Source organism: Acinetobacter sp. GW821-FHT01E09, from assembly GCF_059422385.1.
Window position 1 is genome coordinate 3,228,852 of record NZ_JBWKWU010000001.1, and the last position, 922,746, is coordinate 4,151,597.

General features: G+C 39.0%; 811 protein-coding genes, 22 tRNA genes, 6 rRNA genes, 1 other RNA gene, 7 pseudogenes and 1 riboswitch (2 of these 848 running past the window's edge). Of the genes and pseudogenes, 299 read left to right on the top strand and 548 right to left on the bottom strand.

From position 1 onward, the window contains the following. On the top strand, positions 1-489 hold the 3' portion of the coding sequence (gene lipA / locus AC07U8_RS14795) for a lipoyl synthase (protein WP_494738195.1). The gene continues 525 nt to the left of window position 1, outside the view; the window shows 489 of its 1,014 coding nt (coding positions 526-1,014); its start codon lies beyond the left edge, outside the window; the stop codon is at positions 487-489. 73 nt (positions 490-562) lie between these two features. On the opposite strand, the gene AC07U8_RS14800 is transcribed toward lipA (AC07U8_RS14795), so the two are convergent. Then, entirely contained in the window at positions 563-982 is a 420-nt protein-coding gene (locus tag AC07U8_RS14800) for a hypothetical protein (protein ID WP_314337468.1), read from the bottom strand. Between the two features lie 263 nt (positions 983-1,245). Then, positions 1,246-1,728, bottom strand: coding sequence for a hypothetical protein (locus AC07U8_RS14805; protein WP_056513558.1), 483 nt, complete (start codon positions 1,726-1,728; stop codon positions 1,246-1,248). A 554-nt stretch (positions 1,729-2,282) separates the two neighbouring features. On the opposite strand from AC07U8_RS14805, the gene uraH reads away from it, so the two are divergent. Beyond that, entirely contained in the window at positions 2,283-2,684 is a 402-nt protein-coding gene (gene uraH, locus AC07U8_RS14810; RefSeq protein ID WP_004717057.1) for a hydroxyisourate hydrolase, read from the top strand. Positions 2,685-2,759: 75 nt separating this feature from the next. Here the strand turns inward: uraH and AC07U8_RS14815 are convergent, their stop codons facing one another. Next, positions 2,760-4,463 (bottom strand): M61 family metallopeptidase, encoded by a 1,704-nt coding sequence (locus AC07U8_RS14815; RefSeq protein ID WP_494738196.1) that lies wholly within the window; start codon positions 4,461-4,463, stop codon positions 2,760-2,762. 178 nt (positions 4,464-4,641) lie between these two features. Between AC07U8_RS14815 and AC07U8_RS14820 the strand changes: the two genes are divergently transcribed. From AC07U8_RS14820 to AC07U8_RS14835, 4 genes are all read left to right on the top strand, one after another. Further along, positions 4,642-5,910, top strand: a complete 1,269-nt coding sequence (locus AC07U8_RS14820) for a D-alanyl-D-alanine carboxypeptidase PBP6B (protein ID WP_051671108.1) — start codon at positions 4,642-4,644, stop codon at positions 5,908-5,910. Positions 5,911-6,037: 127 nt separating this feature from the next. Next, on the top strand, positions 6,038-7,324 hold the full coding sequence (locus AC07U8_RS14825; RefSeq protein ID WP_004717064.1) for an NAD(P)/FAD-dependent oxidoreductase: 1,287 nt from the start codon (positions 6,038-6,040) through the stop codon (positions 7,322-7,324). Between the two features lie 143 nt (positions 7,325-7,467). After that, positions 7,468-7,950 carry an FKBP-type peptidyl-prolyl cis-trans isomerase gene (locus AC07U8_RS14830; RefSeq protein WP_004717066.1) on the top strand — a complete coding sequence of 161 codons (483 nt, stop codon included), beginning with the start codon at positions 7,468-7,470 and terminating at the stop codon, positions 7,948-7,950. A gap of 109 nt (positions 7,951-8,059) precedes the next feature. After that, positions 8,060-9,496 (top strand): cryptochrome/photolyase family protein, encoded by a 1,437-nt coding sequence (locus AC07U8_RS14835; RefSeq protein WP_494738608.1) that lies wholly within the window; start codon positions 8,060-8,062, stop codon positions 9,494-9,496. A gap of 32 nt (positions 9,497-9,528) precedes the next feature. Here the strand turns inward: AC07U8_RS14835 and AC07U8_RS14840 are convergent, their stop codons facing one another. After that, positions 9,529-10,008 carry a hypothetical protein gene (locus tag AC07U8_RS14840; protein WP_494738197.1) on the bottom strand — a complete coding sequence of 160 codons (480 nt, stop codon included), beginning with the start codon at positions 10,006-10,008 and terminating at the stop codon, positions 9,529-9,531. 246 nt (positions 10,009-10,254) lie between these two features. Between AC07U8_RS14840 and AC07U8_RS14845 the strand changes: the two genes are divergently transcribed. Next, positions 10,255-10,330, top strand: a tRNA-Asn gene (locus AC07U8_RS14845). A gap of 90 nt (positions 10,331-10,420) precedes the next feature. On the opposite strand, the gene AC07U8_RS14850 is transcribed toward AC07U8_RS14845, so the two are convergent. Then, positions 10,421-11,338 (bottom strand): LysR family transcriptional regulator, encoded by a 918-nt coding sequence (locus tag AC07U8_RS14850; RefSeq protein ID WP_494738198.1) that lies wholly within the window; start codon positions 11,336-11,338, stop codon positions 10,421-10,423. Between the two features lie 167 nt (positions 11,339-11,505). Here AC07U8_RS14850 and AC07U8_RS14855 point away from each other — a divergent pair, with 167 nt between their 5' ends. From AC07U8_RS14855 to AC07U8_RS14865, 3 genes are read left to right on the top strand one after another with little or no spacing between them, the layout of a single operon-like run. Then, entirely contained in the window at positions 11,506-11,949 is a 444-nt protein-coding gene (locus AC07U8_RS14855; protein ID WP_096735547.1) for a RidA family protein, read from the top strand. A gap of 12 nt (positions 11,950-11,961) precedes the next feature. After that, positions 11,962-12,603 carry a hypothetical protein gene (locus tag AC07U8_RS14860; RefSeq protein WP_494738199.1) on the top strand — a complete coding sequence of 214 codons (642 nt, stop codon included), beginning with the start codon at positions 11,962-11,964 and terminating at the stop codon, positions 12,601-12,603. After that, a complete protein-coding gene (locus tag AC07U8_RS14865; RefSeq protein WP_494738200.1) occupies positions 12,600-13,589 on the top strand; it encodes an aldo/keto reductase in 990 nt (329 codons plus the stop codon). The genes AC07U8_RS14860 and AC07U8_RS14865 overlap by 4 nt, the downstream gene beginning before the upstream one ends. A 100-nt stretch (positions 13,590-13,689) precedes the next feature. Here the strand turns inward: AC07U8_RS14865 and AC07U8_RS14870 are convergent, their stop codons facing one another. The 14 genes from AC07U8_RS14870 to benA form a co-directional block, all read right to left on the bottom strand. Continuing rightward, the gene (locus AC07U8_RS14870) at positions 13,690-14,334 is read right to left on the bottom strand and encodes a MiaE family protein (protein WP_494738201.1); all 645 of its coding nucleotides are present in this window, start codon (positions 14,332-14,334) and stop codon (positions 13,690-13,692) included. Positions 14,335-14,368: 34 nt separating this feature from the next. Next, a complete protein-coding gene (gene pdxJ / locus AC07U8_RS14875) occupies positions 14,369-15,094 on the bottom strand; it encodes a pyridoxine 5'-phosphate synthase (RefSeq protein WP_004717080.1) in 726 nt (241 codons plus the stop codon). Positions 15,095-15,125: 31 nt separating this feature from the next. Then, positions 15,126-15,845: a DNA repair protein RecO gene (gene recO / locus AC07U8_RS14880; protein WP_004717082.1), complete on the bottom strand. Its 720-nt coding sequence runs from the start codon at positions 15,843-15,845 to the stop codon at positions 15,126-15,128. 11 nt (positions 15,846-15,856) lie between these two features. Next, entirely contained in the window at positions 15,857-16,048 is a 192-nt protein-coding gene (locus AC07U8_RS14885; RefSeq protein WP_004717085.1) for an NF038104 family lipoprotein, read from the bottom strand. Between the two features lie 20 nt (positions 16,049-16,068). Continuing rightward, a complete protein-coding gene (gene era / locus AC07U8_RS14890) occupies positions 16,069-17,097 on the bottom strand; it encodes a GTPase Era (protein ID WP_004823128.1) in 1,029 nt (342 codons plus the stop codon). Positions 17,098-17,102: 5 nt separating this feature from the next. Next, the gene (gene rnc / locus AC07U8_RS14895; RefSeq protein ID WP_004717088.1) at positions 17,103-17,795 is read right to left on the bottom strand and encodes a ribonuclease III; all 693 of its coding nucleotides are present in this window, start codon (positions 17,793-17,795) and stop codon (positions 17,103-17,105) included. After that, positions 17,767-18,141 (bottom strand): DUF4845 domain-containing protein, encoded by a 375-nt coding sequence (locus AC07U8_RS14900; RefSeq protein ID WP_239045231.1) that lies wholly within the window; start codon positions 18,139-18,141, stop codon positions 17,767-17,769. The genes rnc and AC07U8_RS14900 overlap by 29 nt, the downstream gene beginning before the upstream one ends. Positions 18,142-18,450: 309 nt before the next feature. Further along, positions 18,451-19,305 (bottom strand): signal peptidase I, encoded by an 855-nt coding sequence (gene lepB, locus AC07U8_RS14905; RefSeq protein WP_004823131.1) that lies wholly within the window; start codon positions 19,303-19,305, stop codon positions 18,451-18,453. Positions 19,306-19,326: 21 nt separating this feature from the next. Beyond that, a complete protein-coding gene (lepA, locus tag AC07U8_RS14910; RefSeq protein WP_004717093.1) occupies positions 19,327-21,144 on the bottom strand; it encodes a translation elongation factor 4 in 1,818 nt (605 codons plus the stop codon). 427 nt (positions 21,145-21,571) lie between these two features. Then, positions 21,572-22,024, bottom strand: a complete 453-nt coding sequence (locus tag AC07U8_RS14915; RefSeq protein WP_004823132.1) for an acyl-CoA thioesterase — start codon at positions 22,022-22,024, stop codon at positions 21,572-21,574. A gap of 90 nt (positions 22,025-22,114) precedes the next feature. Further along, positions 22,115-22,339: a PDZ domain-containing protein gene (locus AC07U8_RS14920; RefSeq protein ID WP_494738609.1), complete on the bottom strand. Its 225-nt coding sequence runs from the start codon at positions 22,337-22,339 to the stop codon at positions 22,115-22,117. Between the two features lie 235 nt (positions 22,340-22,574). Further along, on the bottom strand, positions 22,575-23,831 hold the full coding sequence (locus AC07U8_RS14925; RefSeq protein ID WP_494738202.1) for a DcaP family trimeric outer membrane transporter: 1,257 nt from the start codon (positions 23,829-23,831) through the stop codon (positions 22,575-22,577). A gap of 96 nt (positions 23,832-23,927) precedes the next feature. Next, positions 23,928-24,437 carry a benzoate 1,2-dioxygenase small subunit gene (benB, locus tag AC07U8_RS14930; RefSeq protein WP_494738203.1) on the bottom strand — a complete coding sequence of 170 codons (510 nt, stop codon included), beginning with the start codon at positions 24,435-24,437 and terminating at the stop codon, positions 23,928-23,930. Then, on the bottom strand, positions 24,434-25,825 hold the full coding sequence (gene benA, locus AC07U8_RS14935; RefSeq protein ID WP_494738204.1) for a benzoate 1,2-dioxygenase large subunit: 1,392 nt from the start codon (positions 25,823-25,825) through the stop codon (positions 24,434-24,436). Before benA ends, benB begins: the two co-directional genes overlap by 4 nt. Positions 25,826-26,220: 395 nt before the next feature. Between benA and AC07U8_RS14940 the strand changes: the two genes are divergently transcribed. From AC07U8_RS14940 to AC07U8_RS14950, 3 genes are all read left to right on the top strand, one after another. After that, positions 26,221-27,123 (top strand): LysR family transcriptional regulator, encoded by a 903-nt coding sequence (locus AC07U8_RS14940; protein WP_270384806.1) that lies wholly within the window; start codon positions 26,221-26,223, stop codon positions 27,121-27,123. A 371-nt stretch (positions 27,124-27,494) separates the two neighbouring features. Beyond that, a complete protein-coding gene (locus tag AC07U8_RS14945; protein ID WP_315074108.1) occupies positions 27,495-28,823 on the top strand; it encodes an MFS transporter in 1,329 nt (442 codons plus the stop codon). Positions 28,824-28,827: 4 nt separating this feature from the next. Further along, positions 28,828-30,297, top strand: coding sequence for an aldehyde dehydrogenase family protein (locus AC07U8_RS14950; protein WP_494738205.1), 1,470 nt, complete (start codon positions 28,828-28,830; stop codon positions 30,295-30,297). 437 nt (positions 30,298-30,734) lie between these two features. Here the strand turns inward: AC07U8_RS14950 and AC07U8_RS14955 are convergent, their stop codons facing one another. From AC07U8_RS14955 to AC07U8_RS14970, 4 genes are all read right to left on the bottom strand, one after another. After that, a complete protein-coding gene (locus AC07U8_RS14955; RefSeq protein WP_494738206.1) occupies positions 30,735-31,877 on the bottom strand; it encodes an alpha-hydroxy-acid oxidizing protein in 1,143 nt (380 codons plus the stop codon). Between the two features lie 54 nt (positions 31,878-31,931). After that, complete coding sequence (gene dld / locus AC07U8_RS14960; RefSeq protein ID WP_494738207.1) at positions 31,932-33,623, bottom strand: D-lactate dehydrogenase; 1,692 nt, start codon at positions 33,621-33,623, stop codon at positions 31,932-31,934. Between the two features lie 33 nt (positions 33,624-33,656). After that, on the bottom strand, positions 33,657-35,243 hold the full coding sequence (gene mdlC / locus AC07U8_RS14965) for a benzoylformate decarboxylase (protein ID WP_494738208.1): 1,587 nt from the start codon (positions 35,241-35,243) through the stop codon (positions 33,657-33,659). 367 nt (positions 35,244-35,610) lie between these two features. Beyond that, entirely contained in the window at positions 35,611-37,011 is a 1,401-nt protein-coding gene (locus AC07U8_RS14970) for a Do family serine endopeptidase (RefSeq protein ID WP_004823133.1), read from the bottom strand. 226 nt (positions 37,012-37,237) lie between these two features. Here AC07U8_RS14970 and nadB point away from each other — a divergent pair, with 226 nt between their 5' ends. Beyond that, positions 37,238-38,881, top strand: a complete 1,644-nt coding sequence (nadB, locus tag AC07U8_RS14975) for an L-aspartate oxidase (RefSeq protein ID WP_096734773.1) — start codon at positions 37,238-37,240, stop codon at positions 38,879-38,881. 318 nt (positions 38,882-39,199) lie between these two features. On the opposite strand, the gene AC07U8_RS14980 is transcribed toward nadB, so the two are convergent. From AC07U8_RS14980 to pabC, 8 genes are all read right to left on the bottom strand, one after another. Continuing rightward, on the bottom strand, positions 39,200-39,973 hold the full coding sequence (locus AC07U8_RS14980; RefSeq protein ID WP_494738209.1) for an AraC family transcriptional regulator: 774 nt from the start codon (positions 39,971-39,973) through the stop codon (positions 39,200-39,202). A gap of 18 nt (positions 39,974-39,991) precedes the next feature. Then, positions 39,992-40,372 (bottom strand): hypothetical protein, encoded by a 381-nt coding sequence (locus AC07U8_RS14985; protein ID WP_004717160.1) that lies wholly within the window; start codon positions 40,370-40,372, stop codon positions 39,992-39,994. A 108-nt stretch (positions 40,373-40,480) separates the two neighbouring features. Continuing rightward, positions 40,481-41,362, bottom strand: coding sequence for an arginase family protein (locus AC07U8_RS14990; RefSeq protein WP_004717161.1), 882 nt, complete (start codon positions 41,360-41,362; stop codon positions 40,481-40,483). A gap of 4 nt (positions 41,363-41,366) precedes the next feature. Then, on the bottom strand, positions 41,367-42,347 hold the full coding sequence (locus AC07U8_RS14995) for a hypothetical protein (RefSeq protein ID WP_004717163.1): 981 nt from the start codon (positions 42,345-42,347) through the stop codon (positions 41,367-41,369). A 488-nt stretch (positions 42,348-42,835) separates the two neighbouring features. Beyond that, complete coding sequence (locus AC07U8_RS15000; RefSeq protein WP_151803289.1) at positions 42,836-43,252, bottom strand: PaaI family thioesterase; 417 nt, start codon at positions 43,250-43,252, stop codon at positions 42,836-42,838. 127 nt (positions 43,253-43,379) lie between these two features. Then, a complete protein-coding gene (tmk, locus tag AC07U8_RS15005) occupies positions 43,380-43,979 on the bottom strand; it encodes a dTMP kinase (RefSeq protein ID WP_004823143.1) in 600 nt (199 codons plus the stop codon). Positions 43,980-43,988: 9 nt separating this feature from the next. Further along, complete coding sequence (gene mltG, locus AC07U8_RS15010; protein ID WP_096734778.1) at positions 43,989-45,050, bottom strand: endolytic transglycosylase MltG; 1,062 nt, start codon at positions 45,048-45,050, stop codon at positions 43,989-43,991. Further along, positions 45,043-45,864, bottom strand: coding sequence for an aminodeoxychorismate lyase (gene pabC, locus AC07U8_RS15015; protein ID WP_314336075.1), 822 nt, complete (start codon positions 45,862-45,864; stop codon positions 45,043-45,045). Before pabC ends, mltG begins: the two co-directional genes overlap by 8 nt. A 163-nt stretch (positions 45,865-46,027) precedes the next feature. On the opposite strand from pabC, the gene AC07U8_RS15020 reads away from it, so the two are divergent. From AC07U8_RS15020 to AC07U8_RS15050, 7 genes are all read left to right on the top strand, one after another. Then, the gene (locus AC07U8_RS15020) at positions 46,028-47,038 is read left to right on the top strand and encodes a sulfate ABC transporter substrate-binding protein (protein WP_004717173.1); all 1,011 of its coding nucleotides are present in this window, start codon (positions 46,028-46,030) and stop codon (positions 47,036-47,038) included. Between the two features lie 43 nt (positions 47,039-47,081). Beyond that, on the top strand, positions 47,082-47,687 hold the full coding sequence (locus tag AC07U8_RS15025) for an RBBP9/YdeN family alpha/beta hydrolase (protein WP_105713612.1): 606 nt from the start codon (positions 47,082-47,084) through the stop codon (positions 47,685-47,687). An 80-nt stretch (positions 47,688-47,767) separates the two neighbouring features. Beyond that, the gene (gene cysT, locus AC07U8_RS15030; RefSeq protein ID WP_004717179.1) at positions 47,768-48,601 is read left to right on the top strand and encodes a sulfate ABC transporter permease subunit CysT; all 834 of its coding nucleotides are present in this window, start codon (positions 47,768-47,770) and stop codon (positions 48,599-48,601) included. After that, positions 48,598-49,494, top strand: a complete 897-nt coding sequence (cysW, locus tag AC07U8_RS15035) for a sulfate ABC transporter permease subunit CysW (RefSeq protein WP_004717181.1) — start codon at positions 48,598-48,600, stop codon at positions 49,492-49,494. The genes cysT and cysW overlap by 4 nt, the downstream gene beginning before the upstream one ends. A gap of 10 nt (positions 49,495-49,504) precedes the next feature. Continuing rightward, the gene (locus AC07U8_RS15040; protein WP_004717183.1) at positions 49,505-50,566 is read left to right on the top strand and encodes a sulfate/molybdate ABC transporter ATP-binding protein; all 1,062 of its coding nucleotides are present in this window, start codon (positions 49,505-49,507) and stop codon (positions 50,564-50,566) included. A gap of 55 nt (positions 50,567-50,621) precedes the next feature. Continuing rightward, on the top strand, positions 50,622-51,551 hold the full coding sequence (locus AC07U8_RS15045; RefSeq protein ID WP_004717184.1) for a CysB family HTH-type transcriptional regulator: 930 nt from the start codon (positions 50,622-50,624) through the stop codon (positions 51,549-51,551). Between the two features lie 233 nt (positions 51,552-51,784). Beyond that, positions 51,785-53,002 (top strand): OmpP1/FadL family transporter, encoded by a 1,218-nt coding sequence (locus AC07U8_RS15050; RefSeq protein WP_494738210.1) that lies wholly within the window; start codon positions 51,785-51,787, stop codon positions 53,000-53,002. A gap of 88 nt (positions 53,003-53,090) precedes the next feature. Here the strand turns inward: AC07U8_RS15050 and carO are convergent, their stop codons facing one another. After that, positions 53,091-53,840, bottom strand: a complete 750-nt coding sequence (gene carO / locus AC07U8_RS15055) for an ornithine uptake porin CarO (protein WP_105713610.1) — start codon at positions 53,838-53,840, stop codon at positions 53,091-53,093. Between the two features lie 304 nt (positions 53,841-54,144). Between carO and dapD the strand changes: the two genes are divergently transcribed. The 6 genes from dapD (at position 54,145) to AC07U8_RS15085 (ending at position 58,147) form a co-directional block, all read left to right on the top strand. Further along, positions 54,145-54,966: a 2,3,4,5-tetrahydropyridine-2,6-dicarboxylate N-succinyltransferase gene (gene dapD, locus AC07U8_RS15060; protein ID WP_004717190.1), complete on the top strand. Its 822-nt coding sequence runs from the start codon at positions 54,145-54,147 to the stop codon at positions 54,964-54,966. Between the two features lie 109 nt (positions 54,967-55,075). Further along, positions 55,076-55,786, top strand: coding sequence for a 7-carboxy-7-deazaguanine synthase QueE (queE, locus tag AC07U8_RS15065; RefSeq protein WP_004717192.1), 711 nt, complete (start codon positions 55,076-55,078; stop codon positions 55,784-55,786). Between the two features lie 36 nt (positions 55,787-55,822). Next, positions 55,823-56,494, top strand: coding sequence for a 7-cyano-7-deazaguanine synthase QueC (gene queC, locus AC07U8_RS15070; RefSeq protein ID WP_004717194.1), 672 nt, complete (start codon positions 55,823-55,825; stop codon positions 56,492-56,494). Between the two features lie 13 nt (positions 56,495-56,507). Beyond that, complete coding sequence (locus AC07U8_RS15075; RefSeq protein ID WP_004717195.1) at positions 56,508-56,918, top strand: hypothetical protein; 411 nt, start codon at positions 56,508-56,510, stop codon at positions 56,916-56,918. 65 nt (positions 56,919-56,983) lie between these two features. Continuing rightward, a complete protein-coding gene (locus AC07U8_RS15080; protein ID WP_419313924.1) occupies positions 56,984-57,676 on the top strand; it encodes a Dph6-related ATP pyrophosphatase in 693 nt (230 codons plus the stop codon). Positions 57,677-57,685: 9 nt separating this feature from the next. Then, positions 57,686-58,147, top strand: a complete 462-nt coding sequence (locus AC07U8_RS15085; RefSeq protein WP_004823156.1) for a peroxiredoxin — start codon at positions 57,686-57,688, stop codon at positions 58,145-58,147. Between the two features lie 156 nt (positions 58,148-58,303). On the opposite strand, the gene AC07U8_RS15090 is transcribed toward AC07U8_RS15085, so the two are convergent. Continuing rightward, complete coding sequence (locus tag AC07U8_RS15090; RefSeq protein WP_494738211.1) at positions 58,304-58,903, bottom strand: LysE/ArgO family amino acid transporter; 600 nt, start codon at positions 58,901-58,903, stop codon at positions 58,304-58,306. A 180-nt stretch (positions 58,904-59,083) separates the two neighbouring features. Between AC07U8_RS15090 and AC07U8_RS15095 the strand changes: the two genes are divergently transcribed. Further along, on the top strand, positions 59,084-59,974 hold the full coding sequence (locus tag AC07U8_RS15095; protein ID WP_314336097.1) for a LysR family transcriptional regulator ArgP: 891 nt from the start codon (positions 59,084-59,086) through the stop codon (positions 59,972-59,974). A gap of 206 nt (positions 59,975-60,180) precedes the next feature. Here AC07U8_RS15095 and gstA read toward each other — a convergent pair whose 3' ends face one another. Beyond that, positions 60,181-60,786: a glutathione transferase GstA gene (gene gstA, locus AC07U8_RS15100; RefSeq protein WP_303576277.1), complete on the bottom strand. Its 606-nt coding sequence runs from the start codon at positions 60,784-60,786 to the stop codon at positions 60,181-60,183. 97 nt (positions 60,787-60,883) lie between these two features. Between gstA and AC07U8_RS15105 the strand changes: the two genes are divergently transcribed. After that, positions 60,884-61,795, top strand: coding sequence for a LysR family transcriptional regulator (locus tag AC07U8_RS15105; RefSeq protein ID WP_303576278.1), 912 nt, complete (start codon positions 60,884-60,886; stop codon positions 61,793-61,795). Between the two features lie 76 nt (positions 61,796-61,871). Here the strand turns inward: AC07U8_RS15105 and AC07U8_RS15110 are convergent, their stop codons facing one another. Beyond that, a complete protein-coding gene (locus tag AC07U8_RS15110) occupies positions 61,872-62,435 on the bottom strand; it encodes a YceI family protein (RefSeq protein ID WP_270384856.1) in 564 nt (187 codons plus the stop codon). Between the two features lie 62 nt (positions 62,436-62,497). Further along, on the bottom strand, positions 62,498-63,064 hold the full coding sequence (locus tag AC07U8_RS15115; protein ID WP_034612542.1) for a nicotinate-nicotinamide nucleotide adenylyltransferase: 567 nt from the start codon (positions 63,062-63,064) through the stop codon (positions 62,498-62,500). 101 nt (positions 63,065-63,165) lie between these two features. Between AC07U8_RS15115 and AC07U8_RS15120 the strand changes: the two genes are divergently transcribed. Further along, positions 63,166-63,966 carry an enoyl-CoA hydratase gene (locus AC07U8_RS15120; RefSeq protein WP_004717217.1) on the top strand — a complete coding sequence of 267 codons (801 nt, stop codon included), beginning with the start codon at positions 63,166-63,168 and terminating at the stop codon, positions 63,964-63,966. Positions 63,967-64,064: 98 nt separating this feature from the next. Continuing rightward, a complete protein-coding gene (locus AC07U8_RS15125; RefSeq protein ID WP_270384859.1) occupies positions 64,065-64,823 on the top strand; it encodes a nitroreductase family protein in 759 nt (252 codons plus the stop codon). Between the two features lie 57 nt (positions 64,824-64,880). Here the strand turns inward: AC07U8_RS15125 and AC07U8_RS15130 are convergent, their stop codons facing one another. The 6 genes from AC07U8_RS15130 to AC07U8_RS15155 all read right to left on the bottom strand — a co-directional run bounded on the left by AC07U8_RS15130 (position 64,881) and on the right by AC07U8_RS15155 (position 73,281). Then, entirely contained in the window at positions 64,881-65,195 is a 315-nt protein-coding gene (locus AC07U8_RS15130) for a YqfO family protein (protein ID WP_004823167.1), read from the bottom strand. Between the two features lie 193 nt (positions 65,196-65,388). Continuing rightward, entirely contained in the window at positions 65,389-68,412 is a 3,024-nt protein-coding gene (gene gyrA, locus AC07U8_RS15135) for a DNA gyrase subunit A (protein WP_270384862.1), read from the bottom strand. Positions 68,413-68,935: 523 nt separating this feature from the next. Continuing rightward, positions 68,936-69,754, bottom strand: coding sequence for a zinc ribbon domain-containing protein (locus AC07U8_RS15140; protein WP_270384864.1), 819 nt, complete (start codon positions 69,752-69,754; stop codon positions 68,936-68,938). 735 nt (positions 69,755-70,489) lie between these two features. After that, positions 70,490-71,422, bottom strand: a complete 933-nt coding sequence (locus tag AC07U8_RS15145) for an FAD-binding protein (protein ID WP_004717227.1) — start codon at positions 71,420-71,422, stop codon at positions 70,490-70,492. Positions 71,423-71,439: 17 nt separating this feature from the next. Beyond that, positions 71,440-72,192, bottom strand: coding sequence for an electron transfer flavoprotein subunit beta/FixA family protein (locus AC07U8_RS15150; protein ID WP_004823176.1), 753 nt, complete (start codon positions 72,190-72,192; stop codon positions 71,440-71,442). Positions 72,193-72,675: 483 nt separating this feature from the next. After that, positions 72,676-73,281 carry a LysE family translocator gene (locus AC07U8_RS15155; protein ID WP_056518144.1) on the bottom strand — a complete coding sequence of 202 codons (606 nt, stop codon included), beginning with the start codon at positions 73,279-73,281 and terminating at the stop codon, positions 72,676-72,678. A gap of 116 nt (positions 73,282-73,397) precedes the next feature. Here AC07U8_RS15155 and AC07U8_RS15160 point away from each other — a divergent pair, with 116 nt between their 5' ends. The 3 genes from AC07U8_RS15160 (at position 73,398) to AC07U8_RS15170 (ending at position 75,176) form a co-directional block, all read left to right on the top strand. Next, positions 73,398-73,892: an Lrp/AsnC family transcriptional regulator gene (locus AC07U8_RS15160; RefSeq protein ID WP_004717233.1), complete on the top strand. Its 495-nt coding sequence runs from the start codon at positions 73,398-73,400 to the stop codon at positions 73,890-73,892. Between the two features lie 24 nt (positions 73,893-73,916). Next, positions 73,917-74,471 carry a GNAT family N-acetyltransferase gene (locus AC07U8_RS15165; RefSeq protein ID WP_494738212.1) on the top strand — a complete coding sequence of 185 codons (555 nt, stop codon included), beginning with the start codon at positions 73,917-73,919 and terminating at the stop codon, positions 74,469-74,471. A 153-nt stretch (positions 74,472-74,624) separates the two neighbouring features. Further along, positions 74,625-75,176 (top strand): GNAT family N-acetyltransferase, encoded by a 552-nt coding sequence (locus tag AC07U8_RS15170; protein ID WP_096734789.1) that lies wholly within the window; start codon positions 74,625-74,627, stop codon positions 75,174-75,176. A gap of 1 nt (position 75,177) precedes the next feature. Here AC07U8_RS15170 and AC07U8_RS15175 read toward each other — a convergent pair whose 3' ends face one another. The 3 genes from AC07U8_RS15175 to AC07U8_RS15185 form a co-directional block, all read right to left on the bottom strand. Then, entirely contained in the window at positions 75,178-75,549 is a 372-nt protein-coding gene (locus AC07U8_RS15175; RefSeq protein ID WP_004717237.1) for a hypothetical protein, read from the bottom strand. A gap of 229 nt (positions 75,550-75,778) precedes the next feature. Then, positions 75,779-76,678 (bottom strand): tyrosine recombinase XerC, encoded by a 900-nt coding sequence (locus AC07U8_RS15180; RefSeq protein ID WP_314336273.1) that lies wholly within the window; start codon positions 76,676-76,678, stop codon positions 75,779-75,781. A gap of 80 nt (positions 76,679-76,758) precedes the next feature. After that, a complete protein-coding gene (locus AC07U8_RS15185) occupies positions 76,759-77,718 on the bottom strand; it encodes a M28 family peptidase (RefSeq protein WP_494738213.1) in 960 nt (319 codons plus the stop codon). 139 nt (positions 77,719-77,857) lie between these two features. Here AC07U8_RS15185 and rlmH point away from each other — a divergent pair, with 139 nt between their 5' ends. From rlmH to AC07U8_RS15205, 4 genes are all read left to right on the top strand, one after another. Further along, a complete protein-coding gene (rlmH, locus tag AC07U8_RS15190; RefSeq protein ID WP_004717243.1) occupies positions 77,858-78,340 on the top strand; it encodes a 23S rRNA (pseudouridine(1915)-N(3))-methyltransferase RlmH in 483 nt (160 codons plus the stop codon). A gap of 126 nt (positions 78,341-78,466) precedes the next feature. Then, positions 78,467-79,243 (top strand): dioxygenase family protein, encoded by a 777-nt coding sequence (locus AC07U8_RS15195; protein WP_494738214.1) that lies wholly within the window; start codon positions 78,467-78,469, stop codon positions 79,241-79,243. A 166-nt stretch (positions 79,244-79,409) separates the two neighbouring features. After that, on the top strand, positions 79,410-80,180 hold the full coding sequence (locus AC07U8_RS15200) for a DUF4377 domain-containing protein (protein ID WP_494738215.1): 771 nt from the start codon (positions 79,410-79,412) through the stop codon (positions 80,178-80,180). Positions 80,181-80,456: 276 nt separating this feature from the next. After that, positions 80,457-80,873, top strand: a complete 417-nt coding sequence (locus tag AC07U8_RS15205; RefSeq protein ID WP_004823181.1) for a DUF4377 domain-containing protein — start codon at positions 80,457-80,459, stop codon at positions 80,871-80,873. Positions 80,874-80,952: 79 nt separating this feature from the next. Here the strand turns inward: AC07U8_RS15205 and gdhA are convergent, their stop codons facing one another. After that, positions 80,953-82,296: an NADP-specific glutamate dehydrogenase gene (gene gdhA, locus AC07U8_RS15210; protein WP_004823182.1), complete on the bottom strand. Its 1,344-nt coding sequence runs from the start codon at positions 82,294-82,296 to the stop codon at positions 80,953-80,955. A gap of 345 nt (positions 82,297-82,641) precedes the next feature. On the opposite strand from gdhA, the gene AC07U8_RS15215 reads away from it, so the two are divergent. Both AC07U8_RS15215 and nth read left to right on the top strand, forming a co-directional pair. Continuing rightward, positions 82,642-83,445, top strand: a complete 804-nt coding sequence (locus AC07U8_RS15215; RefSeq protein WP_004823183.1) for an RnfABCDGE type electron transport complex subunit B — start codon at positions 82,642-82,644, stop codon at positions 83,443-83,445. Next, positions 83,442-84,119 carry an endonuclease III gene (nth, locus tag AC07U8_RS15220; protein WP_034612511.1) on the top strand — a complete coding sequence of 226 codons (678 nt, stop codon included), beginning with the start codon at positions 83,442-83,444 and terminating at the stop codon, positions 84,117-84,119. The genes AC07U8_RS15215 and nth overlap by 4 nt, the downstream gene beginning before the upstream one ends. A gap of 118 nt (positions 84,120-84,237) precedes the next feature. On the opposite strand, the gene AC07U8_RS15225 is transcribed toward nth, so the two are convergent. The 5 genes from AC07U8_RS15225 to AC07U8_RS15245 form a co-directional block, all read right to left on the bottom strand. Continuing rightward, positions 84,238-84,588, bottom strand: a complete 351-nt coding sequence (locus tag AC07U8_RS15225; protein ID WP_494738216.1) for an SH3 domain-containing protein — start codon at positions 84,586-84,588, stop codon at positions 84,238-84,240. Between the two features lie 188 nt (positions 84,589-84,776). After that, complete coding sequence (locus AC07U8_RS15230; protein WP_494738217.1) at positions 84,777-84,992, bottom strand: hypothetical protein; 216 nt, start codon at positions 84,990-84,992, stop codon at positions 84,777-84,779. Positions 84,993-85,083: 91 nt separating this feature from the next. Then, positions 85,084-85,737 (bottom strand): adenylate kinase, encoded by a 654-nt coding sequence (adk, locus tag AC07U8_RS15235; protein WP_004717260.1) that lies wholly within the window; start codon positions 85,735-85,737, stop codon positions 85,084-85,086. A gap of 83 nt (positions 85,738-85,820) precedes the next feature. Beyond that, positions 85,821-87,137: a DUF445 domain-containing protein gene (locus tag AC07U8_RS15240; protein WP_004717262.1), complete on the bottom strand. Its 1,317-nt coding sequence runs from the start codon at positions 87,135-87,137 to the stop codon at positions 85,821-85,823. A 61-nt stretch (positions 87,138-87,198) separates the two neighbouring features. Then, positions 87,199-87,738, bottom strand: coding sequence for a hypothetical protein (locus AC07U8_RS15245; RefSeq protein WP_004823189.1), 540 nt, complete (start codon positions 87,736-87,738; stop codon positions 87,199-87,201). 347 nt (positions 87,739-88,085) lie between these two features. Here AC07U8_RS15245 and mrdA point away from each other — a divergent pair, with 347 nt between their 5' ends. Together mrdA and rsmD are read left to right on the top strand one after the other, a co-directional pair. Beyond that, on the top strand, positions 88,086-90,155 hold the full coding sequence (mrdA, locus tag AC07U8_RS15250; protein ID WP_494738218.1) for a penicillin-binding protein 2: 2,070 nt from the start codon (positions 88,086-88,088) through the stop codon (positions 90,153-90,155). A 4-nt stretch (positions 90,156-90,159) separates the two neighbouring features. Beyond that, positions 90,160-90,708 (top strand): 16S rRNA (guanine(966)-N(2))-methyltransferase RsmD, encoded by a 549-nt coding sequence (gene rsmD, locus AC07U8_RS15255; protein WP_035371214.1) that lies wholly within the window; start codon positions 90,160-90,162, stop codon positions 90,706-90,708. Between the two features lie 162 nt (positions 90,709-90,870). Here the strand turns inward: rsmD and AC07U8_RS15260 are convergent, their stop codons facing one another. Both AC07U8_RS15260 and AC07U8_RS15265 read right to left on the bottom strand, forming a co-directional pair. Beyond that, positions 90,871-91,071: a hypothetical protein gene (locus AC07U8_RS15260; RefSeq protein ID WP_494738219.1), complete on the bottom strand. Its 201-nt coding sequence runs from the start codon at positions 91,069-91,071 to the stop codon at positions 90,871-90,873. Between the two features lie 137 nt (positions 91,072-91,208). Continuing rightward, positions 91,209-91,829, bottom strand: coding sequence for a hypothetical protein (locus AC07U8_RS15265; protein ID WP_494738220.1), 621 nt, complete (start codon positions 91,827-91,829; stop codon positions 91,209-91,211). 375 nt (positions 91,830-92,204) lie between these two features. Between AC07U8_RS15265 and AC07U8_RS15270 the strand changes: the two genes are divergently transcribed. After that, on the top strand, positions 92,205-92,966 hold the full coding sequence (locus AC07U8_RS15270; protein WP_494738221.1) for a 3-oxoacyl-ACP reductase: 762 nt from the start codon (positions 92,205-92,207) through the stop codon (positions 92,964-92,966). Positions 92,967-93,115: 149 nt separating this feature from the next. Here the strand turns inward: AC07U8_RS15270 and sucD are convergent, their stop codons facing one another. The 9 genes from sucD to sdhC all read right to left on the bottom strand — a co-directional run bounded on the left by sucD (position 93,116) and on the right by sdhC (position 104,911). Further along, positions 93,116-94,006, bottom strand: coding sequence for a succinate--CoA ligase subunit alpha (gene sucD / locus AC07U8_RS15275; protein WP_494738222.1), 891 nt, complete (start codon positions 94,004-94,006; stop codon positions 93,116-93,118). A gap of 12 nt (positions 94,007-94,018) precedes the next feature. Next, positions 94,019-95,185 carry an ADP-forming succinate--CoA ligase subunit beta gene (sucC, locus tag AC07U8_RS15280; protein WP_004717276.1) on the bottom strand — a complete coding sequence of 389 codons (1,167 nt, stop codon included), beginning with the start codon at positions 95,183-95,185 and terminating at the stop codon, positions 94,019-94,021. 168 nt (positions 95,186-95,353) lie between these two features. Beyond that, on the bottom strand, positions 95,354-96,787 hold the full coding sequence (gene lpdA / locus AC07U8_RS15285) for a dihydrolipoyl dehydrogenase (protein WP_004717278.1): 1,434 nt from the start codon (positions 96,785-96,787) through the stop codon (positions 95,354-95,356). A gap of 60 nt (positions 96,788-96,847) precedes the next feature. Beyond that, positions 96,848-98,062 carry a 2-oxoglutarate dehydrogenase complex dihydrolipoyllysine-residue succinyltransferase gene (gene odhB / locus AC07U8_RS15290; RefSeq protein ID WP_004717280.1) on the bottom strand — a complete coding sequence of 405 codons (1,215 nt, stop codon included), beginning with the start codon at positions 98,060-98,062 and terminating at the stop codon, positions 96,848-96,850. Further along, positions 98,062-100,899, bottom strand: a complete 2,838-nt coding sequence (locus AC07U8_RS15295; RefSeq protein WP_004717282.1) for a 2-oxoglutarate dehydrogenase E1 component — start codon at positions 100,897-100,899, stop codon at positions 98,062-98,064. The genes odhB and AC07U8_RS15295 overlap by 1 nt, the downstream gene beginning before the upstream one ends. A 612-nt stretch (positions 100,900-101,511) precedes the next feature. Then, on the bottom strand, positions 101,512-102,222 hold the full coding sequence (locus AC07U8_RS15300) for a succinate dehydrogenase iron-sulfur subunit (protein WP_004717284.1): 711 nt from the start codon (positions 102,220-102,222) through the stop codon (positions 101,512-101,514). 14 nt (positions 102,223-102,236) lie between these two features. Continuing rightward, a complete protein-coding gene (locus AC07U8_RS15305; RefSeq protein WP_004717286.1) occupies positions 102,237-104,135 on the bottom strand; it encodes an FAD-binding protein in 1,899 nt (632 codons plus the stop codon). A gap of 12 nt (positions 104,136-104,147) precedes the next feature. Continuing rightward, positions 104,148-104,513, bottom strand: coding sequence for a succinate dehydrogenase, hydrophobic membrane anchor protein (gene sdhD / locus AC07U8_RS15310; protein ID WP_004717289.1), 366 nt, complete (start codon positions 104,511-104,513; stop codon positions 104,148-104,150). After that, positions 104,513-104,911, bottom strand: coding sequence for a succinate dehydrogenase, cytochrome b556 subunit (sdhC, locus tag AC07U8_RS15315; RefSeq protein WP_126606943.1), 399 nt, complete (start codon positions 104,909-104,911; stop codon positions 104,513-104,515). Before sdhC ends, sdhD begins: the two co-directional genes overlap by 1 nt. A 1,070-nt stretch (positions 104,912-105,981) precedes the next feature. On the opposite strand from sdhC, the gene gltA reads away from it, so the two are divergent. From gltA to AC07U8_RS15330, 3 genes are all read left to right on the top strand, one after another. Further along, positions 105,982-107,256, top strand: coding sequence for a citrate synthase (gene gltA / locus AC07U8_RS15320; protein ID WP_004717293.1), 1,275 nt, complete (start codon positions 105,982-105,984; stop codon positions 107,254-107,256). Positions 107,257-107,529: 273 nt separating this feature from the next. Continuing rightward, positions 107,530-109,098, top strand: a complete 1,569-nt coding sequence (locus AC07U8_RS15325) for a peptide MFS transporter (protein ID WP_494738223.1) — start codon at positions 107,530-107,532, stop codon at positions 109,096-109,098. Continuing rightward, the gene (locus AC07U8_RS15330; RefSeq protein ID WP_494738224.1) at positions 109,095-110,897 is read left to right on the top strand and encodes an aminopeptidase P family protein; all 1,803 of its coding nucleotides are present in this window, start codon (positions 109,095-109,097) and stop codon (positions 110,895-110,897) included. Before AC07U8_RS15325 ends, AC07U8_RS15330 begins: the two co-directional genes overlap by 4 nt. Positions 110,898-111,221: 324 nt before the next feature. Here the strand turns inward: AC07U8_RS15330 and AC07U8_RS15335 are convergent, their stop codons facing one another. Together AC07U8_RS15335 and AC07U8_RS15340 are read right to left on the bottom strand one after the other, a co-directional pair. Then, positions 111,222-111,872, bottom strand: a complete 651-nt coding sequence (locus AC07U8_RS15335) for a hypothetical protein (RefSeq protein ID WP_336951795.1) — start codon at positions 111,870-111,872, stop codon at positions 111,222-111,224. A 36-nt stretch (positions 111,873-111,908) separates the two neighbouring features. Beyond that, positions 111,909-112,577 (bottom strand): YARHG domain-containing protein, encoded by a 669-nt coding sequence (locus tag AC07U8_RS15340; RefSeq protein WP_034612492.1) that lies wholly within the window; start codon positions 112,575-112,577, stop codon positions 111,909-111,911. A 206-nt stretch (positions 112,578-112,783) separates the two neighbouring features. Between AC07U8_RS15340 and AC07U8_RS15345 the strand changes: the two genes are divergently transcribed. Continuing rightward, a complete protein-coding gene (locus AC07U8_RS15345) occupies positions 112,784-113,473 on the top strand; it encodes a DUF2306 domain-containing protein (RefSeq protein WP_494738225.1) in 690 nt (229 codons plus the stop codon). Between the two features lie 38 nt (positions 113,474-113,511). On the opposite strand, the gene AC07U8_RS15350 is transcribed toward AC07U8_RS15345, so the two are convergent. The 4 genes from AC07U8_RS15350 to AC07U8_RS15365 all read right to left on the bottom strand — a co-directional run bounded on the left by AC07U8_RS15350 (position 113,512) and on the right by AC07U8_RS15365 (position 118,494). Continuing rightward, a complete protein-coding gene (locus tag AC07U8_RS15350) occupies positions 113,512-115,038 on the bottom strand; it encodes a flavin-containing monooxygenase (protein ID WP_494738610.1) in 1,527 nt (508 codons plus the stop codon). Between the two features lie 293 nt (positions 115,039-115,331). Next, a complete protein-coding gene (locus AC07U8_RS15355) occupies positions 115,332-116,177 on the bottom strand; it encodes an SDR family NAD(P)-dependent oxidoreductase (RefSeq protein ID WP_494738226.1) in 846 nt (281 codons plus the stop codon). A 29-nt stretch (positions 116,178-116,206) separates the two neighbouring features. Then, positions 116,207-117,160, bottom strand: coding sequence for a metal-dependent hydrolase (locus tag AC07U8_RS15360; RefSeq protein ID WP_494738227.1), 954 nt, complete (start codon positions 117,158-117,160; stop codon positions 116,207-116,209). Positions 117,161-117,537: 377 nt separating this feature from the next. After that, complete coding sequence (locus AC07U8_RS15365) at positions 117,538-118,494, bottom strand: metal-dependent hydrolase (RefSeq protein ID WP_494738228.1); 957 nt, start codon at positions 118,492-118,494, stop codon at positions 117,538-117,540. 454 nt (positions 118,495-118,948) lie between these two features. Here AC07U8_RS15365 and AC07U8_RS15370 point away from each other — a divergent pair, with 454 nt between their 5' ends. The 3 genes from AC07U8_RS15370 (at position 118,949) to AC07U8_RS15380 (ending at position 122,519) form a co-directional block, all read left to right on the top strand. Further along, positions 118,949-119,458 (top strand): hypothetical protein, encoded by a 510-nt coding sequence (locus AC07U8_RS15370; RefSeq protein ID WP_270384918.1) that lies wholly within the window; start codon positions 118,949-118,951, stop codon positions 119,456-119,458. Positions 119,459-119,844: 386 nt separating this feature from the next. Beyond that, positions 119,845-121,470, top strand: coding sequence for an NAD+ synthase (locus tag AC07U8_RS15375; protein WP_034612475.1), 1,626 nt, complete (start codon positions 119,845-119,847; stop codon positions 121,468-121,470). A 5-nt stretch (positions 121,471-121,475) separates the two neighbouring features. Beyond that, entirely contained in the window at positions 121,476-122,519 is a 1,044-nt protein-coding gene (locus AC07U8_RS15380; protein WP_004823222.1) for a hypothetical protein, read from the top strand. A 128-nt stretch (positions 122,520-122,647) separates the two neighbouring features. Here AC07U8_RS15380 and AC07U8_RS15385 read toward each other — a convergent pair. The 5 genes from AC07U8_RS15385 to rlmE all read right to left on the bottom strand — a co-directional run bounded on the left by AC07U8_RS15385 (position 122,648) and on the right by rlmE (position 127,122). Then, positions 122,648-122,724 (bottom strand) — tRNA-Met (locus AC07U8_RS15385). Between the two features lie 219 nt (positions 122,725-122,943). Then, positions 122,944-123,258, bottom strand: a complete 315-nt coding sequence (locus tag AC07U8_RS15390; RefSeq protein WP_004717317.1) for a DUF5713 family protein — start codon at positions 123,256-123,258, stop codon at positions 122,944-122,946. Between the two features lie 158 nt (positions 123,259-123,416). Next, the gene (gene folP, locus AC07U8_RS15395) at positions 123,417-124,271 is read right to left on the bottom strand and encodes a dihydropteroate synthase (RefSeq protein ID WP_494738229.1); all 855 of its coding nucleotides are present in this window, start codon (positions 124,269-124,271) and stop codon (positions 123,417-123,419) included. A gap of 131 nt (positions 124,272-124,402) precedes the next feature. Then, positions 124,403-126,292 carry an ATP-dependent zinc metalloprotease FtsH gene (ftsH, locus tag AC07U8_RS15400; RefSeq protein ID WP_004823226.1) on the bottom strand — a complete coding sequence of 630 codons (1,890 nt, stop codon included), beginning with the start codon at positions 126,290-126,292 and terminating at the stop codon, positions 124,403-124,405. A 179-nt stretch (positions 126,293-126,471) separates the two neighbouring features. Next, complete coding sequence (gene rlmE / locus AC07U8_RS15405) at positions 126,472-127,122, bottom strand: 23S rRNA (uridine(2552)-2'-O)-methyltransferase RlmE (RefSeq protein WP_004717323.1); 651 nt, start codon at positions 127,120-127,122, stop codon at positions 126,472-126,474. Positions 127,123-127,320: 198 nt separating this feature from the next. Between rlmE and yhbY the strand changes: the two genes are divergently transcribed. After that, on the top strand, positions 127,321-127,644 hold the full coding sequence (yhbY, locus tag AC07U8_RS15410; RefSeq protein WP_004717326.1) for a ribosome assembly RNA-binding protein YhbY: 324 nt from the start codon (positions 127,321-127,323) through the stop codon (positions 127,642-127,644). Between the two features lie 11 nt (positions 127,645-127,655). After that, positions 127,656-128,195 (top strand): DOMON-like domain-containing protein, encoded by a 540-nt coding sequence (locus AC07U8_RS15415; protein WP_494738230.1) that lies wholly within the window; start codon positions 127,656-127,658, stop codon positions 128,193-128,195. A 113-nt stretch (positions 128,196-128,308) separates the two neighbouring features. Here the strand turns inward: AC07U8_RS15415 and AC07U8_RS15420 are convergent, their stop codons facing one another. Then, entirely contained in the window at positions 128,309-128,773 is a 465-nt protein-coding gene (locus tag AC07U8_RS15420; protein WP_154129213.1) for a hypothetical protein, read from the bottom strand. A gap of 319 nt (positions 128,774-129,092) precedes the next feature. On the opposite strand from AC07U8_RS15420, the gene carA reads away from it, so the two are divergent. The 5 genes from carA (at position 129,093) to AC07U8_RS15445 (ending at position 136,155) form a co-directional block, all read left to right on the top strand. After that, complete coding sequence (gene carA, locus AC07U8_RS15425) at positions 129,093-130,232, top strand: glutamine-hydrolyzing carbamoyl-phosphate synthase small subunit (protein WP_004823230.1); 1,140 nt, start codon at positions 129,093-129,095, stop codon at positions 130,230-130,232. Between the two features lie 14 nt (positions 130,233-130,246). Continuing rightward, the gene (gene carB, locus AC07U8_RS15430) at positions 130,247-133,480 is read left to right on the top strand and encodes a carbamoyl-phosphate synthase large subunit (RefSeq protein WP_004823231.1); all 3,234 of its coding nucleotides are present in this window, start codon (positions 130,247-130,249) and stop codon (positions 133,478-133,480) included. Positions 133,481-133,573: 93 nt separating this feature from the next. Then, the gene (gene greA, locus AC07U8_RS15435) at positions 133,574-134,050 is read left to right on the top strand and encodes a transcription elongation factor GreA (RefSeq protein WP_004717337.1); all 477 of its coding nucleotides are present in this window, start codon (positions 133,574-133,576) and stop codon (positions 134,048-134,050) included. A gap of 451 nt (positions 134,051-134,501) precedes the next feature. Further along, a complete protein-coding gene (locus tag AC07U8_RS15440) occupies positions 134,502-135,386 on the top strand; it encodes a class I SAM-dependent methyltransferase (protein WP_494738231.1) in 885 nt (294 codons plus the stop codon). 145 nt (positions 135,387-135,531) lie between these two features. Further along, positions 135,532-136,155, top strand: a complete 624-nt coding sequence (locus tag AC07U8_RS15445; RefSeq protein ID WP_494738232.1) for a CatB-related O-acetyltransferase — start codon at positions 135,532-135,534, stop codon at positions 136,153-136,155. An 86-nt stretch (positions 136,156-136,241) separates the two neighbouring features. On the opposite strand, the gene AC07U8_RS15450 is transcribed toward AC07U8_RS15445, so the two are convergent. Next, positions 136,242-137,630: an amino acid permease gene (locus AC07U8_RS15450; protein ID WP_004823234.1), complete on the bottom strand. Its 1,389-nt coding sequence runs from the start codon at positions 137,628-137,630 to the stop codon at positions 136,242-136,244. A gap of 353 nt (positions 137,631-137,983) precedes the next feature. Here AC07U8_RS15450 and fahA point away from each other — a divergent pair, with 353 nt between their 5' ends. The 4 genes from fahA (at position 137,984) to AC07U8_RS15470 (ending at position 141,749) form a co-directional block, all read left to right on the top strand. Next, entirely contained in the window at positions 137,984-139,291 is a 1,308-nt protein-coding gene (gene fahA, locus AC07U8_RS15455; protein ID WP_494738233.1) for a fumarylacetoacetase, read from the top strand. After that, positions 139,278-139,910: a maleylacetoacetate isomerase gene (gene maiA / locus AC07U8_RS15460; RefSeq protein ID WP_034610836.1), complete on the top strand. Its 633-nt coding sequence runs from the start codon at positions 139,278-139,280 to the stop codon at positions 139,908-139,910. Before fahA ends, maiA begins: the two co-directional genes overlap by 14 nt. An 18-nt stretch (positions 139,911-139,928) precedes the next feature. After that, complete coding sequence (locus AC07U8_RS15465; protein WP_004823238.1) at positions 139,929-140,477, top strand: VOC family protein; 549 nt, start codon at positions 139,929-139,931, stop codon at positions 140,475-140,477. Between the two features lie 492 nt (positions 140,478-140,969). Further along, complete coding sequence (locus tag AC07U8_RS15470) at positions 140,970-141,749, top strand: IclR family transcriptional regulator (protein ID WP_034610833.1); 780 nt, start codon at positions 140,970-140,972, stop codon at positions 141,747-141,749. Between the two features lie 69 nt (positions 141,750-141,818). On the opposite strand, the gene hppD is transcribed toward AC07U8_RS15470, so the two are convergent. From hppD to AC07U8_RS15485, 3 genes are all read right to left on the bottom strand, one after another. Then, positions 141,819-142,874, bottom strand: a complete 1,056-nt coding sequence (hppD, locus tag AC07U8_RS15475) for a 4-hydroxyphenylpyruvate dioxygenase (RefSeq protein WP_034610828.1) — start codon at positions 142,872-142,874, stop codon at positions 141,819-141,821. 323 nt (positions 142,875-143,197) lie between these two features. After that, the gene (locus tag AC07U8_RS15480; protein ID WP_004823240.1) at positions 143,198-143,899 is read right to left on the bottom strand and encodes a hypothetical protein; all 702 of its coding nucleotides are present in this window, start codon (positions 143,897-143,899) and stop codon (positions 143,198-143,200) included. Between the two features lie 6 nt (positions 143,900-143,905). Continuing rightward, entirely contained in the window at positions 143,906-144,691 is a 786-nt protein-coding gene (locus AC07U8_RS15485; RefSeq protein WP_034610826.1) for an enoyl-CoA hydratase-related protein, read from the bottom strand. 424 nt (positions 144,692-145,115) lie between these two features. Here AC07U8_RS15485 and AC07U8_RS15490 point away from each other — a divergent pair, with 424 nt between their 5' ends. Further along, positions 145,116-145,553: a universal stress protein gene (locus tag AC07U8_RS15490; protein ID WP_004717364.1), complete on the top strand. Its 438-nt coding sequence runs from the start codon at positions 145,116-145,118 to the stop codon at positions 145,551-145,553. A 48-nt stretch (positions 145,554-145,601) separates the two neighbouring features. On the opposite strand, the gene AC07U8_RS15495 is transcribed toward AC07U8_RS15490, so the two are convergent. After that, positions 145,602-145,916 (bottom strand): MGMT family protein, encoded by a 315-nt coding sequence (locus AC07U8_RS15495; protein ID WP_262086626.1) that lies wholly within the window; start codon positions 145,914-145,916, stop codon positions 145,602-145,604. Positions 145,917-146,082: 166 nt separating this feature from the next. Between AC07U8_RS15495 and AC07U8_RS15500 the strand changes: the two genes are divergently transcribed. Further along, entirely contained in the window at positions 146,083-147,057 is a 975-nt protein-coding gene (locus AC07U8_RS15500; RefSeq protein ID WP_270383798.1) for an alpha/beta fold hydrolase, read from the top strand. A 123-nt stretch (positions 147,058-147,180) separates the two neighbouring features. Here the strand turns inward: AC07U8_RS15500 and AC07U8_RS15505 are convergent, their stop codons facing one another. From AC07U8_RS15505 to AC07U8_RS15515, 3 genes are all read right to left on the bottom strand, one after another. Continuing rightward, entirely contained in the window at positions 147,181-148,680 is a 1,500-nt protein-coding gene (locus AC07U8_RS15505) for a cation:proton antiporter (RefSeq protein WP_004717371.1), read from the bottom strand. A gap of 229 nt (positions 148,681-148,909) precedes the next feature. Next, positions 148,910-149,800, bottom strand: a complete 891-nt coding sequence (gene ypfJ / locus AC07U8_RS15510; protein WP_004823246.1) for a KPN_02809 family neutral zinc metallopeptidase — start codon at positions 149,798-149,800, stop codon at positions 148,910-148,912. A gap of 52 nt (positions 149,801-149,852) precedes the next feature. Then, positions 149,853-150,779: a DUF808 domain-containing protein gene (locus AC07U8_RS15515; protein ID WP_034610816.1), complete on the bottom strand. Its 927-nt coding sequence runs from the start codon at positions 150,777-150,779 to the stop codon at positions 149,853-149,855. 196 nt (positions 150,780-150,975) lie between these two features. On the opposite strand from AC07U8_RS15515, the gene trpS reads away from it, so the two are divergent. Next, positions 150,976-151,989 carry a tryptophan--tRNA ligase gene (trpS, locus tag AC07U8_RS15520; RefSeq protein ID WP_004717376.1) on the top strand — a complete coding sequence of 338 codons (1,014 nt, stop codon included), beginning with the start codon at positions 150,976-150,978 and terminating at the stop codon, positions 151,987-151,989. 77 nt (positions 151,990-152,066) lie between these two features. Here trpS and lysS read toward each other — a convergent pair whose 3' ends face one another. Continuing rightward, the gene (gene lysS, locus AC07U8_RS15525) at positions 152,067-153,593 is read right to left on the bottom strand and encodes a lysine--tRNA ligase (RefSeq protein WP_004717379.1); all 1,527 of its coding nucleotides are present in this window, start codon (positions 153,591-153,593) and stop codon (positions 152,067-152,069) included. A 103-nt stretch (positions 153,594-153,696) separates the two neighbouring features. On the opposite strand from lysS, the gene AC07U8_RS15530 reads away from it, so the two are divergent. Then, entirely contained in the window at positions 153,697-154,413 is a 717-nt protein-coding gene (locus tag AC07U8_RS15530; protein WP_494738234.1) for a hypothetical protein, read from the top strand. 24 nt (positions 154,414-154,437) lie between these two features. Here AC07U8_RS15530 and AC07U8_RS15535 read toward each other — a convergent pair whose 3' ends face one another. Next, a complete protein-coding gene (locus tag AC07U8_RS15535) occupies positions 154,438-154,881 on the bottom strand; it encodes an SRPBCC family protein (RefSeq protein WP_151802007.1) in 444 nt (147 codons plus the stop codon). A 321-nt stretch (positions 154,882-155,202) separates the two neighbouring features. Between AC07U8_RS15535 and AC07U8_RS15540 the strand changes: the two genes are divergently transcribed. Continuing rightward, positions 155,203-155,706 (top strand): YqiA/YcfP family alpha/beta fold hydrolase, encoded by a 504-nt coding sequence (locus AC07U8_RS15540; RefSeq protein ID WP_004717385.1) that lies wholly within the window; start codon positions 155,203-155,205, stop codon positions 155,704-155,706. Positions 155,707-155,852: 146 nt separating this feature from the next. On the opposite strand, the gene AC07U8_RS15545 is transcribed toward AC07U8_RS15540, so the two are convergent. Continuing rightward, a complete protein-coding gene (locus tag AC07U8_RS15545; protein ID WP_004823251.1) occupies positions 155,853-156,398 on the bottom strand; it encodes an adenine phosphoribosyltransferase in 546 nt (181 codons plus the stop codon). 497 nt (positions 156,399-156,895) lie between these two features. Here AC07U8_RS15545 and rubA point away from each other — a divergent pair, with 497 nt between their 5' ends. The 5 genes from rubA to AC07U8_RS15570 all read left to right on the top strand — a co-directional run bounded on the left by rubA (position 156,896) and on the right by AC07U8_RS15570 (position 161,836). Beyond that, positions 156,896-157,060, top strand: coding sequence for a rubredoxin RubA (gene rubA, locus AC07U8_RS15550; protein ID WP_004678010.1), 165 nt, complete (start codon positions 156,896-156,898; stop codon positions 157,058-157,060). A gap of 105 nt (positions 157,061-157,165) precedes the next feature. Continuing rightward, complete coding sequence (locus tag AC07U8_RS15555; RefSeq protein ID WP_494738235.1) at positions 157,166-158,356, top strand: NAD(P)/FAD-dependent oxidoreductase; 1,191 nt, start codon at positions 157,166-157,168, stop codon at positions 158,354-158,356. A 58-nt stretch (positions 158,357-158,414) separates the two neighbouring features. Then, positions 158,415-159,353, top strand: coding sequence for an esterase EstB (estB, locus tag AC07U8_RS15560; protein ID WP_004823254.1), 939 nt, complete (start codon positions 158,415-158,417; stop codon positions 159,351-159,353). Between the two features lie 13 nt (positions 159,354-159,366). Next, positions 159,367-160,272, top strand: coding sequence for a LysR family transcriptional regulator OxyR (gene oxyR / locus AC07U8_RS15565; RefSeq protein WP_004717396.1), 906 nt, complete (start codon positions 159,367-159,369; stop codon positions 160,270-160,272). Between the two features lie 349 nt (positions 160,273-160,621). Continuing rightward, complete coding sequence (locus tag AC07U8_RS15570) at positions 160,622-161,836, top strand: TCR/Tet family MFS transporter (RefSeq protein ID WP_494738236.1); 1,215 nt, start codon at positions 160,622-160,624, stop codon at positions 161,834-161,836. Positions 161,837-161,996: 160 nt separating this feature from the next. Here the strand turns inward: AC07U8_RS15570 and ppk1 are convergent, their stop codons facing one another. Then, positions 161,997-164,081 (bottom strand): polyphosphate kinase 1, encoded by a 2,085-nt coding sequence (ppk1, locus tag AC07U8_RS15575; protein ID WP_004823258.1) that lies wholly within the window; start codon positions 164,079-164,081, stop codon positions 161,997-161,999. Positions 164,082-164,212: 131 nt separating this feature from the next. After that, complete coding sequence (gene mtgA, locus AC07U8_RS15580) at positions 164,213-164,887, bottom strand: monofunctional biosynthetic peptidoglycan transglycosylase (protein ID WP_004823260.1); 675 nt, start codon at positions 164,885-164,887, stop codon at positions 164,213-164,215. Positions 164,888-164,960: 73 nt separating this feature from the next. Here mtgA and AC07U8_RS15585 point away from each other — a divergent pair, with 73 nt between their 5' ends. Next, positions 164,961-165,770, top strand: coding sequence for a rhomboid family intramembrane serine protease (locus AC07U8_RS15585; RefSeq protein WP_314336256.1), 810 nt, complete (start codon positions 164,961-164,963; stop codon positions 165,768-165,770). 177 nt (positions 165,771-165,947) lie between these two features. On the opposite strand, the gene AC07U8_RS15590 is transcribed toward AC07U8_RS15585, so the two are convergent. Both AC07U8_RS15590 and AC07U8_RS15595 read right to left on the bottom strand, forming a co-directional pair. Then, entirely contained in the window at positions 165,948-168,557 is a 2,610-nt protein-coding gene (locus tag AC07U8_RS15590) for an ABC transporter permease (RefSeq protein ID WP_494738237.1), read from the bottom strand. Further along, positions 168,557-169,306: an ABC transporter ATP-binding protein gene (locus tag AC07U8_RS15595; protein WP_494738238.1), complete on the bottom strand. Its 750-nt coding sequence runs from the start codon at positions 169,304-169,306 to the stop codon at positions 168,557-168,559. Before AC07U8_RS15595 ends, AC07U8_RS15590 begins: the two co-directional genes overlap by 1 nt. Before the next feature lie 45 nt (positions 169,307-169,351). Between AC07U8_RS15595 and AC07U8_RS15600 the strand changes: the two genes are divergently transcribed. Then, positions 169,352-169,966, top strand: a complete 615-nt coding sequence (locus AC07U8_RS15600) for an arylesterase (RefSeq protein ID WP_004823264.1) — start codon at positions 169,352-169,354, stop codon at positions 169,964-169,966. 32 nt (positions 169,967-169,998) lie between these two features. Here AC07U8_RS15600 and AC07U8_RS15605 read toward each other — a convergent pair whose 3' ends face one another. Beyond that, complete coding sequence (locus AC07U8_RS15605; protein ID WP_275059715.1) at positions 169,999-170,595, bottom strand: TetR/AcrR family transcriptional regulator; 597 nt, start codon at positions 170,593-170,595, stop codon at positions 169,999-170,001. A 152-nt stretch (positions 170,596-170,747) separates the two neighbouring features. Here AC07U8_RS15605 and AC07U8_RS15610 point away from each other — a divergent pair, with 152 nt between their 5' ends. Next, positions 170,748-171,953: an MFS transporter gene (locus AC07U8_RS15610; RefSeq protein ID WP_034610881.1), complete on the top strand. Its 1,206-nt coding sequence runs from the start codon at positions 170,748-170,750 to the stop codon at positions 171,951-171,953. 63 nt (positions 171,954-172,016) lie between these two features. Here the strand turns inward: AC07U8_RS15610 and thrH are convergent, their stop codons facing one another. Next, positions 172,017-172,634, bottom strand: a complete 618-nt coding sequence (gene thrH / locus AC07U8_RS15615; protein ID WP_004717409.1) for a bifunctional phosphoserine phosphatase/homoserine phosphotransferase ThrH — start codon at positions 172,632-172,634, stop codon at positions 172,017-172,019. A gap of 321 nt (positions 172,635-172,955) precedes the next feature. On the opposite strand from thrH, the gene AC07U8_RS15620 reads away from it, so the two are divergent. Both AC07U8_RS15620 and AC07U8_RS15625 read left to right on the top strand, forming a co-directional pair. Further along, positions 172,956-173,690, top strand: coding sequence for a phosphoadenylyl-sulfate reductase (locus AC07U8_RS15620; protein ID WP_494738239.1), 735 nt, complete (start codon positions 172,956-172,958; stop codon positions 173,688-173,690). A gap of 405 nt (positions 173,691-174,095) precedes the next feature. Next, on the top strand, positions 174,096-175,553 hold the full coding sequence (locus tag AC07U8_RS15625; protein WP_105713563.1) for a WS/DGAT/MGAT family O-acyltransferase: 1,458 nt from the start codon (positions 174,096-174,098) through the stop codon (positions 175,551-175,553). 85 nt (positions 175,554-175,638) lie between these two features. Here the strand turns inward: AC07U8_RS15625 and AC07U8_RS15630 are convergent, their stop codons facing one another. The 6 genes from AC07U8_RS15630 to AC07U8_RS15655 all read right to left on the bottom strand — a co-directional run bounded on the left by AC07U8_RS15630 (position 175,639) and on the right by AC07U8_RS15655 (position 180,418). Next, complete coding sequence (locus AC07U8_RS15630; protein WP_004717412.1) at positions 175,639-175,812, bottom strand: PA1571 family protein; 174 nt, start codon at positions 175,810-175,812, stop codon at positions 175,639-175,641. Positions 175,813-175,944: 132 nt separating this feature from the next. After that, on the bottom strand, positions 175,945-177,399 hold the full coding sequence (gene rng, locus AC07U8_RS15635; RefSeq protein ID WP_004717413.1) for a ribonuclease G: 1,455 nt from the start codon (positions 177,397-177,399) through the stop codon (positions 175,945-175,947). Positions 177,400-177,450: 51 nt separating this feature from the next. Then, entirely contained in the window at positions 177,451-178,017 is a 567-nt protein-coding gene (locus AC07U8_RS15640) for a Maf family nucleotide pyrophosphatase (protein ID WP_239045167.1), read from the bottom strand. Further along, positions 178,005-178,502, bottom strand: a complete 498-nt coding sequence (gene mreD / locus AC07U8_RS15645; protein ID WP_004717415.1) for a rod shape-determining protein MreD — start codon at positions 178,500-178,502, stop codon at positions 178,005-178,007. The genes AC07U8_RS15640 and mreD overlap by 13 nt, the downstream gene beginning before the upstream one ends. Next, the gene (gene mreC, locus AC07U8_RS15650; RefSeq protein WP_004717416.1) at positions 178,489-179,346 is read right to left on the bottom strand and encodes a rod shape-determining protein MreC; all 858 of its coding nucleotides are present in this window, start codon (positions 179,344-179,346) and stop codon (positions 178,489-178,491) included. The genes mreD and mreC overlap by 14 nt, the downstream gene beginning before the upstream one ends. A 31-nt stretch (positions 179,347-179,377) precedes the next feature. After that, positions 179,378-180,418, bottom strand: coding sequence for a rod shape-determining protein (locus tag AC07U8_RS15655; protein WP_004717418.1), 1,041 nt, complete (start codon positions 180,416-180,418; stop codon positions 179,378-179,380). A 134-nt stretch (positions 180,419-180,552) separates the two neighbouring features. Here AC07U8_RS15655 and gatC point away from each other — a divergent pair, with 134 nt between their 5' ends. The 4 genes from gatC to AC07U8_RS15675 all read left to right on the top strand — a co-directional run bounded on the left by gatC (position 180,553) and on the right by AC07U8_RS15675 (position 184,709). After that, entirely contained in the window at positions 180,553-180,867 is a 315-nt protein-coding gene (gene gatC, locus AC07U8_RS15660) for an Asp-tRNA(Asn)/Glu-tRNA(Gln) amidotransferase subunit GatC (protein WP_004717422.1), read from the top strand. A gap of 52 nt (positions 180,868-180,919) precedes the next feature. Further along, complete coding sequence (gatA, locus tag AC07U8_RS15665) at positions 180,920-182,398, top strand: Asp-tRNA(Asn)/Glu-tRNA(Gln) amidotransferase subunit GatA (protein ID WP_004717425.1); 1,479 nt, start codon at positions 180,920-180,922, stop codon at positions 182,396-182,398. Continuing rightward, complete coding sequence (gene gatB, locus AC07U8_RS15670; RefSeq protein WP_494738240.1) at positions 182,398-183,879, top strand: Asp-tRNA(Asn)/Glu-tRNA(Gln) amidotransferase subunit GatB; 1,482 nt, start codon at positions 182,398-182,400, stop codon at positions 183,877-183,879. Before gatA ends, gatB begins: the two co-directional genes overlap by 1 nt. 359 nt (positions 183,880-184,238) lie before the next feature. Next, the gene (locus AC07U8_RS15675; protein ID WP_494738611.1) at positions 184,239-184,709 is read left to right on the top strand and encodes a hypothetical protein; all 471 of its coding nucleotides are present in this window, start codon (positions 184,239-184,241) and stop codon (positions 184,707-184,709) included. A 182-nt stretch (positions 184,710-184,891) separates the two neighbouring features. Here AC07U8_RS15675 and AC07U8_RS15680 read toward each other — a convergent pair whose 3' ends face one another. The 5 genes from AC07U8_RS15680 to AC07U8_RS15700 form a co-directional block, all read right to left on the bottom strand. Beyond that, complete coding sequence (locus AC07U8_RS15680; protein WP_494738241.1) at positions 184,892-185,299, bottom strand: PIN domain-containing protein; 408 nt, start codon at positions 185,297-185,299, stop codon at positions 184,892-184,894. Then, complete coding sequence (locus AC07U8_RS15685) at positions 185,296-185,547, bottom strand: DUF6364 family protein (protein WP_494738242.1); 252 nt, start codon at positions 185,545-185,547, stop codon at positions 185,296-185,298. Before AC07U8_RS15685 ends, AC07U8_RS15680 begins: the two co-directional genes overlap by 4 nt. A gap of 496 nt (positions 185,548-186,043) precedes the next feature. Further along, entirely contained in the window at positions 186,044-186,880 is an 837-nt protein-coding gene (locus AC07U8_RS15690; RefSeq protein ID WP_419315265.1) for a hypothetical protein, read from the bottom strand. A 62-nt stretch (positions 186,881-186,942) separates the two neighbouring features. After that, the gene (locus tag AC07U8_RS15695; protein ID WP_419315262.1) at positions 186,943-187,437 is read right to left on the bottom strand and encodes a DinB family protein; all 495 of its coding nucleotides are present in this window, start codon (positions 187,435-187,437) and stop codon (positions 186,943-186,945) included. Between the two features lie 291 nt (positions 187,438-187,728). Then, the gene (locus AC07U8_RS15700) at positions 187,729-188,250 is read right to left on the bottom strand and encodes a hypothetical protein (RefSeq protein ID WP_494738243.1); all 522 of its coding nucleotides are present in this window, start codon (positions 188,248-188,250) and stop codon (positions 187,729-187,731) included. Positions 188,251-188,622: 372 nt separating this feature from the next. Between AC07U8_RS15700 and AC07U8_RS15705 the strand changes: the two genes are divergently transcribed. Next, positions 188,623-189,615 (top strand): putative solute-binding protein, encoded by a 993-nt coding sequence (locus AC07U8_RS15705; RefSeq protein ID WP_154129234.1) that lies wholly within the window; start codon positions 188,623-188,625, stop codon positions 189,613-189,615. Between the two features lie 54 nt (positions 189,616-189,669). Here the strand turns inward: AC07U8_RS15705 and AC07U8_RS15710 are convergent, their stop codons facing one another. From AC07U8_RS15710 to AC07U8_RS15720, 3 genes are all read right to left on the bottom strand, one after another. Next, the gene (locus AC07U8_RS15710) at positions 189,670-190,701 is read right to left on the bottom strand and encodes a hypothetical protein (RefSeq protein WP_419262067.1); all 1,032 of its coding nucleotides are present in this window, start codon (positions 190,699-190,701) and stop codon (positions 189,670-189,672) included. A 267-nt stretch (positions 190,702-190,968) separates the two neighbouring features. Continuing rightward, a complete protein-coding gene (locus AC07U8_RS15715) occupies positions 190,969-193,041 on the bottom strand; it encodes a M13 family metallopeptidase (RefSeq protein ID WP_494738244.1) in 2,073 nt (690 codons plus the stop codon). A gap of 242 nt (positions 193,042-193,283) precedes the next feature. Continuing rightward, a complete protein-coding gene (locus AC07U8_RS15720) occupies positions 193,284-194,168 on the bottom strand; it encodes a LysR family transcriptional regulator (RefSeq protein ID WP_151802028.1) in 885 nt (294 codons plus the stop codon). A gap of 164 nt (positions 194,169-194,332) precedes the next feature. Between AC07U8_RS15720 and AC07U8_RS15725 the strand changes: the two genes are divergently transcribed. Further along, positions 194,333-194,914 carry a chromate transporter gene (locus AC07U8_RS15725; protein WP_494738245.1) on the top strand — a complete coding sequence of 194 codons (582 nt, stop codon included), beginning with the start codon at positions 194,333-194,335 and terminating at the stop codon, positions 194,912-194,914. Between the two features lie 6 nt (positions 194,915-194,920). Further along, positions 194,921-195,439: a chromate transporter gene (locus tag AC07U8_RS15730; RefSeq protein WP_004823357.1), complete on the top strand. Its 519-nt coding sequence runs from the start codon at positions 194,921-194,923 to the stop codon at positions 195,437-195,439. Between the two features lie 159 nt (positions 195,440-195,598). Here AC07U8_RS15730 and AC07U8_RS15735 read toward each other — a convergent pair whose 3' ends face one another. Next, a complete protein-coding gene (locus tag AC07U8_RS15735; RefSeq protein WP_151802029.1) occupies positions 195,599-196,072 on the bottom strand; it encodes a hypothetical protein in 474 nt (157 codons plus the stop codon). Between the two features lie 149 nt (positions 196,073-196,221). Here AC07U8_RS15735 and AC07U8_RS15740 point away from each other — a divergent pair, with 149 nt between their 5' ends. The 3 genes from AC07U8_RS15740 to AC07U8_RS15750 all read left to right on the top strand — a co-directional run bounded on the left by AC07U8_RS15740 (position 196,222) and on the right by AC07U8_RS15750 (position 199,707). Then, the gene (locus tag AC07U8_RS15740; protein WP_151802030.1) at positions 196,222-196,800 is read left to right on the top strand and encodes a DJ-1/PfpI family protein; all 579 of its coding nucleotides are present in this window, start codon (positions 196,222-196,224) and stop codon (positions 196,798-196,800) included. Between the two features lie 196 nt (positions 196,801-196,996). Beyond that, complete coding sequence (locus AC07U8_RS15745; RefSeq protein WP_004823360.1) at positions 196,997-197,185, top strand: hypothetical protein; 189 nt, start codon at positions 196,997-196,999, stop codon at positions 197,183-197,185. A gap of 281 nt (positions 197,186-197,466) precedes the next feature. Continuing rightward, positions 197,467-199,707 (top strand): TonB-dependent siderophore receptor, encoded by a 2,241-nt coding sequence (locus AC07U8_RS15750; protein WP_151802310.1) that lies wholly within the window; start codon positions 197,467-197,469, stop codon positions 199,705-199,707. 97 nt (positions 199,708-199,804) lie between these two features. Here the strand turns inward: AC07U8_RS15750 and zigA are convergent, their stop codons facing one another. Continuing rightward, positions 199,805-201,031, bottom strand: a complete 1,227-nt coding sequence (gene zigA / locus AC07U8_RS15755; protein ID WP_494738246.1) for a zinc metallochaperone GTPase ZigA — start codon at positions 201,029-201,031, stop codon at positions 199,805-199,807. A 305-nt stretch (positions 201,032-201,336) separates the two neighbouring features. Next, positions 201,337-202,095: a D-Ala-D-Ala carboxypeptidase family metallohydrolase gene (locus AC07U8_RS15760; RefSeq protein WP_494738247.1), complete on the bottom strand. Its 759-nt coding sequence runs from the start codon at positions 202,093-202,095 to the stop codon at positions 201,337-201,339. 110 nt (positions 202,096-202,205) lie between these two features. Between AC07U8_RS15760 and folE2 the strand changes: the two genes are divergently transcribed. From folE2 to AC07U8_RS15780, 4 genes are all read left to right on the top strand, one after another. Continuing rightward, the gene (gene folE2 / locus AC07U8_RS15765; RefSeq protein ID WP_314340742.1) at positions 202,206-203,108 is read left to right on the top strand and encodes a GTP cyclohydrolase FolE2; all 903 of its coding nucleotides are present in this window, start codon (positions 202,206-202,208) and stop codon (positions 203,106-203,108) included. Positions 203,109-203,159: 51 nt separating this feature from the next. Continuing rightward, on the top strand, positions 203,160-203,720 hold the full coding sequence (locus AC07U8_RS15770) for a gamma carbonic anhydrase family protein (RefSeq protein WP_096734853.1): 561 nt from the start codon (positions 203,160-203,162) through the stop codon (positions 203,718-203,720). After that, positions 203,710-205,065, top strand: coding sequence for a dihydroorotase (locus AC07U8_RS15775; protein ID WP_494738248.1), 1,356 nt, complete (start codon positions 203,710-203,712; stop codon positions 205,063-205,065). The genes AC07U8_RS15770 and AC07U8_RS15775 overlap by 11 nt, the downstream gene beginning before the upstream one ends. Before the next feature lie 252 nt (positions 205,066-205,317). Then, complete coding sequence (locus AC07U8_RS15780; protein ID WP_004717464.1) at positions 205,318-205,731, top strand: MerR family transcriptional regulator; 414 nt, start codon at positions 205,318-205,320, stop codon at positions 205,729-205,731. Positions 205,732-205,981: 250 nt separating this feature from the next. Here the strand turns inward: AC07U8_RS15780 and AC07U8_RS15785 are convergent, their stop codons facing one another. From AC07U8_RS15785 to AC07U8_RS15800, 4 genes are all read right to left on the bottom strand, one after another. Then, a complete protein-coding gene (locus tag AC07U8_RS15785; RefSeq protein ID WP_209827349.1) occupies positions 205,982-207,220 on the bottom strand; it encodes an NADH:flavin oxidoreductase/NADH oxidase family protein in 1,239 nt (412 codons plus the stop codon). 303 nt (positions 207,221-207,523) lie between these two features. After that, the gene (locus tag AC07U8_RS15790) at positions 207,524-208,717 is read right to left on the bottom strand and encodes an LLM class flavin-dependent oxidoreductase (RefSeq protein WP_494738249.1); all 1,194 of its coding nucleotides are present in this window, start codon (positions 208,715-208,717) and stop codon (positions 207,524-207,526) included. Positions 208,718-208,734: 17 nt separating this feature from the next. Next, positions 208,735-211,062, bottom strand: a complete 2,328-nt coding sequence (locus tag AC07U8_RS15795; protein ID WP_494738250.1) for a TonB-dependent receptor — start codon at positions 211,060-211,062, stop codon at positions 208,735-208,737. 263 nt (positions 211,063-211,325) lie between these two features. After that, entirely contained in the window at positions 211,326-213,938 is a 2,613-nt protein-coding gene (locus AC07U8_RS15800) for a TonB-dependent receptor (RefSeq protein ID WP_494738251.1), read from the bottom strand. Between the two features lie 284 nt (positions 213,939-214,222). Between AC07U8_RS15800 and AC07U8_RS15805 the strand changes: the two genes are divergently transcribed. Beyond that, complete coding sequence (locus AC07U8_RS15805) at positions 214,223-215,812, top strand: ABC transporter substrate-binding protein (RefSeq protein ID WP_494738252.1); 1,590 nt, start codon at positions 214,223-214,225, stop codon at positions 215,810-215,812. A gap of 324 nt (positions 215,813-216,136) precedes the next feature. Here the strand turns inward: AC07U8_RS15805 and AC07U8_RS15810 are convergent, their stop codons facing one another. The 4 genes from AC07U8_RS15810 to AC07U8_RS15825 all read right to left on the bottom strand — a co-directional run bounded on the left by AC07U8_RS15810 (position 216,137) and on the right by AC07U8_RS15825 (position 219,461). Next, positions 216,137-216,541, bottom strand: coding sequence for an ExbD/TolR family protein (locus tag AC07U8_RS15810; RefSeq protein WP_494738253.1), 405 nt, complete (start codon positions 216,539-216,541; stop codon positions 216,137-216,139). Then, positions 216,541-217,281 (bottom strand): MotA/TolQ/ExbB proton channel family protein, encoded by a 741-nt coding sequence (locus AC07U8_RS15815; protein ID WP_096734860.1) that lies wholly within the window; start codon positions 217,279-217,281, stop codon positions 216,541-216,543. Before AC07U8_RS15815 ends, AC07U8_RS15810 begins: the two co-directional genes overlap by 1 nt. Before the next feature lie 27 nt (positions 217,282-217,308). Beyond that, complete coding sequence (locus tag AC07U8_RS15820) at positions 217,309-218,136, bottom strand: energy transducer TonB (RefSeq protein WP_494738254.1); 828 nt, start codon at positions 218,134-218,136, stop codon at positions 217,309-217,311. A gap of 191 nt (positions 218,137-218,327) precedes the next feature. Next, the gene (locus AC07U8_RS15825; protein WP_239045144.1) at positions 218,328-219,461 is read right to left on the bottom strand and encodes an LLM class flavin-dependent oxidoreductase; all 1,134 of its coding nucleotides are present in this window, start codon (positions 219,459-219,461) and stop codon (positions 218,328-218,330) included. A gap of 315 nt (positions 219,462-219,776) precedes the next feature. Between AC07U8_RS15825 and AC07U8_RS15830 the strand changes: the two genes are divergently transcribed. The 7 genes from AC07U8_RS15830 (at position 219,777) to tatC (ending at position 224,743) form a co-directional block, all read left to right on the top strand. Further along, complete coding sequence (locus AC07U8_RS15830) at positions 219,777-220,841, top strand: ABC transporter substrate-binding protein (protein WP_239045143.1); 1,065 nt, start codon at positions 219,777-219,779, stop codon at positions 220,839-220,841. 12 nt (positions 220,842-220,853) lie between these two features. Next, positions 220,854-221,693, top strand: coding sequence for an ABC transporter permease (locus AC07U8_RS15835; protein WP_004717490.1), 840 nt, complete (start codon positions 220,854-220,856; stop codon positions 221,691-221,693). Further along, positions 221,693-222,481 (top strand): ABC transporter permease, encoded by a 789-nt coding sequence (locus AC07U8_RS15840; protein WP_494738255.1) that lies wholly within the window; start codon positions 221,693-221,695, stop codon positions 222,479-222,481. The genes AC07U8_RS15835 and AC07U8_RS15840 overlap by 1 nt, the downstream gene beginning before the upstream one ends. Before the next feature lie 30 nt (positions 222,482-222,511). Continuing rightward, positions 222,512-223,267, top strand: a complete 756-nt coding sequence (locus AC07U8_RS15845) for an ABC transporter ATP-binding protein (protein ID WP_419309487.1) — start codon at positions 222,512-222,514, stop codon at positions 223,265-223,267. Positions 223,268-223,363: 96 nt separating this feature from the next. Further along, positions 223,364-223,579, top strand: a complete 216-nt coding sequence (locus AC07U8_RS15850; RefSeq protein ID WP_494738256.1) for a Sec-independent protein translocase subunit TatA — start codon at positions 223,364-223,366, stop codon at positions 223,577-223,579. Between the two features lie 13 nt (positions 223,580-223,592). After that, entirely contained in the window at positions 223,593-224,009 is a 417-nt protein-coding gene (tatB, locus tag AC07U8_RS15855) for a Sec-independent protein translocase protein TatB (RefSeq protein WP_004823389.1), read from the top strand. Then, positions 224,006-224,743, top strand: a complete 738-nt coding sequence (gene tatC / locus AC07U8_RS15860; protein ID WP_446083002.1) for a twin-arginine translocase subunit TatC — start codon at positions 224,006-224,008, stop codon at positions 224,741-224,743. Before tatB ends, tatC begins: the two co-directional genes overlap by 4 nt. Before the next feature lie 42 nt (positions 224,744-224,785). Here tatC and AC07U8_RS15865 read toward each other — a convergent pair whose 3' ends face one another. Beyond that, complete coding sequence (locus AC07U8_RS15865; RefSeq protein ID WP_494738257.1) at positions 224,786-225,856, bottom strand: sigma-54 interaction domain-containing protein; 1,071 nt, start codon at positions 225,854-225,856, stop codon at positions 224,786-224,788. A 317-nt stretch (positions 225,857-226,173) separates the two neighbouring features. Here AC07U8_RS15865 and AC07U8_RS15870 point away from each other — a divergent pair, with 317 nt between their 5' ends. Further along, entirely contained in the window at positions 226,174-227,265 is a 1,092-nt protein-coding gene (locus tag AC07U8_RS15870) for an LLM class flavin-dependent oxidoreductase (RefSeq protein WP_434279103.1), read from the top strand. A gap of 127 nt (positions 227,266-227,392) precedes the next feature. Here AC07U8_RS15870 and AC07U8_RS15875 read toward each other — a convergent pair whose 3' ends face one another. From AC07U8_RS15875 to AC07U8_RS15890, 4 genes are all read right to left on the bottom strand, one after another. Further along, on the bottom strand, positions 227,393-228,655 hold the full coding sequence (locus tag AC07U8_RS15875; RefSeq protein WP_494738258.1) for a lipase family protein: 1,263 nt from the start codon (positions 228,653-228,655) through the stop codon (positions 227,393-227,395). Positions 228,656-228,708: 53 nt separating this feature from the next. Further along, positions 228,709-231,201, bottom strand: coding sequence for a TonB-dependent receptor plug domain-containing protein (locus AC07U8_RS15880; RefSeq protein WP_494738259.1), 2,493 nt, complete (start codon positions 231,199-231,201; stop codon positions 228,709-228,711). Positions 231,202-231,366: 165 nt separating this feature from the next. Then, positions 231,367-233,199: an ABC transporter ATP-binding protein gene (locus AC07U8_RS15885; protein WP_494738260.1), complete on the bottom strand. Its 1,833-nt coding sequence runs from the start codon at positions 233,197-233,199 to the stop codon at positions 231,367-231,369. A 2-nt stretch (positions 233,200-233,201) separates the two neighbouring features. Next, positions 233,202-235,019 (bottom strand): ABC transporter ATP-binding protein, encoded by a 1,818-nt coding sequence (locus tag AC07U8_RS15890; RefSeq protein ID WP_494738261.1) that lies wholly within the window; start codon positions 235,017-235,019, stop codon positions 233,202-233,204. Between the two features lie 286 nt (positions 235,020-235,305). Here AC07U8_RS15890 and AC07U8_RS15895 point away from each other — a divergent pair, with 286 nt between their 5' ends. Beyond that, positions 235,306-236,361, top strand: coding sequence for an ABC transporter substrate-binding protein (locus AC07U8_RS15895; RefSeq protein WP_494738262.1), 1,056 nt, complete (start codon positions 235,306-235,308; stop codon positions 236,359-236,361). 201 nt (positions 236,362-236,562) lie between these two features. Here AC07U8_RS15895 and AC07U8_RS15900 read toward each other — a convergent pair whose 3' ends face one another. The 15 genes from AC07U8_RS15900 to AC07U8_RS15970 form a co-directional block, all read right to left on the bottom strand. After that, positions 236,563-237,831 (bottom strand): acyl-CoA dehydrogenase family protein, encoded by a 1,269-nt coding sequence (locus AC07U8_RS15900; RefSeq protein WP_494738263.1) that lies wholly within the window; start codon positions 237,829-237,831, stop codon positions 236,563-236,565. Positions 237,832-237,857: 26 nt separating this feature from the next. Further along, positions 237,858-239,675, bottom strand: a complete 1,818-nt coding sequence (locus AC07U8_RS15905) for a dipeptide ABC transporter ATP-binding protein (RefSeq protein WP_494738264.1) — start codon at positions 239,673-239,675, stop codon at positions 237,858-237,860. A 2-nt stretch (positions 239,676-239,677) separates the two neighbouring features. Then, the gene (locus AC07U8_RS15910; protein WP_419285477.1) at positions 239,678-240,526 is read right to left on the bottom strand and encodes an ABC transporter permease; all 849 of its coding nucleotides are present in this window, start codon (positions 240,524-240,526) and stop codon (positions 239,678-239,680) included. Further along, the gene (locus AC07U8_RS15915) at positions 240,523-241,674 is read right to left on the bottom strand and encodes an ABC transporter permease (protein ID WP_154130560.1); all 1,152 of its coding nucleotides are present in this window, start codon (positions 241,672-241,674) and stop codon (positions 240,523-240,525) included. The genes AC07U8_RS15910 and AC07U8_RS15915 overlap by 4 nt, the downstream gene beginning before the upstream one ends. Before the next feature lie 2 nt (positions 241,675-241,676). Then, positions 241,677-243,254, bottom strand: a complete 1,578-nt coding sequence (locus AC07U8_RS15920) for an ABC transporter substrate-binding protein (protein ID WP_494738265.1) — start codon at positions 243,252-243,254, stop codon at positions 241,677-241,679. Between the two features lie 12 nt (positions 243,255-243,266). Then, positions 243,267-244,460, bottom strand: a complete 1,194-nt coding sequence (locus AC07U8_RS15925) for an LLM class flavin-dependent oxidoreductase (protein ID WP_034610645.1) — start codon at positions 244,458-244,460, stop codon at positions 243,267-243,269. Positions 244,461-244,492: 32 nt separating this feature from the next. Further along, entirely contained in the window at positions 244,493-245,203 is a 711-nt protein-coding gene (locus AC07U8_RS15930) for a class II aldolase/adducin family protein (protein WP_004823402.1), read from the bottom strand. A gap of 15 nt (positions 245,204-245,218) precedes the next feature. Then, positions 245,219-246,277, bottom strand: a complete 1,059-nt coding sequence (locus AC07U8_RS15935; RefSeq protein WP_004823403.1) for an ABC transporter substrate-binding protein — start codon at positions 246,275-246,277, stop codon at positions 245,219-245,221. Between the two features lie 289 nt (positions 246,278-246,566). Beyond that, positions 246,567-248,795, bottom strand: a complete 2,229-nt coding sequence (locus AC07U8_RS15940) for a TonB-dependent receptor (RefSeq protein ID WP_494738266.1) — start codon at positions 248,793-248,795, stop codon at positions 246,567-246,569. Positions 248,796-248,938: 143 nt separating this feature from the next. Beyond that, positions 248,939-249,913, bottom strand: coding sequence for a siderophore ABC transporter substrate-binding protein (locus AC07U8_RS15945; RefSeq protein WP_494738267.1), 975 nt, complete (start codon positions 249,911-249,913; stop codon positions 248,939-248,941). Positions 249,914-249,919: 6 nt separating this feature from the next. Then, positions 249,920-250,690, bottom strand: a complete 771-nt coding sequence (locus tag AC07U8_RS15950; RefSeq protein WP_056513049.1) for an iron ABC transporter ATP-binding protein — start codon at positions 250,688-250,690, stop codon at positions 249,920-249,922. After that, positions 250,687-251,634 (bottom strand): iron chelate uptake ABC transporter family permease subunit, encoded by a 948-nt coding sequence (locus AC07U8_RS15955; protein WP_270383582.1) that lies wholly within the window; start codon positions 251,632-251,634, stop codon positions 250,687-250,689. The genes AC07U8_RS15950 and AC07U8_RS15955 overlap by 4 nt, the downstream gene beginning before the upstream one ends. Continuing rightward, a complete protein-coding gene (locus AC07U8_RS15960) occupies positions 251,631-252,575 on the bottom strand; it encodes an ABC transporter permease (RefSeq protein ID WP_239045127.1) in 945 nt (314 codons plus the stop codon). The genes AC07U8_RS15955 and AC07U8_RS15960 overlap by 4 nt, the downstream gene beginning before the upstream one ends. Then, complete coding sequence (locus tag AC07U8_RS15965; protein ID WP_239045126.1) at positions 252,575-254,344, bottom strand: ABC transporter ATP-binding protein; 1,770 nt, start codon at positions 254,342-254,344, stop codon at positions 252,575-252,577. The genes AC07U8_RS15960 and AC07U8_RS15965 overlap by 1 nt, the downstream gene beginning before the upstream one ends. Next, a complete protein-coding gene (locus AC07U8_RS15970; RefSeq protein ID WP_270383579.1) occupies positions 254,338-256,143 on the bottom strand; it encodes an ABC transporter ATP-binding protein in 1,806 nt (601 codons plus the stop codon). The genes AC07U8_RS15965 and AC07U8_RS15970 overlap by 7 nt, the downstream gene beginning before the upstream one ends. Before the next feature lie 213 nt (positions 256,144-256,356). On the opposite strand from AC07U8_RS15970, the gene AC07U8_RS15975 reads away from it, so the two are divergent. After that, complete coding sequence (locus tag AC07U8_RS15975; RefSeq protein ID WP_004823413.1) at positions 256,357-256,977, top strand: TetR/AcrR family transcriptional regulator; 621 nt, start codon at positions 256,357-256,359, stop codon at positions 256,975-256,977. A gap of 159 nt (positions 256,978-257,136) precedes the next feature. On the opposite strand, the gene AC07U8_RS15980 is transcribed toward AC07U8_RS15975, so the two are convergent. The 3 genes from AC07U8_RS15980 to AC07U8_RS15990 form a co-directional block, all read right to left on the bottom strand. Then, positions 257,137-258,585 (bottom strand): NAD-dependent succinate-semialdehyde dehydrogenase, encoded by a 1,449-nt coding sequence (locus tag AC07U8_RS15980; protein WP_270383576.1) that lies wholly within the window; start codon positions 258,583-258,585, stop codon positions 257,137-257,139. Positions 258,586-258,616: 31 nt separating this feature from the next. Continuing rightward, the gene (gene gabT, locus AC07U8_RS15985) at positions 258,617-259,879 is read right to left on the bottom strand and encodes a 4-aminobutyrate--2-oxoglutarate transaminase (RefSeq protein WP_239045123.1); all 1,263 of its coding nucleotides are present in this window, start codon (positions 259,877-259,879) and stop codon (positions 258,617-258,619) included. Between the two features lie 278 nt (positions 259,880-260,157). Further along, a complete protein-coding gene (locus AC07U8_RS15990; RefSeq protein WP_239045122.1) occupies positions 260,158-261,483 on the bottom strand; it encodes a hypothetical protein in 1,326 nt (441 codons plus the stop codon). Between the two features lie 306 nt (positions 261,484-261,789). On the opposite strand from AC07U8_RS15990, the gene pdxR (AC07U8_RS15995) reads away from it, so the two are divergent. Both pdxR (AC07U8_RS15995) and AC07U8_RS16000 read left to right on the top strand, forming a co-directional pair. Further along, positions 261,790-263,295 (top strand): MocR-like pyridoxine biosynthesis transcription factor PdxR, encoded by a 1,506-nt coding sequence (gene pdxR, locus AC07U8_RS15995; protein ID WP_004823419.1) that lies wholly within the window; start codon positions 261,790-261,792, stop codon positions 263,293-263,295. Between the two features lie 414 nt (positions 263,296-263,709). After that, positions 263,710-265,167 (top strand): amino acid permease, encoded by a 1,458-nt coding sequence (locus AC07U8_RS16000; RefSeq protein ID WP_244013705.1) that lies wholly within the window; start codon positions 263,710-263,712, stop codon positions 265,165-265,167. 120 nt (positions 265,168-265,287) lie between these two features. On the opposite strand, the gene AC07U8_RS16005 is transcribed toward AC07U8_RS16000, so the two are convergent. From AC07U8_RS16005 to AC07U8_RS16030, 6 genes are read right to left on the bottom strand one after another with little or no spacing between them, the layout of a single operon-like run. Further along, complete coding sequence (locus tag AC07U8_RS16005; protein WP_056513081.1) at positions 265,288-266,346, bottom strand: 2,3-butanediol dehydrogenase; 1,059 nt, start codon at positions 266,344-266,346, stop codon at positions 265,288-265,290. A gap of 22 nt (positions 266,347-266,368) precedes the next feature. Next, the gene (locus AC07U8_RS16010; RefSeq protein WP_096734883.1) at positions 266,369-267,154 is read right to left on the bottom strand and encodes an acetoin reductase; all 786 of its coding nucleotides are present in this window, start codon (positions 267,152-267,154) and stop codon (positions 266,369-266,371) included. An 11-nt stretch (positions 267,155-267,165) separates the two neighbouring features. After that, positions 267,166-268,566 carry a dihydrolipoyl dehydrogenase gene (gene lpdA / locus AC07U8_RS16015; RefSeq protein ID WP_270383565.1) on the bottom strand — a complete coding sequence of 467 codons (1,401 nt, stop codon included), beginning with the start codon at positions 268,564-268,566 and terminating at the stop codon, positions 267,166-267,168. A gap of 10 nt (positions 268,567-268,576) precedes the next feature. Next, complete coding sequence (locus AC07U8_RS16020) at positions 268,577-270,112, bottom strand: dihydrolipoamide acetyltransferase family protein (protein ID WP_270383562.1); 1,536 nt, start codon at positions 270,110-270,112, stop codon at positions 268,577-268,579. Position 270,113: 1 nt separating this feature from the next. After that, the gene (locus AC07U8_RS16025) at positions 270,114-271,133 is read right to left on the bottom strand and encodes an alpha-ketoacid dehydrogenase subunit beta (protein WP_004717558.1); all 1,020 of its coding nucleotides are present in this window, start codon (positions 271,131-271,133) and stop codon (positions 270,114-270,116) included. A gap of 15 nt (positions 271,134-271,148) precedes the next feature. Continuing rightward, a complete protein-coding gene (locus AC07U8_RS16030; RefSeq protein WP_004823426.1) occupies positions 271,149-272,111 on the bottom strand; it encodes a thiamine pyrophosphate-dependent dehydrogenase E1 component subunit alpha in 963 nt (320 codons plus the stop codon). A 362-nt stretch (positions 272,112-272,473) separates the two neighbouring features. Here AC07U8_RS16030 and lipA (AC07U8_RS16035) point away from each other — a divergent pair, with 362 nt between their 5' ends. The 3 genes from lipA (AC07U8_RS16035) (at position 272,474) to AC07U8_RS16045 (ending at position 276,570) form a co-directional block, all read left to right on the top strand. Then, positions 272,474-273,466: a lipoyl synthase gene (lipA, locus tag AC07U8_RS16035; RefSeq protein WP_151802840.1), complete on the top strand. Its 993-nt coding sequence runs from the start codon at positions 272,474-272,476 to the stop codon at positions 273,464-273,466. Positions 273,467-273,681: 215 nt separating this feature from the next. Next, positions 273,682-274,779, top strand: coding sequence for a helix-turn-helix domain-containing protein (locus AC07U8_RS16040; RefSeq protein WP_004823428.1), 1,098 nt, complete (start codon positions 273,682-273,684; stop codon positions 274,777-274,779). A 909-nt stretch (positions 274,780-275,688) separates the two neighbouring features. After that, a complete protein-coding gene (locus AC07U8_RS16045; protein ID WP_270383553.1) occupies positions 275,689-276,570 on the top strand; it encodes a siderophore-interacting protein in 882 nt (293 codons plus the stop codon). A 242-nt stretch (positions 276,571-276,812) separates the two neighbouring features. Here the strand turns inward: AC07U8_RS16045 and AC07U8_RS16050 are convergent, their stop codons facing one another. Further along, on the bottom strand, positions 276,813-278,405 hold the full coding sequence (locus AC07U8_RS16050; protein WP_004823430.1) for a BCCT family transporter: 1,593 nt from the start codon (positions 278,403-278,405) through the stop codon (positions 276,813-276,815). A 263-nt stretch (positions 278,406-278,668) separates the two neighbouring features. Between AC07U8_RS16050 and betI the strand changes: the two genes are divergently transcribed. From betI to AC07U8_RS16085, 7 genes are all read left to right on the top strand, one after another. Continuing rightward, positions 278,669-279,292 (top strand): transcriptional regulator BetI, encoded by a 624-nt coding sequence (gene betI / locus AC07U8_RS16055; RefSeq protein WP_004717575.1) that lies wholly within the window; start codon positions 278,669-278,671, stop codon positions 279,290-279,292. Further along, entirely contained in the window at positions 279,285-280,757 is a 1,473-nt protein-coding gene (gene betB, locus AC07U8_RS16060) for a betaine-aldehyde dehydrogenase (protein ID WP_004823433.1), read from the top strand. Before betI ends, betB begins: the two co-directional genes overlap by 8 nt. A 90-nt stretch (positions 280,758-280,847) precedes the next feature. Further along, positions 280,848-282,542, top strand: coding sequence for a choline dehydrogenase (betA, locus tag AC07U8_RS16065; protein WP_004717579.1), 1,695 nt, complete (start codon positions 280,848-280,850; stop codon positions 282,540-282,542). Positions 282,543-282,609: 67 nt separating this feature from the next. Further along, on the top strand, positions 282,610-283,404 hold the full coding sequence (locus AC07U8_RS16070) for a TorF family putative porin (RefSeq protein WP_270383539.1): 795 nt from the start codon (positions 282,610-282,612) through the stop codon (positions 283,402-283,404). Positions 283,405-284,004: 600 nt separating this feature from the next. Beyond that, positions 284,005-284,592 (top strand): TetR/AcrR family transcriptional regulator, encoded by a 588-nt coding sequence (locus AC07U8_RS16075; RefSeq protein WP_004823436.1) that lies wholly within the window; start codon positions 284,005-284,007, stop codon positions 284,590-284,592. Positions 284,593-284,785: 193 nt separating this feature from the next. After that, the gene (locus AC07U8_RS16080) at positions 284,786-285,994 is read left to right on the top strand and encodes an MFS transporter (protein WP_270383534.1); all 1,209 of its coding nucleotides are present in this window, start codon (positions 284,786-284,788) and stop codon (positions 285,992-285,994) included. Positions 285,995-286,362: 368 nt separating this feature from the next. Continuing rightward, on the top strand, positions 286,363-286,737 hold the full coding sequence (locus AC07U8_RS16085) for a hypothetical protein (protein ID WP_167321156.1): 375 nt from the start codon (positions 286,363-286,365) through the stop codon (positions 286,735-286,737). Between the two features lie 212 nt (positions 286,738-286,949). Here AC07U8_RS16085 and AC07U8_RS16090 read toward each other — a convergent pair whose 3' ends face one another. Beyond that, positions 286,950-289,277 (bottom strand): TonB-dependent receptor, encoded by a 2,328-nt coding sequence (locus tag AC07U8_RS16090; protein ID WP_270383529.1) that lies wholly within the window; start codon positions 289,275-289,277, stop codon positions 286,950-286,952. Positions 289,278-289,423: 146 nt separating this feature from the next. After that, on the bottom strand, positions 289,424-290,902 hold the full coding sequence (gene pdxR / locus AC07U8_RS16095; RefSeq protein WP_270383526.1) for a MocR-like pyridoxine biosynthesis transcription factor PdxR: 1,479 nt from the start codon (positions 290,900-290,902) through the stop codon (positions 289,424-289,426). Between the two features lie 108 nt (positions 290,903-291,010). Here pdxR (AC07U8_RS16095) and AC07U8_RS16100 point away from each other — a divergent pair, with 108 nt between their 5' ends. Next, positions 291,011-291,466, top strand: coding sequence for a GNAT family N-acetyltransferase (locus AC07U8_RS16100; RefSeq protein WP_262086692.1), 456 nt, complete (start codon positions 291,011-291,013; stop codon positions 291,464-291,466). Positions 291,467-291,567: 101 nt separating this feature from the next. Here AC07U8_RS16100 and pdxR (AC07U8_RS16105) read toward each other — a convergent pair whose 3' ends face one another. Then, the gene (gene pdxR, locus AC07U8_RS16105) at positions 291,568-292,998 is read right to left on the bottom strand and encodes a MocR-like pyridoxine biosynthesis transcription factor PdxR (protein ID WP_270383523.1); all 1,431 of its coding nucleotides are present in this window, start codon (positions 292,996-292,998) and stop codon (positions 291,568-291,570) included. Between the two features lie 109 nt (positions 292,999-293,107). Between pdxR (AC07U8_RS16105) and AC07U8_RS16110 the strand changes: the two genes are divergently transcribed. Both AC07U8_RS16110 and AC07U8_RS16115 read left to right on the top strand, forming a co-directional pair. Further along, entirely contained in the window at positions 293,108-293,890 is a 783-nt protein-coding gene (locus AC07U8_RS16110) for an aldolase (RefSeq protein WP_004717605.1), read from the top strand. A 5-nt stretch (positions 293,891-293,895) separates the two neighbouring features. Further along, the gene (locus AC07U8_RS16115; RefSeq protein WP_270383519.1) at positions 293,896-294,780 is read left to right on the top strand and encodes a dihydrodipicolinate synthase family protein; all 885 of its coding nucleotides are present in this window, start codon (positions 293,896-293,898) and stop codon (positions 294,778-294,780) included. A gap of 201 nt (positions 294,781-294,981) precedes the next feature. Here the strand turns inward: AC07U8_RS16115 and AC07U8_RS16120 are convergent, their stop codons facing one another. The 14 genes from AC07U8_RS16120 to AC07U8_RS16185 form a co-directional block, all read right to left on the bottom strand. Then, positions 294,982-296,175, bottom strand: coding sequence for a hypothetical protein (locus AC07U8_RS16120; RefSeq protein ID WP_270383516.1), 1,194 nt, complete (start codon positions 296,173-296,175; stop codon positions 294,982-294,984). 144 nt (positions 296,176-296,319) lie between these two features. Next, complete coding sequence (locus AC07U8_RS16125; RefSeq protein WP_270383513.1) at positions 296,320-297,960, bottom strand: thiamine pyrophosphate-binding protein; 1,641 nt, start codon at positions 297,958-297,960, stop codon at positions 296,320-296,322. 38 nt (positions 297,961-297,998) lie between these two features. Further along, entirely contained in the window at positions 297,999-299,465 is a 1,467-nt protein-coding gene (locus AC07U8_RS16130) for an aldehyde dehydrogenase (protein ID WP_270383510.1), read from the bottom strand. Between the two features lie 12 nt (positions 299,466-299,477). Then, positions 299,478-300,269, bottom strand: coding sequence for an aspartate dehydrogenase (locus tag AC07U8_RS16135; RefSeq protein WP_004717614.1), 792 nt, complete (start codon positions 300,267-300,269; stop codon positions 299,478-299,480). A 9-nt stretch (positions 300,270-300,278) separates the two neighbouring features. Next, positions 300,279-301,073: an SDR family oxidoreductase gene (locus tag AC07U8_RS16140; RefSeq protein WP_270383507.1), complete on the bottom strand. Its 795-nt coding sequence runs from the start codon at positions 301,071-301,073 to the stop codon at positions 300,279-300,281. Positions 301,074-301,093: 20 nt separating this feature from the next. Then, positions 301,094-301,906: an alpha/beta fold hydrolase gene (locus tag AC07U8_RS16145; RefSeq protein WP_270383505.1), complete on the bottom strand. Its 813-nt coding sequence runs from the start codon at positions 301,904-301,906 to the stop codon at positions 301,094-301,096. 42 nt (positions 301,907-301,948) lie between these two features. Next, positions 301,949-302,470 (bottom strand): cupin domain-containing protein, encoded by a 522-nt coding sequence (locus AC07U8_RS16150; protein WP_004717620.1) that lies wholly within the window; start codon positions 302,468-302,470, stop codon positions 301,949-301,951. A 24-nt stretch (positions 302,471-302,494) separates the two neighbouring features. Beyond that, positions 302,495-303,718, bottom strand: coding sequence for an MFS transporter (locus tag AC07U8_RS16155; RefSeq protein ID WP_004823455.1), 1,224 nt, complete (start codon positions 303,716-303,718; stop codon positions 302,495-302,497). Positions 303,719-303,758: 40 nt separating this feature from the next. Then, entirely contained in the window at positions 303,759-304,970 is a 1,212-nt protein-coding gene (locus tag AC07U8_RS16160; protein WP_270383498.1) for an NAD(P)/FAD-dependent oxidoreductase, read from the bottom strand. 25 nt (positions 304,971-304,995) lie between these two features. Beyond that, the gene (locus AC07U8_RS16165; protein WP_004717628.1) at positions 304,996-305,928 is read right to left on the bottom strand and encodes a VOC family protein; all 933 of its coding nucleotides are present in this window, start codon (positions 305,926-305,928) and stop codon (positions 304,996-304,998) included. A gap of 11 nt (positions 305,929-305,939) precedes the next feature. Continuing rightward, entirely contained in the window at positions 305,940-306,704 is a 765-nt protein-coding gene (locus AC07U8_RS16170) for an SDR family oxidoreductase (RefSeq protein ID WP_105713500.1), read from the bottom strand. After that, positions 306,697-307,764, bottom strand: coding sequence for a Rieske 2Fe-2S domain-containing protein (locus AC07U8_RS16175; RefSeq protein ID WP_239045100.1), 1,068 nt, complete (start codon positions 307,762-307,764; stop codon positions 306,697-306,699). The genes AC07U8_RS16170 and AC07U8_RS16175 overlap by 8 nt, the downstream gene beginning before the upstream one ends. A gap of 17 nt (positions 307,765-307,781) precedes the next feature. After that, positions 307,782-308,081 carry a recombinase-like helix-turn-helix domain-containing protein gene (locus tag AC07U8_RS16180; protein ID WP_004823462.1) on the bottom strand — a complete coding sequence of 100 codons (300 nt, stop codon included), beginning with the start codon at positions 308,079-308,081 and terminating at the stop codon, positions 307,782-307,784. 25 nt (positions 308,082-308,106) lie between these two features. Beyond that, positions 308,107-308,412: a non-heme iron oxygenase ferredoxin subunit gene (locus AC07U8_RS16185; protein WP_034615827.1), complete on the bottom strand. Its 306-nt coding sequence runs from the start codon at positions 308,410-308,412 to the stop codon at positions 308,107-308,109. Between the two features lie 258 nt (positions 308,413-308,670). Between AC07U8_RS16185 and AC07U8_RS16190 the strand changes: the two genes are divergently transcribed. Further along, a complete protein-coding gene (locus tag AC07U8_RS16190; RefSeq protein WP_105713499.1) occupies positions 308,671-309,486 on the top strand; it encodes an IclR family transcriptional regulator in 816 nt (271 codons plus the stop codon). Positions 309,487-309,725: 239 nt separating this feature from the next. On the opposite strand, the gene AC07U8_RS16195 is transcribed toward AC07U8_RS16190, so the two are convergent. From AC07U8_RS16195 to AC07U8_RS16210, 4 genes are all read right to left on the bottom strand, one after another. After that, on the bottom strand, positions 309,726-310,463 hold the full coding sequence (locus tag AC07U8_RS16195; protein WP_105713498.1) for a PA1136 family autoinducer-binding transcriptional regulator: 738 nt from the start codon (positions 310,461-310,463) through the stop codon (positions 309,726-309,728). 128 nt (positions 310,464-310,591) lie between these two features. Next, complete coding sequence (gene hchA / locus AC07U8_RS16200; RefSeq protein WP_270383479.1) at positions 310,592-311,461, bottom strand: glyoxalase III HchA; 870 nt, start codon at positions 311,459-311,461, stop codon at positions 310,592-310,594. 464 nt (positions 311,462-311,925) lie between these two features. After that, a complete protein-coding gene (locus tag AC07U8_RS16205; RefSeq protein ID WP_270383476.1) occupies positions 311,926-312,786 on the bottom strand; it encodes a Vmh family MBL fold metallo-hydrolase in 861 nt (286 codons plus the stop codon). 25 nt (positions 312,787-312,811) lie between these two features. Continuing rightward, complete coding sequence (locus tag AC07U8_RS16210) at positions 312,812-313,468, bottom strand: DsbA family protein (RefSeq protein WP_270383473.1); 657 nt, start codon at positions 313,466-313,468, stop codon at positions 312,812-312,814. Between the two features lie 142 nt (positions 313,469-313,610). Between AC07U8_RS16210 and AC07U8_RS16215 the strand changes: the two genes are divergently transcribed. Further along, positions 313,611-313,952 carry a winged helix-turn-helix transcriptional regulator gene (locus tag AC07U8_RS16215; RefSeq protein WP_004717650.1) on the top strand — a complete coding sequence of 114 codons (342 nt, stop codon included), beginning with the start codon at positions 313,611-313,613 and terminating at the stop codon, positions 313,950-313,952. A 176-nt stretch (positions 313,953-314,128) separates the two neighbouring features. On the opposite strand, the gene AC07U8_RS16220 is transcribed toward AC07U8_RS16215, so the two are convergent. From AC07U8_RS16220 to soxR, 4 genes are all read right to left on the bottom strand, one after another. Next, positions 314,129-314,668 carry an SUKH-3 domain-containing protein gene (locus AC07U8_RS16220; protein ID WP_151802862.1) on the bottom strand — a complete coding sequence of 180 codons (540 nt, stop codon included), beginning with the start codon at positions 314,666-314,668 and terminating at the stop codon, positions 314,129-314,131. Beyond that, positions 314,669-319,555, bottom strand: coding sequence for an RHS repeat-associated core domain-containing protein (locus AC07U8_RS16225; RefSeq protein ID WP_494738268.1), 4,887 nt, complete (start codon positions 319,553-319,555; stop codon positions 314,669-314,671). Between the two features lie 10 nt (positions 319,556-319,565). Further along, the gene (locus AC07U8_RS16230; protein ID WP_494738269.1) at positions 319,566-322,499 is read right to left on the bottom strand and encodes a type VI secretion system Vgr family protein; all 2,934 of its coding nucleotides are present in this window, start codon (positions 322,497-322,499) and stop codon (positions 319,566-319,568) included. A gap of 272 nt (positions 322,500-322,771) precedes the next feature. Beyond that, positions 322,772-323,233, bottom strand: coding sequence for a redox-sensitive transcriptional activator SoxR (gene soxR, locus AC07U8_RS16235; RefSeq protein ID WP_004823478.1), 462 nt, complete (start codon positions 323,231-323,233; stop codon positions 322,772-322,774). A gap of 290 nt (positions 323,234-323,523) precedes the next feature. On the opposite strand from soxR, the gene AC07U8_RS16240 reads away from it, so the two are divergent. Genes AC07U8_RS16240 through AC07U8_RS16250 form a run of 3 tightly spaced genes read left to right on the top strand, consistent with a single transcriptional unit; the run spans position 323,524 to position 328,154 of the window. Beyond that, entirely contained in the window at positions 323,524-323,952 is a 429-nt protein-coding gene (locus tag AC07U8_RS16240) for a DoxX family protein (RefSeq protein ID WP_270384933.1), read from the top strand. After that, positions 323,949-325,052 carry an efflux RND transporter periplasmic adaptor subunit gene (locus AC07U8_RS16245; RefSeq protein WP_494738270.1) on the top strand — a complete coding sequence of 368 codons (1,104 nt, stop codon included), beginning with the start codon at positions 323,949-323,951 and terminating at the stop codon, positions 325,050-325,052. Before AC07U8_RS16240 ends, AC07U8_RS16245 begins: the two co-directional genes overlap by 4 nt. Before the next feature lie 12 nt (positions 325,053-325,064). Continuing rightward, the gene (locus AC07U8_RS16250) at positions 325,065-328,154 is read left to right on the top strand and encodes a MexW/MexI family multidrug efflux RND transporter permease subunit (RefSeq protein ID WP_494738271.1); all 3,090 of its coding nucleotides are present in this window, start codon (positions 325,065-325,067) and stop codon (positions 328,152-328,154) included. Positions 328,155-328,388: 234 nt separating this feature from the next. On the opposite strand, the gene AC07U8_RS16255 is transcribed toward AC07U8_RS16250, so the two are convergent. The 8 genes from AC07U8_RS16255 to dsdC (AC07U8_RS16290) all read right to left on the bottom strand — a co-directional run bounded on the left by AC07U8_RS16255 (position 328,389) and on the right by dsdC (AC07U8_RS16290) (position 338,729). Beyond that, on the bottom strand, positions 328,389-331,097 hold the full coding sequence (locus AC07U8_RS16255) for a TonB-dependent receptor (RefSeq protein ID WP_494738272.1): 2,709 nt from the start codon (positions 331,095-331,097) through the stop codon (positions 328,389-328,391). Between the two features lie 78 nt (positions 331,098-331,175). Beyond that, positions 331,176-331,640 carry a YbaN family protein gene (locus AC07U8_RS16260; RefSeq protein WP_494738273.1) on the bottom strand — a complete coding sequence of 155 codons (465 nt, stop codon included), beginning with the start codon at positions 331,638-331,640 and terminating at the stop codon, positions 331,176-331,178. Beyond that, a complete protein-coding gene (locus AC07U8_RS16265) occupies positions 331,637-332,221 on the bottom strand; it encodes a biliverdin-producing heme oxygenase (RefSeq protein WP_494738274.1) in 585 nt (194 codons plus the stop codon). Before AC07U8_RS16265 ends, AC07U8_RS16260 begins: the two co-directional genes overlap by 4 nt. Positions 332,222-332,288: 67 nt before the next feature. Then, positions 332,289-333,269: a FecR domain-containing protein gene (locus tag AC07U8_RS16270; RefSeq protein WP_494738275.1), complete on the bottom strand. Its 981-nt coding sequence runs from the start codon at positions 333,267-333,269 to the stop codon at positions 332,289-332,291. Between the two features lie 7 nt (positions 333,270-333,276). Then, complete coding sequence (locus AC07U8_RS16275; protein ID WP_004717675.1) at positions 333,277-333,762, bottom strand: sigma-70 family RNA polymerase sigma factor; 486 nt, start codon at positions 333,760-333,762, stop codon at positions 333,277-333,279. A gap of 269 nt (positions 333,763-334,031) precedes the next feature. Continuing rightward, positions 334,032-334,838 carry a hypothetical protein gene (locus tag AC07U8_RS16280; protein WP_004823491.1) on the bottom strand — a complete coding sequence of 269 codons (807 nt, stop codon included), beginning with the start codon at positions 334,836-334,838 and terminating at the stop codon, positions 334,032-334,034. 66 nt (positions 334,839-334,904) lie between these two features. Next, positions 334,905-337,175: a TonB-dependent receptor domain-containing protein gene (locus AC07U8_RS16285; RefSeq protein WP_494738276.1), complete on the bottom strand. Its 2,271-nt coding sequence runs from the start codon at positions 337,173-337,175 to the stop codon at positions 334,905-334,907. 621 nt (positions 337,176-337,796) lie between these two features. Then, on the bottom strand, positions 337,797-338,729 hold the full coding sequence (gene dsdC / locus AC07U8_RS16290) for a DNA-binding transcriptional regulator DsdC (protein WP_494738277.1): 933 nt from the start codon (positions 338,727-338,729) through the stop codon (positions 337,797-337,799). 220 nt (positions 338,730-338,949) lie between these two features. Here dsdC (AC07U8_RS16290) and dsdX point away from each other — a divergent pair, with 220 nt between their 5' ends. Next, positions 338,950-340,287: a D-serine transporter DsdX gene (dsdX, locus tag AC07U8_RS16295; protein ID WP_151802885.1), complete on the top strand. Its 1,338-nt coding sequence runs from the start codon at positions 338,950-338,952 to the stop codon at positions 340,285-340,287. A 17-nt stretch (positions 340,288-340,304) separates the two neighbouring features. After that, positions 340,305-341,645: a D-serine ammonia-lyase gene (gene dsdA, locus AC07U8_RS16300; protein ID WP_494738278.1), complete on the top strand. Its 1,341-nt coding sequence runs from the start codon at positions 340,305-340,307 to the stop codon at positions 341,643-341,645. Positions 341,646-341,770: 125 nt separating this feature from the next. Here dsdA and AC07U8_RS16305 read toward each other — a convergent pair whose 3' ends face one another. Next, positions 341,771-342,523: an SDR family oxidoreductase gene (locus AC07U8_RS16305; protein WP_096734926.1), complete on the bottom strand. Its 753-nt coding sequence runs from the start codon at positions 342,521-342,523 to the stop codon at positions 341,771-341,773. Between the two features lie 123 nt (positions 342,524-342,646). Here AC07U8_RS16305 and AC07U8_RS16310 point away from each other — a divergent pair, with 123 nt between their 5' ends. Then, the gene (locus tag AC07U8_RS16310) at positions 342,647-343,543 is read left to right on the top strand and encodes a LysR family transcriptional regulator (protein ID WP_494738279.1); all 897 of its coding nucleotides are present in this window, start codon (positions 342,647-342,649) and stop codon (positions 343,541-343,543) included. A gap of 66 nt (positions 343,544-343,609) precedes the next feature. Here AC07U8_RS16310 and AC07U8_RS16315 read toward each other — a convergent pair whose 3' ends face one another. From AC07U8_RS16315 to AC07U8_RS16335, 5 genes are all read right to left on the bottom strand, one after another. Next, complete coding sequence (locus tag AC07U8_RS16315) at positions 343,610-344,299, bottom strand: Rossmann-fold NAD(P)-binding domain-containing protein (protein ID WP_494738280.1); 690 nt, start codon at positions 344,297-344,299, stop codon at positions 343,610-343,612. A gap of 1 nt (position 344,300) precedes the next feature. Further along, positions 344,301-345,074, bottom strand: a complete 774-nt coding sequence (locus AC07U8_RS16320) for an SDR family NAD(P)-dependent oxidoreductase (protein ID WP_494738281.1) — start codon at positions 345,072-345,074, stop codon at positions 344,301-344,303. After that, complete coding sequence (locus AC07U8_RS16325; protein WP_239045083.1) at positions 345,071-345,751, bottom strand: glutathione S-transferase family protein; 681 nt, start codon at positions 345,749-345,751, stop codon at positions 345,071-345,073. Before AC07U8_RS16325 ends, AC07U8_RS16320 begins: the two co-directional genes overlap by 4 nt. 171 nt (positions 345,752-345,922) lie before the next feature. Next, complete coding sequence (locus AC07U8_RS16330; protein ID WP_004717695.1) at positions 345,923-346,360, bottom strand: PaaI family thioesterase; 438 nt, start codon at positions 346,358-346,360, stop codon at positions 345,923-345,925. Between the two features lie 30 nt (positions 346,361-346,390). Beyond that, positions 346,391-347,257: a metal-dependent hydrolase gene (locus AC07U8_RS16335; protein ID WP_494738282.1), complete on the bottom strand. Its 867-nt coding sequence runs from the start codon at positions 347,255-347,257 to the stop codon at positions 346,391-346,393. A gap of 371 nt (positions 347,258-347,628) precedes the next feature. On the opposite strand from AC07U8_RS16335, the gene AC07U8_RS16340 reads away from it, so the two are divergent. Genes AC07U8_RS16340 through AC07U8_RS16350 form a run of 3 tightly spaced genes read left to right on the top strand, consistent with a single transcriptional unit; the run spans position 347,629 to position 351,076 of the window. Next, positions 347,629-348,495 carry a DUF4344 domain-containing metallopeptidase gene (locus AC07U8_RS16340; RefSeq protein WP_494738283.1) on the top strand — a complete coding sequence of 289 codons (867 nt, stop codon included), beginning with the start codon at positions 347,629-347,631 and terminating at the stop codon, positions 348,493-348,495. Positions 348,496-348,509: 14 nt separating this feature from the next. Next, positions 348,510-348,815 carry a hypothetical protein gene (locus AC07U8_RS16345; protein WP_315078487.1) on the top strand — a complete coding sequence of 102 codons (306 nt, stop codon included), beginning with the start codon at positions 348,510-348,512 and terminating at the stop codon, positions 348,813-348,815. 26 nt (positions 348,816-348,841) lie between these two features. Continuing rightward, positions 348,842-351,076 (top strand): phosphocholine-specific phospholipase C, encoded by a 2,235-nt coding sequence (locus tag AC07U8_RS16350; RefSeq protein ID WP_494738284.1) that lies wholly within the window; start codon positions 348,842-348,844, stop codon positions 351,074-351,076. A gap of 115 nt (positions 351,077-351,191) precedes the next feature. On the opposite strand, the gene AC07U8_RS16355 is transcribed toward AC07U8_RS16350, so the two are convergent. From AC07U8_RS16355 to AC07U8_RS16380, 6 genes are all read right to left on the bottom strand, one after another. Next, entirely contained in the window at positions 351,192-353,393 is a 2,202-nt protein-coding gene (locus tag AC07U8_RS16355; RefSeq protein ID WP_494738285.1) for a TonB-dependent siderophore receptor, read from the bottom strand. A 321-nt stretch (positions 353,394-353,714) separates the two neighbouring features. Beyond that, the gene (locus AC07U8_RS16360; protein WP_494738286.1) at positions 353,715-354,458 is read right to left on the bottom strand and encodes a PqiC family protein; all 744 of its coding nucleotides are present in this window, start codon (positions 354,456-354,458) and stop codon (positions 353,715-353,717) included. Continuing rightward, positions 354,448-356,115 carry a PqiB family protein gene (locus tag AC07U8_RS16365; protein WP_167468956.1) on the bottom strand — a complete coding sequence of 556 codons (1,668 nt, stop codon included), beginning with the start codon at positions 356,113-356,115 and terminating at the stop codon, positions 354,448-354,450. The genes AC07U8_RS16360 and AC07U8_RS16365 overlap by 11 nt, the downstream gene beginning before the upstream one ends. Before the next feature lie 11 nt (positions 356,116-356,126). After that, positions 356,127-356,933: a paraquat-inducible protein A gene (locus AC07U8_RS16370; RefSeq protein WP_494738287.1), complete on the bottom strand. Its 807-nt coding sequence runs from the start codon at positions 356,931-356,933 to the stop codon at positions 356,127-356,129. Continuing rightward, positions 356,930-357,610: a paraquat-inducible protein A gene (locus tag AC07U8_RS16375; protein WP_081409333.1), complete on the bottom strand. Its 681-nt coding sequence runs from the start codon at positions 357,608-357,610 to the stop codon at positions 356,930-356,932. The genes AC07U8_RS16370 and AC07U8_RS16375 overlap by 4 nt, the downstream gene beginning before the upstream one ends. Before the next feature lie 202 nt (positions 357,611-357,812). Beyond that, the gene (locus tag AC07U8_RS16380; RefSeq protein WP_494738288.1) at positions 357,813-358,706 is read right to left on the bottom strand and encodes a LysR family transcriptional regulator; all 894 of its coding nucleotides are present in this window, start codon (positions 358,704-358,706) and stop codon (positions 357,813-357,815) included. Between the two features lie 100 nt (positions 358,707-358,806). Here AC07U8_RS16380 and AC07U8_RS16385 point away from each other — a divergent pair, with 100 nt between their 5' ends. Beyond that, complete coding sequence (locus tag AC07U8_RS16385) at positions 358,807-360,147, top strand: MFS transporter (RefSeq protein WP_494738289.1); 1,341 nt, start codon at positions 358,807-358,809, stop codon at positions 360,145-360,147. Beyond that, positions 360,140-360,547, top strand: coding sequence for a hypothetical protein (locus tag AC07U8_RS16390; RefSeq protein ID WP_419300951.1), 408 nt, complete (start codon positions 360,140-360,142; stop codon positions 360,545-360,547). Before AC07U8_RS16385 ends, AC07U8_RS16390 begins: the two co-directional genes overlap by 8 nt. A 163-nt stretch (positions 360,548-360,710) precedes the next feature. Here the strand turns inward: AC07U8_RS16390 and AC07U8_RS16395 are convergent, their stop codons facing one another. The 23 genes and pseudogenes from AC07U8_RS16395 to AC07U8_RS16505 form a co-directional block, all read right to left on the bottom strand. After that, on the bottom strand, positions 360,711-361,109 hold the full coding sequence (locus tag AC07U8_RS16395) for a hypothetical protein (protein ID WP_494738290.1): 399 nt from the start codon (positions 361,107-361,109) through the stop codon (positions 360,711-360,713). Positions 361,110-361,210: 101 nt separating this feature from the next. Then, entirely contained in the window at positions 361,211-361,834 is a 624-nt protein-coding gene (locus tag AC07U8_RS16400; RefSeq protein WP_494738291.1) for a hypothetical protein, read from the bottom strand. 231 nt (positions 361,835-362,065) lie between these two features. Then, positions 362,066-362,521, bottom strand: a complete 456-nt coding sequence (locus tag AC07U8_RS16405; protein ID WP_494738292.1) for a hypothetical protein — start codon at positions 362,519-362,521, stop codon at positions 362,066-362,068. Positions 362,522-362,658: 137 nt separating this feature from the next. Continuing rightward, positions 362,659-363,228 (bottom strand): thioesterase, encoded by a 570-nt coding sequence (locus AC07U8_RS16410; RefSeq protein ID WP_494738293.1) that lies wholly within the window; start codon positions 363,226-363,228, stop codon positions 362,659-362,661. 177 nt (positions 363,229-363,405) lie between these two features. Then, positions 363,406-364,056, bottom strand: a complete 651-nt coding sequence (locus AC07U8_RS16415; protein ID WP_494738294.1) for a hypothetical protein — start codon at positions 364,054-364,056, stop codon at positions 363,406-363,408. Positions 364,057-364,267: 211 nt separating this feature from the next. Further along, a complete protein-coding gene (locus tag AC07U8_RS16420) occupies positions 364,268-364,501 on the bottom strand; it encodes a hypothetical protein (protein WP_494738295.1) in 234 nt (77 codons plus the stop codon). Positions 364,502-364,624: 123 nt separating this feature from the next. Then, positions 364,625-365,089 (bottom strand): SMI1/KNR4 family protein, encoded by a 465-nt coding sequence (locus tag AC07U8_RS16425; protein WP_494738296.1) that lies wholly within the window; start codon positions 365,087-365,089, stop codon positions 364,625-364,627. A gap of 116 nt (positions 365,090-365,205) precedes the next feature. Next, a pseudogene (locus tag AC07U8_RS16430) lies at positions 365,206-365,433 on the bottom strand (hypothetical protein); the annotation flags it as partial. Between the two features lie 348 nt (positions 365,434-365,781). After that, positions 365,782-366,153: a UCP019853 family protein gene (locus tag AC07U8_RS16435; RefSeq protein ID WP_494738297.1), complete on the bottom strand. Its 372-nt coding sequence runs from the start codon at positions 366,151-366,153 to the stop codon at positions 365,782-365,784. After that, complete coding sequence (locus tag AC07U8_RS16440; protein ID WP_494738298.1) at positions 366,150-366,737, bottom strand: hypothetical protein; 588 nt, start codon at positions 366,735-366,737, stop codon at positions 366,150-366,152. The genes AC07U8_RS16435 and AC07U8_RS16440 overlap by 4 nt, the downstream gene beginning before the upstream one ends. A 132-nt stretch (positions 366,738-366,869) precedes the next feature. After that, complete coding sequence (locus AC07U8_RS16445; protein WP_419280295.1) at positions 366,870-367,295, bottom strand: hypothetical protein; 426 nt, start codon at positions 367,293-367,295, stop codon at positions 366,870-366,872. 1,525 nt (positions 367,296-368,820) lie between these two features. Further along, a pseudogene (locus tag AC07U8_RS16450) lies at positions 368,821-368,982 on the bottom strand (phosphoglycerate kinase); the annotation flags it as partial. A gap of 88 nt (positions 368,983-369,070) precedes the next feature. Further along, entirely contained in the window at positions 369,071-369,577 is a 507-nt protein-coding gene (locus AC07U8_RS16455) for a hypothetical protein (RefSeq protein ID WP_315078455.1), read from the bottom strand. 5 nt (positions 369,578-369,582) lie between these two features. Beyond that, positions 369,583-369,945 (bottom strand): annotated as a pseudogene (locus AC07U8_RS16460) (hypothetical protein); the annotation flags it as partial. 767 nt (positions 369,946-370,712) lie between these two features. Next, positions 370,713-371,129 carry a hypothetical protein gene (locus tag AC07U8_RS16465; protein ID WP_151803440.1) on the bottom strand — a complete coding sequence of 139 codons (417 nt, stop codon included), beginning with the start codon at positions 371,127-371,129 and terminating at the stop codon, positions 370,713-370,715. A 124-nt stretch (positions 371,130-371,253) separates the two neighbouring features. Then, positions 371,254-371,694 carry a hypothetical protein gene (locus tag AC07U8_RS16470; RefSeq protein ID WP_151803441.1) on the bottom strand — a complete coding sequence of 147 codons (441 nt, stop codon included), beginning with the start codon at positions 371,692-371,694 and terminating at the stop codon, positions 371,254-371,256. Between the two features lie 2 nt (positions 371,695-371,696). Continuing rightward, entirely contained in the window at positions 371,697-390,749 is a 19,053-nt protein-coding gene (locus AC07U8_RS16475; RefSeq protein ID WP_494738299.1) for an ESPR-type extended signal peptide-containing protein, read from the bottom strand. Positions 390,750-390,819: 70 nt separating this feature from the next. Beyond that, entirely contained in the window at positions 390,820-392,565 is a 1,746-nt protein-coding gene (locus AC07U8_RS16480) for a ShlB/FhaC/HecB family hemolysin secretion/activation protein (protein WP_494738300.1), read from the bottom strand. 222 nt (positions 392,566-392,787) lie between these two features. Beyond that, positions 392,788-394,020, bottom strand: a complete 1,233-nt coding sequence (locus AC07U8_RS16485; protein ID WP_494738301.1) for a beta-barrel domain-containing protein — start codon at positions 394,018-394,020, stop codon at positions 392,788-392,790. A 79-nt stretch (positions 394,021-394,099) separates the two neighbouring features. Then, a complete protein-coding gene (locus tag AC07U8_RS16490) occupies positions 394,100-396,283 on the bottom strand; it encodes a type I secretion system permease/ATPase (RefSeq protein ID WP_494738302.1) in 2,184 nt (727 codons plus the stop codon). A gap of 46 nt (positions 396,284-396,329) precedes the next feature. Further along, entirely contained in the window at positions 396,330-397,538 is a 1,209-nt protein-coding gene (locus tag AC07U8_RS16495) for a TolC family protein (protein WP_419262153.1), read from the bottom strand. A 268-nt stretch (positions 397,539-397,806) separates the two neighbouring features. Further along, positions 397,807-403,248 carry a cadherin-like domain-containing protein gene (locus tag AC07U8_RS16500; protein WP_494738303.1) on the bottom strand — a complete coding sequence of 1,814 codons (5,442 nt, stop codon included), beginning with the start codon at positions 403,246-403,248 and terminating at the stop codon, positions 397,807-397,809. Between the two features lie 74 nt (positions 403,249-403,322). Further along, the gene (locus AC07U8_RS16505; RefSeq protein ID WP_419262155.1) at positions 403,323-404,252 is read right to left on the bottom strand and encodes an OmpA family protein; all 930 of its coding nucleotides are present in this window, start codon (positions 404,250-404,252) and stop codon (positions 403,323-403,325) included. 352 nt (positions 404,253-404,604) lie between these two features. Here AC07U8_RS16505 and dsdC (AC07U8_RS16510) point away from each other — a divergent pair, with 352 nt between their 5' ends. Continuing rightward, on the top strand, positions 404,605-405,546 hold the full coding sequence (dsdC, locus tag AC07U8_RS16510) for a DNA-binding transcriptional regulator DsdC (RefSeq protein WP_494738304.1): 942 nt from the start codon (positions 404,605-404,607) through the stop codon (positions 405,544-405,546). Between the two features lie 198 nt (positions 405,547-405,744). Here the strand turns inward: dsdC (AC07U8_RS16510) and AC07U8_RS16515 are convergent, their stop codons facing one another. From AC07U8_RS16515 to AC07U8_RS16555, 9 genes are all read right to left on the bottom strand, one after another. Continuing rightward, positions 405,745-406,134, bottom strand: coding sequence for a carboxymuconolactone decarboxylase family protein (locus AC07U8_RS16515; protein WP_209827541.1), 390 nt, complete (start codon positions 406,132-406,134; stop codon positions 405,745-405,747). Then, positions 406,131-407,588: an NAD-dependent succinate-semialdehyde dehydrogenase gene (locus AC07U8_RS16520; RefSeq protein WP_494738305.1), complete on the bottom strand. Its 1,458-nt coding sequence runs from the start codon at positions 407,586-407,588 to the stop codon at positions 406,131-406,133. The genes AC07U8_RS16515 and AC07U8_RS16520 overlap by 4 nt, the downstream gene beginning before the upstream one ends. A 146-nt stretch (positions 407,589-407,734) precedes the next feature. After that, positions 407,735-408,907, bottom strand: coding sequence for a hypothetical protein (locus tag AC07U8_RS16525; protein ID WP_494738306.1), 1,173 nt, complete (start codon positions 408,905-408,907; stop codon positions 407,735-407,737). Continuing rightward, entirely contained in the window at positions 408,894-410,294 is a 1,401-nt protein-coding gene (locus tag AC07U8_RS16530) for a purine-cytosine permease family protein (RefSeq protein ID WP_419285306.1), read from the bottom strand. The genes AC07U8_RS16525 and AC07U8_RS16530 overlap by 14 nt, the downstream gene beginning before the upstream one ends. A gap of 307 nt (positions 410,295-410,601) precedes the next feature. Further along, on the bottom strand, positions 410,602-412,071 hold the full coding sequence (gene tgnC / locus AC07U8_RS16535) for a (Z)-2-((N-methylformamido)methylene)-5-hydroxybutyrolactone dehydrogenase (RefSeq protein ID WP_494738307.1): 1,470 nt from the start codon (positions 412,069-412,071) through the stop codon (positions 410,602-410,604). Positions 412,072-412,082: 11 nt separating this feature from the next. Continuing rightward, positions 412,083-413,120, bottom strand: a complete 1,038-nt coding sequence (gene tgnB, locus AC07U8_RS16540; protein WP_209827552.1) for a flavin-dependent trigonelline monooxygenase oxygenase component — start codon at positions 413,118-413,120, stop codon at positions 412,083-412,085. 2 nt (positions 413,121-413,122) lie between these two features. Further along, positions 413,123-414,055, bottom strand: coding sequence for a flavin-dependent trigonelline monooxygenase reductase component (gene tgnA, locus AC07U8_RS16545; RefSeq protein WP_494738308.1), 933 nt, complete (start codon positions 414,053-414,055; stop codon positions 413,123-413,125). A gap of 24 nt (positions 414,056-414,079) precedes the next feature. Further along, a complete protein-coding gene (locus AC07U8_RS16550) occupies positions 414,080-414,871 on the bottom strand; it encodes an alpha/beta fold hydrolase (RefSeq protein ID WP_419262160.1) in 792 nt (263 codons plus the stop codon). Continuing rightward, positions 414,840-415,442, bottom strand: coding sequence for an amino acid synthesis family protein (locus AC07U8_RS16555; RefSeq protein ID WP_096734954.1), 603 nt, complete (start codon positions 415,440-415,442; stop codon positions 414,840-414,842). The genes AC07U8_RS16550 and AC07U8_RS16555 overlap by 32 nt, the downstream gene beginning before the upstream one ends. Positions 415,443-415,595: 153 nt before the next feature. Here AC07U8_RS16555 and AC07U8_RS16560 point away from each other — a divergent pair, with 153 nt between their 5' ends. Both AC07U8_RS16560 and AC07U8_RS16565 read left to right on the top strand, forming a co-directional pair. Beyond that, positions 415,596-416,258 (top strand): GntR family transcriptional regulator, encoded by a 663-nt coding sequence (locus tag AC07U8_RS16560; protein ID WP_209827559.1) that lies wholly within the window; start codon positions 415,596-415,598, stop codon positions 416,256-416,258. A 28-nt stretch (positions 416,259-416,286) separates the two neighbouring features. Continuing rightward, complete coding sequence (locus AC07U8_RS16565) at positions 416,287-416,586, top strand: DUF1330 domain-containing protein (protein WP_209827560.1); 300 nt, start codon at positions 416,287-416,289, stop codon at positions 416,584-416,586. A 134-nt stretch (positions 416,587-416,720) separates the two neighbouring features. On the opposite strand, the gene AC07U8_RS16570 is transcribed toward AC07U8_RS16565, so the two are convergent. Further along, positions 416,721-418,004, bottom strand: coding sequence for an OprD family outer membrane porin (locus AC07U8_RS16570; protein WP_494738309.1), 1,284 nt, complete (start codon positions 418,002-418,004; stop codon positions 416,721-416,723). Between the two features lie 31 nt (positions 418,005-418,035). Beyond that, entirely contained in the window at positions 418,036-419,382 is a 1,347-nt protein-coding gene (locus tag AC07U8_RS16575) for an MFS transporter (protein ID WP_315076882.1), read from the bottom strand. Positions 419,383-420,028: 646 nt separating this feature from the next. Here AC07U8_RS16575 and AC07U8_RS16580 point away from each other — a divergent pair. Next, positions 420,029-421,105, top strand: a complete 1,077-nt coding sequence (locus AC07U8_RS16580; protein ID WP_494738310.1) for an aromatic ring-hydroxylating dioxygenase subunit alpha — start codon at positions 420,029-420,031, stop codon at positions 421,103-421,105. A 12-nt stretch (positions 421,106-421,117) separates the two neighbouring features. Beyond that, positions 421,118-422,062: a PDR/VanB family oxidoreductase gene (locus AC07U8_RS16585; protein WP_494738311.1), complete on the top strand. Its 945-nt coding sequence runs from the start codon at positions 421,118-421,120 to the stop codon at positions 422,060-422,062. Between the two features lie 65 nt (positions 422,063-422,127). Here the strand turns inward: AC07U8_RS16585 and AC07U8_RS16590 are convergent, their stop codons facing one another. Both AC07U8_RS16590 and pobA read right to left on the bottom strand, forming a co-directional pair. Further along, positions 422,128-422,808: a GntR family transcriptional regulator gene (locus tag AC07U8_RS16590; protein ID WP_004717728.1), complete on the bottom strand. Its 681-nt coding sequence runs from the start codon at positions 422,806-422,808 to the stop codon at positions 422,128-422,130. 207 nt (positions 422,809-423,015) lie between these two features. Further along, positions 423,016-424,248, bottom strand: a complete 1,233-nt coding sequence (gene pobA / locus AC07U8_RS16595; RefSeq protein WP_494738312.1) for a 4-hydroxybenzoate 3-monooxygenase — start codon at positions 424,246-424,248, stop codon at positions 423,016-423,018. A gap of 137 nt (positions 424,249-424,385) precedes the next feature. Between pobA and AC07U8_RS16600 the strand changes: the two genes are divergently transcribed. Together AC07U8_RS16600 and AC07U8_RS16605 are read left to right on the top strand one after the other, a co-directional pair. Further along, positions 424,386-425,195, top strand: coding sequence for an IclR family transcriptional regulator domain-containing protein (locus AC07U8_RS16600; RefSeq protein WP_056513343.1), 810 nt, complete (start codon positions 424,386-424,388; stop codon positions 425,193-425,195). Between the two features lie 438 nt (positions 425,196-425,633). Beyond that, the gene (locus tag AC07U8_RS16605) at positions 425,634-426,695 is read left to right on the top strand and encodes an alpha/beta hydrolase (protein WP_494738313.1); all 1,062 of its coding nucleotides are present in this window, start codon (positions 425,634-425,636) and stop codon (positions 426,693-426,695) included. A 174-nt stretch (positions 426,696-426,869) separates the two neighbouring features. On the opposite strand, the gene AC07U8_RS16610 is transcribed toward AC07U8_RS16605, so the two are convergent. Both AC07U8_RS16610 and AC07U8_RS16615 read right to left on the bottom strand, forming a co-directional pair. Then, a complete protein-coding gene (locus AC07U8_RS16610; RefSeq protein ID WP_494738314.1) occupies positions 426,870-427,286 on the bottom strand; it encodes an outer membrane protein assembly factor BamE in 417 nt (138 codons plus the stop codon). A 100-nt stretch (positions 427,287-427,386) separates the two neighbouring features. Beyond that, the gene (locus AC07U8_RS16615) at positions 427,387-435,165 is read right to left on the bottom strand and encodes a YadA-like family protein (RefSeq protein WP_494738315.1); all 7,779 of its coding nucleotides are present in this window, start codon (positions 435,163-435,165) and stop codon (positions 427,387-427,389) included. 536 nt (positions 435,166-435,701) lie between these two features. Between AC07U8_RS16615 and aspT the strand changes: the two genes are divergently transcribed. Both aspT and AC07U8_RS16625 read left to right on the top strand, forming a co-directional pair. After that, positions 435,702-437,387, top strand: coding sequence for an aspartate-alanine antiporter (gene aspT, locus AC07U8_RS16620; protein WP_209827570.1), 1,686 nt, complete (start codon positions 435,702-435,704; stop codon positions 437,385-437,387). 54 nt (positions 437,388-437,441) lie between these two features. Next, positions 437,442-439,043, top strand: coding sequence for a bifunctional aspartate transaminase/aspartate 4-decarboxylase (locus tag AC07U8_RS16625; RefSeq protein ID WP_315076903.1), 1,602 nt, complete (start codon positions 437,442-437,444; stop codon positions 439,041-439,043). A 134-nt stretch (positions 439,044-439,177) separates the two neighbouring features. On the opposite strand, the gene AC07U8_RS16630 is transcribed toward AC07U8_RS16625, so the two are convergent. From AC07U8_RS16630 to paaA, 13 genes are all read right to left on the bottom strand, one after another. Continuing rightward, positions 439,178-439,636 (bottom strand): hypothetical protein, encoded by a 459-nt coding sequence (locus AC07U8_RS16630; protein ID WP_494738316.1) that lies wholly within the window; start codon positions 439,634-439,636, stop codon positions 439,178-439,180. Positions 439,637-440,031: 395 nt separating this feature from the next. Continuing rightward, positions 440,032-440,619, bottom strand: a complete 588-nt coding sequence (locus AC07U8_RS16635) for a gamma carbonic anhydrase family protein (protein ID WP_494738317.1) — start codon at positions 440,617-440,619, stop codon at positions 440,032-440,034. A gap of 60 nt (positions 440,620-440,679) precedes the next feature. After that, entirely contained in the window at positions 440,680-441,621 is a 942-nt protein-coding gene (locus AC07U8_RS16640) for a PaaX family transcriptional regulator (protein WP_105713457.1), read from the bottom strand. A 49-nt stretch (positions 441,622-441,670) separates the two neighbouring features. Further along, positions 441,671-442,999, bottom strand: coding sequence for a phenylacetate--CoA ligase PaaK (gene paaK, locus AC07U8_RS16645; protein ID WP_494738318.1), 1,329 nt, complete (start codon positions 442,997-442,999; stop codon positions 441,671-441,673). Positions 443,000-443,068: 69 nt separating this feature from the next. Further along, complete coding sequence (gene pcaF, locus AC07U8_RS16650) at positions 443,069-444,283, bottom strand: 3-oxoadipyl-CoA thiolase (protein WP_494738319.1); 1,215 nt, start codon at positions 444,281-444,283, stop codon at positions 443,069-443,071. 10 nt (positions 444,284-444,293) lie between these two features. Next, complete coding sequence (locus tag AC07U8_RS16655) at positions 444,294-445,847, bottom strand: 3-hydroxyacyl-CoA dehydrogenase (protein ID WP_494738320.1); 1,554 nt, start codon at positions 445,845-445,847, stop codon at positions 444,294-444,296. A gap of 2 nt (positions 445,848-445,849) precedes the next feature. Next, entirely contained in the window at positions 445,850-446,641 is a 792-nt protein-coding gene (paaG, locus tag AC07U8_RS16660; RefSeq protein ID WP_096734972.1) for a 2-(1,2-epoxy-1,2-dihydrophenyl)acetyl-CoA isomerase PaaG, read from the bottom strand. Continuing rightward, positions 446,641-447,411, bottom strand: coding sequence for an enoyl-CoA hydratase-related protein (locus AC07U8_RS16665; RefSeq protein ID WP_494738321.1), 771 nt, complete (start codon positions 447,409-447,411; stop codon positions 446,641-446,643). The genes paaG and AC07U8_RS16665 overlap by 1 nt, the downstream gene beginning before the upstream one ends. Before the next feature lie 25 nt (positions 447,412-447,436). Continuing rightward, on the bottom strand, positions 447,437-448,495 hold the full coding sequence (locus tag AC07U8_RS16670) for a 2Fe-2S iron-sulfur cluster-binding protein (protein ID WP_096734974.1): 1,059 nt from the start codon (positions 448,493-448,495) through the stop codon (positions 447,437-447,439). Between the two features lie 52 nt (positions 448,496-448,547). Next, positions 448,548-449,048, bottom strand: a complete 501-nt coding sequence (paaD, locus tag AC07U8_RS16675) for a 1,2-phenylacetyl-CoA epoxidase subunit PaaD (protein WP_096734975.1) — start codon at positions 449,046-449,048, stop codon at positions 448,548-448,550. A 28-nt stretch (positions 449,049-449,076) separates the two neighbouring features. Continuing rightward, positions 449,077-449,832: a 1,2-phenylacetyl-CoA epoxidase subunit PaaC gene (gene paaC, locus AC07U8_RS16680; protein ID WP_096734976.1), complete on the bottom strand. Its 756-nt coding sequence runs from the start codon at positions 449,830-449,832 to the stop codon at positions 449,077-449,079. 11 nt (positions 449,833-449,843) lie between these two features. Further along, positions 449,844-450,134, bottom strand: coding sequence for a 1,2-phenylacetyl-CoA epoxidase subunit PaaB (gene paaB, locus AC07U8_RS16685; RefSeq protein ID WP_004717766.1), 291 nt, complete (start codon positions 450,132-450,134; stop codon positions 449,844-449,846). A gap of 36 nt (positions 450,135-450,170) precedes the next feature. Then, the gene (gene paaA / locus AC07U8_RS16690) at positions 450,171-451,112 is read right to left on the bottom strand and encodes a 1,2-phenylacetyl-CoA epoxidase subunit PaaA (RefSeq protein ID WP_315076933.1); all 942 of its coding nucleotides are present in this window, start codon (positions 451,110-451,112) and stop codon (positions 450,171-450,173) included. 304 nt (positions 451,113-451,416) lie between these two features. On the opposite strand from paaA, the gene paaZ reads away from it, so the two are divergent. The 3 genes from paaZ to AC07U8_RS16705 all read left to right on the top strand — a co-directional run bounded on the left by paaZ (position 451,417) and on the right by AC07U8_RS16705 (position 456,907). Further along, positions 451,417-453,486, top strand: coding sequence for a phenylacetic acid degradation bifunctional protein PaaZ (paaZ, locus tag AC07U8_RS16695; protein WP_494738612.1), 2,070 nt, complete (start codon positions 451,417-451,419; stop codon positions 453,484-453,486). Positions 453,487-454,268: 782 nt separating this feature from the next. Continuing rightward, the gene (locus AC07U8_RS16700) at positions 454,269-455,645 is read left to right on the top strand and encodes an MFS transporter (RefSeq protein WP_096734980.1); all 1,377 of its coding nucleotides are present in this window, start codon (positions 454,269-454,271) and stop codon (positions 455,643-455,645) included. A 20-nt stretch (positions 455,646-455,665) separates the two neighbouring features. Then, complete coding sequence (locus AC07U8_RS16705) at positions 455,666-456,907, top strand: OprD family outer membrane porin (protein ID WP_494738322.1); 1,242 nt, start codon at positions 455,666-455,668, stop codon at positions 456,905-456,907. Between the two features lie 194 nt (positions 456,908-457,101). Here the strand turns inward: AC07U8_RS16705 and AC07U8_RS16710 are convergent, their stop codons facing one another. Next, positions 457,102-457,863: a DUF4882 family protein gene (locus AC07U8_RS16710; RefSeq protein WP_419300972.1), complete on the bottom strand. Its 762-nt coding sequence runs from the start codon at positions 457,861-457,863 to the stop codon at positions 457,102-457,104. 187 nt (positions 457,864-458,050) lie between these two features. Between AC07U8_RS16710 and AC07U8_RS16715 the strand changes: the two genes are divergently transcribed. Next, positions 458,051-458,389 (top strand): hypothetical protein, encoded by a 339-nt coding sequence (locus tag AC07U8_RS16715; RefSeq protein WP_419300974.1) that lies wholly within the window; start codon positions 458,051-458,053, stop codon positions 458,387-458,389. A gap of 121 nt (positions 458,390-458,510) precedes the next feature. On the opposite strand, the gene AC07U8_RS16720 is transcribed toward AC07U8_RS16715, so the two are convergent. The 3 genes from AC07U8_RS16720 to AC07U8_RS16730 all read right to left on the bottom strand — a co-directional run bounded on the left by AC07U8_RS16720 (position 458,511) and on the right by AC07U8_RS16730 (position 460,115). Continuing rightward, positions 458,511-458,951 (bottom strand): hypothetical protein, encoded by a 441-nt coding sequence (locus tag AC07U8_RS16720; RefSeq protein ID WP_494738323.1) that lies wholly within the window; start codon positions 458,949-458,951, stop codon positions 458,511-458,513. A gap of 11 nt (positions 458,952-458,962) precedes the next feature. After that, the gene (locus tag AC07U8_RS16725; protein WP_419300978.1) at positions 458,963-459,271 is read right to left on the bottom strand and encodes a hypothetical protein; all 309 of its coding nucleotides are present in this window, start codon (positions 459,269-459,271) and stop codon (positions 458,963-458,965) included. A 262-nt stretch (positions 459,272-459,533) separates the two neighbouring features. Next, on the bottom strand, positions 459,534-460,115 hold the full coding sequence (locus AC07U8_RS16730) for a DUF4189 domain-containing protein (RefSeq protein WP_303577542.1): 582 nt from the start codon (positions 460,113-460,115) through the stop codon (positions 459,534-459,536). 446 nt (positions 460,116-460,561) lie between these two features. On the opposite strand from AC07U8_RS16730, the gene AC07U8_RS16735 reads away from it, so the two are divergent. After that, on the top strand, positions 460,562-461,032 hold the full coding sequence (locus AC07U8_RS16735; protein ID WP_494738324.1) for a hypothetical protein: 471 nt from the start codon (positions 460,562-460,564) through the stop codon (positions 461,030-461,032). 658 nt (positions 461,033-461,690) lie between these two features. Here AC07U8_RS16735 and AC07U8_RS16740 read toward each other — a convergent pair. Next, positions 461,691-462,260: a hypothetical protein gene (locus AC07U8_RS16740; protein WP_105713441.1), complete on the bottom strand. Its 570-nt coding sequence runs from the start codon at positions 462,258-462,260 to the stop codon at positions 461,691-461,693. 238 nt (positions 462,261-462,498) lie between these two features. Continuing rightward, complete coding sequence (locus AC07U8_RS16745) at positions 462,499-462,960, bottom strand: hypothetical protein (protein ID WP_494738325.1); 462 nt, start codon at positions 462,958-462,960, stop codon at positions 462,499-462,501. A gap of 706 nt (positions 462,961-463,666) precedes the next feature. On the opposite strand from AC07U8_RS16745, the gene AC07U8_RS16750 reads away from it, so the two are divergent. After that, positions 463,667-464,554 carry a LysR family transcriptional regulator gene (locus tag AC07U8_RS16750; protein WP_494738326.1) on the top strand — a complete coding sequence of 296 codons (888 nt, stop codon included), beginning with the start codon at positions 463,667-463,669 and terminating at the stop codon, positions 464,552-464,554. 56 nt (positions 464,555-464,610) lie between these two features. On the opposite strand, the gene AC07U8_RS16755 is transcribed toward AC07U8_RS16750, so the two are convergent. From AC07U8_RS16755 to ssrA, 4 genes and pseudogenes are all read right to left on the bottom strand, one after another. Next, positions 464,611-465,873, bottom strand: coding sequence for an OprD family outer membrane porin (locus AC07U8_RS16755; protein WP_494738327.1), 1,263 nt, complete (start codon positions 465,871-465,873; stop codon positions 464,611-464,613). A gap of 88 nt (positions 465,874-465,961) precedes the next feature. Next, positions 465,962-467,307 (bottom strand): annotated as a pseudogene (locus tag AC07U8_RS16760) (MFS transporter). Between the two features lie 63 nt (positions 467,308-467,370). After that, positions 467,371-468,354, bottom strand: a complete 984-nt coding sequence (locus tag AC07U8_RS16765; RefSeq protein ID WP_494738328.1) for an amidohydrolase family protein — start codon at positions 468,352-468,354, stop codon at positions 467,371-467,373. 307 nt (positions 468,355-468,661) lie between these two features. After that, positions 468,662-469,020: a transfer-messenger RNA gene (gene ssrA, locus AC07U8_RS16770) on the bottom strand. Between the two features lie 130 nt (positions 469,021-469,150). On the opposite strand from ssrA, the gene glpK reads away from it, so the two are divergent. After that, on the top strand, positions 469,151-470,632 hold the full coding sequence (gene glpK, locus AC07U8_RS16775) for a glycerol kinase GlpK (protein WP_004723625.1): 1,482 nt from the start codon (positions 469,151-469,153) through the stop codon (positions 470,630-470,632). Between the two features lie 76 nt (positions 470,633-470,708). Here glpK and def read toward each other — a convergent pair whose 3' ends face one another. After that, on the bottom strand, positions 470,709-471,188 hold the full coding sequence (def, locus tag AC07U8_RS16780) for a peptide deformylase (RefSeq protein WP_004723626.1): 480 nt from the start codon (positions 471,186-471,188) through the stop codon (positions 470,709-470,711). Positions 471,189-471,392: 204 nt separating this feature from the next. Between def and AC07U8_RS16785 the strand changes: the two genes are divergently transcribed. Both AC07U8_RS16785 and AC07U8_RS16790 read left to right on the top strand, forming a co-directional pair. Then, positions 471,393-471,596 (top strand): amino acid transport protein, encoded by a 204-nt coding sequence (locus AC07U8_RS16785; RefSeq protein ID WP_239045024.1) that lies wholly within the window; start codon positions 471,393-471,395, stop codon positions 471,594-471,596. Positions 471,597-471,790: 194 nt separating this feature from the next. After that, positions 471,791-473,065: an MFS transporter gene (locus tag AC07U8_RS16790; protein ID WP_239045023.1), complete on the top strand. Its 1,275-nt coding sequence runs from the start codon at positions 471,791-471,793 to the stop codon at positions 473,063-473,065. Here the strand turns inward: AC07U8_RS16790 and AC07U8_RS16795 are convergent. The 3 genes from AC07U8_RS16795 to pnuC form a co-directional block, all read right to left on the bottom strand. Continuing rightward, positions 473,062-474,222, bottom strand: coding sequence for a GGDEF domain-containing protein (locus AC07U8_RS16795; RefSeq protein WP_315079864.1), 1,161 nt, complete (start codon positions 474,220-474,222; stop codon positions 473,062-473,064). The two genes, AC07U8_RS16790 and AC07U8_RS16795, sit on opposite strands and share 4 nt — an antisense overlap. A gap of 704 nt (positions 474,223-474,926) precedes the next feature. Continuing rightward, on the bottom strand, positions 474,927-475,250 hold the full coding sequence (locus AC07U8_RS16800; RefSeq protein ID WP_494738329.1) for a hypothetical protein: 324 nt from the start codon (positions 475,248-475,250) through the stop codon (positions 474,927-474,929). Between the two features lie 22 nt (positions 475,251-475,272). Then, positions 475,273-475,857, bottom strand: coding sequence for a nicotinamide riboside transporter PnuC (gene pnuC / locus AC07U8_RS16805; protein ID WP_034614071.1), 585 nt, complete (start codon positions 475,855-475,857; stop codon positions 475,273-475,275). Positions 475,858-476,822: 965 nt separating this feature from the next. Between pnuC and AC07U8_RS16810 the strand changes: the two genes are divergently transcribed. The 4 genes from AC07U8_RS16810 (at position 476,823) to AC07U8_RS16825 (ending at position 480,667) form a co-directional block, all read left to right on the top strand. Next, on the top strand, positions 476,823-477,467 hold the full coding sequence (locus tag AC07U8_RS16810) for a YqiJ family protein (RefSeq protein ID WP_004817527.1): 645 nt from the start codon (positions 476,823-476,825) through the stop codon (positions 477,465-477,467). Positions 477,468-477,497: 30 nt separating this feature from the next. Then, a complete protein-coding gene (locus AC07U8_RS16815; RefSeq protein ID WP_494738330.1) occupies positions 477,498-479,204 on the top strand; it encodes a flotillin family protein in 1,707 nt (568 codons plus the stop codon). Positions 479,205-479,450: 246 nt separating this feature from the next. After that, a complete protein-coding gene (locus tag AC07U8_RS16820) occupies positions 479,451-480,182 on the top strand; it encodes a sulfite exporter TauE/SafE family protein (protein ID WP_494738331.1) in 732 nt (243 codons plus the stop codon). 143 nt (positions 480,183-480,325) lie between these two features. Next, a complete protein-coding gene (locus AC07U8_RS16825) occupies positions 480,326-480,667 on the top strand; it encodes a hypothetical protein (protein WP_004723637.1) in 342 nt (113 codons plus the stop codon). Between the two features lie 304 nt (positions 480,668-480,971). Here the strand turns inward: AC07U8_RS16825 and AC07U8_RS16830 are convergent, their stop codons facing one another. The 5 genes from AC07U8_RS16830 to AC07U8_RS16850 form a co-directional block, all read right to left on the bottom strand. After that, the gene (locus AC07U8_RS16830; RefSeq protein WP_494738332.1) at positions 480,972-482,363 is read right to left on the bottom strand and encodes a purine-cytosine permease family protein; all 1,392 of its coding nucleotides are present in this window, start codon (positions 482,361-482,363) and stop codon (positions 480,972-480,974) included. A 128-nt stretch (positions 482,364-482,491) separates the two neighbouring features. After that, positions 482,492-483,499, bottom strand: coding sequence for a CobW family GTP-binding protein (locus tag AC07U8_RS16835; RefSeq protein ID WP_494738333.1), 1,008 nt, complete (start codon positions 483,497-483,499; stop codon positions 482,492-482,494). 49 nt (positions 483,500-483,548) lie between these two features. After that, entirely contained in the window at positions 483,549-485,120 is a 1,572-nt protein-coding gene (locus tag AC07U8_RS16840) for an amidohydrolase (protein WP_494738334.1), read from the bottom strand. 355 nt (positions 485,121-485,475) lie between these two features. Next, positions 485,476-486,069 (bottom strand): 1-acyl-sn-glycerol-3-phosphate acyltransferase, encoded by a 594-nt coding sequence (locus AC07U8_RS16845; RefSeq protein ID WP_004817539.1) that lies wholly within the window; start codon positions 486,067-486,069, stop codon positions 485,476-485,478. Positions 486,070-486,245: 176 nt separating this feature from the next. Next, entirely contained in the window at positions 486,246-486,614 is a 369-nt protein-coding gene (locus tag AC07U8_RS16850; RefSeq protein ID WP_494738335.1) for a hypothetical protein, read from the bottom strand. 175 nt (positions 486,615-486,789) lie between these two features. Here AC07U8_RS16850 and AC07U8_RS16855 point away from each other — a divergent pair, with 175 nt between their 5' ends. Next, positions 486,790-487,281 carry a copper resistance protein NlpE gene (locus tag AC07U8_RS16855; RefSeq protein WP_004817543.1) on the top strand — a complete coding sequence of 164 codons (492 nt, stop codon included), beginning with the start codon at positions 486,790-486,792 and terminating at the stop codon, positions 487,279-487,281. 72 nt (positions 487,282-487,353) lie between these two features. Here AC07U8_RS16855 and rhtC read toward each other — a convergent pair whose 3' ends face one another. Continuing rightward, positions 487,354-487,974 carry a threonine export protein RhtC gene (gene rhtC, locus AC07U8_RS16860; protein ID WP_004817545.1) on the bottom strand — a complete coding sequence of 207 codons (621 nt, stop codon included), beginning with the start codon at positions 487,972-487,974 and terminating at the stop codon, positions 487,354-487,356. A 217-nt stretch (positions 487,975-488,191) separates the two neighbouring features. Here rhtC and AC07U8_RS16865 point away from each other — a divergent pair. After that, positions 488,192-488,733: pseudogene (locus AC07U8_RS16865) on the top strand (hypothetical protein). 36 nt (positions 488,734-488,769) lie between these two features. Here the strand turns inward: AC07U8_RS16865 and AC07U8_RS16870 are convergent. Continuing rightward, positions 488,770-491,892 carry a DNA translocase FtsK gene (locus tag AC07U8_RS16870; RefSeq protein ID WP_494738336.1) on the bottom strand — a complete coding sequence of 1,041 codons (3,123 nt, stop codon included), beginning with the start codon at positions 491,890-491,892 and terminating at the stop codon, positions 488,770-488,772. A 312-nt stretch (positions 491,893-492,204) separates the two neighbouring features. On the opposite strand from AC07U8_RS16870, the gene trxB reads away from it, so the two are divergent. From trxB to AC07U8_RS16890, 4 genes are all read left to right on the top strand, one after another. After that, positions 492,205-493,158 (top strand): thioredoxin-disulfide reductase, encoded by a 954-nt coding sequence (gene trxB, locus AC07U8_RS16875; RefSeq protein ID WP_004723647.1) that lies wholly within the window; start codon positions 492,205-492,207, stop codon positions 493,156-493,158. A 110-nt stretch (positions 493,159-493,268) separates the two neighbouring features. Then, entirely contained in the window at positions 493,269-494,819 is a 1,551-nt protein-coding gene (locus AC07U8_RS16880; protein WP_494738337.1) for a methyltransferase regulatory domain-containing protein, read from the top strand. Between the two features lie 68 nt (positions 494,820-494,887). Continuing rightward, positions 494,888-495,619, top strand: a complete 732-nt coding sequence (gene aat, locus AC07U8_RS16885) for a leucyl/phenylalanyl-tRNA--protein transferase (RefSeq protein ID WP_353164214.1) — start codon at positions 494,888-494,890, stop codon at positions 495,617-495,619. 23 nt (positions 495,620-495,642) lie between these two features. Further along, positions 495,643-496,458 (top strand): arginyltransferase, encoded by an 816-nt coding sequence (locus AC07U8_RS16890; protein WP_151803211.1) that lies wholly within the window; start codon positions 495,643-495,645, stop codon positions 496,456-496,458. A gap of 38 nt (positions 496,459-496,496) precedes the next feature. Here the strand turns inward: AC07U8_RS16890 and rimI are convergent, their stop codons facing one another. From rimI to AC07U8_RS16925, 7 genes are all read right to left on the bottom strand, one after another. Next, positions 496,497-496,955, bottom strand: a complete 459-nt coding sequence (gene rimI, locus AC07U8_RS16895; protein ID WP_004723651.1) for a ribosomal protein S18-alanine N-acetyltransferase — start codon at positions 496,953-496,955, stop codon at positions 496,497-496,499. A 110-nt stretch (positions 496,956-497,065) separates the two neighbouring features. Continuing rightward, the gene (locus AC07U8_RS16900; protein ID WP_494738338.1) at positions 497,066-497,947 is read right to left on the bottom strand and encodes a metal-dependent hydrolase; all 882 of its coding nucleotides are present in this window, start codon (positions 497,945-497,947) and stop codon (positions 497,066-497,068) included. Between the two features lie 220 nt (positions 497,948-498,167). Next, the gene (tuf, locus tag AC07U8_RS16905; RefSeq protein ID WP_004723653.1) at positions 498,168-499,358 is read right to left on the bottom strand and encodes an elongation factor Tu; all 1,191 of its coding nucleotides are present in this window, start codon (positions 499,356-499,358) and stop codon (positions 498,168-498,170) included. A 93-nt stretch (positions 499,359-499,451) separates the two neighbouring features. Continuing rightward, positions 499,452-501,590 (bottom strand): elongation factor G, encoded by a 2,139-nt coding sequence (gene fusA / locus AC07U8_RS16910; protein ID WP_004723654.1) that lies wholly within the window; start codon positions 501,588-501,590, stop codon positions 499,452-499,454. A 187-nt stretch (positions 501,591-501,777) separates the two neighbouring features. Then, positions 501,778-502,248 (bottom strand): 30S ribosomal protein S7, encoded by a 471-nt coding sequence (gene rpsG / locus AC07U8_RS16915; protein ID WP_004655203.1) that lies wholly within the window; start codon positions 502,246-502,248, stop codon positions 501,778-501,780. A gap of 179 nt (positions 502,249-502,427) precedes the next feature. Continuing rightward, positions 502,428-502,802, bottom strand: coding sequence for a 30S ribosomal protein S12 (gene rpsL / locus AC07U8_RS16920; RefSeq protein ID WP_004648013.1), 375 nt, complete (start codon positions 502,800-502,802; stop codon positions 502,428-502,430). Between the two features lie 147 nt (positions 502,803-502,949). Then, positions 502,950-504,431 carry an EcsC family protein gene (locus AC07U8_RS16925; RefSeq protein ID WP_151801579.1) on the bottom strand — a complete coding sequence of 494 codons (1,482 nt, stop codon included), beginning with the start codon at positions 504,429-504,431 and terminating at the stop codon, positions 502,950-502,952. A gap of 313 nt (positions 504,432-504,744) precedes the next feature. Here AC07U8_RS16925 and AC07U8_RS16930 point away from each other — a divergent pair, with 313 nt between their 5' ends. The 7 genes from AC07U8_RS16930 (at position 504,745) to hemJ (ending at position 517,984) form a co-directional block, all read left to right on the top strand. Next, positions 504,745-505,836 carry an ATP-binding protein gene (locus tag AC07U8_RS16930; RefSeq protein WP_096735012.1) on the top strand — a complete coding sequence of 364 codons (1,092 nt, stop codon included), beginning with the start codon at positions 504,745-504,747 and terminating at the stop codon, positions 505,834-505,836. A 2-nt stretch (positions 505,837-505,838) separates the two neighbouring features. Next, complete coding sequence (locus AC07U8_RS16935) at positions 505,839-508,466, top strand: DUF5682 family protein (protein ID WP_494738339.1); 2,628 nt, start codon at positions 505,839-505,841, stop codon at positions 508,464-508,466. Then, positions 508,463-509,647, top strand: coding sequence for a VWA domain-containing protein (locus AC07U8_RS16940; protein ID WP_209828697.1), 1,185 nt, complete (start codon positions 508,463-508,465; stop codon positions 509,645-509,647). The genes AC07U8_RS16935 and AC07U8_RS16940 overlap by 4 nt, the downstream gene beginning before the upstream one ends. After that, positions 509,644-511,797, top strand: a complete 2,154-nt coding sequence (locus AC07U8_RS16945) for a hypothetical protein (protein WP_315078027.1) — start codon at positions 509,644-509,646, stop codon at positions 511,795-511,797. The genes AC07U8_RS16940 and AC07U8_RS16945 overlap by 4 nt, the downstream gene beginning before the upstream one ends. Before the next feature lie 129 nt (positions 511,798-511,926). Continuing rightward, on the top strand, positions 511,927-515,769 hold the full coding sequence (locus tag AC07U8_RS16950; RefSeq protein ID WP_494738340.1) for a DUF4132 domain-containing protein: 3,843 nt from the start codon (positions 511,927-511,929) through the stop codon (positions 515,767-515,769). 448 nt (positions 515,770-516,217) lie between these two features. Next, positions 516,218-517,450, top strand: coding sequence for a beta-ketoacyl synthase N-terminal-like domain-containing protein (locus tag AC07U8_RS16955; protein WP_004723663.1), 1,233 nt, complete (start codon positions 516,218-516,220; stop codon positions 517,448-517,450). A gap of 81 nt (positions 517,451-517,531) precedes the next feature. Then, positions 517,532-517,984, top strand: a complete 453-nt coding sequence (gene hemJ / locus AC07U8_RS16960; protein ID WP_004723664.1) for a protoporphyrinogen oxidase HemJ — start codon at positions 517,532-517,534, stop codon at positions 517,982-517,984. A gap of 281 nt (positions 517,985-518,265) precedes the next feature. Here the strand turns inward: hemJ and AC07U8_RS16965 are convergent, their stop codons facing one another. The 5 genes from AC07U8_RS16965 to AC07U8_RS16985 form a co-directional block, all read right to left on the bottom strand. Then, positions 518,266-519,375, bottom strand: a complete 1,110-nt coding sequence (locus AC07U8_RS16965) for an acyltransferase family protein (protein WP_494738341.1) — start codon at positions 519,373-519,375, stop codon at positions 518,266-518,268. Positions 519,376-519,627: 252 nt separating this feature from the next. Continuing rightward, the gene (locus AC07U8_RS16970) at positions 519,628-521,058 is read right to left on the bottom strand and encodes an amino acid permease (protein WP_004723666.1); all 1,431 of its coding nucleotides are present in this window, start codon (positions 521,056-521,058) and stop codon (positions 519,628-519,630) included. A 185-nt stretch (positions 521,059-521,243) separates the two neighbouring features. Then, a complete protein-coding gene (locus tag AC07U8_RS16975) occupies positions 521,244-521,615 on the bottom strand; it encodes a RidA family protein (protein WP_004723667.1) in 372 nt (123 codons plus the stop codon). Between the two features lie 10 nt (positions 521,616-521,625). Continuing rightward, the gene (alr, locus tag AC07U8_RS16980) at positions 521,626-522,750 is read right to left on the bottom strand and encodes an alanine racemase (RefSeq protein ID WP_151956467.1); all 1,125 of its coding nucleotides are present in this window, start codon (positions 522,748-522,750) and stop codon (positions 521,626-521,628) included. 84 nt (positions 522,751-522,834) lie between these two features. Further along, positions 522,835-524,094 (bottom strand): D-amino acid dehydrogenase, encoded by a 1,260-nt coding sequence (locus AC07U8_RS16985; RefSeq protein WP_004723669.1) that lies wholly within the window; start codon positions 524,092-524,094, stop codon positions 522,835-522,837. A gap of 139 nt (positions 524,095-524,233) precedes the next feature. On the opposite strand from AC07U8_RS16985, the gene AC07U8_RS16990 reads away from it, so the two are divergent. Beyond that, positions 524,234-524,698, top strand: a complete 465-nt coding sequence (locus tag AC07U8_RS16990; RefSeq protein WP_004723670.1) for an Lrp/AsnC ligand binding domain-containing protein — start codon at positions 524,234-524,236, stop codon at positions 524,696-524,698. Between the two features lie 353 nt (positions 524,699-525,051). Here AC07U8_RS16990 and AC07U8_RS16995 read toward each other — a convergent pair whose 3' ends face one another. Beyond that, positions 525,052-525,699, bottom strand: a complete 648-nt coding sequence (locus tag AC07U8_RS16995) for an HAD-IA family hydrolase (protein ID WP_272547543.1) — start codon at positions 525,697-525,699, stop codon at positions 525,052-525,054. Between the two features lie 102 nt (positions 525,700-525,801). On the opposite strand from AC07U8_RS16995, the gene AC07U8_RS17000 reads away from it, so the two are divergent. Next, positions 525,802-526,569, top strand: a complete 768-nt coding sequence (locus tag AC07U8_RS17000; RefSeq protein WP_004723672.1) for a hydroxymethylpyrimidine/phosphomethylpyrimidine kinase — start codon at positions 525,802-525,804, stop codon at positions 526,567-526,569. Between the two features lie 104 nt (positions 526,570-526,673). After that, positions 526,674-527,219 carry an XAC2610-related protein gene (locus AC07U8_RS17005; protein WP_004817584.1) on the top strand — a complete coding sequence of 182 codons (546 nt, stop codon included), beginning with the start codon at positions 526,674-526,676 and terminating at the stop codon, positions 527,217-527,219. A gap of 106 nt (positions 527,220-527,325) precedes the next feature. Here the strand turns inward: AC07U8_RS17005 and AC07U8_RS17010 are convergent, their stop codons facing one another. From AC07U8_RS17010 to AC07U8_RS17025, 4 genes are all read right to left on the bottom strand, one after another. Next, a complete protein-coding gene (locus tag AC07U8_RS17010) occupies positions 527,326-527,982 on the bottom strand; it encodes a nuclease-related domain-containing protein (protein ID WP_270385855.1) in 657 nt (218 codons plus the stop codon). A gap of 35 nt (positions 527,983-528,017) precedes the next feature. Beyond that, positions 528,018-528,500 carry a methylated-DNA--[protein]-cysteine S-methyltransferase gene (locus tag AC07U8_RS17015; RefSeq protein WP_004723675.1) on the bottom strand — a complete coding sequence of 161 codons (483 nt, stop codon included), beginning with the start codon at positions 528,498-528,500 and terminating at the stop codon, positions 528,018-528,020. A 36-nt stretch (positions 528,501-528,536) separates the two neighbouring features. Next, positions 528,537-528,854 carry a DMT family transporter gene (locus tag AC07U8_RS17020; RefSeq protein WP_034617609.1) on the bottom strand — a complete coding sequence of 106 codons (318 nt, stop codon included), beginning with the start codon at positions 528,852-528,854 and terminating at the stop codon, positions 528,537-528,539. Between the two features lie 109 nt (positions 528,855-528,963). Further along, positions 528,964-529,281, bottom strand: a complete 318-nt coding sequence (locus tag AC07U8_RS17025; RefSeq protein ID WP_004723678.1) for a DMT family transporter — start codon at positions 529,279-529,281, stop codon at positions 528,964-528,966. A gap of 218 nt (positions 529,282-529,499) precedes the next feature. Here AC07U8_RS17025 and AC07U8_RS17030 point away from each other — a divergent pair, with 218 nt between their 5' ends. After that, complete coding sequence (locus AC07U8_RS17030; RefSeq protein ID WP_034617607.1) at positions 529,500-529,991, top strand: DUF6985 domain-containing protein; 492 nt, start codon at positions 529,500-529,502, stop codon at positions 529,989-529,991. A gap of 50 nt (positions 529,992-530,041) precedes the next feature. On the opposite strand, the gene AC07U8_RS17035 is transcribed toward AC07U8_RS17030, so the two are convergent. The 13 genes from AC07U8_RS17035 to AC07U8_RS17095 form a co-directional block, all read right to left on the bottom strand. Continuing rightward, positions 530,042-530,968: a copper resistance protein B gene (locus tag AC07U8_RS17035; RefSeq protein WP_494738342.1), complete on the bottom strand. Its 927-nt coding sequence runs from the start codon at positions 530,966-530,968 to the stop codon at positions 530,042-530,044. Beyond that, entirely contained in the window at positions 530,955-532,934 is a 1,980-nt protein-coding gene (locus AC07U8_RS17040) for a multicopper oxidase domain-containing protein (RefSeq protein WP_494738343.1), read from the bottom strand. The genes AC07U8_RS17035 and AC07U8_RS17040 overlap by 14 nt, the downstream gene beginning before the upstream one ends. A 55-nt stretch (positions 532,935-532,989) precedes the next feature. Then, the gene (locus AC07U8_RS17045; protein ID WP_239044997.1) at positions 532,990-533,400 is read right to left on the bottom strand and encodes a hypothetical protein; all 411 of its coding nucleotides are present in this window, start codon (positions 533,398-533,400) and stop codon (positions 532,990-532,992) included. Between the two features lie 409 nt (positions 533,401-533,809). After that, on the bottom strand, positions 533,810-534,496 hold the full coding sequence (gene rpe, locus AC07U8_RS17050) for a ribulose-phosphate 3-epimerase (protein ID WP_034613857.1): 687 nt from the start codon (positions 534,494-534,496) through the stop codon (positions 533,810-533,812). A gap of 275 nt (positions 534,497-534,771) precedes the next feature. Next, positions 534,772-535,896: a M48 family metallopeptidase gene (locus AC07U8_RS17055; RefSeq protein WP_270385864.1), complete on the bottom strand. Its 1,125-nt coding sequence runs from the start codon at positions 535,894-535,896 to the stop codon at positions 534,772-534,774. A 20-nt stretch (positions 535,897-535,916) separates the two neighbouring features. After that, positions 535,917-537,023 (bottom strand): YjgN family protein, encoded by a 1,107-nt coding sequence (locus tag AC07U8_RS17060; protein WP_004723692.1) that lies wholly within the window; start codon positions 537,021-537,023, stop codon positions 535,917-535,919. Positions 537,024-537,182: 159 nt separating this feature from the next. Beyond that, a complete protein-coding gene (gene fghA / locus AC07U8_RS17065; RefSeq protein WP_004817613.1) occupies positions 537,183-538,019 on the bottom strand; it encodes an S-formylglutathione hydrolase in 837 nt (278 codons plus the stop codon). 122 nt (positions 538,020-538,141) lie between these two features. After that, positions 538,142-539,560 carry a C13 family peptidase gene (locus AC07U8_RS17070; RefSeq protein ID WP_270385868.1) on the bottom strand — a complete coding sequence of 473 codons (1,419 nt, stop codon included), beginning with the start codon at positions 539,558-539,560 and terminating at the stop codon, positions 538,142-538,144. Positions 539,561-539,681: 121 nt separating this feature from the next. Further along, the gene (locus AC07U8_RS17075; RefSeq protein ID WP_004817617.1) at positions 539,682-540,500 is read right to left on the bottom strand and encodes a class I SAM-dependent methyltransferase; all 819 of its coding nucleotides are present in this window, start codon (positions 540,498-540,500) and stop codon (positions 539,682-539,684) included. After that, entirely contained in the window at positions 540,494-541,318 is an 825-nt protein-coding gene (locus AC07U8_RS17080) for an undecaprenyl-diphosphate phosphatase (RefSeq protein ID WP_004817618.1), read from the bottom strand. Before AC07U8_RS17080 ends, AC07U8_RS17075 begins: the two co-directional genes overlap by 7 nt. 32 nt (positions 541,319-541,350) lie before the next feature. Then, a complete protein-coding gene (gene tsaB, locus AC07U8_RS17085; protein WP_004817620.1) occupies positions 541,351-542,016 on the bottom strand; it encodes a tRNA (adenosine(37)-N6)-threonylcarbamoyltransferase complex dimerization subunit type 1 TsaB in 666 nt (221 codons plus the stop codon). Between the two features lie 168 nt (positions 542,017-542,184). Next, the gene (locus AC07U8_RS17090; RefSeq protein WP_270385872.1) at positions 542,185-542,718 is read right to left on the bottom strand and encodes a gamma carbonic anhydrase family protein; all 534 of its coding nucleotides are present in this window, start codon (positions 542,716-542,718) and stop codon (positions 542,185-542,187) included. Positions 542,719-542,777: 59 nt separating this feature from the next. Continuing rightward, the gene (locus AC07U8_RS17095) at positions 542,778-543,392 is read right to left on the bottom strand and encodes a CoA pyrophosphatase (protein ID WP_004817626.1); all 615 of its coding nucleotides are present in this window, start codon (positions 543,390-543,392) and stop codon (positions 542,778-542,780) included. 125 nt (positions 543,393-543,517) lie between these two features. Here AC07U8_RS17095 and AC07U8_RS17100 point away from each other — a divergent pair, with 125 nt between their 5' ends. Further along, on the top strand, positions 543,518-544,066 hold the full coding sequence (locus AC07U8_RS17100) for an NUDIX hydrolase (protein ID WP_034613876.1): 549 nt from the start codon (positions 543,518-543,520) through the stop codon (positions 544,064-544,066). A gap of 106 nt (positions 544,067-544,172) precedes the next feature. Here the strand turns inward: AC07U8_RS17100 and filF are convergent, their stop codons facing one another. The 6 genes from filF to filA form a co-directional block, all read right to left on the bottom strand. Beyond that, entirely contained in the window at positions 544,173-546,119 is a 1,947-nt protein-coding gene (gene filF / locus AC07U8_RS17105) for a putative pilus system protein FilF (RefSeq protein ID WP_270385875.1), read from the bottom strand. Positions 546,120-546,129: 10 nt separating this feature from the next. Continuing rightward, on the bottom strand, positions 546,130-547,419 hold the full coding sequence (gene filE / locus AC07U8_RS17110; protein ID WP_494738344.1) for a putative pilus assembly protein FilE: 1,290 nt from the start codon (positions 547,417-547,419) through the stop codon (positions 546,130-546,132). Next, on the bottom strand, positions 547,419-549,083 hold the full coding sequence (gene filD / locus AC07U8_RS17115) for a putative pilus system OmpP1/FadL family transporter FilD (RefSeq protein WP_004817633.1): 1,665 nt from the start codon (positions 549,081-549,083) through the stop codon (positions 547,419-547,421). The genes filE and filD overlap by 1 nt, the downstream gene beginning before the upstream one ends. A gap of 13 nt (positions 549,084-549,096) precedes the next feature. After that, entirely contained in the window at positions 549,097-550,323 is a 1,227-nt protein-coding gene (gene filC, locus AC07U8_RS17120; protein ID WP_004723711.1) for a putative pilus system protein FilC, read from the bottom strand. 54 nt (positions 550,324-550,377) lie between these two features. Continuing rightward, complete coding sequence (filB, locus tag AC07U8_RS17125) at positions 550,378-551,211, bottom strand: putative pilus system C39 family peptidase FilB (protein ID WP_034613839.1); 834 nt, start codon at positions 551,209-551,211, stop codon at positions 550,378-550,380. A gap of 209 nt (positions 551,212-551,420) precedes the next feature. Next, positions 551,421-552,347 carry a putative pilus system protein FilA gene (filA, locus tag AC07U8_RS17130; protein ID WP_270385881.1) on the bottom strand — a complete coding sequence of 309 codons (927 nt, stop codon included), beginning with the start codon at positions 552,345-552,347 and terminating at the stop codon, positions 551,421-551,423. A gap of 264 nt (positions 552,348-552,611) precedes the next feature. Here filA and AC07U8_RS17135 point away from each other — a divergent pair, with 264 nt between their 5' ends. Continuing rightward, complete coding sequence (locus AC07U8_RS17135; RefSeq protein WP_270385883.1) at positions 552,612-553,955, top strand: anthranilate synthase component I family protein; 1,344 nt, start codon at positions 552,612-552,614, stop codon at positions 553,953-553,955. Here the strand turns inward: AC07U8_RS17135 and hisC are convergent. From hisC to AC07U8_RS17175, 8 genes are all read right to left on the bottom strand, one after another. Next, positions 553,952-555,049: a histidinol-phosphate transaminase gene (hisC, locus tag AC07U8_RS17140; RefSeq protein WP_494738345.1), complete on the bottom strand. Its 1,098-nt coding sequence runs from the start codon at positions 555,047-555,049 to the stop codon at positions 553,952-553,954. The genes AC07U8_RS17135 and hisC overlap by 4 nt on opposite strands. Positions 555,050-555,223: 174 nt before the next feature. After that, positions 555,224-556,525, bottom strand: a complete 1,302-nt coding sequence (gene hisD / locus AC07U8_RS17145; protein ID WP_171077765.1) for a histidinol dehydrogenase — start codon at positions 556,523-556,525, stop codon at positions 555,224-555,226. A gap of 128 nt (positions 556,526-556,653) precedes the next feature. Then, the gene (locus AC07U8_RS17150; protein ID WP_004817644.1) at positions 556,654-557,316 is read right to left on the bottom strand and encodes a DUF4272 domain-containing protein; all 663 of its coding nucleotides are present in this window, start codon (positions 557,314-557,316) and stop codon (positions 556,654-556,656) included. Positions 557,317-557,418: 102 nt separating this feature from the next. Then, positions 557,419-558,114 carry an ATP phosphoribosyltransferase gene (gene hisG, locus AC07U8_RS17155; RefSeq protein ID WP_004723724.1) on the bottom strand — a complete coding sequence of 232 codons (696 nt, stop codon included), beginning with the start codon at positions 558,112-558,114 and terminating at the stop codon, positions 557,419-557,421. Positions 558,115-558,118: 4 nt separating this feature from the next. Continuing rightward, positions 558,119-559,378, bottom strand: a complete 1,260-nt coding sequence (gene murA, locus AC07U8_RS17160) for a UDP-N-acetylglucosamine 1-carboxyvinyltransferase (RefSeq protein ID WP_004817645.1) — start codon at positions 559,376-559,378, stop codon at positions 558,119-558,121. Positions 559,379-559,384: 6 nt separating this feature from the next. Further along, entirely contained in the window at positions 559,385-559,636 is a 252-nt protein-coding gene (ibaG, locus tag AC07U8_RS17165; protein ID WP_004723729.1) for a BolA family iron metabolism protein IbaG, read from the bottom strand. Positions 559,637-559,775: 139 nt separating this feature from the next. Next, the gene (hpf, locus tag AC07U8_RS17170; RefSeq protein WP_034613825.1) at positions 559,776-560,117 is read right to left on the bottom strand and encodes a ribosome hibernation-promoting factor, HPF/YfiA family; all 342 of its coding nucleotides are present in this window, start codon (positions 560,115-560,117) and stop codon (positions 559,776-559,778) included. Between the two features lie 179 nt (positions 560,118-560,296). Beyond that, positions 560,297-561,745, bottom strand: a complete 1,449-nt coding sequence (locus AC07U8_RS17175; protein ID WP_034613871.1) for an RNA polymerase factor sigma-54 — start codon at positions 561,743-561,745, stop codon at positions 560,297-560,299. 523 nt (positions 561,746-562,268) lie between these two features. On the opposite strand from AC07U8_RS17175, the gene AC07U8_RS17180 reads away from it, so the two are divergent. The 4 genes from AC07U8_RS17180 (at position 562,269) to AC07U8_RS17195 (ending at position 565,551) form a co-directional block, all read left to right on the top strand. Further along, a complete protein-coding gene (locus AC07U8_RS17180) occupies positions 562,269-563,180 on the top strand; it encodes an amino acid ABC transporter substrate-binding protein (protein WP_239044990.1) in 912 nt (303 codons plus the stop codon). Between the two features lie 91 nt (positions 563,181-563,271). Beyond that, positions 563,272-564,114 carry an amino acid ABC transporter permease gene (locus AC07U8_RS17185; RefSeq protein ID WP_004817649.1) on the top strand — a complete coding sequence of 281 codons (843 nt, stop codon included), beginning with the start codon at positions 563,272-563,274 and terminating at the stop codon, positions 564,112-564,114. A gap of 2 nt (positions 564,115-564,116) precedes the next feature. Next, a complete protein-coding gene (locus tag AC07U8_RS17190) occupies positions 564,117-564,794 on the top strand; it encodes an amino acid ABC transporter permease (RefSeq protein ID WP_004723739.1) in 678 nt (225 codons plus the stop codon). A gap of 13 nt (positions 564,795-564,807) precedes the next feature. Further along, on the top strand, positions 564,808-565,551 hold the full coding sequence (locus AC07U8_RS17195) for an amino acid ABC transporter ATP-binding protein (protein ID WP_004723740.1): 744 nt from the start codon (positions 564,808-564,810) through the stop codon (positions 565,549-565,551). An 81-nt stretch (positions 565,552-565,632) separates the two neighbouring features. Here the strand turns inward: AC07U8_RS17195 and AC07U8_RS17200 are convergent, their stop codons facing one another. From AC07U8_RS17200 to AC07U8_RS17215, 4 genes are all read right to left on the bottom strand, one after another. Continuing rightward, on the bottom strand, positions 565,633-566,307 hold the full coding sequence (locus AC07U8_RS17200) for a DUF799 domain-containing protein (protein WP_270385898.1): 675 nt from the start codon (positions 566,305-566,307) through the stop codon (positions 565,633-565,635). After that, positions 566,304-566,681, bottom strand: coding sequence for a DUF4810 domain-containing protein (locus AC07U8_RS17205; RefSeq protein WP_034613811.1), 378 nt, complete (start codon positions 566,679-566,681; stop codon positions 566,304-566,306). Before AC07U8_RS17205 ends, AC07U8_RS17200 begins: the two co-directional genes overlap by 4 nt. A 10-nt stretch (positions 566,682-566,691) precedes the next feature. Then, positions 566,692-567,363: a CsgG/HfaB family protein gene (locus AC07U8_RS17210; RefSeq protein WP_004817654.1), complete on the bottom strand. Its 672-nt coding sequence runs from the start codon at positions 567,361-567,363 to the stop codon at positions 566,692-566,694. A gap of 134 nt (positions 567,364-567,497) precedes the next feature. Beyond that, on the bottom strand, positions 567,498-568,121 hold the full coding sequence (locus tag AC07U8_RS17215) for a LysE family translocator (RefSeq protein WP_034613803.1): 624 nt from the start codon (positions 568,119-568,121) through the stop codon (positions 567,498-567,500). 399 nt (positions 568,122-568,520) lie between these two features. Between AC07U8_RS17215 and AC07U8_RS17220 the strand changes: the two genes are divergently transcribed. Beyond that, positions 568,521-570,140 (top strand): oleate hydratase, encoded by a 1,620-nt coding sequence (locus AC07U8_RS17220; RefSeq protein ID WP_287838926.1) that lies wholly within the window; start codon positions 568,521-568,523, stop codon positions 570,138-570,140. Positions 570,141-570,229: 89 nt separating this feature from the next. Here AC07U8_RS17220 and AC07U8_RS17225 read toward each other — a convergent pair whose 3' ends face one another. The 5 genes from AC07U8_RS17225 to AC07U8_RS17245 form a co-directional block, all read right to left on the bottom strand. Further along, positions 570,230-570,403 carry an NF038215 family lipoprotein gene (locus AC07U8_RS17225; RefSeq protein WP_171497835.1) on the bottom strand — a complete coding sequence of 58 codons (174 nt, stop codon included), beginning with the start codon at positions 570,401-570,403 and terminating at the stop codon, positions 570,230-570,232. Positions 570,404-570,507: 104 nt separating this feature from the next. Continuing rightward, complete coding sequence (locus tag AC07U8_RS17230; RefSeq protein WP_416241982.1) at positions 570,508-571,068, bottom strand: hypothetical protein; 561 nt, start codon at positions 571,066-571,068, stop codon at positions 570,508-570,510. A gap of 60 nt (positions 571,069-571,128) precedes the next feature. Then, positions 571,129-571,890, bottom strand: coding sequence for a class I SAM-dependent methyltransferase (locus AC07U8_RS17235; RefSeq protein ID WP_270385910.1), 762 nt, complete (start codon positions 571,888-571,890; stop codon positions 571,129-571,131). A 99-nt stretch (positions 571,891-571,989) separates the two neighbouring features. Then, positions 571,990-572,634 (bottom strand): hypothetical protein, encoded by a 645-nt coding sequence (locus tag AC07U8_RS17240; RefSeq protein ID WP_270385912.1) that lies wholly within the window; start codon positions 572,632-572,634, stop codon positions 571,990-571,992. 70 nt (positions 572,635-572,704) lie between these two features. After that, positions 572,705-573,376 carry a D-Ala-D-Ala carboxypeptidase family metallohydrolase gene (locus AC07U8_RS17245; protein WP_270385915.1) on the bottom strand — a complete coding sequence of 224 codons (672 nt, stop codon included), beginning with the start codon at positions 573,374-573,376 and terminating at the stop codon, positions 572,705-572,707. 209 nt (positions 573,377-573,585) lie between these two features. On the opposite strand from AC07U8_RS17245, the gene AC07U8_RS17250 reads away from it, so the two are divergent. The 5 genes from AC07U8_RS17250 (at position 573,586) to AC07U8_RS17270 (ending at position 579,306) form a co-directional block, all read left to right on the top strand. After that, positions 573,586-574,134: a TetR/AcrR family transcriptional regulator gene (locus AC07U8_RS17250; protein WP_034613789.1), complete on the top strand. Its 549-nt coding sequence runs from the start codon at positions 573,586-573,588 to the stop codon at positions 574,132-574,134. An 11-nt stretch (positions 574,135-574,145) separates the two neighbouring features. After that, entirely contained in the window at positions 574,146-575,798 is a 1,653-nt protein-coding gene (locus AC07U8_RS17255) for an MFS transporter (protein WP_494738346.1), read from the top strand. A 75-nt stretch (positions 575,799-575,873) separates the two neighbouring features. Continuing rightward, complete coding sequence (locus AC07U8_RS17260) at positions 575,874-577,001, top strand: HlyD family secretion protein (protein ID WP_239044983.1); 1,128 nt, start codon at positions 575,874-575,876, stop codon at positions 576,999-577,001. 161 nt (positions 577,002-577,162) lie between these two features. Beyond that, a complete protein-coding gene (locus AC07U8_RS17265; protein WP_270385925.1) occupies positions 577,163-578,026 on the top strand; it encodes a 1-aminocyclopropane-1-carboxylate deaminase/D-cysteine desulfhydrase in 864 nt (287 codons plus the stop codon). Positions 578,027-578,106: 80 nt separating this feature from the next. Then, the gene (locus tag AC07U8_RS17270; RefSeq protein ID WP_004817673.1) at positions 578,107-579,306 is read left to right on the top strand and encodes a BaiN/RdsA family NAD(P)/FAD-dependent oxidoreductase; all 1,200 of its coding nucleotides are present in this window, start codon (positions 578,107-578,109) and stop codon (positions 579,304-579,306) included. A gap of 26 nt (positions 579,307-579,332) precedes the next feature. Here AC07U8_RS17270 and AC07U8_RS17275 read toward each other — a convergent pair whose 3' ends face one another. The 3 genes from AC07U8_RS17275 to AC07U8_RS17285 all read right to left on the bottom strand — a co-directional run bounded on the left by AC07U8_RS17275 (position 579,333) and on the right by AC07U8_RS17285 (position 581,501). Continuing rightward, positions 579,333-579,485, bottom strand: coding sequence for a hypothetical protein (locus tag AC07U8_RS17275; RefSeq protein WP_004723764.1), 153 nt, complete (start codon positions 579,483-579,485; stop codon positions 579,333-579,335). A gap of 145 nt (positions 579,486-579,630) precedes the next feature. Next, positions 579,631-579,795 carry a hypothetical protein gene (locus tag AC07U8_RS17280; protein WP_004817677.1) on the bottom strand — a complete coding sequence of 55 codons (165 nt, stop codon included), beginning with the start codon at positions 579,793-579,795 and terminating at the stop codon, positions 579,631-579,633. A gap of 83 nt (positions 579,796-579,878) precedes the next feature. Next, on the bottom strand, positions 579,879-581,501 hold the full coding sequence (locus AC07U8_RS17285) for a mechanosensitive ion channel (RefSeq protein ID WP_004817679.1): 1,623 nt from the start codon (positions 581,499-581,501) through the stop codon (positions 579,879-579,881). Positions 581,502-582,035: 534 nt separating this feature from the next. Here AC07U8_RS17285 and AC07U8_RS17290 point away from each other — a divergent pair. Next, on the top strand, positions 582,036-582,458 hold the full coding sequence (locus AC07U8_RS17290; protein WP_004817681.1) for a hypothetical protein: 423 nt from the start codon (positions 582,036-582,038) through the stop codon (positions 582,456-582,458). A 108-nt stretch (positions 582,459-582,566) separates the two neighbouring features. Here the strand turns inward: AC07U8_RS17290 and AC07U8_RS17295 are convergent, their stop codons facing one another. Together AC07U8_RS17295 and AC07U8_RS17300 are read right to left on the bottom strand one after the other, a co-directional pair. Next, positions 582,567-583,016, bottom strand: a complete 450-nt coding sequence (locus AC07U8_RS17295; RefSeq protein ID WP_034613776.1) for an ABZJ_00895 family protein — start codon at positions 583,014-583,016, stop codon at positions 582,567-582,569. A gap of 478 nt (positions 583,017-583,494) precedes the next feature. After that, positions 583,495-584,706 (bottom strand): multidrug effflux MFS transporter, encoded by a 1,212-nt coding sequence (locus AC07U8_RS17300; RefSeq protein WP_004817686.1) that lies wholly within the window; start codon positions 584,704-584,706, stop codon positions 583,495-583,497. A gap of 146 nt (positions 584,707-584,852) precedes the next feature. Here AC07U8_RS17300 and yccS point away from each other — a divergent pair, with 146 nt between their 5' ends. The 4 genes from yccS to AC07U8_RS17320 all read left to right on the top strand — a co-directional run bounded on the left by yccS (position 584,853) and on the right by AC07U8_RS17320 (position 591,405). After that, a complete protein-coding gene (gene yccS / locus AC07U8_RS17305; protein ID WP_270385937.1) occupies positions 584,853-587,027 on the top strand; it encodes a YccS family putative transporter in 2,175 nt (724 codons plus the stop codon). Positions 587,028-587,126: 99 nt separating this feature from the next. Next, entirely contained in the window at positions 587,127-587,687 is a 561-nt protein-coding gene (locus AC07U8_RS17310) for an SdpI family protein (protein WP_004817689.1), read from the top strand. Between the two features lie 159 nt (positions 587,688-587,846). Further along, positions 587,847-590,495: a PepSY domain-containing protein gene (locus AC07U8_RS17315; protein WP_270385941.1), complete on the top strand. Its 2,649-nt coding sequence runs from the start codon at positions 587,847-587,849 to the stop codon at positions 590,493-590,495. Positions 590,496-590,619: 124 nt separating this feature from the next. Next, positions 590,620-591,405 (top strand): YdcF family protein, encoded by a 786-nt coding sequence (locus tag AC07U8_RS17320; protein WP_004817691.1) that lies wholly within the window; start codon positions 590,620-590,622, stop codon positions 591,403-591,405. A gap of 33 nt (positions 591,406-591,438) precedes the next feature. Here the strand turns inward: AC07U8_RS17320 and AC07U8_RS17325 are convergent, their stop codons facing one another. The 10 genes from AC07U8_RS17325 to AC07U8_RS17370 form a co-directional block, all read right to left on the bottom strand. Beyond that, complete coding sequence (locus tag AC07U8_RS17325; protein ID WP_004817692.1) at positions 591,439-591,906, bottom strand: DUF2750 domain-containing protein; 468 nt, start codon at positions 591,904-591,906, stop codon at positions 591,439-591,441. A 75-nt stretch (positions 591,907-591,981) separates the two neighbouring features. Continuing rightward, positions 591,982-592,057: transfer RNA gene (locus AC07U8_RS17330), tRNA-Val, on the bottom strand. Between the two features lie 186 nt (positions 592,058-592,243). Continuing rightward, positions 592,244-592,320, bottom strand: a tRNA-Asp gene (locus AC07U8_RS17335). An 8-nt stretch (positions 592,321-592,328) separates the two neighbouring features. Next, a tRNA-Val gene (locus tag AC07U8_RS17340) sits at positions 592,329-592,404 on the bottom strand. A 107-nt stretch (positions 592,405-592,511) separates the two neighbouring features. Next, positions 592,512-592,588 (bottom strand) — tRNA-Asp (locus tag AC07U8_RS17345). Between the two features lie 8 nt (positions 592,589-592,596). Next, positions 592,597-592,672: transfer RNA gene (locus AC07U8_RS17350), tRNA-Val, on the bottom strand. Between the two features lie 72 nt (positions 592,673-592,744). Continuing rightward, a tRNA-Asp gene (locus AC07U8_RS17355) sits at positions 592,745-592,821 on the bottom strand. Positions 592,822-592,865: 44 nt separating this feature from the next. Continuing rightward, positions 592,866-592,942, bottom strand: a tRNA-Asp gene (locus AC07U8_RS17360). A 23-nt stretch (positions 592,943-592,965) separates the two neighbouring features. Beyond that, positions 592,966-593,041, bottom strand: a tRNA-Val gene (locus AC07U8_RS17365). Positions 593,042-593,591: 550 nt separating this feature from the next. After that, positions 593,592-593,990, bottom strand: coding sequence for a YbaN family protein (locus AC07U8_RS17370; protein WP_004723787.1), 399 nt, complete (start codon positions 593,988-593,990; stop codon positions 593,592-593,594). Positions 593,991-594,216: 226 nt separating this feature from the next. Here AC07U8_RS17370 and AC07U8_RS17375 point away from each other — a divergent pair, with 226 nt between their 5' ends. The 3 genes from AC07U8_RS17375 (at position 594,217) to dapE (ending at position 596,608) form a co-directional block, all read left to right on the top strand. Next, positions 594,217-595,062: a DUF1853 family protein gene (locus AC07U8_RS17375; RefSeq protein WP_270386775.1), complete on the top strand. Its 846-nt coding sequence runs from the start codon at positions 594,217-594,219 to the stop codon at positions 595,060-595,062. Positions 595,063-595,177: 115 nt separating this feature from the next. Then, entirely contained in the window at positions 595,178-595,318 is a 141-nt protein-coding gene (locus AC07U8_RS17380) for an entericidin A/B family lipoprotein (protein ID WP_004723791.1), read from the top strand. A gap of 156 nt (positions 595,319-595,474) precedes the next feature. Next, on the top strand, positions 595,475-596,608 hold the full coding sequence (gene dapE, locus AC07U8_RS17385; protein ID WP_004723792.1) for a succinyl-diaminopimelate desuccinylase: 1,134 nt from the start codon (positions 595,475-595,477) through the stop codon (positions 596,606-596,608). 84 nt (positions 596,609-596,692) lie between these two features. Here the strand turns inward: dapE and AC07U8_RS17390 are convergent, their stop codons facing one another. The 6 genes from AC07U8_RS17390 to pilG all read right to left on the bottom strand — a co-directional run bounded on the left by AC07U8_RS17390 (position 596,693) and on the right by pilG (position 605,267). Then, the gene (locus AC07U8_RS17390) at positions 596,693-597,157 is read right to left on the bottom strand and encodes a hypothetical protein (RefSeq protein ID WP_004723795.1); all 465 of its coding nucleotides are present in this window, start codon (positions 597,155-597,157) and stop codon (positions 596,693-596,695) included. 8 nt (positions 597,158-597,165) lie between these two features. Beyond that, on the bottom strand, positions 597,166-601,692 hold the full coding sequence (locus tag AC07U8_RS17395; RefSeq protein ID WP_004817694.1) for a hybrid sensor histidine kinase/response regulator: 4,527 nt from the start codon (positions 601,690-601,692) through the stop codon (positions 597,166-597,168). A 145-nt stretch (positions 601,693-601,837) separates the two neighbouring features. After that, on the bottom strand, positions 601,838-603,907 hold the full coding sequence (locus tag AC07U8_RS17400; protein ID WP_004817697.1) for a methyl-accepting chemotaxis protein: 2,070 nt from the start codon (positions 603,905-603,907) through the stop codon (positions 601,838-601,840). Between the two features lie 42 nt (positions 603,908-603,949). After that, positions 603,950-604,486 carry a chemotaxis protein CheW gene (locus AC07U8_RS17405; protein WP_004723799.1) on the bottom strand — a complete coding sequence of 179 codons (537 nt, stop codon included), beginning with the start codon at positions 604,484-604,486 and terminating at the stop codon, positions 603,950-603,952. A gap of 3 nt (positions 604,487-604,489) precedes the next feature. Next, the gene (locus AC07U8_RS17410; protein WP_004723801.1) at positions 604,490-604,858 is read right to left on the bottom strand and encodes a response regulator; all 369 of its coding nucleotides are present in this window, start codon (positions 604,856-604,858) and stop codon (positions 604,490-604,492) included. A gap of 25 nt (positions 604,859-604,883) precedes the next feature. Next, positions 604,884-605,267 (bottom strand): twitching motility response regulator PilG, encoded by a 384-nt coding sequence (pilG, locus tag AC07U8_RS17415; RefSeq protein WP_004723803.1) that lies wholly within the window; start codon positions 605,265-605,267, stop codon positions 604,884-604,886. Positions 605,268-605,551: 284 nt separating this feature from the next. On the opposite strand from pilG, the gene AC07U8_RS17420 reads away from it, so the two are divergent. Together AC07U8_RS17420 and AC07U8_RS17425 are read left to right on the top strand one after the other, a co-directional pair. Further along, positions 605,552-606,193 carry a hypothetical protein gene (locus AC07U8_RS17420; RefSeq protein WP_004723804.1) on the top strand — a complete coding sequence of 214 codons (642 nt, stop codon included), beginning with the start codon at positions 605,552-605,554 and terminating at the stop codon, positions 606,191-606,193. 249 nt (positions 606,194-606,442) lie between these two features. Further along, positions 606,443-608,158 carry a proline--tRNA ligase gene (locus AC07U8_RS17425; protein ID WP_004817703.1) on the top strand — a complete coding sequence of 572 codons (1,716 nt, stop codon included), beginning with the start codon at positions 606,443-606,445 and terminating at the stop codon, positions 608,156-608,158. Between the two features lie 97 nt (positions 608,159-608,255). Here the strand turns inward: AC07U8_RS17425 and AC07U8_RS17430 are convergent, their stop codons facing one another. The 5 genes from AC07U8_RS17430 to AC07U8_RS17450 form a co-directional block, all read right to left on the bottom strand. Beyond that, positions 608,256-609,215, bottom strand: a complete 960-nt coding sequence (locus AC07U8_RS17430; protein ID WP_004723806.1) for a DUF6160 family protein — start codon at positions 609,213-609,215, stop codon at positions 608,256-608,258. 95 nt (positions 609,216-609,310) lie between these two features. Next, positions 609,311-611,800: a DUF6160 family protein gene (locus AC07U8_RS17435; RefSeq protein ID WP_239044971.1), complete on the bottom strand. Its 2,490-nt coding sequence runs from the start codon at positions 611,798-611,800 to the stop codon at positions 609,311-609,313. A gap of 21 nt (positions 611,801-611,821) precedes the next feature. Beyond that, entirely contained in the window at positions 611,822-612,574 is a 753-nt protein-coding gene (locus AC07U8_RS17440; protein WP_004817710.1) for a DUF6160 family protein, read from the bottom strand. Positions 612,575-612,590: 16 nt separating this feature from the next. After that, positions 612,591-614,147: a hypothetical protein gene (locus AC07U8_RS17445; protein WP_096735066.1), complete on the bottom strand. Its 1,557-nt coding sequence runs from the start codon at positions 614,145-614,147 to the stop codon at positions 612,591-612,593. 261 nt (positions 614,148-614,408) lie between these two features. Continuing rightward, positions 614,409-615,800, bottom strand: a complete 1,392-nt coding sequence (locus AC07U8_RS17450; RefSeq protein WP_239044970.1) for a hypothetical protein — start codon at positions 615,798-615,800, stop codon at positions 614,409-614,411. A 458-nt stretch (positions 615,801-616,258) separates the two neighbouring features. Between AC07U8_RS17450 and AC07U8_RS17455 the strand changes: the two genes are divergently transcribed. Continuing rightward, positions 616,259-617,068: a DUF4882 family protein gene (locus AC07U8_RS17455; protein WP_239044969.1), complete on the top strand. Its 810-nt coding sequence runs from the start codon at positions 616,259-616,261 to the stop codon at positions 617,066-617,068. A 105-nt stretch (positions 617,069-617,173) separates the two neighbouring features. Here AC07U8_RS17455 and AC07U8_RS17460 read toward each other — a convergent pair whose 3' ends face one another. The 3 genes from AC07U8_RS17460 to AC07U8_RS17470 form a co-directional block, all read right to left on the bottom strand. After that, the gene (locus AC07U8_RS17460) at positions 617,174-618,553 is read right to left on the bottom strand and encodes a hypothetical protein (protein ID WP_239044968.1); all 1,380 of its coding nucleotides are present in this window, start codon (positions 618,551-618,553) and stop codon (positions 617,174-617,176) included. Between the two features lie 344 nt (positions 618,554-618,897). Continuing rightward, complete coding sequence (gene dcd / locus AC07U8_RS17465) at positions 618,898-619,467, bottom strand: dCTP deaminase (RefSeq protein ID WP_004723815.1); 570 nt, start codon at positions 619,465-619,467, stop codon at positions 618,898-618,900. 139 nt (positions 619,468-619,606) lie between these two features. Further along, positions 619,607-620,200 carry a LysE family translocator gene (locus tag AC07U8_RS17470; RefSeq protein ID WP_004723817.1) on the bottom strand — a complete coding sequence of 198 codons (594 nt, stop codon included), beginning with the start codon at positions 620,198-620,200 and terminating at the stop codon, positions 619,607-619,609. Between the two features lie 456 nt (positions 620,201-620,656). Between AC07U8_RS17470 and AC07U8_RS17475 the strand changes: the two genes are divergently transcribed. Further along, complete coding sequence (locus AC07U8_RS17475) at positions 620,657-621,208, top strand: DUF2062 domain-containing protein (protein WP_239044967.1); 552 nt, start codon at positions 620,657-620,659, stop codon at positions 621,206-621,208. 28 nt (positions 621,209-621,236) lie between these two features. Here the strand turns inward: AC07U8_RS17475 and AC07U8_RS17480 are convergent, their stop codons facing one another. Both AC07U8_RS17480 and apbC read right to left on the bottom strand, forming a co-directional pair. Then, a complete protein-coding gene (locus AC07U8_RS17480; RefSeq protein ID WP_239044966.1) occupies positions 621,237-622,115 on the bottom strand; it encodes a 5'-methylthioadenosine/S-adenosylhomocysteine nucleosidase in 879 nt (292 codons plus the stop codon). A gap of 345 nt (positions 622,116-622,460) precedes the next feature. Next, the gene (gene apbC / locus AC07U8_RS17485) at positions 622,461-623,711 is read right to left on the bottom strand and encodes an iron-sulfur cluster carrier protein ApbC (RefSeq protein WP_004723826.1); all 1,251 of its coding nucleotides are present in this window, start codon (positions 623,709-623,711) and stop codon (positions 622,461-622,463) included. Between the two features lie 589 nt (positions 623,712-624,300). Here apbC and AC07U8_RS17490 point away from each other — a divergent pair. After that, positions 624,301-624,600 carry a hypothetical protein gene (locus AC07U8_RS17490; protein WP_239044965.1) on the top strand — a complete coding sequence of 100 codons (300 nt, stop codon included), beginning with the start codon at positions 624,301-624,303 and terminating at the stop codon, positions 624,598-624,600. Between the two features lie 48 nt (positions 624,601-624,648). Here AC07U8_RS17490 and AC07U8_RS17495 read toward each other — a convergent pair whose 3' ends face one another. Continuing rightward, entirely contained in the window at positions 624,649-624,837 is a 189-nt protein-coding gene (locus AC07U8_RS17495; RefSeq protein ID WP_004723829.1) for a hypothetical protein, read from the bottom strand. 193 nt (positions 624,838-625,030) lie between these two features. On the opposite strand from AC07U8_RS17495, the gene AC07U8_RS17500 reads away from it, so the two are divergent. Next, a complete protein-coding gene (locus AC07U8_RS17500) occupies positions 625,031-625,249 on the top strand; it encodes a DUF6500 family protein (protein ID WP_004723831.1) in 219 nt (72 codons plus the stop codon). A gap of 4 nt (positions 625,250-625,253) precedes the next feature. Here the strand turns inward: AC07U8_RS17500 and AC07U8_RS17505 are convergent, their stop codons facing one another. The 3 genes from AC07U8_RS17505 to AC07U8_RS17515 all read right to left on the bottom strand — a co-directional run bounded on the left by AC07U8_RS17505 (position 625,254) and on the right by AC07U8_RS17515 (position 627,004). Further along, complete coding sequence (locus tag AC07U8_RS17505; RefSeq protein ID WP_056515254.1) at positions 625,254-625,556, bottom strand: putative quinol monooxygenase; 303 nt, start codon at positions 625,554-625,556, stop codon at positions 625,254-625,256. 50 nt (positions 625,557-625,606) lie between these two features. After that, positions 625,607-626,101 carry a hypothetical protein gene (locus tag AC07U8_RS17510; RefSeq protein ID WP_239044962.1) on the bottom strand — a complete coding sequence of 165 codons (495 nt, stop codon included), beginning with the start codon at positions 626,099-626,101 and terminating at the stop codon, positions 625,607-625,609. Positions 626,102-626,203: 102 nt separating this feature from the next. After that, the gene (locus AC07U8_RS17515) at positions 626,204-627,004 is read right to left on the bottom strand and encodes a hypothetical protein (protein WP_270386742.1); all 801 of its coding nucleotides are present in this window, start codon (positions 627,002-627,004) and stop codon (positions 626,204-626,206) included. Between the two features lie 180 nt (positions 627,005-627,184). On the opposite strand from AC07U8_RS17515, the gene metG reads away from it, so the two are divergent. From metG to AC07U8_RS17530, 3 genes are all read left to right on the top strand, one after another. After that, positions 627,185-629,239, top strand: coding sequence for a methionine--tRNA ligase (gene metG / locus AC07U8_RS17520; protein ID WP_270386739.1), 2,055 nt, complete (start codon positions 627,185-627,187; stop codon positions 629,237-629,239). A gap of 122 nt (positions 629,240-629,361) precedes the next feature. After that, positions 629,362-629,835, top strand: a complete 474-nt coding sequence (locus AC07U8_RS17525; RefSeq protein ID WP_270386738.1) for a hypothetical protein — start codon at positions 629,362-629,364, stop codon at positions 629,833-629,835. 142 nt (positions 629,836-629,977) lie between these two features. Further along, the gene (locus AC07U8_RS17530) at positions 629,978-630,955 is read left to right on the top strand and encodes an MBL fold metallo-hydrolase (protein ID WP_270386736.1); all 978 of its coding nucleotides are present in this window, start codon (positions 629,978-629,980) and stop codon (positions 630,953-630,955) included. 161 nt (positions 630,956-631,116) lie between these two features. Here the strand turns inward: AC07U8_RS17530 and rrf (AC07U8_RS17535) are convergent. The 5 genes from rrf (AC07U8_RS17535) to AC07U8_RS17555 form a co-directional block, all read right to left on the bottom strand. Further along, positions 631,117-631,231, bottom strand: a 5S ribosomal RNA gene (gene rrf / locus AC07U8_RS17535). A gap of 169 nt (positions 631,232-631,400) precedes the next feature. Continuing rightward, a 23S ribosomal RNA gene (locus AC07U8_RS17540) occupies positions 631,401-634,291 on the bottom strand. Between the two features lie 337 nt (positions 634,292-634,628). Continuing rightward, positions 634,629-634,704 (bottom strand) — tRNA-Ala (locus AC07U8_RS17545). A gap of 44 nt (positions 634,705-634,748) precedes the next feature. Continuing rightward, positions 634,749-634,825 (bottom strand) — tRNA-Ile (locus AC07U8_RS17550). Positions 634,826-634,884: 59 nt separating this feature from the next. Then, positions 634,885-636,423: ribosomal RNA gene (locus AC07U8_RS17555) — 16S ribosomal RNA — on the bottom strand. The 16S, 23S and 5S rRNA genes sit together here with 2 tRNA genes alongside, the layout of an rRNA operon. A gap of 594 nt (positions 636,424-637,017) precedes the next feature. Between AC07U8_RS17555 and yfiR the strand changes: the two genes are divergently transcribed. Genes yfiR through yfiB form a run of 3 tightly spaced genes read left to right on the top strand, consistent with a single transcriptional unit; the run spans position 637,018 to position 639,238 of the window. Further along, positions 637,018-637,521 carry a regulatory sequestration protein YfiR gene (gene yfiR, locus AC07U8_RS17560; RefSeq protein WP_004817733.1) on the top strand — a complete coding sequence of 168 codons (504 nt, stop codon included), beginning with the start codon at positions 637,018-637,020 and terminating at the stop codon, positions 637,519-637,521. Positions 637,522-637,525: 4 nt separating this feature from the next. Beyond that, positions 637,526-638,743 carry a diguanylate cyclase DgcN/YfiN gene (gene dgcN, locus AC07U8_RS17565; RefSeq protein ID WP_004723846.1) on the top strand — a complete coding sequence of 406 codons (1,218 nt, stop codon included), beginning with the start codon at positions 637,526-637,528 and terminating at the stop codon, positions 638,741-638,743. Positions 638,744-638,758: 15 nt separating this feature from the next. Then, positions 638,759-639,238, top strand: a complete 480-nt coding sequence (gene yfiB / locus AC07U8_RS17570) for an outer membrane lipoprotein YfiB (protein WP_004723848.1) — start codon at positions 638,759-638,761, stop codon at positions 639,236-639,238. 142 nt (positions 639,239-639,380) lie between these two features. On the opposite strand, the gene AC07U8_RS17575 is transcribed toward yfiB, so the two are convergent. From AC07U8_RS17575 to secA, 8 genes are all read right to left on the bottom strand, one after another. Continuing rightward, positions 639,381-639,457 (bottom strand) — tRNA-Pro (locus AC07U8_RS17575). Positions 639,458-639,480: 23 nt separating this feature from the next. Continuing rightward, a tRNA-His gene (locus AC07U8_RS17580) sits at positions 639,481-639,556 on the bottom strand. A 41-nt stretch (positions 639,557-639,597) separates the two neighbouring features. Next, positions 639,598-639,674 (bottom strand) — tRNA-Arg (locus tag AC07U8_RS17585). 45 nt (positions 639,675-639,719) lie between these two features. Beyond that, positions 639,720-639,796, bottom strand: a tRNA-Pro gene (locus tag AC07U8_RS17590). A gap of 152 nt (positions 639,797-639,948) precedes the next feature. After that, positions 639,949-641,016 carry a quinolinate synthase NadA gene (nadA, locus tag AC07U8_RS17595; protein WP_004817734.1) on the bottom strand — a complete coding sequence of 356 codons (1,068 nt, stop codon included), beginning with the start codon at positions 641,014-641,016 and terminating at the stop codon, positions 639,949-639,951. 149 nt (positions 641,017-641,165) lie between these two features. Next, positions 641,166-642,386 (bottom strand): bifunctional glutamate N-acetyltransferase/amino-acid acetyltransferase ArgJ, encoded by a 1,221-nt coding sequence (gene argJ, locus AC07U8_RS17600; RefSeq protein ID WP_270386027.1) that lies wholly within the window; start codon positions 642,384-642,386, stop codon positions 641,166-641,168. 169 nt (positions 642,387-642,555) lie between these two features. Then, positions 642,556-642,918 (bottom strand): hypothetical protein, encoded by a 363-nt coding sequence (locus AC07U8_RS17605; RefSeq protein ID WP_494738347.1) that lies wholly within the window; start codon positions 642,916-642,918, stop codon positions 642,556-642,558. Positions 642,919-643,068: 150 nt separating this feature from the next. After that, positions 643,069-645,786 carry a preprotein translocase subunit SecA gene (gene secA / locus AC07U8_RS17610; protein ID WP_004817738.1) on the bottom strand — a complete coding sequence of 906 codons (2,718 nt, stop codon included), beginning with the start codon at positions 645,784-645,786 and terminating at the stop codon, positions 643,069-643,071. Positions 645,787-646,121: 335 nt separating this feature from the next. Between secA and AC07U8_RS17615 the strand changes: the two genes are divergently transcribed. Continuing rightward, a complete protein-coding gene (locus AC07U8_RS17615; protein WP_096735080.1) occupies positions 646,122-646,760 on the top strand; it encodes a peroxiredoxin in 639 nt (212 codons plus the stop codon). A gap of 215 nt (positions 646,761-646,975) precedes the next feature. Here the strand turns inward: AC07U8_RS17615 and lysM are convergent, their stop codons facing one another. The 6 genes from lysM to AC07U8_RS17645 all read right to left on the bottom strand — a co-directional run bounded on the left by lysM (position 646,976) and on the right by AC07U8_RS17645 (position 650,780). Further along, entirely contained in the window at positions 646,976-647,449 is a 474-nt protein-coding gene (gene lysM / locus AC07U8_RS17620; protein ID WP_004817740.1) for a peptidoglycan-binding protein LysM, read from the bottom strand. A 300-nt stretch (positions 647,450-647,749) separates the two neighbouring features. After that, positions 647,750-647,986: an acyl carrier protein gene (gene acpP / locus AC07U8_RS17625; protein ID WP_004723957.1), complete on the bottom strand. Its 237-nt coding sequence runs from the start codon at positions 647,984-647,986 to the stop codon at positions 647,750-647,752. An 86-nt stretch (positions 647,987-648,072) separates the two neighbouring features. After that, entirely contained in the window at positions 648,073-648,807 is a 735-nt protein-coding gene (gene fabG, locus AC07U8_RS17630) for a 3-oxoacyl-ACP reductase FabG (protein WP_004723960.1), read from the bottom strand. Continuing rightward, positions 648,804-649,790 carry an ACP S-malonyltransferase gene (fabD, locus tag AC07U8_RS17635; protein ID WP_004723962.1) on the bottom strand — a complete coding sequence of 329 codons (987 nt, stop codon included), beginning with the start codon at positions 649,788-649,790 and terminating at the stop codon, positions 648,804-648,806. Before fabD ends, fabG begins: the two co-directional genes overlap by 4 nt. A gap of 166 nt (positions 649,791-649,956) precedes the next feature. Continuing rightward, entirely contained in the window at positions 649,957-650,142 is a 186-nt protein-coding gene (gene rpmF, locus AC07U8_RS17640; RefSeq protein ID WP_004723964.1) for a 50S ribosomal protein L32, read from the bottom strand. A gap of 74 nt (positions 650,143-650,216) precedes the next feature. After that, positions 650,217-650,780: a YceD family protein gene (locus tag AC07U8_RS17645; RefSeq protein ID WP_004723966.1), complete on the bottom strand. Its 564-nt coding sequence runs from the start codon at positions 650,778-650,780 to the stop codon at positions 650,217-650,219. Between the two features lie 97 nt (positions 650,781-650,877). Between AC07U8_RS17645 and AC07U8_RS17650 the strand changes: the two genes are divergently transcribed. The 6 genes from AC07U8_RS17650 to AC07U8_RS17675 all read left to right on the top strand — a co-directional run bounded on the left by AC07U8_RS17650 (position 650,878) and on the right by AC07U8_RS17675 (position 654,578). Then, on the top strand, positions 650,878-651,540 hold the full coding sequence (locus tag AC07U8_RS17650; RefSeq protein WP_244014012.1) for an elongation factor P hydroxylase: 663 nt from the start codon (positions 650,878-650,880) through the stop codon (positions 651,538-651,540). A gap of 84 nt (positions 651,541-651,624) precedes the next feature. Further along, entirely contained in the window at positions 651,625-652,242 is a 618-nt protein-coding gene (locus AC07U8_RS17655; protein ID WP_004817743.1) for an L-threonylcarbamoyladenylate synthase, read from the top strand. 66 nt (positions 652,243-652,308) lie between these two features. Further along, positions 652,309-652,566, top strand: coding sequence for a hypothetical protein (locus AC07U8_RS17660; RefSeq protein ID WP_494738348.1), 258 nt, complete (start codon positions 652,309-652,311; stop codon positions 652,564-652,566). A gap of 32 nt (positions 652,567-652,598) precedes the next feature. Then, a complete protein-coding gene (locus AC07U8_RS17665; RefSeq protein WP_270386011.1) occupies positions 652,599-653,054 on the top strand; it encodes a hypothetical protein in 456 nt (151 codons plus the stop codon). 107 nt (positions 653,055-653,161) lie between these two features. Next, positions 653,162-653,980, top strand: a complete 819-nt coding sequence (locus AC07U8_RS17670) for an MBL fold metallo-hydrolase (protein WP_035370685.1) — start codon at positions 653,162-653,164, stop codon at positions 653,978-653,980. Then, positions 653,973-654,578, top strand: coding sequence for a dual specificity protein phosphatase family protein (locus AC07U8_RS17675; RefSeq protein WP_270386008.1), 606 nt, complete (start codon positions 653,973-653,975; stop codon positions 654,576-654,578). The genes AC07U8_RS17670 and AC07U8_RS17675 overlap by 8 nt, the downstream gene beginning before the upstream one ends. A 10-nt stretch (positions 654,579-654,588) precedes the next feature. Here the strand turns inward: AC07U8_RS17675 and AC07U8_RS17680 are convergent, their stop codons facing one another. From AC07U8_RS17680 to trpA, 4 genes are read right to left on the bottom strand one after another with little or no spacing between them, the layout of a single operon-like run. Next, on the bottom strand, positions 654,589-655,599 hold the full coding sequence (locus AC07U8_RS17680; RefSeq protein ID WP_034614613.1) for an SPOR domain-containing protein: 1,011 nt from the start codon (positions 655,597-655,599) through the stop codon (positions 654,589-654,591). Next, positions 655,590-656,879, bottom strand: coding sequence for a bifunctional tetrahydrofolate synthase/dihydrofolate synthase (folC, locus tag AC07U8_RS17685; protein ID WP_270386005.1), 1,290 nt, complete (start codon positions 656,877-656,879; stop codon positions 655,590-655,592). The genes AC07U8_RS17680 and folC overlap by 10 nt, the downstream gene beginning before the upstream one ends. Then, positions 656,876-657,772: an acetyl-CoA carboxylase, carboxyltransferase subunit beta gene (gene accD, locus AC07U8_RS17690; protein ID WP_004723984.1), complete on the bottom strand. Its 897-nt coding sequence runs from the start codon at positions 657,770-657,772 to the stop codon at positions 656,876-656,878. The genes folC and accD overlap by 4 nt, the downstream gene beginning before the upstream one ends. Continuing rightward, positions 657,769-658,572, bottom strand: coding sequence for a tryptophan synthase subunit alpha (gene trpA, locus AC07U8_RS17695; protein WP_004723986.1), 804 nt, complete (start codon positions 658,570-658,572; stop codon positions 657,769-657,771). Before trpA ends, accD begins: the two co-directional genes overlap by 4 nt. A gap of 421 nt (positions 658,573-658,993) precedes the next feature. Here trpA and AC07U8_RS17700 point away from each other — a divergent pair, with 421 nt between their 5' ends. Further along, a complete protein-coding gene (locus tag AC07U8_RS17700; RefSeq protein ID WP_239044911.1) occupies positions 658,994-660,325 on the top strand; it encodes a Na+/H+ antiporter NhaC family protein in 1,332 nt (443 codons plus the stop codon). Positions 660,326-660,483: 158 nt separating this feature from the next. On the opposite strand, the gene AC07U8_RS17705 is transcribed toward AC07U8_RS17700, so the two are convergent. Next, complete coding sequence (locus AC07U8_RS17705) at positions 660,484-661,518, bottom strand: AraC family transcriptional regulator (protein ID WP_034614608.1); 1,035 nt, start codon at positions 661,516-661,518, stop codon at positions 660,484-660,486. Positions 661,519-661,672: 154 nt separating this feature from the next. Here AC07U8_RS17705 and AC07U8_RS17710 point away from each other — a divergent pair, with 154 nt between their 5' ends. Both AC07U8_RS17710 and AC07U8_RS17715 read left to right on the top strand, forming a co-directional pair. Continuing rightward, positions 661,673-662,548, top strand: a complete 876-nt coding sequence (locus AC07U8_RS17710) for a metal-dependent hydrolase (protein ID WP_004723993.1) — start codon at positions 661,673-661,675, stop codon at positions 662,546-662,548. 71 nt (positions 662,549-662,619) lie between these two features. Then, the gene (locus tag AC07U8_RS17715) at positions 662,620-663,495 is read left to right on the top strand and encodes a metal-dependent hydrolase (RefSeq protein WP_270385997.1); all 876 of its coding nucleotides are present in this window, start codon (positions 662,620-662,622) and stop codon (positions 663,493-663,495) included. Positions 663,496-663,524: 29 nt separating this feature from the next. Here the strand turns inward: AC07U8_RS17715 and AC07U8_RS17720 are convergent, their stop codons facing one another. The 6 genes from AC07U8_RS17720 to AC07U8_RS17745 form a co-directional block, all read right to left on the bottom strand. After that, positions 663,525-664,520 carry a DUF2804 domain-containing protein gene (locus AC07U8_RS17720; RefSeq protein ID WP_244014029.1) on the bottom strand — a complete coding sequence of 332 codons (996 nt, stop codon included), beginning with the start codon at positions 664,518-664,520 and terminating at the stop codon, positions 663,525-663,527. Positions 664,521-664,733: 213 nt separating this feature from the next. Further along, complete coding sequence (locus tag AC07U8_RS17725; protein ID WP_004817765.1) at positions 664,734-665,111, bottom strand: DUF805 domain-containing protein; 378 nt, start codon at positions 665,109-665,111, stop codon at positions 664,734-664,736. 219 nt (positions 665,112-665,330) lie between these two features. After that, positions 665,331-667,463 carry a 3-hydroxyacyl-CoA dehydrogenase NAD-binding domain-containing protein gene (locus AC07U8_RS17730; RefSeq protein ID WP_270385991.1) on the bottom strand — a complete coding sequence of 711 codons (2,133 nt, stop codon included), beginning with the start codon at positions 667,461-667,463 and terminating at the stop codon, positions 665,331-665,333. 11 nt (positions 667,464-667,474) lie between these two features. After that, entirely contained in the window at positions 667,475-668,680 is a 1,206-nt protein-coding gene (locus AC07U8_RS17735; RefSeq protein WP_004817769.1) for an acetyl-CoA C-acetyltransferase, read from the bottom strand. 153 nt (positions 668,681-668,833) lie between these two features. Next, complete coding sequence (locus AC07U8_RS17740) at positions 668,834-669,352, bottom strand: GNAT family N-acetyltransferase (RefSeq protein ID WP_270385988.1); 519 nt, start codon at positions 669,350-669,352, stop codon at positions 668,834-668,836. 229 nt (positions 669,353-669,581) lie between these two features. Further along, entirely contained in the window at positions 669,582-670,592 is a 1,011-nt protein-coding gene (locus tag AC07U8_RS17745) for an AraC family transcriptional regulator (RefSeq protein ID WP_004724010.1), read from the bottom strand. A gap of 211 nt (positions 670,593-670,803) precedes the next feature. Here AC07U8_RS17745 and AC07U8_RS17750 point away from each other — a divergent pair, with 211 nt between their 5' ends. The 3 genes from AC07U8_RS17750 (at position 670,804) to AC07U8_RS17760 (ending at position 676,095) form a co-directional block, all read left to right on the top strand. Next, a complete protein-coding gene (locus AC07U8_RS17750; protein WP_034614632.1) occupies positions 670,804-671,922 on the top strand; it encodes a CaiB/BaiF CoA transferase family protein in 1,119 nt (372 codons plus the stop codon). A gap of 378 nt (positions 671,923-672,300) precedes the next feature. Then, complete coding sequence (locus AC07U8_RS17755) at positions 672,301-673,554, top strand: carbohydrate porin (RefSeq protein WP_239044905.1); 1,254 nt, start codon at positions 672,301-672,303, stop codon at positions 673,552-673,554. 153 nt (positions 673,555-673,707) lie between these two features. Beyond that, complete coding sequence (locus AC07U8_RS17760; protein ID WP_004817779.1) at positions 673,708-676,095, top strand: glucose/quinate/shikimate family membrane-bound PQQ-dependent dehydrogenase; 2,388 nt, start codon at positions 673,708-673,710, stop codon at positions 676,093-676,095. Positions 676,096-676,257: 162 nt separating this feature from the next. On the opposite strand, the gene AC07U8_RS17765 is transcribed toward AC07U8_RS17760, so the two are convergent. The 11 genes from AC07U8_RS17765 to AC07U8_RS17815 all read right to left on the bottom strand — a co-directional run bounded on the left by AC07U8_RS17765 (position 676,258) and on the right by AC07U8_RS17815 (position 685,542). Further along, on the bottom strand, positions 676,258-676,662 hold the full coding sequence (locus AC07U8_RS17765) for an NUDIX hydrolase (RefSeq protein WP_004817781.1): 405 nt from the start codon (positions 676,660-676,662) through the stop codon (positions 676,258-676,260). Positions 676,663-676,684: 22 nt separating this feature from the next. Next, positions 676,685-677,854, bottom strand: coding sequence for a low temperature requirement protein A (locus tag AC07U8_RS17770; protein WP_004817783.1), 1,170 nt, complete (start codon positions 677,852-677,854; stop codon positions 676,685-676,687). A gap of 177 nt (positions 677,855-678,031) precedes the next feature. Beyond that, positions 678,032-678,496: a YybH family protein gene (locus tag AC07U8_RS17775; RefSeq protein WP_004724016.1), complete on the bottom strand. Its 465-nt coding sequence runs from the start codon at positions 678,494-678,496 to the stop codon at positions 678,032-678,034. 723 nt (positions 678,497-679,219) lie between these two features. Then, entirely contained in the window at positions 679,220-679,561 is a 342-nt protein-coding gene (locus AC07U8_RS17780; RefSeq protein ID WP_004817785.1) for a YegP family protein, read from the bottom strand. Between the two features lie 254 nt (positions 679,562-679,815). After that, positions 679,816-680,274 carry a hypothetical protein gene (locus AC07U8_RS17785; protein ID WP_004817787.1) on the bottom strand — a complete coding sequence of 153 codons (459 nt, stop codon included), beginning with the start codon at positions 680,272-680,274 and terminating at the stop codon, positions 679,816-679,818. A gap of 121 nt (positions 680,275-680,395) precedes the next feature. Further along, positions 680,396-681,040: a dethiobiotin synthase gene (gene bioD / locus AC07U8_RS17790; RefSeq protein WP_244014038.1), complete on the bottom strand. Its 645-nt coding sequence runs from the start codon at positions 681,038-681,040 to the stop codon at positions 680,396-680,398. Further along, a complete protein-coding gene (bioC, locus tag AC07U8_RS17795; protein ID WP_004817790.1) occupies positions 681,037-681,813 on the bottom strand; it encodes a malonyl-ACP O-methyltransferase BioC in 777 nt (258 codons plus the stop codon). Before bioC ends, bioD begins: the two co-directional genes overlap by 4 nt. 7 nt (positions 681,814-681,820) lie before the next feature. After that, positions 681,821-682,990: an 8-amino-7-oxononanoate synthase gene (locus tag AC07U8_RS17800; RefSeq protein WP_244014040.1), complete on the bottom strand. Its 1,170-nt coding sequence runs from the start codon at positions 682,988-682,990 to the stop codon at positions 681,821-681,823. Further along, positions 682,987-684,321, bottom strand: coding sequence for an adenosylmethionine--8-amino-7-oxononanoate transaminase (gene bioA / locus AC07U8_RS17805; protein WP_244014042.1), 1,335 nt, complete (start codon positions 684,319-684,321; stop codon positions 682,987-682,989). The genes AC07U8_RS17800 and bioA overlap by 4 nt, the downstream gene beginning before the upstream one ends. 104 nt (positions 684,322-684,425) lie before the next feature. Next, positions 684,426-685,145, bottom strand: coding sequence for a YqiA/YcfP family alpha/beta fold hydrolase (locus AC07U8_RS17810; protein WP_270385975.1), 720 nt, complete (start codon positions 685,143-685,145; stop codon positions 684,426-684,428). A 73-nt stretch (positions 685,146-685,218) separates the two neighbouring features. Continuing rightward, on the bottom strand, positions 685,219-685,542 hold the full coding sequence (locus AC07U8_RS17815; protein ID WP_034614586.1) for a DUF6176 family protein: 324 nt from the start codon (positions 685,540-685,542) through the stop codon (positions 685,219-685,221). Between the two features lie 134 nt (positions 685,543-685,676). Between AC07U8_RS17815 and AC07U8_RS17820 the strand changes: the two genes are divergently transcribed. After that, the gene (locus AC07U8_RS17820) at positions 685,677-686,249 is read left to right on the top strand and encodes a peroxiredoxin (RefSeq protein WP_096735106.1); all 573 of its coding nucleotides are present in this window, start codon (positions 685,677-685,679) and stop codon (positions 686,247-686,249) included. A 90-nt stretch (positions 686,250-686,339) separates the two neighbouring features. Here AC07U8_RS17820 and ftn read toward each other — a convergent pair whose 3' ends face one another. After that, entirely contained in the window at positions 686,340-686,804 is a 465-nt protein-coding gene (ftn, locus tag AC07U8_RS17825; RefSeq protein ID WP_004724037.1) for a heteropolymeric bacterioferritin subunit Ftn, read from the bottom strand. Positions 686,805-687,191: 387 nt separating this feature from the next. On the opposite strand from ftn, the gene AC07U8_RS17830 reads away from it, so the two are divergent. Next, positions 687,192-688,256, top strand: a complete 1,065-nt coding sequence (locus AC07U8_RS17830; RefSeq protein ID WP_151802922.1) for an SDR family oxidoreductase — start codon at positions 687,192-687,194, stop codon at positions 688,254-688,256. 89 nt (positions 688,257-688,345) lie between these two features. On the opposite strand, the gene AC07U8_RS17835 is transcribed toward AC07U8_RS17830, so the two are convergent. The 6 genes from AC07U8_RS17835 to AC07U8_RS17860 form a co-directional block, all read right to left on the bottom strand. After that, entirely contained in the window at positions 688,346-690,493 is a 2,148-nt protein-coding gene (locus AC07U8_RS17835; protein ID WP_494738349.1) for a TonB-dependent receptor, read from the bottom strand. Between the two features lie 322 nt (positions 690,494-690,815). Further along, positions 690,816-692,846, bottom strand: coding sequence for an NAD-dependent DNA ligase LigA (ligA, locus tag AC07U8_RS17840; protein ID WP_035370689.1), 2,031 nt, complete (start codon positions 692,844-692,846; stop codon positions 690,816-690,818). Positions 692,847-692,924: 78 nt separating this feature from the next. Beyond that, positions 692,925-693,941: a cell division protein ZipA C-terminal FtsZ-binding domain-containing protein gene (locus tag AC07U8_RS17845; protein WP_494738350.1), complete on the bottom strand. Its 1,017-nt coding sequence runs from the start codon at positions 693,939-693,941 to the stop codon at positions 692,925-692,927. 1 nt (position 693,942) lies between these two features. Then, the gene (gene smc / locus AC07U8_RS17850) at positions 693,943-697,395 is read right to left on the bottom strand and encodes a chromosome segregation protein SMC (protein ID WP_270385966.1); all 3,453 of its coding nucleotides are present in this window, start codon (positions 697,393-697,395) and stop codon (positions 693,943-693,945) included. Between the two features lie 13 nt (positions 697,396-697,408). After that, on the bottom strand, positions 697,409-698,104 hold the full coding sequence (locus tag AC07U8_RS17855; RefSeq protein WP_004724049.1) for a GntR family transcriptional regulator: 696 nt from the start codon (positions 698,102-698,104) through the stop codon (positions 697,409-697,411). A gap of 160 nt (positions 698,105-698,264) precedes the next feature. Beyond that, on the bottom strand, positions 698,265-699,068 hold the full coding sequence (locus AC07U8_RS17860; protein WP_004724050.1) for a sulfite exporter TauE/SafE family protein: 804 nt from the start codon (positions 699,066-699,068) through the stop codon (positions 698,265-698,267). Positions 699,069-699,098: 30 nt separating this feature from the next. Here AC07U8_RS17860 and AC07U8_RS17865 point away from each other — a divergent pair, with 30 nt between their 5' ends. The 3 genes from AC07U8_RS17865 (at position 699,099) to AC07U8_RS17875 (ending at position 701,646) form a co-directional block, all read left to right on the top strand. Further along, complete coding sequence (locus AC07U8_RS17865) at positions 699,099-699,854, top strand: biotin--[acetyl-CoA-carboxylase] ligase (RefSeq protein ID WP_004817811.1); 756 nt, start codon at positions 699,099-699,101, stop codon at positions 699,852-699,854. 302 nt (positions 699,855-700,156) lie between these two features. After that, positions 700,157-700,888, top strand: coding sequence for a type III pantothenate kinase (locus tag AC07U8_RS17870; RefSeq protein WP_004724053.1), 732 nt, complete (start codon positions 700,157-700,159; stop codon positions 700,886-700,888). An 86-nt stretch (positions 700,889-700,974) separates the two neighbouring features. After that, positions 700,975-701,646: a toxin-antitoxin system YwqK family antitoxin gene (locus AC07U8_RS17875; RefSeq protein ID WP_034615729.1), complete on the top strand. Its 672-nt coding sequence runs from the start codon at positions 700,975-700,977 to the stop codon at positions 701,644-701,646. Between the two features lie 7 nt (positions 701,647-701,653). On the opposite strand, the gene AC07U8_RS17880 is transcribed toward AC07U8_RS17875, so the two are convergent. Then, entirely contained in the window at positions 701,654-702,259 is a 606-nt protein-coding gene (locus AC07U8_RS17880) for an RBBP9/YdeN family alpha/beta hydrolase (protein WP_270385958.1), read from the bottom strand. A gap of 136 nt (positions 702,260-702,395) precedes the next feature. After that, entirely contained in the window at positions 702,396-703,802 is a 1,407-nt protein-coding gene (gene ffh / locus AC07U8_RS17885; protein ID WP_004817818.1) for a signal recognition particle protein, read from the bottom strand. Between the two features lie 144 nt (positions 703,803-703,946). Here ffh and AC07U8_RS17890 point away from each other — a divergent pair, with 144 nt between their 5' ends. From AC07U8_RS17890 to AC07U8_RS17900, 3 genes are all read left to right on the top strand, one after another. Next, complete coding sequence (locus AC07U8_RS17890; protein WP_004724062.1) at positions 703,947-704,756, top strand: cytochrome C assembly family protein; 810 nt, start codon at positions 703,947-703,949, stop codon at positions 704,754-704,756. Between the two features lie 52 nt (positions 704,757-704,808). Continuing rightward, complete coding sequence (locus tag AC07U8_RS17895) at positions 704,809-705,243, top strand: DUF6334 family protein (RefSeq protein WP_004817820.1); 435 nt, start codon at positions 704,809-704,811, stop codon at positions 705,241-705,243. A gap of 86 nt (positions 705,244-705,329) precedes the next feature. Further along, a complete protein-coding gene (locus tag AC07U8_RS17900; RefSeq protein ID WP_205622318.1) occupies positions 705,330-706,265 on the top strand; it encodes a tRNA dihydrouridine synthase in 936 nt (311 codons plus the stop codon). Here the strand turns inward: AC07U8_RS17900 and AC07U8_RS17905 are convergent. The 8 genes from AC07U8_RS17905 to AC07U8_RS17940 all read right to left on the bottom strand — a co-directional run bounded on the left by AC07U8_RS17905 (position 706,262) and on the right by AC07U8_RS17940 (position 714,297). Then, complete coding sequence (locus AC07U8_RS17905) at positions 706,262-706,621, bottom strand: SseB family protein (RefSeq protein ID WP_239044897.1); 360 nt, start codon at positions 706,619-706,621, stop codon at positions 706,262-706,264. The two genes, AC07U8_RS17900 and AC07U8_RS17905, sit on opposite strands and share 4 nt — an antisense overlap. A 284-nt stretch (positions 706,622-706,905) precedes the next feature. Then, positions 706,906-707,613 (bottom strand): hypothetical protein, encoded by a 708-nt coding sequence (locus AC07U8_RS17910; RefSeq protein ID WP_270385953.1) that lies wholly within the window; start codon positions 707,611-707,613, stop codon positions 706,906-706,908. Next, positions 707,591-708,298, bottom strand: coding sequence for a hypothetical protein (locus tag AC07U8_RS17915; RefSeq protein WP_270385951.1), 708 nt, complete (start codon positions 708,296-708,298; stop codon positions 707,591-707,593). The genes AC07U8_RS17910 and AC07U8_RS17915 overlap by 23 nt, the downstream gene beginning before the upstream one ends. A 66-nt stretch (positions 708,299-708,364) precedes the next feature. Next, positions 708,365-709,048 carry a hypothetical protein gene (locus AC07U8_RS17920; protein WP_004817833.1) on the bottom strand — a complete coding sequence of 228 codons (684 nt, stop codon included), beginning with the start codon at positions 709,046-709,048 and terminating at the stop codon, positions 708,365-708,367. Between the two features lie 7 nt (positions 709,049-709,055). Beyond that, positions 709,056-710,498: a zinc metalloprotease gene (locus tag AC07U8_RS17925; RefSeq protein WP_004817835.1), complete on the bottom strand. Its 1,443-nt coding sequence runs from the start codon at positions 710,496-710,498 to the stop codon at positions 709,056-709,058. 1 nt (position 710,499) lies between these two features. Beyond that, the gene (locus AC07U8_RS17930) at positions 710,500-711,105 is read right to left on the bottom strand and encodes a hypothetical protein (protein ID WP_004817837.1); all 606 of its coding nucleotides are present in this window, start codon (positions 711,103-711,105) and stop codon (positions 710,500-710,502) included. Beyond that, a complete protein-coding gene (locus AC07U8_RS17935; protein WP_270385947.1) occupies positions 711,105-711,653 on the bottom strand; it encodes a DUF4123 domain-containing protein in 549 nt (182 codons plus the stop codon). The genes AC07U8_RS17930 and AC07U8_RS17935 overlap by 1 nt, the downstream gene beginning before the upstream one ends. Position 711,654: 1 nt before the next feature. Further along, positions 711,655-714,297, bottom strand: a complete 2,643-nt coding sequence (locus tag AC07U8_RS17940; protein WP_494738351.1) for a type VI secretion system Vgr family protein — start codon at positions 714,295-714,297, stop codon at positions 711,655-711,657. 425 nt (positions 714,298-714,722) lie between these two features. Here AC07U8_RS17940 and AC07U8_RS17945 point away from each other — a divergent pair, with 425 nt between their 5' ends. Together AC07U8_RS17945 and AC07U8_RS17950 are read left to right on the top strand one after the other, a co-directional pair. Beyond that, entirely contained in the window at positions 714,723-714,989 is a 267-nt protein-coding gene (locus tag AC07U8_RS17945) for a hypothetical protein (protein ID WP_004724087.1), read from the top strand. A gap of 7 nt (positions 714,990-714,996) precedes the next feature. Continuing rightward, on the top strand, positions 714,997-715,860 hold the full coding sequence (locus AC07U8_RS17950) for a patatin-like phospholipase family protein (RefSeq protein WP_270387074.1): 864 nt from the start codon (positions 714,997-714,999) through the stop codon (positions 715,858-715,860). Positions 715,861-715,879: 19 nt separating this feature from the next. Here the strand turns inward: AC07U8_RS17950 and AC07U8_RS17955 are convergent, their stop codons facing one another. The 5 genes from AC07U8_RS17955 to AC07U8_RS17975 all read right to left on the bottom strand — a co-directional run bounded on the left by AC07U8_RS17955 (position 715,880) and on the right by AC07U8_RS17975 (position 719,093). Next, positions 715,880-716,257 (bottom strand): hypothetical protein, encoded by a 378-nt coding sequence (locus AC07U8_RS17955; RefSeq protein WP_270387072.1) that lies wholly within the window; start codon positions 716,255-716,257, stop codon positions 715,880-715,882. Beyond that, a complete protein-coding gene (locus AC07U8_RS17960; RefSeq protein ID WP_034617082.1) occupies positions 716,258-716,941 on the bottom strand; it encodes a hypothetical protein in 684 nt (227 codons plus the stop codon). It abuts the gene before it with no gap. Continuing rightward, on the bottom strand, positions 716,938-717,597 hold the full coding sequence (locus tag AC07U8_RS17965; protein ID WP_270387069.1) for an HAD family hydrolase: 660 nt from the start codon (positions 717,595-717,597) through the stop codon (positions 716,938-716,940). The genes AC07U8_RS17960 and AC07U8_RS17965 overlap by 4 nt, the downstream gene beginning before the upstream one ends. A 76-nt stretch (positions 717,598-717,673) precedes the next feature. Beyond that, entirely contained in the window at positions 717,674-718,582 is a 909-nt protein-coding gene (locus tag AC07U8_RS17970) for a pyridoxal-phosphate dependent enzyme (RefSeq protein WP_270387067.1), read from the bottom strand. A 79-nt stretch (positions 718,583-718,661) separates the two neighbouring features. Further along, positions 718,662-719,093 carry a GNAT family N-acetyltransferase gene (locus AC07U8_RS17975; protein ID WP_270387064.1) on the bottom strand — a complete coding sequence of 144 codons (432 nt, stop codon included), beginning with the start codon at positions 719,091-719,093 and terminating at the stop codon, positions 718,662-718,664. 114 nt (positions 719,094-719,207) lie between these two features. On the opposite strand from AC07U8_RS17975, the gene AC07U8_RS17980 reads away from it, so the two are divergent. Beyond that, on the top strand, positions 719,208-719,894 hold the full coding sequence (locus tag AC07U8_RS17980; protein WP_004817859.1) for a hypothetical protein: 687 nt from the start codon (positions 719,208-719,210) through the stop codon (positions 719,892-719,894). A gap of 65 nt (positions 719,895-719,959) precedes the next feature. Here the strand turns inward: AC07U8_RS17980 and AC07U8_RS17985 are convergent, their stop codons facing one another. Continuing rightward, on the bottom strand, positions 719,960-721,210 hold the full coding sequence (locus AC07U8_RS17985; protein ID WP_270387062.1) for a class I SAM-dependent methyltransferase: 1,251 nt from the start codon (positions 721,208-721,210) through the stop codon (positions 719,960-719,962). Between the two features lie 101 nt (positions 721,211-721,311). Here AC07U8_RS17985 and trhA point away from each other — a divergent pair, with 101 nt between their 5' ends. From trhA to AC07U8_RS18000, 3 genes are all read left to right on the top strand, one after another. Continuing rightward, entirely contained in the window at positions 721,312-721,956 is a 645-nt protein-coding gene (trhA, locus tag AC07U8_RS17990) for a PAQR family membrane homeostasis protein TrhA (RefSeq protein ID WP_004817865.1), read from the top strand. Positions 721,957-722,093: 137 nt separating this feature from the next. Beyond that, positions 722,094-723,404: an MFS transporter gene (locus tag AC07U8_RS17995; protein ID WP_004817867.1), complete on the top strand. Its 1,311-nt coding sequence runs from the start codon at positions 722,094-722,096 to the stop codon at positions 723,402-723,404. Positions 723,405-723,542: 138 nt separating this feature from the next. Further along, entirely contained in the window at positions 723,543-723,992 is a 450-nt protein-coding gene (locus AC07U8_RS18000) for a hypothetical protein (RefSeq protein ID WP_494738352.1), read from the top strand. Positions 723,993-724,002: 10 nt separating this feature from the next. Here the strand turns inward: AC07U8_RS18000 and AC07U8_RS18005 are convergent, their stop codons facing one another. From AC07U8_RS18005 to AC07U8_RS18035, 7 genes are all read right to left on the bottom strand, one after another. Continuing rightward, complete coding sequence (locus AC07U8_RS18005) at positions 724,003-724,668, bottom strand: RluA family pseudouridine synthase (RefSeq protein ID WP_004724105.1); 666 nt, start codon at positions 724,666-724,668, stop codon at positions 724,003-724,005. A 157-nt stretch (positions 724,669-724,825) separates the two neighbouring features. Next, positions 724,826-726,766 carry an acetyl/propionyl/methylcrotonyl-CoA carboxylase subunit alpha gene (locus AC07U8_RS18010; RefSeq protein WP_494738353.1) on the bottom strand — a complete coding sequence of 647 codons (1,941 nt, stop codon included), beginning with the start codon at positions 726,764-726,766 and terminating at the stop codon, positions 724,826-724,828. A 94-nt stretch (positions 726,767-726,860) separates the two neighbouring features. Next, positions 726,861-727,694 (bottom strand): enoyl-CoA hydratase/isomerase family protein, encoded by an 834-nt coding sequence (locus tag AC07U8_RS18015; RefSeq protein WP_494738354.1) that lies wholly within the window; start codon positions 727,692-727,694, stop codon positions 726,861-726,863. Positions 727,695-727,708: 14 nt separating this feature from the next. Next, complete coding sequence (locus AC07U8_RS18020) at positions 727,709-728,866, bottom strand: acyl-CoA dehydrogenase family protein (protein ID WP_004817872.1); 1,158 nt, start codon at positions 728,864-728,866, stop codon at positions 727,709-727,711. Positions 728,867-728,971: 105 nt separating this feature from the next. Then, on the bottom strand, positions 728,972-730,585 hold the full coding sequence (locus tag AC07U8_RS18025) for an acyl-CoA carboxylase subunit beta (RefSeq protein ID WP_004724110.1): 1,614 nt from the start codon (positions 730,583-730,585) through the stop codon (positions 728,972-728,974). Next, positions 730,582-731,493, bottom strand: a complete 912-nt coding sequence (locus AC07U8_RS18030; protein ID WP_004817877.1) for an SDR family oxidoreductase — start codon at positions 731,491-731,493, stop codon at positions 730,582-730,584. The genes AC07U8_RS18025 and AC07U8_RS18030 overlap by 4 nt, the downstream gene beginning before the upstream one ends. A 97-nt stretch (positions 731,494-731,590) precedes the next feature. Continuing rightward, positions 731,591-733,381 (bottom strand): acyclic terpene utilization AtuA family protein, encoded by a 1,791-nt coding sequence (locus tag AC07U8_RS18035; protein ID WP_494738355.1) that lies wholly within the window; start codon positions 733,379-733,381, stop codon positions 731,591-731,593. 166 nt (positions 733,382-733,547) lie between these two features. On the opposite strand from AC07U8_RS18035, the gene AC07U8_RS18040 reads away from it, so the two are divergent. Further along, a complete protein-coding gene (locus AC07U8_RS18040) occupies positions 733,548-734,147 on the top strand; it encodes a TetR/AcrR family transcriptional regulator (protein ID WP_034617060.1) in 600 nt (199 codons plus the stop codon). Between the two features lie 137 nt (positions 734,148-734,284). Here the strand turns inward: AC07U8_RS18040 and AC07U8_RS18045 are convergent, their stop codons facing one another. Both AC07U8_RS18045 and AC07U8_RS18050 read right to left on the bottom strand, forming a co-directional pair. Next, complete coding sequence (locus AC07U8_RS18045; RefSeq protein WP_004817883.1) at positions 734,285-735,454, bottom strand: acyl-CoA dehydrogenase family protein; 1,170 nt, start codon at positions 735,452-735,454, stop codon at positions 734,285-734,287. 72 nt (positions 735,455-735,526) lie between these two features. Then, positions 735,527-736,690 carry an acyl-CoA dehydrogenase family protein gene (locus AC07U8_RS18050; RefSeq protein ID WP_494738356.1) on the bottom strand — a complete coding sequence of 388 codons (1,164 nt, stop codon included), beginning with the start codon at positions 736,688-736,690 and terminating at the stop codon, positions 735,527-735,529. Between the two features lie 194 nt (positions 736,691-736,884). Between AC07U8_RS18050 and AC07U8_RS18055 the strand changes: the two genes are divergently transcribed. After that, a complete protein-coding gene (locus tag AC07U8_RS18055; protein WP_494738357.1) occupies positions 736,885-740,241 on the top strand; it encodes a DEAD/DEAH box helicase in 3,357 nt (1,118 codons plus the stop codon). 154 nt (positions 740,242-740,395) lie between these two features. Here AC07U8_RS18055 and AC07U8_RS18060 read toward each other — a convergent pair whose 3' ends face one another. The 6 genes from AC07U8_RS18060 to AC07U8_RS18085 form a co-directional block, all read right to left on the bottom strand. Next, positions 740,396-740,893, bottom strand: coding sequence for a DUF2004 domain-containing protein (locus AC07U8_RS18060; protein WP_494738358.1), 498 nt, complete (start codon positions 740,891-740,893; stop codon positions 740,396-740,398). A 168-nt stretch (positions 740,894-741,061) separates the two neighbouring features. Further along, positions 741,062-741,176: ribosomal RNA gene (gene rrf / locus AC07U8_RS18065) — 5S ribosomal RNA — on the bottom strand. A gap of 169 nt (positions 741,177-741,345) precedes the next feature. After that, positions 741,346-744,236: ribosomal RNA gene (locus tag AC07U8_RS18070) — 23S ribosomal RNA — on the bottom strand. 337 nt (positions 744,237-744,573) lie between these two features. Beyond that, positions 744,574-744,649: transfer RNA gene (locus tag AC07U8_RS18075), tRNA-Ala, on the bottom strand. Between the two features lie 44 nt (positions 744,650-744,693). After that, a tRNA-Ile gene (locus AC07U8_RS18080) sits at positions 744,694-744,770 on the bottom strand. A gap of 59 nt (positions 744,771-744,829) precedes the next feature. After that, positions 744,830-746,368: ribosomal RNA gene (locus AC07U8_RS18085) — 16S ribosomal RNA — on the bottom strand. Positions 746,369-746,944: 576 nt separating this feature from the next. On the opposite strand from AC07U8_RS18085, the gene AC07U8_RS18090 reads away from it, so the two are divergent. The 6 genes from AC07U8_RS18090 (at position 746,945) to AC07U8_RS18115 (ending at position 751,525) form a co-directional block, all read left to right on the top strand. Continuing rightward, positions 746,945-747,898, top strand: a complete 954-nt coding sequence (locus tag AC07U8_RS18090) for an MlaA family lipoprotein (RefSeq protein ID WP_004817058.1) — start codon at positions 746,945-746,947, stop codon at positions 747,896-747,898. A gap of 123 nt (positions 747,899-748,021) precedes the next feature. Beyond that, entirely contained in the window at positions 748,022-748,990 is a 969-nt protein-coding gene (gigA, locus tag AC07U8_RS18095) for an RsbU family protein phosphatase GigA (RefSeq protein WP_004725998.1), read from the top strand. 113 nt (positions 748,991-749,103) lie between these two features. After that, a complete protein-coding gene (gene gigB, locus AC07U8_RS18100) occupies positions 749,104-749,628 on the top strand; it encodes an anti-anti-sigma factor GigB (protein ID WP_016539397.1) in 525 nt (174 codons plus the stop codon). Positions 749,629-749,660: 32 nt separating this feature from the next. Next, on the top strand, positions 749,661-750,485 hold the full coding sequence (locus AC07U8_RS18105; protein WP_494738359.1) for a carbon-nitrogen hydrolase family protein: 825 nt from the start codon (positions 749,661-749,663) through the stop codon (positions 750,483-750,485). An 87-nt stretch (positions 750,486-750,572) separates the two neighbouring features. Beyond that, positions 750,573-751,010, top strand: coding sequence for a MarR family winged helix-turn-helix transcriptional regulator (locus AC07U8_RS18110; RefSeq protein WP_004817054.1), 438 nt, complete (start codon positions 750,573-750,575; stop codon positions 751,008-751,010). An 89-nt stretch (positions 751,011-751,099) separates the two neighbouring features. Further along, a complete protein-coding gene (locus AC07U8_RS18115; RefSeq protein WP_004817050.1) occupies positions 751,100-751,525 on the top strand; it encodes an organic hydroperoxide resistance protein in 426 nt (141 codons plus the stop codon). Between the two features lie 599 nt (positions 751,526-752,124). Here AC07U8_RS18115 and gspE read toward each other — a convergent pair. Then, on the bottom strand, positions 752,125-753,612 hold the full coding sequence (gene gspE / locus AC07U8_RS18120; protein WP_004725986.1) for a type II secretion system ATPase GspE: 1,488 nt from the start codon (positions 753,610-753,612) through the stop codon (positions 752,125-752,127). Between the two features lie 111 nt (positions 753,613-753,723). Between gspE and AC07U8_RS18125 the strand changes: the two genes are divergently transcribed. The 5 genes from AC07U8_RS18125 to AC07U8_RS18145 all read left to right on the top strand — a co-directional run bounded on the left by AC07U8_RS18125 (position 753,724) and on the right by AC07U8_RS18145 (position 757,263). Next, on the top strand, positions 753,724-754,545 hold the full coding sequence (locus AC07U8_RS18125) for a DUF432 domain-containing protein (protein WP_004725984.1): 822 nt from the start codon (positions 753,724-753,726) through the stop codon (positions 754,543-754,545). A 14-nt stretch (positions 754,546-754,559) separates the two neighbouring features. Continuing rightward, positions 754,560-755,495, top strand: coding sequence for a mechanosensitive ion channel family protein (locus AC07U8_RS18130; RefSeq protein WP_004725982.1), 936 nt, complete (start codon positions 754,560-754,562; stop codon positions 755,493-755,495). 143 nt (positions 755,496-755,638) lie between these two features. Beyond that, on the top strand, positions 755,639-756,079 hold the full coding sequence (locus AC07U8_RS18135; protein ID WP_494738360.1) for a VOC family protein: 441 nt from the start codon (positions 755,639-755,641) through the stop codon (positions 756,077-756,079). 83 nt (positions 756,080-756,162) lie between these two features. Next, on the top strand, positions 756,163-756,783 hold the full coding sequence (locus AC07U8_RS18140) for a rhomboid family intramembrane serine protease (RefSeq protein WP_151802157.1): 621 nt from the start codon (positions 756,163-756,165) through the stop codon (positions 756,781-756,783). A gap of 159 nt (positions 756,784-756,942) precedes the next feature. Further along, positions 756,943-757,263: a hypothetical protein gene (locus AC07U8_RS18145; protein WP_494738361.1), complete on the top strand. Its 321-nt coding sequence runs from the start codon at positions 756,943-756,945 to the stop codon at positions 757,261-757,263. A 284-nt stretch (positions 757,264-757,547) separates the two neighbouring features. On the opposite strand, the gene ygiD is transcribed toward AC07U8_RS18145, so the two are convergent. The 8 genes from ygiD to AC07U8_RS18185 all read right to left on the bottom strand — a co-directional run bounded on the left by ygiD (position 757,548) and on the right by AC07U8_RS18185 (position 765,433). Next, the gene (gene ygiD, locus AC07U8_RS18150; protein ID WP_494738362.1) at positions 757,548-758,414 is read right to left on the bottom strand and encodes a 4,5-DOPA-extradiol-dioxygenase; all 867 of its coding nucleotides are present in this window, start codon (positions 758,412-758,414) and stop codon (positions 757,548-757,550) included. 874 nt (positions 758,415-759,288) lie between these two features. Then, positions 759,289-759,774, bottom strand: coding sequence for a DUF934 domain-containing protein (locus AC07U8_RS18155; RefSeq protein WP_056512359.1), 486 nt, complete (start codon positions 759,772-759,774; stop codon positions 759,289-759,291). Next, positions 759,767-761,410 (bottom strand): nitrite/sulfite reductase, encoded by a 1,644-nt coding sequence (locus AC07U8_RS18160; RefSeq protein WP_004725972.1) that lies wholly within the window; start codon positions 761,408-761,410, stop codon positions 759,767-759,769. The genes AC07U8_RS18155 and AC07U8_RS18160 overlap by 8 nt, the downstream gene beginning before the upstream one ends. 342 nt (positions 761,411-761,752) lie before the next feature. Further along, complete coding sequence (locus AC07U8_RS18165; protein ID WP_494738363.1) at positions 761,753-761,941, bottom strand: hypothetical protein; 189 nt, start codon at positions 761,939-761,941, stop codon at positions 761,753-761,755. Positions 761,942-762,141: 200 nt separating this feature from the next. Further along, positions 762,142-762,675, bottom strand: coding sequence for a DUF1543 domain-containing protein (locus AC07U8_RS18170; protein WP_494738364.1), 534 nt, complete (start codon positions 762,673-762,675; stop codon positions 762,142-762,144). Between the two features lie 9 nt (positions 762,676-762,684). Beyond that, on the bottom strand, positions 762,685-763,404 hold the full coding sequence (locus AC07U8_RS18175; RefSeq protein WP_494738365.1) for a CPBP family intramembrane glutamic endopeptidase: 720 nt from the start codon (positions 763,402-763,404) through the stop codon (positions 762,685-762,687). Between the two features lie 153 nt (positions 763,405-763,557). After that, entirely contained in the window at positions 763,558-764,799 is a 1,242-nt protein-coding gene (gene trpB / locus AC07U8_RS18180) for a tryptophan synthase subunit beta (protein ID WP_004725964.1), read from the bottom strand. Continuing rightward, on the bottom strand, positions 764,783-765,433 hold the full coding sequence (locus AC07U8_RS18185) for a phosphoribosylanthranilate isomerase (protein ID WP_494738366.1): 651 nt from the start codon (positions 765,431-765,433) through the stop codon (positions 764,783-764,785). Before AC07U8_RS18185 ends, trpB begins: the two co-directional genes overlap by 17 nt. A gap of 142 nt (positions 765,434-765,575) precedes the next feature. Continuing rightward, positions 765,576-765,783: riboswitch (cobalamin riboswitch) on the top strand. 36 nt (positions 765,784-765,819) lie between these two features. Here AC07U8_RS18185 and AC07U8_RS18190 point away from each other — a divergent pair. The 8 genes from AC07U8_RS18190 (at position 765,820) to AC07U8_RS18225 (ending at position 773,870) form a co-directional block, all read left to right on the top strand. Continuing rightward, entirely contained in the window at positions 765,820-767,679 is a 1,860-nt protein-coding gene (locus tag AC07U8_RS18190; protein WP_494738367.1) for a TonB-dependent receptor plug domain-containing protein, read from the top strand. Positions 767,680-767,787: 108 nt separating this feature from the next. Beyond that, positions 767,788-768,366: a cob(I)yrinic acid a,c-diamide adenosyltransferase gene (locus AC07U8_RS18195; protein ID WP_151802150.1), complete on the top strand. Its 579-nt coding sequence runs from the start codon at positions 767,788-767,790 to the stop codon at positions 768,364-768,366. A gap of 113 nt (positions 768,367-768,479) precedes the next feature. Beyond that, positions 768,480-769,202: a glycerophosphodiester phosphodiesterase gene (locus AC07U8_RS18200; protein WP_034612399.1), complete on the top strand. Its 723-nt coding sequence runs from the start codon at positions 768,480-768,482 to the stop codon at positions 769,200-769,202. A gap of 359 nt (positions 769,203-769,561) precedes the next feature. Next, the gene (locus AC07U8_RS18205) at positions 769,562-770,725 is read left to right on the top strand and encodes an acyl-CoA desaturase (RefSeq protein ID WP_270385760.1); all 1,164 of its coding nucleotides are present in this window, start codon (positions 769,562-769,564) and stop codon (positions 770,723-770,725) included. Between the two features lie 96 nt (positions 770,726-770,821). Beyond that, positions 770,822-771,151, top strand: coding sequence for a DHCW motif cupin fold protein (locus AC07U8_RS18210; RefSeq protein ID WP_004725953.1), 330 nt, complete (start codon positions 770,822-770,824; stop codon positions 771,149-771,151). Between the two features lie 77 nt (positions 771,152-771,228). Further along, complete coding sequence (locus tag AC07U8_RS18215; RefSeq protein ID WP_494738368.1) at positions 771,229-772,686, top strand: protein adenylyltransferase SelO; 1,458 nt, start codon at positions 771,229-771,231, stop codon at positions 772,684-772,686. 179 nt (positions 772,687-772,865) lie between these two features. Continuing rightward, complete coding sequence (locus AC07U8_RS18220; RefSeq protein WP_270385765.1) at positions 772,866-773,465, top strand: L,D-transpeptidase family protein; 600 nt, start codon at positions 772,866-772,868, stop codon at positions 773,463-773,465. A gap of 24 nt (positions 773,466-773,489) precedes the next feature. Further along, a complete protein-coding gene (locus AC07U8_RS18225) occupies positions 773,490-773,870 on the top strand; it encodes an MmcQ/YjbR family DNA-binding protein (RefSeq protein WP_270385767.1) in 381 nt (126 codons plus the stop codon). 203 nt (positions 773,871-774,073) lie between these two features. Here AC07U8_RS18225 and AC07U8_RS18230 read toward each other — a convergent pair whose 3' ends face one another. After that, a complete protein-coding gene (locus AC07U8_RS18230) occupies positions 774,074-774,760 on the bottom strand; it encodes a response regulator (RefSeq protein ID WP_004725942.1) in 687 nt (228 codons plus the stop codon). Positions 774,761-774,775: 15 nt separating this feature from the next. After that, positions 774,776-776,518: a sensor histidine kinase efflux regulator BaeS gene (gene baeS / locus AC07U8_RS18235; RefSeq protein WP_270385770.1), complete on the bottom strand. Its 1,743-nt coding sequence runs from the start codon at positions 776,516-776,518 to the stop codon at positions 774,776-774,778. Between the two features lie 138 nt (positions 776,519-776,656). Here baeS and AC07U8_RS18240 point away from each other — a divergent pair, with 138 nt between their 5' ends. Then, a complete protein-coding gene (locus AC07U8_RS18240; RefSeq protein WP_270385772.1) occupies positions 776,657-777,277 on the top strand; it encodes a hypothetical protein in 621 nt (206 codons plus the stop codon). A gap of 73 nt (positions 777,278-777,350) precedes the next feature. Here the strand turns inward: AC07U8_RS18240 and yjgA are convergent, their stop codons facing one another. The 9 genes from yjgA to mazG form a co-directional block, all read right to left on the bottom strand. Beyond that, positions 777,351-777,890 carry a ribosome biogenesis factor YjgA gene (gene yjgA, locus AC07U8_RS18245; RefSeq protein WP_004725935.1) on the bottom strand — a complete coding sequence of 180 codons (540 nt, stop codon included), beginning with the start codon at positions 777,888-777,890 and terminating at the stop codon, positions 777,351-777,353. Positions 777,891-777,892: 2 nt separating this feature from the next. Beyond that, positions 777,893-778,162, bottom strand: a complete 270-nt coding sequence (locus tag AC07U8_RS18250; RefSeq protein WP_004725933.1) for an HPr family phosphocarrier protein — start codon at positions 778,160-778,162, stop codon at positions 777,893-777,895. Further along, positions 778,159-779,010, bottom strand: a complete 852-nt coding sequence (gene rapZ, locus AC07U8_RS18255) for an RNase adapter RapZ (RefSeq protein WP_004725931.1) — start codon at positions 779,008-779,010, stop codon at positions 778,159-778,161. The genes AC07U8_RS18250 and rapZ overlap by 4 nt, the downstream gene beginning before the upstream one ends. 25 nt (positions 779,011-779,035) lie before the next feature. Continuing rightward, a complete protein-coding gene (gene panC / locus AC07U8_RS18260) occupies positions 779,036-779,881 on the bottom strand; it encodes a pantoate--beta-alanine ligase (RefSeq protein WP_270385776.1) in 846 nt (281 codons plus the stop codon). 2 nt (positions 779,882-779,883) lie between these two features. Then, the gene (gene panB, locus AC07U8_RS18265; protein ID WP_270385778.1) at positions 779,884-780,693 is read right to left on the bottom strand and encodes a 3-methyl-2-oxobutanoate hydroxymethyltransferase; all 810 of its coding nucleotides are present in this window, start codon (positions 780,691-780,693) and stop codon (positions 779,884-779,886) included. Between the two features lie 46 nt (positions 780,694-780,739). Further along, positions 780,740-781,225 carry a 2-amino-4-hydroxy-6-hydroxymethyldihydropteridine diphosphokinase gene (gene folK / locus AC07U8_RS18270; protein ID WP_096735161.1) on the bottom strand — a complete coding sequence of 162 codons (486 nt, stop codon included), beginning with the start codon at positions 781,223-781,225 and terminating at the stop codon, positions 780,740-780,742. Continuing rightward, a complete protein-coding gene (pcnB, locus tag AC07U8_RS18275) occupies positions 781,219-782,700 on the bottom strand; it encodes a polynucleotide adenylyltransferase PcnB (RefSeq protein WP_034612381.1) in 1,482 nt (493 codons plus the stop codon). The genes folK and pcnB overlap by 7 nt, the downstream gene beginning before the upstream one ends. A gap of 147 nt (positions 782,701-782,847) precedes the next feature. Then, positions 782,848-783,309 carry a ComEA family DNA-binding protein gene (locus AC07U8_RS18280; protein WP_270385781.1) on the bottom strand — a complete coding sequence of 154 codons (462 nt, stop codon included), beginning with the start codon at positions 783,307-783,309 and terminating at the stop codon, positions 782,848-782,850. Continuing rightward, complete coding sequence (gene mazG / locus AC07U8_RS18285) at positions 783,302-784,081, bottom strand: nucleoside triphosphate pyrophosphohydrolase (protein ID WP_270385783.1); 780 nt, start codon at positions 784,079-784,081, stop codon at positions 783,302-783,304. The genes AC07U8_RS18280 and mazG overlap by 8 nt, the downstream gene beginning before the upstream one ends. A 105-nt stretch (positions 784,082-784,186) precedes the next feature. On the opposite strand from mazG, the gene AC07U8_RS18290 reads away from it, so the two are divergent. Beyond that, the gene (locus AC07U8_RS18290) at positions 784,187-784,960 is read left to right on the top strand and encodes an SDR family oxidoreductase (protein ID WP_004817012.1); all 774 of its coding nucleotides are present in this window, start codon (positions 784,187-784,189) and stop codon (positions 784,958-784,960) included. A gap of 195 nt (positions 784,961-785,155) precedes the next feature. Then, a complete protein-coding gene (locus AC07U8_RS18295; RefSeq protein ID WP_004817008.1) occupies positions 785,156-785,530 on the top strand; it encodes a hypothetical protein in 375 nt (124 codons plus the stop codon). Positions 785,531-785,608: 78 nt separating this feature from the next. Here AC07U8_RS18295 and AC07U8_RS18300 read toward each other — a convergent pair whose 3' ends face one another. Genes AC07U8_RS18300 through cysM form a run of 4 tightly spaced genes read right to left on the bottom strand, consistent with a single transcriptional unit; the run spans position 785,609 to position 791,147 of the window. After that, a complete protein-coding gene (locus AC07U8_RS18300; RefSeq protein WP_004725915.1) occupies positions 785,609-787,915 on the bottom strand; it encodes a RelA/SpoT family protein in 2,307 nt (768 codons plus the stop codon). 27 nt (positions 787,916-787,942) lie between these two features. After that, the gene (rlmD, locus tag AC07U8_RS18305) at positions 787,943-789,337 is read right to left on the bottom strand and encodes a 23S rRNA (uracil(1939)-C(5))-methyltransferase RlmD (protein WP_494738369.1); all 1,395 of its coding nucleotides are present in this window, start codon (positions 789,335-789,337) and stop codon (positions 787,943-787,945) included. 8 nt (positions 789,338-789,345) lie between these two features. Continuing rightward, entirely contained in the window at positions 789,346-790,167 is an 822-nt protein-coding gene (locus AC07U8_RS18310; RefSeq protein WP_494738370.1) for a 3'-5' exonuclease, read from the bottom strand. A gap of 59 nt (positions 790,168-790,226) precedes the next feature. Next, on the bottom strand, positions 790,227-791,147 hold the full coding sequence (gene cysM, locus AC07U8_RS18315; protein ID WP_004725909.1) for a cysteine synthase CysM: 921 nt from the start codon (positions 791,145-791,147) through the stop codon (positions 790,227-790,229). Between the two features lie 314 nt (positions 791,148-791,461). Here cysM and AC07U8_RS18320 point away from each other — a divergent pair, with 314 nt between their 5' ends. The 5 genes from AC07U8_RS18320 (at position 791,462) to rsfS (ending at position 797,870) form a co-directional block, all read left to right on the top strand. Beyond that, a complete protein-coding gene (locus AC07U8_RS18320) occupies positions 791,462-794,269 on the top strand; it encodes a GacS-like sensor histidine kinase (protein ID WP_096735170.1) in 2,808 nt (935 codons plus the stop codon). Between the two features lie 330 nt (positions 794,270-794,599). Continuing rightward, a complete protein-coding gene (locus tag AC07U8_RS18325; protein WP_494738371.1) occupies positions 794,600-795,388 on the top strand; it encodes a crotonase/enoyl-CoA hydratase family protein in 789 nt (262 codons plus the stop codon). A gap of 216 nt (positions 795,389-795,604) precedes the next feature. Then, positions 795,605-796,480, top strand: a complete 876-nt coding sequence (locus AC07U8_RS18330) for an NAD(P)-dependent oxidoreductase (protein ID WP_494738372.1) — start codon at positions 795,605-795,607, stop codon at positions 796,478-796,480. Positions 796,481-796,571: 91 nt separating this feature from the next. Further along, complete coding sequence (locus tag AC07U8_RS18335) at positions 796,572-797,366, top strand: hydroxypyruvate isomerase family protein (RefSeq protein ID WP_151802135.1); 795 nt, start codon at positions 796,572-796,574, stop codon at positions 797,364-797,366. 102 nt (positions 797,367-797,468) lie between these two features. Beyond that, positions 797,469-797,870 (top strand): ribosome silencing factor, encoded by a 402-nt coding sequence (gene rsfS, locus AC07U8_RS18340; protein ID WP_016539395.1) that lies wholly within the window; start codon positions 797,469-797,471, stop codon positions 797,868-797,870. An 84-nt stretch (positions 797,871-797,954) separates the two neighbouring features. Here the strand turns inward: rsfS and AC07U8_RS18345 are convergent, their stop codons facing one another. From AC07U8_RS18345 to AC07U8_RS18435, 19 genes are all read right to left on the bottom strand, one after another. Next, positions 797,955-799,187, bottom strand: a complete 1,233-nt coding sequence (locus tag AC07U8_RS18345; protein ID WP_494738373.1) for an ammonium transporter — start codon at positions 799,185-799,187, stop codon at positions 797,955-797,957. Positions 799,188-799,568: 381 nt separating this feature from the next. Then, positions 799,569-800,240 (bottom strand): 4'-phosphopantetheinyl transferase family protein, encoded by a 672-nt coding sequence (locus tag AC07U8_RS18350; RefSeq protein WP_096735173.1) that lies wholly within the window; start codon positions 800,238-800,240, stop codon positions 799,569-799,571. Positions 800,241-800,299: 59 nt separating this feature from the next. After that, the gene (gene der / locus AC07U8_RS18355) at positions 800,300-801,709 is read right to left on the bottom strand and encodes a ribosome biogenesis GTPase Der (protein WP_004725892.1); all 1,410 of its coding nucleotides are present in this window, start codon (positions 801,707-801,709) and stop codon (positions 800,300-800,302) included. A gap of 200 nt (positions 801,710-801,909) precedes the next feature. Further along, positions 801,910-803,058, bottom strand: coding sequence for an outer membrane protein assembly factor BamB (bamB, locus tag AC07U8_RS18360; RefSeq protein ID WP_004725891.1), 1,149 nt, complete (start codon positions 803,056-803,058; stop codon positions 801,910-801,912). Then, positions 803,058-803,759, bottom strand: coding sequence for a YfgM family protein (locus tag AC07U8_RS18365; RefSeq protein WP_004816992.1), 702 nt, complete (start codon positions 803,757-803,759; stop codon positions 803,058-803,060). Before AC07U8_RS18365 ends, bamB begins: the two co-directional genes overlap by 1 nt. Before the next feature lie 30 nt (positions 803,760-803,789). Next, a complete protein-coding gene (hisS, locus tag AC07U8_RS18370) occupies positions 803,790-805,085 on the bottom strand; it encodes a histidine--tRNA ligase (RefSeq protein ID WP_034612341.1) in 1,296 nt (431 codons plus the stop codon). After that, positions 805,082-806,197 carry a flavodoxin-dependent (E)-4-hydroxy-3-methylbut-2-enyl-diphosphate synthase gene (gene ispG / locus AC07U8_RS18375; protein WP_004725885.1) on the bottom strand — a complete coding sequence of 372 codons (1,116 nt, stop codon included), beginning with the start codon at positions 806,195-806,197 and terminating at the stop codon, positions 805,082-805,084. Before ispG ends, hisS begins: the two co-directional genes overlap by 4 nt. Before the next feature lie 21 nt (positions 806,198-806,218). Then, entirely contained in the window at positions 806,219-807,007 is a 789-nt protein-coding gene (locus tag AC07U8_RS18380) for a helix-turn-helix domain-containing protein (RefSeq protein WP_494738374.1), read from the bottom strand. Further along, entirely contained in the window at positions 806,998-807,801 is an 804-nt protein-coding gene (pilW, locus tag AC07U8_RS18385; protein WP_004725881.1) for a type IV pilus biogenesis/stability protein PilW, read from the bottom strand. The genes AC07U8_RS18380 and pilW overlap by 10 nt, the downstream gene beginning before the upstream one ends. Positions 807,802-807,866: 65 nt before the next feature. Next, positions 807,867-809,111, bottom strand: coding sequence for a dual-specificity RNA methyltransferase RlmN (gene rlmN, locus AC07U8_RS18390; RefSeq protein ID WP_004725880.1), 1,245 nt, complete (start codon positions 809,109-809,111; stop codon positions 807,867-807,869). Between the two features lie 178 nt (positions 809,112-809,289). Beyond that, positions 809,290-809,721 carry a nucleoside-diphosphate kinase gene (gene ndk / locus AC07U8_RS18395; protein WP_494738375.1) on the bottom strand — a complete coding sequence of 144 codons (432 nt, stop codon included), beginning with the start codon at positions 809,719-809,721 and terminating at the stop codon, positions 809,290-809,292. A gap of 143 nt (positions 809,722-809,864) precedes the next feature. Continuing rightward, on the bottom strand, positions 809,865-810,065 hold the full coding sequence (gene iscX, locus AC07U8_RS18400; protein ID WP_004725877.1) for a Fe-S cluster assembly protein IscX: 201 nt from the start codon (positions 810,063-810,065) through the stop codon (positions 809,865-809,867). A gap of 218 nt (positions 810,066-810,283) precedes the next feature. After that, positions 810,284-810,835, bottom strand: a complete 552-nt coding sequence (locus AC07U8_RS18405; protein ID WP_096735175.1) for a phosphatase PAP2 family protein — start codon at positions 810,833-810,835, stop codon at positions 810,284-810,286. Positions 810,836-810,866: 31 nt separating this feature from the next. Then, positions 810,867-812,153, bottom strand: coding sequence for a glycosyltransferase family 4 protein (locus tag AC07U8_RS18410; protein WP_494738376.1), 1,287 nt, complete (start codon positions 812,151-812,153; stop codon positions 810,867-810,869). Positions 812,154-812,240: 87 nt separating this feature from the next. Then, on the bottom strand, positions 812,241-813,071 hold the full coding sequence (locus tag AC07U8_RS18415; RefSeq protein ID WP_494738377.1) for an XAC2610-related protein: 831 nt from the start codon (positions 813,069-813,071) through the stop codon (positions 812,241-812,243). Between the two features lie 105 nt (positions 813,072-813,176). Continuing rightward, the gene (locus tag AC07U8_RS18420; RefSeq protein WP_494738378.1) at positions 813,177-813,971 is read right to left on the bottom strand and encodes a tetratricopeptide repeat protein; all 795 of its coding nucleotides are present in this window, start codon (positions 813,969-813,971) and stop codon (positions 813,177-813,179) included. 87 nt (positions 813,972-814,058) lie between these two features. Continuing rightward, a complete protein-coding gene (gene ilvC / locus AC07U8_RS18425) occupies positions 814,059-815,075 on the bottom strand; it encodes a ketol-acid reductoisomerase (protein WP_151802126.1) in 1,017 nt (338 codons plus the stop codon). A gap of 149 nt (positions 815,076-815,224) precedes the next feature. Further along, positions 815,225-815,716 (bottom strand): acetolactate synthase small subunit, encoded by a 492-nt coding sequence (gene ilvN, locus AC07U8_RS18430; protein WP_004725868.1) that lies wholly within the window; start codon positions 815,714-815,716, stop codon positions 815,225-815,227. Further along, positions 815,713-817,440, bottom strand: a complete 1,728-nt coding sequence (locus AC07U8_RS18435; protein WP_016539389.1) for an acetolactate synthase 3 large subunit — start codon at positions 817,438-817,440, stop codon at positions 815,713-815,715. The genes ilvN and AC07U8_RS18435 overlap by 4 nt, the downstream gene beginning before the upstream one ends. A gap of 575 nt (positions 817,441-818,015) precedes the next feature. On the opposite strand from AC07U8_RS18435, the gene AC07U8_RS18440 reads away from it, so the two are divergent. From AC07U8_RS18440 to AC07U8_RS18470, 7 genes are all read left to right on the top strand, one after another. Then, on the top strand, positions 818,016-818,411 hold the full coding sequence (locus AC07U8_RS18440; RefSeq protein ID WP_494738379.1) for a DUF4124 domain-containing protein: 396 nt from the start codon (positions 818,016-818,018) through the stop codon (positions 818,409-818,411). 115 nt (positions 818,412-818,526) lie between these two features. Next, positions 818,527-821,163, top strand: coding sequence for a leucine--tRNA ligase (gene leuS / locus AC07U8_RS18445; RefSeq protein WP_239044847.1), 2,637 nt, complete (start codon positions 818,527-818,529; stop codon positions 821,161-821,163). A 212-nt stretch (positions 821,164-821,375) separates the two neighbouring features. After that, positions 821,376-821,909, top strand: coding sequence for an LPS-assembly lipoprotein LptE (locus AC07U8_RS18450; protein WP_004725857.1), 534 nt, complete (start codon positions 821,376-821,378; stop codon positions 821,907-821,909). Between the two features lie 4 nt (positions 821,910-821,913). After that, positions 821,914-822,906: a DNA polymerase III subunit delta gene (holA, locus tag AC07U8_RS18455; protein ID WP_494738380.1), complete on the top strand. Its 993-nt coding sequence runs from the start codon at positions 821,914-821,916 to the stop codon at positions 822,904-822,906. Positions 822,907-823,017: 111 nt separating this feature from the next. After that, a complete protein-coding gene (locus AC07U8_RS18460; protein WP_494738381.1) occupies positions 823,018-824,382 on the top strand; it encodes a MacA family efflux pump subunit in 1,365 nt (454 codons plus the stop codon). 2 nt (positions 824,383-824,384) lie between these two features. Beyond that, positions 824,385-826,376 (top strand): MacB family efflux pump subunit, encoded by a 1,992-nt coding sequence (locus AC07U8_RS18465; protein ID WP_004725851.1) that lies wholly within the window; start codon positions 824,385-824,387, stop codon positions 826,374-826,376. Between the two features lie 22 nt (positions 826,377-826,398). Further along, on the top strand, positions 826,399-827,802 hold the full coding sequence (locus AC07U8_RS18470) for an efflux transporter outer membrane subunit (protein ID WP_494738382.1): 1,404 nt from the start codon (positions 826,399-826,401) through the stop codon (positions 827,800-827,802). Positions 827,803-827,962: 160 nt separating this feature from the next. Here AC07U8_RS18470 and AC07U8_RS18475 read toward each other — a convergent pair whose 3' ends face one another. The 10 genes from AC07U8_RS18475 to orn all read right to left on the bottom strand — a co-directional run bounded on the left by AC07U8_RS18475 (position 827,963) and on the right by orn (position 841,244). After that, on the bottom strand, positions 827,963-828,937 hold the full coding sequence (locus AC07U8_RS18475) for a hypothetical protein (protein ID WP_494738383.1): 975 nt from the start codon (positions 828,935-828,937) through the stop codon (positions 827,963-827,965). Beyond that, positions 828,934-829,929 (bottom strand): DUF6708 domain-containing protein, encoded by a 996-nt coding sequence (locus AC07U8_RS18480; protein WP_494738384.1) that lies wholly within the window; start codon positions 829,927-829,929, stop codon positions 828,934-828,936. The genes AC07U8_RS18475 and AC07U8_RS18480 overlap by 4 nt, the downstream gene beginning before the upstream one ends. Before the next feature lie 95 nt (positions 829,930-830,024). Beyond that, positions 830,025-831,017, bottom strand: coding sequence for a DUF6708 domain-containing protein (locus AC07U8_RS18485; protein ID WP_494738385.1), 993 nt, complete (start codon positions 831,015-831,017; stop codon positions 830,025-830,027). Positions 831,018-831,113: 96 nt separating this feature from the next. Next, positions 831,114-832,112, bottom strand: a complete 999-nt coding sequence (locus tag AC07U8_RS18490; protein WP_494738386.1) for a DUF6708 domain-containing protein — start codon at positions 832,110-832,112, stop codon at positions 831,114-831,116. A gap of 17 nt (positions 832,113-832,129) precedes the next feature. Next, the gene (locus tag AC07U8_RS18495) at positions 832,130-835,129 is read right to left on the bottom strand and encodes a T6SS effector BTH_I2691 family protein (protein WP_494738387.1); all 3,000 of its coding nucleotides are present in this window, start codon (positions 835,127-835,129) and stop codon (positions 832,130-832,132) included. Further along, a complete protein-coding gene (locus tag AC07U8_RS18500; RefSeq protein ID WP_494738388.1) occupies positions 835,119-835,976 on the bottom strand; it encodes a hypothetical protein in 858 nt (285 codons plus the stop codon). The genes AC07U8_RS18495 and AC07U8_RS18500 overlap by 11 nt, the downstream gene beginning before the upstream one ends. Then, positions 835,976-838,603 carry a type VI secretion system Vgr family protein gene (locus tag AC07U8_RS18505; protein WP_494738389.1) on the bottom strand — a complete coding sequence of 876 codons (2,628 nt, stop codon included), beginning with the start codon at positions 838,601-838,603 and terminating at the stop codon, positions 835,976-835,978. The genes AC07U8_RS18500 and AC07U8_RS18505 overlap by 1 nt, the downstream gene beginning before the upstream one ends. Before the next feature lie 173 nt (positions 838,604-838,776). Beyond that, positions 838,777-839,580, bottom strand: a complete 804-nt coding sequence (locus AC07U8_RS18510) for an enoyl-ACP reductase FabI (protein ID WP_004725837.1) — start codon at positions 839,578-839,580, stop codon at positions 838,777-838,779. Between the two features lie 160 nt (positions 839,581-839,740). Then, complete coding sequence (locus tag AC07U8_RS18515) at positions 839,741-840,475, bottom strand: Bax inhibitor-1/YccA family protein (RefSeq protein WP_004816949.1); 735 nt, start codon at positions 840,473-840,475, stop codon at positions 839,741-839,743. A 211-nt stretch (positions 840,476-840,686) separates the two neighbouring features. Beyond that, positions 840,687-841,244: an oligoribonuclease gene (orn, locus tag AC07U8_RS18520; RefSeq protein ID WP_004725833.1), complete on the bottom strand. Its 558-nt coding sequence runs from the start codon at positions 841,242-841,244 to the stop codon at positions 840,687-840,689. Positions 841,245-841,366: 122 nt separating this feature from the next. Here orn and rsgA point away from each other — a divergent pair, with 122 nt between their 5' ends. The 5 genes from rsgA (at position 841,367) to AC07U8_RS18545 (ending at position 844,327) form a co-directional block, all read left to right on the top strand. Next, complete coding sequence (gene rsgA, locus AC07U8_RS18525) at positions 841,367-842,425, top strand: small ribosomal subunit biogenesis GTPase RsgA (RefSeq protein WP_315080378.1); 1,059 nt, start codon at positions 841,367-841,369, stop codon at positions 842,423-842,425. Between the two features lie 91 nt (positions 842,426-842,516). Beyond that, complete coding sequence (locus AC07U8_RS18530; protein WP_004725828.1) at positions 842,517-842,927, top strand: rhodanese-like domain-containing protein; 411 nt, start codon at positions 842,517-842,519, stop codon at positions 842,925-842,927. A gap of 16 nt (positions 842,928-842,943) precedes the next feature. Further along, a complete protein-coding gene (gene grxC, locus AC07U8_RS18535; protein WP_004725827.1) occupies positions 842,944-843,201 on the top strand; it encodes a glutaredoxin 3 in 258 nt (85 codons plus the stop codon). A gap of 48 nt (positions 843,202-843,249) precedes the next feature. After that, positions 843,250-843,708: a protein-export chaperone SecB gene (secB, locus tag AC07U8_RS18540; protein WP_004725824.1), complete on the top strand. Its 459-nt coding sequence runs from the start codon at positions 843,250-843,252 to the stop codon at positions 843,706-843,708. A gap of 139 nt (positions 843,709-843,847) precedes the next feature. Further along, positions 843,848-844,327, top strand: a complete 480-nt coding sequence (locus tag AC07U8_RS18545; protein ID WP_494738390.1) for a hydrolase — start codon at positions 843,848-843,850, stop codon at positions 844,325-844,327. Here the strand turns inward: AC07U8_RS18545 and AC07U8_RS18550 are convergent. The 6 genes from AC07U8_RS18550 to coaBC all read right to left on the bottom strand — a co-directional run bounded on the left by AC07U8_RS18550 (position 844,322) and on the right by coaBC (position 849,046). Next, on the bottom strand, positions 844,322-844,933 hold the full coding sequence (locus AC07U8_RS18550) for an alpha-ketoglutarate-dependent dioxygenase AlkB family protein (protein WP_154129660.1): 612 nt from the start codon (positions 844,931-844,933) through the stop codon (positions 844,322-844,324). The two genes, AC07U8_RS18545 and AC07U8_RS18550, sit on opposite strands and share 6 nt — an antisense overlap. Then, complete coding sequence (locus tag AC07U8_RS18555; RefSeq protein WP_056512381.1) at positions 844,920-845,165, bottom strand: Ada metal-binding domain-containing protein; 246 nt, start codon at positions 845,163-845,165, stop codon at positions 844,920-844,922. Before AC07U8_RS18555 ends, AC07U8_RS18550 begins: the two co-directional genes overlap by 14 nt. Before the next feature lie 3 nt (positions 845,166-845,168). Then, the gene (locus AC07U8_RS18560) at positions 845,169-845,906 is read right to left on the bottom strand and encodes a 2OG-Fe(II) oxygenase (protein WP_494738391.1); all 738 of its coding nucleotides are present in this window, start codon (positions 845,904-845,906) and stop codon (positions 845,169-845,171) included. Beyond that, positions 845,893-846,732, bottom strand: a complete 840-nt coding sequence (locus AC07U8_RS18565) for a bifunctional transcriptional activator/DNA repair enzyme AdaA (RefSeq protein WP_494738392.1) — start codon at positions 846,730-846,732, stop codon at positions 845,893-845,895. The genes AC07U8_RS18560 and AC07U8_RS18565 overlap by 14 nt, the downstream gene beginning before the upstream one ends. A gap of 511 nt (positions 846,733-847,243) precedes the next feature. Beyond that, a complete protein-coding gene (locus tag AC07U8_RS18570; protein ID WP_494738393.1) occupies positions 847,244-847,618 on the bottom strand; it encodes a cytochrome b562 in 375 nt (124 codons plus the stop codon). Between the two features lie 162 nt (positions 847,619-847,780). Beyond that, positions 847,781-849,046, bottom strand: coding sequence for a bifunctional phosphopantothenoylcysteine decarboxylase/phosphopantothenate--cysteine ligase CoaBC (gene coaBC / locus AC07U8_RS18575; protein WP_494738394.1), 1,266 nt, complete (start codon positions 849,044-849,046; stop codon positions 847,781-847,783). Positions 849,047-849,160: 114 nt separating this feature from the next. On the opposite strand from coaBC, the gene radC reads away from it, so the two are divergent. The 4 genes and pseudogenes from radC to AC07U8_RS18595 all read left to right on the top strand — a co-directional run bounded on the left by radC (position 849,161) and on the right by AC07U8_RS18595 (position 851,881). After that, positions 849,161-849,883 (top strand): RadC family protein, encoded by a 723-nt coding sequence (gene radC / locus AC07U8_RS18580; RefSeq protein ID WP_004725808.1) that lies wholly within the window; start codon positions 849,161-849,163, stop codon positions 849,881-849,883. Between the two features lie 37 nt (positions 849,884-849,920). Further along, positions 849,921-850,832, top strand: coding sequence for a bestrophin family protein (locus tag AC07U8_RS18585; protein ID WP_004725806.1), 912 nt, complete (start codon positions 849,921-849,923; stop codon positions 850,830-850,832). 65 nt (positions 850,833-850,897) lie between these two features. Next, a pseudogene (locus AC07U8_RS18590) lies at positions 850,898-851,169 on the top strand (antibiotic biosynthesis monooxygenase family protein). Positions 851,170-851,482: 313 nt separating this feature from the next. After that, the gene (locus AC07U8_RS18595; protein ID WP_494738395.1) at positions 851,483-851,881 is read left to right on the top strand and encodes a hypothetical protein; all 399 of its coding nucleotides are present in this window, start codon (positions 851,483-851,485) and stop codon (positions 851,879-851,881) included. Positions 851,882-851,895: 14 nt separating this feature from the next. Here AC07U8_RS18595 and AC07U8_RS18600 read toward each other — a convergent pair whose 3' ends face one another. Next, a complete protein-coding gene (locus tag AC07U8_RS18600) occupies positions 851,896-852,777 on the bottom strand; it encodes an energy transducer TonB (RefSeq protein WP_004725801.1) in 882 nt (293 codons plus the stop codon). Between the two features lie 232 nt (positions 852,778-853,009). Between AC07U8_RS18600 and AC07U8_RS18605 the strand changes: the two genes are divergently transcribed. The 5 genes from AC07U8_RS18605 (at position 853,010) to AC07U8_RS18625 (ending at position 856,825) form a co-directional block, all read left to right on the top strand. After that, a complete protein-coding gene (locus tag AC07U8_RS18605) occupies positions 853,010-853,690 on the top strand; it encodes a hypothetical protein (RefSeq protein ID WP_004816933.1) in 681 nt (226 codons plus the stop codon). Between the two features lie 153 nt (positions 853,691-853,843). Next, entirely contained in the window at positions 853,844-854,548 is a 705-nt protein-coding gene (locus tag AC07U8_RS18610; RefSeq protein ID WP_209827967.1) for a DUF3108 domain-containing protein, read from the top strand. 103 nt (positions 854,549-854,651) lie between these two features. Continuing rightward, entirely contained in the window at positions 854,652-855,227 is a 576-nt protein-coding gene (locus AC07U8_RS18615; protein ID WP_004725796.1) for a xanthine phosphoribosyltransferase, read from the top strand. A gap of 152 nt (positions 855,228-855,379) precedes the next feature. After that, positions 855,380-856,240 carry an acyl-CoA thioesterase gene (locus AC07U8_RS18620; RefSeq protein ID WP_034617683.1) on the top strand — a complete coding sequence of 287 codons (861 nt, stop codon included), beginning with the start codon at positions 855,380-855,382 and terminating at the stop codon, positions 856,238-856,240. A gap of 222 nt (positions 856,241-856,462) precedes the next feature. After that, on the top strand, positions 856,463-856,825 hold the full coding sequence (locus AC07U8_RS18625) for an FmdB family zinc ribbon protein (RefSeq protein ID WP_004725792.1): 363 nt from the start codon (positions 856,463-856,465) through the stop codon (positions 856,823-856,825). Positions 856,826-856,934: 109 nt separating this feature from the next. On the opposite strand, the gene wrbA is transcribed toward AC07U8_RS18625, so the two are convergent. Beyond that, positions 856,935-857,528 carry an NAD(P)H:quinone oxidoreductase gene (gene wrbA, locus AC07U8_RS18630; protein ID WP_494738396.1) on the bottom strand — a complete coding sequence of 198 codons (594 nt, stop codon included), beginning with the start codon at positions 857,526-857,528 and terminating at the stop codon, positions 856,935-856,937. A 120-nt stretch (positions 857,529-857,648) separates the two neighbouring features. On the opposite strand from wrbA, the gene AC07U8_RS18635 reads away from it, so the two are divergent. Together AC07U8_RS18635 and AC07U8_RS18640 are read left to right on the top strand one after the other, a co-directional pair. Beyond that, a complete protein-coding gene (locus tag AC07U8_RS18635) occupies positions 857,649-858,893 on the top strand; it encodes a YihY family inner membrane protein (protein ID WP_244014156.1) in 1,245 nt (414 codons plus the stop codon). A gap of 213 nt (positions 858,894-859,106) precedes the next feature. Next, on the top strand, positions 859,107-859,907 hold the full coding sequence (locus AC07U8_RS18640) for an AraC family transcriptional regulator (RefSeq protein ID WP_494738397.1): 801 nt from the start codon (positions 859,107-859,109) through the stop codon (positions 859,905-859,907). Between the two features lie 371 nt (positions 859,908-860,278). Here AC07U8_RS18640 and AC07U8_RS18645 read toward each other — a convergent pair whose 3' ends face one another. Both AC07U8_RS18645 and AC07U8_RS18650 read right to left on the bottom strand, forming a co-directional pair. Then, positions 860,279-860,917, bottom strand: coding sequence for a fumarylacetoacetate hydrolase family protein (locus tag AC07U8_RS18645; protein WP_004725784.1), 639 nt, complete (start codon positions 860,915-860,917; stop codon positions 860,279-860,281). Between the two features lie 47 nt (positions 860,918-860,964). Next, positions 860,965-861,465 (bottom strand): YcxB family protein, encoded by a 501-nt coding sequence (locus AC07U8_RS18650; RefSeq protein ID WP_004816919.1) that lies wholly within the window; start codon positions 861,463-861,465, stop codon positions 860,965-860,967. Positions 861,466-861,654: 189 nt separating this feature from the next. On the opposite strand from AC07U8_RS18650, the gene AC07U8_RS18655 reads away from it, so the two are divergent. Next, positions 861,655-862,944, top strand: coding sequence for an SRPBCC family protein (locus AC07U8_RS18655; protein ID WP_494738398.1), 1,290 nt, complete (start codon positions 861,655-861,657; stop codon positions 862,942-862,944). A gap of 25 nt (positions 862,945-862,969) precedes the next feature. Here AC07U8_RS18655 and AC07U8_RS18660 read toward each other — a convergent pair whose 3' ends face one another. From AC07U8_RS18660 to AC07U8_RS18670, 3 genes are all read right to left on the bottom strand, one after another. Continuing rightward, a complete protein-coding gene (locus AC07U8_RS18660; protein ID WP_494738399.1) occupies positions 862,970-863,755 on the bottom strand; it encodes a YidX family protein in 786 nt (261 codons plus the stop codon). A gap of 97 nt (positions 863,756-863,852) precedes the next feature. Then, positions 863,853-863,929, bottom strand: a tRNA-Arg gene (locus AC07U8_RS18665). Positions 863,930-864,059: 130 nt separating this feature from the next. Next, the gene (locus AC07U8_RS18670; protein WP_494738400.1) at positions 864,060-865,319 is read right to left on the bottom strand and encodes an MFS transporter; all 1,260 of its coding nucleotides are present in this window, start codon (positions 865,317-865,319) and stop codon (positions 864,060-864,062) included. A gap of 105 nt (positions 865,320-865,424) precedes the next feature. Between AC07U8_RS18670 and AC07U8_RS18675 the strand changes: the two genes are divergently transcribed. Beyond that, positions 865,425-865,862 carry a winged helix-turn-helix transcriptional regulator gene (locus AC07U8_RS18675; RefSeq protein ID WP_004725772.1) on the top strand — a complete coding sequence of 146 codons (438 nt, stop codon included), beginning with the start codon at positions 865,425-865,427 and terminating at the stop codon, positions 865,860-865,862. A 69-nt stretch (positions 865,863-865,931) separates the two neighbouring features. On the opposite strand, the gene AC07U8_RS18680 is transcribed toward AC07U8_RS18675, so the two are convergent. The 6 genes from AC07U8_RS18680 to AC07U8_RS18705 form a co-directional block, all read right to left on the bottom strand. Continuing rightward, positions 865,932-866,795 (bottom strand): cysteine ABC transporter substrate-binding protein, encoded by an 864-nt coding sequence (locus AC07U8_RS18680; protein ID WP_234624070.1) that lies wholly within the window; start codon positions 866,793-866,795, stop codon positions 865,932-865,934. Between the two features lie 73 nt (positions 866,796-866,868). After that, a complete protein-coding gene (locus AC07U8_RS18685; protein ID WP_406565202.1) occupies positions 866,869-867,690 on the bottom strand; it encodes a transporter substrate-binding domain-containing protein in 822 nt (273 codons plus the stop codon). A gap of 146 nt (positions 867,691-867,836) precedes the next feature. Continuing rightward, positions 867,837-868,568, bottom strand: a complete 732-nt coding sequence (locus tag AC07U8_RS18690) for an amino acid ABC transporter ATP-binding protein (protein WP_004725765.1) — start codon at positions 868,566-868,568, stop codon at positions 867,837-867,839. A gap of 2 nt (positions 868,569-868,570) precedes the next feature. Beyond that, positions 868,571-869,236, bottom strand: a complete 666-nt coding sequence (locus AC07U8_RS18695) for an amino acid ABC transporter permease (RefSeq protein ID WP_209827948.1) — start codon at positions 869,234-869,236, stop codon at positions 868,571-868,573. Further along, on the bottom strand, positions 869,226-869,885 hold the full coding sequence (locus AC07U8_RS18700; protein WP_209827946.1) for an amino acid ABC transporter permease: 660 nt from the start codon (positions 869,883-869,885) through the stop codon (positions 869,226-869,228). Before AC07U8_RS18700 ends, AC07U8_RS18695 begins: the two co-directional genes overlap by 11 nt. Positions 869,886-870,086: 201 nt before the next feature. Continuing rightward, a complete protein-coding gene (locus AC07U8_RS18705; RefSeq protein WP_004816901.1) occupies positions 870,087-870,284 on the bottom strand; it encodes a hypothetical protein in 198 nt (65 codons plus the stop codon). A gap of 198 nt (positions 870,285-870,482) precedes the next feature. Here AC07U8_RS18705 and AC07U8_RS18710 point away from each other — a divergent pair, with 198 nt between their 5' ends. Further along, positions 870,483-871,433 (top strand): hypothetical protein, encoded by a 951-nt coding sequence (locus tag AC07U8_RS18710; protein ID WP_494738401.1) that lies wholly within the window; start codon positions 870,483-870,485, stop codon positions 871,431-871,433. 61 nt (positions 871,434-871,494) lie between these two features. Here AC07U8_RS18710 and AC07U8_RS18715 read toward each other — a convergent pair. From AC07U8_RS18715 to AC07U8_RS18725, 3 genes are all read right to left on the bottom strand, one after another. Continuing rightward, positions 871,495-871,571 (bottom strand) — tRNA-Arg (locus AC07U8_RS18715). Between the two features lie 47 nt (positions 871,572-871,618). Beyond that, positions 871,619-871,695 (bottom strand) — tRNA-Arg (locus AC07U8_RS18720). A 15-nt stretch (positions 871,696-871,710) separates the two neighbouring features. Further along, positions 871,711-871,800, bottom strand: a tRNA-Ser gene (locus AC07U8_RS18725). Positions 871,801-872,064: 264 nt separating this feature from the next. Between AC07U8_RS18725 and rnr the strand changes: the two genes are divergently transcribed. From rnr to AC07U8_RS18750, 5 genes are all read left to right on the top strand, one after another. Continuing rightward, positions 872,065-874,515, top strand: coding sequence for a ribonuclease R (rnr, locus tag AC07U8_RS18730; protein WP_494738613.1), 2,451 nt, complete (start codon positions 872,065-872,067; stop codon positions 874,513-874,515). A 157-nt stretch (positions 874,516-874,672) separates the two neighbouring features. Then, positions 874,673-875,308: a hypothetical protein gene (locus tag AC07U8_RS18735; protein WP_494738402.1), complete on the top strand. Its 636-nt coding sequence runs from the start codon at positions 874,673-874,675 to the stop codon at positions 875,306-875,308. A 92-nt stretch (positions 875,309-875,400) separates the two neighbouring features. Continuing rightward, positions 875,401-877,428, top strand: a complete 2,028-nt coding sequence (locus AC07U8_RS18740; RefSeq protein ID WP_494738403.1) for a M3 family metallopeptidase — start codon at positions 875,401-875,403, stop codon at positions 877,426-877,428. A 54-nt stretch (positions 877,429-877,482) separates the two neighbouring features. Beyond that, positions 877,483-877,692 (top strand): YheV family putative zinc ribbon protein, encoded by a 210-nt coding sequence (locus AC07U8_RS18745; RefSeq protein ID WP_171066870.1) that lies wholly within the window; start codon positions 877,483-877,485, stop codon positions 877,690-877,692. 15 nt (positions 877,693-877,707) lie between these two features. After that, positions 877,708-878,151 carry a hypothetical protein gene (locus tag AC07U8_RS18750; protein ID WP_004725747.1) on the top strand — a complete coding sequence of 148 codons (444 nt, stop codon included), beginning with the start codon at positions 877,708-877,710 and terminating at the stop codon, positions 878,149-878,151. 100 nt (positions 878,152-878,251) lie between these two features. Here the strand turns inward: AC07U8_RS18750 and AC07U8_RS18755 are convergent, their stop codons facing one another. Continuing rightward, positions 878,252-879,172 (bottom strand): DMT family transporter, encoded by a 921-nt coding sequence (locus AC07U8_RS18755; RefSeq protein ID WP_494738404.1) that lies wholly within the window; start codon positions 879,170-879,172, stop codon positions 878,252-878,254. 163 nt (positions 879,173-879,335) lie between these two features. Between AC07U8_RS18755 and AC07U8_RS18760 the strand changes: the two genes are divergently transcribed. Then, on the top strand, positions 879,336-880,115 hold the full coding sequence (locus AC07U8_RS18760) for an AraC family transcriptional regulator (RefSeq protein ID WP_494738405.1): 780 nt from the start codon (positions 879,336-879,338) through the stop codon (positions 880,113-880,115). 59 nt (positions 880,116-880,174) lie between these two features. Here AC07U8_RS18760 and AC07U8_RS18765 read toward each other — a convergent pair whose 3' ends face one another. The 6 genes from AC07U8_RS18765 to AC07U8_RS18790 form a co-directional block, all read right to left on the bottom strand. Continuing rightward, the gene (locus tag AC07U8_RS18765; RefSeq protein WP_151802595.1) at positions 880,175-882,373 is read right to left on the bottom strand and encodes a TRAP transporter large permease subunit; all 2,199 of its coding nucleotides are present in this window, start codon (positions 882,371-882,373) and stop codon (positions 880,175-880,177) included. A 402-nt stretch (positions 882,374-882,775) separates the two neighbouring features. Beyond that, positions 882,776-883,348, bottom strand: coding sequence for a rhombosortase (gene rrtA, locus AC07U8_RS18770; RefSeq protein WP_419314317.1), 573 nt, complete (start codon positions 883,346-883,348; stop codon positions 882,776-882,778). Positions 883,349-883,414: 66 nt separating this feature from the next. Continuing rightward, complete coding sequence (locus AC07U8_RS18775; protein ID WP_004816880.1) at positions 883,415-884,503, bottom strand: hypothetical protein; 1,089 nt, start codon at positions 884,501-884,503, stop codon at positions 883,415-883,417. Between the two features lie 220 nt (positions 884,504-884,723). Beyond that, entirely contained in the window at positions 884,724-884,885 is a 162-nt protein-coding gene (locus tag AC07U8_RS18780) for a hypothetical protein (RefSeq protein WP_004725737.1), read from the bottom strand. A 202-nt stretch (positions 884,886-885,087) separates the two neighbouring features. Then, positions 885,088-885,315, bottom strand: coding sequence for a hypothetical protein (locus AC07U8_RS18785; RefSeq protein ID WP_004725735.1), 228 nt, complete (start codon positions 885,313-885,315; stop codon positions 885,088-885,090). Positions 885,316-885,478: 163 nt separating this feature from the next. Beyond that, on the bottom strand, positions 885,479-885,736 hold the full coding sequence (locus AC07U8_RS18790) for an FAD assembly factor SdhE (protein WP_004816878.1): 258 nt from the start codon (positions 885,734-885,736) through the stop codon (positions 885,479-885,481). 180 nt (positions 885,737-885,916) lie between these two features. Between AC07U8_RS18790 and AC07U8_RS18795 the strand changes: the two genes are divergently transcribed. Further along, positions 885,917-887,089, top strand: coding sequence for an acyl-CoA dehydrogenase family protein (locus tag AC07U8_RS18795; RefSeq protein ID WP_004725731.1), 1,173 nt, complete (start codon positions 885,917-885,919; stop codon positions 887,087-887,089). 162 nt (positions 887,090-887,251) lie between these two features. Here the strand turns inward: AC07U8_RS18795 and AC07U8_RS18800 are convergent, their stop codons facing one another. From AC07U8_RS18800 to AC07U8_RS18945, 30 genes and pseudogenes are all read right to left on the bottom strand, one after another. Continuing rightward, a complete protein-coding gene (locus AC07U8_RS18800) occupies positions 887,252-888,742 on the bottom strand; it encodes a flavin-containing monooxygenase (protein WP_004725729.1) in 1,491 nt (496 codons plus the stop codon). Positions 888,743-888,941: 199 nt separating this feature from the next. After that, positions 888,942-889,307 (bottom strand): 50S ribosomal protein L17, encoded by a 366-nt coding sequence (gene rplQ, locus AC07U8_RS18805; RefSeq protein WP_004281488.1) that lies wholly within the window; start codon positions 889,305-889,307, stop codon positions 888,942-888,944. Between the two features lie 18 nt (positions 889,308-889,325). Beyond that, positions 889,326-890,333 carry a DNA-directed RNA polymerase subunit alpha gene (locus AC07U8_RS18810; RefSeq protein WP_004816876.1) on the bottom strand — a complete coding sequence of 336 codons (1,008 nt, stop codon included), beginning with the start codon at positions 890,331-890,333 and terminating at the stop codon, positions 889,326-889,328. Between the two features lie 17 nt (positions 890,334-890,350). After that, complete coding sequence (gene rpsD, locus AC07U8_RS18815; protein WP_004725725.1) at positions 890,351-890,974, bottom strand: 30S ribosomal protein S4; 624 nt, start codon at positions 890,972-890,974, stop codon at positions 890,351-890,353. Positions 890,975-890,986: 12 nt separating this feature from the next. Continuing rightward, a complete protein-coding gene (rpsK, locus tag AC07U8_RS18820) occupies positions 890,987-891,373 on the bottom strand; it encodes a 30S ribosomal protein S11 (RefSeq protein WP_001040166.1) in 387 nt (128 codons plus the stop codon). Positions 891,374-891,392: 19 nt separating this feature from the next. Further along, positions 891,393-891,749 carry a 30S ribosomal protein S13 gene (gene rpsM, locus AC07U8_RS18825; protein ID WP_004725722.1) on the bottom strand — a complete coding sequence of 119 codons (357 nt, stop codon included), beginning with the start codon at positions 891,747-891,749 and terminating at the stop codon, positions 891,393-891,395. Between the two features lie 107 nt (positions 891,750-891,856). Next, the gene (gene rpmJ / locus AC07U8_RS18830) at positions 891,857-891,973 is read right to left on the bottom strand and encodes a 50S ribosomal protein L36 (RefSeq protein ID WP_000867907.1); all 117 of its coding nucleotides are present in this window, start codon (positions 891,971-891,973) and stop codon (positions 891,857-891,859) included. A gap of 21 nt (positions 891,974-891,994) precedes the next feature. Further along, the gene (gene secY / locus AC07U8_RS18835; RefSeq protein ID WP_171066869.1) at positions 891,995-893,314 is read right to left on the bottom strand and encodes a preprotein translocase subunit SecY; all 1,320 of its coding nucleotides are present in this window, start codon (positions 893,312-893,314) and stop codon (positions 891,995-891,997) included. Positions 893,315-893,359: 45 nt separating this feature from the next. Next, the gene (gene rplO, locus AC07U8_RS18840; RefSeq protein ID WP_004725719.1) at positions 893,360-893,800 is read right to left on the bottom strand and encodes a 50S ribosomal protein L15; all 441 of its coding nucleotides are present in this window, start codon (positions 893,798-893,800) and stop codon (positions 893,360-893,362) included. A 3-nt stretch (positions 893,801-893,803) separates the two neighbouring features. Continuing rightward, complete coding sequence (gene rpmD / locus AC07U8_RS18845; RefSeq protein ID WP_004725717.1) at positions 893,804-893,980, bottom strand: 50S ribosomal protein L30; 177 nt, start codon at positions 893,978-893,980, stop codon at positions 893,804-893,806. A 6-nt stretch (positions 893,981-893,986) separates the two neighbouring features. Continuing rightward, positions 893,987-894,484 (bottom strand): 30S ribosomal protein S5, encoded by a 498-nt coding sequence (gene rpsE, locus AC07U8_RS18850; protein ID WP_004725715.1) that lies wholly within the window; start codon positions 894,482-894,484, stop codon positions 893,987-893,989. 2 nt (positions 894,485-894,486) lie between these two features. Then, positions 894,487-894,837 (bottom strand): 50S ribosomal protein L18, encoded by a 351-nt coding sequence (gene rplR / locus AC07U8_RS18855; protein WP_004725713.1) that lies wholly within the window; start codon positions 894,835-894,837, stop codon positions 894,487-894,489. 14 nt (positions 894,838-894,851) lie between these two features. Further along, positions 894,852-895,385: a 50S ribosomal protein L6 gene (gene rplF, locus AC07U8_RS18860; RefSeq protein WP_004725711.1), complete on the bottom strand. Its 534-nt coding sequence runs from the start codon at positions 895,383-895,385 to the stop codon at positions 894,852-894,854. 13 nt (positions 895,386-895,398) lie between these two features. Continuing rightward, complete coding sequence (gene rpsH / locus AC07U8_RS18865) at positions 895,399-895,794, bottom strand: 30S ribosomal protein S8 (RefSeq protein WP_004725709.1); 396 nt, start codon at positions 895,792-895,794, stop codon at positions 895,399-895,401. A 13-nt stretch (positions 895,795-895,807) separates the two neighbouring features. Continuing rightward, the gene (rpsN, locus tag AC07U8_RS18870) at positions 895,808-896,113 is read right to left on the bottom strand and encodes a 30S ribosomal protein S14 (protein WP_004725707.1); all 306 of its coding nucleotides are present in this window, start codon (positions 896,111-896,113) and stop codon (positions 895,808-895,810) included. Between the two features lie 9 nt (positions 896,114-896,122). Then, positions 896,123-896,659: a 50S ribosomal protein L5 gene (gene rplE / locus AC07U8_RS18875; RefSeq protein ID WP_004725705.1), complete on the bottom strand. Its 537-nt coding sequence runs from the start codon at positions 896,657-896,659 to the stop codon at positions 896,123-896,125. A gap of 16 nt (positions 896,660-896,675) precedes the next feature. Then, a complete protein-coding gene (gene rplX, locus AC07U8_RS18880) occupies positions 896,676-896,993 on the bottom strand; it encodes a 50S ribosomal protein L24 (protein WP_004725703.1) in 318 nt (105 codons plus the stop codon). Between the two features lie 11 nt (positions 896,994-897,004). Beyond that, entirely contained in the window at positions 897,005-897,373 is a 369-nt protein-coding gene (gene rplN / locus AC07U8_RS18885) for a 50S ribosomal protein L14 (RefSeq protein ID WP_004725701.1), read from the bottom strand. A gap of 92 nt (positions 897,374-897,465) precedes the next feature. Then, positions 897,466-897,723, bottom strand: coding sequence for a 30S ribosomal protein S17 (rpsQ, locus tag AC07U8_RS18890; RefSeq protein ID WP_004725698.1), 258 nt, complete (start codon positions 897,721-897,723; stop codon positions 897,466-897,468). Then, positions 897,720-897,917: a 50S ribosomal protein L29 gene (gene rpmC, locus AC07U8_RS18895; protein ID WP_004725696.1), complete on the bottom strand. Its 198-nt coding sequence runs from the start codon at positions 897,915-897,917 to the stop codon at positions 897,720-897,722. Before rpmC ends, rpsQ begins: the two co-directional genes overlap by 4 nt. Continuing rightward, positions 897,917-898,330 (bottom strand): 50S ribosomal protein L16, encoded by a 414-nt coding sequence (gene rplP / locus AC07U8_RS18900; RefSeq protein WP_004725694.1) that lies wholly within the window; start codon positions 898,328-898,330, stop codon positions 897,917-897,919. Before rplP ends, rpmC begins: the two co-directional genes overlap by 1 nt. Continuing rightward, positions 898,270-899,086, bottom strand: a pseudogene (gene rpsC, locus AC07U8_RS18905) (30S ribosomal protein S3). Before rpsC ends, rplP begins: the two are co-directional and overlap by 61 nt. A 1-nt stretch (position 899,087) precedes the next feature. Beyond that, positions 899,088-899,417 (bottom strand): 50S ribosomal protein L22, encoded by a 330-nt coding sequence (gene rplV, locus AC07U8_RS18910; protein WP_004816873.1) that lies wholly within the window; start codon positions 899,415-899,417, stop codon positions 899,088-899,090. Positions 899,418-899,426: 9 nt separating this feature from the next. Continuing rightward, entirely contained in the window at positions 899,427-899,702 is a 276-nt protein-coding gene (gene rpsS, locus AC07U8_RS18915; RefSeq protein WP_004281508.1) for a 30S ribosomal protein S19, read from the bottom strand. 19 nt (positions 899,703-899,721) lie between these two features. Then, positions 899,722-900,546, bottom strand: a complete 825-nt coding sequence (rplB, locus tag AC07U8_RS18920; protein ID WP_004725686.1) for a 50S ribosomal protein L2 — start codon at positions 900,544-900,546, stop codon at positions 899,722-899,724. An 11-nt stretch (positions 900,547-900,557) separates the two neighbouring features. Next, positions 900,558-900,878, bottom strand: a complete 321-nt coding sequence (gene rplW, locus AC07U8_RS18925; protein ID WP_004725684.1) for a 50S ribosomal protein L23 — start codon at positions 900,876-900,878, stop codon at positions 900,558-900,560. Then, positions 900,875-901,477 (bottom strand): 50S ribosomal protein L4, encoded by a 603-nt coding sequence (gene rplD, locus AC07U8_RS18930; protein ID WP_004816870.1) that lies wholly within the window; start codon positions 901,475-901,477, stop codon positions 900,875-900,877. Before rplD ends, rplW begins: the two co-directional genes overlap by 4 nt. Positions 901,478-901,488: 11 nt before the next feature. Further along, positions 901,489-902,127 (bottom strand): 50S ribosomal protein L3, encoded by a 639-nt coding sequence (gene rplC, locus AC07U8_RS18935; RefSeq protein WP_004816868.1) that lies wholly within the window; start codon positions 902,125-902,127, stop codon positions 901,489-901,491. Between the two features lie 61 nt (positions 902,128-902,188). Beyond that, a complete protein-coding gene (gene rpsJ, locus AC07U8_RS18940; RefSeq protein ID WP_004725677.1) occupies positions 902,189-902,500 on the bottom strand; it encodes a 30S ribosomal protein S10 in 312 nt (103 codons plus the stop codon). A gap of 274 nt (positions 902,501-902,774) precedes the next feature. Beyond that, positions 902,775-903,500, bottom strand: coding sequence for a type 1 glutamine amidotransferase (locus tag AC07U8_RS18945; protein ID WP_004725673.1), 726 nt, complete (start codon positions 903,498-903,500; stop codon positions 902,775-902,777). A 180-nt stretch (positions 903,501-903,680) separates the two neighbouring features. On the opposite strand from AC07U8_RS18945, the gene AC07U8_RS18950 reads away from it, so the two are divergent. The 6 genes from AC07U8_RS18950 (at position 903,681) to AC07U8_RS18975 (ending at position 910,870) form a co-directional block, all read left to right on the top strand. After that, positions 903,681-904,871 carry a PLP-dependent transferase gene (locus tag AC07U8_RS18950; RefSeq protein ID WP_494738406.1) on the top strand — a complete coding sequence of 397 codons (1,191 nt, stop codon included), beginning with the start codon at positions 903,681-903,683 and terminating at the stop codon, positions 904,869-904,871. A 302-nt stretch (positions 904,872-905,173) separates the two neighbouring features. Then, positions 905,174-906,733: a helicase HerA-like domain-containing protein gene (locus AC07U8_RS18955; RefSeq protein ID WP_034614375.1), complete on the top strand. Its 1,560-nt coding sequence runs from the start codon at positions 905,174-905,176 to the stop codon at positions 906,731-906,733. A gap of 318 nt (positions 906,734-907,051) precedes the next feature. Further along, complete coding sequence (gene hmpA / locus AC07U8_RS18960; protein ID WP_494738407.1) at positions 907,052-908,260, top strand: NO-inducible flavohemoprotein; 1,209 nt, start codon at positions 907,052-907,054, stop codon at positions 908,258-908,260. A gap of 94 nt (positions 908,261-908,354) precedes the next feature. Beyond that, a complete protein-coding gene (locus AC07U8_RS18965; RefSeq protein ID WP_494738408.1) occupies positions 908,355-908,798 on the top strand; it encodes an RrF2 family transcriptional regulator in 444 nt (147 codons plus the stop codon). Between the two features lie 130 nt (positions 908,799-908,928). Next, a complete protein-coding gene (yihA, locus tag AC07U8_RS18970) occupies positions 908,929-909,786 on the top strand; it encodes a ribosome biogenesis GTP-binding protein YihA/YsxC (protein ID WP_004816856.1) in 858 nt (285 codons plus the stop codon). Positions 909,787-909,922: 136 nt separating this feature from the next. Continuing rightward, the gene (locus AC07U8_RS18975) at positions 909,923-910,870 is read left to right on the top strand and encodes a metal-dependent hydrolase (RefSeq protein ID WP_494738409.1); all 948 of its coding nucleotides are present in this window, start codon (positions 909,923-909,925) and stop codon (positions 910,868-910,870) included. A 102-nt stretch (positions 910,871-910,972) separates the two neighbouring features. Here the strand turns inward: AC07U8_RS18975 and AC07U8_RS18980 are convergent, their stop codons facing one another. Further along, positions 910,973-912,211, bottom strand: coding sequence for a dicarboxylate/amino acid:cation symporter (locus AC07U8_RS18980; RefSeq protein WP_034614383.1), 1,239 nt, complete (start codon positions 912,209-912,211; stop codon positions 910,973-910,975). A gap of 151 nt (positions 912,212-912,362) precedes the next feature. Further along, positions 912,363-913,238 carry an acyl-CoA thioesterase gene (locus AC07U8_RS18985; protein ID WP_315079000.1) on the bottom strand — a complete coding sequence of 292 codons (876 nt, stop codon included), beginning with the start codon at positions 913,236-913,238 and terminating at the stop codon, positions 912,363-912,365. Positions 913,239-913,526: 288 nt separating this feature from the next. On the opposite strand from AC07U8_RS18985, the gene plsB reads away from it, so the two are divergent. Next, positions 913,527-916,112: a glycerol-3-phosphate 1-O-acyltransferase PlsB gene (plsB, locus tag AC07U8_RS18990; protein ID WP_494738410.1), complete on the top strand. Its 2,586-nt coding sequence runs from the start codon at positions 913,527-913,529 to the stop codon at positions 916,110-916,112. 268 nt (positions 916,113-916,380) lie between these two features. Here the strand turns inward: plsB and AC07U8_RS18995 are convergent, their stop codons facing one another. Together AC07U8_RS18995 and AC07U8_RS19000 are read right to left on the bottom strand one after the other, a co-directional pair. Then, positions 916,381-917,316 carry an SEL1-like repeat protein gene (locus tag AC07U8_RS18995; RefSeq protein ID WP_494738411.1) on the bottom strand — a complete coding sequence of 312 codons (936 nt, stop codon included), beginning with the start codon at positions 917,314-917,316 and terminating at the stop codon, positions 916,381-916,383. A gap of 57 nt (positions 917,317-917,373) precedes the next feature. Then, a complete protein-coding gene (locus AC07U8_RS19000) occupies positions 917,374-918,150 on the bottom strand; it encodes an NAD-dependent epimerase/dehydratase family protein (protein WP_494738412.1) in 777 nt (258 codons plus the stop codon). Positions 918,151-918,209: 59 nt separating this feature from the next. Here AC07U8_RS19000 and recG point away from each other — a divergent pair, with 59 nt between their 5' ends. Together recG and AC07U8_RS19010 are read left to right on the top strand one after the other, a co-directional pair. Then, positions 918,210-920,255, top strand: a complete 2,046-nt coding sequence (recG, locus tag AC07U8_RS19005; protein ID WP_494738413.1) for an ATP-dependent DNA helicase RecG — start codon at positions 918,210-918,212, stop codon at positions 920,253-920,255. 220 nt (positions 920,256-920,475) lie between these two features. Then, a complete protein-coding gene (locus AC07U8_RS19010) occupies positions 920,476-921,105 on the top strand; it encodes a ComF family protein (protein WP_303576655.1) in 630 nt (209 codons plus the stop codon). A 52-nt stretch (positions 921,106-921,157) separates the two neighbouring features. Here AC07U8_RS19010 and AC07U8_RS19015 read toward each other — a convergent pair whose 3' ends face one another. Together AC07U8_RS19015 and AC07U8_RS19020 are read right to left on the bottom strand one after the other, a co-directional pair. Next, the gene (locus AC07U8_RS19015; protein WP_303576654.1) at positions 921,158-921,556 is read right to left on the bottom strand and encodes an NUDIX hydrolase; all 399 of its coding nucleotides are present in this window, start codon (positions 921,554-921,556) and stop codon (positions 921,158-921,160) included. Between the two features lie 76 nt (positions 921,557-921,632). After that, positions 921,633-922,250, bottom strand: a complete 618-nt coding sequence (locus AC07U8_RS19020) for an LOG family protein (protein ID WP_004816846.1) — start codon at positions 922,248-922,250, stop codon at positions 921,633-921,635. Positions 922,251-922,408: 158 nt separating this feature from the next. Between AC07U8_RS19020 and AC07U8_RS19025 the strand changes: the two genes are divergently transcribed. Then, positions 922,409-922,746, top strand: partial view of a magnesium and cobalt transport protein CorA gene (locus AC07U8_RS19025; protein ID WP_004816845.1) — the 5' end (the start) only. Its footprint extends 676 nt past the window's final position; 338 of the gene's 1,014 nt are visible here — the first part of the coding sequence; the start codon lies at positions 922,409-922,411; its stop codon lies off the right edge, out of view.

Below are 922,746 nucleotides of genomic sequence, written 5' to 3' on the forward strand. Positions count from 1 at the left end.
GCACTGCGGATCATGACTGAATGTCCACCAGATGTATTTAACCATAACATCGAAACAGTACCTCGCCTCTATAAAGCGATGCGTCCGGGTTCAGACTATCAACATTCTTTAAACTTGTTAAAAATGTTTAAAGAATACTGCCCTGAGGTGCCAACAAAATGTGGTTTGATGGTGGGTATTGGTGAAACCGAAGAAGAAGTGATTGCCCTATTAGATGATCTACATGCACACGGTGTTGATTATGTGACAATTGGTCAATATCTACAGCCTTCTAAAGAACATGCACCAATTGACCGCTTTGTTACACCAGAAGAATTTGAGCGTTATACTGCACACGGTCACAAGCTTGGTTTCAGAAATATCTGGGCTGCTCCAATGGTTCGTTCAAGCTATTTTGCAGATCGTCAATATTATGGTGAACCTGTTCCAGTGGTACGCCGTAAAGTTGATCCTGCGAAAAAGATTGCGGTACAAGCCATCGAAGCTTAAGTCATTGTTCAAAAAATTTAAGCGTCAAAAAAGCACTCAATATTGAGTGCTTTTTTACAGATATTTTTGATCTTTAACGACACTTCCCAATAGTTTTACCTTCAACACTACTCATACTGCTTTGTAGTTTCGTCAGTGTGGAACATTGTAAGTTTCCTGAAATCATGGATTTATTTAAACTCAATGTTGACGATACCTGACCTGCAAGCACATCCCCCTCAACAGAAGAATTGACCAATTTCAATACTTTGGCTGTATTGGCTTGCACATTTCCACTCACTGAAGAATTATTTAAAATCAAACTCCCACCATTGAGTACATTCACATTTCCATCAACAGATGTACTATTTAACGTACATGTTGCACCTGCTGGTACAGTTAAGTTTGCCACAGCATTATTGCTGATTGTACTTGAACAATTTGCAGCAAATCCAAGTGGAGCTACGCCTAAACCACATGCAATTGTGATGAGCTTTAAGAAACGCTTTTTCATTGACATTACCCTTTTGTATTATGAATTTAGAATAAATTTATTGTTGGATGATTTTAAAATATACAGTTAGAAAGTTTAATGACAAATATGTTGATTTCTTTTAACTGGGAATCATGAATATAAAATGGATGACGCTTTAGCTTATTTACCTCGTTTTACTGTTGTTGCAGATTTCGGTTGAAATAAATCATTGCTGATTTATCGACTTAGCGGCTTTGACTGATTTCAAAATCAGAAAGTCGCTTAAATTAAAATAAATGTCTTTATTTTACTTTCTGCTTCAGTTCCTCAACGTAGTCTGCGTAATTCAACATTAAGCCCTTTCCAGTTAGATCCTCAGGGAGTAATTTAGTACAAAACCAATTGTCGGTCCACGTATGATTTTGTGGGAAATATAAGCTTACTAGTTCACCTTTAACTTCTTTTTTGATCTCAGCAATAACCTTCTTTGTTTTTGCTGTCCCCATTTGTTTACTAAGATATTTGAATATCAGTTGTTGCAATTCCTTCTGGTAACGTCCGTGCTGTTGATACCACTGATCATACAAGCGTTGTAGTTCTGGCTCTGTCGATGCATCAAATTTCTTACATGAAGCAAGTGTTTTTGGAAACAAGGCTGGTACATCCAAATAAGCCGTATATAGAAACTGTAGTTTGCCTGTACCGTCTGCACGTGCAACAGATGTCGCCAAGAGCAAAACGCAACACAAAACTATCCGTGGAATGTTGAAAAGAGATTTTTTCATATTATATTTTCCTTCTCACTGTCGAATGTATGATTCGCACATCGTGTTAGACCACGACCAAGCACATGCTGGACTAGATTTAAGCACCAACTATAAATAGTTGATTAATATTTTATTTATTAAAACTTAACAATAATCTTTGACTATACCATTTAAAAAACCTCACGGCTAAGGTTTGCTGCAGTTTTTTGACTGTCTCGAATCACATTATAAATAGTCGTATAAATCTCCAAGAACAGTAGCTAAGTTTAAATCTGTCAAAATTTTTATAGGGTATTTATCCAGTCAAATCGATTTCTAATTTATGTAAGCATTTAAATAAAATACGCATCATTTTTTAGACAGACTCGTTTGCAAGCCTAAGCATTTCATTTAGAAATCTCTTAACGATACTGTTTTATCTATTATTTTAATTATCTATCTTATTGTTAAATAGATATTATTTTATTTTTCATACATCGTTAAATTTTAACAATTAATATAATTTTACATTTTTTTAACGGCAACACTTCAACTTGACCTTAACATAGTGATTTTAGTCTTAGTAAAAATTGATGATGAAAAAATTAACTTTAGCTATTTCAGCAACCCTCTTTTCTGGGCTTTGTTTTGCCCAAAACCCATTAAGCGTACATGTATTAAATCTTGAAAATGGCTTACCTTCAAGCAATGTTAAAGTCATTCTTGAAGCGCAACAAAAAGATAAATGGGTAAAAATTAATGAAGGAAGCACAGACAGTAATGGGCGAATTTCATCCTTATACCCTGAAAACAAAGTATTAGATAAAGGTGTCTATAAGGTTACTTTTCAAACAGGTGAATGGTTTAAACAAAATAACCAACGTGCTTTTTTCCCAGAAGTTCCTGTGGTTTTTGTGATTGATGGAAGTCTTGAACATTATCATATTCCACTGTTGATTAGCCCTTATGGATATTCAACATATCGTGGTAATTGATTGATCATAGCATATTAAATTTTAGGCAAAAAACCGATGTGTTTTAACATCGGTTTTTTTGGGTACACAACTTAATTAAGCCTTTAACCATTTCTCAGCTTTGGTTTGATCTAATACAGTTAATTCAACCGTAGTCAACGCAACTTCGCCGCCTTGCAACTCAAATTGTAAAAACTCATCACGACGGAATGCATAAACCGTAAATTGACCTTGCTGTTTTGCATATTGGTTTAAAAGTTTTTCAGACGCTTTTAAACCATCAATCGCAATGATCACATCATTGGCAGACAGCCCCGCTTTAGCACCAACACCATCACGACGCGCTTGCTGAATAATGACACCCTCAGCTTTTTCAGCAACTTTTAAACCAAATGGAAGTGCTTTTTCATTTTGCAAGCTATAGCTCAAACCAAATTCAGGGAACAATTGATCCAGTGGTAATTCATCTGTGGTATTAATCAAATGATTAATCTGTTCGATCCAATTATCGCCAGTCAGTTCATTACACAGTTCGACAATGGTACGCTCATTGACTTGTATGCCCTTTTGGGTATTTTCATACAAACGGCGCATTAAGGCATCCAAACTAGAACCACGTAAACGTAGACCTAAATCTAAACTGAGTGCAACCAAACAGCCTTTATTGTAATAACTGGTTCCAGCATTATTTGAGTTTTCATCCTGACGATAAAATTTAATCCAAGCATCAAAACTAGACTCTGAAACAGATTGAATAAAACGTCCCGGATTCTGTAGATAACGATCAATTTGCCCTTTTAGCAACTTTAAATAAGATGCTTGAGAAATCACACCACTGCGATACAGAATCAAATCATCATAATAAGAGGTGAAACCTTCAAAAATCCATAACAGTGAGGTGTAGCCTTCCTGATCCAAATCATAATTTGCAAAATTTTCGGGGCGGATAAATTTAACCAACCACGAATGAAAATATTCATGACTACACAACCCAAGGAAGCGTTGATAATCCGCAGAAGGCTCTACAGGTTCATTTGCTTTAGGAAAATCATCACGTGGCGAAATCAGGCTAGTACTATTCGGATGCTCTAAACCACCATAACTATTGCCAGTTGCCATAGTCATAAAAGTATAGTTTTCAAAAGGTGCTGAACCAAACATTGAAATTTCTGTACTACAGATTTTTTCAAGGTCTTGCTTCATACGCGCTGCATTCATTGTATGCTGACCAGAAACCACAAATTCATGTGGAATCCCATTCGCTTCAAAACTAAAACGGGTTTGATCCGCCAATTCAAATGGTGCATCAATCAATTGTGCATAATTGTTGGCTTTTAAGGTATAGCGCCCTTTCACCAAGCTTCTTGACTCTAAACCTGTGGCAATTTGAAAATGCTTTAATTCTTCAGGTAAAAATACTTCAACTTCGATTGCTGATTCTTCTTGGTCTTGCAACCCTAGGCAAATACAAGCAGGATTGACATATAAACGGGTTTGATCGACATATGCACCACGTACCGAAAGGTCATAGGCGTAAACATCATATTCAACAGTAATCAGTTCATGGTCGGTGTTATATAAACGCCATTTATTTTTTTCAAACTTATTAATTTGCAGTTGACGACCCGCTTCATCATAGGCTTTCACAGATTCGATATGTTTAGAAAACTCACGGATCAAATAGCTACCAGGAATCCATGTAGGAAGTGACAAAACTTGAGTAGGGTTCGCCAAAAAGCGCAATGTGACATGAATGAGGTGCTGACGGTAATCGTCAAATTCAATCTGATAATGCAACATAAATATATATTCGAAAATAGACAGTGAGAAATTACCAATTAGATTAGCATTTTTTTACAAAGTCAGGCGATTTTAGTCGCAATTGTCTACGATTCTGACTAGCGAAGAGTGCAAAAAAGGCATAGCATTCGCAAAGTTTATGCACTCTTGCCATAGGATTGGCTTAAAGGTAAATCTGTTGAAAATTCTTGCTTCTTTTATCGCGATAACTGGCTTGGTTTGCTCCACGTTTGTTAACGCCGCTTTACTTAATATTAATCCGCAATCTGTTGAAGCTGAAGCTTGGACAATATTAGATACACAATCGGGTCAAACCATTGCTGAATATAATAGTCATGTACAGCGTGCGCCAGCATCCATGACCAAAATGATGGTCGCCTATATTGCGTTGAAAGAACTCAAAGCAGGTCATATCAAAAAAGAAGAGATTATTACTGCAACCCCTGTAGTTCAGATCGTGCAATGGGATGAATCTCAAATGTACCTGAAGCAAGGTGAGCAAATCTCAATTGACCAACTTCTTGCTGGATTGATTGTGATGTCTGCCAATGATGCAGCAGTAACGCTGGCAGAACGTATCTCAGGTAGCGTACCTGCATTTGTTGCTCGTATGAACCAAGAAGCACAAGCCTTGGGAATGAAGGATACTCATTTTGCCAACCCTCCAGGTATTACCATGCCTGATCATTTTTCGTCAGCTCATGATATGGCGATCTTAGGTCAAGCAGTAACATCACAAACCCCTGAATATATGCATTATTCAGTGATGCCAAGTTTTAGTTATAACCAACATTTTCATCATGCCACCAACCTTGTTTTAAAGTCTGATCCAAGTGTAGATGGTTTAAAAACAGGTTTTACCAAAGCGGCCGGCTATAACTTAGCACTGACAGCGCATCGTCCTTCTGCCATTACAGAGTCTCCTGATCGTCGTTTAATTGTGGTGGTGATGGGTGCAAAAAGTGCAGTTAAACGCGCGGAAATTGCACATAAATTGTTAAACTTGGGCTATGCCTACACCCGTGATGAAGTCGCAATTAAAGACAAACAATTGATTGCTGAGCTTCCTGTAGTTAAATCCACCTTAAAAATGTTTAAGGTTGAAGCAAAAAAACCTCAACTCATTACCACATCTTTATATAACGATGCGACACCAATTGATTTAGCGACTTTTGATGTTGTAAATAGCCGTATCATGAAAACTGAGGCAAATGGTCTCTTGGCAGCAGTTGAACCGCTTACAACAACTCAAACCCATTTGAATGTTGAACTGAATGAGACATCACTTACCGCACCTTTAGAAAAGATCATGCATTTGGCAAAAGTGAATGTTTACCAAAACAATCAACTGATTCAAAGTTTTGATATTGAAGATGAAGTGCATATCGAACAAGCCTCTTGGTTTGAACGTTTAATCGAATGGATCAAGTCAATTTTTGGGATTTAATTAAAACCAACCAATTTAGTTAGATTTATTATAATTATGTAACCTGTAATACAAAAAAAACCTAAACAATTAAATAGAATGGCATATTTATGCCATTCTATTTTCATAACAACAATTTAGGTTTTCTATGTCAAATCTACATCATATCGTGATTGTTGGTGGTGGTGCTGGTGGTTTAGAACTGGTGACACAACTCGGTGATACGCTTGGAAAGAGTAAAAAAGCCAAAATCACCCTTGTTGACCAAAAACTCACCCATATCTGGAAACCATTGCTGCATGAAATTGCAGCTGGCACCATGAACCCAAGTGATGAAGAAACCAATTATTATGCACATGCAGCCAAGCATCACTATGAATTTGTCTTGGGTCGTTTTGAACATTTAGATCGTGATAACAAAACCATCGAGCTTAGCAAAACCCAAACCAGTAAATATGAATCCAATCAAGAGCAAATCACCCTGCATTATGACACCTTAATTCTAGCTGTCGGCTCAGTCTCCAATGACTTTAATACGCCTGGGGTTAAAGAGTTTTGTCATTATCTCGACAGTCGCCAACAAGCAGAAGTCTTCCAACAGGACTTACTGCACTTGTATTTAGATGCTCAAAATAAAAATATTGATCGTGAATTACACATTGCCGTGATTGGTGCAGGCGCAACAGGTGTTGAACTTTCAGCTGAGTTGGTTCAAGCCAAACAGAACTTTTATAAATATGGTTTAAATAAAATTAACCCAAACAATGTCAAAATTACTTTGGTTGAAGGCGCTGATCGTATCTTACCTGCACTTTCTGAAAAAATGGCTGAGCATGCCACACAGCAATTACAACGAATGAAAATAGATGTATTAACGGGCAAACGTGTTGAAAAAGTAGATGCTGAAAAAGTCTATTTTAGTGATGGCACATCCGTAGAAGCACAATTAAAAGTTTGGGCAGCAGGGATAAAAACCCCTAAAGTAATTGCCAATTTAGCAGGCTTTGAAAAAGATCGCATGGGCCGTTTAAACGTATACGCAACCTTACAGACTCAGGCTGATCCAAACATTTTTGCCTTTGGTGATTGCGCCCACTGTATCTTAGATGCAAGAGAAGCACCACTTGGTCCACGTGCACAAGTCGCAAGTCAACAAGCTTCGTTTCTAGTAGATGCAATGAATGCACGCATCAAAGGACGACCACAGCCAATGTTCCAGTTCGCAGACAAAGGTTCACTGGTATCACTCAGTGAAAATAAAGCGGTCGGTGAGCTACTTGGTCAGGTCAATGTTCAAGGCTTCGTGGCAAAATCGATGTATGTGTCTTTATATCGTATTCATCAAGCGACGATATATGGCTATGCTCATGCAGGCTTGTTAACGGCTAAAGATTTTGTTACACGAAAAATCGCGCCAAAAATAAAATTGCATTGAAATTTAAATTTTTGCCCATATTTATGAAAAAATGGTCAAAATACAGATGAAAATGCAATTTTTTAGTAATTTTAGTCTACAAAAATTGCTTTTCACTTTATGATGTAGCCTTAAAATTATCGATTACCGAATGGATCAATAACATGACTGCTATTGCAAATAACAACGTGGTTTCTTTCCACTATACGCTGACTAACGCTGAGGGTGAAACTCTCGATAAATCACAAGGTGAACCACTTGCATATTTACATGGCGCAGGTAACATCATTCCTGGTTTAGAAAAAGCTTTAGAAGGTAAAACTGTAGGTGACAAATTTACAGTCACTATCCCAGCTGCTGAAGGTTATGGCGAATACAACCCTGACCTCGTTCAAGAAGTTCCTGCTCAAATGTTCCAAGGTGTTGAGAACATTGAAGCTGGTATGCAGTTCCAAGCTCAAACTGATGATGGTGTTCAAATCGTTACTGTTAAAGCAATCGAAGGCGACAACATCATCGTTGATGCTAACTTCCCATTAGCTGGCCAAGATCTTACTTTTGAAGTTGAAATCGCAGAAGTTCGTGATGCTTCTCCAGAAGAATTAGAGCACGGTCATGTACACGGTGCAGGTGGTCATCACCACTAAGATCTGATTGATCTGATCGAAAAGGCAAAGTTTTTACTTTGCCTTTTTTATGCGTATTGGTTTAAATTGATGAAAACCTAGTGTGAATGAATCCATTCCTATCAATCCTATGCAAAAACAACTCCTTTGGTTTCGTCAAGACTTACGTATTCAAGACCATACTGCCCTATGGCATGCAGCGCAAAGCGGTCCTGTAATTGCACTGGTGATTCTTTCACCTGAACAATGGCGGATGCATGACGATGCACCGATTAAGCTTGATTTCTATTTACGTCAAATTCAAGCCATTCAACAAGAACTTGCTTCTATTCAAATTCCGCTGATTATCCGCAGCATCCCCTTATGGGAAAACATTGCAGCAGAGATCGATCAACTCTGTCAAAAACTGGACATTGAAAATGTACACGCCAATATTGAGTGCGGTGTCAATGAATTAAATCGAGATTTCCAAGTTCAAACACAACTGAATCAGAGTAACCGTGATTTGGTTTTATATCATGATCGCACTCTGTTCCCTGTCGGTTCAATTCGCAATAAATCCAATCAACCCTATCAAGTCTTCGGTGCATTTAAAAAATACTGCTATGAACAACTGAGCATTTCGATCCCGCAATGCTTCCCTATTCCAGAGACTCAAGCCTTAAATGATGCAATAGATGTGGGCGAGTTGAATAATAATAGCCTGCCGACTTTGGCCGAGCTTGGTTTTACATTCGATCCGAATCGGATCAACAAGCAGTGGAAAATTGGCGAACAATATGCCTTGAATGTCTTGGATGAATTTATTGAAAACAAAGTCCGTCATTATCAACTCGAACGTGATTTCCCCCAAATTGAAGCCACCAGCCAGCTTTCAGCCTATTTAAATATAGGCATCCTTTCAATTCGACAGTGTTTCAATGCCCTATTTCGAGCACAATTTGGACATTTTTCTATTGATCATATTGGACAACAAACATGGCTCGATGAGCTACTTTGGCGTGAGTTCTATCAGCATATCCTGTTTGATTTCCCGCGTGTGTCAAAGCACTTGCCCTTTAAAATGCCAGCACAGCAGCTACAATGGCGTGATGCTGCAGATGATTTAAGCGCGTGGCAAACAGGTCAGACAGGGATTCCGATCGTCGATGCAGGTATGCGCCAGTTACTTCACACAGGTTGGATGCATAATCGGATCCGTATGGTTGTCGCCATGTTTCTCACCAAGAACCTATTGATTGATTGGCGTTTAGGTGAGCAATGGTTTATGCAACATCTTATTGATGGAGATTTGGCTGCCAATAACGGCGGATGGCAATGGTGTGCTTCTACAGGAACTGATTCCGTACCTTATTTCCGTATTTTTAACCCTATCAGCCAATCGCAGAAATTCGATGCACAAGGTGATTACATTCGACAATGGGTTCCAGAACTTGCACATTTAGAAGCAAAAACCATTCATGAACCTTATGCAAAAAATCCCAATATAGAGCTCAACTATCCAAAGCCAATTGTGGATTTAAAGCAAAGTCGTATTCGAGCAATTGAAGCTTTTAAGCAGATTTAAAGTCACACTTAAAAGCGTTCTCAATGGTTTGATTAAATCGCGTGTTGAAACAATTTAAGTGGGTTTTGAGGATGGTTTTTTGGGCGTTCAATCGATTCAAAATAGCAGTAATATTTAAAGATGCGATCCAAAGAAACATAAAGCACTTTTTGTTCTGAAACTGACCAGATTTGCGCATGGTTAGAACCTGATAAGGTACTTCCACTCAATTGGAACAGATAAAAATCTTGTGTCCGTTGAACTGGTTTTTGAGTAGCTTGCGTGTCTGAACTTGATGAAACCTGACTGGATGAATTTAATAATCGACACGGTGTATTAATGAGCCATTTTTCACTAAACCAAAGCTGCAACAGATCGCCCAAATACAGTTTTTTTTCAGTAAATGGCCAAACATCTAAATAGGCTTGTTCAACTTGGATAAAATATTGTTCAGGATCTTGCAGGATTGAAAGGTAATTTTCTTGGTAGACTGAGAAATTTTCAAAAATTTGAGAAATAGTAAGCGTATTCATTCGCTGTCTCCTATTTAGCCATTTAGTGCTGGCAAGTTGGTTTTAAATCCACACTGTTTAAGTCAAACTTAAACACTCTTTATGGTTTTAATCTAACAAGACCGTTTCACTATTGCAACTGTCAGAATCAATTTTTTTAAATTATCTATAGATTGCTCAAATAAAAAGCATACAGTGTACAAATGAAGAAAAGATGACAGGAAAGGCTTGACCCATAAAGATATATCCTTATAATCGCATTCAGATTCTCCAATAGCTCAGTCGGTAGAGCGACGGACTGTTAATCCGCAGGTCCCTGGTTCGAGCCCAGGTTGGAGAGCCAAATTCTAAAAGCCCACTTATCAAAGTGGGCTTTTTTTATTTCAAGACTAGACACTGGGTATGACAAATAGACAAGAATACCCATTCACTTTTATAAGTTAGTATCATTCCATGTTTGTTGCTGGAAAAATTCAGCTAACTCTTCAATAAAAACACGTACACGAGCAGGCATGACTTTTTGCGCCTGCCATACAGCATAAACGTCTCTAATCGGTAATTGCCAATCAGGAAGCACCCGTTTTAATCTGCCTGAATTCAAAGCATCTTCACATTGAGTCAGTGGAACATAACTTAATCCTAGTCCCTGCTCTGTTAGATTTACACATAAACTGATTTCATTCACTTTCAAACGATAGGACTGAATTTTAAAGGTATAACTGTGTTGATGTTGCCTAAGTTCAAGTTGCTCTAAGGGAGATGCCAATAGCCAATCTTGTTGATCTAAGTCTCGCGGTGACTGAATGAGATGCTGATCTAAATAATCTGGCGATGCAACAATACAGGTTTGAATGCTCCCCAAGCGTTTTTGAATATAGGCACTATTGGCCATTTTACCTACACGTAAGGCGAGATCGGCACCTCGCACCATTAAATCATCTAAAGCATTGTCCAGTTGTAATTCGAGTTCAATTTCTGGATATCTTTGTAGAAAAGTATTCCAAAACTGTTTTAACGGAAATACGGCTAGATTCATTGGTGCTAGAATTTTGATTTGACCTTTAACCTGTGTAGTTTCTTCTTTTATTTCATGGGTATTTTGCAGTAGCGCCCGAACTAAGGGCTGACAGCGATCGTAGTAACGCTGGCCTTCCTGAGTCAATTTCAAACCTCGGCTGTTTCTGTGTAATAGCTTACACCCCAAACTCTCTTCTAATTTTTGCAAGCGACGTGTCAGTGTAGCAGCAGGTACATTCTGTTGTTGCGCAGCCCGATTAAAACTTCCCGCCCCAACAATTGCGATAAATAAACTCAGATCATCCAACATTTCATTTTTGGAATTTAAAACCATCAATAATGACTATTCTATAAAAAATGAAATTTAAGCACAATCTCTCAAGTGTTTTTTCATAGGCTCAAAATATGTCATCTCAATTTTACATATTCGCTATTTTATTGGGTCTGTTCTTTAACAGTCCTCTCACACATGCACAAAATAAAAATTCATCTGAGGTCACCATGCAGCAGCAGCACGCATCAGCACCAAATACCTTATTACGCCCTATCAACCCAACATACGCCACAATTCCCAATGTTTCACAAGCAATCGTTGTAGAACAGGGGCAACCGATGTACTTATCTGGGCATGTCCCTATCACAGAAAATGGCGATATCTTACAAGCCGGTCTTGAACAACAACTGTTCTTGGTTTTTCAAAATATTGAAAAAACATTACATCAAGCGAATGTGAGTACTCAACAACTGGTCAAACTAACCATTTATGTCCGTAATTTACAACCTGATCAGCTTACAATAATTCGTAAAGTTCGCGATCAATTTATTCATTCTGAATTACCACCAGCAAGTAGCCTGATTGGTGTTGCACAATTATTTCATCCAGATGTTTTGGTTGAAGTCGAAGCTATTGCCGTGATCCCCTCAAATAAAAATTCAACTTTTTAGGGCGTCAATCATATGAAATATGCATTCATTCTCAGTAGTACACTACTGATCACATCATGTTCTGCAAATGATCCAGCAGCAATAATCACAACAACGCAGGTGAATAATATGACTCAATTTTTGTCTGAATTTTTACCTTCGCATTATCAAAAAGTGTATCAACAAGATGTGCTGAGCGACCAACAGCATGTGCAATTGGTCCGCTATCAGAAATTACCATTACTCAAACTGAATGGCGAAAATTTCAGTTATTTATCGGATCAAACAGGCGCTTTAAAAGGATTTTCATATTTAGATGAAAGCCTTCTCAACGGTCATTTACCCACAAAAGCGCAAGCGCAAAAAATCAGTGATGACTTTTTACAGCACTATGCACCAGACTTACTGCAACATCGAGAGATTCATTGGATCGATCAGCATGATGAAAACGTGCACATCAATGGAAAAACACAAAAGATTGCGGGCATAAAAGTCAAAATGCGCAACTTAAATGATGGTCGCTGGTTTTGGGTCATTATTGGTAAAAATCAACGGCCCATTATTTTTGAAAGAGATATTGTCTGGGTCAGTTTTCCTGGCCATCGCAAAACTGAAAAATGGTTACATGATTCATGGGCTAAAGATCACCTCATCATTAAAGGTCAATCAAAATGAAAAAATTAAGTCAAACACATCTTAAAATTTCACCAATGGGTTTAGGTTGTATGGGAATGAGTGAGTTTTATGGTCAAACTAATGATCAGGACTCATTACAGATTTTGGAACAAGCATTTCACGCAGGTATTAATTTTTTTGATACTGCGGATACTTATGGTCATGGACACAATGAACAGTTATTGGGGCAATTTATTGCACACTATCGAACTGAACGAGAGGCAATGGTAATCGCGACTAAATTTGGTATTGTCCGTGCTGAAAATCACTATAAACGTCGTATTGATAATACGCCAGATTATATCCGTAGCGCCTGTGAGGCTTCTTTAAAGCGCTTAGGTATTGAACAAATTGATTTATATTATTGTCATCGGAGACAACCTGAAATCCCAATTGAAGATGTTACAGCTACGCTTGCAGATTTGGTTCAAGAAGGCAAAATTAAAAGTTTTGGCTTTTCTGAAATCTCAGCACAATCCTTAGAAAAAGCCTGTGCTATTGCGCCTGTTACAGCAGTCCAAAGTGAATATTCCCTCTGGTCACGTGAACCTGAACAAAGCTTATTAAATACTTGTCAGCAACTGAATGTTGAATTTGTTGCTTATAGTCCATTAGGACGTGCATTTCTCACAGCAGATTTAAATCCAGAAACTATGCCTGAGAATGATTTCAGAAAAAACTTACCCAGATTACAGGGTGAAGCCTTTCAGTCAAACCAGCTATTACTGACAAAATTTAGTGATTTATGCCAGTCATGGCAACACAGCAATGCACAAATTGCCTTAGCTTGGTTACTGTGCAAACATGCTCATGTCACGCCAATTTTTGGAACACGACATTCAAAATATTTACAGGATAACCTTAAAGCCAATCAGGTTAACCTCACGACTGAACAAATTCTGCAACTTGATCAACTTTTTGCAGCTGATCAGATACAAGGTGAACGTTATCCAGATGCAGGCTGGACAGGTATCGAAACTGCTTAAAGCAACAGTTCCATCTGGTTTTTATTAAACAGCACAACGAAATAGACCAAAGCAATGCTTTGGTCTATTTTTTAAATTCAGTTTTTAATCAGACAAGCAGTTAAACCGGCACACCGCTATGGAAACGGAAAGTCTTATCAGGCGTTAAAATCAAATCCTTCTCTACTTCACGGATCAATTCGATGCGTTGCTGAATATCTTCTTCTGGATCTTTTAATTTAGCAGTTTTAGCAACATCTAAAGCCAAAGTTAAATAGTCCTCATAGTGGCGAGATTCAGATTTCAACAAGTAACGGTAATAACGTCCCAGCTCATCATCTACTAAAGGTGCTAAAGCATAAAATCGCTCACAAGAACGTGCTTCAACAAACGCACCAATCACCAAAACATCAATCAAAGCTTCTGGTTCATAAGTACGAATTTCCTTACGTAAACCACCTGCGTAACGACCTGCACTCAGACCTTTCCATTCTTGACCACGTTTGCTCATAAACTCTAACACTTGTTCATAATGCAACATTTCTTCACGCACAAGTTGCGCTAATTTGATCTGCAAATCGGTAAAAAAACTGTAGCGAAACATCAAGTTCATTGCTGTTCCAGCCGCTTTCTTTTCACAATTCGCATGATCCTGCATGAGCAATGGGAGATTGTTCAATGCCTCATCCAACCATGCCTTTGGCGTTTCACAGCCTAAAAAAGCAATCACAGGTTGCATAAGCTCATCATAATTCATATTCGACATGATCAATATTCAACAACGTAAATCAAAAATTAAATTAACCAGCTGCATGAAGTGCGGCCTTCATGTCCTTTACTGCTTGCTCCAAACCGACAAAAACACTTTCGGCAATAATCGAATGTCCAATATTGAGTTCATGAATCTGAGGAATTGCAGCAATTGCAGCCACATTGTCCAAATTCAAACCATGACCAGCATTGACGACCAAACCTTTAGATGCTGCGTACTCAGTACCTTTAATAATTCTTTCGAGTTCAATCTGTTGAGCTTCAGCAGTTTTAGCGTCTGCATAAGCACCCGTATGTAATTCAATAGTGGGTGCACCACAAGCAATTGCAGCATCAATTTGCGCAAAATCAGCATCAATAAACAAAGATACATCACAACCAATTGCAGTTAATGCCTGAGTCGCAGCTTTAACATCTTCAAAATGCCCAAGCACGTCTAAACCACCTTCTGTGGTGATTTCTTGACGTTTCTCTGGCACAAAACACACATGATGCGGTTGAATCTCTTTTGCAAATGCAACCATTTCATCAGTTACAGCGATTTCCAAGTTCATTCTTGTCGTCAATACAGGTCGCATACGGCGCACATCATCATCTTGAATATGACGACGATCTTCACGTAAGTGTAAAGTGATGCCTTCCGCCCCTGCTTGTTCGCAAATTAATGCAGCTTTCACAGGATCAGGATAAGTCGTTCCACGTGCTTGTCTGAGGGTTGCAACATGGTCAATGTTTACACCTAGCAATGCAGCCATAACATTCTCCTAATTAACCAATAAATTAAAATTAACGGCTCAACGTTTTAGATTGAGCATTTTGAACCCAAAGCTGACGACTTTTTAATGGTCGATCACCTAAAAGTGAAGTAATCATTTGTCGATAGAGTTTAGCCAATAATTGTAACTGCTCTGGGCTAAAATCCCTACCCTTTTCATAATTTGCCATGCTTAGAATTTGTTGGCCCAGCAACGTCCCAGACGAGGTATATGACACTGGTGTAAAGCCTTCGGCCAATTGAAATTGATAACGTTGGGTCAGCATAATCTCTTGTTGATTTGAATCATGCCCATAATCCAGCGGATAACCCAGCTCTTCTAACAGTGCGTGTTCAAACTGGCGTAAAATTTGTCGAAGAAATAAATCAGCTTGTGGATGTTCAGCCAATTTTTGTAAATGTTGTAAAGTTAAATGGTATTGCTGAAATGTTTCAGACATCATTTCTTCAAGCGGACATAAACGAAGCAGCAGTTCATTTAAATAAAAGCCTGAAAAGAAAGCATCCCCATAAAAGAAAATCGGTTGATTAAGTATTTCGAGTTTTGAAAAGTTTTTAAGCTCGGATTTTCCCGACGCTTGTAAAGTAATCGGTTGATATTGTGGTGGTGGGGTTTGTCTAAGAATACCGTCGACACGACCATGCTCTTGTGTAAATAAGTGCACAATATGACTACGTTCTCTGTATTTTCGATGATGGATTAAATAACCATGCAAGATTTCATTACGCATCTAGCTTGAACTTAATCATCCTTTTGTTTTTTCTTATCATCGTCATCATCCCCATCAGGAATAACAGCGCCTACAACCGCAGCAGTGCCTTTAACCACGCCTTTTGTGGTTTTATAAGCAACTTTGACGGGAACTGTCACAATTTTAGTGATACAGCCTTGTAACATGATTATGCAAGCAAGAATTGCTATAACTCGAATCATTTCAGTTCCCAAAAAGTCAATTAAATATCGCTGTAGCCTAAACTTTTTAAAGCACGTTCGTCATCAGACCAACCACCTTTAACTTTCACCCAAAGTGTTAGCATGATTTTTTGCTCAAACATTTTTTCCATGTCGACACGAGCATCCATACCAATTTTCTTCAGCTTAGCACCTTTTTCACCGATCACGATGGCTTTTTGCCCAGGGCGATCAACAAAAATTGTGGCATCAATATAAGTACATGCAGCTTTAGGACGACCAGTTTTTTCATTCACTGTCGCTTCTTCTGTTTTAAATGATTCAATTTGAACCGTTAAATCATAAGGCAGCTCTTCGCCTAACTGACGCATAATTTTCTCACGAATGATTTCACTGGCAAGAAAACGTTCTGAACGGTCAGTTAACTGTTCTAAAGAATATAATGGTGGCTGGAATGGCAGATACTTTTCAATCGCTTCACGCAAATGATCCAAGTTTGCACCACGTAATGCTGAAACAGGAACAATTTCAGCAAAATTCATCAACTTCGCACGTTCTTGGATCAACGGCAAAATCATACGCTTATTTTCTAAGGTATCGATTTTATTGATAATCAAAACGACTGGCATTTCTGCATTTTGCAGTTTTTCTAAAACCAAGTCATCATTTGGTGTCCATTTCTGGGCATCTAAAACAAATAGAACCAAATTGACATCACGTAAGGCAGAATGTGCAGCTTTGTTCATCATTTTATTGATCGCACGCACTTCTTTCTTGTGCATCCCCGGTGTATCAACAAATACAGCCTGAGACTTTTCACGACTATCAATACCAATGATTTTATGGCGCGTCGTTTGTGGCTTACGTGAAGTAATTGACAATTTTTGACCCAATAAATGGTTCATCAATGTCGATTTACCCACGTTTGGACGTCCTACAATTGCAACAAATCCACTTCGGTAATCCGAAGGGATTTCTGTACCTTGCGAGCTAAAAAATTGATTAATTAACTCATTACCGTTTTCAGACGGCTCGTGATCAGCATCATTGTGATCGGAATGTGTACTCATGCAGTTTACTGCTCCAATATCTTTAAAAAATCCGCCGCGACTGCTTGTTCTGCAAAACGGCGACTTGATCCCTCACCCATCATTTTAGGCAAGCCATCTACTGTACATTCTACTTTAAAATGCTGGTTAGGTGCATCACCCTGAATATCTACGACCTCATAAACTGGGAGATGCTTTTTACGAGCTTGTAGATATTCTTGTAAACGTGATTTCGGGTCTTTGAGTTGATCTGTCGGTTCGATATGATCTAAATACGGTTCATACCATTTTAAAACAATCGATTCCAACAAAGGCAAATCTCGCGTTTCGGTATAAATCGCGCCAATAATTGCTTCAACTGTATCTGCTAATATTGACTCACGATGATGACCGCCTGATTTCAATTCACCTGTACTTAAAATTAAACTTTGACTTAACTTTAAATCATTGGCAATTTTACCCAATGCTTCTTGGCGTACCAAAGTTGCGCGCATACGCGTCAAACGACCTTCATTTTCATGAGGATACGCATGATATAAGTAGTTTGCGATGATCATACCCAACAATGCATCACCTAAAAACTCTAGGCGCTCATAGTTGTATTTGTGACTCACCGAGCGATGAGTCAGCGCGAGTTGTAATAACTCGTATTGTTTAAACTGGTAACCGATTCTACTCTGTAAGCGAGGATCACTTACTTTCAACTGACCTTTGATCAAAACTCTTCTCGAAAGTGAGGACTAAATCTATATTCAGCATGAAATTTTTTCGTACTTCATATTTTTTAGTCACTTGTAAACCATCTTTAGTTGATACAGTCGCAATATCCTCAAATTTAGTATCTCGGATATTGTTCATTTCTAACCGTTTATCAACTTCTGTTGCAAATTTCATTGGTGTGATTTCAGCAGAGCTATTCTTTATCTGCTCTACAATTTGATTATTAATCACACGATCATCCCAGTATAAAGGCCATACAGCAACTATGATTTTCAACATAAAAGCTAAAGCAATTATCCCCAGTAAAATTCCAATATATGAAGCGCCTTGTTGATTTTTACGCATTTTTTTATCCAACAGCTCAGAATGAATAATCTTTAATCGCAATTGAAAATAATCATATAATTGAGTCAAATACACTGCTGCAGACCCACTGATCATTTTCAATTGTTATAAATTTTTTATCCACTGCAAACCCTGGTGTGATAAAAAACTTTACCGCGCTATTATCCTTGAAACTGCATCAAGTTGCTAGTTTAAATCATTTGTTCTATTTCATTTTTCTTATAAATCAAGACAACTTTATAGCTTTAACAGATAAAAATAAAGGTCAATAAAAATTGACCTTTATTTGATTTTCTAAACTGTAGCCGATTAGTTAATTGCACCATTGCGACTAAATGAAGGCATTTTTAAACCAGGTTCCTTATGCATCCACACATAGATTGCATGACCAGTTAAGTTCTCTTCAGGTACAAAGCCCCAAAAACGACTGTCTGCACTTTGGTCACGGTTATCACCCATGGCAAAATAATGGCCTTTTGGAACAGTCACTTCCCAACTTTGACCATTTGATTTTACAAAGCGGTCATTTGCAGTTGCTACATAAGGTAGGTCTTGTTTTTTCTGTGCATAATTAAATGCTGAAACCAAAGTATTTTGACCTTCCAGTAAACGAACTAAATGCTTATGTGTACCCATCGTTTCATAATAGTAGATTGACTTAGGTGTATCTAAAATATCTTTTTCACGACTAAACTCAGTAGGTACTTGCTCAACATTTTTACCATTGATTGTAAGTTGACCATTATTGAATTCAAGATGGTCACCCGGTAAACCAATAATACGTTTGATATAACTAATTTTTGGATTTTCTGGATAACGGAAAACAGCAACATCACCACGTTGTGGCTCACCAATATCAATTATCTTGGTATTGGTGATTGGTAAACGCACACCGTACTGGAACTTATTCACCAAAATATAATCACCTGTTTCTAAAGTCGGTACCATAGAATCAGAAGGAATATTAAACGGTTCAAATAAGAATGAACGCAACACCAAAACCACTGCTAGAACAGGCCAGAAATCATATGCCCATGAAATGATGACATTTTCATTCCCCTTACCTTTTGTTGCACGTTGTTTCAGTACAAACTTATCCAGTAACCATAGCCCAAAAAATATAAGCGTTGCAGGAACGAGAATTAAATTAAAATCAAAATCCATGAGCAATAAGACCTCTAGTTTTTATCTTTCTACTTTTAACACAGCAAGGAACGCTTCTTGTGGGATTTCAACACTACCCACTTGCTTCATGCGTTTCTTACCTTCTTTTTGTTTCGATAACAGTTTCTTCTTACGAGAAACGTCACCACCATAACATTTAGCCAATACGTTTTTACGCATCGCTTTAACTGTTGAACGTGCAATGATTTGTGCACCAATTGCAGCTTGAATCGCCACATCAAACATTTGACGCGGAATCAAGTCTTTCATTTTTTCAACTAAAGCAATACCACGGTGACGCGCATCATTACGATGACAAATCATTGCCAAGGCATCAACCTTATCACCATTAATTAACACATCGACCTTAACTAGAGATGAACTCTCAAAACGCACGAAATTGTAATCCAACGAAGCAAATCCACGTGAGCAAGATTTCAATTTATCAAAGAAATCCATAACCACTTCTGCCATTGGAATTTCAAAGGTAATCGATACTTGATTACCCAAGAATTTCATATCTTTTTGCACACCACGGCGCTCGATACACAGGGTCATGACATTACCCAAGTATTCTTGAGGCACTAAAATATGACATTCAGCAATCGGCTCGCGTAAATCTTCAACCGTTGAACCATCAGGCATTTTAGATGGGCTATCGATATAAATCGTTTCGCCATTTTTCATCAATGCTTCATAGATTACGGTTGGTGCAGAGCTAATTAAGTCTAAATCATACTCACGCTCTAGACGTTCTTGTACAATTTCCATGTGTAGCATTCCCAAGAAGCCACAACGGAAACCAAAACCTAAAGCATCTGAGCTTTCAGGTTCAAAGAACAACGCAGAATCGTTAATTTGTAACTTATGTAGCGCTTCACGGAATGGTTCAAAATCACTGGCATCAATTGGGAATAAACCCGCATAAACCTGTGGTTTTACCTTTTTAAAACCCGGTAAAGTTGCAACATCAGGTGTGGTTGCCAAGGTGATCGTATCACCAACTGGCGCACCAAAAATGTCTTTGATCCCTGCAATGATAAAGCCAACTTCACCCGCTTCTAAAATACCTGTATCGGTATGTTTTGGATTAAAAATACCAACAGAAGTGATGATGTGCGATTGACCTGTTGATTTCATCAACATTTTATCGCCTTTACGCACACGACCTTGTTTGATACGAACAAGTGATACCACACCTAAATAGTTATCAAACCAAGAGTCAATAATTAAAGCTTGTAAAGGTGCGTCACGGTCACCTTGCGGTGCTGGAATAATGTCAACCAATGTCTCTAAAACAGACTCTACACCTAGACCTGTTTTTGCCGAACATGTTGGTGCATGTGTTGCTTCAATACCGATAATTTCTTCGATTTCATGAATAACACGTTCAGGTTCTGCTTGTGGCAAATCGATTTTATTCAGGACAGGTAGTACTTCTAAACCCTGCTCAATTGCGGTATAGCAGTTTGCAACAGATTGCGCCTCAACCCCTTGTGCAGCATCGACAACCAACAATGCACCTTCACAGGCAGCAAGAGAACGCGATACTTCATAAGAGAAATCCACGTGCCCCGGTGTATCAATAAAGTTTAATTGATACTCTTGCCCATTTGGATGGGTATAGTACAAGGTTACAGAAGCCGCTTTAATGGTAATCCCACGTTCACGCTCAAGCTCCATAGAGTCTAGGACTTGAGCCTGCATTTCACGGTCTTGCAATCCACCACACATTTGAATGAAACGGTCTGCAAGTGTCGACTTGCCATGGTCGATATGAGCGATAATCGAAAAATTACGTATATTGTTGATATTAACGGATTTCTTAGCTACTGCCATACACTACTCTAAAAATATGTACACAATCATGTACTCAATATCAAAAGTACTTATGACGTGCAAAAAATGAAATATCTTAATTGCTGCACAGTATAAGCAGAACAGGGTCAAAAATATAGTGAGGCTTTAATAAAAACCGACCTTAGCCATCCAACTTCTGTATAGCATTTATTAAAGTTAATTTACTTTGGCTAAATTTCATCTCTTTTTTGCAATAAACATTCGTCATTACAAAAAATATCTGTTCTTGTTCTAACACTAGGGTTTATCACGTAGTGAAAACATTATTAGGTTTTCTATTATCATATCTAGTGCTGAAATTGATTAACACTTATCGTTATATAGCCCTCGTTTTCAAGGGCTGTTCCGAATTACTCGTTTTAGGCAACTACTCCGATATTTAATAACAGCGAACGCTCTATAGATGTTAAATCTCTTTGATTAAGCTTAAATCAAAAGGATCTATTTCAGGATCAATGGGTTGATAGGCTTGGATAAAAGTTGGTGACATCCGTTTCGGACGCCCTGAAGCAATTTCTATACATGCCCATTTGGTATTGCCCGTAAAGAGTAAGCTGTTATCTTTAGCATTAAAAAAAGCATACTGACGGAAAGAATAAAGTGCGTTGATCTCGTATAACCAAGTTCTCAAAATAACATCATCATCTAACATTGCGGCTTTGCGATACTGAACATGATGTTCTACAGCAACCATTGCATGTTTCATTTCTAAATACTGATCGAGTCCAACACCCAATGTTTCGATATGTGCAGATGCAACATCCTGCATCCATTGTACATAGACCACATTATTTACATGACCTAAGACATCTATATGCTCTGGTTTTACTTTGATTTTTAAATCAAATACTGAACTCATATCTTCTTTCCTTTTCCACTTTTTCAACCATCCGTATAAGTTTGACATAAAAAAGCCACTCTTAGAGTGGCTGATTCTGATCAGTTGTATTTATTGAATACGTAATCCAATCATAGCATGTTGCCCTTCACGAACAATCGCTACACGTGCTACCGTATTTTTCTGTAGCTCAGAAATAGCATTAACAAAATCAGTCGGTGTATTTACTTTCTTGTTATTTACTTGGGTGATCACATCACTAGGTAAAATCCGTGACTGTGCAGCCAAGCTATCTCTGGTCACATCATGAATAAATACATAAAGAGCATAACCTATAGAAGTTTATAATACTCATAGAGCATATATGTTCTGAAATATAAAACGCCTGATGACATTCATCAGGCGTTGATGCGAAATAAATTTCAAACTATTTCATGACTACACCGCTTGAGCATAAGTTAAATTGGCAGACTTTCCAACCACAGATCATTAACACTTTAGCTAAGAAGCTAAAATTGGATGATTAATGTAGACATATACCAAGCATCAAATTATTATAAAAATATAGTGATCAAAAATCATAGCTAATCATCATATTAAAGCGATTATCTACACCTGTTAAATCATTGAAAGTTTCTCGCTGTCCATAAACATATTCTAATCCAAAATCTATCGACTTAAATGGGCTATAAATCGCATTTGCCCAGCCCTGCCAAAGTTGCTTATTTTGTGTATTATCATCATATTTTAAATTTGCAAACGTGCTACTATCATTGGCTTTCATATAGCCATAACCAATCGTAGAACGTAATTTAGGATTAAACTTATGTGTTATTCCTAACGAGATTGTATCAAACTCATTTTCATGCATCTGATTATTTATATCCAAAGCATAGCCACTATTACTCCAAGCTAAAAACCGCCCATCTCCTTTTACATGATAATAATCAGCCTTCAATATTGTATGAGGAGAGATTAGATATTTCCCTCCCAAACCGATTCCCCAAGCTAACTTTTCATCATTTGCTGTTTTCTTTTCTGCAAGGAAACTACGACCTGAAATTAATGAGCCATTATCAAAATTATGGTTAATACGCCCAACGAACGCAGGTAATCTCATTTCATTGTCAGGATCAGTGGCAGCTGTATATTTAGGATCTTCGATACTAATAACAAAACTTGTTTGATCCGTAATCTTATCTGTATACCTAAGCACAGGTACTCGCAATAAGGATCCTCCAACATATGAAGCAGGCTCAATAGTTTCAGGTAAATATTCAGGTGCAATAAAATTTGACCATGTCTGACCGACTAACCATTTATCAAATGTCAAATAAGCATGCCGTATACGAAATTGATCTCTTGTTGCACCACCAAAAAAATCTGTTTCAACCTTGCCTTTTATTTCCCCTACTGGTGTTTCAGTCCTGAAGTTCGCTCCGATACGCGTAGCAGCAGCAGTCGCACGGAATCGATCACGTTGCTTATATTCCTCATGGGTGTTTTTTAATGGTACAGCATTGATATTATTATACATTGTCGATGCACCTGTAGTTTGATAGGTTGCATCAGCGCGTATAAACCCATAAATATTGACCTCTGTAGATCTCTTTTTTTCTATCATGGACATCGACGGTGCAGAGTGTAACTGCAGACTATTCTCATTTTTTAAGTTTTGAACCTCTTTCTGAAGTGCCATAAGTTCTTTTCTGAGTTCGTTATGTTCATTCTGACTGATATTGGCAAAACTGCTGTTACTCGTTACACCAGCAACGATCGCCATAAGTACCATTTTAAATATATTAGTCCCTTGATTTAACCTATCCATCTTTAACATTTCCTTTTGATTATTTAAATTATTGATTCCAAAAAGTCTAAAAAGTGCTAAAACTGAGCCAACATTCCATTTGGCTGAGCAATGTGTTTACAGGTGATAAATATCAATCACTTGGTTGATATAATCGTTTTTAAGCACAACATACTTACTTAAGATTCTGGGTTGTTCAGTTGAAAAGTCGATCACATAACATGACATGCCGAAATAGCTGTAGTTGGTTTTATAGCGGAAACTCAAAGTGTTCCAATTAAAACGTACAGTGACTTTGTCACCATCACGTTCCACAATCTCAATATTGGAAATATTATGGCTGGTACGGGTATCAGGAATGGTCGCAGATGAACGTTCTGTTTTTATCCGAAATACACGATCTTCTAAACCTTGGCGATTCGGATAGTAAATCAACGAAATTTCTGATCGTGGGTCTTCTGTCAGTTGATCATCATCGTCCCATGCAGGCATCCAGAAAGAAGCCTCAGGCGCATAGCACTGTAACCATTCATCCCACTGTTCCTCATCTAAATAGCGTGCCTCACGATATAAAAACTGGGTCACTTGCTCGAGACTAATACTGTCTAAATTGATTGGGGTATTCATACGGTTTCTCCCAAATCTTGTTGCCCTGTAAGTTCTTTTTCTCTGGCAATTGCTCGTTTTATTGAGCTCAACCAATATTGATGTTGTGCAAGGTATAAGCCTTCATCTTCAGTTTTGATGCCACTTAATATAGGTTTTAAACCAATTTCCTGGGCTGCATCATCTGGACCATAGATCCAGTGCTTAGAGCCACGACACATATCATTCCATTCCAGTTCAATACCTGCATAACCAGCTTGGCACGCACGGAATTCTTCTAAGTCATCAGGTGTTGCCATACCTGATGCATTAAAGAAATCTTCATACTGGCGAATACGGCGGGTACGTGCATCACGTGCTTCACCTTTTGGTGCAATGCAGTAAATCGTCACTTCAGTTTTATTCACACTTAACGGACGCAATACACGAATCTGTGAACCAAACTGATCCATTAAGTAAACATTTGGATAGAGGCAGAGGTTACGTGAACGCTCAACAATCCATTTAGCCATTGCTCCACCAAACTTGTCGATATACTCCTCATAACGTGCATAGTTCGGGCGATCTTCTGGATTGGCCCATTGTGTCCACAACAACATATGCCCATGTTCAAAGCCGTAGCAGCCACCGCCCTGCTTACCCCAACCACCGGCACTCATGGCGCGAATATTATCCTGTGCCTGCTTTTCCTTTCGCTGTTGTGTGGTTGCAGCATAATTCCAGTGAACGGCGGAAACATGATAACCATCGGCACCATTTTCAGCAGTCAGCTTCCAGTTACCTTCATAAGTATAGGTAGATGCGCCACGTAAGATTTCTAGACCATCTTCGGACTGATCCACAATCATATCGATGATTTTCGTTGCTTCACCTAAGAACTCTTTAAGTGTAGGAACATCAGGATTCAAACTACCAAACAAAAAACCTTTGTAATTTTCAAAACGCGCAACTTTTTTTAGGTCATGTGAACCGTCTTTGTTAAAGCCATCTGAGTAACCTGCATCAGAAGGATCTTTAACTTTCAACAATTTTCCTGAATTATTAAATGTCCAACCGTGGAAAGGACAAGTATAGGTGGCCTTATTGCCACGTTTATAACGACAAAGCTGTGCACCACGGTGCGAGCAGGCATTGATCATGGCATTGAGTTCACCAGCACGGTTACGTGCAATGATGATCGGTTGACGACCCATATAAGTGGTGTAGTAGTCGTTGTTATTCGGGATCTGGTTTTCATGTGCCAAAAACACCCAGTTATCTTCGAAAATGTATTTCATTTCAAGTTCAAACAACGCTTGATCAGTAAAAACTGAACGATGAAGTTTAAATTCACCCGTATCGACATTGTCTATAAACAACTCATCGATACGATCTAAATGGCTGGTATTTATTATAGGAATACGTGGCATGTCCTTTCTCCAACTTTCCAAATGAGGGAAGCCACCAAGCTGAAATAATGATGTAAATCATGTAGAGCAAATATCTCGGTTCCTATCGATATTGAGTGCCTACATGATGGTGATCAACTTAAGTTGAGAAGACAAAGTTGACTGTTTTTATCATTTCAACATTGAGTGCAATATAATCAGTGAATAAAATAAGAAGTGACTCAAAGAAATTAAAAAACTAGATGTATGACATTGATAAAATTGCTATTTCCATCATCAAAGCATTGCTTACTTTAAATTCCCTATTGTTAATTTCTCTTAACAAGTCAATTCCATGACTGATTTGCTAAATTTATTTTTTTATGTATTATTAGTCAAATTGTTATTTTTTCCAATAAATATTAGTGGTATCTATTATGGTGGATTTAAATTTAATTCGAGCTTTTGTCACAATCTACAATACACGTAGTGTGAGTACAGCTGCTGTACATTTAAATATTACTCAACCATCAGTAAGTCACAATTTATCTAGATTAAGATATTTGTTTAAAGATCAGCTATTTATCAGAACAAAAGAAGGTATGATTCCAACAACTTATGCAACGCAGTTGTATGAAGCATTGAATCATCATCTTGTTGAAATCGAAGGTGTTGTCAGTGAAGTAAAAAACTTTGATGCCAAGACGAGTGAACGGTGCTTTAGAATTGCTTTAACAGACATCGGTGGCTTATATTTCCTCCCTATCATTTTGTCACATCTAGAGATCCATGCACCCCACATAACATTGGAAATAACGACTGTCGATATGAATAAATTATCGGATTGGTTAATCACAGGTAAGGTTGATGCGGCAATATGCAATAAAAATTTAGAAGACAAAAGTTTAAATACTTTAACGTTATTTGAAGAAAAATATACTTGTTTAGTCAGTCGAGGGATCGTTCTAGAAGGCAATAATTTTACTTTAGATAATTTCTTAAAAGGCAATCATGCTGTTGTACCTGCATCAACAGGCCATAACCTAGTAGAAAATTATTTAAGTAAACAAGGATTAAGACGAAAAATTAAACTACAAGTTCCTCAGTTCAGTATTTTAGGGGAGCTCATTGCCAAACATAATTTAATTGTCACTGTACCTTCTCGAATAGGTGAATATTTTAAACACAATTCTGATATTCAAATTTTTGATGTGCCTTTTGAATTGCCTTGTTTCGATGTAACTCTACATTGGTATAAAAAGTCAGCAGATACCTCTGCACAAAAATGGTTTATAAATTTTTTAAAAGAGATTTTAACCGATCACAATGAAATGAACTAAAAATAATGACTTGGACATTGACCGCTTGCTTGTATGTTGGTGCGTTGCAATGCCAAATATAACCGCCACTGTTTTAGCAATTCTCTGCTTTTTTTAATAATTATTTATTCTTATATTTCAATTCATTAAAAATTTAATATTTCAGTATAGAAAATAAATATAGATAAAACATATATTGCATAATATGTTTTATTAATTTGATCTATAAAAATAATAAACTATATGATTTATAAAGATCATGAGAAATGATTGATTATAAAATCTTTTCAGGTAGTGGATGCCTGGAGAAAAAGCTATTGAGTTAAAAGGGATTGAAATTCACCACGTTGAATTATTGATAACTTTTGATTCTATCCAAAGGATAGGAAGCGATGCAAAATATTAATGCTGTAGACCTTATTGATAAGGTTCCTCTCAATAAACACCATAAAATTTTAGTCTTTTGGTGTGCTGTTATTATGTTATTTGATGGATATGACCTTGTAATTTATGGCTCTGTTCTCCCTCACTTAATGGTTGAATGGCAACTTTCGCCCCAAACAGCAGGACTTCTCGGTGCGGCATCTTTAATGGGGATGATGCTTGGTGCTGTTACTCTCGGTATGGCGGCTGATAAATTCGGTCGAAAAAATATCATTATTGCTTGTACGATTTTATCGAGTCTCGCCGTCACGATGAATGGCTTTGCACATGATACAACAACATTCTTTATTTGCAGATTACTCACGGGTGTCGGACTAGGTGGTGCAGTCCCCAATTTGGTGACAATTATTAAAGAGATGGCGCCTGGTTCACATCGTAATCGTTTGATTAACTTAGTACTCGCCTTTTATGGTGTTGGCGCCATACTTTCCGGCTTAGCAGGCTTGTTTTTGATTCCAGCTTTTGGATGGCAAGCAACTTTTTGGATTGCTGGCACATGTATTTTCTTGATTCCATTAATGTATAAGACTTTTCCAGAATCCATTAGCTATCTCATTCATAAAAACCGTCAAATAGATGTGATTAGCACACTGAAAAAATTAAATCCTAACCATAAGCATGAAAACAATATGCACTATGTCGTAGACATGACAGCAAATACGCAAAAAATACCTGTTCTTGGTCTATTTACAGAAGGTAAAACTGTCAGAACTCTGCTGATTTGGTCAGGATTTGCCATGGTTATGCTTATGGTATTTGGTCTAAATACTTGGCTACCTAAACTGATGAATGTTGGTGGATATTCTCTCGGTTCTAGTATCACATTTTTAGTCACACTCAACATTGGAGCGATTCTAGGCACTTTAATTTTTGGAATCCTCGCTGATAAATGGGGATCAAAACCCACATTAATTTTTGGTTATTTACTTGCATCAGCTTCGATCAGTTGCCTAGGATTTCACCCTCCTGCATTTGTCCTGAGCATATTGTTAGTGATCGCAGGTGGCGCAACAGTTGGTTCCATGTCTGTTATTCATACTTTAGCTGCAGACTTCTATCCTGCGAATATTCGTTCAACAGGTGTCAGTTTTGCCGCAGCAATGGGACGATTTGGTGCAATTTCTGGCCCATTATTCGGCGGATTTTTACTCGCAATGAATTTGCCATTTGAGCAAAACTTCATGGTATTTGCGCTGCCCGGAATTATAGGCGCAATTGTTATTGCTTTATTTACACATCAGAAAGTGTCTCAAGTTCAACTCGCGACGAAAGGATAAAATCATGAATGTACAAACAAAAATCATAGAACAAATTTGGAAAGAACATATTTTTCAAGGAACTTGGGTTAAAACCAATAACACTTCACGTGAAATTATAAATCCAGCAACTGGGGAGCTTATTTCATCTGTACAACTTTCTTCTGTAGATAATGTCAATACTTCAGTTCAAATAGCGACGCAAGCCCAACACATATGGAAAAATACAACATTTGAAACACGTGCCAAGGTCCTGAGAAAGGCCGCACAAATTTTTGAGCAAAATATTCAAACTTTTATTGATTGGAACATTCAAGAGTGTGGGTCAACAGCGCTTAAAGCTGGCTGGGAAGCCAATGCCTGTATCGAACAATTATACATGGCTTCTTCTATGCCAATGTCTGCATCAGGTGAGGTTTTTCCATCCGCTATCCCCAATAAAACCAATGTATGGTTACGGGTTCCTATCGGTATTGTCGGTGTAATCTCCCCTTGGAATTTTCCTTTATTATTATCTATCCGCTCTATAGCACCAGCTTTAGCAATGGGTAATAGTGTGATATTAAAGCCTTCAGAATTTAGTAATGTTACGGGAGGTTCTCTTTTAGCCTGGCTATTTGAAATGGCAGGTTTGCAATCAGGTGTTTTTCAGGTATTGAGTGGCGAAAGTGAAATTGGTGAGACGATAGTGAATCACCCTCAAGTCAATATGATCTCTTTCACAGGCTCAACTGTTGTCGGTAAAAAAATTGCCGTGGATTGTGCTAAACAATTAAAAAAATGTGCGCTTGAACTGGGCGGCAATAATGCGATGATTATTTGTGAAGATGCAGATTTAGAGATCGCTGTAAATAATGCTGTCTGGGGAACTTTTCTACATCAGGGGCAGATTTGTATGCAGACTGGACGTCATTTAGTGCATCGTAGCATTGCAGGTGTCTATATTAAAAAACTGAAAGAAAAAGCATTATCACTAAAAGTTGGCAACCCCTCCTCGCCTGATACACAATTAGGTCCGCTTATTAATCAGGCTCAGCATGTAAAAGTGAGCCGTATGGTTGAGGATGCGGTAAGTCAAGGTGCTATATTGGAATGTGGTGGTAAAGGTGAACAACTGTTTTTCCATCCGACTATTTTAACGAACATCGATAAAAATGATCTGATTTTTATCGATGAGATATTTGGTCCAGTAGCGCCGATCATTATTTTTGATGACATCAAAGAAGCGGTTGATATTGTCAATTCATCGAAATATGGTCTTGCTGTCGCAATTCATAGTAAACACACTGCTTGGGCCTATGAGTTAGCCAAAGAAATTAAAAGTGGCATGATTCATATCAATGATCAGACAGTAAATAATGAATATCACGTACCTTTTGGTGGAATGGGTGAGTCAGGTTATGGTGGCCGCTTTGGTGGTCCTGCTAACTTTGATGAGTTTAGTCAACGTCAATGGATCAGTATTTTAGACAAAGGGATTCAATATCCGCTTTAAATGATGAGTGATCTGATGGGCTCAGGTTGAAAGTAAAATATTTTTACTTTCAACCTTTTGCATAAAGGTTTCATCTTAATTAAAGAACCCAATCATTCTGAGTTTTACGTATAATCTTGATAATATTAAAATTCGTTTTTTTATACTTTGATAGCATATCAAAGGCGCTGGCACTGTAGAACTGTTTGCCATATCAAATAGATCATTTTAAACTATTTCTTTATCTGCTTATTACACTATATCCATCGCTTGTTATTGTAATAAAAGCAAAAACTTAATCATTTTGGTCCAATTTTTCAATTTGCTGTATTAAACTCAAACTGGCCTCAACTAAAGAAATCCTTCATTGATGGGTTTTGCAATATTGAACAGGTGTATCTATTTTTTTTGTTCCGTGACCTGCTCTTTTTATCTTATGAGTATTTTATATAAATAGACTAACTCAAAATATCAGAGCTGTATTGAAGATAGCTCATGCCCAACCGCTTTACAGATGGGCAACCTATTTGTGCTAATGTGCGGTCAACATCTTGCTTCATCAGTTGGATTACTTCATCAACACCAACTTCACCTTTAGATGCTAAACCATAGAGTGTTGGGCGACCTAAACACACCATATCAGCGCCTAAACACAACGCTTTGACAATATCTGAACCCCGCCTAAAACCACTATCAATTAAGATCGGTTGTTGAATACATCTAGAAACGTCTTGCAAGGTTTCCATAGGAGAGACACTACAATCAAGTTGACGTCCACCATGATTAGATAAAATCACCCCATCAGCTCCACACTGAATAGCAATTTGAGCATCTTCAGCGCTAACTATACCTTTTACCAATAATTGATGAGGCCAAATCTCACGAATACGTTTTAAGCTTTCTTGATTGAAACTGGCATCCATTTGACGCTTCATAATTGCGACTTGAATGTCTAGACTATCTGTCTTAGCGCTTACAAAATTTGCTAACTGTGGCTTGCTATTGGCTAAAAAACGTAACGACCATGCAGGATGTAACATACCATCGAGCACTAAGCTTGCAGAAAATTTTAATGGTAATCCAAACTGATTACGCAAGTCACGTTCTCTATAACCGTTTACACCAACATCCAAGGTCACAATCAAAGTTGTATAACCCGAGTCTAAAGCACGTTGCACCATTTGCTTGGCTAGTTCTTGATGTACAACATAAAGCTGAAACCATTTTTCACCATCACTAGATCTGGCGACTTCCTCGATCGACATATTGGAAGCTGTCGATAACATAAATGGTATATCGGCTTTAGCAGCACTTTTTGCAAGTAAAGCATCCCCTTTAGGCCAAAATGAACCATTTAATCCGGTAGGTGCTATCGCAAAGGGCGCACTCCAAAGACGATTGAACAACTGACAGGAAATGTCTCGTTCACTAATATCGACCAAACGCTGCGGCTTAAAGCGCCATTGATCAAATACCTGTCGATTGTGTTGTAAGCCTTTTTCATCATCTGCCCCACCTTCCAGATAATCATAAATCACTTTGGGTAAAGTCGATTTTGCAAGTTCTTGATAGTCTTCCACATTGATCATTTTATGAGGCATAAGAGCATTCCTGTTCAGCCTATTACAATTAAAAATTTCAAATTTTGGCTTAGTTTAATGCCAATATTTATATTTGCTTGTCTTGCCAATACCAGGATTAAAACTATTGGTTGGATCTAATTCTTTAAGATGAATCTGATAATCGAGAGAAGCTTTATACAAATGACCGACATTATGCTCAGCTGGGTATTTGGCTCCACGCTGTTCTAAGTATGCAAGTACGTCATGCTTAAATTGGATCGCATCAACATTTTCCTTAAGTAAGTAATCCTGATGCGAAACAAAACAGAAAAAATGACCACAACAGCTCTCCATTATGACTTGTTGTTTTAAATAGTCTGGTAAATCTATTGACCAACGGTCATCATTCCGTCGAAAAGCAACATCAAAAGAAACTAAGCGTTGATTTGGATCAATTCCCGTACTTTCGCAGTAATAAACCACACAACCACCTACAGCAAAACGGACAAGAAAAGCATTTTTTTCTTCAGCTTTGGTACATTGGAAAAATTGATCTTTAAAGCCATTAAAAAAATGATTCAATAGCTCTCGTAATTCATCACTTTGCTGTTGATCAACCTTAATCATTAAATGATGTTCATACTGTTGATTGTATGCTTGCAACCGCGGTTCAATCCATGAAGGAGTTATACGATTAAAAAGTTGAATCAAACGATCTGCAAAATTATTGGGGAAAAGAGGGAGTTTTCTAAAAAATTGATCTATGTTCGCTTTAAATTTAAATAAGGCTGGAATCTTTTCAGCGCCCCAAATATCAATCGCCTTATACATATGTTTTGCATAACGTTGTGTTAAATCAAATGCATGCCGATGGATATACTCAGCCTGACTCGGTAAAGTCGTCATTTCTGTTAATAGATACCGTCTTAAATCTATTAATTCGGTCTCATTATTACTACTAATAAAGTATGTGGTTGCCTCTTCTGCTGCTTCAAAAGTTGGAAGCCTGACTGCAAAAACGACTAGTTTCCCTGAACAGCCCGAGCTTTCATGTAAATACTCAGGATTTCCATTGTAGCGAGTCGCTGTTGGGGAAGTTATATCTCGTAGTGTCTTGGCATAATTTTCAGCCCAAATTTTTCCATGCGCTAAGTTAACTTTTTGTAGATCATAGTTTTTTTGTTCTAGATTTCTTAGAATTTCTTCAGGATCTTCCCCCAAATAAATGCCCAGATGGTTAATGAGTTTTAACTTTCCACTCTCATCAACCTGAGCAAATAAAGATTTTTCAGTATACGCTGGACCTCGACGAATTAAAGAACCTCCTGAATTATTACAAATTCCACCAATTACAGACGCTCCGATACAAGATGAACCAATGACTGAATGGGGCTCGCGCTGATGAGGTTTCAGCGCATGTTCCAATTCTGTAAGTGTTGTCCCTGGAAACGCAATAACTTGTTTGGCATCATCCAATAACTGCATACCTTTGAGTTTCATTGTACTTACAACAATAACTTCTCGGTCATAATCATTAGAATATGGTGTAGAACCACCAGTTACACCTGTATTAGATGCTTGCAAAATTATGATTAAATTATGTTTGACTCCAAATTCAATAACTTGCCATAGCTGTAATAAACTATAAGGAATCACCACAGCAAGTGCATCACCCTTGCCAACACGAAAACCTTTTAAATAAAAGCTTTTATCAACATCTTTAATAAGTATCTGCTGTGGATTCAATAATTGATGCAATTCTTTAATAATAAAATTAGTCTGCATAAAAGTTTTTCCGTGCTTAAGTATTGATAATGATTAATTGCTTAACTCAGCTGTCACAACTTCAATCAAAGTCGGTTGCTCTGAATCGACTGCTTTGTTAAAAGCGGAAATAAAATCACTGTCATTCGTTACACTACACGCATCTACACCATAGCCTTTGGCAATCTGTGTAAAATCAATATCTGGGACATCCATACCAGGAACATGTTCAGCATTTAAAACCCCTGCGAACCACCGCAGTGCACCATACGTTCCATTTTTTAAGATAATAAAGATCACTGGAATTTTATACTGAGCAGCAGTCCATAACGCTGTAATACTATAATTTGCTGAACCATCTCCAATCAGTGCTACTACTCTACGAGTTTTATGTGCCAACTGAACTCCGACCGCAGCAGGCATTGCAAAACCAAGGCCACCCGCAGCTGCGAAATAATAGCTTCCTTGTTCAGTAAGGCTTAAACGATCCCATAATGCGTTGGTTGTTGAAGTAGATTCATTTGTATAAATCGTGCCGTCTGGCGCGAGAATATTAAGCATATCAAACAGCCTTTCTGGCTTTATATAGCCATTTTCACTTGGCTGAGACAGTTCTATTGTTTGACGGTGAACTACCGTGTCAGTTTTTGCATGAACTTTCTGACTTAATCGTGTCAGGCTATCGCCTAAATCACTCACATAGCATAATCCCATTGCTGCGCGAGCTGCTTCTTGAATATCACAAGTAAATGCAATGAGTTCTGTATGTTCAGATAGATATTGACCAGGTTCATACTGGTGATAACGAAATACAGGTGCACCAAATACTAAAACCAAATCATATTCTTTAAATATTTGGGAAATACCCGCAATACTTGCAGGTAGAATCCCCTGAAAATAGGCATGCGTTGTTGGAAATGGGCATCTTGGTGAAGATGGCGCAACCCAAACAGGAACGTTTAATGCTTCTGCGAAACGGATTGCACAAAGATTGGCAAATTGTCGATCTACATCCGTACCTAGGACTAAAGCGACTTTTTGAGCTGAATTTATTTTATGACTTATAAATAATAAATCTTGCTCTGATAAACACTGTGAGCTGGTGACGTTCTTTTTAAGCAAATGTTCATTTTCTCCATCTACTTCAATATCCCAATCATTATAAGGTATGGAAACATATACTGGCCCGGCAGCCTCTGCACCAGCAATATGTATTGCTCGACTAATCGCGTGTGGTACTTCATTTGCAATTGCTGGTTCATGACTCCATTTAACTAAGGGTTTTGGTAATTGAGCAGCTTCAATATTTGTTAATAGCGCTTCAACACCCATCATCGTTCGCGTTTGTTGGCCCGCTGTAATTACTAAAGGTGTATGAGAATTCCATGCATTACTCAACGCCCCCATCGCATTTCCTGTACCTGCAGCAGAATGCAAATTAACAAACGCCGTTTGTCCCGTTGCTTGGGCATACCCATCGGCAATTCCAACGACCGCACCTTCATGTAAACCCAGAATATATTGAAAGTCAGCAGGAAAGTTTTTTAGAAAAGGCAGTTCATTCGAACCAGGATTACCAAAAATCATTTTAATATTATTTTTTCTCAATATTTCATAGGTATATTCATGAACAGTTTTCACGTATGCCCTTCCTTAACATTCAATTAATTTTTCTAATGATAATACGCAACAAAATATAGATAAAATAAATAATAAATATTATTGATTATAGATATAAACTATATAAAATTTTAAATAATTGATTTAAAATAATTTTTTGTATTTAAAATTGAATCAAAGCATATCTATACCATCAAATCTTAAGTTAAAACTATAGGCGAGGAATACAACTTATGCTTAAGATTTATTGAATACTGAAAAATGGAATATTTTGACTTTGACGCTTTTATATCGGATTGATTCAAAAGCTATTCTTAAAATATTTGCAAAATAAACTTGATCATATAAAAAAGCCACTCTTAGAGTGGCTGATTCTGATTAGTTGTATTTATTGAATACGTAATCCAATCATAGCATGTTGTCCTTCACGAACAATCGCTACACGTGCTACCGTATTTTTCTGTAGCTCAGAAATAGCATCAACAAAATCATTCGGTGTATTTACTTTCTTGTTATTTACTTGGGTGATCACATCACCAGGTAAAATCCGTGACTGTGCAGCTAAGCCGCCTCTGGTCACATCTTGAATAAACACACCACCTTTAACATTTAAACGATTCTTTTCTTGTTCAGTTAAAGCACGAATCGCAACACCAATGATAGGCCCTTTATTTGGCTTAGCCGAAGTGTTGGTATTGTCAACTTTTGCAGGGGTATCATCTGGTGCAACAGTTAAAGTTGCTGTAATTACTTTTGGTTTATCATCACGTAAAACTTCGAGCTTAACAGATTGATTAGGTTGAGTGCGATTCAAATAATTCAATAATTCAGAGGTGCGTGATATTGGCGAACCATTATATTTTAAGATTACATCGCCTGATCTAAAGCCCGCTTTTTCTGCAGGTGAATTCGGCGCAACTTGGGTAATCAACGAACCTTCTGGTTTATCTAATTTATATGCTTCTGCTAAGTTTCGATCGATATCTTGCAGCATTACACCAAGATAAGAACGGGTTACTTTACCATTCTTTTTCAACTGATCAGCAACATCCATTGCTACATCAATTGGAATAGAGAATGACAAGCCCATATAACCCCCCGTACCACTAAAGATACGAGAGTTTACGCCAACAACTTGACCTTGTTGGTTAAATAGCGGACCACCTGAGTTGCCCGGATTTAATGCCACATCGGTTTGGATAAATGGAACAGAGGTTTCACCCATCATATTACGTGACTTGGCACTGACAATCCCTGCTGATGCAGAATAATCAAAACCAAATGGCGAACCGATTGCTAGAACAGGCTGCCCGACTTTAAGTTGATCTACATTACCCACAGATAATGATGGGAAATTATTCCCCTCAACTTTTAGTAAAGCTACATCTGTACGTTCATCACTGCCCACCACTTTTGCATCAATTTCACGGCGATCATTCAACATAATCGTCACTTTAGATGCATCTTCAACCACATGGTGATTTGTCAGTAAATAACCATCTTTACTAATAAAGAATGCACTACCATACGCAGTCTTTTCTTGTGGCGCGCGTTGTTGTGGAATAATGATTTGATTACCAAAGAAACGCTTTAGAATTTCAGGTACTTGTTGCTGTAACAACTCTTCCTGAGATAACTTTTTAACAACATTAACACTCACAACAGCTGGACTAACTTGTTCAACCAAGTTAGAAAAATCCACAGGAGTTGAAGCTTGAACTTGTGATGTTGCCGCAGCGACAGTAAATACTGCTGCATACATTCCTTTTTGTATTAGACCATTACTCATTTCTCACGAACCTGCATCTGATGATTATTTGCTTAAAAATGTTTGTAACATATTATTTAATATCGTTACGTAAAAATATGTTTACATTTTTTTATAAAACAAGACTTTACTTAATTTTATATTAAAAGCCTTGGAATATCTTATTTATACTAAAATCTGACACATGTGACTATTGTAATTTGTTAAAAAAAAGAGTGTTATTAGCAAACATTTTTCAAATTAGCTGATGGACATGTCTAATTTAAGTACAACTCATCAATTTGACGTGGTTATTGTGGGGAGTGGCGGTGCAGGCTTAAGTTTAGCCTTATCTTTGCCTGAACATTTTAATATTGCTGTTTTAGCGAAATCAACCTTAACCGATGCAAGCACATATTTTGCACAAGGTGGTGTTGCTGCCGTACTTGACGAAACAGATTCTATTCAACAGCATATTGATGACACTATGATTGCAGGCGCACAGTTATGTGAGATTGATGCAGTCAAACATACCGTTGAAGGTGGTCGACCTTCTGTCGATTTCTTACTCAACCATGGTGTGCAGTTTACATTAGATGAAGATGAACAATTACATCTCACTCGTGAAGGTGGACATTCACAACGTCGCATTATTCATTCAGCCGATGCCACAGGTAAAGCCATTTCGACCACACTGGTTCAACGCGCTCAAGAAAAGAAAAATATTCATATTTTTGAAAATTACATTGCGATTGATTTAATCACCACACATAAATTAGGACATAAACAACAGTCCAATCGTGCGGTTGGTCTTTACGCACTTGATGAAAGCAATGAAAAAGTTCATACATTTTTAGCCCCATTCACTGCCCTTGCTTGTGGTGGTGCAATGAAAGCTTATTTATATACATCAAATCCTGATATTGCCACAGGCGATGGTATTGCCATGGCATATCGTGCAGGCTGTCGTGTCGCAAATATGGAATTTAATCAATTCCATCCAACCTGTTTATATCATCCTCAAGCACGCTCATTTCTGATTACGGAAGCAATGCGTGGTGAAGGTGCGTATTTACGTTTACCTGATGGTGAACGCTTTATGCTGCGCTTTGATGAACGTGCCGAACTTGCACCACGAGATATTGTTGCACGCGCTATTGATTATGAAATCAAACGCTTAGGCATCCGCCATGTCTGGTTAGACATCAGTCATAAACCAGCTGAATTTGTTAAAGAACATTTCCCAACCTTATACGCGCGCTTATTGGAACTTGGTATTGATATCACCAAGGATATGATCCCTGTTGTTCCAGCAGCACACTATACTTGCGGTGGCGTGGTGGTCGATGAACATAGCCAAACTGATTTAGCTGGTTTATATGCAATTGGTGAAACGTCGTATACAGGGTTACATGGGGCTAACCGTATGGCCAGCAATTCACTACTTGAATGCTTTGTATATGGTATGAGTGCTGCCAAGGACATAGAGGCAAAGTTTAATCATCACTTTGATATACCGACCGTGCCTGAATGGGATGCTTCACAATCGACCAATCCTGATGAAGATGTTGTGATCCTGCAGAATTGGGATGAACTCCGCCAAACCATGTGGAACTATGTCGGGATTGTAAGAACCACAAAACGTTTACAACGTGCATTGCATCGTATTGAAATGTTGAAGAAAGAAATTACTGAATATTATCAGGATTATCATGTCAGTAAGAACTTGATTGAACTACGTAATTTGGTCATGGTTTCAGAGATGATTGTTCGTTGTGCCATGCAACGTAAAGAATCACGTGGTCTACACTACACGCTTGATTATCCAGAGCTTTCACCTGAATTAAGAAAAACGGTATTAACGCCACCAAACTTTACAGTCGAAACACCATTGGTAAATGAAGCAGTTTAAACCCCTTAAAATCACAAAAAATAGTCAGATCATTCTGGCTATTTTTATATAATGGCGCTTAATGAGCAAAAACAAAGCACTTGAGCAAGAACAAAGCACTGCTTTGTTTGTAGCGCAAGAATGTGATAACACAAGGAGAGGCACCGCTACAGATATAGTAGCGCAAGGATGTGGTAGCACAAGGTGAGGTATCGTCTACGCAAATCAATTTAAATTTTTCAAGCTAAAATGCGGCAGTGCAAATCTTTTTAATAATTCATAATGTTATAAATTCATTTTGATTAAATGCTAAAACTAGTTCTATTTGAAAATAAAACCTTATGTTTGCTGCATATAATTTCGAGGAGAAAGCTGCATTATTTTCTTAAACATTACAATAAATGAGCTATCACTGTCATAGCCTAATTTCATCGCAACCTGATGTACTGAATCTCCTTCTGTTAACCATTGTAATGCCAATACAACATGTAACTTTCTTCGCCATTGATTAATACTCATCCCCGTCGTTTGATGAAAAGTTCGTGTAAGGCTTCGTTCACTCATACAACATAATTTTGCCCATTCAGCCAAACTTTGATTCTGCTCAGGATGCTTTAATAAATGGCGGGTCAATTTAACTAAACGAAGATCTTGTGGAATGGGTAAATAAAATGTTGGCTTTACAACTGATTGAATTTCATCTAACAAGCATTGCTGCAAACGGAAGTCTTTTTCTGAAAGTACCTTATCAGACAAGGTTTCAACTCTTTCCAATAAGGCATTCAGTAAATTTGTCACTTGCAACATGGTGCAATTCGGTTCTAAAAGATGATCAAGTTGGGGGGCAATAAATGCAACATAGCCAGAAGAGACACCATAACTACTGACTTTATGTGGCACATTTGACGGAATCCATAAAGCCTGTTGTGCTGGAACAACCCAAATACCAGACGGTGTTTCCACAGTAATTAAGCCATTAACCGTCATCATCAATTGGCTTTTTACATGCTGATGTGACGCAAGCTCCCAATCAGGAACTTGCTGTTGTATTTTTAATACAATAATTGCTTGGTCTATTTGATCTACAAAAAAAGGATCCACATTATCAAGCATGGTTTGCCTATATATTTATCACTTTAAAACAGCGTCGATGACTTTCTGCGCTTGTTGTTGATTGTCTACAATAAACATCGGGTAGCCTGTAAACTTAATAAAGTTATTGGCAAATTTTTGCGTTTCAAGTCGAATATTTTCATCAGGTTCAATATGAATCAATGCTTTCACATATTGGCTTAAAATTTCACGTTTTGCTTTAACCCATGCTGCAACTTGCTTGCGTTCTTCATGATCATTTTTTTGTTCAGGAAAGGCCCCTTCACTGATAAAAACAAAAGTTTCTTTGCGACTCAATAATGATTCATAAATTGCAATTGTTTCATCAACTGAAACTGCATCTTCAGCTTGATAACTAATACGAACGATTGGAAAGTTTTCTAAATTTTGAATAAACATGATAACCACCATAAATGAGAATAATTATCATTGTATTGATTTATACAGATCGTACATTACTAAATTCAGCCAATAAATACGGTATTCCAGCCAAATTTAACAGCGAGTTTAGTCTTTATTTTTTCCATAATAAGTACGATGCGCTATATGAAAAGTTTCAGCATGTAATTTTGCTAAATCATCTAAGTTCTGATAGCCCCCTGCAAGTACAAACATGATCGGAATATTGTCACGTTTGGCAAGGTTAAACACTATTTCCTCTCTTTTTTGAATCAACTCTGTCGTAAACCATGCCGAACCATAAGGATCTGCTTGATGGCAATCCATCCCCGCTTGATAAATAATAATATCGGCTTTCCACTCATTCGCTCGCTGAAAAGCTTCATGCAATGCCATAGTATATTGAGCAAAACTTCCATGCTTGGTATGAATGTGGCGGCTTTCCGCACGTTCATACGTGGGGTAGCCAAAAGCCAAACCGTAAATACTAAAATTATATAAATTATCTAATCTGCGGGTAAAATCAGCTGTCCCATCACCACCATGCTGATCGCAATCCAAAATAAAGATACGTTTATTTGCATAATGTTGTGCAATTAATGCCAAGCCATTAAAAGTGCAATAAGAGCCACCATATTCATAATTGGCGTGGTGAAACCCTTGCGCAATATTGGCGGCAATCCCATGTTGGAATGCCAGTTCAGTTGCCAACAATTGCCCAGCATTGATGGAGAGTACTGCATCTCTTAATTGTTCATTCCAAGGCTTAAAACCAGCAAAAGTTGCCAGTTTTGCTGGTTGTCCTGTTAAAAAAGCCTCGACATATTTAGGTGAATGTAAGGCTTTTAAAATTTCTGGATCAATTTGTTGTGGTTCATGAAATTTATAATCATTAAATTGCTGTAGTTGCTCTGCGACTGCAACAAGTTTTTCCATGCTATTTGTATGTGTTTGAGCAAAATAGCGTGGAGAAAAACAAACATTTAACATAAAGCTATCCGAGACTGAGTGCTCTCAATTGTGATTTTGCAACATCATTGAGTTGTTTTATAAGTGTTGTGTCAGGACTAAAAAGTCCATTATTCACTTGTTGTTCAAAATGTGTCGTAAATGCCCTTTGTCGATTCTCAGGTGAAATGGCTAAAGTGGTTAATCGCAAAAACCAAAAACCTTGAATCTCTTTATAAGGAATAATATAGCCTTTAAACTCTTGATTGGGGACTTTGTTGGCAATTTGTTCAATATCATAATCGACAGAAAATAAAGAACCAATCGGAATACGAATTCCATTCATCAATAAAGGTTGTAAATTTATACAGGAATGATTATCCCCCATGTTCATTTTTTCGATCAACAGCGGACGATTTTGATCATCTACAAAAATGTTGATTGAGCCTTGTCTTAACATGGAACGATGGGCAATCTTTAAGAAAAATGCTTCTGCCATTGGACATGAGCCCACTTTAGGCTTGCCGTCAAGCGTCGCAATTTCAACATAACCAGTTTCATCTGCTGTTTTGGGTAAAATCACATCTTCCAACATAGCGCAAATCACATGGCTTTCTTCTAATTGTGCTTGTTGCGATAAGCGTCTTAAGTTTGCTTGGATTGCAACTTCTTGTTCAACTAAGGCTTTAAACTCATCATCTTTGGCTTGAATAAGAAAATTTTGAATCGATTTATTTTGATCTAAGTTATGCCAATCATCGATATCTAATCCATAAGCATTTTTTTGCTCAAGGATCTTTTTTAATTTCTTAAAATCATAATCTTTAAATATTTTTAAATCAGTTGCTTCAACTTGATCACGCGGAAAATTAATGTACTCAGCCAATACGCGTGTAGCCTGCGTATAACCGCAACCACGGCGTTCAGTTTGATGTGAATAGTGTTCATTCAACATCTCCGTCAATTTATCTGATAAAGGAAAAACCTGTTCCTTAAACAAATCTACGACTTCATGACCTGATGACATATTCTTTATTCCATTTAATCTATATTAATTTTCAAAATAAACTATTTATTATGAATAAATTAGCATTATCCCTTGCAGAACTCAATATATCACTCAAGTTGTAATTGCATCTATATCAATCAATACAATTGATTGTTTATTATTCTTTTTGATATTCATGCTCACATACCCATACATGATTTAAGTATCCATTAAAGATCTTTCATAAATCAAAAAATGACCATGTTGAGTGAATCAGATTGGTATTGAAAGTCCCTTCTACCTTTGGGAGAAGGCTAGGATGAGGGGAATTTTATGATGATCTATGGCTTTAAAAAGAACTAACGTAAGAAGTCTATTGTTAATGACGCTATAACCAAAAATATAGATTGATGATCAAAACAATTTAACCATCACTAAAAATAGTGAGCATTAACACACCATCAGAAAACCCAGTAAGGACTATAAAAAATTTCGTCCAATACGCATTTTTAAAATCCCTGAATGATTTATTTTTGTGGTGGAACAGAATACGTTCCTGTCACATGTGCAACAGGATCATCCGAACCTAAAGAATAAATCCAGACCTCACCGACAATTAAAGCTTTACCCACTTTCATCAATTTACACACGCCACGAATATCAACACCACCCGTTGGCTTGCGTAAAAAATTAATATTCATATTGGTCGTAACTGTCAAACCGACTAAACCAATTTCACCCATAATCGCAACATAAAGTGCAAAATCTGCTAGGGCCATCATGGTTGGACCTGAAACAGTTCCACCTGGTCGTATATCTTGATCACTGACGTGCCAAACCAAAGAAGCCCCTTTTTCAGTTACTTCTTCAATTTCGCAACGTTGTAAACTAGGTGAAAAAAATTGCTGTAAGAATTGTACGATTTCAGCTTTCGAGCTTTTCATAATTAAAGTCTTTATATCCCTGACCTAAAACAATATAAAGACTTTTTCGGTTCAAAACACTAACGCTATCGTTCAAATCAATAGAATAAATTGCTCAATTTCACTTATTTAGAGGATTGATTGGCGCTTATTTTAAATAGCTTAACGCCTCAGCAAATACTTGCTCTGGTGCTTGAGTCGCATCTAAACGTTTCATCCGTTGAGAATCACGCAAATGAATTTCAGAAAACCCACTGCGTACCGATTCAAAAAACACCACTTTTTCTTGTTCAAAGCGGTCTAATGCACCGCGTGCACGGGCACGGTTCATTCCCAATTCAATTGGCGCATCCAACCAAAAAGTAATATCTGGCATTTTAGAAACAAAATTTTCATTGAGCAGTTGTAACTTATCTCGACTTAACCCGCGACCTGCACATTGATAAGCAAAACTTGAATCGACAAAACGGTCACACAGTACAATCTTGCCCTCAGCCAAGGCAGGTAAAATCACAGCTTCCAAATGTTGTGCTCGTGCTGCATACATCAGCAATAACTCCGTGTCATTACTCATCTGTTCTTCATGATTGACCGACAGCAATAATGAACGGATTTGTTCAGCTAAAGGCGTACCACCAGGCTCACGTGTTAAAACAACCTGTTGACCTTGTTGTTGAAAGTAATCAAATAACTTTTGAATGAGCGTGGTTTTTCCTACACCTTCAGTACCTTCAAAACTTATAAACATGCTCATTCCTTAATTCTTAGACCGCATAACTTGAATATATTCTTGCACTGCACGATTATGATCATTCAGATTGGCTGTAAATTTGTGCCCACCATTACCTGTGGCAACAAAGTAAATGTTTTCAGAGTTATCTGGATGCATCGTCGCTTCAATGGCTTTTTTGCTTGGTAAAGCAATCGGTGTTGGCGGTAAACCATTGATCGTATATGTATTATAAGCACTCGGAGTACGTAAATCCTGCTTTGAAATCTTACCCGTATATTTATCACCCATCCCATAAATCACGGTAGGATCGGTTTGTAAACGCATGCCCAGTTTTAAACGACGATAGAATACACCTGAAACCTGACGTAACTCGCTGTCTACACTGGTTTCTTTTTCAATAATCGAGGCCATGATTAAGGCTTCATATTTATTTTTATAAGGTAAGTCTGGCGCGCGTTTTTCCCAAGCTTCATCTAAAATTTTCATTTGACGTTGGTACAGGTCAGTCAAGATTTGCTTATCCGTTGCACCTTTATCAAAGAAATAAGTATCAGGCGCAAATAAACCTTCTGGGTGATCATAAGGAATATTTAAGGCTTTCAGCATTTCACCACTCGGAAGCTGAATCACCGATTTTTCAACCAATGGATCTTTTTTCAATGACTGAATTAATTGCTTCGCTGTCGTCCCTTCTATCACCAAAAGTCGACTCATCTGGGCATTTTCAATATTAGAAACCATTTCTAATACTTGGCGTACATTCATACCTTTAGTCACTTCATACACACCAGCTTTCATGGTGTCATGAATGAAAATTTTCCGATAAAGCTTAAGAATGATTGGAAAACTAACCTTATCGTCCTTGGCCAATTGATCAATAAAACCAGTATAGGTTTCACCATTTGAAATAGACAGCTTTTGTTTTTGACCCGTCACTGGATACGCTTTAAAAATACTCATTTTTAAAATGATTGCAGTCATGATCAAAAAAACAACCAGAACGATCGCAATGCCTTTATAGATGTTATTGCTCACTTGAGCTTGAGTTTTCTTTTTAGATTTTGGCTTAGGTTTGGTTTTAGGCATGAGAATTAAACTGACTTAAATTTAAAATATTAAATAACTCAACACAGGATTGAGTGTCTAGATGTTGATGATTCAACGTTTCGACCACTTTCATTGGACTGAGAGCATTGCAAAAGAACAGGCTTTGAAAATGTCGAATTTCATCCATATCGATAAAACGCTGTTCACAGGTGACACCATAATGTTGCATCCGAGACAAAATCTCGGCACGCATCACACCATGTACGCCATTATAACGAAGTTCAGGCGTAATCCATCTATTGTTTATCCGAATAAAACAATTACTGCTCACACCTTCAACAACTGAACCTTGTACATCTGTGACTAATGCTTCTAACCAGCCTTTTGCCTGAGCTTCTTTTTTTAGTAACACTTGTTCTAAACGGTTTAAGGTTTTTAAACCCACCAAATTCGGCATCAATAAGCCAATTGCTTGGTCCAATACACCACTGTGAATTAATTCAGGCTGGAAGCAGGCGGTTGTTTTTGGATAATAAACCACATAAAGATCGGCCTCATGTTCAGGCATTGCATAGCCACGATCACCATCACCCCGACTAATAATGACCTTCAATGTACCGTTTAATATTCCATTTTGTTGTCTTAAACATTGCAGGGTCTGATCCAACAACTCAAAATTCACATCTAAAAATAAACGTTCAGCCGCCAACTTCAATCGAGCACGATGTAAAAGCTCCAACTCCATAACATCTTGATGTAATCGAACTGTACTAAAACAACCATCTCCATAATGAAATGCTCGATCTAAAAGTGAAATAGAATCAACAAATTGAGCATTTTTAAAACAGATCATTAAGCAATTTCCTATGGCTTTGCACCAATACTATAAGCAATATAAGCATTTTCTTTTTCTCTTTTATTCATATAAAATTCGTTTTTTATTATTTTTTATGGATAAAGACTAGCGTTATCCTCACTCCATCTTACCGAACTTCAGAATTAAATGGGGCAAAAAAATGCAGTTCTCTAAACTTAAATTTGCTGTGGCAGCAGTACTGATCTCAACCACATCTTTCAGCGTTGCTGCAAAAGATTTTTTAAATGTATCTTATGATCCAACACGAGAATTGTACGATAATTTTAACAAACAATTTGCAACGTTTTGGAAATCTAAAACTGGTCAAGACATCCAGTTTAAACAATCACATGGTGGCTCTGGTAAACAAGCGCGTGCGGTTATTGATGGTTTGCAAGCAGATGTTGTGACTTTAGCATTGGCCGCAGATATCGATGCGATTGCACAAAATACAAATTTATTGCCAAAAGACTGGCAGAAGAAATTCCCACAAAACTCTACACCGTACACATCAACAATCGTTTTCCTCGTCCGTAAAGGTAACCCGAAAGGCATCAAAGACTGGGGCGATTTGGTAAAACCAGGTGTAGAAATTGTAACACCAAACCCTAAAACTTCAGGTGGAGCACGCTGGAACTATTTAGCAGCATGGGCTTGGGCAAAACATAAATATGGTTCAGACGCAAAAGCACAAGAGTTTGTACGTCAAATTTATAAACAAACTAAAGTACTTGATTCTGGTGCACGTGGTTCGACGACGACATTTGCAGAACGCGGTATTGGTGATGTGTTATTGGCTTGGGAAAATGAAGCGTATTTATCTACACGTGAACAACCAGGTAAATTTGAAATCATTACCCCATCACTGTCGATCTTGGCAGAACCACCTGTCGCAATTGTTGAAAAGAATGCTGAAAAAGACGGTAACTTAAACTTAGCAAAAGCATATTTAAACTATCTGTATTCACCTGCTGGTCAAGACATTGCAGCGAAAAACTTCTACCGTCCGCGTAATGCAGCAATCTTGCAAAAGTATTCGACAACATTCAAACCGTTAAAATTGGTCACAATTGATAAAGAGTTTGGCGGTTGGACTAAAGTTCAAAAGCAACATTTTGAAAATAATGGTGTTTTTGATCAAATCGTAAAAGCCAATGCAAGCAGCAAATAACTGTTTAAAATAAACTTAAGCGAAAGGAAACAGGAGCATAGACATGATTCATACAATTATTGTTCCAGGCGTTGGTGGTAGTGATTACGATCACTGGCAATCTAAATTACAACGTGAACTCATGTCTTGCTCGCGCGTACAACAACAGGATTGGAACTTACCTATTCTTAAAGACTGGATTGCCCAATTTGTTGCGACTGTCGTCAATGCTACGCAACCTGTTCAAATTGTTGCACATAGTTTCGGATGTTTAACCACGGTTGCTGCTTTGGCTCAGCATCCTGAAATTGTAGCTAAAGTAAGAAAAATTATTTTAGTTGCACCAGCTAATCCAGCACGTTTTGGTGAGGCTGGTTTTGCTCGAAACAGTATCGGTGACTATGAAGCTTATTTTCATGAGTTGAAAATTACGGTCCCTGCTGAAATGATTATTTCTGAAAATGATCCTTGGTTAAATTTTGAAGATGCACAGAAGCTTGCGAAAGCGTGGAAAATTAGGCCTCGAAATTTAGGTCAGGTTGGGCATATCAATGTTGCATCAGGCTTTGGACACTTTCCTGAAATTTATGATCATTTAATTTTTGATAAGCAAAACTTCTTTATCAGTAATACTGATGACAACAAGTTGTTATTTAAATTTGCAATTTAATCATTGCCTTTTAAGCTTGCAAAATCGTTTTAAATTTGCTTATTGATTTCAATAAGCTTTCTCTCTTTTGAGGAGTCATCATGTCGCAGCGATCCCGAGTGCTGCCAGGTTTTGGTCTTTCACTAGGCTTCACCCTAGCGTATCTATCATTAATCGTACTGATACCACTGTCTGCCGTATTCATAAAATCATTAGGCGTAGGTTGGGATGGTTTATGGGAAATCTTGAGCTCTGAACGTATTTTAAAATCATTACAGCTCAGTTTTACCACCGCCCTGATTGCAGCCTTGATCAATGTCATTTTCGGCTTTTTATTGGCTTGGTGCTTAGTCCGTTATTCATTTCCTGGTAAACGTATAGTAGATGCATTGGTGGACTTACCCTTTGCATTACCTACAGCGGTCGCAGGTATTGCGTTAACCTCTTTATATGCATCAACAGGTTGGATTGGTCACTTGCTCGAGCCTTTAGGGATTAAAATTGCCTATACCTCACTAGGTATTACGCTTGCTTTAATTTTTATTGGTATTCCTTTTGTGGTTCGTACAGTACAGCCAGTTTTAAGTGATCTTGAAACTGAGCTAGAAGAAGCCGCTTCTGCATTGGGTGCAAATCGTTTTCAGATCGTGACAAGAATCATTTTACCGATTTTGTTTCCGGCCTTACTGACTGGCTTTGCATTGGCATTTGCTCGCGGTGTGGGTGAATATGGTTCGGTCATCTTTATTGCAGGCAATATTCCTTACGAAACTGAAATTGCTCCGTTAATGATCATTACCCGTCTTGAAGAATATGATTATGCAGGTGCAACGACAATTGCAGTGGTGATGCTGGTGATTTCTTTCTTTATCTTGTTCCTGATTAACTTGGTACAAGCTTGGGCAAGTCGCCGTACTGGGAGAACCGCACGATGAGCTTAAATACCAACAGCAATGCTTTGGCTGAAAAACTGCAATCTCGTGATGCGACACGTGAACCTGCCTGGGTACGTAATACCCTACTAATTATTGGTCTGATTTTCTTTTTAGGCTGCTTAATTCTACCGTTGGTGCTTATTTTTGTTGAAGCATTTAAACAAGGGATTCAAGTCTACTTTGCTTCACTGGTTGATCCTTATACCCTATCTGCGGTCAAACTCACATTATTGACTGCAGCCATTGCAGTACCTTTGAATGTGATTTTTGGTGTTACAGCAGCATGGTGTGTTGCCAAGTTTAATTTCCGTGGAAAATCATTCTTAACCACCATTATTGATACACCATTTTCAGTCTCACCCGTCATTGCTGGTTTAATGCTGGTTTTGATCTTTGGCTCACAAGGTTGGATTGGATCATGGTTAATTGAACATGATATTAAAATCCTCTATGCGACACCGGCCATTATCCTCGCAACTGTATTTATTACTGTTCCTTTTGTTGCACGTGAATTAATTCCATTGATGGAAGCACAAGGAACAGAAGAAGAAGAAGCTGCAATTGTGCTCGGTGCTTCGGGTTGGCAAACCTTTTGGAAAATTACCATTCCAAATATTAAATGGGGTCTCATTTATGGCGTGATTTTGTGTAATGCACGTGCCATGGGTGAATTCGGTGCAGTATCTGTGGTTTCAGGCCATATTCGTGGTGAAACCAATACCTTGCCGTTGCATATTGAAATTTTATATAACGAACCAAATTCGATTAGTGCTGCTTTTGCCGTCTCAACATTGTTAGCATTTTTGGCCATCATTACCTTGATTTTAAAAACATGGGTTGAATATCGCCAAGAAAAACAAGATCGCGAAAGTAAAGAATCAACTGTTTCTTAAGGAATTGCACATGAGTATTCAAGTTAAAAATATTGAAAAAAACTTCGGTGCATTCCATGCACTTAAAAACATATCGCTAGATTTTCCAGAAGGTCAACTGGTTGCCCTGCTTGGTCCTTCTGGCTGTGGTAAAACCACATTACTGCGTATTATTGCTGGTTTGGAATCAACGGATAGAGGACAAGTTATCCTTGAAGGTACAGATGCAACCAATATTCATGTACGTGAACGTCAAGTTGGTTTTGTATTTCAGCATTACGCACTGTTCCGTCATATGACTGTTTATGACAATGTTGCATTTGGTTTACGTGTTCGTCCAAAGGCGACTCGACCAAATGAAACTGAAATCAAAAAACGTGTTACCCGTTTATTGGATTTGGTACAACTTGGTTTCTTAGCAGATCGTTATCCAGCGCAATTGTCTGGTGGTCAACGTCAACGTATTGCATTGGCACGTGCCTTGGCTGTTGAACCACGTGTATTGCTCTTAGATGAACCTTTTGGTGCATTGGATGCCAAAGTACGTAAAGAATTACGCCGTTGGTTACGGACTTTACATGATGAATTACATATCACGTCAATCTTTGTAACCCATGACCAAGAAGAAGCCTTAGAAGTTGCTGATCAAATCGTGGTGATGAACAAAGGTGATATTGAACAAATTGGTTCACCGCGTGAAGTTTATGAAAAACCAGCAACTCCGTTTGTATTTGACTTTTTAGGTCAAGCAAACCGTTTTGAAGGTGAAAACCATCAAGGCATCATTCAAATTGGTGAAGATCGCATCCAACTGCCTTCGGCTACACAAACTGCCAATGGTAAAGTGATTGCCTTTGCCCGCCCAAATGAATTGAAAATTCACACGCAACCGACTGAAAATACAATTCAAGCAACCTTCTTACGTGAGTTGTGGATTGCGGGTAAAGTCATGGCAGAGTTACAAGATCGTCAAGGACAACTGATTGAAATTGCTTTAAATCCTGATGAAGCAAAATTACATCAATATCGACCAAATCAAACAGTTTGGGTAAGTGCATCTACACTTCACCTATTTGAAAATCAAGTCGCGTAATCGACGACAGGATGAATATTACCCCTATTCATCCACATTTGAGGTATCGAACATCATGAACTTTCAACAATTACGAATTATCCGAGAAACAGTTCGTCAAAATTACAACTTAACCGAAGCCTCTGCTGCACTTTATACTTCACAATCTGGTGTCAGTAAGCATATTAAAGATTTAGAAGATGAATTGGGTGTACAGCTGTTTGTTCGTAAAGGCAAACGGTTATTAGGTTTGACAGAACCTGGTCAAGCATTGTTGAGTATTGTTGAACGCATGCTTATTGATGCTGACAATATTAAACGTCTTGCTGATGATTTTAATAAAGTTGATGAAGGTACGCTTACAATCGCAACAACACATACACAAGCACGTTATGTGTTACCACCGATTGTCAATTTATTTAAAAAAGCATTTCCCAAAGTTCATTTGATTTTGCAACAAGCCAGTCCTGTTGAAATCTCTGAAATGTTATTGCTTGGTTTGGCTGATATCGGTATTGCAACTGAATCACTAACCACTGAAGATAATTTGGGCAGTGTATCTTTCTATAACTGGAAACACAGTATTATCACGCCACAAGATCACCCACTGACTAAGCTTAATCCTAAAGAGATTACCTTAGAAAAATTGGCTGAATTTCCAATTATCACCTACCACGGTGGTTTTACAGGACGTTCTAAAATTGATAAAGCATTTGAAGATGCCAATTTAGATGTAGATATCGTCATGTCAGCACTAGATGCCGATGTGATCAAAACTTATGTTGAACTGGGAATGGGTGTCGGTATTGTCAATGATGTGGCTTATGACACAGAACGCGATAAACGTCTAAAACAAATCGATACTGATATTTTTGGTTTAAATACAACTTGGATTGCGGTTCGTAAAGGCCATTTACTTCGTGGCTATGGCTATGAGTTTATTTCACTCTGCTCACCAGAGGCTGATATCAAAGCATTGAAAAAAATCGCCTATCCTGATGATTAAGAAAGAAATGAAGTCATCAAGGAATAAATCGTCAATAAATAAACCATCAAATAGTCATGATGATCAAAGATAGAGAGCTACGGCTCTCTTTTTTATCATTTAAAAATTAAACACAAACTCTTAAGAATAATTAATCTATTTGATTTTATTTAATATTTTATTATAAGCATGGCTTTTTAGTATAAAATTTAGTCTTACCTTTATCACTGATCAATTTATTTCGGGGGGAATGAATGAATTCTATTGCTTGGGGCTTAACCCTTGGAAGTTTTGTTCCTCTTTTTAGCCATGCCGCAGGTATGGAGAAATCTGACCAGTCTATCCTTGCTTTTTTAGAACCGAATCATTATGTAGAATTGTCTTATGCAGAGCTCTATGCAGATGTTTCAGGGCAACTCCCTCAACATGAGCAATTCAAACAACTCGGCGTTGAAGATTTTTCAACAGGCAACCTTGTCAACAATTACCACTTTGTCAATGCTACTGCAAAACTGCAAATGGCCCCACAACTTTCATTTGGACTGATTTATGATCAGCCTTATGGTGTTGATCTTAGTTATGAATATCGCCCACAGAGCTTTGCTGGAAAGCAACTTTTAGAGTCGGGGCAATTTAATTTTAAAAGTCAAAATCTTTCGATGCTCTTGGGTTATCAACCTAGTGCGAATTGGAATATATATGCTGGTGGCATTTATCAACAGTTCGAGGGTGAACTCAAAGTCTTTGGAGCAAACTATTCAGCGATGAGTAGCTATCATGCACAGCTAAAACAAAGTTCAGGTCATGGTTGGCTCGCAGGTTTAAGCTATCAAATTCCAGAGTATGCAGTAAAAACTGCGATTACCTATCGTTCCAAGATCAATCATCAATCTGCAATCACTGAGGATGTTTCAGCGCAAGCTTTAAGTATTATTCCTTTTGCTAAAACACAAATCACCACGCCTCAATCCGTCAATCTGGATCTACAGACAGGTTTAACGCCATCGAATATTCTTTATGGCAATTTGAGGTGGGTCAATTGGAAAGATTTTGAAATTCAACCTAGACAATTTGGTGCAGTGGTTAAGATTGCTGCAGAACAATACCCTGAACTCATCAAACCTTTTAATCTGATTGATTATAACAAGGATCAATGGTCTGCAAAGCTTGGGCTTGCACATGTATTTTCACAACAATGGGTTGCCACTACAGATATTTCATGGGACTCAGGCAATGCTAATCCCGCTGGAACACTGAATCCTTCAGATGGTTTTTATGCTTTAGGCTTGGGTGCTTTATATAACATCAATCCTCAGAGCTTTATTTCTTATGGTGTTAAATATTTTAAATTCAATAAAGCAAAAGTTAGCAACTTAGATGCCAATACTTCAATTGTCCAAAACTCAAGTTTATCTGAAGTGGGCCATAATGATGCTTTTGCACATGGAATTCGAGTTGGCTATCGCTTTTAATTCATCTAAAAATTCAGCTATCAAAAATACCAAGTTCAAAATAAAAAACGAGCCGAAGCTCGTTTTTTATTACATGATAATCAATAAATTACCAGTGGTAGCTTACACCCACTTTACCAACTGGTAACCATTGATATTTGTCATCGTTACGAATTTTATTTTCTAAACGATCGGCTGCATCAGCACCCGAAGTTGGGTCAATGCTACCTACTTCTTGTAAACCAACAGCTTTTAAGTTCGCTGTAGGATTACCAGTGTAATAAGCACCTACTTCACCAAATACACCAATATTTTTAGTGATTTTTGGAGCCCAACCAAAACCTACATATGGAGCAATTTGGTTATCGTAATCTACTTTACCATTGATGCTACCATTGCCATTTGGTGCATAGTAATTTTTACCATCAATTTTCAGAGTGTCATTTGAGTTATGTAAAGATTTCTTTAAATCATATTTACTGTCAACATAACCAACACCTGCTGCAACATAAAGACCTTGGGCTAAAGCATTTTCACTTGCACCCCATGGGCGAATTTCAGCATTTAAATAAGTCAAATTATTGTCTAAATCCATGTCATATTTAGTGCCATCAATAGACAAATCATCTGACCAAGAAATATCACCACCGTTATAACCCAATGCTAAACCAACATAAGGGTTTGCAGTCCAAAGTAAAGCACCACCGTAACCAGTTGTACCTACTTCAAGACGAGCGCCAGTAGGGATTAATTTATTTGCTTCAAATGCATAACCTTGGTCAACAACAGACCCATCAGCCATTGCTAAACCAGAAGCAGATAATGCAGCTGTAACAGCCAATAATTTTAACACTTTCATTTATGTCTCCTCAAAAAATAGAGTTTGTTCTTTAATCATTAATGTGTTGGACTCGAAACGATCATATGTGATTCTCTCCGCACAATTAATAGAGAAATTGATTACTTTTTGTTATTTTTTGATACAATTGGATATTAATTGTTGTTTTTAAACGAAATAAATTAAATAAAAACTTAACAATTCATTTATTTGGTTGTTTTATTTTAAATTATAAGATTAGTTTTTTCGATTGAAACTAGATTTTATATCTAATCTGAGTCCAATTTGGTGTAGAATCTTTTAAAATTTTTTGGGAAGGAAGATCATGTCTCAGCTTTCAACGATCATTGAACAAGCGTTTGAAAACCGTGCCAACTTTACAGCAGTAGATTGTCCTGCTGACGTACGTCAAGCTGTTGAAGAAGCCATTGCTGGCTTAGATAACGGCACACTTCGTGTAGCTGAAAAAATTGACGGTGAATGGATTGTTCACCAATGGTTGAAAAAAGCTGTTTTATTGTCTTTTAAATTAAACGATAACAAGCCAATTGAATCATGTGATCTTCGTTTCTATGACAAAGTAGAGACTAAATTTACTGGTTGGACTGAAGAACAATTTAAAGCTGCTGGTGTACGTGTTGTACCACCTGCTGTTGCGCGTAAAGGTTCTTTCCAAGCGAAAAATGTCGTATTGATGCCTTCTTATGTAAACATTGGTGCTTATGTAGATGAAGGCACAATGGTTGATACATGGGCGACTGTAGGTTCATGCGCTCAAATCGGTAAAAATGTTCACCTTTCAGGTGGTGTAGGTATTGGTGGTGTTCTTGAACCACTTCAAGCAAACCCAACAATCATTGAAGATAACTGCTTTATTGGTGCACGTTCTGAAATCGTTGAAGGCGTGATTGTTGAAGAAGGCTCAGTTATTTCAATGGGCGTATTCATTGGTCAATCGACTAAGATTTTTGACCGTGAGACAGGTGAAATCCATTATGGTCGTGTACCAGCTGGATCTGTCGTTGTTTCAGGCAGCCTACCGTCTAAATGTGGTACATATAGTTTATATGCTGCAATTATTGTCAAGAAAGTTGATGCTAAAACGCGTGCTAAAACAAGCTTGAACGAATTGCTTCGCGAAGACTAATTTATTTTCCCTCGTGGAATTTTAGTTATCTAGCGTAGCAATCGCTTCTCATCTCTACGGTCAATCGTGATCGTAGAGATTTTTCATTATGTAATCTGTGGTAAATTTCATGAATTCTCTTCGTTCTTCGACTATTCCTGTTTCTGATCCGTCTGCGGGGCTGCGTATCACGGAGATTTTTTATTCATTGCAAGGTGAAGCCAACACTGCGGGTTTACCGACTGTTTTTATTCGTTTAACAGGTTGCCCATTACGCTGTACCTATTGCGATACCACCTATTCTTTTGAAGGTGGCGAACGCCAATCGCTTGACCAAATAATTCAAACAACATTAGATTATAAAACGCCTTATATCTGTGTCACCGGTGGCGAACCGCTTGCTCAGCCCAATGCCTTACCCTTAATGCAACGTTTGGCAGATTTAGGTTGTGAAGTTTCTTTAGAAACCAGCGGCGCTTTAGATGTCTCTAAAGTCGACCCACGTGTTTCAAAAGTTTTAGATTTAAAAACTCCAACTTCGGGTGAGGTTGCACGAAATTTACTCAGCAACCTCGATCATTTAACTCAACATGATCAAATCAAATTTGTGATTTGTAATCGTGAAGACTATGAGTGGTCTAAACAGCAAGTTGAACAATACGCTTTAGCGCAAAAAGTTAGCACAGTATGGTTTTCTCCTGCTTTTGCAGTGGAAAAAGGTGCGGCACGTTTGCCTCAGCTTGCACGCGATTTAGCACAATGGATTTTAGAAGACCATCTCCCTGTTCGCTTCCAGTTGCAATTACATAAATTGCTTTGGAACGATGAAACTGGTCGTTAAATTTATCGTCAATTATTAATATTTGGAGAGTTGGATATGCGCCCTCGTGCCGTAGTCTTATTATCTGGTGGCTTAGACTCAACGACGTGTTTGGCTTGGGCTCAAGCAAACTATGACTGTATTGCCCTAAGTTTTATGTATGGTCAACGCTCTACCACTGAACTCGATGCAGCCCGCGCTTTAACGCAACGCGCAGGTGTAGAACATCGTGTGATTAATATCGATTTAGGTAATTTAGGTGGTTCAGCGCTTACAGACCTTAACATTGATGTTCCTGATCATGAAACAGATGGTATTCCTGTAACTTATGTTCCAGCACGTAACACCATTTTCTTGTCTTATGCACTTGCAGCCGCAGAAGTTTTTGATGCTCAAGCGATCGTGATTGGTATCAATGCTGTTGATTATTCAGGATATCCTGACTGCCGCCCAGAGTTTATCGAGGCCTTTGCCAACATGGCTCGTCTTGCAACGAAAGTCGGTGTAGAAGGAAAACCTCTTAAATTTGAAACACCTCTGTTACATTTATCCAAAGCGAATATAATACGCTTAGGCATCGAACATGGCGTAGACTATAGTCAAACGGTTTCATGCTATCAAGCAGATGACCAAGGACGTGCTTGTGGCAAATGTGATAGCTGTCGACTTCGTAAAGAAGGTTTTAAGGATGCAGGTATTGCAGACCCAACACGTTATATACCGCAATAACAAGGTACTGTTTATGAAAAATTTAAAATCAAGTCTTATTCTTTCTGCTTTATTTTCAGCTTCGGCTTTAATGGGATCTACGGCTTTTGCTGCTGAATCAAATGCAGTTCAACAAGCCTATAAGAGTGCAAATGTTAAATCTGCACTTATTGGCGTGTGTAAAACGGAAACAGCTAAAGGTGGTAAATTAACTTCTGCTGAAGTAAGTAAATACTGTAGCTGTGCTGTTGAATCTGATGGTAAGTTAACCAACGATCAAAAATGGCAAATTCAAAGTGCCATTAACCAAAAGAAAAGCCCAGCAACACTTGCTTTCGTTCAAAAAAATAACCAAGACCTTCAAACATGTTTTGGTCCTCAGTTAACAGGTAAATTAAAAACCTTAACTGAAGAAGCAATGAAAGCAGCACAAGCGAAGAAATAATTTCTTCTTGTTGCAAAGAGCCTGCCCATGCAGGCTCTTTTTACAATTGGATGATACAAAACGATATGCAGGACCAATGGAATACTGTGATACAGCAACAAAAATTTGTTGCTTCGTATAGTGGCGGGAAAGATAGTAGCCTAGCTTTATATCACGCTTTGCAAAGTGGGCAAGCTGTAGCTCTCATTGTCATGCTAGAAGAACATGGACAAAGATCTCGTTCTCATGCCATGCCGCTTGATATCATTGATGCCCAAGCAGAGCTGATTGGTTTACCTATACTTAAAGCATCAGCCACGTGGAATGACTATGAACATCAATTTGTAAATCTCCTCAATCAAACCAAACAACTGGGTGCAGAAGCCCTTGTTACTGGTGATATTGATCTGATTGGACATGCGCAATGGAACCAATCTGTCTGTGAACAAAGCCAATTGCAGTTATGTATGCCATTATGGCAAAAACCACGGCTCGACATTGTGGGTGAATTTATTCAACTGGGTTTTGTCAGCATCATTGTGACGATTAACCTAAATCTCGGTATGCGGGTTGAAGATTTGGGTAGAGTTTTAACAACAGATTTTGTGGATGAATTAATCGAACGTGGGATTGATCCATGTGGTGAAGCGGGTGAATTTCATACCACGCTGATCGATGGTCCAATTTTTAAAAAGCCGCTTTTACTGAATAAAGGTGATATTCTCTATCATGAAAATTATGCCTTTTTAGCACTTGAACTTAAACACAACAGCATTTAAGGACAAACAATGACTGAACAAATACAACTTCCAAATCAGAAATTCCCAACGACGACGGGTGAAATCAACCTCACTGAGCTCTCTACAGATTGGTTAGTTTTATATTTTTATCCAAAAGATTCTACACCTGGCTGTACCACTCAAGCGGTTGGTTTCTCTTGTATAAAAGACCAATTTGACGCTTTAAATACCACCATCATTGGTGTATCTCGTGACTCTGTAAAAGCACATCAAAACTTTACAGAGAAGCAAGCATTGACCATTAATCTGATCAGTGACAAAGAAGAAGTATTATGTAAACACTTTGATGTGATTAAAGAAAAAAATATGTATGGTAAACAAGTGATGGGGATTGAGCGCTCAACATTTATTTATCATCAAGGCAAACTGGTTAAAGAGTATCGTAAAGTTAAAGCTGCTGGACATGCTGAACAAGTTTTAGAAGACTTAAAAGCACTACAAAAAGCTTAACTGCAAAAGTCCCTACTCGCTTTAAAGTTAACATGACTTAAAACGTGCCAGGGACTTTAAATCTTCTTATTGAGAACATACTCCAACCCGATATAGATTGTTCCCTTTTTTCACATTGAAAAAGATCATTACGCTGACTTGATCCAACAATACCAATCAAAGCAGTAAAGAGATTGCAATTCCCCACATAACCAATGCAATAATAAAATCTAATATTTGCCATGAACGTTGATTTTGAAAAACCGGGAGTAAAAAGCGTGCACCAAAACCTAAGCTAAAGAAGAATAACCACGATGCTGTTACTGCACCAATCGCAAAATAAAGCGCGGTAGATTCAAACTTTGTCGATATAGAACCAATTAAAACCACTGTATCCAAATAAACATGTGGATTAAGCCAAGTTAAAGCTAAACAAATCAGAAGCATTTTCATCAGCTTGGATTCATTTTTTTCACTCGGTTTTAAACCTGTCGATGTTCTAAAAGCTTGTAGAAAATGTTGCGCCCCATAGATCAATAAAAACGTTGCTCCAAAATATTTTGCCCAATCGACAAACTCTGGATGCGTTTGAATGACTTTAGAAAATCCCAGTACACCCAATAAAATTAAAATCGAGTCAGATGCGGCACAGACCACGCAAACCCAAAATACATGTTGCTTTTTTAAACCTTGTTTGAGTACAAAAGCATTTTGAGCGCCAATTGCAATAATCAAGCTAAACCCAACAGCCAACCCCTGCATATAACTTTGCAACATTTTAAAACTACACTTTTAAAGTTTTGAATGGACTGTGCTATTATCCAAACTTATCTCTTTAAATGAGTATTTCTAAATAAATATCATCTTAGCTAAGTTTTTCTTAGTTATTCTTGATGTGGTTTTTTTTAAATAACTTATATCTTTATATAAAAAACGCCCAATTTTTTGAGGATCAGCATGTTACAAAGTAAGCATAGTGAAGCATTTCTAGCAGTTGCCGAAACAGGTAGCTTTGAACAAGCTGCGATTCGTTTGAATATCACAGCATCAGCGGTAACGCTACGTTTACAAACTTTGGAAAAACAACTAGGGCAAGTGCTGATCATTCGAGAAAGACCATGTAAAGTTACTCAAGCAGGTCAGGAAGTGTTACTTTTCCTGCAACATCATCGCTTGATGGAACAAAATTTAATTCAGAATCTTCAAGGACAAAGTTCACAATCACAATTTTTTAAATTAAATATCGCCACTAATGCCGATTCATTAGTGACGTGGCTATTACCCACAATTCAACACACCTTACTCACAGAAAAAATTGTTATAGACTTAAAAATTGATGATCAAACCCAAACCCACCACCTTCTTGAAGCGGGATTGGTCAATGCCTGTATCTCGACCGAATCAAAACCTATGAAAGGCTGTGAGGCGATTCATTTAGGTACAATGAGCTATAGGATGGTTGCTACACCGAATTTTATTCACACTTACTTTCAGCATGGTATTCAACGTGAAACGTTACGGCATATCCCAGCTGTTATTTTTAATGATAAAGACCATGTACATGCCGAAGTTTTACAACACGTTTTTGGTTTGATGCCAAGCAGCTATCCATGCCACTTTATTCCTTCTGCAATATCTTTTGTAGATGCGATTTTGCTCGATTTGGGTTATGGCATGGTACCTAAAATGCAAATTCAAAAAGAATTAGCAACAGGACAATTGCTTGAAATCATGCCCAAAGCAAGAACCGATTTACATCTATATTGGCATCATTGGAAACAACAATCTAAGCAACTGGAAAAACTCACATTGGATTTAATTAGTAATACTCAATCTATTCTGGATTAAGCTTTATAGAGCTACGACCATCCTAAATTAAAGTATCTTATCTTAATACGTATAGCGAAAAACTTTTAGAATAACCCAGCCACGATTTTCGCTATAAAGTAGTGTTAAAACATCATGGAAATACTTTGCTTCAATCACATACTTCAAACTTAGAGCTGCCGTAGTTTTACTCAGTATTTATAAAACATACGGCATTGGATTTTTTCCTAGAGAAGACCTTCAGCTTGCATGGCTTTTTGTACAGATGGATGTTGTTGCATTTGCGCCATAAAAGCCTGTAAAGATTTCAAATGACTTAAGTCTAAATTGATCAATGTTGCCCAACGAGTCACAACAAATAAGTAAATCTCTGCAATGGTAAATCCTTGCCCCAACAGATTTTCTGAATCATGAATTTGCTCGTCGACCCATGTATATTGTTTTAATAATTTCTCTTTAAAAATATTTTTACTCGTATCATCAAACCCTTTTTGAAAAAATGGTGCATACGATTTATGTAATTCCGAACTAATGTAGTTCATCCACTCCAATACTTTATAGCGCTTTAAATCACCAAATGTAGGTAATAAATCACTACGTTTAGCAACCTCAGCCAAATACTGGCTAATGATCGCACCCTCACTCAAATGCAAGCCATCATCACTGATTAAAAATGGCACTTGACCTTTCGGGTTAATTTTCAAAAAATCCTGACCTTGTTCTGTCTGATGATTTTTAAAAGAAACTTTCACTAAATTAAAATCTTGGTTAATTTCTTGTAATACGATATGAGGCGCAAGTGAACATGCACCCGCTGTGTAAAAAAGTTGCATCTGCTTATTCCTTAAGTTGCTTTAACTTCATGCTATTCTTAACATCATGAACAATAAATACTCATAATATCAATTCAGTTATTACATGGTGTATATAATGAACACAACATTCAAACGAACAATGTTGAGTAGTGTTGAAATATTTTGTCTCGTTGCAGAACAACGAAGTTTTTCCAAGGCTGCCTATCAAGCTGGTTTAACACCCGCAGCGGTAAGCCGATCCATTGCTCGTTTAGAAGGTCGCTTAGGGATTCAACTGTTTAATCGAACAACACGCAATGTTCGTTTAACCCAAGCGGGTGAGGAATATTTTTTAGAGTGTCAGCAGGCCCTCAAACAAATTGCTGAAGTCGAATTAAGATTAAAAAATAAATCAGCTCAACCTTCTGGAATAATCAGGATGAGTTTACCAACACCTTTCGGTCACTTTAGAGTTCTACCTCTGTTACCTAAATTCCAGCAGCTTTACCCTGAAATTAACTTGGATATACAGCTCACCAATAAAAATGTAGATTTCATTACCGAAGGTTTTGATCTTGCTATTCGGGGGCGTAATGTGCCTGAATCCAATTTAATTGCTCGTTGTTTAGAAAAAGCCGACTTACTGATTGTCGCCTCTCCTGAATACTTAAAGAAACATGGCACACCTACTGAGATTGCCGATTTACAACATCATCAATGTATTCAATTTATCTTACCCAGCACAGGAAAAGAAGTGCCTTGGTCTATGCTCATTGAAAATGAAGTTATAGAGATTCAAACGCAAGGACACTTGAATTGCAGTGAAGATATTTTAGCCACCATTACCTTAGCTCAACATGGTGGTGGTCTATTGCAAACCTGCCGTTTTATTATTGAAAATGATTTAAAACAAGGAAAGCTGGTCGAAGTCCTACAACAATATTCAGGTACTCAACGGCAATTTTCCCTGCTTTATCCTAAGAATAAATATGAACAACGACACATCCGCTTATTCATTGATTTTTTAATTGAACATCTAAAATATTAGACTCAAAAAACAGGCTCGAAATAACGATGAGATTAAAAAAATAACGCACCCTGCCCCTTTCTATCTCGGCTGTTTTTTATTGTGCTTTCCACTGCCCAGACACTTGGATATTCACTTTTTCTCCAACGCCACCCACAGCTTTTTTCATTCCGAAATCACTACGCTTTATGACTGTAGTAGAGCTAAAATCCAGCAATTTTGGATTATTTAGATTGGGTTTAATTGTCGCATTAAAAGTTACAGGCTTAGTCACATTCCGCAAGGTTAAATTACCTGAAATTAGATACTTATTATTAGCAAGCGGTTTAAATGCCGTACTTTTAAAAGAAGCGGAAGGATATTTAGCAGCATAGAATAAGTCTTCACCCATAATCATATTTTTCAAGGAAGATTTATTAATACTTAGGCTATTTACATCCATCACAAATTCAGTAGATGCATTTTGCGGAGCGCTCGTATCAAAATTAAGGGCAGAATTAACGCGCTTAAATTGCCCTTTGACGATGTTCATACCCAATGAGTCGATATGAAATCCAACATCACTATTGGGTGTCAATGTCCAAGACGCGGCATAACTTGAAATCGAAATAACAAAGCTACCCAATAACGCCCCATTTATAATGACTGATTTAAACTGCATGCAATACTCCATTCATATTCTATATATTTCTATTCAGTGTATTGCAATGCACACAAAAAACATTAAAGATTTGATTTGTCTTGCGTTTGGTATTTGTACTTTAATTGTTGGTAAATTTCCGTTTTTTGAAATTTCTCTAAAAACTCCGCTGTGCCCAAAGGAAATTCGACCTGATAAATTTCACCACGATAATACGCTTCACGTAACGGGGTCGCAGAAATAGAGCCGACTAAACTATCCAGTTCAACCATTTGCCATTCTGGAAATAGTTTTAAGTAATAAGATGAATCATCTTTAAAATGACCAATTAAGCCAATCTTATCGGTCTCTAGAACAGTAGCATTAACCAAGGACTTAACCAGTTCCACCCATTTAGTATCATTATAAACATCAATAACATGTACAAATTTGATTCGTTTTTGATCCGCTTCAGAAAAATTAGACAAAATCATTTGTTCCCGTTCTGATGCCAGAAAAGGATTTTTAGTATTCCGTTCATTTTGCGCAGAACCCAAGGCCAAAATTACATATTGGCTTTGTTGTAATGCAATTTTAATGGTTTGCATATGCGCGAGATGAAAGGGCTGAAAACGTCCAATATAAACAAGATAATCAAATTTATAAGTCATAAAAGTAATTTTTTATGAACTCATCAGTTGCAACAGAATTTCAAATATGCGACATAATGAGGGCATAAAATCCAATTAAATTTTAAAGCAAGGATAGTACGATGACACTTAGTTGTATTCAACAGCCACATCAACATTTAAACGCAAATTTAGAGAATGGTGTACTGACTTTAGCAATTAATCGACCAGAAGCAAAAAATGCACTGTATGGTGAATTGTATCTATGGATTGCAAAAGCCTTAGATGAAGCTGATCAAGATCGTGATGTTCGTGTGGTGATCTTACGTGGTGCAGATGCTGACTTTAGTGCGGGTAATGATATGAAAGACTTTATGGCTTTCATTCAACAACCACTTGAAGGTAAAGAAGGTGATGGCCCTCCATTTGTATTATTAAAATCTGCTGCACGTTTATCTAAACCATTGATCTGTGCAGTCCGCGGTGTAGCGATTGGGATCGGAGTAACAGTACTTTTACATGCTGACCTCGTTTATGCAGACAATACAGCCCTGTTCCAAATTCCATTTGTCAGCTTAGGACTTTCTCCAGAGGGTGCTTCAAGCAAACTGTTGATTCAACAAGCGGGATATCATAAAGCGGCTGAATTGCTGTTAACTGCGCAAAAATTTAACAGTGAAAAAGCACTCAATGCTGGCTTAATCAATAGTATTGAAGATGATGTATATGGTCACGCTTTACATCAAGCACAAACCCTTGCAGCACTTCCATTGGCTTCAATCAAGCAAACCAAAGCGTTAATGAAACATAATCTTGAAGAGATTATTCAATGCGTGGATGATGAAGCTGTGATCTTTATGCAACGCGTTAAATCACCTGAAATGGCTGAAGCCGTTGCTGCATTTATGCAAAAGCGTAAGCCAAATTTCTCGCAATTTAATTAATTGAGTGAATCTGAGCAAAGCCACTGCATGAGTATTATTCAGTGGCTTTGGTCATTTTGAATCCAATAAAACAGTTCATTTAATTATGGGTAAAGATCATGTCACAAGATACAACGACCAAGAAGCGCTATTATGAACCCGCTCCACAAGATATCGATATTGAAAATTTCCGTAAAGTCATAGAAAGTCGTCGCTCGGTACGTAAATACACTGAAAAGCAAATTCCTGCCGATGTTTTAGATGCTTGTTTAGATTTGGCTTTATTGGCACCAAACTCATCAAATCTACAGCCTTGGACGTTCTATGTGGTTCAGTCTCAAGCGAAAAAGAAAAAATTAGTCAAAGCTTGTTTAAGCCAATTATCAGCAAAAACAGCAGCAGAACTGATTGTATGTGTGGCACGTATTGACCGTATTGATGAAATGGCAAAAAACAATTTAACCCATTTCCCCATGCCTGAAGCGCCAAGAGCAGTAAAACAATATTATAAATTTATCGCATATAACTATAAAACAGGTTATCTGAATGCTTTAGGTAACTTTAAAAAAGTGGCTTTTAAAGTTGCACGCACTTTAGATAAACAACTCCCTGTGACTGCGTTTAACCCAGCTGATGCAAAGCTTTGGGCCAGTAAAACGACAGCCTTGGCTTGTGAAAACTTGGTATTGGCTTTACGTGCTTATGGTTTTGACAGTTGCATGATGGAAGGTTTTGATGAACCTTTGGTTCGCAAGATCCTCAATCTAGGAGATAAAGAGTTTCCAGTCATGGTGATTAGTGCCGGTGAACGTGCTGAAGATGGCGTATTCTTCCCACAATACCGTTTTGATCGTGATTTGTTTATTCAAAAAGTTTAATTTTAGCTAATCAATACCCCCCTCTTTGTTCAGAAGAGGGTTGAGATTTTTAAACTATTATTCAATATCAATCATTTGAATAAACTCAAAAGCAGGTTCTTCATAAGGATGACTTGCTTTTAAAGCGATTGCCACTTGTTTGGCCTTGTGTTCAGGAACGATGGTTTCCACTCGCCATTCAGGCAATTGCTCTAAATGATCTAACTCACCAATAAAAGGCTTTGCACCGCTTAACGGTTTAAATTGCCCTGTTCCTAACACTTGCCAAGCGCAATGTTCATAATCACCAATACCACCCGCTCCTGCTTGAAAAATTGCAAGTTTGGTAGCTTCAAGGTGTGATTCTGGAACATAGTAGATCAATTTAAGCATATTATTTTATATTCAAAACCTCAATTATAGCTTTGTTCATATTTACTTTTACTTATTTTTTATTTGGTTTCGTTAGAAAAAAGCTATGTATCGTTAGCTCAATTGATAAGATTTAATCAGAACTGTAGATTTTATAAGCTTGATCAGAATACAAAAAAAGAGCGCCTAAGCGCTCTTCTTATTTCTCTAAAAATTACTCGTCAGATTCAGTATTATCAGATTCAGTTTCACCTTCATCCATAACAGTTTCATCATCAACTAATTTTTCAGAATCAATTAAATTCTCTGAATCTAAAGCAGTCTCGCCTTCGATCGCGTCTAACTGATCGATAATCTCATCATCAGCTTCGACAGCTTCAACTGCAACCACACCGACCAAGACTTCTTCATTACCTAAGCGGATCAAACGGACACCTTGGGCATTACGACCTGTTCTCGCTACTTCAGAAGCACGGGTACGAACCAGTGTTCCACCATCAGAAATCAACATCAATTCTTTAGATTCATCGATGGCAACAGCGCCCACTAACTCACCATTACGTTCAGATGTTTTAATGGCAATAACACCTTTACCACCACGTTTTTTAGTTGGGAAGTCATCTACTGGTGTACGTTTACCATAACCATTTGCAGAAGCACATAACACTTCGCCAGTTTCTGGTACAACAACTAACGAAACGATTCGACTCACCACATTGGTATTTGAATCTGCAGTATCTTCATCATCTGAATCTACATCAACTTCAACATCTTCTTCTGTTTGTGCCGCAGCCAATGCCACACGCATACCACGAACACCTTTCGCAGTACGACCCATCACACGAGCATCAGTTTCAGAGAAACGAATTGCTTTACCTTCATTTGAGAACAACATGATTTGCTGTTCACCATCAGTAATTGCAACACCGATTAAAGTATCTTCTTCTTTCAACTCAATCGCACGTAAACCATTTGAACGAACATTACCAAACTGCTCTAATTCAACACGTTTTACTGTACCTGATGCTGTTGCCATAAATACATAGAAGTTTTTACGTACACTTTCTACACGTTCAGCAAATTCAGCAATTAATTCATTATCAAGATCAGAAGCAGAAAGCTCAATACCAATTTCTTTGAGTTGCTTACGTAAAGCATCTGATAAGTCATCTGGATTTTCACCAAGCTCTGCAAACGCAGCTTTTAGTGCTTCATAATGTGAGTCGATAATTGTGTTTTCACGCAGTTGAGCAACGTTGGCACGGACAAAAGTTCTAAACTCAGTTAAACGCTCAGTAAATTTCTTCGGAGCATCGATTACAGGAAGAATCGCTGTAATGGTCTCTTCTGCATCCAGTGGTAATAAGTTCACCATTGGGCGGCCTTTTGCACCACGTGACGCTTGAGGTACTTCAAATACTCTTAAGCGATAAACTTTACCTACATTGGTAAAGCACAGAACAGTTGCATGGTTCGATGTCACGATTAAATGTTGAATATAATCATCTTCTTTCATCGAAGTTGCAGATTTACCACGTCCACCACGGCGCTGTGCAGCATAATCAGACAATGGTTGAGTTTTTGCATAACCTGTTTTTGAAACAGTTAAAACAACTTGCTCTTCTGGAATCAAATCTTCACGAGAGAAATCAATACGTGATTCAACAATGTCCGTTTTACGTGCATCGCCATATTGTTGAAGAACCAATGCAAGTTCTTCACGAATCACATTCATCAAAAGATTGAAATCATTTAAAATTGCTGTAAGTTCAGCAATTTGAGCTAAAATTTCAGAATATTCAGCTTGTAACTTATCTTGTTCAAGACCGGTTAAACGATGTAAACGTAATTCTAAAATTGCACCAACCTGAGCTGGAGATAAACGATAAAGCTGACCATCTAAACCAAATGGACGACTTGGATCTTCACCTTCAATCTCATCCGGGCGAACTGAAATTGCACCCGCTTTTTCTAGCAATGCAACAACATTTCCACCCGCCCATTCGCCAGCAAGTAAACGCTCACGTGCTTCAGCTGGATTCGCAGAAGTCTTAATGGTTTCGATGATTTCATCAATATTGGCTAAAGCAACAGTCAAACCTTCTAAGATATGACCACGCTCACGCGCTTTACGTAATTCAAACATGGTACGGCGTGTCACCACTTCTTGACGGTGACGAATAAATGCCGCAATGATGTCTTTTAAATTCATCAGCTTAGGTTGGCCATTGTCTAGGCAAACCATGTTGATACTGAATGAGTTTTCAAGTTGAGTATTTAAAAATAAGTTATTGACAATAACTTCAGCGTTTTCGCCACGCTTTAAGTCAATTGCAATACGCATCCCATCTTTATCAGATTCGTCTCGAAGTTCTGAAATACCTTCAAGTTTTTTCTCTTTGACCAATTCAGCAATACGTTCAATGGTTCTTGCTTTATTGACCTGATAAGGAATTTCAGTGAAAACAATCGTCGTACGACCAGTTTTTTGGTCTTCTTCAAAATGGTATTTACCACGAATATGCAAACGACCTTTACCTGTACGGTAAGCATCTACAATTCCTGATTTACCATAGATAATGCCGCCTGTAGGGAAATCTGGACCAGAAATATATTCCATCAATCCTTCAATTGAGATGTTCGGATTATTTGCATAAGCCAAACATGCATTAACTACTTCTGTCATGTTGTGTGGCGCCATGTTGGTCGCCATACCGACAGCAATACCTGTCACACCATTGATCAATAAGTTAGGAATACGTGTTGGCATAACCTGAGGAATACGCTCAGAGCCATCGTAGTTATCTTCCCACTCGACTGTATCTTTTTCTAAGTCAGCCAACATTTCATGGGTGAGCTTACGCATACGGACTTCGGTATAACGCATTGCTGCTGCGCTGTCACCATCGACAGAACCAAAGTTACCCTGACCATCAACCAATTGATAACGTAGACTAAAATCTTGAGCCATACGAACAATTGTTTCATAAACAGCTGAATCACCATGTGGGTGATATTTACCGATTACGTCACCAACAACACGTGCAGATTTTTTATAGGCTTTGTTATAGTCGTTGCCTAACTCGTGCATAGCGAACAGCACACGACGATGAACAGGTTTTAAACCATCTCTCACGTCTGGTAATGCACGAGATACAATAACACTCATGGCATAATCGAGATATGAGCTTTTTAGTTCATCCTCAATGGCAATCGGTCTAATTTCCGATACGCTCATGCATACTCCTTATTACAAACAGTGCAAGCAGCAACTGCTCATTTATATAATCTAGCTAGTCAAAATTTAGCTCAAAAAGCGTTGAGCCAAAATCTAAAATTCAGTCGCACACTATAGCATAAAACCAAGCGATTTTGTGCCTATCCGACCACACTATAATCATGATTTTTTGTAGTATTTTTAAACAATTTTAACGATTTATTGACAATAAAAAATCGCCTGATTGGGCGCTCAATTAAGCATCGCTAAATTTATAAATGATTGGGTATTTTTATCTCAAAACCTGACCTATTTTTATCTATCCAATCATACTCAATGGTGTGCTTCATTCACTATTTTTGCGATGTTTATCAGTAAAAATAAATCACATCAAACAGGTTTGTATCGGATCGATTAAAACAACTCAAACATGAAAATTGCCATATAAAATCCGATATGGCAAAAAATATGAGAAAGTGATACTAAGTCCACCCCACTGGTCAAAAAAATCTAAACACTTCCAAATATAGAGTGTTGTAAATTTCTATAATTTATATGGATCTGACTGAAGCAATTCACAGTGTTGCAGCAAATCATCACTGATTGCTACGCGATAACACTGCCAATCACGAATTTGATTATTTTCCAGCTGTGGAACCATATATATTCGACTTGCAGGCGCATCAGTGAATTTACCCACTAAAATCCCTTGTTGTGTGATTTCAATTTGATCAAAAATAAAATCACTAAACTGGGTCTGTTCAAACTTTTCAATATCTTTTAGGCTCGTCGCAAAACGATGCTTGACATCATAATACTGTGCCAAACGCGCTTGATAAGCTTGCATATCAAAATAACGTGCTTGGTATTCGTTAGACACCACCTCTTCGCTTGCGGGTAATGCTACATCTGTGGTTGCAGCCTCATCTTGATTAGATGACCCAATAACAGACATAACGATAGGAATAACCACACTTGAAATAACGCCAAGCACTGCGGGACCAAACATAAATACAGCTAAAAGTATCCAGACAATTTTAAAATTTTTCTTTTTAGGCTGATTTTGCGACTCTCTTTGTGTATTTGCGACTCTCTGCTGCCATGATTCAAGTAACGCACTCGCCTTATCACCTACAGATGTATGCTGATTGCTTTCTGTTTCATTATTCGGCGGAGTCTGACGAGGTTTTATATTATGTGTGGGATTTGACTGCTCTTGCTTATTTTCACGGCGTACAGAAAATTCAACATTGCTATTGCCTGTTAAATTGTTGGTCTGTTTAACATGTTTTAAACGAGTACCACAAATACCACATTTCATGGCTTCATTGATATTCTCAGCGTAACATTTAGGACACTTCATATTTATAGCTATTCTAGGTGAGATGATAAGGAATTGAGCAATAATGGAAAAGCGCAAGGATTTAAAACGACAGAATCAGCCAGTCTAACGCGCCAACAAGTATAGAATTAAAAGAATGGTCAAGAGACACTACAGGATTAAATACAATGTTATGCCTGTAACAGCTGATTTACACTGGAATTTTCTGTATGTCGCCAGTATACGATGGAAAATTTAATTGTGTTTATGCTTTGATCTTATCGGGTTTAAAATTGGACTTCAAGGTATTTATCCACTGATTCTCTCTTGTTCTTTTCGCCAAAGCATTGATCTCCCTACATCAACTACTTATTGATAAAATAATCACGCGAGATACAGCATCTTAAACATAAAAATTAAGATCAGAAAAAATGAAAATAGCATTTTGATCACTGTTTTTATTTTATGACAGCTTATATTTAAAACCACTTTTATAAATCAAAAAAAGATCGTGTAGCGCGAATCATATGAGTTTTGCAAGGTTTTTTATCCCTATGAGAAAAAATGACAATAAAGGAGCTATTAAATTGATTTAGACTATAAAAAGGACTGCTGAGAGAAGCTACTCAGAGTTTCTTTATTCGAATAGAGAATAACCCACCATCACGACTTTATTTATCCGTGCACACCATCCATCTACGCATTCAATAAATTTCTAAAATAAAAAAACGCACTTAGGAAACCCTAAGTGCGTTTTTTTGAAACTTAATTCGAGAATTAAAGTTTAGAAACTAATTCTGGAACAACAGTATTCAAATCACCAACTAACCAATAGTCAGCTACAGCATTGATTGGTGCTTCTTCATCTTTGTTGATTGCAACAATCACTTTAGAATCTTTCATACCTGCCAAATGCTGGATCGCACCAGAAATACCTACAGCGATGTAGAGATCAGGCGCAACGATTTTACCAGTTTGACCAACTTGCATATCGTTAGGAACGAAGCCAGCATCAACCGCAGCACGTGAAGCACCTTGAGCAGCACTAAGCTTGTCAGCAAGAGGATCAAGTACTTTATGATAGTTCTCACCAGAACCAACACCACGACCACCCGATACAACGATACGCGCAGCAGTTAATTCAGGACGTTCTGATTTCACAATTTCTTCAGAAATGAACTTAGAAATACCTGCATCACCTGTAGAAGCCGCTGATTCAACTGCAGCAGAACCGCCTTCAGCAGCAACAGGATCAAAAGCTGTACCACGTACAGTTGCAAGAACAATTGCTTCGTCAGATTGAACTGTAGCAATGGCATTACCTGCATAAATTGGACGTTTGAAAGTTTTAGGACCTTCAACAGCAATGATGTCAGTAATCATGCTTGAGTCTAAAAGTGCAGCAGCGCGTGGCAAGATGTTCTTACCTGTTGTTGTTGAAGCAGCAAGGATATGTGAATAACCTTTACCTAATTCAGCAACAAGTTTCGCTACATTTTCAGCCAATTGGTTTGCATAAGCTGCATCATCAGCAAGCAAAACTTTGCTTACACCAGCAACTTTCGCAGCAGCATCTGCAACTGCTTGAGCACCAGAACCTGCAACCAATACAGTGATATCACCACCGATTTTTTGAGCCGCAGCAACAACGTTTAAAGTTGCACCGTTAAGTGTCTTATTGTCGTGCTCAGCGATAACTAAAATACTCATGATTTTATCCTTCTGTATTAGATCACTTTCGCTTCATTTTTAAGTTTTTCAACAAGCTCGTCTACAGACTTCACTTGTACACCAGCTTTACGCTCTGCAGGCGGTTCAACTTTAACTGTTTTAAGTTTAGAAGTTGCTGTAACACCGAAATCTGCAGGAGTTTTCGTATCAAGTGGCTTTTTACGTGCTTTCATAATGTTTGGAAGCGCAGCATAACGTGGCTCATTCAAACGTAAGTCAGTAGTGATGATCGCTGGAGTATTTAACTCAACAGTTTGTAAACCACCATCAACTTCACGAGTTACTTGAACTTTATCGCCATTTACTGTTACTACAGAAGCAAATGTACCTTGACCAGCGCCAAGTAAAGCACCCAACATCTGACCAACTTGGTTAGAGTCGTCATCAATTGCTTGCTTACCTAAAAGCACAAGTTGTGGTTGTTCTTGTTCAACAACAGCTTTTAGGATTTTAGCAACTTCTAAAGCGCCAAGTTGACTGTCATCAGCCTCAACTAAAATACCGCGGTCTGCACCAAGCGCCATAGCAGAACGAATTTGTTCTTGCGCTTCTTTTGGTCCAATAGAAACAACAACGATTTCTGAAACTGTTCCTTTTTCTTTTAAGCGAACCGCTTCTTCAACTGCGATTTCATCGAATGGGTTAATTGACATTTTAACGTTAGTAAGGTCTACCCCACTATTGTCCGGTTTAACGCGAACTTTAACGTTGGCATCAACCACACGTTTTACAGCAACAAGAGCCTTCATGTAATCCTCGGCTGTTTTAGCAAAAGTAAATGTTAAGAAGAGTTATAATAACGCTTCATTTAAAATTATTTAGGTGTCCTATCTTGCAATGTGATTGGCATTTCGGTCAAGTCACAATTCGCAAAACTACTGTAAAAAGTCATAAAAAAGCTTGAACGTACAGTTCACATTTTTTCTAAATAATTTAACTTAGACACGTAAGGCTACTATTTCGACAATATTTATATATTGATAAATAACATTATTTGTATTGATTCTGTATAAATAATCAAAAGAATTAAGATAAATTATCAATCAATCAAAGGGATGACACTAGCCTTTCATCGATACTGCTACGCTCTGTCATTTTAGACAGATTCAGCAATTTTTCTAAGTATGTTTATTGATTAAATTTGTGAACTTTTTGGCATTAAACTTGTAACAAAATACTAAATATGCAAAAACGGGCTTCTTTTCAGAATCACCCGTTTGTTTCTGCTTGGATTAATTTGCCAATAACCATGCAGCTGCAATGGTCAACAAAGTCCCTGAACCACCATCAATCCATTTTTGCTTACGTTCATTGATGTGCTGCTCTTTGGTCAATTGAGCAATCAAAAGGCTCAAACCACAATACACCAAGAATATCAAAGCAATAAAAATTGCTGACAAGGCTAAGCCTTGAAACACGGTGTTACCTGATTTATCGATGAATTGTGGCAAAATCGCAAAATAGATCAACATGCCTTTTGGATTCAACAATGCCGTAACAAAGCCTTTGCGAATAGGATTTGAAACCGCTTTCTGCTCAATACGTAATGTCTTTTGGCTAAATACTGATTTAATCAAATGAAATGCTAAATACAATAAATAGGCGATCCCCAAATATCGAATCGTCTCAAACAATACTGGGAATGAAACAATAATTGCGGCAATGCCAAGCGCAACCAAAATCGAATGAACCAGATAGCCAGAACAAATACCGATTGTCGCCATCATGCCTGCTTTCGCATCTTTACCTATCACTTGTGACAGGATAAATAACATATCTGGTCCTGGTGTGAAAATTAACGGAAGTACCGTTAAGGCAAAAAGTACAAATACAGACATCTCTTTTCCCTTTCTGAAGTTTGACTACGAGAAGAAAACAGTATCTTTTAAAATGCTTAAAATAGGATTTCAAATATTCTATAATGATGATTATTTTTCAAATTAAATTCTAATTTATGAAAATTTCATCTAAGACTATTCTAATCAAGCTAGACCGTATTGATAAAAATATCATTCGTGCTTTACAAGCCAATGGTCGAATCCAAAATAATGATCTGGCTCGTGAGATTGGGCTCTCTCCTTCATCATGCCTAAGACGAGTTCGACTCTTAGAAGAAGCCAAAGTTATCCAAAACTATACAACAGTGGTGGATCCACAAAAAATTGGCTTTCAATTGATGCTATTCTCAAGAATCTGGTTGTTAGGGCAAGATGCTGAAACCATTGATACCTTTATTGAAGCAATGAAAGAACTGCCTCAGGTCATGGAGTGTTATATTATTCTGGGTGAATGTGATGCGATGTTAAAAGTGGTGGTCCCTGATTTAGAAAGCTATCGTAAATTTCAGTCGACACATTTGACCAAAAAGAATGGTATTACCAGTGTAAAAACGGATGTCCCAAGTCAAATTATTAAACAAAGCTTTCAGCTACCCCTTGAAGATCTGTAATTCAAAAATACGTATTTGGTGAATATGAAAACATTTAATCCCCCCGTTCAATTAGAAACGCCTAGACTTATTCTTAGACAATGGCAAGCTCCTGATTTTGAAGCTTTTGCAGATTTAAATGCTGATCCAGACGTTATGCGGTATTTTCCAACGACCTTGTCAAAAAACGAAAGTGACCTTTTGGCACATCGATTTCAAGACTCAATTACCAAATATGGTTGGGGATTTTGGGCGGTTGAGTTAAAAGAAAATCAGCAATTTATCGGTATTGTGGGTCTAGCCAATCAAGCGGAAAGATATGCTTTCTCTCCTTGTGTTGAAATTGGTTGGCGATTTGCACAACAATATTGGCATCAGGGCTATGCAACGGAAGCCGCTCAGCAATGTTTGGCATTTGCATTTGAAAAATTAGCTTTAGAACAGGTTGTTTCTTTCACATCAGTACTGAATCAAGCTTCGGAAAAAGTGATGCAACGACTTGGTATGGATTATGTTGAAAACTTTATGCATCCTGCTTTAGACAAAAACCATGCTTTGGCTGAACATGTACTTTACCGTATACAAAATCCAAAGCTGTAACGCTGGTCAATATGCGGGTTATCTTGGGCGATGCAAAATTTTATATCGTAAAACAAAGATCTACATATCGAGCCAAATATGACTGAGGCAATGCGTTAACAATTATCGCCCTTTTCTATCTAAGCAGTGCTTTGATCAGGATGTTTAATAAAAATGATTTATGAATTATGTACAGATCGTCTTTTACTTCGACAATGGCAAGCTTCTGATTACGATGCATTTGCAAAAATCACAGCAAACCCTGAAGTGATGCAATTTTTCCCCAAAATTTTAAATCGTGAGCAAAGTGACGAACTGGCAAATCAGATTAAATATTTAATCGAAATCAAAGGCTGGGGACTTTGGGCCGTTGAATTGATTGAAACTCAAGAGTTTATTGGGTGTGTGGGACTACATCAACAACCCTCAAAATTTGAATTTTCACCATGTATAGAAATTGGCTGGCGACTTGATCCAAAATTTTGGAATAAAGGCTATGCAACTGAGGCAGCTCAAGCATGTCTAAGATTTGCATTTGAAGAACTGAATTTTCAAGAGATTGTTGCATTTACAGCTAAACATAATCTTGCTTCGCAAAATGTCATGAAAAAAATTGGAATGAGCTTTTCTCATGACTTTCTACATCCTGATTTTGATGAGCACCATCCACTACATGAAGAGAAGCTCTATCGAATTCAAAAACAAGATTTTCAATTTGAGTATTGAACTATTTCGCCATGCTTGCTAAAAAATCGCGATGAATATGGCTTAAATCAATCAAATCTTGATTTTTGAGCTCCAGCACTTGCCAAATCTCAATAAAGTCTTCTTTTAAGTCAATATGATTAGACACTGTTTGAGCCGCTTGCCATTGTTGGTCTGATATCCATAAATAGGTCTGATTGGTTGCGGTATTTACAGCTTGAACTTTACCCTCAGCATTGATACCCAATACTTTTCCTTCTTGCGGTAAAGTTGCCTCAATTTTGGGGAGGCTGAATTCTACAAAATGTTTAATTTGACGTAAGCCATAGCCCTTAAAAATTTCTTTTTGAGCGTCAGTCAGTTGCTTATATTTTTGTTCAAGTTCAGGGATCATTGAAAGACCTAATTTTTTTGCAAAATTGAATCAATAGAAATGTATTGAATAAATACCAAACCTAGATATACATGAGAGCATTTTTAAAAACAATTATCTATTCGACTTTTTTCTGTGCTAAATGTGTTTAAGCACTGTGCATTTTATCAAAAAACCAACAGTGCTTCTCAACAGGTCTATTCGCTACAAAATACAAAGATCAACGCTTAATAAAGCCTTATATTCAAGGTCAATTTTTTATTTTCGATGCAGCAGCTCTCGGATGCGCTTGATCATAGACTTGTGCCAGATGATCAAAATCGATGTGGGTATAAATCTGTGTAGTGGTTAAATTGCTATGTCCTAGCATTTCTTGCACTGCACGCAGATCTCCACTATTGGATAACATATGACTGGCAAAGCAGTGACGTAATAAATGTGGGTGTAAATCAACATTTACCCCTGCACGTAGTGCTTGGTATTTGACTCGATTTTCAATCTGACGTGGGCTAATACTTGTGCCGCGTTGAGTAATAAATACCAAAGATTCAGGGCTAAATTCCCCCTGCCAGATTCGATAGATTTTTAACCATTCAATCAGACTGTCTCTCGCTTTAGAGCCGAAAGGTACGATTCGAGTTTTATTCCCCTTACCCGTAATACGCAATAAATGACGGGTAAAATCAATATCTCGTATGGTTAAACTTTGCACTTCTGCCAAGCGCAAGCCACTGGAATAGAGCAATTCCAGAATAGCCTTATCTCGTAACCACAACTGCTTCTCGATTGGCTTTTCAGGTTCGGGCTGATCCATGATTTGATTAACCGTTTCAATATCGATCATCCCTGGTAATGGTCGAGCTTGCCGCTTTATCTGAAAATCATCCGCGGCATTGATTTCTAAATAACCACCTTGTTTGGCCCACTTCATAAACTGACGAATTGAAGTTAAATGTCGTTGTAAACTACTGGTCGAAAGCTGATCTTTTTCAACCCGATAAGCTACATACTCTCTTAAATCTGCAGCTTCGACTTGTTTTAACTCAATCTGCTTGTCATAACAAAAATCAATAAAGTTGGATACATCTCGAAAATAAGCATCTAAGGTATGTACCGATTGATTCTGTATTTTCCGATCCTTAATCCACATCGAGAGCAATTGCATTGCACCGTATTGCATAAGCTCTCCTTTGATCAAAATAGCAAATGATATAACCAGATTGAAAAATATCAGTCTTGTAAAACTGTATACACCACACCATTGATGACTTCCGCCATCTTATTTAAATTGAGTTTTTCAACAGTATCCTCTTGGGTATGATAATGCTTATTTCTAAAAAAAGCCGTATCTGTGATCATAATAGCAGGGATATCGAAGCGCCAATAATTCAAATGATCTGAGAAATCCACGCCTTGTACAAATGATGGCGCTATCAATCTTTGACAATCAAGGCGTTTTAACGCTTTCATGGCATCACAATATTTTTCGCCCAAACCACGTGAAGTGAAATTACTCACTGCGCCAATAAAATTTCCATGTTTGGGATAAAACAAAGCTAATCCCGATGGATAATCCTGAACATTTTTATGGTCAAAATATCCAATCATTTCCAAAATATACACCGCTTGAATTTGATCTTTTTGTTTTAAAATGGATTGTGCATGAATATAACTCCCCATATGTTCAGTACGGAAATACGGAGGTTCTTCCAATGTATAAAAGACAAAATCAACATTCTGTTTAAGACTGGCCTTATTGGCTGCTAAAATTCGCGCAATCTCTATTAGCCCCACCACACCAGAAGCATTATCATCAGCACCTTTGAAATTCCCATAAACATCATAATGTGCACCAACAATCACTTTTTTGGCATGACCCATTTGTAAGTGACAGATTACATTTCGATAGGTTTTGCCTTTGACTTGATAAGGCTGGTATTCACAAGGAATCGCAAACTGTTCAAGTTGTTGTTTAATGAATGCCGCAACTCGATCGAGCTCTTGAATATTTTGATAATTTCGAAACGCTTGGGGGTGAATCATTTGTTGTAAATAACTGTTTAAACGATCAGGTTCAGCTTGCTGATCATAGCGTTGTTCTGCTGCGACACTCCCTGTTGAAAGCCCACAGCTGAGCAATATAATAAAAAGATAGTTTAAATTTAAAAAATTTGGATAAGCTATTTGCATGTATAAATCCAATTAAAAAGCGTGTTGGTATAGCTATAATTTAAAAAAACAGCAATTAGACATTCAGTTCTTGTTGTACGCCTGAGAATAACCAATATCGCGCTATAATGATGCAATTACCACGTTAGAAATTGTTAATATGAAAATCCGTATTCTGACCATTGGTCAAAAAATGCCTGCTTGGGTATTAACTGGTTTTGAGGATTACTTCAAAAGAATCCAACCTTTTGTACAGACGCAAATTATTGAACTCCCGATGGCAAAGCGTGGCAAAAATGATTCCGAAGCAGATATTTTAAAATATCGCCAAATTGAGGGCGATAGTATTCTCAGCCAACTGAAACACAATGAAGTATTGATTGCACTTGAAGTAGGCGGACGTGAATTTAGTACTGAAAAGCTGGCTGAAACCATGAAAGGTTGGATGCTTGAAGGTTATGATGTTGCACTGGCCATTGGCGGACCAGATGGGCATTCTGAAGCGGTGCGAAAAGCTGCTGCTTGGCACTGGTCACTGTCAAAACTGACTCTACCCCATCCATTGGTTCGGGTTATGCTGATTGAACAACTTTATCGTGCGATGAGTATTAACCATAATCATCCGTATCATCGTGCTGGCTAGTCATATAATTGGGCAAAAGTTGCATTGTTGAAACAGTCTGTTGAAATAAAAGGCTTATTGAGAGCATACATTTTAGCTAGAATGGGCAATTCACGCTGTATTTAATGATCATTTAGGCACAAAGATATGAACTTACAAACACTCCCAGGTTTATTCATTTCACATGGCTCTCCCATGCTTGCGCTAGATCCTGAACAAGTCGGTCCTGCACTACATCGTCTTGGTCTAAATTTGCCAAAACCACAAGCCATCGTGGTGATGTCTGCCCACTGGGAAAGTGAGGCTTTAGAAGTCAATACAGGTGTACGCCCTGAAACATGGCATGACTTTCGTGGTTTTCCTCAAGCGCTGTATGAGATTCGCTATCCCGCACCAGGAAATCCTGAATTGGCGGAAGAAATTCTACATCTCTTGGCTGAAGCTCACCTCCCTGCACATGCAAATAGTACTCGACCTCGTGATCATGGTGTATGGATGCCTTTATTACATATGTATCCTGAGGCAGATATTCCAGTCATTGAAATTTCTTTACCGATGAATATGCATGCTGATCAAATCTACCAAATTGGTCAAGCACTTGCCCTACTCCGTGAAAAACAAATTTTATTGATTGGTTCAGGCAGTATCACTCACAATTTAAGAGAATTGTCATGGAACGGCAAAGATGAGAATGTGCCTGAATGGGCATCTACATTTAGAAATTATGTGGTGAGCAAACTCAACCATAGTAATTATGATGCGGTATTGGAATGGGATAGCATTCCTTATCTACAGAAAAATCACCCAACACTTGAGCACTTTGCGCCTCTTTTTTTCGCCATGGGTACAGGCCATCGCTTTAGTATTGTGCACAGTAGTTTTTCAATGGGTGCGCTAGGTATGGATATTTATCGTTTTGACTAAAGAACCTGATTGATCAAAATTCAGCAGAAATGATAACAATTTGTTAATTATTGTTTAACTTTTAGTTATATGGATACATATTGAAACCGAATTAATAAATTGTATCCATATCTTTTAGTGTTTCATGGTTTATCCTATGCATAGTTTTTTAAAACGTGAATAGAATATGAAATTCAAATATTTAGCATTAGCTGTACTTCCTTTAGCCCTAGCGGCTTGCCAATCTGGCGATATTCAAAAATTGGGTGATACCGCTGTGAAAGTATTACAACAACAAGGTAATGCAGAGCAAACATTAAATGCTTATCAATGGTCTTATCAACCAGCAGATACCAAACAACCTATCGTACTTAATTTTGCAGACCAACGTCTAAGTGTTGCGACTGGCTGTAACCGACTAATGACCAGTGCAAAAGTTGAAAACGGTTTATTAGTTACAGGCAATATTGCATCAACCAATATGATGTGTTCTCCTGAATTAATGAAACAAGAAAGTTTTGCTGCTGCATTGTTCCAATCAAATAAAACAGCATTTGTACTCGATACAGCAAACACTGAAAGCCCAACGCTTACTTTGGTAAACGCGACAGGTGGTAAAGTTGTATTTACAGGTAAAATGACACCTGAAACTAAATACCAAAGCCAAGGTGAAACAATTTTCTTAGAAATCGGCCCAGAAACTAAAGAATGTTCTGCTGGTGTAAGAAAAATGCAGTGCTTACAAGTACGCGAAATCAAATATGCTGACAATGGTGTAAAAACCCAAGTAGATAAAGATTGGACATATTTCTATGACCAAATCGAAGGCTTTACTCATAGCCCTGCTGAGCGCCAAGTGGTTCGTGTAAAACGTTATGAGATTAAAAACCCTGCTGCTGATCAGTCTAAATACGCTTATGTACAAGACATGATTATCGAACGTGAAACTGTAAAATAATTGTATAGAAAAGCTGAAGTTGAACTTCAGCTTTTCTTTGTTTAACTATTTATAAACACCTAGATTTAAATCAGTTTTATGCTTTTTCAATCAGACTATCAAAACATTTCTATCTTAAACTTTGCATCTTTATTTTAATCGATGCAGAACATCTAATATTGAACAATAATTAAAAAAAGCAGTGAATATATACACTCAATAATAGAAACTTAACAATCCATAGTGATTGCAGCAAAGCTCATTTTTTAATACAGCAAGATCGATAAAGGTAAAATCATGAATCACAAATTAAGCATTGCACTACTCTTACCGTTGCTCGTCATGGCATGTAGCCAAGAATCCACAACTCAAAAAGTTCCAACGCCTGCATCTATAGAGACCCAAGTTTCAAATACAGCAACTCAACCACAAATTATTTTTTTAGAGGTCAGTCCTGAAACTCGACCTTGTACTGGTGTTGCACCACAAACCTGTCTTTTAGTCCGTGAATTAACATTGAGCGAAACTGGTCAAAAGAATTATACTGAGAAAGAAGCGAGTTATTTTTATGACTCTATTGACGGCTTTACCCATAATTCAAAGTCTACTCAAATTATTAAGGTCAAACGCACAGAAATTGCCAATCCTGCAGCTGATCAGTCTCAATACCAATATGAACTCGACTCAATTGTTGAAACCATTCCGAGCAAATAAGCTTGTCGCTGTTTTTTAAATCGCTCAAATAAAAAACCGATGCAAAAGCATCGGTTTTAAGTTCAAAATCAAACTGAGATTAGAACACGCCTTGCGCTAACATTGCATCGGCAACTTTAACAAAACCAGCAATATTTGCACCATTTACATAGTTCACTGTGCCATCAGCTTGAGTACCGTATTTCACACAGTTACGATGAATTTCTTTCATAATTGCATGTAAGCGCTCATCCACTTCTTCAAATGTCCACCCCAAACGAATCGAGTTTTGTGACATTTCAAGACCAGAAGTGGCAACACCACCTGCATTAGATGCTTTACCAGGTGCATAAAGAATTTTTGCTTCTACAAATTTTTCTACAGCTTCTAGTGTTGAAGGCATATTGGCACCTTCAGCAACACAGATTACACCATTGGCAAGCAGTACATCTGCATCTTCTTCATTTAATTCATTTTGCGTTGCGCATGGCAATGCAATATCACACTGAATTGACCAAGGGCGTTGACCTTCTAAATATTCAAACCCGTGTTTTGAAGCAAACTCAGAAATACGTCCACGTTTTACGTTTTTAAGTTCCATCACTTCAGCAAGAAGCTCATTAGTAAAGCCATTTTTTACATGTACTGTACCGTTTGAGTCAGATAATGAAACCACTTTCGCACCTAAGTACATGGCTTTTTCTGCAGCAAACTGCGCAACATTGCCCGAACCTGAAATCACCACAATTTTATCTTTAAAGCTTTCACCACGAGTTTTTAGCATTTCTTCAGCAAAATAAACTGTACCAAAACCTGTTGCTTCTGGGCGAGCCAAAGAACCACCGAATGATGAACCTTTACCCGTAAATACACATGAAGTGTCATTACTGAGCTTTTTCATCATGCCCGCCATGTAACCTACTTCACGACCACCCACACCAATATCCCCTGCTGGAATATCAGTATTAGAACCAAGGTGACGGTAAAGTTCGATGATTAATGCTTGGCAAAAACGCATGATCTCGCCGTCTGATTTGCCTTTCGGATCGAAATCAGAACCACCTTTACCACCGCCCATAGGCAGTGTGGTCAAGGCATTTTTAAACGTCTGCTCAAAACCTAAAAATTTTAAAATAGAGAGATTTACAGATGGGTGAAACCGCATGCCGCCTTTAAATGGACCAATAGCAGAATTATATTGAACACGAAAAGCACGGTTAACTTGAGTTTGACCCTTGTCATCTACCCATGAAACACGGAATTGAATCGCTCGTTCTGGCTCAACAAGACGTTCAAGCAAACCGTGCTCAGCATACTCTGGGTTTTTCTCAATAAATGGCCACAAACTGGTCATAACTTCTTCCACAGCTTGTAAAAACTCTGGTTGATTTGGATCACGTGCTTTAACGTAATTTAAAAAGTCATTCAGGCTATTATATTTCAACGCTCATTCCTCAGCAGAAAATGATACAAAAAAGGTCAACCCTTTTAATAAAATGATAAATTTTGGCGCAAAGTATTTAATCCCTTTTGTATATAATCCACAACCTTTTTTCAAATGTTTTTTCAAATAATATTTAAATTCAATATGATAATTTCTAATCACCCCCAAATAAAATGTCAATTTGTTGGCGTTTTTAACCAAAAAATATTCGATATTTTGATCTAAATTAGCGCATTTTTAGCTCCAAATTAGAGCAAAGATTTTCACTACAAAACATGCTAAAATTGCAAAATATTCTTCGCTTTTACCAAGTATTTGTTCATTTTTCTTTAAAGTTTTATTCACATGAATTCATCGCTTTCCTTCATTCAGCAAATAGATGCCATTTTGCCACAAACACAATGTGGACTCTGTGGTCACCGTGATGGGTGTCTACCTTATGCAAAATCTATTGTAGAAAAAGGCGAAGAAGCCAATAAATGTGTGCCAGGTGGGCAACCTGTTGCAGATGCGCTTGCGGATATACTCAATCGTAATAAACTCATTGCTGAACCAAGTGTCTGGCCAATTCAAAGCGATGGCCGTCCACAACGCATGAAAGCCATTATTCGTGAAGATGAATGTATTGGTTGTACCAAATGCATCAGTGCTTGCCCTGTAGATGCCATTATTGGTTCTGGAAAACTGATGCATACTGTACTTACAGATCTATGCACTGGCTGTGAACTATGCATTGCTCCCTGTCCAGTAGATTGCATTGATTTAGTTGAAGACATTCAGCCTATTCCAAATGACGAACAACGTCTCTTAGAACAAAATGACTTACGTGGTCGTTACTATGCACATATTCAACGTGAAGAAAAGCAACGCATCCATCGTAAAGGCCCTGTGGTTCGTGCAGAAATCGACACTGAACTCTTTGCACAAATAACACAGCAAAGTCAGGCTTTACCTACCATTGAAATCAACCAACCCACAATAAAAAATCCAATTGTTACAGATGCGAAAACCACCATTGAATTGGCTAAGCTGCGGACTCAAATTAAAAAACTAGAAAAACAATTAAGTGTTCGAGCAGATGAAAATAAGCAACATCAATTAAATGAATTGATTCAACAGTTATCTGTTTTGCAAGAGGATGCATCATGACTGTAAAGAATATGACCAAAAAGCAGATTCAGATTTTCTTTGAACGATTACGTGAGCAACGCCCAAATCCTAAAACAGAACTCAATTACTCAAACCCATTTGAGTTGCTTGTCGCCGTTACCTTATCGGCTCAAGCCACAGATGTAAGTGTCAACAAAGCCACTGATAAGTTATTCCCTGTCGCCAATACTCCTGAACAGATTTATGCATTGGGTGTAGACGGTTTAAAGCAATATATTAAAACCATTGGTTTATATAATGCCAAAGCTGAAAATGTGATTAAAGCTTGTAAGATTCTCATTGAGAAGCACAATAGCCAAGTTCCAGACAATCGTGCTGATTTAGAAGCTTTACCTGGCGTAGGTCGTAAAACTGCCAATGTTGTACTAAATACCGCCTTTGGTCAGCCTACAATGGCTGTAGATACGCATATCTTCCGTCTTGGCAATCGCACTGGACTGGCAGTAGGTAAAAACGTGCTTGAGGTCGAACATCGTTTAATTAAAGTGATTCCAAAAGAATTTATTATAGACTCGCATCATTGGTTAATTTTACATGGCCGCTACTGCTGTATTGCACGTAAACCCAAATGCAATGAATGTATTGTGTCAGATGTTTGTAATTGGCCTGATAAATATGAGTTTGGCGCTGCACGCGAAGTCAAAACAAAGTAGCGAATAAACAAGAGATTTTAGCAAAGCATAATCATCGTTTAATTAAGATCATGCTTTGTCATTTTTCTAAGGAAGTTATTTTCTGAAGAAGCAGCTAGCATCTTAAAATAGTTCTCAATCAAATCTGACTTAATACCTCTAAGGGCACCCAACCAGACTGATCATCAGATAATCTGCTACACCAAATCCAGCCATTTAGTTGTTCTTGTCCAAGCAATAGATCGCCATGATCAACATTGAGTTCTTTCGCTGTGTAATCTGCGATTGCATAGCCTTGATGCTTATTGATCCATTCAATGATTTGAGTAGGAACCCACCCCTCTAATCCATTGTCGACTGTGCAGAAATACCAATTGTCCCAATTCTCCGAGCCTTGATACTTTTCGCCTATGTTTAGCAAAGTCCCCTCTGAAAAATGAATAGGCTCTAAATATTCGCTACGATGTGCTGCTATGGCAATCAATTTCATTTGGACAGTCTTCTTATAATATGAATGCTGTGAATTTAGCATGTAGACGGATAATCAAAACACTTAGAATTAATTGTTTACACATCTCAATTATACAAATTCATCAGTTAAATTCATCAATTTGGAAGAATGAAGCGCGATGATAGATAAGGATTAATTTATCCTCTGCATGAATCTCCCTGTTTATTTTACTTTTTATTTTCCAAATCTTTCTTTAAGTTTTCAAGCCGTTTCCACTCTTCAGCTACCTGTGGATGCACTTGGTAATTGCCTGATTTTCTCATTTCACGGCGTTGCTGAAGCTCTTCTTTTTGTGCTTTGCGTAGCAATTTAAAGCTCATATACAATAAGTCCAAAAGAAGCAATATACTCAAAATGACCAAGGCAATTAATACAAACTTCACTCTCTACGCCACTCTTGCAAAAAAAAAGAGACCTAATATGAATCAGGTCTCTGTTATTGTCAAAGCTTAAAAAAATGCTTTGAATGCGGTCTTATTTATCTAAAATCGCAAATAAATCTTTTTGGACATCTTCTATTGGACGTAAACCGTTCAATTTATTATAAGTCGGTGCATTTTCCCCAGAAGCTGCACGTCCTTGATAGAAACCAACAAGCTGTTCAGTTTCATTATGATAAGAGCCTAAACGCTTACGAATCGTTGCTTCTTCGTCATCTGGACGTTGCACAAGATCTTCGCCAGTTTCATCATCTTTACCTTCCACTTTCGGTGGGTTATAAATCGTGTGATAAACACGACCAGATGCTGGATGCTGACGACGACCAGAAAGGCGTTTTACGATTTCTTCGTCTGGTACTTCAATTTCGATCACATGGTCAATGCTAATCCCTTCGTTCTCTAAAGCCTCAGCTTGAGGAATCGTACGTGGGAAACCATCGAAAATACAACCATTTACACAATCAGGTTGTGCAATACGTTCTTTCACTAAACCGATAATAAGCTCATCAGATACTAAACCACCTGATTCCATTACACTTTTAGCTTTAAGACCTAATTCAGTACCTTCACGAATTGCAGCACGGAGCATATCACCGGTTGAAATTTGTGGGACATTGTAGCGCTTACAGATCAACTGAGCTTGTGTACCTTTACCTGCTCCAGGTGGTCCGAGTAATATAATGCGCATAAAAAAACATCCTCATTTAAAACAATATGTATGATACCGTTTGCCATGACAAATTAAAACTTATCATCGTAATGGCATCAAATTTATAAGAAAGCCACAAATAAATGTATTAGACCAGCAAAAAATCCAGTCACACCACCGAGTACAATCAAAATCCATTCGTCTTCCTGAAATGCAGGACGTAACAGGTTTTGAAACTCTTTTGGGGTTAACTCTCTAATCCGCTCTTTAAACATCTGAAAAATTTTCTGTGCACGGCTCGCATTAAACGCAGGGTCGCAAACAGGCACCATCGTAATTTCAATTGACCGATCAATCAAGTCTGTCTTGAGTTTTGCATACTCTTTTAGTCCTAAAGACAATTGTAAAGAGGTCCGAACCAATGGAGTTTCCATAATTTCGTTAATATGACGCTTTACAATACGACGGGTTTTTTCTTTCTTAGGACCATACATCATTTCAGTCATGATTGATTTTAACGTAATCAAATCTTCAGTCACGACACTTGCAAAAACATCTGACACTTCTTCTTGGCGTTTCATAAACGCACCCTGAACATTATAAGTGCCAATTCTTGGAATAACAGGTTTAATCCATGGAAATTTTCGATCTTTTGTCCGTTCAAAAAATTGGGGATAGCGTACGTAATGTGGCTCTACTGGGTTGAAAACCATCCAGATTGCAATCCAGTTGGTTAAAAAGCCCCAAACGGCTGCAAAGAAAGGTACCGTCCAATGTTGTGGTACAAAGACATACACAAACATTTGGAAAATACCAAAGAAACTCCCGATTACAGCACTAATATGCCAAATAAAGTTAATTTCTTTTTGCCCAACTTTTAAAAACATACGGACCATCAAACGGCGATCGCCTTCCATTTGAGTCACGACCATATCCCGCATATTGACCAGTGACTCGACGTTCATGGTCAGTTCGGTCACGAGTTCTCTTAAGACACCCGGCAATTGTTTATGCGCTTGACCATAAATTCGACGTTTAATCGAATAAGGTAAATTTTCCCACAAAACAGCATTACGATCTAACATCACCTCATCAATCAAATGCTCAAGCTCAAAACCAACTTGTTCACCGATAATCCGAGCCATATCTTCAGGGTCCATTGCATCTAAAAATTCACGCAAAGAACCCAGTTTGGATAATGTATTGTCTGTGATGATGCCTGAAATTCGCCCAGCTTTGCGTGGCACAATCCCTTGCCAACCCACGGGTAAGGGACCAATATGAAACCCCCAAAACGTGATTGGATAAAATACCATTTTCAGTGCCATCCAAACGTGTGCCCACGTTACAAAGGCTGTCACTGGGATGATACTTAAAATGGCAAGATGATCAGGTCGAGCTGTAAAAGCGTGCCACAAACCATTAACGTATTCCAACATGCATGACTCTCGTATTTATTTCTATTTGCGGTCGAAGGATATGGATAAAATCATAAAAACTTTAGAACCCGACACTTAAGGTATAAGCAAATTGTATTTGTGGACGAGTTTCCAGGACCATATCTCCATTTTTATTATGAAGTTCACTACCTGCACCCATCCCCACACTAAATGTACTTATACGCTCTTTATTCAATAAAACATAAGATAAATCGGCACCACCACCATATTGGACTTCATCACTTCCGTCCACTTTTTTACTTTTAAGTGTTCCGCCATAGACCCCAAGATAGAATCCATTTTTATCTTTACCATTTAATACTACAGGAATTCTATAGCCGACTTGACCAGCAAACTCATGGTCGCCATTATAAAAAACACCTAATTTAGTATACGCAATTCCATAAGGATTTACCCATTCACCATTCGCATGGACCATCTGTTGCGTTACACCCGCACCGATATTCCATTTAGAAGCATCTTCAGGCTTAAACTTTGCCTCTGGTAAAATTCCCTTCATATCTGGCAAATAATCTTTAACATCAGCATGCGCGAAATTTCCGACAGCTACTAACATTAATAAGGGAAAGATTTTTTTCATTATTTTCTCCATTATCCCTAATCTTAACTTAGGTCGAATCTATTTATCCTTAAGGCTCGACTTTAACAGAATTATTTTGGCACTCATATACAAAACGCTATAAATTTAATGTCGCTAAGGTCAAATCCATATAGGCTCTGTTGACAATTCCTCTATGTTTACAACGATGCGTATTTTTCAGGTGAAATGTCAACGGACCTTTATAAGGCATAACAAATTTGTTGCAGAGACTGAGTTAAAATATATTTTGATGAGTTATTTGTGTTTTTTAATTTTTAAGACTCAATCTGGGGTAAAATGTTTGACCCCTAAATTCACCCATCTTTAAGTACTAAAGCCGACGACGTATGAAGCAGCAGTTTCCTCTAAAAAATGTCCAACAAGAAAAACGCATCTTTCGTAGTCGTGTCTTTTTTGCGATTGGTATTGTTTCATTTTTTATGTGCCTTCTGGTTGCACGTTATGCTTATCTGCAAATTTTCCATCACCAAGAATTTAGTGAAGCATCAGATAAAAACCGTATTCGACTCCAGCCTATCGCACCAGCACGTGGCTATATTTATGATCGTAATGGGATTTTACTGGCAGATAACTACCCTGTTTTTACTGCAACCCTCAGCAAAGCCGATGTCGAAGATATAGATGATACGGTTAAGCGTTTAATTCCAATTTTAAATCTGAATCAAGAAGATATTGACCGTTTTAACAGTCGGATTAAAGCCTCTAAAAAAACAGAACGAGTCACCTTAAAGCTAAACCTAACAGAACAAGATATTGCGCGCTTTAGTGAAGTCAAGTTTCAATTTCCGGGTGTTGATATCGAAACACAAATGACCCGCTATTATCCACATGGTGAGCTATTTGCCCATGTTATTGGCTATGTGGGTCGTATTAACGATAAAGAACTCAAAGCAATTGATAAAGATAGTTATGCTGGAACCAACCTGATCGGGAAAATTGGTGTAGAAAAATCCTATGAAGATTTACTGCATGGTGTTCCTGGTTATGAATCGATTGAAGCCGATGCACATGGTAATGTCTTACGTCATTTAGGCCGTAAAGAGTCAACTCGAGGCAATGATTTATATCTTTCACTCGATTATGGTCTGCAAACCATTGCAGCAGAACAGCTTAAAGATCGTCGTGGTGCAATCGTCGCAATTGACCCACGTACTGGTGAAATATTAGCACTGGTGTCAAGCCCAAGTTTTAACCCAAACTTATTTGTAACAGGTATTGGACATGCAGACTATACAGCCTTGCGTGACAACCTAGATCAACCGCTCTATAACCGTGCAGTCCAAGGAACCTATCCTCCTGGTTCTACGATTAAGCCGATGGAAGGCTTAGGCGGTATTCACTTTAAGACGGTGGATTGGGGAACTGCAATTTCCGATCCTGGCTATTTCCATTTACCCGGTGATTCACATAAATTCCGTGACTGGAAAAAGACTGGACATGGCTCAGTCAACTTACATAAATCCATTGTGGTTTCTTGTGATACTTACTTCTATATCTTGTCTTACCAGATGGGTATAGATCGCATGAATGAATGGATGCGCCAATTTGGTTTCGGTGAAAAAACCGGAGTAGATTTACCAAGCGAAAGTACAGGTCTATATCCAAGTCCTGAATGGAAAATGCGTACCCGAAAAAGCAAATGGCTTAAAGGTGAAACCATTTCTGTCAGTATTGGTCAAGGTGCGTTTACCGCGACTCCATTACAACTTGCGATGGCAACAGCAATTACCGCCAACCATGGTGCACATGTCACACCGCATGTATTACGTGAATCCAAAGGGGCAAAAAAGCATGAAGTACTCAATGCCCCGACAGGAAAAATCAACTTCAGTGGTACTGATGAAGACTGGATTAAAATGCGTGATGCAATGGTTGATGTTATTCAAACAGGTACAGGTCGTGGTATTCGTACACCAATGTACCAAATCGCAGGTAAAACAGGTACAGCACAGGTCAAGAGTATTGCCCAAGGCAAACGCTATAATGAAGCTGCACTTTCAGCACGCCAGTTAGACCACGGTTTATTTGTTGGCTTTGCGCCTGCTGAAAACCCTGAAATTGCCATTGCTGTGATTTGGGAAAATGGTAAGCATGGTGGTTCTGCCGCCAAGATTGCTCGTCCTGTGTTTGATTACTGGTTACTGACTCGCAAAAAGAATCCAATTGTACCGCTTAACCATCAAGTCAGTGGTGGCTTAATGACAGCAGGCATCAAACCGGGTGAACTGCCAAGTGGTGATGTTTCACTTGCAGCCGATCCAAATGCCTTACCTAAACCGAAGCCAAATACACAGACCAATACGGCTAGCCAAAACCGTATACCAGCTCAAGGTCATAATACGACCACAGCTCAAACCACTCCTCCACCTGTACCTGAGGCTGATATCAGTGAATAATAAAGTGAAAAACCAATTACGTATTATTGGTGGAGAATGGAAACGTCGAGTTCTTCCTTTTGCTGATATCGATGGTTTACGTCCTACCCCTGATCGAGTGCGTGAAACATTGTTTAACTGGCTGATGTGGGATATTCAAAATGCCAAAGTCTTAGATCTTTGTGCTGGTTCTGGTGCTTTAGGATTTGAGGCACTTTCACGTGGTGCACGTCATGTCATCATGATTGAACCCAATGCCACGCAAGCTAAATTTTTAAAAGACAATATTCAGTTGCTTAAAGCTGAAAACTGTCAGCTGAAAATTCAAACAGCACAACAAGCCTTATCTAATTTAAATGAACAGTTTGATTTAATGTTTTTAGATCCACCCTATAGTTTAAATTTATGGGATGAATTGGCTCAAAAAGCGGATCAATACTTATCTGATCAAGCATTGATTTATGTAGAAGCAGATCGTGGCTTAAATCAACTGAATTTACCCTCAACATGGCAATTACAGAAACAAACCAAAGCTGGTGTAGTACAAGCAGGTTTATTTAAAAAAATAATCTAGGGTATTGCTTTCGTGTGGCATCCCCTACAAAAAAGGATAGTATTGCCTACACAAATATATTTAAACTTTCAATGTAAAGTGCAACAGTGCCACCCTACAAAAATAAAAATTAATTAAAAAAAATGGGCATACATTGCCCATTTTTATATTGAAGATAAAGAATTAACGCTCTTTCCAATTCCAGTCACGATCATTGCGATCTCGGTCATAACGACCATCACGACGCTGATCCCAGCGATGATCCGAATCATGTCGCTGATCATAACGACCATGACCACCGCGATGACCATCATCAAATGGTGCAACAATACAGCCAGTTAATGAAATAGCAACTACACCCAACACAATAATTTTGTTTAACATGATGACTCACCTCTTCATCTCATTTTGTTTAAGTTAGTCTTTTAATGTGTAGTGCTAAACAAGCTTATGTTTCAAGTTGTAGTATTTCCACCATGATTTCTTCATGGTAATAAAAATGATCGATAAGATATTTATGATTAATAGGTCAGCGTTCTAATCCAAAACAGACGCAATAATTGACCACGATCATAAGGAAAACTAGAGATGTATTCATAACCCACTTTGTTTAAAGCATTGATCTTAAATTCAATACCATAACCAAAAGAAAGATAAAGCTCACTTGACGCAGGATTATCATTTGAAGGATTGAGCAATGATGTCTTTAATTGTTGTACATTATAAGCAGTATAATTAAACACCCGAATACGCTCATTTTCATAAAATTTATTGGTTAAAATTGAATAATCTGCCAATTCATGCTCATGCTGTACTGCTAGCTTTTTTTGCAATTGATCTTGTTCAAAAAAAATATCATTTCGCTCAGTGATCATTTCAGTATCACTTAGGCTATTTTCTTGATTTTCAATTTTAAATAATTGCTCATCTTGCAATTGATCTGGTTGTCCTAATAATTCATCTTGATATTCCACAACTTGATTTTGTGCCTCTCCTGGCATAGGTGCCAGATCATCATAAGCATAAACATTTGAATTTATAAAAAATATATACATGACCATTAAATTGAGCAGGTAAATAGGTCGCATGTTCGGTCTAATCAGTTCATCATTTTTAGCGGAGTTATACCAATCATAAAACAAGATGGTTGTCTCCTCTATTTGTTTATAAGTCACTTAAATGTTCAGCCTAATTGTAGCCTACATATAGATCAGAATGGCTGAAGCACATCCAATATAAAATGCGTATCATTTTAATTATAGATAATATGATCAATATGTTAAACCAATCCACTATCATTCTGAGCCATCATTTCATCGATAGGATTTAAAAAGTTTAATTATTTGAATATTCATATGTAATTCATGCACTAAGATGCTTAAATTCCTCTAGATATTTTTTATATTTTCCATCTTGAGTCGGTGCAATTGATAAACTTTGTAACTCATCTCTCAATCGAAGAGTCTGATCGATAAAAGTGCTAAAATTAAATTGATATCAAATGAGTTGATTTGAACATGGAAATACGAGATCAAATTATTCTAGTGACTGGTGGCGCACGTGGTTTAGGACTTGCAATTACCCATGCTTTGATTCGTGAAGGCGCAAGAGTTGTAGTGAATTATTTCAATAGTGAAGAATCCGCACAACAACTTGCTAGGGAACATGCCGAACAGGTTTTTATTTACAAAGCAGATGTAACTGATGCAGATCAAGTCAACACGATGTTTAAAAAGGCAAAACTGCATTATGGACATGCAATCACCTCAGTAATTAATAATGCGCTATTGGCATTTAAATTTGATGGTGATCTACGTCCAAAAGTTGAAACGTTGAGCTGGCACAGTATGCAACAGCAATTGGACAGTGCAGTAAAAGCCGCTTTAAACACCACCCAAGCTGCACTAGAAGATATGAAAAAAGATCATTTTGGTCGAATCATCAATATTGGAACCAATCTTGTGCAGAATCCTGTGGTTCCCTATCATGATTATACTGCGGCTAAAGCAGCACTTTTGGCCTTTACCCGCACCACTTCACACGATTTAGGTCAATATGGCATTAATGTAAATATGCTTTCAGGTGGTCTATTACGTAAGACTGATGCCAGCAGTGCAACACCTGATCAAGTGTTTGATTTGATCGCTGCCTCTACGCCCTTACAAGAAGTCACCACACCTGAGCAGTTTGCAGATGCCGTGCTGATGTTTTTATCACCGTGGTCACGCGCTGTAACAGGACAAAATTTGATTGTGGATGGTGGTTTAGTCAAAGGCTAATCACAGATCACCCATCTTATATAAATTTCCTTTATCTTGATCACAAGATTAAACGCTAACCATCAAGAAGCGACAACCAATACTCTACAACCAATAAAAATGGGAGCCGATTGGCTCCCATTTTTTAGCTTAAAAATTTAAACTTTAAATTAAACTAAGCCTTTATTTTTTAAGACATCAAACATAGTTGAACCAAGTTCAGCTGGGCTACGCGTATATGCCATACCCGCTTTTTCAAATGCAGCAAACTTCTCTTCAGCAGTACCTTTACCGCCAGAGATAATCGCTCCTGCGTGACCCATACGCTTACCTTTAGGCGCTGTTACACCCGCAATATAACCAACAACAGGTTTAGTCACATTAGATTGAATATACTCAGCAGCTTCTTCTTCCGCACTACCACCAATTTCACCAATCATGATGATTGCTTCTGTTTGTGGATCTTCTTGGAAAAGTTTTAAGCAGTCAATTTGGTTCATACCTGGAATCGGATCACCACCGATACCAATACACGTAGACTGACCTAAACCAAGCTTAGTCGTTTGAGCAACTGCTTCATAAGTCAATGTACCAGAACGAGAAATGATCCCGATTTTACCTGGTTGATGAATATGCCCTGGCATAATCCCAATTTTACATTCGCCTGGTGTGATAATACCTGGACAGTTTGGACCGATTAAACGTGCATTATTACCATAAGTTTCAAGGTAACGTTTCGCTTTTAACATGTCTAAGGTTGGAACACCTTCGGTGATCACCACGATTAACTCAATACCAGAATCGACTGCTTCAACAATTGAATCCAGTACAAATGGTGCAGGTACATAAATTGATGTTGCATTTGCACCCGTTTCTTTTACTGCTTCACGCATTGTATTGAAAACAGGTAGACCAATATGAGTTTGACCACCTTTACCCGGTGTTACGCCACCAACTACTTTTGTACCGTATGCAATTGATTGCTCAGAATGGAATGTACCATTCTTACCTGTAAAGCCTTGTACCAATACTTTTGTGTCTTTATTAACTAATACGCTCATGATTGATACTCCTTACGCTTTCACAGCAGCAACAACTTTTTCTGCGGCATCAGCTAAGCCATTCGCAGAAATTAATTTTAGACCTGATTCATCAAGTAATTTAGCACCTAATTCTGCATTGTTCCCTTCTAAACGAACAACCACAGGTACGGTTACATTTACTTCTTGAACCGCTGCAATAATCGCTTCAGCAATCATGTCACAACGTACGATACCACCAAAAATATTGATCAATACACCTTGTACAGATGAATCTGAAAGAATAATTTTAAATGCTTCAATGACGCGATCTTTAGTCGCACCGCCACCAACATCAAGGAAGTTTGCTGGCTGACCACCATACAGTTTGATGATGTCCATTGTTGCCATCGCAAGACCAGCACCATTCACCATACAACCGATATTGCCTTCTAAAGCAACATAGTTAAGGTCAAATTCAGATGCTTTTAACTCACGCTCATTTTCTTGAGATTTATCACGCATCGCAGCAATTTCAGGCAAACGATAAAGTGCATTTGAGTCGATACCGACTTTGGCGTCTACACATAAGATTTCGCCATTTTCACGAACTGAAAGTGGGTTAATTTCAAATAGTGCAAAATCATTTTCAACAAATGCTTTGTATGCACCTGTCATGATGGTTACAAATTGGCTGATTTGCTTATCTTTTAAACCCAATTGGAAACCAACATCACGCGCTTGGAATGGCAATAAACCAACCAGTGGATCTACTTCGACTTTAATAATTTTTTCAGGTGTTTCTTCAGCAACTTTTTCAATTTCTACGCCACCCTCTGTAGACGCCATGAATGTCACACGACGACTAGAACGGTCAACCACTGCACCTAAATACAATTCACGTTCTACAGGATAAACATCTTCACAAACAAGGATACTATTTACCGGCTGACCATTGGCATCCGTCTGATACGTGACTAAACGAGTACCTAACAGGCTTTTTGCATATTCAGCTGCTTCTTCTTTTGACTTAACAACTTTTACGCCACCCGCTTTACCACGACCACCTGCATGGACTTGGGCCTTCATCACAGCGAATTTGCCACTAATTTGCTCAAAGGCAGCAGATGCTTCTTCGGGCGTAGTGATTAAAATGCCTTCTTGAACTGGCATACCATATTTTTTTAACAGCGTTTTCGCTTGATACTCATGTAGATTCATGTTTTACCTTTTACTACTTTTCACATTGTTATGACACACCAATAATTAGACTTCCATCGCAATAACTATCGGCATTTATTAAAGTTTGTTCTTTTATTTTTAGATGATTATTCAATTAAAAACAACCATCAAAAGTAAAAAGAGCGGTCGAAACCGCTCTTTTTTGTGTTATTTACGTTTACGCTGAATCGCGTGAATCGCACGCCCATCGACAGCAAGCGCTGCTTCATGAACGACTTCAGAATAAGTTGGGTGACCGAAGGTCATCAATTGTAAATCTTCAACTGAAGATACAAATTCAAGTGCAATCATACCTTGGTGAACAATATCAGAAGCACCTGGACCAATGATATGCATACCCAATAAACGATCAGTTTTTGCATCTGCAACAAACTTCACAAATCCAGCAGATTCATTGGCAGCTAAAGCACGACCATTTACCGCAAATGGGAATTGACCGGTTTTAACGTCGTGACCTTTCTCTTTAGCTTGCTCTTCAGTCAAACCTACCCACGCAGCTTCAGGGTGTGTATAAATCACTGAAATAATAGTGTCATAATTCACTTGAGCAGCATGACCATGCATACGCTCAACTGCCATTACACCTTCTTCCATTGCTTTATGCGCAAGCATTGGACCACGTACCAAGTCACCAATTGCATATACACCGTCAACAGACGTTGCACACCAATCGTTCACTTCAACCAAACCACGTTCAGTTAATTTAATGCCTGAATCTTCAGCCAATAAACCTTCTGCATAGGCTTTACGGCCAACACAAACGATTAATTTATCAAAAGTTTGAGTTTTATCTTCGCCTGCTTGGTTATATTGAACAGTCACTTCACGACCATTCACTTCAGTACCTGAAACTTTAGCGCCAATACGAATATCTAAACCTTGTTTTGTTAAAAGTTTTTGATAATCTTTTGCCAACGCTTTATCCGCCATTGGTAAGAATGCATCTAATGCTTCAAACACAACAACTTCAGAGCCAAGACGACGCCATACTGAACCAAGTTCTAGTCCAATTACGCCTGCACCAATTACACCTAAACGTTTAGGCACTTCTTGGAATTCTAACGCACCTGTTGAATCAACGATAAGGTCTTCATCAACTTTTGCTACAGGAATATTTACAGGTACAGAACCTGTTGCAAGAATTACGAATTTAGGTTCTAAAACTTGAACATCACCACCTTCTAATGGTGTGAATTCAACTTTTTTACCAGCAAGTAATTTACCCGTACCTTGTAACCACTCGATACCATTGCCTTTCAGCAATTGAGCAACACCGCCAGTTAAGTTATCTACAACTTTGTCTTTACGAGCAAGAAGCTTTTGAAGATCAAGTTGGACATTTTCAACTGTAATACCGTGAACATCTAAGCCATGAAGAGTGTCTTCATAGTGATGTGAAGAATCTAAAAGTGCTTTAGAAGGAATACAACCTACGTTTAAGCAAGTACCACCTAAAGATGGCTTACCTTTGTGTACACGTTTTTCGATACACGCAACTTTGAAACCAAGTTGAGCAGCACGAATTGCCGCTTCATAACCACCTGGCCCACCGCCGATTACCACTAAATCAAACTGAGACATGCTTATCTCCAAAAACGAGTTTAAAGGATCACTCTAAACTCGTGTTGTTATTCTAAAGAATTAAAGGTCAAGGATTAGTTTAGCTGGCTCTTCAAGTAACTCTTTAACAGTTACCAAGAAACCTACTGCTTCTTTACCATCAATCATACGATGGTCATAAGAAAGCGCTAAGTACATCATTGGAAGAATTTCAACTTGACCATTTACAGCCATAGGACGCTCTTGGATTTTATGCATACCTAAAATAGCAGTTTGTGGTTGGTTCAAAATAGGTGTTGAAAGTAATGAACCGAAAGTACCACCGTTGGTAATTGTGAAAGTACCACCAGTCATATCTTCAATTGCTAATTTACCTTCACGTGCTTTTGCAGCATATGCACCAATACCTGATTCAACTTCAGCATAGTTCATACGGTCAGTATTACGTAATACTGGAACCACTAAACCACGATCAGAAGAAACCGCAACACCGATATCATAGTAACCATGATAAACAATATCATCACCGTCGATTGAAGCATTTACCGCAGGATAGCGTTTAAGTGCTTCAGTTACAGCTTTAACGAAGAATGACATAAAGCCTAAACGTGCACCATGACGTTTTTCGAAAGCATCTTTATATTGCTTACGCATTTCCATCACAGGTTTCATGTTGACTTCGTTAAACGTAGTCAACATTGCAGTTTGCTGTGTAGCAGCAAGAAGACGTTCAGCAACACGCTTACGTAAACGTGTCATTGGAACACGTTTCTCGATACGCTCACCAACAGCAACGCTTAATGGTGTTACAGCTGCAGCAGCTGGTTTAGTTTGATGATTTGCAACATCTTCTTTGGTGATACGACCACCACGACCAGTACCATCTACATCCGCAGCAGCAATACCTGTTTCAGTTAAAGCTTTACGCACTGCAGGTGCTTGATCTTGTACTTGAGCACGTTCAACAACAGGTGCATTACCCGCTTGAGTTTGTGCCGCAGCTTGTTCTACTTTCTCTTCAGATTGAACTGCTTGAGTTTGAGTAGCGCCAGAAACAGCACCTTCTTCAAATGTTGCAATAACTTCAGAAGAAAGAACTGTGTCACCTTCATTTTTGATGATTGCAGAGATAGTACCATCAGCAGGAGCAACAACTTCTAAAACAACTTTATCCGTTTCAATATCACAGATGACTTCATCACGTGATACCGCTTCACCTGGTTGTTTGTGCCAAGTTGCAATTGTTCCGTCAGCAACTGACTCTGGGAACACCGGTGCTTTAATTTCGGTTGCCATTATTTAGATTCTCCTGATTGTTCAGCTACGATCGCAAGTGCGTCATTCACGAGCTGAGCTTGTTGTTTTGCATGCAAATATGGTGAGCCACATGCAGGTGCAGCTGAAGCTTCACGTCCTGCATAGCTAATTTGAACTTGTAGAGCAGACTTCATTACACCTTCGTATAAACGAGGAGCAATGAATAACCATGCGCCTTGGTTCTTCGGTTCTTCTTGACACCAAACAAGTTCTTTTATGTTTGGATATGTCGCAAGCACTTCAGCAAGACGTTTTTCTGGGTATGGGTACAATTGTTCAACACGTACCACCGCAATGTTCAAGTTTTCTTCACGACGTTTTTCAAGTAAGTCGTAATAAACTTTACCACCACAAAGTACAACACGTGTTACATCTTGTTTGTTGATTTGATCCACTTCATCAATCACAGTCTGGAATGTACCAGTTGCAAGCTCTTCCAAAGTTGAAGTTGCAAGTTTATGACGAAGCAATGACTTCGGTGAAGTCACGATCATTGGCTTACGAATTGGGCGAATTGCCTGACGACGCATTGCATGGAAAATCTGTGCAGGTGTCGTTGGTGTAATCACTTGCATGTTTTCTTCAGCACATAACTGTAAGAAACGCTCAAGACGTGCAGATGAATGCTCAGGACCTTGACCTTCATAACCATGTGGAAGAAGCAATGTTAAACCACACACACGTTCCCATTTGGTTTCACCAGATGAGATGAATTGATCAATAACCACTTGCGCACAGTTTGCAAAGTCACCGAACTGAGCTTCCCAGATTACCAAGCTTTTTGGCAATGTTGTTGCATAACCATATTCAAATGCAAGCACAGCCATTTCTGACAATAATGAGTCATAAATTGCAGTACGTGGCTGGTTTTCTTTGATATGACACAGTGGAATATAAACCGAACCATCAACTTGGTTATGTAGCTTGGCATGACGGTGTGAGAATGTACCACGACCAACATCTTCACCAGTCAAACGCACCAAGAAACCATCATCAAGGATAGAAGCATAAGCTAAAGTTTCTGCTGCACCCCAGTTTAATGGCATTTCACCAGTTTGCATTTTCAAACGTTCATCGATCACTTTAGACACTTGGCGCTGCATCACGAAACCTTCTGGTAATTCGCGCATTTTTGTACCAATTTCTTTTAAGCGTTCGATTGGGAAAGTCGTATCCCAAACATCTGTATATTCATGGCCTAGATACGGTTTCCAGTCCACAAACATTTTATCATTTGGTTCAAGCACTAAAGCATTGGCAACATGATTACCTGCTTCAAGATCTTCACGATATTTTTCAACTAAAGCATCTGCATCAGAACGATCTAATACTTTTTCTTGTACCAATTGATCCGCATAAAGCGTACGTGTAGTCGCTTTTTTATTGATCACTTGATACATCATTGGTTGTGTTGCTGCTGGCTCATCTGCTTCGTTATGACCACGACGACGATAACAGAACATGTCAATCACAACATCTTTACGGAATGTATGACGGAAATCATGTGCCAATTGCGCAACAAACAATACAGATTCTGGGTCATCACCATTTACATGGAAAATTGGCGCCTGAATCATTTTTGCAATGTCAGTACAGTATTCGGTAGAACGTGCATCACGTGGATCAGATGTAGTAAAACCAACTTGGTTGTTGACTACGATATGAACCGTACCACCTACGGTATAACCACGCGTTTGTGACATTTGGAAGGTTTCTTGGTTGACACCTTGACCAGCAAATGCAGCATCACCATGTACGATTACAGGCAATACGTCATCACCACCAATGTCTTTACGACGTACTTGGCGTGCACGAACTGAACCTTCAACCACAGGACCAACAATTTCTAAATGCGATGGGTTAAATGCCAAAGCCAAGTGAACTTCACCACCAGGTGTCATCACATTTGATGAGAAACCTTGGTGATATTTAACGTCACCTGAACCTTTTTTAGCTAAAGTTTTACCTTCAAACTCACCAAACAAATCAGCTGGGTTTTTACCCATGATGTTTACAAGTAAGTTTAAACGACCACGGTGTGGCATCCCAATTACGACTTCTTTACAACCTACAGAACCTGCACGTTGAATAAGTTCGTTTACCATTGGAATGAAAGATTCACCACCCTCTACACCAAAACGCTTCGCACCAACATACTTATTACCGAGGAATTTTTCTAAGCCTTCAGCAGCAGTTAAACGTTCAAGTACGTGTTTCTTTTGATCTGCCGAGAAACCGAACTGACCGCGTGCACCTTCAAGACGTTGTTGAATCCAGCGTTTTTCTTTGGTGTCAACAATGTGCATATATTCAGCACCAATAGAAGCACAGTATGTTGCCTCCATTGCACTAACCATCTCACCTAAAGTTGCTTCAGTTTTACCAATCGCCAAATTTCCAGCATTGAAAACTGTATCTAGGTCAGACTTGGTTAAACCATGTGCAGCAAGATCTAAATCTGGCACATCTTCACGCTTAGCCAAACCCAGTGGATCAAGCTTCGCTTTTTGATGACCACGGTTACGGTATGCTGCAATCAGTTGCAAAACACCGATTTGACGACGTTCATGCTCAGTACTTACTTCACTTTGCACAACAGGCTGAACACGACTTGAATTACGACCTAATAATAAGAATTGCTCACGAATGTTTCCGTGTGGTTGGTCACCTTTAGGGAATTTATCGAAATATTGACGCCAATCCTCACCTACTGAGGTTGGAGAAGAAAGGTACTGTTCGTAAAGCTCTTCAATATACGCTGCACTATCAGCGGAAAGTTCAGTATCAAGACGCAATGCGTCAGCAACTTCTTGCATTTGTGGACCCATTTCCTATTGCAAAAACATTAGAGGGTGCTTTTTAAGCACTCCCATGATTGATAATGCCAAATCGGTAAATTGACATTCACCCATCAGATACTCATGACCAAGGGGCGTTATAAACATTAGCTTTTACTAATGCATACAATGAATCATAACGCCCTCAATGGCATCATCACTCACTTATATACTCAACCGAAGCTGAGCAATTTTTTGCAAATCGACTTAGAAAAAACAAAGGCTTTTTTGCTTTTTCTAAAGCGGTTCTAATCTTTGCTTATAAAATTATTTATAAACTGATCTGGATCACACTTATGTAGAAAAAATGTACCAAAAACATGGTGTGTTTTTCACATATAGTGGTTTGTTAAATCGTAACATGATCTGTCACTTCAATTGATTTTTTTGACACATACCACCTATAAATTAGCGAAATACATACAAGAAATAATCTATTATTATCCATCCATTTATATCGGGTCTGTTGATACTTTTTCAATGCTTAAAGCTTAGATCCCATTCACTCGAACAAAAAAACAACCATCTCATTAAAAATCCAATAAAAAAAGAGCGTACATCCCAAGATGTACGCCCTTTTTTCACATCGTATTAACCCGCTTGATCGAGCAACATGCTACGGATATGACCGATCGCTTTTGTTGGATTCAAGCCTTTCGGACATACAGACACACAGTTCATAATCCCTTTACAACGGAATAATGAGAATGGGTCATCAAGACGTGATAAACGATCTTGTGTCGCAGTATCACGAGAATCAATAATGAAACGGTATGCATTCAACAATGCTGAAGGACCCAAGAATTTATCCGGGTTCCACCAGAATGATGGGCATGATGTTGAACAACATGCACAAAGAATACATTCATACAAACCATTTAAGTGCTCACGCTCTTCTGGAGATTGTAAACGCTCTTTTGGTGGTGCAGGTTGATTATTGATTAAGAATGGATGAATTTTGTCATACTGATCGTAGAACTGATTCATATCCACAACTAAATCTTTCACTACAGGCAGACCAGGTAATGGACGAATGACGATTTTTTCAGGCAAATCGTTCAAGTTCCACAAACACGCAAGACCATTTTTACCATTGATATTCACACCATCTGAACCGCAAATACCTTCACGGCAAGAACGACGGAATGTTAATGATTCGTCTTGAACTTTTAATGCTAAAAGCGCGTCAAGCAACATACGATGCTTATCCGTCAACTCTAGTTTAAAAGTCTGCATATACGGTGCTTTATCCTTATCAGGATCATAGCGGTAGATTTCGAATGTACGTGTACCTCTACTCATCTTATTTCTCCCGATTAGAATGTACGTGGTTTAGGTTCAATTGGGTCTACAGACAATGGGCTGTAACGTACTGGCTTGTATTCAAGATGGTTATCAGCTGAATACCATAAAGTATGTTTCATCCACTCATCATCACGACGACCATATGAATAGTGCTCATCATCAGCAGGCAATTCATAATCTACAACAGTATGTGCACCACGACATTCTTTACGTGCAGCAGCAGAAATCAATGTTGCTTTCGCTACTTCGTATAAGTTTTCAACTTCCAAAGCTTCAATACGTGCAGTATTAAATACTTTAGATTTGTCTTTTAAATGAATGTTACGTACACGTGGTTCAATCGCAAGAATCTGCTTAACACCCTCATCAAGCAAGGCTTGAGTACGGAATACACCCGCGTGGTCTTGAACGATATCACGAATCGCATCCGCAACTTCTTGTGCATTTTCACCAGAAGTAGAATCATCTAAATGATTGATACGTTTCAACGTGTTCACAAGTACATCATTTGGAAGTGGTTGGTATTCATCACCGTGATGTTTAGTCACGTAATCGATGATGTGTTCACCAGCAGCTTTACCAAATACAACCAAGTCAAGTAATGAGTTTGTACCTAAACGGTTTGCACCATGTACAGACACGCAAGAACACTCACCAATTGCATAGAACCCTTTTACAGGCACTGTGTAATTCATTGTACCGTTGGTTGTGTATTCGTTTGCAGCTTTATCAAAACCTGCATAGAAATCTGCTGCATTTTTCGCTGTTTCAGGAATAACCACTTGACCATGAATATTGGTCGGAATACCACCCATTTGATAATGGATTGTTGGTACAACTGGAATTGGTTCTTTGGTGATATCCACGTTTGCGAATTTCTTACCAATCTCAAATACAGATGGTAAACGCTTCATGATGGTATCTGCACCCAAGTGAGTCATATCTAGTAGGATATAATCACCTTTAGGACCACAACCACGACCTTCTTTGATCTCTTGGTCCATAGAACGTGATACGAAGTCACGTGGAGCCAAATCTTTCAAAGTTGGAGCATAACGTTCCATGAACGGTTCGCCATCTTTGTTACGAAGGATTGCACCTTCACCACGACAACCTTCCGTTAACAATACGCCTGCGCCAGCAACACCCGTTGGGTGGAATTGCCAGAATTCCATATCTTGTAATGGAATACCCGCACGAGCAGCCATACCAAGACCATCACCAGTATTGATATAAGCATTGGTAGATGCACGGTAAACACGACCAGCACCACCTGTAGCAAACAATGTTGCTTTAGCTTGGAATACAGCAATCTTGCCTGTTTCTTGGTCAATTGCTGTTACACCGAGTACATCACCTGCTTCGTTACGGATTAAGTCTAATGCAATCCATTCAACGAAGAATTGAGTACCCATTTTCACGTTACTTTGATAAAGCGTATGAAGAAGTGCGTGACCTGTACGGTCGGCAGCAGCACAAGCACGTGGAACTGGTTTTTCACCATAGTTCGCAGAGTGACCACCAAATGGACGTTGGTAAATTGTACCGTCAGCATTACGGTCAAATGGCATACCTAAGTGTTCAAGCTCATAAACAACTTTAGGCGCCTCACGACACATAAATTCGATTGCATCTTGGTCACCTAACCAATCAGAACCTTTTACCGTGTCATAGAAATGATAGTGCCAGTTATCGTCTTGCATGTTACCAAGCGATGCACCAATACCACCTTGAGCCGCAACAGTGTGAGAACGTGTTGGGAATACTTTAGTTAGCACTGCAACTTTCAAACCTGCTTGAGCAAGTTGATATGAAGCACGCATACCTGAACCACCACCACCAACGATGACTGCATCGAAGAACTGGCTTGGAATATTTGAATAATCTTCTTTAGGGGTTAAAGCGCCCATGACATTTTCCTATCAATTCGCCCAAAAAATCTGGATTGCCCAGATCGCATATGCAATAACAGCAATAATCACTGCTGAAGTTAACACGATGCGTAAACCTGAAGCTGAAGGACCCATCTGACGAGTAGTCACATAGTCAGTGAATACTTGCCACATACCAATCCAAGCATGCGCAACAAGAGATAAGACTGCCAATAAAGATAAAATCTTCATCGGAAGTGTCATCATAAAGCCAAACCATTGCTCATAGTTAAATCCGCCATTGCACAGAATCCAACCTAATACCACAACAGTATAAACAGCTAGAACTACAGCACTTACGCGTTGGATATACCAATCACGAGAACCTGAACCCGTTAAACCTGTAGCACTTTTCATTAGAGAACGATCCATACAAATGAAGCGATAACTGATATCGCAGCCAAGATTAATGCAATAGTTGCTGCTACGCGACCGCTTTGCAACTCTTCAGCAAAGCCTAGGTCAGCAAGTAAGTGCTTAATACCCATAATGAAATGGAATAATAAACCAGCGACAAATACCCATACGATAAAACGTACAATGAAGCCACCAAAGATTGCTTGAACTTGAGCAAAGCCTTCAGGCGAAGACAAAGACTTGTCTAAAAGCCACAAAAGTACCGGTACGAGTAAAAATACGATGACACCTGATAGACGGTGTAGAATTGATGCAATAGCCACAGGGGATTTTAAGTTTACATCTAAAACTTGACCCATGGACAAATTGACAGGTCTGTTGCTTTTCACAGCGGGCATCCTGTAAGTAAAAACTCCATCCGGAGTTTGTTGGAATTAATTCGAAGGAAAGCTAGCATTGTCAGACAAATTTAATTGCCTGAACTTTAAACGACACTGAATTATAAAACGTGCACTGTCAAAATACAAACCATCGAAATTGGCTTTTTCTTTAAAAATCACTCAAATAAGAATCATTTACACCCATTTGAAAAATAAAGCAGATCCCCCACCTCTGTTTTTCAAGGCTATCTCGTTATTTTTTATGACATTTAAACATATTACTTTTACACATAATTACGACTTATATTATTTTTATAAATTTAGACTAAAGCACAACATTACGGACAAAATCGTCCTGTGGTTGATTTCTCCCTGCTGTTTTATTTTTCATCAGCTGGTTAAGCTTTAGTAGATACCCAACATGTTATTTTTAAATAGTCCTTTATTCCTATTTTAAATGGGTGCCACTTAATTCAGTGATTTGACTGAAAGCTTTATAATAAGAAATAAAGACTTAGTTTGTGAATAATTCATAATTTAGCTGCAAGGTTTTGTCGTATTTGATTATTCCTAAGGCAACTAAATGCCTATTTTTATACTGATTCGATTATTTTTTATCCTTTAAAAGCTTCAATAAAAACTATTTTTTAATCAATTAAGCATTAAAATGAAAATAAATATTTCATCAACTCATTTGGGTGTTTTTTACACAAAAATAATGGCAAAAGCTATGTAAGTCGTGAAATTCAGATGGTTTTAAAACAGCAACAATGCATTTCGCAACTTACAAAAGCCACAAAATATTGGTCAAAAATGCCATTTCCTGTCTAGCAATCACAATTATTTTTCTGCACCTTCTTTAGAATTTACCTTATTATACTGACCGACTCTGAAATTTAATGATCAATCTTACTGGTTAAAGTTAGACTAACTACTGATGAAAACATTGTTTTTTCATCCATAAGTATAATTGACAAAATTTCAGTACTCACTAAGCTAAATAGCAATTTTTGATCCGTCTGACTTGTACATTACAAGATGACTCAGCAAGTTAGATAAAATATCCACCAGGACAGGAGATCTATTGAATGTCTGCAGCAACTGGCAAGAAAGCCGTTCTAGAGCTTGATGGCAAAAAAATTGAATTACCAATTTACAGCGGCACATTGGGCCCAGATGTAATCGACGTTAAGGATGTGTTGGCTTCAGGTCACTTTACTTTTGATCCTGGTTTTATGGCGACAGCTTCTTGCGAGTCTAAAATCACTTTCATTGATGGTGATAAAGGCGTTCTTTTACACCGTGGTTATCCGATTGCTCAACTTGCAACTCAAGCTTCTTACTTAGAAACTTGCTATTTATTGTTAAGCGGTGAGCTTCCAACTGCTGAACAAAAAACAGACTTCGAAAACAAAGTCCGCAACCACACAATGGTTCACGATCAAGTTAGCCGTTTCTTCAATGGTTTCCGTCGTGATGCTCATCCTATGGCGGTTATGTGTGGTGTAGTGGGTGCGTTATCTGCGTTCTATCACAACGGTTTTGACGTTGAAAACGTAGACCACCGTGAAATCACTGCAGTTCGTTTAGTTGCTAAAATTCCTACTCTAGCTGCTTGGACTTACAAATATACAATCGGCCAACCGTTCGTATATCCACGTAACGATTTAAGCTATGCTGAAAACTTCTTGTACATGATGTTTGCTACTCCAGCAGATCGTGATTACAAAGTTAACCCTATTCTTGCTAAAGCAATGGATCGTATCTTTACGCTTCATGCTGACCATGAACAAAATGCATCAACGTCTACAGTACGTTTAGCTGGTTCTACAGGCGCTAACCCTTATGCATGTATTGCTGCGGGTATTGCTGCACTTTGGGGACCTGCGCATGGTGGTGCAAACGAAGCTGTTCTTAAGATGCTCGATGAAATCGGCTCTGTAGAAAATGTTGCACCGTTCATGGAAAAAGTAAAAACGAAAGAAGTTAAACTTATGGGCTTCGGTCACCGAGTTTATAAAAACTTCGATCCACGTGCAAAAGTAATGAAAGAGACTTGTGACGAAGTGTTAAGTGCACTTGGTATCAATGATCCACAACTTGCGCTTGCAATGGAACTTGAACGTATTGCATTAAGCGATCCGTACTTCATCGAACGTAAACTTTACCCGAACGTAGATTTCTATTCAGGTATCATCCTTAAAGCGATTGGTATCCCAACAGAAATGTTTACGGTAATCTTTGCGCTTGCACGTACAGTTGGTTGGATCAGCCACTGGTTAGAAATGCACAGCGGCCCGTACAAAATCGGTCGTCCTCGTCAGCTTTATACTGGCGAAACTCAACGCGATATCAAACGTTAATTCGTTACGCGTTCAGATCGAACAAGAGACCACCCTTTGGGGTGGTTTTTTATTACATATTCATACCAATTTTCATACCAATTGGTATAATCTATTTATTTTAAAATTCATTTAAAATCAAAACATAACAACACCAATATAAGCATAGAAAACTGAAATTTATATTTTTACTATAAAACTTACAAATCACTACTTTAAAAAACACCCAACAAATAACTTTATTTTATATATTGTTTAAAAATTTTTAATCATACATTTTCAAAGGACTTGAAGATGCCTCAACATTTATCCAAACAAGTACACGACCCAGATCAAGCTTTTTTTGGTCACCCCCAACCATTAAAAGGCTTATTTTTTACCGAGCTTTGGGAACGTTTTTCCTATTATGGTATTCGCCCTTTATTAATCCTCTATATGGCGGCTTTAGTTGCTGATGGCGGTCTCGGTTTAGATCGCCCAACAGCATCAGCAATTGTCGGCTTATTTGCAGGCAGTATGTATTTAATGACCGTATTGGGTGGATGGGTTGCTGACAATTATCTCGGTCAGGAGCGCGCTGTGTGGTACGGTTCACTGATCATCGCACTCGGACATTTATCAATTGCATTGGCAGCTTTATTTGGACATTTCTTTTTTTATTTTGGTTTAGTTTTGATTGTGATCGGTTCTGGTTTATTTAAAACCTGTATTTCCGTCATTGTTGGCACTTTATATCAGGCTCAAGATTCACGGCGTGATGCAGGATTTTCCATTTTTTATATGGGAATTAATCTAGGCTCGTTGATTGCCCCACTATTGACTGGTTTATTGGTTAAAGAACATGGTTGGCACTGGGGATTCGGAATCGGTGGCGTTGGAATGTTAATCGCCTTACTGATTTTTAAGTTAATAACTGTGCCTCAATTAAATCAATTTAATCATGTGCAAGGCAATGAAAATAACTGGGCTCGTCCTGTACATTACAATCCTAAAGCACCTCAAATGATCATAGGTTTTATTGCCGTTGTGGGCTTGATTATCGGTCTAGTTTCTCTTGGGATAGTTAACATCAATCCAATTCAGATCGCCACATATTTCACGATCACAATCTGTATTTGTATTGCCTTATATTTCAGCTATCTATTGCTCTTTGCTGGTTTGAATAATACTGAGAAAAAACAAATCATTATCTGTTTTATTTTACTCATCACCGCTGCACTTTTTTGGTCAGCATTTGAACAAAAACCAACATCATTCAATCTTTTCGCCCAAGACTTTACAGATCGCCAATTCTTTGGCTTTGAAATACCCGCAGTTTGGTTTCAATCGATTAACCCACTTTTCATTATTATTTTCGCACCGATCATCGCATGGCTTTGGGTTAAATTAGGCAAACAAAATCGTGACCCTAGCTATATCACCAAATTCATTATTGCTTTACTTCTCGCTGCGGGTGGTTTTCTCGTGATGAGCATTGCCAGTTACTTGATCACCCAAAATGGTGGAACTGTTTCTGCATTGTGGATCGCATCAAGCCTCCTACTTTTAACACTAGGTGAATTATGCTTAAGCCCTGTTGGTCTTTCAACGATGACTAAACTTGCTCCAACCATCATTCGTGGACAAGTGATGGGGCTTTGGTTTACAGCATCTGCTTTAGGAAACTTAATGGCAGGTTTAATCGGTGGTCATGTTTCTATCCATGAAGTTGACCAATTACCCTTGCTATTTGTGCGATGTGTCATCGCTTTACTTCTTGGCGCACTCGTTCTATGGTTAATGAGAAAACCGATTCGTAAATTACTCAATCAAACATCGACCCCCTCTCAAAAATCTATTGATATGCAATTGGAAAAAGTATGAACAGTTTGTCACCTGCCAACAAATTAGAAAACCTTCGTACAATTATGAAGAAATATCAGCAGGATGCTTTTATCGCCATGAGTGCAGATCCACATATGTCAGAATATCTACCTGAATATTGGAAAATACGTCAATGGCTAACAGGCTTTACAGGTTCAGTCGGCACAATTGTAGTTACTCAAGACTTCGCAGCTTTATGGGTAGATGGTCGATATTGGGTACAAGCTGAACAGCAACTGGAAAATACAGGTTACGTTTTACAAAAGCAGACACCTGATGAATCATCAACACATTTGGCTTGGCTTTCACAACATCTACCCAAAAACACAAAAATTTCAGTCAATGGACACACCATTTCCGCCTTACAGTTTGATGCGTTAAGTCAAGTTGCTCAATCCCAGCAATTTGAAATCCAAACAGACTTAGATTTAATTGATGAAATTTGGACTGAACGCCCAGCACTGCCCCTACAACCCATTTGGCAAATGGCAGATGATTTAAATGCGCAAACACGCTTAGAAAAAATAACTGCGATCCGTCACAAACTTATTCAGAAAAAAGCAACGGGGCATTTTATTTCTGCACTCGATGATATTGCTTGGATTTTGAATTGTAGGGGGCGTGATGTTGAATATAATCCCGTGTTCTTAGCACACTTATATATTGACCATTCTCGAACTGTGCTTTTTATTGATGATGCAAAGCTCTCAACTGAAATGCAGCAAAGATTTGCTTTGGATAACATTGAAATCTTAGCTTATAACGCAAGCATCGAGTTTTTGCTCGAACTTAAACAACAAAATATTTTAATTGATCCTGCTAAAGTCTCAATTTCATATGCACAGGCCATTGAGCAGCAAAGTCATTTAGTCCAAGACATTAATCCAAGCAGTTTATTTAAATCACGTAAACATCCTTCAGAAATTGCACATGTGCGCAGTGCGATGACCAAAGATGGTGTTGCCCTATGTCATTTCTTTCATTGGCTAGATAACGCATTGGCTGATAAAGAATCGATCAATGAACTCACCATCGACGAAAAAATTTCAGGCTTTCGCGCACAACAAGCAGGTTTTATTGGATTAAGCTTCTCGACAATTGCAGGCTTTAATGCCAACGGTGCATTACCCCACTATCGCGCTACAGAAGAAAGCTTTAGCGAGATTAGTGGTGATGGTTTGCTGCTGATTGATTCAGGCGCACAATATGATGAAGGAACCACAGATATTACTCGTGTTGTTCCCGTAGGCACAGCAAGCGCGGAACAAAAACGTGATTACACCTTAGTGTTAAAAAGCCATATTGCACTTGCACAAAGCGTTTTCCCTGAAGGCATTGCATCACCTCTTTTAGATTCGATCACACGTCAAACCCTGTGGAAATATGGTTTGGATTATCGTCATGGTACAGGTCACGGTGTCGGCTATGCATTGAATGTTCATGAAGGCCCACAAGTGATTTCATATTATGCCCCAGTCACACCCTCCACCAAGATGCGTGAAGGGATGATTACCTCTAATGAACCAGGCTTATACCATCAAGGCAAGTACGGCATTCGAATTGAGAATCTTGTCGTCAACAAAATTAAGCATTTTGAAGATACGACCTATGGTCAATTTTTAGAATTCGAAACACTAACACTGTGCCCGATTAACCTGACGTGTATCGTTTTAGACCTACTCAGTCATGATGAAAAAGCATGGTTGAATCAGTACCATCAAACAGTCAGAGAGCGATTAGCACCTCACTTAGAAGGTGATATTTTAAACTGGCTAAATGAAAACACCCAAGCTATTTAACTCTTCATATCAATCAAAAAAGCGCAGAGCCTTTTGACTGTGCGCTTTTTTGAAAATCTATATACCATTGATGCATATAATAAAGATAAAATTCTGCACTTTTTAGCATAGTGAGTTTATGGAAAACACATACAACAAAATATCGTTTATCTTCAATAATAAAATTAACCGTCGAATATATCGGACGGTGATATGAATGCTGTGACTACCCTGCCTTACATTTTAAGTTTAATTACTTTGCACAGATGATGCTTCATTTTTCAGAGATGGAAAAAGTGAATCCCATCTGATCGAATCACCGAGCACTGCAATCAACACGGGTACTTATAGTACGATTTTAATTTTTTCCGTTTTGGTTGTAACTTTTGCATTTTTACACGCATTGGATGATTGAATAGTTTTAATCACTTCATTGCTGGCGGATAAAATCTTTAAACTTGAAACAATTTCCCCACCCGTTTTACAATCTTCCTCACCCAACTTCTCACTAAAACGCCCCGGATCACTCGAAGATTCAGCAGTTACAATAATTTTAGCTTTCCATCCATCAAAATAGACTAAATCAGTTGTCTGGGAAACTTGCCCCTGACCCGAGCCTGCAGATTCTATTTCAATCAAATCGATTGGTTTTGCTCGATATTGCACCGTATGTACTGTGAAATCATTGGCTTGACCACCGAACTCAAGTATTCGAGATTGTTTTAGTTTTGGGCGCGTCAATATATAGCCTCCCCAAAAATTTCGTCCTGCATTTTCAAATGTTACACCAGAGAGATAAGCCAGCTCTCCTGACAACAAACGAACCTCTTTCATATAATCAATCATTATCGCTTTGGCGGGTGTAGCTTGAGAAGCGTTTAGGTTCGTTATACTGTTGATCACTGCTTGATCTGTAGGTGTTGCTGCAAAACTTAGGGCAGATGAACTTAAAACAAAAACCATAATACTCAATCGAACTGAAGGATAGTGAAGCATAAGATAAACTCTCAGATTTTGTGATTGATTGTGTGCTTAACGACCCCATTCCATTTTCGCCATATACGGGCGAATTTTTTTAATACGTTGGATATTGGTCTTTTCAATCTGAGTTAATTGATTTTCAACATTGGTACTGCATGGCATATACCAATTATCGTTAGCAAATTGAGAGGCAATCTCTTTATTGGCAAATGAATAACCATGACGCGCATAAATTTCATTACGCATCCAGTCCAGCTCTTCAGGAGGAATTTGTAGATCCTCATCTTTTAATAAACGTTGTGATGCAACTGGATAATCACCGACATCTTTTTGATAGCGACACTGTTGCGGCTTTAAATCAAAATATTTTGGTTTAACCTTAGCCGTTGTAGATTCCCAACTAGACTCCAACACATTCGGCTGATTCTGTTTTACAGTAAACGTAAACACACCACTACTTGCTTTAGCGCCACTTTCTGTTGCGGTAATTTTATAGCCTTGTGAAGTTGTCTGTACTTTTCCTGAGAAATTTTGTTTATTTTTACCAAGAACACTATAGCCTTTGACCTGATTACGATCGATAGATTGGATGAAAACAGCAATTTTCTGCTCATCATATTTTCCAGACCAAGATTTTTGCAACTGTTGAATATCCAGTGCATAGCTATTCTGGAAACCAATCATTCCTAATCCGACGAGTGCGATTAAACTTTTATTCATTGTTATACCTATTTGTTATGAAGATATTGAATGCATTTTCACATTGATTTTAGATTAAATTGTTTGCTTTGTGATCTACTTTAAGATAAATAAATCAGGATTCTCTGTGGTTTATTTTAAAATCTATGCCATACCCAAACATAAATATGCTGTTTCAACTTATCTTCCATTATAATTTCTCAATCACCATTCCATTATAAGCAGTGATGAACAAAACAAAAACCGCCTTGGCATATTCAAGTTTGAGTCTAATTTCACTCGTGATCTATGCTTATTTATGCTATCTCATGGTCGCAATATGTTTGCAATATTTCCCATGGCAAACTGATCAGCATTTCCTCTTGTTAAAGCAAGATGTAGTCAATACTCAACCTTGGCAGGCGGCTTTTAAAATCCATGTGATCAGCAGTAGTTTTGTATTCATCGCTGGATTTACACAGTTTTTCCGTGTCTTTCGCACGCATTATCCCCGAATTCATCGCTGGAGTGGTTGGCTGTATCTGATCACCATTTTGGGGCTGTCTTTACCCAGTGGCTTAATTTTAGCTTTTTCAGCGGCTGGAGGGTTATCTACTCAAATCAGCTTTGTCTTATTAAGTTCACTCTGGGCGATCACCACCCTATCCGCTTTGTACTTTTTATTGAAAAAGCGCTGGATTTTACATCGTGACTGGATGATCCGTAGTTTTGTACTGAGCCTTTCAGCGCTGAGCTTAAGGACATGGAAAATCGTGCTTTATCAGTTACAACCATATTTTGATTGGTTAACCCCAATTCACATCTATCAGCTAGAATCTTGGTTAGGTTGGGTGGTCAATTTAATCCTAGCTGAAATCATTATTTTTGGATTACATCGTCGCACAAGACAAAAAAATAAAAGCCCTAAATCAATTTAGGGCTCTCATAAAAAGTGTTCAGCAATTGAATACTAAGCTTATTTTTTACTCACACTATAATGGTTTAAATCTAGTTGTTTTAATTGATTACGTAATTGTTGCAATGACCATGGCCATGCTGCAAAGTTACGACCATTTTCATCCAGATAATAAGACTTACACCCACCCGCATTAAATACAGTGGTTTTTAAATGTTTTTGCAGACGTTTGTTATGCTGGGCAAGCACATCCGCTTTGATTTCAAAGCGAGTGAATTTTTGCTCACGCATTTTTAACAAGCCATCAACAATATAGCCGACTTGTGCTTCCGCGATACCAATAAATGAATCATATACCAGAATGTTTGGACCGAGGACCAAGAACGCATTCGGTACATATTCAATACTGGCGCCCAAATATGCTTCAGGTGAACTATTTTTCCAACGCTCAGCAAGTACCTGACCATTGCTATCATAAACCCGTTTACCAATCGGAGGATGTGAAACTTCAAAGCCTGTTCCCCAAATAATCACATCCACTTCATGACGTTCACCATTTGCTGCAACCACTGTATTTCCATCAATTTCAACCAAACCATGTGCAATCAGATTCACATTATCTTGTTGTAGTGCTGGATAATAATTGTTTGCAAACAATAAGCGCTTACATCCAATAGTAAAGTTCGGTGTCACTGCTTTACGCAAGGTTTCATCTTTAATTTGCAGTTTGAGTAATTGCTTACTTAGGAAATTCACAGGTTCCAATACTTTAGGATTACGCAATCCAAAGTTAATCCCATTTAAAATCTGTGCAATGCTATTACGCCAAGTTTGTTGAATGATTGGGAAACGAGAAATGATCCCCTTAGCCGTTTCGCTTAACTCCATATCCGCCTTAGGTAGTACCCATGGCGCTGTACGCTGAAATACGATTAACTGTTTCGCTAAAGGTTGTACTTGCGGGATAAACTGAATTGCAGAAGCCCCTGTACCAATCACTGCAACACGCTTACCCGTTAAATCATAATCATGATTCCAACGTGCTGAATGGAACATTTCACCTTTAAAACTTTCAATTCCCTTTAATTTCGGCAAAGCAGGTTCAGTAATCGGTCCTGTCGTAAAGATCACTGTCTTGGCTTGATATTGACCTTTTGATGTTTCTAAGTGCCAAATATGTTGTGCTTCATCCCATTTGGCACTGATCAACTCATTATTAAATTCAATTTTCTCACCAAGGTCATATTTTTCCACCACTTCTTCTAAATAGCTTAGAATTTCTGGCTGCTTGGCAAATAAATGACTCCACTTATGGCTTGGTGAGAAAGAAAATGAATAAAGTGCTGAGGGTACATCACAACCGCAGCCCGGATAATTATTGTCGCGCCATGTCCCCCCCACACGACTGGCTTTTTCAAGGACCACATAATCGTTATAGCCTGCTTGATTCATTTTATAGGCAGCAGCAATCCCTGAAATACCCGCACCAACCACAATGGTGTCATAGATATGCACAGCTTCTTTGTGCTGAGTCTTTGGCGCTTTTTCTTCAACCGATTGTTCAAGCTTTTTAGATTGAGCGCTTATTTGTGTTTCAACTTTTACCTCAGCCTTATTTTTAGCTTTAGCTGGAGTTTGGACTTCAGCTTTAGGGTGTTTTGCTTTCGCTGGCTTTGTAACAGTCTTTGCCTCAACTTGCTTCTCTACAGGCACTTTTTCTTTAAGCTGTTTTGCTTCAAGCGATTTGTCTTGTGCAGTATTCGATTGAGTCACCTGTTTAATGTCTTCGACTGTAGTTTGGGTTGAGTTTTGCTCTAGGCTTTTCTCTTTAGGCGGCGTAGCTAAAGTTGTTTCTGTTGTCATCTTGATTTACTCACAGCTTATTTGATGTATTTATTAAATAATGGATATCCGATACCCAGCGCTTTGGCATATAAGGTGGGTGATGCACGTTTTAATATCCAAAACAGTTTTGCATCTGGCTGAGGAATGGTGTACAGCTTGCCTGCATCCAAATTATTTAAGGTTTTAATCACCACCTGTTCACTGGTGGTAAATGCATGATTCATCAGTAAATCATCTGCTAAACCCGCATAATGACCAGGCAAACGACCATTTTTCATAATATTTGTAGGCACTAATGTTGGGCACAGCACATTCACTCGAATGTTGTCACCGCGAAGCTCTGCTGAAAGGGTTTCTGACAATGCCAGCACACTAGATTTGGTCACGTTATAAGCGGTCATTTCGGGAGCTGCTGTATAGCCCGCAGCTGAAGCAACATTGATAATTGCCCCATAACCTTGTTGCTTAAACTGAGGAACAAAATAATGACAACCATGAATAACCCCCCAGAGGTTGACATGCATACACCATTGCCAATCGTCCAGTGACACTTCATCAAACTTACCACCCAGTCCCACACCCGCATTATTAATGATCAGGCTTACAGGATGATTCATTAATTTTTCGGCTTGTTCTGAAAGTGCTTTTACTTGCTCTTTCACCCCCACATCACATTGCACAGCAAATGCTTTAGCTGAAGTTTGTGATTCAATCAAACTGACTGTTTCTTTGGCTGCATCCAGATTTATGTCAGCACAAACAATTGTTCCTCCGCGTTTTGCAAGTTCCATTGCAAAACTACGTCCAATGCCACTGCCTGCGCCAGTCACGACCGCATAAGCATTTTGGCTCGGCTTAACTTTTTTAGAAAAAATACCCATAAACTTTAAATCCATCTCTTTTTAGGTTTTTATGAACGCAATGCAGGATAAAATTCTTTCGTCAAATATGGCGTAAGAAGACCTGTCTTTGGATTCAGCAGTTTCTCTTTGTAATAGTCCAAAAATTCAGATGTATCATGATCATTTGGATGAAAATCGGGACGAAGATAATCAAAAATATGTTTAAAGCTGCTGCCGTAAACACCATCTTTTAAGCCAAAGATCAGGCGAAAATTATATGGAATCTCCTTCCAATAACGTAAGCTAATCAGGTTCTTAGGATTTCGATAGAAAGGCACTAAAAATGATGCAGCTGAAATCAGCACCAAAATCGTGATCAATGCGGGAAAGAATCCAGCAATACGTAATAAATAGTTATTGGATAATTCTTGAAACACATCGAAAGCAATATCCTTATGCTCCGATTCTTCAAGCATATGCCACATCCAGATTGCCCGTTGTTTTTCATCTTGCGAACAGAAGAACACTTCTTCATGATTCATCATGTATTCTGCAAGTACCGCAGTAAAATGTTCGATACCAGCCATCAACGACAATTTCATCGGTTGTGGAAGACGCTCAAACCCATATTCAAATGCCCAGCCAGCCCAAGTACGAAACAGCTTTACTGGCAAATCACGGATTAAATAAGCGTCGTTTAACTCTTCATGCATTTTTGAATGAATCGCCTCTTGACCAATCAATGAGGTGACACGTTGCTTTAATAATGGATCAGTAATGAAATCACGATGATAACGAGCAGTATCAATCACAAGATCTTCACCACGAGTTAAGAAAATCGACAATGACGCAAAATATGCACTTGCCAATTCTGCATCCATATAAAATCGGTGATCTACTTGCTCTGGATCAAAATCAAACTTCATATGACGAATTGGAATAATCGGCGTTTGATTTTCCAGACTGAATGGTGCCGCAGCAAAAACTTTAGCAACGGCTTTCTTAATTGGCTTAGCGAACATAGCTGGTACTCTTTATTCATTTAATATGGCAATCCATTTCATCGTGTTAACGCTGATGAGCTACAGATCGCCTTTTGAGTAAAAACTCTACTTTGATGGCTAAAAATTACGACATGCCTTGTCAATTACCATTGGCACATGCATTCATTCGGTTTGCAAATTATGACAACCTTATATAATTGTCAGACAATCACTTTAAGGAGTTGCCTCCACTGATAAAGAATGTCCCTTAAAAACAATTTTTATGAAGTGCTTGGTTAAAATCATAGCTTTTAAAAAAGCTTTTCCTTCAACAAAATTGACGGAAAAGCTCAGTATTGATCTACAACATTATTTTCATATTGAATAGAAAATTTGAACGCTAAGATTGAATAAAATTACATCCGTAAAGCAGGGGTAAACTGTTTAACAAAATAAGGGGTGAGTGTGCCTGTTTCAGGATCAAGTAATTCTTTTTTGAAATAGTCTAAAAGCTCAGTTGTATCATGATCATTAGGATGAAAGTCTGGGCGCAAATAATCAAAAATATGGCCTAAACTGCTACCAAAAACACCATTGTCTCGACTAAATAATAAATCCCAACTGCCCTTTGCCTCTTTCCAAAAACTTAGACTAAAGCTATTCATTGGACGTCGTAAAAATGGCAACATCAATGCGCCAGCACCTACGCCTAGACCCAAAGTAATCAACGCAATAAAGAATCCTGAAATTCGTAATGGATAATTTGCAGAAAGCACTTGATAAGTATCATAAGCAATATCTTTATGCTCAGACTCTTCCAGCATATGCCATAACCATAAAGCACGTGTTTTTTCATCAAGAGAATGATTAAAGATGTCTTGATGAGTCATGGCATATTGAGCAAAGACAGCGGTGAAATGCTCAATCCCAGCCATCATTGAAAGCTTTAAAGGTTGTGGGAATTTTAAAAAAGTATGATTAAAAACCTGTTCTGCTAAAAACCGATATAACTGCACAGGCAAATTATTTGGAATCATGGTTTCATTGTATTCTTCATGGACTTTTGAGTGAATTGCTTCTTGCCCAATCAAACTGGTTAGACGCTGTTTTAAAACAAGGTCTTGTATTTGATCACGATGATGTCGTGCAGTTTCGATCACCAACTCTTCACCATAGGTCAAAAAAATTGACAGTGCAGCAAAATAAGCAGTCGCCCACTCTTTTTGCATAAAAAATTTAACATCCAACTCATCTGGGCTAAATTTAAAATTGAAGTGACGAATCGGGATATTCGCAATCTGATCTTTTAAATTAGGCAATCGACTTGGAAAAGCTTTTGCAAACACTTTTTTGACAGGCTTAGCAAGTAACATATGAAGCACCTATTGTTTATTTAGGGATCAAGGATTTGACTGAAAACCAGTTCAAATTCACATTTCAAGTAAAAAATCCTATTTATGTTGGAAAAGTAAGTCATCTGGATTCAAATACCACTGACATTTCAGGTCAATCCATTGGCAATTTATGACTATTCAATAAAGTGTCTGACAAATAAGGGCTGAGCTTGCCTCTACTGATAAATAATGACCTTTGCGGATAAGTCATCAGCTTTGGCTTAAATCATGATTTAAATCTTGGGTATGCTAAACTCGAATGAGATATGCGCCACATAACTGAAATTAGGTAACAAGAAAAGGTTCATGTCAGCACATATAACAATAGACAGCTTTTTTATCGTGGTGTATCTGGGCCACAGTTAATCTTTGGGTCACACTGAATCAGTGCTAAACTTATGGATGTACTTTTTACACAGCACAAAATAAAACAATGTTCAATTTCATTTGGCGCTTTGTACAACTTCTTCAATTGGATCAATTCAAATATCGTAAATTGACAGATGGCGAAATTCGTATTAGCCAAAGTGTATTTGGAGATTTAATTGACTACAGCCAAGTCAAGGTGATGAATCATCCTTATTTACCATGGCAGCCTGTTGGAATTTTGATGGCGCCCAATGGTTATATTCACTTAAAAGATGCAGACTATTGTGAAGACTTTTCCTGTATGAGCTTGGGTTATCAAGCTGTTTTTATTCATGAAATGGCCCATGTTTATCAATATCAGCGTCATGAGAATGTATTACTTAAGGGGGCGATTTTACAGTCCGCACTTTACCTGAGTTTTGGTAAATATAACCCTTATCGCTACACCCTCATTCAAGGAAAAGCTTATTTCGATTACAATATTGAGCAACAAGGTGATATCGCCAAAGATATTTATTTAAATCGAATTGAAAATATTATTCTGGATAAAAATTCAGTCAATCCTTCAATTTAAGCGCTTTATTTTGATGCTAATTTATACAAATTAAGTGATACATTTCACAAAAAATATTTAAAGCTGATTTTTTCCAATATAAAATCCAAAAAATAATGAAAAATCACTAGTTTCTATAAAAAAAATACACTAAATTCATGAGGTCATTGATGGTGTACTGAATAAACTTAATGAATCACTAGCTTCTGACGTTTTTTTAGTTAAAATACTCAATGTCTGAAATTTTTGCCTTGCAAGAAAATAAAGATTTTTGATGATTTTTAATGATTTTATAGTTTCGCCCTTTGGCAATTTCTGTGATATCTATATACATATGTTGAATAACTACATTTTAAAAATCAACAATTTGTATATAAATTACCCTATTGGAATAGGATTTGGTTTAAATGAAAAGTTTTAAAATTGCTCTCGCGCAATTCTCTCCATTCATTGGTGATATTGAGTCGAACGTTCAAAAAATGATTGAACAAGCCAATGATGCAAAAAAACAGAATGCTGAAATTGTTGTTTTCCCTGAACTTTCTATAATCGGTTACCCTGCCGAAGATTTGCTTTTACGCCCAAGCCTAGCAAAGCGTACTGCACAAGCTTTCGAGAAACTGTCTACTGTTAAAGACATCGTGATGGTATTTGGTTTTGCCAATCTTACTGACGATGGTCAACGCTACAATGCTGCCGCAGTGATGAAAGATGGACAAGTTTTAGGGGTTTACAACAAACAAAATCTTCCTAATTACAGCGTTTTTGATGAAAAGCGTTATTTTAATGAAGGACATCAACATCTTGTATTTGAGTACTTAGGTCATAAGTTCGGGGTACTGATTTGCGAAGATGTATGGTCTTTAAATACAGTTCAACAGCTTGCTCAACTCAATGTGGAAAGTGTTTTGGTCTTGAATGCTTCACCTTATGAAGTCGGCAAACCGCAACATCGTATTGAAACATTAAAAGAGTTAGCAAAACAGCTCCACCTCAATGTGGTTTATATCAACCAAGTGGGCGGTCAAGATGATCTCATTTTTGATGGGACCAGTTTTGTCATTAACCATTCAGGTGAAGTTGCATTACAAGCACCAAGCTTTAAAGAAGATCTCTACTTTGCTAACTACCAAATAGAAAACAAAGCCTATCAAGTGGTTGAAGCTGCACCAGCATTAAACACTATGGCTGAGATCTATCAAGCGTTGGTTTTAGCAACACGCGACTATGTACAACGCTCTGGTTTCCCAGGTGTGATTTTAGGCCTATCAGGCGGTATCGACTCAGCTTTAACCTTGGCAATTGCAGTTGATGCGATTGGCGCAGATAAAGTTCAAGCCGTGATGATGCCTTATACCTACACATCACAAATTAGTGTGGAAGATGCCACTGAACAAGCAAAACGTATGGGTGTTACTTTTGGTATTGCCGAAATTCATCCTATCGTAAATAGCTTTATGCAGACCTTGTTCCCATTCTTTGGTAACTCACCTGCGGATACAACTGAAGAAAACCTTCAAGCGCGTGCACGTGGTACATTGCTTATGGGCTTATCCAACAAGTTTGGTAACCTTGTGCTTGCAACAGGCAATAAGTCTGAGCTTTCTGTCGGTTACTGCACACTGTATGGCGATATGGTAGGTGGTTTTGCTGTACTCAAAGATGTTTATAAAACCATTGTTTTTGAATTGGCTAAGTACCGTAACAGTATTTCTGAAACGCCGGTGATTCCTGAACGGGTTATTTCTCGTCCACCATCAGCAGAACTTCGTCCTGATCAAAAAGACCAAGACTCTTTACCTGCTTATGATGTACTTGATGCCATTCTATATGCATATATTGAGGAAGAACAAAGCCAAGAAGACATCATTGCCAAAGGTTTTGAACGTGCAATCGTGGAAAAAGTCATTCAGCTTGTCGACCGCAACGAATACAAACGTCGTCAAGGTTCAATTGGACCACGTATCAGCTCACGCGCATTTAGCCGTGAACGCCGTTATCCGATTGTAAATGGCTGGAAAGCAGGTGTATAAGCCTCGTGAATGTGAATAATTCACCTCCACCTTCGAGCTTTGCTCAGGAACTTGCTCAAGCACTCTTGCTTGAGCAAGTTCGCTTTATTAAAAAACAACTCTTAGATCAAAAAAATCCGCAATTTATTCAAAATTTTATTTCCCAAACCTATCAAAATGCAGACAAAATCCTTTTAAAAAATGTGATTCAACTTGAGCAACTGCAGTCTGTGGTGCAAAAATATGCTTTTGAATTGAATTTAGGCGCAGATATTCTTGAATTTATCGGTGTCGTCGCTCAAAAAATTCATCAATATGCCATTCATAGTCAAACCATTTTCAATGATCTACTCTCAGATGAGTCTTTTGAACTGTGGATGTTTAAAATCTTAGAATTAGAACAATTAAGAGACTATATTCAAGAAAACTTACAGCACAACCCGCAGATTCAACAGGTTAGCCTACAGCTTGCCAACCAGATTTTAGAAAGCAACACGCCTTGGCTCAACCAGCTGCGTCAATACACCGTTAAACACAACCGTATTGGCGCGAAAGTCATTAGCTTTATTCAAGATCAGCAACATAATATTGAGCTTAAATTAGAACAGCAACTCGCAACTGCTATCCGTAGCCAACTCAGCAATATCATTCTACTGCCTAATGAAGACCTAGCAGATATCGCTACACATGTTTGGAATGAAGTTAAGCAACGCTCATTAAAAGAGGCTTTCTCTCAAGTTCAATCGATTGATTTTGAGGAATTCTTTATTCTTGTTTATGAAACTTGGAAAGAATTACGTCAAACAGAATATATGCAACAGGTCATTTTAAATGTTGTTGAAGCATTTTATGAATACTTTGGCGAATATAGCTTACAAGAATTACTACACTCTGTTGGCTTAGATCAAAACGATTTATTTATCGAAGCAGATCGCTTTATTCCACATACACTAGGTGCTTTGGATCAACATGGCTTATTGGATGAGATCATTCAATCCTTGATTGCGCCATTCTACCTTGACACGCAAACACAAAGATTTATAGAAAATTATTTAGCAGAAAAAGCTTAATCAAACATTCAACTGGATTTTTTCAGTATTCTAAATATTCATACGTGATGATAATTTTTATCTGTATCTAGTGATCTTTTGATGATGCACAAAAAAAGAGACCATGCAGTGAGCATGGTCTATAAAAATGGTGGCTATGACGGGACTTGAACCTGTGACCCCCGCATTATGAGTGCGGTGCTCTAACCAACTGAGCTACATAGCCATAAACTGTGTGCGCATTATCTAAAGTTATCTACCCTACGTCAAGCATTGAAACACACCAATGCTCATACTTTAAACAATTGATATTTAAATGTTTAAATTTAATACATATTTATGTTTTTATCGAAAAAATCAGCTTAATAAGCAGCATAAATAAGTAAGGAGTTAAGCTCTCTCCCCTATTTATCTCTAAAAATCGATAGCAAAAAAAGAGAGTGGCTTACCACTCTCTATTTGCAACAAGCTCTTCCATTTCAATATCGAGATACCCTTGGTCTTGTACCACCATCATCATTGCTTCAGCAATATAATCAGCTGCAGTACCATCCAAAGAAGAATCAAGATCCTCAAACTGTGGCTTCATTTCATTAATTTCAGTCACAGTCAGTTTTGCCATAGAATAAATTTCTGCATCACTAAAGCTGGTTTTTGCCACTTTTTTAGCAAAATTTTCAATAAGTTGCTTAACCTCAGCAACTAGAATATCTGGATAATATTCATCATCGAACATTGGGAGAAGTAGATCGTTAAACATTGCAACCTAAAATAAAACAGCAATTCACGCGCTTATATAACACAAACCATACAATTCACCAAATTGATCGGGCAATTTAACTGATTAATTTTTCAGATGTAGATGATCAAAATTTTAAAAAAGATCAAACAATATCAGGGACTATTGATCATTCATCATTAAATTGCAGAGCGCATGGCTTGCCATACTTTAATTGCATCCGACATTGCTTTTACATCATGTGCACGCACCATACACGCGCCTTGTTGAATACTGAGCAAGTGTGCAGCAACACTACCTACAGCACGATGATTGGCATCTGCACCATCTAAAGCTTCACCAATGAAGCGCTTACGAGATAAGGCTGATAAAATTGGATAACCCATGTTGTTCAGTTGATAAAACTCATTGAGAAGCTTTAAATTTTGTTGCGCATTTTTAGCAAAACCAAAACCAGGATCTATCATAATATTTTTAGGCTGAATTCCTGCCTGTAGTGCATCATCTACGCGTTGCTGTAATTCAGCAATTACCTCTTGAGTAACATCTTCATACTGGTCAAGATGATTCATTGTGGTTGGCTCGCCTCGCATATGCATAATAATCACAGGGATATTAAGCTCTGCAGCAGTCTCTAAGGCATATGGACGAGTTAAGGCACGGACATCATTCCAAATATGTGCACCAGCTTTAACCGCCTCACGAATGACTTCAGGCTGTGAGGTATCTATTGAAATAATGACATCCAATTTGGCTAATTCAGCAACCACAGGAACAACACGACGTATTTCTTCGGCAATCTCGACTACAGATGCACCCGGACGTGTAGATTCACCGCCAACATCAATCACTGTCGCACCATCAGCCATCATTTGCTTGGCATAAGCAACAGCTTGATCTTTTTGATCATGCTTCCCACCATCGCTAAATGAATCTGGAGTGACATTCAAGATACCCATGACATGTGCTTGCGATAAATCCAGACTCAAACGCCCACATTGCAAAATTTGCTTGGGTAGTGGCATCAGTTGCATGTCAATTCTCCTTATTCAATTCAGGCTAGTTTAACAATTCAAATCAGTAGCACAGTGATTTTTTTTCATCTGTGAATTTTTTCGTATAAAAAAAGAGCCTCAATTGAGGCTCTTGTTTATTCACTGACTGATCAGGTCGCTGGTAATGGTGGTGGTGTTGATGGACCATCTGTAGGTGTTACATCAAGCACTGGATTTTCAGCCACATAAACCTTAGGTGGCTGAGGATCACGACCTTCCATGATGTCACGGATTTGATCACGATCAATCGTTTCCCACTCCATCAAGGCTTTTACCATTGCATGCGCAATATCTTTATTATTTTCAAGGATATCACGCGCAACACGATACTGTTCATCTAGGATACGACGTACTTCTTGATCAACTTGTTGCTGTGTTGCTTCAGAAATCGTACGGCTACCGACATTTCCGAAGAAACCATTTTGGTTTTCATCTTCATAGACCATCACGCCCATTTTGTCTGACATACCGTACTTGGTCACCATTGCGCGTGCCATTTTGGTTGCACGTTCAAAGTCGTTAGACGCACCCGTTGACATTTGATCAATGAAAACTTCTTCTGCAATACGACCACCGAATAAGATTGAAAGTTCATTCAACATCTTAGACTTGTAATGGCTGGTTTGATCATGTTCTGGCAACTGCCAAGTTACACCCAAAGCCCAACCACGTGGCATAATTGTTACTTTATGCACAGGGTCAGTCCCTGGAAGAATTTCTGCAACAATGGCATGACCTGCTTCATGATAAGCAGTCGCGCGACGTTCTTCTTCACGGATCACCATCGACTTACGCTCAGGGCCCATGTAGATCTTATCTTTTGCATCTTCAAAGTCATGCATATCGACGGTGTTCTTGTTACGACGAGCAGCAAACAATGCAGCTTCATTGACAAGATTCGCCAATTGCGCACCAGAGAAACCAGGTGTACCACGTGCCAATACTTTAAGATCAACACCTGTTACCGAAGGAAGTTTCTTCAAATGCACTGCCAAGATCTGTTCACGACCTTTAATATCTGGCAGACCCACCATCACTTGACGGTCGAAACGCCCCGGACGAAGTAATGCTTTATCTAGTACATCCGCACGGTTTGTTGCAGCAATGACGATAATCCCTTCATTCCCTTCGAAACCATCCATTTCAACAAGCATTTGGTTGAGTGTTTGTTCACGTTCATCATGACCACCACCTGTACCTGAACCACGATGACGACCAACTGCATCAATCTCATCAATAAAGATGATACATGGTGCATGGCGTTTCGCCTGTTCGAACATGTCACGCACACGAGATGCACCCACACCAACGAACATTTCAACGAAGTCAGAACCTGAAATACTAAAGAATGGAACTTTGGCTTCACCAGCAATCGCTTTCGCAAGTAAAGTTTTACCTGTACCTGGAGGACCAACCATCAATACGCCTTTAGGAATTGTTGCACCTAAGCGTTTGAATTTTGCAGGGTCTTTCAAGAAATCAACGATTTCCACAACTTCTTGTTTTGCTTCATCACAACCAGCAACATCGGTAAAGGTCACTTTGATTTGGTCTTCTGAAAGCATTTTTGCTTTAGATTTACCAAAACTCATTGGACCATTTTTACCGCCTGCACCACCACCCATGTTACGCATAAAGAACATGAACAATAAAATAATTAAAAGCACAGGAAAGCTTGCGATGAGAAGTTGCATCAATAAACCTTGACGTTGAGGTGCAGTACCTTCAACTACAACGTTATTTTTGATGAGTGTAGGCATCAATTCAGGATCTTGAACTGCTGGGCGAATACTTTCAAAGTTCGAACCGTTCTTTTTTTCGCCGCTTATTCTTTCACCATCAATTGTGACTTTACTAATTTGACCAGCATTCACCGCTGTGACGAATTCTGAATAATTCATCGCAGAAGGCTTACTGCGGTCACTGAGATTGCTGAAGATTAAGATCAGCACACCCAGTATGACCAGCCACAATACGGCATTTTTGAAGTAATCGCTCAAAGCTTTATTCCCATATATAACTATTTTGATCAGGCTCAATCTTGCTTGATCGTAACAAAAAGCGAGTAATGAATTTCGCAATAAAGGTTAAAAAGGTACAAAATGCACAATTTTTAACAACTTGGCAAGCATTTGTTGGCAATTCATTACGAAGAATGAACATACCTCAAAAACACCAGCTATTGCGAAACTTTTTTACGGCCCTGTCCAATTAAAAAAACTTCTTTTGAACGTGCACGTGAAGCAGCTGGTTTTGCTGTTTTTAACACATCAAAACTATCCACGACTTGCTTTCGGAACTCATCAAAACCAGTTCCTTGGAAAACTTTAACTAAAAACTGCCCTTTTGGTCCAAGAACCTTGTTGGCAAAATCTAATGCAAGTTCACACAAGTAAATCTGGCGAGGTTGATCTACAGCCCTATTACCTGATGTATTGGGGGCCATATCTGAAATTACAACGTCTACAGTGCGTCCATTTAAAATATTTAACAATTTTTCGAAAACTTCTTCTTCTCTAAAGTCACCTTGTAAGAAGGTAACATCAGGTAAAGCATCCATTTCTAAAATATCTGAAGCAATCACTAAACCTTTATCACCGACCAGTTTACCTGCGATTTGCGACCAACTTCCTGGTGCAGCACCCAAGTCCACCACGGTCATCCCTGGTTTAATCATTTTGTGTTTTTCTTGAATTTCAAGAAGTTTATATGCAGCACGAGCGCGGTAACCTTCTTTTTGTGCTTTTTTCACAAAAGGGTCATCTAAATGCTCTCTCATCCACGCACGACTACTTTTGGATAACTTCTGGTTGGTAATGCGTGTAGCCATAACTCTCTTGATCTAAACCGATAACTAACTTCTGATTGTACGTGAAAAAAATTCTCATTGCAGTATTCATATTGATTTAAATCGACAGATATTGATATGTTTTTTTGAATAAGCTTCATCGATTATTTCTACAGAATTTACAGCGTAGTGATATGGCTTTTGTTATACTAAGTCGTTTCTAAAATTAGGTTATCTTTTATGGCGGCTCTATCTATCCAAGAACGTAAACGTTTACGTCAAATCGGACATGCGTTAAACCCTGTTGTAATGCTTGGCGATAAAGGCTTGACTGAAAGTGTCGTTGAAGAATTAAACCGTGCTTTAAATGATCACGAGTTAATTAAAGTCAAGGTTACAGGTGAAGACCGCGAAGCACGTGCTGCAACGATTACTGAAATTGCCAATGTCACTGGTGCGGAAGTTGTTCAAACAATTGGTAAAATTGCATTGCTTTATAAAAAAGCTGCGAAACAAAATCCAAAATTGTCTAATTTAGTTCGCCACGCTCATCTTTCAAATTAAGATTTATTTTCATGGCAAGTTTCGAACTGAATGCATTTGATCGTCGTTTTCAAAGTATCTCCCTAGTTGGTGCGATTGAACAAATTAGCCCATATACACTCAATGTCGGTTATTGGTTAAGAGATCCCAATCAATTCATAATTTATCCTGAACTGGTTACAGCAAATCCACGTCAGGATTTCCTTTGGGAAAATACCTGTTTTGAGATTTTTATTGGTGTGCAAGGTGAAGATTATTATCGTGAAATTAATCTATCCCCTTCTCAAGCTTGGCAAGCTTACCAATTTGAAGAATATCGTTATCCTGAAAATATGCCACCAGTCGTTGCTTATGACATTGAATTAAATCAGTTAAAGCGCACGCATTATGGATTAAATGTCAGCATAGATCTTAGCGAGTTCATGCTTGCCAATAAATTAAAATGGTCAGACTTATTTTTGGGTTTAAGCGCTGTTTTAAATACCACGCAAGGTCAACATTTCTTTGCCATGCAACACAGTGGCCAACAAGCCGACTTTCACAATAAACGTGATTGGTTACATACATTTTAAAATACGCTTATGTAAACTGTGCTTGAAAATAAAAAAGTGAGGCAACTAGCCTCACTTTTTTATTGCCATTTTTCTTAGAAATGGCTTTCCTCAAAACATAAGCTTTACATATCTTATTGTTTTGTTGTTACTTTATTCCAAACTTCTAAAGTATGGTCTTTTGAACGCTTTAAAGTTTCAGTTAACTGTACTTTATGTTTGCTCGAAATTTGTGAAACATCTTCACGAATTTCTTTACCAACTTCAGTTAACTCTTTCACTAAAATGCTTAATTCAGATTTTAAGAAATCAGCCAATTCAACCAAATCTTTTTGTGAAGTTGAAAATTGTGATTTGATCACATCAAGACGTTGCACCAAATCTTGTTTAAAGTTTTGTACTTGATCTTGAACTTGCTCAGTTAATTGCTCTGATTCTGCTTCAAGTTTAGTTTTAGTTTCGGTAACCGCTTCAGCAACTTTCTGCTGCGCTTCTTTACCTAACTTCTCTAAATTTTCAGTAGTTTCAGTCACAACTTCTTTCAAAGCTGCAGTCTCTTTTGTTACTTTATTTGTAACAGTTTCTTTAGATATAGTCATATTGATTCCCCCTGGAATGTGAGTCAATAAGATACATTGAAAGGATAAATTTTAGATTTTGATTTGTCTGACAATATTTAAATACTTACAATTTCAAACAATTCACTTTAAAAGCAGAATTAATGCTAAATAGCAAGGTATTTATCTTAGATTATCCCTCGAAATAAAATAGACTTTCGAGAGGCTCATGCGTATAATGCGCTGTTAAGTTACAAGCGAGCAGACAAGAGGAGGGTAGGATTTAGTAAGCCTTCCTTTTTTTTCGTCTACTCGCTTTTTTACAGCCCTATTTTTGTGGTTTTAGTTCAGGAGCTATGGTTTGAGCACCCCCGCCATTTTAGCCCTTGCTGACGGTACTGTTTTTAAAGGTACATCGATCGGCGCTACGGGAAGTACGACTGGTGAAGTCGTTTTTAACACTGCCATGACTGGTTATCAAGAAATTTTGACCGACCCTAGTTATGCACAGCAACTTGTAACTTTAACTTATCCTCATATCGGTAATACTGGTTGTAATGAAGAAGACGCTGAATCAGGTCGAATTCATAAAGTTTGGGCGAATGGTTTAATCATTCGTGACCTACCGTTATTACACAGCAATTTCCGAGCTACTCAGTCTCTTGGCGAATATTTACAACAACATAATGTCGTTGCCATTGCAGATATCGATACTCGTAAATTGACACGTATTTTACGTGACAAAGGCGCACAAAACGGATGCATTCTTGCCGGCGATAATATTACTGAAGAAGAAGCTATTGCAAAAGCACGTGCCTTTGGTGGTCTAGATGGTTTAGACCTTGCGAAAGAATGTTGTGACCCAGAAGGTTTTGAATGGACCGAAGGCTCATGGACATTGGGCCAAGGCTTTTCTCAACCAGAAGCAAAATTTCATGTTGTTGCATACGATTATGGTGTCAAAACCAACATCTTACGTATGCTTGCTGACCGCGGATGTAAATTAACTGTTGTTCCTGCACAAACACCTGCTGAAAAAGTATTGGCGTTAAATCCAGATGGCGTATTTTTGTCAAATGGACCCGGCGATCCAGCAGCATGTGATTATGCAATTGCAGCAGTAAAAACCATTGTTGAAACTACAAACCTACCTGTTTTCGGTATTTGTTTGGGTCATCAAATTCTAGCTTTAGCTTCTGGCGCTAGAACTGTGAAAATGCCACATGGCCACCACGGTGCAAACCATCCTGTACAGAATCTTGAAAATGGTACAGTGATGATTACTTCTCAAAACCATGGCTTCGCAGTAGATGCAGAAACTTTACCTGCAAACCTTAAAGCTACGCATAAATCTTTGTTCGATCAAACCTTACAAGGTATTCATCGTACAGATAAACCTGCGTTTAGCTTCCAAGGTCACCCTGAAGCAAGCCCTGGTCCACATGACTGTGCCCCATTGTTCGATCATTTCATCGAACTTATTGAAGCATCTAAGAAGTAATTAAGGAAGCGATCATGGCTAAACGTACAGACATTAAAAGCATCTTAATTATTGGTGCGGGTCCGATTGTCATCGGGCAAGCATGTGAGTTCGATTACTCAGGTGCGCAAGCATGTAAAGCCCTTCGTGAAGAAGGCTACCGTGTTATTTTGGTGAACTCTAACCCAGCCACCATTATGACTGACCCGACTATGGCAGATGCAACGTATATCGAACCGATTACGTGGCAAACTGTTGCACAAATCATTGAGAAAGAACGCCCAGATGCGGTTCTTCCAACAATGGGTGGTCAAACGGCATTAAACTGTGCATTGGCACTTGATGCCAACGGTATTTTAGAAAAATACAATGTTGAATTGATTGGTGCGACCAAAGAAGCCATCGAAAAAGCGGAAGATCGCAAACTTTTCGATATCGCAATGCGCAAAATTGGTTTGGAATGCCCACGTGCTGATGTTGCAGAAAGCATGGAACATGCGCTTGAAATTCAAGCCCGTTTCGGCTTCCCTGTGATTATCCGCCCATCATTTACGATGGGTGGTTCAGGTGGTGGTATCGCCTATAACAAAGAAGAATTCATTGAAATCTGTGAACGCGGTTTTGATCTTTCTCCAACCAAACAATTATTGATTGATGAATCATTAATTGGCTGGAAAGAATATGAAATGGAAGTTGTTCGTGATAAAAACGACAACTGTATCATTGTATGTACCATTGAAAACTTCGATCCAATGGGTGTGCATACAGGTGACTCCATTACTGTTGCACCTGCGCAGACACTAACAGATAAAGAGTTCCAATTACTGCGTAATGCTTCTTTAGCAGTGCTACGTGAAATTGGTGTAGAGACAGGCGGATCAAACGTTCAGTTCGGTATCAACCCGAAAGATGGCCGTATGGTTGTGATCGAGATGAACCCTCGTGTATCTCGTTCTTCTGCGCTTGCGTCTAAAGCAACAGGTTTCCCTATTGCCAAAATTGCAGCAAAACTTGCAGTGGGTTATACCCTTGATGAATTGAAAAATGACATCACTGGCGGTACAACGCCTGCGTCATTTGAACCTGCAATCGACTATGTTGTAACCAAGATTCCTCGCTTTAACTTCGAGAAATTCCCACAAGCTGATGCAACACTCACAACACAGATGAAATCTGTGGGTGAAGTCATGGCAATTGGTCGTAACTTCCAAGAATCAGTACAAAAGGCACTTCGTGGTCTTGAAGTCGGTGCTTGTGGTTTCGATGAGAAAATTGCGGTGGGTACTGAAGGCGCGAAAGATAAAATCTTGGTAGAGCTTAAAGTGCCAGGTCCTGAGCGTATTTGGTATGTTGCTGATGCATTCCGTCATGGCTTCACATTAGATGAAGTATTTGCTGCAACCAATATCGATCGTTGGTTCTTGATTCAAATCCAAGACATCATTCAGTCTGAAGAGCAAATCAAAACTTTAGGTTTTGGTGATTTGAATGCTGACAATATCCGTGCATTTAAACGTAAAGGTTTATCTGATTTACGTATCGCAGACTTGATGGGTATTTCGCAAAAGCAATTCCGTAAGCACCGTTGGAACTTGGGTGTATACCCTGTTTACAAACGTGTAGATACCTGTGCAGCTGAGTTCGAGTCAGATACTGCTTACATGTACTCAACTTATGATGACGAATGTGAAGCGAATCCATCTAACCGTGACAAGATCATGGTGATCGGTGGTGGTCCTAACCGTATTGGTCAAGGGATCGAGTTCGATTATTGCTGTGTTCACGCTGCCCTTGCAATGCGTGAAGATGGTTATGAAACCATTATGGTTAACTGTAACCCTGAAACGGTTTCAACTGACTATGACACATCTGATCGTTTGTACTTTGAACCGATCACTTTAGAAGACGTTTTAGAAATCGTACGTACAGAAAAACCAAAAGGTATTATCGTACAGTACGGCGGTCAAACACCTTTGAAATTGGCTCGTGCTTTAGAAGAAGCAGGCGCACCAATTATCGGTACATCTCCAGATGCAATTGACCGTGCAGAAGATCGTGAACGTTTCCAACAGATGATTCAACGTTTGAATCTTCGTCAACCAAGCAACAGCATTGTTAAATCTGCTGAAGAAGGTATGGCTGAAGCATCTAAAGTGGGTTATCCGTTGGTTGTACGTCCATCTTATGTTCTTGGTGGTCGTGCGATGGAAATCGTATACAACGACGACGAACTTAAACGTTACTTGCGTGATGCTGTACAAGCGTCTAACGAAGCACCTGTACTGCTTGACCATTTCCTTGATGATGCAACAGAAGTCGATGTTGACTGTGTATCTGACGGCAAAGATGTGGTGATCGGCGGTATTATGCAGCATATCGAACAAGCGGGTATTCACTCTGGTGACTCAGCATGTTCAATTCCGCCTTACTCTCTTTCTACAGAGATTCAGGATGAAATGCGTCGTCAAACCGTTGCTATGGCGAAAGAGCTTGGTGTGATTGGCTTGATGAACGTACAGTTTGCTGTTAAAGGCAATGACGTTTATATTCTTGAAGTGAACCCACGTGCGTCTCGTACAGTACCGTTCGTTTCTAAATGTATCGGCGAATCATTAGCAAAAGTTGCAGCACGTTGTATGGCGGGTCAATCTTTAGAATCTCAAGGATTCACAAAAGAAATTATCCCAACGCATTTTGCTGTGAAAGAAGCAGTATTCCCGTTCAACAAATTCCCAGGTGTAGACCCGATCCTTGGACCAGAAATGAAATCTACTGGTGAAGTGATGGGTGTTGGTACAACTTTTGGTGAAGCTTTCTATAAAGCTGTGTTAGGCTCTAATGATCGCTTACCGGGTAAACCAACTGAAGGTGAAGTGAAGCACGTATTTATTTCAGTACGTCATTCAGATAAACCTCGTGCCGCGGGTATTGCGAAACAATTGGTGGATTTAGGCTTCAAAATTATCGCAACTGGCGGTACTTATGATGTCATTAAAGACGCTGGTATTGAATGTGAACGTGTGAATAAAGTAACAGAAGGTCGTCCAAATATTGTCGACCGCTTGAAAAATGGCGAGATTCACCTCATTATCAATACTACAGAAGGTAAACAAGCTCAGCAGGATTCATTCTCAATCCGTCGCTCTGCGCTTCAAGGTAAAGTGTATTACACAACAACCTTGAATGGTGCTGATGCTGTATGCCAAGCTTTAGCAATTAAATTGCCAATGGATGTATATCGCTTGCAAGATTTGCAAACACTAGGTTAATTCGTTTCCGATAAGTCCCGCCATCTTATCGGTGGCGGGCTTTTTTCATTTTATAAACCTGTATTTTTTAAAATACTGAACTGAGGGACAACAATGCAACGTTATCCTATGACTCCTGAAGGCAAGGTCGCCTTAGAGAAAGAATTGCAACAGCTAAAATCTGTTGATCGTCCACGTATTATTGCTGCAATTGCAGAAGCACGTGAACATGGGGATTTAAAAGAAAACGCAGAATACCATGCAGCGCGCGAGCAACAAGGTTTTTGTGAAGGTCGTATTCAAGACATCGAAGGTAAACTTGGTGCTTGCCAAGTCATTGATGTTAAAGGACTTGAACAAACTGGTCGTGTAGTTTTTGGTGTGACAGTAACCATTGAGAATTTGGATACTGAAGAAAAGAAAACCTATAAAATTGTAGGTGATGATGAAGCTGACTTTAAGATCAATAAGATCTCAGTGAACTCACCTATTGCGCGTGGTCTTCTTGGTAAGAATGAAGGCGACGAAGCCAAAATCACCACACCACAGGGTGAAGTGGAATATGAAGTGGTAAGTGTTGAATATATTTAACACATACTAGGGCTGATGATTCAGCCCTTTTTATTAGGCTAAAAATATAATATCAATAACAAAAAACGAATCACTTTTATATTCAGTCATCAATCATTGACTAAGACAAACAGACTCAAATATTTTTTGTCAAAAACTCAAGATATATAGTCAAACCACCTCATTATTCATACAAGTGAAGGGTGCCTATAGATAAAAAAATTTAAAAAACAGTCAGATCAGAATAATCCTACATTCACCCAGAAAATAACACTGCTCGCCTATCCATTGAATAAATATCAAACATCATCTATACATCGCTCAGATCTTGCGCCAAGCTAAATAAAATGCCTCGGCCATATAGATACCAAGAAAACTAGCAATTTTCACCAACTGCTCAAAGTAAATTGCCATTGTTAAATATTCTCTATGCATTACATTGAGGAAAAATTAAAATTCATTGAGGATGAGGATGAAAGCAGGACGAGCAAGTAAAACTTCTGAAGCGGCAGCAGCAATTAGGGCCAATCACCATTTAAATGCCAACGATCCCGTATTCTCTGATCCTTATGCATTTGAAATGACCAATTCACAATGGCGCTTACTTTTAAATAACGCCCTTCTACGTAAAGCGTTAAATTCCAATTTGATGAATCAAACTTTTGGTAAATTGACTGGACAAGTGGTTGGACGTTCTCGCTATACAGAAGATCTTTTAAAGCAAGCGATTGAACATGATCATATTCAACAGTATGTATTGGTTGGCGCTGGTCTAGACTCTTTTGTATTACGCTTGGCCCAGCAATACCCTCAACTCAAAATATTTGAAATTGATCATCCTGATACACAAAGAACCAAATTAGAAAAATTAAAAAAGCTCAGTAATACAGCTGAGCTCCCAAGCAATGTAGAATTTGTAGGGATTGATTTTGAAAAAGAAAAACTGTCTGATGCTTTGGCGCGTAGTGGATTTCAAAATACCCAAGCTGCATTTTTTTCATGGCTGGGCACAACCCATTATTTAACCCCACAAGCAACCCTAGCAACCTTACACAACATTGCAGCCTTTACTGGCAAAAATAGCCAAGTCGTGATGGATTATTCGATTGATTATAGAGCCTTACAAGGTATTGAGCGTTTGGGTAGCTTCGCAGTGTCACAGTTTACCCGTTTCTTAAAAGAGCCTTTAATTGGTGCGTTTTCTTCGCAAGCATTGCATCATGCAGTTGCAATGATGGGTTATCAGGTGGTTGAAGATTTATCAGGTAAAGACATTACCCATCGTTACTTTAACCATCGTGCTGATCATATTCGTCATACGCATGCCACGCATTTGATCCATTTAAAAATAGGTTAATACTTGAATACCAGCCAAGGCATCGCTGAAGAATTGATGTTTAAACCCAATGCACTGAATATTTTTTAATTGCTGATCAAGATCTAAGTTCAATCTAAGGTTACAATGCGCGCTCTAGCCTTTGCACTTAAGCTTTTGTACTCCCATGACTGACGCTATTCACTCCCCCGTAAAACATTGGTGCGAATTTGAGTTTATTTCTAAGACTGTGAAAAATCCCAATATTCATATTAAAGGAAATTATTCGTATTATTCGGCATATTGGGATCAGGGATTTGAACGTTGCGTGGTGCGTTATTTGCATGATAAGCCGTCAACTGTAGAGAAACCAATTGACCAATTATATATTGGTAACTTTGTTTGTTTTGGGGCGGAATGTGTGGTCATGATGGGTGGCAATCAATTACATCGCCCTGACTGGATCTCTACATTTCCTTTTGATACCCGTAGCTTTTTACCCGCTGGGGATACGGTGATTGGCGATGGCTGTTGGATTGGCAGTCGTGCCATGATTATGCAAGGGGTAACGCTAGGTGAAGGTGCCATCGTTGCTACAGGTGCAGTCGTCACTCAAGACGTGCCAGCGTATGCAATTGTCGGTGGTGTACCGGCAAAAATCATTAAATATCGGTTTTCTCAAGATCAGATTGAAAAATTACAGTCAGTTAAATTGTATGATTTAGATGAAAAGCAGATTTTAAAAATTCGTGAACAATTACAAGGCGATGATATCAATCAATTGATTGAGTTTTTAAAAGCAGCAGAATAATTTCCTCGGTATAGGTTAATAATTACACAGAAAGCAAAAAGGGCTAAATATCAATTTAGCCCTTTTGCAAAGATTAAAATCTTTTGCTACACATCAGAATTTAACACAACATTTTGCTGTGCATTTTTTAACTTTCGTTGTTTCAGATAATAAGCAAGCATCAAACAAAGAATCCATGCTGGAATCATCATTACCGCAATACGCATATTCTCGGTGAATGACATTACCACCAGAATACCCAACATAAAGATAATACAAAGATAATTACTGAATGGATAAGCAATACTTGGAAACTTGGTGGTTTGCCCTTGTGTTTGCATGGCTTTACGGAACTTTAAATGCGTCCATGAAATAACCACCCAGTTAATCACAATTGCAGCAACCACCAGCATCATCAATAAACCAAATGCTTTTTCTGGAAATGCATAATTGAGTAGTACACATAAAACTGTGACAAAAGCTGAAACATAAACCGCATTGGTTGGAATACCGCGCTTATTAATATGCTTAAGGAACTTCGGTGCATTACCCTGTTGTGCTAAACCAAGTAACATTCGACTACTACAATAACTGGTCCCGTTATACACCGAAACAGCTGCGGTAAGAATGACAAAATTCAGTAAGGTTGCAACACCATGACTATCCAGTGAAGCAAATACCATTACAAATGGGCTACCGCCTTCTGCCATTTGGTTCCATGGAAAAAGTGCAAATAAGATAAACAGTGTTGCAATATAGAAAATCAAAATACGATAAATAATTTGATTGACTGCTTTAGGCAGAGTTTTATCAGGATCACGCGCTTCTGCTGCAGTAATACCAAATAGCTCAATCCCACCAAAGGCAAAAATAATCACAGCCATTGCCATGACTAAACCTTCCACACCAAATGGGAAAAACCCGCCCAATGCCCAAAGGTTACTAATGCTTGCCTGTGGCCCTGCTGTACCTGTTGCAAGTAGATAGGAACCAAAGCCGATCATGGCTAGGATTGCCAAAATTTTGACGATAGAGAACCAAAACTCCATTTCACCAAAAAATTTTACATGCAATAAGTTGATACCGTTGATTAAAACAAAAAACACCAATGCTGAAATCCAAGTTGGGATTTCAGGCCACCAATATTGAATATAAAGACCAATTGCGCTCAGCTCTGCCATACATACCAAAACATTGAGTACCCAATAATTCCAGCCAGACATAAAACCTGCAAATGAGCCCCAGTATTTGTAGGCAAAGTGACTAAATGAACCACTGACCGGTTCTTGAACCACCATTTCACCTAACTGTCGCATCATTAAAAACGCAATAAATCCAGCAATCGCATAACCGAGTATGACTGAAGGACCTGCAAGCTTAATCGATTGCGAAATACCCAGAAACAATCCTGTACCAATAGCACCACCTAGCGCGATAAGCTGGATGTGCCGATTGCTTAAACCATGTTTCAGGTTTCCTTGCTCATGTTTTGACATATGATTATTCTCATCCTTGTCTCGTAATTTTTGTATTCAAAATTACGTATATCATAAGTTAATCAAAAATGCCTATATCTAATCGAAAAATAATTGATTTACTTTTCTCATAACCGCGCATATAAGCAGAAAATTCAACAAATAACAATTATTATGAATTATGTAATTAAATTATGTATTGCGTAATCAAATATTTTCAGTATGATAGAAATCATAAGACACTGACAACTTGCTTGAGTCATTTGAACAAGGTATCTAAATAACTTTATATTTATTTGTTTTTCAAATGCTTAAGAAAAAATATCAAAGATTTTGATCACCCCTAACAAAATTAAAGACAAGGAAAGCAAATCATGAGCTCACATTTAACTTGTTTTCTTGAAATTGACTCACAATCAGATTTCACAATACATAATTTGCCCTACGGTATTTTTAGTGAAACACCCCAAGGCACAAAACGAGTGGGTGTTGCAATTGGAGATTGGGTCATAGACCTTGCCCACTTAGAGGCACATGGACTATTAGCGATCAATGGACATCAAGATTGTTTTAATCAAGCGACACTGAATAAATTTATAGAAACGGGTAAACACAACTGGCAAAAGGTTCGTACGACATTACAAAGTCTACTCTCTGCAGAAAATCCAACACTTCGTGATGATGTGGTTTTACGCCAAAACGCATTGTTTAAGCAAAATACAGTCACTTTGCACTTACCTATTCAAGTCTCTGGCTATACAGATTTCTACTCGTCCAAAGAACATGCCACCAATGTCGGAACCATGTTTAGAGATCCTAAGAATGCATTGCTTCCAAACTGGAGCGAACTGCCTGTGGGATATAATGGTCGTGCCAGCTCTGTGATTGTCAGTGGCAAAGATATTGTTCGCCCTTCTGGCCAAATCAAATTACCAGATCAAGAACGCCCTGTTTTCTCTGCAACACGTAAACTCGATTTTGAATTAGAAACTGCCTTTATCGTTGGTAAAGCGACTGAATTGGGTGAGCCTATCGCGATTGCAGATGCTTGGGAGCATATTTTTGGTATGGTTTTGCTCAATGACTGGTCGGCACGTGATATTCAACAATGGGAATACGTACCATTAGGCCCGTTTAACGCCAAGACTTTTGCAAGTGCAATTTCACCTTGGGTAGTGACCATGCAAGCACTGGAACCGTTTAAAGTCAAAGGTCCAGAACAACAGCCTAAACCACTTTGCTATTTAGAGGAAAATATTGCCAACAGCTATGATATTCACCTCAGTATTGAAGTTCAAAGCCCTCAATCAGCACACGCTGATGTAATTTGCCAAACCAACTTTAAATATATGTATTGGTCAATGGCACAGCAACTCACCCACCACACGATTGCAGGTTGCAATGTCCAAGTCGGTGACTTGATGGGTTCAGGCACAATTTCAGGTCCTACAGAAGATACTTATGGTAGTTTGCTTGAACTGACATGGAATACCACCAAACCGCTAACCCTCTCGAATGGCGAAAAACGTGGTTTCTTACAAGATGGTGACCGTGTTGTGATGAAAGGCTACTGTGAAAAAGCAGGGATCAGAGTGGGCTTTGGTGAGGTTGCCAATAGCATTTTACCAGCACGCCAGTTTAGCTTTCATCAAACAGAAGACTTGAGCTATGAAACTGTATAGTTATTTTCGTAGCTCTGCAGCTTATCGGGTTCGGATTGCACTGAACCTCAAACAACTGAGTTATGAAATACAGCCCGTGCATTTGGTCAAGAATGAGCAACTGCTAGAGTGTTACCAAACCGTTAATCCAAGCCAATGTGTTCCAACTTTAGTGGATGAGGATCAAAGCTTTTTACAGTCACTCAGTATTTTGGAATATCTGGAAGAACGTTATCCAGCAATTTCATTATTGCCTGACAATATCGTCACGCGCAGTAAAGTACGTGCTTTTGCACAAGCGATCGCCTGCGATATTCATCCGTTAAATAATTTAAGAGTCTTAAAGTATTTACAACATGATCTCAGTCTCAGTGACGAGCAAAAAAAACACTGGTACCAACACTGGATCATAGCGGGCTTTAATAGCTTAGAAGCCCAACTACAAGATTCAAATGGGCAATTCTGTTTTGGTACACAACCAACATTTGCAGACTGTTGTTTGATTCCTCAAGTCTATAACGCCAAACGCTTTAAAATTGATTTAAGCGCTTTTGCAAAGATTGAGTCGATTAGTCAACACTGTTTAACCCTTCCTGCCTTCTTCAATGCAGCCCCAGAACAACAACCAGATTGGGAATAGAGATAAAGGAGTTTTATCATGAGCTTTGCGATTAAAAAAATTCACCATGTTGCTTATCGTTGTAAAGATGCCAAAGAAACCGTGGAATGGTATAAAAAAATGCTCAATATGGATTTTATTTTGGCCTTTGCTGAAGACCATGTGCCTTCTACTAAAGCCTTTGATCCGTATATGCATTTATTCTTAGATGCTGGACAAGGCAATGTATTGGCATTTTTTGAACTGCCCACTCAACCCGATATGGGGCGTGACGAAAATACCCCTCAATGGGTTCAACATATCGCATTTGAAGTTGAAGACCTCGATACGTTATTGATTGCAAAAGAACATCTTGAAACACAGGGTGTTAAAGTTCTTGGTGTCACCAACCATGGCATTTTCCACTCGATTTATTTCTTTGACCCCAATGGTCATCGTTTAGAACTGACCTATAACGATGTGCATGCAGATGCAAAAATTGCACGAATTACCGAAGAAATGAAATTAGAAATGCTGGAAGAGTGGAGCCGTACCAAACGTGCGCCTCAGCATACTCATTTTTTGCATGAAGACGAGTTGGGCGCATAATCATGCTCAGTTGAGTATGTCGGGGGGCCAAAGCCAACTGAGTACTTACTAAGTTTATTAATCGAATGATTCGTGATTTGGCATCCTAGATCTAGTTGAACACGATATTAAGCAGCTTTAATGGCACACAATGCTCGTTTTGCTGGAACTTATGTAACCTTCAACTAACAACAGCAATCAGTATTTAAAATATTGCTGTGGGACAATGCTAGAACTCATCGGTATTGAAGCGTTGTGACTCCAATACCGATTTTTATCGGCTCAACTTTAATGGTCTAGACCTTTTGATGATGTACTGTTGTTTAATAAATCATATGCAGCACTACAAAAACAATTGTATGCTGATAACATTCACTGAGGCTCTGTTGAGATTTCATTTAAAAAGATAAGTTCTATTTTGTACAATGCTCAGGCACTATGTGTTAAATATGTAAATCAAATATCGACAGCACATCAACACTGCTAGATCGTATGCAGATTAAGGGTTATTCAATGATTGAAGAAAAGTTGTCTGGTGGGGTTCAATCACTTGAGGTGGGCTTAGCCGTTCTCAATGCCCTTTTGGAACATAATAAGCCGATTATTTTAAAAGAGCTGTCGAGTAAACTTGATATGCATCCAGCCAAGGTACACCGTTATCTTGTCAGTCTAATTCGGATGAATTATGCAAAACAACTTGAAGATGGTCAGTATGCGCTTGGTGATCAAGCTTGGCGTTTAGGTTTAAACTGTATCCAACACACCGATGTTTTACAGCTTGTTCAGCATCTTATTTATGAACTACAAAGTAAAATTGGTTGCGGGATTCAAATCAGCAAATGGTCACCTAAAGGCCCATTAGTTGTACAGTCGATTGAATCAAATCATCCGATTTCAATTGTGACCAAAGTCGGTTCGATCATGCCTTTAGTCAATTCAGCTGCTGGGCGGGTTTTTGCCTCCTATTTACCCGAAGCACTAACCAAACCATTGATGCACGCCGAATGGGAAAAAGCAACACTGAACCATAGTCAGGTCAAACCCACCAACTGGGACGAATTTCTTGTTTTAAAAGAAAATACTTTACAGCAAGGTATGGCAATTGCCCAAGGTGACTTACTTGTTGGTATTAATGCTGTAGGTTTACCTATTTTCAATGCGCATCTTGCAATGGAATTTTGTATTGTTGCATTAGACAGTGAAATGTTTTTACCAGTCAACGCGGGTAGTGAAAAACTTGAACTATTTAAACGTGAAGTTGCTGCGATGAATCAATACATACAAACACGTTAATTTTTTAGTGAAAGATCGTAAAAAGCCAAGAATTTAATTCTTGGCTTTTTTCTATTGAGTACGATTTTGTTATTTGGCTTCTAATACACCACGGCGGATTTGGTCACGTTCAATTGATTCAAACAATGCCTTAAAGTTGCCCTCACCAAAACCATCGTCGTCTTTACGTTGGATAAATTCAAAGAATACAGGTCCAAGCATATTTTCAGAGAAAATCTGTAATAACAGTTTTTTCTGACCGTCTTTGGTATTGCCATCTAACAGAATACCGCGCTTTTGCAGCTCTTCTGTCGGTTCACCATGATCAGGTAAACGATCTTTTAACATTTCATAATAAGTTTCAGGAGGTGCCGTCATAAATTTCAGCCCTAAACCTTTTAACTTATCCCATGTTGAAATTAAGTCATCGGTAATAAAAGCAATATGTTGAATGCCTTCACCATTAAAGTCAGTCAAAAACTCGGCGATTTGCCCATTGCCTTTGTCTGAGTCTTCATTCAAAGGAATACGAATCATCCCATCAGGTGCAGTCAGCGCCTTAGAAGTTAAACCCGTATATTCACCTTTGATATCGAAATAGCGAATTTCTTGGAAGTTAAAGATTTTTTCATAGAAATTAGCCCAATAATCCATGCGCCCTTTATAGACATTATGGGTTAAATGATCAATTTCATTTAAACCAGCACCACGTGGATTTCGATTTTCGTCATCAAAGAATACAAAATCATTTTCATAAATATCACGATCGACCAAGAAAATTGGCATACCGCCTATCCCTTTAATCGCTGGGATATTTAATTCCATTGGTCCTGCTTGCGAATACATTGGCTCTGCGCCAAGTTCAATTGCATTTTTAAAAGCTTTGGCTGCATCACGTGTTCTAAACCCCATTGCACATGCTGATGGGCCATGTTCTTTAAAAAAGAATGATGCATAAGATTCAGGTTGATAATTCAAGATAATATTGATATTACCCTGACGCCATAAATAAACTTTTTTTGATTTATGCTTTGCGACTTTAGCAAAACCAATTGCTTCAAAGATTTGATCTAATCCATTTTCCGTCGAAACAAACTCAATAAATGCAAAGCCACATAGTTCTAATGGGTTATCTAAAATATCCATCTAGTTTCCCTTATTTGAATAAATTCATCCGTTTTTTAATGCCGAGAAAAGATCACAGGTATTTAGGTCAATCAACAAAATATCCTGATTTGAACTCTTCCTTTCCATAATTTAGTCCATGTAAAGCGCTAACCTTAAGCTGCATTTACACTGACGCTTAACTCTAAATTTATCCTACAAGAAAGCTTAAATTTATGCAATACATAATCAAATTATGTTATGTGTAATTTTTATTTCTTATTCTAATAACCTCGAGCATACTATTCTCGCGCAAATAGCATTACATTATTATGAGACTTTTCTACTAGCTTTGATGTTTCAGGTTAAAACGCTTCCCAACTTAAATCGTTATAATTCAATATCCATTGATAATACGTTTTCCCAATGTTCTTAAACTCAATAGATAAATTTGAACTACTTTCATCATGGCAATCTGTTGAGTTTTCATATTCCTCTTGAGAAAAACACGCTCGAATCCGCTCATAAGAATGAAAAGGTGTATCAGCCAGAGCCAGTTTATATACACCATTCGGCTCTAACATGACAAAGTCTGCAATCTCTTCCAATCGCCCACCGCCTGAATAACTCACGCTCCAGCGCTTTACCACAGCAATGGCGAACTTTTGACGATTTAAAGGATAAAATGCTGGATAAATACGAATACCATCACTACTTAACACTTCATCCATAGGACTTTTACTATGGTGTTGATAATGCTTGAAATTCCAAGAATTCAGCATGACATACTGATTATTTTCTTTTACGAATTCAATTAATTGAGGTGTTTTGTCTATTAAATATAAGTGATTATCTTTAATGGTTTTCTTTTTCCAGACTTCTGCATTGTTAGTACAGCTTATTTTTAATGCTTGGCAAATGTGCGTGACTTGAGCTGTTTCAGTATTCATTTTAACCCATGGAATTGCTTTGATTTGATCCGCAATTGCCTGCTGTGAGAAAAACAAGAGTCCAGCGTACATCATCCATTTTAATGTCTTGATCGATTGCATCTTATGGATAAACATCGTTATTTATCGTCCTTTAAAATTTGGCTTATCTTTCATTAAAAAAGCGCGAACACCTTCTAAAAAATCTGCTGACTGCCCTGCCTGTCTTTGCAAATCCTGCTCAACTTTAACTTGGCTGGTAAAATCATTTTGCATGCTGACCCGCATCGCTTGTTTAATCAAGGCAAAACTCAGACTGGCTTGGCTTGCCAAATGCTCAGCTAAGCGAACAACCTCAATCTGTAACTGATCATCTTCTACCACTTTATAAATCATTCCCAATCGTTCAGCTTCATCTGCACTGATTTTTTCGGCAGTCAGCATCAATGCTTTGGCCTTGGCAAAGCCGATCATACGCGGCAATAACCAAGTTGCACCACAGTCTGGAATTAAGCCAATTTTACTAAAGATTTGTGAAAAGCTTGCAGACCTTGCTGCAATCACGATATCACATAACAATACTAAGCTCGCTCCCGCACCAGCTGCAACGCCATTTACAGCACAGATGATCACTTTTGGTAGTGTATTGATGAGCGCTAATAAGGGATTAAAGTTTTTTTCCAAGACCAAACCCAAGTCTATAGCACCGCCATCAAATAAATCTGGGTTTATCGCCTGACCTGCGCAAAATGCTTTTCCAATCGCAGCAATCACAATAATGCGGATTTCGGTATCATCTTTCCATTGTGTTAAGACCTCTACAATTTCAAGGCACATTTGCGGTGTAAAGCTATTGAATTGTTCAGGCCGATTTAAGCTCAAATATCCAACTGCATTTTTTTCTTCGACTATAATTGTTTGATATTCCATTGTCTTTTCCTTTTAATCCATGGTTTAAATTGTAATGTCCTATTATTTTCAGTATGTATATTTAAAACATTTTAAAGGAAGAACTGGATTTACAATTTGCCAATTGTTTCATTCAGCCTCTTTATTTTCTCAATTGTGTATGGCTTTTGTTTAAACAATTTAAAGCTTTATTTTGATCATGCTTGATTGCATCTCGATCTTTATTTTATTGATTGATTTATCTTTTTATTCAGCTGCATTTGCAAGCAAAAAAACGATGTAACTTGATGCCAATGCTTTTAATTAAATTTATGATATTTATATGAATTATCCCTACACATTTACTCGGTTTTATTCATCTCATATTCACGTTATGATGACTTTATAGACTTAGAATTGTAATAAATATTCAACTCAGCTTTTCGGTAAAATAAGGAAAATAGACATGGCTTATCAAAATATCCTCGTTCCTGTTGATGGTTCAGAAACTTCATTATCTGTTGTGAAACATGCGGTTGAATTTGCCAAAGCATTTAACAGTAAAATCACGGTTGTACAGGTGATGACTTTAGACCCTTATATTGCATCAGAATATTTGGCGCATGGTCAAAGCAATATGCTGATTGAGCGTGCTCGTGAATTTATTCAATCCAATATCAATGTGGCAAAAGATCAATTTGCCGCAGAAGGTGTGCAAGTTGAAACACGTTTACTCGAAGGTGAAAATATTGCACATACCTTAAATCAAGCTGTGCAGGATTTAAAAATTGATTTGGTCATCCTCAGTTCACATGGTCGTACCGGACTGAAAAAAATTATTATGGGTAGCGTAGCGCAAAGCTTATTAACTGAATTACAAATCCCTGTTTTAGTAATTAAATAATTTTCACCGTTTGTTTTAAACATTCCTCACTATCTTTATAGTGAGGAACTAAGGTGACCATTGATATTTTTTTAGATTTATTTTGCCATCAATAACCACAACATCCTCAGCCAATAACTTTGCAGTCTGAATACACATTCCCTTTTCATCCAGCTTTTTTAAGCTGATTCGCCCTTGTGAATTAACCACGCGATACCAAGGGATATCATGATCTTCAGGTAACTGTCCTAATACACGCCCAACCAACCGTGCATGTTTGGGTAAGCCTGCATATTTGGCAACTTGACCATAACTGGCAACTTTACCTTGGGGAATTTGTATGATGACATTTAAAATCATCTGAGCGAGTTCATGATTTGACATTTTTTAGATCAATCAAGTAATAAAAAATAATATTCATAATCATCTTGGCAAACAGCGTTAAATTGACTTTGAAAATAGGCTTTAAACATTTTAGGCAAATGTAATTTGACTGTACATAATCTAATCTTAAATCGTACCTCAAATACAACAACAAGAGTATTCAAAGATGAAAGGAATCTTCAACAAACTGATTTTATCGACGGCATTGGCAATGGGTTCTGTGGTAACAATAGGCTTATCGACCACAAGCTCTGCTGCTCCAGCGATTGACATTCAAAGTGTGCTTCAACAAGAACGTGCATGGGCGGGCATGGAAACCAAACGTGTAAAAGTCGGTGATATTGATTGGGCTTATAGTGAAGGCGGACCAGCTGGCAAACCTACCATTATGCTCGTTCATGGCCTAGCTGGAAGTCGTGACAACTGGAATCGTGTGGCACGTTACTTAACGCCTTATTACCATGTGATTATTCCTGATCTTCCTGGTCAAGGTGACAGTAAAGTCCCTAACGATTTTGATTATTCATTGCCCAATCTCACTGAAAAGTTACGCCGTTTTGCTGAAGCCATTAAAGTAGACAATGGCTTAAATGTCGCTGGTCACTCGATGGGTGGCTCGATTTCCTTACTTTACGCAGCACAATACCCTGTTGATACCAAATCTTTATTTTTAATTGATAGTGCAGGTGTATTTAAATCTGCCAATACTCCTTATTTAAAAGATCCGACAACTTTACGTAATATGATTGTCAGCAAACCTGGTGATTTTGATCGTTTAATGAAAATTGCAACCAGTCTACCGCCTTTCATTCCTAAAGAATTAAAAGATGCTCAAGAGAAATTGATGATCAGCCAATCGGCAAACACCACCAAATTGGTTGAGCAACTGATTGTGATGTCTAAATTATTTACCCCAGATTCTTTTGCCATTGCAGCACGTTCGATTGACCAGCCGGTATTGATTGCATGGGGAGATAAAGACCAAATTATCAATGTTGAAGCTGCGGCTGAACTCAAAGGCTTATTGAAAAATGCACAAGAGCCAATCATTCTAAAGGGAGTCGGGCATTTACCGATTTTAGAACAAGAGCAACTTTTGGTGAAACCTTACCTCGATTTCTTAGGCAAAAACGCAAAATAACAGCTCCAATAAAAAAGCCAGTATTGTTACTGGCTTTTTTATTGCGACAAACGTTTAAGAATATTGAAGTTTTAGCTTCTTAATTTTATACCTTAACTATTCATTTGACTGAATGCACTGCATTTAGAAGTTACCAGGATTTTCCAATCGCTTCATTTCCTGCGCTTTTTCAGGATGATGTACAGAGGCCACACCATCTGCTGCTTTCTTGTCAACCAACGCTTCTGGGTTATAAATGGTGATGGTTTCATGCCCTTCGTTATCTTCACCCACAATATATTTGATGCCTTTACGGTTCATCTTATTGCACATGCGCTGATACCAACCTTTGAAACCTTGGGTTTCTTCATTTGGATTGTAATAAAAGGCATTCATGACTGCAGGTAAACCCAAACCACAGACGACCCCTGAAAGTAATACGCTGATAAAGGTATAACCAATTAGAATACTACTGTAGTCACGTAACTCAGGGACGTTTGCCACAGCAAGAATCAATGCAAGTGAAATCCCTCCACGAACCCCTCCCCAAGAAAGAATAGCCAGACTACCGTTATAGCTTTTTTTGCGAAACGATGGGAAAAATGCAAAAGCTAAATAATTTGCGGCAAAACGAGAGAGATGCAAGGCAAAGAAAGCAAAAATACCACCAAGAATCAGACTTGTGCTTAAATCTAAAATAAAGATTTCTAGACCAATCAAGGTAAAGAGAAAAGAGTTAATAATCCCTTCTACTGTATGCCAAAAATGATTGACCTCACGAATTTCACGATCCTGTAAAATTTCTTTCCATTTATTACCGACAATTAAACCACCGATCACACAGGCAATCGGAGCGGATGCATGGGCAAATAATGCAACCAGATAAGAACCACATGCCAATAATGCAGTGGTAAGAATCAAAGACTCCATCTCATGTTTACCACGTAATAAACGCAAGATTCCCAGACCAAAAGCCCAACCAATAATCACCGCAACCACAATTTCATATAAGAAAGTTTGTAGTGTTGCAGCTAAACTAAAATGCTCTCCTTCAAGGACATTTAATAAAGTCATGAAAACTGCGATACACATTGCGTCATTAAATAAGGACTCACCTTCCAACTTAACAATCAGATGATGCGGCGCACGTACTGAACTAAGCACACCTTTGATCCCAATCGGGTCTGTCGCACCTAAGGCAGAACCCAGTAACAACAAAACTAAAATTGGAACGGGATTGCCAATCAAGAATTGGAAACCAAACACCAATCCTGCAAAAAATACAGCACAGAGCAGTAAGGCAATTGTTGCCAAGATACTGATCGGCTTCCAATAAACTTTTAAATCTGAAACCTTAAATTTAAGTGCTGAAGAAGTCAAAATGAAGCAAATGACACCATTGACTAAAAAATCATAAAAATCGACATGCCGTACAGCTTCTTCAATATTATGAATATTAATCGAGATAAATTGATTGCCATTGAGTAAGCTGGCACCCCATTGCAAAATAAAGACAAAAATTGCTGAAACGATGGGAACACCAATGGCTTGAGGGAAACCTAATATTCGCTTATTAAAAATTGTAGTCGCGATAGAAAGCGCAAAAATGACTGTAAAGACCTGAAGAAAGAAATAGTTACCCATCCGAAACCTGTTTTAGATTTTTAATTTAAATGCACATCAAACACTCAATCATTTTTTTATAAAATATAAAATAAGAGACCATTTAACAATCTAGATAATTGTACAAAAAAAACTGAAATATGATGATTACTGGTTATATTTTTTAACATAAAAAGCGCTTAAAAAAAAATTGATTGAGAAAAAAAGAGAACATGATGTTCTCTTCTTTAACCCAACAATCCCTAGCTATCTATTTAAAGGTATCACACGCATTGATATCACCAGAGTTCATACCGATGTTAAACCATTGCATACGTTGCTGACTGGTGCCATGCGTAAAGCTGTCTGGTACCGCATAACCACGTGCTTTTTTCTGCAAGTAGTCATCACCAATTTTTTCAGCAGCATCCATCGCCTCTTCAATATCACCCTGTTCTAAGAACTGCGTGCGTTGTTGTGTACGATTGGCCCAAACCCCAGCCAAACAATCCGCTTGTAATTCTAAACGTACTGAAAGTTGATTGCCCTGAGTTTCACTGGCACGCTGTCGTGCTTGTTGAACCTGAGACGATATTCCCAATAAGTTTTGGACATGGTGCCCAACTTCATGCGCAATTACATAGGCTTGTGCAAAATCACCCGCTTCATCTTTAGCTGAAAGCTCGGATTGATTTTTTTCCCCTGAGATGCCCATCTGTTGGCGCATATCTTTAAAGAACTGGGTATCGATATACACTTTTTGATCTGCTGGGCAATAAAATGGCCCCATCGCAGATTGAGCCGTACCACAGCCTGATTGTATCGCACCACTAAACATTACCAGTTTAGGTGAAACGTACTGTACACCTTGTTGTTGGAAAATCGGTTTCCAAGTATCTTCGGTATCTGCCAAAACAGTTTTAACAAAAGATGCCGTTTCCTGCTGTTCAGGGGTTAAATTGGTGGGTGCAGAATTTTGACTTGCTCCAGCCGAAGTTACCTGTTTGGTCGCTTGATAGGCTTGCTGTGGGTCAACACCAAAGAATTTCCATGCAACAAAAGCGACGATTAAGCCCAGGATACTAATCCCACCTGCTTTTACGCCCCCACCGCCACGGCGATCTTCGACATTATCACTTTCTCTACGTCCTTTCCAACGCATAGATCGGTCCTTTTTATTTTAAATTGGCTATCGTTTAGGATGTGCTTTGCATTTAGGCTGTTGTGGATTGACCACGAACTTTTTGAATAAGTCCAACAACCAATACCACGGCTAAACCTGCAACGATACCAATCAGTAAATTGATTAACGTTGGTGTTAATGCACCAATAACACTACCAACAGTTGGAATATGTTGAATATGATCAACGGCTTCTTCTGACCAATGATGCAAAGTTGATACAGCATGGGTGATGATCCCCCCACCAACAAGGAACATTGCGATGGTTCCGACAATCGTTAAGGTTTTCATTAACTTTGGTGCAAATACCAGTAAACCACGGCCAATGCTTTGTTTAACATTTGATGCTTGTTGAGTTAAGTACAAACCTAAATCATCAATCTTTACAATCATAGCGACAAAGCCATAAACACCGACCGTCATTAAAATTGCGATGACAGATAGCACCATCACTTTGGTACCAAATGCTGCCGTCGCAACAGTGCCTAAAGAAATCACCACAATTTCAGCAGAAAGAATAAAGTCTGTGCGTATCGCACCTTTAATTTTATCTTTTTCAAATGTGGCTAAATCAGTTTCGATTTGTTGTAATTCTTCTTGTGCAGCCTCACCTGTTTTGGCTTTTTTATGCTGCAAACTATGTAGAACTTTTTCAACGCCTTCATAGCAAAGAAACAAACCACCAATCATTAACAATGGATTAATCAACCACGGTGCAACCACACTGATCAGCAAAGCCAAAGGCACTAAAATTAATTTATTGATAAAGGAGCCTTTCGCGACACCCCATACCACAGGAAGCTCACGCTCTGCTCTTACACCACTCACTTGTTGTGCGTTCAGTGCTAAATCATCACCTAAAACACCCGCAGTTTTTTTAGCCGCCATTTTACTCATGACTGCAACATCATCGAGCACCGCTGCGATATCATCTAATAATATTAATAGACTACTTGCCATTTTTTATCCAAAATTTTAGTTATCCTGTCATTTTAAAGTGAAAATTCATTTTTCTATATAAAATTTTGTAGATTTTCACATTTATTGATAAAAATTGGTTCTACACCATTTTTCGCTGACATTAAAATAAATTATCTCGTACAATAGTGCCCATTCATAAAACACGACTGTCTATACAAAGACTTTGGAAGCGATAATGACGAATCAAGATAATCGTCCTGTGATTTTGACAGGCGACCGTCCTACTGGACAACTACATTTGGGACATTTTGTAGGTTCTTTGCGCTCACGAGTAGGCTTACAAGATTCTCATCATCAACACCTCCTTCTCGCAGATGCTCAAGCTTTAACAGATAATGCGGATAACTTTGAAAAAGTTCGTCGTAATATTCTTGAAGTAGCAACAGACTATTTAGCAGTCGGCATTGACCCAACAAAAACCACAATCTGTGTTCAATCTTGCTTACCCGCGTTGAATGAACTCACCATGTTGTATTTAAACTTTGTGACGGTTTCACGTTTAGAACGTAACCCAACCATCAAAGCTGAAATTCAATTACGGGGTTTTGAGCGTGATATTCCAGCAGGTTTTCTTTGCTACCCTGTTGCACAAGCTGCCGATATTACTGCATTTAAAGCCACTGTCGTGCCAGTTGGTGAAGACCAAATTCCAATGATCGAACAGACCAATGAAATTGTTCGTCGTTTAAACCGTCAAATTGGACAAGAGGTTTTACCTGAGTGTAAAGCGCTTTTATCCAATATGAGCCGTTTACCTGGCTTTGATGGTAAAGCCAAAATGTCGAAATCATTGGGCAATACCATCGTGTTAGATGCAACAGATAAAGACATCAAAAAAGCAGTCAATGCAATGTATACCGATCCAAACCATCTGCGTATTGAAGATCCAGGTCAGGTTGAAGGAAATATTGTCTTTACTTATTTAGATGCTTTTGATCCAAATAAAGAAGAAGTTGAAGAACTTAAAGCACATTATCGTCGTGGTGGTTTAGGCGATGGTACTGTGAAAAAACGTCTTGAAGGTGTGTTAAAAGAGTTGATTACACCAATCCGTGAACGTCGTATGGAACTTGCCAAAGATCCAGATTACATCATGGATATCTTAAAAACTGGTACGGAAAAATGCCGTATCATCACTCAAGATACTTTAGATGAAATCAAAAATGGTTTAGGCGTATTTCATTTCTAAAATGTGCTGATTGTCTAAGCAAAAAAAGCCACTGAATTCAGTGGCTTTTTTTACAACATCTTTTATAACATCATAAATTAATTTTTATGACGCATATGTGGGAATAAGATCACATCACGGATACTTGCTGCATTGGCAAATAACATCACCAAACGATCGATACCAATACCTTCACCTGCTGTAGGAGGTAAACCGTATTCCAATGCTTCAATAAAGTCAGCATCGAAATGCATTGCTTCATCATCGCCCGCATCTTTTTCAGCAACTTGCGCTTGGAAGCGTTCAGCTTGGTCAATTGGATCATTTAATTCCGAGAAACCATTTGCCAACTCACGACCACCGATAAAGAATTCGAAACGGTCAGTGATATGTGGATTATCATCATTTCGGCGTGCTAACGGCGAAGTTTCCGCAGGATATTCAGTAATGAATGTCGGCTGACGTAATTGAGTTTCAACAGTTTCTTCAAATACGATGGTTTGTAGTCGACCTAAACCAAAACCTGGTTTAACTTGCTCTTTTAACTCTTCACGAATAAATGTTGCCAAGAATTCACGATCCGAAACATTTTCAGCAGTGAAATTTGGGTTATGCTCAAGAATCGCATCAAACATCGAGATTTTCTTAAATGGACCTTTGAAGCTATACACTTCTTCACCATAAGGAACATCTGTTGAACCCAAGATGTCGATTGCTAATTTTTCAAGCATACCCTCTGTCAAAGCCATGAGATCTTTGTAATCAGCATAAGCTTGATAGAATTCAATCATGGTGAATTCTGGGTTATGACGCGTTGAAACACCTTCGTTACGGAAGTTACGGTTAATTTCAAATACACGCTCAAAACCACCAACAACCAAACGTTTTAAGTAAAGCTCAGGTGCAATACGCAAGAATAATGGCATATCTAATGCATTATGGTGTGTTTCAAATGGACGCGCTGACGCACCACCTGGAATCACATGCATCATCGGAGTTTCAACTTCCATAAAACGTTCATTGATGAGATAGTTGCGAATACCTGACACAACTTTTGCACGAATTTCAAAAGTTTTACGTGTTTCTTCATTCACAATTAAGTCTAAATAACGTTTACGGTATTTTACTTCTGTGTCATTCAAACCATGGAACTTGTCTGGAAGTGGACGAAGCGATTTCGTCAATAATTCAAAATGTTCAATATGAACATATAAATCACCTTTGCCAGAACGACCGATATAACCTTGAACAGCAATAATATCGCCAAGATCTAGACTTTTCACCGTTTCTAGAACTTCAGGTGCAAGCTCTTTACGTGGCACATACAATTGAATACGGCCGGTCATGTCTTGAATCACGATGAATGAACCACGGTTCAACATCACACGACCCGCTACAGATACGTGAACTTGCTCGCCTGCTTCAATTTGTTCTTTAGATTGATCTGCAAATTGTTCTTGTAGATCTTGCGCATAATGCTCACGCTTAAATGTGTTTGGCCATGGGCTAACACCGGTTTCCTTGGCGTGATCTTGAATTTGCTTTAACTTGGCATGACGCTGTGCAATTAAATCGTTTTCGGAAATGTGTTGTTCAGAAGTCGATTGAGCGTTATGTTGCGTCATCTCTGCCTCGATTATATTAAAAAACGGAAGTTGCATAGCATAGCAGATTTACAACATAATGCGTATGAATATAACTCTACCAACCATGTAAAAATTAAAAATCATGAATAAATACTGGCAAGGATTCGCCCAAAGTATCATTCTTTTCAATGTTTTGTGGTTTTCAACTGTGGTTGATGCCGAGCAAATCGTTGTTATGAGCAATACTCAAAAAGATCTTCCTATAAAAATTGAAAGCACCAATCTCAATAATCAAGATTATATTTGGCAATTAGAAATCGTTCCAAATCGAATCAGTCTACAAAGCCAAGTCAAATTAATGAATCCACACCCCACTCAAAAAGCACTCAATTTAAGGGCTTTAGAACTGGCAAAAAAACTTACTCTGGATCAATTACCACAAGTCAGTAATGATTTTAAAAATAAAACCCTCAATGTTGATGAACAAAACATCGCAAAAATAAAATATTATTATGGGAAATACATTCTGTTTATTAAATTTCCAGCCCGCATCCAATACGCCATAAAACCCAACTTTTCACAAGTACAAAGTGCTTTAGAACCCTTTTGTGATCAAAGTAAGACACCATCTCAGAATAAAATTAAATTTGATCAACAAGGTAATATCTCGCTCTCAGCAAAATTTTTGGTAGATGCACAAGGGCAAATCCTAAATATCCGTTACAGCCCTTTAATTCACGAACAAATGAAGTCGATACTGCAACCTTTACTAGAAAAAATTCGCTTCCAACCACGTAATGAAAATGGTGTGGCAAAATCATTTTCTATTGAACAACCCCTGATTATTCAATGCCATTAAACAATAATGAAAGTGCTAAGTTTCTTAATGGTTTTGTTCAGCCAATGATTTGACTATGGCAAACCCTTGCTGGAAAGCACGATCCATCATGTCCTTATATTCCTCAGAGGTTTCTATTTCAGCAGATAATGTGGTTGTTGCACCCTGTTCATTTAAGAAATATTTTTCTAAAGAGCCACTCCAACTTTGAACATCTTCACTTGTTGAATCTAAAACACCATTTTTCAAAACACCCAAATGTTTAAATACCACTTTTTTAAACTGCTCCAACTCTACAATGGTGGCGACCATACCATTACCACTGGCATCCTGAAATAAAGTTTCTCCGCCAATTTTCCAGTCAGACTGCATTCGCGAAGTTTCCGAAAACGGTTGGGTCCATTTGGAATAAGTATGGGTATCCCACAGGATATTCCATACTGTTTGTGCATTCGCTTGAATGACAATGTCATAGCTTAAAGTCATCATTTCTTTCTCTTATTTTATTGATCCAATCTATAGCTTAGTACAATAAAAACCCAGAATGATTAATTTTTGTTAATAAAAATCCATCACCCTAAAAATTTAAACCTAAACATTCAATATGTTAAACAATAAATAACAAGCATATTGATCTGTTACACAACACTCTTAGACCAAAATCTAAGTTTTTAAAAAAGTGCAGCTAAGTAGAATATTTGAATATAAAAATAGTTAAATGGAAAATTTTAAATCCATTGATAACTTTTTCTAGCTTTGTTCAATTTCTACCTTTGCTCAATAAAGAAAGACCATATGAAAACGATAACAATGAAGAGTATTCATTCTAAAATCTTATTTTTACATGGACTAGATTCATCTAAAGAATCGACAAAATTCCATGCCATAAATGCTGAAAAAAAATATTGTATTAACGTGGATTATCGTAACCTTAACTACAAAACGGTTGAGTGTTTTTATCACGATATTATCGAAAAGATTAAACCCGATTTACTGGTAGGTCATAGTTTAGGTGGGTATTGGGCATTAAAAATGTCACAGCAACATCGAATTCCTGCAATCCTTGCCAATCCAAGCTTAAATCCAGATTTCCGTGAAGACTATGCAGCGATTGATGAACATGATTTAGACCATGACATTCCACAAATTGCTTATCTGGAACTGGGTGATGAGGTTTTAGATATGTATAAAGTGCTTGAGCAATTAGAGTCATATATGCAGATTGAAGCTGTTGAAGGTGGACACCATCGTTTAGTCCAACCTGAAAACCTAAATCATTTAATTGAATATATGGAACAAACCTTTATTGCTTGAAATAAAATCTTCAAAGTACAGTTCGCTGCTCTCTAACTAAAAAAGCCTTGTATTTACAAGGCTTTTTTCACGACAAGACAGACAAACAAATGATTTAAGTATTTAATCACAAGCAGGTAGCCCGAAAACTTAACCTGTTATTGCCTTTAAGCAACCGCTTTTTCAACTGGCTTGGAATGCTCATCGAGCACTGACCAAATCTTTAAACCAAGATCTTGATGTAAATCAGGCAGATCAAGAAAAATACTTGCACCCAATACCGTATGTTGGCATTTATGCATCAATTGATTGACAGCTTTTAAAGTACCACCTGTAGCCAATACATCATCTACAATAATCACTTTTTGTGCTGCGATATCCGCTGACATTTCCAAGCGATCTAAACCATATTCTAAGCTATAGCCCACACCAACCACTGGAGGTGGCAACTTACCTGCTTTACGAACCAACAATAAGCCTTTGCCCGTACGTTGTGCCAATAAGCTGGCTAAAACGAAACCTCGTGCTTCAACTGCAACAAAACTATCCACGGCATCCAATTGCTCTACAGGAATACTTGCAATCAAGGCATCGGTTAACGCCACAAGATTGTTCATAAACAATGGGGTTAAATCATAAAAACAAATACCTGGTTTTGGGAAGTTTTGGACAGTACGAATACTTGACCACAAAGCAGTAGACATGTTCATCATGGGAGGGAGATTTAAAAAAGATAAATAATACGTGAATTTTAACGTTTATTAGCCAAAATTGACAGCAGCCCGCTACCTATTCAACATTAAAGTCACGCTAAGTTGTTGAATTTATTAAGTCCATTTTCACACAAAATAATGGCTATAGAACAAGCTAATTCTAGCTTAATATTTTTGGCTAAAATATTCATCTAGACCTTTGTCTAAATTCAAATATTTTTAAACTTTTATATCAGTGCTCATCCCTTGTGATGACAGTGTTGTAATTAAAATTGTCTGACAAAGTTGGCATAATAAACATCGCTTTTGTCCTGAGCTGCCATTCAGCTTTAAGATTAGTTAGATAAACTCCGATATTTACTTTACTTTAGATACAGAACTGCGTAAGAATTTAGAGGAATATGTACACATTTTATTTGCATATTATTTGAGTCAAGCAGCAGAAGGAATTTTACTGACAGAAAAAACAATGCATCTGTCAGATATCGGAGAATCAGATGAAGAAATATCAATGCATCGTTTGTGGTTGGATTTATGACGAAGCAGAAGGTTGGCCACAAGATGGCATCGCAGCAGGTACCAAGTGGGAAGACATTCCTGATGACTGGACATGCCCAGACTGCGGTGTTTCTAAAGCAGACTTTGAAATGGTAGAAATCTAAGATATTGCGTAAAGACCATGTTTACATGGTCTTTTTTACATTTATTTTCAACAATACAAAATTATTCAATTCACCTCTAAATTTGAAACAGGTATGGAGAAAGATATGCAACCGATCATCATCATAGGTTCTGGCATGGCGGGTTATACCCTTGCAAGAGAATTTCGTAAGTTAAACACCGAACAGGAATTGGTGATGATTTGCGCAGATGATGCGGTGAATTATGCAAAACCTACCCTATCTAATGCATTGGTTGGGAAAAAAGCACCTGAACAAATTGGTTTAGGCGATGCTGAAAAGATGAGTACCCAACTGAACATGCGGATTGAAAAAGAGACATGGGTTAAAAGTATTGATGCAGAGAAACATGAATTAACCCTTGAAAAAGATGGACAATCTTCAACTCAAGGCTACTCAAAACTTATTCTTGCCGTGGGCGCAAATCCGATTCGATTAGCGATTGCTGGGGATGGGAGTGATGATATTCATGTGGTTAACTCACTAATTGACTATCGTACATTCCGTGAAACTTTAGACAATTGCAGCACGGGTGAATGTGGTAACAAGCGTGTGGTGATTTTAGGTGCAGGCTTAATTGGTTGTGAATTTGCCAATGACTTACAAAATACTGGGCATCAGGTTACGGTGATCGACTTAGCACCACAGCCGTTAGGGCGTTTACTGCCTAATCATGTTGCACAAGCGTTTAAAGACAATCTTGAACAATCAGGAATCAAATTTGCCTTGGGCACCACTGTAGAAAAAGTTTCTAAATCTGAGCGTGGTTATATCGTTTCATTGGCCAGTGGTCAGTCCTTGCTCGCGGATGTTGTGCTTTCTGCGATTGGCTTACAACCTAATATTGCCTTGGCTAAAGCTACAGAAATCAACACCAGTCGTGGTGTGATTACCAATACCTTGCTCGAAACCAGTCAAGCAGATATTTTTGCCATCGGTGACTGTGCCGAAGTGAATGGTACACTCTTGCCATTTGTCATGCCAATCATGCAACAAGCGCGTGCATTGGCCAAAACCTTGAGTGGACAAACCACCACTGTACACTACCCTGCAATGCCAGTCGCGGTGAAAACCCCAGCTGCACCTTTGACTGTACTTCCTGCTCCAATTGATGTAGATGTTACATGGGAGAATGAAGAGTTTGAAGATGGGATGTTATCTAAAGCAACAGATGCTGAAGGTATCTTACGTGGTTTTGTATTGTTAGGTGCAACTGCTGGAAAACAGCGTTTAACATTAACAAAACTGGTTCCAGACTTGATTCCTGCATCGGTTTAAGGTTTTAATAGCAAGGATATTTTTTAATCAAAGAATATCCTTGCTTAGGAAAATAACAATGAATAGCGCACTTCAATTTCAAGTTTCACCTTATGCCTCGTTCATGAATGAAACCAAAGTCGATTTAGGTAATGGTATTCAACTTCATGTTGAAACTGGAGGGAATCCACAACACCCGACCATTCTGTTGATTATGGGTTTGGGTGCGCAAATGTTATTTTGGCCTGATTTTTTTTGTAAATCACTGATTGATCAAGGCTTTCATGTGATTCGCTTTGATAATCGTGATATTGGCTTATCTTCAAAAATTCGCCACCAAGGTCCACGTTTAAACTCTTATAAGCTGATGGGTCGCTTTGCTTTGGGCTTACCAAATGACGGCGCGCCTTATAACTTATTTGATATGGCGGATGATGTTGCATTATTGATTGATCGTTTAGGCATTGAAAAACCACATATTTTGGGTGCTTCAATGGGTGGTATGATTTCTCAAATTTTAGCAGCAAAATATCCTGAGAAAATTGATAAAGTCGGTTTACTCTTTACCAGTAATAATCAACCTTTGCTACCACCACCATTTCCAAAACAACTCTTTAGTCTTATTGGTAAACCTGAATCGCGTGATGAAGAAGGAATTGTGAATCATTCCTTAAAGGTTTTTCATATGATTGGTTCACCTGGTTATATCAACCAAGTTGAAGCAATTCAAACTGCACGTAAATTATATCGTCGTAGTTATCATCCAGCGGGTGTACTTCAACAGTTTTTAGCAATATTATGTACAGGTTCCTTACTTAAATTGGATAAGCAGATCAAAAAGCCAACTTTAGTGTTACATGGCTCTAAAGATCGGTTACTACCTCCAAGTCATGGTAAGGCTGTTGCTAAAGCAATTTCAGGCGCTAAATTTGAATTAATTGAGGGAATGGGGCATGATATCCCACCGCATTTTGTTCCTCAACTTAGCGGGTTATTTGCACATCATTTTAAATCATAAGCATTAGGACACTATGGCTGCATTACCATCCCTAAGACAGTTGTCATATTTAGTGACATTGTCTGAGACGCTGCACTTCACTGAAGCAGCGCGCCGTTCGTTTGTAACTCAATCTACTTTATCTGGTGGAATCATGGAGTTAGAACGTTTATTGGGTGGCGTACTCGTAGAACGTGATCGCCAAAACGTACGTTTAACTCCTCTAGGTGAGCAAGTTGTTGCCCGAGCCCGTGTTCTACTCGCCGATGCTCAGGACTTGATGCGGTTAAGTCGAGAAATGAGTGAACCGTTAACTGGTGATTTGCATTTAGGGATTATTCCAACCATCGCCCCTTTCATTTTGTCGCAGCTTTTGGAAGAAGTGCATAAACAACTTCCAAAAATTCAGTTGCATCTGCATGAAGCACAAAGTGAAAAAATTGTTGAAAAACTTGAGCATGGCAATCTAGATGTGATCATGCTGGCTTTACCATTCGACACACGTGGTTTGAAAGTTGCTGAAATTGCGAAAGAAGATTTATTCTTAGTCTGCAATAAAGCAGATCAAAATGCGATGAATGCAAGAAGCTTAGATGATTTAGATCTTTCTCATCTTATGCTCCTTGAAGAAGGTCATTGCCTACGTGATCATACCTTAAGTGTTTGCCCAATCGGTGAGCGTAAAAATGATCACCGTTTAAAAGCAAGCTCATTGCCAACTTTAGTGGAAATGGTCAGTTCAAACTTAGGCTATACACTGCTTCCTGAGATTGCAATTCATGCACATATGCTGAAAAACAATGATCAGATTGTGGTTAAACCTATTGAGAATGCACCATCACGCACTTTGGCTTTAGTTACACGTAAAAGTACACCACTACAAAGTGAATTTGATGTGTTGGTACAAATTCTTCAAAAAATCACGCCAAATTTACGTTAATTTTCCAATACTAAAAAGGAGTCATGATTGACTCCTTTTTTATTGAATATCTAAAAAGCTTATAGATCACATCAGCATAAGCAAAATTAAAACGATCTTGTTTTTACTGGATCAAGCATGATAATATTTGACCAGTGCAAAAATAATCGCTTATTTTTGTATGTATTGTTACGATAAAAATCGCGAAAAATCGACCTATCCTCAGCTTGTTTTTTTAAAAGCATGCATCCATCTCGTCGACACATATCCAATTCTTCGCATTGGTCAGCGTTCCATAGGGCTTGAATCTTCCAAGCATCGTTAACAGGTTTCCACAGTTTTCTGTGCCTGAATTTTCGATAGGACGCGTATGAACCGACCTTTATATATTATTTTTTCAACGATTGTCTTAGATGCAATTGGCATTGGCATCGTATTCCCCCTGCTTCCCTCCCTACTGAAAGACCTGGGCCATCAGCATAACGTTGCCATGTTAATGGGGGTTTTCCTAAGCCTATATGCGCTTATGCAATTTATTTTCTCCCCGATCTTAGGTGCTTTGAGTGACCGTATCGGTCGAAGACCTGTTCTGCTGATTTCACTTGCCGGTTCTGCAATCAACTATTTGTTTCTTGCTTGCTCACCCTCTCTTATCTTGCTTTTCATTGGACGGATCATTGCTGGAATAAGTAGTGCCAATATGCCTGTTGCTTCAGCCTATATCGTTGATACCACGTCAGAAGAAAATCGAGCAAAATATTTTGGTTTAATGAGCGCCATGTTTGGTATTGGATTTATTCTCGGTCCTGTACTCGGTGGATTATTGGGCGGATATTGGTTACGACTGCCTTTTTTTGTTGCGGCAATTTTAACAAGCGTTAACTTGCTTATCGCATTCTGGCTACTCCCTGAATCCCGAAGTAACAATCCACTCCCAGTTCCCCTTCAAGTTTCAATTTCGCAAAGTTCGAGTTTAAAAATAAATCCCTTGAAAAGTTTTGGTTTTATCCTTGCTCAAAAAGGTATATTGCCGATTTTGCTGATATTTTTTCTGTTTAGCGCCTGCGGTGAAGCTTATGGTGTCTGCTGGGCACTTTGGGGACACGATACCTTTAAATGGAATACATTTTGGGTTGGTCTTTCTTTAGGCACTTTTGGTTTATGCCAAGTACTGGTTCAGTCATTTATACCGCAACATGCCGTCCGATATTTTGGTGAAAGAAATACCGTGCTGATCGGTCTGGCATGTATATGTATGGCATTAATCATCATGGCTTTTACCCAACACGCTTGGATCATTTTTGCAATCATGCCAATCTTAGCCTTAGGAAGTATCGGCACTCCTGCACTACAAGCTGTTGTTTCACAAAAAATCCCAGCTGCACAGCAAGGACAGTTTCAAGGTGTTATCGCCTCAACCATTAGTATGGCCTCGATTATTGCCCCATTGTTATTCTCTACACTTTACTTTCATTTCCAAACACAATGGACTGGCGCTATATGGTTGGTTGTCGCGATGATTTATTTAATTGCATTACCTGCAATTTTATCGAGTTTAAAACCACAACAGCTTAAATCATCCTAGTATTTAAGAACTTCAATGCTTTATTAGAAGCGTTGATTGCTGATTTAAAAAACTTAAATCTATAGCAACCAAGTCATTCAATTTCATTAAAATCCGATTGATTGATACAAAAAAGCCCGATTAATTTTAATCGGGCTTAAGACAATCAAATTATCTTGGCTTAACCATTTACAAAGTGCTCAAGCAAAGTTTGTTGTGCATTGTAAATTGCCTCGCCTTCTTTAGGTTGCACACGAGTCCAAGTACCATCGCCTTGCAACAGCCAAGCACGGATATTATCTTTTAAGTAGTTGACTAAACCTTGCTGGTAAATACGTTTTTTTAATGCTGGATCTTCAATCGGGAAGCACACTTCTACGCGATTAAATAAATTACGATCCATCCAGTCTGCACTTGAACAGTAAATACGTGGATTGCCATTATTTCCGAAATAATAAACACGGGTATGTTCTAAGAAACGCCCGACAATTGAACGTACTCGAATATTTTCAGACAGGTTTGGCAACCCAGGACGTAAACAGCAAATTGAACGAATAATCAGATCAATTTGCACGCCTGCTTGCGAAGCTTCATATAATTTATTGATCAATTGAACTTCAGTTAACGCGTTAACCTTAACAATAATTTGCGCAGGTTTACCCGCTTTGGCATTGGCAATTTCATCATCAATAAAAGCAATTAACTGAGCATGTAGCGTAAACGGCGCATGTAACAGTTTTTTCAACTTCGCCATTTTGCCCATACCGGTCAATTCTTGGAAAATACGATGTACATCTTCGCAAAGCTCTTTATCTGTAGTGAGCAGTCCATAATCGGTATAGATACGTGCATTCGTTGCATGGTAGTTACCCGTACCCAAATGCACATAGCGTACTAACTTATTATTCTCACGGCGTACCACCAAGATCATTTTGGCATGGGTTTTATAGCCCACGATGCCATAAACCACAACAGCGCCTGCTTCTTGTAATACATTGGCAACAGCGATATTCGATTCTTCATCAAAACGCGCACGCAACTCAATCACAGCGGTGACTTCTTTACCATTACGTGCCGCTTCTGCAAGTACCTGAACAATTTCAGAGTCAGCACCACTACGATATAAGGTTTGTTTGATGGCTAACACTTGGGGATCACGTGCAGCTTCACGCAACAAGTTAATAACTGGTGCAAATGATTCAAATGGATGATGTAAAAGAATGTCTTGTTTTTGCATTGCTGAAAAAATATTTTCAGACTTTTTCAATACTTTTGGAATCGCGGGTACATGCGAGTCATAGCGCATATGTGGACGTTTAAAATTTGACACAAGACGTGCCAGATTTACCGGCCCATCCACTTTATAAAGTTGTTCTTGTTCTAGATCAAATTCTTCAAGCAAATATTCATAAATATGTTTTGGACAGTTTTCTGTCACTTCTAAACGTACTGCTCGACCAAAACGACGTGAACTCAACTCACCTTTCAATGCTTTGGCTAAGTCTTCTACATCTTCATTCAACGCCAAATCTGCATTACGTGTAACACGGAACTGATAACAACCTGTAGCTGTCATCCCTGGGAACAAATCCGATACATGCTCATGAATAATCGCAGACAACATCACAAAATGTTCTTTGCCGCCTGTAAGCTCATCAGGTAAACGCACTACACGCGGAAGCGAACGTGGCGCTGGTACAACAGCTAAATCAATTTGTCGACCAAATGCGTCTTTCCCTTCTAGAGTCACAATAAAGTTTAAGCTTTTATTGACCAATCGTGGGAATGGATGTGCCGGATCAAGGCTAATGGGAGTAAGCACTGGTGCAACTTGTTCTTGGAAATATTTTTTAATCCACACAGATTGTGCAGGCGTTAACTCGCCACGACGTAAAAAGCAAATGTCTTCTTCACGTAACTTAGGAAAAATTTCCTCATTGAGGATACGGTACTGACGCTCAATCGCTTCATGTGCAGTTTTAGAGATTTGGTCTAAAACTTGTTTTGGCGTCAAGCCATCTGGTGAACGACTTTCATTCCCTAAAGTTAATTGCTCCATCATTCCTGCAACACGGATTTCAAAAAATTCATCCATATTACGAGAAAAGATCAATAAGAAATTCATACGTTCAAGCAAGGGATGTAAAGGATCAACGGCTTGCTCTAAAACACGTAAATGGAAATCTAAAATTGAAAGCTCACGATTTATATATCGTTCATTATAAGAATATTCTGTAGGCGTTGTTGTCGTCACTGCGGTATTCATGCAATAAACCTGCATCAAAAAAAATGTCTTAATTCTAGTATGCTTCAAATTTGTGACAATTTCATAAAAAAAGCATCGCTTCATAAAAAAAGCACATCAATTTGTGCTTTTTTAAATTCATTTATTTAGCGTCAATCTGGAATACGGGTATAACGCATATACTTCAAAACCAAACGCTTACGGTATTGAAGCTTAGAATCATCACGATTTTTTTGATAATACTTCGGATTAGTTAAAATCACTGCTAAAAATGCGGCCTGCTCACGACTTAAACTTGACGCGCTCTTAGAAAAGTAATGTTGTGATGCAGCTTCAACACCATAGATATGATCTCCAAATTCAACAGAGTTCATATAGACTTCTAAAATGCGCTGTTTCGTCCACATCCGCTCCATCATGGTGGTGGCAATCGCTTCCTGACCTTTGCGGATAAATGAGCGACGATTATAGAAGAATAAATTTTTAGCCAATTGTTGAGAGATTGTTGAACCACCGGCGACTACTTTGTCTTTTTTAAGATTACGTTGTAGTGCATTTTCAATACCATCCCAGTCAAAACCATGATGATCGAGAAATTTGGCATCTTCGGCCGCGACAATTGCATGTTTAAAGTTATCACTGATCTTGTCATAGTCGCGCCATTGATGTTGAATCGGCTCAAAATCAGACAAATATGTCCAACGCATAAACATGGTGGTTTCTACATCATGAGTACGCCAATAAATTAAACTTGAGAAAATCCATAGCTGAATCATGATCAAAATACTGACCACAATTAACAAAGCACGAACAATAAAAGCTTTCATGTCAGCCGCTTACTCCGAAAATTCTGACGTTTCATGTTAAGCTGAATCTATCTATAAAAAGCTAAGCAATAGCATGTCTAAATATCAAGATCTTTCAACTTATAGCCAACCCAATTCTATTGGTAAAATAACCTTATTGCTGATTGTCATCAATGTCGGTTTATTTGCCATCCAAGTCTTATCAGGTGTCAATATTACTGACCCGACGACGTTGGACGCGTTGCGTTGGGGTGCTGATTATGCACCTTTAACCTTCTTAGAGGAACCATATCGCTTATTCAGCAGTATGTTTTTTCACTTCGGTATCCTGCATCTAATGATGAACATGTGGGCACTGTATATTTTTGGTGATGTTGCTGAAAAAACTTTAGGAAAGTTTTATTTCCTTGGACTTTATATCCTTGCTGGACTCATGGGAAGTTTATTAAGTGGTTATTTGGATATTCGAAATAGCTACGAAATGCTGCAAAATTTTGATCAAAAACTCTTTCCGCATGTATCTGCAGGTGCATCGGGTGCTGTGATGGGACTTGGTGGTGCACTGACACTCCTGTCGCTGTTTCCACCTACTCCGAATCAAAGATTCATTTTAGATAAAAGATCACTTTTAACGGTACTTGCGATCAACTTAGCTTTTGGCTTTTTAGCTTCTGGAATTAACAATGCTGCCCATATCGGTGGAATGTTAATGGGTGCAGTCATGGCTTTGGCTTGGTATGCAACACAACGTGCCAAAATGGGTAAAGCTGCCAATATTATCATTGTGATTTTAGGGATTGCAGCAACCTATGCGGTTTATCTCTATTGCCAGCATCTCGTTGGACCACTTAGCCCACTTTGGCAACAAGCCATTGTACAAATGCGTGAGCAATTAAACTTTTAATCCCTAGAATAGCTTGTCCATGTCGAAATAATACATTGCAAAGTACAACCAATTCAAAAAGCATAAAAAACGGCGACCTATAGGTCGCCATTTTTTAATTTACTGTCTTCACTGGGCAGTCTTTTAAAGACTCAACTGAAATTAAACAGCCAGATAAAACCACTTAAACAAAGCGGTTTAATTCAACTCTCGTAGACTTTGCAATGGTGGAATTTCAGATAAATAGCTCAATCGGTAACGCCCAATCAATGCACACAACACTGCCATCGAAATTGGTAAAATCAACCAAATTTCCCAATGTAATTGCATCACCATTTCCATACGATAACTGGCAACGGCACTAATCACTTCTGCAAAGAAACAGGAAACGATTCCCGCCAATAATCCAATAAAACCGATTTCAAAACTCATCATATTTTTTAACTGACGCTTTGAACTACCAAAAGAACGTAACAATGCCACTTCTTTTTTACGTTCATCCATCAGCAAATTGATACAGGCAATCAGTACCAAAAAGCCAGATAAACTCACCAATACTGCCAAAACCGTAATGATTTTAACCAACACAGAAACCAAGTTTTTAATTTCATCAAAAATTAAAGAGACATCAATAAAGACCGTATTGGAAAATTGCTGAATCAGATTAACCATCTTAATTTTTTCACTCGGCGGCACATAAAAGCTCCCTAAATAGCTGCCTGCATTTTCATCCAACGTCTTTGGAGTAAAAATAAAGAAGAAGTTTGGACTAAAGCTTTGCCATTCCACTGTACGCAAATTCACAACTTGCGCATCCAAATTTCCCTCAGGCAAACTAAAGGTTAAACGATCACCAATTTTAATACCCAATTCTTCAGCCAGTTTGGCCTCTACAGACACCTGCCCAATTTGCGTCAATTGAGCCTCTCCAGCAACAATGATATTGTCTTGTGGATAATGATCTGCTTGAGTGAGATTTAACTCACGACGTAAAGAATTATTGGTTTTCACCAATTGGGCAGGAAAGGCTTGACCATTTTTTGCCAATAAGCGCCCTTTTACATTGGGATATAACGGTGTGCTTTTCCAGTGTTGCTGTGCCAATTGTTGTTTAAAAGCCTCCAGTTCAAATGGTGGTAGACCATAAATAAACTGGTTAGGCGTCCCCTCAGGCAATTGTTGCTGCCAACGCTCTAATAAATCAGTTCTCAATACAGCAAGTACTGTGATCAGACTTAAACCCAATGCCAAAGCGGTAATTTGCAATGCGGTTTGCGAAGGGGTTCGGATATAGGCTGAGAGCCTATTTTTCATTGATTTTAAAGTCTTTAAAATCATCCAAACCACTGCATATAACAAACCTGTTAACACAATGACTACACCCATTACCAACGCAGTAAGTATCAGATTTTCGGTCAAGACCAAACTAAAAATAATCAGGCTGACTAAACCTGTAGCCATCATCCACAACATTGAACGTGCCGACTTTTCTTGTTGGCGTATCACCCGAATAGGCGGTGTATTTAACAGTTGCCACAAGCTCGGTAAAATAAATCCAATCAATACAATTGCACTGGTAAAGATTGCTATAGGTAAAGGACCAACCAACATCTGCAACATTGAAAATTGCAACTCTAGGTTAGGAATCATCTGCAACATCAATTGCAATAATGAATAACCTAAAATCAGTCCTAAAATACTGCCAATGACAATGGCGATTAAAATAACAACGCTCAATAACCCGAGATAGGTTTGAAAAATCTGCCGTTTCGTTGCACCCATGCAACGCATCAGCGCAATATGATCTTGGTTCTGCTGTACATAACGCTGACTGGTTAAAGCGATGGCTAAACCACATAAAAGAATCGTCAGAATATTGGCCAATTGTAAGAAAGTATCGAGGTTTTCAATTGGTTTAAGTAAGCGTGAATTGCCCTCATCTGCATTACGTAGTCTTAAATTACTTTGTGCATCTAATTCATTATCCGCATTTTGTTGATCTTGTATGGATTGATCTGTTTGTGAGTGTGTTGTTGGCTGATTTTCAGTCAATGTGTTTTCAGTCAATGCATTGGCACTTGATGCACTTAAAGCTGAATCTGCATCCGAATTTTGTGCAATCTTTGGATTCACATTCTGCTTTTCTTGCGCTTTAAATGTCTTAAAAAATTGCTGATATGTTGCAATAGACTCCGCATCCCCTGCCATCAACAAACGATATTCAATTCGACTTCCAACTTGAATTGCACCCGTTTTTGCAACATCTGCTTGAGAGATAATCACGGTTGGCGAAAAGGCAGAAAAGCCTAATTCTTGATTTGAATCATGTTCAATGATACCAGTAACTTTAAACTGACCATTGGCAATTTGAACGCTATCGCCTAGGTTTAATTTTAATAATTCTTGTGCGCGTTTGCTTAGCCAAACCCCGCCACTTTGTAAGGCTTGTTTTGGCGCAATCCTTAATTCACCACGTAAGGGAAATGCTGTGTCAATGGCTTTCACATTGACCATAACAAACTGATCCTGTGTAGAGGCCATTGAACCAAAAATAGTGACATGGGACTGTTTTAATTTTAAATCATCAGCCTGTTTGATCCATGGTTGGTCAATTGGATCTGTATCACTAAGTTGTAAATCTGCAGCTTGCATTTTGGCAGCTTGTAAGGTCACTGCTTGTTTGACTTGATCATTGCTAAACTTTAATGCGGTGGTCGCACTAATGGCTAAACTCAATGCAATAATCAGTAGATATATACCTGAGCTGGCAAAACTTTGCCTAAATAAGGGTTTAAACAAGGTCAACATTACACCACCTCATTCGATTGAGGAGTTTGCACATGTTCAATCAATTGACCATCTTTTAATTCATAATGACGTTGGCACTGTGCGGCCAATTGCGAATCGTGAGTGACAAGCACTAAAGTTGTACCAAGTTCTTTATTTAAATCAAACAAGAGTTGTTCAATTTCAAATGCAGTATGTTCATCTAAATTGCCTGTAGGTTCGTCAGCAAAAATAATTTTGGGGTCAGAAATTAAAGCTCGTGCAATGGCAACCCGTTGTTGCTCACCACCAGACAATACTTTCGGGGTTTGCTGGCTTTGTCGTTCTAAACCGACTTTGGCCAATAAGCTTAAGGATTTTTGTTCTGCGTGTGCATAATTAAAATTCTTCTGTAAGCGTAATGGTAACATCACATTTTCTAAGGCAGAAAGATGTGGCAGTAACTGGAAAGATTGAAATACAAAACCAATATATTGAAGTCGAATCAACGCACGTTGTTCTTCGTTTAAATGCTCAATCGCTTCACCACAAACACTGAGTTGACCTGCACTGGCTTGATCGAGAGTAGCAAGGATGCCCAATAAAGTTGATTTTCCGGAACCAGAACGTCCAGTAATCGCGACCTGTTCACTTGTATAAATATTAAGATTTAGATTTTCAAAAATTGTAAGCGTTTGATGAGGTAATTCTATCTTTTGTGTAAGTTGCTGTGCAGAAATTATCACTTGTGGCATGATGGGAGAAGTTGAATCATCCTGAACCTTAGACATCATAAAGTACCTTATATGCAAATCAAAAAATTGTTAAATTTGAAAATGATGAAAAATCTAATTCATTGTTTATTTTTTAGCATAATCTGTCTGTTGCCCGTTAGTAGTTTTGCAAAAACGATCATGATTTTAGGTGATAGCTTAAGTGCGGGTTATGGTATTAGCCCTCAACAAGGCTGGGTTTTCTTGCTACAGCAACGTTTAAACCAACAATTTCCCAAACAACATAATGTGGTCAATGCCAGTGTAAGTGGTGAAACCACCAGTGGTGCCTTGGCGCGTTTTCCAAAACTATTACAAAGCCATAAACCTGATATTGTGGTGATTGAGTTGGGTGGCAATGATGGTCTACGCGGTCAACCGCCACAAATGATTCAAAAAAATCTTGCGCAATTAATTCAACAAAGCCAAAAAAGCCAAGCCACGGTCATTTTATTGGGAATGAAAATTCCACCAAATTATGGTGCAGCTTATAGCCAAGCTTTTGAGAAAAATTACCAAACCCTAAGCCAACAATACAAAGTAAAAATGCATCCGTTTTTTATGAATGGAATTGCAGGCAATAAAAGTTTGATGCAAAAAGACTTGATCCATCCCAATGCAACTGCACAGAAAATTCTACTCGATAATGTCTATCCGTTGATTCGAGGCGCGCTTTAAGTTTTTCTCAAAGCCGAAATGATTGCACCTGTTTACGACTCAAAATCGGATGTCGTGTTTTTTAAGACATCCGCAAAATTAAACAAACGCGCTAATAAGTGGTGAATATAGTCCAAACTCGATTCTTGTTCGGTAAATAGAATCCGATGCAACATGGGTGCAATCACAATTTCAATAATCAGTTGATTGTCGATGCTTGTTTCATTTCTTTGCTGGGCACGTTGCTGAATAATGTCTAACTGTTGAATCAAAAAGTCATAACACTTACCAGAGGTCGGCGAATCATTTTCCGCCACAATATCGCTTAAGATTGTACGCCCAACGGGTGAGGCATATTCCTCAAAATATTGCTCCATCCATGCATATAAGTCTTGTTTAAAACTCCCAAGATCCGCAGGCACATTGTCTGGATGTAAAATATTAAAGGCAACATCCGCAAGCAGTTGAGATAAATCTCCCCAACGTCGATAGATCGTAGAGGGGGTGACTCCTGCATATTCAGCAATCATCGGAATCGTCAAATCTGCCACAGCAACATTGTGCTGTAATGTTTGCACAGCATTATGAACTGCAGCTTGTATTCGTGCACTGCGCCCACCGGGACGCAAACCTGTAATCACTTTCGTCATCAGTAAATCACTACAAATCTATAAATGAAAATCTATCAATGGGTTAATGCTTGAAGAACAGCTTTAATCAAAAATCATCTTAGCTAAACCTTTGTGTTTAATCCAAAATACGGTATAAAAGCTAATTAATAGCTTTTATGTACATGTTGATTATGCGCAACCCTAATTTTAATCGTCAAGTGACTTCCTATAAATTAAGCCATAATGCTGCACTGTACACACATACTTTTACCCTAATGGCCTTTTTGGCAGCCTCAAGCGCACCAACACCGTTATATCGCTTGTATCAACAACACTTCCATTTTTCTCCTGTTTTATTAACGCTTATTTTTGCCACCTATGCATTTGCATTGCTATTAACCTTATTGGTGGCAGGATCATTGTCTGATTATATTGGACGTAAGCCGGTTATTTTTGTGGCTTTGATTTTAGAAATTCTGTCCATGGGCTTTTTCTTGTTTGCATCCAATATCGAAATGCTGTTTATCGCACGAGGTTTGCAAGGTATTGCCACGGCTTTAGCCGCATCTACGTTTGGAGCAGCTTTGCTTGATCTGAGTAAAACACAGGGTTCTTTAATTAATAGTATTTCTCCAATGCTTGGTATGGCTGCGGGTATGCTGATGACCTGTATTGTTTTAGAGTTTTCGACTGTTCCATTGACACTTATTTTTGAAATACTCATCTTTCTTTTTGTATCTACCACATTTATCGCCATTTTTAGCCCTGAAACCGCAACTAAACGTGTGGGTGCTTTGGCATCATTAAAACCGCAACTGACTGTTCCAGTACAAACCCGAAAAGCACTCTTAATTGTAAGTCCAATTAATATCTCGTTATGGATGGTTAGTGGGTTCTTCCTCTCGTTAATGCCTTCATTGCTGGCTCAAGCTTTCCATGTGCAATCGGCATGGCTGAATGGCATGATGTTTATTACTCTATCAGTTTCAGGGGCTGTTGGGATTTTAACTTTGCGCAATGCACACACATTTAAAATTTTAATCACTGCTGCGATTACAATTGTCTCGGGCTCAAGTGTTATTTTGCTTGGCATTCATCTGGTGCAACCAATCTTATTGTTTATTGGTGCTGTAGTAACAGGGGTTGGCTTTGGTACAGGTTTTATGGGTGCAATTCGTGCTGTTATGCCCTTAGCTTTACCTGAACAACGTGCAGGTTTAATGGCCGCATTTTTTGTTGAAAGCTATTTGGCCTTTAGTATACCTGCGATTATTGCTGGATACTTTGTCAATAAAGTAGGTTTAATTTTTACTGCAGATGTCTATATTTGTATGATTATCTTATTAGCCAGCTTGGCGTTTGTTTTTGCGTTTAAAAATAAACAGAACATTCATTAAAGCGTGTTAAAAATCAAAGCAAAACAAAAGGCGCATTGAGCGCCTTTGGGTTTAAATCTTAGATTAAGCTGGAATATCACGAATAGATGCTTTACGAATTGCTTCTTTCAGTGCGTCATAACCATGAATTGGCGGGAACTGTGGAAATTCACGAATCACATTTTCAGGCGCGTCAAATAAGAAACCATGATCAGCTTCACCCAACATGGTTGTATCGTTATACGAATCGCCTGCTGCGATTACACGGTAATTTAGACCATGTAAGGCTTTTACAGCTTCACGTTTTTGATCAGGTTGGCGCAATTTATACGCAGTGATCATACCATTTTCATCAGTTTCTAATTTATGACAGAAAATTGTTGGCCAACCTAACTGTTGCATCAACGGATGTGCAAACTCATAAAATGTATCTGAAAGAATAATCAACTGAAAATGGGTACGTAACCATTCTACAAACTCTTTTGCACCCGGAAATGGCCCCATGTCTGCAATCACAGCTTGAATGTCATTTAAGCCTAAACCATGCTGTTTAAGAATATTTAAGCGTTGAGTCATCAACACATCGTAGTCAGGAATATCACGAGTTGTTGCTTCTAATTCTTTGATTCCTGTTTTTTTAGCAAAATTGATCCAGATTTCTGGTACCAATACACCCTCAAGATCAAGACATACGATTTCCATGGGTTCTCCCAAATGTCAGTTAAAAATTTTGGGCTTATCATAGCACTAAAGTTTAAAAAGAATGCTGAAAGTTTTTACAGCAAACCCATTTCATTTGGTTATGCATAAGACTTGTCAATATTTACAAATCTGTTTTATTCATAAGCATTTTAATTAATCTGCTAAGTAGCATATTTCATTTACTTTAAAATATCTGGATCGTCAAAAGCAGCAATTCACATAAGTTGAATTGACCTAATTTTTGCCAAAATGCTTAAATTCAAATATCTTTTGAACATGTTTACGAAAATTGTAGCTTCAAGCTAACTGCCAGGAGCAGATATGACCGCCATTCCAACCATAGATCTTGTGGACGCACTTGCGACTGAGTATGCCGACAAATCACCTTCTGAAATTTTAGAACTTGCGCTTTCTCAGCAAGGTGAAATTGCAATTTCATTTTCTGGCGCAGAAGATGTTGTTCTTATCGATATGGCACACAATTTAGGTAAACCATTTCGTGTTTTTAGTTTAGATACAGGTCGTTTACACCCTGAAACCTACCAATTTCTTGAAACCGTACGCAAGCACTATGGGATTAAAATTGAGATTTGCTTTCCAGAAGCCGATGCCGTTCAACAGTTGGTCAATGAAAAAGGTTTATTTAGCTTCTATCAAGATGACCATAAAGAATGCTGTGGTATCCGAAAAGTTCAGCCACTACGTAAAAAATTAGCCACTTTAGATGGTTGGATTACTGGGCAACGCAAAGATCAAAGTCCAGGTACACGTACGGAAATTCCAGTCATTCAAGCGGATAGCGGTTTTTATGGTGAAGGCAAACAACTGATTAAATACAACCCATTGGCCAATTGGTCAAGTGCGGATGTATGGAACTATATTCGTATGATGGAGATTCCTTATAATCCATTACATGAAAAAGGCTTTATCTCAATTGGCTGCGAACCATGTACCCGTCCAGTATTGCCAAATCAACATGAACGCGAAGGTCGTTGGTGGTGGGAAGAAGCAACACATAAAGAATGTGGTCTACACGCAGGCAATTTAAAAAAGTAATATCAGGAAAACTCATTAAAACTCATGAATTTTTATTAACTTAACGTTCATCGAAATGCTTGGATTTTACGCTTAGAAAAGTTTTATACTAAGGTTTGTTGATATTTCATCTATAGCTTGTGTTATAGGCTAAAGTTGAGTAGGCAAAGGCATGAAAAAATAGTGAGACTATTTTCAGGTTTCATCACTCAAACTGAGAAATTTTAGCTATACGCTGAGTGCCAACAAAGCGCTGCATTGTTGGCAACACAAAATGTAACGATGTACCTGATGTTTTCCAACATCACATCGTTGTAAACATGGACGAATGATCAACAGACCCAAGTTACACGGTTCTATAATTCTAACAATTCACCAGCTCATAAAAGAGTTGTTGTAGAAATTGCAGTGAGGCAATCCAAGACTATGCGCCCATTACACCCTATTGATTTTATTTTTTTAAATTTAGAAAAACGTCAACAACCCATGCATGTTGGTGGGTTATTCTTATTTGAAATACCAGAACATGCGCCTTCTACCTTCATTCAAGATCTTGTTGCAGATATTCGTAATTCAAAATCTATTCCTGTTCCACCCTTTAACAACCGCTTAAGCGGCATGTTTTGGGATGAAGACGAAGAGTTTGATATCGACCATCATTTCCGTCATATCGCATTACCTCATCCGGGACGTATCCGTGAATTATTGGTTTATATTTCACAGGAACACAGTTCGTTGATTGACCGAGCAAAGCCACTTTGGACCTGTCATATTATTGAAGGGATTGAAGGCAATCGCTTTGCCATGTATTTTAAAATCCATCATGCCATGATTGATGGGGTGGCAGGTATGCGTCTGGTAGAAAAATCATTTTCAAAAGATGCTGACTCCAAAACTATTATTCCGCCTTGGTGTGTCGAAGGTAAACGGGCAAAACGTTTAAAAGAAACTAAACTGGATAAAGCTAAAAAAATATTCTCTGCTTTAAAAGGACAAGTTGAAGCAGCACCTAAGGTCACTCAAGAGCTGTTCCAAACAGTATTTAAAGAAATGGGGAAAAACCCCGATTATGTTTCAAGCTTTCAAGCACCGAGTAGTTTATTTAACCAACGGGTAAGCTCATCACGTCGTTTCGCTGCTCAGTCTTTTGAACTTGATCGTTTTAGAGATATTTCCAAAGCCCTTGGTGTTACGATTAATGATGTGGTACTTGCGGTGTGTGCAGGTGCATTACGTGATTATTTAATCACACAAGAAGCTTTACCGAAAAAACCGCTGATTGCGATGGTTCCTGCCTCATTACGTGATGATGACTCAGATATGAGTAATCGTATCACCATGATTTTGGCAAATTTAGGTACACATAAAGAAAGTCCATTAGAGCGTTTAGACATTATTAAGCGTAGTGTACAAAATGCAAAAAATCGTTTTAAACGTATGAGTTCTGATCAAATCTTAAATTATAGTGCTTTCGTTTTTGGTGCAGCAGGTGTCAACATTGCATCAGGACTTATGCCAAAACGTCAGGCGTTTAACGTAATCATTTCCAATGTACCTGGACCACGTGAACCTTTGTATTGGAATGGCGCTAAATTAGATGCTCTCTACCCTGTTTCTATTGTTTTGGATGGTCAGGCACTAAATATCACCATGACCAGTTATTTAGATAAATTAGAAGTCGGTTTAACGGGTTGCCGTAAATCTCTACCTAAATTGCAGAATCTTCTCACGCATTTGGAAAATGAAATCCAAAAGTTTGAGCAAATTATTGCAGAGAAAAATGCAGTAGAACTCGCCGATAAAAAGCCAAACGCTCAAGCCAAGGCAAAAACGGATACTCAAGATGTAGCGAAGGAATCTGTTGCAGCACGAAAGTTAGTATAAGATTTTATAATTGATTTGATTATAGTGTTGATCGAGAGATAAAAACATAAATTGATTCAAAAATTAAGGGGCTAATATATGCCCCTTAATCTTTAACATTACGACACTTGTTTAACAGTTGATGACAGACATTAACCACCATGTCTTTGGTGATTTTCACTTCTTGACCATTGTCATCTAACATAACACATGTGTTTTTAGGTTGGCTTTCCAACACATGCTTAATACTACGACTGATTAATTGTTCACTTACACTCATTTTATGACCTCACTTGCTAAGACTGTGAAAGGGAGAAAGTCTTTGGCTACCTTTGTAATCTAGTATTGTGAAATCAGTTGAAAAAGTAAAATTTCAGATGTAACAACTGTTTAACGACATCCTGTTACAATTTCAACTCAAAATGATATCGTATTGCTCTTGCGTGTATAAATTTTCGACTTGGAATTTAATCACGCGATTAATAAAATGCTCTAAATCCGCGACAGCTGGGGCTTCCGCAGTTAATAGGCGATCAATCACCGATGGATGACCGATAACAGTAAAGCCACTCTTAGACTCATAAGCACGGGTATATCTTAAGATTTCTCGAAAAATTTCGTAACATACTGTCTCTGCTGTTTTCACAAATCCGCGCCCTTGACAGGTCGGACATGATTCACACAACAAATGCTCTAATGATTCACGCGTACGTTTACGTGTCATTTCAACTAAGCCAAGTTCAGAGACTTGGGTAATCTTGGTTTTTGCATGGTCACGTTCCAGCATTTTATCAAACTGGTTCATGACCTCTTCACGATGTACAGCTTCCTGCATATCAATGAAGTCAATAATGATAATGCCACCCAAATTACGTAAGCGTAATTGGCGCGCAATCACCTGTGTCGCTTCCATATTGGTTTTAAACACAGTGTCTTCTAGCGTACGGCCACCGACATACGAACCTGTATTGACATCAATTGTGGTCATCGCTTCAGTCTGGTCGATCATCAGATAACCACCTGACTTCAAAGCTACACGGGTTTGTAATGCTTTTTGGATATCTTCTTCGACATTGTACAAATCAAAAAGTGGACGCTCACCAGGATAATGCTGCAAGCGGCTTTCCATACTCGGTACAAATTCACAAACGAACTCTTGCAACTTGGCATGTATTTCTCGTGAATCGACATAAATCGTTGCCGTATCATCATTGGCTAAATCACGAATAACACGTTGTGGTAAAGGAAGCTCTTCAAAAATCAACGAAGGAACTGCAATAATTTTTTGTTTTTTCTGAATAAATTCCCAAAGCTTGGCTAAATATGCCATATCTTGAGCAATTGAAGCCTCTTCAATTCCTTCAGCGGCTGTACGTACAATCACTGAACCCGGCAACTTATGCTCGCTTTGAATTCTTTCAATCATCGAGCGTAAACGGTCACGTTCTTCTTCAGACTCAATCCGTTGCGATACACCAATATGACTGCCATATGGCATCAAGACAAGATAACGAGATGGGATAGAAAGATCGGTACTGAGTCGCGCACCTTTGGTGCCCAACATGTCTTTCATCACTTGAACCGTCAGAATTTGACCAGGTTGTAATAACTCAAAGACATTTGGCGTAGGTTGATTACGCGGCCAAATCATATCATTGATGTGTAAGAATGCAGTACGAGATAACCCGATATCGACAAAGGCTGCTTGCATCCCTGGAAGTACACGGACAACTTTTCCTTTATAAATATTCCCGACTAACCCGCGTTTAACAGTTCGTTCAACAAACAGTTCGTTGACCGTACCATTTTGAATTAGCGCCACACGACATTCCATAGGTGTGACGTTAATCAATAACTCGTCAGACATAACTAAACTCAAAACATTATAAAAATTCTTTTCAGCAGTTAATTTAGTGCCTCAACTGCGCTGATCTATACGATCAAGTAACTGTATGGTTTCATGCAACGGTAGCCCAACCACATTGCTATAACTACCCTTTATACCTGTCACATACTTTGCCGCAATGCCTTGAATTGCATATGCGCCAGCTTTCCCCAAAGGTTCACCTGTAGCCCAATATTCTTCCATATCATTCAGACTGAATTGTTGGAACTCAACTTCCGTGCGAACCACGACACTCAATAATTGATGTGCATTTGCAACACAAACACCTGTCAACACTTCATGTTTTTGACCTGACAATAATGTCCATATTTCAAAAGCATGCTGCTTAGATGTTGGCTTCCCAATAATTTGATTGGCAAAAACCAAACTAGTATCTGCTGCAATGACAGTGCTTTGCGGGTGCAATTTCAATACCACTTTGGCTTTGCTTTCAGCCAAACGTTGTACATACTGCTCAATCTGTTCATGTTCCAAGACAGATTCATCAATATCTGGGCTGTGGATGCTAAAATCCAAGCCCACTTGTAAAAGCAGCTCTTTACGCCTTGGCGAGCCTGAGGCCAGAATTAAATGCGCCATCTTCTTAATAAATAATAAAGAACTGGCCAGCAAAAAATACTCGAAACCAATGTTTGCCAATGACGGGTAATCGAAAAATGCGTACCTGCCATCACTTGTGCCATAAAGGTAAATACCAAATGCGCGAGGATTGCAAACATACTAATAATCCAAAGATTACTAAATGTCAGTACACGTCTTTCTCGAATAAAATAGCGAGTTAAAAATGCAATCAGCACATAGCTCAATGCATTCATCCCCAAAGGTGCATCTAACAACAAGTCAGTAAATAGCCCCATGGTAAATGCAAACCAAATTCCACACCATGTAGGCTGACACAGCACCCAAAACAGCATGATTAAAAACATATACAGTGGCCGCCATCCTGCTAATGCATAGGACATTGGATAAACCACTAGAATTGAACCAATAATAATTGAGACAACAATGATCCATAATGGATCTTTACGTTGCTTTTCAGAAGGTAATTTCTTAGCGATCAACATTTGGCTGCTCCATCGCTAAAGAATCAGAGAAAAGTACCACAACATGATGACCACCTGCTAATTGTGCAGCGGGAACCACATCAATTTGCGCAAACTCACCCGTGTTATGACGCATGACTTTAGATACAGAACCGACCAAATAGCCTGCTGGAAAATGTTGCCCCAAACCTGAACTATAAACTTTATCACCCACTTTGATATTGGCACTTGTTGGAACATATTCCATTTTCAAATGTCCTAAATCACCAGTACCCGTCACGATGGCACGCATACCTGAGCTTTCTAAACGTACAGATAAAGAATGCTCTTTATCGGAAAGCAACATAACACGGCTACTATGTGGATAGACGTTGATGATTTGCCCCATGATACCTTTATCATCTAAAACGGTTTGCCCGACTTTTAAATGATTGGCTTCACCACGGTTAATGATAATGATATGGCGCAATGGGTCAGCATCGGTTCCAATCACTTCTGCAATTTCCATACGCCCATCGATAATCAATGGCGTATCGAGTAAACCACGTAGACGGGTATTTTCAGCAGAAAGTTCAGAAAGTTTTTGCAGACGTACTTGAGCCTGAAGCAATTCAGCTTGCATCGCGGTATTTTCACGACGTAACTGAGCCTCAGATTTAGTTTGTTGATTTAGCCATTCTTTCGACAATACAGGATAGCTTGCTAAGGCATAAATTGGATTATATGCCGCATACAAGACATCTCTTGCAGGTTGAATCACTTGTGGCATGCGCCAGTTAAAAAACAGCACTACCAAACAAGTGATGACCGCAATGATGAACGAGCGAAAAGATGGCGGTTGTCTTGAAAAGAGATTCGGTTGCACCGCCTCATCCTTAAACTTAATCGAGTATAGTTTAGCCTACAAAAAGCATATCATGGTTTGGATTGTCAAAGAATTCTAAGACTTTACCGCCACCACGCGTTACACAAGTTAAAGGATCTTCTGCTACAACAACAGGTAAACCTGTTTCTTGGGCAAGCAACTTATCTAGGTTACGCAGTAATGCACCACCACCTGTCAACACAATACCACGCTCTGCGATATCAGAAGATAACTCAGGTGGAGTTTGCTCAAGTGCTGATTTCACAGCAGAAACAATACTTTGTAATGGATCAGAAATCGCTTGGGTAATTTCATCTGAAGTTACCGTAATAGCACGCGGTACACCTTCAGCAAGGTTACGACCACGAACTTCAATTTCTAAAGTTGTGCCGTCAGCAACAGCCATACCCACTTCTTTTTTGATAGTTTCAGCTGTTGTTTCACCAATTACACAACCATGTGCTTTACGTACATAGTTAATAATTTGTTCATCAAAAACATCACCGCCAATACGTAAAGAATCTGCGTACACACAACCTTGTAAGGAAATGATGGCAATTTCAGTTGTACCACCACCCACATCTACGACCATAGAACCACACGCTTGCTCAACAGGCATACCCGCCCCAATCGCAGCAGCCATAGGCTCTTCAATCAAACGTACATCACGTGCACCTGCGTTAAACACAGCTTCACGAATCGCACGGCGTTCTACCAATGTTGATTTACATGGTACGCATACCACTACACGAGGTGCAGGTGGAAATAAACGTTTTTCATGCACTTTACCAATAAATTGATTTAACATGGTTTCAGTAACTTCGAAATCTGCAATAACACCATCTTTCATCGGACGGATTGCAGAAATATTGGCTGGGGTACGACCAAGCATTTGCTTAGCATCTAAACCCACAGCTGCAACAATTTTCTGCGAACCACTGTGACGAATCGCCACAACTGTCGGTTCGTTTAATATAATGCCCCTTCCTGGTGCATAAATAAGTGTATTTGCAGTACCTAAATCAATGGCGAGATCTGGCGAAAACAAGCCAATTAGTCGTTTTAGAATCACGGGTCGTTCTCAGTTTAAACTTTATATGGACGCAAGATGGCAACTTTAACTAAATGTGATGATTTGAACAAGTCAATCGCTTATTATAACGCACGATATTTTGAATTTTTTTAAAACTGATTAGGTGAGACATCATGTCAAGTTCAGATGTTCAGCATTCTGCAGAATTAAATGCACAAACTGTATCGCAAATCGCCAATCTTGCTCGATTGTCGCTGAATGATACGCAATCTGCTGAATATGCTCAAAGTTTAAATAAAATCTTAGGGATGATGGAGACCTTAAAAGCGATCAATACCGATGGTGTTGAGCCACTTAAGAGCCCATTTGATAATCCGCAACCACTTCGTCCAGATGTCGTGACTGAAGCGAACCATCGTGAAGAATATCAAGCCATTGCTCCTGCAACTCAGGATGGTTTGTACCTCGTTCCGAGAGTGATTGAATAATATTTGATCAAATGAACTTATTTTAAAAAATTAATCGTAAAGAATTGTACTCATGACTGATTTACACCGTTTATCGATTCGTGAAATGACAGAAGGCTTAAAATCTGCCCAATTTTCATCTCGTGAATTGACTCAGCATTATTTGGACCGTATTGCGAAAATTGATGATCGTGTCAAATCGTATGTAACGGTCACTCCCGAACAAGCATTGGCTCAAGCTGATGCTGCTGACAACTTACTAAAATCTGGAACTGCTGGCGTATTGACTGGTGTTCCACTGGCGCATAAAGATATTTTCTGTACCCAAGGGATTAAAACCACTGCGGGTTCAAAAATGCTAGACAATTTCATTTCACCTTATGATGCAACTGTGGTGGCGAAAGCCAAAGCAGCTGGCCTAGTGACTTTAGGTAAAGTGAACATGGATGAATTCGCAATGGGTTCAACCTCTGAGAGCTCATTCTACGGCGCGACTAAAAACCCATGGAACTTAGAACATGTTCCTGGTGGCTCTTCTGGTGGTTCTGCGGCTGTTGTTGCAGCTGATCTTGCCCCGCTTGCAACAGGTACCGACACAGGTGGTTCAATTCGCCAGCCTGCTTCTTTCTGTGGCTTAACCGGTCTTAAACCGACCTATGGGCGTGTCTCTCGTTTCGGGATGATTGCGTTTGCATCATCACTGGATCAAGGTGGACCAATGGCACGTTCTGCTGAAGACTGTGCTTTTTTGATGAACACCATTGCTGGACATGATCTCAAAGATTCAACCTCAATCAACAAAGAAGTAGATGACTATGTTGCAAACTTAAATGCAACAGCAGTGAAAGGTTTACGTATTGGTATCCCAAAACAATACTTCAATGTTCAAGGTCTCGATGCAGAAGTTAAGGCACGTGTTGAAGAATCTTTGAAAAAATTGCAAGACATGGGCGCGACATTGGTTGAGATTGACCTCAACATGACTGAAGCCTATGTACCAACTTATTATTTGATCGCGCCTGCGGAAGCGTCTTCTAACTTGTCACGTTATGACGGTGTTCGCTATGGCTACCGTTGTGAAAACCCAACGGATATTTTAGATCTCTATAAACGCTCTCGTTCAGAAGCGTTTGGTGCAGAAGTACAACGTCGTATCTTGATTGGTACTTATGCGCTTTCTGCTGGTTATTACGATGCTTACTACGTGAAAGCACAAAAAGTTCGTCGTTTAATCCAACAGGATTTCTTAAAAGCTTTTGAAAATGTCGATGTGATTGCAGCACCATCTGCACCAACAACAGCATACAAAATCGGTGCGAACTTGAGTCCAACCGAAATGTATTTAGGTGATATCTATACACTTGCGGTGAACTTGGCCGGCTTACCAGCTATTAACGCACCTGTTGGTTTTGATACGAATAATCTCCCAGTAGGTTTACAGTTAATTGGTAACTATTGGTCAGAATCACAATTACTTTCAATTGTGCATCAATATCAACAAAATACAGATTGGCATACTAAACGTGCGGCTATTGCTGAGGAGAATGCATAATGACTGAAGCTCAAAAGTTAGCACCATCCGTGTCAAAGCTGATTGACGGTTGGGAAGTCGTTATTGGTATTGAGATTCACACACAACTTGCAACTCAGTCTAAAATCTTTTCAGGTTCATCAACTGAATTTGGTCAAGATCCGAATACTCAAGCCAGCCTTGTTGACTTGGCAATGCCGGGTGTACTTCCTGTGTTAAACCAAGAAGTGGTTGATCTTGCAATTCGTTTTGGTTTGGGAATTGATGCCTATATCGACCAAGCCTCTGTATTTGCGCGTAAGAACTACTTTTACCCAGACTCGCCAAAAGGCTACCAGATCAGCCAGATGGACAATCCTATCGTTGGGCTAGGTCATATCGATATCCAGCTTGAAGATGGCACAGTGAAGCGTATAGGCGTGACTCGTGCACATTTGGAAGAAGATGCAGGTAAATCGATTCACGATCAATTCGAAGGCATGTCTGGCATCGACTTAAACCGTGCTGGCACCCCTTTACTTGAAATCGTGTCTGAACCTGATATGCGTTCAGTTGAAGAAGCTGTTGCTTATATCAAATCGATTCACACTTTGGTGCGTTGGTTAGGGATTTCTGACGGCAACATGGCAGAAGGTTCATTCCGTGCTGACTGTAACGTATCGTTACGTCGTCCGGGGCAACCATTTGGTACCCGTTGTGAGTTAAAAAACCTCAACTCATTCCGTTTTATCGAACAAGCCATCAATGTTGAAATTCAACGTCAAATGGACATCTTGGAAGATGGCGGTCGTATTGATCAAGAAACCCGTTTGTTCGATCCGAACAAAATGGAAACACGTTCAATGCGTTCTAAGGAAGAAGCCAACGATTACCGTTACTTCCCTGACCCTGACTTGCTTCCAGTGATCATTGCAAATGAGCAAATTGAAGCTGCACGTGCTGCACTTCCAGAGTTACCTAAAGCACGTCGTGCGCGTTTTATCGCTGACTTTGCTGTGACTGAATATGATGCACATGTACTGACTCTGTCTCGTGAATTGGCTGACTTCTATGAAGCAGTTGTTACTGCTTCTGGCGGCGCGGCTCAAGGTAAAGTTGCTGCAAACTGGGTGATGGGTGAGTTCTCAGGTGCTTTAAATAAAGCTGGCTTAGAGTTGGCTGACTCTCCTGTTTCTGCTGAACAATTAGGCGGTATGATTGCACGTATTGTTGACAATACCATTAGCGGTAAGATTGCTAAGCAAGTGTTTGGCTTTATGTGGGAAGAAGGCAAAACTGCAGATGACATCATTGCTGAAAAAGGCTTGAAACAGGAAACTGATACAGGTGCCATTGAAGCCATTATCAAAGAAGTGCTTGCTGCCAATGAGAAGATGGTTGAAGAGTATAAATCTGGTAAAGAGAAAGCATTCAATGGTCTTGTTGGCCAAGTGATGAAAGCCTCTCGTGGTAAAGCCAACCCAGCTCAAGTCAATGAATTGATGAAGAAATTGATTGGTTAAGCTGATTTAATTTTAAAAGAAAACCCGCTTTAGAGCGGGTTTTCTTTGTTTAAAGCATTGGTATGTTTAGCTTTTTAAAAATTTGGTTATATTCAAATCTATTATTTTCTTTCAAAATTTTTTATCTGGGAAAGCTCCCTCACCCCAGCCCTCTCCCAGAGGGAGAGGGAGTGTCATCTGATTTTAATCATGTTATTAATCTCATACTTTTTTACGAGTTAATAAGCATAACGAGGCAAAGAGTCATTTTATCTTCACTATTACTTTTTTATTTTCCAGAAACAGTTACACTTTCAAAAGAAATCTTTGCTGTTATTACTTTAAAAACATTAATCTACTGCTCAAAACTCAAGGTCAAAATGAAAATATCTATCCTAACTCTCTCAACACTTGCCCTTTTCACAACTACAACTTTTGCAGAAACGAAAGTTAATGTTCCTTCAAAAGAAGCCAACTTGATTTTTAAAGCAGCAGGTTTTGCAAAAACAAAGCATGGTTGGGAAGGAAAATGCGAAACGGGTGAAATTACTGTATATCGAGATTTAAATAACGATGGGCTAAATGATGCTGTTATTTCAGACTACAGCAGTATGTGTTATGGCAATACAGGCGTGGGATACCACCTTATTGCACAACAGCAAAATGGGAAATGGAAAACTATTTTTGAAAACGCGGGTATACCGACTTTTCTAAAAAGCACAGGCAAAGATGGTTGGCCTGATATTGAAAATGGAGGTCCAGGTTTATGTTTTGCGGTATATCGTTGGGATGGTAAAAGTTATGAGGTAAATCGCTATGAGTATCAGGGTAAAGCCTGCTCATTAAACTAAACCAACCTTGCTTTAAGCCAAAGCATTAAAAATATTGATTGATCAAGCTGATTGAGTTTAAAAAGGAAAATTCGTTTTAGAGCGGATTTTCTTTGTTTAAAGGATTTATATGTTGAGTTTTTAAAATTTGGCATACATTTAAATCTATTATTTTTCTCATTTTTTCATCTGGCAAAATACCCTCAGCCGATAAAAGCACTCGGTAAAACAACACTTATTTCAGCAAATTTATAATCCTGAATATTTCTCGTCACGATTTTGCTACAACCAAAACTCAACGCAGAAAAATATTGAATTGCATCTTCAAAATCAGAAAACTTAGACACCAGCGCTTGAGAAATCCCAACATGATCAACAGGGATAACCACCAAGAATTTTAAAAGTTGTTGAATGAAAAGACGCGCTTTCTCATCACCGCCCAACTTACGCAAAATATAATAAATATTGGCAACACTGTTCGAAGAAATGCACCCTGTAAAATGCCCTTTCTCACACAACGCTACAACAGTTTGACTTGCCTCAACAAAAGGCTGACGCGCTAAAGCCACATCCAAAATTACATCAGAATCAATAAATATCCGCTCGCTCATTTATGTTTTTCCATACGAGCCTCAGAAAGCAATGCCTTATAATCTTGCCCTTGATCTTGAACGGCAAACATCCCAGTCAAACGTCCAGTAATAGGCGCTTGAACATCACTCGAAATTTCAGTGTATGCTGAAATACGATCTAAATAAGCTTCAACCAAACTCGAAACACTCTGCTCATGTTCCTGAGCATAAAGTTTCGCCCGTTCAATCACTTTTTTATCTATAGATAAAGTCAATTTCGCTTGCATAAGATTTCACCTCATACGTATCATTTAATTAATTATACGTATCATTTAATTAATTATACGTATCATTTAATTAATTATACGTATTGGTTAATTTTTAACAATTAAATTTTAAACAAATCAGACAAGGATTGATTTCACAATACCTAACTTATTTCTAATATCAGAAAACAAAAATCATCTGCTATTTAAAAATTATCAAATTATAAACTATCAAAGCGCTCTACGCTCAGGTTCATACGGATGAATAAAGACCGTATATGTATCGGCAAGATGATACTATTCAAGAGCAATCTTATAGTTCATAAAATATATACCCTGAGTTTTTAAAATCTCTCCCAGATATCCAAATATATTATTTCTTTTCAATGTCATTTTTTTGCGAGAAGTTTCCCTCACCCCAACCCTCTCCCGGAGGGAGCTTCATATGATCTTAATCATGCTATTCATCCAATAATGGATGTTCTCCCTCCGTTTATGAGATGAGGAGCGCTGCCGATTATTTATTATTAAACCAATAATCCCATTTCTCACCATCAACGCCAAACTGTCCTTGCCACCATCGTGTTGGATAGTTCACATCATCATTTCTAATCGGTCGGTGCTCTCTTTCTGGATATGTCACATATTTTTCAGCATAGCCAAAATGCTTGTCATCATGCAAAATACCAATCACTCCAAAAATCTCTAAAAGCCCCAAACGCTCATCGTCATTGGACTTGAGTGCTTTAGAAATACTCTTTTTAAGTTGAGCTATTCTGTCATTGGGTTGAGCTGTCTCTATTATCGTTTTGAGTTCATTGAGAATGTTGTAATCTTCATCGCTTGGTTCAACGACAGGAAATTTAAGAAATTGTTCCAAATCAAATAAAACAGAAATCAAATTATCGGTACAGCTTCCATGTTTATATTTAAAGAAATTGAGTGTATTAAACTCAATGAGTCTTTCAAACTCATACGTATATAGCCCACAAACTGCACATATATTTGAGTTTGGTTCTGGACTGGAAACAAAGTCATGTTCAATCAAACTTTTACCAATACAGTAACTTGATAAAAAAGATCGATACTCCAATCGTCTTGTACTTAGACTGTAAATAAATGCATCCACCACAGATTGCTTTTCAATTTGATTAACTGCTGTTTTTATTCTGCGACAGATTTCATTGTGACTTATTTTTTCTTGTTCAAACATAACGGAATGGCTTTTTGCATATTCAAACTCATCTTCAGTAATGAATTGCATGTATGTATCCCAATAAAACCAGCGCTCTAAATTTTGATCCTGCGAGCTTTTAATGGTTTTAAGTAAAATTGTGACTGCTTTCTTGTCCATGTTTATTTATCTATTCACTTAAAGTTTTTAATTCAAAATCTTACATATATCATAATAACGATTTATCCCACTCTACGTTCAGATTCATACTGATGAATAAAGACCGTATATGTATCGGCAGGATGAACCACCTGAGCATGATGTAAAGCATGCGCAATATTGCCTCTGTGGTATGTTCCATGATTGATGATATGAAAGAGGATCTCTTCTATTGATAGGCTACCCATTTTTTTATCTATAAATTGAAAATGAATAATTTCTGCAAGTTGCTCCGATTGAATATTTTGTACAAATTCAATAAACCATAAATGTGATTCAGCAATTCGATGTTTAAGTTCATCTAAGGCGGGTAAAAATTCTGTATTGGTTTGGCTGTGCACCGTTTTTTTGTTTTCTAGCCGAGATCTAAATAACTCTTCGACAATGATCATATGATTGAATTGTTGCTTGGCAAAATTATAATCTTCTAAATATTGCACTTGATCAATTTGATCTATGGCTTTAAATAAACGCTGATCTGACCATTGTTTATATAAAAAGAGTTTTTCAAAATTCATTAAATTGACCTAAAGCTTTCTTTGAATCAAATCATCAAGATAGCATGCAATCACTGAAAAAACTCAATCTTTTAAATACCCTCAATCATCAATTTTTTACAGACCAAAACTCAATCTAATTTTAACAATGTCACTTTAAACAAGCTTTCTTGATGCATTCATTCCACTCCCCAAACCCTTTCAATAGTAAGAGGAGCTTCTTTGAGATTTCTATAATGATTTCAATTGCATCATGAATATTTCGTCTCCTTTAAACAGATAAGAAGTCTTGCTCCGTAAAGGTAAGGTAATTTATGGGCGGATCACACCCAACTTATTCCAAATATCAGGGGTTAAAAAAGTCATCACCAATTTATTTAAGTCGATATATCGCAATACACCCTGTAACTGTTTTTTCACTTCTGGGTTTTTAATAATATCTTCGCCTGTCGTACGACCTAACTCTTGGAAACTGTCACCTACTGCTTGCACACCTTCAGCTGCAATCACTGCTTTGGTCTGTGCGGCACACTGTTCTACAATCACCCGTTGCAAAACCTGAGCAAACTTTTGATCGAGTTGTGTTCTTTGTGCATCACTAACATTACTCAATGCTTTTAGATCAGGGTGTGTAGATAGTGCAGCAAAGGTCCACTGCAATACTGTAGTTTTATCTGTTGCTGTAGTTGCTTTTACCAAACAATCGCTAAGTTGATCAACGGTTGGCCCTGCGACAGCAAATTGTGCTGTTCCCATTAATGCCGTCGCCATAAATACAGAACGACCCATATGGGAAAATTTAGAATGCATTGAGGAGAAAATTTGGCGTGACATAAACAAAGTCCAATTCGAAATTAAATCCTTTGTATCACAAGCGCTACCTGTTCGCCTATTATGACTCTGTAAACAACCTATACTGAAAATAATCTTATTTGCTGAGCTAAACTGGATTCAATATTTAGGTGGTATTTAAAAATAGAAAGCATCTCAAATTTCAAAAATAAAATACTTTCTTAATCCATCATCTAGCTCAAACTGATTAAATATCTAAAAGACCAATATCTCAGATCTCAATCGATAATTTATATTCAAAAACCTACATTTGTTGGATTTTCTGACATAAAAAACAATCCTGTTGGTCATTAGTTCATCAATAGCACATACGTTTTAATAAGATATTCCATAACTGTTTATAGGGAAATATATATGAAAATGGTCCAAACTCTCACAATAACTACTTTATTCGCACTTTCAATGCCTGCTTTTGCAAAGCAAGTTGTATGTGTTTTTGATCCGGTTGGTAAAGCAGGTGATGCATATGCCCTAGCTAAAGATTATGCACTTGAAGCAAAAAATTGGGGCGCTGATATAGATTTAAGAGCCGTTACTGACGAAAGGCTCGCTGCAGAAGACTTAAAAGTGGGTAAATGTGATGGTGCCATTATCAGTGGTTTACGTGGTCGCCAATTTAATAAATATATTGGCTCCTTAGATGCGATCGGTGCATTAACGGATATGAAAACAGCCATTTCAGCCTATAAATTATTGTCTTTACCCCGAGCAGCGGAAAAGATGATCAATGGCCCTTATGAAATTGCAGGATTGGGTACAATTGGCCCTGCATATCTATTTGTAAATGACAAAAATATCAACACATTAGCCAAAGCTGCTGGTAAAAAAATTGGGGTGTTCCGTTATGACGAAGCACAACCAAAATTGGTTCAACAAGTGGGCGCACAAGCTGTTTCTGTTGATGTCACCAGTGCAGGCGCTAAATTTAACAATCATGAAATTGATATCCTTCCTGCACCTGTTGTTGCATTTAAACCCTTTGAGCTCTATAAGGGCTTAGGAGAAAAAGGCGGCATCGTAAAATTCCCACTAACTCAAATTTCGGCCAATTTTATTATTCGCAAAGACAAATTCCCTCAAGGCTTTGGACAAAAATCTCGAACTTGGGTCGCAAGCCAATTAGGTAGAACATTTAACATCGTAGCCAAATATGAAAAAGAAATTCCTGCAAAATATTGGATGAATATCCCTGCCAATGAACAACTGAACTATATCAAAATGATGCGTGAATCTCGTATTGCACTGACTAAATCAGGTATTTATGATCCGCAAATGATGAATTTCCTCAAAAAAGTTCGCTGTAAAGAGAATCCGAGTAGTTTTGAGTGTTCATTGAATGATGAATAACGCTTTTCATTTATTCGGGTGTTTCACTTTGTTGAGGTGAAACACCTTATTCCATTACTTAATCTGCTTTAGCATATGTTTGGCAACTGCATGATTTTGATTACCCGCCAAATTCTGCAAAATTCGTTTGGCTCGATCTTGCGGATTAGAAAAGCGCTGACTATAACTTGGCACATTGGTTAAACATCTTGCTACCAATACACCTGACTCAGCATAGACATTAATTCCACTTGTTCCATGCAAACGCCCATAATTATAAGCACGTTCAGCATTGTTACAGGCATTGATCTGATTTTGCCCACGCCCTAACTCTTTACGTGCAGAAATATATAATTGCATCTGTTGTGACTGCGGTGTCGTTATTGTTTTTTCAGGCTGAGGCTTTTCTTTTACTTCTTCTGTAACTGCGGCGACTGGCTTTTTTTCTTCCATGACTTTAACAGGGGTATTTTTTGCTACATTGTTGATAGCAGCATTTTTTAAATTATTCATTTTTATATCAGTGCTTTTTGCATCACTGCTTTTTGAATGACTATTTTTAGATTTCTTTTCTTGGGCAACTGCCGCCATATTGCTTTTGTTGTTATAGAATTTATTAAGCTCATCCAAAGATAAAACTTTGGTTTGCAAATTTACAACCCGAGTTCCAGTTTGGTCGAGTTTACGTTCAGATAAAGGTTCGATGGATACATACCATTGCTGACCAGTACTTTCAGTACATTGGTATGCACCGATCCCCTGTTTTACACTGTTATAAGTATTTAATAATTTTTTTGCCCAAATATCCTTAACCAAACTCATTGAGCTTTTTTGCACTTGAGAAAAATGACCACCCTTGGCACTACAGTAACGACTTAAGTAGCTTTTCGGTGTTAAAGACTGCACCTGTTGATCGCTTTGTTTTGATCCCCAATCATAAACATACTCTTTAGATGCACTATTGTTTTCATTAATATTGTGCTTATCAATGAGTTCTTGAGCAGAAGCATATTGTTTAAAAGTGTCTGATGTTGATGTATTCATGGTTGTACAACCCTGCAATACAAAAGCGACCCCACCCAACAATAAGAATGTTTTTAAATTCACCGGACATTTCTCAATTATATTTATGCATAAAAATATCTTAAAACGCCCAAAACAACAAACTTATTACATTGAATTTATTGACTATTTATCGAAATAAAGTGATAAGAGAATCACATAAAAAATGATTAGAGATAATCAATTAAGTTAAAACTTAAAAAGCTCTATCTAGACATCTATTCCACTGCCATTTTTTATACGACATGTGAAAAAAATATAAAAAAGCCTGCCAAGTCTTGATACAGCTTGGCAGGCTTTTAGGTCAGATTATTACCAAATGGTCACGCGTTTATTGGCTGGTAAATACATTTTATCGCCCTGCTGAATGTGAAAAGCATTATAAAATGGTGCTTGATTTAGCAAGGTGGCATTGCCACGAACTTTATCAGGTGAATGCGGATCTCTTTTTAAGAATTCAACTTGCATTGCATCAGTAATTTTAGAACGCCATGCTTGTGCCCAACCAATATAAAAGCGTTGTTCACCTGTTAAATTATCCAATACTGGCGCAGCCTTGCCATTTAAAGACAGTTGATAAGCTTTATAAGCAATTGCCAATCCAGAGTTATCAGCAATATTTTCACCTAAGGTTAACTCACCATTGACATGATAACCTTTGATTGGCTCATAAGCGTTGTATTGAGCAACCAATGTATTGGTTTTTTCTTTAAATTTTCGATGGTCTTCTGCCGTCCACCAGTTTTTCATATTGCCCAATTCATCGAACTGACTGCCTTGGTCATCAAAGCCATGACTGATCTCATGTCCGATAATTGCACCAATCGCACCATAGTTCACCGCATCATCGGCATCCATATCAAAGAATGGAGGTTGTAAAATTGCTGCTGGAAAGACAATTTCATTTAATGAAGCATTGTAATAAGCATTGATGGTTTGCGGTGTCATGCCCCATTCATCACGATCAACAGGCTTGCCCAATTTATTCAAGGCATATTGATGTTCAAATTCACGTGAACGGATCACATTACCAATCAAGTCATTATTTTTGATTTCTAAAGCTGAATAATCACGCCATTTGTTTGGATAGCCAATTTTCACCGCAAAACTTGCTAACTTTTTCTGCGCCTGAACTTTCGTGGTTGGGCTCATCCAATCCAGTTTGTCTATGCTTTGAGAATAAGCTTTCATTAAGTTTTGCACCAAGACTTCCATGCGTTGTTTTTTCTCAGCAGAAAAATACTTTTTCACATAAATCTGGCCCAAACTTTCACCTAAAGTTCCCTCAACCAATTGCACACCACGCTTCCAACGTGGTTTCTGCTCCTTAATTTCTCTGAGCTGTTTGCTATAAAAATCAAAGCTATTGTCTACGAAAGCTTGACTAAGCAATGATGAAAAATCACTAACTAAATGAAATTTAAAATAAGCTTTCCAAACCTCTAGTGAGGTATTGTCAACAATTGGGCTTAACCCTTTGAAGTAACTTGGTTGAATGACTTGTATGGTTTTAATCTTATCGGACAACTCTTGTTTTTCTAGATAAATTTGCCAATCAATTTTTGGACTAAGTTTAGCTAAGTCTTGCGTTTTATAAATATTATAGAGTTTTGTTACATCACGGTTTTGAACATTACTCCATTGTATCTTGGCGATTTGCGTTTCTAATTTTAAAATCCCTTGCGCATGCTGTGCTGCTTGCTTGTCTCCAGCTAGGCTTAAAGTTTTTTCAATATACTTTAGATATTGCGAACGGATTTTCTTAAATTTGGCATCATTTTTTAAATAATAATCACGATCAGGTAACCCTAAACCACTTTGCCCAAGCATTGCCACCATTTCAGTTGAGTTTTTCATGTCTTGGTCAATACCCACATCAAAAGGGCTGGTTACACCAATACGTGAAAAATGTGCGGCCAATTGCGCAATATCTTTTTTACTTTTCAATGCATCAACATTGGTAATTTCCGCTTGAATCGGCTGAATACCCAATGCTTCAATACTTTTTTCATCCATAAAATTGGCATATAGACTTGCCACTTTTTGCTCAGAACTTCCTTCCACCAATTGCTGTTTTGAAAGCTCATCGACAATATCATGCAATTGTTTTAATGATTCTTCATGCAAAATATCAAAAGTTCCCCAACGTGATTTATCTGCAGGAATTTCGGTATTTTTCAACCATCCTCCATTTACATGTTGATAAAAATCATCATTTCCTTTTACATTTTGATCAAAATATTGATGATCAATCCCCGATTTTTTTTGATCTTTCACAATAGCTGAAGTGGTTTGAGTGATTTGCCCTGTTGTTTCAGCCCATAGTGGTGCAGATGACAACATGATTGCAGATGCTAAAACACTTTTTACAAATCCAAGTTTCAAAGCGATATCCTCAATTCTATTTCTAAGGTTTGAATTTAAAACAATAATAGTAATCTTGAGCTCAGACTTTATGTGTAGCAAAAATGCAATGATTCACTGATTTTGTTTTTAAGATAGAATTTCAAAGCATAAATTATTCCAAAACAGCTCAATCTAGATCTTTAATCACAGTGAACAGCTCAAATATTCAAAATATATAAATCCACTAATTTAGCTTAAGCTTTAGCAAGTCAACCTATAAATTAAGCGAGCAAATTTAAAATATGTTTTAAACGGATATTTTCAGCATCCTGCTTATAGACTGCATAAATTGGTGCAATACACGGCGTATCCGCTTTAAGCGCTTTGTAAATAATTTGCTTGTTCCAAAAATCTCGAATGGCCTCTGGAACAATCGACAAACCAATCCCTGCTGCAATCAAATTTAAACTCGACGTTAAACGTGGAGCTTCTTGAACGATCTTTGGACTAAACCCAGCCTGATAACAGCTGGCCAAAATATTATCAAACAAGTCTTGTCCTGCTAAACGGCGATACAGTACAAAATCATAAGGCTCTAAATCAAGTAATTGGATGGCATCAGGATGTTCGGTTAAGGGATGGTTATTGGGCAATGCCACAATTAAAGGCTCATCAAGTACGTGCAAACTGGTGAGTCCCAAACCAATCGGCGCAGGCTTACGCAAAAAAACGATGTCATTCTTTTCATTGATAATCGAATCAATCAATGAGCTACTGCCATCTTCTTCCAAATGAATAGATACCGCTGAAAATACTTCACGAAAATTACGCAGTAAAGTAGGCAAAAAGGAATGTAAACCGACTGAGTTGGTAAAACCAATATTGATTTGCCCTTCCAAACCTTTAGAAATATTTTGCACGCGTTTGGGAATAGCCTGTGCATGCGCAAGTATGGTAAGTGCCTCTTGGTATAAGGCCTTACCCGCTTCAGTTGCTTCTACGCCACGCGGTAAACGCTTCAATAAATCTGTGTCTAATTCATCTTCTAAGTTTTTGATAATACGTGTTAAAGGCGGTTGCTGCATATTCAAACGTACCGCTGCCCGAGAAATATTACTTTCCTCAACCACAGCGACAAACGCATTAAGCTTATGAATATCAATCATCTTTTTGCCTCAATATCGATCTTTTCATTTTCATCGTGCTAATTCACGTTTAAAGCATACTTTTTAGGTATGAATAACAGCAAAAATAGCATTTTTCTTTATGACTCAACAAGCAGATAATCACATTCAAGCCAAGTACATCACAGCAAATTGAAGAGGTCTAAATGAATACTGAAGCAATCCCAATGGAACAATCCATGACCACACCCAATTGCAAAGCATTATTTTTAGGCTTTATGAAACTTGGCCTCATGGGATTTGGTGGGGTACTCCCTCTCGCACATCGTTTAATTGTAGAGGATCAGAAATGGTTAACATCTGAAAAATTTACCGACTTATTGGGTGTCTGCCAAATCTTACCCGGTGGGAATATTGTAAATATGGCAGTGGCGATTGGTTATGACTTTGCTGGAGTAAAAGGTGCGATTAGTGCGGTATTTGGTCTTATGCTGGCCCCGACCATTGTTGTTATCTCGTTGTACCAGTTATATAGCAGTTTTCAAGATATCCCAATGGTGCAACACATGATTCAAGGTTTAGCTGCCGCTGCTGCGGGTCTACTGTTTGCTACAGGTTTTAAGATGTTAAAACCAATCATGAAAAGTAAGCTGACCTATTTCACCATTATCTTGACCATTATTTTTATGCTGTTGATTAAATTGCCCTTGGCACTGACACTGTTGATTTTAGTCACCGTGAATATGGCAGTTTTAGCATTTAATCAAACTAAAGTGACTCAGGAGTAAAATAAGATGTATGTTCTCATTGCACTGACTTTAGTGTTTACTCAATTGTCTTTATTGGCCTTTGGTGGCGGGAATGCGATCTTACCTGAAATGCAACATCAGGTGGTTGTGATTCACCAATGGATGACTGCTGAGCAATTCAGTTCTATGTTTGCAATGGCACAAGCTGCACCAGGTCCAAACATGATGATTGTTCCCTTGGTGGGATGGCATGTCGCAGGGCCTATGGGATTGATCGTGACGTCTTTTGCAAAGTTTGGTCCGTCTTCAATCATCACCATTTACGCACTTAAATTTTGGAATAATTTTAAAAGTCATCCACTTCGAGCGAAATTTGAAAAGGCGTTAAAACCTATTACAGTCGGTTTGGTTTTAGTCAGTGCTTGGATTATTGCCCAAGCCTCTGCTCAAAATATTTTACTGATTGCAATCGTCGCTATCACCATTTGTCTAAGTCTGTTTAAGAATGTTCACCCAGTTTGGTTAATGGTGATTGGTGCTGGTACAGGTGCTTTAATTCTGTAGATATTGATCAAGACCGCCTACACAGGTTCATTCATAAAGAGTCTGTCAAGACATCTTCCTCCCTCTAAGCCATGTATCACACAAAGCAAAGAGGGAGAAAATTTATAATGCATAAGAGATTTAAATCGCGATTGTTCTATATAGCTTAATTTAGCTATTTTACTGCTGGTTTTCTAAATCACGTTCACGGCAAGAAAGCTCATAATATTCTGCAGTTGGTAATGCTTTCAGTTTAAAACCATAATAGTTACTGGCATCTGATTCTACTTTGCTTAATGAACACTGGTTGGTTTTGGCAAATTGAGTCAAAAGTTTCATATCACTCTTTTTAGCTAAAACCGCTCCCCAACCCTCGCTGACACAACATCCAGCATACTGAGTCATATATTCGTCTGATAGCAGTGCAACCGTTTGCCCCATAAATTGAAGCGGTTTTTTTAATTTATATACATCATTATAGTCATTTCTTGAAATATCCGGTTTTTTATTGATTAGCCCCTGCTTTTGCATCTTTTTAAAGCTTGGAAACTGTGCAGATGCCTCACCCATTCCTCTATACACTGTTTCTTCTACTGCAGCATGGTTGCTCATAGCAGCCGCCGCAATCACTAAACCCAATAGATACTTTTTCATATTTTTCTCATTCATCACTGAATACAATTTTTATTACAGTTAAGTCTGTTAAATTAAGACTAAAGCCGTATAAATTCAACTTAAAACTGCAACTAGAGCATGCTATTTTACATGAAATAAATCATAAAATTTGAACAAAAGGTGTAAAAATGTCTAAACAAATTCTAATGTTAGTGGGTGATTATGTAGAAGATTATGAAACCATGGTTCCTTTTCAGTTCCTTACTGGATTGGGCTATAGTGTTCATGCCGTCTGCCCTGATAAAAAAGCTGGCGATACAATTGCAACGGCGATTCATGATTTTGAAGGTGAGCAAACCTATAGCGAAAAACGTGGTCACAACTTTGCAATTAACTATGACTTTAACCAAGTCAACAGCGACAACTACGTTGGATTAGTAATTCCGGGTGGCCGTGCACCTGAATATTTACGTATGAATGATCGAGTAATCGAAATTGTTCGCGAGTTTGATGCGATTAAAAAACCAATTGCCGCTGTTTGCCATGGCGCACAACTGCTTGCCGCAGCCGATGTATTAAAAGGACGCTTATGTTCCGCTTATCCTGCATGTGCCGCAGAAGTTAAACTTGCAGGCGGGCAATATGCAGATATTGCAGTCACTGAAGCAGTCACAGATGGACACCTAGTAACAGCGCCAGCATGGCCAGCACATCCTGCTTGGTTAGCCCAATTTGTTAAAGTACTTGGTGCAACGATTACTTTATAAAATTTAAAACTGTCTAAGCTAAGTTTTCCGCTGAGAGAAAACTTAGCCTTATACAACAGTGAAACTTTAAAAATGTTTAGGCTACATAAAGACCCACCAATGTTGCGTTTTTTAACGCTGTATCTCAGCAAAGCGCTTTGCACTGTGCAATAATTATTTATAGAATTTTATGTTCAAACAATAGGTTAGTATAAAAGTGGAAATCATTGAATTACTCCAACCCGTTACCTTAAATAAAGATAATTTAGAACCAATTACCATTGAAACAGGGACTTTATTAAAGGTACTGATGGTGAATCCATCCTCATATCTTGTTGGTGATGAATCAGGTATTTCTTTTCTGGTTAATTTTTCAGAAGAAAACCGACAATGGAAAAAGATATAAGCTTTCAATTCGAGATCAGAATAAGGTTCAGTCAATAGTTAATCACAATGATAAATAAAATATAAACTTCTTGTTTTACAATTTATTAGTGTAAATTTAAACTTAAACACAACACCACCATTTCACAGATTATAATTAAAAATCATATATTTAAATTAAAAAATTCAACTATATCTTGTATTTATATCACCAATAAAAAGTTTAAAAATTATGTTCTATTTGTATCTTTTTGTATTCTTATTGATAATAATAACGATTCTTATTTACTAATTTCTATTCTTATGGACAATCTACGTAAACAAACGGCATTAAACATTGCAATAAAATCAATTCTTATTTGCAGTGCTATTTCCCATAGTGCTTTTGCGCAAGAGCAAAAAAGTAATGAAGCGAATACTTCGGTACTCCCCACCATTACAGTTAAAGCAGATGCTCAGGATGAAAAAACTGAGGGAAGCGGAAGTTTTAAAGCAAAATCCTCAAGAAGCTCATCAAAATTAAAATTATCTTTAAAAGAAACACCACAATCTGTAAGCGTCGTCACCCGTGAACAAATTGAACAACGCGGGCTGACCATTCTGGATGATGTTCTTACCGCAACACCAGGCGTTACCGCGACTAAAAATGACAGTGAACGTTCTAACTACTATTCCCGTGGTTTTCAAATTACCAATAGGCAAATTGATGGTATGCCTGTAGGAGACAATGCTCCCCGCTTTGATAGTTTTTTCTTTGACCGAGTTGAAGTGATCAAAGGTGCTTCTGGCTTAACTGGTTCTACAGGCAGCCCTTCTGCAACCATCAATATGGTACGTAAGCGTCCTGAAAAAGAGTTTAAGGGCAATGTCAGCTCAACTTATGGCTCATGGGACAATACCCGTGTAGAAGCCGATGTATCCATTCCACTGACTCAAGATGGCAGTGTTCGAAGTCGATTCATGGCAGCGTATACCGATAAAGAGTCCTATATGGATCGTTATAAGCTCAAGTCCACAGCCGCAATGGGGATTATCAGTGCAGATTTAACCCCAACAACAACAGCCTCAGTCGGGTTTCAATATCAAGACAATGATCCTAAAGGCTCAACGTGGGGTACAGTGCCTTATTTTAATGCTGATGGAAGCAAAGCAAATTTTCCGCGAAACTTTAGTTTATCTGCGGACTGGAGTTCAATTGCCAATACTGATAAAACCGTTTTTGCTGATATTGAACATACTTTTGCCAATGACTGGCTGGTTAAAGCAGCGATTGCCCACAGCACCTCGGATAATAGTTGGATGGTGGCTTATGGTGGTAGTGGCTTTCCAGACCCAAGCACAGGAAAAGGGCTGAGTCTATGGACCAGTGTTAGCCCTTATGCTGAAAGTAAAAAACTCAATATTGATTTGTATGCCACAGGACCATTTCAGTTGTTAAATCGCCAACATGATTTAATCATTGGTTATAGTGGTTTTAAAAGTGAAAATACCTCATTGAGTGTAAAAAGCAATCTCGAGTATCCAGCAGCTATACCTGATTATCGTAATTGGACAGGTAATATTCCAAAACCAACCTATGAGAAAACTGGAGCTGGAAATACCAATACCACAGAGCTTTACGGGGTATATTCAACTTTACGTTTAAATTTAGCTGACCCGCTTAAGTTAATTTTGGGCGCACGTTATAGCTCGTATGACTATAAAGTTGACAAGTGGGATCCTAATGCCCCGGTTTCTCCTACAAAGCCACGTAACTTTGATCAATTGGTGCCTTATGCGGGGATTTTGTACGATATTAATGATACTTATACAGCCTACACCAGTTATACCAATGTATTTAATCCGTCCACTAGACGAGATCGTTTCGGCGATTATCTAGATCCTGAAATGGGAAGCACCACTGAGCTAGGGATTAAAGCGGATCTATTGGATGGTAAGTTATTGACCAGTGCTGCTCTATTTTGGTCAAGTGTCAAAGACCTTGCGGTAGAAGATGTTGAATATCGTGATGGTGTAAAAAATGGCACTATTCCAAAAGTAGATGAGATGGATACTGCATATATGTCATCGGGCAAAGGACTTAAAGTCAATGGTATTGAGTTAGAAGCCATTGGAAAGTTACAGGAAAATTGGAATCTTAGCTTCGGCTATACCTATGTAAATAGCGTAAGTTCTGCAAACGCCAATGCTTTAAGCAATATTCCTCAAAACCAAGTAAAGTTATTTAGTAGTATTACTCTTCCAGAAAATCTTTGGACAGGTTCAGAAAAGCTAACATTAGGTGGTGGATTGAATTGGCAAAGTGAAATTTCACAAAAATGGGGGGGAGCTCCTGCAAATGCCTATAACGGTGGTGTAGTCACACAAAAGGCCTATGTATTGGCCAATGCTTTTGCCAGTTATAAGTTAAGTGATGAGCTGACTGCAAGTGTGAATATCAATAACTTATTTGATGAAAAATACTATTTAAATGTAGGTTTCTATAATGGTGTTTATTGGGGAGAACCACGTAATGTAACTTTCACCTTAAGAGCTAAATTTTAATAAAATATAAAGCCAAGCATGAGCGTATAATTAAAAGCGCTCATGCTTGCAAGTATTCTCAGCAATGCTTTGGCTGAATTGAATGGATCATAATGAATTAATGGCTAATGATAGAATCAGTCCACCCACTAAAAGGATTTTCAAACTCTTGCCATTTTTCTGCGCCTAACGCCATTTCATCATCGTTTAATAAACAAGCATCAAATTGACGAATAAGTTCAGATTGATCCATCTGCATCCCAATCAACACGATTTCTTGTCGTGCATCACCAGTTTGAGCATCCCAGCTTTGTTGAATTGCGTCTCGACTTTGTTGATCTGTAGGCCAATGTTCATCTGGCACTGCTGCCCACCAATATCCAGCAACGCCATGGCGTGCCATCGCCCCTGCTTGTGACCAAGATCCAGCAAACTCGGGATTTGAGGCTAACCAAAAAAAGCCTTTGGAACGAATCACGCCTTTCCATTCGGAGTTGATAAAATCAAAAAACCGTTTGGGGTGAAATGGTCTGCGCGCTCGATAAACAAAATTATTGATTCCATATTGCTCTGTTTCAGACGTATGCTCACCTCTTAATTCCTTTAACCAACCTGGAGCTTGTGCCGCTTCGTTAAAATCAAACAGCTGGGTATTTAACACTCGATCAAGATTCACCTTGCCAAACGCAGAAACTTCAATTTTTGCTCTTGGGTTTAAAGACTGCAAAATGCCAAATAATTTTTCCAGCTCGTCTTGATCAATCAAATCTGTTTTATTCAATACAATCACGTCACAAAACTCAATTTGATCAATCAGTAGATCAACAACATTTCGCTCATCTTGTTCACCTAATGATTCACCGCGCGCTTGTAAGCTATCCAGCGAACTATAATCTTTTAAAAAGTTATAAGCATCGACCACAGTCACCATTGTATCTAAGCGGGCAAACTCATTGAGAGAATTCCCATTTTCATCTTCAAAAGTAAACGTTTCTGCAACAGGGAGTGGTTCAGAGATCCCTGTAGATTCAATCACCAATTGATCAAAACGCTGATCCTGTGCTAAACGACGCACTTCAACCAGTAAGTCTTCTCTTAAGGTACAGCAGATACAACCATTACTCATTTCAACTAACTTTTCATCCGTTCTTGAAAGCTCAGCACCGCCCTCTCGAACTAAAGCGGCATCAATATTGACCTCCGACATATCATTCACAATCACTGCAATTTTTCGGCCTTCACGATTGTTTAAGATATGATTGAGTAAGGTGGTCTTTCCAGCCCCTAAGAATCCAGAAAGCACGGTGACGGGAAGTTTTTGCGGAGTGGCTAAAAGAGTATTCATTGGCATTCTCACTTTATATTTTTGTGTTTTCATATCGAGATCAACATGAAAATACTGACTGAATAACTCCAAACAGATCACTTTAGAGTTAAATTTTAGCTGTGCTTGCACATACATTTTCAATGCTGCAATTTGATGATTCGGTTTTAATCATTCGGTGATGATTACAGCGTTTATTAAATTGCTATAAATCTAAGCTGAGGATTGAAAAACATCAGGATTTAGATTGTTTAATGGTGGATAAACATGTATCGCTTGAATTTCTCGTATTAAAAGTTGTCTGATGTCACGGATGAAATTTGACTTCATGGCGATTCACTCACTTTTTTATTGTTGCCAATTAAAGCGTTATTGATACATGGTGATGAGCTATAGCGATGGTCTGCCCCCCAAGTACGAAAACCTGCACTATCAATATGAATCTGTCCTGATGCGTAGACGCCTAAGCCCATTTGAAGTTCCTCACCAGAATCCAGCCAAAATTGGCATAATTTTGCTTTGCGCTCTTGAATCATCAGCTGTTGGTTTAAGTCCGGATTTTCATCACCAATACGAAAATCTAATGCGGCATTAAAAATATGTTTGGAGGAAGGAGCGCCTTTTGCACACTGATTAAGCTTGAAATTTCGATAGACAGAAGTCACGCTAAACTGGGTTAAAATTTTTTCATCCACAAGACGATTTAAAATTTTTAATGTTGGCACAATATTGCCCCACAGCTCTTGTGGCGGAACTTCAAATTCAGATGCATCACATTGTTGCCAATCTCTGGCTGTTTGTAAAAATTCAAAAGTAGGAATATAAGCAGAAATACCTTGTTGCTTTAAAAAGCGCTGATAGGCCTGAACGCTTTCAGCATTTTTCGGTTCACTAAGCCATTTTAAATAAGCAGGCGGCAGATTTTTTTCTTGTTTTAAAATACCTTGCTGCTGAGGAAAGTCTGCTTTTAATGGCACTTGTGGTGACGTTTTCTGAACTGTACGCATAGCATGAATTGTATTTGAGTTGTTTTGACTACATGCAGAAAGGCAGAGTATGAATCCGATCAAATATTTTTTGTTCATCTCAATTTGCAATGATCTCATAGCGTAAATTTAACTCAGATGAGTAGTGTTGATTAATATTGTTATGTTATAACATAACAATATGTATTTCAACTTAAGCTATTCCCCCTATGAATCTTGTTCTTCCAGATGTTTCGGCTGAATCCTCACTCACAAGAAACTATTACTACCCACTCGATTGGGTCGGTATGGAAAAAATCGCGCTTCCGCTTTATCTCGAAAATAGTCTTTGCCAAAGCCAAGTGAATGCTTATGTCAGTTTGGATGATGTGTTTGCCAAAGGTATTCATATGTCTCGCTTGTATACCCGACTTTTGAAATTGAGCACGATCAAAAATTTAGCGCTACTTGATATTAAAGACGCTTTATTGGATTTCTTAGCCAGCCATAAAGATTTATCAGCACATGCCAAAATCGAAATTCATAGTGAGCTTTATATCGAGCGCCCTGCCTTAGTCAGCCAATTGTCAGGCTGGAAAAGCTATCCTTTTGTGTTGTCCTGTCAGCTTTTAAAAGATGATTTTTATGCTGAATTAAAAATCGAAATTCCCTATTCATCTACTTGTCCTTGTTCCGCAGCACTAGCCAGAAACATCATTCAACAAAGATTTGCATCCGCATTGGAAAATCATGAGATTCAGTTAGACCCACAAGAAATCCTCAGTTGGCTAAATAGCACAGATGCAATTGCAGCAACGCCTCACAGCCAAAGAAGTTTTGCTCAGTTAAATTTCAAATTAGATCAAAACATTCAGTATATCCCACTGATTTTATTTATTAATCAGGCTGAGCAAGCCTTGATGACACCCGTACAAACGGCGGTAAAACGTATCGACGAACAAGCGTTTGCTGTTGCGAATGGTCAAAACCTGATGTTTTGTGAAGATGCATTAAGACGCTTGTATGCCACATTTATCCATCATCCCAGCATTCTAGGCTTTAACTTTAAAGTGATTCATGCGGAAAGTTTACATGCTCATGACGCAGTTGCTCAGGGCGCTTGGCAATGGTAATGCCTTATCTTAACCCCCCTCATTGTTTAACTTATTTAAAATGGTCTAGTCATGCTTAGAAAAAACCCATCTGGTGATCTCCCGGTTATCGATCAATCAGCCTATGTTGACCAAACAGCGATTATTTGCGGAAAAGTCATTGTCCATGCCAATGTATTTATTGGGCCTTATGCAGTGATCAGAGCAGATGAAACCAATGACGCGGGTGATATGGAGCCCATCATTATTGGTGCAAATTCCAATATTCAAGATGGAGTGGTGATTCATTCCAAAGCTGGGGCAGCAGTGATCATTGGTGAAAATTCTTCAATCGCACATCGCTCTATTATTCATGGTCCCTGTGAAATTGGACATCATGTTTTTGTTGGCTTTAACAGTGTGTTATTTAACTGCAAAGTGGGTCATCACAGCGCGATTCGTCACAATGCAGTGGTTGATGGTCGTGATTTACCCGATCATTTTTATGTGCCTGCAATGAGTTATATCAACCCCAAAACTGATTTAAAGCAATTTCCACCCATTGATATTTCAATCAGTGAGTTTTCTGAAAGCGTTGTCAGTACCAATATCAAATTGGTTCAAGGGTATAAGGCATTGCACAATGAGTTTTAAAAATTCGCCCAATCTTATTATTCGTAATGCCAATATTGTCAATGAAGGCAAGCAGTATTATTCCGATGTACTGATTCGACATGGTCGGATTGAAAAGATTCATCCCAATATTACAGGGGCTTATCATGCGAAAAATATAGATGCTGAAGGTTCGTGGTTAATTCCTGGCATGATTGATGACCAAGTTCATTTTAGAGATCCCGGCGCAGCACATAAAGGCAATATTGCTTCGGAATCAATGGCTGCAACAATTGGTGGAATCACCAGCTATATGGATATGCCAAACACCAATCCAGCCACCTTAACTCTAGACGCTTTGACCCAGAAAAAGCAGATTGCAAAACGACATAGTCGGGCCAATTATGCTTTCCATTTTGGAGTTAGTGCGCATAATTTAAATATTATTGAACAGCTTGATCCTAAATCAATCAGTGGTGTTAAAGTTTTTATGGGCGCTTCTACGGGTAATATGCTCGTCGATGATCCTAAAGTTTTGGAACGCTTATTTGCAAATGTTCCAACGGTTTTATTGACTCATTGCGAGTTTACCCCTGCCATTAAAGCCGAAGAAAATTTCTATTTTCAAAAATATGGGGAAAATATTCCAGCAGAAATTCATGCGCAGATTAGAAATAAACATGTCTGCTTTGAAAGCTCAAAATTGGCTGTATCTTTGGCCGAGAAATATGCCACACAGTTGCATGTTTTACATATCACCACCGCGAAAGAACTGTGTTTGTTTAAAAACCTGCCTTTAAATCGAAAACATATCACAGCAGAAGTGTGTACCCATCATCTCAGTTTTGATGATGCTGATTATGCTACTTTGGGCCACTTAATTAAATGTAATCCCGCGATTAAAACCCAGCAAGATAAAGATGCTTTGATTAATGCCCTTGCGAATAGCAATCGCTTGGATATTATTGGTACTGACCACGCCCCACATACTTGGGATGAAAAACACCAGTCATATTTTTATGCCCCTTCTGGCCTGCCTTTAGTACAACATGCGTTACCTGCACTGATGGAGCTGGTTGCAGCAGGTAAACTAAGTATTGAAACACTGGTTCAAAAAACTGCACATCAAGTGGCAGACTTATTTAGGATCAAAGACCGTGGTTATATTCGAGAAGGTTACTGGGCTGATTTAGTGATCCTTCGAGAAAATCAACAGCACATTGCAGTGAAAGATCAAAAAAACTATATGAAATGCAATTGGACACCATTTATGCATAAAACATTTGCTTATGAGGTCAGCACCACAATTGTTTCGGGGCAACTTGCTTGGCATCAACAACAGCTGTTTTTGAATTGTCAGGGACAACAACTTGAAATTAATCGTTAAAATTGCACGTAACAAATAAATGGTATGAATTTATTGCAAACTATTGATATTTAAATGGATCATTATTTAATTTCAATATAGCTCATCACAACAAATGTTTAATGATTTTGATTCAATGGGAGAATTTCCACCGAAAGGACTCACAATATTCGTTTAAACCTGATTGACCTCAGCTTTAACGTTATTTTTCATCTTGCTTTTACCCGACCATAAGTCTAAAGTTAACTTTAATGTAAAGTGGAAGTCAGTAAAATGAACATTAGCGAGTTATCCAAACAAAGTGGTTTGAGTACCCCAACGATTCGTTATTATGAACAAATTAAACTACTTCCCAAGGCAAAACGTAAATCTAATGGTTATCGTGAATATAGCGACAATGACCTCAAACAATTATTTTTAATTCAGCAAGCGCAACAAGTTGGATTTTCATTGGCTGAAATCAAAGCCTTTCTACCGTCAAATGTAGGCAAGTGGGATCATGATATTCTGATTGGACTACTCGAAAGTAAAATCAAAGACATTGAAGATCTAGAACAAAAGTTGTTGATCAGTAAGCAAAACCTACGCAGCATGATCACTGCAATCAATAGTAAGCCTGACGAAATCACCTGTGAAGAAAACGCCAACCGTTTACTGAATCTTTATTATGCCAATGATAAATGTTAAAAATTCCCATGTTATCGGAAAATCATAAAAGCGATTGAGCTTAAATCTCACTTTAAGCTCAGAATTGTGCATAAATCATTGATAAATTATCTATGATGCTCAAACATTGAAGTCGTCAAAACTGCTTGATCAGTATTCTCATCATTACTTTAATCGGTGATCATCCCTAAGCATCAGGGAAATCCTCTTTGAGCCACAGCCGCAGTACAGTCTGTCAGATCTAATCCAACATCTGAACAAAGCACTGTACTTAAGCTGAATGTGAATACTCACGCATACGTTTTTTATACTGACGTGTGCGGCATGTCGTTTCTGTCTGTTGTAATATCAAGGCCCATAAAGGTGAAACCTTAGGATTCGATTTTTTCCCATGACTGAGTTTCTGTAACTGGAATTTGACTGTTGCCATATTGGCAAGTGAAGCTAAGGTTTTATTTTCCCAGTGAATCGGTTTCAATTCAGGTGCGATATTCTGACCTTGTTTCCATTCGTTGGGTAAGTTAGGGTCGATTGCTAAGGCGGTTGCAATCCCCACCATATCGATCCCACTGTCAATGACTTGTTCTGCAACAGGTTTACGGCGAATACCACCAGTCACCATAATCGGCATATGGGCAACCTTGCCAATCTCTTGAGCAAACTCTAAGAAATAAGCTTCACGCGCCAAAGTCCGACCATCTCTAGCTTGGCCTTGCATAGCTGGTGCCTCATAACTCCCCCCTGACAATTCAACCAAATCAACCGACAAATCATTTAACATTTTAACCACTTGCTGCGCATCCTCAGCACTAAAACCACCACGTTGGAAATCGGCCGAATTCAGTTTAACAGCAACTGTAAATGTTGATGACACCACTGCACGTACTGCTTTGACAATCTCAATCAAAATACGTGCACGATTTTCCAATGAACCGCCCCATTGATCTTGACGTTGATTGCTTAAAGGCGAAAGGAACTGACTGAGTAGATAGCCATGAGCTGCATGAATTTCTACACCAGTAAATCCCGCCTTTTCACCTAAACGTGCGGTATTGGCAAAACGTTGAATCACTTCGTCAATCATGGCTTGAGTCATTTCAATTGGAGTATTAAAACGATCTGACATTTTACCTAAATCTAAAGCCACAGCAGAAGGTGCCCACGTTGGCTGACCTAAATTTGACTGCATTTGGCGACCTGGATGGTTGATCTGCAACCATGCTTGCGCGCCTTGAGAACGTGCGATTTTCGCCCAACGCTTGAAATGCGCTAAATGCTGTTCATCTTCCAAGACCACCCCACCCGGTCCTGTCATCGCACGACGATCCACCATCACATTACCTGTAATGATTAAACCAACACCACCATCTGCCCATGCCTGATACAAACGCATGAGCTCTTCTGATGGTGCATGATTGAGATCTGCCATATTCTCTTCCATCGCAGCTTTTGCAATACGATTTGGAATCTGAGTACCATTGGGTAAAACTAATTTTTCAAAGACGTTCATTTTTATAGCCTCATAGCGTATGGAGTTACTTTAAGATTAAAGCTCACTTCAATGTCAATCCTTTTTTCGCATTTAATTTTTATTATTTTAAGAACTAATTTTATTCAAAGACTTACATCAGAAAAAAATGATATTTGATCACCTTTCGGCCCCCCAATAACTTCTTTACATGATTTAAACCATTACAGGTTTTCTGTTCAAAGCTTCAACGACAACCCAAACTATTTTTTTATTAAGATAAAAATGAATATAAAAAGCCAAGACTGGTTTAAAGATCTTGGCTTTAAAATGTTGCAATGGGAGTTAGGCGATACGATATTTTGCCTCTTCAGGAATACGCTGTAATGCCTGACGCTGTTTTTTGAAATAAGGTAAAACATGTTCGCCAAGGCGATAGGCTTCTTCTAAATGTGGATAGCCCGCCAAGAAAAACAGATCAATCCCAATACTGTTATATTCTTGAATCCGCTCGATAATCTGCGAATAGCTTCCCACTAAAGCAACACCTGGTGGAATACCAATATAGCCAAAGCCTGACCAAACATTGGGATGAATAAAGAAATCATCGACGTTTTTACTGCCTGCTTTTTCACTATATTCTTTTTCAAAACTCAATACGCGTGCCGATCTCAAACCTGCATGTGCAGCAGACGCATGTAAGCGTTGTTTTTCAGCAGCTTCATCCAAATAACGTTGTGCCTCTGCCAACGCTTCTTGTTCACTACGGCGTGCAATCGTATCAATGGATAAGCCGAATTTAATATTATCCCGCCCATATCTCGCAGCACGTTTGTGCACATCTGCAATCAATTCAGCAATTTCACTGGGTTTTTCAGCACGCATTAAATAATAATCAGCATGCTTCGCACCAAACTCACGGGCAGCTTCAGACGATCCTGCAGTACAAATGATCGGTAGTTCAGCTTTATTCAGAGGGTATTTTAAACCACCGCCTTCAGCAGAATAATATTTACCCTGGTAATGGAATGATTCATTATACCAATAGCCTTTCACCACATCTAAAAATTCAGTCGCACGGATATAACGGTCATCGTGCGGAGTAGCATCCCCAACTTGGCGCTGAATAACTTCAGAGCCACCGTTGATAATATTCCAAACCAACCGATTCCCTGTGGCACGCTGATACGTTGCTGCACTTTGTACTGCATTATAAGGACTAAAATGATAAGGCTGGAATGCAGTCACAAAGTTTAACCGCTTGGTTTCTCTTGCCAATAAGGAACACACTGTCCATGGTTCTTCACCTGTAGGTGCATTCACCATCAGTGCGCCTGCAAAACCATTGATTTCAGCCGCACGAGCCACTTGGCTAAGATAGTCGATATAGCTAAAGTCATCACCAACTTGGTAATTTGATGTCGCACCAGTATTGTCTACACCCGCGACACGTGACCAATCACCACGATTGCGTGGATCGCCTGCTAAGTACTCTGCTTCACCATGCAGTGGTAGACGGGTAAAAAATTCAATTCCCATGATGTTCTCCTTATAACTTAGAATTTAGCAGTCAGAGAAACACCAACTTGACGTGGGTTTCCATAAGTTAAAACATATTGTCCGGCGGGCCCATTTGGACGGCCATGTACTTGATATTCTTCATTCAATAGGTTTTTAACGTAAGCATTGACTTGGTATTTGTTATTTGCGCTATGGTAGCCAACATTGGCATTCCATAAGGTATATGCTTTTTGGCTTAAGATTGGATCTACCGAATAGTCTTGACGGTTTACGAGGAAAAATTCACGGTCACGATAGCTGGCATCTGTACCTACAACAACACGAGCACCATCATTGAGATTAAAGGTATATTCTCCACCCAGACCGACAGTGTATTTTGGCGAACGGACTAAACTGTTGCCTGTATTATCTGCATTAACCACATTGGTTACTGGGTTTTTATCGACGAAATCGGTATATTCGCTGTCAAGATAAGCACCAGCAAAACGTAAACGTAGATTTTCAGTCACTGAATAATCTAATTCTAATTCAGCGCCTTTAACTTCAGCTTTTGGTCCATTGGCGAGAACCGAGGTCACCCCTCCACCTTGTCCCTCTGTTGCAACCAGTAAATTGGTTTGAATATCTTTATAGTCATAATAAAAAATATTGGCATTTGCGATTAAATCTCCGTCCAATAACGTAGACTTTAAACCAAGTTCATAACTATTTAAGTATTCAGGATTCACGTCGGCAAGTTGGGTTAAGCTGCTGGATAAACCTGTGTTAAATCCACCTGAACGGAAACCGCGTGCGAATCTAAAATAAGTATTTAAATTAGGGTTAATTTCATATTCTGGCGTGATGTCATAGGTCAACTCATTCCAAGTTTTATTGCGACTTGTTGACCCATTTGCATTTGGGGTTGGGTTATAAACAGCATTGCTATAGCCATCTTTTTTCCACCAACTGCCTTTTGTATAGTCTCCCGTTGTGATCTGAGTCAGATTGAGATCAATATCTTTTTCTTCACTGGTCCAACGTAAACCACCTGTCACTTTAAATTTATCTGTAAATTTATAGGTACTGTTACCAAAAAGTGCAAAGCTTTGAGTGGCTTGATTATAGGTTATATCTCTAAATGCTGGCGTAGACGCAGTTTGAGAAGCAGCGCCATTTGGCAATGTTTTATTGACACGTGCACTGACTCCAGTGGAATCTAAATCCTCATTGAAATAATGAAATCCTGCAATCCAGCTTAAGCGTTTTTCAGCATCAGAAGTGATGCGAAACTCTTGGCTATATTGACGCCATTCATTATCACTATAGCTTCGTGCGACATCATAAGGGGTGTAATCACCATCTGAAATCGACTTTTGTGTGGTCTTATCAAAGGCAGTAATCGAAGTAAAGCTATATCCGCCCCCCAAATCTCCAGTTAAGGTTAATGATGCGCCATCATGCTGAATCTTATTGTTTTCATCTAGATCTAAATTGGTGTCTCGTCCTTTAGGTCTTTCATAAATACCCCAGTATTTACCCACGCTTAAGGAACCATTACTGCCTAAGCCATTATAAGTTTGGCTGTGTAGATTGACCAAGGCATCCCATTCATCATTGATTTTGCCTAGCACTTGGAAGCGAAAAGATTTTTTATCCACATTGCCATAATCTTCACCATTGGCAATATTCTTTGCATATCCGTCACGGTCTTCAGAGTAAAAAGCCCCGCGCACCGCAACATTTTCCGAAATTTTGCCGTTTGCAGCACCTTCAAATGTTCGTAGGTTATGATCCCCTAAACCAATAGTTGCATATCCATTGGGTTTATCTGAAAAAGTAGGCTTTTTAGAAATATAATTGACTGCACCCGCAGTGGTGTTTTTCCCATAGAGCGTACCTTGTGGACCACGTAAAACTTCTATACGCTCTAAATCAAACAAGTCACCTGCACCTGCAACTGGCGCATTTAAATAAACCCCATCTGCATACACGCCAACAGGAAATACTGTCGATGCAGCTACATCTCCCGTACCTAGACCACGAATATACCAACGTGGACGACTATCCCCATCTGGGTTTTCAGCTGCAGCATTTGGTGTATAGGTTAAAACATCCCCAATAAAAGTAGAACCTTTCGCAGCCAAGTCCTTACCCGAAACAGCAGTAATTGCAGTTGGAACTTTTTGAATATTTTGCGCCCGATATTGTGCAGTGACGATCACATCACTTAATTTTTTGACATCTTTGGCTTTTTCAACCTGTGCTTGTTGTGCTGGTGTAGTCTCGATCTCATCATTTGCAATAGCCAGTGTTGAAACACTCGCCGTTACGCCCCACATAGCAGTTAAAATACTCTGCCTAATTTTTGTAACCTTAAACATGCTGACTCCATTTAAATAAATCTATTCTTGTTATTGGCAACTTTTGTGCCATTCTATTTATTTAAATATTTTCAAAGTGTTATATAAAAAAACCATAAAAAACTTAGCTATTTTTGCTGATAGATAGACATTTTTAATTGTCGTATTGTTGTTATTTCAACATTTTGCTGTTTTTAATTATATCTACTAAAAATCAATTTATAAAAAGCCATACAAAAGTATGGCTATTGGTTAAATCAAAAGAAAATAAAAATCTGTTTAATTTAGAATTTATAGCTAAATTGTCCTTGTACCGTCAATGGGCGCATTGGCTGTAAAAACTCGCTATTTGCACCAGCTAAACCATTTACGAAATTACGCTCATTGGTCAAATTAAGAATATTTAAGCCCACTGTCCACTGCGGTTGACGATAATAAAGTCCCAAATCTAAATTATAATTATTGGGTACCTTTACGGTCTGACTTAGATTGGTATACCAGTTACTTGTCCACCAGCCCGATAAGTTTAGTCCAAAACCTGACTGGTGCTGATAGTCCACATAAGCACTTGCAGAATATTTAGGAATGCCTGCTGCATCATAACGTCCTGCTTTGCGTTGGTTTAAAGCATTGCTATCGCCCCATACCGTCGCATTGTCTGCATGGAAACCAAAAGGTGAAAAACCAGCCGGAATAATGGAAGAATATTCAGCATTGAGATAGGTTAAGTTTGCCCCGATCGCGATATTTTTTTGTAGCTGCCAACGTAATGATGATTCAAGGCCTTTGATTTCAAAACGCGCCATATTGCCATTGGTATCAGGTGATAAATCGCGCTTCTGTTCAAAACCACTGAGCGTTAACAGAAGTTGATCAGTGATCGGCTCGTATTTCACTCCCACTTCTTTTAATTCACTTTGGCTGTCAAAAGCCAAAGGATTTAGCTGATTTCCAGCGCCCCAAATTAAAAATGGACCAAATACACCCGTATTCAAAGCTGTACTTTTATCATAAGTAAAATATAGGGTACTTTTTTCAGTAGGTTTAATAAAGGTACTGGCTTGATAGCTAAGCAAACTATATGTATTGGAATCTGAGCGGACATCTGTAGGGACTAAAACCAGTGGATTCTCTAATTTTGCTTTTATAGAACTGTGGTTAATTCCCAGATTAATCCCAAAAACATCATTAAAAGTAAAATTTTGCTGTGTAAATACGCTGTAAGTATCCCAAAAGCCTGTTCCTGTATAAACTGCACCACCTCCATTGGGAGGAAAACCGCCTTTTTCAGCATATAAGCCATGACCCACAGGGTACATTCGAGGCAAATTTAAATAGCCGAAATACTGCGAATACTGTGGAACACCAGCCTGCCCAATCCAACTTCCAGTCGAACCGCCATGATTGACCAATCCCAATAAATCTCCAGGGTTTTTCTGTGATGGATCATTGGTTAAATCATAAGGATTGATATTAAAACTATTGTTTGCTGCGAGAGAGGTAAATTTCTCATGCCGATAAGCGCCACCTGTACTGCTTTTATTGTTGATTTTGACACCCAATAGCTCAAAGTCATGATCGCCTAAAAACTCTAAGCGGTTGTCCAATAATTCATGGTCCAAATCGGTAAAGAAACTCCCAACGGAGTCACCCAAATCACGACTCTTTTGATATAGCGTACTATTGGCCACAGACCAATTTTCATTGATATCTTTGACCAGTTTAAATTGTGTACTAAAACGCTTTGCACTATTTTTATCTTCGCTCCGACCAGAAACATCATCATCTAATTTGACTAAGCCATTGCCTGCGATTGATGGATCATAGACCCAACCTCGAATTGTACCCGCTTGATCAGCAGTGGAACTTGGCAAAGGAGAAGTCTGTACTGGACCTACAGCAATATATTGATTTTTGTCATTCTTCTGCCGAGTTTGCCAACCAATCACTTTAGAGTGAGCTGCACCAGACTCAAAGACTGGAGACCAAAAGTTTGAACCGTTTTGAATAATCGGGGTCGCTCTGCCTTTATAGTAAAGCCCTTGATCAACGGATTGTTGTGTCGCTCTGTTCCAACCATGCGTCACATTAAAATCTGAATAATCGTCATAACTGATATTCCAGTCAACCCGTAGACTGTCATCTGGACGCCAAGCCAAAGCACCATAAAATGCATTAAAATTATTTTTTACATTGTCATAATAGTCATCTGTTCGTTGTGCTGTTGCACTGACTCGAAATGCCAATTCTTTAGAAATAGGTGCGGAATGATCAATACTGACTGAGAAATTAGGCTCAGCACCTTGCCCTGCATAAACTGAACCCACTGATCCCGAAATCGTGGTTTCTGCTTTATTAAAATTCGGTTTTTTGGTGAGATAATTAATATATCCCCCTGAACCTGAGGTCGGTGCAAAAATTACCCCCGTTGGTCCTGCAACAATATCAGCAGCTTCATACGCATTTAAATTAGTCGGATGTCGGGTACTGTATATTCGTTGGCTATCTTGAAAAACTTCGGAATTTTGCCCACGTATCTGTGGCGCGAAATTGGCATTTTGCCCACCTCCTCTGGTGATACTTGGAGCATACTTAACCAAATCATCTGCACTACGAATAACATCTTCACGAAACTGTTGTTCTGATACTTGTGAAACGACACGAGGGGTATCTAATACAGAACTATCCGTCCCATAAATCGTAGTAACTTTACGCTTGGGGAGAATGGTGGTTTTTTTATTTGCTCCTGTCACCACAACATCAGCTAAGGTAATTACATCACCATCAGAATCCTTGGCTTGCTCTGAGGTTTCTTCAGCAAAAATAGCACATGGAAAAATTGCCCCAAATAGCCCTAGCGCAATCACCAGTGGCTTTAATTGAAAGTTCTGTTTCATATCACACTCAGTAAAATACATTTACACTGCGTTACGCAAAGCCTATGCCAATCTTTAAATAGGCAAAACTCAAATATAAAACATTGATTTTTATTACTTTTAAATAACCTTCATTGATATACAACTTTTATTCATGTTTATTTTTTCAACAGAAATGCTGAAAAAGCAACAGTGACAAAAAACACAACGGCTATAATTAATTGATAAATATCAGAAAAATATAAAAAAAGAATTGGCATTCATTGTGCAATCTCCTCTGAATACGTTCTAACTGAGTATTTTTAATGACACATGAAACCTTGTTACTCTCACGTCGAAAATTTTTAACCCAAAGTCTTACTGCACTAGGTGGCGTTTCTTTAATCAGTGGTTTATCTGCTTGTGGACAATCTCCACAACCTAGCGCTGAATTCCAAAGTTCACTTTCCAGTACCCCTAAGCATGGTGGAACAATTCGATTAGGGCTGATTGGTGGACAACAATCAGGTAGCCTTGACCCTCACCTTTCAGCATCAGGAAGTGGGATTACCCGTGGATTTGCGATTTATAATAAGCTCTGGGAATGGGACGAAAACATGCTTCCTCGTCTTGCTTTGGCTGAATTTGCAGAACCTAATCATAATGCCAGCGAATGGACCATACGACTGCGTAAAGGTTTAGAGTTTCATCATGGTAAAACCGTCAGCGCAGATGATGTCATTTTTTCATTGCAACGCTTAACAGATCCAAAGCTTGCCTCACCTTTTCGGAATCTTGTGCAATGGATTGATCGTGATCGTATCCAAAAATTAGATCAATATACAGTACGCATTCCTTTTATTAGTTCAATTGCTGGCTTTGTGGCGCTGCCTGAAACTTGGGTCAATTTTGGCGGTATTGTCCCCACTGATTTTGATCCCATTCATAACCCTGTGGGCGCAGGTCCTTATAAAGTCAAAGAATTTATCCCCGGTCAACGTTCTGTCTTTACTCGGTTTGAAAACTATTTTAAAGCAGATCGGCCTTATGCAGATCGTTTTGAAGTCATTGACTTTAAAGATCAAGTTTCTCGACTAAATGCATTATTGGCAGGACAAATTGATCTTGCAAATGCGATTTCACCTGAATACATTAAAATTTTAGAGCAAGCAAAACATATTCAAACGGTTCGTTCTCAAACCAATACCCACAATAGTTTTGACTTTAATACTCAACAGGCACCATTTAATGATCCCAAAGTCCGCCAAGCATTTCGTTTAATCGCCGATCGTCAAGAGCTGATACAACGGGGTTTAAACGGTCAGGGACGCATCGCCAATGATTTATATTCGCCACAGGATCCAGCATTTCTAAATTTGCCACAACGTCAACAAGACATTACAGAAGCCAAGAACTTATTGGCTCAAGCGGGCTTTAAAGATGGCTTAAGCGTTGAACTGATTACCCCCGTTGGCAACGCCCAACCTGCCCTGATATTTGCAGAACAAGCAAAGAAAGCCAATGTCAGTATTCGGGTCAAACAAGTTGATTTAGCCACATTTAATGGACCTGATCGAAGTAAATGGCAATTCTCCAGTAATGCAACCAACGTGGGTACACCGTATTTATCCACTGCTGTAGTGAATGATGCGCCAATTTCAACAACCAATCGTGTCAACTTTAAAGACCCAGAATATAGTGAGCTGTTTTATAAAGCACTGGCTGAACCCGATTTAGCCAAGCGTAAAGTGTATTTGGCTCAGGCACAAAAAATTCAACATGAACGCGGTGGAATGCTGATTTGGGGTTTTAGCCATAGCATAGATGCTGCATCGAAACAGATTGGAGGATTAGCGGCAGAACACACTATTTTCCCAACGTGGCGTTTTGAGAAATTATGGAACAATCAAGCCTAAAATAAAATTTACAGAGCCTTAACACCATCAAGCGGCTACTGTAGTCAGCGATCTTCTGACTTTTCAAGGACGAAAAGTCAATCCAGTATGGGGCTCTGATGATGCATCCCAACTATTACTGCCCAACACAACGACCTTTATGTTGCTGATCAAAATCGTAATTAACACATTCATTTTAGACACATTCAGTGTATATAAATCATGCTTATATAAATCATGTTTATACAAAGTAATAAAATTTGAACGCTGTTTTAATTTTAACTACTCATATTTTTAGACACTAAAAAAGCTGCCGCAGCAGCTATTTCATTCAGCATCCAAAGACTACTTGGGTACGGTAATCACAGATAATTTTTCTACCCCTACTCGCTCAATACTGGCAAGTAATTTTGCAACTGTTCCATAAGGAATGGTCTCATCGGCATTTAAATTCAAAGCCAATTTAGGGTTGCTGTTTTTACGTGACTGAATCTCTTTTTCAAAACTTGCCAAAGTTACTTTTTCCTTGTCAAGGAAGATTTCTCCTTGCGGATTAACACTAATGACAACCGCTTTATTCTGATCCGTTGACTGCGTCGGTGCAGCCTTGGGTAAATTTACTTTCACGGTATTGGTTAACAGGGGCGCTGTAACGATAAACACGATGAGTAAAACCAGCATCACATCAACCAATGGCGTAATGTTAATTTCACTCACCACATCATCTTCTTGGGAGGTTGAAACGGCCATTATGCAAACACTCCTTTTTCTTTGACTTCTTTACTAGATGCATCATGATTGACTACAGTATTTCCAGTGGTATTTTTTGGCTTAGCGACAGGTAACTGAAAGCCCGCTTTTTGATTTAAACTGACAAAATCAGTGGCAAAATCATCGAGGTCTGCACCGATGGTTTTAACTTTACGTATGAAATAGTTATAAGCCAACACAGCGGGTACCGCCACAGCAATACCAATACCTGTAGCAATCAAGGCCTCACCAATTGGCCCTGCAACCACATCCATACTTGCATTACCTGAATGTGCAATGGCCTGTAAAGCATGAATAATCCCAAACACTGTTCCAAATAGTCCAATGAACGGTGCGTTATTGCCAATCGAAGCCAATAATGCAGAACCTTTTTCCAATTGACGACGTTCAGTTAAAATTTGCTTGCGTAAATGACGCTCTAATAAATCCTGACGACTCCAACTGTTTTGCAAATCTTGATGAGTCTTTTCATCTGCCTCAATCAAGGTTTGAAAACCGGCATTTGCAACACGGGCTGTAGGGCCTTCACCTTGTTGTGATTGAGTCACTGCCTCAGGCAAATTTTTGGCTTTCCAAAAGGCTTCGACAAAGACCTTACTTTGCTTGCTGGCTTTCTGTGTCTGTACCACTTTAACCACGATCAACACCCATGTGACGATGGAGAAAGCAACCAATAACCAGATTGTGCCGTCATGGATCAATGAATTTATGTCTGTCATGTAGATATCCTCTTAATTTAAAATAGTTTATTTCGGTAATTGATAATGAATTGGAACATCAACCCAACCTTCGACAGGTGTTTTACCTTCTAAGGCCGGTGAAAATTTCCATTGCTTTACTGTTCTTACAGCCGCACTGTCTAAAAGTTTTTTGCCGCTACTTTGTTTGACTGTTACGCTATCTGGGCTACCATTTGGCAATACTTTGACCCTTAAAATCACCGAGCCTTCCCAACCACGTTCTAAGGCCTGTTCTGGGTACTCTGCTGCGGGGTTGCTTAGATAACCTGCATAACCCTTGGCTTCTGTCACAGGTAAATTGTCATCAGTAGGCTTCACTGGTTCTGCTGTTTTTGGAGCAGGTTCAGCGCTCAGTTTTTTGCTTACAACAGGTTCCTCAGTTTTTTGAACTGTGTCTTGCGCAATGGGTTTTACAATCGGTTTGGCTTGCTCCACAGTTTTTTGAACAGGTTTCGGCTGTTCGATAGGTTTCGCAATCGGTTTTGGTTTTTCGACCACAGGCGGAATTTTGGGTTTTTGCGTCACTGGTGGAATTTTAGGTTCAATGACTTTAGGTGGTTCCACTGGTTTGACAATTTCAATCACCACGGGTTCTGGCTTTGCAATGTCCAAAGCTGGTGTCGGTAATTGTTTTGCGATATACCAAATACCTAAATGTGCTGCAGCAACCGCAATGATCGCGATCCACAATTTATTCAATTTTGCTGGAGGTGATTGACTCACATCCAAATGATGTCGTGTAAATGGGTCTGATATGCCAGTTGCAGTTGAAGCAGATGCATATTGCCCAAATAGCAACGCCCGCTGATGGGGATTAAATATTCGTTCACTCATGGCAATTTAAACTAAAAAATAAAATACTGTATTGAAAATTGCACAAGTCATGCCAACAATATAAGTCACTAATTTTTATAAATTTAATTAAAAACATTCTTCGATTTGTCAGCAAAGCTGTTGGTTTTAAGACAGTTCTATGCTGTTGAAACAACAAGATCCCTCTGATATCTCAAAGGGATCTAAACTTATTATTTTAATTTATATCCAACCAAGGGTAAGACTTCTTCAGCAACCCGATATGCTTCTTCCAAATGTGGGTTACTGGCGAGAATAAAATGCCCAACACCAATGTCGATATATTCTTGTAAGCGCTGTGCCACTTGTTCATAGCTCCCCACTAAAATACAGTTTGGACCACCCCTTACATTTGACATACCAGCCCAAACATTTGGACTGACAAATAAGTCTTCAAAACGATTGCCTTGTGCTAAGGCCTGCTGACGTTTTGCACCAACCGACTCAGTATCTTTACGTTCAAATGCATTGCCATCAACAGCGATGGTTTCATACATCTGTTTAAGTTCTTGAAACGCTTGTTCCTGTGTGGGGCGTGCCAAAATATCAATACGCATACCAAACTTTAGCTTATGGTCTGGGGTATTTTGTGCAAGGAAGGAGCGCGCCTGTTCAATCACTTTTTTCTGCTGTTCAACAGGTTCCCCCCAGGTTAAGTGGATATCGGCATGCCGACCTGCAACTTGCAGTGCCGCTGGACTAGCTCCCGCTAACCACAAACGAGGAACGTCATATTGATTCATTGGGTATTTCAAACCACCTTGTTCAACGTGGAAAAACTTTCCATCATAGTCAAAAGGTGCCTGATGCGAATACCCTTTTACAAACTCTAAAAATTCATTGGTTCGCGCATAGCGCTGATCATGTTCAATAAAATCACCATAGGCACGTTGCTGTGCCCCACCGCCACCTGAAATCACGTTCCATTCAACCCGTCCCTGACTGAGACGCTGCAAACTTGCTGCCATTTGGCTTGCGTATGCAGGATGGATAAACCAAGGTTGAATCGCAATCAATAATCGGAGTCTTTTGGTTTCTCTTGCCAATGCCGATGCCAGCACCCACGGTTCTTCAGTATGTGGAAAAGCAGGAATCAATGCGCCGTGAAAACCCACGATATCTGCGGCTTTTGCTACCTGTTGTACATAATCATAGTAGGCAAACAATTCATCTTGATGTTGAGGTGCCACACGTTGAGGGGATTGTACTGCTGGGCTCAGCTGGTTCCATTCACCTCGTGTATGTAACTGATGTGCTCGACGACCATCCCCATGCACAGGGATTCTCCACAAAAATTCAACAGACATAATACTTCTCAATAATTTAAAGGTTTTACACGCTATCGTGAGTGATACAACTTATGAGCAGAAACCATGCCGTTTTTTATTCAATAATGAATTCATCTATATTGTTGTTTTATCTAAATATTATAAAAACCCAGCTAAACATGGTGTTGAAATTTCAACACTTATCCATCCAATACTGTCGGTTTCACAACATAACCTGTTTAATCCATTCAAATAACACCAATCATAAAAACATAACAAACTGATTTATATAAAATAATTATTTTGGCTTGGTTCTTGCTCTATCCCCTTATATTTCTAGATTTTTATGATGATATGCGTATTTTTTCTGGTCTTTTTTTAAGTTTTAGTCTTTTAGGATTGGTTGCTTGTGGCGTACACAAAACCGAAGATCCAAACCAAAGTAAAACCGGTCAACAACAGCTTCGTATTGCGGTTGTGGCCAATGGAACTTCTGGCGGTCTGGACTTTATTGGTGTACCACAACTTATTGCACAGGACCCCATTTTTCTAAAAGCATTAAAGCAGAAAAATATTGAATTAAAGTGGGAACCTGTAACCACTGCGGCTGTGGCCACCTTAGTCAATGAAAGCTTTATCAACAATAAAATTGATTTTGCTTTTTATGGCAATCTTCCTGCGGTAGTACTCAATGCCACTGGTGTTAGAACACAAATTGTCGTCCCTGGCGGAGTCGGTAATAATGTTTATTTGGTGGTTCCAGCGGATTCACCCATCAAAACCATTGAGGACCTCAAAGGTAAAAAGATTGCCTTACATCGTGGTCGTCCTTGGGAAATTAACTTTGCTCAATTGATACAGAGTAAAGGTTTAAAGCTTAAAGATTTTCAAATCATCAATCTCAATCCACAGGCGGGAGCTGCTGCTTTATCCGCTAAAAGCGTCGATGCATTTTTTACCTTAAGTGATGCGCTCACTTTACAAGATCGCCATCTTGGCAAAATTATTTGGTCATCGCAAAGTCTACCCGCTGACTGGAAAATGCGTGCTGAACTATGGGGACGCAAGACTTATCTGGATCAACATCCAGACACAACCCAACTACTTGCTGATGCGACAGTACGGGCAATGCAGTGGATTTCACAGCATCAAGATGAATTCCAACAAAGCCAAACCAAATTTGGTCAGCCTCTAAGTGTGATTCAACGCGAAAGTCAAAATACCAGCAGTAACTGGCAACAAGATTGGTCACCTGAGTACCAAGTGGATTTTCTTAAACAGCATTATGCAAAAGTCATCGACCATGCTGTAAAAAACCAATTGATTCAAACGCCAATCAAAGCTGAAGAGTTGCTCAATGCTCAGTTTACCAGTCAAGCCATTCAAAATTTACAACCACTTGATATTCAACATAAGTAAGGAAACTAGGTCATGAAAATCCTCGTAAATCCGCTTATCGAAAAAAAAATTGTGGCGATCAAAGCACCATTATGGAGGCGATTGTCTTCTGAGCAGGTCTATCGCTTGCTCTCATTCCTTTCACCCATCTTGGCGTTACTGGTTTGGCAATTGATTAGCTATTTACAGATTTTTCCAACCCAAATTTTAGTACCACCTATAACGGTATGGCAGACATTTCTTGCCTTGTTGCAAAGTGGTGAACTACAACTGCATTTAAAAGATAGCCTTTCTCGACTGCTGATGGGTTTTTCAATTGCGGCCACCTGTGCGATTTTGTTTGGCATTGCCTATGCATCTCTCACCTCTTTCCGAAATTACACTTATATTTTGTTCAATATCCTTTATCAAATTCCAATCTTTGTGCTTATTCCTATTTTTATTTTGGTTTTTGGCATTGGTGAACTATTTAAAATTTTACTGATTATTAAAGCCTGTTTTTTTCCAATCGCACTCACAACAGCGGATGCTGTTAGAAATATTCCTAAAAAATATATTGAATTGGGCCAGATCTACAAACTAAAAACTCCAGCATGGTTGAGATACATCATCATCCCTTGCATCCTCCCACCATTAATCGGTGGACTGCGGATTGCTCTAGGTCGTGCTTGGTTGATTTTGGTGGCCGTTGAATTACTTGCTGCAGGCACTGGCATTGGTCAAATGATGGAGCTCGGACGACAAATGTTACGTTTAGACGTTGTCATGGTCGGAGTTTTTATTACAGGAATCATTGGTTTTGCTTTAGATAAAACTTTACGTCAGCTCGAACAATATCTTGTATCACCTGCATTGAGTTCAAGGGGGAAATAATGTCACAGCATCCACTGAACTTAAAAAGTGCTTTTGCGCAACCACTGATCTTGATCAAAGGTCTGCTGCTCCCGCTCCTTTTACTGGCTTTATGGCAATACAATTCAAGTTTAGGCGCCAGTCATGCCTATGCATTTGTGCCTTTACAGAAGGTGTATTTTGCTTTTATTCAGCTGCTTGAAACAGGTGAATTATGGTTAAACACATGGGGAAGTCTTAAAAAAGCTGGACTGGGATTTTTACTTGGCTCGACAACAGGGCTACTACTCGGTGCCTTACTTGCCTATTCAAAAATTTTAAATGCCTTGGTTTCACCATTATTTAATAGCATTCGCCAAGTACCCTTACTTGGTTTAACCCCATTGATTGCACTGTGGTTTGGCAATGGTGAGCAGGCAAAAATCTTTATTATTGCGCTTGCTTCTTTTTTCCCGATGGTGATTAACAGCTTTCAAGGGCTAAGTCATTATGACCAGAAATACAGTGAAGTCGCTCGTATTTACAAATTATCTTTTTGGCAGGAATTTAAAAAAATCCGTTTCCCTCAAGCTCTCCCATATATTTTAACGGGGTTGAATTTAGCGGTGCCTTTTACATGGATTACCACAACTGCCAGTGAGCTGTCATTCAATGCTGGTGCAGGCTTAGGCAATTTAATGATGAAAGCTGAAATCAATGCCGAAATGGATATTTTGTTGGTGTGTGCAATCACGGTCACCCTCAGCGGTATTGGCATGACGCTTTGCATTCACTTGATTTCTAAACGACTACTGCAATGGCGTGTTTAACTGAATCACCCATCTCATCAGGATATTGATATGAGCTTTTCCTTACTCTCGATTAAAAAACTCAATAAATCATTTTATCGAGATCAACAAACTTTCACCGTATTAGATGGTATTCATCTCGATATTCAACAAGGAGAATTTATTTCTATTGTCGGAAGCAGTGGCTGTGGTAAATCGACCTTGTTGCGCTTAATTGCAGGATTAGATAAAGACTATCAAGGTGAGATTTTACTGAATCAAACACCAATACAAGGGACAGATTTAAAACGAGGTTTAATTTTTCAGGAGCACCGTCTATTGCCTTGGCTCAGTGTTTCCGAAAATATTCATTTAGCACTCGAAGAAACCGAGTTAAGCCGTGCCGAAAAAAATGCCCGTGTGGCAGAACATCTTACAATGGTGGGTTTAAAAGGTTTTGAAAATGCTTATCCACATGAGCTATCGGGTGGTATGGCGCAGCGGGTAGCGATTGCACGAGGCTTGGTTAATCAGCCTGATATTTTACTTTTAGATGAACCCTTTGGTGCTTTAGATGCAATTACACGTAGCCATCTGCAAACTGAATTACAACGTATTTGGCAAGATCAAAAGATCACCATGATTCTAGTTACACATGATATAGAAGAAGCGGTTTATCTGGGTGATCGCGTGATCGTAATGTCTGCTCGACCAGGAAAAATTAAACAAATCATTCAAGTTCCTTTGACCCATCCAAGACATAAAGACAGCGAATTATTATTTAACTATCGTAATCAAGCACTCAATATGCTGGACCATAGCGCATAATGAAATCGAATATTCATCGATATAAATATTATTTAGAAAATATATTCAAGCATGATATTTATATCAACAAGTTTTAAATTATTAAGGAAATATGAAATGGGTTTATCAATTTGGCATATATTATTATTTGCCGTGATCGTTATTTTATTATTTGGTACATCAAAACTTAAAAACTTAGGTAAGGATTTAGGTGGTGCAATTAAAGATTTTAAAGACTCGGTTCATTCTGATGATCAAAAACTTTCTGAAACAAATCAGGCTAAAGAAATTCATCATCTCGATTTAAATAAAGAAAAAAACACTAACCGGTGAGTACTAAATCATTATGTTCAATATCAGTTTTGGTGAACTCTTGGCTTTTGCTGTTATTGCACTGATTATATTGGGACCTGAAAAGCTCCCTCAAACATTAAGGGTGGGATTACTTAAATACAGAGCCCTTAAAAATAACCTTAACAAAATCCAGCTAGAGTTAGAAAATGAACTGGAATTGCTTGAACTAAAAAGGATCATGCAAGAAGAGCTGCTCAAAATAAAACAAAACGAAGAGCTGCTCAAACAGCAGCTTGCACAAATGCAACACGAAATCCAAAGTGTACATAGCGCTGTTGCTATAGCACATCAAGCGCCCCCTTATCCCACACATGATTATGTTTATCAAATCTCTGCGCGTGAATTAAAAGTACCCTTTTTAATTTACACAACATCATCCAATATCTTGCGTGAGGATCAAGCTGCATGACCGAACAAATACTCAGTGAAACACTCACTGAAATGAAATATAGCGAACATTTAAAAGAGCTTAGAAAGCGTTTGATCTATAGCATTGCTACAGTCTTAACTATTTTTTTACTCTTATTGCCCCTTGCACAACACAATTATCATTTTTTGGCTCAACCCTTAATATCCCGATTGCCTAAAAATTCAACCATGATAGCTACAGATGTGATGAGTACATTTTTAGCGCCCTTTAAACTCAATATTTATTTTGCAATTTTATTGGCGATTCCCTTTATTCTTTATCAATTCTGGCGCTTTATTGCACCTGCTCTATATCAAAGTGAAAGAAAATTTGGCGTGGCGCTTGTGCTCTCCAGCATCGGTTTATTTTATCTTGGCATCTTATTTGCCTATTATTTGATTCTGCCTTTGGCGTTAAACTTCTTTGTCTTAGCTTCACCAGATAATGTTTTACCGATGACTGATATCAATAGTTATCTTGATTTCTGTCTCAAGCTTTTTCTGGCTTTTGGTATCGCCTTTCAAATCCCTGTACTCACCTACATTCTTATTTTTATTGGTATTCTTTCTATTCAACAATTGGAACATTACCGTAAACACATCATTGTTTTGTTTTTCTTTATCGCAATGTTTATTACACCCCCTGATATTTTTAGCATGCTTGCACTGGCAGTACCAATGTGGCTTTTGTTTGAACTTGGTTTATGGATCACAAAAATGACCAGCCCAAAATAAAACATCCATGGGTAAAATGGATGTTTCTATTGCACAGCCCAATTAAACAATTTCATTTTTATTTGGTAATAAATTATATCTTGATAACAAATTACGTAAAACATTGCGCGACAGTCCTAACATTTTTGCAGTCTTAACCTGATTATTCCAGCAACTTGAAAAAGCAGTATTGACGATTTTATCTTCAATGATGTGCCATGCTTCACCATCATATTCTTGAAATAAACGCTTGAGTACATCCTCAAACTCTTGAATCAAATCATTATCTGGTAAAACGCTTGAGCCACCCTCCTCTGAAAACCTTAAATGTTCAATATCAACGGTTTTGCCACCACTGATGAGCAGTGCATAATGGATATTATTTTCAAGCTCACGGATATTTCCCGGCCAACTATAGTTGAGTAGTGCATTTCTGGCGCGATCACTGATGCTGGGTTTCGGCGTAATCATCTTTTGCGAATAGGAGTTTAAGAAAAAATCCACCAAAGGCAAAATGTCACCCTTACGCTCTCGCAATGGTAAAATATTTAGCACAACCACATTTAGGCGATAGTATAAATCTAAACGGAATTTATTTTCCGCGACAGCTTTACGCAAATCAACATGTGTACCAGACAAGATGCGTACATTAATCGGGATCGGTTTACGTCCACCGACCCGAACAACTTCCTTTTCTTGCAATACACGTAACAGTTTTACTTGCAAAGACAACGGCAACTCACCCACTTCATCCAAAAACAAAGTTCCGCCGTCGGCTGTTTCAAAAATACCAGGGCGTGTCTTATGCGCACCCGTAAATGCGCCTGCTTCATAACCAAACAATTCAGATTCTGCAAGTGTTTCAACTAAAGCACCACAATTGACAGCAAGAAACGGCTTATTTTGGCGATCACTTTTCAAATGAATTTCACGTGCGATTAATTCTTTACCTGTACCTGATTCACCTTGGATGATCACACTGGCAGAACTTGGTGCAATGGTTTCAACTTGGCTTAATAGCTTACGAGAGTTTTGATCAGAAAATATAATCGCTTTTGCTCTTATTGGCTTAATTGGCACACCATTATCAGGCAAGGTAATTACTCTATAATCATTATCCAAATAGGATTTCATAATTAACCCTTTAAATAGCTGAGGAGGATATTAAAATAGAATAGTACAATTCTATTACAAAGCTGATAAATAATAATTACAGATATTTAATCCTAAATTTATATATTGAATGATTTAATAGGCGTTTTTGCTTATGCATTTATAATCAATGTATTTCTATTTTTATGCAATGTTGCTTTTTAAACAATATGTCTGTCAATTGATCATATATAAACAGCTTACAATAATATTTTTGAAAAAATTATATATTTTATCTCCCCTCACTATTTGGCATCTATTTTGCTCTTTTATTTAAAATTTACAGCATAGGTTAAGTGATGAGCATAGAGTTTGTGGGTATGGTTTTTCCAAATCAATGGTCTGAAACCAAAGGAACCCGAATTGGTCATAAAATTGATCTCGAATATTTACGTTATCATGCTCGTGCACATGAATATGCAGGCTTTGATAAAGTTTTAATCGCCAATGGACCAAGTAGCCCTGATAGTACCCAAATCGCAGCTTATCTGGCACAACAGACTGAACGACTTGGATTTATGATTGCACATCGCCCTGCGCTGATGACGCCTAATCTGGCTGCACGTTCCTTTGCCACACTAGACCATACCACTGGCGGAGGACGCATTCGTTTACATGCCATTACGGGGATTACCGCCGAACCTCAAGAAGGTGATGATATTGTTGATAAAATTCAACGTTATGAACGCACGGGTGAATATCTAGATATCATCCAAAAGCTTTGGAAAAGTGAGCAACCGATTCACTATGAAGGCAAATACTTTAAACTGGAAAATGCTTTCTGCCCTTTAAAACCGGTCAATGGAACTTCTATTCCGATTTCATTCGGTGGTTCTTCGGATATTGCCTACGATATCGCTGTGCGTCATGCAGATCTTTATTCGCTTTGGGGTGAGCCTTTAGCGGGCGTGAAAGAACAGATAAATAAACTTAAAAAGGCAGCAGAAGCAGCCAATAAACCACAGCCGCAGGTCAGTTTATCAGTACGTCTTATTATTGGGCCAACAGAACAACTCGCATGGCAACGTGCACAACAAATTTTAGCTGATATTCAGCAAAATCCAACGTTCCAAAATAATGGCTCACTTTCGGGACATAAAATTAAAGGCGTAGGTTCACAACGGTTACTGGCAGCAGCACAACAAGGTGATCGCCATGACCGAGCCTTATGGATGCCAACTGCAAGCGCAGTTGGGGCCTATGGTGATACCACCGCCCTTGTCGGAACGCCTGATACGATTATTTCCGCATTACTTGATTATGTAGATCTGGGCGTCACCACCTTTTTAAATCGTGGTTATGATCCAATTTACGATACTGTGGACTATGGTCGTTATATTATTCCTGCGGTACGAGCTGAGGCGGCCAAGCGAAACAAACAGATTGCCTAAGTCCTCAAGCTAAATAAAAACCGCTCATTTAATCGGATTGAATGAGCGGTTTTTATTGCTTGCTAATTTAAGGTCTTGTCATAACCATGAGCATCATTATGAGGGATGGTTATTTTCTTCTGATTTTCTATTGTAAATCTGGTTTGCAAATGGACTGAATCTTCTCCCCTGCAATCACCTTTTTGGCAAATGGAACAGAATCTTGTAGGGAAGCATTCACTGTCTCACTATGTCCCAATCCATGATACAAATGCCCTTCAACGACTGTACCTGCCTTACATGCATCCGCCACCAACTTCATTTGATTACGTGCATCTGGTGTACGATCATTTGCCCCAGTGCCAATAAATAATGGATGATTGATTTTTAAGGTCGGGTAATAACCATAATCATTGGATTGTTTTTCCAGTAATTTTTTATAGATCGATGGTGGATTCGCCTTATAGGCTTGCGCAGGTGAAAGTCCTGCTGTTTGAATATCTCCCATAAAACTGGTCAAACAGGCATTTCTTGCTTGTTCCACCAAAGGCACTGCTTCAGCGGTAAAAATATCTTCAGTTTTGATTTCAGGAAATAAGCTTTGCGTCACTAAAAAACTATAAATACCATATGCTAAGGATGGACTGACTTCATAAGGATTTAACTTTAACTGATTCTTTTCAGCTGTTGCCTCTGGGTCCTGATAAATCACCCCTGTGCCAATAGATCCTTTAATATTTAACTCTGGTGCATAGGTTGCTGAATAAGCTGAAGCTGAAACAGCCCCCGCCCCACCTTGAGATTGCCCCACAATAACAAAACGATTTGCTAGAGGTAATTTCGTTTTAAGCGCAGCTCGACCGCTGTCTAAAATACTATAAGCAAGCATTGGATTATTGATCAGCAAGTGCGGGCCAGCCACACCAAGTCCTTCATAGTCAGTTGCTACTACAGCGAATCCTTCTTTTAACCATCGGTTTAAATATTGTACATCTCGATAAGATCGTCCATTCCAAGAAGGTGCGCAGGCATCTGCTAGACCAACCGTACCATGTGCCCATAACACAACAGGCCAACCTTCTTTCGGTGGCGTACCTTTAGGAAGATGTACTGTCCCAGAAACCACAATGGGAGTCTTACTATCCCGTCCACTTGTTGAACTATATAAAATACGAATGGCCGTACTATCATTGTCCAAACGGATATAAGGGTTGCTGATGTCCTCTGTCTTTAAGAGTTTTCCAGCTTGTTCTGGAATCGCAGCTTTCCATGTATAAAATGCTGAAACACGTCCATCCCCATAACGATCTTCAGGCTGAGGGGCTTGCTGGGCATTTGCCATTCCAGCAGACGTTAGTATGCTTGCGACAAAAACGGATTTAACCACATTAGATATAAAAGTATTTTGCATTTTCATGACCTTGAAACCTATTTAAAAACTGTTTTAAAAATTTATTTTTTAATTTAAAAGTCGTAACTTACACGGCCATATAAATACGTTCCAAAGGCACCTTCTGGCGCATTAAAACTGTATTTGACGATGTTCCCTACAGATGAGTCTTTGGCTTTGTCTGGGTAACTGTTAAATAAATTGTTTGCGCCCAGATTGAATTTCAGCCCTTTTACCCATGCATCTGCTTTGTAGCCAAAGTCCAAATCAACAATCCATTGCGGATCAAAGGTCTGATCCAATGAAGTATTGGTATTATTTAAAGTGGTCCATTTATCATAACGACGGACTGCGGCATTGATACTCCACGCTTGATTTGACCAAAGTGCCCCCAATGCTAATTTGGTTTTTGGCGCTGTAGATTCAATTAGGCTTTGGGTATTTCGACCAGCAATACTAGAGACTGGAATTCGCTCACCTTTTGCAGTGATTGAGTCTCGGCTGTCAGTGATTTTATTTTTATGATAAGCCAAGCCTAAATTCAGCTTTAACTTGCCATATTGTTCAAGATCAAGATCATGTTTTAACGCGAACTCCAAACCACGCGTTTGCGTATCTAATAAATTATTAAAAAACGCCACATTGGCAATATTTGCATACGGCGTATTTGCAAAAGCATTATTGATCACGCTGCCAGTAATATTGTCAGAAAGTAAAATACGATTTCGAATATCGATTTGATAAAGATCTAAAGTTGCAGAGGTATTGATAAATGGTTTGAGTACCAAACCTAAAGAATAATTGGTCGATTTCTCAGGCTTAAGTGAAGTTCCACCAATCAGTAAAGCCGCTTCACTTCCCGCAACTAAAGTCCTTTGCTGTACATCTTGCCAACCTGTCGGAGTTTGCACCGTTTGTACACTATAAGCGGAGTATCCTTGCTGGGCTAATGACGGTGCGCGATAACCTGTATTGACAGATCCACGAAGGGTCAACTGCGGAGAAATATCATATTTGGCAAAGAGTTTGCCGTTGGTTGTCGAACCAAAGTCTGAATATTTTTCTGTTCGAATAGCAGCACCAACATTTAAATCTTTTACAATATCGGCTTCGAGATCCAAATAAATGCCGTACACATCTCGACTAATTTTGCGTTGGTCTTGATCTGTAATACCCGCGTATATACCTGGGATACCCGTACCTAAAGCCGTACTTGGATTAAAATAGGGTCCACGGGTATAGGCAATGGGGTCGCCTGCATTTTGTTTATATTGTTCCCAACGGTATAGCGCTCCCGTCGAAACAGTCAATGGACTGGCTAAACCATCAATTGCAAAATCACGACTATAGTCCAGTCCTGTATTGAGTTGGGCAAAAATGTTTTCCCCTAAATCATAATGAGAGGGTGAATCTGCACCATAACTTGGGTTAATACCATTGCCTTGTTCAGTACTGACTTTGTTTTGTCCATAAGTGGCATACAGGTCATATTTTCCTGAAGTCTGGTTGCCTTGTTTAACCCCAAACGTGGTCGCAAAATCATCCACACTGACTAAACTCAAAGGTGAGCGTCCATCAGGATAACGTTGCTTAAAATAAATGGATTGATTCAGTACTGTTTTGGTGGTTGGAGGTTCATAAAAATTTTCCCCGATGGTCTTACGATGCCCATAACTACTAAAACCATACAAGGCAATTTCATCAGTTAAAGGTAAATCTAAATTCGCAGTGATATTGATTTGGTCTTTTTGTTCAGGAGAACCAAATTTCCAAGTTCTAAATGGTGTGTTCTGCTCGGTATATTGGGCTGGGGTTGAACCATCATAAAATGTTCGCGTATCTGGTGCAGTATTACTTGCAGCTTCACGCTTTCCTAAATCTACGGCAACAGTTAAAGCACCATCATTGGGTAATTCAAAGCCTTTCCAAAGATTGATTTTATGCTGTTCACCATCCCCTTGTGTATAGCCTCCAGTTTGATAACTCACGCCACCACCATGATCACGTGATTTCAATATAATGTTAACCACGCCCGCGATCGCGTCAGAACCATATTGAGCTGCGGCACCATCTCGTAAAATCTCTATACGTTCAATGGCACTAATCGGGATTAGGCTTAAATCTGTTACCGCAGCACCTCTCCCCCCAGCATACGCTTGTCGAGTGAAGTAAGCCGCTGTATGGCGACGTTTACCATTGATCAAAATTAAGGTTTGATCTGCAGATAAACCTCGCAATGCAATACTCGGCGGCACCGATGCACCGAAACCACCCGCAGGTGATGTTGGTAAACTCACTGACGGCGATAAGCGTGTTAATGCAGCTGCAAGATCACCTGCCCCTGTTTCTTGTAGTTCTTTGGCTGTCACAATGTCTACTGGAGCAGGAGCCTCTAAAGCACTATTGATAGCTCGCCGAGAACCCGTTACAACAACTGATTGCAATGTCACGACATCCTCTTTTTCTGATACAGGCCTTTGTTCATTTGCCAAAGTGATTGAGGCGGTAAGTGTACTGAACGCAAAAACAGAAGAATGAAGAATGAATTGAGAAAAATATGTACGCATATAAGCTTCCTTAACGATCTGCACCGATATAGCAAAGCCAATGCCAAAATTTTTATTATTGAATATCAAAAACTTGTCATTAAAAATAAAAAATCATTGTTTATATTTAAACAATGATTCGAAAAAATGTTTATAAAACCACAGATTTGCTAGTGGCGCATAAGCTTATACAAGTTGATTGTGTAAATAAGATTGATACAACTGATAGTAAGATTGTTGCTGTTGAATCATTTGTTCATGAGAACCTTGTTCCACTACAGCCCCATTCTCAATCACCACAATTTTGTCGGCTTCTTGAATGGTACTTAAGCGATGTGCGATCACAATACAGGTTCTATTTTTACATAAGCGTCGAAGGGCATATTGGATTTTCTGTTCCGTATAAATATCAATCGCAGAGGTCGCTTCATCTAAAATTAAAATTTTAGGATCAGCCAAATATGCACGTGCGAGACAAACAAGTTGGCGTTGCCCATGACTTAAATTTTTTCCGAGTGTTCCAACTTCAGTAAAATAACCATGAGGAAGCTGTCCTAGAATATCATCTGCACCAAGTTCTTCAATCGCCTGAATCAGTTGTTGATCTGTAGCTTCGGGTTGAATTAAACGTAAATTGTCTAAAATTGTGCCGCTAAACAAGACATTGTCCTGTAAAACAATACTGACATTTTGTCTTAAACTGTCCAGATGGATATCCTGTATCGGATAACGGTCTAAGAAAATCCCCCCCTGCTGAGGCTCATAAAACCGTGTCAGTAACTGAACGATCGTGCTTTTACCATGACCTGTCGGCCCCACGATCGCAACCACCGTTCCAGCTTCGATCTCTAAATCAAAATTTTGTAAAACAGCTTTGGTGGTATAAGCAAAATCTACAGACTGAAAACGAATATGCCCGTTAAGTTGCCCTAATTTCAACGCATGTGGTGCATCTTGAATGCTAGATTGGGTATCTAAAAGTAGAAATATCCGTTGTGCACACGCTGCACCATTGGCATAACGCTCAAATAAATCGGTCAATTCCTGTAAAGGTGCCAAGAATAAAAACACATAAAAAATACTTTCGGCAAACTGTCCAATACTGATGACACCTTCACTATAAGCATAACTTCCAATCACAATAAAAACTGCGGTTGCCACTGTCGAAAGCAATCCAGTAAATGGGGCAAACCAGCTGGTCCGCTTACTTCCATAAATAATAGAATCATTAAAATCTTTTAAGAGCTGCTGATAGCGCTGTTGATTGGTTTCACTATAATTCAATTGCTGAATAATTTTGGCGCCATTTACCGTTTCAACCAAATGTGCAGTAAATCGACTGCGTTCTTCGGCAACCCGTCCCCAATGCCGTTGTGATGACTTTTTAAATATTGCAGTCATTGTCAATAAAATCGGCAAAGTTGCAAATAAACACCAGAAAAATGGGGGATAGATATGCCACAAAAGCACAGATGCTAATCCACAACGTAAAATCGCAGAAAGTAGTTCAGGTGGTCCTTGTATCAATACTGGTTCTAAAGTATCCACATCACGATCCGCTCGTGAAATAATTCGGCCGGCTTTAGTTCGATCAAAATAACCAATATTTAAAGCTTGAATATGTTGAAATAATGAACGTCTTAGATCATTAATGACACTTAAAGCCGCTTTTCCAGACAAGTATTTTGATACACCTGCTAATCCAAAACGACACACCCAGCTGAATGCCAGAATAGCAATTGCTATAAAAAGTACTGGCTGATACAACACCAGTTTACCAGCCACTTGCTGAAATCCAGAATCTAAAATGTACTTGACTGCCCATGGACGTACAAAGATGCTCAGCACTTGTAAGATTTCTACTGAGATCATGGCCAGAATTAAATAACGAATCGGATAAAGCAAAGGAATGAGTTTTTTTAACATTCCGCGATGTAGTGCGGTTTTTGCTAAGTTTTCTTCGATCTGCAGATCAGAGATTTTCGCCAGCGGACGGAAATTTTTAACCGTGGTATTCATGCTTAAATCTCCTGTTGCGCTTTTTGAAAGCCCATCAACTCCCGATAAAATACGCAATGCTGGAGCAATTCTGTGTGGCTCCCTTGAGCAAGAATTTGTCCCTGATCTAATACGATAATGCGATCTGATAAAGAAATCGTGGTCTGTTTATTTGAATTGATCAGAATGGTTCTTTTGAGCTGATTTTTATTGTCAGCCAAGCCTGATAAACGCTGTAATACTTGTTTTTCTGTAGTGGAATCTAAAGCACTGGTTGAATCATCAAGCGCCAAGATTGGCGAGTTTTTTAAAATTGACCGTGCCAGTGCAATCCGTTGTTTTTGCCCTCCAGATAAGGTGACTCCCTTGTCCCCTATTCGTGTCTCCAGACCAGCATCGAGTCGCTGTAACAGTTCAGATGCTGAAGCCAAATGCAACGCGTCTCGCATCTCCTGTTCAGTCGCATCCTGTTTGGCTATTTTTAAGTTATCCGCCAAGGTTCCTGAGAAAAAGAAATTATCTTGCGGAATAATCTGAACCATATGACGTAAGTTAACCAAACTAAGATCTTTAAGATTGAGCCAACCGCGTTGATCTGAACCAATCCAGACCTGCCCTGCGGTTGGATCGATAAAACGATTGAGCAAGTTCATCAGTGTGGTTTTACCCGCTCCAGTTTTCCCCACAATGGTGACGATTTCACCTGCTCGGAATTCAACATTACACTGTTTTAAAATATACTTTTCTGTGCTTCGATCCTGAAAACTGACATTTTCCAATCGAATATTTAAACCTTCATCCCCATCAGCATCCCCTTGTAGTGGCAAAGCATGTGCAGCATCTACAATTGCCGATTTCTCATCTAGCATTTGCCATATTCGAGTTGCCGATGAACGTGCATCTGCAAAAATATGTAAGACCTGTCCAATACTTTCAATACGAAACACCAATAAATTTGCCATAAGTACAGCAGCCACAAATTGCCCAATCTGTAATTGATTTTGTCCAATTAAGTAACCACCAAACCCAATCACCCATAAGTAAGAACAGGCAATAATCATTTGAGGAATCGGTAAGCGTTGTGCACTGGTGCGAATGGTTTGAATAGAATGACGAATAAAGCTATCAACTGCAGCATCAAAACGTTGTAAGAGCTTTTCCTCAAGTTGAAAGGCTTTGACCACTCGAATGCCATTGACGCTTTCAGCCAAAGTATCACTGACTTTTTCATAGGCATAGGCAACTTGATGATCCAGCACCACCAACTGATTGGTCAGTTTAAACAGCACTGCTAGGCCTAGAAAAATAAAAATAAGCGGGACGATCCCCAACCAAGGATGATACCAACACAACAATCCGACTGTTGCGGCGACCACTAGACTGGATTCAAACACTTGTCGCCAAAAATTAATTAAAGCTTCTTTTAATTTATCTGAATCTCGGGTGGTTCTTGATAAAACTTCACCTAATCCGTGTTTCCAGTGCCATGAAACATCTAAATGCTGGACCTGACTAAAGATTCTTTCTCTTAAAATACTTAACAATTGCTGCCCGATCGTCAAGGCACTTAAACCCGCTAAATATTGAATAATGGCACGAAGTAAAGCGATACCTGTCAGTAGAATAAACCAAAACCACGGATTTAACGGATCTGTAAAAGCATGTTGAAATAAACTTTCAGGTTGGCTGTGTTTTAGCGTATCAATCGCATGTCCGATTGAATATTGCTGTAGTGCTAAACCAAAATTGGCAAGGACAAATAATGTTGCCGTCAATACAAAGCGAAATGGCATAAAACGATATAAGGCCAAACTTCGCAGCAGTGGATAATTTTTAAACATAAAAATAAAACAACAACTAAAGATCTATAGCTCACTGCGAGATCTATGCCAAATTTTTCAAAGGCATAAATATTTTAATCCACTGTTTTATATTGTTTTTTTAAAAAACATGTTTGATGAGATGTTTGATTTAAAACATCCGCACTTATTCTCTGTTGTTATTGCAACAATATTTGATATATCAACATCATAAAAATAGATATTAAAAATATATTTTAAATATTAACAAGTTAAACAATGGCATCAATATTGCTTTAAAGCATTCAAATCACAACAGGATGTCACAATGACAACACTTCAAACGCAACCATTGAATACACTTTGGTATACACGCTGTCCAGTTCCTACAGGGCTCGGAATCTCAATTCAAAAAGGCTGGCTAAAAGAAAAATTTATTGAGCAACAAATTGAAATTAAATCAATTCGTGAATCGAACTCAAAAGAGGTTCGTAACTCACATTTTAACCATACCCTTGCCAATTCAGTTCGGCATGGTGGCAGTATTCCTGCAATTTGGGCATATGCTTCTGGACAAAAAACCAAAGTCATCGGTTTATCTTGGGCAGATGAAGTCCAATTACTGCTGACTCGATATGATTCCCAAATTAAGACGGTTGAGGATCTAAAAGGTAAACGCTTTGGGCTCCCACTGAATCAAGATGCCATCATCGATTTCTCTCGTGCTCAAGCCATTCGCGGTTTAGAAAATGCATTAAAAACAGTAAATCTTAAGGTCAGTGATCTGGAACTGGTGGATTGTCTGCGTGCTGATATATTAGTGGCGCAACAGCAAAATCATACCGAAGAAAATGATGCGAGTTTCTTTAGCAATGGTAATAAACTGAGCGCAAGTGCAGAGATTGTGGCTTTAATCAAAGGGGATGTCGATGCCATCTTTTTAAAAGGCGCACATGCAGCACAAATTGCCCATGATTTTGCCCTGCATACCATTATTGATATTGGTTCACATCCCGACCCTATCCTACGTTCAAATAATGGTACCCCTCGAACACTAACTGTGGATGAAGATTTTCTATCGCAATATCCACAACAAGCTCAATCCATCGTCGATGCGGTTTTACAAGCTGAACAATGGGCGCATGTGCATGCAGATGAAACTCACCGCTATCTGGCTAAAGAATGTAATAGCAGTGAACAATGGGTCCATGCAGCTTATGGCGCAGATGCACATCTCAAGCTGAATACCAATTTTGATGAAACATCGATTATTGCCTTACAAGACCTTAGTGACTTTCTCTATCGCTGGAAGTTTATTCCAGCTCAAATCAATGTTCGTGAATGGCTAGCACAAGACATTGCTATTCATGCACAAGTGGCTTAACAATACGAAAAAATAAAAGGTTGTCGTGATGACAACCTTTTATTTTTCAGCTTCCAAATTTAAGGCATCGCCTATACAAAAGCTTCTGACTATTCTCAACGCACAAAACGCTGCTTCTCACCGAAAAAAATATGCGATTAAGTACTGCCTCAAACAGTTGTGGATGAGGTTTCCGAATAGCATATTTTTGTCGAACTCAAATTATGACTTAAATTTGGTCACATTTTCAGCCTGTTTCTTTAAAAGCACAGAGTTATATTCACCAGGTGGAATATTATTTAAATAATAATTTCCAACATGATATAAACGCCAACGAATCGGATCATGTGTGGTATGTGTACGAGCATTACGCCAGAAACGATCTAAATTCCATTTTGACAAAGTAGAGCTTGCTCCAAGTAAGCCAAAAATTTCACTGGAAATTTTCAAAGATGCATGGTCTGACTGACTCCGTGTGGTAGCCACGGATAAAATCAATTCAGTTTGTAAGGCTTCATCTTCCAGATTGGTTAAATGTTGCTCAAAAATCGCTGCTGAGCGATCTAAAAGTGCTTCTGCTGAACGGACCAAAACTGCAAACTCGCCAATTTGCTTAATGATATGCGGTTCCTGTGTCGGGGAGTCGACACCACTTTCCACCCAAGGACGAGCATTCTGTTGCAAATAATCAATCCCCCCTTCAAGTGCACCTTTAGCAATACCTGTATCCATAGCTGCATGCAAAATCTGAGGCCAAGTTAAACCTGTGCGTAGCACTGTCCCTAAACCACCAGTATTGCGCTTTGCAACATAACGTTCATCGACAACAACATCTTTAAAATTGACTGTGCCACTGACACTATTGTTTTGCCCCATTGCATCCCAATCATCGAGCAGTTCTACCCCATGCGTATCACGATGAATCAAGATCGAAACAGGTCCATCATCACTGCCTGCAAATAAAGAGATCCACTCGGCCAATAAAGAGCCTGTGGAATAAAATTTACTGCCATTTAAGATTAACTGCCCTTGTGAATTTCTTTCTACACGGGTCTTATGCTGAAATTTATCTTTTCCGCCCACTTCTGCGAGTGCATTGCCTAAACGTTTACCACTCAATACATCACGCAATAATTGATCGCGAATATCATCCTCATAACCCGTTAAAATTCCTCGAAACATGGTGAAATGGATTTGTAGAAGTTGCCCCACACCACCATCTGCAGATGAAATGATCTTTACCACATTAACCAAAGTAGTAATACTTGCGCCTAAACCACCAAATTGTTGAGGAACAATAATCGCTGTCAGACCTGCTTCTGAAATTAAGCGGGCCTGTTCATAAGGAACACTTTTGTTATATTGAGGATCTTGAGCAAATTCAGTCAGTTGTTTTGCTACTGCCTTGGCAATATCCAATGCTTCTTGTTCACTTTGAATATGTCTTATACTGCCCAATTCTAAAAAATTGTGTTGCTGAATATCGTTCATTTTAACTCCGGAAAATCTCTTGTTTTTTATGCACAGATACGCTGTGCTGTAGTCTTAAATAAGCTTGGTGCATGTGTGAGCAAAGTTTTGGTATACCCATGTTGCGGATGACTCAGTACTTGATCGGTTTCACCGTATTCCACCAGATGGCCATTTTTTAAAACGGCAACTCGATCAGCAATTGCTCGAACTACCCCAAGGTTATGGGTCACAAAAAGTAAAGTTACGCCTTGCTTTTGCAGTTGTTGCAACAGTTTTAAAATAGATGCTTGTACTGACACATCTAAAGCAGAAGTAATTTCGTCGCAAATCAAAACATCAGGCTGACATAACAGCGCTCGTGCAATCGCTACACGTTGCCGTTCTCCGCCAGATAAATCTCTTGGGTAGAGCTCTTGAACCTGTGGAGGAAGCGATACTTGTTGAAGTACCTGAACGACCTTTTGTTGAGTTTCTTGCTGAGATGTAGCAAAAAAGTGCTGAACCACTTTAGTGAGTGTCTGTCCTATGGTATGTGCTGGATTCAAGGCTTTATATGGATTTTGAAAGATATACTGCAGTTTATGTCGTTGTGTTAACTGACGTTTTTGTCCCTGCAAGGACAATACTTCATCTGCTAAAATCACCTGACCTTCTGCATTTTCATTCAGTCCTGCAATCACTCTAGACAGTGTGGTTTTACCTGAACCAGACTCCCCGACTAAGGCCAAACATTCTCCACGCTGTATTTGAAAAGAAACATCGAAAAGTGCTTGTTGCTGGCCATACCAAGCATTGATATGTTCTACTTTAAGCAGTGCCTGTTGATCTGTTTTTAATTCAATCAGATGCGGATCAAGCTCTTGAAAATTGATCACACCCATTTCATCCCAATGATGACAAGCAACAAAATGTGGATCAACTCCTTGAGATAACAGGGTTAATTTCGGTTGCTGTTGATGACATAATTCGCTAGCGAAAGTACATCTTGCGGCAAAGGCACATCCTGTTGGACGGTCATTCGGTGAGGGTGCATGTCCTTCGATGGGGGATAAATATTTACGAATCGACACATCGGGGATGGCATTGAGTAAACCTTGAGTATAAGGATGTTTTGGCGTTTCAAATAACTGACTTAATGCGGCATCTTCTGCAATCTGGCCTGAATACAGGACGATTACGCGATCTGCAATATCTTTCACCACAGTCAAATCATGTGATACATAAATTGCTGCAACATTATATTCGCGACATAATTTACGAATAATATTTAGCACTAAAGTTTGGGTTGTAACATCCAATGCTGTTGTCGGTTCATCCAAGACAATTAAGCGAGGCTGTAACAAAAATGCCAATGCTAATAAAATCCGTTGTTGTTGCCCGCCGGAAAGCTGATGAGGGTAGCGTTTTAAAAACACATCATCCTGAGGCAATCCCACTTCATCTAAAATTTTAGCAACTTTATGATTTCTTTCACGACTGGATAAGCGTGATTGATGGACTTCTAATAACTCAAGTAGATGCTGTCCAATTGTTAATGCGGGATTTAGTGCCGTTCCCGGATCTTGGGCAACATGACTGATTTTATAACCTCGAATTTGACGCAAGGCGTGATCGTCAAGACTGAGGATATCTTGTCCATCCAGCGCAATTGTGCCTTGAATAATTTTGGCACCATGTCGTGCATAGCCCAATAACGCACTCGACAATGTGGTTTTACCTGAACCACTTTCTCCCACCAACCCAAGGACTTCGCCCTCGTTTAAATGAAAAGAAATATTCGAAACCACATGATTGCCTGTGTTGACCAACGCCACCGTTAAGTCTTTTACCTGTAGTACCGTATTCTTTAAAATCTCTGTCATGGTTACTTTTCCTCTATCCGCGCTGCGGCACGCCCTACACCTTCAGCCAACACATTGGTTCCCAGCGCAAACAAAGCAATTAAAATCACCGGTGCAAATACTGCCCACGGTTGAACCAATAACCCAGCACGATTTTCATTAATCATCAGGCCCCAATCGGCTGCAGGAGGTGCGATACCATAACCAAGAAAAGCCAGACCAGATAACATGCCAACAGCCCACGTCAACATCACCCCAAGATGAATTAATAAGGGTGTCAGCATATTAGGTAGGATTTCACGGAATAAAATATAGCTTTTCGAATAACCTAAAATTTTTGCGGCCTCTACATACTCTTGCTCAACCAAATTTAGCGCAACACTTCGTGCAAGACGTACTACCCCAGGAATAAAAGCAATCGAAACTGTGAGCACAATCAGCCATGGCTCACGCCCTAGCATCGAAACGATTAATAGCACTAAAATCAGATCAGGAAATGCCATAAAAACATCGGTAAGCCAAGTCACAAACTGGTCAACTTTATCTCGTGCAAAAGCAGCCAATATGCCTAAGCTGGAACCAATAATTAAAGCCACCAGACTGGCAGCGAGGGTCATCCAAATAATTGAAGCACCGCCCGCTAATACACGAGACCAAACATCATGCCCAATATAGTCATAGCCAAGAAAAGCCTGTGCTTCAGGCGCACCATAGGTTATGCCCACTAATGCAGTTGGTTCAAAAGGAACCAGCACTGGGCCAATAAGCGCAAATATCAAAACTAAGCTTGTCACCACAAAACCAAAACGGACTTGTCGCTCAGAAATCAAGGCTTTGAAAAACTTACGTTGATACCAATGAAGTGTACTCATTTCCCCTCTCCTGAATTGATATTCTTCAAGGCATTACGGCGATCGACAGGCTTTACCGTAATCGGTCGGCCAGATTTCCATAAACGTAATGCCTGACGTAAACCAGGTGAGCGGGCTTTATGTTTTTTTGCAGTGCGTATTTTCGGTGTGAGTAAAGTGGTCATTAAGTCTGCAATTAAATTGACCACCACCACACAGATGGTCAGCAATAACACAATCGCTTGAATGGTAGGAATATCCCGCATTTCAATTGCTGCATTCAATGCATTGCCAATTCCGGGATAACTAAATACAACCTCGATAATTAAAGCCCCACTGAGTAAAACCCGTATAGTCAATGCCGTGCCTTGTACCACAGGCACTAAAGCATTAGGTAAAACATGCTTCCAGATAATGCGATGCTCTGGAATACCGCGTAATCGTGCTGAAGTGACATAATCAGACTCTAAGGCATCGATCATTGAGCCTCGCACAAGACGCATGAGATAAGGAATAAGCGATAAAGCTAAAGTTAAAATGGGTAAAATTAAAAACTCTAACTGGCTAAACGGAGACTGCCCAGGAATCAGCAATGATGCAGCGGGTAATACATGCAAGATCGAAGTTGAAAATAACATCATCAGCCAAATGGCAATGACAAATCCGGGCACTGCTTTAAAAATAATCGAGCTAGATACAATGATTCGGTCTAGTTTGCTATCACGACGTAGCGATAACCAAACCCCAAGTAAAACTGAAATCGGTACAGTGATTGCCACCACCAAGCTACTCAAAGCAAGCGTATTACCAAAATAGTTTTGAATAATCTGTAACACAGGTACATTAGAATCAATTGAGCGTCCAAAATTACCTTGTAATAATTGAGTCAGCCAATTCCAGTATTGCACCAATATCGGTTGAGTCAGCCCCAATTGTTCACGCAGTATTTGAACCGTAGCTTCTGGTGCTTCTGGTCCTAAAATGACCCGTGCAGGGTCAGATGGAAGCGCTTGAGTCGCGATAAATACAATTAAACTAATCACAAAAATTACTAAAATTCCTGACACGATACGGGTCAAAAACCAAGGTAACCATGCAGGAAATTCAAACGACTTGGCGATAGCTGGATGTTGAATCGAGCTTTCAATTTTGCTGGCTTGAGTCGTCATCATCACTCCCCTTTACGCCAAAACTCATCAGTTCGCCATGCTGCAAAACCGGTTCGATCAGGTGTTACACCACCAATCTGATGAGAATGTGCATCTAAAACATTGTTAAAACCCCAAATCAGTAAGCCACCTTGTTCATGCTGAATTTGCTGTGCCTCATGCACCAGAACTTTGCGTTTTTCCAGATCAGGCTGTTGCAATGCGTGATGCACCAGCTCCGTAAAACGGGCTTGATTAAAACGGGTTTTGTTATTGGCTGCACCGGGTCCATCAATCTGCAATACCGTCAATAAAAATGGACGAGAAACATTTGAACCTGTACTCAATGCCCAATCTTGTTTGACTGCATCTGCAAATGTTGCAGCTTCAACTTGTTTAACGTTTACAATCACGCCAGCTTGCGCTGCATGTTGCGCAAACACCAAGGCGGCATTGCTATCTGGTCCTGTATATAAATCAACTTTTAAGTTTTGATCAAAACCAGCGGCTTTTAATAGTGTTTTAGCTTTGGCTAAATCTTGCTTACGCTGTGGAATTTCATGGTTATAAACAGGATCACTAAATGAATACAGATCGTTGGCAATTCGCCCTTGTCCCGCCAATGCCCGTTTCACTAAATCATCCCGATTGGCAATCAAACGAAATGCTTGTCTGACACGAGGATCATTAAACGGTGCTTTAGTGGTATTCATGTCAAAGGATTGCCAAGCATCTGTTTCAGATGAAACAACACTCAGTCGTTTATTGGCTTGAATCAAAGATAAATGCTCGGCACTAATACCCGATGCAATATCAATTTGCCCTGATTGCAAAGCAGCAAGACGCCCGGTTTGGTCTTTAAAATCTATAATTTCAATGGCATCTGCATAAGGCTGATTCTCTTTCCAATAATTTTCAAAACGTACGAAACGGGAACGTTGACCTGGGGTAAAACTTTCCAGTTTAAACGGGCCTGCTCCGACGACATTCTTGATTGGATCATAATCTGTTGGAACAATACCGCCCCAACTCATCCATGCTTCAGGTAAGGCTACTAAGCCTTTGTCTTGAGCAAATGGAATTTCAACGGTGTAATCATCACGCTTTTTAATTGCATCGCGCTGTAGTGAATACAGATAAGTCGCAAAGGGAGACGCCAGTTTAGGATCTGTCAAACGACGTAAAGAGAAAATGACATCATCGGCTGTAATGGTTTTACCATGATGAAACTCAAGCCCTTTCTTTAACCGAATCGTCCATTTAGTCCCATCCTCATTGGGTTCTGCAAATTCAGCAAGCGCCAATTTAGGTTGAATATCTCGCCCCCACTCCCATAATTTGGCATATAACGGCCAACCTCTAAAGGCACTCGACATTCCAATCGGCTTATGGGCATCTAAATTTCCAGCTTGATTACCATTAATCACCCCAATTTTGATCACTCCACCTTTTTGCGGTGTGGCATGCTGGCTTGTATGTGCAGCAGCTTCATTTGCTGCTGAGGAATCGGAACGAGAACACCCGATCAGGCTTGCTGCTGCAATCGTACCTAGACCTAAACCAGTATTTTTAATTAATGCTCTACGCGTAATTTTACTCATAGGATTCTCCTTTTAAACCACAGTTTCTTGATTCAACAGAGAATCTACAGAGGAGCGTTTTTTTAACTTCGGTAACTCAAAACCATGATCGAGCTCAAGTAGAGGAAACAACAAGTCTGCAACACGGTAAACTTCAGTAATTAAAGGAAAACCCGACAAAATAAATGCAGATGTACCGTAGCTTTCATATTCTTTAATACGTTGAGCAATATTTTCAGCGCTCCCGACCAATGCGGTCCCCGCAGCGGGATTTAAGATATCAAAACCAAACAGTGATGGCCCTGTCCAAATATTTGGATAAATTTCAAAATCTTTAGCTTGAGGTAATATCCCCTGACGTAAGCGTTCTAAATTTTTTTGAACAATCGGGTTATTACTTTGATAGCTTTCAAAAGTTTCATTGGGTGGAAGCTGACGTTTTACTGCTTCAATCGCATAATTCACATCAATTTTATCGAGTAGAGACTGCGCGTATTGCCACGCTTCTTCTTCGGTTTCACGAACAATAATTTGTAAGCGAGTTCCATACTGCAAAGTTCGCCCAACTTTAGCGGCTTCTTTTGCAACCTTACTGAATTTTTCTCCCAGCAGCGGCGGTGTGTTGGCAAAGCTTAAATACACATCCAGCAATTCCACTGAATGTTGTACCCCTTTCGCTGATGTGCCAGCGCCCCACAGCGGTACGCCTTGTTTTTGGGTTGCCCCATGCCATTTTGACATCGGTGAAGCACCCTCTTGACGTGGAGCCACTTGAATAAACTCACCTTGAAAACCAGATTTATCACCTAAATAATTCTGTTGAAATGTGCTCCAGTATTCTTTACTAAAGTCATAGCGTTCATCATGTGAATAATGAATACCCAAAGCGGCAAGTCCCTGATCATTGCCATTGACCACATTAAACAACAAACGTCCCTGAGAGAATGCATCAAAAGTTTGTGCATATTTGGCTAAAACTGCGGGTTGAACTTCACCTGGATGCTGTGCAACCAAAAACTTCAGGCGTTCAGTAAAAGGAATTAAACTCGCAGCAACCGCCAGTGTTTCATACTCACTTGTACCCATGAGCGAACCGTAAAACCCCAGACGATCTGCGGTAATTGCAATTTGTTGCAAATGTTCATAATCGGTATCCCAGCGTCCCGACTCCAACCAAGGATAGGGACCATCAGGAGAGGTGAGATACCATAAAAGTTTTACAGCCATAATATTCTCTATATTTGTTTTAAATCATGTTTCTAATGGAGTGGAAGTAATCCCAGTGATTTTGCTTTTTCAGTCAATCCGCTCATTTTCCACTGTTGCTGTAACACCCCTTGCCCATATTCACGACTTCCTCCAACCAGTTCTGCTAACAGTTGAATTTGAGCACCTTCTTCAAGCAATAAAATAAATTCAGCAGTTTCCTGTAGACCTTGACGCCCCCAAACTGTGGCACCGCCATTGGCTTCCAAAATAGCCCGATGCTCAATATCAATCTTGAGTTGATCTAAAATGAAATCGACTTCTGCCTGACGGCGATCGATATAAATCGGTAATTCATTAAATAAATGAAAACGCTGAACAGGCACATATCGAATCGGTAGGGTTCGGTGTGTTTGAGCCCAAGCACCTAAATTCGGTGCATGTACATGAGAGATTGTGGTGACATCTGCATGTTCACGAAACAGTTTGTTATAACGGCCACCAGCACCTTTTCGTCCCAATAAAACTTCACCATCAAGTTTTTCTACCAGTACTTTGCTTTTTTTATCTCGTGACCAAGGACCTGCATAGTTAAAGGTCACCAAGGTATTCTCAGGGGCGCGTTCAACAAAATTGACCGTGCCATTGGCAGTGATTGTGCCCGTCTCACGGAACACCTCAAATGCAAATTCAGCTTTTTCACGGTTGCATTCAATAAAATCATTGAGTTCAGGGGAAAGTGGCGATTGAATCAGTGTAGTCATGATAAATATCCTGTTTTAACGTTGTTTATTTTGGCGACGCTTTAAAACTTCGAGTAATGGGCGATGATCGACCCATGTATCAAGATCTACGTCTTTTTCAAGGAAGCCATGTAACCAAAGAAAATCTTTTTGTTGTTTTAAAAGCTCAAGGCGTTCTTCACTTAATGAAGGGTGTAAAGATTTATGGAAATTATTACGATACGCTGTAGCCACACTTTCAGCACCCGCAATGGTTTCATCTTGTAGAATAACCAGCACTTCATCTAAATGATCTTCTGCCCAGTCTGCGGTATCAAAAAGCTCTTCCAGAAAATCCACGACGACATCAAAGTGATGTTCCAATAAATCTTCATGTACCGTGATAGGACGAGGTGTCCCGTTGTTCACACGTGAAGTCACATCTGCAAATTGATCTAAATCGATACCGACTTTTAAACCACGTTTGGTGGCTGCCTCAACAGCCGATGCCCCTTTGACATATACGGCATCGACCTCACCTGTAATCAAGGCATCAAGGCCTGACCAATAGGCACTGGCGTCACGATCTTGTTTCGATTCAGCTCGCTCAGGAACTTCAATAAAATCAACATCACGAAAACTTAAATTTGCAAGTTGTAAAGCCCCTCGAATACCTTGCAATGACATGGCTCTAAAAATACTACCTGCACGTTTATCGGCATATTCAGGTAAAGCCACTTTGGCATTTTTTAAGTCTTCAGGTTGACGAATTGCTGAATCAGGTCGAACAATAATCACTTGCCATTCATCAATCCAAGTTAATCCAATCAGACGACTTGGGGCACCTTCTGAACGTGCAGCCAAAGCAGGTACATTGCCACCCTCACGGAATAAAGCCGGAAGCTGATGATCAAAATGATGCACAGACAAGCCTTTACGCGCATCTTGCAATACCGCAACATCAATACCATGTCGCTCAAATTTTTCGACTAAGGTGCCGCGCTTTAATGAGATTCCTGTTGCAGTGGGTACTGGACATCGTGTGACCCAAATTTCAGATAAAGTACTTTTTACAAATTCTTTAGAATTTTCTTTTTTATCGACGACAAGTGACATAGGTATTCCTTAAGATACTTCCAATTTCATATCACTTGTATTGAGCAGCTTTTATGCCAATATTTATTTTTATAATTTTCAATGTCTTATGCAAAATATAATTTTAATAAATGTTTAGATTTCATCACTTGTTTTAGATTTAGTGTTGTTTTATCAACAGCGCTTTAAGCAAGCCTGCCTTGAGCCCCCCATCCGCTTTATTTTTGATTGAACAGATTTATATGATTTAAAGTGCCTCATTGAATCAACATACAGCACCATATAAAAATATAGTGCTGTATCGCTTAAATTAAAAATCGATAGAAGCCGACAGCATATAAGTTCGAGGCGCACCTAAGGCTAAACTGGACAATTGTGGCATGCCCCAATACGCCTTATTGGTCACGTTATTGATACTCGCAGCTAAGCTCAGTGGAAAACTTGAAACATTGGTCTTATATCTCGCCCCAACATCAAACAGTGTTCGTCCAGAAGCATGTAGTGTATTTTCCTGATTGATATATTGCTTTGAAACTGCTGTGGCATTTCCAGTCAAGGTTAAACCCTGCAACATCGAAATATCCCACTCCATGCCTAATTTCGCCTGTTGCTTGGCAACCCCAGTCGCAGTATTGCCTTGATTTTTACCACCTGCAGTTTTGGTTAATTCAGGATCAATATAGGCAACACCACCGATTACACGAAGATTCGCAATAGGTGCTCCAAAGAAGCTCCATTCAATTCCTCTATTGCGCTGCTCGCCATCAGCAGTAAAAATATTGCTGACGGGATCGGTATAGCTACTTGGTTTTTCAATTTCAAACAGACTCAAAGTATTTGAGAATTTCCCTAAATCCATTTTAATCCCAAGCTCTTTTTGCTTTGTTTTAAAAGGCGCAAAAACTTCACCCGCATTTGCCGCAGTATACGGTGCGGTTGAGCCTTGGCTTAAGCCTTCTATATAGTTTGCATATAAGGAAATATGCGCTGTGGCTTTAAACAATATCGCAGCCCCAGGTGTGGTGGCACTTTCATCATAACGTGATGTCCGACTGCCTGTAACAATATTAAAAGCTTCACTCAGCACATTCTGTTGTCGTACACCCAAGGTCAATTGGACTTGATCTTGAGCAAAAGATAAGGTGTCCGCAATCCCATAACTGTTTAAACGAGATGCTGTTTTAGAAATATGTGGCGCATTAAAGCGAACTGGATTTCCCCAAACTGGATGATAAAGATTGGTGATCCATTCAGCCCCAGCCACATTTCTTACCCCATAGTCATTTTGATCATGTTGGTAATACGTTGCATTGACAACCCATTGGTGACCAATAGATCCTGTATCAAATTTTCCTTTTATGCCCAGATCAGCTGATTTCTTTTCAAGGTCAAAAGCCAACTGACCAATCTTGGTTTCAAGCCTGCCTTGACTGTCGAGCACGGTCGCTGACATGGCACCATTATATTTATAATCAGTTTTACTTTGTCCATAAGTGGCATATGCCATAACTCGATCACTCAAGTCATATTCGCCACGAAGCATAGCGCCCTTATCTTTGGTTTCAACAAAAGACCATTCTGGATTTAATAGTGTGTCTGGTTTTGGTGGTTTAGGAATCGCAACCCCTGAGAGTAAATTAATCCCACGGTTGACACCATCTACTCGATCCTCAGCTGTATAGAGATCTGCTGAAATACGTGCACGTTCGCCACGCCAATCCACACCTAAAGAAACTAAGGCTGTTTTTTTATCTTGGTCTTTAATTGCCCCTGTTCCATCACGATATACTGTATTTAAACGTACACCAAAATCTTTATTTTGACCGAAACATCTGCCAATATCGAGATGACCACCGAACTGTGAATCAGACATATAGGTCGCGGTAAAACGTTGCAATGGATCATCGCCTGCACGCTTGCTGACTAAATTGACCATGCCCCCCACCGATCCCGCTGGCGGCATACCATTGAGTAATGCTGTAGGTCCTTTGAGGACCTCGATTCGTTCAAACATTTCGGGAGAGGTTCGATAAAAAGGTGTGATGCCAAACATGCCGTTCATTGACATATCACTTGTACTCGAAGCAAAGCCACGAATATAGTAGTTTTCACTCCAGCCGCCACTGGCACCATTGGTAAATACTGATGGGTCGGTTTTAGCAATGACATCGGTAATATCTTTTGCCTGTTGATTTTCAATATATTGGTCTGTATAGCCAATGTTATTAAATGGCGTTTCTAAGAAGCCTTTCTCACCTAAAAAACCCAACTTATTCTGCGAAGAAATCTGCCCCGCTAAAACACTGTTTTTTTCATTCACAGCTTGTACATGGATGGTGGGTAAATTTTGCAATGCCTCTTGATCTGATGATGGCAGATCAGGTGTTTGCGCATGAATTGTTGAGATCGGAATCACCAAAGTTAGTCCGAAACCCAACAACATTTGAGCAGAAATCAAGTTTTTCAGTTTAAATTGCGGGCTTAAATCTCGGCGCTGTGGTTTCAAAGCGTGTTGAAAAAGTCGACGACCATATTTCATATACAAATTTCCTTTCATTTTTTAAGCACAAGTTTCCCTATCACACTTTTTTTATTGAAAAGTATGCTGTAGTCACTTGTTCACGGTATGGGTGTTTTGGCTAGAGCTTATCTGGCTATAAATTTATCGTGTAAAGACCTAACTCATAGCTGATACCCCTTGATGACATCATCAATTAAAATATGCATGGAGGTTGGGCTTGCCGCAGTGATGTACCAAGCATCTGCATCAACAAAAACCACTTTGCCATTTTTCCATGCTTTGGTTTGGCGTAATAAAGGATTACTCATCCGCTCAGCATCAATCGTCGGACGATGTTCCATGACAGCTGTACGATCGACGATATACAAAATATCGGGATCAGCCTGTTTGATAAATTCACTAGAAATCGGTTGACCATGCAAACTTGTATCTACCACTGTACTGGCTGGTTTTACCCCGAATGCATTAAATACAAAGCCATAACGTGACTGAACCCCAAAGTTGCTAAAGGCACCATTGTTATGTAAGACCACCAAAGCTTTTTCAGGACGATTTGCAGTTATTTTTCGTACTTCTGCTAATTTGGCATCCAATGCATCTACTTTTTGCGTCGCCAATTGCTGTTGATTAAAGATCTGGCCTAAAGTGATCAAATGCGCTTTAATCGCCTCAATGTGATGCTGCTGACTGTTATTGAAATTGATGTCATAGTGCACAGTTGGAGCAATTTTACTCAACGCTTGATACTGATTTGCTTGCAGTGGCGTCATTAAGATGATGTCTGGTTTGAGTGTGTAAATCCGTTCCATATTGGGTTGAACAATCGCACCTAGATCTTGAACCTTTTGATCATCTTTATACTTTTGCAAAAAATGCGGTACATAATCTTTGGGCATACCCGCAATAGGAATACTCAGTTGATCAAGAAAATCAGCTTCATTCATATCCAATACCGCAGCACGTTGAGGATGATAGGCAATGCTGGTGGTTCCTAGTTCATGTTTAACCATGATCGGGGTTGCTAATTTTTGAGCGCCTTGGTTCGCATCAGCAGCAGGTTTTTTGTCACATCCCGATAAGCTGATTGCGGCTATCATGCTCAGTGCCAGAGTCCAGCCGTTATTTTTCCATTTCATGTGTATTCAAGCTCCTGTTGAGTTGAAGTAGTTGCACATACAGCCTTGTTCACTGTAGGTAATTTCAAAATCAAGTTCATATAAATCATCTAATTGTTGCGCAGTAATCACCTGTTTGACTGGACCACTAAAACGCAGTTTGCCATTCTTCAATGCAACAATATGGTCAGAATAATTCGCTGCAAAATTGATGTCATGAATCACCAGAATCACGGTACGCCCCTGTTCATCACATAAACGACGTAATGCATGCATGATCTGAACAGCATGTTTCATATCAAGGTTATTTAAAGGCTCGTCCAATAAAAGCACCTCAGTCTGCTGAGCAATGGTCATCGCCAGAAAAGCCATCTGCCGTTGGCCTCCACTCAATTCATCGATATAGGCTTTACGTAATGCTTCTAAATTTAGAAATTGAATTGCCTCATCAATCACCTGATGATCGTTTGCGGTCAAAGCACCACCGCTATAAGGGAACCGCCCAAATGACACCAGTTCTTCTACGCTCATGCGTAAGTTAAAGCTTGGAGACTGTCGTAAGGTTGCAACATATTTGGCATATTCAGCCGTTCGGATCTGGGTAATATCTTTCTGCTGAAATAAAATTTGACCTTGATCAGGGCTCGATAAATTCGCCAGCATCATCAATAATGTTGATTTACCCGCCCCATTTGGACCAATGAGTGAAGTCACCTGCTTTTCAGGAAATTCAATATTGACATCCGAAAGCACACTTTTTCCCCCATAGGATTTATGGATATTACGCACCCTAATCATGAAACACCTCTGGCACGAACTGTCAGTACAAGAAAGTACACACCACATACCAAATTGACTAAAATACTGACTGTCGTTTTATAATTAAAAACATACTCAACTAAAATCTGAGCGAGAATAAATATAGCAATCGCTACAACACAGCCGATAGCTAAGGTAAATTTATGTTGATGTGTTCCTGCGAGTGCATAAGCAATATTGGCAATAAACACCCCCATAAATGCGGTAGGGCCAATCAAGCTGGTTGAAATTGCAACCAAGATCGCAATCAAGGCAAGATAAAATTTGACGTATTGATGATGATCAATCCCCAATGAAATTGCCTGTTCACGACCGAGCACCATCACATCCAAAACAGCATATTTTTTTCTGAGTAACCCAAGAACCATAACAACCGTCACCACTGTATAAATTAATGTTTCAGGTTGAGAACGATTAAATGAGGCATAGCTGAGTCCTTGAAATACTGAAAACTCACCGGGGCTTATTTTGAGCTGGATAAACTGAGTGACGGTACTAATCACCATGGTGAGTACTAAGCCAAATAACAGCAGTTGAAAGACATCATTGCGCACTCGGGTCAACAACCAGCGGTGCATTGCCCACGAATAAAACAGCATCAGCAAGATTGAAACAAAGAAATTTCCATTTAAACCCAGCCATGACAATCCAGAAGTGCCAAGAAAAAACAGCAACATGACCTGCCATAACAAATAGACGGTTTCATAGCCCATGATGGATGGGGTTAAAATACGATTGCCGACGATGGTCTGAAAGATAATCGAAGAAAATGCAACACATATTCCGCCAAGCACGATGGTGGCGAGCCGAACCAGCCGTTGCGGAATGACATAAGCAAAATCTAATCCTGCATTTAGAAAGACAAACAATACCGCCAGCACCAGTACGCCGAATACCAGCAGCGATAGCTTCAACTTTGTCACGATCGAAGCCCCCTCAGAATCAATATCAGGAATAAAACCCCACCAACACCACCAGCAGTTAAACCGATAGGCACTTCAAAGGGATAAAGTACAGAGCGTCCGATAAGGTCACAGACCAGCAGTAAAGAAGCACCTGCCAAAGCCACAATGGGTAAGGTTTTTGCCAAGTTTTCGCCATACATCAAGGCAACCAGATTGGGAACCACCAATCCGACAAAAGGAATAGCGCCAACGGTAATCACCGTTGCTGCAGAAGTGATTGCAACCAGCAACAAACCAATTGCAGCCATCCTTGCATAGCCTAGCCCCAGACTTGAGGCCATCTCCTCGCCCATCCCCAGTACCGTAAAGCGATGAGCAAAAACATAGCTCAGTACCACGATGGGCAAGATGATATAAATCATTTCATAGTGGCCTTGAATGACTCTTGAAAAGTCCCCCATCAGCCAGCCTTGCATGCTCTGCAAAATATTATTGCGATAAGCATAGAACTCTGCCAATGCACTCAATATGCCGCCATACATCAAACCAATCACGGGCACTAAAACGGTATTCCTAAATTGGATACGGCGAATGATGGCGATATAAATCAGACTGGCAAGAAAACAAAAAAGCATCGCAAACAGCATTTTACTGAGCACACTTGCGGCTGGAATAAGCGTTAATGACACTAAAATTCCAAGCTTGGCTGCATCCAAACTCCCAGTTGTACCCGGTTCAACAAAACGATTTCGGACAATATGCTGTAAGATCACACCACACACTGACAAGCCCACACCCGTTAATACAATCGTGATCAAACGTGGAATCCGACTTGCACTAAGGGTGAGCCATGCATCACTGGATGCAGAAAATAAATCTGACCATGCGATTTGCTGAGCACCCAGCAGTAAGGATGCGATGCACAACATACCAAACAGCAACAATAAAACGACAGGCATTAGGCATGCTCTCCGACCTGTACATTTTTGCCTAGTCGCCATCCTTTAACCGCCTGCCCCTGCGCTAAATAACGGGCATAATGTCCATGCAACAAGCGTAATTGTGCGGGTGTTCCCTGCTCAATCACTCGGCCTTTTTCCAATACCGCGATGTGATCTGCAGCAGCAATTGTCGAGAGTTGATGTGCGATCACCAATATTGTTTTTTGACCCCGTAAGCGATTCAGCAATTCACAAATAATCGCCTGATTTTCTGCATCTAAAGCAGCAGTTGCTTCATCCACCAAAAGAATAGGTGCGTCTTTAATCAATGCGCGTGCAATGGTAATCCGTTGTCGTTCACCGCCTGATAGTCGTACACCACCCTCTCCCACCATGCTTTCAAGACCATCAGGAAGGCGCGCCAGCATTTCTGTGATGCCCGCTTGCTGGACTGCCTGCATCACCTGTTCATCGGTTGCATTGGCTTTACCCATACGAATATTCTGAGCAATCGAGCCCGAAAACAAATAGTTGTCTTGGAAGATTTGACTGATCTGTGTAGTCAGTTGTTCATAACGTAATTGCTTGACATCCACCCCACCTAACAGCACTTGCCCTTGATTGACATCAAAAAAACGAGCAACGAGCTTGGCTAAAGTGGTTTTTCCAGAACCAGAAGCACCTATCAGCGCCATCATACTGCCTGAAGGGATATATAAATCCACACCCTTTAAGACATCAGGCTCATCCTCTGCATAACGGAATTGAACATTTTTAAATTCAATCGATGCATCATTGGGGCTTTTAGAAATCTCAACTTGTGCTAATGCTTTGGCGTTAAAAATCTGTTGTATGGCTTCAAGTTGACTGCCTGCACTACGCAATACTTCGCTATAGCTTGCAACCTCAAGCAAGGTGTCAATAAATCGACAAACGAGGAGCAGTGAAACGGTAATGTTAACAATGTCTGCCAATAAGAGCTGATTTGCGCTGTGGATGTTTAGCCAAAACACCGTAACAATCAAAAATAGCGCAAACACAATTTGAATGGCCCAGCTATTCAATACCGCAGATAAGGACGACATTAAAATAAGCTTTAAACCGAAATGTCGTTGCTGGTCTACAGCTTGATGAATAAATCGGGTGCTACGACCTTCACCATTAAAAGCACGTAAAACGGATTGAGCTTGCGCGAACTCCACCATACGTTGGCTTGTTTCAGCAAAACTCTGTTGGTATCGCTCATCTGTAAAACGAGCAATTTTGCTGGTCAATCTAAAGACCAGCACAATCAACGGAAGCGCAACCAATGCAATTAAGCCGAACACACCATGTATACATAACAATGCGATGACAATGACCAAAGGCGTGATCACACTGCTAATCACAGGGGTAAAAACGTGTGCTGGTAATTGTGCAACCGACATCATGCCTTGAGTGACAAGATGATTGAATTGAGTGGTATTTTGTTGGGTAAACCAACCGACTGGTAGACTTGCGGCATGATGCCCCAAACGCAGACGGGCATTTTCTAAAACAGCAATACCAACCGCAATTCCCATTTGCTCCACTACGCGGCGAAGACACCAACACAGGATGATTGCAAAAAATAATAAGATCAGCCAAAGCGCCATTTGATCAAGATTAGCAAGCATCAATTGAGACAAAATCAACGCCAACATGATCAAGCTCAGGCCACAAAACACAGCATATACAACTGCCATCGCCAGATAACGGTGAAGAATAGTGACATCATCACCCAGCAATTGAGAAAAGGTTTTTAGCATGATGCTTCTCCCATTTGCGTGTGAACATGCTTTTCGGTATAGGACCATAATTGGTGATATAAACCTTGCTGAGCGAACAACGCTTCATGGGTCCCCTGTTCAACAATTTGTCCTTGATCAAGGACAAGAATTTGGTCAGCATTCATAATGGTATCTAAACGATGTGCAATAACTAAAAGGGTTCGACCTTGAGCAAATTTTGAAAGTGCATCCTGAATTGCAATTTCATTTTCAATATCAGCGGCAGCTGTGGCCTCGTCCAGCACCAATATCGGGGGGTCCAGTAAAATTGCTCTGGCAATACTGATCCTTTGTCGTTCCCCTCCTGACAACTGGGCATCTTTCCCCACAATAGATTGATAGCCCTGCGGCAACGCCATAATTCGATCATGAATATTTGCCGCCTTTGCTGCGTGTTCTATTTCTTGTTGGCTAGCATTTAGACGTCCGAGTGCAATATTGTCACGTACACTGGCATGAATGAGACGGGTATCCTGCAAAACAAATCCGATCTGTTGATAAAGTGTGGTGGTTTGAATATCGCGTAGATCTACGCCACCAAGCATGATCTTTCCTGCAACAGGATCAAAAAAGCGAAGCAACAGCTGAGCAATGGTTGACTTCCCTGCACCCGATGGACCGACAATTGCAGTGATGGTTCCAGACTTAAGTGAAAAATTCAGATCCGATAGCACTTGATGCTGCGCTGTATAGCCATAGCTGACTTGATGAAAATCAATACTGCTGTCTTTAATCTGTAATTTTGGATTTCCTATAGCCATTGGCAATACTGGTGTATCCAATAATGCCAAAATTCGCTGCGCGGCAGCCTGACTGGCCTGTAGATCATGTAATAAGGTATGCAACAATAAAACAGGGGCACAGATGGTTGGTGTAATCAACATAAAAGGCAGTAAATTTATGGGTTTAAGCCAACCCAAAGAAATCAATAGTGTTCCACTCAGCAGTACAACACCTAAGATGGTGATCGGTGAAATCATCGCATGGGCATGCGCCATAGATTTGACTAAGGGACGAGTAAATATTCGAAAAGCATCTGCAAAGGAATGAACGGCCTGCTGATAGCCCTGTGAAGCCTGACCAGTTTTGCCAAAGGTTTTGACGACGGGTATCGCATGGATAAATTCAACAGTGGCACTATTGATCTGACCCAGCTGAGTGGCAAATTGCTGAATATTATTTCCACTGGCACGCATGGCCTTACGTAAAAATATGACAAAGCCTAAAAATGGCAACAATGCTAAAATTGCCATACGCCAATCCATCATCAATAGAAAAATTACAGCAACACTAATTGTGCCGAATGCACGTCCAACAGCGGGATAAAAATGTGCAGTTAAACTATGCAGTAGACCAATGTCATCCTGCATGATTTGTTTAACTTCTCCCGAACTTCTGCCTGTAAACCAGCCCAAAGGAACTTGGGTCAGATGCTGGGTTATATTGCTTTGCAATTGCCCAGTAATTTCATGATCAGCCAAATGCGCGATTAACTCACTGACAGTCAACAAAAGCATGCCGAGCAACAAACACCCGATACTGAGTAACATCATCCATAGGATTTTATCGTCACCCTGTTGTGCTCCACCAAGTGTGGTTACTTCGGTAAATATAGTACTGATCACCCATGTAATCGCGATCAAAGGCACCAAGGTGAGCATTGAACCAACCGCTGCTGTGACCGAAGCCAAAATTAACTTGAGCCGAATTGGATGCAATATAAAATTCAATGGATTTGAATACTGAGCCTGAACTTCTTTTACATGACTTGCACACATAACAGTAAAAATCCTGTGTCTGATCGTTCATATCCATTCGCTTTTGGTCAGTTGATTCTGCCTAAAACTTCGCTAGATATGCCATCAAACAATAATGAGAATTAATATCAATAGATTTAGTTGCATTGTAGTAAACTAATTAAGCAAAGTAAACGATTTGACCCTCATCCATTCACATGGCAACATTAAAAAATTAATTTTTACGGAATAAATATGTCTTCTCTGAGCAAACCGTCTTCTCGCGGTCGCCCACGTACCATCACCCATGAACGCATCATGAATGCTGGGATTGAGATCGGTTTATTGAACCTTACATTTGTTGGCGTTGCAGCTGCACTTGGGGTCAGTCATATGGCGTTATACAAACATATTGCCAGTTTAGAAGACCTCAAATATTTGATTGCAGAAGAAATTTTTATTCGTTGGGAAATACCGCAGCCTTTAGAAAAAAATCCGATTCCATTAAAACAATATCTGTTTGAATTTATGCATTCAATTCGGGAACTGGTGAAGTCCAACCCTGGTTTTACCCCCTATTTAATTCGTCGCATGGCATCTACACCTTCGATGATTGCCAAAATTGAAAAACATCATCATCAAGTTGCGGCGGCTTATTCTCTTTCTGAAAAGCAGGCAGGCTGGTTAAATGCAACCATTGCATTTCACTGTATCGCGGTTGCAGATACGATTTATTCTGTGGCGGGTAAAGAACCGATTAAAGACACACAACGTGCCGCTGAAGAAGCAGAAATGGAGGCGGAATTTATCCAGAGTATGGAAGCATTAATCATTGGGGCACTAACCATGATCAATCAAAGAGATGATTTAAAATAACCAGATATAAGACTTTATAGATTCAGGCTGTCTTGAACAGCTGATTCGCTAAGCTCATTGTGCAATGGCGAAGCTACAAATTAAATTTTCCCTAAATTAAAAAAATCAGTCTTGAATGGACAAGACTGATTTTTAAAAAGCATGATGAAAAGAACGTATTTATGCAGATAAATCCACACATAGATATTTCATTTCGAGATATTCATCAATACCAAATTTAGAACCTTCACGTCCCAGACCTGATTGTTTAATTCCACCAAATGGCGCAACTTCATTTGAAATAGCACCAGTATTAATACCAACCATGCCATATTCCAATGCTTCACCTACACGCCATTGACGTGCTGAACTCTGTGTAAACACATAAGTCGCCAGTCCAAACTCCGTATCATTTGCCATTGCCACAACTTGTTCTTCATTGCTGAAACGGAATAATGCAGCCAAAGGACCAAAGGTTTCTTGTTTTGCAACGTGCATGTCTTGAGTCACCTCAGTTAACACCGTCGGCTCAAAGAAAGTTCCGCCTAAACTTGAACGTTTTCCGCCAATTTTAATCTGTGCCCCTTTGCTGATTGCATCTGCAATATGTGATTGCACTTTAGCAACAGCATCTTCATCAATTAAAGGGCCTTGAGTTGAGCCTTCTTGACGACCATCGCCAACTTGTAAGTTCGCCACAGCAGCCGTCAATTTTTCAGCCAATGCATCGTAAATACCATCTTGTACATAGATACGATTCGCGCAAACACAGGTCTGACCACTATTGCGGAATTTACTCAGCATAATGCCTTGTACGGCTTGTTCCAGATTGGCATCATCAAAAACCAGTACTGGTGCGTTGCCACCAAGCTCCAGTGATAATTTTTTGATTGTTGGCGCACACTGTTGCATTAAAATACGGCCCACTTGAGTTGAACCCGTAAAACTCAACTTTTTAACAGTATCACTTTCACACAGTGTTTTACCAACTTCAATTGCATCACCACTGATATGAAGCAATACATCTTGTGGCAAACCCGCTTGCACTGCCAAGACTTCTAAAGCATACGCAGTTAATGGCGTTTGCTCCGCAGGCTTAACCAGCATCGAACAACCCGCAGCAATGGCAGGCGCAGCTTTACGGGTAATCATCGCCGCAGGGAAATTCCATGGCGTAATCGCAGCTGTTACCCCAATCGCTTGCTTAATAACCAGCAAACGCTGATTTGGCTGTGTTGGGGTCAGTACCTCACCATCAATACGACGCGCCTGTTCGGCAAACCAGCGAATAAATGATGCCGCATAAGTAATTTCACCACGTGCTTCCAACAAAGGCTTACCTTGCTCTGCGGTCAAAATTTGTGCGAGTTGCTCCTGATTTTGCAAAATCAAGTTGTACCATGCCCACAACACATCCGCACGCTGCAAGGCTGTTTTTGCTTTCCACATTCTTTGTGCAGCTTGTGAACGGATAATTGCTTGTTCGACCGCCTGACGATCATATGCTTTCACCCATGCTAATGGCACATGAGTTGCAGCATCACTCACTTCGATGTAACCACCATTTAACGGTTGTTCAAAGTGAATATCTGCATGCTGTAATAAATATTTCAAATGATCTTGAAGCATTTCAATCTCCCATTTCTTATGATGCAACCAGTTATGCTGCAACCAGCGTTGCAAACCCTTGTTTTAAAATAGCGAGACCATCTTTGAATTGCGCTGTTGGAATTGTTAATGGGTATAAGAAACGAATGACATTACCATTGCGGCCACAAGTTAAAATCAGTAAGCCATTTTCCATTGCATGCGTCTGTATAGCTTTTGCTTGTTCAGCTGTTTCTAGTTCAATTGCAACCATTGAACCCAAAGCGCGAATATCGGTAACAATGCTGGTGGTGGCCTTAATTGTATTTAATACTGAAACCAACTCAGCACCCAATACATTGGCGCGATCACATAGATTTTCACTTTCAATAACATCAATAACTGCATGTGCTGCAGCAACCGCAATTGGACTGCCCGCATAAGTACCGCCTAACCCGCCAGGATTCGGTGCATCCATCACATCAGCACGACCAACTACACCTGAGATAGGGAAACCACCACCTAAGCTTTTTGCCATAGTGATGAGGTCAGCTTTAGTTTCATAGTAATTCATAGCAAATAATTTGCCTGTGCGTGCAAAACCAGACTGAACCTCATCTGCGATCAGCAAAATACCATGCAAGTCACATAGTGCACGTAAACGCGTTAAGAATTCCGCTGGGGCCACATTGAAGCCACCTTCCCCTTGCACAGGTTCAAGTACAATTGCAGCCACATCATGTGCAGCAATATCTTCAGCAAAAATATCTTCAATGCTTTGAATTGCGTCATCAATCGTAATGCCTTTCGACGCCACTGGATAACGCGCATGGAAAACGCCTCCAGGCATCACACCGAAATCACGTTTATAAGGTGCTGTTTTACCTGTCATTGCCATGGTCATAAATGAGCGACCATGGAATCCATTTCCAAAAGTTACAATACCGTGGCGACGTGTATATGAACGGGCAATTTTTACTGCATTTTCTACAGCTTCTGCGCCCGTAGAAAAGAATGAAGTTTTTGCAGGACCATCTATCGGGGCGCGTTGATTAATACGCTCGGCAAGAGATACATAACTTTCATAAGGTACAACTTGATATGCTGTATGGGTAAATTTTGTTAATTGTTCAGTAACAGCAGCAATAATTTTAGGATGACGATGACCTGTGTTTAGTACCGCAATTCCACCAGCAAAATCGATAAATTGATTGCCTTCAAGATCCCAAATTGTCGCATTTTCTGCTTTCTCCGCATACCATTGACACATGACACCAACTCCTCGAGGTGTTGCCTGCTGTTTACGCGTATTCAAAGCAGAGTGTTTACTGTCCATTTTATATCCTCAATCTTGATTCATACATGATAAAATTTCAGCATCCATATCACCCAATTGATGATATGCAAATGACATGTTGATTTGTCTTATTGTGCGCTTTTATGGGTATGAAACGAGAGCCACTTTAATTAAGTGCGAGAGAGCCAATGTATACACTTGCTCTATTTTTTAAAAAATTAAAATTCAATAAATACGGATAAATCTTAGCTTTAAAATTAGCTGATAAAAAAATGGCACCTTTTAAAAGGTGCCATTGTTTAAGTTATGCGAAAAAACTAAAAACTATAAATAAACAGTAAATTAAGGAGTTTACTCTGCCCCGATGCATCGCCCTTTGCTAGAGAATTGGCATCACCACCAATAAATACATCATTTTTCCCCACGATATATTCTGCTGCTAACGAAAATTGCTTTATGTCCATATGTGCACCGAGGATTTGCCGGGTTGATGTGGCAAAATCTGACTTATTTTTATCAAACACGGTATAGCTATAATAAGGGGTAATATCATAATCTCTATAAAAATCATTGATATGATAATCAATATTCGCTACATAGTAGTTGCTTTTGTTGGCAACAAAATATTTAGATTCAAATGAACCAACCGTTGTATAATCTGTAGCGTTTAATGACTTGGTATCACTACGATTCTGCCCAGCGGTCAAGGTTAAATTCGCCTTTTGGTAATTTAAGCGACCAAAAACATTCCATGCATGACGATGACCCGTTTGCCCATTACTATTATTTTCCAAATCCGAATACCAATACGATCCCCCTACATTGAATTGAACAGGATAATCATCGAACTGAATTTTCTGATTAATCCGTGCAACCCACATATTTTTTTCTTCGATATTCTCTGTCGTTGTATTTTCAGGCTCAACATAATTGGCTGCATAACGCGCTGAATCTCCACCACCTCCTGCAAAACTTCCACCATCACGAGCAAAATAAGCCAAGTCCAAAACAGTATTGGTGCTGAGTTGCTGCTGCCAATTGATTCCTAAATTATGCACATCTTCTAAACCGGCATTGTCCAATAAACTCCCGTACCAACTACTGGTCCAGAAACGACCTATACCAAAAGGCATATCCTGTAGTCCAAGCCTAATCCTGCTCGTATCACTTAACTTATAACCAAGATTGGCATTGACCAAAGTTGAAAAATCACACAAGGTATCATTTTGATAGCAGCGATATTCCACGCCACCAAACAAGGTCTTGGCATCATATTTTAAATCGAGTTTCGCAGCGTTAAACTTTAATTTATGGTCACTGTCCGAATAATCTTTATCTTGGTAATTCGCACGTACCCACCCTGACACCGTCAGTTTCCCCAATGCCGTATCAGCATTTCCCCAAGAAAGATCCTCAGCATAAATAGCCGTAGATACCGTCATTACGCTGAGCAGCGTAACCAACAAAATCAATTTTACTGGAATATCAGGCCTTAGACTCCACTTCTGGCAGTTCAGCATACCTCTCTTTTTGCTAAATTGATCTTCGCTAAGTGCATCAAAATATGCAGATGGCTGAAGATCATTATTCCAAGTAATTGCCCCTTGTTGCTTATGTGTAAAATCGCTCACTATCTTGTTCATTATATGATCCTATTTTTGTATGTAGACGCATTTCCTCGCGACTGCAAAAAACTAAAAATGATGTAGCCTTGTTGATATTTACGATTCCCTAAGTTTTAGCAGCACAATCTGAGCTAAAAAATAAGCTTGATTTTTTTGCTTGGGCTTTTAGTCAGATCTGTGTATATTTTTTTCTGCCATTTACGGGTTGCTATTTTTCAGCCAGAGATGAAGCAATTTTTTAACAATCATGGTCTGACTAGATCATTTTGCACGTGTTGACAGTGTGCCCACGAGAGCCATTTTCAATTTGTAGGAGAGAGCCAATTGCGTAGCTTGCTTGGAGATTATTTACTACAACGATTGCAGCAAGATATCGATGGAACCTTGCAGTTACGGCTATTTCGCTGCTTACGCAATGCCATAATTGATGGTGTATTGGCACCTAAAACCCGTTTACCTGCATCGCGTGACTTGGCAAAAGAAATTAAAGTTTCTCGCAATACCGTGTTAAGCGCGTATGAACAATTACAAGCACAAGGTTATGTAAATGCCCGTACTGGACAAGGGACTTGGGTCGCAGACGAATTACCTGAATCTTTTTTAGTTAAAGCAGAAAATCCCCATCAGCCCATTCAAGAAAAAAAATCTCAGCAAAGTTACAGCTTATCTCAACGTGGTTCTTACTTAATCGGCTATTCCGCTGCATCACCCTATCAATGGGGGGCATTTGTACCAGGCGAACCTGATGTAACTGAATTTCCGCATCATATTTTTAGCCGAATTCAGACCCGTTTAAGCCGTGAACCAGAAATTAATCAATTAATTTATAGCAATGCTGGTGGCAGTTTGGAGCTACGTCAGGAACTCGCGGAATACCTCAAAATTGCGCGTTCAGTTCAATGTGATGCAGACCAAATCATCATTACCGAAGGTACCCACCAAGCTATTGATTTAGTTTCGCGGACCTTGACTGATATCGGTGATGAAGTTTGGATCGAAGACCCGGCTTATTGGGGAGCCCGCAATATTCTACGCATTAATGGGGTTAATTTACGTTCACTGCCAGTTGACCAAGATGGGATTATTCCAGACCTTCATCCTCAATGCCCGCCTAAGCTGATCTTCGTTACGCCATCTCACCAGTATCCATTGGGTTCACATCTAAGTCTTGAACGCAGAAAACAGCTGATCGCGTTTGCACGTCAACATCAATGCTGGATTGTTGAAGATGATTATGACAGTGAGTTCAGATTTTCAGGACAACCCTATCCCTCTTTACAAGGCTTAGAACCAGATTCACCCGTCATTTACATGGGAACATTCAGTAAAACCATTTATCCAGCGCTACGTATTGGTTATTTGGTCGTGCCCAAAAAACTGTTTTCACCATTACGCATCGTCTCAGCAGAGCTCTATCGAGGTGGACATCTAATCGATCAAAAAGTATTGGCTGAGTTTATTCGTGAGGGGCATTATGGCGCACATATTCGACGTATGCGTTTACTTTATAGCAAACGCCATGCATTTTTAATTGATTTAATTTACCGTCATTTAGGTCAAGATTTCCTACATGAATACAATACAGCAGCAGGTTTACACCTTATTTTAAAATTACCAAGTCACAGTGATGATGTCTTGATTGCATCGAACGCGCTTGATCAAGGGGTAAAAGTCAGAGCACTGTCACAATACTATACAAAACAATACTCTACTCAACAGAAAGGTCTATTGCTCGGTTTCGCCTGTGTTAATGAACAAGCCATTTTTGTCGCTTTCGGTATTTTACTGAAATGCTTACGTGATGTTGGTATTCCGACGCTCAATCATTAAAAAATCAGAGATCCATTAAAATTTCATTTTAAAGTTTAACTTCATTTTTACCCGCTTTAAAACCTCAACACAACCATAGAATATTGTTCATTTTATTGAGCAACTTGATTTTTCTGTACATTTTTTTCCTCGCCCTTTTCACATTTTTAAAATAATTGGCTCCTTTGAATAGATAAAAAGTGGCTCTCGTCACCTGATAACAAAAAAGCCAAATTAATCGAATACATAAAAAGTATGTAAACAGTTTAGTCGCCAAAGGGTAATCCTTCCCCTGTTTACAAAATATGCGATTGAGCAAAGTTAACCTCATCTTCATTCAGTGCTTAATCATTTAGCTGCATTTCAAAGGATAGATCATTAAAAAATAGCATAGCGCTCAACTGCAATTATATGCTTGATATTAAGGGAAATAATATGACTGGAAATCAATCTGCTTCCAAGCTAGATTCGCCACAAGGCTTAAAAAATGGACTTAAATCCCGCCACCTCACTATGATTTCGATTGCCGGTGTTATTGGCGGTGCATTATTTGTTGGCTCTGGAAATGTGATCTACGATGCAGGACCAGCTGCAATCCTTGCCTACACTTTCGGCGGATTATTGGTTCTACTGATCATGCGTATGCTGGGTGAAATGGCAGTACTGAATCCTGACAGTGGCTCATTTTCAACTTACGCAGACCGTGCCATTGGTCGTTGGGCTGGATTTTCGATTGGCTGGCTGTATTGGTCCTTTTGGACTTTACTGATGGGATGGGAAGCCTTTGTTGCAGGCAAAATTCTCAATAACTGGTTTCCATTTATTCCCATTTGGGGCTATATGCTCCTTGTTATTGTAAGTTTAGTTTGGATTAATTTACGCGATGTTAAAAACTATGGCGAATTTGAGTTTTGGTTTGCCTTAATCAAAGTCATTGCCATTATTCTATTCTTGGTGATCGGAAGTTTAGCCATCTTGCATATATGGCCTTGGGGCGATGCCGCAATGGTCGGTGGTGTTACGTATTTAACAGCTGAAGGGTTTATGCCAAATGGCTTTTCTTCAGTCATTACTGCCTTGCTCGGTGTAATGTTTGCCTATATGGGCGCAGAAATTGTGACTGTTGCAGCCGCTGAAACCAAAAATCCAGCCAAAGAAATCCGTAAAGCATCCAACTCAATCGTATGGCGGATCATTTTATTTTATGTCGGCTCAATGTTGATTACTGTTTGCTTAATTCCACATAACAACCCTTTATTAAAAGATCCAACTTGGGGGACATACAGTGTAACCCTAACAGCACTGGGTATTCCTGAAGCACGTCATATTGTCAATTTTGTGGTCTTGACCTCAGTATGTAGTTGCTTTAACTCGGCGCTTTACACCTGTTCTCGCATGGTATATTCGCTTTCTAAACGAGGAGATGCACCGAAGAGCTTTGCATTGACCAATCGTAATAACAGCCCATGGATTGGCGTCATTTTTTCGAGTCTGTTTTCATTCGTTGCCGTTTATTTTACCGCGACTGAAAGTATGAATATTTATGATGTACTCATGCTGACAACAGGTACAGTATCCCTCTATGTATATCTCGCAATTGCTTTTTCACAATTAAAGTTACGTAAAAAACTCGAAGCCGAAGGTGAACATATTCCATTTAAAATGTGGTTATTTCCTTGGCTGACCTATCTGGTGATTGTCTTTATTATTGGTGCATTAATTACAATGGTTATTGAAGGAACTTATTTTAAAGAAGTTGCATATACCAGTGTACTGGCCTTACTTATCGTAGGTCTTGGGATTTGTGCACAAAAGTTTAATTGGGGCGCTCATCAAGCATCAGAGAATAAGGCTTCACAAAGCAACGTTAAGCTCAGTGATAATAACTCTTAATACAACAGCAGAAATCAGCTTAAACCGATCTGTGAACAACATTCATATTTGTTCACAGATCATTTTCATTATTTGCTTGCTGACTCAATATTGGCATTCAATAAAGACACACTCAATTTACTAGGGATGCACAATAATTTTAACCGCAGATTCGTTGTTATGAATCAAGGTTTCAAAGCCTTGCGAAACCAAATCATCTAAAGCAATTCTTTGGGTAATAAAAGGTTCTAAATTAATTTTACCTTGCTCAACCAAGCGAATGGTTTCTTGATGATCATTGACATAGGCAATCGTGCCGCGAATATCCAGCTCTTTCATCACCACACTATGCACATTAATCGTTGCAGGATGACTCCAGATTGAGACTATCACCACCACACCGGTCGGTTTCATGGCTGCCACCAGTGTATCCATGACCTTATTGACACTACTGCATTCAAAAGCCACATCCACTCCACGGTCTTGGGTAATTTTCATTACTTCAGCCACAACATCCACTTGAGACGGATCTAGCACATAGTCGGCAACACCTGCTTCTAAGGCTTTTTCTTTACGTTTTGCACTGAGCTCGGTAATGATGACTGTTAAGCCTTTGGCCTTTAAAATTGCAGACAATAACAATCCAATCGGGCCCGCTCCACCAACCAAGGCAATATCACCTGACTGTGCTCCACTTCTTACAAAAGCATGATGTCCGACAGATAAAGGTTCAATCAATGCGGCTTGATCCAAGGGAATTTGGTCAGAAATGGGATGTACCCAACGGCGTTGTACCGCAATTTTTTCAGATAGCCCACCACCGCGACCACCTAGACCAATAAAATTCATATTTTTTGACAAGTGATAATTGTCATGTGGTCCAGTCGGAACATCATCAGCAATGATATAAGGCTCAACCACAACATGTTGCCCCACCTGAATATCATCCACGCCATCCCCTACAGCGTACACCACACCTGAAAACTCATGCCCCATGGTCACGGGTGCAGCTTCACCCGAAATCGGGTGCGGATGACCACACGGAGGAATAAAAATTGGACCATCGATAAATTCATGTAAATCTGTGCCACAAATACCACACCATGCGACTTGGATTCCAACAGTTCCTGGTTGTACCTGTGGTTCTGGAATATCCTCAATACGGATATCCCCTTTATCATAAAAACGAGCTGCTTTCATTGATGCATTCCTCATTCCAGTATTAACGATAAACCATTCCGCCATCGGTCAAAATTGACTGTCCAGTAATATAATCAGCATCCTCACTGGCTAGAAAAGCAACCAATGCGGCAACATCATTTGGGGTTTCGGCACGTCCTAAAGCAATTCCATCCACATATTTCTGATAAGTTTCACCAACGGGTGTACCAGTGATATCAGCAAAACGTTGATCTATCTCCACCCACATATCTGTACCGACTACACCGGGACAGTAACTATTTACCGTGATACCAGCACTGGCATATTCTTTTGCTGCAGTTTGAGTTAAGGCACGAACGGCAAATTTAGTGGCTGAATAGACACCAAGCAAGGCAAAACCTTCATGCCCAGCAATCGAACATGCATTGATGATTTTGCCAGAATGTTGGCGCTGTTTAAATTTATCAGCAGCGGCCTGAATCCCCCACAGCACACCACCTACATTGATATTCATAATCCGATTAAATTCATCTGGACTCACCTCCGCCAAGGCTTGGACTTGGGCAATCCCTGCATTATTAATAATGATATCAAAGCCATTTAATGTCGATTCTGCATGATCAATCGCACTGCTGATTTGTACAGGATCAGCAACATCTGCAATAAATGTGGTGGCTTTTACCCCAAATGCTTGAATCTCTTGCTGAACAGCAGTTAACTTTTCTTGGTGAAGATCAACCAAGGCAATATGTACGCCCTCTTGTGCCAAGCGTAAAGCAATACCGCGTCCTATGCCCTGTGCGGCACCTGTAATTAATGCGACTTTATTGTTTAGACCTCTAGGCATGTTGCGACTCCTTAAATATGGATTGCACGTTGCATTGCCGATAAAACCGACTCATGCATCGCCTCAGATAACGTAGGATGTGGGAAAATCACCTGTGCTAGGCTTTCATCAGTGGCTTCTAAATATTTAGCGATGGCAAAGCCCTGAATATGTTCAGTGACCTCATGACCCACCATGTGTGCCCCCAACAATTCCCCTGTTTCTTGATTAAAAATAGTTTTTACAAATCCTGTGGTCTCGCCTAAAGCCAAAGCTTTACCATTAGCTTGTAAAGGGAATTTACCTACATTGATTGTAAAACCTGCTGCTTTGGCTTTTTGCTCGCTTAGCCCAATACTTGCCACCTGCGGATGGGTAAAAATACACCCTGGAATTTGGCTACGATCTAAAGCATGTACATGCGTCAGCCCAGCAATTTTCTCCACACATAAAATTGCTTCATGACTGGCTTTATGTGCCAAGCATGGCGCACCTGCGACATCACCAATGGCATACACTCCAACCACATTGGTCTTACACCACGGATCAACTTTGATAAAACCATGCTCAAACTCAATACCCAATCTTTCTAAACCCAGATTTTGAGTGTTGGGTTGCACACCGATTGCAGAAAGGACCTTTTCAACAGTGATGGTTTGTAGACCGGTTGCAGTTTCAACATGACAATGCACTTGGTCTTTGTCGATTTCGATGTTTTGTACAGCCGCTTCAGTCAAAACCGTCATGCCATGCTGTTCAAATTGCTTTTGCACATATTTGGCAACTTCAAGGTCTTCACTGGGTAGGATCTGTTTGGCAATATCAACCAAGGTGACTTGGCAACCTAAGTCCTGATATAAACTGGCAAACTCGCTGCCAATGGCCCCTGAACCAATCACCAGAAGTGATTTCGGCAATTGTTCTGGGATTAAGGCCTCTTTATAACTCCATACATGCTGTCCATCGACAGGAACATGCGCTAAATTGGCGGCTCTAGCACCCGTTGCCACAATAATATGCGGTGCAGAAATCTGTTGTTTTTGACCCTTTGTATCAGTCAATTCTAAGCGTTCTTTCGCGATAAATTGAGCGCTTGCATTAAAAACAGTAACTTGATTCTTTTTCAGTAATTGGCCAATCCCTTGTACCAACTGTTCAGACACCTGACGGCTATGACGTACCAGTTGTTGGATATCAAAATCAATCGCGCCCAAAGAAAAACCAAACTGTTGTGAATGTTTAAATTGCTGTGCAAGTGCCGCGCCACTCAATAAAGCTTTGGTTGGAATACAGCCCCAATTCAGGCAAATGCCACCCAAATGCTGTTTTTCAACAATGGCGGTTTTTAAGCCCAGTTGGGCTGCACGAATCGCAGCCACATAGCCTCCTGGACCAGCGCCTATCACAATAAGATCAAATTGTGTGTCTGACATGCTCATGCTCCTACACCAAAATCAATGCAGGATTTTCAACAAACTGCTTAAATGCTGCCAAGAACTGTGCGCCTAACGCACCATCAATCACCCGATGATCACAGGACAAGGTCGCGGTCACCATCTGTCGAATCACGATGCTCTCATTTTCAACTATTGCCCGTTTTTCTGCTGCACCTAAAGCTAAAATCGCACCTTGGGGAGGGTTAATAATCGCGTCAAACTGTTGAACGCCGAGCATACCTAAATTCGAAATACTGAAACTACCGCCCTGAAATTCATCAGGCGCCAATTTGCCAGTTTTGGCACGTGTTGCAAGATCACGCATATCATTGGAAATTTGTGCCAAAGACTTGGTATTGGCAGCTTTAATGATTGGAGTGATAAGGCCATTTTCAATCGCTACGGCAACAGAGATATCCGCCTGATCGAACTGCAAAATCTGCTGATTCTCTTCATCAAACTGAACATTGACCTGTGGCACTTTGATCAATGCAGCTGCTGCCGCTTTAATCAGCATGTCATTGATTGACAATTTCACTTGCGGCACAGTGGCATTAATCTGCTGACGTAATCCCTGAATGGCATCTACATTTAAATTTACGGTTAAACGGAAGTGTGGTGCATTACGTTTTGCTGCCTGTAAGCGTGAAGCAATGGCTTTACGCATACCATTCATCGCAATGGTGGTTACCTTGGCAGTTTCTGTCAGTGTTACATCAGCGCTGTTTTGGGCAGGTGCAGGGTTTTCACGCTGATAAACTGCTTCAACATCTTCCTTACAAATACGCCCTCTGGAGCCTGAGGCTCGGCAGTCATGTAAATTAATGCCCCATTGTTTGGCTAAACGACGTGCAACTGGTGTTGCCAACACTTGGCTATCATCTGCTTTAGATTTCGCCACTTTACCACTCGGTTGCTGTCGAATATCGGGCCATGATCCACCCGCAGCTTGAACTACGGTTTGAATGTCTTGCACACTGATACGACCTTCACGCCCTGAGCCTGAAACCAGCGCCAAATTCACTTGATGCTTTTCAGCCAATTTCAAGGCATGCGGTGTTGCAAAAACATCCTCAACATGTTGGTAACCTTGTAATGCAGCAGGAATTACATAGCCATTTTGGGCAACAGCTTTTGATACCTGCTCAGTACGATTCTGTTTAGGCACAGCTTGTGTCTTGGTTTCAGGCTGAGTTGCCGTCTGCTTTTCAGTAACCACTTCAACAGTTTTGCTTTCATTGACAATAGGTGCACCAGCCAAAGATTGAGCAAAGGCATCAATTTCAGCATCAGAAACTTGCGCATCTGCACAAATTGCAATGATCCCGCCGACCACTAAAGTATCGCCATTATTGGCAATGATTTTACGTAAGGTACTATCAAACGGTGCTTCAAGGACATTGACAATTTTTGTGGTTTCAATTTCACAAATTTCTTGCCCTTTACTAAACTGCTCGCCTGCTTGAATCAACCATTGGGCAATGGTGCCCTCTTCCATCGACAAACCCCATTTTGGGATTTCTAAAGTTTTAATTTCGCTCATCCTAAGCCTCCAACGTTTTACGTACAGCCTGTTCGATACGTTCTACACTTGGTAGCCATTGTTTTTCTAATACTGGTGAAAATGGCACAGGTGAATGCGGTGGTGTCACCAGTTCAATGGGTGCTTTGAGATAATGAAAGCCTTTTTGTGCAATCAATGCAGCTACATCATGCCCAAAACCACAACGGGCAGCAGACTCATCAACAATCACCACACGCCCTGTTGATGCGACAGATTCTAAAATGCCTTCTTCATCCAATGGAGAAATGGTGCGTGGATCGACAACTTCGACAGAAATCCCTTCCTTGGCAAGCTTATCCGCGACTTCATTGGCACGATGCACCATTAAACTTAGTGCAATAATCGTGACATCGGTTCCTTCACGGGTGTAATTTGCTACACCAAAAGGGATGGTATATGGTTCATCTGGAACTTCACCTTTGATGTCATAAAGCAATTTATGTTCACAAAAAACTACGGGATCATCATCACGGATGGCTTGGATCAATAAGCCTTTTACATCATACGCACTAGATGGCACCACGACTTTTAAACCGGGTACAGCAGCAAACACGTTATACGGGGATTGTGAATGTTGTGCGGCAGCAGAAAAACCTGCGCCGATCATGCCTCGAACCACCAAAGGCGCTTTGGCTTTTCCACCAAACATATAACGAAATTTGGCCGCTTGGTTATACAACATGTCATGACATACGCCATAGAAGTCCATAAACATCAGGTCAGCCACAGGTCGTAAACCTGTTGCAGCAGCCCCTGCCGCCATTCCAATAATTGCAGATTCAGTAATCGGGGTATCGATCACACGCTCAGAGCCAAACTCTGTCCATAGCCCTTTGGTGACACCAAGTACGCCGCCAAAGCCTTCGAGTTTATTGTCATCCGTATTTTTACCGCCATGCCCGCCACGGACATCTTCACCGACAACAATCACGCTTGGGTCACGGCGCATTTCTGATTCAATCGCTTCTTTAATCGCGTTTCGATAACTTTTATTTGGCATTGCTTTACTATTCCTTTAGTAAGAGACATAAACGTCGGTAAGAAGTTGAGAAAGTTCTGGATAATTGGCAGCACGTGCTTTTGCGACAGCAGCATCGACATTGGCTTTTGATTCAACATCAATTGCATCCAGCGTGGTTTCAGCAATCTTGCCTTTGACTTTTTCACGGAAAATTTTCAACGGATCTTTATGCTCTTTGACATAATCGAGCTCTTCTTTTGAACGAATCAGTCCTGGGTCACCTTCAAAGTGTCCATAAAAACGATTGGTAATGGTTTCAATCACACTTGGGCCTTCACCACGACGTGCACGTTCAATAGCTTTTTGGGCGACCTCATACACAGCAAAGAAATCTGTCCCATCTACTTTTTCAGCAGGCATACCAAAAGCCGCAGCACGACCTGCAATGTCTTTGCTTCCGACTGCATAATCATGCGCAGTACCTTCACCAAAACCATTATTTTCAAAAACAAAAATCACTGGGAGTTTTAAAACCACAGCCATATTCATCGCTTCAAAGGTCAAACCTTGGTTAGAACCACCATCCCCAGTAAATGACAGACCAATTCCACCCGTCTTTAAGGTTTTTGCGGTTAACGCAGCACCAATTGCCAAAGGCGGCCCACCACCAACAATACCGTTGGCTCCCAACATACCTTTGTCTAAATCAGCAATATGCATTGAACCGCCTTTGCCGCGGCACAAACCATCGTCTTTACCAAAAATTTCCAACATCATGCCGTGAATATCACATCCTTTGGCAATGCAGTGACCGTGACCACGATGGGTTGAGGTAATAAAATCCTTGTCGGTCAAATTTTCACAAATCCCAACGGCTACCGCTTCTTCACCACTGTAAAGATGGATAAATCCGGGAATATCACCTGTATTATTTTCATCGTGAAGTCGATCCTCAAACTCACGAATATCTCGCATCCGTCTGTATGCTGCTAGCAATTGCTCTTCCGTTAATTGCATATACTTATTCCTTCATGTTCACAGTTAAAAGTAAAAACCATATATTTAAAAACAAACACTGGTGTTTAAAATTCGTATATTTATATAAAATTATTTCATTCAAAATTAATATTAGACTAAAAAAATATTTCTTTATAAAACACAATAAAAATATTAAAAACAGTACCTTATAAAGCAAAAAATATTTGTAAATTTTTATAATTTTCAAAAACTTAAAAAATCAAACCTTTAACCAACCTTTATTTTATAATATTAATATTTTGCACTCTTTTATTATATTGATAAATATTTTAAATATATTTGACATCATAGATAAAAATGTCATTTTATATTTAATTATTTTATTTAATGGACTATTTAAAATGGATTTAAAAGTTTCAGTTACCACGGGACAAAAACTACGTGGTGCAGATAAATTGGCACGTATTCCAGTAAAAATTATCAGTACTGAACAAATCCCACAAAAGCCTGAATGGATTCGCGCCAAGATCAGCCAGCCTGAAGAGGTGCAACGTATTAAAAATTTATTACGTCAACAAAAACTACATACCGTATGTGAAGAAGCCGCGTGCCCCAATTTGCCACAATGCTTTGGTGGTGGAACAGCGACCTTTATGATTATGGGAGATATTTGTACCCGTCGATGCCCATTTTGTGATGTGGCCCATGGACGCCCCAATATTTTAGATGCTGATGAACCGAAACATTTAGCAGAAACCGTTAAAAATCTAAATTTAAACTATGTGGTGATTACCTCAGTAGACCGTGATGATCTTCTTGACGGTGGAGCTCAGCACTTTGCTGCATGTATTCGAGAAATCCGTAAAAGTAGCCCAGATACGCTGATTGAGATTTTAGTTCCTGATTTTCGAGGCAGATTAGAAGTTGCCCTCAACATTCTGAGCGAAACCCCGCCAGATGTTTTTAATCATAATATTGAAACAGTCCCTCGTTTGTACCGTGCAATGCGTCCGGGTTCAGATTATCAACATTCACTGGAACTGTTAAAACGGTTTAAGCATTTACGCCCAGACATCGCAACGAAATGTGGCTTGATGGTGGGATTGGGTGAAGTCGAAGCAGAAGTTATTGTGTTGCTGAATGACCTCAGTGACTATCAGGTGGACTATGTCACCATTGGTCAATACTTACAGCCATCTAAATCTCATGCCCCAATACATCGTTTTGTTTCATTGAAAGAGTTTGAACATTATCAAGCACATGGTGAGTTATTAGGGTTTAAAAATATATGGAGTGCGCCAATGGTTCGTTCCAGCTATTTTGCTGATCGTCAATACAAGGGCGAACCTGTACCCAAGCCGTTTACACGTGAAAACATTGCCACAGAAATTTAGGATGATTCAGTGTTAAAGTGAATATGGATGCCTAAACATTAAACAATGAGTACTAAAAAGAATACGCTGTCTTTTTATTGGTAACTTTATTTAACATTTGTGAGCAGAAAACTCATTTCAAAGTGAAACATTAGCTTCTAAAGTGAGACAAATGAATTAATAAAAAAGAATACAAGGTATTAATGGCATAACCATTCATCATAAAGGAATATGATATGAAGCTATTGAATCAATTACAGCCACAAGCGCTTCGTTTACAGACCACACATTTTGTCAATATCGAATCCGTCACTGCTGCGCCACTTCTCGCTTTACCTCCCGAACCAGAACCATCACTGTTTCGTCGTTCTCTTCAACATAATTATGCGGATTTACTAAAAATTGCAGATGATTCTGAAATGGCAATTGGAATCACAGATCATCATGGCACATTACTTTGGACATGGAGCAGCCGTGCTATGCTCTCCTCGGCGGAACAAGTGCATTTTGTCGAAGGTGGACATTGGTCAACACAGGCTGTCGGTACAAATGCGATTGGTTTGGCCTTAAATAATCATCTCTCTAGCTGTGTTTATTCACATGAAAATCAGATGAATAGTGTACAGGATTGGGTTTGTTATGCCGCGCCGATTGTTGACCCTGTATCTGGACAATTTCATGGTGTGATTAATTTATCGACCAAGTACAAGAAGCATACTTCACTGGGTGTATTGGCTGTAGAGCGCTGCGCAGAGTTGGTTCAACGTGCGATTCAATTTGAACAAAAAAACATGCTTTACCTCAAAGTTTTTGGTACACCCAAAGTTCAATTTAACCAACAGCTTTTAACTTTGACCCATCGACAAATTGAAATTCTATGCATTCTTGTGTTACACCCAGAGGGTATTAACCTAGATGAACTGCACTATGCCTTATACGGTGATCGGGACATTAGTGAAAAAACCTTAAAAGCAGAAATGTCACAATTACGCACCTTGCTCCCTAACTGTATTTTATCGCGCCCTTATAAGTTAGTTTGTGAGATTCAAACCGACTTTACCAGAGCTGAACAATCCCTCAATGCAGGTTTTCTCGCCAGTACATTTTCACTCTACAAAGGAAGTTTTTTGGCCAAATCAGAAAGCCCTTTCTTGACCACATGGCGTGATTGTTTCGATGCGCGTTTAAGTCATCTGATTTATCAAATTCAGGATATTGACCCACTTTTAAAAATTATTAGTCGTCTTCCTGAACGTAATGATGCAATACAACGGGTACTGGAGTTATTGCCTGAACAAAGTCAGCATCGCGCGTATTTTTTAAAATTACTTTAGGCTCAATGAACTTAGATATTTTATTGCACAACTTGTAGTACAGTGCCGTTTTGCTCCGATGTTTAAGGCTATAAAGTTGAGTAAAATAGAATACATCTCCTCAAGCGAGCTATGTTTTTGCTTAAAGTCGTTTTGCTTGAAGTTGTTTTTCTTGAAGTTGCTTTGTATAAAAAATGATAAATGCCTCGATCTAAGATTAATTTTTAAGGCCAATGACAGAAAATGCACGGCAAATATAGTCAACCTGTCAAAAAAAATCAGACACAATAATATAATTTCTCTTAATTAATATTTTTAATTAAATCAAACATATGATGAAATAATATTGTTTAATTATATAAAAGCTTACACTGCCACATCTTAAATTCAAAGTTTAAATCCCTTTGCGTAGGCGATGCCTCACTTTTCAGAGATGAAAAGTGACAAAAATCTTCTATTGGGCGAAGGGTACGTCCTGTACCCCCGCCCAACGGCGACATCCATGTCGCCTCACGGTAGGATCACCAGCTATGATTCAAAAGTATAAAAATGAATTGATAACCAACAATTTTTAAAAGTTAATACAAAAACATAAGCTTCATTTATGCTCAATGACTTGATGCAAATCACTTGTATGAAATAATTAGGTGATTTGACTATATAGAAAATTATAAGATTAAAATTAATATATTTTTCACGTAATTAAAATAAACTATGAGCCTGCTCAATACTACAACGCCTCACAATCGTACCTCTCTCCGCAAAAAATCAATTGCTAAAATTAAAATACAAGTAATTTAAACATAAACGCCCTTTAAATGATAATGATTATATTTTACATTTAACACCATGCTGATCTTCTCGATCCGCTCAGCACTGAAAGAAAGGCAATTGTGGTTTATTGCTTAATAAATATAGGTAGACTTAATAATGAATAGCCAACAACAAACGACATCAGATCAAAAAATAGTACCAGACCCAAAAGCGATACTGAAACAAGATGATCATATGCGGAATCTGGAAGTCATTGAGATGACGATAACGGCGATTTCTCATCCTTTTCCGTCAATTGTACGTATTCGGGGGGAAATTAATACAACACAGCCAGACTTATGGACAACACCTAACCTTGCCATTCGTTTAGAAGTGCATCAACAAGCAGACAGCTTACCTATATCACGTGTATATACCGTGCGTTGCTTTGATCCAAGTACCCGTCAAATTGAAATTGACTTTGTTCTACATGCTGACCCAAGTCCAGCAATGCTTTGGCTAGATTCAGCAAAAATTGGCACTAAAATTCAACTTACGGGTCCAAGACCGCACTTTCTCCCCAACTTTACCCCAGCCAAACGCATGGTGATGTTTGCTGACGAAACCGCCATTCCTGCCGTCTATTCAATTTTACAGCATTGGCAACTGGGGATTCAGGGAGAGATTTATATTGAAAGTTGTGAAGCCAATATTATTGATGATTTGCCAAAACATCATGGAGTAAATATGCATTTACTCCATCGGGAAAAACCACAGCAAGCGGGTAAATTGGGCATGCTACTTAAAGTTGCCGCGCAGTTTAAAGATCGTGAAGATATAAGCGTTTGGGCAGCCTGTGAACGTAATGAAGCAAGAGCGATACGTAAGCTGTTTACCCAACACAGTCATTTGAGTAAAGATGATATTCGTGTAGCGGGCTATTGGAATGTCGGCATGTCCAGCTCAACATTAGATCTGAGCCGAGTCGCATATTATCAAAAACATCTAGAACAAGGTAAAACACTAGAAACATTTGATGATCTAGATATGCCTGTTTAACTGAAACCATAGCCCGATTTAAATCACCCCATCTCACTTTTCTTAAGACGGTTATTTCGGGGGAGTATTTGAGATGGAAATCAATTCTTGAGGGTGATGCTCTGGCTTTATTATGGCCTAACTCAATGATGATTGAACACAATTGACAGCAACCGACTCGGATCTCGCGATCCGAGTCTTTTTTTATTATTCATTGCTCAGCTTGTGTAGACGAATTGTCAACAGACCTTAATTTCTGACTTTTATTTGACGGGTTCAGAAGAATCAGTCGTTTTATTGACAGCTTGTGGCGGTTGCGGGCTGGCTAAGTCCTGATTAATTGCTTTGGTTAAACCAAACATATACAGCAAAATAATCACCGAGAATGGTAAACCACATAGCACCACGGCACTTTGCATCGAATGGAAACTACCTGCTAACAGTAAACCAATACTGACAATGGTAATCACTACAGACCAGAAAATTCGTAACCAAATCGGTGAATCACTTTCATTGCTTCCGCCTTTTGTAGATAGATTTGCAATCATCAGCGTACCCGAACCCACTGGGGTCAAGAACAGTACAAAACAAATCACCACAACAATCCCAGCCACATAAGGATTAAAAGGTAAATATTCGAGCAATTTAAACAAAGACAAAGCTGGATCGGTAAGAACCATATCGCCCAAAACTTTTTGTTTTTGATTCAAAATTAAATCAATTGCAGTATTTCCGAAAATGGAAATCCAAGCCAAAGTAAAGCCTAAAGGGATCAGACACACACCCAAGACCACTTCACGAATGGTACGCCCTTTTGAAATACGCGCAATAAACATCCCAACGAAAGGTGCCCAAGCAATCCACCAAGCCCAATAAAACACCGTCCAAGAACCGAGCCAGCCTTTCGCTTGTGGATTGTATAAATACACATCAAAACTTTTCGCAACAAAATGGTTGAGATAGTCACCCACGTTCTGTACCAAACCATTGAGTAAATGATTGGTGGGTCCTGTTAAGAACACAAATAACAATAACGCATAGAGTAAACGTAAGTTAATCCGTGAAAGCCAAGCCAGTCCTTTTTCAATCCCCACCACTGTGGTGATGGTCGCAACAGACATCATCACCAATACCACTGCAATCAGGGTAACATTGTTGTCTGGAATGGCTGGGACTAAATAGCTGATGCCCGAAACCAACACCAGTGCACCAATACCTAGGTTGGTGACCAAAGAAATCACCGTGGCTAAAATACCAAAACCATCCACAAAGTCTCCGATCAAACCATAGATCCGATCGCCAAAAATTGGATAAAGCGCAGAACGTAAAGCCAGAGGTAAATCTAAGCGAAAGGCAAAATAGCCCAAGGTGACACCCAATAAGGCATAGAGAACCCAACCATGTATACCCCAATGTAAAAAGCTATACATCATGGCATCTCTGGCAGCTTGGATTGTGCCGCCCTCGCCTTCAGGTGGTCTTAAGAAATGATCGACAGGTTCAGCAACACCATAATACAGTAAGGCAATACCGATACCTGCTGAAAACAGCATAGACACCCAAGCCAAGTAACCAAACTCAGGTTTATCGCCATCTTTTCCAAGTGGAAGTTGTCCAGCACGTGAAAAAGCCAGCCATCCGACAAAACCCAGACATGCCACAATCACCAGCATGTAATACCAACCAAAGAGTTGATTGGCCTGCTCTTGCACATAGGTCAGCCAAAACTGACTTCTTTCTGGAAATAAAACAAACAATAGGCCAAAAATACCGATACTGATTGCAGAACTTCCAAACACAAATAAATTTAATCGAATCCGTTCGGATGAATATCCTTTATGGCTATTTGACACCATGCTATTGCTCCTTGCAATCGGTGTATTTTCTTAAAAAATAATAGGATATGTACTATTTTTACTGAACATCCTGATGGATCAGAATGTTGATGTATACACTTACACTTCTTATTACTCATCAAAAAATTATTGATTTTTGTAGATTATACTTTTTATTGATTGAACGTTCAATCAATAAAAAGTATTATAAAAAAATGCTAAGATGTTCTACATTGAGTAATGTTAAATAAAAAGTGCCTTTTCAGCACTTTAAGTGGATATACATGACAAAACGTAGAGTCAAACCAGAGCATGTGCGACGTGAAGAAATTATTAACGCCGCATTTGATGTGATTTATGAAGTGGGCTTATCCAATATGACCATTGCACAAATCGCAAAGAAAGCCGAGCTATCCACAGGTATTGTGAGTCACTATTTTGGTGATAAACAGGGATTAATAAATACCTGCATGCAAGAAATGCTGAATGTTTTACGTCGTAAAACCGACCAAAATAAAACTGAAGCAGACGAGCATCCAGAAAGCCAACTTAAAGCAATTATTGATTCTAACTTTGATATTAGTCAGGTCAATAAACAAGCCATGCGCATCTGGTTAGACTTTTGGTCTGCAAGCATGCACCTACCCGAACTTGGGCGCTTGCAACAAATTAATGATCAACGCCTGTATTCAAACTTGAAGTTTCACTTTCTCAAGTTATTGGACAAAGAACAGGCAAGCATTGCCGCTCGTGGTTTAGCGGCATTGATTGACGGATTATGGTTACGTGGCAGTTTAAGCAGTCATGATGAATTTGACAGCCAGCTGGCGCGTTCCATTGCTTACGATTATGTAAAAACGCAATTGCAATTTGCGAAAAAACCTTTGCAGGAGAGACAGAATGAGTGATTCACAAGTTCATCAATTGTACATCCATGGTCGCTATGTAGCAGCGACCAGTGGTAAGACCTTTACCAGTATTAACCCTGCCAACGGTGAAGTGATCGCAACCCTTCAACAAGCATCACAACAAGACATAGAAGCGGCTGTTCAAAGCGCACAACAAGGTCAAAAAATTTGGGCCGCAATGACAGCGATGGAGCGTTCTCGTATTTTACGTCGCGCTGTCGACATTTTACGTGAGCGTAATGATGAACTCGCTCGCTTAGAAACCCTCGATACAGGTAAAGCCTATAGCGAAACATCGACCGTTGATATTGTCACAGGTGCCGATGTACTCGAATATTACGCAGGTCTCGCGACTGCAATTCAGGGAGAGCAAGTTCCGCTTCGTGAATCAAGCTTTTTCTATACCCGTCGTGAACCACTTGGTGTTGTCGCGGGAATCGGTGCTTGGAACTATCCAATTCAAATCGCATTATGGAAATCTGCCCCTGCCCTAGCTGCTGGGAATGCCATGATCTTTAAACCAAGTGAAACCACACCACTAAGCGTATTTAAACTTGCTGAAATCTATACTGAAGCTGGACTACCAGATGGCGTATTTAACGTAGTACAAGGTGCAGGCCGTGAGATTGGACAATGGTTAACTGAACATCCAGTCATTGAAAAAATTTCTTTCACTGGTGGTGTTGAAACAGGCAAGAAAGTTATGGCAAGTGCCGCAGGTTCTACACTCAAAGAAGTGACCATGGAACTCGGCGGTAAATCCCCTTTAATTATTTGTGATGATGCTGACCTCAATCGTGCAGCAGACATTGCGGTGATGGCAAACTTCTTTAGTTCAGGTCAAGTCTGTACCAATGGTACACGTGTCTTTGTTCCAAAAGCCCTGTTGGCAGATTTTGAAGCCGCTATTGTAGAACGGGTAAAACGAATCCGTATCGGCGATCCAATGGCGGAGCAAACCAACTTTGGTCCACTCACCAGCTTCCCCCATATGGAAAAAGTCCTGTCGTTCATTGAGTCAGGCAAACAACAAGGTGCCAAACTGCTGATTGGCGGTGGCCGTGCGACAGAAGCTGAATTGGCGCAAGGTGCTTATGTGTTACCGACAGTTTTCAGTGACTGCCAAGATGATATGCGCATTGTTGAAGAAGAAATCTTTGGCCCTGTCATGAGCATTCTCAGTTATGAAACTGAAGAAGAAGTCATTCGTCGTGCCAATGACACCACTTTTGGTTTAGCAGCAGGTGTTGTGACTCAAGACATCACCAAAGCACATCGCATTATTCATCAAATCGAAGCAGGTATTTGCTGGATCAACACATGGGGCGAATCCCCTGCTGAAATGCCAGTGGGTGGCTATAAGCAATCAGGTGTCGGCCGTGAAAATGGTTTAACCACACTTGGGCATTACACCCGTATCAAATCAGTTCAAGTTGAGTTAGGTGAGTATCAAAGCATTTTTTAATGCACTCACACTTTCTCCGTATATCAATCCTATGTGCCATGTCATCACCTGATTGCATTGGCACTTTTAAAAAATACAAAAAGGATAATTATGACTACTCAAGCATATGACTACATTATCATCGGCGCAGGATCTGCCGGAAATGTGCTCGCAACACGTTTAACTGAAGATAAAGACGTTACTGTTTTACTCTTGGAAGCAGGTGGCCCAGACTACCGTTTAGATTTCCGTACTCAAATGCCAGCAGCATTGGCTTACCCACTACAAGGGCGCCGTTACAACTGGGCATATCTCACAGACCCTGAACCACATATGAATAATCGCCGTATGGAATGCGGCCGCGGTAAAGGTTTAGGTGGTTCATCATTGATTAACGGGATGTGTTATATCCGTGGTAATGCAATGGACTTAGATAACTGGTCGACGCTCAAAGGGCTAGAAGACTGGAGCTATGCAGACTGCTTACCATATTATAAAAAAGCTGAAACCCGTGATATTGGTGGCAATGACTACCACGGCGCCAATGGCCCTGTATCTGTGGCAACCCCTAAAAATGGCAACAATGTCTTGTTCCATGCCATGGTTGAAGCAGGTGTACAAGCAGGCTATCCACGCACAGATGACTTAAATGGTTATCAACAAGAAGGTTTCGGTCCAATGGATCGTACCGTGACACCAAAAGGCCGTCGCTCTAGTACTGCGCGTGGTTATTTAGACATGGCAAAAGGTCGTCCTAATTTAACAATCGTGACCCATGCCACCACCAATAAAATTTTATTTAATCAAAAACAAGCGATTGGTGTGGAATATATCATCGGTGCGGATAAAACCAATCTCACCCAAGCACGTGCAAACCGTGAGGTCTTGCTTTGTGCGGGTGCTATCGCATCACCACAAATTTTACAACGTTCTGGTGTTGGTGAAAGTAGCTTCCTTAAATCAATGGACATCGATGTTGTACATGATTTACCGGGTGTCGGTGAAAACTTACAAGACCATTTGGAAATGTACTTACAATACAAATGTAAGCAACCTGTTTCACTCTACCCCGCTTTAAAATGGTTTAACCAGCCTGCAATTGGTGCTGAATGGTTATTTAATGGGACTGGTATTGGCGCAAGCAACCAGTTTGAAGCAGGTGGTTTTATCCGCAGCTCAGATGAATTTGACTGGCCGAATATTCAATATCACTTCTTACCCGTTGCGATTAACTATAACGGCAGTAATGCAGTGAAAGAACACGGCTTCCAAGCGCATGTTGGTTCTATGCGCTCACCAGCACGTGGTCGAATTAAGCTGAAATCTAAAGATCCATTTGAACATCCAAGTATTCTGTTCAACTATATGTCGACTGAGCAAGACTGGCGTGAATTCCGTGATGCCATTCGTATCACCCGTGAAATCATGCAACAGCCTGCATTAGATGCATATCGTGGCGATGAAATCAGTCCTGGAAAACAGGTGCAAACTGATGCTGAACTGGATGATTTCGTGCGCAACCATGCTGAAACTGCTTACCATCCTTCATGTAGTTGCAAGATGGGTGAAGACGAAATGGCAGTGGTTGACGGTCAAGGTCGTGTACACGGTCTACAAGGCTTGCGCGTTGTTGATGCTTCGATTATGCCGCTGATCATTACTGGAAATTTAAATGCCACAACGATTATGATCGCTGAAAAAATCGCAGATCAAATTCGTGGCAAAAAATTGCCACGTTCTGAAGCGGGTTATTACAAAGCTGGCACAGCACCTGTGCGCAAAGCGCCTTTACGTCCGATCGTGTAAAAGTATTCATATTTTAGCGACACCTCAGTTTTGACTGAGTGTGTCGCATCTTTCAAGGACGAATAACATGAGAAAAAAATTATTATTGACCATCCCTTTGAGTTTATTTTTTCAAACTATACATGCCAATGAGTCTGGTGTAGAAACGCCGTCTCCATATAGCGCAAATTTGACACTAGCCAGCCAATATATCTCACGTGGTTTTCAACAGACCTGGGGTAACCCTGCTGTACAAGGTGGATTTGATTATGCTCATCCCAATGGTTTATATGCCGGAACTTGGGCTTCTACTGTGAGTGATGACTTCATCCGTGATGCCAATGTTGAATGGGATGTCTATACTGGTTATAGCCGTAGTTTCGGTCAGTTAAATCTGGGGACTAAAGTCGCTTATTACTACTATCCTGGGGCAAAAACCACTGCTGAAACAGGTCATACCCGTTTTGATTATGGTGAAATTATTCCAGAAATCAGCTATGGTCCGCTGAGTGTTAAATATGCAATTACCTATACTCAAGATTATTTTGGCAATAATTCTGATACTTTAGCAATTGGTTCCAATAAGCACTCTCGTGGTTCAGGCTATTTAGATGTAAATTGGCTACAACCCATCGTCCAAGGCTGGTCGCTGAATATGCATTATGGCAATCAACGTATAAAAAACTTTTCTACCGCAAGCTTTCAAGATGCCAGTGTTGCCATTAACAAAGCGCTGCCTTATGGCTTATCTTCTAGTTTAAGTTATAGCAAAGCATGGGACAAAGACGGATATTATCAAAAATACAGCAATGGCAATCCCAATGCCAAAGTTTCAAATCCAATTGATTCCACCCTCACTTTTTCACTCACTAAAAAGTTTTAAACTAAAGTTTAGATATTCAGTAACCTGTTATAGATCAACCAAAAACCATGCCCTCCATGAGCGTGGTTTTTTAATGTCTATAGTCACCCCCCTAATTATTCATACAAGTGATTTCTATCAAGTCATTGATCAGAAATGAACTTATGTTTTTGTATGTGCTTTTAGAAACTGTTGGTTATCAATTCATTTTTTTTACTTTTGAATTATAGATGGTGATTCTACCGTGAGGCGACATGGATGTCGCCGTTGGGCGGGGGTACAGGACGTACCCCTCGCCCAATAGAAGATTTTTGTCACTTTTCATCTCTGAAAAGTGAGGCATCGCCTACACAAAGCTATTTAAACTTTGAATGTAAGGTGTGGCATTGCAAGCTTTTTATAATTAAATAATTTATTTTCTCATGCAATTGATTTAATTAAAAATATTCATTAAAAGAAATTATATTCTTGTGTCTGAGCTTTTTTGACAGGTTGACTTATATCTTGGCTTATTTCAATAAAGCAAACTCAAATCTCCCCATACTGTTGAATTATCATTAGACAGCCATTGATTGTTTGTATAAAGTATTAGGAACGATTGTTCCAGTATAAATTAATATTATGCGTACGAAAGAGTTTGATCCTGAAGAAGTTGAAAATGCGGTTATGCAAGTTTTCTGGCGTAAAGGATTTGCAGCGACATCAATTCAAGATTTGGTTGAGGAAACTGGACTCTCACGCAGCAGTTTATATAGTTCCTTTAAAAATAAAGAGCAACTCTACCAACAGGCCTTATCTCGCTATCAACGCCTGATCAGTAAATCAAATATTGATTTATTATCCAGTGATGGATCAGTCAAAAGTATCATCCAACAATTACTATCTCGTATCATTGAAGATGAATTAAATGATCCGCAACATCGCGGTTGCCTAATGGCCAATGCCTGTTTGGAGTTAGCAGGACACGATCAAAAGACTGCAGAATCTGTCACGTACAACTTTGAACGATTACAGCTCGCACTGGAACAGCTCATGATCAGAGGAAAGCAATCTGGTGAAATCACCCTACACAGTTCTCCACAAGCCTTAGCACTTTTTTTCGTGAATACCATTCAAGGCATTCGCGTTTTGAGCAAAGGCTGTAGCGCAGAAAATCGTCAGCAATATCTAGAGAATGTTGCTGAAGTCGCACTAAATACCTTGTATTAATTTTTAGTTTCACCCCCTTAGCCGACTGGGTAGTTTGCAATGCTGAGGGTTTTATTTACCTTAAAATGGAACGATCATTCCAATATAAATACAACATGGAGTAAACAATGAATATTAATCTTGAAAATTTTGGGATGCCTATATTCCTTAAACGAGATGACCTTTCTGTCAATCATACACAGAGGTTTAGCGCATGAATCAGTTCAACAACAGATCAGAGCAGAACCGATCTACACTCAGCTTACCAATTTGGAAATTATTGGCATTTACGGTTGCAGGTTTTATTACCATTATGACGGAAATCATACCAGCGGGCTTATTGGCATTGATCAGTCATGACTTAGAGGTGTCTGAAGCTTTAGCAGGACAAATGATTTCAGTTTATGCCCTAGGATCGGTCATTGCAGCGATCCCTGTGGTTGCTGCAACACGGAGTTGGTCAAGAAAACCTTTATTGTTATTGGCAATCACAGGCTTGTTTGTCTTCAATAGTCTAACAGCGCTATCTTCCAGCTATATCATCATCCTGATTTCACGATTTATTGCAGGAATGTCTGCTGGAATTATCTGGGGTATCTTGGCAGGTTATGCTCGAAGTCTGGTTCCTGCCCATCTACAAGGCAGAGCGATGGCAATCGTTGGAGTGGGTCAACCCATCGCATTATGTCTGGGTGTGCCTTTAGCTATTGGGTTGGGCAATCTGTTTGGCTGGCGTGGGGTTTTCTGGATGATTTCAGGACTTGCTTTAATCCTGATCATCTGGATAAAAATAAGCCTTCCTCATTTGGCAGGACAACCAGCAAGCAAACAACAATCTATTCTCAACGTCTTGGTACACCCCGGTATAGGCGCAATTTTAGCGGTTATTTTTGTTTGGATTTTGGCACACAACATACTTTATACCTTTATTTCGCCTTATTTGGCTGCTGTACAGCTGAGTGAGCATATTGATCTTATTCTTCTTATTTTTGGCCTTTCTTCAATATTCGGCATTTGGATTACAGGTATTTGGATCGATAGATCATTACGCAAATTAACCCTGATCAGTTTAACAGGCTTTGCCATCGCTGCCCTTTTCATGGGCTTGAGTAGTCATCACATCTGGCTTGTGATGCTAGGTATCGTACTTTGGGGAATGACTTTTGGTGGTGCACCAACCCTACTACAAACTGCGTTGGCAGATGTCGCAGGTGAAAATGTAGATATTGCCCAATCCATGCTGGTGACGGTGTTTAATCTTGCGGTTGCAGGGGGCGGTATTTTAGGCGGCATCCTGCTACAAAATGTAGGCATAGACTCATTTTTTGTTTGTATCATCGCTTTATCATTATTGGGTTTATCTATTGTATTTTTAGCGCATGAAAATGGTTTTAAAGCAGGACATCGTTTGGGCAGCAAATAAATTTAAAGCTGTCATTTAACACCATGCTTCGATGACAACAGCTATTGGATCAAACAGCGCTATCATCGTTGACTGGGCTGTTTGATCCGTCTCTTAAACGATAGCTGAAGCGTGCTCATAATGAACGCAATCAACCACAATGTAGACACTGAAGACACCAAAATAACCTCCATGATTTTTTCCAAACAAGGCAAATACGCGCAAATATAAAACCTTTAAAATATAGAAGCGAACAATATACAAAACATCAATTTGTACCGTTATTTCACAGCAACACTTAAAAAATTTACCGATTATCACATAGACTTTTTGCAAAATTTAATTGATAATGATTATCAATTTCATTATCTGAAAAATTGGTGAACACTTTGGAACAGCCTACTCTAGCGACTGAAGCGATTCGAGCATTTTTTACCTTACAATGCTGCTGGTTAAACAGTGAAGAAATTTATCTTGAACAAGGTTGTTTGCATTGTGGTTCGGCAGCAACTTATTTAATTTATTTTACCCATGCGCCTATTCAAAAATTAATGCTTGATTTTATTCAAAAATATAACTGCCATAACAGCAAAAAATCAGACTTACTCGACTTATTAGACTTTGAACAGAATTATAATGATTTTTTACAAGTGCTTGAAAGTGCAGTAAACAGTTATGCTCGACAATATCAAAACCAAGCTTGTCATTTGGCATTTGAAAGTGTTGAATCTATTTTTGAACGTGAAGCAGCCATCGCATGTTAAGGAATTGGTGCAGCAATAAATCAAGCTGTAATGATTGAATCGAATAGACTATTTTTTAATTTAATGACATCAATTTGTTACTCTCAATCTATCAAAATAAAGGGGCCAATAAGTTGCTTGAAGTCTTCTCGACAACAGCAACTTATTGACCCCGATAATAAATCTTAAGTTAAGATCCAGCATATAAGACTTAGTCAACAAAAGTTAAGCGATTAAATTTTCATACTTATACCCAGCTGTACCCCACGCCCAGGAAGTGGTGCAATGTATTTTAATGGCGAGTTCTGTGGTCGTGCATCTTCATTTAACAAATTAGACCCATTGAGAAAAACATCAAAATTGGCATTTTGTAATTTGAAGTGTTTCTGAATTTGTAGATCCAACAAGTTATAAGACGGCAATGGAATTTCTTTAGACACATTTTTGCCTAAATACTGAGCTTGATCATAGTAAATATTGGATAAGCGTGCTGACCAATCATTCTTATTCCATTCAAGATTTAGCCCATAACGGTTCGTTGGCATATTGGGTAAGTAATTTCCATCATTTGCCAAACTGGTTTTGTTTGGATTGAGGTTTTTATTTTTCACCAAGTCAGCAAAAGCAGAGATCAAAAGATTGCCATACTGATTGAGTTCAAACTTTTGTTTTAAATCAATTTCAAATCCAGTGATTTCAGCATCTGTCTGGGTCCAATATTTAAGCGGCAAGCGATTACGCATTTGTGCCCCTGAATGGGTCAAATACAAATACTTGTCATATTTCATCTTATATACAGTCGCTTCAAAATTAAAATTTTTATAATTGAACAGGCCTGTTAACTCAAGATTTTTGGACCTTTCTTCTTTGAGTTTTTGATTGCCTTCTTCTTGTAACATAATTGAATAATGTGGATTGCTGGCATAAAGTTCATTAATTTCAGGCGCTCTATCTGACACTGAATAACGCAACTTTAAACCCAATAGATCATTATATTTTAGGTATGAACCGAAACTGTAGCTTTCAAGATTAAATTTTGTATCGGTGAGTTTTGTATTCGGTGAATTTCTGGATGGTACAAAATCACTTTTTTGAATTTTATGTTCAACCTTTTCGTTACGATAACCAGCATCGAGTTCTAGCCAATCAAAGTCTAATTTTTCCTTGATAAACACGGCTTGTGTTTGCGTATTGATATTCGGTAAATAACGTAAATTTCCATGTCCTACCACTTTACGATCAATCTGATTAAAGCCAATAAAACCATTCCAAAATTCAACAGGTCTATGCTTCAGTAATAATTCAGCCTGTTGGGTATCAAATTTATAGTTATTGGCCATTTTTGATCCTAAATATTCCCCTGATGTATTGACACTCTTACTCACATCAAATTGTATTTGTTTCAATAACAACGGGCTAAAATTAAACTCGCTGTCTAAGGCATATCTTCGCTGATCTGTTTTCACCCCGACTGGTATGCTGTCACTGGTAGATTGAAAAGATTTATTTTCAAGAGAAAATCCAGGTACCCCATATTCACTTTTTTTTGAATCAGCACTGAGCCCAATACGTCCATTGTTGAGAAAATAAGTACTTCCAATCGCAAAGTGCTGATTGTCTAAATAGCTATTGCCCAGCTTGTTTTTATAGTTGGGTGTGACATCTTTATTAATTTTATTTTCAGTATATTGCTGGGTATTGGGCACATATTTAGGGTTTATCGGATTGGTATAGGTTTTTCCACTCCAAACTGAGGTAGGTTTATCTGTATAGAAGGAAAATGAACCATCTGCCCAATCAGGATTTTCCGTCATAAATTGGTCAATATAAGGCTGTGATGCAGTATTATAATTTTTTTGAATGCGTGCTTCTTTTTGGCAAGCATCTGCCAATGCTGTATTTACCCCACCCGTCGCTGGAAATACACCAGTATTACATATGCTCGCTTTACCCTCTCCCGGAATTTTATAAGCTGACATATCTTGGCTAGAAAACAATACATTGGTAGAAAAATTACTTTGGTTATTGAGATTGAGTTTAAAGCCTTTGGCATCAAAATCATTCCAGCCCTTTTTCGCTACAAGCTCTAATTGAGAACTTTTATTCGGCATCGCTGTATCGATTAGACCAGAATCAATATTCACACTTCCGCCAATGGCATTACCACCATAACGTACACTGTCTGAAGATTTATTGACGGTAACAGATTGAGTGAATAAAGGATCAAAAGGGATATTAATATTGCCACTGATACTATTCATCCCATAAATAGACTGACCATTTTCCAAAATCTGCACCCGGTTTCCACTCAAACTGCGAATCACAGGCGCACCTGAATTGGGACCAAAAGCGCTACTTTGTACTCCTGAAAGATGCTTTAAAGCATCACCTAAAGTTTTATTGTCTGCATTTCTATTTTCTACAACGATACTTTGATTGATAAATGGATCATTTTCAGCATTGACTCGAATCACTGGAAGTACAGTCAGTTGTTTATTTTCAATCGCATATGCAGGAAAGACCGGTAAAGAAATAGCGATTGCTAAAGTATGGTGACGCATCATGGATTCCGGATTGTAATTTATTGTTATGTTATAACATTACATAAACAGATGTACAACAATTATCATCAATGCTTATACAGCTAGACCAGCTAGTGATTTATATCGGAAATAAAGAAATATAGAAGATGAAAAAGGAAGCCGTATTAGGTGTGCTTGATCTGTTGCGCCAGCTTCTGAATATTCATGCTAATCTCATCTGGAGTATGCGCTGCATAGCCAAACAATACTGCTGCTTTTTCATAAGGCTGTTGACAGTAGCGAGATAAAGGCTGAACAGCCAGATTAATAGCAAGACACTGATCAATAAAGCTTTGCTCAGTCCATGGGGCTTTTAGCCAACAAATCACATGAATCCCTGAGTCGGTTGGCTGAACAGTCAATACATCTGCAAGAAACTGTTGAATCGCAGCAATTAATGCCTGTTGACGTTCTTGGCAAGCTTTACGCACTTTACGGACATGGCGTGCATAATGCCCCTCTTTGATAAACAAAGCCAAAGCCGCTTGTTCTAAATAAGCACTCCGCGTATCGGTATAATATTTTGCCAGACTCAATGTTTCTATCAGCGATTCTGGAACCACCATAAATCCAAGTCGAAACTCAGGAAACATCATTTTAGAAAAAGTACCTGAATAGATTACTCTTTGCTGTTGGTCTAAGCCCTGTAAGGCTTGAATTGGATGCGTTCCATATCTAAACTCACTATTATAATCATCTTCAAAAATCCATTTTTGCTGACTTGCGGCCCATTCCAATAGGGCCAATCGTCGACTTAAACTGAGTGTTCCACCTAAAGGGAACTGATGAGAGGGTGCGGTATAGATGAATTTACTTTCGGAATAATGCTGAATAATCTCAGCAATTTTCATCCCTTCGTGATCACTTGATACAGGATGAACTTGAATGCCAAAACTCCGAAAAATATTTAAAGCGGCATCATAGCCGGGCTCATCTAAACAGATCTGATCCAAAGGTTGTAATAATGCATAAGCTACAAGATGAATCGCTTGTTGGGTACCATTTACAATCAAAATTTGTTGTACATCGCATTTTAGCCCCCGCGTAGAACGAACATAATCACAAATAGCCTGACGTAAAGGCAAATAGCCACGACAATCATGAAACTGACCCAATTGCTGATGAGACTGCCGCCAAGCACGTCCCAATAATTTCCCCCAAAGTGAATGGGGAAATAAATCGGTACAGCCAACGCCGACATGAAATATTTTTTCACCCTGCCCAGATACATTTTGTTTCTGCCAAGCAGGTAATAAATTTGCGATATGCGGATTAATATTTAGCTTGTGACAGATGTCAGATGCAGATTTTGTCGCTATCTCTGGTATAGAAATTAATTGGTCAGGAATCAGCTCAGCGACATATGTACCAGAGCTTGGCTTGGTCACAACATAGCCTTCATCCAGTAAACGATCCATTGCAGCCAAGACTGAATTTCTAGAAATCGACATCATTTCCGCCAAGACACGACTAGAAGGCAGTTTGGTTCCAGAAGCCAGACGACCATCCAAAATTGCATCACGTAAAACGCTATATAAACCCTCTTTAATCACCCCTTTAGGCAAGATCAAATGGGGGAAATAAGCCGATGCTGCTGTCGCCATAAGTAAAACTGGTACTGTTAAAAATACTCAAAGTGTATCTTATTTGAATACCACAATCACACTTAAACTCATTTCTCCTCTTTCTTTCCCGACGACTGGAGAATACCTGTGGAAAATTTAGTGGTTCAAATTGTGCCTGTTGCACAACAAGACTATAAACAATGGGTGGAGTATTGGCTGGCTTATCAAGACTTTTACCAAGTGGCTTTATCCAATACAGTTACGCAAACCACTTGGCAACGTTTTTTTGATGATCAAGAACCGATATATTGTGCTGTTGCTAAACAAGCTGAGCATGTTCTCGGCTTTGTACATTATGTGATCCATCGCTCGACATGGGCCGAGACCAACTTTTGCTATCTTGAAGACTTATATGTTTCTCCACAGGCAAGAGGTCAACATGTAGGCAAGCGCCTGATTGAATATGTACAACAGCAAGCGATTGTTCAACCCTGTGCGCGCTTGTATTGGCACACGCAACAAAGCAATCAAACTGCACAAAAACTCTATGACTGGATTGCTGAAAAACCAGGGGTCATTGAATATCGTATGGCTTTAAATTAATTCATAAAAAACCAGAAACACAATGCTTCTGGTTTTTGCTTAAACCGTTCTAAAATCAGTGCAGCAAGACTCAAGGTAATTTCTAAGTCTCTTAAGCATCATCAGCTCACAAAAACCTGGTATAACTTTTCAACAGTTTGACGGATTTCCAATTCGGTCAGGGCTGCAAAACCAAAACGAATATAGAAACTGTGATCAGAATGATGCCATTCCGAACCAAAATCATATTCAGAATCAATATGTAATTGTTTTAAAACCGTTAAAAACTGCTGTTGAAAAGGCAATTTAAACTTTACCCACAACGCCATGCCGCCTGCAGGTGGGGCTATTTCAACCCAGTTCTCAAAAGTTTGCTGAAAAGCCCTCACAGCAAAATCTCTACGTTGCTGATAAATCTTACGCATTTTACGGATATGCCGCTTAATTTCCCCCTGCTGCATCAGCTCAGCCATTGCCAATTCAGTAATCGCATTGCCCTGTTTATCGATCAGCAAAATGTCTTGTTTCATCGCCTGAATAATCTGTACATTGGTCACCACATAACCAATTCTTAAACTGGGCGCAAACACTTTAGACAAAGAGCCGATATGAATTACTTTGTCTGCTGCTGGTAAGCTGATTAACGGTGGAATGGGGCGACTGTCATAATGGAATTCATGGTCATAATCATCTTCAATAATATAAAAATCAAAGGCTTTAGACAGCTCTAACAGCTTTAATCTTCGATCCATAGACATCGTCACTGTCGTTGGATATTGATGATGAGGTGTGGTGTAAACCGCAGCAACAGCATGGCTGGACAAAATTTCAGTTAAATGATTGGTATCTAGACCATGCTTATCCAAACGCACGCGAATAATTTGATAATGATTAGACAGAAATGTTTCCACTGCAGGTGGGTAAGCCCATTGCTCTACCACAATAATATGACGCTGAGACTGATGTTGAGCCAGAACCCGCGCAGCTAGAAAAATCCCCATTTGACTGCCTCGAACCACACAAATGTTTTCCATAGAGGTCTGTATAAAACGCTCCATAGACAACATCTTTAATAAGGCTTGACGAAGTTCTAAACTGCCCTGCGGATCTCCATATCCCATGGTTTGATGGCGTGTTACTTGAATCAATGCATGCCGATAAGCCCGTGAAAACAATTCATACGGGATCAGCCGATTATCTGGCACACCATCATTTTTGATCAGGACCTGAGTTGGTAAAACGGGTGTGGAATTAGGTTGATCAAGTGTAGGCGATGACTGCGCTTTTAAATCCGGTAAATTCTCAGAGACAAAGGTGCCTTGCCTAGCTTTTGAAACCAGCCAACCCTGTGCCTCCAAATCTTCATATACCGATTGTACAGTTTTTCGGTTAATCCCGAGTTCATCCGCCAGTGTACGTGAACCTGGCAAGCGTGTTGCCTGAGTAATTCTGCCAGATAAAATCTCTTGAATAATCTGATTTGCCAACTTTAAAAAAAGGGTCTTTTCTTCACGATCTTCTAAATGTAACCGAATTTTCCAAGGCTGACGCATAACTCTCTGGCCCATATAAGTTTTAGAAACTGGATATTTTAATCCATCCACAGAATTTTTATTCTGTACTTAGGCGATGTGAAAATCAACTCAGCGAGAGGTTTTATTTATGCAAACGGCACAACTCGATAAACAGCAATTGATGCAAAATGCGCAGCAAAATATGCAGCAATTTATTCAAGATTCAAACTACACAGATCGACAAAAGTTGGCATTAACCTGCCGTATTTTATTTGACCACGGCCATGATGCTGGCTTAGCGGGACAAATCACTTGTCGTACCACGCAAGGCAATAGCTTTATCACCCAGCGTTTTGGTCTCGGCTTTGATGAAATTACCGCGCAAAACTTATTGGAAGTTGATGAAGATCTAAAGCCACTTGATCAACAAGGCATGGCAAATCCTGCAAATCGCTTTCATACATGGATTTATAAACAACATCCTGAAGTGAATTGCATTATCCATACCCATCCAACACATATTGCAGCATTGTCGATGCTCCGTGTGCCCTTAGCGATCGCACAAATGGATACCTGCGCTTTATATGAAGACTGTTCTTTTGTGGAAGAGTGGCCAGGAGTCCCAGTCGGCAATGAAGAAGGTATTTTTATTTCAGAAGCCTTAGGTAAAAACCGCGCAGTACTGCTGTCACATCATGGTCAGCTGGTGGCAGGTAAAACCATTGAAGAGGCTTGCAACTTAGCCATTTTAATTGAACGCGCTGCCCGACTTCAGCTTTTGGCAATGGCTGCTGGACAAATTCAACCTATCCCACATGAACTGGCAAAAGAAGCTCATGACTGGGTCTCTACCAACAAGCGTAATAATGTCAATTTTGCCTACTATGCGCGTAAAGCTTTAAAAAATCATGCGGACTGTATCGAGGAGTAATGAAAATGAAATTAGAAGGCATTATTGCATACCCAATCACACCTTTTCACCCAGACACACAAGCTGTCGATGTTGATGCGCTGACCATCACATTAAATGCTCTGCTAGAACAACAATGTAATGCGATTGTGCCATTGGGCAGTGCTGGTGAAAGTGCTTATTTATCTTGGCAAGAATGGCAACAAGTCGCACAAAAAAGTATCGAAGTCGTTAATCAACGTGTCCCGGTCATGTTGGGAATTTCTGAACTCACAACGGCGATGGCAATTCAAAAAGCCCAAAAAGCCGAGGAGCTTGGCGCTGATCTAATTATGGTGATCCCAGTGTCTTACTGGAAACTCAATGATCAAGAAATTTATGATTATTATCAGCAAATTGCTACATCGACCAAACTGCCGATCATGGTCTATAACAACCCTGCAACCAGCGGTGTAGATATGTCACCAGAATTGATCGTGAAAATGTTTCAAGAAATTGAGAATATTTGCATGGTTAAAGACAGTACGGGTGATATTCAGCGCATGCATAAATTTCATGAATTATCTCAAGGACAGTTGCCCTTTTATAATGGCTGTAATCCTTTGGCGCTTGAAGCATTTTGTGCAGGGGCAAGTGGTTGGTGTACTGTGGCGCCAAATCTACTCGGTGAGCTACCAAGTCAGTTATATCAGGCAGTCAAAGATGGTGATTTAAACCACGCCAAAGCCTTGTTTTATCGTCAATTGCCTTTGCTGCGCTTTATTGTACAAGGTGGCTTACCGAAAACAGTCAAAGCAGGTTTAAATGAATTAGGTTTTTCTGTAGGTGAACCAAGAAAACCGTTACAACATGCTACCCCACTGGAAGTTCAGCAATTAAAGTCGTTAATGGCCTTAGCAAAACAAGCGTAAACCATCGTCGTATGCGCTTGTGAAGTTATAAAATTGATCCGATAAACATGCTTTGTTGCATACACCGCCATCCGCTGCTTTGACAGATACTCAAATGATAAGTAAATATCATCCAGCGGTGTTTAAATCTAAGTGCAACAAAGCAGTTATTGCCATAGCAAATATCGGCATAACAAACAAATCAATTTCCAAATCAGCTTTCTAAAAACTAAATCCAAGGTTTAAATTGATCCGATACAACCATTGGTCACTATAGGGTGAAACGGTCGAGCTAAAACCGGTTGAATTCATTGCACCACCAATAATATTGGCATTTTTCCCCCAAGTATAATCTGCCCACACCATAAAGGGTGACGCAATAAACATCATCCCAGTGGTATTCATTTGAGAATCCGACCAATCATCACGTTTCTTATCCATATAACTATAATCATTGTAGAAACGGATCGCTTTGAGTTTGCCCATATTTTGCATAGGTAAGGTATAGGCAAGATTTAAACTGGCAACTGTCGCTTCAGAGGCAATAAAATAAGCAGGGGTAAATCCATTATTCCCCATTAAAGTCATATCATTATTGACCCCGTCAGGGTTCTTTGCATCATATTGATAATGAATCACAGAGCTTTGTAAATTAAAGCGTTTGTAATTGTTATCGCTATGCACCCCTACTGCATAATACTGGCCATTTTTATCGGTGGTTTTATTATGCAATTGCGCAATTGCCCCCGATACCCCGACTTCCTGCTTACCTACCTTGGTGTCTAACTTGCGCACAATCCGCGTATTGAATTGATGGCGCTTTTCATTTTGATAGGCTTTTTGACTTGGAAATGCATTGTCGGCTAGGTCATCATAAGTGGCACTTTCCGGCGAATAGCGCAGATTGGTTGCCAGCATTTCAGGGTAATAGCCCAGTTTTACATCCCAGTCCTGATTATGAAAATTCCAGTTCAAACCTGGCGCAATGTTATTGCCATAGCCCAAAAAGAATGGGATATGGTAAGTCCAACCATTTTGCGGATAAGGATAAATCGCAAAAGGTTTATATACAAAGCCGGCTTCTAGACTATTCTGTTGATCTAAATTGTAGCCCACGTAGGCTTTTTCGATCGAGCGTTTCTCTTGGTCTTGAAACAAGTAGCTTGCATTAAAATAGGCATCGTCAAATTTACCTTTGACATCGACTCTAAAAATATCAAAATAGAGTTTGCCAAAGCCATCATTAGGTCCTTCCCAATTTTCATAGCGTTGGTTTAATCGCACCACACCACCCAATTTTATAGAGTCCGTCTCATCTTCACTTTTCCATTCTAATGCTGAGCTTTGCGCCAAAACATTGGATGTGGTACCCAAATACATTGCTGCAAGTAGCATCGCGATAGCTGTCTTTTTCATAATTGCGTCCTTCCCTTGTGTTCCAACGATCCTGTTGGACTTTTGTTTTACCTATAAAACATAGTTTTTATTGTATTTTGAGCAAAAAAATTTGCTGGTGAATTTACTGAACATCCGATGCCAACATCGAATGTTCAACTGGATTTAATAGAGTTTTTTCTGCGGCGGTCCTGCAAAGTTCAGTGGTCCAATCGAATTCATATCCAATTCGATCACACTTGGCCCTTGAAAATCGACTGCTTGTTGAATCACGCTTTTAAACTCATCTGCACTGCCCACTTTCCAGCTTTTCACTCCCATTGCTTCCCCTAAGACTTTATAATCTGGGGTATGCAATTCGTTGAAATATTGACGCCCACCAAAGTAATTCTTTTGAATACCACGCATTACGCCATAACCGCCATCGTTCATGATCATCAGCACCATGTTGGTATTTTCTTGTGCCATGGTGGCAATCTCACCGATACCGAGCATCAAACCACCATCGCCCACGAGACCAATCACTTTTTTATCTGGATTGGCAATAGAAGCGCCAATTGCCGTGGCTAAACCAAGACCAATTGCCCCTGCAAGTGAGTGAATATTTTGATTCGGTGCTTGTACTGGAAATAGTCGGCTGCCCCAAGTACTGCCTGACATGGTAATGTCACGTACAAAGATACCGTCTTGTGGCAGTGCCGCACGTAAGTGATCACAGATCAGTGCATATTGATCCAGCTGAGTACGCAGTGCCTCAATAGCGGACTGTTTTGCTGCAACAACCGATGCATCATAATCTGCATCAACTTTTGAGATACCGCTTAGCCCTGTGAGCACACGTTGTAATACATCTTTGGCATCAGCACAAATGAAGTTACGAACTTTATAATTACGTTGCTGCGCCACTGGATTGGCATCAATCTGAATCAGATTATCAGAGAACTGCACAGAATAGGTTTTGGTTTCATTGCTGCGTAAACGCGAGCCCACTACCACCAATAAGTCAGCCTGTTTTAACAGTTGCTCAACCCCTGCTGAGTTATGGAATGCACCTAAACTGCGTGGATGCTCATCCGCTAACACACCACGGGCATGGGTCGAAGAAACCACAGGAATCCCAAGATCTGCAATAGCTTTCACTTCATCAACACTATTTAACGTGCCACCACCAATCCAGAAGATGGGGCGTTTGGCTTTTTTAACTTCTTCAACAATTAAATCAATTTCAACTTGCTCAGCCTGCGGTAATTCAAGCGCTTTGACAGGACCTAAATTCAATGGCAAGTCAATTTCTGCAGCTTGCACATCAATCGGGAGCTCAACGCTTACAGGCCCCATCGGTACTGTGGTTGCAACACGAATTGCTTCACGAATTACACCCACTGCATTGTCTGGACTGGTAATACGAAATGCAGCTTTGCTTGACGCACGTAAGAAGGTCAGTTGATCTTTGGTTTCATGGATAAAGCTGGCATCACGATCAAGATATTCACGTTCAACTTGCCCAGTTAAATGCAACACAGGACTCCCAGCATTCATCGCTTCAATCAATGAACCTACTGCATTGCCTGCACCTGCACCGGTACTGGTCAAAGCAACCCCTAAACCTTTAAAGCGTGAGTGACCATCTGCCATGGTGACTGCACCTGCTTCGCCACGCGCTGCCACAAAACGAATTTTTTCACGACGCCCTACGGCATCTGCAATTGGTAGGTTATGAATTGAAATCACCCCATAGATACTTTCCACTTGGTGTGCTTCTAAAACACGCGCGATTGCTTCGCCTACATTTACACGTTCTGTCATTGTTTATTCCTCAAAAACTTTTTCATTCCATGAATTTATTATTCACACCAAGGATTTGGCTGTTCGCTTAATCCGATATAAATACTTTTTTGCTGCATATAAGACAAAATACCTAAACGCCCTTTTTCACGCCCGATACCACTTTCTTTAAAGCCACCAAACGGTGCCGAAATAGAGAATTTTTTATAGGTATTAATCCAGACTGTACCGACTTCCAAAGCACGCGCAATTTGCCAAGCTTTACGGTAATTTTCAGTCCAGATTCCTGCTGCAAGCCCAAAACAACTGTCGTTGGCTTGGGTGATTAAATCGGCTTCATCGTGATACTTCATCACCACCAAGACTGGACCAAAAATCTCTTCCTGACAGGTTTGTGCAGTATTATTTAAGCCCGTGATGATGGTCGGTAAGTAATAACTTCCTTTCGCCAAATCACCATCCGTCAGCGCTTGCCCCCCCACTACAACTTGACCACCTTCTTGCTTGGCCAATTGCACATATGCATCGACAGAAGCCAAATGCTTTGGATTAATTAAAGAGCCCAAATGTACACCCGCTGTTTCTGGATGTCCCACTCGTAAAGCTTTGGTAATTTCAACCAAACGCTTAAGGAACTGATCGTAAATACTGTGATGCACGAAGAGTCGTGAACCTGCAATACAGGCTTGTCCTGCGGAACTAAAGATCCCATAAGCCACACCTTTAGCAGCCAATTCAATATCTGCATCAGGCATAACAATCGTAGGGGATTTTCCACCAAGCTCTAATGAGGTGGTAATCAATTTATCTGCGGCAAGATGAGCCAAATGACGCCCTGTAGTGGTTCCGCCTGTAAATGAAATTTTGCGGACCAAAGGATGCTTTACGATGGCATCACCAATTACAGAACCACGCCCCACTAAAACACTGAGTAAGCCTTTTGGCAGTCCTGCTTGTTCAAAGATTTTGGCGAGTTCCAAGGCAATTAAAGACGTTGCCTCTGCCGGTTTAAGGATCACCGCATTTCCAGCAGCAATCGCAGGGGCAAGTTTTTGAACTTCACTGGCAATCGGTGAATTCCACGGTGTAATCGCGGCCACCACACCGACAGGTTCATGCACACTCATGGTCATAAAGTCAGCCGCACGTTGTGTGGTGAGTTCATCATTCAGCGTTTCACATGCTGCGGCAACATAGCGTGCTGTCGCGGCTGCACTCATCACTAAACCACGTGTTTCAGTCAGTGGCTTACCATTATCACGGGTTTGTAATTTTGCAAGCTCATCTACACGCGCTTCAATAATCTCTGCCACTTTATACAAAATACGCGCTCGTTCATGTGGCATGCTATTGCGCCAGCCTGCTTGTCGCCATGCCAAATCTGCTTTTTCAATTGCTTCATTGACATCATCTAAACTCGCTGTAGAAATTTCAGCATTTACAGATTGATCTGCTGGAAACAGACTTTGAATCGTATTGCCTTTACCTAATCGCCATTCACCTGCGATATAAATTTCCTTTACCATGATCAAATCCTTTTAAATCTGAATTGCTTCAACGCTATTGCGACATGCACGAATCACGCTAAGCGCAGCCAAAGTTGAGGTTTTGGGATTGCTTGCCAAAGGCACACCCACCAATTCAATGGTCATTTCACCAAACACGCCTTCTGCCACAATGGTGTGCTTGTTTTTATTGGTTTTTGGATCAACCGTAAGCTCAACCATGGTTTCATCCATGCCTAAACCTGCGAGTGCTATGGTCGCTGCAACATTGGCATTGGCTGGAAACTTCAGTGCTGCTTCTCTGGCTGTACCACGAAAAAAAACCATAGCCTCACTGACCTGATCGAGATCAACCAATTGTTCAGCATAACTGCCACGCCAACTCTTCGGACTTTTACAGCCTTTATAGGTGACCTTTTCCAAACCACCTTCTTTTGCCGCAGAAATACCATCGATCCCCGCAATTGCACCCGCTAAAAGATGTAGATGGGCATCGTGTTGTTCCGCAGTCTGTTTCAGTTGAGAGAAAAATTCGCTATCGGCTAAGGTTCCCACTGAAATCAGACCAATGGTCCATCCTTTCTCTAACACCTTTTGGGCATGTTCTTTTACCGCCGCTTGGCCTGCCACTTCGATCACATAATCAGGCGTGCCAAGGCATTGATCAATCGAACTAATTACCTGTACCTGAGCGGATACTTGTGCTTGTACTTTTTCAACACTGCGTGCAGGCACCACAATCCATTTAAGCTGTAAATCTTGTGGCATATGTGCATACACTTCTGCTGCCATTGCACCGAAACCAATCATCATCAACTGTTTCATGGGCACACCTTATAAATGTTTGTTAAATCCACCAGAGACATCCAAGGCTGCACCCGTGGTATAGGATGCCAATGGCGATGCCAAGAATACCAAAGCGTGTGCAGGTTCCTCAGGTTTACCTAGACGTTGCATTGGAATACCGCGGTTTTTTGCAATATTGCCTGTCCACTGTTCCCATGACGCTTGGCTATCTGAACGTGTTTCAAATCGGCGTTTCCACTGTGCCGACTCCACCATGCCCAATAAAATTGAATTCACCCGAATCCCATATTGGCTAAATTCATGTGCTAAGGAATGGGTTAAATTCAGCAAAGCGGCGCGTGCCGATGACGTCGCGATCATGTGTGGTTCAGGTTGCAAGGCCAGTAGAGAATTAACATTGGTGATTGATCCACATGCCGACTGTTTTAAATCATCTAAAAATGCACGAACAGGATGTAAGACACTGAAATACTTCAATTCAATTTCTTTCATCCAATCTTCATCTTGGGTGTCTTCAAAATTGGATACACGTCCTTGACCTGCGTTATTGATCAACATGTCAACATTGCCTAAATTTTGATTGACCTGTTGTGCAAAACGTTTTACATCTTGTTTGTCTAAAACATTGCAGGCTTGAGTAAAAATATGGGCTTGAGGATACTTTTCCAAAATATAATTTTTTGATTCTGCAAGACGCTGTTCATCCCGACCACACCATGCCACTTTGGCACCTTCTGCAACTAAAATTTCGACAGCAGCCAAACCAATGCCTGACGAGCCACCTGTTACTACTGCTACTTTTCCTTCAACTTGGAAGCTCATATTTTTCTCTCGTTTGATTCTTAACGTGCCGATAAAATAATGTCGTTAAACTGTTGTGGTTGATCGACATAACTCAGATGACCTGCATCTGTAATCAGATGACATCGGCTCAATTGCATTTCTGCGGCAAGATCTTGGATACCTTGTGCAGGTGTAATTTGGTCCTGATCGCCTGCAATCACGACGCAAGGAACACGAATATCTGTTAAATAATTTCTAATTTCGTCATAGGCCAACAAATACGATGCATGGGTAAAACCGTCTAGGGTCAAATCCTGCATCACCGCTGTGACCAAAGCCAAAGCTTGAGCATCTTGTTTGTAAATTAAATGCGGTCCACGACTTGCCGCCATGCCTGCATGACCTAAGCTTTTCAACAGCATTGGTCGTTTTTGATAAACCTGTGTTTTGCTTTCCTCATCTGAACGTTGATAACCTTGTGCCACATTGGCAATCAGCAAAGTCTGTACACGTTCAGGATAAAGATGAGCAAAAGCACTGGCCTGTAAAGCCCCAAGGGAATGACCAACCAGAATGGCTTGCGGAATTGCCAAAGCATCGATTAAACCCAACAAACGTTGTGCATAATCTTCTGCATTTGGTTGCGCTGTATTTAAACCTTCCGATAAGCCATAACCCGGTGCATCCCAAGCAATCACACGAAAAGACTGACTCAGTACATCGAGCTGATTGATCCATGAAGCAGAACCCGAACTAATCCCATGTAGCAAAATCAACGGCTGGCCTTGACCCGCCTCACGATAGGCGTGTACTTGACCATCCACTACAATGGTTTTGACTGGATATTTGGCTAATCGATCAAGCAATGTCATGGCTGGATTCCTTTGCTGTAAAGCTGGGCTTTGTCGATTCAATCAACGTTTGATTTGCGACAATGGATGTTCTGGTGGATAGTTCGGAATAGTCGGTTTACCCGCACCTAACATCACACACATCAAGGCATCTTCCTGACCCGGATTAAACAAGCCACGGTAAATTCCAGGTGGAATTGAAATCAGGTCTCGCTCTTTAAGTTTGGTTTGAAATTTCTCACCGTTATGTTCGATAAACAGGTCAATCTCACCACGCAACATAAAAAACACTTCCTCAACATCATGATGAATATGCAAAGGCCCTTCGCACTGCGGAGGTAAAACCATGGTTGAAAAAGTGAAGTTTTCTGCTGGAACGGTGTTGCCATCATTGACTACACCTGTTGCACCCGTGCCCATATAACGCATTTGGGCACGGCGATATTTGGGGTCATAGTCCGCTTGGAACTTCAAGGCATCAAAATCATATTTACGTGTTTCAAAACGTGCGATACGGGTATTTAACCAATCTTGTAAGCTTGTACCTTCAGGCTGTGACCATGATTCGAATTGTTGAGTAGTCATGTTTTAACTCCTAGATATCTTGAATTAATAACGTTTTAGTAAAGGAACCAAGAAGAACGATCCAATCACAGCAACTGCTGCTAAGAAGGTAATTCCTAAATTAAAACTGTGGGTTTGCATCACGATGTAACCGATCAGAACGGGTGCAATTGCACTGGCAAAATTACCCAGTCCATTAAAAATCCCACCCGCAGTCGCGCCCACATCAGCGGTGGTCACACGAGCAAGTAGTGCAAATATTGCTGCGACACCAAAGCCCCAAGCCATTGCGCTGAGAGACATTGCAACAATCACTAAAATTGGATCTGTCATAATGACCATGACATACATAAAGATGCCGGCCACCAGTAAGCCACTGAATACCTGAATGGCACGACGACCTAACTTGTCAGAAAGAAATGCACCAATCACTTCACCAATCAACATGGCGATAAATGGGAAGCTTGAATAAATACCAAACTCTTTAAGGTTAAAGCCCTTGTCTTGGATCAAATAAGATGGAACCCAACTGTTTAATCCCCACAGATAAGTCATCAGTGCAATATTGAAAATACACACCAACCAAAATGAACCGTTCTGTAATAGCACTTTGGTGTTATGAATATGCCCTTTAAAATTGACACGTTTACTGGTCGATTCCAGCTCAATGGTTTTCTTGAGTTGTAAATTACGTAAGCCAAACACAATCGCAATCAGTGCAATTACAGTTAAACCAGCCATCACAAAGAAGGTGGTATGCCAATCATGCTTTGCGAGAACAGCCGCGGTAATTGGAAAACCCAAGAAGGCACCGATCGGTGTACCCAACAAAAACATGGTGGAAGCACGTGCTTGCTGACGATCTGTATAGGTTTGTTTCACGATGGTATAAGCCAAGGCAAATAATGGGCCTTCAGCTAATCCAAGCAGAACGCGGAGAATCAACATCCCTGTATAGTTGGTAGTAAAACCCATACAGAACATGAGTATTCCCCACGATAAGACGCTCCAAAACAGCATTTTTTTAGGACTAAAAATATCGCCTAAGAAGCTTAAAAACACAGAGGAAAAACCATAAGCCAATAAAAAGCTGGTCATTAACCATCCAAGCTTTGCTTTGTCTTGGGCAATCCCCATCGCGCCCTGAAAGTGCGGGTCCGCAAATAAGACTGCGATACTAATTTTGTCGAAAAATGCCAGAACGACACAGATCATCAGGACAAAAGCAGGAACCCAATGCTTCAATCCACTTTTTTCTTCATTACTCATATTTCATTCCTTCGATTGAGTCATGAACCGTATTTAATGTTTATGGTTTTAATTTCATGACATTAAATTCAGGGTCTGCTAATAATTGGGGGTCTAACACGGTATTGGATTGCATCCAGCGCTTTGCCAGTTTGACCAGTTTTGAGTCATTGATCGCAATCATATTGATCAAACAGTTTTGTTCATCCAGATAAAGATAACTGCACTGATCAGCTGCATTTTGACGTAGCACAATCTGCTTGGTTTTTTCAGGTTGGTAAGTCCCTAAAATCTGAATATTGTAGTGATACTGGTCTGACCATAACCAAGGAATATCCAGATATTCCGTATCCATACCTAACATTGACTTTGCCGTGGCAATGGCTTGATTTTGCGCATTGGCCCAAGACTGAATGCAATAGCCCAAACTTGGATGTATCGCCACATCACCTGCGGCATAAATGTCTTGGTCTGAAGTTTGTCCAAAACCATTGACGACAATGCCATCTTTAACGTCTAAACCCGCACTCACACCTAGCTCTTTGGCAATATCTGCACCCGCACCCACTACTACACAATCAAATAGTTCACTGGCATTTGGATAATTCACCACTTCAACTTGCTGTTGACCGGCTTCAATCAAATGCACATTTTTACTATTTAAATGGATCTGAGTACCTTGTTGTTGATGCATATTTTGCAAAAATTCAGACACATCAGGGCTAACGCTACGTGCACAAAGTCGATCACCGTATTCAAAAACATGCACTTGTTTGCCTTGTTTCCGTGCCGTTGCTGCAATTTCCAAGCCGATCCAACCACCACCAATTACTGCTAACTTTTGCGTATGTTGTAAGATTTCGGCTAAACGTTCACAGTCTTGTACATTCCGTAAAGTCACCACATTGGGAATAAACTGCCATGTATTGACTGGCACACGTGCTCGGCTTCCAGTCGCAATCAATAATTTGTCATAAGGCAAAACTTGACCGCTTTCTAAAACCACATGTTTTTGTTGGCGATCCACTTGAGTTGCCACAGCGGGTTTGTGCCACTCAATGTTAAAATCTTGCATCTGTTCAGCAGAGAACAGATGCAAACTGTCATAACTGGCTTCTTTGGAGAGGACTTGTTTTGACAGGGGTGGGCGTTCGTAAAATACCCGTTCCTCATTGGATACCACATGAATTTCACCTAGAAATCCATGTTGACGGAGTGTGCTTACTGCCCAACCCGCAGCTTGTCCTGCGCCAACGATGACTATTCTTTGCATAGCTTAATCTCCCTGTTCCAACTGCTTATACAGGTTTGACTTGGCGACGAGTATGGTCATCTAAACCACCTTCAACCGCCCACTCAGTAAAGAGTTCTAAACAATGTTCTTCAACACGTGGTTGCCATTCTTCCGTCAAATAATCATCATTGGTGTAGTATTCAAATGCACCACCCAAAGGTGAGTTGACATACCAGAAGTAAGCCGAAGAAATTGGATGACGACCTGGACCAATAAAAGTAGACCATTCAGAACGGTTCATGTTTAAGCCACCGCCAATCACTTCATGAATATCACGCACCACAAAGGCCACATGATTGAGTCCAGCAGGTTTATTGGGTACCGAAAGCAAAAACAAATCATGGTGATAGCCTTTGCCACGACAACGTAAAAAAGCACCACGATTACGATAAGCATCCGATAAGAAGAAACCGAGCTTTTCGATATAGAAAGATTCTGTTTTTTCTAAATCTGGAGTAAAGAACACCACATGTCCAATCGCAACAGGTTGCCCTTTTTCATACACTGGACTGGCTGCATTGACACGAGTGATACTGCCGTATTGGTTAATCCCTTCAGTTTTTAACGCAGGTAGCTCTTGGGTAAAGCTGGCTTGAAAGCGAATGGTCATCCCATTTGGGTCTAGGCATTGCAGCATGTCAGCCGTGGCTTGATAACCATCTACATCTTTCAGGCGAGTCGCTAAATCAGCCAAATCCTGTGCTGCATCATCCAAGCCCCAAGTCACTTCACGTAATGTTGAACCTGACTCGATGGCCTGTGGTAGACGCGGATCATCACAATCAAATAAATAAATTTTACTGCCGTTCTGGGTTTGATAAAGATCCGTACCCTCAATATCTGATTGGCTTGGCTTTAAACCAAAATCTGCCAAAAATTTATTTGAAGCAGCCCGATCCTCAACGCCAAACTTTAAAATCTCAATCCCTGTAATCATGAAACAATTCCTTAATTAAAGACAAAACCACCATTTACGGGAATATTCTGTCCAGTCACAAATGAGGACAAATCCGAAAGTAAATAAAGTGCTGTTCCGTTCAGATCCTGTGGTAACTGCTGACGTTGAATCGCACGACCATTTACATATAAATCATGACGATCTTGCGGTACATATTCTGTTGCTTCAACCAGCGTCAATCCTGGAGAAAGCGTATTGATACAAATATTAAATGGCCCTAACTCTCTTGCCATCGAACGGGTCATTGCCAGCAAAGCACCTTTACTTGCAACATAAGCCATCAAGTTAGGTGCGCCCCATAAAGCCGTATCCGATGCCACATTAATCACCTTGCCTGCATCGGACTGCTTGAGATATGGCACACATGCTTTGGTGACCAACCACGTCCCTTTGACATTGATGTTCATGACCCGGTCCCATAGATCGGCGTCATAATCCATCAAGCTTTTACCACCCACATTGGTCGCAAGTGCAGCGCAATTCACCAAACCATCTATTCCAGCTAAATGTTCAGCTGCTTGCTGAACAGCCTGTTGAATCGAATCAGCATTGGCCAAGTCAATCGTGACCGCAGTCACCTGTAGACCCTGTGCCTGCAATACTGCTGCTTCTTGTTGCACAAGATCTGTCAAGATATCCGCCATGACCACTTGAGCACCTGCTTCGGCAATGGCCTGTGCAAAGTCTCGTCCCAAGCCTCTTGCTGCGCCTGTAACAAAGACTTTCTTGCCCTGCAACAATGCGACATTAACCATGAACTTGTTCCTGCATTTCAATACGGTTTGAGCTATTCAAGCTCGCAATTTTCTTTAACTGCTTTTCCGCTTCTTTTTTCATTAAACGGCGTAAGCGCGATAAACCGACATCATGTTGATAGAGGAATTCATGTTGACGTGCGTTTGGCGCAAGATTTTCTAAAATAATTCGATCTTGTTCCAAGACATCCCAATGCAACTTTTCTAAATGATTGCGGTAAAGAAAACGCCAAACATTACGCTGCCAACCACTAACTTTACGACAACGCCAGAAGAAAACACGGGTATTTTGAGCATCAATCGGTGTGGCATAACCCACAATCCAAAACTCACCGCCTGGACCAAAATCTTTACGATAAGGAATCGAAAGACGCAACCAACTTGCACCAGTATTGGCATATTCAACCCAGTCAAAATTGACCCCTGTTTGCCCTTCTTTTTCAAAGACAAAACCATTTTCAGTTGAGCGGTGTTTCATTTCTGCAGTACGCTCACCGTCCGCCATTGAGTGCGAGGTACAATGCAAATAGGTGCCATGCATTGGATCCATTACATTATCAATCGCATATTGATGATTGACCTTCCAATCCGCTTGGCATAGGAATGAACTCCATTCCTCACTCGCCAATTGTTCAGGAAAATCAAGTGGTTTAGCGACTTCATTTGGATCAATGCCAAACCACAGGAAAATTGCACCATGTTGCTCAATCACTGGGTAGCTTTTCACACAGGTTGTGCCTTTCATTGGGCATTCATGTACTGCGGGTACATCTTCAACCTTGCCATCATGGCGAACTTCAACGCCGTGATACCAACATGCCACGCGATTACCTAAGTTCCAACCTAAAGAAAGACGCGCACCACGGTGCGGACAACGATCTTCTAAAGCATGCACCTGACCTTGGTCATCACGCCAAACCACGATATTTTCACCTAAACGGGTAATACCCACAGGATTGGCTGCGACTTCCCAACTTGCCAGTACAGGATGCCATTGATCACGTAAACCTAAATCTAAATACTCCTCAACACTCGGAGTCACTGTTACTGCTGCATTCATCACTGTTCTTCCTTGAATCAATAACCTAAACGTTGCATTTCTTCAGAAAATGTTTCAGAAGTCCAAAGTTCACCAGACTCGCAACGAAAACCTTGTTGATTTAAAGATTGAACTAAATCAGTAAGTTCTGTTACGCCTGAAGAAAAGGCTTGAATTAAATGTTGAACAAAATCCTGCTCATAGACTGTTGGCACTTTATAGCGTGTTTGCCAAACCAGAAGTTCTGGCTGTCCCGGTATTTGAATATTGTTGATCCCTGCTTCGGTCGCTGGCGTGGCATGAATCCAGTTCGCTAGCTTCTCATTAAATGTTTTCATGAGATTCCATCCTTATAAATAAGACTTATAGTTGAATTTGAACGTCCTGCCCTTCAACACGTACGGGATAAGTACACAAATCACGACATCCCGGTCCACTCTTTAGCTCACCTGTTTGAATATCAAAAATTGCCTCATGTAATGGGCATTCCACGGTTTGATCTTCAATAAAACCTTCTGTTAGCAACGCAAAGGCATGTGGGCAAACATTCTCGATCGCAAAATAATTGTCATCGATAAAAAAAACACCAATTTTCTTACCCTCGACTTCTATGGCTTTCGGCTCGTCTTCGGTAATGTCATCTTGCTGACAAACTGAGATCCAACTCATTTTTGCATCCTTATTTGTTTTATATATAAAACTTAATTTAGCATTTAAAACATAATGAATAGCATAAGCTTTGATCATTTTGCTTGTCAAATACTATATTTTTATGTTTTTCAATGAATTAATAAAAAGTTATAATTTTAGATGTTTCTTAATCAAAAAAATGTTTTATATATAAACATTGAGATTAGAAAAATTGATGATTACTATAGTGGTATTCCATGTGCAGGAATTCCAAAATAAACATAGGGCAACTTGGCAATGAACTTAATAAATGATGCTCTCTTGGAGCAAAATGCTGAACCCAATAATGATGAACGTTATTTAGTACCGGGTTTGGTGCGTGGCTTAGCCATTTTAAAATTATTTGATCAACAGCATCAGGAAATGACCATTTCTGAAATCGCAGAAAAATTAGATGTAAACCGTTCGAGTGCTTTTCGTTTAATCCACACTTTAGAGTTTTGTGGTTATTTAAGAAAAATGTCGCAAAAGACTTATGCGCTGAACAGCAACGTGATGGAACTTGGTTTTAACAGCTTATCCAAATCATCGCTGACTGATCTGGCTAGCCCCATCATGCGTGAATTACGCGATAAAATTAAAATTGCTGTGCATCTTTCGATTTTAGAAGACACCGATATTGTCTTTATCAGCAATGCCCAATCTATTGGTTCATTTACCAGTAATGTGCATATTGGTACACGTTGGCATGCCCATGCCACCGTAATTGGACAATTAATTTTATCTCGCCTTTCCGAGGCTGAAGTGGTTAAGCGTTATGAACATTTTACCGATTGGAAAGTCTATTCTGATCGTACACCACGTGATTTGGCGAGTTTATTAGAACGTTTAAACTATGTCCGCAGTCAGGATTTTATGATCAGTTGGGGGCACTTTAATACCGATATGGCTGCCAGTGCTGCACCGATTTATAGTCAGGCAACTCAAGAAATCGCTGCCGTATTATCTGTAAGCTGCCCATTGAGCACCTATACAGAAGATTTATTTAGAGGTGAAATTTCTCAAAATGTAGTTGAGTATGCTGATAAAATTTCAAAATTTATTTATTTTTAAGCATTGATAAATCTAATTACTTCAATTTGGGCATAGTGAAGACTAACCAAATTTTCTACACATACACGCCAAATAAAGAATCCTTCTGGTTTTTATTTGGCGATGATTATTATTTTATTTCTTTTCTTCTTTTTTTTGAGGGGGGCTTAAAATCTCAATGCTCACGCTATGCTTCTTAAAAGAATCGCTGCGCTTTTGGCTAAACCTGAATGTTTAAAAGTCGCAAACATTGGGCTGCTTTATAATTCAATTTCTCTACTGATGATGGCAGAAGCAATTGCTTGAGCAGTAGATTTTACTCCTAAGCGCTTTCTTATACTGCGTAAATGATTTTCAACAGTTCTCTCTGAAATTTTTAAAATGTCGGCAATCTCAAAATGCTTTTGACCCACTGCTGCCCATTTTAAAACTTCTTTTTCACGTTTGGTCAGTATTTTTTTATGCGCAATTCTATGCTTTTGTTTATGTAAAATTTCACCAAAGGCAATATTACAAACCATCTGTACTGTGAGTTTAAAATCAGCACCCATATCCGAAATTTCACCCGCAAATGAAATTGCACCCTCTAAACCTGTTCGACCAAATACGGGCACTTGTATTCCATTGACCTCACCAAGATGCAGAGGGCTTTTGATAATCCGATAGGTTTCTTTTGCAGTTTTTTTATGCAAGCTCTTTGCCCAAAAAAAGGCTTCATCGTATTCAAAAATATGCTTGGTGATTGGGCAGCGGCGTAAATAAACTTCACGCTCTTCGATATTGCTGCGATCAACCCAGTTACCATGCACAAAGAAAACTTCATCAATCCATTCATGTTGGTTTTGAGGTGAAACACTACATACAATAATCCGATCAAAATTTAGCTGAGCAGCAAATCCCACCAGAATTTTAAATAGACTTTCGAGGTCACGTGCTTGTCTCAATTGGTGAACAGTCTGAAACAATAAATCGGCCAGTTGATTGCTTGCAAGTCTCATAAAGCCGTCTTCTCACTAAACTGAACGCTTAAAACTAAAATATTGGAGATCAGTAGCAAATCGCCTCTAGATCTCCAATATTGAGATAAAAAATTGCGTCTAAATAGAAACAACGTCTTGATTGATGCTTATACCAATTCAGGATCAGCCAATAATGTTTCAGCGGCTAACTTACCTAAATTATGCGATGCCAAAGGACTGTCTCCAGTCAGAAGTTTTCGGTCTTTATGGACCTGCCCTGTAATACCTTTATTTAGGATTTTAACGCCTAATTTATCGAGATTTTCACCCACCAACCATTGTAATGGTCCCGGCATATAACCAATTTCAATATTTGCGCCTTTATCTAAAAAGTCAGGAAATACACAAATTTCATAATCTTTAAATATATAGTTTTCTGGTTTTTCATCGACGGCTGCGGCAAGTAAAGCTGCGGGTCCATGACACAGTGTAATCACATATTTATCGTTGTTTATCGCCCATTCTAAAACTTTTTTTACACTTTTACTTTCAGGAATTTTCGCGAGTACACCATGACCACCGGGAATGAAAACCCCTACATATGGCGAGTTTCCAGCAATGATCTCGTCCAAAATATCATCAAGCTTTAACGGGTTTTTAAGTTTTTCAGCATACTTTGCATAAGTATCTAAAACCACTTGATCTTCATTCGGCATCGCCCACATTTCCAACTTGGCAGGATTGCCTGAGAGCGTTGCAATATCAAACTCAAAGCCTGCATTGTCTAAATGAAATACCGGAAGTAACATTTCAACTGGATGATTTCCTGTAGAAAAGAATTTACCGTTTTGCATCAGGATATAGCGCTCATCCGTTGCAATCATCAGAATTTTTTTGTCGCCACGATATGGATTGGGATAAGTCGTACCGTCATAATCTGTTTTCGATGCGGTGTACTGGCTTAAAGAATAAGGGGATGGAAAAAATGCATTATCTTCAGCAGTATCTGGTGTAGGTATTTTACTTAGTTCAGTCATTTTTTACTCCAAGCGTTCTTATAGAGGATATATTCAACATGCACAGTATATTCTGCCCTAAAAAGATTTTTGAATGAGGGAAAACCCCTATTCCTACATTTTTAAAACATATGCTGAATTCAATTTTAATCACGCTATCGCTGCCAATAAACCCTGCCTTATTAACATTAAGCATATGATTTTTATTTAATTAGATTTTAAGAAAGTTTTATATTTTCTACGATCCATACTCACGCTCGATACAGAAATACAACGTAGAAATGAAATACTGTGAGAGATTTTTTAAATGTTGATTGTGTATTAGACTTTGAAACTCAAAATTCCGCTTAGAAAAAATCAATGGCTTCAATGATGAAACTTAACCGTGATCTTAGATTAAGTTTCACCTGATTAGATTAACCGATTATCCTCGTTCACAAACAATGACAAAGTTCATGAATTTAAAATAATAGGTCATCGTTAAATTATTTCCATTCCATCTCACCCGTCAACACTTTAGAGCTTAACTCCAAAGAACTTTCTTCAGCCAAGTTCGGGTATTTTTCTTTTAAAGCAGTAATCACTGATGCTGAATCTTTATGATCTTTTAAAACTTGATCAACATCCACAAGGTATTGATAAGTAAAGTCGATTGCTTGAGTTCCTGTTGGAATATCACCAATATAATGTCCAGGAATCACTGCACGTGGATTTAAACGATTCATTTGTTTTAGCGTTTTTCGCCACTCGTTACGTTCTTTTTCAGTTTGTGCATCTGCTGTCCACAGATGGATCCCTGAAGATAGCCCTACACCACCTAGAATTGTACGATTGCTTGGAACCCAAAGATAAGATGCGTATTTACCCGGTGATTTGATCTCAATTTTTTCACCTTCTAGCACAATGGTTTTATCTTCACTGGCACTCGGTACAATCACTTGAGATGGCGCACCATTTTTTAAGATAGGCCCCCAATAAGCAAACTTACCTTCTTTGGTTGCTTCAATATGTTTAACAACTTCTGGGGTTGCAATCACTTTTGCATCTGGAAACGCTTGTACCAGTGGCTCTAAACCAAAATAAAAATCTGGATCACCCGCTGTAATCACAATATATTTAAGGTTTTTACCGCTGTCTTGAATGATTTTAACCAAGTTCTTTGCATCGTTAACACTAAATTGCGCATCGACCAGCACTGCATCTTTTTCACCCGAAATAAGTGTAGATGTAACTGGAAAAATGCCTTGTGATTGTGGGTTATAAACTTTATAGCTTAACTCTGCTGCAAATGCAGAAGCACTCAACATCACTGAACTTGCAAGAAGTGTTTTTAAGAATAATTTCATATTGTTGGCTCTCTTTAGAATTAAATTAAGATTTAAGTAGTTGTTGATCTAGAAAACGTACAAAATCCTCTGATTTATTATAAAAACCATGAAGTGGTATTTTGCCCATTTCACCATGTTGATTTTCATACACCAATGTTGGAAAACCTTGTCCTCGAACATGGGATAATAATTGGCGTGCATACTGAACATATTCATCTTGTTGATCTTGATCGATCGCATCTAAATATTTTGACCATTGGTCATCATTCAGTCCTAACTCGACAGCAAGTTGAGCCAGTACACTATATTGTGTGACATTTAGACCTTTTTGATAGTAGCCCTGTTGTATTAAATTTAATAACGATATCATCGCGCTATGCCCTAACCCCTGCTGAATACTCAGTAAAGCATGAGTTGCAGGGATAGAATTCATAATCAGTGTGCTGTCTTTAAGCAAACCATTTTTATATTCATCACCAAAATCAACACCTGTGAGTTGATGAATTTGTTCATCATAGTGAATGATCTGTGTTCGCATTGCTGCTGTCATTTGTGGTTGATGATCTTCACTATAAAGTCCACCAAAATGTAGACGTTGTAGATTTGGAAATTTTTCTTCGACTGCATTAATTAAAGGCAATGCACCATAACTCCAGCCGCAGATCGGGTCGATAATCCAGTGTAGAATTGGAGAAGCCATAAATTAACTCTCATCTATAAATATATGATTCAAAATATGTGAAAAGCCACACAGTTTTGCTGATATTTGTTATAGTAAATAATAAACTTACTTTTTGTAAGTACTTACTAAAAAGTAAGTGTTTTTTAGTCGTGGAAAGTTTATGAATACTGATGAATCTTGTTTAGCCGCAAATGTGTTGTCAAAGAATTGCCCCTCTCGGGTTAAGCTTATGCATTTAACCAATCGTTGGGGCGTTTTGGTCATGTTCTGTTTAAGACGAGGAACACATCGTTTTAGTGAGTTAAGACGTAGAATTGATGGCATCAGTGAAAAAATGTTGACTCAAACTTTACGTGATTTGGAAAATGATGGTTTTGTGATTCGTAAAGAATATCCAATTATTCCGCCACATGTAGAATATTCTTTATCTGAAAATAAAGGGGTTGAAGTCGCTGAAAAAATTTATGATTTGGTTCAATGGATTGAACAGAATGAAAATTAACTTAGAATTGTTATAAGTTGTGCCTTTAAGGTTCTTTATTTTTGGGGAAAGGCTTATTCATTTATAAATAATATTACTGAATAAGCCTTTAATGATAGCTTTTATGCAACAAAGCCATTCAGTTAGTATTTTTAAAACAGACAAAAATATATTTTTAGGTCTATTTTCAAAAACAATTAAATATCATTAATATGATATTTTTCTTGTGTTTTTTCATTAAGGAAAATACCATTTCCTAATGCTATATAACTTACCCCTTGATTATATATGAGATTATAAAGCCCTTCATAAAAACTTCCACCTAAATAATAAAGATCTCCAGAATCAGGTACTTCATAGATTCGTCCATCTATATCAATTAAAACATCACGCCCAGCTTTCGTACAAAAACATACTAATTTTTTATTACCACCTAATAACTCTATATATTCACCATTAAACTCATCACTGCAATCATAATTAGCTAGTTTTGTACTTATTTCACCAAATATATAATACGTATTTTGTAAGTCTATATCATCTAATGGCTTATTAAAATAGAACTTTTTCTTTACAAAAGTAATATACCATAGCGACCTTAAAAATAATTCAACATTAGGCTCAAATTCTTTCAAGTCAAATGGTAAGCTATCTAATAATATATCTCTTTCTGGATACCACCCTGCAAAATATAATAACTCATAAAATTCAGAACTAATTTGATGTGGAAACTTCATTTAAAACCTCAATCTACCATTTGATTTCACAGCATCTAGAACTTCAAAACTTGTTAACGCTCCAGAACATGACCCACAGGCAGGAATATACTGACCATTATCAACACGCATCGCTACTGAGACTGCCTGTTTCAGTCTTTTTTTGGAATTTACCCCTTGCCCTAGAGAACAGACTTCAGCACAATTCCCATGCCCTTTTCCTCTGTCCCCTAACTCAACATCATCATAAGCTTTTTTAACAGAATTTGGAGCTTTATCTAATAAAGTATACCCTGTTACATTCGTTCTATTATTGATACCTGTTAAAACATTACCATCTTCAGTTACGATTGCATTTACTACTCGTGCTCGTTGTGAAGCTGGTTTAGCTAATTCCTGAGCTCTAAGCCTATTAGCTGCTAATACTGCTCTGTCCTGCTGTTGACTTAATGTTAATTTTTTATTTAAACCTAAACTATCTATCCATGCTACAGGGTTAGGTGCATACGCATAAGAATTATTCCCCCCTAACAATCCAATCGGATCTTTACTTACAAACCGCCCCACATAAGGCGAGTAATAACGATAACGGTTATAGTGAAGTCCCGTTTCTTCATCAAAATACTGCCCTTGAAAACGAATATTATTTGAAATAATTTCTGAGTTTCCGAAGAAGTCAGATTTCACTTTTTCAGCTTTACATTCACCCCAAGCTTTATACTGCGCTTTCCAAATGATCGCACCAGAGTGGTCTGTCATTTCCTGTGGCGTACCTAAGTGGTCACAATGATAGAACCATACATCATCAAAGCCTTTACTTTTTTTGATGGTTTTCCATATAGGATCACGATAAATACTATAAGGTTTATCTGTCCAATCAAGTGTTTGGTGTAGTTCTATTGAGCTTTGATAAACCGCTTGAACTAAAGGAATAAAACTGCCTTTTTCATAAATATAATGTTTGGTGAAACCTTCTGTGGATTCAAAAGCGACTGTGTCACCATCCCATCCATAAAACACATTCTGTTCAGCACCTGTATGATGATGTTTACTACGTTTTTGAATACGTCTACCTAATGCATCGTAACGATACTCTGCTGTGTATTCAGTATTTCGACTTTTGATTAATCGACCAAATACATCCCATTCAAGATTTAAATCACCTTGGCTCGTTTTTTGTCGAAGTAGTTGACCATAGGCATCATATTGGTATTGTTGGTCTAGGTATTCTTTAACTACATTGTTTACTAAACGATTATAGCCATAATCCTTTTCTTCTATATTTTGCTTGGTTTGTTTATCAGAAGTTGTGTTGTAAGGATCAAGAATATTGTTGGCAGGGTCAAAAGAAAATGTTTCCTTGCCAAGTTTACTTTTTGCATCTAGTAATCGTCCTAAAGGATCATATTTGTAAACGATATTTCCTCGTCTTGTATCGTGAATATCTGTCAATTGCCCTGTTTTATCATATTTGTATAAACGCTGAATCAGTTGCTGGGTTTCATTGATTGCATTATTTTGCTGTTGGGTAGGAGATTGATAACCAAATTCATGACCATTGACAATTCTTTGCTGTGTTAAGCGTCCAATATCATCATATTTCTGTTCTTGGCTAATTCCATTGGCATAGTGCCGTGCGGTTTCTCTGTGTAAATCATCACGCTCAAAGCTAACAACATCTTCACCATTCAAGATCAGGCTTTGAACATGACCACTGCCATAAGTGAGCCAGTCGATATTTTGCCCATCAGGTCGAATCGTCTGAATCCGCACATTCAGCTCATCGTAAGTATGTTTCCACACGGCTGTTTTATTGGTTTTTAAATCCTGATGATGTTCACGGATTTGATTACCAACCGCATCATAGAACCAGTGTGCAGCACTGTCTGCATTTCTTGCTAAGACAAGTTGCCCATTGCTGTCATAGGCAAACTCTTCTATTTGTTGCTGTTCAACTTCATGAGAGTCGTAGCCATAACCTGCAGTACGCTGTTCAAGTCGTCCCATGCTGTCAAATACAAATTGCTGTATCCTGTCTTTCTGTGCAACACGGTCTTTTAAATCCTGACCATAAGCAGATGCAACTTCGATACTGGTTGTCAGTTGTTTAGTTCTGTCATCGTATTTATAGACTGTTTCTTTTCCATCGAAATCAATTTCTTTCAGCAAACGCCCCATGACGTCATAGAAGAACTGGTAACTTGCACCATTTTCATTAATTAACCTCTGCAGGCGACCAAGCTGATCCCATTTGTATTTAAGCTTATGACCTAATGCATCTGTTCGCACAGTGATTAGACCCGACTCATCATACTCGTATCGGGTTTGTTGTTGATTTGGATCAAGGTGCGCAAGTAACCGCCCTTCGGCATCATGTACAAAATGTTCTTCAGTGCCATCAGCATGTTTGATTTTTTCAAGTTGCCCTAAAGCATTTAATGGAACACCTTTAATAATGGCCGTTCTTTGTTCAAGGCCTGATCCAGAATAAAAGTATTCAACTTTTTGTTTTAATACATTCTCGGCAAACTTAACCCGACCACGCTCATCATATCCCCATTTGATTTCTTTGCCTGAACAATCCTGATAACTGAGTAAATTACCCTGTGCATCATATTTAAATGATTTCGAGCCACCTTTGGCATCAATAATACTGGTCGGTAATCCTTGAGCACTATAACTGTATGAAGTTTCACGCTGTAATGGATCTATTTCTTTGATCAGCTGATCTTTATTATCATATTCATTTTTCCAGATAGCTCCTTCAGCATTTTTAATTTCTACTGGATTACCATTTTCATATTTATATTCGACTGAACTGCCATCGGGATTGATAGATTCTAATAAATCACCCTGATCGTTATACCGATAAATATAGACTTCGCCAGTCGTTGTAAAGTGCTGAGTGATTTTTGAATTACTATCACGGATAAACCATTCTTCTAGTTCATCAGGGTAAACAATACGATAATTATAACCATCAATATCATAATGATACTGAGTTACATTACCCTCGCCATCAATTACTAAGGTACAACGCTTATCATCTAGCCATGCTAAAGATAATTCTTGGCTACCGTCATCTGCCCATTCATGAAATGCTCTGGCTTCATATGTTTCACCATCCCATTCTAGATTTATTGCTCGATTGGTTAAGTCTGTATAACGGGTAAGTAAATGTTTATGATAAGAATAGTGATAATTCGCATGATCTCGAGTGGTTGCCTGTATTAAATCACCTTGCTGATCATAAGAATAACTTGCTATATCCGAGCGCTTACCATCTTTGTTGAGAATCAGCTTTTCAATTTTTTGATTTGAATTTTTTATGCATTCAATATAACAGTCCAGTTTTTTATCATTAAAAAACTCGATCTTATTTAATATACCTTCTTCATGCCCAATAAGTATGGTGCTTTGATCAGGTTTTACAATTGCTTTCAGAATGTATTGATCTTTATATTTTTCAAATAAATATTGTTCCTTATTTTTATACTCAATGACCAAACTATTACCAAGATTGGTAATATACAAATTTTCAGCAACAGATAAATAAGTTGTATTTTCAGCGAGTTTAGGAAGATGAATAATTCGCCCTGTCTCATCGACAAATAAAAATTTGTCATCTTCAACAAAAATTTTCAGTGTCCAAGGTGTAAGCCATCTTGCACCAAACTCACTCTTATCATAGCCTTCCAAATTAGAAGCGTAGCTTCGAGTTTGGAAAATTCCTCTTGTTGAAAATATGTCAGCATCAAGATGAGTGAGAGATTCAACACCAGTTATAAAACTAATACTTTTTTTACTTGCGACAGCCCCACCACAATTACATGGATTTGGATCTTTTTTAGGTTTTGTAACTTTTGATTTACTTTCCAAAGGCGCCGCGGGTGTAACGCTTTTAACTTGTGTTGTTGTGTTTGGTTTTACAGCACCACCTTTTGGTCTTCTTTTTAATACTGATTTTAATATTTCAATAAATTTTAATAGATACGTCTTTGCTTTTGCCTTAATTGCTTGAGCAGCTTTTGCACCAAATGTTTTTATTTTAGTTGCAACTGCTAAAAGTGCCGCTTTCCCAGCTGCCCCCAATCTTGCCAAGATTTTTTGTAAAACTTGATTTGCAACTTGTCCCACTTGCGCTGAGGCAGATAAGGTGAGTGCTTTAAACAAGTTATCAAAGGTATTTTTAGGATCTCGGATTAAACTACCTGTAGTCACCTTGCTAAAACTTTTCTGTGCATCTTTTTGAGCATTTGCAATCGCTATAGGGTTAACAGCCTGACCATTTGCAATATTGATTAAGCCCGATGAAAAATCATTAGATATTTTCATCGCATAATCCGAACAGCCATTGATTAAAGTATCAATTTGCCCTGTCGCTTTATCTACGAAAGGTTGTATTTGACCCGCAAGAGCATCATTTAAACTAGCTTGTATTGCACTTTCCACAGCCAAAGCTAAAGTTGTTTTACCTGTAGATACTGCATTTCTTGCCGCCATGACCATCGGCCTTAGGGTCATACGAGCTGTATTCATTCCTGGAGGGACTGGAATAACACCAATCAAATTAATACAAAGATCTACCCAATCTAATATGGCTGGATTTGGATTGTTAACCAAATTGATAATACCTTCGACCACATCAACAAGAGCAATAATATTACCGACTACAGGGATAACGCCTGCAACTTGAGCAAGAGTATTTAAATCAAAATCAGGACTAATATTTTGTTTTAGCCAATCATTGATGCTATTTCGACTTGATACAATATCTTGAGGTGCAATACTTTGAAGTGGGGCAACCACTACTTGTGTTTTTAAACTATTTGCTAATGTTACTATTGCTTGTTTTTGTTCTGGAGTTTGGTTTCCTGGCTTTGAAGGAACCATGCCTAATAGACCCATGTTTTATTCCTTATTTTTTTAATTTATGAAGATTAGCTACCAAACTTGAAGCATTACTAAATGCCTTAGACACATCTGATCTTGTATTTTTCATTTTTGAAATTGAATTAAATATCATATCTGGATTAAAACCTTCTAATTGTTGTGCTGTTGGCCATTCAGCTTGTCTTTTTAAATCGCTAGTTTCAGCCCAAGGGTCTCTTTGATCCCCCTCAAAAAATACTTTAACTGAGCCAGGAACAATACCTGTAACACGTGCAAAACCTTTATCATCAAGCACGCCTTGATACTCTTTACCCTTAACATCAACTACTTTAAATTTCCCTTGTTTTATCGCCTCACCATGAATATAGCTATTGAAAAGCTCCAACACACCTTTGGCATTATTTGACTTCAATGATTGCTGTGAAGTATTGATATGCGCTCCAGGTTTAAACACATGCTGCCCAGCATTCACCTCAAACTTTCCACCTGTTTTTGGGAAAATTCCTGAATTATTCAGCGCAATTTGCGATGAACCACCTGTAATCACAACCTCTTTAGGACTACTAATCACAACTTTGTCATCAGTAGATGAAATGTTAATTCCCAGTTTGGCAAATACATCTAAAGCATCTGACTGTGCTTGAATTTCAACTTTACTTTGCGCTGCAATGGCTTTAATGCCACCTTGAGCAGCAAATAAACTGAGTTTGTTTTGCGCGTGTGCAATCAAATTCTTTTGCGTACTCAAGTTGATGCTATCGCCTGCAATCTGATTGATCTGCGAATCTGCGGAGATATGAATATCTTCAGGGGTACTTAAGGCAATCCCATCTTGTGAGCTTAATAAAAGCAAGGCTTTATTAAATTTAGCAATTTTTTGCTCGAGCTGTTCTGTAAATTCTTTCAGTTGCTCAATTGATTCAATTTCATCCGTCTTTTGGTTCTTGGCAATATCGCTTAAGGCTTTACTGTTGGTCTGACTACCTTCAAGTTGCTTTTTGGCAAACTCTGAATCAAGGTGATCACCTTTGGCTTGGTCTTGTTTATAGGTTGAAAGCAGTAAACCTTGCCCTGCACGTACTGCTCCCCATTGGTCTGTACGAAGTTCAAAGCCTTCACCACGATCTTCACTTTCTGCTTTGTCTTTTGGGTGACTCAGTTTGCCCAAGTTAAGTTGGCTGGCGGCATGACTACTCTGTAACTGGCTACTGATTTGGCCAGTAGTATCGTCAAACCTCAGTTGATTGTAGCCACTGCCTTGATACTCTCGACTTTTTATTCCTGCCAGTTTCTTGGTGTCAGGCAGTTTGCCTTTGTCATCAAACTTGCTTGGATGACGTTGCGCTTCATGGATGCGCCCAACCACAAATGGACGGTCAATGTTGCCATCAAAGAAATCAATAACAACGATCTCACCTATTCTCGGTAAGAACCGCGCACCATAGCCTTCACCTGCCCACGGGGTCAGGACATCGACCCAAGCTGAATCTGTATCGTTATCATTAGAACCCGCACCGCCATCATGGGTATTGTCTTCATTACGGCTAAACAGGAAGCGAACTTTAATACGCCCCCATTCATCAACATGGATTTCTTCTCCGCTTGGCCCCACCACTTTGGCCCGTTGCGGTGATGCAAGCGGTCGGTGTTGTAATGGGTTATAGGCTGGAACCGTGCTGATATTACGACGTTGAATGGTTAAATTACTGGCTTGACGTTCATCACTCGTGTTGCTGGTGATTTGACTTGTTTGCCAATTGCTTTGTTGAACTAAAGCGGTGACTTGATCAGTGAGATCTTTGGGTAAATTATTTTGGTTATAAAAGCTTTTAGCCGTGATTAAAAACTCTTTGTCTGCACCTGAGTGTTGATCTATCTCAGGGTGTTCATTCAGTTCAAACCAATAACCAACATGTGCATCGCGCACAGTTGACGTTGCTGTAAATTGTTTGGCTTGTGAATCGTAGTAGTTACTGAGGTTTTGGTTAAACTTTTCAATCTGACTGTTGCCCGATGGCGTTGCACCATCTTCGCCATTAAGGTCTTGTATCCATGCAGGGCTAAAGTGCCATGCTTGTTCTAAAGCTAAACTGGCATTGTCATAATTTTCACTATGGCTGTGTTTACTTTGGACACTGCCAGCGCCTTCATCAATATCCAATACATCAGCTTGCCAACGTTGGATATACACTGAAGTCGGTTGAATGGAACGCTGACCAATAAAATTGGTAATTGAATCAGTTTTTTCTACGGCGCTGCTTCTATGGAAGCGAATATTGCGGCGTTCTAAGGCACTAAATTGCGAATTATCATCAATTAAACGAAGCTTTTGTGTTTGGATTTGTTCTGTTGAACTCGACACTTTAAGTTGTGCTTCATCGATCAGCCAGTTAATCCCTTCACTTCTCATCAAACGGGTCAGGAAGTCAAAGTCGCTTTCAGATGCCTGCATAATGAATGGGCGTACATCATAGTCTTTGCTTAAACCACTCTTGTCCAATGTCAGACTTGAAGCAAACAGTAGACTGCGTTGTGCCCATTCTTGGAATACGGTCTGGATCACATCCACAACCGACTTATTCATAAATACTCGAGAGTTTCTACGGTGTTTCCAAAGTGCTGTTGGGTCTTCTACAGTCAAACGATAGATGGTAAGAGAACCATCAGATGCGCCAATATCGGCTTGGGTCACAATTCCTGAAATACGGGTTAACTCGGATTTATCTGTGACGATATCAATCGCAGCTTGAGTTCCAATAAAGCTTTTTAAAGGAATACTTGCTGACGTTGCAAGACAGATGAGTTGGAGCCGAACACCCTCATTGATTTGATGTGTTCCATCGATACGTTGTAGGAATACTTGCTGGCTCAACGCCGAATTAGAAAATTGTACGTGAATCGCACGTTTTTGTGCTGATAAGCCAAGCTGCTCCAAAGCAGCGTAAATATTGTTAGACATGCATTATTATTTAATTTTAAATTGTGATGTATTCTACTAAAAAGTTAGGCGGACTGTCTATACAGACCTGTCTATTTATTACTGGTTATTTACACAACACTGACTAGGTTTTGAATATGCCCTTTTTAGCTCAATATCATTATTGATAATGGTCATTTGCACTGATTAAAAACTTGAAAGTGCACTTACAGTTTTTTCACCAAACATAAGTGATCAACAGCCCAAGATAAAAAGCTAAAATATCAAACGTATCCAATATTAATATTGGGTTCTTATTCACGCTCTAAAATACGGGGGCCAGATCCTTCATGTCTCAATACATCTTCTGGATTACGTAAAGGACATTGTTTTAGAGATAAACAACCACAACCGATACACCAATCCATTTCATCTCTTAAACGTGTTAGTTTTTGAATACGCTCATCTAAATCCTTACGCCAATGCGATGATAAAACTGACCATTGTTCTGCGGTTAATTTGCTTCCCATAGGATAAACACTTAATGCATTTTTAATTTCCTCCAGAGAAATTCCGACTTTTTGTGCAACCTTAATAATTCCAATATAACGTAAGACAATTGATGGAAAACGACGCTGATTTCCATTTGTTCTGATACTTTTAATTAGTCCTTTCGACTCATAAAAATGCAAGGTTGAAACGGCTACACCACTCCGTTTAGCCACCTCTCCTACTGTCATCATTCGATTAAAATCAATTTTTTCTTCTGCCTGCATTTTGATATTTCTCAACATTACTTGAGGTTTTATAATTCAGCAAAGTACATTTGTCAATTGATCTTAGCTGCCATGGCTTTTCATCATTACAACTCAAAATACAAAAAACGTTATCACCAATTTAATCCATTGTAAAAATCTTATCCCTCTACAAATTTTCTGATCAAAGCCCATTGACCTAAATATAACTTGAGGTTTTAGACTGCTTGCCACAGCTGTTACGAATAACAGCAAGCTATTCATTTTAAAGGTTTTAATCATCCAGTCTTATTTCTTCAGGAAATATTCTCATGCCATATTTCATTAAATTAAGTTTAGAAAGCCAATGGCTGTGGGCCATCAGCAGATGTTGTCTTGCGCTTCTATTTCTAAGTTCAGGACTTAGTAAAATTCTTGCTGTAGAAACAGGATTTTTGGAAATGCGGGCGGCTGGTCTAGAGCCTGCATGGTTATTTAATTATGCTTCTGCGTTGATTCTGCTTGTGGGCGCCTATTGTATTTTATTTGAGCGGAATATGTGGTTTGGCACACTGATTCTTTCAGTATTTTTAGCACTGACAATTGTGATTGTGCATCACTTTTGGAACATGACTGGTATTCAAGCCAATATCGCCTTTTACTTTGCACTTGAACATATTTCAGTGATTGGCGGACTTTTAGCGCTGACCATTGCCAGTCATTTTCGACAACAACTCCGCAACCTTGGAGTTGTCGCATGAAAAACAACAAATGGCTTTTTCTAATCGCGATCACTTTAATTCTCGTGGGTGTCGCAATCTATTTTTATTTAAATTCTCGTTCAAGTGAAACGCATCAATCTGGCGCTTATCCTCCAGTCAAAGTGGCCTTGAGTACAGTAGTCGAACAAAATATTCCACAAGTGCTTTCCAGTATTGGTGAGTTGGAAGCAATCCGACAAGTCAAAGTGTCAACAGAAACAACAGGTATGATCAAACAGATTTATTTCCAATCTGGACAAGCTGTTCAACAAGGTCAAATACTGATTCAACTCAATACCGATGTTGAACAAGCTCAATTAGGTCGCTTGCAAGCCAAATTGAAACAAGCCGAAATGGCCTATCACCGCACCAAACTTCTGATTGATAGTCATGCAATTTCACGGGCAGAAATGGATACCGCATTGGCTGATCGAGATATGACGCGTGCAGAAATCCAACAGCTACAAGCCAGCATAAAACAGAAAGCGATTCGCGCACCCTTTTCTGGTGTCATGGGAATACGCCAAGTACATCAAGGACAATATTTAGAGGCAGGCACTGGTATTGCTAATCTGGTCGACTTTCGACAAATTCTTGCCAATTTCACATTGGATGAACAATTGGCATCAAGGTTAAAAATCGGACAATCTGTACAACTCAAAATTGATGCATTTCCTGCAAAGTCCTTTACAGCTGTGGTAAGTGCAATCGAACCGCTGATCACAACATCGCGAACTGTGCAGGGGCAAGCAATTTTAAATAACCATGATCAACAGTTAAAACCGGGCATGTATGCCAAATTAGACATCCAAGAATCTGAACTTCCAAGCTTGGTCGTTCCTGAAACTGCAATTACCTATACAGCTTATGGCAATACTGTCTTCCTTGCAAAACAAGACCAGAACAAGCTTATTGTGCAACGTGTGGCTGTAGTGCTCGGTGAGCGCCATCAAGCCAAAGTTGTAGTCAAATCTGGGCTCAAAGCAGGTGATCAAGTTGTTGTATCAGGGCAACTTAAATTAAGTGAGGGTATGCAAGTTGAGCCGACCGTAAATACACTTGAGCATCCCCAATCTTCCTCGATCAAGCCCAAAGTCTAGGGAGATAAGCGAATGAAATTTACTGACCTTTTTGTAAAACGCCCAGTATTGGCCTTGGTCGTCAGCACCTTGATCTTGCTGGCGGGCTTGTTTTCCCTGAATAAACTGCCTATCCGACAGTACCCTTTACTTGAAACTTCAACGATAAGTATCAATACAGAATATCCCGGTGCATCTGCTGAGCTTATGCAAGGTTTTGTCACCCAACCCATTGCTCAAGCAGTGTCTTCGGTGGAAGGCATCGACTATCTCAGTTCTTCTACTGTACAGGGTCGCAGTGCTGTAACGTTACGCATGCAATTAAATCGAGACTCAACCCAAGCCTTAACAGAGGTGATGGCAAAGGTTAATCAAGTCCGTTACAAACTACCAGAACAGGCATTTGATCCAGTCATTGAACGTTCTTCAGGTGAATCTACCGATGTTGCCTATATCGGATTTTCTAGCGAACAACTGTCCTTGGCTGAATTAACAGATTATTTGTCTAGAGTGGTAGAACCCATGCTGTCTACAATTGATGGCGTTGCTAAGGTACAGACCTATGGCAGTCAGCGTTTGGCTATGCGGATTTGGTTGGATGCCGATCGTTTGGCCAGTCGTGGTGTAACTGCCGCCGATGTCGCCAATGCGATCCGTCAAAATAACTATCAAGCCGCACCGGGGCAGGTCAAAGGCGAATTAGTGGTTTCAAATGTCAATGTTTCTACAGATCTCACCAGTATTCAGGACTTTAAAAATCTGGTGATACGCAATGATGCTCAAAATCTAATTCGTCTACAAGATGTGGCAACAGTTGAACTTGGCGCTGCTTCGACAGAAACAAGTGCCACTATGGATGGTAAGCCTGCAATTTTTGTCGGTCTACAAGCGACGCCTACAGGTAACCCGTTAGTGATCGTACAGGGAATTAAAGATAAATTACCTGAGATCAAAAAGACTTTACCACCGGGGGTTACAGTCAATCTTGCCTATGAAACAGCCCGTTTTATTGATGCCTCTATTGATGAAGTTTTACATACTTTTATCGAAGCGCTGATTATTGTTATTGCTGTGATCTATCTGTGTTTAGGTTCTTTACGTAGTGTCTTGATTCCTGTAGTGACAATTCCATTGTCAATGTTAGGTGCCTTGGGTTTAATGCTGTTATGTGGCTTTAGTATCAATTTACTCACACTTTTAGCCATGGTACTCGCCATAGGCTTGGTTGTAGATGATGCAATCGTGGTGGTTGAAAATGTCCATCGGCATATTGAAGAAGGTGCATCCCCTGTTGCAGCAGCTTTGATCGGGGCACGAGAAGTCGCAGGCCCAGTAATTGCAATGACCATTACACTGGCCGCAGTGTATGCTCCGATTGGTTTAATGGGTGGATTGACTGGCTCATTATTCAAAGAGTTTGCCTTTACTTTAGCGGGCGCAGTTTTAGTTTCAGGGATTATTGCCTTAACCCTGTCTCCTGTTATGAGTTCATTTCTGCTTCAATCCAAACAGCAGGAAGGTAAAATGGCAAAAGCAGCCGAATGGTTCTTTGAACATTTGACCCAGCTTTACAGTAAATTGCTCAATTTTTCCTTACATCATCGTTGGATCACAGTGGTTTTTGCGATCGCTATTTTTATTAGCCTTCCATTGCTTTACCAACTTCCTCAAAAAGAATTGGCGCCCAATGAAGATCAAGCCAGTGTATTGGCAGCCATCAAAGCACCACAACATGCCAATCTCAATTATGCTGAACACTTTAATCAAAAACTTGACGAAATCTTCTGGACTTTCCCCGAAACCAGCACTACGTGGATTATTAATGGTACAGATGGGCCTGCATCAAGTTTTGGTGGGACAACCCTTTCAACATGGTCTGAGCGAATGCATTCTGCGGATGAAATTCAACAGCAACTTCAAGCCAAAGTCGGTGATGTAGAAGGCAGCAGTATTTTTGTATTCCAAAATCCTGCGCTTCCCGGTTCAACAGGTGGATTACCCGTACAAATGGTGTTGCGTAGTGCACAAGACTATTCAACTATTTATCAAGCGATGCAGAGCATCAAGCAAAAAGCCCGTGAAAGTGGCCTTTTTGTGGTGGTCGACAGTGATCTCGACTTTAATAACCCCGTGATTCGAATCGAGGTTGATCGGGCCAAAGCCAATAGTCTGGGTATTCGTATGCAAGATATCGGTGAAGCCTTGGCGACATTGGTTGGTGAGAATTATATCAATCGTTTCAGTATGCAAGGTCGTGCCTATGATGTGATTCCGCAAAGCATCAATACACAACGTTTGACAGCTCAAGCACTGACACGACAGTTTATTCGTACCGACCAAGGCACACTGATTCCCTTATCGACTGTGGTGAGTCTAAGTGAACAGGTAGAACCCAATAAACTCACTCAATTTAATCAACAAAACGCTGCAACTTTTCAGGCAATCCCCGCCGCTGGGGTTTCCTTAGGTCAAGCTTTAAGTTTTCTGGAACAGGCTGCATCTGAGTTACCGACTGGATTTAGTTATGACTGGCAAGCCGATGCACGTCAGTATGTACAGGAAGGTAACGCTTTGATGTTTGCATTTTTAGCCGCGCTGATTGTGATTTATCTGGTTTTAGCCGCTCAATATGAAAGCCTAATGGATCCATTTATTATTTTAATTACGGTTCCGCTGTCGATCTGTGGCGCATTAATCCCCTTGGCTTTTGGACTTGCCACAGTCAATATCTACACTCAGATTGGTTTAGTCACACTGATTGGACTAATTAGTAAGCATGGTATTTTAATGGTTGAGTTTGCCAATGAATTGCAAGTTCATGAAGGTTTAGATCGGCGAGCGGCCATTTTAAAAGCTGCTCAAATTCGTTTACGTCCAATTCTGATGACCACGGCGGCAATGGTGTTTGGGTTGATTCCTCTCCTTTTTGCCACAGGCGCTGGCGCACATAGTCGCTTTGGTCTAGGGCTTGTAATTGTCTGTGGTATGTTGATCGGGACCTTCTTTACGCTTTTTGTCTTACCCACCATTTATAGTCTGTTGGCTCGTCAACACAATCAAGACATTCACTCTAGCCGTTTACAAGAGCTACAACAGAATGACCAACAGGCGCAAAAATCATGACATTGAGTGGGCTGAACGGCCAGCATGCTGCTGTCTAAGCTTCTGTGTATGATCAGATCGCTTGAATATAATTTTTTGATGATAAAGTTCTATAGCTATAGAACTTTATCAACTTTTTAGTGCGTGATTCTAACCACTGATTTAGAGCTACTGATTTAGAGCGACTGATTTTTCACTACTTTGTTCACTCATATTTTTACAGTTGGGTTTTGCCGATTTGATTGTTTTATGCTTTTAGAATCTCATTTCGAACCCTGCTTTGATGGTACGGCCGGGAATCGGCATACCGATCACTGTACCAGGGTCAAAGTTATAACGATTGGTTAAGTTATCAACATTAAACGAGAGATTTAGATTTGGATTCAGTTTATAACTCGCAAAAATATCAACTAAGGTTTCCGAAGAAATTTCGGTCACCGCACGACCACTCACACCAGTACCCTGTAACCAACCTTTAGGATTTTTCTTTTCAGAATGATATCTGGCACGTACCCCCACATTGAGTTTATTTTCAAACAAACTCTTGCCTAAGCTAATATTAAAAAGTTTACGTGGTGGCAAGCGTGTTGAAATCAGACTCCAAGAATCTCCGACCTCATTACAATCATCTTTCGTCGCTGGGCATACTTTCGGTGCTTGATATAAAGTTCCGTTCATGTTCACAAAGAAACTCGGATGCTGATAAGCAAGATTAAACTCTAAACCTTTCAATACAACTTGCTCATAATTTAGGAAAGTATATGAGGTGGTATAAGGCAAAATAAAATCAGGCGTAATCTCATTAACAATATCTTTACGTTGGACCCCTTGGGTAAGGAAATTTTGAGTTTGATTACGGAAATAATTGATATTGAATTTTAACTGATCTGCTTCAGTGAATACGTTATCGTTGTGCCCAATAAAACCAAACTCAACAAGACGAGAATTCTCTGATTTAATCGGCAAATCTGGATCATAACTAAAGGTTTGTTTGGAAACTGTCGATTCAAACAAACTTGGACTGCGGTACATATTGGAGAGTTTTGCATAGACATCAATACCATTCAGCAACTGATAATTCAGCTGCGCCATCCAGTCGATCTTTCCGTCATAATCTCGAAGCGCATAGCCTTTGTCATTTAAATCTGAATTGGCGACCGGTCTCATTGCGACATACTGGTCTCCATAATCCTTAACTTTTGCCTTATGCCATTTACTGCCTAAACTCAGGGTAAAATCTTTAAAGATATAATCGCCATTGAGAAATAAAGAGGATTCTTGACGTAATCCATCACGTGCGATTTCAGTATCAATAAGATTTTGTGGCTTCATCCGTTGCTCGTCATATGTCAGACCATAATTCAAGGTTAAAGCATCAATTTTACTGGTGTTTTCTAAATTAATCCCACTACGATAGTCCTGAAAACTTCCCCAGTATTGGTCGCCATAATGTGAATTGGCTACGCCAAGCATGCCATTGTGTTGGCGATATTTGGCATTGGTATGCCAAACCCCTAACTCCAAATCAAACCACTGATTATTCTTAGGCTTATAGGTGTAGTTGGCACTGAATGCATTAATCGCTGCGGTTCCAAGGGACCATTGTGGCATGGTATATGCGCCCTCTATATATTTGGGTAGAACATAATCACCATCGATGTATCCCCAAGGTGGAGAGTTGGGATCAATCACTTGCGATCTATTCCAATAAAAAGCCATGACCTCACCCGCTTTTTGCATATGGCGGCGCATGTTCACTTCAACACGATGTTCATCTGTGATATTCATGCCTGCTTTGATAATGCCTGAATCACTTTTATAACTGGTGTTTACCACCTCTTGACCAGGCCCAACATCAACAATATCTCGTGCTTCATAATAATCAATGCCATGTCTTCCAGCATAGTAATTACCGACTTCCCGTTTACTATAAGCAGCGACCAGATCGAATACATCATTTCGATAAGCGGCAGCGATCGTGCCAGCGCCATTTTGGAAATTATGGGATGACAGTTTATTACGAAGCAGATAAGACATCTGTTCACGCTCATTATCTGAGATCTGTGGTGTTTTGTTATTGTTATAGAAGCTGCCTTTTAGCATGACACCCGATTGACGATTAGGCAGCAAAATATCATTTGCACTGAGTGTACGCATTTTCACGATTCCGCCAATACCGCCCACACTAAATTTCGCTCGCGATGCGCCTTTTTCGACTTCAATCTGACTAATCAAATCCATATCGATATAAGTTCGGTCACTCTCTCCTTGATAGCCTCGAAAGGTATGACTGGATTGTAGGCTACCATCAATAATTACTGGGACACGCCCCTCACCTTGCACCCCACGAATACCAATATCAATTGCACCTGCTTCGTTACGTAGGCTATTGACTTGTACGCCAGCGATATCAGAAAACACATCGCCATTCCCCGTGCCTCTAAATCGGCTAATGTGTTCACGATTCAGCTGTGTTGTATTGACCTTTTGTTTTTGTTGTACAGCATTGACTTTAATCTGAGGAAGCGTGACAACATCACTGTCTGTCTTATTGAAAAGCGAAGTGTTATTTAACAGAGTGCTTGTATTTGCAATCGCAGTGTTTTTCTCTATATTCGGTTTAGCTGAGCCAGATTTAGCGATTAAGACATATGTCGAGCCTTGCTGCTCTACCCGATAAGGATGATCTGCAAGCAAGTAATCGAAGCCTTGTTTTACACTATAACGCCCAGTAATTCCTTTGCTTTTTAGCCCTTTTAAAATATTTGCATCATAACTTAAGGCAATACCTGACTGTGCTGCAAAACTTGATAACACATAGCCCAACTGATTCTCTGAAATTTGATAATATTTTTCTGGCGCTTTTTTCGCTGCCATTGAAACATTGGGATTAATTTGTGCATAAACACCACTGATGCAAAAGCACTGTATTAACATGGCCAGAGTTTGTTTTTTAAACTTCATAGGAACGCCCACACTTGTGAATGATTTTCATTTTCAATAATCATTACCCAGTGAATTGTTAAAACATGACATGAAAATTTATATTTTTTCTGGTCTGGTCCAAATCCAGATCAACCCAATCAGCAAAATGACCAACAGGCTAAGTTTTAAGTGCAGATGCAGTGAAGACACGATTAACATTGTCGTACCGAATAAAATACTCAATGTCATCATCCATTTACGTGAACGCGAAATCTGTTTAAAACCGCCACTATACTGTGCGAGCAACATTGCCATATAACGATTTTGATGTAACCAACGATGCAAGCGTGCTGAACCTTTTGAGGCAAAAATCGTTGCCAAAAAGAGAAAATCAAAAGTTGGGATCCCCGGCAATACAATGCCCACCACAGCGAGAATAAGACATAAAATTGCCAAGATGACACAGATCACACGCAGCACTGAGGATGAATGTAAATTTGCGGATGGCGTTACCGGCAAAGACGCTAACAGCGTTAAGTCTTTGCCTTGTGTGTGATTGCTGACAGAAGACACTTTCTTCATGTTGAATGAATGTCTTTTAATAATGCGCCAAAATAATCAAAGGCTTGTTGAGCAGCGTAAATGACGCGATCTTGCTCATCTTGAGTAAAGTCAGCCTGATCAAGTTCCTCAATAAAGTGTTTCCAGACTTTGGCCCGCCCTTCTGGATAAGCAGCTAAATTTCTCGCAGCAAAATCTGCGGAAAACCCCAAACTTTGTTGGGCTTGTTTAAATAAGAATGCTGCACCTAGCGTCGAACCTTCCGATACATAGATCCAACCCAGCGCTTCAGGAAAGCCGATCGTTTCAGTAACCAAGGCCAACGACTCTGGTTCGATCTGAAGATCTTGTAGATCTAAGCAAGCCGCTTGTGAACGCCCACGAATATCCAAATCTGAAATCAAGGCTGCAACCTTGGGATGTTGAAATAAATATTCGACATTTTTTTGAAAATAATACTGTGACAAAGTAAATTTTGCATAATGCGCTGCGTCTTTAAATACTTGGGCTTTTTCCATTAATTGGTGCATATATTCATGTTGACTGGCTGTCTCTGCTTTTAAACGAGATGCAAGGCGGTTGAGTGTGAATGAAGTGTTCATCAATTTTCTCCAGTTTGTTTGGTTTAACTGTATTACCCGCCTAGTCTTTAAAAACTGACATCATTTCTTAATTATTTTTACTTTTCCGATTTTCAGCTTTAGGTTGAATGCTCAACACACGATCCCCAAAATAACGTTCTACTTTGATTGGATAGCTGAATTGCAATGCTGTTTGTAAGGTGTCAAAGTCATTGACTGGATATGAACCTGAAACTTTTAACGACTTCAATTGAGGGTCAATGTCGATATATTGGTGTTGATAGCGCCCAATCTCTTGAAGCAATTTTTCCAACGGCATTTCAAAAGCCATGACCATGTGGTTTTTCCATGCCAATATATTCGGATCTAAACTTTGTAATGCTTTAAAATTGCGATCATCAAAGCAGAGCTGCTCACCGGCATGGACAATTTTTGTGTGTTTGGACTGATTCAGACTGACTTTCACTGCGCTTTCTATGACGCCTAGACAGGTTTGCTTTTCACTGTTGTTGAAATACTGAACATTAAATACAGTGCCAAGCGCTTGCAGATTTGCCGATTCAGTTTCGACTAAGAATGGGCGATAAGCATGATTTTTTTCTTTGGCCGTACGTATTTGTATTTCGCCATAATGTAATTTTACAATACGTTGTTGCGCTGTATAACGCACGTCCAAAGCCGTATGGGTATTTAATTGAAGTTGTGTCCCATCTTCCAGCTCAAGCTGTTTTTGCTGACCCACCGCAGTACGATAATCCGATAACCATATATAGCGATAATCCGAGTTCCATAGCATGACACTGCCAAAACACAGTAAACAGGCAAGCACCAGTTGTTTGTTTAAATTAAATTGGGCATTTTTTTTGCCTTGCTGAATCAGTTGCTGCCCATCTTCGGGAAATTCCTCAAGGCTATACAATAAGCGCTCGGCTTTAGACCATGCAGCTTGATGGTGAGAACTTTGCTGTTTCCATTGTTCAAATTCAAACTGTTCAGTTTCATTTAGTGGTGCCTGTTGGATTTTAATGATCCATTGCGCTGTTTCTCGATAAATTTGATCATGCAACATGCAGGCATTAATCCATAACAGCTAAACATTGGCTCAGTACTGAGACCAGATCACGCATCACGGTGCGGGTAGAAATATTTAAGCGTGTTGCAATTTCCTGTTGAGTTAACCCTTCTAATTGTGACCAAATAAAGACCTGTTGCTGGCGCTCAGGCAATTGATTGAGTAATTGATTAATCAAACATAAAGATTCAATTGCAGATATTTTTTGCTCAGGTGTAATTTCATCATATTCAGGTCTACTTGAAAGTGCCTCTAAATAGGCTTTTTCAATCGATTTGCGTTGATACCAATTAATCAAGATTCCCTTGGCAACTGTGGTTAAAATTGCACGCGGCTGATCAAAATACAATTCATCTTTACGCTTTAAGATACGCAGAAAAGTATCATGGGCTAAATCAGCAGCATCCTCACTATGGTTGAGGCGACGTTTTAACCATTGATATAACCAAGAATGGTGATGACGGTATAGTGTGCTAATAGGATCAGACATGTTTAAAGAGAATGAGAATTATTAGCAATATCTTAGCAAAAAAATAAACAAAATGAGAGCTCAGTTTGCCCTTTTAATTGAATTTTTTAATTAATCAAACTAATCTATATGACTGCGCAACATACTCGAATGGGATATATTGTAATTCTAAAAGAACATTTAATTTTAGATTATTATAATTCTATCAAAAGCTTATCGCTTTTAAATAAAAAATTTCTCGATCATCCTCAAGATGACCGAGAAACTGTTTATCACTTATTGACTATAATTTATTGACTGATGGCTTGATCCATATTTTTAGCAAATTGTTGAATATCACTGGCTTGAATTGTTGTTTTACCCTTGCCAATCACTTGAAATTGTTGCGCTGCAGTTTCCTGCATTTTGACCTTACCTGTTGCGATATTAGCATCAAAACGTTGCATAAACTCATCCACATATTCCTTCTCAGTGACAATATGATCACCATTCGCATCGGTTGCAAAATATTGCTTGTCACGCGCTGTTAGATAATCTCCAAGCGTTACATAGTTTTTCCCTTGACCATATTGGCTAATGAATTCGTTGATGTTGCTTGGCATCGGCATTGAAATTGGTAGTTTCACACGGAATCCATCATGCGTTGCATTACTATTGCCTGCTAATTTGGCATCTTCTGCATTTACTAAACCATCCAAGTTTTTATCAAACTCATTAAATGTTTTTAAACCCGTCTCCTGAAACTCTTTTAAGGTCAGTTTCTGGTCTTTATTATTATCGAGAATGCCATAACGTACATGCGCCTGTTTTTCTGACATTTCACGGCGCTGTTTAAGTAATGGCTCTAAACGGGCTTGCTCATATTGAACAAACTGCACTTGATTGACTTTTTTATTCGCCTTAAACAATTCGGCATAGTCCTGAGTATATTGCTTAATTAAAGTGCTACTGTTCTGCTCTTTATTATTAGGATGATAAAGCACATATAATGCATATGCCTGTTGATAAGCATTGGATTGATCGACTGTAGCAGCAACCGCTGATCCAGCAGTTGCCATTGCAGTTAAACTGGTCATCCATAGCGCCAATTTTTTCATGTTCGTTTCCTTGGAGGTGAATATTTGTTGAATTAAAAAATTCTTTCCATTTTGCTATTTAAAAAATCAATATTTAAATTCGATACTTGCCACAACATTACGTCCTGGTTCAGCAGCACGATCGATTACACTAGCCTGATTCGCCCCTGTAATTGTTCCCACAGCAGCATAATCCCAATAGGTCTTATCAAAGATGTTATTCAATGCCACGTTCAGCTTGGCAAACTTGGTCACATTCCAATATGCGGATAAGTCAAATACGGTATAACCTGCCACATTCTGATATTTGATATCATCCTGATAAGAACTGACATCTCGCGTTGCCATCCTTCCACCAACAGCAGTTGCGGTCATACCTAAGCCAAAGACTTTATTTGGATCATCATAAGCAAAGGTAAAGCTGCCTTTTTCTGGCTGAACAGAATTTACACCACTTTTTCCGCCATTTTTATTTTTTGCCGAGCCTTTGGTTTTGCCTGCAACAAGTGCAAGACTATAGCCATCTGAGTTTGGAATAAACTGACCTAAGTCAATTCGTGTTGAAAGCTCTCCACCCCAGATCTGTGCATTAGCTAAGTTTTCTGCGCGATAGTAGCCAAAAGGATATTGAGGCGTATTGCCATAGTTAAAGTAGTCGATAAAATCTTTATATTTGCTGTAGAAACCTGTCAAATCAAATTTAATCCCTTCAATTGAGGTGTTTCTTAAACCCACTTCGAAAGCATCACTGGTTTCTTTTTTTAAGTTCGAATTACCAACCACAATATAAGCAGGATTAGCTAACATTGTTTGATAAATCCCGCCAATTTCAGTTGGCGATGGAATACGATTGCCTCTTGAATATTTTAAATAGCTATAATTATCTGGGGTAAACTGATAACTTGCAGAAAAACTTGGCGAAACATAATTATAGTCTTTGGCCTGTATATCACGATAAGAGGTAATTTCAGGTCTAAACTCTTGACGCTCAAAACGAACCGCTGGAGTTAGAGTTAAATCTCGTCCCAATACATCCAATCGGATATCATCAGCAACATAAACAGAGTAACGCTTTAATTCAGAATTTAATAAATAACTACCTTGATATATGCTTGTAATTGGAACGCCATTACGAAGATCTAATTTAGTACTTGCGTAATCTTTCTTGTCTGCTGTGATGCCATATTTAAGCTTTTGGTTTGTAAGTTCTTTGCTTGCTTCAATTTTTATCCCAGTATTTTTCTCTTTATAAGTGGTTGAAAAATCACGCGTAACCGTCGCACTATTCATAAATGAAGTATCAGTATCATTGTTCGATTCCTGATACCATATTTTACTGTTTAATTTATCAAAGAGCACAAAGTCATTTGGTCGATAAATATGATCAATACTCAATTGTGTTCGATCTATATCTTGGTGTTGTTTTGCATCACTTTTAAAATTAGAGAATAAATCGGCTGCAATATTATCTGTATCAGACTTTTTCTTATAATAATCCGCAGTAAAATTTAGTTGGTGTTGGTCAGATACATTCCACAATAAACGGGTAAGCACTGCATCCGAGGTCCAATCTGTTGGAAAAGCTGCCGTTTTTGAGTTTGGTTTAGTTTCACTCCCTTCACGATGCGCATAAGCCACAAGTGCTTTGAGATCATCATTGCCAACAGCACCTGTCACAGAACTTAACCATGCACTGTCCGCAGAGCTATAACCTGCTTTTAATGTTCCAGCGACTGTTTTGCCATCTACTAAATAATCTTCTGGTGATTTGTTTTTAAAAGAAACTCGACCGCCTATACCATCTGTCGACACATCGGTAGTTCCTGAAACAATATCGACACTGGTAAACATCTCTGGTTCGATATAATCCCGACCAGCACCGCGCTTGCTCATGCTTTTAGGTGGTACATATGTACTTACTGTTGCCTCGGCTAAATCTACCCCATCTACATCTAAACCAATTCGATTTGCATCTATACCACGGATGTTATAGCTACTGGTGCCAGTACCATCAAAAAATGTTCCACTTCCTCCAACGGAGAATGGTGCATTGACCAAAGGCAAATATTTCACAATACCTGCCATATCGGTTACACCCGTCTTATCCATGTTTTCTCGATTGATTGAAGTTCGAGAAACAGGTGCATCATTTTTATATTCGGCATAGACCGTAATCGTCGTCAAAGCATTCTCGTTCTTTTCCGATTTACGCTTTTCGGAATTATTCTCTTCTGCATAGCCTACCGAAGTGATGCTTGCTGTCATTAACGCAAGCAAACATAATGACAAATAACGTGGTTTTAAAACCGCAGTATCGGGCTTGGCTATATTATATAGCGCAGTAGGGTTTAAATTCATGAGGGAGAAACCTTATTAAATGATATTAATCATCATTAAATGTGTATATTTCAGCTCATCCAGTATCTTCAAATCGGGAGTGAAAACATGGATTACAAATATACACATACAACCAAACAAATGAGAATAATAATCAATAACAATATCATTTACAATAACAATGTTGCTAGATGTAGTTTTAAGCATCAACAAAACCAATCAAGATATTGAAAAATAATAAATATTTATAATTACACTTCACTTTCTTATAAAAGTTTGAATATGATTTTGTGGGGATGATATGTATTCTGGATGATCTTATTGCCTTAAACTTCGTATATTTTGTTGTTTTTGTCTTTTACAACATCACTTTCAGTTTAGCTTTTCTCACCCCAATTCCCCTATTTTTTAATATAAAAACTTATTATATATTTCCTTTTTATTTCTCGTTATATTTAGGTTCTTTTAATTGTTTATTCTGATTGGCGTTATTAAAATATAAACACTTAAATATTAACCATAATAATCAAGTTTTATAAAAGTTCTAACATAGATAAATATTAATTTTTACGTTTTAGCATAAAATTGATTTGGTTAAATTTATTCAAGGCTTACGAAGCTTTTTCTAGGGTTTAGGCATTTTCATTGATGCCCTATTTCTGATTTTACTCGTGATTTTAGCCAGTCACTAAATGCTTTAACTTTAGGTAATTCATTATTTTTCAATGACGTAATATAGTAATGCTGATCGCATTTTAAATACATATTTTTAAATGGCATTACCAGCTCACCACTTTCTAAGTCTTTTTCTACTAATTTTTTACGTCCCATGGTTATACCCAAGTGATTTTTAGCAGCAATCAAAGCCAGATCAGACCGGTCAAAACTCATCTCTGAAGAATGCTCCATATTTACATTAAAATATTGCGTCCAACTGTTCCATTCATCTGCGCCTGTGCCGTTACTCCATGCTTGGCAGTCATGCAGCAATGTACAATTTTTTAAGTTGTCTAGATGATCGTAGAGGTTAAATTTTTCAGCATACGCAGGACTACATACGGGAATAATATATTCGTCCATTAAATGCTGATAATTCAACTGAAAAGACGGTTGATTGTCAAAATAAAGCGCAATATCAATTCCGCTACGTTGAAAATTTACATCCTCATTACCGGTTAAAACTGAAAGTTGGATCAATGGATAGCGTCGGATGAAATCAGGCAATTGGGGCACTAACCAACACTGAGCAATCGATGGTCTTGCATAAATCGTGAGCGAGCCAACAAGTTGCTGATTTTGTAATGCCTTAATTTCAACATTTAACGAGTCTAATGAAAATTGTAAAGCAGCTAAAATGCGCGTTCCTTCTGTGGTTAACTTTACTTTACGATGCAAACGTAAAAACAATTTGATATTAAGTTCTTTTTCTAACAAATTAATTTGGTGACTTACCGCACTTGGGGTTAAAGACAATTCTTCAGCAGCAAGTGCAAAAGACTCATGTCTAGCCGCAACTTCAAATGTATACAGTTTTGAGAGTTGAAAACCGGTTAGATTTTTGTGTGCGTTGGTCATGCGTTTTTCCTTTTTGCTGAAACAAAATGATTGATCACATGCTTCTTGCTGTCCTATGCCCATATAAATAACGTATAAATCATTTAAAAATCAAAATTTATTTAGGATTTATTTTTCAAGTGAATTATTTTAACCCGTAGATCAAATATGATCGTTTGACGGATTTCTCTGGTTTAACTTCAATAGACAAAGAACAACTTTTGTCACAGAGATATATGGTATGGAAACCAATTTCGTGGATGTCGGTATATTATTAACCAGTATCGGGTTAATAATTTTCACTATTTTAAAATTTAAACTGCATCCCTTTTTAGCTTTGCTTCTGGCAAGCTTCTTTGTCGGTGTAGCAATGAAGATGCCATTACTGGATATGGTCAATGCAATTGAAAATGGGATTGGAAGCACCTTGGGTTTCCTTGCCACAGTCATTGCACTGGGTACCATTCTCGGCAAAATGATGGAAATCTCTGGCGCTGCTGAACGTATCGCCCTGTCTTTGCAACGGTGTCACTGGATATCCAGTGATGTGGTCATGGTGCTGATTGGGCTATTTTGTGGCATCACTTTATTTGTAGAAGTTGGTGTGGTGTTATTAATTCCCTTGGCTTTTTCTATAGCGCAGCATACCAAAACCTCTTTGTTTAAATTGGCGATTCCATTATGCACAGCATTAATGGCTGTACATTGTGTGGTACCGCCACACCCTGCCGCACTTTATGTCACCAATAAACTAGGGGCTGATGTCGGTACCGTGATTATTTTTGGCTTAATGGTGGGTTTAGCAGCCGCACTGGTTGGTGGCCCACTGTTTTTAAAATTAGTTGGTCAACGTTTACCGTTTAAAGCAGTACCTGTCGAGTTTTCAAAGCTTACCTTAAAAGAAGAACATAGCTTACCCTCTTTAAAAATCACCTTATTTACGGTATTTCTTCCAATCGGATTAATGTTAATCAAAACTGTGGCTGAATTAAATAGTCATACATCCACTCAGCTTTCACACATTTTAGGCTTTATCGGCAATCCGATCACCGCCATGTTTATTGCGGTATTTGTTGCCTACTACACCCTTGGTCTACGCCGTAATATGCAGATGGGAAGCTTATTAAAAGCCACAGAAGACTCATTTTCTTCAATTGCCAACATCTTATTTATCATTGGGGCTGGTGGTGCATTTAACAGTATTTTAAAAGCCAGTGGTTTAGCTGACTCAATGGCTGTCACGCTTTCCCACTTGCATATGCATCCAATTTTACTCGCTTGGTTGGTTGCGCTGATTTTACATGCAGCTGTAGGCTCTGCCACTGTTGCAATGATGGGTGCAACTGCAATCGTAGCGCCAATGTTACCGCTCTATCCGGATATTAGTCCTGAAATCATGGCGATTGCGATTGGTTCAGGTGCCATCGGTTTTACCATTGTGACCGACTCTCTATTTTGGTTAGTCAAACAATACTGTGGTGCTACATTAAACGAAACCTTTAAATACTATACCTCTGCAACTTTCCTTGCCTCGCTCACCGCATTGGGCTGCACCTTCCTGCTTTCTCATTTTATTTAAGCCTTTAGGAGTATTTTATGAACGCTCAACAGATTAATCAGCTGATTGCCCAATATCCGATTGTTAAAGACCTTATCGCACTCAAAGAAGTGGCGTGGTTTAATCCCAATTTTACCTCACTGGTAGAAGGGCTGCCCTATGTCGGGTTGGACCAAAAAGATATTGATGATGCCAGTGCACGTTTGACACGCTTTGCACCCTATTTGATGAAAGCCTTTCCAGAAACAGCAGCATCCCAAGGTATTATAGAGTCCGAACTGACAGCGATTCCTCAAATGCAGCAACAGTTGGAACAGTATTTTGGACAATCGATCCATGGTCAGTTATGGCTTAAAAAAGACAGTCATCTTCCTATATCGGGTTCAATTAAAGCCCGTGGTGGCATCTATGAAGTACTTTGTCATGCTGAAAAGCTTGCGATTCAAGCACAACGTTTAAACCTTGAAGATGATTATGCAAAACTGGATAGTCCAGAGTTTAAACAGTTTTTTAGTCAATACAGTATTGCGGTCGGTTCTACCGGAAATTTAGGCCTTTCTATTGGTATCATGAGTGCAAAATTAGGCTTTGATGTGACTGTGCATATGTCAGCAGATGCACGTCAATGGAAGAAAGATAAGTTGCGTGCGCACAATGTCACAGTAGTTGAATATGCTGAAGATTATGGTGTTGCCGTAGAACAAGGCAGAAAGGCAGCATTAGAAAATCCAAACTGCTTTTTTATCGATGATGAAAACTCACAAACCTTATTCTTAGGTTATGCAGTTGCTGGGCAACGTTTAAAACAGCAATTAGAACAAAAAAATATTTTGGTTGATCAACAACATCCTTTATTTGTTTATTTACCTTGTGGTGTTGGCGGAGGCCCCGGTGGCGTTGCATTTGGCTTAAAAATGGCCTTTGGTGATCATGTACATTGTATTTTTGCTGAGCCAACCCATTCACCTTGTATGTTACTCGGTGTTGCAACAGGTTTACATGATGAAATTTCAGTTCAAGATCTGGGTATAGACAATATCACCGCTGCTGATGGCCTCGCTGTTGGGCGAGCATCTGGCTTTGTGGGTCGAGCCATGCAAAGATTATTAGACGGTTTTTATACATTAACGGATGAAACCATGTATGTACTCTTGGGCATGCTCAATGATACAGAACAGCTTAAATTAGAACCTTCTGCGCTGGCGGGTATGCTTGGGCCAATTTTGACCAATCAACATCAAGACTATGCTGCACTACATCACTTTAGCCAACAGCAATTGGAAAATGCCAATCACATTGTCTGGGGGACTGGAGGAGGAATGGTTCCAGATGAAGAAATGGAAAAATACTTAACCCAAGCGAAAGCCTATAAAAAATAATCTGTATAGACTTGATTCGCACAGGTCTTGATCTCATCAGAATTTGGGGTGATAGCAGATAAATAAAGTGATTATCCTCTATCGCCCCCCAATTAAATCCTTGAGTCTGGATTTACCCTATGGAATTAAACGATCCCACCATTGACCCGAAGGACTTGGGCATTGACCCAATTACTCGCTTCATTTACGGCGAAATCCAACACTGCGGCAATATCTTCTACAGTGCCTAAACGCTCTAAAGGTGCAGCTTTGCTCAACTGAGCAATCAATTCATCACTTTTGCCTTCAAGAAAAAGCTCTGTTGCCGTAGGCCCAGGTGCAATTGCATTTACCGTAATATTTTTTCCTCTTAACTCTTTGGCTAAAATAGCTGTTAAGGATTCAATAGCAGCTTTTGATGCAGTATAAACACCATAGGTTTCGAGCTTCATCCCCACCACACTGCTGGATAAATTAATAATTTTACCGCCCTTTTGCAGTCGCTTAGCAGCTTCACGCATGGTATATAAAGGGCCTTTAATATTAATTGCTAAAACTTGATCAATACTTTCATCGTCTAATTGTTCAATCTTACTTAATTTCAAAATCCCTGCATTGTTGATCAGCACATCCAATCGACCATAGGTTTGAATTGCATAATCAAATAATGCAGTCACTTCATTAGAATGGCTGATGTTGGCTTTAAATAGACTCGCTGTTCCGCCTAACGCTTGAATACTGCTCAAGACATGCTCCGCCTCTTTATCGTTACTGGCATAATTGATAATGATTTTATGGCCTTGTTGTGCCAATAAGCTGGCAGTAAATGCACCAATCCCGCGAGAAGCGCCTGTAATTAAAATCACTTTTTCTTGCTGTGTATGATCTGTTGTATGCATCGTGATGACCTCATGGAATAAAATATACCTCTAATCGCTTCTATGATACTGTTCAGATAAAACCAGATAATCTCGTTAAATCTGACATCTTTATCCGAATAAATCGAACAATTGGAATGGCGTATGGATAAACTCAATGCAATGTCTGCTTTCGTCAATGTGGTTGAACAACAAAGTTTTACCAAAGCTGCGCAGATCTTAAATCTGCCACGCTCAACCCTGAGCGACGCAATTAAACAATTAGAATTCCAACTCAATACGCGCTTATTGTTGCGTACCACTCGTCAGGTAAAAGCAACCGATGAAGGCCATATTTATTATGAGCGCTGCAAATATATCTTGGCTTATATCAATGAGTCTGATCATGATTTTCTTGATGCAAAACCTCAAGGGCCTTTAAAAATCGCAGTTCATGGTATTTTTGCTGCGCATTTTATTCTGCCAAAATTAGATGATTTTTTAACTGAGTTTCTACAGATACAGTTGCAACTCACCGAAAGCGACCGTTATGTAGATCTGATAAAAGAAGGCATTGATTGTGTGATTCGTATAGGTCAGCTCAATAATAGTGAGTTAATTGTCAGGCATCTGGGCGATATTCAACAAGTGACATTAGCCAGTCCCAAATACTTAGAAAAATATGGCACACCACAACGCTTAGACGATCTGCAATCACATTTTATGGTCGGATTTTATTCTTCTGCTCGACAAAAGCCACTGCCGCTTGAGTTTGTGACAGGCAAGAAAACACAGTTTTTTGAATTGCCGTTAAAGATTCAAGTCAATGGTGCAAATACTTATGCAGCAGCAGCCAAACAGCATTTTGGCATCATCCAAGCACCGCGTTATGGTTATTTATCTGAGCTAGAGCAAGGCACACTTTGTCAAATTTTAACTGTCTATCCTGTTCCATCCCTGCCTATTTCTTTACTTTATCCATCAAAAACACTGGTTTCACCACGACAAAAAGTTTTTATCGAATGGATTGTACGATTGTTTCAGGATAATCCATTGCTTTGAAGTTTGAATCACGCTGCTTGATGGATATGATTAACTAGCGCTCTCTCGCATTGATCCCCATAGTATTTATACGCCAACACTCAATTCCTGACTCCAAGTTGAATCAGGTTGTTGATAAAGATGCCAACACATATTTTTAACCGAATCCATCAAGACAACATTCTGACTATGCCAACTTTCCAACATACAATAAGTGATATGGATACCTTTAGGATGAAACTCTCTTGCCAAAGATTGTGCCAATGCCCGAATACTGGCAAACATACTCTGAGTTAAGCCATTATTTTCAGCGATCAAGTTGGGCTGTGTTCCTAGAAAGATCAAAGTTCCTTGTGACTTTATCAACATCTGTCGAATAATCGCTTGGGCAATATTTACCGCAGCCAAACCAGTATTTTGCCAAAGCTGTTCGACCTGTTGGGCTGAAGCATCGGAATTCGACAATGATTTTGAAAAATCAGCTTGGAAAATACACAGTTCAATTGAATGCCCTGTTCGTTGAATATAGCCAACTAAATTTTTTAAAGCAGTCGGATTGATCAGATTCAAACGAACCCGCTTTAATCCTGAATCTTGTTGCTCAATCTTTAGATTGGTTTGCATAGGATCATGCTGAACTTGATATACAGGCATTGTACTATTGTGTGCTTGATCCACAAAAAGCTGGCTGAGCGAGTGGGTTTCGTTGCCAATAACAACAATACAGCCCTGTAGTTTGGATTTTTTTCTCAGCAATGGAGGAATTAAATTGTACATATTAGAATTTCTCCTGATAAGGACGTAAATCCAGCTCATGGGTCCATAAATCACGCTTTTGTTGATAAAGCATCCAATAATTCTCAGCAATCGCTTCGATATTTAATCCACCTGTGCCTCGTGTAAGTCTCAGTAAGCGCCCTAAACCAAATACCGCCTTATTGACACGATCACCATCGACCATGCCATCAACAATAATATGTGCAACATGGATATTTTGAGGCTTATACATCTGGGCGAGATGCAATGCGTAATTACGTAATGCAGATTTGCCCATGGTAAATGCCGCAAAAAAAGGTTTACCACGAAGAGATGCACTTGCCCCGGTAAAAATCAGTGTGCCATATTGCTGTTGTTCAAAGATTTTTAAGGCTTGTTGTGACACTAAAAAAGCCGATAAAAAAGTAGAACGCCACATTTGAGTAAAAAACTGAAGAGAGGTCTTTAAAAAAATTGAGGGAATATTGCCCCCCACATTATGAATAACAGCGACGAGATGCTCCTTTTGCGCATTCCTCTCCGCAAAAAAAGTCTGCACTTGTTGTTCATTTTCAGCATCCAAAGCATGTGCTACGGCGTGTCCACCTTGCGCATTGATTGAATCAGCCACGGCTTGCACTTTCGCTAAAGTACGCCCCACAACATGTACTTTTAATTTTTCTTGAGCAAAACGACGACAAACTGCTGCTCCAATTCCTTGTTCAGCACCTACGCCCATAACAACCACACATGGAAATGTTGCTATATTTTGAGATGTTGCATTCTGCGTATTCATAGCAAGTCTATCCATTGAGCAATAGAAGGATAAGCTTTAATTTTAGTGCCCCAAATTTTACTGGTGCGGACAATCTCTAAAAGCTGCGAACCAACCGCAATATCAGCCAGTGTTTTACCCTCGCCAACCAACCACCCTGTTTGCGCCAACACCAATTCGATACGCTCTAAATGACGAATAAATTCCGCCTCAATATCCTGCGTGGCCATGCGACCTGTCCCCTGCATTTTAAGTTGCAGGTTTAATGTTGCTTTGAGCAAGGGTTTTAACAGATATATTTCATGTTTGGGGCGACCTTTTGCACTCATTTCAACCGCATGATCTAAGGCATCAGCATCACTGACACGAAAGTGCACCTCATAGAAATATAACAACTCGTCTGACCAATCTTCCCAAAGCTCAACATAGGCCTTTTGCAAAGGATCAGCAGGATATAAACGTGGTAAGTCTGGGTAAGCATCATCAAGATAACGTGCAATACGGGTACTGTCCTGAATACGTTGACCATCAATATCTAGAACAGGAACCTTGCCTGCTTTACTGAGCATTGGCACTTTTGCGCCCAGTACACCGTTATAATCCACAGTCTGATAAGCAATCCCTTTAAATTGCAACATCCTGGCAACTTTTTGGCAAAAAGGTGAGATTTCCCATTGATGTAATACAACTGAATTCATTTTATATTCTCAGCTTAACGTTGGGTCGATTGATATTCGATAAACTACATCACAGGATCAGCACTTAATACATCAACGGCCTGATTCAAAGGCGATAAATCAAAAAATCTGAATTAAAAGCCATGATCCAAAAAATTCTGGTTCAAAACCATGATGCATAAATAGAATCTTTCAACGACGGATGATCATATTGGTTGCTGTTGCATGTGCATACAATTTTCCTTCTTCATCTCGAAGATAGCCTTCTGAAATGACTAAGTTTTTCCCTACGTTGATGACTTTACCTTCAGCAATTAACTTTTTATTAAACGGCATTGGACGACACATTTTTATCGCAAGATCAGTGGTTCCATAGCCCTCACCCGCAGCCAAGACGGTATGTGTGGCACACCCTGTCACTGAATCCAATATCGTTGCGGCAAAACCACCATGTACTCCACCCAATGGATTGCTATGACGTTCATCCGCAATGGCCATAAATACAATGCGACCATATTCAACGTCACCTACTTCCTCCATTCCCATGGTTTTTGCAATACCAGGCGCTGGCACCAGTCCTTTTTGGAATGCTTGCATAATTTCCAGACCAGTCATATTGAGTGGGTTCATCACTATTTCCTATTTTGATAAATAAAATACTTATTGGAGAAGGGTTGATTGTTCAGGGGATAAGCCAATTTTTACTTTAGTTTGTGCGACAATTTCGGATTCATCGGTATCATTCGGATGAAAATCAAACTGATAATAAGAGAAAAATTGCGGTACCAGCTTACGATAGGCTTGCACTGTAAACCCAGCAAACTTAGTCCAAGACTTAAGATTTAATATTTGTTTATCTCTCGACATTAACACCACTTGATATACATTAGAAAATAGTGTGATCAGCACAAGACTAAATGTAAAAATCGCCACGCGAGGAATGTAGGCATCTAAGCCCTTACCATATAAGTATTCATACATGTCATAAGCCACAGCCTTATGTTCGGTTTCTTCAACACTGTGCCATAACCATAAATTGCGAATAGTGGTATCGGTCATTAACTCATTGACATTTTTCATCATCTCCACCACCAACACTGCGGTGTAATGCTCCAGACCCACTGTGACCAAGAGATTCCATTTTTTAGGAAAGGCACGTTCTACCGCTTTTAATATGATCCCCGTGGCTTTTTCTAAGGATTCAGGATCTAAACCATATTGCTGTGCACTGACATGAAAAGCATGGTGTTCTTTAGAGTGCATGGCTTCTTGCCCAATAAAGGCACCAATATCACGATCTAATTGTGGGTTGTTTTTAATTTTTCCACGTAAAGCGCGTACTGAACGGACAAAGTACGATTCACCTTCAGGAAAAAGTGTCGATAGACCTGTGAAGTAATGAGTAAAGGTTGGTTCATCATTACACCAATACTTGGGCATATCCTGAAATTCATAATCCATACGACGTACTGGAAATGATGCAGGTGTTTTTTGCTTTGATTTTTCTTTCACCGCTGATATAGACATGGTTCACCTCAAGAATTTATCTTAAAATAACAAGTTCTAAAAAAGAACTTGTTGAGTTAAAATAATGATCCATGCTGATCTTGTCAATGATGTGAATACGCTAAAGCTTCAGGTTGTCCTTAAATGACAGACCTGTTCCTATAAAGACAATTGATCGCAGCCAAACTGTAAAAATAACATGATGATGAAATGATAAAGAAATGAGATACAGGCTGAACACATTGAAATGAATGATTTAATTACATGAATTTCACCTATTTCAGGCTACCTTAGAACTTTACTGATGATCCAAAATGTATGTAGACAATCAGCATTTTCAACACATGCATTCGCACATAAAAACACTTCATACTTTTGTTTTGAGAAGACATATGAACAAAAAGATCTACCTTACGTTAAAAAGTTGTTTGATCAGTTTAGTACTTATTAGCATGGTCGGTTGTGGGACTAGCGCTGATTCAGCAAATAATCAATCTGAAATCAATCAACAGAAACAGACTCCCTCATCATCAAATCAGCATAAAAAGCATGCGGCTAAAGATCAAACTGGGAAATTTATTGCAATTTACCAACCCGCTAAACATGCCCAAACCAAGATCGAAGAAAAATTTTGGCGCTCAAATTATTTATTAGAAGACTTTGCGGAATATATGAACGGCTATATCAATATACCGCAGGATATCAAAGTGATTGCCAAAGAATGTGGTGAAGTCAACGCATTCTATGATGCTGATACTTCCACAATAGAGATGTGTTATGAATTAGGCGAAGAACAAAGAGAGCTATTTTCTCAAGCAGGTGCTAAAGGCACCGAACTTGAAGATGAGCTGTTTCAAAGCGCACTTGGTACTTTGTATCATGAGGCAGGCCATGCCTTGATAGATACACTTGGATTGGATATCCCCTATAAATTCGAAGAAGATTATGCTGATCAAGTCGCTGCTTATATCCTAACAACTTATGATGAAGATAAAGATTATTTAATTTCTATTTCAGACTCTTATGGGCTAGAGCAACAAGGGCCAGCCGTTTCAAGAAAACTTACACCTGAAGGACACTCACCTGAATGGGTAAGAGCAGAAAATTTCTTATGTTATGTTTATGGATCTGACTCACAAAAATATGCGTATCTGGTCAAAGAAAAATACTTACCCAAAAGCAGAGCACTTGGCTGTAAAACTGAATATTCAGCATTGGTTCAAAGATGGGATGCTTTGCTTAAAAAACATTTAAAATAAAAGGCCGTCAATAAATGCAGGAACCATTCATTCCTGCAATATCCTACATGCTCAGCCATAAACTTAAATACTGGTCTGACGCTATTGTCATGTCAACGATTTGTCATAAAGGTGACACCTTGCTGTCACAAGCGCTGTCTAATGTGTGGGCATCTTTATTATGGACGAAGCACATGTTAAAAAAACCGAAACGATGGTTATCGTACATTTATATTTTCCCCATTTTACTGGCACTCACCGCTTGTAATGATTCAAATGATGATCAGGCCACTACCCAGCCTGATGGATCTAAAAAACCATTAATGCGTTGTGCACCATAAACATAAAAATACCAAAGGGAAATATTGTGATTAATCGTCGTCAATTTTTAGCAAATACACTTAAAACAAGTTTTGGTGCTGCTGCCTTATCTACATTTCCAGCCAGCATTCAAAAGGCATTGGCTATTCCTGCAAATAATAAAACAGGAACCATTCAGGATGTCGAACATGTGGTTATCCTGATGCAGGAAAACCGTTCATTTGACCATTATTTTGGTACATTAAAAGGCGTTCGCGGTTTTGCCGACCGCTTAACCATTCCTTTGCAAAATGATCGTACTGTATGGCAACAACAACGAAGTAACGGTGCCTTATTAACCCCTTTTCATTTAGATGGATCCAGTAATAATGCACAACGTACACCCGGTACAAATCATACTTGGGTAGATAGCCAAAAAGCTTGGGACAACGGCCGTATGTCAAATTGGCCTACCCATAAAACTGATTATGCAATGGGTTATTTTAAAGAGCAGGAAATCCCTTATCAGTTTGCTTTAGCCAATGCTTTTACCATTTGCGATGCATATCACTGTTCAATGCACACGGGTACAGATGCCAACCGTTCATTTCATTTAACTGGCACCAATGGCGCAGTACCGACCAGTACTGCGTTTGTGAATAATGAATGGGACTGGATTGATGGCGATCCCCAAAACGTAGATATCGGCTACACATGGAAAACCTATGCTGAACGTTTAGAAGAGGCAGGTGTTAACTGGATTTGCTATCAAAATATGCCAGACGAATGGGGCGATAACATGCTCGGTGCATTCCGTACCTTTAAAAAAGCCAATATTGCTTCAGGTTACCCAGTTTCAAGTGGTGGTGCGCCAAATAGTCCATACAATAAAGCAGCGCAACCGTTACCTTATAAAGCTTATGATACCACAACTGATAATGCTAAAAATCCACTGTATAAAGGTATCGCAAACACCCTGCCCGGCAATAAACCCGAAGAATTTTTAGATGCTTTTAAAAATGATATCAAAACAGGCAAACTTCCCCAAGTGTCTTGGATCAATGCACCTTCTATCTATTGTGAACATCCAGGTCCATCAAGCCCAGTACAAGGTTCTTGGTTTATTCAAGAAATCTTAGATGCTTTAACAGCAGTGCCAGAGGTTTGGAGTAAAACCGTTTTCTTGATCAATTTTGATGAAAATGATGGTTATTTTGACCATGTTCCTTCTCCATCAGCACCGACCTTACAAGCAGACAATACTTATGCAGGTAAATCTACACTTAGCCAAGCTGATATGCAGTATGAATATTATGTGCATGACGCGCCTTTGGGTAGTGCCAGCAGCAGCCAGCCTAAAAAAGACAATGGTGTTTATGGACCGGGCCCACGGGTACCACTCTTTGTAATTTCACCATGGAGTCGTGGTGGTGTGGTTAACTCTCAAGTGTTTGATCATACGTCTGTATTAATGTTTCTAGAACAACGCTTTGGGGTAAAAGAAACGAATATCAGCCCTTATCGTCGTGCGATTTGTGGTGATTTAACCTCAGCATTTAATTTTAAAACCCCAAATGAAGATGTACTGCCAGAATTAAATGGTAAACAAACCCGTGAGCAAGCAGATCAACTTCGTTCAGCTCAGCAAAAGTTGCCCAATGTTCCGATTCCAACCAATTTACAACTTCCAATTCAAGCCAGTGGTATACGCCCGTCTAAAGCATTGCCTTATGAATTACATACCAGTGCACGTTGTCAAAATGATGGAACAGTCAAACTCTTGTTCTCGAATACAGGGACTCAAGGTGCAGTTTTTCATGTCTATGACAAGTTAAATCTCAGCCGTGTCCCACGTCGTTACATTGTAGAAGCGGGTAAAACGCTGGATGATGTTTGGAATGTGAAAAAGGATAATCAAGGTTTGTATGATCTTTGGGTGATGGGACCAAATGGTTTTCATCGCCATTTCAAAGGTGATTTAAATCGTAATCAAACCCTGCAAATCAATCCTGAAATTCGAGTGTGTTATGATATTGCCAATGGTAATGTTTATTTAGACCTGACCAATACGGGCACGAAAGATGTTGAATTGGTCATTAGCCCAGTCGTGTATCGCAGTGATGCAGCGTTAAAAATCACTGTAAAAGCAGGTCAAACATCAACACGACATTGGGAACTGAAAGATACATGGCAATGGTATGATTTTGCCGTAACTTGTACTCAGGACACTAAGTTTTATCGACGCTTTGCAGGACGCGTTGAAACAGGAGCAGATTCTGTCAGTGATCCAGCGATGGTTTAATATTTAAAGAATTTTGAATATTCAGTTTTTTAGATTGTTAACACTGAATCAAATTTAACTGCACCCCAGATTTATTTAAAACTGGGGTGCTGTTATCTATCAACAATAAAATCTATTAAAATTTATAATTTAAGGAAACAACTGCTGATCTGCCATCCCCCATATAACCTGTCTTATAACTGGCAATAATACGTGTATAATATTGCTCATCAAATAGATTGTTGATATTCAATGAAATATTAGTTTTCTTATTAATATCATAAGCACCATATAAGCTGGTCACAACATAATTTTTTTGTTCAGCTTTAATTAAATGAGGCGTAGTCCGTGTTCCCATATTAATGTAGTCGTAACTTGAACCATACCAATTTAGACTGCCTCCGACCCTTAATCCCACTAAATCACCTTTAAATTGGTAGCTTGTATTTAGCTTTGCAGTTTGTTTAGGATTTGCTGTATTTACTTTATTCCCTGCTGCATCTTCAGTCTCGTTATAAGCATAACCAAAAGAAAGTGTCCACGCGTCATTTAGCTGCCCCAATGCTTCTATTTCAAACCCTTTTGTTTCCGCCCCTTTTACTGCTCTATAACGTGCGTCAATGCCATTCACACCAGTCCCTGCAATTTGTTCAGCAACATTGTCTTTTTTTGCATAATAAATCGCCGCATTCAGATCTAACCGATCATTGAACAAGCTATTTTTTAAACCTAATTCAGTATTACTGCCCGTTACAGGGTCTAAAAAATTACCATTAATATCAAGATTGGACTGAGGTTTAAAAATTTCTGTATAGCTTGCATACACTGTTGAATTTGAAAAAATATCATATGTGGCAGCAATATAAGGAATAAGGATACTTGATTGTTGTTGTTTTGAAGTAATATTAGTCAATTGACCATTTTTGTAATTCTTCGTTTGAGTATCCCAATCGGATAAACGTACCCCTGTAAACAGTTTCAAAGGATCTGTCAGATTCCATCGCGCATTGACAAAACTACCTAACATTTTCGTTTCAGTACTTTTATCGATACCTGTTCTTTGAGGTTTAAAATCTGGAGAAGTATTTCCATAGAAACTTGCCAAATCATTAATTGTATTTGTTGCAGAATAAGCTGGATAACTCAAACCATATTCATTTGCCTCTCGATCCCAACCATTCAAACCAAAAACAATCTGATGCTCGCGGTTAAATAAGTTAAACAAACCATTGACAGTGATGTCATAAGTATTTTGATTTAGATCACCTTCTGATGCCCAATGAGAATAACTTAAACCTGTACCATTTGGGTTTAAGTTTCCATTATAGGCATATGATGTTTTGGCAAATGCATCTAAATCTTGTCGACTAAAAGATACTCTAGTTTTCCAGTGGTCATTAAAACTATGATCTAAATAAATATAACTATTTTGCAATTTCCGTTGCCATCTTACCCAATCCATAGAACCAAAGTTATCTTCTGATGAAAATTTTGTTTTAGTTCCATCACTATAGAAAATTGGCACACCACCACCTAAACCTTTAGGATCATCATCTTGATAATCGATCCCTAATGTTAAGTGCGTTTGCTCAGTAATTTTTGATGTTAATGACCCTGAAATCGTTTTTGTATCTTTATCATAATTATTTTTACCTGTGCCTCCTTGTGAGTTTGTGACAATCAAGCGAGCATTCAATTTATCATCTGCCAAAATGCCTCCGGTGATATCTCCTGTAAATCTACGACCATCAAAGCTATCATAACTTGCCCCTACTTGCGCTTTAAATGCCTGCTCTGGTCTTTTATGCACCATATTAATTGATGCAGAAGGTTCTCCCAATCCGGTATTTAGACCATTTACACCTTTTAATACTTCAATATGATCATAAACAGCTGTGTCAAAAACAGGCATCGCAATAACAGAGCCACTAACGCCTGAGTAGGAAGATGCAATTCCGTCAATTTGAATATTGTCTACTGCAAATCCTCGAACATTATAATTGGGCCGTTCACTATCGTTATACCCGATACTTACCCCAGATACTTGTTGCATAACTTCTGCAATGGTGTTTAGTCCCTGATCTCGCATTCTTTGTTGAGTCACGACAGTCACGGTTTGAGGGGTTTCTTTTAGCGCTAAATTCATTTTAGTTGCTTGTGATGATTTATCTTTTTTATATTTTTTAGAATGTTCTGTTATATCGTCATTCATCTCTGCTTGAACAATAATTGGTGCTAATGCTGCTGTTGGCTCATCTACAGCAGCATAGATATGAGTGCTCAATAATGGTGTTGATATAATAACTTGCCATACTTTATTTGGAGGGAAACACTTCATGATAATCAATAACATTTGCAAATGATAATTATTATATATTAGTTTAATTTCAATTACATTGATTCTCCTGATGTTTTTTTAATCCATCCTCTAACTGAGCACAAATGTATAAACAAAAACCTAGAGAATCACATAATACAAGTAGCATTGATAATCGAACAAAACCCTGTGACTAAAATGAAAGCTTTGCATAACTACTTGCATTATTTCGCGACCAGACAAACGACTCTTTCAATATCTTAAAAATTGAAGAATTTTAAATAACGATGAAACTTAAGTTTTCTATATTTAGTTTTACAGTTGACGGACTCTCACATCAACCTAAGCACAGGTCACTCCTTCCATCACTACAGCTTTATTGGCTTCAGTCGCAACAACAGAAGCAGCAATTGCTTCAACCACCTTACTCAATGACTGCCGTGAAACACTGACAATATCGACAATTTTATTGCCATCTGCACCAACTGCATCGGTAAATGCCATTCGACAACTGAGTTGTCGGTTAGGCAAAACTGCATTTTGTACACCTGTTGGCTGATTTAAGGGTCTGGCTGGATCATCACGTTTAATAATCCAAGCAACTGCCACCTCAATATCCCGATTCATCGCACCCATTAACGAACGTGTGTCGGAGTGTTCAATAATATCAAACCGAGAAAAGTCGGTTGCAATACGGTAAGAGACTTTACCACCCGTCATACCACTGCTGTAACGATCGACAGCACCTAATTTCTGTTGCAAACCCGCAGACAAACCATCACGTAACTCTGCCCCCAACGTGGACGTCCAGCGTTCGTTATCCAATACATTAGATTTACCACTGCTGTCCTGTAAGACTAAGGGGGCCCTGTTTAAACGATCTGGTAATCCCACTGGTAGTACTTCAATCACCCGTACATTTGAACTCACCAACGGTTTAACCGTTGGCGTCAAACTATAGTAGTTTGGTGTAGGCGAACTGGAACAGCCCGTTAAACCCACAATGGCCAGTAACAGACCACAACCTGCTCGACTAGACTGCGGCAAATAGGACAGAAAATGTGAGCTATTTTTTTTATTTAGCATTCTTAACCTCAGGCGTTTTCCCACGAATGAGTGATTCAGGGTGTTGTTCAATATAGTCAGCCATTAACTGTAAAGATGCGGCAGCACGTGTCATTTGCTGTAAAGCACGGCGGACATCCTGTTGCATTGGCGCATCACTGGATAGAATGGTTTCAGTAGAGCGCATGGTTTTACGTACATCATCCAAAGTCGCCTGTAGTCCTGGCGCGACTTTCCCATCCAACTGTTTCACCAATTTATCTGTAGAGCTAATCGCTGAATTCATATTATTGAGGGTTTTACGTACATCCTGTCCAATTTCCACCAATGGGAATTTATTCAGTTTATCCGCAATTTGCGATACTTGTGCTTGTAATCCCTTCAACTCGGTTGGTGTGGTTGGAACCTCAATCACACCATTTGATCTGATGATTAAGTTTGCTGGTTTTGCTTTAGGGAATAGATCAAAAGCGATATAGTTCTGCCCTGTCAGTAGATTTCCGGTACGCATCTGAGCACGCCAGCCTCTTTCGATAAAGCGTTTAAAAATCACACCATCAGGATCAAGTTCTTTGCCATTGGCTAAACGAGATGGATAAATCACCCCCTCAGCCCGCATCCGAATCTGAGTATAATTTGCATCAAACTCCGCATTAATCGACTGAATATTACCAATTTCAATCCCCATAAAGTCTATCGGTGCACCTGCCGACAAGCCACGTAAAGACTGATCAAAATACATAATGATACGGTGTGGATTGCCATCTGGCTCTTTCAATGCTTCAGTACGAGAATCCCATAAATTAAAACGACTTTGATCCGAAGCAACAGCAGCATGTGAATTTTCAGGATAACCGAAAGCAATCCCGCCAGCGATAATACTCACCAGAGACTGGGTATCTAGCTTAAATCCTGATGCACTTAAGCTGACATCGACACCACTGGCCTGCCAGAAACGCGCATCTGTGGTCACGAACTTATCATAAGGTGCTTGAATAAAGGTCTGTAACTCAACACTCTTACCATCTTTGGCCAATTGATAAGCCGTGATTTGCCCCACATTGATCTGACGATAATAAATAGGAGAACCAATATCCAGTGAACCTAAGTTATTGGCTTTGAGGAAAAAGATTTTACCCGGTACATCTGATGAGATGACTGGAGGAACTTCTAAGCCAGTGAACTCATCCTGTTTTTGTTCTGCCTTACCGCCATCAACTTCAATATAAGCACCCGACAATAAGGTATCAATTCCAGAGACACCACTGGCACCAATGCGTGGGCGAACCACCCAGAAGCGTGAGTCTTTTGCAGCAAAATTACTGGCATCCTTACGCAGTTCAATTTTGGCAATGACATGTGAATGATCATCGGCAAGATCAATTTGGCGAACAAGACCGATATCCACTTGTTTAAAACGAACAGTCGTCTTACCTGCAACCAGTCCTTCAGCCGTTCTAAAAGCAACATTAATGGTCGGACCAGTATCTAATACCGCTTTGACTGCCAACGACAGACCTATCAACAAGGCAATAAACGGAATCAGCCAGATCAACGATGGTCGCCAGCGTCCTTTATTTTTCTCAGGTTCAGGCAAAATCTGCTGCGTTTCATCTACAGCATGAGGATCCTGATGATCTGAGCTTTCGTTATTGGTTTTATTTTCAGACATACACACCCATCATTGTTTTATTGACTGGAATTGGATAAATCATGATTCAAGGGAGGATGATCCACGTGAATCACATCTGAGCCTTGCAGGGAAAGCCCGTTCTTGTTGCGCGTATTCTGGGCAGCAGAATAATTATCCCAAATAATACGCGGGTCAAAACTCAGTGAAGCAAACATGGTTAAAACCACGACTGCACCAAAAGCAACCGCGCCCGGCCCAGCGAGAATAGTTGCCAGTGATTGAATCTGAATCAGGGCGGTCAATAAAGCCACCACAAAAACATCAATCATCGACCATCGACCGATAAACTCGACAATCCGATAAAGCATTGAGCAATGCTCAGGTGAAAAATGCAAACGTTTAGAAGACTGCATTTTTACTGCAATCAACAGAAAACACAGAATTAAAAGTTTTAACATGGGAATAAAGATACTGGCCATAAAAATAACAGCAGAAACCAAATAATCCCCATTCTGCCAAAAATAGATCACACCACTCATGATCGTGTCTTGCTGACTGCCTAACAAAGAATCTGTGACGGTCATCGGAAGTACATTGGCTGGAATATATAAAATACTCGCCGCAATCACCAAAGCAAGGGTTCTGTCCAAGCTCTTTGGTTTACGTTGATGCAGCACGCTATGACATTTCAGGCAATGTGAAGCCTGTTTTGCTTCAGCGTCTGGAACCTGTTTATTGAGCGTTCCACAGCAATGACAAAGCACCAAAGACAAATCTTTGGCTCTTGGATATTGCAGCGAATTTTTACTGTCGATATTCGCTGAGTATTTTGAAAAATTAGCCTGAGACTGTTCAGTTTTCATGAGAGTCTCCTGTCGATCTCATCCCAAAGATCTTTGACTTTTACTGAGGCAATATAAACCAGCAACACACTCAGTATGGAGAATCCCCATAATGCAACACCCGGAATCACCACAACCATCCCGACCAGTTTAACCAGGGTGACCAATACCCCGATCAAAAATACTTCAACCATTCCCCATGTTCTAAATAAAAACAGGGTACGAAATGCTGCAACTAAATAACGAGGCCGAACTTTAAAAAAATGAACTGATGAAAGTACATAGAACAGCAGCAATAAATCCAATAGAGGCACCACGAAAGTCGTGATAAGAATCAGCACACCTACGGGCCCTTGCCCTGCATGAAACATTGCCCATGCAGCACCCAGTAATGTCGTCTGGGAATCATTCCCCTGCAATTCCACCTTAACAATCGGAAAACTATTGGCAATCACAAATACGATCAGCGCTGTTGTTACCATTGCCAGTAAAACACTAAATGGTTTGCTTTGCCGATAAAGCTCAGCACCACAACAGAGACAATAAGCACGCTCACCTTGGGTCAGCTGAATTCGATGATAGAGCGTGTCACATTCCTCACAGGCAACCAGTGTTTGCGGTGCAATATCACCATTTTGAATCAATGCTTGCTGATTCAAGGGCACAGAAACTGGCGGAAAGGAGGACGGCTCACGCATAGAACATCAACACCATTTTATAAATTCTTTTTAGACCGAAGCTCATCTTGCTATATTTTACTGAGATGTATACAGATGAGTTGTGATATTTTTTGATGATATCCTGTTGGTTTTATATAAACAATTGATCTGGCGAAATCTAGTCTAACAATTGACCATGCATTTTATCTATACGCAATAGCAAGCGCCTATTTTGACATGATTAAAGACACAGTCGTTGCACCAAAAAATCGATAAAGACACGAGTTTTTGCAGGTAATGTTCCCGTATTCGGATAGAGCAATTGAACATTTTGCACAGGTAAATCAAAATCAGCTAACACCCGAGTTAAACGATTTTGCTGAATATCTTCATCGACCAACCAAGCTGGCGATATCGCAACGCCCAATGAAGCAAGTGTCATCTGATGTATCACTTCTGCCGAATTAGATTCATACTGACTTCTAACAAAAGGCAATGTATGTTTTTCACCTTGATCATTTTGTAAAACATATTGCGCATCCTGCCAATTCAATAAGCGATGACCAATCCAAGGAACATGTGCTAAATCAGCAATGCTATTGATTGGATAACGTTTTAAAAATTCAGGGCTGGCAACCAAATAAATCGGATATTCAGCAATTTTTCGTGTCCGCATCGATGAGTCTTTTAAGTTTCCCAACCGAATGACCAAATCTAATTTTTCAGTGACTAAATCATCTAAAGAAGAATTAAATGAATATTGTAGTTGTAATTGAGGATATTGGCGGCAAAACTCACCCAGCAAAGGTAAAATGAATTTCCGTCCAAATTCATTGGTCGATGAAAAACGTAATATCCCTGTGATACTTGTGGCTAAATTTTGACTGCGCTCAAAAGCTTCTTCGATTTGCAATTGAATGTGTTTGAAATCCTCATAAAAGCTTTTGCCTATTTCAGTCAGTGCGATATTGCGCGTATTACGTATCAGCAAACTCACATTTAAATGCTGTTCTAAATGCTTAATATCAATACTCACCATCGATCGGCTTAACCCCAAAATCTCCGCAGCCTTGGTAAATGATCCTGAATCAACCACTTGCAGAAAACTTATAATCTGTTTTAGGTTTTTTTGCATAATCACACTGATTGTTTGAAATTATTAAACAATGATTTTACTTCGCATGCATCGACAATAAAAGGCCTGAATCGTACCCTCCTGCATCTTGGAGGTCGCTATGTCATATCGCTATAAAATAGCAGCAGTGTTTTTACTTGGGTTCTTTATTGATTGCATCAATATTTTCATGTCAGCAATTGCCTTACCCGATATAGCAACAGCTTTCTCAGTCAGCCCATCGATGGTTGCATGGGTAAGCAATGCTTATATTTTAGGTTTGGTTTTAATCATGCCCATGAGCTTATGGTTAGCAAGCGTATTGGGTGATCGGAAATTGCTGTGTTATTCAATGCTGCTTTTTTCTGTCAGTGTTTGGTTGATTGGCATGAGTGAATCAATCCATAGTTTAATTTTTTGGAGATTTGTTCAGGGTGTGGCTGGCGGATTATTAATCCCTGTCGGTCAAGCATTGGTATTTGCACTGTTTCCAAATCATGAACGGCAACATATCTCCACAATGATCATGGCAATCGCATTAATTGCACCAGCCTTCTCACCAACAATTGGCGGCATAATTATTGATGCTTTATCTTGGCGTTGGGTGTTTTTTGCCAATATCCCCTTTACCATGATCACTGCTTTTTTAGCGTGGCGATGGATCAAAGAAACTCAAGCTAAAACGTCTGGGAAACCTGACTTTTTAGGACTATTAATGGTCAATGTCAGCCTATTGTGTTTGTTACTCTCTTTCTCATTATTTAATGATTACCATAGTGTAGTACTCGCGATCAGTAGCTTTCTGCTTTCCGTCACAATGCTTCTGATTTATCTCAAATACGCGAAAGGATCTGCTCATCCGATTCTTAATTTGCAATTGTTAAAAAATTATAATTTACGCAATGCATTTATCGTTTATTACGCAGTACCTGGTATTTTTACTGGTGTGAATTTACTGAATATCTTTAATTTACAACGTAACCTTGGGTTTAATGCAAAACAGACTGGCTTATTTATGCTGCTCTATGCAGTAGGTGCATTGGTATCGATGACCAGTGGTGGACTTCTCTATCGCCATCTCGGTAAAAAGCAGCTTTTTATAATCGGTATTGCGCTACATAGCTTAGGAATTTCACTGTTGTTCTGGGTCTCAAATGCCAATGATTTAAGCATCTTGATTGTTGCTTATCTACTGATGGGAATGGGGGGTGGTCTAAGTGCCAATACTGCCCAAATCAGTGCCCTCATCGATTTTAACGGCCAAGACTTATTACAAGGCAGTGTGCTGTGGAACATTAATCGACAAGTCGCTTTTAGTTTAGGTACAGTTGCCCTTATTTCAATCTTTAGTCTGTTGCCTGCTGCAAATGACTTAATACGTTATCAGCATACTTTTTTGATTGCAGCTTTGCTCTGCCTCTTATCATTAATTTCCATTTTTAAGGAGAAAACCCATGTCTAATCCTATGGACAATGCATTACAACATGTCATCGATTTACATATTTTGATTGAAAACGTATTTACAGGTCAAAATGCAAAAGAAAGCTTGAATCAACTCTTAGCCAGTTTTGACCCAAATTTTAAAATGATTACGACGCAAGGCAATGTCATTGGTTTACCCGAAATAAATGCCTTGTTTAGTCAAAATGTAGGTAATAAACCTGCGTTAAAAATTAAAATCTTGAATACGCGTGCTTTATTTGAAGCAGACAACCACTGCTGGATTCAATATCAAGAACTTCAACAAAGCCATGAACCTGATACATTACGCATATCGACGGCTTGTATCAAAGTTGAATCAGGTCAATGTTATTGGGTTTATCTACATGAAACATTGGTCAATTTGGCCTCATCGAGTTAAATTGTGTGAAGAGTTTATTTATACAAAAGTCTAAATTGCTATTCATTGTTCTTGCAATTAATAGCAATAGAATCAAAATTAGCTTTATCTTTGTAATTATGATTATGAATTAACTTTAAAAAATAAAAGTCATTTCTTTTTAAAAGCATGGATAGGCTACTAATTAAATACCATAAACTCGTTTTAGGCGTGGTATAAGATCAATAATCTGTCCATTATCATCTGGATTATATTCAGCATATGCTAATGCTATTAATTCCAAAACCGAGGCAAAAACTTCAAATGGCACTTTACCATCAAGTTCATCATAAAAATAAAATTCTGCTGAATCAACCACATGCCCTTCATCCACAACACTATTCATGAGTAAATAAGTTGATGTCTCTTGGAGGCTATAACCTTCACTTCGAATAGCATTTTTAAGGATATCAATAAAAGTATACCCTCCAGTACATGTAACAAAATAGTCCATAAAGAAAGACAATTCAGGGTCTGCTTCTGGATATTTTTGTAAGATATCATTTCGATTGTTTCTTAACCACTCAATCATATACTGCATCATAAAATCTCTGATATGAGTTCTGTTTTAATGATATCCATAGCTTATGGTGTGTCAGGGATAACAGAAAATACACCTGTTATCTTCCCTTTGTTACCATTACTTTATTTTTTGATCAAAGAATCTAAAATACCACCTCTACTTAATGTAGCAATACCACCAATACAATCTAACTCAACAATCATATTACCATTTAAATAATATTTATAATGCGATCTATCCAAGCCTTGAAGATAATATTGCTCATTTTCTAAAAAAAATTTCTCGACATCTTCAATTTTAATATTTTGATGAACTTCTTCAAATTTTTTCCTTGCCCATAATGCATTTAAGAAACAATAAAATAAAAAAGCATTTATACTTTCATATTCCAACAAGTCCTTTTCCATATCATTATAAATAAAAATACTACCTGTTAAACTTTCTATACATAATGTTTCACTAGACCAATCAGCTCCAAAATAAACTGTCCCATCAGGTAAATCACCTGCTAAAGCTTCATTAAAACGGCTATATACATTTTCAAATTTAGCGTAAGTACAATTTAGAAAATACCCTAAGAGTAATTCATCACTATTGCCATACTCAAGAATAAATTCATGATGATCAGGCCGTAAGGCTAAACGATGCTGATGTAAAAAATCATTCAACACCTTTTCGTTTACACCTAAAATAATTTCTGTACAGCTTAATTTTAAAAAATCAAAAAGGTGCTTACTATTTTGCATTCGGATGAATCCCAATAACTTTATTTGGTTTATGGCTAGCTTGATTATATATGTTTTGATTACTTGGTAAATTACAAGTTGGACAAGGACTCTTTTAGTTTCAAAACTTGCCAGTTTTCACCTTTAGTCGCATTTCCATAAATCTGATGAATAAATTAAATCTGTGTTTAAAAAATTCAATAAATCATCCAATATTTTGATAATCCGATCTCAAAACATTAAAAGATAACTCTAATAAATCACAAAGTCATCTGGATGTGTATCTAAATCAAGTAATCGATTTGATTCTCTTAAATATATATTTAATATTTCTTTTGAAACAAAAATCCTTAATTTTGAATCATAATCATGATTTAATATATTAGCTAAAATACCATGCAGGAATACATAAATTTCATTTTCTGAAATTTCATTACCTTTATCTATTATTTCAATACGTAATAAATTTATATTTTGATCCAAAAATTCAGTTAAACAATCCAAAAAACCATCAGGACTTGCACCAAAAAATAATTTATTCTCAGGAAGTATTGAGTTTATATACTTATATTTATCATATATATTAATTGAACAATACGAATAAACTTCATAAATTGTTTTAAGATTATTATCAATCCTTAAAATTAGCTCTTCATTTTTTTTACATTCTTCAGCACAAAAAAAGGCATATAATTTTGGACTACTCATTTTCAATTTCCTCCACGTAATTCCGTATGATTTATTAGTTTATGATATTGGTCTGCTCATATCTGGTCTAATATCATCATAATGATTCAGTGAGTACCACACACTCAATTAAAAAATTATATTGATTAAATAAAAATCTAAGACCTTCTCATTTTCAACATTTTCTCCCAAGCCACACCGCACCAAATATCTGGTTTAATTTTAATATAATTTCCACCATAATATTCATATAAGCGTTCTAAGTCACTTAGTGTTAAAAAATCGACTATTGATTCTAAAAAGAACAATGGATTTTGATTTTTTTTCGACCTCATATAGCTCAAAATTATTCTAAATGCTTTATCAACACACCAATTAATATCATGAATATAAAACTGACGTTTATAAAAATTTTCTTCTACACTTTTAATTAACTTAACAAAATTTTTATCAGCATCCATATAAAAATCACTATCAACACTTAGATTAGTAAAAAAAATTTCCAAAGTTTCAACACTTTCTTCACCATTTTCATCAATATATGTTTCACCATGTATATATATGTCAATTTCACTCTGAATATTTACAATCTCAGCATTAGAAATAAAATCTGCTAAATCTAATACCATACCATTCTCAGTAACAATTTTATTAAGATTTAAAATCTCTAAATAAAAATCATATTGATTATTTTTTTGTTCTTCAACAATCCAAGCAGAATGTCCCATATTATTTACCTTTCAGTATATACTCAATTCAATATCCAAGATTTCCAAATCTCATCATAAATTTTCAATATTCAGGTCCTATTTTTAAGTTATTTTTACTTAAGAATAACTAAATTCCATCTTGATCCCCCCTGTATTATCAAGGCATTTCATAATAAATTCATTACCTCATATTTATTAACCATTCCCAAATACAACATCAGTCAAACAATTTAATATTCCACCCTTATATAAATTATAACTTCCTGTTTCTGCATTAAATTCAATTAATACACCACAATAGTAGTAATAATTAACACCCTTACATTTAATTTTTTTTATTTTAAAAGCTTCATTATCTAATTTAAATTGTTCAATATTTTCAACAACAATATCTTTTTTAACAATTTCAAAAAAGTGATCCTTATCATTAAGCCAAAAAAAACAATAAATTAGAAAACTATCAATATTCTCATAATATGCTGGTGCTTCTTTTTCTTGGAAGCCATAAACATAAATTTCTCCTGTATTATTTTCAATACATAAAAATTCATCATTAAAATCATGGCCAAAATAAATTGTTCCAGACGGAACCTTTTCTTCATCATGAATTTCTTCAAATGGAGGTTGAGCTAAATAATATTGTTCAAATCTATCAAACGTACAATCAGCAAACATACTAGTTATTAATGAAGTAGTATTACCATATAAAACAAAAAAGCTTCTATGCTCTGACCTTAATTGAATGTTATTTTCTTTAATTAAGTGATCCACTCTCTCACTACATACCCCAACAACTTCTGGATAATTATTCATTAATACTTCAACAAGTTTTTCTTTACTAATCAATTTATTTCCTCAAGAAAACTATTTATTAAATTAAGTAAATCCGAACTTTGGCATTTAGAAAAAACCAACTTATTTTCAATATTATCTTTATATTCAAAAAAATGATCTTCATATAAAAACCATGTGAAATAAATTGTATCATTATTCCTTGCAGCCCTCTTACAAAAATCATCAAATGTTTCTTCTAGTACAATCCTGTAATAATCAGAAATTACCCCTTCAGAGTAAAAAAACATTTATAGTTTTCATCATTAATAAACTCACTGTAATAATAACTATCCGTCAATAATTTTCTCAAAGAATTAATAAAACTAGTAACATAAGTTGGTGAATCTAAAGTACCCAAGTATTCTCCACCAACACATAATCTCAATGGTATTAATTTCGATTTTTTAAACTCTTCATCAAATTCTAAAAAAATTTGATTGTTTCCAATTTTTTTCATTTCCAACCAGCTATCTCGATAAGTAAAATAACACTCCAAAATTAAAATTATTTTTATTTCCATATTAAGTTAAATAAAAAATCTGTTACATGAATAACAGCTCTTTTATTTAATAAATACCCACTAATCATGCAGTAGTTTTAAAAACTCATCAAAAGTATCTGCCACCTTGACAACTCTCATTTTAGATCTAAAATTTTCTTCTATAAAATCATCATGATACATAATTACCACTAGTGGATCATCAGTCGTAGGGTTTTGGCGATAATCAAAGGCTATATAATCACCTCGCCCATTAACACCAAATACAATTACTTTATCATACCCTAAACCATCATTATCTTGAAATTTATAAATATTATCAGCACCAATTTCATTTCCATATGCACAAAAACCTATACTGGACTCACCAATATCTCCATTGGAATCTATATAATCAAAACAATTCTCTACGAACTGGACGCCATTATGTTTTTGAATTAATTCTATATATTTTTTAGGTAAAGTTAATCCATAGTTTTTCATAAAATCTAAAAGAAGACATTCACTAACAGTTCCAAAATCATACATTACAGTTAAATTTTTCATTTATTTTCCGCCACTCAAACTTGCTTCACCAATATGTCTAACTGCATCATGTATCTCTCTTGGTAACAATTGAAAGTTATTTGGTTTTGACTGAGCATTATGATGTTATTTTTGTATACAGTCACTGAACCATTCAATAAACCTGTCACTTGGTCTCGGGTGATTTCTTGAGTATTATTGATATCACGGTTACTGGTCGTTGTCGTGTTGGTTACACTACCTTGACCCATCGTCGCTTTAGCTAACTGCTCTTTTTCATTACCTGTACTTTGTAAGCCAACCGTTGTACTACCACTTGGATGGAATGAACTCTCCTTACTCTCTCCTTTGATAGATTTACCCACACTGGTTGATACATTGAAACCACGGTTATTTTCTGAGCTATGGTCTTGAATATCTTTAAGCTCAATTGCTCCTGTATAATTCAGTTTGCCATGATCTGTTAAAGTTCCATCAGAAAAGTGTTTAGCGGAGCGGAGACTGCTCCGCCACTTCGCAAGACGGAGCTTTAGCGACGTAACTTGGATTGGTAATCACAACATCAATATTAGCAACTCCAAAAATTCATATAAAAGAATTTTCAGAGTTACTTTAACACCGTTTTACCCTCTAATTTAATTTGCTTTTATATATTAAAAACAATTCATCTCCGCAATAATGTTTTTTCCAAAATTCGAGAATAAAAATTCATTTCATTCAAAATCAATATCTATTCTATCAACCACCCACTTCACTTTTCTATTATCTAAATACCCATAATCACTTAGTAAAATTTCATCAAATATTAATAAATCATCAACATGTATAACCCCATTAATTAATACTCCTACAATGTTATAACCCAAAGTATTTCCAATTTTTTTAAATCCAACTTCCTCATTGGTTTCAATAACTTGATAATCATCAAATACTTTAGGTTCTAAATCAACCATATAATGATGTGTTTTATCTAAAGGAAATGGCAAATTCAGTGTTAATACTTCGAGTACCACTCCACTCAAATTTATTTTCAAAACATTTTCAACAAATTCATCTACACTTAATATTTCTATCTGATATTTCATTTTACGACCTTTATGCTTTTATCTTGAGCATTACCATTAATTGTTTTCCAAAAATCCTTACCACTTTGAGTATGAAGAGTTGTTATCTGCCCTTGAGCATTTGTACCAACCAAAGCAAATTTTGCTTTACCTTTTGAATCATTACCAATATAAGCTACATATCCTGTGCTAATTTGACCATTATAATTGTACTCAACTTTTTCACCATTTTTGATAATTTCTCTACTTAAGTTTAAATACTCTTGTTCATTCGTAACTCCTAGCTTTTTGAACTCTCCTCCATGTTTTTTAAAATGTTCTGTTAATTTTTGAGAATTAGCAAAATTACTAGGTTGTAATTGGTTTGTATTTGAATAATTTTTTACCGAATTTTTTGGGCCATTTGCGTTTTCAGTAACAGACATTCCCCAATGCGGTGAAATAGTAATATCACTTTTCCCTAAAGGCGTATCATTAAATCCACCTGTTTTTATTGCTACACCTGAACCAACAACTGTACCAATCAAAGCTCCACCTATTGCCAAGTTATCTGCTGTCTTATCGTCCACTCCCAATAGACGAGTCAATGAACCTAAAGCACTCAATGGACTGATTGCAGAACCAATAAATTAAAGTTTCTGCTTTAAATAGCAGAAACTTTAATTGCTTGATTCATTTCATAATAATGAGAAAACTTATAAAAATTTAACTTATATAATCTACTATGGTTAAAATATTTATTTATATTCATAACATGAAATACTTTCTATAACTACACCATGCAAATTAAATGCACAAACAATCTTTTTTAAATACCAATCAAAATCGGTTACAGTTGATTCACTTATTAACCTATTATTTGATATATTAAAAATTAATGAATTATTTTTTTCAAATATTAACTCACCTCCTCTACTAGAATCAGACCATGTCATACCAATTCCAATAACTTCACTTAACTCTTGTTTATTTTTTAAAATTGCCAATAAATCTTCATTGTTTAAATTATCCCAAACCCAATCCCATTCATCATTATCACCAATTGGGAGATAAGTTTGATGCCCATTATCATTGAATGTCCATCCTGCATTTAATAATAGAATTACTATATCTATCGGCTTTTTATCTAAAAACTGTATTTCAATGCTTGCACTAACAGACATTTTCTACTCCAAAATTATTGATGTTCATAAAAAGGGATTCCTTTTTCTGTTAACCATTGTTTAACATTCTGAGGAATCGGTGTATTTGAATGAAGCTCATATGTTGCCCCATTACTTTCTGCAATTTTTTCCTTGCCCCCATATCAGATTTAAACTTACTCAATTTTGAAGGTGTTTACGTTTGATCTTTCCAATAATTTCCAGATTTGGCTTCATACCATCTATTAGTATTACCAATACTTCCATCAAATTCCCGACCACCTTTACTAAAGCTTACAGAGCCTCCGTATTGGCTTTTCAACCATTTTTCAAAATCTGTACCAACTAGTCCTGAAGCTATCTCTCTCTTTCCACTAGGTTTATTACTCAATAACTCATCATCTCGATGAAAATTATTTTCAATTTTTGCAGCAGCCTTTTCTGCTTTCTCAGCAGTTTTAGCACTAATTTTCTCAGCAATTTCGGCTCCTACTTTCGCACCTGTTTTAACAGCTCCTACTCCTCCAAGCATAAAGCTGCCCATTTCTACTTTTAATTCTAATTCTGCTTTACCAGCAGCTTCAAATTCAGCAGGTGTTTTAGCATTATATTTCGCCGCTAGTACTTTTTTTACTTTATCCTGATATTCCGCTGGCATGTCTTTCAGTGCTTGAAGCATCGCTGCTCCAAATGCTTTTGGATCATCTTTTATCAAAATCAGTGCTTCACGTACATTTTTTGGTAAATTTTTAGCATCTGCTATCATTTGATCTACTGCTTTATCATAACCTCGCTGATAAGCTAAACTTTGAATTCCATCTAATGTTTTATAGTCTGTATATTTTGAACTTGCACAATCTAATGAGAAGTTCTTAGCACATCCAGCTAAAGCAATAATTAAATCTTTATCTTGATTAAGGGTTGTTTTTTCATCGATTACATCTGAATGATCAGCAATACTATCAATAACTTTATGATTGTCATTTGTTAAAATTTCATTATTTTTTAATTGAGTAGATGCATCTTTGCCATCACCCAGTTGGCCTTTAAATTGATCAATCGTGTCTTGATTATTCTTAACACCTGAATTGAATGCCCAATCTACCGATTTTCCAACCAAATCTGCTGAAGTCTCATTTTTAATCCCTTGACCATGCGCTATTTCATGTCCAGTTGTATTTAAGATTGATGATCTATTTTCATTATTAACATCTAAAACAACTGTATCTGTTTGATGATCATAAGCACCTTTGATATTTAAGAATGAGGTAATTGAAGTTGTGAGAACATTCACATCTTGACCTAAAGCTTGTGCCAATAGCTGGATACTTCCTTTTGTTGCTAATAGCCCATCATAATCACCGTTTTTAAACTGCTCTAAAACAGTTGCTGCCTCTGGATGCTTTTGTACGAAATCAAAAGTTCTCGCTGGATTCATCACGGTATCATAAGCTTGTTTGAGATTTTGATCCCCACTTGCTAAAGAAGCCGTCGCAACACCTAAGCTTGTGACACCTGCTGCAGTCATTTTTCCTATGATTTCAGCATTCTGTGGTAAATCTTTCTGCTGTTGAATAATCTGAGCACGTCCACTCTCTGTTAGTAAACGATTGTCTACAGTAACCGAACCATTCAATAAACCTGTAACTTGGTCTCGGGTGATTTCTTGAGTATTGTTGATATCACGGTTACTGGTCGTTGTCGTGTTGATACCTTCATCAAGCACTTTTGATATTTGCTATTGTACTATGTACTTACTCCTCTACCAGAGGATATATTATTTATTAAGTATATCCTTAAATATAATTAACTCTTTTTAAATCTATAGTTTTAGCTGGAACAACATTTTTAACAGGTTTACCATCCAATGTTCCCATAAAACCACACTGCCTACATTCAAAAACTATTTGATCATCATCAATTTTTTTCCAAGCTAGTAAACCAAAATTACTACAATTAGGGCATTCTTCATCCATTTCAAAGAAATATAATTTATCTAATATTTCACTCAAAATACGGGCAATACTTTCTGTATCTTGAAAACCATATCGATTTAAAACTTTTTTAATATGAATAAATTCTTCATCGTGTAATGCAGAATACTCAACAGGATAATCTTCCTCACTCAATTGGATTTTCTTTATTAAATGATAATCACTAAAGGGTGGATAATTAAAAACTTCATGATATTTACTTATCCATGATTTAAAAACTTTTAAAATTTTTTGTGAATCAGTATTTAGTGGTAATAAATCCAACTCTATAAGTAACTCATTAAATATTCTTTGTGTAAATTTCAACATAACCTTTAATTTCCTTTAACAGGGTAAGTAGTGATCAAATTACCCTTTGAATCTGTAAAAACCTTTATAAATGTTGTTGGTTGTCCACCTTCTTTGAGACTTGTAGTACCAATAATTTTACCAGTATCAACAGTTCTGGTATATTGACCACCAGGAATTTCTACGACTGGGGATGATACAACTTTCTTATCTTGTAACAAGACCTTCAATTCATCTGGTTTGATCGAAAAAACAGATCTGTTTTTTGCAATTGGTACATCAAAATGACCATCTATAACATGATTAAATCCAGCCGAAACAGGTTCCCCAGTCGACCTTAATGGAGTAGAAGCAGTTCTTCCATTTGCTACATTAATTCTAGAAGCCACAGATCCTGCAATACCAGTTTCAACAGCAGTTACAGTTTTCTCTGTAGCTAATGTTTTTGATACACCCAAACCAACTCCTGTAGCTTGCAATACAGCACCCGCACCTAATAATACCCTCTCAGTATTAGTTGGTGTTTCACCTGTTATTGGATATGGTTTACCAGCTGCATGATAAATTTGACATACAAATGAACTAACTCCAACTGAACTACAACCTGCCATATAAGCTTCTTGACCTAAAGCTTTTAATTTCTCTACATTCATTTCTTCATTTTTATTATATGATTCAACTTGCTGTTTGTTCGCTGGTTGCAATATGTACTCACCATTACTTGCGATTTTATTAGTTACAACACAAACTGATGAGCTAGATACAACACAATGTACTAAATCATTAGGTTTATAACTAGTAACAATTTTTTTACCTCCACCAAATGCGGCATCTTCTGAAAAATAATCAGTTTCAGATTTTGCAATCGTTCTACCTTTTTCAACTAGTTTTACTATTTGTTTTGCTAAATTGGTACAATCTATTGATTGCTTATTAGCACATTGATTCTCATATTTTCCTTTTAATATTGCATAATTAGTTTTCTCACTTAAGGACAAATGATTTTCAAATTGATCACCACCTGTAATCTGTTCTAAGTGTTTCTGTTCATTGGCTTTTAATAAATCCAGTTGTGCCTGAGCATCATTAACACCCGCAACTTCAACTTTTGGAATATTCTGAATCTGGGTTTTAGCAATATCAATATTTGATGAGTTTACCCAACTATTGACATTAATGCGGCTTCTCCCATCCAACCTAAAGCATTCGCTGACTTTTCACCGAAACCTGCCTGATGTGCATCTTCATGTGTCACCAGATTTACACTATTTTTCTGAGCGTCCTTATCAAGATAAATATCTGTTTTATTGGTGATATTCGTCGTTGCATCCGCTTTTAAATAATTTTCATTGAATAAACCTTCTACCAAACTAACATCTGTATTTTTTATAGATGTTCCTTTGGTCAACTGATCATTATATTCATTGATCAGTTTTTGATTATCCACAATATTATTGGATATTCCATCTTGAATGAGCTGTAAGTTAGCAGCCATTTCAGCATCATACGCAACATTTGCATTATTTTTAGTTAATGTTGTTGCATCTTGTACTGAACCTTTTTCATCCAACAACCCAACAATACCAGAGCCTAAAATTAATCCGCCTGTTGCAGTCGAACCGGCAATAATTTTACTGTTCTGCGGTAAATCCTTCTGCTCTTGAATAATCTGAGCACAGATCTAATATAGTAAAATATTAAATTTCAGGCCAATCAATTGGATATATAACATTTTTAGGTTCTAAAACTATCGAAGAATCCAAATTCATAATCTCATTTCCAATTTCATTTATTCCATTAAAATATTTTTCCTTATTAAAAATAAATCTATAATTAATACTTCCAACCTCTAAATCCCAGATAATATCATTCGTTAGATGTTTTACTTCTACACCATCCCAGCACCCTTCATCAGCATATCCATTTAAAGCAGTAAAAATTAAAAATCTTCCATCTTTCTTTGTACTTTCAAATAACTCTTTATAAACAATTAATGCATCGTCAAAACCCTTATACTTAAATATATTTTCATAATCAATCTCAATATTCACTATTGCTGAATTTGAAAAAAACAAACCATTCCTTTGATAAACATTATCATCAATATATTGCTCTAGTTTACATTCAAAATCATTCATAATTACTTGCTCTCATGTCTAGGGGCTAGAGGAAATTGTGTGGATTTTTCTGCATCAGGATTAATCATGACTACATTAGTATTCGACTTTTGTGAAGTTGGGGATGTTTTTGAATCATTAATATTAGTGCTTATTGAAAAATCATACTCTTTTTTATAGATTGTAGCACCACTTCTCAAATCACTATAAGATATATCTGGATTTGATAAAGTATCTTCTCTTAATTTTTTTACATCTAAATCCTTATCAAATCTTGTCCTATTTTGACTAGCGTCAGAATTAGATGTTTCTGTATATGAATGTCGATTATAACTATGGTCATTTATGTAAGCACTCCTATCAGAACCTGAATTTTCTTTATAAAAGCCTTGTGAAGTCAACTCCTCTTTTCTTAATTGTTGATTTAAAGATTGAGATTGTATAGGACTTTCTGCTGAATCAACTGTTTTCGAAACAGTAATCTCAGAATCTTTCCCTTTCACAATACCTTTTCCAACACCTGCCCCAATAATTCCAGCAGCAGTTTGGATTAAATATTCAGCTCCTTGTTTATTCAAACGAACTTCATTTGCAAATTTAATACTATGTTCTTTGTCAATAATATTTGAATTTTTTAGCTCCTCTGGTTTATTAGGATTTGACCAATCACTAATTGTAGAGGTTTTAGTATCATGTGCTGCGGCTGTTAAAGCATTAGCAACCATATCAAAACCTTTACCTATATACTCACCCACACCAGTACTTTCTATAGCTGTTGATTTACCATATTCAACAGCTAAACGGACTGGTCCTGCCAACATCACTCCAATGGCTAACTGAACTTTTTCAATATCAATCCCTGTCGACTTACTAATTTCTGCGAGATCATTTCCGACTTGAGCTGTTTTTTCTAAAATTATCATTCCTAAAGTAGTTTGAGGTTTGACTGTAATTTCTGATTTTGTACCTTCAGCAAGCACATTTGATTCTACTTCAACAGTCACTGGTGTTTTAAAAATTTGCTCTAAGCTCACTCCTTGAGCTTCTAAAGATTCTAATTGTTTATTAATTTTATTCAATTCAGTTGCACTTTCCCAAAAACTATATTCTTCAAATAAATTTTCTACATCAAATGGTGTAACTCCTTGCTTAATTAATTCACTCGCAACATTATTTCCTATGACCCCAACATCACCCTGTAATTCTTCAGGAAGACTATAAAGCTTTGCTTCAATATTATTTAAACTTTTTAAAACCTTATTCTTATATTCTCCCTCTGGAAGTTGTTGAACAATATTCTCTGCACTTTGACGGAAATTTTCTGGCAAATCTTTTTGTTGCTTAACAATTTCAGTACGACCATTCTCTGTTAGTAAACGATTGTCTAAAGTCACTGAACCATTTAATAAACCTGTCACTTGGTCTCGGGTGATTTCTTGAGTATTGTTGATATCACGGTTACTGGTCGCTGTAGTGTTAGTTACACTGCCTTGACCCATCGTCGCTTTAGTTAACTGCTCTTTTTCATTCCCTGTACTTTGTAAACCAACCGTTGTACTACCACTTGGATGAAGAGAACTCTCCTTACTCTCTCCTTTGATAGATTTACCCACACTGGTCGATACATTGAAGCCTCGATTACTTTCAGAACTGTGATCTTGTAAATCTTTAAGCTCAAGTGCCCCTGTATAATTCAGTTTGCCATGATCTGTTAAAGTTCCATCAGCATTCTTATTTGCATTGGCAATCACACCACCAATATTAGTAAGCTTTTGCACACCCATTGCATCGAGGTCTGCATCATTTTGAGCATTGCCGATAAGCAATTTGCTGGTTTCATTCACCCAAGCTTTATCGTTTTGACCTTTGGCTTGATTATAACTTGCCGTGACATTACCACCACCTGAACCAATGCCTACGCCAACTGAACCACCTTTACTGCTACTGTTGCCTGATGCTGTATCTTGTAAACTTTCAACATGGATTTGATTGACTTTTATATCGCCACGATCAGCAATACTGACCACACCGCCTTGGATATTTAACTTATTTAAAGATCCAGATACTGTGTTGAGATCAACCGTACTGTTTACATTTGTTAAACTTTCATTATGTGATTTCGATGTTTGTTTACCTACTGAGGCACTTCCACCACCACCATAGGTATAGCTCACACTTTGGTTGTTGGTTTTACTGCTGGTATCTTGTTGACTCTGTTCTTTCCCAGCACTTACATTTAAGTCTTTGGTACCATCAAATGTGGTTAAACCTGTTGCTGTGAGACGGCTACCTTGAACATTCACATCTTGATTTTCAGACTTAAGCGTGAGGTTATTTAACTCTAACTGACTGCCTTGCCATTTACCTTGGGTGGTGTTTGTGGTGGTGGTGTTTTCAATACGTTCACCATTTGCACCAATGGTAAAACCATAAGTTGCTGAACTTGCTGCTGCGGTTGCTGCTGCCGAACCTACAGCAATCTGTGCATTGGCAAGATTTGCTGTCGCCATTGCGACATTGGCTTTGGTATCGTCCAGCGCTTCTTTAGTGATTTTTCCTGATGCATAGTCACGCTGTGCCTGACTATATTGATCTTTGGCTTGTTTAACTGCCTCGGCTGCATCTTTGACCGCACCTAGAGCAAGTGCCGCATCCAAATAGGCATTTCGTACCCCGACTTCAGTACTGATCGTTTCTTTATGTGTCTTATCTTCAACAGTGGTTTTATTTTCATAACCACCGATATTTAAATCACCTCGACCATGATCAATAACAGTATCACCTGTCGCTTTGATATTTTGACCGAGTATGTCCACCCCTTCAGTACCTTGTATTTTAAGGTTTTCAGTCTGGATTGAACCTGCTTTATGGGTTGTTTCTGTAGTTTTGGTACTTTGCGTGGTATCTTCTGACACAAAACCGCCTAAACGCACGCTATCTTTGTTGAGCTTAACGCCTAAGCCTTCAATTGTTTCCTTACTGTGTGAAGTGACTGAAATGTTTTGCTCTTCGGCAGCATTCAATGTCACCTTTTGACCTGAAAGTATCGTACTCTTTGCAGTAATATCTGCACTGGTCAGTGTGGTTTGACCTGATGATCCAACATAAACATTGTTCGCTGTTAAATTTGTACCCGTTTGCTTGATTTGCTCTTCACGTTTGCTGTTGGACTCCCCAACTGTAAGTTTGGTATCCACTTTAACGCCAGGGAATAAAGATTGAACGCCAGCCAGACCGACTTCGGTGACTTTCATTAACTCTTTAACAACGCCACGATAACCTTTCTGTTGTTCATCCCACTGCTGATCTTGTGTTTCCAGCGTAGTCAGTTTTACATTTTCAGGCATCAATGAACCGTCAGCAGATTTCAATGTCCCATCGACTTGACGTTGCATCAAAGTATTGCCTACAAAGATACTTTGCCCAGCCGTGATATCGTTGGCTTGTAGCTCAATATTTTTAGCTGCATTGATATCAATATTTTTTCCGGCAACCAACTGGGTTTGGGCAACTTCTTGATCAATATAACCCTTTTGACGATTGTTATAGGTCGCAAAGTTAGATTTTGAAGATGTTTCGCTTACGCTCTTTTCATTGATTGTGGAGAGTAGGTTGACATTACCTTGTAAAGCCTGAATCTGGATACTATCACCAGCGCCTGCTTGTAAATGTGTCGCAGTGATATTGCCTTGTTGGCTATTTAAAATAATATTTTTCCCAGCATTTAGCTGATTGGCGATTGAAGTGGTTATATTCTCATCATAAGTTGATGATTTCTTACTACCAAATGAACCTTTTGAATGAAATTGGCTAGACATAGAACTCAGGTCTAACCCATTCTCAAGTAAAATATTGTTTTGGGCAGAAAGCTGAATACTGCCTTGTTTGCTGTTCAGATCAACCGCTTTACCACTAATATTCTGGGCATTTATCAGCAACGAACCTTCACTATTGATTTGACTGCCTATGTCCTGTTGCTTGTTATATTGGTAACCATTTTTTGAATCAATTTTCAATTGCTCAGTCTGACTTGTAGTTACTGTTCCAATATCAAGATTGCCCAATGTATTGAAGATGGTCGTGCCATTACTATTATTGATTTGAGCAGCTTTTAAGTTGGTATTCCCCGCGACATCTATAAGCAAAGTAGTTTGGCTTGGATCAAGCTTTTTCTGACTGCCTGAACCAACATAAATTCCTGCCACGCGATCAATATTGGTTTGTGATGAACTAAAACCACCAATTTTCGATTCGGTTGAAAGCGTTGTTGATTCAATATTCAAATTCCCACCAACTTTCAGTGCCATAGATTCTTTGGCACTAATTTGACCACCGATGTTGTTCAAATCTTTTTTGGTTTCTATAGCAACTTGATTACCATGAATCCGTCCATTTAAATTTTGGACATTATCAGCAGTAATTTGCACTGCTTGGCGACCCGCAATCGTAGCGCCATTGATCAAATCACCATCTAACTTAAACTGAATCGCATCACCAGAAAGTAAAGTACCATCTCCTTTTAAGTCACCGACTTGTGCTTTAACATATACTTGTGGAACAAGGGCTTGAGTCTTTGTGCCATTTGGTAAGATCACAGTTTGTTCAACGAGCCAAACAATATCACTGGTCAACTGTGCTGTTTGAGCAGCAGTTAATGCTATTCCAGGACGAAGACCATACAACTTGGCGAAACTTACCCCATTATTCATGAGTGCTTTATATTGCTCATCATCATTGGCATAACCTTCTAGGAAGCGATAACCAGTTAGGTTCGCAATCTGATCTTGCACCAAACGTTGTTCATAAAGACCATCGGCTAGACGCTTTTGTTGCAAAGCAGGATCCAGCCCAAGTGCATCCAACATATAGTCAGAAGATAACCAAGTTTTATAATTGGTAAAGCTCGGATCTGTTTCAACTAAATATCCAGCTTTACTATTTGCATTGACACGATATAGCGCACTATTTGGAACTTTTAGTTCACTTGAATTAAGCGTTCGTATTTCATATTGTGTTGATTCATCGGTTTCACTAGGTGCATTGGCCTGTTGAGTAAAATTATTGGCTTGTGCTTGACCAGCAGTATCACCTTGTTTTTGCGATGTTTGCCCTACAGAAATATTTAAATCTTTAGACTGTAATGAAGATGAATTCTGCTGTAAGCCATTCACTTGACTACTATTATCGACTTGCTTTGTATCAGTAAGCGGTTGGTTTTGGTCATTCACTTGTCCTGCTTTTGATAAACTTACATTTTCATAAAGCAGATTTGCATTTAAATCTTTTGATTGTTGTGATGGCTGATTGAGTTGACCTGTTTGTGTCTGGGTTGTATTTGATAAATCAGCAGCATGACCCGTTGTTAGATTTTTGCCATTGGCCTGTTCTGCTTGCGATACATTGATATTTGCCCCTGAAGCGCTTACATCCAAATCTTTTGATTGTAATGAAGCTTGAGCCCCTTGACCCTTCTGAGTCTGGATGCTATTGGTGATATCAGATGCCTGACCAGTAATCAAATCTTGCGCATTGGCATGTTCAACCTTTGATACCGTGACTTGTGACCCTGAAACATTGGCATCTAAATCTTTTGATTGTAGTGATGGCTGGTTCTTCTGTCCTGTTTGAGATTGTATGCTGTTCAATACATTCCCAGCTTGTTTTACAGTTAAATTCTCGCCTTGAGAGTTTTGAGCTTGCTCAACCTGTGTCGAATTATTGGTATCTTTTAATCCATTTAGATTGGTTTGCTGAGTTTGACCTGATTGAGTTTTATCTCCACTTTGATTGTTAGACACCAAAGTTGTCACAATTTTATTTTGGTTAAACTTCTGATTACCCAAAGCTTGACTGACCGCTAAATCAAATGTTTCTGTTTGGGTATTGGTAAAAGATTTATTTTTGGTTTTACGCTTCTTCTTCCCCCAACTGTTGTATACAATTTCAGATAAACGCTGTGTCCCAGTTGCCACAACCTTTCTAATACCTTTTGTATCCTCAAGATCACCAGATGTGATACTCCCGCCTAAATTAGAAAGCACGCCACCTGCCAAGATTTGGCTTTTATCATTGAGGACTTGAGCACCATCAAGATTTAAAGCACCACCCGCTTTAATTTGACCAGGCGCGGATTCCATGACTCGCGTCTCAGAAGTCACTTGGCTATAAGTATATTTGGCCCAATCTTCCTTTTTATCTTTTCTTGCAATAAGTACCCCATCAAATGTTTTCCAATCACCCTGATAAAATTTTTCAAGATTATCCTTGCGCTCAATTTCAACCAGTTGGGTCTTAAAGTTTTTATTAATATTGTTGATTTGCTTCGCTGACAAACGCATATTGCCTAATGATTCAATCGTCGCACTTTCATTATTGATCACTAAGGCTTGCCCGACAGTCTTGTCATTGGCATCTAATCCACCACCGAGATATAAGTTACCAGCACTAAAAATCAGTGATTGGCTTGCATAGTCAGCTACGTTTGCCAAGTTATTCAAAACCTGAACACCCAAATACATATCACCACGTGAAGCAATCACTGGAGCAACACCAGCAATATTAGGTTGATTATTTAAAGTATTTGCATTGATCGCAAGCGTTGTTCCATAAATACGTCCCGTACCTTGATTGTTGAGTGTATTTGCTTGTAGGCGAGTATAATCACCATTGATCAATCCGGTATTATTCAACTCATTTTGTGCAGTCAAGCGGGTTTCATGGCTTTCAATTTTAGCATCAACCATATTGCCAATATTGACGGCATTTATATCCAGTCGATTACCTGAATTGATCGTTCCATAGTTAATGATATTGCCTTGAGTAATCAGGCTTAAGTTTTGATTGGCCTGTAATTGAGCACCTACACCATGAGTATAGCTCTCTTTTAAGTTCACTTGAGCATCACCCAAACTTAAAACTTTGCCATTCCCTGAAAGGGATTTCGCTGTCAAATTCAGTCCAGTGCCTGATAAAATTTGCCCTTTTAAGTTATTAATTTCTAGTTGATCGCCCACAATGATCAGTTGTTTTTCACTGCTGATTTGACCTGATTGATTATTCAATATTTGACGAATATTCAAATTTTGGTTACCACTACTGCGGATAGCACCTGTTTGGTTATTTAAAATATTGGTCGTGATATTTAAATTATTTGCATCAATCCCCTGAATTGACGTGTCAGTTGGACTGGTTGTCAGTGTATTTTGATTATCCAATTGTTGTGTAGTGATATTTAAGTCACCTACTGCCATGATATGACTATCAGCATCACTCGGCTTTAACTTACCATTGTTATTAATTCGATCAATATTGAGTGTCATTCCCCCCATAGACAACAATTGTCCAGACTGATTATCCAGTAGTTGGTTTTGTCCTGTTCCCCAAATATTTAATTGTTTCCCTGCGAGTATTGTGCCTTGTTGATTCAATACTTGATTGACTTGGATACCTATCTCTTTAGCACTTGCAAGATATCCCTGTGAATTATTCAACGTTTTAACATTACTTAGCTGTATATCACCTTGACTCAGTATGCCTCCTTGTTGACCACTATTGGTGTTTACAAGATCCTGATTGTGAGTATCAATCTGGATGGTATCCTGAGCCTGAATCAACCCTTGATTATTGTTTAATCGTCCAGAGTCAATTTTAATACTTTCAGAACTTAACGTTCCCTGACTGTTATCCAGTAGCTGCCCTTGGCTATTGAGTTGTAGTAAATTTTTACTATTGATTTGCCCCTGAGCGTTATTCACACCATTCGCGACAATATTGATCCCTTGACCAGCTTGGATTAGCCCTTGTTGATTTTCAAGACGGAATCGTCCTGCATCCAGTTGAATCTGTCCTTGAACACTGCCGATTTGTCCTGCATTGTTATTCAACCCTTGACTCTTTAAGCTCAGTTGTTGGTTTGAAGCAATTACACCACTTTGGTTATTGATCTCTTTTACCGTGCTGATTGCTAAATCTGCTTGGCTGTTGATCTGTCCTTTGTTGCTGTTATCGACTTGGCCTGCATTGAGCTTTAACGCTTTGCCTGACAACACCACGCCTGCCTGATTGCTCAATAAGCCATTGCCTGCATTCAGATCAACATCACCCTGTGCACTTCCGATCTGACCTCGGTTGTTATTTAAACCTTGGCTGTTGAGTTTTAACCCCAAATCCGCTGCAATTAAGCCTTCTAGGTTATTGATCGCCTGTTGGCTAGTCAGTTGCAGTTGGCCCTGACTGTTCATTTGACCAGACTGGTTATCTACACTTTGTGCTGTAACACTCAAGTCTTTCTTCGCTTGGATCGTCCCCGACTGGTTGGTCAAGGCACCTTGTCCAGCTTGTACAATCACCTGATCTTGTAAGCTGCCGATCTGTCCTTGAGTATTGTTGAGCCCTTCGCCTTTAACCTGTAATAATCCATTGGCGATCAGTTTACCTGTCTGGTTATTAATCTCAGCTTGGCTCTGAATGTTAAGCTGTCCCTGTGTGGTAATTTGACCCTGTGCACTGTTATCAACACTTTGGGCTGTGATCTGCTGGTCTGCACCACTGTGGATTTGACCTGTCTGGTTGCTTAATGCGCCACCCAACTTGAGATTTAGATTCGACTTTTCTCCTGTCTGGATCAATCCTGACTGATTACTTAAGTCATTTGCTGTAATCTCTAACTGACCATTTGAAGCAATTTGACCGCCATCATTATGAATATCACCCTGACTATCAATATTGAGTGTATTTAATGCACTAATTACACCACTGTTTGTTAGACCACTACTGCTGACATTAAGTGTCTTAGCTGACTGAATTTGTCCTGTAAGGTTGTCTAGGCCTTTCTGACCAGTCTGAATCTTCAAATCTCCCTGTTCAGTACCAATCTGACCTTTATTATTGTTTAAACCTTGACTACTTAAATTTATATTTTGTTTAGCAACCATGATGCCTGCTGCATTGTTTATGTCTTGCACACTGGTAATACGAAGATCACCCTGAGTACTGATTAAACCCTGCTGGCTATTCTCTAATTGCTGTGCATCAATCTGCGTATCACCGCCACTAATCAGTTGTCCTGATTGGCTATTGTCTAGTTTGCCAATCAGTTTAAAACTTAAGTCTCGACCGCTTTGCAGTAATCCACCCTGATTATTTAAATCTTGGCCTGTTAAATTCAGGCTTTCACCTGAGATCACTTGCCCTTTATTATTTTTTAACCAGTGTTGTTGTAATTCAAGATGGCCTTGGGTCGCGATTAAACCTGACTGGTTATCAATCCCTTGTGCATTCAAACTCAAATCTTGTTTAGACTGCAGTTTACCTTGTTGGTTGCTGATTATACCTTGACCAGCATCTACCTTCAGCGTGCTTTCAACACTACCGATTTGACCAGCATTATTGTTTAAGCCCTGACTGTTGAGCTGCACCGATTGATTTGCAATGATCTGTCCTGCATTGTTATCAATCTCTTGTTGAATCTGTGCTTGTATCGATCCTTGCGCATTGATTAAACCTGACTGGCTATGTAAGCGCTCTGCTTTGATCTCGATGTCTTTCGCTGATTGCAGTGATCCTGATTGGTTACTCAGTAATCCTGTGCCGGCATTAATACTTAATTGCGCTTTGATACTGGCAATTTGCCCCTGATCATTGTTCAGTCCCTGACTTTGAATAGCAATCGCATCGTTGGCAACGATCTGACCCGCATTGTTATCTATAGCTTGATCTATATTCAGTTCAATGGCTTTTTCTGAACTGATCTTACCTAAATGGCTATTGAGTTGTTGAGCCTTAAGCTGGATATCATTCTGTGCCTGTATCACACCAGAATTATTATCAACAACTCCTGAACCACTATCGACTACAACACCTGCATGAATACTGCCGATCTGTCCTGCATTGTTATTTAGTCCCTGACTCTTTAAGCTCAGTTGTTGGTTTGAAGCAATTACACCACTTTGGTTATTGATCTCTTTTACCGTGCTGATCGCTAAATCTGCTTGGCTGTTGATCTGTCCCTTGTTGCTGTTATCGACTTGGCCTGCATTGAGCGTTAACGCTTTGCCTGACAACACCACGCCTGCCTGATTGCTCAATAAGCCATTGCCTGCATTCAGATCAACATCACCCTGTGCACTTCCGATCTGACCTCGGTTGTTATTTAAACCTTGGCTGTTGAGTTTTAACCCCAAATCCGCTGCAATTAAACCTTCTAGGTTGTTGATCGCCTGTTGGCTAGTCAGTTGTAAGTGTCCCTGACTGTTCATTTGACCAGACTGGTTATCTATACTTTGTGCTGTAACACTCAAGTCTTTCTTCGCTTGGATTGTACCCGACTGGTTGGTCAATGCGCCTTGCCCAGCTTGAACAATCACCTGATCTTGTAAGCTGCCGATCTGTCCTTGAGTATTGTTGAGCCCTTCGCCTTTAACCTGTAATAATCCATTGGCAATCAGTTTACCTGTCTGGTTATTAATCTCAGCTTGGCTCTGAATATTAAGCTGTCCCTGTGCAGTCATTTGACCTTGTGCACTGTTATCAACACTTTGCGCTGTGATCTGCTGGTCTGCTCCACTGTGGATTTGACCTGTCTGGTTGCTTAATGCGCCACCCAACTTGAGATTTAGATTCGACTTTTCTCCTGTCTGGATCAATCCTGACTGGTTACTTAAGTCATTTGCTGTAATCTCTAACTGACCATTTGAAGCAATTTGACCACCATCATTACTGAGATCACCATCACTGACTAAGTCGACTTTGCCTAAACTATTCAGTGTACCTTTATTGTTGTTCAGCCCCGTACTCTGTACGTTTAAATCACCTGTCGACTGTAGCGTACCAGATTGATTAAGCAGTGCGCCCTTGCCTGTGTTGATCGTCACCTGTTCTTTGACACTGCCAAGTTGGCCTTGGCTATTGTCTAGTCCTTGGCTCTGAATTTCGACAAACTTGTTGGCGGCAATGATACCTGCATTGTTATTGACGTCTTGCTGAGTCCTAATGCTCAAGCTGCCTTGTGCATTGATTAAACCCTGCTGGCTATTCTCTAATTGCTGTGCATCAATCTGCGTATGACCGCCACTAATCAGTTGCCCTGATTGGCTATTGTCCAATTTGCCAATCAGTTTAAAACTTAAGTCTCGACCACTTTGCAGTAATCCACCCTGATTATTTAAATCTTGACCTGTTAAATTCAGGCTTTCACCTGAGATCACTTGCCCTTTATTATTTTTTAACCAGTGTTGTTGTAATTCAAGATGGCCTTGGGTCGCGATTAAACCTGACTGGTTATCAATCCCTTGTGCATTCAAACTCAGGTCTTGTTTAGACTGCAGTTTGCCTTGTTGGTTGCTGATTACACCTTGGCCAGCATCTACCTTCAGCGTGCTTTCAACACTGCCAATTTGACCAGCATTATTATTTAAGCCCTGACTGTTGAGCTGCACTGATTGATTTGCAATGATCTGTCCTGCATTGTTATCAATCTCTTGTTGAATCTGTGCTTGTATCGATCCTTGTGCATTGATTAAGCCTGACTGGCTCTGTAAGCGCTCTGCTTTGATCTCGATATCTTTCGCTGATTGCAGTGATCCTGATTGGTTACTCAGTAATCCTGTGCCTGCATTAATACTTAATTGCGCTTTAATACTGGCAATTTGACCTTGATCATTGTTCAGTCCCTGACTTTGAATAGCAATCGCATCGTTGGCAACAATCTGACCCGCACTGTTGTCTATAGCTTGATCTATATTCAGTTCAATGGCTTTTTCTGAACTGATCTTACCCAAATGACTATTGAGTTGTTGAGCCTTCAACTGAATATCATTCTGTGCCTGTATCACACCAGAATTGTTATCAACAACTCCTGAACCACTATCGACTACAACGCCTGCATGAATACTGCCGATCTGTCCTGCATTGTTATTCAACCCTTGACTCTTTAAGCTCAGTTGTTGGTTTGAAGCAATTACACCACTTTGGTTATTGATCTCTTTTACCGTGCTGATCGCTAAATCTGCTTGGCTGTTGATCTGTCCTTTGTTGCTGTTATCGACTTGGCCTGCATTGAGCTTTAACGCTTTGCCTGACAACACCACGCCTGCCTGATTGCTCAATAAGCCATTGCCTGCATTCAGATCAACATCACCCTGTGCACTTCCGATCTGACCTCGGTTGTTATTTAAACCTTGGCTGTTGAGTTTTAACCCCAAATCCGCTGCAATTAAGCCTTCTAGGTTATTGATCGCCTGTTGGCTAGTCAGTTGCAGTTGGCCCTGACTGTTCATTTGACCAGACTGGTTATCTACACTTTGTGCTGTAACACTCAAGTCTTTCTTCGCTTGGATCGTCCCCGACTGGTTGGTCAAGGCACCTTGTCCAGCTTGTACAATCACCTGATCTTGTAAGCTGCCGATCTGTCCTTGAGTATTGTTGAGCCCTTCGCCTTTAACCTGTAATAATCCATTGGCGATCAGTTTACCTGTCTGGTTATTAATCTCAGCTTGGCTCTGAATGTTAAGCTGTCCCTGTGTGGTAATTTGACCCTGTGCACTGTTATCAACACTTTGGGCTGTGATCTGCTGGTCTGCACCACTGTGGATTTGACCTGTCTGGTTGCTTAATGCGCCACCCAACTTGAGATTTAGATTCGACTTTTCTCCTGTCTGGATCAATCCTGACTGATTACTTAAGTCATTTGCTGTAATCTCTAACTGACCATTTGAAGCAATTTGACCGCCATCATTATGAATATCACCCTGACTATCAATATTGAGTGTATTTAATGCACTAATTACACCACTGTTTGTTAGACCACTACTGCTGACATTAAGTGTCTTAGCTGACTGAATTTGTCCTGTAAGGTTGTCTAGGCCTTTCTGACCAGTCTGAATCTTCAAATCTCCCTGTTCAGTACCAATCTGACCTTTATTATTGTTTAAACCTTGACTACTTAAATTTATATTTTGTTTAGCAACCATGATGCCTGCTGCATTGTTTATGTCTTGCACACTGGTAATACGAAGATCACCCTGAGTACTGATTAAACCCTGCTGGCTATTCTCTAATTGCTGTGCATCAATCTGCGTATCACCGCCACTAATCAGTTGTCCTGATTGGCTATTGTCTAGTTTGCCAATCAGTTTAAAACTTAAGTCTCGACCGCTTTGCAGTAATCCACCCTGATTATTTAAATCTTGGCCTGTTAAATTCAGGCTTTCACCTGAGATCACTTGCCCTTTATTATTTTTTAACCAGTGTTGTTGTAATTCAAGATGGCCTTGGGTCGCGATTAAACCTGACTGGTTATCAATCCCTTGTGCATTCAAACTCAAATCTTGTTTAGACTGCAGTTTACCTTGTTGGTTGCTGATTATACCTTGACCAGCATCTACCTTCAGCGTGCTTTCAACACTACCGATTTGACCAGCATTATTGTTTAAGCCCTGACTGTTGAGCTGCACCGATTGATTTGCAATGATCTGTCCTGCATTGTTATCAATCTCTTGTTGAATCTGTGCTTGTATCGATCCTTGCGCATTGATTAAACCTGACTGGCTATGTAAGCGCTCTGCTTTGATCTCGATGTCTTTCGCTGATTGCAGTGATCCTGATTGGTTACTCAGTAATCCTGTGCCGGCATTAATACTTAATTGCGCTTTGATACTGGCAATTTGCCCCTGATCATTGTTCAGTCCCTGACTTTGAATAGCAATCGCATCGTTGGCAACGATCTGACCCGCATTGTTATCTATAGCTTGATCTATATTCAGTTCAATGGCTTTTTCTGAACTGATCTTACCTAAATGGCTATTGAGTTGTTGAGCCTTAAGCTGGATATCATTCTGTGCCTGTATCACACCAGAATTATTATCAACAACTCCTGAACCACTATCGACTACAACACCTGCATGAATACTGCCGATCTGTCCTGCATTGTTATTTAGTCCCTGACTCTTTAAGCTCAGTTGTTGGTTTGAAGCAATTACACCACTTTGGTTATTGATCTCTTTTACCGTGCTGATCGCTAAATCTGCTTGGCTGTTGATCTGTCCCTTGTTGCTGTTATCGACTTGGCCTGCATTGAGCGTTAACGCTTTGCCTGACAACACCACGCCTGCCTGATTGCTCAATAAGCCATTGCCTGCATTCAGATCAACATCACCCTGTGCACTTCCGATCTGACCTCGGTTGTTATTTAAACCTTGGCTGTTGAGTTTTAACCCCAAATCCGCTGCAATTAAACCTTCTAGGTTGTTGATCGCCTGTTGGCTAGTCAGTTGTAAGTGTCCCTGACTGTTCATTTGACCAGACTGGTTATCTATACTTTGTGCTGTAACACTCAAGTCTTTCTTCGCTTGGATTGTACCCGACTGATTGGTCAAGGCACCTTGTCCAGCTTGTACAATTACCTGATCTTGTAGGCTTCCCATCTGTCCTTGAGTATTGTTGAGCCCTTCGCCTTTAACCTGTAATAATCCATTGGCAATCAGTTTACCTGTCTGGTTATTAATCTCAGCTTGGCTCTGAATATTAAGCTGTCCCTGTGCAGTCATTTGACCTTGTGCACTGTTATCAACACTTTGCGCTGTGATCTGCTGGTCTGCTCCACTGTGGATTTGACCTGTCTGGTTGCTTAATGCGCCACCCAACTTGAGATTTAGATTCGACTTTTCTCCTGTCTGGATCAATCCTGACTGGTTACTTAAGTCATTTGCTGTAATCTCTAACTGACCATTTGAAGCAATTTGACCACCATCATTACTGAGATCACCATCACTGACTAAGTCGACTTTGCCTAAACTATTCAGTGTACCTTTATTGTTGTTCAGCCCCGTACTCTGTACGTTTAAATCACCTGTCGACTGTAGCGTACCAGATTGATTAAGCAGTGCGCCCTTGCCTGTGTTGATCGTCACCTGTTCTTTGACACTGCCAAGTTGGCCTTGGCTATTGTCTAGTCCTTGGCTCTGAATTTCGACAAACTTGTTGGCGGCAATGATACCTGCATTGTTATTGACGTCTTGCTGAGTCCTAATGCTCAAGCTGCCTTGTGCATTGATTAAACCCTGCTGGCTATTCTCTAATTGCTGTGCATCAATCTGCGTATGACCGCCACTAATCAGTTGCCCTGATTGGCTATTGTCCAATTTGCCAATCAGTTTAAAACTTAAGTCTCGACCACTTTGCAGTAATCCACCCTGATTATTTAAATCTTGACCTGTTAAATTCAGGCTTTCACCTGAGATCACTTGCCCTTTATTATTTTTTAACCAGTGTTGTTGTAATTCAAGATGGCCTTGGGTCGCGATTAAACCTGACTGGTTATCAATCCCTTGTGCATTCAAACTCAGGTCTTGTTTAGACTGCAGTTTACCTTGTTGGTTGCTGATTATACCTTGACCAGCATCTACCTTCAGCGTGCTTTCAACACTACCGATTTGACCAGCATTATTGTTTAAGCCCTGACTGTTGAGCTGCACCGATTGATTTGCAATGATCTGTCCTGCATTGTTATCAATCTCTTGTTGAATCTGTGCTTGTATCGATCCTTGCGCATTGATTAAACCTGACTGGCTATGTAAGCGCTCTGCTTTGATCTCGATGTCTTTCGCTGATTGCAGTGATCCTGATTGGTTACTCAGTAATCCTGTGCCGGCATCTAACTCTAATCTGCCCTGTACAGAACTGATTTGACCTTCACTATTATCAATACCCTGAGATTGAATTTGAACATCGGCATTTGCTGCAATTTGTCCAGTTTGATTGTTAACCTGTAACTGGCTATTTAATTTAAGATTTTGTTGAACATTGATTTGACCTTGCGTATGGTTATCAATCGAACCTGCCTGAATATTGGCATTATTACCTACATAAATTTTACCTGAATGACTATTGTCTAAAAGCCCTTTGACCTTAAGGTTCAGATCCTGTCCCTGCGCTGTACTAAGTGTTCCACCCTGATTATTTAAGGCCCCCGTATCCATATTTAATACTGTCTGGCTTTGGATAAAACCCAACTGATTATTCAGTTGTTGCTGTATCGCTAAAGTCAGAGGGCTCTGCTTACCACGCTGGATAAGCTGTCCTTGCTGATGATTTAATTGATTCGCTTTCAGGATAATGTGTTCAGCTGAAGTTACACCCTGACTTAAATCAAGAATTCCTGCTTGTAATTGTAATTGACCATTACTGAGTATTTTTCCTTGATTACCCTGTAACTGATTAACCTGAATATCGAGTTGTCCTGTTCCTGCATGGATAAGTTGACCTGCAGTATTATTTAATGATGTCGTATTGAGATTGACCTGTGCTGCATTACTACGAATCTCACCTGACTGGTTATTTAGGATCTGACTAAAATTCAAATCCAACTGATCAGTTCCAGTGTGTAAGATATGACCTTGACTATTATCTAAACTATTGGCATTTAGCTTAAGGTCTTTAGCACTTAAAGTACCTTGCTGATTATTAATAACATCATGACTATTCAATGATAAGTGTTCTGCAATCACCTGAGCTGAATGCGTCGAGATATTGCCTAACTGACTATTTAATTCAATATTTTTGGATTGAAGTTGCCCTTTACTCGCATCGATGTGATTTTGACTTTGCACATTAAGATTTTCACCTGCAAAGCTTTGTCCATGTAGCTCCACCTGATCTGCAATAATCTTAAGATTGCCTGTTGTACCTAGTTTACCTTGACGGTCCAACCCTGCTGCGATTAAACCAGACTGTTGATGTTGCAAGGTTTCACTCTTGAGCTGAATTTCCTGTCCTGCGCTCAAAGATCCGCTATTTTGTAAGTTTTGCCCTATGATATTCAGATTTTGATCAGCATAAATACTGCCACTGTTATTCAATTGTTTATGTTCAAATTCAATATTATTAGCTTGAATCTGTCCCTGATTATTATCAAATTGAATGGCACTACTGATTAGGTTTTGTTTTGCAACAATGGATCCTAGAGTATTATCGACTGAACCATGTTTTTGCTGAACATTTTCAGCTAGAATTTGACCTGAGTTGTTATTTAAGTTTTGGCTATTCAGATTCAGCTGGGTTTTCGCTTGAATAATACCTGATCCGTTATCTAATGCTTGTTGAACGTCTAGACCAATATCTTGTTGCTCAGAATAGAGTAGGCCCGATTGATTATTAACCTGTCCTGCATGAATGCTCAGCTGTTGTCCGCTCGCAATTTTTCCTTCGCTATTATTTAACGAGTCGGTGATATTAATATCAACTTGCTCAACAGCTTGAATGGTGCCTTTGTTATTATTCGCACTTGTTGATTGAACCTTTAAGCTTTTATTGACTGCAATCTGACCTGATTGATTACTCAAGATTGTGCTGAGAATATCTGCCTGTTGAACTGTTAATTGACCTTGATCATTATTAAATTTTTCGCCCTGAACTTTAATATGACCTAGATTCAGCTTACCCTCTTGATTCGCCAAAATATTATTGGTATCCAAATCAATTACACCACGGGCAATAATCGCGCCTTGATCATTATTCAACTGTTCCTTAACATGGATATAACCCTTATCATAGTCTTTTGGAACATTTGTCGTAGAACTGTCCTTGGCAATCTCAACACTGCCACCATCTTGAGCTGGATTGTTTGGTTTTACTACAGTTGAACCTGAACCACTTGTTTCACCTGCACTTCCTCCATTATTAACACCAGTGTCACCTGATGTTGCTGAATTTTTAGCAAGACCAATTCTGCCGCCAGTATTGCTTATTGAGCCTGAGATTAAATCTAGTGATTGCGCCCCAGTCTGCTCAATTGAGCCACTGTTTTTTAAGCTATTGGCATCCAGCACAATACGTGCAGCGTTTAATACTCCTGCATTGGTTAAAGTTTTTTGTTGGTCTAAATACAGTTCGTCTGCACTGCTGATTAAACCTGAGTTATCCAAATTTTGGCTATCTACTCTAACTTGTGAGGTAGCACTACTGATGTTTCCTGTATTTTTAATATTTTCTGCATTTAATTGCAGTTGATCTTTATTGGCAATCATATTGCCTGTATTGGTTAAGTCACCATTGGCATTTAAACGCATCTGACCTGTCGTGGCATTGAGTGATCCTGCATTACGCACCCCCAAACCTTTTTCAGTACCGACCAAATAGATTTTTCCAGCATACATGCCACCTAATTTTCCAACATCAAGAGCAAAGCTCGGTGTAGGTGAAGATGTGGTACTTGTTGTTGCAGTAATCTTTGCTGAGTTTGGATCTTGAACATTGATATCGTTTTGACCCAACACGGTTTTTAGCTCATTGGCATATAAACCCGCATTGACGTTTAAAGCACGTGTATAAATATCGGTATAAGGGGTTAAGCTTCCATTTAAGCCTTTCCCTTCAATCGTTACCTGCCCTTCACGTACTCGGAATGAATCAAGATAACCTTGATGCATTACTGCTTGACCCGTGGTTAAGGTAAAACGATCTGCGTTAATCACCCCACAGCCATCACAGACCAAACCAGATGGGTTGGCAATCACCACTTGCGCTTGTTTACCCGCAACCTCCAAATAGCCCTTTAATTGACTCGGATTACTGCTGTTTACTTCATTCAGGATCACCTTGGCTTCGCCTTTGGCGAGCCATGGATTACCTTGTACCCAGCCACCTAATTGGGTTTGGGTATTATTTCGTGCATTATTTAGAATCGCACCTTCCTGCCCCACATCAAACTGGGTATAGGTATTACGTGATACACCACCTGCACTTGGGGTTTGAATATTAACTTGGGTCAAACCATTACTGCTGTTTAGAATGGTGGCTTGTTGTGAGCTTGGTGCTGATCGATCTGCCACAATTTGACTTTCAGCGATGCTTGCCATCGGCAAGGTGTAAATTGCTGCACCCAATAGGCTCACCACAGCAAAATTAACAGGATTGAGTTTTTTATAGGTGATCGAAGATGCTCCCGTGACATCCTCTATTTCGATTTCACCAATGCTATGTGATTGCCCCGCTGTTTTTGTACGGCTTTTTACAATCTCAGCAACCGCAATAAACATGCCACGTGCTTGACTAAAAATAACGCGATAACGATTCTTATTCATAATGTTTTACCTTAATGTTTTAATATTTTTTCAAGATTGAATGTTGCATATGGACATTGGATGTAATGGATTAATACATCCAGTTCAGGCTAAATCCTGTTGTCACATTGTCTGTTTTAAAGTGGTCTGGTTTTTTTAACGGCGTCCCAACAAAAACGTCATAATTAACCGATTTTAAGACTTGCCCTCGTAATCCAAAGGCAGCGCCCATTAAACTTGTTCCCAGCAATGGATTTGGTTCATGTGCGGTTTTACCCCCCACTTCACCATAGTCAATTCCTGTGTACCATTGCATCGGAAGCTTAAATATCGAGCCACTGATTTCATTACGGACTAAAAATCCATTATCTGCCAATAAAGTTTGTTCACCATCAAACCCTCTTACGGTATAGCGATTCCCAATCGAGAATCGATCTTGTGGGGTCAGTGGTTTTTTACTGTACTGCGTTCGCCATTCAGCAAGATACTGTAGCGATTGATTACCGACTTTAAATGGCACTTGCAGACTGGCATTGGCTTGTAAAATACCAACATGGGTGTAGGCTTCGCCAAATTGCTCTTCAGGTGCATGCATTGCATTAAATGCACCCGTACCGCGTTTATAGGTTAAATTGCCTGTTAAAGTCGCATTGGCTAGATATTCTGTATGATCCAAACTGGCTTTCCAGCCACCGGTTTTTCGACGTTGTACTTCAATTTCTACATCATTGATGAAGTTTTGTGATTCCCGATACCATCCTCCCACACTGGCGGTGGTTTTTCGTTTGGCATCACGGTAAAGTACCCGAGATAAATCTGCCCCAATCAGTTTGCTTTTGCCGCTATAGCTATAACTTTCACTGGCACCTGCAACCGTTTGGTTATAATTAGACTGGCTATAACTGGTGCTAAGCAGCCAATATTTGAGTGGAATGCTATAACTTAAGTAATAGCCATCTGTTCCGCGTTTACCTTGATCTCCCCCACCTAAATCATGGTTATAACTGCCATAAAACAAGTCATTTGCAGTAAACAGATGGTCTAAAGATAAGGTTGCTGTGCCTTGATATTTCCCAGTTGAGTCTGAGCCTGCATCATCCATACCTAAATGAATCCGGTAGGGTTTTGATTGTTGCCATGCCAACTCTAAATCACTATAGCCAGGTTGGTTACGCTGTTGTGAGGGTTTGATTTTAAAGTCAGCCTCAACAGTCGGCACACGTTTAAAGTTTTCTAAGCCTTGTTCAATATTCCGAATATTTAAAATATCCCCAGACCGAACAGGTAAGGCATTAAATTTGTGAGCACGCTTAGATGTCCCTTGAACAAATTGAATTTGATCTACTTTCCCAGCAATTACTTGAAGCTTAATCTCACCTGAAGCAATGTTTTGTTGAGGTAACAGCATGCGTGTGGTGACATAACCATGACTAATAATACTGTTTTGAATTAGATCTAAGGCTTGGTTTAAGCCTTGTACCCCAATACATCGACCAATTAAATTATGTTGACCTTGCGTGACGGAGCGCATAGCAAAAGTAAATTGACGCGCTTCTTCCCCGATCAATACAAATTTTTTAATTTCAAAACACACGTCTTCACTGTTTGATTTTAGATATTGTAGTTGTGCTTGGGTTTGAAGTTGTTTTTCTAGTCCCGTTTGCACTACAGCTTCGGGCTGTAATTGCTTTTGTAATGCTTCGTCACGTTGTTGTTGGCGCTGAACAGCATCTATTTCCAACTCTGGGCGTAATTGTGGATCTGCTGCGTTTGTTACTGTACCCAAAAGCGTTAAAAAAATCGCTAAAGAGGTTCTTTTATAGATAAAGTTCTGCATGTCAATAATAATTATGATGAATTTTACGTTTTATTATTTCGAAATTATGACATTTTGTAAATAATTAATTCAGTTTTTTTCATCATAGATCCAAAAATAATAAATATTATCATTCGATAAATAATCACCCCCCCAATCTTGACCTATCAACGACAAGGTCATATAGGGGGATAGATTAAAAACATGAAATGATTCTAACTTAATTGTTTAGGCCCACGGTTTTTATCGTTCTTGTAAAGCTTGTTTCATCCGCGTAATCGGTTTAATCAAGTATTGAAATACGGTCTTTTCACCGGTCTTTACATCAACAGTGGTCACCATGCCGGGAATAATCGGAAGCTTTTTTCCTTGTTTATCCACTAAACTATTTGCATCGGTTTTGACCAAGATACGATAGTAGACTTCATTTTGGTTTAATTTCAATTCACTATTACGTTTATCATTACTCAGGGTATCGGGACTAATCAGTGTCACCACCCCCTCTAAGCCACCATAAATCGAATAATCATAAGCACTTATTTTAACAACAGCAGGCAATCCGGGACGAAGAAAAGCCACATCCTGTGGGCGTATATAAGCTTCTACCAAAAGTTTGTCATCTAAAGGAACAATTTCTAAAATATCTTGTCCTGCATTGACCACACCGCCTACTGTATTAATTTTAATATTTTTTACAATACCGCGAAGCGGCGCTTGAATAAATGAACGATCAACAGGATCCGCACGCATCGCCATATTTTCTCGCGCCTGTGCCAATTCAGCTTCTGTTTTTACCAACTCATTATTCGCATCGGTTAAATAGCGATTTTTCCGATCTAAAATTTGCGCACCTAGATCTGCCGATTGTCGTTGCATACGCAATACTTCCACATTTGAAACCAATCCCTGCTGTGCCAGCGGTTGGGTAATCGAAATCTCATGATCCAAGAAACTTTTACTGGCTTTTAATGCTTCGATCGCATCGACCATCGACTGTCGTCTTACCGTATAAGCCTGATATTCTCTTTGCTTTAATTCACTTGAAATCTCTTGAGGAAATATCGGCTTCGTCTCTGTAGTTTCCGCTTTCAGTCGTGCTGCAATTGCAGTTAAATTTTCAACCTTAGCCTCGCTCTCTCTTAAAATAGCAGAACTGCGAGTATCATCCAGTTTGAGTAGAATTTGATTTTTTTCAACAACATCCCCTTCTTTCACTCTCATTTCCATGATAATCCCAGGGTCTAAGCTTTGAATAATTTGCTCACGACTACTAGAGATAATACTTCCTTGACCTCGCGTCACCTCTTCTAAAGTACTGTTATACGCCCAAATTAAAAATACGACGATTAACACGAATAGCAAGGCAATTACCGCGAAATAGCCATAATGTTTTTCTTGCTGTAAGGCACCATTCAAATCGTTTAACAGCTTCAAATCAGATTGGCTGATTGGGGGCTGTTTAGTTTGTTTTTTCATTTCTTTCACTTACTTAATCTGCATAATCATAACAACATCATTTCTCATCCGACCAAATTTTGACGTTTAAAGCATCAGGTTATTTACGGATCCGAGCACTTACACTCACCCGATGAACTTTGGGTTTTACAGGAGGAATATTTTGCGGCTGTTGTTGAACTAATTTGGCAAGAATCTCTGCTTTAGGACCATCCATCGTAATGGCGCCATTTTCCATCACAATAATACGATCAACCAATGCAAGGACTTGAGGACGATGGGTAACCACCAATAATGTTCTTTGTTTTGCCCAGTTTTGAAGCGCATCTAAGGCAGATAATTCTGTTTCTTGATCTAGTCCAGTGGTGGGTTCATCAAGCAGTACAACTTGTGGATCACGTAAGGTTAATCTTGCTAAAGCAATGAGTTGCTTTTGCCCGCCAGATAACCCTAAGCCGTTTTCACCGAGTTGCATGTCTAAGCCTTGCGGATGCTGATTGATCACCTTATCGAGGCCAAACTGATGTAAGACATGCATTAACTGTTGATCAGTTGAAAAATGATCAGTTCTTGCCAATTCGAGATTGTCCCTAAGCGTACCCAAAAATAAGCGAGGGCTTTGGCTAAGTAAACTGACTTTGCTTCGTAAATCACTTGGGTCGATTTGACGTATATCAATATTGTCTAAAGTAACATGACCAGCATTGGCCTCATAAAGACCACTTGCGAGTTTTAATAAAGTACTTTTTCCACTCCCAATATGTCCCAAAATGGCAACTTTTTCACCTGCGTTAATATTTAGGGTTGTATCTTTGACTGCTGGTGCTGCATCTCGTTGATATTGAAATTGGATATGCTCAAAAGCGATCTGACCTTCGACCGATGCTAAACTGATATATTGACGGCTAGGATCGCGCTCAATAGGTCTTGCAACAATATTATTAATCCCTTGTAAGGCCAATTTGGCTGACTGAAATTTAATCGCTAAACTGGCTATTTGGGATAATGGCGCAAGTGCTCGACCAGATAAAATCACCGAAGCAATCAAAGCCCCCATGGTAATTTTATAATCGGGATTACTGCTGTGAATTAAATAAGTCCCGAATACCACCAAGAAGACGGTATTTAACTGCTGCATACTTGCGGCAAAATTCACCACCAAATTACTTAAATTTCGAACTTTAATTGAAGATACAGAAGTTTTTGCAGTGAAATTATCCCAACGTTGCTGCGCCCAATTTGTGGCATTATTGGTTTTTAACGTCTCGATTCCATCAATTGCTTCAACTGCCAAACCTTGTCTTTGAGATGACTCCTTCATAGACTCATTGATATAGCGAGCCAATGGTCTTTGCACAAAGAAGCCCACTGCAATCATAATTGGGATTAAGGCCAAGGGCACAAAGGCCAGCTTGCCACCGACTAATCCAATCACACTGATAAATAAAAATAAAAAAGGCAAATCAACAATGGTCAGTAAACTCGCACTAGTCATAAACTCGCGAACCGCTTCAAACTCACGTAGATTATTGGCATAGGCCCCAGCCGAACTTGGACGATCGACCAAACGTAACTGCATAACGCGTCTAAAGAGTGCTGAGCTAATAATTAAATCTGCTTTTTTACCTGCAATATCAGTTAAATAAGAACGAATTAATTTAGAAATAAACTCAAAACTAATTGCGATGATCACACCGATACTTAACACCCATAATGTTTCAAAAGCTTGGTTTGGAATAACACGGTCATATACATTCATAACGTATAGTGAACTTAATAAAGCTAAAAAATTAATCATCAGTGTTGCCAATACAACTTGATAATAATATTTTCTAAATCGCCAAATCACCTTCCAAAACCAAGCTTTAGGCAAATGATATTCTGGTAAATCAGAACGTAAATCTGATTGAACTTTTGGCTTAATAAACCAACAAAATCCTAAGTACAATTGTTCCAACTGCATTGCAGTGATGACTTTGGTCATCCCATCTGTTTGCAATAAATGATAAGTCCGTTGGTCAGCATGATATGTAACTTCGGTAATCACCGCAGCTTCTTCATTTTTTAATAAGATCGTGGCAGGTAAAGCAAGTGTTGGAATATCTTGTAAAGATCGCTTCGACAATTGGTTATCAAAACCATAACTCCGTAAAACTTCTGTGAGCGTGCCATAATCAATCTTTAAATCTTGATCACGCCCAACCCTTGCCAATAAAGCAGCTTCACTAATCGGACTACCTAATAATTTAGTCGTTAATGCGATATGTGAAATAATAGATTTCATGTTGTTCTACTTAAATAAATACTTTGAAAATAATCGGGAAACCAAGTTAGTTTGTGACACCAGCCCACTGACTGATTTTGGCTTGAGCCAATAAATACTCTAAAGTCGCAGCTCTAAAATCATTACGAGCCTCTACTTCTGTTGCTTCAATATTTGCAAGCTCGTTATAAGCATCAAGTACATCAATTAATGTTCGACGAGAGATTTTGAATTGTTGTTCATAAGCCCAAACGACTTTTTGTTGAACATCAATATATTGATTCACTAATTTAACGCGTTGTTCATTTTGAGACATATCGAACATGGCTGTTCGACTACGTTCAATGGTATCGCGTAAGCTTTGTTGCATACGCGACGCTACAGCGATCTTGGTTTGATTTTTCTGTGAGATCTTATGCTTTGAACCTTGGTTAAAGATGTCCCATGACATTCTTAAATAGATTTCTTTATTATCTGGACTTGCCGTCCCTTCTAAATTAATACTTGGCATTTGAGCCGCTTTAGACACTTTAATATCTTCAAGTGCACTTTCATGTTCTGCTTTTTGTGCTAAATAACTGGGTATTTGATCAACTTCAGCACGATGGTATTGGGTAATAAAATCTTGAGATGCCATTCCATAAAAAGGATCAACAATCGTATCTGGTGCTAAAAAATCTTGCGTGTAAACTTCTAATCGACTCACAGTTAAACCTAAAGTACGTCGTAATTCAGCAATACCTGTTTCTACTTTTAGTCGACGTGCCTGAGCTTGGGCCAACTCACTGAGCCGACCTGAATCATGTTGCACAATAATATTTAAATCATGCAGCATTTTATCGTGACGTTTTAAATTTCGTTCTGCAACAACCAAAGACTCTTTGGTCCTTAATGCGGTTAAATACAATGTACTGATTTTATAACCAAGGTCTTCTCTGGTTTGTTCAGCAGTATATTGATAATAAGCTTCCTTTTTCTTATCTCGATCAACGGCTGCTTCGATCCCACCCCAAGCATAAACATTGACGGTCGCGCGTAGACCAGGAGCAAAATGCGTTTCTCGCGCATTACTTTCATATTTATGTTGTTGACCGAGTACTTGAGTCCCTATAGCACTGACAATCGGATAATGTTCAGCCTTAGTCGTCTGCATCGTACTATGTGCAAAAGACACATTTGCCTGAGCCTCCTGTATCACAGGATCATTGACCAGCGCTTGTTTGAGTATCTCTTTTAACGTCGCTGCATGTACCAATGGGCCATGTATTGCCAACATCCCTATAAAACACAGAGATATTGACCGTGTCAGTTTTCTATTCATTTGCATTGATGAGTTCTATCGGCTACCAGAAATACAATCAATGGCTATAAAAAAATAACCATTTGTTTTAACTGTATTTTTAATAAATTTGCATTGAAGTATTATTTAAATGAGGTATAGCACCATCACGTGCATGCCAAACCACACTAAAAAACCCAGATAAATATACAAAAAGCATTCGCTACAAAATGTAGAAAATGCTTTTTGTGCGGCTTAATTAGACTTAAATTAAGTTAGGCTGCTCAACACTGAGTTGCTCTAAATGTTGTGAGACATTGATATGGTTTGTATTCACAGCTTCGGCTGGATTTGGCGTATTGGCAAAGCCATCTAAAGTATGACCAACTGCATTAAAAACCTCTAAATGATCCAACTGATTACTCATGCTCAGTGCTGTTTTACTAGCACTTGCTTCAGGAATTAATTGAATATCAATGAGCAATTTATCACTAGATTTATCGCCATCTTTATCGACAAGTGTAAATGTAAACTCTTCTTGGGTTTTACCTACAGGACGAGTCGGAGCTGGGTTATAGCTAAAGTCACCAAACTTATCTGCAGACATATTTAATTTAAAGCTACCACCGATCTCTGTTTTCACCATCAGTACACCATTACCAGCATCTTGCCAAATACTCGCATTGCTATTGCTACTGGTGATTTGATTTGTTGCATAGTCATAAGTATAGTCATACCCATCAATCTGAATGATTAACTGACCAGCACCATCGGCACCGAAAGATGAAACAATATTGCCCACATCATCCGTACGAATAGACCCCTGAGTATCAGTAGCTTCTGGAACCAACTCAGACATAATACCGCCGAGATCAGACATATCTTTCAAAATAATAATGTCACTCGAACCATCTTTGTTGGTGCCTTTTTCGCCATCGAAAGCAATTGGTTTTAAGAAATCTGCACCCTCATCCATTTGAGGACCAATACCAATCGCAATAGATTTTATGTTTTGTTCTTTTAAGAACGCTGTCCACTTATCTTCACCGATATCGATATTTTGATTGCCTGGTTCATAATTTGATGGTGACGTTGGTTGGATACCACGTACGCCATCCGTGCCATTACCAAAGTTTGGAATACCATCACTGACAAAGAGCAAACTATTGTTCACCTTAGCACCGTCCACACCGACAACTGGACCAGCACCTTGATTATTCAAATAACTATGAATAACTTCTTGTAAAGCCGCATCGTAGTTGGTATCTACACCAATATCTTTTGGTCGAGTGCCAAAATTATATAATCCTTTCACAATTTTCTTGGCGTCATCTAATGACACCCATGTATCTGTTTGACCAGGTAGCGAAAGATGCTTGGCTAATTTTGAGAAGCCAATGATATTCACTTTCACGTCTCCATTACCTGGGGCTACACTGTCAAGTTGCTCCTGATACTTATCTAGCATCGTTTCAATCGCTTCGACAGCTGCGTTCATACGCATTTTCTCGCCACCATTTACCGGATCTGGAATACCGCTATCTCTTGCACCCATACTGCTAGAGAGATCCAGACTAATGATCACGTTCGCATAAAAAGTCGTCTCACCATCTGCAACTACAGATATTGGCGCTGCTACTGATTTATCATCTTCCACAGTAATAATGAGGTTAGCATCGCCAATATTGGTATTGATACCAAAATCAAGATCTAAACGTTCACTGTTCTCACCCACATGATCCACTGGCGCTTTAAGACCAATTTCATAAGGAATTGTGGTTTTACCATTGCTGGTCACTGGTGTACCCAAAGTAATCGACATCACTTCTTGACCGCTTGGCGTGGTTCCAACTAAGCCGCCATTTGCTGTTTGAGTCCAGTTTATTGTCTCACCACCAGAAGTGACATCCACTGTTGGCAATGTCATTAAGATATCGCTAATGTCAACATTACTAGGGTTATCTAAACTCAATTCACCATTTACAACAGCGGCTGTTGAACCATCTCCTAAATCAGCTTCTTTGAGTATCTCGGTTAAGGTACCTGTAGGGCTTATATCTAAAGTTACGTGAGCTGGATCCGATACATTGCCAGCTTTGTCTTTGACTGTATATTCAAATGCATCAGGACCGACATAACCCTTGTTTGGGGTATAACTCACTTCACCTGTGATTGGATCAACGCTGACCGTACCGTTCTGAGGCTGTTTCGTGATCACTACAGTGCTTGGATCTAAGTCACCATCTTTATCGGTATCATTTGAAGTGACATCAATAATGATTGGGGTGTCTTCTTTAGTTTCAGCGCTATCATCAACCGCAACTGGATTAGCTGTGATATCAATTACCACAGTCGCTGGATCAGATACATTCCCCGCTTTGTCTTTGACTGTGTATTCAAATGCATCTAGACCAACATAACCCTTGTTTGGGGTATAAGTCACTTCACCTGTGATTGGATCAACACTAACAGTACCATGCTGCGGTTGTTTACTGATCACCACCGTACTTGGATCTAAATCACCATCTTTGTCAGTGTCATTTGAAGTGACATCAATAATGATTGGGGTATCTTCTTTAGTTTCAGCGCTATCATCAACTGCAACTGGATTTGCACTCACTTCAACCACTACAGCTGCAGGATCAGAAACATTGCCAGCTTTGTCTTTGACTGTATATTCAAATGCATCTGGACCGACATAACCCTTGTTTGGCGTATAAGTCACTTCACCTGTAATTGGATCAATGCTGACCGTACCGTTCTGAGGCTGTTTCATGATCACTACAGTGCTTGGATCTAAATCACCATCTTTGTCGGAATCATTTGCAGTCACATCAATGATCACAGGTGTGTTTTCTTTGGTGTTAGCACTGTCATCAACTGCAACTGGATTAGCGGTGATATCGATTACCACAGTCGCAGGATCAGAGATATTGCCAGCCTTGTCTTTGACTGTATATTCAAATGCATCTGGACCAACATAACCCTTATTTGGGGTATAAGTCACTTCACCTGTGATTGGATCAACACTAACAGTACCGTTCTGAGGCTGTTTTGTGATCACTACAGTGCTTGGATCTAAATCACCATCTTTATCAGTGTCATTTGCAGTCACATCAATAATGATTGGGGTATCTTCTTTGGTGTTAGCACTGTCATCAACTGCAATTGGATTGGCGGTGATATCAATCACTACAGTTGCAGGATCAGACACATTCCCCGCTTTGTCTTTGACTGTATATTCAAACTGGTCTGGACCGACATAACCCTTGTTTGGGGTATAAGTTACTTCGCCTGTGATTGGATCAACACTGACAGTACCATGCTGTGGTTGTTTCGTGACCACCACAGTGCTTGGATCTAAGTCACCATCTTTGTCGGTATCATTTGAAGTCACATCAATAATGATTGGAGTATCTTCTTTAGTGTTAGCACTATCATCAACCGCAACTGGATTGGCGGTGATATCAATTACCACAGTCGCTGGATCAGATACATTGCCAGCTTTGTCTTTGACTGTGTATTCAAATGCATCTGGACCGACATAACCCTTGTTTGGGGTATAAGTTACTTCACCTGTGATTGGATCAACGTTGACAGTACCATGCTGTGGTTGTTTGCTAATCACCACCGTACTTGGATCTAAGTCACCATCTTTATCGGTATCATTTGCAGTCACATCAATGATCACAGGTGTGTTTTCTTTGGTGTTAGCACTGTCATCAACTGCAACTGGATTAGCGGTGATATCAATTACCACAGTCGCAGGATCAGACACATTCCCAGCTTTATCTTTGACGGTATATTCAAATGCATCTGGACCAACATAGCCCTTGTTTGGGGTATAGGTCACTTCGCCTGTGATTGGATCAACACTGACCGTACCGTTCTGAGGCTGTTTCGTGACCACCACAGTGCTTGGATCTAAGTCACCATCTTTATCGGTATCATTTGAAGTGACATCAATAATAATTGGGGTGTCTTCTTTCGTTTCAGCGCTATCATCAACCGCAACTGGATTAGCTGTGATATCAATTACCACAGTCGCAGGATCAGAGATATTCCCCGCTTTGTCTTTGACGGTGTATTCAAATGCATCTGGACCGACATAACCCTTGTTTGGGGTATAAGTTACTTCACCTGTGATTGGATCAACGTTGACAGTACCATGCTGTGGTTGTTTGCTAATCACCACCGTACTTGGATCTAAGTCACCATCTTTATCGGTATCATTTGCAGTCACATCAATGATCACAGGTGTGTTTTCTTTGGTGTTAGCACTGTCATCAACTGCAACTGGATTAGCGGTGATATCGATTACCACAGTCGCAGGATCAGAAACATTGCCAGCTTTGTCTTTGACGGTATATTCAAACTGGTCTGGACCAACATAACCTTTGTTTGGAGTATAGGTTACTTCACCTGTGATTGGATCAACACTAACAGTACCGTTCTGCGGCTGTTTCGTGATCACTACAGTGCTTGGATCTAAGTCACCATCTTTATCAGTGTCATTTGCAGTCACATCAATAATGATTGGGGTGTCTTCTTTGGTGTTAGCACTGTCATCAACCGCAACAGGATTGGCGGTGATATCAATTACCACAGTCGCAGGATCAGATACATTGCCAGCCTTGTCTTTGACTGTATATTCAAATGCATCTGGACCAACATAGCCCTTGTTTGGGGTATAAGTCACTTCACCTGTGACTGGATCAACGCTGACCGTACCGTTCTGTGGTTGTTTGCTGATCACTACAGTACTTGGATCTAAGTCACCATCTTTATCAGTGTCATTTGCAGTCACATCAATAATGATTGGGGTGTCTTCTTTAGTTTCAGCACTATCATCAACTGCAACTGGATTTGCACTTACTTCAACCACTACAGTTGCAGGGTCTGAAACATTCCCCGCTTTATCTTTGACTGTGTATTCAAACACATCAGGACCAACATAACCTTTGTTTGGGGTATAGGTCACTTCGCCTGTGATTGGATCAACGCTGACAGTACCATGCTGTGGTTGTTTGCTGATCACCACCGTACTTGGATCTAAGTCACCATCTTTATCAGTATCATTTGCAGTCACATCAATAATTACGGGTGTATTTTCTTTAGTTTCAGCACTGTCTTTTTCTGCGATAGGAACATGCTGAGGATGTTCAATTACTGGAGATTTTTTATTGTTATCATGACCTTGACCAATAGCCACTGCCGCTATCGGAACCAAAGCCAATAACCATAATGGATTAAAGGCCCAAAATGCTGCAACTTCTTCACCACCTAAAGCCTGACCTGCTTCAACTTGATCCGCAAGCAAACTCACTGCATCACTTTTTTCTGCACTTTCTGGAACATAAGGGTAATATTTGCCATTTTCATGCTGACCGATCAGTAAGTTAGACTCCCCTTCTGAATAGCCCAACTCACCATTTGCAGAATAATAGTTTTCAATAATCAGATCTGGCTGATCAACATCCCCACCTTCGAAACTAATCCACAAATCCTTATCATGGCGTTTAGTCGCAATATTTTCTGGCCCAAATTGAGTTTCCTTATCAGTAAACTCATAATGAACATTTGCTTTTGCAGCAATTTTTAATGGTTTACCTTGAGAACCACGACCAAACTCGCCCCCTTCAATATTCAAGGTATCGAGTGTTGATTTTTTAGCATTAATTTTGAGAACAATATTCTTTACAGTCACGTTTATTTCCTTAATTTCAATAATTAAGCATTAATTAATAGAATCAAAATACTAAGTTTTGAAATGAAGCGTAATTACGGCTGAGTACCATAAAGAAGGATCTCAACTCGACGATTCGGCTGATTACATGCCAAACGCGCAGTACGATTTTGAGTGTGTTTTTCAGAACAATCCGTGATCAATAAATTTGTTTTGCCACGACCTTCTGCGGAAATTAAATCAGCAGATAGACCATAATTTATCATCATATTTTTTACACTTTGCGCACGATGTGCTGACAACACTTGGTTATAACTTTCCGTACCGTCTGGATCTGTATAACCAATAACATCTATATGGCTAATCTCGGCTGTTTCATTACGAATGGCATCTGCAACATCCTTAATTTCTTGTTTACCCTGAGTTAACATATTTGCTTCATCTGATTTATCAAACTGAAACAAAGCGCCAGCTTGTAATGTAAATTTCTTCAACATTTTAACGGTAGGCTTACACTTTAAATCGCGATCAACACGTGGCAAGGTATGGACTTGTTCTTTTAAATGCTGCTGAGCTTTTTTAATTTCATCCTCATTCATTGCTAAGAAATAAGTCTGCCCATTCTGATCCAGACTCACACGTAAGTAGGTCGTTTTTTCGAGAGGTAAATTATAGTATTGCCCGCCTTTTTCTTTGGTTGCATAGCGATCTTTGACATCCGTTTCAATTGCAACCAACTTTTGGTTATCAGGGCAAACTTCAAGCTCTTTATAAGCATTGGGTAACAATGAAGCCAAATATTCTCCACCTACAAAAATATTTACCGCTTTTCCCTCAATTTTCTCATCACGAACAAAAACAACATTTGCTTTATTTTTATTTACTTTTTCATTAATTTTTTGATTTTCAAAGTTATGCCACTTTTCAACAGCCGTACCATTACTACCACCTTTTACAGCACATCCAGACAAGATTGAGCTGAGGAGTAGTGTTGTGACCAACAAGCCTTTATTTGTGACCATCATTAAAATTTGTTCCTTACAGAATTTAAAAGTAAAAAACCTCTATAACGAAACCTTTAAGCTTCGTAGAGGTTGCACATAAAAACCTTTTAGACAGCGAGACCAATATTTTAAATTTCAGTAAGGCTGCCTAAAAACACGTTTTTTCGTGACATATTTCACGGTTTAATATTTAAGGTACGCAAAAATAATGAATTAAGATTCATACGTCAAATGATAAAAATTTGCCTTTGGGTTAAAATAATTCATCTGAAAAAACATAAGGTTAAATATTGATCTTTAAATATATTTTGATTTAGATAGCAGTATCTATTTTAAAATTTTTATTTAATATTTCACATGAATTATAAAATATATGACAGCGAGCAATAAAGTGATGAACTTAGATAAGTCATTAACAGGTTTTCAATTATCTAAACTTCATACATTTGAAGTAGCTGCAAGGCATGAGTCTTTTTCATTAGCAGCAAAAGAGTTATGTTTAACACCTAGTGCTGTTAGCCACCAAATCAATTTATTAGAGAAAGAACTCAATATAAAACTATTTTTACGCTTACACCGTAAAGTTGAACTCACGGCTGAAGGCAAGCACATTTTTTGGGCATTGCAGTCTTCTTTAGGCCATCTCAATACTGAAATTAAGGCCATCCAAAATCAAACTTTATCTGGACCACTCACGATTTATGCTAGGCCATCGATTACACAAAATTGGTTGGTTCCCAAACTGTCTGACTTTATACAGCGCTATCCTTTTATTGAATTGTCCATTTTGACTGGCAATGAAAATGTTAATTTGCAACGAGAAGGGATAGATTTAGCACTTTATTTTGATAACCAACCCTGCCCGCAATTGAATTATCAATACCTAATGGATGAACATATTTTACCTGTATGTAGTCCTGAGTATGCTGAAAAATTCAACCTTGTAGACAATTGGGAGAATTTAAACCAGTGTACTTTACTTCATGACAGCCATGCATGGTGTAATAAGACTGGAACAGGTGAATGGGACAGTTGGGCCGCACATTTTAATATCAATATTGATACCCCTTCAGCGCTTTACTTCAATCGCTCAGATCTCGCCTCAATTGCTGCCAAAAATAACCTTGGAGTGACAATGGGGAGAAAACGATTGGTTGAAAAAGCCATTAAAAATGGCGAACTAATCGCACCATTCCCTGATCAGTTTTTACTCTGCGAGCAACATTACTATATCACTTCACTGAAAGATCGCCACTGGCCAAAAATTGAGGCCTTTAGTCTATGGCTCAAAAATCAAACCATGAGTCAGGACTAAAATGACTGGCTGATAAAATCATCATCAAATCAATGTTGTACTCATTTATAAATCGAGTACCTTTTGCTTTTAAATGGTTTTATATTCACATACTTAAAAATCGTCAGAAAGATATGGTTGATCCACTCTGACGAAACATAGATTTTTTATACAAATAACATTCACTGAGAAGAGGACATTCGCATAACCGATAACGTTTTATTCATTACGTTCTTGTTCATATTCTAAAATTGCCTCTTTCGCAATACGGAAACTATCGACTGCCGCAGGTACACCACAGTAAATGGCAACTTGCAAAAACACTTCACGAATTTGAGTTTTAGATAAACCATTTCTCAATGCACCTTTAACATGTAATTTCAATTCATGTGGACGATTAAGCGCAGAAATCATCGCAAGATTAATCAAACTACGTTCAGGCTTACTCAACGCTTCACGCCCCCAAACTGCACCCCAGCAATATTCCGTAACCAGCTCTTGTAAAGGTAAATTAAAATCATCGGCATTATTGATGGAGTGATTTACATAGGCTTCACCCAACACTTGTTTACGAATTGCGAGGCCTTTTTCAAATTTGTCATTGCTCATGTGCTTAATCCTCCAAATAAGGTGTATTTGATTTCAAGATAATCCTCAATTCCATATTTAGATCCCTCACGGCCTAAACCTGACTGCTTCATTCCGCCAAAAGGAGCAACTTCATTTGAGATGAGCCCCTTATTGATTCCAACCATGCCATATTCAAGCTGTTCACTCATGCGCCAAGCCTGTCCTAAATCTTTGGTATAGCAATATGCAGCTAAACCAAATTCCGTGGCATTTGCCATGTCTACGGCTTGTTGTTCGGTTTCAAATTTAAATACGGCGGCAAGAGGACCAAATGTTTCTTGTGTAGCAACATCCATATCTGCATTGGCATCAGCAATAATAGTGGGTTGATAAAACAATTCGCCTGCATGATGTCGTTTACCGCCTGTAACCAAACGCGCCGATTTGGCTAATGCATCTGCAACATGCGCTTCGACTTTTTTAACAGCATTGCTATTAATTAAGGGACCAATTTCAATCCCTTGATCTAAACCATTACCAATTTTTAAAGCGTTCACCTTTGCACTTAATCCAGCAATAAATTTGTGGTAAATCCCAGCTTGTACCAGAAAACGATTGACACAAACACAGGTTTGACCTGCATTGCGATACTTTGCAATCAGTGCACCTTCAACCGCTGCATCTAAATCGGCATCATCAAAAACAATAAACGGCGCATTTCCCCCTAATTCAAGAGATACTTTCTTTAAGGTCTGTGCTGAACGTTGATAAAGCAGCTTTCCCACAGGGGTAGAACCGGTAAAAGTAAACTTACGCACCTCTTGACTTTCAAAAATTGCATCGCCAATACTTACTGCATCACCAGTAATCACACTAAAAATATCAGCAGGCACTCCCGCCTGAACGGCCAAATCCACCAAAGCTAAAGCTGTAAATGGCGTTTCAGGTGCGGGCTTCACGATACACGGACAACCCGCTGCCAATGCTGGTGCAACTTTACGGGTAATCATTGCAGCTGGGAAATTCCAAGGCGTAATTGCTGCGACAACACCAATTGCTTGTTTCTGTACAACAATACGTGCATCGGTATAAGGACTTGGAATAACATCGCCATACACACGCTTCGCTTCTTCAGCAAACCACTCGACAAAACTGGCGGCATATAAAATTTCTCCTTTCGCCTCCGCTAAAGGTTTGCCTTGTTCACTGGTTAAAATAAATGCCAGCTCATCCGCCTTTTCAATCATCAATTCAAACCATTTTTTTAAAATGATTGAACGATCTTTTGCAGTCTTGTTTTTCCACGCTGCCCAACCTGTAACAGCAGCTTTAATCGCCCGTTCAGCTTCTGCCTTGCCCATATTTGGCACGCTTCCAATTATTTCTTGTGTTGCTGGGTTATAAATATCAGCGCTTTGATGACTATCGGCATCACACCATTGACCAGCAACGAAAGCCTGTTGATGGAAAAGTGGCATTGCATTAAGTTGCATACAAATTATCCTTGTTAGACTCTGGTATGGGGAAATAGATCATCAAATCAGTCGATCAATGATCTATTTCTCATCATCTTGTATGATGGCATACCAAAAAAATCGTGAAAAAAATTTTCGGTTGCCCGAATGTGATTTGCTTTGTTTTAGAAATAATAGAATAAAGTCAAATTCAACAACTTATTCCATTTGTTATCATCACCCTGCGCCAGTGATGAAATATTACCGCCAATAAATGGATCATTTTTACTCAAGATATATTCAGCAAGCAAAGAAAGCTGTTTATGATCAATCGAGACGCCTAAAATATTACGCGTAGAATCTTGTGATCCTGACAGATCTTTGTTGTAACGGCTGTGCATAAAATAAGGGGTAATATTGCCAATCTGTTGAACATCTTTAAAGGTATATCCAAGGTCAGCGGTATAATAAGTTGCTTTATTGGCAACAGCATATTCACTGTCATACGATCCCATCAACGAGGTATCAGGGTGAATCAGATCTTTATTGCTGATGTCATTTTCACCTCCTGTTAATGTCAGTCCTAAAGTACCATAATTGAGTTTGCTAAATACTGACCACGCTTTACGACGACCTGTTTGATTGGTCTTTTTATTGTCAATTTCTGAGATCCAGTATGATGCACCGATCTGTGTATTCAGCCCCTCAACAGCTAAAGGTATATCCTGCGTAATACGCCCAACCCACATATTTTTTTCCTGTAAATTGGTTTGTGACTCATCATCTGAACGCACATAATTCGCAGTATAACGCCCTGAATTAGGTGTATATGTTCCTGAATAATGACCACCATCTATAGCAAAATAACCTAAATCAAACTTGGTTGCTGTCGGCAATTCAGCATGATAATTCACACCAACATTATGTACATCTTCCAAACCTGCAGTGGTATTGATACTACCAAATAGACTATTGCCCCAGAAACGTCCTGGACCAAATGGAATCGGTTGCATCCCGACTACAAGCTGATCGGTTTTATTGAGACGATACCCCACATAAGCATCAATCATGGTCGAAAAGTCACACAACCGTTCATATTGATAACATCTATACTCAGCATGTCCAAACAGATCACCACGCGCATAATCTAGTTTGAGTTGTGCTGCATCAAAACGAATTTTTTGATCATCGGCATTTTCACCATACTGCTTAAGTTGGTAATTACCTCGCACATAACCCGATACTGTGAGCTGACCAGTTTCACTATTACGATCACCAAAACTGATTCCTGCATAACATGGCGAAATAAAAGCAACGAGAATTGAAGCAACGATCAGTTGTAAATTATTTTTTTTCATTTTGCAGATTCCTTTCTAATCCCCCTTTAATCTTTCCAAGATTAAATAGGTAATACACAACAAAACTAACCACTAAACCTATCACCCATGACACATCAACATCTGGAATAACGTTGGCGAAAGGTCCTGTAAAAAATGCATTGGTCAGGAATGGGATTTGAATTGCAATCCCAATAAAATAGGCGGTTAAAGCTTTTGCATTAAACTTGCCGTAAATGCCACCATCTTGAGCAAAAATAGAGTGAATATCATAGGATTTCTTATTCACCACATAGAAATCCAACAAGTTAATCGATACCCACGGCACCAAGATAAATAGCAAGGCAAAAACCACATTGAGGAAGAAACTAATAAAGTTACTGGATGCCCAAAGCGCAGTAAATGTAGCGAGAACAAGTACCGCAATAGATAAAGCCACACGAATATTTTTACTTGGTATCCATTGACCGGCAAAGGTTTGAATCGATGTAATACAAGATAAGACCGCGCCATATAAATTCATGGCATTGTGACCAATAATATTACAGAGGAATAAAATCATCAGTGCATAGCCAAACAATCCTGTTCCCGATTTGACCGCTTCCATTGCATCTGTAGTAGAACCGATACTGACTGCCACTGTGCCAAATACCATGGCAAAAATCGTTCCTAGAGATGCGCCCCAATAGGTAAAAATAAAAGGCTTAAAAATCCCGATACTTTTAGGTAAATATCTTGAATAATCTGAGGTATAGGGTGAAAAACTAATTTGCCAAACAGCGCATAAACCAAACATGGCAAACCAGCCTTTCATATTAAAAGCACCTTTTGCCAAGACATCTGCATTGATATGTGGAAGCATAATCATCAGACCAATTAATAATGCACCTCCCATAAACCACGTGCCAATCTTATTGAACTTATGAATAAGGTGATAACCCACTATACCAATCGTGGTTGCAGCAATTGCCCCAATCACCGTGGCCATCGGTACAGGTATTGCAGGTACAACGGTATGTAAAGTTTTGCCAGATAAAATAATATTTGAAATAAAGAACCCCAAATAAATCAGGGTAGTAAATAATACAACCAACAATGCACCATAACGCCCAAACTGTGCGCGGCTCTGGATCATTTGCGGAATCCCCACTTGTGGTCCTTGAGCTGAAGTCAATGCCAAAATTGCGGCCCCAAAGAAATGCCCAGCGCAAATTGCAATTAAAGCGCTGACCAAACTTAGATTAAACGTTAACATTGACATTGCACCGGTAATCACCGCTAAGGGTGCGATATTGGTACAAAACCACAGGGTAAAAAGATCCCGAACTTTTCCATGGCGTTCTGATGGATCGACATAGTCAATTGAATGGCTTTCTATCACAAAAGCATTTTTTTCATTTTGATTCATATCCTTAATCTCTCTTTGAGGAATTCATTTTCCTCAATATCAATTTATTTGTGAGCATAAACCTAGGTTTCACAACCTGCCTTGTCAGCACCATCGCGAGATGACCTGACCTTTATTGCTCTTATTCTGCACATTGATTTTCAGCAGTTTTAATCAATCATTAAAAAAAGATAAAAGTGCTCCAGTTGAGGCTTTTTAAAAGCTCAACAAAAGGTATTTTTAAACCACAGTAAAATTTATGGGATTTCAGTGTTGTGCATATATTTCATCCTTGAAGTTAAAATTTCTAAATCAGACCTTTTAAGATTTATCGCATCACAAAAGGATCATCAATAGGTTCATCTGAAGTACGTAACCAAACGGTTTTTGTCGTGGTGTAATCGAATACCGCCTCAAAACCACCTTCACGACCATGACCAGATAAACCATGACCACCAAAAGGTGCGAGTGGTGAAACTGCCCGATAGGTATTCAACCAAACAATGCCTGACCGAATCGCTTTGGTCATCCGATGAGCACGACTTAAGTTATGGGTAAATATCCCAGCGGCAAGTCCATATGCAGTATGATTGGCTGTTTGAATTGCTTGCGCTTCAGTGCGAAAACTAACCACCGACAATACAGGGCCAAACAATTCAGTCATGACACAATCGGCCTGCGGAGCATCACTACAATCCAGAATTGTAGGTGGATAGTAATAACCTGCACGATCAATGGCTTGTCCACCTGTGAGTAGTTTTGCACCTTGCTGAATTGAACTTGCCACCACTTGCTCAATCTTCTGGCGTTGAGCTAAAGTACACAGTGGACCAAATTCCGTTGCCATATCATCCGGCAAACCAATTTTGATCCGTTGAACCCGCTCAACCAAACGTTGAAGAAACTCATCTTTAATACTTTCTTCGATCAGTAAGCGTGAACCAGCAACACAACTTTGCCCCGTTGCGGCAAAAATCGCAGCGACTTGTGCATTTACAGCACTTTGCAAATCGGCATCTGCAAAAACAATAAATGGTGATTTCCCACCCAGTTCAAGCGATACTTTGGCAAGGTTTTCGGCGGAATTACGTACGATATGTCGTGCTGTTTCAGGACCACCAGTAAATGCCACATGCGCAACCTCAGGATGACGCGTTAAAACCGCTCCACATTCAGTTGCAAAACCCGTAATCACATTCACGACACCTGCTGGAAAACCAGCGTCATGAATCAAGCGAGCAAATGCCAGTAATGGTGCTGGTCCTTGCTCTGAGGCTTTTAACACAACCGTACAGCCTGCCGCTAAAGCAGGACCGACTTTGACAGCGGATAAAAATAATTGACTGTTCCACGGCACAATCGCAGCGACTACACCCACAGGTTCACGAATAGTCCAAGCTTGCATGTCTTGCTTATCAATCGGTAAATAGCGACCTTCTAGCTTGTCTGCAATACCTGCGTAATAACGATAATACTCAGCCACATAAGCAATTTGGCTTGAGGTTTCACGAATGATTTTACCAGTGTCATACGTTTCATACTGTGCCAGTTGCGGTGCAGCTTTTTCTATCAAATCCGCAAGTTTATAAAGCAATTTTCCACGTTGTGAAGCGGTTAAACCTGACCAAGCCGCGTTTTTTAAAGCCTGAGATGCAGCAGAAACCGCACGATTAACCTCAGCTGTTCGAGCTTCTGGCATTTTTGCCCAAACCTGCCCAGTTGCTGGATTGATACTGTCAAATTGCGCAGCACCATCCTCAAACTGACCATTAATATATAACTGAAATGGAGAAGCCATACTCTTCTCTCCTATGCAAATGCTGGCATCACTTCATTAATCATACGTTCTAATGAGGCTTTTTTACGTTCAAAGCTCATTCCTGTATCGATCCAGAAGGAATATTCGTTATACCCCATCGCCTCATAGACTTTCAGACGATCAATGACTTCCTGTGCCTGACCAATGACGTTATTTTTACGCATGGCTTCAGCTGTATAAAATGGATGTTGTGCGATTTCTTCTTGACTCAGTGGTGCAATAAGCCCTTGGGTAATTTCCCGCTCATTTTTAAACCACGCCCCAAAATAATTATAGAATGTATTCATTTCATCTGCTGCAAGCTGTGCATCTTGCTCACTGTCAGCAACGTAGGTATGCCGTAGTAACATAATTTCAGGACGAGCTACATCAGCAAACTTTTCACAAGCCGTATTGAAATGCCCCATCAACTTTTCGACTTCCTCATCACCTAAGTGCAAAGGTGTAACCTGTACATTACAGCCATTTTGTACTGCAAACTCATGGCTATTGGGATCACGAGCAGCAACCCAAATCGATGGATGTGGCTGTTGTAAAGGTTGTGGTGAAGCGGTGGTTTTCGGGAACTGCCAAAACTCACCCTTATGCTCATAATCGCCTTTCCATAGGTTTTTAATTGCAGGAATCATTTCGCGTAACCGCTGACCTGCACTCCATGCATCCATCCCCGGTACCATACGCTCATATTCAAATGAATATGCGCCTCGCGCTATGCCAATATCTAAACGACCATTGCAAATGATGTCAGCCATGGCAGCTTCACCTGCCAACTTTATCGGATGCCAAAACGGTGCAACTATGGTACCTGTGCCTAAGCGAACATTCTGAGTCTTGTTGGCAAGGTCAACCAAATTAATAAATGGATTGGGTGCTATGGTAAAATTCATCGCATGATGTTCACCCATCCAAATCGCATGCATTCCACCCCGATCAGCAATCTGGCAAAGCTCAATCATTTCATCATAAAGTTGCTTATGTGTTTCTTGATCAGAAACACGTTCCATGTGTACAAATAATGAAAAACGCATAGTTAAACTTCCTCTTTAACAATTTGACGAACCGTCCCAGTGGTTTGATTCCCGTAATAAACCCCATAAGTTTTAAGATAATTTTCTTTGCGATAGCGCATTAACATACTTTCCAAAGCACTATCGACAAAAGAGAGTTGTTCAAGGTCATTTAAATCGACAAATTGACCTTTGTGGGCTTCAGGAATTGGGGTATTACATAAAAAAGCAATATATTGTTGTTGTGTGGTGATATCGTCGTAGACAGAATAAATAAAGCTTGGCGAAGCTTCAGGCTGGTAAACCGCAAAGATTTTCTCAAGCGCTCGTTCTGCGCCATCTTTATCTACAAGCAAATGTGGCAATGTCCATTTTTGCTCCGAGGTTTGCTCAAGCAAGATTTGGTTTTCATGACCGATTAATGCCATCATCATAACCTTCATGCCAGAGATCACATCCGTTGAAGATTTAGCGGGGGTAAAATAAGCACCACGGTAATACCCCAGTCCGGCAAAACCTGTTGAAGTAAAACCTTCTACCTTACCGATCAATACAGCATGATCTCCTGCATCGACAACTTGGTAAGTGGTACAGTCAAACCATGCACTCACTTGGTCAATAATCGGATTTTGGCAATCGCTTTTGCGCCAATCCAAATTTGCAAAACGATCATCACTTGGTCGAGCAAAAGTATTGGAAATATCCTTTTGTTCTTCTGCTAAAATATTGATGGCAAAATGTGTTGCCTGTGCAAAATAATCATAATTGCTCGATGTCTTGGCAATGCTAACCAAAAGCAAAGCTGGGTCCAAAGACACCGAAGCAAAAGAGTTCGCTGTAAAGCCTAATGGTGTTCCATCGTCCTTACAGGTGGTCACTATGGTCACGCCTGTCATAAATGATCCAAAAGCATCACGTAGTTCCCGTATTTTATTTATTGTATCCATTTCACTCATTGCTATATTCCTTTATCAAGCAATTTAGACGCTGGTTTCCAACCATGCTTGCATTGCATTATTCACTTTATCTGGTGCAGTTAAATTCACCATATGTCTTTCATTTTCAATCACAATAGCCTTGGCATTTTGAGCTTGGCTGGCCATTTGTATTGCCATTTCTGCTGTAGAGTTAGGATCACCAGTCCCCGTGAGAATCAAAGCTGGACAGGTGATTTTTGACCAGGCATTGGCATAAACTGAATCACCTCGAGCAAAGGCTGAATAAGCAGTTGCATAGCCTGACAGATCGACCGCCTTTAACCAAGATTTCACTTTTAATGCAGCTTGGCGCTCTGCCTCACTGTCACCAAACCAACGTTGTAGTGGTGTTTCTATATCAAGCTGACCTGCTTTTATCGCTTCAGCGCGGTGAAGCACTGCATTCTTGGCTTTTTCTGAACGTTTATAAACACCATTCAATACCGCCATACGTTTCACCAAATTTGGACAAGTTGCACTTACACCTGTTGTAATCAGTGAACCCATTGAATGCCCAGCCAAATTGACAGCTCCAATATTCAGTTTTGTCAGAAACTCAATCATCCAATCCACAAAGGCCTGTAACGATGCATCATGGGCTAACTTTGTACTTTTCCCATGCCCGGGCATATCCACTGAGATCACGCGATAAGCTTTTGAGAAGAACTCAATTTGCGGATACCATGCCTCGGCTTGCATTCCAACACCATGAATCAGAACTAAAGGCTCTCCTTGACCCTGCTCAAAATAGTGAGCAAGGCGATTATTTGACAGCTGCAGGGTTTTTGAGATCATGACCTAACTCTTCCAAATCTTGATAACGATCCCCAATACGATGATGTGGACGACCACCTGTTGCAGCACCAATCACAATAACTAACTCATCAGCAGCTGGCGCATCTGGAATAGCAAACTGTAAGGTTAAATAATGAGAACGGCGCCCTTCATCATTTTTATCCATCATTGGAATTAAAATCGGTGCATTTGCAGGGCCACGGGTGTTGTTAAATGCAAGATATGATTTTGCCCCGACCGCACTACGGTAAGTATTTCCAAAATGTAGGGTATGAATCAGGGCTGATGCATGTTCAAGCTCACCGTTTAAACCCACCACTGCACTCTTACCAAATGCTTGTACTGCTTCACCAGAACCGACTTCATCCAAAATAAGCTTGGTTAAATGCTCACTCAGTACTGGTGCAATACGGCGAATTTCTGGGGAAAGATTTTCAACATAACCTTGCCCTGCCCAAGGGTTTTGAATCACAGCTGCTGCTGCAACCATTTTTAAGGGTATAGGTGCATCCTTAGCACCATCGATATATGTGGTTTCGACATGAAGCACCGTTTTACGTATCAGATTCATTGTTCTTCCTTGCTGGTTAATTAATTTTGTAGTCCGTATTATGGTATACCATAATACATAATGCAAAAAATGCAATAGTTTGCTATGCTATTTTTAAGCAAGGAACTTGTAACAAAATTGTGTATTCGCAAAATCAGGAATGATTAAACCTCTATGAATCTTAAAATTGAAAATCCACCCGTGACCTTGCGTGAGCTATGTTTAGACAAAGTTCGCAATGCCATCATTACTGGCTATTTTCCTTCTGGAAAAAGACTGGTTGAAAGAAGTTTATGTGAAGAACTGGGCGTAAGTCGCTCTGTTGTACGGGAGGTCATTCGTTATTTAGAAGCTGAAGGCTTGGTTGAGATTTTGCCAAATAAAGGGCCAATTGTTTCCTTGCTCAACTGGGATATTGCATCACAAATTTATGAAATTCGACTATTACTTGAACAGAGCGCAGTTGCAGATTGCACTCGAAATCTCACCCCGCAAACCACTGAAACGTTAAAAGGTTTAGTGATTGAGCTTGAACATGCCTTTGCTGCTGATGATATTAATTTGATTATTTCAGTTTCATCAAAACTCTATGAAACGATTTTTACCACAGCAAAACATCATATCGCCTTGGAAGTGGTACAACGCTTAAATGGTCGTATTAGTCGACTTCGCGCAATGACAATGAATTCAACTAAACGCGAAGTTTCAGGTTTTCAACGAATCAAAAATATATGCGAAGCAATTTATTTAGACCAAGATGCTGAAAAAGCCAAACAAGCTGTTGCTGCCCATATTGCTGAAGCTGCTTCGATTGCAAAGAATATTTTAAATACATAAAGGTTTAATAAATTAAAGGATTAAAGCCATGTCTGCATACTGGATTGCGCACGTTACCATTCATAATTTAGAACAATATAAACAATACATGGCTTTAGCCCCCTTAGCGTTTGAAAAATATAATGCAAAATTTCTTGCAAGAGGTGGAAATTCTATTTGCATGGAAGGAAAATCTTATGAACGTCATGTCATTATTGAATTTGCTGATTTAGAAACAGCACAAGCTTGTTATCATTCAGAAGAATACGCTAAAGCAAGGCTTGCTCGTCAAGATTGTGCCGATGTCATGATTAGTATTGTGGAAAGTTTAAACTCGCTGGATTTATAAAAACCAAAAATGAATGGATTAAAACAGATAAAAATACTTTTCATCACAATTTACTTAAACCCACACTCTTCACCATTAGACTAAATTAAAAAACGGTTCTTTAAATCAAAGAACCGTTTCGAAATACAGCCCCCTTAGAACTTAAAGCTATAATCTATATTTAAACGAGTTTCATTGGCTGAGTGAAAGACCATATTGGTTGGCATATCATTTCGGTAATGAGAAAAACGTGCTCGCATGCCTAAGCCTTTTAACTTCCCTTCTGGGATTTTATAAGCTAAATCTAGCTCCATCGATTCTTCTTTAAATCGTTTATCGCCATAACTAAGTAAATCAATATCTTGTCCTTTGGCATAGCGGGTCATAAAACGCAGTCCATTGAGAGAAATATCAGCTAATTTTACATTTTTAAAATCATATTCATAACGCAGTGAATAGACTTTCTCGTCTTTATTGGAATAATCCGAGCTCATAAAATCAAGCACCACTGGACTTTCTGTTCCCGATAAAAATGGTAACCCGGTCGAACCAAATGCCTGCATATAACCCAAAGACAGGGTATGGTTTTGATAATTTAAGCCAAATAATCCACTTAAATGCTTGTTATCTACATCACCGATTTTTTGTCTACCAGCCTCCTGACTATTGAAAAATCGTACATCGCTTAAAAAAATTAACTGTTCATTTAAAGGCTGTTTACCATTGAAACCTAAAAATTGCTGTTGGTAGATATCGTGCAGTTCAGCCTGATAAGCACGGATTCGATATGCATCATTGAGTTGATAAGCGCCACCAAAACTATAGAAGTAATCTGTTGTTGCTGATTGATCAAAACGGCGATTGATATTGTCCGTACCGACATCACTATAATGAATCGAATCACGCTGTCGCACTTGGTCTACATAAAAACCTTCCAATTGTAACTTTGGAATTTCATTGGAAACAAACCGAGCACCTCGATAAGTTTGAGGGAACAAACGTGCAGGTGAAGAAAAAATCGTGGGCAATCGTGGAACCAAATCTCCCACAAAAAGCTCATTTTTCTTAAATTTTGCTTTGGCAGTCAGCCCTATTTTCCCATAATAATCATCTCGTGAATTATCTGCATTTACAGGTAATAAGTTACTCCGTGCATAGTCATCGGCTCGATCTCCAATTAAGTTAAATCCAGCCATTGCCAATACATCAACACCAAAACCAACTGTTCCATCGGTATAGCCCGATTGACCATTAAAGATAATACCTTGTGCCCAATCGCGCGCAGCAGTATAAGGATATGGATCTTGTTTATAGTCTCGGTCAAAGTAAAAATTTCTAAGCGTTAGCTCTGCACTACTGTCTGTCACTAAATCGGCATGCGCCAGGGCACTAAATAATGGGCAAAAGTATACCCACACCCACAAAGATGTTTTTTTCATTTTTTATCTCAACCATTTAATTTTTAGAGGATTAAGTTGTTGTTTTAAGCGTATAGGCTGCTTCATTTTTATGTCGATAAAATGCATTACCTAACATTAAAATAAGTACAATTGCCAAAATAAATACCACCCCGTAATATGCATAAAGCGTGGCTGGCGCTATACCTTTATCTAAAAAAACGCCTGCAATTGTTGGTGATAAAATGGCACCAATACGTCCAAAACCGATGGCATAGCCTACGCCACGACTACGAATATCGGCATCGTAAATTGTAGGTGAAATAGAATATAAACCAGCAATACAGCCATTAATCAGCGTTCCAAGTAATAGGCCAACAATCAATGCCACGCTCACTTGAGCTGAGACAGCCACGAATAAAAACACACATGCGGCAGTTAGTCCTAGAAATAGACTTAAGGCATAGAAGATTTTGATACGGGATGCCAGCAAACCAATAATTGCTGCACCAAAGATCCCGCCAATACTAATTAAAATACCTGTGGTAACCCCTTGTTCAGCCGACATTCCCATTGAAATTAAAATTTTCGGTGTCCAACTCATTACAAAATAGAAGCCAAACATTACGAGAAAGAAAGCACCCCATAGACACAATGTTTGAAAGCCCTGTTGCCCACCAAATAATTTGGCAAAATCTCCGCCACCCTTTGCATCACTTTTTGCATAATCAGGTAAAGCATCTAGATGATTTAAGCCCATACGCTGTAATACTGAGTTCATCCGCGCTAGCGCTTGTTGTGGTCTTTTTGCCAACAAATAATCTAAGGACTCAGGCAATAACCATATACTTACCAACAGCATTGCAATGGTTGTGATCCCACCTGCAAGGAAAATCGAGCGCCAGCCTAAATGTTCAATCAGTGTCAGTGACAATATCCCACCAAGTGTGGCACCAATCCCATATCCTGTAGACATTAAACTGACCGCAAAACTTCTCCAGCGCGTATTGGCATATTCACTGGCCAAAACATTGCTACTGGCAAGAATACCGCCAACCCCAATCCCTGTGACAAAACGAAGCATGGCCAACATGCTATGACTATTGACAAAAGCGCATGCCAGCATGCTGATTCCAGCGATCACCAAACAAATTAAGATCAGTAAACGGCGACCAATTTTATCGGCAAGTGGTGCCAGAAAAATCGAACCAGCAGCCATACCAAATAGACCAGCACTTAATAACAAACCGATTTGAGCACCAGAAAGCGACCAATCCGCTGAAACTGAAGGTGCAGTAAATGCCATGACCATGACATCAAAACCATCAATAATATTGAGGAAAACACAAATCAAAATCACAAACCATTGATAGCGGCTCATCTTATTTTGACTTATCTCACCAAGCACATCTCTTTCCATTTGTGTATCTCCCAATCTGGATAGGATATACACACGACATTGCTGTGCTGCGTCGTTGGGTGGTTATGCATATCCGTATCCATAATTACCTAGAGGAATAATTTAATTTTTAAAACTCGTTTTTGAACAAGAATATTTTTTTGGAGCGTCCTGCTCTATTTCATCTTGATTAATTGGATCCAAAAAATCAATAGTATTATTAAAAAATATTTACAGAGTTAGATTAAAACCCATCAAATACATGACTTAACTAAATATATTTAAATTAAAAGAATGAAACACGAATATACATATTTGAAAATTACACTAAAATGGATCCATTTAGTTCATTTAACCTCTTCTAAGTCAGTGACCTTATTGAGGATATTAAAAAAGCCCACCCCCTTATTTTTAAATATTTCAGTTTTCGCAACGTGATAGGTATTCAGCAAAAATACAAATTGGATCCAAAATATAAACAAAAGCACAAATAACCACATAATCTCGTAGAGATATTTTTTAAATAAAAACAGTAAAATACCGATAAACACAAAGCAAACGAGCCTAAATCAAAGACTTCAATGATCAAAAATGATCATTTTATCGATTGACCATTTACTAGTGTTGATATAAATTGGATCCAATAAGTGATAAGGAGTCATCACAAATGTTTATAAAAAATGCATGGTATGTTGCTTGCTATCCTGAAGATATCCAAGATAAGCCACTTGGTCGCACCATCTGTGGTGAAAAAATTGTTTTCTATCGCAGCAAAGAAAATAAAGTCGCTGCTGTTGAAGATTTTTGTCCACATCGTGGCGCCCCATTATCATTAGGCTATGTAGAAGATGGCAATTTAGTTTGTGGTTATCATGGTTTAGTCATGGGATGCGAGGGAAAAACCATTTCTATGCCAGCTCAACGTGTAAACGGTTTCCCCTGCAATAAAGCCTATGCAGCCATAGAAAAGTTTGGCTTTATTTGGGTTTGGCCTGGTGATCAAGCTTTGGCTGATGAGTCCAAACTTCCAACACTAGAATGGGCAGAACATCCTGAGTGGAGCTATGGCGGTGGTTTATTCCATATCCATTGTGATTATCGTTTGATGGTCGATAACCTTATGGATCTGACCCATGAAACCTATGTTCATTCGAGCAGTATCGGGCAAAAAGAAATTGATGAAGCCCTTCCTATCACCAAGGTCGATGGTGATCATGTCATTACTGAACGTTATATCGAAAATGTCATCGCTCCCCCATTTTGGCAAATGGCACTTCGTTGTAATAACTTAGCAGATGATGTTGCCGTAGATCGTTGGCAACGCTGCCACTTCGTTGCACCAAGTAACGTACACATTGAAGTGGGTGTCGCTCATGCTGGTCATGGCGGATATCATGCCCCTAAAGATAAAAAAGTGTCATCGATTGTGGTTGATTTTATTAGCCCTGAAACAGAAACCTCGCATTGGTATTTTTGGGGAATGGCACGTAATTTCCAACAAGATAACCCGACCCTCACTGATCTCATTCGCGAAGGTCAAGGCAAAATCTTTACCGAAGATTTAGAAATGCTGGAACAACAGCAACAAAATATTTTACGAAATCCCCATCGCCAGTTACTGATGCTAAATATCGATGCTGGTGGCGTACAGTCACGTAAAGTGATTGATCGATTATTGGCACAAGAAAGTACGCTCACGCCTGAAACAACAAAACATAAGTTTCCAAATATTCGGGTGATTTAAAGGAGAATACACATGGACGTTGTTATTGATAAAATTCACCAGCTTACTCCATCAATTCGAGCCTTTGAATTGGTTTCAAGCAATGGTTCTGCCCTTCCAAGCTTTGAGGCAGGCGCACATATTGATGTACATCTCAAAAATGGCTTAACACGCCAATACTCACTTTCAAACTGTTGTAGTGAAAAACATCGTTATGTAATTGGTGTTTTGCATGATGAGCATTCCAGAGGTGGTTCTCGTTGCATGCATACCGAGTATCGTGAAGGTGATCAATTACGTATTGGCGCACCACGTAACTTATTTGAAATTCATCCTCATACCCAAAAGGCAATCTTATTTGCAGGTGGTATCGGCATTACCCCGATTCTTTCAATGGCATATCGGCTTAAAGCTCAGCGGATCCCATTTGAATTGCATTATTTTGTACGTAGTCATGAAATGATTGCTTTCTATGGAAATTTAACCGAACACTTTGCAGGTCAGATTCATTTTCATATTCAAGGTCAACCAGAAACTCAATGTGATATGTCGTCCGTCTTGGAACAGAATTCATCCGATAGACATTTATATGTTTGTGGACCAGCAGGTTTTATGGCATTTGTGATGGAGTCAGCTCAACACATGGGCTGGCAGACAGAGCAGCTACATCAAGAACACTTTGTCGCACAAAAGTCAGAGGCATCTAACAATGCGGCGTTTACCATTGAAATCAAAGGCAGTGACCGTCGAATCGAAGTACAGCCTCATCAAACAGCAACCCAAGCCTTAATTGAAAATGGTTTTGATGTCCCTGTTTCTTGTGAACAAGGTATTTGCGGAACCTGTATCACGCGTGTGCTTGCAGGAATTCCAGATCACCGTGATGTATTTATGACTGATGAAGAACATGCATTAAATAACCAGTTTACCCCCTGCTGTTCTCGAGCAAAATCTACAAATTTGCTGATTGAATTCTAATGAAAAACAGCCCTTTGATTCGATTAAAAGAGCTGCTTAGGGTCTGTTGATATTTCTTTTCGGTTTTATTGAGACAACACGTTTCTTAAGGTCTCGCCCAAAACCACAACACTACTATGTTCCCGCATCAATGTTTCAGCACGCCCAGCTTGTCTATGCATTAAAGCATCGTAAATTGAACAGTGTTGTAGATGGGCATAATGTAAGCGACGATATTCTGAAAGTGCTTGAGTTTGGTCATAGGTAATGGCTTGGGCCGAGGCCATGGGCAATTGATTGTTTTTGGCTAAGGCTTGGATCAATGCAACATTTTGCGCGCCTTGAATAATGGTATCGTGAAAAATCACATTAAAGTGATGGTAACGTTCCAGCTCATGATCACCAAACTCAGTTTTTCCATCAAAAAGTTTTTCAGTTTCGACAATGCAATTTTGTAGTGTTTTTTTCTGTTCTTCCGTCAAACCTTGTTCTGCAATGGTTTTAGCAGCCAGTCCTTCAAGGATGCCACGCACTTCAAGTGCATCATTGATCAATTTTTCTGAAATTTCTCGAACCGTATAACCTCGAGTCGGATTTTTAATCAATAAACCTTCTTGCTCAAGCAAACGAAATGCCATACGCACAGGCTGTCTTGATACCCCAAGCAACTCAGCCGTTGGGATCTCTGCCACTCTGGCACCGCCCTCTAGCTCCCCAGCAATAATCATTTTTCTAAGTTTAATTAAAACTTGTTGACCTGAAGACATTCACTGTCACACGCTATCAAAAATACTCTTTGATGCTAACAAGTTCATCTATAAAATGAAAACAAATTTTCGATTTGAATCTATTTGGTTTAAGCTTCAAAAAAAGCCTGATCAGCTTTGTTGTATAAAAAAGAAAAAGAAAGCCACCTATATTTAATTAAGATTTAAAACCTTGCTCAAAATAGGTAACTTTCTATTTTTCAAAAATTAATGACTAAGCAAGTCTGAACGACTCCCCTGCACCTCATTAAATGTTTTTATTTCATAAGGTAAACCCACATAGTTTTCAGCCAATGTGGTTAAACCCGCATGTGAATCTAAAATATAACTCAATTCAGCCTGCTTAATTTTATGATCAAACTCACTTTCCGTTTCAAAACGATGTAGTAAATGCGTCATCCACCATGAAAAGCGTTCTGCTTTCCACACACGTTTTAAGCATTTTTCAGAATATTCCTCGATGCCTTGTTCTGAACCATTGAGATAAAATTCAATTAAGGCATTTGACAAATAAGCGATATCAGATGCAGCTAAATTTAAACCTTTTGCTCCAGTCGGTGGAACGATATGTGCCGCATCTCCTGCTAAAAATAGTTTCCCAAATCGCATTGGTTCTGTCACAAAACTGCGTAAAGGTGCAATACTTTTTTCAATAGAAGTGCCTGTAACCAAATTTTTACGACTTTCTTCATCAAGGCGATTTTTTAACTCATCCCAAAATCGTTGGTCAGACCATTCATCGACATGATCCGTCACAGGAACTTGCAAATAATATCGGCTACGGGTTTTTGAACGCATACTACATAAAGCAAAACCACGTTCTGACTGTACATAGATCAATTCATCTGAAACAGGTGGAACATCTGCAAGTACACCTAACCAACCGAATGGATAAATCTTTTCAAAAGTTTTGATTTTATCTTGTGGCACGCTTGCACGACAGACCCCATGATAGCCATCACAGCCTGCAATAAAATCACATCTAAGCTGGTAAGATTGACCATTTTGATGAAAGCTAACATACGGGTTTTGCTCAAAATCATGAATTTGCACATTCTCTGCTTCATAATAAGTGCATAAACCTGCCGCTTCACGTGCATGCATTAAATCTTTTGTGACTTCCGTTTGTCCGTAAACCGTAACTTGCTTACCCTGAGTTAACTCAGATAAATCCACACGATGCTTTAAGCCATTGGTTAAAATTTCAATCCCATCATGTGCTAAGCCAAACTTGTTTAGATTTTCATCCACACCCGCTTGCTTCAATAAATCTACCGATACTTGTTCAAGTATCCCAGCTCGAATACGTGCAGCTACATATTCAGCACTGCGTTGCTCAATGATCACGTGGGAGATACCTGCTTTAAACAACAGTTGTCCAAGCAATAGCCCAGCTGGGCCTGAACCAATAATCGCCACTTGTGTGGTTAAATTTTCCATAACATTTTCTCCATATCCTGACCATTAAATTAATTTTTTTGATCTCTTTTTGATATGGTGAAAACTGGATAATCGCCGTATAGTGGCAACAATGACCGTATATCGGCCATAAAATTATAATCGGGAATGGATGAACGATGAGATACGATTTAATTGAGAACGAAGTTTCAGGTGAAACCATTAAGCAAGACGATTACATCGCTGGACTCGCCAAAGGACTAAGTTTGCTTGAAGCCTTTGGAGTTGATCGTCAAAAACTCAATTCGACTCAAATTGCAGAGCGCACAGGATTGAGCCGTACAGCGGCACGAAGATATTTACGAACTTTAAAATATTTAGGTTATTTAGAAACTGATGATCACTACTTTTGGTTAACTCACAAAGTGTTACGCTTATCGAGCTCCTATTTAAGCTCTGCACATCTGCCTAAAGTTGTGCAACCTATTCTCAACCTGTTAAGCGCACAAACCAGTCTGACTTTTTCGCTAGTGGTTTTAGATGAACATGAAGTTGTTCCGATTGCGCGAAGCTACTTACCTCAACATGATAATTTACGCCTCAGCCCGTATGGGATGCATTTGGGCAATCGTTTGCCTGCACATGCAACCTCAACAGGCAAAGTTTTATTGGCAGCATTAAATTTAGAAGAACAAAAACACTGGGTAAATAAATATAGTTTGAAACGCCTCACCGCTTATACCATTCAAGATGAAGTCCAGTTTTATCAAGTATTGGCAGAAATTCAAAAACAAGATTATTGTCTATCAAAAGAACAACATGAATTAGGGGTTATTGCGATTGCAGTTCCAGTATTAAATGCACAAGGCAAAGCCGTCGCTGCATTAAACTGTATTGCACAAACACATCGTGTCACTGAAGAACAGCTGATTCAGCAAGTTTTGCCTTTACTAAGAAATACAGCCTATGAGTTAAGGAGTATGGTTTAAAAATACGTTGAAGAAATTTTAATGGGAACCATAGTGCTTAAAGGCTAATTTTTTTAAACGCATAATTTTTAACTTGTTCATGACAGCGTAAAACAATATAAATTTATAAAACATAAAGATCCATATTGATTTTTACCACCAGCTTAAAAGATAATAATTATTATTCGCATATTTATAAAAATCAATTTTATGATTCAATCTATTCTTATTCAGCCAATAGCAAATCGTGTACTCAACTCTATGACTTTGGTCAGTTATAAAAATACAAACAGATGCTGCAAAACACCTGTTTCTGCTAAAAGCTCTGCCAGCCAGCAACAAAGCCTGAACTGAATTTAATCTTTTTTTATTTGTAAATCATCAGTACCCATACTTGAGCAATTAATAAGTTTCTCAACAGGCGTAATCACATCACTGTTATCGAATAGGTCATTTTTCATGTTGAAGAAAACTTCTCTCTACTTGGCGCTAGGCGTGTTAATCATGCAAATCTCAATACATACTTTTGCCGATAACAGCATTCGTATTGGAGAAACACAAAACATATCTTCCGCTATTTTAAATGAAAAAAGACCAATCCAGATCTATCTCCCTGCTACATATGATAAATATCCCAAGCAAGAATATCCTGTGATTTATCTATTAGATAGCGAAACTAACTTTCATTATTTGACAGGAATTGTCGAGAAATTATCGAAGTCACCTTATCCCTCGATTCCTGAAATGGTCGTTGTGGGCATCGTCAATACAGATCGTGCTCGAGACTTAACCCCAACCAAGCAAAAGCCTGGAATTAATGAAGGACGTGTAATTGAAGGTGAAACTGGTGGAAATGTCGCATTTTTTAAATTTTTAGAATCTGAGCTCATGCCTGATATTGAGAAAAAATATCGTACGAATGGGTTAAATATATTGATTGGTCATTCTTTCGGAGGTATTACCGCACTCAATCATATGCTCAATGGTCAACAAAATATCCAAGCCTATATTGTCCATGACCCTAGTATTTGGTGGGATGATGAGATCATGTTGAAACGTTTTAAGGAAGCGAACAATCAAGATTTTCAGCATAAAACTTTATTTTTAACCCAAGTTGGTGCCAGTGAAAATACAGACAGTTTAGACAACCATTACAAGGGTATCAAAAAGTTCAATCAATATTTAAGTCAACAGCCTTTTACTCAACTGAACTATAAATATGTCCAGTATGAGGGTGAAGATCACGGTACTGTGCCAATGAAAGGTAATCTTGATGGTTTGCGTTATATTTTTGAAGGTATGCGAGTCAATATTAAAGCGATCCCAGAAAATCCCAATCTTATAAAACAACATTATGCTCAAGTAAGTCAAAATTTAGGTTTTGAGATACAACCCAGTGAGGCTTACTTAGATCGTGTTTTAGACTATTTAAAGCGTTCAAACAATCCAAAAGTGATACAACAATTTCAAGACTACATCCTTTCGATCTATCCTCAATGGCGTGTTAAAACATCATCATAAAAACGTATATGATTTAAATGTGCCGCATCGATGTGACTGCTTATTTAAAGTGTTCACATCGATGTGATTTTATTCTCTTTACACACTGTTGTTTGGGTATGAATTTCATACACGCAAAAATTAAATGCTTAAAGTATACAATTTTAAAGCCTTCAACCATCTACTCGCTTATTTTTACTTTAATTCAAGAGAGGGAGGACATAGGCCATCTTTAGGCTGTATTGGATTCCAGTAAAAGCTTCTTGCGATCTTTTCCTGGTCAAATAAAATTTTAAACTGACATGTTGTAATAGTGTCATTGGTACGGTCTGCAGCTGTGAAATGGAACAAATAATTCCATTCTATAGCTCTCCAACCATCCTCATATTGAGGTCGGCCAATCAGTGCGTAAAGTTGATCTTTGGTCATTCCTGCTCTGACTTGATTCAAGTTCTGTACATTTGGGAATGTTCCCGCTTTTTTATTTAAAATGACATCATCCACCTTGTGCCATTTCGCTTGCTCGGTTTTACCCTCTTTAGAAATAATGGTTCCTGTTGCACAAGCACTCAATGTTACGGCAATTAAACTCAATATTAATAAATTTTTCATATGTCGACTCTCGCATAAATTCTTTTTTCGTTAATTTGAATCCCAAAAATGGTAAGCTAAGACACTGTTTACATGGCTAAAATGCCTTAGCTTCCCTAAACTACCATTGGATCCCAGTACCTACAGTTCCCCCAAAATCACCACGCGAGTTACCACTTCCACTCACCTTAAACACCCATCGACCATTATCTGAAATTGATGACATCCCGATCGCATACCCACTTTCTCCACGGTAAGTCCCCCCACTGATTGCCATCAAACTTTTGCCTGGAATATAAGCTTGAGGTAAACCTGCTGTTGCAAGTGCTTGCGCATTGCCTGCACTGGCTCTTTTCTCTAAATCATCTATGCGACCATTGGTGTCATAAAATACTTGCTCTAAACGATCACCTAGATTGGTAATTTTATTACCTAAATCAATATCAGCCTGATTAAGCGCACCTAAAGCATCACCCACATTATGATATGAGCCGTTATTTACATTGTAGGTTGGCGGAGTGAACTGACCATTTTCATATTTTGCGCCACCGCCTAAAGATGTTGTGATGTATTGGTTTGATGTATTGAGTTGTGAACCATTAACCGCATCTTTTGAGGTGCTGGATACTTCACCTGCTGCAACATTGGTGATTTTTTTATTCCCAGCATTTATTCCATTTTGATCTATTGCAACATCACCCACTTTGACTGTGTTTGCTATGACATTATCTGCAGTAACCGTATTTGCGGTAACTGTGTTAAATTTTACGTCATCCGCTGTTGCAACCTTATATTCCTTACCTCCTAGGCTATTGGTTGTTTCAGTGACCGTCATATTCTGCCCAGCAATAACTGTAGAATGTTGCCCAGCTTTTTGGTTGATTGAGCTAATCGCATCATTAATGTTGGTTGCACCTGTACCACCGATGTTGGTAATGGTATTACCATCTCCGCCTTGGAATGCACCATCCCCAATAATATTATGAATCTGGCTTCCATTCACCGCATCTTTACTGCTCTGAGCAATACTCCCCTCTGCAACATTGGTGACTTTATTGCCCGCAGCATCAATACCATTTTTAGTCACACTTGGCCCGCCAGAAATGCTAAGACCATCATTATTGATTACGGTATTGCCTGCGGTCACACTGTCAACCTGAATATCTTTGGCTAATTCGACACTGACATTATTGGCATTGTTACTGATATTAATATTGCCATCTTTGTTACTAAAATCGACCGTATCGCCTGATTTGACTGGATTACTATTGGTTCCATTGGTGGTCAAATTCCAACCTTGGTTTGCTGTTTGTATACGATCGCTCACCGCTTTAAGCTGATCTTCTGTTGCAGCTTGACCACTGACAAAGTTATTTGGATTAAATGTTTTATTGGTCAGCCCACTAATAGTCCCTGTTGCACCATTCACAGTTACAGGGTTTGCACCGCCCACAATAATTTGCGTTGGTCCCATTTGGGTTTGATAAATACCATTACTTAGATTGATACTGCCTGCACCGATCCAACTACTATTGCTTGCATCACTCACCAATGTGCCATCAACAGTACTGATATTCGATTTGGTAGCATCTTTCAGTTCGACTTTGCCATCACTGATTTTGCTTTTACCAACCGTTAAGCTGCCTGCAGAAGTGAGATCAATATTTTTTGCTAACTCGACTTGTACTTTTCCAGCTGCAACCTTGGTACTGATATTACTGTCAGCGCCAATCACATCAACGCTTTCACCTAATTTCTTGTTTACTGTATTGCCGTCCTGTGCGGTTAAGGCAAAACCTGCATCATTCAGTCCAGTTTGGATTTCTTTAAGCTGTTCTTCTGTGGCTGCACGACCTGTGGTAGCAAAATCATTACCTGATGTAGTCTTATTGGTTAAACCTTCTAGAGTGCCTTTATTAGCATCAAGTACAACTTGATTGACCGTATTTTTGACGCTGATCACACCAGAACCCACCACACTTTGAGTGCTACCATCTTGTACGGTAATACCATCTTTATTCAGCACAGTGGAGTCCGTTGCGGTACCCGCAGTGACGCTTTCAATATTCAGATCTTTATTTAAACTGAAATCAATGGTTGTCGTTCCATTACTATCATTTTTTGCACTGACATTTAAATTAGTTTCACCTGTTGCTAAGCCAACATCGACCGTATCTCCTGGTTTGACTTGCGTTGTCCCCAAAATAGCATCCGTTTTGACGTTCCAGCCTTTATTGGCATTCTGAGCAACATCACTGACTTGTTTTAACTGCTCTTCAGTCGCAGCTTGTTTTTGATTGTAATTTGCATTTGGATCCCAAGTGGTATTGCTTAAACCACTCACCCGTCCTGTTGAACCATTCACCGTAACTGGATTTGCACCACCTACAAGAATTTGTGTTGGGCCGACTTGGGTTTGATAAGTGCCATTACTGACATTGATATTTCCTGCACCTAACGTACTGCTATTGCTACCATCACTGACAATTGTACTATTCACCGTACTAATATTCGATTTGCCCGCATCTTTTAATTCAACTTGACCATCTGTAATTTTACTGGTACCGACTGTTAAGCTGCCTGCAGTACTCAGATCAATATTTTTGGCGAGCTCTATTTCAACCTTGCCACCTGCAACCTTGGTGGCAATATTGCTATCGGCACCAATAACCTCAATACTTTCACCCAATTTTTTGTTGATACTATTACCATCGCCAGCCGTTAAGCCAAAGCCCGCATCACTGAGCCCAGTTTGCATCTGTTTGAGCTGTTCTTCTGTGGCCGCGCGACCGACTGTAGCAAAGTCATTACTGGATGTGGTTGTATTGCTTAGGCCTGTAATTGTTCCTGTATTGCCGTTGACTGTTACTGGATTTCCACCTGTGGCAGGTCCAATCTTGACCACTGGCTCAAGCCCAAAGCTAATTCCATTATTGCCTGTGTTGGTAATTTTAATGTTGCCATCGGTTGCACTAAAATCAACATTTTCACCGAGACCAATCGTATCTTTTGCTGCACTGTCAGCATTTGCACTAATGCTAAATCCTTTATCGATAATCTGTTTAATCTGGCTCCCATTTACAGCATCCATAGAGCTATCACTAATATCACCCAATGCAACATTGGTCACTTTATTGGTCCCCGCATTGATTCCTGTCACGGTCACACTTGGTGAATTCGGCACAGCACCGCCATTTGCGTTTACAAAAGTTAAGCCTTTGCTATCGATCACTGTGCCACTCGCATTTACACTATCGAGCTGAATATCTTTAGCGAGTTTAATGGTTAGTTTATTGTCGGTACTGTCTGCAACCACACCGATGTTATTGTCGGTTAAATTACTCGCCACAGATTCACCGCCGACAATACTCAAGCGTTGCCCCAATCTACGATCGACATTCACACCGGCATTGTCTCCAGCAAATGTAATTGGTGTTGCCAATTGATCCTCAGTTGCAGCGCGCCCAGATAAATAGTTACTTGGATCAAAAGTGGTATTGGTTAATCCTGTAATCGTGCCATTTTTGCCATTAATGGCAATGTTTGCCCCACCTGGAAGTCCGCCCACATTAACGATTTCTGCAAGTTTTAGATCGACATTTGCACCAGTGTGGCCAATGGCTAGATTGCCATCACTATTTGAAAAATCGACTGTATCCGTAGCTGCAATATTTGTAGTACCTGCACTGTCTTTATTGGTGGTTAAATTCCAACCTTTATTGGCATTTTCAGCCACCTCATTGACTAACTTAAGCTGTTCTTCTGTTGCTGCACGCCCCATTTTGGCAAAGTCTGATTCAGTTAAAGTTTTATTGGTCAGTCCTGTCAAAGTACCTGTTGTGCCACTTAACACAACATTATTGCTCGCATTTTTTAAGTTAATGGTATTGGCATTTATGCTATTACTGCTTGCCCCAGCAGTAATCACTGTCTGAGTGGAGGTGCTGATATTACTATTATTGGCGCTGTCTTTAATTTCCACCTGCCCATCTGTAATTTTGGAAGTGCCGACACTTAAGCTTCCTTGAGCGGTCAGGTTGACATCTTTGGCCAATTTTAATTGCAAAGTATCGGTACCATTACTTACAACCCCCAGATTGCCATCTGTAAGTACCCCAGTCGCTCCACCAGTGAGCTTTAATTGCTCACCCAATTTACGCTCTACTTTCGCGCCAGTGTCTCCGGCAAAACTTAATGGCGTGTCTGCTAAATCGGTAATGGCTTGATTGGTTTGATACAATTGACTGCCATTGATTGCATCTGTACTTGAGCTACTGATACGCCCAGCAGCGACATTGACAATGGTTCGTTCAGCCCCGACATCCCCGACACTTACACTAGAAGATACAGCGGGAGCTCCTGCAAAATTATAGGTTTTGCCATTAATTGTGGCTGATTTGGTTGCCACATAAGCTGCCGAAACTGAGTTATTTCCTAAAACTACAGCATTTTCATGTGATGCTGTTGCAGACTTACCCAATACAGTTGCGCCTTTCGCACTCACCGAAGCACTATTTCCGATTGCGACTGCATCCTCTTGAAGTGCATTGGTTCCCGTACCCACCGCAATTGAATTTAAAGCGTTTGCATTGGATTGTTTGCCAAGTGCAATCGCATTGATTCCATTTGAAGTTGCATTATTACCTATAGCAGTGGCATCTTTAGCACGACTTACACTGTTGACACCAAACGCTATCGCATTTTCACCAGCACTTTCTGCGTTTTGACCAATTGCCGTGGCCTTTGCTGCATAGCTTTTTGCTTGAGAGCCTATTGCCAAACCATCTTGAGAAGTACTGTTTGCATCTGAACCTATTGCAGTCGAATTCACACCCGAAGCTTTAGCATTATCTCCATAGGCCATACTGTCTTCAGCAGTTGCTGTGGCAAAGCGTCCTAATGCAACACTCTGTGCACCATTGGCTTTAGACTGATAACCAATTGCCGTCGCATTATCTCCCTGAGACAATGCTTGACGACCAATTGCAATCCCTTGATCTGCGGAATTAACTTCAGCGTCACTCCCTACAACGACCGCATAGTTTGACTTGGTGCCATCTGCCTCTGAACCATTACCAATGACAATACTATCTTCACCACGGCTTTCTGCGCTTTTACCCATCGCAATATTATTTGTACCTGAGGCAATCGAAGAGTCACCGATTGAAATCGAGGAAACCCCCACTGAACCCGCGCCCGCACCAATTGCAACTGATCTTTCTCTTGCCACAATCACATTACTGCCTAAGGCAACACTGCCTGCAGCAAGTGAAGACGTACTGGCACTCGGGCCGATTGCTAAAGAATTATCTCCATTTGCCCCTGTGTTATTTTTATTATTAATATCAGTGGTGTTTACAGAAAAGTATTGTGGCCCTGCTTCGGCAACAGCTGTTTTTAATTGCCCAAAATTCACCGCTGAGGACAAATCATTTTCATCGCCTTTTACGTTGCGAATAATGGTTCCATCTGTACCGACTAAATTAACAACCGATTTGTCTGAGTTATACAACACAGCATCAGGTACTATCCCACCAATCTGTCCCGAACCCAGTAAATCAAAAGCATCTTGAATCGTCGTTGGAAGTTTACTGGTATTGCCTGAAGGATCTTTAACATTGACTTGGATTAAAGGTAAAGTACCACCACTTCCAATAGTTGCAGGATTACCATTTGCATCTGTTGCACCCATCACACGGATAATGTCATTTTGTAAGGCTTTAATCTGATTGACGGTTACCGCATCTTGCAAGTCAGCACCATCAGCAACATTGGTAATTCGACGTTGCTCATTTTTATTCCCGACCGAAACAATGTTAAAGCCTCCCACACCACCAGAAACATTGGTAATATAGCTATTTCCAAGTGAGTTGTTTTGCGCAACACTTCCCGAACCTAGTGCCACATCACTTTGCCCCGCCAAAGAATCTAAGCCAATTGCAACCCCTGAAGTACCTGTCACAATTGAATCATAACCAAGTGCAACACCGCCTTGAGCAACACTTGCTCGTGTTCCAACTGCAACCCCTAAACTTTCAGTAAATGTTGCCGCACCGATCGCAACTGAGCTTTGTACGGTGGCGTTTCTGTCTTTATTGCTGCCAAAACCAATTGAAATATTCTGATTACCCGATAAGTTTGTCCCTGCATCGCTACCTAAAGCGATATTGTAATCAGAACTTGTTGAGTTGACTGTTGAATTGCTACCCGCACCAACCCCTATCGCAATCGATTGGTTACCACTAATATTTTGTCCTGCGTTTGCTCCAACGGCGATATGTCCATTGCGGTCAAATGTACCTGAACCAATAGAACCTACTCCTGCTGCACTACCAATTGAAACACCATTCACCACACTAGATTTTGCGCCATCACCCAATGCAATTGAACTCGCACCTCCTGAAGTCGCTTGATTTCCGATTGCGACGCTCGCAGTTCCACTTGCAGACACTGAATTTCCGATCGCATTGGCATTGGTCACAGCGGATGCCGAGGTTCCTATCGCATTGGCATTGGTTCCCACAGCATTTGCACCCTGACCAATTGCATTTGAATGCGTTCCTGTTGCTATCGCAGCATCCCCAATCGCAATACTTGAAGGCCCACCTGCTAATGCAGAAGACCCCAATGCAACACTTTTATCGCCAACAGACATATTGGCGCCATTTTGCAAAGCTGTTAGGAACTGATTCACTTGCGTGGCAGAAACTGCAACCCCATTAATTTCAGTAATTGTACTGGGATCCGTTCCCATTGCAGTGACAGGAATACCATTGATTGCAATCAGTTGCGTATTGGACACGTTATACGTTGGGGTTAATGCTCTGGCTTGCCCACCATTTCCGATAGAGGTTGAATTGGCCCCAAGTGCGCCAGTTTCTTTACCAAAAGCAATAGAATAATCATTTAATGCATTGGCTGTATTTCCGACAGCAATACTGTTGAGTCCTGTAGCATTTGAGAGATGACCGATAGCAATTGATAATTCACCTTCGGATTTTGCCACTGGGCCAATAGCGAGAGAATTTAAGCCATTGGCTTGTGAGTCAACAAGAGATGAATTGGTGTGGAAGTATTTGATACCTTGACCACTTTGGAAAAGTAAATCATTCACTTGTCCACCAGTCACCGCATCTGTAGATCCAGCAGCAATGCTACCGTTGGCTAAATTTGTGATTTTGTCACCACCAAGATCTAAACCATTTGCAGTACTGGTCAATACGGTATTATTTGCAGTATCACCAATTTTTACCGAGTTAAACTCTGGATCATCCACTGTGGAAATTGAAATATCAGTACCCGCATTGGTCACGGCAATATTTTTACCATTCACAAAGTTCACGGTATCTGTAGCTTTTACAGCGCTAGACGTCCCGCCATTGCTTTGTATATTCCAAGTTTGATTCTTGAGTGAGTTCAAATCCGTCGCAGATGCCTTGCTGGTTAATCCAGTGTTTACATCATTGACCTGACTATTCAAGCTATTGAAATCCGACTGTGACACTTTCGTCGCCAAACCTGTGTTTGAATCATTCACTTGATTATTCAAGCTATCAAAATCAAGCTGGGAAGCCTTAGTTGCCAAACCTGTTGAGGTATTATTGACTTGATCTTCAAGGGTATTTAAATTATTTTTTGTTTGATTTAAATCAGTATTTACTGTTATTAATGATACACCGTTTGCAATCACATCCCCTGTTACAGTTAAACTACCATTAACATTTAAACTCTCATTAATATCTTGTGCCAAAATAGCACTCGAGCTAACAGTAAATAATAAAAACATCGACCCCTTCACAATTCTATTAACTTTTGACTTTTTATTACCTTTTACAATTTCAGAAACTACAATCCAGCTTCCAATCGTAGTATTCCAGACCAATTTATACACTTTATTCATAATATATATACCTGCATTTATAATGTCGTTTTTAATTTATTAATTACTTTTAAAATAAAATGCACAATATATTTGTATTTTTCCATACTGTTTACCAAACGATACATTTTGCTAACATAGAGAAAACAAATATACAACATCAAAAATAATAATATTTTATTTTCAATAACTTAAACAAAAACAACCAACAATATAAAAATCTTAAAAACACAAAAAAAATTGTTTATTTTTCTTAAATTTATTTTTTAAATAAATTAACTTTTAATAAAAAATTACCAATCAACAAAATCTCATTAAAAACAAATAAGCAATCCAAGCACACCAAGATAATTAAAATACTTCTTTACTTAAGCAAAATTTAATATTCCCTATATTTCTTATATTATTTAAATGAATAAAAAAACAATGAAATAATATATTTTAAATATCGATGTTTTACACAACATCGATTGATATAGTATTTTCCATTTAACGTAAAAAATGAACTTTCTACTCATAATCAAATATAGATTAAATAATAAAGGTGGGGCCGTAAAATGATTGAATGGCTACAAGGTGAATTAAAACATAGTCCTGAAATCCTATTATTTTTATCCTTAGCAATAGGGTTTTGGATCGGTCAATTCCAATTTGGAAAGTTTCAATTTGGTGGTGTTGCAGGATCATTACTTGTCGCTGTTATTCTAAGTCTTATTGGCGTACCAATCGACAATGGTGTAAAAGCGATTCTTTTTGCTTTATTTATTTACGCAGTCGGTTTTGAAAGTGGCCCACAGTTTTTTAAATCGCTTGGACCACAATCTATTAAAGAAATTTTGCTGGCTATTTTCATGGCCGTATGTGGGCTCATTACAGTCTTAGTCATGGCAAAAATCTTTAATCTAGATAAAGGTTTAGCGGCGGGTCTGGCTGCAGGTGGAATGACCCAATCTGCAATTATTGGTACGGCGGGCGATGCGATTTCTCGTCTAGACTTACCGCTTGCAGAAATTCAGAAACTTCAAGCCAATGTTGCGATTGGATATGCCGTGACCTATATCTTTGGTTCTCTAGGCGCAATTATTGTCTGTGTGAATATCTTGCCAAAATTTATGGGGCGAGAAATTCATGATGATGCCTTAAAAGCACAAGCGGAACAGTTAAAAGGTGCATTTGAACTGGCGCCTGGTCAAGAATTGGCTATGCCTGAAATTGTTGGTCGTATCTACAAAGTCAAACAAGCATCAGGACACACCATTGCCGAACTGGAAACACAAGTACCGAGCGTCACTATTGAACGATTAAAACGCAAAGATCAGTTTATTGATGTTGCACCAGAAATTACCTTACAAAAAGATGATGTTGTTCTGGTCGTTGGTCGCAGGGCGAGTATCGTTTCCATTGCCGAGTCTATTGGATCTGAGTTGCAATCCTCACAAGGCATGGAAATGATCATGGATACCACAGATGTCATATTACGAAACTCAAAATATGCCAATCGTACCCTTGGGGATATCAAAGCCAATACACCAGATTACTTAAAGCATGGCATTTATGTGCTTGGGATTAAACGTAACAGTGAAGCGCAAGCTTTAAGTGATGATACGGTCCTGCGTCAAGGCGATGTGGTCACCGTATATGGAACTAAAAGTGATCTTGAACGTTTAGTTAAAGAAGCGGGGAAAGCTCTACCTGAAAGCTTAAAAACAGACTGGATTTTCCACGGTGCAGGTTTAGTTGTTGGTTTAGTCATTGGTCTATTCGTTGTCCGTATTGGTGATGTTCCTTTAACCCTTGGTGCAGGTGGCGGTGCGCTGTTATCAGGTCTGTTATTTGGTTGGCTACGTAGCCGTAACCAAGTCCACGGCAATATGCCTTTAGCCGCTTCACAACTTCTCAAAGATTTAGGTCTTGCTGGTTTTGTTGCTGCTGTCGGTTTGCAATCAGGTTTACAGGCCATTCAAACCATTAAAGAAAGTGGTTTATCACTATTTATGATCGGGGTGGTGGTCACGCTGGTACCGCTAATTCTTTCAATGCTGTTTGCCCGTTATGTACTCCGTTATAACAATGTCGCCGTAATGGCAGGCGCATTAACTGGCTCACGCAGTGCAAATCCTGCTTTTGGTGGTGTACTCGACAAAGCTGGAAACTCAATTCCGACCGTCCCATTTGCAATTACCTATGCACTCGCAAATGTATTTTTAACCTTGCTTGGCCCTCTGATTGTCGGTTTAGCATAAATAATTTTATAAATTTCAAACTCATTCACTTCAAGATAATTAAGGAGACTTCCCATGGGGAACGTTGATTATTCAAAATACGCAAAACTGAGCCCATTTGAACTCAAAGATGAATTGATTGCTTTGGCACAAAGCCATACCGACCGTATGATGCTCAATGCGGGACGAGGAAATCCAAACTTTCTTGCAACTGTTCCACGCCGTGCCTTTTTCCAATTGGGTTTATTTTCTGCCACTGAATCAGAATTTTCTTTTTCCTATATGCCTGAAGGGCTTGGTGGATTTCCTCGTGCAGAAGGATTGCAATCACGCTTTGACCACTTCATCCTAGAAAATCGTGATAAGCCCGGTGTTGTTTTCCTGGGTAAAGCAATTTCTTATGTTCGTGACCAATTGGGACTTGATCCCGATGCATTCTTACTCGAAATGGTTGAAGGTATACTTGGCTGTAATTACCCTGTCCCAGATCGAATGCTAAGAGTCAGCGAAAAGATTATTAAAGAATACGTTTTACGTGAAATGGGCGTACAAGGTATGCCTAAAGAGGAACTCGATTTATTTGCAGTGGAAGGTGGTACAGCTGCAATGGCTTATATTTTTAATTCATTAAAAGAAAATAAAATTATTTCACATGGTGATCGTATTGCCATAGGTTCGCCTATTTTTACCCCTTATCTCGAAATTCCAAAACTCAACGATTATCAGCTCGAAGAAGTACTCATCAAGGCTGATCCTAATCTTGGTTGGCAATACCCTGAATCAGAATTACGCAAATTAGAAGATCCATCGATTAAAGCATTTTTCTTGGTGAATCCAAGCAACCCACCTTCAGTTAAAATGAGTGATGAAGGTTTAGCGATTTTGGCTGATATTGTTAAAAAACGTCCTGACCTGATTATTTTAACAGATGATGTTTATGGCACATTTGCAGATAACTTTAAATCCTTGTTTGCAATTTGCCCTGACAATACCATTCTGGTTTATTCTTTCTCTAAATATTTCGGTGCAACTGGTTGGAGACTTGGGGTCATTGCCTTGAGTAATCATAATATTTTAGATAAAAAAATTGCGGCGCTTTCTAAAAAAGACAAGAAAGAACTCGAAGAACGTTACTCTTCCCTCACCACAGACCCATCTAGTATTAAGTTTATTGATCGCCTTGTTGCCGATAGCCGTAATGTTGCTTTAAATCACACGGCTGGATTATCCACACCTCAACAAGTACAAATGGTTCTTTTTGCTTTATTTAATATGATGGATTCTCGTCAAAGCTATAAAAAAGCAGTGAAATCTGTGGTTCGAGAACGTGATGCTGCGCTTTATAGACAGCTTGGCGTTGAAGTCCCACAAGATCCGAATGCCGTTGATTACTATACCTTGGTCAATTTAGAAAATACCTCACGAAAACTATATGGTGATGCGTTTGCTGATTGGGTGATGAAAAATAAGAATCCAACGGAATTACTCTTCCGAGTCGCTGATGAAACAGGTGTAGTACTACTTCCAGGTTCAGGTTTTGGTGTTCAACACCCTTCTGCACGCGCCTCGCTAGCCAACTTAAATGAATTCCAATATGCCGCTATTGGGACTTCATTACGAAAATTTGCTGAAGAAGCCTATCTGGAATATAAAAAAGTCAGCAAAAAGAGTAAATAAGTATAGATAGCTGAAGTATTCGTTTTAAAAGAAAAAGATCGCATTAATGCGATCTTTTTTGTTTACGAATGGCTAGCCAAGTTAAGCTCTATTTACCTGTGGCGATCAAATCTCATCACAGTATTTAAACAGTCTTAATTTTGCACTTTACATTTTATTGCTTTTGCTGGAGTAATATTGGTCGCTGAAACTAATTGAGTTGAATCAAAACCTTCAGTTTCTTCTATAAATAAATGATAGTCTTTAATTTGAATCGTTGCCTGTCCTTCATATTGGCAATAACCTTTTTTAATATTGTCTAGTAACTTAAAAGTCTTTTTTGCTGCATCAAAGTTGCTAAAGCAAAACCATACATCTCGTGTGTCACCTTTTGGACGTGGAATGAGTGCAGCTGATGTTTTGTTGGGTTCAAAGCAAATATCATCACCCATATAATCCAAATATTCAGGGTCTAAATTACGTGAAAATTTTCCAGTTAAAGTGGCTAGTCCCTGATAATTTTTAAAACCAGACTCGGTATTTTTGTATTTGAAGCTTTGTGCTTGTGCAAATACTGGCAATATCCCTAAGGCGATTACTAAAATTTTGTTCATCATCATCATCCTAATCTACATTTTATAAAGTGCTAAATTTGCAGTAATTTTACCCAATCTTAGCAAATAAAAGAACCACTTAGACATCTATGACAACAGCCTTTTACTCAACAGCTTGACTTGTTCAATTTGTTGCGTGGCCACCATAAGCTTTGGATAATCGTCAGTAAGAGGATGTTTTTCCTGATTTTAAGAGATTGGCTAAAAAATGATATGTGTGGAAAAGCAAGAACCGAATTCATTGCTTAACTCGGTTCTCAATAAAATACTGTTAAGCTATTTTAGGACGAGACAAAAACAATGTGTTGAACCTATTTTCTGATTGTAAATTCAGTACGCATTGATCCAATTCACAATATTGTGATACTCGCCATCAATGAAGATTAAGCCACAAATTAGTACAACTTATGCTCAGCTTTAACGTTTGTAAAATCCAACCGATTTTCTAAAGAAATCAAAGGTTCCACCTCTCGTAATGAATTTATACAACGCTGTGCAAGATGAATATATTCATTTGTTCCATTTCGCTTCCATTCAATTTCTTGTTCTAGTAAATCACGAACGACTTTTGCAGGACTTCCAAGAGCGAGCACATTTGCGGGTATAACAGCCTTGGCTTTAACTGTGCTATTGGCACCAATAATGGTATTTTCACCAATTTCAGCTTCATCAAGAATAACACTATTCATGCCAACCAAAACATTTTTGCCAATCGTACAGCCATGTAAAATAGCAGCATGACCGATATGCCCATACTCTTCGATTAAGGTAATACTTTTCGGAAAGCCATGAATCACACAGTTATCTTGTACATTGGAATTTTTACAGACATGAATCTGTCCAAAATCAGCACGTAACGAAGCAAAAGGGCCGATATAAACGCCCTCTTCAAGAATAACATCACCAATTAATACAGCAGTTGGATGTACAAAGGCGTTAGGGTGTACGACTGGAATTACATTATCAATGGCATAACAAGGCATGTGAATAATCCATATTTTTCAAAGCCCAATTCATTTAAATAATTAAATGAACTAGTGGGTTTAAACACCCATTTCCTCAACTTTTAAACCACCAAATCGCTTATAAAACATAGGATGTAAAGGTGGCATAAAACCTTCTGATGTACGAGCAAACTGCATAAAGTACTCTTCCCCTGCAAAAACAACCAGTTGATAGAGGTTACTACTTAAGTTTCTCGCATTCAGCGATAACCAGTTTGAAGGTAATAATTCAAATGGTAAATTTGGGTCTTTTAATAAAATTCGGCGGAATTGATGAATAAGCAAAATACGGATTTGAAATGCTTGTGCGGCATCCATATCATCTGAATTTTCCACAAGATTTAAGAACTCTCGAAAATCTTGGATAAATTTTTCATAACGTGAATGTAACTCAAGAATTGGCCAATTAACTTCCACCATTCGTTTTACCGTTGGATAAGATTCTTGCCACAGTTGCAAAGTTTCAGCTTTAAAAATTACCACTTGATCTGTCATGTTCTGACTGAGCAATAAATTCTGTAATTTCAATTTATCGCAACTTGGATAAGCCATTACATTACTTGCAATACTGGCAAAACCCAGCCACTCCAATTCTTTCTTTAAAATTTGTTTATTATCAATATCTAATGAACTGAGCAAGACCAAATCCCAACTTTGATCCCATTCTTTATGATTAAAATTATAAATTTTAGTATCTGCGAGTGTAAAACCGTTGAGACTACTTTCAGTCACACGATAATAACTTGTACGACCAATTTTTTCAGACACTAACCAGCCATTTTGTACCAGTCTAAATACAGCAGTCCGTACCGAACGCTCATTGAGTCCAAAAACACTCATTAACTGAATCAAACTTGCAAGACTGATAATCCCACCGTGATGATGCACACAGTCACCAAAAACCGTCATGATCAGTGACGTTCCACTTAACATTTCTTTGGTAATAAAATCATCTATAGCAAGTTTTAATTTTGAATTCATAATGTTCGATAGGACCTTAATTTAACAATCTCAAATAACAACACTCAAATTAACCAAGGCTAAGCGTACTTGATGGATGCGTAACATGATTATTGTTGCGCAAATCAAATACACGCTGAGCCTTACCTTCTGAACGTGGCAATGCCCCTTCTGCCAAAATTTCAATGCTTACCGTAATTCCAACCATCGTTTTGATCTTAGTTTTGAGCTGAGTACACAGTTTTGCGTGTATTTCCTGAGGTATATCTTGACGCATTTCTGTACGGATGTGCAATCCATCTAGATGACCTTGTTTACAAATCTGAATCTCATAATTAGGAACCAATTCAGGGATTTGTAAAATTTGTTCTTCAATTTGAGATGGAAACACATTTACACCACGAATAATCATCATATCATCACTACGCCCAACAATTTTATCCATACGGCGCATTGTTCTTGCTGTGCCTGGCAATAAACGAGTCAAATCTCGGGTTCGGTAACGAATGACAGGCATGCCTTCTTTGGTAATCGTGGTAAAAACTAATTCGCCCAATTCACCATCAGCCAGTACCTCTCCTGTTTCTGGGTTGATAATTTCAGGATAAAAATGATCTTCCCAAATGGTCAAACCATCTTTAGTCTCCAGACACTCCATCGCCACACCGGGTCCCATCACTTCAGATAAGCCATAGATATCCAGTGCATCAATCCTTAAACGGTCTTCAATTTCTTTACGCATCTCATTGGTCCACGGTTCCGCGCCAAATATTCCGGTTTTAATGGAGCACTCTTTGGCAGTACCAAATCTTTTTTCCAATGCTTCAATAATATTTAAGCAATAGGATGGTGTCACCATAATTGCCGTGGGTTTAAAGTCATGTATCAATTGTACTTGCTTCTCAGTTTGCCCACCTGACATGGGAATGACCGTTGCGCCTAAGCGCTCAACACCATAGTGCGCACCTAGACCACCAGTAAATAGCCCATAGCCATAAGACACTTGAATAATATCTTGATTACTTAAACCTGCAGCACGTAATGAACGCGCCACAACATCAGACCAAACTTGAATATCTTTTTGAGTATATCCCACGACAGTGGGTTGCCCCGTTGTACCTGACGAGGCATGTACTCTGACTATTTGCTGTTGTGGAACTGCAAACATGCCAAATGGATAATTTTCGCGTAAATCTTTTTTAGAGGTAAATGGAAATTTAGCTAGATCTGCTAAAGTTTTAAAATCATCAGGATGTATCCCAACTTCATCAAATTTCTGACGATAGACGGCACTATTCTGATAAGCATGTTGCAATGTTTGTTTCATACGTTCAAATTGAACATTGCGTAATTCATCAACCGATGCTTTTTCTAAATGTTCCAATGTATTGTTATTCATATTGTTACTCCCTGAACAGCCATCCTTTGGCTGTTTCTTAAAATCCTTGGTTTGGTATTGCAGTGGTTGTTATACGTCAAAATTTTCCAAAATAAGCGCAACACCTTGCCCAACACCCACACACATCGTACATAGTGCATATTTTCCATTACGGCGTTTCAATTCTTTCATTGCCGTGATCACCAAACGTGTACCACTCATACCCAATGGATGACCTAAAGCAATTGCTCCGCCATTGGGATTGACACGTGCATCATCATCGTCCAGACCTAGTTCACGCATTACTGCAAGTGATTGTGCTGCAAATGCTTCATTCAGCTCAATGACATCCATTTGATCCAGACTTAAACCTGTCTGTTTCAGCAGTTTTTGGACTGCTGGTACTGGACCAATTCCCATATATTTTGCTTCAACGCCTGCACTTGCCATCGCAATGACTTTGGCAAGTGGTTTCAACTGATTTGCCGTTGCAAAGCCTTCATTGGTCAATAACACACAAGCGGCACCATCATTTACCCCCGATGCATTTCCTGCTGTGACAGAACCATCTTGTTTGCGGAACGGCGCTTTTAATTTTGCCAAACTTTCCAGTGAGGTATCTGCACGTGGATGTTCGTCTTCAGTTATACGTGTCAGATTCTTTTTACGATCGATTATTTCTACAGCACATATTTCTTCTGCAAATACGCCATTAAGTTGCGCAGTTGCCGTTTTTTTCTGACTATTGAAAGCAAATAAATCCTGATCTTCACGGCTAATCTGATACTTTTCAGCAACGTTTTCTGCGGTTTCAGGCATGCTGTCCACCCCAAAATTTGCTTTAAATTTTGGATTGATAAAGCGCCAACCAATAGTTGTATCATAAATACTCGGTGTTCGGCTAAAAGCTGTTTCTGGCTTGGACTGTACAAATGGCGCACGACTCATTGACTCAACACCTCCTGCCAATACAAATTGTGCTTCACCTGACTTAATAGCACGTGCAGCCAAACCAATCGCATCTAATCCCGAAGCACATAAACGGTTTACCGTAATCGCAGGAACTGAGTCTGGTAGTCCCGCAAGTAATGATGCCATTCGAGCGACGTTACGATTATCCTCACCGGCTTGGTTGGCACAACCAAGGATAAGCTCATCTAACTGATCCCAAGCCAACGTAGGATGTTGTTGTTTTAAATATTGAATCGGCAAAGCAGCCAAATCATCTGTACGGATACTACTTAAAGCTCCTGCATAACGACCAATTGGAGTACGAATAGCATCACAAATAAACACTTGTTCCATTTTTTACTCCTTATCCTGCTTGTTTTAATTGTTGTGTTTGCTTTACGGGTAAAGCTGAAGCTGCAACTTTTTTTCTTAAATACAGACTTGGGCGATAGCGTTCTTCACCATAAACTTGATGTAAATTTTCTAAAATCATCAAAATCTGTTGTGCACCCAGTTGCGTCATCCATTGGAACGGACCTTGCGGATAATTCACTCCAAATCTCATGGCAGCATCAATATCGTGTTCTGTCGCGACATCATGCAAAACCGCCTCGCAAGCTTCATTGACTAACATTGCAATGCTTCGCATTACATATAAGCCAGGATGATCTTTTGTCCAAATTACATGAACACCAATTGCAGCAAAGAATTGTGTCATTTTATCTTGATCTGCTTGGCAACATGCTGGAGATGCAGTCGCTGCAATTGCTTTAGCCTTGTTCCAATCCGCATGCCAATCCATCAGTACAACTTTTTGATGTGTATAAACAATATCGGCAGATTCGCCTTGCGTGAGTTGGAGATCAATATCATCAATTCGAATATAATTTTGTTGAGACACAACTTTGTTGATATTGAATGTCGTTTGATTTTTTAGACGCTGAATAAAATCAGCTTGATTGGCCCATTCACCATGGATACTCACATTCATGTTCTGTGAGCTATCCTGAGTCATTTCAGGTAAGCGATATACTGGTGTCGGTTGTTCTTGATGATAATTATAGAAGCCTTGTTTATTTTTACGCCCCAAACAGCCTGCATCTACCAGTTGTTTTTGAATAAGAGAGGGGCGATAACGCGGCTCGTAAAAAAATTCCTGATAAACACTCTGTGTCACTGAAAAATTCACATCTTGACCAATTAAATCCGTCAATTCACATGGTCCCATCGCAAAGCGACCACATTCACGTAAAATGAAATCTAACTGTTCAGGTGTCGTCACATTTTCCTGTAAAGCGCGGAAAGCTTCAGCATAATACGGACGAGCTACGCGGTTCACAATAAAACCGGGCGTAGATTTGGCTAAAACGGGTACTTTGTTCCAAGTCTGCATCAGATTAAACAAAGCATCTGCATTCACTTTGGCAGTTTTTAAGCCTTGTACAATTTCAACTAGTTTCATTACCGGTGCAGGATTAAAAAAGTGTAATCCAATCACACGTTCAGGTTGTGGAATCACAGACGCTATTGCAGTTATTGAAATGGATGAGGTATTAGAAGCAAAAATAGTCTGTTGTGAGCAAATCGCTGCAAGTTGTTGAAAAATGCTTTGTTTCACTTCTTTATTTTCCACCACGGCTTCAATAATTAATCCTGCTGCCGCAAGTTGCTGAATATCATCCACCACAGTTAAATTTGCCAATGTACTGTCCACAAGGGTCTGTGTTATTTTTCCAGCTTGTACACGTTTATTCAGTTGTACTGTTAGCTGTGCAAGTGATGCCTTGGCTGTATTGAGATCAAGGTCAAAGAGCAGCGTTTGATGACCATTCATCGCAGCCAGTTGGGCAATCCCGATGCCCATCGTTCCTGCACCAATAACAGCGACATTTGCTTGCTGTAAATTGAATTGTTGCATGATTAGCATCCTTTAAATTCAGGGCTACGTTTTTGCATAAATGCTTGTACGCCTTCTTTATAATCGCTGGAACGACCGGCTAAACGCTGTAAGTCACGCTCTAAAATCAATTGATCATCTAGGCTATTGTCAGCAGCAGCATGGATTGCTTTTTTAATTAAAGACAAGCCATAGGTGGGTTGTGTTGCCAAATGCTCAGCCAATTTTTCCGCTTCAGCTTTGAGTTGTTCATCTGCAACACTTTGCCAAATCATGCCAAGTTGCTCTGCCTTTTCAGCAGGAATTTTATCACCCAGCATTGCCAAACCCATTGCCTGCGCGCGTCCAACCAAACGGGGTAAAAACCAAGTGCCTCCCGAGTCAGGCACCAAACCTAAGCGACAAAAGGCTTGAATAAATGATGCAGATTTTGCGGCAAGAACAATGTCACAGGCCAAGGCAATATTTGCACCTGCTCCAGCCGCCACACCATTTACTGCACAAATCACGGGTTTCTGCATTTCTGTAATCAATTTGATTAATGGGTTGTAATATTTTTCAATCGATATCCCCAAATCAGGTGCGTCTGCATTGGGATCAACCACTCGATCAGCTAAATCCTGCCCTGCACAAAAACCACGACCTTCGGCTGAAATCACCACCGTGCGAATATTTGAATCTTTGGCCCAGGCCTTTAACGTTTGTGATACTTCATGATGCATCGTTTCATTAAAACTATTCAGTTGCTTTGGGCGATTAAAAGTTAAATAGCCAACTGCATTTTTTTCTTCAACAATTATGGTTTGGTAATCCATCACACACCTCTAAATTCTGGTTTTCTTTTTTCAAAAAATGCATCAATACCTTCCTTACGGTCTTGAGTTGCCGTAAGCCAGACAAAATGCTGACGTTCTTGCTTCAAGCCTTGGCTTAAAGTCACTTCATGGATGGATTTCAACGATTGTTTAATGACACGAATTGCCAATGGCGCTTGTTTGGCAATTTTTTCAGCCAGTTCAATTGCATATTGCACCGTCAGTGCGCTTGGACAAATTTGGCTACTAATGCCATGTTGTAATGCAAGCGCTGCAGAAATACGTTCCCCTGTCATTGCCCAACGCATGGCCAATTGCTGTCCGACCAAACGTGCTAAACGCTGTGTACCACCTGCACCCGGCAACATACCCAAACCAATTTCGGGTAAGGCAAATTGTGCATTTTCACCAGTCAGCACAATATCGCCATGCAAGGCGAGCTCAAAGCCTGCACCAAAGGCAAAGCCATTGATCGCCATAATGATTGGTTTTGAAAACTCATCAATGTGTTTCCATAGTAGCGGACGATGATCTTGCTGGATTGTCACCACATCAAGGGCTGCCAATTCTTTTAGATCAGCACCCGCTGCAAAACATGTTTCATTACCAGTAATCACAACGGTTTTAATACGTTGGTCCCGCTCTAAATCTTGCAGCACATCCACAAGTTGTTTTAAGGTGGCATTATTTAGCGCATTATGTTTTTCTGGACGATTTAACTCGATAAGCATCACGCCTGTTTTCACTAAACTGGTTTTTAAGAAATCCATCTCTTTGCTCCAATGTTATTCCGTTTTATTCATCAAAACTCAAACGCACATTTGGAGTCGTCGGCAATGCTTGACAGCTGAGTACATAACCTTTTGCAAGTTCTTCAGGTTCAAGACTATAGTTAATTGCCATCTCGACCTTGCCTTCAAGTACTTTGCATTTACAGGTTGCGCACACGCCACCTTTACATGCATAAGGTAAATCAGCACCGGCACGTAATGCAGCATCTAGAATACTGTCATCTTCTTTGGCGACTTCAATGATCAACTCGCGCCCATCCAGCACAATATTGACTTTTTCTTCATTACGATTGCCAATATGCTGCGCTGTGGCTTTTTTCACAGCCCCAGTATTAAAACGTTCAGTATGAATTTTGCTGCGTTCAATGCCAAATTCAGGTAAAACCGTTTCGACGGCCTCCATCATTTCATTGGGGCCACAGGCAAAACAATGATCAAATTCAGCATGAATCAGATTTGCTTTAAATAATAATTGCAGTTTTTCAGCATCAATCCGACCATTAAACAAAGCACTGTCATTCATTTCACGAGAGAAGACATTGATCAATTGAAAACGCTCTTTAAAACGATCTTTTAAATCCATGATTTGCTCAGCAAACATGGTTTGTTTCCAAGTACGATTGCCATAAATCAGAGTAAAACTGGCAGCTTGTTGCTGTAATAACACTGTTTTTATAATGGACAAAATTGGGGTAATTCCACTGCCTGCGGCAAATCCTAAGTAGTTTTTTCCTCCAGTTTTAGCAACTTTTTGGAAAAAAATCCCTTGCGGTGGCATTACTTCAAGTTGATCACCAGCTTTTAAATTGTCATTTGCCCAAGTTGAAAATTGACCTTGATCAATTTTTTTAATCGCGATACTCATATCTTCTTGAACATCACTACAAATCGAATAACAACGACGAATTTCACCACTTTCTGTTAAATGGCGAATGGTTAAATGTTGCCCTGGTTGATACTGAAAGCGCTGTTGTTGTTCTGGGGTAAGATCAAACGCAATACAAATCGCCTGCTCAGTTTGGGGCGTAATTGATTTTATGGTTAATGGTACAAATTGACTCATGTGAAAATCCCTCTTTCATTTTAACTTTTCAAACTGTTGAACAATGTTCAACTTAAATGCATTTGAAATAGTCAAATGGTTCTAAGCAGTCTTGGCATTGATATAAGGCTTTACATGCAGTAGAACTAAATTCGCTTAATAATTTGCTGTGTATGCTGTGGCAATGCGGACATTCAATCCCATCGGTTAATGCGACATGTGTACCACAACTGTGTGCCTCGCCTTTCGGAGGTGCGATACCATATTGTTTCAGCTTGTCTTTGCCATTTTGGCTCATCCAATCGGTGGTCCAAGCTTCAGATAAATCCACCACAACTTGAATCGGTGTGAAACCTTTTGCAGTAAACACGTGTACGATTTCATCTTTCAGCACGTCTGTTGCAGGGCAACCGCTATAGGTGGGTGTAAGTCGAACCACAATATTATTGTCCTGATCCAACTCCACCCCGCGAATCATGCCTAAATCCACAACCGATAACACTGGAATTTCAGGATCAGAAATCTGTTGTAAAATATCCCAGCAATCATCGCTAAATTGTCGAATTAAATTCATGTGCTTCACTCCTTGTGAAAAGCTGAACTTACCAACTCATATTGGGATAAGTACGTTGCATATATTGCAATTCAGCCAAAACGAAACCTAAATGTTCGGTATGCAGGCCTTGTTTTGCACCACTACGATACGCCCCTGTTTCAGGTAAACTAAGCTCAAAACGTTGCAGTTCAACTGTTACGACATCCAGCCATTGCGCTTTTAAAGGTTCAATATTTGGAATTAAGCCTTCAGTCACCAAGCCTTGTTCTTCGGTGGTTAAGACAAATAATTCTTTGCTAAAACGCCACAATTCGTTTAAACCTAATTGGGTTTTTGCATGTGCTTCGCTTGTCCCTAAACTTAAACGTTCCATCCAAGCAGTAGAAAAACGTAAGTGATATTTCACTTCACGTAATGATTTCAGCGCAAATGCAGCTAAGGCTTTGTGTTGGCTATGGCTTAATGCAGCAAATAACAAATGATGATAATGATCCATTAACCACTGGCGTACCATGGTTTGTGCAAAGTCACCATTGGGTTGTTCACATAACAATAAATTGCGATATTCACGTTCGTTACGGAAAAATGCCAATTGATCTTCGTCACGACCTAAACCTTCCTCTTCACCCGCAAGACTTAACAATGTTCTGGCTTGACCTAGCAAATCCAAACCAATATTGGCTAATGCAATATCCAGCTCTAGCTCAGGCGCATGACCACACCATTCGGCCAAACGATGCGATAAAATCAGTTGGCTATCACCCAAATGCAATAGGAACTGTGCAAATACTGAATGACTCATCTTCGTCCCCCTTACATATGCTCAATGCCATCTGGAATATGGTAAAACGTCGGATGACGATATACCTTGTCTAATGCTGGATCAAAAAATTCATTTTTTTCATCAGGTTGAGATGAAGTAATCCATTCAGATTTCACCACCCAAATACTGATCCCTTCATTGCGACGGGTATAAACATCACGGGCATTCTGGAGTGCAATTTCTGCATCTGGCGCACGTAAACTACCCACATGACGATGGCTTAAACCTTGTTTACTTCGTACAAAAACTTCAAATAGCGACCAGTTATTTTTATTGTCCATCATAAAATCCTTATTAAATTTGACTAAAACGCTGAACTAAGCAACTTTGGCAGCAGCTTGTTGTTGCTTTTTTTGTGCATAGACCACAGCGGTATCACGTACCCATTTGCCACCCTCCCACGCTTTACGGCGTGCTTCGATACGTTCGTGATTACATGGGCCTTTACCTGCAAGAATGTCAAAAAATTCGTCCCAATTAATTTCACCAGACTGGTAATGTCCTGTTGCTTCATTAAAACGTAAGTCAGGATCTGGCACAGTCAAACCCAGCTGTAAAACTTGCGGTACCGTGTTATCCACAAATTTTTGACGGAGTGCATCATTACTAAAGAGTTTAATTTTCCATTGCATGCTTTGCGCGCTGTTTGGAGAATTGTCATCACTCGGACCAAACATCATTTGTGCAGGCCACCAAAAACGATTCACTGCATCTTGTGCTAATTGTTTTTGCTCAGGTGTCCCATTTGCCAACTGCATCATGGCTTCAAAGCCTTGGCGTTGATGGAAACTTTCTTCTTTACATACACGCACCATGGCACGTGCATAGGGACCATAAGAGGTACGACATAACGCAACTTGATTGACAATTGCCGCACCATCAACCAACCAGCCAATGGCAGCAACATCGGCCCAAGTTAAGGTTGGATAATTAAAAATTGATGAATACTTCATCTGTCCAGCAATGAGTTTATCCATCATGTCATCACGATCGGCACCCAAGGTTTCAGCCGCACTATATAAATACAATGCATGCCCTGCTTCATCTTGAACTTTAGCAAGTAAAACAGCTTTACGTTTTAAGCTTGGTGCACGCGTGATCCAATTGCCCTCAGGTAACATTCCCACAACTTCTGAATGTGCATGTTGTCCAATCTGACGAATTAAAGTTTTACGATATGCATCTGGCATCCAATCTTTAGGTTCAATCGAAATATCCTTTTCGAGAGATTGATCGAAATATTGTTGATGATTATTCATTGTGTCCTCACTTATCCCAAGTGTTATGCTATTTAAATTAAAACGATACAAATAAAAAATCAATACATATTTTTATGTATCATAATTATTTTAAAATTTACTTTTCTAAATAATTGTTTTAATTAAAATTATTTTTATTATATTTTTAAAATCACAATATTAAGCTAAAAAAATTTGACATTTTTAAATTTAAAAGACAAATTATGAGTCACTAAAAATAGAAAACCATCTAAAACGTATCACAAAAGGAGTTTGAGTAATGCTTGATTTAGATACGGCAATACCCCATACGGAACCCGATGAAATGACCACAAAATCAACCACGCAGCCTGCGATTAAAACATTAAGCTCTTTGGTTTATGGACAAGAATATATCGCTCAGCAAGACTTCCGTACTGTCTATCATGCGATAACTGGTGAAGCCATTTATCAAGTGAGTAGTCAAGGAATCAACACGCAAGCCATTGTTGATTATGCAAAACAAAAAGGTGCTGCACTTGCATCACTGACTTTTCATCAACGTGCCAATGCATTAAAACAAGTCGCTCAATATTTGCTGGAACGCAAAGAAAGCTATTATGAACTCGCCAAAGCAACAGGTTGTACCCGTAAAGATGCTTGGATTGATATCGAGGGTGGGATCGGAACTTTATTCGCCTATTCGAGTTTAGTTCGTCGTGAACTCAGCGATGAAACCGCCTTGGTTGAAGATGCTTGGATTCCGCTGTCTAAAAACGGCACCTTTGGTGCAAAGCATATTCTTAGCCCAAAGGCTGGTGTCGCTGTGCATATTGATGCTTTTAATTTTCCAATTTGGGGAATGTTAGAAAAAATTGCCCCTACATTATTGGCGGGTGTGCCATGTATCGTTAAACCGGCCACGGAAGGTGCAGAATTGGCCCACGCTGTTGTCAAAGACATTTTGGCTAGCGGCATCTTAGCAGAAGGTGCATTACAGCTTATCTGCGGTCAAATTTATGATTTATTTGAACATTTAAACCCTCAAGACACAGTAACGTTTACAGGTTCTGCGTCCACTGGGCAAAAATTACGCGCAACAGCGCATTTAAATCATTATTCAATTCCATTTACCATGGAAGCAGATTCTGTTAATAGTGCTATTTTGACTCAACAGGCATCTACGGAAACAACCGATCTATTTGTACGAGAAGTCTTTCGTGAAATGACCACAAAAGCCGGGCAAAAATGTACTGCAATCCGTCGTGCCTTTGTTCCCCTAGAGTTACTTGAAACAGTACAAACACGGTTAATCACAAAATTAAAAAATGTGGTCGTGGGTAATCCTGAACGTGAAAATGTCACTATGGGGGCATTAGCCAGTGTAAAACAAAAACATGATGTGGCTGAAAAAGTAGAGCAACTCAATCAAGAGGCTGAAATTGTATTTGGTAGCCACCTTCGTCAAGATTTCACCATTCAAGCTGAAAATCCTGAACAAGGCGCGTTTTATCCACCGACGGTTTTAGTCTGTAAAAATCCAAGCCAAGCCACGACCATTCATCAAATAGAAGCTTTTGGTCCAGTTGTTACTTTAATGCCTTATGCAAACCTTCAAGAGCTGGCTGATTTAGTTGCACGGGGTGAAGGTAGTTTAGTTGCTTCTGTGGTGCGCAATGCGGATGAAAATGTAGAGCAGATCATTGCCAAAATTGCACCTTGGCATGGTCGTGTACATATCTTAGATAGTGAAAATGCCAAAGAAAGTACAGGTCATGGTTCGCCTCTTCCTTACTTAGTTCATGGCGGTCCAGGTCGTGCTGGTGGTGGTGAGGAATTAGGTGGTTTACGTGCGGTAAAACATTATATGCAACGCACAGCGATCCAAGGTTCACCCAAAGCCATGACACAAATTGGTCATAGTTGGACTATTGGTTCAGAGATTTTTGAAGATCGAGTTCATCCCTTTAAAAAATCATTTGATGAATTACGTATCGGTGAACGCCTATTGACTGCTCGCCGTACTGTGACAGAAGCTGATATTGTCAATTTTGCTGGCTTAAGTGGAGATCACTTCTATGCACATATGGATAAAATTGCTGCGGCTGACTCAATATTTGGTGATCGTGTTGCGCATGGCTATTTTATCGTATCCGCTGCTGCGGGGTTATTTGTAGATGCGGCACCAGGTCCAGTGATTGCAAACTATGGGATGGACAATTTACGTTTTGTAGAGCCTGTTAAAATCGGAGATACCATTCAAGTCGAATTAACCTGTAAACAAAAAACTCCGAAGCCTTTACAAGACCCAAGCCAAAAAGCCCACGGCGTTGTTGTTTGGGACATTAAAGTAAAAAACCAGCGTCATGAATTAGTTGCCACTTACGATATTTTAACCTTAGTCAATCGCGACTAATTAAATGTCTGTTTAAAACTAATTTTTATTGAATCAGCTCCCCTAAATTTCCAAAGTTAGCCTCAGTCATTGTGTGGCAATCAAGCTAGGCTTTAGGGGAGTTTTTTAAACATATCCTAGAATAAATTATCTCAGAATAAATACTGAACAGATGCAATTTCAGTTAGCGATCTCGGCATTAATAAATCACATTGTTGGTCGTGATGATGTATTTGCCTAAATAAAGATAAAATTCATGGAATTAAACACGACCAAAATAACTTTAGATGAGGTGATTGCTCACACGGATACAACGTTGATTGATAACACGACAGCACACATTACAGCTGAACCGATTGGATGACTGAGTGAAGATATAACTTATAAGGGTTTATACAAAACCTGATTCAACTTCGTCTGCAAAATCATATTTACCCAAATCAGTTTATTTGGGTTTTCTTGTTGCAAAAGACTGAATAAAAGACATTAAAAAGATACCAAAAATCATAATTTAATTAATTTTAGTATCAAATTACAAATAAAAAACAAACCAATACTTCAACAAAACTCACAATTATTTGATTTAAAATATTTTAATATCATTATTTAAAATTAAAAACATTACCAATTTAAATTAAAAAGATACCATTTTTATTTTATTTAAAAAATAATGTATCCATTTAAAAAATATTCAAGCATAATTATTCGATTGATTCATGATGAGTCAATACGACAAGGATTTTGTTTCAATCAAAAAACCAAGAATAGATTGAAGCATAAGTGAAATACAAAAAGGAAAAGCTATGGAAAACTCTCAAGCAGAATTGCACGGCTCGACGCTTGCACTTCCTACTTCATCGGCATCACGTACTCGCAAAATTGCGATAGCAACGATTGTTGGGACCACAATAGAGTGGTATGACTATTTTATTTATGCCGCTGTTGCAGGCTTAGTTTTTAATCAACTGTTTTTTAAACCCGCAGGTCCAGCCTTTGCCACCCTGTTGGTTTTTGCATCTGTAGGGATCAGTTTTATTTTTCGGCCTTTTGGCGCATTTATCGCAGGTTATTTTGGCGATAAGTTTGGACGTAAAACCGTTCTAGCCGCTACGTTAATCATGATGGGTGGAACCACAACCCTAATTGGCTTATTACCCACTTACGACAGCGTGGGTATCATCGCGCCTATCATTTTAATTTTACTGCGTATTTTACAAGGAATTTCCGCAGGCGGTGAATGGGGCGGCGCTGTATTGATGGCCGTTGAACATGCACCAACCCACAAACGTGGATTATTTAGCTCATTCCCACAACTCGGTGTTCCACTTGGTTTATTACTGGCATCACTGGTTTTAGTGATCATGACTGGCTATGTTTCACCAGGAGAAGAGTTTTTAGCATGGGGTTGGAGAATTCCATTTATATGCAGTATTTTCCTCTTTGCTTTAGGCTACTGGATTCGCCGTTCTGTTGAAGAAAGCCCTATTTTTGAGGAATTAAAACAGAAAGGCACCACGCAGAAACCGATCCGTGAACTTTTTGGACAGTATAAAAAAGTCATTTTTAGCTCAGCATTATTGATAGCTGGTACAACTGCGCTGGGCTACATGACTGCTGGTGGCTTTATTCAAAGCTTTACCACCAATCCAAATGGTCTAAATTTAGAGCGTCCAATCATTTTGACCTTGATCAGTATTTCTGCCGTTATTTGGACCTTCTTTACTTGGTTATCTGCAGTGCTTTCAGATAAATTTGGACGTAAACCAGTTTATATTTTCGGTTCATTGATTCAAATCATTACCGCTCTGGTGCTTTTCCCACTGATCAGTACAGGTAACTATAGCTACATCATGTCTGGTCTAGCCTTATTATCAATGGGTATTGGAATCACCTATGGTGTGCAAGCTGTCTTTTATTCTGAACTCTTCCCTGCTTCTATTCGCTTTTCGGGTATATCCATCACTTATGCGATTGGCTCGATCATTGGCGGTGCATTCGCGCCATTAATTGCAGCAGCATTAATTGGCAAAGTAAACGGCATTTATTTAGTCAGTGCATATTTAACCGTGATGTCCGTGATTGCTTTTTTAGCGATTTGTATTTTTAAAGACCGTACAGGTATTGCTTTAGAACCTGATGCTGAAGAAACCCAGAAAAAATCACCTTTCATCTGGAAATAAACTTAAGTCAAGGATGCCTTATGTTATTCAATACACCATTTACAAAGATTTTTACTACGCTCATATTCATTAATACTTGTGCTTTTACACAACTAGCGTTAGCCAAAGATGAATGGAAATTAACTTTAAAAAATGCCTATATTGATCGCAATTTTGACCAAGAAAATGTCAAAGATTCGGGGAGTTGGTCACAAGGCGTATCATTATTTTATCACTCACAATTTTATGACACACCCATTGAAATTTTAAAACATCCTCTGCAAATTGGCGTTGATGGTTCAGTGCAATATGCGGTACGTCTAAGCAATGACAAACATGTCAATGATACCGTATTGCCTTTTGACCCAGTCAAACAAGAACAAGCAGCAGACTATTTAAAATATGGGGGTACACTTAAACTTAAATATGATCAGGCAGAATTGAGAGTCGGTGAGTTATGGCTCAATTTACCCATGACCGCAATCGACACAAGCCGTCAGCTTTTAACGACTTATCAAGGTGTGAACTTAAAATTTCCAATTCAGGAAAAACTGAAAGTCGAACTTGGTCATGTGTCGAAAAACTCTCCTCGCAATGAGGAAGATTTTTATAAATTTTCTTATACGCAGAAAGGTATAAAACATTATTCAGATGGATTGGATTACCTGAATTTATCTTATGATGTGAATAAAGATTTTAATATCAATTATTACTATGGGCATTTAGAAAATTTATATGATAAACACTATTTAGGTGTGGAGCATCGATACCCAATTGCTGACAATATCGCCCTGCATTCAAAATTACGATATTTTAATTCACAAGATAATAGCAGTGCTTTAGACATTGATAGCCAAAATGTAGGTTTATTGGAAACATTGAAACTGAACAATCACACTTTAGGTGTCGGTTATCAACGAATTATTGGGGACGCCTACCCTTTGCCTGATGGTTTTTTACCTGAGCTTTATTTTATTAACTGGAATGTCACCGGCTTTTTTAAAGAAAATGAAAAATCATGGCATTTTGTTTATGGTTATGACTTTAAAGATTACATCCTCGGTTTAAACAGCATTGCAAAATATGCGGTTGGGCGGGATATTAAAATGATTAATGGTGATAAAAATAAAGAGTCCGAACTTGATGTTCTGACCACCTATAATTTTCAGCAACCTGCACTAAAAGGACTGTCTTTACAGCACTTATTTACACGTTACCAGCAAGATTATGGAAGTGATTTTACAGAAAATCGTTTCTTTATCAATTATCAATACAAATTCTAATCATCTCGTCTCGAAATAGCGTCAATCCATGCCTGATGAATTTCATCAGGCATGGATGTGAGGAAAAAACGTTTATCTCAACTGACTGTCGCTTAATATATGGCCATATTGTCTGACTAGGCCTAATTGTTTAAAATCACTAAAACTCGTTTTTCATTTATGAAAATCGAAGAGTTTTACATTACAACAATATTTTAAATTACATTTCCACAAATATCTTTCGTACCTGTTGGATAAGTAAATTGGAATTGATTTTTATCAGTAATAAGTTCTACTGAATGGACCTTTCCAATATTAGGTGAGGTCGAATCTATTCCATAGTAAGCCATTCCATTTGTAAAAGCTAAGCTATTAATCTTACTTGGATTTGTTGAAACGTAACCCTTATTAACACCATTATAAATAACACCAACCTGCTTTGTATCTTGGTTTACATATATACCAATTTTTTGATATCCATCAGTTGTACTTGTCAAAGGCAGCTCAATCATACCTGTTGCACCATCAACAGTACTCCCCACGCCAATTGTGACTTTATTTGGAGTGGTACTACCGAGTAAATGATTTGCATATAGAGCTACTATTTGACCTTTTCCATTATCGTAATAAGCATCAGCATAATTAGGATACATAAATATCTGTTCATTATTAGGAAGCAAGGTTGTTGGCACTTTAATCTTGTATTCATAAGCGAAGATTCCACTCTGTGGAACAGCACTACCATTACTTTGACCTGAAATTGCATTACCATTTGCTGCAATATACATCTGTTGAGAGTTCTCTGGAGTGACAGCTGTTGTAAATGATGTCTTTTGTCCAACTATATTGGGGAATCTCTGAAATCCTGAGAAAACTGCAGATATTTGAACTTGTGTCGCATCAAAATTATAAGTACAAGCACTCCACCCACTCATACTCATCAATCCAGTTGCTAGTGCTATTGTTAATTTTTTCATTATCCATTCCTTGTTATTTTGAAAATAAAATATAGAACAGAAAATGAGTTATATGAAATAAATCCGATAAAAATTTACTAACTATTCAATAAAAAATAAAAGTTAGTTTTCTAATTTCCTAGTAGCTCAATCTTGTTATTTCCAATAAAAAATCTATCATTGAATAAACAAAATAAACGATCAAAAAATGAAAAAATTCCTACTTCTCACCCTCTTAATTAGTGGTGGAACTTGGGCTGAGTTACCAAAATCCAAATCATCATGTCAAATCCAAGCTCAACAATTAAAATTTGCTCGTTTAGTTGCTCTTAGTAGTCTTTGTGATAAAGATGAAAATTCAACTTACGGAAAAAGCTTAAGTGCTTTGTTTTTAAAAAATCAAAAGAAATGTAAGGTTTCCCGTGAACAGATTGACCCTACAGATGAACAGGTAATGAATGCTTATGATGAACTCATTGGTTTACCTATAGAACAGCAAAGAATACGATGCAGAACGGCAGATAAACAGATCAAAGCCCATTTCTAAAAACTTAAGACTTATTCGATAAAACTGTTCCAGCGTGCTAAACTCTGGAACGGCTTCGAGTAAAATATTGGTATTGAAAATAAGGCTTCAAGTCACCTGTATTATGGTAATTTTCCGAAAATCAGCATTCTTGTATACTCTTATCCCGACTATTGAAATTCATAATTGAATTTTTTTTACTTAGACAGAAGTAATTTATAAATTCATATTGTCTAAAGGATTTTCCTTTTTTTAACTCAATACGGATCTGAGTCTCTAAATAATTTGACATAAGCATATCTTTTGAAAAACAGAAAATATATTTACTATCTTTATTAGATAAATTTTCTAAACTTTGTGCATATATTTTGGTTGATAATTCACCATTGAAACTTCCACTTTCATTTTTAAATGATGTATCAAACATTGAAAATTCATTAGAATCATAAATTTCTTGGGGCTTTAATGAACAAATGTTCTTATCTTCTAATATTTCATATTGGAAATCAGCTACCCGTTTCTCTTTACAGCCAATTAACATTATTGATATTAAAAAAATACTTAATAAATTAATATTTTTCATGAGATTATAATTCAGTAAATTAAAAAAATTAAAGGAACTAGTGGTGTCAGAGTAGAATTAGAAGCCAGTGTATATCCTGTAGGATTACTTATAATCAGTTGCATTACCTGTCTTATATATTGTGAATTATCGGCTTTATGATTTCGCCAAGCTAAACTGAAATTAATCTGATTATATCCTTCAATTAATCCAAAATAATCAGCTAAAATATTAGCCTGTTGCTCAGGATTCAATTTTTTAAAATCTGTATCTTTATTTAATTCATAATCATATGGGGCATAGACAGAATCAGGTAAAGTCCACTCTAATGTTTCTAGCACAAGTCTTCTACCCATTCATTACATTGATATTAAAGCATAAGAAAGAAACAATACAAAACTTGATCACCCTAATTCAAAACTTACCCATTATCAAAATGATGCTTATACGAAATAGCAGGTATTTCTAGTGCTAAGCTAGAATCATCCATTAAACAAAAACCACCCGAAGGTGGTTTATTTATCCCCAAAAAACATTTCAGCTCGACTCCGTAAACGTCTTCCCAAGCTTTGTATTTCATATTTTAATCACAAAATAAAACGCTTATGGAAGATTAAGCCTACGGCAATCTTCATAAATAATTTTGCATTGGGCCTCTGGGAAACCATCATAACGACATGCCTCCAAAACTTTTTTCCGTCCTAAAGCTTTTCTACTTCCTGGGACTAACATTGGAACAACATCGCTTACTTCACCTGCCGTTGTTCGTGCTTTATACAATCTATTTGTTCCTTCAGCTTGCCCTATAGTCGCGCAATGATTGTCATCATAGGTAAACCATATTCTGCAATCAGTCCCACCTTTTTTTTCACAAGCTTGCAATGCTTTCTCTTCTAACTTTCCGCGAAAAATTTTTGCAGTAGCAACACCGATTACACCATTTGTACCCGAAGCGACATAACCTTCTGTACTTGGTGTCCGGTAGCTTGGAGCTGAATATCCCCCACTGCTTCCATAATTCGGAATAGGCGCACAGCCTTGTACACCTTGACCACCGACAGGATAATAGCCCGGAGGACAATTCCCCTCAGCATGCGCAACACCTGACATCGTTAAAGAAAATAGAGTAAGAGAAATTAACGATATAAAAAATTGTATGATCTGCGGTCTATTGTATTTAGCCAAAATTTTTCATCCATGCCGTAAATTATTTTGTGAAATATCTATCATTTATAAATTAACTTTTAGTCGTTCTAAATCTTAGAACAATTCATCACTAAACTCAAATTTTGAATTGGCATTACTTATTTTTATCCTGATGATCATGCTCATCACAACTTGATATTTATGAAATATTTTGAATTAAATCAATATATTAATCAACAACCCCAATATAATAAAGTTTATTCAAAACAGCGCTCAATACGAGGATCGCGCCTTCTAAAAAGATCATCAATGGACTATGAGTAGAGGAAAATTGACACTAAACTATTTTAGTGGGGATGGGCTTTTGACTATTAATAATTACGCGATATAATCGTGTGAAATATATACCAAATAATAAATTATGATGAATTAATATCTCGCTCTGCTCTGTACGTATAACATTGATTATTTTAGGAGTCTTTTCCATGCCTTTATTCAAATATAGTTGTGTCACCCTCATGGTGCTTAGTATCAGCGCTTGCGCCACCTTGGCCACCAAACCCAATGAAGTCGAAGTGGCTGCACAAAAACTAGTCGGGCAACCAGCCAGTAATGCATTTAAAATATTTGGCAAACCTGATCATGGTCTAGGTCCATCGTCGTATGGTAGTGGTGGCTTCTATGGGTGGAATCGAGTGCAGACTCATGTAACACCAGAAAAAGTTTTCGTGCAGACAGGTGTTGAGTATATTGGCCAAAAGACGACCATGGTTGGAATCGGTGGCGGCGGCGTGGTTGGCCAAATGCCAGTTGGTAGCGAACCAGTATATCGGAAGACTGGATATACAGAAAATCGGACTGTTATCGATTACTTTTGCAATATCACCCTGTACACCGATAAAACGAACATCATCACCGATGCCATAGTAATCGGTTGCGATAAAAAGAAGAAATAGAGTAGCTTAAACCTATAATTTCAAATGAGCTTATATCTGATTTAGGCTCAACTGGAAATTGTATCCCCATAGCAACAATCAACTTGGATACTTCTAACTCAGTTGCAATCTTCCGATAGCACATTCCTTGTGAGGAGCTGTCAGTGATTTAAGGAAAATTAATAATGTAAAATAATAACGATATTTCATTGAATCAAGTAATCAATGCACATAAATACAGTTCACATCATAGAGATGAATTGTTAGATAGCGAAAGCTGGGGTGTTTCCATTGTTTAATGAGTTTGATTATGATGAAATTATTGGTGATACATCAGGATATTCTGTACAACCAGAATTTTTACAAGCCATGCATAATTATTGGTTTAATTCAGTAAAGCCGTAAGCATCCAGTGAACCATCACTTTCTCTAAATTTTAAGTAGCCCCCTACTCTGAGGGCTATGCAAAATCAAGCAAAAAGCATCTTATGACCTGCCCCCAATAAGTTGGGTGGTTTGATTAAGCTGCCTATTGAAGAAATCATGATAACTGAGATTCACTATGTTCCATTTCTAAACTACCTATGTGATAGCTAAATTCTATAATATTCAAATTTTCATTTCTCACAAAATACGCCCAATAAAAACCACTTGGTTAAATGTTTTTGTAAAATTTAATCTAAATATCACACATTGGTTTTTTATCCATTCCACTTGGAATTTCCATTTTTCGCCTAACAATCAGCCCTATGAACCATATGAGTCTACGGAATACAAGTAAGCTAAAAATTAGAAATAAAAGAACTTTTATCCAATTTTTCCAATACAAATGAGAAGTATCTCTTTCAATAGAAGCATTTTCTGTTTTAGATAAAACAAAACTGTCCTCAACTTTCTTTTTATAGTTGTGAACTTCAGCACTGAAGTTTTCTGCCCCATATATCGTATTGTCACTATCAACCTTATAAGGAATCAACAATTGCTGATCTTCTCCAAACGCTATTGGTAATAAGCAAATATAGACTATATAAGGGGCACCTAGCTTTGTTGATCTGATAAAATTTACATATTCACCTTTTTCAGGACATAATTCTTCATTTTTTATTTTTATCGGCTTAGATAATGGATCTGAAATGGAGTAACTAACCATTAAGTATGGTTTATACGTTGTCGCATAATAAATTGCATAAATAATTGCAAGGCCAGCTACAACAAGTGAAATTCTACGCGCTAACTTAAATATATTCATAATTTTATTAAGCTTGATCTACTTTAAAGTTTATATAAGTTACTAATAATTAATTAAAAAACCAAACACTCCAAAGAAGGTTTAGTTTTTAATTAGATTCTACCCAACAAGATCCCAACTATTATTCACTTGTAGAGACTAAATAAAAAGTGGCACCAGCTTTCCAATTATTAATCTTTAAAAGCATAACTCATTAGAAAACCCGTTCAACACCAATCACACTTAAAGATATTCATCATCACTCCCCTACAGGGATTGAATATTTAAGTTGATTATTTTTCTGTTCTAAAGGCATCTGATTTTGCTTAATCATTTTCTGTTGATAATCGCGCTCTGAAATTACCCCTCTATTGCGTGCCTTTTGCAATGATTTTAACTGCTGTTCATTTTCATGTGCATTCAAAGCATAAGTATCGTTATTTTTCAGAAGATATTGAGATCTTTCAAATGGACTCATATTAGAAGTATTTGCCCGACTTTCATACATTTTTGCGACATTTACCTCACGTTGAGCGATACGATCTTGCTCTTGTTGCTTTGACAACTCAAAAAAATCAATATGTTCACTATTGTTATTCCCATATTGAGATTCTTCATTTTGTAAAAATACATAGGATTGAGGCTTTTTCGACCAATCTTCAGCGCTATAAACAGAACCAGCAATTACAGGACTGATCAGCAACATTAATATTTTTTTCATCAAGTATACTCAACTCAAAATAGTGAAAGTCATCGCTACGTATCATACCTTATTTGTAATGTGCGTGATTTTCAAATTGTACTTGTAATTATATTATTGCTTACATCTCTTCGTAATTTTAGCAAACATTCGAGACCAGGATTTTTTAGAAAATACTGAGTTAGTAAGATAGTTTGAAGCCATCATGCTTTCAAATGATCCTCAGCGGAAAAATTGAATTTCTCAAGAATAATAGTCAAAAAACAATTGTATAGAAGGTAAATTTTCTTCTAAGTATGTTGATATAAAATTTTGATTGGAAAAGTGCATAAACTTTCAAAGTTACATTCGACTTGTGATTGGCTAAAATAATTAACTTTGAACCTAAAAATACCAAGAGAAATAGGTTTCTATATTTAATATTATATTTTTCTATGACATATTTAGCCATAACACTTTTTTATTCAATTTTATTTACAGTTTATGAATTAAATTTATATTTTTCAAAATATTAATTTTCCTCATACTCATCCTAACTACTGTTATAATGACCATTGTAAGTCAAATCGTTATTTTTAAATTTTAATGAAAATGGGATTTTTGAAAAAAATAAAAAGTTAACAACTCATCAAACACTTCAAATTTAATTTTAAAAAGCATCGATTATATTTTGGACAAAGGTGTGCTATGCAAAAATTAAATTGATTTATGCTACGGAAAGCAAATTATGCAAGATGAAATTAGTGATTTAGATTTCTTTATAACATTAGCCTCATCAAAATCAATGACGCGTGCTTCCATTGAAATGGATATTCCCCTGCCAACAGTAAGTAGAAAGTTAGCAAAACTTGAATATTTTTATGGTAAGAGGCTTATTAACAGATCTGCTAGACAATTTGATTTAACAGAGGCTGGTAAATTATTATTAGATCGTAGTATTTACATATCATCTTTAATGAAACAAGTTCATGACGAAGTTTCTCAAAATGTGAATTCTTTTGCAGGTAAATTACGTATTGGTAGCTTAAATTATCTTGGTCGCAGTAAGTTAGGTGATTTAATAGCAAAATTCAGCGTACCGCATCCAAATCTAGAAATCGAACTCATTCTTTCTGACTCGAAAATGGATCTTGTCGAAAATGAACTCGATATCCTTTTTCAACTCGAACAACCCAATAATGTAATCTACAACTCAGAGGTTTTACTCGACACTAGACGTATATTCTGTGCTTCACCCAAATATTTTAATAAATTTGGCTATCCTACACATCCCTTAGACTTACTCAATCATCGCTGCATTTGCCTAATAAGAAATCGTCACATATATCAAGATTGGAAATACAGCATAAATGACGAAATATTTGAGATTCATGTACACCCTTATTTAAAAAGTAATAATGCTGAAGTTACACACCAATGGATGATTCAAGGATTTGGTATCGGATATCGTTTATATCACGAGGTGAAACAAGAATTAGAAGATAGTGTATTAATTGAGTGTTTTAAAGACAATCATTCATCTGAATTATCACTTTACATGGTGTATTCAAAATTAAAAAAGAGAGATGTTGTCAAAGATTTTATTAACTTTACCAAAGACAATATTAATTATTGAATTTCCTTGGAATGTTATAAGCCAAACCGCCGATAACATTCCATTTATTTTATGCTTTAAAATTGCCACGTGTAATCAACATTGACCCTCGTCTCATTGGCGGGTCTGAATACGATTCTCTCATTAGGTAAATCATTACGATAACGCGTATAGCGAGCACGGATACCAACACCCTTGAGCATTCCACGAGGTATGCGATAATTTAGATCAAAATCGTAAGAGTCTTCTTCAAATAACTCCCCCTTTAACCGAGGAATTTCAATATCAGTTCCATGACTATATCTCGCCATAAATTTTAAGCCACTTAAAGCAGTATCTTTAAAATCATAATCATATCGAACACTGATAACTTTTTCATTTTGATTGGTGAAATCAGCACTTATACTATCCATAAATACTGCGGGTTCAGCATGACCCAATGTTGGCATTGCGGTATCACCTAAAGAGTGCATATATCCTAAACTCAAAGTATGACTTTGAATATTTAAACCGACGATCCCACTTAAATGCTGATTGTCAATTTTCCCTGCTAATTCTTTTCCAGCATCTTCACTGAGAAACGCTCTAAAATCGCCAAGAACATGACCGATTCCGACATTATGTTTGGTTTTGACACCAATAAAATTTTGAGAATATACATCATGCAAATTTGCGTAATATAGATCTGCTTTAACGCCTTCACTAAATTGATATTCAGCACCAAGCATATATAAGCCTGAAGACTCAGCAGCTGTTTTAAATCGGCCATTGATATTTCCTATACGAATTTTTTCATAGTTCGTTGAGTCCCTATGATTGACTCGATCGACATATAACCCATGAAGCTTAAGATCTTTTATTTCATTAAACTGCAAGTGTACACCGCGGTAATTCTGTTGGAATAACCGTGCAGGACTTGAAAAAATTACTGGAAACATCGGCGAAAGTGTCCCGATATGAACTGTCGAATCACTTACTTTGGTTTTCAGGGTCCAGCGCAACTCTCCTGTTTGATCAGGACGCTCATTGTTTCTATCTACAGGCAATAAACCTGAAGCAGCATAATCTTTGTTATTTCCCATAAGATTAAAACCTGCTAAAGCAAGAACATCCAAACCAAAGCCTACATTTCCACTGGTATATCCAGATTTAGCATTGAGGATAAAACCTTGAGCCCAATCTCTTGCTGCAGGATATGGAACATTATTTATGTAATCTCTATCAAAGTAATAATTTTTTGTCGTTAACGATATTTTACGATCTTTGATAAATTCAGCATTTGTAATTGTGGGAAGCGTAGTCGTGAGGCCGACGAATCCAAGGAAAAATATATTCTTCATGATATGTACCTATTTTTACTTAAATCTTTAAGGTGTAAAAATCCTGACTACCTGAAAATAATTGAGGTAGTCGTTATTGTTTTTTTATTTAAACTTTTGAAGTTTGAGGAATTGTCACGTTAGAAGTTGAATAACGCCCTTTCAAATAAAGCGCTAGCGCCGAAATTAAAATAGGCACTGCAAGTACGAAGAAAATACCGCTCATACCGAGATTAAATGTGAAAATATAAGCGCCGAAAAATGCCCCGAAAATAGCACCAAAACGGCCTAATCCGTGCATCCATGAAACACCAACTCCACGGCATTCTGCAGGATAAAATATCGCGGCTAAAGATGGCAAAGAGGATTGTGCGCCAACCAAACCAGCACCTGCTAAGAAAATAAACAATGCGAGTAAATAAATATTTTGTGTAAGAAATCCTGTTATGACGAATAATACGGCTGATATAAAATATGCAAAAGTGATGGTTTTATTCACGTCATATTTACTCATAAACCAACCAATGAGGATTGTTCCTGCAACACCACCAAATGGGAAAACTGCTGTGACTAAACTAAACTGTTCTGGTGTAAATCCTGATTCCTTAAGAAGCGTGGGCATCCAACTTGTAAGTACATAAAATACCAATAAACTCATAAAGCAGCAGAGCCACATCATTGCAGAGGGTACAATAAACTTGCCGACGACAAGACCAACGGGATTGGTATTTTTTTCATTTAATTCAGCATCTAGAGGTGTAACAGGAACTAATTTTGCATCGATAAATTTACCCTGTATATTTTTTACAATTTCTAATGCTTCGACTTGTCCTTGTTTTTTAATCAAAAAATGTAGCGATTCTTTTAAAAGAAAAATCGATACAACGGCAACCACTACAGGAATAGCCCCGCCTATATAGAGCACCATTTTCCAGCCATGATTCGATAACAGACCTGCTGATAAAACACCACCAATCGTAATACCAAGCGGTAACGCACAAAATAATAAATTCACCATCCATGCACGGCGATGTGCTGGCATATATTCAGATACGAGTGTTGCGGCATTTGGCATTGCAGCACCAAGTCCTAATCCCGTTAGGAATCGATATATCACCATTTCAGTCGTGTTATTTGAAGTACCTGTCAGGATTGTTAAAACACCAAAAATAAATGCGAACCAATAATGACCCATTTTCTTCCAATCTTATCTGCTAATATTCCTGCAAATATTGCTCCAATCGCCATTCCTATTAAGGCAACACTCATCACTGGGCGTAGATCATTTTTACTGATCCCCCAATCATCTAACAATGCAGGAGCGATAAACCCGACTACCCCCGTATCAATACCGTCTGCTAGAATCACCAAAAAACAAAGTATAAATATTATCCACTGTTGCAGAGATAATTTTCTAGTATCAACGGCTTGCTGTATATCTAGTATTATTTTCATCATAAAATCCTTTTACTGCATTAAAAATGCCAATAACAGTCGTTGTTATTGGCTTGAGCTACTTTAAATGCTTAACTTGAATAATTTGTGTGCATTATGACGGCCTATTTTTTCTCGATCATTCTCACCAATTTCGGCATGATCAAACCAATGCGTCGCTTCTTCCATATCTTCAAATGGATAATCACTTGAGAATAAAACGCGATCAGATCCAATTTCATCAATTGCATTTTTCATGGTAATTGTGCGGAAGTTACCGCTTGTTGTTAAATAAAAATTCTTACGGAAATAATCAATAAATGGCTTTTCTGCTTTTACACCGAGTGGATTTCGGCCATTCGCTGAAGCCCAATGCGATGTACGCCAAATATTATTTTGAATTAACTCGCCTAGGTGTCCTAAAATAATATTAATATTTGGATACTTATCAAATAAACCAGAACCGATTAAACGCAGTGCATGTACACCTGTTTCAACTGAGAATGACCATGCAGGACCCATTAACCAAGGATGATCTTTGATACCCAATTGCTGACTTAAAAGTGGATTACGCGGGTGTAAATAGAATGGTACATCGAGTTTAGCAACCTCAGCCCAAAAATCTAAATACTCCTCAGCATCATAATATTTTGCTATTTCATCACTATTTAAATTTGAGAAGCCATTTACTAAAGCACCCGCAAAACCAAGTTCTGTTACACAGCGATTGAGTTCTTTTGTCGCTGCTTCTGGATCTTGTAATGGTAATGCAGCAAAAGCCCCAAAGCGATCGGGATGTTTAGCGATTAATTCCGCTAAGGTGTCGTTTGCAATTTTTGCAACTTCAACAGCTCTTTTGGGATCTGGTATCGCTTGAATCGCTGGCGCATTTAAAGAAATGATTGAGTATTCAATACCCGTTTCATCCATGCGGCGTAAACGTTCACCTGTTATGTCTAGTAACTGGCTACGCTTAGTTTTCCAAACATCTGGTACAAAGAATCGTTCCGAATCACCAAGTGTCTCTTGAATTGCAAAATGTTCTTCTAAAGCAATCTTCCCTTTCATTTACGACTCCATAATTTATTAAAGGTATAGACGTAGCTTAGGTGGATCAAAAGAACACGAGAACATTAATTATGGAAACTTAACTTTCATTTTATGAAAGTTAAATTAGCTTTGATCGACTTGGACATTGCTAGCAAATATTAATTAAACGATATGTAAAATAGATAAGTGATTTTCAAATAATGCCTGTCTATGTCCATGATAGAAATTCAGGCATTAAAAAAGCCCTGAAACTGTTAAATTTCAAGGCTTTATTAAGCTTCATGATTCATCATATAACTAAGTGACAGATCATGATTTACAAATTTGGTGGAGATGGCGGGAGTTGAACCCGCGTCCGCCAACACTACACTCGAGAATACTACATGCTTAGATATCGTCAATTATTTTAACATTAAGTGACCCGACGAACAGGGTACAAAACGCGATCCTCTAAGTTTAGTATAAAGCCCCGAGGCTTGACTTTATACGGACTTGTGTGCGTGCGCTACAGTCGGGTCCACTGACCACAAGTATTCAGTGAAGCGGACAAACTGCCCTTAGGCAGCTAGAGCGTAAGATTCGTCGTTTGCGACTAAAATATGCAAATTTGATTTACGAGAGAAAATGCGCTCTCGGCATGCATCTATGAGCTTCATCATCGGCGTCGAAGCCAATAACATCCCCAGATAACACGGCCATCATAACATAATTGTTGCAAATTAAGCAGATAATTCACTACATTTATATCAAATGATGCGCCTAGTTCTATAATTGCGCTACTATCACTATTTTTCAAGGGACAAATATAAAAAAGATGAGCTATTTACTCTCACTTGATCAAGGAACGACCTCTAGCAGAGCAATTATCTTCGATGAGCATGGAAAGGTATATGCCTCTGCTCAACGGGAAACCCAAATTAAAACCCCACATTCGGGCTGGGTTGAGCAAGATGCCATGGAGATTTGGACCACACAAATCACCGTCGTACAGCAAGCAATCGCATCGGCAAGACTATTGGCCAAAGACATTAAAGCACTTGGTTTAACCAACCAACGTGAAACCACTGTAGTTTGGGATAAGCGAACAGGTAAACCACTTGCCCCTGCCATCGTTTGGCAAGACCGCCGCGCTACAGACTGGTGCAATCAGTTAGTTCAAAACAATTTATCTGGAAAAATTCACAATAAAACAGGATTAAGAATCGATCCTTATTTTAGTGCTGGAAAACTGGTTTGGTTATTGGAAAATGTGCAAGGCTTAAGAGCACTGGCTGAACAAAATCATGTGGCATTCGGTACAGTCGATAGTTGGTTGATTTGGAATTTAACCCAAGGTTCAGAGCATGTCATCGAAGCAAGTAATGCTTCACGCACCATGCTGATGGATTTAAAAACACAGCAATGGGATACTGAATTAATTGAATTATTTAATATCCCAGCGAGTGTTCTGCCTAAAATTATCCAATCCGATTGTTATATTGCCAATACCGCCACAGGGCTTCTTGGCGCGGAAATTCCAATTTGTGGCGTATTAGGTGATCAACAGTCTGCACTCTTTGGGCAATCATGTTTTGAAGCTGGAACAGCCAAAAACACCTATGGGACAGGCTGTTTTATGCTGTTCAATACAGGAACAGATATTCAATATAGCAAAAATAAATTACTCACCACCTTAGCATGGAAGTGCCAAGACCAATCTCATTATGCCTTAGAAGGCAGTGTATTTATGGCTGGTGCGATTGTGCAATGGTTAAGAGATGGTTTAGGAATTATCAAAAATAGTGCTGAAGTTGAAAAGTTAGCTTGCCAAGTTGACACTACAGATGGTGTCGTTTTGGTTCCAGCCTTTACAGGTTTAGGAGCGCCACATTGGGACAGTGAAGCACGCGCTTTACTCTGTGGAATGTCACGTGGAACCAATAAATCACATATTGCCAGAGCTGCCTTAGAATCCATTGCATTCCAAGTTTCAGATGTATTAACTGCAATGCAATCGGATATCGCACAGCCCTTAAAACAATTGCGTGTGGATGGTGGCGCAAGCCAAAATGATATGCTAATGCAATTTCAGGCAGATATTTTAAATGTACCTGTGCTACGCCCTAAACTTTTAGAATCTACCGCTTGGGGTGCTGCTGCATTGGCAGGATTAAAGGCAGGTGTTTTTAATAATCTCAGTGAAATTTCCGAATCTTGGCAATTAGATCGCGCTTTTGAGCCGAAGATGAGCGCAGACCAAAGACAATATCACCTAAGCTTATGGAATGGTGCTTTGCAGCGCGCGAAGTCCAATTAACAATATCCAATTAGCAATTCTACGTAGAAAAGCTTGGCTAAAATTCAAGATATATTTTTAGCCAAGCTTACTCAGTTTAAAGTCTTTCAACAAACAGTATCCCATTTAAATGGTCGATTTCATGTTGCACAATGCGTGCAGGGAAACCATGAAACTGCTGGATAATCTTTTCGCCAGTCAGCGTGAAAAATTGTACAGTAACTGCTTCAGCACGAGCCACTTGCCCTCTTTCATTGGGCACACTTAAACACCCTTCCTCACCCAAGATGGTCTGTTCAGATTTCTCTAAAATTTCAGGATTAATCATTGTGATTGCATCCATTTCAGGTGCGTCTGGATAGCGAGGATTCGCTCTTGAAGCAACAATAATCACCTGTTTAGAAACATAGACTTGTGGTGCGGCGATCCCCACACCATTACGCTCTAACATGGTGGCCTGTAAGGCCTTGGATAATTCGTTTAGCCAAGTACTTGAAAACTCAGCTTCAGCCACAGGCGCTGCGATTAATTTTAAAACGTCTTCACCACGTTGGGCGACAGGTAACACGGCACTCATTATCTTGTACCTTGATCAAATGTAAATTGAATAAAGATGAGTGTAGCATTTGAAATGCGCTTTCCAATTCAATTATTGTGCAAAAGTATGTAGGTTATGTACAAATGAATTTCTATTTACCTAAGCCAAATGACAGCTTGTCTTTTAAGCCATTTTTAATCATGATCGTGTAAATAACAAACGTCCAGTCTATCGTGGAAAATAATGAATACAGCACCCCTATTCTTAGGCTTGATCTTTAGCTCAATTGGCTTAGGCTATTTTATCTATGGGAAAAGACAGCGAATGAACATGCCTTTTATCTGTGGCATTACTTTGATGATTTTTCCTTATTTTATTGAAAATACAATGATTATGTCTGTATGCGGTATTATTCTGAGTGTTATCCCATGGCTGATTCGCCTGTAAGTGATCAATATTTAAATCTATTAGAATCTAGCTTATCGCAATGCTTTTAAAGCAAAAATGATTTTTAAGTCGCCTCGATCACCTATAAAAATAAGTAGGATGCATAAAAATAAATATTGATTTTTTAAGTAAAAAATAGTCAATTAAAATGATTACATTCACATTCAATATCTCTTTTAAGGCATTGCATCATCATGGACGAAAAATTGGGCCTCAATAAGGAAGCAAAAAGAACCCTTGCATTGTCTTCTCTGGGCGGTGCACTCGAATTTTATGATTTCGTCATTTATGTATTTTACGCAAAAATCATTGCTGAACTATTTTTTCCCAGCTCTTTAAGTCCTTTTTGGGCAATGCTGAATACTTACGGAATTTTTGCCGCAGGATATTTCTTTCGTCCGTTAGGTGGCGTGATCATGGCGCATTTTGGTGATCTCGTAGGACGTAAACGCCTGTTTAGCTTATCCATTTTACTGATGGCACTCCCCACTTTGTTTATCGGTCTAATGCCAACTTATACAGACATTGGTTTAGCTGCCCCACTGTTATTGTTGTTGATGCGCGTGGTTCAAGGTATTGCGATTGGTGGAGAAATTCCTGCAGCATGGACATTTGTTTCAGAGCATGTACCGACAAAGAAAATTGGTTTTGCCAATGGTTTGCTTACCGCTGGTTTGTCACTGGGGATCTTACTGGGCGCACTGATGTCGCTGTTTATTTCACTTAAGTTTAGCGAAGCAGAAATCCATGCTTGGGCTTGGCGTCTCCCGTTTATAGTCGGCGGAGTTTTTGGATTAATTGCCTTATATCTAAGAAGTTATCTGAAAGAAACCCCAGTATTTAAAGCGATGCAGGCGCGTAAAGAACTCTCAAAAGATCTACCTATCAAACAAGTTTTGGCATCCCATAAATCTGCAGTTGTCATCGGGATGCTGTTTACTTGGTTTTTGACCGGTTGTGTTGTGGTGATTATCCTATCTACCCCCAATTTACTGACCACCACCTTTAACTTTCCACGTGCGGATGCATTTCAAATGCAAAGCATGGCAATTCTGATGCAAATGTTGGGTTGTATATTGGCAGGTCTGCTCGCTGATCGTTTTGGTGCTGGGCGCGTAATTTGTTTAGGATCGCTCAGTGTGGCAATCACTGCAGGTCTTTTTTATTACAGTTTAGGTCATGCCGCTCATTCAACCATCTTCGGACTATACATGTTGCTTGGTCTATTTTCTGGCACAGTCGGTGTAGTTTCCTATAGCTTGGTCAAGATGTTTCCTGCCCCAATTCGTTTTTCAGGAATTTCTTTTTCATACAATGTTGCATACGCAATTGCAGGTGGCTTAACCCTACCATTGGTACAATGGTTGAGTTTATATCGCGATATTGGTGCTGTGTACTATATTGTTGTGCTTTGTCTAATTACCCTTATCACAAGTCTAGTTTATCGCAAAAAATTTGAAACGGTTTAACCGCGTTGTTTGTATCCAAATGAATGGGTAAGCTCTATTTCAAAGAAATGACAAACCTGATTACGCCCATTGTTTTTTGCCAGATATAAGGCTTGATCAGCCTGACGAATCAACTCCTCTTTTGTTGTTAAAAAAGGATTCGTTGATACTGCAACACCAAAACTTGCCGTCACTTTGATGGTCTGCTGATGATCTAATCGAATTTTTTCTTTTTCTATTGCTTGGCGACATCGTTCAGCAAGACTCATTGCATTTTCTAATGCGCCATTGCTCATGAGAATAATGAACTCTTCACCCCCAAATCGCCCAACAACATCTTGCTCACGAATATTTTCAGTTAAAATTTTTGCAACCTGTTTTAAAACAGCATCCCCAATATCGTGCCCATATTGATCATTAACACTCTTAAAATAATCTAAATCTAATAACACGATCGCAAAAGGACTTTGCTGTTGTTTTAATAAGTCAATATTCTCACCAATTCTCCTCCGGTTATAAATACCTGTAAGCGGATCGAGTACACTAATTTGCTGAATCATTTGCTCTCTTTTGCGCCACTGAGTCAAGAGAATTTCAAATAAAATCAGGCTTGCTAAAAATATCGGAATATAAAAATACAACATGCAAAACACCCAAAATGTATTTTTATATACCGACATGGATTGTAAGTGTTCACTAAAAATTGGTGCATAGGCTATTTTATGCATCAGACTTAATCCAAGGCTGATTAACATAAAACAAGTGATTGGAATGACGATTATATACACCACTTTTCGTTCAAATAATACCAATGCAACCGTGACCAAACTGACATAACCAGCAACCGATGCTGGGCTAAAAATGCCAATACAATGCGCACCAAAAACAAAGATAAGACCAAAATATCCGATGGTTATATACGGAGTTATAATTTCAAAAATAGAATTTTTATTTAAAGCACGAATAATAAAAATAAGTGCAAAGAAACCAATTGCTGCAAAAAATAATAATCGTAAATAAATAGGGTAAAAATCTTGATTAATCCAAGCTTGTAGCTCAACTTGAGCGTTGCTAAAAAACCACCAGACAATCCACAATAAAACAGCAATACCGCCCAAGAATAGAACAAGGCTACACTTCTTGAGATTACTCCAATTCATGATCATGACATCATGCATGAAGTGTTCCGTTGAGGACTGTGTTGCCATCCTACTTTTTTGTTCCATATAATAACCAATCCATAAAATTGTGAACTTCTATCCGTCGCTTTATTTATCTTTGCTCATCAGTTAAATATAACACTCCAGTAATTTTATATAAGTGTATTTCTAAAATATAGATTTTTATTCTAAATAAACCTGCCAATTATAATATTAATCCTTTATATTATTTGCAAATGTTTTCTGAAGAATAATCATTTTATCACATTTATTTTATCAATTTTAATTTTAATTTTTTCCCAATATTTCAATAAAAAAAGTTTTTCCGCTGACAGAATTGAATCGTTTTTTATTTTACTGGATATATCCGTCAACATTTAACTTATTTTAGGCTATACGCCAAGTTAGATACAAATACTTTAAAAACAAGATTTTTCACCTTTATAATTTTATTGTTAATTTATCCTAATTTATTTTTAACCTATATTTAAACATACTCAAAAAATCAATTTTAAAGCTCACAATTTGAAACATCATTTTAGCAGAATAAAAACTGGAAATATCCAATGAGATTGGCTTAAATCACTGTATTGATTGTCATACTGTTTTAAACTGCACACCATCAATATGGTCATTTAAATTCAGTGCACACATCAATGTGTCAGCACCACCCAAAAATCATTTGAATTCAGTTTTAAGCTTGATTTAAATAAAATATTTTTTCAAAGGCTTAACCAAAAAACTTGGCTTTTTATTTTTTTATAAACTCTGATAGTTTTACTGTTAAATTTTAAACCGATAGACGTTGATTGAATTTCTATATTAAAAATCAGCGCTCTATATTTGATCTGAATACAAAATTCTTCTGCGCCATCATCCAAACCAGAAGTGCTCCACATTGTGCCCTGTGGGAACTGATCTAACCATGGGGCTTTGTAAAAATCAGAGACTGAATCAAAGTCGAGATATTGCTCAGGTTGAGCCATGATTCTTTCAACAAGTTCTTCAAACTTTTGTTTTTGTATTTGAACAAAATCAATAATCATGGCAGCCCCTTAAATAATGATGTTAAATTCCTTTATACATGCTCGCCGATTGTTTCTTTTTAACCTGTTCCCATTGCCACCATCCAAATGCAGCCAGTCCAACAAACGCTGCATATAAAGCAGCTGTTAGGAATAATTCTTTATACATAAACATCCCTACATAGACGATATCAACAAAGACCCAAAGCACCCAAGTCGCAATATGTTTACGGCTGGTCCAATAGGTTGCCAATAAACTAAATGCAGCCAGTTGGGAATCTAACATAGGCAAAGCAGCATCAGTAAAATAGTGTAGCGATAAACCAAATATTACCCCTCCAGCAGCTGCGATGATCATTTGCAGAATCACGGTTTGTACGGCTATCGGCTCTATTCGAATCTCATGATCTTGCTGCTTGCCTTTTAGCCAGTGATAAAAACCATAAAAATTCACCACCATAAAGAACACTTGTAAGATTGTTTCACCATACAATTTAAATTCAAAGAATAAATAGGCATATAAAACAAAGGCAAAGAAGTTAAATACCCAACACCACATATTTCGCTTAATCGTCAATGTGACACCAATAATACTGATAATAACCGCGAATATTTCTAATGGTGACATGGTAAAAAGCTAATCAAGACAGGAAAGGCTATTATGAAAAAATACGGCATGATTGCAAGCAAAACCAGAACTAAAATTGAGAACGAAATCTTTAATATAATTTTTTGAATTAAAACTCACAAAAAATGCTGTTGTTTTATTTTTTGCATAATCGTTACGATAACAATATAAATTCGTAAAAAATTAAATAATTAGCCTTAAATCACAGTTTATAGCGTATTGATTTTTAAAATCGTATTTCTGCATCTCAATCAACATACTCAAACATGACGCGATAGAGTAAATTGAGTTCAATAGCATAGACTAATCAGCACTTTTGAAAGCTGCAATTTAAGCTTTAAACGATAGCAAAATTAACTCAAATAGCTGATAAAAACTGTCACATTTGCATGAAAAAGCAGAGAAAAGATTAATCGAGAAAACATAGCGCAAAATTTATTTATTTTAAATAATATGTTTAAAAACATTGATTAACATCTTGTTTTTAGTTGATGTTGTTCACATTTTAATCATGTTTACGAGATTTAACACTTGTTTACGTGAATACCAATGAATTTACAGAGGGGAACCTCTACTATCAAACTTAAGTTATGAACAATCCCCAAAGTTCATAACATTTCTCCTTAACCGAACTGTGAAAGCAGATTCGTTGTTCTACGCAGTGATCACCCCAATCATTGCGTATTTTTTTGTCTTCAGTTCCCTCTGTAAACTCAATCAGTTATAAGGAATAGTTGGCTAAAATGCAAGCATTACTTTTCAAGCAATTTCCAAAATATAAAAGAATATATTAAATTATAAGATATTGATTTTAATTAATATCATAAAATATTTTGTTGCAATACTACGACAAAACCGATAAACTTAATTTATTAATTGAATTAACTGATGATCATTTAATTATTCAGTTCAAATTAAAAATTTTATTTATAAAAACGCGCAACAATAATTTTGAGTAGAACAATATGTGGGAATTATTTACACACTCATCCAACTTACTGTTTAGTGTCAGTCTGTGCCTGATGTTTTTATTGGGTATTGTGGAGTGTTTACTCCTTATTATTGGTTCAACCTCACAAGGTTTTTTAGACCAATTTATTCCAGATCAACTGTTAGAAACCCATCATGCGGATCTAGACATCCATACAGATCACAACCTTTTAGTGCAACTGTTAGATTGGCTCTATCTTGGTCGTGTCCCCGTCTTGGTTTGGTTGATCATTTTTCTGACTGTTTATGCGCTATTTGGTTTTATTGTGCAAAGTATATTTTTCAATTTCACTGGAAATTATTTTTCTATTTGGTTGATTGCGCCAGCCAGTCTTTTTTTATCTATGCCAATTGTCCGAGTGTGTGCAGCACTCGTTGCAAAAATTTTACCGAAAGATGAAACCACTGCGATTCACAGTGATGAACTAATTGGGCGTACTGCTCAGATTATTTTAGGTGAAGCAAAACAAAACTACCCTGCACAAGCCAAAGTCATCGATCAATTTGGACAGACCCATTATATTTTGGTTGAACCAGAATTAGATGAAATCTTTCAACAAGGTCAAAGTGTGATTTTGACACAAAGAACAAAACTAGGCTTTCAAGCAACGCCACTTTAATTTTTCAATAACAAACCTGGGTATAATAAAATGTTGAATTCAAACTTATATCAAATCCTTGTTTTAGCAGGCATTATATTGGTGGCACTGATTGTCATCGGGGTTATTATCGCCCGCCTGTATAAACGCTCAAGTAAAGAAGTTTCTTTTGTCCGTACTGGTTTTGGCGGTGAAAAAGTCATTTTAAATGGCGGTGCAATTGTATTGCCGGTTTTACATGAAGTTATTCCCGTCAATATGAATACCCTTCGTCTTGAAGTCAAACGTGCCACAGATCAAGCGTTGATTACTCGTGATCGTATGCGTGTAGATGTGATGGCTGAATTTTATGTACGGGTTAAACCAACTGCTGAATCTATTGCAACAGCTGCCCAAACTTTGGGTAAAAAAACCATGTCTCCACAAGAACTCAAAGATTTGGTGGAAGGTAAATTTGTAGACTCACTGCGTGCTGTTGCTGCTGAAATGGCAATGGAAGAGTTACATGAAAAGCGCGTTGATTTTGTTCAAAAAGTTCAACAAGTGGTTTCTGAAGATCTGTTTAAAAATGGCTTAGAATTAGAAACAGTTTCACTGACAGGTTTAGACCAAACCAGTTTTGAATATTTTAACCCTCAAAATGCTTTCGATGCAGAAGGTTTAACCAAACTGACTGAAACCATTGAAGACCGCCGTAAAAAACGCAATGACATTGAACAAGACAATGACTTAGCCATTAAAGCAAAAAACTTAGAAACAGAACAAGCACGCTTGCAAATTCTACGTGAAGAAGAATATGCAAAACTTCAACAAGAGCGTGAAATCGCCATTCGTAAAGCTGAGCAATCGGCAGAAATTGCAACACAAGAAGCCGCAAAAAAACGCGAAGCAGAAGAAGCCCAAATTGCTGCTGAACGTGAAGTCGAATTAAAGCGTATTGCATCTGCACGTGATGTTGAAAATGAAAATATTCAAAAAGCACAGCTGATCCAAAAAGCCCAAGTCGAACAGAAGAAAACCATTGAATTGGCCGAACAAGATCGTGCAATTGCGATTGCTGAAAAATCACGTGCTGAATCTGAAGCCAAAGCGTTGGCTGACCAAGCACGTGCACAAGCGGTAAAAGCGGAAGAAGAAGTGACAACTGTTCGTGAAACTCAGCGTGCAGAGCGTTTAAAAGCCGTTGAATTGGTGGCTGCAAAGCAAGTCGCTGAAACAGATGCGATTGCGATTACCGTAGCAGCAGAAGCCGCTAAACAAGCAGCTGCAGATGATGCTGAAGCAGTGCGTATTGCAGCACAAGCGGATGCTGAAAAAATACGTTTAAAAGCCAAAGGTGAAGCAGATGCAAAAATGTTGCTTGCTGCGGCACAAGAAAAGCAATATCAAGTTGATGCTGAAGGTACACGTGCAGTCAATGAAGCCAACAATGTGCTGTCAACAGAACAAGTTGAGATGCAAATCCGTTTAGCTTTATTGAAATACTTGCCTGAAATCATTCGTGAAAGTGTTAAACCAATGGAAAATATTGATGATATCAAGATTCTTCAAGTCAATGGTTTAGGCGGCATAGCAGGTTCAAATACAACAGGTGAATCTGGTGAACAAAATCAAATCGCTTTGTCTGATCAAGTGGTCAATAGTGCGCTGCGCTATCGTTCTCAAGCCCCACTGATTGATAGCTTAATGAATGAGTTAGGCATTAAAGGCGGAGATATTAATGGTTTAACGCAATCCTTAAAACCAAGCAATGACTAATAGAACTGACCTCATAATCCCTTAATTACCAGCCTCTGTCATCAGAGGCTTTTTATTACATGGATTTTTATTCATGATCTAATACACCTGATCGTTTTTAATGGTATAGATGTTAACGATACAGATATACTTATCTCAATAAGTCATGATGGAAACTCACGATTTCTTTTAAAATCAGCTGATTCAACCAAGATCGACTATCTCAATGCTATGCTCTAACCCTATTCAGTTTTGTTTAATTTAAAAATGACTTGGTTTATTTTTATTCTCGGTGCCATGATTGCAGGCTTTGTCCAAGGTTTAACTGGTTTTGCCTTTGCCTTGATTGCGATGTCTTTTTGGATTTGGGTATTACCGCCACAGCTGGCAGCGCCATTGGTGGTATTTGCTTCTCTATGGAGCCATATCATTGCATTGGGAAAAGAACAAAAACATCAACTCCCGTTTTCCCTAGTACTTCCTTATATCATTGCAGGATTGATCGGTGTACCTCTCGGTACCTATCTTTTACACCTCATTGATGGAAATACCTTTAAGACCATCCTTGGATTATTTTTAGTGATTTGGTGTCCAACTATGTTCTTTGCCCCTGTGTTTCCTCGTATTCAAGCATTGGGGAAACTTGCAGATGGAAGCATTGGTTTTATAGGCGGTATTTTAGGTGGTCTTGGTGGTTTTTGTGGCGCAGCACCATCAGCTTGGGTGATGCTTAAAAATCTGCCTAAACAACAACAGCGTTATATTTTAAGACATTTTAATTTTGCGATTCAGTTGTTTACGATTATTATTTATCTCAGCCAAGGAACCATCCACAAGGTCCATCTCCCCTATTTTGCACTGATCATTCTCACAGTGAGTATTCCAGCGCTGATTGGTGCGCAAATGTTTTATAAAATATCAGAAAAACAATTTAAACAATTGGTGCTGAGTTTATTATTTGCCTCAGGTTGTTTCTTATTACTGACATCATTGCTTTAACAAAGAAAGAGAAAGTTGAATAAATTTCGCTGGCTATTTATTCAGCAATTGGTTACTAAAGTGAAAACAATATTCGAGCGGCTCTATTTTTAATACTCGATTCATCCTACAATTCCGCCACTCATTTTTCTTAAATATCTGTGATGAAAAACTCATTTTTGTTAAGTGCCAGTATTCTCTTAACAGGATGTGTACTTGGCACATCTAGTGAAATTAAAACTGCGGAAAAACTGCTCAGCCAATTTCAATGTAATAATATTGAAACAGCAGAATTGGCCCATAGTTCAATTAATACTTATCATGAACGCTCACTTGCAGTGAGTAAAGAAAAAGCCACTGAGTACGTCGATCGCTATAAATCTGGAGATGAATTATTTAAAATTCCTCTTGATGAAGTGGTTCAACAACAATACGATATTTATAAAACAGCCTGTGAATCCCTTGGCGGTGTGCAACGCTCAACAACAAGCAACGCTAAAAAATAAATAAGCCGATTATTTTTGAATACTGCAAAACGTTTATGATCTTAAAATATCGTGTTTTAAATGATTGTGTTTTAAAATCATAAACGTAAATCATGATGAGCAGCGTTCATTTTTAAAATTACCTAGACCATCCTCTATACTGCTGAGTTTTTAAATACACCCTCTAGTGAAATATAGCGATCTCATCTCCAGATTTTATCTGATGATCAAACAGCCTTAGAAGCAGTAAAAATAGTGGCTGTAGCAAACCTAATATAGGCAAAGTGATATGATTGCTGCATCATCACAATTGCCATGCCATAGTTTAGTTTTTAGTCTTGTATGAATGGTCTTTGATACCAAAAATTTTGATCCCCATCAGATAAAAAATAGAGGTTAAAATTAGACCGACAACCCACGAAACATCTGCACCATCAAGCACCTTGGCAATAGGACCTGTATATAAGTCTGTCGCAATAAAAGGCACTTGAACAATGACACCAAAAATATATGCAGAAACGGCCATGAGGTTAAATTTTCCATAGATTCCCCCATCTTGATGGAAAAACGAATCGACATCATATTCCCCATGACGAACCCAGTAATAATCAACCAAATTCACAGCCGTCCAAGGGATAAGTACGTAGATGAGCAAGAAGATAAAATTAATAAATATGGGCAGAAAATTACTGGATGCTTTGATTCCAATCCACAGCGCAATAGCAATTAACAAAAATGAAATCACAATTCGTCCCTTAGCCAAGGGCATAAATGATGGAATAAATGTCTGGATAAAAGAGATTAAGGTCAGTACACCACAATATAAATTCATTGAATTGATCGCTGATATGGAAATGACCAGAATCAAAATAAACGCGCTCCCCATCTCAGGTACATAAGCGATCATCCCAGCGATAACATCTCCACCCGGTGTCACCAATCCTATAGTTACCCCTAAACACATTGGAATGATGGTACCCAATCCACATCCCCAATATGTCGCCCATAACGCTGCCTTAGCGCCTGTTTCTTTTGGCAGATGACGAGTAGCATCAGAGACATAGGGTGCATATGCAATCTGCCACAGTGCAGCAATCGAAAGCGTAGCGAGAAAACCTGTAGCTGAAAAAGAATTACGCGCGAAAAAGTCTGAAGGTAAACCTTGAATAAAAAACACCCACACATATGCTGCCAAAAAAGCCAAACCAGAGATCACAAAAGTTATTTTTGTAAATAAATGAATTAATCGATAACCAACGATTGTGCCGATCACTGCAACGACACAAGTAAATAATATGCCAGATGACTGACTGAATGAGGGAATAAGCAAATTCATGGCTTGTCCAGCCAGCGTCGCATTTGAAGCTAGAAAGCCGACATACATGATGACCACGATTCCAAGGATTGGAAGCGCGCCATATGCACCAAACTGCCCTTTGGTTTGAATCATTTGAGGGACACCGAGATGCGGTCCTTGAGCGGCATGGAGTGCGGCAAAGATGCCACCAATAAGCGTCCCTAGAATAATACTTAAAATAGCAGAGACAAAAGATTGATGAAAAATGGTGACTGAAACTGATCCTGTCACAAACGTCAGTAGCATCAAATTTCCACCAAACCAAAGTGTGAATAGATCCCGAGCCTTACCGTATCGCGCATTTAATGGGATTTGCTGAATGGTATGTTGTTCAGTCGAGTGAATATATTTGTCTTCCATGAGTGTCTCCTAATAGAGAAATCGTTAAAAAATTACGATCAACCAAATTGTTTTTTTTAAGATGCAAATTCCCCTACGCTTAAATTACGCAATTGAAAATGCTGAGGATTATGGGTGCAGGCTTTCTGCTATGTGGTCATTGGCTCAAGCACAATGGCATCAAATAATGCTTGGATCTGTTGATGAATTTCCCCTTCAAAAATGACCACTATTCTCGATCTGTGGTCATCATCAGGCCACGCATTTAGGTAAGATTCGGGAAATAGATAATGTTGAACACCGTGTAATATCACTGGTCGTAATGACTCTTCCACCTGAATCAATCCTTTGATTCGGAGTAAGTTCACGCCATAAAGTCGTGCCAGCTTCTGAAGAAAATGGGTCACACGCGCCCAAGACAAAGCTTGGTTGGCATATAAACACAGCGTAAAAATATTATGGTGCGGTGCGTTATTGAAAGCATTTTGAGAATTTGTCTGATGTGTAAACCACTGCGTACCAAGTAAATTACGTGTTACTGGATACTTTTCACGATCAAAAATAACCAAAGCAACAGCCGCCACATCCGCACCATCAATAATTTCAGCACTCGCATTCAGAGTACGGATGCGCTTGGTAAATGTTGTAAAGGCATGCGACAAATCTGTTTTAGTTAAAATGATTTTATCTGCAACAGCGATTTGACGTAGCCTCTCCGTCCGCTGATGCGGGACATTTAAGGACAATAATGTATCAACCGTAGCAATCACAGTTTGCACACTAAATAAAGTCGCAACACTTTCATCTGCTAGCAAAAGTTTAAGCAAGGGAATTGGGTCGGCCATACCTGTTGTTTCGACAATAACACGGTCAAAAACAGGAATTTCTCCTGCCTCAGCACGACAGTAAAGAAGTTTAAGCGTTTCTGAAAGTTCTGTTTTCATGCTACAACAGACACAACCACTTTTTAGCAAGACAATGTCATCGTCAAGTCGACCTATCAATAAATGATCTAAGCCAACCTCACCTATTTCATTAATAATCACTGCCGTGTGCGCTATACGATCATCAGCCAACAGACGATGCAGTAATGTTGTTTTACCACTCCCCAGAAAACCTGTCAGTAAGGTCACAGGAATACGTTTTATTCCGCTCATATATGTCTTCCCTTACGCACATAAACGATAATTTAACCCAGTAGATTAGTTAGGCACGCTGAAACACATGCTGACCTTGTAATACTGTGGTGATGACTTGAGTCACAGCAATTTCTTCAGGGCTTGATTCAAAAATATTGCGATCCAAAACTATAAAGGTTGCTTCCTTACCCACTTCTAAACTCCCAGTACGATGACTATGGCCAACAGCAATTGCGCCGTTCAACGTCATGATCCTGACTGCCACATCCAAAGGCACACTTTCATCTCCGTGCTGCAAAATACCTGCCAGTGCGGGAAAGAGATTTGGCGTAGGTGGCAAAAGCCAATCTGTACCAATCGTCATGGTTGCACCAGCATCATACAACGTTCGGAAATCATAGGCTTTGCCAAGCGCTTGCTGATATTCTGGGATATGCCAAATCGCGGGGGACATTTCAGCAATAATGTCTAATTCTGCAAAACGGCTACGATCTTTTGCAGAAACATAATGGGCATGTGCAATATCATGAAATTGCCCTGTTTGACGTTCAACATTGTTGGCATTTTCATAATTGTCTAAACCAATACGCACAGAACCATAACCCGTACAATGTGATTTAACGATCAAACCTTCTTCGGTCCATTCACGAATTTTTTCAGTGAGTTCATTAGAATCAAGAAGTAAATTGTAAGTAATAGGTTCATCTGAAATCGGATCTAAGGGCACATGGCTAAAGGTGGGTGCCATAGATGTACCATCTAGCATCACTTTGATTCCATTCACCATGACACGTTTTGACGCATATTGCGCTCGTTCTGCGATTACCCTTTCATCTTCTTCACGATCACTCAATGACATAATTTCTGCTTTCCAAGGAATATGACAAATCAAATCCAGTGTAAGCTCATCGTCATCATCCAAAGATTTAGCTGCTGTCAGAAATGACCTTGTTGCTGAAGCTTCCTGTGCCGAAGTAATACCATATTGATTACATATACTTGCCGCCATTTTAAGTGCGAACTTATTTTCCTCATCGGTCTCTGTGGGTGCGACCATATATAATTTCACCCATCCACCTTCACGCAAAATTCCAGTGGGTTCACCTGTTATAGGATCTTTTTCAATTTTTGCGCGGGTCGTACTCGGTGTATCACGCGTGATACCTGCAAGATGTAGTGCTTGGCTGTTCGCCATAACGTTATGAAATGAAAAATCATGAATCACAATCGGTACGTTTGGAATGACTTGATCCAACCATTCTCGTGTCAGTAGCTCAGCGGTAAAAATCAATGGGTTATAGAGCCCGGCAAAAATCCATGTCCGTTTGGAGGCATATTTTTCCCAATACGCTTTGAGTTGCTGTGCCAATTCTTGCAAGGTTTGCGGATCATTTAATTGGCAAGAATATTCCAATCGAAGAAGTGCCGCTTTTAAAAGATGCGTGTGTGCATCATGGATACCAGGTATTACCAATTTCCCTTTTAAATCATATTTCTCAGCATCAGCTGCCAAACTCAGAATTTCATCCTGATCGCCAATCGCTAAAATTTTACCGTCTTTTACCCACATGGCTTCTGCCCAAGGTTGCAGTTGATTCACGGTATGAAATTTTGCATTGTAATAGACGCTATTATTCATCTTGTTATCCCTGTCTATGCCCAATAAATGTTGAATTTAACTTTTAGAATTATTTACACCATCGCTTTAAGTTGTTTTCAACTTAAAGCCAATTTCAACAATTTATTTATATACGACATTTTAAAAAATTAAGTAATTCTTAAATAACGATGTAGATCTTTTGAATTATTAAAGTAGTATTTTAATTGAGCTAAAAAAATAGGTTATTTATAAAATAATATCTAAATGCACAGATACTGTATCAACTGAACAGCAGCAAATATTTAACCCTAATAAAATATGGGAATGAGCAAAATCACCCTTCCCATATCAAAATTAAATTCATTGTATTTGAGTTTTCAAAGATACTATCGAATCAAAACTCAGCTTCTGGAATAAATCGGGTATCTATACTAAATAAATCTGGATGTTTCGGATTGATCTGAGCATAAAACTCCATGATTTCAGCCATGTCCTGTTCATAATTTCCAGTTGGATAAACAATTTTACCAATCCCAGTTTTCTTGTTTTTATAATCCATATACGCCAGTGCTATAGGTACGCCAGCACTGGTAGCAACATGATAAAAGCCTGTTTTCCACTGTTCTTGCTTTGCACGCGTTCCCTCTGGCGTTACCAGCATCACCAATTTAGGATGGGTCTTAAACAGCTCACTCATCAGTTGAACCATACTTGGACGTTCCTCGCCATCCTGCTTGGGACGGCGATCAATCCCGATTCCGCCCATAGCACGCACAAAGGGTCCAAAAGGCAATTTCATATAGCTGTCTTTAATGGTAATACGCACATGAACGCCCAAAGCTTTCAGCGCTAAACGTGCATAGAGTGCATCCCAATTACTGGTATGCGGCGCTGCAATCATGACACATTGGTCGATGTTTAAATCCCAATGGTTATCAATTTGCCATCCCATCCAGCCCAAACTTTGTTCAGCTAATTTTTCAAACACCCAGCACACCAAAACATAAAGAATTTGCGCTGGATTGTAACAACCAATAGATCAGATAAAAATCCACTTTGTATAGAAAACCAGCAATTAATATATAAATGTATAAAATTAATTCATTGTAAAACTTGTCAGTAAATATTCAGTTTTGATTAAATTCTGCAATGAATTTGCATATATCAATTTTTCGTTTGGTTAAAATAGTTAATCCAATGTAATTCACGACAATGATTATCAAAATGAATTTTTTGTGGCTGAATATTCACATTTGACTGCTGGATGACCTGATATTCAATCCAGCTTTCTAGACAAGACTCCACTTCAAACAACTGATTGTCTTGTTCTATGGTTTGTTTCAATTGCGTGCCATCTGAAAATGTATAAATTTTGGTGGTCTGAGTGATCTCTATATCTTGCTCATAATTTTTTTCGCATTGCAAAATGACATTTTCAATTTTGATTTGATCATTGCTTTTTTGATTGTCGTTTTTTTCATGATTACTTTTTTCATTGTAAATACGAGCAACATATTCAGCCAAATGAGACATAGATTCCAATACTTAAAATAGCACACTAAGAGAACGCCTATAATAGCCTAACTTTTTAACATCGAACTACATTACTCAGCAATTTCTTACATAATTCACATTTCATATCAGGGAGATAATTTATATTCTGGATAAAATCATTCACATATAATTATTTATTCATTTGGGTTATGTTATGAAAAAAACACTCTTCGTCATGTCTATTTTAGCGCTGTCATTAAGCGCTTGTTCTAAACCGACTCATAATGCATCAGAGGATATCAAAGCGACAGCACAAACACAGGCTGCTGCATCGCATGAAGCAGCAAGCCCAACGATTGATTCAGAACATAATGCTCAAAATAGCTTGGATTGGGCTGGTGAATACAAAGGTTTACTTCCGTGTGCTGATTGCTCAGGAATCAAAACCAAACTCATCCTAAAATCAGATCACACTTATGAACTGACTGAAGAATATGAAGGGGTTAAAGGTGAAGGCAAAGAATTTAAAACTCAAGGTCATTTCAGTTTTGATGAATCTGGATCGATTATCGGTCTAGATAAAAATGCAGATAACCGCAAATACTTTGTTGGCGAAAATATCTTAGAAGCACGTAGTTTTGCAACGGGTGAAAAGATTGAAGGTCCAAATGCTGAACTTTATCAATTAACCAAAGACGTGGAATAATTTAAAAATTATTTGCGAATAAGAGCACAAAAACCTGCCTCAAGCAGGTTTTTTAAATTTGGGAGCATGCTTTTAGCGATGACCAATCAAATATGCACCAAAGAGCGTAAAGATCCCACCTGAGATACCATCAATCCATCTTGAGGCATTTTGGTAAGCGGCTTTAAAGCTAGGTAATGAAAATACAAAGGCAACAAAGCTAAACCAGATCAGCGTTTCCACGGAAACAATTATAAATAATAATGAATGCACACCATCTAAATGTGGATTGGCTAAAAACACTGAAAATACACTACCGAAATAAATCACCGCTTTCGGGTTTGATAAATTGGTTAAGAAACCTTTGAGAAAAAAACGTAGATTGCTTTGCGGTAATTCAAAATGATGCTGTGATAGATTCTCTTTCTTACTCAAAGCTGATCTAAGCATTTGGTAGCCTAACCAGCACAGATAAATCCCACCAACAACCAACATCACCTGCTTTAACCATGCCATTTTTTCAAAAATGATATTCAACCCAGCCAAAGCTAAAAAAGCCCAAAACATCACCCCTGCGGTAATCCCCAAAACCACAAAAATAGATTGCTTTCTTGAACGGCTAATTGCGGTTTGCGAGACCAGAAAGAAATCAGGGCCTGGCGTAATCAGGGCACAAAAATGAATAAAGATTAACGTACATAATGCGATCAACATGGACTAGATTCCGTTCAGTGAGACAGATTTATATTAGTGTGAAAATTCATGTTTTTCCATCGATATCTGTACTTCAATAAAATCCTTTAGGGTGAACATCAATCAACCTATATCACAAGTAAAACATCAACGATCTTTTAAAAAGACAGTTTTGATTATTGGAGAAAATAATATTTTATCTTTATAATCAAAATTAAAACCAACCTAAAATTAAATCATGCTTAATTTAGAAAAAGATTCAACCTCACCCATTGAGCAACCCCAACATCATCCTGTGGAAGTGCAGAAGATCATCAGCATCAATAAATTTATGCTCTTATGCTTTTTGACGATGGGTTTATATCTGATTTGGTGGATGTTTAAAGCGTGGCGTTTCTTTATGCAAAAAGACAAATTAGACATCATGCCAGCTTTTCGGGCAGTACTTTATATTTTTTTCCTTTACCCCTTGTTTAAAAAATAAATAACTATGCCAAGCAACAAGGATATACAGAGAATTTTTCATCAGGCTGGATGTTTATAGGATTTATTGTTTTTTCAGTACTGATTAAACTGCCTGAACCTTATGATCTGATTACTGTATTGAATTTCATTTTTTTTATGCCTGCATTTAAGGCTCTCAATTTTGCCAAACAACAATCCAATCAATTTGTGGTCGTTGAACAAAAGAAATTTAGTAAAGCTCAAATGGTACTTATCGTGTTTTTTTCTATTTTTTGGTGCTTGTATTTACTCGCTCTGTTTCTCAATCCTACATGATTACCATGAACCTAAGCTCATGGTAATCTGTTTAAATTAGACCAAAATATCTCGCTTACCATTCGGTCCTTGTTCACTGACGATACCCTGCTCCTGCATTTGATCAACAATACGGGCAGCACGGTTATAACCTAAGCTAAACTTACGTTGCAGTGAGGATACAGACACCTTACGTGTTTCTAAGACAAATGAAACACATTGGTCATAGAGTGCATCGCGGTTCGGATCGCCATCGCCATCTTCAAAACCACGTGTGGTCGGTTCTTCATCAAACGGTGTGAGAATTTCATCAACATAATTCGGTTCACCGCGTTCACGCCATGCGTCACAAATACGGTTGACTTCATCATCGGAAATAAACGCACCATGTACACGTTCAGGATCAATTTTACCCGGACCGAGGAATAACATATCACCATGGCCCAAGAGATCTTCTGCACCACCACCATCTAGAATGGTACGGGAGTCAATTTTACTGTTTACACGCAAAGCCACACGGGTTGGAATATTGGCTTTAATCAAACCAGTAATTACATCTACTGATGGACGTTGCGTTGCTAACAGCAAATGAATTCCTGCTGCACGAGACTTTTGTGCCAGACGGGTAATCATTTCTTCTGCTTTTTTACCTACTTGCATGATCATATCGGCAAATTCATCGGCAACAATCACAATCGAAGGCAATGGTTGCAAACGTGGCGCTCGGTCTTGAGTCGCAGAATCACTTGGTTTCCAAGTCGGATCAATAAGATCCTCACCATTTGCAATGGCTTCTTCCACTTTACGGTTATAGTCGGCTAATTTACGAATCTTTAAAAAAGACATCAGCTTATAACGACGTTCCATTTCATTGACACACCAATTCAATGCACTGACAGCATCTTTCATGTCAGTCACAACAGGTGTCAATAAATGAGGAATATCATTGTAGTTCGCTAATTCCAATTGTTTTGGATCGATCAGAATCAAACGCAATTGATCAGGTGTATATTTCAACAACATCGACAGAATCATTGAGTTTACAGCAACTGATTTACCTGAACCTGTTGTCCCCGCAACCAACATATGTGGCGCTTTACCTAAGTCAGTGATCACAGGATTACCTGAAATGTCCTTACCCATTGCCATTGAAAGCAAACCATTTGGATCTTTAAAAACAGGGGTTTCCAGTAATTCTATCAGACGTACCATTTCACGACTGCTATTCGGTACTTCAATCCCGATATAAGGCTTTCCGGGAATCACTTCAACTACACGTACAGATGCCATTGACATAGAACGTGCCAAATCTCGGGAGATATTGGTCACTTTCGAGGCTTTTACACCGGGTGCCAAATCTAACTCAAAACGTGTAACTACTGGCCCAGGTTGAGCTTCGATGACTTTGGCTTTGACGTTAAACTCTTGAAGTTTAATTTCTAACAGTTCAGATAAACGTGACAATTGTTCTGCGGTAAAGTTGACTTTTTTATTTGGATCGACTTTATCTAACAGTTCATAACCTGGCAATGTTGGTAAGTCTCGACGCTTATTTGCAACTTGCATTGCACGTGACATCGGACGACCAAATGCATCTGTTAATGGCGCATCTAAGTCAAAATCATCTTCAAGTTCTGCAAACTCACTCTGCAATTCGTCTTGAGGTTTACCCGCAGTTTCTTGCCAAGCATCTCTAAATGCATCTTTATCTGCAGCAATTAAAGACTTTTCTTCTTCACTGACCAAGGTTGATGCATTTAAATTGGTTTGAATATTGGCACGGGTAAATGGCGTAGATTGCGCATAATTACTGGTTGTACGAACATCTACAGATTGCTGATTTTGTTGGTACGCAGTTGGGCTTTCAGTAAGCTCTTCATCTGCAAGCGATGCAAGCTCATCTAATTCATTGGCTAAATTTTGTATTGCCACGCCTGAAGTTGCCGCTACTGCGACACCACTCGCAACGCTTTGCCCACCCTGAACAGCAGTATTTACATAAGCAGCTTCAATATGAGTCTGCGCCGTAGGGGTATTAAATGGGCTATGGATATCTGTGGCAGTTTGTCCATTTGGTACAACTGACAACAATTCATCAAACACTTGGTCATCATCCCAATCAAGTGAAGATTTTTTACTGATCTGCACATGATCAACATCATGTTGATGCGCACGTGGCAAATGATCTGCATATTTATCTTCAGTTTGATCTTCTGACGCTTTGATCAAGGCATCAATATCACGATTATGGTCTTGATCTTGATGTAAGGCTTTCCATACTTCACCAGATGAAACAGTACGTTGACTGTCTTGTTCTAGACGATGTGCTTTTTCTAAAGTCCGCTCTAATTCCAAATCATCAATATCGTCTTGATCAAATTGAACATGATGTTGAGTTTTGTTTTCTTGCTCAATCATGTCATCAAATAAGCGTTCAGCTGTTTGATTGTGTTTCGTATTTTTAACAACCAAATGCTCTTTTACTGGTGCCTGATCATCAGCTTCGACAAATTCAGCTTGAGCTGTTATTGGTTCAGCCTTATGCGTATGCGCATGATTTTTATTTTTCTGCGGAGATGTCAAATCAAAAGCAGATTCACTTTCAGGAACATTTTTATAAAATAAATCTTGTAAATAAGCAGGCGTGGCTTTCAGTGTTGCCCACGTTCTGTTCCATTGAATACCAAATGCTAAGGTAAATAGAACAACAAGCAAGAGCAAAATAAATACAACTGCGCCATAAATACTCATCAGTTGAGATAGGCTTTCACCGAGCTCATAACCAATGATTCCGCCAGAAGCATTGGCTAATGTGTCTGCGGGTACATTCCAGAGCAAGTACAATAGGCTTGAGGTCGCAAGCAAAATAAAAAATTGCGCAGCATAACGAAACGGGCGACTCACAAAACTTCGTGGCCACCACACTTGCACTGCTTCTATAAAAATAAATACAGGAATGAGTAAACTTGCCCAACCTAAAAAACCAAACAACAAATCAGCAATCCAAGCACCCGCTACACCACTGGCATTTGAAACCTGTTGTGTATCACTCGAAATATGCATCCAGCCTGGATCAAATGGGGTATATGTGACTGTTGCAAGGAACAGATATATCCCAAATGAAATCAAGAATATTGTTGTTAAAAAGCGCTGTGCATAAACATTTGACACCGCAGTCATATACTATCCTGTAACCAATTGTTCAAATTACTCTTTTCTGAAGCTTGATCAGCTTTCTTGAGAGAAGAAATTTTTATATTATGCACCTGTTCTTAAAAAAAAGATGCACTATTATTTACTTGTGTTGTAAAGCATTGTTAGAAATTTAAGCTTTTATTTCGATAAAAATGCCAAACAATATTATTTGATTATTCTATATAGCTCAATTCGATTTAGATGATCAATATTATCGACATTGAAGCCACACAACTTTGATAAAGTTTCACGTATAATTCAAACAATTTCTATATTTTTCATAAAAAAGGATGACTCATGAGCGCTCGTCACTCTCGGTTAATAATTTTAGGTTCTGGCCCTGCTGGTTATAGTGCTGCTGTTTATGCCGCGCGTGCAAATTTAAAACCAACCTTAATTGCAGGTATGCAACTCGGCGGTCAATTAACCACCACGACTGATGTTGAGAACTGGCCTGGCGATGCTGAAGGTTTAACAGGTCCAGCGTTAATGGATCGTATGCAAGCGCATGCTGAACGTTTTGGTACTGAGATTTTATACGATCATATCAATGAAGTTGATCTTCAGGTGCGCCCTTTCGTACTTAAAGGCGATATGGATGAGTACACGTGTGATGCGTTAATTATTGCAACAGGCGCAACAGCACAATATTTAGGGCTTGAGTCTGAACAGGCTTATATGGGTCAAGGTGTAAGTGCTTGCGCAACTTGTGATGGTTTCTTCTATAAAAACCAAAAAGTCATGGTTGTCGGTGGTGGTAACACTGCTGTTGAAGAAGCACTATATCTTTCCAATATCGCGTCACACGTTACCTTGGTACACCGTCGTGACAAATTACGTTCGGAAAAAATCCTTCAAGACCATCTCAATGAAAAAGTTAAAGAAGGTAAAATTTCGATCATTTGGAACCATCAAGTTGATGAAGTTTTAGGTGATAGCAATTCTGGTGTGACTTCTGTACGTATTAAGTCTACCCAAGATGATTCAACTCAAGACGTTGACGTATCGGGTATGTTTGTGGCAATTGGTCACAAACCAAATACGGCAATGTTTGAAAATCAACTTGAACTGCGTAATGGTTATATTCAAGTACGCAGCGGTACTGCGGGCAATGCCACAGCGACATCTGTAGCAGGTGTATTTGCTGCGGGTGATGTTGCTGATGATGTTTATCGTCAAGCAATCACATCTGCAGGTTCAGGCTGTATGGCTGCACTTGACGCTGACCGCTATTTAGATGGCTTAGAATAATTGATTTATTTTGTGTAAAAACAAACCGCCTACATGGCGGTTTGTTTATTTTTGATTTATAAATAAACAAGAGCAATGACTTTAAATGAATACAAATTATAGGAAAAAACATGACAACAGCGTGGACCGATGGCTATCAGACCGAAGTAAATTACACCTATGGTTACTATAGAGACTTAAGCCCGAATTACCAAAAGTTTTGCTTATTACTCAATGGGGTTGATTGCCCACCCACCAATGAACGTCACAAACATTGTGAACTCGGCTTTGGTCAAGGTGTCAGTCTAAATATTCATGCTGCATCGAGTTTTGGTTTATTTTTTGGTACAGACTTTAACCCTGCTCATGCTTCCCATGCCAATGTCTTGGCTGAACAAAATCAAGTCCCGCATCACTTCTATGATGCAAGTTTTGAAGAGTTACTCAACAAAGACTTACCGATGTTTGACTCGATTAGTTTACACGGGATCTGGAGTTGGATTAGCCACGAAAACCAACATATTATTTTGCAATTTATCCGAAAGTTTTTAAGTCCCAATGGGATTGTCTATATCAGCTATAACTGCTTGACAGGTTGGGCTGCCAATATGCCAGTCCGCGAGTTATTTCACAGTCATTTTAAATTTAATAGCACCAGTACCAACCCACTACAAAAAGTAAATGATTCACTTAACTTTAGTGAAGAGCTGTTAGCGCAAAATCCCCTCTTTGCCCAGAGAAATCCAAATGCACTCAATAAAGTGCAAGATTTAAAAAAACAAAATCCAAACTATTTGATCCACGAATACCTAAATCAAGATTGGCAGTGTTTTTCTTTTCAACAAGTGGTGCGAATTTTAGAAGAAATTAAACTGACCTACGCAGGTTCAACAGATTTAAATTCGCATCTAGATAACATTAATTTTAGTGAGCAACATCAGCAATTTTTAAACACCATTGAACATCCTGTTTTTAAAGAGCAATGCCGTGATTATTTTGCCAACACACAATTTAGAAAAGATTTATATATCCGCGGGAAAAACACCTTAACCGCATTAGAGATTCAGCATCGCTTGAGAAATACAGCCTTTGTCTTATTAACTGCACCAGAAAAATTACCAAAAACAATTTCAGGATACTTAGGTGAGTTCGATTTAATCCAAGAGATTTATCAACCCCTCGGTGCTTATTTTAAACAATCTGACTATAAACCACAGACGATTGCAGAGCTTGAACAGGCCATCCCTGATATTACCTATTCTAAGCTACTCAATGCCTTGGTGATTTTATGTCACTTAGGTTTGGCACAACCTTGTCAGGCAGCTTCAAATCCAGATATGGTTGAACATGCTCAGAAATTAAATCGTTATTTCCTTGAGCAAGCCAGCTATCATACCAATTATCAAGTTTTGGCCTGCCCACTCACAGGGATTGGTATTCCAGCCGATCAGTTTACCCAACTCTTCTATCGCGCTCACTTTATCGATGGGCTAGACTCTGCCGCACAATTTGCACAATATGTTTGGGACGTGCTGACTCAATTAGGCTGGCTGGTATTGGATCAACAAGGCAATACCGTTTCAGATCCAAAAACCAGCCTTGAAGTCATTCAAGAAAAAGCCCAATTCTTTCTAGATAGTGACAAACTCAAAATTGCAAAACATTTGAAACTTTTTGCATAAGGTCTGTTTAGACATTTAATCACATGATCAGCTAAGATAAAGCTGATCTTTTTTATTGATGAATTCTCGTGAATCAACTCTCCCCTTCACAATTTATTTTTCCAGATCCAATAGAAGCTGATCCAGATGAACAAGGCTTAATTTGTATAGGTGCAGACTTAGCACCTTCTACATTATATGAAGCTTATACGCATGGCTTATTTCCATGGTTTTCCGAAGGTGAGCCAATTTGTTGGTGGTGTCCAGAACCGCGTTGCATCATTCGCCCTCAGGATTATCATCCAAGTAAATCACTACTGCGAAATATGAAAAAGTTTGATTATAAAATTACCATCAATCATGCTTTTGAACAGGTTATTCGTTCTTGTTCGCTCCCACGTAGCTATGCGGATGAAACGTGGATTTCTGAGGAGATTATTCACGGTTATTGCCAACTATTTGAAGCTGGTTATGCCTATAGTGTTGAAGTCTGGGATCAAGATAAAATTGTAGGTGGGCTGTATGGTGTGACGATTGGCCATGGTTGTTTTGGTGAGTCGATGTTTAGCACTCAAACCGATGTTTCCAAAATGGCTTTTTACACACTGATGTTATTGGGCCGAGAAAATAATTTACCGTGGATTGACTGTCAGTTGGTCAATGATCACTTACTCAGCCTTGGTGCTTGTACACTTTCTCGCCATGAATACCTTAAATCGTTACAAGATGTAATAAAACAACCCTCTATAGATTGGAAAAGTTATCAAGAGCGTGTATTTTCAAGTAAAACAATAGCGATTTTATCGCGCTTAATGGAATGAAAATAAAAGGAGGGACATGATTTATGAATTCTTATCATCCTAAGTCCCTATTAAACGACTTACAGTACTATATTACGCCACCGCATGATTGCAGTTATCTAGAAAATAAATCTGCACGTATGGTGTTTCTCGACCCTGTACATCGTATTGATGTTGTCACACTTTCCGAATTATCGCGTGTAGGTTTTAGACGCAGTGGTGATTTTGTTTATCGCCCTGAATGTCATCTTTGCCGCCAATGCTTATCTTGTCGGGTGCCAGTGACTGAATTTAAAATGAGCAGTGCTCAGAAAAAAGCCTGGAAACGCAATCAAGATTTAACCGTTAAAATTATTTCGACCCAAGAGGCCACACAAACGCATTATCATCTGTACGAGCGTTATATTATTGAAAGACACGCCGATGGTGATATGTTCCCACCCAGTTATGACCAATTTGAAAAATTCCTGATTCACAGTTGTACCAACAGCTTTTTCCTTGAACTGTGGAAAGATGATCATTTAATTAGTGTCTCTACCTGTGATCAATTGGATGATGGTGTCTCTGCGGTGTATACCTTCTTTGATCCAAATGAAAGTAAGCGCTCTCTGGGAGTTTTTGCGATTCTCAAACAAATTGAATATGTAAAATCGTTGAATCTAGATTTTGTTTACCTCGGGTATTGGGTTCCACATGCCGAGAAAATGAATTACAAATCTCAATATGCACCATTTGAATTATTATTAGATGGACAATGGCGACGGATCAATCGTCATTTGGAAGCCAAAGAAATTCAAGAGTTGGGCGATATGTTGATGACCACCCTGCCCTCAGAATGGAATGAGCCGATTATCAAATAATCGGCTTTCGCTGTTCGCATTCTCGATATTGCTTAGCCTTATTTAAATAATTTTGAAAAATCATCACTACAGGCTTTGACCATAATAATTGCATGTTCACGGCCACCCTGTTGATTCGGATAATAATTTTTTCTTAAATCAATTTGATGAAAGTTGGCTTTTTCATACAGTGCAATCGCGGCTTTATTTGACTCACGCACTTCAAGAAAGATTTGTACTGGATTATTTTTTAATAATGCAATCGATTCATCTAACAGTTGATAGCCTAACCCTTTACCCTGCTGGCTCGGATGAATTGCCATAAGTAATAAATTGGCTTCATCTAAAACAGGTTGCAGAATACAAAAGCCCACCACTTGATGGTCTTGCTCAATCACCGTACTTAGATAACTTGTTATAGACTCTTCAAATTGACTTTTTTTCCAAGGATGACTTTGTACCAAGTCTTCAATTTGAGAAACAGCGTGCAGATCTGAAGATTGCATTAAACGAATCATCTGCGTTCATCAACTCAATATAAAAAATGAATTATAAGAAATTAAACCAATAAGTCTAATAAAAAAGAGCAACAATTGTTGCTCCTTAATCAAAATGCTGACTTTAAGCGTTACAGCCCCAGTTTCGCTTTCCATGTCTCAAGCAAACTCACTGTATCGAGATCATTTGGATGAAAACCTGGCTTAAAGTATGCCAACATTTCTTTGGTCATTCCTGTGATAATACCTTTAGATGGGCTATAAGCATATTTATAAATAATACCGAGCTCTTTTAGATTGAGCTTGCCATCTTCTTTTAATAAACGCACCACAAAAGAGGATTGCGCCATAAAGATGAGTACCATTGCAAAAACTAAAGCCGTGGTACGTAAGCCATAAGCCTTGATACCTTTACCAAACACTGCTTCATAGACATCATAAGCCACTGCTTTATGTTCATTTTCTTCCACAGCATGCCAATACCACATATACGACATGGTTGGATCAGTCATTAACTTTTGAATATGTCCATTGACCAACAGTTGCGAAGCAATTGTTGCAGTAAAATGCTCTAATGCAGTGGTCGCGGTTAAATCCACCATTTCTTGAGTCATACCAAAAGGCTTGACTACACGTGCAAACCATTTACGTGCGCCTTGAATTAACACACCTGTTTCACGCTCGTATTTTTCAACATCATGACCAAACTTTTTTGCTGAAGCATTAAAGTTTTCATGCTCTTTGGTGTGCATAGCTTCTTGACCGATGAAAGCACTAATCTCTTTTTGTAATACTTCATTGTCCTTGATCGCAGGGTGATAACGTACTGCACGTACTGAATCGATAAAAAGTTTTTCACCATCTGGGAACAATGCTGACAATGCAGTCATGAAATGTGTAATACCCGCTGAACCACTTGCCCAATATTCAGGTACATCGTCAAAATTAAAATCCATACGACGTACAGGGAAAGATGCACCAGCACGGTTTGAAATATTCACTTTTGCATTCATTGCGATTCCTCCTATTAAGTGAGTTTCACTTAAATTCTTTATGTTTGTTTTTCTCTTTCTTTATATTACGTTTTTATGAAAGTTTAATAATTGCAGATTAGGTCACACAAATATCAGTTAAGGACAGCTTTTGATAGGTATTGTCTAACAATTTATAGGTAGTTTATTTTATCCATAAAAAAAGCGCCCCAAAGGAGCGCTCTTTTTACACAATCAGCGATTATGCAGTTACTTTAGCAACTACACCAGCACCAACTGTACGACCACCTTCACGGATCGCAAAACGTAGACCTGGGTCCATTGCGATTGGGTGGATAAGCTCTACTGACATTTCAACGTTGTCACCTGGCATAACCATTTCAACGCCGTCTTGTAATTGGATTGCACCAGTTACGTCAGTTGTACGGAAGTAGAACTGTGGACGGTAACCGTTAAGGAACGGAGTATGACGACCACCTTCTTCTTTAGAAAGTACATATACTTCTGCGTCGAATTTAGTGTGCGGCTTGATTGTACCTGGTTTAGCAAGTACTTGACCACGTTGTACGTCTTCACGCTTAGTACCACGTAAAAGAACACCACAGTTCTCGCCCGCACGACCTTCGTCAAGAAGTTTACGGAACATTTCTACGCCAGTTACAGTTGTTTTAACTGTATCTTTGATACCAACGATTTCAACTTCTTCGCCGACTTTAACGATACCAGATTCTACACGACCTGTTACCACTGTACCACGACCAGAAATAGAGAATACATCTTCGATTGGCATCAAGAATGCTTTATCGATAGCACGTTCTGGTTCTGGAATATAAGAATCAAGCGCTTCAACAAGTGAAAGTACAGCTGATTCGCCATATTGACCAGCATCACCATTAAGTGCAGCAAGTGCTGAACCACGGATGATAGGCGTGTCATCACCTGGGAAGTCATAAGTAGAAAGAAGTTCACGAACTTCCATTTCTACTAATTCAAGTAATTCTTCATCATCAACAAGGTCACACTTGTTAAGGAATACAAGAATATAAGGTACACCTACTTGGCGAGAAAGAAGGATGTGTTCACGAGTTTGTGGCATTGGACCATCAGTCGCAGCACATACAAGGATCGCACCGTCCATCTGAGCAGCACCAGTGATCATGTTTTTAACATAATCGGCGTGACCTGGGCAGTCTACGTGAGCGTAGTGACGAATTGGAGAATCGTATTCTACGTGTGAAGTATTAATTGTAATACCACGTGCTTTTTCTTCTGGTGCAGAATCGATTGCTGCGTAGTCTTTAGCTTCACCGCCGTAAGTTTTTGCACAAATTGTTGCAATTGCAGCAGTTAAAGTTGTTTTACCATGGTCGACGTGACCAATTGTACCCACGTTTACGTGTGGCTTATTACGTTCAAACTTAGCCTTAGCCATGAGAGCTTCCTTTTTAAACTACTCATGCAGGGTCACTGCATGAGCACTTGGTTTTTAACTATGAATTAGTTTGGGCTTATAGTAATCGAAAGATTACTCGTCGTCACCTTTTTTACCGCCAGACTGGAATTTAGAAATGATGCCTTCAGCCACGTTACGTGGAGTTTCAGCATATTTAGCAAATTCCATAGAATATGTCGCACGACCTTGAGACATAGAACGCATTTGAGTCGCGTAACCAAACATCTCAGCAAGTGGAACTTCAGCACGAATTGCTTTAGTACCGCCAGGTAAGTCGTCCATACCCTGAACCATACCACGACGACGGTTTAAGTCACCCATGATATCGCCCATGTAGTCTTCTGGAGTTTCTACTTCAACTTTCATGATTGGTTCAAGCAAGATAGGATCTGCTTTCATGAAACCATCACGGAATGCGTAAGAACCTGCCATTTTGAACGATAATTCGTCAGAATCGACATCATGGTAAGAACCATCAAATAATGTCGCTTTGATACCCACAACAGGGTAACCAGCCAATACACCATTCTTCATACGTTCTTGAATACCTTTGTCAACCGCACCGAAGAATTCTTTAGGTACTACACCACCTACAACTTCTTCAGCGAATTGGTATTCTTTACCAGCTTCTTCAACATCCATAGGCTCTAAACGAACATATACATGACCGAATTTACCTTTACCACCTGTTTGACGTACGAATTTACCTTCTTGCTCAACACTCTTTTTGATTGTTTCGCGGTAAGCAACCATTGGTTTACCAATGTTCGCTTCAACGTTAAATTCACGCTTCATACGGTCAACAAGGATGTCAAGGTGAAGCTCACCCATACCCGCAATAATCGTTTGACCAGATTCTTCGTCTGTGCGTACACGGAACGATGGATCTTCTTTAGCCAAACGACCAAGAGCGATAGACATTTTTTCTTGGTCAGCCTTAGTTTTAGGCTCAACAGCAAGAGAAATTACTGGCTCTGGGAATTCCATACGCTCTAGTGTAATGATGTTTTTCTCATCACAAAGCGTATCACCAGTTGTTACGTCTTTAAGACCTACACATGCAGCGATGTCACCAGCGCGAATTTCTTCAACGTCTTGACGATCATTTGCGTGCATTTGTACGATACGGCCAATACGTTCACGTTTAGACTTAACTGGGTTATATACTGGGTCGCCTTGTTTAAGAACACCAGAATAAACACGTACGAAAGTCAAGTTACCTACGAACTTATCGTTCATGATTTTGAACGCTAATGCAGAGAACGGCGCTTCATCAGATGCTTCACGAATCGCTTTAGTTTCAGCTTTGTCGTCAAGAATACCTTCGATAGGCTTAACTTCTGTAGGCGATGGTAAGAATTCAATTACAGCATCCAACATACGTTGAACACCTTTGTTTTTGAATGCTGTACCACAAAGCATTGGTTGGATTTCGCCAGCCAAAGTTTGCGTACGAATACCTGCAACGATGTCTTCTTTAGAAAGATCACCTTCTTCTAGGTATTTGTCCATCAACTCTTCAGATGCTTCTGCAGCAGCTTCAACCATATTGGTGCGCCATTCTTCAGCAGATGCTTGAAGATCAGCAGGAATATCACCATATTCGAACTGCATACCTTGAGAAGCTTCATCCCAAATGATTGCTTTCATTTCGATCAGGTCAACAACACCTTGGAAATTTTCTTCAGCACCAATTGGAATCACTACAGGTACAGGATGAGCACCTAAACGAGTACGCATTTGTTCAACAACACGGAAGAAGTTTGCACCAGTACGGTCCATCTTGTTCACGAATGCTAAACGAGGCACTTTATATTTATTTGCTTGACGCCATACAGTTTCTGACTGAGGTTGAACACCACCTACAGCACAGTAAACCATGCACGCACCGTCAAGAACACGCATAGAACGTTCAACTTCGATTGTGAAGTCTACGTGTCCCGGTGTATCAATTACGTTGATACGGTGTTCAGGGAACTGCTTGCCCATACCAGACCAGAAACAAGTCGTAGCAGCTGAAGTGATTGTAATACCACGTTCTTGCTCTTGTTCCATCCAGTCCATTGTTGCTGCACCGTCATGTACTTCACCAATTTTGTGAGATACACCTGTGTAGAACAAAATACGTTCAGTAGTTGTAGTTTTACCGGCATCAATGTGCGCAGAAATACCAATGTTACGATAACGAGAAATTGGGGTTTGACGAGCCATGATTTCTTGCATTCCTAAATTTTGTTGTTTAAAACAGGACGCATCAATGAAGCATTGATGCGTACGGATACTCGATACGTAATGGGCAACTTAAATACCCGCAAATCCCCCACTTTGGTAGAGGGCGATGTTAAATCGTGCTGCAGTACGCATGAGTATTCTCCTGATTAGGGACTGTTTTAGCCGCTTAGAAGCGGTAGTGAGAGAAGGCTTTGTTAGCTTCAGCCATACGGTGCACATCTTCACGTTTTTTGATCGCTGCGCCTTTACCTTCAGCTGCATCAAGCAACTCACCAGCAAGACGTAACGCCATAGTTTTTTCAGAACGCTTAGCAGCAGCATCTACCAACCAACGCATAGCTAGGGCAGTACGACGGGATGGGCGTACTTCCATAGGTACCTGATAAGTAGCACCACCAACACGGCGTGCTTTTACTTCGACCATAGGACGAACTTTTTCAAGAGTAGTCTCGAAAAATTCAACTGGGTCTACTTTATTTTTTTCTTGAACGCGGTCTAAAGCACCGTAAACGATACTTTCAGCAATAGACTTTTTACCATCTTGCATTACGTGGTTCATGAATTTAGCGATTGTTTGGCTACTGAACTTAGGATCCGGAAGGATTTCACGAGCAGCGACTACGCGACGTCTTGGCATTTTAATCTACCTATAAATATGACACTTCAGGTTTATCCAGCATCAGCACAAAGTGTCGTGTGCTATTCGCTGGCCTTACTACACGTCGCTTGAATTTCACAAAATTAATGCAGAAATCAGACAAGCGAGACGATAAAGGATTGCGGCTCTATATTCTTAAGAAGCTAATCTTTAACAGATTATTTCTTAGGACGTTTAGTACCGTATTTTGAACGAGACTGGTTACGATCTTTAACACCAGCACAGTCCAAAGAACCACGAACGGTATGGTAACGTACACCTGGTAAGTCTTTAACACGACCACCACGGATAAGAACAACACTGTGCTCTTGTAGGTTATGGCCTTCACCACCGATATAGCTAGAAACTTCGAAACCTGAAGTTAAGCGAACACGGCAAACTTTACGCATTGCTGAGTTAGGTTTTTTAGGTGTAGTTGTATAAACACGTGTACAAACACCACGACGTTGTGGACAAGCCTTCAACGCAGGAACTTTTGATTTTTCAATCAAAGTTGTGCGACCCTTACGGATCAACTGATTTGTTGTTGCCATATGGCAATTCTCCCGTTAATAAAAAGCCTCAAAAAATTACCACTTTTTGAGGGCATGCAATTGTAAGCCAAGAAGTAAAAATGGTCAACATTCAACATGGTGTCAAATATTGACCATTTCAAGCTTTGGCTAAATCAATGATTCAACTTACTCAGGCTTACTTTCTGATTTTGTTTCAGTAGCTTCTTGCGTTTTTTCAGACGCTTTTACCGTATTTTCTGTAGCAGCTTTGGCTTTTACCGGGGTACGCTTTTTTGTTACAGTTTTTGCAGTTGTCGATGTTTTCGCCACATCAGTTGCTTTCGCTGTAGTGGTCTCCACTGCTGCGACTTTCTTTTGCGCGGTACGTCGAGGTTTTACGGGTGTCGCTTTGTCTTGCTGTTGAGTCGTATGTTTATCTTCAATGTGCGTTTCAGCCAGTTTTTGAATCCCCTGCTCAACTTTTTGCTCAGCATTGAGTTCATCAACAGTTTCACTGGTTTTTTCCTTCACTTCAACATGGGTAATTGCTTCATTTTCAACCTGAGGCTCGACTTTCTCTGCAAGCGTTTCTACTTTGCTGTCTTCTAAAAGCAACGGATGCGCGTCTGAGATCAATTGACTAAATTTTTCATAAGCATCTAATACATCAATTTTTTCATCAGCATGCTGTAGCAGATATTGCCTTGCGCCAGAAAATACGATTTGAGCTTTATCGGTTGCATCATCGACCAGTTTCCAGCTATATGCAGCACTGATGCCCATCGTGGCTAAGGGGGTGAGTCGTGTCAACAGACTAAAATGTGGAAGATTATTCATCCATGGCAACTTAAATGTACCATCCTCATTTGCCACCCATTTTTTTAACAGCTCTATATCATTGCTTGAACCTAATAGCTGTTGCAATTGGCTCACATTGTGGGTTTGCAACACCCCTGCAAAAGTTCGTATTGCCGCCATCAATGCGTGTTTTTCAGCAACAGTGCCTAGATCAATTTGTTTAAAAATGTATTCAACAACAGCATGATCTTTTGCATTCAACTCAAAACCATGCGCTCGCCCAGTGTGATAAACACTTCGGAGTGCCAAAGCCAGTGAACTAGGTACATCAAGAATTGCGCCTAAGCCGCCAAACGCGCCTGTCACTGTACCTTGAATTGCAGCAATAATTTTATTCTGATTCGCCAGCGCAGTACTGATCCGTTGTGAACGTTCAGGATCTTTAGCCAACTCTGCCAAGCTATTTGCACCCACTTCTTTTAGAACAGCATCTACAGAAGTCAGTTCTGAAACAAACTCATTGAGCTTATCAAAAATAAAATCAGACAATTTATCGTTTAAATCTGGTGAAATAAACGAAGCGACATTATTGATTTTTTTATAATGTTTCCCCAAAAGCTGCCCAGTTACATTGGGTAGATGTTCCCGTAGCATTTGTTGAGGATTTTCATATTGTTTACGTTCAAAAGCACTTTTTTCTTGAGCAGTACCTTGTACAACGGATTCATCTTTAGGACTGTGGCTCAATTTACTCACCGTACCAGGAGCAACATGATTGATCACACTTAAGCCTGTTTCGCTTAGCTTTTTGGCCACGCCAAAAGCATTTGAAATAAATCCGCCTGATTGTTTTTTATTAGAATTTGCCATGTGCACCCTCGTAACTGTGGTTTTTCAAACACTAAAGCTTGTATTAAATAGTTTCTCAATGCTTACATTAATGTACTGATTCTCGAATCAATACAATCACTATTTCACAAAATTTCAATACAGATCATCATACTATACAATTATAAACAATCTAACCCTAGTTCACTTGCAATTACAGCACTCAATTTACTTAAAAATACTTTTTATAACAAATAGATGTCACAATTTGTCGCGGACAACTTATGTACCAGTGGTCATCTCAGCCTTTGCCAGTTATGATAGATTCATTGGATAAAATATATATAGAATCATTATGAAGCAAAATTTTCAAAATCAAATTAAGCACAGTTCAGAACAAAAATATCAAGCGGAACTAGAACGCTTAAAAGAACAAGATCAACATAGAAAGCCAGCAGGTTGGCAACTTTCTGCTTACGCTGTTCGCTCATTTATCTTGGGTGATGCCAAACTGGATATTCAAAAAAAGTTTTATGGTGATGATGCCTTAGTTGACCGTGCCTTGGTGACATTGATGGGCAATCAGGGTTTGATGTTGGTGGGTGAACCAGGTACAGCAAAATCGATGCTTTCAGAGCTATTTAGTGCTGCCATTTCAGCCAACTCTCAGCTCACGATTCAAGGAACAGCAGGGACAACCGAAGACCATATTAAATATTCTTGGAACTACGCGCTCCTTTTGTCGGAAGGGCCAACAGATAAATCACTGATTCCCTCCCCGCTCTTCTATGCCATGAAAAATGGACAAATTGCCCGCTTTGAAGAAATCACCCGTTGCCCACCTGAAATTCAGGATGTGTTGGTGTCGTTACTGTCTGAGAAGCAAATGATGATCCCTGAAATGGGACAAGATTTTAGTTTGCAAGCTACACAAGGATTTAACATCATCGCAACAGCAAACTTGCGTGATCGTGGCGTACATGAAATGTCAGCAGCATTAAAGCGCCGCTTTAACTTTGAAACAGTAAAACCGATTCGTGACCAAAAATTTGAAATCGAACTGGTGGGATTACAACTTAAGAACCAGCTTGCTGATTTATACAGTGAAATCCAAGTTCGCCCAGAAATCATCGAACTCTTGGTGACCATTTTCAATGAACTCAGAACAGGACAAAGTCTGCAAGGCGCAACACTTAAAACGCCTGATGCTGTTATGTCTACTGCTGAAGCAGTCAATATTGCCCATGCGGCAGGTCTACAAGCCATTTATCTCAGTGATGGAAAATTAAAAGCAGAACACCTCGCACAACAATTGATTGGGGTTGTGTTTAAAGATAATCCAGATGACGCTAAACGCCTACGTTATTATCTGGATACTGTGGTGAAAGAGCGTGCACGTAAAGATGCCGACTGGAAAAGTTTCTATGACGCCAGCCGAGAGTTTTAATCATGCAGCTGTTGGATCGAAATATAGAGAGAGGTGAAATGCCTGAACGCTTAAAACAGGCATTTCAACTGAAACAGCAAATGGCGGAGCAAAACGTTTTTTTTGCGCCAATCCGCCATCATAGCCCCGCTTGTGCATACGCGTTAAAACAATATATCGATGAACTGAAGCCCACTCACATTTTAATCGAAGCACCAACAAGTTTTGAATTCTTAATTGAAAGCTTACAGAACCAAGCCACTCAGCCTCCTGTGGCTATATTTGCACAAGCACAACGCTCTTCAAATAAAACCTCACCCAAAAAAGGCGCTGCAAATAAAGAGAGTGCTGGTGAAGAACATGAAAGTGATGACGAGGTTCAACCAGAAATCTTTTCTGCCTACTTCCCTTTTTGTGAATACTCCCCTGAATGGGTCGCCATCCAACAGGCAAAACTCATTCAAGCAGACGTTAAATTTATTGACTTGGATTGGGCAAAACAAAGTGCCTTAAAAACGCAACAGTCCGATTTGGACTGGCAACAAAAAAGTTTGCTGTCTGAACGTTATTTTGCGCATAGCCAATATATCCAAAAACTTGCTGAAACCATGCATTGCCGAAATCACGATGAACTTTGGGATCATTTATTCGAGCTGCAAAATGTTGAACAACTGCAACATGCTCAAACTTTTTTTGATGATGTTTTTGCTTGGTGTTCATTGGCACGTCTGGATTATGAGCGTGAGGTACTCTTAAAAGATGCTTCATTACATCGTGAAGATGTGATGTGGAATTGCATCCAAAACAGTATTGATCCCAAGCATAAAATTTTGGTGATCACGGGTGGCTTTCATAGTCTTGCCTTAATTGAAAATCTAGCAGCCCCACAGCAAGCAGAACGTTTTATTGTCCAAGATCAAAAGCAAAACTGGCAAGAGCAAGCTTGGCTGATTCGCTATAGTTTCGATCGTTTAGATGCTTTAAATGGCTATGCTTCAGGTATGCCCTCACCTGCATATTATCAACAACATTGGCAAAATTTAAAATCTGCAAACAATCCAACGGTTGAACAAACGCAACTGCAATTTTTTCAATATTTAAATGAGTTATGCCATTTTTTAAACCAAGAAAATGCACTGGATGTAACGCCTTATATCGCGCTAAAAAATACCGCTGAACTTGCTTGGCAATTGGCTTGCCTTCGAGGGCATTATCAACCGAGCCGTTATGATTTACTCGATGCCTTACAATCAGCCTTAATCAAAGGGGAAATGGATGATGGACAACAGCATTTATTTACCCTGATTTTTCAGTTTTTAAGTGGGCAACAGCTTGGTAAGGTTGCTCAAAATCAGCACAGCCCTGCTTTATTACAAAATACCTATCAACAGATTAAAACCTATCGTTTTAATTTAAATGACACCATTTTACGCAATCGAAAACTCGATATTTATCGTAAACCTTTACATCAGAACATTAGCCAATATTTGCATTTACTGGAATTTGTCGGCTGTAATTTTGCCCAACGTATTTCAGGTCCAGATTTTGTACAGGGTGCCAGTCTGGATTTGTTGTTTGAGGAATGGCGTTATGCATGGACACCTAGTGTTGAAGCACGTTTGATTGAACTAGCAGAAATGGGCAATCAACTCGAACAAATTGCACTGCTTAAAATTATTAAACTACAGCAAGAAAATGAAGCAAAAGGTGTCGGGCAATCTGCCTTTGAAACTGCCAAATTGCTGGCTTTGGCGTGTCGCTTAGGATTAAAGCAACATTTAGAATTGCTTAGTCAACAACTCGATACTTTTTTAGAAAGCGATCAAAACCTTGCCTCGGTGATTGGCGCAGCACAGCAATTGTATTATTTGTGGCATGGTCACAAGCTGTTAAATTTACCCGAAAATATCGTGATACAAAGTTTAAGTTTTGCCGTCTATCAGGCCTGTTTTTTACTTGATCAAATTTACGATACCCATGAAGAAAAAATTGAACAAAATCTTAGCAACTTAAAAACCTTGCATGAGCTGATTTTAAATATCAAGCAACGAAATCTTTCACTACAGCATGCAGTTGTAAATGCACAAGATGTAGATTTACTGGAACTGATGTATAGCCAAATTGATCTGGCAAAAATTGATGAATTTCATCTTAGTTCACTCAAAGGTGCACTGCATACTTTGCAGTTTTTAGACCATCAAATTGAGCAAAATCAGCTTCAACAACAATTACAACTGGCTTTTGCAGTGGGAAGTGATCCTGAAGATGCTGTGCAATACTTACATGGCATGTTTTTTATTGCGCCTGAAATCTTTGTGCAATCCAAGGTTGCAATTGATGCACTTCACCAATTGGTCAGTCATTGGACGGAAGACACCTTTATTCGGATTTTACCTGATTTACGCTATATCTTTAGTCAACTCACCCCAAAGCAAAGCACTAAAGTATCGAAAATTATCGCAAAAACCACAGGACTTGGCGAGGATGTCATTCTCGATCAGGTACTCAGTCATATTGGGGAACAGGATGTATTCCAAGGCATACAACTTAGCCAGCAACTGCAAAAAATATTTGAATATGATCACTTAGATCGCTGGGCAAGCAATCGCTCAAAACGACTCAATCCAGAACAACAAGGAGTGAATAAATGAGCCAATTACCTCCTGAACCAAATCTTGATGAAAACTCAGATCCCCCTGTTGCTCTTGATGCAATGGATCAAGCACGCCGTTGGCGCTTAATGCTCGGTCGCTATGCCGACCAGAATTTATCAGCAGCGGCATTGTCAGGCGATCAACTGAAACTTGAGCGCAATCTCGATTATCTCTACCAAAATGAATATAAGCGTCGTGGCATCCAACAAGGGAAAAATCGCCATGGCGGTTTAGAAGCCTCGCAGCTTAACGCGATTAACTGGCTCAACCAAAGTCGAAAACTGTTCCCAAAATCGACCTTTGAACGTATGCAAAAACAAGCCATAGAACGCTATGAGTTAACTGAGTTATTTAAAAACCCAGAGCATGTAAGACAACTTGAACCCAACCCTGCGGTGGCTAAAGCTTTGCTGAGTATGCGTGGTCGTTTAAGCAATGAGATGAAAGATGCGATTCGAGAATTAATTCAAAAAGTCGTGGAAGAACTCTTACAAAAAATCCGCACACAATTTTTAAAAGCGCTACAAGGTCGTCGTAATCGTTTTAAGCGTTCACATCTTAAACAGGCACAAAACTTTGATTGGAAACGGACCATTCAAGCCAATCTCAAAAATTATCAGCCTGATTTACAAAAACTGATTATTCAAACCCCTTATTTTAATGCCCGTGTACAGAAACATTTGCCATGGGAAATTGTACTGTGTGTCGACCAAAGTGGCTCGATGATGGATTCGATCATGTATGCAGCAGTATGTGCCAGTATTTTGGCAGCTCTCCCTGCGGTCAATATGAGTCTGGTCCTGTTTGACACCCAAATTGTTGATTTAAGCCATTTGGCACATGACCCAGTTGAAGTCTTACTGACCATTCAACTCGGTGGCGGAACTAACATTGGTCAAGCTTTGCAATACTGTCAAAAGAAGATTAAACAACCCAATCGCAGTATTTTAGTCTTGATCAGTGACTTTGAAGAAGGTGCATCCGTTCAACAAATGCTCAACACCACCAGTCAACTCAATCAACAAGGCTGCAAACTGCTTGGGCTTGCGGCGCTGGATCAAGCAGCCAATCCTGTTTATGACATCAATATGGCACAAAAACTCCAAGAACGCGGTATGCAAATCGCAGCAATGACTCCTGAACATTTGGCGACATGGTTTGCAGAGGTGATGCAATGAGTTGGCATATTTATACCCAATACGATGAAGACAGCCTAACCATGCACAGTAATGCTGGTCTTCTACGTCGTGCCCGTAAATCCTTAGATGCTGTTGAACTATTACAACAAGAGCACGATCAACTGGTATTTAAAGTCGAAGAATGTGAAGTTAAACTGCCCCTTGAGGGCATCACCAAAGCACTGTGTAATTGTTCAGCACAAGGCTGTTGTAAACATATTCTCAGCAGTATTTTATGGGTTCAGGAACATGAAACACTACTTATTACCGCAAATAGTCCAAGTGAAAATAGCCCTAACAATAATCGAGAAAATGCAGTACCACTAACTCAACAGGAAACATCTCAACATACTGAGCCATCTGAGCAAGCCACAACATCAGCCCTTGAAACTGTTTTAGAATTTGATCCAAGCAAAATCCAAAAACAAGCAGGCAAAGCCAATATTCGTTTGGCCTATGAATTTGTACAAAATTGGTTGCTTCAACCTGAACCCTGTCAAATTGATATTCAAGAACATAAAATCACTTTTCAAACCGATTTAAGTCCCAATCCAGTTGTTCTCTACCCCGCAACGGGATTTGAAGGCATGTTGTCAGAAATTGCAGACAAACAAAAAGTTGCTGGGCATTTGGCATGTATTGCTTATTTAGTTCTGAAAAATGCCCCTGAAAAATGGCAATGGTCAATTGATACAACAGCGCAACATCATCATCCTACACAGCAACTTTCACCTGATGATCAGGTATTGATCCAAGAACTTAAACTCATTTGTCAAAACTTTATTCAGCAAGGTCTGTCACATCTGGCCAAAGAAATGGTCATGTCACTGCATATTTTAAATATGCAAGCACGCGCACAAAACTTACCACGTTTAGGGAGCTTATTGCGTGCCTTACATGGCTCAATGAAGCAGTTTTTGGAAGCAGATGTACAGGTTGATGAGCAGCAGATTTTTAATCAATTGGCACATTTGTATGCCTATTTGGCTGCACTGTCAGAAATCGAGCATTTAAATCCAGATGTTCAAGCCGAAGCATTGCGACAACTTCGTGGTGCTGTACAACGCGACTATCAACAAGAAAGCATAGCGCATCTAATCCCGCTTGGTTGTGAATGGTGGAATACAGAGAGTGGTGCACATGGTCTAACGGTATGCTTCTGGGATGTAAAAGAGCAACAACTTAAAGAAGTGACTCAGGCACGTGCCAATCATTTAGATCGTACCTTTGATATGCACAGTGCAGCCAATACTGGGATTTGGGGAAGTTCTCTCAGCTTTTTACTCCAACATCAACTTGAATTAACCCATGCAAAATCCAGTTCAGAGACACAACTCAGTGCCAGCACAGATACTCGTTTTTTACCAAAGGGCTTGTTGAATGCACTTAGCCAATCCGATTTAGAACAGATGAATATTGGCATTTCAACATGGCAATCTTTACAAGAAATGCTTGTTCCGCATTCAAGCCTAGAACAGCTTAAATCACGTTATGTACTGCTTCGCCATAAAAGTATCACAGCACCTGAACTCAACGAACTAGAGCAATATTTTGAATACCGTATTACTGACGATGAAAATAGAGCACTCAAACTGGTCATTCCAATAGAACCAGAATATCGTGCACGAATTAAACATCTCACCCAACTGATTCATAATGAAAAAATTATCGCAACGTTGGTGCGTATCGAAGCAACACAGCAACAGATTCAATTCATTCCATGTAGTGTGTTTTTAACAACGCCAAAAGGTTTAAAAATATTCAGTCTGGATTATGATCATCCTGTACAGAAGAAAAGTAGCTTGGTTGAGCTGATTACTGGTCGAATTGAAAAATTGCTCGAACAAAAAAAGCAATGGAAACATCAGCAACATTTATCTGCATTAGACCTTTTGATCTTGGAATCACAAGCCTTGTTTGAATTCTATGCAAATACAGGTCGTTCAAAATTGGATACAGATGATCTGGTTAAACTGGATGATTTTGCTGAAAAGTTTGCAGATTTGGGTTTAAGCTTTATTCAAAACTCACTTAAATCAGATTCCACACAGCACAATTTAGCCAGTCAGCTTTTAAAATGGCGACATGTTTTATTACAACTACAACGCCTAAATCATAGAATCGCTTTAGAAGGACAAGTTACGTCGTGATAAATTAAGCTCGCTATTTAAATTGATGATATTTTTCTATAATTTTAGTGAACTACCAAGCACAGTATTAAAGCCTAAAGTATTAGCGCCTATAGAAAAGCAACAGCGAGTTGCTCAAAAGGAATACAGATGTTAAATAAACTTTTTTCAAAAATTGAGTCGATGTTTTTAAAGCCTGAGGATAAGGCAGTGAAAATGCAACAAGCAGACTCAACCGCTGATCATGACCACATTCAAAAACATAATGAAGATCTAAAAAATAAAGTTGAAAAGCTCTACCATATTTTCCAGCCTTTGGCCGTCATTGAAGACCAACTTGATCAAAATGTGGTTTTATTTATTTTGGATGGAGAAAATCCAGAAATACTACTTAAATTGCAGCAATACCCGAATGAAAAAGCACTGCTTTTACTGGGAAAGCCAGGTACCTATAGCTGGTATTGGCCTCAAAATAATCAATCACTGGATAAAAAAGAAAATAAGCTTGCTGAAGCAGCACTAAAACTACGCCGTCGTTATTATGGTGAGATCTTTGAAGAATTAGAATTTGAACAAATCATTCGTTTTGCTAAAGTGCTTGAAGCTGCAACACAACAGAAAAATTTTACCAATATTTATGGAAAAGTGCCCGCTTGGTTTATTTATCTCACGGTAGATACATTTATTACCGCGTTTGATAGTCAGCAGTTTAGTGAAGCAGATCCGAATAAATTGTTAAAGCAAAATTGGACCCAACAGAAACTATTTGATTTGCTTGAAAGTGATCAACAGGGTTTAGGCGATGAACTGTTGCCTTATTTATTTGAACGCCAAAATATCGACAGTTATCATTCTAGTAAATTAGATAAAATATTATTACTCAAGGACACCCAAGATTTCATTTCAGCCCGATTAGATCAACTCAGAAAACTTATTCCAACACTGAGCATCATTGGACAAGAAAACTTTTTAGACTATATCGCCAAACAAACAGCATTGATCAAACAAATCCCCGACTTGATTGTCAAACTTTCTGTAGGGAAATCTAAAACCATCCGTACTAAAGCCACCAGTTTATTGACGAATTTAAATCCAGAAGATAGCCAGAAATATTTAAATCAAAATCTATTGGAAGGTTCAAGTCAGGAACGTGGCTTTTCTGCAGATCTATTGGCACGTTTAGGTGCTGACAATCTAGTTGTACTAGAACAAGCTTTTGCACAAGAAAAACAAAAATCTGTACAACAAATCTTACAAATGGCGATTCAGCGCTTAAGATCTGTTGATACTGCTCAATTACAGCAAGATTTTGAAGCACCTACCTTTCAACCATTTGTTGAACAAAAAATTCCAGCAAGCTTTACCGAAGTTATTTTAGAAAATTATCAAGAAATTTTGGCTAAAGCTGAACAGAATGCTGCCGATGAAATTGAAGATAATAAAACAGCAAGTTATAAAAGAACTTGGGCTCAAGATCATTTAAAGCAGCTTAAAAAAATTAATCATCAAACTTTAACGTCGATTGTTGACCAACTGAACGGTGATGCATCTTTTAAAAATGTCCACCAAGTTGAAAATATTATTACCCATAAAAATAAATATAAAAAATATCCTGAATTTTCCATTAATCATGCTATGAGAATCATTGCGATACGCAATCGAAATTGGATCTATTGGCCTAATTTATTTGAAATGCTTAAACCTGAAGAATATGCCAATTATGAACTTCGCCATATTGTTCAGGCTCTTGATGCGGCTAAATTTAATGATCCAAAACGTAGAGTGGCTCAAGGGATTCTAGCGGGATCATCCTATTATCAAAGTTTACAAGACCATATTTATGAAAAAGATAAAATTTGGCCATTTTTTGCGGAAAATCAAGAATATTTAACTGAAGCGTTGGGGCTTTCTCCATCTTTAGAAAAAAATGAATATCAAAGCTTTAACCCATCCGATGCCATCTTTGTACTTAAATGTTTCCCATCCTTACCAGTACAGTTTATTCCGCGCTTACTCGAATTTGCATTGGGTGAAAATAAGCGCTTGCGTTATGAAGCGCAAGAAACCTTACAGCACCTTCCCGACATTCATCAACGTGCCATCGAAGCCCTAGATTCGGGTAAACAAGACATTCGAATCACAGCAATTGAATGGCTAGCACGTCTACAAAATCAGGATGCAGTAAAACCGCTGAATGCTTTACTTAAAAAAGAGAAGAAAGAAATCGTTCGAGCTGCTCTTTTAACAGCATTGGAAAAGCTTGGACAGGATATTAGTGCTTATCTCAAACCAGAAGTGCTGCTAAAAGAAGCAGAAGACGGTTTAAAAGGCAAACTTTCAAGCAGTTTTACATGGTTTGATTTTGACACATTGCCAAAAGTGAAATGGCAGAATGGCAAAGAGGTTGACCCTAGAATTATTAAATGGTGGGTGATATTGGCGGAAAAGCTGAAAGAGCCTAGAGCCAATGCCTTACTACAACGCTATAGTGGCTTACTTGATCAAAAAGATCAGGTACAACTTGCTAATCATTTATTACACAGTTTTATTCATCAAGATACCTTACAAACACCATTGGATGAAGCAACGCAATATGCAACCACAGAAGCGCCTGGCCGTCTGAGTTCTTATCGAGATTCATACAAACGTTATGGTGAAAAATATCCTGAATATTATGCCAAATATGGCACCATCACCTTAGAAGAAGTGATTGAAGAGATTAAACGCGAACGTTTAGGACTTTATCTGGGTTCCGCGATCAAAAGTAAAGGTATGCTTTCACTGACTGCCAATGCACAAGGAAGTTTTGCAGTAAAACAATTGCAGAACTATATGAAACAACACTACCCTCGTCGCTCACAAATTGAAGCCATGATTAGTGCATTATCGATCAGTAATGACTCATTAATCATCCAATTGTTGCTTTCACTTTCACGTCGCTACCGGACTGCTTCGGTACAAACACTTGCAAACACATTGGTTGCTGAGATTGCTGAACGTAATCAATGGACAAGTGATGAACTGGCTGACCGTACTATTCCAACAGCAGGTTTAGATGAAAATGGAGTGTTACAACTGCAATATGGTTCACGTAACTTTAGTGCCATTGTCGATGATAAAGACAAATTCATTCTTAAAAATGAAGAAGGTAAAGAAGTTAAAGCACTACCTGCTGCCCGCCAAAATGATGATGAAAGCCTGATTAAAGAAGCCAAAGCACTATTTAGCACCAGTAAAAAAGAGTTTAAACAAGTCGTGGATATGCAAACAGGTCGTTTGTATGAGGCGATGTGTAGCGAACGTCAGTGGAATGTTGCAGAGTGGCAAGAGTATATCTTTGCCCATCCAATCATGAGACGCTTAATCCAAAAACTGATTTGGCTTGAGATCAAAACCAATGGTGAAAAAATCAGTTTTAGACCAAGTGATGATGGTGCATTACTGAATTTAGATGATGATGAAATCGAGCTAAGCACAGACAGCAAAATTCAAATTTCTCATGCGGTTTTGGTTGGTGAAAAAGAAGCGAAAGATTGGATTACACACTTTAAAGACTATAAAGTGAAATTCTTATTTGAACAGATGACCCATCATCTGCCAAAGCTTGAAGATGATAATGTCACTGAAATTAAGGATCATAATGGCTGGCTTACAGATACCTTTACATTACGTGGTGTTATAACCAAATTGGGTTATCAACGTGCCAGTATCGAAGATGGTGGTTCATTTGATCGCTATACCAAGCCCTATAAACAGTTAGGTATCGATGTAGAAATTACATTTAGTGGAAGCTATGTACCAGAGGAAAATATTCCTGCTGTCCTTTATGAACTGACCTTTAGCAAGAAAGCCAGCCGCTCTTGGAACAACAATGAACTTCCACTTAAACAGATTCCACCAATTTTATTGGCTGAGAGTTATGCAGATTATTTAAAAGTTGCTGCTTCTACATCAGGTTTTGATCCAGAGTGGGAAAAGAAAACGCCTTGGTAATTCATAAAGACAAAGAAATTTTGTTTAGGCTTGCTACAGGCTATAACAGTTGTATTGCAACCGATATGATTGGCCTGGATGGCCATCATATCGGTTATATGGATAATTCAACTCAGCAGTTAAAGAGAAGCCTTGTTCTACACTAGGGATAAAACACCATGCTTATCCCAGCAATTTAAAATTTATTTCAAAAATTAGTGCTTCAAACCATCTCTGCTAAGCCCTGCTTATGGATGGTTTTGCCTAATTGATGTAAATATCCATCATGAATTCATATTATTATAAAAATAATAAATATATTTATTTTCAGTTATTTAATTAACTTTTAAGCATACAATATATTGTTTTAAATGATGCACAAGAATCAATATCTTTCGCCATTGAACTAAAAAAGTAAACGCGTTTAAATGTAAACATTCATTCTGTATTCTAAAATAAAGGACTTTGCATGAACCGTCGTGTTGTCATCACTGGTATGGGCATTAACTCATGTATCGGTAATACATTGGAAGCTGTTAAGCACTCTTTGGAAAATGGTATTTCAGGGACACGTCATAATTCAACTTACGAAGAACTTAATTTTAAAAGTCATGTCAGTGCCGCAGCAGAACAAGATTTTGATGGTATTGACCGTAAACTCAAGCGCTTCATGGGCGTATGTGCAATGTATGCCTACAATTCTGCGCTTGCAGCCGTTGAACATGCAGGCTTAACGCCAGAACAATTGGGCGGTAATCCTCGTTACGGTATTGCAGGGGGTTCAGGTGGTAACTCAACTGCGTCTGTTACAGAGATGGTTAAACTTTTAGAAGAAAAAGGTGCGCGTAAAATTGGCCCGTTCTTCGTACCACGTAATATGTCAAACACCATTACTGCCAATGTCGGTGTTGCATTTAAACTACAAGGTGTTGCTCATTCAATCACTAGTGCTTGTGCAACTTCAGCTGATGCGATTGGCTATGCTTACAACCTAATTCAATTGGGTAAACAAGATTTAATGTTGGCCGGTGGCGGTGAAGAAGATCATTGGTCACAAAGCTTATTGTTTGATGCAATGGGCGCACTATGTTCTAAATATAATGATGCTCCAGAAACAGCGTCACGCCCATACTCAGCAGACCGTGACGGTTTTGTGATTGCGGGTGGTGGTGGTTTCGTTGTACTTGAATCACTTGAACATGCTCAAGCACGTGGTGCGAATATTCTTGCAGAAGTGGTTGCTTATGCTGCAAATTCGGATGGTGCGGATATGGTTGCACCATCGGGTGAAGGTGCGACCCGTTGTATTTTGATGGCTTTAGAAGAAGCTAAACAACATGGCGTAGATAAGGTTGACTATGTCAATACCCATGGTACTTCAACACCTGCTGGTGACGTAACTGAACTTCTTGCGATGGGTCGTGCATTTGGTGAAGGTAATGTTCCACCATTAAGCTCAACCAAGTCTATGACAGGTCACAGTCTGGGTGCTGCTGGTGTTCAAGAAGCCATTTATTCTGTATTGATGATGCAAAATGACTTCATCGCGCCAAACATCAATGTCACTGAACTTGATGAAGGCACAAAAGGTTATGACATCGTACTTGAAAAACGCGATACAAAATTGAATACTGTGATGAGTAACAGTTTCGGTTTTGGCGGTGTCAATGCTTGTCTCATTTTTAAAAAATGGGAAGGCTAAACAAAGAATTGTTGATCATTCAAATTTAAAATAAGTTTGGATGATCAACATCTCGCACACTGCCCTTAAAAGGGTAAATTGATGGATGCTCCTTCAGAAGCTTTCCTTTGGGTAAAAGCTTTACATATCATTGCAGTCGTGTGTTGGTTTGCAGCACTGTTTTATCTCCCGCGTTTGTTTGTCTACCATGCCATGAGCGATGACAATCTAAGTCATCAGCGTTTCGAGATCATGGAGCGTAAATTATATCGGGGCATTATGTGGCCTTCGATGATCGCAACATTGATCACTGCACATTTTCTCGTAGACTGGGGTGATGCAACACGTCATTACCATGAAGCTTTATGGTTTTATCTAAAAGTCGGTTTAGTTGGCCTTTTAGTAATTTACCACTTTGTTTGTGGCTATTACCGTAAAAAACTGATTGGCAATGCACATTATAAATCGCATAAGTTTTGGCGGTTTTTCAATGAGATGCCAACCCTGATTTTATTTGCAGTGGTAATTTTAGTGGTCGTTAAACCAACATTTTAACTTGTAGATAGAAACCTCCTAAATGGAGGTTTTTTTATTGATTGTATGTAATTTACAGGCCCACCTAAATAATCTTTTAATAAATTCAGCAACATGAAATTATAAAAACTTAATCCATGTCGCCATGCGATAGTTACTCCATACACGATTCAATGATGTAAAAGCAGTTGTTATTACCTTAAACAATGCACAATCACGCTATTGCGCTCAACATCAAGTCCGATTAGATCCGTTCCCGAATAACCGTTTGCTTGTGCAAACTTAATAAGTATAGGATTTTTTCAATGGCGCTTAATTAGCCAATTTCTAATTTTTGCATTCATCGGTGTTGAATAATACTTTTCAATGGACCAACTCAATACAAAAACAGCAATAAAATAAATTGGCAATAGCATTAATTTTTCAACAGCTAAGGTTTCTTTAGGAAAATAAAAAACTTTAAATAAACCCAAGATAATCAAATGAAACAAGTACATTTCATAACTACGTTGCCCAATCCACGCTACACCTTTTGACAATATAGAGCGAGATTCAGTGTGTGGGTTCTGAGCAAAACAGAAGATCAGCGTTGCTGACAATAGAGCAAAAAGGCTGATTCCCCAAGTACTGACCTCTTTGATTGGTGCATATAAATAAACAGTAACCATCAATACCACAATGATCGGAACCACGATTCTTGAAACCTGTATTTTTTGACTCATCCGCTGAGTCATTAAAGCAGTTAAGCAACCCATCGCAATTCCATCAAAACTTGAGAAGTAATGATAAAGATAAGCCCCGCTTTCCTCGGCAAAATGTAATGAACGGAAATAAGGTGCATAAACGATGATCGCCAATAAAAATATAATAAAGCCTTTACCACGGCCTAATACAACACACAAAATCGGAAATGCTAAATAAAAGACTTCCTCAACAGATAAAGACCACAGCACACCAAGTGCATAATTCACCCAGCCATTTTCAATGATCAGAATATTCATCCAAAAGGTAAAAGCAGAAAATACAGTTAAGCCGTAAGAAACTTCAATACCGTTTGGCGCTTGATTGATAAAGGGTTTTAACCCCATTGCACCCAGTGCCGTCACCAGCGCCACCAGTAGCACCAAACAAGGCATAATTCGGGCAATACGGCGGATATAGAAATCTTTAAGTTTAATCTGCGCGAGTGTGCCACTTCTTTGTAAAGTATGTTGGGTGATTAAAAAACCTGAAATCACAAAAAATAGGGTCACACCATAATTACCATTGCGGGCAATTAAGGTACTTAAGCTTTCGCCAAAGATTTGTATACCGAGAAATGTGTCATGCAGTTTATAAGGAATATTAAAATGGTGGAGAAGTACCAATAAAATTGAAATTCCACGTAAGAGATCGATCTTGTTATTGCGCATATATGCTGTTGTTTAGCGTAAATGATGCTATTAAACGTGTTTTTTATTTTTATTTCAGTATTTTATTTTGAATAATTTGTTAAATTTTACATTGAATCTATGCAATCAATCACGGGGAAAACCAAAAAGTTGAGTATGTTATATTTAATCTAAGCATTTAATTTTTAAATTTAATTTATATCAAAATCTTTCATATCATAGTTATTCAGGAGATGATCTAACACCATCTCCTGATCAATTGAATATTCAACATTAAAGCTGTTGATTACGCTTTTTCATACGCGGTTTATACATCATTTGATAGGTCACCGCTAAAATTATCACCCACAATGGGCTGATGATTAAAGCTTTTAAAGTATCAGGCTCAAGACTTAAAATCACCAAAGTAAAGGCAAGGAAGATCAAAACAAGATAAGACATCCATACACCACCCGGCATTTTAAAGTTTGATTTCTCATGCAATTCTGGGCGTAATTTACGGTAGCGTATATAACACACCATAATAATACTCCAGATACTAATGAATAAAATCACACATAAAGAACTGGCTAAGGTAAATGCTTCAACGGTATTTGGAACAAAATATTGTAGTGCTGCACCTGCCATAATAAAGCCACAAGAGAACAACAAACCTTTTGCAGGAACGGCGCGTTTAGACAGCTCAGCCAACTTAGTCGGTGCTTGCCCTTCTTTAGCCAATCCAAACAACATACGACTGGTTGAAAATACACCACTGTTCATCGATGACATTACCGAGGATAAAACCACCAAGTTCATAATCACAGCCGCTGCACCAATACCAGCATGTAGGAACAATGTGACAAATGGACTTTGATCCGCAGGAATTTCATTCCAAGGGGTTACCGACATCACGATAAAGAGTGCCAATACATAGAACAAAATAATACGGGTCGGAATCGCATTGACCGCTTTAGGTAAGTTCTTTTCAGGATCTTTGGTTTCTGCCGCCATAGTACCGATCAGCTCGACACCGACAAAAGCAAACAAGGCAATTTGGAAACCTGCTAAAAAGCCACTTGCGCCTTTCGGGAACATGCCACCATGCGACCAGACATTGCTAAAGCTTGCAACTGAACCTGTTGGTGCTTGGAAATGGCTCAACACCATATAGCCGCCAATAAGAATCAATCCGACAATGGCTAAAATTTTGATCAAAGCAAACCAAAACTCAATTTCACCAAACAACTTTACCGTGAGGAGATTAATACCCAATACCAAGAGTACGCATCCCGCACTAATTAAGGCTTGTCCCATGGGGGTAAAGGCGGTTCCGTCTGGAAGCCAAAAATTGAGATAATTGATAATTGCAGCTAAATCCGCAATACCCACTAAGATCCAACCGAGCCAGTATGACCAGCCAATATAATAGCCAGCACCCGGACCAATTAAGTCATGTGCCATATCAATAAAGGATTTGTAGTGCAGATTTGAAAGTAAAATTTCACCCAATGCGCGCATCAGGAAAAAGAACATTGCACCAATGATCATATAAATGATCAGAATTGAAGGGCCTGCAAGGGAAATGGTTTTCCCAGAACCCATAAATAAGCCTGTACCAATTGCACCACCAATCGCAATTAATTGTAGGTGACGATTGGATAATTTCCGTTGTAGCTCATTTGGCGACGATGGTACGTCATCTGAATGGCTTGAAGTTGTCATAAAAATATCCTTTTTGACAATTTTTTGGAGGTAAAACCCGCTTGTGGCATAAGAACATTCCCGTTCTATTGTTCTACCTAACGCGAACTGGGCCACATGGTTTACATGTGACCAGCTTTAATTCGGGGCAAATACTGCTTTAATTATTGACAATAATCAATTCTACTTTATGACAAGAGATTAATTTATGCCTGCGCCGCAATAACTGCGATCTCAATCAACCAATCTGGATTAACCAAATCCGCTTGAATTGTTGCACGAGATGGTGCAACACAGCCTTCTAACCAATCAATCCAAATGGTGTTAAAAGTTGCAAAATCATCCAAATTTTTGATGTAAACATGAGCAGACAATAAACGTGATTTATCAGTATTTGCCTCAAGCAATAACTGATCAATCGTTGCCAAGATTTCTTGAGTTTGACCAATAATATCCTGTTGGGTATTTTTAGGAACTTGACCAGACAAATAAACCACTTTATTGAAAATGGTGACTGCACTCATCACTTGATTGCTGTTGAGCTTTTGAATATCTGCGTGTTGAACGTTGTTTGACATGTTGATGTCCTTATTTTGAAATTTTAAAATTGACCCGTGCAGTTACACCACACATGAGCTCATAACCTACGGTTCCAGAACTTGCTGCAACTTCATCAATCGGCAGTACAGTTCCATTTGACGACTGTCCCCAAAGTACCACTTCGCTTCCAACTCGCGCATCTGGGATATGGGTTAAATCAACCGCTAACATGTCCATGCTGACACGACCAATAGTTTGGGTTCGTACAGAATTAACCAATACGGGTGCATCCATAGAAATACGTTGGTAACCATCTGCATAACCACATGCCACGATTCCGATTTTCATGGCTTGGGTTGCCGTGAATTTAGATCCATACCCTACTGTTTCACTTGGCTGTAAATCTTGAATTGCAATGATTTCACTGCGTAAACTCATGCTTGGTTTAAGATTCCAATCTTGAATTGAATGTGTTGGATAGTCTGGAGAACTGCCGTACAGCATAATCCCGCTACGAATATAATCTGAACGTAAATCTTGCGAATGTCGGAGAATGGCCGCACTATTTGAAACTGAGCGCTCACCGTCTAAATCTTGAATGGTTTGTTCAAAAATAGCCTGCTGGTAGGCAATCCCAGATTGCCCCAAACGTTCACCATCTGCATCTGAAAAATGCATCATATGCGTGATAGATTTCACCACATCGAATTGCTTTAATCTTTGCCACATTGCCCGATACGCATCAGGTTTAAACCCAAGGCGATTCATTCCTGTATTCATTTTTAAAAATACATCGAATTGCGTCTGTGCTGGATTGTCTTTGAGAGATTGGCTTTGAAATTGTTCTAGCCAATTCACTTGATCTTCATTATGTAGGCTAAAACTTAATTGATACTTTTCACAATCCAATAAATCATCGGCTGAAAAAATGCCTTCTAAGAGCAGAATTGGACCGGTCCATCCCGATGTTCTTAGGCGTTTTGCTTCATCGATATCCAACAAAGCAAAACCATCTGCGGATTTGAATGCATCATAGACACGTTCAATACCGTGTCCATAAGCATTGGCCTTGACCACGGTAAAAACTTTACTTTGTGGCATAAATTGACGGGCGACATTCAGGTTATGCAGCAAAGCATCCTGATGAATGACGGCAGTAATTGGTCTAGGCATTTTATTCATCCCTGAATATGGATTGGCGTTGTAAATTATTTATCGCTAAACAATTTATTTATCACTGTTTTAATAAAGTGGCACTTAAGCAGCGTGTGGATAACGCTGAATAGATAAACCTTCGGTACTGATATCGGTTTGATGATTAAGTACCAAATCACTAATCAATTTTCCTGAACCACATGCCATCGTCCAGCCTAAAGTGCCATGCCCTGTATTGAGGAATAAGTTTTTAAAACGTGTTGCGCCAATAATTGGTGTGCTGTCTGGGGTCATTGGGCGAAGACCGGTCCAAAATGATGCTTGTGCCAAATCACCACCTGGGAATAAATCTTGGGTCACCATTTCCAATGTGCCACGGCGATCCGCATTTAAACCATGATTAAAACCGCTTAATTCTGCCATTCCACCAACACGAATACGTTGATCAAAACGAGTAATCGCGATTTTATAGGTTTCATCCAAAACTGTAGATTGTGGTGCAAATGTTGGATCAACAATTGGAATGGTTAAAGAATAACCCTTCACTGGGTAAACTGGTAAATTTAATTCCAGCGGCTTTAAGAAATCACGTGAATAGCTACCAAAAGCCAATACATAGCGATCAGCAGTTAACACTTCACCATTGACTACAACACCTTTGATTTCATCACCTTCAACCACCAATCTTTCAACATTTTGGTTGAATTTAAACTCGACACCTAAACCTTTGGCTAAATTGGCTAAAGCATTGGTAAATAAATAGCAGTCGCCCGTTTCATCATTTGGAAGATGTAAACCACCGACCAATTTATCTTTGGCATGTTCAAGTGCTGGTTCTACTTTAGCAAGATCATCTTTAAGCAATAACTCATGTGGAACACCACATTCTTTAAGTACAGCAATATCACGCTGAACCATTTCTAATTGAGCTTCATTACGGAAAACTTGCAATGTGCCTTTTGAACGGTTTTCGTATTCAATGCCAGTATCTTTACGTAATTCTCTTAAACAGTCACGACTATATTCTGCAACACGGGTCATACGTTCTTTGTTGATCGCATAACTTTCTGAGTTACAGTTTTTAAGCATTTGCGCCATCCACTGTAACTGCCACATACTGCCATCGATATTAATCGCGAGTGGCGCATGATGTTGAAACATCCACTTAACCGCTTTAAACGGAATACCTGGGGCAGCCCACGGTGTCGAATATCCTGGAGAAATTTGACCTGCATTACCAAAGCTGGTTTCTTCAGCTGGACCTGCTTGACGGTCTAAAACTGTAACTTGTGCTCCTTGCTGCGCGAGGTAATATGCACTTGCTACGCCAATCACACCACTACCTAATACTATTACACGCATTTCTTATCCTTTATGCATTTACTAGTTTATTTCACTAGTATATTTTTGGTTCAATAGTTTATTTCACTATTTTTAATGCTAAAATTTAGGTGTTTTAATTTATTGTCGTGAAAAATGATTAAAAAAAAGGGAATAATTGATGCGTAAATTAGACCGTATAGATCGAATGATTTTAGATATTCTTCAAAATGAGGGTCGAATTGCCATCAGCGAGTTGGCCTCACGGGTCAGTTTATCGACCACACCCTGTTCTGAACGCGTCAAACGTTTGGAGCGAGATGGCATCATTATGGGCTATCATGCACGCCTAAACCCGAAACACCTTGATCGCAACTTATTGGTTTTTCTAGAAATTAGTTTATCTGCAAAGTCTGGTGATGTGTTTGAACAAGTGGCTAAGGACTTAATGGAAATACCAGAAGTACAAGAGTGCCATCTTATTTCGGGAGATTTTGATTATTTAGTCAAAGCCCGATTAAAAGAAATGAGTGCTTATCGACGCTTACTTGGTGATTTACTTAAAAAACTTCCGTCTTCAGCCTCTTCACATAGCTATATTGTGATGGAAGAAATTAAGGAATCATTGTATTTGGATGTGCGTTAATTCCATCATTTTACCTTTAGACGGACTGACTGGGGATGCATTGCAGATTTAAATATCTCTCTCCACCTTAAAGCCAAGTTTTACTGCAAGTGGATCGTAAATTGAGCGGTGATGGATTTAAGCGTTTAATGTATCCACATCATGCAATATCTCTACCCAATTGAGTGAATGACATTAAAAGATTACTGGGGATTTAGTCCCTGTTTAAATATGTGATTGCTACTAACGATGTGATTGCGAGTAAACCCCCAACTCAGAGTATGGTTTCTCTATGCTGGGGATAATTAAGGTGAATTGGAATTATCCCAAGAGTCTGAACTAAAAGCAGATTATGAGCAGATTTTAGAAAAGATTTAGAGCAGGTTTAACAATTCAGAGAACTTTGCAATTTTTGCTTTCGGCGCTGCTTCGTCCAATTCTTGTTTTGAGCCATATCCATATTCGACCGCAATGGTTTCAATCGCATTTTTACGTGCACCAAAAATATCATGTTCCCGATCTCCCACCATCAAACACTCTTCAGGATTTAGCTTTTCTTTTTCAAGGATATAAGTGATCAACTCGCCTTTATTGGTGCGTTCGCCATTTAACTCACTGCCATAGGGATAATCAAAATATTTTAATAAATCAAAATGATCTAAAATTTGACGTGCATAAACTTCAGGTTTTGCAGTGGCTAAAAACAGTCGATAGCCCTTACTTTTTAAGGCTTGCAAGGTTTGTGCAACATCATCAAAAACATGGTTTTCAAATAAGCCTGTTACAGCAAAGCGTTCACGATAACCCAATAAAGCTTGTTCAGCTAAAATATCATTTGCTTCAACATTGAGTAGCTTTGCCAATGATGCCTTTAACGGTGGACCAATAATCCAGTCGATATTTTCACTGTCAGGAATCGGATGCCCAACCTTTGCAAGTCCATAACGTGCAGATGTCGTAATGCCTACTTTTGGGTCGGTTAATGTGCCGTCGAGATCAATTAAAATATTCTTTATCACCATCCAATCCTTTAAATCTGTGTTTGAAACAATTATCAAATTACTATCGAGTGTTCTCGTAAACTTGCCTATACTAACGTAAATTTGTGAATTAAGGACATCATCGTGCGCCCTACTGTACTTTGTTTTTCAGGTCTAGACCCTTCTGGTGGTGCTGGTATACAGGCTGATATTGAAGCGATTGGTCAAAGTGGCGCACATGCGGCAATTGCTTGTACAGCATTAACCATTCAAAACTCTCAACAAGTTTTTGGTTTTGAAGCCAGCTCCAAAGAACTACTGCTTGCTCAGGCCAATGCAGTTGTCGGTGATTTACCTATTAAAGCCATCAAATCGGGGATGTTAGGGACGACAGATAATATTGCTGCGCTGGCTGAGTTTTTACGTGAACATCCAGATTATCTATATGTACTTGATCCTGTTTTAGTCGCCAATAGTGGTGGCTCACTGGGTAATCAAGAGACCTTAGTTAAAGCCTTTATCGAACTAATTCCACTGGCAACAATCATTACCCCAAATACTGTGGAATTACGTGCCTTAACAGCAGAACAAGACATAGAAAAAGCCACAGCCAAGCTGTTTGAAATGGGCGCACAAGCTGTTCTGGTAAAAGGTGGGCATGAAGATACCCCAGACTATATTCGCAACGCCTTGTATGTGAATGGTGAAATGATCGCTGAATCTAAATGTCCCCGTTTAGAAGGTGAATATCATGGTTCAGGTTGTTCATTGGCAAGCTTTATTGCAGGACGTTTAGCACTAGGAGATCCGCTTAAAATCGCGGTACAACATGCTGAAACATGGTTATTTGGTGTATTAAAAAATGCCGAAACGCCGATTGAAGGTGGGCAAAAAATTCCAAAGCGCTTTTAAATGCTGAACATTGCTCTGCACTTTTGAAAATAGCATCCAAGTTTCACTAAACAGCTGAAACTTGGAAATCCCCTAAAACAATGGGAATGACAACGAGAATAACAATGCATAAAACACTCACGACAATAATGCTATCAAGTTTACTTTTAACCCCATTCGCATTTGCTCAACCACAACAACAAACTGTAAATCGCAATATTAACGATGTAGTGAATGGGCAAAATACCCATTTTATTTTTAAAGATGGCGATGATGAATCAGGTCAACTCATCATTCAAACAGCGGCTAAACAGCAAGCATTTGATCTTGCAGAATTACCATTTGAACGAAAACGACAGATTCATTTTCAAGACTATAATTTTGATGGATATACCGATATTGCTGTGTCTACACCTGACATGGGAATGGGGGTTTATTCTATTTTTGATATTTTTCTCTTTCGACCTAAAAGTAAAGATTATCAAGTGTTGGACCAAGAAAAAATTGATTTTAGCCATGCACAATGTTCTGGATTGACGGATCTCAAACTGATTCCCCAGAAGAAACAAATGACCAGCTCATGTCGAGGTGGCGCAAGATGGTGGATCGACACTTACCAATTTAAAAATGGGCAATGGAAATGGTTAAAGTCTAAAGCTGCGGATGAGTGATTTTCCCCCCATCCTCTGCTGATCTTAATGCCACAGTTACAGGATACGGATCCAATCATACAAAAATATAATTTAATCAGTATGATGTTGATTATGAGTAATATGTTCATTTCTCAGTATATTTATCTTTAAGGCTTTGTATATGTTGGCGATTAGTTTTCCACGACTTTTCTAAAATTTCTTTCTCTAGACGATACTGAATACGTTTTAATTTCATTGGAGAAATGTTGATTTGCTTAAATTGTTTGACATAATCTGTCCAACCTGCACCACGAAAGACATTGTTTGGCATTTGGGTTTTAAATTCGCAATCTGGCATAAAAACCACGATTGAATGGATCTGAGTGGAATCAACAATATCTGTGAGCACACTTTCTAAAACTTTTTGGTGCTTATAATTTTGATGTAATGGATTTTGGAACTTATAGCTCTTTTTATAAATCTTTTGTGTCCAAATCTTTTGACGCTCGCCACCAAATATCCAACCTTTATAATTCTTTGTTTCAATGACAAAAATACCATAAGGACTTAATAAAATATGATCTATTTGGGTGGTCTGATTTTGCTCATCAGGCAGCGTACAATCATTCAATAAAATATAATTTTCTTTGTCTAAATAGAGTTTTACATGGGTGCTGACAGCAAATTCACCTATTTTCCCTTTTAAAAAGGGCTTAAATAATTTAACCAGCGTAATCGCAACCAAAAGTAAAACGATCCAACCTAGATTTGATAACAATGGTGCAAAAATTTGTGCAAGCATTTTAAATTATAATGTAATAATGAATAGCGTTGAGTCTATGGCACTTGTTCAATTTTTAAAAGAATATCCTTATTATCCAACCCACCCGCAAAACCCACTAATTTACCATCAGCCCCGACCACACGATGACATGGCGCAATGATAGAGATCGGATTTTTACCATTCGCTGCGCCCACTGCCCGAACCGCTTTGACATTTCCAATCTGTTCTGCGATCTCTTTATAGCTCCGCGTTTCACCAAATGGAATCGTCAATAAAGCTTGCCAAACTTTCTGCTGAAACTCAGTCCCCGCAAAATCTAGCGGTAAATCGAACTGGGTTCTTTTTCCTTGAAAATACTCATTCAATTGTTTCGCCGTCTCCAACAAAACTGGATGTGTATTGTTTTTAATTAATTCAGCCAAACGAACCCGTTTAGGATTTTCATTTTCCCAAAGTACTGCAACCAAGGCATGATCGTGGGCGACTAATTTTAATATCCCGACTGGGGAGCTCATTTCCATAAATGAAAGTTGCATGTCCTTATTCCCTTTCCAACTCAGCAACAGCTTAACTTAGCTTGAAGATAATTTCATCAAAATAAGACCTGAAATAATCAATACAGCAGCCAACATCCGCATCGCTGAAGCTGCTTCACCTAAAAAGAAAATTCCGACGGCAAAAGAACCAATCGCACCAATCCCTGTCCACACGGTATAAGCTGTTCCAAGTGGTAATGTTTTCATTGCATAAGAAAGTAATGCAAAACTTGCAATCATAAAGATGATGGTCAAGATACTCGGTGTCAGCTTGGTAAACCCATCAGACACCTTCATAAAATATGCCCAAACCACCTCAAGCACACCCGCAACTGCCAATAAAACCCATGCCATTACACATTCACCATTTTCTATTGGGTGTTTCCACTATTGATTACACCATGAACTACACATAAAAAAAGTGCTACCTCCTACAGAAATAGCACTTAAACATTTCAATAAATTAAGACGAAGAAAGTTTCATTAAAACTAAGCCAGAAACAATCAGTACAGCAGCGAACATACGCATTGCTGTTGCAGGTTCACCCAAAATAAAAATACCAACCAAGAATGAGCCTATCGCTCCAATCCCAGTCCAAATGGTATAAGCAGTTCCCAATGGCAAAGTACGCATCGCATATGCCAATAGACCAAAGCTTAAAATCATGAAAAATAAGGTGACAATACTTGGTGTAAGCTTTGTAAAACCTTCGGACAATTTCATGCTATATGCCCAAACGATTTCAAAGATACCTGCGAAAATAAGAAAAACCCAAGCCATGACCAGCTCCAAATTTAAATTAGAATCAGGCCGTCCTGACGATTTTTCTCAAATTGAGGGAGGTCGTTCCTCCTGAAGAACGCTAATTATATCAACTCATGTTGAGGAATTTATTAAAATTTACAAAATTTGACCTTTTTTACATTTCGAATAATTTTTTTTCATGAGGCTTACTTTATGATCAAGCATGCTAAATATAAAAATCAGGAATCAAAACCATGAAACATGATTATTGGGGTGATATCCACCCGAGCTGGGCTGGGTTTAGTTCAGAAACATTTTTTTCACATTGTTTTTTTAATCAAAATGCTGATCGGGAGATTTTCTTAGGGGAAGAGTTTGATGAAGATGGCGATGAAATCGAAGAAGCGCCCAATCTAGATCAACTCAACGCTTTTGCGAAAACCTACCAGTTATTTATCAACAGTATTGAACAACATATTCAGACCATTCAGCAACATGCTTTTGAACGCTATCAAAAGCTTTATGCGCATTATTATGAAAATCCAGAAAAATCAGGTGAGGCTGCATTGAATATTCAGGATGTGGAATCTCATAATCCTTATATACAGACCATGTTAAATTTGCGTGTGAGTGCACCCGATACCTTAACCCTCTCTATTCACTATGATTTAGATACAGAGCATGGAATGGAATTTAAGTTTGTAAATAACCAGCTTGAACGTGTTGCTGGCATTGCAGAAACGTAAAAGGTCACTCCCAAAGAAGTGACCTTTTGCTTTATATGAAAAATGAAAGCTTAGAATCTAAAACGCAGACCTGCACCATATAACCAACCTGATTCGGAGTCGGTTGCAGTTTGCCATGCTGTCTCTTTATTACCTTTAGAATATGCATAGGCCACACTTACATAAGGCATCACTTTTTTTGTGATTTCATAACGGGTTTCTAAACCTGTTTTAATACTGTTTAGACCTGTTTTTTGGGCATAGCGTGAATCATCGCTAAACACCACATTTAAATCTAAATATGGCTTTAAAATCAGCTTTTGTGTCAATAATAAATCACGTTCAGTTTCTAGGCTAAATGCAACCCGACTGTCCTGTCCGAAATACAGATAAGCATCTGTTTCAAAAAAGTACTGCGCCAAGCCGTGTAAACCCAAAGCCGCATCTACACGTTCCTGATCAGTGGTTCGTTCAGGATTATCACTGTAACGCACACCCGCCTGTACATCCCAAAAATCAGCAATGTTACGGCTATAGAGGGCACTTAGATCATATTCTATTTTGTCTGATTCAGCCTTACTGGAGCTCCCTTTAATGAATAACTTATTTTCATCAGTACCTATGCGTAACTCTAAAGATGAATCTAAAGTACCTTTTCCATCTTCATCCAGCATCCAAGCATTATCAATAGTCACTCGCTGATAAACCTGCGCACCATGTTCTTTACGATGATCATGGGTACTATGTGAAGCTATGCTTTCCTCTCCCGTAGTGGTTGTAAGCGCTTGATGCTGTGTATGATCTACAGCATTGCTTTGCTCATCCAACTGATTCATTTTTGAATGATCCATGCTTGAATGATCAGTCACTACAGTTAGGTCTGTCGCAATACTCGCATCACTTTGCATCTGATGCCCTTCATGGGCCAAAGCCAAACCACTCAGCATAAGTAATGAACTTGCCAGAACTGATTTAGAAAAAAGATTAATGATTTGCATGTTCGTCTCCTTTCACTTCAGCCTTTTGAGTGGTATTTGTTGTTTGAACTGGCTGGCTGGACACTTTGCCATCACTCACATTGGCAACAATCAATTTATTCATCATCCCTGCACTCATGTGGTAGAGCAAATGACAATGGATTGCCCATTCACCCAATTCATCAGCGGTTAATAATGCTGTAACTGTTTTTGCAGGTGGTATAACAATGGTGTGTTTATTGGGCATATCCACAGCAGGCTGACCATTTTCCAATTGCATAAACATGCCGTGTAAATGCATTGGATGTGCCATCATACTGTCATTAATAAATTTAATTCGGATACGTTCGCCGTATTTCACTTTGAGTGGTTCAGCATCACTGAATTTTTTACCATTAATCGTCCAAACGTAGCGTTCCATGGTTCCGCCTAAACGAATTACCAATTCACTGGTGGCATCCCGAGTATCAGGTTGTGGGGTTAGTGATTTTAAATCACTGTATTGCAGTGCTTTATCTCCTTGCGGTGTCGATGCATTTGCCCAACCATAAACCACTTGATCATTTTTTTGCGCTGCCGATGAATTGCGATGCTGTGAATGATCCATAGCTTGGGTATCATTCGCATTCATTTTTGAATGATCCATACCCTGCATATCGTCAGCATTCATTTTTGAATGATCCATACCCTGCATATCGTCAGCATTCATTTTTGAATGATCCATACCCTGCATATCGTCAGCATTCATTTTTGAATGATCCATACCCTGCATATCGTTGGCATTCATTTTTGAGTGGTCCATACCCTGCATATCATTCGTATTCATTTTTGAATGATCCATGCCTGACATATCACCCATACTCATCTTAGAGTGATCCATCCCTCCGCCACCATGACCTCCCATATCTTCCATAGTCAGCACAGCACGTGGACGAGCAGCAGGCATATGAATAGCAGCACTTTTTGCTGTTAATTCATTGTGGAGTGTTCCAATCGCAAATCCTGAACGGTCAATAGACTCTGCCTCAATCTGATAATGATTGGTTTTAGGTTCAACAATCACATCATAGGTTTCAGCAGTACCTATACGAAACTCATCCACAGCCACTGGCTTTACAGGCTGCCCATCGGCACTGACCACTGTCATTTTAAGCTGAGGTATACGTACATCAAAGAACGACATTGCCGATGCATTCACAAAGCGCAGTCGAACTTTTTCATTTGGCTTAAACAGACCTGTCCAATTTTGTTCAGGGGTTTTTCCGTTTACAAGAAAGGTATAACCTGTCACATCTGACATATCTGTTTTTAACATACGCATCTGATTCCACATTTTGCGATCAGACCACGTTGCTTTTAGACCATCACGTTGTAACTGTTTCCAAAGATCCCCTAATGTTTCACGTCGATTTTGATAATATTCTGCGGAAACCTTTAGATTTTTTTGGATCTGGTCACTGGTTTGCTCATGAAAATCCGACAACATCACCACATAATCACGATCTGTGCGTTCATGCGCTGCCAGCGGTTTTTTATTCTTTGGATAAATCACTAAAGAACCATATAAACCATCCTGTTCTTGGCCTTTCGAATGGGCATGATACCAATAGGTTCCACTCTGACGAACTTTGAATTTATAGACAAATTCTTCGTTGGGTTTGATCCCGTTATAACCATTAAAGCCAGGTACACCATCCATAATGCCGGGCAATAATAGGCCATGCCAATGGATCGATGAATCCTGATTCTTTAAATTATTTTTAACACGAATCACCGCTTCATCACCTTCTTCAAATTCTAAAAGTGGTGCGGGAAACTGGCCATTTACAGTAATTCGTTTTACCGATTTACCTGTTACATTGACGATTCCTTCATCAATGCTGAGTTGATATTCTTTGATTGCGGCAATTCCCCAAGTTGAGGAAACCAAGCACAATGTCGCAACCAAGCTTTGAGCTAATCGCTTTTGAGATAACTGAATAAACATAACTTAACCTAAATTTTAACAAGCAACTTTGAATAAAAAAGTGTCTAAAATCAGATTAAGCTTTTGGAGGACGTAAGATTTCTTGCCAATGCCCTGCGAGGTGCTGAGCTTGGTAATTGATTTGATAGGCTTGAGTATTGTGCAAATGATCGGGTGCAATCAATTTGGGAATATCAGGATTGAACCAAACCACTGAAGATTGGCATGAGAATGCAGCACAATCTGGGCATTTGCTCTGCTGCGTATCTTGAGATTGAACCTGTTGATTATGGCAATCTTTTAGATTTTGCAGCTGTTGCTCATGATTGAGATGCGAGTTTTGATCATTTTGTTTTTGTTGTATATCGGCACAATGCTGTTTCATTTCTTGTACATCACTGTTTTTCATCATCGATTGATGTTCATCTAAAAGTGATGAGTTCATCATTTGCTCATGTTGCATCATATTTACAGATGCAATAGACACACTGCTCCAGCCTATGGCAAAAACCATAAGACAAACAAACCAAAGCCGTTTGTGCAGTTGTCTAAACAAAACTAAAACCTATGTTTTAATCTATGATGAAGCTAAGAGCATAGCCAATAATGACGAGTTTGGCAAATATCGTGCGGAAAGATTGCCAATATCACTGAATAATTTTGCATCAACTGCACTTTGAATAAAAAATGAATAATTAAATCGATGAATAGCGGATGATTTTTATAACAAAAGAGCCCATTTGGGCTCTTTTTAAACAGAAATTGCATGTATGATAAACGATTGATCACCCTTTGATTAATCTATACCCAGCTTATCCATATGCTTATCAACATGGTTATCCATATAGTTATCATCAAAGTTATCCACAATTCACACAATACATTTGTGGAAAAGTTTAAGCCGAAACTTGTCCCACTTTTGCTAACTCAGCACGCATTTCGTTAATCACAGCTTGATAATCAGGTTTACTAAAAATCGCCGAACCAGCAACAAACATATCAGCTCCTGCTTCAGCAATTTCACGGATATTTGCTGGGCCAACACCGCCATCAATTTCTAAACGAATGTCACGACCTGAAGCATCAATAATTTTACGCGCCTCACGTAATTTATCCAAAGTGGTAGGAATAAATTTTTGACCGCCAAAGCCAGGGTTTACACTCATTAAAAGCACTTGATCTACTTTATCTAAAACATAGTCGAGATAATGCAAAGGTGTTGCGGGATTAAACACCAAACCTGCTTTAGCACCACCATCTTTAATCAATTGTAATGAACGGTCGATATGATGCGTTGCTTCAGGATGAAAAGTAATAATATCTGCGCCTGCTTCTAAGAAATCACCAATCATACGATCAACAGGTGAAACCATAAGATGCACATCAATCGGGGCTTTGATCCCATATTTCTTTAATGCCTTACATATACCCGCACCAAAAGTTAGGTTTGGCACATAGTGGTTATCCATAACATCAAAATGGACAACATCTGCACCAGCTGCCAATACATTTTCCACATCTTCCCCCAGACGGGCAAAATCAGCAGATAAAATTGAAGGTGCAATCAGATATGGCTTGGACATGAAACAACCTGGCAAAGATAAAAATTTTTCCCATTATAACAAACTTACCCTATTGGGTTGTTTCAAAAAGCAACAGTTTTACTTATCTTGCTCATTTATCAGGTCATAGCAATCATCTGGTTGAATCAACGACTGTCTATTACTTGATGATATGGGTTTTAACGAATAATCTGATCTTTTGAGAACAATACAAAAATAAAGGGCTTCATTAAGCCCTAGATTCAGTCACCGCCACCTTGCACAATCTATAGATCAGCATCGCTTATCTATACTGTTTAAGGTTTAGCCTGTTGTTTTCTCTCAAAATCACGAACCATTTTAATGCGTTCTTCAGTTGCAGGATGTGAAGACAAGGCATCAAAAATCTCTAAAGAGCTCTCTTTTTCACTAGACTCATTTTGAGGTTGTTTTTTATTTGGGTCAGCTTTTTTATCAGCTTCAGCTGTTTTGCCCGCTTGCTTTGGTTTTTCTTCCAGTGCAGTTTCATCACTTAAGCGTTGTAAGAAATTCGCAAAATGAGACACTTCAATGCCTTTACGATCCATCAATTTCAGCGCATACATATCCGCCTCAGCTTCAAATTTGCGTGAATAATTCGCACCAATCATCGCGGCAGGTAACGAGGTCAATAGGTCTGAGCTGTCTCCCGTCATGGCAATATACAACACACTCAACCCCAAACTGGTCAAGCCTTGTTGTAAGCTATGCCGTTCCACCAAATGCCCTTGCTCATGTGCCAATACACCTAAAATCTCTTGATCACTATGCGCCATTTCAATCAGTTCATCGGTGATAATAATCGTATTGTTAGGTAAAGCCACTGCATTAGCGCCCAATCGCCCACCTTCACGGAAGACCAATTTTGCTGGTCTGCCTTCAGCGATAGTACTTAGATATTGCTTGGAAATTTGATCTTTTTGACCTTGTGCCAAATGACTAGGATTAGTCCAATTGTTCAATACATATTTTTCTGCTTCATCGCCTAATTTATTCAAACTATTTTCAGGCAGCTGAAAAGCAACATAATGTGATGCTGCTGGAACACCCCATTTCACTAAAGCAAAAACAAAAGCCACCACAAAGATGATACTGAATACAATTAAACTTGGAGAACGTTCTAATTTCCAGATCGAATGCTGAACATTTTTAGTCCCAAAATTAAACCATTCTGGTAAAGCCCCCTGAAACTCAATCCTAGCGTCATCTTTAAGCTCAATCGCAGGATTTAATTGCCCCAGTGCGCCAATTAATTCCATATCGCGATATGCATAACGGCGTTGATGTTCTAAACGTTCACCATACTGAATCAGTACCTCGGACTCAGATTGAGCGGAAAGTTGGGCATGGTGTGGTTTAGACACCACACCATCATAGAAAATGACTTCTATTGGTCGTGACATAAATTATTCAACTCATATCATTATAAAGAAACATCAATGTCGAAGATGTCACTAATTTCTTCAGCTAAAGCACTTTGCTCTTGCTGTGCAAGATTCATCATTTGATCTGGATCATCATGCAAAATTAAACTCATCGAATCAACTTGATATTTGTGAATACGAATTGCCGCCCATGCAGACATTAAACCAATGCTTAGAATTTTAACCAGCCAATTTGATGCCACAATCCATGCATAACGCCATTGATTACAATCTGTTTTAAATTGGCTGCTTCCAACCGTTGTATTGTTCCATGTGGTAATAAAAATACGTGCTGCGATCAATGGATAAATAAACAACCCTGCCACAGCGTACATTGCAAAGACACCAAAGATAAAAAAGTTTGGCGTATACCCTGCAATAAAACCGATAATACCGAAATAAATAATGCCAAATGCCAGCATGATTCCAAAAGACATAAAAATTGGAATGTAAACTGCCGCCATATAAGCTGACCAATCAGCATTCAATTTAAAATCCAACTGCCCTGCATATAAATGATCGATGTAGTACTTCTTATACAACCAGATCGCAACAGGAGCAAATATCCCTAAACTAAAAATATAAATTAAGATACTGAGAAAAAAGACTTTATAGGATTCTTTTGTGGTTCCCGCAAAATAAAAGCGACTGTTGCCGAATTTACTGTTTCTTGCGGTAAAGCGCATTGTTGCCCGAATCAGCCATGGTACTGCTGCATACAGCACCACTAAACCAACCACCGTCGCAATCATGGAATATTGTGAGGAGATTGAAAAGGCGGCATAAATACCCAATGCAATCAAACGTCCAACTAAAATCTTGGTGGGGATACCAGTAAAGTCAAAACGTCTTTTAAAGAATTCAGTATTGCCATAAAAATAACGTAAACGACGTACTTTCGCCCAAGGCGCGTACAAACTTAAGGTAATGATGGTCAATAAGATATTCACAATCCATATACCAAAATATTCCATCGCATCACCGTGAAATTTAAAACGATGAATTCTAGGATATTGCTGGTCTGCGGGCTGCTGTATTTCTGGTGGTGTAGCGCCTTTTTCCAAACTCAAATGACTCGGAAATGGAGGCGGTATTTGTTCTTGCATATTCTTCTCTTTATTCAAATTATTTGATGACAATCTAAAATGATATGAAATAAAAAACCTCAAAAAGCAGTTTATATTTTTTCTGCACTGAAAGAAATAGAGTAAAAGCAAACAATGATTTACTTTTACTCAAAATCCAATTTTTGTTAGACGATTCAATTATTTCTGTAGTTGCAAGGCATGAAATTGTAAATGGTCATCAATAAAACTTTGGATGAAATAATAACCGTGATCATAACCTTCATGAAATCTTAATGTGAGTTTTTGCCCAACTTTATGACAGGCTTGTTGGTATTTCTCAGGGTTCAATTGGCTATAAAACTGATCTTTTATACCTTGATCGATAAGTACTTCGTCAAATAACTGACCTTTAGAAAGCAGTAATTGGGTCGCATCATGCTTTGCCCATTCAGACTGATCAGCGCCTAAATAATGTGAAAAGGCTTTTTCACCCCAAGGGCATTCTGTCGGTGCACAAATCGGGGCAAATGCTGATACTGATTTAAAATAATTTGGATATTTCCAAGCCAGTGTTAATGCCCCATGCCCGCCCATACTATGACCAAAGATTCCCACAGCTTCAGATTGAATCGGTAAGCTTTTTATTAGCAATGGATAAAGTTCATCTACAATATAACTTTCCATCTGAAAATGTTCAGCCCAAGGTGCTTGAGTTGCATTGAGATAGAATCCCGCACCCTGCCCCAAATCCCATGAATCGCCTTGTGCAACCTGTTCACCACGAGGTGATGTATCTGGTGCGATCAAAATTAGACCAAGCTGAGATGCTAAGCGCTGTGCATGCGCTTTGATAATAAAGGTTTCTTCCGTACAGGTCAGTCCCGCTAAATAGAATAATGCAGGACATTTCTGCCCTTTTAATGCTTGAGGCGGAAGATATGTCGCAAACTTCGTTGCCCCTTTTAAATAATTTGACTGAATTTGATAAATTCTTTGTTCACCATCAAAACAGATATTTTTACTTAAAAGTTCCATCAGCGCATCGCTCCACATTTTGATCTTTAAATTGTTTAGGGCTACCGTCTTATAACATCAACAGATTCAACTCAATATAAATTAAAGCGCTTTTACTTTCGCATTTAAAGCGCCGTTATTTATCATGGCTTTTGTTGTGTATCCAGTTTTACATTTTGGGTTTGCGCAGTAGTAATAACGCCTTGTTGTGGAAATAAATGTTGTTCCAACTGCGGTAACATCATTTCCATATTTTTCCCAATCACCCATTGCGGTTCAGATGGATCAAAGCCTTGTGCATTTTCCCATTTCGCAACTGTTTCAGTCGCTTCTTTAAATGCAGCTTTGAGAGAACCTTGTTCACGCATTGCCTGATCAAAGAAAGCACGGCCAAAATAAGTATAATCAGCTTCATTTGAACAACCAAATGAGGCGCGATCTGCTGCAGAAGCAGTAATAATCAAAGTATCTGGTGATTGGAGTGCTGAAACAAAGCTACCTGAATAACAGGCTGAAATCACAATCACTTTCCAGCGAATACCTGATTTATCGAGGGTTTCTCTTAACCATTTTGGATCAACATCATCCAAATTAATCGGTTCATTTTCGAGTTCAAAACGATTAGGCAAGCCATGAGAAGTCATATAAAGAAACAATACATCACTTTCGCGATTCATTTGTTGACCAATACGGCGTAAAGCCAGATCTATACTGGTTCTAGAAGCAATTGGTGTATCTTTAATGCTTTGTGGATTATTGACCAACTCAACAGAGCGTCCAAAGGTTCCAAAACGGGTATCAAATTGTTCTTTAATTCGATCAATTTCAAATTTAAACACGTCTTGATAACTTGCACCAGCAACGCCTAAAAAATACCAATGCGTTTGTGCAAACTCGCCAAACTGCACCTGTTCCAAGGCTTTATTGAGTAAATGAGTTTGTGCATAAAAAGCACTTTCGCTAATACTTGGAGGAACCTCTTCTACTTTCCAAATCGGCTGTTCCTTAATCGAAACCTGCCAAGTAAACAAAGTGGCTACAGTCGCAAACATGATCAAGGCACGTTCCCACCACGGCCATTGTAATTCTCTTGAAAATACCCACACCACAGCAAGGCTTTGCCAAATAAACAAAGCAAAAAACAGCAGTGGGATCACATCATAAGTGAAATAAGGCAGCAGATCTTGATTGCCTAAATATTGCAGCAAACATTGAAACAACATGATGTGCGTATCAAGTACCAGCCATAACAGTGCTGGAACCAACATCAAACGCGGATTATTGGTCCGTTGTGATAGGAAAATCCCCACAATCAAGGCAATAAAAGGCCACAATGCGTAGCTGACGAGACCTTGTCGATTAAAAACACCACCATCACCGGCAACTAACCAGCTAAATAGTGTATTTGCACCTGCACCCAACAGTCCCCAAAAAATCAATTGAAGAATCGATGGACGAACAATTTGTAAAGACTTTCGCGAACCTAAGAATAACCAAATCCCTGCACGTTGGTTACTTTTCAAATCATGCCAAAAGTTAATCGAGGGTTTAAGATCTATCATAAAGATTCTGTTAAGGCAGTGGCTTCAATCAGCCTATCTAGTTTAGGCTTGGCTAAAAAATTATCAATGTTTGATTTAACTATATATCAATAATTCGACTATTATTGAAACAGTTACCAAATTACTCAATAAGATTGCTGTTAAAATAGGCATCAAAACGACAAGCATCACCTTGCCATTGATGATCGGTTGCCTGATCATTTAAAAATACAGCCAGTCTAGGACGTTTTACCACAACTCGCTTGGCAATTTGCCGTGCTAAGACTAAAAGATGATCGCCTAAATCCATTTCACCATCTTCAGGTAAAAGCATGTGTAAGAGCTGCATTTGCTTTTTCACTTGTGCCTGTTTTTTAATGGCTTGCTGATTTTGATCCCGCTGCGGAAACATCGGATCTAAATAAACAACATCGACAATTTGATGTGTGATGATCAATTGTTGTAAATATTCAGCTGAATCAGAAAAAACCAAATCAATACGCTCAACAACTTTGGCTAAAAACGGATCGTTTTCCAGCTGTTTTTTTGAATCTTCCAGTAAGGTAAATAAAATTGGATGACGTTCAATCAGGGTTACTTTCGCCCCTAAGTGTGCCATCAATAATGCGTCATGTCCTAGACCAGCAGTTGCATCAATTAAATTGGGTTTTTCTGAAATATTACATGCCCGTGCAATCATTTCAGATTTTAAAGTTGCACGTTTTAAACGTGGGATCTCAGCTTTCCAATCAGGCTGCATTTTCATGCCATTGGCACACAGGCTTAACCCTTGTTCATCAACACACAAGGCAAGTTCAGGATTCAGTCTTAAAAACCGTGCATTGAGTTTTTCAATCGTTGTAATGTTTACCACGACACCACGTAAAGAAAGCACAGTTTGGTAGGACTGTGCTTTCTCAAAAAATGTGGATTCAGTAAATAAGCGAATTTCGCTTACCATAATTTCCAACCTGTTAATGCAAACAATAAAATCAACAAACCTGAAGCAATACGATACCAAGCAAAAACCATGAAATCACGCTTAGAAACATAAGCCACCAAAACACGGATCAAAATTAAAGCAGAAACAAAAGAAACAATTAGCCCCACAAAGAATACGGTCCAATCTTGTGTTGTTTCATAAATATGGTAATTTTTAAAAAGATCTAATAAGCCTGCACCGACAATAACAGGTATACCGAGGAAGAACGAAAATTCGGTTGCAGCCTTACGCGATACACCCAGCATCATGCCGCCAATAATGGTTGCACCTGAACGTGAAGTCCCTGGAATAAGCGCCAATACCTGAATTAAACCAATATAAATTGCTTCTTTAATCGAGATATTTTCCACTTCAACCGCATTGACTTTTGGTGGATTTTTTTCAACCCACCAAATGATTAAACCACCGACGATTAAACCAATCGCCACAGAAATATCATTAAACAACAACTCTTTTACGATATCACCAAAGGTTAAGCCAACCAGCATAATTGGAATAGAAGCTGCAATAATACTGACTCCAAGATGACGCCCTTTCGGCTCACCTGAAAATAGACCGATTGCTGCGCCCCAAAGCTTGCCCCAATACTCATAAATCACCGCAGCGATTGCGCCCATTTGAATAGCAACGACAAATAAGTCACTCTTTTCTTTGGTCCAGAAATTCATGAGCTCAGATGCAAGAATTAAATGCCCTGTACTTGAGATAGGTAAGAATTCGGTAATACCTTCAACAATACCCATAATGGCTGCTTTGAGTAGCAGTAAAAGATCCATTGTGAAATCCTAAAAATTAAAGCGAAAAACGATTATGGTTTACCTTGTTCTGGAATTTTCTTCCATGCATTATCACGTAAATATACAGGTAAAGCTTGTTCTGCACTGAACCATTGCTTTTGCAGTGCATTTTGACGCGCAATTGTGGCGATATCATTGGCAGAAGCAGTAATCTGCTGAAATGCGATTGCCTCTACATTCACCAAAGCTGAACCTGAACCGATCAAGGTATATTTTTGATATTCTGCAGCGTGTTGATAGTCTAATAATTTTTCTTCGTCTACAAGTTGCATAATGTTATTTTGGTCAAGCTTAAAACTTGCCATATAAACTTCTTGCATACGTGCATCTAAAACTGCGGTGACTTCAGTCAATTGGGCTTGCTGATAAGCAGCTTGCGCTAACGCTTGCAAGGTTGAAACTGGAATCACAGGAATATCATTTGCCCAGGCTAAAGCTTGAGTCACTGCGGCATTGATACGTACACCACTAAATGAACCTGGCCCACGGCTAAATGCAATTGCAGTCAAGTCTTTACTGGAAATTTGATTTTGCTCAAAACCTTGCTCGATCATCGGCAAAATGGTTTGAGTTTGTGCTTTTGCTCGCGTATCAAGTTGAAAATAGAGTGTTTGAGTTTCATCAACAATCGAAACGGAACACTGCTCATTGGCAGTTTCCAATGCCAGCAATTTCATGCACAACCTTACTGTGTTAAAAATGCTGCCTATGATACTCCACTCATTTCAATAGCGCGAGGGCTTAGAGTTAAAGCCTGCCAGATAAAATCCATTAGATCAAAATAATCCATAAAAATGCCAAGACATTGTGCTTGGCATTTAAGTGATAATTTTAAAACCACGACTTTAATCAAATTTAAATTCTTCTAAATCAATAAAATTCTTGTAATGAGAGGCATAGTGCAAAGCACTCATTTTTAATAAATTCTCTGCATTCTCATCCAAAGTTCGCACGACTTTACCCGGTGAACCCACGACCAAGGAATTATCAGGAATAACTTTACCTTCTGTAATCAAACTATTTGCACCGATGATACAATTTTTACCAATCACAGCATGATTTAAAATCACGGCGTTAATACCAATTAGACTGTTATCGCCTATCGTACAACCATGTAACATGGCTTGATGCCCAATGGTTACATAATCGCCAACGGTTAATTCAATCCCTGTATCTGTATGTAAAACTGCATTTTCTTGAACATTACTAAAATTCCCAATATGAATTTTGGCATTGTCAGCACGAATGACTGCACCAAACCAGACACTGACTTGTTGCCCCAGTTCGACCTGACCAATCACTGTCGCATTATCCGCAATCCAACCATCAAAAGGTGCATGCAACGCTTTTGGCGCAAAACCTTTAAATTTATACATCATGGTATTACATTCCTTTGAGATATTTTAAGAGCATTGGTTTTGATCATAGCTTTTCAGCATTATTTTTTATTGAATATCTGTGATTTAAAAGATGGCGAGTTCAATAAAAATGGCCAGTTTTTTTGATAATCCAAACCATATTTAAATAACGAAATCAGAATTCTGGCGGTTAGCCCCCAAATGATTTCATTTTCAATTCTTAGACTGGGAAAATACACCGATTGATGTGCCAAACGTACTTCATAAGGAATAGGCTGTGATTCCATCATTTTTTTAATCGGGGCATAGAATATACGATCAATTTCACTCGGCTGAGCAATCAACTGAATATCTGGAGGAATTAATCCAACTACAGGTTTTACCGTCAATCCACTTTTCGCCCGTTCCATGGGTAAATCACCAATCAGCTTGACATCAAAGGGATTGAGTGCGGTTTCTTCCCATGCTTCTCGCAAAGCCACAACGATATTACTGGTATCATTTGGATCACGTTTTCCACCTGGAAAGGAAACTTCTCCAGCATGATTTGATAAGTAGGCAGAGCGTCTCGTCAGTAAAATTTTAGGATCAGCTTCTTGAGTAATTGCAATCAGTACTGCGGCATTGGCCGGATAGGTTCTTTTGCCAAAACGTAATCGATTTTGCAACACTTGGGTTAGCTCATCATCCTTCATTGATCTCACTCTATCTTTTTTGTTCTCGTTCTATCATATAGGAAATTTTATCGATAAGGCTATAAATGATGCGAAAGTAGAATTTTTCAGTTATGCTGAGTTATCTCACATTTTTAATGAAGCTTATGAGTTTTTGCAGTGCTTGTGGTCATCCAACCATAGAAAAAATTCCTTTAGGTGATCAAAAAATCCGTAAAGTTTGTACACACTGCGGCACCATTCATTATGTTAACCCTAAAGTGATTTGTGGTGCTTTGGCGATCTGGGAAAATAAAGTTTTACTATGTCGCCGTGCAATAGAACCACGTTATGGACTATGGACATTACCTGCTGGTTATATGGAACTTTTTGAAACCATGGAACAAGGTGCAGCACGCGAAACACGTGAAGAATCTGAAGCTGAGGTTGAAATTGAACAACTTTACTGCATGTATAATATTCCACGTATCGGGCAAGTTTATGTTTTGTTTAAAACACAAATAAAAGATGGTGTATTTGGTGCTGGTGAGGAAACCATTGAAAGTCGTTTATTTGAAGAGCATGAGATTCCTTGGAACGATTTAGCTTTTCCAAGTGTAGAACGCACATTAAGACATTATTTTGAAGACCGTAAAACCAATACCTTTCCAATGCATCTTGAAACATTAGGCACCCGATTAGATCAGACAGGATAATCACAAATAGCTATTGCTTCGACCAATGGTTGAGCATTAAAAATATGAGCACAAAAAAAGCCTCAATTCAAATCACTTGAATTGAGGCTTTTTTAATTAAGATAAATTACTTGGTTTTAATGGTATAACACTGCGGTAAGCTTACAGTTAAAGTCCCTGATAAACGCTTTGCTAGCTCTTTTTGCTCAGGAGTGGTCTTATCCTTATTGGCCTCTATATTGTTATAAACTGACTGATAAAATGCATGCAAATTTACCCATGTTGCAGTAATCGTCTTATCCCCATCCCAACTGGTAATATTGACACCATTGTTTGTATTTTGCTCATTGATTAATCGTTGTAGGTTTAAGCGAATACCGCCAGAGGAAACTGAAGCATTGGCTATTTCTTCTGCTGATGTACCACTGGTTGGTCGAACAACTAATGTTTCATTTAAACCGGCTAATGCACCATCAAGACTACCAAATACAGGATTGGCCAAAATCATACGAAGTGTAATCGACTTTTCAACATTACCATTTATATAAGCTGTACCCGTAGTACCAATACGATATTGTTGTACCCCTGTTTCTTTATCAATATAAGTGTTTGGATCTACATCAGCACATGTATCTGAATTTAACGCACTATTTTTACCTAAATTGGTGCGGATATCTCCATTTTCATCAATCACAATACCGAGTGTTTGGGTATTTGGATTAACTTCTTTGTTATCAAAAGCAAATGTAATATTTGCATACAGTGGGAAATAGTATTTTTCACCAGCTTTTACTGTATTTTTAGTGAGGAAAACTTTTCGGTCTAAATAATTGGCAGGATTGGTTTTATAAATATCGATTCCACCAGAAAGCTGATCAGCATTTAAAGTTTGACGCCATTTCCCATATATCGTTGGATCCGCAGGTGCCGTAGTTGCACCCGTTGTTCGCTTATACATATATTCAGTACCAGCGACATTGGTATTATTCAGCAAAGCGCCCTGAAAAATTTCAAGTTTATCCGTTGAACTTTGATCTTTTTTAAATACAAGTGGAGAGGTAATTTTACGGGTGAGTGGATTGATCCAACCTTGTTGACCATTTACATTGAGTTTTTGTGGAACAACCTGATTGAGCAATAAAAACTTTAACAGTGAGTCAGCAATTGTACTGCCTTCTACTTTTTGAGGTACACCAACCCATTGCATTGCATAACCAGAGGTATAACCTTGACGGTCAGTGACTAAATACATATTGGCGATAGATTCATTCTTGGTGCTTAATTCACTTTTACCTGTGAAGCCTTGAATATCAACATTTGCACCACTGAAAATAAGGAAGTTTGTTGAATAAATATTTACCAATGATTGTTGAACCAAGCGTTGCGCAGTCGCGACTGCAGAAGCTTCATCGACCGCTTCAATATTGACCCACGGTTTTAATTTTTCAACATAGCTACCATTGATAAAATCAGCCACCCCAATATCTGCATTGACTGTTGTTAAATTATTTTTAATATTATCTGTTAACTCAAGGGGTTGTACATCGCCAACCTGATTGGCATCCTGCTGCAACCCAATCGCTTGGAAAACGCGAACCAATCCAACCATTACTTTAAATGTCTCATCACTCATGGTCATACTGGTTGGTTCTTTACCTGTCATGGCAGTTGCAATATCAATCAAACCAATTGCAGCAGGTTGACCACGCACTTTTAAAGGGCGTACTTTTGCTAAGTCAACATCACCTAAAACAATTTTTCTTTCTGATTGAGAACCTTTTATATAAAATTTTGCTTTATCGCCAATTAAACAGCCACCAAGTGCCAAACCACCTTCTAGTTTAGTCGCATAATGATTTCTGGTATCTGTACTACAATCAAAATTTAAACCATCCACTGGATAGTCAACATAAAAACCTAAACATTTTTCTGTAGAATCTGCATCACAACCATTTGAATAGGTTGGAATACCTTTATTTGGGTCTTCATTGACTGTTGCACTTTCACCACCGCACCCTGCGAGTGCTAGGCCTAAACTTGTTAAAACCAAAGGGGTGAATAATCTTTTTTTCATATCTTCATCCTTACTGAATTACACTCAGCTTAATTTGTCCATGATTTGTTAATTGCTTATTTTCCACATCTAATGCTGAGGATAGTGGTGTTAAAAATAGATATACAGCTTGATCAGGTTTTCTTAAAACGCCTTCCATAGCCGCATATTGTAAATTATTGTCGTGGGATTCTTCATTTTTAAAACCACTTACACCTTCGAGGACACAACCTTGTCCATCTAAAAATACCACCAAAGGCCAATAATAACTTTGAAGCTTTGAAGAAGATGCATAGGATGTTAATAAAATATTTTGCACTTGAGAATCTAATTTCACGACTTCATAAGCAAAAGTCTCTTTGATTGGTGCAACTGGCCACAAGCCAACTTCTTGATTTTTTATGGATAAATCTTTTGCTTTAGTTATTTTTTTACCAGAAAAACACGCTTGTTCTAAATTATGAACAACATCATCTTTAGGTAAACGAAAGTAGCTTGATGATAAAACAACTGGCTTTTTTTCTTTCGATTCTGGAATTCCGCGAATACTATTTAAAAGGCTCTTACTTAAACCTTTTTGCCGTTCGATGGTTTCATAACGACCATGCACTGCGCCGATCTCAGGCGTCATATAAAATCTTTTTTTACCTTCTAAATTGAATTCACGATCTTCTAAATACTCATTATTGACATATTGTTCACCATCAATAACTGTGAAATGCTGATCTTCTATCGTTTGAGTACTTTTCGGGGCAACTTCTTTATTGGTCTTGACCGCAGTTTGGTCTACTGGCGTTATTTTCTCTAGTTTCTCAACCTTATTGGTTTTTTGAGTAATATCAGCGGGCTGCTGTGGGGGTTTTTCTACAACAAGCTGAGGTACTATCGTCTGTGACGCTGGTGCTAAAGGCTGATCTGGTATCTGAACAGGGCTTTGAATTTTAGCTTTATGCTCCATTAAAGCGGATTGCCGTGCAGGCTGAGCAGTAATAACCGCTGATGGCGTATTTTTAGGCGCCCTCTCTTTTTGACTTTGTTTAACGATGGCTGGAGCTTCTATTACTGGTACATTAGGCTTGGCAGCTTGAGTCTCTTGTATTTGTTTGACTTCTTGTATTGGTTTAACGTCTTGTACTGGTTTATTTTTTTGCTTTACATCTACTTTTGGAGCTGCTTCAGGTTTCTGAACAATCATTGGATGTCCATCAGGGCCAATAATTGTATAAAAATTGGCAGCATAAGAAATTGATGTGGCTAGACTAAAACTTAAAGCTAGCCACAAAGAAGTTACGACTGTTTTTTTTCCAACATTCAAACGCATTACCATCTCGTTCTGTAGTTAAGCCCTAGAATTGTAACTTTTGTATTGGTCTTTACATTTAAACCAGCATATGGGTTGAGTAACAAGTTATCCACCCCTGTTTTATTGGCCAAACTACTGCTGTTTGCTGGAATATTATCTCGGCTACGCAAGAAACCGATCGATAAGTCAATATCACTATCTTCATCAAAACGATAACCTAAACCTAAACCAAATAATTGCGCATTGTTAATCGGCACCATGGTATTCCGTTTATCATCGGGGATCGCACTAGCACGAGGTTCATAACCAGCACGAAGTTTTAGACGATCATTTGCTGAATACTCAATACCAATTCCCCAGCTCCACGGTGATTGAAAGCCGAGTGGAAAAGCCAGTGAGGTATCTGTGACTTGATTGGATAATAATTTAGCAATTTTTAATGCTGAAATTTGTCGATCAAATTCAAACTGAAACTTTTCCCATGCTTTAAAGTCGGTCCAGCCCACATCAAAATTCACCTGTAAATCAGGTAAAATTTTATATTTTATACCGGTTTGAAAATGAGCAGGATATTCCAAATCCATTGAAATCAAACCTGATTCAGTTGGTGGAATATAGCCTGGAAAACCTAAAATCGCCGCAAGAATCTGACCTGTTGCTGAAGAGTTTAAGCCTTTTATAAGCTCGCGTGGTGCGTTGGCATTGTCGATAAAATATTTACCTTTCATACGCATTTTGGCGGAACTTTGATAGACCATACCAAAACCAAAGTTTTCCGTAGGCTCCCACATCAAACCTAAGTTATAACTTGGGCTTAAACTCTGCTCAAGACTGACCTGCATTTTCCCGAATTGACCAAATGGGTTCATACCCTCATCTGCATTACAAATACCAAATAATATAAGGTCAGTAATTACATTCGAGTTATTTCGGAAAGGCCCACAAACAGACTCATCAATCAATCGTAGAACACCGATCATTTCATTTGGAAATCGTAGATCAGTTTTTAATGCCATTGCGTTATATGACATCCCGATCGAAGCACCAATAGACAATTCATCGCTGACTTGGTATGCAATAGATGGAGACAAATAGGTTATACGCTCAATGGCAACTTGCTGCCCCATATAGTTACCTGGGTTACCATCCTCTGAGCCAAAACCTGCCACCATTGGTGCATATACAGCAGTTGCATAGGTCAATTTTGAACCTGGAGGATTATAAGAAATCCCTCCCGTTGGCGCTAACACTGGCCAGCCAGGTCCCAAATCCACGACTTTTTTTAGAATGGGAATATATAAACTTGCATACTCTACATCGCCACGCACTGAATCTTTATAATCTGTACAAAGCCCCGAAGGATTGTCTGGTGCATCATTACAGATCAATGGGTCATCAGAATAACCAAATACGTTATAACCAGGTGGCGCAGAAAATTCACGTTGTATATCAAAGTTTGCAACAATCCCTTGTACGTCAGTTTGTAAGCCTTTGAGTTTCGTTAATGCTGCGGGGTTAAAATGAATCGCACTAATTCCAGGTGGATCGGCAGTTACTGCATTCCCCATGGTTAGTGAGCGTATATCAACCGATAGGTTAAGTCCTAACGCTGCAAATACTTGAGTTGAACACCCTGTTAATAAAATCGCTGTAACTAATGGGCGCAAACGTATGTTTTTCATACTTTACACTCCTTTAGTTCGCTTTCTTCTTACCAAAGCCTAAAATATCCAATGGGAAAGATAAGCCGAGTGAAATATCTGGTGAGTCTTCAGTTAAGCCGATCCCCAATGTACCATTGACAATCGTATCTGGATTGACTCGCACCCCTAGAGCAATGGAAAACATCCCGCTAGATTGGTCAGCTGCTTTATATGAATCTGCAAGTCCCGCTGTAGGTCTATATTTAAACGAAGTATTCATATTGAATGATTGTTGGTATGACATGGTCATTGAAACATCATAGTTAAATGAATAAGCAAAACCAAAAGAGAAACCACCGGTCATACCAGGATCAAACTCTTCTAAAACGCGTTGATAGGTCTGATCACCACCTTGACCATTGGCATTGCCCCCACCACGCACTTGATTTAAGCCAGTTTCTTTAAATCCATAATTGGCAGAGACCGATGCAAACAGTACAACAGGATCAATATATTTACGGGTACTTGCGCCAACACCTACAGAATAATAGCCTTTACCCGTTGAAAGGTCTTTTTCAGGGTTTATCTCATATGGGCTATCGCCAGTCTTAGTAGATAAACTACCAAATAAAATAAGTGGTAAACGACCTGCTTTCAGTGGGAAAGGTTCCCAACGTGCACCAAAGTTAATATCCCCTAGGCCCGCAGCCGTGGCATCTTTTAAGCTATCTGATTTAGCAATAAATGGAATAGATGCGGTAAAGGTTAAATTATCACGTATCCCGTACTGTGCAGTAAAAGTATTACTAATGGTATGACTTGCATCTTCATCAACACGAAGTTGATAAGCTGTGCCTTCGTTAATTCCTAAATTTAATTGCGAATCACGATAGTAAGAATAATCTAAATCATAAAAAGTTGAGAACTCACCCTTTTTAATTAAAGAGTATTGACGTTCATTGGATGTAAAAACTTCTTGTAAATTGGTTTCTTGAGAAGCATCACCTTCTTTCTTCTGCAATGCTTCTGCAGCTTGTGTACCTGGTTTAGGTGCTAAAGATTTTGTTTCATCTTTATTAATTTTGACATCTTCTGTAGCCTGTGCAACATCTGCAACTGGAGCTGTTTGACTGCTGGTTGCAGAACTGGCATTGTCTGTACTCGCAGCCTGATCTGCTACGACATCCGCACTTGCCTCTGTTTCAGCTGCATATAAACTTCCAATTGCAAACTGAATACTCACTGCAAGTAAAGTCCGTTTCATCCATTGATTATTCATATTCTTCCTATTCCAAAAATTCCAATTCAGTTATGTAATTTTTTAATCCATCTTTTACTTACGTTTATAATAGAGTCGCATATAAGATGTAATTGGCTGATTGTATGTTGCAGACTTGGTATCTTGGTCAATCACCTTACGCATTGTCGAAGCCTTATCTGCTAATTTATTGGTATAATCTGTTGAATATTGCGCTTCAACTAAAGCATAACGATTGATTGTTGCATCATCGACATGACGCATATCTGCATCTTGTAGTGCCAACAAGTTACGTTGTTGATCTTTTGGCGCATTGATCACAAATAAGGTGTTATTTTCCCAAATTTGCTTAAATCGCTCTTGATCAAAACTGATATTCCCCAAGGCTGGATCTGCCACATAAACACGCCCATCTTTATAAGCTTTAAACACAACAAAATGTTTAAAACCCGCATAAGAAATTGGCACAATCACCGGTTGATTTTGATTGATTAGGTCTGTGAACTCACCTCTATAACCACCGCTTTCATATCCAATTGCAGCAACAAAGCGCTTCATATCCAGCAATGAAAAACTTCGCCGCTCAATAATCCGGTTGTATTCTCCAAACCGTAATAAGCCTTCCATGGTTTGCTGTTCGGTTAAATTTGTCCCAACATAGCCATTTAACAATGTTGTTAACGCAGCAGAACCGCAACTATAGTCATATCCTTGACGTACGATGCCACGGAATTGGTTTTCTAAGGCAGGTTTAACATGCACCATTTCACGATGATTACGTGTAAATGATTTATCTCTGGAATCCGCAAGCTCAGTGTAGTAAATCGCATCCTTTGGCTTGGGCTTCACATCTAAGGCGTGGTTGGCAAAATAATACATTAATGCCGAACCTAAAGTAATTTCTATCATAATTTTAACTATCAAGTGTCGGCAGTATTTTGCCTAAAGTGCTGATTTTATTTTTAGAGTGAACACTCTACGTCCCTGTGATTATGAAGATAACGGTTTTTGAAAAAAAAAACAGTCTTTTTTTCAACTTTTGTCGCTTTTTCTCAGCTTTTTTGTAAAAAAAAGACGCATGCTTTGCATGCGTCTTTTTTAAGATTTTAATTCTAGGCTTAGTGACCAGAAATCGACAGTTTTACACCATTTGCTGTTGTTGAACCGCCATTAAAGAATTTCATGCCTGTAATCGCAACATCACCAATCGAACCGGAACCAGTTCCTGTACCAGCGGTTCCAGGCGTACCTGGAACAAAGCCATTACCACCACCCAATACAACTTTAGTTAGGTAAATATCTGTACCTGTTGTACTTTTCATTGCAGTTACAGCCAAACCTTTCGTTGTAACCGCAACATCCGCATCTAAAGCCAAATTAGCTGAACCACTGTCAGTCACTTTTATGCCACCCAGTACGATATAACCACCACCTGCTCCAGAAGCATCTTTCAATGCCAAGTTACTGATTGATAAACCACCAATCATCGAACCATTCAGTTTAATCATTGCACCTTGAGGTGTATTACCCAATTGAATATTTGCAGTAGTAGAACCTACATTCACAGTCAAGCCACTTAAAATTTCAGCTGATCCAGCATCAGGTTTATATGCGCCTGCTGAACCTGTAACATTATTCACTTCAATTTTGCCTAACTCAATTTTTAATGCATTAATTGCAGCAGCGACATTTAAGAATGGTGTACCAGTAGCACCAGCGGTAGCACTACCATCAGTATCAATAACCAAATCAGCTAAATTACCTGTACCAGTTTTAGTTACAACCACGTTATTTAAAGTAATTGCACCTGCTTTGCTTGAACCACCAGAACCAGCAGTAACACCAGGAGTACCTGTAGCAGCTAAACCATCACCATCAAAAACATGTAGTTTTGCAATTTCAATTTTATCTGCATCGATACCAATACTGATACCATCCTGACCAGTCGTTGCACTCAGCGCTGCATCATCCATTGCTTGCATCGCCATTGCGTTTGAACTCATAGCCACTGCGGAAACTAAAGCAAGTTTAGTAAATAATTTCATAATCTGTACTCTCCCAAGAGCATTTTTTTTCATTTTTAACCACTCTCCATAGTTCCCTGTTGTTTTTAGTTGTTTTACAACTTAGAACACCAATCCTTGAGTAGTCCGTTTTGCCCTTTTAAATTAACGGTATGTTACTTTTTGTTCAACTGCTGTTTATCAAAAACCCAATTAAACCGATAAACGGTAAACACTTTTATAAGTGCTATTTTCAGGTAGAATAGTGTCTTACAAACCCTTTTTGCGCTTGAGTTAAACCTCCCTATGTTTCGGAAGTTATTAGATTTTCCATCAAATAGCACTGCAGATTTATTACACCGTCTTGACTCATTATTCGGTTGTATCTATTTAAAAAACGCGGGTGAAGACATTGTTGCTTTTTCACCTGAACAATACTGTATCTCAACCCAGCAACAACTTTATCGTTATACCAGAAATCATTTTACCCATTATCAAAAAGATAAAAGCGATCCTCATTTAAAACACTTCTTTAACTTCACCGTTCAATCAGCTCCGAAACAGCATAGTTTTCAGGGTGGATATATGGGTTTTATTGACTATAACTATGCCAGTCAGCAATATGTTGATGCTCAAACCAAATCTCAGCCCAATTTTTACATGGGTATTTATAAAACATTTATCAAACGAGAAAATGAGCAATCCTTTTTTTATAGTTTAGAAGCCTGTGCAGAAGAGTTTTTCAACTTTATACAAGATTTATTAACCACACCAGTCACTCAGAATCAACGCTTTAAACTTTTATCAAACTGTACTGCGACGTGGACAAAGCCACAATATGATCATGCATTTACACAAGTTCAAGAATATATTAAAGCAGGTGACTGCTATCAAATTAATTTAACTCAGGAATTCACTGCAAAAGCTCACGGTTTACTTTTAGATACTGCCGAAAAGTTTTGGACACTCACAGATGCTCCCTATTCGGGTTATTTAAAAATCAATGATTTTGAATTACTAAGTTGCTCACCTGAGTTATTTATTGATTTCGAAGCTGAGCGTAAAATTATCACCAAACCCATTAAAGGGACAATGCCGCGTTATGACGATCCAACTTTAGATGCACAATCAAAAAATGCTTTGATTCAGTCTAAAAAAGATCAAGCAGAGAATGTCATGATTGTGGACTTATTACGCAATGATCTCAGTGTCTATGCTGAAACTGGCTCAGTAAAAACCCCAAAATTGTTTAATATTGAATCTTTTAACCAAGTACATCATATGGTGAGTGAGGTGACTGCCACCCTAAAACCAGATGTCAATCCATTTGAGGTCTTATTTACAGCATTGCCGGGTGGTTCAATTACTGGTGCACCCAAAATTCGTGCGATGCAAATTATTGAAGAACTCGAAAGTGCACCACGAGGTGCTTATTGTGGTTCAATGGGCTATTTTAATTTTGATGGAACCGGCTCTTGGAACATTTTGATTCGTTCAATTCAAAAATATCAAGATGAAGTGTCATTGTGGGCAGGCGGTGGAATTACTATTGCTTCAGATTGTGATGCAGAATATCAGGAATGTTTTGATAAAGTTGCTGCCATGCTTGATTTACTCAATACATGGCATCAACCTCAACATGAATCCTAGACTAAAATCTCATGTTTTAACGTATCAACAAGGCGTTGATTTTGTTCATCTGTACCAATAGTAATACGTAAGAATTGATCAATACGTGGTTTATTAAAGTATCGAACAATAATGCCACGTTCACGCAACGCTTTCGCCAATTCACCAGCATCTTTTGAGGGTAAGCACGCAAAAATAAAGTTGGCTGAAGATGGTAATACTTTAAACCCAAGCGCCGCTAAATCTACCACCAGTTTGTCACGACTCACAATGACTTTTTGACATTGTGCTACAAAGTATTCTTGATCTTCAAATGATGCGACAGCTGCAGCTATTGCAAAACGATCAATTGGATAGGAGTTAAAACTATTTTTAACAGCTTCCAATGCGGCAATCAAATGTGGCTGTGCAATTGCAAAACCAACGCGTAAACCCGCCAAAGAACGCGATTTTGAAGTCGTTTGGCAAACCACTAAGTTTTCGTACTTTTCAACCAGACTCACAGCTGACTCAGCACCAAAATCCACATATGCTTCATCAATCACAACCACCGAATCAGGATTGGCTTGCAGGACCTGTTCAATTGCCGACAGCCCCAATGCAATACTGGTTGGTGCATTGGGGTTGGTAATGATAATCCCACCATTCGGCTGTTTATAATCAGCCACGTCAATTTCAAAAGCATCATTTAACGGCAAGATTTTAGTTTGGGTTGAAATTCCAAAAAACTGACTATAAACAGGATAAAAGCTATAGGTAATATCTGGGTATAGAATCGGTTTATCTTGAACAAAAAATGCTTTAAAAATATGGGCTAAAACCTCATCCGAACCATTACCAACAAAGACATTTGCGACATCTACATGTTGTTGTTTCGCAATCGCGTGTTTGAGTGCCGATGCATCTGGATCTGGATAAAGTCGCAATACATCTGCTGAATCTATAAGTACAGACTGAACCGCTGCAACCACTTTTGGCGATGGTGGATATGGGTTTTCATTGGTATTCAGTTTTAATAAGTTTTGGATTTTAGGCTGCTCACCTGGAACATACGGTTCTAACTCACGTACTTCAGGACTCCAAAAACGCATTTGCTCAGGGCTAATATTTGGCATTTTTATCTCGTATTTTTTCTCACTTGACTTACTTTATATAAGCGCTCTCACTCTAGGAGAGGGTTTGGGTATTTCGATAGAATCTCCAAACTAAGTCAGTTAAATTTTTACACCCTCATCCACACCCTCTCCCTAAGGGAGAAGGATTTTTACGGATATTGGGCCATTGGTGAATTACTGATAACGATATCTTGCTGATCGGGCATGCGCATCTAAATTTTCTTGTTGTGCAAGAATATCTGCGGCCTTGGCAAGCGATTTAACCCCTTGCTCAGAACACATAATCAAACTTGAACGTTTTTGAAAATCATAAACACCCAAAGGTGATGAAAAGCGTGCTGTACCAGAAGTAGGTAGGACATGGTTAGGTCCTGCACAATAATCACCAATCGCTTCTGGTGTATAGCGCCCCATAAAGATTGCACCTGCATGGCGAATACTTTCTGACATCAGCTCAGCGTCATCTAAGCACAATTCCAAATGCTCAGGCGCAACTTGATTAATCAAATCAATGGCTTCTTGGCGATCTTTAACCAAGACCAAAGCACCACGATTTGCAATCGAAGTTCGTGCAATTTCAGCTTTGGGTAGTGCAGCCAAATGTTCCTCAATGGCTTGCTCGACATCATTTAACAGCTGTTCATCAGGCGTAATAAAAATCGCTTGCGCAACCGTATCATGTTCAGCTTGTGACAAAACATCCATCGCCAACCATTTCGGGTCATTATGACCTTCTGCATAAACCAAAATTTCTGAAGGCCCTGCAATCATGTCAATACCGACTTGACCAAAAACAGCACGTTTTGCCGCAGCAACGAAACGGTTACCTGGTCCTGTAATTTTATCCACTGCTGGAATTGTTTCTGTTCCATAAGCCAGCGCGGCAACTGCTTGCGCACCGCCAATCGTAAATACACGACTTACACCTGCTAAATAAGCAGCTGCCAATACCAAAGGATTTAAATCACCATTTGGCGCAGGTACCACCATAATAATTTCTGCTACCCCAGCCACATGCGCAGGTAAAGCATTCATCAGCACAGAGGACGGATAAGAAGCTAAACCACCTGGAACGTAAATACCAACACGGTCTAAAGGGGTGACTTTTTGACCCAGAGTATTTCCTAATTCGTCCACATAAGACCAACCGTCTTGTTTTTGCGCCTGATGGAATGAGCGAACCCGATTGGCCGCCAATTCCAAAGCTTCACGTACCTCTACGGTTAACCCCTCAAATGCAACTTTAAGTTGTTCTTGTGTCAGTTCTAAATCTGAAAATTGATGCGCTGGATGTCGATCGAACTGTTGAGTGAGTTTAAGTACATGTGCATCGCCATGTTGGCGTACATCTGCAATAATTTGGTCTACTGTTTTTAAAAGCTCAGGATCACTCACTGTTTCAAAAGCTAACAAGTCAGCAAAGACTTGTTTAAAGTTCTGCTCTTGAGTCGATAAACGTCGCATCAATTTACCCACAAGGTTGTTTAGGAAAGATTTAGTTTACCTTGTTTTGAGTATCTTGTGGGCAACATCACCGCAACATTTCAACTTACTTTAATAGGAAAGTTTGATTGCAAATCACTTTTGACACAGCAAACTTTTATTTAGGTGCTCACATCTGGGTGATCCCAATCACTATCTGCCTGAATCAGCCAGTTCAATGCACCATGCCGTTCCACAACAATAGATGAATTTAAATTTTCAGGTGCATCCTGTTGCTTTAAACGCGCATTTACACATGCCCAATCATAACGATAAATTAAATCAGCCTGATCTAAAATTTCTTCGCTATCCCGCAACTGGACTTTAGCCATAAATTCTGCAAAGCTATCGCACGATGATACGGCTTGAATAGCAAAATCACAATCAACGATATCTGCTGGATAACTCAACTCATCCACAATCCCCAAAGCCCATAACAATACCCAATAGGCCTCATATTTCCACACCATATTGATGATATCTTGTGCTGAAGCCTCACGGTTTAAAATTGCCTGTTCTTTCTCGGTTAAAGCATCTAGCACCTGCATTTTCTTCAAAATATCAAATACAAATAGCTGTGTTTCATCATCATATTGATCATTATTCAGATCACAAGCGACTTGAATCACCCACAAACAAGCAATCGCGCGTTTTGCAATCTGTTCTGCACTGCGCGCTTGCACGTCTTCAGCAGCTTCGATCACAGGTAACCAGTCAATATAAGGAATTGAATACTTTTTAAGTTTTAAAATAGATTGTTCTTTGCGCTGTTGAGGTGTTTTCATAAACTCTTTTTTTTAAATCATGGATGGTTATTTTTTAACATAAATTGCATAAAAAAACCGCCTAAAATTAGACGGCATCTTTATCAAACAAACATGAATGAATTAATTGCTCTTTTGACGTTCTTCTACTGCTTTTTCAAGCTGAGTAAGAATTGGATTTAATAATGTTTGCTTACGCTTAAAGCTGGCTTTATTGACAATTAAACGTGAAGATACTTTACAGATTTCTTCCAAAGGCTCTAGACCATTGGCACGCAAAGTATTCCCTGTATCTACCACATCGACAATATAATCACCCAAACCAACCAATGGGGCTAATTCCATTGAGCCGTAAAGCTTAATCACATCAACTTGCTCACCTAAGCTCGCATAATATTGACGGGTTAAATTTACATACTTGGTGGCAATTTTTAAACGTCCTTTAGGGCGAACCATACCGACTTTACCAGCTGTCATTAATTTACAGTTGGCAATCTTTAAATCCAATGGTTCATAGACATTTTGAGCGCCATGTTCCATCAACACATCTTTACCCGCTACACCAATATCCGCTGCGCCATTTTCCACATAGGTTGGCACATCAGAAGCACGTAAGATTAAAATACGAACGGATTTGTGTGTGGTTGGGAAAATTAACTTACGAGATTTATCAGGATCTTCCAATAAGTTAATTCCAGCAGTTTCAAGTAAAGGCAACGTTTCTTTTAAAATACGTCCTTTACTCAATGCCAAAGTTAAACCATGATCAAAATTGCCCATTACGTCAAAGTTTGGATCATCGTTTCTCATATCGCTCATTAACTTACTCGCTCACTCGCTTAATTTGGGCACCTAGACCTTGTAACTTTGCTTCGATATCTTCATAACCACGATCAATATGATAAATACGATCGATGATGGTTTCCCCTTCAGCAGCTAAAGCAGCCAAAACTAAAGAAAACGAAGCACGTAGGTCAGTTGCCATAACAGGTGCAGCAGATAATTTTTCCACACCTGTAACTACAGCATCATTGCCTTCAACCTGAATATTTGCGCCCATACGTGCTAATTCAGGTACATGCATAAAACGATTTTCAAAAATCGTTTCAGAAATTGTTGCAAAACCACGCCCAATGGCATTTACCGCCATGATCTGTGCTTGCATATCTGTTGGGAATTCTGGATGTGGCAAGGTACGGAAGCTGACAGCTTTCGGACGTTTCCCCAGCATGTCCAATTCGATCCAGTCTTCACCGCGTGTGACTTCTGCACCCATTTCTTCAAATTTATCTAAAACAGATTCAAGAAGATTTGGATCAGTATGTGTAGTTTTGACCTTACCGCCCGTTATAGCCGCCGCTGCTAAATATGAACCAGTTTCAATACGGTCAGCAACCACTGAATATTCACAGCCATGTAGACTTTCAACACCAGTGACCACCAAGGTATCTGTATCTAAACCTTCAATTTTTGCACCCATTTTAATCAGCATTAGTGCAAGGTCTGTAATTTCAGGTTCGCGCGCAGCATTACGGATTGTCGTTACACCCTCTGCCAATACTGCAGCAGTTAAAATATTTTCAGTTCCACCGACGGTCACCATATCAAAGATGACTTCACCACCTTTTAAACGGCCATCCACTTTAGCGTGAACATAACCTGCTTCGACCTCAATTTGTGCACCCAAAGCTTCTAAGGCTTTTAAATGCTGATCAACAGGGCGTGAACCAATTGCACACCCACCAGGAAGTGAAACTTTTGCACTACCATAGCGCGCCAACAGTGGCCCAAGCACCAAAATAGATGCGCGCATGGTTTTAACCAGTTCATAAGGCGCAAATTGATTATCTAGTGTAGAGGTATCTGCGATAACCGTTTCGCCCTCATAACTCATGGTGATACCTAAACCACCAATCAGCTTAACTAAAGTGCGAACGTCTTTTAGATCTGGAACATTTTTTAATGTAATCGGTGTATCTGCAAGAATCATTGCAGCCAATAAAGGTAAAGCCGCATTTTTCGCACCAGAAATACGAACTTCACCTTCGAGTTTTACACCACCTTGAATGACAAATTTATCCATTGACGCTTAAGCTCCAAACATACTGGCTTTGCGCCATTCTTCTTTAGTCATTGCACGAATAGTTACCGCATGTACCTCACCACTGGCAATATAAGAATTAAGTGGCGCGTAAACAGCTTGTTGACGAGGAACAGGACGTTTCCCTTCAAACTGATTGTCGACAATACGGAGGTCAAATTTACCTGCTTGTCCACTGACAGCAACTTCAGCATCAGGAAAAGCTGCTTTTAAGATTTCAGTGAGCTGTTCACTATTCATTGCATCGACCTCTTATAGGACTGACAGTGTAAAAACGGGATATTTTACTATAACTCACCGAAATAATTCATTAACTCGTACAAAAAAATATAGATAAAAAAAAAAGAGGTCTTTTCAACCTCTTTTAAAAATATCAATTTTATGTCGCTAAAACTTCCATTGGTTGATAATCCAACTGCATTTTCCGATGCTTATCTAATTGCCTTTTTAATTTATCTGTCAATTTTGTAATCGCATTATACATATCATCAGCGCTCGCTTGGGCAAAAAGCTCTATCCCCGGCAAACGAACAATTGCCTCAGCAATATGATTTGCACTGCCTTTTTTTGATCTTTTATCCAATTGATGATCTTTACTCAGCTTGACCTGCATACTATTGACCTGATCAATATGCTTGGTCATCTGGGCAAATCGATCTCGAATATTTTCTTCTATTGCTGGTGTAATACTTAAGTGATGTCCACGGATTGTAATTTGCATAGCTTTATCCCTCTCCTTATATAGGAATATGAAAGTCATAACCCAAACGATCTCATGACAGCATTCACCAAGGAAAAAACTGTGCTCAATATCATGCAATCATTTAAGTTACTCCAAAAGACAAAAAGCGATTCATTATTTCGTCATAATGAACAATTAGAATAGCCACACTTTAAAATTTAGATCAACACTTTTCGGTCAGATGAAGACGGAATATGTAACGATTCACGATATTTTGCGACTGTCCGTCGTGCCACATCAATCCCCTCTTCTTTTAATAAATTAGCAATTGTATTGTCTGACAACGGCTTACGTGGGTTTTCATCTGCAACAAGCTTTTTGATTTTTGCTCGGATGGCTGTTGATGATGCTTCTCCTCCAGAAGTTGTTCCCACATGACTCGAAAAGAAATATTTCAGCTCAAATAGACCACGAGGTGTCAGTAAAAACTTATTGGTGGTGACACGAGAAACTGTTGACTCATGTAATTCAACTTCTTCTGCAACATCTCGCAAAACCAAAGGTTTCATTCCTTCAGCACCGATTTCTAAAAACTCACGTTGATGTTGCACAATGCAACTTGCGACTTTTAATAAAGTTTTATGACGCTCATCGACACTTTTAATAAAGTTTTTCGCTTCAAGCATTTGATTGCGTAAATATTGGTTATCATCACTTTGATCAGCACGTTTAATCATGCCTGAATAAAATGAGTTAATTCGAAGTTTTGGTAAAATATCTGGGTTCAGTTGAACATACCAATGGTCATTTTTCTTGGACACCACCACATCTGGAATTTGATAATCTGATTCTTTTTGCTCAAATTCAGCACCCGGATAAGGTTTAAGGGTTTTCAATAAATCAATTGCTGACTTTAATAACTCAGCATTTAAACCCGTTTGCTTAATCAGTTTATTTAAGTCATTACTGACCAAAAGCTCATAATGTTTTAACAACATTAGCGCTTCTTTCCTAAACAGTGTGGTGGTAGCTAAAGCCTCAATTTGCACAAAAAGACATTCTGCAAGACTACGAGCACCAATACCAATCGGTTCTAAGCGTTGGATATGTTTTAAAACAACCAGAACCTCATCCTCTTCAACCTCAATGTCATAATCCATTTGTTGTAGTAGATGCTGTACTGAGCTGACAATTTCTTCAATATCGGCAGCCAAAAATCCTTTTTCATCTAAAGCATCGACAATGCAATACGCAATTAACTTATCCACTGGAGAAAAATGCAATAAATTGACTTGCCCCAACATATGTTCTTTTAATGATGCTTCTGAATGACGATTGTCTTCACGATCCTCAAACTCAGGGCGCTCCATTGCAGTTGATTGATGGGTATAGACATCATCCCAATCTGTATCTACAGGCAGCTCATCGGGTAAATGGTTGGCATTTAAAGAATCGGAAAGCTCATATTCTTGTTGCTCTTGTTTTACATTTTCAGGGCTTTCATGTGTCTCTTCTTCAACTTTTTCAAGCAAAGGATTACTATCAAGTTGAATTTGAATTTCTTGTTCAAGCTCCAAACTCGATAATTGCAGTAATCGAATGGCTTGTTGCAGTTGTGGCGTAAGCGACAACGAATTTGCAACTTTTAATCCAACCGATAACTTCATACCCATAATTCCCACACTGTATTATTTCATTTCATCTTATGTGAATAAGCAATGCAAAATTCATGCCTATTGATTTTTTATATCACAGGAAATGGATTAGGACCAGTAAAAAAAATGAATACCTTAGATAAAAATGTTTGTTATTTATCAATTAAAGATAAATTTTAATTATGTCGTTTTTTTATTCAATTTTTTAAAAAGACCTCTGATCCAGATCTGTTGAAATAGCCATCAATTATATAAATAGAGATTTAAAACCTATAAGCAAAAATAAATGGCTTTAGGGCTATTTATTTCAAAATATTTAAATAAAATAGGTTCCACTTTGTGAGACCAGTCACATTTCTACTTTGTGAAATTTATTATTTTTATCCTTTACTTATTGGAATAGTGAGTATAAAAATAATGATATAAAGAAATATGATGAATCGTAGTTTCAAGGAAAAGGTTTGGCACGATAACTGCTTAATTTTAGAAACGAGCGGCTTAAACTGCCAAAAAAATCATGTAATGGAGAACTCAAATGACACTATCTACAAAAACACTATCAAAAAAAGTTTTAACCACAGCGCTTGGTGTACTTATGGCTGGCGGTGCTTTTTCACAGGTTCAAGCAGCAGATACATTAGCAAAGATCAAACAATCAGGGAAAGTGATCATTGGTTACCGTGAGTCATCTGATCCGATTTCCTATGTGGTTGGTGGTAAACCAATGGGATATGCTGTCGATATTTGTAATAACTTTGCCAATGAGCTGAAAAAAACGCTTAAGATGCCAAATCTTAAAGTTGAATATAAAGCGGTTACCTCTTCTACGCGTATTCCAGAAATGTTGGCAGGTAATATCGATATGGAGTGTGGTACAACGACAAACTCTGTTCAACGCCAACAACAAGTGAGCTTCTCAACCAACTATTATGCGACCGAAGTACGCATGGCAGTTAAAGCCAATGCGCCAATTAAAACAATTGCCGATTTAAATGGTAAAGCAGTTGTGACCACCCAAGGGACTACATCTGACAAATACATCAAAATGGGTGAGAAAGGCGAAAAAGTCAACGTAAACAACGTTTACGGTAAAGACCACTCAGACTCATTTGCCATGGTCGCTTCTGGCCGTGCTGCAGCATTTGTGATGGATGACAATATTCTTGCAGGGTTAATTGCAAAATCATCAAATCCAAAAGACTTTAAAATTGTAGGTCCAGTACTTTCTTCTGAGCCGTACGGCATTATGTTACCGAAAGGCGATGCAGCATATAAAGCAATCGCAGATAAAACAGTAACAACAATGTGGAAAAATGGTCAAATGGCGGCGCTATATAAAAAATGGTTCCAGTCTCCAATCGCACCTAAAAATGTCAATTTAAATATGCCAATGAGCTCATCATATTTAAAGCTTAAAGCCAATCCTACGGATGCTGGTATCAACTAATAACGTAGTTTAAAACAACGGTTTATAGATCAGATTAGGTTTAAAGTCTGGTCTATAAATTTTTATAAAATTAAAAATACAAGGAGCACACATGTCCGTAGGCTCACTTAACTGGACAGCATATTGTCTCCCCTCGAATGAATATAGTCTTGATAAAGCTGCATGGGCTGAATCTGTCTGTAAAGCAATTGGTGGTGAAAGTTATTCCCCTGTTGCAGATGCACCAACCTGGTTACAACTTCTAGGCTCAGGTGTTTGGACCATGGTCTGGACCGCGATTGCTGCATTTTTCATTGCATTTCTTCTTGGTTCTCTGATCGGGATTTTACGTACACTACCCAATAAACCACTTTCATTTATTGGTACTTGCTACGTCGAACTTTTCCGAAATATCCCGCTGATCGTACAACTATTTTTCTGGGCATTCGTATTCCCGCAATTATTACCACTCAGCTTAAGTACTGGTAGTGGAGAGATGGTTAATGGTGGTTGGTGGCAAAATATTCTCAATGATAATCCCGCAGTGGTTGGGGTGTTTGCACTCGGTCTATATACCGCAGCACGTATTGCTGAACAAGTGCGCTCAGGCATTAATACGGTTTCAAATGGACAAAAAAATGCGGCTTTTGCAATTGGTTTAAATCAAAGCCAAAGCTATCGCTATGTCATTCTCCCTGTCGCTTATCGTATTGTCTGGCCAACACTTACCTCTGAAGCAATGAATATTTTCAAAAACTCTGCTGTACTGTATGCGCTGAGTGTTTTGAACTTCTTTGCTTATACCAAAACCATGCGTGAAGAAACATCTCAAGATATTGTTATTCTTATTCTTTCGACACCAGTTTACTTAGTCATTACCTATACCATTAAGTTGATCATGGCTTGGATTGAAAAACGTATGGCTGTTCCTGGTCTAGGCTCGGGGGGTAAATAGTCATGGATTTTAGTATTTTACAAAATCAAGATGTTATTCAAACGCTGATCGCAGGGTTTAAATTTACCGTTACGGTGACGATTTTATCAATTATTGGCGGGATTCTGATTGGCACACCTTTGGCCATGATGCGTTTATCCAACAATAAAGTTGCCAGTAATTTTGCTAAAGTTTATGTCGATTTCTTCCGTGGTGTACCACTGATTCAAGTGATCTTCATTTTCTATTTCTTATTGCCAAAGATTTTTGAGTTTCAGTCAGATACCTATTATGGCCCACTGTTTTCAAGTGTGGTGACCTTTGCAATTTTTGAAGCTGCATTCTTTTCAGAAATTGTCCGTTCAGGGATTCAGTCTGTTTCTAAAGGTCAGGTCAATGCAGGTTATGCACTTGGTTTTACCTATGGACAAACCATGTCCAATGTGGTGTTACCACAGGCTTTTAGAAACATGCTACCTGTCATTTTGACTCAATCTATCGTACTTTTCCAAGACGTATCATTAGTTTACGTGATTAGTGCGCCAGACTTCTTGGGCAATGCCAATACCTTAGCAAATACCTACGGTGCTGAAACCAAAGCAACTTTCTACCTGATTGTAGCTGTTGTTTACTTCTGTATCTCCTTTGCGCTTTCACGACTTGTGAAGCGTTTACATCAAAAAATAGCAATAATTCGATAATTGGAGAATCAATATGCCAATGATAGAAATACAACATATCTCAAAATGGTATGGAGATTTTCAAGTTCTTACAGATTGCACCACTTCAATTGAAAAAGGTGAAGTTGTGGTGGTGTGTGGACCTTCAGGTTCTGGTAAATCTACACTGATTAAAACTGTAAATGCATTAGAACCGTTCCAAGAAGGCAATATTGTTGTTGATGGAACAGCGTTAAAAGACTCAAAAACTGATCTGGCAAAATTCCGTTCTCGTGTGGGAATGGTATTCCAACACTTTGAATTGTTCCCACATATGACTGTTCTGGATAATTTAACCATTGGGCAACTTAAGGTTTTAAATCGTTCTAAAGCAGAGGCTGAGAAAAAAGCGTTGCAATATTTAGATCGTGTTGGTCTGGCAGCTCACAAAAATAAGTTCCCAGGTCAACTGTCTGGTGGTCAGCAACAGCGTGTTGCGATTGCCCGTGGTCTGTGTATGGATCCAGTGTGCATGTTATTTGATGAACCTACTTCGGCATTAGACCCTGAAATGGTGGGTGAAGTGCTTGAAGTCATGAGTCAATTGGCAAAAGAAGGCATGACCATGATGTGTGTAACTCATGAGATGGGCTTTGCTCGTAAAGTCTCAAGTCGAGTTATTTTCATGGATCAAGGCAAGATTTTAGAAGACTGTGCAACAGATGACTTCTTTAATAAGCCTGATGAGCGCCATGAAAGAACCAAATTCTTCTTAGACAAGATTTCTATGGTGCACTAATCAGCAATATGCTTCAAACATAAAAACCCCAATTTTTAAATTGGGGTTTTTATGTTTGAAGCTCGCAAATAGTACCAGTGCTTAAGGTTTCACCGCATTTTGGCTAAAGTTTGGCGAACGTGGTCCATATAACAGACCTTTTTGCTGATTTAGACTCGGTGAATATAATTGCGAGCTTAGAGTACTGGATAAAGTATAGGCTTTGTCTGACAGATGATTGGATATTTGATCAACTAAAGCACCAACCAACGCGCCAATCAAACCCGCATTGCTATTATCATTGGCTTGCTGAAGTCGCTGTTCACCTTGCCAAAGTAATGTACCAGTTTGTAAATCTACAAGTTTGGCTTCTACTGCAACTGCTGCTACAGATTGAATCACCTGATATTTAGAACCATACTCTTTAACTTTAATATATAACGCAGCGTCCGCTCCGAAAATCTCTTTTAACTTTTGCGGTGGGATTGCTTGGGCATCAAATCCATTGGTGACCCCATTCTCTTTAAACATGGTGTCAACAACAGAAATTGGAAATACATAATAACCAGCTTCAGCCACAGGCAATGTTACTGTTGACCAATACCCATAGGTTGCACGTGTATCAGGAGACTCATTGATTGGAGGAAGTACCAAAATAGACTTAGGGATATGCTCACGATATGCTGCTAAATCACGATTCTGCTTAGGTGATACCGCACAACCGGTGAAAAGCATCATCAGCAAACCAAGTACCAATAATTGTTTCATATTTTTCATTTGGGATTTACCTCAGTCGATTGAATGGTCATTTTCTTCAATAAACGATCCATCAATACGGTTGACTCAGGATAAATTTGGCGCTCTAACTCAAAATATTCAATTGCACGTGGGCCATTTTGAATATTCAGATTTAACAAGCCCAAATGCGCATATAAACCTGGCGGCACTGCGGCATTCTTTGCTTTTGCTTTCTCAACATCTTTTTCAAGCGCTAAAATTTGTTGCTGAGGTGAAGTTTTTTCTGGAACCGCCAGCATTAAATAGGTTTGTTGTGGATATCCGCCCCAGCTATATAAAGACTGTGGTCCAGATGCACACCCAAGCAAAGTTAACGTTGTAAAAAAACTTAAGAATAATAAAACCCGTTTCATTTATTCAAACCTATTGTACGGACCACTTGTTTGTTTGAATATCTGTGACAAGGTGATTAACCGCTTCGCGTACAGCCAGATCTAAAACCTTACCATTTAAGGTTGAGTCATAAGATGCTGTAGAACCAAAACCTAAAATTTCGCGTTCACTGAGCGCGTATTCACCTGCACCCTGCACAGAATGGACAACTTCTGCGGTTTTTACATCAACAACATTAATATTGACTTTTGCATAGGCAATTTGAGTTTTACCACGCCCTAATAGCCCAAACAATTGATGGTCACCCACTTCTTTGCGCCCAAATTCAGATACATCCCCAGTGAGCACATAACGTGCACCCTTAATGGATTGAGCTGCTTTACCAAAACCAGCCTCTTGTTGCAGCTCTGATAAATTGTCTCGATTTAAGACTGAAAAATATCCGGTTTGTTGCAAGTGCGTTTCTAAAATCGTTTTTGCTTGACCGCCTAAACGATCGACATTATCAGAGAAGATACCGCGCATATAACTTGAGCGGTTATCAAACTTACCAATCGAAACTGCTGTTTTCGCACCTGAATATTTTACCGCTGAAGTCACAGCAGCCACTTGAGGTGCTTGGATGGTTTTAGAGCTTTCAGTGGTAGAACAAGCAGTAAGTACCAAGCTATTTAAGGCAGCAATCAATAATATTTTTTTCAAAATTACATCTCTCTCTAAGTTCTAAACCATTATAATGAATAAACATATAAAACAAACTAAACACACTGTTAATTAGTTTTTAACAAACAAGATCTACTGATAAAATCCATGACCATTTTTGCTCGTAAAAATAATCATTTCATACCAAAAATTAGCTTTAAACCAAGTAAGGTCATGACACCACCCGCGACTCGATCGAAGACTTTTTTAAACTTCAAATAAACACGGCGCGGCTTTTCCGCTGAAAGTGCAACAGCAACCAGTGAATACCAGCCTGCATCGATAAAGAAGCACAAGATAGGCAAAACAAAATAAAAATACGTTGGAATGTCTTTGGGTAAAAGCGCAGTAAAAATACTGGCTAAAATAATCGCAATTTTAGGGTTACTTAACTGGGTAATTAAACCTAAACGAAACGCTTGTTGATAACTCATCACCGTGGATGAGTCAGATGCCTGCGCCATTGGATCTTTAGCATGCTTAATAATTTTATAAGCCAGCCAAAGTAAATACAGACCACCACAAATTTTTAAAGCTAAATATGCAGAAGGTACAGCCAATAAGATTGCCTGTAATCCCATTACAGCTAAAAAACCAAATAAAGCTGCGCCCGTGCCTGTCCCTAAAGCGGTAAACAAACCATGTTTACGAGAAATCGCAATTGAATTTTTAGCCACATAGACAAATGTAGGACCAGGGCTAATCGCACCTAGCATTAATGCCAATGCAATTGAACCTAAAATCAATAATGATTCCAAGAGACACCCCGACCCAGACTATTTTTAAGAATAGATATTTTACGCTACAACCGATTTTTGAAGATATAAAAATCTTTATTATTTCGCGATTACACTTTTATTCAATGCAAATTCATCAAAATTTCAATCATAAATTTAAATACACTTGTGTATTATCAACACAAACAGAGCAAAGAAATATTTTTAGAGTAAAAACTCAATAAAAAATTTATTTTTCAATATCTTAATTATATCAATAAAATCATCAAGGTATATAAAACATCCTAAAAATCCATAAAACAAACCACATTAATCACAAAAATTAACTTCCATTTTCATGTATTTATAGGCTATAAAAAACCATAATAAAACTATGGTTTTAAATTATCCAAAATCAATATTTATACTCAGGGGTAAAAAATGCACAACAACAAAACCAACCGTTTAGATGCAAGCCAAGCACATTTGTGGATCATTGGCGGTGGAATTGCTGGAATGGCAGCTGCCGCATTTGCTATACGTGATGCCAAAGTACCAGCTAAAAATATTCACATTCTCGAAGAGTTAGATGTCTCAGGTGGTTCAATGGATGGCGGTCATACACCACATGCTGCACAAGCATGGGTTACCCGTGGTGGGCGGATGCTGACAGATGAAACATATTTATGTCTTTGGGACTTATTTTCGAGTATTCCATCCTTAGAAAATCCTGAAATTTCTGTTCGTGAAGAATGTCGTGAGTTCAATGAGCAAATCAAAACCCATGCACAAGCCCGTTTAATTGATGCGCAGCATGTGATTTCAGATGCCGCTAAACTGGGTTTAAATACACGCCATCGCGCGCAAATGTTACGCTTATTGGCAGCAAAAGAAGAAAAAATTGGCAGCCGCCGTATTGATGAATTTTTCGATGAGACCTTCTTTGAAACGAACTTTTGGCGTATGTGGCGTACGACATTTGCCTTCCAAAAATGGCACAGTGCAGCAGAACTTCGTCGCTATTTCTTACGTTTTATCCAAGAGTTACCACGTATTCATACCCTCGCTGGGGTAAAAAGAACCAAATACAACCAATATGATTCCATGATTTTGCCGCTACAACGTTGGTTGCTTGAACAAGGCGTAGATGTTCGTTTTGGCAATTATGTAACAGATGCAGACTTTCAAACCGATGAAGCAACCCTAGAACGTCGTGCAACACGCTTGTATGTCAACCTTCCTGAAGGTACTGAGCAAATCAACCTTCAAGAAAATGATCTTGCCATATTTACTTTAGGTTCAATTACAGCAGATTCCCGTTATGCTGGGAATGATGATGTTCCAGCGCTTATTCGTGACCGACTTGATCATGGTTGGACCTTATGGGAAACCCTTGCGCAAAAAGCACCTGACTTTGGCCGACCAATGACCTTTTATGGCAACATTGATGAACATAAATGGGAGTCTTTTACACTCACTATGACAGATGATGTTCTGTTAAATCGCATCATTGATTACACAGGCAACCAGCCAGGTACTGGGGCACTGATGACTTGGTTTGAATCTGGCTGGCATTTATCGATTGTGGTGCCTGCTCAACCGCATTTTGCAAATTTACCAGAAGGCACCTTTACCCTCTGGGGCTATGGTTTCCAAATTGATCAAACAGGTGACTACATCAAAAAACCGATGTCACAAGCAACAGGCAATGAAATACTCACTGAACTGATTCTACAACTCGGTTTTGATGACATTCTTGAGCATGCTCTAGCAAATACCATTGTAACAACAGCTATGATGCCTTATGCATCAGCTTTATTTGCTTGCCGTAAGCCTGGTGACCGCCCACAGGTTATTCCACAAGGCTCACAAAACTTCGCATTCTTGGGACAATTTGTTGAAATTGAAGATGATGTGGTTTTTACTGTTGAATATTCTGTTCGTGGTGCCATGATTGCAATTTATGAGTTCTTTGGCGTAGAACGTGAAATTCCTGAGATCTATAATGGATTACTTGATCCTAAAGTCGGACTAAAAGCTTTAGAAACTGTTTTTCATTAATTCATTTAAAATCAACTGAGTTAAATTGAATTAAAACCAAACGAGTGCATCCTCTTTTGATGCACTCGTTTTTATATTTTGAATAAAAATCAGGGTTGTGCATCCACTGAACGAGCACTGAGACGATAATCTTTTTCATACACAGGCATACCTGCGATATGGATTGAACGAACTTCAGTTTTTGTTGGTGTAGGTGGTTTCTTTTCACACCCAGCCAAAAATACTGCAAGTATTACACTCAAACTGATGGATAGCTTTTTCATGGCATCTCCTCCATTTTTTGTTTTATTTATAGTTCGAGCATAACAGTTCTGATTAAAAATACAGCTATTTTTTATTTCAAAAGGTGTCTATCTATAGAAAGTGGCTATACGTCACAAGGATCTATCATTAAAACAGCTTGATCTTCACCATTTTTATTTTTGTAACGGTAGTGAAAGCCACCATTTCCATCAAATTCCATGTCACTAAAATATTGAAAAGCATCTACGCTTACAGACTCAATTTTAGGGTATTGCTCTGGTTGAAGTTGAATTTTATTTAAAACTTTCGCAGTAAATACTTTTTGGAAAATAATCGTAGGCGCATTTTTTAATTCAAATCGGGCGATACACCCAGTCTTTTCATCCACAGCAACAACGTTGTCTAAAGCCTGCACGATCCCCGCCTTCGAGATGAAAAGACTATGATGAACATTAAAGGTATAGCCATAGCTTAAATGCAAGAAATCCTCGGTTTGGTTTTCAACATTTAAACCACGCTCCCAGTCTATGACCAAAGGTAATCTATAGTCATCGCCTTCATAGAGTACAAAATCACAATGATCATTTACATCTTCATCGCATGTTTGCTGAATAACTGAAAATTGTCCTATCTTGGCCACTGTGCGATGAATCTGCTCGGCATAACCACTACTGGAATAAGCCATCATGCTAAATAATATCGGAAATATTGTATTGATTATTTTTTTTGGCATCAGATTTCTAAATCAAGTTTTACTCAATACCAAATATACAGCTTCACTGGTAAATGTGCCATCTTGCTGAATCTGATAATACTGTTGTACTTGATCAGCAGCTTTGGACTGTAAATAGCGAATCGTATTGATGCCCTCTACTGGTGTTTGCATACGCTCCACCCAACTTTGAAAATTTAACTTTAAACTTTGCTTTTCAATGTTTTCTACCTTAAAGCCTGCTTGTTCTACGATTTGTACCCATTCCGCCAAACTATAATTTCGAACATGGCTTGGATCACGAATGGTTTCTATGGTCTGAATAAAGGTGTCTAAAATAGGGTTAGAGTTGCCAATAATATCAAACAGGATCACTTTGCCATCAGCACGTAATACACGATAAATTTCATGAATTGCTTGAGTGATACTTTGCCAATGATGCGTAGAATAACGACTGATCACACAATCAAAATGCTCAACAGGAAAATCCAATTGCTCTGCCGCACCAACCTTCCCTATGACATGATCGAATCCCTTTTGTTGAGATTGCGTGGTCACAAGATTGACCATTTCAGGCGTAATATCATAGGCAATTACTTGCTCAGTGAATGCCGCAATCTGATACGTGACATGCCCACCACCGCAGCCTAGATCCAAAACTCGCTTGAATTGATGTTGTTGGATTAAATTTTGCATTTTTTCAAACTCAATGCCTTGTGCATGTACTTGGCTATTTAAGTATGCTTCTGATTTATTTTGATATTGTGCCTGATTAACTTGCTGTTGAGTGGTCATTGTCGTGTCCTTGTTGTTGAATAAAACGACAATAGACAATTCAATTCAAAAATAAAAATGATGAATTTTAATAAAATTAATAACTTTATTTTATTTATGTTAACTCATAATTACCCGATAATCAGACTGGCAAGGGTTTTGAATGATAACATCCTGTACCCCCATCTCGTTTCCGACCTTAATATTATAGTTAAATGAAAAATCACCATTATCCTCAAAATTTGCCGTTGCAGGATAGTTCAGCTTTTTAAATTGCGGCACTTTGTTGTTGAGCACTAAACGTACCCGAAAATCAGGAATGCTATAAAATACCAATGAATTCGGCATATTTTTTAAATTCGATTCAAAAGTTACAAAACAACTTTGCTGCCCATTCATCGCAAGAAAACTACTATAATCTTTTTGTTGGTTTTTATCGTTAATCACAGTGAGATTATACTCACTTCCTGTTAGCCCTAACAAAAACCCCATTAAATTTGGATTAAATTGATAAACGTTTGCGGTTTTACTCCAATTTTCCATTAATACCTGCTTCTTTCCTTTAGCATCATAGAGTGCATAGTCACAACTAGAACCATGCTGAGTGCAAGACTCTTTTTGAATTTTCAGTTTTCCTGCACGCCCCAATACCTCGTATTCAGGGTCAACTTCGACAGCAGCATCAGCTTGCGCAAAAACAGAATAACTACTGAAAAAAGGCAGAGCAAATAAACAACCGTTTATTAGGGTCTGTAGACATTTCATAAATAACGTTCCAATCTCTCAGCATTTTTTAATATAGATTCAAGTTCAATTCTTGCTCAAAAATACAATTTTAACTTTTTACACACGGCGAACTTTTCGATTTAAAGTCCTTACCCCAAGTACGATATCCTTGGGTATCAATATGATAGCGATTATTACCATAAACACCTAAACCCATTTTATAACTTTTACCTTCCACTTGCCAAAAATGACACATTTTTTTAACTAATAATTCGCGCTCTTTTTTAATGGTTTCTTTGGGTGATAGCACATGAAAATCAACTGCATAATTACTTAAATGCTTACTTTTTTCAGCCCCACCTATGCATTTATTTAATTCAGGGGCACGATAGATTGCTGAAATCGTATATGTTTTAAAATATTCATTTCGATTTAACTTTTCCACCAGTTGCAAACTACTCACCACATTTTTCCAAAAGGCTTTAGGTGGAATGGCAAAACGTTTTGAGTAACACTGCTCCGGCATATAGTTTCGGCTGGTTGTCAGCTCCATCAGACTAGGTGGATGTTTTAAATACTGCGACATAAACTGATAATAATCCGCCAATAATTGGGGGTCTTGCTGCGCCTTCCAAAGCTTGAATTGTTGTTCAATCAGTTGATCTGATGATTTTCTTGAAGATGCGGCCGGATCTGCTTTTTTCTCAGATGGCGTACAGGCATTTAACGCCAATACACTGATGCAGCAGATCGAAATAACAATATTTTTAAAAATTTTCACAATTTCAGCACACTTATTGTTTTATTTTAAAGGGTAAATATTTAGAAATCTAAACCTATTTATACAATTTATTAATCATTGACCTAAGTCATTCTAACCAATCTAATCAACTTTAAAGCTGCAATTTACAAAAATCCACAGAGTTAGCAATTTACAACGGACAAAAATGTCCGTTAAATATCAGAATAAAATTTAATGCAATTTCCCCTATGCGTATACGTCAAAAACAAGCGGCACAAAATCGCGAAGATTTGCTTAATGCTGCACTGAAAATATTCCGTAAACAAGGGATTCGTGCGCCATTACAGCTTGTGATTGATGAAGCTGGCGTTGGACGGGCAACCTTTTATCGTAATTTTAAAGATCGCCGTGAGTTGGTCATCGCCTTGATGGAACAAGCATTAACTCGTCTAGATGAACGGGCAAAAAGCTTTTCAGAATATCCTGATGGTTTGATTCGGCTAATTCGCAATCATGTCGAGAATCTACCTTATCTCACCGCCTTGATGGAATATTGGCGTGTGATTGATCGTAATGACCCAAGTATGGTGGATATTTATCAACGGCGTGACGCAATTCTTCAACCGCTGATTGATCAAGCCATTGCCCATCGAATTTGCCGACCAGATCTTACCCCAAAAGATTATGCGCTAATTACCGGTATTCTAAGAGCTTCCTTTCAAGGGCTAACCGACGAAGAACAAGTTCAACTGGCCACACGTGCAGTTGACTTACTGATTGATGGCATCAAGGCGTAATTGAGGCACTTATGGATAAATCGCCACGTTTACTTGAACCTGCCCCAGATTGGACACCTGAAGAGCGTCCAACCTTACCAGGCTCGCCTGCGGCTATTGCACATCCAACACATAAAAAGCTGATTTATTTTTTTATTGGCCTGTTTGTTGCGATCTCAGGCAGTTTAAGTAATGGTTTTATTACTGCAAATTTACCACTTATTCAGGGTGAATACTCGCTAACGCCTTCAGAAGCTGCATGGATTCCCGCAGCTTATGTAATGGCAAATATTAGTTCCAACATGATTCTGTTTAAAGCTCGGCAACAATATGGGTTACGGCTTTTTTCTGAAATTGGTTTAGTGCTTTTTATTTGTGTATTGCTGCTGCATATCTTTGTGCACACCTTTGAAATGGCATTGTTTGTCCGTGTGATCAGCGGTTTGGTTGCCGCCCCCCTGAGTTCTTTAGGCATGTACTACATCATGCAGGCCTTTAAACGAGAAAACTTTGGGCGAGGAATTTATCTCGCGCTGGGCTTTCAACAATTGGGTATTCCACTAGCATGGATCATTTCCCCATCTCTGGTTGATGTAAATGACTGGATTGTGCTCTATACCTTTGAGCTGGGTTTAGCGATATGTTGTTTGGCTATGGTGGTTTCTTTAAAACTACCACGTAGCTTAAGAATCGAAGTCTTTGAAAAACAGGATTTCTTCACTTTTGCTTTGCTTGCACCCGGCTTTGCCCTGCTATGTATCGTCCTGACCCAAGGCCCTATCCTTTGGTGGTTTGAAGTCAAATGGTTAGGGTATGCCTTAATTGCTGGCTTCAGTCTTATTGTTATCGGACTGACTTATGAACATTACCGTGTCAATCCGCTTATCATTACCCGTTGGCTAGGTTCAGCCACCACACTTAAATTTGTGTTTGGTGCGTTGGCGATTCGTTTGCTTATGTCTGAGCAAAGTTACGCAGCCGTTAACTTTTTAAAGACCATGGGCATGGGACCTGATCAGTTCGTTACCTTGTATAGCGTGATTTTTCTTGGCATTGTGCTCGGCACCGTTTTTAGCGCCATGACCTTTAAAAGAGAACGCATCTCATGGCACTTGATCGGTGCTGTGGTCTTGGTTCTTATTGCTTGCGCTTTAGACTATCACCTCACCAGTGATGTTCGACCTGAGAATTTTTACCGCAGCCAATTTATTGTTGGCTTTGCCAGCGGTATGTTTATCGGACCATTGTTGCTGACAGGGATTATTAATGCCTTACAAAAAGGCCCATCACACATGGTCACTTTTGTGGTGTTGTTCTCTGCAACACAAAGCTTTGGTGGTTTAATTGGAAATTCATTCTTTTCAACCTATCAACAATTACGCACCCAAAATTATCGGGCTGAAATTGTCAGTGACTTGTCACCAACTGATCCATTGGTAGTGCAACGACTTGCAGCCTATCAGCAAGCAGCCAATAAATATACTTTAGATGCGTCACTTGAACAGAACCAAGCTTATCGCAATTTAAACCGGATTGTGACACGAGAAGCGCAAGTGCGTGCCTATAATGATGTGATTGCATTAAATGGAATTTTCGCCATTTTACTGTTGATTTGGAGTAGTTTTAATATTGCTTGGACACGCTATCAACTCAAAAAACAGCAACAGGTCCTCAATAGCAGTTAGACAGATCTCAGGCTATTCCGAAATCAGATGATCCATGATGTCACGCTATGTATTAAAAAATATTTGAGAATTCTTATGTCGCAAGATCAAAAACCAACAGAGCAAGCAGCAGTTACACCACCACAAGCACCTGCAACAGCAGCAGCGCCATCACCATCCAGTAAGCTTATTCCAACAGCGAAAAGAACATTGCTGTTGATGCTCTTGGTCTTGTTGGTGGGGATTGCTGTGATTATGCGCGCATGGAAAATTGGCCCTTTTGATAGCAGCATAGAATCCACCGACAATAGTTATATCAAAGGCAGAACCACAGTTTTATCTTCTCAAATCAATGGTTATGTCAAAGATGTATTGGTGACTGATTTTGACCATGTCAAAAAGGGTCAGCCATTAATGCATATTGATACCACAACCTATGATCAGAAAGTGACTCAGGCTGAAGCAGGTGTTGATCAGGCCAATACTACTTTAGCCAATCAAACCCAAGCGATTGAACAACGCAAAGCAGATATTGTGGCTGCACAAGCCAAAGTTGAACAAGCCAAAGCAAGTTATGAACTTTCAACAGCACAACTCAATCGTTATCAACAATTAGGAAATACTGGCGCAACCTCTAAAACAGAACAAGACAAAGCGGCTGCGGATGTAAAAAATAATTTAGCCTTACTCAAACAAGCGGAAGCCAATGTATTGGTTGCTCAAGAAGCGTTAAAAACAGCTCAAGTGGCTCAATCGGGCTTAAAAGCACAAGTCACCAATGCCAAGGCACAATTTGATCAAGCGGTAACGACAAAAGACTATAGCGTGATTGCAGCACCGATGGATGGACAGTTGGGCGAAGTCACTCCTCGTGTGGGACAATATGTTGCAGCTGGCACCCAGTTAATGTATCTAATTCCGCAACAAACCTGGGTGATTGCCAATTTCAAAGAAACACAAATTGCTGATATGCACATCGGGCAAAAAGCAACATTTACGGTAGATGCTATGAAACATCAAAAATTTACTGGCCGTATTGAACAGATTTCACCTGCTGCTGGTGCTGAGTTTAGTGTGCTTAAGCCTGACAACACCACAGGTAATTTTACCAAGGTCGTACAGCGTATTTCTGTGCGGATTGCTATTGATCCCAATCAAAAAGGTTTAGAATTCTTACGACCGGGGATGTCTGTGGTGACTTCCGTCGATACCAGCACTCAATGATCCGCCTAAGTGAAAAGCTTGAGTTAAAACCTAGAAATTTATCCCCAATAATAGACATGAAACTCAATCAAACCTGTCTTGTTTTACAGGTTTGATTAGAATATCTTGAACAGGCTTAATTCAAAGCTACTCACACACACCCATTCAGTTAAAAAATCAGCATGTTTGATCATATTGCCCAAACTATTCCCTACCAAAGTTTAGATTTTGCTGGATCTGTTCAACTTACAGTTAAACGGCTTGATCTAATCCATCCACAAATTTCTGGCAATAAATTTTTTAAACTCAAATATAATTTGATTGAAGCACGTCAGCTTGGCCTAAAACAGATGCTGACTTTCGGTGGTGCGTATTCCAATCATATCGCTGCCACAGCCTATGCAGCACAGTTATTTGGATTTAAAAGCATCGGGATCATTCGGGGCGAGGAGTTAGCGCATAAACCGCTCAACCCTACTCTAACGACAGCACAGCAGTTGGGCATGCAGCTAGTTTTTGTTTCACGTGAAAAATATAGACAAAAAAATAATCATGACTGGATCGATGAATTAACACAACATTATCCAAACACTTATATTATTCCTGAAGGCGGAACCAATGAGCTTGCTATACAAGGTTGTCAGGAAATTTTAACGCCAGAAGATTTAAATTATTATGATGTAATTTGCTGTGCGGTAGGAACAGGTGGCACAATCACTGGGCTGATTAACGCCAGTTCACCACAGCAGGAAATTTTAGGTTTTTCAGCACTTAAAGGTGATTTTTTACAACAAGATGTCAGTCAACTCACCCATAAAAGCAATTGGAAAATACTGGATGATTATTGTTTTGGAGGCTATGCCAAAACCACTGCTGAATTACTTAGCTTTATAAACAACTTTGAGCAGCAATATCGCATTCCGCTTGAACAGATTTATACTGGGAAAATGTTTTATGGGATTTTTAATTTAATTTCAAAAGGTTACTTTAAAGAAAATGCAAAAATCTTGATCCTGCATAGTGGTGGCTTGCAAGGACGTAGCTAAACCCTACCTATTTATAATTGTCATGAAAATTACTTTAAATTTGTCTATAATCCCCTGCTCAAAGTTTCCATGAGTGTGATATGTCTTCTAACCAATATGATGTGATTGTCCTCGGCGCAGGTGCTTCAGGTTTAATGCTTGCGGCAAAAGCAGCTGCCCGTGGTCGTAAAGTCTTAGTGGTTGAGAAAGCCAATAAAATTGGTAAAAAAATCCTCATGTCAGGTGGTGGTAAATGTAACTTCACCAATCTTTATGTTGAGCCTGAGAATTTTATTTCACATAACCCACATTTTGTCATCTCTGCCCTGACGCGTTATACCAATTGGGACTTTATTGGGATGGTCTGTGAATATGGCATTGACTATGAAGAACGCAAACATGGACAACTGTTTACCTTAAATGGCGCAAAAGAAATCTTAAGCATGCTGCTCAACGAATGTGAAAAAACACATCATGTTGAGATTAAAACCAGTTGTGAAGTCAAAGCGATTAACACGGTTGACGATCAGACTTTTCAAGTTGCCACCAATTTAGGCTATTTTCAGGCTGAATCTGTTGTTGTTGCATCAGGTGGCTTATCTATTCCAACATTGGGTGGCTCTGGCATCGGCTATGAAATTGCCAAACAATTTGGTCACCACATCTATCCTACACGCGCAGGTTTAGTTCCCTTCACTTTTTCAGATCAATTTAAAGAAGTTACCACTCGTTTAAGCGGCAATGCGGTTGAAGCAACACTATCTAACGAACTGATTGCATTTACTGAAGCATTGTTGTTTACACATCGTGGTTTAAGTGGTCCAAGCTCATTACAACTTTCAAATTATTGGAATGCAGGACAAGCATTCCATATTAACTTTTTACCAAGTCTTGAGCTGTTTGATTTTTTAAAGCGCAAAAAGCAAAGCCAGCCCAAGGTGTTAATCAGAACCTTACTGACTGAACTTTTACCGAAAAGTGTGGTGATTGAACTACAAAATCTCATTTGGTCCGAGTGGGCTGAAACGGCGATTGGGCAATTAAGTGATGAAAAACTTGAAACGATTGCCAATAAACTACAGCAATTTGAAGTCAAACCCTCTGGTACTGAAGGCTATCGGACTGCAGAAGTCACTTTAGGCGGTGTTGACACCACTGAAGTTTCATCAAAAACCATGGAAAGTAAAAAACAAAAAGGTTTATTTTTTATAGGTGAGATCTTAGATGTAACTGGTCATTTAGGCGGGTTTAATTTTCAGTGGGCATGGGCTTCAGCACATGCCGCTTCAGAATATGTATAATCTAAACTGATTAATAGATAGAAAGCTTATTCCAGATAATCTGTTTTAAATAAAATAAGTTGATTTTGGATTTGCTGCTTCTGGGTCACACGTTGAATCGCCAAATCCATCGACTTTAGATCATGGTTTTTTGCAAATAACGACTGATGAATTTTGTGTAAAAAATAGATGATCTTCATTTCAATTCCTTTGAAAATGATATTTATCAGATGAGTGTGTTTTATATTGCCTACATATTCACCCATTCAATCTAGACAATAAATCATCTGATGTCTATCTGTTTTCTATAAAAAAACCGATAAAATTCATGCTTTGCGAACACAATCACTCTTGAGATTTGTTTTGAGATTCATGTTGTTGCTTAACAATTTCGGATGATTGCTTTTTCGGTTTTGCAAACACAAATTTATAAGCACTTGCTAAAAACCCTACAGTGATTCCTGCAATCACAATGGGTGCAATGAAATTATTTGGCTTTTTCTTAGACATCTCTATTCCCTCTCACTTTTGACCTAAAAATAAAAAGATCGATCAAGCATCAATCCTGATCGATCTTTAAAAGAATTTAAATGTTAATTCGGGTCATCTTTGTCCTGTTTCAATGAATCAGTAAGTGACTTGTACTCATTTTCAATCGCAGGGGTATCCGCGGTTACTTGCGTAGCGTCTGTACCACTTGGCTGTGATGAATAAGTATTTTCTTGCTTTAATGGATTCGGTTGATTTGCCTCTTTCTTGGCTTTATCGATTAAATCCGTTAAAACGCGTTCTGCAGGTTGACGTCCACCTAGGCCAAAAGCCAATGCAAAAGCAACTGCCACAGAACCCAAGGTTAAGCCAAAAGCAAGATTAACGATCGAATCGGCAATTCCCATGGCTTTTAAACCCATTGCAATCACCAGCCCCATGATCAAAACACGAACCAAGTTGCCTAACCATCTTGAGCTATTGTACTCACCACGCTGTACCACATTCGCCACGATATTGGCCAACCAGAAACCGATCACCAAAATCACTGCGCCTAACAAAATGTTGGCACCAAAGTAAATAAACATTGAAATCAAATGACTAACTTGCTCAAAGCCCAGTCGATTTGCCGCTTCGGAAACAGCAAATAACATGGTAAAGAAAACAATCAGATAACCAATGATACAAGAAACTTTCGTGTCACCTAAAAAGCGTTGTAAATCTAATTTTGCAGGAATTTCATCAACACCCGTTCCAGCAACAACTTCTGAAACCAAACGCCCCACAAAACGAGACACCACATAGGCCACAATTAAAATTAATCCGGCTGCAATAATATGTGGAATTGCATACATGATTTCACCCAGCATTGCGGTTGCTGGTTGTGAAATAGCTTGTATACCAAGTGCTTCAAAAGCCACAATTAACGCAGTAATCATGACAACGGCAAAAACAAAAGAACCTAAAAACTTCGCTAAACCTTGGTTTGAGTTTTTAAATAGCCCTACTTTTTCAATTTGGGTTTGTAAATTTAGACTGTTGATTAAACCCTCAACAATCCCGCGCAGGATTTTTGCCAAGATATAACCGACAAAAACGATGACACCCGCAATGAAAATATTTGGTATATAAGAGACTGCCTCATTCAGCATGTTCTGCACTGGAAGCAATAAGCCTTGCAAACCTAAAATTGATAATACAATTGGTAAGAACAGCAATAAAATTAGCCAGTACACAATATCAGCGATATTCTGACTGATCGGACTGACCCCAACATCGGCACTTAATTTCTCATCAAGTTGAGTCCGATCCAAGGCTTTTTTCAAGCCGACTTTAACCAGATTTGCCACAATCCAGCCAATAAACCCAATGGCGACGGCAGCCAGTAATTGTGGAATAAACAATAAGAATTGCTGAATCATCAAACTAAATGGGCTGCTTACGCTGGTAAGATTCAGCACATTTAATGCACCAATCACCGCGATCACCATCACCACCCAAAAAACAATTCGAGAAACAATACTTTCAATATTTGAACGATGACCTGTTGCTGAAGACAATTTTGTATTTGTACCTAGTTTTTCTAGGATTTTTTTAATTCCTGCTGCAACAATCAGTGCAATAATCCATCCCACAATAAGGATGGCAACAGCGGCGAGAATCGGGTGGAATTGATCCCAATAATACATGGCATCAAATCTCCCCCTTGTTTGTAAAATTTCATTCATTTTTTATTTCCTCAAGTTATAGATTTATAACAATCTGAGCGTGCTCAAATGACTTTAAGCAACATTCTTTATTTGAATTGGATACTTGATGAATTACTCTTCTACTTTATCTATTGCTTATATAACGAGCAAATTTAACTGCATAAATACAACAAAAGCATGCAAAAATGAAAAACTCCAGCTTTGCAGCTAGAGTTTGTCTGATCAATATAATCTTTATAGATGATTATGGGATTAAACCCAATCGGCGATCATGTAAACAAGCAAGGAAACAAGAAATAACCCCACAAGAATAAGCATATAAATGGGTAAGCGATTCTTATGCGTTATATCTTCAGTACTTGTTACATAAGATGGTTTATTGAAATCGTGTTTCATGACGTCCACCTCCATCGAATTGATGTATTTTTATACTAACAGGCTATTTGTGATCTGTGTGTAAAAATATTTTAAGCAAAAGTAAATTTTAATTCGAGCAGTTCTTGAAAGATAAATGAGCTATAATATGTACCCCATTTTTTGGCTATTGTAGATATGGCTTATCAACGACAAAGTGTCGAGTTGGACTTGGACACTGATGTCACGCATCAATGCTTCACACATACCTCAAGAGATGACCATCTCATTGGAATTATTGAATTTAATAAGCCTAGTTATATTCTAAAATGGGGCGATTTAGAGTATTTCCGTCGCCGTACAGATGAATTATCCGTTATGCCTTTCCCAGAATGTATCAATGCGATGATTATTGATATTCGCAATATTGTGCCATTTCTGGATAACGAAGTTCCAATCGTGCCATGGCGCTTACTTGAAGAAGACTGCCCGATACGACTTGTTGTGCCTCAAGATCGTTTAGAACATTATGCAGGGATCTTTGAACCAACGTGGTTAACCACAGACATTGAAATTGCCATTCAAGAATTACGCGAATTTATGGATATGTTCGTACACTAACAGCATATCCATAGCTTAAAAATAAGATTTATTTTTTGCTTATTTGTATTGACGCAGATTTCATCAATGACTTTTATTTCTCAAAGTAAAGTCAACAATTTAAACAGATCATTGACCAAACATTTTAGCCGCCATACGCTGTGCTTGCTTTCCATAAAACCAATAGGTAATTAAATATAAAGGGATTGCCAACATCAGCAACATGATCAATGCAGTGAGCAAAAATTGAGTATTTTGCAGATACATCACAAAAGTTTTCCACACGTCTGGATCATTCTGAGAAAAAAACCAAACACCCGCAAATACCCCAAGTAAATTATAGCCCCAAAATATTGCGGTATAACCAAGGGTCAGTTTTTTACGCTCTTGGTCTGTAGGCGCACGGCGTTGTTGCTTGAGAAAACGATATAACACGATAATCATCGCAATCAAATAAGGTATTGCGGTTAACACGCCAGCAATTTCATTGGGCAATAATGCAGCCAATACACCTGCAACCATGGTCAAGACTAAACAAAGCAGCAAAAACCACAAAAAATATTTGTTTAAAGACACCATGACGACAGCCTAGATTGCATAAAGAACAATATTATAATTTTTTTTCAACTTTTTTTCATTTTCTTGTCAACCAATTTGAAACTGTTGTCGTTATATAAGTATAAGGTCTGCAGCAACCAAATTGATTGCACGGCATCCGCAAAGAGATTTGGAGACCTTCTCTCAGAGAAACTAAAAACTTATGCTTCTTAAGATTCAACTTAGCAGCCTGAATCTTTATAACGAAGTATTTTGGCCGACGATTTACTCATCACTCGAATCGTCGGCTTTTGTTTTTCTGGTATTTGTGTTTTTATCATGTCTGCTTTGACCGCATGTATGAATATCGCGTACTTATTCTAACAATACAATCTCTTAGAACCTGTCAATTTCCTCATACTTGAATAAAGAATACAGATCGTCTTTGATTCGATAAAACAAAATTCACTTTTGTCTTGTAAATCAACGAGACGATCTCATGTTGAGTATTGGTATAAGCTTAAATTTGTTTCATCTTGAACTGTTGAGCCACTTTTAAAATTGCCATAAATCCAGCCACAGTAAAAGCCAACATCAAAATTCCCATATTGAATAAATGATTCCATACAAGAAAATTCAATACCACACCACCCAATAAGCCACACGCAAATTGCATACTGCCCATAATTGCACTTGCAGTTCCTGCTCTTGAGCCTTGTTCAGACATCGCCAGTGCCATCGCATTCGGTCCAGTAAAACCAATCCCTGAAACAGAGAAAAATAAACCCAACATGACAATCACCAATGGTGCATCAGACATGAAACCAGCGCTGACAATAATCAATGCGCCTGTGACCTGGATCAAACCACCAATTTTCAAGCGCAGGATCACCGAGAGTTTGTTGGCTAAACGCTTATTGATAGAAGACAGTAAAATGATACCAAAAGCATTAAAACCAAAGGCAATAGCAAACTGTTGCTGAGTTAAATGATAACCATCCATCAACACTGCTGCCGCGGAACTGATATAACAAAATAGTGCTGCACCAGTAAAACAACCTGCCAACATTGGAAAGCGAAAGCTTCGATCTTTAAAAATACAAGCATATAAAATAAACACTTGTTTAAAGTTGAGATGCAGTCTGCGTTCTGGTGCGAGTGTTTCCTTAAATAAAAAGTGTACACAAAACAAGCAGAACAAACCAATCACAAACAAGGCGATAAAGACGCCTTGCCAACTAAAGAATTGTAGAATGGCGGCACCCAAAGTTGGAGCAAGAATCGGGGCAATCCCCATCACAATCATCATACTGGAAAAAGCTTGCGCTGAACCTTGCACATCTAAACGGTCTCGAATTGCAGCCCGTGCCATCACCACCCCCACACAGCCCCCTAAGGCTTGTAAAACGCGTGCGGCAATCAACGACCAATGATCAGGTGCTAAAACACACAGCAAGCTGGCAAAAGCAAACAGGGTCATACCAAAATAAAGCGGTTTCTTACGCCCGATACGGTCACTGATTGGACCATAAATCAATTGACCAACAGCAAGACCAAAAAAATATGCAGGCAAGGTATTGGCGATCTGCTGGGTTGTCACATTAAAGTCTTGCGCCATTTGTGGCAATGCTGGCAAATACATATCAATGGATAAGGGACCCAAAGAGGTAAATAAAGCCAAAAGCATAATCCAGCCCGTTGAATACTGCTGACCCACGTTTTTTTCAGACATAGATGGTTTATAATTCGATAAGGAATGTTGCAGACAAGTTTACACTGTCCATTGTATGATTTGTCACAAAGATAAGTGAAAAGCCATATAAGTCTAATCGCATTTCCCAAGTACATAACACCCTATTGATTTAACAAGGATTTCCTTTGAACACTTGGCTGTTAAAACTCAGAAAAGCAACCTACAACACAAGTTTCATGTATAACTTGAGAATGATCATTGCCTTCACAGGGACTGCATTTGTACCTTATCTGTTGGGACAGCAGTTAATGACCATTCCACTGACCTTAGGGGTGGTTGCAGCAGGTCTCAGTGATATAGACGATCGCTTCTCTGTACGTATCATGAATTTGATCTATACCTATATCGGATTCTTTATCACCGCTGCCTCAGTGAGCCTGCTCTTTCCATACCCTATTCTGTTTGCCTTAGGTTTGATTGTTTCTTGTATTGGTTGGATTTTATTGGGTTCTTTGGGACGTCGCTATGCCACCATTTCTTATGGCTGTTTGGTGGTCTCTGTGTATTCCATGCTTGGGGTGCATTTATTTGATCAATGGTATATCCAGCCAAGTCTATTGGTGATTGGTGCAATTTGGTATGGGCTTATTTCAACCATCAGTTTTTTACTGTTCCCGGTACGGCAAGTTCAAGACAAATTGTCTCAATGTTTTTCATCATTAGGTAATTTTCTGTTTTCCAAATCTAATTTGTTTGATGTCGATATGACACCGACCAGCTATCAAGACAGTATGATTAGTTTGTCTATGGAAAATGGGCAGCTCATCAGCATTTTTAATGATATGCGTACCGCCTTGTTGACGCGTTTAAAGGGTGACCGAGGACAACGTGATACACGTCGTAGTTTACAGTATTACTTTGTTGCACAAGATATTCATGAACGGGCCGATTCAGCACATATTGATTATCAAAAGCTGGCCAAAATGTTTGAACATAGTGATGTGTTATTTCGTTTTCAACGCATTTTAGCGCTGCAAGGCAAAGCCTGTAAGGATCTAAGCGATAGTATCTTACACCGTACCACTTACCAGCATAATGTCCGTTTTGAGCATGCTTTTAAAAACCTCAGATACTCGCTGGATAAACTCAAAAAAGAAGAAAATTATGACTTAATTTGGATCAATTCATTGTTTGCACTTTATCAAAACTTAAAGTCGATTGATGCCCAATTACAAAATCTCGAAACTGAACGACATATAAAATACGATCAAAGTAAAAATTTCGAAAACCAACTTAAAGATGATGACCTCAAAGGTTGGGATGATATTGTCATTCGAATCAAACAAAATTTAACCCCTGAGTCTGTACTTTTTAGACATGCAATTCGCGTTTCGATTGTTTTGTTTATTGGCTATGTTTTTGTGCAACTCACCAATATTGAATACGGTTACTGGATTCTATTAACCGCACTGTTTGTCAGCCAACCAAACTTTAATGCGACCAAACGACGTTTGAGATTACGGATTATTGGAACCTTAGGCGGCATTATTTTAGGTTATGCAATTTTGTATTTTGTGCCCTCTATTGAAGGACAACTCTTATTACTCGTACTTAGTGGTGTATTGTTTTTTGATTTACGCAGTAAACAATATGCCCAAGCCACTGCCTTTATTACCATCATGGCGCTGATCAATTTTAATTTGGATGGGCTTGGCTATGAGGCAGCGCTACCTCGTATGATTGATACAGTGATTGGCTGTGCCCTCGCCTGGTTCGGTGTCAGCTTTATTTTCCCTGACTGGAAGTTCCGTCGTTTACCCCGCACCATTCAACGTTCACTGGAAGCTCAATGCAATTATTTGGCCAATGTAGTCGCTCAATATCATCAGGGGCGCAATAATAGTTTAGAGTATCGAATTGTTCGCCGTGCTGCACATAATCGGGATGCAGATGTTGCCTCACTGATTTCAACCCTTGCCACTGAACCAGATTTTGACCCAAGTCAAAAAAGCTTAGCTTTTGAGTTCTTATGTCTAAATCATACCTTTCTTAGCTATATCGCAGCACTCGGTGCACATCGTGAGCAAGTGAAAGACCAACAGGTGCTTAATTTATTGGATCAAGCTTTAGATGATATCTCTGGGGCTTTATTACGGGATGAAATGCCTGATTTAACCGCGCACAATATGTTGAAAGCCATTCGTACCCGTTTAAGCCAATCCGAGTCAGAAGACTCTAAATCACTCATTATTCTTCAACAATTGTCATTAATGTTCAGTATTTTAAAGCAACTGAGTAGCTTGAAACAGAATTTAAGCCATGAACGAGATGATCAATCTACTGAATTGGCTTCTTTATAAATCTGCATCAAAATTGCATCGTTATTTGGTACAATAGGTGCACTAAATCTTGAGATTTAGTGCTAAACTCTGACTAGATTTACATACATTACTGACACTATGACTGCCAAGAATATTTACGCTTATACCTTACAACCTGTTCCGTACGAAGTTTCGGAAGCCGAACAACGCGGCGCTCAACTTGCAATTTGGCGTAGTACCAATAAAATTGGGATTAAAGCTTGGGCAATCATGGGTGTAGCAGTCATACTCTCATTACTTGGCATCGCTTTAATTAAAAACTATTCAACCATTATTTTTTGGGTGGTTCTTGCTGCGGTTGCCATCTATCTTTTGGTTCGCAAATTCGGTCTTGAATGGTATGTAAAACGCAAGATGAATGAATTTCCAGTTCAGGAAATCAAAGGTGTAAAATTAGGTGTACAGCCAAGTGGTATTGTGATGCGTCAACAAATGGGTGTACAAGAAGGTGTTGGAACCGTGGCTTGGAAAGACATTTATGAATGGTACAACACCCCTGAATTCTTACTGGTAAACTTTAAAGTGAAAGGCCAACAAGGCGCATATATTCTACCTAAACGTATGGATAGCAAGAATTTTCCCTTTGAAACACTGCGTAAACATTTAAAAGAAGTTGTTGGTGAACCCAAGACACTTTAATTTAAAATTTTAAAAGGCCTCCATTTTTGGAGGTTTTTTTCTACTTCGCTATTTTAATAAAAATGATAATGAGAATAAATATTATCTGCAAAATTCATTATCTCTCCGATTTATTCAGCTATAATTTGCTATCAAAAATATTCTGCCCTTTGCATTGCCATGTTTAAAAAGATTTTTTTTCAAATTCACTGGTTTCTAGGGATTACGGCTGGTTTAATTCTCTCAATTATGGGAGTGACTGGTGCAATCTATTCTTATGAACAACCTATTCAAAGATGGTTAAATCCAGACAGCTACACGGTAAAAGTTGAAAATCAGGCAAAACTCACGCCTGCTGAAATTTATCAACATTTCCAAACCCAAAACCCTGAAATGAAGATCAACAGTATTACTATCGCGAAAGCCGCTGAAGAAGCTTCAAACATTAATATTGTCAAAGAAGGCGCACGTAGAGGTTATACCATGATGGTAAACCCTTACACGGCCGAAGTTCTTCCAGAAGTGAAAGGCAAAGATTTTTTTCAATTTATACAGCAACTGCATCGTAACTTAACTGTGGGTGAAGTCGGTAAACAAATTACTGGCGTCAGTACCTTGATGTTAATTTTCTTTGTACTCAGTGGTCTCTATTTACGTTGGCCGAAAAAGCATTCTTTTAAACAATGGTTTGCCATTAAGCCTAAACTCAAAGGTCGTAATTTTCTTTGGGACCTACATGCTGTAGTCGGAACGTGGGTGGTGATCTTTTATTTACTTTTAGCATGTACAGGGCTGTATTGGTCGTATGACTGGTGGCGTAATGGTATGTTTAAAGTAATGGGGGTTGAACGACCTCAGCCTGAAATGCAAGCAGCACGTGGTGGAGAAGGACAAGGACGTCAAGGGGCTTCTGGCAATCCTCAGCAACAACCACAACAACGTGGCGAAAAGCAAAATCCAACGACTGGTCATCAACAACCAGACCGTGAAAATAAGCATGAGAATAAAGAAGGTTTAAAACCAGAACAAATTCAACATGTACTTACTCAAACATGGAATGGGTTTAATGCTCAAATTAAACGTGACTATTCGACCCTGACTGTTTCGATTCCTAAAAAGCCAGATGGTAAAGTTGAACTCACCTTTGTTGATGCTATTCCACAACATGAGCGTGCACGAAATAAAGCAACCTATAACTATCAAACTGCACAAATTGAAAAATTAGACTTATACGAAAGCAAACCACTCAATGAAAAAATCATGGGAAGTATGCTCCCTGTGCACCGTGGTAGTTTCTTTGGCCCTGTTTTTCAATTCATCGCAATGCTTGCGGCATTGGCAATGCCATTATTTTTTGTTACTGGATGGATGCTGTATTTAAAACGTCGTAAGCAAAAGCGACTCACCCTTGCTGCAAAACAAGCGGGTTCAGCAATTCAAATTGATCCAAACGCAACACCTTGGTTAATTGCTTATGCCTCTCAAACAGGAATGTCTGAGCAATTGGCATGGCGCACCTCAACCAGTCTGCAAGAAGCCCATCAGCCAACAACGGTAAAAGCTGTACAACAACTCTCTGAAGATGACCTCAAGCAAGCCAAACAGATTCTCTTGATTGCAAGTACCTATGGTACAGGTGAAGCACCTGACTTAGCCTCGCACTTTGAGAAAAAGCTCATGGCTACATCATTGGATCTTTCACATTTAAAATATGCGGTTCTAGCATTGGGTTCACAAGACTATCCTGAGACCTATTGTAGCTTTGGGCATCGCATAGATGCATGGTTAAAACAATCTGGTGCGCAACAATTGTTTGCTACGCTTGAAGTCAATAATGGCAATAATGCAGATATCCAACATTGGAATGATGCTTTAGCAAAAGCCACAAAACTCGATCTACAAACAATGTCTATTGATAAAGTTTTTGATCAATGGCGTCTAACAAAACGAGAATTACTCAATCCAAACAGCTTAGGCGCACCCGCATTTAATCTTGAATTACAAGCCAGCTATGATACAGCTTGGCAAGCAGGTGATATTGCTGAAATTCAAACGGGAAATAGTCCAGAACGTATTCAATTGTTCTTGGATAAATATCAAGTTCATGCAGAGACAAAAGTGGATTCACTCGAACAAAGCATTCAAGAAGCGCTTTGGAATCGCGATTTAACCGTTGCTATTGAACCTTTTGCCAATATGGAACACTTACTCGAGCAACTCCCTACGCTACCAACTCGTGAGTATTCGATTGCCAGTATTCCAAGTCAGCAAGTGTTGCGTTTGGTGGTTCGTCAGCAACAAAATCCTCAAGGTGAGCTTGGTCTCGGTTCTGGTTGGTTGACAGAACATGTGCAATTGCGTGATAAAATTGCGTTAAGAATTCGTAATAATGAATCTTTCCATTTAATTACCGATAACCGCCCGATTATCTGCATCGGAAATGGTACCGGGATTGCGGGATTAATGAGTTTGATTCATGCCCGTGTTCGTATGGACTATACTGAAAACTGGTTGATTTTTGGTGAACGCCAACAAGCAAACGATTATTTCTTTAAAGATACAATTCAAGCTTGGCAAAATACAGCAATGCTAAAACGTATTGATTTAGCATTCTCTCGTGATCAAGCTGAAAAAATTTATGTACATCATAAACTGCGTGATCATGCCGAAGAACTGAAAAAATGGGTGGCCAATGATGCGGTAATCTATGTCTGTGGCAGTATCAATGGTATGGCAACTGATGTTGATCTCGCTTTAATTGATATCCTTGGAGAAGACACAGTTGAACAATTACGTTTAGATGGTCGTTATCGTCGTGATGTTTATTAGGGTCTATTGAATAAATTTACCCGCCAAAACCGAGCTCAATTGCTCGGTTTTTTTTGATTCTTATATAATAAATGCACAGATTTCGTTTAGAATTAGGCTAATTTTTAATGATTTGTTTTCACCCATGTATAACAATAAACTCTTCCGCATTGTCTTTTTTTTGCTGGGATTTGTCTTATTCCTCGATGGATTTATTTTAATTTTATATAAAAAAATCCACTTAGGAACAATACTCCCTTTGCTGATTGGCTTAGTCTTTATCACTACAGCGCTATGGAGCCAACACATTCAGCAGTATTTGGCCCAACACTTAAAGTTAAAGAAAATCTGGCGCTTAGGATGGGTTCTATTTACACTTTGGTCAGTCAGCTTAATCGGCTTCTTTGGTTATATCCACTTAAAATCCCAACAAAATACAGCAGAAAATAATCTACAAGCCATTATTGTGTTAGGCAGTGGCATTACCCAAGGAAAAGCCTCACCGACCCTCGCAAAACGTTTAGATCAAGCCGGTGAAATTGCAAAACAACAATCACAAGCTTTGATCATTGTCAGTGGTGGTTTAGATTTCGGTGAAGAAAAACCTGAAGCAGAAATTATGTCGCAATATTTACAAGAGCAGATGCAAATCCAAGCCAGTAGAATCCTACAAGAAAATAAAAGTACCAGTACTGACTTAAATCTAAAAAATAGCCAAGCGATTTTAAAAGCGCATGGTTTAACTTTAGACTCTAAAATTGCGATTGTGACCAGTGATTTTCACACCTTACGTGCCGCAGCAATCGCCAGAAAGCAAGGCTATCATAACTTCATTACTGTAGGTGCTGAAACTCCACTCACGACACGCTATAACGCATGGTTAAGAGAGTATTTTGCCTATATCAGTGGTTGGGTGCTCGGTGAATATTAAGACGCAGAACGCCATATCATTGTTTGTACAGCGTTACTGATGTAAGCGAATTTTACGTGGTAACGGTAAGCGTTTATTGTTTTGAAATAACTCAGGTTGAGTCGTATACATCTGATATAAATAATTTTTGATGTCGAGTAAAAATTTATTTGTCGAAACTAAAATATTTCGCCCTTCAGGGGTTAAATTTATAGAAATTGCCGTATTATTTTGTTTGATAAAAGGAATCATCTGTTCAATAAAAACAATGAGTTCAACTTCTTGTACTTCGTAACGGCTCCAGTTATCTTTAATCAGAAGTTGTGCCAAATTTTTACTTTGCCAAACAGCTAAAGACTGTTGCCCTGTCGGTGATGCGCACAAAGCCCAGCCATCATCATAAAGAACAAAAACCTTGGTTTGTGAAACAATCATTTCGACAAAATGTTTGTATTGGTCTAGGGTTTGGACTGAGTTTTTTTGAGTTGAAGACGCAGCTTTACGTTGATATGGATTTCGCATAGAAAATTTATTTTTAAAATACTTATGCTTATATATTATACAGAAGTTCTAAACAAATAACTAGATTGGAAAATATGGTGGGCGCTGACGGGATCGAACCGCCGACATTCTGCTTGTAAGGCAGACGCTCTACCAACTGAGCTAAGCGCCCTGAGTGTGGATAACGAAGAGTTGTTTACTCTGTTTGAACCTATAAGAAAATCGATGATTTAATCTTAAGTTCTATCCTAAAGATGGGGAGTAAGCGATATGAAGTCTATAATGTTTGATCTTTAAAAATCAAAAAACTTCAAATTCTTACTATTCCAAATATCTTGATCTCAGGAAATAAGATAAATGGCGCAGCGGACGGGACTCGAACCCGCGACCCTCGGCGTGACAGGCCGATATTCTAACCAACTGAACTACCGCTGCGTTGTATATGGTGGGCGCTGACGGGATCGAACCGCCGACATTCTGCTTGTAAGGCAGACGCTCTACCAACTGAGCTAAGCGCCCTGAGTGAGGATCATCACAATATTACTTTATCAGAACATAAAAGAAAACAATATTCCCTTTCAAATTCTTATACATCCAAATATCTTGATCTCAGGAAATAAGATAAATGGCGCAGCGGACGGGACTCGAACCCGCGACCCTCGGCGTGACAGGCCGATATTCTAACCAACTGAACTACCGCTGCATTGTATATGGTGGGCGCTGACGGGATCGAACCGCCGACATTCTGCTTGTAAGGCAGACGCTCTACCAACTGAGCTAAGCGCCCTAAACTAGAATAAATAAAAAACTATTTAGACTCTAATTCAGTATTACATGTCACTGCAAAATCATTCTAAAGTGGCGCAGCGGACGGGACTCGAACCCGCGACCCTCGGCGTGACAGGCCGATATTCTAACCAACTGAACTACCGCTGCACTTTAACAAATGAATTGCTATACATACGATGATTGAATTTAAGTGGCGCAGCGGACGGGACTCGAACCCGCGACCCTCGGCGTGACAGGCCGATATTCTAACCAACTGAACTACCGCTGCACTAAAAATTCAACGTTAAAGCTTGGTGGGCGCTGACGGGATCGAACCGCCGACATTCTGCTTGTAAGGCAGACGCTCTACCAACTGAGCTAAGCGCCCTAACGACTTCATCGTTTGTGAGGTGCATTATAGAGAATCTTTACTGAGTGTCAAACGCTTTTCTCGATGTTTTACCTATTTTAGGGTTGAGTGATTAAAAAATAGATCATTTTAGTTTAAATTGGTGTTTTTTGTTTATTATTTATCTATTTATAAAATATTTAAACCCATATTTTAATTAAATTGAGTAGATCATTTAATCAATATTTTAGCCCTATTATCTATTTGCTCTAAACTTAATAAAATATTCAGTGCTTAGGGTCTGTTGACATTTCATAAATGGCTTGCGTTGTAGGTTAAAATTGAGCAGGCAAGGCAGGAAACGAAGAGAATAGCGAGACTATTTTCGAGTTTCATAACGAAGGCTGAGATAATTTTAGCCACAACCCTTCGGGACTTGTGTGTTTTTTGTCGCTACGTCGTTACGAACTACTCATTTAGAATGACTAAATTTCGTATTTCGCGCCTAGTATCGCCTAAAAAACACACGTAGTCGCAAACGTAGACGAATTGTCAACAGCCCCTAATGATCAAAAACATCGAATGAAGGCTATTCGGATTTATCCATTTCATTCAGATTTTTTACAATAGGTTTTGGTTCAGGGCGCAACCAAAGCCAGATAGCCACAATCAACATGGTCACATCGGTAAAAATCTTCACAGCCAGTGGCGCATTGGTGAATAACATGATCACCCCACTGATCAACATCATAATACTGGCGATCCACTTTGCTTTACGTGGCACAGTCCCATTTTCACGCCAAGCACGAAGCGTTGCACCATATTTTGGATGATTGAGTAACCAAGCATCAACCTGTGGCCAACCTTTTGATGCCGCCCAAGCGGCCAAGATGAGGAAAACTGTCGTTGGCATTCCCGGTAATATTGCCCCAATAAACCCGAGTACAATAAAAACAATCACCAATGTTCGCCAAAACAAAACTTTCATAGATTAACTCAATCTGCCCATTCGACTATTATACCGCCCAAATGATTTTGCCAGTATATTTTAAATCAATTGAAATCATTGTATTTTAAAATCACGGTGTTCATCATTTCCAATACAGTCAAATTGAGCTTGCATGTTTATTCACTTATTTGCTTGAATCTCAACACGCTAAAGACCTTTTCTTTAAAAATAAACTGAGTGAGTCTTCAGTTTAGGACAGCATACAATGACAGACTACTTTGAGCCTTGGTTAAAGTACAAACACCCTATTGTTCGTCAATTGGCTTTTTGCATTGCCAGTCCCAATATTATTCAGCATCTGCCTGATGAATTAGAAATTAAAAATCGTTTTGAAGTACACGACACGGCGTTTTGGCAACAACAATATATAGATTTTCAAACACGCTTAGATCAACTCGATCATGACCCCACCCCACTCATTGAATTTGTACAACAGCTTAAAAGCACACGTTTAGGTTTACGTTTTGAATATTTATTTTGGTTCTGGTTACAAGATGAAGCCAATCAACACTATCAACTAATTCAGCATAGTATCCAAATCATTGAAGCAAAGAATACATTAGGCGAAATTGATTTCCTTGTTCGTAATCAGGCCACAAAACAGATCGAGCATTGGGAAGTTGCTTTAAAGTACTATTTAGGCGAATCAAACTTACACTTAAAGCATTGGTATGGTCTAAATCGTAGCGACACCCTTTTACGAAAACTGAATCATTTCTCAGAAAAACAATTTCAATTTACCGAGGCTTTAGATCTTAAAATTGAAAAGAAACTGGCTGTGATGAAAGGACAGCTTTATCTGCCTGACAATAAAGACGATGTTGCACCGCCCTCATGGATCAACACGCAACGTCGATTGGGTCAATGGGGACATCACATTGCAAAAGATTTTTACCGTCTACAACGGCATGAATGGATTTGCCCAGATCTAAAACAAAGTTCAGCTGCTGCCCAATTTTGGTGTAATGGTTTATATCATAATAAAAATAGCCTGCAATTTTATATGTACCGCCAAGCTCCTCTGGCGCTTTTCTTTGACATAAATGCTTAATTATTCACGTTTCTTATACATGGATTAACCAATCCACTCATAAAAACATAACGATATATTAACCTGATACTCGTATACTAAAATTCTAATTAACGCGTGAAACACGGAGATAGTAATGAAAAAAATTTTAGCAGTTTCAATGTTATTCGCTTTTGTTTTAGCTGGTTGCAACACATTTAAAGGTGTTGGTAAGGATGTATCTAAAGCGGGGGATGCTGTTACGAATTCTGCAGAAAAAGTTGAAAATAAATTGTAAGTATCAACTTCATTCTACAACATAAGCCTTATCTCAATAGATAAGGCTTTTTTAATGCCAATTTAAATAGTTTTATCCTTTCTCAAGCTTTAAGGTTTTCATTCGGTTTTATCTTCCTCTATTATATTGTTCAATTTACTTACTTGATCAATGTCCATGAATCATTCGGATACCTTAGAACTGAGTTTACAACTTCTTCGCCAGCCTTCTGTGACACCTATAGACCATACCTGCCAAACTATCATGGCAGATCGTTTGTCTGCTATTGGCTTTAATATTGAAAATATGCGTTTTGAAGATGTTGATAATCTTTGGGCAAGACGCGGAACGGCATCTCCAGTTTTCTGTTTTGCAGGTCATACCGATGTTGTGCCTACAGGTCATCTTGATGCATGGGAGTCTGATCCATTCCTTCCTGAAATTCGTGATGGCAAACTCTATGGTCGTGGTAGTGCTGATATGAAAACAGCGTTGGCTGCAATGGTGGTTGCATCTGAACGTTTTGTAAAGAATCATCCCAACCATAAAGGTTCTATTGCTTTTTTAATCACCTCTGATGAAGAAGGTCCTTCTATCAATGGTACGGTTAAAGTTGTCGAAACCTTAGAAGCACGTAATGAAAAAATGACATGGTGTCTTGTCGGTGAGCCTTCAAGTACGGATACGCTGGGCGATATCGTAAAAAATGGCCGTCGTGGTTCATTAAATGCAGTGTTAACAGTAAAAGGGAAACAAGGCCATGTTGCCTACCCACATTTAGCCATCAACCCCATTCATACCGCGTCAAAAGCCTTAGCTGAACTCTGTGATACGGTATGGGACAATGGCAATGAATACTTCCCTGCGACTTCATTCCAAGTTTCCAATATTCAAGCAGGTACAGGCGCAACCAATGTTGTACCAGGCACGATGACCGTTACCTTTAACTTCCGTTACTCAACTGAAGTGACAGCAGATCAACTCAAATTACGTGTTCTTGAGATTTTAGATCGTCATCATGTTGATTATGATATTGAGTGGACGTTATCAGGTTTGCCCTTCTTAACCCCAGTCGGTGAATTGGTTAATGCTGCACGAACTGCAATTAAAAATGTGACAGGAACAGAGACAGAGCTTTCAACCAGTGGTGGAACTTCTGATGGTCGTTTTATTGCACCGACAGGCGCTCAAGTGCTTGAATTAGGTGTTTTAAACGCGACGATTCATCAAATTAATGAGCATGTGAATATTGCTGAATTAGAGCCTTTGGCTGAAATTTACGAACAAATCTTAGTCGAATTACTCGCTTAAGTTGAGCGATTCTCACTGAGTAACTGAGTAAAAAAGGACGCAAATGCGTCCTTTTTTACAGATAAGCTTTGAAAGCATTACAGATCAAGTCTTCTTTATCCCAATCTGTAACTGGATTTGATCCAAATCCGGCACATGATAAGTCTTATCGCCAATTTTCACATATTGTAAAATCGTTTTATCTTTGATGCTATCCTCTGCATCGACCACCTCTGAAATCCGTAGCCGTATCGAACTTGGCATTTCATTGCACATCAAGGCAAAACGCTCATCTGCATCTTCCCCTTCAATGATCAGTGCGACACCCAAGGTCTTTTTAGGATCACTGACACTAAATGTCGGCAACTTCTTTTCATGCCATTCCACGACATTGACATAGGTTGGACTATTCTGAGCAGAAAGCACCACATTTTGGGGTAATAACATTGGTGCTTTATCATAACAATCAATAATATATGCATCAATAAACCCAGTAGACACCGTAATTAAATGCTGTAATTCCCGTGTGCTAATTTTATCAATTGCAGATTTTTCAATATTCTTTGTCATGAGCGTTCCTATTTAACCGTCAACAAAGCTTCAATATTTTCCAATAAATCAGCTTCTTGGAATGGTTTACCCATATAATTTGTCACACCTAAGCTAAATGCCCGTTCACGATGTTTTTCACCTGTTCGTGACGTAATCATGATGATTGGCAAATCGCGGTGAATTTCGTGATGGCGAACCAAGTTGGTGACTTCAAAACCATCCATTCGTGGCATTTCAATATCCAGTAACATCAAGTCTGGTTTGACATTTTCAAGTTGCTCAATCGCATCCACACCATCTTTCGCAGTAATCACATCGAAACCTTGGCGTTCAAGCAAACGTGAAGTGACCTTACGAACGGTAACTGAGTCATCCACAATCATAATCAAACGGCGTTGATCACGATGACGTTGTTTATCATGTTGAAGATGTTCAGCACTACCACGGGTAGATGCTTGAACTTGTCGTGCAATATTTTGCCCATCCAGAATCAAACACACCTGACCATCACCCAGAATAGTTGCACCCGCAATTGCATTGATGGTAGCAAACTGCTTACCAATCGGTTTAACCACAATTTGTGAACGTGAACCAATTAACTGATCAACCAGAATGGCAATCGATTGCCCCAAACTTCCCTTGATCAACAACACTGGTAATGAATGTGCAAGCCCATGTAACCGTGGAGTGACTTGATTCGAGGTAAACTCACCCAAATAACGTAGCTTATAGCTTTGGAAATCGATATCAAAATAGTCATTTTGAGTTTCAAAATATTCTTCCAAAGCAGCTGGTGAAATTCGAACAATACGATCAATTTGCGATAATGGGACTGCAAATTGCTGATCACCGACTTTCACCATCAAGGCATCGCTGACCGCAACTGTTGTAGGTACGGTAATCGTAAAGGTTGAACCATGCCCCAACTCAGAACTGACACTCACTTGTCCACCAAGTGATTTAATTTCACTTTGCACAACATCCAAGCCAACACCACGACCAGAGATTTGTGTCACTTGCTGTGCTGTACTAAAACCAGGATGGAAAATAAACTGTAGGATTTCCTCAGGCTCTAGCTGTTGATCCGTTTTGATTAAGCCTTTTTCGATTGCTTTATCACGAATAACTTTTGGATCAATTCCTTTACCATCATCTTTAAACGAGACAAGTACATCCGTACCTTGACGACTAATATTCAAATCAATTCGACCAGTCAACGCTTTGCCCGATTTCTGACGCTGTTCCGCATCTTCAATCCCGTGGTCAATCGCATTCCGCAACATATGCTCTAACGGTGAAACTAATTTTTCCAGAATATTACGATCCAACTCCCCTTCAGTATTATTGACTAAAAGTTCAGTGGGTTTATTCACGGTTGAAGAAGTCTGGCGAACCAAGCGCTGTAATCGAGGCAACAGTCTTGAGAATGGTACCAGACGAGTACGCATCAAGCTTTCCTGAATTTCAGCTTGAATACGAGATTGCTGAAGTAATAAACCTTCAGTATCACGAATCTTTTCAGCCAACGTGGTTTTAAAATCAACCAAGTCAGATGCAGATTCAGCCAACGATTTTGATAACTGGTTTAGAGATGAATATTGGTCCATTTCTAAAGGGTCAAAATCAGCATAACGAGCGCTTAAATCGCCATGTTTTGCAATGATTTGGCTTTCTAACTCGCCTTCCATACGGCGTAGCTGATCCGCCAAACGTTGAATAGCCAACTCCATATCAGTCAAGGTATTCCCTAACTGCCCTAAATCCATCTCAATACGTGAACGGTTGATCGCGTTTTCACCAGAAAGGTCGATCATTTTTTCAACCAAATCGGCAGAGATACGAATCATCTCATTGTTAGATTCAGTTTTTTGTGAAAGATCCCATTCACCCAACATTGACGGTGGCTCTGTACCATCCCCCTGAACAAACTCACTGATCGATTGCTCAAAGATTAAGTTTGTTCGAGATAGTTTTTCTGGAAGCTGTGCGGATACATCAACATATTCAATACTATGTAAGCTCGATTTTAAGCCTTCAAAATTATCATAGTGATGTTTAAAGATTGCAGCATCTAGCCAATGAAAGGTTTTTTCCAATAAACCATCATAAACATTCGAGTTAAAATTATGTAAACCAAATTGCTCAAATGCATTTTCTAATTCATATGCAATATCAGCCACTTCTTCCAATTTCACCATTTTTGCACCGCCTTTTAAGCTGTGTGCAATACGTTGTAATTGGAGTAGGAAACTACGGTTGCTACGCTGATCAAACCATTGAGATAAAATGCTCAAACCATCATCAATCAGCTCTCGTGCTTCTTCAATAAAGGTTTCTCGAGCAACAACTTCAACAGGATCTAAACCTGCATCTTGATTTGCATCTATAAATAATTGAGCATCATCAATTGCAGGTTGTTGATCTTGATCCAACGGTTCAGTTTCAAGCAGTTTTGGAGTTTGATCAATCGCTAAAACGATATCATCTGCAACATATTCAAGTTCATGCAAATCTACTGCATCATGACTAAATTGTGGCTCAACCGCAGTTGATGCTTGAACAGCTTCAATCGGACCTTGCTGATCAATATTGTGTAAAACACTGAGAATATGAGTAGCTGGATAATCAATTGATTTTTCACGGATCAATTGAATACGATCTGCCACATCATCTTGAATTAAACGAATCGCTTGAATAATGTGTGGTTCTGCTTTGAGTTGACCTTTAATCACGCGTTCATAAATGGTTTCCAACTCGTGCGCAATCAAACCAATATGGGTGGCTTGCACCATATTTGCACCACCTTTTAAGGTATGCAAATAACGCATCAAATTGTTTAATGCGGTTGTGTCATCAGGATGGCTTGACCACGTATTTAAGTCATGGTCCATTCCAACCAACAATTCGTCGGCTTCTTCAATAAAAATATCGAGAACATCAGCATCAAATTCACGTTGACTATGTTCTGAGTCAATATTCTGTTTATCCAGATTAATTTGCGTCAGTACATAGTTCCCTACTGATTCAACAGGGTTCGCTGCCATTGAGACTGTATCTGGCTGTTGTTCAGTGTCTAGCGCAGTTCTTGTTTCAACAATTTGACCAGCAACACCAGTGTCTATTTCTTGGTGTAAATAGTCATGTAACTCAGCCAAAATCGCTTGTGTTGATTCATTTAGGCTGACTCTTTGTCCTGATGCCAAAGTATCGAATAAATGAATAAATTCCTGATGGGCCTTAGAAAACATTTCAAAAGCATAATCAGTATTTAATAAATCTGGCTTGCGAATAACTTGTTCATAACCATCTTTTAAAGCAAGACTAAAATCATGGATGCCTTGTGCAGCACGATTATTGGTATGATCTATCAACATCTGCGCTTGTTGAGCCAGTTGTTGGAAATATGCTGGATATTCAACTTGGGCGCGTTTATCAAACTCAAACTCGGCATCAAGTAATAGATCGATCTCAAGATCAACCAATTGTGTGACTAAACCCGTTTGCGAATGTTGATATTGGTGTTGGAAATCATAGCGTTCCCAAGCATCATTAAATTTTTGATAAATGGTTTGTAGCTCAACAGCTTGATTACCTTTCAGCTTTAAAACATAGAGATAATCACTGACAAATTCAGCATAGTAAGTCAGTAGCGCATTTTCATTTTTTGAGGACTCGGTATCTTCTTGAACCAATACTTTAAATAAATGCTCGACCTTACCACTTGCTTCAAAGACCTCATTGACGTGCGCCATTGAAGAACTGCCACGCAAAGTATGCAAGGCACGAATCAAGCGATTATATTGATCAGGCGTATGTTCTTCTAAGTGCAAAAAGTCTTTAATTGCCGCCAGATGCTCCTCTGACTCTTCAACAAAGATTTCCAAGGTTTCAGAGGTTAAACTATCATCTGCAACAGTCGATTCAACTGCCACTTCTTCTTCAGTCGTATCTGTAGAGCCATCTGCAACGAGATCAACCACATGCGGAGTGGTCACAGAGGTTACTTCTGCTGTTGCAGTATCTTCACCAATCTCCAAACCAGTAATGACATTTTCATTATCCAGTGTATTTGATAATGCCAATAACTCGTCTAAAGCAGGTTCTAAGCTTTGTTTCTGTTGTAGCTGCTGCCCCAAATACACCAAAGGTGCTAAATCTAAATGATGCGGTTTTCGATTTAAAAACTCTGAGTAGAGTTTGAACTTATAAATATTAAATACTGCACTTACATAGTGTTGAATCTCGGAAGTAAGTTCCAGATTTTTCGTAATAATACGATTTAATGTATCTTCAACAGTCCAAGCAAGTTCACCAGAACGTTTAGCCCCCACCATACGCCCAGACCCCTTAAGCGTATGAAAATAACGGCGAATATTGACCAATTCGGTATCTTTAAACTCTTCGAGTTGCCATCGATCAAGAGAGGTTTGTAGCTGTTCAAAAATTTCTTCAAGTTCTTCTACAAAAATTTCTAAAATTTCCTCATCCTGACCAAGATACGCATCTTCAGGTAAAGTAACGTGTTCCACTAAATGTTTTAATATTTCTTTCATAGCTCAGGCTTCTATGTTAGTTCCCGTCTTTGGGACTAAAACCTTTCAAAATACAGTCAAGCTGAATGGCTTTAGAAGGCGTTCCATTCTGTGCAATAGCCACTTGTTACAGTCGATATTGCACATATATAAAGTATCAATCGTTTTAGTCAGGCAGTTTAAAGTCTGAAACTGATTGACGTAATGAATCCGCCATACTTGCCAATTCAGAAACCGAACGGGCTGTATCAAATGTTGCACCAGTGGTTTGTGAAGTAATTTCTTGTACGACATTCATCGTATTTGCAATATGACCTGCTGAAGCAGACTGCAATTTCGCCGACTCAGAAATACTTTCAATCAAACCAGCCAAGTTACTTGATACTGTTTGAATCTCACCCAAGGCAACACCCGCATCTTTTGCAAGATTCGCACCACGCACAACTTCCGAGGTGGTTTGTTCCATTGAAATTACGGCTTCGTTGGTATCGGTCTGAATGGTTTTGACCAGTGTTTCAATCTGTTTGGTTGCAGATGCTGAACGTTCAGCAAGACGCTGTACCTCGTCCGCAACCACGGCGAAACCACGACCCGCTTCACCTGCCATAGATGCCTGAATTGCTGCGTTTAATGCCAAGATGTTGGTTTGGTCGGCAATATCATTAATCAGCGATACGATGTTACCAATCTCTTGAGAAGACTCACCCAAACGTTTAATACGCTTAGATGTTTCTTGAATCTGCTCACGAATTGTATCCATACCTTCGATTGAACGGTTTACTACATCTGCACCATTTGATGCAATTTGTACGGAACGCTGTGCTACCTCTGCTGATTCAGCAGCATTTGCAGATACGTGGTCAATCGACTGTGCAATTTCATTAATCGCTGTTGATGCCCCTGCAATCTCTTGCGCCTGATGCTCAGAAGCTTCAGCCAACTGGTTGGTAATCTGTTGGGTATTCTGCGTATATTGTGCAACTTCTTGAGAAGTGTCATTAATTCGAGATACTAGGTCACGTAATTGGTCAATCGCAAAGTTAATCGAATCGGCAATTGCACCAGTGAAGTCTTCCGATACCGTTGCATACGAACTTAAATCACCATCTGCCAAATCGGCAATTTCATCAAGTAAACGTAAAATCGCATTCTGGTTACGGTCATACTCGTCTTGTAAACGTGTTACACGAACTTTATCTGACTCACTACGTAAACCAAGAAGTTTAAATACAGCAAATAAGAATGCGCCGAGAGCAAGAAGTAAAATCAATGCAGGTAAAATCGTACCCACACCAGTATTTACCGAAAGTCGATCCAAACCTTTTAATAAATTATCCGATTGTGCAAAGATGTCTGACGATGCCTGACGTACTTTAAAAATCTGATCAGAGTTCTTTAGTACAGAAGTTGATGCCAATTGCACAATTTCATTGTAATCCGCTTTAATACTTTCTAAAGACTCACGTAGTTCAGGTTTATCAATACGTGTTACACCTAAATCGGCACTCCCATTGAGTTGCGCATTTAAATATGTACCAAATGTTTCAGTATCCGCATTAAAGTCGTCTGCTGAAGCACGGGTATTATCCGAACCACTTAATACTGAACCAATAGAACGTAAAATACGTTCTGCAAGGAATACTTGGTTTTTCGCGATAACAACCTGAGTACTTGACATGTTGTCACGTGCCATTTGGTCAACCATTGCATTATATTCCGCCTGCATGCCCGGGATCACATCCGCAACAGCAATGTTGGTGTCATATAATTGGTTAATGATTTTTTGGTGTGTCGCAATCATGTCGATATCAGCAGAAACTTGTTTCCAAGTTTTTTCAACGCCTTCCACTTGTTTTGAAGACGCATGAATATCTTTGACGACATCTAAGTTTTCTTTAAATTTCTTTTGCGATGCAACTAAAGCATCAATTGAGTCTTTCGAACCCGATGCGGTGGCTTCAGTTGCTTGACGTGATAAGGTCTGTGATAAAAGTTTTAATTCACCCAAGCTACGAGTTAAGTCGTTATTTCGAGGAACTGTATAGAATAGAACCAAAAGCAAAATAATCGCAACGATGATGCTGGCAATTGCCATTTGAATAAATGGCTTTGATTTGTCGCTTTCCCCAAACAACTTAGCAAATTCATCAATTTTTGATTTGGTTTTGGTTAATACGCCTGAACTACTTTTTTGAGCAGTATCCCCTGTATTTTTCTTCTTTAGTTTAAAGCCCATTCAGCTTCTCCCGATTCGCTTAACTCTCATTAGGCGTCAAAGCTAGTTTATAAATTTTTCTGATGCATTCATGTATTGAGGATCATTTAACAAACGACTAAACAAGAATATATTCCAAGCCTGATTATGCTGCTGAAAATATCCCTGACAATAGGTTTGAAGGTTTTCTTCTAATTGATTGTTTTTAGAAAAAAAGCCTTTTTTATTAAAATGTTGAATCCCCAAAACCTGATCTACGATCAGACCAACATAGTGGTCATTATGACTAATACATAAGACTTTTTGAGTAGGTAGAAATTGGCTTCTTTGCCCCGTTAAATAAAAAGCCAAATCAGAAACTGACAATAACCGTCCGCGAATATTCGCTAATCCTCTCACCCATCCCTGAACATTGGGAACGGGTGTGTATTTTGGCGGATAAATAACTTCTGAAACCTCACCCAAAGGCGCAACAAAATATTGCCCCATCATTTCAAATGCAATGCCTGACCATCGGTTTACTTCATTTTCATTGTCAGCGTAATTTTTATTTCCTCGCTTAGACAATCGAAGTAATTCGATAAATCCATTTGCTGCCATACATTATCCTGCTTGTAGATGTTGCTTAATCGTACTGATCAGCTGATTCTCATCAATCGGTTTGGTTAAGTAGTCACAAGCCCCTTGACGTTTTCCCCAAACGCGGTCGGTTTCTTGATCTTTAGTACTTACAATTACAATTGGAATATGCTTGGTGGCTGCACCACGTGCGATCTGACGAGTCGCTTGGAAACCATTTACACCAGGCATAACAACATCCATTAACACAAGATCCGGCAATTCAGCTTGCGCCAGTGTAATACCATCTGCACCATTGGTTGCTTCAATCACTTCAAATCCATGCTTAGCTAGAATTTCTTTAAATCTAAACATTTCTGTTGGTGAATCATCAACTATTAAAATTTTTGTCATTATTTCCCCCAAATTAACCGTTCATTTAAGCAGTCACATGATTGCGAATAGCATTTAATAGTTCATCTTTACTAAATGGTTTTGTTAAATATTCATCTGAACCGACAACACGACCTTTTGCTTGATCAAATAAGCCATCTTTACTGGATAACATGATGACTGGAATATTTTGATAATTTTGGGAGTTTTTAATCAAAGCACAGGTTTGATAGCCATCCAGACGAGGCATCATGATATCAACAAAAACAATATCTGGATTTGCTTCAGCAATTTTAGATAAGGCTTCAAAACCGTCTACAGCAGTGACAACTTCACAACCTTCTCTTTGTAATAATGTTTCAGCAGTACGACGAATGGTTTTAGAATCATCGATCACCATGACTTTTAGATTTTGAAATTTATCGTCCATTTAATGCCCCTTTCCGTAAGCTTGGAATGAATTGTGCTGTACAGATTTATTTTTACAATTAATCATGTTTTTTTAACATATATTAACTCACTTTATCAATGAACATTTCTTGTCGGAAATCTCACTTCAAACAGTAAAACACAGTAAAGCTCACATAAAAAAAAATATTCTGCTTTTTTTTAGAAGTTAATTGTTTATTAAAATTTTGTAACCACATAAAATGATCAAAGATAGTTTCAAAATCATATAACTTACATTGATTTTTTGGGGATGGTAGACTTTAAATGGATAGAATAATCTATTACCAAAATATAGCGTCAAAAACAAAAAAAATATGCAATACCGCCCTTTCAGTCAGCTTACTCATCTGTACTTTATCGGTCTATGCTGATACGCCTCAAGCTAAAGCGGTATGGTATCGATATTATGATAAAAATGGGGTGGCTAATATCAGCACCTCGGTCACACCAGCACACATAAAAAATGGTTATGAAGCGCTTGATCGCAACATGCAAGTGATCAAACGTAATCATGCTTATAATGTCGAAAAAGATTTACAGCAATCGACATCACGCGCATCTGAAATGCGTAAATTAGAACAAGATGCGCGCTTAAAGCGTGCCTATGGCAACTCATCTGTCGCTGTTAACAAAAGAAATGAACTTCTAAGCAATATAAAACAACAAATAACACTACAAAACCAAACACTTAAACAACTTCAAAGTGATCGTATTATACTTAAAAGGCAAGAAATGGAATACTACCGCAAAGGTAACTCTGTTCCTGTTACACTCAAAGATCGGATCAAATACAATTCTGAAAACATAGATAAAACAAAGAATTATATTGGAAGCCTACAAGACAACTACCGCAAGACACAAACCTACTATGATGATATTATTAACCGCCTTAAAAAACTTGAATAATCACCTTTTAATTCGGAATTCCTTGGCTCTATTATTGATAAAAACTTAACAAAACAATATAAATGATTTAAACAACCTTTCACGATATCGGCTAATTTCAAGTTAAAACCGAGCTCTGATCGTATCGCCAGTATAAAAATATAAAGTTTTCAATTTAAACAATCATTAAAAATGTTCAGCTTATTTTTTTATCGTATTTTTTTATCGTATAATCATTCCTTTAAATCTAAAAATTTTAGGACAGTTTCCATGCGCGCGAGTCGCTTTTTATTTGCAACGTTAAGAGAAACCCCAAACGATGCTGAAGTCATTTCACATCAGCTCATGTTACGTGCTGGGATGATCCGTAAATTGGCTTCAGGTTTATACACTTGGTTGCCGATGGGTGTACGTGTGCTCAATAAAGTTGAAGCGATTGTTCGTGAGGAAATGAATCGTGCAGGTTCTTTGGAAACATTAATGCCCGTGACGCAGCCAGCTTCACTATGGGAAGAATCTGGTCGTTATGTACAATACGGCCCAGAACTGTTGCGTTTTAAAGACCGCCATAGCAATGACTTTGTTCTTGGTCCGACACATGAAGAAGTCATTACGGATTTGGCTCGCAATGAATTAAAAAGTTATAAACAACTTCCAATGAATTTTTATCAAATTCAAACTAAGTTCCGTGATGAAATTCGTCCACGTTTCGGTGTGATGCGTTCACGTGAATTTATTATGAAAGATGCTTATTCTTTTCATGTCGATCAAGCGTCATTACAAGAAACTTATGATGTTATGTACGACACCTATTGCCGAATTTTCAGCCGCTTAGGTTTAAATTTCCGCCCTGTTCAAGCAGATACAGGATCGATTGGTGGTTCAGGTTCACATGAGTTTCACGTACTTGCATCAAGTGGTGAAGACGATATCGCTTTCTCAACCGAATCTGACTATGCGGCCAATGTTGAAATGGCTGAAGCAGTATTGACTGGTGAGCGTGCAGCACCTAGCCAAGATCTAAAAATTGTAGACACACCAAATCAAAAAACCATTGCTGATGTTTCTGCATTTTTAAATACAGATCCAGCGCAATCGGTAAAAGCCTTACTTGTACAAGGTATTGCTGATGAAAAGGGTCATATTCCTGTAATCGCGTTATTCCTGCGTGGCGACCATGAGCTCAATGAAATTAAAGCTGAAAAGCATCCACTGATTGCAGCACCTTTAACATTTGCAACAGATGTTCAACTCAATGCTCTTGGTTTAACTGCAGGATTCTGCGGACCACAAGGACTGGTTGAGAAAGGCTTAACTGTGATTGTTGACCGTGCAGCCTCTGTGCTTTCAGATTTTGTTGCGGGTGCCAATGAAGTCGATAAACATGCCACTGGTATCAACTGGGACCGTGATGCAACATTTACAGAAGTTTTTGACTTACGTAATGTGGTTGAAGGTGACCCATCTCCAGATGGTCAAGGCACGATTTTAATTAAACGTGGTATTGAAGTCGGTCATATTTTCCAATTGGGTACCAAATACTCAGAAGCACTCGGCTGTAAAGTTTTGGGTGATGACGGCAAACCATTAGTGGTGACAATGGGCTGTTATGGAATTGGCGTAACCCGTGTAGTTGCTTCCGCGATCGAACAAAACTTTGATGAGAAAGGTATTATTTGGCCATCTGCAATTGCCCCTTTCGAAGTTGCAATTGTACCAATGAATGCACAAAAATCTCCACGTACGCTTGAAGCAGCTGAAGCACTTTATGCTGAATTACAAGCCGCAGGTTATGATGTATTACTGGATGATCGTAATGAGCGTCCTGGTGTTAAATTCTCTGACTTGGAATTAACAGGTATTCCTCACCGTATTGTCATTGGTGAAAAAGGCTTAGATGCAGATACTTTTGAATACAAAGGGCGTAGAGATGCCGAATCTGTAAATTTAAGCAAAGATGAGTTATTGGCTAAATTAGTGAAGTAATTTTTCAATCGCATTAAAAAAGCCCTGAAATAAACTAAACCCTATAAGTCACACAACTTATAGGGTTTTTTATGCTTTGATATTTTATAGACCAACATTACAGACCATTAATTTTGACTTTTAAATCTGTAACTGATGTTCCGATTGCCCCAAAGTTCCCCATCGAGCCATTTTGCAGACCATTAAAAGTCCCTGCCGCACTTGCCCCACTCGTTCCCATAATCATCTGATTGATACCCAGATCAAACTTACTCGATTCACCCGTATTACCAAAGACAAAACCTGTTGGTTCAACGCCAGCATAGAAACCGTTTAATGAAAAACCATTGACCTTATCTGTTCCAGTTAATTGGAAGTTAAAATTTGCACCAATATCGCTATCATCAGATAAAAGTGCAATAGCACAGCCTGATCCCGTACCACAAATCGATTGAATTGCGCCACCAAAAGCAATCATACGCCCTTGAGGTGCATTACCTAACTGTAAATTAATGGTGGGTTTGGCAGCAGCAAAGTTGATATCAAAACCATCATTCAGTTTTAAAAATTTAATGACATCGGATTTTTCACTGGTACCTGTAAAAATAGATTGATATCCAGCAGGCCCTGAAGATGAACTCGCTCCAGCCAAGTAAAGCGCAAATGGTGAAACTTTAATCCCGGTAATATTACTTGCAAAGCTCATTCCGATATTGGCAAAAGGTTTACCACTTGCTCCACCTGTAGCGCCCCCATCGGTATCCATGACTATGTTCATCGTTGGGGTATTTGAAGCGCCTAGAAAAGTGATATCAACAGTTTGGTCAGCAACCGTACCAGCACTTTTACCCGCAAGAACCAGCGATGCTTTATTTGCATCATTCACAGTTGAGCCTAACCCGTCACGATCAATAATTGAAATTTGATTGAGTTGAACTTTACTCAAATTTATACCAACATTTATCCCATCTTGCCCCGTTGTTTGGGAAAGACTTTGATCATCCATAGGTTCCATTGCCAGCGCAATTGGACTTAGTATCAATAATGATATACATCCTAGGTTTCTATTTTTTTTCATTATCCTAATCCTTAGGAAAATTTATATACTGCCTACCACATCACAGTCTAATCAGAAATTCTGTACGATAAAAGCACTAGCCGACCAATAACGCATTAATTCCGAGGAACAATGTTAAATTCACTGGTCAACCGACCTCCTGTCAACGCAATTTCACCTAAGCGTGCACCCGAAACTAAAGCGCCATTCATAGATGGAGGATAGAAGTTTAAATCTCTCGCTCTAAATACACCGCCGACTGACTGTGTTGGATTAAATTGTAAACTTGCATTAAATCCAACCTGACCAGTCCCACTCGTTGAGTTTTTACTGAGCACAATAGCATTGTTAAAGCGAATATCACCCGTCAAGTTATCTAAACCAAGTATAGAACCATTGACAGGATCACTAATCTGGATGGTGTTATTTGTAGCTGCTAATTTTAAATCACCCACAACTGTTAAACGATTGCCTGTGCCATCCGCTTTCATTTCACTATTAGGAATAAGTGACAAATCCATATCCCCACCAAAGCGAAGTTTTAGACCAAACAACACATCATCACTTTTGGCGAAATTATTGGAATCAGATGCTCCCTTGTTGCCACAAGCAACGCTTGCTGTTGCAATACCACCTGCACATGATGCATAGGTTGTACCAGGTAAATAACCTGCCGCAACTTCAGCCGCCATCACCACCAACATATTTTTTAAACTTAAATTTAAACTTCCGTTTTCCACCCCGATACTGCCATTGCCTTTCAGCAACATATCGATGTTTCTTAAACCTAAATAATAGTCTTTAGAGGTACCGGCAATCGGAACACCTGCATCATTTTTTACCTGACCACCATCAATCACCAGAATCGAGGTTGTTTTATTGCCAAGCTTAGTTGTACCACTTTTATCCACACCCTCTGTACTTAAACCTAAAGAAAAACCGAGTCTAGAGGTTTGCGTACCCGCTGTAGCCGCAACACTGCTTTTCGTACCATCTGCTGAATAGTAATAGGCTTTATCAGCATCAACTGTTGTGCCATACATGGCTAAATTGGCATTTAAGTTATAAAAAGGTAAAGCCAGTCCCCACTGATTATTTAAACCACTCTCGGTAAATAAATTACCAGCAGCAACACCAGCGGCAGTGGTAAATCGCCCTCGTCTAGAGATGGCTTGGAATTCCCCACCACGAATTGAAGCGACCACAGCATAAGGGCGATTACCCGCTGATAGGGTCGTATAAATATCTTGTTTATAATCACTTAAATTGGTTAAAGCTTGACCATTACCAAAACTTGAATTTTGGAAGGTTGTGTTTACCGGTATCGTAACTTGCTTAGAGTCGGTAAGGTTTAAAAAAACATTTCCTGTGTCAAAAGAAGCACGCGTTCCCTTCTGTAAACCGGTTAAATTACCAAACTCAAAACCGTAACTATTTAATCCAGCACCACCAATTTCCAAAGTTGTTGCATCGCCACCACCAGCAAGCATGGTGTCACCTTCTTTGGTGAAATCCGTCTTCATACGAAATGCGATACCTGAACCACCAACAATATCTTTTCCAGTGTCTGCACCACTCGAATTAACAGCAGAACCAATTAAACTACTGGCATTCTGTACACCACGAAATTGCAATGAACCATTCACCATACGCCCACTGGCACCTACGCGAATCAGCCCTTTAGCACCTGTTGGGGTATTATAACTATCGACATCATAAAGCGATGTAGGATTGATGCCTTTATTATTCACCATAATTTCAAGATTTAAACCCGCATTGGTTGTGGAAGTTCCATTTCCATAACTACCTGTGTTTATAAAACCCGCCTTTAATGAAGCTGGATCAACCACACGGGTTAAATCCACATAACCATAGTTCGTATCTGGTGCCTGATTTGCACCCGCAATATTACTTCCAGAATTCGTTTGTAATTTAAAGCCTTCAGCTGCATCGATAAACGCAAAACCTTTTCCTTTAAAGTTAAAGTTAAAGTTCTTTAAAATCAGTTGATTTAATTGATTTGTAGCACTGCTCTGGCCTAAATAGATGTTGGCATTTTGAAGCCCTAAAGTTAGCTCGACTTGATCTGTTTTACTTAAAAGCCCATTGCTTGTTTTTAATCCAATACTGGTATTTGAAGCCGTCTGCACCGCTAAATTACCCAACTTTGCACTACAACGCGCTCCACTTGGATCACTATCACAAACACGAAATGAATCGACAGTCATCAGCATAGGAGAGAGTGATAAATCTAAATTCACTCCAGTTTTGCCCGCAGCAGTTCCCATATTAAGCTTGATATCTGCTTTTAATGGATCTGTAGAAGTATTGCTCTGTTGTATTTTAACCGTATCTGCTGTTGCAACGAGCGCTTGACTGGTTGCATCTGCTTCTGCGCGACCCGCCTGATCTGTCCAGTATAATGTTTTAATATTGGCTTCTTTTAAGCTTGCCTCTATATGTACGCCATCCTGGCCATTTACGTTTCTTAAATCGCTATCATCTAAAGCTTGTAATGCATAAACAGGTGCATGTATAGCCAACAAACTCAAAGCCAATGTATTTAAAATAAATCTTTTTCCATGTTGTTGTTTTTTAATGTTCATCCCTAAACCCTCAGATTTATTTTAGCAACGCTTATTCATTGTAGAATCACAACTAAACATCATCAGCTTGCCCTGCAGCACAAGATTACCGTTCATTTGTACACCCATAAAGCCTGTTTCTCGACCGACATCATAATTATTTGCCGTTGAGCCATTAGCACCCGTTGTTTGAGGTTTTGCTACATATTTATTGGCTTTTAAATAACCATACTGGCCTTCCGTTGCACCCGATGAATTTTCTGTAACTGTTCCATCTGGATTGGTCTTACTGGTGAAATCATCTTTTTCGATAGAAAGAGAGTTGAAGCCAAAATTACGAATTTGAATCGGTTGATTCGCATCAAAAGATAACTGAATTGCGGGCTTGATCATCTGCATAGCAGTGGTATTTTTATAGACCAAATCAACACCATCCAAACCCAATTTCTGAATATTAATTGTCCCTTGTACACCTTTAAAGACCACCCAAAGTTTATTCCCTTCAGTACTACTGGCTAACCCATTTGCATCAACATAGCGATTATTGACAGACAATGCCAAATGGCAAAATTGTAATTTCTCACAAATACCGCCAGTACCATTATCGAACTTATAAGCATTATTTGTGGTGTAATATGAATCACTTGCATTAATTTGATTCAGTACCAATTTTAAAGATAAATCGGCACCTGCTTGCCCTTCAACTTGCTGCATGTCTGAATCAGTTAAAGCCTCCATCGCTGCCAAATGAAAACTCACCAAACTGGTTAAAATAAGAAGTACTGTTTTTTTCATTATATTTCTTCCTATCCTATAGGCCTTTGGTGGTTATTTTCATATGCTGAATCAGCATTCCATCAATCAAGGCAGATCCTAAGTTATTCTGTGCATTTGAACTGGTGGCATTATTTAATTGATTAAATGAAACCCCTACAGCCCCTGCTGATTTATCTGCAAGTAAAGTCTTCCCTGCATCCATACTATAAACAGTCCCTATACTGATACTACTGTGTGTTGCTGAACTGCCTTGATAACCCGCAATTGAACTTGTGCCACAGTTATAAACATTACAAGTAGAGCCTGTATATGAAGTATCCGCCCCTGTATAATCCGTATAGATCTTCTTATAAATTGATTCTTTATTTGGGATCCTAGCCAGCTCTATACTAAAGTTTGTTCCATCAGATCCGAGAATCAAAGGCTGATATAATGAACCTAGCACCAAATTGGTATTCAAATTATAGATATAAATACCTTCTTTATCTGAAAAAGTCGGTGCTGTTCCGCCATTAATTGCTGGAGTCGATAAGATGTCTTGCGCTGCTGGAGTGGTACAACCATTCAAGTTACCAACTCCACATTCTTGAGTGCTAATCCTAAAAACATGGCTCATCAAATTCGCTGGAGCAGTCCATGAGTTTGCTGTAGATGTTCCCAATAATTTTGAACCATCACCACTATTTAATCGTATAACACCAGCCAAACCTAGAGTATTGTTATAAAAAGCACTCATACCACCCGTATTTGTAGCACCACCGAGCGTTTGGAATAATTGAATTTTACTGCCATTTAATCCAAAACCGTTAAAGATACCTTGCAAGCGAATACGATTTGCTCGCCCTGTTGCAGTGGTACTAAATCCCTCACCTAAATTAAATTGATTTGGATCTTTGTCTGCCTTACTTTGATCGCGTACAAAACCATCTGCCCAAAATGCAAGTTTAAGGTTATATGCATCTTCCCCACCGACATCATTAATAAAAGCGCTTGTCGTCACTGTTTTCTTATCAGCAGCAAATGAATATAAATTTTCATACAACGGCGCTTCAAAATTTAAATATGTCACAGAACCCGCACCTGCACCAAAGTCAGGTACATTAAGGTCTGTTTTTACATTGAATATCCAAGGGTTGGTTGCAGTTCCCCAGCTTTTAATCGCAGCATTCGCTACACCATTGGTTGATCCCGCATCCAATCTAAGATTGGCATTATTGCTGGCATTTTTAGACAACGCTAAACCATATAGATATAAATCAGCTTTCCCGACTGAATGGTCACTGGCATTCACAACACCATCTTTATTGGTATCTTGAACGATTGATGACAATGGTCCCACAGGAACATAATAGATATAGCCCGTGTCTAAATTACGATTTGTAAGCACAGTATCTTGAGTTTGGTTTACTCCAGCGCCCTGAAAAACCATATAAGTGTCTCTAGGCAATAAGGCAATACCTTCGCCTGTGGTATCACTTAACTTTTCATCAGACATTTCTTCGAGTGCGAAGCAAGATTGGCTTAAACATAAACCAATGAAACTCACCAAAACGGTTTTATGAAATTTTACCGTATAATTGAGTGTAGTCATCCACGACCTTCCTGTGTTATACGATGCTCCGCACCATATTTTATTTTATTTCTTTAATTTCCGACTTCAAACTGCACAAAAACACATATCCTTGTTTATACAGTTTTGTTATGTCTATCACACTTCATACTATGTAATTTTTTTAATTATGACAAAGTTTTTTTGGTTAAAATCTATCATTTCCGACAAATGAATCTTTTTAAGCAATAAACTCGCCATAAGGTTTAGCATAATTACTGCCAAAACATAATAAGCATTTGATTAACAGAACTTTAATGAGCCATAGCAGTTTGGAGTAAAATCCTGTTTAGCTAACTGTATATTATTTAATGGCATAGTTGCATGAGGCGCATTAATTAAATCAACAGTCCCAACAGGAACGGCTGTCCCTGCGAGGCAGTTCAAAGCCAAAAAACTACCACAATCAACAGGATGATCGGTTAAATACGCACCTACTTGATCCATGATCGCGTTTAATGTCGCTTTTGGAATATCAACCTTATCTGTTGGATCAATTTTACCAATATCAATTGGATTAGACAGCTCTAACCACCAACCCTTTTGAGCAACTGATTTATTTCCTGTCCACTGAATATCTTGCCCTTGCAGAGATAAAGAAGCGGGCGTCCCATTTAAACTGGCTTTATGAAAATAACCCAAATCTTCATTAATTGTTGCATCAACGATTAAGTTATTGATGCTTCCTGAAGTTGATTTATTATTGAGGGGAATGATTGCCAATGCTGTTGCACTAATTGTACCAGATAAATCAATTGTTCTAACATTTGCAGTGGCGTTTAAAATTGCGCTATTGATACGCTTACCAGTGATAACTTGTTGAGGAAGAACTAAGTCACCCTTTAAAATATTACTTCCAGTTGCTTGATCCCTCAAATTAAGGTCATAAGAAGTCGTAGAAAACCCAACTGATGCTCCAAATATAAGACAACAAGCCCTACCATTAATCGCATTATAACCATCAGATTGTCTTAACTGTGTTCTGGCTGCTTCTCCAGCAACATTACTCGTACCAAAACCATTGACCAATGCTGTTCCAGTCGTAGCAGCAACTTGCATATATCCACTTAAGGAGTTAATTCCATTTTTTGTACTACTATTTTCAGTACCAAACGTCAGCAGCCCCACTGCTTTTTCAGAACTTAAATTTATTCCCACGACTTGCCGTGTAGAGGCACTTCCAGGGTTTTTAATTGCAAATTGAATAAATGGATTGGTTAAAACAGCACTTGATCCTACACGAGCAGCTCGGTCAGAAGCACTATCTGTATTAGATGTTGCAGCGTTTCCCACACCACTCAAACCCAAGTTATCAATATCAATGTCGCAGTTCCCTGCGCCATTTACACCACCGCAACCTAACTGTAATTTTTTAATATTAGCATTTAATTCAAGTTCAGCTTCTAAACCTAATTTATAAAATCCAATACTTTTATCTCCACCTGTTCGTTTTGCTTCCATATTTGCTGAATCTGTAGGTGCAACATAAGTCAAACTCATTAAGGCTTGACCTGTCGTTTCAGAGAGTTGCTCATCAGACATACTTTTTAAAGTTGTAGACTGTGCATATACAGCAGACATTGCAAAGACACTGAATGAAAAAAGTGCTACACGCAAAGGCTTTATTTTAAGCATGAACATCTCCTTATCCTTAGATTATGTTCAAAATTGTGAGGCTCTACTGTTCCAATAACCAAACCTAATTTTAGATAAACTTCATAAAATCTAGGTGCTTACAACCATAAATGTATTTTAGTTTTCAATAGAGAAATATAATGTGATTAATCTATCATAATGTTTTTAAATATAGGTTAAATTTCCGACAAAATGACTGTAATTTTTGTTAATAAACCAAGATGCCAAATAGCATCAAAAAACATTAAAAATATTCCATAGCAATTATCAAGAATAAAAAACGATTTAAATTCAAATATAAAAAATCAAAGATAGATATAAAAATAGTTCAAACATTTTAATTAAAATGAATCCACTTAAATCAAGTATTTAAAATTTTTAAACCTTTTTATCGGATATTTTCACATCTATTCCATTTTAACTTTATAGTAAAATCTCAAAATAAAAAGGAATACACCATGAAAAGAATGATATTCGGTTTAATGATAAATTCAATCTGCATAAGCAGTTGGGCTGCATGTAGTTATAATTTTGATGCAACAACTGCTGAAATCCAACAGATGATTGGAAATCCTATTCCGCCTGCAAAAAAATTTCCCCACTTAAACGGAACAACTGCTAGTTTTCTACTTGAGAGCTCAGCATACCAATATCATGCAAGCACGTCTGCATTTGCACAATCTTATAAGAACTATATAAATGGAACAAATAACACAATTCTAGGTGATAAGAATTTATCAAGCACAGGAAAGTATGCAGTTGAGCTAAAGATTGATAACTTTGCAGATATCCCTACAGGATCTTATTCTGGAAATCAAAGTGGCGTATACACATTAGGATATAATTTTTTTGCTATCAAAAATGGAAACCTGAAGTATGGAGGCTTCGTATGGCTTACAAATTCAGATGATACGAAAACAAAAAAAGTCTACGTTAGTTTTTCTGATTTGGGTGCAGGCATTAATTATGAGAAAGAATTTGATATAGCTTACAGCTCTGCAAATAATTATAAAATTGGCCTTTATTTAGATCAAGATTCAAAACAAATTGGAATAAATTTAAATGGTATAGATAAAGGCTATATAAACAATACGCCATTATCAGACTCAGCTACTCAAATCAGTTTCCAAATGTTTGGTCTTGTTGGTGGTTATCCAACATCGCTAATAGGCACTTATCAACCAACAGAAACGCTTATCTTTGAGCGTAGCCAAATGACTTTAAACTATTCCTCCAACACCAAAGACATCTGCGGGAATACAATTTAAGGCATTAAAACCCACTTAGGTAGGTTTTAAAATTTTAAGATAGAAAGTTGATTCATCATTGGTATTAAATCTCTTTATTTTTAAGCCTCTAGAAGCCAATAAAAATTAACAGAATTTCAATGAACCATAGCAGTTGGGTGTGAAATCTTGTTTTTTTAACACTAAATCTTTAAGTGGCATTGAAGCTGCTGGAGCATTTGTTAAATCAACAGTTCCTACAGGAATCGAGCTTCCAAAGAGACAACTTAGTATCCCCCAAGACCCACAATTAATTTCATTTGCTGGTTTCGCCAAAAAGGTGTTAATTTGACCCAATGTTTCTACTAATGTTGGTAATTCAATATTAACTGCTTTACTTGGGGTGATATCACCAATATCGATTGGATTAGAAAACTCTAACCACCATCCTCTTGCTGCAACCGACTTATTTGCTGTCCATTGCAAATCTTGGGATTGAAGTGATAAAGAAGCAGGAGTTCCATTAAGACTAGCTTTATGAAAAAAATTTAAACCCTCATCAATTGTTGCATCTACTTTCAAATTTTTAATTGTCCCTGTCGTTTCTCTATCTAAATTAATAATCAATAAAGCATTAGCGACAATATTTCCAGAAATTGCAATATCATTAACCGTAGCATTTGCTTTTAAGATAGCTGAGCTAATACGTTTACCTGTAATATCTTGCTGAGGTAAATTTAATATACCATTTAATACATTACTTCCCGTAGCTGAATCTCTTAAATTTAAATTATAACTTTTTGTTGTAAAATTTACCCCTGAAGCTTTTCCTTTAATGGCAACGCCTGTATAACTTTGTGTTAAAGCACCTTTTGCAGCCTCTCCAGATACTAAACTGGTTCCAAAACCATTCACCTTAGCAAGACCACTGGTTGCAGCAACAGTCATAAAACCACTTAAAGTATTAATCCCATTTGGCGTATCACTGTTTTCCAAACCAAATGTAATTAAGCCCATGGCTTTTTCTGAACTTAAATTAATTCCTACAACTTCACGCGTGGATGCACTATCTGGATTTTTTATTGCAAACTGAATAAAAGGGTTGGTTAATACCGCACTTGATCCAACCCGGGCAGCTCGATCAGAATCACTACCTGTATTAGAAGATGCCGAATTACCTAAACCGCTCAAACTAATATTGTCGATATCAATATCACAAACCCCACTACGAATAGAATTGTTAACTCCTCCACAGCCTAATTGTAATTTCTTTATATTTACATTTAATTCTAAATCAGCCTCTAGGCCTAACTTGTAAAAGCCTATATTTTTTGCACCACCATCCCGTTTTGATTCTAAATTACTTGCATCTGTTGGTGATGTATAACTCAAACTCATGAGTGCTTGACCCGTCATTTCTGATAATTGTTCATCAGTCAGAGCTTGTAACGTTGCAGCTTGAGCAGTGCTGATCCCTAAACCACTCAGTATCAACAATACAACATTTAAATATTTTATCTGGAACATCCTATGCTTCCATCCTTAGCAAAGCTTGACCTTATTTTTTATACCGATGCTAAAGTACTATTCAAATTCTGAATAAATAAAACGATATAAATCACATTTTTATTTAACATCAACGTAATTTTATTTATACCATAGATTAAAATTCATACCGAATAAATTTTAAATTTTCCGATAAAAAACAATTATTTAAAATAAAATAACATCTCCCATTAGATATACTTAATGATAAGTTTAACGACCGCACTTACTCCAATAAAAATAGTGCCTAAATCATATTGTTACTCATGATAAATACATAAAAAAAGCAAGTGATTTACACTTGCTTCTTTCAGCTCATTTTTAATTTAAGCTTTAGGTAAGGTTACCCCAACCTGACCTTGGTATTTACCACCACGATCTTTATAAGAGGTTTCACAGACTTCATCAGATTCAAAAAACAGCATTTGAGCAACACCTTCACCGGCATAAATACGCGCAGGTAAATTCGTCGTATTTGAAAACTCTAATGTCACATGACCTTCCCACTCAGGTTCAAGTGGCGTTACATTTACAATAATCCCGCAACGTGCATAAGTCGATTTACCTAGGCAGATCGTCAAAACATTACGTGGAATACGGAAATATTCAACAGTACGTGCTAACGCAAATGAGTTTGGAGGGATGATACAAACATCAGATTCAATGTCGATAAAACTACGTTCATCGAAATTTTTAGGGTCGACAATGGCAGAGTGAACATTGGTAAAGACTTTAAACTCACGTGCACAACGTACGTCATAACCATAGCTAGATACGCCATAAGAAATTAGCTTTTCACCATGTTCATCATAACGCACTTGGTTTTCTGCATACGGTTCAATCATACCGTGCTTTTCGCTCATTTCACGAATCCAACGATCAGACTTAATTGCCATTTATCTCTATCCCAAAACTGTGCTATTTACTGCGCTGTACTTTAACTGAAATTGCTTTTGAAAGGAATGTTTATGACGAAATAGAGCAACCCAAGTCTGTAAGTAAACGTACAAACTTAAGTTTAACTATAATCGATTGTTAAAGGCTTAAAAGTGCTGAGTAGCTCAGTGGTACAGTAAAACTCACTAAAACTAAAGACGCAGTTCTTTGCATATTACGCTGATTGAGCCAAGTCACTTTATTACTGCAAATCACAGAACCAATAAATGTCCAAAAAAATGCAATCGGTACGATTAATAATAAAAACACCAACATATGTGAAGTATAAGCAGACGCATTTTGCCATACATGTGTTGGAAAAATTGCAGAAGCAAAGAGAAGTGCTTTCGGGTTTAAAAGGGTTGCAAAAAATAACTCACGCGCCCGAATTGTCGCATGATTAAAGTTTTCATCTCGATTTGCTGTACGCCATAATTTTAAAGCCAGGAATAAAATATAACCTGCGCTAAATAATTTAAGAATAACGGGTACACTTGGAAACTGTTTAGACACAGATCCAATAATTAATCCCCAAATGGTAATGGAGATAAGATAGCCAAGCGCTTCCGCTGGAATTAATGCAAGAGATTTTCGAATTCCAACTTGAATTCCAGAAGATGCTAAAAGCGTATTGGTTGGTCCTGGTGTCAAAAGAATCGTCACCACCAAGCCAATAAAAAACCATGAAATCATTAAATGACCTCATCAATGGATTGATCGCAGATTAAATCTTTTAAATTGAATTGGCAAAAAATTAATTGTAAGAGAACTTATTGAAGAACATTACCCTAAATAAAAATATATTTTATTTTCAATGCTTTGAAAACTTAAAATCAGATAAGAACTGCAAAGTCACTGATCGAAGAAATGCTGTTTTTATGTCCAAAATCAAACTTTAAAATCAATAATAATACCTTTTAAATCAGTAAGTTTATTCCCAAATAGCACACTGATTAGCGGTAAAATACCAAGTAGTTCCGTTAAAGGCCATCTTTGGTACGAATCAAGGACTTTTTAAGTAAATTTTCAGTTTTATTGACTATTCTTTATTCATATTTCTCTCTTACTCATTAGGTTTTTTGTCAGAAAGGTTGTCGTTTTTATCTACATTGATGCACAATAGTTACCTTTCTTGCATTTTCTACTTTTATGGCAAAGCATTTTTTTCAGTCTTGGCTCCCTAGTCCAGAGCGAGTCAACAATTTGAAATTCATGAAGATTTTTGGCGATAAAGCCTTAAGTCCTCAGCTTTGGTATGTCAATCGAAAATCGATTTCTAAAGCAATGTTTATTGGTACCTTTTGGGGCATCCTGCCTATTCCATTCCACACCTTATTGATTATTTTTTCAGTATTATTCTTTGAGGCAAACTTACCGATTGGTCTAATTTTAGCTTGGATCATGAATCCGTTAACCATTGTGCCAATTTTGATTTTTGCCTTTTGGATTGGTTCCAAAATTTATCATGTGCATATGATCAATAAGGAAATGTTGCTCGGTGTTTTCCATCAAATCATTCATTGGATCAAAAACTTTGGACATGGGCATATTGATTTTAGCCTAGCCAAAATTCTTGCAACCGGTTTGTTTATTGAAGCATTTATATTTGCATCACTGCTCTTTATTGTGACACGTATTTACTGGCGTTGGAGCGTGATTAAAAAGTGGAATAACCGTAAAAAACAGCCCAAAACTCTCTAAGCAAACTCCAATTTATTTTGATAAAAAATTACTTTAAAGCGGCTTGTTTAGCTTTCATATATTCAACAACCACATCTAAAACATAATGCTGGCACGCTTCTCCAGTACCTGGGTCATATGCGCCCCCGTTGGTAATATTGTTCGATAAAATACGAACACCAAGGAATGGTACTTTATATTGGCTGGCAATTTGTGCCACAGATGCCGCCTCCATTTCCTCTACAGAAGTGCCATAGTTTTTATGGAAAAATGCAATTCGGTCCAATTCATTGTTCCAAACATCTGCTGAACCAATAGTACCTTCAACCACACGGCCCTTGCTATAATTGGTTTTTGCACGCTGCGCTGCCAATAACAGATCTTTATCTGCTTCAAATTTACGAATCGCAATCGGTTCAGGATCAGACTCATCCGTAGGCAGCACATCAAAAGCTTCTGTCCATTCAAGAGAATTCGAACCCTCTCCAACCGCTTTTTTAGGTGTTCTAAATGCACCAATATTGGTGGTGTAACGACCTAAAACAATATCATAGACATTAAGATCAGGATCATGTCCACCTGATGTTCCTTGGTTAATAATCGCAATGGGTTTATAACGTTCAATCGCAATTGCTGTTGCGGCAGCAGAGTTGCTCATTCCCATTCTTGTTTTAGAGATAATCACTGGATAACCTTGATAGGTTCCTTTCCAAAACGTCCAACCACCGAACGTTTCGACTGTAGAATTGCTTAGTTTTGAGGCCATTTGCTCAGATTCTACAGGTAATGCACCTTGAATGATGATGGGTTGCAATGATTTTTGTGTCGTTGAATTAGAATTGGTTTTATCTGAATCACTATCATTACATGCAGCCAAGAACATCGAACTACAGATTCCCAAAGCACATAAGATTTTTTTTAATAGCATGGTCTACTCAATGGTTTAAATTAGAAATTATACCTAAGCAATGAATATACCAGTTGATCAATTTTCTATATTTTTATACAGATAGTTAAGAGAAGGCGATTTAAATTTTATTTTTTGAGTTGGGAATAACTTTAATTAACTTAACATCGTTTGTGGATCAACATCATTTGTACCATACCCTTCATATTTAGCATTAATTATTTGATTTTTGAGAATACTGAAAATGGGCAGTGCGTATAAAATCTTATTATCGAGTAAGTTTAAATATTTCATTGATCCATTCTCAATTATCCTCTCTTTAATTCAATGGTTAAAATAAAGAGAGGACGCTTGAGAGGTCAATTCTTAGAAAATTCTATGCGGATCTTTTTCGGCTTTAGGTAAAGCTTGTGCAATTTTTTCAGCAATAGCCATATAGTTTTCTGCAGCAACATCTCCTGCTATCACAGAAGGTTTACCAGCATCAGCATTTTCACGAATTTGAACATTTAGAGGCAATCGTCCCAACAACGGAATATTATATTGCTCAGACAATTGATCGCCGCCACCTGTACCAAAAATTTGTTCTTCATGACCACAGTTTGAGCAGATATGCGTCGACATATTTTCCACCACCCCCATAACTGGAATATGTACTTTATTAAACAGTTCAATTCCTTTCACAGCATCCATCAAGGCTACATTCTGAGGTGTTGTCACAATCACAGCGCCTGTTACAGGAATACGCTGGGCAAGGGTTAATTGAATATCACCAGTACCAGGTGGCATATCGATGACTAGAACGTCTAAATCAGGCCATAGCGCTTGATTAAACAGTTGCATTAATGCACCTGTGGCTTTTGCACCACGCCAAGCAACTGGTGTATTTTCTTTTCCAATCAAATGACCGATTGAAAGTACCGCCATACCATAAGCTTCTAATGGTACAAAATTTTCACCTTCTATTTTAGGTGTTTGTCCAGCATTACCCAGCATTGTTGGAATACTTGGACCATAGATATCAGCATCCAAAACCCCGACTTTTAAGCCTAATTTGTGCAAAGCCAATGCGATATTTACTGTGGTGGTTGATTTACCGACCCCACCTTTACCCGATGATATGAGGATCACATTTTGAATTCGAGGGTGTTTCGGAATATCTCGTTGTTGTGGTGCTGCTTTTTGAATTGGTGGATTATTAGGATCTTCTTGTGTATTTGCCATTTTAGCAGAAGCATCGACAACTGGAGGAAGATTAGGATGTTGCTCTTTGGGCTTTGAAGCACAACTATGCCCCGCTTTTCCATGCTGATCACTGCCACAACTCGAATCATGTTGAATTTTTTGTTGAATCACATGCAGATTCAACTCTTGAATACCGCACTTCTCCAATGCATCGGCGAGATCATCATGAATTTTTTGTAAATGATCTGCCTCTTCAGGATAAGTATTAATTGTCAGTTGTAATACTCGGCCTACAACATTCACTTGAGTAATACGATCTTTTAAGACATTTGAATTTGGCAAAATATAGTTTTGCAAAACAGATTGGACTTCTTCCTCTTTCACCTCCTGTGCAGGAGAAAAAACTGATTTAAGCGAAGAAAGCCACGACATAGATTTGCTCCAAATTTGCAAATACAATAAATACTGAGAACAGATAGTTTAACTGTAAAATGACCTGAGGTTAAGCAAACTTCTATTCAGCTTTTTGAATGTCGTTATTAATCCTACTTATTTAGTTGGTTTAGCATCCAAAATAATCCATTCAATCATTTTATCTCATTGTTCAGAATGAACTTTTAGTTTTTGCGATTTAGATTTCTATGACAAACGCCTTCTTAATAATTCCCATACAAATACTGGATAAAAAATAGCTATAGTCAGATTGGGTCAATAGGGTCTGTTGGCAATTCGTCTATGTTTGCGACTACGTGTGTTTTTTAGGCGATACTAGGCGCGAAATACGAAATTTAGTCATTCTAAATGAGTAGTTCGTAACGATGTAGCGGCAAAAAACACGCTAGTCCCGAAGGGTTGTGGTTAAAATTATCTCAGCCTGTGTTATGAAACTCGAAAATAGTCTCGCTATTCTCTTCGTTTCATGCCTTGCCTGCTCAATTTTAACCTACAACGCAAGCCATTTATGAAATGTCTACAGACCCTAACAACTTTGTGTAATTTTTGACAATAATAAGGTAGGTCTATGAAGTCTCTATTATTTTTAGTTTTTACTGTAATCATTTCGAGTTCAGCTTTTGCTGGAACATCTACAACTGCGGTGCGTACATCTTCAGGACAATTGGTTTCTGTAGGTGATAGTTTGACGGAAATGTCGACACGAATTGGTCAATCTCCAATTTCAATGAACACTTATGAACGTAAAGAAGGTAAAACGACGGTTACCGTATCCAACTATATCTATGAGATTGAGAATGTAACTTATACTTTTACGGTAGTGAATAATCAGATTCGTGAAATCGAGTGGATTCGTAAAGAACCTTAAGTAAAAAGTATCACTGAACAGCGTGGCGCTGTTCAGTGATTGTTCAAATTACTTTTCATCATCTTTTTTGTGCTTCAAATCATTTACAGCTTGCTCACCTTTAAGCAGCGTTTCTTTTGCTTTATGTTTGAGGTCATCTGCAACCTTTTCAGCACCTAATTTTGCTTCTTTGGCTTTTAACTTCACATCATCAATTACTTCAGAAGCTTTGTTTTTTAAATCGTCTAAATTTGTCATGATTTTCTTCCTATTTAATTAAGTCTCACCCTAGTTATAACAACTGAAACTCCATAAAATGTAAAAAGATGCATTTCTTTAACAATTCATACACAGTTTGTAGCGATGTGTTTTTTTGTTTCAAAATGAATAAAATAGCCTATTCTGATTGATTAAAAATCATTGAATTAAAACAAACACTGAGTCTTATCGAATGCAACACTTAATGAAAGAAAAAATTATCCGAGTCTGTAATGATAAAATTGCTAAAAAGGGAGATGATGTTGGTTTATCTTTTTATGCATTCTTTGCCAATAAAAATGATGACCCAGAAACATTAATGCAAGTGGCAGAATGGTGGATTAAAACCCATCAGCTTGATCATTTTGAAAAGGCAATCAAAATTAAGAAAATGATTGAAGATGAATGCTAAATATTCATTTTTTAAACAATTCATCATAATGCTGCATATGGGTAAAAATTCCATCTTGTCTTCTATGTTGATCAATTTGCGGGACTAAATCCTGAAAATGGGAGGATTGGACATGGGCATCTAAAGCAGCTCGATCCACCCATTCCTCAATAAATACAAAATGCCCTGTATTGCGTAAATCATGATATAAATCATAGGCAATACAGCCCGCTTCTCGTTTAGTTTGCTCAACTAATTGTTGATATAAAGGTAAAACTAAATCAATTTTATCCACTTGGATAAAGTCTTCGGCAATCAGTTTAAGCATAGGTAATTTCTTATTGATATCGAAGTTCGAACATAACATGAAACGCAAATTTAAACCCAATGATGTACTTGTTTTCTAAACATATTCTGCGCATTAAATTTTCTGCATAAAATGAAGTAAACTGCATTTCCGAGAACTAGACCGATACAAAACGGGAGCAATAGCAGTAAATAAACGAAGATTAAATAACTCAATGCCTCGATAAAGTTAGATAGAGCACCATCTAAACATAAAACTAAGAATAAAAAACTTAGCATCATGATAAAGATCAAAGTTATAGATTTTATAATCTGTGTTGTTTCGATGATTTTTTGAGGTACTTTAAATACTTTAAAAATAACTGTGTAACTAAAAAACCCGACCAGCAGTAAAAATGGAGTTAAATACAATACGACTTCCATGCCTCGGCTTGAAGTTCGTTCAGAAGCTGAAATAAATAAATCGCCCTGATAAAAATATAGAAAAAGACAAAATGGCACAACTAAACTGAGAACAGCCGCTAAACTTGCAAATGCTGAAGCAACAAATACATACCAAGACCGCATGATTTTCTCCTTCTTCGATCTTGGTGTTAGTTTCTAAAATTAAAATGTAGCGTGTTTGATTAGGATGTGAAGTTTAGGTGAAGAATCATCACGATTCGAACTTTATGATCGGACATTTCCCATAAAACTGACTGCCGCAAATAGCCAAATAAACAATACGAAACTGCGACCCTGATTAAAATGATTCAAATCCGTACCATGTAGAATGTTATGCCTTGTCATACTCACCGTTGAACTACTATCCATCTTATAAGCAGCCAACTCTAAAAAATAATGATTCAATTCATTGGCAATTTTAGCTTTATGCCACAAACTTTTAATCTCATGACCTTTTAACCCAGGAACGATTTTATAGACATCAATAAACTTGGTGTCCTGTTGTCTTAAATAACCATTTTGAACTAAAACAGCCGTTAACAAACCTTCCAATTGGGCATAAAGCAATGGAATACATCCCGCATACAACTCTAATTGATAGAGCTTAAAGCTTTGTTCTAACACAGCTTGGTATTGTGACTTCTGCTCACCCAGTGCTAATTGATCAAAAGCTTTAAACATCTCAGACTGAAAAAACGCACTGTTGATCACATCTAAAAGATTAAACTGAGCAATATCTTCAGCTTCATGTATCAATTGCCAAAAATGCAATAGATTGAGAGCATCATTGGCAATTTTAGTCCCAACAGGCTGATCCAATTGATTGGCTAAAACTTCAAAATAAGGCTCTACCTGAGCAAACCCATTGAGTGTTTCAATAAGATACTGATGTTCATCTTCAGAAATATCTGCAAAATAGCGTTCAGCTTGTTTCAGAATATTTTTTTCAATCAGATTTTTACTATTTTGATTTTGTGGAATACGGGTTACAGGCTGGTCATCATCAAAATATTCATCATCAATCATAGATTTATTGCTCTTGGGAAATACACGAATACACCATTCTATAATAATGAATTGGCAGATATAAGAATATGCATAAAAATCTACATTTGAAAAGAATTCACCTATTCTGTTGTGCATCTTCATAGCAATTACGCTAAAATCAATGCCCTTGCATTAACTTTGAGAAAGAGAGTTATATCCGTGCGAAATATTTTAGTCACTAACGCCCTTCCATACGCAAATGGTCCTATTCATATGGGTCACCTACTCGGCTACATCCAAGCAGATATCTGGGTTCGTGCCATGCGTGCAATGGGTCATGACGTGACTTATGTCTGCGCGGATGATGCACACGGTACAGCAATCATGCTCCGTGCAGAAGCAAATGGGATTAGTCCAGAGGCGCAAATTGCCAATGTGCAAAAAGAGCATATCCGTGATTTTGATGGCTTTGGCGTACATTTCGATCACTATGATTCAACCAATAGCGATGAAAATAAAGCCCGTTCTGAGGAAATCTATATTAAAAACCGTGAGGCAGGCAATATTGCGATTCGTCCTGTTACTCAGTTGTTTGATCCTGAAAAAAGCATGTTCTTGTCAGACCGTTTCATTAAAGGGACTTGTCCAAAATGTAAAGCGGAAGATCAGTATGGCGACTCATGCGAAGTGTGCGGTACGACCTATAATGCGACAGAGCTATTAAACCCACGCTCAACATTAAGTGGTGCGACACCTGTTGAAAAATCATCAGATCATTATTTCTTTAAACTCCCAAACTTTGCCGAATACTTGCAAAAATGGACGCGTGATGAAGGTCGTTTACCTGTTTCGATCGCAAATAAGTTAGATGAATGGTTTGAAAATGGTCTAAACGATTGGGATATCTCTCGTGATGCACCTTATTTTGGCTTTGAAATTCCAGATGCACCAAATAAATATTTCTATGTTTGGGTTGATGCTCCGATTGGCTATATGTCAAGTTTTGAAAATTACATCAAAACGAAACGCCCAGAATTAAGCTTTGACGACTACTGGAAAAAAGATTCTAAAAATGAGGTCTATCACTTCATTGGTAAAGACATTGTATATTTCCATGCGTTGTTCTGGCCTGCAATGTTAGAAGGTGCAAATTACCGCACCCCTACAGGCCTATTCGTAAATGGTTTCTTGACTGTAAATGGTCAAAAAATGTCAAAATCGCGTGGCACATTTATTAAAGCTGAAACCTATTTACAGCACTTAAATCCTGAGTATTTACGTTATTACTTTGCTTCTAAACTCTCTGATAAAGTTGAAGATTCTGATTTGAATCTTGATGACTTTGTACAAAAAGTAAATTCAGATTTGGTAGGAAAAGTTGTGAATATTGCCAGTCGTTGTGCAAAATTCATTAACAGCAATTTTAACAATAGCTTGTCTGCAACATGTGCTGAACCTGAGCTGGTTCAAAGTTTCATTGATGCGGGTGCTTCGATTGCTCAATCTTATGAAGCGCGTGAGTTTTCAACCGCTATACGTGAAATCATGGCACTTGCTGATCGTGCAAATCAGTATATTGATGAGAAAAAACCATGGGCTTTGGCAAAACAAGAAGGTCAGGAACAACAAGTTCATGATGTCTGCTCTGTTGGCATCAACCTATTCCGTCAATTGGCTGTTTACTTGGCACCCGTACTACCAACTTTGGCGACACAGGTTCAAGACTTCTTAAAACTTGAAAGTTTTGATTTTGCTTCAGGAAAAACGGTTTTAGTTGCGCATGAAATTGCTCAATTCCAGCCATTGATGCAACGTGTTGATCCAAAAGCAGTTGCTGCAATGGTTGATGCATCAAAAGAATCTTTAGCTGCTGCAACACCAGCGAAAGCAGAAAAGAAAACTGAAAAAACCAAAGAGAAAAGGCCTGAAGCCAAAGTGGGTGAAGCAGAAATCATTACGATTGATGACTTTATCAAAATCGACTTGCGTGTTGCTGAAGTCTTAGAAGCAGCAACAGTAGAAGGTTCTGATAAACTGCTTCAATTGACTCTAAATGTCGGCGAAGCTGAACCACGTAATGTATTCAGTGGGATCCGTGAGTTCTACAAACCTGAAGACTTAACTGGCAAATTGGTGGTTATGGTTGCAAACCTTGCGCCGCGTAAAATGCGTTTTGGTATTTCAAATGGTATGGTGCTTGCTGCTGGGAATGGAGATGGTGTTTGGGTGATTTCACCTGAATCTGGTGCGAAACCAGGTGATAAAGTTTCTTAATTATTGATTATCTCATCCTAGATGATCATAAATCACTAAAAGGCTTCTTCGGAAGTCTTTTTTTATGCTACTGTTTTACTACATTCACATTATAAAAATGAAAAAAAGGGGCTTGCCTCAATATGGATATGTCAAAAAATAACCAAGGAAAAATATCTGCATTTATCCTCTGTGGTCCACTCATTGGTACATTTATTATCACGATCACATTTCACAGCGGATTATTTTTTTATGATCCAATGCGGTTTTTAAAAGGACTCATTACACCATCTATTATATTTCCAATGATTGCTGCATTCATCTTGATTACTCCAATTGGTTATCTCCTAGGATGCATTCCAGCCATCATTACCAATCTCTTATTTAAGCACTTTTTTGCAAGTAAATTAGCGTTAGCCTCTTGGCGTTATAGTTTAATCTATGGGTGTCTTTTAGGCTTTATGCTAGCCCCTTTTATTCTTAGCATTGCTATAGTCACGCCTTCTCCTTTATTGACTTTTCTTTATCTCCAGTTTGTCCTTATACTACCAACAACACTAATTTGTACTTTTATTGAGTGGAAAAGAGCCAGAAATCGTCAGGATATCAATGAATGACCTCACATAGCTGATTTGATCATTGTGTATATTAATAAAAAATTCGCTTACAAAAGTCGATTGTTTTTCATATATAAAAAGCGCCGTGATGAACCAATCCATGTTAAAAAATAATTCGTTAAATTAATTCTGATCAACTCCAATGAAAAAAACTGCCCTATCATTATCAGTACTTTTATTCGGCTTATTCCCTCTTACATCACAAGCAGAAGTCACCAAAACATTACCGATCATTGAACAACAAGCGCAAGTAGCAGGGTTTTACCAACATCAGCTGGGCAATACACAAATTACCGCCTTACTAGATGGCACCAACTTTATGTCTCCCACACTATTTAAAGATATTTCACAGGATAAGGTTCAAGAAATTTTAAAGAAATATCATGCAGATCAAGCCAAAGGTGTGCAAACATCGGTGAATGCATTTTTAGTTAACACAGGAAAATCACTGGTTTTGGTGGATAGCGGTACTGCAGATTGTTTCGGTGCGCATCTAGGCTCTGTATTAAAAAATCTCAAAGCTTCAGGTCATCAACCTGAACAAGTCAATACGATTTTACTGACACATTTACACCCTGATCATTCCTGTGGTGTCAGTAAAAATGGCATAGCAAACTACCCAAATGCCACCATCTATGTCTCTGAAGATGAAGCAAATTATTGGCTAAATCCAAAACAAGCTGAAAAAATAGCACAAGATAAACGAGCCAATTACTTAGCAACTGTAGAAAAGATCAAAGCCGCCCTTGCACCCTATCAAGCTAAAAAACAGTTTAAAACATTTAAACTGGGTGACAACATTAGCGGATTTGAAGTGATCAGTACTGCTGGTCATACCCCAGGGCATTTTAGTTACAAACTAAAAACAACGGGTGAAGATATTATTTTTATTGGGGATATTGTCCACTCTCATACAGTACAATTCGATAAACCAGAAACAGCAATAGAATATGATATTGACCCGAAAACAGCTGTTCAAACCCGATTAAAGCAGTTTGCTGATTATGCAAAACATGGACAAACCATCGCAGCACCCCATTTGCCATTCCCAGGCATTGGACATATTTACTCAGCAAATGGGAAGAGCTATCAATGGATTCCTGTTCATTTTAAAGATTAATGATTTTATTGTTTAAGTAGAATCTTTCTAATGATTTTTAAAAGCTCCTACTAAGGCTAGCGCTTTTTAATATTCCATTTTATACTTCGTTCTTCCCGATAAACACCGCGCATAAAAAAACACCCCGCTCTCGCTAGAGATCGGGGTGTTTTAGATTTAAAAGCTGGCGATGACTTACTCTCACATGGGTAACCCCACACTACCATCAGCGCTAAGAGGTTTCACTTCTGAGTTCGGGAAGGGATCAGGTGGTTCACTCTTGCTATTGTCGCCAGCAAACTGTTATGGACTTGTTCGGGTCTTATTTAAATGCCTTACTTCGTACCAAATGAGTTATTAACAGAACATTTGAGTTGAATAGTTTAACTAGCTTTACAACTAAATCAAGTATGTTTGATCTTTTATGAATCAAATGATGCTTCGTATACAACTGTTTGGGTGTTGTATAGTCAAGCCTCACGAGCAATTAGTATTGGTCAGCTTCATGCGTCACCGCACTTCCACATCCAACCTATCAACGTCGTAGTCTTCAACGGCTCTTTAGAGGACATAAAGTCCTAGGGAAATCTTATCTTGAGGTAGGCTTCCCGCTTAGATGCTTTCAGCGGTTATCCCTTCCGAACATAGCTACCCGGCGATGCGACTGGCGTCACAACCGGTACACCAGAGGTTCGTCCACTCTGGTCCTCTCGTACTAGGAGCAGATCCTCTCAAATTTCCAACGCCCACGGTAGATAGGGACCGAACTGTCTCACGACGTTCTAAACCCAGCTCGCGTACCTCTTTAAATGGCGAACAGCCATACCCTTGGGACCTGCTTCAGCCCCAGGATGAGATGAGCCGACATCGAGGTGCCAAACACCGCCGTCGATATGAACTCTTGGGCGGTATCAGCCTGTTATCCCCAGAGTACCTTTTATCCGTTGAGCGATGGCCCTTCCATACAGAACCACCGGATCACTAAGACCTACTTTCGTACCTGCTCGACTTGTGGGTCTCGCAGTTAAGCGCGCTTTTGCCTTTATACTCTACGCGTGATTTCCGACCACGCTGAGCGCACCTTCGTACTCCTCCGTTACTCTTTAGGAGGAGACCGCCCCAGTCAAACTACCCACCAGACATGGTCCTCGTCCCGGATAACGGGACAGAGTTAGAACCTCAATATTACCAGGGTGGTATTTCAAGGATGGCTCCATAGCAACTGGCGTCACTACTTCAAAGCCTCCCACCTATCCTACACAAGTAAGATCAAAGTTCAATGTCAAGCTGCAGTAAAGGTTCACGGGGTCTTTCCGTCTAGCCGCGGGTACACCGCATCTTCACGGCGATTTCGATTTCACTGAGCCTCTGCTGGAGACAGCGCCCCCATCATTATGCCATTCGTGCAGGTCGGAACTTACCCGACAAGGAATTTCGCTACCTTAGGACCGTTATAGTTACGGCCGCCGTTTACTGGGGCTTCGATCAAGAGCTTCGCTTACGCTAACCCCATCAATTAACCTTCCAGCACCGGGCAGGCATCACACCCTATACGTCCACTTTCGTGTTTGCAGAGTGCTATGTTTTTAATAAACAGTTGCAGGGGCCTGGTTTCTGTGGCTGCCAATAGCTCAAGGAGCAAGTCCTATCACCGTCAGCAGCGTACCTTCTCCCGAAGTTACGGTACCATTTTGCCTAGTTCCTTCAGCAGAGTTCTCTCAAGCGCTTTGGTCTACTCGACCTGACCACCTGTGTCGGTTTAGGGTACGATTCCTGTGTAACTGAAGCTTAGAGACTTTTCCTGGAAGCATAGTATCAGCCACTTCGCTAGTAAACTAGCTTGCTATCAGCTCTCAGCATAGAGCACCCCGGATTTGCCTAAGATGCATGCCTACTGCCTTTCACCTGGACAACCAACGCCAGGCTGACTTAACTTTCTCCGTCCTCTCATCGCATTACACAGAAGTATTGGAATATTAACCAATTTCCCATCGACTACGCCTCTCGGCCTCGCCTTAGGGGTCGACTCACCCAGCCCCGATTAACGTTGGACTGGAACCCTTGGTCTTTCAGCGAACGGGTTTTTCACCCGTTTTGTCGTTACTCACGTCAGCATTCGCACTTCTGATACCTCCAGCATACTTCTCAATACACCTTCATCGGCTTACAGAACGCTCCCCTACCACGTATACATAGTATACATCCGCAGCTTCGGCATATAGTTTTAGCCCCGTTACATCTTCCGCGCAGGCCGACTCGACTAGTGAGCTATTACGCTTTCTTTAAAGGGTGGCTGCTTCTAAGCCAACCTCCTAGCTGTCTATGCCTTCCCACATCGTTTCCCACTTAACTATAATTTGGGGGCCTTAGCTGGCGGTCTGGATTGTTTTCCTCTTGACTACGGACGTTAGCACCCGCAGTCTGTCTCCCGGATAGTACTCATAGGTATTCGGAGTTTGCATCGGTTTGGTAAGTCGGGATGACCCCCTAGCCGAAACAGTGCTCTACCCCCTATGGTATTCGTCCGAGGCGCTACCTAAATAGCTTTCGGGGAGAACCAGCTATCACCGAGTTTGATTAGCCTTTCACCCCTATCCACAAGTCATCCCCTGGCTTTTCAACGACAGTGGGTTCGGTCCTCCAGTTAGTGTTACCCAACCTTCAACCTGCTCATGGATAGATCACCCGGTTTCGGGTCTATACCCAGCAACTAAACGCCCTATTAAGACTCGATTTCTCTACGGCTCCCCTATGCGGTTAACCTTGCTACTGAATATAAGTCGCTGACCCATTATACAAAAGGTACGCAGTCACCAAACAAGTTGGCTCCCACTGCTTGTATGCATGCGGTTTCAGGATCTATTTCACTCCCCTCACAGGGGTTCTTTTCGCCTTTCCCTCACGGTACTGGTTCACTATCGGTCAGTCAGGAGTATTTAGCCTTGGAGGATGGTCCCCCCATATTCAGACAAGGTTTCACGTGCCTCGCCCTACTCGTCATCATTATATGTGCCCTTTCGTGTACGGGACTATCACCCTCTACGGTAGCACTTCCCAGAGCTTTCCGCTAAAACACATATAACTTAATGGGCTGATCCCCGTTCGCTCGCCGCTACTGAGGGAATCTCAATTGATTTCTTTTCCTAAGGGTACTGAGATGTTTCACTTCCCCTCGTTCGCCTCGCATGACTATGTATTCATCATGCGATACCTACCTTATGGTAAGTGGGTTTCCCCATTCAGAAATCTCCGGATCACAGGATATTTGCCGCCTCCCCGAAGCTTATCGCAGGCTATTACGTCTTTCATCGCCTCTGACTGCCAAGGCATCCACCACATGCACTTAATTACTTGACTATACAACCCCAAACAGTCGTTAATCCCTACAAGGAGGATCAACAATGTGAACTTAATCACTTCTATTTGTTGCCTGTGAACTTAATCACCATACAGCTTCAATTTAATTCATATACCAAAACGCTTGATTCAGTTTTATCGCTAGTGCTCATTTCACTCAACATTAACAATTACTTGCTAACATCAACTAAAACGAGTTTAAACAATTATTTCAACTCAAATATATTCTGTTAATGATTCACTACCGCCTCGTCAGCGAGTAGTTAACTGTGATAAATCACAGAACTTAATAAGCTATCAGCTTACTAAGTTCTGTAATCACTTAGTCTTTAATTAGTGGTGGAGACTAACGGAGTCGAACCGTTGACCTCCTGCGTGCAAAGCAGGCGCTCTACCAACTAAGCTAAGTCCCCAGCTTAAGATCTTAATATATCTGCTCTTCTGTGTTCAGTAGACTTGGTGGGTCTGACAAGACTTGAACTTGTGACCCCACGCTTATCAAGCGTGTGCTCTAACCAACTGAGCTACAGACCCTCAGATACATCAATGAAGAACAACTTGTTGTGGATTCTTACCAATCGTCAATCTTTCGTTAAGGAGGTGATCCAGCCGCAGGTTCCCCTACGGCTACCTTGTTACGACTTCACCCCAGTCATCGGCCACACCGTGGTAAGCGTCCTCCTTACGGTTAGACTACCTACTTCTGGTGCAACAAACTCCCATGGTGTGACGGGCGGTGTGTACAAGGCCCGGGAACGTATTCACCGCGGCATTCTGATCCGCGATTACTAGCGATTCCGACTTCATGGAGTCGAGTTGCAGACTCCAATCCGGACTACGATCGGCTTTTTGAGATTAGCATCCTATCGCTAGGTAGCAACCCTTTGTACCGACCATTGTAGCACGTGTGTAGCCCTGGTCGTAAGGGCCATGATGACTTGACGTCGTCCCCGCCTTCCTCCAGTTTGTCACTGGCAGTATCCTTAAAGTTCCCACCCGAAGTGCTGGCAAATAAGGAAAAGGGTTGCGCTCGTTGCGGGACTTAACCCAACATCTCACGACACGAGCTGACGACAGCCATGCAGCACCTGTATGTAAGTTCCCGAAGGCACCAATCCATCTCTGGAAAGTTCTTACTATGTCAAGACCAGGTAAGGTTCTTCGCGTTGCATCGAATTAAACCACATGCTCCACCGCTTGTGCGGGCCCCCGTCAATTCATTTGAGTTTTAGTCTTGCGACCGTACTCCCCAGGCGGTCTACTTATCGCGTTAGCTGCGCCACTAAAGCCTCAAAGGCCCCAACGGCTAGTAGACATCGTTTACGGCATGGACTACCAGGGTATCTAATCCTGTTTGCTCCCCATGCTTTCGTACCTCAGCGTCAGTATTAGGCCAGATGGCTGCCTTCGCCATCGGTATTCCTCCAGATCTCTACGCATTTCACCGCTACACCTGGAATTCTACCATCCTCTCCCATACTCTAGCTTCCCAGTATCGAATGCAATTCCCAAGTTAAGCTCGGGGATTTCACATCCGACTTAAAAAGCCGCCTACGCACGCTTTACGCCCAGTAAATCCGATTAACGCTCGCACCCTCTGTATTACCGCGGCTGCTGGCACAGAGTTAGCCGGTGCTTATTCTGCGAGTAACGTCCACTCATCCTAGGTATTAACTAGAAGAGCCTCCTCCTCGCTTAAAGTGCTTTACAACCATAAGGCCTTCTTCACACACGCGGCATGGCTGGATCAGGGTTCCCCCCATTGTCCAATATTCCCCACTGCTGCCTCCCGTAGGAGTCTGGGCCGTGTCTCAGTCCCAGTGTGGCGGATCATCCTCTCAGACCCGCTACAGATCGTCGCCTTGGTAGGCCTTTACCCCACCAACTAGCTAATCCGACTTAGGCTCATCTATTAACGCAAGGTCACAAGTGATCCCCTGCTTTCCCCCGTAGGGCGTATGCGGTATTAGCATCCCTTTCGAGATGTTGTCCCCCATTAATAGGCAGATTCCTAAGTATTACTCACCCGTCCGCCGCTAGGTCAATTACCGAAGCAATCTCCCCCGCTCGACTTGCATGTGTTAAGCCTGCCGCCAGCGTTCAATCTGAGCCATGATCAAACTCTTCAGTTAAAAATCATTAGTGACTTAAGGTCACAATTCTGGCTCATCAATGTACTGACAAATTCTCTCAAATAAACTTCGAGTAATTTAAACCAATCAATCAATGATAATATTTCGATCAATCAATCAGTAAAAATCCACACAAGTTGTTCTTCATATTCTCTTAATGATCTTCTCAATGCTTCGTCAGCATCAAGCTAGGTCGGCTATACTACTCTCTATCTCTAAAAAGTCAATCAATAATGTTAATTATTTTTTCTAACAAACCCAACCCTAACCTCATCTTAAAATCTCAATTCGAAATCTTAACAACTTAATCAAGTGCCTGATTTATCAGAAGTTTTATTTAACATCACCGCCGATGGATGTGCATTCTACAGCATTCCATAACCAACACAACCCCTTTTTTTAAACTTTTTTATCAACTGGACATTTTTTCGACCAAAATAGCAAAAAAAGTCCATTTTTAGCTATTTTTTGCACCATTTTTTCTCATACTAATAAAGCAGAACATGTTTTTATTTAAATTTTAAGCTATTTATATTTGTTTTTTTTCTTTAAACTATTTGAAATAATTTTATCATTTAATAAATTAAGTCGAATATGGCCCGTTTTATAAATAGAAGAAGCTTCTGTTTAGGAATTTTGCTCTTTTGCTGCAACTATTCCTCAGCCAATTCGTCACATAATATTTTCATGATGACATTGTCGATATTAAGTTATGCAAAATGGAACACTCCGAATCCAGAATTATGCGTCGTTGATAATGCATCTTATGCAAACCAATTTTCTGCTTATATCAAATCAAATAAGTCTCCTTTTAATATAAGTGCGATACATTCCGCCGATCTAAAAAATCGTCATTGTGATGCGGTATTTTTTTCCAATACTTCAGCACAAACCGAACAGGCCCTTATTGGGAAATCATTAAATTCATCTATTTTATCGTTTAGCTCAAGTAATTCTGAATGTGAAATTGGCAGCGTTTTTTGCTTATCCACCAACAAAACAGGAAATACTATTTTTAAAGTGAATCTTGATAGTTTAGCTCAGTCTAAAATACATGTTGACCCACGTGTTTTATTGCTGGCAAAGAATTCGGATTAAAATAATGATGAATAAATTTTTTAAATCGAGTTCTCTACAAACATTGTTTCGTAAATCTCAATTTACGACCTTTGCAATCACTTTATTTATTAGTACGTCTACTTTTGTCACGATTTCAGTATTTACCGTTGAATCTTATGCGAAACAAAACCTATTATTAATCAGTCGAACCGTGTCTGAACGTGTTCAACCTGCGCTGGTGTTCTCTGATAGAATCGCGATTTCGCAGATTATCAATGAATACACCTTTCAACATTCAGTACGCCTGATTGAGGTTTATGATAATCAAGGTCATAAAGTTGCTGAAAGCCTAAAAAATGTTGAACACTATTCATATATTCAAAACTTTTTTGATCATATCTTTTTAAAAGATTCCATCAAGTTAAACGTCCAACATCAAGGAAAGCTGGTTGGTCAAGTTGTGCTATATGGAAGTTCCAATGAAATTTTAATGTTTATTTTTAAAATTTTTACCGGCTTAGCGTTTGGCATGCTCTTTATGGTTTTTGCTGTATGGTGGTCAGTAAACTTAACCTATCGCCATATTATGGGTTCTTTTTTACCGATTATACAAATTGCACAACTCTTAAGAAATCAAAAGGCGTATAACTTAAGGTTTCCAAAAAGTGATGTAAAAGAATTTCAAGACTTAAACAGTGTGTTCAACCAACTCTTAGATGAAATTCAATCTTGGCATACCCATCTTCAAAATGAAAATAGTGAACTTTCTTATCAAGTTCAACATGATCATTTAACCGAACTACCTAATCGTAATTATTTTTATCAAGTGTTATGTAATTTATATGAAGACACCAATCAACGTGAAAATTTAGCTTTATTATTTATTGATAATAATAATTTTAAAGCTATTAATGATCAATATGGACATTTGGTCGGTGATGAAGTTTTAAAAGAAATGGCTTCGCGATTAAGACGCCATATTCGCCAAGATGATTTTGTCGCGCGTCTTGCAGGAGATGAATTTGCAATTATTTTACGTTCCATTTCTAAAATTGAACACCTCATCTCTATTGCGGAAAATCTGATTAAATGTTGTGACGATCCTTTAATCTATAAAGGACAATCGATTTCTTTTAGCTTTAGTATCGGTATTGCTATCTCTAGCCAGGCCTCAAGCCCAGAAGACTTAATTTCTCAAGCAGATCAAGCCATGTACAAAGCAAAATCTTTACAGCATCATTGGTTTATTTACCATTCATAATATTAGGGGGTTTTTATGACTTTAAAAAACGTACAACTTTCTATTCTTGCAATACTCTGCCTAGCACTTACAGGTTGTATGAATCTAGGTGGGTTGAGCTATAAACAAGCTCGTGTACTTAAGAAAGAAGGTTTTGTATTAACGGATGAAGGTTGGAGTCTAGGTCTACCAGAACGTTTATTGTTTGGTTTTAACGAGTCAAATATTAATACCGAGCGCCAAACTGAATTGGTTCGTTTAGCCACGCAATTAAATAAATATCATCTCGATAAACTTAAAATTGTAGGTCATACCGATAATATCGGAAATCCTGAATACAATTTAAAATTATCCAAAGAACGTGCTCAAAATGTTTCAAATATATTCATTGAGCAAAAATTTAATCCACAAAATATCCAAGTGATTGGAAAAGGGGCTGACCAGCCACTTAAATCAAATGATTCAGAAGAGAATAAAGCTGAAAACCGTCGTGTTGCGGTGATTATTATTCCTTGATAATCTTCTCTTTATTAAAAAAGATCTCTACGGAGATCTTTTTTTAGATCTATAGAATTTGACGCTTCGTTGACAAACACAAATTTCAGGCATAAAAAAACCGCCTTTAAGCGGATAATTTATATTTAAGCTGATACTTAAATGGTCGGAGCAGTAGGATTCGAACCTACGACCCCCTGGTCCCAAACCAGGTGCACTACCAGGCTGTGCTATGCTCCGAATTTACAACAAACTTAAGGAATTGGGGTGAATGATGGGGCTCGAACCCACGACAACCGGAATCACAATCCGGGGCTCTACCAACTGAGCTACATCCACCGTCACATTAAGTTTTAGGATCTATAGTATCAAGCAACATATGGTGCGCCTGACAGGATTCGAACCTGTGACCATCCGCTTAGAAGGCGGATGCTCTATCCAACTGAGCTACAGGCGCATGACCAATGATACTAATATCACAGATTAACTTGCCTTGAAGAATTGGTCGGAGCAGTAGGATTCGAACCTACGACCCCCTGGTCCCAAACCAGGTGCACTACCAGGCTGTGCTATGCTCCGTTCATCTCAGCTTTTGTGTATCGCACATCGTGCGGTACGGTGTGCATTCTAGGCGTGACGCCACAAGACGTCAACACCTATCTTGAAAAAAAGTTAAAAAAACACGTCAAATGTATATTAATCAAACATTTCAGATGTTTTTTATACAATTTCTATCGTTTTAATTGAGCACTAAAGTTCAACATACGATCTAAAGGTAATTTAGCACGTTCAGCCAAAGCAGCATCTACGAATATTTCTTGATCGGCCTTTTGCAAAACTGCCAAAATACCATCTAATTCATTCATTGCCATCCACGGGCAATGCGCACAAGAACGACAAGTTGCACCCTCACCTGCTGTAGGTGCTTCAATCAAGGTCTTATGCGGTACAGCTTGTTGCATTTTATAGAAAATGCCACGATCTGTAGCCACAATTAAAGTGTCTTGTGGCAATGTTTGAGCTGCTTTGATCAGTTGTGAGGTACTTCCCACCGCATCCGCAATATCAATCACGGATTCTGGTGACTCAGGATGCACCAATACAGCTGCATTCGGATACAGCGCTTTCATCTTTTCAATACCACGGGCACGAAACTCTTCATGCACGATACAAGCACCATCCCAAAGCAACATATCAGCACCGGTTTTCTTTTGAATATAACGGCCTAAATGTTGATCTGGTGCCCAAATAATTTTCTCGCCCAAACTGTCTAAGTGTTCAATGATCTCTACAGCACAACTTGAAGTCACTACCCAATCTGCACGTGCTTTAACTGCTGCTGAGGTATTGGCATAGACCACAACAGTATGCTCAGGATGCGCATCACAAAATGCGGTAAATTCATCTACAGGACAACCGAGATCAAGCGAACAGGTTGCTTCCAAAGTTGGCATAAGGACTGTTTTTTCAGGAGAAAGAATTTTTGAGGTTTCTCCCATAAATTTAACCCCAGCGACCACCAGAGTAGATGCCTCATGATCACGTCCAAAACGTGCCATTTCTAAAGAATCAGAAACACAACCACCTGTCGCTTCCGCAAGTTCTTGTACATCTGGATCACAATAATAATGTGCCACCAAAACAGCATTGTTCTTTTGCAACTCAGCTTTAATTTGCGCAAACTTCTGCTGTTTTACCGCTGGACTCAGACTATTGTCCTTAGGTTCACCTAAACGATCTAAATGCGCTTGCACAACCGATTTTGCTTCGTTGGCAATTAAATTATTCGCATCATTCATAAGAGGTCTTCTCTTTCCTTGTCGCTGGCATCATGCTAGCGTTTATACACTTGTGAATTGATTGTACGGTTTAGCGCACATAAATTCACCACGAAAAATGTTTTGTTATAAAAAAGCCTCACGAATGAGGCTCCTTAAAAAATCAGTAGTTAAGAACGATAGTCCGCATTAATTTTCACATAATCATAGGATAGGTCACAGGTGTAGACCGTATCTTTGGCCTGTCCTCGACCAAGGTTTACATGAATGGTCATTTCTGTCTGTGACATTACCCGTGCACCAGCTTCTTCGGTATAGTCTTCAGCGGCACCACCATCTTTACAAATTTGCACGTCGTCTAACCAGACTTGAATTTTTTCAACATCCAAATCTTTCACGCCAGCATAACCAATCGCAGCAAGGATACGCCCCCAGTTTGGATCAGACGCAAAAATTGCCGTTTTAACCAATGGTGAATGAGCAATGCTATAAGCAATATCGCAGCATTCTTGTGTGTCTTTTCCACCGTCAACCGTGATAGTAATGAATTTGGTTGCCCCTTCTCCATCACGAATAATCAGTTGTGCCAAACGCTTCATCACACGCGATAAAACATCCAAGACCACCGTATAGCGTGCATCATCTTCACTGCTAATTTCTACACCGCCAGCCATGCCTGTTGCAGCAAAGATGCATGAATCATTGGTAGAAGTATCACCATCCACAGTAATCCGGTTAAATGATTGGTCTGCGCTAATTTTTAACATTTTTTGCACAAGATTTCGTGCAATTGGCGCATCGGTTGCAACAAAACTCAGCATGGTCGCCATATTGGGGCGAATCATGCCTGCACCTTTAGAAATCCCAGTCATTGTATACGTTATACCATCAAGCTCGAACTGTTCTGAGGCGCCTTTTGATGTGGTATCCGTGGTCATGATCCCAGTCGCAGCATCTGTCCATGAAGCGTCATTCAAACTATTTAGTGCGGGCTGTAAACCTTGCGTTAAACGCTCAATCGGCAGTTGTTCGCCAATGACCCCTGTAGAGAATGGCAATACCTCAAATTCTTCTACCTGCGCTAACTCAGCAAGTTTTAAACAGGTCAATTGTGCATTTTGCATACCCAATTTTCCTGTACCTGCATTAGCATTCCCAGTATTGATGACCAAATATCGTGGATTAGCTTGTGCTAAATGCGCTTTCGACACATGAACTGGCGCTGCGCAAAATGCATTTTGGGTAAATACCCCCGCAACATTGGTACCTTGTGCAAATTCAAAAATAACTAAATCTCGTCGATTTGGATAACGGACATACGCCTCAGCAGAGCCAATTTTTACACCTTGTACCACATGCATATGCGGCATAGACACGTCACCAACAGCCATTTTCAAATGTCCACATGAATTAAAATGAAAATACAGCTTATTAGAATTCTCTATAAAAATCGAGCTTATTAAAATGCTTATTTATTTTTACTATAAGAAAAGCTTATTCATTTGAATATAAAATAAAAAAGCCAGTAAATATACTGGCTTTCATTACATCAGCAACATATTACTGTTGAACAGCAGTCGTGGTATCCGCAGCCAATAATGCTTGCTTTACTTTTTCTTGACTAGATACTGACAATGCTGGATTTGAAGCAACAACGCGATTAACCGTAGCAGGTGTTACCGCTGCAATCGCCGCAGTTTTTAAAATAATTGGGCGTCCGCCTGTATTACCTAAAGTATAACGAATACCAGTACGTGGACTGATTACAGTCGTGGTTTCATTTTTTACTTCTGCTTGGGCTGTCACTGCGCCTGTAGCAGCTTGTACTTTTTCCATTGTCGTCGTTTGTGGTGCCGTATCTGCAAATGCCAATGCTGGAACTGCTAAAGTTGCAACAAATAAAGGTTTTAATAATTTTTTCATTATCTTCCCAAAGATCTTTTCCAATTGAGCAACTTAATACCACTTAATCACATTTCCTGCAATAAAAATTAACGCATGGTAATAACTTGTAAAAAAAGCAGAACAATTGTTCTGCTTTTTTGTAACACTTTTCAGGGTCTATTCACTCAATTAGATTTTGCCGTGACATTGCTTGTATTTCAAACCTGAACCACAAGGACAAGGTGCATTACGGCTTTCTGGTGCTGCAATCTCATCACTATCAGTGAATTGTGCATCAACAATCTCATTACTAACCGTACCGCTTAAGCCATCCACTTCATCATGTGCAAAGTTAAGACGCATAGATTCAGCTTGAGCCTGTTGTTGAGCTTCCATTTCAGCAAGCTCTTCAGGTGTTGGGATATGCACACGAGAAATATCAGTAACCACGTCAGACTTAATCACACCCAGCATATTGACGAATAAATTGAAGGCTTCCTTCTTATATTCTTGTTCAGGGTTCTTTTGTGCATAACCACGTAAGTGAATCCCTTGACGCAAATAGTCCATCGCAGCCAAATGGTCTTTCCAGTGACGATCTAAAGAACCCAGCATAAAGTGACGTTCAAGTGTCGCAGCAGTATCATCGCCCATTTGTTCACGACGATTACGGTAACGTGTGACAATCTCATCAGAAATACGTTCAACCAAGGCTTCTTCATCAAGACGACGATCTTCTTCCAACCATTGATTTACAGGAAGATTAATGCCTAAGTCTTCATTCAATGCATTTTCAAGCCCTTGAATATCCCATTGATCATGGATTGATTCAGGTGGAATATAGGTTTCGATTAAGCCTTTTACGACTTCACGATGCATTTCTTCAATATAATCTTGAAGTGAGCTTTCTTCTAAAATTTCATCACGTTGAGAGTAAATAATTTTACGTTGTTCGTTATTTACATCATCGTATTTCAACAAGTTTTTACGAATGTCAAAGTTACGTGCTTCAACTTTGCGTTGTGCATTTTCAATAGAACGCGACACCATTTTATGCTCAATGGCTTCATTCTCTTGTAGTCCCATCGCACGCATCATTGCAACAACGCGATCACCCGCGAAAATACGCATCAAATCATCTTCTAATGACAAGAAGAACCGTGAAACACCTGGATCACCTTGACGACCAGAACGACCACGCAACTGGTTATCAATACGACGTGATTCATGACGTTCAGAACCGATGATGTGTAAACCACCTGAACTTAACACCATTTCATTGTTTTGCTCCCATTCCGCTTTAAGACGAGCTTCATCTTCCGCAGTATGGTTTTCAATTTTGGCAAGTTTTGCTTTCCAGTTACCACCAAGCAAAATATCGGTACCACGACCTGCCATATTGGTTGCAATGGTCACTGCACGCGGTGAACCCGCTTGAGCAATAATGTCTGCTTCACGCTCATGTTGTTTAGCGTTCAAGACTTCGTGGGTAATACCCGCATCTCGTAACTTATCAGATAAAATCTCTGAAGCCTCGATAGTTGCAGTACCAATCAAGATAGGTGCAACACCTGCTTCATGAATTTTCTGAATTTCTTCAATAATTGCGTTGTATTTACCATTACGGTTTAAATAAATTAAATCGTTTTGGTCATTACGAATCATCGGACGATGGGTTGGGATAAGCACCACATCCAAACCATAAATTTCTTTCATTTCCGCAGCTTCAGTATCAGCAGTACCTGTCATACCTGAAAGCTTTTTGTATAAACGGAAATAGTTCTGGAATGTGGTTGTTGCTAAAGTTTGGTTTTCAGGTTGAACATCTAACGCTTCTTTGGCTTCAACAGCTTGGTGCAAACCTTCAGACCAACGACGACCTGGCATGGTACGACCAGTATTCTCATCGACAATGATTACTTCACCATCATGTACGATGTAGTGAACATTACGTTGATAAAGGAAATGTGCACGAATTGCAGCAGACACGTGATGAACCAGATTTAGATTTGATGGTGAATATAAGCTTTCGCCTTCAGCCAACAAGCCCATTTTAATCAATTCATCTTCAACAGTTTCATAACCGACTTCAGTCATTTCAACTTGGCGTTGCTTTTCATCAATCCAGAAATGACCGCCATCTGCGACTTTTTCTTCTTTTTGAGCATGCAACTTTGGTGGAATACTATTGATTGCAACATAAAGCTGTGATGAGTCATCACTTTGACCCGAAATAATCAACGGTGTACGTGCTTCATCGATCAAGATCGAATCGACCTCATCGATAATCGCATAAATCAAACCACGTTGCTTTTTCTCTGCCATAGAGAAAACCATGTTATCGCGCAGATAATCGAAACCAAATTCATTATTGGTACCGTAAGTAATATCTGAACGATATGCCTCAGCTTTCTCTATCGGCGATTGCATCGAATAGATTACACCAACGCTTAAACCCAAGAACTCATAAAGCGGACGGTTTAATTCAGCATCACGTTGTGCCAAGTAATCGTTGACCGTGATGACATGAACACCTTGTTCACTAATTGCATTTAAATATACAGCCAAAGTACCCATCAGGGTTTTACCTTCACCTGTACGCATTTCTGCAATTTTTCCTTCATGCAAAGTAATACCACCAATGAGCTGCACATCATAATGACGCATACCCATGACACGTTTTGCTGCTTCACGACACACCGCAAACGCTTCTGGCATTAATTTATCTAGGCTTTCACCTTTCTTATATCTTTGTTTGAATTCTTCAGTTTTTGCAGATAAGTCTGCATCGCTGAGTGCAGATGTCGTCGGCTCGAGCGCATTGATCTTATCGACAATTTTACGCATACGTTTTAGTTCGCGCTCGTTTTTAGTACCGAAGATTCCTCCGATCAGACTTGCCAACATATAAACTCTCTAAATCTTTGTGAAATAAATTTTTCTCAGACGATATTATGGTGGTAGAAATTTGAAGTACAAGGGTTTTGCACAAATCCAATCAAAAAAATCTGACGATTAGTTCTAGCACGTATCAACTAAGGCGCATTAATGTAGCAAATTTAACCGATATTTGCAGTGAGGTAGAGATCAATTCTATGTTTTTTTCATATGCTTCTTTTATTAATATCTATTTTCTTCATAAAGAAATACAAAAACACTATTTTTAATTATAAAAAAACTGGGTAATAGTAGTTTGGACGAGCCAAATAACAAACAACATTTTTAGATATTGAGGTTTCAAAATGACTTTACGATTAGGTGACATTGCACCAGATTTCACTCAGGAATCTAGTGAAGGTCCAATTAAGTTTTATGATTACTTAGGCGACAGTTGGGGTGTTTTATTCTCACACCCTGCCGATTATACGCCAGTATGTACCACTGAGTTGGGCTATACCGCAAAATTAAAAGATGAGTTTGAACAGCGTGGGGTAAAAGCCATAGCCCTTTCAGTCGATGATGTTGAATCACATAAAGGTTGGATCAACGACATCAATGAAACACAAAATACCACTGTAAACTTTCCAATCATTGCAGACAAAGATCGTAAGGTATCGACGCTGTATGATTTCATTCATCCAAATGCCAGCGAAACCCTCACCGTACGTTCTTTAGTTATTATTGATCCCAATAAGAAAGTTCGCTTAATCATTACCTACCCTGCATCAACTGGACGTAATTTTAAAGAAATTCTCCGTGTGATTGATTCATTACAACTAACTGACAATTATAAAGTTGCCACACCTGCAAACTGGCAAGATGGTGAAGATGTTGTCATCGTCCCGTCGATCAAAGATGAAGCGGAGCTTAAAGAACGCTTCCCAAAAGGTTATACGGCGGTTAAGCCTTATCTTCGTCTTACCCCACAACCTAATAAATAATATGCAATATTGAATTTTTTAGATTAGAGCTAACTAACTCCAAAAGATCACATCCAAGCTTGATGTGGTCTTTTTTTTAAGATCCACTGATTGCAACGAAATTCTTTTCTCCTTCAAAATACACCAAACAACAAATACTAAAATAAAAACAAAATCATTTAAAAATAGAAAAGGCACCGAAGTGCCTTTTATGATCAAAGATCAGCGAACAAATGTTATGCAGGAATACGTAAAACTTGTCCTGGGAAAATATCATCCGCATTTTTTAACAATGGGCGGTTTGCTTCAAAAATTTTATTATATTGGTTGGCATCACCATAAAATTCTTTTGAAATTTTAGACAAATTATCACCTGATTTAACCGTATAAAACTTACTTTCAGGCTCAGGTGCTGCCACTGTCATTTGATCATCAACTTGCGCCACATGGTCGATATTCCCCACAGCAAGAATGATTTTCTCTTTATCAGCCTGAGTTTGTACCTGACCGTGAATCGTGGCCAAATCAGAAGTACTATTATAACTTACAGAAAGCCCTGTTACTGGCAAGCCTAACGCTTTAATGTGCCCCAACAACTTATTGGCAATTTCTTGTGCAGATGGTTCTGCTGGCGTTGCTGGTGCCGCTTGTGGCTCAGCTGGTGCAGTATTTTTCTTGCCAATTCCTTTAATAAAATCAAAAAGACCCATATGTCGTACTCCATATCATTATTGAAAATTGTTTTACTGAGAATGTATTACTGTGAACTGTTATACAAATTTAAGAACTCTATTTTTATAGCGAAAAAGCGTCAGGGTGTGCGTTGTCATTGGTGATAAAAAGGTAACGGTATGTAACCAATGCTTTTGATTTTAAACTTATTTAATTGCTTTTTTAGGTTAAGGATCGCCAAGCATGCATGCACTCAACACAGCTAAATTCAGGCATAAAAAAACCACCTAAAGGTGGTCTTTTTACGTATAACAACAACGTGCTATACAATCAACACATTAACCAAGTTTTTTAGTTACATAGTCGATAGCTGATTGAACAGTTGTGATTTCGTTAGAATCTTCATCTGGAATAGTGATGTCGAAGTCATTTTCGAAAGACATAACAAGTTCTACTAGGTCTAGAGAATCAGCACCCAAATCATCCATGAAAGATGCTTCGTTTTTGATTTCTTCAGCTTTGATACCTAATTGTTCTGCAACAGCTTGTTTAATGCGTTGTTCGATATCGCTCACAGGAATTCTCCTCATTGCTTGTGGCGGCTTTTAATTGCCTGATAGTTTAATTGAATATTTACTTTTTTCAAAGTTTATACATCGCATTACGCCATGTATAAACCACCATTTACGTGTAATACTGTGCCTGTAATGTAACTGGCTTTGTCAGAAGCCAAAAAACTTACTGCATTTGCAATATCTTCTGGTTGACCAAATCGGTTTAACGCAACTTGATCACTCATTTTTTTGCGAATATCTTCACTTAACTGCTCAGTCATTTCTGTTGCAATAAAACCAGGCGCAATACAGTTGACTGTAATCTGACGGCTTCCCATTTCTTTTGCAAGACTGCGACTGAAAGCTTCAATCCCTGCTTTTGCAGCAGAATAGTTGGCTTGTCCTGGGTTAGCAAAATGCGCAACAACAGAACTGATATTGATAATGCGTCCAAAGCGCGCTTTGGTCATGCCTTTCAATACACGTTTAGATAAGCGGAATACAGCTTTAAGATGAATATTGAGAATATCGTCCCAATCATCTTCAGACATACGTAACAATAAATTGTCTTTGGTAATCCCTGCATTGTTCACAAGTATCATCACTGAACCATATTTTTGTTCAATGTCAGATACCAATGCATCAATTGCAGCACCATCACGTACATCAAGTAATGCACCTGCACCATTTTCAGCAAAAACTGTTGAAAGTTTTTCTGCGCCCGCTGCTGATGTTGCCGTACCTACAACAAAATAACCGTCTTGAATCAATTGCTGAGCGATGGCAGCACCAATCCCTCGGCTCGCGCCTGTCACTAATGCGACTTTGCGTTCTTGTGTCATGCAATTTTCCCTTCAGCCACTAAGATAGCATTCAGTGCATCTTCCATACGACTTTGTGTATCGAGTGGAAATGCTTTTTCGATATTTGGTAAACGTTTTGCTAAATTCGCCAATACATTACCTGGACCACATTCAGCAACATACTGAATACCTTGGTCTTGGATGAATTGCATGGTTTTAGTCCACTGTACTGACTGATACAATTGCGCTGTTAATGCTAAGCGTAATTGGCTTGTATCTGTCGCGATTCCAGCATTGACATTTTGTATTACAGGAATGCTTGGTAGCTCAATGGCAGTTTGTTCCAAAGCTTCTGCAAACTGTTCGGCAGCAGGTTTCATTAGAGAACAATGTGATGGTACAGATACAGGTAATGCAATTGCTTTACCGCCGTTTTCTTTGGCAACGGTCATGACAGCTTCGACTAGAGTTTTATCACCTGCGATAACAACTTGGCCTTGTGCATTATAGTTTGCAGCTTCAACAGAACCACGGCCTTGAACATTGGCTTGCTCGCACAGTTCAAGTACTTTCGCGTCATCTAGACCGAGAATAGCCGCCATCGCGCCTTGCCCCTGAGGCACAGCACTTTGCATCAATTTACCGCGTAAATTTACCAACTTGACTGCATCTGCCAAAGTCATCGACTCTGCAGCAACTAAAGCACTGTATTCGCCTAATGAATGACCTGCGAGGTATTTTGGTACAACACCACCAAGATCTAACCATACACGCCATAAAGCAATACTTGCTGTCAATAAAACAGGTTGGGTATTTTCAGTTTGATCTAAACCTTCACCGCTTTGTGCAATGTGCCATAAATCAAAACCGATGGCATCTGATGCTTCAGTAAAGGTTTCTTGTACACCACTAAACTGTTCTGCAAGTTCAGCAAGCATACCCACTTTTTGTGAACCTTGACCTGGAAACAAAAATGCAGTTTTTGTTGCTTGAGCTGCTTGTTCGAGTCGTTTGGCAGACATATAAAAAGTCCCTTATTTAATCTTGATCGTTTCCGATGGCGCAATTTTACATTAAAAAAAAATTTATTTAATTGCGAAATACAACAAAAAACCCAGTCATTGAAAACAAAAAAAGGGAGCTTTCGCTCCCATTTTTTTACTAAGCTTGCGCTTAATAGTTCACCAATTATTCAGCATCAGCTGCTTTAGCGAATAATTGACGACCACGGTAGAAACCATCTTTAGTCACGTGGTGACGACGGTGAGTTTCACCAGTAGTTTGGTCTACAGTTAATGCATTCTCGGTTAAAGCGTCATGTGAACGGCGCATGTCACGGCGAGAGCGACTTTTACGGTTTTGCTGAACGGCCATGATGGCTCCTTACAAATCGAAAAAATGGATCAGAACAAATTCGGTTGTCTTAACTTAACAGTATAACACAAAATTTAGTTAAGTTTACCCTTCAAACCTGCCAAAACTTCAAACGGATTATCCCGTTTTTCTTCAACAGTGTCCTGAACGGCTGGTTGATGCTTATGTTCACAAGCGTCATGCTTAGGAGACAGAGGCATCAACAATAACAATTCATCTTCTAAAAGTGCAAGTAAATCAACAGTCGAAGGAGTATTGGTTAAATAATCCCCTTTAATTGTTGCTTCACTTTCACCTAGTACGATGAAATCAGCATCCTCATCCAAGCGCTCTATCAGTGACTCATCATCTATTAAAGCCAAATGGAAGTCAGAAACTAGTGTAATTTCAACAGAATCCAGACAACGCTGACATTCCATTGGAACTTTAGTATCTACATGACCATCTAGCCAAACAATACGATGATACGCATCCATTGATAGCTTACAGTCTATATTGATCAATTGATCATCAATTGATCCAACAGCTTCACGGGAAATACGAACAAAGCGAGACAATGGCAGGGTACCTGACCATGTAAAGCCTTGTTCAGCCCATTTAAACGGCTCTATCTGTGCCGGAAAGGTATTTGCTGACATAATTAAGGCGGCAATTCTACAAATTCATAAGTACTCTGTCAAAGATTAAGATACAATTTTGTACTTATTTAGACAGATCTCTTGAGTAATACAAGCCATGCATCAGTTGCAGCCGCAACCTGAAGTCACTACTTCATTACAATTCAATACGCATTCAACTTCTGAAAACACATTGCAAGCCGCCGATGTGCAACGCTTATCATGGGCTAACTTACAAACAGAAGTGCAACACGTTGATTGGCTTATCTTACACTTTAATCACTGGTTTTCCCACCTAAATGTGACGCTTGTTCGTGGTGATTTTGAACCAGAGTATTTCCCTGCTAGCGAACACAACCCTGCCCGTATTCAGTTTGCACATGGTTTTTTCAACAGCGCCCTGCATGAAATCAGTCATTGGAGCATTGCCGGAGAACAACGCCGTTTATTGCCTGATCTCGGTTATTGGTATGCACCCGATGGTCGTACAGCTGAACAACAAGCCTTATTTGAGCAGGTTGAAATCAAGCCTCAAGCCATTGAATGGTTATTTTCCAAAGCATTTGGACGAAAATTTCGAGTTTCGCTGGATAATCTGACTGGTGAAGGTGGTGACGGCTCGACATTTAAAGACAGTGTTTATGCACAAGTTCAGGATTTTTTTTCAGGTAAAGCCAAACTTCCACGCGATGCAAAACACTTCATTCAGTGTATTTGTCTATGTACTCGAGGTGGCAAAACATTACAAAGCACTGAATTTAATCGTAACGATCTTGATTAAACCCGTAATTTTTTTAAAACATTGATTGCAACGATTTACTTTCCCAAGTAATAATTGAATTAACAATAAATCAGGAGAATAAATATGCTGCATTTAAGAGTACATCCTGACAATCCTCAACCACGTTTAATCAGCCAAGCAGTCGAAAGAATTCGAGCAGGTGATGTTGTGGTTTACCCAACTGATGCGGCTTATGCAATCGGCTGTCAGATTGGAAATAAAAGTGCAATGGAGCGTATTGCTCAGATCCGCGGTCTTGGGGCAAAGCATCAATACGCAATTATCTGTGCAGATTTATCTGATATTGCAACCTATGCCAAAGTAGACAATGCAATGTATCGTCTACTTAAAGCCAATACCCCAGCCGTAACCACATATATTTTACCCGCAACCAGTGAAGTTCCACGACGCTTGATGCATCCCAAGAAAAAAACCATCGGCTTACGTGTTCCAAGTAATCCCGTCTGTCAGATGCTATTAAAAGAGTTGGGAGAACCCTTACTGACCAGTACTTTGATTTTACCTGGTCAAGATGCACCAATGGATGATCCCTACGATATTGAACAATTATTGGAAAAACGTATTGATGTGTTTATTGACAGTGGTTTAGGTACCTTAACCACCACCAGTATCGTTGATTTATCAGGAGCGAACCCTGAAATTATCCGTCGTGGTGTAGGTGATGTAAGCGCTTTTGAATAAGCACCGAACTGCATTTAATCATTGATGAGTGATTAAAGAATCAAGGCTTGATAGAAGTAAGATGCGATGGATTTATTCACCACATTATTAAATATTAATAATGTACAAAATGATCAAATTTTATTTGTTGAAAAGCCTTGGACACCGGAATCACAAGTTACTGTGTTACATGTCTCTTTCGTTAAAAATTCCTTAGCAAAAAATTTTCAGTTCTTTTTAGCAGTCAATGAACTAAAACGCTTGGTCTTGCAGTTTGAAACTCGAAATATTTGTTTAAGAGAGATGTGCTATTTAATTATCGAACATGCCCTTGAAAAAAATTAAATTATTTAACTTCTTTAAAACTTAGATTAAATATGAAAAAAATTCTTTATGTCTTGGTCATTATTCTTGGGCTAGTTATCAGTTATCCCTTTATTAAATCACCTAATGTTCATATTTATCGTGAACAGCATGAAATCATTTTAGAAAACATTTTCTTAGGTGAATATTATTTAGGTTTCAATAAGCTAAAAATTCAATCTATACAAAATCATACTCTTCTTTGTGAAATTGAACATCCCCACATGCTTCACCCTGAAGATCGGCAACAGGTTAATACTCATCAAGTAAGCATTCATCAAGCAAATAATAAGCAACAGATCAGGCTCAAAAAAGGGATCAATGATGAACTGAGTATTTGGGGAAGTGCATTCCAACACCCCACAGCAAAACCGTGTTTATTAAAAAATGAAACTTATATTGTTTCAGTCTGGGGAAACAACGGCTCTGGTTTTTCAACACGTAAACGCTTAAAAATCACCATTCCATGAGCTGTGATTTGAGATCTATCAATTACACAACAATTGCATTTTTAGATTGGTATTTTTCTCAATTCAGTTTATAAACAAAGCACAATCCTAAAAACAAATGCTTAATTATGATTTATAAGGTACATCATTTACATTGTGGAACCATGTGTCCGATGTGTGCACCACTATACGGACAAAAAGGTTTGTATGGCAAAATGGTGTGCCATTGCCTATTGATTGAAACAGACAAAGGTCTTGTATTGGTCGATACCGGTTTTGGGATGCAAGACTACCTACATCCACAAACCCGTTTAGGTAAAGCTTTTACTAAAATCAGTGGCATACAAGCTGATTTCAATCTCACAGCCATTTCTCAAATTCAACAATTGGGTTTTAAACCATCCGATGTTCAACATATTTTGGTCAGTCATTTAGACTTAGATCATGCAGGTGGTATTTCAGACTTTCCCAATGCCACAGTGCACATCTTATCTAGTGAGTTTAATGCAGCACAAAAACTTTCAGTCATGAATAAATTGCGTTATCGACCACAACAATTTAAAAATCATCGTTACTGGAATTTTCTTGAACCTAAAAACGGCGAAGCATGGTTTAACTTCCAAAAAGTTCAAGGTTTTAATATTTTCAATGATGAAATTTTATTGATTCCTTTAGTCGGTCATACTGTAGGGCATTGCGGTATAGCAATCAAACAACAAGATAGATGGTTATTGTTCTGTGGCGATGCTTATTTTAATCATCTAGAACTCAACCCTAAGAATAAATTACGCGCGCTCGACAAAATTGAATATCTCCTAGCGGAAGATAATACATTGCGCTTAAAAACATTATCACAACTGCAACAGCTTGCACAGAATGAAGCAAAAATTGAAATTATCTGTGCCCACGATCCTGTTGAACTAGACCGATATTTAAAACATGCTTAAATCTCAATTATTACGTTATACCACTATCTTCGCACTCAGCGTACAGCTTTCAGCCTGTATGACAACTGCTGCACTTCCAGATCATGAGCGTCCAAAGCAATGGGGAACTATCGTTGCTCCACAGTATAATTTTTATCGGATCAGTGACACCGTTTTTCGTAGTGAACAACCCAGTGCTGAACTTATTCCTGAGTTAAAAACCAATCAAATTGATATGGTAATTAATTTAAGAAGTCGCAATAAAGATAAAACCGTCTTTTCAAAACAGAATTTTCAATTGGTTCATATCCCGATCAATACTTGGGCAATTGATCGTCATGATCTACTCAATGTCATGAAAACAATTCAAATCGCAAAAGCCCACAACCAGAAGGTTTTAATCCATTGCTATCATGGTTCTGATCGTACTGGGGCAAGTGTTGCAATGTACCGGATTATTTTTGAGAACTGGTCTGTGAATAATGCTTTAAATGAAATGAAGCATGGCGGTTATGGCTTTCATCCAATCTGGGGCAATATTGAAAAACTTTTTACCCCTGAAAATATAAAATGGATCCGTGAGCAGCTCGCGAATCCATCTTTAACCACAAATACCTAACTCATAGCGTTTAACGTCGGTCTAGAGGTACCCACTCGATTACCCAAGCCGACTTCATGCCTAGACTCGCATCAGAATTGATCTTCTTACGTGCTGAATCCGCAGTCTCTCGATCTTTCGATGGTCCAACCATAATACGAATACCTTTTGAGGTTGGACTCTTGGTCACTTTGTAGCCCTTGGCACGTAGTTTAGCAGCGACAGCATCTGCATTGGCTTCATTGGCGGCAAGCGCAACTTGTACCATCCATTGCTTATCACCATTTTCAAGCAAATCACGTGCTTTTTCAGCTTCCGCTTTTTTCTTTGCTTCTTCTTGTGCTTTGTGCTTTTTATCCGCTTCTGCTTTCTTGTCTTCCGCTTGCTTTTTCTCAGCAGCGGCTTTCTTTTCAGCATCTAGCTTACGTTTTTCATCTGCTTTTTGTTGTTCTTCTAATTTACGTTTCTTTTCTTCAGCGGCTTTTTTATCTGCCTCTGCGGTAGCTTGACGCTTCTGCTCAGCTAACTTTTTTTCAGCATCAGCTTTTTGCTTTAATTGAGCATTTTGCTGTTCAAGTTTTTTCTGCTCTGCTGCTTTCTGTTGTGCTTTGGCTTTTTCATCCTGTACCAGCTCAGGAGGAATATCAGCCCCTTCCTGTGCTGCCGCAGCAGCTGCACCACGTCTTGCATTTGCAGCGGCATACTCTTCAGCTGCTTTACGTGCAGCATCTGCTTCTGCCTGTTGTTGCGTACGTAAAAAATCTGCTGCTTTTGCTTCTTGTTCAGCAACCGCTTTTTCACGGGCACGCTTCTGCTCTTCTAACAGACGTTTTTCAGTCGCAACATCGACAGTCAATGGCTGCAATTGTACAGGCTCACCTGCAGGTGTCGCTTTATTTTGCTGAGCTTGGCTTGTCGGCTGTGTCTCTGCTTGGCTTTGGTGGATTTCTTCTTTACCTTTTAGAAGCAATGCCGCCAATAGAACACCACCACTTAATAAAACAACACCACCCATCCAGCGTTGTTTGTTATTCATTGACATTCGTCTAAATACTCCCAGACCGCTTCTAAGGTATGGAATGAACCACACACCAAAATCAGCTGATTATTATTGGTTTCTGCAAGCGCTGATTGAAATGCTGCTTGTACACAATCAAACTGTTCAACTGTCTCATGCTGTAAAGCAGTTTGTAATTGTTCCAATGATGCCGCACGAGGCACAGTTAACGGTGCAATTTTCCACTTTAATACAGTATTTTTCAACAACTTGACCACAGAATCTACATCTTTGTCGGACAACATTGAAAAAACAGAGACAACTTCTGTGTACTGTTTATTGTATTCTAGGAATTTTCGCAATTGCTTTAACAAAAATTCTACACCATGCGGATTGTGTCCCGCATCAAAAATTACTGTTTTATCGTGTATTTTTCTAATTTCAAAGCGCCCTGACAATTGTGCGTTCTGAATACCTTGCGAAATCGCCTGTTGTGAAACCGTTAAACCGCTCACCAAAATTGCAGCGACAGCCGTAGAAATATTTTCCAGTGCCAAATGTCCCAAAGGAAGTTTTAACGTCGTTCCTGAACTTGCAAAATTCCAAGATTGACCATCTTCTGAGTTGTCATAAAAATAGTCATGGTTTAACGCATACAGCGTGGCATTGGTTTCTTGTATTTTATGTTGTATCGCTTGTGGTATATCTTGTGCGCCGGCAAAAATAACAGGGATATTTGCTCGGATAATACCGGCTTTTTCATAAGCAATTTTTTCAATCGTATCGCCCAGCCAATCGGTATGATCTAAACCAATATTGGTAATCACAGCCACATCTGGATCAATCACATTGACCACATCCAAACGACCACCAAGACCGACTTCAAGTACCCAAACATCACATTGTTTTTGTTTAAAAATAACAAATGCAGCCAAAGTCGTGGCTTCAAAAAAAGATAAAGATAAGTTACAAATACGGCGGGCTTGATCAACCGCAACAAAAGCATCAATCAAAGTTTGATCATTAACTTCTTGTCCAGCCAGCTTAACCCGTTCATTAAAACGATAAATATGTGGAGACTGGTATAAACCAACATTCAACCCTTGCGCATTCAAAATCGCAGCGAGAGTTGTTGTGGTTGAACCTTTGCCATTTGTTCCAGCAACGGTAATCACTTTGGCTTTAGGGTTAATCACCCCGAGTTGTTCTGCCACAGGAATCACGCGCTCTAAGCCTAAATCAATCCCTGTAACGTGAACATGGCTCCAATAATCGAGCCATGTTTGTAAATCATCAGTATTTAAAGGTGCTGTTTGGTTGTTCAAGGCAAATTCATCAGTTTCGCTACAATACGATATACAGTATCACGTAATGCGTGACGATGAACAATTTGATCGATTACACCATGATCAAGCAAAAATTCCGCACGTTGGAACGGTTCTTCCAGCTTCTCACGTACTGTTTGTTCAATCACACGTTTACCCGCGAAACCGATCATCGCTTTAGGTTCAGCAATATGTACATCACCTAACATTGCCAATGATGCTGTTACACCACCATACACTGGATGGGTTAATACCACGATATACGGAAGATGCGCATCTTTGATTTTTTGAATCGCCGCAGAGGTTCGCGCCATTTGCATCAAAGACAACATACCTTCCTGCATACGAGCACCACCTGAAGCAGCAAAACAAATCAGTGGTTGCTTGTCTTTAATCGCTTTTTCAGCAGCTTGTACAAAACGGTCACCGACCACAGTACCCATTGATCCAGCCATAAAGTCGAATTCAAATGCGCATGCAACCATTGCAATATTTTTAACTTGACCTTGCATCACTACAAGGGCTTCAGTTTCACCTGTTTTTTCCTGCGCTTCTTTAATACGCTCTGGATAAGGCTTGCTGTCTACAAAATGTAAAGGATCTTTTGCAGCAAATTCTTGACCAAGTTCAGTGGTCACATTATCAAAAAACCAATTTAAACGATCACGTGCTTTCATTTTCAAATGTTCATCACATGATGGACAAACATAGGCATTGAAAGACATTGCAGTACGAGTCACGAGTGCATGACATTCAGGGCACTCAATGGTTGGTTCTGTAAACGTCGCTTTGAGTGTTTGTTGTTGGTCAGGCATATGAATGCCTGGAACTGTACGATCTGTCCACGGCGTTGTTGCGCTGAGGATTTTCCCTGATTTCACTTCTTGATTCATACTAACTCATCGAGCGCGGCTCGAAGCTCCTTGACTTTATTCACTGCTGCTTCAACAGCTTGTTCTGGTGCAAGATTTGCAAATGGTTTGACAAAAGCACTTCCGACAATCACTGCATCAGCAACTTGACCTACTGCTTTTGCAGAAGCGGCATCACTAATCCCAAAACCGACCCCAACTGGAATATCGGTAAAGGTTTTGATTTTTTCAATACGTGCTGCAACTTCCGTTGTATCCAATGTTGCTGCACCCGTTACGCCTTTTAGAGACACATAGTAAATAAAGCCACTTGCTTGTTTCACTACATGCTGAATACGTTCATCGGTAGAGGTTGGTGCAAGCAAGAAGATTTGATCCATATTGTACTTTTGCAATACTTCATCTAAATCTTGTGCTTCTTCAGGTGGTAAATCCACAAGAAGTACACCATCAACACCACAGTCATTCGCATAAGCCACAAACTTTTCATAACCAATCACTTCAACAGGGTTTAAATACCCCATTAAAACAACTGGCGTTGTTGTGTCTTTTTGGCGAAATTCTTTAACCATATTCAAGGCATCAAAGGTATTGGTACCCGCAGCTAAAGCGCGCTCTGCTGCAAGTGCAATCACTGGACCATCTGCCATAGGATCGGAAAATGGCAATCCAAGTTCAACTACGTCTACGCCTGCTGCAACCATTTGATGTAACAATGGTACGGTTACATGTGGTTGAGGATCACCCGCCATAACATAAGAAACCAAAGCCTTACGCTGTTGAGATTTAAGCTGTGCAAAACGAGTGGCTAAACGTGACATAGGATTGTACATTCCTTGAATTGTTCAAACTTGAGGAGTTTTTAGATCATTAAACACCAGTAAATAAATTCAAAATGGATTTATTTACGGTTTAATCATCCAAATGTATAAATACAAGACACTGCATTGTAACGCTATTTTTTACTCAAAGGATAGAGTCACATAGTCGCTCTCGCGTATCTTGTTTTATATCACAAATAATAAAACAACCCATGGATACATTTAGCGCTATTTTCAAGTTGAGGACAATGATCAAAGCTACCTATTTTCAAGCTTGTAAAAAAATATCATTATGAGTAAAAAATAAAGTTAAATCATCACTCTACAGCCAAACACCCTATCACCTACATCACTTAATTATTTTTCAGAAATTGCAAAAGCTGTTTATACTAGTCAGGATTCTGATTTTTTATCTCCTCTTATGACCACACATTCTCAGGCTAAAGTGCAAGCCAGCGTGCTTGCGCTCTTGCCGCTTATTGTTTTTTTAGCCATTTTTTTAGGCAGTGGTATTTATCACACGATCATTGGTACTGAGTTTGCTTTTTATCAAGTGAAAGCCCCTATTGCTGCTCTTCCTGCAATTATTTTAGCCATCCTGCTGTATAGAGGGAAAATCAATGCCGCTATAGAAACATTTTTGCATGGTGCAAGCCATCCCAATTTAATTTTGATGTTTATGGTCTTTATGCTTGCAGGTGCCTTTGCCAGCGTAACCAGTGCCATCGGTAGTGTGGACTCCACTGTTCAATTTGGTTTATCAATTATTCCATCTGAATTTGTCCTGCCGATGCTTTTCATCATTTCCGCCTTTATTGCCACGGCAATGGGAACATCGATGGGAACCATTGCTGCATGTGCGCCGATTGCTTTTGGTTTTTCTCAAGCAACGGATATTCAGCCCATTTATGCAATTGGTGCTGTGGTCAGTGGGGCAATGTTTGGTGATAACTTATCCATGATTTCAGACACCACCATTGCAGCAACTCGAAGTCTAAATGTAGAACTGCGTGACAAATTTCGAGTGAATATCTGGATTGCACTGCCTGCTGCGATTATCACTATATTGGTTTACATTTTGACCAGTCATCATGCACAAACTATTGAATATAAAAGTTATAACTTATGGCTTATTTTGCCTTATGTAATCGTGTTCTTTTTAGCATTTACACGTTTACATGTACTTGCAGTACTGACCATCGGAATAGTACTTTCGGGTTGTCTTGGCATCATTGAAAATCCTGAATTTACCCTACTTAAATACAATGCCGCTATTTATGATGGCTTTGTGGGTATGTTTGAGGTTGCCTTACTTTCTATGTTCTTAGGTGGTTTATCTGCCATTATGCAAAAAGAAGGCGGTTTAGAATGGTTAATTCAACGTATTTACGCCTTAACCCGTCGATTTAAAATCGGTCAACAACGTGCGGGAGAAATTGGAATTAGCTTCCTTGTGGTTTTCTCAAATGTGTTTGTCGCAAATAATACGGTTGCCATCATCTTATCTGGAGACATGGCACGAGAAGTTGCCAAAGAATATGCTGTTGATCCCAAACGTGCAGCCGCATTTATGGATATTTTCTCTTGTGTGGTTCAGGGCTTGATTCCATACGGTGCACAACTATTACTTGCATGCTCAATTGCCAAACTGTCCCCTGTTGAGCTGATTGGTTCGATTTACTATTGTTGGGTATTGGCAATATTTGCAGTCTTGGCAATCGTATTTAGATTTCCCAAGTTAAAGACAACTTAAAATCATGCTGAATCATGGTTTTAAAAAACCAATTCAACAATCAGATCAACCTGTGTTTTGAGCATAAATTAAAAAATCACAATCATACCAAATACTTAGATAGCAGCGATACTATCTAAGTGTTTGGTTTTTAAAGTATACTTTCTTTACACAGTTTTTCACGATGACTTCAACTGTTGTTTTTTCTCGAGCAGGGTTTGCCCACTAAAGGCCTTATATGCTCTGGTTAAAGCTGACTGATCTGAATAACCTAACTGCATCGCTATTTCACTGAACGGCATGTGGCTTTCCAATAAAAACTCACAACGCTTCATCCTTTCAATCTCTACAATTTTTTTAAACGATGTCTGTAAGTCACTTAACTGTCGTTGTAAAGTCCGTGTGGATATATGAAGTTCTTGAGTAAGTTCTTCGATTTTTGGGGCGTGTTGTTTTAACTTTAAATATTCTGCCACAATCAAATGTAAGCGTTGAGCAATGGTTTCATAGCGAGGTTTAGACGCAATAGCCTCCTCTGCTTGTTTGACCAAAAGCTGCATTAAGGATGGATCTGCCTGTTGGATTTTTAAATTTAAACCTGCTGAGGCTAAGACAAAACTATATTGCGGTTGATGGAAAGAGACTTCACAGCCGTAGAACTTTTGATAATGATAGATTGCCATCTGTGGTGCATGAGCAAAATGCACCGCATGCAATGGAAATTGATTTGGCGGTACAATTTTACGCGCGAGATGCATCATTAACGCATTGGTAAATTCGTTAATAAGAATATATTTTTCATGATGAAAGGGCCAAATTAAATGTACATATTCTCCCTTGAGCTGCATTTGCATTGGAATAACTTCGTCACCATCAATCACCAAACGGCTAAAGCGCATAATATTTTGTAAAGCTTCTGCCACGGTTGTACTTCGTGATGCCATATAGCCCAAAACACCAAAATGCTCAGGTCGCACATATTCTGCCATTTCAAAAACGATCTGAGGGCAATCTAGCGCTTGTTTGGTTTTTTCAATCAGTTGATGAAAGAAGAAATAGGAAGATTGTGTATCAATCGGCTGTGACAAAATTCCAATTAAATGTTTTTTTTCATCCGCTTGTAAGAAATCAAGCGTCGCAAGATCAATCCCTCGTTCAGACAGATACATCTGCCAGAGATGAAAATAACCATTTGGGATCTGTAATTCCTGCATCGTCTTGCACTCTTTTTAATCCTTTAACTTAGAAAATTGACATTGCAAATTTTCATTTTGTCGTAAAATGTATAAAAAATGGCAATATCTGTCAAAACAAACTTGCAAAATCCCGACATACTGAAATCATCAACAGTGATGCAAGTAAAATAAAATGAATGCATTAGTTACATATCAGGTCGATCCAGTGGTTCGAACCAAGCTCAACTTTAAACTTGAGGAAGTACCGCGCTTCTGGTTTGGTGGAGATCCATTCCGCACACGACTATTTGACGCACTCAGTCTGACCTTCCCAGATGGTGAACGCTATTTCATAGAAAGTGTCCGACTCTTCCGTGACAAAATCACCGATCCAGATTTACAACAACGTGTTGCTGATTTTATTCGTCAAGAAGCCCAACATGGTATTGCGCATGACAAAATGAATCAGGTTATGAAAGATCAAGGCATGCCTGTCGATCAATTTATCCAACTTTTAAGTAAGATTTTTAAATTTGAATTGAGCCAACGCTCGCCTCAATACAATATTGCGATGACAGCTGCTGCTGAACATCTCACCGCTTTGATGGCAGAAACATTTTACCGCCATAAAGCAACCTTATCTGAAGCACACCCTTATGTCCGAGCCTTACTCGCATGGCATTCTATTGAAGAAATGGAACATCGAGATGTCGCCTTTGATGTGATGCAACAAGTTGGTGAGGTCCCCGACAACTTACGTCGATTTGCTTTAGCCTTTACCACCATAATGATGTTCAACTTCACCCTCTACCGTGCCAATATCATGCTTAAACATGATGGATTCAGCCGTATAGAACGTTTAAAAATGGCAACGCAAGGATTGCCTTGGTTCTTCGGTAAAAAAGGGATTTTATCTGCAATGAAAAATGAATATTTGGACTGGTTTAAAAAAGATTTTCATCCGAGCCAACACCCTGTAATTCGACAATATCAAGTTTGGGTCGATACGATGGCTGAAACCAATGATCCTATTCAAGCAGGTGAAGCATTCTGGCAGGCTGGACTATAGCTGTCTTGATATAAACCGATCAGTTCTGTCCTGAATAGGGATTTGAACTGAATAATGCGAGAAATAAAACAATGAATGCATATGTAAAACACCAAGTTGACCCTGTGGTTCGCAGCAATTTAGATTTTAGATTGAATGAAGTTCCACGCTTTTGGTTTGATAATGACCCTTTTCGTACCCGTATGTTTGATGCGCTGAGTTTGACCTTTCCTGTAGGTGAAAGATATTTCATTCAAAGTGTTCGAGCACTGCGTGACAAAATCACCGATCCAGATTTACAGCAACGTGTCACGGATTTTATTCGACAGGAAGCACAGCACGGTATTGCACATGACAAAATGAATGAAGAAATGCTGCACCAAGGCATGCCTGTTGATCAGTTTGTAAAATTTATGGGTGCGCATTTCGAACATATACTGAAACATCGTTCCAAACAGTACAACATTGCCATGACTGCAGCAGCAGAACATCTTACCGCATTAATGGCAGAAACTTTTTACAGTAAACAAGAGACTTTAGCAGAGGTTCACCCTTTTGTACGTGCTCTATTTGCTTGGCATTCAATCGAAGAAATGGAACATCGAGATGTCGCTTTTGATGTCATGAAAGAGGTTGGAGAAGTTCCTGAAAACTTACGTAAATTTGCGCTTGCCTTTGTCACTTTACAAATGTTTGGATTTACCTTTTACCGTGCCAATGTCATGCTCAAATACGATGGATTCAGTCGTTTGCAACGTGCTCAATTTGCACTCAAAGGTATTCCATGGTTTTTTGGCAAATACGGTAAATTATCAGCAATGCGTGAACAATACTTAGATTGGTTTAAGCCTGACTTTCATCCGAGCCAACACCCTGTGATTCGACAATATCAGGTTTGGGTCGATGTTTTGGCCGAAACCAATGATCCGATTCAAGCAGGTGAAGCATTTTGGAAGGCTGCTTTATAAGGTTAAAAAAGCTTTAAATAAGAACAGCCTTACCATTTCGCGTAATGCTGTTCCAACAAACCATAGGCTTGATCTAACTGAATACACTCACCCACTTCAGATTCGACCGTACCACTAATGCGTGATTGCCATTGGCTAAACTGACTCCCCACCAAACGTAAATTTAAGTTTTCAAATCTCCGCCAGCCGGTTTCTACTGTCAGATTTAATTTCTGGTCTAAAGAGCGAATTGACCACAGGTTTGCATCTAACTTTTCAAACAGTACATCGGCAACTGCATATAGAACACCATTGACCCAAAGACAATTTTCATTGCCAAAACTCTCGTTTACACCCGAAGCGAGGTTTAAGCCTATACGGTTTCCTTGCGTATCCCAAAAGTTACACGATAACCAAAACCATGCTGTTTCGGGTCTTAGAAATCCACAGGTGTCATCGAGAGATGCCAAAGTTTTTTCATTAAAATCTATACGTGCTTTGTCTTTACTGATAAAAAAGCCTTCTACAGCCAAGGTGGTTTTCTTTTGCGTATAAGTCCAACCATTAATACCATTAGGACTGCATAAGCTTAAAGGTTCCGTTCCTGCACAAAAAATGCGGGCTTTTAACTGCTCTTCACCATTTCGAGTTGCCCGTATATAACGCACACCATTGGCATGTTGCATTTCAAATTCAAAAGGTGATTTATTAAAGTGACTTTGGCTATACAAAGGCTGCTCATCTAAGCTTGTCCCTCGCCCTAAGATCGTATTGGCATTCCATTCTAAAACTTCATTCGTTGAATGGTCATAGACATAAATAAAGCCGTGCCCAGCCCAACCAATATCGGCAATTGCGATACCGATAGAATAGTGTTCATGCTGGATACCACAAAATTTAAACTTTTTATATTTTAAATGTTTACGCCAACCTGTTAATACTTTGCCATACGGGGTTTTGTAGATATATTGATTAACATTAATCTTACTCGGCACATCTTTAAAACGCCCATAACGGGGTTGACCATTGCTTTGTATTAAATCCATGTGAATTCCCAATCCTTTTATAAGGGAAGTATCAGACTTTAGTCGGTCCTTCGATTATTGCTATTTTTTCAAATTTAGCAACACCATCACACACCAAATCAATCCACTTTTATCACGATTTAACCTATAAAATATTCACTTGATAGATAAAATATGACCTTGATTTAATTCATAAAAAATAGGGCGAATGCCCTATTTTTTAATCTGCAAAAATTACTTTGCAGGACCACCCCACTGATTTGTTTCAGGTTTGGTATCTGAAGCTAACCAGTAAATTAAAACAAAAGCGCCAAAAGGAACAAAAGCAATCAAGTACCACCAACCTGTTCTTCCCGTATCATGTAAACGTCGAGCAGCAGCTGAAATTGAAGGCACGATCAGCGCTAATGCACTAATAAAATACAATACAGATGGTTTCTTAAAAATGATTGAGTCAATAATTGCTGCAATGATCAGCACAGCAAACTGTACCAATACAAAGAACCAATATTCTTTACGGCGAGCACGCCCAGAAAAATTGGCATAATTACTTAAACATTTTTTAAACCAATCAATCGCATTATATTGATCTTCGGTTTTATTTTGTGACATTGCTTTTCTCTCTTTATTTTATAAGTGTTACTGACATTTTTTGTACTAAAGCTGTAGCCAGATATTAACTGGTTTTGCATATTTTTCATACACTTTTATTCTGTAAAAAGCAAAATCTATTCGAAAAAAGAAAGAGGTCCTTGACCTCTTTCTGTGCAAATCATTGTCTAATCTATGCTTGAGACATTCATCTACAATTTTTAAAGCAATATATAAAAATCAGATAATCTTTCCATGTGGAATTTGATCAATTAACTTTTGCGGTGCTTTAAAACGTTCGCCATATTTTGCTTCAAGCGAGTTCGCTCGAAGCAAAGCTTTTTCTAAACCATACTGATTTAAGAATTGAATCGCACCACCCGTCCACGGTGCAAAGCCAATACCAAAAATTGAACCGATATTGGCATCAATCACAGATTCCAAGACATGTTCTTCATAACAACGTAAGGTATCTAAAGCCTGAACAAATAGGAAACGGTCAATCATTTCCTGTTCAGAAATATCAACATCTTTCTTCCAGTGGCTTAAGCCATCCCAAAGATGCTTTTTGCCACCTTCAGGATACTCATAGAAACCAGCACCCGCAGCCTTGCCTTTACGTTCAAAGGTGTGAATCATGGTTTCAATAACATCATCAGCACCTGAAAGCGGTAAATCCTTACCTTCAGCCTGAAGGGCTTTACGAGTTTCTTTGGCCACATGCTCAGAAAGCGTTAATGCCACTTCATCTTGAATCGCCAATGGGCCAACAGGCATACCTGCTTTTAGTGCTGCCATCTCAATACGTGCAGGATGTACACCCTCGTGCAGTAAACGCAAACCTTCTTGCACAAATGTACCAAACACACGGCTGGTGAAGAAACCACGGCTATCATTGACCACAATTGGTGTTTTGCCAATTTGTTGCACATAGTCATAGGCTTTTGCTAAGGTTTCAGCAGAGGTATTTTTACCTTTGATGATTTCAACCAGTTGCATTTTATCGACAGGACTAAAGAAATGTAGACCAATAAAATGCGTATCATCTTTAGAGGCTTTGGCTAAACCCGTGATCGGTAATGTTGATGTATTTGACGCCATGACACCATTATTGGCAAGAAATTGTTCCGCTTCTTGAGTCACTTTGGCTTTTAATTCTTGATTTTCAAATACAGCTTCGATAATCAAATCACAGCCTTTTAAGTCTTCTGCAGAAGCCGTTGCAGTAATTAAACTTAAAACTTGATCACGCTTTTCCGCGCTCATACGACCTTGCGAAACACGTTTATCCAATAGTTTTTGGCTATAGGCTTTACCTTTTTCAGCATTTTCCACAGAGACATCTTTTAGCACAACTTGAATGCCTTTGATTGCTGTCGAATATGCAATACCCGCGCCCATCATGCCTGCACCAAGTACACCCACTTTGGTCGCTTGCCACTTGGCAATGTTTTTAGGACGACTTGCACCTGCTTTAATTGCATTCAAACCATGCCAGAACGTTCCAATCATATTCTTGGCAACTTGCCCTGTTGCAAGATAAGTAAAGTAACGCCCCTCTATACGGAAAGCGGTATCTACATCAACTTGGGCACCTTCAACCGCAGCAGCCATGATCGCTTCAGGCGCTGGATAACAGCCCTTGGTTTTATCACGCAACATTGCAGGTGCAATTGCCAGAATCTGAGCAACCGCAGGTGTTTTAGGATCGCCACCCGGAATTTTATAACCTTTCACATCATAAGGCTGTTGAGATTTTGGATTGGCTTTAATCCAAGCAATCGCTTTGTTCAGCATGTCTTGCTCGCTATCCGCAAGCTCATTGACTAAACCTAGAGACTTGGCTTTATCTACCCCAAATTGCTTACCTTCCATAAGGAATGGGAATGCATTTTGTAAACCCAGCAGGCGCACCATACGCACCACACCACCGCCACCGGGAAGTAAGCCCAGTGTTACTTCTGGTAAACCTAATTTGGTTTTTAGATCGTTTAAAGCAATACGATAATGGCAACTTAAAGCAATTTCCCAACCACCACCTAGCGCTGTACCATTAATCGCCGCAACCACAGGAACACCTAAGGTATCAATCGTACGAAGATCACCTTTTAGCTTGGCAGTCATATTAAAGAATTCAGTGGCATGTTCTGGCGTTGCCTCAATCAGCTCATCCAGATCACCGCCGGCAAAAAAAGTTTTTTTCGCAGAACGATAAATCACACCTTTTAAATCTGTTTCAGATTTAAGCTTGGACACAACATTTTCTAAAGCCACACGAAAATCAGCATTCATGGTATTTGCAGACTGGTTTGGAGAATCCATCGTTAAAATAACAATGCCATCCGCATTTTTTTCATATTGAATTGCACTCATTATTATTCTCCTTATACCAACTCAATAATGGTCGCAATACCCATGCCACCACCTACACACAATGTTGCTAGACCACGTTTTTTACCCTGACGTTCTAATTCATCAAGCAGCGTACCAAGAATCATTGCCCCTGTTGCGCCCAATGGGTGCCCCATTGCAATCGCGCCCCCATTTACATTGACTTTTTCAGCTGGAACTTTAAGTTCAGTCATAAAACGCATCACCACAGATGCAAAGGCTTCATTTACTTCAAAGAGATCAATATCATCTATGCTGAGACCTGCTTTTGCCAGTGCTTTACGCGCAGCAGGTGCAGGGCCTGTGAGCATAATGGTTGGATCTGTTCCAACCAATGCTGTTGCTAACACTTTTGCACGAGGTTTTAAACCTTGCTCTTTGACTGCTTTTTCAGAAGCAATGAGTACTACGGCAGCACCATCTACGATGCCTGATGAGTTTCCAGCATGATGTACATGGTTAATTTTTTGTGCTTCTGGATATTGTTGTAATGCAATCGCATCAAAGCCCATTCCACCCATCATTTCAAAACTTGGATTAAGTTTTGCCAAGCCTTCAGCAGTTGTACTTGGTTTAATGAATTCATCTTTTTCAAGAATCGTAACACCAGCTTTATCTTTCACTGCAACCACGGACTGATCAAAGCGTCCCGCTGCCTGTGCAGCAGCAGCTTTACGTTGTGAGTTGGCAGCAAACTCATCCACATCTGTACGACTATAACCGTCGAGCGTAGCAATTAAGTCCGCGCCAATCCCTTGAGGAACAAAATGTGATTTTAAATTTGTTTCAGGATCCAGTGCCCAAGGCCCACCATCAGAACCCATTGGAATACGTGACATAGACTCTACGCCACCAGCAACAACAATATCTTCCCAGCCTGAACGTACTTTTTGTGCAGCCATATTGACAGCTTCAAGACCTGAAGCACAGAAACGATTGATTTGCACACCGGCAACATCATTGTCCCAGCCTGCCGCAATTGCAGCAGTTTTAGCAATATCACCGCCTTGATCGGCAATTGGTGTTACACAACCCAGTACGATATCGTCTACTTTTGAAGTATCAAGCTGATGACGATCTTTCAATTCATTGAGCAATGTGGTTAATAATGTAATTGGTTTCACTTCATACAGTGAACCATCTTTTTTTCCTTTTCCGCGTGGTGTGCGAATGGCATCAATGATGTAAGCCTCGCTCATAGCTGTTCCTTCTTATGACTTCTAGGTTGTTATCTGCTTTGAGTGTACGTTATAAAGTTAAGAGTTCAATGACGAGAACGAAATAGTCAGTTGATATTTTTTGTCAATTGGCTGCTTCGTTCTGAATGGGAAAACGAAAACAAATCGCGTATTTCAATTAAGTGCCAATCTCATTGCACATCTGCTGTTACGAGAAAAACCACATGCAACTTCATGCTCAAGTTTATGCTCAAGATAGAGAGGCATCTCAAGCGCATTGATCTTTTCAAAGCCTAATTTTTCATAAAATGGTCGATTCCAAATCACATCATGAAAGGTGGTTAAGGTCACAGCATCACAGCCCTCTCCCTGAGCAGTAGCAATCACATATTCAATCAATTGCCGACCAATCCCTTGTTTTTGAAATGCGCCACTCACATCTAGTTCAATGATATATAAATCAAGCGCTTGTCTTTCTGCATATAAAAAACCTGCAGCTTGATTCTTTTGATTAATCGCGACAAATGCATAAGCAGAAGAAATCAATTGTAAGTGATCTTGTGCTGACAATACTGGGCTTTCGACAAGCCAAGATAACTCGGGAATACTTGAAAATGCTTGTGTAGCAGATTTTTCTATTTCGATCAGTTGCGCTATATCTGAGGGATCAATTTTTCTAATCAAACATGTCATCTATATATCCAGTCAAAAATATTTTAAATGGCTTCTGTCTATTTATTTAAATCAAACTCACTGTTTAAATCAGATCAGAATTAAGCAGGTACACTATCAAATAACTCGCTTGCGCTTTATCGCTTATATCTTACAAGAAATTTTAGCTGAAATGATTAGGCATAAAAAAGCCCAAGTATCACTTGGGCTTAGGATCAGCAAAAATACTTTTAAATTCATCTATGTCGAATTAATGATAACCATGCAATTGACGATAAAGCCCTGGGGTAACCCCTGTCCATTTTTTAAATGCGCGATGGAAGGTACTGGTTTCACTAAAGCCCACTTGTTGTGCTACATCTTCCAAGGTTAAATCTGGATTTAATAACAAATGAATTGCAGCATCTCGACGTAAGGCATCTTTAACACCTTGGTAACTCTTACCTTCTGCAGCTAAACGGCGGCGCAAGGTTTGTGGTGATAAATACAACATTGAGGCCACATCATTTAAGGTTGGCATTTCTTCACCAATTTGACTCTTTAAGACTTCACGAATACGCGAAGTTAAAGAATTGGTATTTTTGAATTTCACCAAAAGCTGAGCAGGCGCAGCTTTTAAAAACTCTTCTAAACTTGCTTCATCCTGACGAATCGGTAAATCCAAATAGTCTGCGGCAAAAGTAATTTCAGTACGTGGCATATCAAATTGCATCACAGGTGCAAAGAACAGCGCATCATACTCATCTGCATGATTTGGACGCGGGTAACCAAAATGTACCCGTTCTAAAGGAATACGACGTTCAATTAACCATGAAGCTAAACCATGCCAAATCATCAACATACTTTCAGTAATAAAATGATCAGGATCCATAGTTTTTGGAATCAATGGCACTAAACGCGCTTCATGTTTATCACGTTCAACCGCGACCGACCATTCGTCCCCAAATAATTTATAAAATTGTGATGATAACTCTAAAGCATCACCCAAAGTTTTAGCGTGGATAATCAATTGGCACATGATGGCAAAAGATCCCAAACGACGAGGTTGGATATCAAAGCCAACATGTTCATCTTGGGTCACCATCCACAGCATTTTCACAAAACGTGTATATTGCTCTGGTGAAATACGTGCTTTAGGTTGGCGAAGTAATTCTGCTTCTATGCCAACATGTGAAAGTAAGGTGTCAACGTCCATTCCTAGACGCTTCACACCTGTTAAGGCGGCATTCACAAAATGGATACTGATCGTATCACGACTCATGGTAAATCCTTCACTCTCTTTGATGTTCACTAACAATTGACCTAAATGACGCTAAAAAATGTTTTATTGGCGATTTACAACAGTGCAGATCACCTTTTTACATCATAAATTGCCGAAATGATCAAGGTAAATGGCTGAACATGACATTGTTTTGTTAATTTTATATTTCTATTATGGGTGTAAAATCAAGACAGTATTGGTAAAAACAATTATGACAACAGCTTTAAAGGGATTGAAAGTACTCGATTTTTCCACTTTATTACCCGGTCCATTTGCAACTTTATACCTTGCAGACCTAGGTGCAGAAGTGATCCATATTGAATCACCAACACGTCCAGATCTGGTGCGCTTGTTCCCGCCTTATGCCAATGGACAAGCGACTTCACACAGTTATCTCAACCGGAATAAACAATCCGTCACTTTAGATTTAAAAGATCCTGCCAGCATTGAACAAGTTAAACAGAAGATTTCTGAGTTTGATATTGTCGTTGAACAATTTCGTCCGGGGGTAATGCAACGTTTGGGTTTGGATTATCAAACATTGGCTGAAATTAACCCACGTTTAATTTACTGTTCAATTACGGGTTATGGCCAAACAGGCTCATATAAAGATAAAGCTGGACATGATATTAACTATATTGCCCTGTCTGGTATCGCGGGACACTGTGGCCGCCAAGACAGTGGGCCACCGCCGATGGGGATTCAAATCGCAGATGTGGCAGGTGGTTCCTTACATGCTGTCATCGGTATTCTTGCTGCTGTAGTTGAACGCCAAAATAGTGGTCTGGGACAATATATTGATATTTCCATGACCGATTGTGTGGTGGGACTCAATAATATGGCAGCCGCAGCCAGTTTGGCTGGTGGTCAACAGCAGCAACGTGAATCAGAACAACTTAATGGCGGGACCTTTTATGATTATTATGAAACGGCCGATGCTCGTTACTTATCTATTGGTAGCTTAGAGCCACAATTTATGACTGGACTGGCAAGCGCGTTAGAATTGCCAATCCTTCTACAAAAAGGTGCTTCTTTCGATACTGAAGATCGTCAAATGGTCAAGCAAGCGATTCGAGATAAAATTAAAAGTAAAAATCTGGCTGAATGGAATCAACTGTTTGAACAACTGGACGTTTGCGTAGAACCGGTACTGAGTTTAGATGAAGCACTGCAATCCCAAATTTCTCAACAACGTAATTGGGTGGTCAATGTGCCATTGAAGCCTAATTCTGATCAAACTGAACCTCAGTTAGCCTGTCCAATTAAGTTTTCAAGATCACAAATGCAATATCACTATATTGGCCAACAACTGGGTGAAGGGACATGGTAATTGCCCATTTAATACAACACAATTCAAGTTAAATAAAATTACAATTCTGTCATCTTCTTTACAATTTGTATAATTTGTAACCTCAGCATCCTGTGTAATCTTAATTCTAAATAGGTTACACAGGTAAGCTGATCTTTTCAGATCAATTTTAATCCATGGTTTTTTAATTAATTTTTAAATAAAATTTAGTGGTTTAAAAACAATAGATTAAATTGACCAAAAACAGCCATAAAGCAAATATTCATTTATTAAAAAATTATCACCATGAGATAAAATACTCACATTAATTACAATTAAAAGTCAAAAATAATAGATTTTTATACAAATATGAGAGTATTATAAATAATTAGTTACAAAGTGTTATCAAGGTCACCAAATATGAATAAATCTAAAGGTCACTTTTATTGGGCTATCAGCTTATTATCTTTATGTAGTTCTTTTCAAAGTGCTCATGCAGCTCAAGCATTTAATGCAGAAAGCCCATGGATGTTTGGTGATTGGAACGGAAAAAGAACCGAGCTCCAACAAAAAGGTTATGACTTCAGCTTCGGCTATACCGGCGAATTAGCCACCTTATTAGATTCAAAAAACCATTCGAGCCATGGCACTGAGTATGCAGATCAGTTTGCGATTGGTAGTCATATAGACTTGGAAAAAGTGCTTGGATGGAAAGACACTGAAGCCCAAATCACCATCACTGAACGTAATGGTCGTTCATTGTCGCAAACCTCTGATGCCCTTGCAGGACAACTCAGTTCAACCCAAGAAGTTTGGGGCCGTGGTCAAACTTGGCGCTTAACTGATTTTTGGATTAAGAAAAAATTCTTTGATCAAAAACTAGATATTAAAGTGGGCCGTTTTGGCGAAGGCGAGGATTTTAACAGCTTTGACTGTGATTTTCAAAACCTTGCACTTTGTGGCTCTCAAGTGGGTAACTGGGTAGGCGACCAATGGTATAACTGGCCTGTTAGCCAATGGGCTGCGCGGGTTAAATATAACATCCAACCTGATTTATATGCTCAAGTCGGTGCTTATGAATACAATCCTGAAAACTTAGAACGTGGCAAGGGGTTTAACTTAAGTACAGACGGTTCACGTGGTGCAATTATTCCTGCGGAAGTGGTTTGGCAACCAAAACTCAGTGCTGCAAAATTACCAGGCGAATATCGTTTGGGCTATTACTACAGTACTGTCGATGCACAACGCATTAAAAATCCGAATGAAACAGATCATAAACAAGGTGGATGGCTGGTTGCCAAGCAGCAACTTACAGCACATCACGGTGATGCACGTCGTGGCTTAACGGGTTTCATTAATTTAACCCTTCATGACTCAGACACAAACACTGTCGACAATATGCAAAATATTGGATTGGTCTATAAAGGTCCTTTCGATGCGCGTCCTCAAGATGATGTCGCCATTGGTTTTTCTCGTATCAGCATCAACAATGATGTGAACAACACTCAAATTCGTCAACAAGATGAAGAGTACAACACTGAAATTTACTACGGTGTACATGCAACAAATTGGCTGACGATCCGTCCAAATGTGCAATATATTCGCCATGTTGGTGCATATAAAGATGGTGAAAATGCATGGGTTGGCGGTATTAAATTCCAAACTGCATTCTAGTGTTATAGATCATAAATATTTCGATGCCATTTTAACCCTTTCTCTCCCCTCGCATCGAAATATTTAAAATCTAAAAATTTAAACAATGTGCTTCATCAATCCTCAATGGAAAGGTAAAGCGTAAAAAATTAATCAAATAGATAGGTGGTCAATATGCAAACTCCATCTTCAGGACTCAGAACCCTAACAGTTGTGATTGCAATTGTTTTCGGTGTAGTTCTATTAGGCGGCGGAGTATGGCTGGCAGTACTGGGTGGGTCTTGGTACTACATCATTGCCGGGATACTTTTCATTGCAACAGCAATCTTATTACGCAAATTAAATAGTTCTGCTTTATACGTTTATGCAGCATTAGTACTCGGCACAGTTGTCTGGGGACTATGGGAAGTCGGTTCAGACTTCTTCGCGCTTGCACCGCGTTTAGATATTTTAGGTGTGTTTGGCTTATGGCTACTCATTCCAGCAGTAACACGTGGTTTCGATGCCAAAGGTGCTAAAATTGCACTTTCAGGTACATTGGCGATCACCATTGCGGTTATGGCTTATTCTATCTTTAATGATCCACAAGAAATTCGTGGGACTTTAACCAGTAAACAGCCAACGCCAGCAGCGATTGACGGTATTGCGGATGCAGACTGGCCGGCTTATGGTCGGACTCAATCCGGTTTACGTTATTCTCCGTTGAACCAAATCAACTCAGAGAACGTTAAAGATCTTAAAGTTGCTTGGACCTATCGTACAGGTGAATTCAAGACTGAAAATGATTCAGGCGAAACAACCAATCAGGTCACACCGATTAAAATCGGGAATAACATGTACCTGTGTACCACCCATCAAAAATTGGTTTCTCTTGATCCTTCTACTGGTAAAGAGAAATGGGTATTTGATCCAAAACTCAAAGCTGATAATACCTTCCAACATTTAACTTGTCGTGGTGTTTCTTATTACGATGCAGATAATACCGTTGGTTTCGCAGCAAGTTTACAAGCGAAAAAATCTTCGTCTACCGAATGCCCGCGTAAAGTTATTTTACCAGTCAATGATGGTCGTATCGTTGCGGTAAATGCTGAAACAGGTAAAGCATGTTCTGACTTCGGTCATAACGGTGAAGTTGATTTACAAAAGGACATGCCATTCCCTTATCCGGGTGGTTATATTCCAACATCACCACCTGTTGTCACAGGCACCACAATTATCATTGGTGGTTCAACGACAGATAACTATTCTACTCAAGAGCCTTCTGGTGTTATCCGTGGTTATGATGTAAATACAGGTGCATTGCTTTGGGTATTTGACACAGGTGCTGAAAATCCAAATCAGATTCCGGGTCCTGGTCAGAAATATGTCCAAAACTCACCGAATGCATGGGCTCCACTTGCATATGATGCAAAACTCGATATCGTTTATGTACCAACAGGTGTAGGTACGCCAGATATTTGGGGGGGTAACCGCACAAAACTGCATGAACGTTATGCAAACTCAATGTTAGCAATCAATGCAACAACGGGTAAATTGATCTGGAACTTCCAAACAACTCACCATGATTTATGGGATATGGATGTACCATCACAACCAACCTTAGCGGATATCAAAGATAAAACTGGGCAAACTGTTCCAGCAATCTATGTATTGACTAAAACAGGTAATGCCTTTGTTTTAGACCGCCGTAACGGTAAAGCAATTGTACCGATTAACGAACGTCCAGTACCACAAAGTGTAAAGCGTGGTCCGCAAACTAAAGGTGAATTCTATTCTCCAACACAGCCGTTCTCAGACTTTAACTTAGCACCTCAAGAAAAATTAACGGATAAACAAATGTGGGGCGCAACCATGTTTGACCAGTTAATTTGTCGTGTGTCATTCCACAAGTTAAATTATGACGGTATTTATACCCCACCTTCAGAAAACGGAACTTTAGTTTTCCCTGGTAACTTGGGTGTATTTGAATGGGGTGGTTTATCACTTAACCCTGATCGTCAAATCGCAGTTATGAATCCAATTGGCCTACCTTTTGTCAGTCGATTGATTCCTGCTGATCCGAACCGTAAACAAACAGCCAAAGGTGCAGGTACAGAAGCGGGTGTTCAACCTATGTATGGCGTTCCTTACGGTGTTGAAATCAGTGCATTCCTTTCACCATTTGGCTTACCATGTAAACAACCTGCATGGGGTTATGTTGCTGGTGTAGATTTGAAAACGCATGATGTTGCTTGGAAACGTCGTATTGGTACAATTCGTGACAGTATGCCGGGTATTCCATTGCCACCATTTAAAATGGGTGTGCCAATGTTAGGTGGTTCGATCTCAACTGCGGGTAATGTGATGTTCATTGGTGCGACTCAAGATGATTACATCCGAGCAATCAATGTCAGCAATGGTGATGAGCTGTGGAAAGGTCGTCTACCTGCGGGTGGGCAAGCAACACCGATGACCTATGAAAGCAATGGTAAACAATACGTTGTGATCATGGCGGGTGGTCACGGTTCATTTGGTACCAAAATGGGTGACTCAATCGTTGCTTATGCATTACCAGATAAATAATTTTAAATTGAGGTAAATAAAAAACAGGTCTTGATGACCTGTTTTTTATTGCTTTATCTAAACCCATACCCTTGTATAAAAGTGAATCTGCTTTTTGGATGAGACGGATGTTCTATCCCCCGTTTGATCGCGATATCCATATCACCGTGCGATAACCAATCCTTAAAATGCCCTGCTCTTTACCTGACCATCAAAATGAAAACAATCTTCTATACGAATTTTTTGCACAGCTGAAAGTTGCTCAAAGTCAAACCATCGATACTCAGAATGCTCATCACTTAAATTGATTGGCTGATCGTTCTGCAATGTACACCTAAACATAAATGCGTGGGAATTTACTGCAGAATGATAATAAACCCCTGATAAATATTCGATCAAAACTTCGCAGCCTAATTCTTCTTGGCACTCACGAATCAGCGCCTCATGCACTGTTTCACCTTGATCCAATCCACCACCCGGTAAACCCCATGCACAATCAGCATAAGTCGCTTTCAATAACAAGACTTGTCTATTTTCATTAAAAATCACAGCGTGCGAACTCAAACGATAAAAATCATGAAATCCCATTGCTCAAAACCCACTTAATTGATTATCTTGCCAAATAACATTTTGAAAAAATTAAACGTAGCGCATAAACAATTGCCATAACAAAAACAGCATAACCCACTTGGGTAAAGATCATCGGAATACAGAGTACGATGGCGGCTGTAATTGGATAAAACCATTTCTTAATCCCTGAAAGATGGTGAATTTCCTGTAGTAACCAAAGGCTCGCAGTATAGACAATCAAAGAGATTGCAACAAAATAACTGACGATGTCAGCCGAGATCTCAGCCTTATGCGTCACCACATCCACCGCAGCAGCTAAACCTGCACCAAGGGCGGCAATACTCACGAAAATAAAAAAGTGACCATAGCCCCATGAAAATGCACGTTTACGACTATTGAGTCGTTCAGCCACATCATGATCGAAATATGCCCACCACATGGTAAACATAATCAATAAGCCACCAATGGTCAAAAAGATTAATTCTTGGCTTAACAACTGATTGTTTAATGCATCAGAAATTGCAGCAAAACTTCCAATGATCGATTCACCAAGGACAATGATGGTGAGTAAGGCATAACGCTCAGAAATATGATGTGGATGCCACGGCGTCATGTTATGTGCTTCCGCAAAGATCGGCACACTCAGTTCAGCGATAACCAAGAGTAGAAATAAATAAATGGTGAAATTAATCGGGGTAAAGTGAAAAAGTAACCAGCCAATCTGTACGATGATAATACCAGCCGCATATCTCACCGCTGTTTGTTTACGCTCAGGATCATTTTTGGCAACACGAAACCATTGTGTAACGAGTCCCAAACGCATGATGACATAACCAATAATGATCACGTCAAAATCTTGTTGCTGAAACGCAAACGGGATCCCTGCTGCAATCACAAGTGAACCAATAATCTGCACAAAGGTCATGATTCGATAAAATACATCATCATTGTCATAGGCAGATGCAAACCAGCTAAAGTTCATCCATGCCCACCACAATGCAAAGAACACCATGAAATAAAGTGTTAAGCCATGTGATAAATGATTTTCGATAATACTATGGTGTAATTGTTGTCCTGCGGTCGCAATGGCGACCACAAAAATCAAATCAAATAACAATTCTAATGAGGTTGCGGCGCGATGTGGTTCGTGCGGATTTCGTGGTGCAAGTGGCTTTAACCACCCGTATTTTACAAATAATGAATTTGGCATTATTTTCACATTATTGAGATTATTATCATGATTTTTTCAAAACTCCATCTTTCATTCAAGTAAAAAACTGAGTTCTTTTGACAATTTTGTTAATGATCTAACATCGATCTCGCAAATTTAAAAATACACAAATAAAAAGCCCAATCAAAGGGCTTAATAACAAACAAATCTAGCTTGCTAAACCACTAATTTCAATTTAGCAATATCCTTGATCACGATCGCTTTACCCGTGCTCATATCAATCGGCATCGAAATATGTTGATGTACGACTAACCATTGATCACCTTTCTTTTTCAGGCACAATGTTGTTCGACACCATGGCATCTGCAGCTTATCTTTAAGCACAGAATTTTCCACTTTTGAATGGCAATGCAATACAGCTAAATCGTTTGACGCATAGATTTTCATATTGCGACGCACAATTTGCACATTCTCACTAAAATATGGACTGAACTTCTCCCATTCTTTCTTGTACGCATCGATACCGTCTAATTGTATACTCACATCAAACATATTGATATCATCCGCACATTGATCTAATAGATGATCAATTTTATTACCAAGAACAGCAGCATCCCATAATTCAATTTGAGATATTATCTCGTCGGCAATTTTCACATTACCATCGATTGCTATTTTCATCATAAAACCTCATTATTCTTATTTGTGATGAATTTAACACTTAATAAGTATTATGTGAAGTGTTTTGTTTATTTTTTCATATCTAATCAATTTAAATCAAAATAATCACTGTTCATTAATCTGATTTAAGCAGTTTATAAAACCAACCGTATTCTGCTTAGATATTAACCAAAACCTTTCACAAAAATAAATCACTCAATAATACAAATAGATATAAAAAATTTGTACTTCAGCATAAAAAGCTTATTCTTAATTTAGTTAATAATTCTTCAATAATTTATTAACCAAATTTAATAATCTTTTTAATTAATGTTGAAGCTGTTATTAAATAATCATTCTCCTTTTATTTAATATTGAAGTTAGCCTAACATATTTAAACTTTAAAAAATCTTTAAAAAAATCATAAATGACTATGAGAAAAAATCATACTACCCTTCCAATATAAGAAGAAACTCAAAACTGAAGATATAAATAGATAATCTAAACTGATATCCAACTCAAGTTTATATATTGCGCTTGGAATGATTATTCTATACAACTTAATAATATATATTTTTATGGTTTAATTTCTATGTTTTAAAACCCTTTGCAAGCATTCAAATATTAGAATTTTATTACCATAAATAAATACTTATTTTTTATCATTTGTTTTTTAGATTCAAAAAAAAGCATGTCATTGCAATGACATGCTTTTGCTGTTTGGTTTGAATTGTTTTGCTTGATTTAGGCTTGTTCTGTTAAATCTTTTATTTTGTCTGAAGGGCCATTTTTCTTCACAGACTCAATCCCATTATCGCGAGCAGCATCACCTGAATAGAATTGACTTGTTCCGATAATTTGATGATTCGCCGCTTTTAAGTTGAAATAAGGCTTACCATTTTTCGCTTCTAAACGATCATAACGTGCATCATCTGGGCTATTTTTTTGCACAGAGGCAATACCATTTTGTGCAGAAGCTTTTGCTTTATAGAGCTCACTGGTGAGAATAATTTCGCCATTTCCTGCTTTTAATACAAAGCGATATTGACCATCTTTAGCTTGACTAATTTCATACCATCCTGACATGGTTCACCTCTTCATTATTTTCGGTTTATTTTATTTCACAGCGCTTGTTGGACATAAATTACGCTACTGATATGAAATATAAATGACTTTTCATGTTAAAAAAAGATTAATTTGTTATAACTTTATTGTTTATGTAACGCTGCAGAGTGACATCGCTCAAATTAGCACAATGCTTTTATTATTAAGTCACAATAAAGTTTAAAGCCATTAAAAAAATGACTTTAAACTTAGATTCTGCATTTAGCCATTAACAATCAACGATCAAAAAAACCTGTGCTGGTATAACCTGGATAGACTGTTTTCATTAAACGCTCAATTTCCGAATCATTGCCACGTAAAAAACTTTCCAAACAATCCCGAAATACCGCAAAAGGAAGGTCATCGTTATCAAAACTGGGCATCTCTTCAGATTTAAACAAACCAAAAAAATGCGATTTTTGTTGTTTTTGATAGAGTTCAGCATGTGCATTAAAGTTATATTGATTGCGACTATAAACCACAAATAGTCCGCCGAACTTACGTCCAGTTTGAATATGCTCAATTTGAAAAAATGGAAAATCACCGTGGTGCTCCTCCATGTATCCCCAGACGACTTGTTGCATCCAATCAATCTGATCAAAACGACTTAAAATTTGCGTTGCGGCATTACTTTCAAAATCAAGAGAAGTTATTTCAAGCTCTTTAAATAACTCAATTCGAATTTTAAAACTCATCAGGGTTACCTTTTATACACATCGCTTATTTAAAGCATTCAGATTTTTTAAAAGCGACAAGAAAACAGCAGACTCGGAACACTATGAATCAGCTGTTTCAGCACTCAATTCGATGAACAAACTAACAGATTACTGGAATATCAATCCATGCACTGTTCGGAAAATGTTTCACCAAATAATGCTTTAAAAATTCTGCGGTATCTTTTGAAATCAGTTCATCTTGAGATTCATCATTTAAATTATAAGCAAGTGCATAAAGCTCAAGCCCTCGACTTTTTAAAGCCTCTAAACTTAAAATCGTATGATTAATACTGCCCAAACGCCCTGAGCTGACTAAAATCACAGGAAGCTTTTTCTGGGCCACATAATCAATTGAAAGTAAGCTGGTGGTTAGGGGTACCATCAATCCACCTGCACCCTCTAACAAAACAACATCATACGTTTCTGCCAGTTGTTGAGTAGCATCTGCAATTTTTTCAAAATCAATCTCACGCCCATCAATTTTGCTGGCTAAATGAGGCGATGCAGGATAGCTAAAGATTTCAGGCATGGTGAGCTTGGTTTCATCCTCTGGAAACCAGCCCATTCCCATAATCTCACGATGTTGTTCGATATCTTCTGAAATATCGGTATTACCCGTTTGGATTAATTTCTGCGTAATGGTTTTTTGACCTCGCTCATTCCATAATTTGGCTAAATATCCGGTGGTATAGGTTTTGCCAATTCCAGTATCTATTCCACTGATAAAGTAAACTGATCCAGTCATGACATTCTCCGCAAAATACAATAAATAGGATGATAAGTCAGTGAGTAGCGTATATTTCCTGACTGATCAGCCTGTGAAAACTGTTGATAGTGATGATAAAAATCGGCGAGACTCTGCTTTGTCCATCTAAAGCCAGATGCTGTCGCAGTCACTCCTGTGGCTTTTAAATGCTGCAAAATATATTTGGGATGAGAAAAATTGAGATGCTCAATTTGCTCTGAAATATGTAGAATTTCAAAACCATTTCGCTTTAATTGTTGTTGCAGATCGTCAAGGGATAGGTAATTCAGACCTTGCCCTGTTAAGCTTTTAATTTCCTGTAAATTATGCTGTCCAAAAGTTGAAAAACAAAAATACGCATTAGGATTTAAATGATGAAAGGCCTGTTGAAAAATACCATTTAAATCACTCATCCATTGTAAAACGGAACTTGAGCTAATTAAGTCTAAATGTTTTGGAAATTCAAGCTGTTCTATATCGCCAATCCGATATTCAATCGGTTTATCCGCAGGGAAATGCTGCTGAACTTCGGGGTATAGATCATTTAAAATCAAATGTTTAATTTGCAAATTTTGCAGTAAAAGCTCAGTTAAGTTTCCAGAACCACAACCGATTTCAAACACATTTTCATAGTGTGCTGGGCAATATTCGCTTATTAAATTAAACAGTTGTTGTGCAATATTTTTTTGTACGACCGCATGTTCAGTATAGCTCTGCCCTGCCTGAGCAAAACGCAAGGCAATCTGTGATTTATCAATTTCTGGATGTTTCACATTCAACTCACAACAACGGAATTAGCTGATCTAGATCAGCTTGGGTGATTTGAGCAGTTAAACAGATACGTAACCGTGAGCTGTGTTGAGGTACAGTCGGGGGACGTACAGGCATAATATAAAATCCTGCATCTTGTAATGCTTTGGCCTTTTCAACCGTTTTAATCGAGTCACCTACAATGACCGGAACAATATGTGATGTTGATGGGCACTCAAAACCTTTGCTTTGAACAGCCTGTTGTAGATACTGACTTGCAGATTGCAAATATTGGCGGCGCTGATCTAAGCCTAAAACTTTCTGAAAAACAAAGTTTGTCCATGCCATACATATTGGCGGTTGTGCAGTACTGAAAATCAAAGGGCGCATCGCATTAATCAAATAATCGCGAATCACCGCATGACAAATTAAATAACCACCAACTGAAGCGATTGCCTTACCAAAAGTTCCCACGAGTAGATCAATATCATCAATCACCGCATATTGTTCAGCACAACCTAAGCCCTGCTCACCACGTACTCCAATTGCATGTGCTTCGTCTACATAGAGCATGACTTTGCAAAACTGTTGCTTAATACTCACCAATGCTGCTAAGTCCGTTTCATCACCATCCATACTAAAAATCGACTCAGTCACGACAATAATGCGCTCGAAAGCCTCATCTGCATGATATTTTTGTAAAAGCTGAGTCAAATGATTTAAATCATTATGACGATAACGTACATATTTGGCTGAGGATAAACGGATCCCATCAATCATACTGGCATGAATCAATTTATCTGCCAGAATCAGCGTTTTACTGTCTGCAAGTGCAGGTAAAATACCAATATTCATATGATAGCCGCTGTTAAATAACAATGCCGCCCGACCATGAAAAGCCTGAGTTAAACTATTTTCAAGCAGTTCATATTCTGAAAAATGTCCAGTCAACAAGCGTGAAGACGAAGAACTCATTCGTCGTTGATCATTGGGTGTTTCATCAAAAAACTGTTCACGTAATGTGAGATCAGATGCCAATCCTAGATAATCATTTGAAGCCAAATTGAGCATTTGATGCTGATCAAGGCGAATATAACGACCTTGTTGAACATTCGAACGAAATTGGCGTAAATTGCCTTGCTGTTTAAGCACATCAAGCTGCTGTGAAAAATGTTCAAGATGGGTATTGATCAAGCTCATGTGCTTTGCTCCATACCTTTGACCACTTCGACCAATTGTTCCAGCAAAGTTTTTAATTCTTGTGCTGTGATGACATATGGAGGCATGACATAGACCAATTTACCAAATGGTCGTATCCAGATACCACGACGTACAAATTCCTGTTGTAAAGTTTTCATATCGACATTCACAGTCAATTCAACCACCCCTATCGCACCAAGAACTCGCACATCATCAACATGATTAAGGGACTGTAAAGGCTGTAAGGCATCTCTAAGCTGAGCTTCAATTCTTTGAATATTGCTCTGCCAATCTTGAGAAATTAATAATTGTGTACTTTTGACAGCAACGGCGCATGCCAAGGGATTTGCCATAAAGGTTGGGCCATGCATAAACACACCCGCTTCACCCTGACTTATCGTTTCAGCAATATGCTTGGTGGTTAATGTCGCAGAAAGCGTCATATAGCCACCCGTTAGGCCTTTACCAATACACATAATGTCAGGTTCAACTTGTGCATGCTCCCATGCAAATAGTTTTCCTGTACGCCCAAAACCCGTAGCGATTTCATCAAAAATCAGCAAAACATTGTATTTTTCGCAAAGCAATTTGGCTTGACGCAAATATTCAGGATGGTAAAAACGCATCCCTCCCGCACCTTGTACAATTGGCTCAAGAATTAAACCTGCAATCGTTGCATGCTGTTCAGCCAAAGTTTTCTCAAGTTCAGCAATGTCACTTTGATCCCATTGCTCATAAAATCCGACTTGAGGGGCTGGAACAAATAAGCGATTGGGCAAACTTGAACCAAAAATTTGATGCATGCCCGTTACAGGGTCACAAACAGACATCGCATTCCAAGTATCGCCATGATAGCCAGATCGTGGGGTAACAAAATTAGTTTTCTCTGTATAGCCCTGCGAAGACCAAAACTGTACAGCCATCTTCAATGCCACTTCTACAGCGACAGAACCAGAATCGGCAAAGAACACTTTATCTAAATTAGGCGGGGTCAGTTGAACCAGTAATTTTCCAAGCTGGATCGCAGGATCATGGGTAAATCCACCAAACATGATATGTGACATATCCTGTAACTGATCTGTCACTGCTTGATTCAACTCAGGATGATTATAACCGTGAATCACACACCACCACGAAGACATCCCATCTATCAATTGGCGCCCATCTTCAAGTTCAATGGTTACACCATAGGCTTTTTTAACCTTAAAGGTCGGTAAGGGATTGGTCATAGAAGTATATGGATGCCAAATATGTTGCCGATCAAAGTCCAGATCATCTAACTTTGATTGTTCAAGATCGACATCATCAAACCCATTATTTAAATCGGTCATCCGTTCACTCCATGTGCATTACAATTACAGCAAAAAACAGTTTAGCGATGTTAAACCTGCACGCAATAAAAATAAATTGCGAGATTCACCACTGATCCATAGATTTATTCTATTTTTTGTAAATATTGGCAGATTTTGTCACTTAGACTTAAAAAATCAAAAACTGGAACGCCATGTGAACCATTTACCAGCTCAACATCTAAAAACTTTGCTGTGAAATTTTGAAATTTCTCATAGACTTTGCCACTAACTAAGAAATCCTGTTGAGCAAATATATGATACTGTTTGCCAGCATAGTTATTTAAGATCGCGACATTATTTAATTGCTCAAGACACACCAATCCTTGTTTTAACAATTCTAAATTTTGCGGCTGAATCAAACTTTGCAAATGTACAAAATCTTCTCGCGTGGTTGCGGTGCCCTGACAAACCATAAAACCAAATTTCTTTAATGTCGCAATCGCATCATGTTCAAAGGACTGTTTAAAGTTGTGAAAGGTTGTTTGGCTCATTGCCGTTTGCCACTCAGCATTTGCCACAAAACAAGGATTTGAAGCCAGTGTAATCAAGACTTTTTGTTGTTGGTATTGCTGTTCAATTTGCTCGACCAGCAAGCTTGCCAATTGCCCACCTAAAGACCAACCACAAATCACATCAAAATCTTTGGCTTGCTCCACCTGCTGTTGTAAAACACTTTGATCCAGCGCATTAAAGATATTGATCAATACAACTTCATGGCCTTGTTGTTGTAAAGCCTGTTGTAAAGCCTTGAGTAGTTTGGTTCCACCGCCCCAACCTGTGATCAGCAAAATACGTTGATTCAATTTAAGCCACTATAAAACAATAACGATGTTTTATTAGATCATGCTTAAAATTGAACGACAATCGGACTTCTAACTATTTCTGATGGTGTAAATCGACCAATAAGCTGGCTGGAATCACTTTTTGCCAAGTGCGTTTAAATTGCTGATGTACTTGATCGATTGCAAACTGACTTTTTCTCGAAATTTCATGTGCTTTTGCAATATCATCTGCCCGTGTATAAGCAATCAAATAATCTAGTCCATCCAGTTCCACATGGAACCATGATTCAACATGCACACCTTCAGCCTGAAGTGTTTCAATTGCCTCATGCTTACGCCTATTCAATTGATTTTGCCATGCGACAACATCGTCCATCATGGCTACTTTTAGTTGAATCAATACTGCACCAACGTCCATAATTTTACGTTCTATTTATTTTAAACGGTCTTTTATCATAAATGGCATGTGAACAATTGCAAACATTTTACATACCGCCAAAACCTTAAAATTTGCTAAGATCAAATCAGGATCAATTTAGGAAAGTGTTTGTCATGAAATTATCACGACTGTTCAGTATTAGCTTACTTTCCGTTTCAGCTTTATGCATATTGAACACGGCCAGCCATGCGGAAAGCTCTATTCTCTCCAAACTGGATTCCAACCAAAAGCAATGGGTAGGTAAGCCTGCACCAAGTTTTAAACTACAAGATCAAAATTCAAAATGGCACGAACTGAGTCAATATAAAGGTAAATGGGTTGTTCTCTACTTTTACCCAAAAGATGATTCACCTGGCTGTACACAAGAGGCCAATCAATTTAAATCACTCTACCCACAATTTATAAAAAATAATGCGGTGGTGCTTGGTGTCAGTTTGGATGATGTGCAATCACATCAAAAGTTCTCTGAAAAGCTGGGACTAAATTTCCCAATTCTTGCCGATAGCAATCATCAACTCGCAGACCAATTTGGAATCATCCGAAACTTGGGCATCGCTAAAATAGCAAAACGAGAAACTTTTTTGATTGATCCACAAGGAACGATTGTGTATCACTATAGCAGTGTAAATACCCAAACACATGCCGATCAAGTCTTAGCGGATATTCAGAAGTTTTCAAAAAAATAACGACTGAAGCATTAAAAAAGCCTTTAGATGAATGTCTAAAGGCTTTTTTAATCTAAAACATCTCACCTTAAGCAAGAAGCTTAGTGTGTCTTACATTTGAGATTGAATATAATTCTGTAAACCAATTAATTCGATCAAACCTAATTGTTTTTCAAGCCAGTAAGTATGATCTTCTTCAGTATCGTTCATTTGTTGACGCAGCATATCACGGGTCACGTAATCGCCTTTTTCTTCACATAGCTTTACGCCTTGTGCCAATTTTTCACGTACATGATATTCCAATGCCAAATCGGCTTTTAAACAGGTTACAACATCTTCACCTGTAACAATATCGTCACGCTTCATGTTCGGGGTACCTTCAAGGAAAAGTACACGGCGAATTAAAGCGTCTGCATGTGAAGCTTCTTCTTGCATTTCATGATCAATACGTTCATAAATTTTGCTTAAGCCCCAATCTTCATACATACGCGAATGAATAAGATACTGATCACGAGCAGCCAGTTCGCCACCGATCAACATATTTAGATAGTCTATGACTTCTGGATTGCCACGCATTTCAATTACTCCACATTCTTTTGCAATAGTATGGACAAATTTTACCAGTTTTGCAAAAGACAAAATGTGTAAGTTTATGATTTTTATAAAATTAAAATGATAAACATACGCATTTGCAATTTGAATAAGTATTTTTTCATATAAAAAATAACCGCTTACAAAATTTCATTGATGGTTTATTGGTGATTTTTCATCAAAATTCAAAATGATTTATTTTGTAACCATTAAAAATGCTTCTTATTCACCCTCATTATTCCATTTTCTGTTCATTTTCAATGACAGAACCCTCACTTTATCTTCTTGGCTTTTTTTAATGCTAATATTTCAAGACAATTTTAACTTTAATATTTATGATATTGAATATTAACAATTAGCAGGAAAAAAATAATGTCTCAGGGAAACACATCAGCGCCGATTCTAGTTACAGGTGCAACAGGCTATATCGCCAGTTGGGTGATTCAAAAATTACTTGAGCAAGGTTATACCGTTCATGCCACTGTACGTGATCTTAATAAGAAACAAAGCTTTGCACATTTAGAGAAAATTGCACAAGCCAGCTCTGGCACACTAAAACTGTTTAAAGCCAACCTTTTAGAAAATGGTTCTTTTGATGAAGCCATGCAGGGCTGTGAAGTTGTGTTACATATGGCTTCACCATTTGTTGTGACCAATTATAAAGATGCTGTTAAAGATATTATTGAACCTGCAATTTTAGGCACGGAAAATGTCTTAAATAGTGTCAATAAAACAGAGTCTGTCAAACGAGTCATTGTGACTTCAAGCATCGCGTCTACTTATGGTGATGCAATTGATATTTTAAAAACGCAGCATAATCAGTTTGATGAATCTCACTGGAATACCACCAGCTCAACCACGCACCAACCGTACCCTTATTCAAAAGTTATGGCAGAGCGTAAAGCATGGGAAATGGCGGAAGCACAAAATCGTTGGACGCTGATCTGTGTTAATCCTGCATTGGTACTTGGCCCATCACTGACCGCAAATACACAGTCAGGGAGCGTAGAAGTCTTAGAGCAATTTGCCAACGGCATGACCTTACTCGGTGTCCCACCGATGTGGAATGGTATTGTGGATGTTCGTGATGTTGCTGATGCGCATATTTTGGCAGCATTCAAGGAAAATGCATCTGGACGTTACATTATTAGTGGTGGCTCACTCAGCCTTTTGGAAATGGGTAAAATTTTACGTCAAAATTTTGGACAAAAATTTCCTTTTCCGCGTAACCAAGTCCCGAAAAAAGCATTTAAATTCATTGGACCTGCATTTGGCTATTCGCGTGATTTTATTGAAAAGAATATGGGCTACCCTATCTTTTTTAATGCTGATAAAAGTAAACAGGAATTGGGGATGAGTTATCGTAATATTGAAACCAGTTTAGTCGAGCATTTCCAGCAGCTTCTTGATGACGGTGTGGTGAAGAAATATATTTAAGAACAGCTCAACTAATTCTTAAAGCCAAAAAGCCTTTTTCAAATATGAAAAAGGCTTTTTGGCTTATAGCGTTCAATATCAGCTAAGGCTTAGAAATCAAAAGTCACACCGACTTTATAAGTTCTTGCACCACCGACTAAAGCATAGTTTGAATTAAATACACCTTCCCAATATTTTTTATTGGCAACATTATCAACATTGGCAAGGAATGTGGTATTTACCCCACCAAGTTTGGTTTTATAGCGAGCGCCTAAGTCAACAATCGTATAGTCTGGTAGTTCTAGCGTATTCTCTTCATTCAAATATTGCTCACTCACATAACTTACACGAGTATTGACATGAAGCCCCTCAACCTTAGGAATGGCATAATCAAGCCCTAAAGAAGCAGTAAAATCGGGTACACCATATATTTTATTACCTTCGAAAGCGACCTTCGCTGATTTCACATATTCAGCATCGATATAGGCCAAATTCCCCATCACAGATAAAGTATCTGTAACATTGCCAGAGAATGACCATTCCACCCCACGAGCGCGCGTTTCAGCATCATCATTGACTTTATTACTTATGCTGTCCAGATAAGCCTCAGGCTTTTTAATCTGATAAAGTGCCAAAGTATTTAACCACGAACCCAACTGATATTTTGCACCTAACTCATATTGCTTGGTTTGATAAGGTGCAAGTGTCTCACCTCTATTTGTCGCAGTTGGATAGGTCGTTTCTGAGACAGTAATCCCTTCAGCTAAGCCCTCGACATAGCTTGCATAAAAAGATAAATCCTCACCAAATGGTTTGACAACAATCCCCAAACTTGGTGATAACTTATCTGCACTATAAGTTGATTTTTTGACAAGATTCTTAGTATCGATATCTTGATAACGCCCACCTAAAATCAGTTGTAATTTATCATCCAACATTGAAAGCTGATCCGTTAAGGTATAACTCACATACTCATTATCACCATAAGGAACAATTTCTGGGTAGGTTGTTGGCATTGTTCCTGTATTTGATGGATCATATAAATTGGTCGTAAACCCCGAACTGGTTGCGGATTTATGTTGTGAATATTTGCGGGTTAAATAGTCAGTACGCAATCCTAAAGTATGCTTGATCGCACCTGTATCAAATTTTGCTTCAAAGCCTGCATTAGCAGCAGTATTATGTTCTTTTGATCCCACTCGATAATATTGTGAGGTTGCATTGCCATTTAAATTATTGACAATCATACGTGTGCCAAAAAGGTGACCATCATATGATTTTTCTACATATCCAACGCCTGCAAATGCTTTTAAATCAGGGGTAAATTTATATTCACCGGATAAGCCTACAAATTGGCTGTTGGTATTGCCTTCTAAGTTTGAAAAGTAGTTTAAATCCCCTTTAGGTGCTGCAAGTACATGATTAACACTGCCCTTGCCACCCATAGCGACCATTGCAGGTGAACCGCCTTTACGATTTCCTTTGACTGCATAAGCATCTAAATTAATCTTTAGTTTATCCGTGGTGTAATCCGCAGCAATTGCCCCTAGAGCTTGACGATCATTCATTCCATCAATGATATGTTCGCCATCTGCATAAGCGCCATTCACACGTACACCAAACTCTTTGTTCTCACCAAAACGACGAGATACATCAAAGCCTGATTGATAATATCCTTCATCTTGAAACGATGCAGAAACTCGGGTGAGTTCTTGATCTGCCCGTTTAGAATGTCCCATCACAATCCCGCCCACACTGCCTGTAGGTGCAACACCTGCAACCAATGCATTTGGACCTTTAAGTACAGTCACTGACTCTAAAAATTCCGTAGGCATCCGACCATAAGGTGCAACACCATAAAAGCCGTCATAATTTAAATCCTCATGATTGACATCGAAACCACGGATTTTAAAGTTTTCATTTAAATGCCCTTGATTGGTTGTGGTTCGAATACTGGCATCATTTTTTAACACCTCCCCCGCCGTGTTTGCTTGTTGATTTTCAATTAATTGTGCTGAATAAGACGTGATACTAAACGGCGTATCTATAATTTTCTTATTTCCCAATGGCCCTAAATCTGTATTTTTTTGCAAAGCACCGTTGGCAAATGTTGATTTTTCTTGTTCTTTTTCAGCAGCGACTTTAATCGTAGGCAAAGCAGTAATTTCATCATTTGCCCAAATTGTTTGTGTAAGTCCCCCACCCAAAAGCACGATAGAAATAGAATTGACTAGAAATGTTCGAGAAAAATTTTTCATATAAATAATAAGACACTTTTCAAATGATAATGATTATTATATAGACTTTCACTATTGTTAAGAATTGTAATTTCTCATCTAAACTTAAGTTTAATGGAAAATTCTAATAAATAAGAATCATTATCATATAGCGCACTAATGATAGAGCAAGCAACCTTGCGAAATGCAATCGCTAAAATACAGTGCGAAAAATTCTATTAAAAAATGATGACTTGTTGATTTGCTATCGCATCAATCTTGAAATGATGATTTTAATTTTTGAAAACTGTAAAGATACAACAACTGTATCTTTACAGTAATTTTAGAGTTAATTTAAACGAAACTATGCCTGTCCATACTCAGCCATTAATGCTAAAAACTCCTGCTCATTCAGTACAGCGACACCCAGTTTCTCTGCTTTTTCAAGCTTAGAACCGGCTTTTTCACCCGCAACCACACATTTGGTTTTGCTCGATACACTGCCACTGACACGCGCACCAAGTGCTTGTAGCATTTGAGTCGCATCATCACGCCCCATGGTTGCCAATGTGCCTGTAATCACCCAACTCTCACCATTTAAAGGCTGACGGGTGGGTGCAACGGGTGCATCCCAATGGATCCCAGCTGCAAGCAAACGATCAATCACTTCAAGGTTATGTGGGGCTTGGAAAAAATCAACAATCCACTCAGCGGTAATATCACCAACATCTGGAGTCTTCTTCAATGCTTCAAGATCAGCATGACGAATCGCATCCAGCGTCTGGAAAGTGTTGGCAAGCATACGTGCAGTCGTCTCACCTACACCACGAATACCCAAGGCATAAATAAATGCAGCAAGTGTGGTTTTCTTACTGTTCTCAATCGCATCCAATAAATTTTGGACAGATTTTTCACCCATTTTTTCAATGGTCAGTAACTGTTCACGATGCTCATGTAAATGGTAAATATCCGCGACATCTTTTAACAGATCAAGATGTAACAGTGACTCTACCCAACGATCACCGAGACCTTCAATATCCATCGCTTTACGTGAAACAAAGTGGCGAATGGCTTCAATACGTTGTGCAGAACAATATAAACCACCCGAACAACGTGCCAAAGCCTCACCTTCTGGCATTACGACAGGAGAAGAACATACTGGACAATTTTCAGGTAAATGTACTTCTGTCACGTCATTTGGACGGAATTCTAACCATACTTTTTCAACTTTGGGAATCACATCACCGCTACGATAGACACTGACCGTATCGCCAATACGAACGTCCAGACGGTGAATTTCACCAATATTGTGCAAAGTCACATTAGAAACCGTTACACCACCCACAGCCACAGGATTTAAGCGTGCTACAGGGGTTAAAGTCCCAGTACGTCCAACTTGCCAATCAATATTTTCAACCGTTGTTAAGGCTGCAACTGCGGGAAACTTATACGCCGTTGCCCAACGCGGTTCACGACTTAAAAAGCCCAGCTTTTGTTGTTGTTGAAGATCATCAACTTTGATCACCATGCCATCAATTTCAACCGCTAAATTCGGGCGCTCTTGGTTGATTTGCTGATATTTTTCTTGTACTTCTTGAATACTTTCACAAATAAAATGACGTTCACCCACAGCAAAGCCAAAGTTAGTCAACCATTCAAGACTCGCTGACATCGACTCAATGCCATGATGCGGCTCACATTGTGCAATACCATAAGCATAGAATGCCAAAGGGCGAGATGCTGCAATACTTGGATCAAGTTGACGTAAACTACCTGCCGCAGCATTTCGAGGATTGGCAAAGGTCTTCTCACCCTTCGCTTCATTTTCAGCATTGAGTCGTTCGAAGCCTGCTTTTGGCATCAATACTTCACCACGAACTTCCAACAAGCGTGGCACTGCCACTTTATCCGAAGACAAGACTTTCGGTAAATTACGAATGGTTTTTACATTTTGCGTAATCACTTCGCCTGTTTCACCATCGCCACGGGTTACGCCACGGGTCAATACACCATTTTCATACCAGAGCGAAATCGCCAATCCGTCAAATTTTAGCTCGACATCATATTGAATCTTTTGATTGGGTAATCGTTCTTCGATACGGCGGGCAAAGGCAAATAACTCGTCCTGATTAAATACATTGCCCAAGGACAGCATCGGTACAGTATGGGTAATGGTTTCAAATTTAGACAGTGGTTTTCCACCTACTTTATTGATTGGACTATCTGCCTGAACCAATTCTGGGTGTTGTTGCTCTAGAGCTTTGAGTTGGTGAAATAACTGATCATATTCACTGTCTTCAATACTCGGCTGATCCATCACATAATAAGCATGATTATGTTTTGCAATGAGTTGAATCAATTGACGCATTTGCGTCACGACAGGATTATTTTCCATAAATTTTTTCACCATAAAAAGGCGGAATACTCCGCCTAAAATTCTGAATACCAATTATAAAGTAAATATGACGTTATGCTAAGCGTCATGCCCTGAGCGATAATCGATCGCTTTATGGCGCCAATGCTCTTTCAGTTGTGGGGTAAATTCAAGATTGTTTTCATCATAGACCGTACCGTCTATTTCACGGGCAATTAAGCCAGCAATACTGACCATGGTATCAAAGCCTTTTTGCACATCTGAATGAGGAAGTGCCAAGAAGAAAGCCAAACCTTGAACTTGTTCAGTCGATAAGGTTTCTAAATCAAAACCATCTGGACCATTGTCGGTGACACGTAATACAGAAAACAGTAAATGGCTTTCTTCCTCTGGATTCTCATAACGATGGAAGCAAGAGAGTTCACCAAAACGTAAACCATATTTGAGCAACATTTTTAAGGTTTTATCCCCAGACAGTGCTTTACGTGGATTCGGATAAACATTCAGCGCAATAATGGTTTCAGCCGTAGACAATACGCTTTCATCATCATATTTTTGTTGCTCATTTAAATGAACATCTAAAATACTACTTTCCTCATCAAACTCTTTGATTTCAGCTGTTTCAACATTGGCATTAAACTGAAACGCTTCCTCTTTGTCCTGACTGACTATGGCTTTGGCAGAATCATGAGTTTGAGTTGTCGGTTGTGTTTGCACATCAAGTGCTTTGACAGATTCTGTTGCGGATTCAGTGCTTGCCACTGTTTCCGTCTTTTCAGTTTGTTGTGTAATTGCGGCATGCTCAATCTCAGTTGACTGAACAATATTCGACTCCGCTGCTACATCCTCAATCTTTTGCTGTTTTTCATCTGCAACTTCGACCGAGTCTAAAGCAGTTAAATTCGGTTCAACACGCACTTGCTCTTGAGACTCACGGTCTGTTCGCAATTGATCTCGTACATGACGAGGAATTACCGGTTGTTTACAGTCTTCATTGATATGCAATTCAGACTCTAAAGAAGGTGCGGCATCATTGGGCTTTCGTAGCACCATCCTTAAACCCACCAGAATGATGATTACTGCAACAACAATTCCAATAATTGTGGTGACTTCCATACTACGACTCCGCGGCTAAACCGTATTCTCTTGCCTCTTCCAAATTCACAGTGACGAGCTTTGATGTGCCTGGTTCAGGCATCGTCACACCCAGCAATTCGGTTGCCATCGTCATTGCAACTTTATTATGTGTAATGTAAATGAATTGGACTTGATCAGAAAGCTCTTTTACTAAATTACAAAAACGACCAACGTTAGCATCGTCTAAAGGTGCATCAACTTCATCCAAAACACAGAAAGGTGCAGGATTCAAACGGAAAATAGCAAATACCAAAGCCAATGCCGTTAATGCTTTTTCACCACCAGATAACAAAGCCAATGAACTATTTTTCTTGCCGGGTGGACGTGCCATCAACTTCACGCCAGACTGCCAGTCATCTTCAAGACTTAAACTGGCTTCACCACCATTAAAGACTTTTGGAAATAATACTTTTAATTCAGCATTAACCTGATCAAAAGTCCCCATAAATAATTTTTTGGTTTCTTGGTCAATGGTCTTCATGGCATCTTTCAATTGCCCAACCGTATTTTCTAAGTCTTGCATTTGATGGGTTAGATCTTCAAAGCGCTTAGAAACTTCTTCATATTCTTCTGAAGCGGCTAAATTGACCGCGCCTAATTTTTCAAACTGACGCTGTGCTTTCTCAAATTTTTCTTGATGTACAGGTAAATCAATCAACACGCCTTGCTTAACTTCAGCATTCATCTCTTTAAGTTGATCGGAATAATGCTGTAAATCTGATTTTGCCGATTGCCAAGCCAAACGTCGCTCTTCTAGTTTTGTACGCAATTGCTCATCATTTTGCTGATGCAAATGGCGCATTTCTGTAAGTTGTTGCTGTTTGGATTGAATATTATTCAATTCAACTTGCCACTCACTCCAAGTTTTTTGCAGTTTTTCAGTTTGTTGTGCCTGCTCAGCATATTGCGATTCTAGACTCGGCAATTCCAATTGAATTGGATCTACAAACTTCTTGGCTTGCTCCATTTGCGCAATAATTTGTTGATATTGCGTTTTAGAGAAGGAGAGGTCTTTGTCTAATAATTCAATTTGCTGTTTATTTTGTTCAGCTAGACGACGTGTAGTTTCAGAATCTTGCTGCTTAAGCTGTAATTGCTGTTGCTGTTCTTCAACCTGCTCATTGAGCTCATCCAACTTGAATTGCAAGGTTTTAAACTCAGGAAGATTTTGTTCAAGCTTGAGGATGACCGAGTGCATATCGATTTCAAGATCATCTTTCTGCATTGCATCTTCTTCAAGTTGCTCATCTAACTGTTGCAATTGACTATTCAGCTGAACTTTCTGCAACTCAAATGCTTGTGAAGCACTTTGCTGCTTAGCAATTTGCACATCAAACTGTTGTAGCTGTTTTTGCTGATGTTTTAGCGTGTCTTGCTCTGTTTGGATCTGTTTTTGCAGGTCCAGCAATTGCTGATTTAAATTTGGCAATACAGTTTCAGCTTCAATCAACTGTGGTTGTAGCTGCGCAAGTTGTGTTTCAATTTCTTCAAGGCGAATACGATGACTGAGTGCACCCTGTGCGGCTTGGCTCGACTCATCAAAGAACAGACCAATCACCCAATCTTGACCAACATGATAACCATCCAGCGTCAATATGTTTTGTCCTGCTTTTAACTGTGCTTGTACCGCTAAAGCTTGAGCGAGGTTTTCAATTACAGCGACTTGATTCCACAATGAATACTGTGGAGATTCAATCCAATCTGCTAAACATGCCAATCCATTCAATTGAATTTTATCTTGCGAGCTTGTTGCTTTAAGCTGGCGTGCCACACTTTCAGCAAAATCAGCATCTTGATCAACAATATGGGCTGACAACCATTTGGCTAAAAACTTTTCAACCAGCGGTGCATGTGCTTTGCCTTGTGCATTCAGCGTTAATACCTGCATCAATTGCACAGTATCAGCCTTGCTATTTACAGCACTTTTCGCCATTAATTGGGTGAGGTTTTTCTGTTCAGATTGCAACACTTGTACATCAGATTTTAAAGCTGAAATCTGAGTTTTTTGCTGACTAATGCTTTCCTGTAGTTGTTCAAACTGCTGCTTTTCTTGATTAATTTTTTGTTCTAATTCAACAATCGCAGCTTGGATTGCTAATTTATCTTGCTCAAGTTGTTGAACATCTTCAGTTTGAAATTGACTTTGAACCTGAACGGCTTGGGTTTTTAAGGTGTCTTTTTGCTGTTCAATACGCGCAACATTTTTTGCAAGCTGTTCAATTTGCGCCTGCATTTGTGCTTTTTGCTGCTGTTGCTTTTCAACTTGAACTTTGACCTGTTCATACTGTTGTTGTGCTTGCAATTGCTGCGCTTTTAAATCGGTAAAGGCTTGGCTACGTTGTTGTGTTTCAGACTCAGCATGTTGTAAATGTTCAGTCTGCTGCTCCAATTGACTGTGCAAGGTTTCCAATTGCAATTCCATCAACTGAATCTTTTCTTTGGTTTGAGCTTTTTGCTGTTCAAAATTTCCCAAAGCTTCTGAGTTCTGATGAAATAAACTTTGTTTCTGTTCCAAAGTCATTTTCAACTCAGAGAGTTTTTTCTCAGCTTGTTGCCACTCATTTTGCAAAGGCGTGGACTGTTGAATCAAACGTTGGAACAACTCATTGGTTGAAGTCAGATCATGTTCCAAAGTACTCATGTCAGAGCGCACCAGTTTAAAGTGCTCTCCCAATTCGTTCATTTCAACCGTATATTGTTCTTGTAAACGAGAACTACGATCACACTGGAAAGATAGAATTTCAATCTTTAACGTACGAATTTCAGTTTCTAAAGTCTTATATTGAACCGCAGTTTCAGACTGTCGTTTTAAGGTTTTAAGCTGTGATTTGAGTTCTGAAGCAATATCTTCGAGGCGGTCTAAGTTCTGCGTGGTATGTTCTAAGTGTTGTAGTGTTTCACGACGACGAGCCTGATAACGAGAAACTCCAGCAGCCTCTTCAAGAAAGATACGCATTTCTTCAGGTTTGGCATCAACCAAGCGGTTGATCATCCCCTGTTCGATGATTGCGTAAGAACGAGGACCCAAACCTGTACCCAAGAAAATGTCGGTAATATCACGACGTCGACACTTCGTCCCATTGAGAAAGTATTCAGATTTTCCATCACGATTCACCTGACGGCGAACAGCAAGTTCAGTATAGGCGTTATAAGCCCCACCTAATTTGCCATAGGTGTTTTCAAAGCGCAGTTCTACACTTGCCATACCTACAGGTTTACGTTTTGCCGTTCCTGTAAAAATAACATCCTGCATACTGCCACCACGGAGCTGGCGTGCACTGGATTCCCCCATCACCCAACGGATCGCGTCAATCACATTGGATTTACCACAACCATTAGGACCAACCACCGCTGTACGGTTATCTTTGAATTGTAGTGTTGTACTATCGGCAAAAGATTTGAAGCCTGAAAGTTTTAAGCTGCTTAAACGCATAATGTCCTAGTAATTACCGACGCGATCTCCGCGCCCAAGCGAGTTCGATTTGTTTCATCCGTGTCAGAGATTCCAACACCAGATTACGTAAGTGTCGACAAAAATCTTCCATAAATAAAGTAGCTTGTTGTGATTTTCGGATTAAAATTGCGTCAATCACCAACTTAAGCAATTCTAAAGCTTCTTGAAGCTCGCGTCTTGAAGTATTTAAGGTTAAAAAATAACTTCTTCGTAGGGATGGTAACAACTCTTTATAAAATTTCATCAGGTAGGGATTCCCAACCATGTCCTGTTGCCCTGATAAAAATTGAAATATGCCATCATAAAACTTTTCAGTATTGCCTTGCTTCACCTGCTCAACCAAATGATTCATCATCTGCTGAATCGCTTCAGCTTCATGATTGCGCCATGTTTCACTCATACGTTGCACGATTTGACCTAATAACAATGCGCTGGTATCGAACAATGCACGGACTTGTTGTGCTGACATTTCTGAGACAATTGCACCACGACGAGGATAAATTTCAATCAGATGGGTTCTTTCTAAAAGCAAAAGGGCTTCGCGTACCGAGCCACGACTGACATCCAGTTCTTTGGCAATACGTAGTTCTTGTATTCTTTCCCCTTCAACCAACTCGCCACTAATAATTTGTTCACTAATATGTTTGGCAATCTGTTCTGAAAGGCTATCCACTTCTTCCGAATGCATATAATTCCTATCTTGGTTTATTATTCTTTACTTGGACAATGTCAATTGTCATTATTTTAGTTGTACCTGATTTAATTCAATTGAAACCATGACATTGTCCGACAATTTTAATGTATTTTAAGTCAACTCAGTGTTTAGAAAAAGTACCATTGATCGGAATCTACTTAGTAATACCTTGATAAATAAAATAAAGACCGACCACTGTAAGTAAGCATGCAAAGCATTTTTTCAACATCGCTGGAGAAAGTGCATGTGCCACCTTTGCGCCAAATTTGGCAGTGATAAAACTCATTACACTGATCCCAATAAAGGCATAAATATGAACATAACCAATTGAATTTTTAATTTCTGTTGGTTCTTGTGCACCAAAGAACATAAAGCCGAGCGCACCCGCAATTGCGATCGGTAAACCACAAGCCGCTGATGTTGCAACGGCTTTTTGCATCACCACACCATTTTTGTTGAGATAGGGAACGGTCAGACTTCCACCCCCAATACCAAAAATTGCTGATGCAACTCCAATTCCCCCACCAGCCAGCATTTGCATAGGTGCGGTCGGTAATTGTTTAGATTCATCGACTTTGACATTGGCCCCCTTAAACATTTTAAATGCCACCCAAATTGCAAATGCACCAATAATCAGCTGTAAATGCTGACCTGATAAAATATCTGCAATGCCAGCACCAATAAATGAGCCAATCACCAAACCTGGGGCTAAATTTTTAAAAACATTCCAAAGTACTGCACCTTTTTTATGATGCGCTGTTACGGAACTAATTGAAGTTACAATAATTGTTGCAAGTGAAGTTCCCAATGCCATGTGCATAATGACCGAAGGATCATAGCCCATTTTAGTAAACACCACATAGAGAATTGGTACAATAATTAAGCCACCACCAACACCAAATAGCCCAGCAGCAAATCCTGCGATTGCACCAATACCTAAATATATGATTAACTCCATAAATGTTCCTTCACTCTTCTCAGATTCAACATGGATTTAGAGACTCGTCATCTTAGACAACTTCTTACACAAGCAAATGAACTCCCTGAAGTGCTGCTTTTAAAGCAGACGACAGCGTCGACCAATGATGATGTGCGTGAAATTGCGCTCAGCGGCGTCAAGACAGTTTTGGTCTGTAGTGAAACTCAGACTCAAGGACGAGGTCAGCACCAACGGGAATGGGTTTCGCCAATTGGTAACATTTATTTAAGCACATTGCTTGAAACTCGAACACCCTTAGATGGGCGTTTAGCATTGGAAATTGCTTTAAATATCTTACAAATGCCAACACTTAAGAATTTACCAGCATTACAAATTAAATGGCCCAATGACCTATATAGCCCTCAAGGAAAGTGGGGGGGAATTTTGGTCGAACCCATTTCACCACATCAAGCCATTGTTGGAATCGGGATCAACTTATTTCCGATCCCCAAAGAAAATGTCACCCAACAAGCCACCTCGGTAATGCAATTAGGCCTACAATTTCCAAATCGAATCCAAATCATTGCAGAAATGTATTTGGCAATTCAACAAGCTGGACAATGGTTTGATCATGGTTGCTATAACCTTGCAGCACGATTTAATCACTATGCTGCCTTTATGGATCAACAGGTTTATTTTGAACAGATTCAAAATTCAATTGAGGGTATTTTCAAAGGAATTTCTGATGATGGCGCACTGAATTTATTGACGGCCCAAGGCTTAGTCAATGTCTATCAGGGGCGTTTACGCTTAGCTGAAGCATAAATAACGAGGTGATCTGTTGTCTAAAATGAGATAGATTGAGCATATAAATTGCTAAAAAGTGTTCGGCAATTATTTAAAACAGGGCTTTTTTCGCTATACATTTCGCTATATATTGCGCAGTAATCGTATTGATCCAAAGATCATAGCAAACAGTTACTAACAGTACGGAACAACGTTCAGCAAAATGAACCGCAGGTTATTTGCCCTATTTGATTGATCAGATTGAGATGCTCTCTAAGTCGTTCAATATTTTCAAATAAAATAATTATGCAGATTATGTTCAGTTTCAATTAGGCAAAATCATGAAAGCACTTTGGTTAGATATTGGAAATACCCGTCTAAAATATTGGATTACTGAAAATAATCAAATTATCCAACAGGCAGCAGAATTACATCTCCAATCCCCTGCGGATCTGCTACTGGGTTTAATTCAACATTTTCGTGGTTTAGGCTTAGACAAAATTGGAATCTCCTCAGTCCAAGATAAAAAGAACAACGAACGCATTGTCCAGATTTTAAAATTACTCGATATTCCGGTGACTTTTGCCAAAGTGCATGCTGAATATGCAGGATTACGTTGTGGCTATGACCATATAGAACAACTTGGGATCGATCGTTGGTTACAAGTTTTGGCTGTGGCGAAAGCTGATGATGACTTGTGTGTGATTAGCTGTGGCACAGCTTTAACGATTGATTTAACCCAAGGCTTACAACATTTAGGCGGTTATATTCTGCCTAACCTCTACTTACAACGTGATTCTTTAATTCAAAAAACCAAAGGTATTAAAATTCCAGATGCGGCTTTTTCAGAGCTAAGTCCTGGTCGGAACACCATAGATGCAGTACATCATGGCATTTTCTTGGGGCTGTTAAGCACCATTGAAAAAGTGCTTGAGCAACAACCACGCAAGCTTATTTTAACAGGTGGTGATGCCAATCTATTTGCACAATTCCTAGAGAAATATCAACCAAGAATTGAATCAGATTTATTACTCAAAGGCTTACAGTTCTATATAGATCGACAAACCGCTTAAACCTAAATACAATTTAATGGAAGATCAGCAATCTTCCATTTTTAATAAATAAACACAACCATAAACACGATAAAAGAGCAATCATTATGAAAACGATACCCTTACTGCTTAGTGCCTGTTTAATGAGCTTCACAATGGTGGGTTGTACCAGTTTACAAACCACGCACTCACCTTCAACAACCATGGCAACAACTGAACCCGTTATTGCTTACTTTGCTCCAGATGCAGGTGAAGAAGCCTGTGAGTGTGGCTTAGTCATGGATCAGGGTTATTCACTCACACCTGTAGAAAATGGATATTTCAGAAAATTATTAGGTCGTGATAAAGATGGCCGTTTCTTAGTTCAGGACTTCTATCAAAATAGTCGTAAAAAACAATCTGACCCATTTTGGATTAAAGCCCCTCAAGGCTTAAATAGCTTTGATAGTAAATATGTCGACGGTGAAGTTGTGGGCTATTTTGAAAATGGAAAAGTCAGCTTTAAATCGACTAGCCAAGACCAGAGATTAGTTGGAAAAACTGAAACGTACTATTCAAATGGTCAACTTGGGCTACAGGAAGAATATTCAGATGATCAGCCCATCGTTCAAAAGGTATGGTATGAAGATGGCAAACCTGCAGCTGAACTAAAATTAAGCCCAAGTGAAGATTATTCGATTCTGGACAGTAAAGTTTGGGATCAACAAGGCAATTTGATTCAAGATGAGCAACACGCTCAGGAGATTCTTGACGAGCTTTATCAAAAGCTCAATCAATAACACAGTATCACGATAAAATCGAATATGCAGCCTGAGTACCAGTTTGGGATTCAGGTTGTAATAAAACTGCTAACTTTTCCCAAAGTACAGTTAAGCTGGTATAGCCCTCTGATGCCATAAAATGCCCAGCACCTTTCACCTCAATCATTTGTGAATTCAGCGAATAACCCAATTGAATACTGACAGGCGCTGGCACAAAAGGATCATTGTTGGAGAAAAAGATAAAGCGATTCAGAATATTCATTCTGAGCAGCGCATCATCGACCCGAGCGTGTTGTAAAAATAAATTAAGTTCAGGTAAAACGGCTAAGTTTTTACTGAATCCCGCAACCAAAAACAAAGCACCTAATTTTCGCCCCAACAATTCACTTGAAAGAAAATCCAGACTGGCAATCCCTCCTAAGCCATGTGCCACAATGATGGTATCGTCATTGAGTGACTTAATTTGCTGCGTAATATTATGCTTCCACAGCTCATATTGGGGCTGCTCTGGATGTTCTAGATCAATCACTTCACATGCATGTCCTGTAGACAATACTTGTTGCTTTAGCCATGGATACCAATGATGTTCAGGGGAGTCTTTATAACCGTGTACGATAAATACTTTTTTCATAAATCAACTTCTTATCAATTATTGTTTAAATCATATTCAAATAATGGGCTCAGAATATCTAAACAGCCAACAAAAGTATGTTATTTTTATTTAACAAAAAAGCGCCCTAAGGCGCTTTTTATAAAAAAAATGAGACTTATTTTTTATCGTTATTACCAAACAATGGCCCCATACCGCCGCCACCGCCAAACTGTTTTTGCATTCCACCCAATGAGCGCATCATTTTTGCCATACCCGATGGATTGGCAAATTTCTTCATCATTTTCGCCATTTGTGCATGTTGTTTGATCAGTTTATTGACTTCAACCACATCCATACCACAGCCTGCTGCAATACGCTTTTTACGGCTCGGATTCATTAAGTCTGGGTTACGACGTTCTTTAATGGTCATCGATTGAATAATCGCTTCCATCTTTTTCACTTGCTTTTCAGGATTTGCTTGTGCAATCGCATCTTGAATGCCTGAATTGCTCATGCCAGGCAACTTATCCAAGAAGCCCATCATACCGCCCATTTTGTTCATCTGTTCAAATTGCATCAGCATGTCTTCAAAGTTGAAGCTCCCGCCCTTTTGCAATTTTTTCGCCATTTTTTCGGCTTTTTCTTTGTCGATTTTACGTTCAACTTCTTCGACTAAAGAAAGTACGTCACCCATACCTAAGATACGTTGTGCAACACGCTCAGGATGGAATGGCTCTAAGGCATCGAGTTTTTCACCCATACCTAAGAATTTAATTGGCTTACCGGTAATCGCACGTACCGAAAGTGCCGCACCACCACGTGCATCACCATCAGTTTTGGTGAGGATAACACCCGTTAATGGTAATGCATCATTAAAGGCTTTGGCGGTATTTGCCGCATCCTGACCTGTCATTGCATCAACGACAAATAAGGTTTCAGTTGGGCCAATTGCAGCGTGTAATGCTTTAATTTCGTCCATCATGTCATCATCGACATGCAAACGACCTGCCGTATCGACAATCAAGACATCGTTAAAGTTAATTTTGGCTTGACCAATTGCACGTTGTGCAATTTTAATCGGATCTTCAGAAGCGTCCGATTCAATAAAATCAACACCCACTTCAGCAGCAACTGTTTGTAGTTGCTTGATCGCAGCTGGACGGTAAACATCGGCAGAAACCATCGCCACTTTTTTCTTTTGACGTTCTTTTAAGAAGCGTCCAAGTTTTGCAGCTGTCGTGGTTTTACCGGCACCTTGTAAACCTGCGAGAAGAATCACAACAGGTGGTTTTGCAGCTAAGTCTAGGCTTTCGTTTGCCTCACCCATCATTTTGGTGAGTTCGTCATACACAATTTTAACGAAAGCTTGACCTGGTGAAAGCTGAGTCATGACTTCTTGACCCAATGCTTCTTCCTTAACTTTCGCAATAAACTCACGAGTTACAGGCAAAGCAACATCGGCTTCAAGAAGTGCCATACGCACTTCACGTAAGGTATCTTTAATATTATCTTCGGTTAGCTGCCCAGAGCCAGTAACATTTCTGAGACTCTGCGTGAGTCGTTCTGTTAAGGTATCAAACATTGCAAAATCCGCTTAAAATAGCTAGTAGCAAAAAAATCTTTCTTAAAATAGAAAATTTATGCTCAAGATGCTATAGGATACTGTAGTTCACATGGAATTTATATCTTATAACATGAATATTCATCATCCTGAAAAAGGTTTGACATGATTAGCCTACCCTTGGTTTATACGATTTTAGCATTAATTGCCTATACCTCTTCATTTTGGTATTTGTTCATGCACTTAATGGCTAAACGTTCCGCAAACCCTTGGTTTATTGGCATCATGTCAGGTTTAGGGCTGATATTACATGCAAGTGTACTGCATAACGACATACTTACACCACTAGGGATTAATTACGACGTCTTTAACTTGATGTCTTTTACCTCTGCGTTAATGTTGGTTCTAAGTATGCTTTATAGTACCTATCGTCCTGTTCTTTCACTAAATTTGATTGGAATTCCTGTTGCCGCCTTTGGTTTGATTCTCGGTTTTTGTTTTAGTAAACCAGATCAATTTATTGAACAGCATTCCATCGGTTTAGACATCCATATCATTCTGTCTTTATCTGCTTATGCCGTTTTACTCATGGCAACCATACAAGCCGTTTTGATTTGGTTTCAAAACCGCGAACTCAAAAAGAAACAAAAAAAACGTATTTGGGTCAACTTCTTACCGTCATATCAAGCCATGGAATCCTTACTTTTTGATATGCTCATTACTGGTTTTGTTTTATTAACTGTCGCCCTATGTTTTGGTTTCTTTACCATTGATGACTTCTTTGCACAGCACCTAGCACATAAGACCGTGTTTAGTATTGTGTCTTGGTTTGTTTACGGTGCGTTGTTAATTGGTCACTATAAGTTTGGCTGGCGCGGTCAGAAAGCCATTCGCTTTACCATGATTGGATTCTTTTTATTGGCAGTTGGCTTTATTGGTTCTAAATTTGTTTTGGAAATGATTTTGCATCGATGATAAAAAATCAGTTATTAAACGACTAGTACATATTACGAATTAAGATAAAACTATGGAAATCAGCTCTTTTTTTGACTATCTAAAAAATCTAGAAGAAGAAAGGGTCATCAATGATTTCCATATTATTCAACATTCAAACTCTTCATTTCTTTTTCCTCAAGTTATTATAAAAGTAAATTTAGTTTATTGGTTATTTCATACAAATGCTGACACGGATGAAATTGAAGTTCAAATACTGCCAGAATTTATTATCCATAAAAATGATACCATTAAGCATAATTTTACCTTTCATTTAAATAATTTTGCGATCGGAACTGTATATGCAATAGTGAATGAAAGAGGATATACTGATGGGGTGAAATTTTCTATTTACGACCATAAATCACTAAAAAATAATAAATTTTATGGTGTTTTAACATTATTTTCTTTATCGGGTATAAAATATCGATTTGAACATAATGCAATAGATCAATGTTTTTTAGGTTAGCTAGGCATTATTGCTTTAATTTTTATAGACAACCCTTTCAAAAAAAAGTATAACGCACCTGTTTTTAACTCTTAGGTAAAATCACATTGAAACTTATACTCGCCCCAATGGAAGGCTTAACCGACCCTATCATGCGTGACGTTCTCACACATGTCGGTAGCTTTGACTGGTGCGTGACTGAGTTTATCCGTGTAACGGATTCGGTCTTACCTGACCATGTTTATCATAGCTATTGTCCAGAATTAAACAATCAAGGCAAGACAGCTGCTGGCACACCAGTACATGTTCAGTTTTTAGGAAATAATCCTGAAATGCTCGCAGCCAATGCGGTACGCGCTGCTGAATTAGGTGCTCCTGCAATCGATATGAATTTTGGTTGCCCTGCCAAAACAGTAAACCGTCATAGAGGCGGTTCAGTACTTCTCGATGAGCCTGAGGTTGTACATGAGTTGGTCAAGGCTGTACGTGATGCTGTACCCAATCACATCCCTGTATCTGCAAAAATGCGTTTAGGTTATATGGATCGAAATTTTACCCTTGAAAATGCGCATGCCATTGAAGATGCTGGCGCAGCTTGGGTCACAGTCCATGCTCGGACCAAAGCTGATGGGTACACCCCACCAGCATTTTGGGATCAGCTACAGCCGATTCGTGAAGCACTCAAGATCAATGTGATTGCCAATGGTGAAATCTGGACCAATGCTGATGCGAAGCAATGCCAACTTGAATCAGGCTGTCAAGATTTGATGATTGGTCGTGGTGCTGTGACTACACCAGATCTCACACAGTGCATTCGTAAAAATACGGATGAACCACTTATCACTTGGTCTGAACTATTAAATTTACAAATTCGTTTTTTAAATGGCCCATATAAAAAAGAGCTGAACATGGTCGGCCGTTATAAACAATGGATTGGGATGATGTCTAAGCATTACCCTGAAGCCAAAGCCTTATGGGATGAAATCAAACGATTAAAAAAAATTGATGAAGTGCTGGAGAAATTGAATCCTGCACATTTTTAAATTGCTTCATCAATCTCTAAAATTGCTTTAATTTCTTCAGGTTGAAATTCTTTTGATAATTCAGAAGTTGGATTCAATACCAATGTTGCCCCCTGAGTCATTTCAAAAAACTGCCGTGTATTTAAAGTGATATATTCAGCATCGACTCCAATATCATTTTGAATGGTTTCTAGTTCTATGAAGAATGGTATTGCTTGATCACCTTCTGGTGTTTCTAAAATACGGAATTGAATTTTTTTATGCTGATCTTGTGCTCCTAAACAATAAATATCCGATGCTAAAAGCAGATCGATAAAATCAGGGATCAATTCATAGTTTTCTTGAGTGTTGATAAAGAGTTGTTGTAAATTTTGCATGTTGTTGATTGTCTATTTTTTGGTACCATTAATATAGCTTATTCATGGTAGATATGGAATTGATCTGAGTGCTCAATTGGATATCCTAAAGCCTCGAATTTTAAATTATCAAGATTTAAGTTATTGAATTTAAATTATTATAAAAGCTTTAATCTCGTTTAGGAAACTATATTCATAAAGCATCTACTGCTGAGGGGATACGAAATCAACATCACCATTAGTTTTTCTATAATCACCACAGAATGCCGGAAAAGGGACTAAGCAAAAAATCCAAACAAAGAATTTCACAAATTGCATTTTTGAGGAATTCCTTTGCTTTGGTAAATATTGAAATAAGTATTATTCTTTGTGAGTTCAGTATTTAATTCTAACCAATAATCCTTAACATTTACTCTCGTCGTCACTAAAAATTCACAATATTCATTCACATTATTTTTTATATTTAAAATATGTTGCTTCATGAGTGAAACATACACCTCTTTTGATTTCCTCTCATCAATCACATTCAAAGCAGAAATAAAACTTGTGGGAACAATCGGATCTGTATTCATTTTTTTAAATCTTTTCCCATTGTATTCAACACCTAACTCTAGACGAATACTTTTGAGTTGATTAAATTTAGAGTTCGTTACATAAATCTCAGAAAAGAAATCAGGTGTTTGACTGTTATTATTAAAAAAATAAATTTTCTTGGTCGTCAAGCCATAGGATAGCACTTCATAGCGTTTACTATTCGAGACTGTATCCCTATTGATATAACCTTTTTTTTCAAGGTTCTTTATTATTTCACCTAAATCTACAGACATTGCTTTTAAATTAAGCTGGTTTACTGGTGCAAATCTTGAATAATTTATTTCAGAAGATAAAGCCGATATTTCTTTATCTTCAAAATTAAAAATTCGATTTTCTACATTCGCTCCAAAGCTATAGGATGTCATAGAAAAACTTATCAGGAATACAGTTTTAAGTTTAATAATATAATGATTTTTCATAATTTTTATCTGTCATTTTTGTATAGTATACAGTATAAGCAAAACTATTGACTTGGCCTTTCCCTACAAACCATTCAGGTTCAGATTCCAAGATAATATGTACACCATTAAAATTCTTTTCAGAAATAACCTTTCCGTACTGATCCCCACCTTGACATCGCCCTTTAGTTAAAAAATTTTCTATGAAGTTATCAAGACTACTTTTATCTAAAGCTGCTGAATTTATTAAAAAAATTTGATCATAAATTGATAGATAGATATTTTTATGGATATTTTCATCAAATGGAACGAAATTATCACTAGCATAATAATTTGTATTTGGACCTTGTCCTGTAGTTCGTACTTCTAATGTAGCCATATGATGATAATTATCTTCAAAATTTTCATTGTGAACTATTCCATTATCAAAACCTTGAGTAGCAGATAATCGATCTATAACTTTTAACTTCAAATAATTTGAATTCATTTCCTTATATTTGCTATATATTTTTTTAAAATTATAGTCCAAATACAAATCATGATTAACAACAAATAAATTAATATCTCTCGACATGTCCTTTAAGTCACTTTGAGTATCGCTTTTCTTAGTTTTTTTATTTATCTGGCATAGATGATCTAATGGCTCATTAGGAGCACATGCAAATAGAAAAAAAGAATATATAAAAATAGTTAAAATTTTCCTCATAACTCATTAAGCCTTATCAAAGATATAAAATTTTTATATGATTTTCAATATCATAGATATAAAACACTAATATATTGATGTCTCATATTTTTTATCCGTTTTCTTTGTAAAATAAATAAAAAAATTCAAACTATTATATTTCCTATTTTTAATTTGTTTTCCATCAGCTTCCAAAACAATGTGCATATCATTTACATTCCATTCTTCTACTTCAGGCTCATTTGAATTACTACATTTTAGTTTTTTTATAAAAGTACTAACTTTACTATTCAAATCTACCCCACCCACTTTATCACCACTTACCACATAAATCTGATCTTTAACCATAGATACAATTTCTTCTTCTAATTGCTCACTATAAGGAACATAGTTATCACTACTAAAAAACATATGATTACCCTTTAAATTACTATTAGCTGAAAGACGGGAAATGTAATCAAAATTCTTCTTCACATTATTATTAACAGTACCATCACTAAAACCTACTTCAGGAGAAAGACTATCTAGAACTTTCAATACTAAATATTGACTATTTAACTCAAAATATCTTTTAATAATTTCATTTTGATCATAATTTAAATAAATTTTATTATTTTCAACAAATGATGATATATCTCTAGCTACTCGAACATCATAGCCATTTTCATTTTTTATATTTTCACTATTTTTTAAACTACAATTGTCCTTATTTGAGTCAAATGAGCAAGCAGACAGACTTAAAATTACTACTAATAAAATCAAAAATTTCATAATATCTTTATCCATTGTAATCTAAGCTTCTATCGTTACGCATAAGTAACCATTGATGCCTAAATAAAGCTATTTGATTACCTTTATAAAGCGATTTTTTAGGTGGATCTTCATCAGTATCCTCATAATCCATAAAATTATCGGTAAAACCTTTATGAAAACAATATGGTATATCTTTCTCATTTTGAAATACATGGGATAACCCAAAGCTATGAACTATTTCATGGACGACAGTCTCCAATTCAGTTGCTCCATGATGATAAATAACAACTGAGTTCCCCCATACTTTTTTCCTATTAGATCCTGCTTCAGGTGCAAAAATAGCACTACCTTTTCTATTAAAAATTTGACCATTTTTGGTATATGAACATTGTGTATTTGTAAAAAAAACATATGTAACATCATTAGAATCAGAATTTATTAAACCATTAACTTTTGCATATTTCTGAAATAAAAAGATTAAATCGTGCTTAAATTCATCATCTAAAGTATTGCTAATTATACTATTACCTAAACTGTTTTTCGTTTGATTTACATAATATTTATTATAAAATCCTTCCAAGTCCCATGTTTTATTTTTATCTAACATGTCCTTTATATTAAAAATTGTATCTCTTACTATTTTAGGTCGTATAAGTGCTTGATTAAAAGATTCATATTTTAAACTATATTCCAATCCTGTACCTGTAGGCCGTTGAACTTTATTTTGATTAAAACTAACATCAACAAAGCATATTTTAGCTATTGGAACTTTATCATTTGCAAAAACGCTCATTTGCCCAACTTCAAAAATATTATTCCCTTTTATTGCTTTTACACTAATTAGAGCACCTTTAGTTGTTGCTCCTTCACAAGATATTCTAATTGCATTTTTAGTACTGTAACTCCACCTAGACTGATCTACCAAATCTGTTTTTTTCCTATTTTTTATGAAAAAAGAAATTGGTAACTCCAGACGATTACTTTTTTCATTACCAGTTGATGTAGAAATTTTTATACATTTTTCATTAGTTTCAAATATTATTTTTGTACCATCATCTTGTAGAGGTACTTCATCATCCCCGACAACTTGGTGAAGTTCAATAGATAATAGTGCACCATCTACATTAATTTTAGAACTTGCATTTTTATCTTTTACCTTAGTTGCAAAAATTGCTAAATGAGATGGGATGTACTCTATACCCCAAGGGGTTATTTTCCGTGTACCATCTATATATACTTTCTTTAAACCACTAATGTAATTTTTATTAATTAACGCAGGCTGCATTTTTCTATTTATTTCAAAAACAGGAAATATGTACTCATCTCTTAACCAATCAAACCCAAACTCTCCCTTATATTCTTTTGTTCTTTTTTGAAAATTATAGGGTCTCCGAAAATGAACCGTAAACTTCCTTAAACACGTTGCACATGAAGCGCCCGCTGTAGGACTTGCACCACCAACACCCATCTTAAACCTCCAAATTAATCAAATTTTTTATAAAAACGTTATGATGAAATTCTTTTCCCAATACATACTCTTTATATGATTGGATATCATTGGAATAATTTTCTTGAAGTGAACCCAATAAATCTTTTTGTTTTAAAAACTCTATTTTTTCTGGATAAATAATTGAAAGATTTTCTTGAAGATTGGAATGACTAAAACTCTGATTTAACTGCTCAATTGCTTTTAAAGCAAATTTAAAATCATGCCCTAAAACCACACTTTTATAGCTTTCCAAAAGTGTATAAAAAGCATCTACATAGGACACTTGCTCCGCAATATTGTAATGCTGCATTTCATTTTGGAGCCAAAGATATTGCGGATCATTTGCATAATCTATTCCCAAATAAACATGGCTCTTCACCATATATTTGAGTGTATAAATTTGATTGATACCTTTTTCAACATATAGATTGATCAGGCTTTGGACAGGTTCTAATAGCTGATCAAATTGCCCATTCAGTTTAAGGGCTAGGTTTTCTTTTATAATTTCATAGACAAGGTCATATAAAAATTCTTTATTTTGCTCAACATCTAATTCATATAATTTTTCTTGGCTGAGTATGAGCATTATGCATTCTCCAATACCATTAATTGATTAGAATCTACATCCTGATAATTTCGAATTGAAATGACCCATTTTGTAATACCTTCAAAAAATTCATCTTCTTGTTGATCTGTCAGTATTTTATGAATTTTTTTAACAATTCTTGGATCAAACCATCTAAATAATTTTTGTGTACCATCAGGAAATTCTACTGTGAGATAGCGTTTCATTTTTTTAACAAACTGAGTCAGATCCAATGAACTAAATACCAGACTTAAAGCCTGTTCATCTTTCCATGTTTGATAAATAAAGCTAAACCCTTCTTCTTCGAGCACCTCTAAATCATTGATTAAGACAAGTACAGGGGCTACTTCAAAAGGTGCATTGCCCTCCGTTGTACCTGAAAATAATGAATAAAAATCTAACCTTGCGTCATTTCGCCATGTATTGATAAAGTGCAAAGTTTGATCTGAAACTTGCGCGGCATCCAAGATTAAATACATGTTCAAATCATGTCGATCATCTTCGATACAGCTTTTTATATTTTTAAATGGAACAATTTCTCTTTTCATTTTATTTATCAACAAATGCCATTCCAAACTTTGCTGCATCCAACAAACAAGGCTTACAAATATTTTCATAGAATGATGGAAGTGAATAATCGACTTTTGCTCCACCAATAAAACTATGTTGCCCTGCCTTCACTTCGAACTTAGCAGCTGTGGTCACAAATACACCTGAACCATTAATTTTTAATTGAGAGCCATCAGATGTGATAATAATTTCTTTAAGACTTTTTAGCTCAATCATCTCCTCAGTTGAAATGATTTGAATACCTTTACGTGCAATCAAATCAGCACCATCGCCTTGTGCTTGGATCTCAACTTTGCCTTTTCCAGCAAATAACCTTGCCCCTTCCTGTGCCGCAAAAAGACTAATCTTTGATTGTGCATGTGCAACTAAATTCTTTTGCGTACTCAGGTTGATACTGTCACCTGCTGTATAACTGATTTGTTTATCCGCAGAAAGATGTAAGTTTTCATTGCTTGCCAATGCGATTGAATTCGGTGCAGCTAAAATCATCAAAGCTTGTTTAAATGCATCCGCTTTGTCTTTTTCACCTTTTTCGATTTGATCAAGAAATTGCTTGAGATTTTCCAATACATCCAGTGGATCAGTTTGCTGATTCTTGGCAACTTCACTTAAGGCTTTAGAGTTATTTAGACTGCTTTCTAACTGACTTTTCGCGGCGGTTGCATCGAGATGATTGCCTGAGGCCGAATCTTGAGCATGGGTACTCAGTAGTAGGCCTTGCCCAGCTCGTAACGCTCCCCATTGGTCTGTTCTTAGTTCAAAGCCTTCACCTCGCCCTTCACTGGTATCAGTTTCTTTAGGATGACTCAGATTACCAAGGTTAAGTTGACTCGCACCGTGACTACTTTGTAGCTGGCTGCTGATTTGGTCTGTGGTATCGTCAAATCTAAGTTGGCCATAGCCACTGCCTTTAACTTCTCGACTTTTGATCCCTGCCAGTTTTTTGGTATCAGGCAATTGGCCTTTGTCATCAAATTTAGTTGGGCTTCGTTGCGCTTCATGGATACGCCCCACCACAAATGGTCGATCGATATTGCCATCAAAGAAATCTATCACGACAATCTCACCGATCCTCGGTAAGAACCGCGCACCATAGCCTTCACCTGCCCACGGGGTCAGTACATCCACCCAAGCGGAATCGGTGTCGTTGTCATTGCTCCCTGCACCACCATCATGACTGTGGTCTTCATTGCGGGTAAATAGGAAACGAACTTTAATACGTCCCCATTCATCGACATGGATTTCTTCTCCACTTGGTCCAACCACTTTGGCACGTTGTGGATGGGTACTTGGACGGTGTTGTAGTGGGTGGTATTCAGGAACAGTGGTGATATTACGGCGTTGTAGCACCAATTGATTGGCTTGGCGTTCATCACTGTTGCTGTTGTCTGCTTTATTTTCGTTTACCCAGTTGCTTTGTTGGAGCAAGCGATTGATTTGTTCGTTCAGTTCTTTAGGTAAGTTGTTCTGGTTATAGAATGTCTTTGATGTGATCAGAAATTCTTTGTCTGAGCCACTGTGTTGGTCTATTTCTGGGTGTTCGTTTAATTCAAACCAGTAACCTACTTGTGCATCACGTACAGTGGAGTTGGCTATAAATTGTTTGGATTGGGCATCGTAATAATGGCTGAGGTTTTGGTTGATCTTTTCAATCTGATTATTATTTGAAGCAGTTACTTGATCTTCACCATCCAAGTCTTGAATCCATGCTGGACTAATATGCCAAGCCTGTTCTAAACCAAGACTGGCATTGTTTTGATTTTGACTGTGTTGGTGTTTGCTTTGAACACTGCCTGCACCTTCTTCTTGCTCTAACACATCTGCTTGCCAGCGTTGTACGTGGACAGCGGTGGGTTGTAAGCTACGTTGTCCGATAAAGCTGGTGATGCTGTCTTGTTGTTCTGTGGCACTGCTACGATGGAAGCGGATCTTTCTTCGCTCTAGTGCTTTGTATTCACTGTTATCATCCACCAAGCGCAGTTTTTGCGGCTGAATTTGAGTCGCAGAACTAGGTACAATCAATTGTGCTTCATCAATCAACCAGTTGATCCCTTCACTGCGCATCAAGCGGGTTAAAAATGCATAGTCGCTTTCGTTACTCTGCATAATGAATGGGCGGATATCGTAGTCTTTTTTCAGTCCACTTTTATCAAGGCTTAAACTGGATGCAAACAGTGGGCTTTTATCTTGCCATTCTTTAAACAGCGTTTCTATGACTTGCACAACCGACTTATTCATAAACACTCGGCTGTTATGGCGTTTATGCCACAATGAAGTAGCATCTTCGAGTTTGAGTTTATATAGCGTCAGTGCACCATCACTCTGCCCTTGTGCGGCCTCAGTAATCACCCCTGTGCTACGAAACAGTTGTCCATGATCTGTGACTTGATCAATGGCCACTTGGCTACCGATGAATTGTTTAAGCGGAATCGTTGCTGAAGTGGCAAGACAAATCAGTTCAACAGACACACCTTGGTTTAGATCATGTTGTCCATCGATACGTTGTAAGAAGACTTGGTTGTTTAAGTCTGTATTTGTAAATTGGATATGCAAAGCTCGTTTTTGTGCGTTTAGTCCAAGCTGATCCAATATTTTATAAATGCTATTTACTAAGCTGTTCATTTTAATAATTTATTCGTTTTAATTGCCTCTATTATAAATTAATTCTAAAATTTTTCTATTTAAAAAAACAATTTCATTACTAAAAACACTTAAATTCAAATAGATTTTTTGATTAATTGTTGAAAAATTAAATAAATAATCTCACTAAAAATGTAGTTTAAATATTCATATATTTCTAATAAATCAACATTATTCATTTCCACAAATACCTAAAATAAAGCTCAAAATAATCTTGTTTATATGCTTGATTTCAATTTTAATCTCAGCCTGCTTGTTATGTCTGATATGTATTCAATACTGATCAATTCATGTTGGGTTTATATACATAAGCCTGATTTAATTTATGTCTTTTATAGCAATGCCAACTTTACAACTGCTTTATGTTATAAAATAGCTACACATTTCATTCTTTTAGGAATTTTCCTATGAACGATGTTAACTCTCCCAAAAAACCGTTGTGGAAATCTAAAGCAGTAATTTTCGCAACAATCTTTAGCTGTTTATTCCTTGTATTCTTCTATATGGCTGTAACCAATGAACCAGATTATATGCCGAGTCAGCAAAATAAGCAGATAGCGACGCCTCAGACTGAGAATACCGATACAGCACCTCCACATGACACGCAGCAAATGTCGAATGATGAAATGAAAAACATGCCACACAACTCAGCTCAGCCAGAACATGCAAACTAAACAATCTATGATCAATGATTCACGTAATGCGCTTGTCGTAGAAGGAGGTGGTATGCGTGGGGCTTTTACCTGCGGTGTACTTGACGCTTTCCTACAACAAAATTTTAACCCTTTTGATCTTTTTGTTGGGGTGTCTTCTGGTTCAACAAACCTCGCCAATTACCTTGCTCGACAACAAGGTCGCAATATCGAACTCTATTTAGACCATTCACTTCGACCTGAATTTATTCGTTATGCTCGCTTTTTTAAAGGTGGGGATTTATTGGATATGCAGTGGATGTGGGATATTGTCGAGAAAGAGAATCCTCTAGATCAACAGGCCATATTTAGTCAAAATCCTGACTTTTATATGGTCTTGACTCATGCTCGTACAGGTTATCCTGAATATTTACGTGCTGGGAAAGACAATATTATCGATGGATTACGTGCTTCTAGTTCTATTCCCTATCTGACACGACAGGCTGTAGAAATTTTTGGAGAGCCTTATTTTGATGGCGGTGTCGCAGATGCTCTCCCTGTTCAATGGGCAGCGCAACAAGCAAATATTCAAAATCTCTTGGTGATTCGTACCCGTACACAAAATTACTTTAAAGCCAGCAGTAAAGCCGATCAATTCTTGGCAAAATATTTGCTTAATCAACATACTGGCTTTGCAGATAGTCTGAAAAACCGCTGTACTCGTTATAACCAAACTGTCGATTTTATCCGCCAAAATACGCAACAAAGCATTTTGGAAGTCTGCCCACCTGACAATAAAAAGTTAGCAGGCCGTTTATGTAAAGATAAACGCAAATTGCAATATACCTATGAAGTTGGCTTAGAAAGCGGACAAAAAGCCATAGAAGACTGGAGCAACACACACAAAGCCTAAAAGCGAAGTTCCCAACAGACTAATTTTTTAGCTTGTATTGCGTGACATATCCTTCTTGTGGAAAAGCATCCTGAGTGATGCTTTCTACTTGTACAACTTGCCCTTTGACTAAACTGATCAAAGGTGGCTGTTCAATCGTAATTCGCATACGTTGATTGACCAGTGATTGACATCCACTGTCAGCTCTTCCATTCTTTTCAGCTTTTAATATTTTGATATACATCGTCAATTTACTTTTTTCAAACTCACCTTGTGGCCCATTGATTGCCATCGTCATGGTTGAAGTTTCTTCTAAGACTTTAACCGTTAATAGGCAATGGTTGAGATAAGATGCCCAAGTCAAATTGGGTACAATAAGCCCCATCATCAAAAAAATACCGAGTATTGCACGTTTCATTTACTGATCCTTTTTCCAAAACTTCCATGACTTTTCAGGGCAAGTATAAAGCTTGTCAGAAACAGGGATTTGATCATTGGTTTTGAGATCAAATACTTGAAATTGGCATTGGTTATTTTGATATTTACCTAAAATTTCATAATCGTGTCCAGCCTGTGGTCTGAACGAAGCAACAGCATCCACACATTGATCAATCACTTGTGCTTTTGTCCGAGATGAATCAGTCGCTCCAAATACAAAACCATATAAATTCACAGGTTGGTCGGCATTTAAAATAAACTCTTTATAAGAGATCAGTTGGTAAGTCCGCATAGCATTGCTTTCAGCTTCTTTCTGAATCGCACTACGAGGCATCCCTTCTTCGATATTAAAGGTAATTCTGGCATACGCTTTTAGCGCAGATAATGCACCATTTCCACTTAAGTAATCCCGTATCCCAGCTTTTCTTCCAGCACAATCAAATGAATGTTGAATTAAAGTTTTTGTCGCACCCTTTCGATAGACCCGAATCCGTGATTGTGTCGCTGGATCATAAGTTTTTGGCTTTGTTTCCACCTGCAACTCATAGGCTAACGGTTGTTGTTTATCTGTTTCGGCTTGTGCAAATACACTGAATTGAGATACTACTCCAAATAAAAATAAAACCTGAAACTGTACCCTACCGTGCTTATATAATCTTTTCATTTTATTTTTAAAATACTAAGTATGTCTTGAAAAGACTTTACACGATGATCGGCCTGTGTCGATGTTTCTTTTTGTTGAGGATCAAATAAGATCGTTTTCATGCCCAACGCTTTTGCACCTCGAATGTCTGCTATCTCATGATCACCAACGAAAACGCAGTGCTGAGGAATAACACCGAGCTGCTGACATGCCAATTGGAAAATTTCTGGATGAGGCTTTCGCAGTCCAACAGCTTCTGACACAATCACACTCGAAAAATACTCACTTAAACCTAAGGCTTTGAAATTATCTTCCTGAAAAGGTGTCTTTCCATTAGAGATTAATCCAAGAGAAAAATTTGCCTTAAACAAGCTATAAATAACCAGATCAACATCGCTAAAGCTTCGACAAAATTTATTAAAGTCTTGAATATAATTCTTTAATAGCGCTTGTGTCGAATAGCTGGATATTTGAAACTCTTGAATAAGTTGAGCATATACCTGATCTTTCCATACAGAACCATTGTTATCCAACTCAATAAAACGCTGAATAAATTGTGGTTTCTGTTGAATCGTAACCAGCTCGAAGAAATTTACCTGCCAATTTAAAAAAGCCTTTAGGGAGGAGGTGCGATCAAGTAAGGTTTGATCTAAATCAAAAAGTACAACTTGAATCATCTCACCATCCTCTAAATCGAAAAGACTTGCTAAAGGATCAATAGATTATGATCATTAATTGTCTATTCAGTCTGTTCTATCCATTGAATGCTTGTAGTGTTTCTAGGGTAATCCCTGCGCCACCACATACAATCACCAAGACCTGATCAGTGGGTTTAAATTGAATCGCCTGATCATAAAGCACTGATAATGTTGCACCACATGCTGGCTCAACCAAAATACGATGATCATCTACAAATTTTAAACAGGCATCTACAGTGTCTTGATCTGAAACCACCAAACTACGAACCTCAAGTGCTTGGCTCACTTCAAATGCATTTTGACAGACTTTTTTTGCTGCAAGTGTTGTTGCTATACCACTCACTTGATCCAATTCAACATGTTGTTTAGCAACAATCGAAGCATGTAAGGATGCTGTACCTTGGGTTTCAACCGCATAAATTGGAATATGGGCTAAACCATGTTTTTTTAATCCTGCTGCAACACCTGAAAGTAAACTTCCGCCACCCACAGATAAGACCACCGCATCTGGAGTAACGCCATCTGCAATGACTTCATCAATCATCGGGATAATGCCTTCCCATAACAGTGGATGATCAAAAGGATGAATAAATACATCATGCTGTGTTAATAAGGACTGCGCTAAAGCATTGGCTTCGGTCCATGAAGCGCCATGTACAATAACCTCTGCACCTTGCTGGGCAATTAATTCTCTCGCACGTTGTGCTGTGGTTTCAGGAACCACGACAGTCACAGGAATACCCAGTTGTCGACCTGTATAAGCAACAGCTAAGCCTGCATTGCCACCTGATGAACTGATAAAACGCTGAGCACCCTGCTCAAAATATTTTTGACAGGCATGGCTAATGCCTCGTTGTTTAAATGATGCCGATGGTTGTAAGGCTTCCATTTTTAACCACACCTGACATTGATTCAGTTGGCTTAAAACTAAAGATTGAATTAACGGGGTTTTTATACTGAGCATGGGCAAATCGATTCTCTTGACTTATTTCAATGTGGGTTTATTTCAATCTTGGTTTATTTCAATGTGGGTTTATTTCAATTCAGTCATTTTTTAAACTTAACCCCATATCGATATGTGGAATCTCACAATCTAAATATTCTTCACCTTGTACCTGAAAGCCTAAGTTTTCATAGAAACGTGTTGCATAGACTTGAGCGGATAATTGAAGAAATGCTCTATTTTGCTGCTTTGCTACTTGAATAATCTGTTGCATGAGCAGTTTACCAATCCCCTCACCTCGATATTGTTGCAACACAGCAACTCGACCAATACTGTTATTTTCCAATAACCGCGCTGTTGCAATGGGTTGATCTTGTGCATATACAACAAAATGCAATGAAATGGCATCCTGCTCATCCCATTCATCTGCTTCACTGATGTGTTGTTCTTCAATAAAAACCATGCTTCGAATCAATTTCGCATCATGTTGAAGCTGACTCCACGGCCCAGATTGAATGACAAATTGGCTCATTATTTAAATCCTAATGGTTGAGAAATTGATCCTTCATTCTTGCAATTATGCTAATGTAATGCACAGTGACAATGCGTTCACTTTCACCAACTTAACTAAACTTGTAGAATAATTATGTTTCTAAATCATAAATTTAAAGTATTTATTTATAGCGCAATTTTACTGACGACTCAAAGTATTTATGCAAAAACATCCGAGCTAGATCGTGTGAACATTATCTCAAAAAGCATGATTGGATTATTTTCTCAAGACCCAAATCAAGATCAGCTTAATTTAAAAATGAGTGCCGCAATTGCAGGTATCTCAGAAGCTGAAGCTAAAAAAAACCGTGATGAAAGTGGCGAAAAACAAGCCACTGCATCTGAAAAGATGAAGGAAATACTTAAAGAACAATTTAATGCCAACGATTTTAAAATTGTTGCGCCAGCATTTGAGCGCCAAATGAAAGCTCAAAGTGCTGCATATCAGAGCTGTAAACAGGATGGTAAAATTATTGAAAATAGTCAAAGTTTTCAAGTACCGTTAACCTGTAAAGTCCCTGTGCTGAATTTAGACAATGTTCAAATGCCTGAACGTGGTAGCAAAGAAAGCGATGCGCAATTTGCAGCTAAAGCAACAGACTTTCTGACAGAACTATTGATTAAAGCCCCAACAGAAACATTAAAAACCAGTATCTTGATTCATAAAATGGGTGAACAATTGATTCCAGAAATGGATGATCCGCAATATTTTCCAGATACGATCTCTCAAAAAACCACGGGCTCAAGCGAAGCTGAGCTTGATGAAATGAATCAGCAATAAAATAATTTATCTAAATAGTAGCAAGAGAGAAAGCAGTTAAACCTGCGTTCTCTCCTCACAACGCGCTAGCACTTAGCGCCAATGTCTTGCTGGTCCCACTGATCATTCAATAATAATTCTAAGGATTGTTTTTGAATCCCATACATCTCTTTTAAAGCACGAATTTGATCTAAGACTGTTTGATCAGGTGCAGTGAAATCTTTACGCTTGGTTGCCAAAATCATTTTGTTTTTACTGGTATGTTCTAATGCCACAAATTCAAAGACTTTGGTTTCATAACCATACGCTTTCAGCAACAGAGCTCGAATGGTATCTGTCAGCATTTCAGCTTGTTGTCCTGCATGGATACCGAATTGCAACATCGGTTGTAACACTTGTGGACTGTTCAATTGTGGGCGTAATTCTTTATGGCAACAAGGTGCACACATAATCATTTGAGCGTTTAAACGGATGCCTGTATGTATCGCAAAATCTGTTGCAACATCACAGGCATGTAAGGCGATCATAATATCCAAATGGGATGGATGATATGTTCTCACATCACCTTGGAAAAAATCCAATTGATTAAAATCAGACTTTTGCGCAACCTCTTGGCAAAATTTCACCATTTTGTCATTCAGCTCAACACCTGTTACAAATGGGGTTTGATGTTGTTTTGCTAAATAATCATATAAAGCAAACGTTAAATAGCCTTTTCCTGAACCAAAATCGATAATTTTTAAAGCCTGATCTTTGGTTTTTCCATCATGCGCTAAAGCCTCTGGCTGTTGAATATGCACCAAAGCACCTGAAAAGATTTCAACAAATTTGTTAATCTGCTTCCACTTACGTGCCATGCTTGGAATAATCTGTGCATTGGCATCGGTAATGCCGAGCGGTTGGAGAAAATAACTTTCTTGGTCGACAAAACGATGTTTTGTACGATCATGCCCTTGTTGTTGATTTTTAGCGGTTTTATCCAGCTTATTTTTACTGACGGTCAGCAAGGCGTTCTTTTTATTTTTCTTCAGCTGCGTTTCAGCCTCATGGGTAAATAAATTGGCTTGTTTACAATCCTCTGCCAGCCCCTGAATCGTGGTTAACGCATAGGTAAGTGGATAGTTTTTAGTAATATCATTGGTTTTATAACGATATAGACAGCTTAGCACCGTTTCATTCTGTAGCTGAATGACGCGAAAGGTCATTTTCTCTAAATCAACCAATTCTCCTTTATACTGACTTAAAATCAAACGATCTAAGCTTTGATTATCAATAGCTTGCTGTACGCTATCAAAAAATTGTTGTTCCTGAACAGATAAGCTTGCCACATTGGACATAATCAAAACTCGTATTAATTAAGTTACCTATTTTAAGACGTCTTACTTTAAAGGTAAAACTCCATTACTATACAGTTGTATTTTTAGGATAATAAGATCCAATGTCGACAGATAAATTGATTCACATCTATGCACCACAAGAAGAACGTATTAATGCGTTGAGTCATGCATTCGGTGCAATTTTGGCTGCTATAGCGACTGTTTTGATGCTGATTAAAGGCAACTATCTACATGGATGGCAATTTTTTGGATTGCTTGTCTATGGTCTAAGCATGATTTTACTGTTTTCCAGTTCAGCAATTTATCATTTTTCTGTCGATGAAAAGAAACGCCAATGGTATAAGAAGCTGGATCATACCGCGATTTATTATTTAATTGCGGGAACCTATACGCCCTTTTTGGCAATTGCCATCCCAACAGCAAAAGCACATTATTTATTGATTGCACTTTGGGTCATCGCAGCCATTGGAACACTATTCAAGTTAATATTCATTCATCGTTTTGAAAAAATTTCACTGATTGCTTATTTGGTCATGGGTTGGCTTGCCGTGCTTGTAATGGATGATATGCAACAGTTTTTAAAACCAGAAGCATTAAAATTATTGGTCATTGGTGGTTTAGCATATACAATAGGCGCATTGTTTTATGCCTTAAAAAGAGTAAGATACACTCATGCTATTTGGCATATATTTGTTTTGGTCGGTGCAGGATCACATTTCCTTGCAATCTATCTTTACGTCATTTAATTCATAGACACTCAAAATTCAGTGACCCTGATGGAGTGAATTTGGGTTGATCTCGTTGTTTTTTTAAGAAATTACGCCTTTTTTAAAAAGATTACGCTTTAAAGACTCGTTTTACTTTTAAAAGTGTAAGGTTCACCATGGCGTCATTATCTACTGCTACTCCAGAAATTCAAACAAATTCAAAGACTCGTGTTCTTTTCGCAAGTCTTGTAGGTACAACAATCGAATTCTTCGATTTTTATATCTATGCAACTGCTGCAGTCCTCATTTTTCCGCATCTGTTCTTCCCTGCAAGTACAGATCCGATGACGGCAACAATTCAATCACTCGCAACATTTGCCATCGCATTTATTGCCCGCCCTATTGGCGCAGCAATCTTTGGTCACTTAGGTGATCGTATTGGTCGTAAAGCAACTCTCGTCGCGGCTTTATTGACCATGGGTGTTTCAACAGTATGTATTGGTCTACTTCCAACCTATGCACAGATTGGTATCGTTGCACCGCTATTACTTGCACTTTGTCGTTTAGGTCAAGGCTTAGGTCTCGGTGGTGAATGGTCTGGTGCAGTCTTGCTTGCAACTGAAAATGCACCTGAAGGCAAACGTGCTTGGTATGGGATGTTCCCGCAACTGGGCGCACCGATCGGTTTTATCTTGGCAACGGGTTCATTCCTTGGTCTTGGCGCATTGATGTCTGAAGCAGACTTTATGCAATGGGGCTGGCGTATTCCATTCCTTGCAAGTGCTGCATTGGTGATTGTGGGTTTATATATTCGCTTAAAATTGCATGAAACCCCAGCGTTCCAAAAAGTATTAGACAAACAAAAAGAAGTTAATGTTCCATTTAAAGAAGTTGTGACCAAACATTATAAAATGCTCTTCCTCGGCACAATTGCTGCGGTATGTACATTCGTGGTGTTCTATCTCACAACAGTATTTGCACTCAACTGGGGAACCAAACAACTGGGTTACTCACGTGCAGAATTCTTAGAGATGCAACTGGTCGCAACACTGTGTTTTGCTGCTTTTATTCCGCTTTCTGCTGTATTTGCTGAGAAGTTTGGGCGTAAGGCAACCTCTATTGGGGTATGTATTGCCTCTGCACTTTTTGGTTTAGTATTTGCCAGTATGCTTGAGTCAGGTAGCACAGTGATTGTGTTCTTGTTCTTATGTGTAGGTTTAGCATTGATGGGAATGACATACGGCCCAATTGGTACGGTCTTGTCTGAAATTTTCCCGATTTCTGTACGTTATACAGGCTCTGCATTAACCTTTAACTTGGCAGGTATTTTGGGCGCATCTTTTGCACCTCTGATCGCAACTGAACTTGCAACCAAATATGGCTTACAAGCGGTGGGTTACTACTTGACAGCAGCATCCATTCTTTCACTGTTGGCATTCTTGGCCATTCGTGAAACAAAACATGATGATGTTAACAACCAAGTTTAATCCCCTCTCTATGAGCAAAGCCTGCAATTTTGCAGGCTTTTTTGATTTATGACTTTTATATTTATGTCTTAGTTAAATTTAATACGATAAATCCCCATATTATTTGATAAAATATTTTCAAAAATTATGATATGAAATATGAAAAACAATGGTTTACCTTTTGAATTATCTGTAAAAGTAAGCACAAATCGTCCAGATTTTAGAGTGTTTGCAAGCTTTCTTTTTGCATCTAATACTCATAACTATGATAGTGACGGTGATAGTTATCCTCTTACAAGTAGACATTGGACAGAACTATACATAAGCTCTCGAGAAATAGACAATTACACTTTTTCTATTTCTCCTTTACAAAATGATCCATTAATTTTGCAAATCCAAGCTTCTCAAAAATCGATCTGTTATGCGATTGCTTATTTTCTAGCAATTGAGACTCAAGGTTCAGTATTCAATAATCAAGGTATTCCGCTTTCAAGTCAGTATATTGAAAATAAATTAAAAAATTTCCCATTAACTGAACATTTAGCCTTTGCCAATGAGAGTGTATGGAGAAACAGTTCAGAGGATAACCCATACCCAAATCTGAATTAAAAGCGAAATGCTAAAACTCAGGCTCAGATACAATCTCAACCAGTAGATTATTAAAAGGCTGCATAAAAGACAAATAGCTTGCATGCAATGCCATACGCGCTAAATCGGTGTTAAACGGCGTAGGATGATAAAGCTTATCGCGCATGATCGGATGCCCGATATATTGCATATGCACCCGTAATTGATGAGAACGTCCTGTAATCGGTGTAAGTAGCACCCGACTTACATCCTTTTCAGCATCATAGCTTACAGATTCAAATAAAGTTTGTGCGGGTTTGCCTAACTCAAAATGCACGATCTGGCGTGGACGATTTTCCCAATCGGTAATCAAAGGCACATCCACACGACCATTGCTATTGATTTGCCCTTGCACCAAAGCAATATAATTTTTTTTAACAGTTCTCGCTTGAAACATTTTACTTGCTGCAACTTCTGCATCACGATGTTTAGCGAACAACAGAATGCCCGAGGTTGCCATATCCAAACGATGGGTAATCTTGGCATTTGGATATATTGCTAATACTCGAAAATAAGCGCTGTCGTGATGTTCAGGCAAACGCCCCGGAACTGAAAGTAACCCTGCGGGTTTATTGATGGCAACAAAGTCATTATCTTCAAAAATAATGTCAAGTGGATCTAAAGGAGGCTGATAAACAAAGCCATCATCAATCGGCATGTGGATCGCATATTGAGAAGAATTGCCGAAAAATAACAATAGACTAAAAAGCTGTCAAGCATGTACATGCTTTATTATTTTCAGCAATCAAAAAAACTCCAATACACAAGAATATTGAAGTTTTTAAGTCACTATACAATGCGCTTGATCTGATCAATCAAGCCTGAATATTCAATACCAACTGACGTTTCTTTACCTGTTGTCCAACTTGCCCAATAATCTCATTCACGACCCCATCAATATCAGACTTAATCTGTTGCTGAATCTTCATCGCTTCTAAAATCAACAAAGTTTGACCTTTAGTCACGGTATCACCCGCATTTACCAAGATATTGATAATTGCACCATCCATTGGTGCACGAATGTTACCATCGCCTGCGACATCGGAAGTTTCAGGTGCTGCATAGGTGATATTTTCAATGCTGATATTGCCATTTACCGCATCTAAATACAGCTGATTTCCATCTAAGACATAGTCAATCGAACGGCGTACACCATCCACCTCATAAATGAATTTTTCTGCTTGCTGTTCAATAATGCTGATCCCAAGTGTCTGCCCACAAATTTCAACGCTCACTTGGTTTTGATCACGTTTCACCAAAAGCTGTAATAACTGATCATCATGCTTGAGTTTTAAAGGTAAAGATAACGCAATTCCGGTATTCCAACTGCTTTGACTAGAAGCATTGGTCAACAGTGCCGCAGCAACAGCTAGGTGTTCTAAGCCCAAAGCCTGTTTATGTAAGCTAACATCCGTTTGGAAATGTTCCTGAATAAAAGCGGTATTGGTGTCGCCTTTGACAATAATAGGGTGTCTAAGCAAATTCACTAAAAACTGCTTATTACTATTCACCCCCAACAATACGCAATCATCTACAGCACGCGCCAAGAGCCGAATGGCATCCTGACGAGTTTGACCATATGCAATGACTTTTGCCACCATTGGGTCGTAAAACGGACTAATTTCATCCTGTTGCAACAAACCATGATCAATTCGAACATTGGGTAAATCAGCAGCTTGCCAGCGCTGTATTTGACCAGTCTGTGGCAAGAAGTCTTGGCGTGGGTCTTCTGCATATAAGCGAACTTCTATCGCATGCCCTGACAAGGTCAGTTCAGACTGTTGTAAGGGCAAGGTTTCACCATTGGCTACACGCAGTTGCCATTCCACCAGATCTAAACCCGTGATCAGCTCTGTTACTGGATGCTCGACTTGCAAACGTGTATTCATTTCGAGGAAATAAAACTCACCTGATTGATCCAATAAAAACTCAACCGTTCCTGCACCGACATAATCACATGATTTCGCGGCTGCAACAGCAGCCTCACCCATTTGTTGGCGTAAGCTTTCAGTCATCACTGGGCATGGAGCTTCCTCAACCACTTTTTGATGACGACGCTGTATCGAACAATCACGCTCAAATAAATACACATAATGGCCGTGGGTATCGCCAAATACCTGTATCTCAACATGGCGTGGAGCAATCACAGCTTTTTCAAGAATCAGCTCACCTGAACCAAAGGCATTTTCTGCTTCAGAACGCGCTGTTTTTAAGGCTTCAACAATATCAGCAGATTGCTGTACCAGACGCATACCGCGCCCACCACCACCTGCTGAAGCTTTGACCATTAGTGGATAACCAATTTTATTGGCTTGTTGTTCTAAATACTCTATATCTTGCTGATCACCTTCATAGCCCGGCACACATGGTACACCCGCCTGAATCATGGCAATTTTTGACAGGCGTTTACTGCCCATCAACTCAATTGCAGGTGCAGGCGGGCCAATAAAGGTAATTCCATTTTTCTCACAAGCTGCTGCAAAATCGGTATTTTCAGAAAGGAAACCATAACCGGGATGAACAGCATCAGCCCCCGTTTTTTTACATGCGTCGATAATATTTTGAATAGATAAATAGGATGCTGAAACTTTTGAAGCACCAATATATACAGCCTCATCTGCAAGCTGTACATGACGCGCATAACGATCTGCATCTGAATAGACAGCCACGGTCTGATAGCCCATTGCTTTTGCTGTTTTCATCACGCGAACAGCAATTTCACCACGATTCGCCACCAATATTTTTGAAAATGCCATTCTCGTTTTCCCTATTTTTGGTTTTATATTCACTTGATTATCTTGGTTGAATCATACCGATCTCAATCAAGATCAGTGATCCGCATTGTCAGACTTATGCACCAAACCAATTTGGATGACGCTTTTGGATAAAGGCCATTGTGCCTTCTATACCTTCTTCACCACCCACAGCATTGGCAAATTGCTGCGCAGCATCATCCAATAAAGGCGTCAAAGCTTCATTTAAAGTACGGTGCAATAAAGCTTTGGTCACACGAGACGCTTGCGGAGCGGTACGTTTAATCTGCTGAATGGTTTCGATCAATAAAACTTCCAGTGCTTTTTCATTCTCAACCACTTCATGTACAACACCAACCTTCAATGCGGTATGCCCCTCAAAACGTGCACCAAGTAAGGCCAAACGGCGGGCTTGAGTTAAGCCAATTCGCTTTACCACAAATGGGGCAATCTGGGCGGGAATAACCCCTAATCCTGTTTCAGGTAAACCAAATTTGGCATCGGCAAGACTGATTGCAATATCTGAAACACAGGCCAAGCCAAAACCACCACCCAATACCGCACCTTCTAAAACTGCGACAACAGTTTGTGGCGCTTGATCCACTTGCTCCAGCATATGCCCAAATTGACGATTGAAATCAACATAAGGCTGATTAGAACCAACACTGGTGGCCTCACCACGCAGTTGGGCCATATCTTTAATGTCACCGCCTGCACAAAAATGTCCATCTTTACCGCGTAAAATGACTGCACGAATGGAGATGTCATCTTGAATCGTTTTAAACACATGTTGAATCGCTTTGACCATATTCAAACTCATGGCATTGCGACTCTCAGGTCGATTAAGCCATAGGGTTAAAATGCTACCTTCTTGCTCAAGCTCAATACTGCGATCAAATTGCTGTGTTGTTAGAGATTGCGAAAGTGCCATATTTATTCTCCTTGTTATTGACGTTTAGATGGAAGAATGTCCATCAACTTACAAATAATTCCAAGCATAATTTCATCTGCACCACCACCAATCGAACCTAAACGGCCATCACGATACAGCTGAGAAGCGGGGTTATCCCACATAAAACCATTTCCACCCCAGAACTGTAAGCAACTGTCTGCAACTTCTCGCGTTAAACGACCTGCTTTAAGTTTTGCCATAGAGGCAATTTCTGTTGCGTTCCCACCGTCAATGTGGATTTCACAAGCACGATAGGTTAAGGCACGTAAAGCTTCCACTTCGGTCATTAACTCCGCAAAACGAAAATGTACATATTGGTTGTTAATCAATGGTTGTCCAAAGGTGCTTCGTTCTTTGGTATATTGAATGGTTTGTTGAATCACATTTTCCAAACCACCAATTGCATTGGCAGCCGCCCACATTCGTTCTTCTTGGAACTGCATCATTTGCATCATAAAGCCCATACCTTCTGCACCCACCAAGTAGCGTTGTGGTACACGAACATTGTCAAAATAGACTTCTGCTGTCGTGGTTGAACGCATTCCCAGTTTATTAAGCGGTTCAGAGAAAGAGATGCCTGCGGATTTAGCCGGAACAATAATCATAGACTTATTGACATGCGGTTTATCATCAGAGGTATTGGCCAATAAGCAAAAAAAGTCAGCTTGAAGTGAGTTGGTAATCCACATTTTGCTGCCATTAATCACATAATCATCACCCTGTTTTTTTGCGGTGGTTTTGATGGCTGCGACGTCTGAACCTGCATGTACTTCCGATACAGCAATCGAAGCAACATATTCACCCGCAATTGCAGGTGTTAAAAATTCATCTCGTAATTCTTGACTACCAAAGCGCGCTAAGGCTGGTGTTGCCATATCCGTTTGCACACCAATCGCCAAAGGTACGCCACCACAGGCTGCTCGCCCTAATTCTTCTGCAACCACAAGGTTATAAGAATAATCTAAACCTAATCCGCCATTTTCTTCAGGCTTACAAATCCCCAGCAAACCTAAATCCGACAGTTTTTTAAACACATCATGAATAGGAAATCGCCCTTCAGCTTCCCATGTCGGAATATAAGGATTGAGTTCAGTCTCAACAAACTGACGTGTGGTACGGCGTAGTGCTTCATGCTCTGTTGTAAATTTCATTGTTTTTTCCTTAAATTTAATCTTCTCTAACTCGCTTTAATAAAGCGGAGAACACCTCACTTTTAAAAGATGAGGAACGATGAGTTTTGCAAAGGGCGAGGACTTTTAAAGCCTCGATACACCAAATCGTATTGGATTTAGTTTGCGATGTTCTGCTTCATAAATTGTTTCTAATAAGAAGATCAGGACTTTGCGTGTATCACGCGGATCGATAATGCCATCATCATGCAACATGGCCGTATTAAATAAGGCGGTTGACTGCTGTTCTAATTTTGCTGCTGTACTTTGCTCTAAGAAATCCAGCATCTGCTCGTTAGGCTCCATCCCTGAAGCTTTTTGCTTTCCTTCCGCTACGATACGTAATACCTTGCCTGCCTGAGCTGAACCCATCACTGCCACATGCGAGTTTGGCCATGCAAAAATAAATTGCGGTGACAATGGACGTCCACACATGGCGTAATTGCCCGCACCATAAGAACCAGCCACAACGATAGAAATTTTCGGTACAGTGGTATTGGCAACGGCCTGAATCAATTTCGAACCATGCTTAATAATGCCGTTCTGTTCAGCATCAGTTCCGACCATAAAGCCTGTGGTGTTATGTAAAAACAGTAAGGGGCGTTTGGTCTGTTCACAGAGGTGAATGAACTGTGCAGCTTTGGTGGCGCCTTGTGGGGTAATCGGTCCGTTGTTGGTGATAATTCCGATATGTAATCCACCAATTTTTGCCCAGCCACACACGGTCAATGCATCATATTCTTGTTTTACTTCAAAAAATTCAGAGTCATCAACAATTCGTGCAATCACATCTTTCATGTCAAAAGGCTGCTTCGGACTTGCAGGAATAATCCCTAACAGCTCCTCGGCAGGATAACGTGGCTCTTTATAGCTTAAGTTTAACTTTTGAGTTTGCTCTTTCCAGTTAAGATGCTCAAAAACCTCACGGGCAATACGAATCCCATCGGCATCATTCTCGGCTAAAAATTCTGCTGTTCCAGCAACTTGTGCATGCATTTCTGCACCACCGAGTTCCTCTGCTGTTGCCACTTCTCCTGTTGCCGCCAAAAGCAAAGGTGGTCCTGCGAGTAACATCTCAGTTTGCTTACGAACTGCAATCACATAATCAGATAGACCCGGTTGATACGCTCCACCTGCAGTTGCATTGCCATGTACCACGGAGACTTGAGGTAAGCCTGCAGCAGACAGTCGTGCCTGATTAGCAAAGGTCATTCCCCCATAGGTAAACACTTCAGCAGCATAATTTAAGTTGGCACCCCCACTTTCAGTGAGAGTCAGCATCGGTAATTTCTGTTCAAAAGCAATCGCCTGCAAACGTAAGGTTTTTTGTACCCCCATCGGCGACATTGTTCCGCCTTTGATTGCACTGTTACTTGCCGAAATCAGACAACGGACACCGCTGACAAAACCGATGCCTGAAATAATCCCGCCACCTGCATCTGACCCATCTTTATCATCATGCATGGCGTAACCCACCAAGCCACACAGTTCAACAAATGGTGAATCAGCATCAAGAGCTAAACGGACACGTTCATGCGGTAAAATTTTACCTTTCTTGTCAAATTTGGGTTTGGCTGCATATGATTTTTCAATATTCTTATTTTGTACTGCACGCACTTCGGCAATTTGAGCAAGTAATGCCTGCTTGTTCTGTTCAAATTGCTCACTGCCAACTGCAATTTCGGATTGGAGAACAGTCATGAATTTTCTCCTGTCTGCTGGTTATTGGTTTGATCACTCAATTGTTGTTTTAATACATCTGGAATAAAGGCACGATGGAAGCCATTAAACGACTCACTATTTGAAGCATCTGCCAATGGATACATTCGAGTGCCTAAGGACGCAGCACCATCAATACGAATCGTCATGCCAGAAATAAAACCTGCTGCTTCTGAAAGCAAATAGCAGATCGCTGAAGAAATTTCAGATTCGGTGCCCATTCGTTTCAGTGGTACATTCCCCGCCAAACTTGGAATAATAAATTTGGCAAAATCACCGGTGTAATTGTCCATTCCTGAAGAAACAACCCAACCAGGTGCAACACAGTTAACACGTACCCCAGAACGTCCCCATTCCACCGCTGCTGTTTTGGTTAAATTATCTACCCCAGCACGGGCTGCACCAGAGTGTCCCATCCCCGGCATGCCACCCCACATATCGGCTGCCATATTGACAATACTGCCACCATGTTTTGCCATCCACTGGTTATAGGCTTCTTTCATTAAGTAGAAAGTTGAATGCAGATTGTTCCGTACCACAGCATCAAAACCGTTGGCAGAAATGCCTTCTAAATTTGAGGGAAACTGACCGCCAGCGTTATTAACAAGGCCATCGAGTCTGCCAAATTTTTCAATCACTTCAGCAATCATCTCTTTCACGTTGTGTTCTTCGCGATTATCACAAACGATAAAATGAACTTTGCCACCATCTTCGATGATTTCTTTGCTGACATTTTCCAGCTTTTCAATTTTCCGCCCAGTAATCACCACTTGAGCCCCTAAAGCAGCCAGTTCATGAGCAGTACAGCGTCCTATACCCGAACCACCACCGGTCACAATGATGACTTGGTCCTGAAAAGCATCCGATCTAAATATTGAGTGATAATGCATTTTTATATCCAAATTGTTGTCTTTTAACTTGCTTAAATCTCGCTCTAAGCTCCCTTTTAAAAAGCGAGGAATTTCCCCCCACGTTCGTAAACAAGGATTAGAAGGACTTTAAACTCGCTGGGATTTTGACTGGCATATCTAAAAGCTGTTGTGCAAAAGCTTTACCTTGTGGATCAATACGTAAACTGGCAATTCCTCCACCACCTAAGGCATTTTCCAGCATAAAATTTAAGGCATTAAACCCCGTGATTTCATAACGAATCACTTTAGACTTTTCAGGGTCTAAAACATGCTGCATATATTCTTTGACCTTTTCCTCAGTCAAATTGGCGCGAATCCAGGGTAGATATTCAGGCTGACGTGCGATCACGCCAATATTGCTGTGATTGCCTTTATCGCCACTTCGAGCATGGGCAATTTCAACTAAAGGAACTTCAATCTCCTGACCCGTAAATTGAGCAACCTCCCCCACTGCAACAACATCAAAAGATTGATCTGAGCAACCTGATGGAATCTGTATATTTTGACGCTGACCATTGATGTCTATCGCAACACTTAGTTTTGATTTATCCACTAAAAACGAGAACAACTTAATCACAGGAGAAGCTTTGGGACGCCCCCCAACAATTCCAGCCAATGCAGGTGCCATTCCGGTAGATGCTTGGGCAATTTCAGAAGCAAAGAACATACATGCTTCTTTAAACATGTGCTTTACAGCGATTTTGACAACCACTTCTCGACTATTGATCTGCTGCGCATTTGCACCATAGGTACTTTCAATACCCAATATTTCAACTGATTTTTCTAAGAATGGCGGAACTGAACGTAATGCTAAAACACGCTCACACTTAGTTAATATTGCATCTGCAATTACTTGGGCTTTTTCAGGAGCTTCGCGTCCTGCTATCAGGAAACTCACCAAAACACGATAACCATCGGGATAGGTTGCACTGACTTTATATTGTTGTGTTGGTGCTCTACCTTTTGCGCCAATCACTAAAACTCGATCTTCACCCACCTGTTCTAATTTCACTTGGCTAAAATCTGCAGTGACATCCGGCAGTAAATACGCTTGCGGATTGCCAATTTCATAGACAACTTGTTCAGCAACAGTTGCAACCGAAACCAGTCCACCGGTTCCTTTTGGTTTAGTCACGATAAATGAAGCATCTGCTTTCACTTCAACAATTGGAAACCCCATATTGTCAAAGCCTTGTACTAAGTGCCAATCCGTGAAATTGCCACCTGTACATTGTGCACCACACTCAATGATATGCCCTGCTAAAGAACCTTGGGACAGCTTGTCATAATCCTCTAAGGACCATTGATATTCATGCAACAAAGGTGCAAGCACCACTGCTGAATCCACCACTCGCCCAGTGATGACAATATCTGCACCTTGATCAAGTGCGTCTCGAATTGGAACAGCGCCTAGATATGCGTTACAACTGGCTAATTGGCTAGGCAAATCTTCGCCACTAAACATCTCTTTAATATTTTGTGTTTTTAATTCGGCTTGTTGTGGTAATAGGTCATCCCCTAATACCACTGCAATTTTTAAATCCAATCCTTGTGCTTCAAGCACTTTCTGCAAGGCATCACGACATGCCAATGGATTGACACCACCAGCATTGCTAATCACTTTTATTTTTTTATCACTGATTTTTTTAAGCAGCGGTGTCATCACCCGACTGACAAAATCCAAAGCATAACCATGTTCTGGATTAGTCATCATCGCTTTTGCCATGATAGACATGGTGATTTCTGAAAGGTAATCAAAAACCAAATAATTGATGTCAGACAAATGTACCAACTGAAATGCTGCGGTATTGGTGTCCCCCCAGAAACCTGAAGCACATCCAATTTTCACAATACGCTGATCTTCCATTTTCACACCTATCTTGTTTTCATTGTTCTGAATAAAATTTATACATCAATCTACCAAGCAAGCGCTTGGTTTGTAAAGGGCAAAATGTTATCCTGAATTGGCAAATGTGCTAAAACACGTTTTAAACAATGAATAATTTGCTTAACTTTATGGAAAAAATGATCCGATGATTGCTCACTCAATCGATGATATCCAACCAATCGCATGTTTTGATGACAGCCCTAAAGGTCGTTTATTACTTGGTGCTGCTTATTTATTTCATAAGCAAGGTTATGCCAAAACCACAGTTCGTGAGTTAGCAAATTTTATTGGAATTCAATCGGGTAGCTTATTTCATCATTTTAAAAGCAAGGATGATATTCTTGCCAATGTCATGCATGAAACCATTATTTACAATCATGCCCGTATGCTTGATGCAATCCAAAAATCGGATGATGCTGAACAACAGTTAAAACACTTGATCAAAGCTGAGTTAATTTCGATTACTGGAGATACTGGTTCAGCCATGGCTGTTTTAGTTTATGAATGGTTTGCATTGTCGAAACAACGGCAAGATGAACTTCTTAAACTGCGAAATGATTATGAGGATATCTGGTTCGCTGTGATTGAGAAATTACGCGACCTCGGTAAAATTAAGCATGATGCTTTTATTTGGCGCCGTTTGTTGGGCGGTGCGATTGCTTGGACCGTCACTTGGTATAATCCCAATGGTAAAATGAGCTTAGATGAACTGACTGAAATCGTTTTAGAAATGGCTTTGAAATGAGCACAGTTTATCTTCGCAAGCCTCATATTTCAGATAAAGACTCCTTAAATTGATAATAACCATAGGCCTCTAGCGCACCTATGGTTATTTTTAGCTGAAACCAGCTTTGTAAGTTTTTATCACTTAAAAATTTGTCATCAAAACCCCAACTGCTTACTAATCAAATCTTTCATGATTTCTTCAGCACCGCCACCGATCATATTTACTTTGACTTCGCGATAAATACGCTCAGATTTAGTCCCTCGCATAAAGCCCATGCCACCTAGAGTTTGCACTGCCGCATCTGCACAGAACTGCATAGTTTGGGTTGCGATATTCTTTGACATACAAATTTGTGCAATTAAATCACTGCCCTGTAATTCAGCCTGCCCCATACGATACGCAGTATCTTCCAATAATGCCCGTGTTGTGGTTAAACGCGTCGCCATATCAACCAACTTATGACGTACCACTTGATGATCAACTAGGCGTTTTCCAAAAGTCTTCCGCGCTTTAGACCATTCTAAAGCCTCTTGATAACAGACCAAGGCATAACCATAGGCCATAGAAGCCAACCAAAAGCGTTCCATATTGAAGTTTTTCATAATGACCTTAAAGCCAGCATTTTCTTCACCAAGAAGATTTTCTACAGGAACTTTGACTTGGTCAAAATGCAAATGAGCAGTATCCGATGCCCACCAGCCCATTTTCTTTAAAGGTGATTTAGTGATGCCATCACTATGTGCATCAACCAATAGCATCGAAATACCACTCGCACCTTTATTTTCAGGATCAGTTCTCACCGCTACCGTATAATAATCTGCGCGCATACCTGAAGTAATAAAGGTTTTTTCACCACTGACCAGATAAAAATCACCTTCGCGGATTGCTTTGGTTTGTAATGCAGCAACATCAGAACCGCCGCTTGGTTCAGTAATCGCAAGTGCAGAAATTTTTTCGCCTGAAATAATTTGTGGCATCACCTTGTCACGAATATGTGGCTGAGCAAAATGATGAATTGGTGGTGTACCAATGGTATGAATCATCAAAGAAATATGTACGCCACCAGAGCCTGCTTTGGCTGTTTCAACTGCGGCTAAGAACACATGAAATGCATCTGCATCTGAGATTCCCCCATGCTCATCATCAAAGCCTAAACCCAATAGACCAATTGCAGCAGCCTTTTGATAAAGCGCACGAGGAAAAGTTTCAGCCTCATCCCATTCATTGACAAAAGGAGAAATCTCTTTTTCAACAAATTTCTTCACACTGTCTGCAAATGCACGATGTTCAGCGGTGTAGTAAATCGGGTTATTTAAATGATCCATATCTTGTTGTTCCCTGCTTATTTTTATTGCGATTTATTGTGTACAGTTCTAGTTTAATCCATTCTCGATATTCTAATAGCCCAATTGACGACTCGCGAGGTCTTTCATAATTTCTTCCGCCCCACCACCAATCATATTGACTTTAACATCACGGTAAATCCGTTCAGACTTGGTGCCTCGCATAAAGCCCATGCCCCCTAACGTTTGTACCGCTGCATCGGCACAAAACTGCATGGTTTGAGTGGCCACATTTTTAAGCATACAGATTTGCGCAATCAACTCATTGCCCTGCATTTCGGGCTTCCCTAAGCGATAAGCAGTATCCTCCAACAAAGCAAGTGTTGTGGTTAAGCGAGTCGCCATATCGACTAATTTATGCCGAACCACTTGATGATCAACTAAACGTTTACCAAAGGTTTTACGTTCTCGTGCCCATTCCAATGCTTCTTCATAACAGACTAATGCAAAACCATAACTACTGGCAGCAAGAAAAAACCGCTCCATATTGAAGTTATTCATAATCACAAGGAAACCCATATTTTCTGCCCCCAACAAATTGCTTGCAGGAACACGAACTTGATCAAAATGGAGATGAGCCGTATCCGAAGCCCACCATCCCATTTTGTCGAGTTTTGATTTGCTTATGCCGTCACTATGAGCATCAATCAATAACATCGATATACCATTCGGGCCTTTGGCATCAGGATCTGTACGTACCGCAACGGTATAATAATCAGCACGAATGCCCGATGTAATAAAGGTTTTTTCGCCACTGACAATATAGTCTTGACCATCCCGTACAGCTTTGGTTTTAAGTGCTGCCACATCAGAACCACCCGTGGGTTCAGTAATCGCCAACGCTGAAATTTTTTTGCCTGCTAAAATTTGAGTCAGTACAGTTTGTTTAATCTCATCTGAAGCAAAATGATTGATCGGAGGTGCGCCAATCGAGTGTGACAATAAGGAAGCACATAAACCACCTGAACCTGTTTTAGCTAACTCAATCGAAGACAACAACACATGAAAAGCATCGGTTTCTGGAATTCCCCCATAGTTTTCGTCAAAACCTATCCCCAATAAGCCGATATCTGCGGCTTTTTTATAAAGTTCTTTTGGAAAGGTTTCTGCCTCTTCCCATTGATTGATATGTGGCATTAATTCTTTTTGAACAAACTTTCGAATGGAGTCTGCAAATGCAAAATGCTGATCTGTATAGTAAATTGGATTATGCTTCATCTTGATTTGCTTCCCAGCATTATTTTGAAAAACTTATACTGACAGATTTTATTTAATTTAAAGTTGCAGAAACGATCAATTTGTATTTAAAAACATGTCATTTTTGATCAAAACTCATATATTAATTTCAGATTCATGATCAAAAATCCGTTACACTGTTAGTAATTTCCTTTTAATTTTTAGCTCTATAAATAATGGCGACATTGAATCAATTTTTATCACGTTTTAACCCTGCAACCATTCAAAGAAGCTTGAGTTATGTCAAAAAAATTGATCTAAAATCCTTAGAGGTCTACCCTGATCGGGATAATTTAGTCATCGAAGCGCAAATTCAGGGAACGGATTATTATGAAACGGCTGTTATCTATAATCCTTTAACAAATAAAATTGTGGATACTGACTGTAGTTGCCCTGTTGGTTACGATTGTAAGCATTCGGCTGCACTTGCACGTTATTTTTATGATCAACAACTTTCCAACCCAGCTGCACGTCAAAAACTAAACCCATTAGACCAAGCTCAAACCACAACAAATAGCTCTACCCACACCACGGCAAAAGCTTGGCTCGCTCAATTTAAACAACAATTGGCACAAGTTCAACGTACTGAAACGCCAGTACAGCACCAACTTATTTATATTTTCCAACCGAAAAATAACACCGCCAAATTACAACTTAGTGTTTTTAAAGTTCGTCGTAACAAAGATGGAAAAATTAGAGATACTGCGCTCTACACCAGCTATGACAATGTATTAAATGAACGTCTTAAAGTGAGCAAAGAAGAAAAGAAAATCTTTAGTCATTTGTACTTTTTCGCTAAGCTAAATTTTAGCGATGTTCATTTTTATCCAGCGTCATGGGATATTTCAGGAATCTATCAAGAACACCTAAGAACGGCTATTCAAAGTAGCGCTTGTTACGCACTAGATGTACAAAGATTACCTTTAACATGGTCTGATCAAGCTTATAAAATTGAATTCAACTGGCAAACGCGTACAGAACAACAAACAGAGAAACTTAAAGCACAATTTTTTGATGAAAATCATCTAGAAATTTCACCTGACCATGCTAAACAAATTTATATTATTCATTCTCATCCACTAAGTTATCTCGATACCCTTAAAAACCAAGTCGGTGTACTTGAGTCTTTATATTCTAGTGAAATGATCGAAGAATTGCTGAATATGCCACAAATGCCTGTGGAATTAATGGCTGAATTTGAGCAAGTGATTCAACCCTATGCATTTTTTGAAGATTTACCTCAAGCGCCATTTACACAAAGTATAGAAATATTAAAAGGCAAACCCACACCTATTTTACGTTTTGGAACACATCCGCAATATGATCGTCTTGGTCATATGCATCATTATGCAATTGCTGAAATTGAATTTGAATACTCAGCTGGACGAATTAAAGCGGGTTTCCCTGATGACAGTTTCATTATCAATATTGATGAAAAAGCAGTTCGCCAACAACGCGATTTAGTTGCTGAAAAGAAGCATATTGATGAATTAATTCATTCAGTTAAATCCATGCAACGGATTAGCAAGCTACCAAAGAGCAAACGCCCTGCTTTTGATGACATCACTGAAAACTCAATTGTTTATGCAGATCCCATGGCTTGGGTTGAGCAACTGGTTCCTGAAAATAAAATCGAAGGTCTCGGCTGGAAAGTTGAACATACCCTAGATAGTCAGTTCAATTTAAGTGCAACACAAAACCTGCAACTCTCATTAAATGAATCTGAAAAAAAACAAGACTGGTTTAATGTCGGTGCAACGATTCAGGATATGAATGGCAACACCTATAACCTGATTGATCTTCTTGGCTATGCGATACAGCATAATCCACATCTTTTAGAAGATGACTATATTGAAAAAATGGACAGTGACAGCTTCTTAATTGTTCATTTAAGAGAAGCTCAAATGCAACTGGCGCTTAGAAATCAAGAAATTAAGCCCATTCTGATCTATTTAAAAGAAATTTTACGACATCCTGAATCTGCAACATTAGATCAATACGATGCCGCTCAATTCTTAGATTTACAGCATCATTTGGGCATGCCTTGGCGCACCAACGAACGCCTGAAAATATTTGCTGAAAAGCTTCAAAATAGTTATCAAGATCAAATCTGTACACCACAAGGGTTCCAAGGCGAACTACGCCCATATCAACAACAAGGTTTAGCATGGCTACAGTTTTTACGTGAAACTGAACATGGCGGTATCCTTGCCGATGATATGGGACTCGGTAAAACAGCACAAACACTTGCACATATTCTATTAGAAAAGCAGGCAGGTCGATTAAATCAACGCCCTGCCTTGATTATTGCACCAACCTCTTTAATGCATAACTGGCGTAAAGAAGCCGAGAAATTCACTCCTGAATTAAAAGTTTTGGTCTTACAAGGGCATGATCGAGTTGAGCATTTTCAAGAGATTAAAAATGTAGATATTGTGCTCAGCACTTACCCACTTTTGGGCCGTGATGAAGAATTTTTACTGCCCTATCAATATCATTTATTGATTTTGGATGAAGCGCAAAACATTAAGAATCCACGCGCCAAAGCCTCTCAAGTGGTACGACAAATCAAAGCAAAACATCGTCTATGCTTAACTGGTACACCGATGGAAAACCATTTGGGTGAGTTATGGTCATTGTTCCATTTCTTAATGCCTGGTTTTTTATATAGTCAGGAACTGTTTAATAAAAAATATCGCAATCCTATCGAGAAACATGCAGATCTTCAGGTTAAAACCAAACTCATTTCTCGTATTAAACCATTTATGTTGCGTCGTTTAAAAACAGAGGTGGCGAAAGAGCTTCCTGAAAAAACCACGATTGAAGTCAATATTGATATGAATGAACAGCAATCCAAGCTCTACGAAGCTGTTCGTGCAACAATGCAAAAGAATATTCGTGAGTTGATTGCAGCTAAAGGCTTCCATCGTAGTCAGATTCAAATTTTAAGCGCATTACTTAAACTTCGACAAGTTTGCTGCCATCCAAGCCTTTTACAACTTGATCAAGTCAAAAATCAAAATGTTGAATCAGCAAAATTAGATCATTTATTGGAAATGGTTCAAGATATGGTTGAGGAAGGACGTAAGATTTTAATCTTCTCTCAATTCACTACGATGCTACAACTCATTGAAGAGCATTTAAAAGCCTTAAATATTCGAAATGTAAAACTTACTGGACAAACCAAGAAACGTGATGAAGTGATCACGGCATTCCAAGCAGGCGATATTCCTGTTTTCCTCATCAGTTTAAAGGCAGGCGGTGTTGGGCTTAATCTCACCGCTGCTGATACTGTGATTCATTATGACCCTTGGTGGAACCCTGCCGCTGAAGATCAAGCATCCGATCGTGCATGGCGTATTGGTCAAGATAAACCTGTATTTGTTTATAAGTTGATTACCAACCAAAGTATTGAAGAAAAGATTTTAGCCTTACAGAAAAATAAAGCTGATCTTGCCAAATCTATTCTAAGTATTGATCATGAAAATGAAGTGAAATTGTCTGAAGATGATGTCATGAGTTTATTGGATTGAAACTTTAAAGATAAGGTGTGAAATTTAACAAAAGTTAGATCTAACGCATCAATACGAAGAAACCCCGTCATCATGATGGGGTTTTGTTTTTTATACCTACATTGTTTTAGAATCTATAGACTTCTAAATACGGCTGCTTCACTTTACTGCATCGTTAGCTTTCCCAACTTAAATGATCCAAATTACCGTGATCATCTGTTTTAACGACGATTAACTGATCAGTTAAGTCTCTATTTGTAGTGTAATCAAAGACAGCAAAATACGATGTATCATACTTTCCATCTGGATAAAGCCCAACTCTTGTTAAATATAATTTGGTTAAAAACTGCTGTGCTTTATCTATTGGATTAGAAATCCCAATTTTTTCTAAGAAATCACCGCCTAATTCTTCAATATGAAAATCCACATATTCTTTAACAGTCTTTTCATTTTCAAAATCTTGTTGAATATAATCTTGGTTTTTTTGATCAAATTTTTCTATATTTTCAATAAAAGACTTAACTCGTTCAAAAGTTTCTACATCCAAAGTATTCGCTTCAAAATTTAAATCAACTTGAACGACTTTGCCATTGAGCTCAAGATCAACTTGATAATATTCTTCTAGTGATTCTAATTGCAGTGTTCCAAAATGCGGCAAGGTGTATTCTTGCATTTTTTATATTCCTATATTTTTTTCATGTTAGGTAAAGCAATTAATTTATCATTTAATGATAAAAAATTCTTGATCTAGATTTTATAATTCGTTCTTCCAGATATTCTAAACACCACGCATAAAAAAACACCCCGCTCTCGCTAGAGATCGGGGTGTTTTAGATTTAAAAGCTGGCGATGACTTACTCTCACATGGGTAACCCCACACTACCATCAGCGCTAAGAGGTTTCACTTCTGAGTTCGGGAAGGGATCAGGTGGTTCACTCTTGCTATTGTCGCCAGCAAACTGTTATGGACTTGTTCGGGTCTTATTTAAATGCCTTACTTCGTACCAAATGAGTTATTAACAGAACATTTGAGTTGAATAGTTTAACTAGCTTTACAACTAAATCAAGTATGTTTGATCTTTTATGAATCAAATGATGCTTCGTATACAACTGTTTGGGTGTTGTATAGTCAAGCCTCACGAGCAATTAGTATTGGTCAGCTTCATGCGTCACCGCACTTCCACATCCAACCTATCAACGTCGTAGTCTTCAACGGCTCTTTAGAGGACATAAAGTCCTAGGGAAATCTTATCTTGAGGTAGGCTTCCCGCTTAGATGCTTTCAGCGGTTATCCCTTCCGAACATAGCTACCCGGCGATGCGACTGGCGTCACAACCGGTACACCAGAGGTTCGTCCACTCTGGTCCTCTCGTACTAGGAGCAGATCCTCTCAAATTTCCAACGCCCACGGTAGATAGGGACCGAACTGTCTCACGACGTTCTAAACCCAGCTCGCGTACCTCTTTAAATGGCGAACAGCCATACCCTTGGGACCTGCTTCAGCCCCAGGATGAGATGAGCCGACATCGAGGTGCCAAACACCGCCGTCGATATGAACTCTTGGGCGGTATCAGCCTGTTATCCCCAGAGTACCTTTTATCCGTTGAGCGATGGCCCTTCCATACAGAACCACCGGATCACTAAGACCTACTTTCGTACCTGCTCGACTTGTGGGTCTCGCAGTTAAGCGCGCTTTTGCCTTTATACTCTACGCGTGATTTCCGACCACGCTGAGCGCACCTTCGTACTCCTCCGTTACTCTTTAGGAGGAGACCGCCCCAGTCAAACTACCCACCAGACATGGTCCTCGTCCCGGATAACGGGACAGAGTTAGAACCTCAATATTACCAGGGTGGTATTTCAAGGATGGCTCCATAGCAACTGGCGTCACTACTTCAAAGCCTCCCACCTATCCTACACAAGTAAGATCAAAGTTCAATGTCAAGCTGCAGTAAAGGTTCACGGGGTCTTTCCGTCTAGCCGCGGGTACACCGCATCTTCACGGCGATTTCGATTTCACTGAGCCTCTGCTGGAGACAGCGCCCCCATCATTATGCCATTCGTGCAGGTCGGAACTTACCCGACAAGGAATTTCGCTACCTTAGGACCGTTATAGTTACGGCCGCCGTTTACTGGGGCTTCGATCAAGAGCTTCGCTTACGCTAACCCCATCAATTAACCTTCCAGCACCGGGCAGGCATCACACCCTATACGTCCACTTTCGTGTTTGCAGAGTGCTATGTTTTTAATAAACAGTTGCAGGGGCCTGGTTTCTGTGGCTGCCAATAGCTCAAGGAGCAAGTCCTATCACCGTCAGCAGCGTACCTTCTCCCGAAGTTACGGTACCATTTTGCCTAGTTCCTTCAGCAGAGTTCTCTCAAGCGCTTTGGTCTACTCGACCTGACCACCTGTGTCGGTTTAGGGTACGATTCCTGTGTAACTGAAGCTTAGAGACTTTTCCTGGAAGCATAGTATCAGCCACTTCGCTAGTAAACTAGCTTGCTATCAGCTCTCAGCATAGAGCACCCCGGATTTGCCTAAGATGCATGCCTACTGCCTTTCACCTGGACAACCAACGCCAGGCTGACTTAACTTTCTCCGTCCTCTCATCGCATTACACAGAAGTATTGGAATATTAACCAATTTCCCATCGACTACGCCTCTCGGCCTCGCCTTAGGGGTCGACTCACCCAGCCCCGATTAACGTTGGACTGGAACCCTTGGTCTTTCAGCGAACGGGTTTTTCACCCGTTTTGTCGTTACTCACGTCAGCATTCGCACTTCTGATACCTCCAGCATACTTCTCAATACACCTTCATCGGCTTACAGAACGCTCCCCTACCACGTATACATAGTATACATCCGCAGCTTCGGCATATAGTTTTAGCCCCGTTACATCTTCCGCGCAGGCCGACTCGACTAGTGAGCTATTACGCTTTCTTTAAAGGGTGGCTGCTTCTAAGCCAACCTCCTAGCTGTCTATGCCTTCCCACATCGTTTCCCACTTAACTATAATTTGGGGGCCTTAGCTGGCGGTCTGGATTGTTTTCCTCTTGACTACGGACGTTAGCACCCGCAGTCTGTCTCCCGGATAGTACTCATAGGTATTCGGAGTTTGCATCGGTTTGGTAAGTCGGGATGACCCCCTAGCCGAAACAGTGCTCTACCCCCTATGGTATTCGTCCGAGGCGCTACCTAAATAGCTTTCGGGGAGAACCAGCTATCACCGAGTTTGATTAGCCTTTCACCCCTATCCACAAGTCATCCCCTGGCTTTTCAACGACAGTGGGTTCGGTCCTCCAGTTAGTGTTACCCAACCTTCAACCTGCTCATGGATAGATCACCCGGTTTCGGGTCTATACCCAGCAACTAAACGCCCTATTAAGACTCGATTTCTCTACGGCTCCCCTATGCGGTTAACCTTGCTACTGAATATAAGTCGCTGACCCATTATACAAAAGGTACGCAGTCACCAAACAAGTTGGCTCCCACTGCTTGTATGCATGCGGTTTCAGGATCTATTTCACTCCCCTCACAGGGGTTCTTTTCGCCTTTCCCTCACGGTACTGGTTCACTATCGGTCAGTCAGGAGTATTTAGCCTTGGAGGATGGTCCCCCCATATTCAGACAAGGTTTCACGTGCCTCGCCCTACTCGTCATCATTATATGTGCCCTTTCGTGTACGGGACTATCACCCTCTACGGTAGCACTTCCCAGAGCTTTCCGCTAAAACACATATAACTTAATGGGCTGATCCCCGTTCGCTCGCCGCTACTGAGGGAATCTCAATTGATTTCTTTTCCTAAGGGTACTGAGATGTTTCACTTCCCCTCGTTCGCCTCGCATGACTATGTATTCATCATGCGATACCTACCTTATGGTAAGTGGGTTTCCCCATTCAGAAATCTCCGGATCACAGGATATTTGCCGCCTCCCCGAAGCTTATCGCAGGCTATTACGTCTTTCATCGCCTCTGACTGCCAAGGCATCCACCACATGCACTTAATTACTTGACTATACAACCCCAAACAGTCGTTAATCCCTACAAGGAGGATCAACAATGTGAACTTAATCACTTCTATTTGTTGCCTGTGAACTTAATCACCATACAGCTTCAATTTAATTCATATACCAAAACGCTTGATTCAGTTTTATCGCTAGTGCTCATTTCACTCAACATTAACAATTACTTGCTAACATCAACTAAAACGAGTTTAAACAATTATTTCAACTCAAATATATTCTGTTAATGATTCACTACCGCCTCGTCAGCGAGTAGTTAACTGTGATAAATCACAGAACTTAATAAGCTATCAGCTTACTAAGTTCTGTAATCACTTAGTCTTTAATTAGTGGTGGAGACTAACGGAGTCGAACCGTTGACCTCCTGCGTGCAAAGCAGGCGCTCTACCAACTAAGCTAAGTCCCCAGCTTAAGATCTTAATATATCTGCTCTTCTGTGTTCAGTAGACTTGGTGGGTCTGACAAGACTTGAACTTGTGACCCCACGCTTATCAAGCGTGTGCTCTAACCAACTGAGCTACAGACCCTCAGATACATCAATGAAGAACAACTTGTTGTGGATTCTTACCAATCGTCAATCTTTCGTTAAGGAGGTGATCCAGCCGCAGGTTCCCCTACGGCTACCTTGTTACGACTTCACCCCAGTCATCGGCCACACCGTGGTAAGCGTCCTCCTTACGGTTAGACTACCTACTTCTGGTGCAACAAACTCCCATGGTGTGACGGGCGGTGTGTACAAGGCCCGGGAACGTATTCACCGCGGCATTCTGATCCGCGATTACTAGCGATTCCGACTTCATGGAGTCGAGTTGCAGACTCCAATCCGGACTACGATCGGCTTTTTGAGATTAGCATCCTATCGCTAGGTAGCAACCCTTTGTACCGACCATTGTAGCACGTGTGTAGCCCTGGTCGTAAGGGCCATGATGACTTGACGTCGTCCCCGCCTTCCTCCAGTTTGTCACTGGCAGTATCCTTAAAGTTCCCACCCGAAGTGCTGGCAAATAAGGAAAAGGGTTGCGCTCGTTGCGGGACTTAACCCAACATCTCACGACACGAGCTGACGACAGCCATGCAGCACCTGTATGTAAGTTCCCGAAGGCACCAATCCATCTCTGGAAAGTTCTTACTATGTCAAGACCAGGTAAGGTTCTTCGCGTTGCATCGAATTAAACCACATGCTCCACCGCTTGTGCGGGCCCCCGTCAATTCATTTGAGTTTTAGTCTTGCGACCGTACTCCCCAGGCGGTCTACTTATCGCGTTAGCTGCGCCACTAAAGCCTCAAAGGCCCCAACGGCTAGTAGACATCGTTTACGGCATGGACTACCAGGGTATCTAATCCTGTTTGCTCCCCATGCTTTCGTACCTCAGCGTCAGTATTAGGCCAGATGGCTGCCTTCGCCATCGGTATTCCTCCAGATCTCTACGCATTTCACCGCTACACCTGGAATTCTACCATCCTCTCCCATACTCTAGCTTCCCAGTATCGAATGCAATTCCCAAGTTAAGCTCGGGGATTTCACATCCGACTTAAAAAGCCGCCTACGCACGCTTTACGCCCAGTAAATCCGATTAACGCTCGCACCCTCTGTATTACCGCGGCTGCTGGCACAGAGTTAGCCGGTGCTTATTCTGCGAGTAACGTCCACTCATCCTAGGTATTAACTAGAAGAGCCTCCTCCTCGCTTAAAGTGCTTTACAACCATAAGGCCTTCTTCACACACGCGGCATGGCTGGATCAGGGTTCCCCCCATTGTCCAATATTCCCCACTGCTGCCTCCCGTAGGAGTCTGGGCCGTGTCTCAGTCCCAGTGTGGCGGATCATCCTCTCAGACCCGCTACAGATCGTCGCCTTGGTAGGCCTTTACCCCACCAACTAGCTAATCCGACTTAGGCTCATCTATTAACGCAAGGTCACAAGTGATCCCCTGCTTTCCCCCGTAGGGCGTATGCGGTATTAGCATCCCTTTCGAGATGTTGTCCCCCATTAATAGGCAGATTCCTAAGTATTACTCACCCGTCCGCCGCTAGGTCAATTACCGAAGCAATCTCCCCCGCTCGACTTGCATGTGTTAAGCCTGCCGCCAGCGTTCAATCTGAGCCATGATCAAACTCTTCAGTTAAAAATCATTAGTGACTTAAGGTCACAATTCTGGCTCATCAATGTACTGACAAATTCTCTCAAATAAACTTCGAGTAATTTAAACCAATCAATCAATGATAATATTTCGATCAATCAATCAGTAAAAATCCACACAAGTTGTTCTTCATATTCTCTTAATGATCTTCTCAATGCTTCGTCAGCATCAAGCTAGGTCGGCTATACTACTCTCTATCTCTAAAAAGTCAATCAATAATGTTAATTATTTTTTCTAACAAACCCAACCCTAACCTCATCTTAAAATCTCAATTCGAAATCTTAACAACTTAATCAAGTGCCTGATTTATCAGAAGTTTTATTTAACATCACCGCCGATGGATGTGCATTCTACAGCATTCCCAACCCAACACAACCCCTTTTTTTAATTATTTTAATTGTTCGAACAAATAATGTTCGTTTATCATATTTATTCACACTTTTTAATCAAATTTGCTTTAATACATATGCAATAACTACTGTTAGAATACGATTATGAAGTCTTTAATATAGCTATATCGTTATCGACTACTTTTACTTTAAGAATATTTCAAGGAATTCTATGCGTCCTTATCATGTACTTTGGGCTTGTTTACTTAGCATTGGTCTGACTAGCCATGTATTTGCTCAAGACGAATTATCTGCTCAAGAGAATTCGGACAATGCTGTTTCTACAAACTCTGATTCAGATGATAAGTCGTCTCAAGAGAATTCTTCAGCACTAGAAAACGAAGCAGCTTCTAAACACCCAAGAATTGAAGCCCTTAGAGAGCTTAAAAACATCACAAAAAATGACTTAAAAGTGAATGCCAATGCAGCACAACCAGATGCGGTAAAAGATCCTCTACAACCATTGAACCGTGAAATTTATGCGTTTAATGACATGATCGACCGTAATGTGGCTCGACCTATCGCAGTTCAGTACAAAGCAAAAGTGCCTGGTGATGTACGTTCTTCATATAGTTTATTTCGTAAAAACTTGAGTGAACCATGGAATGCGGTCAACCAACTTGCTCAAGGGCGTTTTAGTCGTGCAGCCAAGTCCTTAGGTCGTTTTACCATTAACACCGTCAGCTCTTTAGGTTTAGCTGATCCTGCAACTCGCTTAGGTTTAGCAACTGAAGAAGAAAGCTTGGGTACCACATTAGGTTACTACGGTATTCCAAGTGGCCCTTATGTCATGCTGCCTATCTTAGGACCAAGCACACTTCGTCACTCAGTTGATTATGTTGCTGAAGGTTATGCCAATCCGCTTACCTATCCAATGGATAACAACCATCAAACAGGTTTAATCTGGGGTAACCGTGCATTAGGTGGGATTAATACCCGTTCTAAACTTCTAGATGTTGAAAGTGTATTGCAAGGTGATCGTTACTCAGCAATTCGCGATATCTATTTACAACGTTTAGCATTCCAAATTGCTGAGAAAAAAGGCCGTGGACAGGAAGCTGTCGCATTTGTAGATGATGATGAGGACGACAGCAATCATCCTACTGATACAAACGCAGACAAATAACCACAATATTTTGTTAAACTTATTTGCTAGTAATTCATATGGTTTTACTAGCATTGTGGTGTCATCTATAGTAAATCTACTGGATAATGCTTTTATACCGATTAAGGATCATTCATTTCTTCTATGTATTTCATTCAACCCAGTCGCCAAATTTCAAGCTTAGAACAAGTATTAGATACGCTTCCTAGCTTGCAGATGATTACCATTGAAGACATTCATCGTTATGATCCAACAATTATTGCAATTGCAGACGTCCACGATTTTTTACAATACCAATGGGCTTTACCTACCATTGTCATTGCACAAGAAAATGAAGGAAGCGAACTTTCTCAAGCATGGGAACTTGGTGCTCTTGCTGGTTGGATCTGGACCAAGCTTCCAGCCAATCTTGAAGATTCTTTATTAAAAATTGATGCGCAATATAAACGTAATCAAGATAGCCGTGACCTACCTTCTGCCGCAGAACTACAAAAGAAACTTCTTCCAAATCCAATTGAGCTGCAAAACTATAAAGTTGAAACGCTTTTCCAGCCTTCTGCGTATTTGTCTGGTGACTGGTATGACTACTGGAAAATCAGTGATAAAGAAATCATGTTCTATTTGGCCGATGTATCGGGTCATGGGGTAACCAGCTCCTTACTGACATCTTGGATGGCTGCCTTTCATGGTCGCTCGAAAACACCAAGAGAATTGATTAAAAAACTCAATGGTATGCTGGTGCAAGAAAACATTGAAAAACACATCACAATGTTGGCTGGCATTCTAAATCTAGAAACACATGCTTTAAAATGGTCAAGTGCGGGACATTACCCTCCCCCCATCATTTTTGAACCCAACCAAGCCCCTCGTGTCTTGAATACCAGCAGTTTTCCTTTAGGACTCACAGAAGACTTAGAGGTTGAAGAATTCCAATGTACCTTAACCAAGCATGCGCGGTTCATTATTTGTTCTGACGGTGCCCTTGAACCATTCTCTGGTGGTTTGAATGAACAGTTCTCACAATTGGTCTATCATTTGCAAAATCAATCATTCCGCGCACCAGAACATGTAGCAGATGACATTGCAATCCTCAGTCTCCGCAGAATGAATTAACAATATAATCAAATACATATAACAAATTAGACTAATAACCTATACGCAAACGCTTGAGTATAGACTTGCGCTATGTGATAATTTTCCTATCCTTCTCTGCAAATGGCATTTATATGTCAACAGGTCATGTTGAATATGCAAGCTTGAATGGAACGCATATTTTCAAACTTATTGGTGAAGTGCGAGCCCAATCTTGTATTAGTTTAGACAAACTTTTGGCAAGGATTGAACAACAGAAAAACGTCATTGGCGCAATTGTTGATTTAACCCAAACCACATTTATTGATAGTACAGTTCTTGGAATACTTGCCAAGCTTGGCTTAAAGTTGAAACAAGTACACCACATCCAAGCGGTGATGCTGTCCACAAATCCAGATATTACCACTCTAGCCAATAGCATGGGCTTAGGGCAGGTTTTTGTCATTTTAAATTACTGTGGTGACCCTCAAGTGTGCACCAATGCTTTGATTGACGATAATGTTAATCACAGCACAATGCTGTGTACCGTTCTCGATGCACACAAAACATTAATGAAGCTCAATGAAAACAACCAAAATATGTTCGAGCCATTAGTTAAACAACTTGAAAAGCAGCAAGATACAATGGAATGTGTATCTTCAAACCAGCAAAACGCTTAATAATTTCAAAATTGCTTTATCAGGGATAGCCCATGACTTTACTTTCCGTTGTTCAAATGAACTCTCAAAATGACATTGAAGCAAACTTCAGTGTGATTGAGTCGTTGATACAACAAAGTAAAGCTGATGGTGCGTCTTTGATTGTGTTTCCTGAAAACTTTGTCTGCTTTGCCGCAGGTAAACAACGGGAAACTGCTGCACGTTTTGAAGAAATTCAAAAGCGTTTAGAAAAACTAGCACATCATTATCAAATATGGATTGTTGCAGGGACATTGCCTTGCCCTTTCCGTCCAGATGGTTCAATTATTGCTGACGGTCGAGTTCGTACTGTCAGCCTATGTATCAGTCCAGAAGGTACTGAAGCACGTTATGACAAAATTCACTTGTTTGATGTGCAAGTGGGTGATGCTGTTGGTGGGTATCAAGAATCTCAGTTTTTTGAACCAGGCAGTGATGTTGTTGTCGCGAAAACACCTTTTGGACAAATCGGTTTGATGGTCTGCTACGACTTACGCTTTCCAGAACTTGCACTCACCTTGAGAGCGCAAGGTGCAAATATTTTGACTGCACCAGCTGCATTTACCTATACCACTGGTCAAATGCATTGGCAGTTATTACTTCAAGCACGTGCGATGGACAGCCAATGTCATGTTTTAGGTGCAGCACAACAAGGTTGGCATGGTGAAAAACGTCAAACCTGGGGACATGCTGGCGCAACCAATAGTCGTGGGCAGATTTTAGCCATTACAGATGCAGAAGGCGCGCAATTGATGACGGTTCCTTTTGATTTGAATGAGCAGCGCTCAATTCGTGAATCAATGCCTTTAATGCAACATCGCAAATTGATGTCATTCTAAGCCTGTATTGCCATTAATGACTTTTATTTCCTGAACAAGACAAAACAACGTTATACTTGTGAGGCGTAATATCTTCACGAGACAAGCATGCAACAAGACTATTCAAACTTAAATCTTGATCATCAACTCTGCTTTCTTGTTTACTCTACAAACTTAGCATTAAATCAACTTTATCGTAAATTACTCACACCACTAGGACTGACCTATCCACAGTATTTAGTTATGTTAGTACTTTGGGAAAAAGATGGTCTAACTGTGTCTGAAATTGGTGAAAAACTCTTTTTAGAATCATCTACCTTGACCCCCTTACTCAAAAAATTACAAAGTAATGGTATTGTTAACCGCGAACGTTCTACGAAAGATGAACGTCAAGTGATTATCAGCCTAACAGCTGCAGGTCATGCGCTAAAATTAAAAGCCGTGGATATTCCGTTACAAGTTGCTCAAGCCAGTGCCTGTGATTTAGACAGTATTACTCAATTGAAAGATCTTCTTTCAAATTTACGCGAAAACATTTCAAAATAAAGTTATCAAATTTTACACAAACGCTACTTGTTTAAATATTTATATCGTATACGATATAATTGAACGCAATCAAAAATGGATGATTTCCGATGTCTTTAGAAAAAGTGGTTTATACAGCACATGCAAAAGCAACTGGCGGTCGTGATGGTCGTGCAACATCATCAGACGGAATTTTAGATGTTAAATTAGCAGTGCCTAAAGAAATGGGTGGTGCTGGTGGTGGTACCAATCCTGAACAACTTTTTGCAGCAGGTTATTCTGCTTGCTTCCTTGGTGCGATGAAGTTTGTTGCGAATCGTGATCATCTAAAAATTACCCCAGATGTTTATATCGAAGGTGATGTTGGTATTGGTCCAATCGCTACTGGTTTTGGTATTCAAGTGACTTTAAATATTCATTTAGAAGGTTTAGAGCAAGAAGAAGCACAGAAATTAGTAGATGCTGCACATATCGTTTGCCCATATTCAAATGCGACTCGTGGCAATATTGATGTGACATTAAATGTGATTGTTTAATGTTATGATGAACCCTACCTAAAAATAACTTATTTTTAGGTAGGGTTAATGCTTACTTTTATTTTTCTGGTTGACTTTTTATATACTGGGCAGAACTAAAAGATAAAATATATTATTGCGATGGTACTCTGAGAAACCTTTATATATTCGATACTAATATTGACGACCTAAAAAAATGGACTGTCTTTGTAAATGAAAATTATAAAATCAAATGGTTTAACCAGCAGACACAAAAGAATGAGAATCAAATTAATTTTGAAGTCCTTCAAGAGTGCTTGAATGACACCCACAATCTATGTTCACATGTAAATCTCTATTTAGATAACATTCAAATCAATAATTATTTGTTCTTAGTAGACAAAATTGAAAATGATATTAATCCAGAAGAAATTAATTCGCTACAAGATCATTAAAAAACCATTAACTACATGATTAATATTTCGAATTTAATAAATAAGCAGATTATTTTAACACCTGAGAATCAACCAGAAATCATACTTATAAAAGTAACTAAAGGCTCTATAGAATTTATAGCTTAAATTATAAAGCCTAAAGCATACTCTGAGAAAAATTTAAAAAGATAGACAAATAGTTTTCAGTTACTCAGCCGCTTCATTGGTGACACGTAAAACTTCTTCCATTGTGGTTTTACCCGCCAATACTTTACGTAAACCATCATCTCGAATTGAACCTGCATCTTTACGCGCATATTCTTCAAGTTCATACTCTGCTGCATTACCATGAATCAAACGGCGCATCTGCTCATCAATCGGTACAATTTCATAAATCGCAGTTCGTCCTGTAAAGCCGGTATGGGAACAAAAATCACAGCCATTCGGCACAGGCAGTTTTAAATTCGATTCCAAACTCACAGGTTTAAATACATCTTTTTCAAAGTCATCTGCTTCACGCCATGTATGACAATGAGAACACAATGTCCGAACTAAACGCTGGGCAATTACCCCAATCAATGAACTGGATAATAAGAAGGGTTCAATTCCCATATCTTTTAAACGGGTCACAGCACCAATTGCCGTATTGGTATGTAGTGTAGATAAAACCAAGTGACCTGTTAAAGACGCTTGAACTGCGATTTCAGCCGTTTCCAAATCACGAATCTCACCCACCATCACCACATCTGGATCTTGGCGCAGCATGGCTTTTAACGCACGGGCAAAAGTCATATCTACTTTGGTATTCACTTGAGTCTGCCCAATCCCTTCAAGTTGATACTCAATCGGATCTTCAGCTGTGAGGATATTTTTAGAGCCATCATTCAAATCAGAAAGCGCGGCATACAAAGTCGTCGTTTTACCCGAACCTGTAGGGCCAGTGACAAGAATAATGCCATGTGGACGATGAACCAATTGCGTTAAACGCTCATAGTCAGGCTTCATTAAACCCAAATGGGTCATGTTGAGTCGACCCGCTTGTTTATCCAACAAACGCATAACGACACGTTCACCATGCGACGATGGCAAGGTCGAAACACGGACATCGACTTCACGTCCTGCAAGACGTAAAGAAATACGACCATCTTGTGGAATACGTTTTTCTGCAATATCGAGTTTTGCCATGACTTTAATACGCGATACCAACAATGGCGCAAGTTCACGACGAGGCTGTACGATTTCACGCAATTGCCCATCTACCCGTAAGCGAACAGATAATTTCTTTTCAAAGGCTTCAATATGAATATCTGAAGCCCCGACTCGAATCGCTTCAGACAATAAAGCATTGATGAGTCGCACGATTGGCGCATCATCTTCCTGATCCATCAAATCTTCAGTTTCAGGAATCTGATCGGCCAGACTCAATAGATCAGGGTGATCTTCAAGACCAGCGGCAACCTGTTGCGATTCGCCCGTTTCACCAGCATAGCTTGAACTGAGCATGTGATTAAACTCAGTTTCATTACATAATTGATGTTGTGCTGTACGACCGAGATAGCGGCGGGCTTCCTGAATCGCAATTTGTGCGGTATCCTGACGGCGAACAATAAAAACTTGATCACCTTCATAACGCAACAGCACTCCATGCCGTTTTGCAAAACTATATGGTATTTGTAATTGTTTGAGAACTTGCATTACAACTTATATTAATGATTTAAATTGCTTTGAGTGTACTCTATGCTCATGACAGCGTGAAGTCTGTTTGTTAAAGATTTGATGATGATTTTATGAATGGGATAAACACATTTGTCTAAGAAGAAAGAACATCTGGAACCAGAACTCCCTGATTTAAAGTGGTGGGGAGAACAATTGTTTGAATTGAACCAATCCAAAGCATGGCAATTTGGTTCTATGATGATGCGCATTACTCGTGGTTTACAAGAATGGCGCTTGGAATATTATCGTCCAAAATTCCAATATGACTATGAGCAGCAATGGCATAAAATCCATGATGTAAACTTTGGTTTTCCTGAACCTGTACATGTTGAACGCTATATGTTTCGCGAGACCCATAAAGCATTTCAACTTATGCCCCGTTTAGCTGACCGCTCTGTAGTAATTCGTCCTGTCGATCCAATTTATATTCCGGCAGGTCAACGCGGCACACTCTATATCAGTACACCACTGTGGATTTCAGGTTTTGTACAAGCCCAAAAAGAACCCTTATTTGATATTCCTGTAATTTTACCTAAGGATACATGGTTTGGCCCTGATCACCGTACAGGTGAAATGTGTTATGCCACCTCAGTCGACGGTCGTACCGAATTAAATTTATTACGTCCACGTGCCTTTCGTGCAGTAACACCGATTGATTTCCACAATGTCAGTAGCCATCAGCTTCGATTTGACCGTATGAATGTGCCTGTTCCTGCACTACCTTTATTTTATAGTGAAAGCACAGGACGTTTATGGACATCACAAATCAAGGTCGTGTATGAAGGCAATGACCGCCCTGCCCGTGTAAGAATTGAAAACCGTACACCACCTTTGGCCGGCGAAGTGATTTATGTACATCCGCCACGCTCACCAGGCGGCGCTTTGTTCAATATGTTTGATTCATTTTTCTAAGGGATGAGGTAAAAATGGCTGAATCCAATATTCCCAAAGACATTGCCAATAGCCTAAAAGGCATCTTTACCAATGTAAATGTCGACCGCTTAAGTGAAATCGCTGTTGCTCTGATCCTCTGCTTTGTAGGTTTTGTGCTAGCACGTGTCATTTCCAATACCTTTATCCGTACCATCGGTGCGCGCTTTAATGCGCATCAACGATTGGTTTGGCGTAGAGGTATTTTTTATTTTATTTTCTTACTGTTTGTGATTGCCAGCTTAAAAGAAGCGGGCTTTAAACTCAGCGTATTTTTAGGCGCAGCAGGGATTTTAACTGTTGCATTGGGTTTTGCCTCACAAACTTCTGCATCGAACTTAATTAGTGGTTTATTTTTAATTGGCGAAGGTTCATTTGAGGTTGGCGATACAATTCAAATCACCCTGATTCGTGGACATACCATTGAAGGTGAAGTGATTTCGATTGACTTACTTTCAGTGAAACTTTTGACCATGGACAATGTCTATGTGCGCCTCCCCAATGAGCAGTTGATTCGCGCCCCTGTACATAACCTATCAAAATTCCCGATACGGCGATTGTCGATCACAGTTGCAATTAACTTTAATGAGAACATCAATAAAGTTCGTGAAGTCTTAATTGATGTTGCCAACGATTACCCATTAGTTCTAGCAGATCCTAAACCGCGTGTTACTGTTTCTGCCTTTGGAGAATCCTCCATTGAAATTTTATTTGCGCTGTGGTGTATGCAAGCAAACTACTTACAAGTCAAAGATGAAATTCATGAGTTAATCCGCAATCGTTTTGTGGAAAATCAGATTGAAATTCCTGTACCTAAAATTGGTTTTGTAGATCGTCCAAATCCAAATGAAGTTCTTCAAAATGAAGATATTGATGGTTATGCCAATAAACAGGATTTAAAATTAGAGCAACAACAAGATAAACAGCTTTAAGCAGACCAAAGCGATAATCTAGAAAACAAAAGTCCCTCATTTATGATTGAGGGATTTTTGTTTTCAATTACAAAATATTCATCAAGTTTTAAACCATGAGCTGATAAATTAATCACTTCAAAACAACAAAATGGACAATCACAATGCAACTCAATCACTATTTAAACTTTGAAGGCCAGACCGAAGCTGCTTTTAATTTTTATAAATCTGTTTTTGGCGGTGAATTTTCATTTTTAAAACGCTATTCCGAACTGCCCGATGTCCAAGTGCCAGACCAAGAGAAAAACTATATTTTACATGTTTCTTTACCGATTAATGAGTTTACCGTATTGATGGGTTCAGACACCAGCGAGCAGTTCTGTGCACCTAATAGTGCGCCATTCAGCAAAGGCACCAACCATTATATTTCGATCAACTTAGAAGCTCACGAAGCGGATGAAGCTCAGCGATTATTTACAGCACTCTCCACCAATGGTCATATTGAAATGGCACTAGAACCTACATTTTGGGGTGCTTTATATGCTGCTTTCACCGATCAGTTTGGTATTCGCTGGATGGTGAACTGCCAACTGAATGAAGGATAATGAATAGAATATTGCGATAGCCTATTGATTGACAATGATATAGGTTATATTGCTATTACGATAACAACGTCATTTATAACAATATGATCACTGGTCTTACCCATACCCTTCTGATTATTTTAATCACACTTGCGATTTCTTTTATTGCTTGGCAACAACGCAATGTAATGAATCGCTTGATTTTCAATGTTTCAGCGATTAAGCATGGTCAATATGATCGCTTTTTAACCCATGGTTTTATCCATAAAGATGGTATGCATTTATTTTTCAATATGTTTACCTTGTACTTCTTTGGACGAAATGTTGAATGGTTTTTCCGTGGTTACTTAAGTGGTATGGGCTTTGTCTTATTTTATTGTAGCGCCATCATCATTGCTGCGATTCCCAGCTATTTGCATAATCGAACCCTAAATTCCTATCGAAGTTTAGGGGCTTCGGGTGCAGTCAATGCGGTGTTATTTAGTGCGATTCTGTTTAATCCTTGGGGTATGATTTATATCTATATTTTACCTGTGCCCGCGATTATTTTTGGGACGATTTATTTATGCTATAGCCTGTATGCAATCCGTTCAGGTCATTCACCATTAATCGACCACCGCGCGCATATTACCGGTGCAATCTATGGTTTCTTATTTCCTTTATTATTAGAACCATCATTAGCTACAGCGTTTTTCTATAAATTTATTAATTCGCCGTTATTCTAAATTTCATATCGATTCATTGAGGTCTAAACTACTCTGTCAGGAAGTAAGACCTCAATATTTGAAAATTGCGCAATCATCTTAAAACTTAATAATTGAGAATCTATGTTCAAGCTTGTGCTTAACAGGACAGAATTATCGCAAGTTCAAGAGGTATTACAGATGGAAAAACTTAATCTAGAAGTTGATCTAGCAAAGTGTTTGACACAAAATGGATTCATCAATCAATTAAATGAAGCATTTCATTTTCCTGAAGATTTTTGGAACTCAGTTAGTGTTGTCGATAGTTATATGCAAAATCTAGGATGGATTACACAGAAAGAAATCCATGTAACGTTGTTCAATCTAAACAAAGCAAAAAAGAAGCCAAATGATGGGGAAAATTATGGTTTAAACTGGGTGATAGATAGATTTGATTTATACAAAAAATATTGGGAATTTCCTGATAAAGAAAAAAATTTTGATTATTCATTTAGAAATTAGTATTTTGAATAAATAACATAGAACAACGACTGTTTTTAAAAAATCATAGAGGATAAAGCATTCTTTATATTTTATATAAAGAAGAATCATATTGCTTTGTACTGGGTTCACCTAAACGCCATGATCAGCAAATAAAGACCACCATTGCGCTCAAACAAATCCTGCTATCGAACTACTAGCGATAGAAGCCACATAGTTCATCCATTTTATAGCTTGAATGAATCCTACGTATAGAAAGGCAAATACTGGAAGTCACCTTTCTATTATATTTTTAACATTTGAAATTAATGTTGATCAAGTCGAAATGAGGTCATAGTTAATGAACCAGCGACGGCTTGATCATTAAAAATATGTAACTCATCTTTCTCTTCCTGCAAACCTAATGCATATAACATTGGATAATAATGATCAGGTGTGGGGATTGACAATAAAAACTCAGCACCTTGCTTTTGCCAGTCAATTAAAGCTTGATGATTATGCGTCGCTAAGAAGTTTTTCATCTTTGCATCAGCTTCTAAAGCCCAATCATAACCATAATGGTCATCAAATTTATCAAAGGCAATTTTGCTCAGATTATGTACGAGATTACCACTAGCAACAATCAATACCCCTTTACGACGTAACTGCGCCAATTGTTTAGCCAAGTCATAATGATATTGGGCACCTTGACTATAGTCGACACTCAATTGAACAACAGGAATATTGGCTTGTGGAAATACATGACATAACACCCCCCATGTTCCGTGATCTAATCCCCAACTATGATCATGATGAACTTCTATACTGTGAATTGCTTCAGTTGTCGCTTCAACCAAAGCTTTATTTCCAGTAGCAGGATATTGCACATCAAACAAAGCTTGAGGAAAACGGCCAAAATCATGAATGGTTTTCGGTTGTTGCATTGCAGTGACGGCTGTACCACCTTGGGTAAGCCAATGTGCAGAAATACATAAAATTGCTGTCGGTTGTGTGCCCATTTCAGCGCCAATACGACTCCATGAACGAGTAAAATCATTGGTCTGAATCGCATTCATAGGTGAGCCATGACCCAAAAATAGTACAGGCATGACTTCAGTATTGGGTAAAGTTGCGTTCCAGCCTTTGAGTAGCGATAAGTCACCCATTGTTTGATTTAACATTTCGTCCACCATGAATCATCTTTATTTAATTATGTGCTGTTCATTGCTATAGATACATAGACTTTCCAGCCTACAACATTGCAAAAATGCAACGATGAAGTTTAAATTTATCGTTTGATCTTATACCAATCAATATTATTAACTTAATATAAATAACGCGAGTTTGACTTAACGATATCTTTAACTTATTGAAAAAAATTATATTTGTAGAGTCTTACTGAGCTATCATTCAATTTCAGGATCAAGCTGCGGCTCGCCCTACTTGTATCTTTTCTTTCGGAATTAGGAACTAAGCTGCGCAAGAGCAACCATCTTGCGCAGCTACATCGCTGCTCATTGCAAAACTCGTCGGCCACCAGCAACGTATTTAATAAGTCGCAGAAACAACACTTCATTAATGAAGTCCTGTCTCAGACAGTTGCGGATGGCGTTTCCGAGTTTCCGAGTTTCCGAGTTTCCGAGTTTCATATTTCATATTTCATATTTCATATTTCATATTTCATCAAGAATTTTATATCGGACTCAGGTTATAAATTAAATGGTTTTTGCTTTTTCCATCAGCCGATTTTACCTGACATCGCTATCGCGTTTGGCGGCATGGATGCCGCCGTTGGTCAAGGGCGATAAGGATATCCCCTTTGACCAACAAAGGGCTTTTGCTACTTTTCGCCCAAGAAAAGTAGAGCATTGCCTACGCAAATTGATCAAAACTTTTTTCAAAATATAAGGCAGTAAAAACACCTTATCTATATTATGTAAGTTTTCAAGAAGGGTAATAGTTTTAGTCCTTGCTAAAACCTTTATATTTAATCATTCAACAAAATTACTCACAATAAAAAGCCGAACTTTCGTTCGGCTTTCATTTCGAAATCAGTACTTAAAACAATCAAGCACCTGTTTGATAATGCGCTTTTGGTACAGCTGTAGATGCTTGGTAAGGGTGAGTAAAATCACCTAAACCTGCTGCTGCCTCATGGATATCTTTACCTTCTTTTACAACAAAAGTATCGAAACCAGAACGCTTCATATAGTTCAAAACATCTTTAAACACATCGCCTGTTGCACGAAGATCGCCTGTATAGCCTTGGCGACGTAACAACGCAGCAAATGAATAACCACGACCATCATTAAAACCAGCAAAATCAATAAAGATCGCATCTAACTGATCTAATGGAAACGCATTGGTTTCAGGTGAAGCATCTACGGTAAGAAATAGTGCTTTTTTCCCCGTCACATTCGCAAGCTGGTCCAACTGCTCAACAGTCAACAACACATCACCTTGTGGCAATACACCATCTTCAGCAATGATTTGATAGGTATTGTCTGCAACAGTGCCATCTTTAGAGAGGACTTGAAGTGCGGTATTAAGCATATGCGCGCTCCTTAAAAGGTTGAATACCCACTCGACGATAAGTTTCAATAAATTCTTCACCTTCGTTACGAAGATCAAGATAAGTATTTAAAATTTCATCAATAATGTCAGGTACAGATTCTGCTGCAAATGATGGTCCTAAAATATCACCAATTGAAGCATCATGGTCTGCATTTCCACCTAAGGTAATTTGATAGAATTCAGCACCTTTTTTGTCCACACCCAAAATACCGATGTTTCCGACATGGTGATGACCACAAGCATTCATACAACCTGAAATGTTCAAGTCGATATGACCCAAATTATAGACTGTATCTAAATCATCAAAACGACGTGTAATGGCTTCAGAAATTGGAATAGATTTGGCATTCGCCAATGAACAGAAGTCACCGCCTGGGCAGCAAATGATATCGGTAATAAAACCAATATGTGCCCGAGCAAGATTATTCTTTTCAAGCGTTTGCCACAATTCAAATAAATCTTTTTGTGGTACATCGACCAAGGAAATATTTTGTTCGTGTGTGGTCCGTAATTCACCAAATGTATATTTGTCTGCAAGATCTGCAATCAAATTCATTTCTTCAACAGTCATATCACCTGGTGCAATACCCGCACGTTTTAGTGAAATAGTGACAATACGATAGCCTGCAACTTTATGTGCATTGGTATTGATATTGAACCACTGTTTAAACTTTGGATATTCAGCAAATAAGCCACTGAAATCTTCATCTGCATAATTTTGATAATCAAACGGCATAAACTCTTCGTCTAATTTTTGCAAAATTTCAGGTTGAACTTTCAAGGTTTTAATTGTTTCAGCAAATTCAGCTTCAACTTTTTCAGCAAAAACTTGTGGTGTTAATGCTTTAACCAAAATTTTAATACGAGCTTTATATTTATTGTCACGGCGACCATGCAAGTTATAAACACGCAGAACTGCTTCTAAATAAGCAATTAAATCTTCACGTGGCAACCACTCACGAATCATAGAACCAATGATAGGTGTACGGCCTAGACCACCACCCACTTTGATTTTATAACCCAACTCACCCGCTTCATTACGAGTTAAATACACCCCAATGTCATGGAATGAAGTTGCTGCACGATCAATTTCTTCAAGTGCAGAAACTGCAATTTTGAACTTACGCGGTAAAAATGCAAACTCAGGATGGAATGTAGACCACTGACGAATCAATTCACACGTCGGGCGTGGATCTGCAATTTCCCCAGCAACGACACCAGCATATTGGTCAGTTGTGGTATTACGGATACAGTTTCCTGAAGTTTGAATCGCATGCATCTGAACAGAAGCTAAACCTTCTAGCATATCAGGCACATTTTCTAGCGCAGGCCAGTTAAACTGAATGTTCTGACGTGTCGAAACGTGTGCATAACCACGGTCATATTCTTTGGCCAACTCTGAAACTTTACGTAATTGTTTAGAGTTCATTAAACCGTAAGGTACAGCAATACGTAGCATTGGCGCATAACGCTGTACGTATAAACCATTTTGTAATCGTAATGGACGATACTCATCTTCAGTGAGTTTTCCAGCTAAATAACGTTCCGTTTGATCACGGAATTGTGCAACACGTTCATTGATCAGTTGCTGATCGAAATCAGTATATAAATACATGGCGTACAGCTAGTAGTTTCATTATAACGATGCACAATATAACGAGTATTGATCTATCAAAGAAATGCTTTTTTTCCATATTTTATAGCGGTTTTATTGATAAGCATTGTGCAAAGATCGAATTGGCAATGCTTTACGGGCAAAGCATACTTTTATTACGTTATGGATGTTTTTCTTCATTGCTTATCTTTATTTTAGATAATAAAAAAGAGCATATCGAATATGCCCTCTCTTTGATCACAGCTATCATCTCAATACTAAACTTATTCAACCCTGTAGCTTATTTATCTTATACAGGATTGATTAAGATCAATGCCCAAAGCTGGGTTTACCAATTTTGAATTAATCCTCTGGTTTCTGCTGCTCATCACTATTTTCTAGTTTGTCTTCGGCAATTTTTGCGGCTTCATAACCTGCAAATACGCCAACTGCTTTTTCTAGAAAGCCAGCATCAGGATCTAACTTATCGACACTTTGCTCAGCAATCACTGCACCTGCAATTTTACCTAACTCATCTAATAAACCGCTCATTGATCACACTCCGCAGTGTTTTGTTTGAGTTTTTAGTCTATGTAAACTTGTTGAAAACATTGCGAAGTTTCTGTTGTTACACTAACTAGATTATGAGAGAGCAATGCAATGATTGATGTTAATTTTTTAAAATTAAGATCCGCTTAATCTTTTAAGGCTGCAATACAGCGCCCTTTTTAAGCAGATCAAGCGATGACAACTCAGATGGTCAAATAGGTATTCTCCCAAACACTTTGGTCAAGCTCTGCATGAGAATCAGCATTCAAATCTACTTCAATCAATTGCACATAACGGCCATATACCTGATCTATCGCCAGACAATCATCGACCTCTAAAACTCGATCGGTATGTGGTTTTTGCCAATGCCCTGCAAAATGCTGTTTACCCTTGGCTTTCGCTTCAATCGCATCTTGAGCAACAATCAAGATATAGCGGTGTAACTCACCAAACTCATTTGCATCATAGCCGCCTAAATTAATTAGCCAAAGCTTCTGATCTGATGCATTGGGTTGCGCATCAGTAAAATGTATTTGATATTTCTTATTTTCAAACACTAAAGTATTTAATTTTTGCCATGCGTCGATGTGTAAACCCTGTTGCTCACCAAACCACGCATTTTTTAATTGAGGATAAACCTCTTCAAGCGAATCGCCCACGGTAAGAACTACATCATGAACTTCAACATTGGCACGTGCATGACGGCCACCCAACATAACGATAAATAAACTAGACATATTCAGTCACTAAGTTAATGTTTGAACAAGTTTTAATAATAAAATCCCACCCACAGATAATACGGCATTGTTCAAAAAATGAATGAGTAATACATGCCAAATATTGCATGTCCACAAATAGATCAGATTTAAAAATAAACCTGCACTCATAAAGCTGATTGTTGCGATTAAATTTCCATCAAAATTATGATAATGGATCAAACCAAATAATATAGAGTTCAATATAATCAGTACAATGTGCCATAGCCACGGTTGGATAAATAACTTTTGCAATAAAGTATAGCGAAACACAATATCTTCTAAAAGCGCAGTAAATAGTGGCCCCAAGCTAATCACCAACAGACTAAGAAAAGGAATATGTTCAGGGTCAATCAGGTCTTTTTCTTGTGTACTCGGCCCGAGGGGTAAAAGCTGACGTGTCAGCGAGATCACCACTTGTAACACGATTGCACCAACCACCACTAAGACACTTGAGCGCCAAAAGGCCTGTTTATACTTTTGCCAATGCGTAAGCAACATTTCCTTATATAAGTAGCACACTAAAATAAACAGCACGCCTCTTAAAATGGTATCGCCCAGACTAACAGCGATTGAGATTCCAAATATTTTTTCTAAAATAAAGCCATTTAAAATAATTAAAGGGATGATACAAATCGCAAATGTGTCTTTCCATCCCCAGACAATTTTTTCAGGAAAAGGTTCAGCTCGAACCCGTTGTAAAAAATGCATATAAAAAAATTAACCGATTATTTTCATTAAATTTTGGGTAATTTAGCTCATGATTTCCATGTGCTTTTTGTAGAGTTTCCCTATGATCCTGTCTAGTCCAGAAATAAAAAAGCCTCTATAAAAGAGGCTTTTAAATTGATCGAGTGAGATGAATTACATCTCAACCATTTCAACACCATCAATACGTGCAACAGTCATTAAATCTTTATCACCACGACCCGATACCGTCGCAATAATAATTTGATCCTTCGACATTGTTGGCGCAAGTTTAGTCACATAGGCCATTGCATGTGAACTTTCAAGTGCAGGAATAATCCCTTCAATATGAGTCAAATCACGGAAGCCTTGAAGTGCTTCTGTATCATTAATTGGCACATAATTCACACGATGCATGTCTTTTAAGAAACTATGTTCAGGACCCACACCAGGATAATCCAAGCCTGCTGAGATTGAATGTGTTTCAATAATCTGGCCTTGCTCATCTGACATTAAATAAGTACGGTTGCCATGTAAAACACCAACATGGCCTGCATTTAATGGTGCTGAATGTTTACCTGTTTCAATGCCTAAACCTGCGGCTTCAACACCGTACATTTTGACGTCTTGATCATTTAAAAATGGATAGAACAAGCCCATTGCATTTGAACCACCGCCGACACATGCAACCAAAGCATCTGGTAAACGACCTGCTTGCTCTTGAATTTGTTTACGTGCTTCACGACCAATAATCGATTGGAAATCACGTACCAATTGTGGATATGGATGTGGACCTGCAACTGTACCAATCACATAGTAAGTCGAATCTACATTGGTTACCCAATCACGCATCGCTTCGTTCATGGCATCTTTTAATGTTTTAGAACCACTTTCTACAGGCACAACTGTTGCACCAAGCAAACGCATACGGTAGACATTCATGGCCTGACGTTTTACGTCTTCTGCGCCCATGAATACCACACATTCAAGACCTAAACGTGCGGCAATTGTTGCAGTCGCCACACCATGTTGACCTGCACCCGTTTCCGCAATAATACGTTTTTTGCCAGAAAGCTTCGCAAGTAGCGCCTGACCAATGGTGTTATTGACCTTATGTGAGCCTGTATGGTTTAAGTCTTCACGTTTAAGATAAATTTGCGCACCACCCAACTCTTTCGACCATCGCTCAGCATAGTAAAGCGGACTAGGACGTCCGACATAATAAGCGAGATCACGGTCGAATTCTGCCAGAAACTGCGCATCATCTTTCATACGGAAATAGAGTTTCTCTAAATCCTCTAAAGCTGCCATTAAAGTTTCTGACACAAAACGTCCGCCATGGATACCGAAATGCCCGTTTTGATCTGGGAATTGGGTATAGTCAATCACACTATTTTGTTGATTACTTTGCTGATCCACGTTGGACTCCTTGCATAAATCGTTCTACGAGTTGTTGGTCTTTGATACCTTTTGCGGATTCTACGCCTCCGCTGACATCGACTGCATACGCTTGAGTCGTTTGTATAGCGTCTTCAATATTTTCAGGTTTTAAACCACCTGCCAAAATTAAAGCAATATCGAGTTTAGGGAATTGAGACCAGTCAAAACTGTGTCCAGTCCCTCCTTTCAGTTCAGGATGCCATGCATCTAAAAGCATAGCACTCGCGCCAGCCTGTTGGTATTGCTGAATTGTCGTAATAATATCTAAATTTTTTGCATCAGGTTTAATCTGAATCGCTTTGTACCAACGGCGTTTATTATACTGTGCGATCTGCTGACATTGTTGTGCAGTTTCATCACCATGAAACTGAATGATATCCAAAGGCACTTGTTCTAATACTTGTGCAATGTCTTGTGCGCTGGCATTGACAAATAATCCAACAATGTTGATATACGGTGGAATAAGTTGTGCCAATTGCTGAGCCAATTCAATCGTGACATAACGTGGACTAGGTTCATAAAACACAAAACCAATCGCATCCACACCTGCTTGTACAGCAGCTTGAATATCCTGTGGTCGTGTAATCCCACAAATTTTGGCACGGGTACGCATAGCTTTGAACTCGAATTTGTTCAGATCAAACTGATTTTTTCAGTATTTTAAGCAAATCATTGTAAAGCAAATTTATTCACTTGCGTTAAAGTTCTATAGGATTATCTGTTTTACATTGTTTATACACTAAACAAACTTTATACTGCACACAAATGCAACAAGTCTAGCTTAAGGCTTTGGGAAGTTGGTGGAAATCCAACACTGCCCCCGCAACGGTAAAATGAAAATATTATTCTTTAATAAGTCAAAAGACTTACACCACTGCAATGTTTTGTGGGAAGGTGGAATAATCTGAATCGCTTTAGGTTCTATATTTAAGTCCGGATACCAGCTTGTTGTGCCCTTAAACTCAATCATTCACGGGGAGTGAATGTATGGAGCATATCATGTCTGTTATTTTTAAACCTACTGCACTTGTAGGTGCTGTCGCTATTGCGATGGGGTTATCTTCTACTGCTTTTGCAGATACTTCTTCAAATTCAGAAGCAAATTCGAAACTCGATACAATCGTTGTCACAGCATCTCGTACTGAGCAAAAAATCAGTGAAGTTCCTGCTCGAATCAATATTATTGAGCCGAAGACTCTTGAACAATCACCAATTGCATCTTTACCACAACTGTTACAAACAGATGCATCAATCAATATGGTACAAACTGGTGGTTATGGACAAGCTGCATCAATTTTCTTACGTGGTACAGATTCTGACCATACTTTACTTCTAAGAGATGGTGTTCGCTTAAACTCAAATACTGCTGGCTCTGCATCTTTACCTTTTATTGATACAACAGATATTAAACAAATTGAAGTATTAAAAGGACCTGCATCAGTTTTATATGGTGCTGATGCGATTGGTGGTGTAATACAATTGATTTCCAAAACACCTGAAAAAACGGGTGCTTTTGTTACTGGTGAAATGGGTGAAAATAACACCTATAAAGCAGTAATTGGTGCTGATCTTGCTCAAGATGGTTTTTATGCTCAAGTTCGTGGACAACGCCTAGAAACTGATGGTACGCCTGTAACAGATGCAAAAAACAACAAGAAAGCAAGTTTTGATCAAAAAGGCTATAGTGCAAAAGTTGGTGTTGAGAAAGAGCACTATGCAGCCTCAGTCGATTACAGTGAAAATCAAGGTTATAGTGATTATGACAATTACGGTAATCTCGTTTCTCAAGATTTTAAAAATGAAATCATTAATGTAAAAGGTCGAGTCGATATTTTAGATAATGTCGCACTTCATGCACGACTTTCGCAATTTAAAGACAATATTGAGCAAAATAGTTCTTCAGATTATGTACATAGTACAACCAAAGAAGCTGAGCTCTATACAAAATGGCAAATGACACCTGCTCAAAACATTTTATTCGGTTCAACCTTTAAAGATATTAAAGGTGATGTTTATTCGAAAAATTTGTTTGGCGGACAAGATGTTAAATACAAAGAATCTGTAGATACTATTGGCTATTTTGCACAGCATCAATATCAACACAATGGTCTAGAAACTCAAGTTGGTATTCGTGTGGAAGACAACGATAAGTTTGGTACACACACAGTTGGTCAAGGTGCTGTCCGTTATCAAGCTTTACCACTTACGAGCATTTATGCAAATGTCGGATCAGCTTTCCGCGCACCAACAACCAACGATTTATATGCAATTTCTTGGGGAGCAAATCCTGATTTAAAACCAGAAGAAAGCTTTTCTTATGAAATCGGCGTTGATCAAAAACTTAATCATAATATTGATTTAGGCTTATCTGTATATCGCAATAAAGTAGACAACCTGATTAATTATCAGGCGGGTAAATTAGTTAACGTAAATAAAGCAACCTTTACTGGCGGTGAAGCTTCATTTAAATGGCAACAAGATGAACTCTTTTTAACTACAACTTATGCTTATGTTCAAGCAAAAGATGATGAAACTAAAAAAGATTTAACTCGCCGACCACGCCAAAGTTTAACTCTAACTACAGGTTGGGATGATGGCGTATATGGTGTTTCTGCATCTGTCGTCGCAAAATCTAATTCAAAAGATTTTGCAGATTACCCATCGACTACACCAACCACAACGCCGGGTTATGTTAGTACTAATGTCAATGCTTACTGGCAAGCAACTCCAATGATTAAACTCTTTACCAATATTGAAAACATTGGTGATGTTAATTATAAGACAGCATACAACGGTAATGGTGTTTACTACATCAACGGTGGTCGTCTTGCATCTGCTGGGGTAACTTTCCGCTACTAAAAGCGACACCCAAAAAAATATCTAAAACAGCGCAGTTTATGGATAATGTTTTGACCGACATTATCCTTTTTTATTTTTTATCTTTTCATTTTTATCTAGGACAAAATTATGGGACATCGTTTAAGTAAAATTTATACCCGTACAGGCGATTCAGGTACCACAGGATTAGGAGATGGTTCTCGCGTAGCGAAAGATGACTTACGTATTACCGCTCTTGGTGATGTAGACGAACTAAATTCTATTGTTGGTGTATTACGTTCACAAATTTCAATGAGTAACATCGTCGATAAAGCCCATTGGGATAAATCACTGAGCTTGATTCAACACTGGCTATTTGATTTGGGTGGTGAAGTCTGTATTCCTAACTACAACTTACTCCAACCTGTTAGTGTTGAATTTCTTGAAAAAGAAATCGACAAAATGAATGAAGACTTACCAATGCTCAAAGACTTTATTCTACCTTCAGGAACATTAGCATGTAGTTATGCACATCAAGCACGTGCTGTATGTCGTCGAGCAGAACGCAGCTTAATGACTGTACACAGTCGTGATCAAAATATTCAAGCAACTGCTCTACAATTAATTAACCGATTATCCGACTGGTTTTTTGTTGCTTCACGTAGCTTACAACGTGCAGAAGGTGGCAGTGAGGTGCTTTGGCAAAAGAACATCAATGACACGATTTAACGATAAACCACTGTCTAAAAGTAAATTTTTAACAGTATGATAAAGTCAAGTTATTGCTAAAAGTAAAACTTAAACGATTACTAGACAGATAAAAATGAGTATGTGAGTTCATTATGAGAATTATCGGACATCGTGGCGCGCGTGGTGAAGCACCTGAAAATACCCTAGCTGGATTTCAATATATTCACGATTTAGGTATCCGTGCAGTTGAATTCGATGTTCGACAATTAAAAGATGATGAACTCATTATCATGCATGATGATAATTTTTTAAGAACAACTGGAATAGATCAAGCACTGTATGATTTAAACAGCGCTGAATTAGAAGCCTATAACCAAGCCAATATCTGGATGGATTGGGAAAAACAAATTACCCCAACCTTAAGCCAAAGCCTAAAGATTATGCAGGACTTTGAGCATATTGAAGTTGAAGTGAAAGCTGTAGAAACATTGCAACACGCTGAAAAACTCATCATCGAATTACAAAAACAACTGCAAAGTTTTGAAAATGTTGCAGTGATTACCAGTTTTGATTTAAAAATACATCAAGCCTTACAACAGCAAAACTCAAGTTTTAAACGTGGTCTACTGATTGAAGATGACATCCAACAACGTGCGATCGAACAGGCATTACAACTGGGATGCTGCCAGATTGGATGGATGAATCAATTGGCAACAGATGAGCTCATTCAAGCAACTCAGCGTGCAGATTTGGACATCAGTGTTTGGACCGTCAATGATATTGAGCGCGCTAAGCATTTAAGAGATTTGGGGATCAATGGATTAATTACTGATTTCCCCAAAATAATGCAGCTTGCCTTAGCACAAATTCAATAACTCAACCGCCCTTAATAACACAATAAAGTAGAATTTTATTTTGAACTTTAGAGAGTCCCAAAATTAAAATTTAACTTGAGAATCAAGCGCCTAAACCCTTAAAAATCAAATTGGATAAGACAGAAAAATTCTTACACTATTTTGACATTTAAATACGACGTTTTAACCATTCATTTTTTTCGATCAAACCGCTAGAATTCATGTTTTATTCTGTTACTGTTTTATACAATACAGATGTACACTAATACTAGTGAACACATGTTCGCCCATGATAATATCTGTGAAAGTATAGCCTAGAAAAATGCTGAAGCTATGCGTTTAACTTTACCTGATTAAGGTTCTTAGGAGTGCTGTTGGAGATGAATGCTCCCCTACCCAAAGCCCCAATAAATTGGATCGGTGTTTTTGCCTTGGTGTTTTTACCCCTTGTGGCAGTAATTGCGATCCCTTTATATGCCTACCACCATGATTTTAGTGCGGCAGCTTGGATTAGTTTATTCGTTTTACTCGGTCTCAGTAGTTTAGGTATTACTGCAGGTTATCATCGCTTGTGGGCACATCGTGCATACGAAGCGACTTTACCACTTAAAATCATTTTGATGATCATGGGAACTTTTGCTGTTCAAAACAGTATTTTGTTCTGGGCTTCTGGTCACCGTACACATCACCGCCATGTGGATGATGTAGATCAAGATCCGTATTCGATTAACAATGGTTTTTGGTACGCTCATATTGGCTGGATGTTACGTAATTATCCTGCTGCTGAATCAAATTATAAAAATGCACCTGATTTGTTGAATGACAAAGTGGTTATGTTCCAAGACAAGTATTATGTTCCACTTGTGATTGCTGTACATGCTGCGATTTTAGTTCCACTGGGTTGGGCTATAGGTGACATGTGGGGCGTATTACTCTTAGGTGGTTTACTCCGCTTAATCATTAGCCATCATGTAACATTCTTTATCAACTCACTCTGCCATATGTGGGGCAAACGTCCTTATACTGACGAAAATACTGCACGTGATAACTTTGTTCTTGCTATTGCAACTTGGGGCGAGGGTTATCATAACTATCACCATATTTTCCAATATGATTATCGTAATGGGGTGAAATGGTGGCAATATGATCCAACAAAATGGTTGATTTGGTCGTGCTCTAAAATCGGTTTAGCCAAGAACCTACGTCGTATCCCAAGCTTCAATATCAAAAAAGCGGAATTGGCGATGAGATTTAAATATGCTGAACAGGATTTAGCGATTTATGGTCATAACGTCAATGCAGATATTATCGCGATGAAACAAAAAGTATCGCAAGAATATGAAGCATTCACCAATACATTAAATGATTGGGCTGCGTTAAAAGAACAAGAGCTACAAGCGAAAAAAGCATCTGTTGCTGAAAAGATCCACCAAATGGATGTCAAACTCAAAGTTGATTTCCAATTGGTCGAACAGAAACTTGCTTTCCATCGTGAACGTTTAGAAACATTGATGCGTGGAATCAAAAAGAACGTTGTTTCTTAAATTCTCAATACACATCAAAAGCAAGGCTCCGAAAGGGGCTTTTCTTTTATCCATTTTTTACAGACATTCATACTGAGAATATTGAGAGAAAATAATATGCAAATTAATAACATCCCCTTTGGCATTACCAACTGGGCAGAAGTTCCAACAACGCGCCATGAGGGTGAGCAAGGCTTTGCACTTTGGCGCACACAGCAATTTGACAATATTCGAGTGCGAATGGTCGAATATTCTGTCGATTATTTGGCTGACCACTGGTGTTTAAAAGGTCATATCCTGTTTTGCTTGGAAGGTGAGTTGCACACTGAACTTGATGATGGACGTACCTTTACCTTAAAAGCAGGGATGAGTTATCAAGTTGCAGACCAAGCTGAAGCGCATCGTTCTTCTACCGCATTTGGTGCAAAGCTATTTATTGTCGACTAAAACAGTCGACATTATCTCAACAGCTTAAAACTTTGCTATATTGAGAGGGACAAGTAAAACCATTGTGACCGATCGCTATGCAATTTGCCCCACGTTATCCATCTCTCGATTCAAAGCTCTACCATGAGCAAATGCCTAGCCCACTGAAAGGTGCAATGGCTGGGCATTTTAATGCTGCGCTTGCGGATGAATTACAATGGTCTGAAGATGAAAAAGCCCAATGGGTCGAGATTTGTAGCGGACAAAAAACCTTTGCTGAATTTCATCCCCTTGCCATGGTTTATGCAGGGCATCAATTTGGACAATGGGCAGGTCAATTGGGTGATGGGCGTGGCCTATTGATAGCGCAAATTTTAAATCGACAAGGTCAAACCATTGACCTACATTTAAAAGGTGCAGGCTCAACCCCCTACTCTCGTATGGGAGACGGACGTGCTGTATTACGCTCTGTGATTCGTGAATATCTAGCGGGTCACGCACTCAATGCACTGGGGGTTGCTTCAAGCAATTCCGTAGGCTTTACTTCTTCAACCCAAGGCGTACAACGAGAAAAACTTGAACTTGGTGCAATGATGTTACGCACTTCGGATTGCCACATCCGTTTAGGGCATTTTGAATGGATCAATCAATATCAGCCAGAGTTACTCACTGAATTTACCCAAAAATGTATTGAATGGCACTATCCACAATGTTTAAGTGCTGAACAGCAAAAGTTTGAAGACACTGTTTTAGCATTTGCAACGCAAGTGATCCAAAACACCGCTGTCATGATCGCAAAATGGCAATTGGTAGGTTTTGCACATGGGGTTATGAATACGGATAATCTCAATATTACAGGTTCTACTCTCGATTTTGGCCCTTATGGTTTTATGGAGCGTTTCCGTCCCAATTGGATCAACAATCATAGTGATTACAATGGCCGTTATACCTACCAAAACCAACCGAGTATTGCACATTGGAACTTATGGAATTGGTTAAACAATTTAATTCCACTGGCACAAGCAGAAAATAAAGAACAATTTAAGCAAGACCTCGTCGAATGTTTAGAGCATTTTGAACCGACCTTTCTAGAACATTATACCCATGGGCTATGCCAAAAACTTGGACTACCTGCCTTCCATAAAGATAGTTTTGATTGCGGTATGGCATTTTTAAGAATTCTACAAAGTGAGCAACTCGACTATACCGACAGTTTTCTTCGCTTACAGAATAAAGAATACGAAGCTATTAAAGATGATTGCCTAGATCGCTTTCAATTTGAAAACTTCTTGACGCAATATCACAGTATTCGTGAGCAGCAAGATATTGATGTACTTGATGCAGAAATGAAAAAGGCCAATCCAGTCTATATTTTAAGAAATCATATGCTACAAACAGCCATTGAACAGGCTGAACGTGATGATTTTTCTGAGGTTGATCGTCTATTTAAATTGCTTAGTCAACCGTTTACCAAACAAACGGATTTAGAAACAGCCAAAGATTTAGCGCCTTTACCGAGCGATGTTGCTGAAGTAATGGTGAGTTGTTCGTCTTGATCAAATAAATTGCCGAATCACTTTCTTTGATCTGACCCATCATAGTTACCCACAATTTCTGTGGATAAACTTGTGTTTATCCACAGTATAAATCCACAATCACAAATTAACTACAGCTTTTGTCTTTAGAATGAATAAAATTTAGGCAATACAGGGTTTTACAACATTAGTATTCTAAAATGAATAAAAAATACATCATTCCATGCTTGATTCTTTTGGCTATAGCTATAGCAAGTGTCTGGACTTATCAAAAATATAATCAATTTATTCCAACCGCAAATGCTGCCATACATGTGCAGAATTTATCTGAGCAAGAGATTCAACGTCTTCGTCAAAACACGCCAATCACCGAAGTTAAAGTTTATAAATCAGATCGTATTGTTAAACTCATGCATCATGATCAAGACATACGAACATATCCAATGCGCTTAGGCTTTGATCCTATTGGACATAAAGTTAAAGAAGGTGATGGAAAAACCCCTGAAGGTCGTTATATTCTAGATTGGCGTAATCCCAATAGTGCATTTTATAAATCGCTGCATGTGTCCTATCCAAACCAACAGGATAAATCTAAAGCCAATCAACTTGGCGTTTCTCCTGGTGGCGACATTATGATTCATGGTTCAGCAACACGCTCACAAGTGGAAAAACTCCCGAGTTTAATGACCTACTTACCTAGAAATGACTGGACATGGGGGTGTATTGCCGTTAGAAATATAGACATGGATGAAATTTGGAAGCTGGTCGATGATGGAACAGTGATTAGCATTTATTCATAAATAATATTTTAAAAAGAGACAGTGATGACTGGTGAAGAAATCCGAACTTTAGCATTTAAGATTGCGTCACATTTGCCTAAATCCGAACTTGACTATCCTTTTGGTGAGGATGTTCCTGTTTTTAAAGTGATGGGAAAAATGTTTATGTTAGGCTCTGAACTGCATGGCAAAAAACTGATTAATTTAAAAGTTGAACCTGATCATGGCGAAATGTTGAGAGATCTCTACCCCTCGATTCAGGTGGGCTACCATATGAATAAACGTCATTGGATTTCAGTCTATGAAGACGAACAGATCAGTGCTGATCTGATTCAAGACTTGGTTGAAGGCTCTTATGAGCTTGTGAGCAAGAGCCTGACCAAAGCCCAAAAGCAGGTATTGGCGGTTTATCAACACATTAAATAATTAGCGGGCTTTGGATCGCACATTTGATCAACAGACCTAAGCTCTATCTATCCACGATTCAGTCAAAATCAGAATATACCAATAAACATAAAGTTATATGTTTATTTTTCAAACATAACTTTTTACATTTATAAACATTTACCCACAATATCTGTGGATAAACCTGTGTTTATCCACAACGATGAACTTAAAATGTCGAAAACTTAATCTTCTGGATATTCAAAACGGTAGCCTACGCCATAAACAGCTTGTACCCATTCATGACGATTTCCGGTTTCCGCTGCTTCAGATATTTTACGGCGTAAGTTCTTGATATGACTATCAATAACACGGTCAGCAACATCAAAACTATCTGGGTTAATATGGTCTAAAAGTTGCGCTCTAGAATAGACTTGTCCCAAATGTTCGAGGAAAAGCTCTAAAAGGCGGAATTCAGTTGGCGTTAAATTCAACGATTTTTGTTGATACCAGATACGTTGTTGTGCTTTATCAATACGAAATAAGTCATTGGCTTCAGGTTCAGCTTTACGTTCTAAACGGCGTAATACCGCTTGTACACGTGCCACCAACTCTTTTGGGCTAAAAGGTTTGCAGACATAGTCATCTGCTCCCATATTTAAACCCAAGACACGATCGATTTCTTCAGTTCGTGCAGTCACCATGATAATCGGTAAGTCGGTTTGCTCACGTACTTTACGGCAAATGGTCAAACCATCCATACGTGGGACCATCAAATCCAACACCATTAAACTTGGCTTGCGTTGCAGGAAGCTGTCATACGCTTCTTGACCATCATGAAACATACTGACTTCAAAGCCCGCTGCTTCTAGATAATCCCGCACCAATTGCGCAAGTTCAACTTCATCCTCTACCAGCATGATATGCTTCATGTTGTACTATTCCTTTTAAACTTTAGTATGTTTTGAAAATGTCAGTTTGCAACGCAAACCGCCTAATGGCGAATGATCAAAAGTAAGCTGACCACCGAGTGTTTGTGCAATTTTACCTGATAAAGCCAAGCCCAATCCTGTACCGCCAGTACTACGTGTACGTGAATTATCCACACGATAGAAACGTTCGCCCAAGTGTGCAATCTGTTCATCACTCAGACCCAATGGGCTATCATCGACGATCACACTCCAAGAATCTGCATCTTGCTCTGTATGCACTTGGACTTCACCACCTGCCTCAGTATAGCGAATACTATTTCCAAGTAAGTTGACCATAATTTGCTTAAAGCGATCTATATCTAATTGTAATTTCGCTCCCTCACCTGTGGCTGAAATTGTTAAATCAGCCTGTTCAAATTTAGGTTTAAAATTCTCTATTTCTTGTAAAACCACCGACCAAGGATCAATTTCTGCAAAGTAGCATTTTAATTGTTGTGCTTCAGCTTGCGCCAAATCGGCTAAATCCTGTGTCAGCTTTTTCAAGCTCGTGACCTGACGTAACATCGCTTCAAAATGTTCTGGTGTAGGCTTGCGAATTCCATCCTGCATGGCTTCAATCTGTGCTTGTAATACTGCCAATGGTGTTTTTAACTCATGTGAAGTATCTGCAACCCACTGACGGCGTGATGTTTCATGCTGGTCAAGAATGACAGCCAGTTGATTTAACTCTGTCGACAAGTCTCCCAATTCATCATTACGGTTAATCACCACTTGATGCTGGTAGTTACCTTTGGTTAATTCGCGAGTTGCGTTCAATAAACGTTGAATCGGTGTTTTAAAATAAGTCGCCAATAGCAATGCTGCAACCAAGCTGGATAAGAAGGTGAAGATATAAATCAGTACTAAATAACGCTTTTGATTACTAAAGAAGTTAATACTCAGCGCATCATCCTGATCTAAAACTGGTTTTAAACCCAAGTAACCGACCACTTCATCATTGACTAAAATCGGACGATAAGACACCTGATCATCTGACGGTTCACCTAAAATAAACTGTTGTTTTGCATCATATAAAGAAAGTCGTGAACTCAGCCCCAAACGGTCAGGCAATGACACAAATATCTTTTTGCCATTCTGCGGATTTACCGTTCGCATCTGATCTCGCGTTGGTGCTTCTTTCGCTGCAGAAGCTGCTGCTTCGTGTCCTGCTGAAAGATGACTTTTATCTTTACCTATAGGCGGTTTATTTGCTTTACGATCTGAGGGTCTATATAAGTTTTGATTTGAACTAAGCGGAAATTTCAAACCTTCAAAAGGTTGATAAGCTGAGGGTAAATTTTCTTCGAGAATTTTCAGTTCTTCTTTATCCAGCTGAGACTTATGAACTGCACTGTCCGTTTGTCCCAAAGTCGCCACCATTGTATGTTCTTTAAAGTAGCGTTGCTGTAAAGCGATATCATACTGACGACGTAGCCACCAGCGTGATAATTTATCATAATCATCAGGCGCAGCATCACCTTCAATTTGCAAAATCTGTGCTTGAACCGCGTTACCCCAGTCTTGATAGACCCCATATACATCTGCCAAGTTTTCGATCAGATGATCAAGTTTCTGCATTTCAACATCTGCAACATATCTGGCAAAGTTCTTTTGCATAGTCCAATGTAAGACACCCAAGCTCACTGTTGTAATGACTAAAGTTGTCAGCAAAACAGTCAGAAATAAGCGTAATGCAATGGGAACTCGACGTATTTTCAAAACTGGTCTCACGTTTTTCTTCTCATTTCAACATTGTACCCAACAGTTGCTCAAAATTCTCTCCATTGTTTCTACATCATTATTATTTAATCTTTACTGTATCAACAGAACATCAAAATATTCATTGGAGTAGTAACAATGAAAGCAATGACAAAAATCGCACTGGTATCAGCAAGTATTTTAACTGCGGGGGCTTTAACAGCCTGCCAATCCAATCCTGGTCCTAAAGACGGTCCAGATGGCCGTCCGATGATGCATGGTGGGCATCATAAAATGTCACCAGAACAACGTGAAGAAATGAAACAGAAGCGTGCTCAACATAAAGCGTTACGCCAACAAATGCAAAAAGCCTGTGATGGCAAAGCAATTGGTCAAACGGTTCAGGTGACAGCAGGTCAGCAAAATATTAATGGTACATGTAATATCGTATTCAAGCCTGATCACAAGGCGATGAAAGAGATGAAACAAGATTTCCGTCGAGATGGAGAACAACGTGGTCATATGATGCGCCATGATGGGCCACGTATGAAAGACATGACCGAAGAACAACGTGCTCAAATTAAGCAAGAATTTGCACAAAAACGTGCAGAACGTAAAGCGCAGTGGGATGCGATTCAAAAATCATGTGCAGGCCAAACTGATGGCAAGGCAATCCAAGTAAAAATGGGTAATAAAATCATCGATGGTAAATGTGTTGTTAAATTCCAACCAGAATTTAAAGCAGGCGAAAACATGCCCATGATGCCATCAAAAGTTTAATTCATATCTCGGCTAAATATAAAAAACGACCCAAAAGGGTCGTTTTTTATTTGTCACGATCATTTATTTGAGTTTACTTGGAATTATCCGAAATCAAAGCCACTTGTTGGGCATAATTTAATAACTTAAGTTTAGAAGCCGCTAATTCTTCAGCAGTGGCTTGACGGGTGATATCCCGATGAATGCGCAATACATGCTGACGTAAAGAATGACTTTCTGCAGCATTATAAGATTTACAGAATTCTTTAATTGCAGGATCACGTTGTTCAATCATTCGATCAACCCAACGATCCAATTGCGCCAACTTTTTAATCCCTTGTTTAGGGGTTAAATAAGACAAAATGATAGCTTCATCTTCATTACGCAAAAGCTTACCAATCCGTTGAAATTGACGGCGACGTGCTTCAAAAGATGTGATCAATTGCACATCAAGCAAAGCCTCAATCAACCGATCTTCAACAGGTAAAGATTCAATTTGTTTCTTCGACAACTCTGCGAGTTGTTCACCTAAAGCAGCCATACGTTGTACAGCTTTTTTCTGTTCGGTTTTACTTGCACGCCCTTCTAAAGACTCAAAATCATCTTCAGTAAAACGTTGCGGACGACGTGCCACGATTATTCTGCCTCGTAAAATTTATCTGCGAACAGTGCTTGAACTTCAGACAAAGCTTTTTCTTCATCTGCACCATCAATCACTAGACGCAAGGTGGTTCCTTTACCCGCTCCGAGCATAAGTAAAGAAAGGATATTCTTGGCATCGACTAACTTGTCACCCTTACCAATTTGAATAGAGCATTTAAATTTAGTCGTGACTTCGATTAGTTTTCCAGATGCACGCGCATGTAATCCTAATTTATTAATTACGTCAACAGTTGTGTCAATCATGACCAGTGCTTCATTTCTCTATGTAATACCTGAATAGTCCATTTCGACTCAAGAGCCTTTTTCAACCTATCCACAATATAAACCGAACGATGTTGCCCCCCCGTACAGCCAATTGACACTGTAATATAGTGACGATGACCTTCCGAAAAAGCAGGCAACCACTTATTTAAAAACTGATAGATGTCTTGATACATCTCATTTGCTTGCTCGCTGGCTTCTAAAAATTTACGTACTGGTTCATCTAAACCCGAATATTTACGTAACTCTAAATCCCAATGTGGATTCGGCAAATGCCTTACATCAAAAACAAAATCTGCATCTAATGGAATACCATGTTTATAACCAAAAGATTGCAAAATTAAAATGAGTTTATCGGACTGTCCCAGTTTGGACAATAAGGTATCTTTTAAATCGTGTACACTTTTATCCGTTGTATCAATATGTACTGTTGCTCGCAGTTGAATTGGGAGCAACAAATTTTTTTCTTCTTGAATACATTCGTTCAAACTTTGGAAGCGATTTGACAAAGGATGTGGACGTCGCGATGCGCTAAAACGTGAAATCAACTCCTGATCACGCGTCGTTAAATAAATAACGTCTACGCTGCCATGTTTCTGTAACTGTTGAAAAACCTGATCAAAACCTTGTAAATCTTCTTTGGCGCTTCGAACATCGACACCGAGTGCCAATAATTCTAAATTGTTTTCTCTATCCAGCTTTTCAACGATTTCAGGAAGCAATGCCAAAGGCAAATTATCGATACAGTAATAACCCAAATCTTCAAGCACCTGCAAAGCAGATGATTTACCTGAACCAGACTGTCCTGTTACGATAAGTATGCGCTTCATGGCATGGCGATCCTAAAAGCAAAGTTTATGTAAAATGTTTTACTTGTAAATTGTCAATCAGACGAGTCTTGCCTAATTTCGCTGCAACAAACAATACAACATCTTGGTCGAATTGTTCAACTTTTTGCAACGCTGGGCTACGTGCTTCGACATAATCCACAAGCAACCCTGCATCATTTAAACTTTCACGAATTTGCGCCAAAACATCTACAAGTGTTTTACCTGCATGTAAATCTTGTTCAGCAGTCGTTAAGCTCTTAAAAATAACAGGGGCTGTTTGACGATCTTGTTCAGATAAGTAACCATTACGAGAACTTAAGGCCAAACCATCTTCAGCACGTGCAATTGGCACACCAATCACTTCAATTGGCATATTCAAATCACGAACAACCTGCTTAATCACAGCCAATTGTTGATAATCTTTCTGTCCAAAAAATGCAAAGTTCGGCTGTACAATATTAAACAATTTGGTGACAACAACAGCAACACCATCAAAATGACCTGGACGTTGTAATCCGCACAAGTCATTGGTAATTTCGCCCACACTAATATTGGTTAAGCGTGGGAATTTACCATACATTTGTTCCACAGAAGGTGCAAAAACAATGTCGCAACCCACTTCAGCAAGCAAATTACTGTCTTGCTCAAGTGTACGAGGATAATTATCAAAATCTTCATTCGGTCCAAATTGGATTGGATTCACGAAAATACTGACCACCACCACATCACATAATTTACGCGCTTCACGAACCAGGTTTAAGTGGCCTTGATGTAGATTTCCCATCGTCGGTACAAAACCAATGATTTTACGTGCCGATCGAGCAGGTTGAAGTGATGCTGTTAATCCTTGAATGGTCGTTTCTGTTTTCATGTTTACAGCTCTACTTGGAAAGTATGTTCTTTGGCAGGGAATGATTGCTCTTGTACAGCAACATGATATGCCTTAAATGCATCCACGATTGCAGTTTCCCCTGCTTGTTCTTTCATAAAATTACGTACAAAACGTGCCACTTTACCAAACGTCAAACCAAGCATATCTTGCACCACAAGTACTTGACCATCGGTATCTGCACCAGCACCAATGCCAATCACAGGAACGTGTGGGAACAATTCGGTAATTTCTTTACCCATCTGTGCCGGAACACATTCAAGCAATAACACAGCGGCACCTGCATCAACTACAGCTTTACAGTCCGCAATCAGTTGATCTGCTGATTCACGCGTTTTCGCTTGTAATTTATAACCACCAAAAACATGCACCGATTGTGGTGTTAAACCCAAATGTACACAAACAGGAATACCATTTCGTGTCAAAACTTCTACAGTTTCAGCCAGCCACTCACCGCCCTCAATTTTCACCATTTGAGCGCCCGCTTGCATCACGGTTTTTGAATTGAGCAACGCATCATTGAGCGTGGCATAACTCATAAAGGGTAAATCACACAGGACAAACGCATGTTGATTTGCACGACGTACAGCCGCAGTATGATAAGCCATATCTGCAACAGTCACAGGCAAGGTAGAATCATGCCCTTGGATTGTCATCCCTAAAGAGTCACCAATCAAAATGGTGTCAATCTCAGCAACTTCCATACCTTTTGCCATACTTGCATCATAGCAAGTTAAGCATGAAAATTTACGTCCCTGAGTTTTGAATTGTCTTAAATCACTTAGGCTAATCATGACGATATTCCTCTATCAATGAGAGTTCCTCTGCCCATTCAATCCTTTAATCAGCCCATGACTGATCTGCTAAAACACGAAGGGTTGAATGTTGCACGAAATCTAACTTTTGCAATGATTGTCCATTGACTTGGAGCTCAGGATCGAGATCCAACAATGGAATCACCACAAAATCACGCTCTAAAATACCGATATGCGGTACTGTGAGCCGCTCATTTATAATGTTTTTTTCAGCATAAAGCAAAAGATCTAGATCTAAAGTACGCTCACCCCAGCGGCGTAACCGTACTCGACCTGATTCATTTTCAATACGTTGCAGCTCATCCAGCAAGGCCAAAGGCGCTAAATCGGTGTGTAATTCTGCAACTGCATTGTGATAATTTGGCTGATCTTGAGGCCCCATCGGCGGGCTTTGATACAGCTTTGAAACGATAACAACACCTAAGTTTCTGAGTTTTTCTACAGCTTCCCGTAGAATTTGCTCAGAATCACCTAAATTACTGCCTAAACCAATATAGGTTTTAATCATGATTGGGTCGGTCCAAAAATCACACTGCTTAAATCACGTTGCACGCGTCTACGCTTGGTAATTGGATGATCCGCTGTGATCTCGCCTTTGTTTACTGCTGTTCGAGCATCATTTCTACTTCTAAAATCTTGAGATGATGTTGAATTTGGCTTAGTCCGCGAACGACGGCTACGAGATTCTTGTTCTTTCACCAATGGTTCAATTTGCGTGGAAGCTGCTGCTTTTACATCTTCAACAGGGGCAACTTCAGCAAGTTTCTTACGACTCTTGGCACGCTGACGATTATAGCTGCCAATTGCACGCTCTTTCTCATCAGTCGACATGTCTTGGTAAGCTTCCCACCATGCACCCATACCATTGGTAGAAGCATCACCTGACTTCTCTCTCAACAGCAAGAAGTCAAATCCTGCACGGAAACGTGCATGACCCGAAAGCGCTTCAATCTGTTGTGGTTTCGGGTTGAGCAAACGGCTTTGCATTTCCCAAACTTCACGAATAAAGGTTTCGGCAAAACGAGGAATAATGGTTCGTGTCGCTTGGCGTTTTAACACATCCAAACCTGCTTGAGCACGTGCTTCTGCAGCAACCACACCTTTAGCATGGTAGAAATCACAACGCGCTAAGAAATTATTCCAGAGCAATACCGCATAGAAAAATGCAGGATTAATGGTTTTACCCATTTGAATCCGTTGATCGGTATTTTTCGCTGCACGCTCTATAAATTGGGTAATCTCAGGGCTAATATCAGCAAATAATTGCTTCCAAATACCAAATTCAATCAACATCGGCATCACACGATGCAAATGCCCCATGGTGAATAATTTTTGCGACTCATCATATAAACGATGCGGAGAAACATCACGCAGCAATTGCGTCATTTCTTGGGTAAAAACGTCTAATATTTTAGGATCTATACTAAAATTTAACTTCGCAGCAAAACGTAATGTACGCAACATCCGTACTGGATCTTCTTCAAAACGAAGTGCTGGATCACCCAATAGTCTTAAAGTTTTAGTTTTTATATCATCAATAGCATGACAAAAATCGAGTACTTCCCCTTTTCGAGGTTGGTAATACATGGCATTGATGGAAAAATCACGTCGAGCAAAATCTTGCTCTATTGTTCCCCAATTGTTGTCACGTAAAATCATCCCTTGTGCAGAGGTAATGGCTTTTTTCGGTGGGGCACGGAATGTCGCCACCTCAATCAATTCACGACCTGAGTACACATGTGCCAATTCAAAACGTCGCCCAATAATTCGGCAACGACGACCAAATACCTCTTTCACCTGTGAAGGTGTTGCATTGGTCACAGCATCGTAGTCTTTCGGATTTAAGCCAAGCATTAAATCACGTACACCACCACCGACTATATAAGCTTCATAGCCAGCTTTAGTTAAAGAATCAATAACATCTAAAATGGAGGAAGGTAATTGAGCGGTGGATAACCCACACTTTGACGCACGCAAAGTTTGCAAAAGACACTGTCTCCTACGTCAGGACGTAAAAATCATAATTGTGCTAATGATATCGCTTACACAGCTAAAGGGCAATTTGATTCTCGCAAACTTCACTTGAATTTATGGACTATTGATAATTCGTCGATCTACAGGCTGTTAAACCCATCATAAACTCAGCCGTGCTCTATTCTGCTCGAAAAGTTTCTCGCCAATCCCTTTGACCTTTTTTAAGTCATCGATACTTTTAAATCCGCCATTCTGATTACGATAAGCAATAATCGCCTGTGCTTTCTTTGCCCCCACACCCGTGAGCTGTTGTAATTGTTCAGCATTTGCAGAATTTAAACTGACTTTTAAAGCAGAGCTGCTTGAAGACTGAGCAGATGATGATGGACCTTTGTGATTGCTATTCGATGGCGATTTTTGGCTATTCGGTCGTGAAAGATAGTATTGATCGTCGACTTTTTTTAATTGTGCATCATGGGCCTGTTGTTGTGCTTTCCAGTTGAGATAAGCTTGATCAAACTGTTGTGCATACAAGCTCAAGGAGCAACTCAAAAGCACCAATAAAAAAGACGATTTAATTAGTTTTACTACACGATTAAAATAAAAATGCTGATTACTCATTGCTAACCTGTGATTTTAATTGTTGCTTTGCCTGATCCCAAAGAAGATCCATTTCTTGTAAAGACACATCTTCTAATCTTTTATTTTTAAAATTGATTTGATCTTCAATATAAGCAAAGCGAGATTTAAATTTATAAATGGTTCCTAACAGCGCCATCTCACTTGAAATGCCTAGTTTACGCCCTACATTGATTAAAGAAAATAAACAATCACCAAATTCATCCATAATTTCATCAGGTTTTTCCGATTGCAGCGCCTCTTCAAACTCTGCCAGTTCTTCTTTGACTTTATCGTAGGCCTGCGCCACATCAGGAAAATCAAAGCCTACTTTTGCGACATTTTTTTGAATGTTTTCTGCCTGAGATAAAGCAGGACCATGTTTTATCGCATCTAATCGAGATTGAGTTTTGCCCTGTTTTTCTTGTTGTTTAATTTCCTGCCACAACACCGACACTTGTTCAGGCGTTAAATTATCAAATTGTTGTTTTTGGAAAACATGTGGATGGCGTCGGATCAATTTTTGACAAAGTACATCGACAACATCGTTAAAATCAAAAGCCCCCTGCTCACTGTACATCTGTGATTGAAAAACCACTTGTAGCAATAAATCACCTAATTCATTTTTAATTTCATCTATATCACCAGAACGTACTGCTTCTTCTACCTCATACGCTTCTTCAATCGCATAGCGCGTTAAACTTTCAGGCGTCTGTTCACGATCCCAAGGGCATTCTGCACGTAATTGTTTCATGATGGCGAATAACTGTTGCATTTTATGTCCTTTAAGATCAATAACAAATGACTGCACAACACTTGTTGTTATGCATATTTTATGTTCAACTCTTTGCAATCAAAATAAACTAAAAAGGATGCTGCAATGAGTCAAAGCATATTCATTAGTGGTGCTGCGCAAGGGATTGGGGCTGCGATTGCACGTCTATTCTACCAACAAGGTTATCAAGTTGGTATTTATGATATCAATGAAGCGCAGGCTCAAATTTTAGCAGATCAATTGGGTGACAATGCCAAAGCGGGCAAATTAGATGTGAGCGATTATGCACAATGGCAAACCGCGCTTAAAGAATTTTCTCAATGGGCAAATGGCCTCAACATTTTAGTCAATAATGCTGGGATTCTTTATTCTGGAGATTTTGAAAAAACCGAGATTAGTGACCATCACCGCACAATCAATATCAATGTCAATGGCGTTTTAAATGGCTGTCATGCCGCACTTCCTTATCTGAAAGAAGCAAAATTTGCGCGTATCATCAATCTTTCCTCAGCATCAGCCATTTATGGACAAGCAGACTTAGTCTCTTATTCTGCCAGTAAATTTGCCGTACGCGGTATTACAGAAGGGCTAGATATCGAATGGCAAAAATACGGCATTCGTGTACTGGATGTGATGCCGCTTTTTGTCCAAACAGCGATGGTGACAGACATGGATGCAGGCGCGATTCAAAACATTGGGGTCAGTCTCACACCCCAAGATGTTGCGGAGCAAGTGTTTGCCTTAGTCAAAGCCAAAGGAAGTATCTTAACGGCTACGCATACGCCTGTGGGATTGAAAACCAAAATTATGTTCCAACTCTCTGCAATCAGCCCCCAGTTTGTCAATCGTTTAGCCAATTTACTGCTCACCAAAAAGTAATTTTTGCTCGTCTATAGGTCATAAAAAATTATGGCTTATAGGCTTAAGTCATTTATATTGATATAAAAATATTTTAGATTTTGATTGTAATGCCGCCTTATGGAAGCGCCTATTTCGCTTCCTGACAGCTTTGTAATTTTTGTTTTTGTTATTTTAATTTATAGTTTTGTTTCCAATGTGCAAATGGAATAAACAATGAAAAAAACACTCCTAACAATAACCATACTTGCATCAAGTACAATCCTAACTGCTGCCCCACTGAGCACTACTGAACTAAAAAGTATGGATTGTGCCGCGCTTGCTGTTGAAAAAGCCAATGCAAGCCGCGTGCTCTCCACTTCTGAAACTAAGGCAACAGGCAAAACCATTAGTAAATGGGCGGGTCTTGCAAGTAGTGCTTTAAATGCTTTTGGTGGGGGCTCTGATACAGCATCCAAAGCTGGAGGCTTTGCCAATAAGGTCTCGACTGAGTCAGATCCTGGTCAAGTCGATACTCAACTTATGACTGATGCTCAAGCCAACATAGAAAATATCGCCATTTACCAAAACTCAAAAAAATGTAGCGTGTAATTTTTATAGGGTGATTTCAAATCAAAAAAACCTGCATTGTGCAGGTTTTTTTGAAATAAATGAGGTCAGAACAGCGAACTAATTGCCTTGAACCAAGCGTCGAGCACTGATAATGCCGGGCTGTTGTTCCAATCTCGCCAAGAGGCGAGACAATTGTGCCAAGCCTTTCACTTCAATCAACAATTTCATATTGGCAATACCATCTGCTTCAGAAATCGTATTCACCTGACGGATATTGATCTGATCTGAAAAAATCACTTGGGTCAAATCTTTTAACAAACCACGGCGATCATACGCTTCCACCACAATTTGCACACTTTGCCCACGTGTCGGTTGCATCTCCCAATCCGCTTCAACCGCACGATCAGGTTCTAACTTGATCATGCGCATATAATCTGGGCATGCAACCTTGTGAATACTGACACCACGATTCAATGTGATATACCCAGCAATCGATTCACCATGAACAGGCTGACAACATTGTGCAATATGTAATTCAACATTGTCCAAACCATCAATTAAAATTCCATGCGCCGACAAGGTATGACTTGCGCGTGGATTTAATGTTGGTTTTAACACCAGCTCTGGTTCATCCTGATCTAAGTGCATGTGGCGATTGACTTGATTGATCAAGGCATGCAGGCTAATTTCCCCACTCACCAATGACACCAAGATGTCATCCCCAGTTTTCACATTGAAATGATTACAATAATCACTTAAATCAATACTTTTCGGGTGAATCGCTAAACGTGAAAGTTCTTTATTGAGTAGCTCACGCCCAACTTCCAGATTTTTACTGCGATCCTGTTGTCTAAACCAGTGGCGCAACTTGTCACGCGCACGTGCTGTTTTAATATAACCCAAAGAGTTAACCAACCAATCACGATTGGGTTCACGATCTTTCTTGGTTAAAATCTCAACCTGTTCGCCTGTTTTTAAGGTATAGGTTAACGGCACATAGCGTTGGTTGACCCGTGATGCATAGCACTTATTGCCGACCTCAGTATGCACATGATAAGCAAAATCAAGCACCGTCGATCCGCGTGGTAGTTCTTTAATATCCCCATCACGACTAAACACATAGATTTTTTCAAACCCTTCAAAGTCTTGAATTTGTTCAAAATCTTCTGTTTCATCTTCATTGGGATGTGCACTGGTTTCGGTACGTTCTTGATAATGTTCAAGCACTGCACGTAAAGAATGCAAACGATGATTAAATGAATAGTCGGTGGTTTTCGAGCCTTCTTTATAATTGAAGTGTGAACACACGCCCAACTCGGCTTCTTCATGCATTTCTTTGGTTCGGATCTGGATTTCCAAAGATTTATTTTCTGCAATCACCGCAGTATGCAAAGAGCGATAACCATTGGCTTTGGGGTTGGTAATATAGTCATCGAACTGATGAGGAATATGACGCCAAATTTGATGCACAATACCTAAAGCGTGATAACACTCTGCGACAGATTTAACCAAAACCCGTAACGCGCGAATATCATAAAGCTGATCAAAACTCAGATTTTTACTCTTCATTTTGCGGTAGATCGAATAAATATGTTTGACCCGACCTGATATTTCGGCCTCAATATCATGCCCAGCCAGCTCATTCTTGAGTTTATCTACCACAAACTGAATATATTGTTCACGCTCTAGACGCTTTTCATTGAGTAAAGAAGCAATCTCTTTATAACGTTCTGGTGCCAAATAACGGAAAGCAAGATCTTCGAGCTCCCATTTTAATTGGGCAATGCCTAAACGATGCGCCAAAGGTGAATAGATGGTGAGAATTTCTCGTGCAACACGCTCTTGACGTTCTTTTGAAGAATGCGCCAATTCACGTAAAGCAAAGGTCCGTTCAGCCAGTTTAATCAAGACCACTCGGACATCTTCTGTCACAGAAATCAACATCTTGTAGATGCCCGTCAGATGTTCACGCTGATTATTATTAAAGTGATCTTCTAAACGTTTATTCTTTTCAATCAGTTCAGAAAGTTTACCCATCGCCAAAGTGCCTTTGACAAGGTTGTAAACCTGCTCACCGCATTGCTGCTGTATTTCCTCTAAGGTGGTGAGATCCTCACGCACACTACGATAAAGCACAGCTGCTGCCAGCGTATCTTCATCGACATGTAAATGCGCGAGAATATCGGCCATCCCAATGCCTGTTGCAAAGGTATTGGTTCTGGAATTTACTGTGGTCGCCAATTCTTTTTGTAATACTAATTGCGCGACTTCTTCTAACTGCTTAAGTTCAGCACCGTCTAAAATTCCACGCACTCGATCTAGCCAAGTTGCTAGAGCCTGTTGCGCTTCATCGGCATGTTCTACAGTCGCTTCCTCTGATAGCTCATTGAGCTGATCAGGAAGTTGCTCACGTACTGTGACCATACCCTACTCCTCTAACTCTATATTTCATTATAAATCGTTTATCTCTAATTTCTTTTCAAACAAAGCAATCGATTCTACATGCCCCGTGTGCGTAAACATGTCCATCACACCGGCTTTAGTGAGCTGATAACCATGTTGTACCAAAATTCCAGCATCTCTGGCCAATGTTGCTGGATTACACGACACATAAACGATTCTTTGCGCACCAAATTTGGGCAAATAATGCATAACTTGTTCTGCACCCGCACGAGGAGGGTCAATCAATAATGCATCAAATCCTTGATTTGCCCAAGAATAATGCGAAAAGTCTTTTGTTAAATCTTGTGAATAGAATTTAACATTGCTTATGCGATTGTTCAGTGCATTTTCTGTACCACGCTTCACCATCGCTTCACTACCTTCAACAGCAATGACTTTTCCTGTAGCACCCACACGTTTAGCCAACGGCAGAGAAAAATTCCCCAATCCACAAAATAAATCCAAAACAGTTTCGCCTGCTTTCAACTCAAGCAAATCACATGCCAGATTAACCATCTGTGGATTTACAGTGGGATTCACTTGGGTAAAATCTGTTGGATTAAACGCAAACTCGATATCAAAATCTTTTAAACGGTAATGCAAATGCATGTCTGCCTGAGCATCATCAAGCCGTTGTACACTTTCCACACCCGCAGGTTGCAAATACAACTGCCACTGTTTGTGTAACGCATATTGTTGCAATAGGTTGACATCATGGGCTTTTAATTTTTCAGTATGGCGAACCAATAATGAAATTTCGCTATCGCCTTTGGCTAATTCTATATGACCAATGCTGCTTTTGCCTTTTAGACTTTCGAGTAATGCCTTGATTTCAGGTAAGGCCTGATCTAATTCAATATCTAAAATTTTACAGGTTTCAATTGCAGTTAAGTGATTGCTCTGTGCTTCACGAAAACCCATCAATAATTTATTTTGTTTAGCTAAATAACGCACCCCTATTCGGGCTTTATGCCGATAGTCGGTACGCGTTGAACGCAATGGCGCTAACCACTGTTCAGGCACTAAACCCGCAAAGTGGCTAAGATGTGATTTTAAAACATCTTGTTTTAAGCGAATTTGCTCATCTGGATGAATATGTTGCATATTACATCCACCGCAAGTACCAAAATGTGGACAGATCGGTTGAATACGGTGTGGATTTGGCTCACTGAGTAGTTCAATACTGTCCGCTTCTTCAAGTTTGGATACTTGACGCGTCACTTGAGCTTTTACAATTTCACCAGGTAATGCATAGCGAATAAAAACTTTTTTACCCTGCTTTTCAATTGGATTATTGAGTTCTGTTCCATAATGCGCAATCCCTCGCCCCTCATGTGACAATCTTTCAACTTTAAAAATATATTGTGGAAGCTGAGATGGTCGAGGTTTGGCTCTATGTTTCAAAGGGATACCTAATCGGATGTGGAGGAAAAATCTGCTTGAGTAAATTCAGTTCGCTGTGAGGTTTCACGCCAAACATTTAAAAACTCATGTTGTTGAGCTTGTCCTTGCAAATAATGAATCGAGGCTTGAATCCATAAACGGTGATCTTGCAAAGAAATCTGACCTTTAAGCAAAGCCCATCTTAAGAAAATCAACCATGTATTTAAAACATCACCTTCGCAATAGCTGGTGAGTTTCAACCATTGCTGTGTATTCACATATTCGGGAACAAAATAACCTGAAATACCACGTTTACCGGGATAACCCAATAAATGTGCAACATCATCTAATTTCTGGAAATGACGTCCATTAAACATCGCCATGACATCCATTAAGTCGACATGACGGTTGTGGTATCTGTTCTGATAGTTATTATACCTTTTTTGTGTGTCAATCTCACCTTGATCGAACAAACTTGGCGCAGATAGTCCATGATACATGGCGCGGAATAAAATCACAGGCAAATCAAACTGTGAGCCATTCCAGCTCACAAGTGTTGGATGCCTTTTATCAAAGATAGATAAAAATTTTTGTAAAATTTCAGTTTCAGTATATTGCTCTCGACTAAATGAAAATAATTTCATTACACTGTTTTCATCAATCCACAATCCCGAAATACAGACAATTTCATGTAAAGCCAAGCGCTGAAAATCCATCCCCGATTCTTGACGGCGTAGTTTTGCCAACGCCTGTTCTAAATCGTCCTGTGGTAAATCCAAGCCATATAAATGCGCCCCAGACTTAAGATCGGTCAGGGTTTCGATATCAAAAACTAAAACTGGAAGACGCATAAAAGCTTTACTCAATACTCAAGTTTGCCATCATGAAGCAATTTATGACTTCGAAGCAACTATTCTTCATCCTCAACAGAGAACAAACCTGTAGAAAGATAACGATCACCTCTGTCACAGACAATACAGACAATCACTGCGTCTGGATTTTCTTCAGCAATTTTAACCGATGCCCATACAGCACCACCTGAAGAAGTCCCAGCACTAATGCCTTCTTGACGTGCTAAACGGCGTGCGGTTTTTTCTGCTTCAATTTGCGGAATATCCATGATCTGATCGACACGGCTTGGATCAAAAATAGTCGGTAAGTATTCTTGTGGCCAACGACGAATACCCGCAATATTTGAACCTTCTGAAGGTTGTAATCCGATAATTTGAATATCTGGATTTTGTTCTTTTAAATATTTAGAGATCCCCATGATCGTGCCCGTTGTGCCCATAGAGCTAACGAAATGGGTGATTTTTCCTGCGGTTTGTTGCCAAATTTCAGGGCCTGTAGTCAGGTAGTGTGCTTCCACATTGTCTGGGTTGCCAAACTGATTTAATACTAAACCTTGGCCTTCACTTTGCATTTGCAAAGCCATATCACGCGCAACTTCCATATTGGTTGCTTCGATCAATTCAGCGCCATAGGCACGCATCGCATCTTTACGTTCTTGGCTAGAGTTCCCCGGCATGATCAATTTCATTTTATAACCACGCATTGCGGCGACCATTGCCAACGCAATCCCAGTATTTCCACTCGTCGCCTCGATCAACGTATCACCCGGCTTAATTTGACCACGCTGTTCAGCTTTCATGATCATGTTATATGCAGGACGATCTTTGACAGAACCAGCAGGATTATTGCCTTCTAGCTTTGCCAATACTGTTGCTTGAGTATGACTTGCCAAACGTTGTAAACGCACCAAAGGAGTTTTTCCTACATAGTGATCTAACAAAAATTCGTCGGCTAAGAAATCAGGTTGTGTGTGACTCATCGGTTGCACCTATATCGAGGTGGGCATATTGTATGAAAAAAAGAAACATACTGCACATCTTTCCGCTTCATTTTGCTTGGAATGATCAAACTAAATTCATATATATCAACACACCCAAGTAGGAGCATGATTTTCTTTATTGAATAAAATTAAATACATATAAAAAAATAAACTTTACTTAGAATTAGAAATGATAAAGTTATCTATAAAACAGCATAACTCATTTTCAATTCACAAGATTTTTAGTCATATTGTCATGCAGGATGATTAAAGCATGTTAATATCTTTGCCATGGGCAATGAGTTGCTGGAACAATGTCGAATTTCAATAAAAAACTCTTTAAACGCTTAAAACTCAATCACGCTTATGGTCAACTTATTGCGTTAATTTTCGTGCCAATTATGATTTTGGCATGTGTTGGAACAGCACTGGTTCTTTCTGAAACATCAGCTGCTGCCAAGTCCAAACAGCGCTTCCAAGCCATCGCGATATTGAGCCGTTACCAATATACTGCTGAGCAACTCACCGCAGTCATGGAACAAGATCCAATTCAACACGCCAAAGCCGAAAGCATTTTACAAAAAATGTTTAACGAAAAGCATTTACTCAGCGCAGCGATTTTAGATGAAAATAACGTCAATCATTTAAGTGTAGGCTACCAAAATCAACGTGCTTGGCCAAAAATTCCAAAATCAGGCACTTTCTTTGGACCAATTCAAAATAAGTACAACAATATTTATGGGATTAAACTAAACCCTACCAAATCTGCTGAAAATATGTGGTTGGTGATTGAACTTGATAATCAACCTTTAGAAATTTCACATTATCGTGTCATGATCGTATTGATTACGACTGCCTTATTAACGCTACTGTTGCTTCTATTATGTCTAAACTTCTATTCAAGACGCTGGATTGCACCGATGTACGAAATTCGGATGCAATTGCAACGCTTAAATGCAGATACGCTTGATCAACATATGGTGATCAACAGTACTGGTGAACTGCGCTTATTACAGCGTGATATTGCCAATGTAGTAAAACGGCTACATTTCAGTTTCCTTGAGCTAAAAGAACATACTGAACAAACGGAAGATGATTTACGTCGTACATTAGACACCTTAGAAGTCCAAAACATTACCTATAAACAAGCCCGTGATCAGGCGATTTCATCCAATCAGGCGAAGTCAGTCTTTCTTGCCAATATCAGTCATGAATTACGTACCCCATTAAATAGTATTGATGGCTTTATTCATTTGATGTTACGCCAAGACAATTTAAGCAATGATCAAAGTTTATATTTACAGACCATCCGTAAGTCTTCTGCACATTTATTGGCACTGATTAATGATGTACTCGATTTCTCGAAAATTGATGCAGGTAAATTAGAACTCGAAACTGCGCCTTTTGATCTTGAAGAAGCAATTTTCGATGTGATGGATATGCTCTCGCCATTGGCAGCGCAAAAACATATCGAGATGGCATTCTATTTTGCAGACAATGTGCCTAAACATGTCATTGGTGATGCCTTACGCTTTAAACAGGTGCTGACCAATCTTATTTCCAATGCGATTAAATTCACACCCGATGGTGAAATTATTGTTCGTGCGCGCATGGAACATGATGATATCGGGCAATGTTTGCTGCACTTTAGTGTACAAGACAGTGGTATTGGCTTAAGTGGCACCGATCGTAAACGACTATTTGAATCATTCTCTCAAGGTGATGCTTCTGTCACTCGCCAATTTGGTGGTACAGGACTCGGTTTAGCCATTTCCAAGCAACTTGTACATTTGATGCATGGTCAAATTGGCTTTGAAGATAACCAAGAACGCGCACCAACAGAAAAAGGTTCAACTTTCTGGTTTACCGCCATGTTAACGGTAAATGAAGATGAAGAAATTGTTCATCCTTCATTTAAAAACTTAAATGTGGTGTCTTTCTTGGCGCACCCTGCAACCGCCAATGTATTACGTCATTACTTAGAAGACTATCAAGTCCAGCACACCGAAGCACAATCGATTTTAGATCTATTTAGCCGCCTAAATAGCTTAGAAAAAAATACTGAAAACACCTGGTTGATCGTTGATCATAGTGGAGATACTGAAGCCTTACTTAGAGAAATTCGTGGTCGTTATCAAGGTCATTTGGCGGTATATGGTTATCAAATGTCACTTGATCCAAATATGTTGACTGAATATAAAGCGCGTCCATTGTATCAACCACTGAGCCGTAGTTCAGTGATTCAACTATTAAGTAATCAGCCTGTTTTTGAACAAGAACATCATAAAGACTTTAAAGGGCAAGATTTACACGTTTTAGCAGTAGATGATCATTTACCGAATTTGATCGTACTAGAAGCGCTATTAGGCGAGCTAAATGTAAAAACCACCAAAGCTCTCAGTGGTCAAGAAGCCTTAACCATTATTCAGCAAGGGGTTGAACAAGGCGCAAAACCATTTGATCTTATCTTTATGGATATCCAAATGCCAGTCATGTCTGGGATTGATACCACACGGGCAATTCGTTCGCTGGAATCCACCTTAGATGGTATGCGCATGCCGATTATTGCATTGACAGCTCACGCATTGGCTGATGAAAAACAAAAACTACTCAAAGTGGGTATGGATGACTATGTAACCAAGCCGATCCAGATTGAACAAATTATTCAAATTCTCACCAATTGGACAAGCGATAAATTTATTCAACATCAACAGCCTATCGAAAATACAGTATATATCGAAGCGCTGGACTCTTATATTCTAGATTGGAAACAAAGCCTTGCATTAGCGGCCAATAAAGAAGATCTCGCACAAGATTTGTTAAAAATGCTAGTCGACAGCTTCCCAACGGAGTTGGCTGAAATTGAGCAACTCATTGAGCTTGAGGACTTCCCGCAATTAGAACATGTCTTACATCGCTTATATGGTGCTACCCGTTATGTCGGTACACCAAAATTGCAACGCATTACGGGTGATTTTGAACAATTTATTTCCATGCTACGTAAAGAACGTCGTAAAGCAGATGAAGCCTTTATCCAAGATGTGATGAAACGCTTTGATGAGCTTCAATTGGCAATTCATGAAGTCGAAACAGCTGCACAGCAGATTTTACCCGCTTCATAAATACAGCGCAGTTCTATCCGATTCAGCGCTATAAATGCTTTTCTTATGGCGCTTTAAGCTGTTTTTAAATCCTAAGGATAAAACCCAAATTGACTGTGGATTTTATCTTGCGTATGGTTTTATTGTTTCTTTAAAACAGCATGAATTAGAACGACCTTTTCATTGCAATCATCTTTTCAAAAACCAATAAAATTACACAAGCCGCTGTTTCAATCCTGTTTTGGCTTTAGCACTCAATTGGCACATCAACACAGTTTCGGTGACTCTACTGTCATGTAACTATTCAATTCACATGCTATGCTGATGACCAAGGAAAAATGAGTCAAGATCATGGCACTACTACACATAGAAAAAAACAATGGTATCGCAACAGTTTCATTAAATCGTCCAGATAAACGCAATGCCATGAGTTTTGCTTTACTCCGTGAACTGGTAAGCGTCGCACAACAGATTAAAAAAGACCGCAATATTCGTGTGGTGATTCTGACGGGTGAAGCCAATGTATTTAGTGCAGGTATTGACCTTGCTGACTTAAATAGTCCCAAAAATACAGCCTTTGCGGCTTGGGAACTGATTAAACCTGGTCAAAGCCTATTCCAAAAAGCATTTTTGATCTGGCAAGAACTGCCTATCCCTGTCATTGCAGCAATTGAAGGTTTCTGCTTTGGTGCAGGGATGCAACTTGCATTGGCTGCAGATATTCGTATTGCACACCCAGAGACTAAAATGTCCATCATGGAAAGCCGTTGGGGGCTTGTGCCTGACATGGGCTTAACCCGTTCAATCAAGGGCGTGATTGGTATTGATTTAGCCAAAGAGCTTACCCTCACTGCACGTATTTTTGATGGCAATTATGCCAAAGACATTGGTTTGGTGACGCATGTAGACGACTCACCGTTGGCAAAAGCTCAAGCCATTGCAGAAGAGATGCTGCAACGCTCGCCAGATGCGCTGATGGCTGCTAAACGTGTTTTAGATGCTATGGAACATCAACCTCAGAAATCTTTACGTTTAGAGAAGATTTGGCAGTTAAAATTACTCTTGGGTAAAAATAGTCAAATTGCACGTAAAAAGGATAAAAATCCTGAATTAAAATTTTTACCGCGCCAATATAAATAATCCAAAACTTAAGGGTCTGTTAACAATTCATCTATATTTGCGGCTACGAGTGTTTTTAGCTGATACGAAATTTAGTCTTTCTAAATGACAAATAATATTGTTTCACAAGCTAACCACAAAATAGCAAAAAACACTCTTGTCCCCGGCTTCGCCTTGCGCCGCAAGCAATTTATGAAATGTCAACAAACCCTTTTTGAAAATTTTTTGAGTTATAAAATGAATTTTGATCGTAACAGTAAAATTGCATTTTTAGGGATGGGATTAATGGGTAGCCGTATGGCAACCCGATTAATCCAAGCAGGCTTGCATGTCGCGGTCTGGAACAGAACAGCATCTGCCTGTGACGCCCTTATTGATCTAGGCGCTCACCCATTACAGCTTGAAAATATTGCAGAATATCCGATTATTCTCAGCTGCCTTGCTGATGATAAAGCTGTACAGCTGGTCTATGAGCACATTGAGCCCTATTTACAAGCCAAGCAAGTGATTGTGGATTTCTCCAGTTTATCTGTAGATAAAACCAAGCAGCTGGCTGAAAGCGCAACAACAAAACAAGTGATTTGGATTGACTCACCTGTTTCAGGTGGAACAGCAGGCGCTGAAAATGGCACGCTGGTCATTTTTGCTGGGGGCAATGCTGAGGTGATCCAAGCACTAAGCCTCGTTTACAACATCCTCTCACAGCGTGTAACCCGTATGGGTGAAACAGGTACTGGACAAGCCACTAAAATCTGTAACCAACTTATCGTTGCTGCCAATAGTACCTTGATCGCGGAAGCTGTTGCGCTTGCCAGTAAAGCAGGTGTAGATACAACCCTATTGGCACCGGCTTTGGCGGGTGGTTTTGCCGACTCAAAACCTTTCCAAATTTTAGCCCCACGCATGGCAACACATACTTTTGAGCCAGTACAATGGAAGGTACAAACGCTTTCTAAAGACTTAAATAATGCCATTCAACTTGCACAACAATTTGATTTAAAAATCCCTGTGGCTCAACGTGCACTTGGGCAATTACAAAGCCATCAAAACACCGGATTTGCTGAATCGGATTTAGCCACAGTCATTCATCAAGTAGAAAATAAATCGGGTTAAAATACACGGAACTACACATAAATAAGTTGAAAAATAATCTATTGCCTACTACATTGAAGATGAGAGTCCAAATATAGCAAGGAGCGTTCTTATGACTAAACTCGCAGTAAACCTATCTTTGATTTTTACTGAAGTGCCGCTCATTGAACGCTTTGCTTTGGCACATCTTCATGGCTTCCACAATGTAGAAATTCAATTTCCGTATGAATTAAGCATTGAAGAGATTCAAGCGCAACTTGAACAATATGACCTAAGCCTTTGTCTGATCAACGTTCCCGCTGGTGACTTAATGCAAGGTGGAAACGGACTTGCTGGTGTGCCTGGTCAAGAACTGGCATTTCATCAAGCCTTGGAACTTGCAATTGAATATGCAGAAGCGCTCAATGTTCCAAACGTCAATATTTTGGCAGGTAAACAACCACAAGATGCCGACTTACTCCCCTGTTTAAACACCTTAGCAAACAATTTAAAACTGGCTTGCCATCTACTCTCTAACCGTGATATTCAGCCTGTATTTGAAATGATCAATGGTACAGACATGCCGCGTTTCTTGATTCAAAATATTGCACAAGGCCAAGAAATGTTAGAAGCAGTACAGCATCCTGCATTAAAAATGCAATTTGACTGTTACCACATGGCGATGATGGGCGAAGATGTACTGGCAGCCTTACAAGAAAATATAGATTGGATTGGACATATACAATTTGCTGACTGCCCAGGACGTCACGAACCAGATACCGCACAAATTGATTATTCTGCAATTTTTTCATGGTTAAAACAAAGCGCCTATACGGGCTTTATTGCAGCAGAATACAAGCCACAATCGCATTCAAATCAGTCATTTGCATGGAAAGAAAAATATTTTTCCAACAACCATAGCTATTAAATTGGGATATGCTTAGACAAACGGTTGCATTGTATAATTTGTATTTTTTAGACAAAAGCGCTATATTAGAAGATGAGATATTTTCTGGAAAATATACCTTATATGAATTTAGAACCATCGCCCAGCGCTTCTAATTCTCACGAACTTGCAATGAACACTCAAAATCAAGACGTACAGACTTGTTTAAAAGTCGTACAAGAAGCTCTACTTGATGTAAAAGCCAAAGATATTATTCAACTTGATGTCAGCGCTATTAGCAACGTTTCAGATGCAATTGTCATCGCGAGCGGGACATCAACACGCCATGTTAAAGCACTTGCTGACAATGTTGCTGAAGAAGCACGTAAAGCAGGCTTTCGCCCAATTGGTGTTGAAGGTGAACGAGACGCTGAATGGATCCTTATCGATTTAGGATTTGTAGTCGTACATGTGATGCTACCAACAGCACGTAAATTTTATGATCTGGAAAGTTTATGGCGTGCGACACCTGAAAGTGTTGCCTAACGTTTAATACAGAACTTAAATATGAAAAAAGCGACTTTATGTCGCTTTTTTTAGTGCTTGGCTTTTTTCAAAGCTTTTAAGTACTCAATTTTTTAACGACTTAATTGAGTATGCATTACGCAGTTTACAAATCAGTTTAAATACTAAGAATGCAACGCCAAAACTCCACACAAAATTTACTGCAATCCCAATACTTTGATCGATAACACTGGCCTTGTTGGCTAAATTAATTACGGGGTTATCTGTCAAAGAAACAGCCAGTGTGCCCCATGCTCCACAAATACCATGTACCACAACAACTTCACGAATATGCTTAGAATCAATCCAATAAGTCAATAAACGGGGTAAATAGATTGTGAATAATCCTGAAACCAAACCAATAATCAATGCCGATGACAAATTCACTAAACCACAACTTGCCGTGATCGCCACCAAGCCACCCAAAGCACCTTTAATCATTTCAACCCATGAAATAATTTTATTGTTGAGTACCAAGGAAAAAACCAAGGGTGCAATCATTGCTCCAAAGAGTGCAGTAAAGGCATTGACGACAATGACTCCAATATCCGCATAGAGTGCTGAGATATAAACTACATTTAGACCTGACCATGCCAGCCAAAGAATAAAGCCAGCCAATGCCAAAGATAAGATTTTATAATCTTCAAAGATTAAGTCTTTTTTTAAGATTTCTTGTCGGTCTTGAGGTTTTAAAGTTAAGTAGCCCGCCAAAACAATCCATGCTGCGGTGGAATGCACCACGGTTGAACCCGCGAAATCAATAAATCCTAACTCTTTTAACCAGCCTTTACCGAATAAGATATTTCCCCAAGTCCAGCTACTAAAGAAAGGAAAGATCACACCTGCGATCATTAAACCAGTTATCCAGTTAACCAATAAGGGAACTTTACTCGGAATCACTCGCCCAACCACAGTGGTGATTGTGGTGGCCATGAGGGTATAAAAAAATAATAAATTCCAATGCCAGCCATGCAGCATGCCATTCATATATTTTTCGGAGCTGGCATCTCCTGCAAGAAGAATTTTTGCGCAGAAGAAACCAAAAATAAGCGTTCCTAAAACTGCTGAAACATAATTGACCAATAATGCGGAAATTGACTTATAGGTATTTTCATATCCGCCTTCAACTACAGCAAAACCAGCTTGCATCAGAATGACAAATATTCCACCAAAGAATAAAAGCTCGTAGTTGGTAATGAGATTAAAAGCAGCAAGATCACTTTCTAAACTTGAAGCAAAACTAAAATTTGGATAAAAAAATATGATGCAAATTAAGCTGATGAAGTATTTAAATCGCACTATATAATTAATCCTAACCTATCGCTTTTTCATCGCTTTAAATTCACAATAATTAGTATTTTCGCTACTTAATTATCATTTAATTTATCAAGTATAGAGAATTTCATGGAGAAATAAACTAATTTTTATGTAAAAAATATAGCTTACAAACTACATGCGACGAGCAAGATTGTTATGATGGTGATCAAGTACTATTTATTTTTATTTAAAGATAAACAGCTTACATTTAACTGGTTTTATTAAACAATGCCGATTTGCAATATATGTGGCTTAAGCTTGAAAATTTCAGCACTTAGACGTATAGATGCCACACTCTAATATGGAATAACGTTGTTGCAATTTATGTGTTATGCAGAATGAAAACATCTATACCATTTTTAATCAACCATGTTGAATAATTTGAATCTGTGGAAATGCAAAGCCCTTACAGGATAATTCAGAACGCCATGCCACCGTCAGCATGACTCGGCTCAGCTGAAGATTTTGATAGGCAAAGCTGCCCAATAACGGATGCGTAGAGATCCCACCATCATTCATCACATGCACTCCAGTATTTAGCTCATTTAGACTCAAACGAATCCCTAAGCCTGATGCTTTTAAAATCGCCTCTTTTGTGGTCCACACCTTAAACCAAAAAGTAGGATCAAAGTCTAACGCTTGCCAAGCCTGATATTCTTGGGGATGAAAAGCATGTTTAGCTAAAGCCTCAAAGCGCACCTTTCGATCTAAGTCCTCAACATCCACACCCAAATCTTGGATCTGCTGGCTACTCGCCAAAGCATAATGGTGCTGGCTATGTGAATGATTCACGTGAAACTTTGGATAATCAATTAAATAGGGTTTACCAAAATCTGTTTTTTCAAAAGAGTGGTTACTGATTTCAACTGAAAAAATATCGGACAATAATTGGTTTCTATATTGATAGATCGCCTGTTTCAGTTCTTGGATCTGCCCCTTTCGATCGATCGAATGGTAACTCGGAAGAATATTTTGAATAGAATTAACATCCAATTGAATAATACGATTCACAACCCATTCCCAAACATTTTTCATTATCTTAAATCAAAAAAACCCAAAGATCACTTTGGGTTTTGATGTGTTCAACGCTAAATTTAGCTTCTAAATTTCTTTTCAGCCTTTTTAAATTTCTGTACATAACGACGACGACGTGCTGCAACACGCTCATCAATTTGAGATTTACGGCCTTCAAATGGATTTTCAGCTGTTTTAAAGTCAACGCGAACCGGTGTACCTTCAAGGTTATACACTTTACGGAAGACATTTTCCAAATAACGACGGTAGTCCGCAGGTGTCTTATCCACCTTATTACCATGAATCACAATCGTTGGTGGGTTTTGTCCACCCATGTGGGCATAACGCATTTTAATACGTTTACCACTGATCATTGGCGGTTGATGTGCTTCAGTTGCATCATTCAAAATCTGAGTTAATTTTGCAGGTGAAACTTTTAAGTGTGATGAATCATAAGCACGGTGAATGGTTGGATACATCTCACCGACACCTGTTCCATGCAAAGCAGAAATCAAATGTACTTTTGCCCAAGGAATAAAGTCAAAACGACGATCAACATCCAATTTACATTGTTTGCGATCATACTCTGTCATGTTGTCCCATTTGTTAATGGCAATCACCATGGCACGACCAGCTTCAAGTGCATAACCGATCAAATGTAAATCTTGTTCAACCACACCTTCACGTGCATCTAAAACCACCACGATGACATGTGCATCTTTAATCGCTTGTAGCGTTTTAACGATTGAGAATTTCTCAATCATTTCATCGACTTTACCTTTACGACGTACACCCGCAGTGTCGATCAAGGTATATTGACGACCATCACGCTCAAACGGAATATAAATCGAGTCACGGGTTGTACCCGGTTGGTCAAATGCAACAACACGATCTTCACCTAACAAACGGTTAACCAAAGTAGATTTACCGACATTTGGACGACCAATAATTGCTAAACGTAAACCTGTTGCCTTATCGTGTTCTTCTGGGTTTTCATCTTCAGGGACATCAACCAAGATATCCTCAAGCATTTGTTGAACACCACGACCATGACTTGCCGCAACTTGTAAGGGTTCACCCATACCAAGTTTATAAAATTCAACTAATGCAGCTTCAGCATGTACACCATCGACTTTGTTGGCAACCAAGTAAACCTTTTTACCAAGTGTACGCAACTCACGTGCAATCTGCTCATCAGAAGCCAATAGCCCAGCGCGTGCATCGACAACAAAAACAATGATGTCGGCTTCATTAATCGCAGTTTTTGATTGCTCTGCCATATATGAGTCAATACCACCTTCATTTTCACCGATACCCCCAGTATCAACGACAATGAAAGATTTATTTTCATAAGTTGCATCACCATATTTACGATCTCGGGTAAGACCAGCAAAATCAGCAACGAGTGCATCACGGCTCTTGGTAATCTGGTTGAATAACGTTGATTTGCCGACGTTTGGACGACCAATGAGCGCAATTACGGGTTTCATAAAATAACCTTTATTCAAGATCAGCCAGTATGACTGGTCTGAACATCAGAAATGTATAGGAAGAAGAATAGGAAAAACCTAAAATAAAAACACGGGGTATTGATTTTCAATCACCCCGTGTATGGAATTCATACGGATTGCTCTATTTTAACACAAGACTAAAAAAATAGAGAATCCTAATCGTGTCTGTTGATTAACTGTTAACGACTTTGCCAGATACTCATTGCACCTTTACGTGTCGAAACATAAACTTGATTATCAATCACTCTCAACGTACGTACTTCACCACTGGTTTTAGCACGACCTAACGTTGTTCCTGTATTTGGATCAATTTGATGTAAATAACCATCTAAATCACCCACAACAAGATTTGAACCGAGCAATACAGGGTTGCTTAAGTTACGGTTGAGCAGTTGCTCATTTTTCCAAAGCTGCTGACCTGTAATCAAGTCATACGCAATAATTTGACCATCGGTTTGCGATACGATGACTTTACCATCGGTCACTTCTGGACGGTTGATACTGCTTGAATTTTCACTCCACAAAACGCGTTGTGAAGCCAAATCTAGAACAGTGACTTGACCTTGGAAACTCGTCGTAACCACATACTGTCCTGAAACAACAGGCTCACTGTCCACATCAATCAAACGCTGAATATCAGAACGACCTTCAGATACCGCAACACGACGTTGTAAACGCGGTACACCTGCAAGGCTATCTATTGCAAAAATATAGCCAGTAGAAGTGCCGATAAGCACAGTACGTGGATCTAAACTAACTGGAGTGGCTTGGCCTCTTAAGCTAAATGAAGCGCTTGGTAATTTATAAGTCCACGCTTGCTGACCTGTCGCAACATCTAAGGCATAAACCGTACCGTCATTTGCAACCACTATCACACGACCAGATTGAATCAAAGCAGAACTGATAATTGCACCTGACAATTGTGCAGACCATTTGGTCGCACCCGTTGCTTGGTCTAATGCAAAAACATGCCCTTTTTGATTACCAACAATCACCACACCATCTGCTGCTTCAACACCAGAACTTAAGCCGTCTTTGGTAACTTTAGCATTCCATAAGCGCTGTTTGCCTTTATAGGCAGCCACTTCGCCTTTTGGATCTAAGGCAAACACAACACCATTGTCTGTATCTAAACGTAGACGTAATGCATCTTCACTGCTGGTCGAAGAAACACTGGTCGAAAATACTTGAACCAAGCTTGAAGCTTGTGCAACTTTAGGCAGTGGATTAGGCTTAATCTTCACTTCTTTCGTCTTATTACTTGAACAGCCGATTAAAGCGATTGATAAGATTGCTAAAGCAAAAGGTATTTTAAAATTTCTATCCATTAAGACTCATCCACTTGTGTTGCTAAGATTGGGCGTTCAAGATCAGGATCTTCTACTAATACGCCAACACTTTCGAGTTTAATTTGTAAAATTTGACGTTCTTGTTTACGCTCAACGACTGCATTCCATGCTGCTTGATACGATTTTTTTGCATTTTCAGTGTCATTTTTTGCCACATAAATATCACCTTTTAACTCATCAGCACTTGCCTGAAAAGCAGGATCATTCACAGCTGACAAGGTTTTCAAGGCTTCATCAAACTTCTTTTGCGCCAATTGTGCATCGGCAAGTTTGATTTTTACAACTTGTAACAAACCAGCGTCTTTAATTTTAGAATTTTCAACTTTTTTCAGTTCACGTTCAGCCAACGCATAGTCATTTTTATCATAGGCAACTTTTGCCATGACAATTTGTGCTTGAATTGCATGAACAGAATCTGGATTGTCTTTGACAATTTTATCTGCTGACGCGACTAAGGCAGCAGTGACTTTAGCATCACCATTGGCTGCTCGCGCCTCATCCATCAATTGCTGAACTTTGGCTGTTTCATTTTGATTTTCAGCCAAAGTTTTCTTTTGCCAATATTCCCAACCGAAAAAGGCAATCAATGCAATGAGGACACCTGTCACCATAGCCGAGCCATATTTCTTAAAAAATGACTTCACACTATCCAGTTGCTCATCATCAGTCATTGCACTCATTTGACTCCCCTTTTCCTTATGATTATCGGCTTATTTTGACGAAAATTTTTCAATGAAAAAAGGCACAATTTCAGTGGCCTTAATTTCATATTGTTCTGCTGTCGCAAGTTCTTTGACTAAAACTTGCTGCGCTACAGCCTCACGCTCACCAAAGATCAAAGCATAGATGGCACCCGATTGGTCTGCCTTCTTCATTTGACTCTTCATTGAACCCTGTGAACCTGTTTTCAAACGAATTGTACTATTTACAGCTTCAAGTTGATCACGAATTTGTTCAGCCAATACCAAAGCCTGACCTTGTGTTGCAGGATCTGACAGCAAGAATAACTCACATTCACGCACAGGTGTATTGTCTTCAACTTGTTCAAGAAGCAATAATAAACGTTCCATGCCCATAGCAAAACCGACTGCTGGTACAGATTGATCAGGCTTACCTTTCAGCTGCCCAACCAAACCATCATAACGACCACCCGCACACACCGTTCCTTGAGAACCTAAATGTGTCGTTGTCCATTCAAAAACAGTTTTGTTGTAATAGTCTAAACCACGGACTAGTTTTTGATTGATGACAAACTCAATACCTGCATCAGTTAAATACTGTTGCAATTGAGCAAAATGATTCAAACTGTCTTCTTTTAAGAAATCATGCAACTTAGGTGCATTTTCAAGAATTTGCTGAGTTCGTGCATCTTTCGAATCTAAAATTCGCAATGGATTGGTGGTTAAACGACGTTGCGAATCTTCATCCAAATCAGCATGATGCGCTGTAAGAAATTCAACCAATGCAGCACGATACTCTGCACGTTCATCAGACTCGCCCAAGGTATTTAGTTCAAGTTGAACTTTATCTGCAACACCCATGCGTTTCCATAAACGCGCAGTCATGAGAATCAGTTCAGCATCTTGATCAGGTGTCGCTACACCAAAAGTTTCTACACCAAATTGGTGAAACTGGCGATAACGACCTTTTTGTGGTTTTTCATAGCGGAACATTGGGCCAACATACCAAACACGTGGATTTGCACCACGGAGTAAGTTATGTTCCAACATTGCACGTACACAACCCGCTGTGCCTTCTGGACGCAAAGTTAAAGATTCAGGTGGATTACCCTTATCAAAGAAAGTGTACATTTCTTTTTCAACGATATCAGTTGCATCACCAATTGAACGCTTAAACAGATTGGTATGTTCAACCACCGGCAAACGGATTTGCTGATAACCGTATGCATCCATAAGCGATGCTAAATGCTGCTCAAGACGTCTCCACGCAGGTGTTTGCGATGGAAGAAAGTCATTAAAACCTTTAATTGCGACAATTGAACTCATGATGAACTACGAATAATCTCTTTAGCTTTAGCTTTTTCAAGCTCTTGAACACGTTGACGAACCATGCTTTCGATTTCATCAACCAACTGATTTGTATCTATTAAGTGACTCTTTTCGCCATTACGATACACGAGTGAGCGCGGACTTGCACCGACTATACCAATATCAGCTTCTTTTGCTTCACCCGGACCGTTGACTTTACAACCAATGACAGACACATCCATTGGTGTACGAATATCTTCTAAACGTTCCTCTAAAGCCTGCATCACTTTGATCACGTTAAATTCCTGACGTGAACAGCTTGGACAAGCAATAAAGTTAATCCCATTTGAACGAAGGCTCAGGGATTTTAAAATATCAAAACCAATTTTTACTTCTTCTTCAGGCTCAGCCGCCAATGAAATACGCATGGTGTCACCAATGCCATCCAACAGCAAACCACCTAAAGCAATCGCAGATTTCACTGAACCCGTACGATAGATCCCAGCTTCGGTTACACCTAAATGTAATGGATTATCAATTTGTGCAGATAATAAACGATAAGCATCCATTGTTAAAAATACATTTGATGCTTTTACTGAAATTTTAAACTCATGGAAGTTTAAACGATCCAATATGTCGATATGACGCATTGCAGATTCAAGTAATGCCTGACCTGTCGGCTCACCATATTTCTTTTGGATATCTTTTTCTAAAGATCCAGCATTGACACCAATACGCATAGAAATATCGTGATGACGTGCAGCAGCAACCACTTCACGAATCTTGGCTTCAGAACCAATATTCCCAGGGTTAATCCGCAAACAGTCTGCACCCATGTCTGCAACTTTCAATGCGATTTTATAATCGAAATGAATATCTGCAACCAATGGTACCGTGACACGTTTACGAATTTCACCAAAAGCTTCAGCAGCTTCCATAGTCGGTACCGATACCCGCATAATGTCCGCACCAACATCTGCACAGCGTTGAATCTGCGCAACTGTTGCATCGACATCACAGGTTTCAGTATTGGTCATACTTTGAATACTGATCGGTGCATCACCACCGACATACACTGAACCTACACGTATTTTACGTGTAGGACGGCGCTTGATTGGATTCTCAATCATGATCTTATCTACTCTTGCCCATTAACGTGACAAACGGAATTCTGCTTTTCCGTTCACTGTATATGGAGACAATGAAATCTGTTCATTATTAAGGCTTAATGACACAGCAGTTGCATCATCGAGACGAATTTGGAATGGTGATTGGCCATTAACGGTTAAAGCAGCCAACTGGCGACCAGTCGCCAAAACTTTTCCTGTACTATCTACAATATGTACAGAAGTTGGATGACTGAAATTCAATACCATTTGGTCACCTGAAGTCGCAGTTGCATTGTTTAAATTCAACACTTCTACTTCTGAGGCCTGTGGTTTGGCATCGACATCAGCGCTTTTACCCGATGTCATTTTTTGAATTCCAGCAATCACAGCCCAAATCACCGCAAGCGCAACAATGGCAATTAAAATTCGCTTTAACCATTTTTTATTACGATCACTGTTTGATCCAGGCAATTTCCCCATAATCTTGATTGGGGAGTTGTTCAATGCATGGTTTGGCAAAAGCCCAGTATCATTTTGATAAATTTCATCAAAGCGTTGAATGATTACCGTTGCATCAACACCTAGAAACTTGGCATATGAACGATAATAACCTTTAATAAAGGTTGCTTCTGGCAAAGACTTATATTCATCTTGTTCCAATGCTTGTAAGGTTTTTACAGGCATTTTTAGTTCGTTTGCAACATCTTGAATGTCTAGGTTTTTGGAGACTCGAATTTGACGCAAGTACTCACCTGGACGTTGAACATTTCCTAAGCCATTAGATGCTACGTTTGAACCTGTAGGTTGCTGTGAATTAGGATTTACTTCCATACGGCCTCAGTACTGTACTGTAATTGCAGATAACGTTGATATTCTTTACTGTCCGGGAACAATGCACGCAGTTGGTTGACCAACACTTGCATTCCCATCTGATCATTATTGGCACGTGCAATACGTAAACCAATCCAAAGCGCTCTCGCACCCTGTTTGTCCTGACCTACTAAACGAACATATTGCTCATAGAGTTGACTTGCTTGCGCACTTTTTTGTTGCAAATAGAAAATTTCTGATAACTCTACCAGAGAAATAATCGAATCGCGATTGACTTGTAAAGCTTGTTTGAATGCTTTTTCAGCATTTGCCACATCACCGACTTTTAAGTAAACCCGACCTAAATTTTCTAAAGCCTTATAACGCTGATCATAGCCAAGCGCAGCACCAGCTATACTCAATTGTTCAATCGCGTCATTATAGCGCTCAGTAACAAATAAATATGTTCCATAATTATTACGAGCTTGTGCATTTTTTGAGTCACTGGAAATTGCACGCTTAAAATAGCCGTCTGCTTTTTCCATACTGATCTTACTGCCTTCTTGTTGCAGTAAGACACCCATCATCATATTTGCCGCAGAATCACGTGAATCAGTTTCTAAAGCTTGGTCTAGTGCGCGTTTTGCAGCATCTAAATCACCTGTACGAATATATTCAGCAGCAAGCTGAGTACGTACTTTAACGGCTTTTTCAGGATCTTTTTTTATTATTGTGTCTGAATTTGTCGTTTGACAACCCTGTACGACCAATGCAGATAAACCAATTGCCAATATTACAACTGCTTTTTGATACATCGATTTTCTCAAAGTCAGCCCCTGATTATTTGTTGATATAAAGGTATGTCTACAAATCTTTAAGCTTATGAACGAATAATCTCACCACGTTCAGCAACTTTCTTTTTCCACTGCTCTGCACGACGGGTACGATCTGCCACTTGCCCGACCAATTGCCCACATGCTGCATCAATATCATCACCACGTGTCTGACGAATCGTACACACAAAACCTGCATCAGACAAAGTTTTTTGGAAAGAAATAATACGATTTCGACTTGAACGGCCATACGGCGCATGCGGAAATGGATTAAATGGAATTAAATTAATTTTACTTGGTAAGTTTTTCAGTAACTTAATCATTTGTTGTGCATGTTCAGGATGATCATTCACCCCTTCCAACATCACATATTCAATAGTGACATGTTTACGAGAACTTTCATTACCATCTTTGGCAATATAGCGCTGACATGCAGCAATCAATTGTGCTAATGGATATTTTTTATTAATCGGCACCAATTCATTACGTAATTCATCATTTGGCGCATGTAAAGAAATCGCCAAAGCCACATCTATATCTTGTGCCAATTGGTCGATTTTCGGTACAACACCTGAGGTTGATAATGTAACGCGACGTTTAGACATGCCATAAGCAAAGTCATCTAACATGATATTCATTGAGCTTAATACAGCATCATAGTTGAGTAATGGCTCACCCATTCCCATCATCACCACATTGGTCACCGAGCGCTCACGTTCAGCAACAGGCACTTCTTCCATATAAGAATAGTTGGCCACCCATAACTGTCCAATGATCTCGTCAGGGGTTAAATCACGCTGAAAGCCTTGCTTTCCTGTTGAACAGAATGAGCAATCTAAAGCACAACCCACTTGTGATGAAATACACAGTGTTTTACGTGAGCCTGTTTTATCTTCTGCTGGAATCAATACCGTTTCAACCAAAGAGCCCGCACCATCACCAACACGGAATACCCACTTACGGGTTCCATCTTTCGAATAGTTACGATGTACCACTTCTGGCGCTTTGATTTCACAAATTCTTTCTAGTTTTTCACGCAACTTTCCTGAAATATTGGTCATTTCAGCAAAATCAGTGATAAAAAATTGATGCATCCATTTCATTACCTGCCCAGCACGGAATTTTTTCTCGCCGATTTCTTCGAAGAATTTTTCCAATTGCGGACGTGACATGCCAAGTAAATTCACTTTCTGCACATTTGCAGTCTGAATACGATCAGCCTGTACAGATTTTGATGATGCAGGCTGCTGTTCATCTAGATTTAACGATGAAGCGACAACTTCAGAATTCATGGGGATTACCTAAATCATGCCGTAGTAATAAAACATATTGACCAATATTTAGCCAAATAAAGCAACAAAAATAAAAAAACCAGACAAGTAGTATATCACCTATCTGGTTTCGGGTCTGTTATCAATTCATAAATCGGAGATTTATTCGTGTAGAAAAAGAGACCCTAGATACGTCGAATTAACGAGTACGTGGGCAAACTTCAGTTTGAGCGAAGAAGTAATTTACTTCACGGTCAGCAGATGCAACTGAGTCAGAACCATGCGCAGCATTTTCATCGATGCTTACAGCGAAATCTGCACGGATTGTACCAGGAGCAGCTTCTTTAGGGTTTGTAGCACCAAGAATTTCACGGTGAGCAAGAACTGCGTTTTCACCTTCAAGAACAGATACTACAACTGGACCAGAAGTCATGAATGCAACAAGGTCACCAAAGAAACCACGTTCTTTATGCTCAGCATAGAAACCTTCAGCTTCTGCTTTAGAAAGGTGTTTCATTTTAGTCGCAACGATTTTAAGACCAGCTTTTTCGAAACGAACAAAGATGTCACCAATGTGGTTTTTAGCAACTGCATCTGGTTTTACGATAGATAAAGTACGTTCAATAGCCATGAGTGGCTCCTTTAGTCAAATTGACACGAAAATTTGGGCGCATTATACCGAATAATGAACAATTTTCTGCTTTTAATCTGTAAAAAATTTGGATTTTTCGATGCGCTGTGACGTTTAGCATCACTCAGCAACATCTCAAGCCATTAATTCGCTTCATCAATCCATGCCATTTGAATGGCTTCTAGCAGACCTTCAGTCGATTTGGTTGGATCATCACTAAATTCTGGCAATGCACAAATCCATGCATGCATATCGGTAAAACGCACCCATTGTGGATCCACATCTGGATGCGCTTCACTGAGTTCAATTGCGATATCAATTGTATCTGTCCAACGTAAGCCCATATCAGGTCTTCCTTTGCTCAATTTAATTCTGCTACTGTATCAAATCTCAATTCATTCAGAAATAAATCATTCTAGACACTTACAAGATTCACCACGGATTCAAGCGTTTAATTTACAAGACGGATTGAATTGAGCCAATTATTCAAAGTTAAAACCTTGATGATCAAAATCATCAGATTCTTTAAAAATAAAATTACAGACCAGCAGTAAGTAAACCATCATAACATCACTCCTAAATATGGTGCGCTTAACACAATCAAACTCGCGACACTTGCACCAATCAGTGCGCCAACAATGACATCGCTTGGATAATGCAGACCTAAAACCATCCGAGATAAAGCCACAAGAATGGTAAAAGGCATCATAATGAACAACAAAACTGGTTGAATATAACCAAACACAATTGTGACCATGACCGCATGTAACGTATGACCTGACGGAAAGCTAAAATGATCCAATGGTCGTTCACCCAGAATAATGACTTGATGAACTTGATAAGGTCGTGGTCGCACTGTTTTATGTTTTAAGAACTTATAAATTCCAGTTCCTAAAAGCCCCATAACAACGACATAGAGAAGTTGCAGACCATAGATCCAGCTCTTTTGTAGCCAAATCAGAACCAACATTGCGCACCAGAAAGGACCATCTCCCAAACGGCTCACAGTTTTAAAGAACGTCGCAATACTTTGGGTATGCGATAAATTATTGAGATATAAACAACCTCTAAGGTCGAGATCGAGCATTTTTATTTTGGTATTCTTAAAATTCATTTTCCACTCTCCTCTCATTATTTGAGATGAACTAGGTCAGTCGTTTTGCATACTGCGTTACCTGGTATAGTGCTTCTTCGAATTGTTGTACGGGATGTTGCCATCCAATGCTTTGCACATCATGCATCGCCTGTTGCCCTAAACGTTTAAGTGTGCTGTTATCTGGAATATCTAATACATGTTGAGTGAATTGCTTGATGTCTCCAATTGGACATAACCAGCCATTCTGCGCATGTCTGCCATGAAGTTGAGCGCAGGCATAGTCATAAGCAATAATCGGTAAACCACTCGCCATCGCTTCGATAACGACATTCCCAAAGGTTTCTACCTGACTTGCAAAAACAAAAACATTTGCACTCGCATAGGCTTCAGCAAGTTGTGTGCCAGTTAGACTGCCTATAAAAATCACATGTTCAGCACCTGGCATTTTTTCTAAACGACCACGATCCGGACCGTGCCCTACCAACACCAACTTTACTTTTCGTTGTGCTTGTTGTCGCAGTTCAGAATAGGCATCAATCACCACATTGACTTCTTTTTCAGAAGACAAACGCCCAACATAGATCAAGACTGTGGTGTCTTCATCTGCACCCCACTGTTGTCTCAACTGTTCAGAGTAGCGTTGTGATGAAAAGCGTTCTGTATCAATTCCTCGCCCGACCACAACCAATGGACAGGTCACACCAAACTCACGTAATGCCTGCTCTGTATCACGGCTTGGTACACAGGTCAGTTGCGTCGCGTTATGGAACCATCGCAAATAACTTTGAATCGGTTTGACCAAGAACGCTAAATCAAAAAAGCGGCTAAATTCTTGGAATTGTGAATGAAACCCACTTGATACCGGAATTCGTCGTGTCTTTGCCGCATGCAGCGCAGTAAAGCCTAAAGGCCCTTCAGTCACGATATGTACCACATCAGGTGAAAATGCCGAAATCGCTTGAGAGACTTTTAGAAATTGGGGCCAGCCAAACTTCATGTCTGGATATTTCGGAATTGATTGCCCAGTCACCAAGCATTCTTTATTTGGGCTAAAGTCTTGACATTGGGTCTTTTGTGCAGGGCGAATCAGTAATATTTTATGACCTTGGTTTTGCAAGCCTTTACACAGTTGCATTAAAGACAAAGCAACACCATTGATTTCTGGTGGCCATGTTTCAGTCACGATTGCAATTTTTAGTCGAGGTCGGGATAAGTCACGAATAAGATGGTCTTTATTCGTATCGATTTTTTTCTTGTTTGGATTAAAATAAAATTTAAAGTTATCGGGAAAATCTTGTTGTTTAAATTGCAAGGTGTTCGCGTACGGTTTATTCATACGATACCTAATCTCTTCATTTTTGAATAGATTAGGCTAAGTTTTTGACATTTTAATGATTATTTAATGACAGTTTTTTGACCATTATCAGTTTTCATCAGAAATACGATTTAACAAACCATTCTGAACTTGATAAAGCTGTCCATTACCAAAATCAATTTGTTGTTTTTCACCGTGTAAACTTGGGAAACCAACAATTTTTTCAAGTTGCGGAGAACGTTGAAATTGTTGTGTTTTTGGATTGTACATCCAGTAAATATAGCGTTTATCATCGACTGTACGACCTTGTGACAAGTCCGACACAATGACATCATAATAACCATCAAAATTGATATCCATATAGCCAATACTGTTTGGATAACCAGTAAAACCTGTCAAGCTCTGTACTACTGTATTGTTGGTTTTATTTAACACATCAACACGTTTTAGGGTTTTTCCATAAGGGCTATTGGCATCATCTTGAGCATAAAATTTAAAGATAAAAACGGGTTTATTGCTGACTTTAAAAGCAGGCTCAAACTGTATCGACTGCCAAGCTGTATTTGGTTTCTTTAACAATGATGCTTTAAACACACCTGTATTTGCATTTAATAGGCCAGTTAATTGATCACTACCATTTACAGAAGGATCTGATTGAGCAGTAATCGACTTTAAATCCAACTGATCTGCTTTTTGTGTCCCTTTAAAGTCTGTTGTTGTACCATCCATTAAATCCGTTAGCACACCATGCGGATGGGCAATCCCCGCATAAAGATTCATAAAGTATCGACCTTCACTCGACTTGAGCATACGCTGCATCGATACGCGTACGCCACTCAGTGGTTTTAGCGCAGTGTTGCTCGAAGTGGGCTGCGTTTCAGCAAAACTAAAGCATGAAATTGACAAAGTTGTCATTGCGATGAGAAGTTTAGATTTCATGCTTGAATACCACGTTTAACCAGAATCAATAATGTGTAATTTATCACAAAATAAATTTTTGTTAGTTAAAAATTGCTACCCTAAAGATGATTTTAAAAGCGCGACTTAGACGCGACCAATTGGCTGTTTAGCAACATGTCCTTTTTTCTTTAACTCCTCAATGTACTTTAATTCATTACGCGCTTTTGCATCCGAGGGATCAACCTTCAAGACTTTATTAAAATATTGAGTAGCTTCATCCAGTTGATTTAATTCAATCAAACTCACCCCTAAACTGCGTCTTACACTCTGTTGAATCGCCAATCTTTTTTCTTCAGGCTCAAGTAAATACAGATACTGTTCAGCAGCTTTATAGCTTTCCAATGACGCTTGCCACTGTTTTTGTGCTTGCTGAATAAATCCTGCTTCTTTTAAATATTCACTATTAAAAGGTGATAACGTTAAAGCACTTTTCAACTTTACTTGAGCATTTTTTAAATCATTCATTTCAATAAAGGCATAAGCTGATTGAAAGTATAAGTCCGCCCAATAACCTGAAAAAACTCGAATATTTTTTTGCTTTCCCATATCAAGTGTCAGGTATAGCAAGGTTTCAGCTGATCCTTTGGCTGCATAGAGGGTATCTAGACTACTGTTTTGGTATTTTTCAAAATACTGAATTGCAGTCTGTAATACTGCGATGACCTGTTGTGGATGACCCGCATTTAAAGACTGATTGGCTTTTTCTAAAGCATTGAATGCAATCTTTTCATCGAGTAGTTTGTGTTGTGTATTTTGAACATTACGATTCTGCCTAGAATTTTGCCTAGAATCATCAACGCTCGCGTTCTGTGCATATACTGGATATATAGCACAACAGCCAAACATACTCATGATGGCTAAATATGTGTTTAATTGCATGTTATTTTCTTCTTTATTATTAAATTTAGCTAAAATATAGCATAAAAAAACCCACTCAAAAGAGTGGGCTTTGATAAAAACTAAAAATTAGTTCTTTTCTTTATCTACGATTTTGTTGGCTTGAATCCAAGGCATCATCGCGCGTAATTTACCGCCAGTCACTTCAATACCGTGAGCTGCGTTTTGACGACGACGAGCTGTCATAGATGGATAGTTCAATGCACCCTCTTGGATGAACATCTTCGCATATTCACCTGATTGGATACGTTTAAGTGCATTACGCATCGCTTCACGTGATTGCTCGTTGATCACTTCAACGCCAGTCACATATTCACCGTATTCAGCATTGTTAGATACTGAATAGTTCATGTCCGCAATACCGCCTTCAAACATTAAATCAACGATTAATTTAAGTTCGTGCAAGCATTCGAAATAAGCCATTTCAGGTGCATAACCCGCTTCAACAAGCGTTTCATAACCCATTTTAACCAATTCAACAGCACCACCACAAAGTACTGCTTGCTCACCAAATAAGTCAGTTTCAGTTTCTTCACGGAATGAAGTTTCGATGATACCTGTACGACCACCGCCTACACCTGAAGCGTAAGAAAGTGCAACGTTACGTGCATTACCAGAAGCATCTTGATGAATCGCGATAAGATCAGGTACACCTGAACCACGTTGGAATTCTGAACGTACAGTATGACCTGGTGCTTTTGGTGCAACCATGATCACGTCTAAATCTTTACGTGGAACAACTTGGTTATAAAGTACAGCGAAACCATGTGCAAATGCTAAAGTCGCACCTTCTTTGATGTTTGGTTCGATCACGTCACGATAAAGCTGTGATTGAAACTCATCTGGTGTCAAGATCATCACTAAATCAGCTTGAGCAACAGCAGCTGGAACTTCAGCAACTTTAAGGCCTGCATTTTCAGCTTTTTTCCAAGAAGTAGAACCAGCACGTAAACCAACAGTAACGTCTACACCTGAGTCTTTAAGGTTTTGCGCGTGAGCATGACCTTGTGAACCATAACCAATGATCGCTACTTTTTTACCTTGGATGATAGATAAGTCGCAGTCTTTATCATAAAAAATTTGCATTGCTGTCTCCGCTAAAATGCTGTGTTTCCTCTTCCTATCCTGAAGATTATTGTTTTGAATCTTCTAGTCTAAGTCCCTCTCCTATTGCGAGGAGAGGTTATACATGAGGGAATAAAAAATCAAATAATTAATTACTGGTTGAGGTGCAACTAGAGTGAAAGAACCTTTTCACCACGAGCAATCCCGGATACACCAGAACGAACAACTTCTAAAATTGTGTTTTCTGCAAGAGCATCAATAAAACCATCAATTTTTTCAGTTGTACCCGCAATCTGAATGGTATAAGTCGTTGGTGTAACATCAACCACTTGAGCACGAAAGATATCCGCTGTGCGCTTAATTTCAGCACGTGCAGAACCCAATGCTTTGACTTTAATCAGCATCAGTTCACGCTCAATGTGCGCGCCTTCTGACAAATCAACCACTTTAACCACTTCGACCAATTTATTCAGCTGTTTGGTGATTTGCTCAATTTTATGGTCATCACCATAAGTGGTTAATGTCAAACGTGACATGGTTGGATCTTCTGTTGGTGCGACATTTAAAGTTTCAATGTTATAGCCACGTTGAGAGAACAACCCCACTAAACGAGAAAGCGCACCAGCTTCGTTTTCAACGAGTACAGAAATAATATGTCTCATTCAGTACGCTCCCCTTTAGACAACCACATATCTTGCATAGATTGACCAGCAATAAGCATCGGATATACATGCTCGGTACGATCAACCATCACGTTAATGAATACACATTTATCGTTAATCGCCATTGCTTCTTTAAGCTTAGACTCAAGCTCATCCGCATGGTCAATCTGAATACCTACATGACCGTAAGCTTCCATCAATTTTGGAAAATCGGGTAATGACTCAACATAAGAACTTGAATGACGTCCTTCATAGTTCATATCTTGCCATTGTTTTACCATCCCCAAAGCACGGTTGTTCAAGCAGAGAATTTTCACATTTAAGCCATATTGCTTACATGTAGAAAGCTCTTGGATACACATCTGAATCGATGCTTCACCTGTGATACACACTACTTGTTGATCTGGGAATGCAAGTTTCGCAGCCATGGCATAAGGTAAACCCACACCCATTGTGCCTAGGCCACCTGAGTTGATCCATTGACGTGGACGTTTGTATTTGTAATACATCGCACCAAACATTTGATGCTGACCAACGTCAGAAGTAATGATCGCTTCACCATTGGTTACTTTGTCTAAGACTTCAACCACTTGTTGTGGTTTCATCACACCATTTTCACCTGGCGCATAACGCAAACCATGTACTTTGCGCCATTCGTTGATTTGTGACCACCATGCCGAGATTTCTTCAGGGTTTGGTTTAGAAACATTCATTTGTTTCAATTGAACCAACATCTCTTGAAGTACTGGCTCTACCGCACCCACGATTGGGATATGCGCCATAATGGTTTTTGAAATCGTCGCTGGGTCGATATCAATATGAATCACTTTCGCGTTAGTACAGAACTTCGCTGGATTATTGGTTACACGGTCATCAAAACGCGCACCGATCGCCAAGATAACATCAGCATTATGCATACTCATATTGGCTTCGTATGTACCATGCATACCCAACATACCCAAGAATTGCTCATCATCGCCTGGGAATGCACCCAAACCCATCAGCGTATTGGTCACTGGGTAATTCAATAAATGCGCCAATTCAGTCAGTAATGCAGAAGCATTGCCTTGAACAACACCACCACCTGTATAAATCACAGGGCGTTTGGCATTAATCAGCTCATCAATGGCTTTACGAATTTGACCTGAATGACCGCGGTGAGGTGGCTGATAAGAGCGCATCTTCACTTTTTCAGGATATTCATAAGCAAATTTGTCGACAGGATTGGTGACATCCTTCGGAATATCAACCACAACAGGACCCGGACGACCTGAAGCAGCAATATAAAATGCTTTTTTAATAACGGCAGGAATTTCACTTGCATGACGCACTTGAAAACTATGTTTTACGATCGGACGAGAAATACCGACCATATCTGTTTCTTGGAATGCATCTTCACCAATAAGATGGCTGGCAACCTGTCCAGACAAAATCACCATTGGGATTGAGTCCATATAGGCTGTAGCGATTGGTGTTACAGTGTTGGTTGCGCCAGGTCCAGAAGTGACCAGCACTACACCTGTTTTACCCGTCACACGTGAGTAAGCATCTGCCATATGACCAGCAGCTTGCTCATGACGTACGAGGTAATGATTGATTTTATCTTGTTTAAATAGCGCATCATAAATATGTAATACTGCGCCGCCTGGATATCCAAAAACATGTTCAACGCCTTCGTCCGCCAATGCACGAACGAGCATTTCACCACCAGATAAAAGTTCCAACGTATTCACCCTAATCTTTATTCCACAGCGCTATGGGAGACACAGGCCGTGTTTCATTCATTGATTGTGCGCTCTGTTATAGCACACATATTTACTAGTTTTTGCAGCAATAAAAAAATAAATCGTCACGCAGCTGTTTGAGCTGTATGAATCACTGAAATATGTTGGGATAAACATGCTTCGGTAGAGTCATTTTCTCGGCTTAGAGAAAATGTTATTGCTTGCTTTGATATTTTTACTCGAAGGGTGATCGAAAAAAACATCTGAAACTAAAGTAAGCATTTTTGTAGTTTTAGCGAACAAAGTCAAGGTTTCTATCAGGCTTTTTATTGTTTATTTACCAAGCGTTTATTTTTAAAACTATTCCTTTTTTTTGGTTGTCTTATAAATAAAATTTTCAAAGACTTATAAGCCAATAAAATTGCAAAAGAATTATTTAAAATTTTATTTTTCTGTATAAAATAAATACGATTTCTAAAATACCCAGATCAAGCGAAAACAATCCGATGTATATTAGATAGCAGAATGATTTTTCGTTTTCATCTGAATAAAAAATGACTCAAAGGTTTTATAAAATGAAACAACGTCAACACTTTGCACACACGGCTTTTGTATCGACAATTTTTGCCTTATTCTCTGTGGTTGGGGTCAGCGCCAGTCATGCAAAACAGTATTATAAATGGGTAGACAGCAAAGGCTCTACCCATTACACCACCACGCCACCGCCGAAGAATGCGCGTAGCCAAAGCAAGGTGAATACTTATGGCTATCATGGAGATTCAACACCCACCAACTCAGCACCAACAGCTCAGCCGCATACACCACAAAATCAGCTACAAAATGGGCAACCACAAGGTACTCAACCGGTAACCCCAGCACCAGTGGTTAACCCACCGAATACACAACAGCCGAATGTTGTTCCACAAAATGGGCAAAATACACCTATTAGTGTTGCCCCAGTCAATAATTAAATTAAAAGTAAAATCACAAGTTTTTCAGATTTAAAAGCGCGCAAAATTCACTTTTAGATGGATTTTGCGCTATGCTGTGTGCACAGTTTTTTAACCATTATTCTCAAATACATTTATGACTACTCATATTGACCCTGAATATCAAGCAAATGCGATTGAGCCTCAAGTCCAAAAAGACTGGGAAGATCGCAAATCGTTTAAAGTTGCCGACACTGTAGAAGGTCCACGTCGTTATATCCTCTCGATGTTCCCCTACCCAAGCGGCAAACTGCATATGGGTCATGTGCGTAATTATACTATTGGTGATGTGATCAGCCGTTTTCACCGTCTCAAAGGTGAAACTGTGCTACAACCGATGGGTTGGGATGCTTTCGGCTTACCTGCTGAAAATGCAGCGATTGCCCATCAAGTTGCGCCAGCAAAGTGGACCTTTGAAAACATTGCATATATGCGCGATCAATTGAAGAAACTTGGTCTATCTGTCGACTGGGATCGCGAATTTGCCACCTGTACACCAGAGTATTACCACTGGGAACAATGGTTATTTGTACAGCTCTATAAAAAAGGCTTGATCTATCGCAAGCTGTCTACAGTGAACTGGGATCCTGTAGACCAAACTGTTCTTGCAAATGAACAAGTTGAAAATGGACGTGGTTGGCGTTCAGGTGCATTGGTAGAAAAACGTGATATTCCAATGTATTACTTCCGAATTACCGATTATGCACAAGAATTATTAGACGATTTAGATACCTTAAAAGACGGTTGGCCACAACAAGTTTTAACCATGCAACGCAATTGGATTGGTCGTTCAACGGGTATGGACATTACCTTCCCGTCGGCAAATCCTGAAGTTTATGCAGATGGTTTAACGGTTTATACCACACGTGCCGATACCTTGATGGGGGTAACTTATGTTGCGGTTGCAGCTGAACATCCTCTAGCGCTCAAAGCTGCTGCGATTCAATCTGAAGCAGGCAAGCCAGAACTTGCTGCCTTTATTGAAGAATGTCGTATGGGTTCTGTTGCAGAAGCGGATCTTGCGACTGCTGAGAAAAAAGGCATGGCAACAGGTTTATCTGTTAAACACCCTGTTACGGGTCAAGATATCCCTGTTTGGATCGCAAACTATGTATTGATGTCATATGGTTCAGGCGCGGTGATGGCCGTTCCAGCACATGATGAACGTGATTTTGAGTTTGCCAATAAATTCAACTTACCAATCAAACAAGTCATTGATGCCAAAGGCTCAGATGATGCCGAATATTCTGCTTCAGAATGGCAGGAATGGTACGGTTCTAAAGAAGGTAAATTGGTCAATTCATCTGAATTTGACGGTTTAGACTTCCAAGCTGCTTTTGATGCATTCCTAAGCAAATTAGAACCACAAGGTCTTGCCAGCGCTAAAGTTCAATTCCGTTTACGTGACTGGGGGGTTTCTCGTCAACGTTACTGGGGTTGTCCAATTCCGATGATCAACTGTGACAAGTGTGGTCAAGTCACTGTTCCAGAAGATCAACTGCCAGTTGTTCTTCCAACAGATGTGGTTCCAGATGGTTCAGGTAATCCTTTAAATAAAATGCCTGAATTTTATCAAACAAAATGCCCAAGCTGTGGTGGTGATGCACGTCGTGAAACCGATACTTTGGATACCTTTGTAGAGTCATCTTGGTATTATGCACGTTATGCTTCTCCTGATTTCACGGGTGGTTTGGTTAAACCTGAAGCTGCAAAATCTTGGTTGCCTGTAAACCAATATATTGGTGGTGTAGAGCATGCAATCCTACATTTACTTTATGCACGTTTCTTCCATAAACTTATGCGTGATGAGGGTGTGGTACAAGGCAATGAACCATTTACCAACTTATTGACTCAAGGTATGGTTTTAGCGGATACCTTCTATCGTGAAGCGGAAAGTGGCAAAAAAACTTGGTTTAATCCTGCGGATATTGAGTTAGAAAAAGACGAGAAAGGTCGTGTACTTTCTGCTAAATATTCAGGTGACGGTCAAGACGTTGTGGTTGGTGGTCAAGAGAAAATGTCGAAATCGAAAAATAACGGTATCGACCCACAAGCGATTATTGACCAGTACGGCGCGGATACTGCACGTGTATTTATGATGTTTGCTGCACCACCAGATCAATCTTTAGAATGGTCTGATGCGGGCGTTGAAGGTGCAAATCGTTTCTTAAAACGTGTATGGCGTTTAGTTGCAGGCTTCCTTGAAAAAGGCAACCATGCAACAGCAATTGATGCTTCGAAACTTTCCACTGAAGCGCAAGACCTGCGTCGTAAAACTCATGAAACGATTCAAAAAGTGGGTGATGACATCGAACGTCGTCATGCATTCAATACTGCGATTGCAGCTTTGATGGAATTACTCAATGCCAGCAATAAGTTTGAAGCAAAAGATGACAACGATGTTGCTGTAGCACGTGAAGCAATTACCACTTTACTGACTTTACTTGCACCATTTGCACCACACTTAAGTCAGACCTTATTGACTGAGTTTGATATCGATTTAACTTCGGTACTGTTCCCTACGGTTGATGAGTCTGCATTGACACGCAATACACAAACCATCGTAGTTCAAGTCAATGGTAAGCTTCGTGGCAAGTTAGAAGTCTCTGTCGATGCATCGAAAGATGAATTATTGGCATTGGCTAAAGCATTACCTGAAGTTCAGCAATTCTTAACAGGTCCAACCAAGAAAGAAATTGTGGTTCCAAATAAGCTTGTGAATTTGGTGGTTTAAAAAGCTTTTAAGCCTCCCTTTCTAAAAGGGAGGTTTGGAGGGATTTTATGAAAAAAATCTCCCCTAACCCCTCTTTAAAAAGAGGGGGACTAAATGCAATAAACAAAACCCAAACAAAGCCCGTTGTCATTCAACGGGCTTTGATTCTAAAATGGCGTGAATTTATAAAGATTAAATATTCCATATCCAATGGAATTTCATGAGGACAAAGCATGCATTTAGTTCAACGTGTTGCTGCAGTTGTATTAACTTTGGGTCTGAGTGCGGGCTTAGTAGGTTGTGGCTTTCATTTAAAGGGCACCAATGCCCAAGCAACGCCTTTGGTTTACACCAAATTACAACTGGTATTACCAGCGAATACTGAAGATCTTGAAAAGAAACTCAGTGTTTATTTAACTGCAACAGGTGTCCAACTGAGTAATTCAAGTGACGCTTATGTATTACGAGTATTAGACTACAAACCTGTTCGTCATGAGTTAAATGGTAAATTGGTAGAAACACTACTCCGTCTAAGTGTTACTTTCCAGATTGAAGATAAACAAGGAAATCCGATTACTGAACCTCGGACCTTAAATGCATCTCGTAGTTATCAATATGATGTTGCAACGGTCAACACAGATGATCAACAATATAAATATCTGAGCCAAATTTTGATTGATGACATTGCACAACAAATGTCGCGTCAAATTGCGGCCAATCGCTTACCTAAAGCACGTACTCTTTCGACCCAACCTGTAGCGCAATAATTCTATGAAACTTGACTATTTACAAGCCCTTAAACGTGTTGATGAAGCGCGAGGTGTTTGGATTTTACATGGTCAAGAACCACTTTTAGAACAAAACCTACTCGACGCTTTAAGAAAAAGCTGGGCAAAACATGAAATAGAAAGACAACGCTATGATCTCAATAGCGTTTCCGACTGGAAAAATGTCTTTAATGCTTTGAATAGCTTATCTTTATTTTCGCAAAATCTTGCACTTGAAGTCCATGGCAATATCAAACCCGATGCCAATGGACTCAAACAACTCAAACACTATATTCAACATAATGAACACAACTTGCTTGTGATCATTATGCCCAAACAAGACTCAAGTAGTCTAAAGTCAAGTTTCTTTCAAACAGTTGAAGCCAATGGTGTTGTGATTGCTTTAACCGCAAATTACCCGCAAGACCGTCAGCGAATATTGTCAATCGAAGCAGATCAGCTTGGTGTTCAGCTAAATCAAGATGCCTGGATCTGGCTTGAACAACATCATGAACATAATCTTTTAGCTGCCAAAAATAGCCTGATGCGTGTTGCCGACACCTTCCCAGATCAAAAACAGATTTCAATTGAACATTTACAAGAATGTTTACAGGATCAATCACGTTATAGCACCTTTGATTTAAGTGATGCATTGATTGCTGGAAACTTGGCGCTTTCGATTAAAATTTTCCAATATCTTGTGGAGTCAGGCGAACCCAACAGTTTAATTTTATGGACAATTAGTAAAGAAATGCGTCTTTTGATGCAGTTGTATGAACAACCACAAAATGCCTTACAGCTCGGTATTTGGAAAACCAAGATTTCGTTGTATCAACAAGCACTTAGACGCTTAAATCCACATTCATTTTTAACTTGGCCACAACTGTTATTGCGTGTAGATGCAGCAATCAAAGGACTCAGCAAAGAAAGCCCAGAACATATCATTCAGCAATGTATTGCTGAGTTATGTGGAAAAACTTTATTTATCAATGCTTAGATAGATATTATACAGAATAATTCTCATTTCCATTTATTTTAAAAAATTCACGCTTTATCCTTATTTAATCATTATAATTTGATCAATTTTTCTCTCAGCCCAATTATCGCTATGCCAAAAATAAAACCAGCCAAAGCCATTCTTATAGCGGTTTGTCTTGCCATCATTGCCGCAATCGCATGGTACGTATTAAAGCCTAAAAATACACAACCGCAGTATATAACCTCAGAAGTCACACGTGGTGATATTGAAGATGCAGTTCTTGCAACAGGTGATTTAGAAGCAACCAAGATGGTGAGCGTTGGTGCGCAGGTTTCAGGTCAAGTTAAAAAAATGTACGTCAAGCTGGGTGACCAAGTTAAACAAGGTCAACTGATTGCACAAATTGATTCAGTGCGTCAAAGCAATGATTTAAAAACGGCTGAAGCCAATATTAAAAATCAACAGGCTCAGTTGACAACCAAACAGGCGACTTTAGCCAAAGCTGAGGCAGAATATAACCGCCAAAAAAATATGTTTGCACAAGATGCAACCTCTAAAGCAGATTATGACAGTGCCTTAGCCGCATTTAAAACAGCACAAGCTGATATTGCTTCGATGAATGCACAAATTGAACAATCCAAGCTTACACTTGCCACATCACAAGAAAACTTAGGTTATACCCGTATTGTTGCTCCTATGGATGGTACTGTGGTAGCCATTGTGACCGAAGAAGGTCAAACGGTAAACGCCAACCAAAGTGCACCGACTATTGTGAAACTTGCAAAATTGGACACCATGACCATCAAGGCACAAGTGTCTGAAGCAGATGTCATGAAAGTTCAAGAAGGTCAAAAAGTTTATTTCACTACACTGGGTGATAGTGAGAAAAAACGCTATGCAACACTGCGTCAAGTAGAGCCTGCACCAGAATCAATTAATACTGAAACATCAAGCAACTCATCTTCATCATCAACCAGTACAGCGATTTATTATAATGCCCTGTTCGATGTACCAAACGATGATGGTAAACTCCGAATTGATATGACCGCACAGGTGTATATCATTCTGGCTGAAGCCAAAAATGCACTGACTGTTCCTGCTGCGGCATTACAGTCTTCAAACCGCCCACAACGTGCCAATAAATCCGCAAATGGCGCATCTAGTGCAAATTCAACTCGTTCAGCATCTGCACCTCAAGGTCAAGCAAATAAAAATGGACAAAATGCTGCTGATCGCCCAGAACGCCTTGAACTCACCGCAGATGAAAAGACTTTGATTGATCAGGGTAAAGCTTCGGTTTCGATTGTTCGTGTTTTACAGGCGGATGGTAGTGCTCAACGTAAACAAGTTTTAATTGGTTTAAATAACCGTGTAACCGCCCAAGTACTGCGTGGTCTCAATGAAGGTGATCAAGTTGTACTAGCAGATGGTTCAGATACATCCAATGACTCTGCAAAACGAAGCAATAAAAACAGTGGCCCAATGAGACTCTAAGCATGGATCAGAACAATCATCAGATCAAACCTCTACTTGAGGTCAGTAATCTGATTCGTGAGTTCCCTGCGGGTGAATCCACTATTCAGATTTTAAAGAGTATTAACCTTAAAATTTACCCCGGTGAACTGGTTGCTATTGTTGGGCAATCTGGTTCAGGTAAATCGACATTGATGAATATCTTGGGCTGTCTTGATCAACCCACATCAGGTAGTTATCAAGTTAATGGACGTGAAACAGGTCAACTTGAACCCGATGAACTCGCACAATTACGCCGTGAATATTTTGGCTTTATTTTCCAGCGCTATCATTTATTGGGTGATTTAAATGCTGCAGGAAACGTTGAAGTCCCAGCGATTTATGCTGGTATGGATCCGAGTGTGCGTCAAAAGCGCTCACATGAGATCTTGACTGACTTAGGACTCGGTGAAAAAACTGAAAACCGTCCAAATCAGCTTTCGGGTGGACAACAACAGCGGGTTTCGATTGCCCGCGCATTGATGAATGGTGGTGATGTCATCCTTGCGGATGAACCAACTGGTGCACTAGATAAGCACAGTGGTGTTGAGGTTATGCGTATTTTGCGTGAGCTCAATGCCAAAGGTCATACCATTATCCTAGTTACCCATGATATGAATGTGGCAAAAAATGCGACACGTATCATTGAAATCAGTGATGGTAACATCATCGCGGATAAGCCAAATGTTCCCGAACATGATGATGAGATTGATATTGTTGTCGATCCAGAACCTAAGTCGAATCGTAAAAAGTCATCTAAATGGCGTTCTGCATTAGATCGTTTTGCCGAAGCCTTCCGTATGGCCTTGCTGGCAATGAATGCCCATCGTATGCGTACCTTTTTAACCATGCTGGGTATTATTATCGGGATTGCATCTGTGGTCTCGGTGGTGGCTTTGGGCAATGGCTCACAAAAGCAGATTCTTGATAACATCAGCAGTTTAGGCACCAATACCATTACCGTCTTTCAGGGACGTGGCTTTGGTGACAACTCGAAGACAGCACAGTTTAAAACCTTGGTTCCAGCAGATGCTGAAGCACTCTCAGAGCAACCTTATGTCGAAGCAGTCAGTCCAACAGTCAATAGTAGCGTAACAGCACGTTTTAAAGACACCGAAGCTTCTGCAACCGTCAATGGTGTCAGTGCTGATTTCTTCTATGTGCGTGGTATGACCTTTAAATCTGGGCAAGCTTTTGATAAAAACAGTATCACTGGGCGAGCGCAGGATGTGGTGATTGATGCCAATACTGAAAAGACTTTCTTTGCAGATGGCACTAACCCTGTAGGGCAAGTGCTGTTATTGGGAAGTGTTCCAAGCCGAATCATTGGTGTGATTGATGCACAGCAAGGCTTTATGGGCAACTCAGACAGTCTCAATGTTTATCTACCTTATTCAACCGTCATGAGCCGAATGTTAGGACAATCCAATGTTCGTAGCATCATCGTGCGTATTAAAGATGAATATCCAACTGCGGTTGCTGAAAATGCCATTTTAAGTTTGTTGGAACAACGTCATGGCGCACAAGATGTCTTTACTCAAAACTCTGACAGTATTCGTCAAACCATTGAACAGACCACACAAACTATGACTTTACTGGTTTCAGCTATTGCGGTGATTTCATTGGTTGTCGGTGGTATTGGGGTAATGAACATCATGTTGGTGTCTGTGACCGAGCGTACCCAAGAAATCGGTGTGCGTATGGCTGTAGGTGCTCGGCAAAGTGACATTCTGCAACAGTTCCTGATCGAAGCTGTTTTGGTGTGTATTTTGGGCGGTATCTTAGGGGTCCTGCTCTCTTTAGGCATTGGACAGTTGATTGGACATATTGCCAAAGGCAGTTTCCAAATGGCGTATTCAAGCACCTCTATCATTGCGGCATTTGTATGTTCAACCTTGATTGGTGTGGTATTTGGATTTATCCCAGCTCGCAATGCAGCACAGCTCAATCCTGTTGATGCACTTTCGCGTGAATAACCGAAGAATAAGGAAATTATTAATGCAAATGAATTTAAGCAAACTTGCAAGCGCCTTGATTCTTGGGAGTTCATTGGTCGGTTGTGCGGCTGTGGTTAAAACCCCATACGAGGCCCCTGCTGTGCAAATTCCAAATGGTTTTGTTTACGACAATGCAAAATCTAAACAAGTTCAGGCAGATTTATATGCAGATCAGTGGTGGACCTTATTTGGTGATGCTCAGTTAAATCAACTGGTCAATCAAGTGATTCAACGCAATGCTGATTTGGCTGTTGCAGGGATTAACTTACAAACAGCCCGTTTAAGAGCTGGCTTAGCGCGAGACCAACAAGGTCCTCGTGTTAATTCTGGAGTATCTACAGGCCATAGCTTTGACCTTCATTCAGGTGATGATGCTGCCAAAGGTCTATCTCTCAGTGCGGGTGTCAGTTATGAAGTGGATTTGTTTGGAAAATTAGCACGTCAAACTGAAGCATCGAAGTGGGAATCTTTAGCCACTGAACAAGACTTACAAGCGACTGGGCAGACCTTAATTGCCACAACCGCAAATTTATATTGGCAATTGGGTTATTTAAATGAACGCTATAGCTCTGCCCAACAAAGCCTAGCTGCTACTCAAAAAACCTTTGAATTGGTGCGTACTCAATATCGCGCTGGCGCAGTTTCAGGACTAGATTTGACCCAAGCTGAGCAATCGGTACAAAGCCAAAAAGCCAGTTTAAGCCAAATTGAACAGCAACGTGTTGAAACACGTACCGCTTTGGCAGTGTTATTACAAATACCTGTGCAACAGTTAAATATTCAAGAACCACAGCAATTACCGCAGATCAGTCTACCCAATATCTCAGCGGGTTTACCGGCAGATATTTTGTCGCGCCGTCCTGATTTAAAAGCAGCCGAATTGCGTTTACGTGAATCTTTGGCGACCAAAGATGCCACCAAAGCCAGCTATTATCCTTCAATCAGTTTGACGGGGAATTTAGGTTCAACCAGCACATCATTGACAAATTTATTGAAAAATCCTGCACTGACTTTAGGCGCAAGCTTAAGCCTGCCGTTTTTACAATATAATGATATGCAAAAGAATTTAAAGATCAGTGAACTGGACTATGAAAAAGCCATTGTTCAATATCGCAATACCTTGTACCAAGCTTTTGCGGATACTGAAAATGCATTGTCGAATCGTACAGAGCTAGATAAACAAGTCGCCTTTCAACAAAAGAACTTGGAACTTGCGGAAAAAACAGAACGTTTGACCAATGTACGCTATCGTAATGGTGCAATTGCTTTAAAAAATGTTTTGGATGCTCAAGAAACCACGCGTAGTGCTCGTTTGTCTTTAGTCCAAGCAAAGCAAAGCCAATACAATGCTTATGTCACTTTGATGCAAGCTTTGGGTGGTAGTCCGATTAAGCAATTACCTTAAGAATGTGTTGAGATAAGAAAGCCCTGAGGGGCTTTTTTTCATGCTATGTTTTCTTTTTGGGTCAATACCCTACTATTCTTATAAGCTGGGTATTGCAAATTGCCATTTATCATATTTAACCCATTAATATAATTAAAGATAAAAATTAATTTTAATCTTTTTATTTATCTTTCACGCTAAAGAAACCAAATTTTAAATTGTCTTTTGCTGTCACTATATATGGATCATTTTCATCTACGGAATTATCTTTTTTAAGCTGTTCACTCCAATAAAATGGTTTTGAAAAAAGAACTGTGATTCGTCGTCCAAAGAACCGAATAAATTCAGGTATGGCAAAAATAATCGCATAGAGTGGTGTCTGAAAATGATTGATAAACACGGTTTGCCAACTTTGCTTAAAGGATTCTTTTTTCTCTTGAATATCATAACAATATGTTAATTTACTTTTATAATCTTGCTCAGGATCATCTATCCCTTTTCTGTAGTACAGTGGTTCAGGCCCCTGTTCTACATAAGTTTTTATAAATAGTAAAAAGCCTTCTATATAGTCTTTATGAATATTGGGTGTACCCAACTGTATATCATGTTTTATCACTTCACCATCAAGTATATAGGCATGTAACTCATATAGCGGTAGCCCCACTACACCTTGTGATTGAACGATATCAAAATAAAGATCACTTAATTTTAATTGCAGGATTTCATTACTTTTACTGAAAGTTATTTCTTTGTTCTTCCTATTTAGAATTATAGAGTTGTATAGAGGTTTAAGGAGTTCACTCCTTATCAATGGCTGAAGCATCGTTAGAAGAATATATAAGCTTGCAATAAAAATAGATATGGCTCCAAACCACATAATATAATCTATTTCACCATAATCAAAAAAAATCAAATATATAAAGAAAATACTCATTACAAGTACGGGGATACCCATTAATAAAGAATAAATAAATGACTTTCCAATCCAAATATACTCTTTATTAATAAATTCTATAAATGTCGAATTCATCTGAATAACAGAAAAGTTATGATTGATCACACGTTTGAGTTCAAAAGTATCGAGTTTAAAGAGTTGATACTTCTTTACACTTTCTCCAACTTTTGTACGAGGAACGAAATACCATGGATTTTTCATTTATCTTTCATCTCAAACATACTAAATTCAAAGTTGTCATTAAAACTAATTTCCTCTGGTCGTTCTTTTTCCATTTTATTTTTAAGGATGACCTCTTTATGCCATATAGGTAGAGGCTTTATATTAAGCAATATTCGTCTTGCAATAAAATTACACACATCAAAAGGATAGGAAAATAAAGCAGGAACCCAGTTATCATGATAAATGATTCGAAATGACTTCCATGTATCTCGATAACTTTCTTTTGCACCAATGACCTGCTGACAAAATGTCAATTGAGTAAAAGGGTCTATCGTTCCATACATCGGATTAGGCTTGGGATACAATTCTTCTGGTCCTTTATGCATAAAATGACAAATAAATGACCATAAGCCTTGGGTATTACCCCAACCAATCATAGGAAAGCCAATGACAAAACTATGTTTTAACAGACCATGTTCAACAATATGCGCTCTAAGTTCTCTCAAGGTAAATCCAGAAAGCCCAAAGCTTGTACCCATCACATAAACAACATCTTTCCAATCTCGTTCTATATACTCAGCATCAGTTAAATAAAAAAATACTTTGCCTGTTTTTCGGTTAAATAAAATCGGTTTACAAATAGATTTTTTATGATCATGCTTAAAGTATGGACTCAAAAAACCATATAATGTAAAAAACAATAAGAATAAATAAACAAATACAATAAATATATATAAGAAAACACCTTCATTATAAAATGGTTTAACCAACATGTAGACCAAGCAACCAATTATAAAAAATATTAAAGGTGATATAAAAACTAAAAGACTTATTCCTTTTCCTAACCTCGCATAAGATTGATCTATAAGTTCAATATAATCATCATTCATGCTTAGAAAAGACCAGTTATGATTACGTTTGAATTCATCATAGGGAGATAAAAGTACATCACCTTCATCTAATCTAGAAAAAGGTATATTTTCTTTAAAAACATAATAACCAAACGAATGTTTTTTAATTTTACTTTTCATTATGCAACCATGTTTACTTATACTTCCAAATATTAAGCTCAAAAAAATATAATTTTCTTTTTAATTTTTAAAAATCAAAGCGCTTACGCGCTTTATCATTTATCTTTCATCTCAAACATACTAAATTCAAAGTTGTCTTTAAAACTGATCTCCTCTGGACGTTGTTGCTCCATTTTATTTTTAAGAATAACTTCTTTATGCCATACAGGTAGAGGCTTTATATTAAGCAATATTCGTCTTGCAATAAAATTACCAAGATCAAAAGGAAAAGAAAATAAAGCAGGAACCCAATTATCATGATAAATAATTCGAAATGATTTCCACGTATCCCGATAACTTTCTTTTGCACCAATGACCTGTTGGCAAAATGTTAATTGCGTAAACGGATCTATTGTTCCATACATCGGATTAGGCTTTGGATATAGTTCTGCTGGTCCCTTATGCATAAAATGACATATAAATGACCATAAACCTTGGGTACGAAAGATACCAATCATAGGAAAACCAATGACGAATGTGTGTTTTAAAATACCATTTTCCACAATATGTGCTCTAAGCTCTCTTAAAGGTGCACCTGAAAGACCAAAGCTATTCCCCATCACATAAACCACATCTTTCCAATCTCGCTCGATATACTCAGCATCAGTTAAATAAAAAAATACTTTGCCTGTTTTTCGGTTAAATAAAATCGGTTTACAAATAGGTTTTTTATGATCATGCTTAAAGTATGGTATAAGAGTAGAAATTAATGGAAGTAGCCATATCAAAAATATTATAAATATTATTAAAAATGAGATACCAAGATTTTCATCCCCACCTATATTAAAAATAAAATATATAAAATGAAGTGAAATTAAAAATACAGGAAACAACATTATTAAAATACTGACTCCCTTCCCTAACCTTGCATAAGATTGATCGATCAGTTCAATATAATCATCATTCAATCTTAAAAAAGACCAGTTATGATTACGTTTAAACTCATCATGAGGATTTAACAGTACATCACCTTTATCTAATTTTGAAAAAGGTATGTTTTCTTTAAACACATCATAACCAAACACATGTTTTTTAATTTTATTTTTCATCATGTAACCATTTTACTGATGCTTCCAAATATCAAGCTATCAAAAAATATAATTTTCTTTTTTAATTCCAAAAAATCAAAGCGCTTGCGCGCTTTATCATTTATCTTTCATCTCAAACATACTAAATTCAAAGTTGTCTTTAAAGCTGATCTCCTCTGGACGTTGTTGTTCCATTTTATTTTTAAGGATAACCTCTTTATGCCATACAGGTAGAGGCTTTATATTAAGCAATATTCGTCTTGCAATAAAATTACCAAGATCAAAAGGAAAAGAAAATAAAGCAGGAACCCAATTATCATGATAAATAATTCGAAATGATTTCCACGTATCCCGATAACTTTCTTTTGCACCAATGACCTGTTGGCAAAATGTTAATTGCGTAAACGGATCTATTGTTCCATACATCGGATTAGGCTTTGGATACAATTCTTCTGGCCCTTTATGCATAAAATGACATATAAATGACCATAAGCCTTGGGTACGGAATATACCCATCATCGGGAAGCCAATAACAAAAGTATGTTTTAAAATACCTTCTTCAACGATATGCGCTCTAAGCTCTCTTAAAGGTGCACCTGAAAGACCAAAGCTATTCCCCATCACATAAACAACATCCTTCCAATCTCGCTCGATATATTCAGCATCAGTTAAATAAAAAAATACCTTACCAGTTTTTCGGTTAAACAAGATCGGTTTACATAATGGTTTCTTATAATCATATTTATAAAAAGGACGAAAAAAAACAAAAAAGCAAAACCATATTATAAAAACAACAGAAGTTACAATCAAGAAAGTTATAAATATTGAATCATTACTATCACCACCAAGAGTAAAATATAAGTATAAAAAATATAATGCAATTAACATAAGTGGAATTACAAATATAAATGGGCTTAAGCCTTTTCCAAGTCTTGCATATGACTGATCTATAAGTTCTATATAATCATCATTCATTCTTAGAAAAGACCAGTTATGATTACGTTTAAACTCATCATGAGGATTTAAAAGTACATCACCTTCATCTAATTTGGAAAAAGGTATGTTTTTTTTAAATACATCATAACCAAACACATGTTTTTTAATTTTACTTTTCATTAGAGAGCCATTATAAATTATTTGTTTGCAGGGGGTACAATCGTCTTTAACTGATCTGTTTGCTCGAAGATATCGCTAAATCTTTTCTTTTCAGTATTGGTCGATAGTAGGCATCGTTGAATCCATATTTGGATATTGTTCTCTTTTACAAAATAGGCAATTAAAGAAAGAATAATCCCTACAGCAATTGCTATCCATCCTAATGGATTCAGTAAGAAAATGGCTATAGAACCACCGATAACGAAAACTCCGCTTAAACCCAACACAATTCCAAATGATTTCTCACCATTACTGGCAGCCATATATCCATTATATACGTCAAATCCACCAAAAATTAATCCTGCAAATAATCCAAAACCTCGCCATACCAACCCTTTTACACTGTTTTTATTCGATGTCGTTAATTCAAGAATAAAACTATTCATTGACTTTAACAGCCGAGATTTTGACGTGATTTTATCACTTGAATTCAACAGTGCGCCCACTGCTTCTACAGTCGACATGGTTAGACCAATCACAGCAGCACTTCTACGACCAACTTTTTCATATTTATTGTCAAAACTTTGACTAAAAACAGTACAAATTGCCCAACCTTGTAAGCCAACAATGGCGACTTTAATCATAAAGAATTTAAAATAATCTGAGCTTGGGCTTGGCTCTATAACATCTTCTGCAATGACACTGACATTCATCGTACTTTGTTTTTTTAATAACTCAGCATGCTTTTTTACAGCTTCTCTAAAGTTTTTGGGTAAATTTCTCTCAAACTCAGGATTTACTTCTAAACGTGGCACATCTATATATTTAAGATGTTTGTATTTGTCATATAGATAGTCCCAATCACTATTTTTTATGACATTGCCTAGACCATTATCTTTACCCACTATATTTTGATGTGATCTATAATAATTTCGCATTTTCGTGTTGAAATCGCTTTTGTTCGTAAAAGTAATACGCTCAGACTTGATTTCAGACAAACTAAACATTGAAATCATTAAAGGCTGGAAGGGATGAGCAGCTAAAGCATTCGGGGCAGATAACCCTATGATGTTCAAAAAGGCTTTGCTGATATTTGTCAACAATGTAAATTTTAATTCTTCCGTTCGAGCTGTACTTAAAAAGCCATGAAAGGAATTGATGAAATCCCCAAAAGGCTGTGTAGCAAAAGCTCCATTTAAATTAGTCAGCGACCATTTATTAATTTGTTCATTTAACTTTTGACGAAGTCCATTTGAATTTAAAGCAAGAAAATTTAAAAAGTAATTGTTAGGATCTCGCGTGTTGTATAAGTATTGCCCCATGTATTTATTCATTTTTGGACATAATTTGCTACTTTCTAAAACTAGATTGACACACATGCCAAGAGAAACACCATCAACTAAATTATCTTTTTCTTGGTTAAAGAAAAAATGGTCCGCAATTACGCTTTCCTTAAGAAACTCCTGACCTATTCCATCCAATTCATCCGCATAGGCTGTCTGCTGTTGCTTTTTCTGCTTAAGCGTGGCTAAACCCGCACTAAATCTATTTGAATCAATATATTGAATATATTTTGTATTCCATTCTTTATTTTTTCCTATTTGTTCTGCTGCTTTTTGCGCTCGCTCCTCGGCATTGAGTTCTTCTACAGATTTTTTTTCATTTTGTATCTCATATATTAACTCACCATAAGCTCCTTCAGGACCGTTAAGCATACGATTAAGCTCTTTCGCTTCTTCTTTTCGTTTTAATTCTTCATTGGTAAAGTAAGGATAATCATTAATCCCAAAGTTATTTTTTAACACTTCTAATGTGTTAACAGTTTTTTCATCATCCGTATAATCTTCGTCACTCATCATTTGATTTGCGACTTGAGCTGAAATATCCATCACTACGCCAACAGGGTCATCAATCGCAAATACAGCTCCAAAAAGTATTCTTGCTTTTGCATCATTTGATAAAGCCTCGGTGAGCTCCTCTTTGCTATGCTCTTTAAGAAATGAATCATTCATATTTGAATCTGCGAATAGCGCATATTCCATGTTATTTAGTTTTACTTGATTAATCTCTCGATTTTCATTCATTATGTATTCAAGTATATCTTTAGGTGTCTTCCCTGACAGATAGGAAAAATACTCTGAATATGAAAATAATTCTTTTGATATATTATTTTTTAATAGACTGTTTTCTAAAATCCCTTCACCTTTTTCACCCGACTTCCATATTGTTATATAATCTGCACAAAAATTCTCAATTCCCGCCTTCATTGGGAATGTGCCTTTTTCGTATTGTCCTGCAATAAATTTTTTTACGTCAAATTTATCCATATATTTTTCGTAAAATTCAGGTGACTTGTTTCTCAGCTTCGTTGCTTTGCTCCATGCGTTTTCAGAATATTTCAAATATACAAAAGAGGCTTCATTGGGTTTGGGTACAACGATCGTTAAAGCATTTGCTCTATGCTTAATATTCATGCAAGGCTCATCACCCTGCTCCATTAAAACTAAGGGTCTAGATGAGTAATCTTGATCATAATTTGATTCATTAATACGTTTTAAAAAGCCCTTTTCAGAAATTTTATATTCTTGCCATTGGTTTAAGTGTTTTAGGAAAACATATAAAAAACCTTTTCTTAAAGTACTCCCTTTAAAACCATACTGTTCCATTGATGTTTCAGTTTTGTGTTTAGGATAACTATAACTACCCTTTGTGGCTGTTACCCTAATCGTATTCAGAGACTCAACTGGTGCTTCAAGATTATTTTCTGAACCATGACTAGATGCTTCTAAAGCTGACGTGGCTGTTGAAGCTTGCGGACTAGGTGGCTTATAGGAGTTAATAAAATCAAACTTGGTTTCTTCTAAACCCGATAAATATTCTTTGATATCTGATTTTATATCCTCTATTTCATACAATTCACTTTGATTTTCAGCCATATCAAGTGGAATATTTGTACCTGTTGATGAAAATATATAGCGATTCACAAAAATCTTTAAGCCAATATCTCTTTTACAAAAATCACAACTCTTAGAATCCATACATCACCTTATTTTTTAAATTTTCATCATCAATATTTTGTTTTTTAAAAAAATCATCCCACTCAGACGTTGAAAGCTGTTTGCTTGCCTGTTCATAGCCTTTGGGACTTTCTGTTAAACGTTGAAAAAAGTGGGTTTCAAGAAAGCTTTCACCGATTAAATCTGCATGAAAAATGGATGCTACAGCATCATCCTTGGTCAAAATCCCTTTATTTTTTATTAAGTCTGCATAATTAAAAATCTGACTAACTTTTAAAAAGTATGCTGGCAGGTCGTCAGTCTTGAATTTTAACTTTTCAAATACTCTGTTGTTTACACTGATTTTGTCCAATAAATCATGATCAGGCTGTTGAATAAAATCCCCCTCAGATCCAGCGTCAAAGCACAATGTTTCATTTAAGAAATTAAATTCAATATTTTTAAAATATTTATTGATCCATAAAAAATCCTGACTCTCAAAATAATTGAGTAGCATCCAAATTTTCGGATCAAAAAACCGATACAAATACTTCTTAGTGCCTACTTCATAGACTAAATTTTGTTTTAAGTGATTAACAATATCAGGTTCTCGAGTTGGAACACTTTTAAACGTCATTAGAAAAAAAGGTGAAAGCCCCGCTTTGATCTGATTTTGATCATGTTGCTTTATTTCATCAACAAGCGAAGCATCAACTGAATTTAAGCGCAATAAATACGGAAAAACATGCTGTACATTCTTCGCATAATTAGGTGCTAAAGACTTAAGTTGAGCTTCCACTTCATAAAAATATTGAGCATTTAGATTCGGGTCAATAATAACGTAATCATACTCAATCACTTCTTTTGGATGTATAGGCTCTAATAACATTATGAAAGCTCCACAGAAGCATCACCTTTTGCCGCAGCACCAGAAACACGCATTTCACAAATAGGAAGTTGAGGAATGTCTGAATTAATCTTCGCACCACTGGTAAACTTCTGTTGCCCCGACTTCACCTCAAACAAACCACCTGTAGTTGAAAATACCCCTGAACCATTGATCTTTAGTTCAGAACCATCACCAATCAACTTAATCTCTTTCGGACTGATGATATAAACCGCGTCTTCGGTCGAAATGATTTGAATACCTTTGCGTGCAATCACATCTGCACCACCATCTTGAGCTTGAAGTTCAACTTTGCCTTTTCCAGCAAATAACCTTGCCCCTTCCTGTGCCGCAAAAAGACTGATCTTAGCACTGGCATGCCCAATCAAAGCCTTTTGTGTACTTAGGTTGATACTGTCGCCTGCGGTATGACTGATTTGCCCATCTGCTGAAAGATGAATATCTTCGTTACTGGCAAGCGCAATCGAATTAGGGGAAGCCAACATCATCACCGCAGACTTAAATGCATTTGCTTTTTTCGGATCTTGTTGGTCTAGTGTATTGATAAATCCTTTTATTCTTTCCAACACCTCCAAAGGATCAGTTTGCTGATTCTTGGCAACTTCACTTAAGGCTTTAGAGTTATTGAAGCTGCTTTCTAACTGACTTTTCGCTGCTGCTGCATCAAGGTGATTGCCTGAAGCTGAATCTTGAGCATAGGTACTGAGTAGTAGGCCTTGCCCAGCTCGTAACGCTCCCCATTGGTCTGTTCTTAGTTCAAAGCCTTGGCCTCGTCCTTCACTGGTATCAGTTTCTTTAGGATGACTCAGATTACCAAGGTTAAGTTGACTCGCGCCGTGACTGCTTTGTAGCTGGCTGCTGATTTGGTCTGTGGTATCGTCAAATCTAAGCTGGCCATAGCCACTGCCTTTAACTTCTCGACTTTTGATCCCTGCCAGTTTTTTGGTATCAGGCAATTGGCCTTTGTCATCAAATTTCGTTGGATTTCGTTGCGCTTCATGGATACGCCCCACCACAAATGGTCGATCGATATTGCCATCAAAGAAATCTATCACGACAATCTCACCAATCCTCGGTAAGAACCGCGCACCATAGCCTTCACCTGCCCACGGGGTCAGTACATCCACCCAAGCGGAATCAGTGTCGTTGTCATTGCTCCCTGCACCACCATCATGACTATGATCTTCATTGCGGGTAAATAGGAAGCGAACTTTAATACGTCCCCATTCATCGACATGAATTTCTTCTCCACTTGGTCCAACTACTTTGGCTCGTTGTGGATGGGTACTAGGACGATGTTGTAGTGGGTGGTATTCCGGAACAGTCGTGATATTACGGCGTTGTAGTACCAATTGATTGGCTTGGCGCTCTGGGTTGTTTGAGTCTACATTTGAATTGACCCAATTGCTCTGTTGGAGCAAGTGATTGATTTGCTCGCTCAGGTCTTTGGGTAAGTTGTTCTGGTTATAGAATGTCTTTGACGTGATCAGAAACTCTTTGTCTGAGCCACTGTGTTGGTCTATTTCTGGGTGTTCGTTTAATTCAAACCAGTACCCCACTTGCGCATCGCGTACAGTGGAGTTAGCAATGAATTGTTTGGATTGAGCATCGTAATAATGACTGAGGTTTTGGTTGATCTTTTCAATCTGATTGTTATTTGAAGCGGTTGCTTGATCTTCACCATTGAGGTCTTGAATCCATGCTGGACTAATATGCCAAGCCTGTTCTAAACCGAGACTGGCATTATTCTGGTTTTGACTGTGTTGGTGTTTGCTTTGAACACTGCCTGCACCCTCTTCTTGCTCTAAAACATCTGCTTGCCAGCGTTGTACGTGGACAGCGGTGGGTTGTAAGCTACGTTGCCCAATAAAGCTGGTGATACTGTCTTGTTGTTCTGTGGCACTGCTGCGATGGAAGCGGATCTTTCTTCGTTCTAGCGCTTTGTATTCGTTATTATCATCCACCAAGCGCAGTTTTTGTGGCTGAATTTGAGTCGCAGCGCTTGGTACAATCAATTGTGCTTCATCAATCAACCAGTTAATCCCTTCACTGCGCATCAAGCGAGTTAAAAATGCATAGTCACTTTCGTTGCTCTGCATAATGAATGGTCGGATATCGTAGTCTTTTTTCAGTCCACTTTTATCGAGGCTTAGACTCGATGCAAAGAGCGGGCTTTTGTCTTGCCATTCTTTAAACAGCGTTTCTATGACTTGCACAACCGACTTATTCATAAACACTCGGCTGTTACGGCGTTTATGCCACAATGAAGTGGCATCTTCGAGTTTGAGTTTATATAACGTCAGTGCGCCATCACTCTGCCCTTGTGCCGCTTCGGTAATCACCCCTGTGCTACGAAACAGTTGTCCATGATCTGTGACTTGATCAATGGCCACTTGGCTACCGATAAATTGTTTAAGTGGAATCACAGCCGAAGTGGCAAGGCAAATCAGTTCAACAGACACACCTTGGTTTAGACCATGTTGTCCATCGATACGTTGTAAGAAGACTTGAGCAGTCAAATCAGGATTGCTAAATTGGATATGCAAGGCTCGTTTTTGCGCAGTCAATCCAAGGTGTTGCAGAGCCGAAAATATATTGGCAAAATTCATTTTCTTATCAAACTTAAAATAATATTAATATTTATGAATATTTAATCAAAAAAAACGATTGAATCCTAGTTTATTGATCGGTTAATTTTTTAAAATTTGTAAAAAAATCTCAACATTAAATGCTTAATGTTGAGATTTATGTTTTTAATTCAAATTGTTATATAGACTAAATGCTATTCACTGTCCATCATTGACTGGCTCATACCGACCGTATTAAAACCAGCATCGACATAGAGAATTTCACCAGTGATCCCATTTGCCCAAGGTGAGCATAGGAATAAGGCTGCATTACCTACGTCTTCAATCGTAACATTACGTTTTAACGGTGCAATTTTTTCATTGGCATCTAACATTTTACGGAAAGATTTAATCCCAGATGCCGCTAAAGTACGGATTGGACCTGCTGAAATTGCATTTACACGGATACCCTCAGCACCTAAGCTTGATGCTAAATAACGTACACCTGCTTCCAAAGATGCTTTCGCCATACCCATAACATTATAGTTTGGCATAACAGACTCTGAACCTTGATAAGTTAAAGTCAATAAACAGCCTTGGCGAGCCAACAATAAAGGTTTTGCTGCACGTGCCATAGCAACAAAACTATAAGCACTGATGTCATGAGCAATTTTAAAACCTTCACGATCTGTGACGTCCGTGAAATCACCATCAAGTGTATGCGCAGGTGCAAAGCCGATTGAATGTACAACACCATCCAAACCATCCCAATGCTTTGCTAATTCAGCAAATGCATGGTCAATTTCAGCATCCACAGCAACATCACAAGGGAAAACTAAAGTAGAACCGAATTGTTCTGCAAAATCATCTACACGTTTTTTTAGTTTATCGTTTGGATAAGTAAATGCGAGTTCTGCACCTTCACGATGTAATGCCTGAGCAATACCAAATGCAATGGATAATTTACTTGCAATACCCGCGATTAAAAAGCGTTTACCTGCCAATAGTCCTTGTGCCATGAAATTCTCACCTGATCAATTTTGTAAGCATAATGCCAAGTCTTGACCCATAACTAAATTGCATAATGCATCTTTTTTTAAAAGTTTACTAAAAACATAAAAAAAGCGCACTGAATCGAGTGCGCCTTTTCAAATCTATCAATCTATATAAAGGGAATGATTAATCATCACCTTGCAACAAGCTCAATAAACGTAAGAATGAATAGTACATCCATACCAATGTTGCCAATAAAGCGATACCACATAACCATTCATAGGCTTTCGGTGCACGTTGTGCAGCAGCAGATTCAATCAAATCGAAATCAAGAATCAAGTTCAATGATGCGATCACTGCAACAAATGCAGCAAAACCAATACCTAAAATGCTGCTTTCAAATAAGAATGGAATGCTTGAACCAAAAGCCAAACGCATAATGAACTGCACCACAAAAACCAATGCAATTGCGATAGATGCTGAAATCACAATAGATTTAAATTTTTCAGTTGCACGAATAATTTGGAATTTATATAAACCAAACATCACTAAAGTTGTGATAAATGTAGCTAAAAGTGCTTGTAATGGTACGCCCGGAAACTTCAGTTGGAAGATCACTGAAACACCACCCAAAAATGCACCTTCAAAGAACGCATAAGGAATAGCTAAAACACGTGCCGTATTCGGCTTAAATGTAGCAACCAATCCAAGAATCAAACCACCAATTGCACCAACCATTGCGGCAGCATAGGCAATTCCAACATTCATTGTGGTAAAGCTATAGAAAAAAATTCCAACACCGAGTATGGCCGCAATAACAGTCAATAAAACTGATTTTTGAATTGCGCCTTGTACAGTCATTGGCTGTTCATAATCTGCATACGTTTCCGCACGCGTTAAAATTGGGTTATTACTTTGCATAGTCAATCTCTTTGTAATAATTCAAATATATATAAGGATATTAAAACGTTTTTTATGCAAACAATTTGAACTGCTTGCTATTTTTTGTAACGAGTTGTCAGAGGACATCAGCTTTAGTATAGCTTAAAAAACCAAAATGCATAGCAAAAAAAGAGGCTAAAAAGCCTCTTCTTTCAATCTGATATGTAATGAGATTTAACCACTCAAATGATTAATCTTGATTGGCGATAAAGAAATACTGACGATAATATTTAAGTTCAGCAATCGAATCGCGGATATCATCCATTGCCAAATGTGAAGCATTTTTCTTTAGACCGCTCATAATTTCAGGTCTCCAGCGTTTTGCTAACTCTTTCACTGAAGACACGTCCAAATTACGATAATGGAAGAATTGTTCAAGCTCAGGCATTAAACGGTGCATAAAACGGCGATCTTGGCAGATTGAATTACCACACATTGGCGAAGTTTTAGGATTAATCCATTTCTTCAAAAATTCTAAGGTTTGCTGCTCTGCATCTTGCGCTGTGAGTTTACTACGACGCACCCGTTCAATCAGACCTGACTGACCGTGTTGTTTGGTGTTCCACTCATCCATGGCATTGAGGATAACATCTGATTGATGCACTGCGAGCACAGGGCCTTCCGCCAAAATGTTCAAATGATCATCTGTTACAATTGTCGCAATTTCAATGATCTTGTCATTATCTGTATCTAAACCTGTCATCTCTAGGTCGATCCAAATTAAGCGGGTATCCGGAGTGCTGCTCATATAGTGCAATCTTATTAGGCCAATAAAAAATGAATAGTAGCAAATTTCTTGCATCTTCGCTGTAATTCATTCGCCTGTCATGGTATTTTTGCCTTCTCATTTTTAAGGTTTTTAGGATATGAATGGCTTTAATTCGTAAACGTCGTTTAACTGAACAGCAGCAACGCCGCATTCAGAAACAACATAAAACACGTCAAGAAGAAATCGACACTTCCAATGACCTTGAAGGTCTTGTTGTTCAGCATTATGGACGACAACTCGAAGTACAAGCCCTTTCTGTTCCTACTCAACATCCGCAAAAACCCATCGTCAATGAAGGTGATCCAGAACCCTTTTGGAAACCGATTGAATTAGGCAGTGTTTGGCGCTGTCATACACGAACCAATTTAGAGCTGTTAGTGACAGGCGACAAAGTTCAGTGGCAAGCAGATCCAAATACAGGCTTAGGCATCATCACTGCCATTCATCCAAGGACATCGTTGTTAACGCGTCCCGATCGTTATCATAAAGTTAAACCTGTTGCAGCCAATATCAGTTTAATTGTCATTGTCTTTGCAACTCTGCCTGAGCCAGCACCCACGCTAATTGATCGCTATTTAGTGGCATGTGCAGATGCGGATATTCCAGTCCTTTTGGTGTTAAACAAATCAGATTTACTCAAAGAAAATGATCCTATTTTAGATCTCATTAAAGAATATCAAGACTTGGGCTATGAAGTACTGATCACTCAGTCTGAAGGTGATATTAGCGAATTAAAGCAACGAATCGACAATGAAACCGTTGCTTTCGTTGGGCAATCAGGTGTCGGCAAAAGTACCCTGATTAATGTCATCGTTCCTGATGCAGAACAGAAGACCAATATTATTTCTGAAAACTCGGCGCTCGGACAACATACAACCACCTCTACTCGTTTGATTCGTTTTGGTGAAAATGGTGCTTTAATTGACTCGCCCGGCATCCGTGAATTTGGGCTTTGGCATTTGAGTCTAGAAAAGATTGATGCAGGCTTTCCTGAAATCTCTAACTTGATTGGACATTGCCAATATCGTAATTGCACCCACACGCATGAGAAACAGTGCGCAATTAAAAAAGCGGTAGAAAATGGTGAAATTCTAGCCAGACGACATGAAAGTTATTTACGTTTAATTGAAGAAATCACTGATGCGCAACAAAAAAATTAAATTTCTTCTTTGAGAACCTTGAAGCGGTGATTTTGATCACCATATATATACGCTATACTCGACGCAATTTTTGATTGTAATTAGGTGACTTGTGGAACGTTGGTTTGAGTTTATGGGGAATCACCCCTTCTTATTTGGTATTTTAGGGGTACTGGCGATCTTGTTCTTTATTTTTGAAGGACAACGCAGTGGTCGTAAGATTTCGCCACAATCACTTGGTATTTTAGTGAAGGCTAAAAATGCGATGTTGATTGATTTGCGCGATGCTAAAGATTTCCGTGAAGGTCATGTGAGTGGCAGTCGCAACATTCCATACAGTCAAATTGCCAGTCACATTGAAGAGTTAAAAACTGCTGACCGTCCTTTAGTATTTATCTGTAACTTAGGTCAAGTTGCAGGAAGTGCTTTGCAACAAGTCGGCCATGCAGACAGCTATCGTCTTGATGGTGGTATCAGTAACTGGAAAGCCCAAGGCTTGCCATTAGTTAAAGCTAAAAAATAAGCTTAAGGAGCTCAACATGACTGCTGAAGTAAAAGTATATTCAACAACTTTTTGCCCATACTGTGTACGTGCGAAATCTCTACTTGAGCGTAAAGGTGTTGCTTTTACCGAAATCAATCTCGATGAAGAAGCACCTGAAGTTAAGACTGAACTGATCCAGAAAACTCGACACCGTACAGTGCCACAAATTTTTATTAATAATGAATTTATCGGTGGTTTTGACCAGCTTTATGCTTTAGAAAAAGCCGGCAAACTCGATGAGTTACTTGGTTAATCCACAACTTAATTAATGAATCACTTCTTAAAATTTAAGGAATAAAGAATGAGTGAAGAACAACAAGCTCAACCACAACTTGCTTTAGAACGTATTTATACAAAAGACATTTCTTTTGAAGTACCTGGGGCTCAAGTTTTTACCAAAGAATGGCAACCTGAATTAAACATCAACTTGTCTTCTGCTGCTGAAAAAGTGGATGCAACCCACTTTGAAGTGTCTTTAAAAGTTGTTGTGCAAGCGAATAATGCAGGCGATACAGCATTTATCGTCGATGTAACACAATCAGGTATTTTCTTGATTGATGGTATTGAAGAAGACCGTCTTCCATACATCTTAGGTGCTTACTGCCCGAACATTTTGTTCCCATTCTTGCGTGAAGCAGTTAATGATCTTGTAACGAAAGGTAGCTTCCCTCAATTACTTCTTACGCCAATCAATTTTGATGCAGAGTTTGAAGCAAATATGGAACGTGCCCAAGGCGCTGCTGCTGAAGGCCAAGCTTAATTTCTCAATAATTAAGTTTAAAAGACCGCACTATGCGGTCTTTTTTATGTTTGATCAGATAAAAATCACCCAAACTTCACAACCGTGGGTGATGCAATTTTTTATAATTTAAACATCATAATAAGCATGAACAATAACAATGCCATTTACTCCCTTACATTTGGGCTTAGGCGCAAGCTGTAAAGCCATTGCAAATAAAAAATTTAGCTTGTTAATTTTCTCTGGTGTTCAGGTTTTGATGGATATAGAACCTCTATTTGGCATCATTCGAGGCTGGACCACACTCCATTTATATACCCATAATTTACTTGGTGCTTTGTTGATTGCTTTGCTTGCAGTCCCCATAGGTAAAGTAATGAGTGAGTTTTGCTTACGCAACTTATTCAAACAAGCAAACTGGCAGATCACATGGCAAGTGGCGACAGTCAGTGCTTTGGTCGGTAGTTTTAGTCATATTTTTTTAGATGCTTTGATGCATGCAGATATGTATCCCTTTTATCCACTAAGTTATTCTCAAGTTTTACTCAACATGATTCCCTACAGTTTTATTTTTTATGGGAGTTTAATCAATTTTATTTTTGCCGCAATTGTTTGGCTTATCCGTGAGGAAAAATCATGATTCATCGATTGTTCTAAAGGTTAGATTAATCCGAGCCGTATGCACTTTCTTTGTTGGGGCTAAGCGGTGCAACCAATATGTTTGTGTGGTGTCTTTCATGACCAGCAAACTGCCATTTTCGAGAAAAACCTCAATCTTTTCTTGGCTATTTTTATGTTTAAAGGCAAATTTTCGAACCGCGCCTAGGCTTAAAGATGCAATTGCACCATTCTTTTTTAGATCTGTTTCACCATCACTGTGCCATGCCATACCCTCTTCACCTGTATGGTAAAGATTCAGCAAACAAGAATTAAATGTTTCACCCGTGATCAATTCAATCTGTTTTTTCAGTTCGATTAATTCTTCAGTCCATGGCAAGGCATATTTGGAGCTATTTGAATAAGTGTATTCAAAAGCACGATCTCCATACCAAGCCACTTTCCGTTTGGTGATAATCTTTTTGCCAAAAATAATCGCTTGGTCATTTTGCCATTCAATATGCGTTAGCAATTGCTCAAAATAATCATTGGCGATGGCTTCATCCATGATTTTTCCGAAATAATTCACTGTTCCATCTTGTGGAAGCAAATTCTCATGGGGATCGGTTAGAAACTCAAGTTGTTGCATTTTTCCATTTCACATAGGCTGATTTCATACAATGTCCACACGGGCGGAATTGCAATGCCAAGGCTTCGGCTTCACTACTAAAGAACACCCGATTGGCTTTTAACATACGCTTGCCCGAACCACAGTTTAAACGTCCATAAATTTTTAGCTTTTGATTGCCTGCAAATAAAATTTCAGCATTCCTGATTTTTCGATATAACGCCAAACGCTCAATGTCATCATGCTTAATCATCATTTAACTCACAGCATCATGAAAAATAATCCCCAATGTATAACGCTCCCCTGTACGCACCTGACTGACAGCATGCTTCATATTGACTCGATAATAGCCATGAGTGCTTTTCTTGGGTCTAAACTGCGTGGTAAAAATTAACACATCCCCTTGATCAGGTTGTAAAACAATGGCTTTTGACTGTGCTCGTGGTACTTGCTCAGTCAACACCAACTCACCACCGGTAAAATCGCTATTGGCTTGACTAAGAACAAATACCATTTGGATCGGAAAATAGACCTCGCCATATAGATCTTGATGTAAGGTATTAAAACCATCTTGCTGATAGTGCAAAATCAAAACAGTGGCCTTATTTTGACCCACTTGTTGGCATTGTTGTAAAAATTCAAGATGTGAATCTGGATATTGTCGATCCAACTTTAAAGCATCAGACCAAGCATTGGCGATAGGAACCAGATACGGATAAAACTGAGTTCGAAGCTGTTGAAGCAAGTTTGGTAGTGGATAATTAAAATATTTATACTCGCCATATCCAAAACAATGTTGCTGCATAGTGACGGTTTTTCGATACAGTTGTTGATGGTTATAATGACTTTTGATCAACTCACACAATTCATCAGATAAAAAGTCTTTAAGGGTTGAGTAGCCTTGTGTATGTATCTGAGCATGGATTGACTCCCAATCTAAACCCTCAATTTTATTGAGCAACGCTGTTGCTTGTTGTGAATTAAACGCTGGCATGTACTTGCACACCTTCCCAGCCAATCATTGCGGCTTTACGTGTTTTACCCCAATGATATTCACCTAAAACACCTGTCGCTTGAATCACACGATGACATGGAATTAAAAAAGCCACTGGATTATTGCCAATCGCAGTACCGACTGCACGGGAAGCTTTTGGATTTCCAATCTGTTCTGCAAGGTCTTCATAGGTTGCTAATTGCCCCATCGGAATTTTAAGCAAACTCTCCCAAACTTTAAGCTGGAAATCAGTGCCTTTTAGATGCAGCTTAATTTGGCTCCATGGTTTTTGTTCAGATGAGAAAATGGCCAAAGCATGTTCATGTAAGGCATCTGCTTGCTGATAAAATCTTGCTTTAGGAAATTTCTCAACGAGTGCACTATAGGCATCTTGCTCATGCTCCACAAAAGACATAAAACAAATCCCTTTGGCTGTTGAAGCCACTAAAACCATTCCAAAGCGTGTTTCAGCATACTGGTAGTGGATGGTTAAATTTTCTCCGCCACTTTTGTATTCAGCAGGTGTCATCCCTTCAATTTGTATAAATAGATCATGTAACCGACTGGTGCTCGATAGTCCTGTATCATAAGTCGCATCAAATACCGAATGCTCTTGTTTTAACAAGTTTTTTGCATGTTCTATGCTGATATATTGCAAGAACTTCTTAGGGCTGGTACCAGCCCACTCTGTAAATAAGCGTTGAAAATGTGCAGGGCTTAAATGAATATGCGCAGCCACCTCATCTAAATTTGGTTGTGCTTTAAAATTGTGTTTAATGTATTCAATGGCTTTTGCAATACGTTCAAACTGATGGTGCTGTTGCATCGCATTTCTCCTCACTTTTCTACATCTAACTTAACAGTTGTTATGCAATGAGCAAATCCGAATCATGCTGAGTTTAGTGATTCAATATCGTTTAAAAATCTCTCACAATAAAAAACCGTTAGTCATTAAAACTAACGGCTTTTAAATGGATAAATCTATTCTTCGAAATTACGTTCGTCAAAAAACAAGTAGTCCATACGCAATCTATATAAATTTACCTGATTCTTTGTATTATTGAATCGTACATGGTCGATCTATCGTGTGGCGACATGGATGTCGCTGTTGGGCGGGGGTACAGGACGTACCCCTCGCCCAACGGAAGATTTTTGTCACCTTTTCATCTCTGAAAAGTGAGGCATCGCCTACGCAAAGCTATTTAAACTTTAATTGTAAAGTGTGGCATTGCAAGCGTTATAACCATATGAATCACGTTAATGAAAGTATATAAATATATGATTTATAATTTTGACCTTATTTATAAATCATCTAAATGCATATTTGCGCAATAAGACTATTGATAGATCTTATGCCCTTGATCACGTATTTCAGCAATTTTCTTGCCTTCCATTTTGGCATGATCTAAATGACCGCCTTTGACTAGCGCTTGAGTCTTATCAATTTGCGCAATCAATTGATCATATAACTGAGTCGAAGTCGGAGCACTGGCATAACCACGACCTTTAAGTTTGACTTTTTTAGCGTCCGTTGCAGCAGCACGCATATTATCTAAAGCTTTATTTGCTTCAGCGGCATTATTGGTTTGATTAAATGCTTTATAGTTTTTACCTAATGCCTGCATATTTTGTTGTAGCGTTGCAGCAAAAGTCATTGAGCTGAAACCTAAAGCAGAAATCATCATGACGGTGGCTAAAGTTTTTTTGATCATTATGATCTTCCTTAAAACTGTGGCTATTGTTGGGTGTAAAAAAGCCCATTGTGGCTATTGTCCATTTCCAAGATTAAACATAGTTTAAAAGCACAAAAAATAGCAAATAAAAATGCAACGAATTCGTTGCATTTTTATATTCAGAAATAATCAGAAAAAGGCTTAAATTGGTTCAATCTCATGATGTAAGGCATCGTGGATCGCTTCAACCAATTGTTGTGCAATCTCTTGTTTCGAGGCTTTCTCTAAATCACGCTTTTTCATCTGGTACTGTTCTGCAAAAAACACGGTCATCGCATTTTGATCAGAAGCAAAACCAATATCAGCACGTGAGACATCATTGCAGGCAATCATATCGAGTTTTTTGGCAACCAATTTTCCTGCTGCATATTCCTCTACATTCCGGGTTTCTGCCGCAAAACCCACCATAAATGGGCGCTTTGACTGTTGCGCAATGGTCGCCACAATATCGGGGTTTTTCACCAACGAAACATTCAGCTCATCACCCGCTTTCTTGATCTTATGTTCCGCAACTTCTGCCACACGATAGTCAGCGACAGCCGCAGTTGCAATAAACACGTCACAGCCTTCCTCAAGCTGATGCATGCTTTCATCAAGCATTTTTATCGCAGAAGAAACATTGATACGACGCACACCATTCGGGGTATCTAAACTGACTGGACCAGCCAATAGTGTCACTTTTGCCCCTGCTGAATAACAGGCTGCTGCAATGGCAAAGCCCATTTTTCCTGTACTGTGATTGGAAATATAGCGCACAGGATCAATCGCTTCACGTGTTGGCCCTGCAGTAATCACCACACGTTTTCCAGCAAGCAAGCCAAACTTCTCAGCAATCGCACGTTGTGCTTGATGGAAGTAGTTTTTAACTTGTTCAGCTAAATCTTCAGGTTCAGGCATACGCCCTAAACCGACATCACCACAAGCTTGTGAACCCGCTTCAGGCATAATCACATGTACGCCATCTTCAACTAAAGTATTCAGATTACGTTGTGTCGGCTTAGCTGCCCACATTTGCTGATTCATTGCAGGCGCAACCCAAACAGGTGCTTTGGTTGCCAAATACAAAGTACTGAGCAAGTCATCAGCCAAACCCGCGGCGAACTTTGCAATGGTGTCACAACTTGCAGGTGCAACTAAAATTAAATCAGCCCAACGCGCCAATTCAATATGCCCCATTCCCGCTTCTGCTTCAGGATCTAATAATTCGGTATGAACTGGATTGCCTGATAAGGCCTGAAAAGTTAAAGGGGTAATAAATGCCTGTGCACCTTTGGTCATGACCACGCGTACATTAAAGCCGTAATCCTTTAAACGACGTACCAGGATTGCACTTTTATAGGCGGCAATACCACCTGTTACAGCGAGGATAATATTTTTATTAGAAAATACACTGAGATCAAAACTCACTATCAGGCTACCTTTCAGTTGCAGTGGCGCTCACAATATCATTAAATAGTCTATCTCCCAAGTCATTCAAGGGAGAAAAATCAGAAGTAAAATAATTTTAAAATGTGAAAAATAATGAATCATTCAATCAAACAATGGCCTGAACAAGAACGTCCACGTGAAAGATTACTCTTACAAGGGGCGCACAGCTTATCTGATGCAGAATTACTTGCAATTTTTCTACGCTCAGGCTCAAAACAACACTCCGCTGTTGAATTAGCACGCTTACTCATTCAACATTTTGGTCATTTAAATGCTGTATTTGATTCGTCTTTAGACGATTTAAAACAATTTCATGGCATTGGCGAAAGCAAGTATTCACAACTGATGGCAGTGAAAGAACTGGGACGGCGTTACTTAAAACATCAACTAAACCAAGGTTTAGACTTGAGTCGTTCTGATTTAATCCGAGATTATTTACGTTATGAATTGATCGGAGAATCTCAAGAAGTCTTTGCTGTACTGTGTTTAGACAGCCAGTTACGTAAATTGAGTTTTAAAAAACTATTTTATGGTTCAATCAATTACTGCAATATTTCCATCAATCAATTATTACGATATGTCATACAAAAACATGCGACTTTTATCGTTATTGCCCATAATCACCCTAAAGGTTTTGCCAAGCCTTCACGTGAAGATTACGATTTAACTCAAGAAATATTAAAAGCCTGTCAACTGCTTGAAATAGAATTATTGGATCATATGATCATTGCAGCTGAGCAAAGCTACTCCTTTGCTGAACACGGACTCATCAAACCCAAAACTTTCCCTACAAATGTGATTGACAAGCACCTTTGAAGCGGTGAAGATCACTAAAAAGTATAGATTTAAAAGTATGATTGTCCGCGATCAAAACGATACCCTTAAAATATTACTCTCTTGGCGTGGTACGATTTTACCTAAAGTGCTGCCACCGCTTGGTTTTGTGATGCTGATTTCTGCAATTGTAGGTGGCATTGAGTATACCAATTTATATCGTTTTCCAGAATTACCCTTGGTTGGCTTTACCCTGATTGGTGTGGTGCTTTCTATTTTTCTAGGCTTTAAAAATACCGCCTGTTATGACCGTTGGTGGGAAGCGCGTAAACTTTGGGGAATGCTGATCGCCAATGCGCGTCACTTTGACCGTGATTGTCGTATATTCCCACAAGGGCGTCGTGAACGGATCATCCAACATGTGATTGTATTTGCAAACTTATTAAGAGATCGTCTGAGACATCAAACAGCAAATCCAGATGCATTGGTGGAAACCAGTGGTATGAGTCAACAGGCACTGACACAGTTGTATCAACAAACCAATGCGCCGCAATACACGCTGAGTTTGATCCAATGGGAATTGATGCAAGCGCTCAAAGAAGGCGAAATTTCCGACATTATCTATACCCAATTAAATGAACATGTAAATGAGCTCAGTTTGGTACAAACCGGTTGTGACCGTATTGCAACCACACCTTTGCCTTTTGCTTATTCAGTTTTATTAAATCGTACGGTCTATTTTTTCTGCTTTATGCTGCCCTTTAGCTTAGGTTCATTACTGGGCTTAGCAACACCTTTGCTGGTGGGTATTTTAGCCTATACTTTTCTGGGGCTAGATGCTTTAAGTACCGAGATAGAAGAACCTTTTGGTACACAAAGTAATGATTTACCTTTAGATTCAATGGTAAGAATGATTGAAATTGAATTATTGGGAACTCTCGGGAAACCGACTCCTCCACCGATTCAAGCCCATGATCACAATTTACTTTAATACATCAGTTTCTGATTTTATTGCCCTTTTTAAAGAGAAGTTAAAGTAAAGGCCGAGCACTGAAAATGAAATATGTGGTTATCTTTAAGGCACAGATCAACAGTATTTTCAAACTGCACAACTTTTACGAGAGAAAGCATTGAGCCAGTTTAACTGTCAAAAATTTGAGTCTCTTTGTGAAAATGATGTTGAAGTTGCGCTTTCTTATTGGAATACACTTGAAGATATCCAGGCTTGGCATAAAGATGCAGAACATCAAGCAGCTCAACGAATTGGTAAACAACAGTGGTATAAAAAATTTAGTGTTGAAGTTTGCGAAGTCATAAAAACTTATTAAAAAATGATTAAGTAAAATTATGAGTTGAAAATGATGCTGATGTAGAAATAAAGTGCGGGGAAAGACACTAACAATTTAGCCATTTTAATAAAATTTTAGTGAAGTATCACTTTGATCGAACAATATGATATTAAAGATCAATCTCTATTTAAAAATTCAAACTCCCTTTATGTAAATGAATATCTCTCCCTATTCTATTGAGAAATGGTAAAAAAAAATCTATATAGTGTAATTTAAAATCAATAATTTATAGGAGTTTTAGTATAACGCCTATGATGTTAAATAAAATCATCAACTTATAGGAATAAAAACTATGCTTACAAAACCGACTCAATCTTTTCTTTTAGAAATTGCGGAAAAATCAGATCAAGAATTTCAAGAGGGAGGAATAACCTTTGAGTATAAATATGCACATAGGCTTGCTCATACTGTTTTCGATCACAATTTCTTAAAAACCACAGCAGACATTAGGGAGTTTAATGATAAAGAGGTTCACCAAATTGAATGTTTTTTTACAACATCGTTATCTCTAAAACAAAAGGATACAGAATTAAAATCGAAAGAATTTATACAATTGTTAAAACAAGATTTTTCAGATTATTATCGACAAATTAGTTCATTTAACTCAGATGGCTATAGCATAGATATAGTCATTCATTTCATTAAAGATAATGATTTCCATGAGCTTAATCTTTTTTGGTCAATGGACTAAACAGTATTTATCTATTAGCGCACTTCAAATTCAGATTCAGCTGGATCAAAACGCCAAGTACGCACGATCCGCAGTTCAGAAATATCTTTCATTTTTGAATCAAAACGTCCAAAAGGTGCACCTTTACGCACTGAGTTTTTGGCAGCTTCATCGAGGATTGAATGACCTGAGCTTTCAATCAATCGTATAGCACGAATCCCACCCTCATTATTGAGAATGACCATTAAACGGACCTCACCCGAAAGACGCTGCTGTTTGGCAAGATCTGGGTAATATCGGTTTCCATACATCTCAACTTTTTCGCGAAATTTATCTAAATATCCAGCAGATGCATCTTGTTTGGCTTGAATACCATCTAAGGTTTTAATTTTTTGTTGTTTACTAAAATTTTGTTGTTTCTGTAAATATTGAGCTTCTAAACTCGCCACCATTGCCGTTTTAGCCTGCATCTGGCTCTGCAACTCTTCCATGGCCTTTTTACGATCGTTTTGTTCCGCCTGCTTTTGCCAGCTAAGAACCGTCATTAATACTTTTTCTTCGAATTTCAATTCTCGTTTTTGCTGTATTTGCTCTAAAGCTTCGAGTTGCTGATCACCCGCACTCTTGTCTTCTGCTTGCGCTGGCATATCACTTGAAATACGATGCTCTTTACGGAATGTTCCAGAACCTTGCTGATTTGCTTGCGCTAAAAAGTCTGCATCTTTAATTTCATCTTCACTTGGGCGAATACTGATTGCGATTTCTTTTGTGCTGGTATTATTTTCTTGTGGCATTCCAAATTGAACAGATAAAAAAAGTACATGTGCAATGACAGCTGCAGAAACAGCTCCAACAAATAATGCGTCTTGCCACCAGTACTCAGAATGCTGTGTATTGGCAAATAATTTTTTTATCATGACATTAATCCGACAAAATTCCCCAATCGCCAAATTTAAAATTTATTAAAATAAGTTTAACTTTACATTATTCACAAACTTTGTGACTTATTTAGTAAAAGTAAAAACGTAATTTTAAAACACTCAAAATGGTGCAATGTTTTTTGTTAAACTGCAATCGTTAGACTTGTATTTTTTTAATAATCGACAAGTTTATCGCCTTAAAAAATGATGATGATTTGGGACAATACTTATGCCGACGCTACTTTCTAACATTGTTAAACGTATTCGACAAGTATACCAAAAAGCAGAAGGTTTTATAGAAGAAGAACGCGAGTTTCCAGTATCACAAGTATTTTTAAATGCGACCTTTAAACGTTTTGTCACCGACAACGTCAAAATTTTAGAAGATTTACATGCCGACCTGCATGATGATTGGTTAAAACTTTATGCCACACTCAATGTCAAAGGCATGCATTTGGTTCTTTCTGTAGATCTTAAGTTAGTTCAAATGGAACTCAACAAAGATATGCAGTTGATTGTTTTTGAACAAATCAGCAACACCCAAGTGATCGAAGCTAGCTATCCCAATGTTTGGTATAAGATGGGCGTAAATACTGCTTTATTCTTCTATCAAAAGGTACTGAAAAAAGATCCTTTAGGAATGATCCTAGAAAAATTTAATGTCATTACCGTAAAAGATGAATTACTTCACTTAGATCTGAATCGTTGGTTAGGAAAAAATCGTTCTATTATGGACACATTAAACAAAGTCCATGTGAACCATGCAGAATTACGTGAAACTGAGTTGGTGGTGATTGGTAATGTAAACCTAACCGCTTTATTGAGTAAATTTAGAGAAGATAAAGACCCAGACTGGGACGAAGATGATTATCTTGAAACTGAAGTTACACCGATTGAGCAAAAGAGTTAAGTCTCAAATTGCAGATTAGATTTCAAGTTATCGCAATCAAAATGTATACATAAATTCACAGGATTAGCAATAAAGTAGATATTTTCTCTTTATTTACACCGCATAATAGGTGTCATATCCAAAAATACTTTTAAATGCATAGGACATTTAATGATGGCAAAAACGTTATTTAAAACATTAAGTATGGCAACTGGTGTTTCAACTGCAATGTTATTGGTTGGATTTTCAAGCAATGCTCTTGCCATGAGTCCGTTCCAAGCAAGTTACCAGTTTGCCTATAATGGTAAAAACTTAGGTACTGCGACTCGTACATTGAGTCAAAGTGGTAATAACTGGACCTATGTATTTGCAGCAAAAGCAGCAGCAATTGCTTCTGCAAGTGAAACAAGCCGTTTTAGCTTTACCAATGGTCAAATTAATTCAAGTAGTTTTAGTCGTACCAGTAAAGTGTTGGTACACAATGACACCATGACCATTAACTTTAATCCAAGCAACAAAACCATTAACACCAAGAAAAAAGATCAGGCACGTTCTTTCCCATGGAAAGCAGGTGCTTTAGATGAATTAAATGCTGAATTACAAGTACGTGAAGACTTAAAAGGTGCTGGTCTAAAATCAAGTTATTTGATTGCAGATGCAAAAGGTTTAGATGCGCGTCGCTTTGTTAAACAAGGGACGGAGTCAATTAAAACCCCTGCGGGAACCTATAACACGGTCAAAGTTGTACTCACCCATGACAATGGTGAAAAGAGTTCAATTTTCTGGTTAGCACCGCAATTAGACTATTTACCCGTGAAAATGTCACATGTTGATGGTAAAACATCTTATAACCTCACCTTGACCAGTTACAAAAAGTAAGACATTTTTCACCTTTTGATCAATTTCAGCTTGCATTTTTTTTAGTGCTTTTTAAAATACGCCTTTGCTTTAAAAAGCACCTTGCCTCTAGAGGATTCTCCCTGTGCACGCACTAGAACAGAAAATCTTAGCTGAAGGTATCGTTCTATCTGATCAAGTTCTGAAAGTCGATTCTTTCTTAAATCACCAAATTGACCCTGTGATGATGCAGCTCATCGGTCAAGAGTTTGCTCGTCTTTTTAAAGATGCCGGCATTACCAAAATCATCACAATTGAAGCATCAGGCATTGCGCCTGCTGTGATGGCTGGTTTGGAACTTGGTGTACCCGTTATTTTTGCACGTAAATATCAGTCTTTAACCCTTAAAGATGATTTATATCGTTCAAAAGTATTCTCTTTTACCAAGCAAATTGAAAGCACCATTGCGATTTCTAAGAAACATATTAGCAAAGGCGATAAAGCTTTGGTTATTGATGATTTCTTAGCGAATGGTCAAGCCGCTTTAGGTCTTGCTGACTTGATTCATCAAGCGGATGCAGAAGTTGTGGGTATTGGGATTGTGATTGAAAAATCTTTCCAACCAGGCCGTCAATTGTTATTAGATAAAGGCTACCGTGTTGAATCTTTGGCACGTGTTGAATCTTTGGCAAACGGTACGGTTAGCTTTGTAGAAGAATAAGCTGGTCTTACTTCAAAAGTTTTCATTAAAAAGAGTGCTTTAGGCGCTCTTTTTTTTGCTTTTTGATCAGTAGCGTCTTTGTTTTGCCTTTTATTTTGATCAAGCCCTCAGCTATATTGTGCAAATAAAGAGATAACTCAGGTAAATAATAAATGAGATCAATCACTCAAAAATTAGTTGATCTACTCGACGTACAACAATTGGATGATGGTCTATTTCAAGGGCAAAACACACGATTATTTGGATCACACCTTGTCGGTGGGCAATTGGTGGCACAAGCATTGATTGCCGCATCAAAAACAACCAATCGACCAGCACATTCATTACATGCTTATTTTATTCGCAGTGGTCGCACAGATATTCCGATTTTATATAAAGTTGAAAATTTAAGAGATGGCAAAAGTTTTTCGACTCGCCAAGTCCATGCTTGGCAAAACGGCCATATTATATTTTCGGCCATGGTTTCATTTGCCAATATTGAAGAGGGTTTAGAAAATCAGATTGAACCGCCTCTCTACCCTTCGCCAGATGAACTGATCCCAGAACAACAACTGAAACAAATGATTTATGAGGATGTTCCTGAACCTGCACGCGCAATATTTATGCGTCAATTTTTGATCAACATCCATCCTGTACAGCCATTCAATCCATTTAAACCGATAAAATTAGACACAAATTATGCTGAATATTTTCAAACCTTTGAAACTATTCCCACTCAACAAGATACACCCATGATGCACCAAGCCATTGCTGCATATTATTCTGACTATAACCTGCTGACGGTTTCACTTAGACCGCATGGTGTCAGCTATGCGAACGGCGGTGTACGTAGTGCAAGTTTAGACCATAGCATTTATTTTCATACAGATTTTAGAGTAGATGAATGGCTACTTTATGATATGAATGCCACAGTATCTAGCCAATCCAGAGGGCTTAATTTCGGGCGGATGTGGCAAGATGGTCGATTGGTATGTAGCGTTAATCAGGAAAGTTTAATGCGGCTAAAGCAATAACAAAATGTTTCTATAAGCTGTGGCAATCATTCTACCTATTACATTCACACAAAATATAAAGACTGATCACGGTATTCGGTTACAATCAAAATCATGTCATATCCCTGACATGATTGTAACGATAGCGATAAGCATGACAAAAATGCCAGTAGTGAACGTGAATATAACGCTTAACCATAACTTAACGAAGACAAATGGACTTTGTTGAGTGAGTAAAAATCAATGACTGATGAACAAACAGTAAAGTGCCCAAAGTGTGGCGCTACAGACTTAGAACGCCGTGACCATGAACAACTTTTAGGCAAAGCAGGCAGTGTATTATTGACTTCTGCGGGTGCAGCAGCAGGAACTGTAGGCGGCGCTGCCTCTGGTGCTTCAATCGGTGCGGCTATCGGAACTGTTGCAGGTCCTTTAGGTGTTATTGTCGGTGGAACTGTAGGAACCTTCGTGGGTGCAATCAGTGTTGGAATTACGGGTGGATTTCTAGGAAATCGCTTCGGTAAACGAGCAGGTGTGATTGTTGACCAAAATATCTTTTTTGATTACCAATGTAAAAAATGTAACCATCGCTTTAATCTAAAATAACAAAATATAAAATATCAATATGATAAAGAACTTCTCTTTTTATCCATTAGACGCCAGATAAAAGAGAAGTCTTTGAATTTTTATCTAGATCTCGCAAGAGCATCAAAAATTATGGGTTTAACTTTTTAATCGTTTCACCTAGACGTTTGCCCTGTTCTGCACATAAAGCTTTTTCATCGGAACTTAAGTTTTGGTCATGACGTGGTCCACTGACATGACTGACTCCATACGGCGTACCGCCTGATTTGGTATTGGATAAGGCTGGATTGGCATTGGTCAGCCCCATGATCATCATGCCATGATGAAACAATGGCGGTAACATCGTTAATAATGTGCTTTCCTGTCCACCATGCATTGACCCTGACGCGGTAAATACACAAGCAGGTTTATCGTGTAATGCACCATTTAGCCAAAGGCTGGTGGTTTGATCCCAAAAGTATTTCATTTCAGATGCCATATTGCCAAAACGTGTTGGTGAACCTAAAGCCAATCCTGCACAATTTTGTAAATCATCCAATGTACAATAAATATCGCCATGTTCTGGAATACTGGCTTCCGCTTCTTTCACTACAGTGGAAAGATTAGGCACAGTGCGAATTTTTACTGCGACACCCGCTGCTTCTACCCCGTTGGCAATCAAGTGTGCCATCTCTTTGGTAGATCCATATTTACTGTAATAGAGTACGAGAACATAAGCTTGCATAGAGATTTCTTGATTTCAACATAAGAAAATAAAACTATACGGTATTTTTCTGCTTTTTTGGGTAAGCTAGACAATGAAAATGCAAGATATGCCGAAAAATAATTGAGATCAAAGATATATATGCTTGAATTACTTAAAAAACTCCCTTTCTATGAAAAAACTTGGTTTCAATTCATTCTTTTTGTACTCGGTCGTTTTGAAGCAGATCGTTGTCGTGAACAAGCGGGATCGCTGACCTATACGACATTATTTGCTGTTGTTCCAATGTTGACTGTTTTCTTGGTTATTATCTCATCAATCAAAGCCTTAGAGCCTGCTAGACAGCAACTCCAGCAGATGATTTATAGTAATTTCTTGCCGAAAACCAGCATTGCTTTTGATAAAGCTTTTAATGTCTTTACCGAGAACTCAAGTAATTTAACTGTTATTGGTGTGCTGTTTTTATTCATTACCACAGTACTGATGCTTACCAGTATCGAAACGGTTTTTAATCGGATTTGGCGTGTTCAAGAAACGCGTAATGGCATCATTGGCTTTATGCGTTATTGGACCATTATTTCTTTAGGCCCGATTTTATTGGGGAGTGCCTTTGTCATTTCATCAACATTGGCCTCTATGAATGTTTTAAGTAATAACTTTGCAGGTTATGAAGTTGATGGTACAGCGTTACTTGGGGTCATTTCGTTTGCACTGACTACTTTAGGCTTTTTCATTTTATATTGGACGATTCCAAATCGCAGTATTCCTGTTCGAGCGGCCGCGATTGCAGGTCTTTTTGGTGCGATTGCATTTGAGCTACTTAAAAACCTATTTGGTTTTGTTATGGCAAATTTCACCAGCTATACCCTTGTTTATGGTGCTTTTGCTGCTGTACCAATTTTCCTATTGTGGATCTTTTTATCGTGGAATATCGTCTTATTGGGTGTGGAAATCAGTTATGCGCTTACCGCATTTCATACAGGTAAAATCCAGACCCGCCATCCTGTGTTGATGATGCTCGATATTCTGGAATTATTTTATAAAAAACAAAAAACGGGTGAAGTGGTAACTGATGCAGAAGCATTAAATATTTTAGGTCGTGGTGAAATTGGACGTTGGCCAGTTTATATCCAACTTCTAGAAAAACAGAATTTGGTTAAATGCACTGACAATAATGAATATGTGCTGGTCAGAAATTTAGATGAAATTGATTTCTGGTCATTCTATACATCATTACCTTATACCCTGCCTCGTCGTCATGATGTTGAACATGTACATGATGATGATGTTTGGATGAAGCATATTGGTCCAACTTTAATTGAATCCGATGAATATTTGGCAGCCAAATTATCGATTCCGCTTTCAACCATTTTGGATGATAAGTAATTTTTATCCAGATAGATAAACAACGTCCCTTTCCAAGCAGTGCCCATTGGAAAGGGACGTGATATTACTTTTTTGATGAATCGTGATAATTTCGCAATAACCAAAACCACTGTATAAAGCGGATAAAAGACACCACAATGGTATTTGCCTGTCTTTTTTATAGGATATAATTCAAAGTAGACAAAAGATCTTTTTTATTCAGGCAATCTTTGCATGACGATAACAAAAACCAATGATAAAAATATACTGACTCAACTCAGTACCAATGATGAAATTGTTGCACCGCTGTGGCTTATTTTTCGACATGATCCTGCACTGTCTGTTTATCCTGAACATGGGCATGCTTGGGGCGAATTTATTTATGCCTTTAATGGGGTGATGGAAGTCAATATTGATCAAATTAATTATATTACGCCACCTCCATATGGAGTTTGGTTACCGCCATATACGCAACACAGTGGTTTGAACCGGACTCCTGTTTCGCATGCAACTTTGTATATCCACCAATCGTTATGTAGTGCCTTACCTCAACAAGCTGGGATTCTCTTAACCTCACCCTTGGTTTCAGCGATTTTACAGCACATCAAACAACACCCAATGCAAGCATCTGAGCCCGAATATTTGCGGCTATTACAGGTATTACTTGATCAATTACAACATGCTGAGTTAATCGGTAGTTATTTACCCCATACCAATCATGCTGCCTTAAAACAAGTTTTGGATTTTTTACATGCCCACCCTGCTGATCACAGTACCCTAGAGGCTTTAGCCCAACGGATTAATATGACTGAACGTACCTTGGCAAGACTGAGTCAAAAAGAGTTGGCAATGTCACTCAATGAATGGCGACAACGCCTTAAAGTCATGAAAGCCATGTCTATGCTCAATGAGGGAAAAACGGTTGAAAGCATTGCACTGGATTTAGGTTATGCCAATGCTTCTGCTTTTATCAATATGTTTAAACGTTGGATGATGCGGACCCCAGATCAGTTTAGAAAATTGTTGCATCACTAAATCAACTTTTTACATTTTAAATAGATGAAGTGGAGCGATCTAAATACTGATAATAAACAATCTTTCCGACCAATCTATACACTGATCTAAAAATACATGGGCTGAATTTAACTTTGGGTTATGTAGTAATTTACCAAAGTCATCCAGCTTTTCTGCTTCTTCGCTATCAAAGCGTTTCGTCTAAGCTTCTGCACGATAGCTAAAAAATAGCGATGCTGTAAATTTCAACTGGCTGTAAATTTCAACGGATAAATCAAGCGTAATATATCTCAAAAGTTAGCGATAATTGTTGTTGTATAAAACTGTAGATAATAAAAAACCCAATGCGTATTGATTATAAATAAACACTGGGTTGCTTGAATTTTAAGTGCTTATTTTACAAAAGTTTTCCAAACAAAATCTTGGCTTTGACCATGTAAAGTCATACTCAATTGATCACCAGAAGCCAATGCTGCAACACCAGCAGGTGTCCCTGTCATCACCACATCGCCTGGTTCTAAAGAGAATACTTGGCAGATGTCTGCAAGTAAGTAAGCAATATCAAAAATCAATAAAGCAGTATCGCCCTTTTGACGAACTTCATCATTTACTGCAAATTCAAAAGTAACAGCCGACCAATCTTTAATCTCATCCACACTGACCCAATCTGCCAGTACACATGAACCATCAAAAGCTTTTGAACGTTCCCAAGGCTGGCCTTTGCCCTTTAAGTCATCTTGGAGATCACGTAAAGTTAAATCTAAGCCTAAAGTCACAGCACCAATCGCATCCAATACTTTATCTAAATTGGTTTCGCCCTTAAGTGGCTTATCTATACGTAACGTCAGTTCACACTCATGGTGGCAATTTCCCCACGCCTCATTCCAAGAGATACCGTCTTGCAATGAAATCAAACTACTGGGTGGCTTGATAAATAAGACTGGACGATCTGGAATTGCATTACCTAATTCTGCTGCATGCGCTGCATAACTACGACCGACACATACAATTTTAGATGGACGTGTACTCATATTGTTCCCTTCTTATTGATCAGCGTTAAAAACTTTATAATTCCAAATTACTTTTTAAAAGTATTGATAAAAATCGTTTGATCTGCGGGTGTCGCAAATGCTCGTTTAGGCACAATCACCACAGTACGATTTTTTAATTCGATCATATAGGTAAGCTTGCCTTCTGCAAATTTATCTACATCTGAATAATGATGAACTTGCTTTGGACGACCACTACTGAATAATTCCATATAGTCTTGAAATAATTCAATACCTTGTTCACTTTTACCAAATTGATATTTAACGAATTGGCGTTTAAACATCATCGGTAAAAACCAATAGCGCATCAGCATTTGCAGAATTAAGAAAAAAGCACCTAAGCAAACATAATATTTACCCACACCCTCTAAACCGAGGTAAATCCCCCAAACCATGATTCCGATGCTGACCAAAGGCGTGAGAAATTGGCTAATTTGCTTTTTACCAAAAGTTGCCAGTTTAAAACCGTCTTGAGATTCTTCTAAATTAAGATAATAACGTGCAGATAATGCAGGCTGGGTGTCTGACATAGTTGCTTCAATACAAATGTTTTACGATGCCAAGATATTACACTAGATTTTTCCAGCGAGATGCGGATTTTCATCTTGTTTTACAGAACACCTCTATTTTTTAAAAGTGAATCCTTTTAGGGTCTTTCATACAAATGGTTTTTATAAAAACAAAAGATTGCCGCTTATCAAGGCGCAAAAGGAATTGTGATGAAAGCTTTTTATTTAAATATCAGTCTAGTACTCTTAATCGGTATCAGTCAAATCAGTTTCGCGAAATTGGTCACTTGGACCGATAATATTCCCAGTGCGTTAAAACCATTTGACAATAATGCCCAGCAAATCGCGGCAATTGCACAAGACAATATTTTAATTTATGCCCATCCAGCGACCAAGACCTCCCTACCAACATTCAGCAAACAGCCCCAACCTATAGCTAAATTTTCAACAGCAGCCATTGTTGTGCCTGTAAGTAGCCAAGAAGTGGCTAAAACTTTAAGCCATTACACACAATATGTTGGGTTATTCCCGACTTTAAAATCAGCAAAAGTCATCGAAACAGCAGGACCTGTCAGTCAATTGAAATATCGTATTTCCATCCCTACACCGATACCTGTATTGAATTTTAATGAAGATGTGGTGATGCAGCATCAAATTGGACAAAATAGCATTTCAACCATGGTGATTGATGGTCCAATTCCTTATGCATTAGGGAAATTTGAATGGTTCAATTTAGCTGACAACAAAACCTTAGTGACCCTGACACAATGGGGCGATTTAAACCAACCGCAAGGTTTCTTGTTTAAGAAAATTTTAAATGCTTTCCCTGAAGTAAAACTGGCGATTCCAAATGGTTCGAGCGCCTTTGTTTTAGAAGCACTCAAAAATAAATATACTGCTAAAAAAGTGACGGCATTAAATGCAGGGCAACTGCCTAGCCCCCAATTAAATACAGCTCAAATCAATAAAATTGTTCAGGTCAGTGCCAACGCGCAACAGCCCGTCAGTATTGTACTTAATCCTGTCACTGTACCTTATACCCATGGTCGTGAAGTTTTACGCTTTACCACAAGCTATCAATATTTAAATGCCGCCCCGCAACAATTACAACGTTGGACACAACCCTTATCCTATAAAGAAATTTTTCCAAAACAAATCAAAAGCATTAAAACCACAGCGATCAACACACAAGGACAAGATGCAGACTTTAAAGTCAGTGTCGGATTGGTGGTTATTAGTATCCCTTTTGATTTTAAAATGCGTTTTAGCTATCCCAAAGCCACTGAAAATAACTTCTATGCCAATGGAGGGGATTTACGTTATCTCAAAGGTCAAATTCAATTTTTACCCCAAGGCAATAACACCTTACTCAAAATGACCACCACCATCAAAATTGATGAAAAAGCACCATTCCTACTGAAAGCAGCACGCAGTTTACCCTACCATGAAATGTTACCTGCACTGGGTGCAAACGCAATTTTTGCTCAAAAAGTAAAGTAATGCTGATTGAACTTTTAAAACTCAATTAATCAGCCAGATGTTTAATTGTTGTGCCAATATTAAATAGAAAATATAACGGGATTGCGACCAAGTCACCAACTAAAGTGACTGGGGTTAAGGCGATTTTCTGCAACAGTGTTTTAGAATGTAGTGAGTATTTGGTTTTTCCTTGTGTATACATTTCAATCGTATAATTTTGACTAAAGTTCTGAAATTTCATATTTTTAATTTCAGCGTTTAAACCCACAACACGCCCAACCAATCCAATTTTTCTTTGATAAAATTCAGAGTTTTCCTGACCATATTCGTACTGACTCAGTCCAAGTCGAGATAACCTATTTTCTTCCTGTTCAGTTAAATTGTTTTTTGCATAATACAGTTCAATATCACCGCTAAATTGAGCTGCTTGTGGATTTTTTTGATCATCGCTTTCAGGCATTAAAGACAAGCTAAAATGCCTGTCACTCGGACGGACAGGTTTGATCCGCCAATACTTGGGGTCTAAATCAGATTGAATGGTCTCTAAAACTTCCTTATTTCCAATATCAATCATATACGCATATTTTTGCCCAACCACGATTAAGGAGCGATCTACATTGTTTCTATCTTGGCTATTTTTTGAGGAAGCATTTTCTGTTAAATAGGCAAAACCGACAATTTGATCCTGGTCTACAATCACACGATCTGCATGGGTTGAAACCACTTTACCCGTCGCCAACCTGCCAGAATCACTGTTATTCCATAGAATAGCGGTACATCCGATCATTTGACTGATGACCAGCACAATAAACAATGAGAAATACTTATGCATTCATGATTGGCCTTATTTTTATTATCTCACTCATTGTGCCATTTTTTAGGCACAAAAAAACCGCAATAAAGCGGTTTTTTTAAATATTTTATCAAGTTGGTGCGCTCAGAGAGATTCGAACTCCCGACCCCTTAGTTCGTAGCCAAGTGCTCTATCCAGCTGAGCTATGAGCGCGACGTCTTGATGGGACGCATTATACGCCTTTTCATTTTTTTGTTAAGGATTATTTCAATAATTAAACACCAAGTGTTTAGTATTTGGGCTATTTATCTTTAAATCGACAAAAAACCTAGGATTTATGCATTTATACACTGCTTGCATGCTGTTTCATTTGAAATTGAATTAAATATTTTTCAGTAAACAACCAAAATAAATAGCCAACCACACTCAATAATATTCCAGCCGTACACACAGCATACCATCCCCAATGACCATAGAGTGTTGTTGCCAGTAATGATCCCACAGCACTGCCCAATGCATAAAACAACATATAAGCACCAACCAATCGCCCATGTAATCGAATATCCGCTTGGAAGATCAGACTTTGATTAATCACATGAACTGATTGAATGGCCACATCCAATAAAATAATCGCTAAAATAAAAATCCAAATTGAAAAATATAAGCTGGTTAAAATGACCCAAGCTCCAATCAGTAATAGAAACGCATATTGTGTAACACGCTGCGCATAGCCTCGATCAGCCAACCCACCAACACGGATTGCCATAACTGCACCAATAGCACCAATGATGCCTAAAAAACCAATCAAACTATGTGAATATTCAAAAGGCTGGACAGATAAAGGAAATACCAATGCATTCCAAAACAGATTTAAATTGACGAAAATGATGAAAGCAAGTACGCCTCTAATCTGTAACACTCTATTTTTAAACAATTGTTCAAACAATGAAAAGATCATCTGGGAATAAGTAGATTGCTGAATAGGATCTTTTTCGATACGGATAACAGCTAAGTATTTCCATAAAAACACACTGATCATACTCATACATAGTACAGAGAATATATATACCCCTTGCCATCCAAACCAATCCGCTAAACTACCAGACAGTACCCGAGATAAAAGTATGCCAATCAATACACCAGCTTGGACTGTACCGACGATTTTGCCGCGTTCATCAGCAGCTGCCAAAACTGATGCATAAACAATTAAGCCTTGGGTCATCGCTGTGCCCAACATGCCCACAATCAGCATACTCAATAACAACGTGAAAATATGATCTGAAAAAACCAACGAGATTAAAGCTAGGCATAAAATGATGGACTGAAACAACGTCAAAGATTTTCGTGGTAATAAATCGCCTAAAGGCACAATAAAAATTAATGCAATGATTGATCCCACTTGAGTCAATGAAACAACTAACCCCGCCCACGAATAATCTAATTTAAAATCTTGGGCAATCAAATCCAGCAATGGCTGTGCATAATAAACATTTGCAACACTCAATCCAGCAGCACACGCCAACAGCATCACCAAGGCTGGAGAAAGCTGAGATCGCTGCTGTTCTCTTGTTTTATTGCGCTGTTGATGATCTGTTTTGTTCATTTTTCACCAATCTAGTTTTAATTTGCAACCAGATTAAATTACGCAATCTTGTTTTAAATTGCAACTAGATTTATAGTCTATTTTTTAAGATGAAAGGAACGACTGATGAATCAAGACAGATATGAAGCTTGCCCAGTTGCACGGTCAGTGCAATTGATTGGAGATCGTTGGGCTTTATTGATCATTCGCGAAGCTTTTGATGGAGTAAAACGATTTAGTGATTTTCAAAAAAATTTAAATGTCGCCAAAAATATTTTATCTGATCGTTTGGCTAAACTTATTGATGCTCAAATTCTAAAGAACCAACCTGCTTCTAATGGCTCAGCCTATTTGGAATATGTGCTCACTGAACAAGGTTATGCACTGTTCCCGATCATCGTGGCATTACGTCAATGGGGTGAGCAATTTTTATTTGCTGAGGATCAACCACATTCTATTTTACTTGAGAAAAATACAGGTGATGAATTGGCACTTATGCAACCTATGACAAAAAAAGGAAAACATCTACTTGCACAAGAGACCTTTGTGAAAAAGATCAATTAAATGCAAATCATGTTTTCCCAGTTAAAGTCGATGATATTTTTTAAAGAGCAAACTTAAGTTTTAAGGGTTTTACTCAACCAATAAATCTTTTGGATTAATGCTATCACCGTAGACAGGTTTTAACGTCTTTTCATAGGCTTGCTGGATAACCCCTGCTTTAGATAATTTTTCTAAGTCTTGATTCAACCAATCCAATAATTCTTTATCGCCTTTTTTAACTGCAGGTGCAATTAAATCATGCTGACCTAAGCTGGTAATACCCACAGTGTAATTTGGGTTCTCTTTTGCCCAAGCCAGTACCAATAAATTGTCATGTGCCAAAGCCACACCACGTCCATCTTTCAGCGCATCAAAGGTCTCTGTATTCTGCTCGTACTTTTGTAATTTAATTTCAGGATGTGATTTGCTAAAGAATGAGTCTGCTGTCGTGCCTTTATTGACCAATAAAGTCTGGTCTTTAAGCTGTGCAATATCAGTAATCGGCTTAGCTTTAGGTGATACAACGCCCAAAGAAACCTTTAAATAAGGCTTGGCAAAATCGACAACTTCCTTGCGTTCAGGTGTCACGGTGAAATTGGCAAAAATAATATCCACCTTATTGGCTTTAAGGTACTCCACACGATTGGCAGCTTCCGTTAAAACAAATTGAACTTTGTTTTCATCTCCCAATAGATCTTTGGCAACATGCTTGGCAATTTCCACATCAAACCCCTGGTTTTTACCTTGTGCATCCAAGTAACCAAAAGGCGGTTTATCACTAAACACCCCGATACGAACCACACCATTTTTCTTAATTTGCTCGATACTTGAGCTGGTTTTTTCAGGTTCAGCAGCTTTTTCAGTTGTTGGCGCGTTTTTATTACACGCCGCCAACCCTAAGCTAAGCACTGAAGCCGCAAGTAGATGAGTCAGCTGTTTTATTGATATATTCATTTAATTTTCCTCTGATCTATTTTCATATTTAAACAATGATTTCTTTTCATAGTTAAACGCTTTAATGCAATTTTTATTTCGGTGTTACATCCAAAAAGACTTGAGCATCCACAGTTCCACCGTAAACAGGCTTTAAGGTCTGATCATAAATCTTCTGAATTTCACCTGTTTTTTGTAAGCTTGAAATTTCAGTATTGAGCCAATTTAGAAGTTGGCTATTGCCCTTTTTCACTGCAGGTGCAATAAAGTCTTGATTACCAATTTGTTGAATTCCCGCCGTAAATGTTGGATTCTCAGCTGCCCATGCCAAGGCATAAGTACTGTCTTGAGAAATTGCATCACCACGACCATCTTTCAAGGCATTAAAGGCATCGGTATTTTGTTCAAACTTTAATAAATTAATTTTTGGATAATTCTTAGTGAAATAAATATCTGATGTCGAGCCTTTATTGACGATCAAGGTTTTGCCTTCAAGCTGCTGAATATTGGTAATCGTCTTGGCTTTAGGCGATACGATGCCTAAAGCCGCCTTTAAATATGGTTGAGCAAAATCAACCACTTGTTTACGTTCAGGAGTAACTGAAAAGCTGGCAAATACCGCATCTGCTTTACCCGATTTTAAAAACTCCACCCGATTAGCAGCCTCAGTCACCACAAATTCAACTTTATTTTCATCCCCAAGCAAATCTTTGGTCACTCTTTTTGCTAAAGCGATATCAAAACCTTGTGGTTTACCTGCACTGTCCACATAACCAAATGGTGGATTATCTGCAAAAACAGCCACACGAAACACGCCCTGCTTTTTAATCTGATCTAAAGATTGATCATTCTGGGTATTTTTCTCCGCTGATGCATTTGGTTCAGTTGGCTGACTACATGCGCTCAACATTCCCATACATAAGGCTACACTCAATGTTCGAACAACGTTGGAAATATTAAAAAAATTCGATGGTTGAGTTAAATAAGATAAAGCCATACATCCTCATTTTTATAGATCATTCTGTGTTGCTATTAGGGTGAATATTGATGTCTAAATTACTGTTAGTAATTCAACATATTTAAAAAGGCTTTTGCCCGTTCAGTCTGTGGATGCTCAAAAAATTGTTCAGGTGTGGCTTGCTCAATAATTTTGCCTTTATCCATAAAAATAATTCGGTCTGCGACTTTTCTGGCAAAAGACATTTCATGAGTCACGATCAACATGGTCATTCCTTCATGTGCAAGTTTTAAAACCACATCTAATACTTCACGGACCATTTCAGGGTCTAAAGCAGCGGTGATTTCATCTAGCAGAATCACTTGAGGCTGCATCACCAATGAACGCACAATTGCGATACGTTGCTTTTGCCCACCCGATAACTGTCGCGGATAATCTCGCTTACGATCGTATAAACCGACACGTTTCAATAATTCGTCTGCGACTTTCTCAGCTTCAGCTCTTGTTCGTTTTTGAACTTTTAAAGGGCCTAATAAAATGTTATCAATCACATTCATATGCCCAAAAAGTTCATAGTTTTGAAACACCATGCCAATTTTTTGACGTACATCCACCCATGCTAAATCTTTGCCCAATACACCTGAGCCAGCTAAATTGATTGTGCCACCCTGAATTTTCTCCAAGCCATTGATACAACGCAACAATGTGCTTTTCCCACATCCCGATGGACCAAGGATCACCACAACTTCACCCTGTTTTACGTCCAAATCTATGCCTTGTAAAATATGACTTTCTGCAAATGATTTCTGTAAATGTTGTATAGATAACAAAGTCATGATTACTCCCAAACTTTTTCTAAATGCGTCGCTAAACGGGATAAGGGATAGCAAATGATGAAATATAAAATAAAGATCAAACCATAAATCCAAAGAGATGCATTCGGAACAATTAACAGCGAATTTTCAATAATTTGCTGTCCGACTTTAATCACGTCGACCACGCCAATCAGCACTGCCAAGGAGCTAGTTTTAATCATACGCGTGAATAAATTGATTGCGCCCGGTGTGACTCTTTTTAAACTCTGCGGGAAAATCACATAGCCCAAAGTTTGCATAGAACTCAGGCCAAGTGCATGTGCAGAATCGCGTTGATGTTGGTCTATCGATGTGATGGCAGCACGGACTAAATCGCCCATTTCAGCAGTCCCCCATAATACAAAAACCACAATACATACCAGTACCGCTGAGAGCTGCCAGTTAAACCATGTTGCAAAGCCAAAATAGAAAACAAACAATAAAACCAGAATTGGAATAATCCGAATCGCTTCTAAATACAGTCGACACAAACTTTTAATCAGTAAATTTTTTGATGTCATAATGACACCGAAAATCGTGCCAAAAATTGCTGAAAAAAATACTGATATAAAGGCAATTTTTGCAGTAACCCACAGCCCTTCCAGTAATCGTGCAAGGTGGCTGGGTTGAAACAGATAATCAAATTCCATGGCTCACCTTCCGACTGCGGTATTCCAGATAACTGGTGAGAATAGACACAGGCAATAAAATAATCAGATAAGACATGATCAAGAGAAACAATGCTTCTGTGGTTTTATAATCCATACCAATTAAGTCTTTGGTGACAAACAATAGTTCCACCACTGCGATGGCACTCACCACAGAACTTTCTTTAATCAGAAATAAACAATTTGCACCAATTGCAGGAATTGAAATTGCTAGAGCTTGAGGGAAGATCACATATTGAAAAACTTGCAGTGGATTCAGTCCAATACTTTCACCAGAATCAATTTGCCCTTTGGCCACAGCTTGTAAACCCGCACGAAAGGCTTCAGCCATATAGCTTCCACCTAGAAAAGTTAGACCAATGACCCCACAGCTAAATCCATCAATTTTAATCCCCAGTTTTGGTAAACCGTAATAGAGGAAAAATAGCTGAATCAATAAGGGTGTATTGCGTGATAATTCAATGTAAATTTTGGCAATTTTGTCAAAGACCCGTACCCGATAGGTAATGAGAATACTGCAAATTAAACCAACCACTATTGCGAGAATAATACTGATGATTGAGATTTTGAGTGTCGTTACCATTGCCGAAGCAAACTGTGGCATCACACTGTAGATATATTGCCAATTCAAAGAAATCGTCCAAAATAATTATTTTATTGTTACGCTCTAAAGCAGAAAAAATGATTTGGAACTATCTTACAGTGAGAATTTTTTCTAAATAAATATGATTATCAGATAAGCTTTTCTATAAAAATAATGCTGGATAATGCTTACTTTTTGCGGTGAAAAAATAAGCAATGTTAAAATTAAACAGTCATCGACCCGAAGCAATTATTCGGCATTCACCACGTCTAACAATTCCATACATTCAGCACAGAAGATGACAGATTCATTTTCTAAACTTTGGATTTGCAGTTCATAGACAAAACCTGTCAGCGTGCGATTACAACCATCACACTGTTGCAGGTTGAAATGACAAATAAAATCAACATGCTGGTAAATATAATATCCATCTGTATATTTCTTCATGTTCTTCTTTCTAAAGCTTCGGTTATTTTATTATTTTAAAGTTTTTAGCTCTAGAATAGATGTTGCAATCCTTGCTCTGCGACAAGAATAGACGTGTAAAAAATAATAAAATTCATTTTATTTAAATTCCACATCAATCAATCCTGTACTATTATTTCATAAATATTCCTATAAAAACTCAGATGATAAAAGGAAACAATGGGACATTACTCAACACTTTGGATTTCATCCGATCTCGATAGAACCACGGGTGAAATGGATGAAAATGAGACCTATCAAGAAGTTAAATACTCGATTCCATTATTTTGGTTGGCTTTATTTAAAGTTGAAGACATTACCTCTCTTCAAGATCAAGACGGCTTAACTTATTACGTCTTTCGTGCAACGATCTTAAAAAGCTGTGAAACGTTTAAATCCAGACTCAATATATGGTCAGCACTCTATAATGATGAAAAAGTAGCCATTTTAGCGCAATCATTTTTACAATATTTACAACGTACTCCAACATTTTCAGTCGAGCTTAATATTACCGATATTATGGCAATGATGATTGATCCATTTAGTATAGAAGCTAACAATGAAATGGTGGATATGATCCATTTCATTGAAGAAAAACATCGAAATCCCAAAAGTCCATCACCATCCAAATATTGGCTGCCAAAATCTTTTGAACTTAAAACACCACAAAATCGATATTTAGATATCGATGGTTTTGGAGAGTCTTTACTGCCCTGTTTTGAGGTGGATAGATGGTTAAATAATCATGAAAAGACACAACAGCCTGTTAAAAATAAACTCAATGCGTCTTTTGATGAGATCCATTTTTATCGAATGCTGCTGTCCAAAGCTGAAATCTCGCCAAACAGTTCATTCGGTTTTAAACATCGGTTTTTATTTCTGACGCGAATTAAAAATAAGGCATTACGCAAATGGCTCTTTCAAGTATTCTTCTTTAATGAAATGCTATTTTTCTGTTTATTGTGGCTTAGTCTAAGTTTAATCAGCATCTTTTTTCTTTTTAAAATTAGAACTTTTTCCTATTTAGAGATCACTGGCATTATTATTGGGCTTATTGCATTTAGCTATTTTATTTTTCGAAAAATAGCCAAGAGAATTAATATATTCAACCAACTAAAATCACCGGCCTAAAATCATCGCTCTAAATTTCAGGCACAAAAAAACCGCAAGGTATGCGGTTAATTCTTCAAGTTGGTGCGCTCAGAGAGATTCGAACTCCCGACCCCTTAGTTCGTAGCCAAGTGCTCTATCCAGCTGAGCTATGAGCGCAATACTTGTGTTGCCAAAAGGCATTCGTTACATCATGATTAACTTATTGGTGCGCTCAGAGAGATTCGAACTCCCGACCCCTTAGTTCGTAGCCAAGTGCTCTATCCAGCTGAGCTATGAGCGCGTCATAAGTAATCGTTGGCGGTGAGAGAGGGATTCGAACCCTCGATACAGTTACCCGTATGCATCCTTAGCAGGGATGTGGTTTCAGCCACTCACCCATCTCACCGTAACGAGCCGCCATAATACAAACTAAAACCCGATTCGGCAAGTGATGACATTAAAAAAAATAGAGAAATTTACTCAATTAAATACTTTTTAAGCGATTTTCATCATTTTGTTGTTTTTTTATGCTGTAAAATAATCACAATCTACAAATACCAAGAAAAATTCTCTAAAAACTAAATTAAAAACACAATATTGCAATCAATTACGTGCAGTATTCCACTGTATGTCTTATGCTAATCCTATCTTCTGACTAGAAACCAAATACATCATGAAAAATTGGGTCGATCCTGAAGCCAAAGCTGAAGCTGAGCGTTACGACAATCCCATTCCAAGTCGTACCCTTATCCTAGAAATCATTGAACGAAAACAAGAAGCATTGTCACATGCAGATCTTGTTGAACTGCTTGAAATTGTCGATCAAAAAAGTATAGATGCGCTCAGCCATCGTTTAAGTGCAATGGTCCGTGATGGTCAGTTGATGAAAGATGGTTTTAAATATCAGCTGATGGCAGATCAACCTACCCTAGACGCTACTGTTTATGTCAACGCTAAAGGTTTAGGTGTTGCAAGCTTAGATGGGAAGAAAGATGAGTTCCTTCTGCCTGAGCGTGAATTACGTCAAGTCTTCCATGGTGACCGCGTTAAAGTCCAACAAACTTCTGTAGACCGTAAAGGTAAAGCTTGGGGCTATATTACTGAAGTGACTCAACGTCGAGTTAAACAACTGATCGGTAAAGTTGCAGAATTTGAAGGTGAATACTTTATTCAACCTGCACCTCCCAATGCACATCAACCCATAACTTTAGAAAAAGAACTGATTGAACATGCCAAAGCCAAAGTCGGCGATGCATTACGTGTTGAAATTGATGACTATCCAACACGAGATGAATTTGCGACAGGTCATGTGATTCAATCAATGGCGGATAAAGCCGATACTGAAATCATTATCCCGCAAACCATTTTAGAATATGGTTTACCTTATGAATTCCCAGAAGAAGTCATCAAAGAAGCTGAAGCATTTAAAGAACCTTCTGCAAAAGATCGTCAAGGCCGTATAGATTTACGAGATTTGCCTTTAGTCACCATTGATGGTGAAGACGCACGTGATTTCGATGATGCAGTCTATGCGGAAAAACGTCCTGGTGGTGGCTATCGTGTCGTTGTCGCGATTGCAGATGTCAGTCATTATGTCCGTGTTGGTAAACCTTTAGATGATGAAGCGCAAGAACGTGGTACATCGGTGTATTTCCCACACTATGTATTACCAATGTTGCCTGAAGCACTTTCAAATGGCTTATGTTCTTTAAATCCACATGTTGACCGTTTATGTATGGTGTGTGATTTAAATTTAAGTCGTGCTGGTAAAGTGACTAAATTTGAATTTTATCCGTCAGTGATGCATTCAAAAGCACGCTTAACCTATACCCAAGTTGCACAATATTTGGATGGCGACAGCAATGCGATTCCTGAAGATCGTGATGTCCGTAAGTCAGTCAATACGCTCTACCAATTGTATGAAACCTTAAAAGGTTTACGTGCACAACGTCATGCAATGGAATTTGAAACCGTTGAAACCTACATGACTTTTGATGAATTGGGTGGAATTAAAGAAATTTTACCGCGTTCACGTAATGTTGCGCATAAGCTTATTGAAGAATGTATGTTGCTTGCTAACGTTGCAGCAGCGGAATATTGCTTAAAAAATGAAGTTCCAATGTTGTATCGTGTGCATGAAGCACCAGAGTTTTCACGCATTCAAAAAGTAAAAGACTTTGTGAAATTATTGGGCTTTAAATTCCCTGACCAACCGACACAAGCCGATTATCAAACGGTGATTGAAGCAACCAAAGATCGTATTGATGCACCAAGTATTCATGCGGTGTTGTTACGTTCAATGATGCAAGCCTACTATGGTCCAAAAAATGTGGGACACTATGGCTTGGCTTATGAAGCATATACCCATTTCACATCACCAATTCGTCGCTACCCTGACCTGCTATTACATCGTGCGATTAAAGCCGGCTTAACCAACAAAAAGTATCCTCTTTCAGGTGCTGCGTTAGAAGATGCGGGGGAACATTTCTCGGCAACTGAACGTCGTGCAGATGAAGCCTCGCGTTCGGTTACTTCATGGCTGAAATGTCACTATATGCAGCAGCATTTAGGTGAAGAGTTTGTTGGTGTGATCAGTGCAACCGCTGAATTTGGTTTATTTGTAACCCTAAAAGACTTATATGTGGATGGTATGATTCACGTGAGTCAATTGGGCGATGACTACTTTGTTTATGACCAAGTTAGTCAAAATTTAGTTGGTCAAAATCGTGGTCAAGCCTTTGGCTTGGGTGACGAAGTCAAAATTAAAGTTGCTGGGGTTAACCTAGAAGAACGTAAGATTGATTTTGAATTGTTACAACAATTGTCGCATGCCGGCCGTGTAATCCGTAGTCGTGCACCACGTGTTGCAAAACCCGTTGCCAAAGAAGAAGTTTTTTCTGAACGTCCTGTCAAAGTTAAATCTGAATCTGACAGTGGGAATGCCAACGAAGATGGGGAACGTCCCATTCGAAAGAAAAAGCCCAAAGGAAAACCCAGCTCTTACAATAAAAAACCTGGAAAAAGTGCTGCAACTCAGCCTGAAACAAAGGCTAAAGATAAAGTGAAGAAAAAGGCTAAAGCAAAAAAGAAAAAGTCGAACGCAAAAGCAAAGACTGAGTAATTTTACTTACCACAAAATCAGAGAGCTTCGGCTCTCTTTTTTATCATTAAAATTTTAAATTTGAATACATCTAAAAATACTTTTCTTGTACCCTCATAGAGTCTTCCTTGTTTTATAATGCATCTATAGCGACTCAAATAACTCTAGAAATAACAGCATGAAAATTAAAAATATACTATCACTCTCAATACTGCTACTCAGCTGTGTAGCCTCTGCTGAAACCATCACCTTTAAAACCCAAACTATTCCCTCAAAATATACGAATTTTTCAGGAAATATTCCCTTTATCCAAGGCAAAGGTTTTGAAAAAATCAACCAACAGATCAAACACGAACTTTTGGCAGATGATGCTACACGTATCGACTTTAGTTCAGGAAAGATCTATCAGGATCAAAACTATTTAAGTGTTTATACCCATTTAGAAATTGAAGGCGGACGAAGCTATTTTCGTAAAAAGTATTACGTGATCGATTTAAAAAATAAACAGTTCGCAACATTGTCCCAAATACTACAAAAATATCAATTGTCTGCAGCACAAATCTCAAATGAAATTGCTCAGCAACTTGACCCATGTATTGAAAATAAAACAGCAACGCTTTCTAAAACGTCTAATGACTGTGATAGCGCAGATCTGCAATACCTATACCGATACTATGCTGAAGATCGAAATTTTATTGCGCTAAAAAATGCAAATGGCTTTTATCTTAAAAAAGATATTTTGGGCATCAGTTTTGATGCGGGCGCATATTCTATCCCTTTTGAATACAACCTCAAAGCCAAACAAGTCCATTAACATCTGTGTTAATTTTATTGTCACACCTTGATTTCCTCTGCCAGAAGCCCTACATCTATCTATAACTTAAGAAATGATTCGGCATAAAGCTCATGACACTAGAACAGGCAACGTTGCCAGTACCGCAATTTGATCAAATTAGTTTAGATCAACTCAAACAAAATATTGAAAAAGCCATCCAAGACGGTCAAAAATTTTTAAATGACTTGGTACAAGTCCCTGAAAGCATTCAACAACAACTTGCTGTGATCGAAAATGTAGATTCACTTGAAAATTACATGAGTGAATCTTGGGGAATTTTGTCACACCTCAATGCAGTGATGAATAACACTGAAACGCGTGAAGTCTATCAAGCCTTATTGCCAAGTCTAAGTGAATACTACACTCAGATCGGTCAACACGTTGCCTTGTTCCAAACTTATCAAAATGTTTATGATCATGCGATTTTTAGCGACTTGCCAACGGCGCAACAAAGTGCAATTAAGCTGGCTTTACGTGATTTTAAACTTTCAGGTGTTGCCCTCGAAGGTGAAGCTAAAAAACGCTATGCAGAAATTTCAGCACGATTATCACAACTGTCTTCTGATTTTTCTAATCATGTTTTGGATTCAACCCAAGCCTATAGCAAAACTTTAACCACGGATCAGCTTAAAGGTCTACCGCAAGGCAGTATTGAATTACTCAAACAATATGGTCAACAACGCGAACTAGATCAGCCTGTTGCTACCTTAGATATTCCATCTTATTTGGCCATCATGACCTATGCAGAAGATCGCGCGCTCCGTGAAGAAATCTATCACGCTTATGTTACACGCGCCTCAGATCAAGCCAGCGATACGCAATTTGACAATGCACCCGTGATGGTTGAAATCCTCAGCTTACGTCAGGAAATGGCCAAGCTTTTAGGTTTTGACAATTTTGCAGAATACTCACTTGCTTCAAAAATGGCACCCGATGTGGCCACTGTTGATCAATTTCTGGTTGATTTAGCAGAGCATGCACGTACACCTGCATTAAAAGAAATCGAAGAACTCAAAGCCATTGCCAAACAAGATGGCATAGATGAGCTAAAACCTTGGGACAGCAGTTATTATTCTGAAAAACTAAAAGTTCAACAGTTCAACCTGTCTCAGGAAGATTTAAAACCATACTTCCCTGCGCCTAAAGTGATTCAAGGCTTATTTAATGTGGTCAATCGTTTATATGGGATTCAAGTCATTGAACGCCAAGCACCACTTTGGCATACAGATGCCCATTATTATGAACTAGAAGATCAAGGCACTGTGATTGGTGGTTTTTACTTTGACCTCTATGCACGTAACGGTAAACGTGGTGGTGCATGGATGAGTGGTTTCCGCTCACGTATGCAAACCGAAACGGGGTTACAAAAACCAATCTGCTATATGGTTGGGAACTTTACCCCGCCTGTCGGTGATCAGCCTGCCCTATTAACGCATGATGAAGTCAATACCTTATTTCATGAGTTTGGTCATGGCTTACACCATATGTTGACCGAAGTAGACAATATTGCAGTTGCTGGAACACACGGCGTTGCATGGGATGCCGTGGAGTTACCTAGCCAGTTTATGGAATTTTGGACATGGGATACGGAAAGCTTGGCTTTAATCAGTGAACATATTGAATCTAAAGACTCACTTCCTGAGCATCTTTTAAAAGCATTACTCGATGCTCGTTTCTTCCAGTCAGGTATGCAAACTTTACGACAAATTGAGTTTGCACTGTTCGATTTAACCATTCATAAACTTACACCGGCACTAAATGCCGAACAAATCCAAGCCACTTTAGATGATATTCGCCAGAAGTATGCTGTTTTAGCAACAGCACCTTATAACCGCTTCCAAAATGGCTTTAGCCATATTTTTGCGGGTGGTTACGCTGCGGGTTATTATTCTTATAAATGGGCAGAAGTTTTAGCAAGTGATGCTTTTGACCGCTTTGAAAATGAAGGTGTGTTTAATACCCAAACTGGACAAGAGTTCCGTAAGGCAATCCTTGCAGTTGGCGGAAAAGATACAGCACTTGATGCATTTATCAATTTCCGTGGTCGTGAACCTAAAATAGATGCATTATTACGTCATCAAGGTTGGACGAATAGCTAAAAAAACGCTTAAACTAACGGCCAAAATTGTTTAAAGTGTGGTGGGTGTATGAATATTAGACGTCGTTTCATTGCTGGTGCAAAATGTCCAAAATGTGAAGCGATGGATCGTATTGTTATGCTCACCCAAGGCGATGCTGAATGGATTGAATGCATCGAGTGTGGATATTCTGAAAATCGCCCTACCCATGTAGATGCGCCTGAAGAACCTGCTATACCTGATGAAATTGGGGTCATTCAATTCAAGCCTCGCTCTTCAAAATAGATCGGACCGAATAAAATGCATATAGAACAAAGAAACAATTCAAAATTAATGTGGATTATTGCAGGCGGGTTGGGGGCAGTTATCGTTTTAATTGCTATTTTTTTCTGGTTAAATAACACCTCTGAAAGCACCCAAATCAATGAGCCATTGAATCAGACTACACCTGCTGCGAAGAAAGTGGAAGCAACGGCACCCCCTGTGGCAACGCCTGTTGAACAAAGTGCAGCCTCAGAGGCTGCCAATGTAGAATTGGTCAAAGCATCCATTTTAAAAGATAAAATTCCTGAAAATGCCAGTTTAGCGAAAGAAGAAGTGGCTAAACTAGAAGACATCCAAAAACAACTTGATGATCAGCAACAAAACCTCAAATCACAACATGCTGATGCGGATCAATTGATTAAACTTAAGGAAGAACAAATCAAGCTACTTCAACAGCAAATGGCTGCACAAAATCAATAATTTTTGATCATGTGCAAAAATGACGATCTGCTATTAGAAAGCCTTAACCTCTTTATAAGTTAAGGCTTTTTTCAATTTGAACAGTAGATATTTCAATATTTTAAAGTGAGTCCAATGACTGCTGTGTTGATTTTTTCCATTGGATTGGCTTTTGGATAATTTGCGCCAATAAAATTCCACAGAGTGTTAAACCACCACCAACCAAATGAAAAACTTGTAAATGTTCACCCAAGAGCACTACGGCAATTAAAGCTGTAAACACAGGCAATAAATTCATAAAAATACTATTTTTATTGGGTCCCAAATGTCTTACACCTTCAATCCATAAATAAGACAATAAAATCGATGAGAAAATACTGGCGTACAAAATCAAAGGAATGGTCTGTTGATTCAGTTGCATTTGCGATGCAGGTAAAAAGATAAAAAACGGCAAAACATATAAGATGGCAAAGCTCGACATCACAAAATTCGATTGCCATGCAGGGATCGGCATTTTCCAACGTTTTAACAGCACACCATATAAGGCGTAGCCGATTGCGGCAAGTAACATCAAGCCATCGCCAAGATGCACCCCTTGGCTAAAAACTTGAGCAATATGCCCATGACTCAATAAATACAAAATGCCATAGAATGATAAAAAGCCTCCGATCACTAAGCCATAGCTAATCTGATCTTTTAAAATCCATGTACTTAAAATAATCGTCAATAATGGAATCAATGCCGTCACAATCGCCATATTGGTCGCTGTTGTGGTTGTCGCTGCTTGATAAGACAAAAATTGGAATAAGGATACAGAAAGAAATCCACCTAAAGCCAAATGTTTCCAATACTGCCGAATAATATGGCGATTTTTCCAAGTAGGAATCAATACAAAAGTACTCATCACCGCGAGTGCAAAAACCAAACGATAAAATGTAATCGCCACAGGTGAAATTGCATGACTTGCCATTTTAGACACAATCACATTTCCAGCCCAAAATAAAATGGCAAACAATGGGTAGAAATAAGCTTTTTGAAACATGCTGCTCTGCCTATACAGAAAGATTCAACCATGTTAAAAAATAATCATTTTGTATTTGTACGACAAAATGACAATAACTATCGCAAAAAGGACATTATGCTTGAGGTTTAAGCAATTCCACGAATATATGATTGGCAGTGCCGTATTGATTGAGGAGTAAATCGTGGGGAATAATTATGATCATGGATTTTTAGATTATCCAATTTATGCCTTTACTGAAAATTATTCCCATGGGCATATTGAAGATTGGCATAGCCATGAACGTATCCAACTGATTCATACGCTTTCTGGTGTTCTCCGTATTCAAACGACAGAAGGAACATGGGTCACACCACCGGGACGCGGTGTATGGATTCCAGCATATAAAGCTCATGCCTTACTGATCAGTGGTGATGTGCAAGCTTATGGTGTCTTTATTCAGCCAGAAGCACGTTCAAAATTAGTCAATGAGTGCCGTGTCGTCACGATCTCCCCGCTGCTAAAAGAGCTTATTCGCTCAGCGATGCAGATTCAAACTACGATCCATCCTCAAAGTCGTGAAGCACGATTGCTTGAACTGATTTTAGATGAGTTGGAGCTCCTCCCTGTTCTGCCATTTAACTTACCTGAGCCACAAAATATTAAATTGCAAAAGCTTTGTGCTGAAATCAAACTTGATCTGAGTCATACATGGACACTCGAACATGCCGCCCAATTTTTACATGTTAGTCCGAAAACCCTTACTCGGCATTTTCAGAAAGAAACCAATATGCATTTTAGTCATTGGGTACGTCAGGCAAGGCTGATGCAAGCCATGACTGATTTGGCAATGAATAAATCTATTTTCAATGTTGCGCTTGATTTAGGCTATGACAGTGCCAGTGCATTTAGTGCCATGTTTAAACGTGAAACCAGTTTGACGCCGAGTGAGTACATTCAGCAGTTTCAATTTGAGAATCACTAAATCTATTCAAAATCCACAGACAGAAAAAAAGCGCCCGAAGGCGCTTTTTAAACATTCAATTACTTACTGGCATACCAGTCAAACAAGTTAAACATGTACGGCGCATAGGTCACAATCACTAATGCCGAGAACAGCACCACAATTGGTAAGATCCAACGCTCATAACGATAGTAGAAGCTTGTATATTTGGCTTTTGCCTCAGCATCGGCGGCGGCAACCTCTGCATCACCGACCGAGAGCCTCGTCAGCAAATGGTTGAGCGCAACTGGTGGTGTAACATAACCAAACTCAAATGCAACCAGTACGATCATCCAGAAGTGAATCGGATGGATACCATTTTCAAATGCAACTGGCGCAATCGTCGCAGCAACAAGAATCACCGCACCAAATGGATCTGTTGTCATACCAATTAATGCAAGTAACAATGCCATAAAGCCAAGTGTCACCAAGATACTACCCAGATGCGTTGGAACCATAGTCACGATTTCACTACGTTCAATCAGACCACCAACACTTGCAGACAATGCCATCAAGATAATTAACGCACCAATATGACCAACACTTTCCGATGTTGCAAAACGAATTGCGCTACGGAAACCACGTTTCGTTTCAGCGGTATCACCATGCTCACGTAAATATTCAGAATTTTTTTCATGCTCTAGAGCAAGCGCTTTATTTGGGTTTTCTGGTATCGGTAATTTATTACCAAATAACTTATCAAATAAAATAAATGCCAATAACATGATTGGAAGAATTACAGGTGCAGTAAATTCATCCATTTTCGTGTCCAGACCAAACTGATAGAAGCCAATCACGACAGCAACAATCAAGATATATGGAAGTACTGGAATAAAAGCACGCAACATACCAGGGACAGCGGTTTTCGGTGAGTTAATACGGAACTTATTCTCTGCAAGGAATAGCGACACCCCTAAGAAAATAAATGCGGTTAACCAGAATACATAAATACCATGATCAAAGAGCTCGTCTGAAGTTACATGACGGCTATCCAGCATTGAAATTAAGATCACCAATAGACACGGACGTAATACAACACCCAGTGAACCGGACATTGCCGAAACAGCAAGTGCATATTGGCGACGAGCACCTGAATTCCACACTTCTTTATAGATAATCGCACCAGCAGCAACAACGAAGATTCCCGAAGCACCGGTATATGCGGTTGGAATTGCAGCACCAATCAAAATGATCCACGTCAACGTTTCAGGCGCTAAGTTCCAAGGACGAAGAATCGCCAAGAATAGATCCATCACACGTGTTTGGGTCAACAACATACCCGCCCAAATAAACAGTGCTAAGTTAAGGAAGATATTTGAAAATTCAGTCAATAAGCCAAGGTAAATACCTTGTCCCATTGGGTAGTCCATAAAGAAAGTAAACGCAATACCTGTCACAATGGCCATAAAGGCATATAAAGGTATGCTCAGCAGCGCAAGGCCAAATTTACCGCCTTCTTCAGCATTTTCTGGTGTACGGAATAATTTAAACAGGCTGATGACTGTTAAGACCACAAACAGAATCATCCATAACCAATAGACCCCAATCGTTTCAAGGGTCGATTCAACACCAGAATTGAGTACTGAACGATATTGGCTAATGACTGAGAAACTCAGTAAGGCATTCCCCAGTACCATCGCAATATTATAGACTTTAAAATCAAGCTTAGTACGCGCTGGACGTAGCCCAATATGATGCATCTTCAATGATGCTGTAATTGCAGCAATCACCACCATCAAAATCAGGATGAGTACGCGATGTTCAGAGCCCCATTTTAATATCCAGAAGAAACCCGTTTCCATCGAACGATATGAACGAAGGGATGGATGATCTTCCATATGTTTGATCGATTTATCATAGAACGCATATTTCTGTTCACAATCCGTCTGAGCTGAAACGAATGAAGCGCGAACATCTGCTTCTGGTGTTAAACCAAAAAATGCGGCATCAGGATCACTGGCTTCCTGTTGCATTTTTTCTTTGACAAGCTTGTCGATATCTACATTACGGTCACATGAAGGTTTGTTGGGCTCAGCGCGTAAAAAGGAATATTGCATTCCTATTTTTTCATCTCCATATAGGCGTTCACCTAAACGAAGCATTTGCCCATGAATCATATCCCCTGTCCCAATGATCAAGGTCAGGAGAAGCAGAATAAGGATGGAAAAGGTTGAGAACCACTCATTCCAGAGATAACTGAGTAGACCTAATCCCGATCTATTATTTACAGGTTCTTGCATTGTTATTCCAGTTTTTATAACCAGTGTACAATCGCTTGCACAGCTTATCTTTTATTATTAGGTGAGAGGTAAAATCCTTTACCAATACCCATTCCTATCATCACCACTCAAATTTGCCTTAATTTTCCTAAGAAAAACATGACAAAGATTAATTTTTTTGGCGAGCTTTTTGTCAACTCATCTATAGTCTTATCATTAAATGTGAAAAAACAACTCAGTACTTATATTTTTTATCACTAAAATAGATGTAATATTCACATAATTAACCACAAATGAGAATCAGCATCCACTCATTACAAAGCATTCATTCAAATTTATTTTTTTAAATATCTTTACACTTCTATGTGCTTAACCTCATCAAAATAATGAAATTTTATACAAATAATAGTGTTGATTCGCTTTCTATTTGATGACATTAAGTCGAAAAATTAAGCTCAAAATGGCACAAATACTTCCAAAAATCACCCCAAGCAAATGCGCCTGTATTAAAACAGGATGACCTATTAATTGTTCAGTTTGTAGTGCACCAAAAAAATGTTCCCATGTGATTTTGCCGAGGATGCATAACAATACGATGAAGGCAAAATTTCGTTCTGGCTTTTCTTTTAAACTGACGATTGCACAAAATACAAACAGACCATGAAGAATGCCAGACAAACCTGCATAAGCAAAAATATGAGGATAAATCAGATAAAAACAGAGACTGAGTAAAGGCGGTAAAATAAGCAATAAAGCAATAAAAACTTGCTTTTTAATGTTTGGAAATAAAAAGGGTAAACAAGCCAAAGCCAAAACATTTAAAACATAATGAATCCATCCCACATGAACCCAATGCCCTGTCCACCAGCGCCAAGGCTGGCTTAAAAAAACATCGTGCTGATAAAAGAAATGAGTTTGAAAAAGCTGAAGAATTGCAAAAAAAATGATACTGGTTGCAATAAACAATATATTTTTATCTAACTTGTGTTGTTCCATGCTACACCATAAAAAAAGAAGAGCTGTCGCTCTTCCTCAATTCTAACCAATTCATGCAATTGAATACTATGGATTTGCTACAGGTTCGTCAGCTGAAGCACTTGGCTCTTCGGTCGGTGCAGGTAGATCATTAAACAATTCATCATCACCCGTAGATGCTTGTTCATCCCAGAATGTGGTCATTCCATCATCTGCTGCACGAACACCAGTATGTTCAGTCCAATAACGATCGGCAATACCTTGAACCATTTGACCGGCCATACCATCTAACAATCTAAATTCAGGGTTTACTGGCTTATCATCTGCACGCGATGCGGCATAGGCTTTTAACGCCGCTCTTAATTTAGCATCATCACCACTGGCTTGTGCTGCAACAGCATTCATTGCAAATGCTAGACGAACACCTTTCTGTTCTGCGATTTGCATTGATTGTTGTAAGGTCTGGGTTGGATCAGGCTTACCGTCTCCTGCACCCGGTAACAATATCCAAATCACTGCACGTGTCGCCATTGGCGCACCCCAGAATTTGTTATTGTCTAGACATGCCATACCACGTTCAACAATCGCAGCAATATCTTTCGGTACATTGACTGCACCACCAGAGTTAATGTCATTGGTCATCGCTTGCAAACCACTGAGCATACCAATTAAATAGATAGTTTGATCTAAGTCCTTACGCATGGTTGGACAAGAATCACCTAAAGTATATTTATATTTTGCCTGCCAACGTTCTGCAAATAATTGATAACCCGTGTATTGACGTTCTGCGGCAAGGGCTGCCCAACGTTTTTGTTCTATACGAGCATCTTGCGCTTCAGTCACTTTACCATCTTTTGAAGCACGTAAATATCTGAGTTCTGCATCCAAAGCACGATTTTCTGCACACATCCCCGCAGCTGAATATAACAATACCGCCATACGGGTGGGGTCGGCCCCCATATCTTTTGTTGCCATAATCGCTGGCGTTAATGCATTGCCTGAGTTGCACGCCATATCTGTATCATTGCCCGCCAAAATGGGTGGGACGATATGTTTTTCACTAAAGCCAAGCGCAACATTGGCACCTGATTTTACAACATATGAACAACCTGATAACACAGATGAGGCAACAACAGCGGTCAGCATCAATTGACCAAGCTTGTGGACCTTAGACATACTTCCTGTCCTCTATATAATTGTGTTTATATCCCTTTTAAAATAACAATATCAGATGCAATCTCTGAATAACAGAGTAATAGCTCTAATTTCATCTGAAGAATTTGCCACAATATAGAAAGTATTCAATTGACCTAATCTGGTTTTTATACAAATTTTAAGCAAAAAAAAGTAGCATTGCGACGGTTCAGCACATGCTACTTGTTAAAAGGTAAACTCTTTAAGAGAGTTTATTGGTTTTAAGTCTTTTAAATTTGCTACCGTTAACACTGTTAGCGTTAGCTTTCTCAATCTGTTCCCTCAGCATAGTTCCTAGTCTTCCAAATATAATTGCAAAAACAATTGCAACCACTAAGAACCAAAACGTATGAATTTCACCCATTTGGAAATTCCTCCTCGCTGTTGGTAGTTTTAATTTACATGCAAAATCAGATTTTTACAGAGATAATTGTCTGACAATTTTACAATTGCGCTATTTTGTATATATTTGGTCTAACAATGGATATTAAATAAACAAAAATACAAATAAGATTATGTTTTATTTGGATTAAATTTAAATTAGATTTTTTATATTTGTTAGACAATTAACTTAATTTTACCCGAGATTTTAAAGATTTCCACTGTATTTTGCTCACTTGATCTTGCCAAATAATTAAACTTTTATTGTTTTTCTCACAAAAATACACTGCGATATAAAATCGATGATCAATCATTTGCTGAATTTGCACATGATGAATTTGATTGGAATCCTCATATTGTAGGGTCCACTGATCTAAATCAAAATGTTCTAAACTTCGGACTTGTGGACGCATTCTAAATATTTTTAGACTGAAGCATGCCAACAACAGCAGTAATCCACTTATCCATACAGGGATAATCGAGTACAGCACTATAAAAATAATTGTTAAACACAAAAGCTGAAAACCCAGTGCAATACGACTGGGTTTGAATTGATATCGTTGGTGAGTTTTTAACTCATCCGTGGACATAATCTTTAAGTTTATTGATCAAGCTTCTGAGTTCAGGTCGAGGTGGCTCTGAAACTTCCATAAACCAATCCAATAAATCTGGGTCTTCCTGATCAACTAACTCTTTAAACAAGGCTTTTTCTTGCGCACTTGCTGCTAAGTAATATTGTTTTACGTATGGGTCAAAATATACATCAATCTCTTTTAAACCGCGACGAGCACGATAAATCACTTTACGTTCTTCTAAAGTAAGTTCTTCTGACATCATTTTCCCCCAATGGTTAATTCTGACTTAGTTTACCCGATTCCCGACCGATTTCTCGCTAAATTCTTCTAAATGACCAAATTCATCATTTAAAAATGAGTTTTGAGCATTCATCTCATTGCGACAAATAAGCAATTCACATAATTTCAACTCACTAAAACTCATATGGATATTATAAAAATGCAATCAGGTGCTATCCGACCTTTAACCAATATGTTGCCTCGTAAATTGTTTAATTCCGATCACGATGCTTTTCGTGAAACCGTACGTAAATTTTATGAAAAAGAAGTTGTGCCAAATATTGCTAAATATGAACAGCAGCAACATGTAGATCGCGATTTATGGAACAAAGCAGGTGAAATGGGGCTGCTCTGCGCAACCATGCCTGAAGAATATGGTGGCTATGGCGTAGATCGCCTCTACAGTATGATTCTGATTGAAGAACAAGCCTATGCAATGGACTCTTCTACAGGTTTTTCTTTGCACTCGGATATTGTTGCCAACTACATCAACAACTTTGGTAATGAAGAACAGAAAAAGCATTGGATTGCTAAAATGGCTTCTGGAGAAACCGTTACAGCTATTGCGATGACAGAACCGGGAACAGGCTCAGACCTACAAGGTGTTCGCACCACCGCCGTTTTAGACGGGGATGAATATGTAATCAATGGTTCTAAAATCTTTATTACCAATGGTTATCTATGTGATATGGCAATTGTGGTATGTAAAACAGGCAGTTCAGAGAAAGGTTCTGCCAACCTATCTTTGATTATCGTTGAAGCTGACCGTGCTGGCTTTAGCAAAGGCAAACCACTCAATAAAATTGGTATGAAAGGACAAGATACTTGCGAATTGTTCTTTGAAGATGTTCGTGTACCAAAAGAAAATTTATTGGGTATGGAAGGCATGGGTTTTATCATGCTGATGAAAGAGTTGGCATGGGAACGTATGCTGGTCGCGATTATCTGCCAAGCAGGCGCAGAAGCAGCGTTGGCACACACCGTTCAATATACCAAAGACCGTAAAGCGTTTGGTAAACCGATCGGTGCTTTTCAAAATACACGCTTTAAACTTGCTGAAATGCGCACAGAAATTGATTTCTGCCGTGCTTACCTCGATCGTTGTATGGAATTACAACTTGAAGGCACCTTAGGTGTTGATGCTGCAGCTGCTGCAAAATACAAAATTTCAGAAGTATTCTCTAATGTGGTTGATGAATGCCTTCAATTACATGGTGGTTATGGTTATATGCTGGAATATCCAATTGCACGCGCTTATATCGATAATCGGGCAAATCGTATTTATGCAGGTACAAACGAGATTATGAAAGAACTGATTTCCCGTTCTTTATAATTTATCTGATCATTGTTAAAGGAGCTTTGGCTCCTTTTTCTATCACCAAGCATTCTTTTTAAATCAATTTTTATGTCGCAATAAAAAAGGAGCTTACGCTCCTTGTTTATTTCATAGCTTGTTTATTTTGCTATTTCTTAGTTTGGTTGCTTCTAGGTTTGATTAAGAAACCAGTTTAGGCTTTTTTGCGAGTTGTGCTTCACGCTTATGAAATTTTAAAACACCATCTTCAAACTTGGCATTTTTAAGTTCTTTACGATCTGCTAAATAGTTATTCGACACTTTCCAAGGTGCATGCTTACCTTGTTTTGGCATCACATCCGCCGCACGAGCAATATACCCTGAGCTTAAACTACCCATCACCGTATCTTCCATCAATTCAGTTGCATCACCTTGTGGAATAACTTCGTCATAGCCTTTCTTGTCCATATAGTTTACAAGACGGCAAATATACTCACCTGCAATATCAACTTTTAATGTCCATGATGCGTTGATATAACCAATGATCATTGCCATATTTGGCACATCGCTAACCATCACACCCTGATACAGCATGTGTTGAGACGTATTCATTGGTTTATTATCAATTGTAGCTTTGATACCACCCAAGATTTGGATTTCTAAACCTGTTGCTGAAACGATGATATCCGCATCTAAATGCTTACCAGATTTTAATTGGATACCTGTTGCGGTAATTTTCTCAATTTGATCTGTTTCAACGCTGGCTTTACCAGAACGTAAAATTTTAAATAAGTCACCATCTGGCACAACACATAACCGCTGATCCCACGGATTATATGTTGGGGTAAAGTGTTTCATATCCACTTTACCTTTTAATTGCATTTCAATCGATTTGAGTAAGAACTTACGCAGTAATTTCGGTTGTTTTTGTGCAAGTGCATAGATACCGCGTTGCATACCAATATTGCGTGCACGGGTTAACTTATATGCCACATCTTCAGGTAAAACCTTACGCATTTTGTCATAAACAAAGTCAATAGATGGGATTGAAGCAATATAGGTTGGTGAACGTTGCAACATGGTCACATGCCCTGCTCCACCTTTTGACATCGCAGGCACTAAGGTAATAGCTGTTGCACCACTACCAATAATCACTACTTTTTTACCCGTATAATCTAAGTTTTCAGGCCAAAATTGTGGGTTAATAAATTCGCCTTTAAAATCATTTTTACCTGGATAATCAGGTTGATAACCTTGGTCATAATTATAATAACCCGTACATCCGATTACAAAGTTTGCAACCCACGTATTGAGTTTTTGATTTTCATCTTCAATTTGTACGACCCATTTTTTAATTGATGAATCATAATTTGCAGTACGTACACGCTGATTAAAATGAATTTTATCTTTTAATTTAAATTCATCGACAACTTCAGCAACATAGCCTTTAATCGAAGCGCCATCTGCCAAGACATTGGCTTTTTGCCATGGTTTAAAATTAAACCCAAAAGTAGACATATCTGAATCGGAACGGATACCAGGATATTTAAATAAATCCCAAGTACCACCGAAGCTCTCACGACGCTCAATAATTTCAAATGAACGTTGTGGTGAGTGTTTTGAAAGATGCGCAGCTACACCAATACCAGAGATACCTGCACCAACGATAAGAATATCAACTTGCTTTTCCATGTTGTTTTTATAACCTTTTTAAGAGTACTTTTTTATTAAAGCACAAATCTGACAATACACAATGTCAAGTTTGCATTTTTCTGACGAAATTTAAGTCAATTTGGGACAAAACCATAAATTGTCCAACAAAAAGGCATAAAAAAAGGCCGGTGAAACACCGACCTTTTTCGAACAACCGATTGTTCTGTGACGTGAGTAATTAGTTTACTTCACGATCCACAAGTTCTACATAAGCCATCGGTGCAGCATCACCTGCACGGAAACCAGCTTTAAGAACACGTAGATAACCGCCGTTACGTTCTTTGTAACGAGGGCCAAGAACGGTAAATAATTTACCAACTGTTGCTGCTGAACGAGTACGAGCAAACGCCAAACGACGGTTTGCTACAGTATCGTTTTTAGCTAAAGTGATTAAAGGCTCAGCTACACGACGTAACTCTTTTGCTTTAGGCACAGTAGTTTTAATTAACTCATGCTCAAACAAAGAATTAGCCATGTTTTGAAACATCGCTTTACGATGGCTGCTGGTACGGCCTAATTTCACACCACTATTACGATGACGCATGGTGATAGTCCTACTTAATTAACGGCTACGATAGGCGAAACGATCGTCCATACGGAGACTAGCTGGTGGCCAGTTCTCTAAACGCATGCCGAGCTGTAAGCCCTTAGAAGCCAGAACATCTTTGATCTCAGTAAGCGATTTTTTACCAAGGTTAGGAGTTTTAAGCAACTCAACCTCAGTACGCTGTACTAGATCACCAATGTAGTAAATATTTTCTGCTTTCAAACAGTTAGCAGAACGAACAGTAAGCTCTAGATCATCAACTGGACGAAGCAAGATTGGATCAACTTCTTCACGTGGCTCTTGAGCAACTGGAGCTTGATCTTTCTGAAGATCAACAAAAATTGCAATTTGTTGTTGCAAGATTGTTGCCGCTTTGCGGATAGCTTCTTCAGGATCTACAGTTCCATTCGTTTCAAGATCAATGACGAGCTTATCAAGGTCAGTACGTTGTTCTACACGAGCATTTTCAACTGTGTAAGACACACGTTTAATCGGGCTATAAGAAGCATCTAACTGTAGACGACCTACAGGACGCGTTTCGCCTTCAGGGAAACGTGAGTCAGAAGTTTCATAACCACGACCTTGAGAAACTTTCAAGCGCATTTTTAATGAGCCTGAAGCACTTAAAGTACCAATCAGATGTTCAGGGTTAACCACTTCAACATTATGTGGTAAACGAAGGTCAGCAGCAGTTACATCGCCAGGACCTTGTTTTTCCAATGTCAAATATGCTTCGTTTTGATCGAACAGCTTAATAGACAATCCTTTTAGGTTCAGCAAGAGCTCGACGATGTCCTGCTGCAAGCCTTCTAAAGTACTGTACTCGTGCTCGACACCCTCTATCTCTACTTCAACCACGGCTGCGCCAGGTAAAGAAGACAAAAGGATGCGACGTAAAGCATTACCAAGAGTATGACCAAAGCCACGCTCTAATGGTTCAAGAATCACTTTTGCCGAGGTCCCGCTTGCCGCTTCGACCTTGATCGCTTGCGGAGTTAGAAACTCGTTTGCAGTACGCGTCATTATTGCTACCTCAAGGATTATTTAGAATACAATTCTACAATCAAGCTTTCGTTGATTTCAGCAGGTAAATCAGAACGATCTGGTGCAGCTTTAAATGTACCTTCAAGTTTTGAATGATCTACTTCAATCCAAGCAGCTGTTCCACGTTGAGCAGCTAATTCAATTGCGTTTTTGATACGTAATTGTTGTTTAGCGCTTTCGTGAACTGCAATCACGTCGCCCGCTTTAACTTGGATAGACGCGATGTTAACACGACGACCATTTAAAGTGATTGAACGGTGAGATACCAGCTGACGAGCTTCTGCACGTGTAGAACCAAAACCCATGCGATAAACAACGTTATCGAGGCGGCTTTCAAGCAATTTCAACAAGTTTTCACCTGTTGCGCCTTTAACACGAGCAGCTTCTTTGTAGTAGTTACTAAATTGACGCTCTAAAACACCGTACATACGACGTACTTTTTGTTTTTCACGTAATTGTAGTGAATACTCTGATTGTTTAGCACGGCTTTGGCCATGTTGACCAGGAGCTTTAGCAGATTTTTTTGTTTTGACGTCAAATGGTTTAACGCCAGATTTTAATTGCAGGTCTGTCCCTTCGCGGCGAGAGAGTTTGCATTTTGGACCAATATAACGAGCCATGAATGTTTCTCCTTACACGCGACGTTTTTTAGGTGGACGGCAACCGTTGTGCGGAATCGGTGTCACATCGGTAATGCTGTTAATTTTATAACCCACTGCACCTAATGCACGAACCGCAGATTCACGACCTGGACCAGGACCTTTTACAAGGACGTCCAAGTTTTTCAAACCGTAATCTAAAGCAGCTTTACCAGCAACTTCAGCAGCTACCTGAGCAGCAAACGGAGTTGATTTACGTGATCCACGGAAGCCTTGTCCACCTGAAGTAGCCCAAGCCAATGCATTACCTTGACGATCAGTAATCGTAACAATGGTGTTATTAAAAGAAGCGTGAATGTGTGCAACACCTTCAGAGACGGTACGAGTGACCTTCTTGCGTGTGCGAGTATCTTTAGCCATCTTTTAGCTTCCAGAAATCTTATTTCTTAATAGGTTTGCGCGGACCTTTACGGGTACGTGCGTTAGTTTTGGTGCGTTGTCCGCGAACAGGCAAGCTGCGACGATGACGAAGACCGCGGTAGCAGCCTAAATCCATTAAACGTTTAATGTTCATGGAAATTTCGCGACGTAAGTCACCTTCGGTCGGAACCTTAGCAACTTCTGCACGAATCGCATCAAGCTGAGCATCATCTAATTCACGAATTTTAGTAGTAGTCGTAATACCTGCAGCAGCTAAAATGTTTTTAGCTGTGTGGCGGCCAATACCAAAAATATACGTGAGAGAGATAACAGCATGCTTGTTATCCGGAATGTTTACACCGGCAATACGAGCCATTCAAATTTCTCCAAAAAGGCAGTAGAGATAATCAACCGCCCCACAAAAATCTTGAGGGGCGGATAATAACCTAATTAGCCTACTGAAATCAACAGGTCTTAATTAAATTAACCTTGACGCTGCTTATGACGAGGTTCTGCGCTGCAAATTACGCGAATAACCCCATTACGACGGATAACTTTACAGCTACCACAAATTTTCTTTACAGAAGCTTGTACTTTCATGATGAAACCTTCTAAGTGCGCTTATCCCTTAGGATGAGCAGTCGTTTTTCTCATTAACGATTGATCGTCATACTGATGTGATGTCAAATGGGCTTGAAGCTGAGCCATAAAGTCCATAACAACAACAACTACGATAAGTAATGAGGTACCACCCAAATGGAATGGAATACCAAAAGAACTTTGTAAAATCATCGGCATTAAACAGATGACTGTAATGTAGATTGCACCAATAAACGTCAAACGATTAAGAATATGATCTAAGTAACGAGCAGTTTGCTCACCTGGGCGAATACCAGGTACATAAGCTCCACTGCGTTTCAAGTTCTCTGATACTTCTTTCGGGCTAAAAACAAGCGCCGTATAGAAATAACAGAAAAAGATAATTAACGCACCGAAGAGCACTAAATACAACGGTTGTCCAGGCGATAATACCAATGCCAAATCTTGTAGGCTACGTTTTACAATTCCTGCATTTGGATCAGCACTGCCTAACCATTGACCTAAACTTGCAGGGAACAACAATAACGAACTTGCGAAAATTGCTGGAATAACCCCTGCCATGTTGATCTTCAATGGCAAATGCGTTTGCTGTGCAGTGAATACACGACGACCTTGCTGTTTTTGAGCATAGTTCACAGGTATACGACGTTGAGCTTTTTCAATAAACACAATCGCTGCTAAAACAGCAACTGATAGCAATCCAAAGATAGCCAAACCAATTAAACTTGATTGGCCATTATCTACCGAAGTAAATGCTTGAATCACTAAGTTTGGTAAACCAGCAACAATACCTGCAAAGATAATCATTGAGATACCGTTACCAACACCACGTTCAGTAATTTGCTCACCTAACCACATTAAGAACATGGTACCTGCAACTAACGATGTTAGCGCTGGAATGTAAAAAGCCAGTCCCGAAGTCAAAGTAATACCTTGACTGATTAGACCAGCACACATCCCGATACCTTGGACTAATGCGAGTAAAAGGGTGCCGTAACGCGTATATTGATTAATCTTACGCTTACCTTGCTCGCCTTCTTTCTTCAATGCTTCTAACGAAGGCACCACGGTCGACATCAACTGCACAATAATAGATGCAGAAATGTACGGCATGATACCTAACGCCAGAATGGACATTCGTTCTAATGCTCCACCCGAGAACATGTTAAACAAACCTAAAAAAGTACCTTCATTAGCTTTGAAAAAACGTTCTAGAGCAACATTATCAATACCTGGCAGCGGAATATGCGCTCCTAGTCGAAAGACTACCAATGCACCAATCAAGAACATTAATCGGCGAATAATTTCACGATATTTCACATGAAATGGTTGACCTTTCATCATGTTAACATGACCTGAAGAACTAGGAGACATAGTCACTCGCGATTACTCCTCGACTTTACCGCCAGCAGCTTCAAGAGCAGCTTTAGCGCCTTTAGTCAATGCAACACCTTGAACAGTGAATGCACGAGTGATTTCACCAGAAAGAACAACACGAGCACGCAACATATCTTTACGTACAACATTCGCAGCTTTCAAAGTTTCAAGTGAAATAATATCACCTTCAACTTTGGCAAGTTCAGACAAACGTACTTCAGCAGTTTTCAAAGCCAATTGGCTTGTGAAACCGAATTTAGGTAAACGACGATATAACGCAGTTTGACCACCTTCAAAGCCTGGACGAACGCCACCACTTTTACGTGATTTCTGACCTTTGACACCACGGCCACCAGTCTTACCGACACCAGAACCGATACCACGGCCTAAACGACGATTATCACGTTTTGCACCTTCAGCAGGTGCAAGCTCATTTAAACGCAGAGTCATGGCTTATTCCTCTACACTAACCATATAGTAGACTTTGTTGATCATACCACGGTTAGAAGGTGTATCTATTACTTCTACTGTATGACCAATACGACGCAGACCTAAACCTTGTAGGCAAAGTTTGTGATTTTTCAAACGATGCGAAGAAGATTTAGTCTGGGTAACTTTAATCGTTTTCATGATTGATTACCCTAAAATTTGTTCTACTGAAAGACCACGTTTAGCAGCAACTTTCTCAGGAGACGTCATATCACGTAAACCATTAAAAGTTGCATTTACAACGTTAGCCGCGTTAGTAGAACCATAACATTTCGTCAATACGTTACGTACACCAGCAGCTTCTAAAACTGCGCGCATAGAACCACCAGCGATTACGCCAGTACCTTCAGATGCAGGTTGCATGTAAACACGGCTAGCGCCATGACGAGCATGAATAGGATGTTGTACAGTACCATCAACAAGATCAACAGTGATCATGTTGCGGCGTGCAGCTTCAAGTGCTTTAGAAATAGCAGCTGGAACTTCACGCGCTTTACCGCGACCAAAACCTACACGACCATTACCATCACCCACAACAGTTAATGCTGTGAAAGAGAAGATACGACCACCCTTAACAACTTTGGCTACACGATCAACGGCAACCAGCTTTTCAACAAGACCTTCGTTTTGTTCAACTTTAGCCATGATTAGAACTCCAAGCCGTTTTCACGAGCAGCATCAGCCAAGGCTTTGATACGACCATGATATTTAAAACCAGAACGGTCAAATGCAACTTTAGTTACACCAGCAGCCTTTGCACGTTCTGCGATTAAAGCACCTACTTTAGTAGCTGAATCTACATTACCTGTAGTTCCGCTACGTAAAGATGCATCCAAAGTAGAAGCTTGCGCTAATACTTTGCCACCATCTGCAGAAATAACTTGAGCATAGATGTGACGCGGCGTGCGGTTTACACACAAGCGAGTCGCACCCAATGCACGAATGTGCAAGCGTGTGCTTTTCGCACGACGCAAACGGGATTGTTTCTTTTCGTTCATAAGAACCTCGCGCCTTATTTCTTCTTAGCTTCTTTACGAAGAACAACTTCGTCAGAATAGCGAACACCTTTACCTTTATACGGCTCTGGTGGACGATAACCACGGATTTCTGCAGCAACTTGACCTAACAATTGCTTGTTAGCTGATTTCAAAATGATTTCAGTAGCAGTCGGAGTTTCAGCAGTTACACCTTCAGGAAGAGCGTAATCAATCGGGTGAGAATAACCAAGGTTAAGGTTCACAACTGTACCTTTAACCGCAGCTTTATAACCAACACCGATAAGTTGTAACTTACGTTCGAAGCCTTCATTAACACCTTTTACAAGGTTATTAAGAACAGCGCGAGCAGTACCAGCTTGCATCCAAGAATCGCGAGATTCTTTAACTGGAGCAATATGAAGTTGACCTTCTTCCTGTTTAAGCTCGACCAGCGCATGCAGGTTGAAAGACAACGTACCTTTGCTGCCTTTCACTTCGACCTGCCGGCCGTTCTGAGTAACTGCTACACCGTTAGGTACAGTTACTGGGGCTTTAGCCACACGAGACATGAGGAATCACCTATTAAGAAACAAAAGCAATAACTTCACCACCAACGCCTGCAGCACGTGCAGCGCGATCAGTCATGATGCCTTTGCTTGTAGAAACAATTGCAATACCTAAACCTTGCTTAACGCTCGGAAGTGCATCTTTACCACGATACTGACGTAGACCTGGACGGCTTACGCGTTTCACAGTTTCGATAACTGGTTTGCCTTCAAAATATTTTAAAGTAATTGTCAAAGTAGCTTTGCCTTCAAGATCAGCAACTTCTACATTTGAAATGTAACCTTCTTGTTGAAGTACGTTTGCAATTGCAACTTTCAACTTAGAATTAGGCATAGAAACAGTTTGTTTCTTTGCCATTTGTGCGTTACGAACACGTGTTAGCATGTCGGCAACGGTATCTTGCATACTCATTTATAGTCGCTCCTTACCAGCTTGCCTTAACAACGCCCGGTACATCACCCTGCATTACTGTGTCACGTAATTTGTTACGGCTTAAGCCGAACTTACGGAAGTAACCATGAGGACGACCAGTTAAACCACAACGGTTACGAAGACGTACTGGAGACGCATTACGTGGTAATGCTTGTAACTTCATCATCGCTTCGAAACGTTCTTCATCAGATGCATTTACGTTTGCAATCGTAGCTTTTAATTCAGCACGTTTTGCAGCGTATTTAGCAACTGTAGTTTCGCGTTTCAATTCGCGATTAATCATACTTTTCTTAGCCATATCGACCTCTTATTTGAACGGGAAGCCGAATGCACGGATTAGCGCACGGCCTTCGTCATCAGTACGAGCAGTCGTAGTGATAGTAATATCCATACCACGAATACGATCGATCTTATCAAAATCGATTTCAGGGAACATAATTTGTTCCTTGAGACCCATTGAATAATTACCACGACCATCGAATGATTTCGCAGAAAAACCGCGGAAGTCACGAATACGAGGGATAGCGATAGAGATCAAACGGTCTAAGAATTCGTACATTTGTTCGCCGCGTAAAGTTACTTTACAACCAATCGGCCAACCATCACGGATTTTAAAACCAGCGATTGATTTGCGCGCTAATGTAAGAACTGGTTTTTGACCAGCAATAGCTTGCATATCCGCCAAAGCGCCATCTAACAATTTCTTGTCAGCTGAAGCCGCACCAACACCCATGTTGATGGTGATTTTAGTAATGCGAGGAATTTCCATCACATTGCCCAAACCAAGTTCTTCTTTCAACTTAGCTCGGATTTCGTCGTTATAACGTGTTTTAAGTCTGGCCATAGCCTAGTTCAACCTATTACTTCGCTACCGCCACTGATTCACCATTTGATTTGTAAACGCGAGTTTTCACGCCTTCAATCACTTGGTAACCAACACGGTCAGCCTTTTGGGTTGCAGCATTAAAAACTGCCACGTTTGAAATATGAAGCGAAGCTTCTTGTGTAACAATAGCGCCTTCAGCACCTGTTGCACGGTTCGGCTTTTGATGCTTCTTAACTAAATTAAGGCCTTCAACCTTAACTTGGTCATTTGAAACAGACAAAACAGTACCCTGTTTGCCTTTTTCTTTACCTGCGATCACAATTACTTGATCGCCTTTTCTAATCTTAGCCATGATTGCCTCTATTATAGAACTTCAGGAGCCAATGAAATGATTTTCATGAACTGTTCAGTACGAAGTTCACGAGTCACTGGTCCGAAAATACGAGTGGCAATCGGAGCCTTGTTGTTGTTCAAGATAACTGCAGCATTATCATCGAAACGGATCACAGAACCGTCTGGACGACGAATACCGAATTTAGTACGAACTACAACTGCATTCATCACGTCACCTTTTTTAACACGGCCACGCGGAATTGCTTCTTTTACAGTAACTTTAATAATGTCGCCAACAGAAGCATAACGACGATGTGAACCACCAAGTACTTTAATACATTGTACGCGGCGAGCACCACTGTTGTCTGCTACGTCTAGCATACTTTCGGTCTGAATCATTGCCCTACTCCAAAACCGAGCATCACCGGTCGCAATTTCGAAAGGCTCAAAGAGTACTCGAAATTGACCGATGATGCAACAAGAACGTCTAATTACTCAGCAGCTGCTTCAATAACTTCCACTAAAGTCCAAGCTTTAGTTTTTGAAATTGGGCGGCTTTCTTTAATGGTTACAACATCGCCAGTTTTAGCAGTGTTGTTCTCATCATGAGCGTGTAATTTTGTTGAACGGCGGATTGATTTGCCATACAACGGGTGTTGAACGCGGCGTTCAATAAGTACAACAATAGACTTGTCCATTTTGTCACTTACTACTTTGCCTGTTAACGTGCGAACTGTTTGCTCACTCATTGTGCGTTCCCCTGTTTTTCGGTAAGGAGGGTCTTGATACGAGCAATAGTCTTACGAGTTAACGCAACTTCATGCGATTTACCCAATTGACCAGTTGCTTTCGCCATACGAAGACGGAATTGGTTAAGCTGTTGCTCATCAAGCAAAGCTGCCAACTCTTCTACCGATTTTTCACGTAGATCTTTAGTTTTCATTACATCACCGTCTTAGTAACGATAGTGGTTTTAAATGGAAGCTTAGCAGCTGCAAGCGTAAACGCTTCGCGTGCCAATTCTTCACTAACACCATCCATTTCGTACAAGATCTTACCTGGTTTGATTTGGCAAACCCAGTATTCCACAGAACCTTTACCTTTACCCATACGAACTTCTAATGGTTTTTCAGTAATTGGTTTGTCTGGGAAAACACGGATAAAGATCTTACCACCACGTTTAACACGACGGCTAATTGTACGACGCGCAGCTTCGATTTGACGAGCAGTCATTTGACCACGCTCAACAGATTTAAGTGCGATTGTACCGAAAGATACTGTGCTACCACGATGCGCTAGACCAGTGTTACGGCCTTTTTGCACCTTACGGAATTTAGTACGTTTAGGTTGCAACATGGATTATTCTCCTTTTTCAGCAGAACGATCATTGCGACGACCACGACGCTCTTGACCTTCACCACGACCGCGACCGCGTTTAGCTGGACGTTCTTCAGCAGGAGCAGGGTTCATGACTTGTTTCATGCCACCTAAGATCTCGCCACGGAAAATCCAAACTTTAACACCAATCGTACCGTAAGTAGTTTCAGCGCGCATAGTTGCATAGTCGATGTCAGCACGAAGTGTATGTAAAGGTACACGACCTTCACGATACCATTCAGTACGTGCAATTTCTGCACCACCTAAACGACCAGAAACTTCAACTTTGATACCTTTAGCACCAGCACGCATAGTGTTTTGAACCGCACGCTTCATAGCACGACGGAACATTACACGTTTCTCTAATTGTGAAGCAATTGCTTCAGCAACTAAACGAGCGTCTAAGTCTGGGCGATCGATTTCGTTGATGCTTACTTGCGCTGGAACACCCATAATCTTGGTAAGTTCACGCTGTAATTTCTCAATGTCTTCGCCTTTTTTACCGATAACGATACCTGGACGAGCAGTGCTAATTGTTACTTTAGCAGCGCCTGTAGGACGTTCGATAAGAATATTGCTGATCATCGCGCTTTTAAGTTTTTTAGTTAAAAACTCACGAACTTGAAGATCTTTAAGCAAGTATTCAGCGTATTGTTTCGGACTCGCATACCAGTTGGCGTTATGACGTTTTACAACACCAAGGCGGATACCGATTGGATGAACCTTCTGACCCATATCAAACCCCTACCTTAACGGTAATGTGACAAGTACGCTTAGTAATACGATCTGCACGGCCTTTAGCACGTGGCATAATACGTTTAAGGCTAGTGCCTTCATCAACGTAAATCGTAGTAACCTTAAGGTCGTCTACATCTAAACTGTTATTGTGTTCAGCGTTTGCAATTGCAGATTCCAATGCTTTTTTCACTACAACTGCAGCTTTTTTGTTGCTGAAGTTTAAGATATTAAGCGCGTGAGCAATAGATTTGCCACGGATTAGGTCTGCAACCAAACGAGTTTTTTGTGCCGAGATAGCGGCACCGCGTAATTTAGCAGTAACTTCCATCATAGCACCTTAACGTTTAGACTTCTTGTCAACACCGTGACCACGATAGGTACGAGTTGGCGCGAATTCACCGAGTTTGTGACCAACCATATGTTCAGATACGATCACTGGAACATGGTTACGACCATTATGTACAGAAATTGTTAAACCAACAAAATCCGGGAGGATCATCGAACGACGCGACCAAGTTTTGATCGGCTTACGGTTATTAGCCGCGATAGCCGCTTCAACCTTAGCGAACAAGTGCGCATCGACGAATGGGCCTTTTTTCAGAGAACGAGGCATTGTCAGATTCCTTTACTTGTTACTTAACGCGACGGTCGCGAATGATCATCTTAGTCGTACGCTTATTGGTACGAGTTTTGTACCCTTTAGCTTTTTGACCCCATGGGCTTACAGGTTGAATACCTTTGTTACGCCCTTCACCACCACCATGTGGATGGTCAACTGGGTTCATCGCCATACCACGAACGGTAGGACGAACACCACGCCAGCGTGCAGCACCTGCTTTACCAAGTGAACGAAGGTTGCTTTCTGAGTTAGATACTTCACCTAACACAGCGCGACATTCAACGTGTACTTTACGCATTTCGCCTGAACGAAGACGAATGATTGCGTAAGAACCGTCACGACCCAACAACTGAGCAGAAGTACCAGCAGAACGCACTAATTGTGCACCTTTACCGATTTTAAGCTCAATGTTATGTAATGTAGAACCGATAGGCATATTACGAAGCGGTAAGCAGTTACCTGGACGAATTGGAGCATCGTTACCAGATTGTACTTTATCGCCAGCACGTAAGCCTTTAGCAGCAATAATATAACGACGCTCACCGTCAGCATATTTCAATAAAGCAATATGTGATGTACGGTTAGGATCGTATTCAATACGTTCAACTACAGCAGGGATGCCGTCTTTGTTACGTTTGAAGTCAACGATACGGTAGTTTTGTTTATGACCACCACCAACGTGACGAGTTGTAATGTGACCGTTATTATTACGACCACCAGTACGTTTTTTAGCTTCAACCAACGGTGCATAAGGCGCGCCTTTGTGAAGATGATTATGAACCACCTTCTCTACAAAGCGACGTCCTGGAGACGTTGGCTTACATTTTTGAATTGGCATAATTTTCGTCCTTATTCCGCTGTGCTTTCAGCGGTATCGCCCAAGTCAGCCATTTCAACATCTTGGCCAGCTTTCAGGGTGACGTATGCTTTTTTAACATCAGAACGACGTCCTAATGTTTTACCAAAGCGTTTAGTCTTACCTTTAGTGATAGTCGTGTTAACTTTAACAACTTCTACACCAAATAATTGCTCTACTGCTTTTTTGATTTCAAGTTTGTTTGCATCGATAGCAACTTTAAAAACTTGAACACCAGCAGTTTCGCCTAGAACTTGTGCTTTTTCTGAAAAAACAGGCCCTTTTAGGACTTGATAGATACGTTCGTTGTTCATCCGAGTTCTACCTCAATCTTCTTAGCAGCCGCAACAGACATAACAACTTTATCAAACGCGATCAAGCCAACAGGATCAATCCCAGCAGCATCAACCACATCAACGTGTGGAAGGTTACGAGCAGCTAAATATAGATTTTCATCTACAGCTTCAGTAACGATTAATGCGCGAGTAGCGTTCAAGCCGTTTAGTTTTGCAAGCAATTCTTTAGTTTTTGGAGCTTCAACTGCAAACTCTTCAACCAATACAAGACGATCTTGGCGAACAAGTTCAGCTAAGATACATTGCATTGCACCGCGGTACATTTTGCGGTTTACTTTTTGAGACCAATCTTGTGGACGAGCAGCAAAAGTTTTACCACCACCAACCCAGATTGGGCTACGAATAGAACCAGCACGAGCGCGGCCAGTACCTTTTTGACGGAATGGTTTTTTACCACCGCCAGAAACGTCTGCACGTGACTTCTGAGCTTTAGAGCCTTGACGACCACCAGCTAAATAAGCTGTAACAACTTGGTGTACAAGAGCTTCATTAAATTCACGTCCGAAAGCAACTTCAGACAATTCAACAGCAGAGCCGGAAACAGTTTTTAAATTCACGTTATTTCCCCTCAGGCCTTGATCGTAGGACGAACGATAACGTCGCCACCAGTAGCACCAGGAATCGCACCTTTAACAACAAGAACTGAACGTTCTGCGTCGATAGATACAATTTCAAGACCTTGTACAGTTACGCGATCATCACCTAAGTGACCAGGCATTTTTTTGCCTTTGAACACGCGACCAGGAGTCTGGTTTTGACCTGTAGAACCAATTACACGGTGAGATACTGAGTTACCATGTGTAGCATCTTGCGTACGGAAGTTCCAACGCTTAACACCACCCTGGAAGCCTTTACCTTTTGATTGACCAGTAACGTCAACAACTTGACCTACTGCGAACAAATCAACACCGATAGTGCCACCAACTTCACGACCTTCAAGATCAGCTTCTGCAACGCGGAATTCTTTAACTAAACGACCAGCAGCAACACCAGCTTTCGCAAAGTGACCTTTCTGAGCATTTGTTACGCGAGATTCGCGACGTTCACCAGTAGTGATTTGAATCGCTTGATAACCATCAGTTTCAAGCGTTTTGATTTGAGTGATACGGTTAGGATCAACCTCAATCACTGTTACAGGCACAGAAACACCAGCATCTGTAAAGATACGTGTCATACCGCACTTGCGACCGACTAAACCAATAGCCATGTGCATAAACCTCTAAAAAAGCGGCCTAATTAACTTATAGAGCGTTAATTAACCGAAAGCCTTAACCCAATGCGATCTGAACATCAACACCAGCTGCAAGATCCAACTTCATCAACGCATCTACAGTTTTATCTGTAGGTTGAACGATGTCGATCAAACGTTTATATGTGCGGATTTCATATTGGTCACGCGCATCTTTGTTCACGTGTGGTGATGTTAAAACGTTAAAACGTTCGATGCGAGTAGGCATCGGAATTGGACCACACACTTGTGCGCCAGTACGTTTTGCTGTTTCTACGATCTCTTGAGAAGATTGATCAATTAAACGATGATCAAAAGACTTAAGACGGATACGAATTCTCTGGTTAGACATACCAGTTAACTCCAAGCCAAATATATAAAGAATCACCCTTGACGCATCTCACCCCACTAAATAAGGTAAGTGTCAAAGGCAGTGAAAATCACTAAGGTCGTGATCGATGCCACGACTGTAACGATCTGAATGACTTTCTTCGCCATTCACCCCACCATATCGGAGGGTCGCTCATTATAACGATTGTTTAACACTTAAGCAAACTTATTTGGACATTTTTACCTTTTTTTGAGTAATTAATTATAAATAAAGCGCTTATTATTTAAACACCAGCTTAAACCCTTAAAACGTAGTCAATCGCATGATTGAGCAACTGATTCCCAATCACATAATCCGTTTGTTGCGATTTTTTTAGCTTCAATAATGATTGACTGTGTACTCCACTAAACACCATATCTTCTTCTTCATGCTCAATGAAGATTTTTAAGCTATGCGGGGTGATTTCTGGATGGAACTGAAACCCCAATACATTTTTACCAATCTGATAAAGTTGGTTGGGACATGCTGGATTCTCCGCCAAACGAATTGCGCCTTTAGGAATATCAAAGGTCTCACTATGCCATTGCATGACATTGACCCGCTCAGGCAATTGGAAATAACCTTCTGGCACATGGTTGCTTTTATTGACCAAGGTCCAGCCAATCTCTTGCACAGTATTACGTCGAACATTGGCACCTAGAGCATTGGCTATCAACTGCCCACCCAAACACAACCCGATTGCGGGCTTTTCCGAAGCCAAATAACGGCGAATCCATCGTTTTTCGACCTTTAACCAAGGATAGTTGGCTTCATCATTTACACTCATTTCCCCACCCATAATGATGAGTAAATCCACATCATTGACATGCGGCAAAGCTTCTATTTCTAATTGTGAATCTGTGGGTAAAGCAAAAAATTCTGTTGCAGTAATTTCTGCGCCCATTGCTTTTAAATACTCATAACAGCTACCAAAGCCTTCACCTGCAATATGCTGAAAATAATGCACTTTAAGTTTTTTCATGTTATCACCTATTCTTGTTGTATCAATTACGCTACAAACCACAAAACATAGTTGGATAAATGCAAAAATGAAGCCAATATCAATTTTATTTATTATTTTTCACAATTTATTGCTTTTCGTCACTGAGCGATTATGTTTTGCTTACTTTAGTCCAGCTATTAACAAAAATTGAGTATTCCTGTGAAACAAAAACCAGTTACTGCTTTAATTCATTCTTCTCGTAAAGCACCACAATATATAAATACAATACAGCCTCCCCTATTTCGTGCGTCAACAATTATATTTGAAAATACCGATGCACTATTTAATCGCCATTGGACAGATCGTTATGACTATAGTTACGGTACACATGGCACACCGACAACGTTTACTCTAGGCGATCACATTGCCCAAATAGAAGGTGGTGAATATTGCTTGCTTGCACCCAGTGGTTTATCTGCGATTAATCTGGTCAATTCATGTTTTTTAAGTCATGGAGATGAAGTCTGGGTCGCTGACAATATCTATGGTCCCAACATGGAACATCTACGTCATCTTGAAAAAAGTTATGGCATTATCGTTCAAGTTTATAATCCTATCGATGCAGACACATTCCAACCCAATGAAAATACCAAACTGATTTGGTTAGAAGCCGCAGGTTCAGTCACACTCGAATTTCCTGATTTGGTGAGTTTAGTCAAAAAAGCCAAAGCAAAAAATATCCTCACGGCTTTAGACAATACCTGGGGCGCTGGCCTAGCGTTTAATGCCTTTGATTTTAGTCATGAACATTTAAGTGTAGATATCAGTGTACACGCCTTAACCAAATACCCAAGTGGCGGCGGCGATATTTTAATGGGATCTGTGGTCACTCAAGATAACGCTTTACATCATAAACTGTTCCGTATGCATGCCATTCAAGGTATCGCGATTTCAGGTGATGATGCTGCACAAGTACAACGTAGTTTAGCCTCAATGCAAATTCGTTATGAGCATCAGTCTCAAAGTGCTTTAAAGATTTTAAATTGGTTAAAGAGTCAAAATGCGTTTGCTCAAGTTTTACACCCTGCGGATTCTGACAATATAAGTCACACCTATTGGAACCAGACCTGTCAAACAGGACAAAGTGCTGGTCTTGTTAGTGTTATTTTTAAACCTGAGTTTGATATCAACAAAATCAGAAAGTTTTGTGATCATTTATCTTTATTTAAACTCGGTTTTAGTTGGGGTGGTCCTATCAGCTTAGTCATGATTTATAATCTGACTGACATGCGTCATTTAGAACGCGCACATCTAGAGCAAGGTCTATTGGTTCGTTTCTGTATTGGCTTAGAGCATCCAGACGATTTAATCCAAGATATTCAAAACGCACTTCAAGCCATTCAAGCTTAATATTTCAACTCAGCAGGCTTAATACATAATCTCTGGGTCTTTGCTATATAAATGATGGCAAGGGCCCTACACTCACCTTTAAACACGATTAAGTGCAGAGATCATTCAGCGAAAAGTACATTTAGCTTTTACTTATTCCCTGTGCATTTCAAGAAACAATCCACACCACCCTACAGTCATATTCAACAATAAAAACAGATTTACAACATCATCATTTAATGCAATTTTGTATAACAACAATGATATAAATATTGAGTCAGATAAAGAATATCCAAACTCAAATTAAAGCTATAGGAATAACAATGGGCACACCAATCGTCATCGCAAAAAAAACTTCAGATACAACACAAGATATTGTATTACATTCACAATTTGCTAACCGTCATGGTTTAATTGCAGGCGCCACAGGTACAGGTAAAACCGTTACCCTTAAAGTGCTTGCTGAAAGTTTCTCACGAATTGGTGTACCCGTATTTCTTGCCGATGCCAAAGGGGATGTTTCCAGTATCGCCAAAGCAGGTTCAACCAATCCTAAATTTGAAGAACGCATTAAAAGCTTAGGGGTAGACAGTGTTCCTTTTGCTGGGTCACCGACTATTTTTTGGGATTTATTTGGTGAGCAAGGACATCCGATCCGTACCACAATCTCTGAAATTGGCCCACTGTTACTTTCGCAAATGCTGAATTTAAATGACACTCAAGAAGGTGTACTTTCAGCGGTGTTCCGTGTTGCAGATGATCAAGGCTTACTGTTAATTGATTTTAAAGATTTAAAAGCCATGCTGACCTATGTCAGTGAAAATGCTGCGGCTTTAAAAGCAGAATACGGCAATCTCTCACCAGCAAGTTTAGGTGCTATTCAGCGTAATCTATTGGCTTTAGGCGATCAGGGCGGTCAACGTTTCTTTGGTGAGCCAAGCCTTGATATTATGGATTTTATCCAAACTGATGCCAATGGACATGGTTATATTAACCTCTTGGCTGCGGATAAGCTGATGAACACACCAAAGCTCTATGCAACATTTCTGCTTTGGATGCTTTCAGAATTATTTGAAAAGCTACCTGAAGTCGGTGACTTAGATAAGCCAAAATTGGTGTTCTTTTTTGATGAAGCGCATTTGCTCTTTGATAATGCCAGCCCAGCTTTACAAGAAAAAATTCAACAAGTGGTCCGTCTAATTCGCTCTAAAGGTGTCGGAATTTATTTCATCTCACAAAGCCCATTAGATATTCCAGAAAATGTTTTAGGACAACTGGGCAACCGTGTACAACATGCCTTACGCGCGTTTACCCCTAAAGATCAAAAAGCAGTAAAAACTGCTGCTGATACCTTCCGCGCTAATCCAGAGTTTAAAGTAGATCAAGCAATTACAGAACTGGCTGTTGGTGAAGCGCTTATTAGTTGCCTAGATGAACAAGGTACACCTCAAGTGGTTGAACGAGCGATGGTGATGCCACCCTACTCATCATTTAGCCCAATCACTTTAGATGAACGAAAAGCCTTAATGGCACAAAGTATTGTTGCGGGTGTTTATGATAATGAAGTGGATCGTGATAGCGCTTATGAAATGCTACAACGTAAAGTTTCTGATAGCTCACAACAGCAGGTGGCTTTTGATGCAGTGGCTCAACAAGCCAAGCAATTAGAAGAGCTCACCAAGCAACAACAGACCATCGATAAACAACAAGCCAAAGAGCAAGAACGCTTAGAAAAAGAGGAAGCAAAAGCTGCAGCTGCACGTGCCAAACTGACTCAAGACGTGATCGGAACTTTTGCTAAAAGCGCCGCAAGAACCTTAGGTGGTCCTACAGGACAAAAACTGGTCCGCGGTTTGTTAGGTTCATTATTTGGTGGGCGTTGATTCGTTTAAACACAAATATGAGGAGCGTTAGCGCTCCTTTTTTATTCTCCATTTTTATAGCTTATCTTCTTGCTTATGTTTTTATTCGCTTATACCGCTTATCAAGCCCGCTAAACATATCTAAAAGCATATCTAAAAACTTATTCAAAAAATTCATCTAAAAACTTAAAAATAAATTCAATAATTTCAATCAATAAAACTTAAACTCAAACTAAACCATAATTATTTTATGTGTTTTTCTTAAAGGTGTATTGCAAATACATTTTATAAGATGTATTTTAAATACATCTTATAAATGACAGCCAAGAGAGATCAACAATGACTCCGCAGCAAATTGACCTTGTAAAAGCAACAGTTCCTGTTCTTCGCGAAAATGGTGTAGCACTTACCGGTTATTTTTATAACCGCATGCTCAGCAATAATCCTGAATTAAAAGAAACCTTTAATATGGGGCATCAACGTAGTGGTGCACAGGCTCAAGCTTTGGCTGGTGCTGTTTTAGCATATGCTGAAAATATTGAAGATCCTTCAGTACTTTTGCCTGTGGTTGAACTGATTGCCCATAAACATGTCAGTCTGAATATTCAAGCACCTGATTACAACATTGTCGGTGAAAACCTATTACATTCAATTAGTGAAGTATTAACTATTTCGATGGAAGATCCATTAATTGACGCATGGGCTGCAGCTTATGGGCAATTGGCCGATCTATTTATCAGTACTGAAAAAGCGATTTATGAACAGCACCAACAAACTCAAGGCAGCTGGTTAGGCTGGCGTAAATTTAAAATCGCTAAAAAAGTGGATGAAAGCGAAGAAATTACCTCTTTCTATCTTGCACCAGTCGATGGTGGTGCATTACCTAAATATGAAGCGGGTCAATATATTTCAGTGCGCGTATTTGTTGAAGCATTAGGCTTAAAACAACCACGTCAATACACGCTATCGACAAGTCCACAAGCAGACTATTTACGTATTTCAGTTAAACGTGAAGATGAAAAAGGTGATTTGGCAAGTGGTTGGGTATCAAATACTTTACATGGCTTAGCTGAAGGTTCAGAAATTGAAGTGTCTGCTCCAACAGGTAACTTCTACCTGATTGATAGTAGCAAACGTAATGTCTTCATTAGTGCGGGTGTAGGTTTAACCCCAATGATTGCAATGCTTAACCAATTGGTGACTTTAGACATGCCTCAACCGGCTAGCTTTATTCATGCATGTCGCAGTAGCCAAGTACATGCGATGAAACAACATATCCAAGAGCAAAAAACTAAATTCCCACGTCTCAGTACATTTACAGCTTATGAGTTCCCACATAGCGGTGATGTTATAGGTGAGGACTATGATGTGGCTGGTCGTTTAGACTTAGCAACGCTTGATACAGCATTACTCCCAGCCCATGCTGATTATTATCTTTGTGGCCCAATACCATTTATGCAACAACAGCACCAAGCATTGGTGGCTCGTGGTATTAAACCTGAACAAATTCATAGTGAAGCGTTTGGTACGGGTGGTGCAGGTATCTAAATCTCCATCCGTTCTTTATAAGGCTGGTCTATGATAGACTGGCCTTATTTATTTCAGGATGAGATACATCTTTACCCATAGATGAGCAGCCTACATGCAACTAAATAAATTTACCGACTATGCCCTGCGCATCTTAATGTACATCGCGCCTCCAAAAGATGTGCCTTATACAATTGCCGAAATTGCAGAAGATTTACATGTTTCAGAAAATCACTTGGTCAAAATTGTGCATTTTATGGGAAAACAAGGTTGGGTGATTACCACACGAGGTAAAGGCGGTGGTTTGCGCTTAAACCCAGATATCTTAGAATTTCGCTTAGGACATATTGTAAGAATTCTCCAACGCGATGCACAAATTGTAGAGTGCAATACGCCACCTTGTGTGCTACGTCCACGCTGCGGCTTAAAGGGTATTTTAGATCAGGCCGTTGAACAGTTTTATCAAAGCCTAGATCACTATACTGTTGCCGATGTTCTCAATGCGCCACCACAACATCCAAAGATCGTAAACTCGCCTATTCCCAATCTCAATGTTTAATTCACAAAAATTCATCGTCCACAATCCAGTATCTCAATAACCAATATTCCAGTTAACGCGATCAAAATTCGCTTGAATCTCCGACTTCCTTTATAATGCACTTTGTTTATCCGTTTATTGAAGTTGAAATATGCATCGCAGCAGTGGAAAGTCTAAAAATAGTAAGACCTCAAGCGCCCCTAAACAAAAAATCAGTTATGAAAAAAAGGCTGATCCTGCGATTTCAGAATACTCAACTTCATCTTTGAACTGGTTGCGTAAAGCTGAATTTCTAATGAGTGCGCCTAAACTGAATCTTTGTGTAGAAGATACTGGTTATGAAGTTGCCTTTGCAGGCCGTTCAAATGCAGGAAAATCAAGTGCTATCAATGCATTGACCAATCAAAAGCAATTGGCCCGCGCGTCGAAAAGACCTGGCCGTACGCAAATGATTAACTTTTTTAGTTTAGGTAATCCAGATCAACGCCTTGTCGATCTACCAGGTTATGGTTATGCAGCTGTACCTGAAGCAATGAAAATTGTATGGCAAAAAGAACTTGAAAATTATTTGATTCATCGCAAAAGTTTACAAGGTCTGGTTTTGCTCATGGATATTCGCCACCCTTTACAACACTTCGATGTGATGATGTTGGAATGGGCATATTCACGTCACTTGTTTGTGCATGTACTGTTGACTAAATCCGACAAACTCAACCGTGGCCCTGCCAGTAAAGTGTTGTTAGATGTACAACAACAATTGAAGAAAATGAAGTTGAATTTTTCGATACAACTGTTTTCATCACTCAATAAACAAGGTCTAGAAGAACTCGCGTCAATTATGGCAGGTCGCTTAAATTACACCTTAGACAAAACTTTAGATTTTGATATTGATGCAATTCCTGAAGCCACTGAAGATGATTTGGATGATGAGTTCATTGATCAAGACCAAGAATCCGAATTCAATAGTGAAAATATTGATGGAAATGTAGATGAAAATCCACAAGCATAAATAAAAAAGTCTTGTCTAACAAAATTCATCACATATTGATACTGGAATGTCCTAAATTGCTAATAACTATTTAGGACATTTTTTTATACTTGAATAATAAAGTGTGAAATCACCAAAGAAAAATTAGGACACTGTGATGAAGCTACTCGCTAAATTAAAGAACAGTCGGATTGGATCGTCTATTCAGTACCACATCAAACCACGTAAAGTGAAATTTGAATGGCAAGATACCCCTGTCGATTGGATTCCAAATCAGCCATTTGTCAGCTACTTTATCAATGAAATTAACAACATTCTTCCAGCAGGTGAATTTTGGTTTTGCCGTTTATACAATCGTGTTTTACCCAAAATCACAGATGAAAAATTAGCTGAAGATGTTCGTGCCTTTATCCGCCAAGAAGCGATGCATGCTCAAGCACATGCTTCAGCAAATAAAGAATACTTAACTGTGCGTAATATTGATATTCAACGTAATCTTGAAATTATGGATTTCTTGTTTGGCAAATTACTCGCAGATCAACCACTCGGCTTTAAAGTACCCAAAGTCCTTGATCATCAATGGGATTTGTTCCGTTTAGGTATCGTCGCCACTGTTGAACATATGACTTGTGTCTTGGGTAAATACGCCCTTTACAATAAAAAATGGGCGGAATTGGGTGCAGATCCAAATATGCTTGATTTAGTCAAATGGCATGGTGCCGAAGAGATTGAACACCGTACAGTGGCTTTTGATCTGTATCGTCATTTAGGTGGTGGTTATATTTCTCGTTATTATCAAAGTGTTATCGTGATTGCCGCTGTATTAGGCTTATGGGTTGATGGTGCTGCACATATCATGGGGCAAGACTCACGTTATGCAGATAAAAAACCTGCTTTCTATAAGCCTTGGATTTGGCGTGAATGGGCGAGTATCGCACAATCAGATAATCGCTTAATGCCACATCCATTATGGTTGGTTTCACAGCAATTGGGCTATTTAATGCCTTGGTATGATCCAGTACATGAAGCTAAAACAGAAGATGCGATTGCTTATTTGGATCAATCTCCTGCAGCAAAACGTGCATTGCCTAGAGTTGCAGCATAATAACTATTAAATAGTGATGAATACTGAAATCAAATAAAAAAGCAGGATTAAGATCCTGCTTTTTTTTGGGCCAATCTTTTAGAACAAGATCCTAACCATAGACTAAGTTGAACTTTCCATATCTTTGGTGTTTCGGTCAACGACTACACTAATCATCATATCCCCTTGTACATTCACTACGGTACGTACAGTATCGAGAATACGGTCAATTGGCAGAAGAATCGCAATTGCTTCCGCTGGTAATCCCACAGATTGCAGCACCATGATCATGGTGACCATGCCCGCACTTGGAATACCCGGTGCGCCCAATGAAGCAATCATCGCGGTCAAACAGACAATTACCTGCTGGGTGATTGATAATTCTAAACCCATTAAATTGGCAATAAAAAGCGCTGCTGCTGCTTCATAAAGTGCTGTTCCATCCATGTTTAACTGGGAACCAAAAGGAATCACAAAGCCTGCAATTTGTGGACGCACGCCTAAATTTTCTTGAGTACACTTTAAACTCAAAGGCATGGTTGCAGAACTTGAACTGGTTGCAAATGCTGTAATTAATGCTGCACGCGTTCCTTTAAAAAAGGTAATCGGATCCATTTTCCCAAAGATCCATAACAACAATGGCAGAACCACAACACCATGAAATATGGTGGTTCCTGTAACAACAATAGCAAACTCAGCAAGACGGCTTAAAATAGAGATGTCTTCTGTTGCAATCAGCTTTGCCATTAATGCAAAAATACCAATTGGCGCAACTTTCATCACCCAACCAACCAACATCATCATGATGTCAAAAAACTGACGTGCCAGTTGTTTGATTGAATTAAAACGCTCTCCACCATGTACCAGTGCCAAACCCAATAACAAAGCAAACAGCACCACTGCCAAAACATTACCATCACTAAATGCTTTAAATGGATTGATGAGGGTATTTTGAATAAAATTGGTTAAAAATGAGCTGGGTGTCAGTGAATCTGGGCTTTTATGTTGATTCATTGCATCTTGGAACATTGCAATATCCACACCTTGTCCCACATTGAATAGATGTGTTGAGGCTAAACCGAGGATAAGTGCCAATGTCGTTGTGGTCACACAACAAGCCAAGGTTATTTTCCAAACTCGACTGAGTTGACTGCCCGCTTCTAAGTTTGAAACACCCACCAAGATTGAACTAAAAATAAGTGGAACCAAAAGCATTTTCAATAAACCAATAAAAATACTACTGGCGATGCTCAAACCATAAATGCTGGCATCTAAAAATTGAGTATTAGGAAATTGATTTAATAAAAATCCAAATGCCACACCAAGAATGGCTGCAATAAAAATTTGGGTGTTTAAACTCATCTTCGCTGACTATTATAAATATTTACACGTTGAACTATGCCATTGAAGTTATTTAGAATCGAGCATTTTTTTGTCACAAGCTCTGCTAAAAAATAGAAAAGCCATCATAGATGATGGCTTATTTCTAGGATTTGAGTATCAGTATAAAGTCTTATTGGTTTTCGATTTCACGTACCCGCATCAAGCCTTCTTGCACCGTACTACAAACCAATTCGCCATTTTGCCACATACGACCAAAATTCAGACCGCGTGAATTTGCACTGACTGTTGCATCCATATCGTACAGCATCCAATCATCTGCCTTCACTGGCTTATGAAAATAGATCGTATGATCAATACTGGCACATTGTAAACTTGGCGAGAGGTAATTGAGACCATGCGGACGCAAAGCAGTCATCATTAAGGTATAGTCCGAATAAAACGCAACAATTGCCTGATTTAACGAGATATCATCCGCCTGCTCTGTGGCTAATGGCTCATGAGTACGCAAGTAATGTGCATAAGATGGTGCTTCAGGCTGTGGCTGAAATGGATTGGTTACATTGATCGGACGAATTTCTACCTGACGTGGACGCATAAACGCAGCGCGAATATTTTCTGGGATAAAACTGATTAAATTTTCTTTAAGCTCTTGCTCAGCTTTTAATTCATCAGGTGCTGGATATTCTGGTTCAGCAATTTGATAATTCAAGCCTTCTTCAGGTGTTGCAAATGACACCATTGCAGAAAAAATGGTACGCCCATGCTGGATTGCACGTACTTGGCGACTTAAGAAGCTTTTGCCATCACGTAACCGATCAACCTCATAAATGATTGGAGCATTGATATCCCCGCCATATAGGAAGTATGCATGTAAAGAATGTACGGGGCGATCAGCGGTATATGATGCTGCCCGCAGTGCTTGTCCTAAAACTTGCCCACCAAAAACACGCTTACCAACTAAATTTCGACTTTGACCACGAAAAATATGTTCTTCAAGTTTTTCAAGGGTTAAAAGCTCTACAAGCTCTTGGGTTAAAGCATTCATAAGTGACCTTTCTATATACTGACTTTATTCCAATGGATAGAACAAAGTATCCATATTTTAGAGATTTAACTCTATTTTGCCATAAGTCCTGAGAGAAACATTAAATTTTCATAAACTGTATTGTCACTTCTCTTGTGCTGATGGATTGTTTAAAATACGTTTTTTAACGATAAAATCTGACAAGCGACCCGCAGTTTGTCAGAAAATGACATACTGTTCTGTGCTTTAATTACAGAAAATATTTTTTATCCGCTTTATTGCGTGATTCACCATTGGCTAGGAGTATTTATGTCCAAGAGTGGCTTTGGTCAAATGTATCGTCGACTTTCGAGTAAAATACTTGACCTTGTGGTAACACCACATGTTCTTGGAGAGGTTCCTACAGAAGCTCAACCTTTAGACCCTTCAACTGAAAATTTTGAGCTCATTCAGCCCACAACTCAAAAAGTTGTCTGCTATGTTCTACAGAATTACTCACGAAGTAACGCTTTAGTTGTTGATGGTGAAACACGTCGTTTGCAGCTTCCTCCTGCACTTGACCCATTAATGATTGGCAATAGTCGCGAAAAGGCTGCGATTTTATTTTTACAACACCAAGATGAAAACAATTATTTTAATCCGCCTACGCATGCTTATCCGCCGCGTTTAGTTAGACTGATTGAATCACTTGATCAAAATGCTGATTTAGATATTGAATTAATCCCTGTTACAGTACTGTGGGGACGTTCACCAGATAAAGAAGACTCTTGGTTTAAGCTGTTATTTACTGACACTTGGGCAACGCCAAGTAAAGTTAAACAGTTGATGAACATTGGTTTACATGGTCGACAGTCATTCCTTGAATTCCATGAAGCGCAATCACTTAGAGCTTTAGTCGATCATGCAAAAATTGCTCATCCCAATATTTCACCAGCCACTTATATTGTCAATCAATTAAATGACTACTTAGATCGTCAGCGTGAGGTCATTCTCGGCCCAGATTTATCTGATCGCCGTAATGTCATGCAATCACTGATTAAAGCCCCTGATGTACAGGATGCAATTCGTAAAGAAAGTATTCGCTCAAAAATCAGCATGATTGATGCTGAACATAAAGCGATTGGTTTTGTAAACGAAATTGCATCCGACTATTCTGCATCGGCTGTACGCTTTGCAGATATGGCCTTGACTCGTCTATGGACACAGCTTTATGACGGCGTTGAAGTACATAACTTCAATACTGTGCGCGAGTTAGTCAAAGACTATGAAGTGATTTATACGCCTTGTCACCGTAGCCATATCGATTACTTGTTATTGTCTTATGTGATTTATAAACGTGGTTTGATGGTGCCGTATATTGCTGCAGGCGATAACCTTAACATGCCATTTGTCGGTCAATTACTGCGTGGAGGCGGTGCATTCTTTATCCGTCGTTCATTCCGCGGCAATGCACTTTATACATCAGTATTTAAAGAATATTTATTTAGTATCCTGTCTAGAAACACACCTCTTGAATACTTTATTGAAGGTGGTCGTTCTCGAACTGGACGTTTATTACCCCCGAAAACTGGCATGCTCGCAATGACAGTACATGGTCATTTGCGCGGCCGTGCCAAACCGATTGTCTTTATCCCAACCTATGTCGGTTATGAGCGCTTGATGGAAGGCGCAACTTATGTTGGCGAAATGAATGGTAAGCCAAAAGAAGCTGAATCCATTTGGGGAATCTTGCAAACCCTGAAAAAAATTGAGCGTATTTTTGGTAAAGTGCATGTTAATTTTGGTGAGCCTGTTTTCTTAGATGACTTACTCAAAGCACATGGCGCTGATCAAATCACCATTGAACATAATGATGATCCAATTCCTCAAGAAGTCTCAGATGCAGTAACCAGTTCGGCAAATGCGATTCTGGAAAATATCAACCGTGCTGTGGTGATCAACCCTGTTTCTTTATTGTCACTGATTTTATTGGCAACTCCAAAACACACACTTGATGAAGAAATCTGCATTAAACAGCTTGATACATATCGCAAGTTATTAACTGCAAATCCTTATGACAGCCGTACTCAGGTCACACCATTGTCAGGCAAAGAAATCATTGCCTATGGTATGAAGCTGAAATTGATTAAACGTGTTCAACACGTCCTTGGCGATATTATTGCCATTGAAGATAATCAAGCCATTTTACTGACTTACTTCCGTAATAACATTTTGCATGCCTTTGTTTTACCGTCGTTGGTCGCAGCATTGGTCGAACATAATGGCAAGATCAGTAAGTCTGATTTACTCAATGTGATTCGTACCCTTTATCCATTCTTAAAAGCAGAGTTGTTCTTAAAATGGAAAGATAGTGAAATCAAGGCTCAAGTGACTGAATATGTCGATGCTTTGGCTCAAGCGAATTTAATTTTTGTCGATGATGAAGATTTTATTTTCAGCCCTGCGCCAAACTCAGAAGACCATAATCAATTGGCTGTTTTGGCTGCTCCAGTACGTCAAAGTCTTGAACGTTATTACATGACGCTGGCTTTAATTACTCAACGTGGCTCTGGAAATATCTCGATTCGCCAAGTTGAAGAATTAAGTCACTTGGTTGGACAACGTTTATCTGTATTGTATGAGTTCAACTCACCTGAGTTCTTTGATAAAGCGTTATTCCAAAGTTTTATGAAAGTCTTAACTGAACAAGGCTATATCAAAACCAATGAAGACCATGCCATTGTTTTTGATGAGCAGTTTAGAAACGTTGCGCAATATGCCAATTTGGTGCTTGATGATGTAACTTTGCAAATGCTTCACCATATCACCTCATTTACAGATGAGGAGTTAAAAGAAGCTTTAGATGCTTTAGCCGCACAACAAGCCAAGAAGCGTTTAAAGCGCAAGAAAAAATAAATGTCAAAAGCCCTTCTCCCTTTGGGGGGAAGGGTGGGATGATTACCTAGCCCTCTGCGATCAAGAAAGGAAACTTCTCAAAATTTGAATATTTCCATCAAAGAATATCTCACTGCTCAGATCACATTTATATTCATCATCTGCTGATCATTTTTATTCATACGCTTTATAGCTTTCTTAATGTATTAATTTAAATCCTGTTGCCAACATTCGTTCTGCAACAACCCACATCCCTACTTCATTTACCCCCTCCAAAGCCAACTGAAATTTAATTATCTTTGGAACTTTCTAAATCAAGCTCAGATTTCAATCTTATTAATGCTGCTTGAGCATCTTCATCACCCTGCTCAGCAACTTCAGAATACAATTCAAATGCTACAGTTTTATCCTGAATTACGCCATTTCCTTTTTCATACATAGCTGCCAAATTATATTTAGCTGTAGTATTATTTCGGTCTATTGCTTTTAAATACCACTCTTTAGCTTTTACATAATCCTGACCTACACCACGTCCGGTATCATACATATCACCCACATTGTTTTGAGCATCAGCACTTCCCATATTTGCAGCTTTTATATAATATTCAAAAGCTTTTTTATAGTTTTGGGTCACACCTTTTCCATTATCGTACATCAATCCTAAAAGATTATATGCTTCTGAGTAACCCTGCTTAGCTGCTTTATTTGACCACTCGAAAGCTTCATTATAATTTTGGTATTTTTCACCACTATCAAACAAGAGAAGAGCAAGTGAGTATTGCGCTTGAGGATATCCCTTATTAGCAGCTAATAGAAACCACTTTTTTGCTATATCAATGTCTTTATCGACTCCCATGCCATTTTTATACATTAATCCTAATGCAATTTGAGCCATAAAATAATCTTGGTCAGCTGCGGCTTTATAGCTTTCATATGCTTTCGAATAATTTTGTTCAATGCCATATCCATTTAAATACATATTTCCTAAGTTAAATTGTGCGACTTTATCTCCTTGTTTAGCAGATTTTTCAATCCACTCAAATGCTTTAACTGAATCTCTAGGAACATAGATACCATTCTGATAAAGTAAACCAAGTCGATTCTGGGCTTCTGCGTCTCCTGACAATGCTATTACTGTTATAAGAAAATTATCTGATTCATCTGCATAAACAATATCTGTCAAAATACATAAAAGTAGCCCTGTAATTAATTTTTTAATTTTCATTCAATATTAAACCTTAAATAAAATACGATATTATTTTATAAAATCACTAAAGCAATTTTAATATTCCAACTCAAATCCACTCTCCCTCATCCTCTCCGCAAAAATTTTCTTTCCTGTCTCTTTATCACTTTCTAAAGCTAACTCGGGTAAATTCAACTCGCGCTGAAGATTTAAAATTTTCTCATGCAAAGGTTGTGGTTGATTATTTGTACAAATATATGATTTTTCTGGATGTTCCACGTGAAGCAAATGCGCTAAGAAATGTGCAAGGTCATCTATATGGATTCGATTTGACCAATGAATATTGGGATAGCTGTGTGTGGTTTCTGCAAGTTTAATCATACGAGCAACGGATGTACCATAAATCCCAGTTGGGCGCACAATCACACATTTAGATGGATAAGCCTGTTGCCATCGCCGCTCCATTTCCAATAACAACTGCCCCTGTTGATCACTTGGAATAGGCGTTGACTCATCATCAATACGTTCACCATGGTTTTCCCCATAAACACGTGTCGATGAAACCACAATAATTCGTTTGAGCGGATGGTCTTTTAAAGCCCTCAAGATCGGCTGCACCGAGTCGACATAGGTTTGTTGATAATTTTCAATAGCACTTAGCGAAGAGTTTCGAGATGGTGCAAGCAATACATACACCACATCGACAGGCTGAATTTGCGTTAAATCGAGTTGTTGAATGTCTTGAATCAAATGTTGTGCGAAATCATCATCTTTCGCACTGCGGCTAACTGTGGTAATTTGGTGATCTTGCTGAAATAATTGTTTGGCAACACGTTGCGATGTTTTACCATAACCAATAAATAGAATATGCATTACACGACCTATTCTTCGAAACCGATTTTCAAAATCAATCAAACTTAAGTTGAGGGGACATGGCTGCCGTCCATCAATTGCAAGGGGTTGGCAATGCCGCCGCTGCTTTACTTGAAAAACTAAATATTTTCACCACAGATGATTTGTTGTTTCATTTGCCACGTGATTATGAAGATCGTAGCACGATCATTCCCATGAACCAATTACAAGTCGGTCGTAGTTATCTCATGGAAGGCGTGGTCAGATCAATCGATATGCCACCCGGTAAACGCAAATCGATGGCGATTTTATTGCAAGATGATTTTGGCAAGGTTACCTTACGCTTTTATCATATCTATAAAGCACTCACAGATCGTGCTAAAGCGGGTAATCGTTTAAGAATCTTTGGGGAAGTCCGTGTTGGGGCTCGTGGTCTGGAGCTTTATCATCCTGAGATCCAGTTAATTACCGAACATACAGCACTCCCTAAAACGCAACTAACAGCAATTTACCCTGCCACCGAAGGCTTAACCCAACCAAAGTTGCGTGAATACGTTAAGCAAGCTTTAAACCAGCACGCCGATGCTTTACCTGAGTTATTACCTGAAAAGTTCACCAATGGTTACGCGCTTAAACAGGCATTGGAGTATATTCATCACCCTCCTGTAAATGCCAATATGCTGCAACTTTCACAAGGTTCTCACCCTGCTCAACAACGTTTAATTTTTGAAGAGTTGGTTGCACATCAAATCAGCCTATTAACCCGACGTGCTTATATTCAACAAATTGCAGCGCCAGCATTTTCAACCAGTAAAAAATTTGCAAAAGCCTTATTGGCAAGCTTGCCTTTTGAAATGACCAATGCACAAAAACGTGTATCAAACGAAATTGCCAAAGATTTAAAACAAAACAAACCCATGTTGCGACTGGTTCAGGGCGATGTCGGTGCAGGTAAAACATTGGTTGCAGGTGTTGCGGCTTGTCATATTTTGGAAGAAGGCTGGCAAGTGGCGCTGATGGCACCGACTGAAATTTTAGCTGAACAGCACTATATCAATTTTAAGAAATGGTTTGAGCCACTCGGTTTAAATGTGTCATGGCTTTCAGGCAAACAAAAAGGCAAGGCACGCGCTACGGCTGAACAAACCATTAAGGATGGAACTGCCAATATTGTGGTGGGTACCCATGCTTTATTTCAGGACAATGTTGAATTTTCCAAACTTGGTCTCGTGATTATTGATGAACAACATCGTTTCGGGGTAGATCAACGTCTAGCTTTACGTAATAAAGGCGTGGATAACACCACACCACACCAATTGGTCATGACAGCAACACCAATCCCTCGCACACTGGCAATGTCTGCCTATGGTGACCTAGATACCTCAGTGATTGATGAATTGCCTCCTGGACGTACTCCCATTCAAACAGTCACGATTCCACTTGATAGACGAGAAGAAGTCTTGAATCGTATCACTACCAACTGCGCTGAGGGTAAACAGGCATATTGGGTCTGTACATTGGTCGAACAATCAGAAACTCTTGATGCTCAAGCCGCAGAAGCCACCTATCAAGAGATTAAAGATCGCTTTCCACAGATTAATATTGGCTTAGTCCATGGAAAAATGAAAGCCGATGAGAAGCAACGGGTCATGCAACAATTCAAAGACAATGAATTGCAACTGCTGATTGCAACGACAGTGATTGAAGTCGGGGTCGATGTTCCAAACGCTTCCATTATGGTGATTGAAAATGCTGAGCGCTTAGGCCTGTCTCAGTTGCATCAGTTACGTGGTCGGGTCGGTCGTGGTGCAACCGCAAGTTTCTGCGCCCTACTCTATAAACATCCTTTATCACAAAATGGCCAAGAACGTTTACGCATCATGCGTGAAACCAATGACGGTTTTATCATTGCAGAAAAAGACTTAGAAATTCGAGGGCCGGGTGAATTACTGGGCACCAAGCAAACAGGAGATTTGGGTTTCCGTGTCGCCAAGCTAGAACGAGATGATCATTTACTTAATCAAGCACATTATGTTGCCAGTCAAGTACTAAAAGATGATCCAGAAAATGCTGAAGCTTTATTAAAACGCTGGCTACCTGAAGCACCGAGATATGCCTATGTCTAAACATGTATTTAGAACATCCATGCATAAACAGCATAGCTTAGATATTTGATTCATTCAGTCTAACGATGCTTATCAAAATCTATGACCACAAATGATGACATGGAGGCTGTCATAACATGGTGATATGAAGATTAAGCGATATAAAGCTTAATAAAAATCTGCTATTGATCTATTCAGCACTCTATGCGAAATTAATCCCAAATAAAAAATAGAACAGAGCATGCTCCAATTTATCAATCAACTTCTCCATAAAAGCGTACAAAGCCTTTCCCCTTGCCTGCTTTGTGGAATAGATCGACAACAACAGCATTCTCTTTGTAACACGTGTTGGAACGAACTTCCTTGGTATAAGCAGCATATAGAACGGCATCAACACCAGATTGTTTGTGCTCACCGTTACGACTTCCCAATTGATCGCATCATCCAAGTCTATAAATATGAACAACAACTGCAATATCAGACACTATTGGCACAAAGTTTATTGAATTTAAGCCTACCTAAAATTCAAGCCATCGTGCCTATGCCAATTTCTACTGCTCGTTTAAAAGAACGTGGCTACAATCAAATGCTGATTATCGCCAAAATCATGGCAAGGCAATTAAATATCCCAGTATGGCAACCCGTGATTCGAGAAGCACAACATTCACAAAAAGGTTTAAGTAGAATTGAGCGCTTAGAAAATATTGAATATCAATTTAAAATGATCAAAACAGAAAAAAGAAAATATAAAAAAGTACTGATTATTGATGATGTCGTGACCACAGGTAGTTCAATTCATGCTTTAACCCGTGCTTTAGAAAACTTGGGCTGCCAGCAGATTTGTAGCGTCTGCATTGCCGCAGCTCAATAAATTTTCATCATCGCTCAGCGATACATACATTGTGAAGCAAACATAGCAAAAATTATGAATGGATTAAATTTGCTTTACACCATGGGATCACGATCTCTTTGGTCAATGGCGCTAAAAGCGTTTGCGCATCATCCAAATCAATCCATTTCATTTCAGCAATTTCTGCATTGATTTTTGGTGTTTGTTCTAGGTCGACTAGATAGAGATAACTCACCAATTGAAAGTCTGCTTCATTGGCCGCTTTTGTTTCAAAACGCCCAATAAACTGAGTAATCTCGGCTTGAACACTAATTTCTTCTAAAATCTCACGCAACATGGTCTGCTCAGGTGGTTCATTGGGTTCTAGCTTTCCACCAACCTGCATAAAAAATTGTGTATTTTGCTTTCTCACCAAGAGCAATTGTTTTTTATCATTCAAAATCACAGCTGCCGCGACAGTAATAACATTCATAAGATTTAAAATAGAATAAAAACACAATATATTGTGACAGCAATAAATTTAAAAACAATATATTGTGTTTTAGTTTTTAACCAAATGTACGATCTGCTTGATCTAATTTAACCAATTCTTCACGTTCTTTTACACCCCATTTTGGTTCTGGTGCTTGATAGTGACTAAACTGGGTTAGAATTTCTTCGATCGAAGCAGAATCAATCAACTGATCTGTAAAACGCGCTTTAGAAAAACCTTTGTCTGTCGTGAGTTGAATAAATTTCAATAAATCATCATAAAAACCTTCAACATTTAAAAATGCACAAGGTTTTAAATGAATTCCCAATTGTGCCCACGTCCATTGCTCAAAAATTTCTTCAATGGTTCCTGCACCACCAGGCAATGCAATAAAGCCATCGGAAAGTTCAGACATTTTTGTTTTACGTTCATGCATATTTTTAACAATATACAGCTCAGTCAAATCTGGATGGGCCAATTCACGATCGACCAAACCCTGAGGGATCACACCAATCACTTTGCCTCCTGCTGCCAAAGCACTGTCAGCAACAATGCCCATTAAGCCTGAACGACCACCACCATAGACCAAAGTTTTCCCTTGCTTGGCGATTGTTTCACCAGTCAGCTCTGCTACATCAGCAAAAATTTGATCCGTACCTAACGATGAACCACAAAAAATAGCAATAGAATTCATAAATTTAACCTAACTTTAATTTTGTCATGCTAAAAATGCAGACGGCCAATCAAGATTTTTTTTACAAAACAGCAATGTAATGAGTGTTTTTCCTAAAATCCTTGTCTAAAATACACACATCAAATTGACACCACACTGCGCAAGGGAGAAAAGACATAATGCTTGAAGCCTTTTACGCCACTGAGCGCGGTAGCTTAGAAGATGCAACAATTAATGGTGGATTCGACCTACATCCTGAATTGGTATGGGTTGACCTCATTGCACCTTCACAAGAAGAACAAGAATGGGTTTTAGATGCTTATCAGCAAAATTTACCAACTCTTAAATCTTTAGAAGACATTTCATCCTCTGCACGATTCTACCGTGATGATGATGGGATTCTACATATCAGTACTTACTTTTTAACAAAAAATAAAAATTACCAAGTTGAAGGCGATCCCGAAGATACTTCAAACATGCTTGCCAATGTGCAGACGGTTGCGTTCATTTTGCATAA

Coding starts and splice junctions, on each gene's coding strand:
- rpmD (WP_004725717.1), bottom strand. CDS start 893,980: ATGAAAACGATTAAAGTTACCCAGACTAAATCTTCTTCGCATCGTTTG.
- AC07U8_RS15240 (WP_004717262.1), bottom strand. CDS start 87,137: ATGTTGGAATACGTTAATGGTTTGTGGCACGCTTTTACAGCTCGACCT.
- AC07U8_RS18800 (WP_004725729.1), bottom strand. CDS start 888,742: ATGGAAAAGCAAGTTGATATTCTTATCGTTGGTGCAGGTATCTCTGGT.
- AC07U8_RS17445 (WP_096735066.1), bottom strand. CDS start 614,147: ATGACTACACTCAATTATACGGTAAAATTTCATAAAACCGTTTTGGTG.
- secY (WP_171066869.1), bottom strand. CDS start 893,314: ATGAAAGGTCAACCATTTCATGTGAAATATCGTGAAATTATTCGCCGA.
- AC07U8_RS17230 (WP_416241982.1), bottom strand. CDS start 571,068: ATGGCTTATTCCAGTAGTGGTTATGCCGAGCAGATTCATCGCACAGTG.
- rsfS (WP_016539395.1), top strand. CDS start 797,469: ATGAATTTAGAACCATCGCCCAGCGCTTCTAATTCTCACGAACTTGCA.
- AC07U8_RS18155 (WP_056512359.1), bottom strand. CDS start 759,774: ATGCTTAATACCGCACTTCAAGTCCTCTCTAAAGATGGCACTGTTGCA.
- AC07U8_RS18495 (WP_494738387.1), bottom strand. CDS start 835,129: ATGGATTCTAAGAGTTGTGATTTTTGTAAAAGAGATATTGGCTTAAAG.
- AC07U8_RS19010 (WP_303576655.1), top strand. CDS start 920,476: ATGCTCCAATTTATCAATCAACTTCTCCATAAAAGCGTACAAAGCCTT.
- AC07U8_RS18175 (WP_494738365.1), bottom strand. CDS start 763,404: ATGCATTTTTTACAACGGGTTCGAGCTGAACCTTTTCCTGAAAAAATT.
- secA (WP_004817738.1), bottom strand. CDS start 645,786: ATGTTGGCAAGTCTGATCGGAGGAATCTTCGGTACTAAAAACGAGCGC.
- AC07U8_RS15545 (WP_004823251.1), bottom strand. CDS start 156,398: ATGATGAACATGTCTACTGCTTTGTGGTCAAGTATTCGTACTGTCCAA.
- AC07U8_RS17750 (WP_034614632.1), top strand. CDS start 670,804: ATGACAACAGCTTTAAAGGGATTGAAAGTACTCGATTTTTCCACTTTA.
- AC07U8_RS15555 (WP_494738235.1), top strand. CDS start 157,166: ATGCAACCGATCATCATCATAGGTTCTGGCATGGCGGGTTATACCCTT.
- AC07U8_RS18415 (WP_494738377.1), bottom strand. CDS start 813,071: ATGAAATCTAAACTTCTCATCGCAATGACAACTTTGTCAATTTCATGC.
- AC07U8_RS18060 (WP_494738358.1), bottom strand. CDS start 740,893: ATGCAAGAATACACCTTGCCGCATTTTGGAACACTGCAATTAGAATCA.
- AC07U8_RS17370 (WP_004723787.1), bottom strand. CDS start 593,990: ATGAAAGTTTTGTTTTGGCGAACATTGGTGATTGTTTTTATTGTACTC.
- AC07U8_RS17310 (WP_004817689.1), top strand. CDS start 587,127: ATGACTGCCAAGAATATTTACGCTTATACCTTACAACCTGTTCCGTAC.
- AC07U8_RS16390 (WP_419300951.1), top strand. CDS start 360,140: ATGTCTAATCCTATGGACAATGCATTACAACATGTCATCGATTTACAT.
- AC07U8_RS18090 (WP_004817058.1), top strand. CDS start 746,945: ATGCGTCCTTATCATGTACTTTGGGCTTGTTTACTTAGCATTGGTCTG.
- zigA (WP_494738246.1), bottom strand. CDS start 201,031: ATGAATACTCTTTTAGCCACTCCGCAAAAACTTCCCGTCACCGTGCTT.
- AC07U8_RS18965 (WP_494738408.1), top strand. CDS start 908,355: ATGCAACTAAATAAATTTACCGACTATGCCCTGCGCATCTTAATGTAC.
- AC07U8_RS16210 (WP_270383473.1), bottom strand. CDS start 313,468: ATGGCTTCTCCAATTCTACACTGGATTATCGACCCGATCTGCGGCTGG.
- AC07U8_RS15815 (WP_096734860.1), bottom strand. CDS start 217,281: ATGACAGACATAAATTCATTGATCCATGACGGCACAATCTGGTTATTG.
- AC07U8_RS17645 (WP_004723966.1), bottom strand. CDS start 650,780: ATGTCAGCAAATACCTTTCCGGCACAGATAGAGCCGTTTAAATGGGCT.
- AC07U8_RS16945 (WP_315078027.1), top strand. CDS start 509,644: ATGAGTTGGCATATTTATACCCAATACGATGAAGACAGCCTAACCATG.
- dsdA (WP_494738278.1), top strand. CDS start 340,305: ATGAACGCTCAACAGATTAATCAGCTGATTGCCCAATATCCGATTGTT.
- AC07U8_RS17430 (WP_004723806.1), bottom strand. CDS start 609,215: ATGAAAAAAAATAGAAACCTAGGATGTATATCATTATTGATACTAAGT.
- AC07U8_RS17980 (WP_004817859.1), top strand. CDS start 719,208: ATGTTTCTAAATCATAAATTTAAAGTATTTATTTATAGCGCAATTTTA.
- AC07U8_RS15720 (WP_151802028.1), bottom strand. CDS start 194,168: ATGATTGATATTCATAAGCTTAATGCGTTTGTCGCTGTGGTTGAGGAA.
- AC07U8_RS18170 (WP_494738364.1), bottom strand. CDS start 762,675: ATGTCTAGTTTATTTATCGTTATGTTGGGTGGCCGTCATGCACGTGCC.
- AC07U8_RS18685 (WP_406565202.1), bottom strand. CDS start 867,690: ATGGGAATGTTGAGCGCATGTAGTCAGCCAACTGAACCAAATGCATCA.
- AC07U8_RS14805 (WP_056513558.1), bottom strand. CDS start 1,728: ATGAAAAAATCTCTTTTCAACATTCCACGGATAGTTTTGTGTTGCGTT.
- AC07U8_RS17785 (WP_004817787.1), bottom strand. CDS start 680,274: ATGAGTTTTAAAATTCGAATTGAGTTATTTAAAGAGCTTGAAATAACT.
- AC07U8_RS17650 (WP_244014012.1), top strand. CDS start 650,878: ATGCATCAGTTGCAGCCGCAACCTGAAGTCACTACTTCATTACAATTC.
- nadB (WP_096734773.1), top strand. CDS start 37,238: ATGGACATGTCTAATTTAAGTACAACTCATCAATTTGACGTGGTTATT.
- AC07U8_RS16565 (WP_209827560.1), top strand. CDS start 416,287: ATGTCTGCATACTGGATTGCGCACGTTACCATTCATAATTTAGAACAA.
- rplV (WP_004816873.1), bottom strand. CDS start 899,417: ATGGAAGTTACTGCTAAATTACGCGGTGCCGCTATCTCGGCACAAAAA.
- AC07U8_RS15820 (WP_494738254.1), bottom strand. CDS start 218,136: ATGAGTGAACGAATATTTAATCCCCATCAGCGGGCGTTGCTATTTGGG.
- bioA (WP_244014042.1), bottom strand. CDS start 684,321: ATGACCGATTTAAATAATGGGTTTGATGATGTCGATCTTGAACAATCA.
- AC07U8_RS16275 (WP_004717675.1), bottom strand. CDS start 333,762: ATGTCTGATCCTATTAGCACACTATACCGTCATCACCATTCTTGGTTA.
- rpsG (WP_004655203.1), bottom strand. CDS start 502,248: ATGCCAAGACGTCGCGTAGTCGCTGCTCGTGAAATCCTTCCGGATCCT.
- AC07U8_RS17220 (WP_287838926.1), top strand. CDS start 568,521: ATGCACAACAACAAAACCAACCGTTTAGATGCAAGCCAAGCACATTTG.
- rplN (WP_004725701.1), bottom strand. CDS start 897,373: ATGATTCAGACCGAAAGTATGCTAGACGTAGCAGACAACAGTGGTGCT.
- AC07U8_RS18055 (WP_494738357.1), top strand. CDS start 736,885: ATGGCGACATTGAATCAATTTTTATCACGTTTTAACCCTGCAACCATT.
- AC07U8_RS18035 (WP_494738355.1), bottom strand. CDS start 733,381: ATGGAAGATCAGCGTATTGTGAAAATTGGATGTGCTTCAGGTTTCTGG.
- rpsD (WP_004725725.1), bottom strand. CDS start 890,974: ATGGCTCGTTATATTGGTCCAAAATGCAAACTCTCTCGCCGCGAAGGG.
- AC07U8_RS18025 (WP_004724110.1), bottom strand. CDS start 730,585: ATGACTGTTCTCCAATCCGAAATTGCAGTTGGCAGTGAGCAATTTGAA.
- AC07U8_RS15850 (WP_494738256.1), top strand. CDS start 223,364: ATGGGTTTATCAATTTGGCATATATTATTATTTGCCGTGATCGTTATT.
- cysM (WP_004725909.1), bottom strand. CDS start 791,147: ATGAGTCACACACAACCTGATTTCTTAGCCGACGAATTTTTGTTAGAT.
- AC07U8_RS15905 (WP_494738264.1), bottom strand. CDS start 239,675: ATGACAGAGATTTTAAAGAATACGGTACTACAGGTAAAAGACTTAACG.
- AC07U8_RS18680 (WP_234624070.1), bottom strand. CDS start 866,795: ATGAATATATCAATAAAACAGCTGACTCATCTACTTGCGGCTTCAGTG.
- AC07U8_RS14830 (WP_004717066.1), top strand. CDS start 7,468: ATGACTGCTATTGCAAATAACAACGTGGTTTCTTTCCACTATACGCTG.
- betI (WP_004717575.1), top strand. CDS start 278,669: ATGACAAAACGTAGAGTCAAACCAGAGCATGTGCGACGTGAAGAAATT.
- AC07U8_RS18695 (WP_209827948.1), bottom strand. CDS start 869,236: ATGGAATTTGATTATCTGTTTCAACCCAGCCACCTTGCACGATTACTG.
- AC07U8_RS16530 (WP_419285306.1), bottom strand. CDS start 410,294: ATGAATCAAAATGAAAAAAATGCTTTTGTGATAGAAAGCCATTCAATT.
- AC07U8_RS16665 (WP_494738321.1), bottom strand. CDS start 447,411: ATGGATTTCTTAAAAACCAGTTTAGTGAAAACAGGCGTGATGCTTATC.
- AC07U8_RS16220 (WP_151802862.1), bottom strand. CDS start 314,668: ATGAAGTTTCCACATCAAATTAGTTCTGAATTTTATGAGTTATTATAT.
- era (WP_004823128.1), bottom strand. CDS start 17,097: ATGAGTACACATTCCGATCACAATGATGCTGATCACGAGCCGTCTGAA.
- AC07U8_RS15900 (WP_494738263.1), bottom strand. CDS start 237,831: ATGAACGATATTCAGCAACACAATTTTTTAGAATTGGGCAGTATAAGA.
- nadA (WP_004817734.1), bottom strand. CDS start 641,016: ATGAATGATGCGAATAATTTAATTGCCAACGAAGCAAAATCGGTTGTG.
- AC07U8_RS16145 (WP_270383505.1), bottom strand. CDS start 301,906: ATGACATTGCTTGATCGATTAGCCAAATATCCAGTCAAAACCATTGTA.
- carO (WP_105713610.1), bottom strand. CDS start 53,840: ATGAAAGTGTTAAAATTATTGGCTGTTACAGCTGCATTATCTGCTTCT.
- tgnC (WP_494738307.1), bottom strand. CDS start 412,071: ATGGCTTCTCCATTTCAGTTATATATTAATGGTCAGTTTGAGGATGGT.
- AC07U8_RS15705 (WP_154129234.1), top strand. CDS start 188,623: ATGAAAATGGTCCAAACTCTCACAATAACTACTTTATTCGCACTTTCA.
- AC07U8_RS18250 (WP_004725933.1), bottom strand. CDS start 778,162: ATGATTGACACAACTGTTGACGTAATTAATAAATTAGGATTACATGCG.
- ppk1 (WP_004823258.1), bottom strand. CDS start 164,081: ATGAATACCGCAGTGACGACAACAACGCCTACAGAATATTCTTATAAT.
- AC07U8_RS18110 (WP_004817054.1), top strand. CDS start 750,573: ATGCAACAAGACTATTCAAACTTAAATCTTGATCATCAACTCTGCTTT.
- mreD (WP_004717415.1), bottom strand. CDS start 178,502: ATGTTGATCGCTAAGAAATTACCTTCTGAAAAGCAACGTAAAGATCCA.
- AC07U8_RS15450 (WP_004823234.1), bottom strand. CDS start 137,630: ATGTCAAAACATGAGCAAGGAAACCTGAAACATGGTTTAAGCAATCGG.
- AC07U8_RS16375 (WP_081409333.1), bottom strand. CDS start 357,610: ATGCGTGAGCCGTCCTCCTTTCCGCCAGTTTCTGTGCCCTTGAATCAG.
- AC07U8_RS18145 (WP_494738361.1), top strand. CDS start 756,943: ATGGAAAAACTTAATCTAGAAGTTGATCTAGCAAAGTGTTTGACACAA.
- AC07U8_RS16115 (WP_270383519.1), top strand. CDS start 293,896: ATGAAATTAGAAGGCATTATTGCATACCCAATCACACCTTTTCACCCA.
- AC07U8_RS18480 (WP_494738384.1), bottom strand. CDS start 829,929: ATGAAAAGTAAAATTAAAAAACATTCGTTTGGTTATTATGTTTTTAAA.
- orn (WP_004725833.1), bottom strand. CDS start 841,244: ATGAGCAGCACTCCGGATACCCGCTTAATTTGGATCGACCTAGAGATG.
- gltA (WP_004717293.1), top strand. CDS start 105,982: ATGTCTGCAGCAACTGGCAAGAAAGCCGTTCTAGAGCTTGATGGCAAA.
- AC07U8_RS19015 (WP_303576654.1), bottom strand. CDS start 921,556: ATGAATGTTATTACTGTCGCGGCAGCTGTGATTTTGAATGATAAAAAA.
- AC07U8_RS18505 (WP_494738389.1), bottom strand. CDS start 838,603: ATGAATTTTGCCAATATATTTTCGGCTCTGCAACACCTTGGATTGACT.
- AC07U8_RS16580 (WP_494738310.1), top strand. CDS start 420,029: ATGTTTATAAAAAATGCATGGTATGTTGCTTGCTATCCTGAAGATATC.
- AC07U8_RS17665 (WP_270386011.1), top strand. CDS start 652,599: ATGAAAAAAATTCTTTATGTCTTGGTCATTATTCTTGGGCTAGTTATC.
- AC07U8_RS15095 (WP_314336097.1), top strand. CDS start 59,084: ATGTTACAAAGTAAGCATAGTGAAGCATTTCTAGCAGTTGCCGAAACA.
- AC07U8_RS18320 (WP_096735170.1), top strand. CDS start 791,462: ATGTCGAATTTCAATAAAAAACTCTTTAAACGCTTAAAACTCAATCAC.
- AC07U8_RS16190 (WP_105713499.1), top strand. CDS start 308,671: ATGAACTTAATAAATGATGCTCTCTTGGAGCAAAATGCTGAACCCAAT.
- AC07U8_RS16345 (WP_315078487.1), top strand. CDS start 348,510: ATGCAGGAACCATTCATTCCTGCAATATCCTACATGCTCAGCCATAAA.
- AC07U8_RS16880 (WP_494738337.1), top strand. CDS start 493,269: ATGACAACAGCGTGGACCGATGGCTATCAGACCGAAGTAAATTACACC.
- AC07U8_RS16445 (WP_419280295.1), bottom strand. CDS start 367,295: ATGTCTGTTAGTGCAAGCATTGAAATACAGTTTTTAGATAAAAAGCCG.
- pilW (WP_004725881.1), bottom strand. CDS start 807,801: ATGTATCAAAAAGCAGTTGTAATATTGGCAATTGGTTTATCTGCATTG.
- AC07U8_RS16850 (WP_494738335.1), bottom strand. CDS start 486,614: ATGTCTCATTTGGCTGAATATGTTGCTCGTATTTACAATGAAAAAAGT.
- AC07U8_RS15515 (WP_034610816.1), bottom strand. CDS start 150,779: ATGGCAAGTAGTCTATTAATATTATTAGATGATATCGCAGCGGTGCTC.
- dsdX (WP_151802885.1), top strand. CDS start 338,950: ATGGAAACCAATTTCGTGGATGTCGGTATATTATTAACCAGTATCGGG.
- AC07U8_RS16700 (WP_096734980.1), top strand. CDS start 454,269: ATGGAAAACTCTCAAGCAGAATTGCACGGCTCGACGCTTGCACTTCCT.
- tatB (WP_004823389.1), top strand. CDS start 223,593: ATGTTCAATATCAGTTTTGGTGAACTCTTGGCTTTTGCTGTTATTGCA.
- AC07U8_RS17095 (WP_004817626.1), bottom strand. CDS start 543,392: ATGAAGGATGATGAGCTAACCCAAGTGTTGCAAAATCGATTACGTTTT.
- AC07U8_RS16395 (WP_494738290.1), bottom strand. CDS start 361,109: ATGATGCAGTATATGATTGAGTGGTTAAGAAACAATCGAAATGATATC.
- AC07U8_RS15470 (WP_034610833.1), top strand. CDS start 140,970: ATGATTGAAGAAAAGTTGTCTGGTGGGGTTCAATCACTTGAGGTGGGC.
- leuS (WP_239044847.1), top strand. CDS start 818,527: ATGACTACTCATATTGACCCTGAATATCAAGCAAATGCGATTGAGCCT.
- AC07U8_RS16935 (WP_494738339.1), top strand. CDS start 505,839: ATGCAGCTGTTGGATCGAAATATAGAGAGAGGTGAAATGCCTGAACGC.
- AC07U8_RS18140 (WP_151802157.1), top strand. CDS start 756,163: ATGATCACTGGTCTTACCCATACCCTTCTGATTATTTTAATCACACTT.
- AC07U8_RS17290 (WP_004817681.1), top strand. CDS start 582,036: ATGGCTTATCAACGACAAAGTGTCGAGTTGGACTTGGACACTGATGTC.
- AC07U8_RS15175 (WP_004717237.1), bottom strand. CDS start 75,549: ATGATCCCTGAACTTGAACAAAAATATAAGCAACTGACTGACGCTCAA.
- AC07U8_RS17860 (WP_004724050.1), bottom strand. CDS start 699,068: ATGGAGTTAATCATATATTTAGGTATTGGTGCAATCGCAGGATTTGCT.
- AC07U8_RS16950 (WP_494738340.1), top strand. CDS start 511,927: ATGTTAAATAAACTTTTTTCAAAAATTGAGTCGATGTTTTTAAAGCCT.
- maiA (WP_034610836.1), top strand. CDS start 139,278: ATGAAACTGTATAGTTATTTTCGTAGCTCTGCAGCTTATCGGGTTCGG.
- AC07U8_RS16520 (WP_494738305.1), bottom strand. CDS start 407,588: ATGCAACTTAATGCAATGCCACTTTTCCATCAACAGGCTTTCGTTGCT.
- AC07U8_RS17265 (WP_270385925.1), top strand. CDS start 577,163: ATGTTTGATCATATTGCCCAAACTATTCCCTACCAAAGTTTAGATTTT.
- gabT (WP_239045123.1), bottom strand. CDS start 259,879: ATGGACAGTAAACACTCTGCTTTGAATACGCGTAAACAGCAGGCAACA.
- AC07U8_RS18460 (WP_494738381.1), top strand. CDS start 823,018: ATGCCAAAAATAAAACCAGCCAAAGCCATTCTTATAGCGGTTTGTCTT.
- rpsQ (WP_004725698.1), bottom strand. CDS start 897,723: ATGAGTGAGCAAACAGTTCGCACGTTAACAGGCAAAGTAGTAAGTGAC.
- AC07U8_RS15490 (WP_004717364.1), top strand. CDS start 145,116: ATGGCTTATCAAAATATCCTCGTTCCTGTTGATGGTTCAGAAACTTCA.
- AC07U8_RS14850 (WP_494738198.1), bottom strand. CDS start 11,338: ATGGTTTTAAATTCCAAAAATGAAATGTTGGATGATCTGAGTTTATTT.
- hisG (WP_004723724.1), bottom strand. CDS start 558,114: ATGAGCGATATGAGAAACGATGATCCAAACTTTGACGTAATGGGCAAT.
- ilvN (WP_004725868.1), bottom strand. CDS start 815,716: ATGAGACATATTATTTCTGTACTCGTTGAAAACGAAGCTGGTGCGCTT.
- AC07U8_RS16585 (WP_494738311.1), top strand. CDS start 421,118: ATGGACGTTGTTATTGATAAAATTCACCAGCTTACTCCATCAATTCGA.
- benA (WP_494738204.1), bottom strand. CDS start 25,825: ATGCCACGTATTCCTATAATAAATACCAGCCATTTAGATCGTATCGAT.
- rplE (WP_004725705.1), bottom strand. CDS start 896,659: ATGGCCAGACTTAAAACACGTTATAACGACGAAATCCGAGCTAAGTTG.
- AC07U8_RS16040 (WP_004823428.1), top strand. CDS start 273,682: ATGAAGCTATTGAATCAATTACAGCCACAAGCGCTTCGTTTACAGACC.
- AC07U8_RS17260 (WP_239044983.1), top strand. CDS start 575,874: ATGTCGCAAGATCAAAAACCAACAGAGCAAGCAGCAGTTACACCACCA.
- AC07U8_RS16835 (WP_494738333.1), bottom strand. CDS start 483,499: ATGAGCGGAATAAAACGTATTCCTGTGACCTTACTGACAGGTTTTCTG.
- AC07U8_RS16655 (WP_494738320.1), bottom strand. CDS start 445,847: ATGCAACAATTCAATTTACAGCAAGCAAATGTCGCTGTTATTGGTGCA.
- AC07U8_RS15295 (WP_004717282.1), bottom strand. CDS start 100,899: ATGCAAGAAGTTGCTGACGCATTGCGTCTTGATACTGAACTTTCCGCT.
- AC07U8_RS15480 (WP_004823240.1), bottom strand. CDS start 143,899: ATGTTTATCCATAAGATGCAATCGATCAAGACATTAAAATGGATGATG.
- gigA (WP_004725998.1), top strand. CDS start 748,022: ATGTATTTCATTCAACCCAGTCGCCAAATTTCAAGCTTAGAACAAGTA.
- AC07U8_RS16635 (WP_494738317.1), bottom strand. CDS start 440,619: ATGCCTTGTTATGCCATTGATAATGTAATTCCAGTCGTACACCCTAAC.
- AC07U8_RS16405 (WP_494738292.1), bottom strand. CDS start 362,521: ATGAGTAGTCCAAAATTATATGCCTTTTTTTGTGCTGAAGAATGTAAA.
- AC07U8_RS17175 (WP_034613871.1), bottom strand. CDS start 561,745: ATGAAGTTATCGGTTGGATTAAAAGTTGCAAATTCGTTGTCGCTTACG.
- AC07U8_RS16495 (WP_419262153.1), bottom strand. CDS start 397,538: ATGTTGGCAATACATGGCCCATTGGTACATGCAGCGACGTTAAAAGAG.
- odhB (WP_004717280.1), bottom strand. CDS start 98,062: ATGGCAACCGAAATTAAAGCACCGGTGTTCCCAGAGTCAGTTGCTGAC.
- rpmJ (WP_000867907.1), bottom strand. CDS start 891,973: ATGAAAGTACAAGCTTCTGTAAAGAAAATTTGTGGTAGCTGTAAAGTT.
- AC07U8_RS18485 (WP_494738385.1), bottom strand. CDS start 831,017: ATGAAAAATAAAATTAAAAAACATGTGTTTGGTTATGATGTGTTTAAA.
- AC07U8_RS16090 (WP_270383529.1), bottom strand. CDS start 289,277: ATGCGTCACCATACTTTAGCAATCGCTATTTCTTTACCGGTCTTTCCT.
- AC07U8_RS17995 (WP_004817867.1), top strand. CDS start 722,094: ATGGCGTCATTATCTACTGCTACTCCAGAAATTCAAACAAATTCAAAG.
- AC07U8_RS16615 (WP_494738315.1), bottom strand. CDS start 435,165: ATGAATAAAGTGTATAAATTGGTCTGGAATACTACGATTGGAAGCTGG.
- gstA (WP_303576277.1), bottom strand. CDS start 60,786: ATGCAACTTTTTTACACAGCGGGTGCATGTTCACTTGCGCCTCATATC.
- AC07U8_RS15080 (WP_419313924.1), top strand. CDS start 56,984: ATGCAGGACCAATGGAATACTGTGATACAGCAACAAAAATTTGTTGCT.
- rng (WP_004717413.1), bottom strand. CDS start 177,399: ATGTCTGACGAGTTATTGATTAACGTCACACCTATGGAATGTCGTGTG.
- AC07U8_RS16420 (WP_494738295.1), bottom strand. CDS start 364,501: ATGAAAAAAATTGGAAACAATCAAATTTTTTTAGAATTTGATGAAGAG.
- AC07U8_RS18975 (WP_494738409.1), top strand. CDS start 909,923: ATGAAGCTACTCGCTAAATTAAAGAACAGTCGGATTGGATCGTCTATT.
- AC07U8_RS18010 (WP_494738353.1), bottom strand. CDS start 726,766: ATGGCATTTTCAAAAATATTGGTGGCGAATCGTGGTGAAATTGCTGTT.
- AC07U8_RS17830 (WP_151802922.1), top strand. CDS start 687,192: ATGTCTCAGGGAAACACATCAGCGCCGATTCTAGTTACAGGTGCAACA.
- AC07U8_RS15185 (WP_494738213.1), bottom strand. CDS start 77,718: ATGCAAATAGCTTATCCAAATTTTTTAAATTTAAACTATCTTTTTATT.
- soxR (WP_004823478.1), bottom strand. CDS start 323,233: ATGCAGGCAGAAGAAAAAATTGATTTTAATCGAATGATGACAGTAGGA.
- AC07U8_RS15260 (WP_494738219.1), bottom strand. CDS start 91,071: ATGTTAAACAAAATTATTGTGTTGGGTGTAGTTGCTATTTCATTAACT.
- AC07U8_RS16930 (WP_096735012.1), top strand. CDS start 504,745: ATGAAGCAAAATTTTCAAAATCAAATTAAGCACAGTTCAGAACAAAAA.
- AC07U8_RS15695 (WP_419315262.1), bottom strand. CDS start 187,437: ATGAATTTTGAAAAACTCTTTTTATATAAACAATGGTCAGATCAGCGT.
- AC07U8_RS15420 (WP_154129213.1), bottom strand. CDS start 128,773: ATGACTATATCTAAAGAAACTGTTACAAATAAAGTAACAAAAGAGACT.
- folE2 (WP_314340742.1), top strand. CDS start 202,206: ATGAATCTTGTTCTTCCAGATGTTTCGGCTGAATCCTCACTCACAAGA.
- glpK (WP_004723625.1), top strand. CDS start 469,151: ATGAGCTATTTACTCTCACTTGATCAAGGAACGACCTCTAGCAGAGCA.
- AC07U8_RS16470 (WP_151803441.1), bottom strand. CDS start 371,694: ATGAATGATTTTGAATGTAAACTAGAGCAATATATTGATGATAATGTT.
- AC07U8_RS14990 (WP_004717161.1), bottom strand. CDS start 41,362: ATGTTAAATGTTTGTTTTTCTCCACGCTATTTTGCTCAAACACATACA.
- AC07U8_RS14980 (WP_494738209.1), bottom strand. CDS start 39,973: ATGCTTGATAATGTGGATCCTTTTTTTGTAGATCAAATAGACCAAGCA.
- AC07U8_RS17195 (WP_004723740.1), top strand. CDS start 564,808: ATGCCAATGATAGAAATACAACATATCTCAAAATGGTATGGAGATTTT.
- tgnA (WP_494738308.1), bottom strand. CDS start 414,055: ATGAGTGAAATGGATACAATAAATAAAATACGGGAACTACGTGATGCT.
- AC07U8_RS16605 (WP_494738313.1), top strand. CDS start 425,634: ATGTTGAAGAAAACTTCTCTCTACTTGGCGCTAGGCGTGTTAATCATG.
- AC07U8_RS17495 (WP_004723829.1), bottom strand. CDS start 624,837: ATGACAAATTTAGACGATTTAAAAAACAAAGCTTCTGAAGTAATTGAT.
- queE (WP_004717192.1), top strand. CDS start 55,076: ATGAATTCTCTTCGTTCTTCGACTATTCCTGTTTCTGATCCGTCTGCG.
- AC07U8_RS15805 (WP_494738252.1), top strand. CDS start 214,223: ATGACACATGAAACCTTGTTACTCTCACGTCGAAAATTTTTAACCCAA.
- AC07U8_RS16475 (WP_494738299.1), bottom strand. CDS start 390,749: ATGAATAAGAATCGTTATCGCGTTATTTTTAGTCAAGCACGTGGCATG.
- yfiB (WP_004723848.1), top strand. CDS start 638,759: ATGACTTTAAAAAACGTACAACTTTCTATTCTTGCAATACTCTGCCTA.
- carB (WP_004823231.1), top strand. CDS start 130,247: ATGGCTAAACGTACAGACATTAAAAGCATCTTAATTATTGGTGCGGGT.
- hisC (WP_494738345.1), bottom strand. CDS start 555,049: ATGCCAAATATTAGCCCTGAGCAAATGCGTTTTTGGAGTCCTGAAGTA.
- AC07U8_RS18215 (WP_494738368.1), top strand. CDS start 771,229: ATGCAATTTGCCCCACGTTATCCATCTCTCGATTCAAAGCTCTACCAT.
- AC07U8_RS14970 (WP_004823133.1), bottom strand. CDS start 37,011: ATGAGTAATGGTCTAATACAAAAAGGAATGTATGCAGCAGTATTTACT.
- AC07U8_RS18980 (WP_034614383.1), bottom strand. CDS start 912,211: ATGAGTTTAAACACCCAAATTTTTATTGCAGCCATTCTTGGTGTGGCA.
- AC07U8_RS16455 (WP_315078455.1), bottom strand. CDS start 369,577: ATGTTGAAATTTACACAAAGAATATTTAATGAGTTACTTATAGAGTTG.
- AC07U8_RS17470 (WP_004723817.1), bottom strand. CDS start 620,200: ATGATTTCATGGTTTTTTATTGGCTTGGTGGTGACGATTCTTTTGACA.
- rsgA (WP_315080378.1), top strand. CDS start 841,367: ATGGCTTTAATTCGTAAACGTCGTTTAACTGAACAGCAGCAACGCCGC.
- AC07U8_RS18650 (WP_004816919.1), bottom strand. CDS start 861,465: ATGTCAGACACCCAGCCTGCATTATCTGCACGTTATTATCTTAATTTA.
- AC07U8_RS17895 (WP_004817820.1), top strand. CDS start 704,809: ATGGAAATCAGCTCTTTTTTTGACTATCTAAAAAATCTAGAAGAAGAA.
- tatC (WP_446083002.1), top strand. CDS start 224,006: ATGACCGAACAAATACTCAGTGAAACACTCACTGAAATGAAATATAGC.
- AC07U8_RS16050 (WP_004823430.1), bottom strand. CDS start 278,405: ATGGTGTCAAATAGCCATAAAGGATATTCATCCGAACGGATTCGATTA.
- AC07U8_RS17975 (WP_270387064.1), bottom strand. CDS start 719,093: ATGAGCCAATTTGTCATTCAATCTGGGCCGTGGAGTCAGCTTCAACAT.
- AC07U8_RS16165 (WP_004717628.1), bottom strand. CDS start 305,928: ATGATTACAGGGATTGAGATTTTAAAGTTTGGCGTTGAGGATCGGGCT.
- AC07U8_RS14800 (WP_314337468.1), bottom strand. CDS start 982: ATGAAAAAGCGTTTCTTAAAGCTCATCACAATTGCATGTGGTTTAGGC.
- AC07U8_RS16720 (WP_494738323.1), bottom strand. CDS start 458,951: ATGAAAAATATTAATTTATTAAGTATTTTTTTAATATCAATAATGTTA.
- sdhD (WP_004717289.1), bottom strand. CDS start 104,513: ATGAAAAGTGCTACAGGTTTAACGGGTTCAGGTTCTCGTGATTGGTAT.
- AC07U8_RS15415 (WP_494738230.1), top strand. CDS start 127,656: ATGGCAAGTTTCGAACTGAATGCATTTGATCGTCGTTTTCAAAGTATC.
- AC07U8_RS17730 (WP_270385991.1), bottom strand. CDS start 667,463: ATGAGTGCAATTCAATATGAAAAAAATGCGGATGGCATTGTTATTTTA.
- filB (WP_034613839.1), bottom strand. CDS start 551,211: ATGATAGAAATTACTTTAGGTTCGGCATTAATGTATTATTTTGCCAAC.
- adk (WP_004717260.1), bottom strand. CDS start 85,737: ATGCGCATTATATTACTCGGACCACCTGGAGCAGGTAAAGGTACACAA.
- rpsN (WP_004725707.1), bottom strand. CDS start 896,113: ATGGCTAAGAAAAGTATGATTAATCGCGAATTGAAACGCGAAACTACA.
- AC07U8_RS17880 (WP_270385958.1), bottom strand. CDS start 702,259: ATGAAAAAAGTATTTATCGTACACGGTTATAAAGACTCCCCTGAACAT.
- bioD (WP_244014038.1), bottom strand. CDS start 681,040: ATGACTGGATCAGTTTACTTTATCAGTGGAATAGATACTGGAATTGGC.
- AC07U8_RS16010 (WP_096734883.1), bottom strand. CDS start 267,154: ATGCCTAGAGGTCTAAACAATAAAGTCGCATTAATTACAGGTGCCGCA.
- AC07U8_RS18135 (WP_494738360.1), top strand. CDS start 755,639: ATGCAACTCAATCACTATTTAAACTTTGAAGGCCAGACCGAAGCTGCT.
- AC07U8_RS16070 (WP_270383539.1), top strand. CDS start 282,610: ATGAGAAAAAAATTATTATTGACCATCCCTTTGAGTTTATTTTTTCAA.
- AC07U8_RS16080 (WP_270383534.1), top strand. CDS start 284,786: ATGAATCAGTTCAACAACAGATCAGAGCAGAACCGATCTACACTCAGC.
- AC07U8_RS17185 (WP_004817649.1), top strand. CDS start 563,272: ATGTCCGTAGGCTCACTTAACTGGACAGCATATTGTCTCCCCTCGAAT.
- tmk (WP_004823143.1), bottom strand. CDS start 43,979: ATGTTTATAAGTTTTGAAGGTACTGAAGGTGTAGGAAAAACCACGCTC.
- queC (WP_004717194.1), top strand. CDS start 55,823: ATGCGCCCTCGTGCCGTAGTCTTATTATCTGGTGGCTTAGACTCAACG.
- rhtC (WP_004817545.1), bottom strand. CDS start 487,974: ATGTTGATCGCATTATGTACGTTAATCTTTATTCATTTTTGTGCCCTG.
- AC07U8_RS18225 (WP_270385767.1), top strand. CDS start 773,490: ATGACTGGTGAAGAAATCCGAACTTTAGCATTTAAGATTGCGTCACAT.
- AC07U8_RS17395 (WP_004817694.1), bottom strand. CDS start 601,692: ATGAAAGAAATATTAAAACATTTAGTGGAACACGTTACTTTACCTGAA.
- AC07U8_RS17960 (WP_034617082.1), bottom strand. CDS start 716,941: ATGAAAAGATTATATAAGCACGGTAGGGTACAGTTTCAGGTTTTATTT.
- AC07U8_RS16140 (WP_270383507.1), bottom strand. CDS start 301,073: ATGAGCTTCCAAGTTGAAGGAAAAGTAGCAGTAGTAACAGGTGGCTCG.
- gspE (WP_004725986.1), bottom strand. CDS start 753,612: ATGCAAGTTCTCAAACAATTACAAATACCATATAGTTTTGCAAAACGG.
- AC07U8_RS16185 (WP_034615827.1), bottom strand. CDS start 308,412: ATGAGTTGGATCTCAGTTTGTCAGCAAGATGACATTACCGAAGACGAG.
- AC07U8_RS16175 (WP_239045100.1), bottom strand. CDS start 307,764: ATGAATGCAGCAGTAACAGTGACTCCGAGTGTTGAGGAGTATTTAGAT.
- AC07U8_RS16025 (WP_004717558.1), bottom strand. CDS start 271,133: ATGCCAAATAAAAGTTATCGAAACGCGATTAAAGAAGCGATTGAATCA.
- rpsK (WP_001040166.1), bottom strand. CDS start 891,373: ATGGCTAAAGATACTCGCACACGCAAGAAGGTCACTCGTACCGTCTCT.
- AC07U8_RS15170 (WP_096734789.1), top strand. CDS start 74,625: ATGATTTATGAATTATGTACAGATCGTCTTTTACTTCGACAATGGCAA.
- AC07U8_RS17025 (WP_004723678.1), bottom strand. CDS start 529,281: ATGGCTTGGGTTTTTCTTATTTTCGCAGGTATCTTTGAAATCGTTTGG.
- AC07U8_RS17250 (WP_034613789.1), top strand. CDS start 573,586: ATGCGTATACGTCAAAAACAAGCGGCACAAAATCGCGAAGATTTGCTT.
- AC07U8_RS15140 (WP_270384864.1), bottom strand. CDS start 69,754: ATGAAGTGTCCTAAATGTTACGCTGAGAATATCAATGAAGCCATGAAA.
- AC07U8_RS15195 (WP_494738214.1), top strand. CDS start 78,467: ATGAACTTACAAACACTCCCAGGTTTATTCATTTCACATGGCTCTCCC.
- AC07U8_RS15740 (WP_151802030.1), top strand. CDS start 196,222: ATGTCTAAACAAATTCTAATGTTAGTGGGTGATTATGTAGAAGATTAT.
- AC07U8_RS18000 (WP_494738352.1), top strand. CDS start 723,543: ATGAAAAACAATGGTTTACCTTTTGAATTATCTGTAAAAGTAAGCACA.
- AC07U8_RS15920 (WP_494738265.1), bottom strand. CDS start 243,254: ATGAGTAAAATTACGCGTAGAGCATTAATTAAAAATACTGGTTTAGGT.
- AC07U8_RS15465 (WP_004823238.1), top strand. CDS start 139,929: ATGAGCTTTGCGATTAAAAAAATTCACCATGTTGCTTATCGTTGTAAA.
- AC07U8_RS17490 (WP_239044965.1), top strand. CDS start 624,301: ATGAAGTCTCTATTATTTTTAGTTTTTACTGTAATCATTTCGAGTTCA.
- rplQ (WP_004281488.1), bottom strand. CDS start 889,307: ATGCGTCATCGTAATAGTGGTGTGAAATTAGGCCGTACCAGCAGCCAT.
- AC07U8_RS16970 (WP_004723666.1), bottom strand. CDS start 521,058: ATGACAACTTCAAGCCATTCAGATGACGTACCATCGTCGCCAAATGAG.
- AC07U8_RS14860 (WP_494738199.1), top strand. CDS start 11,962: ATGAAATATGCATTCATTCTCAGTAGTACACTACTGATCACATCATGT.
- AC07U8_RS17040 (WP_494738343.1), bottom strand. CDS start 532,934: ATGTTTATTCAGTTATCTCAAAAGCGATTAGCTCAAAGCTTGGTTGCG.
- paaD (WP_096734975.1), bottom strand. CDS start 449,048: ATGAATTTAATTCGACAATTTAGCGATGATTGCTGGGATATTTTACAA.
- AC07U8_RS18785 (WP_004725735.1), bottom strand. CDS start 885,315: ATGCGTCCACAAGTCCGAAGTTTAGAACATTTTGATTTAGATCAGTGG.
- AC07U8_RS17375 (WP_270386775.1), top strand. CDS start 594,217: ATGACAGACTACTTTGAGCCTTGGTTAAAGTACAAACACCCTATTGTT.
- hemJ (WP_004723664.1), top strand. CDS start 517,532: ATGGATGCTCCTTCAGAAGCTTTCCTTTGGGTAAAAGCTTTACATATC.
- hppD (WP_034610828.1), bottom strand. CDS start 142,874: ATGGATATTTTAGATAACCCATTAGAACTATGTGGCTTTGCATTTATT.
- filA (WP_270385881.1), bottom strand. CDS start 552,347: ATGAAATTATTTACTAAACTTGCTTTAGTTTCCGCAGTGGCTATGAGT.
- ndk (WP_494738375.1), bottom strand. CDS start 809,721: ATGGCTATTGAACGTACTTTATCTATCGTAAAACCAGATGCAGTTGCT.
- AC07U8_RS17710 (WP_004723993.1), top strand. CDS start 661,673: ATGAATGCATTAGTTACATATCAGGTCGATCCAGTGGTTCGAACCAAG.
- AC07U8_RS18705 (WP_004816901.1), bottom strand. CDS start 870,284: ATGAAGAAATATACAGATGGATATTATATTTACCAGCATGTTGATTTT.
- AC07U8_RS17440 (WP_004817710.1), bottom strand. CDS start 612,574: ATGAAAAAAACAGTACTTCTTATTTTAACCAGTTTGGTGAGTTTTCAT.
- accD (WP_004723984.1), bottom strand. CDS start 657,772: ATGAATCAAGAAGTGAAATCAGGGAAAATCCTCAGCGCAACAACGCCG.
- AC07U8_RS17905 (WP_239044897.1), bottom strand. CDS start 706,621: ATGCAAAATTTACAACAACTCTTTATCAACACTCAAGAAAACTATGAA.
- betA (WP_004717579.1), top strand. CDS start 280,848: ATGACTACTCAAGCATATGACTACATTATCATCGGCGCAGGATCTGCC.
- AC07U8_RS14825 (WP_004717064.1), top strand. CDS start 6,038: ATGTCAAATCTACATCATATCGTGATTGTTGGTGGTGGTGCTGGTGGT.
- rlmE (WP_004717323.1), bottom strand. CDS start 127,122: ATGGCTACACGCATTACCAACCAGAAGTTATCCAAAAGTAGTCGTGCG.
- AC07U8_RS18560 (WP_494738391.1), bottom strand. CDS start 845,906: ATGCCAGCGTTTAATTCACAACAAGCAACAGCGTTGCTCAATAAAATT.
- ftn (WP_004724037.1), bottom strand. CDS start 686,804: ATGCGTGGCAATCCAGAAGTCATAGACTATCTAAATATGTTGATCGGT.
- plsB (WP_494738410.1), top strand. CDS start 913,527: ATGTCCAAGAGTGGCTTTGGTCAAATGTATCGTCGACTTTCGAGTAAA.
- folP (WP_494738229.1), bottom strand. CDS start 124,271: ATGCAACTGATGCCACTACCCAAGCAAATTTTGCAATGTGGGCGTTTG.
- AC07U8_RS15790 (WP_494738249.1), bottom strand. CDS start 208,717: ATGGGAATTGAATTTTTTACCCGTCTACCACTGCATGGTGAAGCAGAG.
- AC07U8_RS16180 (WP_004823462.1), bottom strand. CDS start 308,081: ATGAAAACATTTAATGAGAAGCTAGCGAACTGGATTCATGCCACGCCA.
- AC07U8_RS14870 (WP_494738201.1), bottom strand. CDS start 14,334: ATGTCGAATATGAATTATGATGAGCTTATGCAACCTGTGATTGCTTTT.
- AC07U8_RS16990 (WP_004723670.1), top strand. CDS start 524,234: ATGCGTAAATTAGACCGTATAGATCGAATGATTTTAGATATTCTTCAA.
- AC07U8_RS14985 (WP_004717160.1), bottom strand. CDS start 40,372: ATGTTTATTCAAAATTTAGAAAACTTTCCAATCGTTCGTATTAGTTAT.
- def (WP_004723626.1), bottom strand. CDS start 471,188: ATGAGTGCCGTGTTACCTGTCGCCCAACGTGGTGAAGACGTTTTAAAA.
- AC07U8_RS17815 (WP_034614586.1), bottom strand. CDS start 685,542: ATGGACGTTGGTGCAGTATTGATTCAACTAAAAGTAGCCATGATGGAC.
- AC07U8_RS16955 (WP_004723663.1), top strand. CDS start 516,218: ATGAACCGTCGTGTTGTCATCACTGGTATGGGCATTAACTCATGTATC.
- filD (WP_004817633.1), bottom strand. CDS start 549,083: ATGAAAAACATACGTTTGCGCCCATTAGTTACAGCGATTTTATTAACA.
- AC07U8_RS18365 (WP_004816992.1), bottom strand. CDS start 803,759: ATGAGTGCAATGACTGATGATGAGCAACTGGATAGTGTGAAGTCATTT.
- AC07U8_RS15020 (WP_004717173.1), top strand. CDS start 46,028: ATGCAGTTCTCTAAACTTAAATTTGCTGTGGCAGCAGTACTGATCTCA.
- AC07U8_RS17680 (WP_034614613.1), bottom strand. CDS start 655,599: ATGTCAATGAATAACAAACAACGCTGGATGGGTGGTGTTGTTTTATTA.
- AC07U8_RS16310 (WP_494738279.1), top strand. CDS start 342,647: ATGGATAAACTCAATGCAATGTCTGCTTTCGTCAATGTGGTTGAACAA.
- AC07U8_RS18735 (WP_494738402.1), top strand. CDS start 874,673: ATGAAAATTAAAAATATACTATCACTCTCAATACTGCTACTCAGCTGT.
- AC07U8_RS17530 (WP_270386736.1), top strand. CDS start 629,978: ATGAAAAAAACTGCCCTATCATTATCAGTACTTTTATTCGGCTTATTC.
- AC07U8_RS16340 (WP_494738283.1), top strand. CDS start 347,629: ATGAACAAAAAGATCTACCTTACGTTAAAAAGTTGTTTGATCAGTTTA.
- AC07U8_RS16330 (WP_004717695.1), bottom strand. CDS start 346,360: ATGAACCCACTCAATATGACTGGTCTGGAAATTATGCAAGCATTCCAA.
- uraH (WP_004717057.1), top strand. CDS start 2,283: ATGATGAAAAAATTAACTTTAGCTATTTCAGCAACCCTCTTTTCTGGG.
- AC07U8_RS15690 (WP_419315265.1), bottom strand. CDS start 186,880: ATGGACAAGAAAGCAGTCACAATTTTACTTAAAACCATTAAAAGCTCG.
- AC07U8_RS17755 (WP_239044905.1), top strand. CDS start 672,301: ATGAATAAATCTAAAGGTCACTTTTATTGGGCTATCAGCTTATTATCT.
- AC07U8_RS17950 (WP_270387074.1), top strand. CDS start 714,997: ATGATCAATGATTCACGTAATGCGCTTGTCGTAGAAGGAGGTGGTATG.
- AC07U8_RS17845 (WP_494738350.1), bottom strand. CDS start 693,941: ATGGAAGTCACCACAATTATTGGAATTGTTGTTGCAGTAATCATCATT.
- AC07U8_RS16110 (WP_004717605.1), top strand. CDS start 293,108: ATGCAAACGGCACAACTCGATAAACAGCAATTGATGCAAAATGCGCAG.
- AC07U8_RS16205 (WP_270383476.1), bottom strand. CDS start 312,786: ATGAAATTATTCTTAAAAACACTTCTTGCAAGTTCAGTGATGTTGAGT.
- AC07U8_RS18550 (WP_154129660.1), bottom strand. CDS start 844,933: ATGCAACAACTTGAGTTTCTAACCGATCCCCATGAGAATTTGCTTCCA.
- AC07U8_RS16600 (WP_056513343.1), top strand. CDS start 424,386: ATGAGATACGATTTAATTGAGAACGAAGTTTCAGGTGAAACCATTAAG.
- AC07U8_RS17705 (WP_034614608.1), bottom strand. CDS start 661,518: ATGCAGGAATTACAGATCCCAAATGGTTATTTTCATCTCTGGCAGATG.
- AC07U8_RS17255 (WP_494738346.1), top strand. CDS start 574,146: ATGGATAAATCGCCACGTTTACTTGAACCTGCCCCAGATTGGACACCT.
- AC07U8_RS18610 (WP_209827967.1), top strand. CDS start 853,844: ATGGCAAAAACGTTATTTAAAACATTAAGTATGGCAACTGGTGTTTCA.
- AC07U8_RS14900 (WP_239045231.1), bottom strand. CDS start 18,141: ATGCGTAAAAATCAACAAGGCGCTTCATATATTGGAATTTTACTGGGG.
- AC07U8_RS16900 (WP_494738338.1), bottom strand. CDS start 497,947: ATGAATGCAAAAGTGAATATTTCAAACCGTGCTGGTGCATCTTTCCCT.
- AC07U8_RS17865 (WP_004817811.1), top strand. CDS start 699,099: ATGGATTTAGAGACTCGTCATCTTAGACAACTTCTTACACAAGCAAAT.
- AC07U8_RS16625 (WP_315076903.1), top strand. CDS start 437,442: ATGGGGAACGTTGATTATTCAAAATACGCAAAACTGAGCCCATTTGAA.
- AC07U8_RS17200 (WP_270385898.1), bottom strand. CDS start 566,307: ATGAAAAATATGAAACAATTATTGGTACTTGGTTTGCTGATGATGCTT.
- AC07U8_RS16325 (WP_239045083.1), bottom strand. CDS start 345,751: ATGAATTCAGTTGTATTACATCAATGGGAAATCTCACCTTTTTGCCAA.
- AC07U8_RS17525 (WP_270386738.1), top strand. CDS start 629,362: ATGGATATGTCAAAAAATAACCAAGGAAAAATATCTGCATTTATCCTC.
- AC07U8_RS16640 (WP_105713457.1), bottom strand. CDS start 441,621: ATGAATTCAAAATTAAAACTTGCTATAGATGATTTTATTACCAAAGAA.
- AC07U8_RS17945 (WP_004724087.1), top strand. CDS start 714,723: ATGAACGATGTTAACTCTCCCAAAAAACCGTTGTGGAAATCTAAAGCA.
- AC07U8_RS15075 (WP_004717195.1), top strand. CDS start 56,508: ATGAAAAATTTAAAATCAAGTCTTATTCTTTCTGCTTTATTTTCAGCT.
- AC07U8_RS15680 (WP_494738241.1), bottom strand. CDS start 185,299: ATGAGCGAGCGGATATTTATTGATTCTGATGTAATTTTGGATGTGGCT.
- AC07U8_RS18660 (WP_494738399.1), bottom strand. CDS start 863,755: ATGCATAAGTATTTCTCATTGTTTATTGTGCTGGTCATCAGTCAAATG.
- AC07U8_RS15845 (WP_419309487.1), top strand. CDS start 222,512: ATGAGCTTTTCCTTACTCTCGATTAAAAAACTCAATAAATCATTTTAT.
- AC07U8_RS15975 (WP_004823413.1), top strand. CDS start 256,357: ATGTCTTCTCTGAGCAAACCGTCTTCTCGCGGTCGCCCACGTACCATC.
- AC07U8_RS17460 (WP_239044968.1), bottom strand. CDS start 618,553: ATGTTCCAGATAAAATATTTAAATGTTGTATTGTTGATACTGAGTGGT.
- AC07U8_RS17020 (WP_034617609.1), bottom strand. CDS start 528,854: ATGGCATGGGTTTTATTGGCAGTTGCGGGTGTGCTTGAGGTGGTTTGG.
- AC07U8_RS17800 (WP_244014040.1), bottom strand. CDS start 682,990: ATGAGCTTGATCAATACCCATCTTGAACATTTTTCACAGCAGCTTGAT.
- AC07U8_RS15050 (WP_494738210.1), top strand. CDS start 51,785: ATGAATTCTATTGCTTGGGGCTTAACCCTTGGAAGTTTTGTTCCTCTT.
- AC07U8_RS17940 (WP_494738351.1), bottom strand. CDS start 714,297: ATGAACAGCTTAGTAAATAGCATTTATAAAATATTGGATCAGCTTGGA.
- AC07U8_RS18740 (WP_494738403.1), top strand. CDS start 875,401: ATGACACTAGAACAGGCAACGTTGCCAGTACCGCAATTTGATCAAATT.
- AC07U8_RS15120 (WP_004717217.1), top strand. CDS start 63,166: ATGACACTTAGTTGTATTCAACAGCCACATCAACATTTAAACGCAAAT.
- AC07U8_RS16150 (WP_004717620.1), bottom strand. CDS start 302,470: ATGACTACTCAACAATTCGAATCATGGTCACAGCCTGAAGGTACAAGC.
- AC07U8_RS14865 (WP_494738200.1), top strand. CDS start 12,600: ATGAAAAAATTAAGTCAAACACATCTTAAAATTTCACCAATGGGTTTA.
- paaC (WP_096734976.1), bottom strand. CDS start 449,832: ATGAGTCATTCAGTATTTGCACAGTTCCTATTGCATTTGGGTGATAGC.
- AC07U8_RS16785 (WP_239045024.1), top strand. CDS start 471,393: ATGAATACAGCACCCCTATTCTTAGGCTTGATCTTTAGCTCAATTGGC.
- AC07U8_RS15200 (WP_494738215.1), top strand. CDS start 79,410: ATGAAATTCAAATATTTAGCATTAGCTGTACTTCCTTTAGCCCTAGCG.
- AC07U8_RS15935 (WP_004823403.1), bottom strand. CDS start 246,277: ATGTCACTTGTCGTCGATAAAAAAGAAAATTCTAAAGAATTTGTAAAA.
- AC07U8_RS15750 (WP_151802310.1), top strand. CDS start 197,467: ATGGACAATCTACGTAAACAAACGGCATTAAACATTGCAATAAAATCA.
- AC07U8_RS17315 (WP_270385941.1), top strand. CDS start 587,847: ATGTTTAAAAAGATTTTTTTTCAAATTCACTGGTTTCTAGGGATTACG.
- AC07U8_RS17435 (WP_239044971.1), bottom strand. CDS start 611,800: ATGAACATTAAAAAACAACAACATGGAAAAAGATTTATTTTAAATACA.
- AC07U8_RS15205 (WP_004823181.1), top strand. CDS start 80,457: ATGAATCACAAATTAAGCATTGCACTACTCTTACCGTTGCTCGTCATG.
- AC07U8_RS16215 (WP_004717650.1), top strand. CDS start 313,611: ATGAATACTGATGAATCTTGTTTAGCCGCAAATGTGTTGTCAAAGAAT.
- AC07U8_RS15685 (WP_494738242.1), bottom strand. CDS start 185,547: ATGCAAGCGAAATTGACTTTATCTATAGATAAAAAAGTGATTGAACGG.
- AC07U8_RS17425 (WP_004817703.1), top strand. CDS start 606,443: ATGCGCGCGAGTCGCTTTTTATTTGCAACGTTAAGAGAAACCCCAAAC.
- AC07U8_RS17870 (WP_004724053.1), top strand. CDS start 700,157: ATGAAAGCACTTTGGTTAGATATTGGAAATACCCGTCTAAAATATTGG.
- pcaF (WP_494738319.1), bottom strand. CDS start 444,283: ATGGAACAAGTGTTTATTTGTGATGCTATTCGTACTCCAATTGGTCGT.
- AC07U8_RS17380 (WP_004723791.1), top strand. CDS start 595,178: ATGAAAAAAATTTTAGCAGTTTCAATGTTATTCGCTTTTGTTTTAGCT.
- AC07U8_RS18790 (WP_004816878.1), bottom strand. CDS start 885,736: ATGTCAGAAGAACTTACTTTAGAAGAACGTAAAGTGATTTATCGTGCT.
- AC07U8_RS16245 (WP_494738270.1), top strand. CDS start 323,949: ATGAAAAACAACAAATGGCTTTTTCTAATCGCGATCACTTTAATTCTC.
- AC07U8_RS15305 (WP_004717286.1), bottom strand. CDS start 104,135: ATGGGCGCTTTAACCCCTAAAGAAGATTATTCAAATATTCCAAGCCAG.
- AC07U8_RS17935 (WP_270385947.1), bottom strand. CDS start 711,653: ATGAAAAGAGAAATTGTTCCATTTAAAAATATAAAAAGCTGTATCGAA.
- AC07U8_RS18205 (WP_270385760.1), top strand. CDS start 769,562: ATGAATGCTCCCCTACCCAAAGCCCCAATAAATTGGATCGGTGTTTTT.
- AC07U8_RS18645 (WP_004725784.1), bottom strand. CDS start 860,917: ATGAGTACACGTCCATCTAAAATTGTATGTGTCGGTCGTAGTTATGCA.
- AC07U8_RS15150 (WP_004823176.1), bottom strand. CDS start 72,192: ATGAAGGCTCTTGTTGCTGTAAAACGTGTGGTTGATGCCAACGTTAAA.
- tgnB (WP_209827552.1), bottom strand. CDS start 413,120: ATGCGTTTTTCATTATTTGTACACATGGAACGTGTTTCTGATCAAGAA.
- rplW (WP_004725684.1), bottom strand. CDS start 900,878: ATGAACAACGAACGTATCTATCAAGTCCTAAAAGGGCCTGTTTTTTCA.
- AC07U8_RS17475 (WP_239044967.1), top strand. CDS start 620,657: ATGGCAAAGCATTTTTTTCAGTCTTGGCTCCCTAGTCCAGAGCGAGTC.
- AC07U8_RS15945 (WP_494738267.1), bottom strand. CDS start 249,913: ATGAAATGGAAAAATAACGGCTGGACTCTGGCACTGAGCATGATAGCC.
- AC07U8_RS16765 (WP_494738328.1), bottom strand. CDS start 468,354: ATGAAAGGGAAGATTGCTTTAGAAGAACATTTTGCAATTCAAGAGACA.
- AC07U8_RS17760 (WP_004817779.1), top strand. CDS start 673,708: ATGCAAACTCCATCTTCAGGACTCAGAACCCTAACAGTTGTGATTGCA.
- AC07U8_RS17180 (WP_239044990.1), top strand. CDS start 562,269: ATGACACTATCTACAAAAACACTATCAAAAAAAGTTTTAACCACAGCG.
- AC07U8_RS18325 (WP_494738371.1), top strand. CDS start 794,600: ATGGCACTACTACACATAGAAAAAAACAATGGTATCGCAACAGTTTCA.
- rpsH (WP_004725709.1), bottom strand. CDS start 895,794: ATGAGTATGCAAGATACCGTTGCCGACATGCTAACACGTGTTCGTAAC.
- AC07U8_RS18330 (WP_494738372.1), top strand. CDS start 795,605: ATGAATTTTGATCGTAACAGTAAAATTGCATTTTTAGGGATGGGATTA.
- AC07U8_RS18045 (WP_004817883.1), bottom strand. CDS start 735,454: ATGGATCATTTAAATAACCCGATTTACTACACCGCTGAACATCGTGCA.
- filE (WP_494738344.1), bottom strand. CDS start 547,419: ATGCGTTTGAATGTTGGAAAAAAAACAGTCGTAACTTCTTTGTGGCTA.
- AC07U8_RS15625 (WP_105713563.1), top strand. CDS start 174,096: ATGCGCCCATTACACCCTATTGATTTTATTTTTTTAAATTTAGAAAAA.
- iscX (WP_004725877.1), bottom strand. CDS start 810,065: ATGGGCTTACGTTGGACAGATACAATTGATATCGCAATTGAACTCAGT.
- AC07U8_RS18625 (WP_004725792.1), top strand. CDS start 856,463: ATGACTGATGAACAAACAGTAAAGTGCCCAAAGTGTGGCGCTACAGAC.
- AC07U8_RS15605 (WP_275059715.1), bottom strand. CDS start 170,595: ATGACGAAAGTGATTACAGGTTTGCGTCCCGGTGGGCGCAGTGCACGA.
- AC07U8_RS14950 (WP_494738205.1), top strand. CDS start 28,828: ATGAATGTACAAACAAAAATCATAGAACAAATTTGGAAAGAACATATT.
- AC07U8_RS16570 (WP_494738309.1), bottom strand. CDS start 418,004: ATGAAAAAAACATCTTTGTGGGTGTGGGTATACTTTTGCCCATTATTT.
- tuf (WP_004723653.1), bottom strand. CDS start 499,358: ATGGCTAAGGCTAAGTTTGAACGTAATAAGCCACACGTAAACGTGGGT.
- AC07U8_RS18810 (WP_004816876.1), bottom strand. CDS start 890,333: ATGACGCGTACTGCAAACGAGTTTCTAACTCCGCAAGCGATCAAGGTC.
- AC07U8_RS16925 (WP_151801579.1), bottom strand. CDS start 504,431: ATGGCAAATTCTAATAAAAAACAATCAGGCGGATTTATTTCAAATGCT.
- AC07U8_RS18410 (WP_494738376.1), bottom strand. CDS start 812,153: ATGAATAAACCGTACGCGAACACCTTGCAATTTAAACAACAAGATTTT.
- hmpA (WP_494738407.1), top strand. CDS start 907,052: ATGACTCCGCAGCAAATTGACCTTGTAAAAGCAACAGTTCCTGTTCTT.
- AC07U8_RS16385 (WP_494738289.1), top strand. CDS start 358,807: ATGTCATATCGCTATAAAATAGCAGCAGTGTTTTTACTTGGGTTCTTT.
- lpdA (WP_004717278.1), bottom strand. CDS start 96,787: ATGTCTCAGTTTGATTTAGTGGTAATCGGCGGTGGGCCAGGTGGTTAT.
- ypfJ (WP_004823246.1), bottom strand. CDS start 149,800: ATGCGTTGGAAAGGACGTAGAGAAAGTGATAATGTCGAAGATCGCCGT.
- AC07U8_RS18210 (WP_004725953.1), top strand. CDS start 770,822: ATGCAAATTAATAACATCCCCTTTGGCATTACCAACTGGGCAGAAGTT.
- estB (WP_004823254.1), top strand. CDS start 158,415: ATGAATAGCGCACTTCAATTTCAAGTTTCACCTTATGCCTCGTTCATG.
- AC07U8_RS16975 (WP_004723667.1), bottom strand. CDS start 521,615: ATGTCAAACAACGTTCAACACGCAGATATTCAAAAGCTCAACAGCAAT.
- AC07U8_RS15780 (WP_004717464.1), top strand. CDS start 205,318: ATGAACATTAGCGAGTTATCCAAACAAAGTGGTTTGAGTACCCCAACG.
- AC07U8_RS14835 (WP_494738608.1), top strand. CDS start 8,060: ATGCAAAAACAACTCCTTTGGTTTCGTCAAGACTTACGTATTCAAGAC.
- alr (WP_151956467.1), bottom strand. CDS start 522,750: ATGCCTAGACCAATTACTGCCGTCATTCATCAGGATGCTTTGCTGCAT.
- AC07U8_RS18280 (WP_270385781.1), bottom strand. CDS start 783,309: ATGAGTAATCAGCATTTTTATTTTAATCGTGTAGTAAAACTAATTAAA.
- nth (WP_034612511.1), top strand. CDS start 83,442: ATGACTGTAAAGAATATGACCAAAAAGCAGATTCAGATTTTCTTTGAA.
- lysM (WP_004817740.1), bottom strand. CDS start 647,449: ATGGGTCTTTTTGATTTTATTAAAGGAATTGGCAAGAAAAATACTGCA.
- AC07U8_RS16750 (WP_494738326.1), top strand. CDS start 463,667: ATGCAAGATGAAATTAGTGATTTAGATTTCTTTATAACATTAGCCTCA.
- AC07U8_RS14840 (WP_494738197.1), bottom strand. CDS start 10,008: ATGAATACGCTTACTATTTCTCAAATTTTTGAAAATTTCTCAGTCTAC.
- AC07U8_RS16965 (WP_494738341.1), bottom strand. CDS start 519,375: ATGCGCAATAACAAGATCGATCTCTTACGTGGAATTTCAATTTTATTG.
- AC07U8_RS18040 (WP_034617060.1), top strand. CDS start 733,548: ATGATTGCTCACTCAATCGATGATATCCAACCAATCGCATGTTTTGAT.
- AC07U8_RS18545 (WP_494738390.1), top strand. CDS start 843,848: ATGCCATTTACTCCCTTACATTTGGGCTTAGGCGCAAGCTGTAAAGCC.
- AC07U8_RS17280 (WP_004817677.1), bottom strand. CDS start 579,795: ATGTCTAAGAAAAAGCCAAATAATTTCATTGCACCCATTGTGATTGCA.
- AC07U8_RS15335 (WP_336951795.1), bottom strand. CDS start 111,872: ATGCTTCACTATCCTTCAGTTCGATTGAGTATTATGGTTTTTGTTTTA.
- AC07U8_RS16505 (WP_419262155.1), bottom strand. CDS start 404,252: ATGATGGTCACAAATAAAGGCTTGTTGGTCACAACACTACTCCTCAGC.
- AC07U8_RS16360 (WP_494738286.1), bottom strand. CDS start 354,458: ATGCTAAATAAAAAAAATAGCTCACATTTTCTGTCCTATTTGCCGCAG.
- murA (WP_004817645.1), bottom strand. CDS start 559,378: ATGGATAAATTTGTCATTCAAGGTGGTGTAAAACTCGAAGGTGAAGTT.
- AC07U8_RS15330 (WP_494738224.1), top strand. CDS start 109,095: ATGAACAGTTTGTCACCTGCCAACAAATTAGAAAACCTTCGTACAATT.
- rubA (WP_004678010.1), top strand. CDS start 156,896: ATGAAGAAATATCAATGCATCGTTTGTGGTTGGATTTATGACGAAGCA.
- gatC (WP_004717422.1), top strand. CDS start 180,553: ATGTCAAGTTCAGATGTTCAGCATTCTGCAGAATTAAATGCACAAACT.
- panB (WP_270385778.1), bottom strand. CDS start 780,693: ATGATTAGCCTAAGTGATTTAAGACAATTCAAAACTCAGGGACGTAAA.
- AC07U8_RS18105 (WP_494738359.1), top strand. CDS start 749,661: ATGACTTTACTTTCCGTTGTTCAAATGAACTCTCAAAATGACATTGAA.
- AC07U8_RS17910 (WP_270385953.1), bottom strand. CDS start 707,613: ATGAAAAATCATTATATTATTAAACTTAAAACTGTATTCCTGATAAGT.
- AC07U8_RS18585 (WP_004725806.1), top strand. CDS start 849,921: ATGATTGTCCGCGATCAAAACGATACCCTTAAAATATTACTCTCTTGG.
- AC07U8_RS16045 (WP_270383553.1), top strand. CDS start 275,689: ATGAATAGCCAACAACAAACGACATCAGATCAAAAAATAGTACCAGAC.
- AC07U8_RS17855 (WP_004724049.1), bottom strand. CDS start 698,104: ATGCATTCGGAAGAAGTGGATAGCCTTTCAGAACAGATTGCCAAACAT.
- AC07U8_RS16000 (WP_244013705.1), top strand. CDS start 263,710: ATGACTGGAAATCAATCTGCTTCCAAGCTAGATTCGCCACAAGGCTTA.
- AC07U8_RS17515 (WP_270386742.1), bottom strand. CDS start 627,004: ATGATTGATGATGAATATTTTGATGATGACCAGCCTGTAACCCGTATT.
- AC07U8_RS15110 (WP_270384856.1), bottom strand. CDS start 62,435: ATGCAGTTTAAATCAGTCATTATAAATGGGGCGTTATTGGGTAGCTTT.
- AC07U8_RS15390 (WP_004717317.1), bottom strand. CDS start 123,258: ATGTTTAACGATCTACTTCTCCCAATGTTCGATGATGAATATTATCCA.
- gigB (WP_016539397.1), top strand. CDS start 749,104: ATGTCAACAGGTCATGTTGAATATGCAAGCTTGAATGGAACGCATATT.
- AC07U8_RS17605 (WP_494738347.1), bottom strand. CDS start 642,918: ATGAAAAAATTATTAAAACCTTTATTTGTTGCAACTTTAGCAGTTCCA.
- AC07U8_RS18450 (WP_004725857.1), top strand. CDS start 821,376: ATGCATTTAGTTCAACGTGTTGCTGCAGTTGTATTAACTTTGGGTCTG.
- AC07U8_RS18030 (WP_004817877.1), bottom strand. CDS start 731,493: ATGCATTATCACTCAATATTTAGATCGGATGCTTTTCAGGACCAAGTC.
- aspT (WP_209827570.1), top strand. CDS start 435,702: ATGATTGAATGGCTACAAGGTGAATTAAAACATAGTCCTGAAATCCTA.
- AC07U8_RS16030 (WP_004823426.1), bottom strand. CDS start 272,111: ATGCAATTAACGGAAGAGCAATTGCTAGCAGCATACAGACGGATGCGA.
- AC07U8_RS16480 (WP_494738300.1), bottom strand. CDS start 392,565: ATGCAGAACTTTATCTATAAAAGAACCTCTTTAGCGATTTTTTTAACG.
- AC07U8_RS16260 (WP_494738273.1), bottom strand. CDS start 331,640: ATGAAGAAAGTGTCTTCTGTCAGCAATCACACACAAGGCAAAGACTTA.
- AC07U8_RS17455 (WP_239044969.1), top strand. CDS start 616,259: ATGAAAAGAATGATATTCGGTTTAATGATAAATTCAATCTGCATAAGC.
- AC07U8_RS18130 (WP_004725982.1), top strand. CDS start 754,560: ATGGCTGAATCCAATATTCCCAAAGACATTGCCAATAGCCTAAAAGGC.
- AC07U8_RS17075 (WP_004817617.1), bottom strand. CDS start 540,500: ATGGTAAGCGAAATTCGCTTATTTACTGAATCCACATTTTTTGAGAAA.
- AC07U8_RS18710 (WP_494738401.1), top strand. CDS start 870,483: ATGGGACATTACTCAACACTTTGGATTTCATCCGATCTCGATAGAACC.
- rlmN (WP_004725880.1), bottom strand. CDS start 809,111: ATGAATTCTGAAGTTGTCGCTTCATCGTTAAATCTAGATGAACAGCAG.
- AC07U8_RS16825 (WP_004723637.1), top strand. CDS start 480,326: ATGAAAAACTCATTTTTGTTAAGTGCCAGTATTCTCTTAACAGGATGT.
- panC (WP_270385776.1), bottom strand. CDS start 779,881: ATGAAAACAGAAACGACCATTCAAGGATTAACAGCATCACTTCAACCT.
- AC07U8_RS18570 (WP_494738393.1), bottom strand. CDS start 847,618: ATGATCAAAAAAACTTTAGCCACCGTCATGATGATTTCTGCTTTAGGT.
- AC07U8_RS15590 (WP_494738237.1), bottom strand. CDS start 168,557: ATGTTGACCTTGTTTAAACCCTTATTTAGGCAAAGTTTTGCCAGCTCA.
- sucC (WP_004717276.1), bottom strand. CDS start 95,185: ATGAATCTACATGAGTATCAAGCGAAAACGCTGTTAAAAAAATATGGT.
- AC07U8_RS15840 (WP_494738255.1), top strand. CDS start 221,693: ATGTCACAGCATCCACTGAACTTAAAAAGTGCTTTTGCGCAACCACTG.
- rpmC (WP_004725696.1), bottom strand. CDS start 897,917: ATGAAAACTAAAGATCTACGTGAAAAATCGGTAGAAGAGTTGGCAGCT.
- AC07U8_RS15895 (WP_494738262.1), top strand. CDS start 235,306: ATGACAACACTTCAAACGCAACCATTGAATACACTTTGGTATACACGC.
- AC07U8_RS18190 (WP_494738367.1), top strand. CDS start 765,820: ATGTCTGTTATTTTTAAACCTACTGCACTTGTAGGTGCTGTCGCTATT.
- AC07U8_RS17745 (WP_004724010.1), bottom strand. CDS start 670,592: ATGAGTCGTGATACGATCAGTATCCATTTTGTGAATGCCGCCTTAACA.
- AC07U8_RS15045 (WP_004717184.1), top strand. CDS start 50,622: ATGAACTTTCAACAATTACGAATTATCCGAGAAACAGTTCGTCAAAAT.
- AC07U8_RS17240 (WP_270385912.1), bottom strand. CDS start 572,634: ATGAAATGTCTACAGACCCTAATAAACGGTTGTTTATTTGCTCTGCCT.
- AC07U8_RS17670 (WP_035370685.1), top strand. CDS start 653,162: ATGATTTATAAGGTACATCATTTACATTGTGGAACCATGTGTCCGATG.
- AC07U8_RS16305 (WP_096734926.1), bottom strand. CDS start 342,523: ATGCATACAACAGATCATACACAGCAAGAAAAAGTGATTTTAATTACA.
- AC07U8_RS18600 (WP_004725801.1), bottom strand. CDS start 852,777: ATGATAAAAAAATTATTTGCCAATACACAGCATTCTGAGTACTGGTGG.
- AC07U8_RS18490 (WP_494738386.1), bottom strand. CDS start 832,112: ATGAAAAGTAAAATTAAAAAACATGTGTTTGGTTATGATGTATTTAAA.
- AC07U8_RS18290 (WP_004817012.1), top strand. CDS start 784,187: ATGAGTCAAAGCATATTCATTAGTGGTGCTGCGCAAGGGATTGGGGCT.
- AC07U8_RS17765 (WP_004817781.1), bottom strand. CDS start 676,662: ATGGGATTTCATGATTTTTATCGTTTGAGTTCGCACGCTGTGATTTTT.
- yhbY (WP_004717326.1), top strand. CDS start 127,321: ATGGCGGCTCTATCTATCCAAGAACGTAAACGTTTACGTCAAATCGGA.
- AC07U8_RS15795 (WP_494738250.1), bottom strand. CDS start 211,062: ATGTTTAAGGTTACAAAAATTAGGCAGAGTATTTTAACTGCTATGTGG.
- AC07U8_RS16800 (WP_494738329.1), bottom strand. CDS start 475,250: ATGATTATTGATTTTGTTCAAATACAAAAACAAAAGTTTGAAGAACTT.
- AC07U8_RS15130 (WP_004823167.1), bottom strand. CDS start 65,195: ATGCTTAAATTGATCTACTATGTTCCAGAATCACACCTTGAAGCTACC.
- fusA (WP_004723654.1), bottom strand. CDS start 501,590: ATGGCTCGTCAAACCCCAATTTCTCGTTATCGTAACATTGGTATTTCT.
- AC07U8_RS16840 (WP_494738334.1), bottom strand. CDS start 485,120: ATGAATAATAGCGTCTATTACAATGCAAAATTTCATACCGTGAATCAA.
- AC07U8_RS17835 (WP_494738349.1), bottom strand. CDS start 690,493: ATGAAAAATTTTTCTCGAACATTTCTAGTCAATTCTATTTCTATCGTG.
- AC07U8_RS15115 (WP_034612542.1), bottom strand. CDS start 63,064: ATGACTTATAAATTTGATTATCTTGTTTATATTGGACGTTTTCAGCCC.
- fabG (WP_004723960.1), bottom strand. CDS start 648,807: ATGACACAAGAACGCAAAGTCGCATTAGTGACAGGCGCGAGCCGAGGG.
- AC07U8_RS15530 (WP_494738234.1), top strand. CDS start 153,697: ATGAATAAATACTGGCAAGGATTCGCCCAAAGTATCATTCTTTTCAAT.
- AC07U8_RS16425 (WP_494738296.1), bottom strand. CDS start 365,089: ATGAAAAATTTAACTGTAATGTATGATTTTGGAACTGTTAGTGAATGT.
- AC07U8_RS16370 (WP_494738287.1), bottom strand. CDS start 356,933: ATGAAAACTGAACAGTCTCAGGCTAATTTTTCAAAATACTCAGCGAAT.
- rrtA (WP_419314317.1), bottom strand. CDS start 883,348: ATGGAACAACACAAGTTAGATAAAAATATATTGTTTATTGCAACCAGT.
- oxyR (WP_004717396.1), top strand. CDS start 159,367: ATGGCTGCATTACCATCCCTAAGACAGTTGTCATATTTAGTGACATTG.
- AC07U8_RS18050 (WP_494738356.1), bottom strand. CDS start 736,690: ATGAAGCATAATCCAATTTACTATACAGATCAGCATTTTGCATTTGCA.
- AC07U8_RS18995 (WP_494738411.1), bottom strand. CDS start 917,316: ATGAAAATTAAAAAATTAATTACAGGGCTACTTTTATGTATTTTGACA.
- AC07U8_RS18655 (WP_494738398.1), top strand. CDS start 861,655: ATGAAAGCTTTTTATTTAAATATCAGTCTAGTACTCTTAATCGGTATC.
- AC07U8_RS15640 (WP_239045167.1), bottom strand. CDS start 178,017: ATGGCGCATTTAATTCTGGCCTCAGGCTCGCCAAGGCGTAAAGAGCTG.
- AC07U8_RS14855 (WP_096735547.1), top strand. CDS start 11,506: ATGCAGCAGCAGCACGCATCAGCACCAAATACCTTATTACGCCCTATC.
- betB (WP_004823433.1), top strand. CDS start 279,285: ATGAGTGATTCACAAGTTCATCAATTGTACATCCATGGTCGCTATGTA.
- cysT (WP_004717179.1), top strand. CDS start 47,768: ATGTCGCAGCGATCCCGAGTGCTGCCAGGTTTTGGTCTTTCACTAGGC.
- AC07U8_RS17405 (WP_004723799.1), bottom strand. CDS start 604,486: ATGGCAGCAAATGGATTTATCGAATTACTTCGATTGTCTAAGCGAGGA.
- AC07U8_RS16855 (WP_004817543.1), top strand. CDS start 486,790: ATGAAAAAAACACTCTTCGTCATGTCTATTTTAGCGCTGTCATTAAGC.
- lysS (WP_004717379.1), bottom strand. CDS start 153,593: ATGACGCAACATAACGCTCAATCGACTTCTGAACAACACATTTCCGAA.
- AC07U8_RS16940 (WP_209828697.1), top strand. CDS start 508,463: ATGAGCCAATTACCTCCTGAACCAAATCTTGATGAAAACTCAGATCCC.
- dapE (WP_004723792.1), top strand. CDS start 595,475: ATGAATCATTCGGATACCTTAGAACTGAGTTTACAACTTCTTCGCCAG.
- AC07U8_RS16515 (WP_209827541.1), bottom strand. CDS start 406,134: ATGAGCAATGACAAATTTGAAAAAGGCCTCGCAATTCGTAAACAAGTG.
- AC07U8_RS15180 (WP_314336273.1), bottom strand. CDS start 76,678: ATGTGGATTAAGGATCGGAAAATACAGAATCAATCGGTACATACCTTA.
- AC07U8_RS16810 (WP_004817527.1), top strand. CDS start 476,823: ATGTGGGAATTATTTACACACTCATCCAACTTACTGTTTAGTGTCAGT.
- gatA (WP_004717425.1), top strand. CDS start 180,920: ATGACTGATTTACACCGTTTATCGATTCGTGAAATGACAGAAGGCTTA.
- AC07U8_RS15960 (WP_239045127.1), bottom strand. CDS start 252,575: ATGCCTGTCGTTTTATTGTTGCTGTTTGGTATGTTGTGCATCGCATCC.
- AC07U8_RS18420 (WP_494738378.1), bottom strand. CDS start 813,971: ATGCAATTAAACACATATTTAGCCATCATGAGTATGTTTGGCTGTTGT.
- fghA (WP_004817613.1), bottom strand. CDS start 538,019: ATGGAACTTTTAAGTAAAAATATCTGTTTTGATGGTGAACAAAGAATT.
- AC07U8_RS17720 (WP_244014029.1), bottom strand. CDS start 664,520: ATGGATTTAATACAAAGCAATGGTCAACCCCGTTATGGGCGTTTTAAA.
- AC07U8_RS17055 (WP_270385864.1), bottom strand. CDS start 535,896: ATGTCACGACCAATAGAAGTCATTTTCTATGATGGTGTGGTGTCTAAA.
- AC07U8_RS17295 (WP_034613776.1), bottom strand. CDS start 583,016: ATGGTGTCTTTAAACAAATATTTTTTGTGGTTTTTGCTGCTTTGTTTA.
- rimI (WP_004723651.1), bottom strand. CDS start 496,955: ATGATTCGTTTAATGCAATCTTCAGATCTGCACGCTGTTTCTCAAATT.
- AC07U8_RS16320 (WP_494738281.1), bottom strand. CDS start 345,074: ATGAATACGCAGAATGCAACATCTCAAAATATAGCAACATTTCCATGT.
- apbC (WP_004723826.1), bottom strand. CDS start 623,711: ATGTCGTGGCTTTCTTCGCTTAAATCAGTTTTTTCTCCTGCACAGGAG.
- AC07U8_RS17080 (WP_004817618.1), bottom strand. CDS start 541,318: ATGGATCTTTTACTGCTACTCAAAGCAGCCATTATGGGTATTGTTGAA.
- AC07U8_RS17400 (WP_004817697.1), bottom strand. CDS start 603,907: ATGGGCTTTAAACTAAAGAAGAAAAATACAGGGGATACTGCTCAAAAA.
- AC07U8_RS15880 (WP_494738259.1), bottom strand. CDS start 231,201: ATGCGTACATATTTTTCTCAATTCATTCTTCATTCTTCTGTTTTTGCG.
- pdxR (WP_270383526.1), bottom strand. CDS start 290,902: ATGGCGACAGCAGCATCGGCTTATTTCCCCCATTTGATCTTGCCTAAA.
- trhA (WP_004817865.1), top strand. CDS start 721,312: ATGTCGACAGATAAATTGATTCACATCTATGCACCACAAGAAGAACGT.
- AC07U8_RS18310 (WP_494738370.1), bottom strand. CDS start 790,167: ATGCGTCTTCCAGTTTTAGTTTTTGATATCGAAACCCTGACCGATCTT.
- AC07U8_RS18380 (WP_494738374.1), bottom strand. CDS start 807,007: ATGGAAGTAAATCCTAATTCACAGCAACCTACAGGTTCAAACGTAGCA.
- AC07U8_RS17915 (WP_270385951.1), bottom strand. CDS start 708,298: ATGAGGAAAATTTTAACTATTTTTATATATTCTTTTTTTCTATTTGCA.
- mazG (WP_270385783.1), bottom strand. CDS start 784,081: ATGCAACAGTTATTCGCCATCATGAAACAATTACGTGCAGAATGCCCT.
- AC07U8_RS15910 (WP_419285477.1), bottom strand. CDS start 240,526: ATGAGTACACTTCATTGGTATCAACGTAAGTTTTTCAAAGCCTTGATT.
- rplF (WP_004725711.1), bottom strand. CDS start 895,385: ATGTCTCGTGTGGCTAAAGCCCCAGTAACTGTACCTAACGGTGTAGCA.
- AC07U8_RS17285 (WP_004817679.1), bottom strand. CDS start 581,501: ATGAATGAAATTTTACAAACAAGGGGGAGATTTGATGCCATGTATTAT.
- der (WP_004725892.1), bottom strand. CDS start 801,709: ATGAAACCCGTAATTGCGCTCATTGGTCGTCCAAACGTCGGCAAATCA.
- AC07U8_RS15485 (WP_034610826.1), bottom strand. CDS start 144,691: ATGGAATATCAAACAATTATAGTCGAAGAAAAAAATGCAGTTGGATAT.
- AC07U8_RS17410 (WP_004723801.1), bottom strand. CDS start 604,858: ATGACAAAAATTTTAATAGTTGATGATTCACCAACAGAAATGTTTAGA.
- wrbA (WP_494738396.1), bottom strand. CDS start 857,528: ATGCAAGCTTATGTTCTCGTACTCTATTACAGTAAATATGGATCTACC.
- AC07U8_RS16020 (WP_270383562.1), bottom strand. CDS start 270,112: ATGAGCGAAATTAAAACTTTAGAAATCCCAAAATGGGGTTTGTCGATG.
- rplR (WP_004725713.1), bottom strand. CDS start 894,837: ATGAACGAAAAGAAACAATCCCGTTTGCGTCGTGCGAAAAGCACACGC.
- AC07U8_RS16715 (WP_419300974.1), top strand. CDS start 458,051: ATGAAAAAATTCCTACTTCTCACCCTCTTAATTAGTGGTGGAACTTGG.
- AC07U8_RS18945 (WP_004725673.1), bottom strand. CDS start 903,500: ATGAAAAAACTTAAAGTGCATTATTTTCAGCATATTGCAGGTGAAGGC.
- ispG (WP_004725885.1), bottom strand. CDS start 806,197: ATGATTGAGAATCCAATCAAGCGCCGTCCTACACGTAAAATACGTGTA.
- AC07U8_RS16745 (WP_494738325.1), bottom strand. CDS start 462,960: ATGAAAAAAATATTAATGTTGCTGATCAGTCCTGTAATTGCTGGTTCT.
- AC07U8_RS17150 (WP_004817644.1), bottom strand. CDS start 557,316: ATGAAAACACCTCAACAGCGCAAAGAACAATCTATTTTAAAACTTAAA.
- hisS (WP_034612341.1), bottom strand. CDS start 805,085: ATGAGTTCAATTGTCGCAATTAAAGGTTTTAATGACTTTCTTCCATCG.
- AC07U8_RS16985 (WP_004723669.1), bottom strand. CDS start 524,094: ATGCGTGTAATAGTATTAGGTAGTGGTGTGATTGGCGTAGCAAGTGCA.
- tsaB (WP_004817620.1), bottom strand. CDS start 542,016: ATGAAATTGCTGGCATTGGAAACTGCCAATGAGCAGTGTTCCGTTTCG.
- yihA (WP_004816856.1), top strand. CDS start 908,929: ATGCATCGCAGCAGTGGAAAGTCTAAAAATAGTAAGACCTCAAGCGCC.
- AC07U8_RS16285 (WP_494738276.1), bottom strand. CDS start 337,175: ATGAATTTAAACCCTACTGCGCTATATAATATAGCCAAGCCCGATACT.
- AC07U8_RS17270 (WP_004817673.1), top strand. CDS start 578,107: ATGTCTTCTAACCAATATGATGTGATTGTCCTCGGCGCAGGTGCTTCA.
- AC07U8_RS18640 (WP_494738397.1), top strand. CDS start 859,107: ATGACGATAACAAAAACCAATGATAAAAATATACTGACTCAACTCAGT.
- paaK (WP_494738318.1), bottom strand. CDS start 442,999: ATGAATAACAATACATTGGAACATTTAGAAAAAGCATCGGTTGATGAA.
- AC07U8_RS18955 (WP_034614375.1), top strand. CDS start 905,174: ATGGGCACACCAATCGTCATCGCAAAAAAAACTTCAGATACAACACAA.
- AC07U8_RS15835 (WP_004717490.1), top strand. CDS start 220,854: ATGAAAATCCTCGTAAATCCGCTTATCGAAAAAAAAATTGTGGCGATC.
- AC07U8_RS16005 (WP_056513081.1), bottom strand. CDS start 266,346: ATGAAAGCAGCTCGTTTTTATGATAAAGGGGATATCCGTATTGAGGAT.
- radC (WP_004725808.1), top strand. CDS start 849,161: ATGAATCATTCAATCAAACAATGGCCTGAACAAGAACGTCCACGTGAA.
- AC07U8_RS15830 (WP_239045143.1), top strand. CDS start 219,777: ATGCGTATTTTTTCTGGTCTTTTTTTAAGTTTTAGTCTTTTAGGATTG.
- AC07U8_RS18300 (WP_004725915.1), bottom strand. CDS start 787,915: ATGGTCACAGTACGTGAGCAACTTCCTGATCAGCTCAATGAGCTATCA.
- AC07U8_RS17615 (WP_096735080.1), top strand. CDS start 646,122: ATGACTTTACGATTAGGTGACATTGCACCAGATTTCACTCAGGAATCT.
- AC07U8_RS16250 (WP_494738271.1), top strand. CDS start 325,065: ATGAAATTTACTGACCTTTTTGTAAAACGCCCAGTATTGGCCTTGGTC.
- ffh (WP_004817818.1), bottom strand. CDS start 703,802: ATGTTTGATACCTTAACAGAACGACTCACGCAGAGTCTCAGAAATGTT.
- filC (WP_004723711.1), bottom strand. CDS start 550,323: ATGAATAATCAATGGATGAAACGGACTTTACTTGCAGTGAGTATTCAG.
- lepA (WP_004717093.1), bottom strand. CDS start 21,144: ATGGCAGTAGCTAAGAAATCCGTTAATATCAACAATATACGTAATTTT.
- AC07U8_RS18605 (WP_004816933.1), top strand. CDS start 853,010: ATGCCGACGCTACTTTCTAACATTGTTAAACGTATTCGACAAGTATAC.
- AC07U8_RS15600 (WP_004823264.1), top strand. CDS start 169,352: ATGATGAAAAATCTAATTCATTGTTTATTTTTTAGCATAATCTGTCTG.
- AC07U8_RS17930 (WP_004817837.1), bottom strand. CDS start 711,105: ATGCTCATACTCAGCCAAGAAAAATTATATGAATTAGATGTTGAGCAA.
- AC07U8_RS17780 (WP_004817785.1), bottom strand. CDS start 679,561: ATGTCAGGATGGTATGAAATTAGTCAAGCTAAAGATGGTCAATATCGC.
- dcd (WP_004723815.1), bottom strand. CDS start 619,467: ATGGCAATTAAGTCTGATCGTTGGATTCGTGAAATGAGCGAAAAGCAC.
- sdhC (WP_126606943.1), bottom strand. CDS start 104,911: ATGCCCGCTGTGAAAAGCAACAGACCTGTCAATTTGTCCATGGGTCAA.
- dsdC (WP_494738277.1), bottom strand. CDS start 338,729: ATGACCAACGCACACAAAAATCTAACCGGTTTTCAACTCTCAAAACTG.
- AC07U8_RS18515 (WP_004816949.1), bottom strand. CDS start 840,475: ATGCAAAGTAATAACCCAATTTTAACGCGTGCGGAAACGTATGCAGAT.
- AC07U8_RS15085 (WP_004823156.1), top strand. CDS start 57,686: ATGACTGAACAAATACAACTTCCAAATCAGAAATTCCCAACGACGACG.
- AC07U8_RS17135 (WP_270385883.1), top strand. CDS start 552,612: ATGTTTCGGAAGTTATTAGATTTTCCATCAAATAGCACTGCAGATTTA.
- AC07U8_RS17205 (WP_034613811.1), bottom strand. CDS start 566,681: ATGAAACGGGTTTTATTATTCTTAAGTTTTTTTACAACGTTAACTTTG.
- pabC (WP_314336075.1), bottom strand. CDS start 45,864: ATGATCTGTTTTAAAAATGCTCAATTTGTTGATTCTATTTCACTTTTA.
- AC07U8_RS18565 (WP_494738392.1), bottom strand. CDS start 846,732: ATGCAACAGCACCATCAGTTTGAACGTATTGCAAAAGCCATTGAATAC.
- AC07U8_RS18775 (WP_004816880.1), bottom strand. CDS start 884,503: ATGTCTAAGGTCCACAAGCTTGGTCAATTGATGCTGACCGCTGTTGTT.
- AC07U8_RS18670 (WP_494738400.1), bottom strand. CDS start 865,319: ATGAACAAAACAGATCATCAACAGCGCAATAAAACAAGAGAACAGCAG.
- AC07U8_RS15775 (WP_494738248.1), top strand. CDS start 203,710: ATGAGTTTTAAAAATTCGCCCAATCTTATTATTCGTAATGCCAATATT.
- AC07U8_RS16560 (WP_209827559.1), top strand. CDS start 415,596: ATGAATCTTAAAATTGAAAATCCACCCGTGACCTTGCGTGAGCTATGT.
- AC07U8_RS16830 (WP_494738332.1), bottom strand. CDS start 482,363: ATGGAAGACAAATATATTCACTCGACTGAACAACATACCATTCAGCAA.
- AC07U8_RS16355 (WP_494738285.1), bottom strand. CDS start 353,393: ATGAAGTGTTTCCCTCCAAATAAAGTATGGCAAGTTATTATATCAACA.
- yfiR (WP_004817733.1), top strand. CDS start 637,018: ATGGCCCGTTTTATAAATAGAAGAAGCTTCTGTTTAGGAATTTTGCTC.
- AC07U8_RS15970 (WP_270383579.1), bottom strand. CDS start 256,143: ATGTGTGCAAGTCATGTAAAAGAAGTTCAGGCTCAGTATTCAAATCCA.
- AC07U8_RS18230 (WP_004725942.1), bottom strand. CDS start 774,760: ATGAAGCATATCATGCTGGTAGAGGATGAAGTTGAACTTGCGCAATTG.
- AC07U8_RS16705 (WP_494738322.1), top strand. CDS start 455,666: ATGTTATTCAATACACCATTTACAAAGATTTTTACTACGCTCATATTC.
- AC07U8_RS18185 (WP_494738366.1), bottom strand. CDS start 765,433: ATGCGTACCCGTGCCAAAATTTGTGGGATTACACGACCACAGGATATT.
- AC07U8_RS15825 (WP_239045144.1), bottom strand. CDS start 219,461: ATGTCTGTTGAATTTTTGTGGAGAATCCCTGTGCATGGGGATGGTCGT.
- AC07U8_RS16280 (WP_004823491.1), bottom strand. CDS start 334,838: ATGAAAAAATTGGCGCTATGGATGACCAGTTTAACTGCAATGGCAACT.
- AC07U8_RS18595 (WP_494738395.1), top strand. CDS start 851,483: ATGCTTACAAAACCGACTCAATCTTTTCTTTTAGAAATTGCGGAAAAA.
- AC07U8_RS18750 (WP_004725747.1), top strand. CDS start 877,708: ATGCATATAGAACAAAGAAACAATTCAAAATTAATGTGGATTATTGCA.
- AC07U8_RS18015 (WP_494738354.1), bottom strand. CDS start 727,694: ATGGCACTTTCGCAATCTCTAACAACACAGCAATTTGATCGCAGTATT.
- AC07U8_RS14925 (WP_494738202.1), bottom strand. CDS start 23,831: ATGGATAGGTTAAATCAAGGGACTAATATATTTAAAATGGTACTTATG.
- AC07U8_RS16490 (WP_494738302.1), bottom strand. CDS start 396,283: ATGAAATCTATTATTTCACATATCGCATTAACGACTAAATTATTAGGT.
- AC07U8_RS15040 (WP_004717183.1), top strand. CDS start 49,505: ATGAGTATTCAAGTTAAAAATATTGAAAAAAACTTCGGTGCATTCCAT.
- AC07U8_RS17505 (WP_056515254.1), bottom strand. CDS start 625,556: ATGCTTAAACTGATTGCCGAAGACTTTATCCAAGTGGATAAAATTGAT.
- AC07U8_RS17325 (WP_004817692.1), bottom strand. CDS start 591,906: ATGCGAAATCCATATCAACGTAAAGCTGCGTCTTCAACTCAAAAAAAC.
- pdxR (WP_270383523.1), bottom strand. CDS start 292,998: ATGCGTCAGCCTTGGAAAATTCGGTTACATTTAGAAGATCGTGAAGAA.
- fahA (WP_494738233.1), top strand. CDS start 137,984: ATGAGCTCACATTTAACTTGTTTTCTTGAAATTGACTCACAATCAGAT.
- AC07U8_RS15440 (WP_494738231.1), top strand. CDS start 134,502: ATGAAAGCAGGACGAGCAAGTAAAACTTCTGAAGCGGCAGCAGCAATT.
- AC07U8_RS18335 (WP_151802135.1), top strand. CDS start 796,572: ATGACTAAACTCGCAGTAAACCTATCTTTGATTTTTACTGAAGTGCCG.
- AC07U8_RS15535 (WP_151802007.1), bottom strand. CDS start 154,881: ATGATGACTTTAAGCTATGACATTGTCATTCAAGCGAATGCACAAACA.
- AC07U8_RS18295 (WP_004817008.1), top strand. CDS start 785,156: ATGAAAAAAACACTCCTAACAATAACCATACTTGCATCAAGTACAATC.
- AC07U8_RS17655 (WP_004817743.1), top strand. CDS start 651,625: ATGCTGCATTTAAGAGTACATCCTGACAATCCTCAACCACGTTTAATC.
- AC07U8_RS18470 (WP_494738382.1), top strand. CDS start 826,399: ATGCAAATGAATTTAAGCAAACTTGCAAGCGCCTTGATTCTTGGGAGT.
- AC07U8_RS15090 (WP_494738211.1), bottom strand. CDS start 58,903: ATGTTGCAAAGTTATATGCAGGGGTTGGCTGTTGGGTTTAGCTTGATT.
- rpsM (WP_004725722.1), bottom strand. CDS start 891,749: ATGGCTCGTATTGCCGGTGTAAACATTCCGGATAACAAGCATGCTGTT.
- gatB (WP_494738240.1), top strand. CDS start 182,398: ATGACTGAAGCTCAAAAGTTAGCACCATCCGTGTCAAAGCTGATTGAC.
- AC07U8_RS17035 (WP_494738342.1), bottom strand. CDS start 530,968: ATGCAAATCATTAATCTTTTTTCTAAATCAGTTCTGGCAAGTTCATTA.
- AC07U8_RS14885 (WP_004717085.1), bottom strand. CDS start 16,048: ATGATTCGAGTTATAGCAATTCTTGCTTGCATAATCATGTTACAAGGC.
- AC07U8_RS16255 (WP_494738272.1), bottom strand. CDS start 331,097: ATGAAGTTTAAAAAACAAACTCTGGCCATGTTAATACAGTGCTTTTGC.
- AC07U8_RS14915 (WP_004823132.1), bottom strand. CDS start 22,024: ATGAGTTCAGTATTTGATTTAAAAATCAAAGTAAAACCAGAGCATATA.
- AC07U8_RS16120 (WP_270383516.1), bottom strand. CDS start 296,175: ATGAAAAAGACAGCTATCGCGATGCTACTTGCAGCAATGTATTTGGGT.
- smc (WP_270385966.1), bottom strand. CDS start 697,395: ATGCGTTTAAGCAGCTTAAAACTTTCAGGCTTCAAATCTTTTGCCGAT.
- AC07U8_RS16160 (WP_270383498.1), bottom strand. CDS start 304,970: ATGCAAAGAATAGTCATCGTTGGCGCAGGACAAGCTGCGGGTTGGGCA.
- AC07U8_RS15800 (WP_494738251.1), bottom strand. CDS start 213,938: ATGAAACAGAACTTTCAATTAAAGCCACTGGTGATTGCGCTAGGGCTA.
- AC07U8_RS15990 (WP_239045122.1), bottom strand. CDS start 261,483: ATGAACAAGATAGTGAGCGATTTTACACATAAGCAACAAGGGGCAATT.
- AC07U8_RS15215 (WP_004823183.1), top strand. CDS start 82,642: ATGAATTCATCGCTTTCCTTCATTCAGCAAATAGATGCCATTTTGCCA.
- AC07U8_RS17010 (WP_270385855.1), bottom strand. CDS start 527,982: ATGCTTGCACAAATTTTTGCACCATTGTTATCAAATCTAGGTTGGATC.
- AC07U8_RS17740 (WP_270385988.1), bottom strand. CDS start 669,352: ATGACATGTTTGATTAGAAAAATTGATCCCTCAGATATAGCGCAACTG.
- rapZ (WP_004725931.1), bottom strand. CDS start 779,010: ATGAAGCGCATACTTATCGTAACAGGACAGTCTGGTTCAGGTAAATCA.
- AC07U8_RS17090 (WP_270385872.1), bottom strand. CDS start 542,718: ATGATGTATAAATTTAAAGGTTTTGCGCCAAAAGCGTTGCATGCACCT.
- AC07U8_RS16575 (WP_315076882.1), bottom strand. CDS start 419,382: ATGGAAAGAGATGTGCTTGGTGAGATAAGTCAAAATAAGATGAGCCGC.
- AC07U8_RS16795 (WP_315079864.1), bottom strand. CDS start 474,222: ATGCATGATGTCATGATCATGAATTGGAGTAATCTCAAGAAGTGTAGC.
- AC07U8_RS16075 (WP_004823436.1), top strand. CDS start 284,005: ATGCGTACGAAAGAGTTTGATCCTGAAGAAGTTGAAAATGCGGTTATG.
- AC07U8_RS15725 (WP_494738245.1), top strand. CDS start 194,333: ATGAATACTGAAGCAATCCCAATGGAACAATCCATGACCACACCCAAT.
- AC07U8_RS15360 (WP_494738227.1), bottom strand. CDS start 117,160: ATGTTCGCTAAGCCAATTAAGAAAGCCGTTGCTAAAGTTTTTGCTGCG.
- AC07U8_RS15375 (WP_034612475.1), top strand. CDS start 119,845: ATGAAAAGTTTTAAAATTGCTCTCGCGCAATTCTCTCCATTCATTGGT.
- pdxJ (WP_004717080.1), bottom strand. CDS start 15,094: ATGGCTGCATTGCTAGGTGTAAACATTGACCATGTTGCAACCCTCAGA.
- AC07U8_RS15770 (WP_096734853.1), top strand. CDS start 203,160: ATGCTTAGAAAAAACCCATCTGGTGATCTCCCGGTTATCGATCAATCA.
- rlmH (WP_004717243.1), top strand. CDS start 77,858: ATGAAAATCCGTATTCTGACCATTGGTCAAAAAATGCCTGCTTGGGTA.
- AC07U8_RS15760 (WP_494738247.1), bottom strand. CDS start 202,095: ATGAACAAAAAATATTTGATCGGATTCATACTCTGCCTTTCTGCATGT.
- AC07U8_RS15785 (WP_209827349.1), bottom strand. CDS start 207,220: ATGAACGTCTTTGAAAAATTAGTTTTACCCAATGGTACTCAGATTCCA.
- trpA (WP_004723986.1), bottom strand. CDS start 658,572: ATGTCACGTTTAGCCACTCGTTTTGCACAGCTTAAATCTCAACAGCGT.
- AC07U8_RS16555 (WP_096734954.1), bottom strand. CDS start 415,442: ATGAATCTGATACGTAAAACGGTGCTTCATGTCGAAACCACATATATC.
- AC07U8_RS17320 (WP_004817691.1), top strand. CDS start 590,620: ATGTATAACAATAAACTCTTCCGCATTGTCTTTTTTTTGCTGGGATTT.
- AC07U8_RS16315 (WP_494738280.1), bottom strand. CDS start 344,299: ATGTACAATTTAATTCCTCCATTGCTGAGAAAAAAATCCAAACTACAG.
- gyrA (WP_270384862.1), bottom strand. CDS start 68,412: ATGAGCGTATCGGAAATTAGACCGATTGCCATTGAGGATGAACTAAAA.
- AC07U8_RS17390 (WP_004723795.1), bottom strand. CDS start 597,157: ATGACAAAGAATATTGAAAAATCTGCAATTGATAAAATTAGCACACGG.
- AC07U8_RS16820 (WP_494738331.1), top strand. CDS start 479,451: ATGACTTGGTTTATTTTTATTCTCGGTGCCATGATTGCAGGCTTTGTC.
- paaA (WP_315076933.1), bottom strand. CDS start 451,112: ATGAATAATCATCAACAATATTTCGATCAATCTCTCGAAAAGGATATT.
- paaG (WP_096734972.1), bottom strand. CDS start 446,641: ATGGATTACCAAACCATAATTGTTGAAGAAAAAAATGCAGTTGGCTAT.
- AC07U8_RS15105 (WP_303576278.1), top strand. CDS start 60,884: ATGAACACAACATTCAAACGAACAATGTTGAGTAGTGTTGAAATATTT.
- AC07U8_RS16995 (WP_272547543.1), bottom strand. CDS start 525,699: ATGGTGATAAAGAATATTTTAATTGATCTCGACGGCACATTAACCGAC.
- AC07U8_RS16400 (WP_494738291.1), bottom strand. CDS start 361,834: ATGCAAAATAGTAAGCACCTTTTTGATTTTTTAAAATTAAGCTGTACA.
- AC07U8_RS16230 (WP_494738269.1), bottom strand. CDS start 322,499: ATGTCTAACAATATTTACGCTGCTTTGGAGCAGCTTGGCTTATCAGCA.
- AC07U8_RS15870 (WP_434279103.1), top strand. CDS start 226,174: ATGAGCATAGAGTTTGTGGGTATGGTTTTTCCAAATCAATGGTCTGAA.
- rpe (WP_034613857.1), bottom strand. CDS start 534,496: ATGTCCAAGCCATATCTGATTGCACCTTCAATTTTATCTGCTGATTTT.
- AC07U8_RS15930 (WP_004823402.1), bottom strand. CDS start 245,203: ATGACTACACTGATTCAATCGCCACTTTCCCCTGAACTCAATGATTTT.
- AC07U8_RS18440 (WP_494738379.1), top strand. CDS start 818,016: ATGAAACAACGTCAACACTTTGCACACACGGCTTTTGTATCGACAATT.
- AC07U8_RS16755 (WP_494738327.1), bottom strand. CDS start 465,873: ATGAAGAATATATTTTTCCTTGGATTCGTCGGCCTCACGACTACGCTT.
- AC07U8_RS14955 (WP_494738206.1), bottom strand. CDS start 31,877: ATGCCTCATAAAATGATCAATGTGGAAGACTATCAAGAACTTGCAAAA.
- AC07U8_RS14815 (WP_494738196.1), bottom strand. CDS start 4,463: ATGTTGCATTATCAGATTGAATTTGACGATTACCGTCAGCACCTCATT.
- pobA (WP_494738312.1), bottom strand. CDS start 424,248: ATGGAAAATTTAACCACACAAGTGGCGATTATTGGTTCAGGCCCAGCT.
- AC07U8_RS18200 (WP_034612399.1), top strand. CDS start 768,480: ATGAGAATTATCGGACATCGTGGCGCGCGTGGTGAAGCACCTGAAAAT.
- AC07U8_RS16870 (WP_494738336.1), bottom strand. CDS start 491,892: ATGACTGCGGTGTCAAATGTTTATGCACAGCGCTTTTTAACAACAATA.
- AC07U8_RS18220 (WP_270385765.1), top strand. CDS start 772,866: ATGAATAAAAAATACATCATTCCATGCTTGATTCTTTTGGCTATAGCT.
- AC07U8_RS17770 (WP_004817783.1), bottom strand. CDS start 677,854: ATGCCAAATTCATTATTTGTAAAATACGGGTGGTTAAAGCCACTTGCA.
- AC07U8_RS17700 (WP_239044911.1), top strand. CDS start 658,994: ATGACCACACATTCTCAGGCTAAAGTGCAAGCCAGCGTGCTTGCGCTC.
- AC07U8_RS15355 (WP_494738226.1), bottom strand. CDS start 116,177: ATGGGTATTTTTTCTAAAAAAGTTAAGCCGAGCCAAAATGCTTATGCG.
- AC07U8_RS17015 (WP_004723675.1), bottom strand. CDS start 528,500: ATGCAACTTTCATTTATGGAAATGAGCTCCCCAGTCGGGATATTAAAA.
- AC07U8_RS15950 (WP_056513049.1), bottom strand. CDS start 250,690: ATGATTAGGGTGCGTAATATCCATAAATCCTATGGGGGAAAAAGTGTG.
- AC07U8_RS15365 (WP_494738228.1), bottom strand. CDS start 118,494: ATGTTACTTGCTAAGCCTGTCAAAAAAGTGTTTGCAAAAGCTTTTCCA.
- AC07U8_RS15570 (WP_494738236.1), top strand. CDS start 160,622: ATGAACCGACCTTTATATATTATTTTTTCAACGATTGTCTTAGATGCA.
- dapD (WP_004717190.1), top strand. CDS start 54,145: ATGTCTCAGCTTTCAACGATCATTGAACAAGCGTTTGAAAACCGTGCC.
- mltG (WP_096734778.1), bottom strand. CDS start 45,050: ATGCCTAAAACCAAACCTAAGCCAAAATCTAAAAAGAAAACTCAAGCT.
- AC07U8_RS16265 (WP_494738274.1), bottom strand. CDS start 332,221: ATGAACACTTCATTCACACTCAACCGCCTTGCATCTCGTTTAAAAGCA.
- AC07U8_RS15915 (WP_154130560.1), bottom strand. CDS start 241,674: ATGACGACTCAAGCCAGCAAAATTGAAAGCTCGATTCAACATCCAGCT.
- pnuC (WP_034614071.1), bottom strand. CDS start 475,857: ATGTCACCATTAGAAATATTCGCGGTTATTATCAGTATTATTGGTGTC.
- AC07U8_RS18475 (WP_494738383.1), bottom strand. CDS start 828,937: ATGAAAAATCCATGGTATTTCGTTCCTCGTACAAAAGTTGGAGAAAGT.
- AC07U8_RS17030 (WP_034617607.1), top strand. CDS start 529,500: ATGAAACATGATTATTGGGGTGATATCCACCCGAGCTGGGCTGGGTTT.
- rpsS (WP_004281508.1), bottom strand. CDS start 899,702: ATGCCTCGTTCTCTGAAAAAAGGCCCATTCGTCGATGCGCACTTGTTC.
- AC07U8_RS15445 (WP_494738232.1), top strand. CDS start 135,532: ATGACTGACGCTATTCACTCCCCCGTAAAACATTGGTGCGAATTTGAG.
- AC07U8_RS18350 (WP_096735173.1), bottom strand. CDS start 800,240: ATGAAAAATGTTTGGGAATGGGTTGTGAATCGTATTATTCAATTGGAT.
- AC07U8_RS17420 (WP_004723804.1), top strand. CDS start 605,552: ATGGATAGAATAATCTATTACCAAAATATAGCGTCAAAAACAAAAAAA.
- AC07U8_RS18765 (WP_151802595.1), bottom strand. CDS start 882,373: ATGCAAGAACCTGTAAATAATAGATCGGGATTAGGTCTACTCAGTTAT.
- AC07U8_RS15865 (WP_494738257.1), bottom strand. CDS start 225,856: ATGAAATCCTATTTGGATAATGATTATAGAGTAATTACCTTGCCTGAT.
- AC07U8_RS15300 (WP_004717284.1), bottom strand. CDS start 102,222: ATGAGTAGAGGTACACGTACATTCGAAATCTACCGCTATGATCCTGAT.
- AC07U8_RS17775 (WP_004724016.1), bottom strand. CDS start 678,496: ATGAAAATAGCAATCGATGGTAATGTGAAAATTGCCGACGAGATAATA.
- AC07U8_RS17675 (WP_270386008.1), top strand. CDS start 653,973: ATGCTTAAATCTCAATTATTACGTTATACCACTATCTTCGCACTCAGC.
- recO (WP_004717082.1), bottom strand. CDS start 15,845: ATGCGTAATGAAATCTTGCATGGTTATTTAATCCATCATCGAAAATAC.
- AC07U8_RS17060 (WP_004723692.1), bottom strand. CDS start 537,023: ATGCAAGAACAAATACCGCCTCCATTTCCGAGTCATTTGAGTTTGGAA.
- AC07U8_RS16225 (WP_494738268.1), bottom strand. CDS start 319,555: ATGGGTCTATTAGGCATGGTTCCTTCAAAGCCAGGAAACCAAACTCCA.
- AC07U8_RS17275 (WP_004723764.1), bottom strand. CDS start 579,485: ATGAAGATCATCTATTTTTTACACAAAATTCATCAGTCGTTATTTGCA.
- AC07U8_RS16485 (WP_494738301.1), bottom strand. CDS start 394,020: ATGAAAAAACAAACTAAACAGCCCCCAATCAGCCAATCTGATTTGAAG.
- AC07U8_RS15675 (WP_494738611.1), top strand. CDS start 184,239: ATGAAAATATCTATCCTAACTCTCTCAACACTTGCCCTTTTCACAACT.
- AC07U8_RS15700 (WP_494738243.1), bottom strand. CDS start 188,250: ATGTCACGCCAAATTTTCTCCTCAATGCATTCTAAATTTTCCCATATG.
- AC07U8_RS15885 (WP_494738260.1), bottom strand. CDS start 233,199: ATGAATACCACGGTTAAAAATTTCCGTCCGCTGGCGAAAATCTCTGAT.
- AC07U8_RS17510 (WP_239044962.1), bottom strand. CDS start 626,101: ATGCGGTCTTGGTATGTATTTGTTGCTTCAGCATTTGCAAGTTTAGCG.
- AC07U8_RS16240 (WP_270384933.1), top strand. CDS start 323,524: ATGCCATATTTCATTAAATTAAGTTTAGAAAGCCAATGGCTGTGGGCC.
- AC07U8_RS15345 (WP_494738225.1), top strand. CDS start 112,784: ATGAACAAAACAAAAACCGCCTTGGCATATTCAAGTTTGAGTCTAATT.
- AC07U8_RS15890 (WP_494738261.1), bottom strand. CDS start 235,019: ATGTTTAAAAATTATCCACTGCTGCGAAGTTTGGCCTTATATCGTTTT.
- AC07U8_RS15165 (WP_494738212.1), top strand. CDS start 73,917: ATGAAAACATTTAATCCCCCCGTTCAATTAGAAACGCCTAGACTTATT.
- AC07U8_RS18005 (WP_004724105.1), bottom strand. CDS start 724,668: ATGCCGATTGATGATGGCTTTGTTTATCAGCCTCCTTTAGATCCACTT.
- rplX (WP_004725703.1), bottom strand. CDS start 896,993: ATGGCTAAGATTAGAAAAGGCGATCAAGTAATTGTGATCGCAGGTAAA.
- AC07U8_RS17890 (WP_004724062.1), top strand. CDS start 703,947: ATGATTAGCCTACCCTTGGTTTATACGATTTTAGCATTAATTGCCTAT.
- AC07U8_RS15595 (WP_494738238.1), bottom strand. CDS start 169,306: ATGTCTAAGGTTCAGGATGATTCAACTTCTCCCATCATGCCACAAGTG.
- rplC (WP_004816868.1), bottom strand. CDS start 902,127: ATGGCTATTGGTTTAGTCGGTCGCAAGTGCGGTATGACACGTATCTTT.
- hpf (WP_034613825.1), bottom strand. CDS start 560,117: ATGCAAATTACAATCCGTGGACATCACTTAAGTATTACACCAGCAATA.
- filF (WP_270385875.1), bottom strand. CDS start 546,119: ATGAAAAAAAGATTATTCACCCCTTTGGTTTTAACAAGTTTAGGCCTA.
- AC07U8_RS15270 (WP_494738221.1), top strand. CDS start 92,205: ATGGAAATACGAGATCAAATTATTCTAGTGACTGGTGGCGCACGTGGT.
- AC07U8_RS14945 (WP_315074108.1), top strand. CDS start 27,495: ATGCAAAATATTAATGCTGTAGACCTTATTGATAAGGTTCCTCTCAAT.
- AC07U8_RS17005 (WP_004817584.1), top strand. CDS start 526,674: ATGCATAAAACACTCACGACAATAATGCTATCAAGTTTACTTTTAACC.
- AC07U8_RS17965 (WP_270387069.1), bottom strand. CDS start 717,597: ATGATTCAAGTTGTACTTTTTGATTTAGATCAAACCTTACTTGATCGC.
- rpsL (WP_004648013.1), bottom strand. CDS start 502,802: ATGGCAACAACAAATCAGTTGATCCGTAAGGGTCGCACAACTTTGATT.
- AC07U8_RS17480 (WP_239044966.1), bottom strand. CDS start 622,115: ATGCTATTAAAAAAAATCTTATGTGCTTTGGGAATCTGTAGTTCGATG.
- AC07U8_RS15245 (WP_004823189.1), bottom strand. CDS start 87,738: ATGAAAAAAATCTTTCCCTTATTAATGTTAGTAGCTGTCGGAAATTTC.
- AC07U8_RS18020 (WP_004817872.1), bottom strand. CDS start 728,866: ATGAAATTTACAACAGAGCATGAAGCACTACGCCGTACCACACGTCAG.
- mrdA (WP_494738218.1), top strand. CDS start 88,086: ATGAAGCAGCAGTTTCCTCTAAAAAATGTCCAACAAGAAAAACGCATC.
- AC07U8_RS15585 (WP_314336256.1), top strand. CDS start 164,961: ATGTCTAAATATCAAGATCTTTCAACTTATAGCCAACCCAATTCTATT.
- AC07U8_RS16435 (WP_494738297.1), bottom strand. CDS start 366,153: ATGAAATATCAGATAGAAATATTAAGTGTAGATGAATTTGTTGAAAAT.
- AC07U8_RS18755 (WP_494738404.1), bottom strand. CDS start 879,172: ATGTTTCAAAAAGCTTATTTCTACCCATTGTTTGCCATTTTATTTTGG.
- AC07U8_RS15875 (WP_494738258.1), bottom strand. CDS start 228,655: ATGCAAAATACTTTTATATCTAATGTGGTTAAATCCGTTTTTGTCGCA.
- thrH (WP_004717409.1), bottom strand. CDS start 172,634: ATGGAAATCGTATGTCTTGATCTTGAGGGTGTATTGGTACCAGAAATC.
- AC07U8_RS16790 (WP_239045023.1), top strand. CDS start 471,791: ATGGACGAAAAATTGGGCCTCAATAAGGAAGCAAAAAGAACCCTTGCA.
- AC07U8_RS16155 (WP_004823455.1), bottom strand. CDS start 303,718: ATGAGTAATGAAGAAAAAAGTGGATTGAAGCATTGGGTTCCTGCTTTT.
- lepB (WP_004823131.1), bottom strand. CDS start 19,305: ATGGATTTTGATTTTAATTTAATTCTCGTTCCTGCAACGCTTATATTT.
- AC07U8_RS15925 (WP_034610645.1), bottom strand. CDS start 244,460: ATGGCTGTAAAACTTTTATGGTATCTCACCTCTCCTGATGGTCCCTAT.
- ibaG (WP_004723729.1), bottom strand. CDS start 559,636: ATGAATAGTGAACAGCTCACTGAAATCTTAAAAGCAGCTTTTCCTGAT.
- AC07U8_RS15155 (WP_056518144.1), bottom strand. CDS start 73,281: ATGTCTGTATTTGTACTTTTTGCCTTAACGGTACTTCCGTTAATTTTC.
- AC07U8_RS15340 (WP_034612492.1), bottom strand. CDS start 112,577: ATGAATAAAAGTTTAATCGCACTCGTCGGATTAGGAATGATTGGTTTC.
- AC07U8_RS18510 (WP_004725837.1), bottom strand. CDS start 839,580: ATGGCACAAGGACTATTGGCAGGTAAACGCTTTTTAATCGCGGGTATT.
- AC07U8_RS16740 (WP_105713441.1), bottom strand. CDS start 462,260: ATGAATATATTTAAGTTAGCGCGTAGAATTTCACTTGTTGTAGCTGGC.
- AC07U8_RS16380 (WP_494738288.1), bottom strand. CDS start 358,706: ATGCAAAAAAACCTAAAACAGATTATAAGTTTTCTGCAAGTGGTTGAT.
- rpsJ (WP_004725677.1), bottom strand. CDS start 902,500: ATGTCTAACCAGAGAATTCGTATCCGTCTTAAGTCTTTTGATCATCGT.
- AC07U8_RS17735 (WP_004817769.1), bottom strand. CDS start 668,680: ATGAGCGAGGCTTACATCATTGATGCCATTCGCACACCACGCGGAAAA.
- AC07U8_RS15000 (WP_151803289.1), bottom strand. CDS start 43,252: ATGAAAAGCTCGAAAGCTGAAATCGTACAATTCTTACAGCAATTTTTT.
- lpdA (WP_270383565.1), bottom strand. CDS start 268,566: ATGTCAGACACACAATTTGATCTTATTGTGATAGGCGCTGGTCCAGGA.
- cysW (WP_004717181.1), top strand. CDS start 48,598: ATGAGCTTAAATACCAACAGCAATGCTTTGGCTGAAAAACTGCAATCT.
- AC07U8_RS16195 (WP_105713498.1), bottom strand. CDS start 310,463: ATGAGACTTGCAAGCAATCAACTGGCCGATTTATTGTTTCAGACTGTT.
- AC07U8_RS16890 (WP_151803211.1), top strand. CDS start 495,643: ATGAATTCTTATCATCCTAAGTCCCTATTAAACGACTTACAGTACTAT.
- rpsE (WP_004725715.1), bottom strand. CDS start 894,484: ATGGCTAAAGTTGAACAAAACGAAGGTCTTGTTGAAAAGCTGGTTGCC.
- AC07U8_RS15370 (WP_270384918.1), top strand. CDS start 118,949: ATGTTCAATTTCATTTGGCGCTTTGTACAACTTCTTCAATTGGATCAA.
- pilG (WP_004723803.1), bottom strand. CDS start 605,267: ATGGACGATAAATTTCAAAATCTAAAAGTCATGGTGATCGATGATTCT.
- AC07U8_RS14940 (WP_270384806.1), top strand. CDS start 26,221: ATGGTGGATTTAAATTTAATTCGAGCTTTTGTCACAATCTACAATACA.
- AC07U8_RS15630 (WP_004717412.1), bottom strand. CDS start 175,812: ATGAGTGTAAGTGAACAATTAATCAGTCGTAGTATTAAGCATGTGTTG.
- AC07U8_RS15730 (WP_004823357.1), top strand. CDS start 194,921: ATGTATGTTCTCATTGCACTGACTTTAGTGTTTACTCAATTGTCTTTA.
- AC07U8_RS18500 (WP_494738388.1), bottom strand. CDS start 835,976: ATGTTATTAGAGCCTATACATCCAAAAGAAGTGATTGAGTATGATTAC.
- secB (WP_004725824.1), top strand. CDS start 843,250: ATGAGTGAAGAACAACAAGCTCAACCACAACTTGCTTTAGAACGTATT.
- AC07U8_RS15145 (WP_004717227.1), bottom strand. CDS start 71,422: ATGAGTATTTTAGTTATCGCTGAGCACGACAATAAGACACTTAACGGT.
- benB (WP_494738203.1), bottom strand. CDS start 24,437: ATGAATACCCCAATCAATTTAGACAGTATTAGTCTCGAGCAAGTGACC.
- AC07U8_RS15500 (WP_270383798.1), top strand. CDS start 146,083: ATGAAAGGAATCTTCAACAAACTGATTTTATCGACGGCATTGGCAATG.
- AC07U8_RS18465 (WP_004725851.1), top strand. CDS start 824,385: ATGGATCAGAACAATCATCAGATCAAACCTCTACTTGAGGTCAGTAAT.
- trpS (WP_004717376.1), top strand. CDS start 150,976: ATGACGAATCAAGATAATCGTCCTGTGATTTTGACAGGCGACCGTCCT.
- AC07U8_RS18635 (WP_244014156.1), top strand. CDS start 857,649: ATGCTTGAATTACTTAAAAAACTCCCTTTCTATGAAAAAACTTGGTTT.
- grxC (WP_004725827.1), top strand. CDS start 842,944: ATGACTGCTGAAGTAAAAGTATATTCAACAACTTTTTGCCCATACTGT.
- argJ (WP_270386027.1), bottom strand. CDS start 642,386: ATGGCTGTTGGTGACGTGTCTATGCCGCATATGCATGTGGTACAAGGT.
- lipA (WP_151802840.1), top strand. CDS start 272,474: ATGGATTTAAAAGTTTCAGTTACCACGGGACAAAAACTACGTGGTGCA.
- AC07U8_RS17925 (WP_004817835.1), bottom strand. CDS start 710,498: ATGGGTGTTGGTGGTGCAAGTCCTACAGCGGGCGCTTCATGTGCAACG.
- mtgA (WP_004823260.1), bottom strand. CDS start 164,887: ATGAAAGCTTTTATTGTTCGTGCTTTGTTAATTGTGGTCAGTATTTTG.
- AC07U8_RS17820 (WP_096735106.1), top strand. CDS start 685,677: ATGAAATTATCACGACTGTTCAGTATTAGCTTACTTTCCGTTTCAGCT.
- sucD (WP_494738222.1), bottom strand. CDS start 94,006: ATGAGCGTATTAGTTAATAAAGACACAAAAGTATTGGTACAAGGCTTT.
- AC07U8_RS16525 (WP_494738306.1), bottom strand. CDS start 408,907: ATGAAAAAAAATAATTTACAACTGATCGTTGCTTCAATTCTCGTTGCT.
- AC07U8_RS17225 (WP_171497835.1), bottom strand. CDS start 570,403: ATGAAAAAGCTATCCATCAGTTTGAGTGTAATACTTGCAGTATTTTTG.
- AC07U8_RS17970 (WP_270387067.1), bottom strand. CDS start 718,582: ATGCTCAGTATAAAAACCCCGTTAATTCAATCTTTAGTTTTAAGCCAA.
- AC07U8_RS18195 (WP_151802150.1), top strand. CDS start 767,788: ATGGGACATCGTTTAAGTAAAATTTATACCCGTACAGGCGATTCAGGT.
- AC07U8_RS15810 (WP_494738253.1), bottom strand. CDS start 216,541: ATGGCCGTTTCAACCTCCCAAGAAGATGATGTGGTGAGTGAAATTAAC.
- AC07U8_RS15505 (WP_004717371.1), bottom strand. CDS start 148,680: ATGGGTAACTATTTCTTTCTTCAGGTCTTTACAGTCATTTTTGCGCTT.
- AC07U8_RS16125 (WP_270383513.1), bottom strand. CDS start 297,960: ATGACAGAACGTGTAAATGTAGGCGAAGCAATCGCGCGTGTTTTAGAA.
- rpmF (WP_004723964.1), bottom strand. CDS start 650,142: ATGGCCGTTCAGCAAAACCGTAAAAGTCGCTCTCGCCGTGACATGCGC.
- AC07U8_RS15540 (WP_004717385.1), top strand. CDS start 155,203: ATGAAGAGTATTCATTCTAAAATCTTATTTTTACATGGACTAGATTCA.
- AC07U8_RS18780 (WP_004725737.1), bottom strand. CDS start 884,885: ATGGGTGAAATTCATACGTTTTGGTTCTTAGTGGTTGCAATTGTTTTT.
- holA (WP_494738380.1), top strand. CDS start 821,914: ATGAAACTTGACTATTTACAAGCCCTTAAACGTGTTGATGAAGCGCGA.
- AC07U8_RS16670 (WP_096734974.1), bottom strand. CDS start 448,495: ATGAGTCAATTTGTACCATTAACCATAAAATCAATTACGCCCCAAACT.
- AC07U8_RS17725 (WP_004817765.1), bottom strand. CDS start 665,111: ATGTCACAAAATAAAACCGAAGATCAATATAATGCGATTGATTGGTTT.
- AC07U8_RS16270 (WP_494738275.1), bottom strand. CDS start 333,269: ATGTTGCATGATCAAATTTATCGAGAAACAGCGCAATGGATCATTAAA.
- AC07U8_RS17070 (WP_270385868.1), bottom strand. CDS start 539,560: ATGATAGATCTTAAACCCTCGATTAACTTTTGGCATGATTTGAAAAGT.
- hchA (WP_270383479.1), bottom strand. CDS start 311,461: ATGACTGAACTAAGTAAAATACCTACACCAGATACTGCTGAAGATAAT.
- AC07U8_RS15225 (WP_494738216.1), bottom strand. CDS start 84,588: ATGAAATTGATTGCCATAGCAGCACATCGTAGCGAATATTTAGAGCCT.
- AC07U8_RS18160 (WP_004725972.1), bottom strand. CDS start 761,410: ATGTATTTATATACTGATTTCGATCAGCAACTGATCAATGAACGTGTT.
- AC07U8_RS15980 (WP_270383576.1), bottom strand. CDS start 258,585: ATGCTTCAAGATCATTTGAAATATTTATTACAGCATGCAGATATTCAC.
- fabD (WP_004723962.1), bottom strand. CDS start 649,790: ATGTCTGCCAAACGACTCGAACAAGCAGCTCAAGCAACAAAAACTGCA.
- AC07U8_RS18690 (WP_004725765.1), bottom strand. CDS start 868,568: ATGACTTTGTTATCTATACAACATTTACAGAAATCATTTGCAGAAAGT.
- AC07U8_RS18165 (WP_494738363.1), bottom strand. CDS start 761,941: ATGAGCGGTTTATTAGATGAGTTAGGTAAAATTGCAGGTGCAGTGATT.
- AC07U8_RS18675 (WP_004725772.1), top strand. CDS start 865,425: ATGAATCAAGACAGATATGAAGCTTGCCCAGTTGCACGGTCAGTGCAA.
- AC07U8_RS15610 (WP_034610881.1), top strand. CDS start 170,748: ATGCGCAACCCTAATTTTAATCGTCAAGTGACTTCCTATAAATTAAGC.
- greA (WP_004717337.1), top strand. CDS start 133,574: ATGCAACGTTATCCTATGACTCCTGAAGGCAAGGTCGCCTTAGAGAAA.
- AC07U8_RS15965 (WP_239045126.1), bottom strand. CDS start 254,344: ATGCTAAAAACCTTTTCTCAATTGCTGGGTGATGATGTCACTATTCTT.
- AC07U8_RS15735 (WP_151802029.1), bottom strand. CDS start 196,072: ATGAAAAAGTATCTATTGGGTTTAGTGATTGCGGCGGCTGCTATGAGC.
- dsdC (WP_494738304.1), top strand. CDS start 404,605: ATGACAGCGAGCAATAAAGTGATGAACTTAGATAAGTCATTAACAGGT.
- AC07U8_RS15160 (WP_004717233.1), top strand. CDS start 73,398: ATGAAAATTTCATCTAAGACTATTCTAATCAAGCTAGACCGTATTGAT.
- AC07U8_RS16815 (WP_494738330.1), top strand. CDS start 477,498: ATGTTGAATTCAAACTTATATCAAATCCTTGTTTTAGCAGGCATTATA.
- AC07U8_RS16590 (WP_004717728.1), bottom strand. CDS start 422,808: ATGTCTTCAGGTCAACAAGTTTTAATTAAACTTAGAAAAATGATTATT.
- AC07U8_RS17875 (WP_034615729.1), top strand. CDS start 700,975: ATGAAAACGATACCCTTACTGCTTAGTGCCTGTTTAATGAGCTTCACA.
- ilvC (WP_151802126.1), bottom strand. CDS start 815,075: ATGCAAATTTTTTATGATAAAGACTGCGACTTATCTATCATCCAAGGT.
- AC07U8_RS18985 (WP_315079000.1), bottom strand. CDS start 913,238: ATGAATGCTTTAACCCAAGAGCTTGTAGAGCTTTTAACCCTTGAAAAA.
- AC07U8_RS18405 (WP_096735175.1), bottom strand. CDS start 810,835: ATGAATTTTAAGAATACCAAAATAAAAATGCTCGATCTCGACCTTAGA.
- AC07U8_RS16735 (WP_494738324.1), top strand. CDS start 460,562: ATGCCTTTATTCAAATATAGTTGTGTCACCCTCATGGTGCTTAGTATC.
- AC07U8_RS15620 (WP_494738239.1), top strand. CDS start 172,956: ATGACCGCCATTCCAACCATAGATCTTGTGGACGCACTTGCGACTGAG.
- dld (WP_494738207.1), bottom strand. CDS start 33,623: ATGCAGACTAATTTTATTATTAAAGAATTGCATCAATTATTGAATCCA.
- AC07U8_RS17500 (WP_004723831.1), top strand. CDS start 625,031: ATGCAACACTTAATGAAAGAAAAAATTATCCGAGTCTGTAATGATAAA.
- AC07U8_RS16130 (WP_270383510.1), bottom strand. CDS start 299,465: ATGGTAAAGGAAATTTATATCGCAGGTGAATGGCGATTAGGTAAAGGC.
- AC07U8_RS18555 (WP_056512381.1), bottom strand. CDS start 845,165: ATGATTAAGCATGATGACATTGAGCGTTTGGCGTTATATCGAAAAATC.
- AC07U8_RS15495 (WP_262086626.1), bottom strand. CDS start 145,916: ATGTCAAATCATGAACTCGCTCAGATGATTTTAAATGTCATCATACAA.
- AC07U8_RS19000 (WP_494738412.1), bottom strand. CDS start 918,150: ATGCATATTCTATTTATTGGTTATGGTAAAACATCGCAACGTGTTGCC.
- AC07U8_RS14995 (WP_004717163.1), bottom strand. CDS start 42,347: ATGTCATCAGGTCATGAAGTCGTAGATTTGTTTAAGGAACAGGTTTTT.
- bamB (WP_004725891.1), bottom strand. CDS start 803,058: ATGGATAGAAATTTTAAAATACCTTTTGCTTTAGCAATCTTATCAATC.
- AC07U8_RS17715 (WP_270385997.1), top strand. CDS start 662,620: ATGAATGCATATGTAAAACACCAAGTTGACCCTGTGGTTCGCAGCAAT.
- AC07U8_RS15325 (WP_494738223.1), top strand. CDS start 107,530: ATGCCTCAACATTTATCCAAACAAGTACACGACCCAGATCAAGCTTTT.
- AC07U8_RS19020 (WP_004816846.1), bottom strand. CDS start 922,250: ATGAATTCTATTGCTATTTTTTGTGGTTCATCGTTAGGTACGGATCAA.
- AC07U8_RS18115 (WP_004817050.1), top strand. CDS start 751,100: ATGTCTTTAGAAAAAGTGGTTTATACAGCACATGCAAAAGCAACTGGC.
- AC07U8_RS16335 (WP_494738282.1), bottom strand. CDS start 347,257: ATGTCTATATCAGCGGTGAAAGAAAAATCAAAGCAAAAAACACCTGCA.
- paaZ (WP_494738612.1), top strand. CDS start 451,417: ATGACCACAAAATCAACCACGCAGCCTGCGATTAAAACATTAAGCTCT.
- AC07U8_RS18620 (WP_034617683.1), top strand. CDS start 855,380: ATGAGATCAATCACTCAAAAATTAGTTGATCTACTCGACGTACAACAA.
- paaB (WP_004717766.1), bottom strand. CDS start 450,134: ATGGACAATAAAAATAACTGGTCGCTATTTGAAGTTTTTGTACGAAGT.
- rplB (WP_004725686.1), bottom strand. CDS start 900,546: ATGCCAATTCAAAAATGTAAGCCAACGTCTCCAGGACGTCGCTTTGTA.
- AC07U8_RS16630 (WP_494738316.1), bottom strand. CDS start 439,636: ATGAACAAAATTTTAGTAATCGCCTTAGGGATATTGCCAGTATTTGCA.
- AC07U8_RS17235 (WP_270385910.1), bottom strand. CDS start 571,890: ATGACCACTCAACAGCAAGTTAATCAGGCACAATATCAAAATAAATCA.
- AC07U8_RS17450 (WP_239044970.1), bottom strand. CDS start 615,800: ATGCTTAAAATAAAGCCTTTGCGTGTAGCACTTTTTTCATTCAGTGTC.
- AC07U8_RS17190 (WP_004723739.1), top strand. CDS start 564,117: ATGGATTTTAGTATTTTACAAAATCAAGATGTTATTCAAACGCTGATC.
- AC07U8_RS16610 (WP_494738314.1), bottom strand. CDS start 427,286: ATGAAAAATTTATTAATATTGAGTTTAATTGCCGTAACATTGAGTGCT.
- AC07U8_RS17660 (WP_494738348.1), top strand. CDS start 652,309: ATGGATTTATTCACCACATTATTAAATATTAATAATGTACAAAATGAT.
- ligA (WP_035370689.1), bottom strand. CDS start 692,846: ATGGAAAATAATCCTGTCGTGACGCAAATGCGTCAATTGATTCAACTC.
- AC07U8_RS17100 (WP_034613876.1), top strand. CDS start 543,518: ATGAGTTTTTGCAGTGCTTGTGGTCATCCAACCATAGAAAAAATTCCT.
- AC07U8_RS17920 (WP_004817833.1), bottom strand. CDS start 709,048: ATGAAATTTTTGATTTTATTAGTAGTAATTTTAAGTCTGTCTGCTTGC.
- AC07U8_RS15125 (WP_270384859.1), top strand. CDS start 64,065: ATGTCACAAGATACAACGACCAAGAAGCGCTATTATGAACCCGCTCCA.
- trxB (WP_004723647.1), top strand. CDS start 492,205: ATGAGCGCTCGTCACTCTCGGTTAATAATTTTAGGTTCTGGCCCTGCT.
- AC07U8_RS15025 (WP_105713612.1), top strand. CDS start 47,082: ATGATTCATACAATTATTGTTCCAGGCGTTGGTGGTAGTGATTACGAT.
- dgcN (WP_004723846.1), top strand. CDS start 637,526: ATGATGAATAAATTTTTTAAATCGAGTTCTCTACAAACATTGTTTCGT.
- AC07U8_RS18240 (WP_270385772.1), top strand. CDS start 776,657: ATGAAAGCAATGACAAAAATCGCACTGGTATCAGCAAGTATTTTAACT.
- AC07U8_RS16135 (WP_004717614.1), bottom strand. CDS start 300,269: ATGAAACAGTTGATGATGATTGGTTTCGGTGCAATGGCAGCAGAAGTG.
- AC07U8_RS17300 (WP_004817686.1), bottom strand. CDS start 584,706: ATGTCTGAAAAAAACGTGGGTCAGCAGTATTCAACGGGCTGGATTATG.
- rplO (WP_004725719.1), bottom strand. CDS start 893,800: ATGACTCTGCGTTTAAATGAGCTTGCACCTGCTGAAGGTGCAAAACGT.
- AC07U8_RS16410 (WP_494738293.1), bottom strand. CDS start 363,228: ATGGGACATTCTGCTTGGATTGTTGAAGAACAAAAAAATAATCAATAT.
- AC07U8_RS17955 (WP_270387072.1), bottom strand. CDS start 716,257: ATGAAACGTGCAATACTCGGTATTTTTTTGATGATGGGGCTTATTGTA.
- ygiD (WP_494738362.1), bottom strand. CDS start 758,414: ATGGTGGACGAAATGTTAAATCAAACAATGGGTGACTTATCGCTACTC.
- AC07U8_RS17985 (WP_270387062.1), bottom strand. CDS start 721,210: ATGTCCAATGTGGCAAGCTTATCTGTTCAGGAACAACAATTTTTTGAT.
- rplP (WP_004725694.1), bottom strand. CDS start 898,330: ATGTTGCAACCTAAACGTACTAAATTCCGTAAGGTGCAAAAAGGCCGT.
- AC07U8_RS15940 (WP_494738266.1), bottom strand. CDS start 248,795: ATGAAATATGGTCGTCGACTTTTTCAACACGCTTTGAAACCACAGCGC.
- AC07U8_RS16710 (WP_419300972.1), bottom strand. CDS start 457,863: ATGAAAAAATTAACAATAGCACTAGCAACTGGATTGATGAGTATGAGT.
- AC07U8_RS16170 (WP_105713500.1), bottom strand. CDS start 306,704: ATGGTTAATGTCGCATTGTTGCAGGGCAAGAAAGTCTTTGTTACAGGC.
- AC07U8_RS16550 (WP_419262160.1), bottom strand. CDS start 414,871: ATGATCTCAAAAACCCTGCAGCTGTCAAATAATCGCCTTGCTCACTAT.
- recG (WP_494738413.1), top strand. CDS start 918,210: ATGGCTGCCGTCCATCAATTGCAAGGGGTTGGCAATGCCGCCGCTGCT.
- AC07U8_RS18795 (WP_004725731.1), top strand. CDS start 885,917: ATGCAATCAGGTGCTATCCGACCTTTAACCAATATGTTGCCTCGTAAA.